Raw genomic sequence first — 922,746 nt, 5'->3', positions numbered from 1 at the left:
GGAGACCCGGGCGGCGGCGAACACGTCCGGGTGCTGCTCGGCGGAGCAGTGCAGCACCTCGCCGGTGCCGGTGACCAGGGTGAGCGCCTCGACGAAGGTCGACAGGCAGCCGTACGCGGCCCCGGTGCCGTGGGTGCCGGTGGAGATCGCCCCGGCGATGGTCTGCGCGTCGATGTCGCCGAGGTTGGGCATGGCCAGCCCGTTGGCGGTGAGCAGGGCGTTGAGTCGGTGCAGCGGCATCCCGGCCGGTACGGTAACGAGGCGTCGGCCCCGGTCGATCCGTACCTCGGTATCCAGTTCCGTCAGCTCCATCCGGCGGCCGTCGGTGCGGGCGACGGGGGTGAAGGAGTGGCCGCTGCCGACCGCCCGGATCCGTTCGCCGGCCGCCCCGGCGGCCCGGACGGCCTCGGCGACGTCGGCGACCGTGTGAGGGCGGAGAATGGCGGTGGCGGTGCTGCGCTGGTTGCCGGCCCAGTTGGTCCAGGCGGCGGTGGTGAGCGGTGCGGTGCGGGCCATGCGCGCTCCTCGACGTGAATATGAACTGTCTTCATATCAGGAACGTTGTGCCTGGTAAATACCGCAATCGAGGTCCGCTCGTTGTACCGGTAGTCACGCACTCGTGACGTGCAGATATGTTCATCCGTCGAAGGGGGGTGGCCGAGTGTCCACACCAGCCGCCACGACCGGGCCGCTGCGCCGGGTACCGGTCCAGGGTCGAAGCGTGGCGCGGGTCCAGCGAATGTTGGACGCCTGTGCCGAACTCGTCGACGAGGTGGGGTACGAGGGGCTGACCACTACCCTGCTCGCCGAGCGCGCCGAGGTTGCGATCGGGTCGGTCTACCAGTTCTTCCCGGACAAGCGGGCCATCGTGCAGGCGCTGACGCTGCGCACGATGGAGTCCTACCTCCAGCGTCTCGACGAGCGGTTCGCCTCGGACGACCTGAGCCACTGGTGGGACGGCGTCGACGCGGGGATCGACGAATACATCACCATGCACCGCACCGTTCCCGGATTCCGCACCCTGCACTTCGGCGACGTGGTCGACCTGCACCTGCTCGACGAGCAGCGGGACAACAACGGCGTGATCGCCGACCAGTTGGCCCGGGTGCTCACCGAACGGTTCGGGATGACCGACGAGCCACGCCTGCGGTTCTGCCTGGAGATCGCCGTCGAGGCCTCGGACGCCCTGATCAAACTGGCGTTCCGGCGCAACCCCGAGGGCGACGAGCGGGTGCTCGCCGAGGCCAAGGCGCTCATCCGCGAGTACCTGCACCGGCACGTCATCGTCCCGGCCGACGCCGCCGCTCCCGCTCCCAGCGCCTCCTCCTGATCCCGGCCGCCGGGCCGCCTCCGACTAAGCGCATGACGGGGGACGTGGCGGCCCGGCCTCCTGGAGCCGCTCAGGTGGCTAAAGGAAGGCGTGGCCCTCCCCCCGGTAGGTGGGGACGCTGCCCACCACCCGGTCCCCCTCGACCAGGTGCACTTCGTTGACGTGCTCGCAGAGCTCACCGGCCTTGGCGTGTCGGAACCAGACCAGGTCGCCGAGCCGCAGGTCGTCCGCCGCCCGGCCGGCCAGCGGGGTCTGCACCTCGCCGGCCCCCTCCGCGCCGAGCAGCTTCAGCCCGGTCGGCAGCCAGGGGGCGGGCAGGCGGGTGTCCTCGGCCGGGCCGGAGGCGATCCAGCCGCCGCCGAGCACCGTGGCCAGCCCGGGCGCCGGGCGGCGGACCACCGCGCAGGCGAAGAACGCCGCCGGGGTGGGCCGCCAGGCGCGGTACGCGTCGAACAGCGTCGGCCCGTACAGGCCGGACCCCGCGGTGACCTCGGTGACCGCGGGGTCGGCGCTGGTCGCCGCCACGCTGCCGGTGCCGCCGCCGTTGACGAATTCCAGCTCGGCGTGTTCGCGTACCGCGGTCACCGCCGCGCCCCGGCGGGCCAGCAGTTCCCGGTACGACCCGCGCTGGGCCACCCGGATCGCGGCGGCCAGCGCCGCCCGCCCCGGCGGGGCGTCGCCCAGCCCGGCGATCTGAGCCTCGTACGACATCAGGCCGACCAGCCGGAAGCCGGGCCGGGCGGCGACGGCGGCGGCGAGCGCGCCGGCCGCCCGGGCGCTGTGCACCGGGGAGCGGCGTACCCCGACGTGCACCCGCCCGCGCAGTGGGCGCCAGGAGGCGTCGAGGTCGATGCAGACCCGCAGCGGGGGGCGATGTCCCGGCGGGCGGACCGCGTCGATGAGATCGAGCTGGTCGGTGCCGTCGACCATCAGGGTGACTGACCGGGCCAGTTCCTCGTCACCGGCCAGTTCGGCGAGCGCCCTCCGGTCGGCCGTGGGGTACGCCACCAGCGCGTCGTCGGTCACGCCGGTGCGGACCAGCCAGCTCGCCTCGGGCAGGGTGAACGCCATCACTCCCGCCCAGCCGGGCCGGCCCAGCACTCGGCCGAGCAGCTCACGGACGCGCACGGACTTGCTGGCGACCCGGATCGGCTTGCCGCCGGCGCGTGGGAGCAGCGCCGTGGCATTGGCATCGAACGCTGTCAGGTCGACCACCGCGTACGGCGGGTCGAGGTGGGCGGTCGCCTGGTTCAGGCGCTCGCGAAGTTTGTCGCTTTCGGTGGCCACGTGTGCACGCTAACTGTCAAACGGTCAATGCGAAATACCCTCGCGTATGCCTGGCTGCGGCCGGTGGCGCTGGCGGCCTAGGCTCGGCGAGCAGGCAATGTCGCGGACGGGATGGACCCCGGCCGGGACTAGAGTGTTGCACCGGGACTGCCCAGCGTTGGGCCGGCACGTGGAGGTACGGCCATCGAAAGCCAGAACAACGGCGAGTCGCCCGGCGTGTCGCCCTCCGGCGGTCAGCCCGACGGTGCCGACACCGACGAGACCGTGGGCCGGTCCGGCGGCGCGGCCACGGCCCAGGCCGCCGACCGGTCCGGGGCCGCCGCGATCCGCTCCGTGCTGCGCATCCGGCCGTTCCGCCGGCTCTGGATCGTGCTCGGTGCCGCCTCCTTCGGTGACTGGCTCGGTCTGCTCGCCACCTCCGTCTTCGCCGCCGCCCAGGTCTCGGGCAGCACGGCGCAGGGCGCCGCGTTCGGCACCCTGATCGCGATCCGGCTGCTGCCCGCGTTGCTCCTCGGCCCGGTGGCCGGCGTCCTCGCCGACCGGTTCGACCGGCGCTGGACGATGGTCATCTGCGACGTGCTGCGCTTCCTGCTCTTCGCCTCCATCCCGCTGTTCGCGCTCACCGGGGTCAGCGGCGGCCTGGTGGTCGGCTGGGCGGCGGTCGCCACCTTCCTGATCGAGACGATCACCCTGCTCTGGATCCCGGCCAAGGAGGCCGCGGTTCCCAACCTCATCCCGCGCGCCCGGCTGGAGGCGGCCAACCAGCTCACCCTGATCACCACGTACGGCCTCACCCCGATCGCCGCAGCGCTCGGCCTGGCCGTGCTCGACCGGAGCATCCGGGGCGTGACCGGCGGCGAGATTCCGTCCTGGTCCGAGCCGGCCCAGATCGCACTCTGGTTCAACGCGTTCTCCCGCCTGGCCACCGCGCTGGTGGTCGCATTCGGGATCAAGGAGATCAGCCAGACCCAGGCCAGCGAGGCGGAGCGCACCGAACAGGGCATGCGGCACCAGTTCACCGAGGGCTGGAAGTACATCGGGCAGACCCCGCTGGTGCGCGGCCTGGTGCTCGGCATCTTCGGGGCGTTCGCCGGCGGTGGGATCGTGATCGGCACGGCGAAGTTCTTCGCCGCCTCGCTCGGCGCCGGTGACGCCGCCTTCTACCTGCTCTTCGGCGCGATGTTCGTCGGCCTCGCCGTGGGCATCGGGCTCGGCCCGATGATCGTCCGGGACATGTCCCGGCGGCGCTGGTTCGGGATGAGCATCGTGCTGGCCAGCGCGTCCGTGCTGGTGCTCGCATTCGCCATCCACCTGTCCATGGCGGTGCTCGGCGCGATCCTGGTCGGCGTGGGCGCCGGGATGGCCTTCCTCGCCGGCACCACGCTGCTCGGTGGTGAGGTCGCCGACGAGGTGCGTGGCCGGGTCTTCGCGGTGGTGCAGATCGGTACCCGGCTGGTGCTGATCCTGGCCATCGCGCTGAGCAGCCTGCTGGTCGGCGTCGGCGGCTCCCGCAAGCTGACCATCGCCGACCTGGGCATCTCCATCTCGTCCACCCGGTTGCTGCTGCTCGCCGCGGGCGCCGCCGGCATCTTCGCCGGGATCAGCGCCTTCGGCCAGATGGACGACAAGAAGGGCGTGCCGGTCCTCGCCGACCTGTGGGGGTCGATCCGGGGTCGCCCGCTGATGCCGGCCGAGAAGTTCGTCTCCAGCGGGCTCTTCGTGGTCTTCGAGGGCGGCGAGGGCGCCGGCAAGTCGACCCAGCTCGCCACGCTCGCCGAGCGGCTGCGCGGGCAGGGCCGGGAGGTGGTGGTCACCCGGGAACCGGGCGCCACCGAAGTCGGCGAGCGGATCCGCTCGCTGCTGCTCGGCACCACCGTCGAGGTCCCGTCGCCGCGCGCCGAGGCGCTGCTATACGCCGCGGACCGGGCGCACCACGTCGCCACCGTGGTCCGGCCGGCGCTCGTCCGGGGCGCGGTGGTGATCAGCGACCGGTACGTCGACTCGTCGCTGGCGTACCAGGGGGCCGGGCGGACGCTGCCCGTCGACGAGGTCTCCTGGCTCTCCTCCTGGGCCACCGGTGGGCTCAAGCCCGACCTGGTGGTGCTGCTCGACGTCGAACCGCAGACCGGCCTGTCCCGGGTCGCGTCGCGCAACGCCGGGGTCGACCGGCTGGAGGCCGAGTCCGTCGCCTTCCACGAGCGGGTCCGGTACGCCTTCCTCGACCTTGCGGCGAGCGACCCGAAGCGGTACCTGGTGCTCGACGCGTCCCGCCCGGTCGGGGAGACCGCCGAGCTGGTGGCCCGGCGGGTGGGGGAGTTCCTCGTCGACCCGGCCGGCATCGTGCACCCCCGTCCCGCCCAGGGGCCGGACACCTCGGTGCAGCCGGAGTTATCCGACACGGAGCTGGTGACGATGGAGCGCCGAACCTGATGCCCGACGTCTTCGCCGACCTGGTCGGGCAGGACGACGTCGTCGACACGCTGCGCCGGGCCGCCGCGTCCGCCGCGGCCGTGCTGCGCGGGGCCGCAGCCGCCCACGCGGCGGCCACCGCCGGCCCGGTCGACCCCGACGACGCCGACGCCCTGGCCGCCGAGGCGGAGGCCGAGGCCACCGAGGGGGCGGGTGGGGCCGACCAGGAGTCGGGGATGACCCACGCGTGGATCCTCACCGGGCCGCCCGGCTCGGGGCGCTCGGTGGCCGCCCGCGCCTTCGCCGCCGCCCTCCAGTGCCGGAGCGGCACCGGCTGCGGCGAGTGCCAGGGCTGCCACACCACGCTCGCCGGCACCCACGCCGACGTCCGGCTGGTGGTGCCCGAGGGGCTCTCCATCGGCGTCGGCGAGATGCGCGCCCTGGTGCTCCGGGCGGCGAGCACCCCGTCCGGCGGCCGGTGGCAGGTGGTGATCGTCTCCGATGCCGACCGGCTCACCGAGGCGGCCGGCAACGCGCTGCTCAAGGCCGTCGAGGAGCCGCCGCCACGCACGGTCTTCCTGCTCTGCGCCCCGTCCACCCACCCGGACGACGTCTCGGTGACCATCCGGTCGCGCTGCCGGGTCCTGCCGTTGCGGCAGCCGGCACCCGAGGCGGTGGCCGAGGTGCTGGTCCGCCGGGACGGCGTCGCCCCGGACGTGGCGCGGTGGGCGGCGGCGGCCGCGCAGGGGCACGTGGGCCGGGCCCGGCGGCTCGCCGGCGACCCGGAGGCCCGCAGCCGGCGCGACGCGGTGCTCGCGGTGCCGCGCCGGCTGACCGGGGTGGGTGCCGCCTTCGACGCGGCGTCCGCGCTGATCGAGGCGGCCGAGGCCGAGGCGGAGGCTGCCGTGACGGAGAGCGACGCCGCCGAGCGGGCCGCGTTGCAGACGGCGCTCGGCGCGGGCGGCACCGGCCGGGGCGCGGCCGGCGCGATGCGCGGGGCCGCCGGTCAGCTCAAGGAGCTGGAGAAGCGGCAGAAGTCGCGAGCCACCCGGGCCCAGCGGGACGCCCTGGACCGGGCCCTGGTCGACCTGGCCGGCTTCTACCGCGACGCGCTGACCGCGGCGCTGCGCGCGCCGGTCGCCCCGGTGCACACCGACACCGCCGCCCTGGCCGAGGCCGGCGCGCAGCGGTGGGGCGCCGAGGGGTCGCTGCGCCGGCTGGAGGCCGTGGTGGAGTGCCGGGCCGCCATCGAGGCGAACGTCAAGCCGCGGATCGCGGTGGAGGCGATGATGCTGACCCTCTGGAAGGGCTGACCCCTCCCAACCCCTGCCCGGTCCACAGGTCATCGACAGGCGCGATTGGTGTGCGGTACGGTCCCGTATGCCGCGGTGACGGTGGCGGCACACTCAGTGAGTGCAGTGCCGGGAGGAGTCCGCGATGCCTCGGGGGGAGATCGACGAGGCCTGGATCGAGGAGGCGGTGCGGCGTTACCGCCGCATCGAGTCGTTGCAGGCCGAGTTCGACCAGGCGGTAGCGACCGTGGAGGTCACCGTGCGTTCCCCGGACGGGCTGGTCGAGGTGGTGGTCACCGCCGGCGGCCGGATCACCGACGTGCGGTTCCTCGGCCCGCTGCACAGCCGCCATCCCCGGGACGTCGCCGGCTCGGTGCGGGCCGCGGTGAGCGCCGCCGCCGACGCCGCCCAGTGGGCCCGGGAGAAGCTGCACAACGAGACGTTCGCCGCGTACCGACCGCTGGCGGGGGCCTGAGATGGACGAACTGCGCGCCCTCGCCGCCCGACTGGACGAGGCGAGCGCCACCCTCGACGTCCTGGCCCGCGCCGTGACCGCCGCCGACCCGCCGCACCCGGCGTTCGGCACGCACGTCCCGGGCCGGCCCGGCGAGATCGGCCGGGCGCTGCACCAGCGGTGGACCGAGGCGACCGGCGACCGGGCCCGGGAGGCGACCGTCGCCGCGAGCCGGCTGTCCGCCGCCGCGTCCGCCGTCCGGGGCGCCGCCGACCGGTACGCGGGTGTCGACGACACGGCCCGACGCCGGCTGCGCCGGGAGTTCTGATGGACGCCCTGGACCGCCTCGCTGAGCCGGGCCTCGACCTGCTCGGCCGGGTCGACACGCTGCTCGCGGGCGGGGCCCCCGATGGGCACCGGCTCTGGCCGCTGCTGCGGCGGATGCAGGTGCTCCCGGGTGAGGCGGTGCGGAGCTTCCTCGAACTGCATCCGGCGCCGCTGGCCGACGCCGGCCACGCGGTGCGCGCGCTCGTCCGGGGGTACGACGAGGTCTGTCACACCCTCACCGACCCCGTTGCCTGGTCCGGGCCGGCCGCGTCCGCGTACGACCAGGCGCGCTCCACCCTGCTGCGCCACCTCGACGAGGGCCCGGAGAGCCTGGTGGGTCGGCTGGAGGCGACGGCCGGGTACGCGGACGCCCTCGCCGACTGGGTGGAGGGCAGCCGGCTCGCGCTGGCCCGGGCCCTGGCCGACGTGCTCGGCTCCGCCGAGGCGGTCCGGGTCCGCGCCGCCGCCGCGCCGGGGGCCGAGGCCGGCGCCGTGGGGCCGCTCGCGGCGGCCGACGTCGCGTACCGGGTGCTCTCGGTGCTGGGGGTGGCCTACGACGGCGCGGAGACGCTGCTGCGCCAGTGGTCGCCGAGCCTGGCGGAGACGACCTGGCGCGGGCCGGCGGGCGGCCCGACCCGCTACGACACCGTCACCCGGGTCGGCCGCTGACCCGCCCGCGCTCGCTGCCGATGCTGGCGCGGCCACGGCGTCGCGCCAGCGGCACCGGTGCGACCCGGGCCTGCGGCGGCGACGCCGTGGCCTTCCCCTGCACCCCCCGCAGGTCTGCCCTCCACTCAACGCCCCCGGCCGGCGTTTGTCGTCCGGCGGGGCGCGGAATCAGCCGTCCGGGCAGGCGTATCGGGACGACGGGCCGACCGGGCCGGACGACTCGACGATCATGAATTGCTGCGTCGAGTGACCGGATGGCGACCGGCGGGGTGGGTGGTGGCGGTCAACCGTCGTAGGGTGAGGGCATGGGCATGCTCTGCGCGGTCAGCTTCAACCGGTACGGGCGGCTCTACTACCTCGACCCGGGCGAGTTCCGCCCGCAGGTCGGCGACCGGGTGCTGGTGCCCACCGACGACGGTCCCGAGGTTGGGGAGTGCGTCTGGGCCGCGCAGTGGGTCGGCGAGGACACCGACGCCTTCCCCAAGCTGGCCGGGCTCGCCGGGGACGACGACCTGCGCCGCGACGAGCTGCTGCGGCGGCGCAAGGCCGAGGCGAAGGTGGCCGCGAAGCGGCTGATCCGCGAGCACGGCCTGCCGATGAAGGTGGTTGCCGTCGACCACGTCCTCGGCGCCGACGGCGCCGGCGACCGCACCACGATCTACTTCACCGCCCCGCACCGGGTCGACTTCCGCTCCCTGGTCCGCGACCTCGGGGCGACCCTGCACTGCCGGGTCGAGCTGCGCCAGCTCTCCGCCCGGGACTCCGCCCGGGTGCAGGGCGGCATCGGCTCCTGCGGCCGGGACCTGTGCTGCGCCACCTTCCTCACCGACTTCGAGCCGGTCACCATCCGGATGGCCAAGGACCAGGACCTGCCGCTGAACCCGCTGCGGATCTCCGGCGCCTGCGGCCGGCTGATGTGCTGCCTGAAGTACGAGCATCCGCTGTACGCCCGTTTTGCCGAATCTGCTCCGACAATCGGCAGCCGAGTCACGACGCCCGAGGGTGATGGCCGAGTGGTAGGACACAGCGTCCCGAAGGACTCGGTCACCGTGCGCCTGGACGCCGACGGCTCCCGCTGCTCGTGCAGCCGGGCGTCGGTCTGTGCCCCCCGCCAGGCCCACGACCAGCACTACACCCCCTGACCCGGGTTAGGGGCGGAGGGTTATTGGGGGCTCGGCCAGGCGGGGAGCGAGGGGGGATTTGGGGGCCAGCCAGGAGGCGGTGGGGGAGGTGTCGGGGTTCAGTTTCCAGTCGCGGGCGACCCGGTCCACGGCGATCGGGTAGATGGTCAGCGTGCCGTCCGGGTCGATGCGCATCCGCAGGAACGCCTTGGAGTCCTCGATGCCCTGGCCGGCGAAGAGCTCGTTCAGGTTCACCCCGAACGCGCCCGCGACCAGCAGGTACGCCGCCACCAGCTCGGCGGCCAGGAACCCGATCACCGGACCGTAGACCACCGCGGCGGCGGCGGCCGGCAGCGGCCAGGACCAGTGGTAGAAGGGCAGCGCCAGCCACGCCCAGGTGCCGGCGGCGGCCAGCGCCACGTGGGCCAGCCCGTGCCCCACCCCGAGCAGCCAGTGCCGTACGTGCCGCTTCCCGCCCGCGCTGGGCGGCTTCGCGAAGACCGCCGCCCCGAGCATCGTCACCACCAACATCGCCACCAGCGGGACGCTGAACAGCCGCTGCTCGGTGCCGCCGGCCCGGTTCGCCGCCACCCCGGCCATGGCCAGCATGAGCAGCGTGTGCAGGGTGCCGAGCAGCGTGCTGAAGCCCGGGTTGCGCAGCGGCAGCCGGCCGAAGACCCCCCAGCCGTACCGCCGGGAGCGGGCCCGGTCGGGGTAGCGGGCCACCAGGTCGTACGCGCGGGTGCGGCTGGCCCGCCGGGCCAGGGTGTCGCGCGGCGGCACCTCGATCCGCTCGGGCAGGTGGTGGGTGGGGTACAGGTAGGCCCCGCCGCTGCCGCAGGTGATCAGTTGCCGGTCCGGGCCGGCGTACCGGGCGTAGTGGTGCAGGTCGCCGGAGACGAGCAGCCGCACCCGCGCCCCGGTCGGCGCGACGATGGTGCGGACGAAGTAGTCGATCGAGTCGTACGCCGTGGGGTGGTCGACGGCCTTGACCCAGGTCGGCGCCGGCACGGCGATGATCACCAGGCTCTGCGGTCCCAGCTTGCGGGCGACCGCGTCGAAGTAGGTGAGCTGCGGGTCGTCCAGGTACGAGCCGGACTGGTCGTCGAGGCCGAGCAGCCACCAGTCGGCGGGCAGTTCCACGGCGAAGTACGAGCGGGACTGCCCGGTTCCCCAGCCGCCGAAGTGCCGGTCCCGGGAACGGACGAACAGCCGCAGGAACGCGGTCAGCCCGTCGTACCAGTCGTGGTTGCCGGGCACCGCGAACAGGGTGGGGCGCTCGGGCGGCGTGCCGGGCAGCGCGGCCTGGTACGGCCCCTTGCAGCGGTCCTCGTAGGCGGCGTAGGACGCCGACGGGTAGACCTGGTCGCCGCCCATCACCAGGGTCCGCGCCCGGGGTAGCCGGTGCCCGTCGACCTCCAGCTCCGGCTGGGCGAGCAGGTACGCCACCGAGTATGTGGCGTTGAAGCCGTCGCCCAGGTCGGCCACGTAGTCCAGCCACAGCCCGCCGTCCGGCCCGACCTGGCGGAAGATCCCGTCGCCGAACGCGTTCTGCAGCTCCCGCTTGTCCAGGTACGCCCCGAACAGCATCGCCAGCAGCGTACGCAGGCCGGTGCTGATCAGCAGGAGCGGCGCGAGCCAGGGCACCGGCTTGCGCGGGGTGAAGCCCAGCTCCAGCGGGTCGATGCCGCGCGGCCGACGCGCCGCCCCGGCGTCGGCGCTCTCGTCGTCCGGGCGGTCGACGTCGTCCTGGCCGTCGACGGGGGTGCGATCGTCGGTCACCCGGGGCAGCGTAGTCCCGTCCGGGCCGCCGCGCTGTCGGGTGCGGGCATCCCCCGGCCGGCCCTCCGCACCCGCCGGTGCGGAGGGGATCCGACTGGGTCCACCGCCCGGATGTGCCGTACACTCGGTGATCGTTGCCGCCTTAGCTCAGTCGGCTAGAGCGACGCACTCGTAATGCGTAGGTCGACGGTTCGATTCCGTCAGGCGGCTCGGTAGGAGAAAGGCCCTGGTCAGTAACTCTGACCAGGGCCTTTCTGCTGTCCGCCGGGGGTGCCCGGGAGACGACAGCGTCTTCGACCTGCGGGTGTCCGGCCCTTGCTGCGACTGCGGCCCCGCCTCCCTCGAATCGGGGGAGACGGGGGTGTCACGGTCAGTTGGGCGAGTGCGGTTTGTACGGCAGGGCGGCGGGCTCGCGGGGCGGATGCACCAGGTCGTCCCCCGGCCAGAACGGGCCCCGCGCGACGTATTGGCGGACGGCAGCGGTCAACTGGGCAAGTTCGCGCCGCCGCTCGGCCGGGCCGACGATTTCCGAGGGTGCGTCGATGTAGTGGACCGTGTGCTTGGTGGCGGGTCCGTGACTGAGGAGGGTGGCGGCCAGGGGCGGCAGGCCGAGCGGCATCGCGTCACACTTTCGCTGCTGGCTGAGCCACACGATGTCGTCAACGACCGACGCCCAGTCGCCGACCAGGCTCCAGCCCGCGCCCCCGTCCAGCTCGTACGTCAGGGTCGACAGCGGCACCACGCAGCCTGGCTCGCGGTCGGGAAACTCGGTCAGGCATCGGTACATCAGCGCGCCGTCGGGTTGCGTGACGGCGGGGTGCAGCAGCGTCCGTGCGTGGACGATGGTCGCGTTGATCGGTACCGGATGCTCCGGTGCCTCGTACGGCTCGTGTACAGCGAGGAAGTGCACATCCAGTACAGCCACCGGTGGGGATCCTCACGGCAGGGGGAAGTGGACGAGGGGCCCGAGCCCCTCCGTCCTTATTGGACACCTTGAGGCTCGTTCATCGTGACAGCACGCGCCGGTCGGTCCGGACCCGTGGGTCGACCGCTGTCCGGTGGCGGTGCCGGCGACGCCGCACATCGCTCTTATGGTGCGGGCCGACCTGTTGAGCTGCCGGCCCCACGGGTTGCCTCCGCCCGGTGGACGTGACCCGCCCCCGCCATCAGGAAGTGACTTCTCGTGTTCGTTGTGGGGCTCCCGTGTCCCGGGGCCCGTCCGTGCGAAAGCCCCCTTCGACAACTATCACTATCCGAAGAGTGGACGTTTCCGCTGGTAGAGGCGTTGTTGCCTGATTACCCTGGGCTCATCAGCCCGACGATGTGCACCTTTGGCCGGGCGTGTCCCGCACCTCCGGATTCTTACTCGGAGTGATCGTTGTGCTCGGCCTTCCCCCACGGAAGGAGGGCCCCATGACCCGGGCCCCGACGAATCTCCTGAACGTTCGGACCCTGTTGCTGTCGTGCCTCAAGGACCTGAACCCGGCCGCCGTCGGCATCGTCGGCGACTCGGCCCACCGCGGGGGTTACCACTGCGGCTCCGACCGGGTCGTGACCAACGACTACTCGGTCGTGGAGTCCCCCCGGGACCAGTCGGGGCTGACCCTGGACGCCTCCGGCCTGGACGTCGGCTCCTTCACCGTACGGTCGGGCGGCCTCACCCACGACCTGCGCTCGTTCTCGGTCTGGTGCGTGCAGCAGTGCGCGGCCGGCGCGGCCGACACGCGGGACATCAGGGAGATCATCTACTCCGCGGACGGCAAGGTCGTCCGGCGGTGGGACCGGCTCGGCAAGCGCACCACCGGCGACAACTCCCACCTGTGGCACACCCACTTCAGCTTCTTCCGCGACTCCACCAAGGCGGGCCGGGACCAGACCCCGCTGTTCCGCCGCTACCTGACCGGCATCGGCATCCTGGAGGATCACATGGACCGCGCAGAGTTCCTCGGCCACCTCAAGGCCGCGCTGACCGACGAGGGCATCGCGACGCAGCTACGGGCGATCCCATGGCAGTACGTCGGCGGGGGCATCCCCAAGGACATGAGCACCCTCGGCGTCCTCAACGAGGTGCTGAGCACCACACGCAGCACAGCGGCCAAGGTCGGCGCCGACCTGGTCGACGAGCCGGCCATCATCGCCGGGGTGCTCGCCGGGCTGTCCCCGCAACGGCTCTCCGAGGCATTGAAGACAGCCGGGTTGACCCCGGAGGCCATCGCGGCGGCGGTGCCGCCGGACATCGCCCAGCAGGTCGTCGACGAGCTGACCGCCAGGCTGTCCACCTGACGGCGGGTGGACCTGTCGACTCTCGTCCCGCCCGACCGGGCACGCCGGGCGGGCAGGGACCGCGGGGCGATGGCGGGGAGTGGCCCCCCGAGCCACAGCGACCCGACGGTACGACCGCGCAGGTCGGCACCACCGACGACACGCGGCGCATCGCGGCCTGCGTGACGCGAGTGACCGATCAACAGAGGAGGCCCGCATGTCCACCCCCGCCCCCGTCCCCACCTCGACCGCCACCGAGCCGTTGTTCACCGTCGGCGGGATCATTGCCGCCGGTACGGCCGTGATCAGCCTGCTGGTCGCCTTCGGCCTGCCGCTGTCCGCGAATCAGCAGACCGCCGTCCTCGGCCTGGTCGCCGTACTCGCACCGCTGGTGGTGGCGGTGATCGCCCGGGGCCGGGTCTACTCGCCGGCCACCGTGGCCAGGCTGCTGGATAGCCGCCGGTAGTGCGCGTGGCGGCCCCTCGACGTGACCGGCCCGGGTCGCGGGGACCCGGGCCTTCGTCGTGCGGGAGCCGGTCAGAGCGGCCGGTGGACACCGTCGGGGTCGGCGCCGGTCGGGTACGGGGTGGTGGCCGGCACGGTCGCACCGACATCGGTGTCCCGGTCGGACCCGTCGACCCTGCCGCTGTCGCCCCGGGTGCCGGCGGCGTACTCGACGCCGGGCGTGCCGAGTCGGCGACCCTCGTCGATCGTTCCTCGCCAGCCGCCGGTCTCGACGCCCCGGCTCTCGATGTACGTCTTGAACCTCTCCAGGTCGGACTCGGCCTGGCGCTCGACGAGGTGCAGCCGTTCGCCGGTCTTCTCGACGAAGCCCTCCGGCTCGTACTCGAGGAACAGCCGGACCATCGTGCGATTCGTGTCGACCGGCTGGAAGTGGACGGCACCGGCGTTGGTGAACCCCTCGGTGGCGGCCCAGGCGACCTTGCGGTCCGGCACCTGCTCCAGCACCTTCGCGTCCCACTCGCGCTGGACGCCGGCGATCTCGGCGACCCAGTGCATGCGCCTGTCGTCGAGCTGGCGCACCTCCCTGACGCCGCCCATGAACATGGGGAACTCCTCGAACTGCGTCCACTGGTTGTACGCGGTGCGGATCGGGACGTTCACCTCGACGGACTTCTCGACCCTGGTGGTCATCGACACTCCTTCGGGTTGTGGTGTTCCGCGCTCTCGCGCGCTGGAAACGTGCTCACGTCCACCGAATCCGTACCCGAGGCCGGTCGTCTCAACCACGTCCGTCCGAGATGGCCGTCATATCCACCGTCGGCCGGCGGCGGAACGTGTCGGTCGGGCTGGCTAGCATCCCGCCCGTGACCATGCCTTCAGACAATCCCGTGAAGCTGCTGCCGAGCGCCGACGACGAGGCCCGGTTCTGGGCCCTGGTGGAGTCCGCGTGGGAGCCGTTGGGCCCCGAGGCCCGGGCGCTGCGCCGCGCCCTCGTCGAGCGCGACCCGGACGCAGGCGACGTCGACGTGTACGCCCTGGACGCCTCGTTCGCCCCGTTCCTGGACAACCTCCGTTCCCTCGGCGCCGAGTTGTCCAGCGAGGAGTTGACCGCCCTCGACCGGGTGATGGAGCGCAAGCTGCACGACGTCGACCGCGCGGACATCCACGCGGTTACCGACGGCTCCGACGACGGCTTCCTCTACTGCCGGGGCCACATCGTCGCCCTCGGGCAGGAGTTCTACGAGGCGGTGCGCGTCAACCCCGCCCTGGCCGTCCTGGACGGCAGTTGCGAGAGCATCTGCTACCTGTTCGCCCACCTGCACGACAAGCTGTTCGGCGAGTGGCCGCGCACCGGGTCGGGCATCTCCCGGGAGTCGTTCAGCAACCCGGAGGGCTGGCGCGGCTAGCTCAGAACGCGCGGTACATCACGTGCAGGCCCACCCGACCCAGGCCCGGGTGGGCGAACGCGCCCGGCACCGTGCCGACCACCTCGAAGCCGTGCCGCCGGTACAGCTCCACCGCCGTGCGGTTGGTCTCGACCACCGCGTTGAACTGCATCCCGGCGTACCCGCGCTCGTGGGCCCAGCCCAGCGCGTGCCGGCACAGCGCGGTGCCCACCCCGCGCCCCCGGGCGTCCGCCGCGACCATGAAGCTGGCCGTGGAGACGTGCGACCCGGGACCGGGTCGGTTGGTGCCCATCTTGGCCGTGCCGAGGACCCGGTCGCCCTCGACCGCCACGACGGTCAGGCCGGGCGGGCGCTCCACCCACATTTCGTACGCCTGCCCGGCGGTCATCGTCGGGTCGTACGGGAAGGTCTCCTCGGCCCGGACGACCGCGCCGACGATCTCCCACACCTGTGGCCAGTCGCCCTCGACGAACTCGCGGATCAGCACGGGCGGTGACGCTAGCAGCGTCGCAGGCCGGCGACGACCGGTTATCGCGCCGGCCGGTCACGCCGGGTGCCCGCCTCCTCCGGCTGGGCGGGCAGCTCCCGCATGCCGCGCACGGGGGAGAGGAGCACCCAGAACAGGCCGAGCAGCGCACCGGCGGTGGCGATCCACAGCGCCGGCCGGACGCCGATGGTGGCGCCCAGCGCCCCGCCGAGCAGCGCGCCGATCGGTCGGATCCCGTAGTTGACCGTGCGCCGGGCACCCATGGTGCGGGACAGCAGCGCGTCGGGGGTGAGCGCGGTCTGCATCGAGCTGGTGGTGATGTCGAGCATCATCACGCCGACGCCGGCGCCGAACTCGGCGGCGAAGAGCATGCCGAGCACCACCGGCGTCGGCCCGTCGGCCAACGGGACGAGCAGCAGCGGGGCGGGGAAGGCCACGAAGCTCGCCACCATCGTCGGCCCGATCCCGAACCGGCGGGTCAGCCGGCCGGTGACCGCGGCGCCGAAGAGCCCGCCCACCGCGCCCGCGCCCAGCACCGCCCCGAGCAGGCCGGGGGAGAGGCCGAGCTCCCGGACGGCGTAGAGCACGAAGAGCGCCGAGAACATGAAGTTGAAGAGGTTGAGGGTGGTGGTGCCGAGCAGGATGGACCGCATCGCCGGTGCCCGCGCCAGGAACCGCAGCCCGTCGGCGATGCCGAGCCCGCCGCCCCGGGCCGGCGCCGGCTCCGTCGGCCGGATCTGCCCCAGGAAGTACGCGGACACGAGGTACGACGCGGCGTCGGCGAGCAGCGCGATCGGGGCGGTGAGCACCTGCACCAGCACGCCGCCGACGCTCGGGCCGGCGACCAGGGACATCGCCCGGCTGCCCGAGATGAGGGTGTTCGCGGCCACATAGTCGGGCCGGCGTACCAGCGACACGAAGAGCGGCGCGCGGGCCACCTCGAAGAGCACGGCGAGGGTGCCCGTGGCGAAGGCGATCAGGTAGAGCTGCGGCAGGGCCAGCAGGTCGAACAGGTACAGCACCGGCACGACGGCCAGCAGCAGGGCGCGACCGAGATCGGCGAGGATCATCAGCCGGCGCTTGTGCGGCAACCGGTCGACCCAGGCCCCGGCGAGCAGCGAGAAGAGCAGGTTCGGGGCGAGGGCGGCGGCGGTCAGGTAACCCATCTCGGCCGGGCCGGCGCCGGCCCCGAGCACGGCCAGCAGGGGCAGGGCGAGGGTGGAGATCTCGTCGCCGAAGTACGAGACGGTCTGCGCCGACCAGTACCGCCGGAAGGTCGGCTCGCGCAGCAGCCGGGGCAGCCGCCCGCGCCGAACGGGAGGGGCCGGCGCGGCGGCGTCCGGGGGCGGTACGGCGTCTCGTGCGGCGGCTTCCGGCGGGGCGGCCTCCAGCGCGGCGGTCGGCTCACCGCTCATCGGGCACCGCCGCGCCGCCGTCGCCTTGGGCCGTGTCGCTGTCGCCTTGGGTCGCGCCGCCGTCGCTCGGGGCCGGGTCGCCGTCCGGCGGGGCCGACGCGTCGAGGAGCGCGAGCTGTACGAGCGCGACCCGGCGCGCGTCGGCCGGCCGCGAGGACGGGTCGGCGGTCCGGCCGTCGTACTCGGCGAGCAGGGCGTCCATCCGCTCGGTCAGCGCGGCCAGCTCGTCGGCGGTGACGTACAGCGACGTGTCGCTGAAGCCGGTGACCGCCCGCCACCGCGTGGGCTCGTCGGCCCGCCGGGCGAGGAACTCCTCGGCCTGCCGGGCGTACAGGGCGAGCTGGGTGGCGTTCAGCGTGTCCGTGGCCGCGCGCATCTGCGGGTCGTCGGAGGAGTCGTCCCAGGAGGTGACGAGCGCCGTGGCCCGCCAGGGGCGTTCCCGGGCGTCGCCGGCGGGGGCCCGCTCGGCGAGCCCGTACTTGGCGAGCTGGCGCAGGTGGAAGGAGCAGTTGGGAACGTTCTCGCCGAGCCGCTCGGCGGCCCGGGTGGCGGTCATCGGGCCCTCCCGCCGCAGCAGCCCGATGAGGGCCATCCGCAGCGGGTGGGCGTAGCCACGCAGGGCGACCGGGTCGGAGAGCTTCACCCGAGGCAACGTCATACGCTAAAGCTATCTTTAGAAAGATAGCTTTAGCAATGGTCCGCGCGTAGGCGGGCGGGACGACCGCCGCGATCAGGAATAGATCTTCTTCGCGTACTCCGGGCCGTAGTGGCGCTCCAGGTCGGCCAGGCTCTCTCCCGGGGCCTCGACCTCCTTGACCAGCCGGGCCCGGGACGGCAGCGCGTCCGGCTGCCAGCTCTCCGGCCGCCACAGCTCCGAGCGGAGGAACGCCTTGGCGCAGTGGTAGAAGATCTGCTCGATCTCCACCACGATCGCCAGGATCGGCCGGTGCCCCTCGACCACCATGTCGTCGAAGAACGGCGCGTCGCGCACCAGCCGGGCCCGGCCGTTGATCCGCAGCGTGTCGGTCCGGCCGGGGATCAGGAAGAGCAGCCCGACGTGCGGGTTGTCGAGGATGTTGCGGTAACCGTCCGCCCGCCGGTTGCCCGGCCGCTCGGGCACGGCGATCGTCGTGTCGTCCAGCACCAGGGCGAAGCCGGGCGGGTCGCCCTTCGGCGAGACGTCGCAGGTGCCGTCCGCGCCCGCCGTGGCGACCAGGCAGAACGGCGAGGCGGCCAGCCACTGCCGGTCCCGCTCGTGCAGGACGGTCCGCTCCTTGGCCGCCGCCCGCGCGTTCGGCGTCCCCAGCAGCTCGCGCAGTTCCTCGTGCGAGGTGATCTCCACCGTCACGTCTTCCTCCCCCGACCGTTGACCTCGGTGGTGGCGGCGTGCGGCGCCGGTGCCCGGCCACCTGTCGCCCCAGCCTAGCCGGGCGCGTCTGGCCGGAGATCTGTCCAACGGTGTCCTGGATGCGGCGCCGGCCAACGCCCCGCAACACACCAACGGAGGCCGCCAGTGGAAAGCCGACTCAAGGTGCTCGGGCACCCCGTGCACCCGATGCTGATCACGTTCCCGGTCGGACTGCTGGTCACCGCGGTGATCTTCGACGTGATCGACACCGCCGGCGGCCCGCGATTCCTCGGCGAGGTGGCCTACTGGAACATCACGGTCGGCCTGATCGGCGGCCTGCTGGCGGCGGTGGCCGGCGCGTTCGACCTGCTCGCCATCCCCACCGGCACCCGCGCGAAGCGGGTGGGCCTCAGCCACGCCGCCGCGAACGTCGCGGTCATCCTGCTCTTCGCCGCCGTCTGGGTCGTCCGGCTCAACGCCGACTCCCGGACGGCCGGCGGCGCGCTCATCGCCATCGAGGTGGTCGCGTTGGCCATCCTCGGCGGCAGCGCGTGGCTCGGCGGCGAGCTGGTCGACCGGCTCGGCGTCGGCGTCGACCGGGACGCCAACCTGGACGCCCCCAGCTCGCTGCGATCACGGGCGGCCACCCATTCGATCGGAGACGTGCGATGAGCGAACAGTCCGCAGGCGGCCGGGGCTGGCGCGGCCGGCAGCCGAGCTGGGACCCGATGGGGGAACTCCAGTCCCTGCGCGCCGAGCTGAGCCGGCTGGTCGGCGGCACCCGGCCCGGCCCGCCCGAGGTGGAGCTGACCGAGACCGCCGAGGGCTGGGAGGCCGTGGTCCGGCTGCCCGGCGTCGCCCCCGAGGAGGTGGCCGTCGAGCTGGACGACCGGGAGCTCTGCGTCCGGGCCCGCTCCGAAGCCGAGGTCAACGCCGACCAGGGCATCCCGGGCGGCTTTCAGACCCGGGGCTTCGAGTACCGGGTCGACCTGCCGTCCCGGGTGGACCCCGACCGGATCGACGCGGTGATGGACCACGGGCTGCTCCGGGTCCGGCTGCCCAGGGCGGTCCGGCCCGCGCCGCGCACCATCACCGTCGGCCGCACCGGCTACCGGGGCGCCGGCACGGTTACCGGCCATCCGGTCGACCCGGCGGCCGACCGGGAACTGCACCACCCGGACCTGGCCCCCGGTCGGGAACTGCACCACCCGGACCGGGCCGCCGACGAGATCGACCGGCCGTAGCGGGTCGTGGTCACCCCGTCCCCACTCGGCCCGGTGGGCGAGCGCGTGCCCGACGTCGCGCGGATCGCCGCGCTGCGCGCCAACGCGCTCGGCGACCTCATCTTCGTCCTGCCCGCGCTGGAGGCGCTGCGCGCCGCGTACCCGGGGGCGGAGATCGTGCTGCTCGGCGCGCCGTGGCACGCGAAGCTCTGGCGCGACCGGCCCGGCCCGGTGGACCGCGTGCTGGTGGTCCCGCCCGCGCCCGGCATCCGCGCCCCCGAACCCGGCGAGCCGGAGTCGTCGATGGACGACTTCCTGGCCTCGGCCCGCGCCGAGCGCTTCGACCTGGCGCTGCAACTGCACGGCGGCGGCGGCAACTCCAACCCGATCGTCGCCGGCCTGGGTGCCCGGGTCACCGCCGGGCTGCGGGCCGAGGACGCCCCGCCGCTGGACCGCTGGACCCGGTACGTCTACTACCAGCACGAGGTGCTGCGCTACCTGGAGGTGGCCGCCCTGGTCGGGGCGCCCGCCACCACGCTCGTCCCGACGCTGGCGGTCACCGACGCCGACCGGGCCGAGGCCGACGGGGTGCTCGGCGCGGCGACCAGGCCCCGGGTGGCACTGCACCCCGGGGCCACCGACACCCGGCGGCGCTGGCCGGCCGAGCGGTTCGCCGAGGTGGCCCGCGTCCTGGCCGGCGACGGGTACGAGGTGCTGGTCACCGGCACTCCCGCCGAGCGGGAGCTGGTGGACCGGGTGGTCGCGGCGGCCGGGGTGCCCCTGCGCCCGCTCGTCGGCACGCTCGGCCTCGGCGGGCTGGCCGCCTGCTACGCCGGCTGCGCCCTGCTGGTGTCCAACGACACCGGCCCGCTGCACCTGGCTGCCGCGGTCGGCACCGCCACGGTCGGGATCTACTGGGTCGGCAACCTGATCAACAGCGGGCACCCGCTGCGCGCCCGGCACCGCCCGATCGCCTCCTGGACGGTGCGCTGCCCGGTCTGCGGTGTCGACTGCACCCCGGGGATCTACCCGCACCGCCCCGGGCACGGCGACTGCCCGCACCGCGACTCGTTCGTCACGGACGTCCCGGTCGTGGAGGTCGTCGAGGCCTCCCGCGAGCTGCTGGCGTGAGCGCGGGCGACGCCCGTCAGGCGGGCTGCGGGGTGTCCGAGTCGGCGAGGACGACCTCCCACGCCTCCACGTCCCGCTCGGTGACGGTGGTCGGCGACTCCAGGTGGTACGCCCCGCTGGGCAGGACGCCCGCGCCGCCGTGCCGCTCCAGCACGGCGAGCTGGGCGGCCACGTCCTCGCCCTGGTGCTTCTCCGGCATCCGCCGCCAGAACTCGAAGCCGCCCGAGTCGACCAGCGCCGCCCGGTCGTAGAGCACGCACCCGCCGATCCAGGAGACCTTGTACGCCCGCCAGGCCCCCGGCGGCAGGTTCAGCCGCTGCGTGACGTGCAGCAGGTTCGCCGCCGGATGGATCGAGGCCCGCTGCCACTGCGGCGTGCCCGGGCGGACCCGCTCCGGCACCGGCCGGCCCACCCACTCCTCGTAGTGCCCGTGGGTCTCCGGGCGCACGTCGTCGACGTACGACAGTCCGTGCACGGCGTTGCCGACGAAGCCGCAGCCCAGCTCGCCGATCGCGGTGACCAGCCGGTGCAGGGTTCCCGGCTCCAGCCAGACGTCGTCGTCGAGGCAGAGCACGTACCGGGCCGCCGACCGGTCCAGCAGGTACGCCCGGTGTTCGGCCAGCCCGCGCCTGGGCAGCCGCCGGGTCAGCAGCACCGGGTGGCCCCGGTGGCGCAGCGCCCGCACCATGGTGGCCGCCGCCGGGTGGGCGTACGCGGGGTCGCCGTCGGACTGGTCACTGACCACCACCCCGAACTCGGGCACGCCCTCCTGGGTGGCCAGCCCGGAGAGGGTGACCGCCAGCTCGGCCGGGCGGTTGCGGGTCGGGATCAGCACGTCGAGCTGCCGCTCGCGGCGGAACTCCCCGGCGTCGCCGGGGTCGAGCGGACGGTTCACGCCGGCCTGCCGGTCAAGGTCTGCCCCGGGCCGTCGGACCGGTGCCCGGTGGCCGGCGCGCCCGTCGCCTGGGCCCGGATGCGCTCGATGATCGCCGAGGTGGAGCGGTCCGGCACGTACCCGAGGGTGCGGACCTGGCCGCCGAGCCGGCGCACCAGCGGCGCCTCCGGCACCATCTCCGGCGGGTAGTCGCCGCCCTTGACGTAGACGTCGGGGCGGACGGTCTCGATCAGGGCCGCCGGGGAGTCCTCCTCGAAGACCACCACGTGGTCCACGCAGGACAGCGCGGCGAGCAGCGTCACCCGGTCCTCCACCGGGTTGACCGGCCGGTCCGGCCCCTTCAGCCGGCGCACGCTGCCGTCGGAGTTGACCGCGACCAGCAGCAGGTCGCCGAGGGCCCGGGCCTGCTGCAGATAACGCACGTGCCCGGGGTGCAGCACGTCGAAGCAGCCGTTGGTGAACACCACCGACCGACCCGCGTCCCGGTGCGCGGCCACGATGTCCGCCAACTCGTCCGGGGCGACCAGCACCGGGTGCCCGGGGTCGCCGGCCGGGACGTCGAGCGCGTCGAGCAGGTCCTCGCGCCGGCACACGCAGGTGCCGGTGTCCGACACGGTGATGGTGGCGGCGAGCTGGGCGAGCTGCGCGGCGGTCGGCAGCGGCGCGTCGGCGGCCAGGGCCAGCGTCATCGCGGCCAGGTACACGTCCCCCGCGCCGACCGCATGGCTGGCCGGGACCGGGGTGCTGTGGCTGCGCCGGGGCGCGCCGTCCGCGCCGCCGACCACGGCACCCTCGGTGTCCAGGGTGACCGCGACCACGTCCGCGCCGGTGTGCGCGCGCAACTCCGCGAGGCGGGACTCGGCCAGCACCGCCCGGTCCACCCCGTCGCCGGCCTCGGCGTTCACGGTCACGCCCGTGCCGGTGACGCTGAGCCCGTCGCCGGTCATCGCCACCCGGTCCTCGCCGGGCGTCGGCTCGCCGGTCGGACCCGTCGGCCGGCCGAGCGGCAGCCGGGACGCCGGCCTCACCCCGTCGGCGGAGCCGCTGCCGGAGTCGCTGCCGGAGTCGCTGCCGGAGTCGCCGCCGGGGTCGCCGCCGGGCTCGTCGGCGGCGGTGTTTCCGGCCGGGGTGGGGCGGCCCGGCGCCGAGCCCACGCTCAGCTCCGACGGCCCGTCCGCCGGGTCGGCCCCGGAGTGGTGGTCCAGGTGCAGGTGGGTGTCGGACCGGGCGGCGGCCCGGGCGAGCAGCCGGGTGGCCTCGGCGAAGCTCGGGGTGACCACGGTGGGCGCGAGGCCCCGCCAGTCGGCGAGGTCGTGCGCGTCGAGCGCGACCGTGGCGTACCGGTCCCGGGCGGCGACCAGCCAGGCGCGCACGGGCGCGGGCAGCGAGCCCAGCCCGTAGTCGCAGACCACCAGGGTGGGCACCTCGCCGCCGGCGGCGGCCCGCAGCTCCTCGGTGGCGCATTCCAGCGCCGTGAGCAGCCGGGCCACGCCGTCCTGTTCGAGCACGTCGTCCGGGTCTCCGGAGTCCTCGCGCAGCAGGATCTGGTTGCCGGCGAGCATCCGCCGTTTCACCGGGGTGGACCGGCCGGGCTGGTTGACGGTCCGGTCCCAGACGCCGGCCCGGTCCAGACAGTCGTGCAGTTCGTCCCCGGCGGCGTCCGCGCCGACCGGGGCGACCAGCACCGCCCGCCCGCCGAGGGCGGCCACGTTGACGGCGGTGTTCGCCGCGCCGCCGGCCGCCGAGATGCGCCGGCGCAGGCTGAGGACCGGGGCGGGCGCCTCCCGGCAGAGCCGGTCGGAGTCCGCGAACCGCCACTCGTCGAGCATGGCGTCGCCGATCACCAGCACGGGGCGGCCCAGCCAGCTCTCCACGACGGTGGCGAGCCGGCGCTCTTCCGCTGCTGCTCCTGCCATGCCCGTCGGGGTCCCCATGGGGTGCCGGGTCAAACCTGGGCCGACCCCGCCCGCCGGGGCCGGCCGGGGCGTGGAGCGGGTCACCTCGGGGCCGGGTTTCGGGCATCCGGGCCCGGGAACGTCCAGAGGTACCCCCGGAGAGGAGATGCACGAGATGGCAGCGACGACACTGCAGGGCAAGCGGATCGCCTTCCTGGCCGCCGACGGCGTCGAGGAGGTCGAGTACACGCAGCCGCGCGAGGCGGTCGAGAAGGCCGGGGCCACGGCCGAGTTGGTCTCGCTGAAGCCCGGCCGGATCCAGTCCTTCAACCACCTCGACCACGGCAGGACGTACGACGTGGACGTGACCGCGGCGGACGCGGACGCCGGCGGCTACGACGCCCTGGTGCTGCCGGGTGGGGTGGCGAACCCGGACTTCCTGCGCACCGACCCGGACGCGGTGCGGTTCGTGAAGGCGTTCTTCGAGGCCGGCAAGCCGGTCGGGGTGATCTGCCACGGCCCGTGGACGCTGGTCGAGGCGGACGTGGTCCGGGGCCGCCGGATCACCTCCTGGCCGAGCCTGCGCACCGACCTGACCAACGCGGGCGCGAACTGGGTCGACGAGCAGGTGGTCACGGACAACGGCCTGGTCAGCAGCCGCAAGCCGGATGACCTCCCGGCGTTCTGCGCCAAGATCGTGGAGGAGTTCGCCGAGGGCCGCCACTGACGTCGGGACGGCCGTCGACGCCGGTCGGCCGGCGCTGACGCCGGTCGGCCGCCGTCGAGGCCGGGAGCCCGCCCGTCGTGGCGCGGGCGTCGAAGGAACCTCGGCACCAGGCATGATCCTCGCCGTACGGGATAGAAGGCGGGGTGACCAGCGAAGCCAACACCCGCCCGACGCTGACCGCCCGCCAGCTCCGCCTGCTCATGTTCGGCCTGATGACCGGCATGCTGCTCGCCGCGCTGGACCAGACGATCGTCGGCACGGCGCTGCCCACCATCGTCGGCGAGCTGGGCGGGATCGAGCACTACTCCTGGGTGGTCACCGCGTACCTGCTCGCGTCCACGGCCTCCACCCCGCTGTACGGCAAGATGGCCGACCTGTACGGGCGCCGCCCGGTCTTCCTCTTCTCGATCGGCACGTTCCTGCTGGGCTCGCTACTCGCCGGGCTGTCGCGGGACATGACCGAGCTCATCGTGACCCGTGGGGTGCAGGGCCTCGGCGCGGGCGGCCTGATGACGCTGGCGTTCACCATCATCTCGGACGTGGTGTCGCCCCGGGAGCGGGGCCGCTACCAGGGCCTGTTCGGGGCGGTGTTCGGCATCTCCTCGGTGGCCGGGCCGCTGGTCGGCGGCTACTTCGCCGAGACGAACTGGCGGTGGATCTTCTACATCAACGTGCCGCTGGCGATCCTGGCCATCGTGGTCTGCTACCACGTCCTGCGGCTGATCCCGTTCGAGCGGCGGGAACACACGATCGACTGGCTCGGCGCGGGGCTGCTGGTCGTCGGGGTGAGCTGCGTGCTGCTCGCGCTGAGCTGGGGCGGCACCTCGTACGCCTGGGGCTCCGGTCTGATCATCGGGCTGTTCGTGGCCGGGGCGGTGCTGGCCGTGCTGTTCCTGGTCCAGGAGGCCAGGGTGGGTGAGCCGATCCTGCCGCTGCGGCTGTTCCGCAGCCGGACGTTCGCGCTGGCCAACGGTGCCGGCTTCGTCATCGGCCTGGTGATGTTCGGGTCGATCATCTTCATCCCGCTGTACCTCCAGATCGTCAGGGGCGCGTCGCCGACCCGCAGCGGTCTGCTGATGCTGCCGATGATGGCCGGCATCATCGTCACCTCGATCGTGACCGGCCGGGCGATGAGCCGGATCGGCCGGTACAAGTGGTTCCCGGTGGCCGGCTCGGCGGCGCTGCTCGCCGGCATGCTGCTGTTCACCCGGCTCCAGGTCGCCACGTCGCTCTGGCTGGCCTTCGGCTACATGGTGGTGATCGGCGTCGGGCTGGGCCTGTGCATGCAGTCGCTGATTCTCGCCGTGCAGAACGCGGTGGACATCCGGGACCTGGGGGCGGGCACGTCGTCGGTGACCTTCTTCCGGTCGCTGGGCGGCTCGTTCGGGGTGGCGATCCTCGGGACGGTGCTGTCCTCCCGGCTCACCGGCCAGCTCGCCGACCGGCTGCCGGGCGCGATCTCCCAGCTTCCGCCGGACCAGCGGGCCGCGGTGGCGGCCCAGGGCGGGACGAGTATCTCGATCAACGACCCGGCGACGATCCTGGCGCTGCCCGGCCCGGTCCGCGACGCCGTCCAGGGCGCGTTCGTCGAGTCGTTGCACCTGGTCTTCCTCACCACCGGGCTGATCGCCGTGCTGGCGGTGCTGTTGACCCTGCTGATGCCGAACGAGCAGCTTCGCGGCGCCGGTCCGCAGGGCGCCACCGGCGGCGCCGACCTGCTCGGCGGCAGGGCGCCCGCTCCCGGCGGCCGGCCGTTGGCGAAGGAGTCGAAGGACGAGGCCGCCACCGATATGGAGGCCAAGAGCCAGACCATGCTCTGACCCGGGCGGGGCCGCCCGGGGTCAGGCGTAGGCCGGCTCCGGGCTCACGCGAGGATCAGCCGGGTGACTCCCGGGCTCACTTGAGGATCAGCCGGTTGGTCTGCTCGAAGACGTCCAGGTCGGCGAGGGTCTCGGTGACCGACACGGAGAGCGGGGTGGGGAGCCGCTCGCGCGGGAAGAATCCCGCGTCGGTCGTCTCGTCGGTGACCCGGGTCAGGTCGCCGTCCCAGTCCTCGACCCGGAACGCGACCGTGAAGATCTGGTAGGTGTGGCCGTACATGTTGGTGTTGATGTGGTCCGGGCCGGTGTAGAGGGTGAACGCGCTGACCCGTAGGGCGCGCAGCCCGGTCTCCTCGCGCACCTCGCGGACCGCGCAGTCGGCGATGGACTCGCCCAGCTCCATCGCGCCGGCCGGCATCGCCCACTGGCCGTTGTCGGAACGCCTGATCAGCAGCACCCGCCCGGCGTTGTCGCGGACCACCGCGCGGGCGCCGACGAACATCAGGGTGCGGTCACCGGCCAGGGCGCGGAGCTGCCCCACGTACGAGTCGGCCCAGGAGATGCTCATCTGAACAACCCTACGGGGGTTCCCAACGTGTGACCGCCGACACTAGCTTCTTACTCATGCGTAGCACGATGATGGACGCTCCCCTTCAGGTCGCCCGGATCCTCGACCACGGCGCGACGGTGCACGGCACGGCCGAGGTGGTCACCTGGACCGGCGCCGAGCCCCGCCGCATGTCGTACGCCGAGGTGGGGCGGACGGCCGCCCGGCTGGCCCACGCGCTGCGCGACGAGTGCGGGGTGACCGGCGACGAGCGGGTCGCCACGTTCATGTGGAACAACGCCGAGCACCTGGTGGCGTACTTCGCCGTGCCGAGCATGGGCGCGGTGCTGCACACGCTCAACATCCGGCTCTTCCCCGACCAGGTCACCTACATCGCCAACCACGCGCAGGACCGGGTGGTGCTGGTCGACTCGACGCTGATCCCGCTGCTGGCCCGGGTCATCGGCGAGCTGGCCACCGTGCGGCACGTGGTGGTGGTCGGCGGCGGCGACCCCGCCCCGCTGGTGGCGGCGGCGGGCGACCGGATCGCCGTACACCACTGGGACGCCCTGCTGGCCGGGAGGCCGGAGGTCTACGACTGGCCGGAGGTGGACGAGCGCGACGCCGCGGCCCTCTGCTACACCTCCGGCACCACCGGCAACCCCAAGGGGGTCGCCTACTCGCACCGCTCGATCTACCTGCACTCGCTGCAGGTCTGCATGCCGGAGGGGTTCGGCCTCGGGCCGACGCACCGCGAGCTGACCATCGTGCCGATGTTCCACGCGATGTCCTGGGGCCTGCCGTACGCGGCGTTCCTCTCCGGCGCGTCGCTGATCATGCCGGACCGGTTCCTCCAGGCCGCCCCGATCGCCGAGATGATCGCCGCCGAGCGGCCCACCCTGGCCGGCGCGGTGCCGACCATCTGGAACGACCTGCTGGCCTACCTGGACACCCATGACGTGGACATCTCCTCGTTGAGGGAGGTCATCGTCGGCGGGTCGGCGTGCCCGCCCGCGCTGATGCACGCGTTCGCCGACCGGCACCACATCGACGTGGTCCACGCCTGGGGGATGACCGAGACGTCGCCGCTCGGCTCGGTGGCCCGGCCGCCGGCCGGCGCGACCGGCGAGGACGCCTGGCGCTACCGGTACACCCAGGGCCGGGTCCCGGCCGGGGTCGCCGCGCGGATCGTCGGCCCGCTGGGCGAGCCGCTGCCCGCCGACGGGACCTCCGTCGGTGAGCTGGAGGTCCGCGGGCCGTGGGTGACCTCCCGGTACGTCGGGGACGACGCCCCGGACGAGGAGAAGTTCCGCGACGGCTGGCTGCGCACCGGCGACGTCGGCACGCTCTCGCCCGACGGCTTCATCACGCTCACCGACCGGGCCAAGGACGTGATCAAGTCCGGCGGTGAGTGGATCTCCTCGGTGGAGCTGGAGAACGCCCTGATGGCCCACCCGGCCGTGCTGGAGGCCTGCGTGGTGGGCGTGCCCGACGAGCGCTGGGACGAGCGCCCGCTGGCCACCGTGGTGGTCCGCGAGGGTACCGAGGTGAGCGCCGAGGAGCTGCGCGACTTCCTCGCGAGGTCGGTGGCGCGCTGGCAGCTCCCGGAGCGGTGGTCCTTCATCGACGCGGTCCCGAAGACCAGCGTCGGAAAGTTCGACAAGAAGGTGGTGCGCTCCCGGTACGCCGACGGCGGGCTGAGTGTCCGGGAGCTGACAACGCCGTAACGCTTTCAGGCGCATCTTCGCCTGAAGGGGCAGGGACGTACTCCTAAACATCCCTCCCCAGGGGGCGGCCCCGGCGTTCGCACCGCGCCGGGGCCGCCCGTCTCATGCGGGCCGTCCCGTTTCTCCCCGGTGCGGCTACGCACAGTCATTGTCGCGAAACTTGTTCGGCTCTGTCCCGGCGTCGGGGAAAACAGCCGGTGAACGCCGCTCAGTCGGCTGTGCTGACCAGCACCTTGCCGACCACCGAGCGCTCCACCGCCCGATGCGCCGCCGCCGTGTCGGCCAGCGGGTGGTGGTGCAGCGGCAGGCCGGCCGCCGCGCCCACCCGTACGCCGCCCTGCGCCACCGCCGCCGCCACGTCGTTGACCGCCTGCGCCTTCGCCGCCGTCGGGGCCGTGTAGACCAGCACGAACTGCCAGCGGGCGTTCGGCACCATCAGCGGCCGGATCGGCAGGGTCACCTCGTCCCCGCCGTCGTCGGCGTAGACGCAGACCGCCCCGCCCTGGCGCAACAACTGGACGTCGGCCGCCGCGTTCCTCGCGGCCGAGACCTCGACGATCGTGTGCACCCCGTCGGGGGCGATCTTGCGAACCTCCTCGACCACGTCCTGCTCGCGATAGTTGATCACGAATGAGGCCCCGGCCGCCGCCGCCAGGTTCGCCTTCTCCGCGCTGCTCACGGTGGTGATCACCGTGGCGTCGGCCCACCGGGCGAGCTGGATCGCCGCGTTGCCGACCGCGCCCGCCCCGCCCTGCACCAGCACCGTGTGGTCGGCCAGCGCGCCGGCGTGCAGCCCGTCGGGCATGAACTCCCCGGCCGTCAGACAGCGGTGCGCGGTGAGGAACGGGATGCCCAGGCTCGCCCCGAGGTCGAAGGGGGCGCCGCCGAGGGGAACCGCCTGCCGGACCGGCACCACCGTGTACTCCGCGGCGGTGCCCCAGGGCCGCTGCCACGCGGCTTCCCAGATCCACACCCGCTCGCCGGTCAGGTTCCGGTCCACGCCCGCGCCGACCGCCTCGACGACCCCGGCACCGTCCTGGCCGGGGGTCTGCCAGCCGGCCGGCGGCCCCTGCCGGCGGGACTTCCAGTCGGTCGGGTTGACCCCGGAGACGGCCACCCGGACCAGGACCTCGCCGGGCCCCGGCTCGGGCACCGGCCGGTCGACCAGGCGCAGCACCGAGGCGTCACCGCCGGTCTCGTAAACGACCGCCCTCACCGTCGCCCCCTAATCCTTGGAAGCCAACTCCGTACCCGACCACCCACCCTTCATGCCACCCCCGCACCCCCGACGGCTCAGTCGGCCGCGCTCGCCCGGGGATCTAGTCGATCAGCGCCGGGCTCCGCTTCACCGGGCCGCCCGACGGTCAAGATGCCGCGAAACGGGAAAATCGGAATAAGTCTCGGTTACTTTCTGAGAGCGGTGCTGCTGCCCGGCCCGGCAGGAAGGGCGGAAGAGGAACGGCCGTATCGAGCGGCCGTCACCGGAACAGGTTTCTGGGGGGCGTGATGAACGTGCTCGCGCAGGACGGATTGAAGATCAACTGGGTGGAGATGCCCACCTACAACACGATCATGGCGCTCTCGGCCGGAGTCGGCCTGCTCCTGGTGGTCATGTTCGCCCGACAGCTGGTGCAGGGCCGGGACGTCGCCACCGACGGCTGGGCGATGGCCTTCGCCGTCCCGGGCATCATCCTCGCCCTGACCGGCCTGCACATGACGCTCACCTGGCCCCTGGCCAGCGGCGGCTTCGCCTTCGACAACATCATCTTCGGCGAGCCGGCACTGGCCTTCGGAGTGCTCATGCTCGGTGCGGCGCTGGTGTTCTGGAAACGCGGCCCGATGCTCGCGGCCGACCCACCCGCGAACCCCGGCCACCGCCTCCAACTGGTCCGCCAACTGCTCGGCCCGAGCTCCGTGTTCGTGTTCGCACTCGGGCTCTCCTGCTTCGCCATCGCCGCCGCCGGCTGGACCTACACCCTGTTCGCGGCACCGCCCGAGGAACCGATCTCGGGTGAGTTCGCCGACTACCCGTGGTTGGAGGCGACCTTCATCTCCGGGCTCTACGTGCTGGTCGGAATCGGCGCCGTGGTCTTCCCGTTCGCGATTCGACGGCTGGCCCGTCCGCTGCTGCTCGTCGTCGGCATCACCTGGGGGCTGGCCGGGCTGGTGTTCCTGCTCTTCGGCGCGCTGAACTACTTCACCCACATCGGCCTGATCGTCAACACCCAGTAGCCGGAAGCATCCTGGCCGACCCGGATCGCTCAGCCGAGGGCGGCGACGACATCCGGGGTCAGGTCGCCCACGGCCGGCAGCACCACGGCCGCGAGCCGCTCGGCGTCCGGGTCCAACGGGTACGCCCCGTGCGGCACCGCCACCACCCGCATCCCGGCGGCGGCGGCCGACCGTACGCCGTTGGAGGAGTCCTCCACCGCGACGCAGCGGGCCGGGTCGACACCGAGCCGCCCGGCGACGGCCAGATACACGTCGGGGGCGGGCTTGCCGTGCGCGGTCTCCTCGGTCGACAGCGTCGCCCCGAACGCGTCGGTCAGGCCCGTCGCGGCCAGCGCCGCCGCGATCAGCCGGGTCGGCGAGGAACTGGCCAGCCCGAGCGGCCACCGCGCCGCCAGCCGACGCACCACCTGGTCCGCCCCGTCGATCACCGGTACGCGCTCCGCGTACCGCCGGGTCATCTCGTCGACCACCTCGGCGGCGACCTGCTCGGCCGTCCGGTCGACGCCCAGCTCGCCGCTGAGGTACCGGGCCCACTCGCCGGTGCTCATCCCCATCAGCCGGCGCTGGGTGTCCGGCTGCCAACTGCCGCCGTGCGTCGCCACGTACGCCCGGCGGACCTCCTCCCAGACCGGCTCGGAGTCCACGATCACGCCGTCCAGGTCGAAGACCACCGCATCAGCCACGCCCCCCATCCTGCCCGAGTCGGGGTGGCTCCGCGACGGACAGGCTCCCGGCCCGAGCCGGGGCGGCCCCGCCACGGACAGCCGGCCGGAGACGGGGCAGACCCGGCGGTGGCCGGGCGGGGCGGCGGGCCGGGCTCAGGCCGGCAGCGGGGGCAGGCCGATCGGGCTGTTCGGCGGGATCATCGTGTGACCGGCGCGGGCGATCGGTTCGAGCAGCTCCCGCAGCCGCTCCGTGCCGTCCGTGCCGAGCGCCCGCCACGGGTGGGTGGCCGCCAGGTCGGTGGCGTCCTCGACGGCTTGGAACGCGGCCCGGCCGTGCCCGGTCGGCTCGCCGTCGGGCGTCAGCCAGTTCCGCTCGACGAGCCGGCCGGCAGCCGCCCGCCACTGCTCCTCGGACCAGCCCCGGCCCAGCAGGTTCACCGGCGTCATGCCGTCCGCCACCTTCCAGGCCAGCGTCTCCACCGGGTCCAGGCCCGCCGCGACCAGCGCGGCGACGTGCCCGTCGCCCCGGTGTTCGCGCAGGGTGGTGGCCGCCTGCCAGAGCCGGGCCAGCGGGTACTCGGCCGCCGGCAGGGCGGCGTTCGCGGCCCCCAGCACCCGGCCGGCGGGCTGCGCCGCGCGGGCGGCCGTCTCCAGCAACCCGGCGGTCTCGGCGAGGTGCCCCTCCGGCAGCTCGTACGTCAGCTCGGCCAGCGCCTGCACCGCGCCGGTGAGCCGGGCCCGCAGCGCCTCCTCCGGGGTGGCCAGCCGCCACACCGCAGGCAGCGCCCGGGTCACCATGTGCGGGGCGAAGCTGAAGAACGCCGCGACCACCGGGGCCGCCTCGGTGGCGCCCAGCGGGGCGGCCCGGCCGGCGAAGTAGCCCCGCCAGTAGCCGCGCAGCCCGACCGCCTCGTAGGCGGCACGGGCGCGCGGATGGAAGTAGGTGACCGCGTGCACCGGCTCGAAGTGTGTCCACATCAGCCGGGCGAGACCCGGGTCGTCCAGCGCCGCCACGTGCACCTCCGCGTCGGATCGGGAATCACCGCGGCGCGGCCGGAACCGCCCACGGTGACCCCGAACCTACTGGTCGTGGGCGACCGGAAGGAAGACCGCTGTGAACTACCGCATGACTGCGGACTACTGGGCGGCCAGCACGTCGACGACGAACCGCAGCGGGCCGGTCGGCCGGCCGCCCGAGGCATCGTTGCCGTACGCCAGCTCGGCGGGGAGGTCGAGCTGCACCCGGCTGCCCACATTCACCCCGACCAGGCCCTGGTCCCAGCCCTTGATGACCTGCCCGACGCCGATCCCGAAGGTGGCCGGCTGGCCGTTCTTCCAGGACGCGTCGAACTCCTTGCCGTCCTTGTAGAACACGCCCACGTAGTTGGTGGTGATCTGCTGGCCGGACTTGACCGCCGGGCCCTTGCCCTTGATCAGCGTCGTCACGACGAGCTTCTTCAGCTCGCCCTTGCCCGCCTCGACCTTCGGCTTGGTGGCCAGCGCCGGGTCCATCCCCTCGGGAATCTGCGGGGCGGGCGGCGCGGTGGGCTCGGCCGATGGGGCGCTGGCCCCGGCCGACGGGGCGGACGCGAACTCACCCGGAGCGTCGTCGTCGCCCTGGTTCACGACGACGAAGACCCCGACCAGGATCGCCACGACGGCGAGGCCGGAGAGCGCGCCGAGGATGGACTGCCGGCGGCGCTTCGCCTCGGCGGCCTTCTTCGCCGCCAACTGGAGGCCAAGTCGCCGCTCCGCCTTGCCGCCCGGGCCCTGGCCCGCCGACCGGTTCTGCACACGCTCGCTCACGTCGACTCCCTGATCAAGAGGTGGGGGCCCGGCGGCCGCTGCCGAGGCCAGCGCACACGGTACCCGCCCTGCTCCCCTCGGTGCTGCCTCGGCCGGCGCCCGTCCCGGTCCGGCCGTCCCGTTCCCGCCCGCCCCGCCCGTTCGTCCTGTCCGGTCCCTACCGCTTCGGCCACAGTTGCCCGGGTGCGGGGCTCCCGACGAGGGTAGTTTCACGACCATGGCGATCCTCACCGAAGCAGACCTGGCCCTGCTGGCCGAACCGCAGCTCGCGCACGTGGCCACCATCGAGCCGGACGGCACCCCGCACGTGACGCCGGTGTGGGTGGACACCGACGGCCAGCACATCGTGTTCAACACGGCCAAGGGGCGGCAGAAGTACAACAACATCCAGCGCAACCCGATGGTCGCGGTCTCCGTCGTCGACAAGGCCGACGACTTCCGCACCCTGTGGGTGAAGGGCACCACCGAACTGGTCGAGGAGGGCGCCGACGAGCACATCGACCGGATGGCGCAGAAGTACCTCGGGCAGGACACCTACCCGTTCCGGCAGCCCGGCGAGGAGCGGGTGATCGTCCGGGTCACCCCCACCCAGAAGCTCGGCCGCGGCTGACCCGCGCGGCGGGGCCCGACGGTCGACCGGGCCCCGCCGCGCCACTAGGCGGTCTTGCGGGGAGCCTTCTTCGGCGCGGCCTTCCTGGCTGGGGCCTTCTTCGCGGCGTCGGCCTCCGCGGCCTTCTTCGTGGCCGCCTTCTTCGTACCCCCGGCCTTCTTCTCGGCCGTCTTCTTCTCGGCGGTCTTCTTCGCCGGGGCCTTGGCCGCCTTCTGCGCCGACCGGGCCGAGGTGATCGGGGTCGGCTCCCCGCCACCGGCCGCCGGCTGCTCGCCGCGCGCCGCCCGGGCCCGCTCCACCGACGCCTTCAGCGCGGCCATCAGGTCCACCGCCGCAGCCGGGGCCTCCTCGACCTCCTCCGGCTGGACGACCTCCCGGCCCTCCACCTTCGCGTCGATGACCTCCTGCAACGCCGCCCGGTAGTCGTCGGTGAAGACGTCCGGCTCGAACTCCCCGGCCATCGAGTCGATCAGCGAGCTGGCCATCGCCAGCTCCGGGGGCCGGATCTTCAGGTCCTCGCCCAGGAAGCCGAAGTCCGGGGTACGCACCTCGTCCGGCCAGAGCATCGTGTTGAGCAGCAGCACCCCCTCCCGGACCCGCAGGGTGGCGAGCTGCTCCCGCTGGCGCAGCGCCACCTTCACGATCGCCACCCGCTCCGAGTCGGCGAGCGCGTCGCGCAACAGCACGTACGGCTTCGTGGCCGCGCCCTCCGGCTCCAGGAAGTACGCCTTGTTGTAGAGGATCGGGTCGACCTGCTCCGCCGGGACGAACTCCAGCACGTCGATGGCCCGCGAGGTGGTCAGCGGCAGGTCGGCGAAGTCGGAGTCGGTCAGGATCACCATCTCGCCGCCGCCGATGTCGTACCCCTTGGCGATGTCGTCGTAGGTGACCTCCTCACCACAGACGGAGCAGGTGCGTTTGTAGCGGATACGCCCGCCGTCCTCCCGGTGCACCTGGTGGAAGCGGATATCTTTCTCCTCGGTGGCCGAATAGAGCTTCACCGCGATCGAGACCAGCCCGAACGAGACCGCCCCCTTCCAGATCGCCCGCATACCCCACTCCTCTCCCCGGTTCAGCTCAGGATCCCAAAGGATCGAAGCGGGCGCGAGCACTTCGATTGCCCTACTACAGTCGAGAAATGCCCGGCGCGCCGTTGAAGCCGATGCTCGCGATGACCGGCCCACTGCCCGCCGGCGCCGACTGGGCGTACGAGTTCAAGTGGGACGGCGTACGCGCGCTGGCCGACATCACCACCGGCCGGCAACACCTGTACGCCCGCTCCGGCGCGGAGATCACCACCGCGTACCCGGAGCTGATCACCCTCGGCGAGCAGGTCGACGACGCGCTGCTCGACGGCGAGGTGGTGCTGCTCAACCAGGCCGGCCAGCCCTCGTTCACCGCCTTGGCCGAGCGGATGCACGTGCGGGACGCGGCGAAGGCGGCCCGGCTCGCGGCGACCGCGCCGGTGACGTACATGATCTTCGACCTGCTCCGGCTGGGTGGCGCGGACCTGACGGGGCGGCCGTGGCGGGAGCGCCGGGAGCTGCTGGACGGGCTGGGCCTCGGCGCCGCCCGGTGGGCGGTGCCGCCGACCTTCACCGACGGCCCGGCCACCTACGAGGCGGCCGGAGAGCACGGCCTCGAAGGGGTGATGGCCAAGCGGGCCGGCTCGGCCTACCGGCCCGGGGTCCGCTCCCCGGACTGGGTGAAGGTCAAGCTGGAGGTGACCGGCGACTTCGTTGTCGGCGGCTGGCGACCCGGCGCGCGCAAGATCGGTGGGCTGCTGGTCGGGGTGCCCGGCCCGGATGGCCGGCTCGTCTACCGGGGCCGCGTCGGCGGCGGCATCGGCGCGGCCATCGAACGGGAGCTGCTGCGCGAGCTGGAGCCGCTGCGTTCCGGGGAGTCGCCGTTCTCCGGGGACGTGCCGCGCGAGGACGCCCGGGCCGCCATCTGGGTACGGCCCGCGGTGGTGGTCGAGGTGAAGTACGGTCAGCGCACCCCGGACGGCCGGCTGCGCTTCCCCCGCCTGCTGCGGCTCCGCCCGGACAAGCCGCCGCAGGAGGTGGACGATGCCGGGTGACCGGTTCCGGGTCGACGTGCAGGGGCGCTCGCTGGACCTGTCCAACCTGGACAAGGTGCTCTATCCCGACGCCGGTTTCACCAAGGGCGAGGTGATCGACTACTACACCCGGATCGCCCCGGTGCTCCTGCCCCACCTGGCCGACCGGGCGCTCACCCGGATCCGGTACCCGAACGGGGTCGACGACAAGAGCTTCTTCGAGAAGAACGCCCCGGCCGCCACCCCCGACTGGGTGCACACCGAGACGCTGCCCGTCCCCGGGTCGAGCAAGGGCCGGGAGACCATCGACTACGTGGTGGCCGACGACCTGCCGACCCTCGTCTGGCTGGCCAACCTCGCCGCCCTGGAACTGCACACGCCGCAGTGGAGGATCGGCAGCCATCCCGACACGATGGTCGTCGACCTGGACCCGGGGTCGCCGGCGGGGCTGCGCGAGTGCTGCGAGGTGGCGCTGCTGCTGCGCGACCGGCTGGCTTCCGATGGGGTGGAGGCGTACCCGAAGACGTCCGGGAAGAAGGGCATGCAGTTGTGCTGCCCGATCGCCGGCACCCAGTCCTCTGATCTCGTGTCCGACTACGCGAAGCGGATCGCCCAGGAGTTGGAGTCGGAGCACCCGAAGCTGGTCGTGTCGCGGATGGCGAAGAACCTGCGCCCTGGGAAGGTCTTCATCGACTGGAGTCAGAACAACGCCGCCAAGACGACGGTGTCGCCGTACTCGTTGCGGGCCCAGTCCGTGCCGGCGGTGTCGACCCCGCTGACCTGGGACGAGGTTTCCGCCGGTGCCGCTGGTAAACGGCCGGCGACTCGCCCCTACACCGCTGCGGAGGTGTTGAAGCGGGTGGAGAAGCAGGGGGATCTGCTCGCACCGCTGCTGGACGGCGGCCCCGAACTGCCTGCCGGCTGACGCGCCGGCCGAGTCCGAGTCCGTGTCGTCGACGGAGGACCGTCGTACCCTCACCTGGTGCTGCTCACGTACGTTGATGAGTCGTTCACCGACCGTCTCTACTGGATCGGGGCGCTGCTGGTCCCGGACAAGGTCGCGATGCCACTGAGCGAGGCACTCGACCAGGTGATGGACCACGCGACCAAGACGTACAGCGTGCCATCCGAGACCGAGCTGCACGGCTACGACATATTCCATGCCAGATCTGTCTGGAAAGGAGTGCCGCCCCGGGCCCGGATCGCGGTCTACCGCAGGGCCATGGAGGCGATCGGTGCCCATGACGTCACGATCATCATCCGGGGTGTGAAGCGGGCAGCCCTGGCCAAGAGGTACGCCGCGTCCGCCCGGCCCGCGCACGAGGTGGTGCTGTCGCACCTGCTCGAGAGGATCGATGGGTATGCGGCGAGCCGGGAGGAGTATGCGTTGGTCATCGCCGACGAGGTGCAGGAGCAGGCGGCGCACCGAGCCGACCTGACGCGGTACCGGGTGTCCGGGACCGGTGGGTACCGGTCGAGGAAGCTAACGCGGATCGTCGACACGCTGCACTTCGCCCCGTCGCACGCCAGCCGGCTCGTCCAAGCGGTCGACCTGGTGACGTTCCTGTTCCAGCGTCTCGACCGGCCCGGTGCCGACCTGCGGGAAGCGGCGGCCAACGAGCGGTTGTGGTCCCTGGTCGCCTCCTGCTGCTACCACAACTGGTGCTGGGACCCCCTGGCCAAGGTTCCCTGATCCTTTGATGCACGAAGGGCCCGCGTCAGCGGGCCCTAAGGCGGGTGCGGGAGCCCGAGGGCGTCCTGCGACATCCAGGCTAGCAGGAGTTCGTGCGTCGCATGCCGAAGATGCCCAGGTGACAGCTACCCGGCGGGGAACACCCCGTGTGTACGGGCGCACGCGGGGGTGATCCCGGTGGTGATGGCGTCGCGCATCGCCCCGGCAACTGCTCCCCGCGCACGCGGGGGTGATCCGTGGCTACTCGTCCCGCTCTGCGGCGGCGAGTCCTCGGTGATCGACGCGAACCTGGACCGGGCGCCGCTGGACCGCCCGCGCCGCCGCCCAGCGGCCACCCACGTCATCTGAGCCTCTCCGCTCATCCCCGACTGATCCACCGGTCACGGCGAGAGCAGGGCGAGATGTGATCGGCCGGCAGGGTGCACCGCGCGCGGCCGGACAGTAGCCGGTCGCAGAAGACCCAGTGGCGTACGTTCTGCTCGTCCTCGGCCGAGACCGTCACCCCGCCCGGTTCGACGCGGGCGCTGAGCCGAGCCAGCAGGCGGGCCGCCGTTCGAGCGAAGACCCGTGCCCGGAGCAGGTCGGGCGCGGTGATCGGCAGGTGGATCACCCAGCGATCGCTCATCGGTACCGGTGCTTTCCGGACTGGCCGCCCTGCCACGTGTGCAGCGCACGCCGGATGCGTACGTTCTCCTCCCGTACCGCGACCACGGCGGCCTGTGCGACGGCCAGCTCGTTGGCGATCTCGTGCAGGAAGGCGCGGATCTCGAACGGGTCGAGCCCGTGCCGGCGGACGTTGAACCGCCGCTCGCGGATCTGCGCGGGGCGCAGGGGTTGTCTTGTTCTCTCCTGTCGGCCGGTCAGCCAACGGATCAGGTGACGCACGGGGGACCGCCCTTCGTCGGGTGCACGTCGAAGTGGAGGGGCGGCCCCCGCCGGTCGCAGTCGGCGGAGGCCGCCCGCCCGGCCGCCGCAGCCACGAACGGCGGTACGGCGGCAGGGCCGCGCCGGGGGAGTGGCGCGGGGTGGGGTCTTCCGGCGGCGATGCGAAACCGGTACGAGAGGTGCCAACCGACCGCAGCAGTACCGCATCACCGACAGTGACGCTACCGACACCTCTCACCTCTGTCAACGCTTGCCTACCTATCAAATCTCGCTGACGCGTTGCCTACTGCTTCCCTTCCAGTTGTTGCCGCCCTTTCACCTCGTGCTCGATACTGGGAGCGCCAACCGACTGCAAGGGGCCTCCACGTGCCGATCCCGCCGACCATGAGTGAGCTGATCAAAGATCTGCTGAGGCGGATCGAGGTGGGCGAGTTTCAGCCCGGGGAACAGATACCGTCCACCCAAGAACTGGCTGATCACTACGACCTGTCGCTCTCGACGATTCACCGCGCGGTGGCGACGCTGCGGGAGCAGGGTGTGCTGGTCGGCCGTCCAGGTCGCGGCGTCTTCGTCGCGGAGTCCTCCCGGGGCTGACCAGGCTGGTGGGTGGGCGGTCAACTTCCGCGCCGCCCGGGGTGCTGCGACCGCGCCAGCGGCTTCGGCCAGGGTCCAGCCCGTTCCTGCTCGCCGTGAATTCCCCGCTTGAGGTGCAGCGGTGGTAACTGGCGCCGACGGTATGGTCTACGGGAGCGACGGGCCGGTCTGGGGCGAGGGCGCTGTTCGACGAGCCCGCTGACGCCAGCCCCCGTCCGTGCCGGCCCCCGGCCGGTGACCAGGCGAAACTCTCGGCCGGTGCCGACGACCAGGGCGGTGCGCCCGAACTGAGGAGTGCCACGTGGAGCGGACCACCCTGCCGGCCGTCACGGCGGCCGTCCCCTCCTTGGCTGCGATGGCCGGCGACGTCGACCGCTCGCTGCTCACCTTCTACGACGACGCGACCGGCGAGCGGGTCGCGCTGAGCGCCGTGGAGTTGGGTGACTGGGCCGCTCGTGCGGCGGGCCTGCTGCGCGACGGGTGCGGGCTCGGCGTCGGCGACCGGGCGGCGGTGCTGCTGCCGCCGCACTGGCGTACGGCCGCAGTGCTGCTGGGTGCCTGGTCGGTAGGGGTCGCGGTGTCGTTCCGGCCCCGGGCCACCGCCGGGTTGCCGGTCCTGGAGCCGAGCGGGGACCGACCGTACGACGCCGTGTTCGTCACCCCGGAGCGGCTCGACGACTGGCTGGAGGACGTGCCCGAGGGCCTGCACCGGTACCTGGTAGGCACCGGAACGGGGCCGCTGGCCGAGGTGCCGGTCGGCTGGCTCGACTGGTCCGCCGAGGTGCTCCGGCACACTGCCACGCCGCCCGGCGTAACCACCCTCCGCCCGAGCGACCCGGCCAGCCCGGACGGCACCAGCTACGACGAGTGGGGCCGGCTCGCGGCCGAGATCGCCGCGCAGCTAGACCTGCGGGCCGGGGACCGGCTGCTGGTCGACGCCACCCAGGACGATCAGCCGCTGAAGTGGCTGCTCGCCCCGCTCGCCGTCGGCGCGTCCGTGGTCGTCTGCGCCAACCTCGACCGGTCACGCCTCGACGCCCGGATCACCGCCGAGGAGATCACCCGGGTCCTCTGACCGGGTGGGCTCAATACCCCTCGGCCGGGCTCGGCTGGGTGGCGTTCCGGCAGGCGGCGCCAGGTAAGCCCTGCCGACCGCCATGTCGGCGATGTGGGGGGTCGGGGTGACCCGAATCGCCATCTCGCCGACATGGCGGAGCGCGTCAGTCGAACGCGGCGGCGAACATGCCGGGCTGGTAGGAACCGCCCCGCTGGTGCACGATCACGGCCAGCCGGTTGGCGGCGTTGATCAGGGCGACCAGGGCGACCAGCGCGGCGATCTGGTCGTCGTCGTAGTGCCTGCGTACCTGGGCCCAGGTCTCGTCGGACACGCCCTGGTGGGCGTCGGCGAGCCGGGTGCCCTCTTCGGCGAGCGCCAGCGCGGCCTGCTCGGCCTCGGTGAAGACGGTGGACTCGCGCCAGGCGGCGACCAGGTTGAGCCGGATCGAGGTTTCACCGGCAGTCGCGGCCTCCTTGGTGTGCATGTCGATGCACCAGCCGCAGCCGTTGATCTGGCTGGCGCGCAGCGACACCAGTTCCTGCGTGGACTTCGGTAGTGGCGACTGATGGATCACCATGCCGGCGTTGGCGAACCGCTTGGCGAACCTCGTGGCGAGCTCGTTGTCGAACAGGTTGAATCGGGCGTCCATGGTGCCGTCCTTCACTCGTGGGGTTCGGTCGGACGAACACGAGATGCCGGCGTTCGGGTCCCTGTGACGGCCTGGGCGGGTGACGACTGCCACAGCCGGAGGTGTCACAAGACGGCGGGGTTCGGCATCTGATGGGTGACGCAGTCGAGAGCGAACGGGAGTCACCCATGGTGGGCACACCGCAGACCGCAGCCGACGGAGGCCGGGACACCGAGCTGTCGGACCCGGCCACCGAGGCGTTCCTCGCCCACCGGAACCTGCTGTTCACCGTCGCGTACGAGATGCTCGGCTCGGCCGCCGACGCGGAGGACGTCCTGCAGGAGACGTGGTTGCGGTGGGCGGGCGTCGAGCTCGGCACGGTGCGGGATCGGCGTGCGTACCTTGTCCGGATCACCACCCGTCAGGCACTCGCCCGGCTTCGTACGCTCGGCCGCCGCAAGGAGTCCTACGTCGGCCCCTGGCTGCCTGAACCCCTGCTAACCGCGCCCGACGTGGCCGAGGACGTCGCGTTGGCCGACAGCGTCTCGATGGCGATGCTGCTGGTGCTGGAGACGCTCGCGCCGACCGAACGGGCGGTGTTCGTGCTGCGCGAGGTGTTCGACCTCGGGTACGACGAGATCGCCGAAGCCCTCGACAAGAGCACGGCCGCAGTCCGGCAGATCGCACACCGGGCCCGAGCACACGTCGCGGCGCGCCGGCCACGCCGGGTCGTTTCGGCGATCGAGACCCGGAACGCGCTCGATGCGTTCCAGCGGGCGGTCGAAACCGGTGATCTGCAGCGCCTGCTCGACATTCTCGCCCCGGATGTCGTCCTTCTCGGCGACGGTGGTGGAGTCAGGCAGGCCGTCCTACGGCCCATCGTGGGGGCCGACAAGGTCGCCCGCCTGCTGGCCGGCGGGTGGAGCAGGAGCGCGCACCTCTCGTCGCTGCGGCCGGCACAGGTCAACGGCAACCCGGCGCTGATTGTCCGACTCGACGGGGAGCTCGACACCGTCCTGGCGGTGCGCATCGACGACGGCCGCATCACCGGGCTCTACGCCGTACGCAATCCCGAGAAGCTGTCGCACATGGCGCGGGTAACCGTGCTGAGTCGCTGAGTCGCTGAGTCGGCGGCGGCTCGGGACCGACGACGGCGTGCTGACGGGCTCGGCCGCCGGACCGATGCTCAGTCGACGCTGGGCAGCTTCGGGTCCGGAAACCCTTTGACTCCACCGGGCTCCGCGCCGCCTACTTCTCTCGGCGGGCAGGACGAGGAAGGGACTCCGGTGGATCGGACGGATCTGGGCGTGGACGCTCTCACCTGGGGGGATGTCGGCGAGCAGCACCTCGCGGCGCTCACGGAGCTGGCCGGGGGATGCCTGGCCGTCGACGGCGGGCTGCCGCTGTTCGCCCGTCCCCCGTTGCTGCGGGCCCGGCTGTTGCAGACTCGTACCCTCGGTGCCTGGCACGATGGCCGTCTGGTCGCGGCCGTCGGCGTGGGCACCGGCCGGGAGCCGGCCACCAGCACCGGCCTGGTGCATCCGGGTTGGCGTGGGCGGGGTCTGGGCGGTCGGCTGCTGGACTGGGCGGGCGAGCAGGCCGGGGGTGCCGAGCTGCTGCTCACCACCGAGTCCTGGAGCCCCGGCGCGGACGCCCTGTTCGTGGCGCGCGGCTTCGAGCGGACCTTCGTCGAGTGGGTGCTGCGGCACGACCTGGCCGCCCTGCCGGACGTGCCGCCGCCCGACGGGGTGCGCACCGGGCCGATGGTCCGGGAGGCCGGCCCAGAGCTGTTCGAGACGTACCGGGCGTCCTTCGCCGACCGTCCCGGATTCCGGCCGCCCGATGCCGAGGAGTGGCTGGGCGAGCTGTGGGACGACGACGGGTACCGGCCGGACCTGTCGCTGATCGCCCGCGGCCCCGACGGTGCCGCCGTCGGCTTCCTCAACGTCATCGACAACTGGGTCGACCAGGTGGGCGTGGTCCCCGGCTGGCGGCAGCGGCGGGTCGGGGCGCACCTGGTGGCCGTCGCGCTGCGGTCGCTGGCCGGTGACGGTGCCGGTGCCGGGGAGGCGTGGCTCTGCGTCAACGACGACAACCCGGCTGCCGTGCTGTACCGGAGGCTCGGGTTCCGCGACGCCGGCCGCCGCGCCCGCTACCTGCGCCGCCGCCCCTGACGCGGCCGGCCGGTCGCGTCAGAGGTGGCGGGCGGAGCCGGTGAAGTGGCTGCTCGCGCCGCTGGTCGCGGGCGCGTCGGTGGTGGTGGTGTGCGCCAACCTCAACTGAGCCCGGCAGGACGCCCTGATCACCGCCGAGGGGATCACGAAGACGCTCTGAGCCAGTTCGATGACTTCCTTGCATCTGGTACTACCAGCAGTACCATAAGGGTATGCCGGCCGTAGCCAGGATCGTTGAAGCGATGCGGAAGAACCCGCAGAACCTTGCCTACAAAGCGATCGACAAGAAGGAGGCCATGTGATGCAGCCCGGTGCCCTTCCCGAAATCACCCACTACACCTACCGGGTCACCTGGTCCGCCGAGGACCACGAGTTCGTCGCCACCTGTGCCGAGTTCCCATCCCTGACCTGGCTGGCGTCGTCCCAGACCGAGGCCCTTCAGGGGCTCCAAGGCCTGCTACGCGAGGTGATCATTGACATGGAGGAGCAGGGCGAACAGGTGCCGCAGCCGTTCGCGGACCGCCACTACTCGGGCAAGTTCAACCTTCGCGTCGGCGAGAGCCTGCACCGGGAGCTCGCCATGCAGGCCGCCGAGGACGGCATGAGCCTCAACCAGTACGTCCTGCGGAAGCTCCGCGCCGCCTGACCGGGGCGGTCAGTCGACGGTGGGCAGCTTGGGGCCGAGGACGTCGTCGGCGTCGACGATCGTGTACGCGTACCCCTGCTCCGCCAGGAACCGCTGCCTGTGCGCCGCGTACTCCGTGTCGATGGTGTCCCGGGAGACGACGGTGTAGAAGTGCGCCTGCCGTCGGTCGGCCTTCGGGCGGAGCACCCGGCCCAGCCGCTGCGCCTCCTCCTGCCGCGACCCGAACGTGCCCGACACCTGGATCGCCACGGCCGCCTCGGGCAGGTCGATGGAGAAGTTGCCGACCTTCGAGATGACCAGGGTGCGCACCTCGCCGGACCGGAACGCGTCGAACAGCCGCTCCCGCTCCTTGTTGGTCGTCGACCCCTGGATGATCGGGGCGTCCAGGTACTCGCCGAGCTGGTGCAGCTGGTCGATGTACCCGCCGATGACCAGCACCTGGTCGCCCGCGTGCCGGTCGACCAGCGCCTTGACCACGGGCAGCTTGGTGCGGGCGGTCGCCGCCATCCGGTAGCGCTCCTCGGCCTCCGCCGTCGCGTACGACATCCGTTCCGCGTCGGTGAGCGTCACCCGTACCTCGGTGCACTCGGCCGGGGCGATCCAGCCCTGCGACTCGATGTCCTTCCACGGCGCGTCGTACCGCTTGGGGCCGATGAGGCTGAACACGTCGCCCTCCCGGCCGTCCTCGCGGACCAGGGTGGCGGTCAGGCCGAGCCGGCGGCGGGCCTGGAGGTCGGCGGTGAACCGGAAGATCGGCGCGGGCAGCAGGTGCACCTCGTCGTAGACGACCAGGCCCCAGTCGCGGGCGGAGAACAGGTCCAGGTGGGTGAACGCGCCGCCGCGCCGCGAGGTGAGCACCTGGTACGTGGCGATGGTGACCGGGCGGATCTCCTTGCGCTCGCCCGAGTACTCGCCGATCTCCTCCTCGGTCAGCGAGGTGCGGGCGATCAATTCCCGCTTCCACTGCCGGCCGGCGACCGTGTTGGTCACCAGGATCAGGGTGGTCGCCTTCGCCTCGGCCATCGCCGCGGCCCCCACCAGGGTCTTGCCCGCGCCGCAGGGCAGCACCACCACGCCCGACCCGCCGGCCCAGAACGCCTCCACGGCCTCCCGCTGGTACGACCGCAGCGTCCACGGCTTCCCACCGTCCCCGCCGGCCTCGGCCAGCTCGATGGGGTGCGCCTCGCCGTCGACGTACCCGGCCAGGTCCTCCGCCGGCCAGCCGAGCTTCAGCAGCGCCTGCTTGAGCCGGCCCCGCTCGGACGGGTGCACCGCGATCGTGTCGTCGTCGAGTTTCGCGCCGAGCATCCCGGCGAGTTTCTTGCTCTTGGCGACCTCGATCAGCACCATCCGGTCCAGCGCCCGCAGCACCAGCCCGTGCGCCGGGTCGTTGGCGAGTTGCAGCCGGCCGTACCGGTCCATCGTCTCGGCCACGTCGACCAGCAGCCCGTGCGGCACCGGGTAGCGGGAGTACTTGATCAACGAGTCCACCACGCCCTCGGCGTCGTGGCCGGCGGCCCGCGCGTTCCACAGCCCCAGCGGGGTCAGCCGGTACGTGTGCACGTGCTCGGGGGAGCGCTCCAGCTCGGCGAACGGCGCGATCGTCATCCGACAGGCCTGGGCGTCGGGGTGGTCGATCTCCAGCAGCAGGGTCTTGTCCGACTGAACGATCAGTGGTCCACCGCTCACGCCAGCGTCCTTTCCTTGCCTGGTCGCCGGCCGCCTCGCGGGTGTCCGGGTGACCCCGGGCCGACCAACCAGTCTTGCACGGAAGCGGATGAGGGCAGAAAATCGGACACGGGGTGCAACCATTCCCGTACGTCCGGCGTCTAGCAGAGGGACGACCATCCTGGGAGGCCTCATGAGACAGGTTCCGCTCACCGCCAGGGTCGTCGCCTTGGCTGTGGTCACGCTGGTCGGCGTCGGTTCGTGCACGCCCGATCGGCAGGCCGACCCGGGTGGCCGTGGAGGAGGGCTCGCCCAGGCCGGCTCAGCCGAGCAGGGAACGGGGGCGGGCGGTTCGTCCGGCCCCGACCAGCGGACCCGGCCGAACCCCACCCCGACGAAGGCGAAGCCGAAACCCAGGCCCAAGCCGACGCCGACCCGGACGGCGGCCCCCGAGCGGGCCGCGCCGACCGCGCCGACTCGGGCCGCCGGCTGCCAGCAGGGCGAGCACCAGCGCGAGGTGGAGACCTACCTGGCGAAGCTGGGCGGGTTCGGGCGGGTGACTGTTGACGGCCGCCAGTCCGCCGCCGACTGCGCCGCGATCAAGAAGTTCCAGCAGCGGTACGACATCCGCCCGGCCGCCGGCCGCGCCGGCCCCACCACGTACGACGTGTCGAAGCGGCTGGCCACCACCGACACCCGCCGGTGCAAGGCCGGGTCGTCCGGCACCACCTTCTGCATCGACCTCACCCGGCAGACCACCTGGGCGGTGCGCGGCGGGAAGGTCGTCTGGGGCCCGACGGTGACCCGGACCGGCATGCCGGGGTACGCCACCCCCGCCGGCACGTACAAGATCAATTACCGGAACATCAAGGAGTGGTCCGACCCGTACGAGGTGTGGCTGCCGTACTGGCAGCATTTCACCCAGGGGATGGGCTACCACCAGACCACCACCTACCTGCACGAGAAGTCGATCGGCTCGCACGGCTGCGTGAACCTGCTCCCCGCCGACGCCCGTCGGGCGTGGGAGCTGGGCAAGGTCGGCAGCCGGGTGGTCCTCTTCGGCCGTCGACCCGGCACCTGACCGGCCCGGGCCGCGATCCGGCCGGCCCGCGATCACCCGGCCCGCGATCCGTCCTCCACCCGACCAGCCCCGGCTCCGAGGAGGCGGCGATGAGCGTCGACCACGAGGCGGCAGCAGCCGAGGACGAGCCCGTGCCCGGCATCGCGGTCACCACGGCCACCGTGGTCGGCTACGGGCTCGCCGCCGCCGTCCTCGTCGCCTGGTTCCTGTACGGCTGGCTGGTCCAGCAGCAGGGCTTCGTCGCCTCGGTCGGTGAGTCCGCCGGGGCGGGGTTCGCCCTGCTGCTGGCCGTCTCCGTGGTGGGCACCGTGCGGCGCAGCCGCCGCTGACCGGGGACGGGGCCCCGGCCGGGCGCCGGCACGCCGGTCAGCTCTCCAGGACCGCCGCGGTGATCCGGTGCAGCGCGAAGGTGTGCAGCATCTCCGTCCGCTCGTCCTCGGCCCGCAGATAGCCCGCCCCGATCGACACCGGCCGGAGCAGCCGGGACGCGGTCGCCCCGTGCGTGTCGACGTACCCCACCCAGACCAGCGCCTTGTCCCGGACCGCCTGCTGGAGCACGGCGAGCGCGTCGCTGTGGCCGTGCGCCGGTGCCGGGCCCGAGCCGGCCGTACTGCCACGCACCACCGCCGGGGCCCGCCGGGCCGCCCGCGCCGCCGCCTCGCCCCGGCGGATCTGCTCCACCACCCCGAGCAGCCGCGGCATGGCCAGCTTCGGGGACGCCAGCGGGTCGAGCGTCCGACCGACCGGCGCCCGTCCGGGGGCCCGCCGGGTCTTCGGCCGGGCCAGCACCGCCGCGCCGGAGGCGTCCTCCGGCACCGGGGCGTACCCGGCGTCGCGCAACGCCATCAGCATCCGGTTGACCTGGTACGGGGTGGACAGCACCGTCGGGGCCAGCCGGCGGAACGCCAGCGGCTCCAGCCGCCGGTCGGCCAGCACCTCGGCGAGCAGTGCCTCGTCGTCGCTGCGCACGTACCCGCCGGCGGAGCCGACCCGCAGCCCGCCGTGCTTGCGGGCCACGTCGTCCACCAGGTAGGTCAGCCCCTGCGGGATCGGGGTGCGGGAGCGGCGACGGAACAGGGCGTGCAGGTCGTCGGCCGAGTACCCGGCGTCCAGGGCCCGGCGCACGCTCGCCGGGGTCACCCGGTGCACGCTCGCCCCGCCCGCCGACTCGTGCTCGGCCACCACCTCCAGCTCCCCGGCCAGCGCCGGGTCGGGCGGGCCGGGCACCACCACGGTCAGGTCGGCCTGCACCAGGAAGTGGTCGACCGGGGAGGGGAGCAGGGCGTCCAGCGCCCGCACGGCGGTGGACGCGGCGCCGCTCTCCGCGTCCGTGTGCAGCCCGAGCGGGTCGTCCGACCCCCGCTCGTCGGCGTCGGTCAGGTCGGCCAGCAGCAGCCGCCCGTACGAGGTGAGCGCCCCCAGCCCGGTCACCCCGAGCCGCGCGGCCTCCGCCAGCACCTCCCGGTACGCGGCCTCCCGGCCCCGGCTGCGTCGGGGCGCCCGCCAGTCGAGCAGCCCCAGCACCTCCTCCGGCGTCGGGGCGGTGGCCGGCTCCAGGTCGGCCAGCACCGACAGCACGGCCCGGCGGGCGGCGGGCGCGCCGGCCCGTTCCGCCTCGGCCGACAACACGGAGATCGGCCGGTCCCGGTCGTCCCGCTGCCCGGCCAGGCCGGCCTGCCGGGTCATCACCAGCCACGCCCGGGCCAACTGCACCCAGCGCTGGGCCAGCGACATGGCCCGCCACACCTCGTACCCGCCGGTGGGCATGACCTGCTGGTCCGCGCCGTACCGGGCGGTGGCGGCACCGGTCAGCTCCAGCTCGCCGGCCAGCCCGGCCGCGTACGCCACCTCCAGCAGCAGGGCGGCGGTCGGGTCGTCCACGCCGAGGGTCTTGGCCAGCCGGCGCAGGTCACGCACCCCGACCCCGCCCGAGCGCAGCACCGGCGCCGGCTCGGCGGACAGCAGTTCCAGCAGCGCCTCGGTGTTCCGTACCACCTCCATGGTCTGCCCGGCCCCGGCCGAGTCGACGGCCTTCGCCTCGCGCGGCGCGGCGGCCACCGGCGGCGGGCTGGTGCGCAGCGGGCCGAGCGGGCCGCTGTCCCGGCGCAGCAGCAGGCCGACCTCGCGGGGCAGCTCCACGGTGCCGGCGGAGACCAGCACCAGCAGCCGGTTGTCCACCAGCCAGCGCACCGGCGAGCCGGTCGGCGCGCCGCCGTTCGTCGGGTCCGGTGGGACGCTGTCCTCGGCGCCGAGCGGCGGGGCCTGGAGCGCGCCCGGGGGCACGCTGCCCACCGGCGGCCCGGCGGCGAGCCGGTCCAGGATCGCCCGGGCCGACGGCGGCGCGGCCAGCAGCGTGCGTCGCAGCTTCGCCGGGTCCGCGCAGAGGGCGGCCGCGTGCGGGTCCAGCTCCGCCGCAGGCCGGCCCAGCCCCGCCGGGTACGGCGAGACCTCGTCCACGCCGCCCACCACGCGTAGCGCGTGCTCCGGGCCGTGCAGCAGGAAGAGCGCGCGCAGCTTGTTCACCGCGCCGCGGATGGTGGCGGGGGCCGGTGCGCGGGGGCCGGCGGTGGCCATGGCCAGGACCGCCTCCATGGCGGTGGTGCCGTCGTCCGGGCCCCGGGTGAGCCGGGCAGCGTCGAGGATCTGGAGGGTGAACTGGTCCAGCCCGTCCAGGGCCCGGGCCACCGAGACCCGTGACTGGGCCCGGATCGCGAGCGCGGACACGTCGGCCGGCACGGGCACGACGAGGTCCGGCCGCAACTGGAGCAGGGCGGCCAGGGACTCGTCGGGCAGCGTCCGCAGGTGGTCGGCGAGTGAGGTGGTCATCGTCGTTCCACGCTAGCCCGCTTCGGGGCCCGCGCGCCCCCCGGACGTCCGGCTCGGCCGGTGATGGGCGGGTACGTTCTCGGAATGCCCTCGCTGACGGTCGGTTTCGACCTCGACATGACCCTGGTCGACTCGCGTCCCGGCATCGCCGCGGCGTTCCGGGCGCTCACCGCGCGCACCGGCGTACCCGTGGACGCCGACGCGGCGGTGTCCCGGCTCGGCCCACCGCTGCGGGTGGAGATCGCCCGCTGGTTCCCGCCCGAGCGGGTCGAGTCGGCCGTCGAGGCGTACCGGGAGCTCTACCCGGCGTACGCGATCACCCCGACCCTGCCGATGCCCGGCGCGGTCGCGGCCATCGAGGCCGTGCACGCCCACGGCGGCCGGGCGCTGGTGGTCACCGCCAAGATCGGCCGGCTGGCCCGGCTGCACCTGGACCACCTGGGGCTGGCCGTGGACGAGTTGGCCGGTGACCTGTTCGCCGAGGAGAAGGCGACGGCGTTGCGCGAGCACGGCGCGACCCTGTACGTCGGCGACCACGTGGCCGACATGGTGGCCGCAGAGGTAGCCGGGGTCCCGGGGATCGGGGTGGCCACCGGCCCCTGTTCGGCCGAGGAACTGCGTTCCGCCGGGGCCCACCTCGTGCTGGACGATCTCACCGGATTCCCAGCGGCGCTCGACCACATGATCCGGCTAGCCTTGAAGCAGTAGACGTCTCAAGCGAAGCAGGGGTTCTCAGGTGCCGACGGGTCGAGTGAAGTGGTATGACGCGGCCAAGGGTTACGGGTTCGTCACCAGCGACGAGGGCGGCGACGTGTTCCTGCCCAAGGGCGCGCTACCGGCGGGCGTCACCGACCTCACGGGTGGTCAACGGGTCGACTTCAGCGTGGTGGACAGCCGCCGGGGCGCCCAGGCGATGGGGGTCAAGCTGCTCGACGCCCCACCGTCGATGGCGGAGCTGCGCCGCCGGCCGGCGGAGGAGCTGCACGGCCTCGTCGAGGACATGATCAAGGTGCTGGAGGCGAAGGTCCAGCCGGACCTGCGGCGGGGCCGTTTCCCGGACCGGAAGTCCGCGCAGAAGATCGCTCAGCTCGTCCACGCGGTGGCGCGCGAGCTCGAGGTCTAAGGGCCGGAGGTCGGAGGTACGAGCCCGGCGTCGGTGGCCCGGCCCAGCAGCGCCTCCACGGCGGCGAACCCCGCGTCACCCAGGTCCGCGGTGAACTCGTTGACGTAGAGGGCGATGTGCCGGTCCACCACGTCGGGCTCCATCTCCTGGGCGTGCGCGAGCACGTACTCCCGGCTGACCTCCGGGTCGGCCCACGCCTGGCGGACCGACTCGCGGATCCACCCGGCCGCCTCGACCGGGTCGACCGCGCCCTTGCGCGCCAGGATCGCGCCGAGCGGGATCGGCAGCCCGGTGTCGCCCTCCCACCACTCGCCGAGGTCGACCAGGGCGGTCAGCCCGTGCCGGGGGTACGTGAACCGTGCCTCGTGGATCACCAGCCCGGCGTCGTACCGCCCCGCCGCCACCCCCGGCATGATCTCGTGGAACGGCACGACCTCGATGCGCGCGGGCGGCCGGTCGGCCGACCAGAGCCGGAACAGCAGGTACGCCGTGGTCCGGTCCCCGGGCACCGCGACCGTCGCGCCGGTCAGGTCGCTACGGCCCGCCCGCCCGACCCGCCCGACCGGGTCGCCCTGGTCACCCGGGTCGTCCTGGTCCCCCCGGGTCAGCACCAGCGGGCCGCAGCCCCGGCCGAGCGCGCCGCCGCAGGGCAGCAGGTGGTAGTCGTCCAGCAGCCAGGGCAGCGCCGCGTAGCTCACCTTCACCAGGTCGAACGCCCCCCGCTCGGCGGCGGTGTTGGTCACGTCCACGTCGGCGTACGTCACCTCGACCGGCGGAGCGCCCGGCACCCGGCCGTGCACCAGGGCGTCGAAGACGAACGTGTCGTTGGGGCAGGGCGAGATCGCCAGGGAGAGCGCCACGCCCCCACCGTATCCCCGCCCCTCCCGCCGTGCCCCGGCCAGCCCCGCCCGCTGTGACCCGCCCCTGCCCGCTGTAACCAGCTTGCCCGCTGCGCCCCGCCCCGCCCGGGTGAGGGTGTGGGCGGTGAGGGCGTGGGCCGTGAGCGGTGCGGGGGTGGTGAGCGGTGCAGGGGTGGTGAGCGGTGCAGGGGTGGTGAGCGGTGCGGGGTGTGGGTGTGGGCGTCGAGCGGTGGGGTGGCGCGTCGGCCGGTGTGGGCGCGACGCGTCAGCTGCGTGGCGCACGGGCTTCGGGGTTGCCTTCCGCCGCCTTTGGAGCTGCCCGCATGAACGGGGCAATCCGGAGTTCGCTGATCTCTCGGCCGAGAACAACCGGAGGCTCCCCTCCGCCCTTCCTCGGCCGTCGGCCCGTCCGCCCAGTCTGCCGTCGCTCCGCCGTTCTGCGTCGTTCTGTCCTTCCGCCCGTTCTGCCGATCTGCGCCGGTCCGCCGTTCTTGTCGCTCTGCCGTTTTGTGCCGGTCCGCCGTTTGTGCCGTTCTGCCGCTTTACGTAGGACGGCCGTAACGGTATGGGGGGCATGGCGGTCGGCCGGTGCCGGCCAGTGGGCGCATGAACGGGGCAGCTCCAAAGGGACCGGATGGAGACCCGCCTTCCACCGCCGAGGGCTGTTGTCCACAGGTCTGTCCACAGGTTTCGGTTGGATGTTGATGGTCCGGCAGCCACCGCCGACCATCGATGCGTGGAGAATCCAACAGGTACCGCCGGGCGGGACTGCAAGCCGACCGAGATCGACGATCAGGCGGTCGACGTCGCGGCCGTGCTTCGGGCCCTGCGCCGACAGGCCGACCTGAGCCAGCGGGAGCTGTCGGCCAGGGCCGGCGTGCCGAAGAGCACGGTTGCCCGGATCGAGTCGGGGGACGTGGCCGATCCGAGGCTGCGTACCGTGGAGCGTCTGGTGCGGGCGGCGGGAGGCCGGCTGCTGGTCGGGCGGCCCGGGGACGGGCCCGGGGACCGGCCGCCCGAGGTGCTGGCGGTGCCGGGGGTGCCGCACGACGGGATGCGGGACGAGGCGGGGCGGCGGTACCCGGCGCACCTGGACGTCTGGGAGGTGCACGACCCAAAGGACTGGCCGGGCGCCTGGTGGGCGGAGTGGTACAAGCTGCCCCCGGAGCGGTTCCCGCGACCGGTGCCGGCTGCGACGTACGAGCTGAGTCGCCGCTACCGGGACCAGCGTCGGTGGGCCGACCGGATCCGCCGCGAAGTGGCGGTGCGCCGGGTCACCGGCGAGGGCCTGCCCTCGACGTGCTGGCGGTTCGTGGCGGAGCTGCCCGACGGCCGGGTGCTCGGCGAGCTGCGGGCCCACGAGCGCAGCCCTCGCCTGCTGTACGGCGACCTGATCGACGCCGGGGAGCGGGAGATCGTGCTGGACGGCGTCCTGGTGACCGGGGCATGTCGCCGGCTCGGTATCGGGCGGCGGCTGGTGGAGGCGCTCACCGTGGAGATGGACCGAACGGGGCTCCGTGTGGCGCACGCCGTGGCCGACTTCGGTGGCGTCGATCTGCTGCTGGCCTGCGGGTACCGGTTGGAGGCAAGCCGGCCCTACGCGCTTCGCCTCGACCGCTCACCGCCCCGGTGGGCGTGCTGACGGGGCCCGGCCCTGGTTCAGGCCAGTGCGGCGGTGGCCGCCGTGAGGGCGGCGAACGCCTCGCGCAGCCGCCAGGAGGACCGGTCGCGCGGGCCGATCGGGTTGGAGACGGTGCGCAGCTCGGCGAACGGCAGGCCGGCCTGGGCGGCGGCGACCGCCACCCCGTACCCCTCCATGGCCTCGGCCACCGCGTCCGGATGCCGGTCGGCCAGGGCCTCGGTGCCGGCGGAGGTGCCGGTCACCGTGCTGACGGTGAGCACCGCGCCCACGGTCGCCCATGGCAGGGCGGCGCGCAGCGTGGCGAGCAGTTCCGGGTCGGCGGGCACGATGCTGCCGCCGCCGAGCAGCTCGGACGGCATGCCCAGCTCGTCCACCGGGATGAAGCCCTCCGGTGACTCGGCGCCGAGGTCCGCCGCGATGCTGCGGGTGGCGAGTACCGTGCCGCCGACCGCCACCCGGCCGACGAAGCCGCCGGCGATTCCCGCGCTGATCACGGCCCGGTACGGGCGGCCGGCGGCCTCGGCGAGCGCGAGCAGCCGGGCGGTGGCGGCCCCGGCGACGGCCGGTCCCACCCCGACCGGCACGACGGTGACTGCGGGGCCTGGCGGCGGCCCTGCCCCCGCCCCTGCCCCTGGGCCCGCCTCTGCCCCTGGGCCCGCCTCTGCCCCTGGGCCTGCCCCCGAGCCTGCCCCCGACGAGCCTGGGTGGCTCGGCGTGTGGGCCGGGAGGCCGGCGCGGACCGCCTCGGCCTCGGCCGGCACCGCGGTCACCACGAGCAGCCCGCCGGCGGCGGTCCGTGCGGAGGTGGTCCGCGCGGCGGTGAGGCCGGTCACGACACCGGGTCCCGGGGCTCGCGGCGGCTTCCGTCGTCGGCCCCGCCCGGGCCGCCGGAGCCGGAGGCGGCGGAGGAGGGCCGGTAGATGTGGTACCCGGGCGGGGCGAGGGCCGGGTCGTCGGCCGGACCGACGTCGGGGCCCCGGACCGGGCCGGGCGCGGACCGGTCGGGTGAGGGCGGGCCGGGTGGGGCCGGGGCGGGTGAGATCGGGGCGGGTGAGATCGGGGCGACGTCCGCCGCCGTGTCGGCGGCGTCCGGCGGGGCTGTGGTCGCCTCCTCGGTCAGCTCGTCGTCGCCGAGCGGGCGGCCGATCAGCCGCTCGTCGCGGAGCTTCCCGGCGACGTACACGCCCCGGGCGGCGGCGAGCACGCCGACCCCGGCGGCGACGGCGATGCCGAGCCGTCCGTCGAGCGGGACCAGGCCGAGGCCGCCGCCGGCCACGAAGGCCAGCATCAGCGCCGTCTCGGAGTGGGCGAACGAGCTGGCCCGCAGCCGCTCCGGGATGCGTTCCTGGATGGAGGCGTCGACCGACAGTTTCGCCACCCCGCTGGCCAGCGCGGCGACCAGGCAGAGCAGCGCCACCATCGGCAGCGAGAACTGGATGGTGGCCAGGACGGCCGTGCCGGCCACGATGATCATGCTGCTGGACTGGATCGCGGTGGGCCGGTGAATGCGCAGCCGGGTGCCGACCGCCGTGGCCAGGAAGGTGCCCACGGCCAGCGCCCCGCCGACCAGGCCGAGCGCCACCTCCGGGCTCAGGTCCCGGCCGAAGAAGTCGGTCGTCAGGTCGCCCTTCCTCAGCGCGAACGCGAGGAAGAGCAGCAGAAAGCCGTACACCGCGCGGGGCAGGGCCGCACCGACCAGGGTGGCGATGACGAGCCGGCCGGCCGGTCGACCGCGTCCCAGCGGACGGTCCCCGGCGGCCCGCCGGCCGAGCGACCGCAGCGGGCGGGGGACCCGCTCGGGTGGCTCCGAGTCCGCCCGGGGCGGCAGCCGCAGCGCGATCACCATGCCGACCAGGAAGATCACCGAGGCGACCCGGAGCGACCACTGCGGGCCGAACCAGAACGCGGCCAGCCCGATCGGGGCGACCAGCCCGCCGGCGATGGTGCCGTAGACGCTGGCCCGCGCGCCCACCTGGGACAGCCCGAGCCCCTCCGGCAGCAGCCGGGGCACCGCCGCAGAGCGGGCCACCCCGTACGCCCGGGAGAGCGCGAGCACCCCGAAGGCCGCCGGGTAGAGGCCGAAGCCGCCCATGTGGTCGGAGATCATCCAGGCGAGGAAGGCCCGGCCGAGCATGGTGGCGGCGAGCGCGTACCGCCGGCCGTGCCGGAAGTGGTCCAGCAGTGGGCCGACCACCGGCGCGAGCATGGCGAACGGCACCATCGTGACCAGCAGGTACAGCGCCACCTTGCTGCGCGCCTCGCCGAGCGGCACCTCGAAGAAGATCGTGCCGGCGAGCCCGATCGCGATCAGGGTGTCCCCCGCACAGGAGACCGCGTGCAGGTCGAACAGGCGCACCATGCCGACCTCGCCGCCGGCGCCCCTGGTCCGGGCCGAGCCGGCCCGGCGGGTCATCCAGCGTCCGCCCCGCGCGGATCCACGCAGCAGCAGGCGGACGGCGCGGATGCCGGTGCCGACGGTCCGCCCGAGTAGGGACCGCTCGGAGCGGGAGAACAACGGCATGTGCACCATCCTCGCCCATCCGCCCCACCCCCGCGCGACCACCATCGGAGAACACGCTCCGGGGAGTGCCTGTCGGTCGTCGCCGCGCATGGGGGACAATGGTTGAGTGACCAGGCCCGCCTCCGCCCGTGCCGCCCGCCTCGACCAGGTCTGCGCCGCCGCCGTCGAGGTGGCCCGCGACGCAATCACCGAGGTGGAGCCCTCCGACGTCGTCGGTGACCACCTCCAGTCCGTTGCCGAGGCCGACCGGCTCGTCACCCACTACTTCGAGTGCCTGCTGTCCGGTTATCGGGGTTGGCGGTGGGCGGTAACGGTGACCCGGGTGCCGCGCAGCCGGAACGTCACCATCTGCGAAACGGTTTTGCTGCCCGGCCCGGACGCGTTGCTCGCCCCCGGCTGGCTGCCCTGGCAGGAGCGGCTCAAGCCGGGCGACCTCGGCCCCGGCGACCTGCTGCCCACCTCGCCGGACGACGAGCGGCTCGCCCCCGGGTACGTGCTCTCCGACGACCCCGCCGTCGAGGAAACCGCCTGGGAGCTCGGCTTCGGCCGGCCCCGGGTGCTCTCCCGGGAGGGCCGCGCCGAGACCGCCCAGCGCTGGTACGAGGGCGACCATGGGCCCGCCGCGTCGATCTCGGCGGCCGCCCCGGCGGCGGCCCGCTGCGGCACCTGCGGCTTCTACCTGCCGCTGGCCGGCTCGCTGCGGCAGTCCTTCGGTGCGTGCGGCAACTTCTACGCCCCAGACGACGGCCGGGTGGTCAGCGCCGACCACGGCTGCGGCGCGCACTCGGAGACCCTCATCGAGACCCCCGACACCCCGGTCGACGAACTGCCCACCGTGTACGACGACAGCGCGGTCGAGGCGATGTCGGTCAGCGAGCCGGTGTCGGTGAGCTGGGCCCCGGGGTCGGTGGCGGAGCCGGCCGAGCCGTACGGCCCCTGACCGGGCGGCGTCAGCGGCCGGCGTCGTCCGGCCGGAGGGTCTGAGCTGCGGCGCGGCGGCGACGCCGGTTGGCGTCGTGGCGCATCATCACCGCCAGACCGGGAAAGCCCCACAGGAATCCGGCCAGGCACGTCCAGAGCCAGTCTTGACGTCCATGCTCGGTGAGCCAGGTCCGGAAGAAGATCAGCAGCACCAGACCGACCACCGCCCAGACCGCCAGCCCGGCGACCGCGAACGGCACCATCGGCGGGTCGAGCGGCTCGGGCCGCGGCGGTTGCTCCTGTCGCACGGGGGCAAGCGTACGCGACCAACTTTTGCAGGTGGCCGGTGATCTGCGACGATGCGCGCGACAGACGGAAGATCACCTGCGAGGACCAGATGGCCATTGCGCCGCCGTACAAGAGCAATGCACCCGATCCAGCCCGCCCCCGTAACGGTTTCGACCGATTTTTTGAGATCACCGCCCGCGGCTCGACGCTGAGCCGCGAGGTCCGAGGTGGTCTGGCGACCTTCTTCACGATGGCCTACATCGTGGTGCTCAACCCGCTGATCCTCGGCGGCGCCATCGACGGCGACGGCAAGAAGCTGTCCATCCCCGCGCTGGCCGCCGCGACGGCGCTGGTCGCCGGCCTGATGACCATCCTGATGGGGGTCGTCGGCCGGTTCCCGATGGCGCTGGCCGCCGGCCTGGGCGTGAACGCGCTGGTCGCGTACGAGATCGCCCCACAGATGACCTGGGCCGACGCGATGGGCCTGGTGGTGATCGAGGGTGTGCTCATCGCGATCCTGGTGCTCACCGGCCTGCGTACCGCGGTGTTCCGCGCGGTGCCCACCCAGCTCAAGACCGCGATCGGCGTCGGTATCGGCCTCTTCCTGACCATCATCGGCCTGGTCAACGCCGGCTTCGTCCGCCGTATCCCGGATGTGGCGAACACGACGGTCCCGGTCGGGCTCGGCATCAACGGCAAGATCGTCAGCTGGCCGCTGCTGGTCTTCGTGGTGGGCCTGCTGGTCACGATCGTGCTGGTGGTCCGCCGGGTCCGGGGCGCGATCCTGATCGGCATCCTCGCCTCGACCGTGATGGCGATCATCGTGGAGGCCGTGGCCAACGTCGGCCCGTCCTTCGTCAACGGCAAGCCCAACCCGCACGGCTGGGCGCTGAACGTGCCGGAGCTGCCGAAGAAGGTCGTGGACGTCCCTGACCTGTCGCTGCTGGGCAACTTCAACGTGCTGGACTCCTGGAGCCGGGTCGGCTGGCTGATCCCGCTGATGTTCGTCTTCACGCTGCTGATCACGGACTTCTTCGACACGATGGGCACCATGGTCGCGATCGGCCAGGAGGGCAGCATGCTCGACGAGCGGGGCACCCCGCCGCGGGCCAAGGAGATCCTGCTGGTCGACTCGATCGCGGCGGCGGCGGGTGGCGCGGCGAGCGTCTCCAGCAACACGTCGTACGTCGAGAGCGCCGCCGGTGTCGCGGAGGGCGCGCGGACCGGCGTGGCCAACCTGGTCACCGGCGTGCTGTTCCTGCTCGCGATGTTCCTCGCGCCGCTGTCCCTGGTGGTGCCGTTCGAGGCGGCGTCCACGGCGCTGGTGGTGGTCGGCTTCCTGATGATGACCGCGGTGCGGACCATCGACTGGACCGACTACGAGATCGCCATCCCGGCGTTCCTCACCATCGCCCTGATGCCGTTCACGTACTCGATCTCCAACGGCATCGGCGCCGGCGTCATCTCCTTCGTGGTGGTCAAGCTGGCGAAGGGGAAGGCCCGGGAGGTGCACCCCCTGCTGTACGGGGTGGCCGCGCTCTTCGTGCTGTACTTCCTGCGCGGGCCGATCGAGTCCGTCGTGCTCTGACGACCCACCGTGGTCGGCCGGGCCGGGGTTCCCTATTCGGGTACCCCGGCCTTTCGGTCATGAACTCCCTGGTGAGCATGGTCATATCGGATGTCCTTAGCCAGGCTTATTAGCTAGGCTAACTATCGTGACGGAGCGGACGGTGACGGCGAAGCGCGTGCCACCGGCGCAACTGGCCCCCCAGTTGCGCGATGCGATAACCCGGCTCAACCGGCGGGTCCGACAGGCCCGTCCGGTGGGCGACCTGACGGTCACCCAGCTCTCCGCGCTCACCAGCCTCAGGCTGGCGGGCGCGCTGACGCCCAGGGAACTGGCCGATGTTGAGCGGGTGCAACCGCCGACGATGACCAAGATCGTGGCGAAGTTGGAGGAGCGCGGCCTCGTACGGCGTACCCCCCATCCGACCGACCGCCGGCAGGTCATCCTCTCGGCGAGCGAGGGGGGGCAGGTCGTGCTCGACCAGTTCGAGCGGGTCCGCGACGAGTGGCTGGCCCACCGGCTGGCCGAGCTCACCGAGTCCGACCGGGAGACATTGCAGAGGGCGTCCGAGATCCTCCAGCAGCTCGCCCGCGCCTGACCGCGCCACCGCGCCCGCGCCGTCCGCCGTCGATGACGCGTACGACCGAGGAGGCGCACACAGGGTGCAGGCGAAGCTGAGCACGATGTTCCAGTCATTGCAGGTCCGTAACTACCGGCTCTTCGCGTCCGGGCAGCTGATCAAGATGATCGGCGTCTGGATGATGTTCATAGCCCAGGACTGGCTCGTCCTTGAGCTCTCGGGCGACTCCGCCACCGCGCTCGGCTTCGTCACCGCGCTCCAGTTCGCCCCGGTGCTGCTGCTCACCCTGATCTCCGGGCGGCTCGCCGACCGGTACGACAAGCGCCTGCTGCTGTTCGTCGCGAACGTGTTCTGGACGGTGCTGGCGTTCGGGATGAGCCTGCTGGTGTTCACCGGCCTGGTGGAACTCTGGCACGTCTTCGTCTTCGCGGCCCTGCTCGGCGTCGCGAACGCGGTGGAGACCCCGGTGCGGCAGGCGTTCGTCTCCGAGCTGGTCGGCACATCCCTGCTGCCCAACGCGCTGTCGCTCAACGCCGCCGTGTTCAACTCGGCCCGGATCGTCGGCCCGGCCGTGGCCGGACTGGCCATCGCCGTCGTCGACGTCGGCCCGGTGTTCCTGTTCACCGCGGTCAGCTCGCTGGCCCCGCTGGCCAACGTGGTCCGGATGCGTCCCGCCGAGCTGTACCGCGAGGCCCTGCCGCCGGTCGGCGAGCGGGACTCCGCCCGGGTGGTCGACGGGCTACGGTACGTCGCCCGCCGCCCCGACCTGCTGCTGCCGATGGCGGTGATGTCGGTGATCGGGATGAGCCTGTTCAACTTCCAGCTCACCCTGGCCGCCCTGGCCAAGACCGTGTTCAACACCGGCGCCGCCTCGTTCGGCCTGTTCAGCGCGGCCCTGGCTGTCGGCGCGCTGGGCGGGGCGCTGGCCGGCACCGGGCGGCGCAGCCGCCCGTCGGTCTGGGTGGTGCTGGGCGCGGCGATCGGCTGTGCCGTCTTCGGCACCCTGGTCGGGATCGTGCCGGCGTACTGGATGGTGGTGACGCTGCTGCTGCCCGCCGGGTTCTTCATGGTGTTCTTCGCCCAGGCCGCCAACCAGCGGGTGCAGCTCGGCACCGACGCCGCGTTCCGGGGTCGGGTCATGGCGCTGTGGGTGCTGGTCTTCCTCGGCACCAACCCGGTGGGCGCACCGCTGATCGGCTGGGTCGCCGAGACCTTCGGCGCCGGGGCGAGCATCTGGATCGGCGGGTTGATCTCGCTGGCCACCGCGCTGATCGCGCTCGCCTGGCAGTTGCGCCGCTCGGGTGCCCGCCTGCGCCTGCGGATTCTCCCGATGCCCCGTTTCTACGTCGTCTCCCCGGAGTGACGGAAGGTCCCCTGTCGGCATCCTCCGGCGAGCAGGACCCCGCCTGCGGGTGGGCTAGAAATTGATAAACATGGATGTCAAGAATGCGGTAGCGGACAGGCGTGCGGGGGCTTAGCGTCGATACGTGGAGGTAGGCCGCGCGATTCTCCTCGTCCTGGCGTTCGCCGCTGTCGCGAGTCTGCCGGTTGCCTTCGCGCTGCTCTGCTGCGCCGACGAGATCATCGACCGGGTCGCCTGCGGGTACGCCGAGTGGCGTGAACGCCGCCAAGAACGCCGAACCGTCGCCCGGCTGGACCAGGCCGTCGAGGCCGACTCGCTCACCCGGGGCATCGACCTGACCGAGTTCGACCGGGCCGACCGCCGATCCCTCCAGGAGATCGCCGCCGATCTGCGCCGCTTCGGCGGTCACCGGGTCAACCAGGTCGGCCGGGCGGTGATCTGGCACGCCGCCGTCCTCGACGCGTACGACGAGCACCTCCGGGCGGCCTGCCGGTGCCTGGGGCTCACCGAGCACCTGGGCGAGCTGGCGGGCGTCGACCGGGAGATCGAGCGGGTCCGGGTCGAGGGGGCGCTGCACGCCGCCGGGCTGACCCTGCCCGCCGCCCGTGCCCCGCACCGCCAGCGGCGCCACTGAACGGCGTACCCGGATGCGGCTGTTCGTCGCGGTCTACCCGCCGGCTGCGGCCGTCGCCGACCTGGCCGCCGAGGTGACCCGGCTGCGGGTCGGCCGGGCGGCAGCGGTCGGCACCGACGTCCGGCTCGCCGACCCCGCGAACGCGCACCTCACCCTCGCCTTCCTCGGCGAGGTGGACGCGGGCCGGCTGGTCGATGCGGAGAGCGCCCTCGGGATCGCCGCCGAGACGTTCCGGGCCGGCCGGGTCGGCTCACCGGTGCTGCGGCTCGGTGGCGGTGGCAGCTTCGGCGAGGGCCGGCTCACGGTGCTCTGGGTGGACGTGCGCGGCGACGTCGAGGCGCTTCGCGTCCTGGCCCGGCTGGTCCGGATCGGGCTGAGCCGGGGCGGGCTGCCGCACGACGAGAAGCCGTTCCGCCCGCACCTGACCATCGCCCGGCCCGGCGACCGGATCGACCGCGCCGACGTGGCCGCCGACCGGGAGGCCCTGCACGACTACCTGGGACCGCGGTGGCCGGCCGCCGAGCTGGTGCTGGCCCGCAGCCACCAGGGCCCCCGGCCGACGTACGACCGGCTGGCAGCCTGGCCCGTCTGAGGCCCGTTCCGCAGGCCGGCGGTGTGCCGGCCTCCCACGTCGGGGGCCGGCACACCGCCGCTCAACAGCTGGTCACGGACCCGTCACCAGGCCCACGCCTCCGGGCCCGGGCCGCCCTTGCCGACCGGCGGGAACAGCTCGTCGAGCCGGGCCAGCGCCGCCTCGTCGAGCCGCACGTCCAGCGCGCCCAGCGACCGGTCGAGCTGGTCGAGGGTGCGCGGCCCGATGATCGGGGCGGTCACCCCCGGCCGGGAGAGCAGCCAGCCGAGCGCCACGTCCGCCGGGTCGTGGCCGAGCTCCGCGCAGAACTTCTCGTACGCCTCGATCGCCGGCCGGTGTTCCGCCAGGGCCTCGGCGGCCCGGCCGCTGGTGCCCCGGGCGGCCCCGCCCTCGGCCATCTTGCGCAGCACCCCGGACAGCAGCCCGCCGTGCAGCGGCGACCAGGGGATGATGCCGAGGCCGTAGTGCTGGGCGGCCGGGACCACCTCCAACTCGACGTGGCGGGTCAGCAGGTTGTAGATCGACTGCTCGGAGACGAGGCCGAGGAAGTTGCGCCGTTCGGCCGCCGCCTGCGCCTGGCCGATGTGCCAGCCGGCGAAGTTGGACGAACCGACGTAGATCACCTTGCCCTGGGCGACCAGGGTCTCCATGGCCTGCCAGATCTCCTCCCACGGGGTGACCCGGGAGACGTGGTGCATCTGGTACAGGTCGATGACGTCGGTCTGGAGCCGGCGCAGCGAATCCTCGCAGGCCCGGACGATGTGCCGGGCGCTCAGGCCCTGCTCGTTGGGCCACTCGCCCATCTTGCCGTAGACCTTGGTCGCCAGGACGACCTTGTCCCGCCGGCCGCCACCCTGGGCGAACCAACGGCCGATGATCTGCTCGGTGATTCCCTCGCCGGTCTGCCAGCCGTACACGTTGGCGGTGTCGAAGAAGTTGATGCCGTGTTCCAGCGCCCGGTCCATGACAGCGAAGCTGTCCGGCTCGCTGGTCTGTGGCCCGAAGTTCATGGTGCCGAGGCAGAGCCGGCTCACCGAGAGCCCGGTGCGTCCCAGATTCGTGTACTCCATGCGGCCCACCCTGCCACGGGCGCACTTCGAGTGCCTCGCCGTTTGCCGGGGCGTGGCGGGCACGCTCCCGGCAAACGGGTGGGTCAGGAGGACTCGCGGGCCGCCGGACCGCTGCCGAAGAGGACGTCGTCCCAGCTCGGCAGCCGCTTGCGGGGCTTGCCGGAGGCGTCGGTCGACTCGTTCCCGCCGGCCGCCGCCGCGGCGGACCCCGTGCGGCGGGGCCGGAGCACCGCCAGCGACGGCACGGCCGGGATCTCCTTCGGGGCGTCCGAGTCGTCGTCGAACGCGGAGCCCTGGCCGCCGCCGAGCAGGGCCGCAGCCCCCCCGCCGACCGGCCGCTGCCGGGGCGCCTCGGACCCGGCCAGCGCCGCCGGCGTGCGCGGCTCCAGGCCGCGTCCGGACGTCGAGCCGAGTGGACGGTCAAGCGAGGCGAGCAGGGCGTCCCGCCCCGCGCGGATCGGGTCCCGCCCCGGGCGGCCGTGATCGCCGGTAGCGGCGGGCAACCCGTGCCCGCCCCGGCCCGGCTCGGCGCGCGACGGGCCGGGCAGCGCGTGGCCGCCCCGCTCCGGCGCGGGCTCCTGCCCGAGGATCGGGGTGGGACGCTCGGCGCACAGGTACTGCGCCATGTCGTCGTGCGGGGTGACGTTCTGCCGGGTCTTGTCCAGGTCCCACACCGCCTGGGCGGTGGCCTTGCCCGACGGCCAGGTGGCGATGATCCGCCAGGTGCCGTCGTCGCGACGGTACGCGTCCCAGGAGATCTTCTCGGTGTCGATCCCGTGCTGGGCCAGCCGGCCGTTGACCACGTCGGCCAGCGGGGTCGGCTTCTCGGCGCCCTTGAGCCGGGTGCGTCGGGCGTGCTGGGCGAGCATCGCCCGCTCCTGGAGCACGGGGCCGGCGTAGCGCAGCACCCGGTCGACCGGGACGCCCGCGATGCGGGCGACGTCCTCGGCTGACTCGCCGGAGCGGATCTTGGCTTGGATGTCGCGCGGGGACAGCGACGGCACCAGGTCGGCGGTGTTCGACACCACGGCGAGCGGGGGCGCACCCGGCTCGGCGTGCATGGCACCGGCGATCCGCTCGTCGATGGGCAGGGCGAGCAGCCGCCCGACCTCGTCGGCGAGCACCAGCGCCTGGCCGTCCTCGGAGAGGGCGACGAAGCGTACTGGGCGCATGAGCGTTGCCTCCGTCCCGCTTCGCTGGCCGCGCGCCACGAGTCGGCCACCCGGGCGTCTCGCACCACGGTACGCCCATCCGTCACCAGGTGGGGGAACCGACACCCGCATGTCGCGGACGGGCTGCGAGGATGATCACACTGGGTGGCCGTCGGCGGCCTGGCGACCACCCAGTGTGACGATGCCTAGAGCCGCTCGACGACGTAGTCGATCGAGGCGGTCAGCGCCTCCACGTCGGCCGGCTCGACCGCCGGGTAGAGCGCGATGCGGAGCTGGTTGCGGCCCAGCTTCCGGTACGGCTCGGTGTCGACGATCCCGTTGGCCCGCAGCGCCTTGGTGATCGCCGCCGCGTCCACCCCGTCGGCGAAGTCGACGGTGGCGACCACGTTGGAGCGCAGCGCCGGGTCGGTGACGAACGGGGTCGCCACGGCCGAGCGCTCGGCCCAGCCGTACACGATGCCGGCGCTCTCGGCCGTGCGCTTGGCCGCCCAGTCCAGCCCGCCCTGTTCGTTCATCCAGTCGGTCTGCTCGGCGGCCAGGAAGATGGTGGCCAGGGCCGGGGTGTTGTACGTCTGCTCCAGCCGCGAGTTGTCGATCGCGGTGACCAGGTCGAGGAACGCCGGGATGTACCGGCCCGAGGCCTTGATCTCGGCGGCCCGCTCCAGCGCGGCCGGCGACATCAGGGCCAGCCAGAGGCCGCCGTCGGAGGCGAAGCACTTCTGCGGGGCGAAGTAGTAGACGTCGGTCTCGCGCACGTCGACCGCCAGGCCGCCCGCGGCGGAGGTGGCGTCGACCAGCAGCAGCGAGCCCTCGTCGGCACCGGCCACCCGGCTGATCGGCACGGCCACGCCGGTCGACGTCTCGTTCTGCGGAAGGCCGTACGCGTCGACCCCGGCCTCGGCCACGAGCGTCGGGGCGCTGCCCGGCTCCGACTTGCGCACGGTCGGCTCGCCGAGGAACGGCGCCTGGCTGACCGACTTGGCGAACTTCGCGCCGAACTCGCCGAAGCTGGCGAACTGGGCCCGGTCCCGGATCAGGCCGAACGCGGCGACCTCCCAGAACGCCGTGGTGCCGCCGTTGCCGAGGATCACCTCGTAGCCCTCGGGAAGGGAGTAGAACTCGGCGATGCCGCGCCGCAGCCGGGCGACCTGGTCCCGGACGGTCTTCTGCCGGTGCGAGGTGCCCAGGAAGTTGGTCGCCGCGTCGGCGAGGGCGGAGACGGCCGCCGGACGGACCTTGGACGGCCCGCAGCCGAACCGCCCGTCGGTGGGCTTGATGTCGTCGGGAATCCGGATGGTCGGTGCGTCAGCCACGGTTGTCGAGATCCTTCCGCGTGGGCGGGGCCCGGTCTGGGTGGGCGGGTGCGGACCGACGGCGGTCGCGTGCGTGGGCGCACGGTCGGCCGGGATCCGAACCTGGTCCGGCGGCTCTGCCGAGCATTCATCCTCGCACCCGGGCCGACCCGGACACCCGGCGGTGAGGCGTGTGACACATCCGCCGGCCGCGCGGCTGGGCAGCCCCCCGGCAACGCGAAGGGGCCCCGCCGATCGGCGGGGCCCCTTCGCGTTGGCGCTGACGGGTCGGACGGGCGTCGCGCACCCAGGTGGTGACTGCGTCGGGAGGACGCCCGGCTCAGACGCCGTGCGGAATGGCGTCCCAGCCCTCGACCTGCTGCGGCTTGCGGGGGCCCGGGCCGACATAGGTGGCCGACGGGCGGACCAGCCGCTGGAGCTTCTTCTGCTCCAGGATGTGCGCGCTCCAGCCGCCCATCCGGGCGCAGGTGAACATCGAGGTGAACATGTGCGCCGGCACCTCGGCGAAGTCCAGCACCACGGCCGACCAGAACTCGACGTTGGTGGCGAGCACCCGGTCCGGCCGGCGGGCCTGAAGCTCGGCCAGGGCGGCCTTCTCCAGCGCCTCGGCGATCTCGAAGCGCGGCGCGCCCAAATCCTTGGCGGTGCGGCGGAGCACCCGGGCGCGCGGGTCCTCGGCCCGGTAGACCCGGTGGCCGAAGCCCATCAGCCGCTCGCCCCGGTCCAGGACGCCCTTGACGTACCCCTCGGCGTCCCCGCTGCGCTCGACGGCCTCCAGCATGGTGAGCACGCGGGAGGGGGCGCCGCCGTGCAGCGGGCCGGAGAGGGCGCCGATGCCGGAGGAGATGCAGGCCGCGGCGTCCGCGCCGGTGGAGGCGACGATCCGGGCGGTGAACGTGGAGGCGTTCAGGCCGTGCTCGGCGGCCGAGATGAAGTAGGCGTCCACGGCCTTGACGTGCCGCGGGTCGGGCTCGCCGCGCCAGCGCTTCATGAAGCGCTCGACGATCGTCTCGGCCTTGTCGATCTCCTTCTGCGGCACGGCCGGCAGGCCCAGGCCGCGGGCGGACTGGGCGACGAAGGAGAGCGCGGTCACCGAGACCCGGGCCAGGTCCTCGCGGGCCTGCTCGTCGGAGATGTCCAGCAACTGGCTGAGTCCCCAGTACGGGGCGAGCATGGCGACGGCGGACTGCACGTCGACCCGGATGTCGCCGGAGTGCACCGGCACCGGGAACGGCTCGGCCGGCGGCAGCCCCGGCCCGAAGCGCCCGTCGACCAGCAGCGCCCAGACGCTGCCGAAGGAGAGCTGACCGATCAGGTCCTCGATGTCGACGCCGCGGTAGCGCAGTGCGCCCCCCGCCCTGTCCGGCTCGGCGATCTGGGTCTCGAAGGCTACGACGCCCTCCAGCCCCGGTTTGAAGTCGGCCATGTCGCTCTCTCCTGGATCTGCTCGATGCGCCCGCCCCGGGCTCATCCGGCCCGGCCGGTCGAGCGCCTTAGGCGATCCTCAGGGACGTGTTCGTGACATCTTGCCTGCTGGGTAACCGACTGCGCGACCCAGTGCGACTGTGCTGCACGCCTCATCCCCGCCGGCGGACGTCCGGCGGGCCTCGGTGAGACTGGGGGGTGCGGGCTGGCCAGCGGTGCGGATGCGGGCGGTCCGACGAGAGGGAGACTGACTGTGACGGGTGACACACCCGGACCGGCGGGGATGCGTAACGAGTACGCCGCCGACCTGGGCCTTTCCGAGGTGGACCTGGCGGCCGACTGGCACACCCAGTTCGCCCGCTGGTTCGCCGACGTGGTGGCCGCCCGGCTGCCCGAGCCGAACGCCATGGTGTTCGGCACCGCCGACGCCCAGGGCCGCCCCAGCGGCCGCACCGTCCTGCTCAAGCGGTACGACGCGGCGGGCTTCGTCCTGTTCACCAACCACGGCTCGCGCAAGGGCGTCGAGGCGCTGGCCAACCCGTACGCCAGCCTGGTCTTCCCGTGGTTCGCGATGCAGCGGCAGGTGGTGGTGGCCGGGCGGATCGAGCCGGTGGACCGGGCTGACACCGAGGCGTACTACGCCGGCCGGCCGCGCGGCTCCCAACTCGGCGCCTGGGCCAGCGCACAGTCCCGGGTGATCCCGGACCGGGCCGCGCTGGACGCCGGCTACCGGGCGGCGGCCGAGCGCTTCGCCGAGGTGGAGCCGATCCCCGCCCCGCCGAACTGGGGCGGGCTGCGGGTGCGCCCGGAGACGGTGGAGTTCTGGCAGGGCCGGGCCAGCCGGCTGCACGACCGGCTGCGGTTCCGCCGCACCGGGCCCGCCCCGGGGACGGCCGACGACGGAGGCTGGGTGGTGGAGCGGCTGGCCCCGTGACCGCCGTCAAGGAGGCCCGGCCACGCGGGGCGCGCCGCTGGGCGATCGACCTGCGCCCGCTCGGCGTGCCCGCGTACCGGCGGGTGTGGCTCGGCAGCGCCGTGGCCATGTTCGGCTTCCAGTTCACCGCGGTCGCGGTGCCGGTGGAGATGTACGCGTTGACCGGCGGCTCGTTCTGGGTGGGCCTGCTCGGCGTCGCCGGGTTCCTGCCGCTGCTGGTCTTCGGGCTGTGGGGCGGGGCGGTCGCCGACGTCCTGGACCGCCGCCGGGTGCTGCTCGCCGGCGGGGCGCTGCTCTGGGCGTCGACGCTCGCGCTGCTGGTCCAGGCCCTGCTGCGGGTGGGCAGCCCGGCGCTGCTGCTGACCCTGGTGGCGGTGCAGTCCACCGCGTTCGCGGTCACCTCGCCGACCCGCAGCGCGATTCTGCCCCGCCTGGTGTCGACGGAGCTGGTGGCCGCGGCGAGCACGCTCAACTACACCACCCACACCGTCACCTCGGTGTTCGGGCCGTTGGCCGCCGGCCTGATCTTCGCCGGCTGGGGCACGGGCCTCGGCCTGCCGGTGGCGTACGCGGTGGACGCCCTGCTCTTCACCGTCTCGCTGTGGGCCACCTTCCGGCTGCCGGCGCTGCGCCCCGAGCCCGACCCGGACGGCACCGCCGCGCCCCGCCGGGCGGGGCTGAGGAGCATCGTGGACGGCTTCCGCTACCTGGCCGCGACCCCCGTGCTGCTGCTCTCCTTCGTCATCGACCTGATCGCGATGGTGCTGGCGATGCCCCGGGCGCTCTTCCCCCAGGTGGCCCAGGAACGGTTCGGCGGTGGTGCTGCGGTCGGCTGGCTCTACAGCGCGATCGCCATCGGGTCGATGCTCGGCGGGCTCACCTCCGGCTGGATCGGCCGGCTCCGCCGGCAGGGGCTGGCGCTGGTCCTCGCCGTGTTCGGCTGGGGGCTGGCCATCGCCGCCGCCGGGCTGGCCCGCCAGCTCTGGCTGGTGGTCGGGCTGCTCGCTCTGGCCGGCGCGGCCGACCTGATCAGCGCCGTGCTGCGACAGACGATGCTGCTGGTGCACGCGCCCGACCGGATGCGCGGCCGGCTCCAGGGCGTGAACACGGTGGTCGTCGCGGGCGGGCCCCGCCTCGGCGACCTGCGCGCGGGGGCGACGGCAGCCGGGTTCGGCACCGGCGTCGCCTGGGTCGGCGGCGGCCTGGCCGCGGCGGTGCTGGCGGTGCTGCTGGTGGCGGTCTTCCCGGCCCTGATCCGCTACCGGGCCGCCACACCGCGTACGCATGGAGCCAACGGCTAAGGTCACCGGCATGCAGAACGCCGCGACCCCCCCGCCGTCAGGCGCGCAGTGGACCATTTCCGCCGCCGGCCACGAGGCCGTCATCGTGGAGGTGGGCGGCGGTCTACGGACATACCGGCACGACGGGGTCGACTACCTCGACGGGTACGACCTCGACGAGATCTGCCCCGGCGGGGCCGGGCAGGTGCTGGCCCCGTGGCCCAACCGGATCCGCGACGGGCAGTACTCCTTCGGGGGGCGGTCGTTGCAGCTCACGCTGACCGAGCCGACCCGGAACAACGCCATCCACGGCCTGGTCAACTGGGCGCGGTGGCACCTGGTCGAGCAGGCCGACGACGCGGTGACGGTCGGCTACGACCTGCCGCCGACCCCCGGCTACCCGTGGGGCCTGCGGCTGCGCAACCGGTACGCCGTGGGCCCGGACGGCCTGCTCGTCGAGCACGAGGTGACCAACGTCGGCGACGGGCCCTGCCCCTTCGGCTTCTCGACGCACCCGTACCTGCGGCTGCCCGGGGTGGCGGTCGACGACATCTCGATCCAGGTGCCCGGGCGGACCCGGGTGATGCTGGACGGGCGGCTGCTACCGGTCGGGGCGACTCCGGTCGCCGGCACCGAGTACGACTACACCAGCCCGCGCAGGATCGGCGACGCGGTGCTCGACGCGGCCTTCGGCGAGGTGTTCCGGGCCGCCGACGGCGGCTCCTCGGTGACACTGGCCGCCCCGGACGACGCCGTCGCGGTGCGGATCTGGGCGGACCGGGAGTTCGGCTGGTGGCAGGTCTTCACCGGGGACACCCTCGGCGGGGAGCGGCACCGGCGCTCGGTGGCCGTCGAGCCGATGACCTGCCCGCCGGACGCGTTCCGCTCGGGCAAGGACGTGATCACGCTGGAGCCGGGGGACACCTGGCGGGGCACCTGGGGCATCCGTCCCGGGGCCTGACCGGCCGGCGCGAGGGAGCGACATGGAGTTCGCCGAGGTCGTCCGGCGGCGCCGGATGGTGCGCAACTACGACCCGGACCGCCCGGTCCCGCCCGAGGTGGTCGAGCGGCTGCTCGACCACGCGGTCCGGGCCCCGTCCGCCGGGTTCGCCCAGGGGTGGGGATTCCTGGTGTTGGAGGCGCCGGAGGATCGGGAGCGGTTCTGGGTGGCAACCACCCCGGACGACGGTGGGCGGGAGCGGTGGCTGGCCGGGATGCGGCGGGCACCGCTGATCGTCGTGCCGCACGCCAACCGGTCGGCGTACCTGGAGCGGTACGCCGAGCCGGACAAGGGCTGGGCGGACCGCTCGACGGAGCGCTGGCCGGTGCCGTACTGGCATGTCGACACCGGCTTCGCCGCCCTGCTGATGCTGCTCACCGCGGTGGACGAGGGGCTGGGCGCGTGCTTCTTCGGCATCCCGCCCCAGCGCACAGTCGCGTACCGGCAGGCGTTCGGGGTGCCGGAGAAGTACCAGCCGATCGGCGCGCTGACCGTCGGCTACCGGGCACCGGACCACCGGTCGCCGTCGCTGAGCCGGGGGCGTCGCCCGGTCGACGAGGTGGTTCACCGGGGCCGCTGGAGCTGACCGGTCCGCCGGAACCGACCGCGACCGGCGGCGCGGGACCCGGTCCGGGCGGCCGGGGCCGGGGCGCCGCAGTAGTGAATGCGACATGAGGGAGTAAAACGCGGTGTGGCACGGGCGGCTACGCTGGCACGGTCATCGGTGCCGCGACGCGCGGCGCCACACCGCGATGCGACCCGACGCGGCGGGTCGGCCCGGTCAGGGGGAGGGGAGCGCACCGTCGTGATCTTCAGAGCGGTCCGGGACGGGAGTCCCTACCCGGACCACAACCTGACGCTCAAGCAGTGGGCGGAGATCCCACCGCGCCCGCTGAGGCTGGACCAGCTGATCACCACCAAGCGCGAGCTGGCGCTGGACAAGCTCCTCGCCGAGGACTCCACCTTCTACGGCGACCTGTTCCCGCACGTCGTGCAGTGGAACGGCGGGCTGTACCTGGAGGACGGGCTGCACCGCGCGCTGCGCGCCGCCCTCCAGCAGCGCAACCAGATCCACGCCCGGGTGCTGGTGCTCTCCGATCAGGCCAACTGAGGAACGCTGTCGGGCCTCCGTCACCTCCGGGCGCGTGCCCAGGACAGGAACCGGTCGGTCAGGTCGGTAGGCGGCGTGCCGGGCGTCAACGCCGCGAGCTGGGTAGCGGCCTCCAACTTCAGGGTGGCGAGGTAGATCAGGAGGGTCGTGCTGTTGCCCTGGTACTCGTCAGCAGAGACAGCTGCGCCATACCGCAGGCCCGGCACAGCCAAATCGGGCGGATCGGCGGGTGCGGGCGGCTGCGCGGGCCCGGGGTGCGGGGGAATCATCGGGCCGATCAGTGGTGGGTTGTACGGTATCGAATTCCGGGGCGATGGGGGCCGGCCTCGGCGCGGGGTTCGGACCGGCCAGCGTCGGTTCGGGATCCGGCTTCGCCGCCTGGTGCGGCCGGCAGACCTGGCACACGCAGTGCTGGCCGCGCCGGGACCAGTGCCGTTTCCCTGGGTACGACATGACTTCGCCTCTCCGTCGAGATTGGAGAGGGGACACCCACTCGTCGGGCGCAGGGAAGGACCGGGGTGGCTCCCTCGACGAACGCGCCCGCCGGGGTCATCCCTCCTGTCGCGCCTCCGGTCGATGGCCGTCGTGGGGTGTCGTCGGCCCTGATTGGTGTGGGCGTTGCAGCATGCGGAAACCTCACCGATCGGCAGGCGGGGCGGGCGGTGGCGTGTCACATCGACTAAAAGTACGCGTTGGTATAGCGCACCGGCAACGTCGATGGAAAAGGCCGGTATCTGTTCCTACTGCCGAACCCTGGCCTCTCGATGTGAACGAGATGGGGTCGGCACAAGGACTTAGCCAGCCACAGTGCCGATCCTTTATTGACACATCCCCAGTTGGTCCGCGCTCAAGGGTTCACGGCCGCCCAAGCCGTCCAATGAATTTCCTAACATCAGGGAAATGCTAGGTAAAGACGCCTCGTAAGGTATACCTCCCACTCCGCCACCAGATGGATCGCAAACAAGCTCAAATCATTCAGGTATCGCTCGATGTCGGCCGCTTCGCGGCCTGGTTGAAGAAATATTTCTCGGAAATGGGAATTCCCATGGGCAATGTCGTTCCGCGCAAGCGCTATCTTTAGAAGGGAGCCCTCCCACGAGACCGCAGGAAAGGGAACTCCGGGCAAGCCGTAGACCTGCCAAAGGTGATGGAAGTGTGGGGGCTTCAGTGTTTTCCCGTCAAGTGGAGGCTGGGACGTCTTCCGCATTATCGGGAACTTCGTAAGCTCACTGCATGTATCCAGAGTTGTGGCATACGCCTTCCGGGTCCACAAGGTTGAGTTGTCGCCTGTATGCCGCAGACTCTCCAGTTCGGCGTGTGCAGCTAATGCGCGGAGAGATGACCTGATACCTTTAACCGGGATTGCCGCCTGGTTGAGTTCTCGGTGAGTAAGCTGGATGAAAATTCGCGTTGACGCCTCCAGTTCCGCCATAGCGCCAACGACTGCGGCGCCGCGCGCTTCACGCGAGGCGAATCCCCATTTTGCGGGATTCTCCCGGGTAAGAGACTCTGCGCCCACTAGATACCGACGTAAATCATCATATCGGTCCAACAGGCGATCAATTTGGCTATGTAACTCCGCAATTAAGGCATCATGCAGTGCCACTGAGCAGTGCCTTCGCGCGGTCGATGCGGCGAGCGAGGGCGGCGCGGGTATTCGATCCACCCATGCTCGCCCGCTTCAGTTCGATATCGTCCAACCATTTCCCGGCGGGCTGCACGATGGGAACCTTGTCGTTGAGCAGGTCCGCGACAGCCACGAGACATCCCTCGAATTGGACTAGCGGAGTAACTCCATAGTCCGATCTAAGGAAGGGGCCGCCACTGCATAATTCACGAAGTTTAGCTGTCGACTCAGCAAACTCGCGCCTGGACTTTTCATATTCAAACGCCTGAGTAGCGTCTTCCATGTACGTATTCAGGAAGTGTTCGACCCGGCCATCAAAAGCGGCTCGGCGTTCTCTGTATGCAAAGAACTTGAGGACCTGTTCAGCTTTCGTTCCATCATGCTTCTTGACGTCCTGCAATCGCAACAAGGCCGCCAGGTCAGCATTTCCAGAAAGCTCCTCAAGGAATGCGTTGAAGTCTCCTCGGTAGACACATGCTCGGACTTCCTGGGCCGTCAACGCAACGGCACCTTTGTTGAGGCGCTCGAATACATCGAACCGGACCTGCAAATCGCTTTTATCGGTCAAGGACACAACCTGAAGCGGTTGACGCCCGAAGTAAACTCGCAATGACTTGGGAAGATCGTCGGCTAGTTTTCCGTTTAGCTCAGAGAGTTTCTCCAAGCCGGTCAGCCTAAGCGGAGCGATCCTGTTGATAATGGCAAGGTCTTCCGGGCATTCCGCCATAAAGTGCATCAATGTGGATAGGCGCTGGAGCCCATCAACCACTTCCCATTGAAATCCCACGTTTGTTGCTACGAAAATCGGCGGAATGGGAAGGCCAAGGAAGACTGACTCAATGAAGGCTGACTCCCCCGCTTCGGTCCAACGAAATTTCCGCTGATACTCAGGAGCGACATTCAACTCCTCGTCCGACATCATACGAGTCAGTTCACGCACCGAAAAATTGTGGGTAGCAACGTCGACCTTTCGGCGCTCCGCGTTCAGTTGCGCCTCGACGCTCTCGATGTCCACCATGACGGCAGGCTACCGCCTTGACAGCCAACCGAGTGCTACCCCTCAAGCCGCACCTGCAAAGACCTTGGACCATAGCGCAGTACGTCCCGGCTGCCGCTGACCGCGCACGTTTTGAGAGCTGGACACAGCAGAGGCCGGGGTTGGGGCCGGCGGGTAGCTGTGCCGGCCGTCGGGACAGGTCCCCAGTCTCCGCCGTCGCGCTCCGGTCGGCCCACCACGTTGCCGGGGCGGCTGGTGACCTGGCACGACGACCCAGTCCCGGCGCGGCGCGGAGGGGACCGTCCAGAGTGCGACACGCGTAGACCGGGTTCTCGCCGAGCGGGTGTCGCACGAGGGCCGTACCGTCATCGGAAGACGATGTGTCCGATCGAGGATGGTGAGCGCGATGTCCCCTGACGGTGAGCCCGACGGTCAGGTCGACCGGCCCGCCCCGCGGGGCCCCTCCGGGCCCGCCCGGGGGCTGCTCGTGGTGCTCGGCGCCGCGGCGCTGGCCGTGGTGGTGCTGCTCGGCACGCAGGTGGCCGGGGTCTTTCCGGACTTCCGCAACCCGTTCAGCAAGGAGCAGACCGACCGCAGCCAGCCACCGCTGCTGAAGTCGATCCAGGATCTCAGCCGCTACGTCGCGGCCGAGGGCAACTTCCAGGTCGTGGTCGACCTGCAGAACGACCGGAACAACGTCCCGGAGTTCCTGCTCAACGAGCGCACCCTCTTCGTGGGGGCGGGCAGCGTCGAGGCGTACGTCGACTTCGGCAAGATCGCCGAGGGGGCGATCGTCGTGTCGGCCGACGGGAAGTCCGTCGAGGTCAAGCTTCCCGCGCCGCAGCTCGCCCAGACCAACCTGGACATGGAGAAGAGCTACGTCGTCGCGCAGCAGCGAGGGCTGCTCAACCGGCTCAACGATTTGGTCAAGGGCGACCCGAACCGCCAGCAGCAGGTGTACAAGCTGGCCGAGGACCGGATTACCGCCGCCGCCCGGGACAGCGGGCTGACCGCCCGCGCCGAGGAGAACACCCGCAAGATGTTGGAGGGCCTGCTCCGCTCCCTCGGGTACGAGAAGGTGACCGTCACCTACACCGCACCCTGACGCCCTCCCGCCAGCGACGAAGCGCCCGCCCCGGACTGCCGGGGCGGGCGCTTCCGCGTGTGGTGGGTGGCGGGTCAGTGGCGGGCGGCGGCGTAGCGGTCCTCGTTCGGCATGAGCACCCACAGCACCAGGTAGACGATCACCTGGGTGCCGGGTAGCAGCAGCGACAGCAGGAACAGCAGCCGGATCATGTTGGCGGAGGTGTTGAACCGGCGGGCCAGGCCGACGCAAACCCCGGCGAGCATGCGCCCCTCGCGGGGCCGGACCAGTTTGCGACTCATCGTCGTACTCCCACTCTGCGGCGTACCCGCCGCTTCTGTGTTCCACGGTAGGAACGGACGACCGCCCCGCCCTCCGTCCCGAGGGGGATCCCGCGACCCCGGTCCCGTAGGTGCTTACCCGGGCACCCCCGCCGTGACGCCTCCCCGCCCCGCGCCTCCCCGCCCCGCGCCTCCCCGCCCCGCGCCTCCCCGCCCCGCGCCTCCCCGCCCCGCGCCGCCCCGCGCCGCGCTGCCCCGCCCCGCCCCGCGCCGCGCTGCCCCGCCCCGCCCCGCGCCGCGCCGGATCGCGCTAATTCAGGGAAAGAGTGGCCTCGCGGGGGTGCGGAGACCACTCTTTCCGTGAATTAGGCGCGGATCTTGACGCTGCGGTGGGGGCGGCGTGCGGGGACTGGAGGGGGGTGACCTGGGCGGGTAGGCTGGCCGGTTGGGCCGTCCACACCCGGACGGCGGTGGGACGGCCGACCCGACCGGGGGAGGCCGCGACCGGGCCGGGCCCGCACTGCGGGGTCGACGGCGAGGAAGTGCACATGATCAGCGTTTTCGACCTATTCAGCGTGGGCATCGGGCCGTCCAGCTCGCACACCGTGGGCCCGATGCGGGCCGCCCGGACGTTCGTCACCGGGCTCAAAGCCGACGGGCTGCTCACCGCGACGGCCCGGGTGCGGGCCGAGCTGTTCGGCTCGCTCGGTGCCACCGGCCACGGCCACGGCAGCGACCGGGCGGTGCTGCTCGGGCTGGAGGGCGAGGCGCCGGAGGCGGTCGACACCGACACCGTCGGGCCCCGGGTGGCGCGGATCCGGGCCGAGCGGCGGCTGGGCCTGCTCGGCGTCCAGGAGATCGACTTCGACCCGGACCGGGACCTGATGCTGCACCGGCGTCGGTCGCTGCCGTACCACCCGAACGGGATGACCTTCGTCGCGTACGACGCCGCGGGGGCGCAGCTGCGGGAGCGGACGTACTACTCGGTCGGCGGCGGGTTCGTGGTCGACGAGGAGGCGGCCGGGGCGGACCGGATCGTCCCCGACACCGCCCGGGTCCGGTACCCGTTCCTGACCGGGGCCGAGCTGCTGCGGGTCAGCGCCGGCAACGGGTTGTCGATCAGCCAGGTGATGCTCGCCAACGAGCTGTCCCGGCGCACCGAGGGCGAGGTGCGCGACGGGCTGCTGGAGATCTGGCGGGTGATGCGGGAGTGCGTCGAGCAGGGCTGCGAGCGCGACGGCGTGCTCCCGGGTGGGCTGAAGGTGCGGCGGCGCGCGGCGGAGCTGCGGCGCAGCCTGGAGGCGGACACCGGGACCACCGACCCGCTGCGGGTGATGGACTGGGTGACCCTGTTCGCGCTCGCGGTCAACGAGGAGAACGCGGCCGGCGGCCGGGTGGTCACCGCCCCGACCAACGGCGCTGCGGGGATCATCCCGGCGGTGCTGCACTACTACACCCGGTTCGTGCCGGGGGCGTCCGACGAGGGCGTGGTCCGGTTCCTGCTGGCGGCCGGGGCGATCGGCGTGCTGTTCAAGGAGAACGCCTCGATCTCCGGTGCCGAGGTGGGCTGCCAGGGCGAGGTCGGCTCGGCCTGCTCGATGGCCGCCGCCGGGCTCGCCGAGGCCCTCGGCGGGACGCCCGAGCAGGTGGAGAACGCGGCCGAGATCGGCATGGAACACAATCTCGGGCTCACCTGCGACCCGGTCGGTGGCCTGGTGCAGATCCCCTGCATCGAGCGGAACGCGGTGGCTAGCATCAAGGCGATCACTGCCGCCCGGCTGGCGTTGCGCGGCGACGGGGTGCACCACGTCTCGCTGGACAAGGTGATCAAGACGATGCGTGAGACCGGCGCCGACATGAAGGTCAAGTACAAGGAGACGGCGCGGGGCGGCCTGGCCGTCAACGTGATCGAGTGCTGATCCGGCGAGGAGGCGGGGGTGACGTCTGGCGTCGGGGCGCTGTGGGCGCACCGGAACTCGCTGCGCATTCTCGTCCGGCGCGACTTGGCGGTGAAGTACCAGCAGTCGGTGCTCGGGTACCTCTGGTCGCTGATCGAGCCGCTCGGCATGGGGGCGATCTACTGGTTCGTCTTCGGGGTGCTCTACTCCGGCGACACCAGCCGGCACCTCGGGCAGGCCGCCGCGTCGTACCCGCTGTTCCTGATCACCGGCATCTTCGCCTGGATGTGGACCAGTTCGGCGCTGAGCGAGGCGACCAACGCGCTGACCGGGCAGGCCCGGCTGATCACCACGCTGAACGTGCCGCGCCAGGTCTTCCCGATCAGCCGGATCACCGGCCGGTTCGCCGAGTACGCCGCCGGCCTGCCGATCCTGGTCGCCATCGCCGCCGTCTACGTGGCGCGCGGTGAGGTGCACCCCGGGTGGTCGGTGCTCGCCCTGCCGCTCGCTGTCGCAGTCCAGGCGGTGCTGCTGGTCGGGCTGGCGTTGCTGCTGTCGGCGCTCAACGTGTTGATGCGCGACATCGAGCGGTTCATGCGGCTGCTGATCCGGCTGTTGTTCTACGCCACCCCGATCATCTACCCGCTCAGCCTGGTCCGGGAGTCCACCATGCCCGGCTGGGTGAAGACCGGGTACGAGCTGAACCCGCTGGTCGGCATCTTCCAGCTCCACCACGCGGTCTGGTACCCGGACCAGTTCCCCGACGCCCGGCTGCTGACCACCACGATCGTGGCGAGCCTGCTGGTGCTGGTGGCCGGCTGGTGGGCGTTCCGCCGGCTCGAACCCGCCGTGCTCAAGGAGCTGTGATGACGGCGCTCAGGGAGCTGTGATGGCGGAACCGATCATCGAGGCGGACGGCCTCGGCATCCGGTTCGTCCGCAACCGGCGGCGGCAGCTGCGGCTGCGGGAGTTCTTCATCCGACCGGGTGACCGGTCGGCCGACGCCGGCCGGTTCTGGCCGCTGCAAGACGTGTCGTTCTCCGTCGCGGCCGGCGAGACGGTCGGGGTGGTCGGCCGCAACGGCACCGGCAAGAGCACCCTGTTGCGGCTGATCGCCGGGGTGCTGATCCCCGACGAGGGACGGATCCGGGTCCGTGGCGACGTGGCGCCGCTGCTGGAGCTGTCCGCCGGCTTCTCCAACGACCTGACCGGGCGGGAGAACCTGTACCTCGTCGGCGGGCTGCACGGGCTGTCGTCGGGCTATCTGCGCGAACACTTCGACGAGATCGTCTCCTTCGCCGGTGAGCAGGTGGAACGGGCCATCGACGCGGCGGTGCGGCACTACTCCTCGGGGATGAAGGTGCGGCTCGGTTTCGCCATCATCTCGCACCTGCCGCACCCGATTCTGCTCATGGACGAGGTGACCGCGGTCGGGGACGCGGAGTTCCGCGAGAAGTGCTATGCGACGATCGACCGATTGCTGGGGGAGGGACGCACACTGGTGCTGGTGTCACACAACGAAAAGGATCTGACCCGGTTCTGCCGTCGAGGGCTGTACCTCGACGCCGGGCGGCTGACCGTCGACGGGACGATCGCCGAGGCGCTGGACGCGTACAACACTGCGGTTCCGCGGTGACGCTCGCGATCGTGCTCGCCGCCGGTTCGCCGGCCGCGGGCCTGCCGACACGCGCCGGGGCGACGCTCGCCGACCGGCTGGCCGACCAGTGGCGCCGGGCCGGTGCGAGTCAGGTGCGGCACGCCGCCGACCTGGCCGAGCTGGCCACCCTCGCCGACGCCGCGACCGGGCCGGTGATCGTCAGCGGGGCGGACCTGGTGGCGCACACCGCCGTACTGCGGCACCTGGCCACCAGCCCGGTCGGGCCGACGGTGGCCCTGGTGCTCACCGACCCGCCGGCCCCCGGCCGGGCCGTGGTGCGCGAGGAGCGCGGCCAGGTGGTCGCCGCCGGCGTTGACGGGCAGCTCGAAGGCGGTGCGACCGGGGTGTTCGGCGGGGCGCTGCGGGTGGGGGTGGACGACCTGCCGGCCCTGGCCGCCGCCGCCCGGGCCGCCGAGGCGGACGGGTCGCCGGCCGGCACAGCCCTCGGGCCGGCAACGGCCGGGCCCGAGGTGGACCGGTTGTTCGCCGGCCTCACCGCGCTCGGCACGCTGACCTTCGCCCACCGGGTACGCCTGCTCGTCGCCCACCGGGTCGCCGACCCGGCGGGGCTGGCCGCCGCCGAGGCGGCCCTCGGGGCGGTCGACGAGGACAGGGCCGAGCTGCGGCTGTCGGTGAAGGAGAAGGACGACTTCTTCACCACGTACTTCGTCAGCACCTGGTCCCCGTACGTCACGAAGGCGTCGGCGTGGCTCAAGCTGACCCCGACCGGGGTCACCGCGATCTCCGTGCTGTTCGCGGTCGCCGCGGCGGTGCTGTTCGGCGTCGGCGGCCGGCCCGCGCTGGTCACCGGCGCGGTGCTGCTCTACCTCGGCTTCATGCTGGACTGCGTGGACGGGCAGCTCGCCCGCTACACCCGGCACTTCAGCGCGTGGGGCGGCTGGCTGGACACCATGGCCGACCGGGCCAAGGAGTACATGGTCTACGCCGGCCTCGGCTACGGGGCGACGGCCGCCGGCTACCGGTACGGCTGGGCGCTGGCCATCGCCGCGATGACGTTGCAGACCGTCCGGCACATGACCGACACCTGGTACGGGGTGCTGCACGACGAGGCGGCCCGCCGGCCGAGGACCGCCGCCACGGGCGGCGGCGGGATCGGCGACAAGCTGAACGCCGCGTCGACGCGGGTGCAGGCCGACACGGGGTCGCTGTCGTACTGGCTGAAGCGGACGGTGGTTTTCCCGATCGGGGAGCGGTGGGCGCTGATCGCGCTGACCGTCGCGCTGTTCGACCCGCTGGTCAGCCTGGTCGCGGTGCTGGCCTGGGGGGTGCTGGCGTTCGCGTACACGGGTGCGCTGCGTACCCTGCGGGCCCGCTGGATGCGGGTGCCGGTGCTGGACACGGTCGACGCCACCCTGCACCGCGACGACGGCCCGCTCGCGGCCCGGTTCCCGGCGCTGCGCCCGGTGGGCCCGCTGACGCTGGCGGTGATCGGCGCCCTCGGCCCGGCGGCGCTGCTGGTCGCGGGCCTGCTGCGGGCGGGTGGGGACGGCGACCCGGCCGGCCTGCGTTGGGCGGTGCCGGCGGCCCTGCTGGTGCTGCTGGTCGCCGGCCTGGGCGCCGGGGCGGCGCACAACGGCCCGCTGGACTGGTTGGTCCCGGCCGCGCTGCGGGCCGGCGAGTACCTGTTCGCCGTCGCGGTCGGCGTGGTCGCCGGGGTGCCGGCGTGGGTCGTCTTCGGGTACGTCTTCGTGCTGACCCTGCACCACTACGACCTCACGGCCCGGTTGGAGAAGCGGCAGGCGGCCCCGCCGCTGCACCCGTGGACGCTGGGCTGGGAGGGGCGCTCGGTGCTGCTGGCCATCGCGGCGATCGTCGGATTCGCGGCTGTTGTGATGGCTACACTCGGTACGTACCTGTTCATGGTTTTCGTCGGGAGCGTGGTCCTGGCCTGGGTCGTCCTGCCCGCCCGCGCCCGGCGGGCCGCGGGCGTCCCGGCGCGTGGAGGCGTCCGCCAGCCGGGCTGACGTGGGGGGGCCGGTCGATGGCGCTGATCAGCTTCGTCGTACCGGCCTACCGGGTGCAGGCGTACCTGAGCGAGTGCCTCGACTCGATCCTCGGCCAGCCGTTCGACGACGTCGAGGTGATCGGCGTCGATGACCACTCGCCGGACGGCGGCGGCGACATCCTGGCCGACTACGCGGCCCGGGACCACCGGGTCCGTGCCGTCCGGCTGACCGAGAACGTCGGCCTGGGTCCGGCCCGCAACGCCGGGCTGGACCTGGCCGGCGGCGAGTACGTGTGGTTCGTCGACGGCGACGACTGGCTGGCCCGGGACTGCCTGGCTGAGGTGGCCGCCCGGCTCCGGGCCACCCGCCCGGACGTGCTCGTCGTCGACCACGTCCGGGTGCGGTGGGACGAGCGGCCGACCCGCAGCGCGATGCGGGACGTCTTCCCCGAGCCGCTCGGACCGGCCACCTTCCGGCTGCGTGAGCGGCCGGAGACGCTGCGGCTGCTGCACACCGCGTGGAACCGGCTGGTCCGCCGGGAGTTCCTGGTCGACCTCGGGCTGCGCTTCGAGCCCGGCTGGTACGAGGACGTGCCGTTCAGCTTCCCGGTGCTGATGGCCGCCGAGCGGATCGGGGTGCTGGACCGGGTCTGCGTCAACTACCGGCAGCGCCGGGCCGGCGCGATCACCCGGACCCGGGGGGACCGGCACTTCGAGGTGTTCGTCCAGTGGCACCGGGTGTTCCGGCTGATGGACCAATGGGCGCCGGCCGTCGACGGCCTGCGCCCGGCGATCTTCGAGCGGATGATCTGGCACTACCTGACCGTGCTCGGCAACGGCGAGCGGATCGCTCCCGAGCTGCGGCCCGCCTTCTTCGCCCAGATCACCGCCGACCACGCCCGCTTCCGACCGCCCGGGGGCCATCCGATGCCGGAGGGGGTGGAAGGGCTCAAGCACCGGCTGGCCGCCGCCGGCCGGTGGCGCACGTTCAGCGCCCTGCGGGCGGCCAACCACACCCGGGACGCCACCCGGCGGCAGGTCCGCCGGGCGAGGCCGGTGGCCCGGCGGGCCGCCCGACTGGGCCGCGACGCGCTGCTGGGCCAGTACTACCGGGCCGAGCTGCGCCGCCCGCTCGACCCGACGCTGGCCGTCTACGCGGCGTACTGGTACCGCGGGTACGCCTGCAACCCGGCGGCGATCTACGAGGCGGCCCGCCGGCTGGCACCGCAGGTCCGCGGGGTGTGGGTGATCCGGCGGGACCGGGTCGGTTCCCTCCCGGCCGGGGTGGAGTTCGTGGTGGCCGGCAGCCGCGAGTACCACCGGGTGCTGGCCCGGGCCACCTGGCTGGTCAACAACGTGAATTTCCCCGACTTCGTGCGCAAGCGGCCGGGCTCGGTGCACGTGCAGACCCACCACGGCACCCCGGTCAAGGTGATGGGGCTGGACCAGCAGCGCTACCCGGCCGGCGCGGTGGGGATGGACTTCGCGAAGCTGCTTCGCCGGGCGGACCGATGGGACTACAGCCTCTCCGCGAACAGCTTCTCCACGCAGATGTGGGAGCGGGCGTACCCGGCCGCGTACACCACGCTGGAGGTCGGGTACCCGCGCAATGACCGGCTGGCCACCGCCACCCCCGCCGAGGTGCGCGAGGTGCGTTCCCGGCTCGGCCTCGCCCCCGGCGACCGGGTGGTGCTCTACGCCCCGACCCACCGCGAGCACCTGCCCGGGTACCGCCCGCCGTTCGACCCGGACGTGCTGCTCGACACGCTCGGCCCGGCCGGCCGGCTGCTGATCCGCAGCCACTACTTCCACGATCGGGACCGCCGGCCGCCGGGTCCGGTCCTCGGCCCGGGTGGCGCCCGGATCCGGGACGTCAGCGACCATGACCGGGTCGAGGACCTCTACCTCGCCGCCGACGTGCTGGTCACCGACTACTCGTCGGCGATGTTCGACTACGCCGTGCTGGACCGGCCGATCGTCGTGTACGCGCCGGACTGGACGGCGTACCGGCTGGCCCGGGGCGTCTACCTGGACCTGCTCGCCGAGCCGCCCGGCGCCGTGACCAGCAGCTTCCCCGGTCTGCTCGACCTGTTCCGCTCCGGCGCGGTCGACGCCCCCGCCGCGACCGCGGCCCGGGAGCGGTTCCGGGCCCGGTTCTGCGCCCTGGACGACGGCCACGCCGCCGAGCGGGTCGTCCGCCGGGTTTTTCTCGGCGAACCGGGCTGAACCCTGCCGGCGTAATAGGCCTGTCACGAGCCGAACATGGCACGTTTACCCGATGTGCGGACCCGATGATCCTGGTCACATTCATTCGGGTACGGCCGACGAGCTGGGGGAGGAGACGGTGACAACCGTCGCGCTCAAGGATGTGACCAAGGTTTTCCCGGACGGGACGGTCGCCGTCGACAAGATCAACCTGGACGTGAACGACGGTGAGTTCATGGTCCTGCTCGGGCCGTCCGGGTGCGGGAAGTCCACCGTGCTGCGGATGGTGGCCGGGCTGGAGGATCCGAGCTCCGGAGCGGTCCTGCTCGACGGTGAGCTGGCAAACGACCTGCAGCCCCGGGACCGGAAGATCGCCATGGTGTTCCAGGACTTCGCCCTCTACCCGCACATGACGGTGGGGGACAACATCGCCTTCCCACTGCGGCTGGCCGGGGTCGATGCCTCGCCGCGCGACGAGCGGGTCGCCGACGTGGCCAGCGCGCTGGGCATCGGCGACGTGCTGGGCCGCAAGCCCAGCCAGCTCTCCGGCGGGCAGCGCCAGCGGGTCGCGATGGGCCGGGCCATCGTCCGCCGGCCAGGGCTCTTCCTGATGGACGAGCCGCTGTCCAACCTTGACAGCGGGCTACGGGCGGAGCTGCGGGCGGAGATCTCCGGCCTGACCCGCGAGCTGGGCGTCAGCACCATCTACGTCACCCACGACCAGGCCGAGGCTCTGACCATGGCCGACCGGGTGGCAATCATGCGCAAGGGCGTGCTCCAGGACGTGGGCACCCCCACCCAGGTGTACGGCCGCCCGGCCACCCTCTACGTGGCCGCGTTCCTCGGCAGCCCCCGGATGAACCTGCTGGAGGCGTCCGTCTACGTCCACCTCGACCGGTACGTCGCGCTGAAGATCGGCGAGCAGTCGCTCTACCTGCCCTGGACCGACATCCGCAGCCGGGCCGTCGCGCACTACCACGGCGAGCGGATCGTCGTCGGGATGCGGGCCGAGGCGCTCACCCCGGTCGCCCCGGACGCCCCGGGCGACGTGCTCCGGGGCCGGATCCGCTACCTGGAGCACCACGGTCACGAGTCGCTGGCCTACCTCGACATCGGTGCCACCGCCATCGTGGTGGACGAGATGGGCAGCCGGACCGAGGACACCGACGGCGGCCAGCGCGGCCGACGCCGGTTCGGGCAGGTCATACAGCGGCTCACCGGCCGGGGTGCTGAGCCGGGACCATCTTCCGACGAGACCGGCCGGGGCAACCGGGCCAGCGTGCTCAACGACCAGGGCCGGCACCACCGCCGCCCGGCGGAGCTGGGGGTCCGGCTCGCGCCGTACCCGGGGGTCTCCGCCGGTCATCCGCTGGCCGTCTCGGTGCGCCTGGACGCGCTGCACTTCTTCGACGAGCGCGGCGACCGGATCGACGTGGGCTGGCGCTGACCTCCCGGACGGGGTGGCGGGTGGGCAGGTCGGTGCCCTACGGTCAGCGGACCTCGTCCACAAAGCACGGTGTGAGAAAGGGGTCTGCCAGTGTCGGCTGACCGTCCCAGTCCGCTCGTCATCGAGCGCATCCTGCGCGACCGGCAGGGCATCTGGCAGCAGATCGTGGCCGACCGCGATCTCAACGGCCTCACCATGCGGATGCTGGCCAGCTCCGGCATCGCCCTCGCCTGCTACGGCGCGGTGCTCGGCGCGTTCCACAGCGTGCTGATGGCGCTGACCTCGGCGGTCAAGCTGCCGCTGCTGTTCCTGGTCACGCTCGCCATCTGCCTGCCCACGCTCTACCTGTTCAACCTGGTCTTCGGGGCCCGACTGTCGGTGCGACAGTCGCTGGCGCTGGTGATGGTGGCGGTCACCGTCACCTCGATGCTGGCCGTGGCGTTCGCGCCGATCAGCCTCTTCTTCCTGATCACCGCACCCGACTACGGCTTCTTCAAGCTGCTCAACGTCGCCATCCTGACGCTGAGCGCGGTGGTCGGGCTGCGCTTCCTGACCGGCGGCATGCAGGTGCTCAACGCCCACGGCCTGCTCGCCCCGGCCGCCCCGGCCCCGGCGCTCGTGTCCGCCCCGGCGGCCCCGGCACAGCCCGCCCCGACTCCCGTGCCGGTGGCGGCCGGTGCCAACGGAGCCGCCGTCGAGGCCGTGCCCGCCGTCGTGGGTGCCCCCGTCGCCGAGGCTGCCGCCCCCGCCCAGGTGGTTGCGGCACCCGGCCCGATGGCCGTCGCCCCCGGTCACCCCGGCCCGATGGCCGTCGTCGGTCACCCCGGCCCGATGGCCGTCGCACCCGGTCACCCCGGCCCGGGGCTGCTCCCCGCCGGGTACCCGCCGGCGCAGTACCGGCACTGGCCGGAGCCGGCGGTCCGGCGTCCGGCGGCCGAGCGGCCCGCCAGCATGACCCTGCTGTACGTGTGGATCCTGCTCTTCGGCTTCGTCGGCACCCAGCTCGCCTGGACGCTCCGCCCGTTCTTCGGCAGCCCCGGCGAGGGCTTCGCTCTGTTCCGCAGCATCGAGGGCAACTTCTACGCCGAGATCATCCGCACCATCGGCAACCTCTTCTAATAGCGCTTTGTCAGGTTGGCGTGTCGCTGCGTGGTTCGGGTAGTTCGATGTTGGGGGGTGACCCCTGATGAGCTTCCGTTGTGCGGCAACGGCCTGAGGCGTTCGCCGGAGACGTGTTCACCCCCGCTGGTCCGGTCGGATCAGCGCGCCAGGGGTGAGACGTATCTGCGGGGGCTGCTGCCGGACGTCACACTGCTACGCCACCTGCGGAATTCATGCTGTGCCGATCTCCCCGAAGATCCATGAATCGAGATGTATAGTCCTCGCATGAAAAAGAGACTTGCTCTGTTCGCGATGTCGGCTACCGCCGTTGCCACGTTCGCCATCGCCAGCCCGGCACATGCGCTGGTGTGGATCTCGATGGGGCCATACCCGACCCAGGCCGCCTGCCAGGCCGAACGTGCCGAGTTCAGCAACACCTACAACGTGCAGCAGTGTCTGTACCGCGACCTGACGGGAACGCTGAACGACGGCTGGCACTTCAAGTACGCCCCCGAGTTCTAGCGATGGGCAGGAAGCCGGCCGGTGATGCGGAGCGGGCGGCTTCCCCCCGGTGGCTGCGGCCAGAGCGGCGATGCCGTCCGCAAGTTCTAACCGACGTGCCACTTCTGATTTTCGCTGCCGTTGCAGTCCCAGAGGTTGAGCCAGACACCGTTGGCGGGGTCGCCGCCGGGCACGTCGACGCATTTGGCCGGGACGGTGCCGAGGCTGACCAGGTCGCCCGCGCTGTTCAGGTCGAAACGCTGCTTCGCGCTGCCCGTGCAGGTGGCGATCCGTAGGTGTGGGCCGTTGCTGGTGTCCGTGATCTCAAGGCACTTGCCCACCACCCGAAGCGTGCGGTCTGCGGCGAGGGTGAACTGCTCCCCGGCGGCGCCGTGGCATTCCCACGTCTGGATTTTGGCAGTTGTGGTCGGGGAGCTGTCCGGTACGTCGATGCACGTGCCGCTGCCGTTGTTGATGATGGATCGGTTGGTGAACCGGGGCTTTGCCGAGGTGCTGCTCTTGGCGGGCTTCGGTGACCTCGGCGGGGTGACGCTGACGCGAGGGGAGGGCGAAACGCTCCTGCTCGGCCTGGCAGACGTCGATGCTCCGCCCGGTGATGCCGGGGCCTGCTGCGCGCGGAATCCCTCCAGGATCAGCGAGAGAGCGCCCTGCTCGGCCGCCCACGCATTGTCCGGTGTGATCCAATCAATCACGTATGCCTGGCCGTTTTCGGCGACGAAGGTGCGGCTGAGGGCGTGCATCCGCGTCCCACCGGCGGCGGTGTAGGTCCATTCGCGGTCCACCGCCCGCGCCCGGTAGTTCACCTTGTGCAGGTGGGCCTGTTCGTACTCCGGATACTTCGTGGTCTCGCGGTCCGCCGCCTCCGCGGCTCGGGCGTCCGCCAGGAGATCGGCCTTCGGCGTGCCCAGAGCGCCGATGGCCAGCACGCGACGGCTGCCCAGTTCGTGGAACTCGACGCGCGTGCCGTCGCGGAGCTGCTGCCAGCCGTCCGGGACCGGTATCGAGAAGCGGGAGTCCTCGGTGTAGTAGTGCCATCCGGCCATCGGCGCGTTGGTCGGTGAAGCCGACGTGCCGAGCACCGGGTCGTGCTTGGCGTCGTCGGCCAGGGCGTTGCTGATGAGCGGTTGAACCGCGATGACGCCGACAAGGCCCACGGCCGCGACGGCGGCGATCAGCCAGCGATTTCGCCTCGTGGCGGCGGTGGTGGTCGTGGCGGCGGTGGTGGTGGTCGTGGTGGCGGTCGGTGTCTGGGCCGGCCTGTCCGGCGGGGCCATGGTGACGGACGGCTTCGGGGTCGACTGGTCCTGCGTCGCCGTCTTCGCCGTCGTGCCCGTCGGTGTCGTGCCCGTCGCCGTCGTGCCCGTTGGCGTCGGGCTTGCCGACGCCTGCGCTGGTGCCAGGGACGGTTCCTCGGGTACCGCCTGGCGCAGGAGTCGCTCGGCTTCCTCGGCGTCGATCCGCCGGCTCGGGTCCTTGCGCAGCAGCCCTTCGAGGGCCGGGGTCAGCGCACCCGCACGCTGGGGTGGCGTCGGCGAATCGGTCGCGATGGCGGTCAACGTCGCGATCGCCGACGACCGCGCGTACGGCGGTTTCCCCTCCACGGCGGCGTAGAGCGTCGCGCCGAGCGACCACAGGTCGGCCGCAGGGCCGATCACGCCGTCGGTGAGCCGCTCCGGCGGAAGGTACGAGGGCGACCCGAGCACGATCCCGGTTCGGGTCATGCCCGGGTCGTCAGGTGCGGTGGCCAGCCCGAAGTCGGTCAGCACCACCCGGCCGTCATCGGCGAGCAGCACGTTCGCCGGCTTGACATCCCGGTGCAGCAGTCCGGCCCGGTGGGCGGCGCGCAGCGCGGCGAGCAGGGCCAGGCCGATCCGCGCCACCTGGGCCGGCGTCAGCGGGCCGTTCTCGGCCAGCACCGTGTGCAGCGACCGGGAAGGGACGAACTCCATCACGATCCAGGGCTCGCCGTCGGCATGCAGCACGTCGAAGATCCGTACCACATTGCTCTGGTCCAGCCGCGCAATCGCCCGCGCCTCGCGCATGGACCGCTCGCGCATCTCCCGCCGCTCGTCGTCCGTCAGACCCGGTGGCGGCAGCAGTTCCTTGATCGCCACATCCCGGCGTAGCGTCTCGTCGCGGGCCAGCCAGACCCGTCCCATGCCGCCCTGCCCGAGGGGACTGACAAGCCGGTATCGGCCGGCGATCGAACGCTGTGGAGTGTCGGACACAGCCAGGACCGTACCTGCGCGGCGTGCGAACTTTTTGCCCGGGCAGTTGCCCGAAAAGCGACAGTCAGATCCATCACCCGTGCCCGGTGAGGCCACGAACCGGGCGAACAGTTCGCCCGGGGCGGGTCCGTCGTCCGGGTTGAGCCGGTACAGGTCCCGGACCGCCTCGTAGTACAACCCGCTCAGGTAGATCGACAGGCCGACCTGGTTGTCGGCGTAGTCCACCTTGAGCAGCAGTCGGGCCTCCGCACACGGCCAGGGCTGCCCGCAGGCGCGGCAGCACCACAGGGGGCGCAGCGGCGTGTGGGGTCGGGCGTGCGGCGGGTACGCCCGGGGGCGGTCCGCCTTCGGCCCGTCGCCCGGTTGCGGGAGTTGGTGGCTGATCAACGGGTCTCCTTCGTCGGTGGGAGGGGCCCGCCCCGCCAGGGGGAGTGGAGGGGCGGGCCCGCGCGGTCGCGCCGCGTTCCCGGGGGTGGAAGCGGCAGCGGCTCCGCTGCGTGACAGTGTGCTGATAGCGGGAATACTGTCGGAAGCCGTTCCGCCCCCACCAGCCCGGCCGTCCGAATCGGCCGGCGCACGTGTGCAGAGGTGTGCAGATGAACCGGATGCCCATGTTGGAACTGTTCGCCGGGGAGCTGCGCCGCCTGCGGTCCGGCGCGGGCCTGTCGCAGGAGGCCCTCGGCGAGCGGGTGAACTACTCGGCGTCGCTGGTGGCGGCGGTCGAGCAGTGCCGCCGCCCGCCCCGGGAGGAGTTTCACCCAGCGCTGCGACGAGGCGCTGCGGGCCGACGGGCTGCTGCTCCGGATCCGGGAGACGCTGGTGCGGGAGAGCCTGATGCCGTGGTTCCGCGAGTGGGTGACGATCGAGCAGGAGGCGACCGCGCTGCGCAGCTTCGAGCCGCTGGTGGTGCCGGGCCTGCTCCAGACCGAGGGGTACGCCCGCGCGCTGTACGGGGGGGCGAGCCAGCTCGTCGGCGACGAGATGGAGCAGCAGGTCGCCGCCCGAGTGGCGCGGCAGGCGGTGCTCGACCGGACCGCCCCGCCGCAGCTCGTGAGGTCGATCGCGATCGGGCTCGGTGCCACGGCGGAGATGATGCTGGCCCTGCTGATGCTGGCGGAGGTCCTGGTCGGGGCGGCCGCCTTCGCGTTGATCAACCACATGGGCTGAGCGCCCGATGACGGGGCGGCGGGGAGTGGGGAGCGCCCTTGCCGGTCAAGTTACCGGGGAGTAACGTTCGGGCATGACCATCGACTCACGCCAGGTCGCCGCCGGCATGCTGGAGGCGGTGCCGTTCGCCCGGACCCTAGGGGTCGAATTCGTCGAGGTGGCCCCCGAGGCGCAGGGCGGGGTGCGCGCCGTGGTCCGGCTGCCCGACTCGCCGGCCACCCACAACCACGTCGGCGGTCCGCACGCCGGGGCGATGTTCACCCTCGGCGAGACCGCCTCCGGCGCGGTGGTGCTGGCCGCGTTCGGCCAACTCCTCGACCGCGCGGTGCCGCTGGCCGTGCGCGCGGAGATCGCGTACCGGAAGCTGGCGATGGGGCCGGTGCGGGCCACTGCGCGGCTCGGCCGGGCGGCGGCCGAGGTGATCGCCGAACTGGACGCCGGCCGGCGGCCCGAGTTCCCGGTCGAGGTCGAGATCGCCACCGAGGACGGCACGCCGACCTCGGCGATGACCGTGGTCTGGACGCTGCGCCCCAACCGCTGAGCGTGTCGCCACCCCGGCTCCCCGCGCGTCATGGGGTGAATCCGGTTTGCCGGGTCCGGCCGCTGGATAGATTCGTACCGTGCTGGGCCTGCCTGATCATGTGACCGCCTGTCTCTTCGATCTGGACGGCGTGCTGACCCAGACCGCCCGGGTGCACAACGCGGCGTGGACGCAGACGTTCGACGCGTTCCTCCGGCGGCACTCGGCGGCCGGCGGTGAGCCGTACCGGCCGTTCGACCCGGGGCCCGACTACAACCGGTACGTCGACGGCCGGCCCCGGGCCGACGGGGTGCGTTCCTTCCTGGCCTCCCGGGGGATCACCCTGCCCGAGGGCGGGCCCGACGACCCGCCGGAGGCGGACACCGTCAACGGGGTGGGCAACCGGAAGAACATCGTCCTGCTGGAGCGGCTCCGCACCGACGGGGTCGAGGTCTATCCGGGCTCGGTGACGTACCTGAAGGCGACGGCCGACGCCGGCTTGCGCCGCGCGGTCGTCTCGGCGAGCGCCAACTGCCGGCAGGTGGTCGCCGCCGCCGGGCTGGAGCCGCTGCTGGAGGCCCGGGTGGACGGGGTGGTCGCCCGCGAGCGGGGGCTGCGCGGCAAGCCGCACCCGGACACCTTCCTGGCCGGGGCGAAGCTGCTCGGGGTCGAGCCGGCCCAGGCGGCCGTCTTCGAGGACGCGCTGGCCGGCGTCGCCGCCGGCCGGGCCGGCGGGTTCGGCTACGTGGTCGGCGTGGACCGGGTGGGGCAGGCCGAAGAGCTGCGCGCACACGGGGCGGACGTCGTGGTGACGGACCTCGGCGACCTGATCGACAGGGAGACACCCACATGATCCGTGAACGCGCCTACCCGGTGGAGCCCTGGCACATCCGGGAGACCCGCCTCGACCTGGACGTGCTGGCCCAGTCCGAGTCGGTCTTCGCGCTCTCCAACGGGCACATCGGGCTGCGCGGCAACCTGGACGAGGGCGAGCCACACGGCCTGCCCGGCACCTACCTGAACTCCTTCTACGAGCTGCGCCCGTTGCCGTACGCCGAGGCGGGCTTCGGCTTCCCCGAGTCCGGCCAGACCATCGTCAACGTCACCAACGGCAAGCTGATCCGGCTGCTGGTCGACGACGAGCCGCTCGACGTCCGGTACGGCGAGCTGCTCGCCCACGAGCGGATCCTCGACCTGCGGGCCGGCACCCTGCACCGGGAGCTGCACTGGCGTTCCCCGGCGGGCCGGGAGGTCAAGGTCCGCAGCACCCGGCTGGTGTCGTTCACCCAGCGGGCGGTCGCCGCCATCAGCTACGAGGTGGAGGCGGTCGACGGGCCCATCCGGCTGATCCTCCAGTCCGAGCTGGTGGCCAACGAGACCCTCCCGGCGCAGAGCCGCGACCCCCGGGTGGCGGCGGTGCTGGAGTCGCCGTTGGTGGCCGAGGAGGAGCTGACCACAGGCGGCGGCGGTCTGCTGATCCACCGGACCAAGGTCAGCGGCCTGCGGGTGGCCGCCGCCATGGACCACGACGTGCACGGCCCGGAGCGCACCACTGTCCAGTCGGAGGGGTACGAGGACTGGGTCCGTACCACCGTCGGGTGCGTGCTCAAGCCCGGCGAGACGTTGCGGGTGGTCAAGTACCTGACGTACGGCTGGTCGAGCAAGCGGTCCCTGCCGGCGCTGCGCGACCAGGTCGGCGGGGCCCTCGCCGCGGCCCGCCTGGACGGCTGGGACGGGCTGCGCCGCGAGCAGCGGGAGTACCTGGACGAGTTCTGGGACGCCGCCGACGTGCGCGTCGAGGGTGACCCGGAGGTGCAGCAGGCGGTGCGGTTCGGCCTGTTCCACGTGCTCCAGGCCGGTGCCCGGGCCGAGCGGCGGCCGATTTCCGCGAAGGGCCTGACCGGCCCCGGGTACGACGGACACGCGTTCTGGGACACCGAGATGTTCGTGCTGCCGGTGCTCACCTACACCCAGCCGGGCGCGGTGCGCGACGCCCTGTACTGGCGGCACTCCACCATGGAACAGGCGCAGGACCGGGCCCGGACGTTGAACCTCGCCGGCGCGGCCTTCCCGTGGCGCACCATCGAGGGGCCGGAGTCGTCGGCGTACTGGCCGGCGGGGACGGCCGCGTTCCACATCGCCGCCGACGTCGCCGACGCGTTGCGCCGGTACATGCTGGTTACCGGCGACGAGGGGCTGGCGCGGGAGATCGGCCTGGAGCTGCTGGTCGAGACGGCCCGGCTGTGGCGTTCGCTCGGGCACCACGACCGGAACGGCCGGTTCCACATCGACGGGGTGACCGGCCCGGACGAGTACACCGCGGTGAAGAACGACAACATCTACACCAACCTGATGGCGCAGCGGAACCTGCTCACCGCCGCCGAGTACGCGATGCGGTTCCGGGACGAGGCGACCGACCTCGGGGTGACCGAGGAGGAGGCGGCGGCCTGGCGGGACGCGGCGAACGCGATGTGCGTCCCGTACGACGACGAGGTCGACGTGCACGAGCAGGTGGACGGATTCACCCTGCTCCAGGAGTGGGACTTCGAGCACACCCCCGCCGAGAAGTACCCGCTGCTGCTGCACTACCCGTACTTCGACCTGTACCGCAAGCAGGTGATCAAGCAGGCCGACCTGGTGCTCGCGATGCACTGGCGCGGCGACGCGTTCACCGACGAGGAGAAGCTGCGCAACTTCCTCTACTGCGAGCGGCGGACCGTGCGGGACTCGTCCCTGTCGGCGTGCACGCAGGCGGTGATGTCGGCCGAGGTCGGCTACCTGGAGCTGGCCCACCGGTACCTGCGCGAGGCCGCGCTGATGGACCTGCACGACCTGAACGAGAACACCCGCGACGGGGTGCACATGGCGTCGCTCGCCGGGGCGTGGATCGCCCTGGTCGCCGGGTTCGGCGGGCTGCGCGACCACGATGGGCTGCTGACGTTCGCGCCCCGGCTGCCGAGCGGGCTCACCCGGCTGGAGTTCTCGTTGCAGTGGCGGGGCATGCGGCTGCGGGTCGACGTCCGGCCGTACCAGACCACGTACGCGCTGCGGCACGGCTGCACCGACGACGTGGTGGAGCTGCGGCACCACGGCGAGAAGGTGCGGGTCACCTGCGCCGAGCCGGTCACCGTGCCGGTGCCGCCGTTCGACCAGCCCGGCCCCGAGCCGGAGCAGCCGCCCGGCCGGGCACCTCTGCTGCACCTGCCCGAGAACGTCAGTTAGGGCCTGGCGGCGGCTGACGTAAACTGTCAGCGATCCAGCGCTGGTCATCTGGGATTCAGCGCCGGCGTGGTGGCTGGGCGAGGGGATCGGGCCGGGCCGCTCCAGTCGACGGCCACCGGTCGGAGATGTGGGCGGGGGAGTGACATGGCCGTGCGCGGTCCCGCGATGACGGACGTCGCTCGTCTGGCCGGTGTGTCCCATCAGACGGTGTCGCGGGTCCTCAACGGGCACCCCAATGTCCGCGAGCAGACCCGGTTGCGGGTGCGGGCGGCGATCGCCGAGCTCGACTACCGCCCGAACGGCGCGGCACGTGCGTTGGTGACCGGCCGATCGCAGGTCATCGGCGTGGTAGCGCAGAACACGACCCTGTACGGTCCGGCGTCGTTGCTGGCCGCGTTGGAGCAGACCGCCGCAGCGGAGGGTTTCGCGGTCAGCATGGGCAGCGTGCGGGATCTGGACCGCCACTCCATCTCGGCCGCGGTCGAGCGGCACCTGGCGCACCGGGTGGCCGGCATCGTCGTCATCGCCCCGGTCGAGTCGGCCGGCGAGGCGTTGGAACGCCTGCCCAAGGACGTCCCGCTGGTCACCGTCGACGGTGACCCCGATCGGCCGGTGCCGTTGGTGACGGTCGACCAGATGGCGGGCGCCCGGGCGGCGACTCAGCACCTGCTCGACGCCGGGCACCGCACCGTCTGGCACGTGTCGGGGCCGTCCGACTGGTTCGACAGCGCCGGTCGTATGGAGGGCTGGCGGGAGGCGCTGCTGGCGGTGGGGGTCGATCCGCCCCCGTTGATGCCGGGGGACTGGTCCGCGGCGTCGGGTTACCGGTGCGGGCACCTGTTGGCCCGGATGCCGGAGGTCACCGCCATCTTCACCGCCAACGACCATCTCGCGCTGGGCGTGCTGCGGGCGTTGCACGAGTTCGGCCGGCGGGTGCCGGACGAGATCAGCGTGGTCGGCTTCGACGACGTGCCGGAGGCGGCGTACTTCATTCCGCCGCTGACCACCGTCCGGCCGGACTTCGACGCGGTGGCGCGGGCGAGCCTCCAGATGCTGCTGACCCAGATCGAATCGGGCAATGGCGGGGCGTTGCGACGGACCATCGCGCCGACCCTGGTCGCCCGTGACAGCGTCGCCCCACCGCCCCGCTGACCGGGCCGGACCCAACCGGTGGGCACCCCCCACCGGACGTACGCCCGGTGCGACGTCGCCGCCGGCGGTGGGCTCCCGGTCGGGCGGGCGGCGCGTGCCCACCCGACCGGAGGGCTCAGAACTGTCGCCCGTTGGAGGGGCGGCCGGCCGCATCGCGCGGGGGGACCGTTCGCGGGTCGTCGGAGGTGCGGGCCTGCGCCGCCTCGTCCGCCCAGTCCCGGCCGCGTTCGGCGTCCCGTTCCTGTCGTTCGTCCCGCTCGGCGGTCTGCTGCCTGGACCTGTCCTGCTGTCGACCCATGACGATCCTCGCGATCCGTCGGGGCGCGGCTGCGCCGGTGCTGCGGTCGTCCCGGGCCTTCCCGGTCGGCCGAAGCGCAAACGACGGCGGCGCGGCGGTCACTGCTCCAGGTGGCGGGCGAAGCTCAGCCGCAGGTGGTTCTTCGGCCGGGCCCCGACGATCGAGCCGACCACCTCGCCGCCCCGGAACACCAGCAGGGTCGGCATCGACATCACCCCGTACGCCCTGGTGGCCGCCGGGTTCTCATCCGTGTTGACGGTGACCACGCGCAGCCGGTCCCCGAACTCCCCGGCCAACTCGGTGAGGCTCCGCGAGATCGCCAGGCAGGGCGGGCACCACTCGGCCCAGAAGTCGACCACCACCGGCCGGTCGGCGGCCAGCACCGTCTCGGCGAACGTGGCGTCGGTGACTGCGGTCAGCGGGGAAGTCCCCGTTTCCTGAAGCATGTTTCCTCCCGGTACGCGATGGCCTGGGTAAGTTGGTCGTGCAACTGCCGCCGTACCGCGCCCAGCCGGTCGAGGTAGGCGTCCACCTCGGCGAGCTTGCGACGCAGCACGGCCACGGAGTCCGGGCAGACGTCGCCGGACGAGTGGCCGGCCCGCAGGCAGGCCACGAACGGCCGGATGTCGTCCAGGCCGAACCCCACGGCCAGCAGGGCGCGGATCTCGTGCACCACCCGCAGTTCCGCCTCGTCGTAGACGCGGTAGCCGTTGGCCGAGCGTTCGGGCCGGACCAGCCCCTGCGTCTCGTAGTACCGCAGCGTCCGGGTGCTCGTACCGGCGCGTTCCGCCAGTTCGCCGATCCGCATCCGACCCTCCTTCGCCCGCCCCTGTCCGCCACGCTAGACCTTGTCGCCGGTGTCAAGGCAACGACGAATTCCGGCCGCCGGGGTGGGTAACCGGGCGGGACGAGAAACGGGAAGGGGCGGGCGGATGGCGGCGCGAGGAAAGGCTGATACGACGACCCGGGGCGGCGAGGTCACGATCCCGGTGGGGGACGCCGGGCTGCCGGCCGACGTGCTGGTCCCGGACGGGGCGGCCGGGGTGGTGCTCTTCGCACACGGCAGCGGCAGCTCACGGCACAGCCCCCGGAACACGGCCGTCGCCGGGGTGCTGCGCGAGCGGACGCTCGGCACGGTGCTGGTCGACCTGCTCACCCCGGAGGAGGACCGGGTCGACGCCCGGACGGCCGAACTGCGCTTCGACATCGGGCTGCTCGCCGACCGCCTGGCCGCGATCGTGGACTGGATGGCCGACGACCCGGCCCTGAGCCGACTGCCGGTGGGCCTGTTCGGGGCGAGCACCGGGGCCGCCGCCGCACTGGTGGCCGCGGCGGCCCGGCCCGAGCGGGTACGGGCGGTGGTGTCCCGGGGCGGCCGGCCCGACCTGGCCGGTCCCGCCCTGTCCCGGGTGCACGCCCCGACGCTGCTCCTGGTCGGCGGCCTGGACGAGCAGGTGATCACGTTGAACGAGGAGGCTGCGGCCGACCTCGGCGAGGTGGCCGAGCTGCGGGTGGTGCCCGGCGCGACCCATCTGTTCGAGGAACCGGGCACGCTGGAACAGGTCGCCGACGCGGCGGCGGACTGGTTCGCCGCCCACCTGCGCCCCGGGGCCTGACTCAGGCGGTGGCCGCTGGTCGCCCGGCGGCGTCCTGCCGGTGCCGCTGCACGGTGTCGATCACCCGGTACGCGACCGCGGTGATCGGCACCGAGACGAACGCCCCGGCGATCCCGGCGATCAGCGTGCCGGCCGTCACCGCCACCAGGATCACCGCCGGGTGCAGCTTGACCTGACGCTTCATCACCAGCGGCTCCAACAGGTTCCCCTCGACCTGCTGCACGGTGATCACGGCGGCCAGGGCGAGCAGGGCGACGGTGGGCCCCTTGGCGGCGAGCGCCACCAACACCGCGACCGCCCCGGCCACGGTGGCCCCGATGATCGGCACGAACCCGCCGAGGAAGGTGATCAGAGCCAGCGGCAGGGCGAGCGGCACCCGAAGCAGCACCAGGGACACGCCGATCCCGATCGCGTCGATCGCCGCGATCAGCATCGTCCCCCGGCTGTACGCCCCGAGCGTCCGCCAGCCCACCCGGCCGGCCTCGGCGGTGACCTCCCGGTTCGGCCCGGTCATCCGGCGCAGCACCCAGTGCCACATCGAGCGGCCGTCCTTGAGCAGGAAGAACAGCAGCACCAGGGAGAGCAGGACCGAGCCGAGGAACTCGGTGGCCGTCCGGGCCCCGCCGACCGGGTCGGGGGCGCTGCCGCCCAGCCCGTCCCGGGCCTGCTGGACCAGCTTGTCGAGCTGGGAGTCGGTGACCGGGAGCGTGGAGGTGACGAAGTCCCGGCTCCGCTGGAGGCCCTGGTCGAGTTCCTGGCTCAGCTCGCCGAACTGGCTCGCCGTCAGGTTCCATACCAGCACGCCGACGCCGACCAGGACGCCCAGCAGGAGCAGCACGGAGAGCAGGGCGGCCAGCGCCGCAGGCAGCCGGAGCCGGCGCAGCAGGAGCAGCACCGGATCGAGCAGCGCGGTCAGGAAGAAGGTCACGGCCAGCGCGATGGCCAGCGGCGCCAGCAGCACGGCGATCTTCCCGACCAGGTACAGCCCGGCGACGAACACCACCAGGCAGGCGCTCCACAGCACCGCCGAGCGGACCAGCCAGGGCAGCCCGGCCCACGCCTGCCGCGGTCCCGTCCCGGCCCCCGGCGCGGCCGTTCCGGCCCCCGTTCCGACCGTCCCGGCCCCCGGCGCGGCCGTCCCGGCCAACGCCGGCCCCGGACGCGCCGTGGGGTTCCCGTCGTCCGTCGTCCCCTCGGGCGTCCGCCCGGCACCGTCCTCGACCACGTCGGTCCTCCTCGGTCTCGGCGACGTCCCTACCCGTCCGGCGGCTCTCCGACACCCCACCGCCCGCGCTCGGATCCCTACGGCGTCGCCTCCGCCGGGGGCGGCCTGCGGCCGGGTGCCCGCCGGGGCGGTGCCGGTTTGCGACCGGTGGCCCAGGGAAGGCTCTGCGAGGACCGATCGGAGGAGGAACGCATGAGCGACTTCATGGACAAGGCCAAGGACTTCGCCGACAAGCACGACAAGCAGGTCGACCAGGGCCTCGACAAGGCCGGCGACATGGGCGACCAGCGCACCGGGGGAAAGTACGACAAGCAGATCGACAAGGGCGTCGACATGGCCCAGCAGCGCACCGGCGAGGGCGACACCTCGCCACGCTGACCCACGCAGGCCGGGCCCGCGCGCCCGAGCGCCGGGCCCGGCCTGCCGGGGGTACGAATCCACCCCAGCCACTGGCCGAGGATCGACCTCTCTCGCTACCATCCGCATCCGGGGCATGACTCACAGTGGAGTCGTGCCCGGCGGTCGGACGGCCCGAAGGCGGGGCCGTGGAGGAGAGGAAGTCATCCGGTGGCCGACACATCCGAGGCGACGATCGAGCGCTACCCGTTCAGCGAACCCGACCGGCTCAATCTCGACCCGCGTTACGCCCGGCTGCGCCGCGACGAGCCGCTGATCCGGGTGCGGCTGCCCTACGGGGAGCCGGCGTGGCTGGCCACCCGGCATGCCGATGTGCGTACGGTGCTCTGCGACGCCCGCTTCAGCCGGGCGGCGATGCCGGTGGCCTGGTGACGGGAAGGATGACCAGGTGAACCAGGAGGAGGAGACGACCAGCTCCGGGTGGCGGTTGCAGGTGGACCCGACCCGGTGCATCGGTTCGGGGATCTGCGTCGGGACGGCTCCCGGGCACTTCACGCTGGTCGAGGGCCTGTCCCGTCCGTTGGCCGAGCAAGTGACGCCCGCCCAGGAGGTGATCGACGCGGCCGACTCCTGCCCGATGGAGGCGATCGTGGTCTCCGACCTGGAGAGCCGCCGGCAGATCGCCCCCGAGCCCTGATCCGACGGGTACGACATCCGAAAAGGGCCGGTCCCCGGGTGGGGACCGGCCCTCGTGGGTCGTGCCGGATCAGGAGCTGTAGCCGCGGCCCGCGATCCAGTTGGCCAGCTCGGCGACGTCCATCCAGTACTCCTGGACGGCCGGGTCCGCCGGGTCCGCGATTCTGATCGTGTTGCCGTCGTCCTTGTACTCCACCACGGTCAGGTAGTGGCCCGGGTAGCTGTGCTCCCGGCCCTCGGTGTCCACCGCGCCGCCGAGGATGTTGGCGACCACCGGCTCACCCGCGTCCACCGCGGCCTTCACGTCCACCCGCAGCCGCTCGATCTGCTCCTTGGACGCGACGTCCGAACTGATCTCGGTGGTCCTGTACCTGCCGTTGGTGTACTCGTTCAGCACCCGGGTGATGTCGATGGCCGAGTCGGTGCCGTTCTCGGTCGTGCCGAGCTTGGCGGCCAGCTCGTCCTGGCTGACGGTCCTGCCCTCGGCCGACAGGGCGATCCGGGCCGACGCCGGGCCGCAGTAGTAGAAGTTCGGCTGGGCCTGGTACTCGTAGCCGGCCCGGCGCTCGCTCTTGTCGTCCTTGCTGGTCTTGGTGGTCTTGCTGGTCTTGTCGACGCGGAGCGCGCCGGTGGGCCCGGTCTCGGCCGGGGCCGCGTGCGCCGCCGGCGCGGGGCCGGCGACGGCACCACCGCTCATCACCAGACCGGCGACGGACAGCATGCTCTTGCGCAGGATCGTGTTCATGTCGAAGCTCCGTTCGGGGGTTGCCGCCTCCGGGTCCGGAGACGCAAGCACCGGGAAGGGCGCTCGGCTGACTCACCGTCGGGGGCCACAACGCCCCGGCCCTCCGCCGACATTCCGGGGGCGTCCACCCGGTGAGGGGCGGTCCTGTTCGGTCGTACGAGGGGTTCAACGCGCTGCCGTTCGCTCCGATTCCGGCCCCAGGCGGGCGGGTGAACCGGTCATCCAGTCACAGACTGCCCAGGATTCGGGTCACGGTGATCTCGATGACCACCCGGTGCGGATTGGGACGCGGGGTGCGGTAGCGCTCGGCGTACCGGCGTTCGGCCTCGACGACCGCCGCCGGGTCGGAGCGGAGCACCGCCCGGCCCTCGACGGTCAGCCACCATCGCCCGTCGACGTGACAGACCGCCACCGGGGTGCCGGCCGCGCCGGCCGCCGCGACGTGCCGCGCCTTCGCGGACGTACCCGACGTGATCACCCGGGCCAGGCCGGCCTCCGGGTCGAGGGTCACCCCGACCGGGACGACGTGCGGCGTCCCGTCAGCCCGCAGGGTGGTCAGGGTGGCCAGGTGGCGTTCCCGGCAGAACGCCGCGACCCGCTCGTCACGGATGCCCAACCGATGCCCGCCCGGCATGACACGCCCCTGTCCGAAGATCCGACCCCGATCATGGCACTCCCCGGATCACGGCATGCACTGATGTGGTGCGGCGGCCGGGTCAGGGGACCGGGCGACGGGTCTCCTCGTCCCGGGGCTCCGGCTGGCCGGGCAGCCGCCGCTCGGCGGCGCGATGCTGCTGGACGAGCCGGCCCAGGTAGATCAGGGCACCGGCGAGCACCCCGATGTCGTCCAGGTAGATCGGGTCGGGCAGCACGTCGATCGGGAAGACCGTGTAGGCCAATGCGCCCCAGAAGGCGACCTTGCCTCCCACGCCCAGCGTGCCGAGCATCTTGCGGGTGCGTACCACCCGCACGGCGAGCAGGATGGCGCCGACCAGCGTCGCCGCGACGACCAGGGCGGCGAGCGCCAGCAGCCAGTAGTGCTCGTTCATGCCGCCACGCTAGCCGAGATCACCAAGATCACGCTCGATCGGGAAACAGGGGCATCAGCGCGGCCGGGTGGCCACTGTCTCCCGGATGGAGCGCGATCTCGCTGCCTGGTCCGTCAGGCGGGGACGGTGGCGCGGCCCCGGGCGGCGCGGCCCCGGGTCACGACCGCGCGTCCCCGGGCCACAGTCGGCAGGTCCCGGGTGACGGCCGGCGTCTCGCGGACGAGCACCGGCATCTCGCGGGTCTGCTCGACGGCCGGCGACCGCCCGTCGGTCACCCCGGGCAGCAGCGGCTGCTCCTGCTCGGCGGGCCCGGTGGCGGCGAACGCCTCCTCCCGGAGGCTCCGCGCGGCGAGGACGGCCTGCTCGGCGGCCCGCCAGGCGGCCTGCTCCCGTTCCCGGGCTGCCTGCTGCCGGTTGCGCAGATGGTCCCGCACCGCGCGGCGCAGCACCAGTTCCTGCTCGACCGGGTGCAGCCGGGGATCCCAACCGCCGCGGTGCGCGAAGACGTCGCTGAGCTGCTCCTCCGACAGGTCCCGACGCCAGTACGCGTCCAGCGCGGCCCGGTGCAGGTAGCGCTCGCGGTCGGCGTACTCGGCGGGGGTGCGCTCGGTGTGCGGCTGGGGGAGGCCGGCGGCGGCGGCCAGCCGGCGGACGTCGGCCTCCGCGACCTCGCCCGCCTGCCAGATGGCTTCCACCTCCTCCTGGGCGGACAACCACTCGGCCCGCAGCCGTTGGGCGGTGGCCGCCGCCCGCTCCGCCGCGGTCGCCATCTCCCCGGCGTAGCGGCGCCGTTCCCGGTCCTCCTCCGCCTGTTCCAGCAGGCTCGGCATGGCGGCCTCGCGGAAGCGCCCGCCGATCACGGAGCGGAACAGGCCCGGCCGGACGACCAGGGTGGTCACCGCGACGGCGACGACGCCGAGGAGGGCCAGCCAGATCGCGGCGGCCTGGGGCACGTCGAGCAGGACGGAGGAGAGCGCGGTCTGCATGGGAGCACCTCGGGTGGGACGACGTGGACTGACGGTCGGGCCCGCTGTGCGGGCGGTGGGCCGCGCGTGAACCGGTGCCGGACGGGACCTCGCCGGTCAGCGCTACGGGTGACGGTGGGCGTGGTCGTCAGCGGCGCGGGAGGGCGCGGCCGTCGGCGGGCTCGCGGAGAACGATGCGGTGCCGGGGCAGTGCCGGTGCGGCGCGGTGCAGCGCCGGGACGGCCCGGATCGGCGCCTGATCGGCCCGGTCAGTGGCGGGGCGGGCCGCGCCGGACGACGGTGCCGCCGCTCGGGTCCACGGCCGGACGGTCGACCGGGACGACCCGCGTCGCGGTCGCCGCCGGGGCGGTCGCCGGTCGCCGGGGGCTGTCGGGGGCCGGCCGGGCGTGCGGGGCGGCCAGCTCGGTGCGCAGCTCTGCGGCCGGGCCGGACCCGGGGCGCAGCTCGGCCACCCGGCTGGTCACCACGGCGGGGCGGGCCAGCTCGGCGGCGGGGGCGGCGGCAGTCAGGGCGGACACCCCGCCGAGGCCGAACGCGAGGACCAGGGCGGTCAGCGCGAGGCGACCCAGTTCCCGGATGCGGCGCAGCGTCGCCCGCCACGACGGGTGTGCCCCGCGCAGCGTCACCGGCCGGGAGGGGCGGGCGAACGCTAGGGACTGCACGACACCAACCTATCCCCGTTCCGGTCCACCCGCAGCCTCGGCGGAGCGTCATAGGGGTGAGCCGGGCCACGAGCCGGCGCTGTGGACAGCCGGGCACCGCTGGAACCCGACGGCCGAGGGGCCCGCGAATCCATCGACGGAGGCGGTCCCGTCGACAGTGGCCGCAGGCCCCTCGTGCCGTCGGCTGGGCTCACTAGGCCCGGCTCATTCGGCCCGGCTCATTCGGCCCGCAGGCCGTCGGGGCGGGTCAGCCGCCAGAGCACCGGCAGGCTCGCGCCGGTGACCAGCAGCACCACCCCACCACCGAGGCCGGCCCCCAGCGCGACGACCGGCCAGCTCACCGTGACCGGCGCGCCGACCATGCGCAGCAGGACCGCCCCGAGGCCCAGCCCGAACCCGACCGCGAGGCCGAGGCCGACCAGCACCGGCACGGCCGTCTGCCAGAACACCGACCAGCTCAGCGCGCCGCGCGGGGTGCCGACGGCGACCAGCATGGCCAGCAGGCGGCGGCGCTCCCGCAGCTGCTCCAGCACGCCGACCAGCATGCTCGTCCCGAGCAGCAGCAGGGTCACCACGACGCCGACGGCCAAGCCGCGCTTGACGTTGACGAACTGCGTCGACCGGGTGACGTCGCTGAGCGTGCTGACCTGGGCGCGCAGGTCCACCTCGGCGGCGGCGTTGCGCACCCGCTCCAGCGCGTCCGGGTCGCCTGGATCGATGCTGATCAGCGCCTCCGCGCGCAGGCCCGTCCACCGGGAGGCGTCGGCCGCGCCGGGGGTGACCAGCAGGCCGTCCCGTACCGAGCCGGCCGGGTCCGGCATCGCGGGAACCGTGCGGGTCCGGGCGGGCACCGTCCAGGGGATCTCGTTCGCGCCCACGATCACCCGGGTGCCGGGGCCGGGTCCGGGGCCCGCTCGAGGGCCGGACCTCTCGCCGGCCGGCTCCTCGGCGAGGAAGACGTCCCCGTCCGCGCAGGAGCCGAGCCGGGCGAACTCGGCCAGCGCGGCGCAGTCGCCGATCCGCACCTCGGTGAACGAGTGTGCGTCGGTGCCGGGCTGCCGCTCCCCGATCGCCAACGTGACCAGCGTTCCCGAGCTACGGGCGACGCCGGGCGCGGCGGCCAGCCGGGTCAGCGCGGCCCCGGGGTCGGGTAGGTCGGCGAACCAGACGTGCGCCTGGGCCCGCGAGGTGTCCTGGCCGGTCTGCGTCGTGAACCGGTTCTCCACCCCGGCGACCAGCATCTGGAGGCCGATGCTGCCGGCCACCGCCACGGCGACGCCGTTGACCAGGCGGGCGGAGGTGGCGCTGTCCAGTTGCAGCCGGCGCACCGCGAGCTGCCACGGGACCGGGCCGCCGCGTAGCCGGCCCACCACCAGGTCGATCAGCCAGGGCAGCAGGGTGACCGTGCCGATCAGCACCAGCACCGCGCCGGCCGCCACCTGGTAGTCGTCGCTGCCGGCGGTGCGCTCGCCGACGCCGGTCAGCGGGTACAGCAGCGCCAGGCCGGCGGCCGGCAGCAGCAGCCGCCACCACAGGCGGCGGCGGACCGTCGTCCCCTGCCGACTCACCCCGAGCGGTTCGACCACCACCCGGCGCTGGGCGACGAGCGCCACCAGCACCGCGAGCACCGGGACCGCGACCGCCACCGCCGCCACCAGTGGCAGTGACGGGCGCAGGTCCGACGCGTACACGCTGACGTTCTGGAGGGTGAGCAGCGGGGCGAGCTGGCGGCCGGCGGCGAAGAGCGCGCCGCCGACGGCGAGGCCGAGCACCGCGCCGGCCGCAGCCTCCCCGGCGGCGATCCGCCGGATCATCCCGGCGTCGGCGCCGAGCAGGCGCAGGGCGGCCAACCGGCGGTCCCGGCGGTCGCCGCCGAAGCGGACCGCCGCGCCGACGAAGACCACGACCGGCAGCAGCAGCACCACGAAGACGACCACGACGAGGACCATCAGGACGGGCGAGAACTCCTCGCTGGGCGGCCCGCCGCCGAAGTGGTCGATCCGCTGCGCCTGGTCCCTGGTCAGGGTGTCGCTGCCCAGGTAGAAGGCCAGCTCGTGCGGGCCGGTGAGGCCCTGCGCCGCGATGGTGTCGGTGACCCGGGCGCCGCCGAGCCGGGGCGCGAACAGCGGGCCGTCGGGTGAGTCGAGCAGCTCCCGCAGGGCCGGAGAGACGACCACCTCGCCGGCCGCCGGCAGCCGGGTCAACCCCGGCGGCACCGGTGCGGCCGGCCCCTCGGGTCGGAGGATCCAGCCGCGCACCGGCCGCTCCCGGAACACGGTGTGGACGGGTGCCACCAGCAGCGTGTTCGCCGCTGCGGCCAGCTCCGATTGGTTCCCGATGACCGCCAGGGCGTCGCTGCGCGCCGCCCTGGCGTCGAGCGCGCCCGGCACCGCTGCGGCGAGCAGCAGCATGGCCACCCCGACCCCGACCCCGAGCGCGGTCAGCACGGCCCGGGTCCACCCGTCCCGGCCGCCGGTGACGGCCATCCGCGCGCCCATCAACAGGTCCGCGAGCACCCCGCGCAGCCGGCCGGCCGCACGTCCCGGCGCCTCCGGGCCGGTCATGCCGCCCGGCGTCCGTGCCCGGGTCATGCCGCCCGCTCCAGGTTCCGGGTCCGGCCGTCCCGGACCACCACCTCCCGATCCGAGTACGCGGCCACCCGCGCCTCGTGGGTCACCAGCACCACGGCCGCGCCGGTCTCCCGGGCCGCCCCGGTGAGCAAACGCATCACCCGCTCCCCGTTGAGCGAGTCGAGCGCGCCGGTCGGCTCGTCGGCGAAGACCACCCGGGGGACGGTCACCAGCGCCCGGGCCACCGCGACCCGCTGGCCCTGCCCGCCCGAGACCTCCCCGGGGCGCTTGCCGGCCACCTCGGCGACCTCCAGCCGACCGAGCCAGTCGGTGGCCCGCCGCTCGGCCTCACGCCGGGCGACCCGCGCCAGCCGCAGCGGCAGGGCCACGTTCTCCAGGCAGGTCAGCTCGGGCACGAGCTGGCCGAACTGGAACACGAAGCCGAACTGCCCCCGGCGCAGGGCGCTGCGCTCCCGGTCGGACATGGCGGTCAGGTCCGCGCCCCGGAATGCCACCCGGCCGGAGTCGGGCCGGACGATGCCGGCGAGGCAGTGCAGCAGGGTCGACTTGCCGGAGCCGGACGGCCCCATCACCGCCACCACCTCACCGGCCCGTACGGCCAGCGACGCCCCGGCCAGCGCCGGCGTCTGGCCGAAGGCGCGGTGCAGGTCCTCGGCGGCCAGCAGCTCCGCTCCGGTCGGGCCCTGCCCGGTCGCCGCCCCGCCGGGGGCGGTCGCCGCGCTCACCGCCGCACCGCCGCCGTCAGCTCGTCCAGCCGGGCGGCGGTCAGCTCCAGCCAGCGCAGGTCGGCTTCCAGGTGGAACAGGGCGTGGTCGCAGATGAGCTGGTCGGCGAGGTCCCCGTTGGTCTTGCGCTGGGTCAGCTCGCGCATCAGCCGCAGGTGCTCGGCGCGCTGGGTGTCGAGCAGGTCGGCGGCGGAGCGGCCGGTCAGCAGCGCCAGCACCACCTTGGTGTAGAGGGTGCTGTGCAGGTACGGCTCCGGCTTCTCCGGCTGGGACAGCCAGCGCCGCACGTCGGTCACCCCGGCCTCGGTGATCGCGTACCGCTTGCGTTCCGGGCCCTCGCCGGCCTCGACCGAGTCGACCTCGACGAGGCCGCTGCGCAGCAGCCGGGACAGGGTGGCGTAGACCTGGCCGAAGTGCAGCGGACGGGCGTGGCCGAACCGTTCGTCGTAGGCGCGTTTCAGGTCGTAGCCGTGGCGGGGGCTGGCTTCGAGGAGCCCGAGGATGGTCTGACCGATCGACATGGCGCGACTATACACACCAGGTATACACGTGATGAATAGTCAGGTCGCAAAAGGCGCGGGGCCCTCCGGATGGAGGGCCCCGCGCCGTACGGGTGAAGAGGACGGGTCAGCTCGCCCCGAGCACCGGCGGGGTGCCGGTGTCGCCGTTCCCCCAGACCATCTCGTCCTCGGTCAGCCAGGTCAGCCGCTCGTCGGACTCGTCCTCGGCGGACCGTCCGTGCCCGCCGAGCACGCCCGCCCGGCCGCCGGAACTCCCGTTCGCGCCGACCCGGCCCACGCCCGTGGCGGCGCGGTGCTCGACCGCGCCCAGGCCGCCGGCCGGCCGCGCCGTCACCGCCGCCCCGCCGCGAGCCGACCCGGCCAGCGAACCGGTGCCGCCGCCGAGCACGCCGCCGGCCGGTGCGCCGGTGGACGCCCCGAAGAGCAGCCCCGCCCCGGCGCCGGCCGACGCAACCGTGGTCCCGCCGCCGACCGTGCCCACCGTGCCGCCGGGCAACTGCACCCCGCCGAGCGACGGATCGGCGCCCGCGAGCGACGTCCCGCTCCCCGGACCGCCGACGACCGTGCCGATGCCGCCGGGCGTCACTCCGCCGTGGTCCACGCCCGACGGCGTCGATCCGATGGGCGACACGTGCCCCGGGGTTCCCGGGGCGGACACCGTCTTGTGGCCGGTGGTCGGTACGCCGCTGCCGGAGCCCGGTGCGGCCCCCGGGGCGCTGGCCCCGGGGCCGGCGGACGGCGTCGTCGTGGAGGTGGTCGGGTCGAACGGCAGGTCCCGGTCCGGCTCCGGCGGGGTGACCAGCCGGCCGTACGCGGACAGGTCGTAACCGGCGGCCAGCTCGGCCACCACCTGCACCATCCGCCGGTGGGCCTTCTCCTTCTCGGCCTTGTCCTGATTGTGGCCCATGATGCCGCCGACGATCGCGCCGGCCGGGCCGAGGACCGCGCCGCCCTTGATCGCCCCGGAGACCGCCTTGTCGTGGTCGTCGGTCTCGTCCGGGCTCTCCGCGTCCTTCTTGGCGGTGCGCAGGTGGGTGGCCATCAGCGTGAGGCCCTGGCGGACGTCGGCCATCCCCTCGGAGAGGGTGGTCGAGTGGTCGACGACCAACGACAGCCGGCGCTGGAACTCCCGCCCGGCGTCCCCCTCCCAGCCGTTGGCCAGCTTGTCGAGGTCGCCCTTCAGGTCGCGGGCGAGGCCGTCGAGGGTGCCCTTCATCGAGTCCCACTTGGCGGCCAGCCCGTCGATCTGGGCCGGGTCGCCAACCTTTACGGCCTCGTACAACGTCTCGTGGCTGACGTGCTCGTAACGCGCGGTGTACTCAGACACGACGGTCCCCCTGCCTGTCCAGCGCGTCGTCGACCCCGCCGAGGACGGCGGCGATGTCAGCGGAGTTGGCCGCGTTGCGATCCTCGGTGGTCTTGTAGTTGGTCAGGATCGTGCCGGTCGCGCTCCGCGCGGCCCGCACCGCGTCGCGGAGCCGCTCGACCTGCTGGACGTAGCTCGTGTGCAGGTCGGAGTAGCGCCGGGCGTTGCTGGCCGCGTCCGTGAACGTGCCCAGCTCCGGAGGCCGGCACTGCGTCTCCGTCTTGAGCTTCCTGAGCACGGCCTCGGCCTCGGTGAGCCGACCGGCCAACCGCAGATGGAAGTCCTCTAGGGACAGTACGTCGACTGTAGTGCGCCCGGTCATGGCAGCATCCCCGTAGTCCTCGTCGATAACCGTTGGCGAGACCAGGTTAGTGGACGGGGGCCAACCTGGGCGACCCGCGAAAATGCGGTCGACGTGTTTTCGGCCCCACCAACCTGGTCACCCACCGGTGTTCGGCGACCCGGTCGCCCCGGCAGACCCGTCATCCGCAGGCCGGCTCGGCTCGCCGCTCGCCTCCCGGTCCGGCGTGCGGCTCGCACCCCCGGCGGGCGGGCGACGTGCAGCTTCGGTCGGCGCGCTGCGGCTCGCGGCACCCGGCGCGCTGCCGCTCGCGGGGCTTGGGGCGAAGTACGCGAGCGCGTCCTCCCGCTCGAGGGCGGGGCCCGTCGGCACCAGTGACAGCAGCGACGCGGGCACCGCCAGCGGGGTCACGCCGCCGTACCCGAGGGCGGTCAGCGCGTCGCCCGACCGGGTGCCCAGCGGGTAGCGCACCCCCTGGGCGCCGATCAGATAAACCGTCGAGCCCGGCGTGCCCGCGCCGCCCTCCCCGGCACCCGGGGCGGCCTGGACCAGCACACCCTTCCCGCCCGGCAGCAGGACCTGCTCGGCGGTGCGGACCGCGTCCCGGGCGCCCTGCCGGACCGGCGTGGCTGGGCTGCTCAGCTCAGCCGGCACCCGGTCGAAGACCTCCAGCGTGGTGGTGGGCGGCGCGTCCACGGCCCCCTTGCGGTAGGTGGCGCAGAGCACCGTCCGGCCCGCCTGGACCGGGTGCAGCACCGGCAGCGCCCGTGGCGTCCCCTCCGGCTCCACCCGCTCCCGGGTCAGCAGCCGGCCGGCCTGGTCCGGCGTGATGTCGGTGACCCGCCCGCCGTCGCGCAGCAGCAGCAGGGCGGTGACCTCGCCGATCGCGGCCAGCCCCTCCCGGGTCAACACGTAGTGCTGCTCGGCCGCCCGGAAGACGTCGCCGACCCGGGCCGGACCGTCGCCCACGGTAAGCCGGCTGGTCTCCCCCTCGCCCGCGATGTCGGGCTCGCGGAGCACCGGACCCGCCGGCACGGCGTTGAGCAACTGCGCGCCGACGGTGACAGTTGGGGCGCCGGCCATCCGCAGCGCCGCCGTCGCCTGGTCCCCGCCCGCGATCTGCATTCGGGCGTCGCCGGTGAGCAGGTACCGCCCGCCTTCGACGGTGACCAGCACCGCCCGGTCGCCGAGCGGCACACCGCCGGAGAGCGGCCGGTCGATCACCACGTGGGTGGTGGAGCGGCGAGGGTCGGCCGGGTCGGGCACGTCGCAGACCGACCAGGGCAGCCCGATCAGCGACTTTCGGTCGGGCAGCGCGTCGGGGGCGCCGACGATCCCGACGGTACGCCCGCGCGGCCGGTCGGCGATCGACGCCTGCGACATGGTCCGCACCGCCGGGTCCGCCTCGTTGAGGATCAGCCGGGCCGAGGCGTAGTTCAGGGTCGGATGCAGCAGGTTGTCCACGTAGACGTACGTCGCCCCGGTCTCCCGCTCGATCACCAGCGTGTTCGCCTCCAGCGGCGCGGTGTTGCCGGTGAGCTGGCCGTACGCGCCGATGCCGCCGAGCACCACCGCTGCGGCCACCACGCTGCCGATCACCGCGAGGCCGAGCCGCCGCATCGGCAGGTTCGTGGTCTCCGGATCGCCGGACAGCAGCGCGGAGACGATCCGGCGGGTGACGAAGCGGTACGCCTGCACCTGGTCGCGGCGGGTCCGCATGACTTACCTCCGGCGGGATGGGTCCGCGGCGATCAGGTCCGAGCTCCGCCGCGGGCTTCCCTACGATAAGGGGCCGCCGGTCGGGGAACGGGACCACCGCCCACCCCGTACCGGCTCAGGAAGCCGCCCGTCCAGAAGGGACGCCACCGATGCCCCAGGTCCAGGCGCCACCCGGTCGTACGGCCACCGGCTCGGCCGACCCGCCCGCGCTGCCGGCGCCGCCCGACCGTGCGGTCGTCCCGGCCGACCGGCGCAGCCGGGGCCGGCTCGGTCCGGTCGTCGTCGGGCAGCTCGTCGTGGCGGAGCTCGGCGCCCTCACCGTGTACTCCGCCCTCGGCGGCGCCGGCTGGCTGGTCGGGATCGTCGCCGCCCTCGCGACGGCGGCGGTCGTCGCCGCCTTCGCCCGCCGCGGCGGGCGCTGGTGGTACGAGGACCTGCTGCTGCGCCGCCGGCTACGGCTTCGCCGGGAGCGGGCCCGGACGGCGGTGACCGGGGGTGGCCCCGGCGACTCCCTGCTGTCCGCCCTCGCCCCGGAGCTGACCGTGATCGAGTTGACCGAGCGGGGCACCCGGCTCGGTATCGGCCAGGACGGCCAGGGCTGGTTCGCCGCCGTGGCGCTGGACCCGCGCCCCGGAGCGCCCGCCGGCTCCGTCGAGGCGGCGGTGGTGGACCGGGCGCTGGCCGTCCTGGCCGACTTCTCGGCCCCGGTCTCCCTCGCCCAGGTCGTCTCGCACACCCTGGTCTGGTATCCGGCCCCGGGCGCCCCCCCGGCCGCCCACCGCACCGTGTGGGTGGCCGTACGGCTGTCCGTGCGGGACGCCCGGAACGAGGCGGTGACCCGGGGCGGCGGAATGGTGGGCGTGCACCGGACCGTGTCCGCCGGTATCGGCCGGCTCGGCAAGGCGCTGCACGCCGCCGGCCTGAGTCACCGGGTCCTCGGCCGGGACGAGCTGCGCGCCGCGGTCGTCTCGGCGGCCGGCATGGACCTGGCGCCCGCGCCGCAGGCGGAGACCTGGACCGGGCTGCGCGGCGGCGGTTGGACCCAGCGCTGCCTGGCCCTGCGCGCCCGCTCCGGGGTTCCCTGGGGGGCCCTGGTGGACGCGGTCACCGCTACCTCCGCCCCGTCCCACACGCTCGCCGCCGTGGTCCGCCCCGGCAACCGGCCGAGCCCGCCACTGCTGCGCGTCGCGGCCCCAGCCGACCACGTCGAGGCGCTGGTCACGGCGGTCCGGGACGTCGCCCGACGGGGCGCGGTCCGGGCCCGGCCGCTGGACGGCGAACACGGCCCCGGCGTCTACGCCACCGCCCCGGTCGCCCTGCGCGTCATCGACCACCGCGCCGAGTGAGGCCGGCACGGTCGGGCGCCTCGCCGACGGGGCCGGACGGGGCCGCTCCCCGCCCGGCGGTCGAGGGTGGGGCCGGTCCCCGTCCGGCGGTCGCGGGTGGGCCGTCAGGGGCGGAGGTTGACGATCCAGCCGTACATGCCGCAGACCCACGCCGCGAGCGGCACCAGCGAGATGATCAGCAGGATCTCGACGATGTCCAGGAGCCGGCCCCAGACCGGCGAGATCCGCTTGCCCGCCACGGTCAGCCCGTAGATCAGGCTGATCACGGCCGCCACGACCAGGCCGCCGAGGACCACACCGAGCCGGAGGGCCGTGGAGCCGGCGGCGAAGGTGGCCGCCGCCGCCAGGCCGAGCCCGACGGTGCCGGCGAGGAGCACCGGGGCGCGCAGGGCGCGGCCGATGAACGGTCGGGCGCGCAGCAGCGACAACAGGGCCAGCACCAGGCAGAGCAGCGTCGACGGCAGCCGGCCGTCGAGGGCGAGGATGACCTCCCCGCCCAGCACCAGCAGCGCCACCGTCCACAGCAGGCCGGTGAGGAACGCGTCGGCCCGCTCGCTGAGCCGCAGCACCTGTCGACCGTCCACGGTCTCGGTGTCGGTCTTCAGGTCGTCCGGGCCGGTCGGGATGGACGGGACGGGCAGCCGGGCCAGCCGGTAGGACGCCATCGGCAGCGCTGGCAGGAAGGCGAACGCGACCGTGGCGACCACCGCGGCGGCGGCCGGCGCGCCGACGGAGAACGCCAGGCTCACCACCGCGCCGAGACCCACCGCCGCGCCGACGGCGGTCGCGCCGAAGAAGAGCGGGAGCCGGTCGCCGACCGCCAGCGCCGCGACCGCACCGAACACCACCACGGCGGTCGCCGCGAGCAGCACGTGCGGGCTGGCCAGCCCGGTCAGCGTCCGGTCACCGGCCAGCACCAGCAGACCGCCTGTCGCGGCGTGCCCGATGCCGACCAGGGCGAGCACCGAGCCGGTCCGGCTGTCACCGGCAGCCCGGGACAGCACCGCGGCGCTGACCACCAGGGCGACCGCGACCAGCAGGGCGGCGATCGCGCCGGGAAGCTGCGGCGGGCCGGCGAACAGCGCCGCCAGGGCCCCCGCGGACAGCGCCGCCGCGGCGAAGAGCACCGAGAACGAGCGGGTGGTGCCCACCTGCCAGCTGCCCGGGCGCTGGTTCGTCGCGGTGGCCACCGCGTCCACCACGTCGTCGAAGACGATCTCCGGGGCCGCCGCGGCGCGGGGGGTGAAGTAGAGCACCTCGCCGTCGCGCAGGCCGAGCTGCGCGGCGGTACGGCCACCGTCGAGCGGCTGCCCGCCGAGCCGGGCGAGGCTCCAGCCGCCGTGCCGGACCCCGTCGTCGGCGAGGTCCTCACCGGCGTGCCGGAGCAGGGTCGGCAGCAGGTCGGCCAACGGCACGTCGGCGGGGAGGGCGAGATCCATCCGGGTTCGGGGCGCCACGATGGTGATCCGGCTCAGACCACCGGTCGCCGTCTTCGTCGCCACTGTGGCCTCCTCGCGCTCGCCTACGCTCCACCCCACCGGGGCGGCACCGCCCCGTGGGTCCACGACGCCCACGGGAGATTACCTACGATGGCGTCCACGTACGATGCCCACCCGACGGCCCGCGGTCGGTCGTCGTGGCCCCCCGGCCGCACCTCGCGCCGTGCCGGTCGGTGTCCGGGCCGCTTCTGGGGGAGGAGACAGCCGTGAGCACCGTGGTGTTCCGCCGGCTTCCGCGCCAATCGGGGCCTGCCCTGCCGCGTGGTGAGGTGCTGCTGGAGTCCCCGCCCGAGCTGCCCGAACAGACCCCTCGGGGGATGGGGCAGCTACTGATGATCCTGCCGATGGTCTGCGGCGTCGGCGCGATGGCGTTCCTCTACGCCGGCCGGGGCGGCGGCATGATGACGTACGTCGCGGGCGGGCTGTTCGGCGTCTCGATGCTCGGCATGGCGCTCGGGTCGCTGAGCAACGGCGGCAACGACAAGGCCGAGCTGAACGCCGAGCGCCGCGACTACATGCGCTACCTCGCCCAGATGCGCAAGCGCACCCGGCGCGCGGCCGAGCAGCAGCGGGCCGCGATGGCCTGGCGGCACCCGGAGCCCGACGCGCTCTGGTCGATCGCCGCGTCCCGCCGGCTCTGGGAACGGCGGGTCACCGAGGACGACTTCGGCGAGGCCCGGATCGCGGTCGGCCCGCAGCGGCTGGCGGTGGAGATCGTGCCGCCGGAGACCAAGCCGGTGGAGGACCTGGAGCCGATGAGCGCGATCGCGCTGCGCCGGTTCGTCCGGGCCCACTCGACGGTGCCGGGCCTGCCCACCGCGCTGTCCGTGCGGGCGTTCTCCCGGGTGGTGCTGCGTGGCGAGCGGGAGCCCGTACTCGACCTGGCCCGGGCGGCGCTGGGCCAACTCGCCACCTTCCACGCCCCGGACGACATCATCGTCGCGGTGGTGGCCGCCCCGGAGCGGCAGCCGGCCTGGAACTGGGTGAAGTGGCTGCCGCACGCCCAGCACCCCGGCCGCACCGACGCGGCGGGCGCCCGTCGGCTCGTCTTCGCCACCCTCTCCGAGGCTGAGGAGTCCCTCGCCGACGAGCTGGCCGGCCGGCCCCGGTTCTCCCCGGAGGCGAAGCCGCTGACCACCGCGCCGCACGTGGTGGTGCTGATCGACGGCGGCGAGGTCGCCGCGACCTGCCACCTGACCGGCCCGAGCCTGCTCGGCACCACCGTCATCGACCTGTCCGGCGCCGTCCCCCGCGACGCCGGCCGCTGGCTGCTCTGTCTGGACGTCGGCGACGGCGCCGCGCTCGATCTGGTCCGGGGGGCGTCCGTGTCGCGGCTGGGCCAGCCGGACCGGCTCACCTCGGCCGCGGCCGAGGGACTGGCCCGGCAGATCGCCCCCTACCGGCTCTCCCAGCAGCAGGCCAGCGCCGAGGAGCCGCTGGCCCGCAGCACGGAGCTGCCCGACCTGCTCGGCATCGGCGACGCCGCCACGGTCGACACCCAGCGGACCTGGCGCCCGCGCAGCCAACGGGACCGGCTGCGCATCCCGCTCGGCGTGGGCCCGGACGGCAACGTCGTCGAGCTGGACTTCAAGGAGTCCGCGCACGAGGGCATGGGCCCGCACGGCCTGGTCATCGGCGCGACCGGCTCCGGCAAGAGCGAGCTGCTCCGTACGGTGGTCGCCGCGCTCGCGGTCACCCACTCGTCGGAGGAGCTGAACTTCGTCCTGGTCGACTTCAAGGGCGGCGCGACGTTCGCCTCGCTCGACGCGCTGCCGCACACCAGCGCGGTGATCACCAACCTCTCCGACGAGCTGCCCCTGGTCGACCGGATGCGCGACGCCCTGGCCGGCGAGATGAACCGCCGCCAGGAGGTGCTGCGCGCCGCCGGCAACTACGTCTCCCGGTTCGAGTACGAGAAGGCGCGGGCCGCCGGTGAGCCGCTGGACCCGATGCCCAGCCTGCTCATCATCTGCGACGAGTTCAGCGAGCTGCTCGCCGCGAAGCCGGACTTCATCGACCTGTTCGTGATGATCGGCCGGCTGGGCCGGTCGCTCGGCGTGCACCTGCTCCTGGCCAGCCAGCGGCTGGAGGAGGGCAAGCTGCGCGGCCTGGACACCCACCTGTCGTACCGGGTCGGCCTGCGTACCTTCTCGGCGGTGGAGAGCCGGATCGTGCTCGGCGTGCCGGACGCGTACGAGCTGCCCAGCGCACCGGGCCACGGGTACCTGAAGACCGACACCACCACCATGCTGCGGTTCCGGGCCGCGTACGTGTCCGGGCCGTACCGGGCGCCGGGGGAGCAGAAGTCGTCGCAGGCGTTGGTGCAGCGCCGGATCCTGCCGTACGGCACGGACTTCGTGCCGGTGCGCGCCCCGGAGCTGACGGTGGAACCTGTGGACGAGCCGGAGCAGCCGGCAGACGGCAAGGCCGTGGCGATGCTCGACGTGCTGATCGCTCAGCTCGCCGGCCGGGGCCGCCCGGCCCACCAGGTCTGGCTGCCGCCGCTGTCCGAGCCGCCGAGCCTGCTCGACCTGCTCAGCCCGCTCGCCGTCGACAAGACGTACGGCCTGACCACCTCGGGCTGGCAGGGCCGGGGCCGGCTCACCGTCCCGGTCGGCGTGGTCGACCGCCCGTACGAGCAGCGGCGCGACCCGATGATGGTGGAGCTGGCCGGCGCGGGCGGCAACGTGGTCATCGTCGGCGCCTCACTCAGCGGCAAGAGCACCATGCTGCGGTCGATGCTGGCCTCGCTGGCGCTCACCCACACCCCGCGCGAGGCGCAGTTCTTCTGCCTCGACTTCGGCGGCGGTGCGCTGCGCAGCCTGGAGGGGCTGCCGCACATGGCCGGCGTGGCCGGCCGGCGCGACACCGAGGCGGTCCGCCGGACGGTCGCCGAGGTGGTCGGAATCATCGACGAGCGTGAGCAGCGGTTCGCCCAGAACGGCATCGACTCGGTGGCCGGCTACCGCCGCCGTCGGGCGGCCGGCGAGTTCGCCGACGACCCGTTCGGCGACGTCTTCCTCGTGGTGGACGGCTGGAACACCCTGCGCCAGGAGTACGAGGAGCTGGAGCAGACCATCACGAACCTGGCCAACCGGGGGCTGGGTTTCGGCGTACACGTGGTGGTCACGGCGGTCCGCTGGGCGGAGATCCGGATGAACATGCGGGACCTGCTCGGCACCAAGCTGGAGCTGCGGCTCGGCGACGCGGCCGAGTCCGAGATCGACCGCCGGGCCGCGCAGAACGTCCCGGAGAAGACCCCGGGCCGCGGCCTGACCCGCGACAAGCTGCACTTCATGGCCGCGGTGTCCCGGATCGACGGCCGCCGGGACGTCGACGACCTGACCGAGGCGTCGGTCGCGTTGGCCGGACACGTGGCGCGGGCGTGGCCGGGCACGCCGGCCCCGAAGGTCCGGTTGCTGCCGCGCCGGCTGCCGCTGCACGAGCTGGTCCGGGTCGCCGACCGGTCGGCGCCCGGCCTGCCGATCGGTGTCAACGAGTCGGCGCTCGCCCCGGTGTACCTGGACCTGGCGAACGAGCCGCACCTGACGGTCTTCGGCGACGCCGAGTGCGGCAAGACCAACCTGCTGCGGGTGATCGCGAAGGGGATCGTCGAGCGGTACACCCCGGCGCAGGCGCGGCTGGTCATCGCCGACTACCGGCGCGGCCTGCTGGGCGCGGTGGAGGGGGAGCACCTGCTCGACTACGCGCCGTCCAACCAGGCCTTCGGCCAGGGTCTCGCGTCGATCCGCAGCGCCCTGTCGAACCGGCTGCCCGGGCCGGACGTCACCACCGCCCAGCTGCGCGACCGGAGCTGGTGGAAGGGGCCGGACCTCTACATCCTGGTGGACGACTACGACCTGGTCGCCTCCGGCGGCAGCAACCCCCTCAGCGCGTTGCAGGAGCTGCTGCCGCAGGCCCGCGACATCGGCCTGCACCTGATCATCACCCGCCGCGTGGGCGGCGTGGCGCGGGCGCTGTACGAGCCGGTGCTGCAACGCCTCCGCGAGCTGGACTCCCCGGGCCTGCTGATGTCCGGCAACCGGGAGGAGGGGGCGGTCTTCAACACGTTGCGGCCGAGCCCGCAGCCGCCGGGCCGGGGCACCCTGGTGCGCCGCCGCGACGGTCAGCAGCTGATCCAGACGGCCTGGTCCGAGCCGGCCTAGGGTGGGACGTCGGCTTGTCGTTCCGGTAGCGTCGGGCCGATCGTCGCTTGTGAAGAGAGGACCGTGGTGAGCACTTCGCGGGGTTACGGCGGCGCCGGGGGCGCTATGGAGAACTTGTTGCGCCAGGCGCAGGAGCAGCAGCGTCGGCTGGCCGAGTTCCAGCGGCAGCGCGCCGATCTGCGGGTGACCGGGGAGAGCCCGGACGGCCTGGTCCAGGTCACGGTGAACGGCGAGATGAAGGTCGGTGACATCGAGATCAACGCCCGGGCGATGCGGCTGGACAGCTTCTCCCTCGCGGAGTCGCTTCAGGCCGCCGTCGACGCGGCGTACGCGGCCTTCGGCGAGCGCCAGCAGGAGCTGCTGACCGATATGCTCGGCGGCTCCGAGCTGGTCCGCCAGGCCCAGGAGGGCACCCTCGCCCCGGAGGACTGGTTCCGCCAGTTCGGGGTGGACCTGGCCGATCCGTTCCGCGGCATGCGCCGCTGAGCCGGGAGGAGACACGGTGGCTAACAAGGTCGACGTCGACGCGATCCGCAAGGCGAGCACCAAGCTCGCCGCCGCGGACGGCCCGATCCAGTATCTGCGCAACGTGCAGGCACTGCTGGAGAGCGTGAAACTGCCGGGCGGGTCGCTGACCCTCTTCGGTGACACGACCGTGCAGGCCCACAACGCCTCGGTCGACGGTCACCTCGACAACGTGAAGACCGGCATCGCGCACCTGAACAAGGCGGCCGAACAGCTTGAGCAGACCGCCAAGAACTGGGAGAAGTCGGACCAGCCGTGGGTGGTCAAGTGACCGGCCGGGCGCATGACGGGGGGAACAACTGATGGCGGAGCTCCTGATCGCCAACGCGTCCGGAGCGGTGACCGGCACGCACACGGTCGCCACCGCGACGGCGCCGGTGCGGGGGCTGCTCCCCGCGGCCCGGGCCAACTGGGTGTGGCTGGTCGGCGCCGGCGTCCTGGGGGTGATGATCGCCTATCTTGAGACGTTCGACAACGACGAGGTCAACAAGTCCATCAAGGAGTGGGGCGACGCCGCGCGCCTGCTCGGCGGGGACCAGTTCGGCGCGGCGCTGGATCAGGTGCCACCGTCCGACACCGAGTGGGACTTCGACGACCGGGACGCGTTCGAGCTCTTCCTCCGGAAGCTCGGGGCGGAGATCAACTCGCTGGCCGAGGCGTTCAGCGCCAACAAGGACACCCTCACCTCCGCCCGGGACGCCTTCAACGACGCCGTGGACGCGCTGGTCGAGGCGCTCATCCCGATCCTGATTGCGGTGATCGCGTCGGTCGCCCTCCAGGCGTTCCCGCCCACCGCGCCCATCGCCGAGGCGATCGGGGTGGCCGGGATGACGGTGAGCGTGGCCATCCTCGCGCTGATCTTCGGGGACATCAGCTCGATGTTCACCGCCGTCATGGCCGGGTTCCAGAGCAACAACCGGTTCGCCTTCGTGTCGGACTCCCGCCCGGGTTGGGCGCCCACCGGCTCGGATCCCGCCATCAAGGACATCAAGATCGACTGGGTGCAGGACTCCAAGTTCTACGAGTGACCGAGAGGCGGCGACATGGCCAGAGTGGTCCTGGGGCTCTTCGTGTACTGCCTGGTGACCATCCCGGTCTTCCTCGGGCTGGCCCTGGTCGCCCAACTTGCCCGGGTGACCTGGGCCAAACGGGCCAGCGAGGCGGTGCTCATCACGGGCGTCGCCGCGCTGATCCCGGTGGTGCTGGACCGGGCGTTGGAGAAGCCGGTGCTCTGGGCGGGCGTGGTGCTGCTGGTGGTGCTGTTGGTGGTCGGCGTGGTGATGCACGTGAAGTCGTACACCCGGCCGTCCTGAGGCCGGCTGTGGGCCGGATCGTTCGGTCCGCACCGGAACACGTCGTGGTCCCCACCTGCCAGGGAGCGACGGTACGGAGGCAGGGCTGCGCGGGCTGGACGGAATCGGTTACCGTCTCATCCAGAGTGTCCGTCGGTGGGGTTGGTAGGTTGCCTTGCCGCGGGGGAAGGCGCGGCAGAGTTCCGCCGCCACAACGATGACGGAAGGGTGTGAAGCATGGCGTTCGAGGTCGAAGCATCGACTCTGCATACCGCGGCGAATGACGTGCGGTCCACGCGCAGCGAGGTCGACGGCGAGCTGAAGAAGCTGTTGGGCGTGGTCGACGACCTGGCGATCGCCTGGAAGGGGCAGGCGTCCGGAGGCTTCCAGCAGCTCATGCTGCGTTGGAACGAGGACACCGGGCTGCTGCTGACGGCGATGGACAACATCGCCGACCTGCTTGACAAGTCCGGCACGACGCACCAGGTCAACGACGAAGAGCAGCAGCAGATGCTGGACAAGTTCCACTCTGCTCTGAACCCGTGACCGGCAGTCAGGCGCAGAGGAGGAAATCGTGACGATCAAGGTTGACTACGCTGTCCTCGAGAGCAGCAACCAGCAGATGACGGCCATCGCGCGGACTCTCGACGAGAAGCTCGACACGCTTCGGTCCATGCTGACCAAGCTCCAGTGGGAGGGCGAGGACCGCGTCGCCTACCAGCAGCACCAGGCGCAGTGGGACACCGCCGTCCGGGACATCAACAAGATCCTGAACGAAATCGGCGGCGCCGTCGGCATCGCCCGCGCGAACTACGTCACCACCGAGATGAGCAACTCCAAGGTCTGGAGCTGAGATAGTTACCGGCGCGGCTCCGGTCCGGCTCGACCGGACCGGAGCCGTTCTGCGTGACGGGTCGACGAGGGTCCTGGGGGAGCAATGCGTACGGGGAAGCGCCGCCGGCCGCTGCTGCGGTCCGCCGCCGCCGTGCTTGCGCTGGTAACCGCCGCCGGAGCCGGCCTGCTGGCCGGGCCCGCGCCGGTCCGCGCCGCCGACACGGTACGCGGCCTTCAGTGGTACCTCGACACGCTGCGCATCCCCGAGGCGCACAAGCTGACCAAGGGCAAGGGCGTCACGGTCGCCGTGGTCGACGGCGGGGTGCACGCCGCACATCCCGATCTGAAGGGTCAGGTCCTGCGGGGCACCTCCCTCTCGAAGGACGTGCCGGCCGACGGTCGTTCCGACCCGGACCGCGAGAACGGCCACGGCACCAAGATGGCCGGCATCATCGCCGGGCGGGGCGGCGGGTCCATGCACCAGTTGGGCATCGCCCCGGAGGCGAAGATCCTGCCGGTCGCCCTCGGCCTGCCGCGCGACTGGGACATCGCGGGCGGCATCCGCTGGGCCGCCGACCACGGCGCGGACGTGATCAACCTGTCCGTCGGCGCCACGGGCAGCGACCCGCAGGTCACCGAGGCCGTGCGGTACGCGCTCGGCAAGGGGGCGGTGCTGGTGGCCGCCGCCGGCAACCGCCGCACCGACCGGGCCGTGCCGCTGCCGGCCAACATTCCCGGCGTCCTCGCCGTCGGTGCCACCGGGAGGACCGGGTCCCTCTGGAGCGGGTCGGTCACCGGCCCCGAGGTGGGGCTGACCGCGCCCGGTGAGCGGATCATCGGCCCGGTGCCGCCACCGGTCTCGCCGAACGGCTACGGCGTGACCGACGGGACCAGCGACGCGACGGCGGTGGTCTCCGGGATCGTCGCGCTGGTGCGGTCCCGCTATCCCGATCTCGCTGCCGCCGACGTGGTGAACCGGCTGATCCGCACCGCGCGGGACCAGGGCGCCCGGGGTCGCGACCCGGAGTACGGCTTCGGCTCGGTCGACGTGCTGGCCGCGTTGACCCGCTCGGTGCCGAAGGTCGACGCGAACCCGTTGCTGACCGGTGCCTTGCCGACGCCCCCGCCGGCCTCGGACGGCGACGACGGCGACGACGGGCCGGCGATCTCCGTCGGACTGGCCGACAACGCACCGATCCAGCTCGGGCTCTGCCTACTCGCGGTGCTCCTCGTGGGCGCGGTGGTCGTGGTGCTGATCGTGGTGAACCGGCGGGCGGCGCGGCGCCGCGTACCGCAGGCCCCGGTGGGCGGCCCACCGCCGCCGCCCGGCCGGACGCAGCCGGGCCACGGCCCCTGGCCGTACCAGCAACACCCGCAACAGCCGCGACCGCTCGGGCAGCCGCCGGCCCCGCATCCGTACGGGCAGCAGGCCCCGCATCCGTACGGGCCGGCGGGCCGGCCGGACCCGCAGCCGGGCGGCGGGCAGACCGGGGCTCCCCCGGCGGACCCGCAGCCGCGTTGACACCGACACCGTAGACACGGGGCCAGGGGAGGGCATCATGAGCGACGAGGACAACGATCCGGACCGGGTGAACGTCGATTTCGCCGTCCCGATTCCGGTCAACCCCATGTTCCCCGGGGTGGGCGACATCCGTGGGATGAGCTTCGACCGGATCGGCGTGGACCAGGCCGAGACGCCGTCCGGACTGGTCGCCGGGAGCGGCGAGAAGGGCGTCGAGACGGAGTGGGACGCCGGCAACATCGACTCGGCCATCATCTGGCTGGAGACGCACGCCGGCTACCTCCACCGGCTTTCCTACGACATGGTCGACATCAAGGAGAAGCTCGGCGGCGACCAGGCCATGGCGGGCAAGGGGCCGCTCGGCGGCTTCCAGTACGCCAAGCAACTGGCGCAGCAGCACCAGCAGGTGTACGCCAGCACGGAAAGCGGGCTGCGCACCCTCTCGGAGAACCTTTACACGGCCGCCGAGGCGCTGCGCACGGTCAAGCAGAACTACGAGACCGCCGAGGGCGCGAACGCCATGACGGCCCAGCAGATGCAGCAGGCCTTCAACGATGCCGCCAGCGGCGGCGGCAGCTAGACCGGGGGGTAACGGGACGTGGGGAAGAGCTGGGAGGACATGGCCCGTGAGGTGCTCGTCGAGGGCCGACCGGCCGACGTGCAGAGCGCCGCACTGGGCTGGAAGGAACTGATCAAGAACCTCGACCAGGTCCGGGAGAGCCTCGAGACGAACGTCAAGGACATCGGCGTGGCCTGGAAGGGCCCGGCGTACGAGTCGTTCAAGACGCACATCGAAGGGCTGGCGAAGAGCGCGAAGACCATCGTCGAAGACGTCGACAGCCCCGGCCGGGGCAAGGTCAGCATTGTGACCACCCTGGAGACGGCAGCCAGCCAGCTGGAGCAGGCGCAGGCCAAGATGCCGATTCCGGCGGCCTGTGTCGGTGACGTCATGGCGGCCCGCAACGGCGAGGTCACCCTCGGGATCGGGCTTTTCGAGACCCGGGTCAAGGCGGACCTGATGGGTAGCTGGCCCGTCGAGCAGCTCGGCAAGCTCGGCGACTGGGTGACCGGCTGGTTCTCCGACCAGGAGGGCGAGGCCCGCAAGGCCTACAACGAGGTGAACGACAACTTCAGGGACCGGACGATGGAGGCCCCGACCTCGGTGGCCCCGGGCACCCGCACGGATCTCAAGCCGGACGTACCCGACCTGGGGGGTGGCCCGGGTGGCGGTGGCGGCGGCGGTGTGCCGAAGGTCGGCGGGATGCCGGGCACCGGTGGGATCGGCGGTGGTCCCACGGCCGACGTCGGCAAGCTGCCGGAGCTCGGCAGCGGCCCGGACCTCGGGTCGACCGCCCACCCCGACCTGTCCACGCCGGACACCGGCACGGGGAACCTCCCCGACACCGACTACCCGGGCCCCGGCGGGCTGGACGACGGCTACGGCACCGGCCTGGCCGGCGCCGGCGCACCGACCACCACCGGACTCGGTTCGGGCGGCGGGCTGGGTGGTGCGGGGCTGGGCGGCGGCAGCAGCGCAGGCCTGTCCGGCGGCGGCGTGGGCGGCGGCATTCCCGGCGGCGGTGCGCTCGGCAAGGCGGTCAGCCCGGGGCTGCCGCCGATGATGGGCGGCGGGGCGGCCGGCGCGGGCGGAAAGGGCGCGGGTGGCCGGCTCGGCGGCAAGGCCGGCATGGGCGGCATGATGTCGCCCGGTATGGGGGGTGGCGCCGGTGGCCGGGGCGCGGGCGGCAAGGCCGCAGCCGGCGCCGGTCGACCGGGGGGCGCGATGGCCGGCCGGGGCGGCATGGCCGGGGCGGGCCACGGCGGCGCCGGCTACGCCGAGGAGGAGCAGCCGCGCAACAACTGGCTGGAGGAGGACGAGGACGTCTGGGGCACGGGCGGCGACGGCGGCCCCGGCATCCTTCGCTGACCCCCGGGTCCGCGTCCGGCGTTGAGCACGATGGTGCCGGCCCACGCTTCGGCGCCGGCCGGCACCGTCGTGCTCATTGGGACGAGGCGGGGGTGGGCCGGCGTCCCGGGCGCCAGCCGCGTCGCCGGCCCCGGACCAGGATCGGCTTGGCGGCGAGCAGCACGCCGGCCAGCAACGCGCCCACCACGGCCACCCAGATCGCCACGGACCGTTGCCAGCCCAGCGGGTCCCGGGGTGGGTCCGGCGCGGCCAGCGCCCCCGGCGGCGGGTCGGTGCGTGTGCCGAGCAGGCTGGTGACCGCCCGGTACGGGTTCACCACCCCGTACCCGACCTGGGCGTTGTGCCCGTCAGGCGGGTTGTCCGCCGTGCGGGTGAGCCGTGCTGCGACCTGCTCCGGGGCGAGATCGGGGTACGCGGCGCGGACCAGCGCGGCTGCGCCGGAGACGTACGCGGCGGCGAAGCTGGTGCCGCCCTGCGGCTCGGCGAGGTACCCCTGCCCCCGGGGCGCCGGGCCGAGGATGTTCAGCCCCGGCGCGGCGATGTCCACGTAGTCGCCGGTGACCGAGCTGCCGACGTGGCCGCCCTGCTCGTCGACCCCGGCGACGGCGATGACCCCCGGGTAGGCCGCCGGGTACGCGGGCAGGTTCTGCTGCTGCTCCTGCCGGTTGCCGGCGGCGGCCACCACGACGACCTTGTTGTCCAGGGCGTACTCGACGGCGGCGGCCAGCTCCGGGCGGGGCAGCGTGACCAGCGACAGGTTGATCACGTCGGCACCCTGGTCGACGGCCCAGCGGATGGCCTGGGCGATCTGCGCCGGCAGGTTCTCGTCGTTGGTGCGCTTGGTGTCGGGCAGCACGCGTACGGGCAGGATGCGGGCGGCGGGGGCGATGCCGGTGAACGGCGAGCCGGTGCCCTCCCGGCCGGCGATGATGCCGGCGATCATGGTGCCGTGCCCGGCTTCGTCGCACTGGCCCTCGCGCGAGGGCAGGTCGTTGAAGTCCCGCCCGGGGCGCACCTGCCCGCGCAGCAGCGGGTGGGTGGCCGAGACGCCGGAGTCGATGACCGCCACGGTGACGTGCTCGCCGCGGGTGATCCGCCACGCCGCGGCCGGGTCCAACCGGGACAGCGCCCAGGGGGTCTCGGTGGGTGCGGGGTTCCCGCTCGGCCCGCACGCCGGGGCGGCCGAGGCTGGCACGGGAGGCAGGACAGCGATGCCGAGCAGCGCCGCCGCGAGTCCACACAGGAGCGCGGACCGCGCCCGCCTGGTACGCCCGTTCACTGCCATCCCCCTGGCCGGGTAGCTCCCGCGCACCGGCAGAGAGTACCGCCGCGCCGCCCCGGGCGGGGACATGGGCCTCTGGCGGCTCAGGAGCCGGCGGCCTCTCCGGTCTGCTCCCCGGTGAAGAGGGCGAGCAGGTCGCCGACCTGGCGGTCCGACTCGGCCGGGTGACGGAAGTGGCCGCTCGGGTTGACCGTGTACTCGTTGCGCCGGCCCACCCGGGTACGCCGCAGGTAGCCGCCGACCTCCAGGTCCGCCACGATCGCCTGGGCGGCCCGTTCCGTGACGCCCACCTCGTCCGCGACGTCGCGCAGCCGGGCGGTCGGGTTCCGGGCGATGGCGAGCAGCACGTGCGCGTGGTTGGTGAGGAACGTCCAGTTCCGGGTGCTCCCGCTCGCGCCAGCCGTCGTCGTCATGTCCGACATGCTATGGCGAGGCCGCCCCGCGTACTCCCCCTGGGCGGCCGGCTGCCCCTGCGATCCCGGCCGGATCGGGGCGCGGGGCTGGCCTCCGCGCGCTACCGCCGCCTCGGGCACGTGTGCAAGCACTTCCCGACGTATGAAATGCGTATCACGTAACGCTTGACGTACCTTTAGCTGCGTGTGACGGTGGAGGAACTGGTCGTGCGGCCGAAGGGCAAGGTGGTGGGGCATGAATCATCTGAGCATGTCGATGACTCAGGTGGGGTTGGGGCGGGTTGACCCCTCGCCTGCCGCTAGCCCGGGCGATCTCGACCCGCTCGCTCCGGGTCAGGCCCTCGCGGAGTTGCACGCCGGAAACCACCGGTTCGTCACCGGGGTGCCGCGCCATCCGAATCAGGACGCCGGCCACCGGGCGGCCGTCGCCGACGGCCAGCACCCGTTCGCGGTGATCGTCGGCTGCTCCGACTCCCGGCTGGCCGCCGAGATCATCTTCGACCGAGGGCTGGGCGACCTCTTCGTGGTCCGCACCGCCGGGCACACCGTCGGCCCCGAGGTGCTGGGCAGCGTGGAGTACGCGGTGACCGTGCTGGGCACCCCGCTGGTGGTGGTCCTCGGCCACGACTCCTGCGGCGCCGTGCAGGCGGCCCGGGCGGCGGTCAGCACCGGAACCGCGCCCGTCGGCCACCTGCGGGCCGTGGTGGACGCCGTGGTGCCCAGTCTTCGCCGGGCCGCCGAGCGCGGGGTCGAGGACATCAACGGGATCGTCGACATCCACATCGCGCAGACCGTCGAGGCGATGCTCGCCGACTCGTTCGTGCTGGCCGCCGAGGTCACCGCCGGGCGGTGCGCGGTGGTCGGGATGTCGTACCGGCTCAGCGCGGGCGGAGTACGGACGGTGGCCGCGGTGCCCGCCGGCTTCGCCCCGGCCGTCGCCGCGGCCCCGGCCGTCCCCTCCGCCGCGGCCCCGGCCGGCCAGGACGGGCCCACCCCGCCCCCGGGAGTCACGCCGGCCACTCCGGCGGCCCCCGCCGCCGCCTGAGACGCTCGTGGGGCCACGATGCGGCGAGGGCCGCCCCGCGGGTGTGCGGGACGGCCCTCGATCGCGTGGCGGCGTCGTCAGAGCATTGACATGTGTACGTGGTCGGTGTGGTTGGAGGGCCCGCTGTAGGAACTCCAGCCGGTCGCCGGGAACCAGATCTGCCGGTTCCAGATGACGTAGTAGATGCCGAGCCGGTCGGCGTTGCGGATGAGGAACGCGGCGAGGTTGTTGCCGTACAGCCTGGTGTCGTTGTTGTGCCAGGGGGCGAATCCGCTGTTCTGCAGCGACCAGTCGCAGGCCCGGCCCTTGGGGTGCTCCCACGGCCCGCCCGGGCGGTAGCAGCCGACAAAACGGTGGAAACCGGCCTTCTTGGTCTCCTTGTACGCGTGCAGCGTCCGGGGGGTGATCGTGCCGGAGGTGGTCGGGTCGTTCTCGGTGCGCGACTCGGGCCGCCACTCACCGTCGGAGGTCCGGCCCGGCGCGATCCTTGCGACCGGGGAGGTGGCGTCGACCAGGCCGCCGGTGAAGCCCTTGCCGCCGACCAGCGCGAGGGACTTCTCGGCGTCGTGCTTCCTCTTCGCCATGATCGCGGCCTGCTTCTGCTGCTCGCGGATCTCGGCGTCAAGCGCGATCTTGGCCTGTTCCGCCTGCTTCTTGGCGTCGTTGACCTCGCCCAGCTTCCGAGCGTTGATCATATTGAGCTGGTCGAGGGCGGTGGCGCGCTCGACGAATGAGTCCGGGGCACCGCTCTCCAGCAGCATCGCCATGGCGCCGATCCGCCCGGTCCGGTACGACTGGGCGGCCATCTCGCTGATCTGCGGGGCGAGCGCGTCCAGTTCCTGTTCGGCCCGCTTCACCTCCAGAGCGAGCTGGAGCTGGCGCTTCTTGGACTTGTCGAGCTTCGACTGGGCCTGGGTGTAGTCCCGGTTGGCGGCCTCGATGACATCGGTGATCAGCTTGGGCTCGTCGTCCTCCTCGTGCCCCGAGGGCTTGGGGGTGGAGGGCGCGGCGAACGCCGGGGCGGCCGGCCCGGCGAGCATCGCCAGCGCGGCGAACACGGCCGCCACGGGTGCCAGCCAGCGGCGCAGGGGTGCCGTCACAGTTTTCCCTTCCATCGACCGCCGACCGGGTTAGCTGACGGGTTCGGGGCGGAAGTGGCCCCTACCGCTGTCGCGGATTCACCCCAGGTACCTGGATCCCCGGCTCGCCTCGCGGCGATTGGGCGGCGGCACCGCAGGCGCCGCTGCGCGCCTTCGGCGGTGACCGGCAGCGAGGTTACCCGACAGTCCTCGTGGGGATCTACGTCCGGATGCCGACTAAAAGCGTAATTTTGTAATTGCTTTCGGTAGTCAGTGACGCGATTCTCACACGTGGCATCACTCTCGGTCACGCTGCGAAGTGTCACCATGTGCTGTCCGTGCTCCCTTCTCGGCCGGCCCACCGGGCCGGGGAACCGGTGGGGCGGGCCGGACCGCCGGGAAACCGGTCGTCGGGCCGCCCACCGCTGAGCGCCTCCAGCGCGAGGTCCCGCTCCGCCGGGTGCCGGGCTGCGCCGGGGGTACGCGAGACCGGCACGTCCCCGTCGCCGCCCGGCCGGCCGGGCCCGGCCGCTGCGGCCCGACCCGCTGCGGTGACCACCGCGGCCAGCCCGGTCGTCAGCGGTACGGCGGCGATCAGGCCCAGTGTGGCGACGGCGCTGCGGACGATCTCCTGCGCCATGAACTCGGTGGTCAGGATCTCGGTCACCGGGCGGGAGTCGGCGGTGAGCAGGAGCAGCAGCGGCAACGACGCGCCCGCGTACGCCAGCACGATGGTGTTCACCGTGGACGCGATGTGTGCCCGGCCGACCCGGGTGGCCGCCCGGTAGAGCTGCAACCGGGACAGCCCCGGGTTGGCGTTCGCCAGCTCGGTCACCGTGGCCGCCTGGGTGACCGTGACGTCGTCGAGCACCCCGAGCGAGCCGATGATGATGCCGGCCAGCAGCAGGCCGTGCAGGTCCACGTCGCCCCGGAACATCGACAGGGTGGTGGCGTCCTCGCTGCCGTGGCCGGTGAGGTGGGTGGCGGCGGCGGCCAGGGTGCCGAGGGCGCCGGTGAGCACCAGGCTGCCCAGGGTGCCGAGGACGGCGACGGAGGTCTGCGCGCTCACCCCGTGGGTGAGGTGCAACACCACGAACATGATCAACGCCGAGCCGACGATGGCGATCAGCAGCGGTGACCCGCCGGCGCCGATCCCGGGCAGCACGAACGTCAGCAGGATGGCGAAGCTGGCGGCCAGGCCGGCCAGGGCAGCCAGCCCTCGCCAACGGCCGAAGGCGACGATCGCCAGCGCGAACACCACCGCCAGCCACACCAGCGGGGTGCCGCGCTGGTGCTCGGCGATGTTGTAGGCGCTCGTCGACGGGTCGGCCGGGTCGGTCAACTCGACCAGGACGATCCGGTCGTCGACGGCGACGGTGGGCGCGCCGGGACCGGTCGGGACCGGCGTCTCGACCTGCTGCCCCGCCTCCGGCCCCTGCTCCACCCGGACGGTGACCGTGCCACACGGGCCGTCCTGCGCGCCCGGCCCGCCCGAGCTGTCCTCCGGCGTCTCCGGCTGCGGCGGGCACGCCTCGGTGACCACCCGGGTCACCGTGCCGTGGTACCGGGGCACCGCCGCGCTGCCGTCGCTCTGCGGGCCCCCGTCGCGGGGCCAGAGGAAGACTGCCGCGATCACGGTGATCACGAAGAGCGGCACCACGGTCGCGACGAGGACCCGCCGCACCCCGGGCGGGGCGGGCGGGGCCGGTCGGGTGTGGTCGGCGCCCATCGACGGTCTCTCCAAACGGCGTGTCAGCGCGGGGTACGGGCCGGTGGACCGGGCGGTTCAGTGTTCCCGTCGTACGGCCCGACCTGTCGGGTCGGACTCGGCGGCGGGAAGGCTCCCCCGGTGTCCGTGCCGTTATCCACGGCGAACATGGGGCGGGACGGTGCGGCGGCCCGGCACCGGCCGCCGGGTCGGCGCCACCCGGCGGGACGCGGGGGCGGGCGGTGCGGAATCCGGACGACCATTGCCCGAAATGGTAGCCATCCCCACCTGGGGACGCAGATCGCGCGCCCGGTCGGCCCGCCGGACATGCCCCGACTGAATCCCGGGTCGATTTGCCCGCCCCGGGTGCGGGGGTCGGTCGCCGCATCGGCCGGGACCGGTGGGCGGCGGTGCGACTGCTCGTGGCGTGTTCGGCCCGGGCGTCCGGCCGGACCGGCTAGCGTGGACCGGGTGCGGACGGCGACGGTGCTGACTGCCGGGCGGTGGGCCCGGCTCGTGCTGCTGATCTGCACCCTGGTCGGGTTGGCCGCGATGCACACTCTCGGCCACGGCGCGCACGGCGGCGGGGGCCACGGGGGCCACGGCGGCGGGGGCCACGGCGGTCACGACCGGGCAGCGTCTCCCGACGCGCACCCGGCCACCTCCTACCGCGCCACCACGATGGGCGGCGCTTCCGCCATGACCGCCATGACGGGCGCTGCCCTTCCCGTGGCCATCGGCGCTGCCTTCCACGCGGCCGACGTCACCTTCCACGAGGCCGGCGCTGCCTTTCATGCGACCGACGTCACCTTCCACGCGGCCGACGCGACCGGCGCTGCCCTTCCGGTGGCCGACGCCGGGGCGGGCACCGTGCTCCGCGTCGGCGTGACGCGGGTGGGTGCGATGCGGATGTCGCCCGAGGGCTGTCCGGTGGCGGGGTGCCCGTCCGCGCGGCTGCTGCCCGCCGGCGATCCCGGTGCCGGCCCGCCCGGCTGGAGCATCTGCCTGGCGGTGCTCGGCGCGCTCGCGGTGGCGCTGTTCGTGGCCGTGCTCCTGCTCAGCGGGGTGCGGTCGGTCGGTCCCTCCGCCCGTCGGCCCGCCGGGCCGCCCGCCGGTCCGCGTGCCCCACCGCCCCGGCCGATCGGCCTGTGGCTGGCCGAGATCTCGGTGTCGCGTACGTAGGACGCCCCGGCGCGGACGCCCGGCCCCTGCGGCCGGCGACCCGTGTCCCCGTCCTGCCCGCGTACGCACTCGACATCGAAGGATCCAGACCGTGACCACTCGTACGATCGCGCGCCGCGCCGCCCTGGCCGGCGGGGCGCTCATCGCAGCCCTGGCCCTGACCGCCTGCGGCTCCGCCGACCACACCTCCTCCGGCCACGACACGCCGCCCGCCGCGACCAGCGGCGCACCGGCGAGCGGGTCTGCCACGTTCGGCGACGCCGACGTGATGTTCGCCCAGATGATGATCCCGCACCACCGGCAGGCGGTGGAGATGGCCGAGTTGGCCGACTCCCGGGCCGCCGACGCCGAGGTCAAGCGCCTCGCCGTTCAGATCAAGGGTGCCCAGGGCCCGGAGATCGCGACCATGGCCGGCTGGCTCACCGGGTGGGGTCGCCCCGTCCCGTCGGACGGGCCCGGACACGGGATGCCGGGGATGGACCACGGCATGCCCGGGATGATGTCCGACGCGGACATGACCAGGCTGGCGGGCGCGACCGGCTCGGAGTTCGACCGGCAGTTCCTGACCATGATGATCGCCCACCATGAGGGTGCGATCACCATGGCGAAGGAGGAGCTGGCGAAGGGCACGCACGCCGACGCCAAGGCGATGGCCCAGGGGATCGTCACCGCCCAGCAGGGCGAGATCGACGCCATGAACAAGATCCTCGCCCGGCTCTGACGCCGGCGGCCCTGTGGTGGGGGCGGGTCTCTCCGGCCCGCCCCCGGTCCCGGGCGGCGAGCCGGAGGCCGGTCCCGGTCACGGGACTGGATTGGGCCCGGCGGTGGAAAACGGGATCGGGTGGCGGCGGGCGCGGTCAGCCGCGCTTCATGAGGCGGCCGACGGCGGCCATCATCTCGGTGGCCATCTCGTCGGCCCGGCCCTCGGCCGCACCCTCGTGCATGCAGTGCCGGGCGTGGCCGTCGAGCAGGCCGAGGGCGACCTTGTCGAGGGCGGCCTGGATCGCGGAGATCTGGGTGAGCACGTCGATGCAGTAGCGGTCCTCGTCGACCATCTTCTCGATGCCGCGGACCTGGCCCTCCACGCGGCGGAGCCGCGCGAGCAACTGGTCCTTGCTGGCGGTGTACCCCCGGGTCGGGGCGGGCGTCGGTGCGGTCATGGCATCGAGGATAACCTACCCCCCGGGGGTATGCTACGGTTCTTTGCGGCAGCGATACCCCCCACGGGTATCGGGATGCTTGAGATGGCTGTGGTCCGCCTCACGATTACCCCCCGGGGGTATGGTGAGGCCAGGAGAGGGGAATTGCGATGATCACCACGACATACCAGGTGCAGGGGATGACCTGCGGGCACTGCGCCTCCTCGGTCAGCACCGAGATCGGCGCGATCGAGGGCGTCAGCGACGTCCAGGTGGAACTGGCCGCTGGCCGGGTCACCGTCACCAGCGAGGGCCCGCTGGAAACCGACACCGTGCGCGCCGCCGTCGACGAGGCCGGTTACGACCTCGTCGGCGCGTGACGCCGACCGCACAGAACCGAGGTACCCGATGAACACGGCGACGAAGCTGAGCGGTTTCGCCCTCGGCCTCGCGGCGGTGTTCGGCGCGGCGTACGGGGTCGGCCGGGTGGCCGGCCCCGTGGCCCCGGCCGCCGAGACCCGCCACGACGCCGGTGACCCCGCCCACGGCAGCGCCGCGCAGCCCTCCGGCGACGCGCGCTCCTCCACCGACGACGCCGCAGCCCACCTGCCCGGCGGGCTGCTCGTCTCCGACCGGGGCTGGACCCTGGCCCCGGTGGCCGCGCCGGCCGGCGAGTTCGCCTTCCGGATCACCGGCGCCGACGGTGCCCCCGTCACCCGTTACGACGTCGCGCACGACAAGCGGATGCACCTGATCGTCGCGCGGCGGGACCTCTCCGGCTTCCGGCACGTCCACCCGGAGATGGCTCCGGACGGCACCTGGCGTGTCGCTTCCCCGCTCGGCGGCCCGGGCGTCTGGCGCGCGTTCGCGGACTTCACCCCCACCGGTGGCCCGGCGCTGACCCTCGGCGTCGACGTCACGGTGCCCGGCCCGGTCGACACCCGGCCGCTGCCCGCGCCGGCGAGCAGCGCCACGGCCGACGGCTACACCGTCACCCTGGCCGGCTCGCCGCAGCCGGGCCGTGCCACCGAGCTGACCCTGACCGTGAGCCGGGACGGCACGCCGGTCACCGACCTGCAGCCCTACCTCGGCGCGTACGGGCACCTGGTGGCGCTGCGTCAGGGGGACCTGGCGTACCTGCACGTGCATCCCGAGGGCGCGCCCGGGGACGGGCGGACCCCGGCCGGGCCGGCGGTGACGTTCTCCGCGGAGTTCCCCTCGGCCGGTGCGTACCGGCTCTACCTCGACTTCAGGCACGGCGAGGCGGTGCACACGGCCGAGTTCACGGTCGTCGTGGGCGCCCCCGCCGTGTCCGGCGGCACGGCGACGAGCACGCCGGCCGCCACCACCAGCCCGACCGCCACCGCCCCGACCGCCACCGGTGCCCCGAGCGCCGGTGCCGGGCACGGGGTCCCCGGGCACGGGCACGACTGACAGGAGGGCTGAGATGACCTCGCCCACGCGGCCGTTGCAGGTCGCAGCGAACCGGATCGAGCTGGCGATCGGCGGGATGACCTGCGCGTCCTGCGCCGCCCGGATCGAGAAGAAGCTCAACCGGATGGACGGTGTGACCGCCACGGTCAACTACGCCACAGAGAAGGCCACCGTCTCGTACGCCGACGACATCAGCCCGGACGACCTGATCGCCACGGTGCAGAAGACCGGCTACACCGCCGTCGTGCCGCCCCCGCCCGCCCGGGCCGGCGCGGAGCCCGCCGCCGAGCCGGTCGACGAGCTGCGCGGGCTGCGTACCCGGCTGTGGGTGTCGGTCGCACTGGCCGTGCCGGTGATCGTGCTCGCCATGGTTCCGGCCTGGCAGTTCGACTACTGGCAGTGGCTGTCGCTGACCCTGGCCGCCCCGGTCGTGGTCTACGGCGGCCTGCCCTTCCACCGGGCCGCGCTCGTCAACCTGCGGCACGGCGCAGCGACCATGGACACCCTGGTCTCGCTGGGCACCCTGGCCGCGTTCGGCTGGTCGCTGTGGGCGCTGTTCCTCGGCGATGCCGGGATGCCCGGCATGACCCACCCGTTCCGGCTCGACATCACCCGCACCGACGGTGCCGGCAACATCTACCTGGAGGCCGCCGCCGGGGTGACCGCGTTCCTCCTCGCCGGCCGGTACTTCGAGGCCCGGTCCAAGCGGACCGCCGGGGCGGCGCTGCGCGCCCTGCTCGAGCTGGGCGTCAAGGATGTCGCCGTGCTGCGCGGCGGGGTGGAGACCCGCGTCCCGGTGGACCAGCTCGCGGTGGGGGACCGGTTCGTGGTCCGCCCCGGCGAGAAGATCGCCACCGACGGGGTGGTCGAGGACGGCACCTCGGCCGTCGACGCGAGCATGCTCACCGGCGAGTCCGTCCCGGTCGAGGTCGGCCCCGGCGACACCGTGGTCGGGGCGACCGTGAACGCCGGCGGCCGGCTGGTGGTCACCGCGACCCGGATCGGCGGCGACACCCAGCTCGCCCAGATGGCGAGGCTGGTCGAGCAGGCCCAGACCGGCAAGGCGGCCGTGCAGCGGCTGGCCGACCGGATCTCCGGGGTGTTCGTCCCGATCGTGATCGCGCTGGCCGCCGGCACGCTGGGCTGGTGGCTCGGCTCCGGTGCCGGCCCCACCGCCGCGTTCACCGCCGCCGTGGCGGTGCTGATCATCGCCTGCCCGTGCGCCCTCGGCCTGGCCACGCCGACGGCGCTGCTGGTCGGCACCGGGCGGGGCGCCCAGCTCGGCATCCTGATCAAGGGCCCGGAGGTGCTGGAGTCCACCCGGCAGGTGGACACCGTGGTGCTGGACAAGACCGGCACCGTCACCACCGGGAGGATGACCCTGGTCGACGTGCTCCCCGCCGAGGGCGGGGACGCCGCCGAGCTGTTGCGGCTGGCCGGGGCGCTGGAGGCGGCCAGCGAGCACCCGATCGCCCGGGCCGTTGCCGCCGGGGCCGCCGACGCGGGGCCGCTCGCCCCGGTCACCGGTTTCGCCAACGTCGAAGGGCTCGGCGTCACCGGGACCGTCGAGGGACGCGAGGTGACCGTCGGCCGGCTGCGGCTGCTGCGGGAGCGCGGACTCGACGTACCGGAGGAGGTCGAACGGGCGGTGACCGGCGCGGAGGCCGCCGGCCGGACGGCCGTGCTGGCCGGCTGGGACGGGCAAGCCCGGGGCGTGCTCGCGGTGGCCGACGCGGTCAAGCCCACCAGCGCGGCGGCGGTCGCCGGGCTGCGCGCCCTCGGCCTGACCCCGGTGCTGCTCACCGGCGACAACGCCACGGTGGCGAAGGCGGTGGCCGCCGAGGTCGGCATCACCGAGGTGACCGCCGAGGTGCTGCCCGCCGACAAGGTGGACGTGGTGAGGCGGTTCCAGGCCGAGGGCCGGACCGTGGCCATGATCGGCGACGGGATCAACGACGCCGCAGCCCTTGCCCAGGCCGACCTGGGCCTGGCCATGGGTACCGGCACCGACGTGGCGATCGAGGCGAGCGACCTGACGCTGGTCCGGGGCGACCTGACCGCCGCCGTGGACGCGATCCGGCTGTCCCGCCGCACCCTGGCGATCATCAAGGGCAACCTGTTCTGGGCCTTCGCCTACAACGTGGCCGCCCTGCCGCTGGCCGCCGCAGGCCTGCTCAATCCCATGATCGCCGGGGCCGCGATGGCCTTCTCCTCGGTCTTCGTGGTGGCCAACAGCCTCCGCCTGCGCCGTTTCCGGCCGGCGGCCTGACCTCGCCCGTCCCAGCGATCACGGCGGGTGACCGTCGTCTCCGTCGGGCGATGATTGGGCAGCCGGGTGGCGGGGTACCTCCATGACGTCGCAGTACCGACAAAACGGCACCACTGGAGGTAGATCATGGGCATGGACGACAAGATCGCCAACAAGTCCGAGGACGCTGCCGGCAAGCTGAAGGAAGGCGCCGGGCGGGCCACCGACGACGAGCGCCTCGAGGCCGAGGGCCGCAACGACCAGTCCAAGGCCAAGCTCAAGCAGGCCGGCGAGAAGATCAAGGACGCCTTCAAGAGCTGAGCACCAGCTCTTACCGCGCCGGGCCGGCTCTCGCCGGCCCGGCGCTTCGCGTGTCGGTGGCCCGTCCCACGCGGCTGGGTGGCCGCGCCGCGTGCCGGTGGGTACGGTGCGTGACGTCCTACGGCATGCTTGGGCGGTCCACAACCCAACGGGGGAGAACATGTCTCGTCCTGCCGTGACCGCGCTCCGGGCCGCAGCCCTGGTGACCCTGGCCATCTTCGCCGCCGGCTGCCAGTCGGGCGGGGATGCCGCCGAGGAGCCGGCTGCCGCGCCGCCCACCAGTGCTCCGGCCGCGCCACCCACCAGCGCCGCCGCGTTGCCCTCGGAGTCCCCGACCGCCGTGACGGCCGCCAACACCGACGAGGTGTGTCGGGCGGTCGACAAGCTGATCGTCGCCGGGAGCAAGAGGATCGCGGCCGACTCGGCCACCGCCACCCGGGACGAGGAGACCAACGACGAGCTCAACGCCCGGCTCAAGCGGACCCTCGCCGGCCTGGCCGATGACGTCCGCAAGCAGGCGGCGCGGGCCGAGGACCGCGAGATCGAGGCGCTGATCTCGGACACCGCGAAGCAACTCGACGGGGGCGCCCGGTCGGCCACACCGGTGAAGTGGCTGAGCACGACGTTCGTCGACATCCCGCCGAAGCTGGCCCGGGGGTGCCGCGCCTGACCGGCCCTCGCTCGGGTCTTCCGACCGCCGGGCGCGCCCGGCCGCCTCCGCCGACAGGCGACCCCGGGCCGCCGCCTCTTCGTCAGCGGGCCGGTCGGCCGCCGCGCAGCGGCCGGGGCGGCCGGCCGGCCGGGTCCAGCGACGCCCGGTCGGCGGCCGAGGTGCCGGAGGACCAGCCCTCCTCGTCGGCGACCGTGAGCCGTTTGCTGGTGACCCCCGGGAAGAGGTCGTCCAGCCGTTCCCGCACCGCCTCCGTGCGGGCCGCGAGCACCGGCAGCAACCGGTCCGCCCCCTGCTCCAGGGCCGCCTCCCGGCTCGCCTCGTCGGTGGCGGAGCGCAGCCGTTCGCCGATCCGCAGCGCGAACGCGTTGAGGAACGACTCGTCGTACGCCTTCGTCCGCCGGCTGCCGCCCGCGGATCGGCGCTCGGTCCGGCCGCGCAGCATCGCGGCGGTGGCCTGCACCAGCAGCGACGTGTAGATCAGCTCGACGGCGGCCAGCTCGGCCGGGAAGCCGAGCACGGTGGCGAATTCCAGGTCGTCGGACCAGACCGACTCGCACCGGTTCGCCGCCGCCACCTCCTGCACCAGCAGCGCCTTCGCCCCCGGATACGGCGGCTCCGTGCCGAGTCGCACGCCGCCGGGCACGTCGGTTCGCTCGGCGGTCGCGGCGACCAGGGCGACATCGAGGCTGTGCCGGGTCATCAGCTCCTGCGCCTTGCCGGTCAGCGCCTCCGCCTCCGCCGGGAAGGTGGTCGACTCGGCCTTGGCCAGCAGGGCCCGCACCCGGTCGAGCATCCGCGACCCGCTGCCACCGGCAGGGACGGCCGCAGCCCGGTCGGTGGTGCCGGGCGGCGGGCGGAGCACCGCGATCGGGGGCAGCCCCTCGACCAACGCCAGCACGTCCACCGCGTCGCGCAGAGCGGCGATCCGGTCGGTGCCCTCCCGGGCCGCCCAGGACGTCAGGTAGCGGCGGTCGTCGTCCCACCACACGGCCGCGTCGAGGCCGGCGAGCTGGTCGTCCCACCAGCCGGGAACCGTGTCGGTCAGGTCCCGGCGCTGGGCGGCGGTCAGGTCGACCGTCAGCCGCCCAGCCGGCGGGCCGAGCCGGCGGGCCGCGATCCGGGCCAGGTCCGCCGGCTGCCAGCCCCGGGGCCAGAGCCGGCCCACGCCGCGCACCAGGCGGGCCACCAGGGCGGCGTCCACCGCCGCGGGGCCGTCCGCGACGCCCGCGCCGACCACCAGCCGGTCGAGCTGCCGTTCCGCCGCGCGTACGTCGGTGCCGCGCGCCGCCGCGAGGGCGTCGGCGACCAGCTCGTCGGCGTCCGGCACGGTGTCCTCCGTCAGTCCTGGTCCCCGGTGTTCGGCCGGCGGCTCGCGGGGCGGGCCGGGTGCCGGTCCGCCCGGAAACCGTACCGCCGGGCCGTGCCGGGCCGGGCCGGGCGTGAGCGCCACCACGTCCGGCCCGGAGACCCCCGGGGTCGTTCGTCGCGCCGCCCGTCGTCCCCAGCCGCCCCCGCGCCGGCGAAGACTGCGGGGCCGAGCCGGAGGCCTGTTCAACGCCCTACCGGCCGGTGTGGCGGCCCGTGCCGGCGGGCACGGGCGCGGCCCCGGAGGGCGCGATTGATCCGGGTTACGGCTACCCTGGGGCGAACGAGCCGGTACCGCCTTCTGTTACGAGGGACCGCTGCCGGTCACCGATCAGGGGGAGTGGTTCGTTGAGCCCCGCCAGGCCGATGCCCGAGCCATGGTCGACGTCCAGTCACCTGTCGATCACCCCGCTCGCGGTCACCGGGAACCGGGGGCTGCTCGCCGTGACCGGCGAGGTCGACCTGGCCACCTCCGGTGAGCTGGCGGCGGCCCTGACCGACGTCCTGGACGGCCCGCCGCTGAGCGCGCTGGAGGTCGACTTCGGCGGGGTCCGGTTCCTGGATTCGTCCGGCATCCTGGTCCTGCTGCGCACCCATGCCCGCGCCGCCGAGCAGGGCTGCCGGCTCACGGTCGTCGACGTCCAGCCCGCCGTGCGCCGGGTCCTGGAGATCACCGGCGTGCTGGCCACGCTTGGCCTGGACACCACGTCCCCAACCCGCTGACGGCCAGGCCGCGAGCTCGTTCACCGTCCGTCGCCCTGAGCCTCCCCGCGTGGGAAGGACGCCCAGATGTGCTTCGTGTCCTCCGTGGCGTACCAGCCGACATCCAGGGAGAAGGCCCGGGCGAGCTGGAGGCCCCGACCCCCGGCGCCCAGCGGGCAGGTGTCGGCCAGCTCGGGCACGGTGGTCAGGTCGTGGTCGGTGACGTCGAGGATGAACACGTCCTCGTCCCGCAGCAGCCGGACCGTGGTCGGCGGCAGCCCGTGCAGCAGGGCGTTGGTGGCCAGCTCCGTGGCGACCAGTACGACCCGCTCGGGGATGCCGTCGAGCTCCTCGCCCTCGGCGATGGCGTGCCCGGTGAACGCCTTGTGCAAAGACGCACGGAGACCGCGTAGCTCCGATCCGGTGGACAGGGTCCAGCAGTGCAGTTCCGTGGCGCGGGGCGGTGGCGGCGACGTACGCAATCCCATCATCCCGGTTTACCCGCGGAGCCCGCCGCCTACACGGCCTCCGGCGGGCCAGCACCGGTCACGGCAGCAGCCTGCCACCGGTCACCCCGAGCACCTCGCCCGTGACGTAGCTGGACTCCTGGGAGGCGAAGAAGACGTACGCCGGGGCCAGCTCGGCCGGCTGGCCGGCCCGACCCAGCGGCACATCCGCGCCGAACGATTCGACCTTCTCCGGGGGCATGGTCGCCGGGATCAGCGGGGTCCAGATCGGGCCGGGCGCCACACAGTTGACCCGGATGCCCCTGTCCGCCAGGCTCTGCGCCAGCCCCTTGGTGAAGTTGACGATGCCGGCCTTCGTGGTGGCGTAGTCCAACAGGTCGGGAGAGGGCTGGTACGCCTGGATCGACGCCGTGTTGATGATCGTCGCGCCGGGTGCCAGGTGCGGCACCGCCGCCTTGCAGAGCCAGAACATCGCGTACAGGTTGGTCTTGAGCACCCGGTCGAACTGCTCGGTGCTGATGTCGGTGAGCCCGCCGGCCTGCGACATCTGGTGGGCGGCGTTGTTCACCAGGATGTCCAGGCCGCCGAGCTCGTCGACGGCCCGCCGGACGATCTCCTGGCAGTGCGCCTCCTCGCGGATGTCGCCCGCCACGGTCACCACCGTGCGACCGGCGTCGCGTACCAGCCGGGCCGTCTCCTCGGCGTTGGCCTCCTCCTCGGGCAGGTAGGTGATCAGCACGTCCGCGCCCTCGCGGGCGAAGGCGAGGGTGACGGCCCGGCCGATGCCGGAGTCGCCGCCGGTGACGATGGCCCGCCTCCCGGTCAGCCGGCCGGTGCCCCGGTAACTCTCCTCGCCGTGGTCGGGGGCGTCGGGCATCTTCCAGGTCTTCCCGGGGGCGGACTGCCGTCCGCCGGTCTGCTCGTCCGGGGTGCGGAACTGCTCCTGGGGGTCCTGCCGGTCGTGCTGGTCGTGCTGGTCGTGGCTCACGATCCCATCCCTTCTTGCCGCTGGTGCGCGGTACTGGTCAGTGATTCCCCTACCCGGCCCGATTCCCCTACCCGGCCCGCCCAACCAGATCCGGGCCGTGAAGCGCCGGCTGGTTCGCTGTCCGGCCTCGCCGGGAGTCACGGTGCGGGGCCGGCGAAGGCGGCTGGGGTACGGTCCGGCAGGTGACAGTCCTCCGTTCGCTGCTGTTGTTCGCCCTCGCCGCGATCGCCGAGATCGGCGGCGCGTGGCTGGTGTGGCAGGGCTGGCGCGAACACCGGGGCCTGTGGTGGGTCGCCGCCGGCATGATCGCCCTCGGCGCCTACGGCTTCGTGGCCACCTTCCAGCCTGACCCGAACTTCGGCCGCATCCTGGCCGCCTACGGTGGGGTGTTCGTGGCCGGCTCGCTCGCCTGGGGCGTGTTCGTCGACGGGTTTCGCCCTGACCGGTGGGACCTGGCCGGCGCGGCCATCTGCCTGCTCGGCGTCGCCGTCATCATGTACGCCCCGCGCGGCGCCTGACCGGCTCCGCCGGACCTGGGCCGGCCGAGCGGGTGACCGTGCGCTCGCCGAGCTCGGCGGGGTCGCCCCGCCAGGCCGGTAAGGTTGCGCGGTGCGTATCTGGCGAGGCGTCTCAGACGTACCTTCCGATGTGGGCCCGTGCGTCCTTGCCGTGAGCGACGGATCGCAGCCCGGAGGCAACCGGCCGGTGTGGAGCGGCGTCGCGGAGGCACGTCGACTCGGGGTGGCCTGCGTGCTGCTGTTCCTGGTGTCCTCGCCGGCCGAGGCCGCAGCCGTCGAGGACGACGGACGGCTGCTCGCGGGCCTGGGCGTCGACGCGATCTGTGTGCAGCCGCTCGCCGTCGTGCCCGCAGGCGGCGGCTGGGACGAGTCGGCGGTCGCCACCCTCGTGGCGAAGCTGCCGGCGGTGGCGCTGGTGCTCGACCCGGCGGCCGTTGCCGGCGGCGGGGGCGACCCGGCGGCGCTGGGCCGGCTTGCCGGCGTGGCCGTGCATGCCGTCGACCCGTCCGGGCAACCGCAGCCGGACCGGCTGTCCGTGGCCTACGTCAGGGAACGCCTGCTGGCGGGTGACGTGGCCGCGGCAGCGGAGACGGTGGGCTGCCCGCACCGGGTGGCGGGGGTGGTCGTGCACGGCGAGGGCCGGGGGAGCGGTCTCGGCTTTCCCACCGCGAACCTCGCCCTCGCCGAGCATTCGGTGGTGCCCGGCGACGGCATCTACGCGGGTTGGTTCACCGTGGTGGACAGGAGTTGGTCCGACGGGGACATGGCCGGGGGTGTCCGCTATCCCGCCGCGATCTCGATCGGCCGGAACCCCACCTTCGCGGGCCGCCGACGCACCGTGGAGCCATACGTGCTCGACGTTGCCGCCAACCTCTACGGCCAGGCGGTGACAACCGACTTCGTCGAGCGGGTACGCGTACCCGAGCGCTTCGACTCGATCGAGGAGTTGATCGCCGCCATGCGACGGGACGTCGAGAACGTTCGATCGATGTTGCGTGCTGCGCGGGGATCCCGGCGTCTGGGCTAGCCTGCGGGGATGGTGGTGCGATCGTCGCGTGGTGGTGCTGGTCGGTGGCGGGCGCCGGTGAAGCCGAAGCCACCGGCGTCGCTGGAACTGGCGACCGTGGAGAGCGCCGCCGTCGAGGACGAGGCCACGTTCCGTCGGCTGGGCTTCTTCGATCTCGACCTGTCGGGGCGGTCGGCGGACGGGGTCGAGTTCGCGCAGTGCCGGTTCAGGGGCACGGACCTGAGCGGGGTCGGGCTGGAGGGGGCGAGGTTCACCGACTGCCTGTTCGAGAGCACGAACCTGGCGAACCTGCGGGCGGAGAAGTCGTCACTGCTGCGGGTGCGGCTGTCGACGGCGCGGATGACCGGCGTGCAGTGGATCAACGGCGCGGTGCGGGACGTGACGGTCTCGGACTGCCGGCTGGACCTGTCGTCGTGGCGGTTCACGGCTTTCACCAGTGTGGCGTTCGAGGGGTGCAACCTGACCCGGGCGGACTTCCAGAACGCGGACCTGCGCGGGGCCCGGTTCACCGACTGCGACCTGAGCGGTGCGCAGTTCTCCCAGGCGACGTTGGAGGGCACCCGGTTCGCCAACTGCGTCCTGGCCGGGATCGGCGGCGTGACGAGCATGGCCGGGGCGATCGTGGCCCAGCAGGACCTCGCCGCCCTGTCGTACACCCTGGCGGGGGCGTTGGGCATCCTCATCGAGGACGCCGACGGCGAGTGAGCCCGGCCGGAGCCGGGGTCCGGCGTCCACGCGGAGCGGGGGTCAGGCCGGTTGGCGGGACGCGACCGCCCGGACCGCCTCGATCAGGCTGGTCGTTCGGGGGTCCGGGGTCATCGTGACGCGCAGGCCGTTCATCACGTACCCGAAGGCGATGCCGCTGGCCGGATCGGCGTAGCCGAGCGAGCCGCCATGGCCGGGGAAGCCGAAGGCGGTGGGCGACCACCAGGGCTGGTCCGGCAGGGGTAGACCGAAGCCGAGCGCAGGCCGGGTCGGAACCATCAGCACCCGGTCGACACCGCTGGCCTGTTCAGCGGTGGCGGTGGCGAGGGTGGCCGCGTCGAGGATCCGGAACCCGTCGACCTCGCCGATCAGGCCGGCGTAGAAACGGGCCAGTGACGACGCCGTGCAGATGCCGTTGACCGAGGGGATCTCGGCCGTCCAGGTCTCCGGATCGGAGAGGTCGAGCGGCGGGTCGGTCACCGCGGCCGACCGGACCACCAGCGAGGTCGGATCGGTGTACCGGGCGAGCATCTCCCGCAGCGCCTCGGGTGTCGCAGTGCCGGGCTGCTCCACCGGCTGCTCGACGAGCCGGCTGACCCGGTACGCCTCCGATGCGGGCAGGCCGACCCAGAGGTCCAGGCCGAGCGGCTTGCCGATCTCGTCCGCGAAGTACGTGCCCAGGCTGCGGCCGGAGACCCGGCGTACCACCTCGCCGACCAGCCAGCCGTAGGTCAGCGAGTGGTAGCCGTGCGCCGTGCCCGGCTCCCAGACGGGTGCCTGGGCGGCCAGCGCCGCGACCATCGGCTCCCAGGCCAGCGCCTGCGCCCGGGGGATCGGGCGGTCGAGTACGGGCAGTCCCGCCTGGTGGGACAGCAGCCAGCGGACCGGGATGCCGCCCTTGCCGGCCGCCGCGAACTCCGGCCAGTACCCGGCGACCGGGGCTGCCAGGTCGAGCTGCCCCCGCTGGGCCAGCAGGTGGGCGCAGGCGGCGGGCACGCTCTTGGTGGTCGAGTAGACCACCTGGAGGGTGTCCTCCCGCCAGGCGCGGCCGGTGGTGGGATCGGCGACCCCGCCCCACAGCCGGACCACTTCCCGGCCGTGCCGGTAGACGCTGACGGCCGCGCCGATCTCGGACCGCGTCTCGAAGTTCGCCAGGAACGCCTCCCGGACCGGCTCGTAACCCGGGGCGACGGTGCCGCTGACCACGGACATGCGCTCTCCTCTCGGAGCGTCGGGCCCGGGCACCGACCAGCCCGGGGCGATTGCGTCAAGATACCCTGACGTTGACTGTCAGGAAACCCTGACGCACATATGCTTGCGGGATGGCGGAGGCAACGGTTCCAGGGCACCCGAACCTGATCGGGTTCCGTTTGCCGGACGGGACGCTGAGCACCGACGCCGCAGCGCCGGTCGGCACCGTCGGCTACCGGGCCCGGTGTGGCTGCGGTTGGGTCGGCGCCAGCGACTATCCGGCTGCCGAGGAGGGGCGCTGGATGGCCACCTCCGAGTGGGGCGGACACATCAGGCCGATCCTGGCCGCCACTCCGCCCGGCTGGCTGCTGGGCCGCTCCGACACCCTCCGGGACAACGTGGCCGAACTGGCCACTGCCTGGCCGTTGCAGGCGCTCGGCATCCTCGCCGAGGTGGAACGCTGGCAACGGCCGCTGATCGAACGTGCCGTGCTGGCGGCCCGGGAGGCCGGGCTCTCCTGGGCCGAGATCGGCAACGCCCTCGGCGTCAGCCGGCAGGCGGCGCACGAGCGTTTCCGCAACGCCGCACCGCCCAAGCCGCCCGCCTGACGGGTCGCTCCCGGGGGCGCCGCTCGGGTCGGCGGATCGCCCCTCCGCAGGCCGGACGGGGTGGCGGGCTGGGCGGCGTTATCAAAACGAGGTCTTGACGGGCCGGGAAGTTTGACATTTGATAAATCCCGTCCACGCAGGAGGTCACATGTCAGGTCGTAACCGTCTCGTCGCGGCAGTCGCCGCGGCGGCTCTCGCACTCACCGTCTCCGGCTGTGGTGGTTCGGAGAAGACCGATTCCCCCGATGCCGCCTCCGTCACCTACCTGACCTCCTTCGGGACGTTCGGTCGGGACTCGTACGCCTACGTCGCCCTGGAGAAGGGCTACTTCAAGGAGGCCGGGCTCAACGTCACCATCAAGCCCGGCACCGGCACCGTCGACGTCATGAAGCTGATCGGGTCGGGACAGGCCGACTACGGCACCGGCGACCTCTCCGGGGTCATCACCACGATGGCCAACGAGAAGATGCCGGTGCGCGCGGTGGCCGCCATCCACCAGAGGTCGATGGCCGGCATCGCCTCGCTGGACAAGGCGATCGACTCGCCGGAGAAGCTGCCCGGCTCCAGCATCGCGGACAGCTCCGGCTCCACCAACATGATCATTTTCCCGGCCTACGCCAAGGCGGCCGGCATCGACCCCAAGTCGGTGAAGTTCGTCCCGTCCTCGCCGCAGTCGCTGCCGCAGCTGCTCGCCGCCGGCTCGGTGGACGCGATCGGCCAGTTCGCCGCCGGCAAGCCGCTGCTGGAGAAGGCAGCCGGCGGCAAGACCGTCACCATGCTGCCGTACGCGGACAAGCTGCCCGACCTGTACGGCAACGGCCTGCTGGTCTCCGCCACGAAGCTGGACAGCGACCGCGCACAGGTCGAGAAGTTCACGGCGGCGCTGGTCAAGGGCCTGGTCTACGCGGTGGAACACCCCGAGGAAGCCGCCCAGCTGCTCAAGAAGCACGACCGGACGGCCGACGAGAAGGTCGCCGCCGCCGAACTCACCGAGATGCGGCCGTACGTCCTGATCGACGGCGGGCAGGCCGGGAAGCTCGACCGGGCGCGGGTGGAGGCGATGATCAAGCTGCTCGCCGGCACCGGCACCCTCAAGTCGACGCCGAGCGCCGACGACCTCGGCGTCTACGACATCGCAAAGCCGTAACTTCCTCTTCGACGGCGGTGCGCGCGGCCCGTTGCCGCGCGCACCGCGAGGGGCGAGACCATGATCGGAATTCGTAACGTTTCGCAGATCTTCCGCACCAGGGCCGGTGACGTGGAGGCCCTGCGCGATGTGTCGCTGGAGGTCGCCGACGGCGAGTTCGTGGCGATCGTCGGGCGGTCCGGCTGCGGCAAGTCCACCCTGCTGCGGCTGGTGGCGGGCCTCCAATCGGCCACCTCCGGCGAGATAACCGTCGCCGGCACCCCGATCAACGGGCCCCGGCGGGACGTCGGCTTCATGTTCCAGCGCCCGGCGCTGCTGCCGTGGCGGTCGGTCGTCGACAACGTGCTGCTGCCGACCCAGGTGTTCAAACTGGACCGGCGGGACGCCCGGACCCGCGCGCACGAACTGCTCGACCTGGTCGGGCTGAACGGCTTCGAGAAGCGCCTGCCGCACGAGCTCTCCGGCGGCATGCAGCAGCGGGTCTCGCTGTGCCGGGCCCTCATCCAGCAGCCCCGGGTGCTGCTGATGGACGAGCCGTTCTCCGCGCTCGACGCGCTCACCCGCGCCGACCTCACGGTGGAACTCCAGCGCCTCCAGATGAAGCACGCCTCGACCGTCCTGTTCGTGACGCACTCGGTCGACGAGGCCGTGCTGCTCGCCGACCGGGTTGTCGTGCTCAGCCCGCGACCGGGCCGGCTGCGGCAGATCGTGGACATCGACATCGCCCGTCCCCGTTCGCTGGGACACGACGGCCACTCGGCCGAGCTCGGCGAACTGCGCGCCCGCCTGCACGACCTGCTCATGACCCCCGAGGAGGTGGCACGGTGACGGTCACCGAGTCCCGCCGTACCCGCCCCGGCAAGCCGCGCGCGGACGCCCGCTGGCTCCAGCACCTTCCGCCCGTGCTCGGCGTCGTGGCCGCCGTCGCCCTGTGGTGGGCGATCACGGTCGTCTTCGAGGTGGAGAGCTTCATCCTGCCGTCCCCGGTGCAGGTGGGACAGGCCATGGTCGAGCAGGCCGGCTACCTGTGGGACAACACCCTGGTCACCCTCGCCGAGACGCTGCTGGGCTTCGGACTGGCCATCGCGGTCGGGGTGCCGCTGGCGCTGATCGTCACCGCCTCGCGGATGCTGGAGCGGACCGTCTACCCGCTGCTGCTGATGCTCAACGCCGTACCGAAGGTGGCCGTCGCGCCGCTGCTGGTGGTGTGGATGGGCTTCGGCCAGTTCCCCAAGGTCTTCCTGGTCTTCCTGGTCTGCTTCTTCCCGATCGTCATCTCCACCGCCGCCGGGCTCAGCTCCACCCCGGCCGACCTGGTCGAGCTGGGCCGGTCGCTGAAGGCCAACTGGTGGCAGACGTTCCGCATGATCCGGATGCCGGCCGCCATCCCGCAGCTCTTCGTCGGTCTCAAGCTCGCCATCACCCTCGCCGTCATCGGCGCGGTGATCGCCGAGTTCGTCGGTGCCACCGAGGGGCTGGGCTACGCGATCGTCGCCTCCGGCGCGAGCGCCGACACCGCGTTGGCCTTCGCCGCGATGATTCTGCTCGGGGTGATGAGTGTCGTGCTGTTCTACCTGCTCGCCGCAGTCGAGCGGTTCTTCGTGCCGTGGGCGGACCGGCCATGAGCGCGCCGGACTTCCAGCCGACGGTCCCGGTCCGGTGGCTCACCGACGCGGTCGCCTCGGTCTTCGGCGCACTGGGCTTCTCCGAGCAGGCGGCCGGCCTGGTCGCCGGGTCCCTGGTGGACGCCGACATGCGCGGGATCGGCTCGCACGGGGTGATGCTGCTGCCGATGTACGTCGACCGGATCAGGGCCGGCTCGGTCAGCCGGGCCGAGCGGGCCGAGGTGGTTCGGGACAAGGGCGCCATCGCGGTGCTCGACGCCGGCCACGCGTTGGGGCAGCTGACCGGTGACCAGGCGATGCGGCTGGCGGTGGCGAAGGCCCAGGCGTACGGCGTCGGCGTGGTCACCGTCCGCCGGGCGTTCCACTTCGGTGGGGCGTTCCGTTACGTGGACTTCGCCGCGCGCAACGGCTGCGTCGGCATCGCGGCGGCCAACACCCGCCCGCTGATGCCCGCCCCGGGCGGCGCCTCGGCGGTGGTCGGCAACAACCCGCTCGCGGTGGGCGTACCCCGCGCCGGCGGCAAGCCGGTGATCCTCGACGTGGCGCTGTCCGAGGCCGCGCTCGGCAAGATCCGGCTGGCCGCCGGTGAGGGCCGCGAGATCCCCGCGAGCTGGGCGACCGACGCGCAGGGGCGGCCCACCACCGACCCTGCCGCCGCGCTGAAGGGGCTCCTGCTGCCGTCCGGCGCCCACAAGGGATACGGCCTCGCCCTCATGGTCGACGTGCTCACCGGGGTGCTGTCCGGCGGGGCGTACGGCCGGGCGGTCCAGGGCCTCTACGCCGACGTGTCGGTGCCCAACGACTGCGCGCACTTCTTCCTCGCCCTGGACGCCGAGGCGTTCGCCGAGGACGCGGAGGAGATCGCCCGCCGGGTGGACGACCTGACCGGCCAGGTGCTCGGCTCCGCGCTGGCACCCGGCGTGGAACAGGTCCACCTGCCAGGCGACATCGAAGCCGGCCGGTACGACCGGGCGCTGCGCGAGGGCGTGGCGCTCCAGCCGTCGGTCTTCGCCGGGCTGGTGGAGGTCGCCGCCGGGCTGGGCGTGCCGCTCACCGCGCCGGGCAGCGCCGGCTGAGCCGGTCCGGTCCGAGGAAGGAGAAGGAAGTCATGCAGGCCAGTTTCGATGCCACCGGCGAGGTGCTCGTGGTCACCGGCGGCGCCAACGGGATCGGCGCCGCCCTCGCCCACGCGTACGCCGACGCGGGCGGCACGGCCGTGGTGTTCGACGTGACACCCGGCCAGCCGCACCCCGGCGGGCGGGTGCACGAGCACCGGGTGGACGTGTCCGACCGGGACGCGGTGCACGCCGCCGTGGCCCGGGTGCTCGCCGAGCACGGCCGGATCGACGCCCTGGTGGCCGGCGCGGCGGTGCAGCCCCGGTGCGACGTGGTCGACATGGACCCCGAGCAGTGGCGCCGCACGATGGCGGTGAACCTCGACGGGGTTCTCTGGTGCGCGCAGGCGGTCCTGCCGGACATGATCGCCCGCCGCTCGGGCACGATCCTGGTCTTCGCCTCGGGCCTGGCCACCGCCGGCCGGGCGCAGGCGTCGGCCTACGCGGCGAGCAAGGGGGCGTTGATCGCCTTCGCCAAGTCGCTCGCCGCCGAGGTCGCCGAGCACCGGATCCGGGTGAACACCGTCTTCCCCGGCGTGGTGGACACCCCGCAGTTCCAGCAGGCCAACCCGACCGGCGGCGAACGGGAACACTGGGAGCGGGCGACCGGCATCGGCACGCCGGCCGACGTGGTCGGGCCGCTGATGTTCCTGCTCTCACCTGCGGCGACCATGACCGGATCCACCCTTACCCGTGACCGGGCGTACCCGATGAGCGAGGCGAAATGAGCGACACGACCGAGCAGCTGCCGGTGGGAATCGTCGGTGCCGGGCCGGTCGGCCTGGTCACCGCGTTGGGCCTGGCCCACTACGGCGTACCGGTGGTCGTCTTCGAGGAGGACGAGCGGCTGTCGCTGGACACCAAGGCCGGCACCGTCCTCACCCGCACCCTGGAGGTGCTGCACCGGTACGGCGCCCTGGACGACGTGCTGGCCGGGTCGCTGCGCATCGACGAGATCGGCGAGCTGGACCGGGCCACCAACACCCAGACGCTCAGCGTCCGGACCGGCGACCTGACCGAGGACACCCGGTTCCCGTTCATCATCAACATCCCGCAGCACGAGCTGGAGCCGATCCTGCGGCAGCGGCTGGACGCCACCGCCCCCGGCGCGCTGCACATGGGGCACCGGATGCTCGACTTCGTCCAGCATCCGGACCGGGTGGACCTGCGGCTGCGTACCGCCGAGGGGGAGCGGACCGTGCCCGTGCGGTACCTGCTGGCCTGCGACGGCGGCCGGTCCGTCGTCCGGGAGCAGATCGGCGCGGTCGTCGAGGGCGAGACGTACCAGGAGCGGTACATGCTGGTCGACCTCAAGGTCGACCTGGACGTGGAGAACCCCCGCGACTACCCGTACCTGGCCTACTTCGGTGACCCGAAGGAGTGGATGATCCTGGTCCGCCAGCCGCACTGCTGGCGCTTCCTCTACCCGCTGCCAGCCGGGCAGGCCGAGCCGAGCCGGGAGGAACTGGTCGACAAGGCGCGCCGGTTCATCGGGGACACCAAGACCCTGGAGATCGTCGGCACCAACGTCTACAACGTCCACCAGCGGGTGGCCGACCGGTGGCAGGACGGGCGGGTCTTCCTGCTCGGCGACGCCGCGCACCTGATCACGCCGATGTGGGCGCTGGGCCTGAACACCGGCGTCCTGGACGCCTCCAACCTGCCCTGGCGGATGGCCTGGGTGCTGCGTGGCTGGGCCGAGGAGAGCCTGCTCGACGGTTACCAGGTCGAGCAGGAGCCGGTCGCCACCAAGGGCTCCGCGTCGATGGCCGCGGCGGCGCGGGCCTACATGGCCCGGCGGGCGGACGACCCGGGGGTGATGACCGCCGGCAACTGGGGCAACGCGTTCACCCGGGCCATGCTCGGGGTACGCCTCGACGTGGACGGCACGGGCGACTGGTCGATGGTCGCCGCCGGGGACGAGCCGCTGCCGGTGCTGGCCGGGGCGCGCAGCCCCGACCTGCCGCTGTTCGGCCAGTCCGGCACGGTGCACCTGCACGACCTCGTGGCCGATGCCTTCGTGGCGCTGTACTTCACCGACCCCCGCCGGGGGCCGGCGTTGCCGCCGCAGGACTCGCCCGCGCTGCGGCACCACGTGGTGAGCCGGTGGGACGCGCCGCACGACTCCGGGCTGCGGGACCGGGCGCTGTTCGACCCGGGCGACCGGGTGCGACGCCGGTTCGGGGTCGCCGATGACACCCTGGTGCTGGTCCGCCCGGACGGGCACGTCGCGGCGATCGTCCCGTTCGATCCGGCCACCGGCGTCGACACGGCCGCCCAGCTCTACGCCCGGATCACCGGCTGCCCACCGCCCCGTGACCCGGCCTGACCACCCCATCGTCTGCGAGAGGGATGACAATGAGTAACTACGGTCACGCGACCGCCCCGGACGGAAGCCAGGTCGAGCTGGGCGCCGTCGGCCAACGGGTGGTCTTCGAGAACGACCAGGTGCGGGTCTGGGAGATCAGCCTGGAGCCCGGCGAGCAGCAGCCCTGGCACCACCACCTCAACCCGTACCTGGTGATCGCGCTGGCGGCCGCCGACAACCGGATCGACGCGCTGGCCGGCGGCGACCCGCGGCTGGTGCACGAGGCCGTCGGCGGGGTGGTCTACCGCGCGCCGGGCGAGGTCCACATGCTCACCAACCACGGCACGACCCGCTACCACAGCCGGCTCGTCGAGCTGAAGTGCCTCGGGGAGAACCTCGTGGCCGGTCAGGACGACCAGTGAGCGACCTGCCTCCGCTCGTGCCGGCCCCGCCGGTGCCGGCCGGCGTCGACCCGCAGGAGTGGGCCAACAACCTCTCCGAGCCGTCGAACTACGGCGGGGAGGCGGCCGACCGGTCGCGGGAGGAACTGGTGCCCGCCCCGGGCGGCGTGGTGCTGGCCCGGTTCCGCGAGATCCTGCTCCAGACCGACGAGCTGGACTGGGCGGACAAGACGCTCGCCGGCCTCTCGCACAAGGCGCTGTGGCGCGACGACGAGACCGAGGCGTCCATCTCGCTGATCCGGTTCCGCAAGGGGTCCGGCATCCCGCTGCGCCACTCGCACGCGTCCAACCAGTTCATGTTCTGCCTCAGCGGCCGGTACACCTACGTGCCCACCGGGCTGACCCTCACCTCGGGCTCCTTCTACTGGAACCCGAAGGGCAGCCTGCACGGGCCGACGCTCGCCGAAGAGGAGAGCGTCCTGCTGGAGATCTACGACGGGCCGCACTACCCGACCCAGCCGCAGTGGTACACCGATCCGGCGGACGCCCACTAGCCCCACCCTCGGAAAGAGAGGATGACCATGCCCAAGCAGCAGATCGTTTCCCCCGAGCTGGCCGTCCCGAACGGTCACTTCGCCCAGGCCACCCAGGTCAGGGCGCGGGGCCGGATGGTGTTCGTGTCCGGCATGACCGCCCGCAACCGCTCCGGCGGGGTCACCGGCGTCGGTGACGTCTCCGCCCAGACGCACCAGGTCTGCCAGAACCTGCGCGCCGCGATGACGGCCGCCGGCGGGTCGCTGGAGGACATCGTGCGGGTGGACGTCTACGTCCGCAACATGGAGGACTTCAACGCCATCCACGAGGTGCGCCGGCAGTACTTCACCGGTGAGCCGCCGGCCTCGACGATGGTGGAGGTCTCCAAGTTCGTGAACAAGGACTACCTCATCGAGATCAACGCGATCGCCGTGATCGACGACGGGCAGGACGCCTGATGAGGCTCGCCAGCGTGCTCGCCGAGGGCGGCCGGCGGATCGGGGTGGTGCACGGTGACACCGTCGCCGTGCTCCCCGCCGAGCTGGGCGGGCTCGACGAGGCGATCCGGGGTGGCGCGGACGCGTTGGACGCGGTTCGCGCCGCCGCGCGGCAGGTCGAGGCGGTGCCGCTGGCCGAGGTCCGGCTCGACGCGCCGCTGCGCCGGTTCAACCGGGACATCCTCTGCACGGGCTGGAACTACTGGGACCACTTCGAGGAGTCGCGCGGCAAGCGGGAGGGGCAGGACCCCGCGGAACCCCCCAAGCACCCGACCTTCTTCACCAAGGGCCCGGACACGGTCGTCGGCCCGTACGACGACATCGCCTACGACCCGCGGATCTCCGCCAAGTGGGACTACGAGGCGGAGGTGGCGCTGGTCATCGGCGCGGACTGCCGTTCGGTGAGCGAGGCGGACGCGATGTCGTACGTGGCGGCGTTCTGCGTCGCCAACGACGTGTCGCAGCGCGACCTGCAACGCGCGCACGGCGGTCAATGGCTCAAGGGCAAGAGCATCGACGCCACCATGCCGTTCGGGCCGTGGCTGACCACCGCCGACGAGGTGCCGGATCCGGCTGACCTGCGCATCCGGTGCGAGGTGAACGGTGTGGTGCTCCAGGACGCGTCGACCGCGCAGATGGCTTTCCCATTCGCCCGGATCATCGCCGAACTGAGCTGGGGGATGACCCTGCGGGCCGGCGACGTGGTGCTCACCGGAACGCCGAGCGGCATCGGGAACGCCCGCGATCCGCAGGTGTTCCTGAACGACGGCGACCTGGTGGTGACCCGGGTGGAAGGGCTCGGTGAGCTGCGAAACCGAGTGCGGCTCACGAAGCTGCACTGATCCCTGGCGGGTGCGGGACGGGGCAACGTGGCACCGCCCCGCACCATTCCACGGCGGCGAAATTGGTACCATTTCCAAAGCGCGCCGGTGCGTTTGTGGGATCACCCGGAACACCCATGAACCAGGATCATGTCCCGCATGTTTCCGGAGACGACGGGACGCGGACGGCATCCACCAGCGGCTTTACCCGGAGGCACACCGTGGCAGCAACGCATCGTAGAACCGTCCTGGGTGACGCCGGCGATGACGGTCGGGTCGGTGCCGGTGGAGCCGACGGGCAGCACCGCACCCTCGCCGACTCGGCGACCGCGGTCCTGCACGAGGCGATCCTCACCGGTCGGCTGCCGGCCGGCACCCCGCTGCGGCTCAACGAGATGGCCGACCTGCTCGGCATGAGCATGAGCCCGGTCCGGGAGTCGATCCGGCGGTTGGCCGCGATCGGCCTGGTCGAGGTGGTCCAGCACAAGGGCGCCTGGGTCATGCCGCTGACCGTCGAGGACGCGGCCGACACCCATGAGGCCCGGATCGCCATGGAGACGGCGCTGATCGAGCGGGCGGCGACCCGGTTCACCGCCGCCGACGCCCGGCGCGCCGAGGCGGCACTCGACGAACACGTCGCCGCGTCCGAGCGCGGCGACGCCACGGCTGCCCGCCGGGCGCACACCGAGTTCCACTTCACCATCTACCGGGCTGCCGGTTCGCGCTGGCTGCTGCGCGGCCTGGAGCCGGTCTGGGAGAACAGCGAGCGGTACCGGTTCGCCACGGTCACCCCGACCGGGCAGAACGAGGAGCGGGTCCGGGAGCACCGGGCCATCCTCGACGCGTGTGTGGCGGGGGACGTGACGGCGGCGGTGGCCGCCGTGCAGGTCCACATCCAGCACGCGGCCGACCGGGTGATCGGCAAGATGAACATCGACGCCGCAGAGGTGCCCGCGGCCCGGGAGCCGGTGCGCGCGCGTACCGGCAGATGACCACCGGCCCCGGTCGGGCCCAACCGATAAGGAAGACCAGTGTCCGGCATCGACATGCACGCCCACCTCGCCCCCGACCTGCGCCCCGCCGATCTTCCCGGGGTCGCGGTCGACGGTGACGGCGCGGCCCTTCTCGGCGGCAAGCGGGTCGGCCCGACCGACCTGTACCACCCGGACCGGCTCGAAGACCACCTGGACCGGGCGGGGCTGGACGAGGCGATCGTCAGCGTGCCTCCGCCCTTCTACCGCCAGCGGTTGTCGGGGCCGGAGGCGGCGGCGTGGGTCCGCGCGGTCAACGACGGTCTGCTCGCCGTGGTCGCCGACCGGCCCCGGCTCACCCCGCTGGCGTACCTGCCGTTCGAACACCCCGAGGTGGCGCTCGCCGAGTACGACCGGATCGCCGCCGACGACCGCTGGGCCGGGGTGGTCGGTGCCGCCGGTGGAGACGCCGGGCCGTTGGACGGCCCGGCGCTACGCCCGCTGTGGCAGCGTCTCGACGCGGACCGGCGCACCCTGCAACTGCACCCCGCGCACTCGGCGGATCCCCGCCTGGAGCCCTACTACCTGGCCAACCTGCTGGGAAACCCGGTCGAGACGACGGTGGCGGTGGCCCAGCTCGTCTTCGGTGGGGTGCTCGGCGAGCACCCGGGGATCCGGTTCGTGCTGGTGCACTGCGGCGGTTGCGTGCCGGCGGTGGTCGGGCGCTGGGAGCGCGGGCACACCACCACCCGGCCGGGCGTACCGGTGCTGTCGCCCACTCCGGCCGAGGCGGTGCGCACCCTCTACGTCGACAACCTCGCCCACGACCCGGCGGTGGTCGACCTGGCGGTGTCGGTCTTCGGCGCGGACCGGCTGGTGCTCGGCAGCGACTGGCCGTTCCCGATGGGCACTGCCGACCCGGCCGCCACGGTGACCCACCGGGGCGGGGACTACGCCCGGCAGGTGGCCACCGACAACGCGGCGCGGGCCCTGGGACGGGCACCCGCTGGTCCGTGACCACGGCACCCCTGGTCCTGCACGTTGCCTTCAGCATCCATTCATGGGACGCGCAGGGCCGGGGTGGTGGCTGGCCTGACCGGCTGTGGCCGTGGGGGATGACTCGGACATGCCCCGGGGTGCTGGCGATCATGCTGGTCGCGCCGAAGGGTGTGATCGGATACGCCGACAGGTTGAGATGGCAAGCGCTGGCGCTGCCACGGAGGAGGCGTACCGGTGGACGAGACGAAGCTGCTGGTCGGTCGCGGCCTGACCAAGCGGTACGACGGGGTGACCGCGTTGGCGGACGTGTCGTTCGAGCTGCGAGCCGGGGAGATCCTCGGGCTGGTCGGGCCGAACTCAGCCGGCAAGACGACGCTGGTGGACCTGATCTCCGGTGCGCAACCGGCCACCGCCGGTGAGCTGCTGCTGCGTGGGCAGCGGCTCACCGGACCGGCCTCCCGCCGAGCCCGGGTCGGGCTCGGCCGCACCTTCCAGTACCCGCAGTTGGCGCTGCGCCTGAGCGTCCTGGACAACCTGCTGCTCGGTCGGCACGCGCAACGACACAACACGCCGTGGCGGAAGATCGCCGGCACGTTCACCGGTGGGGGACGGCCGCACCGGGCGGCCGACCGCGAGGGCGTCCGCCAGTTGGCGAATGAACTGGGCATCGGGGGCCTCGACCGCGAGGCGGGCGACCTGGCCCCGAGCGAGCAACGACTCGTCGAGGTCGGTCGGGCACTGGGCCAGGACCCGGTGGTGCTGCTGCTCGACGAGCCCTTCGCCGGCTCCGACGCGCAGGGCGTGGCCGCTGTCGCCAAGGCGATCCGGAAGGTCCAGCGGCGGGGCCACGGGGTGATCCTGGTCGACCACAACGTGGAACTGGTCGCCCGACTGGCCGACCGGGTGCTGCTGCTCGACCGGGGTCGGGTCGCCTTCGACGGCGATCCCCGGGAGTGCCTGGCGAGCCCGCAGATGCGGCAGGTCTACCTCGGCTCGACCGACGCCGACTGATCACGCCGAAGAGGGTGACCACACCGACGTCGAGGACCGAGTGGCGGCCGGTGCCGTGACCAACGACGCGCCGGCCGGAGCCGACGCCGGGGCGCTGGCCGCCGATGGCGTGCCACGCCAGGGGAGGCCAGCGCCCCGGCCAAGTCGTGAGGGTCTCCGGCTTGGCAGGCCCCAGGGGATGCGCGCCCTGCCGACATCATCGGCTCCTGCCGGGTCGGCCCTCGCCGGGTCGGCCCACCCTCCGTTGGCCCCTATGGAGCTGCCCCGTTTGTGCTGTCGACGGAGCGGGAGCGTGGACGGGGCAGCTCCATAGGGGCCGAAGGGCAGGTGCCCGACCCATTCGTCAGGCCGCCACCCGGCCGCCCGGCGTACGGGGCGGCACGGCATGGCATGGCATGGCATGGCACCGCATCGGGCGGCCTAGGGGCGACCTCCCGGGGCATGCGCGGGAGCCTGCTCGCCACCTCCGTGGTGGCGGGGAGCCGACCGCGCTGGACCGTCCTCGGCAGCCCTCGGCGACGGATCAGAACGTCGGAGCCAGGTAGAGGAGCCGGTTGGGTGAGCCGGCGCCCGGGTTGCCCACCGCTACGTTGGCGACGCCGAACAGGTAGCTCGCCACCTGGGCCGGTGTCCACGTCGGGTAGTTGCTCAGCACCCGGGCCGCCGCCCCGGCCACGTGCGGTGCGGCGTGTGAGGTGCCTGCCAACGTCTGCACCGCCGAGGGCGAGCCGATCCAGGCGGACCTGATGCCCACGCCGGGGGCGAAGATGTCCACGCAGGAGCCGTAGTTGGAGAAGCTGGCCCGGCTGTCGTTCGACTGCGTCGCGGCCACGGTCAGCGCGGTCGGCACCGACGCGGGTGAGAAGTTGCAGGCGTTGGCGTTCGAGTTGCCGGCGGGGACCGTCACGGTGATGCCGTCGGCGACGGCGTTGGCCACCGCGCTGTTGAGCGCGTTGTTGAAGGTGGACTGGACCCCGATGTTCGCGACGGCGGGCTGCCCTGCCTGGTGGTCGCCGACCATCCAGTTGATGCCGCTGATCAGGATCGACAGGGTGCTGGGCAGGACGCAGTCGAACACCTTGACCGCGACCAGCACGACGTTCTTGGCCACCCCGTGCGTCGTCCCGCCGACGGTGCCGGCGGCGTGGGTGCCATGCCCACTGCAGTCGTCCGCCGGCAACATGCCGTCGACCGCGTCAACGCCGTAGATCGCCTGACCGCCGAAATCCTGGTGCCCGATGTAGATCCCGGAGTCGACGATGTACGCCCTGACTCCGGTGCCCTGACTGACGAAACTGTAGGTGCCGCTGAGCCCCAGCGGTGCGTCGATCCGGTCCAGGTTCCATGGCGCGTTCAGTTGCGTGGTGGCCAACGTGGTCAACCGGTCCTGCTCCACCTGGGCGACCGTCGGGTCGGCGGCCAGCCGGCGGGCGACCGCCTCCGACGCCCGCATCGAGAAGCCGTTCAGGGCGTCGCCCCAGACCTGGTCCGGGTGCACGCCGTAGCGGCCGGCGAGGCTGCTGACCACGCTGGACGCCGTGGACCGGCCGCCGACCGCGCTCTCCTTGAGCGTCACGATGTAGCTGCCGGGAACCGCCGTCGCGCTGCCGGCGCCCAGGATCTCGCCGATCGCACCTGGCGTCGGCTCGGCAGCGGCTGCCGAGGACGCCGGACCGGCGAGCATGGTGGCGGCCAGGGTCGTGGTGGCGAGGACGGCCATGACGGCCAGCCCGGGTCGACGGCTGTGGGTGAAGATCGCCCTGTGGCGGAGTCTCATCTCTGCGCCATCCCTCTGCTCCGGCCGTTCCATCGCGCTCGTGACGCCGATGGAATGGTCTGGTCGGTTTTCGGGATCGTACTGCGCGATTGCCTCGACGGCGATTGACTGAATGCGCCAACCAATCGACGGGGCTCTTTTTGGCATGGGGTGCCAATAACTGTTCCCGGAGGTATCAGGAGGCCGTACGAGGGCTCGCACTCCCGATCAACGAGATCCGGGCCGCCTCGCGGGGCCGCGGACCGATCTGCTGGGGGCAGGCGCGCCCCCCGAAGCGGATCGGTCCGCGGCCGATCGACTCAGCTGACGGTCACGGAGACGGTCTTCGGCGGCTGTTGCAGCTGACCGTAGTTGTCGGTTCCCCTGACCGAGACGGTGTAGGCACCCGCGGGGACCACCGGTGACGTGTACGCGAAGTTCGACCCCGGGGAACCCGGGCTGGTGAGGAAGACCGAGATCCACGGGAAGTTGCCCGGGACGGACGGCGTGCTGAACACGCCGGAGGCGTTCATCCCCTGGCCGGCGCCGTTGACGATCTGGACGTCCACCCGAAGCATCCCGACATCGTCCACGGCACGTCCGGTGACCACGATCCTCGAGTCCGTGTAGACCTCGCCGTTCTGCGGGGTGAGGCTCGGCTCCAGCCGTGGGTCGAGATCGCCCGGATACACGAGGTACCGAGCGGTGGCGCCGGAAGTCGAACCGTCCTGCTGGCCCGCCGTGTCGACGGCCCACGCCTCGACGCTGTACTCACCCTTGGTCGGCAGGTCGATCGACAGGGCGAATGTGGTGCTCGTCGCGCCGGGCGAGGCGAGGGTGGCGTTCACCGTGGCGAAGCTCGCCGCCATGGTGCCGTTCGGCTGCACGTACCGGCCGGTGTCGAGGTCGCGCAGCGCCACCCGCACGCTCTGCACGCCAATGTTGTCCGTCGCGGTGCCGGCCAGGTTGAGGTGCAACTGGTCGACGTTCTGGTCGACGCCGGTGAAGTTCAACAGGCCGTTCGGGAAGGCGTCACCGGGCACCTGGGCGGTGACGGTGAGCCGGCCCAGGTTGGCGGTCGCCGTGCTCAGGCCCAGGTTGTCGGTGGCCCGCACCCGGAAGTCGTACACGCCGGGCGTGAGCGGCACGGTGGTGTAGGACCAGTTGTACGACGGGGCGTTCAGGTTGATCGGTGAGACCCGGTGGTACGCCGCGATCGAGTCGGCGCCCCACGTGCCGTCGGCCGCCAGCGCCTCGCGCGTGGTGTTGTTGCGCAGGTAGATCTCGACCGACTTCAGGGTGCCGTCGTCGCTGGCGGTCCCCGAGAACGTGATCGAGCCGCCCGGCGCGACGGTGACCGGCGCGGCGGCGGTGGGCGGCGTCATCGGCGTGGGGGTGCTGACGGCCACCGACGGCGCGACGCCGGTCGCCGAGATGATCCAGTCCCGGGTGTCGCCGCGCAGGTCACCCTGACCGGCGTTGTCGATGGCGGTGGCCGTCATCTTCCACTCGCCCTCGGTGGGGAGGGCCACCTCGACCTGCCAGGTGGTCGACAACGCGCCGATGACGTCCGGCTCGCCCCGGAAGGTGTTGTAGACCGGTGCGGCCGTCCCGTCGTCCTGGAGGTACTGGTTGTCCGACCTGCGGAACGAGTACGTCATCGCGCTGACGCCCTTGTCGTCGCTGGCGGTGCCGGTCGCGACGAAGCTCTGGGCGGCGACCAGGCCGGCGGGCGGCGAGGTGATCTTCGTGGTCGGCGGCAGGTCGTCGAAGCTGAAGGTCTCGATCTTCTTGACGGCCTTCGAGGCATCGCTCTGGCCGTTGTTACCGAACGTCTTCGCCTGGACCTGGTATTCGCCGACGGGGAGCGACACGGTGAGGGACCACGAGGTCGAGGCGGTGTTCACCGCTGCGACCGTCGCGTTGATGCTGTTGGCGGCGCCCCACGTCGTGAGGTCGTCCTGCAGGTACTTCTTGGAACCCCGGTTCTGGATCTCGATACCGACCTTGGTGACGCCGGCCGGAGAGGTCGCCTGCCCGCCGAGCGCGAACGGCGCGTTGGCCTGCTTGACCGCCCCCTCGATGGGCGTGACGATCGTCGTGTCGACCGGCGAGGGCGCCGGTGCCTGGGTGAGGTCGAAGAACCCGACCCGCCCCACCGGCAGGCCGCCCTTGGTGTTGCCGTCGCCACCGACGAAGAGGCCGCGCGGGGTGGCCAGCATCGCCTTCTCCCCTTCGTACGAGCTGGAACCCGGGTTCCACTCGATCGCCGTGCCCGTGGCCGGGTCGAGCGCGCCGAGGTGGTCACGGCGGACCACCTGGTCGCCGAGACCGTAGCCGCTCAGGCCCTGGCCCGTGCCGTACCCGACGTTGTCCAGGCCGGGCCACGGGACGTTGGAGGTCGGCGATTCCTGCCAACTGAAGTGGCCGCCGACGTACACGGCCGTCTCGGTGATGGCGACCGAGTAGATGCTGTCGAAGTGACGCGACACCCAGGTCGGCTCGACGTGGTCGGCGCCGGTCACCGGGAACGCGATCGCCGTGTCGTTGATCGGCGGGCGGTCGCCTCCCGAACCGCTGGTGACGACGAAGTAGGAGTCGTCCGGCGCGACGTCACCGGCGAAGACCCGCTGGATGCCGCCGACGAAGGAGAGGTTGTCCTCCCACAGGCGGGTGCGCCACGGCAGGAGGGCCTTGGTGGCGGTGTCGACGAGACCGACGCCGTAGCGGTCCTGGCCGGCGATCTGACGACCGGTGTGGATGACCAGCAGTTTGCTGCCGTTGTGCGTCAGCTTGAGCTGCTGCACGGTGAGCATGCCGCCGACGCCGATGCCGCCGGACAGGGGCAGGTTGAATCCGCTGTCGACCGCCCCCGTCGTCGGGTTGAGCGCGACCAGCCCGGTGCGGTTCACGCTGTTCACCTTCGTGAACTGGCCGCCCACGTACACCGCGGTGCTGCTCACGGCCAGAGCGGTCGCGCGCCCGTTCCCCTGCGCGGTGAACGCCGCGATCGGAGCGCCGGTGACCGGGTCGAGCCGTACGATCTTGCGCTTCGTCAGGCCACCGACCGTGTTGAACGAGCCGGCGACATAGAGCGACGAGCCGTCCGGCGAGGCCTCGACGGCCTCGACGGATCCGTCGAACGTCGGCTGGAAGCCGGTGTCGATCAGGCCTGTGTCGATGTTGTAAGAAGCCAGCGACGGCTGCGCCACCGGCGTCCCGCCGACGTTGGCGATCGCGGTGAAGGAGCCGGCGATGAAGACCCGGTTGCCGATCACCTCGATGTCGGTGATCTCGCCGTCGGTGATCCTCGGTACGTCATTGCGCGGCGTGCTGGGAACCAGCCCGGTGTGTCCCGGCACCGACAGTGCCGCAGCCGTGCGGACGGCCGTGCGGGTCGCATCGCCGCCGATCGTTCTTGTAGCGGCGCGAGCGCTGGTGCTCGCGACCTCGTCGGCGGCACTGTCCTGCACAGTGCCCGCAGCCGCCGGTTGGCCTGTCAACAACACAGCCCCGGCGACCAGACCCGCGATGGCGCGGCTCCGAACGTGCATCGAGACAACCCCCTGTAAAACGCCTGAATCGCGTCGCCGGGTCGATTCCCGGCAACGTCCATCCCTGGCGTGCCGGAAGTCACCGTAGGAGGTCGCCATCCCTTGTGTACGGACGCCCGTCGGAAACCCGACCGGTCGACATCTGTTCCGGTCCTACCGGCCGGGTCCGCCGTCCTTGGATCCAGACCCGCCCCACCAATCGGCTCGGTCGCTCTGTGAAGGAATCGACGAGGCTTCACCGCCGTGGCAGCCGACACGCCCGGACTCGACATGTGGGGTGTGACAACGCCGTAGTCCCTATATATGGTGTCGACCGTAGCTGGTTCGGCCGCTCATCCGGGGCGGTCGAGGCAAGAGGGAACCCGGTGGAAATCCGGGACTGCCCCGCAGCGGTGAGTGGGAACGACCGCCGTCATCAGCACTGGGCCGCCAGCGGCCTGGGAAGCGACGGCCAGTAGAAGACCGGCGAGCCCGGTCACGCCCGCGAGTCCGAAGACCTGCCAGCGCGCCGCGCACCCATACCGGGGTGGGCGGCGGTCCGAGGCCGCGTGGGACGGCCGACGCCACCTGACCCGCGCCCCGCCGGCGTGACGTCCGCCGGTGTCTGTCTCCACGCGCCCGAAGGCCATCAGGTCTCGAGCCCGCGAGGAGTGAGTGGTGGCAGTCACCGAGGTTGTCCCGGCCGATGGCATGGTGGCCGACGAGGCAGCCCTACCGGGCCCGCGGCGGACGCAGATGCGCGTCCGTAAGCGCGACGGCGGCACCGAACCGGTCGATGTCAACAGGATCGTCGGAGCGGTCGAGCGGTGGACGGTCGGCCTCGCCGACGTCGACCCGTTGCGGGTGGCGACGCGGACGATCAGCGGCCTGTACGACGGCGCGACGACCGCCGAGCTGGACCGGCTGTCCATCCAGACCGCGGCCGAGATGATCGGTGAGGAGCCGCAGTACTCGCGGCTGGCCGCCCGCCTGCTGGGTGGCTACATCGACAAGGAGGTCCGCAGGCAGGGCATCGGGTCGTTCAGCGAGGCGATCCGACGGGGCCACGTCGAGGGCCTCATCGGCGACGGCACCGCCGCGTTCGTCGCCGCCAACGCCACCCAGCTCGATGACGCCGTCGACCCCCACGGTGACCTGCGGTTCGAGTACTTCGGGCTGCGCACGGTCCACGACCGGTACCTGCTGCGCCACCCGACGAGCCGGCTGGTGGTGGAGACCCCGCAGTACTGGTTGCTGCGGGTGGCCTGCGGCCTGTCCCACGCCCCGGACGAGGTGATCGAGTTCTACCGGTTGATGTCGAGCCTGGCGTACCTGCCGAGTTCGCCGACGTTGTTCAACTCCGGCACCCGGCACACCCAGATGTCCTCCTGCTACCTGGTCGACTCCCCGCGCGACGAACTGGACTCGATCTACCAGCGGTACGCGCAGGTGGCGAACCTGTCGAAGTTCGCCGGCGGCATCGGCATCGCGTTCTCCCGGGTCCGGTCGCGGGGCGCGCTGATCCGGGGCACCAACGGGCAGTCCAACGGGATCGTGCCGTGGCTGCGGACGCTGGACGCCTCGGTGGCGGCGGTCAACCAGGGCGGCCGGCGTAAGGGCGCGGCCTGCGTCTACCTGGAGCCGTGGCATCCGGACATCGAGGAGTTCCTGCAACTGCGGGACAACACCGGTGAGGACGCCCGGCGCACCCACAACCTGAACCTGGCCAACTGGGTCCCGGACGAGTTCATGCGCCGGGTGGAGGCCGACGGGATGTGGTCGCTGTTCGACCCGGACGTGGTGCCGGAGCTGCCGGACCTGTGGGGGGACGAGTTCGACGCGGCGTACCGGGCGGCCGAGGCGCAGGGCCGGTACGTGCGGCAGGTGCCGGCGCGGGAGCTGTACGGGCGGATGATGCGGACCCTCGCGCAGACCGGCAACGGGTGGATGACGTTCAAGGACGCCGCGAACCGGTTGTGCAACCAGACCGCCGAGCCCGGCAACGTGGTGCACCTGTCCAACCTGTGTACCGAGATCGTCGAGGTGTCCAGCGACGCCGAGACCGCCGTGTGCAACCTCGGCTCGGTCAACCTCGCCGCCCACCTCGCCGACGGCGGCATCGACTGGGAACGGCTGCGCGCCACCGTCCGCACCGCCGTGACGTTCCTCGACCGGGTCATCGACATCAACTACTACCCGACCCCGCAGGCCGCGGCGAGCAACCCCCGCTGGCGACCGGTCGGCCTCGGCCTGATGGGCCTGCAGGACGTGTTCTTCGCCCTGCGGCTGCCGTTCGACTCCCCGGAAGCCCGGGAGCTGTCCACCCGGATCAGCGAGGAGCTGTACCTGACCGCCCTGGAGACCTCCGCCGACCTGGCGGAACGCCTCGGAGCCCACCCGGCCTTCGCCGAGACCCGGGCGGCACGCGGCCAGCTCCAGCCGGACCTGTGGGGCGTCACGGGCAGCCAGGCGCAGCGCTGGGGGGCGCTGCGGGAGCGCGTCGCCGCGCACGGCCTGCGCAACTCGCTGCTGGTGGCGATCGCCCCGACCGCCACCATCGCCTCCATCGCCGGCTGCTACGAGTGCATCGAGCCGCAGGTGTCCAACCTGTTCAAGCGCGAGACCCTGTCCGGGGAGTTCCTCCAGGTCAACACCGCTCTCGTACGCGAACTGAAGGCCCGCGGCCTGTGGACCGACCAGGTCCGCTCGGCGATCAAGCGCGCCGAGGGATCGGTGCAGGGCATCACGGAACTGCCGGCGGAGGTCCGGCAGCTGTTCCGTACGGCCTGGGAGTTGCCGCAGCGGGCGCTGATCGACCTGGCCGCCGCCCGCGCCCCGTTCATCGACCAGTCACAGTCGCTGAACCTGTTCCTCGCCGCTCCGACGATCGGCAAGCTCTCCTCGATGTACCTGTACGCCTGGAAGGCGGGGCTGAAGAGCACCTACTACCTGCGGTCCCGCCCCGCCACCCGGATCCAGCAGGCCACGGTCGCACCCGTCGGCCCGGTCAGCGCCGTAGGCCCGGTTGGTGTCGTCGGTCCGGTTGGTGTCGTCGCGCCGGCGGTGACCGTCGACGAGGCGGTGGCCTGCTCCCTGGAGAACCCCGAGTCGTGCGAGGCCTGCCAGTGACCGCCCCGACCGACGCCACCGCCACCGACCCGAGGACCACACACATGCTGCTCGACCCGGGGATGGACCTCACCCTCCGTCCGATGCGCTACCCGCACTTCTTCGACCGGTTCCGCGACGCCATCCGCAACACCTGGACCGTGGAGGAGGTCGACCTGCACGCCGACCTCGCCGACCTCGACCGGCTCTCCCCGGCGGAACGGCACCTGGTGAGCCGCCTCGTCGCGTTCTTCGCCACCGGCGACACCATCGTCGCCAACAACCTGGTGCTGAACCTCTATCAGCACGTCAACTCGCCGGAGGGCCGGCTCTACCTGTCGCGGCAACTGTTCGAGGAGGCCGTGCACGTCCAGTTCTACCTGAACCTGCTCGACACGTACGTGCCCGACGAGGCCGAGCGGTTCGCCGCGTTCGACGCCATCGAGAACATTCCCTCGATCCGGCGTAAGGCCGAATTCTGCTTCCGCTGGATCGACTCCCTCCAGGACCTGCGGGAGCTGCGCTCGAAGCAGGACCGGCGGGTGTTCCTGCTCAACCTGATCTGTTTCGCCGCCTGCATCGAGGGGCTGTTCTTCTACGGGGCCTTCGCCTACGTCTACTTCCTGCGCTCCCGGGGACTGCTGCACGGCCTGGCATCCGGCACCAACTGGGTGTTCCGCGACGAGTCCATGCACATGGCCTTCGCCTTCGACGTGGTCGACACCGTCCGCCGCGAGGAACCGGACCTGTTCGACGACGACCTCGCAGACCAGGTACGTCTGATGCTCACCGAGGCCGTCGAGTGCGAGGTCCAGTTCGCCGAGGACCTGCTCGGCCACGGCGTGTCCGGGATGTCCCTGGCCGACATGCGCCAGTACCTCCAGCACGTCGCCGATCGGCGGCTCGCGCAGCTCGGCATGCCCGTCCACTACGGGTCGACCAACCCGTTCGCGTTCATGGAGTTGCAGGACGTGCAGGAGCTGTCCAACTTCTTCGAACGGCGGGTGTCGGCGTACCAGGTCGGGGTGACCGGCACCGTCGGCTTCGACGACGACTTCTGAGCCGACCGGGACAGGCGAATCGCTCGGCGTCGGCTCAGTTCCGCGATGGTGAGAGGCCGATCGCCGGCTCGGGGTAGTCCGGCAACTCGATGTTGTTGCTGCGATCCTCGGCAGTCCTGAGCATCATGGTCATGAGGAGTGGCCGGTTGAGGAGTCCGTTGCGTACCCGCGCCGCAGCGGCGGTACGCGGCGCGAAAAACTTGCCTGTGGTGTCGCCGCCCTTCTGGCAGCGCCGGGCGAAGCCGGCGAGCAGCCGTTCGTAGCGTGGGAACGCGACGGTGTGGTCGCCGTCGGCGGCAGCCAGTTCGCCGGCTAGGACGTACGCCGCGACCACCGCGGTGCCGGTGCCCATCCCGCCGATCGTGGCTCCGCAGGCGGCGTCACCGATCACGGCGATCCGGCCGCTGGACCACGGCGAGAGGTCCACCCGGCAGATCGAGTCGAAGTAGAAGTCGGTCGCCTCCTCCAGCGCGGCGAGGAGCCGTGGCACCTCCCATCCCAGCCCGGCGAACCGCTCGCGGACGATGCCACGCTGCTGGTCGGAGTCGTGCCGGTCGTAGTCGATCCGGGGCGCGGCGAACGCCACGAAGGCGCCCGCCCTGGACGGATCGCGGTGATCGCCACCGATGCTGGCCATCCGGCCGGGGGCGTTGTACAGCAATGAGTGCCGGTCGAGTCCGAACTCGTTCGGCAGCCCCCAGGTCGCCACGTAGTAGCCGAGGTGCCGGACGAAGCGTTCCTCCGGCCCGAAGGTCAGCCGGCGTACGGCCGAGTGCACCCCGTCGGCGCCGATCACCAGATCGAAGGTACGGCGCGTGCCGCTGGTGAAGGTGACGTTCACGCCCTGCGACGTGTCGGTCATGGTCGCGATGCTGTCACCGAACAGGTATTCGGTGCTGTCTCGGCTCCGCTCATGGAGCACCCGGGACAGGTCGAAGCGTGGCACTTCGATGTCGCCGCCCGCGAAGTCGGCCGGCACTTCCATCAGCTTGCGGCCGGCGGCGTCGACGAAGCGCATCGCGGTGCCGCCGGTCTGCACCTCGCGCAGGTCATCGAGTACGCCCATCCGCTCCAGCACGCTCAGGTGGGTCCGGCCGCGGAAGTCGACGCGGTTGCCACCGGCCCGCAGGCCAGGCGCGATCTCGACGACGGTCGGCCGGAAGCCGTACCGGCCCAGCCAGTACGCCAGCGCCGGCCCCGCAATGCTGGCACCGGAGATCAGCACGGTCGAATTCTTCATGACGAGCCCTCCAACAAGAAACAGTGTCCGACGGACACTATCGTTACTGTGTACCATGGAAACAGATTGTGGACAACAACCAGACGCGTGGAGGCCAGGTGTCGAGCGACTTCCTGTGGGAAGGCCGGGCGCAACCGACCCGAGGACCCAAACCCGCCCTGAGCCTCGAGCACATCGCTGACGCGGGGATCGCGATCGCCGACGCGGAAGGCCTCGCGGCGGTGACCATGCAGCGGGTGGCCGCCGACCGCGGGTTCACCAAGATGTCCCTCTACCGGTACGTGGCGGGCAAGGGGGAACTCGTGGCGCTCATGGTCGAGCGCGCGATCGGTGTGCCCCCGGCCATCGACCCGGCCGACTGGCGGGCCGCCCTGAAACAGTGGGCCCACCAGCTGCTCGACGCGTACGTGCGGCACCCCTGGACGGTGGAGGCGATCCTCGGTCCCCGGGCCGTCGGCCCCAATGAGCTGGGCTGGATGGAGTGCGCGGCGAGCATCCTGCCGTCCACCGGGCTGACCGGGAGCGAGCGCCTCGACGCGATCGGGGTGCTCGCCGGCCATGTCCGCGCGATCGCCCAGCAGGCCATGGTGGGCCGGCAACCCGAAGCGGACCTCACCGCCGAGATCGCCGAGCAGTTGCGCCGCCACGGCGACCGCTTTCCCGCACTGGTCGCGACGATGGCCGCGGCAGCCGCCGACGGCGGGCACGACCAGGCGTTCGAGTTCGGTCTGGACCGGATCCTCGACGGTCTCGACCTCCTGGTCAACCGGCGTGGCGGCTGAGTGATCAGCGGACGGACGTCCCGATTCTCTCGGCGATCGCCGATGGCTGAAACGGCCACGTACCCCCGCGTGTGGGAGTGCGCAGACCCTCCAGCCCCGGTCGCCCTGCGTCAGCGAGGTCGATCAGGCGATCGGTAGCGAATTGACGTCCGGCGGTTGGCAGTCACTGGGCGCATAGCGGACGCATAGAAGGCGCAGATTGCCGTCGGCAATGCTGGCCGCCATCGATGTTGTGCGGTTTCGGGTGAGACCCGACCGCACACATTCACTGTCAGAACCTGAGAGGTGGATATGACCAACAACATCAAGGCGGGTGCCCAGATGGTGGACCACGCGGAGAACTTCGTCGACCTCGACGACCTCGACCTCGCCGGGATCGACGTCGAGGCCGGCGAGATCGCCGGTGGTATCAACTGGACCTCGATCATCCCGACCACCGGCTGCACCAGCACCACCAACCGGTGCGGCGGCGGCGGATCGTACTGATCGTCCCGTAGATAGGTAAAGATCGATGCGACAGCTCGCCGCTACGTTGCTGTGGCTGCGCGACGGTCCGGACGAGGTCCAGAGCCTGGTAGCAGGCCTGGATCTCGTTCGTCGCGCCGCAGCCGAGGACGCCAGTGAGGCGTGGCTCTGCATGATTGCCAACGGCACCGCGCACTACCTTTCGACGTATGCGCCCGGTGACCTGCTGTCCCGGGCATACACCGGAACCAACGCGGTTTACGGCGTGGTCGCCCAGGTCGGTCGGCTGGACCGGGGCCCGGACGGTGAGCTGGTGGTCGACGGGTGCTGGCGGTTCGGCTCCGGCGCGGACCGGGCCACCTTCATGGCCATGGGGTGCGAGCCGGTTCAGGGCAACCGCACCACCGTGCTCATCGACCGCGCCCGACTGCACATCGAGCACCCGTGGGAGGGCCCGGGCCTGCTCGGCACGACGAGTCACACCCTGAGTGCCCGGCGCCTGGGGGTGCGACCTGAGGACGTCATCGAGATGTCGGCCATCTCGACGAATCGTCCGCTGGGGATCTACGCCGATGCGGAGCTGTTCCTGGCGAACATGCCCGGAGTGGCGATCGGGCTCGCCGAGCGGCTGCTGGAGCTGCTGGGTCCCGGCCTGTCGCCGGGATCGCCCTGGCAGGCCGCCTACGCCGAGGCCGAAAGTCGTACCATCCTGGCCCGACGCGGTCTGACCGGGATGCTGCACGGCTTCGACGCGCTGGCCCGGGACGGGCGGCTGCGGCCGTTCGCGCCGGCCCTGCGGGCGGAATACCGCGCGGTCCTCTCCGCCGCCTACCACGTCTGCCTCGACGCGGTTCTCGCCCTGATCGAGGCCTGCGACTCGGCGGACCCCGGTGTGGAGCAGCGGCTGGCCGAGGCGCGTCTGGACGCCGCCACCATGAAGCCGCACGCGGCCATGCGGCCGCACAGATGACGGAGTTGCTGGAATGACGCCATCCCCACGGCCGCTGTCCACGCCGGGCTGGTGCCTGGTCCGGGTGCCGGTGCTGCCGGCCGTGCCTTGCGACGACTCGTCGCCCCGGGTCGGCGAGATGTCGCGGCGGCTGCTGGAACTGGCCGTGGAGTACGCCACCACCTTCCAGCGCTCCGGGGATGACGACCGCGACTGGCAGGACCAGCCGACCCGAATGGCGATCTACGGCAACCGGGCCCGATTTCGGCCTACCCCGTTCGGAATGTTCGGCTTCAGCATGCTCGCCGACCTTGTCGACGGTGATTCCACGACACAGATCGACCTCGCGACCGAGATCCGGCTGGCGCGCCTCGACCTGCCCCGGCCGACCGGGAACTGGTTCGTCAATCCCACCCTCGTCGCCGATGCCGGCCGCTGGTCGTACGTGCGTCCGGACCGGGGCGGTACGACGTCGTTGTCGGACGATCCGACGATCTGCCGGCTCGCCGAGCTGCTCGGTGAACAGCGTGCCGCTGCACCGCGCTCCGCTGCCGACTGGGCTGCCGACCTCGGCGATGACGGCACGGCGCAGTTCGACCTCTGCGTACGCCGGCACCTGCTGTTGCCGGAGCACGCGCCGGAGATGCTGGTGGGGACCGCCGTGGCTGCCTCGCCCGCGGATCCGGTGAAGGCGGTGCTCGCCGAGGAGCGGCCCTTCCGCCCCGACCAGTTCGTGGACGCGTTCAGCGAGGTCCGGCCCCGCCTCGACCGCGGCCCGGTGGAGGCGCTGGTCGACGGCGTCGCCCAGATGATGCGGGTGCCGTGGCCGTCCGACCGGCTCGAACGGGTCAGGGAGTACGTGGGCGGCATGTTCTCCGGCGGCGCGGTGCCGCTGACCTGGCTGCTGACCGCACCGGTGGACCACTCGCTGGGTAGTTGGCGGCGACCGCCGACGCCCTCGGAGACCCCCGACCTCCCGGATGCGCCGCGGCGGCTGTTCGTGCCCCCTCGCCGCCGCGACAACAGCGCGGTGGAGTGGTGGAACGACGCGGTCACGCTGGACCAGTGGCGGGCGGGGCAACCCGAGCGGGCCAATGCCGGGATCTCCGATCCCGCGGGCTCGACCCGACCCCGGTTCGGCATGGCCTGCGGCGCGCTCCTGGCCGAGCCGTGCTCCGGTGCCGATGCCTGGCTGAAGATGATCATGCCGGGGTTCTGGGGCGGGCCGGGGGCAAGGTTCGGCGAGCATCTGCGCGTCCCGGATCTCTGCGCCAGGGTGGAGGACGCCGGCCGGCTCGCCGTCGAGATCGGCTGGATTCCGCTGGACCGGCGGGCGCCGCTGGCCCGACGGCGGGTCGGCGATCTGCCCCGACTCAACCTCAACCTGCCGCACCGTCCCGGCGACCTCCTCCTCACCGACCTGGCGGTCGTCGTCGTGGACGGGCGGCTCCAGCTGATCAACCGCGCCGACGGGCGCTTCGTGGAACTACGCTGGGACAGCCCGCTGTCGTTGAGTCACGATCTCAACCCCTGGGCGGTCAGGTTGCTCGGGCTGCTCATGGACGAGGCCGCCGACACGATACCGGCCGCCGACCCGAGCCAGTGGCGGTCGCCGGGTGGCATGAATCCGCGCATCACCGCCGGTCGTTGCCTGCTTGCCCGCCGTGGCCTGGTGCTGAACGCCCGGCACCGGGCCGACCTGCTCGAGTTGGCCGCCGATCCCGTCGGGCTCTGCGACGTCCTGACCGAAGTCGGGCTGGGATCCACGGTGGAGCTGACCGAGGGCGCGGACCTCACCATGCGGATCGACCTCACCGACGCCGTGCAACGACGGTGGTTCATCCAGCGGCTGCGCCGCGAGGGCAGGCTCCAGCTGCACGAGGCGCTGCCGGTGAGAACGCCGGTGTGGTCCGATCTCGGCGGCCACGTGCACGACCTCTGGGTGCCCTGGTCGTACCGGGAGTCGACGGTGAGCCGGCCGCTGTCACGGACCCGGCTCGTGGACCGGCTGCCTGTGGCGGACCCGGACTGGACCAGCTGGTACGTGTACGCCCCGGACCGGGCGGTGGAGACGTGGCTGGCCAGGGCTGGCGTCATGGCGCTCATGCGCCGGGCCGAGCTGTTCTACATCCGGTACCGGGACGAACGGCCTCACCTGCGGGTACGCGTGCGTTCCTCGGCCGCGACCGAGACGTTGCTCGCCGATCTGCGCACCCACCTGGCCAGACTGGTGCCGCAGCAACCGTGGGAGGTCGAGGTCCGCGCCTGGGTGCCGGAGGACTACCGGTACGGCGGCCCGGCATGCCGGGCGGACACCCTGCGACATTTCTGCGGCGACTCGGCATGGTGGGTGGGGCGGCTCACCGCCGGCCCGGACCAGGCGGGCCGGTACGCGCTGGCGGTGTCCCGGATCGCGGCCTGGTGCCGGCAACTCGGCGGGGACGACGGAGCCCTCGACCTGCTGTGCGATCTGCGCGGGCTGGATCCGCGGTTGCCCAGTTCCCTGGCCCAGCGGGACTGGATGGCGGCCTTCCGTTCGGCCCGGCCCGATCTGGAGCGGGCCCTGGACTTCGTACTCGCCGAGCCTGACCCGACGCTCGGCCATCTCGTGGAAATGAACGAGGACGCCCGCCGTCTGGCGCTCAGCAGCATGATCCACATGACCATCAACCGAGGGCTTCCGCTCGGACAGGCGGTGAGCCGCGAGCCGGAGATCGTGATGGCAGCGGCGCGGCTGTTGAAGGGCCGGATGGCCCGGGTGCCACGGGGCGGGACCGGGCATGCCTGAGGTCGACGCCGCGCGTCGGCTGCTCCGCCGGCTGATGACGCATCTCCGCCAACGTGGCAACGCGACCGTGGATGCGCTGGCTGCCCTGGCTCTCCTCGCGTCGCGGCTCGACCACCGTCCGCTGGCTGGGTCGCTGACCCAGCTCGCGTTGCGCGGCGAGCCCGTTTCCGACCACCGGGTCACCTGGCTGCTGCACCGTCTGGTGGACGACTGCCTCGCTTCGCCTGCCGGCCACCTGGATGTGCCGGCGTCGACCGCCCCGGCGGCTGCCGAGGTGCTGACCGCCCAGTACCGGCGCTTCGTCGATGCCGGCGAGCTGGATCCGATCAACGGTGCCGGGGGCATCGGGATCACGCTGTGGGACGTGGCGGGCCCGACGGCGCGTGACGAACTCGCACCCGCGCTCACCCGGACCGCCCTCGGCATCCTGCGGGTGCCGTCGAACGGGCTCTACCACGGCCGCAGCGGTGGCATCCTGCTGCTACGAATGCTCGGCCGCCGGTATGGCCGGGACGAGGTGCTGACCGGCCCGGTCGACGCCCTGGTCCGTGACATCGAGCGGCTGGAGCCGGCGGTGCTCGACACCGGTGGCCTGGGCGCCGGCGGGGTCACCCTGTGCTCCGGCCTGCCAGGGATGCTGGCCGCGCTGGGCCCGGACGCCGAACCGGCCGTGCTGGAGCGGGTAGTCCGAGCGCCGATCACCCAGGCGTCCCTGCGTCGGCTCGACGAGTTGCTCGTCGACGAGACCGCCGACGTCACCTTCTGCCACGGCCTCGCCGGGCTGAGCCTCGCCATCCGGCTCTCGCCATGCTGGGCGGGGCTCGTCGGCGCCGATCGGGCGAGCGCGCTGGCGGCCCGGCTCTCGGCCCACCTCGACCGGGTCGACGGGCAGGCGGTGGCCGACGTCTTCGACACGCCGTACGTTCTTTCCGTGCTCAGCGGACCGGTCGGGGTGGCGCTGGCGCTGGCGGAGACCGAGACCAGCACCCCGCCGTGGTGGGGGAGCGGGGTGAGCCTGGGCGACGGCACGTCCGCCGTGGCCGGAACACGAGTGATCGGAGTCCCCGTATGACAGTCAGCCTGCAGACGCAGGACAACGACTGCGGGGTACAGGCCCTGGTCACCAGCCTGAAGCTGCTGGGCCACGACTTCCCCGAGCCGGCGTTGCGGGACGCGTTGGCCGTACGTGGAGCGCTCTCCATGCGGGACCTGCGGGACACCTCGGCCGAGGTCTGCGGCGTTCGCTACCGCGCCCGGCGGGACTGCCCTTTCGACGCGCTGACCCCCGGCGCCATCGTTCACCTGCGGGCTGACCACTTCATCACCGTCGAACGTCGGCGGCGGCGCCAGGTGCGGATCTTCGATCCGTCGTTCGGTCACGCGTGGCTCGACGAGCGCGGCTACCGCGAGCGGTCCTCCGGCTGGGTGCTGCTGCCGGGTCCCCAGCCGGTCACGCCAGGTGCCGGCGACCAGCCTGCGGCGCGGGTCACGTCGGCCGGGCGCGCCCGCCGGTCGGCCCGGGCCTCGTGGCTGTGGCCGCTGGTGCGTTCCGGAGAGCTCAGCTTCCGCCAGGTCGTGCCGCTGCTCGTGATGAGCCTCGTGCTCTACACCGGCCTGACCATGCTCAACCTGGTCCTGCTGCCGTACCTGAACCAGGTCGCGGCCGGTGGCCGGGTGGCCGCCGGCCCCCTGGCCGCCGCCCTCATCACCTTCTTCGTCGCGCTGAGCGTGCTGTTCTGGCTGCGGCACCGGCAGCTCACAGCGGTCGGGCTGGCGTTCGACCGGGCGATGCTCGGTAACCTCGTCGATCGGCTGACCCGCACCTCGGCGACGACCGAGATGACCTCGGGTGGGGTCCTGCACCGGGTGCAGAGCGCCCGGGAGGTGCGGGAGGCCGGCACCACCCTGGCCCTGTCGATGTTCACCGACGCCATCGCCGTGGTGATCCTGCTGGCGTTCATGGCGTCGATGTCGCTGCCGCTCACCGGCGTGGTGGCGGCCCTCGGCGCCCTGCACATCGGGGTGACGCTGCTCGCCCGAAGGCCGATCAGCCGTCATTACGACGAGCAACTGCGCCTGGACGGTGAGGTCCAGGATGTCCTGATCACCACGACCCGAGGACTGACCACCTTCCGTGGTCTCGGGGCCGTCTCACACCTGAGGGCCGAACACGCCCGACGGCTTGATCTGCTGCACGAGTCGGTACGAGCGTTGCAGTACCGGCTCTCCTGGGTGTACGGGCCGAGTGAGGCCCTGCGCTTCTCCGGCCTGTACGTGATTCTCATCGTGGGGTCGGTGCTGGCCGCGACGGGGCTGGTCAGCACGGGCGAGCTGTTCGGATTCCTCACCCTCGGCGGGACGGTGCTGTTCTCGGTCATCTCCATCGCGCAGACCCTGCCGGCCGTCGCCCAGTTGGAGCGGCAGCTGCGTTACGTGGCGACGCTGCTGACGCTGCCGGCGATGCCGGCCGGCACGCACACCCGGCCGGTGCCGGACGCGCCGGCGGTGGAGCTGGACGGTGTGCGTGTCTGCCGCCCCAGGGACGGCTTCGACCTGCGGCTCGACCTGCGTGTCGAGCGGGGTGAGACGGTCACCGTCGGCGGGGTGAGCGGCGTCGGCAAGTCCACGATGGCGCACATCGTCAGCGGGCTGGACCCGGCGCCGGCCGGCCGGGCCGTCATCTACGGTGTGCCGGCCGGCGACTGGGACCCGGACGAGTTGCGGCCGTTGGTCTGTTACGTGCCGCCCCGCTCCGACTTCCTGCACACCACGATTCGCGACAGCCTCTGCGCCGGCGCGAACGAGTTGGACGACCAGGAAATCCGAAACATGCTCACGTTGATGGAGCTGGACGAGGTGATGCGCCCGCTGCGGCTGGGGCTGCGCACCACGCTGCGGATCAACGGCGCCACCTTCAGCGCGGGCGAGGTGCAGCGGTTCGCGTTGGCCCGGGCGCTGCTGCGCCGACCATCGCTGTTGATCCTCGACGAGGCGACCAACTCCCTCGACCGCGAGATGGAACTGCGGCTGCTGACCGCCGTCCGGCAGCGGGTGGAGACGCTGATGGTGGTCAGCCACCGGCCGGTCGGCGAGCACCTGGGCAGCCGGCACCTGACCGTCGTACGCGATCAGGACGGTGTCTCCCGGGTGGTGGCCGGTGGCTGAGCCGTTGCGCGGGGTGCACGCCTATTGGCGGATTCCCAGCCGGCATCCGCGCCCCTACCGGCAGTTGTCCTGCGCCACCTGGCTGCTGAGCATCCTGTCCTGGCAGCGGCACGCCGGTCCGATCGACCTGTACGCCGACCCGCCGACGATCGACTGGCTCGATCAACTCGGCTGGCTCGGCTACTACGACCGGACGGAGGTCCTCGACGACGCCGGGCTGGACCGACACTACGATCGGCTCGCCTGCTTCGCGTTGCCGAAGCTGCTCGCCCTCGATCGCTTTCCCGAGTCGGTGCTCGTCGACACCGATGCCTACCTGCGCGTCGGCCTGCGCCCGCAGGGGCCCGGTTCGCTCTTCGCCCACCTGGAACGCGGCGACGTCGACTTCTACACCCGGCTGCGCGAACTCGCCAACCCGGCCGGGGTGGATCTGCCCGACTCGCTGGCGCTGGTCGGCAACACCTCGCTGTTCCGGGCCGCCGACCCCGACCTGGCCCGTCGGATCAGCCGCACCGGGCTGTCCTTCCTGGCCGACAACCCGTCCACCCCGGGACGCGACATCCACTCGCACATGACCGTCGCCGAACAGGTGCTCGCCACGCACCTCACGATCACCGCTGGGCATCCCGTGGTGAACGTCTTCGGCGCGGTCTGGTCGCCGCAGACGCTCACCTGGATGACCGACCCCCCGAACTTCGGCCACCTGTGGAGCATCAAGCGCGGGCCGCAGGTGGCGACGCTGGTCGCCGCGTACGCGTCGGTCACCCGAATTCTGCGCGACGAGTACGGGGTCGCACCGGATCGGGTACGCACGGCGCTGGAGCAGGTGTGAGCCGGGCGGGCCTGTTCGACAGGCTGGCGAACGCGGGCGCCATCGTGACGTCGGCGGCATCGGCGGCGTCGACCGTGCCCGGTGGACATCCGCCGGAATGGGTGGTGGAGCCCACGTCGCTGACCCAGCTCGGCGCCGTGATCCGGATCCTCAACGACAGCGCGGTCCCGTGGCGGGTCGACAGTCGCGGGCGCAACTGGGGGTACGACGACTCCCGCGTGCGCACGCCCGGCGTGATCGTCCGGCTGGCCCGACTGGACCGGCTCAGCCTGGATGTCGAGATCGGTCTCGCCACGGTGCAGCCCGGGGTGACCTTCGCCAAGTTGAAGGCGACACTGACCGACGCCGGAGCGCCGTTCTACCTGCCGCCGCCGGGTTCCGGACCACACACCTCCGTCCTCGGCAACGCCCTCGACCGGGGGCTGCTCTCCGGGCTCGGCGAACGGGAGCGGCACTGCCGGGACTTCCTGGTGATGGAGCGCGACGGTTCGATGCACCGGCTGGGCTGGACCGGTGCGGAGGACGCGCGGGTCCGGGGCGCCCTGCCCTACCCACCCGGTCCGCACGGCCAGGGAGCGCTGTTCCAGACCGGCGGGTACGGCCCGATCGTGGTGGAGCTGACCCATGTCCTCCAGGCGGCGCCGGCGCAGGCGATGCGGCTGGTGGTGCTCTCCGAGCCGGCCCTGACCGAGGAACTGGTGCGTTGTTGGCGTGAGCTGCTCGTGGAAGGGCTGGCGAGTAGTTCCATCCTGGCACCGCAGGCGCGTCGGCGGGCGCAGGGGATCGCCACCGCCCACGACGGGCTCGTCCTCGATTTGTCCGTCACCGCCGGCTCCGTGGCGACCCTGCGGGCCAAGGCCGCGGACGTCCAGCGGCTGGTCCGCGAGCACGGGCAGCGGCTGGCGCTGCGGGTCTCGGAGCACCCCGACGACCTGCGCATCGTCGGCGGTGACAGCGAGCACCCGGAGGAAGTCGCCCAGCTCGCCGAAGGGCTGGAGTGGCACACGGCGACGCTGCCGTTCGCTCCGTCGATGGTCGTCGCCTTCGCGCACGCCGTGCAGGCAGAGGCGGTGCTGGCGGACACGCCGTGGTCCCTGCGCCCGCTCGACGACCGGGCAGTGGTCTGGCTGTCCCCGTTCGTCTACCGCAAGGACGATCCGGCCGGCGTCGAGCTGCTTCGCCGCCGGACTGCCGCCTTCGAACGCATCCGTGGCGAATTCGGGCTGCCCTCGTACCGGTCCGGCGGGGTGCGTGGCGGGCGATGAAACACCTTCTCGTCGTCAGCGTGCACCGCATCTCCACCGGGCAGTCGGGCGAGGCGATCCACCTCCGGCAGCTCGCTGCGACACTGCGGACCACCGGTGAGCGGGTGACGGTGCTGGACGGGCCGATGGACCCCGGCGCGGCGGGCAGCGGTCATGGCGCGGCGCTGCGCTCCCTGGCGGGATCACTCGACCGGCTGCTCCACCAGGACCGTCCGGATGCGGCCCTGCTCTGGGGGCATCTCGGTGAGGAAACCGTGTTGGCGCAGCGGCTGCGGGCGGCGGGCGTGCCGATCGTGTTGGAGCATCCCGCGGCCGACCTCCGGCCCGTCGCGCAGACGCTCCGCCTCGTCGACGAAGTCGTGGTCCCGTCCCGATTCGCCCGAGACCTCTTCCTCGGGCAGACCGGTCGGAATGCCCGGCCGATCGAGCCGCTGCTGCGCCCATGCTCCTGTGCACCCGGCGCGGACCCCGCCGGCTCCGCCCGGTCCGGCCCGTACCGGCTCACCTTCGTCAACCCGGAGCCGGCCAAGGGTCTCGGTGTGGTGATGCACCTGGTCGCAGCCGCCATCCGGGCGAACCTGCCGTTCCGCTTCCGCTTCGTGGAGGGGCGTTGGACCGCCGCCGACCTGGCCGCTGAGGGCATCATCGCGGCGGAACTGCCGTGCGTCGAGGTCGTCGGCTACCGCGCCGACGTCTGTTCGCTGTACGCCGAGACGGACCTGCTGCTGGCGCCGAGCCTGTGGCGGGAGAGTTTCGGGATGATCGCCCGCGAGGCCGTGGTGCACGGTGTGCCCGTCGTCGCCACCCGGACCGGCGGGTTGCCCGAGGCCGTCGGCCACGGCGGGATCTGCCTCGATCCGCCGGAGTGCGGCGATGACTACCTGGTACGGATGACCGGGGACGAGGTCCGGGCGTGGCTGTCCGCTGTCGTGGACGGGCTGCGCCGTGGGCGCCGGCCTCAGCCGGAGTTACTGTCCCGGGCCACCGCCGAGAGCGTCCAGTCGTACCGCGAAGTGCTGTCGGGACGCGCGGCGGCGTGAGGACGCCGCTCGGCGCGCCACCCCGGCAACGCCGTGACCGTGACAGCGGCGCTGCCGTCCGGCGCGGCCCTCTCGTCAAGATCGAGCTTGGGATCCTGCCGCAGTATGGCCAGCTCCAGGTCGCGGAGCAGCGGGCCGGGGTCGAGCCCGTGCTGATCGGCGAGCATCTCGCAGCCCTGCCGGGCCACCCGGAGCGCCTCAAGCTGCCGGCCACAGCGATACAGCGCAATCATGAGCTGGGTGCGCAGGCGTTCGCGCAGCGGATACTCGGCGACGTACCGGGTCAGTTCGGCGATGAGCTCATGGTGTCTTCCGAGGGTCAGCTCAAGGCCGAGGAGCCATTCCAGGTCGGCGAGGCGTCTCTCCTCCAGATGCAACCGGCCGGGTTCGACGAAGTCGGCGGCCGCACCGGAGAGCGGCGTTCCCCGCCAGAGCGCCAATGCCTCGCGCATGAGCTTGCGGGCATTCTCCAGGAGGCCCCGCTCACCCTCGACCCGAGCCGTCGTGGTCAGGGTCGTGTACCTCGCCAGGTCGAGCTGGTCGGCCGCCAGCGCCAGCACATATCCGCCGGGCTGGGTGACGATCGGCTCGGTGGCGATGTCGGCCTGCTGGATGCTCCGGCGCAGCGCCCAGATCTCCGACTGGATCTGGGCTCTCGCCGTCGACGGCGGGCTGACTCCCCAGATCGCCGCGGCCAGCTGGTCGACCGACACCACCTGGTTGGCGTGCAGCAGCAGGTAGGCCAGCACCGCCCGCCGGCGGGGCCGATCCACGTTGACCGGGGAGTCGTGAGCCGTGACACCCACCGGGCCCAGTAGTGTGAAGCGCAGGGTCATGATGCTCTGCCCGGGGACAGCGGTGCCGGGCTGCCGCCCTCGCAACCGGTGATCGGATCGCCCGTCTTCGGAAGCCGATGACAGTCCAATGGGGTATCCATTGTGGGTGTTCTCCTCGCGAGGCTGGGCAAGCCGTTCGGGAGCATTCTCGTGGGTAGGTGTCCGTCGGCACCCGAGATCGATGACTACTCCCATCGCGTGGAAGCTAATGACGGGCTGGTACGCGGGACCGACGTCCGGCTTCCCGTAGTTGTCCCGTACCGGTTCCTTACCGTTCCGCCTGGTCAAAATCGGGTGGCCGGTGGCCGAAGCCACCGTCGGGTGAGGGCGTCCGCCATCCGGTCCGCACCTGCGGCGCGATAGATGGTCACTGCCTCGTCGACCAACCGACTCGCCGTCCGGGAATCCTGCCCGGCAAGGCAGTGGGCGTGCACCGCCAGGGCATCCGCTTCAAGAAGGCGGAAGCCGTGCGTCCGTGCCGTGTCGCGGGCCAGCTCGCAGGCCCGCTGCGCGGCGTCGCGGTCGCCGGTGCAGAGGAACGTGCCGGCCAGGCCCACACCGGCGCGGGCGTCGAAATACGGGTAGTGGTGCTGCCTCGCCATGGCCTGCGACTGGAGCAGGCACCGCGTCGCCTCCGACACGTCCAGGCCGGCCAGGTGCGCCTCGCCCAGTGTGGTCAGCAACGCCACCTGGGCACGCTGGTCGCGGACGATCAGGGCGACGTCGTAACCCTCCCGGGCCGCGCTGACGGCGGCGACCGGGGCGGCCTGCTGCCGGTGGAGTTGGCTGATCTCGTCCAGGGTGGACAACTCTCCGTGCATGTTCGAGCGCAGTCGGTAGCCGGCCAGTGCCGCTGTCAGATGAGATGCGGCCTCGTCGAACTCGCCGAGTTGACGCAGCACCATGCCGAGGTTTCCCCGCGTCGACAGCGCAGACGCCTCCCGGCCGGCCCGCTCGTTGATCCGTAGCGCGGCGGTGAAGCACTCGGCGGCGGGCCGGAGCCGCCCCTGATCCGCGTACATGGCGCCCAGACCGCTGAGCGCGAGAGACCGGACGTACCCGGCGCTCTCGTCACCGCACAGGGTGAGCGCGCGTCGATACGAGGTGTGGGCGTCGTCGAGCAGGCCCTGCTCCGCCTGTACGACGCCGATGCTGTGCCACAGGTACGCCGCGGCCTCATGCCATGCGCCCGCCTCGGCCAGCAGCGCGCCCGCCAGGTAGTCGTCCAGTGCCTCCCGGTGGCGACCCAGGGCCCACATGGCCTGCCCGCGGCTGATGAGCAGCGCGGCCTGTGCGGCTTCGTCCGCTGCCTCCGCAGCGACCCGCAGACCGGCTTCCGCCGTTCGCAGCCACCGATCCACATGCCGCCGGACGAGGAAATATCCCCGTAGCTGGTCGGCGATCTGCCAGCTCAGCGGGTCCGGACCCCGCGTGGCGGTCTGCTCGACCAGGGCCACCAGCGCGGCGACCTCCCGGTCCAGCCACTCCAGCGCCCGGTCCTGTCCCGTGAAGGCATCGGCCCGCCCGGGGACGGTGGTCGGTAGTTGGACCGTGTGTGGGGAGACCCACCCCATCGCGGCGATCAGGTGTTCCAGATGCCAGGCGTGCAGACGCCTCCGGCCGGCGTCGCGCTCGCCGGGATCACCGTCGGCGAGCAGCTTGCCGGCGTACAGCCCGAGCAGGTCGTGGAACCTGAATCGATCTGCGGTCAGTTGGAGCAGCATGTTGCCATCCAGGAGCTCGCCGACGACGGAGTCCGTCGCGACCGGGTCCAGGCCGAGCGCCTCCGCGGTGGCATCGAGACCGAAGTCGTCACCGGGATGCAGGGCACAGAGCCGAAACGCCCGCCGTGCGGCTTCGCTGAGGTCCTGGTAGCTGAGCTGGAAGCTGGCCAGGACGCTGGAGTCGCCGACGCTCAGTTCGGCCAGCCGCCCGTTCACGTCCCGCAGCCGCCGGGCCAGATCGGCGGTGCTCCAGGCGGGCCGGTTCGCGAGCCGGGCGGCCACGATGCGAAGTGCCAGCGGCAGCTTCCCGCACGCCAGCGCGACCTCCTGGGTCGAGCGGGGATCTGCTTGCGGCCGGCTGCCGCAAGCATCCGCGAACAGCTTCACGGCGTCCGAGATGGGCAGCGTCGGGACGTCGACGACGGTCGCGCCGGCGAGGTCCGGCAGTCGCCACCGGCTCGTGACCAGCACGTCACAATGGCCGGGACCGGGAAGCAGCGGCCGTACCTGCGCCGCCTCCCGCGCGTTGTCGAGAATGATCAACATTCGGCGGTCGGCCAGCTCGCTGCGCAGAGACGCCGACGCCTCGGCCTCATCCACGCCAACCTGGCGAGCAGGCACGCCCAGGGCGCGCAGGAACCGTCCAAGCACCTCCATGGGTGCGACGGCTGCCCCGGTTCCGCCCCGCAGGTCGGCGTAGAGCTGCCCATCCGGGTAGCCGGTGCGCAACTGGTGCGCCGCCCTCAGGGCGAGGGCGGTCTTGCCCACTCCCGCAGCTCCGCTGAGCGTGACGATGTTGGGGGAGACCTGCCCCTCTTCGGACATACGTCGTTCGAACGCGGCCCTGATCGTGGTGAGCTCGGTGGCCCGTCCGACGAACCCCGGCGGCGGGGCGGGCGCCTGCTGGAGCACCGGGCGGCGCGCCGGCGCCGGGGCCGGCGACTCGCGGCGCTGCAACGCGTAGTCGTGCGCCTGCCGGAGCTTCGGGCTGGGCTCGATGCCCAGGTGCTCCACCAGGGCGGCACGAATCCGCTGGTAGGTGGCGAGCGCCTCGGCCTGCCGGCCGCTGGCTGACAGGACCATGATCAGCTCGGCGTGCACTGGCTCGTCCAACTCGAACTGCCAGGCCAACTCCCGCAACGGCGGCAGCACCTGCTCGCCGCCGCCGAATTCCCGGGCGAGCGCCGCCCAGCTGCGGAGGAGCTGTGCGTACTGATGCCGCAGAGCGGTGGTCACCGGAATGTCGCGCAGCGCCTCCACGTCCGGCTCGCCGCGCCACAGGAGCGCCGCTGCGGCGAAATGGTTGCTGGCCAGCTCGGGGTCGGCCTCGCCGGTGCCCAGCGCGATGAGCCGGCGAAACCGAAGCAGATCCAGTTGCCCCGGCGCGAGCGTGAGGCGGTAGCCATCGCCTGCCGCGCGGAGCACCCCCGTCGCGTCGTGGAGTCGCAGCTTCCGGCGGAGCCGGCCGACGTAGCTCTGCAGCAGTTGCTGGGCCCGCTGTGGCCGCTGGTAGCCCCACAGCAGCTCAATGAGTTCCTCGCGTCCCACCACCTCGCCGGCGTTCAGTGCCAGTCGCACGAGGATGCGGCGCTGCTTGGTGGAGGCCAGTTCCACCTCGTGCGGACCGCACCGCACCTGAAGTGGCCCGAGCACCGCCACCGAGATTTCGTCGACAGGGTCGCCGGGCACGGGCACGGGGTCGGGCTGCGGTGCCGGTTCCGTGCGGGCCGTTGCGGCTGCCCGCACCAGCTCAGCTCCCTCGCCGGACAGCCCCAGTGCCTCGATCATGGCGTGCAGCGATGCCCGGCGTGGAAGTCGGCTGCGGCCCTGCTCCAGATCACGAATGGTCGCGATGCTCACGCCGGCCCGGTCGGCCAGCTCCCGCTGCGTAACACCGGCGCGCTCGCGGGCTGCTCGCAGGATGACGCTGAACGGCACGTCCGGGGCCGCCCCGGGCGTCGAAAACGAAACTGCAGGAAGCGAGAACTCCCATGCCGGCACGGGGGCCGATGTTACAAGACCGGGGCAGGGCGGTGACGGGGGTCACCTCCGTCAGTTGAGCGGACAAGGGAATCAAGGCCCTCCGCCCGGGGCGGCTGCGTCTCGTCGGGCCGACGAGACGCAGCCGCGGACGCCGTTCACGGTACGACCGGTGGCCTGACCGCCGGGCCGGGTCAGCCGGAGGGATGCGGCCGTACTCCGAACGCCTCATGGGTAGCCGTCTTCCATCCGCCCGCTGTCGTAGGCGCTCGCCCCGGCCGGAGCCGCGATAGGCGGCGATCACGACGCTGGTGACTGTAGGAGGCCGCCTGTGCACCTGTCGCGAGCTGTGGATGTCGATCAAGTCATTCCACAATCGAGCAAAGCCGTTGTGGACAAACTGGCGACGTGGGCGGGAGCGTTCGAGAGGAAGAGCTGTGAGAACGGGTGCGGCGCTGGACGGGGGCACCGGAAGGCTTGGACGACGACTCCTGGCGGCTGTACACACGCCACTGGTCCCTGTACCGGCACAAGCGGCCAGTAACCGGTCGACGCCGCTTGGAAAGCTTCGAGAACCCGGGCAAGGCTGCTTCGAGGCATTTCTGCACCGCTCGCAGCGAAAGCGACGCCGGTCGCCGGCGCGACCATGTGGCGGTGCACGCTCATCGGTCGATCTGTGCGCTAAGCGCCGCGTCCCTTCGTTGCACACCGTGACGCGCGGATCGCGGCTACTTAGAGACTTGGTCCAGGATCGGTGTCCGGCCAGACTCGGTCCAGGTGCTCGGCGAGACGCTCCCACATTGCGGCTGCCCACCGGTGTCATTGGTGTGGCTCATGAGAGGTAGGTGCGTTGGCTGAAACCGCCTACCGGATTGCGATACCGCACCGCGAGTAGAGTCAAGGCGGACGGTGCGCAAGGGCGGTTCCTTGCACCCTTTTTCGGACGGGCGGTGTTCGCCGTGGCCGGGGCTGTCGTTGGCTGGGGGCTGGCAGGCTAGTTTGCTCGGATGGGTCTTCTCGATGACGTCGCGAGGCGTGACAGTTGGCGGTGCTGGGTGTGTGACGAGCCGGTTGACGCCGGCATGTCGGTGAACGACCCGCGTGGTCCCAGCGTCGACAGTCGCACCGCCGACAAGAAGGCCAAGGTCGTCGAGCGACTCGCGCACCGTGCCTGCAACACCCGCAAGGGCGCGGTCAAGGTGGTCATCGCCTGGCCGGACCGTCTGCACGTGGTGGAGCCCGCGCCGCTGATCACCGTCGCCGAGCGACTCGAACGCAAGGGTGGCCGTGAGCTGGTCGCCCGCTGTCCGAGCAGGAAGGACGCCCAGGAGGCGGCGGACTGGCTGGTCGACCGGTTCTCCCGGCTGGTGCCCGGACTGCCGGTGACCGCAAGCGTCGACGCGGGCGGCGGGCAGTACCTCGTCGCCCTGGCCACCGGCCGCCGCTGACCGGTGGCCCTGGTCGGCGGCGGGCCGCCGCCGACCAGGGCAGCCCGGACCCGAGCCACCACCAGCGCTGCTACACCACCCACGACACCCCGCCGCTCACACTGCGTCAACGGCAGCGAGCGGCTCGCACGTTCCCAACGGCAGTTGAGGATGCTCGGAGGGTTTCAACCAGCGCCTTGTCAGGCTGGCTGATGTCTCCGACCACCGCGTCGTCAGTTCGCGTGCCCTGCGGTGAATGTGGGGCGATTCCGGCTGGATACGGTGCGCGAGGCGCCCGGGAGGGCATGTGGGGCGACTCTGGCTCCAGCGCGGCCGGCAAAAACCTGATGGAGGCTTCGGCAAGTCACTTCCCGGGCCTGCAGCCAACCAGGCTGAAGCACTACGCCCCCTGTTCATCACTTGGCGCAGAAGGGTGCCTGCTTAGTCTGACGAACCACAGGTAGGTGGCGACAAATAATATGAGAATCAACGATATGCCAAGAGAAGTGACGGCCGCGATGGTCGGAATTCTAGAATCTCTGAATAGGGTGACGAATATGTATATCTGGAAAACTGCGAGAGCGGCGGTGCCTGCCCAAGCGTCAACGATTCTCATCGCCTGATGTAAGCGGTCAACTCCAGGATGCTCATTCACATCGAGACGTATTGGGCTGGCATGAGTCGACATCGGGCCTCTCCATGGGCTGAGCAGCGGTATCAGCCCGGAGGCCTGCCAGTTCGGTAGGTGCTTACCGGCCGCTTCGTCGAAGATGCGGCGATAGAAGGTGGAGAGTTGCAGGACGGTGACGGCGCGAAGAACCAGCAGCATCATGGCGACTGGGATGATGAGCCTCAAGGGTGAGATGTCATAAATTTTCATTCCCAGCAGTTCGGCTTCCAGGAGCTTGCTGTACGTCAGGATGATGAATACAGCTGCGAGGCCGAATCCACGTAACAGTGCTCGGCTGGCGTCTCGTCCCTGGTCTTCCTGAATTTGCAAGAGGCGCGACAAGAAAAAGCGTAGATCATCTTTGTCGACGTCATCGCCCTCAAAAAGCTTTGCAGCCCGCTGCTCAATCGAAAGGTCATCCATGGAAATGGATGTTATCGGGTGCGGGCAACGGTAGGGTGCGCGCGCAGGTGTAACGCAAACGATCATTTCCGATTCCGATCGTGCAGCGACATCGCCTTCGGGCTGCTGCGACTGTTGGGGCTTCAACTACCGACCGCAACTCGCCGGTGTGCCCGGAGGAGAGGCTGTGGCAGGTCAGTCCGGCCGCGGACTACGGCCGGCTCGACGCGGCTGCCCAGGTACCGTGCCCTGCACCACCACATCAACGTCCCCGGCCGCTACTCGGTCCAGCGGCCTGGGTGAACCCGTGCCACTCCCTGCCACGCGGGGTCGACACGCAGGTCGCTAGACTGGGCACTCGCGCCCCCGTAGCTCAGGGGATAGAGCATCGGTTTCCTAAACCGTGTGTCGCAGGTTCGAATCCTGCCGGGGGCACCTCGAAGATCAGCAAAACGCCATCTGAACTGCGGATACGCGCTTGCGTGGAGTCCAGGCAGGACCGCGGAGCCAGGGAATGAGTCCGCCCCAATCCCCGGATGGCAGTGGGGCAAGGGTGTGCTTCCAGCCCGCGCCCGAGCAGGATTGGAAATCTATCGATACGTTCAGCCCCGTCATGCAGACAGGTTGTGGGCACAAACCGCCCAGCGACCCGGAAAACCCTTCCGGGGTCGCGACCGACCGAGGGGAGCCAGTGAACCGGTGCGCGGGACGCCCAACAACCTGACCTTCGGCGAGCGCGTCGCCTGGTACCGCTACCGGCGCGGCGTCTCCCGGGAAGTCCTGGCCGGACTCATCGGCCATACCGCCTTCTGGCTCGGCAAGATCGAGAACAACCGGATCGAGCTGGATCGGCTCTCCGTCATCAAGTCCTCGCCGAAGTCCTGGACGTCTCCCTCGGCGACCTGCTCGGCGAACCCTCACTGCTCGCCTGGACCGGCGACAGCGGCACAGAGACCGTCCCCAGCCTCCGCGCCGCCCTGATGAACTATCGCGCCCTCGGTCCGTTCGGTGGCGGCACGGACGCGGAGCCGCCGAGCGTCGCCATACTCAGGAAGGAGGTAGCCGCCCTCTGGGACGCCTACCAGGACTCACGATTCGGGTACGTCACCGGCAGCCTGTCCGACCTGCTCCACCGCGCCCAGGCCGCCGCCGACCACCACGACGGCGACGATCCAGACCAAGCCCGCCGGCTCTCGGCCTGGCATACCAACTCGCCGCCACCCAGCTCACCAAGCTCGGAGAAAGCGACCTCGCCTGGATCACCGCCGACCGTGGCTTGACCACAGTGGAAGCCACTCTTTTGATCTCACTCCTCAGTGCCCCGCCTCCGGCCGGCGTCGGCCGGCACCACGGCCGATCGTTCGGCTGGTCAGCATCGGCGGTGCCACCACGGTAGTTTGGGCGACGTCTGCGGATCGTGAAGGCTTCGGCGCAGCAGGACGGCGTCCAGGGCATCAACGAGGGAACGCACCTCGCTCCCGGCGCGCGGTGGGAGCATCGTCATGACGTCTTCCAGCATGTCGCGAGCCCAGCCCGCGCCGCAGCAGGAACAGGTGAACTCGGCCTCCCACTGCTTCCATGGACGTCGGATCCCACGTACGTGCACGGACCAAACGTTGATTGCCGCAGCCACGACCCCTGGCATCAGTCGCGCGCCTTCAAGCTGCCGAATAGCCGCATTGGTTGCTCCGGACAGCCCGGGAGTGCTGCGATAGCGCACCCACGGTCGGCGCCAGGTCCGCTCCCGCAGTCGAAGCGATGCCGGTCTGTTACGCGGCATAACCCCTTCGAATGGCATTCATGACGACATCCTGCCAGCCGTACCCGGCCACCGCCAGGCCGTGACGATCGCGAGGGTGGCTGGCCGCCGTCGAGGTCGGGGCGAATCGCTGCCCGCGCCGCTTCGCGGCTTGCCACCTGAGTACGTGGTCCAGGCGCGGTAAGCCGGCGCGGTACGCGAAACCGCTCCCGGCCCACAGGCCGGGGGAAAGCCGTACGCGCGTTGGCCAGCCGCGCCGGACCCAAGCGCGTGCCGTCCGCGTGCCAGAAGCCGGTGTCGTGGGCGGTCCTCAACGGGCACCACGGGGCACCGCGATTCCGCCGCCGAGCAGGCACTTCAGACTGATGGGTCAGCGGATCACGATCTTCCAAACTGAACCTCAACCGGATTACCTGTACGGGGCGTACTGGATGCTGTGGGACCAACGCCGCCAGAAGGGCAGTGGCAGGCAATCAGCCGGCGCTTCGCCTCCGACCTCGGTCTCCAACGGCTCCATCGGCGCGCATGACCGAGATGGCCGATCGACCCCGGAGCGAGCACCTGCCGAACCCTGCCGGCGATCACTGAGCGAGCGATGGCTTCGAGTAGGGCGACGTCTTCGGGGCCGGATTCCAGTTCCCATCGGCCGCCGTAGTCGCCGACCTGCAGGATGAGTTGGTCGGAGAAGTCCGTCCATCCGAAGGCATGAGCATCGGGGTTACGTGGTGTGACGTCTTGATGCCGGCGATCTCCGGTTGCGTCCAGGGAAGGGTGTACGACGTGCCCCTCATTGGGCGTGTTGCGTAGATGAGAGACGGCCCTCGCGCTGATCCTTTACTACGACGAACTCAGAGAAGGAAGAGAGACCGGAACACCGTCTACCGGTGTGAATGTCGACAACCGCTCGGGCCCCGGTGACCGCCGCTGTCCCCACCGCCCAGCACCCGACTAGCTCTACGTACCGGCCGGACGTATCCCGGCCGGTACGCGACGAGTCCCAAAACCAGTTAGGAGGTACCAACCGTGAACACCACTACCGAGTACGGTTCGGTCGACATCGCTGTCGAGCTCCCCGAGGGAGCCGAGATGCCGGACCGGCCGTTCTACACCGTCGCCGACCTTGCCGAGATTGGCGCACGCGTGCAGGGCGTCGGGTCGATGCGCAAGGAGACGATCTCTCAGCACCTGTTCGAGTCCCGGGCGGAAATCCGCCGCAAGAGCGGCAAGGTGGAGGCGGGGAAGTATGTCTCGGACCCGTTCCCGGCGCCAGACGACTACGTGGGTAAGGCCCCGTGGTGGGCGAAGCCCCGGGAGTCGGAGATCGTAGCGTGGTTCAAGCGGCACCCGCGTAGGCAGGTGGGCGACGGGATCGGCGGCCGGCGGGCGAAGGACTCCTGAGCGGGTACCGCAGGTCGCCTGTTTTGCCCCGTGCGGTCAGCAGTGATCATGATCAGGCACTACGGAACCGCCGCTGACCGGGCACTCCGGACGCATCGGGTCAGCAGAGAACGATCGCGTGGGGGGAAGGGCGCCGGCTGCGTCCGCGAGCTGACGGCGGTCGCGCCGGCGTCCGTACGAGCCGTCAAGGTCCGCATGACGTGGCGGGCCGGGCGCGTCACCTGGGCCGCTACCTCGAACTCCTGACCGGCATCGCCAGCCGCGCCGGAGCCGCCGATCCGCCCTTACTGGGGAGGCAGTTGCTCATCCTGCTGGAGGGTGCGACGGCCGTCGCCGCACATCACTCTGCAGTCGGCGCCGGCGACCACGCTCGCCGTGCCGCCCTCACCCTGCTGTCGGCCGCCCGGACCAGCCTCGACGGTTGACGCGGGGTTGGAATCTCCTCCTACCCGCTCCTACGTCCGCCGCTTCTGCCGGGTGGTCAACGACTCCTGATACTCCATCGTCACTTGGCTTCGGAGTTGGGCGTGGCGCGGCTACGAGGAGGGCCACCGTACGTCTGACACGATCCTGCCTCCCGGAGCGTGTCCGGCCGATCGCGGCGCGCCACGCGAGAACGGTGCAGCCACGGGTGGGACGCGACATGATGAAGAGCGTGAATTCCTCCCTCGACACCCTGCCGAAGATCGGCGCACCAGCGACGCGGGCTTTGAACAACGCTGGTTACACGGCCCTGCGTGACCTTGTAGGGGTGCCGCGCGCCGGGCTGGCCAAGCTGCACGGCATGGGGCCGAAGGCGCTCGAGATCATCCAGAGTGCGCTCGAGCAGCACAACCTGAGTCTGGGTCGATAATTCACCGTCTCTTGATCTTTCGGCTGGTTCGGTAGCCAGTCTGCGCTGGTGATGGGCCCGTCGGGCCACGGCCACCGCACGATCTTCGGTCGCCGTGACGATCCCGAGGGTGACCGGTCGCCGCCGAGGCCTGGGCGATCGCTGACGCACCGCTACGCGGCTTGCCACCGGATATCGCGGTCCAGTCTCGCGCGGTGAGCCACCAAGCCGCCCCCTGCCCCGGGCCCAGGGCAGGGGGGCAGGGGGCAGGGGGCGGTGAGGCGTACGCCGGTGGACGGCCAGGCACCTCTGTCCACCGTTGTCCCGGCCGTTTCGATTCGTCGCGGATCAGTTTCACGCGGCGCTACCTAATCGTGCACGAGGTCGTAATCCTGCGTCCCGCCAACCGTGCACGAGGGCGTAAGTCAAACTGAGCCGAACGCCAGCCTCGTCGGTCACGTGCACCAAGGGAGCGGCCTCAGAGATAGGAGTACTTGGCCAGTACGTCGGCGTGCCGAGCGAGGAAGTAGCTGAGGTGGTCATCGGTAAGGTGGTTCCGCCAGTCTCCAGCGACCCCCTTCCGGAAGTGGCTGCCGTCGTCGGGGACACCCGGCGTCCGGCCGCCGCTCATCCGGGAGAAGCTGTTCGTGTCAAGTACTTCTGCGAGCCTTTCCGTGCCGACCTGCGGCAGGAGCCCGAGGAAACGAAGGATCCCGGTGAACCCGCCGACCTCGTCCGTCATCAGGTCTTCCAGTTTCACCTCGAGAACGTCGGGTCGCTGCGACCACTGCCGGAGGTCGTCGAACATCGGCTCGAGGAAGTCCATCACGGCATAGAGGCCCTGTTCCTTGGATATCCCGGCGAGCTGTTGACGGTGCCGGGCCAGGGACGGAAAATCGTCGATGTCGTGTGAGAGAAGGTGCGAGAAATAGGCGGAAACCACGATGTCGCGGGGATCCCGTACCACGTGGAACGATCGCGTACCCGGTGGGAAGAGATCCACGTGGCGCGGATGCGCGTCGGTGAACGCGAAGGACCGGGCGCCGAGACTGAGCCCCGCGGTCAAGAAATCCGCAGCGTAAAGCTGGTCGATCGGTTTTTCATCGGGGTCGAAGACCAGCCATGAACTGTAGGCGACGTACTTGAGCCCCAACCCGGCGCTTAGTTCCTCGAAGACGCGCCGGATCCAGAGGCTTGCGCACTTGTGATGGCCGAAGTACGCGTACACCTGCCCGAACTCCCGCGACACCTGTGCCTGTGCCATCAGGCCGTCTCCTCTCTCGACAGTCAACTTACCGGGTTGTAACCGAGGAGCAGTTGTTGGCGGTATCCCGACTCACTCGGCGACAGCCACCGGCATTCGGCGAACCCGGCCGCCTGTGCCAGCGACAGCAGTTCAGCACGAGGCCAGGCCCGGTAGCGGACCAGCCGCTCCTTGACCGTCCACTGCGCCTCCGACTGGCGTGACATCAGGAAGTAGCGGAGCCGGTACACGTCCGTCGACTGCCATTCCCACGCCTGGAAGGCCAGGCGATTGCCGTCGTCCATGATCCTTGGCGCCGTCCCGGTGATTTTGGCCGCGCGGTCGGAATCGTAGTCACGCGTGCTGACCAGCGTTACTCCGCCAGGGCGGAGTCGGCTACGCATTGACGAGAAGGCCTGCAGGATGTCCTCTGGTTCGAGCAGGTGCGAGATCGCGTTTTCAAGCGCCAACACAGCGTCGTAATCAGCCGGAACCACCTCTTCCAGGTGGCGGAAGTCCGCTTGCCGGAACTGGATCTGCGTCCCGAGGCGCTCGGAATTCTTGCCCGCCCGGGCTACGGCCGTCTCGCTTAGGTCGGTTCCGGTGACGGTATAGCCCAGACCGGCGAGTCCGACAGCCTGCGTTCCGATACCACACGCGCAGTCAAGTATCCGGCGGGCCGGAAACGGCAGCACGGATCGAAGAATGGCGTCGAGCCTGCCGGCCTCGTCACGCGTATGATCCTCCCAGTCCGAGTACAGAAGTTCATAGTCCGGCGCGAGGCTGTCGTAAAAGTCGGTCACTTCTTCTTGTTGTTCCACGGTGCTCTTTCTGTCACGCTGCGCGACTGCTCCCTGACCCGTGACTCAGTTCCGGCCCAGTGATCCAATTGATAACATCTTTCCGTGGAATCCGCGAGCCACCCGCGCCCTTGGACGTACAGGTCGAGGCGTTCCGCAACCGACCTCTCGATGCCGCCCATGCGTCGACAACTGCGGCACGTCACCCCCGTAGCTCTGCGCGACAACACCTGCGGGCGACCGCAACCATTTCGACAGTCGTCCACAGTCTCAGCGGTTGGACTGGGCGCCGCCGGCGACATGCGGCACTCTGCGGACGTTGCCTCGCGTCGGGGAGCCCGTCCTCTAGCATGGTTGGCCCCTGTCCAACCGTCGAAGCAGGCAGCCCCATGACCGGTACGGTTTTCGAGAACGCCCGGATCCACACGCTCGACCCCGCCCGGCCGCGCGCCGAGGCCATGCTGGTGCGCGGCGAGCGGATCGTCGCCGTCGGAAACCGCGACGAGTGCCGGGACCGGGCCGGCGGCGGAGCGCGTCGGGTCGACCTCGCCGGGATGACCGTGCTGCCCGGAATGATCGACAGTCATATCCACTCCGCGCTGTACGTGCGCGGCCTGGAGCAGGTGGACCTGCGCGGCACCGCCAGCCTCGACGAGGCGTTGACCCGGATCGGGCGGCACGCCGCGACCCTGCCGCCCGACGCCTGGCTCTTCGGCGGACGCTGGGACAGCCACAAGTGGGCCCGGCCGGTGCAGCCGAACCGGGCCGATCTCGACCGGGTCTGCCCGGACCGTCCCGCCGTGCTGCCCAGCATCGACGGGCACACCACCTGGGTCAACAGCGCCGCCCTGCGGCGGCTCGGCATCGACGCCGACACCCCCGATCCGGTCGGTGGGCAGATCGCCCGCGACGAACGCGGCGAGCCGACCGGCATCCTGCGGGAGGCGGCCGGGGACGCGGCCTACGACATCTTGCGCTCCTCCGTCGCCGGGGACATGGTCGAGCAGTTGCGCACCCACCTGCCCCGGTTGCTCGCCGTCGGCCTCACCAGCATCCACGACCTCGACGGGCAGGACTGCCGGGCCGCCTACGAGACCCTGTACGCCCGGGGTGAACTGCCGCTGCGGGTGCACAAGTCGATCCCGTCGACCGCGTTGGACGAGGTGATCGACCTGGGCTGGGCGACCGGCGACGGGGACCGGTGGCTGCGTACGGGACCGGTGAAGATCTTCACCGACGGGGCGCTCGGTTCGCACACCTGCCTGATGAGCGAACCGTACGACGGTGAGCCGGACAACCACGGCATCGCGGTCACCCCGGCGGAGGAGTTCGAGCGGCTGGTGGCGAAGGCGGCCGGGGCCGGCATCGCCGTGGCGGCACACGCCATCGGCGACGCGGCCAACGCGATGGTGCTGCGGGCGTACGCCCGCTGGCAGGAGTCGGCGCGCACCGACCCGACCGTCGCCGGGGCGGTACGGCGGCTGCGGCACCGGATCGAACACACCCAGCATCTTCGGCCGGAGGACGTGCCGCTGCTCGCCCGGCTGGGCGTGATCGCCTCGATGCAGCCGACCCACTGCACCAGCGACATCCCCCTGACCAGCAGTATGCTCGCCGGCCGGGATCTCGCCTCGTACGCCTGGCGGAGCCTGCTGGACGCCGGCGCGACGGTGGCGTTCGGCTCGGACGCGCCGGTCGAGGACCCGGACCCGTTCCACGGCATCCACGCCGCGGTGACCCGGCAGCAGCCCGACGGCAACCCGCCGGGCGGCGTGGACCCGCACGAGCGGCTCAGCCTCGACGCGGCGCTGCGGGGGTTCACCGTCGCCGGCGCGTACGCCTCCTACGAGGAACACCTGAAGGGGCGACTCAGCCCCGGCATGCTCGCCGACTTCATCGCGCTGCCCGCCGATCCGTACCAGGTCGAGCCCGCGGACCTGCGTGACCTCACGGTGGCGCTCACCGTGGTCGGCGGCGTCGTGCGCTGGCAGCGCTGACCCCACGGCCCGACCGGATCGGGCACAGGATGTCGGGTCCGGCCGGGGTCGTCCTTCCTAGCGTGGTGGGCATCAGGGAGGGAGATTCGGGTGCTGGACCGGCTGAACGAGGCGATGACGTACGTCGAGCGCCATCTCGACCAGCGCATCGAGGTGGCCGAGATGGCGCGGATCGCCGTCACGTCGGAGTATCACTTCCGGCGGATGTTCTCCGCGCTGGCCGGCATGCCGCTCTCCGAGTACGTCCGGCGTCGACGGCTCACGGTCGCGGCCGCCGAGGTGCTCGCGGGGGAGTCGACGCTGCTCGACGTCGCAGTCCGGTACGGCTACGGCTCGGCCGAGGCGTTCGGCCGGGCGTTCCAGGCGGTGCACGGGGTCGGCCCGGGCGAGGCCCGGCGGACCGGCGCGGTGCTGCGGTCCCAGCCCCGGGTGTCCTTCCGCCTCATCGTCGAAGGGTGCACCAGCATGCGTTACCGCGTCACCGAGAAGGACGCCTTCCACCTGGTCGGGCGGAAGGCCCGCGTCCCCCTCGTGCACGAGGGGATGAACCCGGCCATCGTCGCGTTCGTCAAGAGCATCGACGCCGGGACGGTCGAGCGGATCGAGGCCCTCTCCGACCAGGAGCCGCGCGGGATCGTCAACGTCAGCGACAAGCTGGGGGACAACCGGGAGGAGGGTGTCGAGCTGGACTACTGGCACGGCGTGGTCACCGGCGTCACCCCGCCGGAGGGCCTGGACGCCATGCCGGTGCCCGCCGGCACCTGGGCGGTCTTCTCCAGCTCGGGCGAGTTCCCGCAGACCCTCCAGAACATCTGGCGGGACGTCTTCACCGAGTGGTTCCCGGCCAACCCGTACCGCAGCCGGCCGGGCCCGGAGATCCTCCAGGCCAGGGTCTCGGCGGACGGTACGCGGGCCGACGCCGAGCTGTGGATCCCGGTGGAGCGGGTGGCGTCCTGAGCCCGTCCGTCGCCCCGCCGCCGACGGGGCGCGGGGTGGGGCGACGGACGGCGGCCCGGCGGCGTACGACTCCTCGGGAACGGGGTGGCTACGGCTCAGAGCGCCGCGCGCAGCGCCTCGGCGAGGGTGGTCGGCCGGCGGCCGATCAGCTTCGCCAGGTCGTCGCCCTCGACGTACAGGTCGCCCTGGGACAGGCCCCGGTCGCTGTCGGCGAGGAGGGTGGCGAACCTCGGGGGGACGCCCGCGCCGGCCAGCACCTCGGCGTACTTCTTTGCCGGCAGGTCGGTGTAGCCGACGGTGCGGCCGGTCTGCCGGGACAGCTCCTCGGCGAGCTCGGTCAGGGTGAACGCCTCGCCGCCCAGCTCGTACACCCGGCCGGCCTCGCCGGCGCCGGTGAGCGCGGCGGCGGCGGCCTCGGCGTAGTCCGCGCGGGTGGCGGCGCTGACCCGGCCGTCGCCCGCCGCGCCGGTCACCCCGTACCGGAGGTACGTCGGGAGCTGGTCGGTGTAGTTCTCCAGGTACCAGCCGTTGCGCAGGATCACGTATGGCAGGCCGGCGGAGGCGATCTCCCGCTCGGTGGCCAGGTGCTCCCCGGCGAGGATCAGGCTGGACCGGTCGGCGTTGGTGACGCTGGTGTAGACGACCAGCCCCACGCCGGCCTCGCGGGCGGCGGCGACGACGTTGCGGTGCTGGGTCTCCCGCTGCCCGACCTCGCTGCCGGAGATGAACATCAGCTTCTCGGCCCCGGCGAACGCGGCGCGCAGCGATGCGGGGTCGGTGTAGTCGGCCCGCCGGGTGACCACCCCGCGTCCGGCTAGGTCGGCGAGCTTGCCGGTGTCCCGGCCGAGCGCCACGATCTCCCCGGCCGGTACGCCCCGACGCAGCAGCGACTCGACGATCAGGCGGCCGAGGTGGCCGGTGGCGCCGGTGACGACGATGGACATGGTGAACTCCTCGAAGGTGTCGATGATCCTCGTTGGGTACCAACAGGGCGCTCTTCCCATCGCTTCCCGTTGGACGCCCACTGATCCTCGTCGGCTGCCGGGGCTGGTGCGTCCGGGCGGGAGGGGGTAGAAACATGTCGATCCCATAAATCATGAAGGGATGCCGGACGGCGGATTGAGAGCGCTCTCACGGTCGCCCGGCTCGCCACCGCCACCCGACAGGCAGGCTGATGACACCTCGCACCCGCCGCCACCTCCTGGCCCTGGCCACCACCACCGTCTCCCTCGCCGCCGCCGGCCTCGTTCCGGCGCCCGCGCTGGCCCACCCCGGCCACCCCGACGACCGCGACCCGGACCTCGGCCCGTACGTGCACGTCTACGACCCGTCCACCCCGACCGCCAAGATCCAGTCCACCCTCGACGCGATCTTCACGAAGCAGGAACGCAACGAGATGGGCACCGACCGGCACGCGGTGCTGTTCAAGCCCGGCCGGTACGACGTCGACGTGAAGCTCGGCTACTACACCACCGTGGCCGGTCTCGGCCGCTCCCCGGACGACGTCGACATTTACGGCGCGGTCCGGGTCATCGGACAGCCCGACCCGAACTCGCCGGGGGGCATCTCCGCGCTGACCAACTTCTGGCGCTCGGCGGAGAACCTCTCCGTAATTCCCTCCGACTGGTCGAACCAGTGGGCGGTCTCCCAGGCGTCCCCGATGCGCCGCGTGCACGTGCGCGGCCCCCTCTGGCTCGAACCGGGCAACGGCGGGTACTCCAGCGGCGGCTACATCGCCGACTCGAAGGTCGACGGGACCACCATCAACGGCTCCCAGCAGCAGTGGCTGACCCGGGACAGCGAGCTCGGCGGCCAATGGAGCAACGGGGTCTGGAACCAGGTCTTCTCCGGCGTGACCGGGGCACCCGCCCAGAGATTCCCCGACCCCCCGTACACCACGCTCCCGACCAGCCCGGTCACCAGGGAGAAGCCGTACCTGTTCGTCGACGGCAACGACCGGTGGCGGGTGGCCGTACCGGGCCTGCGGCACGACACCGCCGGCGTCACCTGGGCGGCCGGCGGCCGACCGACCCCCTCGCTGTCGCTGCGCGACTTCTTCGTCGCCCGGCCCACCGACACCGCCCAGCGGATCAACCGGGAGCTGGCGCGGGGGCGGCACCTGCTGCTCACCCCGGGCGTGTACCGGCTGGACCAGGCGCTGCGGGTCACCCGACCGGGCACCGTCGTGCTCGGACTCGGCATGCCGAGCCTCGCCCCGACCACCGGTGATGCCGCGCTGCGGGTCGCCGACGTCGACGGGGTACGCGTCGCCGGGTTGCTGGTCGACGCCGGCCGGCGCGAGTCCGACGTGCTGGTCGAGATCGGCCGGCGCGACGGCCGCCGGGACCACGCCGCGAACCCGACCTCGGTGCAGGACGTCTTCTTCCGCATCGGCGGCCCCTGGGTCGGCCGGGCCCGGACCAGCCTCGCCGTGCACAGCGACGACACCCTGCTCGACAACATCTGGGCCTGGCGCGGCGACCACGGCAACGGCATCGGCTGGAGGGTGAACACCGCCGACACGGGCGTGCTGGTCACCGGCGACGACGTGACGGCGTACGGGCTCTTCGTCGAGCACTACCAGCGGTACCAGACGGTGTGGACCGGCGAGCGCGGCCGGACCGTCTTCTACCAGAGCGAACTGCCCTACGACCCGCCGAGCCAGGCCGCCTGGACCAGCCCGACCGGTCGCGGCTGGGCGTCGTACAAGATCGCCGACTCCGTGCGCCGGCACGAGGCGTGGGGGCTCGGCGTGTACTCGTACTTCAACCAGGGGGTCGACATCCGGGCGGACCGGGCGATCGAGGTGCCCCGCCGGCCGGGCGTGCGGTTCCACGACATGATCACCGTCTTCCTCGACGGCAGCGGCGGCATCGAACGTACGGTCAACGACGCCGGCACCCCGGTCGTCGGCACGTTCGGCACCAGCCCGGTGGTCAGCTACCCCTGACCGGGCGACCGTCCGGGCGGACCCGGTCAACGGGTCCGCCCGGACGCGGCTTCAGATGCGTGTCGGACAGGGTCAAGGGGCGCGCCCGCCGGCCCATCGGTGACCACCGACCGGGCCGCCCCCGGCCCGCGAGGGTGGGCGCCGGGCCGCACCGTGCCGGCCCGCCGCCGGGGCCGTCACGCCGAGAGTTGGTCGACCCGGGCGACCACCTGGTCGATCAGGCCGTACTCGCGGGCCTGCTCCGCGGTGAACCACCGGTCCCGGTCCCAGTCCTGCTGGATCTCGTCCAGGCTCCGCCCGCTGTGTCGGGCGATCAGCTCCTGCATGGTGCGCTTGACGTGCAGCATGTTCTCCGCCTGGATGGTGATGTCGGCGGCCGTGCCCCCCCATTCCGCCCGACGGCTGGTGCATCATGATCCGCGAGTGCGGCAGCGCGTACCGCTTCCCGGCCGTCCCCCCGCAGAGCAGGAACTGCCCCATCGAGCCGGCGAAGCCGAGCGCCAGGGTGGCCACGTCGTTGCGGATGTACCGCATCGTGTCGTACACGGCCATGCCGGCGCTGACCGAGCCGCCCGGTGAGTTGATGTAGAGGTGGATGTCCCGCTCGCTGTCCTCCGCGGCCAGCAGCAGGAGCTGCGCACAGATCTGGTTGGCAGACTCGTCCGTGACCTCGGTGCCGAGGAAGACGATCCGCTCCCGCAGCAACCGTTGGAACACCTGGTCGCCGAAGGCCGGCTGCCCGCCGTCCAGCATCCGTACGTCGTACCTGATCATGTCGACCTCCGCCGCGCCGGTGGGCGATTTCGACCGCCCCGGGGACCGGCCCGTCCAGCGTGCGCCCGCCGGAGGCGGCGACCCCAGCGCTTCTGCCGCTGGCAGATTCGCCGACGGCAGAACCGGGCGGGACGCCGGCGGCCGGGCGACGCGGCCGGGCGACGTCCCTAGGCGGTCACCGGCCGCCGCAGGCTCACCGGGGCCCGCCCGCAGTGCGCCAACCCGGCGGTACGCGGACCGACGGCGAGCGGCGTCCCGCGCAGCGCCCGGTGCACGTCGGCCCCCCGCCGGGCGCCGGTCAGCCGGTCAGCAGGCCGCTCCAGCCGGGCCATCCGGTCGCCGTACCGGGGCAGCGGCAGCGCGACGGCGTGCGCCGCCACGGCAGCCCGGGGACCCACCGGGGTGCGCGGCTCGACTCGGCGCAGGTCGTCCCGGGCCTCCTCCAACAAGTCGGACAGGCGGATGCCGAGGGCCCGGCAGATCGCCGCGAGCACCTCCGACGACGCCTCCTTGCGGCCCCGCTCGACCTCGGACAGGTAGGGCAGCGACACGCCGGCCGCCTGGGCGACCTCACGCAGGGTGCGGCCCTGTCTCGTCCTGATCCGGCGGAGCACCCCGCCGATGACCCGTCGCAGCAAAGACATGCGGCCTCACCCCCGGTCGTCTCTCCGCGGACAGCCCCATCATGCCCGGTGCGGGGCCGCCCGGCAGCCCCGGTCCGGCGAGCCAATGCGGCCGGAGGCGTCCCGGTGGCACCCCGGGGTGCGGATCCCCGCGTACCGGCTATGTTGTGCACGTGCAGGCAACGGAGGCGGAGCAGGTTCGACGGTGATCCATTTTCCCGCGCAACGACGGGGCCCGCTGAGCGCGTTGAGCCTGCGCCTCGCCGCCGCACTGGGCCTGGTCCTCGCCGTGGTCGCCGCGGTCTATCTCGACCGGGACGGCTACCGCGACGTCAACGAGGACGGCCTCACCCTCCTCGACTGCTTCTATTACGCGGTGGTCTCCCTCTCCACCACCGGCTACGGCGACATCACCCCGGCCGCGCCGTCCGCGCGGCTGGTCAACGTCCTGTTCGTCACCCCCGCCCGGGTGATCTTCCTGATCATCCTGGTCGGCACCACCCTGGAAGTCCTGACCGAGCAGTACCGGACCGGCCGGCGCCTGTCGCGGTGGAGGAGAAGCGTGAAGGACCACGTCATCATCTGCGGCTACGGCACCAAGGGCCGCAGCGCCGTCTCGGCGCTGTTGGAGAACGGCCTGGACAGGTCCCGGATCGTGGTGGTCGAGCGCAGCCCGACCGCCCTGCGGCAGGCCACCTCGGCCGGGTTGGTCGCGATCGAGGGTTCGGCGACGCGTTCGTCGGTGCTGATCGAGGCGCACGTTAAGAACGCCAAGTCGGTGATCATCGCGACCGACAGCGACGACGCGTCGGTCCTGGTGGCACTCACCGTCAGGCAGCTCACCGCCGGTCAGGTGCGGATCATCGCCGCGGTGCGGGAGGCCGAGAACGCGCCCCTGTTGAAGCAGAGCGGCGCCCACCACGTGATCGTCTCGTCCGCCACGGCGGGGCGGCTGCTCGGCCTGTCGACCTCCGCGCCGCCACTGATCGACGTGGTGGAGGACCTGCTCACCCCGGGCCAGGGCATGGCGCTGGCCATGCGCTCGGCCGAGCGCAGCGAGGTGGGCCGTTCGCCGCGCGAGCTGGACTCCCTGGTCATCGCGCTGGTCCGCCGGGGCAAGGTGGTCACGCTCAGCGATCGGGCCGGCGCGGTGATCGAGACCGGCGACATGCTCGTGCACGTCCGTGACGACCGCCCCCAGCAGGCGAGCACGCCGGGCTGACGAAACGGCCCGCAACCTTCGCAGGTTGCGGGCCCTTTCCGTGTCGCGGGGAGGCGGCGACGCCGTGCCGCCGTCAGCGGCGGGTCAGCGGATCGTCCAGGTGTCGCCGCTGGCGAGCAGGCCGGCGAGCTGCTGCTCCGGGGTCTCGGTCACTGCGGCCTTCGCCGCCGCGAGCTGCTCCTGCACCACGCTGTCGTAGGACGGGCGGTCGACCGAGCGGAACACGCCGATCGGGGTGTTGCGCAGGTCGAGCCCGGGCAGCCGGGACAGCGCGAACGCGTACGCCGGGTCGTTGACCGTCGCGTTGTGCACGACGATCTCCTCCGGGCTCACCGAGGCGGTCTCCCGCACCTCCAGGCCGAAGCCGCCCGGCGGGTGCACGACGCAGAACTGCCCGTCGGAGCCGAAGGTGATGGGCTGCCCGTGCTCCAGCCGGATCAGGAAGTCGTCCCGGGTGCCCGGCTCCTTGAGCTGCTCGAACGCGCCGTCGTTGAAGATGTTGCAGTTCTGGTAGATCTCCACGAACGCCGAGCCCTGGTGCTCCGCCGCGGCCCGCAGCACCGACTGGAGGTGCTTGCGATCCGAGTCGATGGTGCGGCCGACGAAGCTGGCCTCCGCGCCCAGCGCGAGCGAGAGCGGGTTGAAGGGGGCGTCCGCCGAGCCGGCCGGGGTCGACTTGGTGACCTTGCCAACCTCGGAGGTGGGCGAGTACTGCCCCTTGGTCAGGCCGTAGATCCGGTTGTTGAACAGCAGGATCTTCAGGTTGACGTTGCGGCGCAGCGCGTGGATCAGGTGGTTGCCGCCGATCGACAGCGCGTCGCCGTCGCCGGTGACCACCCACACCGACAGGTCCGGGCGGGACACCGACAGGCCGGTGGCGATCGCCGGGGCGCGGCCGTGGATCGAGTGCATCCCGTAGGTGTTCATGTAGTACGGGAAGCGCGACGAGCAGCCGATGCCGGACACGAAGACGGTCCGCTCCCGGGGAATGTTCAGCTCCGGCATGAACTGCTGCACGGCGGCGAGGATCGCGTAGTCACCGCAGCCGGGGCACCAGCGCACCTCCTGGTCGGACTTGAAGTCCTTCGCGGTGAGCTTGAGGGCGACGGGCTCAGACATTCTTCAGGACCTCTTCCAACATCGTCTCCAGCTCGACGGCGGTGAACGGCAGGCCGCGGACCTGGTTGTAGCCGATGGCGTCGACCAGGTACTTGCCCCGGATCACCTGGGCGAGCTGGCCGAGGTTCATCTCGGGAATGACCACCCGGTCGTAGGAACGCAGCACCTCGCCGAGGTTCGCCGGCATCGGGGACAGGTGCCGCAGGTGCGCCTGGGCGACGGACAGGCCGCGCTGGCGCAGCCCCCGGCAGGCGGCGCCGATCGGCCCGTACGTCGAGCCCCAGCCGAGCACCAGCACCCGGGCGTCGCCGTCCGGGTCCTCCACCTCGACGTCCGGCACCGGGATCGTCTCGATCCGGGCCGCCCGGATGCGCACCATGAAGTCGTGGTTCGCCGGATCGTACGAGATGTCGCCGGTCTTGTCGGCCTTCTCCAGGCCGCCGATCCGGTGCTCCAGCCCCGGCGTGCCGGGGACGGCCCACGGCCGGGCCAGGGTCTCCGGATCCCGCAGGTACGGCAGGAAGGTGCCGTTCTCTCCGTTGGGCTCGGTGGCGAACTCGACCCGCAGGTCGGGCAGGGACTCCACGTCGGGCAGCAGCCACGGCTCGGAGCCGTTGGCGACGTAGTTGTCCGACAGCAGGATCACCGGGGTGCGGTACGTCAGCGCGATCCGGGCCGCCTCGATGGCCGCGTGGAAGCAGTCCGAGGGTGACTTCGGGGCGATCACCGCGACGGGGGCCTCGCCGTGCCGGCCGTACAGGGCCATGTTGAGGTCGGCCTGCTCGGTCTTGGTCGGCAGGCCGGTCGACGGGCCGGCCCGCTGCACGTCCACGATGACCAGCGGAAGCTCCAGCGCCACCGCGAGCGAGATCGTCTCGCTCTTGAGCGCCACGCCGGGGCCGCTGGTGGTGGTGACGCCGAGCGACCCGCCGTACGACGCGCCGAGCGCCGCGCCGACGGCGGCGATCTCGTCCTCGGCCTGCATGGTGACCACGCCGAGCCGCTTGTGCTTGCTCAGCTCGTGCAGGATGTCCGACGCCGGGGTGATCGGGTACGCCCCGAGGAACACCGGCAGGCCGGAGCGCACGCCCGCGGCCACCAGGCCCAGCGACAGCGCCGCGTTGCCGGTGATGTTCCGGTACGTGCCCGGCAGCATCTTCGCCGGCTTCACCTCGTACCGCACCGAGAACGAGTCGGTCGTCTCGCCGAAGTTCCAGCCGGCCTTGAAGGCCGCGATGTTCGCCGCGACCAGCTCGGGACGCTTGGCGAACTTGCGCTCCAGGAAGCGCAGGGTCGAGGAGTACGGCCGGGAGTACATCCAGGACAGCAGGCCGAGGGCGAACATGTTCTTGGCCCGCTCGGCGTCCTTCTTGGACACCTTGTTCTCGGTGAGCGCCCGGACCGTCATCGAGGTGAGAGCGACCGGGTGCACCACGTAGCCGGCGAGGGAGTCGTCGTCCAGCGGGCTGGACTGGTATCCCACCTTGGCCAGGTTGCGCTTGGTGAACTCGTCGGTGTTGACGATGATGTCGGCGCCGCGCGGCAGGTCGGCCAGGTTGGCCTTGAGCGCGGCCGGGTTCATCGCCACCAGCACGTTCGGCGCGTCACCGGGGGTGAGGATGTCGTAGTCGGCGAAGTGCACCTGGAAGCTCGACACGCCCGGCAGGGTGCCTGCGGGGGCGCGGATCTCGGCCGGGAAGTTGGGCAACGTGGAGATGTCGTTGCCCAGCTGCGCTGTCTCCGAGGTGAACCGGTCGCCGGTCAGCTGCATGCCGTCGCCGGAGTCCCCGGCGAACCGGATGACCACCCGGTCGAGTTGACGGATCTGCTTGGTCACGCCTGAACCTCGCTTCGCTCGGCGCGGTGGCGCGGGCGGCTGAACATGATGGCGACCTTGCCTTGCCCGGCCACGCGACCTCCTTGACGCACCGCTGCCCCGCACCGCCCGTGGCTGGTCCGGTCCGCTGTAGTTCCTCACCCGAGAGCCTACGTCGAGTGGGGGGTCGAACTCGCCCTGTGGTCCGCCGAATGGGATCGAATTCGGGGCGGTTATGCCCTGTTTAATAACGTTTTGACGCGCCCGCCGTAATCAGAATCACCGGTCCGCCTCGGCTTTCGGTGGAGGACCGTGGGCGGGCCCGGACCCGCCGGGGCGACCGGAGCCGGGCGGGTCCCGGGTCAGTCCGACGGGGCCGGCGCGGGACTGGCCGGGCCGGCGAGCCGGCGGCGCAGCGAGGTGGTGGCCAGCACGAGCGCCAGCACGACCAGCAGCACGGAGACCACGATCAGGACGACCGCGCTGCGTTGCACCGAGGTGAGACCGCCGGTCGGGTCCGGGCCCACGCCGGCCGCGGCCAGCACGCCCTGGGAGCCGCCCGGGGCGGGGGTGGCGATCGGGGTGGACATCGCGGCCGCCGCGGTGATCCGGAAGCTCATCTGGAGCTGCCGGGCCTGCCCGCTGCGCGGGTCGACCCGGCCGATCACGGCGCCCGCCAGCGGCGCTTCCCGCTGGGCCTCGGCGGTCGCGCTCACCGGGAGCCGGACGGTGACGGTGCCGCCGGCCGGCACCGTGCCGACGTCGCAGCGGGTACGGGCGGGGCTCAGCGCGACGCAGCCGGGGGGCGGGGTCGGCACGGTCACCCCGGTGGGCAGGACCACCTCGACCCGGCCGGCGGCATCGGCCTTGCCCGTGTTGCCCAGCCGGACGCCCAGCTCGCTGGCGGCCCCGCTGATGTCGAAGGCCACCCCGTCGGCGTCCAGGGAGATGCCCGGCACGGGCGGCCCCGGCGGGAAGAGCACCGCGAAGCCCTCGTTGTCCTCGGGCGAGCCGGCTACGCCGGGGGCGCTCGCGCTCACCCGGACCGCACCGCTGAGCGGCATCTGCCGCCAGGCGGCGCCGTCGACGCGCACCTTGACCAGGGCGCTGAACCGGTCGCCGGGCGCGGTCTGCCACCCGCCGCAGTGGTGCTCGCCGCCGCCGGCCTCGGCGCACCCGGGGGTGCCGGCGTCGGTCAGGCCCGCCGGGAGGGTGTACGAGAGCCGGATCAGCTCTGCCACCTCGCCGGTGTTGGTCACGGTGACCCGCAGGGCGGCCGTCGTGTTCTCCGCGTTCCAGTACGCCTCGGTCAGCGTGACGTCCTCGGTGCTGACCCGCACGCCCAGCCGGCTCGGCGCCGGTGCACCCGCGCCGGGGGCCGAGGGGTGGGGCGGCGGGGCGGAGGTCGCCGGCGGCGGGAGCGACGGAGCGGTGGTGGCCGGAGCGGTGGTGGCCGGCGGGTCGACGGGCCCGGCCGGCGTGGTGGCCGCAGGCTCGGTGGGCGTGGGTGCCGGGGCGGTGGTCTCCGACGGTGGCGGCACGGTCGGTGGTGCCTCGGTGGGCGCCGGGTCGGTCGCGGTGGGCTCGACCGGAGGCGTCTCGTCGCCGGGCTCGCCGGCCGGGTCCCCGGGCGGGTCGGCCTGCGCGACCGCCGCGCGGGCCATGGCGGGGGCGGCGGCGGCCCAGCCGGGCAGCGCCGCGACACCGAACGCGATGGACGCCGCGAGCAGTACAGCGACACGTCGATCGGCTACCCGCCGAACGGGGCGTACGTCCACGCGGGCCATCTCTCTTCCGGGACTACCAGGGCGAATTCATTATTCGGTAATACTTGCCGCAGGACACCAGTTCCCTCGGGAAACAGTTCCGTAACATGTCCGGTATGCGGCCAGGCGGGACACGGTAGGCTGACTCACCGTGACCGGCTACCTGGGCTCGTACGCGACGCTCGGGCTGTTGCTGCTCGCCGGCGTCCTCTTCTTCGTCACGGCGTTCTCCGCGAACCGGGTGTTACGCCCCGCCCGCCCCGCGGATCCCCCCGGCAAGCGGGCGGGCTACGAGTGCGGCCTCGACCCGGTGGGCGGCGACTGGGCGCAGATGCAGATCCGCTACTACGTCTACGCGTACCTGTACGTGCTGTTCGCGGTCGAGGCGGTCTTCCTCTTCCCCTGGGCGGTGGTCTTCGACCGGCCAGGCTTCGGCCTGGTCACCGCCGCCGAGATGGGCATCTTCGTGGCGGTGCTGGCGCTGGGCATCCTCTACGCCTGGCGTCGGAACATCCTCCGCTGGACCTGACCCGCCGGCCGCGCGTCGACCCGGGCGCCAGGCACCGGCGGGCGCTCAGGCCAGGCCGCGTCGGGTGGCGGTCGGCGGGCGGTCGCCCCGGATCGACGCCACCATGTCCAGCACCCGGCGGGTGGGCAGCACCTGGTGGGCGCGGAACACCCGGGCACCCAGCCAGGCCGACACCGCGGTCGCCGCGAGGGTGCCCTCCAGCCGCTCGGCGACCGGCAGGTCCAGCGTCTCGCCGATGAAGTCCTTGTTGGACAGGGCCACCAGCAGCGGCCAGCCCGTGCCGGACAGCTCGGCGAGCCGACGGGTGATTTCCAACGAGTGCCTGGTGTTCTTGCCGAAGTCGTGCGCCGGGTCGATGAGGACGCCGTCGGGGCGTACCCCTAGGGCGACCGCGCGTTCGGCGAGGCCGGTCACCGTCGCGACCACGTCGGCCACCACGTCGTCGAAGGCGGCCCGGTGCGGGCGGGTGCGTGGCGCGAGCCCCCCGGCGTGCGAGCAGACCAGCCCGGCGCCGGTCTCGGCGGCGACCCGGGCGAGCGCCGGGTCCGCGCCGGACCAGGTGTCGTTGAGCAGGTCGGCGCCGGCCGCGATCGCCTCCACCGCCACCTCGGCCCGCCAGGTGTCGATGGAGATCACCACGTCCGGGAAGGCGGCCCGGACCGCGGCGATGGTGCCCACCGTGCGCCGGATCTCCTCGATCACGTCCACCTCGTCGCCGGGGCCGGCTTTCACCCCGCCGATGTCGATGATCTCCGCCCCGTCGGTGACCGCCCGCTCCACGGCGCGCAGCGCGCTGTCCTGGGCAAAGGTGGCGCCCCGGTCGAAGAACGAGTCCGGGGTGCGGTTGACGATGGCCATCACCGCCAGCTCGCCCGGCGCGAACGTGCGACTTCCGAGCCGAAACGCCCCGGTCATGCTCGCCTCCCGATCTCGCCACGGCCGTGTGACCCGGCCCGCCCTGCGACGCTAGCCGGTCGGCCGGCGTCCGGTCCGCCCGGTACGACCGCACAGATCCGCACCGATCTGTGGGAGGACCGCCCGGCGGGGTCGCCCCCGGCCCGTCCGCATGCCACGATCTCCTACATGGGTCAGGTGCTGCTCCTGCTGGTCGTCGCGCTCACCGTCGCGGCGGTGGTCTTCGGGGTGACGGTGCTGGTCACCGGCCGAGATCCCGGACTGGCGCCGGTCGAGCCGGACGGGCGGGCGGTCCCGCTGCCCGCCAGCCGGCCGCTGCGCGAGTCCGACGTGGGCGACGTCCGTTTCGACACGGCGGCGCGGGGGTACCGGATGGCCCAGGTCGATCAGGCGCTGCGCCGGACGGCCTACGACATCGGGTACAAGTCCGAGCTGATCGGCGTGCTGGAGGCGGAGGTCACCGCGTTGCGCGAGGGACGGGCCGCGGACGCCGACGAGCTGCGCCGCGCCCGCGAGCAGGCCGCGGCCGCCGCCGAGGCGGCCGACGCCACCCCCGTCGGCGACCCCGGCGAGGTCGCGTCCGCCGACGCCGACGGGCCGGCGACGGCGGGTGCTGAGGCCGAGGGCCCGGCCGCGGTGTCCGCCGATGCCGACGAGCCGAACGTGGTTTTCACCGATGCCGACGAGCCGACCGCGGTGGGCCCCGCCGACGAGCCGGCAACGGTGCCCGCGCGGGCCATCGACGCCGACGCCCCGGAGGCGGACCCTTCCGGGGCCGGCGAGCCGGCGGACCCGGCCGGTGGGCGGGGGCAGGCGGCCCGGTCGGAGCCGGCGTGACCGGCGGGGCGGACGGCGACAGCCTGCGCGAGGCGGCCCAGCCCGGCGCGGGCGAGGTCACCGCGACGGTCATCGTCAACGCCCCGGCCGAGCGGGTGTTCGCCGCCCTCACCGCGTGGGAGCGGCAGTCGGACTGGATCCCGTTCACCACGGTCAAGGTGGTCGAGGGCGACGGTGGCGAGGGCAGCCTCGTGGAGGCGGTCACCGCGCTGGGCCCGGCGGTCCTGCGGGACGAGATGCGGGTGGTGCGGGTCGACGCGCCCTACGAGGTCGGCGTGGTGCACTGCGGTCGGCTGCTACGCGGCCCCGGGGTGCTGCGCTGCACCCAGATCGAGGGCGGCCGGACCCAGGTGGTCTGGCACGAGTGGTTCCACCTCCCTGCCGGCGCCGCCGGCCGGTTGGCCTGGCCGGTGCTCTGGCCCGGCTCCAAGGTCAGCCTCACCCAGGCGCTGAAGAAGTTCGGCCGGCTGGTCGAGCAGGGCCGCCTGCCCTGACGGCCGGCCCCCAGGGTGCCCGCCAGGTCGGTGACAACGCGGTTTCCCGGTGTCCGGACACCCCCGTTACGGCGGCACGGCGGCGGGCGGTCGGCGTCCCGGTCTAGCGTGTACGCCGTGACTGACCTGGTGATCGACGCGCACGGCCTGTCCCGTTGCGCGTGGGGGGCGAGCACCCCGGACTACGCCGCCTACCACGACGGGGAGTGGGGCCGACCGCTGCGCGGCGACGACGCGCTCTACGAGCGGATGACCCTGGAGGCGTTCCAGTCGGGGCTGTCCTGGCTCACCATCCTGCGCAAGCGCCCCGCCTTCCGGCTGGCCTTCGACGAGTTCCGCATCGAGGCGGTGGCGGGCTACGGGGAGGCGGACGTGACCCGGTTGCTGGCCGACGCGGGCATCGTCCGGAACCGGGCCAAGATCGAGGCGACGATCGCCAACGCCCGGGCCGCGCTGGACCTGCCCGACGGGCTCTCCGACCTGCTCTGGTCGTTCGCGCCGTCGCCCCGGGCCGCCCGGCCGGAGACGCTCACCCAGGTGCCGGCGCTGACCCCGGAGTCCACCGCGATGGCCAAGGCGCTCAAGAAGCGCGGGTTCCGGTTCGTCGGCCCCACCACGTCCTACGCGTTGATGCAGGCCACCGGGATGGTGGACGACCACCTGGCCGGCTGCCACGTCAGCGCGGCAGAGCCGGCGTGATGGGATGGTTTACATGACCGACACCGACCGCCGCGTGAGCGGCACGATCCACGTCCGGGGCGAGGGCGGGCCGGGTGACGGCGCCTGGGCCGTGCTCCTCCCACCTGGCCGGTACGACGCCGAGCGGCTCGTCCACCACGACACGCTGGAGCTGACCGGGCTCGACGCCGCCGGCGCGGCCTACCCGGCGGGTGCGGCCCCCGCCGGGCCCCGTCCCGGCGATCCGGTGGCGGTGCTGACCGAGGGGCCGCTGCGGCTGGTGGCGCTGGGTCGGGTCGCCCGGCCCACCGTCGAGCGCCGGGAGGACCCGGACGACCCCCAGTCCGATCCCGCCTCCGGCTCGCTCGTGGTCGCGTACACCCGAAGGGCCTTCGACGAGCCGGTGGCGGCCGAGGGGCTGACCCTCGACGGGCCGGTCACCGCGCTGCCCGCCGGCGCCTACCGGGAGCTGGCCGAACGGCTCGGGCCACCGCCGGAGCGCCGACGGTGGCTGGTCAGCCTCGACCTCCCGATCGAGGCGGAGACCCCGGCCGAGGCGGTCCGGTTGTTCTGGTCGTACGTGCGCGACCTGGGCCCGCAGGAGCTGCCCGCGTTCGTCTCGCCGTCCGGAAACGAGCTGGCCATGCAGGCGTTCGTGCTCGGTGCCGAGGCCAACCAGGACCCGGAGGAGGACGACTAGCCAGGGGCTCGCCGGGTAACGAGGGCTCGTGGCGGGCGGCACGACGCCCGGCCAGGGGAGGTGCGATGCGGTTCCAGGACAAGGTCGCGTTCATCACCGGTGGCGCCTCCGGGCTCGGTGAGGCCACCGCCCGGCGGTTCGCCGCCGAAGGGGCCAGGGTGGTGATCGCCGACATCAACGCCGCCGGCGGGCAACGGGTGGCCGGCGAGCTGCCGGACGCGCTCGCGGTCACCGTCGACACCGGTGAGGCGGCGTCGGTCGAGCAGGGCTTCGTGGCCGCCGTGCAGCGTTACGGCCGGATCGACGTGATCTTCAATAACGCCGGCATCGACGGCAGGCAGCAGCCGCTGCACGAGATGGACCTGGAGAACTGGGAGCGGGTCAGCCGGGTCAACGGCGACGGCGTCTTCCACGTCCTCAAGTACGGCATCGAGGCGATGCTGCACGGCGACGGGGGCGCGATCGTCAACACCTCCTCGACCACGGGGCTGGCCGCCCAGGAGAACATCTCCCCGTACACGTTCACCAAGGCCGGCATCATCGGGCTGACCCGCTCGGCCGCCGTCGAGTACGCGACCCGCGGCATCCGGGTCAACGCGGTCGCCCCGTCGGTGGTGATGACCCCGCTGGTGGAGCACTTCATCGCCAGCGCGCCGGACCCGGCGCAGATGCGCCGGCAGATGGAGTCGTTCAACCCGAAGCCGGGCATCCCCACCCCGGACGACGTGGCCGGGGTGGTGCTCTTCCTAGCCTCCGACGACGCGGCCTGGATCACCGGCCACACCGTCCCGATCGACGGCGGCTACGTGGCCCGCTGACCGGCTGCCCCACCGCCCGCCCGCAGCTGGGGCGGATCGCGTTCAGCGTCCCTCGAAGACCGGTTTCTGCTTGTTCACGAAGGCCGTGGTGGCGGCTCGGTGGTCGGCGGTGGCGCCGCAGATCGACTGGGCCTGCGCCTCGGCAGCCAGGGCGTCGGCGAGGGTGCCGGCGTCGGCGACGGAGAGCTGGCGCTTGATCGCCCCGTACGCGACGGTCGGGCCGGCGGCGAGCCGGGCGGCCAGTTCCTGCGCGGCGGGCAGCACCTGCTCGTCGTCGTCGACCAGCCGGGTCAGCAGGCCCAGCCGGTGCGCCTCCTCGGCGGACACCGGCTCGGCGAGCATCAGCAGCTCGACGGCCTTGGCGTGGCCGACGAGCCGGGGCAGCGTCCAGGACGCGCCGGTGTCGGCGGCGAGCCCCACCCCGGCGAAGGCCATCAGGAAGCGGGTCTTCGGACCGCCGACGCGGAAGTCGGCCAGGAGGGTCAGCGACGCGCCGGCCCCGGCGGCCATTCCCCGAACCGCGGCGACCACCGGCTTGGGCAGGCTGGCCAGCCTGGCCGCGATCGGGTTGTAGTGGGCCCGGACGGTGGCCAGCGGGTCCGCCCCGGCCGATTCGAGGACCTGCACGTGCTCGCGCAGGTCCTGGCCCGCGCTGAACGACCCGCCCGCCCCGGCCAGCACCACGGCCCGGCAGCTGCGGTCGGACTCGAGCCCGGCCAGGGCGTCCCGGAGCGCCTCCTTGAGCGCCACGTCGAGCGCGTTCATCGCCGTCGGGCGGTTCAGCGTCAGGGTGACGACGGAGTCGGTGCGGTCGACGAGCAGCGGCTCGGTCACGTTCTAACGACCCTTCTGTCGGGGGGTGCGGTTCGTGGCGTCGAGGCACTGCTCGACGTACCGGTCGGCGGCTGGCCGCAGCCGGGCGGCGTGCCGGTCGAAGAAACTGGCCGCGGCGGTGCCGGGCCAGCGCTCGGGCAGCAGCGCCGGGGGGAGCTGGGGGTCCCGGAACAGGAAGGTACGCCACGCGTGCACGAGCCGGAACCGTGCCGCGTACGCCTCCTCGTCGTCGCTGCGTGTGGTCACCATGGCCAGCAGCGGGCGCTGCTCGGCGACGAACTGCTCGTAGGCCCGCCCGATCTCGCTGAGGTCCCACGCCCGGCGGACCACCTCCACCGCGCCCCGGGTGCCGGCGGCGTGGGACGCGGTGAACCGCTCGTACCGCACGCCCGCGTCATCGAGCAACAGGTCGACGTCCTCCGCCGGCCGGGTGGCCACCCACGTCTGCTCGTCGAGGGTGCCGTAGCCGAGGAAGCTCAGGTTCGCGGCGAGCCGCTGCCGTTCCCGGCGGGAGGTGGGGGTCGACAGGACGAGGAGGTCGAACCGTCCGTCCCAGTTGACCCGGCCGGTCCGGTAGATCCGGGCAGCCGCCTCGTCGAGTCGTCGGGCGGCTTTCGGTGTGATCGAATATCCCGGCCCGGAGACCAGTCGGAGCGGGTCGAGCCAGCCCTGGCGGACCATCCGGCTCACCGCCGTCCGCACCGCCGGAGGCGCGATCCTGAGCGGCGCGAGCAGCTTGACCAGGGCGGCGACCGGCGCGCGGCCACCCCTGGGTCGGAGGTGGTCGCCGTACAGGTCGAAGAGTGCCGACCGTGCCTGCATGACCGCACATTGTGACAGGCCTTCTCAGGATATGCTAGATGCTGTTACATCAAAGCTGCTTCGGTTTGGGTCCGGCGGTGTTCATCAGGGAAAATCGTCATCGGTGCCGCCGTGCAAGTTGCGGCGGGCGATGGCGAAGAGGCTGTGGGGCAACCCACCGACCCTGGCGTAGGTCTGAGGGGAGACAACATGGCGGCGATGAAGCCGCGGACGGGCGACGGTCCGCTGGAAGTCACCAAGGAGGGCCGGGGCATCGTCATGCGGGTCCCGCTGGAGGGTGGTGGCCGGCTCGTCGTCGAGATGACTCCCGACGAGGCCAACGCGCTCGGTGACGCACTGAAGGCAGCTGCCGGCTGACCGAGGAGCGGTCCGGCCGACGGTCGTCGAGCGGACGGTTCGTACAACCCTGAGCCACCGGCCCCGCCGGTGGCTCAGGGCCTTCATCTTTGGTACGGGCACCGGGCCCGTTCTCCCGGTCGTTCTGGAGGTCGTTGCAGCGTGCTGGCCATCCGTCTGGTGAGCGGGCCCGAGCGGCCCGACTCCCTGGCCCTGCCCATCCGACCCGCGGCGGCTGCCGAGGGCGGGGACGCCCCAGCCACGCTGCCGGCCGGCCTGCCCGTGCCCGACGACGACGTGCTGGCCGAGGCAGCCGCCCTCGCACCCGCGGCCCGGGCCACGGGCCGGGCCGGTGAGGTGCACATGCACCTGCGCCCCGGACGCACCCCGGGCCGGCTGCTGCTGGCCGGGATCGGGGCCGGCGACGAGGCCGGATGGCGTGCGGCGGGGGCCGCCTTGGCCCGGACTGCGGGAGGTGAGACACATCTCACGGTCGGGCTGCCGGGCGACGCCCCGGCCGAGGCGGTGCGCGGCCTCGTCGAGGGGCTCCTGCTGGCGTCCTACCGGTTCCGGCTGACCGAGGCCGGCGAGCGCCCCGCCCTGACCGGCGTCGACGTGCTGGTGACTGACCCGTCCCGGTACGCCGGCGTGGTGACCACGGCCGAGGTCACCGCGCGAATGACCCACCTGGCCCGGGACCTGACCAACACCCCGTCCTCGGTGAAGAACCCGCAGTGGTTCGCCGAGCAGGTCGAGGCGGCGGTGGCCGGCCAGCCCGACCTGCACGTACGCGTGCGGCAGCCGGACGAACTGGCCGCCGAGGGCTTCGGCGGCATCCTCGCCGTCGGGGGCGGCTCGGCCAGCGGGCCCCGCCTCGTCGAGTTGGACTGGCGGCCGGCCGGGGCGCGTACCCATGTGGTGCTGGTCGGCAAGGGGATCACCTTCGACACCGGCGGCATCTCGATCAAGCCGGTGGCGGCGATGAAGCTGATGCGAAAGGACATGGCCGGGGCCGCCGCGGTGGTCGCCGCCACCCTGGGTGCGGCGGCGCTGGGGCTGCCGGTCCGGGTCACCACCCTGGTTCCGCTGGCGGAGAACGCGGTCAGCGGGTCGGCGTTCCGCCCCGGCGACGTCGTCACGCACTACGGCGGCGTCACCAGCGAGACCACCAACTCCGACGCCGAGGGCCGGCTGGTGCTCGCCGACGCGCTGGCGTACGCCGCCGCCGAGCTCAAGCCCGACCTGCTGCTCGACCTGGCTACCCTGACCGGCGCGAACGCGGTGGCGCTCGGCAAGCGCACCGGTGCCCTCTACTCCGACAACGACGAGCTGGCCGCCGACCTGCTGGCGGCGATCGACGCGGCCGGCGAGGCGGCCTGGCGGATGCCGCTGCCGGCCGACTACGTCGAGCACCTCGGCAGTGAGGTGGCCGACCTGTACAGCGCCCCCAACCAGGGCGCCGGCTCGGTGCTGGCCGCGCTCTATCTGCGCGAGTTCACCGGCGATCTGCGGGGTCGCTGGCTGCACATCGACATGTCCGCGCCGTCCTGGGCCGACGGCGACGCCGCCGAGCTGGCCCGGGGGGCCACCGGCTGGGGCGTCCGGGGCCTGCTGCGCTGGCTCGGCACCCTTGACTGACCGCCCCGCCGTCGCGCCCACCGGCCCGGCGTCCCCGATCGGCCCGGCGTCCCCGGCCGGCCCGGCGTCCCCGACCGGCCGGCTCATGCGCCGGCCGGCCCGGCGGCACCGCTGAGCGGTGCACCCGGCTGCGGATGGCGGGGCCGCCTACCGAACCGGGCGGTCCGTGCGGCTCAGCGGCCGGCGGGGGTGCCCGGGCGGTGGCCGCTCAGCACTTGACTGCGGCGAGCAGGCCGTGCCCGACGGGAAGCAGCGCCGGCGTCCAGTGTTCGGACTCCCGGATCGCCTTGATCGTCTCCCGGGTGGTCACCGTCTCCACGTCCCGGGCGGCCGGGTCGCCGATCCGACCACCGGCCAGGGTGCCGTGCAGCGCGAGCACCCCGCCGGGGCGCAGCAGCCGCAGCGCCGCGTCCACGCAGGAGCTGAAGCTGGTGGCCTCGGTGTCGACGAAGACCAGGTCGTACGCGCCGTCGGCGAGCCGAGGGAGGACGTCCAGCGCCCGGCCGGCGATGATCCGGGTGCGCCCGGCGGGGAAGCCCGCCTCGGCGAAGATCCGGCGGGCGATCCGCTGATGCTCCACCTCCACGTCGATCGTGGTGAGGACGCCGTCCACGCGCATGCCGCGCAGCAGCCACAGCCCACTGACCCCGGTGCCGGTGCCGATCTCCACCACCGCCCGGGCACTGCCGGCGGCGGCGAGCAGCCGCAGTGCCGCCCCCGCACCTGGGGTCACCGCGTCGAGGCCCACCTCGTGGGCGAGGCTGCGGGCGGTCCGCAACACGAGGTCCTCGGTGACGTACGACTCGGCGAACTGCAACGTCTGGAGCATCGAGCTGCCGGAACTGGCGGCCGTGGCGATAGGACACCTCCGTCAGGGGCGGGTTGGCGCTATGAGCCTAGAGGCGGGGCCGGACGGATGCAGCCGCGAGTCCGGTCTCGGACGATCATGTGGACGTGTCGGACGGGGGTTGCTGGCCGACGATCACCGACGGCAACCGCTGACTGCACGCGCGGCGTTCGTGTAATCCTGGATGCGGTATCCCCCGTCGTCGGGATCGGCCTCCCGTGCCGGTCCGAAGCGGGGGAGCCGGGGGACGACTGGGAGGCCTACGTGACCGACGGCTGGGACTGGCGCCAGCCCGGGGGAACTCCGACGCCGGCGGGCCCGCCGGGGAGCGGGGCGACGCCGGCGGGGTCCCCGAGGGCGTCCGACGGCCCTCCGGGCGGCCCGACGAGTTCGCCCTGGTGGTCCGACGCGCTCGCCGACCCGTGGCGGGACCCGTACGCCCCCGCGGCGGTGGTCGTGCCCGGCCCGGTCGGGGGCGCCGACGCCGAGCCGGAGCGGGTCACCGACCCGGACGCGCCCGGCCGGCCGGCTCTGCGCCAGTTGCTGCTGATCCCGCTGATCACCGCGCTGCTCGCCGGCACCCTCGGCGGGGCCCTCGGGTACGCCTTCGCGGTGCGCGGCGGCGTGGCCGGCGGGTCCGTGCTCGGCGCCGGTGCCGGTGCCGCCGACCCGCCCGCGCTCGCCCAGCGGCGGCCGGAGTCGCTGGCCGGGGTCGCCGAGAAGATCCTGCCCAGCGTGGTGACGGTCCGGGTGGCCGGCCTGGGCGGCACCAGCGAGGGCTCTGGCTTCATTGTCAGCACCGACGGACACGTGGTCACCAACGACCACGTCGTCGCCGGCGGCGCTGGCAAGGCGACGGTGGTCCTCAACGACGGCAGCACCGCCGCCGCCACCGTGGTCGGCCGGGACCCGGAGTCCGACATCGCGGTGATCAAGGTGTCCCGTACCGGCCTGCGGCCGGTGGAGTTCGGCGACTCCGACGCGCTCGCGGTCGGCGATCCGGTGCTGGCCGTCGGCTCGCCGCTGTCGCTGGCCAACACGGTGACCGCAGGCATCGTGAGTGCCGTGGACCGGACAATGCAGGCCGGCGAGCCCGGTGGCCCCACCCGCTACTACGCGGCCATCCAGACCGATGCCGCGGTCAACCACGGCAACTCCGGCGGCCCGCTGGTGGACGGGGCGGGGCGGGTGGTCGGGGTGAACTCGACGATCAAGTCGCTGGTGGCAGACGGCCAGGAGGCCGGCAACATCGGGCTCGCCTTCGCCATCCCGATCAACCAGGCGAAACGGGTCACCCAGGAAATCATCGGCACCGGCAAGGCCCGGCGCACGGTGATCGGCGCCCAGGTCGGCGGCACCGGCGCGGCCGGCGGCGGCGCGGGCGGCGTACGGCTGGCGGCGGTGGAACCGGCCGGCCCGGCGGCCGGGGCCGGGTTGCGGGCGGGGGACGTCATCCTGCGGCTCAACGGCCGCCCGATGGCCGACTCCACCGACCTGATCGCTCTGGTGCGGAAGTTCGCCCCGGGGTCGGTGGTGACCGTGGAGTATCGACGCGGGTCGAACCGGCAGAACGCGTCGGTGACCCTCGCCGCGGACGCCAAGTGAGACCCGTTACCCCCTCCCGGTCGGGCGTCCGACGTGCGTAGTCTTGGCTGACGCCGACGAGGAGGCCCAGCAGTGTTCGACAACCTGAACTGGTGGGAGATCGGTGCGCTGCTGCTCCTGGCGCTGCTGATCTTCGGTGACCGGCTGCCCGTCGTGATCAACGACGGGCTGCGGATGGTCCGCAACCTGCGCGCCATGGCCCGCAACGCGACCGGCGACCTCAGCCGCGAACTGGGCACCGACATCCAGCTTGAGGACCTGCACCCGAAGGCGTTCATCCGCAAGCACCTGCTCAGCGAGGAGGACGAGCAGGCGATCCGGAAGCCCCTCCAGGGCGTGTACGACAACCTGCGGGCCGACGTCACCGGCGTGCACGACGACCTCAAGGACGTGGCCGCCTCGGTGGACCTGCGGACGAAGACCCCTGGCGGTTCGGCCGCGGGTGGCCCCGCGACGGCCCCCGCCCCCCGCACGGCCAGCTACGACGACGCCACCTGACCGGGTCGCCCCGGGCTGGGAGCCGAACGGGGACGACGCGCTCCGGTACGGGGCACGCCGCCCCCGTTCGATACGACGGGTGGCCGGGTCAGCGGCCGGCGGGCTTGAGGCCGAGCGGCTTGCCGAGCAGGGACTCCCGCCGCACCGCCAGCCGGTCGGCGACCCCGTTCAGGGCCTTCGCCGCCGGCGACTCCGGCTCGGCCAGCACGATCGGGTTGCCGGCGTCGCCGGACTCCCGGACCCGGGTGTCCAGCGGGATCTGACCCAGCAGCGGCACCTGGGCGCCGATCGTCCGGGTCAGCGACTCGGCGACCACCTCGCCGCCGCCGGAGCCGAAGACCTCCATCCGGGTGCCGTCGGGCAGTTCCAGCCAGGACATGTTCTCGATCACGCCGACCACTCGCTGGTGGGTCTGCACCGCGATCGCGCCGGCCCTCTCGGCCACCTCGGCGGCGGCGGCCTGCGGGGTGGTCACCACGAGGATCTCCGCGTTCGGCAGGAGCTGGGCCAGCGAGATGGCCACGTCGCCGGTGCCCGGGGGCAGGTCCAGCAGGAGCACGTCCAGCTCGCCCCAGTAGACGTCGGCCAGGAACTGCTGCAACGCCCGGTGCAGCATCGGGCCGCGCCACACCACGGCGGCGTTGCCGGCGGTGAACATGCCGATCGAGATGACCTTCACGCCGTGCGACTGCGGCGGCATGATCATGTCCTCGACGCGGGTGGGACGGGCGTCCGTGCCGAGCATCCGGGGCACCGAGTGTCCGTAGATGTCGGCGTCCACCACGCCCACCGACAGGCCCCGGGCGGCCAGCGCGGCGGCCAGGTTGACCGTGACGCTGGACTTGCCCACGCCGCCCTTGCCGCTGGCCACCGCGTAGACGCGGGTGCGGGAGCCGGGCTGGGCGAACGGGATGACCGGCTCCGCGGCGGCACCGCCGCCGCGCAGCTTCGCCTGGAGACCCTGCCGCTGCTCGGGGCTCATCACCCCGAACTCGATCTCCACCCCGGTCACCCCGGGCACCGCGCCCACGGCGGCGGTGATGTCGGTACGCAGCTTGTCCTTCAGCGGGCAGCCGGCCACGGTGAGCAGCAGCTCGACCCGGACCACGCCGTCGTCGCCGACCTGGGCGGAGCGGACCATGCCGAGATCGGTGATGGGCCGGCGGATCTCCGGGTCGTCGACGGTGGCCAGGGCGGCCTGGATGGCGTCCTCGACGGTGCTGACGGGTGCTGACATGCCCGCAATGCTACGTCGGGGGCGATCCGTGCCGGCCGCCGGCGGGACCGGTGTGAGCGAATCGATGGCCCCGACGGCCACCGCTGCGGGCTCCCGGCCGGAGCGTTCCCGGTCCGGCCCGTCAGCGTTCCCGGTCCGGCCCATCAGGCTTCCCGGGGGCTGGGCCCTCCGGGCGGCCGTCCTGGGCAAAGTCGCCGTCCAGTTCGTCGATCGGCTCGTCGAGCGGCTCCCCGGCCCCAGGCGGCTCCCCGGCCTTGAGCGCCTCCCTGGCCTCACGCGTCTGCCTGGCCTCAGCCGTCTCGTCGGCCCCACGGGCCTCCCGGGAACCACGATGCTCCCCGCGACCACGTCGTTCTCCGCGAGCGCGGGGCTCCCCGGCCCTGTGGGGGGCCGGCTTGTCCTGCTGCCCGCGCTCCAGCCGTTGCCGGCGCTGGGTGGCCTCGTCCAGCTCCTCGGCCAGCCGGGCCAGCTCCGAGCGGAGGAAGTCCCGGGTCGCCACCTCGCCCAGCGCGATCCGCAGCGCGGCGACCTCCCGGGCCAGGTACTCCGTGTCCGCCTTCTGCATCGTCGCCCGGCGCCGGTCCTCCTCCATCCCCACCCGGTCCCGGTCCGTCTGCCGGTTCTGCGCGAGCAGGATCAGCGGCGCCGCGTACGAGGCCTGGAGGGAGAGCACCAGGGTCAGGAAGGTGAAGGTGTACGGGTCGAAACGCAGGCTCGCCGGGGCCAGCGTGTTCCAGACGAACCAGGCGGCGATCACCACCGTCATGTAGACGATGAAGTTGGCCGTGCCCATGCCCCGGGCGATCCCCTCGGACCAGCGGCCGAACGCCTCCGCGTCGAACCTGGGCAGCTTCACCCCCCGGGGCTCGCGCGGCTGGTCCAGCCGCTCGGCCCGACGCTGCTCACTCATCCGCGCCGTCCAGCACCACGGGCCCGCTCGGGGCGGACTCGGCGTCCCGGTCCCGCCAGTCGCGCGGCAACGAGTGGTCCAGCACGTCGTCGACCGTGACCGCACCGACCAGCCGGTTGTTCCGGTCCACCACCGGCATGGCGACCAGGTCGTACGTGGCCATCCGGCGGGTGATCTCCGGCAGCGGCGTGGCGGGGCGCAGCGGGTCGATGTCGTTGACCACCACCCCGCCGAGCAGGTCGGCCGGCGGCTCGCGGAGCAGCCGCTGGAAGTGCACCATGCCCAGGAAACGCCCGGTCGGGGTGGTCATCGGCGCGCGGGTCACGAAGACCTGGGCGGCCACCGCAGGGGAGAGGTGCTCCTCCCGGATCCGGGCGAGGGCCTCGGCGACCGTGGCGTCCGGGGGCAGGATCACCGGCTCCGAGGTCATCACGCTGCCGGCCGTACCGGAGGTGTACTTCAGCAGCTGGCGTACCGGGTCTGCCTCGTTCGGCTCCATCAGGTCGAGCAGCATGTCCTGCTCGGACGGGGGCAGCTCGTTGAGCAGGTCGGCGGCGTCGTCCGGGTCCATCTCCTCCAGCACGTCCGCGGCCCGCTCCCGGTCCAGCGCGGCGAGGATCTCCACCTGGTCGCGCTCGGGCAGCTCGCTGAGCACGTCGGCCAGCCGCTCGTCGTCCAGCGCCGCCGCCACCTCGTTTCGTCGGGCGTCGGGCAGGTCCTGGAGGGCGTTGGCCAGGTCGGCCGGTCGCATGTCCTCCAGTACGGCGAGCAGGTTCGCCGTACCCCGGTTCTCGCCGATGCCGCTCAGGCCGCGCACCCGGTCCCAGTCGACCTGCTGGAGGTGGCCACGGCGGGTGAGCCGGCCAGTGTGTTCGCGGACGGCCACCCGGCTCAGCGACCACTCGCCGCCCCGGCTGCACTCCATCGCCACGTCGACCACCGCGCCCGGCTGGCCGCCCGGGTCGATCTGCACCCGCCGGTCCAGCAGCTCCTGGAGCACCAGCAGCTCGTTGGGGCGCTTCTCGAACCGGCGCAGGTTGAGGGTGCCGGTGCCGAGCACCACCGCGTCGGCGTCGATGGAGGTGATCCGGTTGATGGACAGGAAGATCCGCCGGCGCATCGGCATCTCCGCCACCAGACCCACGACCTCGGGCGGGCGCTGGGTCGGCCGGATCCGGGCGACCGCGTCCCGCACCCGTCCTACCTGGTCACCGTTCGGGTCGAAGACGGCGACTCCGGCGAGTCGGGCGATGTAGACCCGGTTCGGCGTGCTCACGGGCACCAGCCTAAGCGCCTACTGTTTATCAACATGTCGACCTTGGCGTACGAGATCGTGGACGTCTTCACCGACCGCCCCTTCGCCGGCAACCCGCTGGCCGTGGTGTTCGGCGCCGAAGGGCTGGCCACCGAGCAGATGCAGGCGCTCGCGCTGGAGTTCAACCTGTCCGAGACGGTGTTCGTGCTGCCTCCCACGCAGGCCGGGGTCACCTACCGGGCGCGGATCTTCACCCCCACCGGCGAGCTGCCGTTCGCCGGGCACCCCAGCGTCGGCGCGGCGGTGACCGCGAGCCGGCGCGGGATGTTCGGCGTAGGGCAGGTCACCCAGGAGTGCGGGGCGGGGGCGCTGCCGATCGAGGTGACCGCGATCGGCGCGACGCTGACCGGCGGCATTCCCACCCTCGGCCCCGAGTTGGACCTGGAGCCGCTGCTGGAGATGACCGGCCTGACCGCCGACGACCACGCCGGCCCGGCCCCCCGGGTGGCCGGCTGCGGGCTGGAGTTCCCGTACCTGCCGGTGCGGCCGGACGCGGTGGCCCGCGCCCGGGTCAACACGGCGGCGGCGGAGCGGTACGGGATCGAGCATGTCAGCGTCTTCTCCTGGGAGGCCGACTCGCAAACCGCACACGCCCGGGTGTTCGTGCCCGGGCACGGCGTCTCGGAGGACCCGGCGACCGGGTCGGCCGCCCTCGGGCTCGGGGTGTGGCTGGTCGCCAGCGGCCTGCTGCCGGGCGACGGCCGTTCCTCCTACGCCGTCCGACAGGGCGCCGAGATCAACCGCCCGTCCTTCCTGGCCTGCACGGTCACGGCGGCCCACGGCGCCGCGGTCGGCGCCACGGTGACCGGCGACGTGGTGGCGGTGGCCCGGGGCGAGATCGCCGTCCCGCCCTTCGTCGGCTGAGTGGCGCGCCGGGTCGGCAAGGCGCGACCGTGATGGCGGTGCGGTCGCGCGGGCCCGAGGACATGCGGGAGGATGCCGGGGTGACGGACGAGGTGGATGAGCGGGTCGCGACGCCCCTGGTCGACGAGGCGGTGAAGAAGGCGGCTGTCGCCTGGGTGGGCGTCGCGGGCGAGCCGGCGCGGGCGCTGTGGTGCGTACCGTTCGAGGGGTCGCTCCTGGTGGTGAGCGGTCCCGGCGAGCAGGCGGCACCCGGCCTGGCAGAGGCGGCCGAGGCGCAGGTCACCCTGCGTGGCGACCACGGCGGGCGGATCGTGGCCTGGCCGGCCCGGGTGGCCCGGGTGACTCCCGACAGCGAGGAGTGGACGGCCCTGGCCCCGACGGTGGCCGCCAAGCGGCTCAACGCCCCCGGCCCCACGGCCGACCTGGTGCGGCGGTGGGCCGCCGAGGGCTGCGCCCTGGTTCGGCTGGTTCCGGCCGGCGACCCTGCAGCCGGCGACCGGCTCCCGGACTCCTCGCTCGCTGAGCCGCCCCGACCGGCCCCAGTGGTCCGGGTCACTCGCAGTCCCTTCCGCCTGCACCGGGTCCGCCGCCGCTGAGCCGTCCGCCCCGCGAGACTGGGGTCCCTCGCCGCAGCCCGGAGCGCGGAGCGCGGTCGAGAGTGCCGGCCGGGCGGCCCGTAGCCGTCAAGGCATGGCTGCGCCGGGGTGATGCCCAGCGCGCCCTATGGAGCTGCCCCGGTTGCGCTACCGGGTCGGCGGTAGCACGAACGGGGCAGCTCCATAGGGCGCAACCGAGGGCTGGCCGGACAGTCGGGGCACCCAGGATCGGCGGCCAGGGTGGCAAGGTGGCGACGGCGGTTAGGTGGCGAGGGCGGCGAGGTGGCGAGGGCGGACAGGGCAGCGAGGGCAGCGAGGGCCGTAGGGAGGGCAAAGGCGACCAGGACAACGAGGGAAGGCCAGGGCGCGTACGCCCGGTCGGCCCGCTGCCGGAGCCCGTTCGGTCCGGAGCCGGGCGGCCGACCGCGTGGCGGGTCAGGCCGGCACGGCGGCCGGGTCCACCAGGTCGATGACCTCGGTCAGCGAGCGGAGCACGGGCCCGGTCCAGTCCGGCTCGGCGTCGAACACCATGTGCTCGGCCAGGTCCGGGGCAGCCAGCCGCACCGCCGTCAGGCCCGCCTGCTTCGCGCCGGTGAGCTCCCGGCTGCCCCCGTCGCCGACGTACAGGCAGTCGGTCGGCGGCAGCCCCAGCAGCCGGCACGCGGCCAGGTAGAGCGCCGGGTCGGGCTTGCAGCGACCGAGTTCCACCGAGAAGACCCGCACGTCGAGCAGCGGGTCGACGGCCAACTGGGGCAGGAAAGCCGGCAGTTCGTGGGTGCAGTCGCTGACCAGCCCGGTGCCCAGGCCGCGCTGGCGCAGCGCCGCCAGCACGGGCACCGCCTCGTCGCGCAGCCGGGTGTCGGCCCGGACCGCCCGGTGCCGGGACCGGACCGCCGCGCGCAGCGCGCTCTCCGGCGGGTTCACCCCGGCCTGGTCGCAGACCCAGCGCAGGGTCGCCCGGGCGTCGCCGAACCGCCCGCTGGCGCGCTCGTAATAGCTGCGGTCGAGCACGGCGGCGAGCGCCTCGACCGGGCAACCGAGCAGTTCGGCGGTGGACCGGTGGGCCGTGCCGCGCTGCACGGAACGGGTGAGTGTGCCAAAGAAGTCGAACAGCACCGCATGAAAGACGGGCATGGGGAGGTGCCTCCGGGCGTCGAGGGGAGGGTCGCCGACGGAATTCCATGATCGTAACGGAGCGCTGACGTTCTGTGGTGTCCCGTGCCGTGTGAGGATTGCTTTCCGTGTCCGTATCCCCGCAGCACCGCCCGCCGGTCGACGCGCCGACCGTCGGTGTCGTCGCCCTGGCCGTCGTCGCGGTCTCCTCGTCCGGGCCGCTGGTCGCCTTCGCGGCCGCGCCGGCCCTGGCGATCGCCTTCTGGCGGAACCTGCTCTCGGTCGGCGTGCTCGGCCCGTTCGCGCTGGCCCGGCGGCGGGCCGAGTTCCGGGCGCTGACCGTCGGCGTGGGCCGGCGCGAGGGCTGGTACTGCGTGCTCTCCGGGGTCGCGCTGGCCGCCCACTTCGCCACCTGGATGCCGAGCGTCCGACTCACCTCGGTGGCCGCGGCCACCGCCCTGGTCGCCACCCAACCGGTCTGGCAGGGGCTGATCGCCCGTGGCCAGGGGCGCCGGCTGCCGGCGGCGGTCTGGGCCGGCATCGGGGTGTCGGTCGGCGGCGCGGCGCTCGCCTCGGGGGCCGACCTCGGCGTCTCCGGCCCGGCGTTCGCCGGCGACCTGCTCGCGCTGGCCGGCGGCATGTTCGCCGCGGTCTACACCGCCCTCGGGGAGCGGGCCCGCAGGGCGGTCAGCACCACCACGTACACCACCGTCTGCTACGGGGTGTGCGCGCTGGTCCTGCTGACGGTGGGCCGCCCTGATCGCCTGGGCCTGGCTCGGCCAGCTCCCCCGGGCCACCGCGCTGCCCGGGCTCGCGCTACTGCTGGTGGGCGTCGTCGTGGTGGTGCTCGGCGGGGCGCGTGCCGGCCGCCGGGTCGTCCCCACTCCGCTGCCGGCCGACGCGGCCCCGCTCACCGAGCGTCCGCCGGCCTGACTCCGCGTACTTTCCGGGGCGAGTGTCGCGATTCCGCCCGCCCCGGCGCACCTCTTCGGCGACAGTGCGAGGGGAGAGGGGCGGTGGGATGGGCGAAGGCGGTGGGGAGGGGACTGTCGTCACCCCGGCGGCGGAGTTCCCGGCGCTGGGGCCGGAGGAACTGGGGTCGCTGCGGCGGATCGGGGAACGGTGGCAGGTGACCCGGCGGGACCGGCCGGGGCCGGTGGGTGAACTGCCGGTGGACCCGACCCTCGGGCGGTACCGCCGCCGGCCCGCCCCGAGGCGGTTCGGCCGGCTGGCGCCGATCGAGATGTTCCAGGCCGGGGAGCCCGACGAGCTGGTCGCCACCGAGCCGGCGAACCTGCCCGGCTCCCGTCTCGGTCGCGGCCTCGGCCGGCTCCGCCGGGTGCTGCTCGGCCCGCCGCTGAGCAGCGCGGCCGTGCTGTACGAGCGGATGCGCAAGCTGGTCGCCCTGCCGGTGCTCTCCTCCGACCTGCTCAGCTCGGTGGCGTACGGGCCGGAGGCCATGCTGACCGTGCTGGTGCTGGCCGGTGGCGCCGCGCTCGGGTTGTCGTTGCCGCTGGGCGCGTTGCTGGTGCTGCTGATGGTCGCGGTCGGAATCTCCTACCGGCAGACCATTCCGGCCTACCCGCACGGTGCCGGCTCGTACATCGTGGCCGGCGACAACCTGGGTGCCGGTGCCGGGCTCACCGCGGCGGCCGGGCTGATGATCGATTACGTGCTGACGGTGTCGGTGTCGGTGGCCGCCGGCATCCACGCCGTCACCTCGGCCCTGCCCGGGCTCACCGGGCTCACCGTCCCGCTCGGCGTGCTGGTGATCGCGATGCTGCTCGCCGGCAACCTCCGGGGCGTGCGTACCGCCGGGAACATCTTCGTGCTCCCCACGTACGCCTTCATCGCCGCGCTGCTGGCGGTGCTCGGCGCCGGCTTCCTCCGGGCGGGCGGCCGGGGGTTCGCGGCGCTGCCGCCGCCGGACGTGCCGGCGGCCGAGGGGCTGGGCCTGCTGCTGGTGCTGCGGGCGTTCGCCTCCGGGGCGGTGTCGATGACCGGCATCGAGGCGGTGTCCAACGCGGTTCCGGCGTTCCGTCCGCCGGAGTGGCGCAACGCCCGCACCACCCTGAGCTGGATGGTCGCCATGCTGGTGGCCCTGTTCGCCGGCATCGTCGTGCTGATCCACCTGAACGGCCTGGCACCCAGGCCGGGTCAGACGCTGCTGTCCCAGCTCGCCCGGAGCAGCTTCCCCACCGGCCCCTGGTACGCGCTGGTGCAGGCAGCCACCGCGCTGATTCTGCTGCTGGCCGCCAACACCGCCTTCAACGACTTCCCCCGGCTGCTGTTCTTCATGGCCCGGGCCGGGCACGCCCCGCGCCGGTTCCTGCACATGGGGGACAGGCTGGCGTTCGGCAGCGGCCTCGTCGCCCTCTCCGTCACGGCGGCGCTCGTCTTCGTCGTCTTCGGGGGGCACACCGAGGCGCTGATCCCGCTCTACGCGGTCGGGGTGTTCCTGGCGTTCACCCTCTCCCAGACCGGGATGGTGGTGCACTGGCGTCGCCGCCGGGGGCGGCGCTGGCAGCGTCGGCTGGCGGTCAACGCGGTCGGCGCGACGCTGTCCGGGTTGGTCCTGCTGACCGCCGCGGTCGCCAAGTTCGCCGAGGGCGCCTGGGTGGTGGTCGTCGCCGTGCCGCTGCTGGTGCTGCTCTTCCACCGGGTGCAGCGGCACTACCGGCGGTTGGACCGGGCGCTGGCGCTGCGCCCGCCCGGCACTTTCCCGGCGTCCCCCGGGTCGCCCCTGCCTGCCGAGGGGCAGGAGGTGCCACAGCAGATCCGGCACCTGGTGGTGGTGCCGGTGGCCCGGCTCAACCGGGCCTCGCTGCGCGCCCTCGCGTACGCGGCGTCGCTCGGGCAGCCGACCCTGGCGGTGCACCTCGCCCCGAACGAGGAGGAGGCAGACCGGTTCCGTGGACAGTGGGAGGCGTGGGGGGACCACCTGCGGCTGGAGACGATCGTGTCGCCGTACCGGGCGGTGATCGGGCCGCTGGCCCACTACCTGGAGGCGCTGCACGCCTCCAGGGCCGATCTGGTGCTCACCGTGATCGTGCCTGAGGTGGTGCTGCGCCACCCCTGGCACCGGCCGTTGCACAGTCAGGCGGAGCGGCGGCTGCGCCGGGCGCTGCGGGAGCTGGCCGGGGTGGTGGTGACCAGCGTCCCGGTGCACCTGCCCGGGTGAGACGGGCGCGACCGGTGCCGCGTGGCGGTTGGCGGGCTACCCGGCGTCGACGCCGACCGCCTCCGCGCTGGCCGTCCAGAGGCGGGCGGCGAGCCGCGGGTCGGCGGCCTTGCGCAGCGGTCGGCGGGGCCGCCGGTCGGCGTAGTAGCCGCCGGACGTCAGCCTGGCCGGCTCCTGGTCGGCGAGCCAGACCAGCGTCTCGGCGCCCTTCTCCGGGCTGCGGAACGGCAGGACCCGCATGCCCAGGGCCACCAGCCGGCTGTCCGCGCCGAACCGGGTCCGCACCACACCCGGGTGGAAGCAGTACGCGGGGATCTCCGGCCAGCGGCGGGCCGCCTCGGCGGTGAACAGGATGTTCGCCTGCTTGCTGGTGCCGTACGCGCGCATCGGCCGGTAGCCGCGCAGCGTGGCGTTGAGGTCGTCCGGGTCCAGTACGCCGCTGCGGTGCGCCCCGGAGGCGGTGACCACCAGCCTGCCGACCCGATCCCGTAGCAGGGTGCTGAGCAGGAACGGGGCCAGGTGGTTGGCCTGCATCGACAGCTCGAACCCGTCGATCGTGGTGACCGGGCGCAGCACGATCGCCCCGGCGTTGTTGGCCAGCACGTCGATCCGGTCGTACGCGGCTCGCAGCCGTTCCGCCAGCCCTCGCACGTCGTCGAGGACCGCGAAGTCGGCCCGGAACAGTTCGGGCCGCTCGCCGCTGGCGTCCCGCACGCGGTCGCCGGCCGCCTGGAGGCGGGCCGGGTCCCGGCCGACCAGCGCCACCCGGTCACCGCGGCGCGCCAGGTCCACGGCGGCGGCCAGTCCGATGCCGGAGCTGGCTCCGGTCACCACCACGATCCGACGCCCAGTGAGATCTTCCACAGGTCCATTCACCCCGGTCACGGCACGAGGCTACCGTGGCGTCACAAACACCTTTGCGATCGTTAAGTCCGCCGGCGCGGCGGGCCCCGTCAGCCCGTCGGCCGGTCCGCCGACGCGGGAAGGAGCGCATCCATGGCCGCTGTCGGTCGTCCTCGCCGGTCCTGCCTCGCCGTGCCCGGTTCCAGCGTCAAGATGCTCGGTAAGGCCCAGGGCCTCCCCGCTGACCAGGTCTTCCTGGACCTGGAGGACGCGGTGGCCCCGCTGGCCAAGCCGGACGCGCGCAAGAACATCGTGGCCGCGCTCAACGAGGGCGACTGGGCCGGCAAGACCCGGGTGGTCCGGGTCAACGACCTCACCACCCCGTGGACGTACCGGGACGTGATCGAGGTTGTCGAGGGGGCCGGCGCCAACCTGGACTGCGTGATGTTGCCGAAGGTGCAGAACGCCGCCCAGGTGCAGTGGCTGGACCTGACGCTCACCCAGCTCGAGAAGACCCTCGGCCTCGAGGTTGGCCGGATCGGCATCGAGGCACAGATCGAGAACGCCGCCGGACTGGTCAACGTCGACGCCATCGCCGCCGCGTCGTCCCGGGTGGAGACCATCATCTTCGGGCCGGCCGACTTCATGGCCTCGATCAACATGAGGTCCCTGGTGGTGGGCGCGCTGATCCCCGAGTACCCGGGCGACCCGTACCACTACATCCTGATGCGCATCCTGATGGCCGCCCGGATGCACGACAAGCAGGCCATCGACGGCCCGTTCCTGCAGATCCGGGACGTCGACGCGTTCCGGGAGGTGGCCGGTCGGTCGGCCGCGCTGGGCTTCGACGGCAAGTGGGTGCTGCACCCCGGGCAGATCGACGCCGCGAACGAGGTCTACTCGCCGGCCCAGGCCGACTACGACCACGCGGAGCTGATCCTCGACGCGTACGAGCACTACACCTCGGAGGCGGGCGGCCGGCTCGGCGCGGTGATGCTCGGCGACGAGATGATCGACGAGGCGTCCCGCAAGATGGCCCTGGTGATCGCGGCCAAGGGGCGCGCGGCCGGGCTGACCCGCACCTCCAGCTTCACGCCCCCAGCGGGGTGACCCGGTGCCGCCCCGGGGCGCGGGGCGGCACCGGGTAGCACCGGCCCAGCGTCAGTAGCTGCCGCTGCTCGTGCTGCCCGCGTAGATCGCGATGCCGATCATCACGATGTAGAAGATGATCCCCAGCACTATCAGGCCGGTGAGGATCCAGCCGACGATGATGGCCGCCTTCGCCATCCCCTCCCCGCCCTCGCCGGTCTGCCGGATCTGCTTCTGGGCGACGTGACCCATGATCGCGCCGACCGGCGCGGTGATGCAGGAGGCGAAGCCGACCAGGGCGAGCACCAGTGCCGCGATGGCCAGGCCGTTGGTCCTCGGCGGCTGCGGGTACCCGTACCCGGGGTAGCCGGCCGGCGGGTAGCCGGCGGGTGCGTAGCCGGGCACGGCGTACGGGTCGGCGGCAGGCGCGGGCTGCCCCGACTTCATTCCCGCATACGGGTCGACGGGCGCGTACGGGTCGGGCGCGTACGGGTCCGCGCCCGTCGGCTGGCCGGGGACCGGCTGCCCGCTGACCGGCAGGGTGGGGTCGACGGGCGGGGTGGACGGCTGGGACCAGGGGTCGGTGCCGGACGGCGGCGGATATGTCATCGGTTCTCTCCGTCTGTCGAGGGTGCGCGGTCAGGGTAGCCAGGCCCGCCCAGAATGAGAGGCCCCCGTTACCGGGTGCCGCGTTGCCCGGCGGGGGCGTAGCGGGCAGGATCTCGGCATGGCAGCAGACGCGCGGTCCGCGGACCGTTCCGGAAGCCGACCGCGGCGGGACGCGAGCCGACCGGGCCTGGCCCGGCGCGGCCGGGCCACCGCCGCGACGGCCCCGGCCGACCAGGACGCCCCGGCGCCGCTGGCCGACCCCGTCACCATGCGGCTCGACGGCAGGGTCGCCCTGGTCACCGGGGCCGGCAGCCCCGACGGCATCGGGTACGCCACGGCCCGTCGGCTGGCCGACCTGGGCGCCCGGGTGGCCATCGTGTCCACCACCCGGCGCATCCACGAACGGGCCGGCGAGCTGGGGGTGACCGGGTTCGTCGCCGACCTCACCGACGAGTCGGAGGTCGGAGCGCTCGCCGACGCGGTCGCCGAGCAACTCGGCGACGTGGAGGTGCTGGTCAACAACGCCGGCCTGGCCAGCCGGGCCAGCCCCGAGGTGCTACGCCCGGTGGCCCAGCTCAGCTACGCGGAGTGGCACGGCGAGATCGAGCGGAACCTGACCACCGCGTTCCTGTGCAGCCGCGCGTTCATCGGCGGGATGGCCGAGCGTGGCTGGGGGCGGATCGTCAACCTGGCGGCCACCGCAGGCCCGGTCAACGCCCTGCCCACCGAGGCGGCGTACGCCGCCGCGAAGGCGGGCGTGGTCGGCCTGACCCGGGCGCTGGCGATGGAGATGATCGCCGACGGGGTGACGGTGAACTCGGTGGCCCCGGGGACCATCCACACGGCCGCCTCCACCGTGGCGGAGATCCGGCAGGGGCTCGGCACCCCGGTGGGCCGCCCCGGCACCCCGGACGAGGTGGCCGCCGCGATCGCGTTCCTCTGCTCGCCCGCCGCGTCGTACATCACCGGGCAGATGCTGGTGGTGGACGGCGGGAACAGCGTGCGGGAGGCTCAGTTCCGGTGACCCGGCCCGGGCGTCAGTTGTAGGAGCCGCCGCCGGAGCTGCCCCAGATCGTCAGCGCCATCCAACCGCAGCAGGCCAGCAGGCCGATCGCGGTGAAGAGGTAGCCGAGGATCAGGCCCCAGGTGGCGAGCTGGTCGCCCTCCTCGCCGGTGCGCCGGAGCTGCTGCTTGGCCACGTGCCCGAACACGATGCCGGCAGGCGGGAAGACGAACGCGAAAACCAGCGCCAGCACGGCGAGGATGTTCGTCGCCCGGCCGGGCGGCGGCTGGCCGGGGTACTGCGCCGGCTGGCCGTACTGCCCTGGCTGGTCGGAGTACTGCCCTTGCTGGCCGTACTGCCCGTAGCTCTGGGGTGGGCCGTACTGGCCCGGTTGCCCGTACTGCCCGTATCCCGAGGGCGGGCCCGACTGGCCGGGCTCGCCGGGCGGCGGCTCGTACGGCGACGGCGGCTGGTCCGGTTCCTGCGGTGGATAACTCATTCGGCCCCTCCCGCGCACCCTTGGTGACCTGCCCTGTTGCGGACGCTACCCGCAGCGGTGAACCTTTTCACAGCGGTTGTGTGGACAGGTTGCCTTGGCCTCGCCGGCCGGGAGGTCGATACTGACCGAGCGTTCAGTTACCCATGAGTAATGCGCCGATCCCCGGAGGCTGAGATGGCCCGACTCGCCCAGACGCCCGGCCTGACCGACGTGCAGCGGTCGATCCTGGAAACCGTCCGGGAGTTCGCCGACAAGGAGATCATCCCGCACGCGCAGCGGCTGGAGCACGCCGACGAGTACCCCACCGACATCCTCGACGGGATGCGCGAGATGGGGCTGTTCGGCCTGACCATCGCCGAGGAGCACGGCGGGCTCGGCGAGTCCCTGCTGACCTACGCCCTGGTGGTCGAGGAGCTGTCCCGGGGCTGGATGTCGATCTCCGGCATCGTCAACACCCACTTCATCGTGGCGTACCTGATCTCCCAGCACGGCTCGGCCGAGCAGCAGGCCCGGCTGCTGCCGCGAATGGCGACCGGCGCGGTGCGCGGCGCGTTCTCCATGTCCGAGCCCGAGTGTGGCTCCGACGTCTCGGCGATCAAGTCCAGGGCGGTCCGCGACGGCGACAACTACGTCCTGAACGGCCAGAAGATGTGGCTGACCAACGGGGCGTACTCCTCGGTGGTGGCGACCCTGGTCAGGACCGACACCGGTGCCGACTCGGTGTACGGCAACATGAGCACCTTCCTGCTGGAGAAGGAGCCCGGCTTCGGCGAGACCGCGCCCGGCCTGACCATCCCCGGCAAGATCGACAAGATGGGCTACAAGGGCGTCGAGACCACCGAGATGGTCCTCGACGGCGTCACCGTCCCCGCCTCCACCGTGCTCGGCGGACCGGACAAGGTCGGTCGCGGTTTCTACCAGATGATGGACGGCATCGAGGTCGGCCGGGTCAACGTCGCCGCCCGCGCCTGCGGCATCTCCATCCGCGCCTTCGAGCTGGCCGTCGCGTACGCCCAGCAGCGGAAGACCTTCGGCCAGCCGCTGGCGAAGCACCAGGCGATCGCCTTCAAGCTCGCCGAGATGGGCACGAAGATCGAGGCCGCGCACGCCCTGATGGTCAACGCCGCCCGGCTCAAGGACGCCGGCCAGCGCAACGACGTCGAGGCCGGGATGGCCAAGCTGCTCGCCTCCGAGTACTGCGCCGAGGTGGTCCAGGAGGCCTTCCGCATCCACGGCGGCTACGGCTACTCCAAGGAGTACGAGATCGAGCGGCTGATGCGGGAGGCCCCGTTCCTGCTCATCGGCGAGGGCACCTCGGAGATCCAAAAGACGATCATCTCGCGTGGCCTGCTCAAGGAGTACAAGCTCTGACCGGCCCGGTCGGGGGCGACACCCGTCAGGGCAGGCGGGTCAGGGCAGGCGGGTCAGGCCGGCGGCGGCGCGCTCGACGATGAGGCAACGGTCCTCGACATAGTCGATCCCGGCCTCCTCGGCGATCCGCCGCGCCTCCGGCGAGACGATCCCGAGCTGCAACCAGACCGCGGGCGCGCCGATCGCCACCGCCTCGCGGACCACACCGACCGCGTCCCGGGCCGGGCGGAACACGTCCACCAGGTCGACCGGGTGCGGGATGTCGGCCAGCGACGCGTACGCCCGCTCGCCGAACAGCTCGTCGACCGTCGGGTTGACCGGGATGATCCGCCAGCCGTACCGCTGCATCTGCGCCGGCACCCGGTGCGCGGCCTTGCTCGGGTCTCGGGACGCGCCCACGACGGCGATCACGGCGGAATCGGCGAGGATCTGCTGGGCGGTACGCACCCACCGACTGTAACCGGCCGGTCGGCGGGTGTTGCGGGCGAAGCGGTTGTGGCTGACCATGCCGTTGGCGATGAGGTCGCCGGTGTCGGTTGGTGATGACCCGGAGTGACCCGGTAGGCCGGTCGTCCCGGCGAACCCCGGGATGTCGAACGTGCGAATTGTCGCGCCGGGCAGCGCCGGCGGCAGGGGTGGAGCCGCCGGCGCTGCCCGCTCGGAACCGCCCTCGTCCGGGGGAGCGGAGAGGTTGTCCCAGCGCATGGCCATCATTCGAACACGTGTGCGAAAGAAGTGCAAGTGACCTGCGGGACACCAGAACCCCGGCGGTCATCCGGCCGGGGGAGGATGGAGCCATGGAGACGTCGACCTTCGTCTACGACGGCGACTGTGCGTTCTGTACGAAGTGCGCCCAGTTCATCGAGCACCGCATCCCCACCGGGGCGCGGGTGCTGCCCTGGCAGTTCGCCGACCTCGACGCGCTGGGCCTGACGGAGGCCGAGTGCGAGGAGGCCGTGCAGTGGGTCGGCGCGGACGGCTCCCGGGCCGCCGGTCCCGACGCGATCGCCAGGCTGCTCGGCGACAGCGGTCCGCTCTGGCGGGTGGCCGGGGCCGGCCTGCGGTTCCCGCCGGTCCTCGCGGCGGCCTGGCCGGCGTACCGCTGGGTGGCCCGCAACCGGCACCGGCTGCCGGGCGGCGCCGCCGCCTGCTCGCTGCCCCAGGAGGCGCGGGAGCGGCTCTACGGCCCGGCCGGCCGGCCCGCCACGGACGCCTGACCCGGGGCGGCCGTGGCCGGGGCCGTGGCTGTAGCCGGGGCCGCCTGCGCCGGCTCCGACCCGCCGGTCCCGCGCGGGCCGGGTTGGCGTCGCCCGCCGAGCCGTCGGGCCCAGAGCACCGGGCGCACCCGCTCCAGCGGCAGGAAGCCGGCCATCGCCGCCAGGTGCGGCGCGAACGAGATGGTGATCGTCGCCACGGTGACCAGGTGGAACGAGTAGAAGAAGCCGATCATGGCCTGCCGCCAGCGCTCGGACAGCAGGAAGACCACCGGGCTGAGCAGCTCGAAGGCGAGGATGCCGAACTGCGCCACGAGCAGCAGGTACGGCACCCCGGCGATCAGGTCGGCCAGGTCGGTGCCGCGCCGGATGATCGCCCGAGCCAGCACCGAGCCGGTGGCCCAGTCGAGCCCGCCGAACCGGAACTTGGCGAACGCGGCCAGAAAATACGTGCAGATCACCGCGATCTGGGTGACTCGCAGCGCCCAGCCGCCGGCCTCGGTGCGCGTCGGGTCGCCGTGCCGGGCCCGCCCGGCGGCGGGGAGCACGGCGAGCGCGACGAGCAGGCCGAACCGGTCGTGATCGACCTTGCCATAGCTCATCGCGATGATCATCCACTGCAGGTAGAGCGCGAAGACCGACCAGCCGAGCAGCCGGTGAGCGCGCCCGGTCGCGGCGAGCGCGGCGAGGAGCAGCAGGGCCCAGAAGATCGCGGCGACCAGCGCCGGGGTGGGGGTGGGCAGCGGGAGCGCGCGCCCGACGAGCAGCGGCTGGTAAAGCTCGCCGGGCACGCTGGCCCGGGTGCGCACCCAGGGGGTGAAGAACACCAGGTCGGCGGCCACGAAGAGATAAATCAGGGTGCGGAAGGCGGCCACCCGGCCGCGCGGGACCGCCTCGGTCAGCCAGCCGATCACCGGTCCGCCTGCCAGCTGACCACCGTCTCGTCGGCCCAGCGACCGGTCGGCCGGCCGCCCTCGATGCCGTACTAGCGGATCACGATGCGCACCTCGACGAGCCCGGCGGCGTCGGGGTGGCGCTCGGCGTACGCGTCGGCGACCTGGCGCAGCCGGTCCGGCTCGGCGACGTACCGGCTCTGCTGGCCCTCGATCTCGGCGCGGCGGATGCCGGTGGCGTCCTGGTCCAGGTCGACCACCGCGCCGGTGCGGTCCACGCCCTCGACGCGGGTGTCCGGGGCGGGGGCGTCGGGCGGGTCCGAGGTGGAGTACATCCGGAACGGGCCGAACGGGAAGTGGTCGTCGCTGCCCCAGGCCGTGCCGGCGAGCAGCATGGCGAGGCCGAGCGCGGTCGCGCCCAGCCGGACCGCCCGGCCGGACCGGGTCAACGTCTCCATCGGTTCAGGACCATACGGGATGGATCGGCTGGCAGGGGTCCCTCCGTCGGCCGGTCGGCACCGGCCGTACCGGTACTTTCCGCCCGCTGCGACGGCCGGCCCGCTGCGACGGCCCTACCCGGGACGCGACGACGGCCGGGCCCCGGAGTTGGGGCCCGGCCGTCGCGGTGGTCGGTTCAGTGGTTGTGCTCGGCCAGCTTCTTGCGGACGTCGTCCATGTCGAGGCCCTGAACCTGCTCGATGAGGTTCTCCAGGGCGGACTCGGGCAGGGCGCCGGGCTGGGAGAAGACGATGACGCCGTCCCGGATCGCCATGATCGTCGGGATGGAGCGGATGTCGAACTTGGCGCCCAGTTCCTGCTGCGCCTCGGTGTCGACCTTGCCGAAGACGATGGCCGGGTGCTTCTCCGAGGAGCGCTCGTAGACCGGGGCGAACCGCTTGCACGGGCCGCACCACTCGGCCCAGAAGTCGACGAGGACGATGCCGTCGCTGCCCGCCACCTCGTCGAAGTTCCCCGTGGTCAGCTCAACGGTTGCCATTTGCACTCTCCGATCACCGAGGAATCAACTACGCCTCATGAAACCAGGACGGGTGCCCACGAATTCCCGGCCAACCGGTGCCGAAACCCCGCCGGCCGGCGGGCGGGCGCCCAGGGGCATCGACCTGCGTCTGTCGTCCCCGGCTTGCGGGGTGCACATGCACGACGCATTTGCGTGACGAGCCGTGATGGGAGCGTTTCCATGACCGTCCGCCCAGGCGGCGGCGCCGTGCTGGTGATCTGATGCCTGACTAGCGCCGATCCGACCTGCGGAGATCGCTCCGGAATTAGTTGACGGTCACGCAGAGTATTGTTACGAAAAGATAAATGTGACGTCGGTCTCTGTTCGTTTGGCATCGCCGTAAGGCAGAATCTGTCGCATCAGAGCGTGGGCGGCGGGTGCCGGGGAGGGCCCCGCCGCTCATTGCGTCTCCCCCCAAGTGCCGCCGCCGGTGTGACATTTCCTCGGCCGGCCGGCCTCGGTCCCCGCCTTAACACTCGATAAGGCATGCTGGCCCGAACTCTGTCGCCGCCGTTAAGGGGACATCGATGCAGTTCGGCCGCTACTACGAGGAGTTCGAGGTCGGCGCGGTCTACCGGCACTGGCCGGGCAAGACCGTCACCGAGTACGACGACCACCTCTTCTGCCTGCTCACCATGAACCACCACCCCCTGCACCTGGACGCCCACTACGCCGAGTCGGCGAGCCAGTTCCAGCGCAACGTGGTGGTCGGCAACTACATCTACTCCCTGCTGCTCGGCATGTCCGTACCCGACGTCAGCGGCAAGGCCATCGCGAACCTCGAGGTCGAGTCGCTGCGGCACGTGGCCCCGACCTTCCACGGCGACACCATCTACGGCGAGACCACCGTGCTGGACAAGCGCGAGTCCGGCTCGAAGCCCGACCGGGGGGTCGTCTCCGTGGAGACCCGCGGTTACAAGCAGGACGGCACCATGGTCTGCGTCTTCCGGCGCCGGGTGATGGTCCCCAAGCGGGAGTACGCGGCCAACGCCGTCGGAGAGGGCGTCGACCCGGAGCGGCCGAGCTTCCCCGAGCCGCGCTGACCCTCCCGTCCGGCGCCGGGCCTCTCCCGCCGTCTTCCGCGGGTTGGGGCCCTTTCCCTGGTCGGAGGCTTATGCTGGCGCCGGAGGTCCCCATGAGCCACTCCGTCGCCGGAGAGCCGCCCTCTGCCGGCCGCCGCGCCGCACCGCTGACCACCGCCGTCTACTCCGCCGCCGAGTGGGACCTGCTGACCGGGCTGCCCGGCCGCGTGCTCGTGGCCGCCGCCACGCCCGCCCCCGGACGCCCGACGCGGGGCGTCGTCGCCGGGCTCGCCGGCCTGGACGCCGTGGCGGCGGGCCGTGCCTCCGACAGCGACCTGGTCCGTGCCGTGGTGGCCGTCATCTACGCCCGGCACGACGGGGCGCCCGCCCCGGCCGGCCGGCTCACCGACCTCGTCGACCTGCTGGCCGCCTGCCGGGCCGCGGTGCGGGTGCTGCGCCGCCGGGCCGACCCCGCCGACTCGGCCGCGTACCGGCAGTGGGTGCAGTCGGTGGCGGCCCGGGTCTGCCGGGTCACCGTCGGCGGGGTCCCGGCCCCGGCGGACGTGCCCACCGCTCCGGCCGACCGGCGCTTCCTGGACCGGCTCTGCGGTGCGCTCGACCTGGGCTGATCAGGCCGCCGTCCCCGCCGGCCCGCGACCGGCCCCGCGGGCACCCCACGGCCGGCGGCCGGCGGCCGGACCGTACCCTCTTCAGACCGTGACGGGTGACCAGCTCGAAGTCGGCGTGGGGCCGTGGCCCGGCGACCGGCCGGACGACCCCCGGTACGACCCGGACCTGCTCGCCGGGGGCGACCGGCGCAACGTGGTGGACCGGTACCGGTACTGGCGGCGGGAGGCCGTGGTCGCCGACCTCGACCGGCGCCGGCACAGCTTCCACGTGGCCGTCGAGAACTGGCAGCACGACTTCAACATCGGCACGGTGGTCCGCAACGCCAACGCCTTCCTCGCCGCCGAGGTGCACATCGTCGGGCGGCGGCGGTGGAACCGGCGCGGCGCCATGGTGACCGACCGGTACCAGCACGTCCGACACCACGAGACGATCGACGAGTTCGTCGCCTGGGCGGTGGGGCGGGACCTGCCGGTGGTCGGCATCGACAACCTGCCCGGCTCCCGACCGCTGGAGACGACCACCCTGCCGCGCCGCTGCGTGCTGCTCTTCGGCCAGGAGGGCCCAGGGCTGTCCGAGACCGCCCGCACGGCCTGTGACCAGCTCTTCTCGATCGCCCAGTACGGCTCGACCCGATCGATCAACGCCGGGGTGGCCAGCGGCATCGCGATGCACGCGTGGATCCGGGCCTACGCCGGCCCGCCGCCCGACTGAGCTGGTGTCCACACCGGTCCGCCACCCGGATCCGGGCGGGACGCCGGCCCGGTGACCCTGCGCCGAGGTCGGGCACGGTCGGTGGAATCCCGCCCCGACGCGCCGGGGAAACGGCCGCTCGACTTGACGGCCCGGCCGTCCGGGGTGACGGTGGAAACGTGAGTGTCACGGTGAGTTGTCCGAGGTGTGGTGGATCCGTGCGGGAGCCGGACCTCATGCACACCGAATGGCGGTGCCTGCGCTGCGGCCCGGTGCCGCCGTTGCACGTGCCCGAGCACATCGGCGCGGAGATCATGGCCAGCGTGGTGGAGCGGGTCGCCGCCGCCGCGCCCGGGGCGGAGCCGGCCACGCCGGTGTGGTGCCCCTGGCCACTGCCGCCCGGCTGGACCCTGACGGGCGTGGCATACGCCGGCGACGAGCGGACCGGGGTGCGGGCCACCGCGATCGCCTGCGCCGGGCCCGAGCCGCTCAGCGGCGGCCCCGCCGATCTGGTCTTCGTGGCCGAGGAGCCGGGAGTGGGCCTGGGCACCCGGCTCGCCGGGCTGGCGGGCCCCGATCCGGGCCCGCAACTCGCCGAGGCGTTGAACGAACCCGGCCCCGGGCATCCGGAGCACATCGGACAGGCCAGGATCCGGGTGGCCGGCCATCCGACTCCACTGTGGCTCGTGAATTCTCCGACAGATCGAAGCGCGTACGCCGGCGAGGCTCGGGGAATGTGGCTCCATGCGATAGCCTGGCCGGCGAGTGCGGGGCATCTGCTCGCCGAGGACGTGGAGTTGCGCGACCTCACGGAGTGGACGCCGTCCGAGCTCGTGTACGGCGCACCGTCCCCGTACCTGCACGGGAAGGCCTGACAAGTCTCCCGTTCTGTCGGAGAACGGACGCAAAGATTCACTGTACGACACCTTACTGATACTCTGGGTGCCGCTGCGGTAAATGGACCCGGCGCCAGCGCGAGAGGATGGCCCGCCATGGTCAAGAAGGTCCTCACCTGGGCCGGTATCGCATTCTTGATCTTCTTTGTCGCCTACCGGCCGAACTCGGCCGCAGACGTCTTCAAGTCGATCGGTGGCGGCATCATGGACATCGCCCAAGGCTTCGGCGACTTCTTCACCAGCCTCATCGCCTAGCCGCCGATGGGAAGCCCCTCCGGCCCCCCCTTCGATCCCGACGACCCCGACCGGGGGCGCCGGGAGCGAGACACGGAGCCGATTCCCCGGGTCCGACCCGACGATGTGCCGGGTTCCCGTTCTGGTCCCTCGGACGGCCCCCCGTTCTCGGACGACGTCGGCTACGGCGACGGTCCGTACGCGGGCGAGGAGCGCCCCGGGCGTGCCTGGGTCCGCGACCCCGAGGCCGGCTACCAGGCACCGCAGATCTCCGAGGAGGAGTTGGCCGGCCTGCGGGTCGACGCCTCCGGCATGCCGCTGGGCCCCCGGCGGGTCCTCCCGCTGGAGGACGAGCCCAGCTCGCTCGTCGCCCGCTACCTCTTCCCCACCGAGCGGTACCGGGGCGAGTGGAAGCGGCACTGGATTCACCTCACCACGCCGATCCTGGTGGGCATCGCCGCGACCTTCGTCCTCGGCTACCTCTCCGGCTTCCTCGCCGGGCGGGACGTGGGCGCGCTGACCACCGTCGCGGTGCTGCTCTGGTTCGCCGTGATGGGCTGGGTCGCCTGGCGGGTCGCCGACTGGTGGTACGACCGCTTCATCCTGACCAACAAGCGGGTGATGGTCGTCAACGGCATCATCACCCGCAAGGTCGCGATGATGCCCCTGGCCCGGGTCACCGACATGAAATACGAGCAGAGCCCGACCGGCCGCGCGCTCAACTACGGCACCTTCGTGCTGGAGTCCGCCGGCCAGGACCAGGCGCTCCGCGAGATCAAGAACCTGCCCAACCCCAACGAGCTCTACCTGCGCGTCGTCGAGGAGATGTACGAGCCGCAGGCAGTCGAGGCGCGGTTGGGCAAGGAGGCGGACGAGGCCAAGGCCGACGACGGCGCCTGAGAATTCCGTCCGAACATCGGAGAACAAGGCACCAATCGCCGTCGACCGACGCGCCCCGGCGTGGCAGCCTGCCAGCAGGGCACGGGGGCGCGGGAGGTGGGCGTGGCCGGTAGGGACCCGCTGGAGGAGGATTTCCGTGAGTTCGTCGAGGCCCGTTCCGGTGCCCTGCTGCGCACCGCGTACCTGCTCGCCGGGGACTGGGCCACAGCCGAGGACCTGCTCCAGACGGCCCTGACCAAGACGTACCTGGCCTGCCGGCGGCTCGGCGGGATCGACGCGATCGAGCCGTACGCCCGCCGGGTCATGGTCAACACCTCGACGAGCTGGTGGCGGCGACGCTGGCACGGGGAACGGCCGACGGAGGTGCTGCCCGAGCGGGCCGGGACCGACGAGATCGAGCAGCAGCTCGACCGGGATGTGCTCTGGCGGCACCTCAGGGCGCTGCCCAGCCGGCAACGGGCGGTGCTGGTGCTGCGCTTCTACGAGGACATGTCGGAGGCGCAGACCGCCGCGTTGCTGGAGATCTCCCCGGGAACGGTGAAGAGCCAGACGTCCCGGGCGCTGGCCACCCTGCGCCGCCGACTGGGCGAGCAGGCGGCCCTCGACCTGCCCGACCTGCCCGGGTCGACGCGGTCCGCCGGTCGGGATGCGCCGCGTCGCCCGTCCCGGGCCGCGGCGTCCGACGCCCCCGTCCCGGGACGGGCCGGCCCGCGCCCCGGTGCGTCCCGGACGCCGCCGCTGCGGCCCGCGCCGGCCGGGGAGCCGTCCCGCGTGCCGGCACCCGCCTCGTCCCGCGTGCCGGCCGATGCCCAACGTGCCGCCGGCGCCCCACGCCGCAGCGGCCACCCGAAGGACTCGGCGCCGGTGGCCGCCCCCACCCCGCCGGTCGCCGACGCCGTCGCGGCCGACGCCGTCGGGGCGTCGACCCGGGCCGTCGGCGCGGAGAGGCGGTGAGCGGCGTGCCCAACCCCGCTGACAACCGGACGAGGGGCCCCGGGCGTCCAATGGATGTGCCGAGAGACGAGCTGGAGCGCGCGGTCCGGGAGACCCTGTCCCGGCAGGCCGCCACGCTCCGACCCCTCGCAGTGGACCCGGCCGGGCTGGCCATCCGGCGCGCCAACCGCACCCGTCGCCGCCGCACCCTGACCGGCATCGCCCTCGCCGGGGCGGCCACCGTGCTGGTCAGTGCCGGCCTGGTGCAGTTCGGTGCGCAGCCGGGCCACCCGACCACCCCGACCGTGGTGCTCGGCGACCCGCGTGAAGCCACCGCCAGCCCGACCCCGCACCTGGTGGCGAGCCCGTCGGCCGGGGCCGCCCGACCGGTCCCCGGCCCGGGCGGCTCCGCCGTCGACCTGATCGTCGGCACGACCCTGCGCACCGCCCGGGCCGAGAGCATCCCGCTCGGGCTGGGCGCGGTCGACCGGGCCCAACGCATCCCCGACCAGGGCGGCTGGCTGGTGGTGAGCGGTCCGACCGCGGCGGGCCGGACCCTGGTCTCCGTGCGGCCGGACGGCAGCAGCCAGGCGCTCCTCGCGGGCGCGGAGGCCATCGCCGTCGCCACCACCGGCCGGCAGGTGGCCTGGCGGGACGGGGACCGGATCACCCTCGCCGGAATCGTCGGCGAGCGACTGGTCGCGGTCACCAGCACGCCGGCCCCCGGGCCGTCCGTCCCGGTCGGCTTCGTCGGCGACGCCGTCCTCGTGCGCCTCGACCCCACCCGTCCCGGGTACGCGGTGTGGCGACCGGCTGCCGGCGGGCTCTCCGCCGGGACCGGGGACGACGTCCTCGCCGTCCACGGGACGCTGCCGGACGGCCGGGCGATCGGCCTGGTCACCAGCGGTACGCCCGGTCGGCCCTGCCTGGCGCTGCTCGACCCCGCCCGGAACCTCGCCGTGACCCGTACCGCCTGCGGGCCGGTCCTCGACGCCGACGGGTTCGGCGCGGTCTCCGCCGACGGGCGCTGGCTGCTGGCCAACGGCCGCACCGGCGCGTCGAAGGCCACCGGGGCGCTCCTGATCGACCTGGCCACCCTCGACGGGACGCCGGTGGCCCGCCGAGCGGGTCCGGCGCTGGCCGGCGCGGCGGCCTGGACCCCGACCCGGACCGCCGGGTACGTCGACGGGCGCGGCTGGCTCGTGCAGGTGCGCACCGACCGGGTGCTCGCCGGGGAGCAGGCCGACGCCGCTCCCGTGGCCGGCGTCGATGCGGGCGGCCGGCCGGTGGTGGTCACCGACGTGATCCCCTGACCTCCGGCCCTGGCCGGGGCCGTGCCGGCGGCGGGTAGCGTCGGGCGATGACCCCGCACCCCGGGCCGGCAGCCCGCATCGACCTGCACACCCACTCGACGGCCAGCGACGGCACCCTCACCCCGGCCGAGCTGGTCCGGGCCGCAGCCGACGCCGGACTGGACGTGCTGGCGATCACCGACCACGACACCACCGCCGGCTGGGCGCCCGCCGTGGCGGCGCTGCCTCCCGGGCTGACCCTGATCCGCGGCGCGGAGATCTCCTGCCGCTGGTACGGGGCCGAGCCGGCGGTGGCGCTGCACCTGCTCGCGTACCTCTTCGACCCGGACCACCCGGAGCTGGTCGCGGAGCTGGCCCTGATGCGGGCCGGCCGTGAGGTGCGTGGGGAGCGGATCGTCGAACTGCTGCGCGCCGACGGCGTCGAGGTGAGCTGGCCGGAGATCCTGGCCGGGGCGGCCGGCGGGACGGTGGGCCGGCCGCACATCGCCCAGGCGTTGATCCGGGCCGGGCTGGTGACCACCACCGTCGAGGCGTTCGGGTCGGCCTGGCTGGGGGAGCGCTACCGGCTGCCCAAGGAGGACCTCGACGTGTTCCGGGCGGTCCGGCTGGTCCGGGCGGCCGGCGGCGTGCCGGTCCTCGCCCACCCGAGGGCCAGCCGGCGGGGGCCGATCGTGCCGGACGGGCTGATCGTCGAGCTGGCGGCGGCCGGCCTCGCCGGACTGGAGGCCGACCACGAGGACCACTCGCCCGCCGAGCGGGCGCACGTGCGGGCGCTCGCCGCCGAGCTGGGCCTGTTCGTCACCGGCTCGTCCGACTTCCACGGCACCCACAAGACCGTCCGGCTCGGCGCGTTCACCACGGCCGCCGAGGTGTACGAGCGGATCCTGGCCGAGGCCGGCGGGGTGACGCCTGTCGCTTCGACCTGATCCGCTTCCACCCGCGCCGCTACCGTGTCCGGGTGGATTCCAAGCTCTTCGGCGAGGTCTTCGTCACCCTGCTGGTCATCGTCGACCCGCCGGGCATGATGCCGATCTTCCTCGCGCTCACCGGGCCGCTGCCCGCCCGGGACCGGAACCGGGCGGCGTGGCAGGCCGTGGCGCTGGCGCTCGGGGTGATCGTGGTCTTCGCCGTGGCCGGGCAGACCCTGCTCGCCTACCTGCACGTGGACCTGCCGGCGCTCCAGGCGGCCGGCGGGCTGCTGCTGATCCTGGTCGCCCTGGAGCTGCTCACGGGCAAGACCGACGACCCCACCCAACAGTCCACCTCGAACATCGCCCTGGTGCCGCTGGGCACCCCGCTGCTGGCCGGGCCGGGCGCGATCGTGGCGACCATGCTCTTCGTCCAGCAGGCCGACGGGGCCACCGACTACGGTGCCATCGCGGCGGCCATCGTCGCGGTGATGCTCACGGTCTGGCTCGTGCTGCGCTTCTCCGGCGGGATCGTCAAGATCCTGCGGCCCGGCGGGATCGAGGTGCTCACCCGGATCGCCGGCCTGCTGCTCGCCGCCATCGCGGTGCAGCTCATCGCGGACGCCGTCGCTGCCTTCGTCACCCAGTACGTGAACATGGCCTGAGCCGACCGACCCGACTCGCCGACCGGGTCGGGCGGACCGTCGTACCGGGGTGGCAGGATCGGTGGGGTGCGACGAGCCTCCTCACCCGGACGATCCACCTCCGCTCGGGCCCCCCGGGCCCGCGCCGGCCAGCCCGAGCAGCTCGGCTTCGACGGCATGCCGGAGCGGCTGTTCGTCTGCACGCCCAGCAAGCTCGGCGCGTACGCGGACTGCCCCCGCCGCTACCGCTACTCGTACGTCGACCGGCCGGCGCCGCCGAAGGGTCCGCCCTGGGCGCACAACTCGCTCGGCGCGAGCGTGCACACCGCCCTGAAGAACTGGTACGCGCTGCCCGCCGACCGCCGGCGACCGGAGGCGCTGGTCGCGCTGCTGAAGGGCACCTGGGTCCGCGACGGTTACCGCGACGACGAGCAGGAGCGGGAGGCGTACCGGCGGGCGCTGGGCTGGCTGGAGTCCTACGTCGGCACCCTGGACCCGGAGGCCGAACCCGTCGGCGTCGAGCGGGTGGTGGCGGTCAAGACGGCGGTGCTGGCATTCAACGGCCGCACCGACCGGATCGACTCCCGACCCGGCCCCGACGGCCCGGAGCTGGTGATCGTGGACTACAAGACCGGCCGCGCCGGGACGGACGCCGACGACGCGCGCGGCTCCCAGGCGCTGGCCCTCTACGCGTACGCCGCCGAGCGGGTGTTCCGCCGGCCGTGCCACCGGGTGGAGCTGCACCACCTGCCCACGGGGACCATCGCGGCGCACGAGCACACCGCCGAGTCGCTGACCCGGCAGCTCACTCGCGCCGAGGAGACCGCGCGGGACATCATGGCCGCCGAGCGGGCGGTCGCCGACGGGGCCGACCCCGAAGAGGCGTTCCCCACCATGCCCGGGCCGCGCTGCGGCTGGTGCGACTACCGCCGGACCTGCCCCACCGGCTCGCAGACGCCGGGCAAGGAGCCCTGGGCGGCGATGGAGCGCACGGCCTGACCGACACCGCGCCGCCGGACGGCCTGACCGACACCGCGCCGCCGCGGTCGAGGCGGGCCAGGACCGGCGGGCATCAGGCGGCGACGCCGGCTGCCCGCGCCTTTGCGGCCTGCTGCAACGGGCCCTCCCGCCAGCGGCGCGGCAGGGCCGCCAGGGCGAGCCGCAGGGCGCGCACGCTGAGGTCGGCCGACAGTTCGGTGGTCGGCAGCCCCAGCCCGCCGTACATCCGGCGGGCCCAGGGCGGCAGCAGCGCGAACGCGGTGCCGGCGACGCCGAGGTACGCGAACCGGGCCGGCCCGAGGCTCAGCCCGACCCGGGCCGGGAGGTTGAGCTTCCACGGGATCGGCGGAGCGGTGAGGAAGACGGCCGTCTCCGCCGCCTCCCGGGTGATCCGCAGGTCCGGCCGGACGCGCCGGTAGTACTCCGCCACCTCCGCGGCGGTGCCGGGCATGTCCGCCGGGTCCAGCCCGACCAGGGCCGCCACCCGGCGCTGCTCGCTGTAGTAGCCGTCCACCTCGGCGTCGGTCAGCCGCAGCCCGGCGCGGCGGGCGGTGCTGAGGAACGACTCCACCTCGGCCACGTGCACCCAGCGCAGCAACTCCGGGTCGTCGACACGGAACTTCTCCCCGGTGGCCGGGTCGGTGGCGCGCAGCCGGGCGTGCAGCCGGCGTACCCGTGCCCCGGCGGCCTCGGCCTCGGCGGTGGTGCCGTAGATGGTGGTCGCCACGTACGTGGCGGTGCGGACCAGCCGCCCCCACGAGTCGGCGCGGTAGTCGCTGTTCTGCGCCACCCCGGCGACGGCCCGGGGATGCAGCGCCTGGAGGTAGAGCGAACGCAGGCCGGCGACGATCAGGATCGGCTCCTCGTGCACTTTCCACGTGACCGATCCCGGACCGAACAGGCCGAGGTCATCGGAGTCCACCCGACCAAGGGTGCCACGCCCCGAGCCCGGCCGGCGGGGGTGGCGTCAGTCGTCGGCGGAGCGGCGGGACTGGCAGGCTGGGCAGAGCCCCCAGAAGGTGACCTCCGCCTCGTCCACCTCGAAGCCGTACGCGTTGTTCGGGTCGAGGCACGGGGCCGCGCCGACCGCGCAGTCGATGTCGGCGATCTCGCCGCAACCCCGGCAGACCACGTGGTGGTGGTTGTCTCCGGCGCGCGCCTCGTAGCGGGCGGGGCTGCCGGCCGGCTCGATCCGGCGGGACAGCCCGGCCCGGGACAGCGCGCCGAGGACGTCGTAGACGGCCTGGGTGGATACGGAGTCGAGGCGTTCCCGCACCCGGCGGGTGATCTCGTCGACCTCCAGGTGGCCGCCGGCGGCGAGGACGTCCAGCACGGCGAGGCGCGGCCGGGTGACCCGTAGGCCCCTCGACCGGAGCAGCTTCTCACCACCGGACATGAGGTCAATGACAACACGGCCCCCACCAGGCGACAAGCGAGCTCCTCGACCGGGTGGTCAGGGCCACAGCCCGCCATCGCCCGGGCCACGGGCTGAACCGGGCAATCGACGCGCGCGTGTACCCGTTCGTCAGCACTGCCGTGGCGTCGGGTCGTCGTACGCTGGCTGCCGCGGACCGCGTCCACTGCCGGAGGTGTCGGGTGTTCAGGGAGATCAACGGGCTGCCAGGCCACGTTCTGGTGATTCACGCCGCCGTGGTGTTCGTTCCGCTGCTGGCCGTGCTGGCTGCCGCTTACGGGTTGCTGCCGAGGTGGCGCCCCCGGCTCGGCTGGGCGGTGGCCGCCCTCGCGGTGGTCACCCCGATCGTCACCTGGATGGCGACGGAGTCGGGCGAGGCGCTGGAGGATGCGCTGCGGGAGAAGGGCTACCCGCCGCAGATCCTCGACCAGGTCCACGAGCACGCGGAGTACGGCGGGACGCTGCTCTGGTTCACCGTCGGCCTCGCCGTGGCGGCCCTTCTCCTGCTGCTGGTGACCCGCAACGACGACCGGGTCTCCCGGCTGCCCTCCTGGGCGCCCCTGCTGCTGACCGTGGTGGTGGTCGTGCTCGGGGTGGCCTCGCTGGTCTACGTCTACCTGACCGGCGACACCGGTGCCCAGGCGGTGTGGGGCGGCACCCTCTGACCGTCCGTGCGGCGAGCCGGCCCGGTCAGAAGATCGCCCGGGAGCAGAGCAGGCAGACCAGGGCGACCAGCACCACCGCTGCGGCCCCGCCGACGCTCCAGGTGACCCACTGGGCGCGCTGTTCCTCCACGTCCAACCCGGCCGCGTCCTGCGGAGGCAGGTGCCGGGGCGGTGCCGCCCGCAGGTGCACCGGGGGCCGCCAGCCGGGCGGCGGGGGCGTGGTGGGCGGCGGACCGCCGTACCCGGCCGCCGGGCCGGGACTGTCGGCACCGGCCGGCCGTTCCTGGCCGGGGGCCGCGCCGCCGCTGCCGGGGATGTCCGGCGGGCGGCGCCAGTAGTCGTCCTCGGGGCGGTCACCGCTGGGCGTCGTCACGCCGTCCGACGCTACCAACCCCGAGGCCGCGTGGCCGACCGGACGCGGGCCGGAACCGGTACTCTTGCCGCTCGTGAGCATCGACCCGGGGACGCAGGCGCGCGGCGACGACGACCGCGCCGTCGAGCTGAGCGACGAATTCGTGGTGCTGCCCGAGCAGACGGCCGACGACACCGACCGGGGTTGGGGCGAGCGGTCCGGCGGCAACGACGACTGGCTGCTCGCCGAGCGCCCGCCGCACTGGGCCTGAGCCCCGCCGCCTCCCGTCCCGCTCGGCGTCAGCTGCGGACCACGATGGCGAACCGGCTGCCCTCCGGCAGCCCGACGGCGCGCTGCGCCTGCTCCGGGCGCAGCGCCAGGTAGAGCGCCGAGGAGCCGTCCGCCGCGCCGGCCCCGACCACGTCGAGCACCAGCGCGCGGGACGCCAGCAGATCGGCCTCGGCGGCCCGGCCGTCGGCCGGCACGGCGAGCAGGTCGACCCGGGCGCCGGGGCGGACCACGGCGAGCGCGGCGGGTTCGGCCAGTCGGACCGGGACGCCGACCGCCCCGTCGGGCAGCGGCAGCGCGGACGGCGGGCCGCCGATGGACGGCACCGGGCCCGGGCCGGGGGAGCCGGAGCCGCCCGGCGGTGGCGGGCAGCCGGCCGGGGTCTGTAGGACCGCCGCGGCGAGCCCGAGGAGGGCGGCGACGAGGGCGGTACGCAGCAGCGCAGACCGTCCTGGAAGCCGGGGCCGGCGCACCGGCCGCAGTGATCCCGTGCCCGCCCCGGTGATCGCCATCCGGTCCTCCCGCCTCCCCCGGGCGCCGCGGTGGCACCGGGGCACCCCGCCTCGCCCGGCACGTGGTGGCACCGGGAGCAGCAGGCTAGGCCGGGAAGAGCCGGCCCCGCCCGGATCGGGGCGGGGCCTGTGGACAACCGGGCCGCCTGTGGACAACCCCCACGCGGCGCGGCGATCTGCTAGGAAACCGGGTCAGGAGGAGCTGGAACCGCTGGCCGCCGGGGCCTTCGGCGTGCCGCCCGAGGACGACGACCCGGACGCGCCGCCTGAGGACGACGACCCGGACGAGGTCGACGAGCCCGAGGACCCGCTGGTCGAGCCGCCGGACGTGCTCGACGACGACCCGGAGTCGCCGGACGACGAGTCGGACTTGGCCGGCTTCTCGGAGCCGCTCTTGGCCGGGTCGGCCCCGGAGCGGGAGTCGGTGCGGTAGAAGCCCGAGCCCTTGAAGACGATGCCGACCGAGTTGAAGACCTTGCGCAGCCGCCCCGCACACGCCGGGCACTCGGTCAGCGGCTCGTCAGAGAAGGACTGCACCGCCTCGAGCTGGTGACCGCACGCGGTGCAGGCGTACTGGTACGTGGGCACGTTCTCCTCCGGATGATCTGGCACGGCCGGTTGGCACTCGGCTCATTCGAGTGCCAATGGTGCGTCATCGGACCCGGGTTCGTCCAGCGGAAGTGCCGGGACCGACCCGGGGCCGCCTGTCAGCGTACGCAGCCCCGTCCCGGGGCCGACCACCGCGCGGACCGGCCGGTCGTGCGGCTCGACCGGGAGGTGTTCGCGTAGCTCGCCGTCGTGCAGCAGGGCCACCGTCAGGGCCCTGTCGCCGACCCGGGCCAGCGCCCGGTCGTACGAGCCGCCCCCGCGGCCCAGCCGTCGCCCGTGCCGGTCCACCGCCAGGGCCGGCACCACCACGAGCTGGGCGGCGGCGACCGCCGACCGGCCGAGCCGGGGGCCGGTCGGCTCCCGCAGCCCCCGCCCGGCCGCGACCAGGCAGCCGGGGCCGGTGTACGCCGCCCAGTCCAGGTCGAGGTCGTCGCACAGCACCGGCAGCAGCAGTTCGGCCCCGGGCGCCAGCGCCGCGCGCAACGCCTCCGGCAGCTCCGGCCCGCCCGGCTCGGAGCCGACCGGGACGTACGCGGTCATCCGGGTCGGACGCAGCCGGCGGACCACCTCGACCAGCGCGGCCCGGACGCGCGCCGCCGCCTCGGCCCGGGCTGACGCGGGCAGCGCGCGGCGGCGGGCGAGCAGTTCAACCCGGGCACTCCGCTTCGCCGCATGGGCCACTTCCGCGTCATCAGAAAAATCAGGCACGCAACACTCCTGACGCAACGTTTCCCACCCGGTCGCACTGTGTCAGCATCGCTAGCATCAGGCGCGGACTTCCGGGGGGAAGCGTTGACGCTACGCGGGCGGTTGACGGCAGCCTTCCTCGCGGTGGTGCTCGGCCCGGTCCTGCTCGGCGCGCTTCTCGTCGGCTCGACCATGGCGGCCGTCGACCGCAGCCGCTCGGCGGAACGGCTCGGGCTGGCGGCGGCGAGCGTGCGTACCTCGGTCGACGCCCTCTGCCAGCAGTTGCGGGCGGCGGCCGACGCGGTCGCCCTCGTCGCCGACCAGGCCGGGCGGCCCGGCGCGGCCGGACAGGTGGTGAGCCGGGGCCTGGCCGCCGCCGTGCTGGTCACCGACGTGGCCGGCGGCGTCCTCTACACCACCCCCGACGCCCTGACCGGGCCCTGGCGGGACTGCTCCGCCGACGACCCGGCCGGTGGGCCGGTCCGCGCGCTCACCGCACGGGTCGGGCTGCGCGACCGGGCCGGCGTCGACCTGGGCTCGGTCGCCGCGGCCCAGCCGGTCGACCCGGGCTTCGTGGCCCGGCTGGCGGCGGTCACCGGCGTCGCGGTCACCCTCCTCGACGACGCAGCCGGCGGCGTCGCGCACACCACCGAGGACCCAGGGGTACGCGACGCGGTCCTCAGCGCCGCGCGGAAGGTCACCGGGGACCGGGTCACCGAGACCGTGGACGGCCGGTACGTCCGCCGGGTGGGCCCGTCGCCGGGGCAACCACTGCCGCTGGTGCTCTCCGTGCCCAGCGAGCAGCCCCCCGGCCTGTACGCGGCGCTGGTCGGCGCGGTGGTGCTGGCCGGGCTGCTGGCGGTGGCGGTGGCCTGGCGGCTGGCCCGGGTCACCACCCGGCCGCTGGTCGAGCTGGCCGGCGCGGTGGACCGGGTGGCCCGCGGCGACCTGGGCGCCCGGGTGCCGGTGCGCAGCCGCGACGAGATCGGCCGGCTCGCCGCCGCGTTCAACCGGATGACCCGGGAGACCGACTCCTACGTGCAGGCGCTCACCAGCAGCCGGGACCAGTTACGCGGGCATCTCGCGGTGCTCGGCGACACCCTGGCCAGCACCCACGACCTGCAACGCATCCTGCGGGTGATCCTGCACAGCGCGATCGCCGCGACCGGGGCCCGGGCCGGGGCGGTGCTGCTGGTCGACGGCGGGGTGCTGGTGGGGCGGTGCTCCGAAGGGCTGGACGGGCGCTGGCCCGCCGCCGGGGCACTGCCGGACGCCACCGACCCGGCGCGGCCCGCCGGTGCCGACCCGGCGGCGCTGCGGGTGCCGGTGGGGCGCGGGGTGGTGGGCGCGGTGGCGGCCACCGGTGAGCCGTGCCGGGGCCGCGTCGATCCGGCGGCCGAACCGACCGGGGAGCCGCGCTGCGAGACGTACGTCGCGGTGCCCTTCGCCACCCCCGGCGGTTTCGCCGAACGGGCCGGCGCGGAGCCGGCGGCGGCGCTCGGCGTGCTGGTCCTCTACGACCGGCTCGGCGGGGACGAGTTCGACGACGACGACCTGGTCACCCTGCGCACCTTCGCCGGGCACGCGGCCGTGGCGGTGGACAACGTCCGGGTGCACGAGGAGGCCCAGCGGCTGTCGCTGACCGACCCGCTCACCGGGCTGTGGAACTACCGCTACCTGCGCGAGTCGATCCGCCGGGAGGTGGAGCGGGCCAGCCGGTTCGGCCGGATGCTCAGCGTCCTCGCGCTCGACCTGGACCGCTTCAAGACGGTCAACGACACCTGGGGGCACGCCGCCGGGGACGCGGTGCTCGCCGAGTTCGCCCGCCGGCTCCGGGGCGAGATCCGCGAGGTGGACCTGGCCTTCCGCCAGGGCGGGGAGGAGTTCGTGCTGCTGCTGCCGGAGACCGACGCGCGGGGCGCGACCATCGTGGCCGAGCGGCTCGGCGCGGCCGTCCGGGACACCCCCGTCGCGTGGGACGGGCCCGGCGGGGTGACCATCGGGGTGACCGTCTCCGTCGGCATCGCCGTGTACCCGGACCACGCCACCACCGGCCAGCAGGTCCTCGACGCCGCCGACGCCGCCCTGTACGCGGCCAAGGCGGCCGGCCGGGACATCTGGCGGCTGGCCGAGGCGCGGCCCTGGCCCCCGGTGGAGGAGATCGTCGTGCCGGCCGCCGCGGTCAGCCCCTCCGACGGGCTGCCCCGGGCGGGCGCGGCGATCGACGGGCGGGAGTCCCCGTCCCGCGTCGCGGCGGCGGTCGGCCCGGTCGACCTCGACGCCGGGCGGCCGGAGGTGCCGGTGGCGCGGTCCGGGCCGGGCGGCGCGTCTTCCGGTCCTCACCCGTCGCGGCACGCCCGTGGCCGATAGTCTCGCGACATGTCGGAGCACTCAGCGAACCCCTCACCGGCCGCCGCAACCGGTCGTTCCCGCGCCGTCAAGGCCGTCATTCCCGCTGCCGGCCTGGCTACCCGGTTCCTGCCGGCGACCAAGGCGGTGCCCAAGGAACTGCTGCCGGTGGTCGACCGGCCGGTGCTCCAATACATCGTCGAGGAGGCCACCCAGGCCGGCATCGGCGACGTGCTGCTGATCACCGGGCGCGGCAAGACATCGATGGTGGACCACTTCGACCGTCGGCCGGACCTGGAGGCCCGCCTGGAGGCCAAGGGCGACACCGAGCGGCTCGCCGCCGTGCGCGGGCCCAGCGAACTGGCCGAGATCTACACCTGCCGCCAGCCCGAGCAGCTCGGCCTCGGCCACGCCGTCGGGTACGCCGAGTCGCACGTCGGGGACCAGCCCTTCGCGGTGCTGCTCGGCGACGAGTTCGTCAAGCCGTCCGAGCCGCTGCTGCCGGCGATGCTGGAGCTTCAGGCCCGTACCGGTGGCGTCGTGCTGGCCTTCTTCGAGGTCGACCCGGCTGAGACGAAGCGGTACGGCATCGCCTCCGTCGAGCCGGCCGAGGCGGAGCTGACCGACATCGGCGAGGTCGTGAAGGTCACCGGCATGGTCGAGAAGCCGAAGCCGGAGGACGCCCCGAGCAACCTCGCAGTCCTCGGCCGGTACGTGCTGCCGGGGCGGATCTTCGACGCGATCCGGCGGACGAAGCCGGGCAGCGGCGGGGAGATCCAGCTCACCGACGCGATGGAGCTGCTGCGCACCGAGGGCGTGCCGGTGCACGCGATCGTCTACCGGGGCACCCGCTACGACACCGGCATGCCGCTGGGGTACCTCCAGACCGTGGTGCAGATCGCCGCCGAGCGGGAGGACCTCGGGGCCGAGTTCCGCGCGTGGCTCGGCGAGTTCGTCAACAAGGGCGACGAGACCGTCACCGCGGCGATCCTGAACGGGACGCGCGACGGGTCGGGCGGTCCTAATACATGACCGCGACGGCCGACGCCGAGGCGGCCGCGAACGAGTTGACGCCGCTCGCCGACTACCTGGGCAGCGTGCTGCGCAGGTTACGCGCGCTGCCTCCGCTCGACCTCGACCTCACCCAGGCGTACGGCAACGTCCTCGCCGAGGACGTCGTCGCGCCGCACTCCTTCCCGGCCTTCGACCAGGCGGCCGTGGACGGGTATGCGGCCCGCTGGGAGGACCTCTCCGGCACGGGCCGGGCCGCCGGGTACCACGCCGGCCCGCCCGGGTCCCGCACCGTGCGGCTGAACGTGGTCGGCGACCTCGGCGCGGCGAGCTGGCGCCCCGTCCGGCTCACCCCGGGCGCCTGCTTCTCCGTCGCGGCCGGTGCGCCGCTGCCGATCACCGCCGATGTGGTGGTGCCGGTGGAGTGGACCGACCAGGGCATGGCCGCCGTGGAGATATTCCGCACCCCCAAGCGGGGGTACGGGGTACGCCGCGCCGGTGAGGAACTGCCCGCCGGGACGCTGCTCGCCCGCGCCGGCACGTACGTCTCCCCGGCCCTGGTCGCGGTGTTCGCCGCCACCGGCATCGGGCATGTGGTGGTCCGGCCCTGCCCCCGGGTGGTGGTCGTGGCCACCGGCGACGAACTGGTCGATGTGGGCCGGGGCAGCCAGCCCGGCCAGGTGGTGGACGCCAACTCGCACGCGCTGACCGCCGCCGCGGCCGAGGTCGGGGCGCTGGCGTACCGGGTGGGTATCTGCGACGACGACCCGGAGGGGCTGCGCGGGCTGCTGGAGGACCAGACCCTGCGCGCCGACCTGATCATCACCACCGGCGGCACCGGCACCGGACCGGGCGACATGGTGCGCCGGATCCTGTCCCGCCGGGAGGGCGGCCGGGCCGGGCCGGTCACCTTCACCGAAGTGGCCCTCTATCCCGGCACCGCCCTCGGGTTCGGTACGGTCGGCGCCGAGGAGGTGCCGGTGGTCTGTCTTCCCGGTGAGCCCGGAGCGGCGCTGATCGGCTTCGAGGTGCTGGCCCGCCCCGCCATCAACCTGCTGGCCGGGGCCGAGCCGGTGTTCCGGCCGAGCGTCCGCGCGCATCTGCTGGAGACCATCACCTCGCCCGGCGGGCTGCGCGAGTTCCGGCCCGCGCACGTCGCCGAGCGGCGCGGCGGCGGCTACACCGTCCAGCCGCTGTCGGGCGGGCCGTTCACCCTGTCCGGGCTGGCCGAGGCGAACGGGCTGATGGTGCTCGGCGAGCGGGTCACCGCCGCCGCGGCCGGCTCCACCGTGGACGTCCTCCTGCTGGACCGGCGCCGGTGAGCGCGAGGAGTGAGCTTGCGAGCCCCGCAGTCGCGAGCGGAAGGCAGACCCGGTGAGCGCGAGGAGTGAGCTTGCGAGCCCCGCAGTCGCGAGCGGAAGGCAGACCCGGTGAGCGCGAGGAGTGAGCTTGCGAGCCCCGCAGTCGCGAGCGGAAGGCAGACCCGGTGAGCGCGAGGAGTGAGCTTGCGAGCCCCGCAGTCGCGAGCGGAAGGCAGACCCGGTGAGCGCGAGGAGTGAGCTTGCGAGCCCCGCAGTCGCGAGCGGAAGGCAGACCCGGTGAGCGCGAGGAGTGAGCTTGCGAGCCCCGCAGTCGCGAGCGGAAGGCAGACCCGGTGAGCGCGAGGAGTGAGCTTGCGAGCCCCGCAGTCGCGAGCGGAAGGCAGACCCGGTGAGCGCGAGGAGTGAGCTTGCGAGCCCCGCAGTCGCGAGCGGAAGGCAGACCCGGTGAGCGCGAGGAGTGAGCTTGCGAGCCCCGCAGTCGCGAGCGGAAGGCAGACTCGGTGAGCCTGTTGCGGGCCGGACGGTCGCCGGGCTGGCCGGTGGTGCTCGTGGACGGTCCGGTGCTGCTGCGGCCGTACCGACGCTCGGACGCGGCGGCCTGGTCGGAGGTGCGCCGCGCCAACCGGGCCTGGCTGACCCCCTGGGAGTCCGCGCTGCCCGGGAGCTGGGACGAGATGAACTCGCCGGCCGCGTTCCGCTGGGTGCACCGGGACCAGCGCCGTTCGGCGCGTACCGGCGAGGGGATGCCGTTCGCGGTCTGCCTGCGTGAGCAGGAGCGGGAGCGGCTGGTCGGGCACCTCAACATCGGCAGCATGGTCCGGCGGGCGTTCTGCTCCGCGTACGCCGGATACTGGGTGGACTCGCGGGTCGCCGGGCAGGGGGTCATCCCCACCGCGCTGGCGCTCGCGGTGGACCACGCCTTCGGCCCGGGTGGGCTGCACCGGATCGAGGTGAACATCCGGCCGGAGAACAAGCCGTCCCGCCGGGTGGTGGAGAAGCTGGGCTTCCGTGAGGAGTCGTACCACGTGCGTTACATGCACATCGACGGAGCCTGGCGTGACCACATCGGATATGCCATGACCAGCGAAGAAGTGGCCGCCGAGGGCGGCCTGTTGGCCCGCTGGCACCGGCTGCGCGCGACCGCCGGGTGAAGCGGCCCACCTGTGCCTGATCGGCGCGGCGCACAATCAAGACGGTCGGCGGCCCGTAACCTCAAGTAACTGCAAGCTGTGGCAAGCGTTGCCCGCCCGCATGATCGACCGCCAGGAAGGCGATTTGTCGAAGATCCTGCGGCCGTGCGGCGGTTGTCCCGAACTCGGTGACGGGAGGGATGAGGGTGCCGACCTCGGTGCTCCTCGCCGTCCTCGCCGCCGCCGGTCTGCTCGCCCTCGCGCCGGCCCTGGTTCGTCGGTACGACGCCACCGAGCGGCTGGTGGCGGAGCGGGCGCAGTCGACGGCGCGGGTGCTCCAGCGCCGCAGGCGGGGCCGCACTGTTCCCGGCCGCCGGCCGGTCAACCCCTCCCGGGCGCTCGTTGTCACCCTGAGTGAGGATGCGAACACGGGCAGTCTGTCCGCCCCGGTCTCCGCACCGCCCGCCGCAGGCCGCCGACGGCGTCGGTTGAGCGCCGTCCCGCCGGCGGCAAAGTCCCGTCGACGGGCCGTGCCCCGGCGCCGCCAGCACACCCCGGCGATCTACCGTCGCCGTCGGGTGCTGGCCGCTCTGCTGCTACTCAACTTCGTCGAGCTGATCGGCGTGGTCGTGGTCGGCCCCGGGTTCTGGATCAGCTTCTCGGTCACCGCGACGCTGCTGGTGATGTACGTCGTACACCTGCGCAAGCTGGCGCTGGTCGAGCGCCGCCGGCGGCGGGCCCAGGCCCGGGAGGCGGCGTGGCTCGCCGCCCGCCATGCCGAGGTGCGCCGCGAGCAGGCCCGCCGCGCGGCGGCCCGCCGGGAGGCGCAGCGCCGACTGGCGGCCCAGCGCGAGGCGGTACGCCGCAGGGCGATGGGCCTGGACCGCCCGGCCGACCTGCCGCCCGCGGCCAGCGGCGGCTCGGTGTCGTACCGGCGTACGGGCGGCCTGCGGGGCCGCCCGTACCAGTCGGGCCGCACCTCCCACTCGGCCTGACCCCCGCTCGGGTGTTCTGGGGCGATCTTGGAAGATTTCGGCCCTCCCGGGGGCCTTCTTCTTCCAAGATCGGGATGTCTGGTGGGGCGGATTCGCTCGGCGGACGGGTGTGCTGTTAGTCTTGCTGCCGGCCCGCCCGGTGAAAGCCGGGTGGGACCGAAGCCGGTTCGCCGGTGGAGGGGCTGTGGCGCAGTCTGGTAGCGCACCTCGTTCGCATCGAGGGGGTCTGGGGTTCGAATCCCCACAGCTCCACCCAGTTCAAAGGCCGTTTCCGCTAGTCGGATACGGCCTTTTTCGATCTTGTACAGCATTGAGGTCCAGCAGCTAGGTTCGCCGCCCCATCGGCAGGCCGCTGTACTTGAAGCGCTGCCGATGAAGGCAGACCGTCGGGATCATCAACCTCCCGTTCCGGAGCGATGACCTCGCCACGGTCGCGTACAGCGTGTTCCCCGAGAACCGTGGGCAGGGTGTCGCCCCGAGGGCGGTGCGGCTGCTGGCGCGCTGGGCCCTGTCCGACCTTCGACTGAAGCAGTTGATCCTTGAGGCGAGCGAGGGGAATGCGGCATCGATCAGGGTGGCCGAGAGGTGTCACTTCCGGTATGTCGGTACTTGCAGCGGGACGGTTGAGGGTGACCGTCAGGAACGCACGGTCGTCTTCGCGCTTGAAGGACTCGGGTCCGCCGGTCAATGACTACCTTGGCGCCGGCCCAGTTCGTACGGGTTCTTCACGGACGGTCCGACTCCGCGGGTGCCCTGCGTCGGCTCGTCGACCTGGTGCCGGCGTTGCACGCTCTGACCGACCGGCGTGCGGCGTTGGTGGAGATGGTGTCGGTGTGCGGCGTGGCGACGGGCTCCCTGCTCAACGTCAGCCGTCCGGCTCATGCACGGCTCGCTGCGGAGCGCTGTGCCGAGGCGGCGGGTTTGCTCGACGACGTGGTGGCTAGGGGTGGCGGCAGCCAACCGGGCGCTGATTTGACGCGACGGTGTTGCAGCGGCCACCCCAGTGACACGGGCGGGTGGCCCGTTACCGAGGCGGCCAGGTCAAGAGGCCGAACACGCGCGCACATGTTCGTCCACCAGTGACTTGCGGCAGTGACGCTGTGCGGGTCGCCGGCAGTCGATGAGCTTGCGTCAGTGACACCTTCGCCCTTGACGGTCGTCCGGCGTCGGCGCCGACCTGCGCTCTACGGGCTGGAACCAGATTGATCGATGCCTTGCGTGACCCCAGCATGCTGCCGTATGTTCCCGGTTACGACGAAGTTTCGCTACGGGTTTTACGAAGGGGTACGCAAGGAGCCGCCCATGTCCAGGTCGTTGGTGCTCCGCCAGAATGCGGTTGCTTGGCCAGCGGCCGCCGACGCACACGGAACACGTGCACGCACGGTGAGTCACCTCAGTGACCGCCACTCCCTAATGCCCGGGGGCGCGAAGAAGTCACTCCTCGGCGATACCGCGCCCCGCCCGACACCAACTCCGGCCAGTACGAGCCGGGCTGGTTGCCGATCTCGCCGGGCGCCCTACTCGTTCGCGCCGACATCGGTGTCGGCAACCAGCCGAACGCAGATAGCCAGAAGTCCTGGCGGGGTCTTCTTGGCGATCGAACCTTGTCGGACTGCATCGACTGAAATGAATCACCGCGTTCGTCTGTGGATACGCGGCCGCACGTAGCCCCTGAGTCAGCGAGATGGCGATCCGCTACGTCGCCACGGTTCCGGGCCCAACGCGGCCCACCTCATCCGCCAAGCAGGGGTGGCTTGTTGCGCCGCCCCTGAACGGCCAAACGACGCCGACATGAGCCCCACCAGTTCAGCGGCGTCGTTGTCAGCGCGGCACCGCGTTCGTACCTTGTGGGCGATCACATCCCGCCCGCGAGCCCGACGGTTTCCCACCTCACGAAAGGGCACAACCGAATGCGAAATCTAAAACGGCTCTTCTCCATCGCGTCAGCGCTTACGGTGATCGCGGCGGTAACCGCAGCGATGACCGTAGCAACCGCCCCCGCTCAGGCTGCGCCGGTCGGCATCACCAACGGGACCCAGTTCACCGACACGTCCGGGAACCTGCTGCATGCCCATGGGGGCGGGGTGCTCAAGGTCGGCAGCTACTACTACTGGTTCGGCGAGAACCGCAACGCCAACAACACGTTCCGGGCGGTCTCCGTCTACCGGTCGACGAACCTGCGTGACTGGGAGTTCCGCAACAACGTGTTGACCCAGTCGTCGGCCGCCGAACTGCAGGTGGCCAACATCGAACGGCCGAAGGTCATCTACAACGCCAGCACCGGCCGGTACGTGATGTGGATGCACAAGGAGAACAGCTCGGACTACGGCGAAGCTCGGGCCGCGGTTGCCTCGTCGGCCACCGTGGACGGTACCTACACCTACCACGGCAGCTTCCGACCGATGGGCAACATGTCCCGGGACATCACGCTCTACAACGACAACGGCACCGCATACATGATCTCGGCCGGCGACGAGAACCGCGATCTGTACATCTACCGGCTGACTGCGGACTACCTCAACCCGGCTAGCCTGGTCGGCAACTTCTGGAACGACGCCGGACGCGAGGCACCCGCCTTGTTCAAGCGCGGCAGTACCTACTTCATGCTCACATCGGGCTTGACCGGCTGGAGCCCCAACCAGGCCCAGTACGCCACCGCTTCGAGCATCTCCGGCCCTTGGACCGCCATGAGGAACGTCGGTGACTCGACCACGTTCCGGTCCCAGTCGGCGTTCGTGCTGCCGATCCAGGGCACCAATACGACCAGCTACCTCTACATGGGCGACCGCTGGGCCGGCGCCTGGGGCGGACCGGTCGGCGACTCTCAGTACGTCTGGCTGCCGATCACCTTCCCGAACGCCACCAGTATGAGTCTGAACTGGGCGCCGTCGATCACCATCGACACTGCCACCGGGACCATCACCGCCAACTCACCGCCGTACTACCGTCTCACGGCGCGGCACAGCGGCAAGGTGCTGGACGTCGCGGACAGTTCCATCGCCGACGAAGGCGAAGTCAAGCAGTGGTCCTGGAATGGCGGCGGAAACCAGAAGTGGGAGTTCAAGGACGCTGGTGGAGGCTACTTCCGAATTGTCAACCAGAACTCGGGCAAGTGCCTCGACGTCGCTTACGCCTCCACCGCCGACGACGCCAACGTCGTCCAGTACACGTGCGGCAGCGGCACCAACCAGCAGTGGCAGTGGACCGCCACCGGCAGCTACTTCCAACTACGGGCCCGGCACAGCGGCAAATGCCTCGACGTAGCCGGCGGCTGGACCAACGACGGTGCCGACATCACGCAATTCACCTGCGGCTCGGGCACCAACCAGCAATGGACCCGCACCCAGTCGTGACGGTTGGAACCCGTCCGGTGAGTGGTTGACCGGCGGCGGCGTGGCGCGTTGAGCATGGCGGCCGGTGGCGTTGTATGGAGGCCGACAACGCCACCGGCCTGACGCAGATTCACCGGTGCCCGTAATCGGGTCCGCCCCAAGCCGACGCGCGTAGGACCGCGATTGGTTCCTGCGCTGAACGGCCTACGCACGCGTGGTTTTGTCGTACCCAAGACAGGAGAAGTTGATGGTCACGAGAAGGACGGTTCTTGCTGCTGCGGGAGCGGGCGGAGCCGCAGTCGCAGGCAGTGCATTGGGGGCAGGGACAGCATGGGCGGATGCCACGATTGCTGTCGATCCGCGGGCCGATTACGGGGCCTGGGAGGGTTGGGGCACCTCGCTGGCCTGGTGGGCGAACGTGTTCGGGGACCGCGACGACTTCGCCGATCTGTTCTTCACGTTGAAGAACGTGTCGTACAACGGCAAGGTGCTGCCGGGGCTGGGCCTGACGATCGCGCGTTACAACCTGGGCGCCTGTGGCTGGAACGCGATCAACGGTGAGCGGATGGTCGCCTCGTACAACATTCCCCGGTTCAAGCAGATCGAGGGATTCTGGCTGGATTACACCAACGAGGATCCGACCTCGTCGGCGTGGAACTGGAACGCCGACGCCAAGCAGCGCGCCGCCCTCGTCAAGGCGACGCAGCGAGGGGCGATAAGCGAACTCTTCGCCAACTCACCCATGTGGTGGATGTGCTACAACCACAACCCCTCCGGCGCGGGCGACGGGGGGCTGAACCTACAGGCCTGGAACCACCGTCAGCACGCCCATCACCTCGCCGTCACCGCTCGCTACGCCAGAGAGCGGTGGGGGGTGCGGTTCCGGACCGTGGACCCGTTCAACGAGCCCGCCGCCGGCTGGTGGCGGGCTGACGGCACTCAGGAAGGCTGCCACATCGACGCGTACACCCAGCGCAGCGTGTTGGCGCACATGCGCACCGAGTTGAATCGGCAGGGCATGGGTAGCGTGGCGATCTCGGCCTCGGACGAGACGAGCTTCGACGCCGCCCGGGCCACCTGGAACAGCTTCGACAGCGCCACCAAGGCGCTGGTCCGGCAGGTCAACGTACATGGTTACGGCCCGGACGGCCGCCGTGATCTGCTTTACAACGCGGTGCGGGCCGACAACAAGATCCTGTGGAACTCGGAGCACGGCGACGGCGACGGCACCGGCCTGGCGATGGCCCGAAACCTGTGCATGGACTGGCGCTGGCTGCACCCCACCGCCTGGTGCTACTGGCAGGTGATGGACCCGTCGGCCGGCTGGGGAACCATCCGCTACAACGGGGACACGGCCACCGCCGGGGCGGTGGAGACGAAGTACTACATGCTGGCCCAGTTTACCCGGCACATCCGACCGGGAATGCGGATCATCGATGTCGGGGTCGACTATGTCATCGCGGCCTATGACCCCGCCGCCCGCCGCCTTGTCGTCGTCGCGCTCAACTCCGGCGCCGCGCAGAACCTCACCTTCGACCTGTCCCGCTTCGCTCAGGTCGCTGGCGGTGCGAATGGCGTGGTCTCACGTTGGTCGACCGTCCCGGGCGGCTCCGATCGGTACACGGCACGGCAGGACGTCCGGGTGACCAACAAGCGGGTCACCGTTCCGTTTGCGGCGGCGTCGGTACAGACCCTGCAGATCGACGGCGTCGTGGTCTAGCACAACGATCGACGGCCTAACCGCCTTTCGATGTCGAGGAATCCGCACGTCAGGGGTGTAGTCATCGTGGCCAGCGCCTGCCGGGTGGCGGTCGCGGCAGCCTGGCCTCCGTGCAGTTGCGGGCGCTGTCATCTGTCGCCCTTCTTGCTCCACCCCACCCCCGTAGGACCAGACGTGACGACTCAGCTCAAGGAGGCACAGTTGGATATTCAGTCCTGGATGCGTGCGGCCCTAGCCGCCGCTCTCGCCGCAACCGTCCTGCCGCTGGCAGGAATCGGCACTGCGGCCCACGCAGCCGCACACAACGGGCTACCGGATGGCACCAGAAAGCAGAAGAGTCTGGTCATTGGCGTCGACGGCGCTACGTTCGCCAAGTTCTCGGCGGTGGACATGCCGGCCATCAAGGGCCTGATGGCCCAGGGAATGACCGCCAAGAGCAACCTTTACGCCGCGTCCATGGCACCTACCATGTCGGGGCCAGGCTGGGGCACCATCGCCACGGGCGTGTGGCCGGACAAGCACCTGGTGAAGGACAATTCCTTCTCCGGGAACAACTTCGCGACGTATCCCAGCTACCAGGCTCGCCTGGAGACGGCCAACCCGGCGGTCTCGACCCTGGTTGTCGGCACGTGGGGACCGATCACCTCGAACGTTTTCACCAAGGCCGATGTGCGCATCGTCGGATCGAGCGACAGTGACACAACGGCCAAGGCGGTGAACTATCTGTCCTACGGTAACCCGGACAGCACCTTCGTTCACCTCGACGACGTCGACCACGCCGGTCACTCCTACGGTGCGGCTAGCCCTGAGTACCGGGCTGAGTTGAAGGCCGCGGATGTGCGCGTGGGCAGGATGGTCCAGGCGGTGACTTCGCGACCGACATACGCCAACGAGGACTGGCTGATCATCGTCACCGCCGACCACGGCCACACCGACGCGGGAGGGCACGGCGGCAACACGGCCCAGGAGCGGCAGACGTTCGTCATCGCCAAGGGAGCCGGCTACCGGGCCGGTTCGCACCGCTATGACATCAAGGTCGTCGACATCGCGCCTTGGGTTCTCGCCCATGAGGGTGTCGCGGCACCGACCACGTGGGGCTTGGACGGTAAGGCCGTGCCGAACCTTGCCCCGGACGCCTTCGACAGCCGGCGTTCCTCGCTGCTCACCCGTGTGGACGAGACGTCGATCTCGACCTCGATCAAGGGCTGGACCGCCGCCGCGCCGAGCGGCTGGCAGGTCGACAACACCAGGATGCCGTCCGGTGGGGTCACCGAGTGGCGTGGCTGGTCCTTCGCGACAGATGAATTCTGGACCGCCACCGACCCGGGTCAGGGACGCGAGACCAACGTCAGGGCACGTGACGTATTCGCTGTCGCGGACTCTGACGAGTGGGACGACAAGGCACACGGCGCCGGACAGTTCGATTCCACCCTGATCAGCCCGCGCTATGCCGTACCGAGCGACGGGACGATAACCCTCTACTACGCGACCAACTACAAGATCGACGGGCCGCAGACCGGGGATGTACACGTCTCCTGGAACGGGGGGACGCCCCAGCTCCTGAAGTCGTACCGCGCAGACGTGAACAAGGTGGAGAAGTTAGCTCTGACCGCACCCGCCGGCGCGACAACCATGCAGCTGCGCTTCCGGTATACCGGCACGAACAGTGCGTTCTGGACGGTGGATCAGGTGGAGCTTCTCGACTGACCTGAGACGGCGATGACCAGGCCCAAGCAACTGGTGAAGCTGTCGGTGATGAGCAGGAGCCTCATCCTCCGACGTCAGCTGGCTTCGGCGTTGGGCGCGGGGACGGGGACGGCCACCGTGTTGATCATCGATGGTTTGTGAAGACGATCGAAGATCGTGCGGTGGCCGTGTGCCCATCGGTAGCGGGACGCGCGCTTTGCGTAGCGGGTTGGCCAGGTCACGCCCCTGTCGTAGACGGTTGAAGCAGCGTTCCACGACGTTGCGCTTGCGGTAGGCCACCAGGGCCCCCGGCAGAGTCGGCCCCCGGCAAAGTCGTCAGGTGATGCCTTGGCCGGTGTCGCTGGTGGTGCCCGGACGGCTCGCCAGCCGAACAGGTTGAGATCACCGACATCACCGAACACCCGACCCGGGGGATGGCGAGGTCTACTACGCCGTCGTCCTGGACCTACTCCCGCAAGGCCGTGGGCCGGCCCATGGCCCGCGGTGCCGGCAGTGGCGGGGGCCGTGCGCGCGGACGGTTTCGGAGACGGTGGCCTCGCATCCGGCGCGCAGGTCGTAGCGCCGTTTCCACTCGGGGGCCAGCTCTGGTAGCGACGCACCCCGCTCCGATCACACAACCAAGATCACCAACAGCATCCCGAATGTGGGACAGAGCCGAATGTGTGAGACGGGGCCCTTAGATCCACAGACCCGATTCCGGGACTGACAGCGACATTCTGACGCATGTTGTCGTGGTAGCTACGAGTCAATGGGTTCGGCATCGGGCAGAAGCGTTGGGCTGCGTAGCACTACGACCTCGTTGATGTTCAGGCGGGGGCGGTCGATGGTGAGACGTTGCCCGGGGATGTCGGTGATGTCGACTGGAGTTTCGGTTCGGTTGATGAGGAACTGGTAAGGACCTCGGGCGGCGAGTTCGACTCGGCCGCGGAGATGTTCTGGCAGTTCGCTGTGGACGCCGGCCCGGCTGGCCAGATCCGCTAGGACGGTAACGAGGCCGGTATCGCCGAGTCGCGTGGAGACGTAGGAGGCAGAGCCGGTTCCGGTGACGTACCGGGTGATCGCCGGCCGGTCGGTGTGGTCTCCGGTCTTGTACCGAGCCAGGACCTCCGTAGCGTTATCGGTGAGTTCGATGTGGTCGGTCCACAAGGTGCCGGTGGTGCCGTTGTCGAGCTCAACGCTCTGGTCATCAAGCAAGGGGGTAAATTCATGGATGCGGATGCCGAGCAGGTCGCGGATGGCGCCCGGGTAGCCGCCCAGCCAGACGCGGTCGTTCTCGTCGACGATGCCGGAGAAGTAGGTGGTGACCAGGTGGCCGCCATTGTCGACGTAGCTGCGTAGCCGGTCGGCGAGGGGTTGCGGGACGACGTGCAGGATGGGGGCGATGAGCAGGGCATAGTGCTCGAGCGGGGCGGTGGTGGGAACGACGTCCGCGCGGATGCCGAGGTTGAGGAATGCGGAGTACCAGTCCAGTGCCTCTTGGCGGTAGCGCAGTCGGCTGGTGGGGTGGGAGTCGAGTTCGGCGGCCCACCAGGATTCCCAGTCGAATATGATGGCGGCCTGGGCCCGGGTGCGTGAGGTGCCAGCGACCTCTGCAAGCTTGTGGAGGGTGGCGCCGAGGTCGGTGACTGCGCGGAAGACATCGCTGTCCTGGCCGACGTGCGGGATCATCCCTGAGTGGTATTTCTCGGCTCCGGCCGCTGACTGTCGCCACTGGAAGAAGCAGACGGCGTCGGCGCCGTGGGCTACGTGGGTCAGCGAGTCGCGTGCCATCTGACCGGGACGTTTGGCGACGTTGACCGGTTGCCAGTTCACGGCGCTGGTGGAGTGCTCCATGAGGAACCAGGGCCGGCCTTCGGCCAGGTTGCCGGTGAGGTTGGCGCAGAACGACAGCTCGTCGTATTCCTGCGGGCCAGGGGTGAGGTAGTGGTCGTTGGCGACGAAGTCGATCTCGCCGGCCCAATCGGCATAGTTCATCCCGCTGGTCTCGCCCATGATCATGAAGTTGGTGGTGATCGGGATGTCGGGGGTGATCTCGCGCAGCAGGTCACGTTCGGCGCGCAGATGATCTTTGAGGGCGTCGGATGAGAAGCGTTTGAAGTCCAGTTGCTGGGTCGGGTTGGGATACGAGGCGGCCGAGCGGGGCGGCAGGATCTGGGCCCAGTCGCTGTAGTGCTGGGACCAGAAGGACGTGGCCCACGCCTGGTTCAGTGCGTCCAGCGTGCCGTAGCGGGCTTGGAGCCAGGCGCGGAACGCGGCGGCGGCGTCGTCGGAGTAGTCGTAGGCGTTGTGGCAACCCAGTTCGTTGGAGATGTGCCAGGCCGCCAGTGCCGGGTGTCGGCCGTATCGCTCGGCGAGCCGGCGGGTCAGGTGCAGGGCGTGGTCGCGGAAGATGGGTGAGGTCGGCCGCCAGTGCTGCCGGCCGCCTGGCCATAGCGTACGACCGTCGCGGTCGACCGGCAGGATCTGCGGATTCTTCGTGGTGAGCCATGGCGGCGGTGAAGCGGTGGCGGTGGCCAAGTCGACGGCGATGCCGTGGGCGTGCAGTAGGTCCATGACCTCGTCGAGCCAGCCGAAGTTCCATTCGTCCTCGGCGGGTTGGAGCCGGGCCCAGGAGAAGATCGCCAGCGACACGATGTTGACGCCGGCCGTCTGCATCGCTCGGGCGTCCTCGGGCCATACGTGGCGAGGCCACTGCTCCGGGTTGTAGTCGGCGCCGAATGCCAGACGTGTCCGGGCGGGGTCCGAGGGCCAGCGTAGCCATCGGTGACCGCGGTGCTCTCCCACGTGGAAACTCCCAACGAACGTCAAATGCTTACGTGAACATGGCCGGCCGCCAGGGCTGGCGGCCGGCCGGTACCGGGGGCGCTACTGGACGGTGAAGCCTTGATCGTGTCCGTACTTGACGGAGGCGTCCTGCCAGGCTTTGAGTCCGTCCTGCAGCGTAAGGTCGCCGAGGTATGCCTTGCCGACGGTGTCGCCGAAGATGCTGTTGGCGTAGACCTGGAAGGGCAGGTAGGACCAGCCCGGAGTGACCTGACCGGCGGCTTCGGCCAGGACCTGGTTGACCTTCTGGCCACCGAAGTACGGGAACTCCTTGTTGAGGAACTGAGGCGAATTCAGCTGCGCTGTGGTGGCAGGGAAGGCGCCGCCGTCGGCGCGGGTCTGGGCGCCCTGGTCAACCGTGGCGTACTTGAGGAAGGCGTAGGCGAGGGTCTTGTTGGCGCCCTTTTCCGGGATGGCCAGCGAACTGCCGCCGTTCTCGGCGGTGGCTTTGCCGCCGGCCTCCCATTGCGGCATCGGCGCGACCCGCCACTTGCCGGCGGCGGCCGCGACCCCGGACTCGAGGTTCGCCGGCATCCAGGCGCCGATGACCAGCGTCGCGATGGTGCCGTCGCCGAGGCCCTTGTACCAGGCGTCGCTCCAACCGTTGACCGGTGAGAGCAGCTTGCCGTCGATGAGCTTCTGCCAGGTCGCAGTGAACTTCTGGGTGCCCGGGTCGGCCAAGTTGACCCCGACCTTGGTGCCGTCGACGGTGTAGGGCTTGCCGCCGGCCTGCCAGATCATGCTGGTGGTGAAGCCCGCGTCGCCGGTGTCGCTGGTGATGTATGCCTTGGGGTCGGCCTTGTGCAGCTTGCCGGCCTCGGCGACGTACTCGTCCCAGGTGGTTGGCACCTTCAGGCCGTGCTTGTCGAAGACCTCCTTGTTGTAGAACAGCGCCATCGGGCCGGAGTCCATTGGCAGACCGTAGACGGCGCCGCTGGACTGCACGGCGTTCCAGGGGCCGGGGGTGAAGGTGCCTTGCAGCTTGTCGGCGCCATACCCGTTCAGACTGCTCAACGCCTTGGACAGGACAAACTGCGGCAGCGCGTAGTACTCGACCTGGGCGATGTCCGGCACGCCGGACCCGGCCTTGACCGCGTTCTGCAGCGCGGTGTACTGGTCGTTACCGGTGCCCGCGTTGACCAGGTCGACCTTGACCTTCGGGTATTTGGCCTGGAAGTCGGTGACGACCTGCTTGAGCGTCGGCTCCCAGGCCCACACGGTGATGGTGCCGCCAGCGTCGAGGGCGGCTTGGATGTCGGCGTCGGACGCGGCGGGTGGCGGTCCGCCGGAGTCGGCGTCATCGCCGGATCCGCACGCGGTCACCAGTAGCGAGACGGAAAGGGCCGCGCTGGCCAGTAGAGTTCGTCGTCGTAGGAGCATCTTGAGCGTCTCCATTCTCGGTCTTCTATGTTCGTGGTGCGAAGGTGGCGGTTTGCCGGGCCACACGCCGGGTATGGATCACCCCTTGACGCTTCCCGCGGCCAAGCCCGACTGCCAGTACCGCTGCAGCAACAGGAACGCCGCGATCAGCGGGACGATGGTGAGCAGGGAACCGGTGATCACGAGGTTGAAGACGGCCTCGCCGCCCGCGGTGCCGGCCTGCTGGTTCCAGGAGTTGAGGCCGATGGTGAGCGGATACCAGTCCGGGTCTTTCAACATGATCAGCGGCAGGAAGTAGTTGTTCCAGGTGGCGACGACGTTGAACAGCAGGACGGTGACCGTCCCGGGTGCCAGCAACGGTGCGCTGACGGAGAAGAACGTGCGGAATTCTCCGGCACCGTCGACGCGGGCCGACTCGATCATTTCGGTCGGAACAGCGTCGGAGGCGAATGTCCATATCAGATAGAGGCCGAACGGCGAAATCAGCGAGGGGATGATGATCGCCCACGGCGTGTTGGTCAGGCCCAGCTTGGAGAACATCAAGAAGGTGGGCACGGCGAGCGCGGTGCCTGGCACCGCGACGGCGCCGATGACCACCGCGAAGACCGCCTTCTTACCGGGAAAGTCGAACTTCGCCAGCCCGTACCCGGCCAGCGTCGCCAGCACGGTGGCGCCGCCGGCGCCGAGGCTCACGTAGAGCAGCGTGTTCAGCAGCCAGCGGGTGAATATGCCGTCGTCGTAGGTGAAGGTGTCCGCGATGTTGCCGAACAGGGCGAAGTCGTCGGCCGGCGCCAACCCGAACGAGTCGAACAGTCCCTGCTGGGTCTTCGTCGCGTTGATCACCAGCCAGACCAGTGGGAGCAGGGCGTAGATCAGTACGAGGCCGGTCAGTGCGGTCAGCATGGCGCTCTTGCGAGGATGCGGGGCCTGCCGGCGTATCGTCAGCTGGCGGCGGCCCGCGGTCTGCGGCCGGGCCGGCTTGGTGATGGACGTTGTGGCCATGCTCAGACCGCCTTCCGCACGCCGCGAAGCTGGACGAGGTAGGCGACGATCATCGTGATCACGCCCATGACGATCGCGACCGTCGCGGCGTAGTTGAACTGCTGCCCCGCGAAGGACAGCGAATACGCGTAGAGGTTCGGCGTGAAGTACGTGGTGATCGAGTTGGCGGCCAGGGTCTTGAGGATGCTCGGCTCGTTGAACAGCTGGAAGCTGCCGATGATCGAGAAGATCGTGGCGATCATCAGCGGTCCGCGCAGGGCCGGCAGTTTGATCGCCATGATGATCCGCATCTGCCCGGCCCCGTCGATCTGCGCGGCCTCGTACAAGGACGGGTCCACCACCCGCAGCGCCGAGTACAGGATCAACATGTTGTAGCCGACGAACTCCCAGGTCACGATATTGCCGATCGACGCGAGGATCAGATCCGGCGACAGCGGGTCCGGCAGCGACACCCCCAGCGCGTCGTTGACGTTGCCGACCAGACCGAACCGGCCGCCGTACATGAAGCCCCACATGAGCGCGGCGACGACAGCGGGCACCGCATACGGCAGGAACACCGAAATCCGGAAGAACCCCGCCCCGTACAGCCGGCCGCTGTCAACGGCCAGTGCGATCAACAGCGCCAGGAGGAGCATGATCGGCACCTGCACGGCCAAGAACAGCGCAACCCGGCCGAACGCCGACCAGAACTGCGCATCACCCAGGACCTTCGTGTAATTGTCCAGGCCGACGAAGGTCGTGCCGCCGATCAACTGGGTCCGGAACACGCTCAGGTAGAGGGAGTACGCGATCGGCGCCAGGAAGACCAGGGCGAACACCAGCATGAAAGGGCCGGCGAACTGCCAGCCGACCCAGGATCGCCGGCTCCCAGACGCCTTCCGGCCCTTCGGCACCTGCACTAGCCCTGCCGAAGCCATCGATGCGCTCCTTCCCTGGCACAGTCCATGGTTACGTAAACATTGCCGCGAAGGTTGCCGCGCTGTTTAGGTAAACTTGCGTGGCGGTATAGTGGCACTCCTCACCACGGCCGTCAAGCAACGGCTTTGTCGCGCCGCATGGGCTTTCGGTGTGGGCGCATGCCAAGGCAGGGAGCGATGATGGACGCGGACACCCGAGGGCATCGACCACCCGCTATCCCTGTCGGAGGGGCCCAGCGTGGCGGCTCAGGCATACCCGGCGGGCGCCGCAAGCAGCGCGTCTCCATGGCTGACGTCGCCCGACTCGCCGGCGTCTCCTCGCAGACCGTCTCCCGGGTCTCCAACGGCCATCCCGCGGTCATCGAGGCGACCCGGCAGCAGGTGCTGGAGGCGATGCGGCAGCTGGGCTACCGACCCAACAGCGCCGCCCGCGCGCTGCGTTACGGCCAGTTCAACACCATCGGCGTGATCCTTTTCAACTTGTCGTCGACCGGCAACAGCCGGACCGTGGAGGCGATCGCCACCCACGCCGCCACCGAGGGATACGCGATCACGCTGATCCCACTCGGCGCGCCCACCCAGGACAACGTGCTCGGTGCCTTCACCCGGATGGGCGAGCTCGCTGTCGACGGAGTCGTCGTCATCATCGAGATCCACCTGCTCGACACCAACACCGTCGCCCTGCCGCCTGGCGTACACACCGTGGTCGTGGACTCCGACGCCGGCGACCGCTATCCGGTCGTCGACACCGACCAAGCAGACGGCGCCCGGCAGGCCGTACGTCACCTGCTTGACCTGGGACACCGTACGGTGTGGCACGTCGCCGGCCCGGCCGAGTCGTTCGCCAGCGAACGACGGGCCAAGGCATGGCGTTCCGTGCTCGAGGCCGGCGGCCGCCCCGTGCCCCCACTCGAACGTGGTGACTGGTCCGCCGAATCCGGCTACCAGGCCGGCCTACGGCTGGCAGGCCGGCCGGACTGCACCGCCATCTTCGCGGCCAACGACCAAATGGCCCTCGGCGTGCTACGCGCCCTGCACGAACAGGGTAGACAGGTGCCCAGCCAGGTGAGCTTGGTCGGCTTCGACGACATCCCGGACGCCTCCTCCTACCTGCCCCCGCTGACCACCGTGCACCAGGACTTCGCCGAGGTGGGTCGTCGCTGCGTGCAATCGCTGCTGCGACAGATTCGCAACGAACCCGCCGACCCGGGCACTGACCTCGTACCGACCCGGCTCGTTGTCCGCACCAGCACCGCCCCGCCGTCCTCCTGACGCGCTCCGGGCGAGTGCCGTCCGCCCCGCGCCGCGCCCCGGCTTCCTCGCCCGAGGGTTTGCCGAGTAAGCAGGGGGTGATGACGCGGATCCTCCTCGCGGGTCTGTTCATCGATCGGCGCTGGCTCCCTTTCGGCGGTGGCAGGGAGTGGCGGCCCAGCCGCCTGGGCAGCGGCACCGACCAAATCTGCACGATCGGCGCAAAAGGGCCGTTCGTCTTATAGTCCCCAGACTAGGGACGTCGATCCACCGCGCGGGTGCGGCTCGGGGTCGGCGGAGGCCGGCTTTGGACGGTGCCGATGGCGGACAGGAGTTGTTCCAGCGCGAAGGCTGCTGCGCCTAGGCTCACCGGATTGCCGGTGAGTCGGCACAGGGTGATCTCCGTGGCCGCAAGAGGGCGGGCGAGCGCGTATTGGCCTACCACGGCGCGTACCTCCGATAGCAGCGGCTCGCCCAGATGCTTGGCTACCCAACTGCTGAGCACGACGACATCGGGGTTGACTAGGTTGATCAGATCGGCCACCGCCACGCCGAGATACCGCGCGGTCTCGGTAACCACTTTGAGTGCTACTGGGTCGGCGGCAGCGACGCCCGTAGCGAGCGCTTGTATGGTCGCCGTCTGGTCATGTGGGTGCAGCATCGGGTTGTCTGGGGTCAGGTCGCGCAGGTTCTGCATGATGCCCGGCGCGCCGACGTACGCCTCGACGCAGCCGCGGCTGCCGCAGTGACAGAGCCGGCCGTCCATGACGAGCGTGGTGTGGCCCCATTCGCCGGCGCTATTGGTCGCCCCACGGTGCAGGGCGCCGCCGAAGATCAGGCCGGCGCCCACGCCGGTGCCGAGGTTGACCACGATGACGTCGTCGTGGCCCCGGCCGGCACCGAACCACAGCTCGGCCACGGCGCAGGCGCGCAGCGGATTGTCCAGGTAGAGGGGCAGGTCTAGAGACGCCGACAGCAGGCTGCGCAGCGGCACGTCGTGCCAGTCCCAGTTGGGTGCGAACACGGATACCCCGCCCTCGCGGTCTATCTGGCCAGGGACGCTCACGCCGACGCCGAGCACCCGGTCATCGCTCACCTTCGCCTCGGTCAGCGCGGACCGAACTCCGGACACGATGTGGGCGACGACCTGGTCGGGCCTGTTCTCTGCCGGGTGCAGCGGTTCCTCAACGTTGGCAAGCACCGTCAAGGTGGGGTCGAAGACTTCGACGTGCACGTAGGTCTCGGCCACGTCGATGCCGACCAGAGCGCCGCCGTCGGGGTTGACCGCGACCAGCCCGCGCGGCCGGCCCCCGCCGGAGTCCTGGTAGCCCACCTCCACCAGCAGGCCGAGCTCCAACAGTTCGCCAACGAGGTTGGACACAGTCGCCAGGCTCAGCCCGGTCTCGGCGGCGACCTGCTGCCGCGAGACGGTAGCCGAGGCGATGAGGTGCCGCATCACCTCGAAACGGTTGGTGACCCGGATGTCTCTGGATGTGCGCCGCACATCGCGACTCTAGACGCTGCGAAGAAGCTAGCCGAGCCATGGATGCTTGTGCCACGGCGTCGCCTGCCGTAACGTGCGTCACGCCAGTTTCGAAACCCCTTTTAAGAAGCCATCCGGTAAGCGCCGGATCGGAGGCTGTGTGATGGCTCGACGTAGGGCGACCCGGGTAGCCAGCGCGACGGTTTCGGCGACAATCGGCTCGGCGCTGACGACGAGCGCCCTCGCGCCGCTTGCGGCAGCAGAGGCCGGTCGGCCCCTCGCCGGCTTCGACCTCAACCGGACCGACTACCGGGTCGCCCCCGCCCGCCCCGACCGGGCCGTGGTCACCGCGACCGTCGCCGGCCCGTACGCCACGGCCCACGTCGGTCCACCTAGTCGATCGCAGTGACCAGCGAGGACGGTTCGCAGACCCGAACCTACCGAGTGGAAGTCCGCACCCGATAAGCACCGATCCCGACCGGCGAATGTCGCTGCGGTCAACGACGCATGGTCGGCCACCAACAGGCGGCATCCAACAAGGCGTCAGGGCGCGTGCTTGGCAGTCAGACCACGCGGCCCAGCCGAAAGCAGGTCTGTTAAGACGACGCCAGGCGTCAGGGGCGGGTTCGACATGTATATCGAGCATATTAAGGAGAGGCTTGTGGAAAAAAGAAGATTCCTGGTGGCTCTGGGCGGCGCCGTCTTGGCCCTGAGCCTCGCGGCCTGTGGCGGTGAGGGTGCTGGTGGGGATACCGACACGTCCGGTCAGGACCCTAAGGACCTGAAAATCGGTGTATCGATGCCGACCCAGACCTCCGAGCGGTGGATCGCCGACGGCAACTCAATCAAGGAAAAGCTGGAGGCGAAGGGGTACAAGGTCAACCTGCAGTACGCGGGTGACGACATCCCGACCCAGTCGCAGCAGGTCGACCAGATGATTTCGCAGAACGCGGATGTCCTGGTCATCGCCGCGATCGACGGCACAGCGCTCAGCAGCCAGATACAGGCCGCCGCCGACAAGAAGATCCCGGTGATCGCCTACGATCGGCTGATCCGGGACAGCAAGAACGTCGACTTCTACGTCAGTTTCGACAACTTCAAGGTCGGCGTCGCCCAGGCCAGCGCGCTGCTGGTCGGGCTGGGGCTGCAGACGAAGGACGGCGCCAAGGGCGACAAGACCGGGCCGTTCAAGGTCGAACTGTTCGCCGGCTCGCTCGACGACAACAACGCGCACTTTTTCTTCGACGGCGCGATGCAGACCCTGAAGCCGTTCATCGACAACGGTTCGCTGGTGGTCAAGTCGAAGCAGACCGAGATCGAGAAGGTGGCGACCCTGCGCTGGCAGCAGGAGACCGCGCAGAAGCGCATGGAGGATTTGCTGACCTCCAGCTACAACGACGGCAGCAAAGTCAACGGTGTGCTGTCCCCGTACGACGGCCTGTCCCGCGGCATCATCACCGCGCTGCAGAATGCCGGCTACGGCACGGCGGCCAACCCGATGCCCGTGGTGACCGGCCAGGACGCCGAGATCGCGTCGGTCAAGCTGATCAACGATGGCGTACAGGGCTCGACGATCTTCAAGGACACCCGGCTCCTCGCCCAGCAGGCGGTCGTCGCAGCCGAGGCGTTCCTGCAAGAGAAGCAGCCGCAGGCCAACGACACCAAGACGTACGACAACGGCGTCAAGGTCGTGCCGTCGTACCTGCTGCCCGTGGTGACCGTCTTCAAGGACGACATCAAGAAGGAGCTCATCGACTCCGGCTACTACACGGCGGCGGAGGTCGCCGCAGGCCAGGCCAAGTAACGGAACTGTCGGGCTCGGCGGTGCACGACCGCCGGGCCCGGCCCCGAAGCTGGCGAGGTCCGGTCCGAGGAGCGCCGCGACGAGGACGGACCGAGCCGGCATCCGGGGCCGAGCGCGAGCGAAGCGAGCGCCAGCCAGCCAGCAGAGCCCATGGCCATGACCGGCGACGAAGGAGGACGGATGGACGACGAGGTACTGCTCGAGATGCGCGGGATCACCAAGCGCTTCCCCGGTGTGACGGCTCTCGAGCACGTGTCGCTCGCCGTTCGGCGTGGGGAGATCCACGCGATCTGCGGGGAGAACGGCGCGGGCAAGTCGACCCTGATGAAGGTGCTGTCCGGCGTTTACCCGACCGGCAGCTACGAAGGCGAGATCGTCTTCGACGGGCGCGCGGCGCACTTCAGCGGCATTCGCGACAGTGAGGCCGTCGGGATCGTGATCATCCACCAGGAGTTGGCGCTGGTGCCGTTCCTGTCGATCGCGGAGAACATCTTCCTCGGCAACGAGCGCCGCGGTCGCGGCGGTCTCATCGACTGGAACCGCACCAACGCCGACGCGGCCGCGCTGCTGGCCTCGGTCGGCCTGGACGAAAACCCGGTCTCGCCGGTGATCCAGCTCGGCGTCGGCAAGCAGCAACTGGTCGAGATCGCCAAGGCACTGTCCAAACAGGTGAGCCTGCTGATCCTCGACGAGCCGACCGCCGCGCTCAACGACATCGACTCCGCGCACCTGCTGGATCTGCTCCGGCGGCTGCGCGACCAGGGCATCACCTGCATCATGATCTCCCACAAGCTTAACGAGATCACCGCGATCGCCGATTCCACGACCGTGATCCGCGACGGGCGCACTGTCGAGACGATCGACATGCGCTCCGGCGACGTGACGCAGGAGCGGATCATCCGCGGCATGGTCGGCCGCGACCTCGACAGCTTCTACCCCGACCGCGTCTGCACGCCCGGCGATGAGGTGCTGCGGATCGAGGACTGGACCGTGTGGCATCCGGTCCAGCCCCGCAAGGTCGTCGACGGCGCCAGTCTCACCGTGCGGGCCGGTGAGGTTGTCGGCATCGCCGGACTGATGGGTGCCGGGCGCACCGAGCTGGCGATGAGCGTGTTCGGCCGCTCGTACGGGCGGGACATCAGCGGCCGGCTATTCATGCACGGCAAGCCGGTCAGGGCGCGGAGCGTGGCCGAGGCGATCGACAACGGCATTGCGTACGCCACCGAGGACCGCAAGCGGTACGGCCTCAACCTCATCGCCGACGTGCGGGCCAACGTCTCCGCTGCCGCGCTCGGCAAGCTCTCCCGCGCGGGCTGGGTCAACGCCAACGAGGAGATCAAGGTCGCCGAGGAGAGCCGGCAGGACATGAACATCAAGACGCCCAGCGTCATGGACCCGGTGGGCACGCTCTCCGGCGGCAACCAGCAGAAGGTCGTGCTGTCGAAGTGGCTGTTCACCGACCCGGACGTGCTGATCCTGGACGAGCCCACCCGCGGCATCGACGTCGGCGCCAAGTACGAGATCTACACAATCATCAATCGGCTCGTGGCCCAGGGCAAGGCGGTCGTCGTGATCTCGTCCGAGCTGCCCGAGCTGCTCGGGATGTGCGACCGGATCTACACGCTCTCGGCCGGGCGGATCACCGGTGAGCTGCCGGTCGACCAGGCCACACAGGAAAACCTCATGGCGCTCATGACGAAGGAGAAGGAGCTCGCCAGATGACCACCATCAAGACCCCCGGGACGCTGGAGCTGGCGCCGCCCGGGAGTGGCTCCGGTGCGGCGCTGCATGCCGGTACCAGCGACCCGCGTGCGCTGATCCTGCGCAACCTCCGGCAGAGCGGCATCTACATCGCGTTCGTCGCCATCGTGACGCTGTTCGCGTTCCTGACCGACGGTGTCCTGCTCAGCCCCGGCAACATCACCAACATCGTGCTCCAGTACTCGTACATTCTGGTGCTCGCGATCGGCATGGTGATCCTGGTCATCGCCGGACACATCGACCTGTCGGTGGGTTCAGTGGTCGCGCTCACCGGCGCGGTCTCCGCCGTGCTGGTCATCGAGCAGGGGTACCCGTGGTGGATCGGTGTCGCGGCCGCCCTCGCCGTCGGTGTCGCGGTCGGCGCGTGGCACGGCTTCTGGGTGGCGTACGTGGGCATGCCCGCGTTCATCGTGACGCTCGCCGGCATGCTGCTCTTCCGCGGCCTGACGTTGCAGGTGCTCGGCAACATCTCGCTGTCGCCGTTCCCGAGCGAGTACCAGAAGGTCGCCAGCGGCTTCCTGAACGGCCTTGTCGGCGGGCAGGGCTACGACGCGTTCACGCTGCTCATCGCGGCCATTGCGGTGATCGGGTACGCGGTGAGCGTTTTCCGCACGCGGCTGGCCCGGATCCGGTACCAGCAGTCGGTGGAGTCGTTCCCGCTGTTCGTCGCGCGGATGCTGCTGGTCGGCGCGATCGTCATGTACTTCGCGTGGCAGCTCGCCCACGCCCGCGGCCTGCCCATCGTGCTGATCATCCTCGCCGTCCTGGTGATCGCGTACGGGTTGATGACCCAGAACACCGTCTTCGGCCGCCAGGTCTATGCGATCGGCGGCAACCTGTCGGCGGCGACGCTGTCCGGCGTGAAGGTCCGCAAGGTGAACTTCTGGATCTTCGTGAACATGGGTCTGCTCGCCGGTGTCGCCGGTGTCATCTACTCCTCCCGCTCCAACGGCGCGCAGCCGGCCGCCGGCAACATGTTCGAGCTCGACGCGATCGCCGCCGCGTTCATCGGCGGGGCGGCCGTCTCCGGCGGTGTCGGCACGGTCGTCGGTGCCATGGTCGGCGGTCTGATCATGGCAGTGATGAGCAACGGCATGCAGCTCATGGGCATCGACCAGTCGACGCAGTCCGTGGTGAAGGGCTTGGTCCTGCTCCTGGCCGTCGCGTTCGACATCTACAACAAGCGCCGCGCCGGAGCCATCCGCTGACACGACCCAGTCGTCTTCACCGCGAATTGCGCTGCGCGAATGCCTACTGGAGGCTGGGCGACGCGGCTGATTCCAGGACCGCCGTCGACAGCTCCACCAGCGGGGGTACCTACCTGGGTGCTGGGCCGGGTGCCGAGGGCGTGCTTGCCGGCGCCGTGCGATTCAGCGTGGCCCTCATCCCCCGGCGCGCACGGCGTACCAAGAGGAGCGGTTGACGGCCCGCAGCCGTCGGGAACTGAACGCATGGGGATTCCGGAGTGCATGCGGCTCCGCGACGCCGACCGCGACAGCTACCGCGCGGGTGGCCCGATCGTACGGGCCTTCGGCTGCTATTCCGGCGCTAGCCTAGCGCCGTTCGAGCGTGAGCAGCGGCTCGGACAGCGCGGGTGATGGCGCGCCGGGATCCCCGGGCTCCGTCCGATTGCACTATCCGTCGCCTGACGCCAACCAACACGGCTCCGACAACTCCGGGGAACATCAAAAGCCTCCGAGCTACCGGGGGAACCTCACTCCCGTGTGGCCGGGCTGGCCGATGGGTTCGGCCTGCCCGGCGACCGGGTCCTGTCGTGGTGCGTCGGGACGCGCCGGCTCACAGGCCGACGATCTGCCATTCCTGGTTGGCGTCGCCGTTGGCAGGCCATTGGATGACCCGTGCGCCGTCGGCGGTGGAGCCGTTCTCGACGTCGATGCACCATCCGTTGCGCCTGTTGACGAGCCGGTAGTAGCCGCTGGTGGCGGCCGGCACCAACTGCCACCGCTGATTGATGCTGCTGTTGTCGGTCCACTGGATCAGTCCGGCGCCCTCGCTGGAACCGCCCGGGCTGTCGAGCACCTTGCCGCCGTGCACGCCGGTCAGCCGGAACGAGCCGTCGTAGTTGGGTGTCAGGCGCCACTGCTGGTTGGTGGCACCGGTCCAGGGCCACTGGATGATGGCGGCGCCGTCGGCGGTGCTGGCGCCGTTGACGTCGAGCACCTTGCCGCTGTGCCGGTTGACGATCCTGACGGTGTCCGCGGGCAGGCCGACGGTGACCTGCACCTGCTGGCCGGCGGGCAGGGAGATCACCCGGGCGTGCGCGCCGAGGGGGGAGGAGGTGATCGTGGCGGAGGTAGAGATCGAGTTGATCCCGCGGCGACAGATGAGGGTGATTTTCTGGGTGACGGCGGAGGCCATGGTGATGGTGGTGGTGCGTGCGGGCAGGTTCCAACTGAGGCTGGCGATGCGTACGCGGTTGCGGCCGCGCACGTTGGTGATGGTGCCCTTGGCCAGTTGGTGGGGGAGTGCGGGCAGCAGTTCGATGATGCCGGGCCTGGTGTAGACGAGCGCTTCGCTGAGCACGCCGGGCAGGGCGTTGGCGGCGTCGGCGTTGTAGATGTCGAGGTTCGGGTTGTGCGAGGTCATCAGTGACCTGAAGACCATGTTGTTGCCGACGATCTTGCGTAGGTTGTGGTAAACGGCGGGTCCGTCCTTCAGCCGTGCAGCAGCCAGGGCGCGGTGCAGGCTGCCGTGTGCGGAGATGTTCTCATCGCCGCGCAGCGCGAGGGCGCGGATCGATGCCGCGACGAGGTCCGGTGCCTCCTCGGGGTTGATCTCGTGCAGGGGCCAGGCCCCGTAAAGGTGCTGGATGTGGCGGTGGCTGTAACGGTCGGTCAGGCCGGGCCGGGACCATTCGGCCAGGGCGCCGTCGCTGTTGACGGCATACGGCGGCAGCCGCGCCAGCAGGGCCCGCCATCGCTGGACGCCCTGGCCGCTGCCCTGCTCGACGCCGAGGGCGTTGGCGGCGTCGATGGCTGCCTGCAGCGCGTGCTTGCCGGCCTGGATGTCGCCGGTGGCGTTGACGGCCAGGGCGACGCCGGTGCTGCCGGGCGAATTCTCCATGGAGAACGACGGTACGAACACCACGTCGCCGTTGGCGTCGGTGCGGGTGAGGAAGTCCTCGTAGAACAGGGCGAGTTCCATGAGGGCTGGGCCGAGCTTGTCGACCAGGAATGCCTGGTCGCCGGTGACCTGGTAGTACTCCAGCAGCGGGTAGAGCAGCCAGTCGGCGCCGCCGGTCCAGCAGTGGCCGGGGAAGTCGTAGTTGAAGTGCAGCATGTGGCCGTACTCGCCGTCGGTCCGGGACGGGGCGAGGAAGCCGCGGGCGCCGTAGAGGTTTCGTGCGTTGGTCCGCCAGTGGGCGAGCTGGCCGAGGATCAGCTTGAAGTAGCCGTCCATCGCTTCGGTGAGGTCGAGGATGTTGCCGCCGGCGACCTGCAGGTTGATGTTGGCGTCGGTGGTGAAGTCGTCTGCCCAGGCGGCGTTCCAGGAGCCCGTCCAGATTCCGGTGAGCCGTGGTGGCAGTACACCGCTGGAGCTGAGGAAGAGGTAGCGGCCTGAATCGTTCAGCCGTTCCAGCAGGGCGAGGTCGATGACGTTGCGGTCGGCATTCTGGCGTGCGACGAGTTCGCTGGTGGACAGTTGCCGGTCGGCTGGGCTCACGTTCAGGTCGAGGCGGCTGCGGTCGAACAGCGGCTTGTGCAGGGCGATGTGGCGGCTGCGCAGCGTCGAGTAGCCGGCGGCCAGGGCGGCGAGCGCCGCGTGAAGCGGCTTGGCGTTCCACGCGGTGGCTGATTCGTACCGGTTGAGCTTGGTCAGCAGCACGAGCGTGGTGGCTGCGGTGACGACGATGGTCGAGCCGGACACGGTGACGGAGCCGCCGGTCGCCACGACCCGGGTGACGCCCTCGTAGCCGTATGCCCCTTGTGCTGTCGGGTAGACGGCACGCAGGTTCAGGTAGCCGTTACCGTTGGTGACGGTGGCCAGGGTGCTGAAGGTGACCGTGCTCGGGACGCCGGCCAGGGCGGCGTTGACGCTGAGCGTGGCATTGATGGCCCGGCCGCTGGCGGGTGTGAGCTCGTGGACGATGACCTGGTCGGCTCGGGAGGCGAAGGCTCGGCGCCTCCAGGTGCCGTGGGTGTCCGTCCAGGTCGAGGTGACCTCGCCGGTGGCGAAGTCGGTGATGCGCGCGTAGTTGCTGATGCTGGAGGCGTCGGGTGTTTTGATCTGCAGCTCGTAGCCGGGATGGTAGGTCTGGGTCCAGCGCAGGCTCCACCCGTTGGTGAAGTCGGCGTTGGCGCCGCTGTAGTCGCCGGCCAGCGCCTTGTCGCGGACACCGGCCAGCCGCCCGGAGAGCACCGGCGGGGTCAGGTTGCGGGTGCCGTTGGGCAGGACGAACCGGTGATGGTTGAAGACCACTTTTTCCAGTGCCGGCGCGCCGTGGAGGACGGCGCCGTACTCACCGTTGCCGGTGAGGAATCCGTCGGTCCAGTCGGTGGCGACGGCGGTGTCGTATATGCCGCGTTCGGGGAGGGTGACCTGCGGCGGTACGGCGGCAGCCGCCGGTCGGGCGAACACCGGCAAGGGCAGGGCGGCGGCGCCGGCGGTGAGTGCGGCGGTGGTGATGAGGCGTCTGCGGTCGACGGGCAGGCTCATGGCGACTCCTGGGACGAGGGACGGCGCGAGCTGGTGTGAGGGGTGGTAAGAGGTGCGGCGGCGCACCACTGCGCGCCGCTGTGCCCGGTACCCAAGGGCTTGCCGAGCTTCCAGAGCTGGTTGGGTAGCCGTACTGGACGGTGTCGGCGCCGGCCCTGCCACGTCCAGACCCATGCCGGTGACGTGGCGGTGGCCGACAGCGGTGATCCAGGACGGGCTTCAGCGGACATCCCGTCAGCCTCAAGAGCGACTTAGTCGACATCGTCTCTGGCCCAGCGGACGTGAACCCCGTCGCTCGGGGAGCAGATGTACGCGTTTCCAGCACGGCCCGTTGCGCGTCGGTATCGCCCGGTGATGGCCGTTGCCGCAGACGTGGCCCGTTCGGTCCGGACCAGCGCGACCGCGCAGCCACCGAAGCCGGCGCCGGTCATTCGCGCACCCAGAACGCCGGGGGTGGACAGGGCGATGTCGACCAGGGCGTCCAACTCGAAGATGCTCACCTCGTAGTCGTCGCGCAGGCTTGCGTGCGAGGCTGTCATGAGCGATCCGAACGCGTCGACGTCTGCGGACCGCAACGCGTCGGCGGCGGTCAGCACCCGCTCGTTCTCCGTGACGACATGCCGCGCCCGACGCAGCTCGGTGTCCCCGAGCCGTTGTTGCTCGTCGGCCAGCAGCTTCGGGCTGACATCACGCAGCGCCTTCAGGTCCGGTTCGACCGAGCTGAGCGTACGCAGCGCCGACTCGCACTCGGCGCGCCGACGGTTGTATGCGGACGCCGCCAGCGTCCGGGAGACCCCCGTGTGCAGAACCAGGATGCGGACGTCACTCGGAATCGGCACGGGATCGATGTCAAGAGTCCGGCAGTCGATCAACAGCGCCCGCCCGGCAACGCCGCCCGCGACGGCGAGCTGATCCAGGATTCCGCTCTGCACACCGACAATCTCGTTCTCCACCCGCTGTCCGAGGCGGGCCAGCATGACCCGGTCGAACAGCTGCCCGGACAGTGTCATCAGCCCGGCGGCGATACCCAGCTCAAGTGACGCCGACGACGACAGACCCGCCGCGACCGGCAGGTCACCGCTGATCAGGACGTCGGCACCGGTCAGCCCGTACCCCGCCTCGCCCAGCAGCGCAGCCACGCCCCGCACGTAGCGGGTCCACTCGGGCCCCTCCTGCGGGCGCAGCTCGTCGAGGGACACCTGATCCTTGGCCCCGAAATGCGGCGCGGCTACCCGCAACATGCGGTCATCTCGCCGGCGCAGCGCGACATCGGTGCCCATGTTCAACGCCATGGGGAAGACCCAGCCGTCGTTGTAGTCGGTGTGCTCGCCGAGGAGGTTGACCCGGCCCGGCGAACGCACGAACAGTTCCGGGCGGACGCCGAACTCCTGTTCGAAATCCGCTCGTACTTGTCCGTCAACCATTAGTCCTCCGGCAGGCTCCGCAGCAGCTGTGCTGCGTTCTCAGGAGTGATGTCGCGCTGCGGCTGGGCAAGCAGCTCGTAGCCGACCATGAACTTGCGTATCGTCGCGGATCTCAGTAGCGGTGGATAGAAATGCGCGTGCAGGTGCCACTCCGGATGAGCTTCGCCGTCCGTGGGCCGTTGATGCCAGCCCGTCGAGTATGGAAAGGCGACTCCGAAGAGCCTGTCGTACCGGCGGGTCACTCGCCGCAGGATGTCGGCCAGGGCGTCGCGCTCACCGGCATCCAGGTCGGGTAGCGCCCCCTGATGCGCGCGGGGAAGCACCAGCGTTTCGAACGGCCAGGTAGCCCAGAACGGCACCAACGCAACGAAATGCTCGTTGGCGCAGACGATCCGTTCGTCGTGCTTCAGCTCGACAGCCAGATAGTCGCAGAGCAGGCACTGGCCATTCGCGGCATACATCTGCTGCTGATGCAGCTCGCGCGCCACCTCGTTGGGCAGTCGCTCGTTGGCCCAGATCTGCCCATGCGGGTGCGGATTGCTGGCACCCATCATCGCGCCCCGGTTTTCGAAGACGAGTACGTAGCGGATCCAGTCGATGGATCCGAGCTGAACATACTGGTCATTCCAGGTGTCGACTACTCGCCTGATCGCGTCGAGGCTCATCTCACCCAGAGAGAGGTCATGTCGGGGGGAGAAGCAGAGCACGCGACAGATTCCTCGTTCGCTCTCCATCACCAGCGGTCCGTCATCACCCAGCTGCTCGGCTGGGGTTTCCGGTCGCAGCGCCGGGAAGTCGTTGTCGAAGACATAGGTGGATGTGTACTCGGGAGTGGTCGCGCCGCCCGCCCGATCGTTCCCGGGGCACAGGTAGCAACTGGGGTCGTATTCGGGCCGGCGCTCGTCGACCACGTCTTCCACCTGCCCCTGCCACGGACGGGTGGCACGGTGCGGGGAAACCAGCAGCCATTCGCCGGTAAGCCTGTTGAGCCGACGGTGTGGCGCGGTGAACATGCAACCTCCGGATCGGGCGAGACGTGCGCAAGCGGGAAGAACTGTCAGGCGTGCCGGTGCGACGGTGACGTGCAGACGGCAGCCAGACGCCCTTCGTCCCGCTCCCGGCTGGCGGGACGGGGCCAAGGGAGCCGGAATTGCCGGGTCGACAAAGGGCGCCGCCTTGGCTGGAGGCGCTCTGGCTGCGGCCCGTGTAGCCGCCCATCGATGTTCACGTAAACATCGGCTGCGGCGATCCTCCCACCACCTGTACGGGCCGTCAAGGTCCCGTCTGCCGGTCGAACGCCGCGCCGCCCCCACCTGGTCGACGCCGCCCGCGCCTACCGCCAAGCGGACGACCCGATCAGCGCGGGCCGGCTGGTGATCGACGCCGACGGACTTTTCGATCTTGTGCGGCAGCTCAGGTGTCCAGTTGCTCGCCGAGACGCTTGGCTGCGGACCGGCTGGCCTCCGAGGCGGCCTTGCTGTAGCGGTTCACGGCCACGGCGATAGCCTGTGCGCCATGGGCTGGAACACCTCTGCGGTCTTCGTCGCCGACCACGATCCGCTCGCCATGCTGACCACCGCCGCGACGGCCACCGGAGAAGAGGTCCACGGCGACGAGGCGACCTCGGGCATGCGACACGACGTCGTCTACACGGCCCGGACCGGGCGGTGGCACGAGCTGTGGGACCCATCCCTTGTGTACGTGACGACAGAGATCGACCTGACCGGCCACCGGGCGCTGTCGGTCGTCTTCTCCAGCGTCAGCAGTAGTTACGGGTTCACCTATCACGACGGGCACACCCTGGCCCGGCGTCTCGTCTACACCGACGGGGAACCCGTGGTCGACGAGGGCGCCCCACTGCCGGTCGAGCAGGGGCTGACCTTCCCGGAATGGGGGCCGGACGAGGACTTCGTCTGGGCCGTCATCGACGAGATCACCGGCATCACCTTCGACCTGGAACGCCGTTATCAGGTCCATCAGGTCCACTGACTGTCGCCTGAGCCAGCGGTGCCGGCACGCCGTAAAGATCTCGAAATCGCGCGCCATCTGGTCAGGAGCCGACCGGGAGTAGTCCCGGCCTTTTCCCGACAAGCAAGCCGGGCGGTTGGTCGTCAGAGCGGAATGAGGCCGGATCGGGCGGCGTACCAGCCGAGTTGCATCCGGCTGTTGGCTCCGGTCAGCTTCATCAGGCGACGGAGCCGGCGTTGCACCGTGCGTTCGCTGGTGCCGAGCCGTCCGGCGACGGTCTTGTCCGGCAGCCCGGACAGCAGCAGCGTGAGCAGGAGGACATCGACCTCGTCCATGGCCTGTGCGCCGTCGGCGAGGCCGGCGGCGGTGACCCGGAGCGGTGTTGCCGCCGCCCAGACCCGCTCGAACAGGTCAACCAGCATCCGGACCAGAGACTCGCCACGGATCAGGAGGAAGCCGGGGTGCATGCTCGTCTGGTCGAGCCGCATCGGCAGGAGGACGGCGTGCCGGTCGATGATTATCATCTTGTTGGGTAGGGCATCCGCGACCCTGATCTCGTAGCCGTTCTTCAGGTATCCGGTGATCTCTTCGGGAACTCGGGAGTCGTCAAAGGCGCTGCGTTCGTAGACGTAGCGGTACGTCGGCGCGAACCTGCTGAAGGTGTCGAGATCGGGGCTCAGGATGTATGGCGGTCGGAAGAACACCAGCATCTCCGTCTGGGCGCCCCGTTCCATGGTGTCGACCCACGTGGCGAGTTGCTCAGGCGTGGTGATCGTCTCCACCTGACCGGCCGGCCAGGACGATCCGGTGCGGTACATCGCGACCAGCTCCGCCAGCCGGCCGTGGACCCGTTGCAGCTCGGCCTGACGCTGCACGATCAGTGTGCCGAGTCCGACGTCCGGGGCCACCGCCGTGTGCAGGCCGTTGTCATGGCCGGTGACCAGGCCGAGTGAGACGAGCTTGGCCAGGCAGTCGCTGACGGTCGCGGGAGCGATGCTGAGAGTCTCCGACGCTTCGGTGACGGTTGTCTGACGGCGGCGGAGGATCTCGGCGTAGACCGCCTCCTCGCGCTCGTCAATGCCGAACCCACCTAGCATCTCGCCCCTCCCCACCTGCTGTTTTGCGCCGTACCAGTCTCGGCTACCGCCATCGGCCCGCTGACCAGGTACTCGGCATGTGGGATCGGGCAGCCGGACGGCCCCCTCCGATCGGTGCGTGGCGAAGACCCGACATGTCCGGTGCTCGCCAGGCTGCACCGTAGCGCCGCCGACCGGACATTGACCAGGCTGTTTGATCACTAGGCGCTCTCGCGTCTATAGATAGGAGTCCATGAGATGCGGGTATGGCGTAGACGGACGCTGCTCGGCGCCACCGTCGCTGCCGCGCTCGTCGCGACGGGCGGCGGTGCAGCAGCCCACGGGCAGCCGAAGGCCTCTCAAGGCGGGGTGACCACGGTCCCAGGGTCGGCGCAGACGACCAAGCAGGTCACCCTGCTCACCGGTGATGTCGTCACGGTGACGAGCGGCGCGAACCAGCCGACTGCGGTGGCAGTGAACGGGCACGAGGGCACGAACGGAAGAATCACCGTCACCACCGTCGGCAAGGACGTCTACGTCCTGCCCAAGGAAGCTCAGTCGCTAATCACCGCCGGGCGGTTGGACCGGCGGTTGTTCAACGTGACCGGTCTGATCGAGCAGGGGTACGACGACGCCCGTACGGGGTCGATCCCGCTGATCGTGCGCTACCGGGGCAACGGCGTCGCAGCCCGTGCGGCGGCCCCCTCGGGCGGTCAGGTGCTCCGGTCGCTGACCAGCATCAACGGTGCGGCGATGGCGGCGGACAAGAAGCAGGTGGAGGCGTTCTGGGAGGCCATCGACGACGATGGCCCGCAGGCGGGCACGGCGCGGACCCAGCTCGCCGGTGGAATCGACCGGGTCTGGTTGGACGCCAAGGCCAAGGCGCTGCTCGACGTGAGCGTGCCCCAGATCGGCGTGCCTGACGCCTGGGCGGCGGGCTACGACGGCACCGGGGTGAAGGTCGCGGTGCTGGACACCGGAATCGACCCGAGTCACCCGGACTTTGCCGGGAAGATCGCCGACAGCCGGAGCTTCATCCCTGGCGAGGAGGTCAAGGACGGCCACGGCCACGGCACCCACGTCGCCTCGACGATCGCCGGCTCCGGCTCCGCGTCGGGTGGGAAGAACAAGGGAGTGGCGCCCGGCGCGCAACTGCTGATCGGCAAGGTCCTCGGTGACGGCGGCTCGGGCCTGGACTCCGGGATCATCGCCGGGATGGAGTGGGCGGCCCGCTCCGGTGCCAAGGTCATCTCGATGAGCCTCGGCGGCCCGGGAACCGACGGCACCGACCCGATGGCGCTGGCCGTCAACCAGTTGACCGCCGAGACCGGCGCCCTGTTCACCATCGCCGCCGGCAACGAGGGCGAGAGCGGAGCGAGCACCCTCGGCTCCCCGGGCACGGCCGACGCTGCGCTGACCGTGGGCGCGGTCGACGACGCGGACGACATCGCCTACTTCTCCAGCCGTGGCCCACGGGTCGGCGACGGTGCGATCAAGCCCGAGATCACCGCACCCGGGGTGGCCATCGTCGCCGCCCGGGCCGCAGGCACCTCACTGGGCAAGCCGGTCGACCCGCACCACACCTCAGCCAGTGGTACGTCGATGGCCACTCCGCACGTCGCCGGCGCTGCCGCGATCCTCGCCCAGCAGCATCCGGACTGGACCGCCGAGCGGCTCAAGAACCAACTGGTCAGCACCGCGAAGGCAGGTGCCAGTGCCCCGGCGTTCAGCCAGGGCGCGGGTCGGGTGGACGTGTCCCGGGCCGTCCAGCAGAACGTGTTCGGCACCGGCGTGGTCAACTACGGCATCGTGCAGTGGGATACCACCGCACCGGTGGTCAAGCAGGTGACGTACACCAACGACGGCGACCAGCCGGTCACCCTGGCCCTGTCCCTGCGGGGCGCCGGACTGCCCGCCGGGCTGCTGAGCCTCGGCGCCGACACGGTGACCGTGCCGGCGAAGGGCACCGCCACCGTGTCGGTGACCATGACCCTCACGGGGGTGCCGACCGGTGCCTACAGTGTCAACCTGACCGGCGTCTCCGCCGACGGCACGACTGTCGTCTCCACCGCTGTCGGTCTGGTCAAGGACGTGGAGCGGTTCGAGACAAAGATCAAGGTCATCGGCCGGGACGGCGCGGCGCCCGCGCTCGGCATGGCGGAGGTGCGACTCTTCGATCTCGGGCGATCCGCCGCTCCCGAGGTGTTGTACCCGGACCAGGACGGGACGATCACGCTGTCCCTGCCGGCCGGTGAATACACCTTCCATGCGGCGATGTCCGACCCGAGCGCGGAATACAACCGGGTCTGGGAGTACACCCACGGCGTCCAGCCGAACATCTCGATCACGGGCGACCGGACGATCACCTTCGACGGGCGTAAAGCCTCGTCGGTGAGCATGCGGACGCCGAAGCCCACGAAGACCGACCGGGCCCGGCTGGGTTTCACCAACAGCAGCAGCACCAACCAGAAGTACGGGTACGGCTTTGAGTACTGGTTGGGTGGCGAGACCGCCCTCTACTCGATCCCCACAGAGCAGACCAACAACAACCTGGAGGCGTACACCGGGTGGACGCTGACCGCGCTCGACCTGACGGCGCGGGTCGTCGGCCGGGGTGCGAGGTCGCTGGACGACGCTGCCTACTTCGGCGGTAACGGCGGCTCGGTGCGGTTCGACGGCACCAAACGACTGCAGGTGGTCTCGGCCGGGACCGGCACCTCCCAGGAGTACGCCGGGCTCGCCGTGCGGGGCAAGACCGCACTGGTCAAGCGCAGTGCCGCCATCTCCCCCGACCAGCAACTCGCCAACGCGGTCGCCGCAGGCGCGTCAGCGGTGATCGTCTACAACAACATCCCCGAGCGTTGGGGCGTCGACTTCTGGACCCGCACACCCACCGCGATCCCGGCGATGACCCTCTCCGGCAAGCAGGGTGGGCAACTGCTCGACCTCCTGCGTCGTGACCGGGTCACGGTCGAGTTCAAGGGGGTGGCGGTCAGCCCGTACGCCTATGAGCTGCTCCAGGTGGAGAAGGGTGGCCTGCCGGCGAACCAGCGGTACCGGGTTCGGGACAGCGACCTGGCTACCCTGCGAACCTCCTACCATGCCTCCACCAACGGCACCGAGGCCTCCTACTTCCGGCTCATCTGGGCACCGCGACAGGTCCTGGCGTACAACGCCTGGGACCGGCTGGTCACGCCGTTGACCCGGACCGAGTACGTCAGCGCCGGTCTGCGGACCGGGCAGATGACGGCGCTTGCTCCGGCATGGCAGGTGGGCGGATCTCAGCAGATCGAAACGGTCAAGGTGCTGCGCCCGGGGCAGCGGCTGTCCCCGAGCTGGAACAAGTCCGTGGTCCGTACGGCCCTGCCAGCGGATCTGGCGGACGCGGCCTACCGCGACAACGACCTGGTGGTGGTCCAGTCTTCGGCGATGCTCGACACCGGAGCCGACCACAGGGAGCAGCCGCACCTCATCCAGACCGACAAGGTTCGCGCCACGGTCTACCGCAACGGCGAGTTGCTCGGAACCTCGAACGGGGCCGGGTTCGCCTTCCCGGCCCTGCTGGAGCGGGCCGCGTACCGGGTGACGCTCGACGTGGCGAGGGAGGACTCCTGGTGGACGACCTCCACCAAGGTCAACACTGCCTGGACGTTCCACTCGCAGCGCGCGGACGCCCGGCAGATCATGCCGATGCTGTCGGTCGACTACGACGTGGATGTCGACCTCAACAACCGGGCCAGGGCCGACTCCCGGTTCGACATCGACCTGACCGTCCGGCACCCGAACGGGCTGTCCGGGCCGGCGGTACGGAACACGAAGCTGTGGGTCTCCTACGACGACGGCGCGACCTGGAAGGCCGCCGACGTCGACCGGAAGCGGACGGGACAGTTCGAGTCCACGATCTGGCACCCGAAGTTGGCCGCGACCAACGGGTTCGTGTCGCTGCGGGTGCAGGCCACCGACGCTGACGGCAACACCGTCGAGCAGACCGTGACCCGCGCCTACCAGCTCCGGTAACAGACGGCGCTCACCCGGACGCTCCCACCCGGATTGTCGGGTGGGAGCGTCCGGCGTACTGGCCCACAGGAGCCCTCGACGGGGGCGTCTCCCCGAAGAGCGTGGCCCGCATCGGCGCGGCAGACCTGGTAGCCGGGTCGATCTTCCGGCTCGGGCGTTCGACAGTAGGATCGACATCCTTCTACCTCGTAGCCCAATCGGAGGGAACTCCTCAATGACGGGTCTGTTCGCCCGCGTCCTCACGTCGGCCTGCCTGGCACTCGCGACCGCCGGAGCCTCGGTGCTCACGGTCGCGGGCGCCACCGCTGTCGTGGCCACGCCGGCCCACGCCGCCGGCCCCCGGCCCAACTTCCAGATGCCGGTTCCCTGCGGCGAGACATGGAGGATGGCCACCTACTACGGCCACGACGACTACGACATCGACCTGACCTTCACCGGCGGGGCCAGCAACGGCCGGCCGATCCTCGCCTCCTACAGCGGCACCGTCACGTTCGCCGGCTGGGGCAACAGCGGCGGCTGGTACGTGATCATCGATCACGGCGGCGGTTGGCGGACGTTCTACCTGCACATGATCGAGACGCCGATGGTCCGCGCCGGGCAGTGGGTGTCGACCGGCCAGCAGATCGGCCGGGTCGGCAGCACCGGCAACTCCACCGGCCCGCACCTGCACTACGAGCAGGTGCGCGACGGCGTCAAGACCGAGTCGTACTTCAACGGGGTGGCCTCCGGCATCACCTCCGACGGCAGCCCGAACACCGGTCCGCTGTACATCTCCGGCCCCACCTCGCCGGCCCGGAACATGACCAGCCAGAACTGCGGGCAGGTCAACACCAACCGCCAGGTGTACGAGTCCGGCAGCCACAACGGTTGGCAGATGCTGCCGGTCAACAGCATCACCGGCTCGGCCACCGCGTCGATGGTCATGGGCACGAACAAGCTGCTCTACACCGTCAACGACGGCCGGGTGTACGAGGCGTCCAGCGACACCGGGTGGCGCAACCTCTGGACCGGCATCTCCGGCGTCAGCAACAACGCCCTGGCCGTGATCAGCGTCGACGGCGTGAAGTACGTCTACACCGTGGTCGGGGGGATGGTGCACGAGGCGTCCAGCGCCAACGGTTGGCGGAACCTGAACACCGGCATCTCCGGGGTCAGCGCCAACGCCCTGGCCGCGATCAACCTCAACGGTGTGAAGATCGTCTACACCGTGGCCGGGGGCTCGGTGCACGAGGCGGCTAGCAACAGCGGTTGGCGGAACCTGAACACGGGCGTCTCCGGGGTCAGTGCCAACGCCCTGGCCGTGATCAGCGTCGACGGCGTGAAGTACGTCTACACCGTTGCCGGCGGGATGGTGCACGAGGCGTCCAGCGCCAACGGTTGGCGGAACCTCAACTCCGGCATCTCCGGGGTCAGCGCCGACGCCCTGGCGGCGATCAACCTCAACGGTGTGAAGATCGTCTACACCGTGGCCGGGGGCTCGGTGCACGAGGCGGCCAGCAACAGTGGTTGGCGGAACCTCAGCTCCGGCGTCCGTGGCACGGCCGTCTCGGCGACGAGCAACAGCGGGGTGAAGATCCTCTACACCGTCTGACGGTCACTCCGGCACGCCCGGACCGCACGGTCCGACTCCGCCTGCCTGGCGACCAGACCCGGGATCCCCCGGGCCGGTCCGGGTTCCGCCACCGCCGGCGGCACCCGGACCCACGGGTCAGCTACCGCAGATGCCGTACCCGTTGAGGCTCCACGTGCCGGCGAAGCCGTCGGCGTCCTCGGTCGCCCGCACCCGCACGGTGGTGCCCGAGGTGATGTTGATCGCGTTGAGCAGCACCTGCCCGTTGCCGGCGTTGATGTCGGCCCCCGCGCTGTAGAGCGCCTTGCCGGCCGGGCAGGTCCTGAAGTGGGTGTGCTGGGGGTCGCTCGAACTCGCCCCCGTCACCACGATCCGCTCCAGCCCGGCCGGCGCGGTGGCGCAGACCGCGAACGACGTGGCGCTCCAGCCCGTCGGCGAGGTGCCCTGCACCGCGACCGCCCGGACGGTCACCGACGACAGGTCGGACGACGGCACCACCTGGTCGAGCACGACGTCACCCAGGCCGCTGTTGATCCGCCCGCCCATCCCGATGACCTTCTTCGTCCCGCAACTGGCCGTGACGAACTCCGTCCCGACCGCCCCGGTCGTCGCCACGACCTGGTAGCCGGCCGGCGTGGTGGCGCACTGGGCGAGGGCCTGGAGCCCCCAGTCGCCGGTGAAGTTCGTCGGGCCCACCTCCCGCATCGTCACGAAGAAGCCGGTGCCGTTCGCCAGCGGCTCCAGCCGGTCCAGCCCGACCCGGCCGTCGGCCGTCGACCCGGCCGTGAGGAAGCCGCCGCCCCCGGTGACCACCTTGCCGGCCGGGCACGACGCGAGCGCCGACTTGTCCAGGCTGCTCTCGGCCGCCAACTGGGTGACCGTCTCCAGCCCGGCGGGGTCCGCCGACGCCGGCACCGCCCCGCCGATCGCCCCCAGCACCGCCGCCGCCCCGACGACCGCCGTCAGCACGCCACGTCCTCTGATTGCTCGCATTGTCGATCTCCCTGTCCACCCCGGACGGCCGGTGCGCTGGCACCGGTCCGTCGCCGCCGGTCCGTCGCCGGCGGCTGGGGATAGCCTGGGCGGCCACGCTTGGCGTCCACTATCCGACGGCTTGCCGCCGGCCACCCCCGCGCATCCCATCCATAGACTTGGCTCGTCCGATCACGACTGGTGGGGAACGTCATGCGGTGGTCCGTCCTCGGTCCTGTCCAGGTGACCGCCGGGGACCGGGTCCTCGCCATCGACCGTCCCCAGCAACGCGCGGTGCTCGCGCTGTTGCTGCTCGACGCCGACCGGCTGGTCCCCGCCGGGCAACTCGTGGCGGCGCTCTGGGCGGACGACCCACCGGCCACCGCCCGGACCCAGGTGCAGGTCTGCGTCTCCCGGATCCGGGCGGCCCTGCGCGCCGAGGGTGCGGCCCACCTGCTGGTCACCCAGGGCGGCGGCTACCGGCTCACCGTACGCGGGACGGAGCTGGACCTGGCCGAGTTCACCGCGGCGGTCGAACAGGCCCGCGCCGAGGAGGCGGCCGACCGGCCTGCGGAGGCGGCGCGGCTGCTGCGCGCCGGCCTGGCGCTGTGGCGCGGGCCGGCGCTCGCCGGCGCGGCGGGTGCCTTCGTCGCCACCGCCGCCGCCGGCCTGGACGAGCAGCGGCTGGCCGCCCACGAGCGGCTCGCCGCCGTGGAACTCGGCCTCGGCCGGTGCGCCGGGGTCGCGCACGCCCTGCGCCCCCTGGTCACCGCCCACCCGCTGCGCGAGCCGCTGGTGGCCCGGTACCTGCTCGCCCTGGCCGGCTGCGGCCAGCAGGCCGCCGCGCTGCGGCTGTACGCCGAGACCCGGCGCCAACTCGTCGACGAGCTGGGTGTGGAGCCGGGTGCCGAACTGGTCGAGGCGCACCTGCGGGTGCTGCGGGGCCAGGTGCCAACCGCCACCGGGCCCGCCCCGCCCGTTCCCGCCGAGACAGTCGCGTCCCAGCCCGCTGGGCCGCCCCCGGCGCAGCTCCCCGGCGAGCCGGCCTGGTTCACCGGGCGGACGGCGGCGCTGCGCGAGCTGAACAACCTGCTGCCCGGCGATCCCGCCGGCGAGGACGACACCACCTGCAGCGGCGACGCCGGCGGCGGGGACGGTGCCGGACGGGCGGTCGTGATCTCCGCGATCGCCGGCACCGCCGGGGTGGGCAAGACCACCCTCGCGGTGCACTGGGCGCACCGGATCGCGCATCGCTATCCGGACGGCCAGCTCTACGTCAACCTGCGCGGGTTCGACCTCGACGGCCGGGCCGTCCCGCCGGCCGAGGCGCTGCGCGGCTTCCTGGCGGCGCTGCACGTGCCGCCCCAGCGGGTGCCCACCGACCTGCCCGGGCAGTCCGCGCTGTTCCGGAGCCTGCTCGCCGGCCGGCGGGTGCTGGTGCTGCTCGACAACGCCCGCGACGACGAGCAGGTGCGGCCCCTCCTGCCGGGCTCACCGGACAGCCTGGTCGTGGTGACCAGCCGCAACCGGCTCACCGGGCTGGTCGTCAGCGACGGGGCCCGTCCGGTGACCCTGGACCTGCTCGCGCCCGCAGAGTCGCGGGAACTGTTGGGCCGCAGGCTCGGCCGAGGTCGCGCCGGCACCGAGCCGATGGCGCTCAACGAAATCGTGCGGCGCTGCGCCGGCCTGCCGCTGGCGCTGGCCATCGTGGCAGCCCGGGCCGTCGGACAGCCTGACGTGCCGCTGGCCGCCCTCGCCGCGGAACTGCGCGCCACCAACGCGGACCGGCTCGCCGCGCTGGAGACCGGTGACCCCGCGACCGACGCCCGGGCGGTCTTCTCCTGGTCGTACCGGGCGCTGGACGCCGCGTCCGCCCGGCTGTTCCGGTTGCTCGGTCTGCACCCCGGCCCCGACGTCGCGCGGCCGGCGGTGGCCAGCCTGGCCGGCCTGCCCCCGTCCCGGGTCGGCCCGTTGCTGGTCGGGCTGGCCCGGGCGAACCTGCTCACCGAGCGCGTCCCCGGCCGGTACGCCATGCACGACCTGCTCCGCGCCTACGCCTCCGAGCTGTGCCACGAGGCCGACCCGGAGGCCGAGCGGACAGCCGCCCGGAGCCGCCTTCTCGACCACTACCTGCACGCCACGCACGCGGCGGACCACCTGCTCGACCCGTACCGGCTGGCCCGGCCGGCGACGCTGCCGGCACCGGAGCCGGGAGTGACGGTGGGCGACCGGCCGGACCACGCCTGGGCGACCGGCTGGTTCACCGCCGAACACCACGTCCTGCTGGCCGCCGTGGAACAGGCGGCGGGCACCGGCCTGGACCGGCACGCGTGGATGCTGGCCGCCGCCCTCACCACGTACCTCGACCGGCGCGGGCACTGGCCCGAACTGGCCGCCGCGCACCGCACCGCCCTCGCGGCGGCCCGGCGTCGGGGCGACCTGGCCGGGCAGGCCCTGGCACACCGGGGCCTGGCCATCGCCTGCACCTGGCTGGGCGACCACCGGGGCGCACACCTGCACTACGGCCGTGACCTGGAGCTCTACCGGGAGCTGGGCGACGACACGGGTCGGGCGCACACGCACCTCGGGGTGAGCTGGGTGCTGGCCCGGCAGGGCCGGCACCGGGCGGCGCTCGACGAGACGCAGCGGGCGCTCGACCTCTACCGGGCCGCCGGCTACCGGGTCGGGCAGGCCAAGGCGCTCAACAACCTGGGTTGGCTGCACGCCCGCCTCGGCGAACCCGGGCCGGCGCTGCGCTGTTGCCAAGCGGCCCTGCGGCTGCACGAGGAGAACGGCGACCGGCACGGCGCCGCCCTGACCTGGGACAGCCTCGGCTACGTCCACCACGGGCGCGGTGACCACGGGCAGGCCGCGGACTGCTACCGGCGGGCGCTCGCGCTGCACCGCGAGCTGGGCGACCGGTACGACGAGGCGGAGGTGCTGGACAACCTCGGCGACGCCGAGCGCGCGGCCGGCGACCTCGCCGCCGCCCGGCGGGCCTGGCGGGCGGCGTCGGCCATCTTCGACGAGCTGCGCCACCCCGACGCCGACCGGCCCCGGGCCAAGCTGGCCGCCACCGCCGGGCCGCCCCGACCACAGTCGTACCGGCCCGCCCCACTCGTGGTCGGGCAGACCGCCCCCGGCCACGCGGCGCCTACCGAGCGGCACCCGTGAGGTGGGTGCCGCTCAGCCCCTCAGCGTCATAGGCGATGGCCGATCCGCGCACCCGGACAGCCGGGTACGCGGTTCGGACCTACGGCTTCCAGGAGCCGGCGGTCTCAAACTTGTGCCGGTACTCCATCGCGCCGTTCTGGTTGGCCACGTCGAAGGTGACGCTGCCGGTGCGCTTGCTGCCCTCCCGCAGGTTGACGCCGGAGTCGAGCAGGTCGCCGCAGCCGGCGAACGCCCCGGCGATCCCGTTCTCGGTGGTGCCGTCGTCGGCGACCCACTGGAAGTAGAACGGGTTGATCGACATCTTGCCCTTCTTCACCGTCGCGGTGACGTCCGCGATCAGGTAGAGCCCCTTGTCGGGCGCGGACGAGTACGCCTTGCAGCCCTTGGTCGAGGTGCGGAACCGCAGCACCGTGATCTCCATGGTGCCCTCGTCGTCGGTGATGACCAGGCTCTCGCCGGCCTTCAGGTTGAACGTCTCACCGTCCGCCGGGGTCGAGGACGAGGACGGGCGGGTGGTCGGCCGGCCGCCCGGAGCGGTGGTCCCCACCGGCCCGGGAAGCTGCCGCTCCGCCTCCTTCGCCGCCTCGTCGACGCCCTTCACGAGCGCCACCACGCCACCGATGCAGCAGAGCAGGGCGAGCACCGCCGCGACGACCGCGATGATGATGATCGGCTTCTTGCTGCTCTTCTTCGGCTGGACCGGGCCGAGCGGGTAGCCCGGGCCGCCCGGCGCGGCACCAGGCTGGTACGGCTGGTACGGCGATCCCGAGGTGGGCGGGTACGGCGTGCCGGACACCGGCGGATACGCCGCGTCCGGGGCGGGCGGCGGCGGATACCCACCCGGCTGGTACGCCGGATCCGGGTGGGCCGGCGGCGGGTACCCACCCGGCTGGTACGCCGGATCGGCGGGAGTGAACCCGCCCTGCGGCGGCTGGTACGGGGACCCGGAGGCCGGCGGGTACGGGGCGCCGGAGACCGGCGGCGGCGCGTACGGCGCACCGGACACGGGCGGCGGGGGCAGCGGTGCGGTTGGATCGGCCGGCCACTGCGGCACGGGTGCCGTCGGCGGTTCCTGGTTTGGCTGGTATGGATCCTGCGGCCCGTAAGGGGGCTGGGGGTGGCTCACCGTACTCCTCGGCACCTGACTACGTTCGCGACGACCTGACGGTATCGCCCCTGGCAAGGCCCCGGGTACACGTACCGTCTCAGCGGGGTAACAGGATAGCGGCGGTGCGGACCAGACCGGCGTCGACGGCGAACCGCCCGGTGATCGTCGCGGGCGGGTCGGGCACCGGGGCCGCGTCCAGCCGGGCGGCGGAGATCCGGGCCGTGAACAGGCCGGAGTCCGGGTCCAGCTCGACCAGGGCGTCGTGGAAGTCGAGCCAGGTGCCGACGATCGGGTGCCAGACCTTGTAGACGGTCTCCTTGGCGCTGAACAGCACCGCCGGCCAGGAGACGCCGGCCGGCAGCCGAGCGCACTCGTCCCACTCCTCGGGCAGGCCGATCAGCCGGCGTACCCCGGCGTTGAGCTCCCTGTGCTGCTCGGCGTCCATGCCGACGGAGCGGACCTGGTCGGCGCGGGCCGCCGCCGCGGCGCAGTAGCCGTGGGTGTGGGTGATGGTGCCGACCACCCCGGCCGGCCAGACCGGGGACCGGTCCGGTGCCGACGGCAGGGCGACCGCAGGCACCCCGAGCCGGGTGAGCGCCCGCCTGGCGCAGACCCGCCCGGCGGTGAAGTCCCGCTGCCGGCTCTCCACCGCCCGTTCGCCGAGGCAGGCCCGCTCGGCGGGCAGCAACTCCCCGGTCCAGTCGTCGGACCCGGCGACGGCCACGGCCACCTCGGGCGGCAGCAGGTCACGCATTTTCGGCCCCGGCCCCGGCCCCGGCCGCCTCGGCCCGCCAGGCCAGCACCTGCTCGGTGGTCAACTCCCGGATGCTCATCGGTGCCGAACGTACCGCAAGGGGGCGGCACCGGATGGCCCCGGACGCGGCCCGACCGACCCCCGCCGATGGCCGCCCCCTCGCGGGAGGGAGCGGCCACCGGCACGTCGGCGCGCGGCACGGCCGGGAGGGGCGTCGGTCGAGGGCGGTGGGCCGGGAGGGGCGGCGGTCAGGGGCGGCGCGGGCGGCGGGTCAGGGCGAAGCCGACCACGCCGGCCACGGCGGCCAGTACGCCGCCGACCGTGGTCCAGATCCAGCGCGAGGACCCCTCGGGCAGCCAGCCGGTGAGGAGGGACTCGTCGTCCTCCTCCTCGGCCGGTGCCGCCGCCGGCTCACCGGTCAGCACCGTGCCGGCCTTCGTGTTCGGCACCAGCGGTGCCTTCAGCTCCCCGTCGTCGGCCGGGGCGTCGCCGTCGCCCACGTCTGAGACCAGCAGGTCCACGTCGATCGGCAGGCCGAGGTCCGGCTCCGGCAGGTCCACCACCGAGAGCCGTACGTAGTACGTGCCGGGCAGCGGGTCGGCTGACCACGGCTCCGCCCAGGACCGGACCTGCCGCAGCGTGCAGCCGAGCGCGACGCTGGTGACCGACGCCGCAGCGGTCGGGGTCTGCGCCCCCGCAGTGCATGCCTGCCGGCGGCGCAGGCCGTCGAAGACCTCGACGGTCCAGGTGGACGCGCCGGTGCGGCCCTTGGGGAAGCTGGCCGTCGCGGTGATCTCGTGGATCTGCCCGGCGCGGGCCGGGAAGGACCAGTAGAGGTGGTCGCCGGTCGACGCACCGACCCGGACCGGCTGCCCGGCGGTGATGCCGGTGGCGGTCAGGAACGAGGTGCCGGCCTTGGTGACCGTGGTGGCCCCGGGGGAGGGGGTGGGCGCGGCGAGCTCGTCCCGGGTCGCGGGGGGCGGCGGCCCGGCCAGCGCGGGCGCGGTCGGCAGGGCCAGCGCGGCGGCGGTCGGCAGCGTCAGGACGGCGGCGGCGGCCAGCGCCGCCCCGGACCGGATCAGCGGGGTACGCATCGTCAGTTCTCCCTCCAGGTCGCGACCCACCAGCGGGTGAGCAGGCCGGCGACGAGGCCGGTGAGCAGGCCGGCCAGGGTCAGCAGCATCAGCAGCACCCAGCCCCGGCCCAGGTCCGGCCCGCCCGGGGCGGGCGACGAGGCAACCACGTCCACGGTCAGCTCGATCGGCATGCCGGGGGTGGCCCGGGTGCCGGGACGGGGCGCGAAGGCGTTGCTGACCACCAGGCAGACGGTGGTCGGGGCGGCGTCGGCCTCGCCCGGCGCCGGGGTCGACGTCTCCCCTTCGTCGGCGTCGTCCGAATCGGCGGCGGCCGACCAGCGCAGGCCTGCGGAGACCACGTCGGTACGGCCGCTGCCGGCGTCCACGCCGCGGACCAGCTCGCGGCCGTCCGGCGCGGTGGCCCGCAGCAGCACCCCGTAGTCCGGGTTGACCGGGCGGTCCAGCGCGATGCTCACCGAGGCACGCAGCTCCTGCCCGGGGCGCACCGGGACCCGGTACCAGCGGTGCTCGGAGAACTGCTCCCGGTCGGTGTAGACGCCGGGGGCGAGCAGCGGCGCGTCCGGGCAACGGGCGGAGCCGCCCACCACGGCCGGGGCCACGGTGTACGTGTCGCGGGCCCGGTCGACCAGCTGCTTGATCCGTCCGGTCAGCTCGTCCGCGCTCTGCGCGGCCGTGTACGTTCCGCCGGTCGCGTTGGCGATGCAGAGCAGTTGCCGGCGCACCTTCTCGTCGGGGGCCAGGCCGAGGGTGTCCACCACCAGCTTGGTGCCCTGCGCGGCCAGGTCCCGGGCCACCTCGCAAGGATCCGGCGGGGCGCAGGTGTCCTCGCCGTCGGTGATCAGCACGATCCGGCGGGCGGTGGCGCCGGTGCCCAGGTCCTGGGCGGCCGAGCGGAGCGCCAGCCCGACCGGGGTGAAGCCGGTGGGCCGGAGGGTCGCCACCGCCGCCTTGGCCTGGGTCCGGTCCACCCGGCCGACCGGCACGATCTGCTGGGTGTCCTGGCAGCCGACCTTCTTGTCCTTGCCCTTGTAGGTGGCGCCGAGGACCCGGATGCCGAGCTGGGTCTCCTCCGGCAGCGCGTCCACGACCTCGTTGAACGCCTGCTGCGCCACGGAGATCCGGCTCCGCCCGTCGATGTCCCGGGCCCGCATCGAGCCGCTGACGTCGAGCACCAGCTCGACCCGGGGCGGCTCGGCGGGGGTCTCCTCGTCGGCCCACGCGGGCGCGGGCCCGCTCAGCACGATCCCGGGACCGATCAGGACGGTCGCCGCCAGCAGTCCACTGAGGACGGATGTCGATCGTCTTCTGTTGATCACCGGGGCGAGTGTAGTGAGATCCACTCCGGACGGTCGGTCGCCCCCCGGCGGCTGCCCCGCACCCGGCCGACGGCCCCGAACGGCCCGCATGACCAGCACTCCGGCGGGGCCGGCCGCCGGGGTCTTGCCAGGTCTTCCCCGGATGACTGACGGTTAACTGCCAGGGGTAAACCACCAGGCTGGGGTGAGTCTCGTCAGAAATCTGACCCGAGTCCACCCGTTGTGCCGGTGGTTCCCGGTGGCTAAGCTTCACGTGCGCGCCCCAATCGCCCGCTTCCCCCGTGGCAGGCGATCGGGGCGCGCGTCTTCGTGCCGGGGCCATTTCTTCGTGCCCGGGCCCTTGGCGTCCTCGCGCCGGAGCCGCTGGCTATCCGATATCCGACGCAGCCTCCGGTTTCCGCTTACCGGCTACCGAGCTCGCCCCGTCATCACCGTCCGCGACAGCCGGAACGCCCCCACGTCGGCGGTCGACCACCGGTCGCGGGGGCGCCGCCGCTGGGCCGTCGTCAGGTCCAGCGGCCGTCCAGCCAAATCCGGGCCGACCACTCCGCGTACGGCAGCAGCCTTCCCACGAAGATCGGATAGAAGTACGCGAAGCAGAGCGCGACCAGCAGCACGTACGCGCCGACCGCGATCCCGCCGATGAGCCGGCGGTCGGCCGCGTCGTCCGGCCCGGGGGGTGGGTCCCCGGGGGGCACCCGGGAGGGGGCGGGGGAGACGATGGCGCCCAGCACGTAGACCACCGCCAGCACCAGGAACGGCAGGGCCGGCGCGGCGTAGAAGGAGAACATCGTCCGCCCGTCCAGGGCGAACCAGAACCAGGGCAGCAGGCCGGCCGCCGCGCAGAGCAGGATCGCCCCGGCCCGCCAGTCCCGTCGGGCCACGCCGATCCAGGCCGCCCCGAACAGGGCGGGCAGGAACGACCACCACAGCAGCGGCGTGCCGAGCAGCAGGACCTCGGAGGCGCAGGTCGGCGCTCCGCAGGCGCCGTCACCGGACCAGTGGAACGCCACCGGCCGGCCGAGCAGCAGCCACTGCCACGGCCAGGACTGATACGGGTGTGATTTTTCCAAAGTTGTGTGGAAGCCGTACGCGGCCTTGTGGTACTCCCACAGGTTGTTCAGCGCCCCGAGGTACGGGGTGTCGCTCAGCCCGGGTACGTTCGGGTACCGGGCAGCGAGCCGGTAGTAGCCGTCGTCGGTCAGCAGCCAGCCCGACCAGGTGGCCACGTAGGTGACGACCATCAGCACCCCGGCCAGGGCAAGCCAGGGCACCTCGTCGAGCAGGGCGTCGCGCCAGGGCCGGCGCACCCCGGCGGACCGGCGGACGCCGACCTCCCAGAACAGGGCGAGCAGCGCGAAGGCCGGCAGGAAGTACACGGCGCTCCACTTCACCGCGCAGGCGCAGCCGAGCAGCACCCCGGCCGCCAGCCGCCACCAGGGCCAGTTCCGCCAGCCGCCGGCCGGCCGGCCGGCCCGCCCCGCGGCGGCGGGGTCCAGCCCGGCCTCCAGCGCCCGGCTCCACCGTCGCCGGCGGGCGTCCCGGTCGAGGACCAGGGCGCCGAACGCGGCCAGCACGAACAGCAGCAGGAAGATGTCGAGCAGGGCGGTGCGGGAGAGCACCAGGTGGAAGCCGTCCAGGGCGAGCAGCAGGCCGGCGGCGCAGCCGAGCGCGGTGGAGCGGAACAGCCGGCGGCCGATGCGGACCAGCAGCAGCACCGACACGATGCCGGCGATCGCGGCGCCGATGCGCCAGCCGAACTCCGGGGCGGTGGTCGTCAGGTGCCCCGGCACGGAGATGTTGTGCTCGGCGTCGGAGTAGCCGAAGGCCCACTCGCCGAGCCCGATCAGCCACTTGCCCAGCGGCGGGTGCACCACGTAGGACGGGCCGTTGTCCTTGTAGTTCCACTCGACGCCCTTGTCGACCAGCCCCCAGCCGTCGCGGGCGTAGTAGATCTCGTCGAAGATCTTGCCCTTCGGGCTGCTGAGGCCGACCAGGCGCAGGATCGCCGCGATCGCCACCACGACGGCGGTGGCCAGCCACGAGTTGACGTCCAGCCGGGCATCGACGGTCGCCAGCCGCCGCCGCACGATGGCGGGGACGCCCCCACCGCCGCTGATGGGGGGAGGCGTGGACTCCTCGGTCGCGGCGCCGGCTGCGGCGTGCTCCGATTTCGCCTGGCCCGCGCTCGCGCTCTGCGCTGTCGACGCACTCGTCACGAAGCGATCGTAGGCTGCGGAGGTGCCCGGTGGCGCCCGTCGTTTCCAATACCGGTACAACTGTCGATGAAGGAGTGCGTCTCGTGGGTGAAATGTCCGAAGTTGGCCGCCTGGTCCTCCTCGGCGCGCCGCTCGGCAACCCGGCCGACGCGTCCGCCCGGTTCCGCGAGGTGCTCGCCGCCGCCGACGTGGTCGCCGCCGAGGACACCCGGCGGCTCACCCGGCTGGCCCGGGACCTCGACATCACCGTGCCCGGCCGGATCGTCTCCTACTTCGAGGGCAACGAGGAGCGCCGCACCCCCGAGCTGGTCGAGGTGCTCCGCGCGGGATATGTCGTGGCACTGGTCACCGACGGCGGGATGCCCAGCGTCTCCGACCCCGGGTACCGGCTGGTCCGGGGCGCGCTCGACGCCGGCGTGCCGGTGACCGTCGCCCCCGGCCCGAGCGCCGTCACCACCGCGCTGGCCCTGTCCGGGCTGCCCAGCGACCGGTTCTGCTTCGAGGGCTTCCTGCCCCGCACCCCCGGCGCTCGGCGCTCCCGGCTGCGCGCGCTGGCCGGCGAGGAGCGGACCCTGGTGCTCTTCGAGGCCCCGCACCGGATCGCCGGTGCGCTCGCCGACCTGGCCGCCGAGTTCGGCGCCGACCGGCCGGCGGCGCTCTGCCGCGAGCTGACCAAGACGTACGAGGAGGTGGTCCGCCGGCCCCTCGGCGAGCTGGCCACCTGGGCCGCCGACAGCGGGCCACGCGGCGAGATCACCCTGGTGGTGGCCGGTGCCGCGCCGGCCGCCGCCGAGCGACCGGACGACGCGACGTTGCGTGCCGCCGTGGCCGAACGAGAGGCCGCCGGCCTGTCCCGGCGAGACGCGATCACCGAGGTCGCCACCGGGTACGGCCTGCGCCGCCGTGACGTCTACGCGGTCGTGCACGCCTGAGGTGCCGGGAGGTCGCCCCGTCGCCGCCCCGGCCGGCGGCGCGGACGCGACGAGGTGGGCGGGGTGGGACATGGGAGGTCCGCGCCCGGCCGGCGGGGGCGTCACCAGGCGTTGACAAGGAAGCCCGCCGTGATCACGAGCGGGCCGGCCACGGCGGCGGCCACCGCCCAGCGGCGGTCCCGGCGGTCGGTGAACAGGGTGGCGCCGGTGCACCGGGCGATCGCCACACCACAGGCCAGCACCAGCAGCAGCCCGAGCAGCCAGCGCAGGTGCCGGCCGACCCCGGTGTCGGCGTACGCCGCATCGGACGCCGGCCCGGTCATCCCGGCGGGCAGGACGGAGCCGGTGGCACTGCGCTCGGCGGGCACGCCGCTGATCCGCACCCCGAACGCGACGTACCGACCGTCGTCGGCGGTGAAGATCCCCTGGCAACGCTGGGTCAGCCCGCCGCCGGTGCACTCGTCGACCACCACGGTGCCGGTGACGCGGTGCCCGACGGCCAGCCAGAACGGGCCGACGCTCACCCAGGCGAAGAATGCGGCGAGCAGGCTCAGCGCGAGAAGCGCGGAAAGCCCTCGCCAGGGCTCCGGCGGCCGGGCGGGGCGGTCGGCCCGCCGCCGTCGGGCCCGGGCCGCCCGGTCGCCGTCGCCGTGCCGCCACCGGCCGTGCCCCTCCCCGAGCGGCGTGCCGTCCCAGTGCACCTCCTCGATCGGTGCCCAGAACAGCCCGTCGTCGGACCCCGGCGGGTCGCCGACGGCGGTTCCCGGGCGGGGCCGGCCACCCGGCTGCCGGACCGGGACCCGGCGCGGCACGGCGCCGACCGGCGCCCCGGTGGTCGGCTCCACCTCCACCGGCCGGCTGGGGCCGCCGGTGGCCGGACCGGGCACGACGCCCGAACCGGACAGCAGCGCGCTCGGCCCGGGTGCGGGGTTCGGTCCGGGCCCGGAGCTCGGCGCGGGTGCGGCGGCCGGCCGAGGCCGGGCGGCCGGTCCGGACGGGGTGGCCGGTCCGGACGGGACGCTCGGCGCGGGTGCGGCGGTCGATCCCGGCAGGGCGATCGACGGGGTCGGCCCCGGCAGGGCGATCGGCCGGGTCGGCCGGGGCTTGGTGGCGGTGGGCGCCCCCGTCGGTTCGGCGGTCGGGACCGGCCGGGGCTGTGGCGCCACGGTCCCGGCCCGGGGCGACGGTCCGGGCGGCGGGTCGTCGTCGCGGGCCGACCCGGTGGGCGGCTCCTCGTGGTCCCGGGCGGCTCGGCTGGCGGTCACGGGCTTCATTGGACACCGGTCGGCGTGGGTATCGAGGCAGCTCAGACCGCGTGTCGGCGACAATTCGGGCAACGATCGTCCGCCCCGACGCCGCCCGGTCACCGAGGCCCCCTCGCCCCGCCCCCGTCCGTGTCGACCCGGCATGCCCGACGGGGCGTTGACCCGCCCGGGTGGCCTGTTGGTTCGCGGTGCACCCGGCGAGGTCACTAGGCTTGCTGGTCATGAGTCACGTTCTCGCGGCGGTAGCCTGGCCTTACGCCAACGGCCCGCGCCACATCGGCCACGTCTCCGGTTTCGGCGTTCCCTCCGACGTCTTCGCCCGGTACATGCGGATGGCCGGCCACGACGTGCTCATGGTGTCCGGCACCGACGAGCACGGCACCCCGATCCAGGTGCAGGCCGACGCCGAGGGGGTCACCCCGCGCGTGCTGGCCGACCGGTACAACCGGGTGATCGCCGAGGACCTGCGGGCGCTCGGGCTGTCGTACGACCTGTTCACCCGCACCACCACCCGCAACCACTACGCCGTGGTGCAGGAGTTGTTCTCCGGGATGCACCGCAACGGCTACATCGTTCCGAAGGTCACCGTCGGCGCGATCTCGCCGTCCACCGGCCGCACCCTGCCCGACCGGTACATCGAGGGCACCTGCCCGATCTGCGGGTACGACAGCGCCCGCGGCGACCAGTGCGACAACTGCGGCAACCAGCTCGACCCGGTCGACCTGATCAACCCGAAGTCCAAGATCAACGGCGAGACGCCGGAGTTCATCGAGACTGAGCACTTCTTCCTCGACCTGCCGGCCCTGGCCGACGCCCTGCGGCAGTGGCTGGACAGCCGGGAGGGCTGGCGGCCCAACGTGCTGCGGTTCTCGAAGAACCTGCTCGACGACCTCCAGCCCCGGGCGATCACCCGGGACCTGGACTGGGGCGTGCCGATCCCCCTCGACGGCTGGCGGGACCGGCCGGACAAGCGGATCTACGTCTGGTTCGACGCGGTCATCGGCTACCTGTCCGCGTCCATCGAGTGGGCCCGCCGCACCGGAGACCCGGAGGCGTGGCGGAAGTTCTGGAACCCGAAGGGCGCCGAGGGCAGCACCGACGGTGACACCCAGAGCCACTACTTCATGGGCAAGGACAACATCGTCTTCCACTCGGTGATCTGGCCGGCGCTGCTCGGCGGCTACTCGGGCGAGGGCGCGCGCGACGGCGAGCCGGGCCGGCTGGGCCGGCTCAACCTGCCCACCGAGGTGGTCTCCAGCGAGTACCTGACCATGGAGGGGCGCAAGTTCTCCTCCTCCCGCAAGGTGGTCATCTACGTCCGGGACTTCCTGGAGCGGTACGACGCCGACGCGCTGCGCTACTTCATCGCCGTCGCCGGTCCGGAGAGCAACGACACCGACTTCACCTGGGCCGAGTTCCTCCGCCGCAACAACGACGAGCTGGTCGCCGGCTGGGGCAACCTGGTCAACCGGTCCGTCTCGATGGCGGCGAAGAACTTCGGCGCGATCCCGCCGGTCGACCCGGCGGGGCTCACCGAGGCCGACGAGGCGCTGCTCGCGACCGCCCGGGCCGGCTTCGGGACCGTCGGCGGCCTGATCGGCCGGCACCGGCAGAAGCAGGCCATCGGCGAGGCGATGCGGGTCGTCGCCGAGGCCAACAAGTACATCTCCGATCAGGCCCCGTGGAAGCTCAAGGACGAGGCGGACAAGCCCCGGATGGGCACCATCCTGCACGTCGCCCTCCAGGTGGTCAGCGACGCGAACACGCTGCTTACCCCGTTCCTGCCGCACTCCGCGCAGAAGATCCACGAGCTGCTCGGCGGCACCGGCGTGCACGCGCCGATGCCCGTGCTGGAGGAGGTCGACGACCTCGACGGCGGGCCCGCCTACCCGGTGCTGACCGGGGACTACACGGTCGGGACGCGCTGGGAGTCCGTACCGCTGGAGGCGGGCCGGCCGCTCGCGGCGCCGAAGCCGGTCTTCCGCAAGCTCGACCCGTCGATCGTCGACGAGGAACTGGCCCGGCTCGCCGGCTGACCACCGCGTCGGCCTGACCCGCCGCCGGCCCGACCCACCGCGCCGGCGCGGCCCCCGCCCCCGGGGACCGCGCCGGCCGTACGGCCGGCGGCGGCCTCAGCGTCGGGCCATCGCCGGGGCCACCACGAACTCCAGGATCGCGCGGTTCACCTCGTCGCTGTTGGTCCACGGGATGCCGTGCGGCGCTCCCTTGAGCGTGGTCAGCCGGCTGTCGGGCAGCATCGGCTGCAATCGCTGCCCGGTCGCCGCGTACGGCAGCACCCGGTCCTGGTCGCCCTGCACGATCAGCACCGGCACGTCGATCCGGGGCAGGTCCGGCCGGAAGTCGGTCAGCCAGGCGTCCACGCTCTGGTACGTGCCGATCGCCGAGGCCCGCGTGCCGATCTCCCAGTGCGCCCGGTACGCCTCCTCGCTGACCAATTTGCCCTTGTTGTCCGCATAGTTGAAGAAGTTGTCGCAGAAGCTGGTGAGGAACGCGAACCGGTCGGCGAGGATCGCCTGCTGAAACCCGTCGAACAGGCTCCGGTCCAGCCCCTCCGGATTGTCGGCGGTCTTCAGCAGGAACGGCGCGAGCGGGCTGAGCAGCACCGCCCGGTCCACCCGGCTCGACCCGTACGCGCCGAGGTAGCGGGTCACCTCCCCGGTGCCCATCGAGTGCCCGATCAGGATCGCGTTGCGCAGGTCCAGCTCGGTCATCAACACGTCCAGGTCGGCCGCGAACGTGTCGTAGTCGTACCCGGCGGCCGGCTGGCTGGAGTTTCCGAAACCCCGCCGGTCGTACGTGATCGTGCGGTAGCCGGCGGCGAGCAGGGCGCTGGTCTGCTTCTCCCAGGTCGCCCCGTTGAACGGGAACCCGTGGATCAGCACCACCGGCTGCCCGGCGCCGTGGTCCTCGTAGTACAGGTCGATGGGCGCGGAGTTCTCCGCGCCGACGGTGATGAAGGGCATGTCGTCTCCCGGAGCGGGGTCGGGGCCGTCGGACGCCCGGCGCATTCCCGGCCCTCTTGCTGTTATGCCCGCCCACCACCGCTTCGGTCCGACCGGCGGTGTGTGATGCTGACGGCGATGACCGAGCCGACTGAGTCCCGCCGCCAACGGGCCACCCGCCGGGCCGGGGAGTTCCCGCCCGCGCCCGAGCCGCTGCCCCGCCCCGTGCCGGACAGCCACACCCACCTGGACATCACCGTCACCGAGGCCGGCGCCCCGGCCGGCGGGGCGGGCGGGAACGCCGCCGCCGACGACCCGGTCGCGGCGGCCGTCGCGGTGGCCGCCGAGGCCGGCGTGGACCGGCTCGTCCAGGTCGGCGTGGACGTGGCGTCCTCCGCGTGGAGCGCCGACGCGGCCGACCGCTACCCGGCGGTGCTGGCCACCGTCGCCCTGCACCCCAACGAGGCGCCCCGGCTGGCAGACCTCGACGAGGCGCTGCGGCAGATCGAGGCGCTCGCGGCCCGGGACCGGGTGCGCGGGATCGGGGAGACCGGGATGGACTTCTTCCGCACCGGCGACGAGGGCCGGGCCGCGCAGGAGGAGAGCTTCCGGGCGCACGTCGCCATCGCCAAGCGCTACGGCAAGGCCCTGGTCGTCCACGACCGGGACGCGCACGACGACGTGCTGCGGATCCTCGACGACGAGGGTGCCCCGGACACCGTCGTGCTGCACTGCTTCTCCGGCGACGCCGGGTTCGCCGCCGACTGCGTACGCCGCGGCTACCTGCTCAGCTTCGCGGGCACCGTCACCTTCGGCAGCGCCGTCGCGCTGCGCGAGGCCGCCGCGCTCACCCCGCTCGACCAGCTCCTGGTGGAGACCGACGCGCCGTACCTCACCCCCACCCCGCACCGGGGGCGGCCCAACGCGTCGTACCTCATCCCGCTCACCGTGCGGGCACTGGCCGCGACCACCGGCGCGGACCTCGACGAGCTGTGCGCGGCGCTGTCGGTCAACGGCGAGCGCGCCTTCGGCCCGTGGTGACCGGCCTGCTCGGCCCGGCGGAGATCCGGGAACTCGCCGCCCGCCTCGGCGTGCACCCGACCAAGAAGCTCGGCCAGAACTTCGTGCACGACCCGAACACCGTCCGCCGGATCGTCACCGTCGCCGGCCTGGCCCCGGACGACGTCGCCCTGGAGGTCGGCCCCGGCCTCGGCTCGCTCACCCTGGCCCTGCTGCCGGTGGCCGCGCACACCCACGCCGTGGAGCTCGACCCGACGCTGGCCGCCGCGCTGCCGGAGACCGCCGCCCGGTTCGCCGGGCCGGCCGCCGCCCGGCTGACCGTGCACCACGCCGACGCCCTGCGGATCGGCGCCGCCGAGCTGGTCGACCCCGCGCCGACCGCGCTGGTGGCGAACCTGCCGTACAACGTGGCCGTGCCGGTGGTGCTGCACCTGCTGGCCGAGCTGCCCAGCCTCCGGCACGGCCTGGTGATGGTGCAGAAGGAGGTCGCCGACCGGCTCGTCGCCGGCCCCGGCTCCAAGGTCTACGGCATCCCGTCGGTCAAGCTCGCCTGGTACGCCCGCTCCCGCGCCGCCGGTAAGGTGCCGCCCAACGTGTTCTGGCCGGTGCCCAACGTCGACTCCGGCCTGGTCGCCTTCACCCGCCGCGAGCCGCCCCGCCCCGACGTACCCCGGAAACAGGTTTTCGCCGTCGTCGACGCCGCGTTCGCCCAGCGCCGCAAGACCCTGCGGGCCGCCCTGGCCGGCTGGGCCGGGGGCGCGGACCGGGCCGCCGCGGCGCTCACCGCCGCCGGCGTCGACCCCGGCGCGCGCGGCGAGTCGCTCACCGTCGAGCAGTTCGCCGCCATCGCCGCGTCGGCCCCGACCGCCCCACCGGCCGCGCAGTAGGCTGGCGCGGTGACCGAGGCCTGGGGACCGGACGACGATGACGACCAGCAGCGGCGCGGGGCCAGCGGCCCGGTCCGGGTGCGGGTGCCCGCCAAGGTCAACCTGCACCTCGGGGTGGGCCCGCTGCGCCGGGACGGCTACCACGAGCTGAACACCGTCTACCACGCCATCTCGATCTACGACGAGCTCACCGCCCGCCGCGGCGACACCCTCACCCTGACGATGGAGGGGGAGGGCACCGGCGAGCTGGCCCTGGACGACACCAACCTGGCCATCCGGGCCGCCCGCGCCCTCGCCGGGTACGCGGGCGTCCCGCCGCACGCCCGGCTGCACCTGCGCAAGCAGATCCCGCTGGCCGGCGGGCTGGCCGGTGGGAGCGCCGACGCCGCCGCCGCGCTGGTCGCCTGCGACGCCCTCTGGGGTACCGGGCTGTCGCGCGACGAGTTGGCCGGGATCGCCGCCGACCTCGGCTCCGACGTGCCGTTCCTGATCTACGGCGGCACCGCGCTCGGCACCGGCCGGGGCGAGGCGGTCAGCCCTGTGCTGGCCCGCGCCACCTCCTGGCACTGGGTGGTCGCCATCGCCGACGGCGGGCTGTCCACCCCCGCCGCGTACGCCGAACTCGACCGGCTCCGCGACGCCGGGGCCGCCGGCCCGCCGCTGGGCAGCACCGACGGGCTGCTCGCCGCGCTGCGCCAGCGGGACCCCCGGGTGCTCGCCGCCAGCCTCGGCAACGACCTCCAGGACGCCGCGCTCGCCATGCGCCCGTCCCTGGCCGGCACCCTGAAGGCCGGCGAGGCCGCCGGGGCGCTCGCCAGCATCGTCTCCGGCTCCGGGCCGACCTGCGTGTTCCTCGCCGCGAACGCCGACGACGCCGACCGGATCGCCGCCGAGCTGACGACCGCCGGGGTGTGCCGCCAGGCGCGCACCGCGCACGGCCCGGTGCCCGGCGCGCGGATCGGCTGAGCCGGGAATACGCCCGCCGGGCGGGCTGAGCCGGGAGTACGCCTCCCCGGGCGGGCTGAGCCGGGAGTACGCCTCCCCGGGCGGGCTGAGCCGGGAGTACGCCTCCCCGGGCGGGCTGAGCCGGGAATACGCCCGCCGGGCGGGGCTGAGGCGTACGCCCGCCGGGGCGGCCCGGAGCGTCCGCGTACCCTTGGAGGCCAGGCGTCCTGAGGTGCCCGCCGGCACCGGGACGCCTTCATCATGAAAGGTGGGTTCGTGGCCAACATCGTCAACCTGGACCGGGTGTCCAAGGGGTACGGCGCCGCCGGGCCGCTGCTCACCGACGTCTCGCTCGGCCTCGACGACGCCGACCGGATCGGCGTGGTCGGCCTCAACGGCGCCGGCAAGTCCACCCTGCTGCGGCTGCTCACCAAGCAGGAGGAACCGGACGACGGCCGGGTGACCCACCGTCGCGACCTGCGCGTCCTCTGGCTTCCGCAGGCCCTGACGCTCGCCCCCGAGGCCACCGTCCGGGACGTGGTGCTCGGCACCGCCTGGCTCGGCGAGAGCATGGGCGCCGAGCACGAGTGGGCCGGCGACGCCGGGGTCCGAGGCATCCTCGACGGCCTCGGCATGCCCCACCTCGGCCTCGACCAGCCCGTCGGCCCGATGTCCGGCGGCGAGCGCCGCCGGGTCGCCCTGGCCGCCCTGCTGGTCCGCGACTCCGACCTGCTCATCCTCGACGAGCCCACCAACCACCTCGACGTCGGCGGCGTCGACTGGCTGGCGAAGCACCTGGTCGGCCGCAAGGGCGCCCTCGTCGTGGTCACCCACGACCGGTGGTTCCTCGACGCGGTCTGCACCGACACCTGGGAGGTTGCCGACCAGACCGTCCGGGCGTACGAGGGCGGCTTCGCCGCCTGGACCCTGGCCCGCGTCGAGCGGGACCGGGTCGCCGCCGCCACCGAGGCCCGCCGGCAGAACCTGCTCCGCAAGGAGATCGCCTGGCTGCGTCGCGGCCCGCCCGCCCGGACCAGCAAGCCGCAGTTCCGGATCGACGCCGCCAACGCGCTGATCGCCGACGTGCCGCCGGCGCGCGACACCATGTCGCTGCAACGGATGGCCACCGCCCGGCTCGGCAAGCAGGTGTACGACCTGGAGGGCGTCCGGCTGCACGCCGGCCCGAAGGAGATCCTGCACGACGCCACCTGGCACGTCGGCCCCGGTGACCGGATCGCCATCCTCGGCCGCAACGGCGCCGGCAAGACCACCCTGCTGCGGATGCTGGCCGGCATCACCCGCCCCGACGGCGGACGGTTCGCCACCGGCTCCACGGTCCGGCCCGCGTTCCTCTCCCAGGAGTTGGCCGAGCTGCCTGGCCACCTGCGCGTCCTCGAAGCCGTCGAGGAGGTCGCCCGCCGGGTGCAGCTCGGCGACCGGGAGGTCTCCGCCGCCCAGCTCGCCGAGGTCTTCGGCTTCGACGACCGCCGGCTCTGGACCCCGGTCAGCGACCTCTCCGGCGGGGAGCGCCGCCGGCTCCAGATGCTCCGGCTGCTCGCCGGCGAGCCCAACGTGCTGCTCTTCGACGAGCCCACCAACGACCTGGACACCGACACCCTCGCCGCGCTGGAGGACCTGCTCGACTCCTGGCCCGGCACGGTCATCGTGGCCAGCCACGACCGGTACCTCATCGAGCGGGTCACCGAATCGGCGTACGGGATGTTCGGCGACGGCCGGCTGGTGCACCTGCCCGGCGGCGTCGACGAGTACCTGGCCCGGGCCGCGAACCAGCCGCTGGCCGCGGTCGCCGGCGCATCCACCGCCACGGTGGGCGCCACCCCGGCGGCCGGCGGGATGTCCGCCGCCGAGGCCCGGCAGGCGAAGAAGGACCTCACCCGCCTGGAACGCCAGATCGGCAAGCTGGACCAGAGGGAGGCGGCGCTGCTCGACCAGCTCGCCGCGAACGCCACCGACTACGCCAAGGTCGCCGAGCTGGACGCCCAACTCAAGGACATGCGGGCCGAACGCGAGCAGGTCGAGGAGACCTGGCTGGCCCTCGCCGAGCAGGTCCCCGGGAACTGAGCCGGCCGGCTGCCGGAAGGCGAGCCGGCCTCGGGTGGGGGGTGTGCGGCGTCACAGCCCGCCGTGCGGGACAATCAGGTGACCCCTCACCCGCACGGTCTTGGAGATTCAGACATGGCCCACACCCCCGTCAACCACCCCGCGCGGCCGATCTACCGGGCGATCGGCGGGCTCGTTGGTCTGTACTTCGTGGTCTTCGGAGTGCTCGGCATCGTCGCCAGCGCCGGCAACGACTTCCTCGCCCAGGATGACACGAAGGCGCTCGGCCAGGGGACCAATCTCGGATTCTCGCTGATCAGCATCCTGCTCGGCGTCGCGATCCTGGCCGGCACCGCGATCGGCCGCAACCTCGACGTCGCGATCAACCAGTGGCTGGCGTACGTGCTCATGGTCCTCGGCCTGGCCGCGCTGGCCTTCCTGCAGACCGACGCCAACATCTTCAACTTCACCATCTTCACCGACATCGTGGTGCTGACCCTCTCGATGGTGCTGCTGATGGTCGGCATGTACGGCAAGGTCGGCACCGAGGAGGAGAGCGAGGCCTGGCAGAAGGCCCGGCTCGTCCTCTGACCGGGGGCGCCGCTGCGGGGATCGGCTGGTTCCGGTCCCGCTGCGGCGGTTCGGCCCGCATCCGGCGCCCGGGCGGGCGACAATCCTTCCGAACGGACACATCCGGACGGAGGGGTTATGGCGCACTTTCCGGTCAATCACCCGGCGCGAGCGCTCTATCGCGTCCTCGCCGGGGTCATCGGGCTCTACATCCTGGTCTTCGGAGTCTGGGGAGTGGCCGCGACCTGGGGCGAAGGGCTGTTCGACCGGGGCAGCACCTGGGCCCTCGGCCTCCGCACCAACCTCGCGTTCTCGCTGGTTTCGGTGATCTTCGGGGCCGTGCTGATGGTCGGGGCGTCCCGGCGGAGCAACCTCGGCCACTACATGAACCTGACCGCCGGGGTGGTCTTCCTGGTCACCGGCGTGCTGATGATGTCCGTCCTGCAGACCTCGGCGAACTTCCTCAACTTCTCGATGTCCACCGTCATCGTGTCGCTGCTGTTCGGGCTGGTGCTCCTCGCCACCGGCCTCTACGACAAGGTCGGCCCGCCCGAGCGCGCCGAGGCCGAACGCCGGCACCGCCGCGCCGCCGTCCCCGGCGGTCGCTGAACCCGGCCGTCCCGGACCCCGGTCACCGGCCCTTCGCCGTGATCAGGGTCGGCTTCGCGTCCAGGTGCGACAAGCCGTTCCAGGCCAGGTTGACCAGGTGCGCGGCCACTGTCTCCTTACGCGGCTTGCGCACCTCCAGCCACCAGCGCCCCGTCAATGCCACCATCCCGACGAGGGCCTGCGAGTAGAGCTCGGCCAGCTTCGGGTCGTACCCCCGGGTCTTGAACTCGGCGCCGAGGATGTGCTCGACCTGGTGCGCGACGTCGTTCATCACGCTGCTGAAGTTGCCCGTCGCGGACATCACCGGCGACTCCCGGACCAGCACCCGGAACCCGCTGGTCTCCTCCTCGATGTACCCGAGCAGGGCCATCGCCGCCTGCTCCAGCAACTCCCGCGGATGACCGGCGGTCAGGGCCGTGGTGATCCGGTCCAGCAGGGCCCGGACCTCCCGGTCCACCACCACCGCGTAGAGCCCTTCCTTGCCGCCGAAGTGCTCGTAGATCACCGGCTTGGAGACCTTCGCCCGGGCCGCCACCTCCTCGATCGAGGTCGCGTCGAAGCCGCGCTCGGCGAACAGCTGCCGGCCGATCGAGATCAACTGCTCGCGCCGCTGGGCCGCCGACATCCGCACCCGCGAGGGCGGCTTGCCCGCCGCCGCAACCGCGCGCCGCCGACCACCTGGGCCACCCTCGCCGACCGGACCGTCCGCCATGTCGTCACCTCGCCGGCGCTCGGGGACGCCTGTCGTGGGATGCCGCTGCCTCCGCTGTTCGCGCCGTCGACCCCGTCCGAATCCGGGACGGTGCCGCCGCGTCGTCCGACCGTACCCGTGCCGGTCGACCCGGCGTCGGCCGGCACGGCGGGAGTCCACGGGCGCGTGGAGCCGCATGGGACAGTTTCGTGCGTGGATGCCTTCATGCCGCGCGCCGTGCCGTCGGAGTGCCGCGCCGGCAGTTCTGAAGGACCGAAGGGATCATGAGGGGAATGGGCGATGGCGTCCAGGGCTCGGGACGCTAAGGTGTAGAGGTCTGCCGACCGCTTGGTTTGTCCGTTTAGACCGTCCCGGGTCGTCTAATGGCAGGACGTCAGGTTTTGGTCCTGATTATAGGGGTTCGAATCCTCTCCCGGGAGCTTCCGCTGTACCGCCGCCATGGCGTGGTTAGCATGGCCGCGAGACTGTCGCCGTCCCGACGGGAGCTACATCGTGTCCCAGCTCCACCTCCGAACCGTCGTCGTGCTCGCCGCCGGGGAGGGCAAGCGGATGAAGTCGGCGCTGCCCAAGGTGCTGCATCCCCTGCTCGGCCGGACCCTGCTCGGCCACGTGCTGACCGCCGCCGCGCCGCTTGCGGCCGACCGGACCGTCGTGGTGGTGGGGCACGGCGCGGACCAGGTCCGGGCGCACCTGGCCGAGGTCGCCCCGGCGGCCACCCCCGTGCTCCAGGCTGAGCAGCTCGGCACCGGCCACGCGGTCCGGATCGGGCTGGACGCGGCGCCGGACGCCGCCGGGACCGTGGTGGTGATCAACGGCGACGTGCCGTTGCTCCGCCCCGAGACGGTCGCCGCGCTGGTCGACGCGCACGAGGGCGCGGGAGCCGCGGCCACGGTGCTGGCCGCCGAGGTGCCCGACCCGACCGGGCTGGGGCGCATCGTCCGGGACGCGGCAGGTCGGCTGGAGCAGATCGTCGAGGAGCGCGATGCCACCCCGGCCCAACGCGCGCTGCGCGAGATCAACGCCGGCATCTACGCGTTCGACGCGGTGCGGCTGCGCGCCGCGCTGGGCAAGCTCTCCGCCGACAACGACCAGGGCGAGGAGTACCTCACCGACGTCTTCGGCCTGCTCGTCTCCGCCGGCGAGCCGGTGGCGGTGCACGTGGCCGCCGACCATGTCGAGACGCTGGGCTGCAACGACCGGGTCGAGCTGGCGGCCCTGCGCCGGCTGCTGCGCGACCGGGTGAACGAGGGGTGGATGCGTACCGGGGTCAGCATCCTGGACCCGGCGACGACCTGGATCGACGTGACGGTCGCGGTGGACCGGGACGCGGTGATCGACCAGAACACCCAGCTGCGCGGCGGGACCGTGGTCGGCGCGGAGGCCGTGGTCGGCCCGGACGTGACGTTGATCGACACGGTGATCGGCCCGGGGGCGACCGTGCTGCGTAGCCACGCCGTCGAGGCCGAGGTCGGCCCGGGGGCCAGCGTCGGGCCGTACGCGTACCTGCGGCCGGCGGCGAAGCTGGCCGAGCGGGCCAAGGTCGGCACCTTCGTCGAGGTGAAGAACTCCGAGGTCGGCGCGGGCGCGAAGGTGCCACACCTGTCGTACGTGGGTGACGCGACGATCGGGGCGAAGGCCAACATCGGCGCGGCGACGATCTTCGTGAACTACGACGGGGTCAACAAGCACCGCACCACGGTCGGCGAGGCGGCGTTCATCGGCTGCGACACCAGCCTGATCGCCCCCGTGGAGGTGGGCCCGGGCGCGTACGTCGCGGCGGGCAGCGCGGTCAGCCAGGACGTGCCGCCGGGTGCGCTCGGGGTCACCCGGGCGCCGCAGCGCAACATCGAGGGCTGGGTGGCCCGCAGGCGGCCCGGCACCGCCTCGGCCGAGGCCGCCGAGCGGGCCCGCCAAGCTGTGGCGGAAGCGGCGGAGGATGCGCCGGAGGCCTGAGGGCCGCAAGGGAAGGTGAGGCAATCCACGGGGGCACCGAGGCGGTTCGACGGCCGTCAGGCGGGGGAGATACTGCAACCGCATAGTCCCGGCCAGACCGCAGCCGGGACCACCGACCAACGGGAGCAGACGAGCCCATGGGCAGCATCGTCGCCGAAAACCGCAAGAGCCTGATGCTTTTCTCCGGACGTGGCTTTCCGGAGCTGGCCAAGGAGATCGGCGAGGTGCTAGGCGTCGCGCCGACGCCCGCCGACGCGTACGAGTTCGCGAACGGGGAGATCTTCGTACGGTTCAAGGACTCGGTGCGCGGTTCGGACGCCTTCGTGGTGCAGTCCGTGACGCACGGGGTCAACACCTGGGTCATGGAGACCCTGATCATGATCGACGCGCTGAAGCGCGGTTCGGCCAAGCGGATCACCGTGGTCCTGCCGTTCTACCCGTACTCGCGGCAGGACAAGAAGCACCGGGGCCGGGAGCCGATCTCGGCGCGGCTGGTGGCGGACCTGCTGAAGACCGCGGGCGCGAACCGGATCCTCACGGTGGACCTGCACACCGCGCAGATCCAGGGCTTCTTCGACGGCCCCGTGGACCACCTGTTCGCGATGGACATCCTGGCCGAGTACGTGGAGCGCAAGTTCGCCGGTCGGCCGATGACGGTGGTGGCGCCGGACTCGGGCCGGGTTCGGGTGGCGGAGCGGTGGACGGACCGGCTGGGCGGCTGCCCGCTGGCGTTCATCCACAAGACCCGGGATCCGCTCAAGCCGAACCAGGTGGTGGCGAACCGGGTGGTCGGCGACGTGGAGGGGCGGGTCTGCCTGATCGTCGACGACATGATCGACACCGGCGGCACGATCACCAAGGCCGCCGAGATCCTCCGGACGGCCGGTGCGGCGGAGATCGTCGTGGCGTCCACCCACGCGCTGCTGTCCGACCCGGCGACCGAGCGGCTGAAGAACAGCCCGATCACCGAGGTCGTGGTGACCAACACGCTGCCGCTGCCATCCGAGAAGCAGCTCGACAAGATCACCGTGCTGTCGATCGCGCCGCTGCTGGCCCGGGCGATCCGGGAGGTCTTCGACGACGGGTCGGTGACCACCCTGTTCGGCGGCCTGAGCTGACGGTCGCCCGCGCGCCGGCTGTCGTCCCGAGGCCGGCGCGCGGGTTCCGGACCGGCTCCGACGCGGCGTCCGGTTCGGCTCCGACGCGGCGTCCGGGGCGATGTTCGACCGGCGTCCGGGGGCGGTGTCCGCTGGGTGTTTTTGCCCCTGCGGATGGCGGAGGCGGGGACTGCCGTCGAGGGCGTAATCAACTCGGGTAGACTACTGCGGTTGCCACGGCGAGGGTGCCCGGCGGGCCGCTGAAAAGCGCCGCACGGATGCACCGTCATCGACGCGGTGCTCCGGGCAGTCGTTCATGACGCATGAGCCCCAGCGAGCCCCTCGCCCCAGCACCGCCAGTCGACAAGCCCGCCGCAGCGAAAGCATCAGGAGTTTCCCCGTGTCCGAGGTAAAGATCAGCGCCGAGCCCCGTACCGAGTTCGGCAAGGGTGGTGCCCGCCGTACCCGCCGGGCCGGCTTGGTGCCCGCCGTGCTTTACGGCCACGGCGAGAAGCCCAAGCACATCGCACTGCCCGTGCGTGAGTTCGCCGCCGCAATCCGCAAGGGCGGCGCCAACCAGCTCTTCGCGATCGAGGTCAGCGACGGCACCCAGGTGCTGGCGCTGCCGAAGGCGATCCAGCGGGACCCGATCCGGGACAGCTACGAGCACGTCGACCTGCTGCTGGTCCGCCGCGGCGAGAAGGTCACCGTCGAGGTCCCGGTCCAGCTGACCGGCGAGGCCGCCAAGGACACGCTGATCGTGCACGACCACGACACCCTCTCGGTGACCGCCGACGCCACGAAGGTGCCGGACCACCTGGAGGCGTCGATCGAGGGTCTGGAGGCCGGTACCCAGGTCACCGCCGCCGACGTGGAGCTGCCGGCCGGCGTCGAGCTGGTCGCCGACCCGGAGGCCACGGTCGCCTCGGTGACCGCCGCCCCGACCGCCGAGCAGCTCGAGGCCACCCTCCCCGAGGTCGAGGAGGCCACCGCCGAGGCCGAGGCCGAGGTCGGCGAGGAGACCGCCGAGGGTGCCGAGGCCCCGGCCGCCGAGGGCGAGCAGGCCCCGGCCGAGGCGAAGACCGAGGCCTGACCGGTCCCCGTTCCGTGCGACAGGCGCTCCCGTGATCGGGGGCGCCTGTCGGCATATCGGGGGGTCGTCGGGTCGCACGGCCATGGTGGGCGGCGCTGAGAGCGGGAGGGGCGTGGCGTGACGGACGAGGCGGGGCCGTGGCTGGTGGTCGGCCTGGGCAACCCCGGTCGGGAGTACGCGGGCAACCGGCACAATGTCGGCTTCATGGTGGCCGACCTGCTGGCCGCCCGCGTGGGTGGCAAGTTCGGCCGGCACAAGCGGGCGGTGGCTGAGGTCACCGAGGGGCGGCTCGGGTTCGGCGGCCCGAAGCTGGTGCTGGCGAAGCCGCTGACGTACATGAACCTCTCCGGCGGGCCGGTGGCCGGGCTGGCGCAGTTCCACAAGGTGCCGCCGGGCCGGGTGATCGCGATCCACGACGAGCTGGACATCGACTACGGGCAGGTGCGGGTGAAGTGCGGCGGCGGCGAGGGCGGGCACAACGGCCTGCGCTCGATGTCGAAGTCGCTGGGCACGAAGGACTACGTCCGGGTGCGGTTCGGCGTCGGCCGGCCGCCGGGTCGGCAGGACCCGGCGGACTACGTGCTGTCGGACTTCTCCGCCGCCGAGCGCAAGGAGCTCGAGTTCCTCATCGACCGGGCGGCGGACGTGGTCGAGTCGGTGGTCATCCGGGGCGTGGAGCCGACCCAGAACCAGTATCACGGGGCGTGACCTGGGCGGGGCGTACGCGGGTGACCGAGGCCCGGCCGGTAGTCTGCGCCTTTCGGGCGAACCGCAGCCGGCGGCCCGGGTCGCCGGCGAGGCGACGGGAGCGAGTTGTGGGCAGTCCTCCGATGATCGACGGCGCGTTCGCCCGGTGGTTGGCGGCCCAGGCCGGGCAGGCGCTGCTGGGCCTGCGTACGGAGATGGGCTTCGCCGACCCGGGGGCGTTGAAGTCGGCCGGGGACAAGGTCTCGCACGACCTGATCCGGACGGAGCTGGCGAAGTGGCGCCCGGGGGACGCGGTCCTCTCCGAGGAGGACGAGGGCTCGCGGCTGGCCTGGGCGGCGGAGGTGAACGCCGGGGCGGTGCCCCGGCTGACCGCCGACCGGGTGTGGATCATCGACCCGCTGGACGGGACGCGGGAGTACGCCGAGGAGGGGCGCTCGGACTGGGCGGTGCACGTGGCGCTCTGGGCGCGTAACGCCGCCACCCCGCACGGCCTGGTGGCCGGCGCGGTCGGGCTGCCGGCGCAACACCGGGTGCTGGGCACGGACCAACCGCCGGCGTACCCGCCGATGGCGCTGGGCGCGGCGACCGCGGGCGGGGGACAGGTCATCCGGTTGGCGGCCAGTCGTAGTCGTCCGCCGGTTTTTCTGACCGATCTGGCGGAGGATGTCGGCGCTCGTCTCGTTCCGATGGGCTCGGCGGGGGCGAAGATCGCCGCAGTGGTGACCGGTGAGGTCGACGCGTACATCCACGCCGGCGGCCAGTACGAGTGGGACTCGGCCGCCCCGGTAGCTGTGGCGACGGCCACCGGACTGCATGCTTCCCGGATCGACGGTTCTGCGCTGAGATACAACGAGGCTGATCCGCGCCTGCCCGACCTGTTGGTCTGCCGCAAGGATCTCGCCAGCCGGTTGCTTGCAGCGTTGCAGAGGCAGTCCGGGTAGCCTGAGCGTTCTTCTTTACGTGTCCGACCGGAAAGGTCTGGAATCCCATGGGCGGATCCGAGCGAATCGAGGCCGTGTCATGACCACCCCCGCCGCGTACCAGGTCTCGCACCTCGACGCGTTGGAGGCGGAGAGCGTCTTCGTGATGCGCGAGGTGGTCGCGGAGATGGAGCGGCCGGTGCTGCTGTTCTCCGGTGGCAAGGACTCGATCGTGATGTTGCGGTTGGCGCAGAAGGCGTTCGCTCCGGCGAACATCCCGTTCCCGGTGATGCACGTCGACACGGGGCACAACTTCCCGGAGGTCCTGGAGTACCGGGATCGTCGGGTGGCGGAGCTGGGCCTGCAGCTGATCGTGGCGAGCGTGCCGGAGGCGTTGGCGCGGGGGTTCGTGCGGGAGGCGGCGGACGGGACGCGGAACCGGATCCAGACGCCGGTGTTGTTGGACGCGGTGGAGAAGCACCGGTTCGACGCGTTGTTCGGTGGGGCGCGGCGGGACGAGGAGAAGGCGCGGGCGAAGGAGCGGGTGTTCTCGTTCCGGGACGAGTTCGGGCAGTGGGATCCGAAGAACCAGCGTCCCGAGCTGTGGTCGTTGTACAACGGTCGGCATCACCCGGGCGAGTCCATCCGGGTGTTCCCGTTGTCGAACTGGACCGAGTTGGATGTGTGGCACTACATCGCGCGGGAGCGGATCCCGTTGCCCCCGATCTACTACGCGCACGAGCGCGAGGTGGTGGAGCGGGACGGGATGCTCTACGCGGTGAACGAGTTCTTCCACCCCCGGGCGGGTGAGGAGCGGTTCAAGGCCCAGGTGCGCTACCGGACGGTGGGCGATGCCTCCTGCACCGCTGCCGTGCGTTCGGACGCGGACTCGGTGGAACTGGTGATCGAGGAGGTGGCCGCGACGCGGATCACCGAGCGGGGCGCGACCCGGGGTGACGATCGGGTCAGTGAGGCCGCGATGGAGGACCGTAAGCGGGAGGGCTACTTCTGATGAGCACCGACACTGTGGCCGCCGAGGTCGATCTCGGGGCGCGGCCGATGGACCTGCTGCGGTTCGCGACGGCGGGGAGCGTCGACGACGGTAAGTCGACGTTGATCGGCCGGCTGTTGTACGACACGAAGTCGTTGTTCACCGACCAGCTCGCCGCCGTCGAAGCCGTCAGCGCGGCGCGGGGGGACGAGTACACCAACCTCGCGCTGCTCACCGACGGCCTGCGGGCGGAGCGGGAGCAGGGCATCACGATCGATGTGGCGTACCGGTACTTCGCCACGCCGCGGCGGAAGTTCATCATCGCCGACACTCCGGGGCACATCCAGTACACCCGCAACATGGTCACCGGGGCGTCCACCGCCGATCTGGCGCTGATCCTGGTGGACGCGCGCAAGGGCCTCGTCGAGCAGTCGCGGCGACATGCGTTCCTGTGTTCGCTGCTGCGGGTGCCGCACCTGGTGTTGTGTGTGAACAAGATGGACCTGGTCGGTTTCTCGCAGGAGGTGTTCGAGCGGATCGCGGACGAGTTCACGGCGTTCGCGGCGAAGCTGGACGTGCCCGACCTGACGGTGGTGCCGGTGTCGGCCCTGCGGGGGGACAACATCGTGTCCCGGTCGGAGAACATGCCGTGGTACGACGGTCCGTCGTTGCTGCATCATCTGGAGCGGGTGCACATCGCCTCGGACCGGAACCTGCAGGACGTGCGGTTCCCGGTGCAGTATGTGATCCGGCCGCAGTCCACGACGGTGACCGACTACCGGGGGTACGCCGGTCAGGTGGCCTCGGGGGTGTTGAAGCCGGGGGACGAGGTGATGGTGCTGCCGTCGGGGTTCACCAGCCGCATCGCGGCGGTGGAGACCGCGGACGGGCCGGTGGAGGAGGCGTTCCCGCCGATGTCGGTCACGGTCCGTCTCGAAGACGAGATCGACATCTCCCGGGGTGACATGATCTGCCGGCCGAACAACGCCCCGGCGGTGGCGCAGGACATCGAGGCGATGGTCTGCTGGATGGACGAGACCCGCCCGTTGCAGGTCGGCGGTAAGTACGTGATCAAGCACACCACCCGCTCGGCGCGGGCGATCGTACGGGGCCTGCACTACCGCTTCGACATCAACTCCCTGCACCGCGACGAGACCGCCACCGAACTGAGGCTCAACGAGATCGGCCGGGTCCGGCTGCGGACGACGGTGCCGCTCCTGGCCGACGAGTACCGCCGCAACCGCACCACCGGCGGTTTCGTCATCATCGACGAGACCACCAACCGCACCGTAGGCGCCGGCATGATCGTCGAAACCGTCTGACGCCGCCCGCCCCCACCCCTCGAACGCCCCGCATTTTCACGGAAAGAGTGGCCATCCAAGCCCGGATGGCCACTCTTTCCGTGAAATAGCGCGTGAGTGGGGCGCGTGGGGTGGGTGGGTGGGTGGGTGGGGGTGAGGCGGCGGGGTGTCAGGGGCGGGGGTGGGTGTCGGGGGTGGACAGGTGGAAGGTGGGGGCGGGGAAGTTGCGGGCGGCGTAGGCGGCGGTGACGGCGGCGGACGCCGCGTCGGCGCGATCGGCGTCGACCAGGGCGAGGACGCAGCCGCCGAAGCCGCCGCCGGTCATCCGCGCGCCGTACGCCCCGGCCGCGAGGGCCGCCTCGACCGCCGTGTCGATCTCCGGCACGGTGATCTCGAAGTCGTCCCGCATCGAGGCGTGCGAGGCGGTCAGCAGCGGGCCGATGTCGCGGATCCGGCCGGCGCGCAGCAGTTCGACGGTGTCGAGCACCCGCTGGTTCTCGGTCACCACGTGCCGGACCCGGCGGCGGGTCTCGTCGTCGTCGAGCAGGGCGAGGGCCTCGTCCAGCCCGGCGGCGGGGACGTCGCGCAGCGCGGCCACCCCGAGGAGCTTCGCCGCCTGGTCGCAGGAGGCGCGGCGGGAGGCGTACTCGCCGCCGGCGTGCCGGTGCGGGGCCCGGCTGTCGATCACCAGCACGGCCAGGCCGGCGGCGGCCAGGTCGAACGGGATGTGTTCGACGGACTCGGTACGGCAGTCGAGGAACAGCGCGTGGCCGGGGCGGCAGCGGATCACCGCAGACTGGTCCATGATCCCGGTGGGGACGCCGACGTAGGCGTTCTCGGCCCGCTGGGCGAGCCGGGGCCGCCGTTCGGCCGGCAGGTCCACCCCGCCGAGGTCGACCAGGGCGGCCAGCACGGCGGCCTCCAGCGCCGCCGAGGAGGACAGCCCGGAGCCGACCGGCACGTCCGAGGCGATGGCGAGCCGCGCGCCGGGCACGTCGTGGCCGGCGTCGCGCAGCGCCCAGACCACCCCGGCCACGTACGCGCCCCAGCCGGCGACCCGGCCGGGCGCGGCGACCTCGTCGGCGCCGAACTCGACCGGGGAGTCGGACAGCTCCGACCAGACCGTCCACCGCCCGCCGTCCTGCGGCGCGGCGGCGACGACGGTACGCAGCGGCAGCGTGAACGGCAGCACGAAGCCGTCGTTGTAGTCGGTGTGCTCGCCGATCAGGTTGGCCCGCCCGGGAGCCGCCCAGCGGCCGGCGGGTGGCTCGCCGTACCGGTGCAGGAAGCCGGCGCCGGCGCGGTCGGCGACGTTGCCGGGACGCGCGGGATCGGTCACGGACGCTCCAGGACGTGCGTGCGGTAGAAGGCCCAGGCGTCGCCGACCATGTCGTGCAGGGTGGGCTTCTCGGGCACCCAGCCCAGCTCCTCGCGGGCCAGCGCGGAGGAGGCGACCAGCTCGGCCGGGTCGCCCTCGCGGCGCGGCGCCACCTCGATCGGCAGCGGCCGGCCGGTGACCTCGCGGACCACGTCGACGACCTGCCGGTTGGTGAACCCGGCGCCGTTGCCCAGGTTGTAGATGCGGTGCCGGCCGGGAACGGCGGCGGTGAGCGCCAGCAGGTGGGCGCGGGCCAGGTCCTCGACGTGGATGTAGTCGCGCACGCAGGTGCCGTCGACGGTGGGGTAGTCGTCGCCGAAGAGCTGGAGCTTCTCCCGCCGCCCGGCGGCCACGTCCAGAGCGATCGGGATGAGGTGGCTCTCCGGGTCGTGCCGCTCGCCGATGGCCAGGTCGCCGCGCAGGTACGCCCCGGCGACGTTGAAGTAGCGCAGCGACACGGCGGCCAGGTCGTGCCCGATCGCCTCGGAGGTGAGCGCCATGTCGACGGCGAGCTTGGTGGCGCCGTACGTGTTGGTGGGGGCCTTGACGGCGGTCTCCGGGATGGGCAGCTCGACGGGGTTGCCGTAGACGGCGGCGGTGGAGGAGAAGACCATTCTCGGCACGCCGGCGGCCCGGACCGCGTCGATCAGGGCGAGCGAGCCGACGGTGTTGGTGTGCCAGTACAGCTCCGGCCTGACCATCGATTCGCCGGCGGCGATCAGGGCGGCGAAGTGCAGCACCCCGTCGAAGCCCGCCCCCGGGGTGAGCACCCGGGCCGCGTCGTGGATCGACGCGTCGACCCAGGTGGCCTCCGGGGCGAGCGCCTCCCGGTGCCCGGTGCGCAGGTCGTCGAGGACGACCACCTCGTGGCCGGCGTCGAGCAGCAGCCGGGTCACCACACTGCCGATGTAGCCGGCGCCGCCGGTGACGAGCAGTTTCACGTCGATCCTCCTGCCTGGCCACGCCTCGCGGGGCCGTTCGTGATCACCTTACGACGGCTCGCTGTGGCCGCATGGGCCGTCGCCGGGCCCTCGGGGCTCTACCATCTACAGACATGCGGGAAGCGGGCGGTCCCGGGCTCCGGCGACGATCGCCGAGGCGGGCTCGACGCGTTCCGGGGCCGCTGGCCCGGGCGGTCGCCCGGCTCGTGGTCCGGGCCGCCGACGGCGCCACCCGGCTGGTCACCGACCTGCTCGGGGCCAGCCCCGCGGCCGGCCGGGAACGGATCAGCGAGGCGGAGCTGCGCGACCTGGTCGCCGCCAACACCGTTCTCGACCCCGACGAGCGGCGGATCATCGACGAGGTGCTGGTGGCCGGCGCGAGCCTGGTCCGTGAGGTGATGATGCCCCGCACCGAGGTGGTCTTCCTCTCCGCCGGGCTGAGCCTGGCCGAGGCGGAGCGGCTGGTCCGGGCCGAGCCACACACCCGCTACCCGGTGGTCGACGGCACCCACGACGACGTGGTCGGCTTCGTCCACCTGCGCGACGTGCTGCTGCGCCCCGACCTCGATCCGGACGCCACCGTCGGCGAGCTGACCCGGGAGGTCAAGCAGCTGCCCGGCAGCAAGCGGGTGCTGGCCGCGCTGACCGAGATGCGCCGCGAGGGCCACCACCTGGCGGTGGTGGTCGACGAGTACGGCGGCACCGCCGGCATCGTCACCTGCGAGGACCTGATCGAGGAACTGGTCGGGGAGATCCACGACGAGCACGACGACGCCCCCGAGCCGGCGCTGGCCGGGCTGCCCGCCGTGGTGGACGGCCGGCTCAACCTCGCCCACTTCGCCGAGCGCACCGGGGTGCGGCTGCCAGCCGGCCCGTACGAGACGGTCGGCGGGTACGTGATGGCGGCGCTCGGCCGGCTGCCGATCGACGGCGACGAGGTGCCGGTGCCCCCGGCCCCGGGCGACGGCGGCGCCCCCGACGTCCCGCCCGAGGGGTGGCTGCTGCGGGTGCTCACGCTGGAGGGGCGCCGGGTGGCCCGGCTCGCGGTCTCCGCGGCACGCCTGCCCGAGCCGCGGCGCGAGGTCGCCGCCCCGGTGCCGGCGGCCGAGAGCCGACCCGCCGGCCCGTCATGACGTACGCCGGGGGGTGCTGACAGAATTGCCGGCATGTTTTCGCCGGTGTGCTTCGAGTAGCCGGCGCGACGTGATACGGGTGGACGGCTCGGTGGCCGAAGGGGTGGCGCGGAACGTGGATCGCAGGGACGGGGCGCCGGTGGCCGGCGACACCATCCAGATCGGGATCGCGGTGGACATCCCGGAACCGTGGGGCGGGACACTCACCCGGCGCCGGGTCGAGACCGGCGACCCCCTGGTGGTCCAGGCGCACGTGACGCTGCTCGGGCCCACCGAGATCCCGGTGGCGGCGCTGCCGGCGGTCGAGCGGCACCTCGCCGCGGTGGCCGCCGCCCACCTGCCGTTCGCGCTGCACCTGCGCGGCACCGGCACGTTCCGCCCCGTCACCCAGGTGGTCTTCGTGGCAGTGGCCGCCGGGATCAGCGAGTGCGAGCTGCTGGCCGCCGCGATCAGAGTCGCGCCCGAGCTGCACCGGGAGGCCCGCTTCCCGTACCACCCGCACGTCACGGTGGCGCAGGACGTCGCGCCGGAGGCGCTGGACAAGGTGTACGAGGACCTGGCCGACTTCTCGGCGATGTTCGAGGTGGGCTCGTTCACCCTCTTCTCCCACAGCGGGCAGGCCCGGTGGCAGCCGCGCCGGGATTTCCTGCTCGGTGCTTGAACCCGGCGGGCCGTCGACGTGCCGGCGGCCGATCGGCGAGGATGACGGCGTGAACGTGATCGGGCGGATCGAGGCCGGCATCGGCCGGCGGGTCACCGCCGCGCGCCGCCGGTCACGGACGTTCGACCATCTGTGGCGGGCCGGGACGCTCTACGGCGATGTGCTCGCCGCGCGGCTGGCGGCGGCCATCGCGTACTACGGCTTCTTCGCGGTCTTCGCGCTCGGCCTGGTCGCGTACGCGATCTTCGGGGCGATCCTGGAGGACAACGACGAGATCAGCGCCGCCGCCGCCGGGTTCCTCCGGGAGAACCTGCCCTTCCTGGACCCGGCGCAGATCGCCCAGAGCAGCGGCACCGTCGGCGTGATCGGCCTGGTCATCCTGGCCTTCACCGGGATCGGCTGGGTGGAGGCGATCCGCTCGTCGCAGCGGCTGATATACGGGCTCAACCAGCAGCCCGGCAACCTGGTGGTGCGCCAGGTGATCGACCTGGGCGTGCTGGTGCTGGTGTTCGTGATGCTCGGTGTCTCGGTGGCCGCCGTGGACACGCTGGAGTCGCTGCTGCGGTTCCTGCTGAGCAGCACCGGCTCGGTGGGGCTGACGGTGGTGAGCGCGGTGCTCAGCGTGCTGGTCAACGCGGTGTTGGCGACGGCGCTGCTGGTGGCGGTGCCCCGGCTTCGGATGAGCCGGCGCCGGCTGCGCCCGGTGGTGTTCGTGGTCGCGGTCGGGATCACGCTGCTGAACACGGTCGGGCGGTACTACGTGGTGCGCACCGAGCGGAACCCGGCGTACGCGGTGGTGGCCGGGGCGGTCGGCGTGCTGCTCTACCTCTACCTGCTCAACCAGCTCGTCCTGTTCGGCGCGGCGCTCGCCGCGACCAGCCCGTACGGCCGGGTGGTGGACCTGGCCGAGGGGCCGGTCCCGGCGGACATCGACGCCGACACCGATCCGGGTGCGCCCGGGGGAGCGGGCTGACATGCGGATCGTCGTGGACCAGGCGTCGCCGGTGGCGCCGTACGAGCAGGTGCGTGGCCAACTCGCCGAGCAGATTGGGGACGGGCGGCTGCCGGTCGGTACCCGGCTGCCGACGGTCCGCCGGCTCGCCGGCGAGCTGGGGCTCGCGGCGAACACGGTGGCCCGGGCGTACCGGGAACTGGAGGCCGCCGGGCTGCTGGAGACGCGGGGGCGGCACGGCACCTTCGTGGCACCGGGCCGGGACGACGCGGTGGACCGGTTGCAGCGGGCGGCGGCCGGCTATGCGGCCGAGGCCGCGCGGCTCGGGGTCGCGCCGGACGCGGCGCTGGACCTGGTCCGGGCCGCCCTGGACGCGGCCCGGCGAGGGTGAGTTGCTCCGGGCGGGGCGGCGGACGTGCACCGGACCGACAACCGGAGAACCGGCAATTCGGGCAAAAGCCGCCCAGTCGAACGTGAGAATCCACCATGATGAGCCGGTGGGCGCACTCGTGACGTTGGACCTGCCGGACGACTCGCCGATGCGGGGCCTGCCCTGGATCATCACCTTCGCCCCGCTCGGCGAGACCGACGCCGACGAGTGGGAACCGGTGGTCTGCGGCCCGTACGAGCGACCGCACGCGCTGGCCCTCGCCGAGTCGGTGGTGGCCGAGGAACAGCTCATGGCGGTGGTCGAGCCACTGCTGCCGGCGCTGTCGCCGGACGAGATCCGCAGTGAGATCGCCGCCGCCCAACTCGCCGCGCAGGACGAGGACAACCGGATCGAGGCGGCCGACCTCTACGGCGACTTCGAGGACGTCATCGACGACGAGCTGGAGGCGGCGGCCGAGGCGGACGACCGGACCGGGCCGCTCCCGGCGCCGGACGAGGCCGAGCTGCGGGCCGGCTTCGCCCGGATCGCCAAGCTGCTCACCGAGAAGGGCGGCTGACCCGCGCGGTCGGCGCCGGCCGGGCCGCCACCCGTCGCCGTGGCCGGCGGCCGGTCAGTGCGCGCCGCCCAGGTTGAGCACGACCACACCGGCGATGACGAGCCCGACGCCGACGACCTTGGTCACGCTGAGCGGTTCGCCGAGGAAGGCAGCCCCGACCGCGACGATCGCCGCCGTGCCCAGCCCGGACCACATCGCGTACGCCACGCCGACGGGAATGTCCCGCACCGCGAGCGAGAGCAGCCCGAACGCCGCCAGGTACGCCACCGCCAGCGCGAGCGTCGGCCACGGCCGGGTGAACCCCTGCGTCGCCTTGAGCAGACTCGTCCCCACGACCTCGGACGCGATCGCGAGCACCAGGAACAGATATGCCATGCCCTGATTCTCCGGTGACGGGGAACACCTCCGCCGTCCCGCGACCCGGCGTGACGCGCGTCGGTCCCGTGGTCCAGATGGTCGCCGACGCCCCGCAGAGCGGACTCCGCGGGGCGTCGGCGGCACCTCACCCCCCACCACAAGGGGTCGACTACCCAGTCGCCCGTCGGCGCGGGGCACAACGGACGACCAGGGGCTCAAATGGGAGTCTACCCAGGTCAGCGCCGGTCGAACCACGCGGCGGCGTCCACCGGCAGGACGTGCCCGACGCCCTGCTCGGTGAGATCCGCGCTGGCGGCGACCGGCCGGCCGTAGCCGTCGATCAGGACGTCGGCCTCGCTGAGGTTGACCACGCAGGTCAGCTCGGCCTCGCCGGCGGTCCGACGGAAGGCCAGCACCCCCGGGCCGGTGGCCTCCAGCCAGGTCACCTCGCCGGCGTCCGGGCCGAGCGCGGGGTGGGAGTGCCGGATCCGCAGCGCGGCACGGTACAGCTCCAGCGTCGAGCCGGGCACCCCGGCCTGGGCGGCGACGGAGAGGGCGGCCCAGGTGGCCGGGGCGGGCAGCCAGCTCGGCGCGCTGCCCGCAGGGCCGAAGCCGTACGGGGCCAGCTCGCCGCTCCACGGGATCGGCACCCGGCAGCCGTCCCGGCTCTCGCCGGTGCGCAGGAACGACGGGTCCTGGCGCAGTTCGTCCGGCAGGTCGAGCACCTCCGGCAGGCCCAGCTCCTCGCCCTGGTAGAGGTACGCGCAGCCGGGCAGGGCGAGCATCAGCAGGCTGGCCGCCCGGGCCCGGCGCAGCCCGACCTCGCCGTCGCCGTACCGGGTGACGTGCCGCTGCTTGTCGTGGTTGGACAGCACCCAGGTGGTTGGCGCGCCGACGATCGTCGCCTCCGCCAGCGCGGTGTCGATCACCTTGCGGAACGAGTCGGCCGACCAGGTGGCGTCGAGGAAGTCGAAGCTGAATGCCTGGTGCAGCTCGTCCGGGCCGATGTAGCGGGCCAGCCGCTGGGGGGTCTCGGCCCATGCCTCGGCGACCGCCATCCGGCCGCCGGGGTAGCTGTCCAGGATCGGCCGCCAGGCCCGGTAGATCTCGTGCACCTCGTCCTGGTCGAAGTAGGGCAGCCGGCCCTTGCCGAGCAACTCCGACTGACGCCGGCCGGTGGTCATGCTGCTGAAGCCGACGTCCGGCAGCCCCTCGGCCTTGATCATGCCGTGGGCCACGTCGATGCGGAACCCGTCCACGCCCCGGTCGAGCCAGAACCGCAGGACGTCCTCGAACTCGGCGCGGACCTCGGGGTGGCGCCAGTCGAGGTCCGGCTGGGCCGGGTCGAACAGGTGCAGGTACCACTGGCCGTCGGGCACCCGGGTCCAGGCCGGGCCGCCGAAGATGCTCTCCCAGTCGTTCGGCGGCAGCTCGCCGTCGGCGCCCCTGCCCTCGGCGAAGAGGTAGCGGGCCCGCTCGGGGGAGCCGGGGGCGGCGGCGAGCGCGGCGGTGAACCACGGGTGCGCGCTGGAGGTGTGGTTGGGCACCAGATCGACGATGATCCGCAGGCCCAGGGCGTGCGCGTCGGTGATCATCGCGTCGAAGTCGGTGAGGGTGCCGAACAACGGGTCGACGTCGCGGTAGTCGGCCACGTCGTAGCCGCCGTCGACCATCGGCGAGGTGTAGAAGGGGGTGAGCCAGAGCGCGTCGACCCCGAGGTCACGCAGGTACGGCAGGCGCTCGCGGATACCCGGCAGGTCGCCGACGCCGTCGCCGTTGGAGTCGGCGAAGCTGCGGACGTAGACCTGGTAGACGACCGCGGAGCGCCACCAGTCGTCGTCGGAGGTCAGTGGCGTCGGGTTACTGGCGGTCATCGGTGGCGATCCCCGTTCTGTGGCGCGAAACGGCGTGGTGTGGCGTGGCACGGCGGTGTGTCACCCGGGTGTCAGAGCAGGATGCCGCCCGGCTGCTGCAAGAGTCAAGCAGGAATTGCGCAAGAAATGACGCCCTTGGTGGCGGGAGTGCGGTGTCGACGCCGGCCCGATGGTGGGACTCGCCGGGCGATCCACGGTGCGGGACGGCGGCCGGCGCGAGCCCGGGGCCGGCTCGGGCGGGCGCGGGGAGGGTCGGGGCCGGCTCGGGCGGGCGCGGGGAGGGTCGGGGCCGGGGCCGACTCAGGCGGGGACGGGGAGGGCCGGGGGCGTCGGGCGCTGCCGGGTCGGGCCGCCCGTCGCCGGGCCGGTGGCGTCCTGGCGGACGACGGCGGTGGAGCCGCGTACCACCAGCTCGGGCCGGAACAGGTACTCCGAGTGCGGTGCGGCGTGCCCGTTGATCTCGTCGACCAGGGCCCGGACGGCGGCCACGGCCATCGCGGCCACCGGCTGCCGCATCGTGGTCAGCGGCGGGTCGGTGAAGGCCATCAGGGGCGAGTCGTCGTACCCGACCACCGACAGGCCGCCGGGCACGGGCAGGCCGCGTTGCCGGGCCGCCCGGACCGCGCCGAGCGCCATCAGGTCGGAGCCGCAGACCAGGCCGGTCACCCCGCGCTCCAGCAGCCGCCCGGCCGCCGCCTCGCCGCCCTCCACCCCGAAGAGGGTCAGCTCGGCCAGCTCGTCCAGCTCGGCGTCGGGCAGGCCCGCCAGGCGCTCCATGGCGGCCCGCCAGCCGGCCACCCGGCGCTGCACCGGAACGAACCGGTCCGGGCCGGTGATCAGGCCGATCCGGCGGTGCCCGAGGGCGACCAGGTGGGCCACGGCCAGCTCGGTGGCCTCCCGATCGTCGCAGGAGACGAAGGGCGCGGCGACGCCCGGCACGTACCCGTTGATCATGACGACCGGCAGCGGCCGGGCGATCAACGCCCGGTACCGGTCGTGGTTGGCCGCGGTGTCGGCGTGCAGCCCGGAGACGAAGACGATGCCGGACACCTGGCGGTCGAGCAGCATCTCGACGTACTCGTCCTCGGTGACCCCGCCCGGGGTCTGGGTGCACAGCACCGGGGTGAACCCGCTCTGCGCCAGGTTCGACTCGATCACCTGGGCGAAGGCGGGGAAGATCGGGTTGTCCAGCTCCGGCACGACCAGGCCGACCAGGCCGGCGCTGCGCTTGCGCAGCCGGGCCGGGCGCTCGTAGCCGAGGACGTCGAGGGCGGTGAGGACGGCCTGCCGGGTCTCGGGGGCCACGCCGGGGCGGTCGTTGAGCACCCGCGACACCGTGGCCTCGCTGACTTCGGCCTGCTGGGCGATGTCGGACAGTCGAGCGCGCATGGGCGAACTTTAGCCCACGGGCAAGTTCTTGCGTACGCGCCTGCAAGCTCTTCCATTATCTGCAACCTCTTGCTAACGTCCCCGCAACATGCGGGAGTAGCGGCGCAGCAACCGGGCGCCGGGCAGCAAGAATTTTCGAAGGTTTCCACTGGCGGGCCGCCCTTCCCCCGGCGCAAACGCCATGACGACAGGAGTACCGATGCGCATCCGTACCGCGGGTGTGGTCGCCGTCCTCGGCCTGGCGCTGGCCGCCACCGGCTGCGGCGGTGGCGACGACGACAGCAACGCGCCGGCCGCGAAGGAGTCCGCCAAGGCAGCCGGCGGCAAGCTGGTGATCTGGGCCGACGACAAGCGGACCGCCGCCCTCAAGCCGTTCGCCGAGAAGTTCGGCAAGGAGAACGGCGTCACGGTCGAGGTCCAGGCCGTCTCCAAGGACCTGCAGACCAACTTCGTGACCGCCTCGCAGCAGGGCAGCGGCCCGGACGTCGTGGTCGGCGCGCACGACTGGATCGGCAACCTCGTCCAGAACGGCGCCATCGACCCCGTGCAGCTCGCCGCCGAGCAGAAGAGCGGCTTCAACGAGACCGCCGTCAAGGCCGTCACGTTCAACGGCCAGCTCTACGGCGTGCCCTACGCCATGGAGAACCTGGCGCTGATCCGCAACACCGAGCTGGCCCCCGAGGCGCCCAAGACCGTCGAGGACCTGGTCGCCGCCGGCAAGAAGCTCAAGGCCGAGAAGAAGGCCAGCGAGATCCTCTGCCTCCAGTCCGGCCAGAACGGCGACGCCTACCACATCTACCCCTTCTACACCTCCGGTGGCGGGTACCTCTTCGGCACGACCGCCAACGGCGACTACGACCCGAAGGACCTGGGTGTGGGCAAGCCGGAGTCGATCGAGGCGTTCAAGAAGATCGCCAAGCTCGGTGAGAAGGGCGACGGCGCGCTGAAGCGCTCGATCACCGGCGAGAACTCGATCGCCACGTTCACCGGCAAGAAGTGCGCCTTCCTGGTCTCCGGCCCGTGGGCCGTCGCGGACGCCAAGAAGGCCAACATCGCCTACGACATCTCCCCGGTCCCCGGCTTCGCCGGCGGCAAGGAGGCCCAGCCGTTCGTGGGCGTCCAGGCGTTCTACGTGGCCGCCAAGGGCAAGAACAAGGCCCTCGCCCAGGAGTTCGTGGCCAACCATGTCACCACCCCCGAGCTGGCCATGGCGCTCTACAACGCCGAGCCCCGTCCGCCGGCGCTGACCGCCGCCCTCGACCAGGCCAAGGGCGCCGACCCGGACCTGGCCAAGTTCCAGGAGGCCGGCAAGAACGGCCAGGTGCTCCCGGCGATCCCGGCCATGGCCACCATCTGGGACCCGTTCGGCAAGGCCGAGGCCGCCATCATCGGCGGCGCCGACCCGACCAAGACGATCACCGCGGCCGGCAAGACCATCTCCGGCCAGATCAAGTAATGAGCACGTCGCTGTCCGGCCCGGGGGCTGCCACGCAGCCCCCGGGCCGGGAGCCCGTCGGCCCCGGGCTCCCGGACCGGTCCCGCACCGCGCGGCACCACGCGCCGATCACCACGACCGGCCTGCTCGTCAAGGTGGTCCTGCTCGGCCTGACCGCCGGGATCGCGGTCTGGGCGGCCTTCCCGCTCATCGAGGCGGAGAAGTGGGTCGGGCTGGCCCTGCTGGCCGCCACCACCGCCGGACTCTTCTACCTCTACCTGACCCGCCGACACATCCCGGCGAAGTACCTGGTCCCCGGCACGCTGTTCCTCATCGCGTTCCAGGTGGTCCCGGTGCTCTACACGGCGAGCACCGCCTTCACGAACTTCGGCGACGGCCACCGCGGCACCAAGGAAGACGCCGTCGTCGCCATCCAGACCGCCTCGGTCAAGCAGGTGCCCGGCTCCGCCGAGTACACCCTCTCCGTGGCCACCCAGGGCGACCCGGCGACCGGCCCACTCGTCTTCCTGGTCAGCGACCCGGGCACCCGCGCCGTCTCGGCCGGCGACGCCGGCGGGCTGCGCCAACTCGACCCGGCCGACGTCACCGTGGCCCCCGGCGGCAAGGTCACCGCCGCCGACGGCTACACCGTGCTCAACTTCGGCCAGGCCAGCGCCCGCAGCCAGGAGATCACCGACCTGGTCGTGCCGACCTCCGGCGGCGCGCTGCGTTCCGCCGGCCTGTCCCGTGCCTACGAGGGCAAGGCGATCCGGGCGTACGACGCCGGCTGCGACTGCGTCAAGGACATCGAGACCGGCAAGACCTGGACGGCGGACGAGGAGTCCGGCGCCTTCGTCGCCCCCGACGGCGAGCGGCTGGCCCAGGGCTGGAAGGTCACCGTCGGGCTGAAGAACTTCTCCCGGGTGCTCACCGACCCGGCCATCTCCGGGCCGTTCTTCGGCACTCTGCTGTGGAACTTCGCCTTCGCCGTCGGCTCCACCGGCGGCACGTTCATCCTGGGCATGTTCATCGCCCTGGCGCTGCACTCGCCCCGGATGCGGGGCACCAACATCTACCGGGTCCTGCTGATCCTGCCGTACGCCATGCCGTCCTTCGCGATGCTGCTGGTCTGGCGGGACATGTTCAACACCGACTTCGGGCTGATCAACAACCTGTTCGGGCTCGGGGTGGACTGGTTCGGCCAGGAGTGGTCGGCCCGGATCGCGGTGATCCTGGTGCAGCTCTGGCTCGGCTACCCGTACATGTTCCTGGTCGCCACGGGCGCGCTCCAGGCCATCCCGAAGGAGTTGACCGAGGCGACCTCGGTCGACGGCGCGTCGCCCTGGCAGTCGTTCCGGGCGGTCACCCTGCCGCTGCTGCTGGTCGCGCTCTCTCCGCTGCTGATCGCGTCGTTCGCGTACAACTTCAACAACTTCAACGCGATCTACCTGACCACCGAGGGCGGCCCGTTCCCGGCGGACAACCCGACGGCGGGAGCGACGGACCTGCTGATCACGTACACGTACCGGCTGGCCTTCGGCGCGCAGGGCGCCCAGTTCGGCCTGGCGGCCGCAGTGTCGATCTTCATCTTCACCATCGTCGCGGTGGTGTCGGCGGTGAGCTTCCGGCGCACCCGTAAGCAGGAGGAGGTGTACTCGTGACCTCGCTTCACGGCACTCCGGTCGCGGGCGGCGCGACCGGCGCCGCCCCGGCCGTCAACCGCAACGCGGGCCGGCGTCGCAACCGGTGGTTCGCCCAGGTCGGCTGGCGCCACCTGGTCGCCGTGCTGGCGGTCGCGTTCAGCCTCTTCCCGATCCTGTTCGTGCTGTCGGCCGCGCTCAACCCGCTCGGCACGCTCTCCTCGACGGAGCTGCTGCCGACCGGGGCGTCCCTGGAGAACTTCACCAACCTGTTCGACCGTACGGCGTTCGGGTGGTGGTTCCTCAACTCGCTGCTCATCGCCGGGGTGGCCTCGTTCGTGTCGGTCGGCCTGTCGGCGCTGGCGGCGTACGCCTTCTCCCGGATGCGGTTCTCCGGTCGGCGGGTCGGGCTGTTGTCGCTCCTGCTGATCCAGATGTTCCCGCAGTTCCTGGCGATCGTGGCGATCTTCCTGCTCTTCACGACGATCACCGACCTGTGGCCGGCGATCGGCTTCAACACCCCGTGGGGCCTGCTGCTGCTCTACCTGGGCGGCGCGCTGGGGGTGAACACCTGGCTGATGAAGGGCTTCTTCGACACGCTCCCCCGGGAGCTGGACGAGTCGGCCACGATGGACGGCGCCACGCACGCCCAGGTCTTCTTCCGGATCATGCTGCCGCTGGTGGCGCCGATCCTGGCGGTGACCGGCCTGCTCGCCTTCATCGGCACCATCAACGAGTTCCTGATGGCGAACGTCTTCCTGACCAACAGCGAGTCGAAGACCCTCGCGGTCGGGATGTTCGGCCTGGTGGCCGGCGAACGCAACAACAACTTCGGGATCTTCGCGGCGGGCACCCTGCTCACCGCGATCCCCACGGTGCTGGTCTTCCAGATGGTCCAGCGTTACATCGTCTCCGGCCTCACCGCCGGAGCCGTCAAGGGATAAACCGGATAGGTGGCCGCTCCTCGCCGAGGTCGAGGCGAGGGGTGCCGCTCCGTCGCGACCAGCCGGGTCCACCGGCTGTTCAGCGACACCGCAGCGCTGCGGCAAGGGCGTCGGCGTCCGACGTACACCGGAGCAGTCAGGATCGACCGCCGCGGTCGGGGAACCGGCCGCGGCGGGAGACCCATTCCTCTCCCCGTCCGACCGACGCGAAAGGCACCGCCATGTCCCTGTTGCCGCACCACGACGGATCCGCTTTGTACGTCCCCGAGCAGGAACCCGCGCTCGGCGACACCGTCGACGTCTTCGTCCGGGTGCCGGCCGGCGCCGACGTCCGGCAGGTGCACGTGCGCACCACCGGCGACGGCGAACCCCGGTTCACCGAGGCGGTCGTCGACCGCACAGACGGCGGCGACGTCTGGTGGCGGGTTCCCGTCGAGGCCCGCAACCCGGTCAGCAACTACCGGTTCATGCTCACCGGCAGCCGCGGCTACCGCTGGCTGAACGCCGCCGGCGTGGTGCCCCACGACGTGCCCGACAACGGCGACTTCAAGCTGGTCACCCACGCCCCGCCCCCGGCCTGGGCCCGGGACGCGGTGATCTACCAGATCTTCCCGGACCGGTTCGCCCGCTCCGCCGCCGCAGACGGCCGGGACCTGCCGGACTGGGCCATCCCGTGCGACTGGGACACCCCGGTGATCGGCCGGGGCCCGGAGACCCCCCGCCAGTTCTACGGCGGCGACCTGGACGGCGTCACCGAACGGCTGAACCACCTGGACCGCCTCGGCGTGAACACCGTCTACCTGACCCCTGTCTTTCCGGCCCGCTCCAACCACCGCTACGACGCGGCCAGCTTCGACACCGTCGACCCGCTGCTCGGCGGCGACGCCGCACTGGCCCGCCTCGCCGAGGCCGTACGCGCCCGGGGCTGGCGGCTGCTCGGCGACATCACCAGCAACCACACCGGCGACGCGCACGAGTGGTTCACCCGGGCCGTCTCCGACGTGTCCGCGCCCGAGCGGGAGCTGTACTACTTCGACGAGGTGACCGGCTGCGCCCTGGAGCCGTCGTACGAGTCCTGGAACGGGGTCAGGTCGCTGCCGAAGCTGAACTGGGGCAGCGCCGAGCTGCGTCGCCGCTTCGCCACCGCCGAGGACTCGCTGCTGCGCCGCTGGCTGCGGCCCCCGTACGGGCTGGACGGCTGGCGGGTGGACGTGGCGAACATGACCGGCCGGCGGGGGGCCGACGCGTACACCCACGAGGTGGCGGCGCTGCTGCGCGAGGTGGTGGCCGACACCCGGGCCGACGGGCTGCTGATGGCCGAGCACGGCCACGACCACACCGGCGACCTGGACCGCGGCGGCTGGCACGGCACGATGAACTACGTCGGCTTCACCGACCCGGTCTGGTCCTGGCTGCGGCACGGCGACGAACCGGTGCCGAACTTCCTCGGCACCCCGGGCGGGGTGCGGCGGCGGGACGCGGACGCGGTGCTCGCGACGATGGACACCTACCGGTCGCTGATCTCGTGGCGGTCGTACACCCACTCGTGGCAGTTGCTCGGCTCGCACGACTCGGCCCGGATCCGCACCGTCGTCGGGGACGCGGCCCGGCAGGAGGTGGCCGCCGGCCTGCTCGCCACCATGCCCGGCACCCCGGTGATCTTCGCCGGGGACGAGTTGGGGCTGACCGGCGCCAACGGCGAGGGCTCGCGGAGCCCGATGCCGTGGCACCGGCCGGAGAGTTGGGACGCCTCGACGTTCGCCTCGTACCGCGCCCTGATCGCGCTGCGCCGCTCGGAGCCCGCGCTGCGCCACGGCGGCCTGCGCTGGCTGCACGCCGACGCGGACACGCTGGTCTTCCTGCGCGAGGCCCCGACCGGTGCGGTGCTGGTCCTGGCCCGCCGCGCCGCCGGTGCTCCGGTCCGCCTGACCGGCCTGGGACCGGCGGAGAACATCCACGGCGGCGCCCCCGCCCTGCACCCCGACACGGACGGCACGATCACCCTCCCGGCCGACGGCCCCACCTTCCAGACCTGGCGCCTACCCTGACCCACCCCCACCCCACCCCCTACCCCCTCACCCACCCCTACCCCGCCCCCGCCCTCCCGCCCCGCCCCCTTCGACGATCTTGCACTTGCGGCCCCGACAAGAGGGGCATCTGACCCAAATCGAGGGCCCAAAGTGCAAGATCGCGGAGCGGGGGGCGGTGGGGTGGGGTGGTGGTGGAAGCGGGTAGGGGTGGGGTGGGTGGGGGCGGGTGGGTGGCGTGGTGGGGGTGGTCACTGACACGCGTTGATCCGCCCCGCTACTACGATCTGTCGTTGATGGGGGAGGATGGTCGGATGGAAGCTCTGAGACTGATCCTTCTCTACGTCCATCTGATCGGGTTCGCCCTGCTGCTCGGCGGCACGATCGCCCAATACGTCAGCGGCCGGCTGCGGATCAACGCGGCCATGCTCTGGGGGTCGGTCATCGGCCTACTGACCGGAATCGGGCTGTCCGCCCCGTTGCGTGACGGCGACGAACCGGCCCCCGCGAAACTTGTTACCAAGTTGGTGCTCGCGCTGCTGATCTTTGTCATGGTCTTCTTCTCCCGTAAGCGGGAATCGGTCAACCGTGGCCACTTCCTCGCCATCGCGGGTTTGACCCTGGTCAACGCGGCGGTGGCAGTTTTCTGGCGGTAGCGTCCTGACCAGGGGACAGGCCGCGGGAAACGGACGTTCGCGACACCGAACCGGCCACTGCCAGGGCGACAAGTGATCTGCCGCACCCAACGGATCACGTAGGGGTAACAGGCGCTCAACAGTCGTGCACGATTGTCGTCGGTGGGTGGACGCGGGCGTACGCTCCCGTCCGTAACGTGGGACGCCGGCGGCGCAGCGCAGGCCGGCTCAAGGGCTGCCACCGCGCAGAGCGGTGTGCAATGGGAAGGAGACGTCTTGCGCTCTGTGCGTGGGATGCGGATCGCCTCCGCCTTCGTGGCGGGTGGGCTCGTGCTGGGCGCCGCCGCGTGTGGTGAGGCCCCCGAGGACGACAAGGACGCCGGGAGCACCGGTGCCAAGAAATACAGCGCCTGCATGGTGACCGACGTCGGCGGCATCGACGACAAGTCGTTCAACACCTCGGCCTGGAAGGGCCTGCAGGAGGCCAAGAAGGCCAACGACAACATCGACATCAAGTACGTCGCGTCGAAGGCCGAGGCGGACTACGAGGTCAACCTGACCGGGTACGTCAACCAGAAGTGCGACTTCGTCCTGGCCGTCGGCGGTCTCATGACCGACGCCACCAAGAAGATCGCCCAGGCGAACCCGAACCAGCAGTTCGGCATCGTCGACTCGAACCCGGGTGTGGCCAACATCTACCCGATGCAGTTCGACACCGCGCAGGCCGCGTTCCAGGCCGGTTACCTCGCCGCCGGGATGAGCAAGACCGGCAAGGTCGGCACCTACGGTGGCCTGCCGATCCCGCCGGTGACCATCTTCATGGATGGCTTCGCCGACGGCGTGGCGCACTACAACAAGGCCAAGAGCAAGAACGTCCAGGTGCTGGGCTGGGACAAGGCGACCCAGAAGGGTTCCTTCACCAACGACTTCACCAAGCAGGACGAGGGCAAGAAGGTCTCCGACACCCTGGTCGCCCAGGGCGCGGACATCATCATGCCGGTCGCCGGCGGCGCGGGCCTCGGCACCACCTCGGCGGCCCAGGCCTCCGGCGGCAAGTACTCGGTCATCTGGGTCGACGCCGACGGCTGCGAGAGCACCCCGAACTGCTCGACGCTGCTGACCACCGTGGTCAAGAACATCGCCGACTCCGTCAAGGATGCGGTGGTCAAGGCCGCCGGTGGCGAGAAGCTCCAGGCCACCCCGGGCTTCGTGGGCAACCTGGCCAACAACGGCGTCTCGCTCGCCCCGTACCACGACTTCGACAGCAAGGTCCCGGCGGACCTCAAGGCCGAGGTCGAGAAGCTCAAGGCGGACATCGCCGCCGGCACCATCACGGTCACCTCGAAGGCCCAGCCGACCAAGTGACCGCTCCGTCGGCCACCGCGGTGCGATCATCGACCGCGGGGGCCGGCGGCCCCCACGCCTGACGACCGGCCGCCTCGACGTACGCGGGGAGCACTCCTGCGGAGCCGGGGCGGCCGGTCCGCGCCACCCGACGCCCGGCCCGGCCGGCGACCGGCCCCGCGGCGGCCCCGCCGCACCATCGCTCGCACTCCAGGAGGTTGCGCTGAAACTCGAACTGCGCGGCATCACCAAGCGGTTCGGTGATCTGGTCGCCAACGACCACATCGACCTGACGGTGGAGCCTGGAGAGATTCACGCCCTGCTCGGCGAGAACGGCGCCGGCAAGTCGACCCTGATGAACGTGCTCTACGGGCTGTACCAGCCCGACGAGGGCGAGATCCTGGTCGACGGGAAGCCGCTGAAGCTGAAGGGCCCCTCGGACGCGATCGCGGCCGGGATCGGCATGGTGCACCAGCACTTCATGCTGGTGCCGGTCTTCACCGTCGCCGAGAACGTCATGCTCGGCGCCGAGCAGGTCAAGGGCGGCATCGCCGGTTTCCTGGACCGGCGGCGGGCCCGGCGCGAGGTCGCCGAGGTCTCCGAGCGGTACAACCTGCGCGTCGACCCGGACGCGGTGATCGAGGACCTGCCGGTCGGTATCCAGCAGCGGGTGGAGATCGTCAAGGCCCTCACCCGCGACGTCGACCTGCTGATCCTCGACGAGCCGACCGCCGTGCTCACCCCGCAGGAGACCGAGGAACTGCTCACGGTCATGCGGTCGCTCAAGGCCGCCGGCAAGTCGATCGTCTTCATCACCCACAAGCTCGGCGAGGTCAAGGCCATCGCCGACCGGATCACGGTGATCCGGCGCGGGAAGACCGTGGGCACCGCCTCGCCGACCGCGAGCCGGGACGAGTTGGCCGCCAAGATGGTGGGCCGCAGCGTCCGGCTGACCGTGGAGAAGCCGCCGGCCACCCCGGGCCGGCCGATCCTGGAGGTCGCCGGCCTGGTCGTCGACGACGACCGGCAGATCCGCGCCGTCGACGGAATCGACCTGACCGTGCGCGCGGGCGAGGTGCTCGGCGTGGCGGGCGTGCAGGGCAACGGCCAGACCGAGCTGATCGAGGCCATCATGGGCCTGCGTCCGGTCCTCGCCGGCACGGTCACCCTGGACGGCCAGCCGGTGCACGGCTGGTCGACCAAGAAGGTGCTGCGCGCCGGGGTCGGCTACGTCCCCGAGGACCGCAGCGTCGACGGCCTGGTGAAGGAGTTCTCCGTCGCCGAGAACCTGGTGCTGGACATCTACGACCGCCCGCCGTTCGGCAAGGGGCTGTCCCTGAAGCCGGACGCCATCGCGAAGTCGGCGCAGGAGCGGATCGAGCAGTTCGACGTCCGTACCCCGTCGGCCGACGCGGCCGTCGGCACCCTCTCCGGCGGCAACCAGCAGAAGGTGATCGTGGCCCGGGAGCTGTCCCGGCCGCTGAAGCTCTTCATCGCAGCCCAGCCGACCCGTGGCGTCGACGTCGGCTCCATCGAGTTCATCCACTCCCAGGTGATCCGGGAGCGGGACGTGGGCACCGCCGTCATGGTCGTCTCCAGCGAGCTGGACGAGGTGATCAGCCTGGCCGACCGGATCGCGGTGATGTACCGGGGCCGGATCATCGGCATCGTCGGGCCGAACACCCCGCGCGAGGAGATCGGCCTGCTGATGGCCGGCATCACCCCCGACGCGGCCACCGAAGCCGACGGCGCGGCCCCCGGCAGCACCGCCCCGGCCGACGGCGCGACGACCGAAGCCACCGGCCCGACCGCCGGCAGCACCGCCCCGGCCGACGGCGCGGCGACCCCGGCCCCCGAGGGCCCCCGTAACGAGGACGAGGCATGACCAACCCCAACCCGGCGTCGGGCTCGCCCGACAAGGAGCCGGCGACCGAGGCGCAGGCCGCGCAGGTGGCGGCCGGTGGCGTCGACCGCGCCGCGACGGCGACCACGCCGAAGCGGGAGCCGGAACCGGACCGCCCCGCCCTGGGCCGGCTGTTCCTGGACAACCTGTGGGCGGCCAACACGGTCACCGTCACGGTGCTCGCGGTGCTGCTGGCGATGCTCGTCGGCGCCGTGCTGATCATCGTGTCGGACCCGGAGGTGCTGGCCACCTACGCCTACATCACCGCCCGCCCGGTCGATGCGTTGAACGCGAGTTGGACGGTGGTCAGCGAGGCGTACGCGAACCTGTTCAAGGGGGCGATCTTCGACCCGGAGGCGTCCGGGTTCACCGCGGCGCTCAGCCCGATCTCCGAGACGCTCACCTACACCGCGCCGCTGGTCTTCACCGGCCTGTCGGTGGCGCTCGCCTTCCGGGGCGGCCTGTTCAACATCGGCGCGCAGGGCCAGGCCACCATCGGCGTCATCCTCGCCGCGTTGGCCGGCTTCCTGCTGCCGCTGCCCCCGGTGCTGCACCTGATCGTCGCCCTGCTCGCCGGCGCGGTCGGCGGCGCGCTCTGGGGCTTCATCCCCGGCATCCTGAAGGCGCGCACCGGCGCTCATGAGGTGATCAACACGATCATGCTCAACTACGTCGCGGTGTACTTCCTGTCCTGGATCATCATTCAGAGCGGCGTGCAGAACCCCGACCGGGCCGATGCGATCAGCAGGCCCGTCGACTCCTCCGCCCAGCTCCCCCGGCTGCTCGGCGGCGACCTGCGGGTGCACGCCGGCATCCTGCTGGCCGTGCTGGCCACCTGGTTCGTCGCCTGGCTGCTCAACCGCTCCACCTTCGGCTTCGAGCTGCGCGCGGTCGGCGCGAACCCGGACGCCGCCCGCACCGCCGGCATCAGCGTCGCCAAGACGTACGTGCTGATGATGGCGATCGCCGGCCTGCTCGCCGGGCTCGGCGGTAGCCAGATGGTGCTCGGCTCGACGGCTAACGCGCTCACCCCGCTGGTGGTCGCCCAGATCGGGTTCGACGGCATCCTGGTGGCCCTGCTGGGCCGGGTCAAGCCGTGGGGCGTGCTGCTGGCCGCGCTGCTGTTCGGCGCGCTCCAGGCCGGCGGCAACCGGATGCAGTCGTACTCGGGGATCTCGCTGGAGCTGGTCACCGTGCTCCAGGCGCTGATCGTCATCTTCATCGCCGCGCCGGCCCTGGTGAAGGCGATCTTCCAGCTCCGGGCCGCCCGTGCCGCCCGGTTGCAGACGAGCCTGGCGAAGGGCTGGTAACGCATGTCAACCATGGCTGTTCCGGACGTCGCCGTGGCCCAGGTCGACGAGGGCTTCTGGACCCGCACCCGCAAGATCGGCGCGGTGCTGCTGGCGCTCGGCGTGCTCGCGACGGTGCTCTTCGGAGCGCTCGCCACCGACCGGCAGGCCCGCTTCACCCTCAGCGAGACCGAGGGCGGCGCGGCGCTGGAGATCCACGGCACCGTCGGCGCGATCCTGTTCGGCATCATCGCCGCGGCGGCCGGCGCGGCCCTGATGGCCGGGGTGCCGAAGCGCTGGTTCACCGTGCTGCTCGGCGTCGGGCTGGCCGCCTTCGTGCTGTCGTTCCTGTGCTGGCAGGTCTCCGCCGCCCCGGAGGGGCGGAACTTCATGCCCCTGGTCAACATGGTGCGCGGCACCTTCATCCTGGCCCTGCCGCTGATCTTCGGCGCGCTGGCCGGGGTGCTCTGCGAGCGTTCCGGCGTGGTCAACGTGGCCATCGAGGGACAGTTGCTGATGGGCGCGTTCAGCGGCGCGCTGTTCGGCAGCCTCTCCGGCAGCGTCTGGGTGGGCCTGGTCGCCGCCGCGATCGGCGGCGCGTTCATCTCGCTGCTGCTGGCCGTGTTCGCCATCCGCTACCTGGTGGACCAGGTGGTCATGGGCATCGTGCTGAACCTGCTGGCGGTCGGCATCACCGGCTTCCTCTACGAGCGGCTGATGCAGACCAACGCGGAGAAGTACAACTCCGCGCCCCGGTTCAGCAACTGGGAGATCCCGCTGCTCAGGGACATCCCGGTGCTGGGGCCGGCGCTGTTCCGCAGCAACATCTTCCTCTACCTCGGCCTGCTGCTGGTGCTGGTGATCCACATTGCGCTGTTCCGCACCCGCTGGGGCCTGCGCACCCGGGCGGTCGGCGAGCATCCCACCGCCGCCGACACCCTCGGCGTGAAGGTGCTGGGGCTGCGCTACCGCAACGTCCTGCTGGCCGGGGTGGTGGCCGGGATCGGCGGCGCGTCGTACACGCTGGCGCTCTACTCGTTCACCAAGAACATGATCGGCGGCAAGGGCTTCATCGCCCTGGCCGCGCTGATCTTCGGCCGGTGGAGCCCGACGGGGGCGCTGCTCGCGGCGCTGTTCTTCGGCTTCGCCGACCAACTCGGCACGTACCTCGGGGCCGTCGGCAGCAGCATCCCCAGCCAGTTCCTGGCCATGCTGCCGTACCTGGCGACCATGCTGGCGGTGGCCGGACTCGTCGGCAAGGTCCGCGCGCCGGCCGCCGACGGCAAGCCGTACATCAAGGGCTGAACTCGTCTCGGATCCGTGCCCGGCGGGAATTCCCGTCGGGCACGGCCGGTTCCGGGGCCGTGACGCATCGATGATCCGGCCGTACCTGAACGGGTTCGTGGTGCCTGAACTGCTGACGGACGACGATGGCGACCCGGTGCAGCCTGCGAGCATGGAGACGCTGCACCCCAACCAGGACGGCAACCTCGCCTACGTCCGTACCCTGAACGGGTACATGGATATGTATGGCTACCGCTGGTGACGTCACGTGGAGCCCGGCTGTCCTTCAACCGGGCTCCACGGCTCGAAGGGGAAGAGACGCGCATGATCCGAGCGGCCTCGCTCGCCGGGGCACTGGGGGCGCTCGGGGCGGCTGTGCTCGCGTCCCTGTGGCGTACCGAGGCTCTGCTCTTCGCGGGTTGCGAGCCGGAGACCATCGGCGACTGCCTGACCTGGCGACTGCCCGTGCTCCTCGTCGGTCCGCTGGTCGTGACCGCCCTGGTCTGGCTCGCGCTGTGGGTGTCCGGTGTCGACCGGGCGGTGCCGTCGGCCCTCCTCGGGGCCATCGTCACAGCCGACGCCCTCCTGTTCTACGAGGCGTTCCAGCCGCGCTGGACGCCGCCGTCCGCCGGGCTGGCCGCGGTGTTCGGCGCGGTCGGCTTCGCTGGGGGCGTCCTGTTGGGGGTCCGTCGGCTGCCGGTGGCCGTCCAGGTCGTCGCGGCGGTGGCGCTGCTGCTGGCGCCGTACGGGTTCTTCCCCGTCCTTCACGGTACGGCGCGGCGGGCCAACCTGGAGGAGGAGTTCTCCCAGCTCGGGCTGCCTCTGTTGGTGACGCGGGTGGACGGCTACCAGGTCGTCGCGGCTCACGCCAACCGTGGCGACCGAAGGCTCTCGGTGTCGATGCACAGGGGCGAGCTCTGGTTCACGATCGTCGTGGTACCCGTCCCGACGGGCTTCGCGCCGCCCACGCACTGCGGGCCCACCACCGACGAACTCGACCGCGACCAGCCCACCACCGACCCGGCGAGCGCGCCGCCGTGCCGACCTGTCGGACCGGATCACTGGGTACGCGTCGAGCGGGACGACCCGGTCCATCTCGTCCGTAGGAACGAGGTGCTGGTGTACGTCGACCCCGGCATCGACGTGCCCGCCGCCGACCTCGGCGCAGCTGCGGCGAACCTGACCGAGGTGACCCCCGGGCGGCTGGCGGAGCTGGCCGTCGGCTGAGTCGGGCCGCGTCTGCGCGCCCTGCCCGTGCCTGACCGGCGCCAATTGGGCAGAATGGCGGGATGACCGACATCGACTGGGAGCGGCTGCGGGCCGCCGCCACCGAGGTGATGCGCCACGCGTACGTGCCGTACTCGAAGTTCCCGGTCGGGGCCGCCGCCCTGGTCGACGACGGCCGGATCGTGGTCGGCTGCAACGTCGAGAACGCCGCGTACGGGGTGGTGCTCTGCGCCGAGTGCGGGGTGGTCTCCTCGCTGCACGCCACCGGCGGGGGCCGGATCGTCGCGCTCTCCTGCGTCGATGCCACCGGCGAGCCGCTGATGCCGTGCGGCCGGTGTCGGCAGCTGCTCTGGGAGCAGGGCGGCCCGCAGTGCCTGGTCGAGGCCAAGGACGGCCCGCTGAGCATGGCGGAGCTGCTGCCGCACGCCTTCGACGTGGCCGACATCGAGGCGGTGACCGGCGAGCGGCCGGTGCCGGTGGTGCCGGACCGGCTGGCCGCCTGGCGGGGGCGGGGCAGCGTCTTCGTGCACCCGGACCTGTCCGCCGGGCAGCAGGTGTGGACGGCGTACTGGGAGCGGTCGGCCGGGGACACGGAGGGCGCCGAGACCGGCGTGCTGGAGGAGGGCCCGAGCTGGGGCGACCCGGCCGAGGCGATCGCCTGGGGTCACGCCCGTACCCCGCGCGTGGTGGTGGTCGACGCGACCGGCACCATCTTCTGGGCCGGCGAGGGCGAGCCGCCGATGGAGGTGCCGGTCCGCTGGGCGGGCTGAGCCGGGTGGTGGCGGGCCGCGGCCCGAAAGCTGCGAGGACGAGAAGAGGAACTCAACGGTGAGTGCTTTCACGGCGGTCGACGTCATCCGGGCCAAGCGGGACGGCGGCGTGCTGAGCGACGCCCAGATCGACTGGGTGGTCGACGCGTACACGACGGGTCTGGTGGCCGACGAGCAGATGTCGGCGCTGGCCATGGCGATCCTGCTGCGCGGGATGAGCGCGCCGGAGATCGCCCGGTGGACCGCCGCGATGATTGCCAGCGGGCAGCGGCTGGACCTGTCCGCCGTCGACCGGCCGACCGTCGACAAGCACTCCACCGGCGGCGTCGGTGACAAGATCACCCTCCCGCTCACCCCGCTGGTCGCGGCGTGCGGCGGCGCGGTGCCGCAGCTCTCCGGGCGGGGCCTGGGCCACACCGGCGGCACCCTGGACAAGCTGGAGTCGATTCCCGGCTGGCGGGCCGCGCTGACCAATGACGAGTTCATCCGGCAGCTCCGCGAGGTGGGCGCGGTGATCTGCGCGGCCGGCGACGGCCTGGCCCCGGCAGACCGCAAGCTGTACGCGCTGCGCGACGTCACGGGCACTGTGGAGGCGATCCCGCTGATCGCCAGCTCGATCATGAGCAAGAAGATCGCCGAGGGGACCGGCGCGCTGGTGCTGGACGTGAAGGTCGGCTCCGGTGCGTTCATGAAGTCCGTCGATGACGCCCGGGAGCTGGCCCGCACCATGGTCGAGCTGGGCGGCGCGCACGGGGTGCGGACCGTCGCCCTGCTCACCGACATGTCCACCCCGCTCGGGCTGACCGTCGGCAACGCGGTCGAGGTGACCGAGTCGGTCGAGGTGCTGGCCGGGGGCGGCCCCGCCGACGTGGTGGAACTGACCCTGGCCCTGGCCCGGGAGATGCTCGACGCGGCCGGGCTGCCCGACGCCGATCCGGCGGCGGCACTGCGCGACGGCCGGGCGATGGACTCCTGGCGGACGATGATCCGCGCCCAGGGTGGCGACCCGGACGCGCCCATGCCCACGGCGAACGAGATCGAGGTGGTCACCGCCGACGCGGACGGCTTCGTCTCCTCGGTCGACGCGTACGCGATCGGGGTGGCGGCCTGGCGGCTCGGCGCGGGTCGGGCCCGCAAGGAGGACCCGGTCAGCGTGCCGTCCGGGGTGGTGCTGCACAAGCGACCCGGCGACCCGGTGCGGGCCGGCGAGCCGTTGTACGAGCTGCGCGCCGAGCACGCCGCCCGGATCCCGGCGGCGCTGGCCGAGGCGGCCGGCGCGGTACGGATCTCGGCCACCGCCCCGGCCACGAAGCCGCTGGTCATCGAGCGGATCGGCTGAGCCGGACGAGCGGCAGGGGGCCGTGGTGCCGCCCACCGGAACCGGCTATTCTCCCAGGCCACGGGGGACGACCAGCGCTGAGTTGATGCGACTGACAGGGATCTGAGCCGTGCGCATACCCGCCCCCGACCCGCGAGAGGTCCGAGAGGCCAGCCTGGACGAGTTGTCCCGGTTGGGACTGCCCCTGCCCCCGAGCCAGTACCCCCTGGTGTGGGAGCCGGGCGACGAGATCGAGCTGCGGCCGACCGTGGAGATCGAGGCCAGGATCGCGGTGCTGCACCTGATCCTGGCCCGGTGCTTCGGCATGCCGCCGCAGGCCGCGATGAGCTGGCTGCTCGCCTCGCACCTGGTCGACATGGTCACCCCGCCGGAGGGGCAGTTCGTGATGGGTGGCCGGGGCGACCACCGGTCGTTCGTGCTGCACCACGACGCGCTCTTCTCCCTGGCCTGGGTGCTCGGCCTGACCAAGCAGCTCGACCCGACCATGCCGGTGGACGACCGGCTGGTGGAGCGGCTGCCGCAGATCGCCGCGGGGGAGACGTTCGCCGAGTGGCGTTCCCGCATCCTCGCCGCGCCCCAGCACCCGGCCGACGCGGCGGCCCTGCTCGACCTGCACTACTGCCTCGACTGGGCGTACCTGGAGCTGGAGCGGTCCGGCCGGTCGCTGCCGGGGCTGGTCGACGCGAACGCCATCGGGCAGCGCCGGTGGGCGCTGGAGTGGGCCGTGGTCCTGCGGGGGCAGTACCACGACGAGCCGCCGGGCTGGGAAGAGGTCGACCTTTCGACCTGAGCCGCTCAGCGGGGGCGGTGCACGCTCAGCCGGACCGCGAGGGTCACCCCGACCGGCTCGGGCAGCGCGGCGGTCCGCGCGGCGCGGGCGGCCGGGTCGGCGTGCCAGGCGCTGGGCCCCATCCCGACCAGGGTGGCCACCTCCGGGTGGGTCAGCTCCAGCCGGGACCGCAGCACCGTTGTGGCGACCTCGTCGAACTGGCCGGCCAGGCTCCCGGCGACCCGGTCGGCCTTGGCCGGGTCGACCCGCAGCAGGTCGAGCGCGTCGACCAGTTCGGTGAGGTGGTCCTCGGCCGGGGTGACCACCAGCAGCGCGCCGGCCGGGTGCAGCACCCGGCGGAACTCGGCCCCGTTGCGCGGGGCGAAGACGTCGAGCAGCACGGCGACGCTGCCGTCGGCCAGCGGTAGCCGCTGCCAGGTGTCGGCGAGGGCCGCCGCCGCGCGCGGATGGGCCCGCGCCGCCCGGCGCAGCGCCGGCTTGGACACGTCGAGGGCGAGGCCCACGGCGTCGGGCAGCGCCGCCAGCACCGCCGCGAGGTGCCGGCCGGTCCCGGCGCCGGCGTCCACCACCAGCGGGTACGCCCCGTCCGCCGCCCCCGTCGGCACGTCGCGGGCCGCCTCGGCGAGCGCGGCGGAGACCAGGTCGTAGTGGCCGGCGGCCAGGAAGTCGGCGCGGGCGGCCACCATCTCGGCGGTGTCCCCGATGTGCGGGGCGCGGCCGGCGAGCAGGTTGACGTACCCCTGGCGGGCCACGTCGAAGCTGTGCCGGCGCGGGCAGCGCAGCGCCCGGCCGGTCCCGGCGACGGCCTCCGCGAGTGGCTCCGCGCAGACCGGGCAGCGCAGCCGGCCGACGATGCGGGGATCGGTCACCGGGGTCACCGTAGCGACCGGCCCTCGTCGGTCAGGTGGTCGACGACCCGGTGCGTGAGCGCGTCCAGCGCGGCGATCTCGTCGGGGGTCAGCAGGTCGATGAGGTGCCGGCGGACCGCCGCCACGTGCCCGGGGGCCGCCGCCTCGACGGCGCGTCGGCCCTCGGCGGTGAGCGCGACGACCGCGCCCCGCCCGTCCGCCGCGCACTCCTCGCGGGTGACCAGGCCACGCTGCTGCATGCGGGTCAGGTGGTGGGAGAGCCGGCTGCGCGACCAGAGCATCCGGTCGGCCAGCTCGCTGAGCCGCAGCCGCTGGTCGGGCGTCTCCGCCAGGTCGGAGAGGACGTCGTAGTCGGGCTCGGAGAGCCCCGCGTCCCGCATCAGCTCGCGGGCCAGCTCCAGGTCGAGCAGGCGGCGCATCCGCCGGTATCCGCGCCAGGCGCTCTGCTCCCGCTCGTCGAGCCAGCGTGGTCGTTCCATGCCGGCCATCCTAGCCATCTGGTTGACATGTCATCAATCCGCCTCCTAGGGTAGGTGACATGTCAACCAGATGGTCGAGCCGGCCGGCCGCCGCCCTCGCCCCGCTGCGGGTGCCGGCGTGAACGCCCGGCTGTGGGAACTGTTCGGGGAGCGGGGCCGGGGCGTGCTGGTCACCCTGCGGCGCGACGGGCGGCCCCAGCTGTCCAACCTCGACTTCCTCGCCGAGCCCGGCCTGATCCGCTGCTCCACCACCGCCGACCGGGCCAAGGTGCGCAACCTGCGCCGCGACCCCCGGGCCAGCCTGCACGTCGCCACCGCCGACGGCGGGGCATACGCGGTCGCGGAGGGCGTGGTCACGCTCACCCCGCCGGCGGCGGCGGCCGACGACGCAGCCGTCGAGGAACTGGTCGAGGTCTACCGGCGGATCCGTGGCGAGCACCCCGACTGGGCCGAATACCGGGCGGTGATGGTCGCCGACGGTCGGCTGGTGCTCCGGCTCGCCGTCGAGCGGGTGTACGGCTGGCGTCCCTGACCGGGCGCGGGGCCGGCTTCCCGGTCCGGCTGGCCTTTCGGTCCCGGCGGCCTCCCGGTCCGGCCGGGCGGGCCGGTCCGGTCGGGCGGCCCGGGTGCCCGGCCGGACCAGACCACGGGGCCGGCCCGGTCCGGACCGGCGGCACGCCGGCCGCCGATCCCCGCCGGTCCATAGGCGGGCCCGGCGGGGCCGACTAGGGTCTCAGCATGGTCGCGACAATTCGTTACGAGGACATCGTCAAGGTCCCGAAGGCGCTGCTGCACGATCACCTCGACGGCGGCCTGCGGCCGGCGACAATCGTCGAGCTGGCCGCCGAGGTGGGTCACGAGCTGCCCACCACCGACCCCGAGTCGCTGGGTCGGTGGTTCGTCGAGGCGGCCAACTCCGGGTCCCTGGAGCGCTATCTGGAGACGTTCGCGCACACCGTCGCCGTCATGCAGACCCCGTCGTCACTGCGGCGGGTGGCCAGGGAGTGCGCCCAGGACCTGGCCGCCGACGGGGTGGTCTACGCCGAGGTGCGGTTCGCCCCCGAGCAGCACCTGGAGCGGGACCTGACCCTGGACGAGGTGGTGGAGGCCGTCGTCGCCGGGTTCACCGAGGGCGCGGCACTGGCCGCGGAGGCCGGCACCCCGATCCGGGTCGGCACACTGCTCACCGCGATGCGGCACGCCGCCCGGTCGCAGGAGATCGCCGAGCTGGCCGTCCGGCACCGGGACGCCGGTGTGGTCGGCTTCGACATCGCCGGCGCGGAGGCGGGCTTCCCGCCCACCCGGCACCTGGACGCCTTCGAGTACCTCCAGCGGGAGAACTTCCACTTCACCATCCACGCCGGCGAGGCCTTCGGTCTGCCGTCGATCTGGCAGGCCATCCAGTGGTGCGGCGCGGACCGGCTCGGCCACGGGGTGCGCATCGTCGACGACATCACCCCCGGCGAACCGCCGACGCTCGGCCGGCTGGCCGCGTACGTGCGGGACAAGCGGATCCCGCTGGAGCTGTGCCCGTCGTCGAACGTGCAGACCGGGGCGGCGGCGTCCATCGCCGAGCACCCGATCGGGCTCCTGCGCGACCTGCGCTTCAGGGCGACGGTGAACACCGACAACCGGCTGATGAGCGGCACCTCGATGTCCCGGGAGATGGCGCTGCTGGTGGACGCCTTCGGCTACGGCTGGAAGGAACTCCAGTGGTTCACCATCAACGCGATGAAGAGCGCCTTCATCCCGTTCGACGAGCGGCTGGCGATCATCGACGAGGTGATCAAGCCCGCGTACGCGAAGCTGCTGGGCTGATCAGTGGCGGTGCGGGTGGCCGGCGAGCAGGTCGGCCACCCGGCGCAGCACCTCGCCGGCCGGGGCCGGGTGCGCGCCGAGCCCCGCCTGCCGACGCAACACCGCAGGCTCGGCGCGCAGCAGGGCCAGCCCTCGGCGCAGCAGTACGCCGGGGGCCTTGCGCTGTTCTGCGAGGTCACGGGTGAGTCGACGGAGGAAGGTGGTCCCCCGCGGGCGGCGCAGCGCGTACGCCCCGGCGAGCAGCCCTCGGCGTCGACATTCCTCGACGATCTCGGCGGCGAAGATTCCTTCGGCGATGAAGAATGGCGACCCGGCTACCTCGAATGGCCGGGTGGCCACCCGGCGGTCCGCACCGATCGCATAAACCGGCACTTCGGCCTTTCCGTGCCGGGACAGGCTGGCAATGGTCTCCACGGCCGCCTCGGCGTCCCACGACCGCGGTGAATCCCAGTCAACGAGGTTGTTCTGACGCGGCAACGTAGGGTCATCGCCGTCCTTGTAGAAGTCGTCCAGACATAGGACCGGGAGCCCGGTTCGTTGCGCGATGTACGACTTTCCCGAGCCGGATGGGCCAGCGAGCAGGACGACGCGGTGCGGATGATCCATTACTTTGTGTGACTCCGGCCAGACAGATTGCGAGCAAATTGCATCAACATCTCATCACACCCCCGGCAACCGCCAACCTGGGCTTTCTCTTTGGAACACGGCGTGATGGAATCTCGGAGGTCCGACCCACCGGGTCGGTCGCTGGGCGTTGCCCGGGGCAACGCGCGGACGCTGTGATCGCGAGGGCGGTGACGTGAGCAAACGGCCGAAGACGGCGGGCTCCTTCCTGTCGCGACTGCGTCGGCCGGCCGGCCGACTCCGCGACATGCCGATCTGGTCAAAGCTCGGTCTCATCATGATCGTGCCGACCATCGCGACGGTGGTCGTCGGTACCAGCGGCCTCGTCGACAACCTGGACACCCTCGGCAACGCCAACCGCTCCGGCGACCTGGCCAACCTCGTCGACCACTCCGGCAAGCTGGTCAACAGCCTCCAGGACGAGCGCACCTCGGCGGTGCTGCTGCTCGGGGCCGACGGCGAGCAGTCCAGGGCCCGGTACCAGGAGTCGTACAACCGGGTCAACGGCCAGGTGGACCAGGACACGAGGCCCTACCTGCAACAGCGGAACAAGATCGAGGACCTGCCGGCCAGCCTGGACGGCCTCCTCGACGGGATCGACCAGAACCTGAAGGACCTGCCCGGCACCCGCAGCCAGGTGTTCAACGGCAAGCTGAAGATCATCGACGCGATGCAGGCGTACGAGGGTCTGATCAACGACCTGCTCGCCGTCCGCGACTCCGCCACCCAGCTCGCCGGCGACAACGACCTCAGCGACCGGATGCGGGCCTCGGCCGCCGTCGCCCGCGAGAAGGAATACCTCTCGGTCCGCCGGGTCGTGGTGCACCGCGCGCTGATCCAGCGCGAGCTGACCCCGGTGCTGCGCACCGACTACATCGCCAGCGGCACCGGCCAGCAGCAGGCGCTGCAGAGCTTCAAGGCGGTCGCCAACTCCGCCGAGGCGGACCTGCACGACCAGACCGTATCCGGCGGTGACCGGCGCGAGGCGCAGAACTACACCGGCTGGATCGACGGCAACATCAACGGCAGCATGACCGAGGCGCCGTTCGCGGCGGACCAGTGGGACGCGGCCATGGTGGCCAACGCCAAGCTGATCCGCACCGTCGAGGCGAAGCTGGACGGCGACGTGGTCCGGCAGGCCGACGGGTTGCGCTCGGACGTGCAGCGCACGGTGTTCGTCCAGACCGGACTGCTGCTCAGCATGCTGCTGCTGGCCATCCTCTTCGCCTACCTCGTCGCCCGGTCGATGGCCCGCTCACTGCGCGACCTGCGGGAGGGCGCACACAAGATCGCCCGGCACGGGCTGCCCCAGGCGGTCGCCCGCCTGCGCGACCCGCAGCTCTCCAACCAGCTCTCCCCGGTCCAGCTGGCCAACCAGATCGCCGAGCCGCTGCCGGTCCGCAGCAAGGACGAGTTCGGTCAGGTGACCGAGGCGTTCAACGCGGTCCACCTGGAAGCCGTCCGGACCGCGGCCGAGCAGGCCGCGCTGCGCGCGTCCGTCGCGACCATGTTCGTCAACCTGGCCCGCCGCTCGCAGATCCTGGTCGACCGGCTGATCGGCCACCTCGACCGGCTGGAGCGCGGCGAGGAGGACCCGGACCGGCTGGCCGAGCTGTTCCAGCTCGACCACCTGGCCACCCGGATGCGCCGTAACGACGAGAACCTGCTGGTGCTCGCCGGTGCCGACTCCACCCGCGTGCAGCGCGAGCCCGCAGCGCTGATCGACGTGCTCCGGGCCGCCCAGTCCGAGGTTGAGCACTACACCCGGATCGAGTTCGGGGTGATCGACCGGGACATCGAGGTCGCCGCGCACGCCGTCAACGACCTGGTCCACCTGGTCGCCGAGCTGTTCGACAATGCGACCGCCTTCTCCCCGCCGGACTCGCAGGTGATGGTGGAGGCCCGCCGCGTCGGCGACCGCGCCTCCCTCTACGTCGAGGACCGGGGCATCGGCATCAGCGGCGACCAGCTCAGCGAGCTGAACGATCGGCTGGCCACGCCGCCGCAGGTGGACGTGGCCGTCTCCCGGATGATGGGTCTGGTCGTGGTTGCCCGACTGGCGTCCCGACACGGGGTCAGGGTCGAGTTGCGGCCCGGAGCCGACCGAGGCACCGTCGCCGACGTCACCCTGCCCACCTCGGTCCTGGTGCCCCGCGCGCTCTCCGGCCGGGTCCAGCAGCCGTCCGCGCTGTCGGCCTCCGGCCCGCAGCCGTCCGCGCTGCCCCCCGGCCCACAGCCGGCCGGGGCGCCCCCGACCCTGGGTGCCTTCGCCGCCTTCGGCGGCGGCCCGTCGGCTTCCGCGCCCACGCAGCGGCCGGGGCACTCCGGCAACCAGGTCACCCTGGGCGGCCGGACGTTCGACCCGGCCTCGCGCAACGGCCAGGGCACGCCCGCCCCGGCCGGCGGTTCCGTCCGGTCGATGCCGGCCTGGTCCGACCTGACGGGGGCCAGCGGGGTCAGCGGCGGTGACACCCGCGGCCCGCGCACCTCGAACGGGCAGCCGATCGACCCGCTGCCGCAACGGCGTGCCCCCGGCGACGCCGACCCGGACAGCACGGGTCAGCAGCCGGTGATACCTCGGCAACTGCCGAGCAGCCCGGAGACCCGGGGCTGGACCCCGCCGCCGGTCTCCGCCCCTCCGGTCTCGGGCGCGCCGGTCTCCGGCCAGCCGGTCTCGGCCGCCCCGTTCCCAGGCCAGCCGGTTTCCGGCCAGCCGTACTCCGCAGCGCCCGTCTCCGGTCAACCGTTCTCCGCGCCGCCGCTGCCGAGCCGGCCGACGCCGTCGGCCCCGGGGCCGGCCGCTCCGCCGGCCTGGCCGCCGGTGGCCCCGCCGGCGCGGGAGCCGGCCACCCCGCCGGTGCCCGAGCGCCTCGCCGCCGCCCTGGACATGACCACGGAACTGCCGCGGGTGCCGCGCACCGACGTGCCGCCAGGGCCGTACGCCCCGGTCGCCCAGCCGGCCCCGGGCCGGCCGGGGCCCCCGCAGGCCCAGAACCAGCAGCGGTACGCCGACGAGACGATGGAGCTGCCGATCTTCCGGGAGCTCGAGTCGGCGTGGTTCCGCACCCGCCGGGCGGGCTCCGAGGAGGGCGCCGCCCAGCCGGCGCAGGCCAACGGAGCCACGGACCGGGCCAACAGCGCCGTGACCCAGCAGTTCTCCGCGGTCGACGTCGCCGACCGGGCCGTTCAGACATCAGGACCCCGGACGACAGGTAACGCACCGATGGCAGACATCCCGATGGCCGCAGGAGTGTCCCGCGACAACGGGCTGACGACCAGCGGTGGCACCCAACGCGGTCCCGCCGTCGACCCGTTGACGGGCCGCCGGCCAGGCAGCGCCTGGCAGACCTCGGCCGACGACGGCTGGCGGGCCGCCTCGGCGGCCACCGAGGTTCCGGTCGCGGAGACCACCCGCCAGGGCCTACCCAAGCGGGTGCCGATGGCCCAGTTGGTGCCGGGCGCGGTGGAGAAGCCAGCCGTCTCCGCTCAGCGCCGTACGCCGGAGGGGGTCCGCGGCCTACTCTCCGCCTACCATCGAGGCGTGCAGCGCGGGCGTACCGAGCCCGACGGTAACTCGACCAGCCCGGACGTGACTCCGGGAGGGCAGCAATCCTCGCAGTCTGGCTCAGGCCCGGTGGCCGGGAGCGGGCAGAAGGAGCAACAACGATGACAACTACGCAGGATCTCGGTTGGCTGCTGGCCAACTTCGCCGACCGGGTGCCCGGTGTCGCGCATGCGGTCGCCGTCTCCGCGGACGGCCTGCTCCTCGCGTCGTCACGAGACCTTCCGCGTGACCGGGCCGACCAGTTGGCCGCGATCGCGTCCGGTCTGGTCAGCCTGACCCAGGGAGCGGCCCGTTGCTTCGAGGGCGGCGCGGTGTTGCAGACAGTGGTCGAGATGGACAACGGCTTCCTGTTCCTGATGTCCATCTCGGACGGTTCGTCCTTCGCCGTGCTCGCAGCTCGCAGCTGCGACGTCGGGCAGGTCGGCTACGAGATGGCCCTCCTGGTCGACCGGGTGGGCGACGCGTTGACCCCGCAGCCGCGTGCGGCTGTGGGGATGATGGGCTGACCTACGCGCTGACCGGTTGGTCAGGCGGGGCGGCAAGGACAACGACGAGGGGTTCCGTTCCAGGGGCCAGCCGGTGTCAGGGACGAAGGGAGGTGAGCGGCGAGATGGTCGATCGTGACGAGCCGACCGGAGCGTTGGTCCGTCCGTACGCCGTGACCCGCGGTCGTACCCGCCCCCGGCTGGACATCGCCCTGGAAGCGCTCGTCGAGACGACGGTGCGCGGCCGTACCGCTGCCAGCAGCAATGGCAGCCAGGGTCGTGAACACCAGTACATCGCCGCGCTGTGTGACGGACGTGTACAGTCGCTCGCCGAGATCGCGGCGCGGCTGCAGCTTCCGCTCGGCGTGGCTAGGGTGCTCATCGCCGACATGGCGACGGACGGCCTGGTCGCGGTCCACGAGCCGACCATTTTGGGCGACTCCGACGACTCGGTGGGCACTGAACTGCTGGAGAGGGTGCTGAGTGGACTTCGCAGGCTCTGACATGTCGCACCGCCCGCCCGCGCCGAGCGGCCGGGTGACGTCGGCGAAGATCGTTATCGCCGGTGGGTTCGGCGTCGGCAAGACGACGCTGGTCGGCTCGGTCTCGGAGATCACTCCGTTGACCACCGAGGCCATCATGACCTCGGCCGGCGTGGGCGTCGACGACACCCGGCAGGTGCCGGGAAAGACGACGACCACGGTGGCGATGGACTTCGGTCGTATCTCGATCGACCGGGACCTGATCCTTTACCTGTTCGGCACACCCGGCCAGACCCGGTTCTGGTTCATGTGGGACGAACTGGTCCGGGGCGCCATCGGCGCGGTGGTGCTGGTCGACACCCGACGACTGGCCGACTGCTTCGCGGCCATCGACTTCTTCGAGCACCGGCGGCTGCCGTACCTGGTGGCCATCAACTGCTTCGACGGGATGCAGTACCACAACCCGCAGGACGTCCGGGACGCGCTGGCGATCTCGCACGACGTGCCGGTGGTGGCCTGCGACGCCCGGAACCGGGAGTCGACGAAGCACGTGCTGATCTCGCTGGTCGAGTACGTGTTGACGATGCGCCGCTCGCGCGCCGTCACGCCGGCCTGAGATTCGCCCGGGCAGCGCCCGGTGACCGGCACGCCGCCAGGTCACCGGGCGCTACCTGCTGTCCGAGACCGCCCGCCCGCTCGCCGTCCGATCCGCACCGCCTCTCGGCGGGCCGGCGGGGTGGGGCCGGCCGCGCGGGTGACTTGCGGATCGGGTCAGGACACCCGGACCCAGCCGCCGTGGTCGACCCGGTAGATGCCGAGGGAGTTGCGGTCCATGCCGCCGTGCCGGATCGGCGCGAACGCGTACGCCCCGGCGATGCCCTCGGTGACCTGGTTCTGCAGGTACGCCCGCAGCCGCCCCCGGTCCACGCTGGCCGCCGACCGGGACGCGTTGGCGATCAGTTGCAGCGCGTCCGAGGCGTACGGGGCGAAGCCGCTGAACCCGCCGTGTCGCTGGATGTAGCGGTACACGAAGTCCCGCCGGGCCAGCGCCGCCGTGGTGGTGTTGGTGAGGGTGGACCCGCCCAGGCAGATCGGGTGCACCGCGTACGCGCCCTCCAGGGCGGCCGAGTTGCCGTCGGCCAGGGTGTCCTCGGCGACGCCGCCCGCGTCCAGGTAGAGCGGCCCACGGTGGCCGGCCCGGCGCAGCGCCAGGATCGCCCCGCCCGTGTCGGGGGCGGTGCCCCAGACCACCACGGCGTCCGGCTCCGCCGCCACCACCCGTTGCGCGGCCCGCAGAAAGCTCTCGCCGGTCCGGGGCAGCCGGACGACCTCGACGGGCCGCAGCTCGACGGCCCGCAGGGCCGCTGACATCGCCCGTACGCCCGAGTTGCCGTGCAGCCCGTCCGCCGCCAGCACCACAACCCGTTTCCGCCGCTGTGAGGCGATGAGGCGGGCCAGCCGGCGGGCAACGTCGGAGGCGTCCGGGGTCAGCTTGTAGACGTACGTCCGCTGGGCCAGCGGCAGCACGATCCCGTCCCCGTACGCCAGCGAGACGTACGGGGTCCGGAGTCGTTGGGCGACGCCGACGATGGCGGCGGAGGTCTCGGTGACGGTCCCGCCGAGCAGGGCGTGCGCCCCGTCCCGCTGGATCAGCTCGGCGGCGTGCCGGGCGGCCAGGTCCGGGTCGCTGGCGTTGTCGCGTACCTCCAGCCGGACGGTCCGGCGCAGGTTGCCGACGGGCACACCGTCGGCGTTGAGCGACTCCAGACTGATCCGTAGGGCCCGCTCCTGAGGCACCCCGAGCGCCGCGCCGGCACCGGTCAGCTCCAGGCTGACGCCGAGCACGAGCTCCTTACCGTCGGTCCGGTCGGCGCCCCTGGTGGGACCGTCCTGCGCCCCGGTCCGCCCGCAGGCGGTCAGCAGCAGGACGCCCGCCCCAGCCGCGAGCACCCCCCGCCGGTTGGGTGTGCCCGGGTCGATCGCCGGTGCCGCCATGTTCCAGTCGCCTTCCCCACCCGGCGACACCTGCCGCCGGCCGTTACCGTCCGGTATGTTCCCGGCCGCCGCGACCCGGCGTCAACTTCTCCGGGTGTGGGCATGAACACGCAGGTGGGAGGCGGTTTTCGGGGGTCGGCGGCGGCGGTGGCGGTGGCGGTGTCCTTCCCGGGCCGTTGCCGTCCGGCGTGCCGACTGACCCGCCACGGGGCGTGGCGGGTCAGTCGGCCGGCGTCGCACCGGCGCGTCGGGCCGCCCGGATCGGGCGTGCGGGTCTCAGGACCGGTATCCGGCGGACCGGTACTCGTACTCCCGGTCGTCGTCGCGGTCCCCGGTGTCCCGGGTGAAGTCCCAGCCGCCGGCCGCTTCCCGTCCCGGACGCCCGCCGACCGCGAAGCCGCCGATCTCCTGCCCGCGACGCCAGCCCCGGAAGTAGCCGGTGGTGTTCTCGGCCAGGCTGGCCGCGTCGCGGACGATCCGTAGCGGACGCTCCTCGCGCAGCGGTGAGCCCGGGACCAGGTTGGCCTGCGGCACCCGCTTCGGCAGCCCGGCCTTCGTCTCGACGCCCACGGCCGGGCGGGCGGCCTGCTCGGCGGCCTGCCACCCGGTGTCCGCGGTGCTCGACCAGTCGACCTCGGCCTCTTCGTCCTGGCCCACGAACCAGGCCGACTTGGCGGCGGCGAAGATCAGCAGGTCGCCGTCGCCCTCGTCGGAGATCGGCGGAGTCCGCCGCTCCATCGGCGCGGCACGCGGCGGCTGGACCGGGGCCGGCTGGTGCTCCATGGCCGGTCGGTCGAGGCGGTGCTCCATGGCGGGCCGCTCGGGCCGGTGCTCCATCGCCGGTCGGTCGGGACGGTGCTCCATGGCCGGCCGCTCGGGACGGTGCTCCATCGCGGGCCGGTTCGGGAGGGGCTGCGAGGCGGGCCGGTTCGGAAGGGGCTGCGAGGCGGGCCGGTTCGGGAGGGGCTGCGGGGCGGGCCGGTTCGGGAGGGGCTGCGGGGCGGGCCGGTCGGCGCGGATGGACTCCCCGCGATCGACGAGCCGCAGCGGCGGTGTCTCCAACTGTGGGTCGCCGGACGGGGCCGACCCCTCGCGCAGCGCCCGGTCCGCCAGCGGCTGCGGCTCGACCAGCCGCAGCATCGGCGGCTCCTGAGGCAGGTCGTCGGCGAGCCAGGGCGGGGTGACCCGACCGTCGGTCGGCACCAGTTCCGTCGGCCCGTCGATCTGTCGCGGCCCTCGGTCCTCGAAGGACCGGACGACCGGGTTGTCGGCGGCGCTGTCGGACGGGTCCTCGGGGTTGTTGACCAGCGGCCAGTTCGCCCGCGAGCCCGGGGGAGCGGCCTCCTGGCCGGGCCGCGGGGTCGGGACCGGCACGCTCAGGTCGGTGGCGCTGAACCCGCCGGCGGGTCGGGCGCCCTCGCCAGTGGTCTTCGGCCGGGGCGGGATGACGGTGCGTTGCCGCTCCGCCCGGGCGTGCTGGATTGCGGCGGTGGTCAGCGTGGGCCGGAACGGCTCGCCGGCCTCGGCCGGCGGCACCGAGCCGCGATCGCGCTGGGCCGGCGCGAACGGGGTCATCCCCGGCGGCGGTGGCGGCGGCGCGGACACCGGCCGGTTGGTCGGGCCGTCCACCACCCGGCGCGGCTCACCGGCCGAAGGCGGTGCGGAGACGGGCGGGGTGGCGGTGGCGGCCGGGGCCATCGGGCGCGGGGCGATCGGCGGCGGGGCGATCGGCTCCGGTGCGATCGGCGGCGGGCCGAGGGGCCGGGGCGAGGGCGGCATTCCGCTGCCGGGGATCGGCTCTGGGCGGCTGCGGCGGCCGACGGGCTCGGGTTCGGTGGGCCGCAGCGCGCGCAGCCCGGTGCCGGTGCCGCCGAGGCCGGTCAGTTCGGCGACCGGCTCGCCCCGGCGGGCGGCGGCCCGCCGGCCGGGTGCCTGGGCCGGGTTGGTGACCCGGGCGCCGAGCGCGCTGACCAGCGCCTCACAGCCCGCGTCGCAGGCCCGCACCGAGGCGACCGCCTGGCGGACCGTCTCCGCCACGGCCGAGGTGAGCGCCCGGCTGACCGCCGCGCGGCGTGGGGTCTCGGAGATGGCGACCTGTAGGGCGGTCACCGCGTCGTTGATCTCGTCGGCGTCGGCCACCCCGTCGGCCGCGAGGTGCGCGGCGATGGCGTCCGCCGCCACCGACACCTCCCGGCCCCGGGCGATCGTGCCGCCCAGCATGCCGGGCTCGGGCAGGGCGTCGAGCACGGCCAGCGCGACCGGCTCGGCCGGGTCCGGGTACGCCCGCAGCGCGGCCGGGTAGAGCTCCCGTAGCACCTCACGCAGCGCCACGGCTGCGGAGTGCCGGCCGCTGGCGAGCGCGGCGTGGGCAGCGAGGACCTGCTTGTAGCCGGTGAGATCCCGGGGTGCCGGCAGGGTGACCGCGGAGAGCGCCCCGGCCTGGAGTGCCCGGGCCAGCCCGACGGCCTGCCGCTCGGCCGGCGGGGACTGCATCTCCTCCAGCGAGTCGTCGTCGGCGAACCGTTCGGCGAAGTCGTCCACCGAGTCGTCGTCGGCGATGGCCAATGGCCGCCCGGCGGCGCTGAGCAGCGCGGTGACCGTGTGGTCATCGCTGTCGGCCGCGATCGCGGCACCGCTCGGCCCGCCCGACCGCTCCACGAGCAGGGCGACCAGCTGGGCGTATCCGGCCGGGTCGTCGCCGATCTCGCAGACATGGAGCAGCCGGCCTGCGTCGTCGACGACAGCAGACGTCAGCGTCGAACCGGCCGAAGCCGGTCGGCCGGCTGGATCCGCTGAGGCCAGACCGCAGTACACGCGCACGAGCGCCACGGCGTCGTCCTCCTCCCGGGACTGAGGTCTTTCTCTGCCAGTGACTGATGCTCCCTGGAACGCGTCAGTCGCGCCAGTCCACGACTGCAGAGATCTTGCCGACAATGGTGCGCCAACCGAGACTCGCCGTCTGCGCCCCGATCTTCTTCAGCCGCCGCCGGCCGAGGAAGCCGCCGATCCCGCCGTTGACCGTGGACCGCAGCGCTTCGTCCAGATTGTCCAGGCTGGAGCCGGCGGAGAGCATGTCCAGCACAGCGGGCAGACGCAGCGCGTACGCGACGTCCCGGGCCGCCTCACCGGCCTCGATGAGCAGGGGAGCGTCCCAGGTGTCGTGTCCGCCGCGCAGGTTCTCCACGACCAGGTCGAGCTCGTAGGTGTCCTCGTCGAGGGGCGCGATGTCGGCCGGGGTCAGCCGATCGGACAGTTCATTCCAGCTGTCCAGCTGGGACATGTCGGTGGGTGCGCCGGACCGGACGAAGCTGACCAGCGACTCCGGCGTCTTGAACAGCAGCAGCTTGCCCCGGTGGCTGAGGAAGACCGGAATCTCCTCGTCGCCCTCCTCGTCGCCCTCCTCGTCGGCCTCGGCCTCGTCCTCGTCGTCCTCGTCGGTCTCGGCGTCCTCGTCCCCGTCGGCCTTGGTCGAGGAGTCGTCGGCGCCCCGGCGTCGGGACTTCCCGCCGTTCTCCTTCTCCTCTTCGGCCTCGGCGAACTCGGCGGCCACCTCCTCGTCGAGGATCACGACCTCGTCGTCGTCCTCGTCGACCTCGATCGCCTGACGGCGAGCCAGGAACGGGTCGTCGGCGTCGCGGTCGGCGACGTCGGTGGGGGTCAGCTCCCGCGCCGGCCGGTACGCCCGCAGCGTGTAGCCGGTGCCGGAGGGCAGTGCGATCTCCACCGGGTCGATGCGCACCTCGTCCCAGAGCGAGCGGTCGGCGTCCCGCGCCGACGGGCGCTCGACCTCCTCTTCCTCGACGTCATCGACGGTGCCGTCCTCTTCGAGGGTGCCGTCGGTTTCGTCGAGCTCGGGCTCGTCGGCGTCGGGCCGTTGGGGCGACTGGCGGGCCACGCTGACCTCCGTGTGCTTCGGGTTGCCCACCCGGCGGCGTCTCCGGCCGCCGAGTGACTCTGGGCACATACCCTAGTGGGCGGCTCATGGGGACCGGTGCCCGCACCCCGGTGGCGGTCGGGCGGGCGGACAAGTAGCGTTGCTACCTATGAAGGCCCAGTCCCTGCACGGACACCTCGACGCGCTGCTGCTCGCGGTGCTGGAGCGGGGCGCGCTGCACGGCTACGCGATCATCGAGGCGCTCCGGGCGCGCAGCGACGGCAGCCTCGACCTGCCGACCGGCACGATCTATCCCGCGCTGCGCCGGTTGGAGCGGGCCGGGCACGTGGCCAGCGCCTGGAGCACCGTCAACGGCCGGGAGCGCCGCACCTACGAGCTCACCGACTCCGGGCGTCGGGCGCTGGCCGGTGAGCGGGCCGGCTGGCGGGAGTTCAGCGTCACCGTGGGCCGGTTCCTCGACGACACCCCCGCCGCCCCGGCCTGACCGCCGCGCGACCGCCCCCGCTCGGCCCGCCGGCCGCTCGGCCGCGCCGTCGGTCGCCCCCGGGTGACCGGTCGCCGTGCCCCTCGTCAGCGAGCCGCGAGCAGCCAGGACCGGGCCGCCCGGCCGATCCAGAGGAAGCCGGCACCGGTCACCAACCCGCCCACGATCATCGGGGGCCAGGTGAGGGCCGCCTCCCACAGCCCGATCGACCAGCCGTACAGGGCCCCGCCGCTCAGCACGCCGAAGGTGAGCGCGGTGGTGAGCCCGAAGCCGGCCAGCCGGGCGAGTCGGGGCAGGGCCGGGTGGGCCGACCGGGCCGAGGCGGCCACCAGCAGCAGCCCGGCTACCGCCAGCAGCGCGGTGGCGATCCACAGGCCGTTCAGCGAGGCGGACAGGAGGCGGTAGCCGGCGGGCGGGACGGACCCGCCACTCCAGCTCGACCCCTTCCAGGTCAGGTCGCCCGCCACGAGCAGAACCCCGGCCACCGCGAGCACCCGCAGGGCCAGACCGCGCAGCGAGCCGGCCGCCAGCTCCGCCTGGTAGGTCGGGACGAGCCGGGAGGCGTCGCCGAACTCGGCCACCGCCCGCCGCTCGGCCTCCGCCGCCGGCAGCCCCCCGTCCTGGTACGCCTCGACGGCGTCCTGCAACGCGTGCCGAGCCTCGGTCAGCAGGTCGGCCTTGAGCCGTGGCGGACCGTGCAGCCGGTCGTCCAGCTCGCGCAGCCGGTCCTCCACGCGTACGACGTCGCACCGGGACATGGGACCGAGCCTGCCACGGCGGTGCCCCGTCCGCGTCGGGGAGATTCCCGGAGCCGGCGCTCAGGGGCGGGGGGTCAGGGCCAGGTAGCCGCGTTCCGCCGCCTCCTGGAGCAGCCACTGGTCCCGGTACCAGCCCGGCGCGGCGATCAGCTCGGCGTGCCGGCCGCGCTGCACCACCCGGCCGGCGTCGAGCACCACGATCTCGTCGAGGCCGGCCAGCCCGCTGAGCCGGTGGCTGATCAGCAGCACCGAGTGCCCCGCCGGGGTGGCGGCCAGCGCCGAGGCGAGCACCGCGTCGGCCGCGGCCGGGTCGAGGCCCTCGGTCGGCTCGTCGAGCACCAGCACCCCGGGCGCGGCGAGCAGCGCCCGGGCCAGCGCGAGGCGTTGCCGCTGGCCACCGGAGAGCTGCCCGCCCTCCTCTCCGACCACGGTGTCCCAGCCGGCGGGCTGGGCGCGTACCCAGTCGAGCAGGCCGGCGGCCCGGGTCGCGGCGGTCAGCGCGTCGGTGTCGGCGGCGGGCCGGCCGAGGAGCAGGTTCTCCCGGACCGTGGTGTGGAAGACGTACGCCTCGGCGAGCAGCCCGCCGACCGCCCGGGGCAGTTCCTGCGCCGGGTACGCCGACAGGTCCACCCCGTCCAGGGTGGCCCGGCCGCCCTCGGGGCGCACCGTGTCGGTGAGGACGGCCGCGAGCGTGCTCTTGCCGGCGCCGCTCGGGCCGACCACGGCGACCCGGCGGCCGGCCGGCAGGTCCAGGGTGACCCGGTCCAGCGCCGGTGCCGCGCCCGCCCGGTACCGCACGGTCACCTCGTCCAGGCGCACGTCGTGCGGGGCGGCGGCGGTCACCGTGACGGGGGCCTCGTCGGTGCGGGCCTCGTCGGCGGGGGCCGGGGTGGGGCCGGCCTCGGGGACGGTCGGGGCGGCGCCGGCCTCGGGGGCGATCAGCAGGGCGGCGACCCGGACCAGGCCGGCCCGGAGTTGGGTGCGCTGCCGGGCGGCACCGACCAGGGCGAGCGCCACCTCGACGGTGGCCAGGGAGCCGACCGCCAGCACCCCGACCAGCACCCCGCCGACCCCGGCGCGCAGCGCGGCGACCACCACCCCGGCGGCGGTCGCCCCGGCGACCAGCACCCCGGCCGCGTCCACGGCGAAGCCGGTCGCGGCGAGCCGTCGTTCCAGCCGGGCCAGCCGCCGGGCCCGCCCCCCGGCGGCGGCCAGCGCCTGCCGGGTGGCGCCGAACGCGGCCAGGTCGGCCGCGCCGTGGGTCAGGTCGACCGCGTCCGTGGCGAGCGCGCCGCGCAGCGGGGCGACCTCGTCGGCGGCCCGGCGGGTCAGCGCCGTGGCCGCCAGCGGCAGCGCGACCCCGGCGACGAACAGGCCCAGCGCCAGCACCCCGGCCGCCGGCAGCGAGACGAGACCGGCCCCGGCCACGGCCAGCACGCTGACTCCGGCGGCGGCCGACCCGGGCACGAGCACCCGCAGCAGCAGGTCCTGCACGGCCTCCACGTCGGAGACCAGTCGGCTCAGCGCGTCCCCGGTGCGACCCCGGGCGGCATCGCCCCGGGCCGCCAGCGTGGCGAACACCCGGGCCCGCACGTCGGTGATCATGCGCAGCACGGCGTCGTGGCCGGCCAGCCGCTCGGTGTAGCGGAACACGCCCCGACTGATCGCCAGTGCCCGGACCGCGACGATCGCCACGGTGAGCCGGTCCAGCGGCGGCCGGCCGGCGGCGCTCATCAGCAACCAGGTGGCGGTGGCCATCAGGGCCAGCCCGGCGAGCTCGGTGGCGGCGGCGAGCAGCCCCGCCCCGACCAGCCGCCCCAGGTACGGCCGGGCCAGCCGGAGCACGGTCCGCTCGGCGGCCCGGACGCTCCGGCCGTCGGGCGGTGGGGCCGCAGCGGCGTCCACACCCGGGCTCGGCGGCGTGTCGAGCGGTGGGGCCGCAGCGGCGTCCGCGCCCGGGCTCGGCGGTGTGGTGGACGCGCCGTCGGGGGGACCGGTGCTCATCGGGCCACCTCCGCGACCGTCCCGCGGGTCAGCTCGGTGACCCGGCCGTCCTCGACCCGCAGGATCCGGTCGGCGTCCTCCAACAGGGCCGGTCGGTGGGCCACCAGCAGGGCGGTCCGCCCGGCGACGAGCCGACGGGTGGCGGCCAGCACCACGGCCTCGCTGGCGGTGTCGAGCCGCGCGGTGGGCTCGTCGAGGAGCACCACCGGGGCGTGCCGGAGGAACGCCCGGGCCAGTGCCACCCGCTGCCGCTGGCCGCTGGACAGGCCGTGGCCGCGCTCGCCGAGCATCGTGTCGAGCCCGTCGGGCAGGGCGGCGACCACCTCGTCCAGCGCGGCGGCGGTGACCGCCGCGGCGAGCGCGTCGTCGTCGGTGTCGGGCGCGCCGAGCCGGATGTTGTCGGCCAGCGTCGCGGCGAACAGGTGGGCGCGCTGCGGCACCCAGGCGAGCCGGCTGCGCCAGCCGTCCGGGTCGACGCCGGCCAGGTCGACCCCGTCCACGGTGATCCGGCCCCGGGTCGGGGCGACGAAGCCGAGCAGCAGGTTGAGCAGGGTGCTCTTGCCCGCGCCGCTGGGCCCGACGACGGCGATCCGCTCGCCCGGCCGGATGGTCAGCGTGACGTCCCGCAGCGCGACCGTCCGCTCGTACTCGACGGTGACGCCCTCGAACCGGATCTCGCCCCGCCCGTCGGGGGCCGGCGACGGCTCCGCCCGGTCGGCGGCCGGCTCGACCGCGGAGAGGGTGAGCGCCTCGTCCAGCGCGGTCAGCCCCTCCATGCTGGCGTGGAACCGGCTGCCCGCCGCCCGCAGCGGCAGGTACGCCTCCGGGGTGAGCAGCAGCACCAGCAGCGCGGTGGAGAGGGCCAGCCCGCCGCCGAGCAGCCGGATGCCCACCGGCACCGCGACCAGCGCCACCGACAGCGTGGCGACCAGCTCCAGCACCAGCGCGGAGAGGAACGCGATCCGCAGCGTCTTCATGGTGGCCGCGCGGTGTCCGTCGGCGATCCGGCGCACCACCTCGACCTGCCCCCGTACCCGGCCGAACGCGCGCAGGGTGGGCAGCCCGGCGACCATGTCGAGGAAGTGCCCGCCGAGCAGCGACAGCCGTCGCCACTGGCGGTCCGTGGCGGCCTGCGCCTGCCAGCCGAGCAGCGCGCCGAAGACCGGGATCAGCGGCAACGTCAACGCGATGATCACCGCCGAGCCCCAGTCGGCGAAGACGATCCGGGCCAGCACGGCCACCGGCACGGTGACGCTGAGCACGAGCTGCGGAAGGTACCCGGTGAAGTACGCGTCCAACGCGTCGAGCCCGCGCCCGGCCAGGGTGGCGAGCTGGCCGGCCCGCTGGCCGGCGACCCAGCCGGGGCCGTGCCGGCCGACGGCCGCGAGCAGGTCCTCCCGGAGCGTGGCCTTGACCGTCGCGGCGACTCGCGCCGCCACCGTGCCCTGCGCCCAGGTGACCAGCGCCCGCCCGGCCACCGCGGCGAGGAAACCGGCCAGCGCCGGCCGGTCCAGCCGCCCGTCGATCGCGGTGGCCAGCAGCATGGCCAGCGCGGTCGCCTGCCCCACGACCAGCAGCGCCGTCGCTCCGCCGAGCAGTGCGAGCACGGCGAGGTCGCGCCGGGCCGCGGGGACCCGGCGCAGCAGACGCGGGTCGAAGGGACGGCGGTTCACCAGTACACCGGTGCCCTGCCGTCGGTCCGTCCCCGGAACACCCACCAGCACATTGCCTGAAAGCCTAGTAGGGCCGGCAGGAGCGGCACCGTCAGCCAGCCCAGCAGCGCCAGGGTCGGCCCACTGGCCGCCCCGCCGGTCACCGTCAGTGATGCCGCCGGATCGGTGGTGGAAACCAGCGCGTAGGGCCAGAGCGCCGCCCCGACCAGCGCCACCGGCAGCGCCAGCGCCGCCGAGGTGGCGGCGAAGGCCACCCCGGGCCGCCGCCGCGCGAGCGCTGCCCGCGCCACCAGCAGCGCCGTGACCAGCACGAACGGCAGCAGTGCGGCGAAAAGCGGGCGCTGCGTCGCGGCGCGTACCCGATCGGAGAGGCCGCCCGCGACGGTGGCCAGCGTGACTGCGGCGAGCGCCACCGCGACCAGCCTGCGGGCGGTACGTGCCAGCGGCGCGGCGTCGGCGGCCGGAAGCCGGAGGGTGAGGAAGGTCGCACCGTGCACGGCCACCAGGGCCACCATCGCGACCCCGGCGGCGGCCACGAACGGGGTGGCCACGTGCCCGAGACCCGCCACGTGCCCGGCGGCGGTCAGCGGCACGCCCTGGAGCAGACCGGCGAGCAGCCCGCCCCAGCCGAGCGCGGCGAGCAGGCTGCCGGCGACCACCACCCGGTCCCAGGCGGCCCGGGCCCGGCCGTCGGTCGGGCGGCTGCGCAACTGCACGCCGACGGTCACCGCGACCACCCCGGCCAGCGCGGCGGCGACGACCGGGTAGAACCCGGAGAGCAGTTCCCCCTCCAGGGTGGGGAACGCGCCGAACAGGATGCCGACCGCGGCCACCAGCCAGACCTCGTTGCCGAGGAAGAACGGGCCGACGGCGGTGAGCGCCGCCCGGTGGTCCGGGCCGCCGCCCCGGGCGAGCAGCAGCCCGACGCCGTAGTCGTAGCCGCCGAGCACCAGGTAGGCGGCGAAGAAGAGGCCGAGCAGGGCGTACCAGGCGAGTTCCACGGCGGCTCCCTCAGGCGAGGACGGACACGGGGCGGACCGGCTCGGGGGCCGGGGCGGGCGGGCGGCCGAGTGGCGGGTCGGCGGCGCCCCTGGCGGCGTGCCGGGCGAACAGCACCCCGTTGGCGACGGCGAGCGCGCCGAGCAGCAGGGTGAAGCCGATCAGCGAGGCGAGCATCACGCCCGGCCCGACGGGGGAGACCGCCCGTTCGGTGGGCAGCAGCCCGTACGCGACCCAGGGCTGGCGGCCCACCTCGCGGGCGATCCAGCCGAGCAGCACCGCCGCGAAGGGCAGCGGCAGTGCCACCAGGGTGATCCAGAGCGGGACGCGGAGCCGGATGATCCAGTCCCGCCAGAGCAGGGGGAGCAGCAGCCAGACGCAGCAGAGCAGCATGCCGATCATGATCATGAAACCGAGCCCGACGTCGGCCAGCACGGGCGGGGCGTAGTCGCCGGGCCCGAACCTGGCCGTCCACTCGGTGACCAGGGCGTCCCGGCCCGCGCCGCCGCTGAACTTGGTCGGCTGCGCCTGCCCGACCGGCCCGAACTGGGCGAATCCGAAGCCCAGCACCAGGCTGACCGCGAGCGCCGCGGTGACCAGCCCGATCCGCAGCGAGGTGCGGAACAGCGCGAAGTCGGGGGTACGCCGGAGCAGGTGCCAGGCGCTCACCGCGGCCATCAGCATCCCGCCGGTGAGCAGGGCGGCGGCGACCACGTGTCCGAACGCCATCCCGAGGGTGGGGTTGGTGAGCAGGGCGCCGAAGTCGGTCAGGTGGGCCACCCCGTCGCGCAGCTCGTAGCCGACGGGGTGCTGGAGCCAGGAGTTCGCCACCATGATCCAGAACGCCGAGGCGTACGCGGTCAGCGCCACGCCCCACAGCAGCGCGAGGTGGACGCCCCGGCGCAGCCGGTGCCACCCGAAGATCCACATGCCGAGGAACGTGGACTCCAGGAAGAACGCCACCAGGGTCTCGATCGCCAGTGGCGCACCGAACACGTTGCCGACGTAGCGCGACAGGCCGCTCCAGTTCAACCCGAACTGGAACTCCATCACGATCCCGGTGGCGATGCCGAGCACATAGTTGATCACGTAGAGCTGGCCCCAGAACCGGGTCAGCCGTTCGTACGCCGGGTTGCCGGTGAGCACCCAGGCGGTCTGAAGCCCGACGAGCAGGGTGACCAGCCCCAGCGTGACGGCGACGAAGAGGAAGTGCAGCGAGGTGGTCGTGGCGAACTGCAGACGGGCGAGGAGCAGGGAGTCCATGGCCGCTCTCCGGGGGTAGGCTCGCTTTTGGTAGAGAGCCTACACGTAGACCGCCTACCTATTAAGGGGGTGTGCGGCGGCGGTCGGATCAACCGGCGTCAGTCCGGTGGGCCGTCAGCTCAGGAAGAGGGAGATCGGCAGCGTGACCAGGGTGGCCGCCACCGCCAGCGCGGTGGCCCCGATCAGCCGGGGCGGCCGGTCGACGATCAGCAGCCGCTGGACCCGGACGTCCAGGTCCCCCTCGCCCATGCCGAGCGCGCCGGCCGGGGTGACCCGGTGGCCGGCCTCGGCGAACCGCCGTAGCGCGCCCGCGAGAGGCGCCTCGGCGTGCAGCTCCCGGGCCTTGTCGTCGGCGCGCATCTCGACCAGCAGCGCGACCCGCTCGTGAGCGTCCCGCACCCAGCGGAACCAGGGCAGCGCCCGACACAGCGCCGTGAACGGCAGCAACACGAGGTCGTGCCGCTCCTGCGCGTGCGCCCGCTCGTGGGTGAGCACCGCCTCCAGCTCGGCCCGGTCGAGCATGCTGAGCGTTCCGACGCTGACCACCACCCGGGGCCGCACCCCCGGCAGGCAGTACGCCGCCGCGCCCGGATGGTCCAGCACCAGCGCCCCCGGCACCTCGGGGTCCCGGCGGGCGACCAGGGTCAACAGGTCCCGGTGCCGGCGCTGGGCGCGGACGGCCGCGTGCAGGCTGCGTACCGTCGTGCCGAGCAGCACCGCCCCGATGCCGAAGCCGACGCCGACCAGCCCGAGGTGGATCGCGCCCATCCCGGCGGGGAGGGTGCCGTGGGTCAGGTCGGAGCCGAGGGCGAGCAGCGCGCCGCCCGTCGGCCGGTCGTACGCGGTCAGCCCGAGCGCCATGGGCAGGCCCATCGCGGAGAGGCCGAGTGCGAGCCCGACCGCCTGCCAGCAGACGATCGCCACCCGGGGGCTGCGCCACGTCCAGGTGGAGGCCGCGAGGACCTGGGCGGTCAGGTAACAGGCCAGGACCGTCGCGGCGAAGTGCGCGGCGTACGCCATGACGGCGCCCTACCGGTCCGTGGCCTCGTCGGCCAGGGCGGGCTGCCCGGCCCGGTCCGTACGCGGATCCTCGACCCGATCGGTCAGCGACCCGGCGGCCTCGGCGCCCAGGGCGGCCCGCAGCACGTCGGCCTCGGTCCCGGTGACCGAGCGGGCGAAGCGCACCAGCGCGGCGTCCCGGCTGCCACCGAGGTCCAGCGCGTCGAGCATGAGCTGGGCGATGTACGCCTCGCGGCTGGCCGCGGTCCGGTACCGCCAGGCCCGCCCCTCCCGCTGGCGCCGCACCATGCCCTTGCCCGCGAGTCGGTCCAGCACGGTCATCACTGTCGTGTACGCCAACTCGCGCCCGTCGAGCGCGTCGGCGACCTCACGCACGGTCACCCCGTCCGACGTGCCCGGGACGGTGTCCCACAGCACATCCATCACCGCACGTTCAAGATCCCCAAGCCGCGTCACCGATCAATCCTACCCCCCGTAGTAGACCCTCACCGCCCCGCAGCCCTCTGCTGCCCCACCCCACGCCCCCACCCCGCGCCACGCCCCCACCCCGCCCCGCCACCCCGCCTGCGCGCCGCGCCCCGCAAGATCGCCACAGTTTCTGGGAATGAGTGGCCTTGCCGCGCCGGAAGGCCACTCATTCCCAGAAACTGTCGCGGGCTCGTGGGCTCGTGGGCTCGTGGGCTCGTGGGCTCGTGGGCTCGTGGGTGGGGTGGGTGGTGAGGCAGCGCTGGCCGGCGTCCCCTTAGGAGGGGACGCCGGCCAGCGGGGTGGGTGGGGTCAGACGCCCTTGGGGTGCCAGACCGTCTTCGTCTCCAGCAGAGTGGTCATCCGGGTGATGCCGGGGTCGGCGGACCAGTCGTGGTCGGCCGGGGCCGGCCGGAGCACCCGCTTCAGGTTCTCCGCCGCCTTCACCTCCAGCTCGGTGGCGAGCGAGGGGTCGCTCACCCCGGTCAGGTCGATCGCGTTGACGTCCATGTGGCCGGCGAGCGCCGGCGCGGTCTCGGTGATCTTCCCGGTGAGGATGTTGACCACCCCGCCGGGCAGGTCGGAGGTGGCCAGCACCTCGGCCAGGGTCACCGCCGCCAGCGGCTGCGCCGGGGAGGCGGCCACCACCACCGTGTTGCCGGTGACGATCGCCGGGGCGATCACGCTGACCAGGCCGAGCAGCGCCGGCTGCTCGGGGGCCACCACCGCCACCACGCCGGTGGGCTCGGGCGCAGACAGGTTGAAGTACGGGCCGGCGACGGGGTTCGCGCCGCCGTACACCTGGGGGAGCTTGTCGGACCAACCGGCGTACCAGACCCAGCGGTCGATCGCCGCGTCGACCTCGTCGGCCGGCACACCGAGCCCGACGAACTGCTCGCGGCGGCCCTCCAGCATCTCGGCGACCCGGTAGAGGATCTGCCCCCGGTTGTACGCGGTAGCCCCGGCCCAGCCCTTCACGGCCGCGCGGGCGGCGACGACGGCGTCCCGGGCGTCCTTGCGAGAAGCAAGGGACACGTTCGCGGATTGCACGAGATACGACCGTCCCGACTCGCTGCGCGGGAACTTCCCGCCGATGAAGAGCTTGTACGTCTTGCGTACCGCGACCCGCTCAGACATTGAGGTAGCCCTCCAGCCCGTGCCGGCCGCCCTCGCGACCGTAGCCCGACTCCTTGTACCCGCCGAACGGCGAGGTGGGGTCGAACTTGTTGAACGTGTTGGCCCAGACCACCCCGGCGCGCAGCCGGTCGGCCATCCACAGGATCCGGGAGCCCTTGTCGGTCCAGATCCCGGCCGACAGCCCGTACGGCGTGTTGTTGGCCTTCTCGACGGCCTCGGCCGGGGTGCGGAAGGTCAGCACGGACAGCACCGGGCCGAAGATCTCCTCCCGGGCGATCCGGTGCGCCTGGGTGACCCCGGTGAAGATCGTCGGCGCGAACCAGAAGCCGCGCTCGGGCAGTTCACACGGCGGCGACCAGCGCTCGGCCCCCTCGGCGGAGCCGGCGTCGGACAGCTCGCGGATGCGGGCGAGCTGGGCGGCCGAGTTGATCGCCCCGATGTCGGTGTTCTTGTCCAGCGGGTCGCCGACCCGCAGCCGGGCCATCCGCCGCTTGAGCGACTCCAGCACCTGCTCGGCGACGGACTCCTGGACCAGCAGCCGGGAGCCGGCGCAGCAGACGTGCCCCTGGTTGAAGAAGATGCCGTTGACGATCCCCTCGACCGCCTGGTCGATCGGGGCGTCGTCGAAGACGATGTTCGCCGCCTTGCCGCCCAGCTCCAGGGTGAGCTTCTTGCGGGTGCCGGCGACCGACCGGGCGATGGCCCGGCCGACGTCGGTGGAGCCGGTGAAGGCGACCTTGTCCACGCCCGGGTGCTCAACCAGCGTCCGGCCGGTGTCGCCGGCGCCGGTGACGATGTTGACCACGCCGGCCGGCAGGTCGGCCTGCTGGCAGATCTCGGCGAACAGCAGCGCGGTCAGCGGGGTGGTCTCGGCGGGCTTGAGCACCACCGTGTTGCCGGCCGCCAGCGCCGGGGCGATCTTCCACGCCAGCATGAGCAGCGGGAAGTTCCACGGGATGACCTGGGCGGCCACGCCGAGCGGCTGCGGGTCCGCGCCGAAGCCGGCGTGCGGCAGCTTGTCGGCCCAGCCGGCGTAGTAGAAGAAGTGCGCGGCGACCAGCGGCAGGTCGACGTCCCGGGATTCCTTGATCGGCTTGCCGTTGTCCATCGACTCCAGCACGGCCAGCTCGCGGGAGCGCTCCTGGATGATCCGGGCGATCCGGAACAGGTACTTGGCCCGGTCCCGGCCCGCCATCGGGCCCCACACCTTCTCGTACGCCTTGCGGGCGGCGCGGACCGCGCGGTCCACGTCCTCGCTCCCGGCCTCGGCGACCTCGGCGAGCACCTCCTCGGAGGCGGGGTTGACCGACTTGAAGGCGCCGCCGTCGGTGGGGTCGACGAACTTCCCGTCGACGAAGAGCCCGTACGAGGGCTTGAGGTCCACCACCGAGCGGGACTCGGGAGCGGGTGCGTATTCGAACATCACTCTCAGTCCAGGGTGAAGTAGTCGGGACCGGAGTAGACGCCGGTCGTCAGCTTGGTGCGCTGCATGAGCAGGTCGTTGAGCAGGCTGGACGCGCCGAACCGGAACCAGTCCGGGTCGAGCCAGTCCGCGCCGACGGTCTCGTTGACCATGACCAGGTACTTGATCGCGTCCTTGGTGTTCTTGATCCCGCCGGCCGGCTTCACACCGACCTGCCGCCCGGTGGCGTCGCGGAAGTCGCGGACCGCCTCCAGCATCACCAGGGTCACCGGCAGGGTGGCGGCGACCGGGACCTTGCCGGTGGAGGTCTTGATGAAGTCGCCGCCGGCCAGCATGGCCAGCCAGGAGGCCCGCCGCACGTTGTCGTACGTGGCCAGCTCGCCGGTCTCCAGGATCACCTTGAGGTGGGCGTCCCCGCAGGCGTCCTTGGTGGCCACGATCTCGTCGTAGACCTCCTTGAAGCGCCCGGCCAGGAAGGCGCCCCGGTTGATCACCATGTCGATCTCGTCGGCGCCGGCCGCCACGGCGGCCCGGGTGTCGGCGAGCTTGACCTCCAGCGGCGCCTGCCCGGAGGGGAACGCGGTCGCCACACTGGCCAGGTGCACGCCGCTGCCGGCCAGCACCTCGGCCACGTGCGGGACCATCGCCGGGTAGACGCAGACCGCGCCGACGTGCGGGCAGGACGGGTCGGCCGGGTCGGGGCGCAGCGCCTTGGCCGCGAGCGCCCGTACCTTGCCGGGGGTGTCCGCCCCCTCCAGGGTGGTCAGGTCGACCATCCGGATGGCCAGGTCGATCGCCTGCGCCTTGGCCGTGGTCTTGATGGAGCGGGTGCCGAGCTGTGCCGCCCGCTGCTCCGCGCCCACCTGGTCCACGCCGGGCAGGCCGTGCAGGAAGGTCCGCAGAGCGGTCTCGGATCGTCCCAGCCCGGAGAGATCCGACCGGGCCGACGTCGCTGTCGCCGTCATGCCGGGGAGTCTACGCATCCACTCGCGTAGTGACACTGATCACGGTGCGCCGCCGCGGGCGCCGCCGATTCGTCGGGCTGCCGCAGCGTCGTCGGGCTGCCGCCCGGGGTGAGCCGGGTCGCTGCCGCGCCCGCTCCCGCACTGCGGGATCCGAACGTTCGGTAGGTTGAGTGATCGTGGACGTACACGTCATTGACCACCCGCTCGCCCAGTCGCGGCTGACCGCCATGCGGGACGCCCGCACCGACTCCTCTTCGTTCCGGGCCGCGCTGCACGAGCTCACCACCATGCTCGTGTACGAGGCCGCACGCTCCTTCCCCGTCGAGAAGTACCCGGTGCAGACCCCGGTGACCGGTGCCGAGGGCACCCGGCTGGCCAACCCGCCGCTGCTGGTGCCGGTGCTGCGGGCCGGCCTCGGCATGGCCGACGCGGCGCTCGGCCTGCTGCCCGAGTCGTCGATGGGCTTCGTCGGCCTGGCCCGGGACGAGGAGACGTACGAGCCGCGGGCTTACATGGAGTCGCTGCCCCGCGACCTGGCCGGCCTGCCGGTGCTGGTCCTGGACCCGATGGTGGCCACCGGCGGCTCCCTGGAGCACTGCTGCCGGCTGTTGGCCGACCGGGGTTGCACCGACATCACCGTGCTCTGCGTGCTGGCCGCGCCGGTCGGCATCCAGCGGCTGGAGCAGTCCGGCCTGCCGCTGCGGCTGGTCACCGCCTCGATCGACGAGGGCCTCAACGACAAGATGTTCATCGTCCCCGGCCTCGGCGACGCAGGCGACCGCCAGTTCGGCGGCATGCCCCGCTTCTGACGGCGGTCCGGCGGTCGAGCCTCGAACCTCGCGAGCCGGTCGCGCCGGTGCCGCTCGTGAGGGGCGGGAAGGGCACCCTTCCCGCCCCTCAGGCATCGACCGGGGGCCTTCCCGCCACGCCGGGCGGGTGGGGGGCCCGCCGGGTGCGCCCAGGCGCTACCGTCTCGGGCCATGACTGGTGTTGCGCTTGCCGAAGAGTTGCTGCTCCTCGCGTACGACGACGAATCCGGCAAGGCGACCATGCCGCGGATCAGCCTCGACCTCGGGATGGCCGCCGCCGTGCTGATCGAACTGGCCCTGGCCGGCCGGATCACGTACGCCGACGGGAACCTGGTGGTCGCCGACCCCACCGGAACGGGCGAGCCGACCCTCGACGAGGTGCTGGCCCGGATGGCCGCCGACACCCCGCACACCCCCTCCTCCTGGGTGCAGCGGCTGCGCCACGGCCTGCGCGACCGGGTCCTCGGCGACCTGGTCGCCCGGGGCGCGGTGCGCGACGTCGAGGAGACCGAGCTGGGCTTCATCCACGTGCACCGCTACCCGACGGCGGACGCCTCCGTGGAGGAGGACACCCGCCGCCGGCTCGCCGAGGCGCTGGCCGACGGGCAGCTCCCCGACGAGCGGACCGCCGCGCTGGCCACCCTGGTCGCGGTGCTCCGGATGGAGCCGGCGCTCGGCCTGACCGGCGACGCAGCCCGGGACGCCCGGGTACGGCTGGAGGAGATCGCCGGCGGCGCCGGCTTCTCCGGCACGGTCGGCCTGGACGCCTCGGTGGTCCGCCCGTCGGTGGCGCTGGTCGTCATCGCCCTGGGCGCCGCCGTCGACGCCGCCCTCGGCAAGCGCGCCTGACCCCTCCGGCCGGGACGAACGACCCGGGCCGACTGCCCCACCCACCCACCCCGCCCCACCCCGCATGGTCGCGCTCTTACACGGAAAGAGTGGCCTCGAATCGCTGCAAGGCCACTCTTTCCGTGTAAGTGCAACAAGCCCACCCCCGCGTAACGGCGTTGATCAACTTGGTGGGGTGGTGGGGTGGGTCAGAGGTTCAGGGTGGTGGCGATCTCGGTGCGGAGGGTGGCTGCGGTTGTGGCCGCGCGGGTGCGGGCCGCCGGCACGTCGCCGTCCGTGACCGGCTCCACGACCTCCAGGTACGCCTTGAGCTTCGGCTCGGTGCCCGACGGGCGGATCACCACCCGGGCCGTGTCGGTGCGCAGGATCACCACGTCCGCCTCGGGGAGCAGGTCCCGCGCCTCGGTGACCGGGTGCCCGAGCAGCGTGGTCGGGGTGGCCGCCCGGACCCGGGCCATCGCGTCGGCGATCACCCGCAGGTCGTCCACCCGGACGGAGAGCTGGTCGGTGTGGTGCACGCCGAACTCGGCGGCCAGCTCGTCCAGCCGGTCGGTCAGCGTGCGCCCCTCCGCCTTGAGGCCGGCGGCCAGCTCGGCGACGGTCAGCGCGGCGGTGATGCCGTCCTTGTCGCGTACGTGTTCCGGGGCGACGCAGTAGCCCAGCGCCTCCTCGTAGCCGAACACCAGCGGCGCGGACCCGCCGCCGGCCCGGACGATCCACTTGAACCCGGTCAGCGTCTCGTCGTACGGCAGGCCCCGGGCGGCGCACATGGCCCGCAGCAGGGACGACGACACGATCGTGGTGGCGTACAGGCCCCGCACGCCCCGGCGCATCAGGTGATCGGCGAGCAGGACGCCCACCTCGTCGCCGCGCAGCATCCGCCAGCCGCCGGGCTGCTCCTCGGCCGTGACCGGAGGGCCCGCAGGCCCACTCCTCGCGCTCGCCGGCCCGCCGTCGCGGACGGCCACCGCGCAGCGGTCCGCGTCCGGGTCGTTGGCGATCGCCAGGTCCGCGCCGGTCCGCTCGGCCAGCGCGACGAGGCGGTCCACCGCCCCCGGCTCCTCCGGGTTGGGGAAGCTCACGGTCGGGAAGTCCGGGTCGGGCTCCGCCTGATCGGGCACCACGCCGGGGACGCCGAACCCGGCGTGGGCGAAGGCGGCGGTCAGCACCGCCGCGCCCACCCCGTGCAGCGGGGTGTAGGCCACCTTCAGGTCCCGGGGGCCGGCCGGGTCGATCACGGCGGCGGCCCGGTCCACGTACGAGGCGACCAGGTCGTCACCGAGCACCTGGCCGGCCGGGCCGAGGGGCACCTGGGCGAGCGGGCCGACCGCCCGGATGGCTGCCTCGATCCCGGCGTCGGCGGGCGGCACGATCTGCGCCCCCGCGCCCAGTTCGCCGCCGAGCCGGGCGCCCAGGTACACCTTGTAGCCGTTGTCCTGCGGCGGGTTGTGGCTGGCCGTGACCATCACGCCGGCCGCCCCGTCGAGCTGCCGCACCGCGTACGCCAGCACGGGGGTGGGCAGCGGGCGGGGCAGCAGCAGTGCCGGACGGCCCGCGCCGGTGGCGACCTGGGCGGTGCGCTCGGCGAACTCCCGGGAACCGTGCCGGGCGTCGTACCCGATGACCAGCGGGCCGGTCGCGCCCTGGGCGGCGAGCCAGCCGACCAGCCCGGCGGCGGCCTGGCTGACCACGGCGAGGTTCATCCCGTTCGGGCCGGCCCGCAGCGGGCCGCGCAGCCCGGCGGTGCCGAAGGTCAGCGGCCCGGCGAACCGGTCGGCCAGCTCGGGCGCGCTCGCCGGCAGCCGGTCGAGCACGGCTCGCAGCTCCTCGCGGGTGGCCGGGTCGGGGTCGTCGTCGAGCCACCGCCGGGCCCGGTCGCGAATGTCGTCAAGGTCAATGGGTTCCGCCGCCATGCCTCTTGATAGCAGGCGGCGGATCACCACGTCCCGTCGGCCTCGCTCCGGTCGGCCCGGTGGGGCTCAGTTCGCCCCGCCGAGCTTGAACGACTCCACCATCCGGTCGAAGATCGGCTTGCTCTCCGCGAACCGGGCGTCAGTGGCGGAGAGGTAGAACGAGTAGACCTTCCCCTCGTGCACCACCCCGCGCCACACGCCGTGCCGCATGCCGTCGCCCTCGCCGCAGGTGTACTCGAACTCGGCCGCCGCCTGACCGTCCAGCTTCTGCTCGGTCATCGACACCTGGTTGTACGGCTTCGGGCAGGAGGTCGGCTTGTTCCGCAGGCCCTTCTCGGCGACCTCGGCCCAGCGCATCGACGACGTGCCGCCCCACTCCTCGGAGAGGATGCGAACCTTGCGGCCGCTGTCCTCCGGGTCGACGAAGTCGACCCACACGCCGGCGCTGTTGCGCTGCCAGCCCTTGGGCACCTGCACCGTGACGCCCCGGGCCGACTGCTCCTGCATCTCCACCGGCGCGGCGGCGGGGGCGGTGGGCTGCGCCGAGGGGGTGGTCGGCCGGTCCGGGTCGCCACCGCCGAACAGGACGACCGCGCCGACCAGCAGCAGCACGACGAGGCCGCCGGCCGCTGCGAGCTGCACCTTGCGCGGCCAGCCCTTGACGGTGGCGACGAGGCCGCCGACCCCGCCGGGGGCACCGCCGCCGGCCGGGGCGGGCGCGGCGGCCGGGGCGGCCCACGGCTGGCCGGTGCCGGGCACCGACCACTGGCCGCCGCCGTACGTCCCGCCCATCCGCTGGGTCGCCCCGGGCGGGCCACCGAAGCCGGGCACCGCCTGGGTGGCGTCGGGCTGGCCGACCCGCTGGGTGGCGTTCGCCCCGACGCCGAACGGGACCTGCTGGGTGGCGTCCGGGCGGGGCCCGAACGGAACCTGCTGGGTGGCGTCGGGCGATGTGCCGTACGTCACACGCTGGGTGGCCTCCGGCGCGCTGCCCGCGTCGACCCGCTGGGTTGCTTCCGAAGATCCGCCGTACGTCCGACCGGCCGGCGACGTCGGCGCCTGCGTGGGCATCGCCCCGGTGGGGGTGTGCAGCGGGCCGGCGAGCGCGTCGGCGCTGGTGTCGTCCAGCGCGGCGGCGCTCGCGGCGGCGGCGGTCTTCTTCTTCGCCTTCTCGCCCCGGCGCAGCGCGGCCAGCCGGTCGGTCAGCGACTCCTCGGGGGAGAGCATCGCCCGGCCGCCGATCTGCCCGCTCGGCTTCGGCTCCGGGCTGGGCGGCGGTGGCGGGGCGACCACCGGCCGCTGCGCCGGCACCACCGCGTACGGGTCGGTGACCGAGTTGACGGCGGTCGCGGTGCTGGTCAGCGGGCCGGCCAGCAGCTCACGCAGCATCGCCCGGGAGGTGTGCACGTCGAGCCGGCGGGCCGGGTCCTTCTCCAGCAGGCCCATCAGGACCCGGGTCAGCGGACCGCTGCGCTGCGGGGTGGCGGGCGGATCCTCGACCACAGCGTGCATGGTCTCGATCGGGTCGCCCTTGTCGAACGGGGGGCGGCCCTCGACCGCCGTGTACAGCGTCACGCCGAGGGAGAAGAGGTCGCTGGGCGGGCCGAACTCCTGGCCCATGGCCCGCTCGGGGGAGATGAAGTGCGGCGAGCCGAGCACCATCCCGGGGGTGGTGAGCTGCACGTCGGTGGGGAGCTTGGCCACCCCGAAGTCGGTCAGCACGCACCGGCCGTCGGTGCAGATCAGCACGTTGGCCGGCTTCACGTCGCGGTGCAGCACGCCGATCGCGTGCGCCACCTCCAGCGCGCCGAGCAGGGCGATACCGATCTTGGCGACCGCGCGGGGCGCGACCGGCCCGTCCTCGATCACCATGTCGGCCAGGCTGCGGGCGTCCAGCAGTTCCATCACGATCCAGGGGCGGCCACCTTCGGTGACCACGTCGTACACCTGGACCACGGCAGGGTGCTGGATGGCGGCGGCGGCGCGGGCCTCGCGCAGCGTCCGCTCGTACATCGCGTCGCGGTCGCTGGGGGCGAGGCCGGGCGGAAGGATGACCTCCTTCACCGCCACGTCGCGCCGCAACAGGGTGTCTGTGGCACGCCAGACCGTGCCCATGCCGCCGTTGCCCACCGCGGACCGGAGCGAGTAGCGACCACCGATGGTGGTGCCGGGCGCCGCGCGTCCGTGGGGTGGACTGACTGGTCCGCCGCTCCACGTCGGGATCTGAGTCACAGAAAAGCCACCGGGGGAAATCGAGGGGGCTGGGACACAACTCCCCTATCTTGCTGGTTCCGACGCCCGATGCGAAACCCGACGCGACGGACGTTTACCGAACTCCACGGTACGTGTCCGGTCGATCACCCTGAGGTTGCCGAAAGTTGGGGCCCCTGTGCGGAATCCCTCACCCGTCGTTGCGTCGGCGCGTCCTACCATCCGGGGATGAGCGAACGGCGGTCAAGCGAGTCCGGCTTCCCGATCAAGGGCCTCTACACGGCGGATGACCTGCCCGAGGGTCTGGACTCCCGGCTGGGCGCCCCCGGCGAGTTCCCGTACGCCCGCGGGGTCTACCCCACCATGTACACGTCGCGCCCGTGGACCATGCGCCAGTACGCCGGCTTCGGCACCGCCACGGAGTCCAACGCGCGCTACCACCAGCTTTTGCGGGCCGGCACGATGGGTCTCTCCGTCGCCTTCGACCTGCCCACCCAGATGGGGTACGACTCCGACGACCCGATCGCGCACGGCGAGGTGGGCAAGGTCGGGGTGGCCATCGACTCCGTCGAGGACATGCGGCTGCTCTTCGCCGGCATCCCGCTGGACAAGGTCTCCACCTCGATGACGATCAACGCGCCGGGCTCGGTGCTGCTGCTGCTCTACCAGCTCGTCGCCGAGGAGTCCGGGGTCGAGGGTCCGGCGCTCAACGGCACCATCCAGAACGACATCCTCAAGGAGTACATCGCCCGGGGGACGTACATCTTCCCGCCGAAGCCCTCGCTGCGGTTGGTTGCCGACACGTTCGCCTACTGCCGCAAGGAGGTGCCGAGGTGGAACACCATCTCCATCTCCGGCTACCACATGGCCGAGGCCGGCGCGACGCCCGCGCAGGAGATCGCGTTCACCCTGGCCAACGGCGTCGAGTACGTCCGGGCCGCGCTGGCCGCCGGGCTGGCCGTGGACGACTTCGCGCCCCGGCTGTCGTTCTTCTTCGTGGCCCGGACGACCCTGCTGGAGGAGGTCGCGAAGTTCCGCGCCGCCCGGCGGATCTGGGCCCGGCTGATGCGCGACGACTTCGGGGCGAAGAACCCGAAGTCGATGATGCTGCGCTTCCACACCCAGACGGCGGGCGTGCAGCTCACCGCCCAGCAGCCCGAGATCAACCTGGTCCGGGTGGCGGTGCAGGGGCTCGCCGCCGTGCTGGGTGGCACCCAGTCGCTGCACACCAACAGCTTCGACGAGGCCATCGCGCTGCCCACCGAGAAGGCCGCCCGGCTGGCCCTGCGCACCCAGCAGGTGCTGGCGTACGAGACGGACCTGACCGCCACCGTCGACCCGTTCGCCGGCTCGTACGTGGTGGAGGCGATGACCGCCGAGATCGAGGCGGCGGTGGTCGAGCTGATGGACCGGGTGGCCGATCACGGCTCGGCGGTGGACGCCATCGAGGCGGGCTTCCAGAAGCGGGAGATCGAGCAGTCCGCGTACCGGTTCGCGCAGGAGGTCGACTCGGGTGAGCGGGTGGTGGTCGGGCTCAACCGGTTCACCATCGACACCGACGAGCCGTACGAGCCGCTGCGGGTCGACCCGGAGATCGAGGCGGCCCAGGCCGAGCGGCTGGCCACGCTGCGCGCGGAGCGCGACGGGGGCGCCGTCGAGCGGGCCCTCGCCGAGCTGCGCGCCGCCGCCGAGGGCACGGAGAACGTGCTCTTCCCGATGAAGGAGGCGCTGCGGGCCCGGGCCACGGTGGGCGAGGTCTGCGGCATCCTGCGCCAGGTCTGGGGGACGTACCGCCCGAGCGACCGGTTCTGACCCCTGTCGGCCGCCCCGGCCCGCGTGTGCGGCCCGGGGGCGATGGGTAACCCGTCCGGGTGAACGGGACGGACAGCATGTGCGCGAGCGTCGCGTCCCGTCGTGTCACCGTCGGGTCGCCCCGCCGCCGGGTGCGGTCGGCTAGTTGTCCGAGTGGCGGGTAACCGAAGCGACTAATGCGACAATTTGGGAAACGGCTGCCCCGGATCGACGGTGATTTCGGAACGCCGACTCGGTTACGGGTTGTAGGAGGTGTGGGGCAGATGACGACGTTCGACCGCGATCTACCTGCTGTCCCGCAGATTGTCGAGCCCTTCCACCAGGGCTTTCGTGACGCTGCGCCATCTGATCGCTACGGGAATGAAGTTGCACAGCGTCACCGTCGGAGGTCTAGGCTGTCTGCTGTCATCCCCGATGATCCATCCATTTCTAGTGATCGAGATATCGACGTGACGAGTGCGTTGACACTGCCGAACGGCAGCAAGCTGGCGTTGTCGGACTCGCCGGAGGCGCCGTCCGGGTCCCAGCCCCTGCCCGCCGAGCTGGACCACCTGCTTGCCCTGAGGGTGCCCGGGCTCATCGCCACCCGCCGGCACATCCACTCCCATCCGGAGCTCTCCGGCGAGGAGTTCGAGACCGCCGCCCTGATCGCCCGCGAGCTGTCCCTCGCCGGGCTGACCCCGCGCATGCTGCCGAAGGGCAACGGCGTGATCTGCGACATCAACGGCCGCCCCGACGGCCCCGTCGTCGCGCTCCGCGCCGACATCGACGCGCTGCCGCTCAACGATGTCAAGGATGTGCCGTACCGGTCCACCAAGGACGGCGTGTGCCACGCCTGCGGGCACGACGTGCACACCTCCGTGATGCTCGGCGTCGGCATGCTGCTCGCCCAGCTCGCCGACCTGGGCGAGCTGGACGGCCGGGTCCGGCTGATCTTCCAACCGGCCGAGGAGATCCTGCCCTGCGGCTCGCTGGAGGTCATCGAGGCCGGCGGGCTGGACGACGTGGTGCAGATCTTCGCCCTGCACTGCGACCCCAACCAGCCGGTCGGCAAGATCGGCCTGCGGGTCGGCCCGATCACCGCCGCCGCCGACAACGTCACCGTCAGGCTCACCGGACCGGGCGGGCACACCGCCCGCCCGCACCTGACCGTCGACCTGGTCGACGCGCTCGGCCGGCTGGTCACCGAGGTGCCCGCCCTGGTCGCCCGCCGGGTGCCGGCCAACAGCGGGCTGCTGCTGGTGTTCGGCCAAGCCCTGGCCGGCACCCGGAACAACGTCATCCCGTCCGAGGCGAGCGCCTCCGGCACCCTGCGGGTGATGGACCGCGACACCTGGGCGCAGGCTCCCAAGATCGTCGCTCAGGTGGTCCGGGACGTCATCGCCCCGACCGGTGCCACGGTCGACCTGGAGTACCTGCGCGGCCGCCCGCCGGTCTGCAACGACGCCGGGGCGATCCAGGTGCTCACCGCCGCCACCGTGGCGGCGCTCGGCCCGGACGGCGTGGCGGAGACCCCGCAGAGCATGGGCGGCGAGGACTTCTCCTGGTACCTGGAGCACGTCCCCGGCGCGCTGGCACGCCTCGGCGTCGGCCGGGCCGGCCCGAACGTCGACCTGCACCGGGCCACGTTCGACGTCGACGAGCGGGCCATCCCGTTCGGCGTCCGACTCATGGTGCAGACCGCGCTACGGGCACTGGCGGCGACTCGCTGAGCACCGGCGCCGGCCTGCGCCGGCGCCGGCGCAGCACCGCCACCAGCAGCGCCACGGGCACGCCCAACGCCACCGCGAAGGGCAGCAGCGCGCCCAGCACGGTGAGCAGCACGCCCAGCGAGGCGACGAACGCGTCCCAGCCGCCGCGCAGCCCCACCAGGAATCCGGTCCCGTCCTTCTCCTCCTCGGAGGAGGTGTCGGCGTCCGACCCGACCAGGGTGAGGGTGATGGTGGAGAGCGCGGTCAGGTCGGCCAGCCGGCGCTTCTTCGCCTCCAGCGAGGCGAGGTCGGCCTCCCGCCGGGCCACCTCGCCCTCCAGCGTCACCAGGTCGCCGATCGAGCTGGCCCGGGCCAGCAGCTTGCGGCCGCTCTCCACCCGGGCCCGCTGCGTGATGATCCGGGCGTCCAGGTCGACGGTCTCCTCGGTGACGTCCTCCGTACGGATCGAGCGGCGCTCCTGCCGGCCCAGCTTGGCCAGGTCCTCCACCACGGCGGTGAACCGCGCCGCCGGCACCCGCAGCTCCAGTTCGGCGCGGGCGTTGTCGCCCGTGCTGCTGCGTTCGTCGCCGCCGACGAAACCGCCGACCGCGGTTGCCGCCGTGACGGCGGACCGGGCGGCGGCGTCCACATCGTCCACCCGCACCCGGATGTTTCCCGTGTAGATGATCGACCGCTGGTCGACCCGTAGGTCCGGCGCACCACCACCGGTGCCGGCCTTCGCCCCACCCGCCTCGGCCGGCGCCGCGCCGCCCGGTGCCGCCTTCTCCGGCGCCGATGCGGCCGAGTCCTCCGAGTTGTGCCCACCGCTGAGACCACCGCACCCACCCACCGCCAGCAGGGCTGCCAGCCCCACCGCGGTCAGCAGTGCACCTCGTGCGCGTCCGTCCATTCCCGCTCCCCCTGTTCCTGGCCCGTCGGGCGTTACGTCAGACGTGACGCGGAGACCCGTGGGTTCCGGCAGACTGCGCTGAGGGACGTCACGATTTGGTAATCAGGGGGTCATGATGCAACTCACCAAGTACGGCCACTCCTGTATCCGCGTCGAGCACGACGGCGGGGTGCTGGTCGTCGACCCGGGCGGGTTCAGCGACCCGGCGGCGCTGGACGGGGCGGACGCGGTGCTGATCACCCACGAGCACCCCGACCATCTCGACGTCGCGGCCGTCACCCGGCAGCTCGACCGCCGGCCGTTGCGCGTCCACGGCCCGGCCTCGCTGGCCGGCGTCCTCGGCGACGCGGCCGAGGCGCTGGACCCGGTCGCCCCCGGGCAGTCGTTCACCGCGGCCGGCGTGCCGGTCCGGGCGTACGGCGGGCGGCACGCCGTCATCCACCCGGACATTCCGGTGGTGGACAACCTGGGGTACCTGCTCAACGACGTGGTCTACCATCCCGGCGACTCCCTCGTGGTGCCCGAGGACGTCCAGGTGGACACCCTCTTCGCGCCGATCCACGCCCCCTGGTCGAAGTTCTCCGAGGTGCTCGACTTCATCCGCGCGGTCGCCCCGCGCCGCGCCTTCGCCGCCCACGACGGGCTGCTCAACGACAACGGCCTCGCGGTGCTCAACCGTCAGTACACGGCGCTGTCCAAGACCGACTACCAGCGCCTCGAACCGGGCAGCCGGTTGGACGCCTGACCCGGTGCCGCCCCCTCGGGACCTGGTCCGACGGCTCTACGAGGAGCCGCCGGACCGGTTCGTCGCCACCCGGGACGCGGCCGTCGCCGAGGCCCGGCGGGCCGGCGACCCGGCCACGGCCAGGGAGATCGCCCGGCTGCGCCGCCCGACCGTGGCCGCCTGGCTGGTCAACCTGCTCGCCATCCGGCGCCCCGAACTCGTCGCCGATCTGGGCCAGCTCGCCGAGGCGCTGCGCGCGGCCCAGCGCGACCTGCGCGGCCCCCGGCTGCGGGAGCTCTCCGCCCAGCGGCGGGCGGCGGTCGCCGCGCTGGTGGCCGAGGTGCGCCGGTTGGCGGCCGACGCCGAGGGTGGCCCGCCGGGCGGGAAGCTGCCCCTGGCCGAGGTGGAGGCGACACTCAACGCCGCCCTGTCCGACACCACGGTCGCTGAGCAGGTGCGTACCGGCCGGCTGCTGCGGTCCGCCAGCTACGCCGGCTTTGGCGAGGTGCCCCGCCCCCAGCTGCGGCTGGTCACCGACGACGCGGAGCCCGCACCGGCCACCCCGGACCGGGCCGCCGACCGCGATGGAGCCGCCGACCGGGACCGGGCCGCCGACCGGGACCGGGCCGCCGATCGGGACCGCGATCGGGCCGCCGACCGGGATCGGGACCGGGACCGGCGGGAACGCGACGAGCGGGAAGCGGAACGCGCCGCCCGGGCCGAGCGGGTCCGGCAGCGCCGGGCGCTGGCACGGGAACTGGCGAAGGCGCGTACCGACCAGGGCCGGGCCGAGGCGGAGCTGGCCGGCGCGGCGGACGCCGAGCACGACGGCACCGAGGAACTGGCCGACATCGAGCGCTCGCTGGCCGAGCTGGAACGGCGGCGGGCCGAGGCCGAGCAGGAGCTGAGCCGGCGGAAACTGGCCCGGCGGGCGGCGGAACGGGCTGTCACCGCCGCCCGCCGGCGCACCGGCGAGGTCGAGGGGGCGATCGAGGCGATCGACGCCGAAGAGGGGACTGACGCCGGGGACGGCGGCGGGGCAGACTGATTGCGATGACGCCGGAGCAGGTCGCCGCCGCGAGCAAACCGTTCGTGCTGGAGCTCGGGGAAACGTTCACCCGCTGCCCCGGCACGCTGCGCAGGGCCCGCCTGCTGGGCATCTCCGGCTGGGCCTTCTACATCACCGGCCGGGCCGGGGCGCTGGGTGACGTCCGGGCCCCGACGGTGGCCGCCGCCCTCGGCTTCATCGCCCCGGACGCCGTCGCCGACGGCTGGGACGCCGCCGCGCGGGTGATCCGTCCGCTGGAGGTGGCAGCCGCGAACCTCGCCGAGTGCTGCCGCTGGGGCGACGAGCATCTCGCCGCCCTGCCCGGGGCGCGCCGGCTGGGCGCGCTGCTGCGCCGGGTGGTCGCCGCGGCGGACGCCAGCGGCATGCCGCTGTTCGCCGCCTGGCGGGCCATGCCGGTGCCGAAGGACTCCCCGGGCGCCCGAGCCGCCGTCGGTCTGCTGCTGCTGCGCGAGCACTTCGCCGGGGCGTACCTGATGGCGGTGCGGGCCGGCGGGATGACCCCGCTGGAGGCGGTGCTGGCCGGGCCGGAGGGGGAGGCCGGCGCGCTGGCCTGTGGCTGGCCGCCGCCGTACCCCCGGGTCGGGCCCCTGGTGCGGCGGCGGTTGTGGGCGGAGGCGGTGACCGACCGGCTGGTCGCGGCGGGCTTTCGCGGCCTCGCCCCCGGCGAGGGCGCCGAACTGCTGGACCTGCTGGCCACCACCCGCGCGCAGGTGCGGGGACGGCCCACCCAGCGAAATCCCGGCCGGCCGGAACGGAGATAAATGGGCGGCGGCGGGCGGTGGGCTGCTGCCAGGATCGCCGGATGACCCTTCCCGTTGGCTGGAGTGCCCGCCGCCCCACCCTCGACGACGTGCCGGCGATCCTTGCGGTGGTGCACGCCGCCGACACCTTCGCGATCGGCCACCCCGACTACGACGCCGAGGACGTCGAGGCCGCGCTGACCGCCCCCTTCGTCGACCCGGCGCTCGACTCCTGGCTGGTCAGCGACCACGACGGGAGGGTCGTCGGGTGGACCGTGGTGGACAACCCGACCGGGGTGGGCCGGGAGTTCGTCGACGTCTGCGTCGACCCGGTGCGCGCCGAGGCCGCACGCGTCCCCCTGCTCACCCGGATGCTGGGCCGGGTCGCCGAGCGGGCCGCCGAGCGGGGCCTGCCCGCGCTGACCGTCCGCACCGCCGCCTTCGCGCCGGAGACCCGGTGGGTGGCGGAGCTCGCCGAGGCCGGCTTCACCCAGGTGAAGCGGTACGTGCGGATGAGCAGGACACTGACGGGCCTGCCCGTCGAGCCGCCGTGCCCGCCCGGGGTGACGATCCGTCCGCTGCACGTCGGGGACGAGGCCGACCTGCGCCTGTTCCACCGGATCTTCGACACGGCGTTCCGGGACACCCCGGACTACGAGCCGGTCGGGTACGACCAGTGGCGGGAGCAACTGCCCCCGTACGCCAGGACCTGGGACGAGTGGCTCGTCGCCGAGGTCGACGGGGTGCCGGCCGGCGCGTTGCAGTCGTCCGACCAGGCGTTGGAGCAGGACCAGGGGTGGGTCCGCACCCTTTCGGTGCTGCCGGCGTACCGGCGACACGGGGTGGGCGCCGCGCTGCTGCGGCGGGCCTTCACGGTCTACGCCGCCAAGGGCAGGCGGTCCGCCGGCCTGGGCGTCGACCTGGCCAACCCGACCTCCCCGGCGACGCTCTACCGCTCGGTGGGGCTGGGCGAGGCGCGGTGGACCGACATGTACGAGCGGGTGGTTCCGGCGGTCGGTGTGTGACCGGAGCCGCCCGCCGGGGGGCGGCTCCGCGCGCCGCCACCCACCCGGAGCAGACTGGGGGGCGTGGTAGACGCGCTACGCCGACGCGGTGCCGGTGGGGCGGGACCGCAGCTCGCTGACGTAGTCGTCGGGCGCGCCCGCCTTCTCGGCGGCGTTGGCGATCTCCGACAGGTACCACGCCGTCGGCAGGCCGCCCTCGTACCCGTCGAAGACGTAGACCCAGGCGGTCACGTCCCCGTCGAGGGTGGAGACCCGGACGTGCAGCTTGCGGTACGTCCCGGAGGTCACCCCCTCGATGTCGTCGAGCTGGCCGGCGTCGTACGGGTTGATGTCGTAGAGCGCCACGAACACCCGGTCGCTGGGGGACTCGACGATGGTGCTGACCGCGCCCTCCCAGCCGATGACGCCCTCGCCTGCGAAGGTGAGTCGCCAGCCTTCCAGCCAGCCGATGCCCACCATCGGCGAATGCGGACAGTAGGCGCGCATCCGGGCGGGGTCCAGGTTTGAGCCGTAGGCGGCGTAGTGACGCACGGCGATGACGATAGCCCGACGGGCGGGCGGGGGAGAATACGACGGTGCGTGTCGGACGTGTCGGAGAGAAGAAAGTCACCGTGAGCATGGACGAGGGGCGAGAGCTGTGAGCCAGATCGTGATCATCGGCGGGGGGCCGGCCGGGTACGAGGCGGCCCTGGTCGCCGCCCAGTTGGACGCTGATGTCACCGTGGTGGAGGCCGACGGGGCCGGCGGTGCCTGTGTGCTGTCCGACTGTGTCCCGTCCAAGACCTTCATCGCCAGCTCCTCCGTGGTCACCGGGTACCGGGACACCGAGGAGTTCGGGGTGCACTCCGACGGGCTGGAGGCGGTCACCGTCGACGCCCGGACGGTGCACGAGCGGGTCAAGCGGCTCGCCCTTCACCAGTCGGCCGACATCCACGCCAAGCTGCTGAAGGCCGGCGTCACCTTCGTGACCGGCACCGCCCGGCTCGGCGAGGACACGCTCGGTCACACCCACCGGATCGTCGTCACCCCCGCCGACGGGGCCGAGGATTACTCGATCGCCGCGTCGACCGTGCTGGTCGCCACCGGGGCCACTCCGCGTCAGCTTCCCACCGCCGTGCCCGACGGCGAGCGCATCCTGACCTGGCGGCAGGTCTACGACCTGCCCGAGCTGCCCGAGCACCTGATCGTGGTCGGCTCGGGCGTCACCGGGGCCGAGTTCGCCAGCGCGTACCTGGCCATGGGGGTCGAGGTCACCCTCGTCTCCAGCCGGGACCGGGTGATGCCGCACGAGGACGCCGACGCCGCGATGGCCATCGAGCGGGTCTTCCGCTCCCGGGGGATGACCATCCTCAACAACTCCCGCGCCGAGGGCGTCCGCCGCACCGCCGACGGGGTGGAGGTGGAACTGGCCGACGGCCGGCTGGTGCAGGGCTCGCACGCGCTGATCGCCGTCGGGTCGATCCCCAACACGGCCGGCCTCGGCCTCGACGAGTACGGCGTCGAGCTGGCCCGGGGCGGCTATGTCAGCGTCGACCGGGTGTCCCGAACCAACGTCCCCGGGATCTACGCCGCCGGCGACTGCACCGGGGTGCTGCCGCTGGCCAGTGTCGCCGCGATGCAGGGCCGGATCGCGATGTGGCACACGCTCGGCGAGGCGGTCCGGCCGCTGCGGCTGCGTACGGTCGCGGCGAACGTCTTCACCGACCCGGAGCTGGCCACCGTCGGCGTCTCCCAGGACGAGGTGGACGCCGGCAAGACGCCCGCCCGCGAGGTGATGCTGGCGTTGGGGGGCAACGCCCGGGCGAAGATGGACGACCTGGCCGACGGCTTCGTCAAGCTGTTCTGCCGCCCGGCCAGTGGCCAGGTGATCGGGGGCGTCGTGGTGGCCCCGAAGGCGAGCGAGCTGATCCTGCCGATCACCCTGGCGGTGGAGAACAACCTCACGGTCAACGAGCTGGCCCAGACGATCACCATCTACCCGAGCCTGTCGGGCTCCATCACGGAGGCCGCCCGCCAGCTCATGCTGCACGAGCTGGAGTAGCCGCCCTCAGTTCGGCTCGTCGGTCAGTCGACCGGGGCCTCGGGGCGGGTGCGGCGGGCACCGAGGGCCGACATCGCCCAACCGGCGGCGGCGAAGCCGCCCGCCGCCGCGGCGGCGATCACCAGCAGTTGCCACGCCGACTCGGTCAGCGCCGTCCCGCCCAGGTGCCCGACCAGCGCCCCGTACGTGGCCCAGCCGGCCGCCGCCACCGCCTCGTACGTCAGGAACAGCCGGTACGGGTACCGGCTGCGGCCGGCGGCGAAGCAGGCGGCCATCCGGCCGCCCGGCACGAACCGGCAGAGCAGGATCACCAGCGGACCGGGCCGGCGCAGTCCCTGGGTCATCCGTCCGGCCATCCGGCGGACCCGGCTCGGCTCGGCCTGCCGGCCCTGCCGGCGGTCCGGTGCGCGCCGGCCGATCAGGTAGCAGGCCAGGTCGCCGACGAAGACGCCGAGCGCGCCGACCCCGATGGTCAGCGGGAGGCTCAGCCCGCCGTAGACGGTGAGCGCCCCACCGGTGATCATGATCGCCTGGGTGGGGATGACCGGCACGAACGCGTCGACCGCCAGCAGCCCGAGCAGCGCCAGGTACGCCCACAGTGGCGACGCCATGTGGGTGAGTAGCTCAAGCACGACTGACACCTCGCCGGGTCCGGCAGATCGGGTGCCCCGAGCCTGGCCCCGTGGCGGGGGTCACCGGAGCCCACCCTGGCCGGTGGTGACCACCGACACGACGGTTCCGGCCCCCGACGTGCCAGGATGCGGCGGCTCGGCCGCCCTGAGCGACCTCGGCGTACGGGCCGAGCCGGGCGGCGGATCGGCTACGGGCGGCGTACCGTTGTCGGCGCGCGGCCTCGGGCGCGTCGGGCCCCCCGTTCCCGACGACCGGGCCGCCGCGGGCCGCCGGCAGGTCCCGTGCCGGCGGCCCGCTCCTGCGCCGCAGGCCCGCCGCCCGCCCGGACGCGGTGCGCGCAGCTGGCGGGGCCCGAAATCGGATGCGTGCCGGCCCGCCGCCGGTCTACCGTCTCCCCATGCGCAGCGCGGTATGGACCACGACGCCGGGAAACCCCGGCGCGCCGCACTGACGTCACCGTCATCGAGGCCCCGGGGCGAACCGCCCCGGGGCCTCGCGGCGTTCCGGGCCAGGTCGCCTCCGGGTCGTACCCGAGGGAGAGCGACATGACCGACCACCGCAGGCTCGGCCGGGAGCTGGAACTGTTCGTCTCCGACCCGCTGACCGGCGCCGGCCTGCCCATCTGGCTGCCGGCGGGCGCCGCCGCCCGGCACGCCGTCGAGGCGTACGTCCACGAGCTGGAGCGACGGGCCGGCTACCAGCACGTCTACTCGCCGCCGCTGGGCAAGCGGGAGCTGTTCGAGCTCTCCGGCCACCTCGGCTACTTCGCCGACGACATGTTCCCGCCGATGCGGCTGAGCCCGGACGACGAGTTCGTGCTCCGCCCGGCGCTCTGCCCGCACCACGCCTTGGTCTTCCGGGCCCGGGGCCGGTCCTACCGGGAGCTCCCGCTGCGGGTCGGCGAGCTGGGCGGGATGTACCGGGCGGAGCGCTCGGGGGTGCTCGGCGGGCTGTCCCGGGTGCGCGCCATCTCGCTCAACGACGCGCACAACTTCTGCGCCCTGGAACAGGTGGGTGAGGAGGTCGCGGCGATCCTGGCGCTGATCCGCGAGGCGCACGCCGCGCTCGGCGTCCGCCCGGCGGGGTTCCGGCTGTCGCTGCGCGGTCCGGGCCAGCGGTACGTCGGCACCGACGAGCAGTGGCACCGGGCCGAGGACCTGCTCCGGGAGGCGCTGAACGGCGTGGACGTCGTCGAGGCGCCCGGCGACGCCGCGTTCTACGGGCCGAAGATCGACATTCAGGTCGCCGACCCGACCGGCCGGGAGTCCACCCTCGCCACCGTCCAGCTCGACTTCGACAAGCCCGAGAAGTTCGACCTGTCGTACACCGGCTCCGACGGTGGCCGGCGGCGGCCGGTGATGGTGCACCGCAGCCTGGTCGGCAGCATGGAGCGGTTGTTCGCCCACCTGATCGAGGCGCACGACGGCGCTTTCCCACCCTGGTACGCCCCCGTACAGGTGACCGTGCTCCCGGTCGACCCCGACGATCCGGGGCAGGCCGCGGCGGCCGACCGGCTCGCCCGGGACGCCGTCGCGCTCGGCCTGCGGGCCGAGGTCGACGGGGGTGGGTCGCTGGGCTCCCGGATCCGCGACACCGCCCGCCGTCGGGTGCCGTACGTCGCGGTGCTCGGTGCCCGGGAGGCGGCCGACGGCGCGGTCGCCCTGCGCCTGCGCGACGGCCGCCGCCTGGACCCGCGGCCCGCCGCCGACGCCCTGGCCCTGGTCGCGTCGGTGGTCGCCACCCGGTCGGCGGCGCTGCTGCCCTGACCCAGGCCCGTCACCCGGCCCGGGGCCGGTCGCCGCTGTCGCTGGATCTCCGGACACGACGATCAGCCCTGGACCGAGGCGGCGGGCAGCGACACGGGGTCGGGGGGGAGGGCCGGATCGGGCTGGCTGAACTGGGCCTGGTAGAGCCGGTGGTACGCGCCCCGGGCGGCCTGCAGCTGATCGTGGGTGCCCTGCTCGACGATGCTGCCGTTCTCCATCATCAGGATCAGGTCCGCGTCCCGGATGGTGGAGAGACGGTGGGCGATGACGAAGCTGGTCCGGTCCGAGCGCAGCGCCGCCATGGCCCGTTGGAGCAGCACCTCGGTCCGGGTGTCGACCGAGCTGGTCGCCTCGTCGAGGATCAGCAGCGACGGCTCGGCCAGGAACGCCCGGGCGATGGTGATGAGCTGCTTCTCGCCGGCGCTGACGTTGCTGCCCTCCTCGTCGACGACGGTGTCGTAGCCGTCGGGGAGGCTGCGGACGAACCGGTCCACGAAGGTGGCCTTGGCGGCGGCGACGATCTCCTCCTCGCTCGCGGTCGGCCGGCCGTACGCGATGTTGTCCCGGATGGTGCCGCCGAACAGCCAGGTGTCCTGGAGCACCATGCCGATCCGGCCGCGCAGGTCGTCCCGGCTCAGGGTGGTGATGTCCACCCCGTCCAGGGTGATCCGGCCGGTGTCCAGCTCGTAGAAGCGCATGATCAGGTTGACCAGGGTGGTCTTGCCCGCCCCGGTCGGCCCGACGATCGCCACCGTGTGCCCCGGCTCGGCGACCAGCGACAGGTCCTCGATCAACGGCTTGTCCGGCTCGTACCGGAAGGAGACGTGCTCGAACTCGACCCGGCCGTGCGGGTCGGTCACCCGGGCCGGCGCGGCCGGGTCGAGGCTCTGCTCGTCGGCGTCGAGGACGGCGAACACCCGCTCGGCGGACGCCACCCCGGACTGGAGCAGGTTCGCCATCGAGGCGACCTGGGTGAGCGGCTGGGTGAACATGCGGGAGTACTGGATGAACGCCTGCACGTCGCCCAGGCTCATCGACCCCGACGCCACCCGCAGGCCACCGACCACGGCGATCGCCACGTAGCTGAGGTTCCCGACGAACATCATCGCCGGCATGATGATCCCGGAGATGAACTGGGCGCCGAAGCTGGCCCGGAACAGCTCCTCGTTCTTGGCGGTGAAGGCCGCCTCCACCTCGTGCTGCCGGCCGAAGACCTTGACCAGCTCGTGGCCGGTGAACGCCTCCTCGATCTGGCCGTTCAGCTCGCCGGTGTGCTTCCACTGGGCGATGAACTTCGGCTGTGAGCGCTTGGTGATCTGGCCGGTCACCACCACTGACAGCGGCACCGCGACCAGGGCGGCCAGCGCCAGTAGCGGCGAGATCCAGAACATCATGGCCAGTACGCCGATCAGGGTGAGCAGCGAGGTGAGCAGCTGACTCAGGGTCTGCTGGAGGGTCTGCGAGATGTTGTCGATGTCGTTGGTGACCCGGCTGAGCAGCTCGCCGCGCGGTTGCTTGTCGAAGTAGGGCAGCGGCAGCCGGTTCAGCTTCTCCTCCACCTCGGCGCGCAGCCGCAGCACGGTGCGCTGCACCACGCCGTTGAGCAGCCAGCCCTGCCACCACATCAGCAGGCTGCCCGCCAGGTAGAGGACGAGCGCCAGCAGCAGCACCCGACCCAGCGCGGTGAAGTCGATGCCCACCCCGGGCACCAGGTCCATCCGGGCGAGCATGTCGGCGAAGTTGTCGTTGCCGGACGCCCGGGCCCCCGCCACGGCCTGCTCGGCGGTGGTCCCGGGCGGGAGCTGCCGGCTGATCGCCCCGCTGAAGATCAGGTCGGTCGCGCGGCCGAGGAGCTTCGGTCCGTACACGCTGAACCCGACGCTGATCACGGCGAGCACGACGATGACGACGAGCGGGAGCCGGTGTGACCGCAGCCGCCCCAGCAGCCGGCGGGCCGACGGCCCGAAGTTCATCGACTTCTCGGCCGGCATGCCGGCGCTCGGCAGCGGGCCGCCGCGGTGGCCGCCCTGGGGCAGCCGCGTCGGCGTCTGCGCTTTACCGCCGGCCGCGGGCCGTCCCTGCGGCGCGGGCTTCTGACCCGGTACGGCGGTCATGCCGGCACCCCCGCGCTCTGCTGGGAGGCGACGATCTCCGCGTACGTCGGGCAGTTCTCCAGTAGCTCGGCGTGTCGGCCCATCCCGACGATGCCCCCGTCCTCAAGCACGATGATCTGGTCGGCGTCGACGATCGTGGAGACCCGCTGGGCCACGATCACCATCGACGCGTCCGCGGTGACCGGCCGCAGCGCCGCCCGGAGCCGGGCGTCGGTGCCGAGGTCGAGTGCCGAGAACGAGTCGTCGAACAGGTAGATCTCCGGCCGCCGGACCAGGGCCCGGGCGATGGCCAGGCGCTGCCGCTGCCCGCCGGAGACGTTGGTGCCGCCCTGCGCGATCGGGGCGTCCAACCCCTCGGACAGTTCGGCGACGAAGTCGCGCGCCTGGGCGATCTCCAGGGCCGCCCACAGCTCCGCGTCGGTGGCGCCCGGGTTGCCGTACCGCAGGTTGCTGGCGATCGTCCCGCTGAACAGGTACGGACGCTGCGGCACCAGCCCGATCCGCCGCCACAGCTCGTCGGGCGCCAGGTCGCGGACGTCCACCCCGTCGACCAGCACCGCGCCGGCCGTGGTGTCGACCAGCCGGGGGATCAGCGAGAGCAGGGTGCTCTTGCCGGATCCGGTGCTGCCGATGATCGCCGTGGTGCGCCCGGGCGTGACCCGGAAGGAGATGTCGTGCAGCACCGGCTCGCTCGCCCCCGGGTACTGGAACCGCACGTCGCGCAGCTCCAGCTCGCCCCGGCCGGTCACCTCGGTGACCGGCGCGGCCGGCGCGACCACCGAGGAGTCGGTGTCCAGCACCTCGACGATCCGCTCGGCGCAGACTGCGGCGCGCGGCACCATCATCAGCATGAAGGTGGCCATCAGGACGGCCATCAGGATCTGCATCAGGTACACGAGGAAGGCGGTGAGCGCGCCGATCTGGATCTGCCCGGCGTCCACCCGTTGCGCGCCGAACCACAGCGCCGCGACGCTGGAGACGTTGAGCATCAGCATCACCACCGGGAAGATGAGGGCCATCAGCCGGCCGGTGCGCAGTGCGGTCGCGGTCAGGTCGACGTTCGCGCGGGCGAAGCGTTCCGTCTCGTACGGCTCGCGGACGAACGCCCGGACCACCCGGATGCCCGTGATCTGCTCGCGCAGCACCCGGTTGACGGTGTCGATCCGGGTCTGCATGAGCCGGAAACTGGGCACCATCCGCCGGATGATCAGCCCGAGCGCGAGCGCCAGCACCGGGACGCAGACCAGCATCAGCCAGGACAGCTCGACGTCCTCGCGCAGCGCCATCACCACCCCGCCGACGCTCATGATCGGCGCGCCGACGAGCATGGTGCAGCTCGTCAGCACGAGCATCTGCACCTGTTGCACGTCGTTGGTGTTGCGGGTGATCAGCGAGGGCGCGCCGAACCGGGCCACCTCGCGGGCGGAGAAGCGGTTGACGTGGCCGAAGATCTCCGCTCGGACGTCCCGGCCGAAGCCCATCGCCGTGCGGGCGCCGAGGTAGGCCGCGGCGATCGAGCAGGCGATCTGGACCAGGCTGACCAGCAGCATCCAGCCGCCGGTGCGCATGATGTAGTCGGTGTCGCCACGGGCCACGCCCTGGTCGATGATGTCGGCGTTGAGGCTCGGCAGGTAGAGCGAGGCCATCGTGCCGACGAGCTGGAAGGCCACCACCGCCGCCAGCGGGCGGCGGTAGGGCCCCAGGTGGGTGCGGATAAGTCGGATCAGCACGCAGGCTCCTGCGGTCTCGTTTCGGGACTCGTCATCTGTGGCTCCTCTCCGCTGCCGATGACCTCGATCAGGAACTCCCGGATCACGGCTGCCTTCACCGGGTCGGCGTCGACGGAGGTCAGCGGTCCCCTGGTCTGCATGAGGGTGGTGAGCTTGGCGACCTGCTCCCGGCCGGCGGGGGTGAGGGCCAGCCGGACCCTGCGCCGGTCGGCGTCGTCGCGGTGCCGCTCCACCAGGCCGTCGCGTTCCAACGTGTCGACGATGCCGGTGAGGGTGGCGGGCCGGACGAAGCAGCGCTCGGCGACCGCCCGGTGCGGCAGTTCGCCGTACCGGGCGAGGGTGATCAGGGTGCCCATGCCGGCCTGCGTGAGGCCGTGCTCCTCTGCCAGGTAGCGGTTCCACTGCTGACCGACGAGGTGGCCAGCAGTGACCAACAGACGGCCCAGCGGCACGTCTCCCAGCCCGGTCACGTCCATGTCCCTCAGATTAGCTCCCTGATGGTCAGGCCCCAAACGAAATTACGGACCCCTGCCAACAAGAGCAACGCACCCGCCCCGAGCGAAGTTACCCCCACCCCCACCCCACGGCTGCCCCGCGCAGCCCCGGTTGATCAAGAGGTTTGGGTCGCCCGGACGGGCGTGGACGACGTGAACCTCCCGATCAACCGGGTATCGGATGAGGGTGGGGTGGGGTGGGGTGGGGTTACCAGCTTGTTGGTAGGGGCATGCCCTCGGTGTAGCCGGCCGTGCTCTGTACTCCGACCAGTGCACGTTCGTGGAACTCGGCCAGGTTTCGCGCGCCCGCGTACGTGAAGGCGCTGCGCACCCCGGCGATGATCTCGTCGATCAGGTCCTCGACGCCCGGCCGGGTCGGGTCCAGGTACATCCGGGCCGAGGAGATGCCCTCCTCGAAGACCGCCTTGCGGGCCCGGTCGAACGGGCTGTCGTCGGCGGTCCGGGCGCTGACCGCCCGGGACGAGGCCATCCCGAAGCTCTCCTTGTACCGCCGGCCGTCCGCGTCGGTGTACAGGTCGCCCGGTGACTCGTACGTGCCGGCGAACCAGGACCCGATCATCACGTTCGACGCGCCGGCCGCCAGCGCGAGCGCCACGTCCCGGGGGTGCCGTACCCCGCCGTCGGCCCAGACGTGCCGGCCCAGGTCCCGGGCCGCCGCCGCGCAGTCGAGCACGGCGGAGAACTGCGGCCGGCCGACCCCGGTCATCATCCGGGTGGTGCACATCGCACCCGGTCCGACGCCCACCTTCACGATGTCCGCGCCGGCCTCGACCAGGTCGCGTACCCCGTCAGCGGTGACCACGTTGCCGGCCGCGACCGGGACGCCCGGGTCGAGCTTGCGCACCGCCCGCAGCGCGGAGAGCATCCGTTCCTGGTGGCCGTGCGCGGTGTCCACCACCAGCGTGTCCACCCCCGCCTCCAGCAGCGCGGCGGCCTTGCCGGTGACGTCGCCGTTGATCCCGACCGCCGCCGCGACCCGCAGCCGACCCCGGTCGTCCGTCGCCGGCCGGTAGAGGGTGGCGCGCAGCGCGCCCTTGCGGGTCAGCACCCCGACCAGCCGTCCCTCGCCGTCCACCACCGGCGCGAGCCGCCGCCGGCCCGCCGAGAGCCGGTCGAATCCGGTACGCGGGTCCGCGTCCGCCGGCACCGTGTGCAGCTCGGTCGACATCACGTGCCGGAGCTGGGCGAACCGGTCCACCCCGACGGTGTCCGCCTCGGTCACCACGCCCAGCGGGCGACCGGCCTCGTCGATCACGACCACCGCGCCGTGCGAGCGTTTCGGCAGCAGGTGGATGGCGTCGCCGACGGTGTCCGTCGGGCCGAGCGTGATCGCGGTGTCGTGCACCAGGTGCCGCCGCTTGACCCAGGCGACGACGGTGGCCACCACCTCGATGGGGATGTCCTGCGGGATCACCGCGACGCCGCCACGCCGGGCGACCGTCTCGGCCATCCGCCGGCCGGACACGGCCGTCATGTTGGCCACCACCAGGGGGATCGTCGTGCCCGTGCCGTCCGCGGTGGCCAGGTTGACGTCCAACCGGGAACCGACCTCGGAGCGGGTGGGCGCCATGAAGACGTCGTTGTATGTCAGGTCGTGCGCGGGAACCGCGCCTTGAAGAAAACGCACGTCGCCATCATTCCCGCCCGCCGACGCCCGTGCCCCCGGTGGTAGCCGAAAACACCCTGACCAAGCCCGGAGCCGACGTGGTCAGCCGAGCAGCAGGGTCACCGCGACCGCGACCATCACGAGGGCGACCGCGCCGTCGACGAGTCGCCAGGCCGCCGGGCGGGCCAGCACGGGCGCGAGCCGGTGGGCGGCGGCGCCGATGACCGTGAACCAGACCACGCTGGCCAGCGCGGCGCCCGCGCCGAAGACCCAGTGGTGCGGATGCTGGCGGGCCACCCCACCGAGCAGGAGGACGGTGTCGAGGTAGACGTGCGGGTTGAGGTAGGTGAACGCGAGGCAGGCCAGCAGCGTCGCCCCGAGGGGTGCGGGCGGCCGGTCGGCGGGGGAGAGCGCGCCGGGCCGCAGCGCGCGGCGGGCGGCCAGCACGGCGTACCCGAGCAGGAACGCGGCGCCGAGCCAACGGACGGCGGTGACGGCGGCGGGGTGTTCCGCCGTGGCGGTGCCCATCCCGGCGATGCCGACCGAGATGAGCAGGGCGTCGGACGCGGCGCAGACGGCGACCACCGGCACGACGTGCTCCCGGCGCAGGCCCTGCCGCAGGACGAAGGCGTTCTGCGCGCCGATGGCGGCGATCAGCGCGATGGAGAGGGAGAAACCGGCGGCGGCGGAGCCGGCCACGGAGCTGCTGAGGATTTCGGGCACGGGCCGACGCTACGAGCCGCCCGCGATGCAGCCCAGCTAAAGATCTTCATGGTGGATAAGCTCGGCTTCATCATGCTGGACTCCACGCAGCTCCGGACGTTCGTCGCGGTGGTCCGCGAGGGCAGCTTCGAGGCGGCGGCGCGATCCCTGCACGTCACCCCCTCGGCCGTCAGCCAACGGATCAAGGCACTGGAACAGGCCGTCGGGCAGGTGCTCATCCGCCGGTCGAAGCCGTGCCAGGTCACCGACGCGGGCCGTCCGCTGCTGCGGCTGGCCGGGCAGGTGGCGCTGCTGGAACGCGAGGCGCTGCACGCAGCCCGGCCGCCGACGGTCGGCGGGTCCGCCCCCACCCGGGTGACGGTCGTCGCGAACGAGGACTCGCTCGGCACCTGGTTCGTCGGCGCGCTGGCGCGGCTGCCCACCGAGCTGGCGCTGCTGTTCGACGTCCGCCGGGACGACGAGGACCACACGGCGGAGCTGATCCGCGACGGTACGGCGATGGCGGCGGTGACCGCGCAGCGCGACGCCGTCCAGGGCTGCCGGGTGGAGCGGCTGGGCGCGATGCGGTACGTCGCGCTGGCCCGGGCCGGGTTCGCCGACCGCCACTTCCCCGACGGGCTCACCGAGGCGGCCCTCGCGTCGGCGCCGATGATGGCGTTCGACCGCAAGGACCAGCTTCAGCACAGGTTCGCCCGTACCGTGACCCGCCGTCGGATCGACCCGCCGATCCACTACGTCCCGTCCTTCGACGGCTTCAACGAGGCGGTGCGGCTCGGGTTGGGCTGGGGCATGGTCCCGGAGCGGTTCGCCCGCGTCGACATCGCCGCCGGGCACTGCGTCGATCTCGGCGCCGGGCGTCACCTGGACCGCCCGTTGTACTGGCAGCACTGGCGGGTGGCCTCCGCCGCCCTGGACGCGCTGACCACCGCCGTCCGTGCGGTGGCGGGCGCCGAGCTGCGCTGACGTCGCCCGCCCGCGTCCCGCTGGGTGGGCTCGGCCTGTGCCGCGCTGGGGCCGCCCCCGCGCGGGGCCGGGTAGGTCAGGCGATGGTGCAGATTGCCGCGCCGGCGGCGATGACGGCACCGACCTCGGCTGCGAGGCCGCTGACCGTGCCCGCCTGGTGGGCGTGCAGCGGCTGCTCCATCTTCATCGCCTCCAGCACCACGACCAGGTCACCCTCGGCGACGGTGTCCCCGTCGGCGACGGCGATCTTGACGAGGGTGCCCTGCATCGGGGAGGTGAGCGCGTCCCCGCTGACCGCCGCGCCGGCCTTGGCCCCGCCGCCCCGGCGGGCCGGCTTGCGCGTGGCGGGCGGGGCTGCGGTCGTACCCGCGCCGAGGCCTGCGGGGAGGCTCACCTCCAGCCGCTTGCCGCCGACCTCGACCACGACGGTCTCGCGCCCGGCCGGCGCGTCGGCGGGGCCGGCGGTGGCGGTGAACGGTGGGACGGTGTTGTCGAACTCGGTCTCGATCCACCGGGTGTGCACGCTGAACGGCTCGGCGGTGAACGCCTCGTCGCGCACCACGAGCCGGTGGAACGGCAGGGCGGTGGCCATCCCCTCGACGACCATCTCGTCCAGCGCCCGCCGGGCCCGCTCCAGGGCCTCGGTGCGGGTCTCTCCGGTGACGATCACCTTGGCCAGCAGCGAGTCGAAGTTGCCGCCGATCACGTCGCCGGCCGAGATGCCGGTGTCCACCCGGACGCCCGGGCCGGTGGGCAGCCGCAGCGCGGTGACCGTGCCGGGGGCGGGCAGGAAGCTGCGGCCCGGGTCCTCGCCGTTGATCCGGAACTCGATGGAGTGCCCGCGCGGGGCCGGGTCCTCGACCAGCCGCAGCTTCTCGCCGTCGGCGATCCGGAACTGCTCACGGACGAGGTCGATTCCGGCGGTCTCCTCGGTGACCGGATGCTCGACCTGGAGCCGGGTGTTGACCTCCAGGAAGGAGATGGTGCCGTCCGCGCCGACCAGGTACTCCACGGTGCCGGCGCCCTGGTACCCGGCCTCCCGGCAGATCGCCTTGGCGCTCTCGTGGATCTGGGCGCGTTGGGCGTCGGTGAGGAACGGCGCGGGGGCCTCCTCGACCAGCTTCTGGTGCCGGCGCTGGAGCGAGCAGTCCCGGGTGCCCACGACGACCACGTTGCCGTGCTGGTCGGCGAGGACCTGCGCCTCGACGTGCCGGGGCTTGTCCAGGTACCGCTCGACGAAGCACTCACCCCGCCCGAATGCGGCGATTGCCTCCCGGGTCGCCGACTCGAAGAGCTGCGGGATCTCCTCCATCGTGCGGGCCACCTTGAGGCCGCGCCCGCCGCCGCCGAAGGCGGCCTTGATGGCGACCGGCAGCCCGTGGTCGACGGCGAAGGCGATCACCTCGTCCGGGCCGCCGACCGGGTCGGCGGTGCCGGGGACCAGGGGAGCGCCGGCCCGCTGGGCGATGTGCCGGGCGGTGACCTTGTCGCCGAGGTCCTGGATCGCCTGCGGTGCCGGGCCGATCCAGGTCAGGCCCGCGTCGATGACGGCATGGGCGAAGTCGGCGTTCTCGGAGAGGAACCCGTACCCGGGGTGGACGGCGTCCGCGCCGGCCTTCTCGGCGACGTCGATCAGCTTGTCGATCCGCAGGTACGTCTCGGCGGCGGTGTCGCCGCCCAGGGCGTACGCCTCGTCGGCCAAAGTCGCGTGCAGGGCGTCCCGGTCGGAGTCCGCGTAGACGGCGACGCTGCCCAGGCCGGCGTCGCGGCAGGCACGGATGACGCGGACGGCGATCTCGCCGCGGTTGGCGATGAGTACCTTGCGCACCTTGGTGGCTCCTCCCCGGAGGTTACTGACCGGGAGTTTATCGGCCGCCGCCGTCGCCCTAACGGTCGCTCAGTGTGGTATATGGCACTGCCCGAGCGCCGATAGTCAAACTTGTCTAATACGCTCGTCCGGTGTCTGCCACGCGCATGATGATTCTCGGGCTGGTCAAGTGGATGCAGCCGGTGCACGGCTACGACGTACGTCGTGAGCTGCTCAGTTGGGGTGCCGACAAGTGGGCCAGCGTGCAGCCCGGCTCGATCTACCATGCGCTGCGCAAGCTGGCCCAGGATGGGCTGCTCCGCGAGGTGGCGACCGAACAGGTCGGGGCCCGGCCGGCCCGGACGACGTACGAGATCACCCCGAGCGGGCTCGACGAGTTCGAGACCCTGCTGCGCGACCTGTGGTGGGGCAACCAGCAGCCCGCCGACCCGTTCGTGGCCGCGTTCGCGTTCCTGCCGGCGCTGCCCCGCCCGGAGGCGGTGGCCGCGCTGCGCAGCCGGGGGCGGGTGATCCGGGCCGGCGTGGAGAGCATGCGCGCCTCGATGGAGTCGTCCTGGATCCGGGATTCCAAGCCGGTCGGGGTCACCTGGACGTACGAGTTGTGGATCGCCCGGGGGGAGGCGGAGGCGGGCTGGTGCGACCGGGTCGCCGACCGGATCGAGGCCGGCGCGCCGTACCTGCCGGAGGGCCTGGCCGGCCGCGACGGCCGGATCGCGGTGGAGCCGGCCGCTGCCTTCGCCCCGGACCAGGAGTCGGAGTCGGCGCCGGAGTCGGAGCCGGAGTCGGAGCCCGGATCGTCGCCGAGAGTCGACGGGAACGCGTAATAATCAAAGTTGACCAATGAAGTTATATCGCGTTAGCCTCGGCGGGACGTCCGGAGTGACGCCCCTGTGCCACCCCCTGCGGAACGGCCGGTTCCGGCCGGCCACGGACGAACAGGAGCGAAGATGATCGAGACCAGAGGGCTGCGGAAGTCCTTCCGCTCCCGTGCCGGTCGGGACAAGAAGACCGTTGACGCCGTCCGCGGGGTCGACCTGAACGTCGCCGAGGGGGAGATCTTCGGCTTTCTCGGGCCCAACGGGGCCGGCAAGACCACCACGCTGCGGATGCTGGCCACCCTCATCGAACCCGACGGCGGCGCGGCCACCATCGCTGGCGCCGACCTGCTTCGCCGGCCCGCCGAGGTGCGCCGCCGAATCGGCTACGTCGCCCAGGGCGGCAGCACCTGGGACGACTCCACCGCCCGCGAGGAGCTCGTCCTGCACGCCCGGATGTACGGCATCCGCAAGGCCGACGCCCACCGTCGCGCGGAGCGCGCCCTGGCAGCGTTCCAGCTCACCGAGTACGCCGACCGCAAGTGCAAGACCTATTCCGGCGGCCAGCGACGGCGGGTCGACATCGCCCTCGGCATCATCCACGAGCCACGGATCGTCTTCCTGGACGAGCCGACCTCCGGCCTCGACCCGCAGAGCCGGGCCCACATGTGGGACGAGATCCGCCGGCTGCGCAGCGAGGGGATGACCGTCTTCATCACCACGCACTACCTGGACGAGGCCGACGCGCTCTGCGACCGGATCGCGATCATGGACCATGGCGAGCTGGTCGCCGAGGGCACCCCGGTCGAGCTGAAGCGCGCAATCTCCGGCGAGGTGGTCGTCGTCGGGCTGGACGCCGCCGCGACCCCGCACGCCGCCCAGCTGCTCGACTCCGAGCCGTACGTCAACAAGCTGGAGACCGTCGACGGCGGCGGCCTGCGCCTCCACGTCGACGAGGGGGCGACCGCCATCCCGCAGATCCTGCGCCGCATCGACAACGCAGGCCTCGCGCTGAGCTCCATCGAGCTGCACCGGCCCAGCCTCGACGACGTCTTCCTCACCAAGACCGGCCGCTCGCTGCGCGAGTCCTGACCCGCCCCCGACAGGAGAACCCTCGTGAAACTCGCCCGCGACACGTGGCTGATCTTCCAGCGCCAGATACAGCTGCTGCTGCGTAACCCGGTCTGGGTCGTCGTCGGCGTCTTCCAGCCGGTGATGTATCTGCTCCTCTTCGCCCCGCTGCTCAAGCCGGCCCTGAACGCGCCGACCCAGGCCGAGGCGTACAAGATCTTCGTGCCCGGCGTGCTCGTGCTGCTGGCCATCTTCGGCGGCCTGTTCCAGGGCTTCGGCCTGATCGCCGAGCTGCGCGCCGGGATCATCGAGCGGTCCCGGGTCACCCCGGTGAGCCGGCTCGCCCTGCTGCTCGGCCGTTCGATGCGCGACGTGGTGTCGCTGCTGGTCCAGGCCGTCATCATCACCCTGCTCGCGCTCCTGTTCGACCTGCGGGTGTTCATCGGCGACCTGCTGCTGGCCTACCTGATGCTCGCCCTGATCGCGCTGATGACCTCGGCCGTCTCGTACGGCGTCGCGCTCAAGGTCAAGAGCGAGGACGCGCTCGCCCCGCTGATGAACACCGTGGCCCAGCCGGTGCTGCTGCTCTCCGGCATCCTGCTGCCGCTCACCTTCGCCCCCGGCTGGCTCCAGGGCGTAGCCGAGTGGAACCCGTTCTCCTGGGCGGTCGATGGCACCCGGGCGCTGTTCGCCGGGGAACTCGGCAACGACAAGGTCTGGCAGGGGCTGGCCATCATCGCGGTGCTGGCCGCCGCCGGCGTCGTCTGGGCTGCCCGCCAGTTCGCCCGCAGCGTGCGGTGAGTCGGAGGGCGTCCTCCCAGCGCCCGCCGCCGGTGGGGCAGGGGTGCCATTCATCGCCGAGAGCTGCCTCTCACCGAGGGCGGGGCACCGGTCCGCCGCGCGTAGCGTAAGGGCCGTGCCCCGCCTCACCCATGACCGAACCACCTGGCTGGCCTACTCCCAACTGGCGTTGTGGGGCTTCTTCCTCTACGGCTTCGGCCCCGTCGTCCCGCTGCTGCGCGACGAGCAGGGCACCAGCGCCGCCGTCGCCGGCCTGCACAGCACCGCCATCGCCGTCGGCGCGCTCCTCGGCGGGGCGCTGTTCGCACCGGTCGCCCGCCGGATCGGCCGGGGCCGGTCGGCCTGGCTCGGCCTCGCCGGGGTGGCCGTCGGCGTCACCGGGTTCGGCACCCTCCGGCCCCTGCCCGCGACCCTCGCCGCCGTCGTGGTGATCGCCACCTTCGGCATGATGGTGATCAGCGGGGTCAACGTCGTGCTCACCGCCCACCACGGCCCCACCGCGCCGGCCGCCCTCACCGAGGCCAACGCAGCCTGCGCCGGCATGGGCATCCTGGCACCGCTGCTCATCGGGGCGACCGTCGACGCGGGGCTCGGCTGGCGGCCGGTGATGGCCGTCGAGGTCGGCCTGATCGCGCTGCTCACCCTCGCCGCCCTGACCTTCCGGGTACGCCCACCCGCCACGTCACCGGCCGTGTCGGTCCCCGCCGTGTCGGCGGAGCACGCGGTCCCCGCCGTCGCGTCCCGCGTCGGCGAACCGGCGGTCGCGCCGGCCGGGGTGCCGGCCGGTGCGGGGCGGGCGAGGGGAGGGCTGCCCCGGCCGTACTGGATCGCCTGGGTCCTGATGGCGGTGACCGGCTCGATCGAGGTCTGCCTGTCGCTCTGGACCGCCGACGTGCTCCGTTCGCACGCAGGGTTGGGCGCCGGGGCGGCCTCGGCGGCGGTCGCCGCGATCGTCGGCGGGATGTTCCTCGGCCGGCTGGCCGGCGGCCGGGCCGCGCTGCGCTACCGGCCCGTGCCGCTGCTGCTGGTCGCGCTGGCCGTCTCGCTGACCGGGTTCGCCGTCTTCTGGGTCGCCTCGGTCGGCTGGCTGGCGGTGACCGGGCTCGTCGTGCTCGGCCTCGGCAACGCGCTGCACTACCCGCTGGCCATCTCGATCGCCCTGGCCGTCGCCGGGCCGGCCGCCGACAAGGCGGCCGGCTGGTCGTCGTACTCGATGGGGGTGGGCTTCGGGATCGCGCCGGTGGCGCTCGGCTGGGTGGCCGACGGCGTCGGCCCGCACCCTGCCTTCCTGCTGCTACCCGGGTTCATCGCGACGGCCGCGCTGCTCACCCTGCGGCTGGGCCGCGCGCTGCGCCCGGACGACCATGATCGACATGACGAACGGCAGGCCGGTGTCTCACGCCGGGCACAGCCAGCGACATCCCACATATCGGTCTGATCAAGGACGGCCCGGAGACGGTCAGCGCACCCGGGCGAGCGTCAGCCCGTCGGCGATCGGCAGCAGCACCGTCTCCACCCGGACATCGGCCATGATCTCGTCGTTGAACGCGGCGATGGCCCGATCATCGGCGTTCTGCGGAGCGAGCACCCGGCCCCCGCGCAGCGTGTTGTCGACCGCGACGATGCCACCCGGACGCATCCGCGGCACCAACTCCGCCCAGTAGACCGGATACCCGGTCTTGTCCGCGTCGATGAACGCAAAGTCCAGGTGCCGGTCGTTCGGCAACTCGCGCAGCGTTTCCCCGGCCGGCCCGATGCGCAGCTCGATCCGGTCGGCCACCCCGGCCCGCGCCCAGTACCGCCGGGCGATGCCCGTGTACTCCTCCGAGATGTCGAAGCAGGTCAGCCGCCCGTCCTCGGGCAGCCCGCGGGCGATCGCCAGGGACGACAGCCCGGTGAAGGTGCCCACCTCCACCGCCCGCCGCGCTCCGAGCAGCCGGGTGAGGAAGGTCAGGAACGCCGCCTGCTCCGGCGCCACCCGCATCCCCGCCTGGGCCGGCAGCGCGGCGAGGGTCTCCTCGACCAGGTCGCCCATCACCTCGTCCGGGGCCGAGCCGTGGGCCACGACGTACGCGTGCAGTTCCGGGGTCAGCGGCAGCGATTTGCTCATGGCTGGAAGCTAGCCGAGCGGCTCGACCGACTGGCCGCCGGGCGCGATCTTCGTCCACAGGTCGGTGATCTGCAGGTCCAGTTCGCCGAGGAGCCTGCGCAGCAGCGGCAGGGAGAGCCCGACCACAGTCCCCGGATCGCCGTCGATCCCGTCGAGGAAGGCCCCGCCCAGTCCGTCGATGGTGAACGCCCCGGCCACGGCGAGCGGCTCGCCCGTAGCGACGTACGCGGCGATCTCGTCGTCGCTGACGTCGGCGAACCGGACGGTCGTCGAGGCGACCGCCTCCGCGCGTGACTCGTGGACCACGTCGATCAGGCAGTGCCCGGTGTGCAGCACCCCACTGCGCCCCCGCATCCGCTCCCAGCGCCCGACGGCGTCCGCCGCGTCGGCCGGCTTCCCGAGGATCTCGCCGTCGAAGGCGAGCAACGAATCGCAGCCCAGGACCAGGGTCCGTTCGTCCGGGGACGACCGAATCCGGCCGACGACCGCCTGCGCCTTGAGCCGGGCCAGTTCCAGGCACAGCTCCTCGGCGCTCTCGCTGACCACCTGGGACTCGTCGACCCCGCTCACCAGCACGTCGGGTTCGATCCCGGCGGCGTGGAGCAGCTTGCGGCGGGCGGGGCTCGCCGAGGCGAGCACGAGACGGAGCGGCATCGAGTTCGGCACGAAGCCGACGCTACCGGCTACCCCCGCCCCCACGCGTCGCGGCACCCGGCCATTGGTTCTTTCGCCCCGGGCCCGCCTCTGACCGACTCCGTCTCAGTGCCACCGGATGTCCCGCCGCTACCTCACCCCGATGTGGAGTTGAGCAGAAGCGCCGGACGGCCGATCCGATGCCGGCCGCTCACCGGCTGATCCGGGGCGGCGGGTTGTCGCCACGGCGTCGCCGTCGGGCGACCAGTGCCCAGGCACCCCCGGCGGCCACGATCACGCTCAACGTGGCCAGTCCTCGGGCGGTCGCCCCGCCGTCGCCTCCGTCGTTGCCGGCCGGCTCCGCGACCGCCGTCGTGACCGGCCCGGACTTGGCCGTGGCATGCGCCGTCGCCGATTCGAAACCCAGCGGGGGTACGTCTGCCGTCAGCGCCGCGACCAGGTCGATGACGCCGTAGCCGTACTCGTCGTCCCGACCAGGCGGACCCTTGTCGACGGCGGTGGCGGTGAGCCGGTGCGCGACCTCGGCGGCGGGGAGATCGGGGTACTTGGAACGGATCAGAGCGGCAGCACCCGCGACGATCGCAGTAGCGCTGGAGGTACCCGTGCCCTTCGAGTACTTGCCGCCGTAGCTGGTGCTGTAGATGTCGACAGCCGGCGCTACGACGTCCACAGTTGGTCCGGTGACCGACACAGCAGCAAGCTCTCCAGCCTGGTCAACGCCGCCTACTGCTATCACGCCTTCTTCTGATGCGGGATAGCCAATACTTATGTCAAACGGCTTATTGCCGGCAGCTGCGACCACCACGATGTCTGCTTGGAGCGCCGTCCTGATGGCCTGTTGTAGTCGCCGGCTCGCGCCAGCAACTGCTGAGATGCTGATGACGTCGGCACCGTGTAATGTCGCCCATTCGACGCTAGCTGCAAGCTCTTCGGTGTCTCCCTTGCCATCTATCTGCCTTGATCGTATGGGCAGTATCTTGGCTTCTGGTGCAATTCCAAGGGCGCCTAACCCCTTAGGGGAACCGTGAGCGGCAACCAGGCCAGCCATCGAGGTTCCATGACTATCGTCATCTCTGCGGCCGTCACCATCTTCTGAGACGTCGGTTCCTGGGAGTAAATTATGTTCAAGGTCTGGGTGCGGAAATACGCCTGTGTCGGGAATGGCGACGATTGTGCCTTTGCCTCGACTGATACCTTGCGCCTCTGCTGCTTTAAGGAAGCGTAGGTGCCACTGATCTTTTCTGATCTTCTCTGCGTTGCTCGAGTTGGAGGTGGCGCTGGTTGGATTGATGAGTGAAGTTGCGATGGTCAAGAAGGTTGTCATCGTAAGGCTAGCCAGCGAGAAATGAGTCACCGGTCGAAGCCGAGGGCTGGCCCTGGATCGATGGTGCCCTCGTCTTCAATGTGACGGACCACTGGTGGAACCCCCTTGAGGGTCTCCCAGGGATGTTCCGGATCCCAGGAGGAAGGACTTTCGCCGGGTTTTCCTTGTCCCCCAGTTTGGTTATTGGCGGCCCTTGGTCCAGAGTTGCCGCCGATCGGGGATATCCCATGGAGGGGGCCAAATTGATTGCTGCGTCCGTTTCCTGGTCTGGAGCCGGCGGCTCCGGTGGGTGCTGTGCCAGCGCCGCCACCACCGATGATGCCACCGACCGGGTTGACCTTGCGAGGCAAGTTAGTGCCTCCTGGTTGACCAATGCCAAATCCGGGCGCGCCGCCGATTAATCCGCCAGGTGGTAGCGGCCTCGTTGGGTTGGGCAGCGAAGGGCTGCTGCCATTCTTGGTGGTATGCCTTGGTGTGGGAATCTGTTCGTGGGGCGGCTTAAAGGGAGTTGAGCGATTGGAATCGTTAGTGACTGGCCGTGTAATTTCCGGTAGTCCGATTGTGGGTGACGTGGTGGCGGGTGGGCTCGATGGGCCGCTTGCTGGCGTCGGGTTTCCCGGGATTGACGCATGGGCCGTGCTTGCTCCGCCGAGCACTGGACCAGCGATTTGCGGTGTTGCAACGTGGGTCGTTGGGCTTTTAGGCGGTCCATTTTTTGCCAGTGCTGATCGTGAAGGTGTCATAGATGTTGGCACGATGGGTGGAATGATCGGTGCTTCGCTGGCGTACACGTCCGGGTTGTCCGGCTGTCTTGGCGTCTTGGGTAAGGGCGGGGGTTGGCGGAGCATTACCTGGGCCTGTTGGAGTTCGCCGCTGAGGCCGTACATCAGGGTCCGGGCCTGGGCGTTGAGTCGTTCCAGGTCGACGTCGGTCACCGGCTTGTCCGGCACCCGGCTGCCCATCGCAGCCTTCGGGTCCGCCACTGTCGCCTCGTACGTCCGCTTCTGCTGGAGCTTGGTCACGTACTCGTCGTGGAGCGGTTTCAGTTCGACGCGGGCGCTGCTGATCGCGCGGGTGGCTGCGGCGAGGGCGTCGTAGTTCGCGGCGGCCGTGTCGTGGGTGCGCTGCACCTTGTCGATGAGGCCGTCGAGTTCGCCCAGGTAGGACCGGGCGGCGGCGTTGGTCGCCGGTGGCCACGCCTCGGCCAGGCCGCGCCGGTACTCCTTCAGCCGGCCCAGGTGGGCCTGGGCGAGGTCGCAGACCTTGCGCCAGCCGGCGACCTGCTTCCAGTGCCCGGTGGTGTCGTGGTCCTGAATGCACGCCCACATGCTGAGCAGGTCCATCAGCAGCCACTGGGTGAGGCCGGACGTCCGGCCGCTGCCCCGCTCGATCACGGCAGCACCACCCGCCCCGGCCCGCTGTCGGGGCCGGTCGGGTCGGGCAGGCTCGGTGTGAGGCGGGTCGGAACGATGACGCTGGGGTCGGCCAGGGCGCGCTCGACGTCGGAGACGCGGGCGGCGGAGAAGGCGTCGGTGTCGGCGTACTTCGTGGCGATCCTTCCGGCTGCGGCGGCCAGGCGGCCGGTGGCACCGCCGACGGACCAGACCATCGTGGCCGTGGCCTGCTGGGTCTCGTTGTGGGCCTGGAGGAACTGCACCAGCTCCACGAAGGCGTCAGCGGGGTTGGGGATCTTCGCCTTCATGTCGTCCGCGATGTACGACAGGTGGGGCGTGTAGTTCCGCTCCACCTCGGCCTGGAGCCTGTCGGCGAAGTCGCGCAGCTGGCGGATGTCGGCCTCGATGCCCCCGTAGTCGCTCAACCAGGGCGCGGGGCGGTCCTCCTCGGGGATCATCGGCCCTCCCTACCTGTCACGGCACCGTGTCCCTGAGTGAGGTTAACGGGTGCCAGTGACGTCCGGCAGCCCCGTGCACGCCTCAAGTCAGCGGGGCAGGCCGGAGACCCGCCACGCTCCGGGGCCGGCGGCGGGTGTCGCGGTGGCCGGTCGACTGCTGCGGGTCCAGACCGAGGCGACGACTGGTCCGGCTGCGGCGACGGGGCGGGTCCGGGAGACAACCGCGCCGACCAGGGCGGCCAGTTCTTCGGCGGTCGGCACACCCCGGGTAACCCGCAACAGCGGCTCTTCGGCAGACATGGGCTCAGCGTACGCGTCGCGAACTTGACCTTCGCCGCACTGTGGCGTGCCGGCGGTGTACGGCGAGCCGCCGCCGGGTACCGTCTCCTGCGATGTCGAACCCGCTTCCCCAACTCGTCGCCGACCGGTACCGGCTCATCTCGCCGCTCGGCCAGGGTGGCATGGGTCGGGTGTGGAAGGCGCGCGACGAGGTGCTGCACCGGGACGTGGCGATCAAGGAATTGGTCCCGCCGCCCAGCCTCACCGCCGAGGAGCGCCGCGAGATGCGGGAACGCTCGCTGCGGGAGGCCCGCGCGATCGCGCGGCTCAACCACGTCAACGTGGTCCGCATCTTCGACGTGCTGCGTACCGACGGTGATCCGTGGATCGTCATGGAGTACGTGCCGTCGAAGTCCCTTCAGGACATTCTGGCCGAGGATGGGCCGGTGTCGCTGGCCAAGGCGATCGATGTCGGCCTCGGTGTGCTCGGCGCGTTGAATGCGGCGCACAAGGCCGGCGTCATGCACCGCGACGTCAAGCCCGGCAACGTGCTGATCGGCGACGACGGCCGGGTGGTGCTGACCGATTTCGGGCTGGCCACCATCCCCGGCGACCCGAACGTGACGCGGACCGGCATGGTGCTCGGCTCCCCGGCGTACATCGCCCCGGAGCGGGCGAGGGACGGCACCGCCGGGCCGGAGGCCGACCTGTGGTCGCTGGGCGCGACGCTCTACGCGGCGGTCGAGGGCAAGTCGCCGTACGCCCGGCCGTCGGCGATAGGGACCCTGGCCGCGCTCGCCACGGAGCCGATGCCGCCGCCGAAGAACGCCGGCCCGCTCAAGGCGGTGCTGACCGGACTGCTGCGTAAGGACCCGGCCGAGCGGATGGACGCGGTGGCTGCGGAGCGGCTGCTGCGCCGGGCCGTCGGCCGCCGGGCGAAGGGCATCTCGCTGCTCGACGGCGTACGCCGCCCGGGGCCGAACGGCCCGCGCGAGCCGCGCCGGACCGTGGTGCCGGCCCCGCGCCCGGCCGAGCAGCCCACGGAACGGACGGTCACCCCGCCCACGCCGCGTACTCCGGGATTCGCCGCTGCCGCGGCGGCCGGTTCGGGGGCGGCCGGCGCGAGCGGCGGCGACGCGACCGCGAAGGTCCCCGCCGGCACGGACGCCGATCCGACCGCGAAGGTGGACCGGACGACGCCGTCCACCGACGCGGATCCGACCGCGAAGGTCACCGAACCGGGTCCGGCCTTCGACCAGCCGGCGACGGCTGCCGGCGCGGGAGGGGCGACCGCTGACCCGACGGCCAAGCTGTCCGAGCCGACCGCGAAGCTGTCCGAGCCGGAGACCGTGCGGGGCGGTGCCGTCGATGACACGCGCGTCGAGCCGGCCGCCGACGCGCCGGTCTCGCCGCCCGTCCCGCCCCGGGAGCGGGCCACGTCCGTGCTGTCGGCGCCGGTGAGTTCTCCGCCGGTCTCGTCGGGCCGGGCCGCCGTCGTCGCGGGCGTCAAGCCCGATCACCGACGGCGCAACCTGCTGATCGGCGCGTTGGTCGCGGTGCTGCTGATCGGGCTGCTGGTGGTGGTGGTCCCGTTGCTCGGCAACGACGACGATTCGGAGAAGGGTGGCGGCCCGCAGGCCGGTGCCACGAGCGCCGCCCCGTCGGCGCCGGTGACCTCGGCGCCTGCGCCGTCGCCGACGAGCGCCGCTCCGCCGACGCCGAGCCCGACCGGGCTGGTGCTGCCCGACGGGTGGACCCTGCACAAGGACCCGACCGGCTTCAGCATGCCGCTGCCGAAGGGCTGGCGGCGCAGCGAGGGCAGCACGTGGGTGCAGTTCAAGGAGCCGAACGGGGTCCGCGAGGTGACCATCGACCGGACCGACCGGCCCCAGCGCGACGCCGCCGCGGCGTGGCGGGCCATCGAGAGCGACCGGGGCACGAGAGTCAACAACTACAAGAACCTGGGCATCCGCACCGTCCCGGGCTTCTGGAAGACCTGCGCGGACTGGGAGTGGCTGGAGACCCGGGACAACACCCGCCTCCACGTCCGCAACCGCGGCTTCGTGACGGCCAAGAACCGCGGGTACGCCATCCGCTGGGAGGTCCCCGCCTCAGAGTGGGCGGCCAACCTCGACGAGTTCGAGCTGATCGCGAAGAACTTCACGCCCGACCGGAAGGACTGACCGGCGGCGGAAGCCCGGCCGCGTCGCGGCGGGATTCCCGTTCGCGCGAGATTGGCTTGCATGACCTTCCGTCACACGGGGTACATGACCTCCACGACGGAAGGAGGTACGACAATGGGACATCGAATCAGGGACGCCCGGCCCCGACTGGCACTGTGGATGCTCGTCGCCCTCGGCGACGTGGTGCTGGTGCTGGTGAGTGTGGGTCTTCCGGTGCTGTTCGCGTTGTTCAGCGTCGTCACCGTCACCGTCGCCGGGGTGGCCGCCTGGCGGATGACCCGGCGCGGAGCGTTGGCCCGCGAGGAGCGGATCTCTGGCCCGGTCGCGACGCCGGTGGCGTCACGGCGGAGGGCCTGACCCGGGTCGTCGAGGTGACGAGCTGGCGGCAGCCGGACCAGTTGTCGACCGTACGGTCGCAGTCGATCCCGCTGCCGCCAACTACCTTTTCAGGCGGCGGGATCAGCCGTTGTTCGCGAGTGCGATCAGCCGGGTGCGGTCGCCGTTCCAGTAGTTGCGGTCGACGTTGCCGCTGATCCCGGTGGCGGTGTACTGCCAGAAGCTGTAGAACGGCACGCCGGCCGGCAGGGTGCCCGGCGTGCTCGCCCAGCGGGCGAGCCAGAGCGGGTGGTTGGCCCACGGGCCGGACCAGCTGCCGGTGCACTGGTTCCACCAGCTCGTGGTGGTGTAGATGACCGCGTACCTGCTGGTGCGGGCCCGGTACGTGTTCAGGAAGTCCTGGACCCAGTTGCGCATCCCGGTCGTGCTGAGGCCGTAGCAGTACCCGCCGGCGTAGGGGTTGCCCTCGAGGTCGAGCGCGGCCGGCAGGGTGCGGCTGTCCGCCGCAGCCGGGGCGGCGCAGCCTGGCCGGGTCGGGGCCGGGGCCGGTAGGCTCGCGCCCCATGGTGTCGATCGACGGGCTGGGCACGCTCTGGGACCGGCTGTTCACCGCGCAGCCCGACCCCCCACCGCTACTCGTCCTCGTCACCGCCGTGGTGGCGCTGGCGGTGGTGTCCACCCGGCTGCCCTGGCGGATCGCCCGCAACGCCGTCACCATCGCCCACGAGGGCGGGCACGCCCTCGCGGCCCTGCTCACCGGCCGCCGGCTGCACGGCATCCGGCTGCACTCGGACACCTCCGGCCTGACCCTCTCGGCGGGCCGACCGACCGGGCCCGGCATGATCCTCACCCTGCTCGCCGGGTACGTCGCCCCGTCGCTGATCGGCCTCGCCGGCGCCTGGCTGCTGGGCGGCAACCGGATCACCCTGCTGCTCTGGGTGGCCGTGGCGCTGCTGCTGGCCATGCTGGTCATGGTCCGCAACGTCTTCGGGGCGCTGTCGCTGCTGGTCACCGGCGGGGTGGTGCTCGCCGTGTCCTGGTACGCCTCCCCGCAGGTCCAGGCCGCCTTCGCCTGGACCTGCGTCTGGTTCCTGCTCCTCGGCGGCGTACGGCCGGTGGTCGAACTCCAGCGGATGCGCTCCCGGGGCCGGATGCCGGAGTCCGACGCCGACCAACTCGCCCGGCTCACCCCGTTCCCGCCGCTGTTCTGGGTGGCGCTGTTCGCGCTGGTCAACCTGCTGGCCCTGGTCGTCGGCGCGGCGCTGCTGGCCGGCCCGATCCTCACCGACGCCGGCCTGACCGTCTGACCACCCGGGCCGGCCGCAGGATTCGTCGCCCGTCCGGGGGACGGCGAAGAGCCTGGTCGACGGGACGGCCGGAAACCCGGTCGGCTGATCCGGCAACCGCGCCACCCGGCCCGCGCGTGTCCACTGCGACCGACACGGGGGAGGTGGCAGGTGCCGGACGTCGACGGGTTCGACGAGTTCTACCGGGGCAGCCGGCAGCGGCTGCTCGGCTTCGTCTTCGCGCTCACGGGCAACCTCGCCGAGGCGCAGGACGCGGTGCAGGAGGCGTACATCCGGGCCTGGCAGCGCTGGTCCACGGTGCGCGGCTACGACGACCCGGAGGCGTGGGTCCGGGTCGTCGCCTCCCGGATCGCGGTCAGCCGCTGGCGGAGCCTGCGCAGCCGGGCCCGCGCGTACCTGCGACACGGCGTCGACGACGTTACGCCCGCGCCGAGCACCGACACCGTCGCGGTGGTGGCCGCGCTGCGCCGGCTCCCCGAGGAGCAGCGCACCGCCCTCGCCCTGTACTACCTGCTCGGCATGCCGGTCGCCGAGGTGGCGCGGGAGACCGCCGCCCCCGTCGGCACGGTGAAGGCCCGACTCTCCCGGGGGCGGGCCGCGCTCGCCGGGCTGCTCGCCGTCTCTGACCTGGAGGAGGCCGCCGATGCGTGACGACCTGACGTTCGCCGAACGGATGCACCGGGACCTGCGGGACGTTCGCTGGCCCGAGCCGGCGGAGATCCGGGCCCGGGCCCGCCGCCGCAGCCGGCGTACGGCGGTGGCGGCGGCGATCGCAGTGCTGGCCGTCACCTCGCTCTCCGCCGTGGCGGTCGGCGGCCGGGACGGTGCGGTCGCGCCGCTGACGTCCTGGGCCGACTGGCGGATGTTCCAGCCCGAGCCCGAGCCCGAGCCGGAGCCGTCCGGGCAGGCCGAGATCCCGCAGGAGGCGTTGTTGGAGTCGGCCGACGTCGGCGTGCCGAGCAACGTGCGGCTGGGGGACACAGGGCTGGGGGAGCCGGTCCAGGTGGACCCGCTGCTGGAGATCTGCGCCGAGGGCAGGGGACTGTCGGGGCAGCAGACCGTGTCCCGGTACTCCCGCTCGCAGACCCTGATTCAGAAGGACATGCCCGATCAGGCCTGGTCGTCGGGCGCCCCGGTCCTCACTCAGGACGTCTACCGAGTCGCCCGCGGGGCGTCCACCCGGTTCTTCAGCGGGCTGGACCGCATCGTGACCGCCTGCGCCGGCTGGACCGAGGTGGCGCCGAGGCAGTGGGGCCTGGGCACCGGCACGGTCTCCGTGGCGCACACCTGGCGGGCGGTCGAGCGCGACTTCGCCGGCGACGAGGCGGTCCTGCTGCGGCACGCCCTGTCGCAGCCGGTGGACGTGGCGACGGGGAAGCCCCTGGACAGGCAGTTCCCCTCGGAGACCCGGATGGTCGTCCGGGTCGGGGACCTGGTCACCGTGATCGTGCCGGCGCCCGGGCTGGGCGTCGACGGGCCGAACATCGCCGGCTCCACGAGCGACGCGGAGCTGCTCGAACTGGGTCGTACCGCCGCCCGGCGGCTGTGCGTCGCTGCCAACCCGTCCTGCTGAGAACCGGGCGTCGGCCGGGGGCTCCTGCCGGGGGTACGTGCCCCGGCAGGAGTCCCGCCACCCGCCTACAGCGGGATGTTGCCGTGCTTCTTCGGCGGGAGCGTCTCGCGCTTGGTGCGCAGCACCCGAAGCGCACGGACGATCTGGGTACGCGTCTCGTGCGGCGAGATCACCGAGTCGATGTACCCACGTTCGGCGGCGATGTACGGGTTGGCCAGGGTGTCCTCGTAGTCGGCGATCTTCTCGGCCCGCACGGCGGCGGGGTCGTCGGCCTCCGCCAGCTCCGAGCGGTACAGGATGTTCACCGCGCCCTGCGCGCCCATCACCGCGATCTGCGCGGTCGGCCAGGCGAAGTTCAGGTCCGCGCCGAGGTGCTTGGAGCCCATCACGTCGTACGCCCCGCCGTACGCCTTGCGGGTGATCACGGTGACCTTAGGGACGGTGGCCTCGGCGTACGCGTAGATCAGCTTGGCGCCCCGGCGGATGATGCCGTCCCACTCCTGGCCGGTGCCGGGCAGGAACCCGGGGACGTCCACGAAGGTCAGCACCGGGACGTTGAACGCGTCGCAGGTACGCACGAACCGGGCGGCCTTCTCCGACGCGGCGATGTCGAGGGTGCCGGCGAAGTGCATCGGCTGGTTGGCCACCACGCCGACCGGGCGGCCCTCGACCCGGCCGAAGCCGACCACCAGGTTCTGCGCGTAGAGCGGCTGGACCTCCAGGAACTCGCCGTCGTCTAGGACGTGCCCGATCACCCGGTGCATGTCGTACGGCTGGTTGGCCGAGTCGGGGATCAGGGTGTCCAGCTCACGGTCGGCGTCCGTGACCGTCAGGTCGGCCGGGGCCTCGAACACCGGCGGCTCGTCCAGGTTGTTCGACGGCAGGTACGACAGCAGCGCCTTGACGTACTCGACCGCGTCCTCCTCGTCCGTGCCGAGGTAGTGCGCGTTGCCGCTGCGCGAGTTGTGCGTCCGCGCGCCGCCCAGTTCCTCCATCCCGACGTCCTCGCCGGTGACCGTCTTGATCACGTCCGGGCCGGTGATGAACATGTGCGAGGTCTGGTCGACCATCACGGTGAAGTCGGTGACCGCCGGGGAGTACACCGCGCCGCCCGCGCACGGCCCCATGATCAACGAGATCTGCGGGATGACGCCGCTGGCCCGCACGTTGCGGAAGAAGATCTCGCCGTAGAGGCCGAGGGAGGTGACGCCCTCCTGGATCCGGGCCCCGCCGGAGTCGTTGATGCCGACCACCGGGCAGCCGATCTTCATGGCCAGGTCCATCACCTTGACGATCTTCTCGCCGAAGACCTCGCCGAGGGAGCCGCCGAAGACCGTGAAGTCCTGGGAGAAGACGCAGACCTGCCGGCCGTCGACCGTGCCGTAGCCGGTGATCACCCCGTCGCCGTACGGGCGGGTCCGCTCCAGGCCGAAGTTGGTGGACCGGTGCCGGGCGAACTCGTCCAGCTCGACGAAGGAGCCCTCGTCGAGCAGCATCTCGATCCGCTCCCGGGCGGTCTTCTTGCCCCGCGCGTGCTGCTTCTCGACCGCCCGCGCCGACCCGGCATGCACCGCCTCGTCGACCCGTCGCTCCAGGTCCGCCAGCTTGCCGGCGGTGCTGTGGATGTTGATCCCGGTCTCGGTAGTCACCCAGGGAATATAACGATGGTTCAGGCCGACGCCGGTGTGCAGTGCGCCTCAGTGCGGGCTCCCCCGACGGGATCCGGCCGGCCGCCGGGGCGGGCCGTAGGCTGGCGGGATGCCCGGCTCCCCGTACACCGACCTGGACCGCCCGCCGCTGTCGGCGGCCCGGCTGCGCCGCGCGTTGGTCGCCCCGCACGGGCCCTGGCGGCACCTCGACCTGCGCGACGAGACCGGCTCCACCAACGCGGACGTCGCCGAGGCGGCCCAGGCGGGGGAGCCGGAGGGGCTGGTCGTGGTCGCCGAGCGGCAGACCGCCGGTCGGGGGCGACGCGGCCGGTCCTGGCAGTCGCCGCCCCGCGCGGGCATCGCGACCAGCGTCCTGCTGCGGCCCGGCGAGGCCGTCGCGGAGCGCGGCTGGCCGCCGGCCCCCGCCTCGGGGTACGGCTGGCTGCCGCTGCTCGCCGGCGTCGCACTGGTCGAGACGGTGGCCCGGCTGGCCGAGCTGGACGCCGCCCTGAAATGGCCCAACGACCTGCTCGTCGGCGACGCGAAGTGCGCCGGCATCCTGGCCGAGGCGGTGCCCGGCCCGGCCCCGGACCGGCCGACGGCGGTCGTGCTCGGCATCGGCCTCAACGTCACCCTCGGGGCCGGCGAACTGCCGGAGAACCCGACCGGTCTGCCCGCCACCTCGCTGCGACTGGCCGGGGCCACCGCCACCGACCGGGACCCACTGCTGCGCGCCCTGCTGCGCTCGCTCGCCGACTGGTACGACCGGTGGCGCTCCGCCGGCGGGGATGCGCTGGCCAGCGGCCTGCGCGACGCCTACCTGGCCGCCTGCGCCACCGTCGGTCGGCCGGTGCGGGTGCTGCTGCCCGGCGGCGACGAGGTCACCGGCACGGCCACCGGCATCGACCCCGACGGCCAGCTCATCGTCGACACCCCCGCCGGCCCGCGCGCCCTCGCGGCCGGCGACGTCCTGCACCTGCGTTAGGCCGCCACGGTGGGAACCACCGCACCGGCTGATCCAACCGTGGGCGTCGACCGGTTACGGTCAGCGCGTCCGTTCTGCGAGGAGGTTCCCGTGGCGTTCCCCGAAGACGTGCTCACCGAGGACGAGCACGTCGTGCTGCACCTGCATCCGCACTGGAAGTCGGTCGTGCGGCCGGTGCTGGTGCTGGTGCTCGCCGTCGCCGCAGTGGTGGCGGCCTGGATCCTGCTCCCGGACGGCGAGGCCTCGACCATCGCCCTGTACGCGGTCGCGGGGCTCGCCCTGCTGCTCGTGCTCTGGTTCGGGCTCTGGCCGTTCCTGGTCTGGCGCAGCACGCACTACCTGTTCACCAACGAGCGGGTGCTGCTCCAGCAGGGGGTGCTCTCCCGGGACCGGCGGGACATCCCGCTCACCCGGATCAACGACCACGCGATGAGCCAGCGCTTCGTCGAGCGGCTGCTCGGCTGCGGCACGCTGACCATCGAGTCGGCCGGCGAGCGCGGCCAGTCGATGCTGACCGACGTCCCAGGGGTGGACCGGGTGCAGACCAAGCTGTACGAGCTGGTCGAGGCGCACCACGACCGGCACTCCCTCGGCGACGGCGAGATGCGCGAGATCCTCGCCGACATGCGCGAGGGCAAACCCCTCCGAGACCCCGCCTCCTGACCTCACCCCTCGCCGGCCCCCTCCCGCAGCGGGAGGGGGTTGGGGTTGGTCAGGTGGGGCGGAGGGTGAACCAGCCGCGGAAGCGGGTGCGGAGCACCTCTCGGTCCGGCTGGTCGTCCGGCCCGAGGCGGAACATCGTGCCGGTGAGGCTGACCGTGCCGAGCCCCGGCCGGGCGGCGGACGGGCGACTGCCCGCCACGTCCAGGCGCACCGTCAGGCGGTCGCCGGCCCGTACCGGGGCCAGCCAGCGCAGTTCCTCCAGTCCGGGGGAGGCGTCGGCCGCGGCCCGGGCCAGCACGTGGTCGACGTACGCCCGCATGAAGAGGCTGACTGTGTAGAAGCCGCTGGCGATCAGCCCGCCGTGGTGACTCGCGGCGGCCTGCTCGGGATCGACGTGGTACCACTGCGGGTCGAACCGGCGGGCGAAGGCGACCATCTCGTCGCCGTCCACCAACACCACGCCCAGATCGAAGGTACGCCCGGGAGTCAGGTCCTCGAAGAACAGCTCGGCCGGTGCGCCCGTGCCCGATCGCACCGGAAGGCCCACCGGGGACGGCGCGACGGCGCTGCCCCCCGGCGCGACGGCCGAGCTTTCGTGGTGCGTCGGCGGCGCACCGGGAGCGGCCTGGTCCGGGCTGGTCGGTCGGGCCTGGTCCGGGCTGGTCGGTCGGGCCTGGTCCGGGCTGGTCGGTCGGGCCTGCTCCGGGCTGGCCGGTCGGGCCTGGTCCGGGACGATCGGTTCGGTGCCGGCAGGGCCGGTCTGCTGTGCACCGGCCGATCCGGGGTCGCCGGCCTGCTCCGGGACGGTCGGCCCGGCCTGATCCCAGGCGGTTGGTCCGGTGCCGGCAGGGCTCGTCCCCGGCCCGGCGAAGCCGGGACGATCGGGGCCGGGCTGCGGCGTGGCGGGGCCGGGGCGGTCCGGGTCGGTCCCCGGCGTGGCGATGTCGGTCACGTCGCGGCTCACCGCCGGCGCCGGCGGGTGCCGGCGTGCAGCTCATCGGCGAGTTCCGCCGCCAGCTCGCCGTCGAGCGTGGCCCCGAGCGCGGCGTCGGCCGGTGCGGGACGCCCCTGCGTCGGGGCGGTGCCGTCGCGGCGGCCCTTCGGCCGGCGGGTGCCGGGCGCTGGCTCGGCCTCCTCCAGCTCGCTGACCGACTCGGCCAGCTCGGCGACCGGGTCCATCTCGGCCATCGTGTCCCACTCGTCTCGGGGAATGGTGTGCCAGGTGTCGGCCTGTGGCTCGACCGGCGCGGGCTGGAAGACGAACGTCCGGTACGACCAGAAGCGGAAGAGGGTGGCCAGTAGCACGCCGCCGGTCTTCGCCACGTTCAGGGCGAGCAGGCTGGTCATGCCGAGGCCGTACTTGGCCGCCGCCAGGACGCCGAGCTCGATAAGTAATCCGGTCGCGTTGAACAGGAAGAAAAGGGCGTATTCTCGACGTAGCGCCGCTTTTGGGCGATCCCGGTACGTCCAGTGGCGATTCATCAGATACGACGTGATCGTCGCCACCACGGTGGCGATGGCAGTCGCCTTGAGCTGACCCTCCCGGAAGACGGTGAGTGCCAGCGCGTTGAACACCGCGTAATTGATGACGGTGTTGATGCCGCCGACGATGCCGAATTTGAGCGCCTCATGGATGAACTTCTGCCAGCGCTCAGGCAGCAGACGGACAAGACGCATGGGCAACACCTTAGGCGAGTGGGCGGGGCCGGTTCGGCCCGGCCGGACGAGAGGGGCGGCAGGTCACGCCCGGGGTTCCCGGTCGAGGGCCGCTCCCGTGACGGTCTGGGTTCCCGCTTCGACGGTTTGGGTTCCCGCTTCCACGAAGACGAACCTTCGGTACGACCAGAACCGGAACAGGGTGCCGAGGCCGGTGCCGACGACGAAGCTGGCGACGTTGTCGGCGAGGGCGGTCTGGAAGACGCCGGGCCAGAGGGCACCGAGGCCGTACCGGCTGATCGCCAGGCAGGCCACCGCGATGCCCAGGCCGACCGCGTTGAAGAAGAAGAACAGCGCGTACTCGCGGGCCGGGTTGGAGCGCTGGCGGTGCCGCCACGTCCAGAACCGGTTGCCGACGAAGGCGACGCTCGCGGCGATCACGGTGGAGATCGTCTTCGCGGTCACCTGCTCCAAGCCCCGGGCGTTGACCAGGTAGTTGAAGAGGATGAAGTCGACGAGGAAGGCCACACCGCCCACGGTCGCGAACTTGCTGAGCTCGCGGACCAGATGACCGAAACGGTCGATCAAGGTGCGTACCGGACCCGGGCGGGTCGGCGGGGGGCCTGACTGGTCCCCGGTCATCGTCGCGGCCACCCGCCGAGCGTACCGGTTCCATCCGCCGGAGGCGGGCACCAACGGACGGACCGGCCGCCCGGCGCACTGCGGGGGGCGCGGGGCCAGGCTGAGCTGCCGGGAGGTCGACGCGCGTCGGTGAGCACACCGTAACCCACGGTGCGCCAATTGTGGATGGGGTTGCCGAATGGATGCGGCTCACCCGTCGCGCAGTTCCGGCGTCGGTCCGGCCGCGTCAACGCGCCGGCCGGTCGTACCACCCCGGCGGCGTTGACCCGAAGTCGCCCGTGCGGCGGGTGACCTCGGCCAAGGTTCATCAAAGAATTTGCGTGAAACTGCGCGTGAAAGTGGGTATTAGATCGTGATGCCGCAGCGTGGCCGCCCCTTGTGCAGTTCTTCACAACCAGTCCCACTGACTCGCGACGTCGCCCGGTTTACGCTGAGGTCAATCCCAGGTTTCCACGAAGGCGACGCCTCGCGCCGTCCCAACTCGTGCATCCCATAGATCGGTCAGCGTCGACCACAAGGAGATGTGTCATGGTTGCTCCGGCTACCGTTCGCGGTATCGATCAGGCCCCGACGTCCCACCCCGAACTGCTCACCTGGGTCCGAGAAGTAGCGGAACTGACCACCCCGGACCGGGTCGTGTGGGTGGACGGGTCCGACGAGGAGTGGCGCCGCCTCACCGACGAGCTCGTCGACAACGGCACCCTGATCCGGCTCAACCCGGAGAAGAAGCCCAACTCGTTCTACGCCCGCACCGACCCGTCGGACGTCGCCCGGGTCGAGGAGCGAACCTTCATCTGCTCCGTGGACGAGGCGGACGCCGGCCCCACCAACAACTGGATGGCGCCGGCCGAGATGAAGCGGACGATGACCGAGCTGTACCGCGGCTGCATGCGCGGACGCACCATGTACGTCATCCCGTTCTGCATGGGCCCGGTCGAGGCCGAGAGCCCCATGTTCGGCGTCGAGATCACCGACAGCCCGTACGTGGTGGCCTCGATGCGCATCATGACCCGGATGGGCGCGAAGGTCCTGGAGGCGCTGGGCGACGACGCGGACTTCGTCCACGCGCTGCACTCCATCGGCGCGCCGCTCGCCCCCGGCCAGCAGGACGCCACCTGGCCGTGCAACGAGACGAAGTACATCTCCCACTTCCCGGAGACCCGGGAGATCTGGTCCTTCGGCTCCGGCTACGGCGGCAACTCGCTGCTCGGCAAGAAGTGCTACTCGCTGCGGATCGCCAGCGTGATGGGGCGCGACGAGGGCTGGCTCGCCGAGCACATGCTGATCCTGAAGATCACCTCGCCGGAGGGGCGGGTCTACCACGTCGCCGGGGCGTTCCCGTCGGCGTGCGGCAAGACCAACCTGGCCATGCTGGAGCCGACCATCCCGGGCTGGAAGGTCGAGACCATCGGCGACGACATCGCCTGGATGCGCTTCGGCCAGGACGGCCGGCTCTACGCGGTCAACCCCGAGTACGGCCTCTTCGGCGTCGCCCCCGGCACCGACTGGAAGACCAACGCCAACGCGATGCGGACGCTGGACCGCGGCAACTCCGTCTTCACGAACGTCGCCCTCACCGACGACGGCGACATCTGGTGGGAGGGGATGGGCGAGCCGCCGGCGCACCTGGTCGACTGGAAGGGCAACGACTGGACGCCGCAGAGCGACAGCCTCTCCTCGCACGCGAACAGCCGGTTCTGCACCCCGATCACCCAGTGCCCGATCCTGTCCGACGACTACTACGACCCGAACGGCGTGCCGATCGACGCGATCCTGTTCGGCGGTCGCCGCCGGGACACCATCCCGCTGGTCACCGAGGCCCGGGACTGGGTGCACGGCGTCTACCTGGGCGCGACGCTGTCCTCGGAGACCACCGCCGCCGCGTCCGGCGCGGTGGGCGTGGTGCGCCGCGACCCGATGGCCATGCTGCCGTTCATCGGCTACAACGCCGGCGACTACTTCCGGCACTGGATCGAGATGGGCAAGGGCACCGACGGCGACGAGTCCAAGCTGCCGAAGATCTACTACGTCAACTGGTTCCGCAAGGACGCCGAGGGCAGCTTCCTCTGGCCGGGCTTCGGTGAGAACTCGCGGGTGCTCAAGTGGGTCGTCGAGCGGCTGGAGGGCCGGGCCGACGCGGTGGAGACCCCGATCGGCATGGTGCCGACGCAGGACGCGCTGGACATCGAGGGCCTCGACATGACCCCGGAGGACGTCCGAATCGCGCTGAAGGTCGACCCGGCGGAGTGGCGCGAGGAGCTGCCGCTGATCACCGAGTGGTTCGAGAAGTTCGGGGACAAGCTCCCCGGCGTGCTCTGGGCCGAGCTGGACGCGCTGCGCGCCCGGCTCGACGCGGAGCAGCCGACGCGGTAGGTGTGATCCGCCCCCGTACAGGGCATCATCTGATCCCATGAGGACGGCCGTCGAGACCCAGGTCCGGCGGCCGTCCGCCGTCCGGGTGCTGACCACCCTGCTCGCCGTGACGGCGGCGGCCACCGTCGTGGTCGAGCTGCTCAACTGGTGGTACGCCCCGGAGCAGGAGTTCGGGCTCGCAGTACGCACCGGCTGGGCGATGCTCCGCTCGCTCGGCTTCCTGGTGCTGATCGGGCACGTCCGCCGGGGCCGCACCGTGGCCCGGCCGTTCGGGCTGATCCTCGCCGTCACCACGGTCTTCGCGGTGGGCCGGCTGGTGGTGCCCCGGCAGGGCGTGCCGGCGCTGCCCGGGCTGCTCGGCTTCGCCCTGCTGGCCGCGCTCTGCGTGGCCGTGGTCTGGCTGCTGTACCGCTCGGACGCGGTCGCGGGCCACCTGGTCCGGCACCGCAAGGGCCTGGTCGTCTCCGGCGGGACGATCTCCTGGCGGGAGGTCGCCCCGAAGCGCCCGCCGGTCACCGGCTGGCTGCTGACCAGCCGGGTCGCCGCGTTCACGTACAGCCCGTTGATGCTGGTCCCGGCCCTCGTCGCCACCGGCGCGATCCTGGACGGCCGGTTGGCCGCCGCGCCCGCCGTGCTGTTCTGGTTCGCCGCCGGCATCGGGGTCAGCTACCTCGTGCTGCTCTGCACCGCCTTCCTCATGCGCGGCAAGCGCTGGGCCCGGTCGCTGCTGGTGGCGATCACACTCGGCGTGCTCGCCGTCGACCTGCCGCTGTGCTGGTGGCTGCTCGGCGTCGACGGCCTGATTCGCGACGGCGGGCCGTTGCTCGCCGCCGCCGCCCTGGCGTTGTACGGGTTGTGGCGCGCCGGCCGGGTCGAGCAACCGGCCGTGCCGGGCTGAGCGCGCCGGGCAGGTCGTGGCGCGCCGGCCGGGCGTGTGCCGGGCTGAGCGCACGGAGCAGGGGAGGCGGCATGACCGACGAGTACGACGTGGCGGTGGTCGGGGCGGGCCCGGCCGGGGCGGCCGCCGCGCTGGCGGCCCGCCGGGTCGGTGCCCGGGTGCTGCTGCTGGACCGGGCCGACTTCCCCCGGGACAAGGCTTGCGGGGACGGCATCGCCGCGCACGCGCTGGATGTCCTCGCCGGGCTGGGCGTCACCGACGCCGTCGACGGGTACGCCCCGCTGCCCCGGCTGCGGCTGATCGGGCCCAACGGCGGCGCGGTGGCCCGGCCGCTGCCCCGGCCCGCGTACACGGTGCCCCGGAAGGTCTTCGACGCCCGGCTGGTGGCGGCGGCGGTGGCGGCCGGCGCGGAGCTGCGCCGGCACGCCGTGCGCCGGGTCGAGGCGCGCGACGGGTGGGTGGTGCTCGACGGCGACATCGCCGCGCGGGCGGTGGTCGGCGCGGACGGCGCCGGATCGGTGGTCCGCCGGGCGCTCGGCCACCCGCCGAATCCGGACCGCCACCTGGCGCTGGCCGTCCGGGGGTACGCCCCGGCCCGGCCGGGCCCGCCCGAGCAGCTCATCGTCACTTCGGCACCGCGTTGGCCGGCGTACGCGTGGTCGTTCCCGATCGGCGACGGGCGGGCGAACGTCGGGTACGGGGAGGTGCTGCGGGGCGAGCCGCTGACCCGCGCGCACCTGCTGGACCGGCTGGCCGCGCTGCTGCCCGGCACCGACCCGGCCGCGGTGACCGCCCTGCGCGCCCACCACCTGCCGCTGTCCACCCACCGCCCGCCGCCGGGCCGGGGTCGGCTGGTGCTCGCCGGGGACGCGTTGTCGCTGATCAACCCGTTCACCGGGGAGGGGATCTTCTACGCGCTGCTCTCCGGCGCGCTGGCCGGCGCGGCGGCGGCCGGTGACCCGGGCGCCGCCGCCCGGCGGTACGCCGTCGCCCTGCGCCGTCGCCTCGGCACCCACCTGCGGCACAGCTCGACGGCGGCCCGGCTGGCCCGGCGGCGGTGGATGGTCGACGGGGCGGTGCGCGCGGCCCGCCGCGACGAACGGGTCTTCGGCACTGTCGTCGAGCTGGGCCTCGGCGACGGCCGGCTGGACGCACGCACCCTCGCGATGATCGGTATCGGCCTCTCGGCCCGGGATGGGCCACCGCGGGACTGATCCGGGTGGCGGGTCGCTACTCTGCAAGGTGATGACTCTGCGGAACCTCCTCTACTCCGTGTACGAGCGGCGGCTGACGGCCATGCTCGCGGGCAAGCCGGTGCCTCGGCACGTGGGCGTGATGTGTGACGGCAACCGCCGTTGGGCCCGTGAGATGGGATTCGTCGACCCCAACGACGGGCACCGGATGGGCGCGGAGCGGATCAAGGAGCTGCTGCGCTGGTGTGACGCCGCCGGGGTGGGGCACGTGACGCTCTGGCTGCTCTCCACCGACAACCTGTCCCGCCCGGCGGAGGAGCTGGATCCGCTGCTCCAGATCATCGAGGACCTGAGCACCGAGCTGGCCGAGGAGGGCAACCCCTGGCGGCTGCGGATGGTCGGGGCGCTCGACGTCCTGCCGGCGCAGCACTCGGCGGCGCTCAAGGCGGCCGAGGAACGGACCCGGGATCGCGTTGGCGGCGCACAGGTCAACATCGCCGTCGGGTACGGCGGCCGGCGCGAGATCGCCGACGCGGTCCGCTCGCTGCTGCTGGAGCACGCCGCAGCTGGCGGCACCATCGAGGAACTGGCCGAGGCGTTGGACGTCGACCACATCTCCGAGCATCTCTACACCCGCGGCCTGCCGGACCCGGACCTGATCATCCGGACCAGTGGCGAGCAGCGGCTGTCGGGCTTCATGCTGTGGCAGTCGGCCCACTCGGAGTACTACTTCTGCGAGCTGAACTGGCCCGACTTCCGCCGGGTCGACTTCCTCCGCGCGCTGCGCTCGTACGCCACCCGCCAGCGCCGTTTCGGCACCTGACCCCCGCCCCGTTCCCCCTCGGCGGGGTGTGGGCGTCGTCAGCGTAGGTGGGGGAGGGCCTCGGTGAGGAAGTCGCCGAGGGCGGCGGGGGAGTCGATCGTCAGGTCGGCGGCCTCGGCGACCTCGTGGCCGGTCTCCGGGTTCGCCACCGCCACGCAGACCCCGAGGAACTCCGGGTCCGCCGCCGCGCGGGCGCGCAGCGCCGCGAACGCCTTGATGTCGGAGACGTCGTCGCCGAAGTACCAGGCGCCGCCGGCGTCCCGGACGACCTCGCCGATGACCATTCCCTTGTCCCGGTCGACCGGGGGCTTGATCTCCAGCACCATCCGGCCGGCCTGCACGCGCAGACCGAGCCGGTCGGCCTGGGCCCGGCCCCATTCCTGCACCTGGGCGCCGAGCTGCGGGGCGGTGCGCCAGTGCAGAGCCACGGAGAGCCGCTTGAACTCGACCAGCGCCCCGGCCGGCAGCTCGGCGCGGGCGAGGTCAGCCAGCTCCCGCATGGTCGGCACCCAGGGCAGCGCCGCCGGCTCGGTGACGGTATCGCCGCCGGAGTGGCTGTGCTCCAGCCCGTAGAGGCCGTAGAGGTCGACGCCGTCCAGCCCGCCGAGTTGGTCGCGGAGGAACTCCACCGGTCGGGCGGAGACGATCGCGATCCGGCGGACCAGCGGCGCGAGGGCCTCGATCGCGGCCAACACCTTCGGGGCCGGCCGCACCGCCGTCGGGTCGTCGTCGACGGGCGCGAGTGTGCCGTCGAAGTCGAAGAAGAGGACGGTGTCGCCCAGCCGGCCGGCGGTCGCCCGCCAGGCCCGGTCGGCGTCCAGCGGGGTCTTCGGCTGTTGGTTGCCCAGATTCAACGGCGGCACGGGCGAAAGCGTACCCCGGAGTGAGCGGCCTATTCGGGGTCGAGACGAGTCTCCCCGGACCGGTCCAGGTCAGCGTTCGGAGGCTCCCCGACCTCGGCGTCCGAACGGCACCACCTCGGCGTCCTGGCCGTGGCTGAGCAGGTAGCCCTCCACGAAACCGGTGTTCCGGTCGCCGGTGCGCGCCTCGATCTCGTTGAGCCGGGCCACCAGGAACTCGGTGAGCGCGCTGATCCGCTCGTTGAGCCGGTCGTGCAGCTCGGCGACGACGGCCAGGACGACCGCCGTGCCGGCGGTGGTGAGGGCGAGGACGTTGGCGACCACGGGAAGCTGCCCGCCACCGACCGCGCCGAGCACCAGGTTGCCGGTCACGGCCGATGTCAGGGACACCACCGCGACCACGACTGCCAACCATTTCAGGGTCATGGACAGACCCCTCCTTCTGTCCCGCAGGGCTGAGTTCGGCCTTGTCCCGTCCCCCCGCCGATGACGAGCCCAAGCAGTACGAATAGGGACGCTAGCGCTCCCGTTCCTCCCCCGAAGGCAAACGATTGGGTTCGACCTGCCGTTCTTTCGCCATCTGAGGAACTACCCCGCCCGATTACCCATTTTTCGGACATCGATGGGGAGAGTTGGGCGATAAGCGAGGTAACGAATGGTTTCCCGGATGTGGAACTTCTCCGCGTCCGACACGTTCGGGTCGATCAGGCGGCGCAGCAGCGCCTCCACGTCCGGGTCCATCGGAGGCGGGCCGGGCACGGGGCGCGGGGTGGCCGCCCGGTCCCAGCCGAGCGCCGCGAAGGCGGCCGTCGGGTTGAGGCCGAGACCCTCGCAGAAGGCGACCACCCGCTCGGCCTCCGGGTCGCTGACCCAGTCTCCCCGGACCCAGCGGTTGATGGTCTGGCGGGAGACACCGGTGCGCCGGGAAGCCTCGGTGCCGCTCCAGGCGCGCATGGCCCGGGCGTCGTCGAGGGCCCGGCGGACGAAGGCGGCGAAGGCGATTTTCCGGGCGTGAGCGCTCTCGGTCACTCCGTGACGGTACGACCACTCACGTCTGGCCCGGTCGCCGGGCGCGCCTGTGTCACGTGAGTGAGACACGCGTACGGCATGCCAGGTGACCGTTCCGCACCGGTTTCGTGGGCCTCACCAGGGTGGAATAGGTGCCGGTCAGTGCCGGTGTGATCGGACGAAAAGCTGATACTGTCACGTTCATGGGACAATCTACCGTGTGTCACGTGCCTGAGACGACTGGTGCTCGCATGCGTCCCTCACCCGGTACGAAGGAGGTGTGGTGACCGAACTCGCCACTCGCGCCCAGGCATTCGGCCTGATCGCCGAGGGGGTGGCCGCCGGGCTGAGCGCGCCGTGGCGCCTCTACCTCGCCAGGGGCTGCCGTTTCCTGTCGCTCAACGTGGGGGATCGGGTGGAGTGGAACGCCTGGCGGACCCACCTCGGCTGCCCGGAGCTCAGCGTCCGGGTCTACGACGCCGGCGGCGAGATCCGCCGTTCCTCGGTCGCCGAGGTGGTCCTGGACGGCTGCCGGATCAGCGTCGAACTGACCGAGGAGGTCAGCACCGACGACCTGGACCGGCTGCTGGCCACCGACCCCACCTTCGTCGAGCCGGAGGAACGATGAGCGCCCCGCCGCGCCGCAGTCCCCCCGCGCCGCCGCGCCGCGCCGCCGCCGCGCCGTCCGGCCGCCCAGTCGCCGCCCCGCTGTCCCGCCGGGGAGCCGCCGGATGAGTCCCTTCCTCGCGGTCTTCCTCGTCCTCGTCCTCGGCTCGACCAGTTACGCTGCCGGCCGGCTGCACGGTCAGCTCAGCTACCGGATCGGCTACCGCTTCGGGTACCGGCAGGGGTACTTCGACGGCGACCGGGGCGCCTGGAACCGGCGCCGCCGGGAGGCGCAGGCCGCCATCGCCTCCGCCCTGGCCGGCCCGCCCCCGACCCGCGACCGGAGTGGCCAGGCCGCCCGGCAGGGCACCACCTACACCGGCTCATCCTTCGCCGCGCCGTCCCGTGGGGGCGCCGTGGCGGTCGCCGCGCCGGCCAACGCGAGCGGGCGGCACCCCACCGGCGCCCTGGTCCGGTGGCGGGGCTGATCAGGCTCCGCCGGCCGCCGGCTCGCGGCGGCAGATCCGGCCCGCCACCGGCTTCCGGCGGTGGCTACGCCTCCCGCCCGCCGGCTTCCGCCGGCCGGGGGGCGGGGCGGACCGCCGGCTCCCGCCGGAGCGGCACGAGCACGGTGCGTCGTCCGCGGCGGACACGCACCGTCGGGGCCACGTCAGACCGGTGACCGTGGTCCCACCGGCCGGGATGCGCGCAGGGGGCATGCATCCCGGCCGGTCCGCCGTGCCTGCCCGCCGGCCCGTCGCCGGAGATCCAGTCGACAACCTCTAGCCGGGACGTCCCGGCGGGGCTAGCGTCTAGTCATGGCACGGGGTTCCCCCGAGCCAGCCGGTCAGCCCGGATCTGCGACCTCGCACACGGGGCCCGCATCCGACCCCGTGTCCCCGGGCACCGGACGAGGCGGAACGCGGATGGCCGGGTGCCCATCCGTCGGAGCAGGCCTGTGACGACTCACCGTACCCCCGCCGGTGCCGACCAGACCCCGGCCGCGACTGCCACGACCCGCCGCGCCACCCGGAGCCGCCGCGCGGCTGCCCCGGTCGAGCCCGAGGAGCCCCGACCAGCCGGCCAGGCGTTCGTCCTGGACACCTCGGTCCTGCTCTCGGATCCGGCGGCGTTCCACCGGTTCGCCGAGCATGAGGTGGTGCTGCCCCTCGTGGTCATCTCCGAATTGGAGGGCAAGCGGCACCATCCGGAGCTGGGCTGGTTCGCCCGGCAGTCGCTGCGCATGCTGGACGAGCTGCGCGTACGCCATGGCCGGCTGGACCGGCCGGTGCCCGCCAACGACGACGGCGGCACCCTGCGGGTGGAGCTGAACCACACCGACGACGGCGTGCTGCCGCCCGGCTTCCGCAACGAGTCCAACGACGCCCGGATCCTCTCGGTCGCGCTCAACCTCGCAGCCGAGGGGCGGGAGGTGACCCTGGTCAGCAAGGACATGCCGCTGCGGGTGAAGGCGGCCTCGGTCGGGCTGCACGCCGACGAGTACCGACACGGCCAGGCCAGTGACCCGACCTGGACGGGGATGGCCGATCTGGAGTTGGGTGAGGACGAGATCGGTCGGCTCTACGCGGGCGAGACCCTGGACGTGGACGCCGCGGCCGGGCTGTCCTGCCACACCGGGCTGGTGCTGCAATCCACGCGCGGCTCCGCGCTGGGCCGGGTGCTGCCCGACAAGACGGTCCGGCTGGTCCGGGGTGACCGGGAGGCGTTCGGCGTGCACGGCCGCTCGGCCGAGCAGCGGATCGCCCTCGAACTGCTGCTGGACGAGTCGATCGGGATCGTCTCGCTGGGCGGCCGGGCCGGCACCGGCAAGTCGGCGCTGGCGCTGTGCGCCGGCCTGGAGGCGGTGATGGAGCGGCGCCGGCACAAGAAGGTGGTCGTCTTCCGCCCGCTCTACGCCGTCGGTGGCCAGGAGTTGGGCTACCTGCCCGGCTCCGAGACCGAGAAGATGTCGCCCTGGGCGCAGGCGGTCTTCGACACTCTCGGCGCGGTGGTGCACGAGAACGTGCTGGAGGAGGTCATGGCCCGGGGGATCCTGGAGGTCCTGCCGCTCACCCACATCCGGGGCCGCAGCCTGCACGACGCCTTCGTCATCGTGGACGAGGCCCAGTCGCTGGAGCGGGGCGTGCTGCTCACCGTGCTGTCCCGGATCGGCCAGGGCTCGCGGGTGGTCCTCACCCACGACGTCGCCCAGCGGGACAACCTGCGGGTGGGGCGGCACGACGGGGTGACCGCCGTGATCGAGGCGCTCAGGGGCCACCCCCTGTTCGCGCACGTCACGCTGACCCGGTCCGAGCGGTCGCCCATCGCCGCGATGGTGACCGACCTGTTGGAGGGCATTCCACTCTGAGCATGATTCTCGACCGTTAAATGGTGTTTCGTCCCGATTCTGCCTGTGGCCCAGGTCACAATTGTGCCTGATGGTTTCCCATCGGTCCCACTGTGCGCAATGGTGTCCAACGAGCGCCCGCGTCCCGGAAAGATCGTCCGCCGTCGTCCGACGGTGGGGCGGAAGGAACCCGGGTCCGCCGGCTGCGACCGGCAGGGTCGGGGCGCTCACGACGCGGGTCGACCCCTCCGCGGGTCGGGGCCGCGTCGTGTCCATGCCCCCGACGAAGGGACCACTTCGTGAGTCGGCTGTGGAGCCGGTTCGGTGCCCGTACCGCCGCCGTCGCACTGCTCTCCGTGGGCGTTGCCGGCGGCTTCTATCTGGGCGAAGACCGGGAAACTCAGCAACAGGGCCTGACCGCGCAGGTCGGCCTCCAGGTCGACCAGGCCGAGTACGACTACCAGCGCGACCGGCAGGCCGAGCACCGGGTCAGCTCCGCCAAGCAGCGGGCCGCCGAGTACCAGGCCAAGCTGCGCGCCGCCGCGGCGGCGAAGGAGGCCGCCGAGCGGGCCCGCGAGGCCGAGGCCGCCGCGGCGTCCCGCAAGAAGGAGCGCGAGGCGGCGGCGAAGAAGGCCGCCGAGAAGGCGGCGGCGGCGGCAACGGCAACCAAGACGAGCAAGCCGTACGACGGCCCGATCCCGGCCTCGTGCAGCGAGTACGGCGGCAACCGGAAGATCGGCTGCGCGCTGATGCTCGACGCCGGCTTCGGCATCGACCAGTTCCCGTGCCTGGACAAGCTCTGGACCAAGGAGAGCGGCTGGAACCACAAGGCCCGCAACCCCTCCTCCGGCGCGTACGGCATCCCCCAGTCGCTGCCGGGCAGCAAGATGGGCTCGGTGGCCGGTGACTGGGAGAGCAACCCGGCCACCCAGATCAAGTGGGGCCTCGGCTACATCAAGGGCCGGTACAGCAGCCCCTGTGGCGCGTGGAGCCACTCGCAGAACAACGGCTGGTACTGACCGGCGAAGCATCGGGGCGGCGGGGGGCGCGGAATTCGCACCCCCCGCCGCTGTCATGTCGGGACCGGTTTCACCCACGGGTGGCGGTCGGCGGGGTTTGCTGATAGCTCTTGGGGGGTGACCCTGCACGGCGAACCCCCGGGTGGCGACCCGCGACGCTTCGGCACCGAGGCCTTCTACGCCTCGATCGGCCGCGCCTTCGTCGCCATGTGCGCCGTCGTGCCGGTCCTCTTCCTGGTCGAGGGCCTCGACGCCGGCCTCGGCATCGACCTCGACCTGGCCGGCGGCATCATCCCGCGCCGCATCGACGGGCTGGACGGGGTGCTCTTCTCGCCGTTCCTGCACGCCGACTTCAACCACCTCTACAGCAACAGCGTGCCGCTGATCCTGCTCGGCACGTTCGTGCTCGCCGCCGGCTTCCGGCGCTTCCTCTGGTCCACCCTGGTCGTCGTGCTGGTCAGCGGGCTGGGCGTGTGGTTCACCGGCTCGCCGAACTCGGTCGTGGTCGGGGCCAGCGGGGTCATCTTCGGCTACCTGGGCATCCTGCTCACCCGAGGCGTGGTCGAGCGGAGCTGGTGGAACTTCGGCGTGGTGCTGCTGGTCGGTCTGCTCTACGGCTGGCAGCTGCTGGGCATCCTCCCCACCGACGGACGGATCTCCTGGCAGGGCCACCTCTTCGGGCTGGTCGGTGGCGTGGTCGCCGCGATCCTGTTCCGGCGCCGCCGGGCCGAGTCCGATCCGTACGACCTGGACTCCCCGCTCACCCTGCCCTGACGCGGCCCCTTCCCCTGCCGCCCGGCGCGGCACGCGGGTGTGGGACGTGCTTGCCCCGGTCCCGCGCCGGGCCTACGGTCGGCACCAGCACGCGTTTATCCATGAGCGGAAAGTGACGGTACGTCATGCCCGAGGTGGACGTCGCAGTGATCGGTGCCGGTCCGACGGGGCTCTTCGCCGCGTACTACGCCGGGTTCCGCGGGCTCTCCGTGGCGGTGGTCGACGCGCTGCCCGAGGCAGGTGGCCAGATCACCGCGATGTACCCGGAGAAGTTGATCCTCGATGTGGCCGGCTTCCCGGCGGTCAAGGGCCGGGACCTGGTGGCCAACCTGGTCGCCCAGGCCGCCCCGTTCCACCCGCGGTACCTGCTCGGCACCCGGGCCGAGAAGCTGTCCCTTGTCGAGGGGCGGCCGGTGCTCGGCCTCGCCGGCGGCCAGCAGCTCTCCTGCGGCGCGGTGGTCGTCACCGGCGGTCTGGGCAGCTTCAGCCCGCGCCCGCTGCCGGTGGCCGACAGCTTCACCGGCGCGGGGATCGTCTACTTCGTGCCGGAGCCCGCCGCGCTGGCCGGCCGGGACGTGCTGATCGTCGGCGGTGGCGACTCGGCGTTCGACTGGGCGCTGGCGTTGCAGCCGCTGGCCCGCTCGGTGACGCTGGTGCACCGGCGGGAGAGGTTCCGGGCCCACGCCGGCACCGTCGCCCGGGTGCAGGAGTTGCCCGTCCGGGTCATCGTCAACGCCGAGGTCACCCGGCTGCACGGGGATAGCGCGGTGACCGGTGCCGAGATCACCGTGCGGGGCGGTGAACCCGAGACGCTGCCGGTCGACACGGTGGTGGCCGCGCTCGGCTTCACGGCCGACCTGGGCCCGATCGCCGAGTGGGGGCTGCGACTGGACCGCCGGCACATCGTGGTGGACAGCGCGATGGCGACCAACCTGCCCCGGGTGTTCGCGGCCGGAGACATCACCGAGTACCCGGGCAAGGTCCGGCTGATCGCCACGGGCTTCGGCGAGGCGGCCACCGCCGTCAACAACGCCGCCGTGGCGATCGACCCGTCGGCCCACCTCTTCCCCGGCCACTCCTCCGACGCCTGACCCCACCCCACCCCGCCCCACCCACCCCGCCCCGCCCCCACACCCACGCGCCGATCTTGCAGTGGCGGCCCGGGCGAAGGGTGCAGAAGGGGCGAAACGGGGGCCCGAAGTGCAAGATCGCGGGGCGGACGGGTGGGGTGGGTGGGGTGGGGTGGGGTGCGGGTAGTGGGGGTCAGCGGGGGAGGCCGATGAGGTCGGCCATCAGGGCGGTCTGGTGGTCGAAGTACGCGTCGCGGTGCGGTAGTGCGCGGTTGATCCGGCCGAACAGCTCGAAGCTGATCAGCCCGAAGAGCTGGGTCCAGCCGGCCATCCCCCGGGCGAGCAACGCCGCAGGCAGCCCGGGGGCGAGGCTGTCGGCGACCTCCGCGAGGTCCGTCCGGAGCGGTTCGGGCAGCTCTCCCGGGTCGGGGGCGGCGAGCCGCCCGGCGGCCATGCCGTCGTGCAGGATGCCGATCAGGGTGGCCGGTGGGCGCTGGGCCGGTCCCACCGTGTCGTCCGGGGCGGCGTACCCGGGGACCGGGCTGCCGTAGAGCAGCGCGTACTCGGCGGGGTGGGCCAGGGCCCAGTCACGGGCCGCCCGGCACGCCGCGTGCCAGCGCCCCCGCAGGTCGAGCCGGTCCGCGCCCGCGTCGGCCGCCTCCACCACTGCGCCCAGCGCGTCGTACGCATCGATGATCAGTGCGGTGAGCAGGTCGTCCCGGCTCGGGAAGTAGCGGTAGATCGCCGAGGACACCATCCCCATGTCCCGGGCCACCGCCCGCAGGCTGAGGTTCGCCCCGTCGCTGGCGAGGTGCCGGCGGGCGACGACCTTGATCTCGTCGAGCATCTCGGCGCGGACCCGGGCGCGGATCGAGGAGGCGGCCATGGTCCCCACTCTGCCACAGCCGAGAGCGGCCATCAAAATAGAGAGCACTGCTCTTGACTGGTGGTTGGGCGGGGCTGCATGCTGGGTGGGCCACATCGAGAGCAGTGCTCTCTAGTCGTACTCATGCTTCGAAAGGTGATCTGTGATGTCGCTGCACGTGATCGTCGGCGCCGGGCCCGTCGGCACCGCCACCGCCCGCCTCCTCACGGCCGCCGGCGAGCGGGTCCGGGTGGTCACCCGGCGCGGGACCGGCCCGGGCCACCCGACCGTCGAGCGGGTCGCCGCCGACGCCGCCGACCCGGACCGGCTCGCCGCCCTTGCCGAGGGCGCGGTCGCCCTCTACAACTGCGCCAACCCGGCGTACCACCGCTGGCCGATCGACTGGCCGCCGCTGGCCGCCGCGCTGCTCACGGCCGCCGAGCGCGCCGGCGCGGTGCTCGTCACGGTCGGCAACCTCTACGGGTACGGGCCGGTCGACGGCCCGATGACCGAGGCGACCCCGCCGGCGGCCCCCGGCACGAAGGGGCGGGTCCGCAACAGGATGTGGGCCGAGGCGCTGGCCGCCCACCGCGCGGGCCGGGTCCGGGTGACCGAGGTGCGCGGCTCCGACTACCTGGGCGCCGGAGCCACCTCGCTGCCGATGATGTTGCTGCCCGGGGTGCTCGCCGGCCGCCGGGTGGTGCTGCCCGTCGACTTCGACGCCCCGCACACCTGGACGTACGTCGACGACGTCGCCCGTACCCTGGTGGCGGTCGCCGCCGACGAGCGCGCCTGGGGCCGGGCCTGGCACGTGCCCAGCCCGCCCGCGGTCTCCGCCCGCGAGTTGGCCACCCGGGCCGCAGTCCTGGCCGGCGCCCCCGCCCCGAGACTCACCCGGCTGCCGTACCCGGCGCTCTGGCTGGGCGGACTGGTCAACCCGTTCGCCCGGGAGCTGCGGGAGACCGCCTACCAGTTCGACCGGCCGTACCTGCTCGACTCGACCGCGGCCACCGCCACGCTCGGCCTCACGCCGACCCCGCTGGACCGGGCGCTCGCCGAGACCGTCGCGGCCCTGCGCGGCGTCACCCCGCCCGTCGACCGGACGCCGGCCGGTGACCGTCGGCGCTGAGCCGGAGCCCTCCCTACCGGTGGCGGGCCGGGGTGCGGGCGGCGATCATCACCGCGACCAGGGCGAGCGCCGCACCCAGCAGCGTGGCCACGCCGGGGTGTGAGGCCGCGGTCGGCAGCACCAGGTCGAGCAGGACGGCACCGATGACCTGGCCGGCGATGGTGGCCAGGCCGAGCAGCAACACCCCGGTGAAGCGCACGATGGCCGCCGCGATCGCGATGAAGACGATGCCGATCGGCCCGCCGAGATAGAGCCACGGCTCGGTCGGCAGGCTTCCGGCGGGGCCGCCCCGGACGGCCACCCCGACCGCGAACGTGACGAGCAGCGCGACGGTGCCGACGGTGAAGTTGACCAGCGTGGCGGCCAGCGCGCTGCCGGAGGCCGCCCTGACCCGCCCGTTCACCGCCTGCTGCCAGGCGAGGCCGATCCCGGCCAGCAGCGGCAGCACGGCCAGGCTCAGCGTGCCCGGGTCGCCCAGCCGGTCGCCGACCGCCAGCAGCACAGCCAGCACGGTCAGCGCCGCGCCGACCAGGCGGTTCGGGGTGACCGCCTGGCGGCCGGTCGGCCCGATCCCGGCCCGGTCTACCAGCAGGCTGCTTCCGGACTGTCCCGCGACCACCGCCACGGTGAACACGGCCACGCCGAGCGTGCCGATGGTCAGCCCCTGGCTGGCCACCAGGAACGCGCCGCAGACGCCGCCGAGGCACTGCCACGGCCGCAGCGTCCCGTCCGCCAGCGCCGCCCGCAGCGCGGACAGGCCCCGCCGCCCCGCCGGGGTGGCGGGCACCAGCACCAGCAGCACCAGCAGGCCGAGGCCGAACGACACCACCGCGGCGGCGATCCCGTCGGCCAGTCGTACGCCCAGCTCGCCGTTGATCCGGGACTGCACGGCGACGGCGGACCCGGAGGCGACGGCCAGCCCGACGCCGGTGATCCGGCGGCCGGCCGTCAAAGTCGGCGGCGCGGTCGTGGTGGTGACCGTCACTCCTGCTCGGCCAACGGGCGACCGTCGAAGTCGATCGCCGAGTACAACGCCAGCTTCTCCAGCCGGTGGTAGGAGTCGATCACCCGGATCGTGCCGCTCTTGGAGCGCATGACGATCGACTGCGTGAACACCCCGCCGGCCTGGTAGCGCACGCCGCGCAGCAGGTCGCCGGAGGTGACCCCGGTCGCCACGAAGAAGCAGTTGTCGCCGGTGACCAGCTCGTCGGTGGTGAGCACCCGGTCCAGGTCGTGCCCGGCGGCGAGCGCCTTCTCCCGCTCCGCGGCGTCGGTCGGCCAGAGCTTGGCCTGCATCATCCCGCCCATGCACTTGAGGGCGCAGGCGGCGATGATCCCCTCGGGGGTACCGCCGATCCCCATCAGCACGTCGACGCCCGACTCGCCGCGGGCGGCGGCGATGGCGCCGGCGATGTCACCGTCGGAGATGAACCGGATGCCGGCCCCGGCGCGGCGGATCTGGGTGACCAGGTCGTCGTGGCGTGGGCGGTCCAGCACGCAGACGGTGACCTCGGAGATGTCGGTGCCCTTGACCTTGGCGATCCGGCGCAGGTTGTCGGCCACCCCGGCGTTGATGTCGACCACGTCGGCGTAGGCCGGGCCGACGGCCAGCTTCTCCATGTAGAAGACGGCGCTCGGGTCGAACATCGCCCCGCGCTCGGCCACGGCGAGCACGGCGAGCGCGTTCGGCATGCCCTTGCTCATCAGCGTGGTCCCGTCGACCGGGTCCACCGCGACGTCCACCTCGGGGCCGGTGCCGTCGCCGACCTCCTCGCCGTTGAAGAGCATCGGGGCGTTGTCCTTCTCGCCCTCGCCGATCACCACGACGCCCCGCATCGGGATCGAGTTGATCAGCTTGCGCATGGCGTCGACGGCCGCCCCGTCGCCGCCCTCCTTGTCGCCCCGGCCGACCCACCGGCCGGCGGCCATCGCCGCCGCCTCGGTGACCCGGACCAGGTCGAGGGCGAGATTGCGGTCCAGATCCTGGGGGGTCCGCGTCCTGGTGCTCGTCATGACGGCTTCCTCCTCGCGACGTTGCGGGGTGGACCGGCGGCACGCGGTCGTCGCCACCGCCAGTTTTGTCGCTGATCCTCACACGATCGTCAACTTATCGCCGGGTCGGGGCGCTGGTGGCCACCTTCCCGCCAACCGGTCGGTGGAACGGGTCACCCCGTTGCTCCCGCTCACCCCGGCCGGCTGGGAAACGCGCCGGCTGCCGGTGGTGGTGGGCCGCTTCTCGTTCGTCGGGGCCTGGAAGGATGGGGAGGTGGATCCCGCACAGCCCGCCGAGCGCACCCCCACCGAGCCGACCCCTGCGACGCCCGCTCCGTCGGAGCCGACCCCGCCGGCCACGGCCGGGGAGCCGGCCCTCGTCGAGCCGGCGTCCACCCGCCCGACCGGGCCGGACGAGCGTTCCGCGCCGTCCCCGACCGGGCCGGGCGAGCGCCCAGCGCCGTCCCCGGCCGGGCCGGCGGCGTCGCCGGGTCGGCCCGGGGGCCGACCGGCAGCCGGCAAAGAGAAGAGCAGGTCCGAGCGGTCGCCGAAGGACATGGCGATCTCGCTGTTGGTGCTGCTGGTCCCCATCGTCCTGCTGCTGGCCTTCTACCGGGGCTTCCTCGGGGGCGACCAGCCGAGCACCGTCGACCCGGCCCCGGCGCTGGAGCAGGCCCACGCGGCCAACGCGTTCCCGGTGAGCCAGCCCACCGGGCTCGGCGACGACTGGAAGACGGTCAGCGCCAGCTACCGCAGCGTGGAGGGCGGCTCCAGCCTGCGGATCGGCTACCTGACCCCGGAGGGGCGGGGCGCCCAGCTCGTGCAGAGCAGCGTGCCACCCGAGCAGCTGCTGCCCGCCGAGCTGACCGCCGAGGGGCAGCCCCAGGGCCCCACCGAGCTGGGTGGGCGCAGCTGGCAGCGGTACACCGCCCGGGGCAACGAGCAGGCCCTCGTGCTGCTCGAACCGGACCGCACGGTGATCGTGGTCGGCGACGCCCGGGAGAACGAGCTGCGCCGGCTCGCCGACGCCGTCCGTTAGGGCGGGCCGCCCGCGTGGGGCGGCGGGACGGATGGACCGGACAGGGATTGCCGAAGGCGGCGACAGGGAACAGAAGGTGTGCGACCTCGTCGGCGCAGCCAGCCGGACGGGACTCGTGCGTCGGAGCCAGCGCTCGGGCTACGGCGCGACGCCTCCGGTGCCCTGCGCGGGCCGGACGACCCACTTGGAGAGGTTCACGTGACCATTCGTCGCTTCAGCGCAGCGGTCTTCGCCGCGACGCTGCTCACCCCTGGTCTGGCAGCCTGCAACAGCACCGGAACCGGAGAGGCGGGGTCCTCCGCGTCCCCGACGGCTTCCGGCATCGCGGCTTCCGGCAGCGCCACCCCGGGGAGCGCCTCGCCCGGTACGGGCGACGCCAAGCAGGCCCTGTTGAACTCGACCAACGAGATCCGCAACGGAAACTTCCGGTTCACCATGGCCGGCGTCGGCACCACCGCCGAGGGGCGGGTGCACGAGCCGAGCCAGAGCGCCGAGATGAAGCTGACCATCGGCGACGCCTCCTCGGACGTGTCGATGAAGCTGGACCTGGTGCACCTCAAGCCGGACAGCTGGGTCAAGCTCGACCTCGGTGGCCAGGCGGCCAAGCTGCCCGGCGTGCAGAACCTCAACCTCGGCAAGTACCAGCACCTCGACCAGACCCGGATCAAGGGCAACCGCAACCTGGCCTTCGACTTCGACAAGGTCGACCCGGCTGGCAGCGAGGTGCTCACCCAGGGCGTCACCGAGGTCCGGCAGACCGGCGAGGGCGCGTACGCGGGCACGATCGACGTGACGAAGGCCGCCGAGGCCGGCTCGCTGAACGCCGAGCTGATCAAGACGCTCGGCCAGCAGGCCCGTTCGCTGCCGTTCACGGCGAAGCTGGACCCGCAGGGCCGGCTCAGCGAGCTGGTCATCCAGATCCCGGCGTCCGGCCAGAACAAGGCGCAGGACATCAAGATCACGTACGCCGACTACGGTGCGGCGAGCGCCGCCCAGCGCCCGCCGGCGGCCCAGGTCGTCGAGGCTCCCAACGAGCTGTACAACCTGTTCAGCTGAGGCTCGGGCGGGTGTGGGGCCGGCCGTTGCCGCCCCGCACCCGCCGTCAGGCGTCCGGCCCTTGCTGACGGGCCGCGTCGATCCGGGCCCGCGCGCCGTCGAGCCAGCGCTGGCAGATCGCGGCCAGCTTCTCGCCGCGTTCCCAGAGCGCCAGCGACTCCTCCAGCGAGGTGCCGCCCGTCTCCAGCCGTTCCACCACCGAGGCCAACTCGGCGCGGGCCTGCTCGTAGCTGAGCCGCGCGTCCGCCCCGGCGTTCTTCTCGTCAGTCATCGGTCCCATCCCAGCACATCCCCGTCCGTCCGCCACGCCGGGCGCTCCGCCGTTCCGTACCGAGCCGCCCGGTCGGCTCGCCGCGTCACGCCAGCCCGGTCGGCTCGCCGCGTCACGCCGCTCGCTCCGCCGGCTCGCCCTGCGCGCTCAACCGTCGCGGCCGGCTCGCCCCCGCGCTCAACCGTCGACCGTCGCGGCCAGCTCGCCTTCGGCGAGGCGTACCCGCAGTGGGTCGCCCCCGCCCACCTCGCCGGCCGATCGGACCACGTGGCCGTCGGCCCGCTGGACGATCGCGTAGCCCCGGTCGAGGGTGGCGGCGGGGGAGAGGGCGCGCAGCCGGGCCAGGGTGTGCCGCAGCTCCTCCCCGGCCGCGCCGAGGCGGTGGTCCAGGCAACGCCCGGCCCGCTGGCGCAGCGCGGCGACCTCGGTGGCCCGCTGCTCCACCATCACCTGTGGCCGGGCCAGCACCGGCCGGGACCGCAGCCCGTCCAGGCGGTGCGACTCCCGGTCGACCAGGTTGCGCACGGCCCGTTCCAGCCGGTGCCGGGCCTGTCCGATCAGGCGCAGCTCCTCGCCCAGGTCGGGCACCACCCGCTTGGCCGCGTCCGTCGGCGTGGAGGCCCGCACGTCGGCGACGTAGTCGACCAGCGGTGCGTCCGCCTCGTGGCCGATCGCGCTGACCACCGGCGTACGGCAGGCGAACACCGCCCGGCACAGCGCCTCGTCGGAGAAGGGGAGCAGGTCCTCGATGCCGCCGCCACCCCGGGCGATGACGATCACGTCGACGGTCGGGTCGGCGTCGAGCACCCGCAGCGCGTCGACGATCTGGGTGACGGCGCCCGCGCCCTGCACGGCCACGTTGACCGTGCGGAACTCCACGGCCGGCCAGCGCCGACGGGCGTTGGTCAGCACGTCCCGCTCGGCGGCGGAGGCGCGGCCGGTGATCAACCCGACCCGCCCGGGCAGGAACGGCAGCCGCCGCTTGCGGGCCCGGTCGAACAGCCCCTCGGCGGCCAGCAGCTTCTTCAGCTTCTCCAGCCGGGCCAGCAGCTCGCCGAGCCCCACCTGACGGATCTCGTCGGCGCGCAGGCTCAGCGTGCCCCGGGCCGCGTAGAACTCGGGCTTGGCGTGCAGCACCACCCGGGCGCCCTCGCGCAGCTCGGGGGCGCCCGCGTCGAGCACGTCCCGGTTGGTGGTCACGGTCAGGCTCAGGTCGGCCGCCGGGTCCCGCAGGGTGAGGAAGACGGTGCTGGCCCCGGGCCGCCGGCTGATCTGCGCCACCTGCCCGTCGACCCACACCCAGCCGAGCCGGGCGATCCACGCCCCCACCTTCTGGCTGACCACCCGTACCGGCCACGGCTCCTCGGAGCTGCTCCGCCCGCTCTCACCCGCGCTCACCCCCTCACCCTACGGACGCCCCTGACGATCACGGGTCCCGCGTCGCCGGCGGGGCGTCTCGCGGGGCCGAATCCCGCGGCCTCCGGTCGACGGCTGGGGGACCAGCCCGGCGGTCGGCGGGGGCTGTGGCGGGGATCGCAGCGGCCGCCCGGCTCGGGGCCGGCACGTAGGATGGGCGGGTGACCGAGGCTCAGGCGACCCCCCAGACCGGCAAGCGCGTGCTCCTGGCCAAACCCCGCGGCTACTGCGCGGGCGTCGACCGGGCGGTGCAGACCGTCGAGGAGGCGTTGAAGCTCTACGGCGCCCCGATCTACGTGCGCAAGCAGATCGTGCACAACAAGCACGTGGTGCGAACGCTGGAGGACCAGGGCGCGATCTTCGTGGAGGAGAACGAGGAGGTGCCGGAGGGCGCCACCGTGATCTTTTCCGCGCACGGCGTCGCCCCCGAGGTCTACGAGCAGGCGAAGGTCCGCTCACTCAAGGCGATCGACGCGACCTGCCCGCTGGTGACCAAGGTCCACCAGGAGGCGAAGCGGTTCGCGGCCGAGGACTACGACATCCTGCTGATCGGCCACGAGGGGCACGAGGAGGTCGTCGGCACCGCCGGCGAGGCCCCCGCGCACATCCAGCTCGTCGACGGCCCGGGCGACGCCGACAAGGTCACCGTCCGCGACCCGAGCAAGGTGGTCTGGCTCTCCCAGACCACGCTGTCGGTCGACGAGACCCTGGAGACCGTGGCCCGGCTCAAGTCCCGGCTGCCGCTGCTCCAGTCGCCGCCCAGCGACGACATCTGCTATGCCACCTCCAACCGGCAGCACGTGGTCAAGGAGATCGCCCCCGAGTGCGACGTGGTGCTGGTCGTCGGTTCGCGCAACTCGTCGAACTCGGTCCGGCTGGTCGAGGTCGCCCTGGACGCCGGCGCCCGCGCCGGCCACCTGGTCGACTTCGCGCACGAGATCGACGACGCCTGGCTGACCGAGGCTCGCACCGTGGGGCTGACCTCGGGCGCGAGCGTCCCCGACGAGTTGGTCCAGGAGGTGCTGGCGCACCTCGCCGAGCGGGGCTTCACCGACGTGGACGAGGTGGTGACCGCCAACGAGCGGCTGATCTTCTCCCTGCCCCAGGAGCTCAAGCGGGACATGAAGGCCGCCGCCGCGGCGGTCACCCGGGCCTGACGGCCGTCCGGCGCCCGACGGCCGTCCGGCGCCCGACGGCCAACCGGCGGCCGTCGCGCCTGCCGGTCGGGCTGCCCGGCGGTTCACCCGTCCGGTCCGGTGCTGGTTCGCCGCCGAAGGCGACGAACCAGCACCGGCGTCGGAACGGATCGTCGTCCGGGTGCGTCCGAACAAGTATGAAGACTCCTCGGATGGCCCTCGCTGCCCTGGTCGTCTGCGCCGCGCTGAGCGCCTGCGGCGGCCAGGGGGCCGGTGACGGCACGCCCGCCTCCAGCCCCTCGGGAGGATCGCCGATGACCGACGCGACCAGCACCGGACCGACGGACCCGACCGCCGCCGTGCCGCCCCCGTCGACGCCCACCAAGACCCCGCAGGGGCCGAGCCGCCCGCCGGGCCCCGGCGCGGCCACGCTGACGGGCACCGTCGAGGCCGGGGTGGAGCCCGGCTGCCGGCTGCTGGACGGCCACCAGCTCATCGGAGGCCCCGCCGACGTGCTCGCACCCGGCACGAAGGTCACGGTCACCGGCCAGGCCAAGCCCGACATGATGACCACCTGCCAGCAGGGCATCCCGTTCGTCGTCGAGTCCGCCCGCCGCGGCTGACCCCTACCCCCGACTGAACGAGACGACCCGGCAGCCCGTCCCCGCCCGACGCGGGCGGGCTGCCGGTGCCGCTGGATGTCAACGCGGACCAGGACGATTCGCCCCGATGGTCAGTTGGCCGATGCCGTGTTGAACGACGCCGGATCCACATCGGGGACGGCGAACCTGGGGTTCGACCCCGCTGCCACGACCCGCATGACGAACCCCGCGGCCTCCTCCAGCTGGCGCGCACTGGTCAGCCCACCGAGCACCGCAGTCCGTCCGCCGAGGTCCGCGATCAGCGCTCCGGCGCGTTCCAGCGCCTCGGGCTGGTCGCCGCAGATCGCCACGACCGGTGCCGAGTCCTGCGGCCCCGCGTAGGGCCAGGACACTCCGGCGAACAGGTGCAGTGCCTTCACCACGTGCGCGCCCCGCGCGAGGCGGGCCACGAGCTCCGCGGCCGAACCCGACGTCGGCTTCAGCTGCCCGGTGGCGAAGTCGACGGCGTTGGTGCAGTCGATCACCGTCATGCCGCTCAGGGAGCCGTCGGCCGCGCCGACGAGGGCGAGCGACTCCTCCAGGCCCTCCCAGGCGACCGCGACAACGACCGCGTCGACCCGTGCCGCGAAGTCGGCGGGCTCGACAGCCTCAGCCGCGCCGCCGATCTGGCCGGCGACCCGGCTGGCGTTTCCCGAACTGCGCCCCGTCACCACGACCGGGTGGCCTGCCGCCGCCCATGCTCGGCCAAGCGCGGTGGCGAGGTTGCCGGTTCCCAGGATTCCTACGTTCACGGTGATCTCCTCGATCTGTGGATGACCTGGGAAACGCTAGGACGGCGGTTCCTACCACCTGGTAGGAGATCGCTGCGACACTGGGAGGATGATCGACGGGACCTGCCAGACATTCGTGTCGGACTGTCATGTCCGCACGGCAGTCGAACTGATCAACCACGCGTGGGATCCCGTCGTCCTGTCGGCACTGCGCGCCGGCCCCACGAGGCGCAACGACCTGTTGGAACGCATCGCGGGCATCAGCGACAAGGTCCTGACGCAGGCGCTGCAACGGCTGCTGGCGCGAGGGCTGATCACCCGACGGGGCAACGACGAACGGGCGCCGGGGCGTCGCGGCGTCGTCTATCAGCTGTCGCCGCTGGGCGAGTCGTTCGCCAACGGCCCACTCGCGCAACTGGCCCAGTGGGCTGCGGCGCACCAGGCGGAGCTCCTCGAGCCGTCAACAACGTGACGATCCGCGACAGCTAGCGCTCCGTCGCCGCCCGGGGCCGGTCGGCCACAGCCGAGGTCGGCTCCGCCAGCTCCGGCGCCTGCGGCTGGCGGGGGGCCACCTCGACCTGCGCGGGGACGGCCAGCTCCTGGTCGGACACGCCCAGCTCGGCGAGCTTGCGGGCGCTGACCAGGACCCGCGCCTCCAGCGAGCCGACCGCCCGGTTGTACGCCGTCACCGCCCCGCCGAGCGACGCGCCGAGCTTGCCGACGTGGTCACCCAGGGTGGACAGCCGGCCGTACAGCTCGCGGGCCAGCGAGTGCACCGCGACCGCGTTGCGGGCCAGCGACTCCTGCCGCCACGAGTACGCCACCGTACGCAGCAGCGCCACCAGGGTGGCCGGCGTCGCCAGCACCACGTCGCGGGCGAACGCGTGCTCCAGCAGCGTCGGGTCGCGCTGCAACGCCACGTCGAGGAACGGGTCGGCGGGCACGAACAGCACCACGAACTCGGGGGTCGAGTCGAACGCCGCCCAGTAGGACTTCGCGGCCAGCGCGTCGACGTGTGCCCGCAGGTGTTTCGCGTGCGCGTCGAGCTGGGTGTTCCGGCCCCGTTCGTCGCGCGCCTCCATCGCGGTCAGGTACGCGTCGAAGGGCGCCTTCGCGTCCACCACCACGGTGCGCCCGCCGTGTAGCCGGACCACCAGGTCGGGGCGTACCCCCTGGTGGTCGGTGGCGGCGGTGACCTGCTCGTTGAAGTCGCAGTGCTCCAACATCCCGGCGGCTTCGACGATCCGGCGGAGCTGGTGCTCGCCCCAGCGGCCCCGTACCTGGGGCGCGCGCAACGCCGCCACGAGCTGCTTGGTCTCGGTACGCAGCTCGCCGGAGACGGTGTTCATCGCGCGGACCTGCTCGCGCAGTTCGGCGTACGCGTCGACCCGGACGTGCTCCAGGTCGGCGACCCGGGACTCGTAGCGCCGGAGGGTGTCGTGCAGCGGCGCGACCGCCCGGGCCACCGCCTCCTGGGACTGGGCGGTCGCCTCGTAGCTGAGCGCCCGCATCGACTGCTCCAGCCGCCCCTCGCCCTCCCGGGTCGCGGCGAGGGTGGCCTCCAGCCGGGCGATGTCGGCCGCCGCCCGGGAGCGGGCGGCGAACCAGCCCAGCGCGCAGCCGGCGGTGAGACAGAACACCACCACGGCCAGCGTCGAGAAGCTCATCACCAGAGCTTGCCAAACGGGTACGAGGTGACGACGCCGGGTACGTTCGAGAGCATGGAATTTCTGCTCGTGGTCATCCTGGTGGCGCTGCTCGTCGGCGGTCTCGTCTGGTGGCGCCGGGAGAGCGCGGCCCGGGCGGCCCGCAGCCTGGCCGACGCGCGCGCCGACGCCCAGCGCTGGTACGAACGCCTCGGCGGCCAGGTGATGAACCTGCACGGCGACGACCCGGCGGTGCGGCAGGCCCTGGTCGACGCCGGCGAGCGGTACAACGCGGCTGGCGGCCAGCTGGAGCAGGCCCGCACGGTCCACCAGTTCCGGCTGGCCCGGGAGACCGCCCTGGAGGGGCTGGCGTACGCCCGCGCGGCCCGGATCGCACTGGGCATCGACCCCGGCCCCGAGCTGCCGCCGCTGGCCTCCGCGCAGGGTGCCGGCCAGCTCACCCGGGAGCGCGAGGTCAACGTGCAGGGGCAGACCTTCCGGGCCGGCCCGCAGCCCGGCCGGGCCACGCCCTACTACTACCCGGGCGGCCGGATGCAGGGGCGGCCGGTGCCGGCCGGCTGGTACTCGACGCCGTGGTGGAAGACCGCGCTCGGCGCGGGCGCCGGGGTGCTCGGCGGGATGCTGATCGCGGACGCGCTCTTCTCGCCGGCGTTCGCCGACCCGGGGTACGGCGCCGAGGCCGGCGGCCAGGAGGGCTTCGACGGCGGCGGTGACCAGGGCGGCGACTTCGGTGGGGGCGACCAGGGCGGTGACTTCGGCGGAGGCGATTTCGGGGGCTTCGGCGGGGGCGATTTCGGGGGCGGCGACTTCTGACGCCGGGCACGCCTGCCCGACGCGCCCGCGCCCGTGCCACTGACACCGACCGCGCGTGAGGAAGGTCCCCTGCCGGGCGAGATGCGCCGGCGGGGGACCTTCCTGGCGTCTCAGCCGGTGTTGCGCATGCCGGCGGCGATGCCGTTGACCGTGGTCAGCAGGGCCCGCTCCAGCGCCGTCCCGTCGTTGGGGGCGCGCCGGCCGCCCGGGGCGGTGGCCACGGCCCGGCCGGCCGCGCCCGAGTCCCGGTACTGCCGCAGCAGCGCCACCTGGAGGTGGTGCAGCGGCTCCAGGTAGGTGTCCCGCACCGCGAGGGTGCGCTGGAGCACCGGCGAGTTCTCCAGCAGGGCCGGCGAGGAGGTGATCGCCAGCACCTCCTGCTTGGTCAGCTCGTACTCCTGCTCGATCTTGTTGAAGATCGGGTGCAGCTTCTTGGGCACCAGGGTCTCGACGTACCGGCGGGCGATGCTCAGGTCGGTCTTGGTCAGCATCATCTCGACGTTCGACAGGAACGTGCGGAAGAAGTGCCAGTTGCGGTGCATCTCGGCGAGCACGTCCTCCAGGCCGGCCTCGCGCGCCGCCGCCAGCCCGGAACCCACCCCGAACCAGCCGGGCACGATCTGCCGGGTCTGGGTCCAGCCGAACACCCACGGGATGGCCCGTAGCCCGGCCAGGCCGGCCCCGGTGTTGGGCCGCTTCGCCGGGCGGGAGCCGATGTTCAACGCGCCCAGCAGCTCGGTCGGGGTGGACGCCCAGAAGTACTCCGGCAGGTCCGGGTCCTCCACCAGCGACCGGTACGACCGGAACGCCGCGTGGGAGACCACGTCCATCGACGCGTCCCAGCGTTCCAGCATCTCGGCGGGCTGCCGGGGCGCGGTGTGCAGCAGGGTCGCCTGGAGCACCGCGGCTACGGTCAGCTCCAGGTTCTCCCGGGCCAGCGCCGGCAGGGTGTACTTGTCGGAGATGACCTCGCCCTGCTCGGTCACCTTGATCGCGCCGTCCAGGGTGCCGTACGGCTGGGCCAGGATCGCGTCGTGGGTGGGGCCGCCGCCGCGCCCGACGGTGCCGCCCCGGCCGTGGAACAGCCGCAGGTGCACCCCGTGCCGGGCGGCCACGTCGCGCAGCGCCCGCTGGGCCCGGTGGATCGACCACTGGCTGGTGGTGATGCCGGCCTCCTTGTTCGAGTCGGAGTAGCCCAGCATCACCTCCTGCACGTCGCCGCGGGCCGTCACCAGGGCCCGGTACGCGGGCAGCGACAGCAGCTCGTCCAGCAGTTCGCCGCCGGAGTCCAGCTCCGCCGGGGTCTCCAGCAGCGGCACGATGCCGATCCGGGCCCGGCCGCTGTGCACGTCGACCAGCCCGGCCTCGCGGGCCAGCACCACCGCCGCGAGGACGTCGTCCACGCCGAGGGTCATCGAGATGATGTACGACTCGATGACCTCGGAGCCGAACCGGTCCTGCGCCTCGCGGATCGTGCCGAACACGTCGAACGTCTTGCGGGCGCTCTCGGTCAGCGGGGTGTCGAGCGTCGACAGCGGCCGGCGGCCGGTCAGCTCGTCGGCGAGGAGCTTGGTCCGCTCCAGGCGGCTCAGCGACGGGTAGTCGGACACCTCACCGACGGCCGCGTAGAGCTGGGTGAGCACCTCGTGGTGCTTCTCGGCGTGCTCCCGCACGTCCATGGTCGCCAGGTGCATCCCGAACGCGGACACCGTGCGGATGGTGGAGGCGAGGTGGCCGACGGCGGTGAGCTTGCCGGAGTTGCGGGCCAGCGAGGCGCGCAGCAGCTCCAGGTCGGCGACCAGCCCGGCCGAGCCCCGGTAGTCCCGGCCCGGCACGTGCGGGGTGCCCCGGCGCAGCCGCTCCCGGGTGTTGGCCAGCTTCGCCTTCACGCACCGGGCCTTCAGCCGGTACGGCTCCTCGGCGTTGACCCGGCGGAACCGGGCCGCCACCTCGGGCAGCGCGTCGAGGTCGGCGGCGAGGCTGGCGGAGAGGTCCAGCGACACCCCGCGTAGCCGGCGGGAGACGGACACCTCCTTGATCAGGTGCTCCATCGCCGCCTCGGTGGCCGCGATGCCGTGCTCGTGCTGGATCTGCAGGACCTCCCGGGTGACCGCCGGGGTGACGAACGGGTTGCCGTCCCGGTCGCCGCCGATCCAGGTGCCGAAGGTCAGCGGCCGGGACGTCGGCGCGGTCTCCACCCCGAGGGTGCGCAGCGTGTCGGCGAGGTCGTCGAGCACCTGCGGGGCGGCCTCGGCGTACAGGTCGCGCAGGTAGTAGATGGCGTTGCGGGCCTCGTCGGTCGGGTCCGGCCGGTCCAGCCGCAGCTCGTCGGTCTGCCACATCAGGTCCAGCAGCTCGGCGAGGCGCCGGTTCGCCGGCCCCTCGTCGCTGGCCCCGTAGAGGATCGCGTTGGCCGTCTCGGCGTCCAGTTCGTCGGCGATCGCCCGAAGCTTCGACAGGATCGACCGGCGGGCGGCCTCGGTCGGGTGGGCGGTGAACACCGGCCGGACCGCGAGCCGGCGGGCCGCCGCCGCGATCTCCTCGGCCGGCACCCCGCGCTCGGCGATCATCTTGGCCGCCTGGTCGAGCCAGCCGCCCTGCACCGCCCGGCGGCGGCGCAGGTCCCGGGCCCGGTGCACCTGCTCGGTGATGTTGGCCAGGTGGAAGTAGGTGGAGAAGGCTCGAGCCAGCTTGGTCCCGGTGGTCACGTCCAGGCCGCCGAGGCGCTGCGCGGCGGTGGGGACGTCGGAGCGGACCAGGGCGCGGATCTCCTCGACCAGGTCGAGCAGCGGGCGGCCCTCCTGCCGGGCGAGGGTCTGCCCGAGCAGCGTGCCGAGGCGGCGGATGTCGGCCCGCAGTGCGGCGTCGGGGCCGTCGTGGTCGTACTGGTCGGTCACGATGCGCTCCTTACGTGAGAACGAAGGACAGCGCTGTCCGACTTCCTGGATCGTATCCGCGCCGACCCTTCGGGAAGGAAGGGGTCCTGCTCGTCCCTTCCCTGCGACGCCCGGCTGCCGCCGCTGCCCTCACTCCGCGGATCGGGCATCCGTGCTGGCTGGGGCGGTGGTGGTCGGCCGTCGGGCGGTGCCGCGCCGGCCGCGTACCAGCGCGGCCGTGAGCAATCCCACGACGCCGAGCGCCGCCCAGAGCACCAGCCCGCCCACCGGCCAGGTCATCGAACGGCGGTCGAAGTAGACCGCCGACTTGATCAGGTCGGTGGTCAGCCCGGGCACGTTCCAGAGGTGCATCCCGCGCAGCCAGGTGGGCAGGAACTCCGGTGCGTAGACGCCGCCGGAGCCGGGGTTGCCGAGCACCACCAGCAGCAGGATGACGAGCCCGGTGCCGAGCAGCCCGAGCCAGCCCTGCACCGCGGCGGCGACCATCGCGGCGGCGAAGACAGCCAACGCCCCGACTGCGGCGACCGCCGGCACGTCGTGGTCCCACACGTCCAGCCCCGGCCCGACGATCAGCGCGCCCACCACGCCGAGCACCACCGCGTACGCGGCGAGGGCGGCGATTCGCAGCCCGGCGCGGGCGAGGCTCCGGGGCGCGGTGCCGATCTTCAGGCCCAGGGCGGTGGAGGCGAGGTAGCCGCCCAGCACGTAGCCGACCGCGAGGTAGAACGGGACGAGGCCGCGCGGGTCGCTCGGAGTGACCGGCACCTCGTCGGTGACCTGGAGCGGCAGGTTCGCCTCCCGGGCGGTCTGGCCGAGCACCTGCTCGACCACGTCGGTGGCGGCCGGCGCGGAGGCGCTGGCGGTGGCCAGGCGCAGCCCGCCCTCGGGCGTGGAGGTGAGCACCCCGTACACCTCGCGGGCGGTCAGCCCGTCGTCGGCGGCCTCGGCGTCGCCGTACTCGACGGGCTCGATCGTGTCGGTCCGGCCGCGCACGGCGGCCATGACGGCCTCGGCGTGCTGGTCGCCGACGACCACCCCGACCGGCAGGTCGCGGGGCGTGGGCTGGTGCAGCGCGCCCACGTACGCGGCGATGAACGCGGCGGCCAGCGCCAGCGTGCCGACCAGCAGGGCGGCGGCGCGGGGCAGCCAGTCGCGCACCGGGATGTCCGGCTCCTCGTCCACCTGGCCAGCCTAGGGGCGATACTCCCGTTTTGGGGCGTTTCGCCGGGCCGTGGCACCGGGCCGTGGTGCCGGGCTGGGCCGCCGTGACCCGGGCGCTCGCCGCCTATTGCCCGGCCGCGGTGGTCGTCTTCGACGTCGATCTCGGCCACACCGACCCACAGTTGATCATCCGGTACGGGGAGAGTCCGTCGTCGACTCCGTGCAGCGCCGGATCAGCGTGCGCTACCGACCGTCGGGCTCCCGCACGAACACCCCGGCGCCCGGGGCGCCCTCGACCAGCCCGCGAGCCTTGAGCCAGTCGATCGCCGAGCGGACCACCTGGCGGGAGACGCTGAACTCGGCACACAGTTCCGTGCCGGAGGGCAGCTTTGCTCCCGGTGGATACTCGCCCGACTCGATGCGCTCGGTCAGGGTCTCGATGAGTCGTTGTTTCTTCGTGTACGCAGGCATGGGCTTACTTCCGTGGCAGGTAAGGCCATGTGATCACGGTTGGTGCGAAGCGTCAATGAAAAGTGCGCTCAGGTACTGGCCTAACATGACAGGTAGTGCTAGCTTTGTGGCGGGCAGCCGTGGCAGGTTCTGCCTACTGAACAAAGGGCGGCCCGGGGTGGAGGTGGCACTCCGCTCCCCAGGCCTTGACCGGGAAGGAGCCCGGCCCATGAGCAACCTACCGAACCATCCCCACCCGTCCTGGTGTCTTCGCGGCGCCGATTGCGCCGTGTCGGGTGGGCTGCACCTGTCCCACCTGATCGACGCGGCGGTCCGCGGCGACGAGGTGTTCCAGGTGCGACTCGGCCTGTGGCGGATGGACGTCGGACCCACCCCGCCGTCCGGTCTGCTGCTCGAACTCTCCGCCGGCGAGCACGTCGAGCGCTGGCCGATCGACCGGGCGCAGTCGCGTGCGCTCGCCCGCATCTCCCGGCGGTTGCTGGCGGGTCTCAGTTCCGGCGCGATGCGGGCTGCCTGACGGCCGGCTCGACATTGGCAAGGTCAACTCAAGATGCGTGACATCGAGGTGGCTGCGCGGCGGAAGACCTAGATGTGCGGGATCTGTCGCTGATTTCGGAAGCGGGTGGTGGTCAGGCGTCGAGGACGGCGAACGCGCGTACCGGGAAGGTGCCCATCCCGGCCACCCTCGGCGGCGCGGCGGTGAACCGGAAGCCGGTCGGGGGCAGCGCGTCCAAACCGGTCAGGTGCTCCACGATCGGGATCCCGGCCGCCAGCAGGCCACTGTGCGCCGGGCGCTCACCCCGAGCTGCCGGGCTCATGTCGTCGATGTTGATCGAGTCGATGCCGACGAGGGCCGCCCCCGCCTCGACCAGCCCTCTATCTCCCCCCGGATCGAGCACGCCCCCGCCCCCGCCCCGCACCCCGCCCCGCCCCGCCCCGCACCCTGTGCCGCCCCGCCCCGCACCCTGTGCCGGGCGGCCCCGCACCCTGTGCCGGGCCGCGCCGCGCCGCCCGGCGGGGCAGGGCGGGTAGGCCTGCGGCAGATGGACGTCGCCCTCACCCCATACGCCCCCAGGCCGTGCAAATTCACGGAATTCGTGGCCTCGGGAGGGGTCTGACACCACTAATTCCGTGAATTTGCGCGCCCACGGGGGCTCGGGGTGGGTGGGTGGGGAGGGCGGGAGGGGGGTGGGGGTGGGGGGACGGGGATAGGGTGGGGTGTTGTCAACCCCCCGTCCGGGCCGGGCGTGGGGGAACTGTCGTGTGCCACGACCGCGTCGCTGGGAAGTGATCAGATTGCTCACCGGACTCTTCGCCGCCGCCCTGGCCGATCCCGGGCTGGCCCGGGCGCGTGACCTGGCGCGCTCCGGTGCCGCACAGGTCGACGGGCTGGACCTGACCGCCCCGGCGGCACTGCGCCCGTTCGCCGTCGCCGCCGTCGCCGCCGACCCGGTCGCAGCCGCCGGACCCGCCGGGAGGCCGGCACCGGGTGCGGGGCCCGAGGGAGGGCCCGCCGGGGGCGCGGGGCGGCCCGTGCTGGCCGTGACCGCCACCAGCCGGGAGGCCGACGACCTGGCCTCGGCGCTGGGCAGCCTGCTCCCGGCCGAGCAGGTCGCCGTCTTCCCGTCCTGGGAGACGCTGCCGCACGAGCGGCTCTCGCCCCGCTCCGACACCGTCGGCCGGCGGCTGGCGGTGCTGCGTCGGCTCGCCCACCCCGACGCCGCCGACGCGCATGGGTGCGCCGGTCCGCTGCGGGTGGTCGTCGCGCCGGTCCGCTCGCTGCTCCAGCCGCAGCTCAAGGGCCTCGGCGACCTGGAGCCCGTGCAGCTCGCCGTCGGCGACGAGGCGGATCTGGAGGACGTCGCCCGCCGGCTCACCGACATGGCGTACGCCCGGGTGGACCTGGTCACCAAGCGCGGTGAGTTCGCGGTGCGCGGCGGCATCCTCGACGTCTTCCCGCCCACCGACGAGCACCCGTCCCGGGTCGAGTTCTGGGGCGACGAGGTGGAGGAGATCCGCACCTTCGCCGTCGCCGACCAGCGGACCATCGAGGCCGTACCGCTGCTCTGGGCGCCGCCGTGCCGGGAGTTGCTGCTCACCCCGGCCGTGCGTAAGCGGGCCGCCGCGCTCGCCGCCGAGCACCCGGAGTTGGCCGAGATCCTGGACAAGCTGGCCGAGGGCATCCCGGTCGAGGGGATGGAGTCGCTGGCCCCCGCGCTGGTCGGCGCGGACTCGCTGGAGCTGCTGCTGGACTGCATGCCGGCCGGCACCCACGTGCTGCTCTGCGACCCCGAGCGCATCCGCACCCGGGCGCACGACCTGGTCCGTACCTCCGACGAGTTCCTCCAGGCGAGCTGGGCCGCCGCCGCCGTCGGGGGCCAGGCCCCGGTGGACCTCGGGGCCGCCGCCTTCAAGACCCTGGCCGACGTACGGGCGCACGCCCGCGCCCTGCGCCGGCCCTGGTGGACCCTCGCCCCGTTCGGCCTGGTGGAGGCGGACGCCACCGCCCCGGCTCCCCAGCCCTGGGAGGACGGGCCGACCGAGGTCAACGTCACGCCCGACGACGCGATCGCGGTGACCCTGGCCGCCCAGCCGGCCCCGCTGTACCACGGCGAGACCCCCCGCCTCGTCGACGACCTCAAGCGCTGGGCCGGGGAGGGCTGGTCGGTCGCGCTGGTCTTCGAGGGCCACGGCCCCGCCCAGCGGGCCGTCGAGGTGCTGGGCGACGCCGGCCTCGGCGCGCGGTTCGCCGAGGAGGTCCCGCACGCGCCCGAGCCCGGCGGCGTGCTGGTCACCTGTGGCGGCCTGACCAGCGGGTTCGTCGACGAGGCGTCCCGGTTCGCGCTGCTCACCGGCAACGACGTCACCGGCGGCCGGGGCACCTCGACCCGGGACATGCGCAAGATGCCGAGCCGGCGGCGCAACACCATCGACCCGCTGGAGCTGAAGGCCGGCGACCACGTGGTGCACGAGCAGCACGGCATCGGCCGGTACGTCGAGCTGGTGCAGCGCACCGTCAACGGCGCGTCCCGGGAGTACCTGGTCATCGAGTACGCCGCGAGCAAGCGCGGCCAGCCCGGCGACCGGCTGTTCGTCCCCACCGACCAGCTCGACCAGCTCTCCCGGTACGTCGGCGGCGAGCAGCCCACCCTGCACAAGATGGGCGGCTCGGACTGGCAGAAGTCCAAGGCCCGGGCCCGCAAGGCGGTCAAGGAGATCGCCGCCCAGCTCATCCAGCTCTACGCCGCGCGGAAGGCGTCCAAGGGGCACGCGTTCGGGCCCGACACGCCGTGGCAGCGGGAGTTGGAGGACGCCTTCCCCTGGCAGGAGACGCCCGACCAGTTGGCCGCCATCGAGGAGGTCAAGCGGGACATGGAGCAGACCGTCCCGATGGACCGGCTGATCTGCGGCGACGTCGGGTACGGCAAGACCGAGATCGCGGTACGGGCGGCGTTCAAGGCGGTCCAGGACGGCAAGCAGGTGGCGGTGCTCGTGCCGACCACCCTGCTGGTGCAGCAGCACTACAACACGTTCGCCGAGCGGATGGGTCAGTTCCCGGTCGAGATCCGGCAGCTGTCGCGCTTCCAGACGCCGAAGGAGTCCGAGCGGACCCTGGAGATGGTCGCCGACGGCACCGTCGACATTGTGATCGGCACCCACCGGCTGCTCCAGACCGCCACCCGGTTCAAGTCCCTCGGCATGGTGGTCGTCGACGAGGAGCAGCGCTTCGGCGTCGAGCACAAGGAGCACCTGAAGACGCTGCGCGCCTCGGTCGACGTGCTGAGCATGTCGGCCACCCCGATCCCGCGGACGTTGGAGATGGCGATCACCGGCATCCGGGAGATGTCGACCATCGCCACCCCGCCGGAGGAGCGGCATCCGGTGCTGACTTTCGTCGGGGCGTACGACGAGCGGCAGGTGGCCGCGTCCATCCACCGCGAGCTGCTCCGCGACGGCCAGGTGTTCTACCTGCACAACCGGGTCGAGTCGATCGACAAGGCGGCGCGGAGGCTCCGCGAGTTGGTGCCCGAGGCCCGGGTCGCGGTGGCGCACGGCCAGATGGGCGAGGACGCCCTGGAGAAGGTCATGGTCGGCTTCTGGGAGAAGGAGTTCGACGTCCTGGTCTGCACCACGATCGTGGAGTCGGGCATCGACATCCCGAACGCCAACACCCTGATCGTGGAGCGGGCCGACCTGCTCGGCCTGTCCCAGCTGCACCAGATCCGGGGCCGGGTCGGCCGGGGCCGGGAGCGGGCGTACGCGTACTTCCTCTACCCGCCGGAGAAGCCGCTCACCGAGCACGCCCACGAGCGGCTGGCCACCATCGCCCAGCACACCGAGCTGGGCGCCGGCATGTACGTGGCGATGAAGGACCTGGAGATCCGGGGCGCGGGCAACCTGCTCGGCGGCGAGCAGTCCGGCCACATCGAGGGCGTCGGCTTCGACCTGTACGTCCGGATGGTCGGCGAGGCGGTGCAGACGTTCAAGGGCGAGCGTCCCGAGGAGGAGGCCGACGTCAAGATCGATCTCCCGGTCGACGCGCACCTGCCGCACGACTACGTCTCGGTGGAGCGGCTGCGCCTGGAGATGTACCGCAAGCTGGCCGAGGCCCGCGACGACGAGCGGCTGCGCGAGGTGGTCGCCGAGATGACCGACCGGTACGGCGAGCCGCCCGCCCCGGTGCAGAACCTGGTCGCGGTGGCCCGGTTCCGGCTGCTGGCCCGCCGGTACGGCCTCACCGACGTCTCGATGCAGGGCAAGCACCTTCGGTTCGGCCCGCTGCCGCTGCCCGATTCGAAGCAGCTCCGGCTCAAGCGGTACCACCCCGACTCGGTCTACAAGTCCGCAAACGACCAGGTCAGCGTGCCCCGGCCGAGCACCCGCCGGATGGGCGGCGAGCCGCTGCGCGACCAGGCGCTGCTCCAGTGGTGCGCGCAGCTCCTTTCCGACGTGCTCGGCGATCCGGCCGCCGCGGCCCGGCCGGCCGGGATCGGCGCCCGGTGAGCCGGCTCGCGGGCCGGGGCGGGCCTCGGCGGGCCGGGCCGGGGGCGCGGCGGGGCGCACGCTGACCAGCGCCGGGCGGTGGGCGGCGTCATGGCCGGTGGGCACGCATGAGAGAGTGACGGACATGCGTGCTCGCCGTCTCATCGCCGCCGCCAGCGTCGCGGCCCTCGGTGCCCTCTCCCTCGGTGCGTGCGGGAAGTCCGCGCCGGACGTCGCCGCGTACGTCGGCGACACGAGGTACTCCGTCGACCGGGTGGACGAGATCTACGACAACGCCCGGGCGATGTATGCCGCCGCCGTGAGCGCGGAGGCCGGGAAGTCCGGGGCCACCCCGTCGCCGGAGCAGCTGCGCACCTCGGTGACCCGGCAGGACGTGCTGAACCTGCTGGTCAGCATCGATCTGGGCAAGCGGGTGGTTGCCGCGCAGGGCCTCCAGGTGCCCGACGAGGTCAAGCCGGAGCAGTTGGAGCAGCAGCTCCGGATCCCGGCCGCCGCCGAGTACGCGAAGCTGTGGGGCGAGTGGGTGGACATCTCCGCCGTGCTGGGCGCGAAGCTGCCCCCGGTCGAGGTGAGCGACAAGTCGATCATGGCTGTCTATGGCGCCATCGAGAAGACCGGGGCGATTAAGTCCGGGCTGAGCGTCGCCGAAGTCCGGCAGGCGTTCGGCGAGACCGGCGAAGGCGGCGGGGGCGGCTTCGTGCGCGGTGCCACCGCGCTCAGCTCGGCCCTCCAGGAGGAGGCGGAGAAGGCCGGCGCCTCGATCAACCCCCGGTACCGGCCGATCGGCGTCCCGTCGGTGGTCAGCACCGGTCAGTCGCTGGTCTTCTACTCGCTGCCGTACATCGACCAGGACGGCCCGGTCACCGACATCTCCACCCCCGACGCCCCGGCCACGGAGTCTGCCGCCCCGGCGACCCCCGGGGTATGACGGCCCGGATCGTCCTGCTGGTCACCTCGCCCCGGCTCCCGGTCGGGCTGCTGACCGCCGCCGCCTGGGACGTCGTACGCGGCAACCCGGTGCTGGCCGGGGCGGAGAGCGAGCTGACCGCCGCGGTGCGGGCGGCGGGTGGCGCGGTGACCGTGCCGGACGGCCCGGCGACGCCGGCGCTGCTGGACGCGGCGGCGGCGCACGGCACGGTGGTCTGGTTGGCCGGCCCGGTGGGCGACGAGACGCTGGCCCGGGAGTTGGGGCTGCGGCTGGCCCGGGAGCCGGGCCTGGCCGAGCTGGAGCTGATGTACGGCTCGTGGGACCCGCCCGGGGCCCGGCTGCTCGACGCCGTCGAGGTGATGGACCGGCTGGCCTCGCCCGGCGGTGACCCGTGGAAGCGGGCGCAGACCCACCGCAGCCTCGCCGGCTTCCTGATCGAGGAGTGCTACGAGGCGTACGACGCCATCGGCGCCGACGACACCGACGCGCTCCGCGAGGAGCTGGGCGACGTGCTGCTCCAGGTGCTGCTGCACGCCCGGCTGGCCGAGGAACTGCCCGAGGGCGAGCGGTGGAACGTCGACGACGTGGCCGGCGGCCTGGTGGACAAGATGATCCGGCGCAACCCGCACGTCTTCGCCGACGACCAGGCCGTCACCCTGGACGAGATCACCGCCAACTGGGAGCGGATCAAGCGGGAGGAGAAGGCCCGGGACTCGGTGCTGGACGGCATCGCGCCGAGCCTGCCCGCGCTCGCCCTGGCCGGCAAGATCCTGGAGCGCGCCGCCCGCGTCGGCCTGGCCGTCCCGGTGCCCCTGCCCGACTCGCAGGTCGACCCGGCGGAGGCGCGGCTCGGCGCGAGCCTGCTGGCCACGGTCGCGGCGGCCCGGGAGAACGGCCTGGACCCCGAGGCGGCGCTGCGCCGTGCCGCCCTGGCGTACGCGGACGCCTTCCGCGCCGCCGAACGGGCCACCCGCACCGCCTGACCCGCAGACGCGGGATCGGCCGCGGCAGGCCCCACCGGGTGGTGGCGGCAGCGTGCGGTCCGGCGCGAACGCGACCCGGCGGGGTTCTGTGCCGCCGCCGGAGGCCCCGATCCGCCGAATCTCGTGCCGGCCCGGTGGGAACCCGGGCGGGCGAGCGGACAGGAGGGGGTGTGGACAGTTCATATCGCGCCCGGCTCCGCGCCGGCGACGGAGCAGCGTTCGGGCAGCTGTTCGAGGAACATGCCCGCGTCGTGTACCGGCACGCGTTCCGGTCGACGGGCTGCCGGAGCACCGCCGAAGACGTGGTCTCACTGACGTTCCTGGAGGCCTGGCGACTGCGCGGCAAGCTACGGCCCGACGGCGACAGCGTGCTCCCGTGGCTGCTGGGCATCGCCACGAACGTGCTGCGCAACACGAGCCGGGCGGCCCGCCGACACCGGGCCGCGCTGGCCCGGATCCCGCGTGCCGACACCGTCCCGGACTTCGCCGAAGCGGTCACCGACCGGATGGACGACGCCGAACGGCTGCTGGCGGCCAGGGCGGCGCTGCGCGCCCTGCGGCCGGCCGAACGGGAGGTCTTCACGCTCTGCGTCTGGTCGGGGCTGGACTACGCCACGGCGGCCGAGGCGCTCGGGGTGCCGATCGGCACGGTCCGGTCCCGGCTGTCCCGGGCCCGGACGAAACTGCGCGCCCTGGCCGAGCAGGCGCTCGCCCCGACGCCGGCGGTTGCCCTGCCTCCGGCCCGGGAACCCGCGCCGGTTCGCGGACAGGTACAGGGTGGCCGCACATCCGCGGCCCGGTCGATCCAGGAGATGAACCGATGAACCCACGGCTTGATCCTGCCGAGCGCGACGCCCTCGCCCGGTTGGTGCCATCACCGCCGGAGCAGGAGCTGTCCGCCGACCGCCATCACGTCCTGAAGGAAGCCTTCATGCGCGAGATCGCCCCATCTCCGGCGGCATCCCCGGCCCGGCCGTCGCCCCGGCCCCGACGTCTGCTGGCGTGGCTCGCCCCGCCGGTGGCCGCCACCGCCCTGGCCGCCGTGCTGGTCGCCACCATCGGGCTGCCCGGGGGGGACCCCGAGCGGGGCACCCCGGCGAACCAGTACGTCAAGGTGTTGCAGGGCGAGGCCGCAGGGGTGGCGCCGCTGATGGAACAGGTCGCCCTGGTGGCCGCCGCCAAGCCGGCGGCGTCGCCGGTGGCCGACGGCAAGTTCGTCTACGTCCGCAGCAGGGTCGCGTGGCTGGTCTTCCCCGAGGACGGCAACGACGGCCCGAAGGAAGCGGGGGTGAACCGGCAGGTGCTCGACGAGGTGCACGACCGCGAGCTGTGGCTGCCCCAGTCCAGCGGCGACGCGCTGGCCCGCGAGCGGGGCGAGACGTTCACGGTGAAACACTCGACGCCGAACAGTAGGTACGCCAACCTGCCGACCAACCCGGACGCGCTGCTCCAGCACATCTACGCCGAGGTCAAGCCGCAGGACCTGCCCCGCGACGTCGCGGCCTTCGACTACATCGGTGAGGCGTTGCGGGAGAGCCTGCTGCCGCCCCAGGTGAACGCCGCCCTCTACCGCGCGGCGGCGAAGATCCCGGGGGCGGTCCTGGTGCCGGAGTCCGTTGACGCCGCCGGGCGGACCGGGGTGGCCGTGGGCCGCACCGACGAGTTCGGCACGCGCACGGAGTGGATCTTCGACCGGACCAGCTTCGAGTACCTCGGTGAGCGGTCCTACCTCGTCCGGGACACCGAGACCGGCAAGGCCGGGATGCTCACCGCCACCACCGCAGTGCTGAGCCGGGGCGTGGTGGACAAGGCGGGCAACCGGCCCAACTGACGTCGAACGCCGGGCCGGCTCCCCCCGCTAGGGTCGTCGCATGTCATCCTTCGCACCCCGTGCCGAACGGATCGTCGACGCCCTGCTGGAGAGCCGGCCCGGCCTCGCGATGTCCGCCGGCGACCACCGGTGTGACGACCGGCTGCCGGACCTGTCCGCCACTGCCGTCGCCGCCGACCGGGAAATGCTCCGGGACGCCGCCGACGCGCTCGCCGAGCTGGACCCGGACGCTCTCGACGTCGAGGAGCGGGTCGACCACGCCCTGCTCACCGCCCTGGTCGACCGGGAGCTGTTCGAGGCCGACGAGATCCGGGCGCCCGAGTGGGATCCGCTGCTGTACAACCCGGGCCCGCTGCTGCACGCGCTGCTCGCCCGCCCGTACGCCCCGGCCGAGGTGCGGCTGACCAGCCTGGCCGGCCGGCTCGCGGCCGTACCGGACGCCCTGGCGACCGCGCGCGCGACGCTGCGGGACATGCCCCGGGTGCACGCCGAGACGGCGGTCGGGCAGTTCACCGGCACGGCGGCCCTGGTCCGCGACGAGGTGCCCCGGCTGCTGGCCGAGGTGCCCGCGCTGCACGACCGGGTGGAGCCGGCGGCGACCGCGGCGATCGCGGCGCTGGAGGAGTTCGTGGCCTGGCTGCGCACCGGCCTGGCGGCCGACGCCGGCCCGGGGCGCGACCCCCGGCTCGGCCGGCGGCGCTGGGAGGCCCGGCTCTGGCACACCCTCGACACGGAGCTGGGCGCCGCCGAGGTGCAGCGCCGAGCCTGGGCCAACCTGGACCGGGTCACCGCCGAGATCCGCGAGGCGGCCGTCGAGCTGGTCGGCGGCGCGGGCGACGACGAGACGGTACGCCGGGCGCTGGACCTGCTGGCCGCCGAGCACCCCGACGACCACACCATCGTCGACCTGGCCTCGGTCACCCTCGACGAGGCGACCGACTTCGTCCGCGCCCGCGACCTGGTCACCCTGGTCGACGACCCGTGCGTGATCCAGGAGATGCCTCAGTTCGCCCGGGGCGTGGCGGTGGCGTACTGCGACTCGCCCGGCCCACTGGAGACGGCGGACGTGCCGACGTTCTACTGCATCGCGCCCACCCCGGCGGACTGGCCGGCGGCGCGGGTCGAGTCGTTCTACCGGGAGTACAACGACCACATGATCCGCAACCTGACCGTGCACGAGGCGATGCCGGGGCACTTCCTCCAGCTCGCCCACGCCCGCCGGTACGACGGCCGCACCCGGGTCCGGGCGCTCGCCGAGTCCGGGACGTTCATCGAGGGCTGGGCGGTCTACACCGAGGAGCTGATGGCCGGCCTCGGCTTCGGCGGCCTGCCGGTGCGGCTGCAACAGCTCAAGATGCAGCTCCGGATGACGATCAACGCGCTGCTCGACCAGCTCGTGCACTGCGACGACCTGCCCGAGGCCGAGGCGATGGCGCTGATGACCGGCCGGGGCTTCCAGGAGGAGGGCGAGGCGGCCGGCAAGTGGCGGCGGGCGCTGCTCACCTCCACCCAGCTCTCCACCTACTTCGTCGGGTACAGCGAGATCGCCGAGATCGCCGCGCTGCGCCCCGACGGGGTGTCGGTGCGCGAGTGGCACGACGCGATGCTCGCCCACGACTGCCCGCCCCCGCGCCACCTGCGCACCCTGCTCGGCGTGTGACCGAGGGTTCCCCTGCCGACGACCGACGTCGGCAGGGGAACCCACACCGGCCGGATCAGACGATTCTGAGCTGGGCCATCATCCCCATCGCGCTGTGGTCGACCATGTGGCAGTGGTACGGGTAGACGCCGCGCCAGGTGTCGAACGTGGCCTGGAGCCGTACGGTCTGACCGGGCCAGAGGAGCACGGTGTCCTTCAGGCCGGCCTCGGTGGGATCGGCCGGGGCGTTGCCCCGGTCGAGCACCCGGAACTGCACCAGGTGCATGTGGAAGTTGTGCGGCATGAGGGCGTTGGCATTCGTCACCGTCCACTCCTCAGTGCTGCCCCAGGCGACGGTGGTGTCGATCCGGGCCGGGTCGAAGACCTTCCCGTCGATGTACGCCTGGTGCCCGGTGCCGGGCTCGTCCATCCGCAGCTCGATGTTGCGCCGCACGGTTGGCGTGGGCAGTGGCGGCAGGGTGCGCAGCCGCTGCGGCACCGAGCTGCGGTCCGGCGCCGTGGCGCGTACGACGTCGAAGCGCATCACCTGGCCGACCTGCTCGGCCGGGCCGGGCCCCATCAGGTTCTGCAACACCACCGACGTGCCCGGCTGGTAGCGCGCGAAGTCGACCACCACTTCCAGCCGTTCGCCCGGCGACAGCAGCAGGTACGGCGTGGTGACCGGCGCCTCCAGCAGGCCACCGTCGGAGCCGATCACGGTCATCTCCCCGCCGTCCGCGAGCCGCAGCAGGAAGAACCGCAGGTTGCTGGAGTTGACCAGGCGGAAGCGGTAGCGGCGGGCCTGCACCTGGAAACGCGGCCAGGGCCGACCGTTGACCAGGAGGGTGGTCCGGTTGTCGGCGTCGTCCATCGTCCAGACGAGCTGGGCGTCGGCGTCCAGGTGCGCGTCGCGCAGCACCAGCGGGACGTCGAACGCGCCGCGGGGCAGCGGAAGCGCCGCCTCGGTGCGGTCGCTGAGCAGGTAGAGGCTGGACAGGCCGCGGTAGAGGTGTTCGGCCTCCATGTGGTGGGTGTGGTCGTGCATCCACAGCGTGGCGTGCGGCTGCCGGTTGGGGTAGGTGTAGGTCCGCTCCCCGCCGGGCGGGATCGTGGCGTCACCCGAGCCGTCGTCACCGGGCGCGGTGGCGCCGCCGTGCAGGTGCACCGCGGTCGGCATGTTCAGCCGGTTGCGCTGCCGCACCACCACCCGCCGGCCCGACGTGGCACGGATCGTCGGGCCGGGCAGGTCGCCGTTGTACGTGTACACCTCCGTGCGGGAGCCCGGCAGGATCTCCAACCGCCGGCGGTGCATGGTGACCGAGTAGTAGTCGGTGGTGGCGGTCCGCAGCACCGGCCGCAGGGTCTGCGGCACGGTGAGCGGAACGGTGAACGGGGTCACGGCCGGGGCCGCCGACGTGGCGGGGGCCGCGGTGGCGGGAGCCGCGCCGACACGTCCGGCGAGGCTCACCAGGCCACCGGTTGCGCCGACGATGCCCGATGCCGCACCGAGGCGCAGCAGTTGACGACGAGTGGACACGGTGGTCCTTTCGTGGGAGGGGTGCGCGTCGTGGGAGAGGTCCGGGGAGGTTCCGGCCGACGCCGACGCCGACGGCCCGTTGACCGGGCTGTTGCCCCCGGGGCACCGATGATGCCGGGAACACCGCCGTGAGGTGACCCCTATCATTCGGGTACCCCGATGCCCGCCGGGGGCCACCGCCGGGCCCGGCCGTCAGTGCCGGAGGACCCCCCCCGCGGTCGGTCAGCCCGCCGGGCGGGCGGCGACGTGGTCGACCAGCCACCGGGAGATCGAGTACGCCGAGGGCAGCTCAGCCGGCAGCGCGTCGAGCGGGAACCAGCGGGCCTCCACCAGCTCCTTCCCGTCGACGACCGGCTCGGCGGCCGGGTCGGCGGCGGCGGTGAAGCCGGCCAGCAGTACCCCCGGCCCGGACACCGCCCAGGGCTGGCTGCCGAAGTAGGAGATCGCGCCGAGGGTCAGCCCGACCTCCTCGCCGACCTCCCGGCGGGCCGCCGCCTCCAGCGACTCGCCGGCTTCCACGTACCCGGCGACCAGCGCCCACAGCTCCGGCGGCCCGTCCGCGTGCCGCACCAGCAGCAGCTCGTCGGGGCTGCCGGCCGGCCCGGGCCGGGTGATCGCCACCAGCACGGCGGCGGAGAGCTGCATCGGAACGTACAGGTCGCAGTCGGGGCACCGCCGGGACTGCTCGCCCGGCACGTCGGCCAGTTCGGCCCGGCACGCCCCGCACCACCGGTGGGTGCGCCGCCAGGTGAGCACGGCCAGCGCCCGGCCGGCCAGGTCGGCCAGGGGGGCGGGCAGCTCGGCGGCCAGCGTCCGCCAGCTGTGCCAGCGGCCCGGGAAGGCCTGCTCGTCGGCCAGTTCGACGCCCCAGGCGGGCACCTCGTCGAGGGTGCCCAGCGGCACCCAGGCGCTGTCGGCGGGCAGCTCGGCCACCCGGGGGAACCGGCCGCCGGGGCCGGTCAGCAGCTTCCGTCCGGCGACCGCCAGGGCGAGGTCCCCGGGCTGCGGCGGCCCGGCCCGGTCGGCCCCCGGCACGAACCCATCCCGGCGGGGCGTCGGCGGGGTGGTCACGAGCCGGCGGAGCGGCGGTCGACGACGACGGCCCCGGCCGGCAGTTCGAAGCTCGCCCCGTCGACCGTGTCGCTGTAGCGGGTCAGGGCCAGCTCCGCCGGCCGGCCGTCGAGCTCGCCGGTGAAGCTGCCGAGCACGCCCTCCGTGGTCACGCAGGCGGTGAAGTCGCCGGCCGACCGCTGCACGTTGACGCAGGTCGCCTGGTGCCCGGCGAGGGTGGTGCCGCTCTGGGCGACGACCGCCTCCGGGTCGAGCGCGGCCTCGGCGAGCAGCCCCACCACCACCGGCGGGGTGACCAGGCCGCGCTGCTCGGCCTCGGTGAACAGGGCCACCGAGGGCTTCGCGGTGGTCACGGGCGGGGCGAGCAGGGTGCACACGGTCCGGCCGGTGCCGGTCTCGCACCGGGTGGTGGCCTCGGCGGCGACGGTCAGCCTCCCGCCCGGCCAGGCGTACACCGAGCGGGCCGGGTCCTGGGTCTGGGCGATGGAGGCGGCCTGGCCGCCGGAGATCTGGTAGTCGGCCGCGTAGGTCAGCTCCAGAGCCCGGTCCAGCCGGGCGGCGATGTCGTTGACCAGGTCCGATCGCCCGAACGCCCGGCCGGCGTCGTCCAGGGCCTGACAGCCGGTCACGGAGAGTGACGCGATGGCTGACAGGGCGAGCGCGCGGAGCGTGGTCGAGACGGCGGGCATGGCGACCAGCCTTGTCGATCGGTCCACGTCGCGCAAACCGGTTGCCGGGTTGAGGGCCGAGAATCCGGGAATGTCCGACGTCCACCCCCGGGGCCGGTGCGCCGGGCGACGCGGTGCGCCGAGCCGCCGCCCGATACGCTGCGTTCAACACCTGCCCCAGCCGCACCGTCGCGGCCCATACCGGACCGGAACCACACATACGAGGAGCGACTCAGTGGCAACCATCGAGGGAATCGTCGCCCGGGAGATTCTCGACTCGCGGGGCAACCCGACGGTCGAGGTCGAGGTCGGGCTCGACGACGGCACGATCGCCCGCGCCGCGGTGCCGTCCGGCGCCTCCACCGGCGCCTTCGAGGCGATCGAGCTGCGCGACGGTGACGCCGACCGCTACCAGGGCAAGGGCGTCGAGAAGGCGGTCTCGAACATCGAGGACAAGATCGTCGATCAGCTCATCGGGTACGAGGCCAGCGAGCAGCGGCTGATCGACCAGAAGATGCTGGACATCGACGGCACCGAGAACAAGGGCGAGCTGGGCGCCAACGCCATCCTGGGCGTCTCCCTGGCCGTGGCCAAGGCGGCGGCCGGCAGCGCCGAGCTGAGCCTCTTCCGCTACCTGGGCGGCCCGAACGCGCACCTGCTCCCGGTGCCGATGATGAACATCCTCAACGGTGGGGCGCACGCCGACTCCAACGTCGACATCCAGGAGTTCATGATCGCGCCGATCGGCGCGCCCAGCTTCCGCGAGGCGGTGCGCTCCGGCGCGGAGGTCTACCACGCGCTGAAGGCCGTGCTGAAGAAGAAGGGGCTCTCCACCGGGCTCGGCGACGAGGGCGGCTTCGCCCCGAACCTGCCCACCAACGCCGCCGCGCTGGACCTGATCGCCGAGGCGGTCGAGAAGGCCGGTTACCGGCTCGGCGCCGACATCGTCTTCGCCCTCGACGTGGCCGCCACCGAGTTCTTCGACAACGGCACGTACACCTTCGAGGGCGCGGCCAAGTCCGCCGAGGAGATGAGCAACTACTACACCAAGCTCGTCGGCGACTACCCGATCGTCTCCATCGAGGACCCGCTGTCCGAGGACGACTGGAGCGGCTGGGCCACCCTGACCGCCGCCGTCGGTGACCGGATCCAGATCGTCGGCGACGACCTGTTCGTCACCAACCCGCAGCGAATCGCCCGGGGCATCGCCGAGAAGTCCGCCAACGCCGTGCTGGTGAAGGTGAACCAGATCGGCTCGCTCACCGAGACCCTCGACGCGGTCGAGCTGGCCCACCGGGCCGGCTTCAAGTGCATGATGAGCCACCGTTCCGGCGAGACCGAGGACACCACCATCGCCGACCTGGCGGTGGCCACCGGCTGCGGCCAGATCAAGACCGGTGCCCCGGCCCGCTCCGACCGGGTGGCCAAGTACAACCAGCTCCTGCGGATCGAGGAGGAGCTGTCCGACGCGGCGCGGTACGCCGGGGCGGGCGCGTTCCCGCGTTACCGTTCCGCCTGAGAACGCCCAGTTAGCCTCGGGGGAGGGGTGTGACGATGCAGCAGCGCCGCACACCGGGTGGTCAGCGTCCCGCCCGCCGGCCGGGTAGCACCGGCCGACCGGGCGGGGCCCGCGCCCGGGCGTCGGTCCGCGACGGCGTCCGCGCGGAGGCGCGCACCGCCGGCCGGTCGCCCGGCTCGGCCCGCGCCGCCGACCAGGTTCGCTCCGCGAACCGTCCCGCCGCAGCCCGGCGCACGGCGGCCGGCGGCAGCGTGAAGCGGCTCTCCGCGCCCCACCCCCGGCGCTTCACCGGGCGGGCCACCGTGCTCTTCGCGGTGCTGATCGCGCTCGCCCTCGCCTACACCTACCCGGTCCGGGTCTACCTGGACCAGCAGGCGGACATCGAGCGGATAGAGGCGTCCCAGGCCGCCCAGCGGCAGTTGATCGCCGAGCGCTCCGTCGAGGCGGCCAAGTGGCAGGACAACGAGTACATCCGCATCCAGGCCCGGGAGCGGTTCTACATGGTCTACCCCGGCGAGGTCCCGGTCATCGTGCTCAACGACCCGGCCGGCGCGGCCCGGGACGCGAGCGGCGGGAAGGCCCCCGCCCGCCCGCAGACCCCCGACCCCTGGTACGACACCCTGTGGTCGAGCGTGCGGGCCGCGAACGCCGACCGCCCCGGCCAGTGAGCGCAGCACCACCAGAGCACCGACGAAAGATGGGCACCGTGACTGTCGTACCCCCGCAGCACCCGGCGGCGGACTCCGTACCCCCGCCGGAGCGGGAACCGGCCACCGAGCGCGACCTGGCCGCGGTGGCCGCCCAGCTCGGACGCACCCCGCGCGGCACCCGGGCGGTGGCCCACCGCTGCCCCTGCGGCCTGCCCGACGTGGTGGAGACGACCCCGCGCCTGACGGACGGGACGCCCTTCCCGACGCTGTTCTACCTGACCTGCCCCCGGGCGACCTCCGCGTGCAGCCGGCTGGAGTCGGCCGGGCTGATGAAGGAGATGGCCGAGCGGCTGGCCACCGACCCGGAGCTGGCCGCCCGGTACCGGGCGGCGCACGAGGACTACCTGGCCCGCCGGGCCGCGATCGGCGAGGTGCCGGAGATCGCCGGCATCTCGGCCGGTGGTATGCCCGGCCGGGTGAAGTGCCTGCACGTGCACCTCGGCCACGCCCTCGGCGCGGGCCCGGGGGTCAACCCGCTCGGCGACGAGACGTTGGCGCTGGTGGAGAAGTGGTGGGCCGCCGGCCCCTGCGTGGACGTGCCGGCGGACGAGTGACCATGCCGGCGTCCGACGAACTCGTGGTGCGCCGCGCCCGCACCTCCGACGTGCGGGGCATCCGGCGGCTGGTGGACACCTACACCGACGGCCGGCGGCTGCTCAGCAAGGCCACCGTCACCCTGTACGAGGACGTGCAGGAGTTCCGGGTGGTGGCCGACGGCGACGGCGCGGTGGTCGGCTGCGGTGCGCTACACGTGATGTGGGAGGACCTGGCCGAGATCCGCACGGTCGCCGTGGACCCGGCGTACCGGGGCCGGCGGCTCGGCCACCGGATCGTCGGCGAGCTGATCGACGCGGCCCGGGAGATCGGGGTGGCCCGGATCTTCGTGCTCACCTTCGAGACCCGGTTCTTCGCTTCGTTCGGCTTCGCCGAGATCGACGGCGCGCCGGTGCCGCAGCCGGTCTACGAGCAGCTGCTGCGCTCGTACGACGAGGGCGTCGCGGAGTTCCTGAACCTGGAGCGGGTCAAGCCCAACACCCTCGGCAACACCCGGATGCTGCTGCGCCTCTGACCGGCGTCACGGGATCGTCACGGCCGCCGCGGCAGGGGAGTCGGCGGGCCGTGCCGGGGCCGTCCGGGCCAGGGCGGCGCGACCGGCGTTGCGCTGGTCGTTGCTCGGCACCGGGCTGGCCGGGGTCGCCGCGGCGGGGGTGCTGGCGGTGTCGATCGGCGCGTCGCCGCAGCGCATGCCGGCGGGCGTCCCGCCGCTGGCCGGCGGGCAGCCGGGAGCGGTTGACAGCTCCGGCGACGCGAAGTCGCTGACGGCCCGCGACATTCTGCTGGCCGCGGCCAGCAGGGCGGAGCAGGCACCCGTCGAGACCGGCAGGTACTGGCACGTCAAGACGATCGACGTGCACGGGCCGGTGCTGGTGGGCACCGGCGCCGACCGGTGCTCGCTGCTGCGGAAAATCGTCAACGAGAGCTGGGACGCCGCTGCCCCGCGGGAGGCCAGCTGGAGCGGCGACCGGGATCTCGGGTCGCGGCCGCGCAGCGCGGACGACGAGCGGGCCTGGCGCGTGGCCGGTTCCCCGACCACGTGGAACATTGCCGTCGACGGCCCGACGAAGCTTTGGCGCGGGTGGGCGGTTTCGGGGCATGCTGTCCGGATGGCGATCCCGCGTCCGACGTTCCGAGTGCTCGCGGCGCTGCTGAGCGCCGTCGCACTGCTCGGTGCGGTGCGCCTGCTCATGCCCGCGACCGCCGGCCCGGACGAGCAGCCACCGGGGGTGGCCCGGCAGTTGACGTTCCTCCGGTCGGCGCTGGACGACGGCGCGGGCACCGACGCGCAGGCGATGTTCCCGGAGGGCTGGTTCTTCGCCCATGCTTTGTACGGGCTGGCCCGCGTGGAGCAGGGCCTGCGGTCCCCGGAGGTGGGGCGGGAGACGGCGCTGCGTGAGGCCCGGTGGGCGCTGGCCCGATTGGAATCCCCGTCCGGGCGGGAACCGTTCAGCCCCGAGTTGACCCCGGCGTACGGGGTCTTCTATCAGGGCTGGACGAACTGGCTGCGCGGCGGCGTGCTCGCCCTGCAACCGGCGGACCGGCGCGACCCGGCCGAGGTGGCCCGGTTCGCCGAGGCGTCGGCGGCCGTCGGGGCGGCGTTCGACGGGTCCGCCTCGCCGTACCTGGCCGCGTACCCGGGGCAGGCGTGGCCGGTGGACTCGACGGTGGCGATCGCCTCGCTGCGGCTGCACGACGCGCTGCTCCCGCCTCGCTTCGCCGGCACCGTGACGCGCTGGCTGGACGGGGTGCGACAGCGCCTCGACCCGGGGACCGGGCTGCTGCCGCACCGGGTGGAGTTGACCTCCGGTGCCCCGGCCGAGGTGGCCCGGGCGACGTCGCAGAGCATCATCCAGCGCTTCCTGGTCGACGTCGATCCGGCGTTCGCCCGGGAGCAGTACCTGCGCTTCCGGGAGCGGTTCGTGGCCACGCCGCTCGGGCTCGGCCCGGCCGTGCGCGAGTACCCGCACGGCATGGACGGGCCGGGCGACGTGGACTCCGGGCCGCTGCTGCTCGGGGTGAGCCTGTCGGCCACCGTGGTCACCCTCGGCGCGGCCCAGTCCCAGGGCGACGCCGCGCTCGCCGGGGCGCTGGCCAACTACGGCGACCTGGTGGGCCTGCCCGCCGACACCCCGTGGACCCGCCGGTACGCCCTCGGCGTCCTGCCGATCGGCGATGCGTTCCTCGCCTGGTCGAAGACCGCCCGCCCGTGGGTGGCCGACCCGCCGGATCCGCCCCCGGCCACGGTGCGCTGGTGGTGGCGGTTGCCGCTGCTGTCGGCGCTGCTGCTCGTCGGCGTCGCCCTGTGGCTGCCGGACCTGTTCCGCCTCGCGCGTCGCCGTCGATCATCGAGCGTCCGTCCGGCGGGGCGGGCGGCTGAGCCGGCCGGGGTGGGACGGCTGCCGTAGGGTTGCTGCCGTGACGACGCGCGTGGCCTCCATCGACTGCGGGACCAACTCGATCCGACTGCTGGTCGCCGACCTGCCCGACGCCTCCGCCGGGCCGGAGGCACCGCTGGTCGACCTGTCCCGCCGGATGGAGATCGTCCGGCTCGGCCAGGGCGTCGACCGGACCGGCCAGCTGGCCCCGGAGGCGATCGAGCGGACCCGGGTCGCGCTGGCCTCCTATGCCGCCGAGATCGAGAAGCTGGGCGCGGAGCGGGTCCGGATGTGCGCCACCTCGGCGTCCCGGGACGCCTCCAACGCCGGGGACTTCCGGGCCATGGTGGAGCGGACCCTCGGCGTGGCCCCCGAGGTGGTCACCGGCGACGAGGAGGCCCGCCTCTCCTTCACCGGCGCGGTGCGCGGCCTGCCCGCCGACGCCCGGCCGCCGTACCTGGTCGTCGACATCGGCGGCGGGTCCACCGAGTTCGTGGTCGGCACCCGCTCCGGCGGCGTCGAGGCGGCGATCTCGGTGGACATCGGCTGCGTCCGGATGACCGAGCGGCACCTGCACGGCGACCCGCCGGGTCCGGACGAGATCGCCGCCGCGCAGGCCGACATCACGGCCGCCGTGGATCGCGCGTTGGAGGCGGTGCCGGGGCGGCAGGCCGCCACCCTGGTCGGGCTCGCCGGCTCGGTCACCACCGTCGTGGCCCTCGCCGAGGGCCTGACCGAGTACGACCCGGAGCGCATCCACCACGCCCGGGTCTCGTACGACGAAGTGGCCCGGGTGACCGCCGACCTGCTCGGCAAGACCCGCGAGCAGCGGCTCGCCACCCCGGTCATGCACCCGGGCCGGGCCGATGTGATCGGCGCGGGTGCCCTGGTCCTCCGGGTGATCATGGAGCGCGCCGGGATGTCCTCGGTGGTCGCCTCGGAGCACGACATCCTCGACGGCATCGCCTGGAGCCTGCTGCCCGCCGCCGGCTAGCCGACCCCCGGCATCGCCGCTTCTCCGGCCCGGCGTCCGGCCGTCGCCGGCGCGATCGACCTGCCCGTCGCCGGCGTGATCGGTCGGCCCGTTGCCGACGCGATCGGTCGGCCCGTCGCCAGTGTGATCGGTCGGCCTGTCGCCCAAGATCATGCTCGATCTGGGATCGAGTGGCCTCCCCGCGCGCCCGATGCCACTGCACCCGTGTTCGAGCACGGTTTCGATCGGGTCAGGGTCCAGGGCCTTTTCGGCTTGACAGGCCCCAACGGGATGCCCGCGCTGCCGACATCATCGGCCCCTGCCGGGCGGCCCCTGCCGGGCGGCCTACCTCCCGTTGGGCACTGTGGAGCTGCCCCGTTTGTGCTATCGACGCAGTGGGCGCGTGGGCGGGGCAGCTCCATAGGGGCCGAAGGACAGGTCCCCGACCGGATGCGGGGGCGTATTTGTCAGTCTACGAGGGGTGGATCTGGGCGGACGGCTACCAGCTCGACCGGCGTGGGGACGCGATTGCCCGGCGGTCCCTGTTCGTCATGTTCGCTGGGTTGCAGTGGCTGAACAAGCCGGTGCGCGGATGTCTCCGGCGCGGTCGTCACCGCGTAATCGGCCACCCCGTCCCGCCGCCGCTCCCGTCCCACGGGAAGCCCCGTCCCGCCGCACTGGCCCCGCCCCAACCCTGCGGATCCCACCCGAACTAACTCCACCATCCGGGAACTCCGTTCCACGTCTTAGGATGGCCGGAGATCTTGGAAGGAAACGGCCCCTGAAGGGGCCGTTTCCTTCCAAGATCTCCCGTGCGGTCAGTCGCGGCCCCGGCTTGGCGCCGAAAATGGCGCTCCTGTTCGTGGTGTACGGCATGCGGGAGGGGCCTCGGTCTCGCCGGACCTCAGCTATCCCGCAGCTCCCGCGAATGCCCCGGAAGGGCACGCACCGATCAACTATCTGTTGGCCGGGAGCCGCCGCAGGTCCTCCCGCGCCGTGTTGGTCTCCGGTGGCAGTCGAGGCCACCGGAGACCAGGAGTCAGCGGCGCAGTCGCCGGTAGCGGCGAACCGCCAGCGGAGCGAACGTCGCGATCAGTAGCACCGGCCACGCCACCGCCAACAGCATCGCGTGCTTTGCCGGCCACGAGTTACCACCCAGGCCCGGATTGCCGAAGAGCTGACGTATTGCGGCGACGGTTGCGGGTACCGGCTACTCAGCCTCCGGGTCAGCGCGGACTAGGAATGCGGCTTGTCGACGTACCCGATCTCCTCCAGCTTGTTGCCAATGAGCCGGTAGGTGGCCGTCCGCTCGATCACCAACTCGACCATTGAGGCGTCGTCGGGTCGGGTCAGGTAGACCACCTGCGCCTGGCCGGCACTGATGGTGACCTTCTCGATCGGGGTGCGGTCGCCGAGGTCGACCGTGCCGACATAGGCCGGGGCGCCCTTGACGTTGCGCCAGAGCACGATGCCCCAGAATTTGCCCGTCCCGCCGCCGTCGAGCATGATCGCGCGCAGCGCGTCGGCGGCGCCGTCGCCGGTCAGGTCACCGATCGCGCAGGGCGGTTGCAGGGCGACAACCACGCCGTCCTCGCCGGCCCAGCGCCCCTCGGTCAGCGGGATCGGGTCGGGGTAGTTGTTGTACCGCACCTTGGTGCTGCCCAGCTCCGATTCGGCCACCTGGTCGCAGGTCAGCGCGGGGACCTTCGCGGGCGGCGAGACGTTGTCGTTCGCGCTGCTGCCGTCGCCGAACGGCGGGTCGGCCACCGGCGAGTCCGACGGCACGTTCGTACCGCCGGGGCCCGGCGTGGCGCCGCCGTTGACCTCGATCTTGCACCCGCCCGCCACGAGGACCAGGGCGAGCGCGGCCAGCGGCAGCAGCGTCCTGCGCATGGTTGTTCCTTTCGATGAAGTGGGCCGCAGCGTAGTGCGCCCCCGCCAGTGTCCACGGTGACGATGTCGAGCGTTCACCGTGGTGAATGAATCGCGCTGAAGGGGCGTCGATCACCTGGCCATCGTGATCAGACAACGCTGATGCGTCGCAGCCCTTTCCGCCTCTGTAGCATCGCTGCGACGACGAGGGGGTGCCGAGTGAGCGACATCATCCCGACCCTGCCCGCTCTGGGGCTGGAGTTCCTCCCTCTCGACCCGGAGGATCCCCGCTCGGTTGGTGACATCCGGCTGCTCGGCCGGATAGGCGAAGGCGGCATGGGCCGGGTCTACCTTGGAGTGACCCAGGCCGGCCGGGCTATGGCGGTGAAGGTCGTCAAGGATCCCTACTCGACTGATCCCTCGTTCCGTGCCCGATTCGCGCGTGAGGCCGCGATCGCCAAACGGGTCGGCGGCGTCTTCACCGCCCCCGTGCTCAGCCACGACTCCGAAGCCGCCCGCCCGTGGCTGGCGACCGCCTTCGTGCCGGGCCCCAATCTCGCCGTCGCCGTCGCGCGCCACGGAACACTGCCGCTGCACGGCGTGTGGCGCCTCGCCGCCGGGGTGGCCGAAGCCCTCAACGCCACCACGCCGCCGGCATCGTCCACCGTGACCTCAAGCCCGGCAACGTGCTGCTCGCCGCCGACGGACCCCGCGTCATCGACTTCGGCATCTCCCGGGCCGACGGCGAGCTCGACCTCACCCAGACCGGCGTCCGGATGGGCACCCCGTCCTACATGTCACCGGAACAGCTGCGCGGCGAGCGATCCACCCCTGCCACGGACATCTTCGCCCTCGGCTCCGTCGTCGCCTTCGCCGCCACCGGGAAGGCCCCTTTCCGCGCCGGCAGCGACGGGGAACTCGTCTACCGCGTCACCCAGGGCGAACCCACTCTCGACGGCATCACAGATCCGGGACTGCGGGAGCTGATCAGCCGGTGCCTGGCCAAGGAGCCGCGCCTGCGCCCCACCCCGCAGGACGTCATCGCCGCCTACATCGACCGCAGCGCGGCACCCGCCGGGCAGGACTGGCTCCCCGAAGGCCTTGAGGAAACCCTCCCCCAGATCGGGGCCGCTCTGACCATCCCGCTCAGGCCGCCCGGCATCGCACCGACCCTGACCACCCCCGCACCGACCCTGACCGCCACCGCACCGACCCTGACCGCCACCGCGTCGATCGGGCCGGACGGGCTGACCACCCTCACTCTCGGACGGGATACCGCTCCCGAGCCGGCCGCCGCGCAGCTGACGAAGCCACCGGATCTGACGACCCGTGCCATGCCGCCGACCGACACCCGGCGCCGGAAATGGCGTCGACCGGCTATCGCCGCGGCGATCGGCGTGCTCGTGGTGATACTGGGCGGGGCCTATCTCGCCGACGGCGACACGACACCCCGCGACCCTTCGGCCGACAGTTCACCGACCGCTGCTGCCGTCGTGGCCGCCTCCGCCCCACCTGCCAGCGGGGCCGCCCGCCCTTCCGACGTTCCCCACGCGACCGGTACGACCGGCGCGCCCGGCGGTGGCCCATTGGCGGCTGGCAGCCCTTCGGCCGGCCCGACGCGGGACAAGGGCGATCCGGGCACCGCGCGACCGACCAAGGCCACGCCGCGCACCTCGGCGTTGCCCTCGGGGCCGTTCAATCCCGACAACATGGTGATCGTGAGCTCCGACGGCACCGTGCTCAGCGCCACCGGCACGAGCGACGGCTCGAAGGTGGTGACCACCGCCTGGCGGAGCCTTCCCGGGCAGAGGTGGCAATTCGAGTCGTCCGGCGATGCCCTGGTCGTGAAGTCCGCACCGGCCAAGCAGCTCACCGTCGGCTACGACGGGGTCGGCGTGCTGTCATCGGTCGGCGGTGGAAACGGCTTCGCGTGGGTCTACGACTCGGCGAGGCGTCAGCTCCGCAAGCGGAACACGAGCGGGTGCCTGACCTCCCAGGGCCCTGGCCAGCAGGTCACCTATGGCGTGTGCAGCAGCAACCAGAACCAGCTTTGGCGGGTGGTGTCGTGAACTTCCCCCTGCGGTCCTGAAGCGGCTCCGCCCGTCCGGTGTGCTGCTGGAGTTGTCCGCCGGCGACGACCCGGAGCGCTGGCCGATCGACCTGGCGCAGGTTCGGGCGCTGGTGCACGTACTGCGGGATCTGCTGCGGGTCGCGGACGGCGCGGCGCGGCGTGCGACCTGACCCGCGCGGCGCGTCTCTTTGACGCTACTGCGCATTGCGCACTAGTGTGTAATGCGTGGACACCACACAGCTGTTGAAGGGCGTGCTGGATCTCGCGGTCCTGGCCGTGCTCCGGGAGGAGGACGGCTACGGTTACGACATCATGCGTCGCCTGCGGGAGTCCGGCCTGGACGAGGTCGGCGACGCGTCGGTCTACGGCACGCTGCGGCGGCTCTTCGCCGCCGGCCTGCTGACCACCTACGTCGTGCCGAGCGAGTCCGGCCCGCACCGCAAGTACTACTCGCTGAACGCGGCCGGCCGGGACCAGTTGACCCGCTCCGGCAAGATCTGGCGCTCGTTCGCCACCACCATGGACACGCTGCTCGACGATCGGGGGGTGACGGCATGACCGTCATGGAGCAGGAGATCGCGGACTACGTGACGCGGGTCCGGGCAGCGCTGGCCGACCTGCCGCCGCCGGTCCGGGACGAGTTGACCGAGGACCTGGCCGAGCACCTGGCCGAGGTGGCCGCCGAGGGCGACGGGCCGCTGGCCGACCGGCTGGGCACGCCCGAGGCGTACGCGGCGGAGCTGCGGACGGCGGCCGGGGCGGGGGGTCCGGCCGCCGTCCGCAACCTGGACCAGCGGGCCACGGCCGCCGCCGCCTCGCTGCGCGCCCGGCTGCGGGTGGTCGACCGCAATCTCGGCCCGGTCCTCGGGTACGCCTCGGCGAGCGAATACCTGCGGCTGCTCCGCCCGGCGTGGTGGGTGCTGCGCGGATACCTGGCCGCCATGCTGATCACGATGATCACCACGGGTGCGCCGTTCGGGCTGCTGCCGAGGCTGGGCGGCAGCACGCTCGCCGCGCTGCTGCTCCTGGGTGTCTGCGTCGTCGCGTCGGTGTGGCTGGGCAGGCGCACCCCCACGCTGGGCCGCTGGCCCCGGATCGCGCTCCGCGCGGGCACGGTGGGCCTCGCCGTCTTCGCGTTCGCCGGTTTCGTGGACGCGGACGACCGGCTCGGCTGGAACGAGTCCGGCTACCAGCCCACCTCGGAACAGGTGCCGTACGTCCGCGACGTCTTCGTCTACGACAGCGAGGGGCGGCTGGTGGAGAACGTCCGCCTGTTCGACCGGGAGGGCAACTCGATCCGGCTCGGGTACCCGGAGTGCGAGCGCGAAGGGCTGCCCGAGTTGGGGGCGGCACCCGCGTACCCGTACTGCCCGGAGCATGCGCCGTTCCGTTCCGGGCCGGTCGGGCCGCGCCCGTCGTCCAGCCTGCCGACCCTGGGGCCGGCCCCGTCGCCCGCCGTGCCGACCGAGGGCCCGACGCCGTCCGGCGCGCCGACGGCCGGGCCGCCCCCGTCGCCGGCGGCGACCATCGACCCGCTGCCCAGTGCCAGTGTGCCGGTGCCGACCGCATCGCCCACGCCCACCTCCTGATTCACACCCACCGGCCACGCGTCGGGGTGTCCGGGCCGCCGGACGCCCCGACGCGCTCGTCCGTGACCCGGGGGAACCGGGGGTGGAAATTGGCTGAACGGACGAGCCGAACGGGACAGCGCCCCTCGATGTTGATCGCTACGGTGTCGTCTGCTCATCCACCCCTCGGAAGGAACCTCAGTGCCAGAGCAGGTCGCATCGCCCCCCAACCCGCCGTCCGAGGACGCGCCGCGACCCGCCGACCCGCCGGCCGCCGCCAAGGCCGACCCGCCGGCCGCCGCCGAGCCCGCTGCTGAGTCCGCCGCCGCGCAGCCCGTCGGGCCGCCGGCCGCCGCCGAGTCCGCCGCCGCTGGGCAGCCCGCCGGGCCGCCGGCCGCTGGGCCGCCCGCCGCCGGGCTGCCGGGAGACTCCGCGTCGGCCCCGGCCGGGCTGCCGGGCGACGCCGTTCCGGCCGCCGAACTGCCGAAGCAGCCGGAGGGGGAGCCGGAGAAGAAGCGGTCCGTCGGCCGCAAGGTGCTCGGCGTGGTCGGCGTGCTGCTCGCCGTCGGCGTGGTCGCGGCGCTCAAGTTCGGCGTCGGCTCCGCCGTGGCCACCGCGTTCGACAAGGACGGCACCGCCGACGCGAAGACGGGCGACTGCCTCGCCGAACTGCCGGACGTGGCCGAGGGCGAGCGCAAGGACGCCAGCGGCGCCGAGGTGGTCGCCTGCACCTCCAGCCAGGCGGCGTACACGGTGGTGGGTCGGGTGAACGGCCAGACCGAGGCCCAGGCGCGGACGGGGAAGGCCTGCGAGCCGTTCCTCAAGCCGGGCCAGGAGGGCTACTTCTTCTACAACATCAAGCCGGGCAGCACCGGCTACCTGCTCTGCCTGACGAGGAAGGCGGCCTGACCGGGCCGGAACGACGTGCCGTTCCGGACCCGAAACGGCCCCGGCGCCGGCGGCTGACGGCGGCGCGGGGGGACCGCGCCGCCGTCGGTGTACCCGGGAGGCAACGAGCGGGTGAGAGCCGTCGACATACCAGGTGTCACCGGCGGGGGGACAGGAGGTGAATGCCACTGTTCCGGCGTCTTCCCGACGGCGGTCGCGGCGTGGCAGGCTACCGACACGTAGGTACACCCTGCGACCAGCCAGCGTTGACTGACCGCTAGGAGGACCCGATGGGCGAGATGGTGAGCTACGCCAGCAACGGGGGGACGCGCGAGGGGTATCTCGCGATACCTGCCGCGGGCGCGGCCGGCCCGGCGGTCGTCGTCATCCAGGACTGGTGGGGCCTCGTGCCCCACATCCGGTCGGTCGTGGACCGGTTCGCGGAGGCCGGCTTCGTCGCCCTCGCCCCGGACTTCCGGCACGGCCAGCCGGCCAGCCGGCCGAGTGAGCCCCGGCACATGCTGAACAGCGCGCAGATGAACGAGGCGGCGGCGGACGTCGCCGTCGCGGCGGAGTACCTGGCCGGCCGGCCCGAGGTCGCCGGCAAGGCCGGTTGCGTCGGGTTCTGTGCCGGTGCCAGCCTGGCGCTCTGGGCGGCCACCCGGTCCGAGCGGATCGTGGCCACCGCCGCCTTCTACCCGCGACTGCCCTGGGACGGGATGAGCCCACAGTGGAGCGGGTACGCGGGCAAGGATGCCGTCATCCACTGCTCGGAGGCGGACGGCACCTCCACCGCCGACGGCGTGCAGACCGCCCGCCGGGCCGTGGAGACGGCCGGCGGCACCTGCCAGACGTACGACTACCCGGGCACCGCGCACGCCTTCTTCAACGAGGACCGGCCGGAGAGCTTCGACCAGCGGGCCGCCGCCACCGCCTGGGCCCGCACCCTCGAACAGTTCCGGGCGAAGCTTGGCTGAGCCCCGTACCCCGGGCGAGGTGGTCGCGCGCGCCGCGCGGGCGGCCGACCTCGCCGACCTCGACGGCGCGGTCAGCGACTGTTTCGCCTGCCCGCGCCTGGTCGACTGGCGGGAGGAGGTCGCCCGGACGAGGCGGGCGGCGTTCCGCGACCAGCGGTACTGGGGGCGGCCCGTGCCCGGCTTCGGCGCGGCCGACGCCCGGCTCGCGATCCTCGGCCTGGCCCCCGCCGCGCACGGCGGCAACCGCACCGGGCGGATCTTCACCGGGGACCGCTCCGGCGACGTGCTCTTCGCCGCGCTGCACCGCGCGGGCCTGGCCAACCAGCCGACCAGCGTCGCCGCCGACGACGGCCTGGCTCTGCGCGACACCCGGATCTTCGCCGCCGTGCGCTGCGCTCCGCCGGACAACAAGCCCACCCCGGCGGAGCGGGACACCTGCGCGCCGTGGCTGCACCGCGAGGTCGCGCTGATCAGGCCCACCCTGCGCGTCGTGGTCGCGCTCGGCGCGTTCGCCTGGGCCGCGTGGTGGCCGGTGTTGCGCGAGGTGTACGGCGTTCGCCCGCCCAGCCCTCGACCGGCTTTCGGCCATGGGGCACACTGGTCCGGCACGACCGCACCGGCGCTGCTCGGTTGTTACCACGTCAGCCAGCAGAACACCTTTACCGGGCGGTTGACCCCGGGGATGCTGGACGACGTGTTCGCCCGGGCGAAGCAGTTGGCCGGGGTGGACTGACGGCGTGGGGCGGTGGCGATGGACCTCAGCGTGCTGCGCAGGTGGTGGCCGGTCGGCGCGGTGGCCGCCCTGCTCGCCGTCGCCGCGCTGGCCGCCGGCCACTCGTCGCTCGGCGCCAGCCGCATCCCGCCCGCCGACAACATCCCGTACGTGCCGGACTACCCGTCGACGCAGCCGCCGCCCTCGATCCCGGTCGAGCCGCGCGACGCCGGGGAGGCCACCCGCGCGCACATCCCCGAGTGGCTTGGCACCGTCGCGGTGGTGCTGCTCGGCCTGGCGATCGCCGTCGCCCTCGGCTACCTGACCTGGACCCTGGTCCGGGGGGTGGCCCGCCGCACCACCCGGGCGCTGCCGTCCAGCAGGGCCCGGCGCACCGCCGAGGGAACCGCCCGCGAGGTGGTCGCCGCGCTCGACGCCGGCCTGGTCGAGCTGGACGACGCCGACGTCGACCCGCGCACCGCCGTGATCGCCTGCTGGGTGCGCCTGGAGGAGGCCGCCGACGCGGCCGGGGTGGTCCGGCGGACCGGGGACACCTCCACCGACCTGGTGACCCGGCTGCTGCGCGGCGACCCCGAGGCGGGGATCCCGGCGATCGTCAGCGCCGACGTGCTGGCCGAGTTCGCCCACGTGTACCGCGAGGCCCGGTACGCCACCCGCCCCGTCGACGAGCGCACCCGCGACCAGGCTCGGGCCGCGCTGCGCCGGCTGCGCGGCGAGCTGACCGTCGTGGCCGCCGGCGAACCGGTCGAGGGGGCGTCGGCGTGAGCGCCAGCATCGACGACCTGCTCGCCTTCGAGGAGGAGCCGCCGCCGCAGGCCCGGGTCACCCAGGGTGGCCGGGTCAGGGGCGTGCTGCGGACCCTCGCGGTCACCGGGGCGCTCACCGCGGTCGCGGTCGCCGGGCTGCGCACGGTCGGCCTCCAGGTCTCGCTGGTGGTTGTCGTCGCCGGGGTGGTCGCGTTGCTCGCCGTCCGCCGGGTCACCGCCGCGCTCGCCCCGCCGCCCCCGCCCCGGGTCGGGGCCCGCGCGCCCGCCGGTGAGGAGGACGGCAACTACCACTGGGCCGCCCGGGACGCGCTGCGCGCCGCGATCAACGGCTGGGAACGGCCGCTGGACTGGTCGTCGGGCCGGCCGGAGCGGTTCGCCGAGCGGCTCCTGCCCCGCCTCGGCGAGCTGGCCGACGAGCGGCTGCGTCAGCGGCACGGCTTCACCCGCGAGTCCGACCCGGCCCGCGCCCGGGCCCTGCTCGGGGACCGGCTCTCGACGTTCCTCGACACCCCGTCCCGCCGCACCCCGTCGCCGCGCGACCTCGCGGCGATCGTCGCCGAACTGGAGAAGATCTGATGAACGACGTGGACCGCACCCTGCCCACCGTCGAGGTCGGCCGCCTGGCCCGGGCGGTGCTGGACGCGGTCGGCTCGGTCGTGGTCGGCAAGCGGGAGACCCTGGAGCTGGTCCTCGCCGGCATCCTGGCCGGCGGCCACGTGCTGCTGGAGGACCTGCCCGGGTTGGGCAAGACGCTGACCGCCCGCTGCTTCGCCCAGGCCCTCGGGCTGGACTTCCGCCGTCTCCAGTTCACCCCCGACCTGCTGCCCGCCGACGTAACCGGCTCGTTCCTGTACGACCAGCGCAGCGGCGACTTCTCCTTCCGCGCCGGCCCGGTCTTCACCAACCTGCTGCTCGCCGACGAGATCAACCGGACGCCGCCGAAGACCCAGTCGGCGCTGCTGGAGGCCATGCAGGAGAAGCAGGTCTCCGTGGAGGGCGTCACCTACCGGCTGGACGAGCCGTTCCACGTCCTGGCCACCGCCAACCCGATCGAGTACGAGGGGACGTACCCGCTGCCGGAGGCGCAGCTCGACCGGTTCCTGCTGCGGGTGTCGTTCGGCTACCCGGACCGGGAGGAGGAGTGGGACGTGCTGCGCCGGCGGATCGCCCGCCGCCGCGAGGAGGCCGAGATCAAGCCGGTCGTCGACGCCGCCACCCTGCGGGCAATGCAGGCCGCGCTGGAGGACGTGGTGGTGGAGGACTCCATCGGCCGGTACATCGTGCAGTTGACCGCGGCCACCCGGGAGCACCCGTCGGTGCTGGTCGGGGCTTCTCCGCGTGGCTCGCTGGCGCTGCTGCTGCTGGCCCGGGCCAGGGCGGTCTTCGCCGGCCGGGACTACGTGGTGCCGGAGGACGTCAAGGAGGTGGCCGCGCCTGCCCTGGCGCACCGGATCACGCTGCGCCCGGAGATGTGGCTGCGCCGGGTCGACCCGTCCTTCGTGGTCGGTGAGGTGCTCGACCAGACCCCGGCCCCGGCCAGCGGCGCGCTTCCGAGCTACGCCGCCGACGGGCCGGGACGCTGACGGCCGTGCCCACCGACGAGGGGCAGCAGCCGGCGGCGGGCTGGGCGCCGACCCGGGCGCTCGGCCGGGCGGTGCTGCTCACCGGCCTGCTGCTGATCGCCGGGGTGTTGCTCGGCCGGGTCGACCTGGTCGTGCTGGCCGCGCCGTTCGCGCTTGGCACCGCGTACGCGCTGCGCCGCCGGCCGACCGCCGGGCCGCAGGTGTGGGTCGCCGCCGACGAGGCGCACCTGGTCGAGGGCGGCGAGTTCACCGGCACGGTCACCGTCGGCAACCCGGACACCGTGGGGTACGACGTAGCCGTGGTCCGCACCCGCGTCTCGCCCTGGCTGCTGGTCGAGCGCGCCCAGGTCGGCGGGGCCCGGGTCGACCTGTCCCGCAGCGGGGTGGACCGGCCCTTCGTCACCGTCGTGGACACCGGCACCGCCGTCGACCTGGAGCTGACCGGGAAGGCCCGGCGCTGGGGCCGGCACCCCGTCGGCCCGGCCGGCGCCCGGGTCGCCGCCGCGGGCGGGCTGCTGGTCTCCCGGGCGGCGGTCACCGAGCCGGTCCGGGTGCGGGTGTATCCGAGGACGGAGCCGTTCGAGGCGGTGGAGGCGATGCCCCGGGCCGCTGGCCTGGTCGGCGCGCACCACTCCCGCCGCCCGGGCGAGGGCGGTGAGCTGGCCGGCGTGCGGGTCTTCGGCCCCGGCGACCGGCTGCGCCGCATCGACTGGCGGGTCTCGCTGCGGGCCCGGCAGCTGCATGTGGCGGCCACCCTGTCGGACCGGGACGCCGAGGTGGTGGTCCTGCTGGACGTGCTCGCCGAGGCGGGCCGCTCGGGGGGCGTCGGCGGGGCCGCCTCGGTGTTGGACACGACCGTCCGGGCCGCCGCCGCGATCGGCGAGCACTACCTGCACCGGGGCGACCGGGTGGCGATGCTGGAGTACGGGCCGGCTGCCCGCCGGTTGCGCGCCGCGTCCGGCCGGCGACAGTACCTGACGCTGTTGGAGTGGCTGCTCGACGTGCGCGCCGAGGCGTCCCCGCACGAGCCGTACGACCAGATCTTCGGGCCGCACCTGCTCTCCTCGGACGCGCTGGTGGTGGTGCTCACCCCGCTGCTGGACGAGCGGTCTGCCCAGATGTTGGCCCGGCTGGCCCGGTCCGGGCGGTTCGTGGTGGCCGTGGACACGCTCCCGGCCGACCTCGCACCGCCGGGTCGGCAGGGCTGGGCCGAGGTGGCCTTCCGGCTGTGGCGGCTGGACCGGGACACGATGATCGGCCAGCTCCGCGAGCACGGCGTGCCGGTGGTCCGCTGGGCCGGCGCGGGCAGCCTGGACCAGGTGCTGCGGGACGTGGCCCGGCTCGCCACCGCCCCCCGGGTGGGCACCCGGTGACGGCCGCGAGGACAAGGGGGCGGAACCGGTGAATCCGGTCGAGGTGGTGACGGAACGGGCCAGGGCGGCGCGCTCGGCGGTGATCCGGGTGAGCCTGGCGCCGCTGCTGGTCCGCGTCGGAATCTTCGGCACGGTGCTGGCCGGCCTGCTGCTGGCGTACCCGGTGCAGGTCCTCCTCGCCGGGCGGCCGCTGGCCACCCTCGTGGTGGTGGCGCTGCTGCCGGCGGTCGGGCCGCGCCGCGTCTGGCCGACCTTCGCCGCCCTGGTCACGGTGGGCGGGTGGCTGCTGTCCACCGAGGGGTACGGCCAGCCCGTCGCGCTGTGGCGGCTGCTCGCCGTGGCGGTGGCGCTCTACCTGGCCCACTCGCTGTGCGCGCTGGCCGCCCTGCTGCCGTACGACGCGGTGGTGGACCCGGAACTGATCGTGCGCTGGCTCACCCGGGCCGGTGGGGTGCTGCTCGCCTCGGCGGTGCTCGGGGTGCTCCTGGTCGAGGTGTCGGGCGTCGGTGGGGACCGCGGCTTCCTCGCCGCGACCGTGGTGGGACTGCTGGTCGCGGTGGCGCTCAGCGTGCTGCTGAGGTGGCTGTTGCGTCGCAGATAGCGGGACGGCGGGAGGACGTCGCGCAGTTCACAGGTGTTGTGCTCCGTCACAGAAGGGGGTCTCGGACGGGATTACCCGACTCGCCCGGGGAAAGATGGATGACGTGAACCCGAAGCGGATCCTTGTCGTCGGTGCCGGGCACGTCGGTCTCTACGCCGCCCTGCGTCTGTCGAAGAAGCTCTCCTCAAGTGAGGCGGAGGTCGTCGTCGTCGACCCGCAGCCTCACATGACGTACCAGCCGTTCCTCCCGGAGGCGGCGGCGGGCAACATCTCCCCCCGGCACTCCGTGGTGCCGCTGCGGCGGGAGTTGCGCCGGTGCAAGGTGGTGGCGGGTACGGTCACGCGGATCGAGCACGACCGCAAGGTGGCCACGGTGCAGCCGATCAGCGGCCCGACCACGGAGATCGCCTACGACCACGTGATCGTGGCCCCCGGCGCGGTCTCCCGGACGCTGCCGATTCCCGGCCTGCACGAGCACGGCATCGGCTTCAAGACCATCGGCGAAGCCATCTACCTGCGCAACCACGTGCTGGACCGGCTCGACGTGGCCGCCGCCACGCCGGATCCGGAGGTCCGGCGCAGCGCGCTGACGTTCACCTTCGTCGGCGGCGGGTACGCGGGCATCGAGGCGCTGGCCGAGATGGAGGACATGGCCCGGGACGCCCTGCGCTACTACCCGGAGCTGAAGCCGGAGGACATGCGCTGGGTGCTGGTCGAGGCGACCCAGCGGGTGCTGCCCGAGGTCGACCGGGACATGGGCGCCTACACCGTGCAGCAGCTGCTGAAGCGGAACATGGACATCCGGCTGGACACCCGCCTGGAGTCCTGCGTCGACGGGGTGGTGAAGCTCTCCGACGGTGACAGCTTCCGCTCCGACACGATCGTCTGGACGGCCGGCGTCAAGCCGTCGCCGATGCTCGACGCGACCGACTTCCCGCGCGACGAGCGCCGCCGGGTCACCTGCCTGCCGACCCTCCAGGTCGTCGACGGCGACCGGGTGGTCGAGGGCGCGTGGAGCGCCGGCGACTGCGCGGCGGTGCCGGACCTGACCAAGGAGCCGGGCAACTTCTGCTCGCCGAGCGCCCAGCACGCGGTGCGCCAGGCCGCCCGGATGGCCGACAACATCGCGAACGTGGTCCGCGGGCGCCAGCCGGTGGAATACAAGCACAAGCACGCGGGCAGCGTGGCGAGCCTCGGCCTGTACAAGGGCGTGGCCCAGGTGTACGGCATCAAGATGACCGGCCTGCCGGCGTGGTTCATGCACCGGACGTACCACATGAGCCGGATCCCGTCGTTCAACCGCAAGGTCCGGGTCGTGGTCGACTGGTCGCTGGCGTTCTTCCTCAAGCGCGAGGTGGTCGCCCTGGGTCAGTTGCACGACCCGCGCGAGGAGTTCGTCGAGGCGTCCCAGCCGGCCGCCCCCCGCGTCTGAGTCGCACGAAGAGTGGGCCCCCTCGCCGACGAGGGGGCCCACTCTTCGTGGGGGCCTCAGACCCGCCAGATCCAGGCGTCGGCGATCCGGGTGGACGGGCCGTAGAGCTGGTCCAGGACGGCCCGCAGGTCGTCGGCGCGCGGCGTGCTCTCAGCCAGCGCGAAGCAGGACGCGCCCCAGCGGTCGGCGTCCCGGGCGGCCTGCTGGCGCTCCGCGTCGCCGATCACGGGCCGGCCACCCTGCTCCGCCACGTTCGTGAGCAGGGCCGACGTCGGTCGCTTCCAGGTGCCCATGGCGGCTGTGTCGCCGCGGCCGTACGGGCCGATGAAAAAGCCCTCCGGCATGCCGAAGGCCGCGTCCGCCGCGGTCGCCCAGCGCATCGGCCACGGCTCCTTCGGGGTGGGCAGCGGCACCGGCACCAGCACCCCGCCGGGCCGGACGCACTCCTGCCAGTGGCCGCCGGTGACGAACTCGGGAAGCGCCGGCCGCTCGGCGGTGGGCAGCGGCGCCGGCAGGACCGGCAGCAGCGCGATCCCGACCGCCGCCGGGACCAGCCGGCGGGTCGTCCCGGCGGCGCGCAGCGCCCGGTCCACGGCCAGCACCAGCAGCGTCGCGATCACCGGCAGCACCCCCAGGGCGAACCGCATCGGCAGCGCCCCGTCGACCACCGGCAGGCCGCCGAGCAGGGCGTACGGGCCGGGGACGGTGGTCCGGTCGCCGTCGAGGACCACGTCCGGGCCGAGCGAGAGCGCGCCCATCGCCAGCGCCCCCGCCGCGCAGGCGATCACCAGCGGGCGGCGGCCCAGCCAGACCGCGCAGCCGACGGTGACCACCAGCAGCGGCCAGCCGAGGAAGGTGTTGTACTCCGCCGGCCCGGTGGTGAGCCGGGCCGCCTCGTCGCTGCCCATCACCGACAGCGGGGAGACGGTCCACCAGCTGCTCAGGTCGGCCGAGAAGTAGTACGGGCTGAACATCCCGTCCGCGACGCCCAGCGGGCCGGCGAACTGGAACCACAGCGGGTAGCCCAGCACGAGCAGGGCCAGCCCGGCGGCGAGCAGCATCCCGCCGGCGAAGCCGGGCAGCGCCCGGCGCAGCAGCGCCCGGTCGGCCAGGGCGTACGCGACGGCCATCACCAGCAGCGTCACCGCGCAGAGGAAGAGCACCTCCTCGCCGACGAAGACCTGGACGCTGACCGCGGCGGCCAGGCCGACGGCGGAGGTGAGCATCCGGCGCCGGTCCGGGCCGACCCGGGCCGGTCCCGTCCCGCCCGCGCCGCGCATGTCGCCCGCCCGGCCCCGGGGGCGGCCCGCCCGGCCCAGCGGGTCGGCGGCGCGCAGCAGCCGGACCACCAGCCAGACGATCACCGGGACCAGCCACTGCGCGGTCATGTGCAGGTGGCTGTTGGTTTGCGAGATCATCCCCGGGCCGAAGCCGCACAGCCCGGCGCCGAGCGCGGCGGCAAACCGGCGGGCCCCCAGGACCCGGGCGAAGAGCAGGTGCCAGGCGAACGCGGTGCCGGCGAGGTTGAGCGCCGCGAGCAGGGCGAAGGTGACCGGCGCGCCGAACAGCAGGGTCACCGGGGCGAAGAGCACGCCGAGCGCGATTACCGTGGTGTTGGCCATCAGGTTCACCCCGTCCGGGGCGTTGAGCCGGTCGGTGAGCAGACCGAAGTCGCCGAGCAGGGCGCGCGAGTCGACGGCCAGGAACCATTCGTACAGGGCCTGGTCCTCCGGGTTGAGCGCCAGCACCCGGCCGGCGGGGTCCGGCCACAGGCCGTGGGTGAGCCAGACCGCGAGGGCCGCGAAGAGCAGACCGACGAGCAGGTCGGCCCGGTTCCGGGCGGCGGCGGCCCGGAGCCTGGCCCACCGGGAACCGGCCGGAGCAGGGGCATCGGAACGGAGTGCTTGTGCGGGGGCGGCGTCGGGGGCCGTGGGGGCTGCGCTGCTCACGCCTCGACCCTAGTGCGGCGGCGGTGACGGGGTACGCCGGGTGGTGGCGGACCCGCTACGGTGACACTGCACCGATGCGTCGGCGCGTCGGCGTGGCCCCGCCCGGGTGGTGGAAAGGCAGACACGGCCGCCTTAAAAGCGGCTGCCGCAAGGCGTGCGGGTTCGACCCCCGCCCCGGGCACCTCGCCTCTCAGCTTCTTCACAGCTCCTGCCTCGCTCCGTGATCTCCACGGCGTCGAGCGCGGCGTTTACCCTTGAAGGGCACGTTCACGTGCGACGACCCCCTGAGGGAGGCCAGACAGTGAAGACTTCGAACCCGGTGCTCGCCCGACTCGGCCAAGCGGCCGAGCGGGAGCGCGCCACCGGGTACGCCCCGACCGGGCCCTACGGGCAGCCCGGATATCCCCCACAGCAGTACCCGGGCGCGACCGGCTACCCGGCCGCGCCGCCCACCGTGACGCCGATGTCCATCGACGACGTGGTGGTCAAGACCGTCACGCTCCTCGGCATCCTCGGCGTGTCCGCCGCGGCGGCCTGGGTGCTCGTGCCGGACTCGCTGCTCCGCGTCGCCTGGATCGGCGCCGCGGTGGTCGGCCTGGCGCTCGGCCTGATCATCTCGTTCTCCCGGATGGCGAATCCGGCGCTGGTCATCGCGTACTCCGTCGTCGAGGGCGTCTTCGTCGGCATGGTGAGCAAGGCCTTCAACTCGCTCTACGACGGCATCGTGCTCCAGGCCGTGGTGGCCAGCTTCGGCGTGTTCTTCCTGATGGCCATGCTGTACAAGGCACGGGTCATCCGGGCGACGCCCAAGTTCGTCCGTGGCATGGTCGCGGCGATGGTCGGCCTCTTCGCGGTGATGATGATCAACCTGGTGCTGGCGCTGTTCGGCGTCAACACGGGCCTGCGTGACGGCAGCCCGCTGGCGATCGGCTTCAGCCTGGTCTGCATCGTGGTCGCGTCGCTGAGCTTCGTGCTCAGCTTCGCGGAGATCGAGGAGGGCGTCCGGATGGGGCTGCCCCAGCGCTACTCCTGGACGGCCGCGTTCGGCATCCTGGTCAGCCTGGTCTGGCTCTACATCGAGATCCTGCGCCTGCTGAGCTTCTTCCAGGGCGACGACTGACCCGCGTCGCCGACCGGCGCCCGCCCCCGCGACCCGCGGCGGCGGGCGCCGTCGTCTGCGGGCCGGCCGTCGCCCGCCACCGGCCCGGCCGGGAGCGGGCCCCGGCGTTTGCCCGCCGCCGCCAACGCCGCCGGGGCAGAGTGACTGCGAGGGGTACGTCGGTCAGGAGGTGACGGTGCGCAGTTCCAACCCGGTGTTGGACCGGCTGGACGACACCCGCCGGCGGGAACGTGAGGTGCTCGGGCTCGGCGGCGCCGAAACGATGACCGTCGACGACGTGGTGCTGCGCACCGTCGGGCTGCTGCTGCTCACCGTCGCCACGGCGGCGGTGGCCTGGTTCGTCGTCCCGCAGGCGGTGTGGATCTCCGCCGCGCTGGCCGGCTCCGCGCTGGCCGCGATCGCGCTGGCGCTGGTCATCTCGCTGCGCGGCAGCACCAACCCGGCGCTGATCGCCGGGTACGCGGTGCTCCAGGGGCTGCTGCTCGGGGTGGCCAGCCGGGCGTTCGAGCTGGTCTACCCGGGGATCGTGGTGCAGGCCGTGGTGGGCACGTCCGGCGTCTTCCTCGGCATGGCGCTGCTGTACCGGGCCCGGGTGGTCCGGGCCACCCCGCGGCTGGCCCGGCTGGTGGCCGGCACGCTGCTCGGGATCGTCGCGATCGGCGTGGTCAACCTGGTCGCGTACCTGCTGACCGGCCGGCAGGGGGTGGAGGTGTACAGCCTGACCGCCGGTGTCGGCTGGCTGTCGTACCTGTTCTCGGTGGTGGCGATCATCGCCGGCGCGTTCAGCTTCATCCTCGACTTCGACCTGGTCGAGCGGTCGGTCCGCGCGGGCCTGCCCCGCCGGTACGCGTGGTACTGCGCGTTCGGGCTGCTCGCCGGCCTGGTCTTCCTCTACTGGCAGCTGCTGCGACTGCTCAGCTACCTGCGCCGCGGGCCAGTGCTCCGCCCTTCAGGGCGGGGGTGAAGGCCCGCGTTGGGAGGGCTGTCAAGGCCCGAGCAGTGTTTCAGACCGGGCGGTTCTGTTGCTCGATGTAATCACGCACGACGCTCAGGGGTGCGCCGCCGGCGGAGCCCGCGAAGTAGGAACCCGACCAGAGCTTGTTGGTCTGGTAGTAGTGGCGTGCGAGGTCGGGGAACTCCTGCCGCATCCGCCTGCTGGACACGCCCTTGAGGCTGTTGACCAGCTTCGCCAGGGCGACCTTGGGCGGGAAGTTCACGAGCAGGTGGACGTGGTTGTTTTCCCCGTTGAACTCGACCAGCTCGGTTTCGAAGTCGGCGCACACCGCCCGCATGATTTCGCCCATCCGGGCGAGGTGTCGGTCGCCGAACACCCTGTGCCGAAACTTGGTGACGAAGACCAAGTGGGCGTGCAGAGCGAAAACGCAGTGTCTACCAGTGCGGATGTTCTCATTTTCAGCCATAGACCAATGGTATGTTGATCTGGTGCGGCTCCGTTACCACTACCGGGTCTACCCGGACACCGCCCAGTGCGAAGCGCTGGCCCGGTCGTTCGGGTGCGCCCGCGTGGTGTTCAACGACGGGCTGCGCGCACGGCAGATGGCCAGGGAGAACGGCGAGAAGTACCTGGCGGACGCCGAGTTGTCGAAGCGGATCACCGAGGCCAAGGCGACACCGGAACGGGCGTGGCTTTCCGAGGTGTCGTCGGTTGTGTTGCAGCAGGCCTTGGCCGACCTCAACACGGCGTACCGCAACTTCTTCGCCTCGATCAGCGGCAAACGCAAGGGCCGCAAGGTGGCACCGCCGAGGTTCCGTTCCCGCAAGGACAACCGGCAGGCCATCCGGTTCACCAGGAACAGCCGGTTCAAGGTCCTGGACAACGGTCGCCTGCGCCTGCCGAAGATCGGCGACGTGCCGGTCCGTTGGTCGCGGACCCTGCCGTCCGAGCCCAGCTCGGTCACGGTGATCAGGGACGCGGGCGGCAGGTACTTCGCCTCGTTCGTCGTCCAGACGTGCGAGGACGAGGTACTGCCCGAGACGGACTCGGAGGTCGGTATCGACCTGGGTCTGACCCACTTCGCGGTCCTCTCGGACGGCACGAAGGTGACGGCGCCGAGGTTTCTGCGCCGCGCGGCCCGCAAGCTGCGCCGGCTGCAACAGGATCTGTCCCGCAAGCAGCGGGGCAGCCAAAACCGCAAGAAGGCCGTCGTGAAGGTCGCCCGTGTTCATGCGCGAGTGGCCGACACCCGGCGAGACTGGCAGCACAAACTGTCCACGGCGATCATCCGCGACAACCAAGCGGTGTACGTCGAGGACCTGTGCGTGATCGGTCTCGGCCGGACCCGGCTCGCGAAGTCCGTCCACGACGCCGGATGGGCTTCGTTCACGAGCATGTTGGAGTACAAGGCCGCCCGATACGGGCGCACCTTCGGCCGGGTGGATCGGTTCTTCCCGTCCACCCGGATGTGCTCCGACTGCGGCCGGATCAACTCGAAGATGGCCCTGGACGTCCGGGCGTGGGACTGCCCGTGCGGCAGCCACCACGACCGGGACGTCAACGCCGCCATCAACATCAAGGCCGCCGGACGGGCGGACTTCAACGACCGTGGAGCGCAGGTAAGACCAGCAGCGATGCTGGCACCGCGCCGCGAAGCGGTAACCCACCCGAACGCCACGTGTTCCACACACAGCGCAGAGGGAATCTCCGCCCTTCAGGGCGGAGAGGATGTCAACTGCGCCGCTGACTGGCCGGCGGCCGGCCGACGGCCTTTCGTAGACTCGGTGCGGTGAGCGCAGCGGAACTGGACCGGGCGGTGGGACTGCTGGTCCGTCAGATCGGGCACTGGCAGCAACCGCGCTGGGCGGCGGCCGCCGGGGGTGGCAACGTGGCCCGGGCCGACCTGGTGCACCGGCTGGTGCAGGAGCTCGCGAACCTCGCCGCCGACGCCGAGGGGCAGCCCCGCCGGGCGGTGCCCCGGCTCGGCAACGACCTCGCCCTGCCCGACCAGCTCCGGGTGGTCACCGCCGACCTGCTGGCCGCCGGGCCGGCCACCGACCTGCTGGCCCGGGCCGCCGCCGAGGTGACGGCGACCCGTACCGTGCTCTGACTGCCGCCGTGCCGGGCCCGGTACCCGCCCGGCCCGCCGGCGTCAGCCGAGGCGCTCGAGCACCATGGCCATGCCCTGGCCGCCGCCGACGCACATGGTTTCCAGGCCGACCGACCCGTCGTGCCACTCCAGGGCGTTGAGCAGGGTGCCGGTGATCCGGGCGCCGGTCATGCCGAACGGGTGGCCGACGGAGATCGCCCCGCCCATCACGTTCAGCTTCTCCTCGGGGATGCCGAGCTGCCGGTAGGAGGGGATCACCTGGGCGGCGAACGCCTCGTTGATCTCGACCAGGTCGACGTCGTCGATGGTCATGCCGGCCCGCGCGAGCGCCTGCCGCGACGCCTCGACCGGACCGAGGCCCATGATCTCGGGGGACAGGGCGGTCACCCCGGTGGAGACGATTCGGGCCAGCGGGGTGATGCCCAGGTCCCGGGCCCGCTGGGCGCTCATGATCACCACGGCGGCCGCACCGTCGTTGAGCGGGCAGCAGTTGCCGGCGGTGACCCGGCCGTCGGGGCGGAACACCGGCTTCAGCCCGGCGACGCCCTCCAGGGTGACCCCGGCCCGGGGCCCGTCGTCGCCGTCGACCACGGTGCCGTCGGGCGTGGTGACCGGGGTGATCTCGCGGGCCCAGAAGCCGTCGGCGATCGCCTTCTCGGCCAGGTTCTGGCTGCGTACGCCGAAGGCGTCCATGTCGGCGCGGGTCACGTCGTGCACCTGGGCCAGGTTCTCGGCGGTCTGTCCCATGGCCAGGTAGATGTCGGGCAGTTCGCCGGACTCTCGCGGGTCCGTCCAGACCTCCGGGCCGCCCTGGGCGCGCTGCGTCGACCGCTCCCGTGCCGCCGCGAAGCGGGGGTTCTCCCAACCGCCACCCACCAGCGCCTGTGCCTCGGGCGGCAGCCCGTCGGAGTTGCCCCGGGCGTACCGGGAGACCATCTCGACCCCGGCGGAGACGAACACGTCGCCCTCGCCGGCCCGGATCGCGTGCATCGCCATCCGGGTGGTCTGCAGCGAGGAGGCGCAGTACCGGGTGAGGGTGGCGCCCGGCAGGCCGTCCAGGCCCATCAGGGTGGCGACCACCCGGGCCATGTTGAAGCCCTGCTCGCCACCGGGCAGGCCGCAGCCCAGGTAGAGGTCGTCGATCTCGGCGGGGTCGAGCTGGGGGACCTTGTCCAGGGCGGCCCGCACGATGGTGGCGGCGAGGTCATCGGGGCGGACGTCGCGCAGGGAACCCTTGTGCGCCCGGCCGATGGGGGAGCGGGCGGTGGCGACGATGACGGCGTCGCGGGACGACTCGGTCGGCATGAACCAACGTTAACTCGCCGGTAACATGCCGGGGAAGCGTCCCACCCGGCGGGAAATGTCACCCCGCACACCGCACACCGCACCCCGGAGCCGGCGGTGCCGCCGGGGCCGGCGGTCAGTGGCGGGAGGCGACGTTCGCCGCGGCGGCCACCGCCGGGATCAGCGCGTGCGCCCAGATCCGGTACCCGTCGGCGGAGGGGTGGAACCCGTCGTGGCAGAAGGTGCCGGCGTCGGCCCGGAACACCGGGCCGGTCTCGGTGCCCAGGTCGACCACGGTGCCCCCGGCGTCGAGCACGGCGACGGTCTGTGCCCGGGCCACCCGCCGGCCGGCCCAGCCGACCACCTGCCGTAGCGGTGGGGCGATCGCGTGGACCGCCCCCAGGTCGGGGCAGGTGCCGACGACGACCTCGACGTTCGCCTCGCGCAGTCGCCGCACGGCCGCCCCCAGGTACGCCCCGGCCTCCGCCGGCCGGCGCAGCGCGGTGGCGTCGTTGGCGCCGATCAGGATCACCGCCACGTCGGGGCGCGGGCCGAGCAGCGCCCGGGCCACCTGGGTGGCCAGGTCGGTGGAGCGGGAGCCGGACACCCCGACGCTGGACAGGTGCACCTGGCGGCCCGCCGGCCCCTCGGCGAGCAGGTGGGCGAGCTGCCCGCCGACGGTGTCGCCCAGCAGGCCCACGCCGACTCCGAGGGCGGACGAGTCGCCGAGCAGGACCAGCCGCAGCGGCGGCGCGCCCGGCCGCCCCACCGTGGCACGCAGGGCCAGCCCAAGCTCCGGCTGGGCATACCGGCGGTTGCGGGCGACGAACGCCTCGCCGGCGAGGACGGCCGCGCCGCCGATCGTCCCGGCGATCAGGGACAGGGCCGCAGCCCGGCCCAGCCGGAGGGCGAGTTCCGCGCCCAGACCCCGGTCCCCCGCGCCGTGGCTACCGCTGTGCTCGGTCATGGCCGTCCCTCCAGTGTGGGTGAGTCGGCGGCCGGGCCGGGTTGCGGCACCGCGCCGACGCCGAAGAAGGCCCGCCGGCGCAGCTGCGCCCATCGCCCGCCCGGACCCCGGTCGCGCCCGTGGACCTGGGTGGCGCTGACCTCTGTGCCCGCGTGCCGAGCCGCCTCCTGGGCGGCCTCAGGCAGCGACCGTACGCCCTCCCCGCGCGCGAGGCCAGGGCGGCGCTCCTGCCCGGCGCCGAGCGCCGAGAGCACGGTCGGCAGCAGCGCGGCGGCGGCCATCGCGTACCCCTCGGCGGAGGGATGGAACCGGTCCCAGGCGAACATTCGGGTCGGCTCGGCGACGAACCGGGGACCGAGCAGGTCGGCGAGGGAGACCGTCCAACCGCCCGCCTCGACCACCGCCACCGTCTGGGCGGCGGCGAGCTGCCGGCTCCACCGCCGGGCCAGCCAACGCAGCGGCGGCTGGATCGGCCGGATCGCCCCGAGGTCGGGGCAGGTGCCGACCACCACCTCGCACCCGCCCTCGCGTAGCGCGTGGACCGCGTCGAACAGGTAGCGCACGGCCAGGCTCGCCGGGGCACGGTTGGTGACGTCGTTGCCGCCGATCAGGATCACCGCGACGTCCGGCTGGTGCTCCAGCGCGGACTCCACCTGCGGCTTGAGCCCCGACGAGATGGCGCCCACCACGGCGAACCGGTGCAGCCGCACCGGGCGGTGCAGGCGGCGGGACAGCCCGGTGGCCAGCAGCGAACCGGGGGTCTCCCGGCGGCGGTGCACCCCGTACCCGGCGGCGGTGGAGTCGCCGAGGATCACCACGGTCAGCGGCGGGCCGGGGAGCTTCGCGCCGTAGACGCCGTCGCAGCGGGGCGGGGGTGCCTCGGCCATCGGAATGGTGCGGCGGGCCTGCCGGGCCTGGCCGATCAGCACCCCGCCCGTGGCGACGGCGGCAGCGGCGGTGGCGCCCGTGCCGAGCGCCGCCAGGCGGGCGACCCGCCGGGCACGGCGCCAGCGCGGACCGACCGGTACGGCGGAACCAGCGACCCCCATACAGCGACATTATCGCGCCGGCACGACATGCCGCTGTCGTCGTGCTGCCCTCTGCGATGCCTGGGATCCGACGGTTGCGGGTATTCCTTGCACCGACACCGCACGATGTCGGGCGGAGAGGGGTGTGGAGATGGGAAAGACACTGAAACGTGGCGCGGCGTTCACGGCGTTGGCCAGGGCGCTGTCCTCCGGGGCGAGGGGCGGCCCGTCGCTGGGCGCCCGGCTGGGGGCGCTGCCCCGGATGATCCGGGCCACCACCCGGGGCGAGTACGACGGCGGCCTCCGGCTGGCCCTGATGACCGCGGCGACGGCGTACATCGTCTCGCCGATCGACCTGCTCCCGGAGATCCCGCTGGCGATCTTCGGGCTGGCCGACGACGCGGTCATGGTCACCTGGCTGGCCGGTGCCGTGCTGGCGGAGACCGAGCGGTTCCTGGAGTGGGAGACCCGCCGCAGCTCGGTCATCCCGGGGCATGTGACGCCCTGACGGCACGTACCCTGGGCGTCGAATCAACGTCTGCCCGGCCGCCGTCGCCGGCGCCGTAACGGAGGGCACAACGAGGTGCAGTACTACGACAATGTCGTCGAGATGATCGGCAACACCCCGCTGGTACGGCTGCGCAACGTCACCGAGGGCATCCGGGCGACCGTGCTCGCGAAGGTGGAGTACCTCAACCCGGGCGGTTCGGTGAAGGACCGGATCGCGCTACGGATGGTCGAGGACGCCGAGGCCGCCGGGATCCTGGGGCCGGGCGGCACCATCGTTGAGCCGACCAGCGGCAACACCGGCGTCGGGCTGGCCCTGGTGGCCCAGCTCAAGGGCTACCGGTGCGTGTTCGTCTGCCCGGACAAGGTCAGCCAGGACAAGCAGGACGTGCTGCGGGCGTACGGCGCGGAGGTGGTGGTCTGCCCGACCGCCGTCGCGCCGGAGGACCCGCGCTCCTACTACAACGTCTCCGACCGGCTGGCCCGGGAGATCCCCGGCGCGTGGAAGCCCGACCAGTACAGCAACCCGGCCAACCCGCGCTCGCACTACGAGACCACCGGCCCGGAGCTGTGGAAGCAGACCGGCGGCGGGCTGACCCACTTCGTGGCCGGGGTGGGCACCGGCGGCACCATCTCCGGCATCGGCCGGTACCTGAAGGAGGCCTCCGACGGGCGGGTGCGGATCGTCGGCGCGGACCCGGAGGGCTCGGTCTACTCCGGCGGCACCGGCCGGCCGTACCTGGTCGAGGGGGTCGGCGAGGACTTCTGGCCCGAGACGTACGACCGGAGCATCACCGACGAGATCGTGGAGGTCTCCGACAAGGCGTCCTTCGAGATGACCCGGCGGCTGGCCCGCGAGGAGGGGCTGCTGGTCGGCGGCTCCTGCGGGATGGCCGTGGTCGCCGCCCTGGAGGTGGCCCGCGCCGCCGGCCCGGACGACGTGGTCGTGGTGCTGCTGCCGGACAGCGGCAAGGGGTACCTGTCGAAGATCTTCAACGACACCTGGATGGCCCGGTACGGCTTCCTGGACAACTCGGGCAGCGAGCCGACCGTCGCCGACGCCCTCGCCAGCAAGCCGGGCGGGCTGCCCGAGCTGGTGCACGTGCACCCGACCGAGACGGTCCGTGACGCCATCGACTACATGCGCGAGTACGGCGTCTCCCAGCTCCCGGTGCTCAAGGCCGAGCCGCCCGTGGTGACCGGCGAGGTGGCCGGCTCGATCGCGGAGCGGGACCTGCTCGACGCCCTGTTCACCGGTCAGGCTCACCTGCACGACACGATCGAGCGGCACATGGCCGACCCGCTGCCGATGATCGGCGGCGGCCAGCCGGTGAGCGAGGCGGTCGCGCTGCTGGAGAAGTCCGACGCGGCGCTGGTGCTGGTGGACGGCAAGCCCAAGGGCGTGCTGACCCGGCAGGACCTGCTCGCCCACCTCGGTGCCCACTGACCGACCGCGCACACTGACCTGACCGCGCACACTGACCTGCCGGGCCCAGGCTCGGCCTGATCCGGCGACATGCCGCAGGGCCCCTTCCCCGACCGGGAAGGGGCCCTGACCCGTTACACAGCAGGCGCACAAGTTCGGCACAGGACCCGCCCAACCCCTCGGCCTAGCGTCGGTGCCGGATCGGTTGATCCGTCATCGAGCCACCCCGGGAGGACCCATGCGTCACGACCTCGACCACCACGAAGGGCAGCGGGTCAGCCGTCGTCGGCTGATCGCCGGCGTCGGCTCGATCGGGCTGGCCGGCCTGCTGGCCGCCTGCGGACGGGACGACGGGGCCGTCACCGCGTCGACTGGTGAGACCGTGACGCCGCAGGCCACCGCCGGCACGTCGGGCGACCTGGCCGCGCTCTTCGCCGACGCGAACACCTGCACGCTGACCGCGAGCACCACCCAGGGCCCGTACTACTTCGACGCCGACAAGATCCGTCGCGACATCCGGGAGGACCGGCCGGGCACCCGGCTGCGGGTGGCCATCCGGGTGCAGGACAGCGAGAAGTGCGCTCCGCTGCCGAACGCCGTCGTGGAGATCTGGCACTGCGACGCGGCAGGGCTGTACTCGGGCGCGGAGGGCCAGTCGACCGGCGGCGGTGGCGCGCCCGGCGGGACTCCGCCGAGCGGTGCGCCCGGCGGTGGGCCGGGTGGGACTCCGCCGAGCGGTGCGCCCGGCGGTGGGCCGGGTGGGACTCCGCCGAGCGGTGCGCCCGGCGGTGGGCCGGGTGGGACTCCGCCCAGTGGTGCGCCCGGCGGTGGGGCCCCGGGTGGCGGCTCCGAGGGGCAGGCGGCCGACCTCACCCCGACCGACGACAAGCGGTACCTGCGCGGGGCGCAGGTCACCAACGCCGACGGAATCGTCGAGTTCGTCACCGTCTGGCCGGGTTGGTACCGGGGCCGTACCGTGCACATCCACGCCATGGTGCACGTGAACAACAACCGGGTGCTCACCACCCAGGTGATGTTCGACGAGGCGCTCAACACGAAGGTCTTCGCCGCGGCGCTGTACGCCTCGCACACCGGGCGGGACACCTTCAACGACAAGGACAACATCTACGCCGACAGCATGCTGATGAAGGTCGTCGAGGACGGCGACGGCTACCTCGGCGTGATCAACTTCTCGGCGGACTCGGACCGGAACGGCGCCTGACCCCGCCCGGGTTCGTCGCTGCGTCTCAACCGTCAACGGCACCGCGCCCGGACCTTGGACCGTTGTCGTTCAGGGTGAACGAAAAGTGTCCAAGAATCGCGATTCAGGGTGAGCGGCTCGGCCCTGGGTTGGCACGCGCGGCGCTGGGGGGAGGGGGGAGGGGCGGAGATGACCCCCGGTGTGAAGCTGGGGTCAGTGCTCACTGGAACGACAGCTCGCGGGCGTAGCGGAGCTGGGGGACGCGGGCCGTGCCGACGTGCTCCTCGCGGCGCTCGCCGGTGGGCTGCCAGCCGCCGCGCTCGTAGAACCGGCGGGCGTGGGCGTTGGACTCCAGCACCCACAGCACCGCCCGGCGCCGGCCCCGGTCGCGCATCGTGGCCAGCGCGTCGGCCATCAGCGCCCGGCCGGTGCCCCGGCCCTGCTCGGCCGGGTCGAGGTGGATGGCGTTGAGCAGGCCGGTCGCCGGATCGTCCTGGTCGTCCGGGCCGAGGTAGCTGAACCCGACCAGCCGGCCGTCCCGCTCGGCCACGGTCATCAGGTGCTCGTCCCGCTCCCACGTCCACCGCTCGGCCCAGTACGCCCCCATCGCCTCCGGCGTCGGATCCGCGAGGGCCTCCGCCGGCAGGAACGACGAGTACGCCGCCACCCGGGACCGCTGGTGCAGCGCCCCCACCGGGCGCAGGTCGTCGGCGGTCGCGTGGCGCAGGGTGATCGTCACCCGCCCGAGGCTACCCGCCGGGGCGGCACCGGCACGGTCATCAGGTCCTCGGCGATCACCAGCTCACCGGCGAAGTGTTCGCGGGCCTCGTCGGCGAAGCGCCGGGCGTCGGCGTACCGCTGGGAGAAGTGGGTGAGCACCAGCGTGCGTACCCCCGACTCGGCCGCGACCCGGGCGGCCTGGCCGGCCGTGAGGTGCCCGACCTCGGCGGCGAGCGCGGCCTCGGAGGCCAGGAACGTCGACTCGATGACCAGCAGGTCGGCGTGCTCGGCGAGGGCGTACACCCCGTCGCAGAGCCCGGTGTCCATCACGAAGGCGAACCGCTGCCCCGGCCGGGTCACGCTCACCTCGTCCCGGGTCACGCGGCGACCGCCGACGTCCAGGTGGCCGACGCGGAGCAGCTCCCCGACGGCCGGCCCGGCGATGCCGTACGCGGCCAGCCGCTCCGGCAGCATCCGGCAGCCGTCCGGCTCGACCAGCCGGTAGCCGTACGTCTCGATCGGGTGCCGCAGCCGACGGGCCTGGAGCGTGCCGGCGCGCAGGGCGAACCGCTGCCCGTCGGCGGTGATCGGCTCGACGACCAGCTCGGCGGTCTCGTGGAAGCTCGACGCGTGCCGCAGCCGGTCGAAGTACTCGGCGCCGCCGGCCGGGAAGTGCACCGCCACCGGGCGGGGCACCCGGTCCAGGGAGAGCCGCTGGATGGTGCCGGGCAGGCCGAGGCAGTGGTCGCCGTGGAAGTGGGTGACGCAGATCCGGGTGAGGTCGGTGGCGGTGACGCCGGTGTGCAGGAGCTGCCGCTGGCTGCCCTCGCCCGGGTCGAAGAGGATCACCTCGTCGTCCCAGCGCAGCACGTACCCGTTGTGGTTGCGTGCCCGGGTCGGTGCCTGACTGGCCGTCCCGAGCACCACGAGTTCGCGCATCGACACAATGCCCCCGGTGAGCATGGAGCGACCCCCGGGGCTTCCGTGCTCGCGCACGGGCCGGCTGGACTGGGCCGGCACCCCGGGGGTCGGGTGGCTGTCGTGGTTTCGCCGCACCGCTGCCACACGGTCTCGACGATGGTGCATGCCCGCCTCGCGGCGGACAGGGTTCTCACTGTCGAGGACAGCGGCTAGCGGACAGCCACCTCACGAGTCCGATTGCTATACAACTTTGGACCACCTCCCTTCACGTGTACGGCCACGCTACCCACTCCCCGGGGGCGGCAGCAACGGATTTGATTCACAGGGCCGACGGGAACAAGCGCGGGCCGGGCCGTGGCAGCCCTGGCCTGGCTCAGTCGGTGATCCCGATCGGGCCCTCTCGTGGGCCCTCCTCGCTGGCCGGCTGCACCGCCAACGACGGGAAGTCGGCCAGGTCACCCTCCGGCTCGGCGTCCCACTCGGGGAAGACCAGGTCGCTCTGGAGGTACAGGCAGAGCAGTTGGGTCAGGTGGCTCAGCCCGTCGAGATGGGTGCGCTCGTGGCCGTGGGTGGCGTCCACCCCGAAGCCGAGCAGCGCCACCCGGGCGTGCGCGCCCGCCTCGACCGCCGCCGCCACGTCCGAGCGGTAGTACTCGAAGACGTCCCGGACCAGGTCCACCCCGTGCTCGCGGGCGATCGCCGCCAGGTTGCGGGTGAGGTGGTAGTCGAACGGGCCGACGCCGTCGCCCATCGCCAGGGTGGCCGCGTCCTCCCGGGACTGCTGCCCGGGGGCGACCACCGCGGCGTCCACGGAGACGATCTCGGCGACGTCCGGGTCCAGGCCGTGGCTGGCCCCGTGCCCGATCTCCTCGGTGACCGTTACCAGCAGGTGCGCGGTCACCGCCGGGGTCACACCCGCGTCGATCATCGCCTTGAACGCGGTCAGCACCGCCGCCACCCCGGCCTTGTCGTCCAGGTGCCGGGACTTGACGTACCCGCTGGGGGTGACCGTCGGGTTGGGCAGGAACGCCACGAAGTCCCCGGCGTCGATGCCGAGGGCGCGCAGCCCGGCCTCGTCGGTCACCGGCTCGTCGACCCGGACCTCGACCTGTTCCCAGCCGACCCCCTGGAGGTCGACGGCCTCGTTGTAGCGGTGCCCGCTGGCCTTGAGCGGCAGCACCTGGCCGGTGACCACCCGGTCCAGGTCGTCGGTGAAGATCCGCACGTGTGCGCCCTCGGCGAACCGGGCGCTGTGCGTGCCGATCTGCATCAGCTCCAGCCGGCCGTTCTCCTTGAGCCGCTTCACCATGCCGCCGATGGTGTCGGTGTGCACCACGATCGCCCGGTCCGCGCCGGTCTGCCGGGGGCCCGGCAGGCAGGCGCTCAGCGCGCCGCGTCGGGTCAGTGTGGAGGAGATCCCGAACGCGGAGAGGCGCTCGCCGACGTACTGCTGCACGTGGTCGGTGCGCCCGGACGGGCTCGGGATCTCCAGCAGCTCCAGCAGCACCTGGCGGAGGTAGTCCAGGTCGATCTTCAGCGGGACGGGCTTGCGTGCGGTCATGCCTGAGAGCTTGCCGCACCCGCCGGTGACCAGAGGCGTTGCGGTGCCCGCGTGCCGGGGAAGAGCAGGTCGACGAAGCGCTCGGCGGTCGGCTGCGGCTCGTGGTTGGCCAGGCCGGGCCGCTCGTTCGCCTCGATGAACACGTGCTCCGGCCGGTCAGGGGCGGGAACCAGCAGGTCAACCCCCGTGACCGGGATGTCCAGCGCCCGGCTGGCCGCCACGCACGCCTCGGCGATCTCCGGGTGCAGCTCGCCGGTGACGTCGTGGATCGTGCCACCGGTGTGCAGGTTCGCGGTCCGGCGGACGGTCAGCACCGTGCCCTCGGACAGCACGTCGCGCAGCTCGTACCCGGCCTCGGCGACCACGTCCCGGGTCATGTCGTCCACCGGGATGCGGGACTCACCCCCGGTGGCGGCGGCCCGGCGGCGGCTCTGCCGCTCGATCAGCTCGGCGATGTCGTGCACCCCGTCGCCGGTCACCTGCGCGGGCCGGCGGACGGCCGCGGCGACCACCTCGTGGTCGATGACGATCACCCGCAGGTCCTCGCCGTCGCGCATCTCCTCGACGAGCACGTCCGGGCAGAAGCCCCGGGCCAGCGCGACGGCGGTGGCCAGCGCCTCCGGGGTGCGCACCCCGACGGTGATGCCGTTGCCCTGCTCCCCGCGCGCCGGCTTCACCACGACCCGGCCCACCTCGGCCAGGAACGCGGCGTCGGCGTCGTCCCCGGTCGCGGTCCGGCCGCGCGGCACCGACAGGCCCGCCTCGGTGAGGATCCGCCGGGTGACCCGCTTGTCGTCGCACCGGCTCATCGCGACCGCCGAGGTCAGCTCCGACAGCGACTCGCGGGTGACGATCGTCCGACCGCCGTTGCTCAGCCGCAGCTCGCCCCACTCGGGGTCGGTGACCTCCACCCGGATGCCCCGGCGCATCGCCTCGTCGGCGACGATCCTCGCGTACGGGTTGAGCCGGTCGTACCCCTCCGGCGTCGAGGGCAGGAAGAGCGGCGCGTTGATCGGGTTCTTCCGCTTCACGCAGAGCGTGGCGGTGCGGTAGAAGCCGAGCCGCTCGTACAGCCGGATCGCCCCGGTGTTCTCGGCCAGCACCGACAGGTCGACGAACGCCCGGCCGCGCCCGGTGAGCCGGGTGGCCAGCTCGGTGAGCAGAGCCTGGCCGGTGCCGGGCGGGGCGGTGTTGAAGTCCACGGTGAGGCACCACAGGCTGGCGCCGTTGTCCGGGTCGGCGAAGACCGCGACGTGGTCCACGCCGGTGATCGTGCCGACCACGTCCCCGGTGGCGTCCTCGGCCACCAGGTGCAGGAACCGTTCGGTGCGGGCGTTGTCGACCAGCACGTCGACCGGGGCGGTGACCATGCCGTTGCGGGCGTAGATCCGGTTCACCGCGTCGGCGTCGTCGGCGTCGTGCAGCGTTCGGATCCGCAGCCCGGGCAGGGCGTCCTCCTCGCCGGCGGCCGGGCTGCCGGCCGGGCTGGCGGGGAGCCGCAGCCGGTACGTCAGCGACGGGTCGATGAACAGCTCGTCGGGCAGCCGGGACACCAGCACGTGCGGGTCGCGCAGGTAGATGCAGATGTCCCGGGCACCGGCGGCCTCCGAGCGCAGCACCGCGGCCACGGCGGCCTGGTCGGCGAAGGTCTGGCCGAAGACCAGCCGGCCCCAGCCGCAGTCGAGCACCACGCCGTCGCCCCCGGTGGGCCGTTCCGCCTCGGCGGGGGCGGGAGCCACGGGGTCCCCGCCCGGCCCGACCCGCTCGCGTCGCCGGCCGAGCACCCGTTCCCGGTCGGTGGGTGCCGCCCCGGTCGCCAGTGTGTCGCTCACCGTCAGTCGATTCCGTGGCTCTGGAGCCACATTTCCAGGAGTCCCAGCTGCCACAGCTTGTTTCCGTTCAACGGGGTCAGTTCGGCGTTCGGGTCGGACAACAGCGCGTCGACGTACTCGGTGCGGAACAGGTTGCGGCGGCGGGCCTGCGGCGCGTGCAGCGCGTCGCGTACCCGGTCGAGGAGCTTGCCCTCCAGATGGGTGAGGCCCGGCACGGGGAAGTAGCCCTTCGGCCGGTCGATGACCTCGTGCGGCAGGACCCGGCGGCCGATCTCCTTCAGCACGCCCTTGCCGCCCTGGGCCAGCTTCAGCTCCGGCGGGCAGCTCGCGGCCAGCTCCACGAACTCGTGGTCGAGGAACGGCACCCGGGCCTCCAGCCCGTGCGCCATGGTCATGTTGTCGACCCGCTTCACCGGGTCGTCGGTCAGCATGACCTGGGTGTCGATCCGCAGGCCGGCGTCGACCGCCGTCTGCGCGCCCGCCCGGGCCAGGTGGGCGGCCACGAACTCCCGCGCCGGGTCGCCGTCGGCCAGCCACGCCGGGTCGAGGACCCGGGCCAGCCCGGCCCCGTCCCGGTCGAAGAACGCCTTCGCGTACGTCTCGACGGCCCGCTCCCGGTCGACCCCGGCCAGCGGCGGGTACCAGTGGTAGCCGCCGAGGATCTCGTCCGCGCCCTGGCCGGACTGGACCACCTTGACGTGCTTCGACACCTCCTGGCTGAGCAGGTAGAACGCCACGCAGTCGTGGCTGACCATCGGCTCGCTCATGGCCGCGACGGCCGCCTCCAGGGGCGGCAGCAGGTCGCGGGCGGCCACCCGGATCTGGTGGTGGTCGGTGCCGAACTTCTTCGCCACCAGGTCGGAGAAGACGAACTCGTCGCCGGAGCGCCCGCCGACGGCGTCGAAGCCGATGGAGAACGTGGACAGGTCGCGTTGGCCCTCGCCGGCCAGCAGGGCCACCACCAGGCTGGAGTCCAGCCCGCCGGAGAGCAGCACGCCCACCGGGACGTCGGCGACCATCCGGCGGCGCACCGCCGTGGTCAGCGACTCCAGCAGGGCGTCCTCCCAGTCGCGGGCGGACCACCCGGCCCGCTCCTCGTGCCGGGTGAAGGACGGGTCCCAGTAGACCCGCTCGCGGCTGGTGCCGTCCGCCTCGTACACCCGGACGGTGGCCGGGGGCAGCTTGGCCACCCCGCGCAGGATCGTGCGCGGCGGCGGCACGATGCTGTGGAAGCTCAGGTAGTGGGCGAGCGCCACCGGGTCGATCGTGGTGTCCACGCCGCCGCCGGCCAGCAGGGCCGGCAGAGTGCTGGCGAAGCGCACCACGCCCGGGGCCTCGGCCAGGTAGAGCGGCTTGATGCCGAGCCGGTCCCGGGCCAGCACCAGCCGGCCGGTGTCCCGCTCGCTGATCGCCACGGCGAACATGCCGACCAGGTGGTCGACGAAGTCCGGCCCCCACTCGGCGTACGCCTTGACGACCACCTCGCTGTCGCCGGAGGAGAAGAACCGGTGGCCCTTGGCCTGGAGTTCCTCGCGTAGTTCGCGGTAGTTGTAGACGCAGCCGTTGAAGACCCCGGTCAGCCCGGACGCCGGGTCGACCAGCGGCTGCCCGCTGGCGGCCGACAGGTCGATGATCTTCAGGCGGCGGTGGCCGAGGGCGGTCGGGCCCTGGGACCACACCCCGCTGTCGTCGGGGCCCCGGTCGCTCATCGTGGCCGCCATGCGCTCCACCACCGCGACATCGGCCCGCGAGCCGTCGCGGCGAAATTCCCCAGCCAGTCCGCACATGGCAGACAATGCTGCCAGAGGTGAGTGCGGTTCGCCTGTTGAGATGATGCCGTCGTCGTTACGTGCTTGCTAAAATGCGCGCCGCCGCATCCGGGACGGCTCCCGCGCGGGCGTTCGCACCCCGCCCCGGCACCCTGCCCGGTTCGCCCGGCCGACCGGTTGTGACAAACGCCGCACCGGTGGAACGGCATCCGCCGCCCGTCGCCCGTACCCGCCGATCGGTCCCGCCCCACCAGCACCGGGTGCCGGGTTTCCACCCCGACGGGGCATGGAGTCGAGTTCGTTCCCGTGCCACGCTCGCCGGTGAGCCACGAGGAGGCGATGCTGATGCGCGCGACGACGCGACGACGGGTTGTCCGGACGGTCGGCCGGCTCGCCGTGGCCACCACGCTGGCCGCCGCCGGGGTGCTGGTCGGGGCGTCCCCGGCGCAGGCGGTCGCCACCCGGACGGTGGCCTTCTGGAGCATGGACGAGCCGGCGGGCGCCACGGTCCTCGCCGACAGCAGCGGCAACGGCCGGCACGGGACCGTCGGGACCGAGGTGGCCACCGGGGTGCGCTACGCGGGCGCGACCGCCCACCGGTTCGCGTACCACAACCCCGTCGACCACGAGTACGTGCCGGGACACGTCGACCTGGTGCCGGCGAGCAACGAGTTCAACCCCGAGGCCGGGGACTTCTCGTTCACCATCCGGTACCGCACCACGCGCTCCTTCGGCAACATCCTGCAGAAGGGGCAGGGCAACACGGCCGGCGGCTACTGGAAGTTCGAGGCGCCCGCCGGCAAGCCCCGGTGCATGTTCCGCGGCGGCGACGGCGCGACGCGCACCGGCTACACGGGCACGTCCATCGCCGACGGGCAGTGGCACACGGTGACCTGCAACCGCACCTCGACGTACGTCGAGATGTACGTCGACGGCGTGCGCACCAGCCGGCTCACCGGCCCCACCGGGACGATCGCCAACAACTGGCAGCTCTCCGTCGGCGGCAAGAGCGCCTGCGACGGGGTGGACGTCACCTGCGACTACTTCGCCGGCGACATCGACTGGATCAGGCTCCTCAAGGGCTCCGGCGGCGCGGCCAACACCCCGCCCACGGCCCACCTCGCGCCGTCCTGCGCAGGGCTGGCGTGCACGTTCTCGGCGGCCGGCTCCACCGATGCCGACGGGGCGGTCCAGGACCACGCCTGGGCCTTCGGCGACGGTTCGACCGCCGACACGGACAGCGTTCCGAGCACCACCCACACGTACGCCGAGGCGGGCACCTACCCGGTCACGCTCACCGTCACCGACGACCGGGGCGCCACCGGCACCGCCACCCTGGACGTCACGGTCGCGCCGCTGCCGGAGCTGATCTCGTACGTCGGGCAGGCCACCGCAAACGCGAACGTCACGAACCACTCCGTCGGGGTGCCCCCGGGTGTCCAGGCGGGCGACGCGCTGCTGCTGTTCCTGAGCCAGAACACCCACGCCACCACCGGCGAGCCGACCGGGGTGACCGGCTGGACCCGGCTGGACCGCCTCGACGGCGGCTACGCCACCACCACGGCCTGGTGGAAGGTCGCCGGCGACGGTGACGCGGGGTCGACCGTACGGGTCGCCCTCGGCACGCAGTCGAAGGGCAACCTGGTGCTCGCCGCGTACCGGGGGACCGACCCGACCGGCCCGGTCGCCGGGCACGCCCGGGCCACCGACCCGGCCAGCTCCGCCGTCCGGATCACCCCGACCACCCCGGTCACCGCCGAGCGGGGCTGGGCCGTGTCGTACTGGCTGCACGGCGACTCCACGTCCACGGCGCTGACCGCCCTGCCCGGCGTCCAGGCGCGCGGCAACAGCTCGCAGACCGGCGGCGGCCGGGTCACCGGGCTGCTCGCCGACTCCGGGGCCTCGGTGCCGACCGGCGCGTACGGCGGCCTGAGCGCGACGGGCGCGGCGGCCAGCACCACGACGACCACCTGGACCGTCGTCCTCCGGGCGGGCTGACGCCGGCCGGAACCGCCGGCCGGCGTCAAGCCGCCGGTCAGGCGGTGCGGGCCACGCCGACCGGGCAGCTCAGCCCGTTCGGCCCGTGGTTGCAGTACCCGTTCGGGTTCTTCGTCGGGGCGAGGTACTGCTGGTGATGGTCCTCGGCGAAGTAGTAGTCGCCGAGCCGGTCGATCTCCGTGGTGATCTCGCCCTTGCCGGCACGCGCCACGATCGGCGCGAACGCGTCCCGGGACGCCTGGGCGGTGGCGAGCTGGTCGTCGCCGGTGACGTAGATCGCCGACCGGTACTGGGTGCCCACGTCGTTGCCCTGGCGCATGCCCTGGGTCGGGTCGTGGTTCTCCCAGAAGACCTTGAGCAGGTCCTCATAGCTGATCACCGTGGGGTCGTAGACCACCTGAACCACCTCGGCGTGCCCGGTCCGGCCCGAGCACACCTCCTCGTACGTCGGGTTCGGCGTGGTGCCGCCCGCGTAGCCGGCGGACGTGGTGAACACGCCCGGCAGCGTCCAGAACAGCCGCTCGGCGCCCCAGAAACAGCCCATGGCGAACACGGCCACCCGCGAGCCCGCCGGGAAGGGGCCCTTGAGCGGGGTGCCCAGCACCTCGTGCCGATCCGCGATCGGCATCGCGATGAGGCGACCCGGCAGGGCCTGGTCGGGGGTGGGCAGCTCGGGCTTCGTATGGCGCAGGAACACGATGGAACTCCTCTCGTACCTCTCCCCGCGTGCAACACCGCCGGGCCCGCCTTCCTTACCCACTTCACCCGCACCCAGGCGAGATCCCGCATCGGAGCGGAGGCGAGGAGGGCTGCAGCCGTTGGCGTCGCTACTCTCGGCCACCATGCCTGCCGGCAAGGGTGCGCCCTCTCGCCACTTTGCTCTGCCTCCTCATCCGCAACAGTTACCTTCGGTGACGAACTGCTCCGGCGAGGTCGGCGGCCGCCCCCGTGTTCGCAATGGTCAGCGCGGTGTTGCGGATGAGGCGGCAGAGCAAAGCGAGGGCGGGGTGTCGCCACCGCCAGCCGTTGACGTCACGTAGCGTTGCGACGCACTGTCAGTAGGGCGGGCCGAGGGACCGCGTCAGAGGGCTGCCGTGATGCGGGCGGCGTAGGACTCGGCTTCGGCGTCGTCGGCGTAACGGGTGCGGGGCCAGAAGAAGCCGCGCAGGCCGTCGCCCTTCGTCCTCGGCACGACGTGGGTGTGCAGGTGCGGCACGGACTGGGACACCCGGTTGTTCATGGCCACGAACGTGCCGCCGGCCCCCAGACCGGACTCCACCGCCACGGCGAGCCGCTGGACCAGCCCGAAGTAGCCGGCCAGCGCGCCCGCCGGCAGGTCGGCCAGGGTGACCAGGTGGGTGCGCGGCACCACCAGCACGTGTCCCCGGAACACCGGCCGGGTGTCGAGGAAGGCGATCCCGTCCGGGGCGTCGGCCACCCGGAACGCCGGCACGTCGCCCGCCACGATCCCGCAGAACACGCACCCGCCCATCCGGCCAGGCTAGCCCCACCGGTACCGGTCGACGCCGCGCCGGTCGTGCGGAGGGAAAGGGAGCCCTTCTCCACCGGAGGCGTTGACCGTGATCCCTTCCGTCCACCGACTAACGTCTCGGGCATGAGTCACGGCTTCGACACGCTCGCCATCCATGCCGGACAGGACCCCGAGGCCCGCACCGGCGCGGTGATCCCACCGATCTACCAGACCAGCACCTACGCCCAGGACGCCGTCGGCGCGCCCCGGCAGGGCTATGAGTACAGCCGCTCCGGCAACCCCACCAGGGATGCGCTCCAGGAGTGCCTCGCCGCGCTGGAGGGCGGCCCCGTCGGGCTCGCCTTCGCCAGCGGCCTGGCCGCCGAGGACACCCTGCTTCGTGCCGTCTGCAAGCCGGGCGACCACGTGGTGATCCCGGACGACGCGTACGGCGGCACGTACCGACTGTTCGCGAAGGTGTCCGAGCGGTGGGGGCTGGCGTACACCCCGGCTAAGGTCTCCGACGTCGATGCCGTGCGGGCCGCGATCCGGCCCGGCACCACGAAGATCGTCTGGATCGAGACGCCGACCAACCCGCTGCTCGGCATCGCCGACATCACCGCGCTGGCCGCCGTCGCCCACGACGCCGGGGCGCTGCTGGTGGTGGACAACACCTTCGCGTCGCCGTACCTGCAGCAGCCGATCTCGCTCGGCGCGGACGTGGTGGTGCACTCCACCACCAAGTACGTGGGCGGGCACTCGGACGTCGTCGGCGGTGCGCTGGTGGCGGCCGACCGCGGGCTGGGCGAGGAACTGCGCTTCCACCAGAACGCGATGGGCGCGGTCAATGGCCCGTTCGACGCCTGGCTGACCCTGCGCGGCATCAAGACCCTGGGCGTCCGGATGGACCGGCACTGCGACAACGCCGAGCGGATCGCCGCATACCTGGACGGGCACGCCAAGGTTGCTCAGGTCATCTACCCGGGCCTGCCGTCGCACCCCGGGCACGAGGTGGCCGCCAAGCAGATGCGCCGGTTCGGCGGCATGATCTCCTTCCTCGCCGCAGGCGGCGAGGAGCACGCCGTGGAGATCTGCAACCAGGCAAAGTTGTTCGTGCTCGCCGAGTCTCTCGGCGGGGTGGAATCCCTGATCGAGCACCCGGGTCGGATGACACACGCAAGTGCTGCCGGCTCGCCGCTTGAAGTTCCCGGCGATCTCGTGCGACTGTCTGTCGGCATCGAGACGGTCGACGACCTGCTCGCCGACTTGGAGCAGGCGCTGGGCTGACCGCTGGCTGGGGAGGGTGGCCGTGCAGGACATCATGCCGACCTGGGTGGGTGCGACCGCGAAGCAGATCGCCCGCGGCGTACGGCGGGGTGACGTCTCCGCCACCCAGGTCGTGGCCGACCACCTTGACCACATCGCCCGGGTCGACGCCGACCTCGCCGCGTTCCGCACGGTGCGCGGCGGGGAGGCGATCACCGAGGCGGAGAAGGTCGACGAGCAGGAGGAACTGGCGAACCTGCCGCTGGCCGGGGTGCCGGTCGCGGTCAAGGAGAACACCCCGGTCGCGGGCCTGCCCACCTGGAACGGCTCGGCCGCCGTGCGCAGCGCAGTGGCGGAGGCCGACCACGAGGTGGTCCGGCGGCTGCGCGGCGCGGGCGCGGTGATCCTCGGGGTGACCCGGATGCCGGAGCTCGGCCTCTGGGCGCTCACCGACGACGGCAGCGCGGTGACCCGCAACCCGTGGGACTCCGGGCGCACCCCGGGTGGCTCCTCCGGCGGGGCCGCCGCCGCAGTCGCCGCCGGGCTGGTGCCCATGGCGCACGGCAACGACGGCCTCGGCTCGATCCGCATCCCGGCGGCCTGCTGCGGTTTGGTCGGGCTGAAGCCCGGCCGGGGCGTGGTGCCCTGCCAGCTCGGTGCCGACGACTGGTTCGGCCTGACCGAGCACGGCATGCTGACCTCCACGGTCGCCGACGCGGCCGTCGGCTTCCAGGTGCTCGCCGGCCGGCCGCAGGAGAAGCTGGTCCCGCCGCACCGGCTGCGGGTCGGCGTCTCGCTGCGGTCCCCGGTGCGCGGCATCTCGCCGGACGCGCCCAACCGGGACGCGGTGGCCGCCGCCGGCCGGCTGCTCGCCGCCGCCGGCCACGACACCGTTCCCGCCGACCCGGTCTACCCGACCCGGCTCGGTCTCCAGGGCATCGCCACCTGGTTCGCGGCGGCCGCCGCCGACGTGCGGGCCGCCGGCCTCGACCGGCGCGACCTCCAACGGCGCAACCGCCGGCACGTCGCGCTGGGGGAGTGGGCGCACCGCCGGGGGTACGTCCGGGAGGCCGACCGGATCGCTTGGCGCGAGCGCTCGATCGGCTTCTTCGCCGACCACTCGGTCGACCTGCTGCTCACCCCGGCGCTGGCCGGCCCGCCGCCGGAGGCCACCGGCTGGTCCGGCCGGTCCTGGAGCGCGAACATGAAGGCCAGCATCCGGTACGCCCCGTACGCCGCCCCGTGGAACATCGCCGGGCTGCCCGCGATCGTGGTGCCGGTGGGCCGCCGCCCCGACGGGCTGCCGGTTGCGGTGCAGCTCGTCGGCCCGCCCGGCTCGGAGCTGCTGCTGCTCGGCGTCGCCGGCCAGTTCGAGCTCCAGGCGCCCTGGACCCGACACGCCCCCGGCTACCCCCGGGTCGTTGGGACGGGGTCACGGGCCACCGCTTGATCGTCTAGCGTGTGCGCTCCTGACCGACGCGCACACCCGGACGGACCACATGTGGTGCCACCGCCGTCGCCGCCGGGGCGGTGCCGTCGGTATCCGCCGGCTCCCGGGCCGCGGCGTCCCCGGAGCCGCCCGTCACGGACCCGTCGCCGCAGGTAGCGGGCGCGCGGAGCGCGGTGTCGCCGCCGGCCGCCGGGGCGGCGGGTGGCACGATCGGGGCATGACGGAACTGGTCGGTCTCGCCGACGTGCGTGCCGCGCGGGAGTTGCTCGCGGGCATCACCCGCACCACCCCGCTGGAGCCCTCCCGCCCGCTGAGCGCGGCGCTCGGCGGGCCGGTCTGGCTCAAGTGTGAGAACGTGCAGCGCGCCGGGTCGTACAAGGTGCGGGGGGCGTACGTGCGGATCTCCCGGCTGTCCGCGGCGGAGCGCGACCGGGGCGTGGTGGCCGCCAGCGCCGGCAATCACGCGCAGGGGGTGGCGCTGGCCGCCGGGCTGGTCGGCACGCACGCCACCGTCTTCATGCCGGTGAACGCGCCGCTGCCGAAGGTCGCTGCCACCAAGGGGTACGGCGCCCAGATCGAGTTGGCCGGGCACACGGTCGACGAGTCGCTGGTCGCGGCGCAGGCCTTCGCCGAGCGGACCGGGGCGGTCCTCATCCACCCGTTCGACCACCGGGACGTGATCGCCGGGCAGGGCACCGTGGCGCTGGAGATCCTCGAACAGTGTCCGGACGTGAAGACGATCATCACCGGGGTCGGCGGGGGCGGCCTGGTCTCCGGGATGGCGGTCGCTGCCAAGGCGCTGCGGCCGGACGTGCGGCTGATCGGCGTGCAGGCGGCCGGGGCGGCGGCGTACCCGCCCTCGCTGGTCGCCGGTGAGCCGGTCCGCCTGCCCGCGTTCAGCACGATCGCCGACGGCATCGCGGTGGGCTGCCCGGGGGAGATCACCTTCAGTCACGTCCGTGAGCTCGTCGACGAGATCGTCACCGTCTCCGAGGAGGACATCTCCCGGGCGCTGCTGATGCTGCTGGAGCGGGGCAAGCAGGTGGTGGAACCGGCCGGCGCGGTGGGCGTTGCCGCCCTGCTGGCCGGCGTGGTGCAGGTCGAGACGCCGGTGGTGGCGGTGCTCTCCGGCGGTAACATCGACCCGCTGCTGCTGCTGCGGGTGATCGAGCACGGGCTCGCGGCGGCCGGCCGGTACCTGCGCGTCACCGTCCGCTGCTCGGACCGGCCGGGGCAGCTCGCCTCGCTGCTCAGCGAGATCGCCGAGCACCGGGCGAACGTCGTCGACGTGGAGCACCAGCGGGCCAACCCGCACCTGGGGATCGGCGAGGTGGAGGTGGCGCTGTCGGTGGAGACCCGGGGCGTCGAGCACTCCGACACGCTGATCAGCGCCCTGCGGGCCAGCGGCTACCAGGTGGTCTTCGCCGCAGAGTCCTGAACCGTGGCCCCGGGGCCGGGCTGCCGGCCCCGGGGATCATCGTCGGGGTGGCTCAGCCCGCGAACGGCTCGAACTTGACGATGGTCACCTTGATGTCCGCGCCGCTGGGGGCGGTGTAGGTGACGGTCTGCCCGGGCCGCGTGCGGAGGATCGACTTGCCCAGCGCCGACTCCGGGCTGTAGACGGTCAGCTCGGTCGTCGCCGAGATTTCCCGCGATCCGAGCAGGAACGTCTCGGTGTCGTCGGTGTCGTCGTCGAAGTAGATCGTGACGACCATGCCGGGGGACACCGAGTCGGCGGTCGGCGCCTCGCCCACCTTGGCGGTGCGCAGCAGCTCCTTCAGGTAGAGGATCCGCCCCTCCGCCTTGCCCTGCTCCTCGCGGGCGGCGTGGTAGCCGCCGTTCTCCCGCAGGTCGCCCTCCTCGCGCCGGGCGTTGATCTCGGCGGCGATGACCGTCCGGTTGGCGATCAGCTCGTCGAGCTCGCCCTGGAGGCGGTCGTGCGCGTCCTGGGACAGCCAGGTGGCGGGCGCCTCGTTGTCAGTGTTGGACACAGGCGGTCTCCTCGGTTGTGCGGACTGGCTGACAGGTGAGCTACAAAGCTACCAGTGCGCTGCCCGTCGGGGTGCCGACGATCACCGCGGGTGCCGACGACGGGACCCGCAGTATGCGTGGCGCGAGGCGTTCCGGCAGTTCAGTCGGCCGGTAGGCAGCGCACCACCTCGCCGATGAAGGGCCGGGCGCTGGTGGTCAGCCGGTGCCGGGTGGTCACCTGTGACTCGCCTGCGAGGGCGGTCACCCGCACTTCCTCGCGGGCCAGTTCGGCGCCGTTGTGCGAGCGGGCCCGCAGTGTGCAGGTCGCCGAGCCGCCCGGCGGGACGGTCACCCGGAAGTCGACCACCACCTGGGAGTCGGTGATGTCGGTGTAAGTGATCACCTGGGCGTCGTAGTCGGGGTCGCCGTACTTGCCGTACATGCCGAACGCGGCCACGCCGAGCACCGCCGCCAGGGCGACGGCGAGCAGGGCGACCAGCGCCGGGCGGCGGCGGGCGGGCTCGCGGCGGCGGCCGTAGCGGCCCGGTGGGAACACCGGCGCGCCGGAGGTGATTGTGGCGTGCGTCTCGGTCACCGGCGGGTATCTCCTGGCGTTGTTGTCGGCGGCATCGGCAAGAATGGCAGAGTCCATCTTCCCAGCCCGGCGCTGACTCACCGAACGAGTGCTGAGTCACCGATGATGAGTCGAGCGATGACGAGTCAAGGATGACAGGTCGGCCCGTGTCGTCGACAGGTCAGCGCCGGTGGGCACGAACGAGGAGCGCCGCAAGTGGCAGAGCAGCTGCGTCTCATGGCCGTCCATGCGCACCCCGACGACGAGTCGAGCAAGGGTGCCGCGACCATGGCGAAGTACGTGGCCGAGGGGGTGGACGTCCTGGTCGTGACGTGCACCGGCGGCGAGCGCGGCAGCGTGCTCAACCCGAAAATGGACCGGCCGGACGTCTGGGCCAACATCGGCGAGATCCGCCGCGCCGAGATGGACGCGGCCCGCGCGGTCCTCGGCGTCGAGCAGGCGTGGCTCGGCTTCGTCGACTCGGGGCTGCCCGAGGGCGACCCGCTGCCGCCGCTGCCCGAGGGGTGTTTCGCCCTCCAGGACGTCGAGGTCGCCGCCGGCCCGCTGGTGCGGCTGATGCGCCAGTTCCGCCCGCACGTGGTCACCACGTACGACGAGGAGGGTGGCTACCCGCACCCCGACCACGTCATGACCCACAAGGTGACCGTCGCCGCCTTCGAGGCCGCCGGAGACCCGGCGCGCCACCCGGAGCTCGGTGAGCCCTGGCAGCCGCTCAAGCTCTACTACGACGTGGGGTTCTCCAAGGGCAAGATCCTGGCGCTGCACGAGGGCATCCTCGCCGCGGGGATTCCCTCGCCGTACGAGGAGTGGCTCAAGCGGTGGGACGACCGCCCCGACAAGGGCCCTCGGATCACCACCCGGGTCGAGTGCGCGGAGTACTTCACGGTCCGCGACGACGCGTTGCGCGCCCACGCCACCCAGATCGACCCGGACGGCTTCTGGTTCCAGGTGCCGATGGAGCTCCAGCAGCGCGCCTGGCCGACGGAGGACTTCGAGCTCGCCCGCTCGATGGTCGACAGCCCGCTGCCCGAGTCCGACCTCTTCGCCGGGGTGCGCGAGACGGCCCATGCCCGCTGATCCGGCGGCGGGTTACCCTGGTCACCAGCCGCCCAACGGAGGAACGCCATGCTGACCGCTGCCCAGGTGCTCGCGGAGAACAACTTCGGTGACACTCGCACGGGTGGCCTCGCCGGTCCGATGGGCCTCTTCCTCATCCTGGTGCTGGCCGCCGCCACCGTGCTGCTGATCCGCAACATGAACGCCCGGCTGCGCCGGCTGCCCGACCAGTTCCCGGGGCCGGACGGCGTCGATGCGGGCCGAGTCGAAGCGGGAGTCGTCGATCCGACAGACGGGACTGTGGGGCAGGAGTCACGCCCGAACGCTCCCAAGCAGCCCCAGCAGGGCTGAAACGTATGATCCGCGCGTGATTCACGCCGAACCCGGCTGTCGCCCCCTGTTGCGGCCACCGGCTTTGGCTTAGCCTTCCGCCGGGGGACCAAAAGTCCCCGAGCCGCGCGCGGGAGGGGGCACCGATGACCGGGTCAGCGACGGCTGCCCGCCGTGCCGTGCGACGACCTGCGGACGGGAGAGATCGGTGACCTCCGGCAGGGCCGGCGGTCAACTCGACCGGCTCGGCCTGCGTGGCACCCCGGGCCGGGTCCTGCTGCTGACGGCCGCCGTTGCCCTGACCGCCCTGGCGGCAGCGGTGGTCGGCCTCACCCTTCCGACGGGCCTGCCGGCCGACGACCCGCTCCCGGGGCCCGCCCGGTTCGGCATCGGCGTCGCGGCGTTCGCCGTGGCCCAGCTCGCCCGCCTGCGGTTCCGCGCCGGTTCCGGGATGGTCAGCATCACCTGGGGCGAGGCCGCGCTCATCGTCTGCCTCTACCTGGTGCCCGCCGGCTGGCTCCCGGCCGCCACGCTGCTCGGCGCGGGGGCGGCCTGGACGGGGCTGTCCCTGGCCGCCGACCGCCGGCCGCCGCTGGAGACCGTCCGCATCGCGACCTCGCTGACCGCCGCGACCGCCCTCGCCGTCACCGTCGCCACCGCCCTCGGCACGCCCCTGCTGGCGGCCCCCACGCCGGAGCTGGCGCCGGCCCTGGTGGCCGGCTCGATGACGTACCTGCTCGTCAGCGCCTGGCTGGGCGGGGTCACCGTGGCGCTGCGGCACGGCGTGCCGCTGGGCCCGCCGTTGCTCGCCGCGCTGCGCGGCAAGCTGCTGATGTTCGTCGGGAACGTGGCCGTCGGCCTGGGCGTGGTGGCGCTGTTGGAGATCGACGCCCGGTGGCTGCTGCTGCTGCCGCCCGTGCTCTGGCTGCTCCAGCAGACCTACCGGCACCGGCTCGGCGCCGACCAGGAGCGGCGCAGCTGGCGGGCCTTCGCCGAGGCCACCGCCGCGCTCAACCAGCTCGACGAGCGGGGCGTCGCCACCGCTGCCGTGACCGGCGCGCTGACCCTCTTCGGTGCCGAGCTGGTCGACGTGGACGTGGCCCGCGGTGACGGCCGGTGGCGGCGTTACCGGGGCGAAACCGGCGGCCAGGTGGTCGACCGGGAGATCGGCCCGCCCGCCCGATCCGGCCCCGACGCGCACGAGCTGGTCCGGCCGCTGACCGTCGGCGCCACCCGGGTCGGCGAGCTGCGGGTCCGCTTCCCCCGTACCGCGCCGCCCAGCGCCCGCGAGCAGGACGCCGTCGCCGCGTTCTCCGACGCCCTCGCCGCCGCCCTGCACGACGCCGCGACCCACCGGGAGCTGCGGCTGGTCACCGCCCGGTCGTCGTACGAGGCGGTGCACGACCCGCTCACCGGGCTGCTCAACCGGGCCGCCATGCTCGGCAAGGGCGACCAGGCGCTGCGGCAGCGCGCCCACGACCACCCGGTGGCGTTGCTGCTGCTCGACATCGACCAGTTCAAAGAGGTCAACGACACCCTCGGGCACGCCGCCGGCGACCAGCTGCTGCGGCTGAGCGCCAACCGGCTCGGCGCGCTGACCCGCTCGGGCGATTTGCTGGGCCGGCTCGGCGGCGACGAGTTCGCCATGCTGCTGACCAACGTCCCGGTGCTCGGCGGCCGGACCGCACCGATGGCGTACGCGCTGCGCCAGGCCCGGGAGATCGCCGAGCGGCTGGCCGCCCCCACCGAGGTGGCCGGGGTGCGGATGTCCGTCGAGGTCTCCGTCGGGGTGGTGGTCGCCGACGCGGGCACCGCCGACATGACCGAGCTGCTGCGCCGGGCCGACATCGCGATGTACCAGGCCAAGGAGGGCGGCGGCAGCGTCGCCGCGTACGACAGTTCCCGGGACGCCGCGAGCACCGATCAGCTCGCGCTGCTCGCGGAGCTGCGGGAGGCGCTGGCCACCGACGACCAGCTCGTGCTGGCCCTCCAGCCGGCGGTGGACCTGGCCACCGGCGCGCCGACCGGGGTGGAGGCGCTGATCCGCTGGCGGCACCCCCGCCGGGGCTGGCTCGGCCCGACCGACTTCATTCGCCCGGTGGAGAACAGCGAGCAGCTCGGTACCTTCACCCGGTACGTGCTGGACAAGGCGCTCGGGGTGGCCGCCGACTGGGCCCGCGCGGGCCTGGACGTGCCGATCTCGGTGAACCTGTCGGCCCGCAGCCTGCTCGACCCCCGGCTGCCGGCCGAGATCGGCGAGGCGCTGCGCCGACACCAGGTTCCGCCGCGCCGGCTGGTGCTGGAGATCACCGAGACCGTGGTGATGAGCGAGCTGGAGATCATCGACGAGGTGCTCGCCACGCTCCGGTCGATGGGCGTGCAGCTCGCGGTGGACGACTTCGGCACCGGGTTCTCGTCGTTGGCGTTCGTGACCCGGATCGCCGTGGACGAGCTGAAGGTCGACCGGTCGTTCGTGATCCGGATGGCGGACTCGCCGGAGGCGGCGGCGATCGTCCGGGCGACCGTCGGGCTCGCCCACGAGCTGGGCCTGCGGGTGGTCGCCGAGGGAGTGGAGACCGCCGAGCAGCGGCTGGCGCTGGCGGAGCTGGGCTGCACGGCCGCGCAGGGGTACCACTTCTTCAAGCCGATGCCGGCCGACAAGATCGGCGCGGTGCTCGGGTCGCTGCTCGACACCGCCCAGGGCAACGTCTTCCCGCTGCGCGCCGACGGCGCCTCCTGACCCGTTCGGGCGCTCTGGCGGGCATTGCGGGGAACGGCGGCCCGGGCAGCGGTCGGGGCCGGTTCGCCCCGCGGCTGACCGTAGGGCGACCAGCGTCTTCGGCGCGAGCCGGAGACGCCTTTTCGGCCCTTGTGAAGCGTTGGGTGTCACTGCATACCGCTGTTCAAGTCGCTGCGGTGACGGTTGGTGTGGGGGTTTGCGTCCCGCGCCTGTTCGGGGACCTGTCCTTCGGCCCCTATGGAGCTGCCCCGTCCACGCTCCCGCTCCATCGACAGCACAAACGGGGCAGCTCCATAGGGCCAACGGAGGGAAGACTGACCCGGCCCGGGGGAGGCCGATCCGGCAGGGGCCGACGGTCGGGTCACCCGTGCCCGAGGCCCCTGCCTCAGCCGCGCGGGAGCACCTCGTCCACCACGCTCGGCAGGGCCGCCCAGTCGGCCGAGGCGACGCTGGCGTGTGCCCGGGCCAACTGGGCCACCCGGGCCGCCGCCGCGGCGGGGTCGGTGTTCCCCGTCGCCGGGGGAACGTTCTGCGCGTCGGTCATCACCAGCAGGTAGTGGTTGGCGTCGTACCAGGCGGTGTCGATGCCACCGGTGACGTACGCGGAGGCGTCGCCGTCGAAGACCACGAACCAGGGGCGCAGGCCCGCGTCGGCGTACCGGGTGCGGGGGTCGTTGGCCTGGGCCCGGTGCACGGCCGGGAACGCCTGCGCCGAGGCGAGCGTCCCGGCGGCGGCGAGCGCGGCGAGGTGGCGGGCGTACTCGACGTCGGTCCAGAGGGTGTCGGTGGGGTTGCCCTCCTCCACGGTGCCGGGGATCAGGTGCACGATCACCCGGCCGGCGAGTTGCTGCCGGGTCGGCCAGTTGTCGGCGCGGGCGGCGGCGTCCAGGGTGGCGTACCCGCCGCGCAGCTCGGCGGGGCGGAACGCCGCCGATCCGAGGCGGGCGGCGAGCAGCGCGTCGAGCTGCGCCGGCCCCTGCCCGGTGCGGCCGCTGAAGCCGGTCTTCAGCTCCAGTTTGAGGTGCAGCGGGCCGGCGTCGGGGTGGGCGGCGAGCCAGATCCGGATGTCGTCGAGGCAGTGTTCGAGGTTCCGGTTGCGGGTGCCGGTGTAGAGCTGGGCGGCGCTGGTCGCGGCGACGCAGTTGTTGGCGTTGCCGAGCGGGTTGGAGTGGCTGACCCGCCACTGCCTCGTGATGATGTCGGGCCACACGTCCAGCTCGATCATCCCCGGCCGGGCGTCGAGCGCCTGGGCCAGGTAGGCGTACGTGCCCTGCTCGTACGCGTTGTGGGTGCCCACGGTGGTGGTCGCCGAGACCCGGGCGGCCGGGTCGACGGCCGCCTCCGCCGGGCCGGCGGCGAGCACGGCCGCGACCACCGCGACCGATGCGAACGCTGACAGGGGACGGGATCCGCGCATGCGTGCCTCCTCGGAGGGGCCGGCGACGGCCGCCGGGCATGCACTGATATAAATCGATGAACTTGAACGGGGGAAGGCCTCGGGCGAAGGTTCCGGGATCGGTGGCGTCGGTTCCGGGGCCGCGGACGGGACGGCACCGGACTGGATATGGTCGTCCGGTGAACCGACTCGCCAGTGCCACCAGCCCGTACCTCCTCCAGCACGCCGACAACCCGGTGGACTGGTGGCCGTGGTGCGACGAGGCGTTCGCCGAGGCGAAGCGGCGCGACGTGCCGGTGCTGATCTCGGTCGGCTACGCGGCCTGCCACTGGTGCCACGTGATGGCCCACGAGTCGTTCGAGGACGCCGCCGTCGGGAAGCTGCTCAACGACGGCTTCGTGGCGATCAAGGTGGACCGCGAGGAGCGGCCGGACGTCGACGCCGTCTACATGACCGCGACCCAGGCGATGACCGGGCAGGGCGGCTGGCCGATGACGGTCTTCGCCACCGGAGACGGCACCCCGTTCTTCTGCGGCACGTACTTCCCGAAGCCGAACTTCGTCCGGCTGCTGGAGTCCGTCGGCACCGCCTGGCGGGAGCAGCGCGAGGCCGTGCTCCAGCAGGGCTCCGCCGTGGTCGAGGCGATCGGCGGGGCGCAGGCCGTCGGCGGGCCGACCGCCCCGCTCACCGCCGAACTGCTCGACGACGCCGCCGCCCAGCTCGCCAGGGAGTACGACCGGAGCAACGGCGGTTTCGGCGGCGCACCGAAGTTCCCGCCGCACATGAATCTGCTCTTCCTGCTGCGTCACCACCAGCGCACCGGCTCCGCCGAGAGCCTGGAGATCGCCCGGCACACCGCCGAGGCGATGGCCCGGGGCGGCATCAACGACCAGCTCGCCGGCGGCTTCGCCCGGTACTCGGTCGACGGGCACTGGACCGTGCCGCACTTCGAGAAGATGCTCTACGACAACGCCCTGCTGCTGCGGTTCTACACCCAGCTCTGGCGGCTCACCGGCGACCCGCTGGCCGCCCGGGTGGCCCGGGACGTCGCCCGGTTCCTCGCCGACGAGCTGCACCGCCCCGGCGAGGGCTTCGCCTCCGCGCTCGACGCCGACACCGAGGGCGTCGAGGGCCTCACCTACGCCTGGACCCCGGCCCAGCTCGTCGAGGTGCTCGGCACCGAGGACGGCCGCTGGGCCGCCGACCTGTTCGGGGTCACCGAGTCCGGCACCTTCGAACACGGCATGAGCGTGCTGCGGCTGGCCCGGGACGTCGACGACGCCGACCCGGCGGTGCGGGGCCGGTGGCAGGACGTCGTCCGACGGCTGCTGGCCGCCCGGGACAACCGCCCCCAGCCCGCCCGCGACGACAAGGTGGTGGCCGCCTGGAACGGCCTGGCGATCACCGCGATCGCCGAGTTCGTCCGCCTCGTCGAGGCGCAGGGGGCGGCCGGCGGGGACGAGGCCGCCGCCAACCTGCTGGAGGGCGTCACCATCGTCGCCGACGGCGCGATGCGGGACGCCGCCGAGCACCTGGCCACCGTGCACCTGGTCGACGGTCGGCTGCGCCGGGTCTCCCGGGACGGGGTGGTCGGCAAGCCGGTCGGGGTGCTGGAGGACTACGGCTGCGTGGCCGAGGCGTTCTGCGCGATGCACCAGGTCACCGGCGAGGGGCGTTGGCTGGAACTGGCCGGCGGGCTCCTGGACACCGCGCTGGCCCGGTTCGCCGCCCCGGGCGGCGGGTTCTACGACACTGCCGACGACGCCGAGCAGCTCGTCACCCGGCCGGCCGACCCGACCGACAACGCCACCCCGTCCGGCCGGTCGGCGATCGTCGCCGCCCTGGTGGCGTACGCGGCGCTGACCGGGGAGAACCGGTACCGGGAGGCCGCCGAGGCCGCCCTCGCCACGGTCGCCCCGATCGTCGCCCGGCACGCCCGGTTCACCGGGTACGCGGCCACCGTCGGGGAGGCGCTGCTCTCCGGCCCGTACGAGATCGCCGTGGTGACCGACGACCCGGCCGGCGATCCCCTCGTCGCCGCCGCGTACCGGCACGCCCCGCCCGGCGCGGTGGTCGTCGCGGGCCGCCCGGACCAGCCCGGGGTGCCGCTGCTGGCAGACCGGCCGCTGGTCGACGGCCGACCCGCCGCGTACGTCTGTCGGGGTTTCGTCTGCCAGCGCCCGGTCACCACCGTCGAGGACCTCCGCGCCCAGTTGTGAGGGCCGCCGCGACCGCCCCGGACCTCGGCCCGGGGCGGTCGGGGCGCGCCGCTAGGCTGGCGGGCGAGATGGATACCCGAACCGGTCTGCCTGTTGTCGGCATGGTGGGGGGCGGCCAGCTGGCCCGCATGACCCACCAGGCCTCGATCGCCCTCGGTCAGTCGCTGCGCGTGCTCGCGCAGGCCCCGGACGACGGCGCGGCCCTGGTCGCCGCCGACGTCCAATACGGCGACCACACCGACCTCGCCGCCCTGCGCGCCTTCGCCGAGGGCTGCGACGTGATCACCTTCGACCACGAGCACGTGCCGACGGAGCACATCCGCGCCCTCGCGGCCGAGGGGGTGAGCCTCTTCCCGCCGGCCGACGCGCTGCTGCACGCGCAGGACAAGCGGATCATGCGGGAGCGGCTCGCCGCGCTGGGCGTACCGAACCCGGTGTGGCGACCGGTCGCCGAGCCCGCCGACCTGGTCGCCTTCGGCGAGGCCCAGGGCTGGCCGGTGGTGCTGAAGGCCGCCCGGGGCGGGTACGACGGCCGGGGCGTCTGGCTGGTCGACGACGCGACGCAGGCCGCCGAGCTGGCCGCCACCCTGCTCGCCGGGGGGACCAGCCTGATCGTCGAGGAGCGGGTGGCGCTGCGCCGGGAGCTGGCCGTGCAGGTGGCCCGCTCGCCGTTCGGGCAGGTCGCCGCGTACCCGGTGGTGGAGACGGTGCAGGTCGACGGGATCTGCGTCGAGGTGCTGGCCCCGGCGCCGGGCCTGGACGAGGAGCGGGCCGTCGCCGCCCAGCAGCTCGCCATCGACCTGGCCACCGCGCTCGGCGTGGTCGGCCTGCTCGCCGTGGAGCTGTTCGAGACGTCGGCCGGGCTGGTGGTCAACGAGCTGGCCATGCGCCCGCACAACTCGGGCCACTGGACGATCGAGGGGGCCCGGACCTCGCAGTTCGAGCAGCACCTGCGGGCCGTGCTGGACTACCCGATGGGGGACACCGGGCTGACCGCCCCGGCGGTGGCGATGGCGAACGTGCTCGGCGGCGAGCCGGGCGGGATGTCGATCGACGAGCGGCTGCACCACCTCTTCGCCGCCGAGCCGGGCGCGAAGGTCCACCTGTACGGCAAGCAGGTGCGCCCCGGCCGCAAGATCGGCCATGTCACGGTGCTCGGTGCCGACCTGGACGACGTGCGGGCGCGGGCCGCCCGGGCCGCCCGCTGGCTCCGCGAGGGCCACCAGTGAGCCTGCGACCCCCGCAGTCGTCAACGAGAGGCAGACCAGCATGAGCACCGTCGGGTTGATCATGGGCAGCGACTCGGACTGGCCGACCATGAAGGCCGCCGCCGAGACCCTGGCCGAGTTCGGGGTCGGCTACGAGGTCGGCGTGGTCTCCGCCCACCGCACCCCCGGCAAGATGATCGAGTACGGCCGCACCGCCGCCGACCGGGGGCTCAAGGTGATCATCGCGGGGGCCGGTGGGGCCGCCCACCTGCCCGGCATGGTCGCCTCGGTCACCCCGTTGCCGGTGATCGGCGTGCCGGTGCCGCTGAAGTACCTCGACGGGATGGACTCGCTGCTGTCCATCGTCCAGATGCCGGCCGGCGTGCCGGTGGCCGCCGTGTCGATCGGCAACGCCCGCAACGCCGGGCTGCTCGCCGTCCGCATCCTGGCCGCCGCCGACGAGGAACTGCGGGCGCGCATGGTCGCCTACCAGGAGAGCCTGGAGGAGTTGGTCGCCGAGAAGGAGGCCGCCCTGCACGCCTCCCTCGGCTGACCCCCGCGCCCGGCGGCCGCGCTCACGTTCGAGCCGGCCCACTCGGCGCGACACGGCAGTCACGCCCCAGGGCCCCTCCACTTCACCGCATGCCGCGCAGCGCCGTCTGCAGGCGCTCCTGGGCGCGGCGTCGGCGCTCGTTGCTCGCGCCGAGGACCAGCAGGACCAGCCCGGCCGGGATCAGCACCAGCCACGGGCCGAGGCTGAACAGCGCGTGTATCGCCGCGATGGCGGTGACGGCCGCCCCGACGATCACCGGGGCCTGCTGCTGGCTGGTGGTGCCGAAGATCAGCACCGCCACCGCGCCGAGCAGCAGCAGCACCTGGCGCAGCATGCTGGAGTCGGTGGCCAGCACGATCGCCAGAGTCGGCACGAACGCGGCGACCAGCGCCGGCCCGTACGCCACCCAGCTAGACAGGTCCGGCCGGTGCCGCAGCTCCAGCACCCCGACCAGCAGGGCCAGCGCCGCGAACGGCAGCGTGTACGCCTCCGGCAGCGCCACGTCGGCGACCCGCATCAGGATCCACCAGGCGACGATCTCGCAGAACACCACCGCCCAGAACAGGATCTGCCGCTCCACCGGCCGACGGCCCGGCCGGGCGGCGGCCACCCCGAGCACGGCCCCCCAGGCGGCAAGCAGCGCGGCGATGTGCCGGGGCGAGTCGAAGGCCAGCGCCAGGGCGATCAGCGCGGCGGCGTACCCGCTCCACTCCACCGTGGCCGCCTCACGCTGTGCCTCGGGGCGGCGCAGCCGGGGCAGGGTCGCGGCGAACACCTGTAGGGCCGCCCCGACCGCCAGCACCCCGAACGCGGACCAGACCGCAGCCAGCCCGGCCACCAGGCCGGCGACGAGGACGAACAACTGCGCCATCAGCGAGGCGAACAACCAGCCCAGGATGCGGGCCCGCTGGGTGGTGCCGTACAGGGCGGCGACGGCGCCGACGCCCATCGCCCCGCCCAGGGTGAACAGGGTCAGCTCCCGGGTGGCCAGGCTGCCGAGCAGCCCCGCCCCGCCGCCGGCCAGCCCGATGACGAAGACCAGCACCCGGGCGGTGCGCAGCGACCGGGCCCGCTCCGCCAGCGGCGGAGGCGGGGTGAGCGCCAGCCCCAGCATCGAGATGGTGAACACCGACAGCGCCGCAAGCGTGCTCACCGGCCAGCCGTGCCCCAGGGCGATCGGGGTGATCAGCAGGGTCATCGCCGCGCCGGGCAGCACCACCGGCACGGCCCGGGACCGTCGCCCGCCGCTGAACCCGACGGCGGCCAGCGCCGCGGTCACGGTGAGCAGCAGCGCGGTCAGGACGTGCGCCGGGTCGACCGCGTTGGCGGGCGGGATGATCAGCTCCGGCGGCGGCCCTTGCCACACCCGGCCCAGCGACCGGTACGGCTCGACCAGCGCCACCACCAGCGTGGGGGCGAGCGAGGCCACTGCCAGCGCGGTCGGCAGCGCGGCGGCGGCCAGCGCCCCGGCAGCCGGGCTGACCCGCCAGCGCGCCACCGCCGGATCGTCGTCGGGCGCCCGGCGCAGGGCGCCGTCGAGCAGCACCGACCAGCGCCGGATCGGCTGGGCCGAGCCGGCCGGCGGGACGGTGGCGGCGCGGACCAGTTCGGCGAGCACCCCGAGCAGCGCGCCCGCCGCCGCGTACACGCCGGCGGGCAGGCCGGTCACGATCGCGGCGACCGCGCTGACCGTCGCGCCGCCCACCACGGCCGCACTGGCGTACGGGAGATACTGCGGCACCTGCCGGCGGACCGCGGCGATCGCGGCCAGACCCAGGCTGGACGCGGCCAGCGCGGCGGTCAGCACCACCTCGGGCGACCGGCCGAACTCGGCGGCCAGGGCGGCCACCGCGCCGGGCAACGCGAGTAGCGCGGCCCCGGCGGCGGCCCCACCGACCTGCACCAGGTGCGGCGGCATCCCCTCGGTGTCGACGTCCTCGACCAGCGGGGCGGCGAACACCCGAGCCAGGGTGGCCACGACGACGCCGATCAGCGCGATGCCGCCCAGCGCCAGCGCGGTCGTCCACGGCCGGACCAGACCGGCGCCGGCCGCGTGCAGGGCGACGGCCCCGGCCACGGTGGCCCGGGACAGCCCGGCGCGCGGGTCGATCGAGGCCGCCGCGGCCGTGCCGAAGGCCGTGGCGACGGCCAGGCCGACCAGCACCGGCGACCACCAGGGCAGGTCGAAGGCGGCCGACGCCCCGATGGTGGCCAGGACGGCGGCGACGCCCGAGACGTCGTACTTCCAGGGGGCCGGCAGCAGCACCCCGGCCGCGACGCCGAGCAGCGCCAGCGCGACGGGCGCCTGCCAGGTGGACCCGCCGACCGGCGCGGCCGGCCAGCCGGACAGGTCGCCGGCCCAGATCGGGCCCGGGGTGGCCAGCACGCCCCACCCGCCGCGCAGCGCGCTCCAGCCGGCGAGCAGCCCGATCAGGGTGCCGCCGACGGCGAGCCCGAGGATCGGCCCGCGCCGCCACTGCTCGGGCATCGCCCGGGCCGCGACGGCGACCACCGCCACCAGCGCGGCGGCGACTACGAGCTGCCCGCCGGGGGTGAGCACCGCCCCGATCCGTACCAGGGTGGCGATCAGCGCCGCGGTGACCGCGGCGGCGGCCAGGTCGGAGCCGTCCATGGCCAGGTCGGAGCGGCGGCCCGCGTCGATCGACGGGGCCAGGAAGACCAGCACCCCGGCCACGAACAGCAGCCCGCCCACCCAGGCGTCCGCGACGGTGGCCCCGGGCGCGCCGAACGCGGCGGCGGTCACCGCCAGCGCCCCGAGGCCGGTGCCCATGGCCAGCGGCGCCGGGATGTGCCGCTCGGACACCTGCACCATGGCGGCGTACCCGAGGGTGACGCAGACCGCCAGGAAGCTCGCCGCCAGCACCGGCACGGTGGCCTCGCGCAGGCTCGCCGGGGTCGGCGTCGGGTCGGTCGGCATGGTCGCGGCGACGAACGCGGCGACCGCCCCGGGCAGGGCGAACGCCGCGCCGCCGGCGGCCCAGGCGGAGACGACGCCTGCCGTGGCGGGGGTGATCCGAATCCGGGGCGCCACCGCGACCAGCGCGCCGGCCAGGAAGAGGGCGAGCAGCACGGCGGCGGTCAGCGCCGGCCGGGCCAGCCCGGCGCCCGCGCCGAGCAGGCCCACCACGGCCGCGGCGACCGCGTGCACCGTGGCGGCCCGCGTGGTGCTGGCGGTGAGCCCGGCCGCGCCGATGCCGATCGCGACCAGCACCATCGGCCACGGCGCGGCCACCCAGCCCAGACCGAACGACGCCGGCACGGCGAGCGCCGTCAGCGCCGCCCCGACCACCGCGAACTCGCGGCGGATCTCCGGCGGCAGGGCCAGCACCGCGGCGACGGTGAGCAGGAAGGCGCTGGCGGCGAGCTGCCAGGCCGCCGGCCCGACCGAGGCGGCCAGCTCGGCCGGGTAGCGGGCGAGGTCCGCCGCCCAGGCCGGGAGGGCGGCCCGCGCCGGGGCCAGCCCGGCGCGCAGCGCGCCGCCGGCCACCACCAGGCCGCTGACCGTGAGCGCCGCGGCCGAGGCGAGCTGCGGCCCACGCCGGGCGGCTTCGGGTACGGCCCGCACGGCCAGCCCGGTGAGGGTGATGACGGCGGCGATCAGCAGCAGGGCCCGGCCGGGGAAGGCCACCGAGGCGACCCGGCCCAACGCGCCGATCACCGCGAGGGTGAGGATGCCGGCGGCCACGTCGGGCAGCGGCGGGCGGCGCAGCACCAGCGCCCCGCCCAGCCCCACCAGCGCGGCCAGCAGCAGCACCGCGCCCGCCCCGGCCGCCGCCGGCACCGTTCCGGCGCGCAGCAGCGCGGTCACCGCGTACGCGAGGGCCAGCGCCACCGCCACGGCGTGCAACAGCCAGGTCAGCGCGCCCAGCGCCGGAACCGGGCGGGCCGGCGTGGCGGCGACGGGCGCGCCACCGGTGCCGTCGAGCACCTCGCCGGACTCCTCCGGGGCGCCCTCCGGACGGCCGTCCTCGGTGGGGCGGCGGGGCGGTGGGGCGGCGGAGGCGGCCGGGGGCGTCGGCAGGTCCTCGCGCACCGGCCGCTCGACGGTGACCGGGGAGCGGGCCAGCACCAGGTCCACGACGGCGACCACGGTCAGCGCCAGCGCCCAGCCGGCCGGCCCGGTGACCCACTCGTAGGCCAGCAGCGGCAGCACCGGCTGCGCGGCCAGCACGGCGGCGAAGCGGGGGGCACGCAGTCCCGTCCAGAGCGCGTAGCCGAACCCGACGGCGACGGTGACAGCGAAGATCACCCCGGCGAAGACCGCCCCGGACGCGCCCCCGCCGCCGATCCGGTCCACCGCCCACAGCGCGTACCCGGCCAGCGGCACCAGCAGCAGACCGACGGCGGCGATCGTCTCGGCGGTCGAGGTGAGCCCGCGTCGGGCCAGCACCGGCGGGGCGAGCAGCAGCAGCACCGTCGCGACGAGCAGGATGCCCAGCCGGGACAGGGCGTCCATCGAGCTGGTGGCCACCGCGGCGAAGACCACCGCGGCCACGGCGAGCAGCAGCGCGCCCAGCCCGAGGGGGATGTTCTGCACCTCCCGCGAGGACGCCTCCGGCGGATGCTCGGGGTTGTCGGCGTCCAGCCAGCGGGCCGCCGACGGCGGGGGCGGGTCCTCCGGCCGGGGCGGTGCGGCGCCCTGCCGGGGCACCCGGGGCGGCGCGCCGGCGGTGGCGGTGGGCGGGCGGCGACCCGGCCGGCGGCGCAGCACCCGCCGGGGGCGGGCGGTCTGCTTGGTCCGCTCCTCACCGGCGTGCGCGAGGATGTCCCGCTGGAAGAGCGCGGCCTGCATCTTCGCGGCGATCTGCCGCTGCTCGGCGGCGATGGCGGCCTCGCGGGCCTTCATCTCCGCGATCGAGCGCTCGACGTCCGCCAGGTGCCCGGCCCACTGGGGCTGGTGCGCTCCGCAGTGCGGGCACTTGGCGGCCGGCTTGATCTCCCGGCCGCACGAGGAGCACTGAAAGGTCTGCACGACACCCCTCCACCCGCTGGCCCGCACTGTGGACTCCCACTGTCGCAGCATGCCCTGAGCCGGCGCGGATTTCGACACCTGTCGGCGGGTCGACGGTGACGAACAGCGGACGGCCGGCCGCGGCGGGGCGCCGCGGCCGGCCGTCGCCGGTGTCGAGGTGGATCAGGGGCGGCCCATGCCCCGGTACTCCCAGCCGGCCTGCGTCCACAGTGTCGAGTCGAGGCAGTTGCGGCCGTCGACCACCCGACGGCCGGCGACCAGCTCGCCGAGGGCCACCGGGTCGGCGTTGCGGAAGTCGGCCCACTCGGTGAGCACGCAGACCAGGTCCGCCCCGGTCACCGCGTCGGCGATGCTGGTCTCGTACGTCAGCTCGGGGGCCACCCGGCGGGCGTTCTCGGTGCCCTGCGGGTCGTACACGTGCACGTCCGCCCCGGCCTTGCCGAGCAGCCCGGCGACGGCGAGCGCCGGGGCGTCGCGTACGTCGTCGGTGTTGGGCTTGAAGGTCGCGCCGAGCACGGCGACCCGGGTGCCGGACAGGTCCGGGCCGGCCGGCCCGGAGCGGCGGCCGAGCAGCTCGGCGGCGAGCCCGACGACCCGGGTACGGCGACGCAGGTTGATCAGGTCGACCTCGTGCAGGAAGCGCAGTGCCTCGCCGGCGCCCAGCTCCTGGGCGCGGGCCTGGAAGGCGCGGATGTCCTTGGGCAGGCAGGCCCCGCCGAAGCCGAGGCCGGCCTGGAGGAACCGGTTGCCGATCCGGGGGTCGTACCCGATGGCGCGGGCGAGCTGGGTGACGTCGCCGCCGGAGGCCTCGCAGACCTCGGCCATCGCGTTGATGAACGAGATCTTGGTGGCCAGGAAGGCGTTCGCGGCGACCTTGACCAACTCGGCGGTGGCGAAGTCGGTGGCCACCAGCGGGACCTCCCGGTCCTCCGTGGCGGCCAGGTCGAAGACGCCCTTGTGGGCGGCGTAGAGCATGCCGTTGGCCCACTCGCTCTTGACGCCCACCACGATCCGGTTGGGGCGTAGCACGTCGTCGACGGCGAAGCCCTCCTGGAGGAACTCCGGGCTCCACGCCACCTCGACCCCGAGGTCGGCCGGGGTGTGCTTGCCGACGAGCTGCTCCACCCACTCGGCGGTGCCCACCGGGACGGTGGACTTGCCGACGATCAGCGCCTTGCGGGTGAGGTGCTGGGCCAGGCTGGTCACCGACGCCTCGACGTACGACAGGTCCGCGCCCATCCCGTCGGCCCGCTGCGGGGTACCGACGCAGATGAAGTGCACGTCGCCGAACTCGGCGGTCTCGGCGATGTCGGTGCTGAACCGCAGCCGGCCGGCGGCCAGGTTGCGCCGCAGCAGTTCGTCGAGGCCGGGCTCGTGGATCGGCACCTCGCCGGCGTTCAGCTTGGCGATCTTCTCCGCGTCGACGTCGTAGCCGAGCACCTCGTAGCCGAGCTCGGCGTAGCAGATGGCGTACGTCGCACCGAGGTACCCGGTGCCGAGGAAGGTGACCCGGGGACGGGCCGCGCCCGACGGCGGCGTCACCGCGGCGATGGCCGGCATCGGTTGGTTCGGGTACGGGATCGTCACGCCTGTCTTCTCCGCTCGCGCTGGCGGCGCTTTCTCGCGTCGCGTTCGGCTGCGGCGCCTGGCCGGGCACCGAAGGGATTTGTGTTGTTTTGTGCGCGTCGTGCCGTATCGACGCCTCCGTCAGGCCCGAGCCTACGCGGCGGTAAGGATCATCCGAGCGCTGGTGGCTATCCTTCAGTCTGCGCGGTCGGCGGTTCCGAAACGCTACAGACTGCGCATGATAGCGGTGAAGGGGAGGGGCCGACATGGCCGCAGAGCAGTCGTTCGACGTCTACCGGTTGCCCGAGGAACACGGGGCGATCCGCGAGGCGGTGCGTGAGGTCTGTGCCGCGAAGGTGGCGCCGCACGCCGCCGAGGCGGACGAGACGGCCGAGTTTCCGAAGGCGTCCTACGACGCGCTCCGCTCGGCCGATTTCCACGCCCCGCACATTCCCGTCGAGTACGGCGGGGCCGGCGCGGACGCCCTGGCCACGGCCATCGTGATCGAGGAGGTGGCCCGGGCCTGTGCCTCGTCCTCGCTGATCCCGGCGGTGAACAAGCTGGGCACCCTGCCGCTGATCCTGGCCGGCTCCGAGGAGCTCAAGCGCAGGTACCTCACCCCGGTCGCCGCCGGCGACGCGATGTTCTCGTACTGCCTCTCCGAGCCGGAGGCCGGCAGCGACGCGGCCTCGATGACCACCAGGGCGGTCCGCGACGGCGACCACTGGGTGCTCAACGGCGTGAAGCGGTGGATCACCAACGCGGGCGTCTCGGAGTACTACACGGTTTTCGCCGTGACGGATCCCACAGCCCGGTCGAGGGGCATCTCGGCGTTCGTCGTCGAGAAGTCCGACCCGGGGGTCAGCTTCGGCGCCCCGGAGAAGAAGCTCGGCATCAAGGGCTCACCGACCCGCGAGGTCTACCTCGACAACGTCCGCATCCCGGCCGACCGGATGATCGGCGACGAGGGCACCGGCTTCGGCACCGCCATGAGGACCCTGGACCACACCCGGGTCACCATCGCCGCGCAGGCCGTCGGCATCGCCCAGGGAGCGCTCGACTACGCCAAGGGGTACGTGCTCGAGCGCAAGCAGTTCGGCAAGCCGGTCGCCGAGTTCCAGGGCATCCAGTTCATGCTCGCCGACATGGGCATGAAGCTGGAGGCGGCCCGGCAGCTCACGTACACGGCCGCCGGCAAGTCCGAGCGGGGCGACGCCGACCTGACCTACTTCGGCGCGGCGGCCAAGTGCTTCGCCTCGGACGCGGCCATGGAGATCACCACCGACGCGGTGCAGCTGCTCGGCGGCTACGGCTACACCCGGGACTACCCGGTCGAGCGGATGATGCGGGATGCCAAGATCACCCAGATCTACGAGGGCACGAACCAGGTGCAACGGATCGTGATGGCCCGTCAGCTACTCAAGGGCCTCGCGTAGCGGCCGGGCCGCCGGTGTCGTCGCGGTAGCGCGGTCGGCTACCGCTCGGCTCATCGGGAGAGGTTGCGGGCGACCCTCTCGTGCAGCGCGATGCCGGCGGAGACGGAGACGTTGAGCGACTCGGCGGCGGGATTGATGGGAATCGAGACCGAGCCGGCCGAGATTGCCTCGAAGTCGCTCGACGTGCCGGTCTTCTCGCTGCCGAACAGGAGTGCCAACCGCTCGTCGACGTTGCGGAGATCGCTGACGGCGAACTTCCCGTCAGCGTCGAAGGCCATCAGTCGCATTTCCTTGCCCCGGAAGTAGTCGACTGCCTCCGTCCGCGACGCGAGAATGACGGGCAGTGAGAAGACGTATCCCCGGCTCGCCCTGACCAGACGGCGATCCGCGATGCTGACAAGATCACTGTCCACGAGCACGATGCCCGCGGAGCCGAGCGCGAACGACGTCCGCACGATGGCCCCGATGTTGCCGACGATCTTCACGCCATCGAGGACGATGACATCGCCGGTCGAGCTGGCCAGATCCTTCAAGCCCCACGGCCTCGGCACCCGGGCGATGCCGAATGTCTTGGGAACCTTGTCGGTCTTGAAAATCTGCTTCACGATCGACGATTCGATCAGCCGGACCGGAATGTTTCGCTGCCGACAAGCGGTGAGAAGCGCATCCGGCACGGGATTGGTGTCGATCCCGTAGACCTCGACAAACTCCACGCCCGCGCGAATGCACTGCACGAGAGGCTCTGCGTCCTCAATCAGCGCCGTCCGAACAATGGACCTCGAGTGTTTCGTGACGTCGATGATTCGCTGAACGGCGGCATCGGACCTCGTGGTGATTATGTCGAGGTTGGGCACGCGCAGACTTTAGCACGGTGAACAATGGCCTTCGACATCGCAGTGCCCGCCAGCCAGGACCGGGTGCTGGTCTCGTTCCTCCAGGCCGGGTGGCCGCCTCGCGGTCTCGATGTCGGCGCGCGTCGCCTCTTACGTGTGCGCCCCGTCGATGTGCACGAGGCGGCAGGACCCGGCCGGCACGACGTCGCCCAGGTCGGCCGAGGGTCGTGGCGTGCACGGTCGGTAGCCGATCTCGGAAACGCAGGTAGTTCTCCTGAATTCCCCCAGCTGCGGGCCGGGATGGGATGCGGCGTTCTCGCGGTGGTTCTCCTCGTTGACCGAGGCGTCGGAATCAGACCGGTCGCACACGATCAGCGTCTCTCCGGGGGGCGTGGGAAGAATCCCAGCAGAATTGCGCTCTTCTCTAAAACGGGCAGGGTGCCGGTCAACCGCCGCCTGTCAATATGCGATTCGTTCTGAAGCTCATTCAGAGCCCCTCCACTGTCGGCGGGCGGGCCGGTCGTCCGGCCCGCCCGCATCGTCACCCGATCCCCTCGTCGGCCGCCGCGCGGCGCGCGTACGGCCAAATCGTCACCGGATCTCGGTCGTGTCCTCCTCCGACCGGGTGGTGCCGCGCGGCGGCGCCGACCACGGTGACTCCCCGCCGGTGCGGCGCGGCAGCGGCTCGGTCGGCGTCGGGTCCGGGTAGCCGAGGCTCGGCGGGGCCGCGTCCCGGTCGGCCGCGCCGGTCGGCGGCCAGTCGGTCAGCGTGAATTCGTTGCGGTCCGGCCCCTCGGCGGGCGTCGGCGTCGGCTCGGCCACCGGTCGGGGCCACCGCCGCCAGCGCTGCCCGCTGAAGGTGGCCATGACCAGCAGCAGGCCGATCAGGAAGAGCGTGCCGTTCTCCACCGGAACGTGCAGCGGCAGGGGGTCGCCGAAGACCTTCCAGCCGTCCGGGATGCGGTCGCGCACCTGGAAGGGCGCGGCGAACATCCCCACGTACGGGGCGGCCAGCAGCAGCCCGGCCACGAGCGGGCCGAGCGGTGAGGTGCGCAGCGTGCCGAGCAGGCCGAGCAGGACCCCGCCGACGGCGAGGTATGCGGCGGGCTCGATGAGATTGGCCGAGTTGGACGTGCCGATCTCGACCCAACGGTCGACGGTGCCCGCCGACCCGTCCTGCCCGAGGGTGACCAGCACCCACGTGACGGGCGCCACCACCAACCCCGCGAGGAAGCTCCAGAGATGTCGCATCCGCGCACCGTACCGTTTTCGACATGACCGAGCACCTCTCCACCGCGCCGGCCGGCAAGCCGACCTCGTACTCCCGGGTCACCCTGAGCCGGATCATGACCGCCGTCGACGTCAACCTCTACGGCACGGTGCACGGCGGAGTGCTGATGAAGTTCATCGACGACGTGGCGGGGGCCGCCGCGGCCCGGCACAGCGGCGGTACGGCGGTCACCGCGGCCATCGACGAGATCGTCTTCACCGAGGCGGTCCGGGTCGGGGACCTGCTGCACGCGCACGCCCAGGTGAACTGGACCGGGCAGACCTCGATGGAGGTCGGGGTGCGGGTGGTGGCCGAGCGGTGGGACTCGGCCGAGGACGAGCCGGTCCGGGTGGCCACCGCATACCTCGTCTTCGTGGGCGTCGACCTCGGCGGCGTGCCACGGACGGTCCGGCCGGTGCTGCCGGAGAGCCCGGAGGACGAACGCCGGTTCCGGGAGGCGGAGATCCGCCGCGCCCACCGGCTCGCCCGCCGCCGCGCCATCCAGGCCCACCGGGCCGGCTGACAGGTGTGCGGAGTGCCCCTCCATGTGCCGGAAAGGTCAGGTGAGGGGTGACTGGCCGACCCCTGGTGGGGATGTGGGTCGGCACGTGCGTCGACGGGGGTCGGGTGCGGAGAATGGCGTTCTGAGGTAGGGCAAGATGGCGTACGGCCCACTTCACAGTGTCGTGCGGGGCCAGGGGAGAGTGGAACAGTGGGTGACGTGCTGTGGACGCCGCCGGCGGACGTACGCGAGCGGTCCCGGATCGGGAGCTACCTGCGCTGGCTGCGTGAGCACCGGGGGCTGGACTTCGCCGACTACGACGAGCTGTGGCGCTGGTCGGTCACGGACCTGGACGCGTTCTGGCGGTCGATCTGGGACCACTTCGAGGTCGTCGCGCACACCCCGCCGACCGCGACCCTGGCCGACCGGGGCATGCCCGGCGCGCAGTGGTTCCCCGGCGCCACGCTCAACTATGCCGAGAACGTGCTGCGGATGCCGGGCCGGGCCGACGACGACGCCGTGGTGATCGCGCACGGCCAGACCCGGGCGCCGGTGACCCTGACCGCCGCCGAGCTGCGCGAGCAGGTCCGCCGGGTGGCCGCCGGGCTGCGCCGGCTGGGCGTCACCGCCGGTGACCGGGTCGCCGCCTACGCGCCCAACATCCCCGAGACGTACGTGCTGCTGCTCGCCACCGCCAGCCTCGGCGCGGTCTTCTCGTCCTGCGCCCCCGAGTTCGGCACCCGCAGCGTCACCGACCGGTGGCGGCAGATCGAGCCGAAGGTCCTCGTCGCCGTCGACGGCTACCGGTACGGCGACAAGCCCGTCGACCGGCGTGCCGAGGTGGCCGCGATCCGGGCCGCCCTGCCGTCGCTGGAGCACACCGTCGGCATCGCCTACCTCGACCCGGCCGGGGCCGGCGGCCATGATTCGGCCTCCTCGCCTCCAAGCGACGCCCCGGACCGGATGAGGGCCGCGCCCGAGGGCGCGGTCTCCTGGGCCGAGCTGGCCGCGCCGACCGACGAGCCGCTGGCCTTCGCCCCGGTGCCGTTCGACCACCCGCTCTACGTGCTCTACTCCTCCGGCACCACCGGGCTGCCCAAGCCGATCGTGCACGGCCACGGCGGCATCCTGCTGGAGCACCTGAAGATGCTGGCCCTGCACCACGACCTGGGCCCGTCGGACCGGTTCCTCTGGTTCACCACCACCGGCTGGATGATGTGGAACTTCCTGGTCTCCGGGCCGGCGGTGGGCGCGGCGATCGTGCTGTTCGACGGCAACCCGGGCCACCCCGACCTGGGCGGGCTGTGGCGACTGGCCGAGGAGACCGGCACCACGTACTTCGGCACCTCCGCGCCGTACCTGCTGGCCTGCCGTAAGGCCGGGCTGGTGCCGAGGGAGATCGCCGACCTCTCCGCGCTGCGGGGGGTCGGCTCGACGGGCGCGCCGCTGCCCGCCGAGGGCTTCACCTGGGTGTATGCCAACGTCGGCGACGCCCTCCAGCTCCAGTCCCTCTCCGGCGGCACGGACGTGTGCACCGGCTTCGTCGGCGGGGTGCCGCTGCTGCCGGTGTACGCCGGGGAGATCACCTGCCGGGCCCTCGGGGCAAAGGTGGAGGCCCGCTCCGCCGACGGCACCCCGGTCGTCGGCGAGCTGGGCGAGCTGGTGATCACCGCGCCGATGCCGAGCATGCCGGTCGGGTTCTGGAACGATCCGGACGGCGCCCGCTACCGGGAGGCGTACTTCGACGTCTACCCGGGGGTGTGGCGGCACGGCGACTGGATCACCATCAACGACCGGGGCGGCTGCGTGATCACCGGCCGCTCCGACGCCACCCTCAACCGGGGCGGCGTCCGGCTCGGCACCGCCGAGTTCTACTCCGTCGTCGAGGGCCTGGACGAGGTCGTCGACTCGGTGGTGGTGCACCTGGAGGACGACGAGGGCGGCGCGGGGGAGCTGCTGCTGTTCGTGGTGCTCGCCGAGGGCCTGGAGCTGGACGACGACCTGCGCAAGAAGATCTGCCGCGAGCTGCGCACCGCGCTCTCGCCGCGGCACGTCCCCGACGAGATCCACCAGGTGCGGGCCGTCCCGCGCACCCTGTCGGCGAAGAAGCTGGAGGTCCCGGTGAAGAAGATCCTCACCGGCACCCCGGTCGACAACGCGGCGGCCAGGGGCGCCCTGGCCAACCCGGAGTCCCTGACGGCCTTCGCCGCCTTCGCCCAGCGCCGCTCGGAGTCGGGCTCCCCGACCCCCGCCTGACCCCGTAGCTCATGCCAGGCCAGGCGAAACCGGCGCACGCCACGGATCGGCTCAGGTCAGGGCCAGGGTGACCTTCTCCGCGTCCGTGCGGGAGCGGACGCGGGTCGGGTCGAGGTTGGCGCAGAGGACGACGGTGGCGCCGACCATCAGCGGGGCCAGCAGCCAGTCGACCGGGCTGGGGTGGGCGGCGGCGTCCAGCAGGACCCGGTCGCCCCTGGCGATGCCCAGCTCCGTCGCGCGGGTGGCCGCGCGGGCCAGCAACTCCGCGTCCTGCGGCCCGCCCTTCGGGTACGGGGTGAAGTGGTCGCCGTGTGCCCGGACGGCGAGCACGTAGTCGGCGAAGCCGGCGGGCACCTGGCGCAGCGGCTGGGCGAACGGGGCGAGCGCGAGCACGTACCGCTCGCCGGCCGGCCAGGCATCCGCCTCGGCGACCCGGTCGACGGCGGCGAAGAGCACCTCGGCCGGTCCCGGGCCGCCGGCCACGGTCAGCCCCACCGACCAGCAGCCGAGCAGCACGGCGGCGGTCTGCCAGTGCGGGGGCAGCAGCACCGCGGCGGACTCGCCCGGCCCGGTGCCGATCTCGTCGACGAGCAGGTTGGCCGTCTTGGCCACCCAGTTGGCCAGCGTCGCGCCGGACAGTTCGGCGCGCTCGCCGGTGGCGTCGTCGTACCAGGTCAGCAGGGGGCGGGTGGGGTCGGGCGCGATCGCGTCGGTGAACACCAGGGCAATGTTGTCGGCCATCGGCGCGAACGATACGCCCCCCGCGCCCGTGCTCGTTGACGCGGACAAGTCGGCGTACCGTCGGGTCGCAGTCAGCGCCCGGACCTGGCTCCGGCGTAGGCTTGCCCGGAGTGTTGTTCCCCACAGATTCACCACTGCAAGGAGTCGCATCGTGACCGCCGGTCGCCCGCCCCGCGTACTCATCGACGCCACGAGTGTCCCCGTCGACCGTGGTGGCGTCGGTCGATACGTCGACGGCCTGCTCGGTGCCCTCGGCAAGGTGTGCGGCCAGGGGGTCGACCTGGCCGTGGTCAGCCTCCGCACCGACCTGGAGCGGTACAGCCGGATGCTGCCCGGCGCGGAGATCGTCGCCGCCCCGGCCGCGGTGGCGCACCGGCCGGCCCGGCTCGCCTGGGAGCAGACCGGTCTGCCCCTGCTGGCCCAGCAGGTCGGCGCGCAGGTGCTGCACTCGCCGTTCTACACGTGCCCACTGCGGGCGGGTTGCCCGGTGACGGTGACCGTGCACGACGCGACGTTCTTCACCGAGCCGGAGCACTACGACAAGTCCCGCCGGACGTTCTTCCGCAGCGCGATCAAGACCTCGCTGCGCCGCGCCAGCCGGGTGATCGTGCCGAGTAAAGCCACCCGGGACGAGCTGATCCGCCTGCTCGACGCCGACCCGACCCGGATCGACGTCGCCTACCACGGGGTCGACCACGCCGCCTTCCACGCCCCGGGCGAGGAGGAGAAGGCCCGGGTCCGGGCCCGGCTGGGGCTCGGCGACAGCAGCTACATCGCCTTCCTCGGGGCGAAGGAGCCGCGCAAGAACGTCCCCAACCTGATCCGCGGCTGGGTCCGGGCGGTGGCCGACCGGGCCGACCCGCCGGCGCTGGTGGTCGCGGGCGGCCAGGGGCACGACGACGACATCGACCGGGCGGTCGCCGAGGTGCCGTCGCACCTGCGGCTGCTCCGCCCGGGTTACCTGCGCTACGGCGACCTGCCGGGCTTCCTCGGCGGAGCGCTGGTCGCCGCCTACCCGTCGTACGGTGAGGGCTTCGGCCTGCCGATCCTGGAGGCGATGGCCTGCGCCGCCCCGGTGCTGACCACCCCGCGGCTGTCGCTGCCGGAGGTCGGCGGCGACGCCGTCGCCTACACCAGCGAGGACCCGGCCCAGATCGCCACCGACCTGGTCGCCCTGCTGGACGACGAGCAACGTCGATTGTCGCTGGCCAAGGCCGGTTTCGACCGGGCCAAGGAGTTCACCTGGGAGTCCAGCGCCGAGGTGCACATCGCGGCGTGGAGCCGGGCCCGCGCCTGAGGCTTCGACCGACGGTGCGTCCGTAGCGTGGCGGTTCGGGCATGATGTGCTGATGCTCTACGCCGTCATCCCGGCGGGCGGCAGCGGCACGAGGTTGTGGCCGTTGTCCCGTGCGGGCCATCCCAAGTTCCTCCACCCGCTCACCGGCACCCCCGCCTCCCTGCTCCAGGCGACCGTGGACCGGTTGGCCCCGCTGACCCCCCCGGAACGCACCCTGGTGGTCACCGGAGCCGCGCACGTCGCGGCGGTGGCGCGACAGCTTGCCGGCCTACCCGAGGAGAACATCCTCGTCGAGCCCTCGCCCCGGGACTCCTGTGCGGCGATCGCCCTCGCCGCAGCGGTGATCGCGCTGCGCGAGCCGGACGCGGTGATGGGCTCCTTCGCCGCCGACCACCTGATTCGGGACGCCGACGCATGGGTGGCCACGGTCCGCGAGGCGGTACGGGGTGCCGAGCAGGGCCTGCTGATGACGGTGGGGATCACCCCCACCCGGGCCGAGACCGGGTACGGCTACCTGCACACCGGAGACCCGGTCGGGGACGGGCCGCTGCGGCCGGTGCGGGAGTTCAAGGAGAAGCCGGCCGCCGAGGTGGCGGAGGCGTACCTGCGCTCGGGGCACCACCTGTGGAACGCCAGCATGTTCGTCTGGCGGGTCGACGTGTTCCTGGCCGAGCTGGCCCGGCAGCAGCCGGCGCTGCACGCCGGGATCACCGCGATCGCCACCGCCTGGGGCACCCCGGAGCAGGACGACATCCTCGGCACGGTCTGGCCGACCCTGCCGAAGATCTCCGTCGACTACGCGGTGATGGAGGGCGCGGCGACCGCCGGCCGGGTGGCGACGGTCCCCGGCGACTTCGGCTGGAACGACGTCGGCGACTTCCACACCCTCGGCGACGTGCTCCCGGCCGACCCGGCCGGCAACGTGGTGCTCGGCGCGGACGCCGAACCGGGCGTGCTGCTGCGCGACAGCACAGGCCTGGTCGTGGTCCCGCAGTCCGGTCGGCTGGTGGCCGTGCTCGGCGTGCACGACCTGATCGTGGTCGACACCCCGGACGCGGTGCTGGTCTGCCCCCGCGACCGCGCCCAGGACGTGAAGGCTCTCGTCGACGAGCTGAAGGACCGGGGCGAGGAGAGCTACGTCTGACCTTTCCGACCCGGGCGGCGGCCGGCCCGCCGCCCGGACCCGGGGCCGGCCCCGGTCAGTTGGTTCGGCGGCGCAGTGCGGCGAGGGCGGGGGCGACGAGCTGGGCGGTGCCGCCGGCCAGCGGCTCGGGCAGTCGGTCCGGGGGGAACCAGCCGAGCGCCTCGGACTCGTCGCTGACGCGCTCCGTCGCGCCCGGCGGGGCGAAGACCGCGAACCGCACGTCGTGATGGAACGAAGCGCCCCGGCAGGCCACGGGGTGGATGTCCACGTCGATCGGGACCGGGTCGATGACCAGGCCGGGAATGCCGGACTCCTCACCCGCCTCGCGCAGCGCGGCCCCGGCCAGCGTCCGGTCGCTGGGTTCGCAGTGCCCGCCGACCTGCACCCACCGGTGGAACTTGCGGTGCAGGCAGAGCAGGATCCGCTCGCCGGTGGCGTCGAGGACCAGCGCGCTCGCGGTGACGTGACCGGCCCGGTGCTCCCGGCCCAGCGCCGCCGGCCCGCCGGCCAGCAGGTCGAGGGTGCGGTCCCGGGCCCGCCCGGCCGCCGCGCCGGTCGGCATCCATCCGGCGAGCAGGGCCGTCGCGTCGGCGTGCAGGGCCGCGTACGCCCCGGCGGCCCCGGGTGTGGTGCGGGCGGCGGAGGAGGAGGAGCGGCTCGGGGCGCTGTCACGAGGGGTCACCAGGGGACCCTTCCTCAGGTCTGACATGGTCACACTCTAGGCGCGTGTGTCCGCTGCCTACCCTTGCCCCGTGACCCTGCGACTCGTCGAGTTCGTCGTCGCCGGCAACGAGGCCAGCGACCTGCTGCCGGTGCGTTCCCCGGCCCTGCTCGCCGCCCACCGCGCCCGGCGCGGCTTCTGGACCGTCCTCGACGAGGGGCCGGTCGAGCGCTGCCTGGCCCTGCTGCTCGAACACGAGGACGGCAAATGGTCCGCCCAGCACGTGGACGCCGACGCCGGCCCGGAGAACGGCCGCACCGAGGACGGTGAGGCGCTGGCCCACCACGACGGCTGGGTGTACGTCTTCGGCTCCCACTTCGGGTCGAAGGGCGGCCCGCTGCGCCCGCGCCGGGCGTTCGTGGCCCGGTTCCGCGAGGACGACGCCGCCGGCGGCCGGCTGCCGGTCCGGGTGGTGCGAAACCGGTTCCGGCTGCACCGCGCGGTCAACGACGCGCTGGCCGGGGCCGAGTTGGCCACCCTGCCGCCGGGGGATCGGGTGCGGGACCGGTTCATCGTCGAGACCGTTGCCCGGGGCGCCGCCCGGGCCAAGGGCTGGGTGACCCGGCTCGCCGAGGGGGACCTGCCGCTCAACGTGGAGGCCGCCGCGTTCACCCCGGACGGCACCGCGCTGCTCGGGCTGCGCTTCCCGGTCACCGTCGACGGGGACCCGATCCTGGTCGAGGTGGCGGGGGTGCCCGAGATGTTCGAGGCGGGCGCCTGGCCGCGCGCCCTCGGGGCGTACGCGCTGACCGGGGTGACCCCGCCGGGGGCGTTGACCGGCTTCCGGGCGGTGACCCCGCTGCCCGACGGCGGCTACGCCGCGATCGTCGGCTCGATCGACGCGCTGGGCAAGGGCTCGGTGCTGCTGGACGACCACCCGCAGGGCGGGCACGTCACCTCGCGGCACGTCCGGTTCCGCCTGGAGAGGGCCGCGGGTCATCTGCTCCCGGCCGAACTGGTGGCCGACCTGGCCCCGTTCCACCACGTGGAAGGGCTGGCCGAGGAGCACGGCCACTGCTGGTACGTCACGGACGAGAACCACCGGATCGCGCTCTGGATCGGCTGACCGCCCTCGCCCGGGTGAACGGCCGGGTGGCACCCCTGCGGAACAAGGGCCGCAGACCCTCGTGGTGCCGCCCGGCCGCCGGATCCTCCCCGGCCCCGGTGCCCCGGGCCGACGTCGAACGACGGACCGGCCCGTTGCGGGGCAAGCAGAGCATGCCGAATTCGTGCCCGCGCCGTCGAGGTTTTTCAGTCCACGCTTAAAAATGGAGATAAGTGCCGTCCGGGTACAGTGCGAACGGTCAGCGGGCCCGCCCGCTGACCACAGGCACGGGGAGCGCTCCAATGCTGAAGATCCACTTTTCCGCCGAGGACATTCTCCGTACCCGGGTCGCCCCGGGTGCAGACCCGCTCTGGGAACTGATCCTCAGCATGCACGTGCTTCAGGTGGGCCGCCAGGACCCGCTGACCTCAGGCTGGCGTCGCGGCGTCTCCCGGGAGCTGCGCCGGCACATCGGCAAGGAGCACCTCCGGCTGCTGTTCGCGCTGAACCCCGGCTGGGGCTACTTCCCCGACTTCCTCACCCCGCACGACAGCGTCCAGGGCCTGGAGGCGGGGCTGGACGCGGTGCGGAGCACGCCCGCCTCGCGGTTGCACCGGGACCTCACCCGGGTGATCGCGGAGAATCCCCTGCCCTCCTCGGCGGCGGCGCTGGCCCGGGGCGAGCCCGAGATGCTGCGCCACCTCACCGAGTCGATGGAGCAGTACCGGGCGCTGGCGCTCAGCCCGTACTGGTCGCGCATCCAGGCCGCGGTGGAGGCGGACCGGACGCGGCGGGCCCGGTCGCTGCTGGACCGGGGCGTCGAGGGGCTGCTGGCCAGCCTCCGCCCGATGGCCCGGTGGGAGGCGGGGGTGCTGGAGATCCACGGCTACCCGGACAGCCGGGAGCTGCACCTGGGCGGCCGGGGCCTGCTGTTGGTGCCGTCGTTCTTCTGCGCCAGCATTCCGGTGGCGCTGCTCGACCCGGCGCTGCCGCCGGTGCTGGTCTACCCGGTGGACCGGCTGGGCGGGCTGGCCCCCGCCCCCGGCGAGGGCGGCGCGACCAGCAGCGGCCGGGAGGCGCTGGCCGCCCTGCTCGGCCGGACCCGGGCGGCGGTGCTGGAGGCCACCGGCGAGGGGTGCACCACCGGCGAGGCGGCCCGCCGCCTGCGCATCTCCCCGGCCGCGGCGAGTCAGCACGCCACCGTGCTGCGCAACGCCGGCCTGCTGGTCAGCCACCGGGACCGCAACACGGTGCTGCACACCCTCACCCCGTTGGGCCGCGCGATCCTCGACGCCTGAGCGGAGCCGCCGCCAAGGACCACGCGTCAGCGCGGCGCTGGCCGTGCGTCAAAGGGCGAGCGCGGCGCTGGCCGTGCTGCCGGTCGGCGGCGGCAGCAGCGCCGACGGGACCCCCTCGGCGGCCAGCGCGGTGCGCAGGCGTTGCAGGTCCGTGCCGAAGCGCACCAGGTCTGCGGGGTCGACCGGGGCCGGCAGCTCGCCGAGCACCAGGTCGGTGGCCCGCTCCGGCCAGCGGGGCACGGCGGCGACCAGCATGGCGCGTACCTCGTCGTCGGTGACGTGGGTGAACACCGCGCCGGGGGCGACCACGCCGGCCACCGCGGCGATCGCCCGCCGCACGGCGGCCGGGTCGGCCCTGGCCTCCCCCGGGCCGTCCGGCAGCACCGCGGCGGCGGCCAGCCCGGCCGCCATCGCCTCAGTGGTGCCGAGCGAGAAGAGGTCCAGCTCGGCGTCGCGGACCAGCTCCCGTGCGCCGACGCCGTCGTCCCGGGTGGCCGTGAGGTAGCCGCGGACCACCGCGACCGGCACCTGGTCGCATTTGCCCTTGATCAGCTCCCCGGCGCCGGCCAGCTCGTCCACCACGGCCATCTGGGTGAGCTCGAGCTCGTTGCCGTACGGGTCGACCTCGCCCCGGTGGTCGCGGATCGCCGGCATGCCGGCCGCCCCGAGCGCCACGTCGGTGAGCCCGTTGCGCCAGGGCCGGCCCATCGTGTCGCTGACGATCACCGCGACGTCCAGGTCGTAGCGCTCGCGCAGGGCCGCCCGCAGGGCCCGCGCCGAGGCGTCCGGGTCCTCCGGGAGCAGCACCAGCCGGGTCTTGTCGACGTTCGAGGCGTCGATCCCGGCGGAGGCCATCACAAAGCCGTGGTGGGTCTGCACGATCCGGGTCGCCCCCCGGACGGCCACCACCCGGGCGGTCTCCGCCGCCAGCACCTCGTCCCGGGCGGCCAGCCGCTCCGGCCCGCCGGCCGGCACGTCCACCAACCTTCCCTCGGCCTTGGAGACGATCTTGCTGGTGACCACCAGCACGTCGCCGTCGTGCAGCCAGGGCGCGGCGGTCGCGATCAGCGCCGCCAGGTCGTCGCCCTCGGTCACGTCGCCGATGCCCACCACCGGCAGAATCTCCAGCCTCACATCAGCTCCAATGCGACCCGGACCATCGCCGCCGTCGCCGCCTCGTCCGTCATGAGCAACGGTGCCGCCCGGACCGTCACGTCCGGCACCACGGCGTCGGCGTCCTCGGGTGCCACGAGCCAGCCGTCCAGCAGGCCACCGGAGGACCGGCTCCCGTACAGCCCGCCCACCCCGGCGGCGCTGCACTCGACGCCGACCACGGCCAGGCAACGGTCGGCCATCCCGCGCACCGCCGCGCCGCCGATGATCGGGGAAACGCCGATCACCGGGGCCGGCCCGTCCGTGACCGCCTCCCGCAACCCCGGCACGGCCAGCACCGGGGCGACGCTCACCACCGGGTTGCTCGGTGCGACCAGCACCACGTCGGCCGAGGCGATCGCGTCCAGCACGCCGGGCGCGGGCTTCGCGGTCTCCGCGCCGACGAAGACGAACCGGTGGGTCGGGACGTCCGCCCGGTGCCGCACCCACCACTCCTGGAAGTGGACCGCTCGCTGGCCGCCGGCGGGATCGTCCACCACGACGTGCGTTTCCAGCCGGTCGTCGGTCGCCGGCAGCAGGCGCACGCCGGGCTGCCAGCGGGTGGCCAGCGCCTCGGTGACCGCCGACAGTGGATACCCGCCGGTCAGCATGGTGGTGCGGACGAGGTGGGTGGCGATGTCCTTGTCGCCCAGCCCGAACCAGGTCGGCTCGGCCCCGTACGCGGCCAGCTCCGACTTCACCGTCCAGCTCTCGCCGACCCGCCCCCAGCCCCGCTCGGGATCGGCGCCGCCGCCGAGCGTGTACATGACGCTGTCCAGGTCGGGGCAGAGCTTCAGCCCGTGCAGGTAGAGGTCGTCGCCGACGTTGACCACGGCGGTCACCTCGGCTCCCACCTCGCGGGCGTAGGCCCGGACGCCGAGCAGGAACCGGGCGCCCCCGATACCGCCGGCCAAAACGACGATGCGCATGGCGTCCATCCTTCCGCACGCCCCGCCCCGAGGGCGCCGGTGCCCGGGGAGACTAGGCTCACGTCGGCAACTGTCCGTTACCGCCTCCTAGGGGGAGTTCGTGACCAGCCCCGCCGAGCCCGCGTCCGGTGACGCGGCGCCCGCGCCCCACCCCGCCACCCCGGCCCGCCAACTCACCAATCCGCTACGCGAGCTGATCGCGTTCGTCCTGCTCGGCGCGAACGCCGTGCTGCTCTTCGTCGGCCTCATCCAGCTGCTCGCCCCGACCGACTACAGCACCTTCTACAGCCGGGCGGGCAGCAGCTTCTTCTCGTTCGCCGGGCTGGAGGCGACCGTGCTGCCGGTGCTGGCCGTGCTGCTCGCCACGCACGTCGCCCCGGTGGTGCCCCGAGCCAAGCTCATCACTCAGGTGGCGTTGGGCCAGTACGCCTTCGGCGCCCTGCTCGGCGCGCTCACCCTGCTGATCTGGACGGTGGACCGGCTGGCCAAGGCGGAGGTGCTCGACGCGTTCCTCGGCCTGCTCACCCGGATCGCCTGGCTGGCGATCTTCGCGACCGCCGCGTTCGTCGTGGTCCGGGTCTGGCGCGCCCTCTACTTCAGCCCGAAGCCCAAGCCGGCCCCGGGCGTGTACGGGCAGCCGCAGCCCGGCTGGCCGCAGCAGCCGGGTCAGCCCGGCCCGCAGGGCGGCTGGGCCCCCCAGGGACAGCAGGGCGGTTGGCCGGACCCCGGCCACCAGGCCGGCTACCCGGCCCCCAACCAGCCCAACCAGCCCGGCGGACAGTTCGGCCAGTACGGTCAGCCGGGCCAGCCCGGTCCGGCCGCCGGCCAGTATGGCCAGCCCGGCCAGCAGACCCCGCCGTTCGCCCCGGCCCCGCAGTCGGCACCGCCGTACTCGGCGCCGCCGTTCACCCCACCGCAGTCGGCGCCGCCGTTCACCCCGGCCCCGCAGTCGGCGCCGCCGTCCACCCCGCTGTACTCGGCGCCGCCGTTCACCCCGCCGTACTCGGCGCCGCCGTTCGGCCAGCCGCCGTCGGCCGACCCGACCCAGGCCATCCCGCGTCAGCCCACCGAGGCGGGTGCGCCCGACGGGCAGCAGGACTCCGACAGCGACCGCACCCAGCGCTTCCACCGCGAGGACTGAACCGCCGCCGCCCTTCGGGTGCATCTGCTGTGTCGAAGTGACAACAGATGCACCCGAAGGCCCGGGTGACCCTGCCCCCAGGACCCGGGCTGCGAGGACCTCCCGTGCCGCCGGTGCCCGGTTTCTCCGCCGCGAAGGGTGGGCACGCGCGCGGTAGCGGCGTATGTGAACCAGCGCATAGGCTGGACGGATGGTTGATCGCATGGAGTCGGGGCCCACCGCGATGAGCATCGAACGGGCGCTGCGCCGGGCCGGGTCCGGGCGGGCGCTGGACGTCGACGAGGCCACCGCGCTGCTCGCCGCCCGGGGCCCGGCCCTGGACGAACTGCTCCGCGTCGCCGGTGACATCCGCGACGCCGGCCTGCGTGAGGCTGGCCGCCCCGGCGTGGTCACCTTCTCCAAGAAGGTCTTCATCCCGTTGACCCGGCTGTGCCGGGACCGCTGCCACTACTGCACCTTCGCCACCGTCCCGCACCGGCTGCCGGCCGCGTTCCTCGACCGGGACGAGGTGCTGGCCATCGCCCGCGAGGGCGCCGCCCAGGGCTGCAAGGAGGCGCTGTTCACCCTGGGCGACCGGCCCGAGGAGCGCTGGCCGGCGGCCCGGGAGTGGCTGGACGAGCGGGGATACGACTCCACTCTCGACTACCTGCGCGCCTGCGCGGTGGCGGTGCTGGAGGAGACCGGGCTGCTGCCGCACCTCAACCCGGGCGTGCTCTCCTGGTCGGAGTTGCAGCGGCTCAAGCCGGTCGCGCCGAGCATGGGAATGATGCTGGAGACCACGGCCACCCGGCTCTGGTCGGAGCCGGGTGGTCCGCACTACGGCTCACCCGACAAGGAGCCGGCGGTCCGGCTGCGGGTGCTCGACGACGCCGGCCGGGTCGGCGTGCCGTTCACCACCGGCATCCTGATCGGCATCGGCGAGACCCCGGCGGAGCGGGTGGACGCGATCTTCGCGATCCGCCGCGCGCAGCGCGGGTACGGCCACCTCCAGGAGGTGATCGTGCAGAACTTCCGGGCCAAGCCGGACACGGCGATGCGCGGCATGCCCGACGCCGAGCTGCACGACCTGGCCGCCACGGTCGCGGTGGCCCGGGTGCTGCTCGGGCCGAAGGCCCGCATCCAGGCCCCGCCGAATCTCATCGCGGGGGAGTACGACCTGCTGCTGCGCGCCGGCATCGACGACTGGGGCGGGGTCTCGCCGGTCACCCCGGACCACGTCAACCCGGAGCGCCCCTGGCCGCAGCTCGACGAGCTGGCCCGGCGCACCGCGCAGGCCGGCTTCACGCTGCGCGAGCGGCTGACGATCTACCCCGACTACGTCCGGGCCGGCGACCCGTGGCTGGACCCGCGCCTGCTGCCGCACGTGTCGGCGCTGGCTGATCCGGCCACCGGGCTCGCGGTCGAGGAGGCCCGCCCGGTGGGCCGTCCCTGGCAGGAGCCGGAGGAGGTCTTCGGCGGCGGCCGGACCGACCTGCACGCCACCATCGACACCACCGGCCGCGCCGACGACCGGCGCGGCGACTTCGACAGCGTCTACGGCGACTGGTCGGAGGTGGCCCTCCAGGCCGACGCCAGCCTCGCGGGGGCGGCCCGGCCCCGGCCCGCCCCCGCCGGGGCGGCCCAGGCCGACGCGGGCCCCGGCGCACCGGGCCAGGCCGGGGACCGCGCTGCCGCGGGGGCGACCGCCGGCTCGGGCGACGCCGACCTGCGTACCGGGCTGCGACTGGCCGCCGACGACCCGGCGGCGCTGCTCGACCCCCGGCACACCGACGCGGCCCTGGCGCTGTTCGTCGCCGACGGCCCGGCGCTGGACCGGATCTGCCGGCTCGCCGACGACGTGCGCCGGGACACCGTCGGCGACGACGTCACCTACGTCGTGAACCGCAACATCAACTTCAGCAACGTCTGCTACGTGGGCTGCCGGTTCTGCGCCTTCGCCCAGCGCGAACGCGACGCCGACGCGTACCGGCTCTCCGTCGACCAGGTCGCCGACCGGGCCGAGGAGGCGTGGGCCGTCGGGGCCACCGAGGTCTGCCTCCAGGGCGGCATCGACCCCAAGCTGCCGGTCACCGGGTACGCGGACCTGATCCGGGCGATCAAGGTCCGGGTGCCGGGGATGCACGTGCACGCCTTCTCACCGATGGAGATCGTCACGGCGGCGGCGAAGGCCGGCGTGCCGGTACGGGAGTGGCTCACCGGGCTGCGCGAGGCCGGCCTGGACACCATCCCGGGCACCGCAGCCGAGATCCTCGACGACGAGGTGCGCTGGGTGCTCACCAAGGGCAAGTTGCCGGCCGCCGCCTGGGTCGATGTGGTCAGCACGGCCCACGAGCTGGGCATCCGGTCCAGTTCCACGATGATGTACGGCCACGTCGACCACCCCGGGCAGTGGCTGGCCCACTTCCGGGTGCTGGCCGGGGTGCAGGACCGCACCGGCGGTTTCACCGAGTTCGTCGCGCTGCCGTTCATCCATACCAACGCCCCGATCTACCTTGCCGGGATCGCTCGTCCCGGCCCGACCTGGCGGGAGAACCGGGTGGTGCACGCGATGTCCCGGTTGCTGCTGCACGGCCGGATCGCCAACATCCAGTGCTCCTGGGTGAAGCTCGGCGACGAGGGCACGGTGGCGATGCTCAACGGGGGCTGCAACGACCTGGGCGGCACCCTGATGGAGGAGACGATCTCCCGGATGGCCGGTTCGAGCAACGGCTCCGCCCGTAGCGAGGAGCAGTTGCGGGGCATTGCCGCGGCGGCCGGACGGCCGGCCCGCAAGCGGACGACCGCGTACGGCCACACGCGGCCGTAGCGTCGAGGGGCGACGGCCTCCACAGTGCCGTTCACCACGTCCTGCCAGTGGGCGTCTATACCGTCTGATGGGACATGGGCATACCCATCGGCACGGTGGACCTCGTCGTGGATCGGTGGCTGATCCGCTTGAACGAGCAGGGACTCATGGGCCATGCACTGATCCTCCGATCAGGTTCGACCGCCGCTTTCCGTCCACGATGTGGACGGGTCGTGGTCGGCGGTCCCGGCTCGACGGGCGATCGCGGCCGAGGCGCGTTAACCTGTCCCCCACCAAGATCAGCATCGTGGTGGGGCACCCCGTCGGGGCCGCCGCCGGCGCATCCGGTGGCGTCGGTCGGTGGACCGCCACGGCAGAAAACTCGGGCAACTCGCCGAGGAGGGCGTTACTCGTCCGGGGTCTGAATCGATAGGGCAGGTTGCGAGGTCGGGCGGCCGGAGTGGTCGCCCGTGGCGTGTCGGGAGGACGACTCCATTATCAAGTCCGGCTTGACGGCGCACGTATTACACACGTGTAATTTGAATGGGGTTGTTCGCGCGGAACGCAACAAATCGGAACCGTACGGACAAGCACGCCTTTGCGTGGGGGGTTGCAGCGGCGACGACGCCGGTGCGCGACAAGGAGGCATCTTAGATGGACGGCCAGCTCGAGGTGGCCGACCTGCTCGGGAACGCACCGGAGTGGCAGGAGCAGGCACTCTGCTCCCAGACCGATCCGGAGGCGTTCTTCCCCGAGAAGGGCGGCTCGACCCGCGAGGCGAAGCGGATCTGCTCGCGGTGCGAGGTCAAGACCGAATGCCTGGAATACGCTCTTGGCCACGACGAGAGGTTCGGAATCTGGGGTGGGCTCTCGGAACGAGAGCGGCGCAAGCTCAAGCGGCGGGCCGCCTGAGCGTTGCCGGGCCGGGGCGGTGGGGGCCGCCCGGCTCAGGCAGTCGGCCCGGGATTGTGGGGGTCACCCCGCGAGGCCCGCGGCCCGGCGACGGGTGGGCTCAGGCCAGCTCGTCCGGGTCGACCCCGAGCAGGTTCGCCACCTGCTCGATGATCACGTCGTGCACCAGGTCGGCCAGGTCCTCCCGGTCCATGGCCCGGAACTCCAGCGGACGGCGGTAGAGCACGATCCGCGGCGGCACCTCCTGCTGGCCGGGGCGGCCGGGCAGCAACCGGGCGAGCGGCACCTCGCCGTCCTCCAGCACGTCGGAGTCGTACACGTTGAGGTCCGGTGGCACGTCCTCCACCGCGAACTCGACGCCGGCCAGCTCCTTCGCGAACCGTCGTTCCAGGGTCTCGACGGTGTCCAGCACGAGATCGTCGAAGACCTCGGCCTTGGTCCGGGCCAGCGGCACCGTCGCCGGCACCAGCCGCCCGCGCAGGCCCCGCCCGTGCCGGTCACGGTGGGCGCGCCGGCCGGAGCCGGGGCGGCGGTGTTCCGGACTGGTCATGCGCTACAGGGTAGCCCGGCGCGCGGCCCGGCCCCCGGCTGTGTCGCTCCTGCGGCGCGCCGTCCCCGCCCGGTCACTGTCCTGCTCGTCGGATGTTGCGAATTGTGATCTCGATGACGGGCGTGTCGCAACGCGAACCAGTGCGTCGGACCCGGTAATGGAGATACCCTCCCGCCGTGAGGTCACCACGGCGCTGCTCCCGAAACGGCTGCCCCCGGCAAGCGGTCGCCACATTGACCTATGTCTACAACGAGTCGACGGCCGTGGTCGGGCCCCTCGCGGCCTTCGCCGAACCGCACACGTACGACCTCTGTGAGCAGCACGCCCGCAGCCTGACCGCCCCCCGGGGCTGGAACGTGGTCCGCCACGAGGGCGAGTTCGAGCCTCCGCCGCCCAGCGCCGACGACCTGGTCGCCCTCGCCGAGGCGGTCCGCGAGGCGGCCAGGCCCGCGCCGCCCCGCCCCCCGGACGAGCAGCACCACCAGCAGTACCCCCAGCACCCGCAGACCGGCCGCCGTGGCCACCTCCGGGTGATCCCACCCAACCACTGACCGCGCCGGGGTCAGTGGCCCAGGAAGCGGTTGAACAGGGCCGCCCGGCGGGCCGGCCGGCCCGTCCGCAGTTCCGCCCGGTCGGCGGAGAACATCACCTTCAGGCCCGCGTTGACGGCCAGCCAGCGCACCGGCTCCGGCTCCCAGCGCGGCGAGCGGTGACCCACCCACGGCAGGTCGGTCAGGTCGCTCACCACGCCCCGGACCAGGTCGGCGAGGGTACGCCCGGCGAGGTTCGTGGTGCCGACCCCGTCGCCGACGTACCCGCCCGCCCAGGCCAGCCCCGTCGAGGCGTCCAACCCGACGGAGGCCGACCAGTCCCGGGCGACCCCGAGCGGCCCGCCCCAGGCGTGACTGACCGGCACCTCCGGCCCGAGCACCGGGAACAGTTCGCCCAGCACCCGCTGCAGCGCGGCGAAGACCCGGGGCTCCCGGTCGTAGCCGGGGGAGACCCGGGACCCGAAGTGGTACGGCGCGCCCCGCCCGCCGAACGCCAGCCGCCCGTCGGCGGTGCGCTGGCCATAGATGATCACGTGCCGGTGGTCGGAGAATGTCTCCCGCTGCGCCAGCCCGATCTCCGCCCAGGTCTGCTCGGGCAGCGGCTCGGTGGCCACCATCAGCGAGTAGACCGGCGCGATCGCCCGCCGCTGCCCGGGCAGCCCCGGCGTGTAGCCCTCCGTCGCCCGCACCACCACCGGCGCCCGGACCGTCCCGGCCGGGGTCACCGCCGCCCCGGCCCGGACCGCGGTCACCGGCGTCCGCTCGTGGATCCGCACCCCGCGTCGTTCGACCGCCCGGGCCAGCCCGCGGACCAGCCGGGCCGGGTGCACCACCGCGCAGTGCGGGGTGTACGTCCCGCCGCGTACCCCCTCGGCGGCGCACCTGGCGGCGGCCTCGGCGGCGTCGAGCAGCACCAGGTCGTCGGGGTCGAGGCCGTGCGCGCGGGCCTCGGCCACCTCGGCCCGGGCCCGGCCGAGCTGGGCCTCGCTGCGGGCCAGCATCACCGTCCCGCCGAGCTGCCAGTCGCAGTCGATTCCCTCGGCGGCGACCACCCGTCCCACCTCGCGGACGGTCTTCTGCATGGCCCGCTGCATCCGTAGCGCCGCGTCCCGGCCGTGGCGGCGGGCCAGCGCCGGCAGCGAGGTGGGGAACAGCGCCGAGCACCACCCCCCGTTGCGCCCGGATGCGCCGAACCCGGCGATCTCCCGTTCCAGCACCGTGATCCGCAGCGCCGGGTCGGCGACCGCGAGGTAGTACGCCGTCCACAGCCCGGTGTACCCGGCCCCGACGATCACCACGTCCGCGTCGGCGGCCCCGCCCAGTGGCGGGCGGGGCGTCAGCTCGTCCATCGTGGACAGCCAGTACGACAGCTCCTGATAACGCATCGCCGGCCGACCGCTACAGCCGTGCCCACGCCTCGGTGAGCACCGCGCGCAGGATCTGCTCCATCTCGTCGAACTGCTGCTGCTCGGCGATCAGCGGCGGGGCGAGCTGCACCACGGGGTCGCCCCGGTCGTCGGCGCGGCAGTACAGCCCGGCCTGGAACAGCGCGGTGGACAGGAAGCCGCGCAGCAGCCGCTCCGACTCGGCCTCGTCGAACGTCTCCCGGGTCGTCTTGTCCTTGACCAGCTCGATGCCGTAGAAGTACCCGTCCCCCCGCACGTCGCCGACGATCGGCAGGTCGTGCAGCTTCTCCAAAGTGGCCCGGAAGGCGTCCTCGTTGGCCCGGACGTGCCCGAGCAGGTCCTCCCGGGCGAACACCTCCAGGTTGGCCAGGGCCACCGCGCAGGAGACCGGGTGGCCGCCGAAGGTCACCCCGTGGGCGAACATGCCGGTCTCGGTGAGGAACGGCTCCATCAGCCGGTCGCTGGCGATCATCGCGCCGAGCGGGGCGTACCCGGAGGTGATGCCCTTGGCGGTGGTGATGATGTCCGGCTGGAAGCCGTAGCGGACAGCGCCGAAGTACTCGCCGAGTCGGCCCCACGAGCAGATCACCTCGTCGGAGACGAGCAGCACGTCGTACTCGTCGCAGATCTGACGGACCCGCTCGAAGTACCCGGGCGGTGGCGGGAAGCAGCCGCCGGAGTTCTGCACCGGCTCCAGGAAGACCGCCGCGACCGTGTCCGGCCCCTCCCGCTCGATCGCCCGGCGGATCTCCTCGGCGGCCCAGCGGCCGAACGCCTCGGGCGAGTCGCCGTGCTCCGGCGCCCGGTAGAAGTTCGTGTTCGGCACCTTGATCCCGCCGGGCACCAGCGGCTCGAAGTCGCTCTTGATGCCGGGCAGGCCGGTGATCGACAGCGCACCCATGGACGTGCCGTGGTACGCGATGTACCGGCTGACCACCTTGTGCTTGTTCGGCTTGCCGGTGCGCTTGAAGTACGCCCGGGCCAGCTTCCACGCCGCCTCGACGGCCTCGGATCCGCCGGTGGTGAAGAAGACCCGGTTCAGGTCGCCGGGGGTCAGCGAGGCGATCTTCTCGGCCAGCTCGACGGCCCTCGGGTGGGCGTACGACCAGAGCGGGAAGTAGGCCAGCTCGCCGGCCTGCTTGGCGGCGGCCTCGGCCAGCTCGGTGCGGCCGTGCCCGACCTGGACGACGAAGAGCCCGGCGAGCCCGTCGAGGTAGCGGCGGCCCTGGGAGTCCCACACGTACGCGCCCTCGCCGCGCACGATCGTCGGCACCTCGTCGGCGGAGTAGCTGGCCATCCGGGTGAAGTGCATCCAGAGGTGGTCGGTCGCGTTGGCCATGTCAGCCCCATCAGGTCTCGGGGCCGGTCAGGGGTGGCACCGGCCGCTCTGCCCACGGTTATCCCACAGCCATCACCGAGAAAGCAAGTGAGATCGGTGGCACTAAACGCCTACAGCAACGGAATCAGCGAGTGGTTACGCCATGTGCAACGGATTCCGCATCATGCACTATCGCTCGGATTCCACCCGCCTCCACCCGCTGCCCCGCCCCCCGGTGCCCGCTGCCCCGCCCCGCGGGCGCCTGCGCTCCCGCCGTCAGCTCCACCGGTTCCGTCGGGGCTGGCAGGGCTGACGGGGGATCGCGCAGCTCTTCGGGAGCCGAGCGTTCCGCGACGCCATGCTGCGGCCTGCCTCGAATGGGCGGTCCCTTGCGGGGGGGGGGCGTGGTCGTTGGGGCCCTGCGGAGCTGCCTCGTCGGCGCTGCTGCCTCTGGTTGGCGCTATCGCTCCTGATCGGCGCTCCGGCCGGCGGGCCCTTGGCGTGCTGCACGGGGTCGTCGGTACCCCCTATGGAGCTGCCCCGTTGGCGCTACCGCGCTGCTGTGCCGGTGGTGTCACCGGCGGGCGGGGTGTGGTCGGTGGCCGTGTGGAGCTGTCCCGTTGGCGCTACCGCGCTGTTGTGCCGGTGGTGTCACCGGCGGGCGGGGTGTGGTCCGTGCCCTCTATGGAGCTGCCCCGTTGGCGCTACCGGCCTCTGCGCAATGGCATCCCCCCGGTGCCGGTGCCGGTGCCGGTGCCGGTGCCGGTGCCGGTGCAAGCGTGGCTAGCCAGAGCGGCGCGCCGGGCCGAAGGGCTCGATGCGGGATCGGGGCGGAGGTCTCCCGCGCTGCACCGCCGGTAGCACAGACGGGGCAGCTCCAAAGGAGCCCGTGGGGGACTCCCGATGCTCGCCGAACGGGCCTTCTTCAACCCGCCGCCGCTGTGGACGCCGGCCGGGTGGAACGTGGGAGGGCTGGGCCGAAGGGCTGGCCTGGCCTGGCTCGGCTCAGCTGGCCTGGCTGGCTGAGTTGGCCGAGTTGGGCCGGGGTGGGCTGGGCTGGCTGGGCTGAGTGGGGCTGGGGTGGACGTTGCCAGGGCCTTTGCCGGGCGGTTCGGGCGCATGCCGGATGCGCGAAACAGGTCCTACCACGACCTGCCGTTTCGGGGCCGACATCGACACGGAGCGTCGCTATGGTGCCCACGACGCGTATCCGTGACAGGAGGCCTGATGGGCAACGAGGTGCTGCGGATGGCGATGGCTGCCCTGGGGGAGACGGCCGAGTCGCTGGCGGAGAAGGTCCGTGTCGACCCGAAGACGGCCGCCCGGTGGCTGGCGGACGGGCGGACTCCCCACCCCCGGACCCGGTTCGCGGTCGCCGGCCTGCTCGGCAAGGAGGTCGCCGAGCTGTGGCCGGAGCCGTTCCGCCGCCGGGACCTGCCGTGGTTCCGGGCATGGGCCGAGCTGGAGCAGAACGCCACCTCGCTCCGGTCGTACCAGCCGTTGTTGGTGCCGGGGCTGCTCCAGACCGAGGGGTACGCGCGGGCCGTGCTGAGCACCGGCGGGCTCCTGCCGCCGGTCGAGGTGGAGCGGATCGTGGCCGGCCGGCTCGACCGGCAGGCGATCCTGTCCGCCGAGGCCCCACCGCAGTTGGTCGCGGTTATCGACGAGGTGGTGCTGCGCCGGGTGGTCGGCGACCGGGCGGTGATGGCCGGCCAGCTTGCCCACCTCGTGGCGATCGCCGAGCGGGAGCACGTGCAGGTCCGGGTGATCCCCGCCGAGAACCCGTGGCACACCGGTCTGGCCGGGCCGTTCGTTCTCGCCCGTTTGCCCGACGGGACGGAATTGGCATATATCGACAACCAGCTTCGCGGTCAGGTCGTGAGCGACCCGGTCGACGTTGCTAGCCTGGGGCGCAGGTGGGAGAGCGTCACCGGCGAGGCGCTGCCCCATCGCCGGTCGATCGAGCTGATCAGGGAGGTGGCGACGACATGGAGCTGACCGACTCGCTGGCGGCTGCCCGTTGGCGTACCGCGACCCGCAGCAGCAACAACGGCGGGGACTGCGTCGAGGTGGCCGACAACCTGCCCGGTCGGGTGCTGGTGCGCGACAGCAAGGACCGCGACGGCGGGACCCTCAGCTTTGCCCCGGCCGCCTGGCAGGCCTTTGTGGACCTTGCCCGCCGACCGCCGACCGCCTGACCGGCGCAGCCACCACCTGACCGGCCGCCGACGCCTGACCGGGTGGTCGGGTCGGGAGGCTCAGGCCGTACCCCAGCTGTAGGTCTGCTTGCGGAGCTTGAGGTAGACGAAGGCCTCGGTGGCGAGCACGCCCTCGACGGCGCGCAGCCGTTGCAGGATCTCCAGCAGGTGGGCGTCGTTGCGGCAGACCACCTCGGCGAGCAGGTCGAACGACCCGGCGGTGATCACCACGTAGTCGACCTCCTCGAACTCGGCGAGCCGGTCGGCCACCGCCTCCAGGTCGCCGTCGGTGCGCAGGCCGATCATGGCCTGGCGGGGGAAGCCGAGCTGGAGCGGGTCGGTGACCGCGACGATCTGCATCACCCCGGCGTCGAGCAGTCGCTGCACCCGTTGGCGCACCGCTGCCTCGGACAGGCCGACCGCCTTGCCGATCGTCGCGTACGGCCGGCGGCCGTCCTCCTGGAGCTGCTCGATGATCTGCTTGGCGACGTCGTCCAACAGAGCGTGACTGGCACCCCCGCGGACGGCGACGCGTCGCCCGCCGTTGCCGCTCTCCTGCTGCCGGATGGTCATCGTCCGCTCCCCATGTCCGCTTCTTCCACGGAATCGTAGTGCCCCGGCGCAGTCTGGCGTAATTCGTGGTGCATCGCTATCGCGGCAACGGAATCCCTTGTGAGGCAGGTCAGCTCATGTCAGGATCAGTCGTCCATCGCCTGAAGACCCTCCCGCCGTCGGGCCATCCCCCGTCCCGCCCGCCGGCGATGACCCCCTAGGAGTCGTCACATGCGAACTCCCCTCCGGCCCCTCACCCGGCGTGGTCTGCTCACCGGCACCCTCGGATCCGCCACGATGCTCGCCACGGCGGGCGCGCTCGCCGGCTGCGGCACCAAGGGCGCCCAGCAGACCGAGGCCGGCTGCGTCAGTGAAGACCTCTCCGGCACGGAGAAGAAGCTGGCGTTCTCGAACTGGCCGCAGTACATGGACGTCGACGACAAGAACGAGTCGAAGCGGCCCAGCCTGGACGCGTTCGTCGCCTCCAGCGGCGTCCAGGTGACCTACACCGAGGACATCAACGACAACAACGAGTTCTTCGGCAAGGTGCAGAACCAGCTCGCCGCCTGTCAGGGCACCGGGCGGGACATCATCGTGCTGACCGACTGGATGGCCGCCCGGATGATCCGGCTCGGCTGGATCCAGAAGCTCGACCCGGCCAAGATTCCCAACGTGACGGCCAACCTGCTGCCGTCGCTGCTCAGCCGCTCCTTCGACCCGGAGAACCGGATCTCCATCCCGTGGCAGTCCGGCCTCGCCGGCCTCGCCTACAACGGCGGCGTCACCAAGGAGATCCGTACGGTCGACGAGCTGCTGACCCGCCCCGACCTCAAGGGGAAGGTCACCGCGCTGTCCGAGATGCGCGACACGATGGGCCTGCTGCTCCAGTCGAACGGCCACGACTCGGCGAACTTCACCGCCGCCCAGTTCGACGACGCGCTGAACAAGCTCAAGAAGGCCGTCGACTCCGGGCAGATCCGCAAGTTCACCGGCAACGACTACGCCCCCGACCTGGCCAAGGGCGACATCGCCGCGTGCGTCGGCTGGTCCGGCGACATCATTCAGCTCTCCGGCGAGAACGAGAAGATCAAGTTCGTGGCGCCGGACTCCGGCGTGATGCTGTTCAGCGACAACCTGATGGTGCCGAACAAGGCCACCCACAGGGCGAACGCCGAAGAGCTGATCAACTACTACTACCAGCCGGCGGTCGCCGCGAAGCTGGCCGCGTACGTCAACTACATCTGCCCGGTCAAGGGCGCGCAGGCCGAGATGGAGAAGATCGACCCGGAGCTGGCCGCCAACCCGCTGGTCTTCCCGGACGACGCCCTGCTTGCGAAGTCCAAGGTGTTCATGGCGCTGGACGAGAAGCAGGAAAAGGAGTACGAGGGCAAGTTCCAGCAGGTCATCGGCGCGTGACGGGGATGAGCGCGAAGACGACGGGACGCGACGCGCCGGCCGGCGACCTGCGGCTGGTCAACCTGACCAAGAGGTTCGGCATCTTCACCGCGGTCGACGACCTCGGCCTCACCATCCCGCAGGGCTCGTTCTTCGCCCTGCTCGGGGCGTCCGGCTGCGGCAAGACCACCACCCTGCGCATGATCGCCGGCCTGGAGCAGCCGACGAGCGGGCAGGTGCTGCTCGGTGACCGGGACATCGCGCGGCTGCGCCCGTACAAGCGGCCGGTCAACACCGTGTTCCAGAGCTACGCGCTCTTCCCGCACCTCAACATCTTCGAGAACGTGGCGTTCGGGCTGCGGCGGCGCGGCATCCGCTCCGTCGACGACGAGGTCATGCGGATGCTCGCGCTGGTGCAGCTCGACGACTTCGGCCACCGCCGCCCGGCCCAGCTCTCCGGCGGGCAGCAGCAGCGGGTCGCGCTGGCCCGCGCGCTGATCAACCGACCCCAGGTGCTGCTGCTCGACGAGCCGCTCGGCGCGCTCGACCTGAAGCTGCGCCGGCAGATGCAGACCGAGCTGAAGCGCATCCAGACCGAGGTCGGGATCACCTTCGTGCACGTCACCCACGACCAGGAGGAGGCCATGACCATGGCCGACACCGTCGCGGTGATGAACGCGGGGCGGATCGAGCAGCTCGGCGCCCCGGCCGACATCTACGAGTACCCGGCCACCGCGTTCGTGGCGAACTTCCTCGGCCAGTCCAACCTGCTCGCCGCCGAGGCAGCCGGTCCCGCCGGGTCCGAGGTGCCGGTCACCGCCCACGGTGCCGGCTTCTCCGTGCCCGCCGACCGCGCCCGTGCCGACCGGGGCACGGTCTACCTGGGGGTACGCCCCGAGAAGCTGCACCTGGCGGACTCCGCCGATCAGGTTCCCGCCGGCCACCAGCACGTCACCGGCGTGGTCACCGACGCCTCGTACGTCGGGGTCAGCACCCAGTACCTGGTGCGCACCGGCTGGGGCGGCGAGCTGTCCGCGTTCGCGGCGAACAGCGGGCTCGGTGGCCGGCTGCCGGTCGGGGCGTCCGTGGTGGCGCACTGGGACCCCCGGCACGCGTTCCTGCTGCCCCGGGAGCCGGGTCAGGACGACCGCACCGCCGGCCTGCTCGACGAGCCGGTGGGTGCGTCCTCGTGACGGCGCTGGCCCACGTACCCACGTCGACGGGGCGGCCGGCGGGGCCCCCGCCGCCGGCCCGGCGCGGGCGGCACCGGCTGCTGCCGTACCTGCTGCTCCTGCCCGGCGCGGCCTGGCTGCTGCTGTTCTTCGCCGTGCCGCTGTTCCAGCTCGCCGTCGCGAGCCTGTACGACCCCAGCGGCTCGCTCTCCACCGGGTACGCGCTGACCTGGGCGTTCGGCAACTACCCGGACGTGTTGCAGGCGTACTGGCCGCAGTTCGCCCGTTCCTTCGGGTACGCCGGGATCGCCCTGGTGCTGGCCCTGCTGATGGGCTACCCGCTGGCGTACGCGATCGCGCAGAAGGCCGGCCGGTGGAAGAACCTGCTGCTGGTCTGCGTGGTCGCCCCGATGTTCACCAGCTTCCTGGTGCGCACCCTGGCCTGGAAGACGATCCTGTCCGACAACGGCGCTCTGGTCGGGCTGCTGCGCGACGTGCACCTGCTCGGCCCCGACGGCCGGTTGCTGGCCACCCCGATCGCGGTGATCCTCGGGCTGACGTACAACTTCCTGCCCTTCCTGGTGCTGCCGCTGTACGCGAGCCTGGAGCGGCTCGACCACCGGCTGCTGGAGGCGGCCGGCGACCTGTACGCGAGCCCGGTGCAGACGTTCCGCCGGGTCACCCTGCCGCTGTCGATGCCCGGCCTGATCGCCGGCACGCTGCTGTTCTTCATCCCGGCCACCGGCGACTACATCAACGCGGAGCTGCTCGGCACCCCCAACGAGTACATGATCGGCAACGTCATCGACTCGGCGTTCCTGGTCCGGCTGGACTACCCACAGGGCGCGGCGCTGTCGTTCCTGCTGATGGCGGCGATCCTCGCGGTGGTCTTCGGCTACCTGCGCCGGGCCGGCACGGAGGAGGTGCTGTGAAGTTCTCCCGTTGGCTGGCCGACCGCTGGGTGATGGGCGTGGCCCTGCTGGTGCTCGGCTACCTGTCCCTGCCGATCGCCGTGGTCGCCGCCCTGTCGTTCAACCGCCCGTCCAGCCGCCTGTCGTACGACTTCAACGAGTTCACGCTCGACAACTGGCGGCAGCCCTGCGCCACCTCCGACATGTGCGACTCGGTGCTGCGCAGCGTGCAGATCGGCTTCATCTCCACCGTCGTCGCCACCGTGCTCGGCACGCTGATGGCGTTCGCGCTGGTGCGGCACCGGTTCACCGGCCGGTCCGGGATCAACCTGCTGATCTTCCTGCCGATGGCCACCCCCGAGCTGGTCATGGGCACCTCGCTGCTGGCCCTGTTCGTCTCCGCCGGCGTGCCGCAGGGCTTCTGGACCGTCGTCATCGCGCACGTCATGTTCTGCGTGTCGTTCGTGGTGGTGACGGTCAAGGCGCGGCTCGCCGGGATGGACCGGCGGCTGGAGGAGGCCGCGGCGGACCTGTACGCCGGCCCGTGGCAGGCGTTCCGCCTGGTCACCCTGCCGCTGGTGCTCCCCGGAATCGTGGCGGCCGCGCTGCTGGCGTTCTCGCTCAGCTTCGACGACTTCATCATCACGAACTTCAACGCGGGTACCACCGTCACGTTCCCGATGTACGTCTGGGGCGCCGCCCAGCGGGGCATCCCGCCGCAGGTCAACGTCATCGGCACGGCGATGTTCGTGATCGCGCTGCTCCTCGTCGGGCTCACCTCGCTGCGTGGGCGGCGGTCCCGCCGCGCCGGCCTCCCGGTCGCCCCGGCAGCCGACCGCCGGGCGAAGAACCCGTCATGATCCTCCCGCATACCGGACGGGCGCTCGCCGACGCGGCACCCGTGCCGTACTGGCTCGACCGGCCGGAACGTCCCGACCCGCTGCCGCCCCTGACCGGCGCCCACGCCGCCGACCTGCTGGTGATCGGCGGCGGGTACAGCGGGCTGTGGGCGGCCCTGCTGGCCAAGCAGGCCGACCCCGACGCCGACGTGCTGCTCGTCGAGGCCGGCACCTGCGGCTGGGCGGCGTCCGGGCGCAACGGCGGGTTCTGCGCCGCCTCGCTCACCCACGGCCTGGCCAACGGGGTGGACCGTTTCCCCCGCGAGATCGCCGAGCTGGATCGCCTCGGCCGGGAGAACCTGGCCGACATCGCCGCCACCGTCGACGCGTACGGCATCGACTGCGACTTCGAGCGCACGGGCGAACTGGCGGTGGCCGTCGAGCCGTACCAGCTCGCCGGGCTCGCCGAGGATGTGGAACTGGCCCGCCGGTACGGCCACGACACGCGGCTGCTCGACCGCGACGAGGTGCGCGCCGAGGTCGACTCGCCGACGTACCTCGGCGGGCTGTGGGACCGCGACCGGGTGGCGATGCTCGACCCGGCGAAGCTGGCGTGGGGGCTGCGCCGCGCCTGCCTCGACCTCGGTGTGCGCGTCCACGAGCACACCCGGGTCACCGGCCTGCGCGGCGACGGCCCCGCCCTGCGCGCCGCCACCCTCGGCGGAGCCGGGCGGGCCCCCGGCGTCGTCCGCGCCCGGCGGGTCGTCCTCGCCACCAACGCGTTCCCGCCGCTGCTGCGCCGGCTGCGCGCCTGGCTCGTCCCCGTCTACGACTACGCCCTGATGACCGAGCCGCTCACCCCGGCCCAGCGGGACGCGATCGGCTGGCGCAACCGGCAGGGGCTCGCCGACACCGGCAACCAGTTCCACTACTACCGGATCACCGCCGACGGGCGGATCCTGTTCGGCGGCTACGACGCGGTCTACCACCACGGCAACCGGGTCGCCCCCGAGCTGGAGCAGCGGCCGGCCACCTTCACCGCCCTCGCCGAGCACTTCTTCACCACGTTCCCGCAGCTCGCCGACGTGCGCTTCACTCACCGCTGGGGCGGCGTCATCGACACCTGCACCCGGTTCTGCCCGTTCTTCGGCACCGCGTACGACGGGCGGCTGGCGTACGCCGCCGGCTACACCGGCCTCGGCGTCGGGGCCACCCGGTTCGGCGCGCGGGTGATGCTCGACCTGCTGGCCGGCGGGGACACCCCGCTGACCCGGCTCGACCTGGTCCGGGGCAAGCCGCTGCCGTTCCCGCCGGAGCCCGTCCGGGCCGCCGGCATCCACCTCACCCGCTGGTCGCTGGCCCGCGCCGACGCGCGCGACGGCCGGCGCAACCTCTGGCTCCGTACACTCGATCGTCTTGGTTTGGGGTTCGATACCTGATGCGTATCCTGCTCGTCGGCGCCGGTGGTGTCGGCTCCGCCGCCGTCGCGATCGCCGCCCGCCGAACATTCTTCGACACCATGGTCGTCGCCGACGCCGACCCCGCCCGCGCCGCCCGCGCGGTCGACGGCCACGGGGACCGCTTCGTCGCCGCGACCGTCGACGCCTCCCGCGCCGACGCGGTGGCCGCGCTGTGCCGCGAGCACCGGATCACCCACGTGCTCAACGCCGTCGACCCGCGCTTCGTCATGCCGATCTTCGACGGCGCTTACGCGGCCGGCGCCGACTACCTCGACATGGCGATGTCCCTGTCCCACCCGCACCCGAAGCGCCCGCACGCCGAGACCGGCGTGAAGCTCGGCGACGACCAGTTCGCCGCCGCCGACCGGTGGGCCGGGGCAGGAAGGCTCGCGCTGTGCGGCATCGGCGTCGAGCCGGGCCTCTCCGACATCTTCGCCCGGTACGCCGCCGACGAGCTGTTCGGCGAGATCGACGAGATCGGGGTACGCGACGGCGCGAACCTGACCGTGGAGGGCCACGCCTTCGCCCCGTCCTTCTCCATCTGGACGACGATCGAGGAGTGCCTCAACCCGCCGGTGATCTGGGAGAAGGGCCGGGGCTGGTACACCACCGAGCCGTTCAGCGAGCCCGAGGTGTTCCACTTCCCCGAGGGGATCGGCCCGGTGGAGTGCGTCAACGTCGAGCACGAGGAGGTGCTGCTCATCCCGCGCTGGGTCGACGCGCGGCGGGTCACCTTCAAGTACGGCCTCGGCGAGGAGTTCATCGGGGTCCTGCGCACCCTGCACAAGCTCGGCCTGGACTCCACGGAACCGGTCACCGTGCGCGGCGTGCCGATGTCCCCGCGCGACGTGGTGGCCGCCTGCCTGCCCGACCCGGCCACCCTCGGGGGGAAGATGCGCGGCAAGACCTGCGCCGGCACCTGGGTCCGGGGCCTGTCGAAGTCGGGCGAGCCCCGCGAGGTCTACCTCTACCACGTCGTCGACAACGAGTGGTCCATGCGCGAGTACGGCCACCAGGCCGTCGTCTGGCAGACCGCCGTCAACCCCGTCGTCGCCCTGGAACTGCTAGCCACCGGCGCGTGGTCCGGCACCGGCGTGCTCGGCCCGGAGGCGCTGCCCCCGCGCCCGTTCCTCGACCTGCTCACCGGCTACGGCTCGCCCTGGGGGATGGAGGAGCGGTGACCCGCCCCGGGTCGCCCTGTCGTGCGATCACCCGGACATCACCGATGGCGGAGCGGCAGTCGCCTCACCCGTAGACGGCCTCTGGCGAAGCTGACCACCGCCCCGGTGCGGAGGTCGTCGAGAACCGACGGCAGGTTGGCGATCAACAGCTTCATGCGGCTGCGGGTCGGATCGGCAGTTCCCGTTCCGAGACGGCCGCCGCAGCGAATTCCAGTGCCGCGAGCACATCTTCGCGTTCGAGGTACGGATAGTCGCCCAGCACGTCGTCGATGCTGCGCCCGGCCGCGAGCTGGCCGAGTACGGCGGTGGCGGTGACCCGAGTGCCTCGGATGCAGGGCAGCCCGCCCATCCGCCCGGGGTCGACGGTGATCCGCTCCAAAGCCATGGCTGGATTCTACGGCTGGTCGAGGGATCACTGCTGTTCCCCGCGCCGGCCGATCAGAGAGAGTGGCGGCAAGGTTCGTCAAGAAACGGAGACGTCGCCCGCTCTGGTCACCCCACGGAAGGTTGACTACGGCCTGGGGTGGACGTTTCCCGGGCGGGTACGGGCAGACAGACCACGATGGTCGGGAGGCGATCCGGCCCGAACGTCCGGTTCCCGCCCGCCACTGTCCGTGTCGAACTGGGAGCCAATTGATGTTGGGCAGCGCCGCTGCGGCGGTTACCGTGGCGGCTTCCGGCGGTGACACTCGGGGCCGTGACGCATCAACCGCCGTACCACCCCAGCCAGCCGTTCCCCGGCCCGCCCGCCTCGCCCGCCACCCGCTCCAGGTGGCTGCGTTGGCTGCCGTCGGGGCAGCGCGCGGGTGTGGTCCTCGGCGGGGTGCTGCTGGCGTCCGTCCTGACTATCCTGACTGTCCTGGGCACCCTGGTCAACGATCCCCAGCAGGACAGGACGCCGGCCGCCACCGGTGCGGGCCAGGCCGGCAACTCTCCGGTCGCCTCTCCGGTCGCCACTGCCGAGCCCGTCGTGTCCGACGCCCCGTCGGCCGCCTCCGAGCCGTCACCCGCTCCCGCCACGGCCTCGCCGTCACCAACGGTCGCCGTCCCGACGGTGAAGACCCGCACCGAGACGAAGACGCAGCCGATCCGGCACGCACAGCGGACCGTCAAGGATCCTTCCCTGGCAAAGGGGAAGCGGGTCGTCCGCACCCCCGGGGTCGACGGGGTACGGACGCTGACATACCGGGTCACCCTGGCCGACGGGGTGCCCACCGGCCGGAAGCTGGTCCGCTCGGTCGTCACGAGGCGGCCGGTTGCCCAGATCGTCGCGGTGGGCACGAAGCAGGAGCGTGAGTGTGATCCGAACTATGGCGGCTGCGTGCCGATCGCCAGCGACGTCGACTGCACCGGCGGTAGCGGCAACGGCCCCGCATACGTCACCGGCCCCGTCAGGGTCATCGGCGACGACATCTACGACTTGGACCGCGACAACGACGGCTACGGCTGCGACGACTGACCCACCCCACCCCCTTCCCCCGCGATCTTGCATTTAAGGCCCGGACAAATGTAGTAAACCGGTCACATTTGGGGCCGTAACTGCAAGATCGCGGGGGAAGGGAGAGGGAGCAGCAGTTTGGGGTTGTCCACAGGAGGGGCTGGTTTTCCACAGGGCGCGAGGTGGGTGCGGCGGCCGGGGTGTGGTTCTGGGCAGTCTGCCAGCATGGGGACTCAACTTTGGCGTACCGCGTCGCTGCTCCAATCCACCACGCGGAAGCGGCTCCGGATCGGTGTAGCGAAGGAGCGGGTTGTCCGAGTGCGGCGAGGGGTGTACGCGAATCGCCTTGTCGATGATCGCGAATCGCTACAAGCCCTGTTGATGTGCCTGCCGCCCGAGGCGATGCTGGCCCGGCAGACTGCCGCCCGAATGCATGGGTTCGGTGTCCTGCCCGAAGGTGCCGTTCATGTGCAGTTGCCGCCCGAAGTTCCCAGGCCCCGCCTTCCTGGTCTGTTGGTCCACCACTCGGCTCTGCCGGTGGAGCCGGTCATGGTGAACGGGCTGCCCTGCGTGCCGGCTGCCAGATGCGCGGTGGACCTGGCGAGGACGGTTCGGCGACTGGACGCTCTCCCGGTGCTCGACGCCGCGGTTCGGTCCGGCACGGTGTGCCGGGATGAGTTGATCGTGGAGGCCTTTGTCCATCGAGGGCTACGGGGTGTGCGCCAGGCACGCTCACTGGCGTTGCTGGCTGATGGGCGCTCCGAGTGCCGACAGGAGAGTCAACTGCGGTTGGTGCTGATCGACGGCGGCCTGCCGGCGCCGGAGCCGCAGATCTGGGTGCTGGACGGCGACGGGGTGGCGCGATACCGGCTCGACCTGGGATACCGCGAGCGGCAGGTCGGCATCGAGTACGACGGTCTGTCCCACCTCGATCGTGATCGACTGCGACATGACCGGGACCGCGCCAACTGGCTGGATGCCGAGGGCTGGACGATGCGCTACTTCACGGACCGCGACCTCTACCGCCGCCCTGCCCACATCGTCGCGACGGTCCGCACAGCCCTATCCCCCTGACCCACCCTCCATCCCCCTGACCCACCCTCCCTGCTAACCCTCTCCCTCCCGCGATCTTGCACCAGCGGCCCCGACAACTTTCGTGAAGCGGGCATTTCAGGGGCCGCAACTGCAAGATCGCGGGAGGGAGAGGGTGGGTGGGTGGTCAGGGGGTGGGGGTGGGGGTGAGGTGGGAGCGGATCAGGAAGCGGACGCCGTCGGGGGCCTCCAGGCTGAAGCCGCTGCCCCGGCCCGGGATCACGTCGACCGTGAGCCTGGTGTGCCGCCAGAGCTGCCACTGCGATTTCGAGATCCAGAACTCGACGGGCTCGGGGACGCCGTCGATCACCAACGAGGCGAGCAGCACATCGGAGCCGCCGGTGCGGAACTCGCCCGCCGGAAAACACATCGGGGCGCTGCCGTCGCAGCAGCCGCCGGACTGGTGGAACATCAGCGGCCCGTGCCGCCCCCGCAGCGACCGGATCAGCTCGGCCGCCGCGGGGGTGAGGGAGACGGGCGACGCCGCGCCACCCGGGTCGGGCGGGAAGCGCGCAGGGGCGTCGACCGGATCGGCCATCAGAAGAAGCCGAGCTTCTTGGGGGAGTAGCTGACCAGCAGGTTCTTCGTCTGCTGGTAGTGCTCCAGCATCATCTTGTGGTTCTCCCGGCCGATGCCGGACTGCTTGTACCCGCCGAACGCGGCGTGCGCCGGGTACGCGTGGTAGCAGTTCGTCCAGACCCGACCGGCCTGGATCGCCCGCCCGGCCCGGTACGCGGTGTTCATGTCCCGGGTCCAGACGCCGGCCCCGAGCCCGTACAGGGTGTCGTTGGCGATCTTCACGGCGTCGTCGAGGTCGGCGAAGGAGGTCACCGAGACGACCGGGCCGAAGATCTCCTCCTGGAAGATCCGCATCGCGTTGTCGCCCTCGAAGATGGTCGGCTGCACGTAGTACCCGCCGGACAGTTCCCCGCCGAGGTCGGCGCGCTCGCCGCCGGTGAGCACGCGCGCGCCCTCCTGGCGGCCGATGTCCAGGTAGGACAGGATCTTCTCCAACTGGTCGTTGGACGCCTGCGCGCCGATCATCGTGTCGGTGTCGAGCGGGTGACCCTGGCGTACCGCCCGGGTGCGGTCCACCGCCGCGGCGAGGAAGTCGGCGTAGTGGCCCTGCTGGATCAGCGCCCTCGACGGGCAGGTGCAGACCTCGCCGGAGTTGAGGGCGAACATGGTGAACCCTTCGAGGGCCTTGTCCAGGAAGTCGTCGGACGCCGCGCTCACGTCGTCGAAGAAGATGTTCGGGCTCTTGCCGCCCAGCTCCAGGGTGACCGGCTTGATGTTCTCGCTGGCGTACTGCATGATCAGCCGCCCGGTGGTGGTCTCGCCGGTGAACGCCACCTTCGCCACCCGGGGCGAGGAGGCCAGCGGCTTGCCCGCCTCGACGCCGAAGCCGTTGACGACGTTGACCACGCCGGGCGGGAGCAGGTCGGCGATCAGCGAGATCAGGTGGTGGATGGACGCCGGGGTCTGCTCGGCGGGCTTGAGCACCACGGCGTTGCCGGCCGCGAGGGCCGGGGCGAGCTTCCAGACGGCCATCAGGATCGGGAAGTTCCACGGGATGATCTGCCCGACCACGCCGAGCGGCTCGTGGAAGTGGTACGCCACGGTGTCGTCGTCCAGCTCGCCGAGGCTGCCCTCCTGGGCCCGGATCGCCCCGGCGAAGTACCGGAAGTGGTCGATGGCGAGCGGGATGTCGGCGGCCAGGCTCTCCCGTACCGGCTTGCCGTTCTCCCAGGTCTCGGCGACCGCGAGGGACTCCAGGTTCTCCTGCATCCGGTCGGCGATCCGGTTGAGGATCAGCGCCCGCTCGGCGGCCGGGGTGCGGCCCCAGGCGTCGGCCGCGCCGTGGGCGGCGTCGAGGGCGCGTTCGACGTCCTCGGCGGTGCCGCGGGCCACCTCGCAGAACGTCTGGCCGGTGATCGGGGTGGGATTCTCGAAGTACTGGCCGCCGTGCGGCTTGACGTACTCGCCGCCGATGAAGTGGTCGTAGCGGGACTGCCAGTGGGTGGGCGCGTCGTAGCGCGTCATCGGTACCTCCGCCGTCGGTGCTCGGGGTGACGGCGGCGAGGTTAGTTACCCCGACGTTGCAGCGACGTTGCGCGCGGGAGGTCGTACTCGATGCCGAGCTGGTGGGCGCGGGCCAGCGCGAGGGGCCGGCGGGGCGCGCCCGGCGGCAGCGCCCGCGCCAGGGCCTGCCAGGCGGTCAGGTCGTCGGTGCCGGCGGGCGTCGCGGTCCAGGCCACGAGCGCCGCCGGGTCGCCGCCGGCCAGCACGGCGGCGCGCAACTGCCCGTCGAACAGCCGGCGCAGCCGCGCGACCCCCGGCGCGTCGGAGGAGGGCAGCAACGACCCGGGGTACGCGTCGAGTGCCCCCGCCACCTCACCGCGTTCCAACAGCTCGGTGACGGTCCGGAAGTCCGCCCGCACCCGGGCGCGCAGCCGGTACGGGCGGGAGTCGAGCAGCTCCGCCCCCAGCGCCCGGCGCAGCCGGGACAGCTCGGCGCGCAGGGTGACCGGGTGCAGCCGGTCGTCGCCGTACAGGTCGAGGCCGAGCTGCTCGCCGGTGCGTCCCTCGGGATGGTCGAGCAGCAGCACCAGCAGCTCGCTGTGCCGGCGGCCGAGCCGGACGGTCCGCCCGCCGACGCGCACCTCCGCCTCGTCGCGGCCCAGCGCGCGCACGGTGACCGAGTCCGGCTCGGCCGGGCGGGCGGCGGCGAGCTGGGCCTCGGCGGCCCGGGCGGTGGCCCGGACCAGGGCGAGGCTCTGCGGGTGGGCGAGGTGGTCGCCGCCGGTGATGTCGACCGCGCCGAGCAGCCGCCCGGTGGCCGGATCGTGGATCGGGGCGGCGGCGCAGGTCCAGCGCTGCACGCGCCGGCTGAAGTGCTCGGTGGCGAAGATCTGCACGCTGTGGTCGCAGGCCAGGGCGGTGCCGGGGGCGTTGGTGCCGGCGTGCGCCTCGTCCCAGCGGGCACCGGGCACGAAGTTCATCCGCTCGGCGTGCCGCAGCACCCCGGGATGCCCCTCCACCCAGAGCAGCCGCCCGTGCGCGTCGCAGACCGCCATCAGGTGCGCGCCGTCCAGGGCGATGCCGCCGAGCAGGTCCCGGAACAGCGGCAGCACCCGGGCCAGCGGGTGGGCGGCCCGGTAGCCCTCCAGCGCGTCGTCGGTCAGCTCGACCGGCGGGGCGACCTCGGGGTCGACCAGCGCCGAGCGCTGCCAGGACCGGCGGACCACCTCCCGCACCCGGCCCGGCTCGGTTCCCGCGAGGAACGCCTCGTGGGCGGCACCGACCTGCGCGATCCGCTCCGCCGGATCGGCACCGAACTCCAGGGCGAGCCACGGGTCAGCCATCGGCGACCTCCTCGCGACCATCGTGACGCAGCTCACCGCCGATCGCCAGTACCGGTTGCCGGCCGGGTTTCGTCCGGGCGTCGCTCCCGTGGGCCCGGTGGCTGCCGGGCGCGGGGCCCACAGGCGGTGTCGTCCGGGCTGCGGGGCCGTCAGCCGAAGGCGTTGTCGAGGATGTCCAGGCCCCGGGCCAGCTCCGCGTCGGAGATGACCAGCGGGGGCAGCAGGCGCAGCACATTGCCGTACGTGCCGCAGGTCAGCACCAGCAGGCCGGCGGCGTGGCAGGCCGCCGCGACCGCCGCCGCGGCGGCCGGGTCCGGGACCAGGGTGCCGGGCCGGACCAGCTCCACGGCGAGCATCGCGCCCCGGCCGCGCACCTCGGCGATCCGTGGATCACCGGCGGCAATGGCGCACAGCCGCTCGTCCATCGACGCCCCGACCCGGCGGGCGGTGGCGGCCAGGTCCAGCTCGTGCATGGTCTCGATCGTCGCCAGCGCCGCCGCGCAGGCGATCGGGTTGCCGCCGTACGTGCCGCCCAGGCCGCCCACGTGCACCGCGTCCATCAGCTCGGCCCGGCCGGTCACCGCCGCCAGCGGCAGGCCGCCGGCGATGCCCTTGGCCAGGGTGACCAGGTCCGGGACGACGTCCTCGTGGTCGCAGGCGAACCAGTCCCCGGTGCGGCAGAACCCGGTCTGGATCTCGTCGGCCACGAAGACCACCCCGGCCGCCGTCGACCACTCGCGCAACGCCGGCAGGAACCCCGGCGCCGGTACGACGAAGCCGCCCTCGCCCTGGATCGGCTCGATCAGCAGCGCGGCGACGTTCTCCGCGCCGACCTGCTTCTCCACCGTCTCGATCGCCCGGGCGGCGGCCTCCGCCCCGGACAGCCCCCCGTCCCGCAGCGGGTACGACATCGGCACCCGGTAGACCTCGCCGGCGAACGGCCCGAACCGGTGCTTGTACGGCATGTTCTTCGCGGTCAGCGCCATGGTCAGGTTGGTCCGGCCGTGGTACGCGTGGTCGAACACCACCACCGCAGGGCGTCCGGTGGCGTGCCGGGCGACCTTCACCGCGTTCTCCACCGCCTCGGCACCCGAGTTGAACAGCGCCGAGCGCTTCTCGAACGTGCCGGGGGTGAGCGCGTTGAGCCGCTCGCAGACGGCCACGTACGACTCGTACGGCGCGACCATGAAGCAGGTGTGGGTGAACCGCTCGACCTGAGCCCTCACCGCCTCGACCACCCGGGGCGCGGAGTTGCCGACGTTGGTGACCGCGATGCCGGCGGCGAAGTCGATCCACTCCCGCCCGTCGACGTCGGTGATCGTGCCGCCGCCCGCCCGGTCCACGTACGCGCCGACGACGCTGCCGACGCCCCGGGCCACCGCAGCGCCGCGCCGCTTGTGCAGCTCCTCCGAGGAAGTCACGGGGTCAGCCCTCGATGTTGTGCATGACGTGCTTGATCCGGGTGTAGTCCTCCAGGCTGTACACCGAGAGGTCCTTGCCGTGCCCGGAGTGCTTGAAACCGCCGTGCGGCATCTCCGAGACGAACGGGATGTGGGTGTTCACCCAGACGCAGCCGAAGTCGAGCCGGCGGGTCATCCGCATCGCCCGGCCGTGGTCGCGCGTCCAGACCGACGCCGACAGGCCGTAGTCGACGCCGTTGGCCCAGCGCACCGCCTCGTCCTCGTCGGAGAAGCGCTGCACGGTGATGACCGGCCCGAACACCTCGTCCTGGATGATCTCGTCGGCCTGGCGCAGCCCGGAGACCACGGTCGGCGCGTAGAAGTAGCCGCGCTCGCCCTGCCGGGAGCCGCCGGCCCGGATCGCCGCGTGGTCCGGCAGCCGGTCGACGAAGCCGCTCACCCGGGCGAGCTGGTTGGCGTTGTTCAGCGGGCCGTACAGCACGTCGGCGTCGTCCGGGGCGCCGGTCCTCGTGTTGCGGGCCTGCTCGGCGAGCGCGGCCACGAAGTCGTCGTGGATGCCGGGGCCGGCGAGCACCCGGGTCGCGGCCGTGCAGTCCTGACCGGCGTTGAAGTAGCCGCCCATCGCGATCGCCTCGGCCGCCGCGGCCACGTCCGCGTCGTCGAAGAGCACCACCGGGGCCTTGCCGCCCAGCTCCAGGTGGGTCCGCTTCAGGTCCGGCGCGGCGGCGGAGGCGACCTCCATGCCCGCCCGGGTCGAGCCCGTGATCGACACGAGCTGCGGGGTCGGGTGCGACACGAGGGTACGACCGGTGTCCCGGTCGCCGCAGACCACGTTGAACACCCCGGGCGGGAAGAACTCGGCGGCGATCTCGGCCAGCAGCAGCGTCGACACCGGCGTGGTGTCCGACGGCTTCAGCACCACCGTGTTGCCCGCCGCGAGCGCCGGGGCGATCTTCCAGACCGCCATCATCAGCGGGTAGTTCCACGGGGTCACCTGGGCGCACACGCCGATCGGCTCGCGCCGCACGTAGGAGGTGTGCCCGGCCAGGTACTCCCCGGCGGAGCGGCCCTCCAGCAGCCGGGCCGCGCCGGCGAAGAAGCGGAACTGGTCCACCGCCGGCGGCAGTTCCTCCTCGGCGGTGAGTTGGCGGGGCTTGCCGGTGTTGCGGACCTCCGCGTCGACCAGCTCGGTCGCCCGCGCCTCCACCGCGTCGGCGAGCCTGAGCAGCGCCCTCTGCCGTTCCCCCGGGGTGGTGTCCCGCCACGTCTCGAACGCGGCGGAGGCCGCCCCCATGGCCGCGTCCACGTCCGCCACGCCGGAGACCGGCGACTGGGCGAAGACCTCGCCCGTGCACGGGTCGATCAGGTCGGCGTACCCGCCGTCCACCGGGTCGACGTACGCGCCGTTGACGAAGTTGCGCAGCTTCTGCTGGTCGCTCATCAGGTGTCTCCGAGGGATGGCCGAGGGTGCGGACAGCGGAGGTTATCGGAATCTGACTGCCATCTTGGCTACCGAATTCGCGGCAGACAAGGGTTTGAGCGACTGTTTCCGTGCGAGTGCGTGTGGTCTAGGCTGCCGAGGTGTGGAGCCGAGAGCCTTCTTCGTCGCCGGCCGCCCCGCACACGGCGAGGGCGAGCTGACCGTCACCCACCCGTACGACGGGCGGGCGGTGGGGCGTACCACCCTCGCCACGCCCGACCAGGTCGAGGCCGCCGTCGCGGCTGCGGCCGGGGCGGCGGCGGAGGCCGCGGCCCTGCCCGCGCACGCCCGCGCGGCGGCCCTGGACCACGTGTCGCGGCGGCTCGCCGAGCGGGCCGAGGAGGTCGCCGCGCTGATCACCGCCGAGAACGGCAAGCCGGTCAGGTGGGCGCGGGCCGAGGTGGGACGCGCGGTGTCGACGTTCCGCTGGGCGGCCGAGGAGGCCCGGCGGTTCTCCGGCGAGCTGCAACGCCTCGACACCGATCCGACGGCCACCGGGCGGATCGCCCTGGTCCGGCGGGTGCCGAAAGGGCCGGTGCTCGGCATCGCGCCGTTCAACTTCCCGCTCAACCTGGTCGCGCACAAGGTCGCCCCGGCGATCGCGGTCGGCGCGCCCATCGTGGTGAAGCCCGCCCCGGCCACCCCGCTGTCGGCGCTGCTGCTCGGCGAGATCCTCGCCGAGGCGGAGCTGCCCGAGGGGATGTTCTCGGTGCTGCCGCTGCCCAACGAGCGCGCCGCCGAGCTGGTCGCCGACCCGAGGCTGCCGGTGGTGTCGTTCACCGGCTCCGGGCCGGTCGGCGCGGCCCTGCGCCGGTCCGTGCCCGACAAGCACGTCACCCTTGAGCTGGGCGGCAACGCGGCGGCCGTCATCTGCGAGGACTGGAACACCGACGAGGACCTGACCTTCGCCGCGCACCGGATCGCCACGTTCTCCAACTACCAGGCCGGGCAGTCGTGCATCGCCGTGCAGCGGGTGTACGTGCACGAGTGGCTCTACGACGCCTTCCTGCCCAGGCTGGTCGCATCGGTGCAGGCGCTGCGGACGGGAGACCCGTCCGACGAGCTGACCGACGTCGGGCCGCTGGTCTCCGTCGCGGCGGCCGAACGGGTCGAGGCGTGGGTCGACGAGGCGGTGGTGGCCGGGGCGACCATCGAGGTGGGGGGCCGGCGCGACGGCGCGACCTACCCGCCGACCGTGCTGTCCGGGGTGCCGGCCGACGCGAAGGTGCACGCCGAGGAGGTGTTCGGGCCGGTCCTGGTGGTCGCCCGGGTCGAGAACGACGACGCCGCGTTCGCCGCCGTCAACGACTCGGCGTACGGCCTCCAGGCGGGCGTGTTCACCCACCGCCTCGACGTGGCCTTCGCCGCCCACCGGGCGCTGGAGGTGGGCGGGGTGATCGTGGGCGACGTGCCGTCGTACCGGGCCGACCAGATGCCGTACGGGGGAGTGAAGGGCAGCGGCGTCGGCCGCGAGGGCCTGCGCAGCGCGATGGACGACTACACCGACGCTCGCGTCATGGTGCTGACCGGCGTGCAGTTGTAGCGCTACCAGGTGCCGTCGTCGCGTACCCGGGCGGGGGCGCGGCCGAGCAGCAGGGTGGTGAGGGCGGCGTCGATGTCGTCGCCGAGGAACCACTCGCCGGCCTGGTCCAGCACGAACACCCGGCCCCCCTCGTCGATGGCGATGATGCTGTCCTGGCCCTCCGCGCCGAGGGGAAACAGCCGCCTGCCGAGGACCGCGCCGAAGTCGGCCAGGGTGTCCGCCGAGTGCGCCGCTCGCGTCGGATTGGTGTTGAACCAGCTGATCCACACCTCCTGCCCGGGGCCACGACGGTGGGAGTAAACGGCCGGGAACGCGGTGAGGGCGGCCCGCGCCGCCGGGAAGGGCTCGTGCCGGTGCAGCTGACCGGCCACCTCGCACGTGTCCTCGATGGCCCCGGCCGCGAGGGCCGGGTTGACCATCGTGTCCTTCCACCCGCCGTCCATCAGCGAGTCGGCGACCTCGGCAGGGAAACGGCCAGGGTGGGTCGGTGTCTGCGACTCCGGCCGCCGCTCCCGGGTGTAGGCGAGATCGGACCAGTCGAGCGCGTGGAAGTGCACCAGGAAGTTCACGCACGAGTCGCAGGGCCGCTCGGCCACGCCCCCCGCCGGGTCCCCGGGCTCGCGCACCCGGTGGACCTCGAGCCGGGAGGTCTCGAGAAGGGAGTGGGCGTCGTTCATGGTCATCGGCCCCCCGCCCTCGGCGGCGCGGCGGTGGTCGTACGCGTGCAGTAGGTCGGACACGACGATCACTTCCGCGTGTCGGTCTCCGCCCCGCGCCAGATGGCCCGGAGGCAGCTCGTCGAGGTAGGCCCGGACCAGTGGGTGGTGGCGAAGGGCGACGTCGCCCTTGGCGCCCTGCGCCCGGTGGAGACGCCCCTCGACGGTCAGGTGCGCGACGACACCGGGCGTCGGCAGGCGGCGTACCTCGCGGAGGAGTTGGCTCGCCGGGTCCACCGTGCGCGGCGCGGGCCGCTCCGGCCGGCTGCGCCGATACATCTCCCGCACGGCGGGGAAGGGCAGGCGGGGCCAGGTCGAGACCTCGCCGGTCTCCTTGTCCACCACCATGGTCGGCAGGTCGCCGGGAGGCACGGCGGCGGTCTGGGCCACAGTGGACGTGATCAGGAAACCAAGGTCGAACTCCTCGACCAGCGGGGCGCACTCGTGCCCGAGGCGCTGGGAGTCCCGGTGGGCCCAGACGGCGGCGAGTTGTTCGGCCTGCTGATGGTCGATCACCCGATTGAAGTTACCGGACCCCACGGATTCCGTGGCACCCGGTATGTTCTGGCCTACCTACGGTGACGAGGAGGGTGGCGGTGGCCGAGAGCGTGGACCGGGACGCCAACCGGGCGCTGCGGGCCCGGTTCGACGAGGTGCACGGCCAGTACCGACAGCTCCGCTCGGGACTGGACGAACTCCAGAGCCGACTCGCGCACCTCCGGGTCACCGAACGCTCCGACGACGGGCAGGTGACCGTCGTCGCCGGTGCCCGGGGCGAACTCGTCTCGGTGGACGTCCACCCCGCCGTGTTCCAGGACCGGGACGCCAAGGCGCTGAGCCGGAAGATCACCACGACGGTGCATGGGGCCACCGCCGCCGCGGTCGCCGCCACACAGGAACTGGTCGCCGGCTACCTGCCGGCCGGATCGGGCTCGGTGGACTTCCTCCGTACCGGCGACTTCGGGGCCCTGCTGGGCCGGGTCGACGCCGTCATGCGGCGCGGGGAGTGAGCGGCATGGCCGATGGGCAGCTCTGGCTGGACCCGGGCCGCGCGCGGCGCGGCGGCGCCGACCTGACCTCGGCCGGCGAGGCGGTGACCGCCCGGCGCGTGCAGGTGGGCGGCCGGATCGCGGCGGCCAGCGCGGCCCGTCCCTGGGGCCGCGACGACATCGGCGCGGCCTTCGAGAAGCAGTACCGCGGGTTCGAGGAGACCCTGCTGCGGGCCTGGACGGGCGTCGGGCGTGCCCTGGAGAACCTGGGCGGGAACGTCGTGCGGTCCGTGGACAACGAGGTGACGACGGACGCCCGGAGCGCCGGACGGCTCGACCGGATCTCCGACCAGCGGCCCGCCGGGCGCTGACGGCCCCGAGGACCGCCGTGAGCCTGCTGCCGAGCCCGATCCCGCACCCCCTCGACTACTCGCCGTGGGAGCTGCCCGGCTGGGTCTACGAGGCCCTCGACTGGGTGATCGGCGTGGAGTGGCCGGAGGGCGACGAGCGGGCGGTCTGGGACCTCGCCGACCAGTGGTACGGCGTGGCCGAGGCCCTGGCCGGGCCGCGCGACGACTCGGTCGCCGCCGCCGGTGAGGTGCGCAGCGGGTACGGCGGCATCGGGGCGGTCGCGGAGGCGTTCGACGCCGCCTGGCGGCGGGTGGCCGACGGCGACGAGGCCCCGCTGCCGGTCCTGCTGGCCGTCAGCGGCGACCTCGGCCGGCTGGTCGAGGAGTGCGGCTGCGACATCGAGGGGGCGAAGCTCGAGGTCTGGATCGAGCTGGGCATCCTCGTCGTCGAGCTGCTCTCGTTGGCCGTGGCGGCGGTGCTCACCGCGGGCGCCGCCTCGCCCGCCGCCGGCGCCGCGATCACCGCGAGCCGGTTCGTCGTGCAGCAGATCTTCAAGCGGCTGATGGCCCAACTGGCCCGCAAGACCCTCAAGCAGGGCCTGAAGGAGGCCGGGGAACGCGCCGCCAAGCGGGTGGCCGAGGGCGGCGTGCGGGGGCTGGCCCGCAAGGCGGCGCTCGGCGGGCTGGCGGAGGCGGCCGAGGAGTCCGGGGTCACGCTCGCCACGCAGGCGTACCAGAACACGACCGGCCGCCGGCACGGCCTGGACCTGGCGGACGCGGGAATGTCCGCGCTCGGCGGCCTGGCGGGCGGGGCGGTGGCGCCGCTGGCCGGTCTCGGCCGACACGCGACCGGGCGGGCGGCGCGCGTCGGCGAGCACTTCGGCCGCGAGATGACCGGTGAGATGATCGCCGAACAGGCGGCCCGCCTGGCCACCGGCCAGGGCCCGATGTCCCTGGAGGACGCGGCGCGGGCGGCGGCGTCGGGCGCCACCGGATCGGCCACCGGCCAGACCGACGCGGCGCTGCACCACCGGCTGGACGGCCGGATGGCGGCCCTCGCCGGGGCGTCCTTCGCCCCGACGGACCTCGGAGCCGTGTCGGTGCCGACGACGCCGGACGGTGCACAGCTCCCGGCCGCCGGGATGACCGCCGGAATGACGAGCAGGGAGGGTGACCAGCCTCCACCTGTGGACGGTGGCGTTCCGCCCGAGCGCGTGGTCGTTGCCGCTCCCTCACCGGCCACCGCCACGGCGCCCGCACATGCGCAGGCGCCCTTCGTCCCCCCGGTTGACGCCCCTGGGGTTGACACCCCTGGGCTCCCGGCGACGCCGGTCATGTCCGCCAGCACTGTCGATCCCGCAGTCGGCCTGCCCTCCGCACCGCACTCCGGCCCCGGTTCGGTGGAAGCAACAGGGCCCGCCCAACCGACGCTGTCGTCCATCCCGGCCGACGCCGCACAACCCGGGAGCCGGGGCGTGGAGACAGGGCCGCCGGCAGCCGTCGGTGGCACCTCGTCGACCGCCGGCGGATCGAACCCCGCTCCACTGGCGAACGCGACGTCGACTCCGTACTCGTCGCCGATCTCGGCGGCGGCGTCCGGAGCGAACCCGACCACCCTCCCACCGGTGGTATCAGCGTCGCCGTACGGCACCCCCGGCCCACTCGGAGCGACCGGGCAGAGCAGCTCGGTCACGGGACACGATCCGGCTCCGCCGCCACGGTTTCTCCCGTTGGAGACCGGGGAACCGCACCCGCGTCCGGCTCCGCAACCGACCCCGCAGCCCGCGCAGGAGCACCCCGGTCCCACGGATCCCACCGTTCCCCGGCCGAGGTCACCCGAGTGGTATGCGGCGCAGTGGGCTGCTGAGCGCGAGGCGTTCGACCGGCGCCGGTACCGGGACTACTTCCAGCGGCAGCGTGCCTGGTACGAGGACAAGCGGCGACGCGATCGCGCGGCCGAGCTTCGCGAGGGGGGTGAGCAGCACTACGAGCAGGCGCGCTGGCTGATTCGCGAGGCGTACAGCCTGCACCGCGCAGGCCGCAGTGACCTCGCCGACCAGTTCGTCCGGGACGGCCGGCAGGCCGAGCGCCGGTACCACCGGCAGATGGGCCTCGCAGAGGAGGTGCTCGCCGGAACGGTGGCCCCCAAGGTCGTCGAGGTGGACAACCGGGAGGACTTCGAGCGCATCAACAGCGACGACCCATCCCTCACCGTCGGCGTCGTGGAGGGCGACGGCCCCTCGGCGCTGACCGGTGACGACGATCCGCCGCCGATCGACCGGTCCCGCCGCTACGGGCAGTGGGGTGGGCTGCGCCCACCGCTGGCGCTGCATCAGTCGGACCTCGAACAGGCCGTGCCCCGGGACGCCGGTGGGCGGGTCCTGCGGACCGCCGACCCCCGGCGGGGTGGCTGGTTCCGGCTGGCCAACGACGGTGGCCCGGCCGCCGACCCCACCCGGGGCATCAACTGCCTGGACTGCACCCTCTCCCTCTACGAGACGTGGATGCACGGGCGTCCTCGGGTCTCCGCACCCCGCACCTTCGACGGGTACGCCGCCGGGGACATCACCCGGCCCCTCGGCGGTGAGATCGACGGCCCGGGGCGGGTGGAGGACGCCACCGGCGGGCGCTTCCAGAAGGTTGTGGGCCCCGATGAGGAAGTCTCCCGGGGCGATACGTGGCGCGCGGTGAGCCGCGGGTTCGGCAGCCTGGAGGGCCGGTTGCGGGCCGGTGGTCACGGCAGCTACGCGTTCCTCATCACCACGTACGAGGGCGGCGGATCGCACGCCTGGGTGGCGCTCAACCAGAACGGGAGCGTGCTCTACCTGGACCCGCAGAACGGCGCCGTCTCGGACATGCCGCTCTACACGCACAGCAGCAGGCCGGCCCCGCACAACGTGACAGGAATCGACGTCCTGATCCTCGGCCCGGACGGCCGTCCCATGCCGCTGGCCGGCGCAGGGCCGGGGACGTTCAGCCAGCGGGCCGAGGCATCCGATGAACCGCCCGCGCCCGTGCGGGAGCGGCAGCCTGGCCCCGACGACCCGTCGGACGATGACCTGTACGTCAACCGTGTGCACCTGCTTGAAGGCCCAGCAGCGGTTAATCCGGGACCCCGGGGACCCGAGAAATCGGGGCGTCCGAAGGACCACTCTCCCCCGTCTGGCGAGGGCGAGGCGGATTCTGAAGGCGCCAGGCTCCGCCAAGCCCGTAACGAGGCCCGGGATCACCGGTTGGCGAGTGGGATATCGCCGAAGCGTGTTGTCGCTGCCAGCTCTGATCTCGATCAGGTATTCGCCGCCGGTGTCACACCGGCGGAGCTCGCGTCCGAACTGGATGGGGCCACCCTGCGGCGGCTCGTGCCACAACTGGACGAGGCGGCAGCTCAGGATGTTGCCAGGCTCCTCGCGGACCATCGGGTACGTCAGATGCTGGACGACACCTGGCGAGTTTCGTCAACCGGCGAGCCATTACTCGCCGAGATGCTGGTAGAGCAGATGGTGCAGCAACCGAACCTGGCGCGGATGATGTTGGAGACGCCGGAGTTGATCGTGTCCCTGACCGCGCGTCCAGAGACGCTGCACCACCTTGCGAGCGATGAGCGTGCGATCGGCGTACTGGAATCCGTAGCGGCTGAGGTCAACGGGCGCGATCTAGATTCGATGGCCGATGCGAGTGCGTCAAAGCCACGGCCCACGCCACTGAGCGCCGAACAGCGAGAAATCAGCGCGAGCGTTGATCTGGGGTCCAGTGATCCGGCGCAGCCAGGTTTCGACCAGACGCGGCGTACAGATGTCGAATACCAAACCGAGTTTCTCGAACGCCTCTACCAGGATTCGGTGTCCGCGCAGGAAGAGTTGGTGACGCTGGCCCAGGGCCTTGCCCATGACGGGGACCGGGTGGTCGGTACGGCGGGCTGGCGTCCGAGGCCCAAGGGTAGGCAACGCGTGGAGGATAAGATAGGAAAATACCAGGGTGACGTATCGCGGTTGCTCGATCTTGCTGCGGCGAAGGTCGAGTTCAACTCGCTGGGTGATGTATACAAGGCCCTCGAACGGCTGCGTGACCATCCCAGAGTTCAAATCGTCGCTTGCGACGACCGTTTCCATGCTCCACAGAATAGTGGCTATCGGGATGTCCAGCTGGTGCTGAGGATGTCCAACGGGCATCTTGCGGAGTTTCGGCTGCACTTGGCAAGCATGGACGAGGTGGCTGCCTGGGAGCACTCTCTCTATGAGGTCAAGCGAGACCTTGAGTCTCTGGCCCGTCAGGATGGCCGGAATTTGAACTTGCGAGAGCGGGCGATAGTTGACGATATCCTTGAACGCCAGCAGCAACTGTTCTGGAACGCGCTAATTTCGTCTCTATAGGAAGCCAAATGAGACCTGTGCCCGGCCTGATCCTTCCCTCCTATTATCGCTACTACGCCTCACCGGTGAAGATTGTGGCTTCATCTGATGGTGGTATCCGGGTGTGGCGGGTCTCCATCGACACTGGCGGCTGGCGGCAGGAAAACGAAATTTTCGAAGAGATAGTCTTTGCCGTCGGTGGTGACATCTTCACGCTTTCACCTGACCGGTTCGTGCAGGAGGTGGAAGCGTATCGAGGACGGCATCTGTCAGGAAATGGGCCGATTTTCGCGCTCTACGAGACGGTTGATGCAATCATCGGCGCGGAGACGCGAGAGGGCCGCCGCCTCACAGAACGAGAGCAGGCGTTGGTGCGAGGCATCAGGCGGCAGACCTTCGTCTTGTTCGAGGAACAGTTGCAGCAGGGGGGTGACCCTGGGGCGGACCCAACCATCGCCGCTCCCTAGTCCGGAACCATCCAGCGCGGATCTCTCGATCGGTCGTTCTGGCCGCGGAAGTGGCCCCTCCTCGGGACCGCGCCTACCAAGATCTACGAGCGGTGCTTGAGGGGTGCCCCCGGAAGAGAGCGGGGCCGGGAACCCGGTGGACGCGGATGGCGGGGGTGTGGCTATTATTAGTCCGCACGCCGCCCGGTCCAGCCGGCGCGGGGAGCATGGTGGCTGTAGCTCAGTTGGCAGAGCACCGGGTTGTGGTCCCGGTTGTCGTGGGTTCAATTCCCATCAGTCACCCGTTGCACGAAGGCCCCCTCCGTACGGAGGGGGCCTTCGCCGTATCCGGGGCTGCTGGTCAGGTCGTCGGCTCGGCGCTGGGGGTCTCGGCGGTGTCGCCGGGGGTGGCCTCGGCGCTCGGGGAGGCGGCGGCGTCCGGGTCGTACGGAAGGGCACTGCCCTTGACGTACTCGTTCCAGCTCATGTTCCAGTCGGTCCAGCCGTTGCCGTTGGCGAGCTTGCGCTCGGTGCCCTTGACGGTGATCGGGTCGCCGATCCGGGTGTTGGCGAACAGCCAGGCGCCGTTCTTCATCGAGACGTTCACGCAGCCGTGCGAGACGTTGACGCTGCCCTGCTGCCCCTCCGACCAGGGGGCGGCGTGGATGAACTCGCCACCCCAGGTGAGTCGCTGGGCATAGTCGATCTTCGTGCGGTAGCCCTCCTCGGGGCCCAGTTCCTCCATGGTGTCGAAGACCGTCTTGCGCAGCTTCTCGATGACGATCATGGTGCCGCTGGAGGACGGGGTGCTCTTCTTGCCAAGGCTGACGGGGATGGTCTTGATCGCCTTGCCGTCCTTGGTGACCGTCATCCGCTTGGTCTTGTTGTCGACCGTCATGATCACCGCCGGGCCGGTCTTGACGTCGACCGACAGGTCGGCCCGGCCGTACCAGCCGTCACCGAGGGGCAGGCCGCCGGCCTGGATCCGGTACGAGACGGCAGTGCCGGCCTTCCAGAACTCCTTCGGCCGGAACCGGATCTCGGTGGGGCTGACCCAGTGCCAGACCCCCTCCTGGGCGGGCGTTGAGGTCACCGTCATCCGGCGCTGGACGTCGTCGCGGTAGTCCTCCGCGACGGCCCGGCTGAACTTCACGATGAGCGGCATGCCGACGCCGACGACTTGGCCGTCCCCGAGGAAGCTGCTGATCCGGACCTGCTTGCTCGGCTTCGCCATCGTGGTGAAGGTGCTGGTCGCCTGCGCCGGCTTGCCGTCGTCGCCGGTGGCGGTGACGGTGGCGGTGTAGGTCTCGCCGTACTTCAGGGCGCCCTTCGGCAGCCAGCTTCCGCCGTCGGCGACCACGGTGCCCTCGACGGCCCCGCCGGCGGAGTCCTTCAGCTCGACGGTGGTGTCCTTCGCGTCCTTGGTGGTGAAGGCGACGCCGGTGGACGCCGGCACGTCCTTGGCGTCGGCCGCGGGCCCGGTGATGGTGGCGGTGGCCTTCGGTGCGCTCTCGCCGCCGCCCTGCCAGGCCGGCGACTTGTCCCCGCCGCCCTCGTTCGTGCAGGCGGAGGTGACCGCCAGTACGGCGGCGAGCAGCCCCGCCGCGAACATCCGGCGGCGGCCGTCCCGCCGGCTCAGCTGGTCCTGCGTCGCGCGCATGATTCCCTCACTGTCGTGGTGCCCCGGTTGCCATCGTGTCTCACTGACGCACGGGAACACGTACCCGTTGCGGGGGGTGAAGAGAAACACGCGGACCATCATGTCCGAATGCTGATAAAATATCGTTCTTTGTGAACGCTGCTCCTAAACGACGGGAGGGCGGGGCACCCGACAAGTCGGGTGCCCCGCCCTCCCGTGGCGGTCGTCGCGTCAGGCCAGATCCGGGCCGGAGCCGCCCTCCGGCACCGGCAGCGCGCTGCCCTTGACGAACTCGGCCCAGCTCAGGCTCCAGGCCGTCCAGCCGTTGCCGGCGGCGAGCTTGCGCTCGGTGCCCTTGATGGTGATCGGGTCGCCGATCTTGGTCTCCGAAAAAAGCCACTTCGCATGCGCCGTGGAGACGTTCACGCAACCGTGCGACACGTTCTGCCGCCCCTGCACGTGCACGGACCACGGCGCGGCGTGGATGTACTCGCCGCCCCAGGTGAGCCGCTGGGCGAAGTCGATCTCGGTGACGTAGCGGTTGGCCGGGTTCGGATCGTCCCGGGTGTCGAAGGTCGTCGACTCCTTCTTCTCCATGACGACCATGGTGCCGCTGGAGGACGGGGTGCTCTTCTTGCCCAGGCTGACCGGGATCGTGCGAACGACCTGGCCGTCCTCGTAGACGGTCATCTTCTTGGTGGCGTTGTCGACCTTCATGACGAACGACCGGCCGATCTTGGCGGTGGCGCTCCGGTCGACGTTGCCGTACTTGCCGTTGCTCAGCGGGATGCCGGCCAGTGCGATCCGTACGGTGATCGTGGTGCCGGACTTCCAGTACTCGGGTGCCCGGTAGTACGCCTGCGTGCCGTTGGAGACCCAGTGCCAGGCACCCGGCTGTGGCGGGTCGGTGCGGACGAACATCCGCTTCTGCACCGCCTCCCGGTCCTTGGCGGGGATGCCCGGGTGGAACTCGGCGACGACCGGCATCCCGACGCCGTACGTCTTGTCGCTGAACAGGTAGAGCCCGGAGGCGATCGTCGACTTCGGCTTGGCCATCGTGGTGAAGGTGCTGGTGCCCTGCCGGGTCTGGCCACCCTCGCCGGCGGCCATGACGACGGCGGTGTAGCGGGTGCCGTACTTCAAGGCGCTGTTCGGAACCCACGACGAGCCGTCGGCGCGCCAGCGGCCCTCGACCTTGTCGCCGTTGGCGGCGGTGAGGGCGACATCGGTCACCTTGCCGCCCTCGGGGATCTTTGCGGAGATCTCGGCGCTGACCGGCCTGTTCTTGGCGCCGTCCGCCGGGCTGACCGTGAGCGGCGGACCGGCACTGGTGGCCGGCTCGGCCGGGGCCGTCCCTGATTCCGCGGCGACGCTGCTGCCGACGGAGGGGGCAGCGTCGACGAACTCCGCCTTCTTCTGGTCGTCTCCGCACCCGGTCAGTGCCAGCGACGCCATCAGGCTCAGGGCCCCCACCCTCGCCCCGACCCGCGCGAACCTGCCCATTTCCACCCCTGTTCTCGCGTCCTGGCGGACATCGTGCCGCATGAGGGCCAGGAAGTATCGCCTGCCTGCACCTGGGCTGATGATTTGAGAGTGTATGTCCGGTAAGCCTGCCCGAAGGGGGGAGCCGGGTATCGGATTGGAGCACCCTCCAGAGGGCATGCTAATGTTCTCCCCGTTGCCAACGAGCGCCGCTAGCTCAACTGGCAGAGCAGCGGACTCTTAATCCGCGGGTTCGGGGTTCGAGTCCCTGGCGGCGCACCACCAAAAAGGCTCTGACCTGGGGTTTAACCCTGGGTTGGAGCCTTTTGGCGTTTCTGTTCATGGCTCGGTGTCTCGGTGGGTGCTCGGGAGCCGTTGGACCGTTACGGCTTCCGGCGGACGGGTGGCGTCGGTGGAGAGACGGATCAACTGCCTGACGCGCCGCGTCGGTCACGTCCGCGTCGGCGGGTCCGGCTTGCCAGGTACCTCGTTGCGCGTCTAAAACCGCAACCGGGCACCTTTGTGACTTTATTGATCTTGGGTGCGGACAGGGGTGAGTCGTGCGTCAGATCGTACGTAGGTCGGTGCGAGCTGTTCTGCTGGATGAGGACGATCGTCTCGTGTTGATCAAGCGGATCAAGCCCGGCCGGGTCCCGTACTGGACGGCGCCGGGCGGCGGTCAGGAGTCGACGGATGTCTCCCTGGAGGCGGCGCTTCGCCGCGAGTTGCACGAGGAGCTCGGTGCCGAGGCGGACCGGTTCGTCCAGGTGTTCCTGTTCACCGCCTCCGCTGGTGAGGGCGTTTCCGTCCAGCACTTCTTCGTCTGTCGGCTACGTCAGCTGAACGAGGACGCCCGGACCGGGGAGGAGTTCGCTGATCCGTCGCGTGGCGGCTACCAGCTCGACCGGGTGGCGATCGACAAGCTGCCTGCGGTGGATCTCAAGCCGGATGCGCTGAAAGAGTTCATCCTCTCCAACCAGGAGGCCCTGCTCTCGGTATAAGGGCAGGCTGACCGCCCGTGCCTAGGGCGAGTTCGAACTTGTATCGGAAGGACGGCCCGAGGCTGGCCGCCGCATCGGGCGGCGATGAGCCGCCCGGCCCTGGCTTGGCTCAAGTTCATCGATACACCGTATTTCCTTGGTGAAGCGGCGCACTGTGGTCGGCATGGTGGTCGTGCTCAGCGGCACGGGGAGGCGGCGGACGACAGGCCAAGGCGCGCCGTGCTGGCGTTCCCAGCGAGCGTTGATCAGGGTTGCCGCTCTACGGGTGACAGCCGGGCTTGAGCGCGCTGGGCGGCGCGGAGTGCGGAAAGCTGGCTGTGGAAGGAGCCATCCCGATTCTGGTCAAGGTTCAGCGGCAATGCATGTGTTCGGATCAATTCTTCTTCGAGTGCCCATGGCTGCTCTGCCGGGGTCCACACGACTCGGGCGTTGTCGGCCATCCAGGCGCTGAGCTGCTGTTCTCCGTCTCGGCCGAACGTCAGCCGGCTTCCGTTCCCGACCCGCCGCAGGCCAATCCCCAGGTCTTCAGCGAGAAGCGAGCCGAGGGTCAGCCGCAGCGTCGACCCGGCGGCGTTGCCCCGGTAGTGGTGTCGAATCCGGCTACGGATCGTCTGCCGGCTCGGAGGGCGGCCGTTGCTCGGTGGTGCCTTCGGTGAGATGCCGACGTAGAGCAGTATCGACCCGTTCCACCTGTGGCACTCTTCGACGGGGACCAGGGACGGCGGCGAGGCAAAGTACCAGCCGTAGACGCCAGGGACCGCGGGTATCGGGCACTCGCGCCTGCGGACGTCCTCAGCTCCATAAAGCCGGGCAGGACGTAGCAGAGCCTCTTGCAGGTCCACTGGCACTCCAAGATGTCGTCGTTCAGCCAACCTAGCCAATGGGCGAGCACGGTCAGCTACTCGGATCTGACCCCAGCCGGGTCTGCTGCACCGATAGGTGACATCTGAGATGGCTTGCCCTGGTGGCGGGCTGGAAGGATGTCGCTGTGCCTAAGCCCTACCCCCGAGAGTTCCGGGATGACGTCGTGCGTGTGGCTCGTGACCGTGACCCGGGCGTGACGGTCGAGCAGATCGCGAAGGACTTCGGAGTCCACCCGATGACGTTGTTCAAGTGGCTGCGCCAGGCTGACGTTGACGCTGGAGTCAAACCGGGTGTCAGCGGCGCGGAGTCAGCCGAGCTGCGTGAAGCCCGCAAACGGATCAAGCTCCTCGAACAGGAGAACGAGGTCCTGCGTCGGGCCGCGGCGTATCTGTCGCAGGCGAACCTGCCGGGAAAAGGCTCTACCCGCTCGTGAGCGAGCTGGCCGCCGACGGGGTCCCCGTGGCGGTGACGTGCCGGGTATTGAACATCGCTCGTCAGCCCTACTACAGGTGGCTCGCCCGGCCTGTCGGCGACGCCGAACTGGCTGAGGCGTATCGGGCGAACGCGTTGTTCGACGCCCATCGTGATGACCCGGAGTTCGGCTACCGGTTCCTGGCCGATGAGGCCCGCGCTTCCGGCCAGCCGATGGTCGAGCGCACCGCCTGGAAAATCTGCTCCGGCATGGGCTGGTGGAGCGCGTTCAGCAAGAAGAAGCGTCAGGGCAAGGGCGGCAAGGTCGGTCCGCCAGTGCACGACGATCTGGTGCGCCGCGACTTCACCGCGGACGGCCCGAATCGGCTGTGGCTGGCCGACATCACCGAACACCGCACCGGCGAGGGCAAACTGTATCTGTGCGCGATCAAGGACGTGTGGTCCAACCGGATCGTCGGCTACTCCATCGACTCACGCATGAAATCGAGGCTGGCCGTCAACGCGGTGCACAACGCCGTAGCCCGCCGTGGTGACGTGGCCGGCTGCGTGCTGCACACCGACCGCGGGTCGCAATTTCGCAGCCGAAAATTCGTCCGTGCCCTCAACCAGCACCACATGATCGGGTCGATGGGCAGAGTCGGCGCCGCCGGCGACAACGCCGCCATGGAATCCTTCTTCGGCCTGCTACAGAACAACGTCCTCGACCGCCGAACCTGGACGACCCGCCAACAGTTGAGGACCGCGATCGTGACCTGGATCGAACGGACCTACCACCGCCGCAGACGCCAACGATCCCTGTCCCGGTTGACCCCTATCGAGTACGAGACCATCATGACCCCACCGGCCAGTCAGGCCGCGTGACTGAACCTGTCACCTATCGGTGCAGCAGACCCGCCGGACCCCATCTACCTGATGAGGGCTTCCGGTGGGACGCCACTGGTGGCAACGGGCGTTGGTCAGAAGGGCCTCCGAACATGACCGGCTGGCGCGATCTTGGGATGGTCCTTTGCGGCCTGCCCATCGTTGTCCCCTTCACCGGGTGGCCTGCGGTTCCTCACTGTGGTGAAGCGGGGCCGCCGTCGCAGGTCGACCGATTTGAGGCCTACCGGGGTGGCCTGTGGACCTCATCGGTGGCATCTGGAGAATCCGTGCGAAGCGGGTCCGGGTGTCCTGGTCGGCGAGTTTGAGGAGGTCGTCGAGGGCTGCCTGCATCATCAGGTTCGGAGGTTCAAGCTGTCTGCGGTCCTCCCAGGTGGCGACGACCGAGGGAGGCACGCGAAGCCGTTCGGCGAACGCCCCAGGGCTGAGCCGCAGTGCCTCCCGCAGCGCAAGGACTTCCCGTTCCCCCCAACGAGCGATCGCGACCGTGCATGCGCAGGCTAAAGTCGTGATCATGAGACCGGGTGGTGGCTTCGCGGGTACGGCTGCCTGATGGCGTAGCAGTCGTTCGTGTTCGGCTAGCCACGCTCGCTGCCTCTGGAGCATGGTGATCAGCTCTTGGAGCGTGTCGAACGCGTCCACCAGCGATCCTTGCGCTCGGAGTTCGCGGTCGGCGCGCTCCCAGAAGCCACGAGTGATGGCGTTCCGCCCGATCTCCACGTTCGCGACCGAACTGCGGGAGTAGGCCGTCCGCCTGGCGAGGGCGGCCTGGGTCATCCCGACCGCCTTGCGCCAGTGGGCCAACTGCCGTCCCAGCGCCTTCTGCAGGTCGCGAATCTGCTCCGAAGTGACGGGACCCGGGACGACATCCGTTCCGATCATCTGTCCTGTCCGCCGTGAAGTGCGTACGAACGAGTCCGGCCGCCGCTGTTCACGAGGGGAACGGCGGCGGAGTCGATTGGCCCGACAGACAGGATCTCCATGACCACTATGAACCGTTTCGGCATCTCAACCGAGGCATCCGTTCGTGGCTGCGCTGCCGAGTAGTGGTCCACGAATCGTCGTAAGCGGGCCAACGCTCCGCCCGTCTCCAACGCCTGGTCGCAGCGACTCATGACGTCCAGGCTGGCGGTATGCTCGGCTTTCTCGATCTTGCCGAGCAGGTCCGGGCTCACGTACACCTGCCTCTACAGCTTCCGACGAATATGGCGGCTCGTTTCATCACAGCATCGACCGGGGTTGTCGTTCCCTCAATCGGTTCCGCTGGCAGGGCAGATGCCGTTGTATTGCGGTTCCAGCCACATCAAGTGCTGAGGAAAGCTGATCAACCGCTGCTGCTGGTAGGTGGCCCTGGCCTAAACCACTTGCCCTGATCAAAGCCAGCAGCGTCCCTTCGCTTTCGGAGGTAACGGCCGGATGATTGATGAGGTCGCGCGCCGCGTTGGCGTCCTCGTCGTGGATAGCATCTGCGACCAACTGTTTGGTCAGGCTGTCTACGGCAGCGGTTGGGACGCTCACCGCGAGATCCAGGGCCGTCAGTCCGAGGCGAACGCGGAACACGGTGAGACCGGTGGTTCGTGGTGTGGCCGACACTCGATCGATGACGTCAGCGTGGTCGACGGGGGTGTGACCCGCAGCCAGGTCCAGCCAGGTCGTGAGGAGTCCATGCACCGCGTGCTCCCACGGCGCTTCGATCTTTGTGGTCGTGAGGAGATCTGCTGCTGCCGGCCCTTCGTTCTGCAGTAGGTGGGCGACGATCGCGACCTGTCGTCCATCCATGAGGGTAGGTCCGACCCCGTCGTACCGGCGCACATGGTTCACGGCGTCGTCCCACCGTTCGGCGAGGAGAAGGGCGCGGGTTCCGTCGGAGAGCAGTGTGCCGCGCAGCCAACCGATGATCTGATCGAGTTCTTCGGGGTCAGCGGGAAGCTGTCGAGGGTGTACCTCCAGGTCGTCCAGAACAGCGGGAGTGCCGCCGCCGATTGCCGTGTAAAGGTGGGTGAGTAGGCGGTACGCGGCGTCGCCGTCGCCTTCACGGATGCGTAGGCGAGCGAGGTTGACGACTGGTTCGAGAGCGAAGCGGGCCGTGTGGCCGGTCAGCGGGGCTTGGTTGAGGTAGAGGCTTGCGTGGCGGCGGCACCAGGCGTGGGCAAGGTTGGGGTCTCCGCAGTCGGAGGCGATGAGGGCGGCCCCGTTGAACACCATGGACGCCTTGTCCGGGTCGCTCTCGCGCTGTGCGGTTTCGGCGAGCCTGACGAGCCGGTCGACCCGAGCGTCCAGTGGTTTGGCGGGCGGTCGTTTGCGGGCGACGAGAGGGAATCGGGCAGCGATGGTGGCGGCAAGTGACGGAGTCATGGTGTCCTCATCTGCTGCGGAAGAGCCGCATAGTGGCAACGAGGTGCGACCAGGGCGTGCGCGACATCTCAGCTGCGCTCGTCCCACGGGTGCCGGGGCGGGACAGGGCACCGTTCCGGCGCGGGGTGCGGTCAGAAGGTGATCGTGAGGGCGGTGTCGGGTCGGTTGATGTCGCCGGGTTCGGCGGGTCGGGTTCCTGCGTGGTGGGCGGTGACGGTGGGCTGGTTGGGGCGGCCTGCGGCGTCCCATTGGTCGAGCAGGTTGGTCAGGTCGGTGGCGAGCGCGTTGGCGTCGGGTCCGTGGGCGATCGCGCCGAGTTCGTGGTGGCCGTCGCCGGTGTCTTGGAAGGCGAGGTAGGCGATGGTGCCGCCGTGGTAGATGGCGGCACCGGCCCATCGGTAGGCGGGGGTGACCAGTCCGTTGGTGCCGGCGGTGTCGCCGACGCCGAGGCGGCCGAACGGCCGGTTGGCGTGGACGAGGAGCCACAGGTCGAGGTGGCCGATGGGATCGGTGTCGCTGATCTGGATGCCGGTCCAGCGTTCGAGCCGGGGGTGGCTCAGGGCGCTGGCGAGGGCGGCGCGGTCGGGTTGGTCGGTGGCGTCGAGTTTGAGGACGACGTCGGTGTCGAGGCGTACGTGGTGGTCGGTGTGTTCGGTGCTGCCGCGCATGGGGACGAATCCGCACACCAGCGGCGTCGTGGTGCTGACGAGCTGGTGGGGGCCGGTGCGGTCGAAGGCGAAGCATCGGGTCAGGCCGCTCTCGTGCACGCGCAGGGGCACGACGATGCGGCCGTGGTCGGCGAGTTGGTCCCACCAGGCGGCGGCAATGTCCCAGGCTCCGGCGGTGACGATGATCCGGTCGTAGGGCGCGTGATCGGGGTCGCCGAGGGCACCGTCGCCGCAGATCACCTTGACGGTGTCGTAGCCGGTGCGGTCGAGGCTGGCGCGGGCGCCGTCGGCGAGGTCCTGGTCGAGTTCGATGGTGACGACCGTGCCGCCGGGGCTGGTCAGTTCGGCGAGGAGGGCGGCGTTGATGCCGGTGGCCGCGCCGATCTCCAGGACGCGATGGCCGGGTTGAGGGGCGAGTTGTTCGAGCATGTCCGCGACGAGGCTGGGGCTCGACGCTGACGACAACGCGGCACCGCTGGGGTCCCGTTTGGTGACGATCTGGCGGCGGGTGTAGACGGTGTCCAGGTCGACGCCGGGGAGGAACTGCTCGCGGGGGACCGCACGGAATGCGTGCGCCACGGCGGCGGAGCGGATGTGGCCGCGCTGTTCGAGCGTGCTGACGAGTTGTTCGCGCAGCGTCGCGGCACTCGACGTTCCCGGTGCGGTGGGGGAAGTATTCACTGCGTTGACCCTACTGTCGATCTTGGTGGTGGGCTGATAGCCGGATGGGGTGTCGAAGGGGTGGTGGAAGGTGACGGCCACGGCCGCCGTCGCGAGTAGCCAGGTGTCAGCGGCGGAGATGCCGAGCCGGTTGAACAGGAACAGAAGGTGGTGGGTCAGTACCTCGCGTAGGTCGCGGGTCAGCGCGCCGTGCCGGTCGAGGAACCCGAGGTCCGCGCCTGCCTGCTCGTGGGCTTTCGGCCATTGCGGGGTGACGGCCAGTGGGCTTGCGGCCGTGTCGTGGGCTGCGGTGATCAGGCGCTGCACCGCCGCGATGAGCCGTGGGGTTGGCGCGGGGGCGTTCGGCTGGTGCCGGCGGGAGGCGAGAAGCCGCCAGACGTCGCCCTGCTCGGAGAACTCCAGTCCGGCGGCGCGCATGAGGCGAGCGGCGAGCAGGACCCCGAGTTCACGCCGATGGGTGCCGCCGGCGGTGGCGAGATGGCCGAGGATGTGGCGACTGTCCGTGTGGAAGAGGGTGTGGGCGATCGTCATGGCCTGGTCCCCGCCGAAGGCGTACGCCTCGGGCCGGTAGACGGGCTCGGTGACACTGCGGATGCGGTCGTCGTCGGTGATGGCGGCGAGGAGGGCGTAGACCTGGGCGAGTCGGTCGCCGGGCAGGAGCCGCAGCCGCCACGTCTCGCTCTTACGGATGAACCAGAAGGCGGTGATCGCCCGGTGGTCTTCCGCAGCGGTGAGTTCGGGGGCGAGCCGTGTTGCGGCGAAGTCCTCAGCGGTCTGCCAGTCCGAGAAGATCAGGTTGAGCTGGCGCCATCGGCTCACCGGTGCCACGCCGGGTGGCTCGGTGTCGGGTTCGGAATCGAGATCCACGACGCTCCTCGTCTAGTTGATCAGTAGGCTGGTGGCCCAGCGGACGTCGGTGCCGGTCGCGACGGTGTGCAGGGTGAGGGCGATTCCGGCGGGGCCGGTGATCAAGCCGGATCGTGCCGGGGTGGTGTCCGTAGCGTGCTGGATCAGCAGGCGCACGATCTGGGGCAGCCGGCTGTGCAGGATGGTGGTGCGGGCGTCGGCGGCGGCGTACCAGGCTGTAGCGGCAAGTCCTGCCCAGCCGTGACACAGCGACGGATCGACGATCCGGCCGAGTTGGAGGGGGTCGGCCAGGCAGCGGGTCAGGGCCTCTTCTGCCGCCTCTTGCCGGGCGGCGTCGTCGAGAGCGATCCCGGCCAGCTGCTGGGCGCGGGCGACTCCGGGGGTGCCGTAGCACCAGGATGGCCGTGCCGGTCCGCTCATGGAGGGCTTCCCGGTGCGTAACTCCGCGGCGGTGATCTTCTCCGGCCACCACGGGCCCGCAGGGCTTGCCTGCTGCCAGCGGTCGAGCCACGTGCAGATCCGGCGGATCGCCTCTGCGTGCCCCGGCACCCGGATGTTCTGCCGCATGGCCAGGGCCAGGAGAGCCAACGGGCCGGCGATGCCGTGCGCCATGCCGACGTTGGCGTGCCCGCCCTGCTCCGAACCTTCGCGGTCGGCGGGGTCTCCGCTCCACCATCCCGGCGCAAGTCGACCTGCGGCGTCGTCGGTCTGCACCGGCTCGGTGAGTTGGACCAGGTACGCCAGCACCCGCCGGAGCAGAGGTCCGTCCGGGGCGCGGCGCAGCAGGTGGGCTCCCAGGCCGGTCAGCCCACGTACGAGGTCGAACTCCGACAGCGAGGGCCGGGCACCCACCGCGAGGCGTGCCGTGGCAGCGGCCAGGCGGCGTTCCACCAGGTCATCGAGGGCATGATCAAGCGCGTCCAGGGCTGCCGGGCGGGAGTGCGGCATGGCCATGGTCAGCGCGTGGGTGACAGCGGGTGCGCCGAACCAGAGTCCGGCTCCGCTGCCGCTGTTCAGCGTGTCAGCGGTCGCGCCTCGCAGCCAGGCATGGACCGGTTCCCACCCACCGTGTCCGGTCTGCGCTCGCACTCCGTGCAGGATTGCCACGCCGGCGGCACCCCGGGACAGCGACTGGGCGTACCAGCGGGTACTGCGTGGCCCCAAGTCGTCCGCCGCGAAGTCCGGGGGTGGCGGCTCGGCCAGGGTGGTGGTGATACCCGCGGCCATCGCCTCTGCCGCCCGCAGCAACGGTGTCCTCAGCGGTGCTCCGGTCATCGGGATGCTCCTACGGCGCGCACCCGGCGGCGAACCGCCGCCAGCGCGACATGGCGGGCCAACCGATACGTGAGCTGCTCGGCGTCTTCGTCGGGGCCGAGAGCGCGAACGACGTGCAGGTGCATCAGCGACGCGAGCACCGAGGCGGGGGTGAGCGGGCCGGCGACGGTGGACAGTTCGGCGGTGTACCGGGTCGCGGCCATGGAGCGTTCCTGCCATGCCTGCTGGATGGGCTCGGGAAGTTCGCTCGGGTCGAGGGTGACCGCTTGGAGCAGCACGTCCCGCTGGAGCGGCGCCGGCCCGGTCTGCTCGGGGCGCGCCACCAGCCACTCGCAACCGTCGGTGCGGCTGCCGAGCATCGAGGCGGCCAGGTCGACCATGCTCAGGGCGGTCAGTGCCCGCCGATCGATCCCAGACTCAGGCTGCGCTACCAGCTGTGCCAGGGCTGCGGAGGAGTCGGCGGTGAACAACCTCTCGGCTGCTGCCAGCGCGGTGCCGCAGCCGTAGCGACCGGACTCGGGATGGTAGGTGTCCAGACTCCAATCGCCGGCAAGGCGCTGCTGTCGGAGCCCGGCGACCCACCGCCCGACCCGCACCGCCGCGTCGCCGTAGTCATCGGTGTGCAGTCGTAGTCGAAGATGCGGGGTGGGGCGTCGCATGCGCACGAACCACCACAGCGGCGGCTCGGGCCAGTCGGCGAACAGCGCGGGCAGCCCTCGCATCAAGACCAGCTCTATCGTCGAAGTCTCGACGGCCACCGAAGCGGACAGCAGGCCACTGGCACCCGGTATGACCGGCTCGGGGGGAACGGGCGGCGGCCATGCGCCTCGCGCGGGAATCGCAGCCGGCGCGGCAGCGGGCTCAACCGTCGAGGCGACTGGCACGACGATCTCGTGGGCGCGGCCGGAGAGCCAACCGAAGTCCTCCGGGCTCGCCGCGTCCACCACGGTTACCGGTCCGGCGCTGGCGTCCAGGTGGGCACGCAGCAGGGCACGATCCATGGACTGATCGAGATGGAGCCGAAGCCGCTGGTCACCGTTGCCGACCTGCACCCATGCCGGCAGCCGCAGCCTCGTCCGCAGCGCCTCCCAGGCGGTCAACCACTCACCATCGCTGGCGTCCGCATCGGGGAGGGATGTCGGATCGACGCGCCACCGGGCCGCCGCCAGGAGGACGCGCCCGTACTTCAGCGCGGGTCGAAACGGCAAGCAGGACGCCGCACCCCAGTCGAACGGTTTCAGCCGGGCATCCGTGGCTCGCGGCAGCTCCAGGAGGAACCGGCCGAGCAGCGGCATCGTGTGTACGGCGGCGGCGTGCGCCACTGTCGGCTCCACCACCCGCCACCGCGACATCGACACCAACACCAGCCGATCCGGGCCGGCGGTCACACCCAAATCGTCGAGGCCAATCACGTTCTCGGCCACGGGCCGGTGCTCGGCCAGGCTGACCAGCCACGGAAGTACCTGCCGGGAGCTGAGCACGTTCTGGGTGTGTAGCTTGCGCGGCGGGAAGCTTAGCTGCGCCGGCATGGCCCCGGCCACCGAGACAGGAAGACGGGCGAATTCCCGGCACATCAACTCCCGGTCGGTGTAGGGCAGCCCGTCGAGGAAACGCCCGCTCGTCGCCATCGCTGAGCGGCCCATGCCAGTCAGCGCGACCGTGAACCGTCCCAGTGTCAGCGCCTCCAGCGAGACCGCGCGGACCTCTGCCGAGACGTCGACATGAGGGCTGACAGGCCCCGTGGCTCGGCCAGGGCCGGCGAGCCATTCGACGGCCGTGTCATCGAGAACCACCTCACGAGCACCGTCGATCACCGCCTGCTGAGCCATCGCGAGCAGCCGCTCGTCACGACCGGACAGCAGAGCCGCAGGCGCGTCGGCGACAGTGCCGAAGTGTTCGGGGAAGCCCAACCCGACGAGCGGATCTACCAGCCGATTCAGCGGCACCACTGCCGTCATCCCGTAGCGGTCGATGAACCGGGCACGGTACGCACGCCACTCGGGCCGCCCCGACGGATCCGGCGTCAGCCGTCGTAGCACCTCCACCGATGCGGCGATTTCGGCGGCGACCTGCTCCGGCAGTGCGACCTGATCCGCGAGCTGAAGATCCACCGCGAGCGGCTGAGTGGCCGGAGCCACGCTGCGCATGTGGTCGGCGAGCCCACGAAGGTACGTCGCGCCCCCTGCGCTGGTAACACCGAGACGACCATGCAGCGAGCCCAGTTCGACCCGAAGGGCTCGCTGTTCATCGGGATCACCGTCGAACACGGCATCGAGGGTGTCCAGGACATGCCTAATCGGGTCCGTGCACGTCGATGGTGGTCGGAGAGCGGAGATCAGCACGCCGTGGTCCACCAGGCCGGCAAGCATCGCGTCAGCGGACGCGCGTGGGAAGCCTGGAAACGCCGCAGCGACACCGTCGACCAGATCAGCCCACGGCACTGGGGCACGGGCGAGTGACACCGCCAGCTGTACCGCTGCGGTGTTCCGCACCGAGGCCGACTCTGCACGTGCAGAGGCGTGCGGCCGGCGCGCCACGACGATCCGAGGCCCGTTCACCAGCGCGAGGTTGTTTGCCTGCACGGGCAGACGGCGGCGTACGTCGGGCTCAGCTTCGAGGTGCGCAATCAGGGACGCGAGCCAACTCGCGTCCGGCCGTACCCGGAGCGCCGGCCGCCCCGCCGGTACCACCGCAGCCACCGTGTCGAACCGCAGGGCCGCCACGCCCGAGAACAGCCCGAAGGGCGTCGCACGCCGCTGCGCACGGACCAGGTATCGCGCCAACGCCAACGCCATCCGCCACCCTCGGTCTGGAGTAGCGCTTCCTGTGGCGAGGACCGTTTCTACGCGAGCAGCGAACTCGGGGCTGGCGGCCCAGACAGCCTCGGCCAGGCCTACCTTCCGCCACGTCGCGTGCAACCAGTCCGCGATACCGGAGGCGTCGCTCCGGTCCGGCCAAGGAGCCGGGCCGTCGGACCACGAGTGAGCGGCAATGCGGATCGTCGCGGCACCGATCGACCGAAACATGAGTCGCGCTCCTTCTGTCACGAGGCGCTCCTGCGGGACATGGCTGGATACGGGGTGCCGGTTCCGGCAGGGACCGGGGGATCGCCTGCCGGAACCAGCGGGAGTGATCGGTCAGCAGTCGCTGCCCCTCACGGTGTCGCAGCCGTCGTCCGTGTCGCCCAGCAAGGCGGCGGCAACCGGACCCTCCGTGACGATCTGCACGTCGAGTTCGAACGGGTCGTCGCTGACGGCGAGCAGGCTGTTCATGGCAACCTCCAATGGGACTGGGATGATGGGTGGGCAGGTAGCCCCCGCAGCTACCAGCACTGCGTCTTGTCCTGCCCGCCGTCACGCCCTCCCCGGCAGTGACGACGAGCAGGAGCCTCAGAAGCGCCAGACGAACGCGATCCGGCAACCACAGCCAACCGTGCTATGAAGCGGTTGAACAGGTCCGGGGCGTAGTCTCGCCGTTGTCTCTCACCGGATCTTGGTCGTTGATCCTCAGCGGATAAGCGGGCGCGCATTACAGTGCTTAGGCATTGAGGAGGCAGCGATGGCGTCGCAGCTACCGGCATCCGATCGGGATCGGCTCATTCACCCGCTCAGCGTCGTGCGCGCTGCACGAGGGTGGACATACCAGGACGTGGTCAGTGCGATCGCGAAGCACAGCCGGAACATGGCCGCCCGGCGAGAGAAGGCGTGGCGTTGGGAGCACTGGGGAGTGGTCCCCGATCTCGAAAGCCAGCTCGCTCTCGCCGCGGTACTCGACATTCCGCAGGAGCGCGTACGGGAGGCACCATGGCCGCAATGGCTTCCCGCCGGTGACCCGATCCAGACCTCCTTCGGATGGACACAGTCGGGCGGACTGCAGGCACTCGTCAACGCATTGGAGTACGCACACGTGGACCGCCGTGCCTTCATGAAGATCACAGGCGTGCCCCTGGCCGGCATCGCCGAAGCGTGGCTGACCATCGAACCCCGAGAACTCGTTGCCGTCCTGCGAGGCGGCCAGGTGACCGCCGACCTGGTCGAACGGTTGGAAGAGGGCCTTCCGCGACTACGCTTCCTGGAGGCGACCCGAGGCGGTGACCAAGCCCGGACCCTCATCCACGCCGAACTCGGCATGGTGGTGGATGTCCTCGACCGATCCACCTACACGGCTGTGGTAGGTCAGCGACTGTACGCCTTGGCGGCAGAACTCGGCCGGATGGCCGGCTGGGCGTCGTTCGACGCTGGCCTGCACGCAGCGGCGCAGCGCTACTGGCTCGCCGCACTACACGCCGCACACGCCGCCGCCGACCGACTGCTGGGAGCCAACATCCTCAAATCGATGAGCCTGCAGTGCTACGACTTCGGCCGCCCCCGAGAGGCACTGGAGCTGGCGCGCAGCGCCCACGAGGGTGCCAAAGGGGTGACCCCACGCGCCGCCGCGATGCTGGCGCTACGGGAGGCCAGGGCTCACGCAGCGATCGGCGACAGCAGAGCATGCGAACGCCTCCTCAAACAGGCCGACGTCGAGTTCGATCGCATAACATCGACCGACCCGGAGCCCGCCTATCTTGGGTACTTCGACGAATCTGAATTCAACGCCCAGGTCGGGACCTGCTTCCTGGATCTGGGCCGATCGAAAGAAGCCGACAGGTACTTCAGCCGTACGCTCCGGTTGGTTCCAGCCACCAAGGTGCGCGACCGGGCCACGTACGTGATCCGCCGCGCGTCGGCGCAGACGCAACTCGGAGACGCCGACCACGCGGCATCGCTCGTCGCGGAGGCGATACCACTGATACGTGAGGCCCCATCAGAACGGAACATGCGCCGCGTCGTTCGAGCACGGCAACGGCTCCCGTTCACCAAGGCCGACCCGCGCGCTCGCGCCCTCGATGACCAGCTCGCCACCCTGGGGGTCTGACCATGGCTGACGACATCAAGGTCGCCGTAGTGACCGGCGCCAACCGAGGACTCGGCGCAGCCATCGCCCGCAACCTGGCCGAGCAAGGCCTGCACGTGGTGCTCGCTGGCCGAAACGAGTACTCCGTCGACCACGTGGTGTCCGACCTGACGAGGGACGGACTATCCGCCAGTGCACACCAACTCGACGTCAACGACCCGGCCAGCGTGGCGCGTGCCTTCGCCGACACCGCAAAGCGCCACGGCCGGCTGGACGTCCTGGTGAACAACGCTGGTATCGCCATCGACCGCGGCCAGACAGCGGCGAGCCCCGACTTCGAGCGGGTCCGCAGCGCCCTGGACACCAACCTCCTGGGCGCGTGGCGCTGCTGCGCCGCCGCCGTGCCGGAGATGAAGAAGAACGGCTACGGCCGCATCGTCAACATCAGTAGCCACCTCGCCTCACTCGCCACCATGGGCGACACCAACGTCTCCTACCGCGTGTCCAAGGCGGCTTTGAACGCGCTGACCCGGGTCCTCGCGGCCGAACTCGCCGGCACCGGCATCCTGGTCAACGCATGCTCACCGGGACGTATGAACACCAGGATGGCGTACGGCGAGACCGACCGGACGCCGAAGGAAGGTGCCGAAACACCCGTGTGGCTCGCCACCCTGCCGCCCGACGGGCCGACCGGCGGCCTGTTCGCCGACGGCAAACCAATCGACTGGTAGAAGACACCTGTGACGCATCGGCTGCTGCCGCTCCGCGCCGCCTACTCGGCGGCGGTGAACTCCACCTCGCGGTGCGGGCTCAATGATCTTCGGATGGGGAGTGCCCGTCGGTCGTCTTGCGACCGCACTCGTCGGGTCTATTGGTGCCGCAGTGGCACGGTCGAATGTCAGTCGTGGGCAACCGGCCGCAGCCGCAGGGGCGGCGGCGTTGCCCGTAAGGTTGCACGTCGATACGACCGCATTCGCGGTGGGGCGCTCCGACGGTGCTGACGCCCAGGCCCTTGTCCTGGGTGGGCAGCTCGGTGCGCGCATCTGGCCGTTCACCGCCGTAACGGACGACTCTGTACTTCTGCCGGCTGGTTCTCTTGCCGTGACTGGTTGGTCCCTCGGGCGTCGGTTCGCGGGCCGGTGGGGGCGCGATGACCGTAGGTATGCAGTCGGCGAGCGTGGTCTTGCCGGCGGCGGGCGGCCCGTCGATGGCAACCCGCGTCGGGTGTGCAGCCGTGACGGACCAGACTGCCTCGGCCAGGCGGCCGAGCATCTCGTCGTGGGTGCCTTGCTCCATGCCGTTGCCCCGTCCTACCCGCGCGGTCGGCGACCGCATCATCCTCTGCATCGTAGGATTTCGTATGGTCAGGTTGACTGCCCTTGATCTGGTATCCGCACATGCCGCGATCCGCGTGGCTGCTGCTGCGGAAGCTTGTCACCGCGCGGCTCGGTCACTGAGAGCGGGTGAGTGCCTGTGCCGATGACGTGTCGGCCAGGCCCTTTGAGTCCACCCGACGGGAGTTGGCCTTGGTAGCTCGGAGCAGGCACTTCTTGGTCGTGGACACTGGCCAGATCAGTCCATAGCCCCTTCGCGAGAGTCGTCTGGCTCGATAGCGGTCCGACGATGGCTCAACAACACCGCGCGTTCGTCGTCCGGGATCATCATCGCTTCGGCGAGCACGGCGGCCAGCGCGGCCACCTGGGCGTTGTCGATGTCGGCGGGGAAGATCCACCGAATATTCTCGTCGCGCGTGATGAGATCGACAGCCGACCGGCCGATGCCGTCTTGGATGGTCGCCGTCCGGACATACCGCACCTGGTCGAGCGGGATTGCCTGGCGGATATCGCCCTGTTCGAGGAAGGCACCGGCCTTGGCGATGACAATGCGGCGATTGGTTACGGCGATCAGGATCCTCGCCGACCCTGCCAGTCGTTCTTTCGCGCCGCCGACGATCGCCGAGAGGGTGTCAAGGGTCTCGGGCTGGTCGGGAAGACCGAGGGCCCGTAGGGTCTCGTCATCGGTAAGGAACCACCGCAAGATCCGCAGGTACGGTTCCAGGCTCAGCGATGTGGGCGCGCAGATGATGTCGGGTGTCTCGATCTCGGCAACCGGTGGATGGAGGGCGTCCGCCAGCGGCTGGATCGCCTCGAGAAGCCGGGCTGAGGTCTCGCGACCCGCCTTTGGGTCTCGCAGCCACCCCGTCAGCGACTGTGCCAGGCCGCTTGGGCCCGGGAGTTCGGCGATGATGCGTAGCTCTCGGGTCAGCGAGTCGACGAGCTCGGTGGCCTCGGCCATGGCAGCGTCGAGCTCCTTACACGTGTCGCGCGCGATGACCTCGACGAGACGTGCTTCGTCGGGGTCATCGCGGCCGGCGGTTCGGGCCTTGCCCGCACGGAGCGCCTGATACCCAGTCCAAGCCTTCAAAGAGGACAGAAGAGCGTTGGCGTCGAAGGCGATCGCCTCGGCGTTCGTCTGGATGTACTCCCGGCGGTGGGACGAGCCGGACCGCTCGATCTGCCCGATGTGGCCCTGGACGTTTTGGCGGTACAGATTGAGCTGCTTGCGCAGCACCGCCTCGCTGCCCGCGACGTTGTCCCACAGCGAGTTCGGGACCGCTTCGATCTCCCGGGCCTGGTCGACCGCGCTGTTGACGCTGGCGACGAGCCCCATCAGTTCGGCCCACTGCTCGTTGCGGACGGAGCGAAGCACGTGGCCAGTCAGCGCGACGTTGGTCCGGACGATGCCGCTGACCTCACTCAGCTGCAACTGCAGGGCGATCATGGCCAGCGCCGGGCCGATCGCTGCCGCCTTCTGCGCCATGCTCACCGCGTCCACGCGAATTAATCGAGCCTGCTTGAAGCTGCCGTTGACCAGCACCGTCCCGAGGTTCGCACCGTCCTTTGCCGCGAGCCTTCCGCCGGCGTCGAGCAAGGCCCGGGTCGATTCGCTGAGCCGGTAGAGCCCCTGCGCGGAGGCGACCGCGTTCCCGATGTTGCCGACCAGAGTCGAGGTGTTCCCGATCGAGGCGAGGAACGTGGATATCTGCCGACGGTCGGCGGCCGGCACGATCCCGAAGTCGAGCAGATCGAACTTGAGCTCCGCTGGGTTCGCCCCGAAGACGACCGCGATGCCGGGAAGCACCTCCGCCACGACCGTCGAGGCCGCCGACGGGGCGAGGTCCGCATCGGTCATGACAGGTGAGTCCGAGGGGTCCTGCATGCGACCTCCAACAGCGGGGCACCGATGGCTATACATCGGCGTTGACAGGCGGATTCTACGGCTCGATAACGCCTGCCATAAACCTGTCGGCCGATAGGTCGGGACCTTCGCCCGAACGACGTCCCTCTTCGCCCGAACGCGCGGGCTGAACTAAATCGCGCCGGCCCGTTGTCTCGGAGAGACCGCTCGCATCGGCGCACTCATCTGCCGCCGCAAGCGTGTCTCTATCGTTGCGTTCAGCAGGTCGAGTGGAACAGCCCTGCGACTGCGGTGCCACTGGTGGCGAGGTCGTTGTAGATCTGGACTGCCTCGGTGGTCTCGGCCACGTAAACGGTCACCCCGCGCTCCTCCAACAGTCTGAGGGTACGCGGGTCGACCTGCAGCTGCAGTTGCATGCCACGCGACAGTACGACGGTCGTGGCGCCGTGGGCCAGAAGCTCTAGGACATCATCGGGCTGAACACCGGGGCTGTGGCGGGTACCGGTTTCGGACCAGTCCCACGGACGGCCACCGCTGGGGTAGAGCTTGAAGTCCTTGCCAACTCCAAGGTCCTCGACGTCCATGTGGCCCCATGAGATCGCCAGTACGAGTGGCGAACGAGTTGTTTCGCTGGACACGGCGGCCCCTCGTTGGACGGAGCCGCGTCGGCCGCGGCTGAACGTTCTGTGCAGGCTGCCAGACCTTACGCTCACGCCGCGATCCGCATGCTCACCGGGATCATCGTGCGTCGAGCCTGCCCGGGCGTACGGAGCCGGACAGGAGGACGAAGTTCAGCCGATGATGGCGGTGAGAGTTGGGTTCGCAGCTCGCGTCGTAGTCGCCGGCTGCGGCGAGTAGTCTGGCGGTTGCTGAAGAAGCTGGGACTGCAGTTTCACCTGCCAGTTCGTCGGGAGCCGGGTCGCCGACCTCTACCCGTAGACCCAGAACTGCGGCGTCGGATCGGCTGATCAGCCGGTCCGACGACGGCACCAGGGCTGGAGAACGACACCAAAGGCGCTGCAGGACGGGAAGACTCCGGTGGCGGCCATTGCGACGCCGCGATCTGGGCCCCGGTGACCGGCAGGGTGGGCGAGACCTGGTCGAGCAAGCGCTGCGCCACGATGGCGTCGATCTCGACGTCTGCGCTGATGCGAACATCGGCCACGGTAGCCAGGTCCACGACGTCGTCGCTGGTGAACGCATCAGCTCCGAGAGTACTCAGCCGTCGCGCGAACTCCTGGACATTGATCATTTGCAGCCTCATCGTCGGATTGTTAATTATCCACCGTAACCCCCGCTCCGGTCGGCGGATCCTGCGCCCGCCGTGCGGGCCACTGGGGCCGACAATCGGCGCCGACAACTGCGACCGCTGCGCGGAAGTCCGCAACTCTTCGGTGAGCTAATCGCGCGCCTGCAGGGCCGTCACGCTCTGTGTTACCCATGCTGTCCCGCGACGCCCGGAAATGCCGCTTACCGGGTGCTGTGCAGCTTCGTTCGAGCGGTTGGGCAGTGGTCAGGTGGTCGGCTTGTTGTGTTTGCGGATGAGGTCGGGTAGTTCGGTGAGTGAGTCGAGGTGGAACAGGCAGCGGTCGCTGATCGCTGTGTCGTTGAGGATGTGTCCCCAGGGGCCTCGGCGGATGAGTGCGGTGGGGATACCTGCTTCTTGTGCTGGTCGGATGTCGTTGTCGAGGCGGTCTCCGACGTAGAGCACCTGGTCGGCGGGGCAACCGGCTTCGGTGACTACGCGGTTGAAGAAGGCGGGGGAGGGCTTCTCTACGCCCCAGCCGTCCGAGGTGCCGATCACGTCCACCGGTAGGTTCAGGGCTCGCAGGATGGTTTCTGCGCGTGCTGTCTGGTTGCCGGCGAGGCCGACGTGGAGCCCTGCCGCGCGTAGCGCGGCCAGGCAGGGGCGGGCGTCGGGGTAGAGGTCGTCTTCGGTGAATGATTCGGGTTGTCCTGCTGCGGTGCGGCGTTGCCGTTCCTGGGTCAGGTTGAATCCTGGTCGGAAGGCCTGGAAGGTTTCCCGGTAGTCGAGGCCGCGGGCGATGACTGCGCCGAAGACGGCGGAGAAGGTGTGGCGTGGTACGCCGAGCCAGTCTGCCCAGGTGCCGTACTCGCGGGACTCGTCGACGATGGTCTCGCCCACATCGAAGAACACGCTGGTGATCACCTGGCGATTGTGCCGTGTGCCCTTCAGTGGATCAACGTGCGCCCCGAGCCGAGCCGAGCCGAGCCGCTTGGCGCGGTGAGGGTGAAGTGTTACCCCGTGGCGCTGGGCGAGCGTCTTCGACCTTGCTGGCCGGTGGGCATGAGGTGGTGGGATCGGCTCAATCGTGACCGCTCGATGTGGGACTGGGGCGGCGGCAGGCCGTGCGCGTGGTATGAGGCGGCCCCGAGATTGGTGCTGGTGGGGTGGGGGCGTAGGTCGGCCTGGTCTCTGAGGATCACACCGGCAAGTTGGGCACCAGAAGCCGCGTCGGGCGGTGTGAGAGGGCGGTTCGCAGGGTTAGGTCCGTTTCGAGGTGAGGGTGAATACGCCGGGTTCGTCTTCGGTCAGGACGTTGCGGTGGACCATGCGTTTCAGCTTCGCGCGGGTGCTCTCGACGTGGTTCGGTGAGGGCTCGACGTCGAGTGCGATGCAGATGGCTTTGGCGCGCATGCCGGCGGGCGCGGTGGTGAGGACGTCCAGGATCTGCTGGTAGGGGGCGCTGGCGATCGTCGGGTCGTCGGCGGTGAACTCGGCGGCGGTGAGGGCGCTCAAGGTGGTGCGGGTGGTCGCCAGGGCGGCCAGTTCGCCCTCGATGCGGGCGAGTTCGCTGGTGAGGGCGGCGATCTGCTCGCGTAGCCGGTCGACGGTCTGACCGGCGGTGGTTTCGCGTGCGGTGATCAGGTCGAGGATCGCGGTGAGGTTCACCGGTGCCGCCAGGACGGCGTGCTGGTGCCTGTCAGCCGACGCACGATGGTCGCCATCGACGCCCACAACGTCCGGGACACCGCCGATTCTGGGCGGCTCTCGTACTCGCGGACGAGACGACGGTGCAGCATCAAGGTGCCGTAGGTCTGTTCCACGATCCACCGCTTGCGTACCGGCACGAACCCGGGGCGGGAGTCGGATCGCTTGACGACCTCGACGTCGACCCCGAGGACGGCGCCGTGCAGCGCGAAGTCCTGCTTGAAGCCGGCGTCGACCCAGGCCCGGGTGACCGTCGGGGTGTGCTCGACGACCTTGTCGAGCAGCCGTATGCCGATGGCGTTGTCGGTGACCGACGCGGCGGTCACCACGACCGCGATGATCAGACCGAGGGTGTCCACGGCCAGGCCGCGCTTACGGCCGGACACCTTCTTGCCGACGTCCTTGCCGGTCGTGGCGGCCGGAACATGGTTCGCCGCCCGGACCGACTGGCTGTCCAACACGACCGCGGTCGGATCCTCCCGACGGCCGGCCTTCTCCCGCACCTGACACCGCAGCAGATCATGGATCGCCTGGTCCGTGCCGTCGTCCCGCCACAGCGCGAAGTAGTAGTAGGTCGCCGACTTCGGCGGCAGGTCGTGCGGCAGGTACGTCCACTGACAACCCGTCCGGTTCTGGTAGAGGATCGCGTTCACGATCTCCCGCAGGTCGTAGTCACCCTGATTCCCCGACACCGAGACCCGCTTGGCCTTCCACGCCCGCAGGAACGGCCCGATCAACGCCCACTGCGCGTCGGTGACGTCACTGGGGTACGGCTTCCGATCACCCATGACCGACCCAACGCCGCTACCGCTCTACGGTCACGACCACCCCTCACATTCCCGCATCGAGAGACATCAACCTACGACGAGACCCCCGAAGATTCTCCAACCGGACGCAAGACATAGATCAACCAGAAGGCCCTCAAACCGCCCTCTAAAGGGCACGGGTGCCCGCGTCAGCCGAGCGATGAGGTCGCGGAACGACGCGAGCGACGCGACATGCGGATTCGCGCGGAACGGATCGAGCTCGCGATGGCCGAGATGGATGACAAACCGCCGACTGACGACATCGAGTTCGGTCCCGGCCGCGATACACGTGTACGGCGCGGAGGACTGCCTGGCCTCGGTCGAGGTCGGTGAACCGCCCGCCGGGCCACTCTGGGTGAACCCCGATCGGGCCGTCGTTTGTTGGCGACATGATCACGGCACACCTGCGCCCTTCGGCAACCCATCAGCTCGCTGGGACGCCATGCAGCGATCGGATTGCGGCATGTTTAGTTCGTCGACCGACCACGAGAGCCGAAGTTCGATGGCTGCGGCGCGGCCAGCAGTACGGTCGTTCTGGGTGGATGGCACACCCGCTCGATGCCTGAAGCCCAGATCGAGCGGGTGTGCGTTCCTGTCGGCTATCTACCGGCCGGGGTGGATCGGCTCTACCATCGCCCTAATCATGTCCGCCCGATGCTCCGAGCCGGAGGCTAGAAGGACGATGACAGCTCCGGCCACAAGGACGCCGACGAAGGCAAGCCAAGTTAACGGCGACAGGCTCGACTGAACGGTTTCGATCTCCACGACGGTCTCCTAACGCTTCGGCGACCGAGCTGGAGACAAGCAAGACTCAGCTCGGCCACGTATGGACAGGCAGAGGTCCCGCTCCGACGGGCGGAAACCTCGTATTGCTCTGACCAAGCGCTGTGTAGGTACCGCTAATTATTCGCTCGTGTTCTGTCTGGTCTCTTCTATAGAGAGCGCGTTCGGTAGTCGGCACCGAAGTTCGCCGCAAAGCATTAACCAGAGGGTCAGACGCCACCCCGAAGGCTGACACTTGCCGGACAGCGTACCCGACCACCACGACCACTGCTGCGAAGGCGCCCCAGCCAGCTGAGCAGTCGGTCGCCGAGTCGGGTGGCGGGGATGCGTTGAGTGACGGCGGCGATGGTGACTGTGCAGGCCCACTCTCGCCCGGATGGTCGAGTGCACTCAACTCGACATGAGAGGGCTTGGGCGTGGCTTCGCCTGATCGGGGATCTCGCCGTCCGTGGGTGGGGTCGCGGGGTATCGAGTAGGTAGTGCCAGACCAGGACGGGGGCGAAGTCGTGTCGGTTGAGCAAGCCTTTGCGCTGTAGGTGGGAAGCCGTCGGGGCTGGGCTCGTCGGCGGTCCGCCCTCGCTGTCGCTGGCGAACCCGGCATGCAATTCTGGCGGCTGGGAAACGGCGAAGTGGCCCTGACCGGTCTGTCGGCGAGAGCGTCGTCTCTTAATGTGAGATATCTGAACCGGCTGGCCAAGATTTTTCTGCCTGTTTCGGCCGGGAACCCGTCCAACTGGAGACAAGTACAGGTTAGCGGGTGCTACTGCGTCCAGCTGGGTCCAGAAACGTCATGATCGGCTGCTGCTGGTGATGGTGGTTGACATGGTGCTGCCGGCGGAGGCGTACTGGTACGCAGACGACCGCGTGGCGGTCTGCCCGCCGGGGCCGATCGGCCGGTCTGGTGACGCTCCTTTGGGAGCGTCGCCGGTCGTTCGAGGCTCGGGAGGGGCGGGCCGTCGATGGGTCTGAGTGACAGGGGGTTCGCCATGAAGGATGTTTCTCCGGCTGGTTGAGTCGACGCCCTACCGGACCGTCGTGATGTCGACGGCTCCCGGAGCATCTGTCCCAGGCTGAGACGTCCCACTACCGGCGCGGCGCTATGCCGCCCTGCTCACCGCATCTGCTACCGCCGTTCCCGCTGCCGCGACCGCCTTTCCGGTGGTCGTGTCGGTCGTTGCTGTCCTCATCCGCCCTCGGGTCGACCGGATGCCCGGTCGGCGTGTTCGTTGGCAACTCCACAGTGCGCTTCTCCGTAGTCCACCGCACTCGCTGTGGCTGCGTATCCCTGCGGCGTCGTGACTGTCGTCGCCTTTCATCTTTCTCGATCAAGGAGTCGCTGTGTTCTTCGTTCTCTCGTCTCTGTGCGCTCCGGCTTGGTGCCGGTGGCGGTGACAGATCCCGTTTCAGTCCCCGTTGCGGGGTCCGGGTTGGTGTCGGTGTTGAGGTCAGTCTTCAACCGGACGCCGGAACGGACCCCCTGTTCTGTCTCACACCGCTGGTCAGGTCGGCTGTCAGCGCTGTCGGTTTGTCCTGCGACAGACCCTGCCTGGTCTCGGGTCTCTCCCCCTGGGGCTGGCGTTCCGTATCGGAAAGGAGGTGGTAGCTGGTGGATGATCCGGTTCTTCGGGTCCAGTCCCAGTTGACCGGCCGTGACCGCGTGGTGTTGGGCTGGTTGTACGACCACGGGGTGTTGACGTCGTTCCAGCTCGCGCACGCCCTGTTCCCGTCTCTGGATTTCTGTCAGCGGCGGTTGCGGACGTTGTACCGGTTGCGGCTGGTGGCGCGGTTCCGGCCGCAGCGCGCTGACGGTGGTTCGTACCCGTATCACTACGTCATTGACCAGCTCGGTGCGGAGGTCGTCGCCGCCGGCCGCGATGAGCGTCCGCCCCGGCGTGATCACGCCCGCGTCGAGCGGCGCCGCTGGACGTCCAGCCGCACCCTGGAGCATCGCCTCGGGGTGAACGGCTTCTTCACCGACCTCGCCGGCCACGCCCGCACCCACCCTGATGCCCGGCTGGGGGAGTGGCTGTCGGAAGCGGCGTGCCGGCGGTCGGGGGTGTTCACCCGGCCGGGGGATCCGGCTCTGGTGCGCGCCTATCAGCCTCGGGTACGTCCGGACGGGGGGGTCTGTGGAGCGTCTGCCGGCCTGCTCTGGCTGATCCGGTTCCGCAACGTCTTGTGATGCAGACCAAGTTGTCGTATTGACGGATCATCGACTGGCGTCAAGATCCGGCGGTCGGTCTGGGGCGAGGGCGACCTGCAGGTCGCGAGGTGCGATCCCTCTGGGAAGCCAACCCCTCGAGCGCTTCGTGACCGTGTGCTTGGTCGACGCCCCTGTCAGCTCAGCAGCGTCCGGGCGCGTTGACTCGGCTTGAGGGTCGTGACTTTGAATGGACAGTTCTTGTCCGTCAGCAGGGCATATGCGTCGATGGCCCGGGTGGCGGCGTCTTGAGCCTGGTAGGCAGGCTTCACGCCGCGTCCTCGGTTGCGGAACAGGGCGCCGTAGAAGGCGGAGCTGAATACGCCGCTCTCGTGCCAGCCGATGATGGAGGAGGTGCCCACGTAGGTGACCTCGCCATGGAGGCAGTCTCGTACCGCCTTCTGCCACGCGCCGGTGCCGGTCTTGCAGCCGTCCGCGATGATGGCACCGGTCGAGATGCCTTTGCCCCTGCCTGCCGCGACCTCCCCGAGCTGCTCGAAGGACACGGTGAACTCGCCGTCCGTGCTGGTGAACGACGGCGTGACGCTGTGGTCGCCATGGGCCATGACGTGTAGGACGTCGCATGACGAAGTGAACGCGGACAGCACGGTGTCGGGATCACGTGATCGGACGAAGTCGATTTCCACGATCGGAGCTTCACAACCGGCGTTGATGTTCTGCAGTGTCGACTGGACGAACGTCATCGCAGCATCGAACGACGAGTCCAGCCCGATGTCGAGCAAGGTCACTCTTCTCGGCCTCATCCACGACCCTTCCTGGCGCTTGCATGGTCGACATGGCCTGGAAAGGGGTATGCGTGAACGACCGTAGTGACCGTCACCCACGCCGCTTCACCGACTCGTTCCGGCTGCCTGATCTCCCATCTGACATCGGGCGCGGCTTCCTCCCCAGGCCTCCTACTCGGCTGTCAGCTTCGTTGCACCACTATCAGCTGATCACGTGCCCGGGTCGCCGCGACGTAGGTCAACGACCGGGCCCGGAGCTCCGCGTCCGCGCGCTCGGCAGGATCCAGCAAGGCGAGGCGTTCCATCTCCGCCGGCGATGGTTTGCCTGCGGCCAGCAGGACCTTGGAGAACTCGGTGCCCTTGGCACGGTGCATCGTGAGTACTGGTACTCGGCCTGCCGGGGGGCGGTCACGGTCCACGGCGCGGGCATCGATGCCGGCGTCGGTGAGAGCGGTGACGACGCGGTCGCGGTGGTACCGGTCGGGGACCAGGACGGCGACGTTCTCGACCGGGTCTCCGGCGTCGAGCCACGTGCGCACGTGTCGGACGACCACCGCTGCTTCTTCGGCAAGGGAGTCGACGAGTTCGATGATGGGCATCGGGCCGGTGCGGGCCGATCGGTAGCCGGTTCCTTCCGGCTCGTCCTGCAGGTCGACGTACTGGCCGCCTCCGAGGATCGTCATGGCGTAGTGCAGGTTCTGCGCCGTGGTCCGGTAGTTCAGGGTGAGCCGCTGGGAGCGGCCGACGATGGCGACGCCGTACCGCCCGAGCACGACTCGGGTGCCGTAGATGCGCTGGTGGGAGTCCTCGGCGATGAACAGGTCGTCGGCGTGCTCCCCGACGACGGCGCGGAGCAGGAGCCAGTGGGTGGGTGAGAGATCCTGCCCTTCGTCGACGAGCACGTGATCGGCGGGGCGCGGGTCGGCGACCGTCAGGTGCGCTGCGGCGACTGCGGCGGCCTCGGCGAAGTCGAGGCCGCCGTCGGCCCGACAGCGGGCCCGGTATGCCTCGACGAGTGCCCAGACGGCTCGGCGTTTGGCACGGTCCAGCGCGACGCCTCGACCTGGTCGGCGTACTCGTAGATAGCCGACCTCGTCGTGCACCTTGTTGGGTAGGACGACGTGCGCGTATTCCGAGGCGAGGAACGTCTCGTTGGCCAGTTCGTACGGCAGCATGGTGCCGGTCGATTCGACGACCTCCCGCCAACGATTCGGTGCGGTGCGGGCCAGCGGCGTCGACCGTTCCTCGCCGAGGACCTCCCGCATCGCGGGGGCCAGGCCGCGACCAGCGATCCGTAGCACTGCGGAGGCGAGCGCGTCCACACCTGTCACGTACACGCCGGGCTGGTCGAGGGCCTTGGCCTGTGGCACACGCGGGTCGAGCTGGCCGAGGCTGTCGCCCAAGGCGTCCGCGAGGTTGGTGGTGAAGGTGGTCAGGACGATCCGGGCGTCGGGGTTGCGGCGGGCGAGTGCGCGGGCCCGATGGACGAGCACGACGGTCTTGCCGGTGCCGGCTCCGCCCGAGAGCCGGAACGGGCCACTGTACGAGCGGTCGACGTAGCGACGCTGCTCGGGGTGCAGGAAGATCCGCCAGGCACCGAAGTCGCCGCCCTCGATGACGCGACGCAATTCCTCTTGGTCGTCAATGAACGCGTACTGCAGCGCGGCGGCCGGATGTTTGAGTGACTGCAACACGTCGGCATCTTCGTCACCGGACGAGGAGGCCTTCTCCAGCTGCATGCGTCGGACGATCGCGTCGATGTCGTCCCCTGCGGCCAGGTCGACCAGGATGGTGCCGATCCAGCCCTCGTACCGCTGTGCGAGGTCGAGGATGCCGTCCTCGTCGGAGGCGGCCACGGCATGGGTGACGACGTCTTCGGGGAGCCCGAGCCGCTCGACGAGTTCGCTGCGTTCGTGGCCGAGCCGAGCGAACAGCGGCTTCGTAGGCCTCGTCGTGGTCTCGTCGGGAGGCGAAGCCGGGGCTGGGGAAGGCTCGATCTCTTCGATCTGGGGCAGGCCGTTGATCGGGTTGACCCTCAGCCGTACGCGTCGAGCGATGCCGATGGCGTCGTCGTGCGGCCAGATGCCGTGGATGACGTAGTGGGTTTCACCGTCGCCGTCGAGGCGGAACATGACAGCCCGCCAGAAGTCGTCGACCCGCCCGGTGCGAACCCGCGGATCGACGCTGTGCTGGATGGGTTCGACGTGCAGGCCCGGGGTGGCGTCGTCGACTCCGAGCTTCTGTAGGAAGGTCATCGCCTTTCCACGGACCGAGCCATCGATCTTGCTGGCGAGCTTTCCCATGATGATGGTCGGCATCAGTGTCCTTCGTCCGTCTCGACGGCAGCGTGGGCCAGGGCAGCGACGACCTCGGCGGGCGTGGGCGCCACCAACCGCCAGCCGTGGCGGGTCAGGTCGGTGCGGTCCTGGGGCGGCATGTGGGGGAAGGCCACGGCGACACGCAGCGTAGGCCAGCAGATGTCGAGCGGGATGCCGTCCGGGCCCTCCGCTCCGACGGTCGGTGGTGTGACGTCGTGGTTGGCCAGGGAGCTGATCAGTTCCTTCTCGTCCTGGGAGAACGCGGCCTCGTACACGTCGGCCCAGGCACCCACCGGCCGTAGCGGCTCGGCCGTGTCCGGCCTGCCGGCGATCGGCTCGACGAGACTGGTCGTCGTCACGGCGGTCGGCCAGTCTCGTGGACCGAGCGCGTTCGCGAGCCGCAACCAGGCACGCCACGATTCGGCGTGTCTTTCGTCGAGCATCTCGGACCGATCGTCGAGCACGGCTGCGACCTCGACGCCGGCGGTTTGCCTCATCTCGACGACAGCTGCGAGGGAACCGCTGCGGTGCAGGTGAACTCTGCGCTCGCCGACGGGCGACTCCTCACCGAGCAGTGCCGCCCGGCCCACCTGGGCGAGGGTGACGTCCGAGGCAACCTGGAGCGGTTGCGCCCCGGCGGACAGGAACATCGGTACGGCGCGTGCGGCGGCCCGCGCCGCAGCCGGGTTCGGGTCGAGAACCCAGCCGACCAGCCAGTCGACCATCCCGCGGCCCAGAGCCTTGTACGCCTCCGGCGGTGCCTGGAATCCCGGTACGTTCATCAAGCTGCCGGCCAGGGCGGCATTCCACCACTGCGGCGCGGTGTGGGTGCCGGTTTCGGCAGCGGCGATGTCGGCGCTGGTCAGGGCGACCACCACCATGCCCAGGTCACGCAGGTGGGCACGCTTGGCGGCATCGTCCGCGAGCCGGTTCACGGTAGCGGTGGCGTGGTAGGCCCGGCCATCGGTGAAGACCGCGACGTCGGGCACGTTCGTGTCGTTGGCCTTGAGCAGGAAGTCCGGCCGCGAGTTGGCGACGTTCACCTGTGGCGTCAGGGTCCAGTGCCGGGGTGTGCCGGGCAGGGTGAACCGGGCGACGTTGCCGACCGGGGAAGGCGTCTCGGTGACCGCCGCGCCGCTACGGCGCAGCCGGCCCAGGAAAACCCGGTGGAACGCACGCTCCAGATGGGACTCCGGTTCCTCGTTCGGGGCCACCTTGGTCACCGTCCAGGTCGTGTCCTCGGCTGTGTGCACGTCGGGAGCCAACCCGAGCAGGGTATGCAGGTGCCGTTCGGCCGAGGCCCGCGAAACCCGGCGGACGACTCCCGGTGGAGGGAACGGTAGCAGGCAGCGATGGCAGGCCAGGCGCTCCTCGAGACGGCACTCGCAGTCCCGCACCCGGTTCCAGGCAAGGACCAGCAGCTTCCTGAAGTCGTCCGGACCGGCGATGCCGGCCAGATACCCTGTGCCACCGGGAACGGTGTCGTGCAGCAGGATCGCGTCGTGGTTGTCGCTTCCGTCCGACAACGTCGGATCGACGACCTGCTCGACCCGGATGTGGTCGGGGTGGCCGCCCATCTGCTCGCGCAGGCCTAGCAGCAGCGCTGCGGACAGACTCGGTAGGGCGAAGTCGTCGCCGAGGGTGACCGTATGGGGCAACCGGACCAGCAGACCCTGGGTGCGCAGGGTCCGGGACAGCGCGACGGTGCTGGTCACCTCGCTCACCGAAGTCCGGTGCGGGCACCAGGGACGGTGCTCGTGCGGCCGGTTTCGGCCGGTGTCGGTGTCGCGTTTCCCGCAGCCTGAGCAGACCCGGAACAACGTTCCCTGCCGTTCGGCCCCGGCGATGGTACGGGTCGGGCCGTGCCCGGCCGGGCCGAGATTGAGCCAGCGGATGTCGACCGAGCGAAGGAGGCTGCAACCCAGCCCGATACCCTCGGCGAACCATCGGTCCGCCACGTCGTCCGGGTTCACGTCGACGGTGGTCACGATCTGGAAGGCGACCTGGCCCCGCTCGTCGCGGCGGTCGGAGATGGCCACCTCGTCACGCCGCAGTTCGGCGGAGACCCGGGTGAGTTCGACCACGTCGAGGCGTTGCCCGGTGTCGTGGATTCCCCGGCTGCCGCAGCGCGGGCAGGTGACCGGGACGACTTCTCTTCCGGTCAGAGCCAGATCGGCGGCGTACCCACAATCCGGGCAGAACGCCCACGTGCGGACCGACGCCCCGTCCAGGCCGAGATCGACAGCGTCGATCTCGATCTCCCAGCCACGGGCGTAAAAGGTGGCTCCGGGCGCGAACTCCCGAAGGGCGTGTGCCGAGCCCCGCTGGAACTGGGCACTGTCGTAGCGGTACTTGGCGTCGTCCGGGTCGATCCACGACAGACCGACGTCCAGGGTGACGGTGTCGTCGAGCAGCGTGTAGTTGGGCAGTAGCCCGTACTCCTCGAGGACACCGATCCAGTAGCTGCTACGCAGATGAGCCAGCTGACCACCGGTCATCTGCCGGGTCGCCTGCGCGGACCGCAGAGCCTGCCGGTCGTCCTCGGTCACCGCAGGAGACTGCGCCCGCGCCTCGAGTTCCGGAAGAAGTTCGGTGATCTTCGCTCGGCGCTGTTCGAGCACCGCGACCGTCTGCTGCCAGCGCCCGCTCGCCTCCTGCAGGTGCCGGGCGAATCCGCTGCTGCGTGGGCCGGCCTTCGGCACCAGCCAGTCTCGCAGCCCGTCCACCACCTCGCCGGGTAGGTCGGCCAGCGTCGCGACGAAGCGGGCCAGATCCTGCTCCCACGACTGCTCGGCACGCAGGACCAAGTCACCGAGGAAGGTGCCCGGCGCGCAGGACCCGATGGCCCCGGCCGCCCTGCTCGGATGCCGGCGGCCCTGCTCCCGAGCCGACGCGTCGATCAGGTAGGCCGTGTACTGACGGCGCAGGATCTCCTCGGCGGCCAGGTAGGTCGCCGGTGGTCGCACCTCGCCGTCGATCACCGACAGCGGGTCGCCGAGCTTCGGCAGGTGCTCGCCGCGACCGGTGACAAACGACAGGTCGAAAGCGTTTCCGGTGAGACGCCCAGCCCGCCCGACCCGCTGCAGATAGGAAGCCACCGTACGAGGCAGCGAGGCGAGAAACACCGCAGACAGGTCGCCGATGTCGATGCCCATCTCCAGGGTGGGCGTCGCGACCAGCACGTTCGGCGCCTGCGGGCTGGTCGCCGCACCACGGAAACCGTCCTCGTACGCCAGACGCGTCGCGTCGTCGAGCAAGCTGGTGTGCTCCCGGGCGACGACCCGCCGCATGTCCGGCGAGGCGTAGAGGCGGCGGTAGAAGTTCTCGGCCGGCAGCGGCTGAGACCGCAGGCGTCCACGGCACCGTACGTTCAGGCAAGGTGCCCCGGACAGCTGGACGACGGTGGCGACGCCGCCGGGCATGCTGCCCCGGCAGGTGTCGCAGACCAGAAGGTGCCGCCCGGAGGCCAGGTCGGCCTCGTCCGTCGGGGCCACCACCACCCCGGAGGCGGGTAAGGCGTAGACGGTGGCCCCGGACTGGCTGGTCGTCGTGGTCAGCACACCGTCACGGGCGAGCCGCTCGAACAGCATCCGGGCGAGCCGGCCACCGTCGAGGGGCGAGACGTCGAGCACCCGCGACGTCCAGCGGGCATACCAGGACTGAGAGGCGGTCACCGGGTCCAGGTGGGAGTAGTTGGTCGGCCCCGGCGAGCCACCCACCTTCGGGTACGCCGGTCGCGGCCGGTCGCGGGGAAACGCCGGCATGCCGTCCCCGCGGGGCCGGCCACCCCAGATCGACCAGTCGCGGCCGTCCTCGGCGCGATAACGGTCGAACCACGGATGCTCGATCGCGCCCTGTATCCGCATCCGGTCCAGCACACCGCGCACCCACTGCACCAGGACGTCGTCGCCGACACCGGCCGACCCCAGACGCTCCTGCCAGGCGGTGCCGTCGAGGGCGGCCCGAGCCAGGCCGGCGATGCGTGCCGGAAGACCCGCCTCGACCTCGACCGCCACGGACCCGGTCAGCTCCAGCGTCCGGCCGATACGGGAGTTCAGCCCGAACTCCAGGGAGGCATCCAGGGCCAGCCGCTTGCGTACCCGCGAGTGCACCGACGTCTTGACGGCTCGCTGACGCGGCGCCTGCCAGAACGGCGTGAACGACTCCCGGTCGGCACAGTCCGGTGCCAGGACCCGGTAGCGCCGGACCGGATCGTCACCCGCCTTCGTCAGCACCTCCTCCACCAACCGGTCGAGCGTCAGCGCCCCCTCCGCGACAGCCTCGTGCAACACCGAACGCATGGTCAGCGTGTGCGACCGGGCCTGCACGAAGCCGGCCCGGTGCGCCGCGTCCTGCACCGAGTCGGTGAAGACCAGCGCCTTCTTCTCCTCGGAGGCCAGTTTCGGCGCACCGAAGAGGGTGGACAGCGACACCGACAGCAGGGTGGCGATGGCGCTGCCCAGGAACCGGATGCCGTCCTCCTGCCCGCACGACGGGCACGTGTCCTTGCGGCTGAGCTCGTCGGCGGTGTCCCCGACGTTCGTCAGCACCGGCAGGACCCAACCGTCACGCAAATCTGGATCGTCCACGTCGACCGTGCCCAGCAACTCCCGGCTGCGCACCGCGAACCACACCAGCCCCTCGACCGGCGACTCGTCGTCGGATCGGACGGCGGCCTCGGCCGGCGCGTACAGCAGGGGTCTGAATCGGCCCTCCCGGGCGGCATGCTGCCGACGGATGCTCTCGTCGTCCGGGGCCAGGCTGTCGCCCACCGGGGCGAGCCCGACCCCCCACCCGGACCGCCCGCAGTGCCGGCAGAAGATCGCCGGGAACGAGGGGCGAGCCTCCTCGGCCTCGTCACCCGCGACCACCGGCCCGTCGTCACTCCACCGGAACCGCGCCGTGGCGGCCGCAGCCCGATCGATGCGGGTCAGCTCCCGCACCCACAGGTGCACGTCGACCGAGAGCGCACTGCCACCGACGACCTTACGTACGTGCCCGAGCATCGCCAGGACCTGCGACAACGATGCCTCGGCCTGCTCCGGCTCGGCCTGCGGACCGAACACCCGTAGGGCGAGGTCGCCGAGCGCGACGGCCTGACCGGCCGACCGCGCCAGCTCGATCACGAGCGGATGCGCCCGGCACAGCGCCGACAACGTCCCCGGCGCTGCGCCGGCGAGCTCGTCGCTGGTCACCCCGTAGAGCAGCCCGAGTACGGCGTATGCGGCCTCCGCGCCGGAGGCGTCCAGGCTCACCTCCGGTAGCGGCCGGATTCCGGAAGCGCGCAACTCGTCGAGGCTCTTCGGTGTGAATCCGGCCGTGGCAACCGCCTCGGCCGCGCCGTCGGCCCAGTCCGCCAGGCTGAGCCGCGTCTCGGTGACCACCGACGTGGAGTCGAAGCGTTCCCCGAAGACGGTGTGGGCGAACTCTCGCATCACCGACGGGTCACCCTTGTCACCGAGCGTCGCCGAGGTCGCGACCGGCGTCATCAGGCCCAGCGGCCGGGATCGGGCGGCGTCGTCAACGAGTGGATCGTCGTCACGCCAGTGGCTCTTGATCGTCAGTCCCAGCCGGCGCAGCAGCATCGCCACGTCGGTGCCCTGCGCCCCGTCGTAGGTATGGAACTCGTCCAACACCAGGTAGCGAAGGCTCGTCGCCGACTGCCGCCACACCTCCTGGTCCTCGGAGCGCAGCAGCAGCTGGTCGAGCATCTTGTAGTTGGTGAGCAGCAGGTCCGGGGCGGTGTCCCGGATCGCCACCCGGTCCGTGATCAGACCATCCGGGGTGACCGTGGTGCGGGTGGCTCCCTCCTGCCCGGTGTAGAGCGCGGCCGTCACACCGGCCAGCGCCGAGTGCGTGGTGAGCAGGCGGGTCAGACGCGCCGCCTGGTCGTTGGCGAGCGCGTTCATCGGATACAGGATCAGCGCCTTCGTGCCGGTCACCCCGTCCCGCCGAGCCCGGATCACGTGGTCAAGGATCGGATGCAGGAACGCCTCGGTCTTGCCCGAACCCGTGCCGGTGGTGACCAACGTCGGCAGCGGCCGACGCGGCTCGTCGCCGACCGTCGACGCCAGCCGAGCGAACGCCGCTGCCTGGTGGCCGTAAGGCGGGAAGCCCTCGTACCACTCCAGGCTGGTCCGCCCCCCTTCCTCGGCGGGCCGGAACGGCAGCCGCAGTCGCACGTAGGGACCCTTGAACATGCCCATGTCCGGGTCGGAAAGGAACCGATTCAAACCGTCGCGTGCGTTGCCGTCGGTCAGCCCGAACGTCGTCGTGAGGTAGTCGACCAGACCCTGCCGGACTCGGGCTGCCTGGAAGGTGGGCAGCAGTTCGCTCACGAACGCTCCCTTAGCCGCTCCTCGAAGACGGCGTACGCCTGCAGCATGTCCGCCTCCCGATCGAGGGTGACGAACGGCAGTTCGTAGGTGTAGGTGTAGCCGGCCTGGTTGGTCGCGGTCCGTTCCTCTGCGGTGATCCGGTCGCCCTTCCTGCGCCACACGGTGAGCACCGAATTAGGCACGAGACGCCCGTTGACGTCGTAGAAGTAGACGTTGCGGTCGTAGCCTCGCAGCACCGCGAACTGGGTCCGGTAGATCGAACAGAGCTCGTCGGCTGTCAACCCGAGCATCAACGCGACCAGCGCATCGATCTCGACCAGCCCCTGACGCCGGTCGGCGGCGATCCGCAAGGGCGTATTGGCGGTCCAATCCGGGCCGACCTGCTCCAGCGGCTTCCGCCGACGATGCGTGAACCCACCCGCCCACTCGTCGTCAGCGAATTCGTTTAGGTGACACTCCAGCCAAAGGTCGGCGTAGGCTGCGGTCACCGAGTTCAGACGCAGCGCGCGCAAGAGCAGGAACGGGTCGAGCGGGTGTGGATCTCCACCGGCGATTCGAGAAACAGCACCAGCGCGAATTGTGGACTTGGGTGCCACCCGAATAGAAAAGTCGGTGATCATGGACGAGAGATATCCGCTAAGGATAACCAGATTCCGCAATTCGCCGGCAGGCATTCCCATGGAGAAGATGCCGTCAACGTGACTGGCGCCCGGTGGGATGATTCCCGGAATTAAGGTTCGTTCGCCCTGGTTGGCGGCCATCGTCCGCCAGGCGATGCGGTAGTGGTCGCGGGCGGGGTCAGGATGGTCCTCGTCACCCCAGTCGGTGTAGGCGCAGTCGTATTCGTACCGTTCGCCGATGGGTTGGTATGCGGTGGCCGGGATCGCGTCGGAAGGTAACTGTTCGAAGTCTGTTGCCGACCAGTCTCGGTTACTGGCCATCGTTAGATTTGGGATCTTGTTGAATGGGGTTCCAACATAGATGTGCGGCCCTTGCAGGATCACGTCGTCCCAGGACTCCGGCACGGCCCACTCCGACTCGAAGTAGCCCTTCCGGCGGTCAGTAGTCTCGTTCCAGCCTTGAGAGAAGCTGAGGTCCAGATCTCCGATGCGGCCGGAGGTGGATAGTTTTTCTAGCACTGAAGCCGTGGACCTGTTCACCGCATAAACCATCCGGGTGTGCCGTACTGGAACCTCGTCGCCTTCCATCATGGTGTGCCAGGCTCGGAGCGTCTCGTCGGTGACGTGGGTGATCCGGGATTGATGGGGCCGCAGGTCCCAGTTGCCCTCATCATCCTTGAGCCCAGGTTCCGGGCCGGAACCGTCGTGTATAAGCGAACGAATTGCCGTGTCGGGATGATAGAGCCAGCTGGCCTGCGTGAAGCGCGGTCTGGTTCGCGGCGGCCCATGAATCGTCACGCCGAAATGCTTGTAGTGTTCAATCTCAAAGAGGTTTAGCTCATTGACAAAGTGCCAGTGGCGTCGGAGGCGATTATAGGCTGCGGAACGCAGCCGGCCTGCCTTTTCGTCGGTAAAGTGTGACTCATAATGGATTATGCCAGCGATGCCGCACTTCGAGCCGTGCCGCCACATCGCCTCCATAAAGCAGCGATACAGGTCGGGGCGCAGGCCAGTGAGATGTGGGTACTGCAGCGTCGAGCTAACGAAGGATCGAATGCACCCGGTTTCCGCCGCGCCGTCGCTGACTAGTTCAGCCACGCCGGGCAGGGCCAGTGTTGACGCCCTCTTGTCTGCAATCTGCGCCTGAGTCGGTTTGTGAGCGAGCTGCCACCAAGGATCGCCTTCGGCCAGCAGGGCATTCGTATCGACGTCCGGACGCACCCACGGTGGGTTACCGACCTGGAGGTCAAAGCCCCCGCGGGCGAAGACAGTTGCGAAGTCCAGGTTCCAGTGGAAGAAGCCCTGTCGTTGGGCGATCCGCTCGCAGACCACCAGCCATGGGTGCTTCTGGAGCACCTCGCCGATGGATTCCGCGCTGGCGAAACCGATCTCCAGAGACTCGGCTTCGTCCAGCTCGGCCCAACTCATGCCCGCACCGAAGCGCAGCTCGACCGGCTTGCGCTTGTGCACGTCCGGGTTGCGACCGAGGAGCGCCTGCAGGCCGGCGATCCATTGTGCGGCCGTCGGCGGCTCGATCACCTCGCCGTTCACGGTGGTGAGGGTGTCAGTGAGGGGCCAGAACCACAGGGCGGTCCATGCGTCCATCGCTCGTCGTAGCCGACGGTAGGCACCATTCTGGTCGGCGAGCGCCTTCTCGATCTGCTCGCGGGTCACCGCCCCACCGGCGGGCAGCTTACTCATGCCCCAGACCGGGATCGACCGGCGGATCTGCTCCTCGGCGATGGTGAGCCGCCGGTAGGCGATCTGCCACAGGGTCTCGGCCCGATGCGCGAGTTCGGTGTACGCGTCGACCTGGGTCTTCGTGGGCTTGTTCCGCGTGCGGGTTCGCCACCTCTTGAGCTTTTTCGCCGCATCCGGGACGAGCGCGGCGGCCTCGTTCGCGTCGGCGGCCGCGCCCCAGCCGTCGGCGGGCAGCAGGAAGTGGTGGATGCCGTCGGTGGCAACCCGGCCGGCGCCGATGTCCTCGACCAGCGAGGTCAGCGGCACGTCCTGCGGCACGGCTCCCAGCCAGGACTTGTCGGCGACCTGGCTGCGGCGGTATACGGCGCGGCGGGCACCGATCAGCGAGTTGCCTCGGCGTAGGTGCAGGCCGAACCATGGCGCGGACAGGCCCTCGACCATGGTGTCCAGCCAGAGCGAGATCTCGGCCAGTTCGACGGCGGTGTCGTTGAGGTCGACGCCGTAGACGTTGTGCAGGGCCAGGTACGCCTTGACCTCCTGCAAGCGCTTCGGGTACTCGTCCGGGTCGATGCGCTGGTCGAGTTCCCTCTGGCGGCGCTTGAGGTACTGCTCGGCGAGCTGGCGGACCGCTTCGATGGCGAACGCGCCTGAGCCGAGGGCCGGCTCGCAGATCGTCATGTGCAGGATCTGCTCGGCTGGAGTCTCGTCGGTGAGCAGTTCCTCCAGGGCCTGCCCGACGGTGAAGCGGGTCAGCACCTCGGGGGTGTAGTAGGAGGCCGACTGCTGGCGTTCCCGCCCGGCGAGGCGGAACACGAACGAACCCTGCTGGTGCACCACCGGGCGGGATTCGCCGGTCACCGGGTCGATGGTCTTCACGAAGCCGGCGGCGGCGATGCCGTCGGCCCGTTCGACGGGGACGACCCACGATCCCTTCGAGCTGTCGCCGTTCTTGGCCACCTCGTACAGGTCGGTGTCGGCGAAGAAGCCGGTGTAGGACATCAGGCCCTCGTAGACTGCGCCGAGCTGGTTGATGCCAAGCTCGGCGTACGAGATGAAGCCTCGGTCCTTGCCGCGCTGTTCCTTGCTGAGCAGCAGGTGTGCCAGCACCTGCTGGACGGCGACGTTGCCCAGGCCGACCTCGTCGATGTGGGCGATGGCTTCGGGACGGAACAGGTCGGCGCGCAGCGGGTTGAAGGTCAGGCCCGGGATGCTCGTCGCATCGTCGTCGTCGTCGTCGCCGGTGGCGGCTGGTGGGTGGCCCTTGTCGACGAGGCGGAACAGGACCCCCAGCGATTCGTAGAGGTGCGTGCCGGTGCGGGCCCGGGGGGTGGCCAGTTCGACCTGCACCAGTTCGCGGAGCCGGTCGAGGCTGTAGCCCTGGTCGTACTCGGGGGCACCGACCGGCAGCACGCCCAGCTCGGGGGAGGCTTCGGCGTAGAGCAGGAACAGGATCCGGTAGAGGAACCGCAGCGACTGTCGAGCCAACGGCTGGGCCTCGGATTTCGGCAGCGGCGGCAGCCCTTGGGCACGGCGGCGGGCGACGACCTCGTTGGCGACGATCTCGATGGAGAGGCGTACGCCCTCGCGTAGGTCCTGGGAGACGCCGACGGTGTGCTTGACCGAGGCCTCCAGCACGCCGTGCCACCACAGCTTGCCGTCGGCGTCCGGGGCAGTCGACTCGGCGCATAGGCAGGCCAGCGCTCGGTCGATCTCGCCGCCCTTCTTGGTGTCGTTGCGTTCGCAGACGAGCTGGATGTCGACGGCGAGGTAGCGGCCTTCGGCCCAGCGTTCGCGTTCGGCGAGCAGCGCCCACCGCCCGGCCAGCACCAGCACCAGTTCCGGGGCGTCGTCGGCGACGAAGAGGGCGGACAGCAGCCGGGCGACGCTTTTGACGTCCTCGCCGTGTTCGGTCAGCCGAACTGGTTCGTCGAGCGTCACCGCGTCGCGGGCGAGTAGTTCCTCGCCGGTGGCCACGGGCAGGGCGGTGACGACGACCAGCGGCGCGTGTCCAGTGACACCGACCGAGGAGACCCGGGTAACCGGCCCTGTCTCGACGGTGACCAGGCCGGGCGCGTCGAGCCCGAGGATGGCGCGCATCCTCGTGGCGACGCGGGCGGGTGCGCCGTGGGCTGTCCGACTGCCAGTCTGCTCGGTGGCGGCGGCCGGGTCGAGAAGCTCGAACAGGGTGGCCAGGTCGCTTTCCAGCTCCTTGCGAGCGGCGAGGAACCGGGACCGTGGTGTCGGGCGCTTCTCCGCGTCCTCGGCGTCCCACGCGGTGCGGCGTTCCAGGACCTTGGCGCGGAACGATTCTCTCGTGGCCTCGGTGGTGAAGTAGTGCTCGGAGATCCAGCCTTCGCCGACGAGGATCGCGTCCGAACCGCTCACTCGTTCTCGCCTTCTGTGTCGGGCACGACCACCAGCAGCGGGCGTACGAGTTGTCGGGACGGTGCCATCGACTCGGCCAGTTCACGTTCCTCGTCGATGCGGGCCCGGCTGGCTTGGACGTCGCTGCGCCGGATCAGGACGTCCGCTCCCTCGTCCCACGCGTCGAGCTTGCGGCGCCAGGTCTCGACCCGTTGCTGGGCGTCGCGGCTGGCCGCCTCGAAGACGTTCTTCTCCAGGTAGGCCGCTGCCTGGTGCACCGCAGGCGCGACCAGAGGTTCGAGGCTGTCGATCGAGGGCACGGGGCCGGGGTTGGCCCGCGGTGTGGTCCAGCCCAGCTCCTGCAACGCGGTACGGACCGACTCGTGCGGCGTCACCAGGACGAACGACGGATCCTCCGGGGCAGGGAACTGCGCGGTCAGCCACGCCGTCGAGACCACCTGCCCCCGCTTGTTCGTCAGCGTGCCGAGCAGCAGCACCGTCGGAGTCTCCACGGCACCGCGCACGGCGAACACCTCGTTGCGGCCGAGGGCAGCCAGGGCCCGGTCGGCGGCCCAGTCGAGGACCGGGTGCAGTGGGCTCAGGTAGTGTGCGTCGGGCCAGGTCGTACCGCTGCGGTCGCGAAGGGCGGCGGCGAGCCGTTCCCGGCCTCGGGCCATGGTCGTGGCGAGCACCAGGCGTTCGGTGACCTTGCGGTCGGCGAGATAGCTCTGCGGCAGCACGTCGAGGCGTTGCACCAGGTCGGTCGGGGGGACGAGTTCTGCAGTGCCGAACGCCTCGTCGCGGCGCCAGCCGATACCGCCTCGGGCCGGCGGCGCGGTGGGGTCGACGAACGCCTCCCGCAGGGCCTCCTCCAGGTACGAGATCTCGTCGTCGTAGAGGCCCGAGCCGGCGTCGCCAGCCTCCATAGTGGAGGCTAGGGGCATAGTTTCGTCGGTCGTCTGTCCGGAGGACTCGAAGATCTGGGCGAACAGCGCTGCGAGGTCGTTCCCGGCGGCGACCTCGGCGACCGGCCGGATCACGTCGTCGAGCTGCTTGGTGCGGGCGAGCACGGACCGGATCTCGTTCTCCTCGCCCTTGACGTCGTACTGTCCCATCAGCGAGGCGACGTCACCCAGAGCGGTGTGCGCCTCGTTCTCCTTCTCGATCAGCTTGGCGAGCACGCGGACGTCTCCGGCAAAATTCTCGCTGGCAGGGTCGAGCAGCAGGGCGGTGACGCGAGGCGGGTGCTTCTGGCCGTACCGGTCGATGCGGCCGTTGCGCTGCTCGATGCGGATCAGGCTCCACGGGATGTCGTAGTGGACGAGCTGGTGGCACTGGGCATGCAGGTTGACTCCCTCGGAGGCGACGTCGCCGGTCACCAGCACGCGTACCGCCGCCTGCTCCTGCTTGAAGCGCTCGACGACGTCCTGCTGCTCGGCGTCGGTGAGGCCGCCATGCATCAGTTCGACGGCGTTCGCCGGTAGGCCGAGGTCCTTCGGCAGGCTGCGGTGCAGCCAGCGCAGCGTCTCCAGGCGCTCGGCGAAGACCACCGCCCGGGTGGAGGAGCCGGGGCCGACACCGATCTCCTCCAAGTACGCCACCAGCCGGGTGTACTTGGCCGACGGCTCTCGCATGGTCCGCTCGTTGAGCTGTCGCAGGTGGCGCAGGGCCCGCAGTTCGACCTCCGCTCGCTGGGACGGCACCTTTTCGTCCTTGGCGACCCGGTCGATGCGGCCCTCGATCGTCTCCTGAAGTGCGGCCGGTGAGGACAGGAACGCCTTCGCGAGCGTCCAGGGGAAGAACGCCGCGCGTGGTCCCGAGTACGGGCTTCCGCCCTCGCCGGGCCACAGCCAGGTGTGCTCGAGTTCGTCGGCGACCGCGTTCTCGGCAGAGGTAGCCGGCACGAGGACGTTGTTCGGCTCCTGCCGCTCCGCCCAGTCGGCACCGACGGCGTTTGCGACCTCCGGGCTGTGCCGGTGGCGACGGACGACGAGCCGACGAACCTCCTCCCGGTCGAGGACCCCGCTCGGTGGCACGGCGGCCGGATCGAGCAGGCGCACCAACTCGGCGAAGGACTCCGCCTTGCCGTTGTGCGGGGTGGCCGAAGCCAGGATCAGGGCCTCGGCGTTGCGGGCGAGCAGACGAGCGAGCCGATTGTTGAGAGTCGCGGCGTTCGACAAGTTGTGCGACTCGTCGATGACCACCGCGTCCCACCGCTGTCTACGCAGGCTGGCCACGTACCGGTCGGACTTGAGCGTGTCGATCGAGATGATCGCTCGGCGGTAGTAGGTGAACGGGTTGCGGGTCGCCGGTAGTTTCTGTCGGACTCGCTGGATGCCGGCGGTGTCGAGCCGCACGAATGGCAGGGCGAACCGGGTCCACAGCTCGTGCTGCATCTGTTCGAGCACGTGGCGTGGGGTCACCACGAGGATGCGGTCGCCGCGGCCGCGACGTACCAGCTCGGAGAGGATCATGCCGATCTCGAGGGTCTTGCCGAGCCCGACGGCGTCGGCGAGCAGGATCCGGGGTCGCAGGTTCGCCGGATCCAACGCCTTGCGTGTCGCCGACTGCTGGTAGCCCAACGCGTCTGCCAGCCCTCTGGTGGCCGCAGACAGCGAGCGCTCTCCAAGAGGTACGGCCGTCTTCCGGAGCGTCGATTCCAGCCAGAGGCGCGCGGTGCGGTATCGAGGGCTGGAATCGGCCACCACCCGGGCCCGAGCGGGGTCCGACACGACCACCCGGTCCAGCCGGGTGTAGAACGAGGCGGTGGTGTCGCGGACTAGTTCACCGAGTCCCTGGACGTGGACCAGAGTGCCGTCGGCTGTCTCCTCGGCCGCGCGGACGAGCCATTCCTCGTCGCGGACCACGACGACCGATCCTGGTGCGAGCGTACCGTGGACGTCTGGCTTGGTTGCCGGCACAGGCGCATGCTCCGTCTTCGAGAACGTCACGAAAGCGACGGCGAGTACGACTCGGGCCGCTACCCGACGGAAGCCTAACTGTGCACGATCCTTCGCAATCTCCATAGATAGGCCAGGAACATGGTCCGAACGTCCACTGTGCCCCTACCCCTCGACGCCGCCACGTCGGCTCGCCTACGTCGGCAGCCCCGCAGCTCGACCAAGCCAGAGCTGTCGCTGCGCCGTGAGCTGCACCGCCGAGGTCTGAGGTTCCGGGTCAACCATCCGGCCCTACCAGGGCGCCCCGACCTGGCGTTCACCCGAGCCAAGGTCGCGGTCTTCGTCGACGGTTGCTTCTGGCACCGCTGTCCGCAGCACGGAACCATTCCCCGCAACAACCGCGAGTGGTGGCAGGCCAAGCTCGACCGCAACGTCGCCCGCGACCGAGCCAAGGACGTCGCACTCGCCGAGTTGGGCTGGATCGTGCTGCACGTGTGGGAACACGAAGCCACCGACGCCGCCGCCGACCGAGTCCAGGCCGAGTGGCGACGCCGGGTGACGACTATCGGGCGGTGACCGAGGTACGCAGGAAGCCGCCTCTTCCGAACAGCACGCCACGGTCGAGGAACCGGTTGAAGAAGCGGCACGACGGCTCACCGAGGTGGACGCAGGCAGTGCAGGCGCCGCTGCCGATGCTGCAGCCCGGGTCCAGCGGGCACCGGTGCTCGGCGTCGATGAACGCGGTCAGCAGATCGTCGAGATTGGACTCGAAGACCGCCTGCATTCCGCCGAGCACGAAGTCGCCCCGGGCGGCCGCGTACACGAAGAAGCCGAGGTGCTCGGGCACCAGGTACTCGCTGAGGGCGTCGCGCTCGATGCCAGCAAAGACCGCCGTCTGCCGGATGAACCGGTGTGCGTACGTGTGGATCAGCTTGAGGACGTCGGAGCCGACGGACTCCACCTTGGGATCGTCGCGCTTGGTGGGGATCACTGCCGACTCCAGGATCGCCACCCGCGCCGCGAGCGCGTCGGTCGACTCGGAGGTCCAGCCGGGCAGTCGGTGACCTCGGCCGGACAACCATGTCGCCACACGAACCGGGTCGAGGCGGATCAGGAAGGCCTCGGTCTCCGCCAGGTTCCCGTAAAGCCGATAGCCGCTGCGCTTGCGCCGAAACGGCACCAGCCGACACTTCGACGGATCGTCGTCACCTCGGGTGTAGCCGTACATGGCGTTGAGCACCGGGAACCTGTCGACCAGGTCGAGCCCGTCGATGCCGGCACGGCGCAGGGCCGGAGGATAGGCCTCCCGGTAGCGCCGCTCGAGTGGGTCGTGCGGCTCGGGCGCGCGCAGGGCCGTCGTCGGTGTCCGGCTCTCCGCCAGGGCCATCGCGATGTCGACGGCCACCCGCTCGGCCACTTCGCGACGCGCTGTCGACAGCCGGTCGACCGGGTGGTCCCCAGCTACGGCCAGCTGACCGCCCGCCTCGGCCAGGTCCGCCATCTGTTCGGCGATGTCGGGAGCCATGCCGTTGGAGATCAACTGTTCGACAAGGTCCTTGCGGGTCTGCTTCGCCGCCACGTCGGCAGGGCGGCCTGCGGTCAGGCCCTCGACCACCCAGACGAGAGCCTTTCGGGAGCCGCCGGCGAGCTTCAGGTTCTCCCGGTGCTCCGGACGAGGCGGGTTGATCAGCACCATGCCGCGCGGCACGTAGACCATGCGGGCCTTGTGCACGTTCCATCGCACGTTGCCGTCGCCGCACGCACACTTGCGCCCGTGGCCGAGCCCCTGCATCGTCTCCGTGCGGCAGGTCGGGCACACGAACTTGATGTCGGCCGCCTTGGCGCTCTTCGGGATGACCACCTGCACGTCGTCGTGCTGGGGGCAGCGCCTGATCCAGGGCTCGGTGATGGCTCCGCACTCGTGCACGCCGACGAAGTGCAACTGCCCCCAGGCCCGTTTGCCGCACTTGCATCGGGCGTCCTCCGACTTCCCGATGCGCTTGCAGGCGCGGCACAGCCATACTCGCGGGTATCGCTCGACAGTGACGCCGCGGCGCTCGTCGAGTTCGACCACCTCCACCGGCGCCTTGCGCAGCAAGTCGCCGGCCATGCCGCTGTCCTTGTCGTTGGCGCTCCACACGGCAATCTCGTTCAGCAGGCTCCAGCGAACCAGCTCGGAGTCGACGTCGATCGGGCTCGGTGCCGACCACTCGTCGACCCGGTAGATGTCACCGCGCAGGTCGACCGTCTGCGCTGGCAGGAAGGTCCGCAGGATCTGGCTGCCGCTGCGGGAGCCCAGCTTCGTCATGTCGTCCGCCTCAGTCGTGGATCGGGGCTTGGGCCTCGACGTCGCGCAGGCTCGTCATCGGGGACGGGCTGCCGATCTCGCCGATGAACCGGGCTTTGCTGGCAGTGTCATGGAGATCGGCGAACCACTCCTGGACCCATTCGACGATCTGCTGCTGGTGCAGGGAGTCCTCCGGCCCATCGAGCCCGAGGACCTCCGTCACAGCCGCCGCCTCGTCGGCCGGTGTCAGCCCGGCATCGTGGGCGTACTGACGTAGCTTCGCCGGTGTGCTCAGCCGCTGCTTGCTGGCCGGTTCCTTGAGCATCAGGACCCGCGCCGCCACGACGCCGGGCATCGTGAGGGCCAACACGCGCCGGCTGCGGCGGGTGATCGGAATGGCGTCGACGAACCGGTCGCCCTGGCTCACGTACTTGTCGAAGTGGCGGAACGTCTGGGCGTCGCGCTCACGGCCGATCTTGTGCAGGACGTACACCAGGCCGGGGTAACGACGACCGACGCGGGCCGTGGTCTGGATGAACTCGGCCGTGGTCAGCGGCAGGCCAAGGATGACCATCGTGTTGAGCCGGTCGACGTCGACACCGTGGGAGAGCATCGAGCTGGCGGCGATCACGTGGATGCGGTCCTCGAACTTGTCCTCCGGATTCTCCAGCCGCTCCAGGATGTCGCGGACCTCGTCGAAGTCGGTCTGGCCGGTGAGCTGCTCGACGTTGATGCCGTCGACGGTGTTGTTGCTGCCGAGGCTGCGGCCGGCGGCCTCCACGTCGTAGAGGGTCGATCCGTAGACCACGTCGGTGCCGTAGATGCTGATCAGCTTTTCCGCGTGGCTTGGGTCGATCCCGGCTTCCGCGCACACCCTCGCCGGGTCGTCCAGCATCTCCCGCACACATCGCTGCAGGGCGTCCAGTGTCCGGTCGCTGACGTGTTCCAGCGTGACCCCGCGTGGTGCGACGGCGACGAAGCGCCGCAGTTTGGCGTCCTCCGGCAGGCTCCAGAAGGACTCGCCGGCTCGGGGCCCCGGCTGAGGGAAGACGCGCCCTTCACGGCGGTAAAGGATCTTGACCTGATGGTCGTATCCGGTCAAGGTCGCGCTGCTCGCGACGATCTTGGCGCGGTTGCGGCAAAGCTTGTGCTGGAGGTGGTCCAACAGGCTTTCGTAGTGTGAGTCGACCGCGCCGAGGCTGTCACGCAGCAGGTGCAGTTCGTCCTGCAGCCGCAGCGACGGACCGAAGCGTTCGTCGGGCATGGGTAGGTCGAGGAGCGTGCCCTGGCAGTCGGGTACGAGGCAGCCGTTGGGGGACTTCGACCGGCTCGAGTAGGTGAAGCCGTGCCACTCCTCGGAGCACCTCTTCTGCGGCGGCCCGATGAGACCGCGCATGGCCTGCTGCAGGCCGATCGATGCCGCCTTGTCGAGGGTGCCGACGACGACGGTCGGCAGGAAGCGGAACACCTCCTGGTCGACGACGTAGATCGGTAGTGCACCCCGCTTCCAGGGGCAAGCCTGGTTGGTACAGTGGTGCTCGAGCTTCCATCGCTTGCGGTCGAACTTCATCGTCAGGCGTTCGTTGCGGCAGAACGGGCAGTGCAGCAGTACCTGATACTTGTCGGGCATGCCCGGGCTGTCCGGCCCGGTCTCCTCGTTCTCCGGCTTCGGAACGATCTTGTTCGGGGTACCGGCCTGTCCGACGAGGAAGCCCAGGCTGAACGGGGCGGTTCGCCGAAGGTCCTCCTGCTGCTGGCGGACCAGTTCCGCGCCCGCGAGCGCGTCGGCGAAACGCTGCGTCTGCTGCAGGCTAAGCAGCCGCAGGGGGAACCGCGACCAGGCGGTCACGCCGGTGAGCTTCCTGGTCAGCCGGTCGAAGAACGCCGCGGTCAGCAGCAGGCCCAGGTAGGTCTCGGTCTTGCCGCCACCGGTGGCGAACCACACGGTGTCGACGTGACCGGCTTCTTCGGCCGGCTCGGCGAGGAACCGGATGGCGGACAGCAGGAACCCCACCTGGAACGCCCGCCACGTCTGGTAGCCACGTCCCTTGGCGCTCAGCCCGATCGCCTCGTTCATGAGCTGGAACGAGCGTCGGATCTCGGGATGCGTCCGGACCAGGTCCAGGCCGGTGCGCAGCCGAGCAAGCTCGTCGAACACGAGTGTCGCCGAGCGGTCCGCTTCGGCGCGCATCGCATCCGACCAGCCGTCGGTCAACTGACGTGCGTCGAGCGCGGCTACCGACCAGTGCTTCTGGTCGTACTCGTCGAGCGCGTCCACCAGGTCGGTGAGGACCGGGATCGGATCTGCGGCGAGACGGGCGAAGGAAAGATCGGGCTGGGGGCGGTCGCTGTTCCAGTACTCCGGTCGGAAGGTCTGCACGCTGACGGTGTCGGTGGTACGGAACACCCCAGGGGCCACCACCTCGACGCCCACGTTGATCCCGTACGCCGGCACCTTCCGGTCGTAGCGGAAGGTGTCCGGCAGCGCCTCCAACTCGAACGGAACCGTGACGAGCCCCGCCACCTCCAGCTGCGTCTCGTAAAGATGGGGGTCGGTCAGCCCGCGGCCTGGCTTGGGACTGGTGTTCACCAGTTGCACGACCAGCTCGGGCTGCTTGTGCCAGTCCTCCACCTCGACGCGAACCTCAGCGCATAGTCCGGGTGCGCCGACCGCCGAGAACGCGTCTTGCAACTGCTTGGCCCCGAAGGTCCCCCCGACAGCGCCGATCACGACCGGAATCTTCTCCTCCACGAGGCCAGTTCGCCACCAGGGCCGATCGGGCTCCGGACCGTCCTTGGAGTCCTTCACCCAGGCCCGAGCCCGCACGGTCACCGTCATCGACCACGGCGACGACTCGGCCGGGCGGAGCCGAATGCCCATCGCGCACGGGTCCAGGCGATCCGACCGATCGTCGTTGGCGCCCCCAGCGTCCTCGTCCTTGCCGACGAGCCGGCTGAGCCGGCCGAGCCAGAACGTTCCGGAGGGCGCCACCTCCAGCCGCTGCAGACCATCGCCCCGACCCGCCGCCACCACCCGGCGGTCCAGCCAGGTGACGAACCGGTCACATGCCTCCATCAGCGGCTGGCCCTTGTCGACGCTCATCACGCTTTCCCCTCAGCGGCATCGCCGGACTCGACCACGGGAGCGTCCGTCACGTACTCGCGCAACGCCGCAGCCTCCTCGTGTTCCCGAAGTGTCTTCAACGCCTTGCCCTGGATCTGGCGGATCCGTTCGCGGGTGACACCGTAGTCGGCACCGATGTCGTCCAGGGTCTCCCGGATGCCAGTACCGAGACCGAACCGTCGTCGGAGCACGTTCACTGCTCGCTCCGGCAGCACCTTCCGAAGCGTGTGGTGGACGTCGGCTCGGAACATCAGGTGACCGACGATTTCCGCCGGATCGGTGCGGCCGTCGCGTTCCTCTTCGTCCGTGAGAACGTCCGACAGGCGAAGATCGCCCTCCTCGCCGAACAGCTGGTCGAGGCTGAGCAGCGGGCGCAGATGGTCCAACACCGCCTGCACCCTGCCGGGCTCGAGGCCGGTTTCCTCGGCGAGTTCGGCCAGGGTGGGCTCCCGATCCAACCGGTCGGTCAGTCTGCGGTCGGCTTTCTCGACCTTCTGCATCTGCTCTCGGACATGGACAGGAAGCCGGATCGTGCGGCCGTGGTTGGCGATGCCCCGTTCGATGGACTGCCGTATCCACCAGGTCGCATAGGTGGAGAACTTGAACCCCTTGGATCCGTCGAAGAGATCGGCCGCGTGCATCAAGCCGAGGTTGCCGTCCTGGATGCGGTCGGCGAACTCGACCCCGCCACGGTTGTAGTGGTTGCCCTTGGCGATCGAGACGACGAGCCGCAGGTTCGCACACACCAGCTCGGCGTGTGCGGCGCGGCCGTCCTCGATCCGGTCACGCAGCGACCGCCGCTCCTCGCGTGGGAGGTCGTTCCAACCGGCCTCGAGCGTACGTCGCGCTGCCTCGCCCTGCCTCATCAACGACCACAGCTCCACCTCACGCTGGGCGCCGATCAGCGGGTACCGGTGGATGCTGCGCAGGTACTGACCCACGGTGTCCCCGTGGAGCTCGTAGCCTTTGGCGGCAGACGAGGCCGGACGCGCGTCGGCGGAGGCGGGCAGTTCGACGCCGGCTTCCTTCAGTAATCGCAGCAGCTCGCCATGCTGCTTCGCAGACAGGGCACGCCGTGTCACGAGCAGCGCGACCTCGGCGCGTGTCAGCTTTCCGCCTGTGCGAGTCCAGTCACCGAGCAGATCGTCGAACGCGCCCTGCACCTTGTCGTCGGACGCCAGTGCGACGGGCCGCTCGGGAACGTCGCCGAACATCCAGTCGAGGCTGTCGTCGAACGCCTCTTCGTGTCGAGGCTGGGCGGTGTCGTCCTCGCCTCCGGCCGAGGTTGGTGGATCACACTCCGCCGAGTCAGGTTCCTTGGTGGGTGCGCTGTCGGGGCCGGGCGAAGCAGGTGCCTGGTGCTCGGCGCGGCTGGGTGGAGTAGTCGAGACTGGCTGCCGGGTCAGCATCACCAACAGGGCGTCGACGTCGTTGTGGTTGAGACGGTGGCGGACGACGAAGTCCGCCACCAAGGACTGGGCTCTGTGCCTGCCGTTGCGATCGAGGATGCCCCGCAGTTCGTCGACCAGGATTGCGGACACGTTCGCGGAAGGTGACGCAAAAGACCTTGCGACCACCGCCATGGGCCCCTCCCTCCTCCATGGGGATCCGAGCATAGAGCTGGGGTGCGACAAAAGCGGACGATTAGAACAATCGTTCTACTTGCCGTCTCGCAGGCCTCCAGGTGACCGCGCGACACTCGATCTCCTAAGCGAGACCACTGTGGACACGTCCCTGCCTTCCTACCAGGCCTCGAGCGCGACGGGGACGTTCAAGTGACGTTGCGGTCGAGGATTCGGCCGTCCGTCGCCGCCGCGAGGCCGAAGGTACGATCGTCGACGCCGTCAGCGTCGACGCCTGTCGACCAACTACAGTCCTGGCATGGCTCCGCGAACCGTCAAGATCTCCGCAGTCGACCTTTTCTGCGGAGTCGGCGGGCTTTCGTACGGACTGCAGGGGGCAGGTCTCGACATCGCCGCAGGTGTCGACATCGACCCGGCATGCGAATACCCCTACCAGTCGAACATCCGCGCCCCCTTCCGCAAGAAGGACGTGCGCGAGCTGAAGGCCAAGGAGCTAGCCTCGATGTGGCCGAAGGGAACGATCCGGGTGCTGGCCGGATGCGCTCCCTGTCAACCGTTCTCCTCGTACCGCCGTGGCACGGACACCTCTCACGAAGCCCAGTGGCCGCTGATCGACGAGGTCAGCCGTCTGGTCGAGGGCACGAAGCCCGAGATCGTGACCATGGAGAACGTTCCTCGCATCGGGAGCACCCCGATCTTCAAGGCGTTCGTCGACAAGCTGGAGAAACTCGGCTACTCAGTGCATCACGAGTCCTGCCACTGCCCGGCCTACGGCGTGCCCCAGCATCGTCGGCGCATGGTCCTCGTCGCATCACTCCTCGGCGAGATCCGTGTACCAAAGGGCAAGGTCGCACCCACCGACTACACCACCGTCGAGCAGGCCATCCGCGGACTCCCGCCACTCGAGGACGGCACGGTCGACCCCACCGACCGCCTACACAAGAGCCGCAAGCTCACCCCAATCAACCTGGAGAGAATCAGAAGCTCGAACCCAGGCGGCACCTGGGAAGACTGGCGTGAAGAGCTTCGCGCGCCTTGCCACCGAAAGTCGTCCGGCTCCACCTTTCGCAACGTCTACGCCCGCATGGTCTGGGACGAACCGTCACCCACCATCACGACGTTGTCGTACAACTACGGCGCCGGTCGCTTCGGTCATCCCGAACAGGACCGCGCTATCTCCCTGCGCGAAGCCGCGATCCTCCAGAGCTTCCCGCGTGACTACGAGTTCGTCGCCCCCGGAAAACCTGTGCACTTCGCGCCTCTGGGACGGCTCATCGGCAACGCCGTACCGCCGAAGCTCGCGCAAGCAGTAGGCGAAGCCATCCTGCAGCATGTAGAAACCGCCAGAACGCCGATCGGGCGGACGCGTCGGCGCATTGCGGCCTCACCTTCTACTGCGACGATGCCATGCCCCGTGCCGTCGCCCGTAGCGGTCGCGTGAACTGCGAGCCAGTGCTCGATGGGTGCTCGGGAGCCGTTACCGGGTTGGCGCCGCCGCGGTCGCTTACTGCTCCGCGACGTCTGGTGACGTCGGTGCCGTGCCGGTAGGTTCAACCTCCTGAGGGGCTCTCGTCGCCAGGTGGAGGAATCCGGCAGGGTGTCGCACGTCGAGAAGATCACTGCAGAGCTGCGTACGCTGGCCACCGGGGTGGAGCGCGCGCAAAGTCTGGCTGCCGCTGCTGACCAGCAGGCGCAGGAGATCGGGCTGCGGGCTGCGGGTGCCGGGTTCGCGGCGGTCGCTGCGGGTGTGGCGCGGATTCGCGGGGCCATCGCCACTCTCCGGGGAGGACTGGGCGGTCTCGCCGGTGCCGTCGGTGATGCCACGAAGGCGACCGCTGGTGTCCCTCAGCAGGGCAGTCCGGGGGAGACAATCAACGGTTTGACTCCGGTGCAGAGTGCGGTCGACGGCATCCGCGACCAGACAGCCGCCACGATCACCCATGTCGGTGAGGCGCAGCAGCTTGTCGGCGGGGTTTTGCAGGGTGGGCAGCCAGGGCCGCTCCTCCAGGCGCTGGAGAGCGTCAAACAGGTGCTGGTCATGCTGGTCCAGCGCACCGCTACCACCCGCCAGGCGGTTGACGCGGCGATCGCCGAGGCGCGACAGCTGGGGTCCTCGGGAAATTGAACGGGGCTGGCGGTGCCGTACCGACCAGCCCCGCCTCAGTTTCCACACCGTCGGCCGGCACGGGTGTGACGACGCCGTGGACGCGCAGGCCCACCGGAGAGCGCGGTGGCTCGCCTACCGGTCGACGTACCCGGATTCCTCCGAAGGAGGACGAACGCGTGCGGCGCTCCCTGGAACTGGAGAACGAATGCGCCGATACCGTCGCCGCTGAGGGATACCTGCTCCACCAGAACCCGACCAGGCAGGAGGTCGCTGACGCCCGGCTCGGTACCGGTGATTCCGGTAAACCGGGCAAGGATCCCGACTATCTGATCGAGGGACACGTCTTCGACTGCTACTCCCCGACGCCGGCGAAGAGCGTGCGAGGCGTGTGGAGCGGGGTTGCTGACAAGATCGCCAGTGAGCAGACCCAACGGGTGGTGGTCAACCTTCACGACTGGCGCGGCGATCTCGCGGCGTTGCAGAAGCAGTTCGACGACTGGCCGATCGCAGGGTTGAAGGAACTGGTGGCGGTGACGCGCAGCGGGGCGATAATCCAGATCCTGCGACGAGACTGAAGGGCTATCCATGGCGACCGAGTACCGCTTGACGCTGGCCGGCGATGTTCCTCTCGATGTGCTGGCCAGCGTCGTCGCTCCGGAGGGTGTCGAGGAGTCGGCGGTAGATGGCAGGCCCCGGGTGTTGAGTGCGGACCTCAGTGATCGGTGTGGTTACACGGTGAGCATCTACGCCGGTTCCCACGGCTACTTCGAGGCCGAGGATGGTGACGGCTCGGTGTGGGAGTGGGAACCGGAGCGGTACGTCACCATCGGCTTCCGGCTGGGTAAGGGCGAGTCCTCCGATCGGGCGACGCGGGAGATGCTGGCGTCTGTGGCCCGGGTGCTGGGCGAGCGGGCGGAGGACGCCGCGCTGATCCTCGATGCCGACTGGCTGCTGCTGACCCGCTTCTCGGGAAGGCTGCGCAGGCACGCGCCGAGTTGGTGGGGCGTTCACGGCGGGGAAGACCCTGTCGGCCGGTGAGTGGTTTGGACCCGGTCGTTGGTGTCGGCTCCGCCTGAAAACTGACCACGTGGTTCCGGCTGAATCGGGACCACCTCCTGAAGCATCGGGAGGTGCTGAGCGTGGAGGACTGGGCGGAGATCCGGCGGCTGCGGCGGTCGGAGGGGATGGCGATTCAGGCCATCGCACGGCGGTTGAGGATGTCTCGCAACACGGTGAAGAAGGCCCTGGCCAGTGATGAGCCGCCGCGGTATCGGCGGGCGGTGAAGGGTTCGATCGTGGATGCGGTGGAGCCGCAGATCCGGGTGTTGTTGGCGGAGTTCCCGGACATGCCCTCAACGGTGATCATGGAACGGGTCGGGTGGACCCGGGGGAAGACGGTGTTCTGCGATCGGGTGCAGCAACTCCGGCCGTTGTTCCGCCGTCCGGATCCGGCTCAGCGGACGGAGTATCTGCCGGGTGAGTTGGTGCAGTGTGATCTGTGGTTCCCGCCGGCGGACGTGTCGTTGGGTTCGGGCAGGTTGGCCGGCCTCCGGTGTTGGTGATGGTGTCGGGGTATTCGCGGTGGCTGTCGGCGGTGATGATCCCGTCGCGGCAGTCGGCTGATCTGCTGGTCGGGCATTGGACGTTGATCTCTGGTTGGGGGCGGGTGCCCAGGGCGTTGGTGTGGGACAACGAGTCCGCGGTCGGGCAGTGGCGGGCCGGTCGGCCGCAGTTGACCGAGGCGATGAACGGCTTCCGTGGCACCCTGGGCATCCGGGTGATTCAGTGCCGGCCGGCGGACCCGGAAGCCAAGGGCCTGGTGGAGCGGGCCAACGGCTATCTGGAGACGTCGTTCCTGCCCGGGCGCCGGTTCGGCTCACCGCAAGACTTCAACGCCCAGTTGGCGGACTGGCTGGTGCGGGCGAACAACCGCCGGCACCGGATGTTGGGCTGCCGCCCGGTGGACCGGTGGGACGCCGACCGGCAGGCGATGTTGTCGCTGCCGCCGGTCGCTCCGGTGGTTGGCTGGCGACAGACGACGCGGTTACCTCGTGATCATTACGTGCGTTTGGACAGCAACGACTACTCGGTGCACCCGGCTGCGGTGGGCCGTCGTGTCGACATCGTCGCTGACGCCGATCGGGTGCAGGTGTTCTGCGACGGCCGCCAGGTTGCTGGGCATGACCGCTGCTGGGCGAGGCATCAGAGCATCACCGATCCGGCTCACCGCGAGGCAGCCGCCGACCTGCGCACGGCTGCCCGGCAGGCACCGGCGCCGGTGGGCGCTGCTGAGGTCGAGCACCGGCAGCTCAGCGATTACGACCGGATGTTCGGCCTGGAAGAGGTGGCTGCGTGATGGCCGCCAAGACCAACAACCGCAATGTCACCTCGGAGATCGCGTTCCTCAGCCGCGCACTGAAAGCACCCTCCCTGGCCGCCTCGGTCGAACGTCTGGCCGAGCGGGCTCGGGCGGAGTCGTGGACGCATGAGGAGTTCCTCGCCGCCTGCCTGCAACGGGAAGTGGCCGCCCGGGAAGCTCACGGCGGTGAGGGCCGGATCCGGGCCGCGAGATTCCCAGCACGCAAGAGCCTGGAGGAGTTCGACTTCGAGCACCAACGATCGTTGAAGCGGGAGACGATCGCTCACCTGGGCACCCTGGACTTCGTGGCGTCGAAGGAGAACGTCGTCTTCTTGGGCCCGCCCGGCACTGGCAAGACTCACCTGTCCATCGGTCTCGGGATCCGGGCCTGTCAGGCCGGACACCGGGTCGCGTTCGCGACCGCCGCCCAGTGGGTGTCCCGCCTGGCCGACGCCCACCACGCCGGCCGCCTTCAAGACGAGTTGGTCAAGCTCGGCCGGATCCCGCTGCTGATCGTCGACGAGGTCGGCTACATCCCCTTCGAAGCCGAAGCCGCGAACCTGTTCTTCCAGCTGGTCTCCAACCGCTACGAACGCGCCAGCCTGATCGTCACCAGTAACAAGCCCTTCGGCAGGTGGGGCGAAGTCTTCGGCGACGACGTCGTCGCCGCGGCCATGATCGACCGCCTCGTCCACCACGCCGAGGTCATCTCCATGAAGGGCGACAGCTACCGACTCAAAGACCGCGACCTCGGCCGCGTCCCACCGGCCACCAAAACCAACGACTAAAAATCAACCAACCCGGGGGTGGTCCAGTTTCAGCCGGACCACGGTGGTCAGGGTTGAGGCGGCGTTGACAGTTGGCGATTACGCTGCTGACGAGGGGGACGTCGGCGGGTTCGCGTGCAGGGGGACCTCTCTCACCCGGTGGCGCCGCCCGGTGCCGTTCTGTGCATGTGAGGCCGCAGGGGTTCACCACGATGAAGCTGGCTTATGGCTGCCCCGGCAGCGGTGTGTGGGTGCTCTCGTGGGGTGCTCGGGCGCCGTGGACAGGCGGCCATCCGTCAGCATCCGGCGGCGCAGGCAATGGATTGGTAGGGGTTGTCTGTAGGACTGCCGGCGCCGGAAAACCGTGATCCTGGTCCAGTTGCTCGATGAAGATCGCTGTCGCGGCGGCTCGAGTGAGTACGAGGTACCGCGTACCCACCACGGTGATCAAAGGGCTATAGCAGGCCGGGCGAGGACTTCGGCACCCGACTGGGACCTGCCAACGAGCGCTGCTGGGCCGTCAGGTCCAGCAGCGCTCGCGTGCGGCTCATCGGCTGCGCATCCAGAGTCTCAGGGCCGGCCCGGCGACGAGGTGAGGAACGCCGCTATCGCCAGCAGGAGGAGCACGGTGCCGGTGAAGCTGGCGGCTCCGGTCAAGATCCCGTCGACCGGATCTTTCGAGCTCATCCCTGTAAGCAGCCCGGTGGCCGCGCCCACCATGAGGCCGAAGATGATGATCACCGCGAGCCAGAGGGGGCGCGTCGGAGGAGTCATTGCCGATCCGTCCTTTCGTGGCCTCCGGCTGTTCCCGGATGCTTGTGGGGCATCGGGGCACGTCAGCGCCTGTCGATGGCGAGCGGCGTGCGGCGGAGAGGGGAAGCTGTGAGGGTAGAGTAGCGGAAGTTCTAACACGGTTCCAAAAACCAGGAGGCGAGTCTCAGCGTGTCGACCGTGGAGCTATCCACCCATCTGCGCCGGCTGGTGTGGCTTGTGGAAGAGGACCTTCGCACGTCCCGGACCGACGAAGCCTCGGACGTACGGTTCGGTCAAGCAGCGGTCGGCTGGGTCCTAGGTGCCCTGTTTGTGCGGTTCGCGGAGGACAACCGCCTGATCGATGGACCGTCGCCACCTGCGGTGCCGGGCCAGCAGCTGCCGTGGCTCCTCTCGCGGTTCGAGGCTTTCGCTGCGGTCGATCCGGGAACCGGGCTGTTCGAGCGCGGGCAGAACGCGCTCTTCGACCTGCCGATCTCAGAACAGATGGCCAGCCAACTGGTCTCTTTGTGGAACCGCACCGACGCGGCCGGAGCCAAGGGGCATGACCTCGCCGCCGCGGACCTGAATACCCGCTTCCTGGGCGACCTCTACCAGGTCATCGATGAGAGTGCCAGCAAGCAGTACGCCCTGCTGCAGACGCCTGCCTTCGTCACCGAGTTCATCTTGGATCTCACGCTTGAATCTGCCATCCAGGAGCGTGGGCATGAGGCCCTCCGTCTGATGGATCCGGTCTGCGGGTCGGGGCATTTTGTCCTGGGGGCATTCACGCGGCTGTTTTCCGCCTGGCGGCGGGCCGCTCCCACGGTTGCTGTCGAGGATCTGGTCGCTCGTGCGCTGCGCTCCGTGCACGGGGTGGATCTCAACCCTTTTGCCGTGGCTATCACCCGGTTCCGCCTGCTCATGGCTGCGCTGCGCGCGTGTGGCGCCACGAGGCTCAGCGAGGTTGTCGGGTTCGACTGGCGGTTCTCGGTAGCCGTCGCCGATTCGCTGGTCGAGGACCCCTTCGGCGGCGACTACGACGTGGTGGTGGGCAATCCGCCCTACACCACCGTCCGGGACAAGATCCTCGACGAGGTCTACCGCGCCCGGTACGACGCCTGCGTCGGCAGGTACGCCCTCACGATTCCCTTCTCGCAGAGGCTTTTCCAGTTGGCGCGGCCCGGTGGACATGTCGGTCAGCTGACGTCCAACTCGTTCATGAAGCGCGAGTTCGGTCGAAGGCTCGTCGAGGAGTTCTTCGGGCACCGGGTCGCGCTCACGCACATCATCGACACTTCGGGCGCGTTCATTCCAGGCCACGGCACGCCCACCGTCATATTGATCGGACGCAACGAGCCGCCTCGTGACGCGGCGCCGGTGCTCACCGTGACCGGTCTGCGTGGCGAGCCGGCCGTACCGTCTGATCCCGCTCGGGCGCCGGTCTGGCGATCGTTGCTGCGACAGACGGCCCATCCTGGTCACGCCGACACGTGGTCGGCGTCTCGCTACGTCAGCCAAGAACAACTGCGCTCGTTTCCGCTGAGGATTGCGACAACCGAGGCGGACGAGGTCCTTGCACAAATCGCCGGTGCGCCACGTCGGCTGAACGACTATGTGGTCCGAATCGGATACTTCGCCAACACGGGGTCGGATGACATCTTCACCGCACCACGTCACACCTTCGCGACGCTGGGAATTCCTGCTGATGACGTCCTCGTAGGCGTAATCTCCGGCTCCGAGGTCCGGGACTGGAACGCCCGGGCCGACCACTACGCTTTCTGCCCGTACGATTCATCAGGCAACATCATCTCGATCGAGCAGCATCCCGCGCATCTACGACGGCTATGGCCGTACAGGCTGGTGCTACAAAACCGCCCATCCGGGTTTGAGGGGTCTCCCAAGAACGGCGGAAGGCCCTGGTACGGCTGGCATCAGTTCGTCGGCCGGAGGGGCATGAACGACCAGCTGATCACGTATTCCTGGATCGCCACCCACAACCACTTCGCCTCCCTGCACAGGGATGAGGTGCCACTGCAATCCGCGCCGATCATCGAGCTCCCCTCCGACGCGCCGGCACAGCGACGAACCGACCTGACAGCATGGCTCAACAGTTCTTCGGTCTGCTTTTGGTTGAAGCAGGGCAGCAACAGCAAGGGCAAGCCGGGTCTCGACCAGACCGGCACCGGCGAACACTGGGACGCCTTCTATGAGATCGCCGCCACCCGGCTGCGTGACCTCCCGTTGCCCGAGAAGCTGCACTCCACGTACGCCGATGAGTTGGACCGGCTCGCCCGGGAGCTGTCTGAGGCCGGTCCGGCGGCGGTCCTCAGCCGCCAGTCCCCGAGCCGCGAAGGCTTCTCCACGGCTCGCTCCCGTTGGGAAGCCATCCGCGCCCGTATGGTGGCCCTGCAGGAGGAGCTGGACTGGGAGGTCTATCTCCGGTATGGCGTAGCCGAGGACGAGGGCCTGCTGGCCGCTGCCTCCGCCGTTCCGGCGTTGAGCTTCGGCGAGCGAGCCTTCGAGATCGCCATGGCCCGACAGTTGGTCGTCGGCGAGCTGGACACTGCTTGGTTTGTGCGGCACGGCGGCCTTCCGACCACCGATCTGCCCGCGCACTGGCCGGCGCCCTACCGTGAGGTGGTCAAGCGGCGCATCAATGCGATACAGCAGGACAGGCGGTTGCGGACTCTGGAAAGGCCGGAGTTCAAACGACGGTGGGCCTCCACGGGCTGGAACGTCATGGAGGTCGATGCCCTGCGAACCTGGTTGCTCGACAGATGCGAGACGGCCGAGCTCTGGTACGACGACGCAAACGGCGCAAGGCGTGCGCGACCGTTAACGATTACGAAGCTCGCCGAGCTGCTGGGCGAGGATCCGGCGGTGATCGAGGCCGCTGAGCTGTACGCACCGGGCCAACCGCTGGTCGACGTCGTGAGGGGTCTGTTCGCAGACGAGGTCGTTCCGTATCTCTCCGCCCTACGTTATCGAGATTCAGGCATCGCGAAGCGCGCTGAGTGGGAGGAGACGTGGCGGCTGCAGCGGGGACAGGACCTGGGTCCTCCCGCGCCGGTCTCGCTGCCTCCGAAGTACAGCAGCGCAGATTTCCTTAAGGCGAGCTATTGGCGACACCGCGGCAAGTACGACGTGCCTGGCGAGAGGTTCGTGTCCTATGCGCGCTCGGGAGGCGCCATCAAGGGCGCCATGGTGGGGTGGGCCGGCTGGCCCGTCGAGGACCAGGCGATGGTGTTGTCCGACCTCGCGTCAGCCGCGCTGACTCGCGATGACGCTGTTCCGCTGCTCGCCGGTCTGCTCGAGTTGCTGCCGTGGGTGAAGCAATGGTGTAGCGACCAGCAGTACCGGAGCCACCGCACGCTGCTGGACGACTTGATGGTCCGGTGGGTTGCCACGGAGGAGGAGCTACGCGGTTGGCGTCCCCCGAAGTCGAAGCGCGGGCGTCCCCGCAAGCACGGCTGAGCGATGTAGTGGGGGCCGGGTCGCGTTCGGCGTCGCGGGCGTTTGCTATGACTCGTGCATCCTCAGCCGGACGGCTCTCCAGTTAGGACTGGGCTTGGGTATTCTGCGCGGGTGTCCGAGATCACAGGCTTCGAACAGGTCCCCTCTCACCTGTGGCAGTACGCGCAGCACCAGGATTTCCTGGCCGACGCGGCCCAGGAGACGAAGCGCTTCCTCACGGAGCTGGCGCTGGACGCCAGTATTGACGTCCACCTCGTGGAGGCACGCCCCAAGACTCTGGCCTCGTACATGGTGAAGTCGGAGAAGGCGAAGGACGACGGCACACCGAAGTACACCGACCCCGCAGCGCAGATTCATGACTGCGTAGCTGCCCGCGTGATCGTCTACACCACCCGGGCGCGCAACGATCTGGCAGACCTCATCGTGAGCCGCTGCGAGTTCCGGGAACGGCAGAATCCTGGCGACACTAAGCACAACGGCTACGACAGCGAGCACATCGTCATCTCCGGCATCAAGGATGCCGACGTGCACTGGCGCTTCGGGGCCCTCGTGAAGTTCCTCGGCAAGTACCAGGGCCTGGAGATCCAAGTGCGCAGCGTGGCGGGTCACGCGTGGGCGGAGTACGAGCACGACATTCGCTACAAGTCTGGCGCGTACCAGGAGCTGACGCCCGAGGACAAGGGGCGGGTGGATCAGTACTTCGTCGAGGCTGGTGGCATGCGCCGGTACATGGACGAGATCTTTGACAGGATCGAGGAGCTGCTTCGGCCGCAGGACGTCGGCGACGCCGCCCCGACAGACGAGCCTGTGATCCGGGTGGGTGAGCCGTCGCCGGAGGCGCTCGACCCAACTCCCTTGGACGTGAATACGTTGAGCGAGCTGATCGCCGAACGCTTCCCGAGGGACGAGCCGGGAGACCTGCCGTCGCTCGTTGTGTTCGTCGAGCAGCTAGCCGCGCTGGGCGTCACCACGATCGGCCAGCTGGAAGCGGCGCTTTCCAATCTCGATGAGGGCCAGATTGCCCGGCTGATGGACTACCCGACCGATACCACTCGGGTCCGGAAGTTGGACGATGAGCTGCTTGCCGTCTTCCTCGACCGCTACGTCGAGGCCGCCGAGGAGACCGACCGGCGGCAACTGCTGCGCTTGCGGCTCCGCCGGGTGCGTGGCCGGTTCGCAATCTACTCTTTGGAAGGGCTAGACGGCACGCAGCGGCCCGTTGCCGCCGCGCGAGCCGTGCGCGACCTAGTGAAGCTCGTCGCGGAGCGCGAGGGCACCGCGGCGACGACGATCAGGGGCGCCGTCGGCACGAACCAAAGCGACGTGACCCCGGGATGGTTTCCCAAGAAGGTCGAGACCTCCGCTGGCCCCGTGTACGTCGCAACGAACCTTTCCCGCTCCTACGCTGAGACCCTGATGTGCGAGTTAGTATCACGGATTCCCGGCTCAGGCGTGCGGGTCAAGCGGGCCGGCGACCTCCTCTTTGAGGCGCCTCCAGAGAATTCGGTGGCGGACTCGGCTTGAGTCCCGCCGCCTCTTCGTCGCCCCCGATCTGCTCGAGTCCGACGATAGTCCCGCGGGAGCTCAATCGCAGTTGCTTTGCGCAACGGGCGCATCGGTGGGTGCTCCGCGGGTGCTCGGCAGCCGTGGACCGGCCGGTACCTGGATGGACGAGTGGGCTAGGGTTACGGCGGAAATGGGCCGCAAGCGCGAACAGACGGACTGCTGCGACGCCATTGGACGTAACGAGCCGACCAAGATCAACCTCTTAATCCGCGGGTTCGGGGTTCGAGTCCCTGGCGGCGCACCAGCAATGATAAGGCCGCATAGCCACCTGGCTATGCGGCCTTGATCTTTGGGTGTCGAGTGGGTGTCACGGGGGCGCGGTGCGCCGCCGGGCCAGGTTGCCGCCGGATTCTCTTGCCTGGCAGTGATTTGGACTGTCGGCTGGCAGGTGTTGCTGCGGTTCGTGGATGTCGGGGGGGTGTCCGGTGCTTGCGGCCGGGTTTGCGGGCTGCGGCGGCCAGGACGAGGCGGGCGGTTGCTCCGGCGACGGTGAAGTGCAGGTCGAGCAGGACGCTGGTGTAGGTGTCGGCGGTGAGCACGATGCTGGTGTGGCCGAGTTGTTCCTGGACGGTTTTGAGGTCGGCGCCGGCGGAGTGGGCGAGGTCGGCTGCGCCGTGACGGAGGTCGTGCAGACGTACGGGCGGGAGACCGGAGCCGATCACGAGCCGGTGGAAGCAGCGGGTCAGGTGGTCCCGGTGGAGAGCCTCCCCGTCCGGCGTAGCGGCGGGGAAGTCGAGGGTGTAGAGCTACACCACCGTGCCAGTACGGCACAGGAGCTTGAGATGGTCAAGCCGCAGTTCCTGAGTGCGGTCTGCTGCTTTGCTGCTCACCCAGGACAGCACCTTTTCGTTTGGCGCACCGCGCGACGTCCCGGCGGTCACCTCGTGTCCGTCTGACTTCACGATCTTCTCGATCATGCGGGCTAGTTCCGCAGGGCCGCCGCCCTTGTAGCCCACGCTGTACCCAACTCCCCGCGCCTCGGGGAGGAAGTGCAGGGTGCCCTGGTCGGTACGTACCCAGATCGTGTGTGCCTCGTGGTCGATGATGAGCCTCTCGAGGCGTTCCTTCTCGGGAAGCGCAAGAGGGGTAAAGGTGTGGTGCCGCCAGTTTTCGTGGTTACCACTGACCGTGCGGTAGTGGTTGGCGGCGACGGGCAGCCACGTCACGGGGTCGTGGAAGGTCCGCCAGCAGACGCACCCATCGCGGGCAACCGCCGAAGGTGAGTCGGGATCGTCGTAGACGCAGGCGTGCCAGAGACTTGGGGCATCGGCCTTGCCAACAAGGGCGACATGGAGAGCGTCAGGATCGCACGGCGTAAGCCTGTTGATCCACTCTGCGGCATACCGGCTGGTGCATGTTTCGATGACCTTGCCGGAGTTGAGGCCGCTGCCCGGCCCGATCGGCGGTTCGATGTAGAGGACGAAGTGCCAGTAGCCCCGGCCGGGGTCATATGTGAGGTGTAGATCGCGGCCGTGCTCGTACGTCATCGGGATCTGGTCTCCTTCCCAGAGCAGCAACCCCAGAGCAGCAACGGCGGATCCCGTTTGTGGTACGTCCGGTTCGGATCTTCCTGTGACGGACTTTACACTGACAGTAGCTACTGTCTTCAATGTGGGCACCTCTGGTTGGCGCGCGTGTCGCACGGCTGCGACAGCGCCTGGACGCTCTCGCCAGCGTCGCCCTCGGCCTCCGGAGCCGCTGGCCCCTTTGGCCGGGGTTGCCGGCAGGCGGGGACCTGCCGAACTGAATGCGCCGCGACCACCTGTCGGCGCTGAACCGGCTGCCGCACGAGGAAGGCCGAGGTGAGGACCAACGCGATCCGGAGAAGGTGGCGCAGTACCTCCTCGGACGTCTGATCGGCTGCACGTGGCCGCTGACGACACCGCGTAGTGCGCACCCGCCCACCCGCCTTACTGGTGCATCCGGCGTCGCCGCAGAGCCTGACGAGAGCAGTACCAGGCCAGTCAGCCGACCGCCGGACCTGGCACAGCCAGGGACGAGGCAGGCGGCGATGTGCCATGAACCTGTCCACGAACGGGCAGGGGCAACGGTCAACATCAAGTCACCGCTCTCGCACTGAGCCGATGGGACGACGACTTCATGACTCTCTCCGTGACAGCCGAGGATCCGCTATTCAGCGAGGAGGTCGTGACCGAACTGACCAAGGATCATCTGGTTCGGCTGGCCACAGGAACCCTTGCCTGCGTGCACGCCCGCCCATTCCTGCCCGCCGAACTGTGGGCGGATCTGGCCGGGCTGGTGGGCCGGATGCCGTTGAGTGCGGTAAATCCGGAACGGGTCAACCCGCCTGTGCTGCGGTTCGGCCCGACGGTCAACGACTTCGTCACCGATGGCCAACTCGATCCCGGCTACTGGACGCACGTCGAGTCGGCGCGCACGGCGTGGGAGGCGGCCGGCCTGGACCTCGACCCGCTCCGGATCTGCCTGGAGCGGCTCGGCGAGGTGTGGGGCAGGCCGCCGGAGGCGGCCCGGATAGCGGGTCGCCCGGTCATGGCCGGCACGATCCGCGAGTCGAATGGCGGGCTGCGGGTTCACTTCGACGACGTGGCACGGGAATTCCCGCACGGGCTGTTCGACCACAAGCTCGTCGCCCAACTGGCGATCAACGTCTACCTGATGATGCCGTCCGTCGGGGGTGAGACCACCATCTGGCGCCGCACGTGGGAACCCACGGACGAGGCGGCCCGGATCGGATTCGGCTACGACAGGGAGGTGGTGGCGGGCGTCCAGTCGGTGACGGTGCGACCGGAGCCGGGCGACGCCCTGGTGTTCAACCCGCGCTTCTACCACTCCGTGGCAGGCGGGCGGGACGGGCGCAGGGTGTCGGTCGCCATGTTCATCGGCCTCACGACTGATGGGACTCTGGCGATGTGGTCATGACAACGCGAGCCCGCGTTGCCTCCGCCGAGGAGATTCGTCTGGAGTTCGCCAGAAGACACCCGCGACTGCCGATGTTCACACCCACGGGTGGAACAGTGGTCGTGCTTCCCTCCCTCACCCTTTCGCCGAGGGAGTTGGCACACATCGAGGGTTACGCCCGCTACGAGGAGCGACTTCTGTTCCTCCTACTCATGTTGCGTGAGCCCACCGTCTCCTTGATCTTCCTGTCCTCGATGCCCGTCGACGCCGCGGTCGTCGACTACTACCTCAGCTTCCTGCCCGATCCGGCGGGCGCCCGTGCCCGGCTGCGGATGATGCCGGTGGGCCTGGCCGAGAACACCGAACTGTGCCCGTTGACGCACAGGATCCTCGCCGACCCCGCGATGTGCCACGAGATCGTGCTGGCGGCGGGCGGCGATGCCTGGCTGTTTCCCTTTGTCGTGACCGAACACGAGGAACGGCTGTCGGAGATCACTGGCCTTCCGGTGTACGGCGCGCCTGCGCGGCTGGCCGCCCTGGGGACGAAGTCCGGCAGCCGAGCAATCGCGGAAAGCGCTCGCGTCGCAACGGTTCCCGGCACGGGGGGATTGGCCAGCGCCGAGGATGTAGAGGCTGCCGTGGCTCGACTGGTCGTGGACGGCCCGGTCATGCTGAAGCTGGACGATGGATATGGAGGCCTCGGTAACGCCATCGTCGAAGCCATGCCGAACGGACGCCTGGCCCAGGCCCGGATCAGGTTCACCGCACCGGATGAGACCTGGAAGTCGTTCGCGGCAGAGGTTTCCGCACGGGGCGCGACCGCGGAGCGGTACCTCACGACGCCGGGTCTCCGCTCGCCGAGCACGTTCGCCAGCATCACCCCGGACGGGACACCCGAGGTGATCGTCACCCAGGATCAGGTCCTCGACGGAATGGTCTACGTGGGATGCCGCTCCCCCGCGGACAGCCGGTACCGATCAGCGCTACGCGCCGATGCCCGACGCGTGGTGGATGCCTTGTCCGCACGCGGTGTCATCGGCCTGTTCAGCCTGGATTTCCTGGCGGTCGAGCATGGTGGCTGGGAAATCCTGTTGTGCGAGACCAACCTGCGTGCCGGTGGCACAACGCACCCGTTCGGTACGACGTTGCTCGTGACCGGTGGTTCCGTTGACGGCACCACCGGCCAGGTTGTCGACGGCGGGCGCGCCAAGGCCTACGTCGCCACGGATCACCTGTGGGTTCCCCATTTCCGCGGCTGCCGCCCCGCCGACGTCATCGACCGTCTGGGCGCCACCGCTTTCGACCCGCGCCGCGGAACTGGCGCCGTCCTGCACCTGCTGGGCGCCGCGTGCGTGTACGGCAAACTGGGAATCACCGCGATAGGCGACACTCTCGGTGAAGCCGAACAGGTCTATCAGGACAGCCGTCGAGCACTCGGTGCGGCCGACGGACCAGGGCTGCAGCAAAGCCATTAGGTGATGCCGAGTGGTGACAGGGGCCGGCTGCTGTCGCGGGCGTGGTGGTGATTGGCGGCGGAGATGTTGGTGACGCCGGCGGTGCGTATGCGCCGATGGCGGCGTTGCCGCTCAGGGACGAGATCAGCGATGGTGGCCGGGCGGGCATGACTCACGTCAGACGATCAACAAGGTGTAGCGAACCTCGATGATCTTCTGAACGGTCCTGCCCGCCCGGCTACCCCGGACAGCTCACGACTCTGCCGGGGCCCTGGGTCGGCTCCCGAGCCCACTCGGCTCGTCGTGGGTGTTACCGAAGTTCGGCGCGAATCGCGGCACCAGCCTCCTGGGTGCTCAACGAGCCACCGATGTCGGGCGTGCAGCGCCCTGCTGACACCGCTGTCGAAACCGCTCCACGGATCGCCAGTGCGGCCTCGGAGAGGCCGATCCCCTCACAGAGGAGCGCGGCGCTGAGGATCGCTCCAACGGGATTCGCCTTTCCCTGCCCCACGATGTCCGGTGCGCTGCCGTGGACCGGTTCGTACACGCCGAATCCGCTCTTCGGGTTGAGGTTCGCCGATGCCGCCATGCCGATGCCGCCGGCCAACTGGGCGGTGAGGTCGCTCAGAATATCACCATAGGAATTGTTGGTCACGATGACGTCGAACGCTGACGGGTCGGCGATCAGTTTCATCGCCGCCGCGTCCACGTACAGGTGGGAACAGTCGATGTCGGGACGCCGTTCGACCGCGTCGCGCCAACAACGCTGCCACAGTTTCCCGCCGTTGGGAACGGCGTTCGACTTGTCCACGAGGCACACCGATTTTCGCGCTATCGAGAATGCGTAGTCGAGCACGCGTGACACGCCGCGGTAGGTGTTTATGTCCTCGTCGATCGCGATCTCGTCCGGCGTGTCGGCACGCACCCTGCCGCCGACTCCGACATACAGTCCCTCGGAATTTTCTCGCACGATGACGCAGTCGACGTTCCGGCGACGTTCGTCCCGCAAGGGGCTCAGCCGGGCGTCCCACAGGAACGCTGGTCGATGGTTCACGTACAGATCGAGCTCGAAACGCATCTTGATCAGCACGCCCCGGCCGTACTCCGAATTGTTGATGCCGGGAGCACCGATGGCACCGAACAGCACCGATTTCGCGGAGCGTATCCGTTCGAAGTTCTCCGGGGACAGGCCTGCTCCAGTTTTCCGAAACGTGGCGGCGTTGACCTCGTCGAGATGGTCGAATTCGAGTCCGAGCTGCAGTTCGTCGAGGACCTTGACGGCCTCGTCCGTCACCTCTGGTCCGATTCCGTCACCGGGTATGACAGCGATCACCGTCACTGCGATCTCCTCAGAAGCGTAGCCGTCACCGCTTGGGTTCCAGGGTCGCCAGACGCCCCTGCGCGGTGTCGAGATATGCATGCGGTTTGTTGAACGCGATACGAACGAAGCCGGAATCTGATGTGCGGTCGGACAAAAAGAGTTGTCCCGGCGCGAGGAGAACACCCAGGTCGATCGCGAGCCTGCGAACGAAGGACCGGCAATCCTCCCGGCCGTATGGCCCGAGTTCGGCGACGACATAACAACCGCCACGGGGAGACGTGCAGTGCAACCCCACGCCGCGGAAGACGCGCAGCGCCTTGTCCCGCAGCTGCTGAAGATCCGGCCGTGGATCCCAGTCTTTCCCGTCAACCGATCCCGAACGGGCCACGGCCTGTTGCAGGGGCACCGGAGCCCCACCCGTCAGGCCGATGTGGATGCTGCGCAAGGCGCGGGTGAGTGCGGGGGCCGCACGAAGGAAACCGATTCGCCAGCCACTGATGGCGTGGCTCTTCGAGAAACTGCCGACGACGATCGCACGGTCCCGTAGTCCCGGCACGTCCGCCGCTGAGATGTGCTGTCCACCGTCGTAGACATATGACGCGTACACCTCGTCGGAAATGACCAGCAGATCGTGCCGCTCACACAGTTCCGCGATGACTGCCCACTCGTCTTCCTCCAGCACATGGCCAGTGGGGTTGTTCGGCGTGTTCACCAGAATCGCCCTGGTACGGGGACCGATCGCGGCGGCGAGTGTCGTGGCGTCCCACCGCCAGTCGGGCGGCCGGACCCGGACGAATCTCGGCACGGCCGCGGCCGTTGCGATCGAGACCAGGTAGGGCTCGAAGAACGGCTCGAACACGACGATCTCGTCACCCGGATCGAGGACGCCGAGCATGGCGACAGCCAGCCCTTCGGCCGCTCCCACCGTGATGGTGAGCTCGGTGTCCGGATCGGCTGGTGTCCGGAACGACTGGCCCAGTACCGCCCGGAGCTCCCCGTTGCCACGCATGTCGCCGTATTGGTTGTTTCCGTCTCGCAGCGCGGCACACGCCTGGTCGATCATCGCCTTCGGCGGCCGTGGCCATCCGGGGGTGCCCAGCGCGAGGTCCACCGCGCCCATCCTGCGGCCCGCCTCGATCAACTCGCTGAGGCCTTCGGCAGGTATTCGGGCCAGGCGACGCGCGCCGGTGGACATGGGCGCTCCGCTTGTCACCGTGTGTCCGCCTTGGCTTGCCTTGATCCACTGCCTCGTGGGATCTCAGGAAGCCACGATGGCCGACCCCGCTCGTAGTCCGCGATGTCCGGCGCGTTCTGCAGCGTCACTTCGATGGTGTCGAGTCCGTTGAGCAGCAGCCAGCGTGCCCGGTCGTCGATGCTGAACGACCAACGGTCCTGGCCGGCCGCCACTTCGCACTTCGTCAGGTCGACACCGATCTCGAAGGCTGGATCGGCTTCGGCACGGTCCATCAGCGACGCGACGGCTTCTTCCGGCAGGACGACCGCCAGCAGGCCGTTGCGCAGTGCGTTGCGGTGGAAGATGTCGCCGAACCGGGTCGAGACGACCACCACGAATCCCCACTCGCGCAGCGCCCAGACCGCTTGCTCACGCGAGCTTCCTGTGCCGAAGTTCGTGTCCGCGATCAGCACCGTCGCGCCTTCGTGTTCCCTGGAGTTCAGGATGAAGGCGGGATCCTTTCGCCACCGCGCGAACAGGGCGTCCGAGAGGCCGTGCCGCGAGATTCGCTTGCCGAACTCGGCCGGGATGATCTGATCGGTGTCGACGTTGCTGCGCCGGAGCACCATTGCCCGGCCCGTGTGTGTGGAGAACGGTTCCATGCCTACTCTCAGACCAGATCGTGTGGGGCGGCGAGCCTGCCGGTCACCGCCGTTGCCGCCGCGACGGCGGGTGAGACCAGATGGGTACGGGCCCTGCCACCCTGGCGCCCCTCGAAGTTCCGATTTGACGTGGACGCCACCCGTTCACTGCCGGAGATCCGGTCCGAGTTCATGCCCAGGCACATCGAGCAGCCGGGCAGGCGCCACTCGGCACCCGCCGCCTTGAAGACCTCGTGCAGGCCCTCCTGCTCGGCCTGGACGCGCACCCGGCCGGAGCCAGGGACCACGAGCATCCGGACACCGGGTTTGACCCGGCGGCCACGCAGGATCTCGCCCGCCGCCCGTAGATCCTCGATCCGCCCGTTCGTGCACGAACCGATGAACACCGTGTCGATCGGGATGTCACGCATCCGCGTGCCCGGCCGGAGGTCCATGTACTCGAGCGCGCGCTCGGCGCTCGCCCGCTCGACCGGGTCGGTGAACGACTCGGGCGAGGGCACCGCCGCGTCGAGCGGAAGGGCATGCCCGGGATTGGTTCCCCACGTGACGTGCGGGCTGAGCCCGGCGAGGTCGATACGGACCACACGGTCGAAGGCGTCCGGGTCGTCCGTCACCAGCGTCTTCCAGTCCGACACCGCGTTCTGCCAGGCCGCACCGGACGGCGCGTAGGGCCGGTCCCGCAGATAGGCAAGCGTCTTGTCGTCCGGGGCGATCATCCCGGCACGCGCGCCAGCCTCGATGCTCATGTTGCACATGGTCATCCGGCCCTCCATGGACAACGAGCGCACCGCCTCACCGCGGTACTCGATGAGGAAGCCCTGGGCACCGTTGGTACCGATGGTGCCGATGACCGCGAGGATGATGTCCTTCGCCTCGGTTCCCGCCGGGGGCAGCCCGGTGAACTCGACCGCCATGGTCTGGGGGCGGGCGACCGCGAGCGTCTGCGTGGCGAGCACGTGCTCGACGTCGCTGGTTCCCACGCCGAAGGCGAGTGCGCCAAGGGCGCCGTGGGTCGACGTGTGGCTGTCGCCGCACACCACCAGCATGCCGGGCTGCACCAGGCCAAGTTCGGGACCGACGACGTGCACGATGCCCTGGCGGGCGTCACCCATGGAGTACAACTCGATGTCGTTCTCGGCGCAGCTGTCGCGCAACGCGTCGATCTGCGCCCTGCTCGCGTCGTCCGCGATGGTCAGCGAGTGGGTCGGCACGTTGTGATCCTCGACCGCGAGCGTGAGTTCCGGGCGACGGACTCTGCGGCCGGAAAGCCGCAGACCCTCGAATGCCTGGGGCGACGACACTTCGTGGATCAGATGCAGGTCGATGTAAAGCAGGTCAGTCCGTTCGTCCAGTTCTCGGACGACGTGGCGCTGCCACAGCTTCTCGGCCAGAGTCCTACCGGTCATCGGGCCGACTCCGCAACGTTCGCCATCTCGGCGAGGATCTCCGCACGCAGGACACTCAGCTCGACGCAGTCACCGTCGGCACGACCGTTGACGTACTTCTCGTACAGCAGGTCCACCGTGTCGTGGGAAAGGTCGAGCTTGGCCTGTGCGGCGACGTGTCGCAGCACCGCGCGGCCGGAGTGGCGGGCCACCAGCAGCTGCGACTCACGACCGAACCGGCCCGGCTCGACGTACTCGTAGGTCAGCGGGTTCTGCAGCATCCCCTGCTGGTGCATGCCCGCCACGGTGGCGAAGGCGTACGTGCCGAACAGCGCCTTGTTGCGTGGCTCTTCGAGTCCGATCGCCGCACGGATCGCTGAGTAGACGTCGTACATTCCCTCGGTCTTGACGTCGGTCGTGGCCCCGTAGACCTCACTCCTGTACGCCAGCAGGCCGACGACCTCCTCGAGTGCCGTGTTGCCCGCACGTTCGCCGATGCCGCCCAGCGTCACCTGGACCTCGTCCGCGCCGGCCTCGACAGCCGCCATGGTGTTGGCCAGTGCGAGTCCGAAGTCGTTGTGGCAGTGCACGGTGAGGCTCGCCGATGCCGGTGCCCACTCCCGGACTGTCGCGACCAGCTCGCCGAATTCGCCCGGTGTCGAACACCCCATCGTGTCCCCGACGCCGACCTGGGTCGCACCGGCTTCCAGCGCGGTCTCGACGGTGGCGCGCAGGAGGTCGAGCGAACCGCGGCTGGAGTCCTCCATCGCCAGGGTGATGAACGGGACGCCGAGTGACGAGGCCAGCGAGATGGCGTCGTGCAGCTCACGCAACGCGACGTTACGGGTGATGCCGCGCTTGTGCTCGAGGTGGATCTCGCTGGCGGTGGCGATGACCTGCAACTGGTGGTTCTTCGTGCCCGCCGCCTCGACCGCGGTTTCGACGTCACTGCGGGCCGCCCGGCACAAGGTCGCCACCCGCGCGGTGGTGAGTGCCTCGGAGATGAGGCGGGTGGCCTCGACGTCCTTCGCCGACGAGGCAGGGAATCCGGCTTCGACGGCGTCGACGCCGAGTGCCTCGATCCGCAGGGCGAGGTCGAGCTTCGTCTGCGGACTCATCGCGTTGCGCGGGGCCTGCTCACCGTCACGCAGGGTGGTGTCGAAAATCGAGATGCGCCGCGGTGTGCGGCCGGTGTTGTCAGTCATCCCAAGCTCCTCGTTGGTGGTCACACGACGTTCATTTCGCGACGGCTTGCGGCGCCGGCGAACCGGCCCGCGTGGAAGCCGCTGATGTCGGTGAAGGTCGGTCGCTGCAGGTAGAGGTCACGCAGGACCTCGCCGGCGGCGGGGCCCATCATGAAGCCGTGCCCGGAAAACCCGGCGGCGTAGAGGAATCTGCCGTCACCGCCGGTTCCGATCAGTGCGTTGTGATCCGGGGTCATCTCGTAGAGGCCGGCCCAGCCCGTGGTGAGACCCACATCCGCGAGCGCGGGTGCCCTGCGCTGCACGGCCGCGGCGACACCCGCCAGCCAGCCCTCCGACCGGTTCAGGTTGAACCCGGGCTGTTCATCCGGATCGGACATTCCCAGCAGCAGCCCGGCGCCCTCGGCGCGGAAGTAGAATGCGGTGCCGAAGTCGATGGTGAAGGGTGTCGCCGGATCGAGGCCGTTCACGGGTTCGGTGAGCACGAGCTGCCGCCGCAACGGGACGACAGGCAGGTCGACACCGGCCCATGCGCCCACTTCGCGAGACCAGGCACCAGCCGCGCAGATGACCGTGTCGGTTTCGATCCGGCCGGCCTCCGTGCTGACCGCGATGATCCGATCCCCGTCGCGCTCGATACCGGTCGCGGCACAGTTGGTGACCAGCCGCGCACCGAGCCTGCGGGCTGTGGTGGCGAATCCGAGCACCACCGATTCGGGGGTGCAGTGTCCGTCCGTCGGCGAGTACACCGCCGCCAGGAGCCCGTCGGTGCCGATCAACGGCGACAGGCGCTGCGCCTCGGCGACCGAGATCATCCGGCTGGGCACGCCGAGGTCGTTCTGCACGGCGACGGCTGCCTCGAACTCGGCCACGGTCTCCGGCTGGTCCAACAGGAACAGGTAACCCACCTGACGTAGGTCGATGTCCTGGCCGAAGCGTTCGCCGAAGCGTTCGTACGTCTCGAGACTGCGCGTCGCGAGCTCGATGTTGACGCGGTCGGAGAACTGGGCGCGGACTCCGCCCGCCGCACGGCAGGTGGATCCGGACCCGAGAGCACCGCGCTCGATCAGCACGACGTCGCGCACTCCGGCGGCGGCCAGATGGTACGCGGCGCTGACTCCGATTACTCCGCCGCCGATGATCACGACGGACGCCTTCGATGGAAGTCCGGTCATTTCACGCCTCACAACCCACGTGCCATTGAATGTCCAGCCTGCTCAGGGGTTCGCCATTCGCTCACGCAGACTGCGCGGCCGCATGTCGGTCCACACCGTTTCGATGTGGTCGAGACAGTCCTGCTTCGAACGGGCCGCTCCCACCGCCTTCCAACCAGCCGGAACTTCGCGGCCCTCCGGCCAGATCGAGTACTGCTCCTCGTCGTTCACGACGACGAGATAGGACTGGTCGGTATCCTCGGTTGAGTTCATCTGCCTGCTTTCCTTTCCATCCTTCGGCAGGGGTGGTCCACGGCCTAATGCTCGGCGAGCCGCCGTTCCATCTCGTCGTCGGACATCTCGTCGACCTGACGGGCCAGCCGGGTGACGGTCTCGATCCGCTCTGGCGTACCGGCGTGCCGCACCACGTCGGTGAACGACGCGATCGTGGGAGCGCCGAACAGGGAACGGGCGGACAGGGCGACGTCGAAGGTCGCGTTGACGCGAGTGATCACCTGATGCGCGCGCAGAGAATGCCCGCCCAACATCAGGAAGTTCGCATGGATGTCGATCTGACCAGGCTCCGGCAAGTCCAGCACCAGCGCCCAGATCGTGGCGATCACAGCCTCAAGCGGATCTTGTGGCGTGTCGACACCGGATGGCTCGGGCACCGGAAGACTGCCGACGTCTATCTTGCCGTTGGACGTGACCGGAAACCGTCGAAGCGGCACGAGGCTTGCCGGAACCATCTGGCTCGGCAGGTGATTCACCAGATGTTCGCGTACGGCGGCGACGTCGATCACGCCGTCCGTCGCAGGAGTGACATAGCCGACGAGGTAGGTGTTCTCACGCTCGTCGACGTGCGTGGTGACCATGGCGTCGGCCACCGCCGGGTGTTCCCTGAGCCTGGCTTCGATCTCGCCGGTCTCGATGCGGACACCGCGAATGCTGACCTGACTGTCGATTCGCCCGACGAACTCGATCGCCCCGTCGGGGCGATAGCGGGCGAGATCACCCGTGCGGTACATCCGCTCACCCGGCCGGGTGGCGAACGGATCGGGAACGAATCGCTCGGCGGTCAGGCCCGGGCTGCCGAGATACCCACGGGCAAGGCTCGTTCCGGCGATATGCAGTTCACCGGAAGCCCCTGTGGGGAGCGGCCGCAGGGCGTGGTCCAGGATGTAGGTGCGCACGTTGTCGATCGGCCGCCCGATCGAGGGTGCCCGCCACGAACCGGTGCGCGGCGGGACGACACCGGCCGTGGTGACGACGCTGGCCTCTGTCGGTCCGTAGTGGTTGATGAGCTCATATCCGGCGTCGGATCGGGGTCGCTCGCCGAGCTTGTCGCCGCCGGTGAGCAGGGCCCGCAGCACCAAGCCTGGCGGGGACGGCAGCTTCAGGACCTCCGCGGCGAGCGGAGTCGGCAGGAACGTGACCGTGATTCGATTGTCCGCCAACCAGTTCAGCAGCAGGTCGGGCCGTAACCGCTCGTCGTCCCCGGCGATGTGCAGGGTTGCTCCGGCGGCCAGCGCGGGCCAGATCTCCCACACCGACGCGTCGAACCCGACGGCGGCACACTGTCCGATGTGGTCGGTTGCGTCGATCCGGTAGGAACCCAGGTGCCACGACACCAGGTTGGCGAGGCCCGCGTGCGCGACCGCGACACCCTTCGGCCGACCCGTCGATCCGGACGTGTAGATGACGTACGCGAGATTGCCGGGATCCGTCGGAACATCGACCAGACCAGGGCCTCGGCTGTCCGGGTGGAGGACTCGTACGCCCTCGGGGACGGAGAGCCGTGCACGGACGTCGTTCGTGGTGATCAGGATGGGAGCGCCACAGTCCGCCAGCATGTATTCGAGGCGTGCGTCGGGGTGCTCCGGATCCAGCGGTACGTAGGCGCCGCCCGCCTTGAGTACGGCCAGCATGGCGATGACCAGTTCGATCGAGCGCGGCAGGCAGATCGACACAGTGACCTCCGGGGCCACGCCTGCCTCACGCATACGACGAGCCAGCCGGCCGGCGTTGGCGTCGAGATCCGCGTAGGTCAGCGACCGTGTTCCGTTCGTCACGGCGACCGCGTCCGGGTGCGCTGCGGCTTGTGCCGCGACCCGTACATGGACCGGAATGACGGGCCGTGGCACCTCGGTCGCGTTCCACTCGACGACCTGCCGGTGGTACACCTCGGGGTCCGGTACGGGTAGGCCGGGATCTTCGGCGGCGGTGGTCCGCAGCACGGAGGAGACGTCGGTGCCCGCTGTAGACCTGGGCTCGGCGTTCTTCGCGTGCCCGCTGAGCATCCTCAACGGACCGACTGCTTCATCGACGGGCTTAGGCATCACGGCTTCTTTCGCGTGGCGTCGCTGCTCGCTCATGGTGGATCGCGCGCCTGATGTGGCACGGACGATCGGAGGTCGCCGCGATCAACGGCGCAGGCGTCGGTATCTGCTGGTGATCGCGACCCGTGCCGGATGGGGTACGGGTAACCTACGGAATGCCTGTCCGGGCGGCGGGGGAGAGCGGCGTGGCGGGGTGCTCGGGTGCCGGACAACCGGCGGGCTGCCGCCCGGACCGTCGCCGCTATCCCCGTACTCGACCCGTAGCGGTCCCATGCGCACCAGATTGCAACGTGCCCGACCAGCGGTGTCGTCGCAGTCGGCTGACCACGAACGTGTCGATGTCGTACCAGCACGCAGAGCCATAGTGGGCACCGAACCTGGTGAATCCGCCTCACGCGGCGTCGGAAGCGAGGGCATCGCAGGATGAGTGCAGTCCCACAAGCTCAATCGGTCGCAAAGAGACAACGGTTGCTGGACCTCTTGCTCGCCGGAGAAGGCCACTCGAATCGGATCACTCCGGCCGACCGGACTGAGAACCTGCCGCTCTCATTCGCCCAGCAACGGCTGTGGACCCTCGATCGCCTGCTGCCTGACCGCTCTCTGTACAACGTGCCATTTGCCTACCGGCTGCGCGGCCCACTGGACCGCTCCGCATTGCGGAATGCGTTCACGGGCGTGTGCGCCCGCCATGAGGCGTTGCGGACCACCTTCGCCGTGCGTGCGGGAACCCCCGTTCAGGTGATCGGCACCTCCCGTCCCGTCGATATCCCGGTGGTGAGTCTGGCCGGGATGCCGGACAGGGAAACCGAAGCCGTCCGCCTGGCCATGGCCGAGGCCAGGGTTCCTTTCGACCTGGAAACTGGCCCGGTGATCCGGCTCAAACTGATCGAACTGGCCGCCGACGACCACGTCCTGCTGATCACGGTGCACCACATCGCGACCGACAGGTGGTCGCTTGGTGTGATGTTCCGGGAGATCACCACGTTGTACGCCGCAGCATGCGACGGGGCCTCGCCGGCCTTGCCGAAAGTCGCCGTGCAGTACGCGGATTTCGCCGTCTGGCAGCGCCGGACGATGTCCGGTGATCGCATGCGGCGGGATCTCGACCACTGGAGCGACCGCCTGAGCGGAGCACCCCAGATGCTCACCCTGCCCGCGGATCGGCAACGCCGCGCCGTGCCGTCCTTCGGCGGCGCGGAGCACGTTCTCACCGTGCCCGTGCGGAACCTGGCGCGGTTGCGGTCAGTCGCTGCGGCACAGGACGCGACGTTGTTCATGGTGCTGCTGGCCGCGTTCAAGCTGCAGCTTTCCCGGTACTCTGGCGAAACCGACATCGTCGTCGGCTCTCCGGTCGTCGGCCGTGGCCACGTCGAGCTGGAGCCGCTGATCGGCTTCTTCGTCAACAACGTGGTGCTCAGAACCGATCTTGCCGGTGATCCACCGTTCACCGAACTCGTCAGGCGGGTCCGTCACACCGCGCTCGACGCCTACGAGCACCAGGAACTGCCGTTCGAGAAGCTGGTGAACGAACTGCAGCCGACGCGCAATCTGAATGTGCATCCGTTGGCCCAGGTGAACTTCCAGGTCTACGAACCGCAGAACCTCGTTTCGGCCCGGCTTTCCTCGGCGGGGCAAACCTCCGAACACGGCGACGATCTGACCTTGCCTGGCCTGCACGTCGAGTCCATGCCCGTCGCGACGCACACGAGCAAGTTCGATCTTTCCATCATATTCCGCGAAATCGGTCAGGATTTCGTCGGACAGATCGAGTACTCCACCGATCTGTATGACGAGTCCACCATCGAACGGTTCGCCAACAATCTCATCGCCCTGCTCGACGGAATCGTGGCCCGCCCGGACAGCAGGCTGTCCGAACTGCCGGTGATCGCCGAGCGCGAGCGCGTCCGTGTCCTGGACGAGTGGAACGACACCGACCGGCCCGGCGCGGGTGGACGCTGCCTGCACGAACTCGTGCAGGCGCAGGCAGAACGTACTCCGGAGGCGGTCGCGGTGATCGCCGACGACGTCCGGCTGACCTATCGAGAGCTCGACAACCGCGCCAACGCGCTGGCCCATCACCTGCGTGCGCTCGGTGCAGGGACCGAGTCGACGGTCGGTGTCTGTATCGAGCGGTCCGCCGAGGTCGTCATCGCCGTTCTCGCCATCCTCAAGGCTGGCGGCCTCTACCTGGCGCTCGACCCGGACCAGCCCGCGGACAGGATGGCTTCGCTGCTCACCGACGCCGGTGCGTCGATGCTGATCACCCGGTCCCAGCCGACCGCCATTGCCGCGGTGGACGGCATCGGAACCTACGTCTTCGATCGCGACTGGGCCATTACCGAGAAATACCCCACGACGCCGCCAGCCGACACCACCGTGCCGGAAAACCTCGCATACGCCATCCACACGTCGGGCTCCACCGGCCGTCCCAAGTGTGTCGTCACGCCACACGTCGGCATCGTCAACTACCTCACCTGGTTGCAGGCCGAGCACAAGCTGTCCGCGCAGGACCGTGTGCTGCAGAAGGCCCCGTTCGGCTTCGACGTATCCGTGTGGGAGATCTTCTGGCCGCTCAGCACCGGAGCCGCAGTGGTGCTGGCACGGCCCGGAGAACAGGGAAATCCGAAGTACCTCGCCGACCTGATCAGGGACGCGCAGATCACGGTCGCACATTTCGTGCCGTCCATGCTGCGGTTCTTCGTCGCCGAACCCGCAGCCGCGGAATGCGCGAGACTGCGTCTGGTGATCTGCGGTGGCGAGGCCATCACCACGGACCTGGTGAACCGCTTCCACCGAACCTTCGATGCCGTGCTGCACAACCAGTACGGGCCCGCCGAAGCCTCCATCCAGGTAACCGGGTGCAACCTGCGGCCAGGAGACGAGAAGGCCTCGCTCGGTCGCGCCGTGTGGAACACCCGGTTGTACGTCCTCGACGCCGCCGGGAGCCCCGTCCCGCAAGGTGCGGCCGGTGAGCTGTACCTCGCGGGTGTCCAACTCGCCCGTGGCTACCTCCACCAGCCGGGCATGACCGCCGAACGCTTCCTGCCCAATCCCTTCGGCGCAGCCGGGAGCCGGATGTACCGCACGGGCGACCTCGTCCGGTGGCTCCCTGACGGGACGCTGGAGTTCCTCGGCCGCGCCGACCACCAGGTGAAAATCCGTGGCGTCCGGATCGAACCTGGCGAGATCGAGAGCCACCTGACGGCTGATCCCGCCGTTCGCCAGGCGATCGTGGTAGCGAGGCAGGACTCCTCTGGCGACAAGCGCCTGGTGGCCTATGTGGTCCCGCACGACGCCACGGACCCCGGCCTGTTGTCCGCGGCACTGCGTGCCGACCTGTCGGGTCGCCTGCCCAGTTATCTGGTGCCTTCGGCGTTCGTCGTCCTCGACTCCCTGCCCCTCAACCGCAACGGCAAGGTCGACGTGGGCGCACTTCCGCTGTCCACCGATCCGGCCGACCGTCCGACGATGGTCGCACCGCGCACGGAGGCGGAGCGGATGCTGGGCGAGGTGTGGCAGACGGTGTTGCGCGTGGACGAAGTGGGCGTGCACGACAACTTCTTCGCGCTCGGCGGTGACTCGATCCGCGCGATCGAGGTGATGTCGCTGGCTGCGGCTTCCGGGCTGCGGCTGCAACCCAACCAGCTCTTCCAGCACCAGAGCCTCGCCGAACTGGCCGCGGTCGCAACCGAGGCGGACGACGAAGACGTGGCCGTGTGCCTGCCCGAGCAGGGCGAGGTTACCGGGCCGGTACACCTCACCCCGATCCAGCGTTCCTTCGTGTCGGTTGGCGACCCCCGCCGGGACTACCAAACGCAGTACCTTGCGTTGGAGATCACGGCGGACCTACCCGCCGAGATCATCGGCACCGCCATCGACCATTTGGTCCGGCACCATGACGTGCTCAGGACGAGATTGGCCTTCGACGGCGAGGCCTGGACCCAGACTGTGGAGACATACCGGCCGGAGGACCGGCTGGTACGTGCCGCTGTGGACGATCTGGACGTCGGCGCCCTGCTGGACGACTACGCGACAAGGGCGGCCGAATCCCTCGACCCGGTGGCGGGCCGGATGGTGCGAGCGGTGTACCTGGAGCGTCACGGCGCCAGGCCCGTGCTGCTGGTGATCATCCACCACCTCTGCGTGGACGCCGTCTCGTGGCGCATCCTGACCGAGGATCTCGATTCGGTGTGCCGTCAGCTCCTGGACGGTCGGACCGACCCCGTGCTGCCCGCCAAGACCACCTCCTTCCAGGCGTGGGCTGGACGCCTGCACGACCTGGCCGGATCTCCCGAACTGGCCGACGAAGCACGCCAGTGGCGCTCAATGCTTCCCCGCGAGCTGCCGTCCCTGCCTCGCGACGGTGTGGTGACGTCCGATCGACGCACCTACGGCGACACGGAGCAGTTCGAATCCATGATCTCCCATGACACCACTCGTGCCTTGATCGAGGAGGTGCCCGATGTCTACCGGACCCAGGTCAACGACGTGCTGATGACCGCACTGACGCTGGCGTTCGGCACATGGACCGGTTCGCCACGGCTGTTGGTGGATCTGGAGGGTCACGGCAGAGAACCGCTCTTCGACGACGTCGACCTCACCAGGACCGTCGGCTGGTTCACCTCGGTCTTTCCGGTGTACCTGGACCTCCCCGACTCCGCCGACGTCGGCGGTTGCCTGATCGCGGTGAAGGAAACGTTGCGCGCGGTTCCCCGCCGCGGCATCGGCTTCGGCCTGCTACGGCACGTCCGCGCGGACGAACACCGCATCGACGATCTGCCGCAGGCCGAAGTCCTGTTCAACTACCTCGGCCGGATCGACACCCCCTCTGGCGGGGACGCCCTGGTCCGCCAGGTACCGGATCCGCTGCGGGCTGGAAACGCACCGGGCCGGCCTCGTACCTACCCGGTCGAAGCGTATGCCCGGATCCAGGACGGGCGCCTCGTGGTGCACTGGTCGTACGATCGCACCCTCTACGACCGGAGCCGCGTCGAAGGCGTCGCCGGCGACTTCACCAGGGCGTTGGAACGGATCGTCGAGTTTTGCCGCCTGCCGGACAGCGGAGGGCGCTCGGCGTCGGACTACCCGCTCACCGGCCTGTCGACAGCGGACCTGAAGCGGCTTTTTGGTTCCTGCCGTGGCATCGAGGACATCTATCCGTTGTCCACGTTGCAGACCGGAATCTTGTTCCACACGCTCACCGCGGCCAACGCCGACGTCTACCTGACGCAGGCGAGCTGGGATCTCGGTGACATCGACGCGGACGCGATGGCCCAGGCCTGGCAGGAGGTAACCCGCAGGACCGCCATGCTGCGTACCCGATTCACGTGGAAAGCCGTGTATCCGGCGCTTCAGGTTGTCGAGCGCGATGTGCACCTCCCGATCACGCGTCTGGACTGGTCGGACCGCGATCACGCGCAACAGCGGACGGCACTGGAAGACCTGCTCGACGACGGCAGGCGGAACACGTTCGATCTCGGACGAGCCCCGATCGCCCGTGTCACACTGATCAAAAGTGGTCCCGCGAACTGGCGCATTCTGCTGGAAACACAACACATCCTGTTCGACGGCTGGAGCATCACCATGCTCATCGGCGACGCGCTGGCTGTGTATCAGGCTTTGGTCGCCGGCGCGGAGTTGCGGCTGCCTGCCCGCCGTCCGTTCCGGGATTTCATTGAGTGGCAGGGGGATCGACAGGCAGGCGCGGACGAGAGGTACTGGCGGAGCTACCTCGCGGGGTTCACTGAACCGACGAGGCTGCCCGTTGAGCCGTCCGACGCCACCGGGTACGGCGTGCACCACCGGGAGCTTCCGGCGGAGTTGTCCCACGCGGTGCAGGACTGCACACGACGCCTGCGCATCACCCACAGCACGCTCTTCCAAGCCAGCTGGTCGCTGATGCTCAGGCGGTACACGAACGCCACCGACGTGGTCTTCGGGGCGACTGTGTCCGGCCGCGCCGACGTGCCGGGGATGGAGCGGATGATCGGCCTGTTCATCAACACGCTTCCTGTCCGCGTCCGGCTGGGACGTGGTGATCAACGGCTCGAAGACTGGCTGCGGGAGATGCAGACGGACTGGACCCGGATGCCGTCCGAACAGACCTCACTGGCGGACATCACCGCATGGAGCGAGATTCCGCCGCGGCAATCACTGTTCGACAGCATCGTGGTGGTCGGAAACTACCCCGTGGACGATCCGGTCCGGACCGCGCTGGGTGGCATGTCCGCGCGAACTCTGCGGGTTCGCGAGATGAACAACTACCCGCTCAGCCTGATCGTGAACGGTGGGGAACCGTACGAGTTTGAGATGCAGTACGACCGCAGCAGATACAGCCCGGCCATGATCGAGGACATCGATAGGTGTGTCACCGCGGTTCTGCAAACGATCGTCACCGACACCGACGCGACGATCGCTGAACTGATCACCGCAGTCGGTTACCGCCCGCCGCCAATTTACTGAGCCTTCTTCATCGTGGCACGAGACGGACCGGCGACGATTCGAATCCCCAGACCAGATTGGAGGCGAGGCGCTGGGGTTGGCCGGCCCGTTCGGCATGGCCCGTGCGACGGACCAGTTCCTCGAAGAACACCTCCATCTCGGTGACCGCCAGTGGACCACCGATGCAGAAGTGGGGGCCGTGGCTGAAGGAGAAGTGACGGTTCGGTGAGCGCGTGATGTCGAACGTCTCCGGATCGACGAAGACCTTCGGGTCGCGGTTGACCGCCGGCAGCCACACGGCCACCTGGTCGCCGCTGCTGATGGCGTGGCCGCCGATCTCGGCGTCCCGCACCGCGGTCCGGCGTACGTGCAGCACCGGGCTGGCGTACCTGAGGATCTCCTGGACCGCGGACGGCACGTGGCCCCTGTCGGCCTGCAGTGTTCGCCACGAGTCTGGATTGTCGATCAGCGCCAGGAGTCCACCAACGGTGCCGTGCCGGGTCGTCTCATTGCCTCCCGAGAGGAGGCCGGTGCAGTTGAGGAACACCTCTTCGTCGGTCAGCGGCTCTCCGTCGATCTGCCCGTTGACCAGCGCGCTGATCACGTCGCTGCCCGGGTTCTGCCGGCGTTGTCTGGTCAGGTCGTCGTAGTAGAGGAAAATGTCGGTGTACGCCTCCCTCATCTGCTCGACGCTGGTGTGCGGATCGTTCCCGAAAGCGGTCGCGGTCAGCCGCAGCATCAGGTCCCAGTCATTTTTCGGTACGCCGAGCATGTCGCAGATGACCGCCACCGGCAATCGTGCTGCCACGTCGGTGAAGTCGCAGACGTCCTGGTCGAAGGCCACGTCCAGGGCCTCCGTCACCACCTCTCGCATCGTGTCCCGCAGCCGTGCCACCATCCGGGGTGTGTACGCCGAGTTGATGATCCGCTTGATCGCGCCGTGTCGGGGCGGGTCGGTGACGATGAGCATCTTGCCGGCCGCGGCCTCCGCGGCGGGCTGTTCACTGCCGAGACGCATCCCCTTGCCGGAGACGAACGTCGACGGATCGGTCAGGACCCGGGTGGCGGGCTCATGCTCCAGGACGGACCAGAACGCGCCCCGATCGCTGACCGGCGTGTAGAACACGGGGGTTTCCGCCCGGAGTAACGTCCACAAGGGAAAAGGGTCGACGGTTCGGTAGAGTTCGGGATCCGACAGGTCAGGCAGCTTGCTTGCAAGATCACTGCTGGGCATGAGCGATTCAACTCCTACGTGTGGCTGGATCAGCGTCAGCGATCTGCGCGATCGTCGCCCCCGGCCGAGACCGGTACAACGCCACCGCGTCGGCCTTGAACTCCGCGGGGTAGTGCTTCATCACCATCTGTCAGGGACTCCTGATCTCCCCGGACCATCACGATCCAAGGTTCAAGTGCACAGGACCAGGGGGCAACTCCCAACCGCTGGGTGCTCTTCATCGTGGCACGAGTCGGACCGGCATCGTCTCGAATCCCCAGACCAGATCGGAGATGAGGCGCTGCGGTTGGCCGGCCAGTTCGGCATGGTCCGTGCGACGGACCAGTTCCTCGAAGAAGACCTCCATCTCGGTGGCCGCCAGTGGAGCCCCGATGCAGAAATGGGGGCCGTGGCCGAAGGCGAAGTGACGGTTCGGTGAGCGTGTGATGTCGAACGTCTCCGGATCGACAAAGGCCTTGGGGTCGCGGTTCACCGCCGGCAGCCACACGGCCAACTGGTCACCGCTGCTGATGGCGTGGCCGCCGATCTCGGCGTCCCGCACCGCGGTCCGGCGTACGTGCAGCAGCGGGCTGGCGTACCTGAGGATCTCCTGGACCGCGGACGGCACGTGGCTCCTGTCGGCCTGCAGTGTTCGCCACGAGTCTGGATTGTCGATCAGCGCCAGGAGTCCACCAACGGTGCCGTACCGCGTCGTCTCATTGCCACCCGAGAGGAGGCCGGTGCAGTTGAGGAACACCTCTTCGTCGGTCAGCGGCTCTCCGTCGATTTGCCCGTTGACCAGCGCGCTGGTCACGTCGCTGCCCGGGTTTCGCCGGCGGTGTTTGGCCAGGTCGTCGTAGTAGAGAAAAAGGTCGGTGTACGCCTCTCTCATTTGCTCGACGCTGGTGTGCGGATCGTTTCCGAGCGCGGTCGCGGTCAGCCGCAGCATCAGGTCCCAGTCACTTTTCGGTACGCCGAGCATGTCGCAGATGACCGCCACCGGCAATCGTGCCGCCACGTCGGTGAAGTCGCACACGTCCTGCTCGTAGGCGACGTCCAGGGCCTCCGTCACCACCTCTCGCATCGTGTCCCGGAGCCGTGCCACCGTCCGGGGCGTGTACGTCGAGCTGATGATCCGCTTGATCATGCCGTGTCGGGGCGGGTCGGTGATGATGAGCATCTTGCCGGCCGCGGCCTCCGTAGCGGGCTGCTCATTGCCGAGACGCATTCCCTTGCCGGAGACGAACGTCGACGGGTCGGTCAGGACCCGGGTGGCGGGCTCATGCCCCAGGACGGACCAGAACGCACCCCGATCACTGACCGGCGTGTAGAACACGGGCGTTCTCGCTCGGAGCAACGCCCACAGGGGTACCGGATCGGCCCGGTAGAGCTCGGGATCCGACAGGTCAGGCAGCTCGTTCTCAAGATCACTGCTGGACATGAGCATCAGGTTCACCCTCTACGCGTAGCTGGATCAGGGGCTCGGTACCCACGGCGACCAGGCCCATCAGAGGAAACCGCCTCACTGATCGCTGCGATCGCCGCCGCTGCGATCGCGTCGGTGACCGACACGACTGTGGCGTCTGGCTCGTCCGGCGTCCACAGCAGCGGTAGCTCGGTGCACCCGAGCAGGGCGGTGAAACCACGTCCGCAGTAGCGGCGAACGAGCTCGTCGAGAACCTTCACTTCGGCCGGACCGGTCCTGCCGCTCTTCACCGCGATGATGAGCTGGTCCAGGGTCTCCTGCTCCGCGCTCGTCGGATAGTGCAGCTCGACACTGTCCGGCCACGAAGGTTCGTACAGGCCCTGCCGCCGAGTCGGTGACGTGCAGAACACGACGCACCGGGTGGCCCCTCGGGCGGACAGTTCCCGCGTGGTCGCCCGCAGCCCATCGACGATGGTGACGCCGGTCCGCTCCTGGATGTCCACCCGGTAGGCGTGTGTGGTCGCCGAAGCGAGTGCCACCACTGTGCATCCAAGGGACTGCAGGCACCTGGTTGCCTCGACCAGGTGTGGGAGAGGCGATTCGACACCGGGCATCCCACTGAAGTGCCCGATCCGGCTGGGAAACGGCCAACTTAGCAGGACTGCGGAAAAATGGTCCTGGTCCGTTTCGGCTGAGGTCAACCGAACAAACCGCTCGTACAGATAAGCTCCGGCCAGCGGGCCGAGGCCGCCGACGATCCCGGCGACCGGGGCGGTGCGGATGCCGGTGCCGATGTTCAGACCCGGCATCGCTTCACCGATTCTCCTGTAGATCCGTTCGTGAGCCGCTCGGTGGCGCATCGAGTTCCCGCCACACTTTGAAGGGCACGAGGCTGAACGTCGCCACCGCGTATACGCAGGCGAAGATGAGGAGGGTCGCGGTCAGACCGGCGTAGGAGATGAGACCGCCTCCGACGATCGGACCGAGTGGAACCATCGCGAAGGCTATGGCGGATATCGCGCCCAGACCCCGGGCACGCATGTTCTCCGGAACCCGGTGGTACTGCGCCGTGCGCAGGATCGGATTGATCATCCCGGAACAGAATCCGGTCGCCGCGACCACCGTGAAGATCAACGGCAGGCCGGGTTCCGCGGCAAGCACGAGACAGCGGGGCAGCCCGACCAGCATGAAGGCCACGGTGAAAAGCAGCCTGCGGGGCAGCCGATGGGCCGCCGCGCCGAAGGCGATGCCACCGGCAACTCCGGCGACCGCCGAGGTGCCGATGAGCAGGCCGACCGCTGCCGCACCCGACAGCACCTGATCGCCGTACACCGGTAGCACCACGCTGACGTAGGCCACATCGAGCATGTTCGTCACGGCCAGGAGTAACGCGATCGAGCGCAGCAACCGATCCTGCCACAGGAAGGTCAACCCCTGCAGCAGGCCCGCGAGGTAGGACTCCTTAGTGGCGGCTGGTTTGGAACCCGGCGCTCGGGAGACGGCGACGATCAACGCCGCCAGCACGAATGTCCCCGCGTCCACCAACAACACGTTGACCGGACCGATCAGCGCTATCAGGGCACCGGCAAGCGGAACACCGGCCATTCGCGCCCCGCGTTCGACCACTTCCAGCGTGCTCGACGCCCGTTCGATGCTCATTCCGGAGCGTTGAGCCAGAGCGGGCAACAACGCCTCGCGCGCGGCGTTGCCCGGTACGTCGAAAGCGGCCCCGAGGAAGACGAGGGCGAGCAGCACCGGAAACGTCAGCATACCCACGATGTGTAGGAGCGGGATCAGAGCCACCATCGCCGCGCCGAATAGGTCGGCGATGACGCTCGCCCGGCGGTAGCCGATTCGATCGACCAGGACGCCGCCGAACGTCATGGACAGCAGGATCGGCAGGAACGACGCCGCCGCCGCAAAGCCCGTCTGCGTGGCACTTCCCGTCGTTTCGAGCACGAACCACGGCACCGCGAGATAGGTCATCGAGTTGCCGGCGAGTGAGATGCCGTGTGCGGTCAGTACCGCGTACAGCGGGTACCGGCCTCGTCCTGCCGCACGCACGCCGGGTGCGCTGGGGGCCGCGTCCATCAGGACTCCTTCGAGAACAGGGAAATCGGCACGTCAGCGCCGCTGTCGCCGTCGAGCACGGAATCGATCAGACGGTCGACAGTCCGTACGGTCCTCTCCGCCCACTCCGTGTCGAGCAGCACGCTGTCGTACACGAGGTGCAGATCGATGTCCGAGGACCGCTGGGTGACGAACAGTGCGATCGGATATCGCGACCAGGCGTCGGGCGGATCGACCGGGGTGATCGTAAGCCCCGGGATGCCGCCGCCGTCCTCGGGTGCCTCCTGCATGTTGAACATCGCCTGTGCGAGCTGAACGTCCGACGTGTACTCGGCCAGGCTGTCGCACACGCTTTCCAACGGCGGCTCGGCGTGCGCGAAGCCGTCGAGCAGACTGGCCCGGACCCGCGTCAGCAGTTCGGACATCGTCAGGTCCGCCGTGACGTCAGCGCGTAGCAGCAGCGTGTTCGCCACGAAGCCGATCATGTCATTGCGCTCGGGACGTGCACGGTTCGCGATGGGTGTCGCGACATGGAAGGCTTCCTGACCGAACGAAAGGAACAGCGCGGCCTGGAACACGGCCATCAGCAGCATGGACGGCGTTGCCTGGGTGCGGGCAGCCAGCCGCAGCAAGCTCCGGGTTCGTTGCTCACCCAGCGGTTTCGCGTGGTGCCGTCGACGCTGATACCGGTCCTCGGTGAAGGGGTACCCGTCCGGCAGCTTGATCAGCGGAACCGCTTCGGCCAACTGGCTGCGCCAGTAGGCGATGTCGGAGTCCCAAGTCCCCGCTTCGAGTTGCGCGCGCTGCCAGTTGGCGAAGTCCGGGTACTGAAGTGGCACGGGCGTCAGCGGCGACGGCAGCCCGGAAGAAAATGCCCGATACAACTCGGTCAGCTCTCGGTAGTAGTTTCCCATCGAGTGACCGTCGAACACGATGTGGTGCGCCACCAGGAAGAAGAAGTGCTCCTGATGGGATACACGGATCAGCCCTACCCGCCACAGAGGTCCGTTCGCCAGGTCGAAGCCGCGTTGCACCACGGCGCGGAGGCGCTCGGTCAACGCGCTCTGCGGCGCGGTACCGAGACCGTCAACGGACAGGGCGACCGGTGCGGGTGGGTGCGAGCGGACCGCCGGTTCGCCGTCCAGGTCGGGGAAAACCGTGCGGAGCGATTCGTGGCGGCGGACGATCTCCGTGGTGGCTTCGGTGAGTGCGCCGATGTCCAGGGCACCCTGGATGCGGAAGATGCCCGCCACGTTGTAGCAGGCGTTGCCGGGGGCGAGGTGGCGGTCGACGCGCCAGATGTGGGACTGAGACGGCGAAAGCCGTGGAGGGCCGTCCGGCGACGGACCAGACACCGGCTCACCGGTGCGGTCGTTGGTCGTCGGCCCGACGAACTCGGCCATGGCCGCCACGGTCGGCGCCTCGAATACCGTTCGCAGGGGTATCTCGGTGCCCAGCACGTCGGAGATCCGGGCGGCCAAGCGCATGGCGAGCAGGGAATGCCCGCCCAGGTCGAAGAAGCTGTCGTGGATGCCCACCACGGTCGCGTCCAGCACCTCGGCCCAGACCGCGATCAGGGCAGCCTCAAGCGGACCGCTCGCGGCGGTGGGCGCATCGAGCAGCGTGGACCGGTCCGCCGGAGGCTCGGGCAGTGCCTGACGATCGATTTTACCGGTCCGGTTGTGAGGCAGGGTGTCCATCGGCACGAACGTCGTGGGTATCGAGTGGTCCGGCAGTGTGCTGGCCAAGCTCGCCCGCAGATCGCCGATGGTCGGCTGCGGGAAGGTGTCCGACCATGCCACGTAGGCCACAAGCGTGGCGTCCCACACCCGGCACGCCGCTTCCCTGACCCCGGGCAGGGCGGACAGTGCGGCCTCGACCTCGCCGAGCTCCACGCGCTGACCGCGAATTTTGACTTGGTTGTCCGTCCTGCCAAGGAACTCCAGGGACCCGTCCGCACCCACCCTCGCCGTGTCGCCCGTGCGGTACAAGCGCTCGCCGGGGCGGCCGTAGGGATGCGGCACGAAGCTCTCCGCAGTGATGCCAGGGCGACGCCAGTACCCATGCGTCAGCCCCGCTCCGCCGATGTACACCTCTCCGGACTGGCCGTCCGGGACCAGATTCAGCATCCGGTCGAGTAGCTGAACGGACACACCGGGGATCGGCTGCCCGATCGGCACGTCTGTGCCGATCGTCTCCCCGGGTATCTCGTACGCGGTGGCCGTCATCGTGCATTCGCTTGGCCCGTACATGTTGACGATCTTCGCGGTCACGAAGACGCGCCGCACCGCGGCGACATCCGCGTGGTGCAGCTTCTCCCCGCTGACCAGGATCACCCGAACCTCTGGAACGCTGGTGTCCAGCCGGTCCGCTTCCCGGACGAGTTCACGCACCAGCGAGGGCACGACTGCGAGGACGGCGGTCACACCGGCGTCCACGATCACCCGCAATGCCGCAGCGGCGTCTCGGCCGCCTTTCGGCGTGATCACGGTGCGGGCACCCACCGTGAGCGGGAAGAACATGTCGCGCAGCGACGCGTCGAACGAGACCGCAGCGAGTTGGACCACCAGGTCGTCAGCGTCGATGTACCGCTCATGGCACAGATTGTCGAAGTAGTTCAGCACGCCGCCGTGCGAGCCTGCGATTCCCTTGGGTGTTCCGCTGGAACCCGAGGTGAAGTAGACGTAGGCGATGTCGTCCGGCTGAATGGACGGGGTGTTACCGACGGCGGCGTCGTCCGCTGCGGACAAGATGGCAGCGAGGTCGAGCCAGGTCGTGGCCCCGGGAAGCTCCGTTGGCCAACTATCGGTCACTCCCAGACTCGGCGAAACGATCGACAACATGCGCCGCAACCGATCGAGTGGCTGATCGGAGTCGAGTGGCACGACGGCCGCTCCCGACTGCCACACCGCCAATATCGTCGCGACGAGCCAGGGCGAACGATCCAGACGTACGGCAACGAACGTGCCAGGTCCGGCACCGTGCCGTTGGAGTTGGCGCGCGATGCGGTCAGCGGTCTCACCAAGCCGTTGGTACGTCCACGAACCGCCGTCGTACCGGACGGCGGGTGCGGCGGGCGTACGCGTCGCGAACGCCTTGATCCGTGCGGGTATGCCACCGGTCCACTCACCGGCGGAGACGGCAGCTGGCTCTTCTCGCACGATGTCTCCTCCGGTCATGCCCGCGCGGCGGCGTCGCTGGACATCGAGGCCTCTTGCAGCAACTGTTCCGCCGCCGCGGTGACCTTTCGCCATGTCGGCTCGTCCTCCGCGAGCAAGGCACAGAACTCCCGGACGGTCGGCGCCGCGAAGACCTGCGTGACCGCCACTTCCACGCCGAGCACGGCGTTGACCGCGGCGATGAGCCGCATGGCCCCCAGTGAGTTCCCGCCCGATTCGAAGAAGTTCGCCTCGGTACCGAGGACGGTCGTGCCGAGAACGTCCTCCCACAGGCTTACGAGGATTTCCTCGATGGGCGATTCCGGCGCCCTTGGGCCGCTGCTGGGTTCCGGACGGGACGCCGGTTCGGGGAGCGCGGCACGGTCGACCTTGCCACTGGTCGTGAGCGGCAGGGCAGCCAGGATGGACACCACATCCGGGACCATGTAGCCCGGCACCTTTTCACGGAGAAACCCCCGTAGGTGGTCACCGTCGAGCTCTCCCGACCTGGTGGTCACGTAGGCGAAGAGGCGACGGTCGCCCGCGGGATCGGGACGGGCCACGGCGACGGCGTCCTTCACGTCCGGATGCTCGCGCAGCGCGAACTCCACCTCGCCCAGTTCGACCCGGAAGCCCTGGATTTTGACCTGGAAGTCCTTGCGCCCGAGGAACTCTATGTTTCCGTCGGGCAGGTAACGGCCGAGGTCCCCGGTTTGGTAGAGGCTCTCGCCGGTGCGGGGATCAGTGACGAAACTCGCCGCCGTACGTTCGGGATCACGCCAGTACCCGGCGCTCACTCCGATGCCACCGATGTGCAGCTCACCCGCCGCACCGACCGGGCAGGGCCCGCGGTCGGGGTCCATGACGTGAAACCTCTGGTTGGCCATCGGCTTTCCGTACGGGATGCTTCGCCAGTCCGGCGCCACCTCCCCGATGAGATAGAGGATGGACCAGATGGATCCCTCGGTCGCGCCGCCCGCGCTCACCACCAGCACGTCCGGGGCCAGCGCCCGGATCCGGTCCGGCAGCAGCAGCGGCAGCCAGTCGCCACTCAGCAGCACGAGCCGCAGCGTGGACAGCGCAGTCGCACCGTTACCCCGGCTTTGTGCCAACTCCGTCACCATGTCCATCAGCGCGGGCACGGAGTTCCAGATGGTCACGCCGTGCCTGCCGATCGTGTCCAGCCACACCGCCGCGTCCGGCACCGCAGTGTGCGGCGGGAAGACGATGGTCGCCCCGGCACCGAGAGTGCCGAAGATGTCGTAGATGGCCAGATCGAACGTGAAGGAGGAGACTGCGATCACCCGGTCGCCGGGACGGACCTCGAACCGGGAGTTGATGTCGAGAATGGTGTTCACCGCGCCCCGGTGAGTGATCGTCACGCCCTTCGGCTCACCCGTCGAGCCGGAGGTGTAGATGATGTACGCCAGGTCATCGGGCGCCGTGGTGACAGGCGACACCCGGGTTTCGCCCGGATGCTGTTCGTCGATGCGTACCCGCTGAATGCTCTCCGGCCAGCGCAGGCTCTCGTCCACTTCCGCGCGGGTGATCACGCAGCGTGTTTCCGAGTGCTGGAGGAGATGTGTGATCCGGGCCGCCGGATAATCCGGATCGATGGGCACGAAGACAGCGCCCGCGCGCAGCGTGGCCAGCGCCGCGACCACCTGCTCCCATCCCTTCCGCAGCACGATGGCGACGATGTCGCCGGGTTCGACGCCGCGTGCGATGAGCGCGTTGGCCAAGGTATCGGCCCGATCGCCGACCTCACGGTAGGTCAGCTCCCCGTCGGGGTGAACGATCGCGGGCAGCTCCGGTGTCCGGTCAGCCCACGAGTAGAAGAGCGCATGGAGGGCCGAGTCGCCGTCAGGGAAGTCGACCCGGGTGCTGTTGGCTCTTGCGATCACATCGGAACCGGCCTCGATCGGCGACCCGTCCAGCTCTGCCATGACTGCTCTCCATCCTGATCACATCGTTTCCGCGGGAAAAAATGCTGGTGTGCCGTGGAGAGCGCTCAGCGGGTTGTCGGGTGCCGAGGCTGCTGTCGTGAGCAAAGCCGTGTAGTGGTCGGCGAGTCGTCGTGCGGTTGTCTGATCGAACAGGTCAGCGGAGTAGGTGATGGCGCCTGCGATCCCGCCGCCGTCGATTCGGACGCCGACGGCGAGGTCGAACTTGGCAGTCTCATCGCCCAGTGGCATGGGGCTCACCTTCATGCCGGGCAGCTCAGGAACGCTCGGTCCGCCTTCCTCGGCGGAGAACATCACTTGGAAGAAAGGTGTGCTGCCCGGTTCTCGTCGTGGAGCGAGCCGCTCGACCAGCCGCTCGAACGGGACGTCCTGGTTGCCGTACGCGTCCAGCGCCACGTCACGTGCCCGCCTGACCAGATCCGTGAACTTTGGATCACCGGACAGGTCGATCCGCAACACCAACGTGTTGACAAAGAACCCGACCATCCGTTCGATCTCCACCCGGCTGCGGCCCGCAGCCGGAGTGCCCACGGCCACGTCGGTAGTCCCACACCACCGTGCCAACACCTCGCACCATCCGGCCAGCATGACCATGAACAGCGTTGCCCCGCAGTCCCGGGCCACCCCGCGCAGACGTGCGGCCACGACGTCCGGCACGGAGAAATCCACCACGCCGCCCCGGCCGGAATCCGCGATCGGGCGGGGCCGGTCGGCCGGGACTTGTTCCGTCACCAATCCGGCCAGCTGCTGCCGCCAGTACGTTAGCTGCCGCTCGGCGACCCCGCTGTCCAACCAATCCCGCTGCCAGTACGCGAAATCTGAGTACCGCAACGGCACGTCGGGCAGATCCGGCACCCCGCCGTCAGCCACAACCCCGTACACCCGCGACAACTCATCCCACAGGATCTCCATCGACCAGCCGTCGACCGCCACATGATGCGCCGCGAAGACGAAGACGAAATCCTCGACGCCCACACGTACCAGGAGACCCCGCACCAGTGGCCCGGCCCGCAGGTCGAACACGTCGAAAGCGCAGCCATCGACCAGCCGCGACAGGTCCGTGTCCAGCCGATCGGGTTCGACTTCGGTCAGGTCGACGACCTCGGTGCGGAAGGAGCCCGGTGGCAAGGTGATCAGCGTCGGGTTGTCGTCCCGGCCGTGGATGCGGGAACGGAGGATCTCGTGACGGGTGACGAGATACGACAACGAGTCGGCGAAGGCCCGCTCGTCGAGCGCTCCGGACAGTCGCAACGCGACGTAACTGTTGTAGTCGCGGCGGTTCGGGTCCAGGTTGTAGAGAAACCACAGTCGCAGCTGATAAGCGGAAAGCCTGGCCTGGACGTCGTCGGGGCGCTTGGGTATCTCCAGCTGCGCTTCCCGGCCCGAGCCCTTGACGGCGTCGACGAATCCGGAAAGCACCGGGAACTCGAAGAGTGTCTTCACCGCCAACTCGATCCGCAGCGCCTGTCGGAGCCTCGACACCACCCTGGCCGCCCGCAGGGAGTGCCCGCCGAGCTCGAAGAAGTCGTCTTCGAGCCCCACCCGGTCGACCTCGAGTTCCCGTTCCCACACGCCCGCGACCAGTTTCCCGATGTCGTCGCGGGGCGGGACGTAGCTCCGCTCGGACCGGTTGCGCACGACGTCGGGAAGCGCCGCCCGGTTCACCTTGCCGTTCGACGTCAGCGGGAGACGGTCCAGTGTCGCGAACACGGTGGGAACCATGTGATCAGGCAGCGTCACCCGCAGGTGGGCGCGGAGTTCCGACCAGGTCGTCCGCGATCCCGGCTGCCAGACCACGTAACCGGTCAGTTCGGGATCCCGATCGTCGCCGCGCACGGCCACCACCGCGTGGGCGACAGCGGAATGCGCGGACAGTGCGGCTTCGATCTCGCCCAGCTCGACCCGGTGTCCGTGGAGCTGGACCTGGTGGTCCTGCCTGCCGCCGTACATCAGAGATCCGTCGGCGGACCACGACGCGAGGTCGCCGGTGCGGTACACGCGTGAGCCGGGCGGCCCATAGGGATCCGGCACGAAACGTTCGGCGGTGAGACCTGGCCTGCCGACATAGCCCCGTGCCACCCCGATTCCACCGATGACGAGCTCGCCCTGCACGCCGATGGGCGTCAACTGGCGGTGCTCGTCCAGGATCCGCAGCGTGGCGCCCCGGATCGGACGGCCGATGGGTACCCGGACGCCAGGCACGCCGTCCTCCACCGTGTGCATTGTCGTGTAGACGGTGGCCTCGGCCGGGCCATAGGCGTTCCACAACGTGTGCACCCGCGGAACCAGCCGCTGGGCGAGATCGCCGGGCAACGTCGCACCACCGGAGGAGATGCGCAGCTCAGCGGAACTCCACTCGTCGGGGAGCAGCGACGCGGTCGCGGGGGAGGCGTGCGTGACCGTGACCCGGTATCGATCGATCGCCGCCGCGAACTGGTCGCCGTCCGCGGCAACCTCACGGGACAGCACGGCCACCCGTGCGCCACACGTCAACGGAGCCAGCAGTTCCACGATCACCACATCGGACGCCTGGGACGCGATGGCGCCCATGGTGTCCCTTGGGGTCAGCTCCAGCCGGTCGCGGACGTCCAGCATCATGCTGGACAGTCCTCTGTGTGTGATCATCACGCCCTTGGGCTCACCGGTCGAGCCGGACGTGAAGGCGAGGTACGCCAAGGTGTCCGGATCCACGGCACGTTGCCCTACCGTCCGCGCGGAAAATTCGACCGGTCGCGTCGCCGCCGAGTCGAAGTCGATCACGGTCACAGAGGCGGGTAGTCCGTCGGCCCGGACGCCGACCCGGACCACCACGGCCTCGGCTCCGGACAGAGTCACGATGCGTTCTATCCGGTTGACCGGATAGGCCGGATCGATCAGGACGAACGCGCCACCAGCCGCCAGGACGGCGACCATCGAGACAATGACCGCAGGCGAACGTTCCATCAGGATGCCCACCACGGACTCCGGCCCGATTCCGTTGTCGCCCAACGACTCGCGCACGGCTTCGACCTGACGATCCAGCTCCCGGTACGTCAGTTCGCCGCCATCCCAGACCACGGCCACCGACTCACCGTCACGGCGGGCTTGTGCCGCGATGACCTCATGCAGATACGGCAGCGTGTCAGCGGCTCGCGGACCGGTGCCGAGCTCGATCAGGTGGTCGCGCTCGTCGGTGGAGAGCAGGTCAAGAGCACTCAATGGTGCTCCGGGGGACGCGGCGGCGGCGGTGAGCAGAGTCGTGTAGTGGGCGGCAAGGCGTTGTGCGGTGTCGCGATCGAACAGGTCCGCGGAGTAGTTCATGGTGCCGATGATCCGGTCGCCGTCGACTCGTACGCCGAGGCTGAGGTCCAACTTGGCCGTGTTGATGGCCAGTGGCATCGGGGTCACGGCTATGCCCGGCAATCGCGGAACTTCCGGCTCGCCGTCCTCCATCGAGAACATCACTTGGGAGAAGGGCATACGGCCCGGTTCGCGTCGATGGACCAACCGTTCTACGAGCCGCTCGAACGGCACATCCTGCTGCGCGTATGCACTTACGGCCACGTCGCGCACCCGCCCTACCAGTTCGCTGAAACGCGGATCGCCGGACAGATCCACCCGCAGTACCAACGTGTTGACGAAGAACCCCACCATCCGCTCAAGCTCCACCCGGCCCCGGCCCGCGACCGGAGTGCCCACGGCCACGTCGGTCGTCCCACACCACCGCGTCAACACTCCACACCAGCCGGCCAGCAACACCATGAACAACGTCGCCCCGTGGTCCCGCGCCACACCCCGCAACCGTCCAGCCACCACATCCGGCACTACGAAGTCCACCGCGCCGCCCCGGCCGGAACCCACCACCGGGCGAGGCCGGTCTCCCGGGATCTCGGTCGCGACCAACCCGGCCAGCCGCTCCCGCCAGTACGCCAGTTGTCGCTCCGCGACACCGCTGTCCAGCCACTCCCGTTGCCAGAACGCGAAGTCCGAGTACTCCGGCGACACCTCCGGAAGATCCGGGGCTTCGCCGTCGGCTGCCGCGCGGTACGCATGGGACAATTCGTCCCACAAGATGCCCATCGACCATCCGTCGACCGCGATGTGATGGGCCACGAAAACGAAAACGAACTCCTCAACACCTACCCGTACCAGCAGTCCGCGCACCAACGGTCCGACCCGCAGGTCGAACACACCAAAGGCAGAACCATCGACCAACCGCGAGAATTCTTCGACACCACCTTCGTGCCCAACGAGGTCGCGGTACTCGAAGTCCAGCCAGGAGTCCGTTCTCGTGCTCAGCTCCAATCCGCCGTCCCGCTCGGTGAAAACGGTGCGGAGCACGGCGTGACGCCGAACGACCTCCGTGACCGCGCGTTCCAGCGCCATCGTGTCCACCGGCCCGCGCAGGCGGAACGCGTGGTACACGTTGTACGCGGAATGCTCCTCGAGCAACTGTTCGGTCAGCCACAGTCGTTCCTGGGCGAAGGAAGCCACCGGGGCGTCCGAGTTCCGCCGCCGTATCGAGTCCTGCTCGGTGGCCCGTAACCGGGCGTTGATCAGCTGCTTCAGCTTGGCCGAACGCCCCAGGTCCCGCGCACCTTCGCCGGGTTGTGTCGGGTCAGGCACATTCGCCTCCTCGGCGCATCAGGTCCACCAGATGAGCTCGTCGTTCCCGGTCAGGCCCGTGAAGCAGGTCAGCAGCAGACGCCTGCCGCTGTCCGGAGTCGGTCCGCCGAGGACGGCGTGCACGAGATTCCCGTTGATGACACACAGATCCCCGGTTTCGGCAGGGACGACGATGCTGGGGAAGTCGTCAAGCAACTCCGGCGGATAGGGAAAACCGCTGTGGGTGAGACCCAAGCGGTCCCTGCTGGAATCGTCCGGCTCAAGGTTCCACAGCTTGATCTGACCCGTTCCCACAGGGACATACGGGTAGACGTTCACCGCCATCACCCGTCGTACGGTCTGGACCTCGAAACCCGCCTGGAGCGGATCGCTGAGCTGAGCCAGATCGTCGTGCGGCATCAGCAGATAGTCGCCAGTCTTGTTCCAGCACACTGCCTTGGAGTCACCGGCAACGCGGCCGTGGTGGGTGGCCGCACGGACCCGCTTCACCATGCCCTGTCCGACGAGACGGTCGCGGAAGCCCGCGACCGGGTTGGTCGTCATCCGATAGAGATCGGCCACCGCGTCGGCGACCCGCGCGGCCTCGGTCAGGTACTCGTCGGTGGTCATCTCGATGTGCGAGGCGCCGACGATGTAGCCCTCCACGCCGTCCTCACCGTCGCCATACCGTGGCGTCCGCATGCCGGAAGCCCGGAAGTTCTCGGCTATCCGTGCGCAGTCCGCGGGAGCGACGAAGTTCCGTACCCGGTACGCGGCCAAATCGCCGCGCAGAACGTCGAACACGGCCTCGACGTCCACGTCGCGGACTGTCTCGTGCACCCGAAACCCGTCACGCGGCAGGACACTGCCCGTGATCCGAGACACCGTCGCGTTGTGGTCCACGGGATTCTCCGTTCTCGGTCGCGATCATCGCTTCTCGTCCGTACCGGCGTGGTGCAGCAGTGAACGGCGGGTGTGGAGGAAACCGAGCATCGCGGGCACCGGGCTGACGATGCGCGTTGTGCCGTCGAGCCGGTCGCGGAACCTTTCCCTCACCGCGGGCAGTTGTGACCAGTGGGAGTTCGGGCTGAGGTGGTGCTCCTGGTGGTACCCGTCATTGAATGTCAACTTGTTGTACAGGCGGCTGTAGTGGCTCACCGAGTCCGCCGCCCGATCACCGGGGTCCGCGCCGTAGTGCCGGTAATAGTTCTGGACGTTCACCATCGTCAGCGCCAGGAAGAACGCGGGCAGGTACGACAGTAGAGCCCACTGCCACGAAATGGCCGCGAACAGCCCGAGAGACAAACAGTGCGCGGCCCGGTCGGCACGTATCTGGAGCAGTTCCCTGCCCCGCCGGGATTCACGGCGGGAAGCGAGTGACAGCAGGTCTGTCTCGTCGTCGCCGACCCGCCACAGCCGGTAGGCGTAGGACAGTTCCCGGCCACGGCTCACCAGGCTGCTCAGCGCGCCGCCGGCGGCGTACCGCAGTAGTGGGGCGTGTTCGCCGTCCCTTCCGTCGCGGTACGTGGACGAGAGGTCTCTCGTGTCGCCGTCCTGTCCTATCTGATCGTTGTTGAAACGGTGGTGATTGCGCACGTGCGTGAGCTGGTACGCCTGCACCGACTGTCCGATGTTGATCGAGTTCAGAAGCGACACCATCGCGTTCAACCGCGCCGACACGAACCATGGCACATGGGTGAACAGGTGGCTCACCACGATGATGTTGTAGGACATCAGCACGGCGATGCCCACCGTCGAAGCGACTTTCCACAGGATTGACGCCTCGTCCCACGCGGTGGCCAGCCACAGCATGACAACCAACTGCGCCACGCTGAACCCGAGCAACAGGGCGTCCTTTGGCGCGTTCTTCCACACCCGCACGTGGGCCCCCTAAAAGTACGACTGCAGAGCACCCCGGCGGCGCACGTCCAAGGTGGCACAGTGGAACGATCCGCCGAAGCTGTTGAAACTTCGGAAGTTGCACGGGATCGGCGTGAAGCCAAAGTCCTTCAGCAGTGAGATCATCGGCTCGTCCTGTCGCTCGACGACCACCCGTTCCTCGTCCAGCATCAGGATGTTCATGTTGATCCACTTGCTGGTCATGTACAACGGGTGCGAGTCCGGGATGATTGGCTTCGGCGCGGTAATGACATCCCAGCCCTTGAACAGATCCGGCACTCTCCGGACCCGCTCCGGATTGATCAGCACCTTGCCGGGTGCCATGGGGACCAGGGTCGCGTCGATGTGCATTGGATGAGCGTCGTCGAAGTCGAAGACATGGATCCGGTAGTCGTCACCGAGGTGCCTGCTGAGCCACTCGATACCGAACGCGTTGGTGACATTGCTCATCTGGGCGATGATGTCGCGCCCGCACCGCGTGAAGTCCGCCGCGTCGAAGGTTGGCTCGAACTCGGTCACCACCAGCCGCCGTGGCCCGTCCTCGCCTGGATCGACCCAGCTGGAGTCGAACTGCTCGTCCTTCAGCTCCGGCTTCGGGCCCGCACTCCACTTCGCACCGCCCTGGAAGTACTCCTTGAGCAGCGGCCGGTAGGCGAGAGTCTCGAAGTAGCGGGAACGCCACGCGGTCGGACATTCGATGATCTCGTCGCCGACCACCAGCAGGACGTCGCGCGGCATTGCGGCGTACATGCCCGTGCTGGACCAGTCGAGCGTGCGATACTCGACGTTCTGGGGAATGGGCTCCGGCCGCCGGACTGTCACCCCTTCGCTTTCCAGAATGTGTACGAACTCGTTCAACTCCTTGTTGGCCGCCGCGACCGCCTCCGGAGGGAACGGCTTACCCGCTTCGCGCCGGAACGTATCGTGCTGATCAGCAGGCAACACCGGTGGAAGCGCGACGTGCCAAGGCGGGAAGTGCGCCTCGTCGACAATCCCGACGATCACCTCCTCCAGCGGATCCCACTCCGTGTGGCACCAGACCGGACTTGTCCGCGGGTTGTCCGCGACCGGTCGGAAGCCACCGGCTTCCACTGTCTCAGCTGTCACGCTGCGCTCCTTCGAGGAGGTCCGTCGTCTCGGTGGCCCTCCGGCTCGTGCGGTGGGGTGCGAAGGTCTGCCGGTCTCCGGACCACACCGACCGCGACGCCACGGCCTCCAGGCGTGCGAGATCCGTGTCCGACAACGACAGCGTCGCCGCCTTGATGTTCTCGGCGACGCGGTCCCGGCTGCGGGTACCGGGAATCGGCACGATGTCATCGCCTTGTGCCAGCAGCCAGGCGAGCGCGAGTTGCGCAGGCGTGGTGCCGGACTCCGCCGCGAGCTCACGCATCTGCGTGAGGGCGGCGCGGTTGCGCTCCAGGTGCTCACCATGCAGGCGCGGGTCCAGATGACGGTCGTCGCCGGGCGTCAGGTCCGCCGTCCGCAAGTCGTTGCCGGTCAGGAAGCCCCGGCCGAGCGGGCTGTACGGGACGAGCCCGATGCCGAGTTCGCGTGCGGCGGGCACTACTTCGTCCTCGGGGTCACGCCACCACAGGGACCATTCGTACTGCAACGCGGCGATCGGGTGAGTGGCAGCGGCACGCTTGAGGTCCTCCGGCCCGATCTCCGAGACACCGAGATGCCGCACCTTCCCCGCGCTGACCAGCTCACCCATCGCACCGACGGTCTCCTCGATCGGCACGTCGGGGTCCACGCGGTGCAGGTAGTACAAGTCGATGTGCTCGACGTTCAACCTGGACAGCGACGCTTCGCAGAACCGCGCGACGTCCTCCGGCCTCGCCGAGACCCGTGCCGGACCGTCCCGCTCCTCGCGCAGGATGCCGAACTTCGTCGCCAGCACCACTTCGTCGCGCCGTCCGGCGATGGCCCGACCGACGAGGCGTTCGTTGCTACCGGCGCCGTAGCTCATGGACGTGTCGATCAACGTCACGCCGAGGTCGAGGGCATGCCGAACGGTGGCAAGGGATTCGTTGTCGTCGGCTGGCCCGTAGTCCTGCGACATGCCCATGCACCCGAGGCCGACGGGGAAGACCGCGAGCCCCGATCCGCCCAGCGAACGTGCGGTTGCGGAACCGGAGATGACGTCCACAGGGCCTCCAAGAGCGTGGATCGTTGGCGATGGAGACTTCCACCGGTGATCGAACTGACGAGTCTCATGATTGTGCGCACGCGTGGCCGGACGCGGACATGGCCGCGATCATCCACAACGGCCAACATTGCTGGTCAATGCCCTCGGCGCGGCCGGTAAGCGGGTCGACTACGGGTGTTGCTGCCACGTTCGACGGGCAGGTCGTCACGCCCGTGGCCGAGCGCCACCCGCCAACTCGACGGCGTACGCGTGCAGCAGGGTGTGCATGCCGTAACGCCGGGGCAGGAATTCCGTGATCAGGTGGGCACGGACGAGTTCGTCCAGCGACCGGCGGACGTGATCCGTGGACTCACCGGGGACCTCGGCCACGGCGGGCAGGTCGATCTCCGTCTGTGGACGCGTTCCCAGCTCGACGAACAACCGCGCCGCTCTCGAACTGAGATTGCGGTAGGACCAGGAAAACACCGTTCGCAGATCGGTCGACGGGTCGCCGTGGTGCAGTGCGTCCAGGGTCCGTCCGTTTGCCAGTTCATCAGCCAGTGTGGCCAAGGGATGCGTGGGGTTGATGGCGGCCTTGGCGCAGACGACGGCCAGCGCGAGCGGCAACTGAGCGCACCGGGTGATCAGTTGTTCCGTCGCCTGCGGCTCGGCCGCCAGTCGGTCGACCCCCAGCCGCCTGCTCAACAACGCCCTCGCCTCGGTTGTGGTCAGCAGGTCGAGTTTCAGCGGATGAGTGGCCTCCGTAGCGACCAGCCCGAGCAGTGGATCACGGCTGGTCACCACGATATGGCACCCCGGAGAGCCAGGCAGGAGGGGACGGACATGGTCGGCGTCACGGGCGTTGTCGAGCACCACGAGCACCCGTTTGCCCGCCAGCAGACTGCGGTACGCGCTGGCCCGGTCGGCGAGTCCGGCGGGAACACGCTCGGCCCTGCCCCCGAGCGCCTCGATGAAACCAGGCAGGACATCGCCCGGCGGCACCGGCTCCGGCTCCGGACCGAACCCACCGAGGTTCACGTACAGTTGCCCGTCGGGGAACTGCTCCACGACGCGTCGGGCCCAATGCACCGCGAGTGCGCTCTTGCCCACCCCTGCCGTGCCGGATATCGCCACACTGTTTATCGCGGTCGAGTGCTGGTCGTCGGCAAGGATGGCATCGAGTCGCGCGATGGACTCGGCGCGGCCGACGAAGCCGCGCGGCGCGGTCGGCAACTGAGTCGGCACCGGCCGTGCGATGGCAACCGTCTGCCTGGGAGGCGCCGAGGGCAAATAGGGCAGGTTGCTCACACTGTCGAGTTCGCCACGCAGGATCGCCTGGTGCAGGTCACGCAGATCAGGACTGGGGTCCAGCCCCAGTTCGTCGGCCAACCGGTCACGCAGCCCCATGAACACGTGCAGCGCCGCGGCTTGTTGCCCGCTTCCGGCGAGGGCGACCATCAGCCGGGCGTGCGCTGGCTCGTGCAACGGGTTGGCCTCGATGAGGCGATACATCACCGGCAGCACGTCATCGTGGCGATTCAGGGCGCTTGCCATGGCCGCGTACTCGAGGATGGCCATCTCCTGGTGCCTGTTCAGCGCCGCCACCGCGGACTGGACCTGCAGCATTGGCAGGTCCTCCAGCGTCTGGCCGCGCCATAGGCCGATCGCCTGTTGGTACACGGTGAACGCCTCTTCCAGCCGCCCGGCGTCCCGGTCACGGCGGGCACGGGACACCAGACGCTCGAACGCAAGGTGGTCGAGCTGGTTGTGATCGGCTGTGAGCATGTACCCGCCGCCCGCCGAAACCAGCATGTCACTGGTCCGCGCCGGTGACTGGGTGGACTGCAGCTTGCGACGCAGACGGGAGACCTGGGACCGCACGAGCTCGCCCGCCTTCGGTGGCGGCCTGCGCCCGTACACCTGCTCCACCAGCGACTCGATGCTGACCGGCACGCGTGGCGAGAGGGCGAGCATGCCGAGCAGGATGCGCCGAGGTTCCGAACCGAAAGTCACCGACATGCCGTCGACCCGGACGGACAGGATGCCCAGCACCCTGATCTGCAGATCTTTGGCTAGCAGCGGATGCTCCTGGCCGAGTTGGATCAGTTCACGCGCCTCCGGGGGCGACAACCCCAGCACGGACGCGAGGCGGTACAACGTGTTCGCCCGCGGTCGGCTGACCCGGTGCTGCTCGAGATCACGCAGTCCACCCAGGCTGATGTTGGCTTTCGAGGCAAGCTGCTGCTGCGTCAAGCCGCTGCGAAGACGAAGCGCCTGGATCCGCTGGCCGACCGACTCGGTGTTCGTCAGACCTCGTTCAACCCTTTTCATGTGCCAGGTCCCTTCTCAGAGATGGGTAGAACTGGAACCACCGCGCAAACAGGACATTTTAGTCTGGCTGACCAATTCCTTTCTCGTCGGGCATGGTTAGCGGCGCCGGACGAGCTACGGTGATGGAGCCGATCTGGAAAACGGGAAGTCCACAGGTGGTTCTACGCCCATTTCCTACTTTCAGCATGCCGGTGACCTGTGTGCCGGGCGCAGCCACCTCCGCGGAGTGCTGCGACACACGGGTGGGCTTGGCGACCAGCCGGAGCCGCGACTCGTGACCCGCACCGTATTCGCTCCGGAACCCCGATACGTCGGCGGCACAGGGGCGGGGGCCGGCGCCAGACGGCGTCGTGACCGATAGCGCCGTCGGCGCAACCCCGAACGGCCGAGCTGCGACCTTCCGGACCAGTCATCGTGTCCTCGCCCGGATCCGGTCACGGAGTGTCACCCGAACTGGGGGCCTCAAAGGCTTGTCGCCTGCATCCCGATCGCGCCTATCCAGATCGAGAGCCCGACATGCTCCATCGATGAGACCTGTACGTCCACCATGCCGACACCGGACAGGTGCCGGCGCGGATGACGCGCGTCTCGCCGGCGTCGTGCCGACGCCGTGGTCGACGACAAATCGCGGCCGATTCGAGCGGCGGGATGCAGCTCCCCGGCTGTCCCCACCTTCGCCGGCTCGGACAGCCGGCGGACCAGCACGGCGGCGCGTTCCGGTGAGCCGGTAGGTCAGGACGGTACGGGCGCTGCAGCGCACCTCCAGTACGGTGCGCCCCGAGCCGTGCCGCCGGGTGACGACGGGCCAGCGCCATCAGGTCGCCCTTGACGAGGTCGAGCAGCGCCGGTGGGGTGGGCGTCCACGACGGCCGCAGACGGCTGGGACGCTGGGCATCACCGACCCTGTGCTCCCATAGCGGGCCGGCCAGCTCGGCACGCCGCCGCGTGGACTCAGCCAGCACGCTATCGGAGCATGCGGCGCAATCAGCGCACGAACGCCGACAACCGCCCCACGCATCAAGCCCTCACATCTTCTTGGTGGCCCGTGCCGGTTCGCGGCCACGATGGCGGGTGGCCGCGACTCGGGATGGCATCACTATTGATGAGGGCTCAGGCACCGCGTTGACACGGCCGCAGCCGACGCCTGGAGGCGCCGCCGCTGGTGGCCGCCGTTCCGTGGTGCGAGACGACGATGACTACGGGTCTGGTACGGGAGCCGGCGCGATCCCGGCCAGGTCAGCCGCGGGTGACGACGTTGACGATCCGTGGCACCCGGAAATTGACCATGGCGATGGGCGCATCCCCGACGGCCCGGCGTACGTGCGGCGAGGCCAGGGCGAGTTCGCGCACCTTGTCCTCGGCGATGGCGGTGGGCGCCTCGGCCGTGTCCCGCACCTTGCCGTCCACCTGGAAGACGCAGGTCGTCGTCTGCTGCGTCAGCAGGTCGGGATCGGCCTGCGCAGGGGCGGATGACGGCGGGCGGGTCGGCCGGGGCGCCGTGTCTGGTACCTGGGCCGACCCGCCCTGGTGAATCGTTACTGTCACATGACGTGTATGAAGGCTGCCCAGCCGTTTCCGATTTTGACCGGGTTGCCGAGGCCGGCTCCGGTGTGTGGGTAGTACCAGAGGTTTCCGTTTGCGTCGACTCCTAGGACGTCGGCGGCGCCGTCACCGCTCCAGTCGGCGGCCATGACGTGTTTGAAGGCTGCCCAGCCGTTTCCGATTTTGACCGGGTTGCCGAGGCCGGCTCCGGTGTGTGGGTAGTACCAGAGGTTTCCGTTTGCGTCGACTCCTAGGACGTCGGCGGCGCCGTCACCGCTCCAGTCGGCGGCCATGACGTGTTTGAAGGCTGCCCAGCCGTTTCCGATTTTGACCGGGTTGCCGAGGCCGGCTCCGGTGTGTGGGTAGTACCAGAGGTTTCCGTTTGCGTCGACTCCTAGGACGTCGGCGGCGCCGTCACCGCTCCAGTCGGCGGCCATGACGTGCTTGAAGGCCGCCCAGCCGTACCCGATCTGCGTGTAGCCAGACAGTTTGTAGCTGTTGTTCGGGTAGTACAGCAGCCTCCCTGAAGAATCGACTCCTAGGACGTCGGCAGCACCGTCACCGCTCCAGTCCGCAGCCATGACGTGCTTGAAGGCCGCCCAACCGATCCCGATTTTTACCGGGGTGCTGAGGCCGGCAAGATTGTGCGGGTAGTACCAGAAGTCACCGTTGGCAGCGACCCCGAGGACATCGGCGGCACCGTCACCACTGAAGTCGGAAACTCGTTCGCCATCAGCCCCAGGCAGGCCGGTGGAAAGGCGATTCTGGCTCACGGGTGCGGTGCCGGTGGGATAGTTTGTGCCGGTCTCCACGGTATTGGGGATTTCGCGGCTGAGCTGAGAGTCGCAGTAGACGACATTCCAGTGAAGATGTGGACCGGTCACGTTTCCGGTGGCTCCGGACGCGCCGATATGCTGCCCCTGTGCCACCCATTGCCCTCTGTTGACGATGGTGGTGCTGAGATGGGCGTACTGAGAGCAACGATTGTTGCCGTGGTCGATCAAGGCGATGATGCCTCCGCCGGCGCTCCATCCCTCGTAGTAGACGGTGCCGGCCGCCGAGGCGACAATCGGGGTGCCTTGCGGCATGGCGAAGTCAACGGCATGTCGGTTATAGCCGTCGTTGTGGGAGTAGCCGCTTCCGGGCGTCTGGGTAATGGTGTACGCGTGTCCAGCCCCGTAAGGCAGCTTGAACGGTGCGCCACTGCCGGCGAGCGCGGACTCCTGGGGAATCAGGATTCCGAGCACGGCGACAAGCGCAGCAATGCTGACTGCGATATCGCGACGCAAATGGTCCTCCTTGTGTGTCTACGATGGGCGCGGAATATGTAATGTTGACCTTGCAACTGCACGCCCATGAGCCACGGACTTTCGGGCGCGATCTGGCCCAGAGGGTGTCCCAACGGGGCCGAGACTGTCAAGAGCGCCAATGGTTCTCTGCGTAACGGCCTGTCGCCCCGCCATGGGTGGCGTCCTTGAATCTGCCAAGCAGCTGATCGGCGAGGTTGAGTTGAGGCCTGCCCGCCCGAGGGGTCCCAGTACTCCAGCCCAGGATGTTGACCTTGGCTGAGCTGCAGCTCGACGCGGTGCGGGCACGAAGCCAGCCCCCGTCGAGCATGGGCCGTTGTGCGCCAGATCGGTGAGGTCTCGCTCGGGCCGCATCGGCACGAGCGCGATCGGGCGTCAGCTACATGCCGCGGGTAGTCGGCGAGTCCACTACGGTTGCGGGACCCCGAGAGCGGAAGGATGAGGACTCGTGCTCTGCCCGGCCACCGCAGGGCATTGCTGGCGTCCGCTCGTCAGGCTGCACAAGCGCGTGGAATGCTGCCGTTGCAGGGGGCCGGGCGGAACTCGGTCGAGCTCCGCCCGGCACCGGGTAATCAGTTTCCGCGGACCTCGCCGGCGGCGGCGAGGTGTCGCAGGGACGCTTCGACCTCGGGGTAGCCGCGGGTCTTCAGGCCGTAGTCGGGGTTCACCCACAGCCGTCCGCCGGGTACCGCCGCGACGGCGCGGCGCAGGGCCCCAACGACCTCGTCACGGGACGGCACGCGCGGCGAGTGGATGTCCCACACGCCGGGGCCGACTCCCCGACCCAAAGGCCGGGGCTCCACAGGCGCCGGTAGGCATACCTGCTGTGGAGCGGCGCCCACGCCAGGAACCCCCAGATTCCTGGTCAAAGCCCTCGCGCCCGACTTCGCAATCGCCCATCGCCCTGCTGCACTGGCACCGGCTACCAGGCCGTGCAGCGGGGCTGGCTCACTGCTGAGGACGCACCGACGCCGTGAGCCGACTGATGAGTCCGGGCGAGGAGGCGGCGTACGAGCTGATCGTCGACCGGCCGTCAGCGACCCTGGCCACCCTCGCCGGAAGCTGATCGGGCGGCGAACCGCTCCCCGCGGTGCTCGCCCGACTCGCCGCCGTCGGCCTGATCACCGTCCTGCCCGGACCACCCGAGAGGTACGTGGCCACCGACGGCACAGCGTCACATCGCCGCGCTGATGGCCGGGCTCGGCGCGGACACGCGGTTCCAGGCCGGCGTCCAGGCCGCCTTTCGTGAGCAGCGCAATCTGGCGTACCGCTCGACGCGGGCCAGGAGGTTCACCCGCCCCGATCGTCCTGACCGTCCAGAGGTACACGTCAGCGCAGCGTCGCGAGTGTCGTCGCGAGCCGGTCGAAGACGACCTCGTCGACGGTCGCTCCGGCCTGCCGGAGGGCGAGCACGGCCGCGCCGACCACCCCGTCGGGGACGATGCGTACCTCCGCGGTGGTGCCGTCCCGGGCGTACCGGGCCGCGATCTGGTCGGCCAGCGTGCGGTGCCGGGTGAGGATGCCGCCGCCGAGCGTGATCACGCCGCTCAGGCCGGGGGTGACCACCGCGTCGAGGGTGCGCAGCAGCGCGTCGGCGGCGTCGCGGACGATCTCGTCGGCGATCTCGTCGCCGGCGGCCTCGAAGGCCAGGTGCGCGAACTGGGCGAGCTGCACCGGGCGGATCGCGTAGAGGGTGTCGAGCGCGTACGAGACGATGGCCGGGCGACCGTCGGAATCCGGAGCGTGGCCCCCGGCCTGGCCGAGTTCGTCCAGGAGTAGTCCGGTGAGCGCGGTGGCCGGACCGCGGCGGTCGAGCTCGGCCAGCGCCGCCCGGACCACCCGATGTCCCATGTGGAAGCCGGAGCCGTCGTCGCCGAGCAGCCAGCCGAGCCCGTCGGCGGTGGCGATCATCCGCCCCCGCTCGACCCTGATGGCCGCCGCGCCTGTGCCGGCGACGAGCGCGTAGCCGGCCTCCTGGTACGTGCCGGAGAAGAAGGTGGCCAGCAGGTCCGATTCGACGACCGGGGTCGCGGTGATGCCGAGTGCCTTCAGTGGTGCGGTGAACGACTCGACGTCCATGTGCGGGCTCGCGCCGGCCATGGCGAACACGACCCCGCCGATCTCCTTACCTGACACGCCGGCGGCCGCCAACGCGGCCGCGGCACTGGCCGCCACCGAAGCGGCCGCGTGTACGGGTCCGGCGGAGGTCGGGTTTCCGCTGCCGGTGCGGGCGTAGCCGAGACACCGGCCCTCGGCGGTGACGACAATGCTACGGGTCGAGGTGCCGCCGGCGTCGACGGCGAGCAGATCAGGCATCGTTACCAACCCGTGACCTGAGGTTCATTGCCCCCACCGAGATCCTGCAATTAGTTTTCACGAACCGAATCTAACAGTGATAGGACTTTTCATCATCATGTCTTCGGCTGAAGTACCCCCGGCGCAAACGACTGCCGAGTTCGGCGTCAGCAGTCGCATCCGGGCGCAGCTGTCACACATGACGCAGTCCATGGCCAAGATCGGCCAGCTGCTCCTGGAGAACCCCGAGCTGCCGCTCCAGTTGTCGATCACCGAACTCGCGGAGCGCGCGGGCACCTCGGCGGCGACGGTGACCCGCTTCTGCCGGCTGATCGGCTACGGCGGCTACCTGCCCCTGCGGGTCAGCTCGGCGGCCGACCTTGGGCGGTCGAGCGCGCAGGACACCTGGGAGCAGGTGATCGGGCACACCTTCCACCCGGGGCAGGACCCCGCCGAGGTGTTGCGGATGCTGCTCAACGCGCACGTCGGCGCGTTGCAGGCCACCGCCGATCTGGCCGACCTCGCCCTGTTGCAACGGGTCGTCGCCGCCATCGCCGCCAGCTGGCACGTGGACATCTACGGCATCGGCGGCAGTGGGCTCGTCGCCGCCGGCATCCATGAGCGCCTGTACCGGATCGGGATCAACGCGCATGCGTGGACCGAGGTGCACCTCGGCCTCACCAGCGGCGCGCTGCTGGGGGAGGGCGCCGTGGCGATCGGCATCTCCAACAGCGGTCGCACCAGCGAGACAGTGGAGATGCTGGCGCTCGCCGGTTCGCAGGGCGCGCTCACCGTGGCCCTGACAAGCGATCCCAGCTCGCCGCTCGCCGCAGCCGCCGACATGCACATCCAGAGCTACGCGCCCGGCGAATACCTCCAGCCCGGGGACTTCGCCGCGCAGCACGCCCAGCTGTTCGTGTTCGACCTGCTCTACCTGATGGTCGCGCAACAGAACTTCGAACGCACCACGACCATGCTGGCCCGGACCGCTGCGGCCATCGCCACCCATCGTGAAACCCAGTCCCGGCCGCCGCGTGCCGCGACCGCCTCCCCGACGAACGGAACGCCTTCCTGATGACGACCCTCTTCCGTGACTATTCCACGCATGTCTCCAGCCGCCTCAGCGCCATCGACGAGGAGGCCCGTTCGGGCGGCCTGGACGGGGCGATCGAGCTGATCGTCAACGCGATCGAGAACGACGGCGTGCTGCACGCCTTCGGCACCGGTCACTCCGAGGCCTTCGCGATGGAGATCGCCGGCCGGGCCGGCGGGTTCATCCCGAGTCACGCCATCGCGCTGCGGGACCTGGTCCTGTTCGGGGACCGGACCGACGCCTCCATCCTCGTCGGTGCCGAGTTGGAACGCGACAACAGCATCGTGGACGAGCTCTACGACCTGTACGAGATGCACCCGGCCGACGTGTTCCTCATCGCCTCCAACTCGGGCGTGAACGGCTCGATCGTCGGGCTCGCCCTGCGCGCCAAGGCCGAGGGGCATCCGGTGATCGCCGTGACCAGCCTCGAACACACCAACGCGGTCGCCCCCAAGCATCCCAGCGGGAAGCGGCTCTCGGACGTCGCCGACATCGTCCTGGACAACCGTGCTCCGTACGGAGACGCCACCCTCGGCCTCGGTGACGGGCTCGGGGTGGGGGCGGTCTCGTCGATCACCGCTGCTTACCTCGCGCAGCTGCTGACCATCGGCGCGGCGGAGCGCATCCGGGCGGCCGGGCAGGTGCCGCCGCTGTACATCTCGGCCAACATTCCCGGCGGCGACGAGCACAACGGCGCCCTGGAGCGGCGCTACGGGACGCGCATCAAGCCCGTCGCGTAATCCCGGGCAGCCCGCCGCCGCAGCGGACCGCCACGGCCATAGAAATCGCAGACAGCAAGGCCCATCGAAAGGTAGCCACCCATGTCCTCTGAATTGAAACCATTCAATCGCCGGCTGTTCCTGCGGGGCGCGCTGGCGACGTCGCTGGTACCCGTCGCCGGTGTGCTGGCCGCGTGCGCCTCGCCGGGCGACGACGAACCCAAGGGCACGTCGACCACCGGCGCCACGAGCGCCCAGAACCCGTTCGGACTGGCCGCCAACACCGAAGTCGACGCGGTCATCTTCAACGGCGGCTACGGCTACGACTACGTCACGTTCGCGGGCGGCCTGGCCGAGGCGAAGCACAGCGGCATCAAGATCAAGGTCCAGCCGTCGACGGAGATCGCCCAGGAACTCCAGCCCCGGTTCGTCGGTGGTAACCCGCCTGACCTGATCAACAACGGCGGTGCGGGCAAAATCTCGCTGAGCACGATCGTCGACCAGCTGGAGACCCTCGACGACGTCCTCGACGCGACCAACTACAGCGGCACGAAGATCGCGGACAGCCTCTACCCGGGGGTCAAGCTGCCCGGCACGTTCAACGGGAAGTTCGTCGCGCTGAACTACGTGATGACCGTCTTCTCGCTCTGGCATTCGGCCTCGCTGTTCGAGGAGAACGGCTGGACCCCGCCGAAGACCTGGGCCGAGGCGAAGGATCTCGGCGCCAAGGCGAAGGCGAAGGGCAAGTACCTGTTCGTCTTCGGCAAGGAGGCGGCCAACTACTACCACTGGACGCTGGTCGACTCGGCGATCAAGGAGGGCGGGCACGAGGTACGCCTGGCCCTGGAGAACCTGGCGCCGAACGCGTGGTCACACCCGGCGGTCCAGGGCGTTCTCAAGGAGATCCACGACATCGTGCGGGCCGGTTACATCGTGCCCGGTGGCGCGGGCACCCAGTTCACCGCCGCGCAGGCGAAGTGGAGCAACGATCAGCAGGCTCTGCTGTACAGCTCGGGCGGCTGGATCGAGAACGAGATGAAGAAGGCCACCAAGGCGGGCTTCCGGATGACCGGTGTGCCGGTGCCGACCCTGTCGACGAGCCCGGCGCTGCCGTTCGAGGCGCTGCGAGCCGCGGCCGGCGAACCGTTCATCGTGCCGGTCAAGGGCAAGAGCCCGGCGGGTGGCAAGGAGGTTCTGCGCGCGATGCTCTCCAGCGAGGCCGCCGCCAACTTCTCGAAGACCCGGCTGGCACCGACGATCGTCAAGGGGACCGTACCGGCCGACGGCTACGGCTCGACCGCGCTGGTCTCGCAGACCAAGATGCTCGAGGCCGCCGGCCAGAACATCTTCGACTTCGTCTCCGAGGGTTACTACGGGATGGGCGCCGACCAACTGGTCCTGTGGAACTCGTTCCTCGCCGGCGACCTCGACGTCGCCAGAATGACCAAGGGCCTGCAGTCCGTGAGCGACAAGATCGCGAACGACTCGTCCATCCAGAAGATCAAGGTTAGCTGAATGCGATGACAGGTACGACGATGCTGGGCGGCCGGCGTGCCGCCAAGCGCCGCCGCAAGCTCACCTTCGACCGGGTGAGCTTCATGGCGGTATTCCTGGTGCTTCCCCTGGCCATCTTCGCGATCTTCGTGATCTCGCCGTTCGTCCAGGCGCTGTACTTCGCGATGACGGACTGGACCGGCTTCTCGCCGGACATGCGCTTCATCGGTCTGGAGAACTTCGTCAGGCTCTTCGGTGACGATGTTTTCCTGCGCGCTCTGCTGAACAACGTAGTGCTCGCGATCGTCGTGCCCATCGTGACCATCGCGCTCGCTCTGGCGATCGCCAGCATGGTCACCGTCGGTGGCCCGAGTACGGGAACCGTGCGGGGCCTTCGCGGGTCCAGCTTCTACCGGGTCGTTTCGTTCTTCCCGTACACGGTGCCCGCCATCGCCGTCGGGCTGATCTGGGCCCAGGTGTACGACCCGTCGAGAGGGCTGCTCAACGGCCTTCTCGCCGGAGTCGGCCTCGACGGGTTCGCGGACTTCCCGTGGCTCGGCAAGGCCACCACCGCGTTGCCGGCGTCTATCTTCGTCATCATCTGGAGCTTCGTCGGCTTCTACACCGTGCTGTTCGTCGCGGCGATCAAAGGTATCCCGGCGGAGACGTACGAGGCCGCGCGCCTGGACGGTGCCGGTCGCTTCCGCACCGCCTTCTCGATCACCATCCCGCAGATCCGGGACAGCGTACGGACCGCGTACGTCTACCTCGGCATCATCGCCCTCGACGCGTTCATCTACATGCAGGCGTTGAACCCCACCGGCGGGCCCGAGTACTCGACGCTGACCATGAGCCAGCAGTTGTACACCGTGGCCTTCCGTAAGGGGCAGTTCGGGTACGCGACCGCCATGGGCGTGGTACTCGCGGTGGTGACCCTGCTGTTCGCCGCGATCGTGTTCCTGGCCGACCGCCTGACCGGCGGACGTGCCGACGGGAAGGAGCGGACATGACCGCGCTCACCGCCGAGAAGGCACGCCCGGCCACCTCGGCCACCCCCGCGCCGCCTCGACGTCGCCGGAAAACCAGCCGTGGCGACATCGCCGTCGCGACGACCTCACACACCCTCCTCGTCGCCTGGGCCGTCATCGTCATCGTCCCGTTCCTGTGGACGGTCATGTCGTCGTTCAAGTCGACCGGTGAGATCCTGGCGTCGCCGTTCTCGCTGCCCAGCGAGTGGAGCTTCCGCAACTACGCGGCCGCTTGGACGGGTGCCGGGATCGGCGGCTACTTCCTGAACACGGTCATCGTGGTGGGCACCGCGCTGTTCATCGTCATGTTGCTCGGCGCGATGTGCTCGTACGTGTTGGCGCGGTTCCGCTTCCCGGGCAACCGGCTCATCTACAACGCGCTGCTCACCTCGATGACGTTCCCGCTGTTCCTCGCGATCGTGCCGCTCTTCTTCATCCTGCGGAACTTCGGGCTGCTGAACACCCTGCCGGGCCTGATCCTGACCTACGTCGCGTTCGCCCTTCCGTTCACCGTCTTCTTCCTGCACTCGTTCTTCAAGGCGCTGCCGGACGAGATCCACGAGGCGGCGCAGATCGACGGCGCGGGGGAGTGGAGCACGTTCTTCCGGGTGATGCTGCCCATGGCGAAACCCGGTCTGGCCTCGGTGGCCATCTTCAACTTCCTCGGGCTGTGGAACCAGTTCCTACTGCCCATCGTCCTCAACACCGATCGTGACAACTACGTGCTGACGCAGGGCATGGCGGTGTTCGCGTCGAGGGCCGGCTACGCGGTCGACTTCGGCGCCCTGTTCGCGGCGGTCGTGATGACCGTCCTTCCCGTACTCGCCATCTATGTGATCTTCCAGCGCCGGCTTGAGGGCTCGGTCTCACAAGGCACCTTCCGCTAGCCCGCGCCAACCCTCCGCATCTAGCCAACCCCGCACGCCTATCGCTAGGCGTTTCACGTCCACCAGGAAATGAGGACAGTCTTGCGCGCGACTCTCCGCCGCATGATGGCCGCTGGGCTCATCGTCGCGGCGACGACAACCTGGGGGCTGGTCAACGCCCCCACCCACGCATCGGCGGCCCCGTCGGCGTCGAACATCCCGGCCGACCCGTACGACGTTCCCGGCTACGCCCCGGACGGCACGACCAACGTGGCCGCGAGCGCCAGGGTGACATCCTCGTCCAGCTACGAGATGGCCAACGAGTCCTGGGCCATGTCGCTGCTCAACAACGGAGTGGCGGGCAAGGCCGACGGCTGGAGCACCAACCCGTACGACAAGGTGCAGGTCCCCACCACGGCGGCCTGGGCGAGCTACGACCTCGGGGCGTCACACGACATCGACCGCGTCGTCGTGTTCCCGAGGGACAAGAGCTTCCCCGCCGACTACCGCATCGAGGTGTCGTCCGACGGCAACGAGTACCGCAGCGTCTTCACCAGCACCGGCAACGCGGCCGGCCGCACCGCGCCCCAGGTCGTCGACCTGGCCGACGTGGAGGGCCGCTTCCTGCGGCTGTACGTCACCCGCCGCAACGGCGTCGCGACCGGTGACGGATACCTCGTACAGCTCTCCGAACTGGCCGTCTTCGGCGGGCTCAACGAGACGATCCTGTCCATCGAGAAGCCCGCGCTGCTGCTGGAGACCGGGACCGTCGAACGGCTGCCCCACCGGGCGATCGCGCCCAGCGGGACCCCGAAGCTTGTCTGGACCTCGTCCGACGTGGGTGTGGCCACCGTTGACGGCTCGGGCGTGGTGACCGCCGTGGCGCCGGGCAAGGCGGTGATCACGATGGCCGCGCCGCAGCTGGAGAAGTCCAGGTCGATCCCGGTCGAGGTCCGGAACGAGGTGGAACGGGTCGAGGACAAATTCGTGATTTCGGCCTTCTGGCCACCCACCACGGAACACGTGAACGAGACCCAGTACAGCTACCTGGGCGACGCGGGGATCGACCTGGTGCTCGCGACCCAGCTGCACACCTCCAAGGAAATCAACATGGAGATGGCGCGGCTGGCGCACAAGAACGGCTTCCAGATCATGGTCCAGGACGGCCGCATCGGGCCCGGCATGGTCAACATGACCGACGAGCAGATCCGGCAGGAGGTGCTGGGATACACCAACGTCCCGGGCGTCGGCGGGTTCTTCATCGTGGACGAGCCGTACGACCCGACCCCGTTCGCCCGGGTGTTCAACACCATCAAGGAGGTCGCGCCCGAGTACGACGCGCACCTGAACTTCCTGCCGAGCTTCGTGTACGGGTCCGAGGCCGAGTACGCGCGGGTGACGCAGGGGTGGCTCGACCGGGTCGGTGACCGCGGTTACCTGATGTACGACCGGTACCCGTTCGGCTGGACCGAGAACAGCCTCGACTACACCGGCTTCCTGAACAACATGAACACGGTGCGGAAGGTCGGGCTGGCCAACAACGTCAAGACGGCGCAGTACCTGCAGGCTGTCGGTGTTCCTGGCAACTTCCGGCGGATGAACCCGACCGAGATCCGCTACGAGGCCAACATGGCTCTCGCGTACGGGTACAAGAATCTCTCGTACTTCACCTGGTGGACGCCGACCAACCGCGGCGAGGTCTTCACCGACGCCATCATGACCGCTGACGGGCAGAAGACCGAGCTGTTCGAGCCGGTGAAGCAGCTCAACAGCGAGATCCACGCCCTCGGGCCCACCCTGATGAGGCTGGACGCCAAAGAGGTCTACCTCAACGGTCAGACCTGGGGCCAGGAGGCGGTGCCGGCGGACTTCCTGGTGCGCTCGCAGTCGAACGACGACCTCACCTTCTCGTACATGCGCGACCGCGAGAACGGCCGCAACTACGTGATGGTCGTCAACAACAGCTTCACCCAGGCGAAGGACGTCTCGCTGCGGTTCGGCACCGGGATCGGCTCGCTCGAGGAGATCAGCCGGCAGACCGGCAAGCCGGTCGGCGTCGCGCTGGACAACGGCGCCCTGAACCGCAAGTTCGACAAGGGCGAGGCCGTCCTCTACGCGCTCCCCGCCGGCTACGACTACGACGCTCGCGCGACTCCGGTGAACTCCAACATCGCCCAGCACAAGCCGGTCACCGCCGACAGCACCCAGAGCGGGGGCGACTGGTCGCCGACCGGCGTCACCGACGGGCAGCGCTTCGCGCAGGGCGCCGTGAACGGGTGGAGCACGCCGGCCACCGAAGCCTCCCGGAAGGCGAACCTCACCGTCGACCTCGGCAGGGAAGAGACCCTGAACCGGATCGACCTCTACCCGGCGGGCACCGCCATCGACTACGGCGGCACCTTCCCCCGGGACTTCACCGTCCAGGTGTCGACGAACGGCGAGTCGTGGCGAACGGTCAAGACCGTCACCGGTCAGGGCCGCGCCGCCGGTCCGCTCAGCTACAGCTTCGACGCCACCAAGGGCCGCTACGTGCGGATCGCAGTGCAGGAGATGAACCGGTGGGGCGGCGGCTACGCCGCGGCGTTGGCCGAGCTGGAGGTGTACCACGACGACGGCGGCACCCCGGCGCCCCAGTCCCCGCCGGTCACGCCCGCGCCACCGCCGTACGTCGAGGGCCAGAACATCGCCAAGAACAAGACGGTTGTCGTGTCCTCCACCACCCCCGACAGCACCTACGAGCAGTGGGGCTATGCCTCCAAGTTCCTGGTCGACGGGCGGACGGACAACGGTTGGACCAGTAACATCCGGCGACACACGACACCCAACGCGCAGGAGTGGGCCGTCGTCGGGCTGCGCGCCGACTACGACGTGAGCGAGGTGAAGGTCCACGCGCTCGGCGCCTTCCCGGTCGACTACAAGGTGCAGCTCTCATCGGACGGGGGCGAGTGGACCACCATCGCCGACGTGACGGGTGACAACGGCAGCACCGCAAAGCCACGGGTGTTCACCCTGGACAAGCCCGTGCGCGCCGCCTTTGTTCGGGTCATCGGCAGCAAGCTGCGCATGGGCGGCAGTGCGGCCGACGGCTACCTCATGCAGGTGGCGGAGATCGAGGCCTTCGGCACACCGGCCAGCGACCGGCAGGCACTGCGGGAGCGGATCGCGGAGGCCGAGGGCAAGTCGGAACCGCAGTACACGGCCGACAGCTGGGCGGGCCTCACCGACGCACTCACGAAGGCCAGGACGGTCGCTGCGGCCGCCTACCCCTACCAGTACGAAGTGGACAAGGCTGAGCGGGCGCTGGCCACGGCCCTGAAGGCTCTGGTCCGTCATCCCAACTGGGAACGCACCGTCGAGTACCGCAAGGGTGCCCGCGTGATCCACAACGACCGGGCGTACGAGGCCCAGTGGTCCACGCGCGCCGAAGTGCCTGGCGTCTCCCCCTGGGGCGCGTGGGCCGAGGTGGGCGTCCCGGTGGAGACCCCCAAGGGCAAGCACGCCTCGTGGACGAACTCGTGGATCTACACCAGCGGCGACATCGTGGCCCACGACGGCCACCTGTGGAAGGCGCAGTGGTGGACCCGCAACCAGGAGCCCGGTGACCGGAACGGGCCCTGGCTCGACCTCGGGAGCTACTGACAGGTCAGTGAAGGCCGGGGCGCGGTCGTCACGACCGCGCCCCGGCCTTTCTGGTCATCACCTCGCGTGACCGCCCGGCGGATGGAGGCCGGCTACCTCGTGTGGTCGCTGGAGCGGCGCACGACCAGCTCCGGCTGGAACACCACGTGTCGGTGCCGGTGCGTCTCGCCGGACTCGTCCTCCTCCAGCAGCAGTTGCGCCGCGGTGCGGCCGAGCTGCTCGCGGGGTTGACGCACCGACGACAGCGGCACCGCCGCCGCGCCGGCGAACTCGATGTCGTCGTAGCCGACGATGGCCACGTCGGCGGGCACCCGCATGCCGCGCGTGGTCACCTCCTGCAGCACGCCGAGCGCTATCAGGTCGTTGGCGCAGAAGACGGCGGTGGGACGTTGCCGGGAGGGCAGGGCCAGCAGGTTCTCTGCGGCGCGTCGTCCGGCGGCGACGGTCAGGTTGGTGGTCGTCGCGACCCGCAGTTCGGCGCCGTCACCGCGCTCGTCCAGCGCGGCGGCGGCGCCGGCGTGCCGTTCGGCGACCTGGGCGATGGAGAACGGGCCACCGAGGTACGCGATGCGGCGGTGGCCCTGGTCCAGCAGGTGGTCCATGGCCAGCCGGCCGCCGAGCACGTCGTCGACGGCCACCGAGCAGCGGCTGGCCCGGCCCGAGCCCCGGTCGACGAGCACCACCGGAATACCGCGGTCGATCAGCTTCTCCAGGTTGGGCTGGGAGCCGTGATGGACCGGGGTGATGAGCACGCCACGGACCCGCTGCTCCTCCAGCAGTTCCAGGTGCCGGCGTTCCCGGGCGCTGTCCTCGCCGCTGTTGCAGACGATGAGCATGGCGCCGGCTTCCTCGACCACCTGTTCGGCGCCGCGCACCACGTCGGTGAAGAACGGGTTGGCCACGTCCAGTACGACGATGGCGATGGTGCGACTCTGTCCGGCGCGCAGTTGGCGAGCGGAGTCGTTGCGGACGTAGCCGAGCTCGGTGATGGCATCGAGCACCCGCTGGCGGGTGGCGGGGGCGACCGTGTCGGGCCGGTTGAGCACGTTGCTCACCGTGCCGACGGAAACGCCGGCGTGCCGGGCCACCTCTTTGATGTTCGCCGCTGCCATGACTCCCTCGACGATCGGTGCGGTGGTTGGTTGCGGCCCGCGGTCGGGGTGCGGGCACCTCGCTCGCGGTGTCTCCTGCTGCCGTACCGGCGGGTCGGAACGGGTCCGACCGGTTGACGGCCGGGAGTCTATAGCGCTTAAAACGTTTCATCCAGCCACGGACGGTGCCGGCGCGCCCCGGGTGCTGGCTGCAGGAGCGGTTCCGGAACCGGCCTGTAGGTCCGCTCGGGCAACAGGCGAGAAATCACCGGGAAGCCCTTGACGGCGTGAATGCCTGCCCCCTACGGTCCAAGCACAGGAAATGAAACGATTCAGGAGGTCGGATGAACCCCGGCGCACTTGGGCGCGGACGGAGCTCCGCTGCCGGTACTGGACGGCGTCGGCAAGTTCAGCGTGGTCGTCCTCGGCCCGCCCACCGTCTTCGACAAGAGCGACATCGACCAGTTTCAGTTCTGACCGCCCACCCGGCGGTGCCGGCGCCCGTCGCGCCGGCACCGCCCGGTGGAGGCACCGATGGGAGAACCATGCCCCGCGTCTGCTTCACCCTGCAGGTCGATCCCGCCCGCCTGCACGAGTACCGGGCCCGGCACGCGCGCGTGTGGCCGGAGATGCTCGCCGCCCTGGCCGAGTGCGGATGGCGCGACTACTCCCTCTTCCTCCGTGAGGACGGCCTGCTCGTGGGGTTCCTGGTGACCGACGACTTCGCGGCGGCACAGGCCGCCATGCAGGCCCGCGACGTCAACGCCCGCTGGCAGGCGGAGATGGCGTCCTTCTTCCTCGACCTCGACCAGGGCACGGCCGACCGTGCCATGCGGCCACTGGACGAGGTCTTCAACTTAGCGGCGCAGCTCGCCGCCCAGACGGGAGAAACACCATGACCCAGACCGACGCGCCGACGGAGGAGGGAGTCAAGCAGGCCCTGCGCGCGCAGCGCATCGAGACCCCGTCCTGGGCGTACGCGAACTCCGGCACCCGCTTCAGGGTCTTCCCGCAGGAAGGTGTGCCCCGCAACCCGTACGAGAAGATCGCCGACGCCGCGACGGTGCACCGGCTGACCGGGGTGGCACCCACGGTGGCCCTGCACATTCCGTGGGACCAGGTCGACGACTACGCCGCGCTGGCGAAGCACGCGACGGACCTGGGGGTGGCGCTTGGCGTGATCAACTCGAACGTGTTCCAGGACCCGGACTACATGCTTGGCAGCGTCACCAATCCGGACCCGCGGGTGCGCCGCAAGGCGACCGACCATCTCCTCGAGTGCGTCGACATCATGGACGCCACCGGATCGCGCGACCTGAAACTGTGGTTCTCCGACGGCACCAACTACCCGGGCCAGGACGACATCCGCGCCCGGCAGGACCGCCTCGCCGCCGCGCTGCGGGAGGTGTACGGCCGACTCGGTCCGAATCAGCGGATGCTGCTGGAGTACAAGCTGTTCGAGCCCGCCTTCTACACCACGGACGTGCCGGACTGGGGCACCGCCTACGCACACTGCCTGGAGCTCGGGCCGAAGGCGCAGGTCGTCATCGACACCGGACACCACGCGCCGGGCACGAACATCGAGTTCATCGTCGCGTTCCTGCTGCGCGCCGGAAAGCTCGGCGCCTTCGACTTCAACTCCCGGTTCTACGCGGACGACGACCTCATGGTCGGCTCCGCGGACCCGTTCCAGCTGTTCCGCATCATGCACGAGATCGTGCGTGGCGACGCCCTGCGCCCGGAGGCCGGCATCGCCTTCATGCTCGACCAGTGCCACAACATCGAGCCGAAGATCCCCGCGATCATCCGCTCGGTGCTCAACGTGCAGGAGGCCACCGCCAAGGCCATGCTCGTCGACGCCGACGCGCTCGCCGCCGCGCAGCAGGCCGGTGACGTGCTCGGCGCCAACGCGGTCCTGATGGACGCCTACAACACCGACGTGCGGCCGCTCCTCGCCGAGCTGCGCACCGAGCTGGGCCTGGACCCCGACCCGATCGCCGCCTACGCCCGATCCGGCTACTTCGAGCGCATCCGCGCCGAACGCGCCGGCGGGCAGCAGGCCGGCTGGGGCGCCTGACCACCACCCGAGAACGCATACAGGAGACGTGAAGACGATGCATCCCGAGGTACAGGCACTCATCGCGCGCAGCAACCGGCTCGGCGCCGACACGACCACCACCAATTACGCCGGCGGCAACACCTCCGCCAGGGGCGGGGCCACCGATCCGGTGACCGGTGGCCCCGTCGAGCTGCTCTGGGTCAAGGGCTCGGGCGGCGACCTGGGCACGCTGACCGAGGCCGGCCTGGCCGTGCTCCGGCTCGACCGCCTGCGGGCCCTCGTCGATGTCTACCCGGGCGTCGAGCGGGAGGACGAGATGGTCGCCGCGTTCGACTACTGCCTGCACGGGCGGGGTGGGGCCGCGCCGTCGATCGACACGGCGATGCACGGTCTGGTCGACGCCGCGCACGTCGACCACCTGCACCCCGACGCGGGCATCGCGATCGCCGCTGCCGCCGACGGGCCGGAGCTGACCAAGGAGATCTTCGGCGACCGGGTGCTGTGGGTGCCGTGGCGGCGGCCCGGCTTCCAGCTCGGCCTCGACATCGCCGCCGTGGCGAGGGCCAACCCGCAGGCGATCGGCGTGATCCTCGGCGGGCACGGCATCACGGCCTGGGGGGCGAGTAGCGAGGAGTGCGAGCGCAACTCGCTGGAGATCATCCGTACCATCCAGGCGTACCTCGACGACCGGGGCCGGGCCGAGCCGTTCGGCCCGGTGATCCACGGATACGAGCCGCTGCCGACGGACGAGCGGCAGGCCCGCGCGGCGGCGCTGGCGCCGGTCCTGCGGGGCCTGGCGTCGACCGACCGTCCGCAGGTCGGCCACTTCACCGACAGCGACGTGGTGCTCGACTTCGTCGCCCGCGAACGGCACCCCGCGCTCGCGGCGCTCGGCACCTCCTGCCCGGACCACTTCCTGCGCACCAAGGTCCGCCCGATGGTGCTCGACCTTGCGCCCGCCGCCCCGCTCGAAGACGTGATCGGCCGGCTCACGGAGTTGCACACCGCCTACCGCGACGACTACCGCGCCTACTACGAGCGGCACGCCACCGGCGACAGCCCGCCGATGCGCGGCGCCGACCCGGCCGTCGTCCTCGTGCCCGGGGTGGGCATGTTCAGCTTCGGGGCCAACAAGCAGACCGCCCGGGTCGCCGGCGAGTTCTACGTCAACGCCATCAACGTCATGCGCGGCGCCGAGTCGGTGTCGCGGTACGCGCCGATCGACGAGGCCGAGAAGTTCCGCATCGAGTACTGGGCCCTCGAAGAGGCCAAGCTCGCCCGGATGCCCAAGCCCAAGCCCCTCGCCACTCGGATCGCCCTGGTCACCGGCGCCGGCTCGGGCATCGGCCGGGCCATCGCCCACCGCCTCGCCGCCGAGGGCGCCTGTGTGGTCGTCACCGACCGGGACGCCGCCGCCGCCGACACCGTCGCCGGTGAGCTGGGCGGGCCGGACGTCGCGGTGGCCGTACCGGTGGACGTCACCGACGCCGAGGCGGTGGCCGCCGCGGTCCGCGCGGCGGTGCTCACCTACGGCGGCCTGGATCTGGTGGTGAACAACGCCGGGCTGTCGCTGTCGAAGTCGTTGCTGGAGACAACCGAGGCGGACTGGGACGTACAGCACGACGTGATGGCCAAGGGCTCGTTCCTGGTCTCGCGGGAGGCCGCCCGGGTCCTCATCGATCAGGGAATGGGCGGCGACATCGTCTACATCTCCAGCAAGAACTCCCTGTTCGCCGGCCCGAACAACGTCGCCTACGGCGCCGCCAAGGCCGACCAGGCGCACCAGGTCCGCCTGCTCGCCGCCGAACTCGGCGGCTACGGCATCCGGGTCAACGGCATCAACCCCGACGGCGTGGTCCGCGGCTCCGGCATCTTCGCCGGCGGCTGGGGTGCCAAGCGCGCCGCCGTCTACGGGGTGCCGGAGGAGGAGTTGGGGGAGTTCTACGCCCGACGCACGCTGCTCAAGCGCGAGGTGCTGCCCGAGCACGTGGCCAACGCGGTCTTCACGCTCACCGGCGGCGAGCTGTCCCACACGACGGGTCTGCACATCCCGGTGGACGCCGGCGTCGCTGCGGCCTTCCTCCGCTGACCCGGCGTGGTGCGGGATGAGGACGACGAGGCTCGTGGAGAATCCGGTGCTCGACGAGGAGGACCTCCGGCTGCTGCGGTTGCTGGCGACGGGGGTGCCGCTGGAGACGGTGGCGCGCCGATCGGGGATGTCCGAACGGACCGTGCGCCGGCGGATCCGGGCCATCTGCGACCGGCTCGGCGTGACCGCCCCGATTCAGGCGGTCGTGTGGGCAGTTCGGCGGGGAATGCTGTGAGCACCGTCCGCCTCGCCGCCGTGGACCTGGGCGCGTCCAGCGGCCGGGTCATGCTCGCCCACGTCGGACCGGGCCAGCTGGAGCTGGCCGAGGTGCACCGGATTCCCAACGAACCCGTGCGGGTCGGGAACACCTTGCACTGGGACATCCTCGCCCTCTATCGGGGCATCCTCGACGGCCTGCGCGCCGCCGGGCCGGTGACCAGCATCGGCGTCGACTCCTGGGCCGTCGACTACGGGCTGCTCGACGCCTCCGGCGCGCTGCTCGGCAACCCGGTGCACTACCGGGACAGCCGCACCGACGGGGTGGCCGAGCGGGTCGCCGAACAGCTGGGCGAGGAGCAGCTCTACACGACCACGGGCCTGCAACAACTGCCGTTCAACACGCTCTACCAGCTCGCCGCCGCGGCCGGCACGCCGCAGCTGGACATCGCCCGCCGGCTGCTGCTGATCCCGGACCTTGTCGCGTACTGGCTCACCGGCCAGCTCGGCGCCGAGATCACCAACGCCTCGACGACCCAGCTGTACGACCTGCGCCGGCGGGCCTGGGCCACCGGCCTGATGGCCGACGCCGGCATCCGCAGCGAGCTGTTCCCGCCGCTGCGCGAGCCGGGCACCCGGATCGGCCCGGTCCTGCCCGACCTGGGGCTGCCTGGCTCGCCGCAGGTGGTGGCCGTGGGTTCGCACGACACCGCCTCGGCGGTGGTGGGCGTGCCGGCGGCGGGGAACCGCTTCGCCTACATCTCCTGCGGCACCTGGTCCCTGGTGGGGGTCGAACTCGACGCCCCGGTGCTCACCGAGGCGAGCCGGCAGGCCAACTTCACCAACGAATCCGGCGTCGACGGCACGATCCGCTACCTGCGCAACGTGATGGGTCTGTGGCTGCTGCAGGAATCGCTGCGTACCTGGGGTGGCCCCGACCTGCCCGATCTGCTGCGGCGGGCGGCCCTCGAACCGGCCTTCCGCTCCGTCGTGGACCCGGACGACCCGGCGTTCCTGCCGCCCGGCGACATGCCCACGCGCATCGCCGACGCCTGCCGGCACGCCGGCGAGCCGGTACCCACCACCCCGACCGCCACCGTCCGCTGCATCCTCGACAGCCTCGCGCTGGCGCACCGGCGGGCCGTCCGCCAGGCGCAGCAGCTCTCCGGCCGGCACGTCGATGCCGTGCACATCGTCGGCGGCGGCGCCCGCAACGAACTGCTGTGCCAGCTCACCGCCGACGCCTGCGGGCTGCCGGTGCTCGCCGGGCCGGTCGAGGCCACCGCGCTCGGAAACGTCCTGGTACAGGCCCGCACCGCCGGTATCATCGGCGGCGACCTGGCCGCCCTGCGGGCCGTGCTGCGCGAGACCCAGCACGTCGTGCGGTACGAGTCGCGCGGCGACGAGGCGGCCTGGCGGGCCGCCGAGACCAGGATGGGTGGGTGAACATGCGCATCGCCCTGTTCGTGACCTGCCTCGCCGACACTCTCTTTCCCGAGGCGGCGAAGGCGACGGTGCGGTTGTTGGAGCGTCTGGGGCATGAGGTGGTGTTCCCGGCCGATCAGACGTGCTGCGGGCAGATGCACGTGAACACCGGTTACCCGGACGAGGCGTTGCGGCTGGTGCGCCGGCATGTGCGGGTGTTCGCCCCGTACGACGTGGTGGTCGCCCCGTCCGGCTCCTGTGTCGGGTCGGTGCGGCACCAGCACGCGATGCTGGCCCGCCGGGCCGGCGACGAGCGGTTGGCCGGTCGGGCGGAGGAGGTGGGCCGGCGCACGTACGAGCTGTCGGAGTTGCTGGTCGACATGCTGGGGGTGACGGATGTGGGGGCGTACTACCCGCATCGGGTGACGTATCACCCGACCTGTCATTCGCTGCGGATGCTGCGGGTGGGCGATCGGCCGCTGCGGCTGTTGAGTGCGGTGCGGGGTTTGGATCTGGTGGAGTTGCCGCAGGCGGACGAGTGTTGCGGGTTCGGTGGGACGTTCGCGGTGAAGAACGCGGACACCTCCACGGCGATGCTGGCGGACAAGATGCGTCATGTGTTGGCGACGCGGGCTGATGTGTGTACGGCGGGGGACGCGTCGTGCCTGATGCACATCGGCGGTGGCCTGTCCCGGCTGAGGGCGGGCGTGCGCACGGTGCATCTGGCGGAGATCCTGGCAAGTACGGAGGGCTCGGAGACGGCGGGGGAGCGGGACCGGTTGGAGGTGCGATCATGAGCCGCACGTTTCTGGGCATGCCGGCGACGGCGCCGCGCGGGGTGGGGCATCTGCGTGGCGACGAGCCGTTCCCCGCGGCGGCCCGGCGGGCGTTGGGTGACGCGCAGCTGCGCCGCAACCTGCGCCACGCCACCACCACCATCCGGGCCAAGTCGGGGGCGGTGATCGACGAGGTGCCGGACTGGGCGGAGCTGCGCGCCGCTGGATCGGCGATCAAGGCCGACACCATGGCCCGTCTGCCGGAGCTGCTCGAACAGTTGGAGGCGGCGGTCACCGCGGCCGGTGGCACCGTGCACTGGGCGGCCGACGCGGTCGAGGCGAACCGGATCGTGACCGAGTTGGTGGCCGCGACCGGCAGCGACCGGGTCATCAAGGTCAAATCGATGGCGACCCAGGAGATCGGCCTCAACGAGGCGCTGGAGGCGGCCGGGATCGAACCGGTGGAGACCGACCTGGCCGAGCTGATCGTGCAGCTCGGCCGGGATCGACCCAGCCACATCCTGGTGCCGGCGATCCACCGCAACCGGGCGGAGATCCGGGAGATCTTCCGGCGGGAGATGCCCGACGTCGACCCCGGGCTGACCAGCGAGCCGGCGGCCCTGGCCGCCGCCGCCCGCCGCTACCTGCGCCGGATCTTCCTGAGCACCCGGGTAGCCGTGTCCGGGGCGAACTTCGCCGTCGCCGAGACCGGCACCCTCGCGGTGGTCGAGTCCGAGGGCAACGGACGGATGTGTCTCACCCTCCCGGAGACCCTGATCACCGTGATGGGCATCGAGAAGGTCATCCCCCGGTGGGCGGACCTCGGGGTGTTCCTGCAACTGCTGCCGAGGGCGTCGACCGGGGAACGGATGAACCCGTACACCTCGATGTGGACCGGGGTGACTCCCGGCGACGGGCCGCAGCAGGTGCACCTGGTGCTGCTGGACAACGGCCGCAGCGCGGTGCTCGCCGACGAGGTCGGCCGGCAGGCACTGCACTGCATCCGCTGCTCCGCCTGCCTCAACGTCTGCCCGGTCTACGAGCGCACCGGCGGGCACGCCTACGGGTCGGTCTACCCGGGGCCGATCGGGGCGGTGCTGTCCCCCCAGCTGACCGGGGTCGCCGACAACGCCTCCCTGCCGTATGCCTCATCGCTCTGCGGCGCCTGCTACGACGCCTGCCCCGTCATGATCAACATTCCGGAACTGCTGGTCCACCTGCGCAGCCAAGCCCCCCACCCGCGCGCCGAAGCGGCGGTGATGGCCGCGGCCGCGTACACGATGGACCACCCGGCGCTGTACGCGGCCGCGCAGCGGGCCGCGGGCCTGACCCGGGTCGCCGGCCGCGCCCTGCCCCCACCGCTGAACGGCTGGACCAGCAGCCGCGACCTGCCGCAGCCGCCATCGCAGACCTTCCGCCAGTGGTGGGCCGAGCGGTGAACTCACGCCAGCTTGTGCTCGGCCGGATCCGCGCTGCCCTCGGCGACACCCCGGCGACACCGGTCGATGTGCCACGCGAGTACCGGCCCGCCGGCTCCGCCGCCGACCTCGACCTGCTGGTCCACCGACTGACCGACTACCGGGCCACCGTCCACCGGTGTGCCGGCGGCGAGGTCGCGCAGGTGATCGGCCGGATCCTCGGCGGCCGGCGCATCGTGATCCCGCCCGGACTGCCCCGCCACTGGCTGCCCGACAGCGTTGCCACGGTGATCGACGAGAACCTCACCGCGGAACAGATCGCCGCCGTTGACGGGGTCGTCACGGCGGCCGCCGTGGCCGTCGCCGAAACCGGCACCGTGGTCCTCGACGCCGACCCGGACCAGGGCCGCCGGATCATCAGCCTGCTGCCCGACGTGCACGTCTGCGTGTTGCGGGCCGACCAGGTCGTTGCCAGCGTGCCGGACGCCCTCGCCCGGGTTGCTCCGCACCGGCCACTGACCTGGATCAGCGGGCCCTCCGCCACCAGTGACATCGAACTCAACCGGGTCGAGGGCGTCCACGGGCCCCGACAGCTGCACGTCGTGATACTTCCCCCCGCCTAGGTCCCGCTGGGCCTCACCTGTTCGGAGATTCCGAGGAGTTCGTCCATGAAGCTGTCCATCGTCGATCTCGGGACTGTTGCTCCCGGCACCACGCAGGTCGAAGCGTTGGCCGACTCGTTGGAGGTCACCCGCCATGCCGAGGTGGCCGGTTTCCATCGGGTGTGGTTCGCCGAGCACCACCTGAGCCGCTCAGGGGCTTCCCATCATCCCGAGTTGTTGATCGCCGCGGCAGCCATGCAGACCTCCAGCATCCGGTTGGGTTCCGGCGCGGTCCTGATGAACCACTACAGCCCGTTCAAGGTCGCGGAGATGTTCAAGCAGCTTGAGGCGATGGCTCCGGGCCGGGTCGACCTGGGGATGGGGCGCGCGACGGCCGGCCCCGTGATCGACCTGGCACTGCAGCGCGACCGGAGCAACCCCGCCCAGGCAGATCATCAGCAACAGGTGCTGGAGACGCTCGCCTGGTTGTACGAGGCATTCCCCGACGGCCACCCGTTCGCGGGCAACCGGCTGATGGACTCGGTGCCAGAGGTCCCGCAGACGTGGCTGCTCGGATCGAGTCCGAGCGGATCGGACCTCGCCGCCGGACTCGGCATCGGCTACACGTTCGCCGGGTTCATCAATCCCCGATCCGCCGCGTCCGCTCTGCGGCACTACCGCGAGACGTTCAGGCCGCAGGGGTTCGGGCTGGAGTCGCCACGGGCGATCCTCGCGGTGAACGTCACCGTCGGCGAGACCAAGGCCGACGGCGAGCACCTGGTGAACTCGGCCAAGGGCTTCTACGCCCGGCTGGGCCGTGCGGGTGGCAACGCAATGATTCCGTCGGCCGACGACGGGGCCCGCGAGCTCACCACGTCGCAGAAGGCCGAGCCCGTCACGATCGTGGGCGAACAGTGGCCACGGTTCGTGGCCGGCGGGCCCGCGGACGTGCGCGCGACCCTGGAACAGATGGCGCGGGAGAGCGGCGCGGACGAGTTGATGATCCAGAACCTCATCGCCGACCCCGCCGACCGGCGGCGCTCCCACGAACTCCTCGCCGAAGCGTTCGGCCTCACCCCGCGCCAGCACCCGCCCACGACCCGTGCGGGGTCCTTCTCCTGACGTGCTTCGGTATCGGGTAGACCATCGCCCGCTGCGGGTGTACGCCATCGACCGGCCGTCGGCCCGGCGACGCCACCCCGGGTGGCGGGTGTGACAGGCGTGACGAACGCCGGGTCGCCGGCCGCCGGGCTCGCCCCACGAGGGCCAGGGTAGGCCGGGAGCCTGCGAGGCCGCTGTCCCGGTACGAGCCTGTCCCGATACGACCGGGCGGCGATCGCGGTCAGAACAGGGTCAGGGGCGCGGCCGGCATGGGGTCGGGCAGTGAATCCAGTTCGGGTACGCGTGCCCGTACGGCGTCGTGGAAGCGGCGGGCGAGCACGGGCGCCTCGGCGTTGTCCGGGGTGTGGACGAACACGGTGGGCGTGCGGCCCTCGCGCAGCCATCCGACGGTGACGTCGATCCACTGCTGCCAGCCCTCCACGGTCCGGGCGGGGTCGTCGCGGCCGAGATACCGGACGATCGGCCGGTCGGTCAGCGCGCGCGATCGGAGCGGCATGCGCGGCTTCCTGGTCCACGCCTTCCGTTCCGCGTCGCTGGTCGGAGGGCTCCGGAAGAACGCGGTGGTGTCGAACGGGATCCACTCGGCAGCCGCGGCGGCGAGCGCCTCCTCCAGGAGCGACGCCGAGCGCGGGTCGTCGAAGAACGCGGGGTGCCGGACTTCCACGGCGTACCGGTGGGAACTGGGGAGCCGGCGCAGAAAGCGGGCGAGCACGGCGACGTCAGCCGGGCCGAACGATCCCGGCAACTGGATCCACAGGGCGTGGGCCCGTGGGCCGAGCGGCTCGATCGCGTCCAGGAAGACCCGAAGCGCCTCGTCGACGTCGACGAGGCGTCGTTCGTGCGTGATGAGCTTCGGCACCTTGAGCACGAAGCGGAAGTCGGGGTCGGTCTGCTGCGCCCACGAGGCCACGGTGTCCCTGGTCGGGGTCGCGTAGAAGGTCGTGTTCCCCTCGACGGCGTCGCACCAACCGGCGTAGTGCCGCAGGCGCTCGTGGGACGGAAGTGGATGTGCCAGCAGGCGCCCCTGCCATGCCTTGTGGGTCCACATCGCGCAGCCCACGTGAAGACGCATCACCCCGCCCCCTTCCGGCCCGCCGTTGCCGGCGGGCGTCGACCGTACATGACCGGCGGGACTACGACGCCCGCAGCGCGGGGTAGGTCAGCTCTTCGCCGTAGGCGCGCAGCAACTCGGGCAGTACGTAGTAGTCGGGGTGATCCTCGACCAGATGCAACCGCGTCAGCTCGCACATGAGCGGGTACACCTTGGTCGGAGAGACCAGGGCGAGGGCGGCAGCGCTCCTCGTCGTGAAGTGGCTCTCCGGGTGGCGGGCCAGCAGTCGGAACAACCGGGCGGCGTCCGGGGTGAGCGCCGCGTACGACCAGGAGAACACCGAACGGATGTTCGTCGCCGGATCACTGTCGGCGAGGACGTCCAGCCGCCGGCGCGCGTTGCGCAGCTGCCCGGCGAGGTAGTCGAGTGAGGTGCTGGGATGCCGGTTCGCGAAGGTGGCCGCGCCGGCCAGCGCCAGGGGCAGCCCCTCGCAGTGCTCGATGATCTCGTCGAGCGCCGGATGGTCGGCGGCCGCCCGTAGGGCACCGAGCCGGCGGGCGAGCAGTTCCCGGGCCTCGATCAGTGGCATGCGGGACAGCGTCAGCAGGTCGGCGCCGTCGGCGGTGCCCAGGCCGGAAAGTCGGTCCCGGCTGGTCACCAGGACCAGCGAGCCTGCCGACCCTGGCAGCAGGGGGCGGACCTGTTGGGCATCGCGGGCGTTGTCCAACAGGATCAGCATCCGACGGTCAGCCATCAGGGTCCGGTACAGGCCGACCTGAGCGTCCGGGTTCGTCGGCATCTGGTGCGGCGGGAAGTGCAACGCCGCAAGGAGACTGTGGAGGGCCGCGCCGGTCGTCGACGGGCTGTGGTGCGGGTCGAACCCGCGCAGGTTGAGATAGATCTGGCCGTCGGGGAACCGGTGGCGCACCCGGTGGGCCCAGTGAACGGCCAGGGTGGTCTTGCCGATTCCGGCGCTGCCCACGATCGCCAGGGTGACCGTCGCGCCGTCTGTCGCGGTCAGGTGGGCATCGAGCAGCCGCATCGGCTCCGCCCGCCCGACGAACGAGGGGATGCCGGCCGGAAGCTGCGCCGGCACCGGGCCCGGCATCAGATCAGTCACTGTCCGTGTTGGAAGTGTCCGCGATTTTGTGATCAACGCTGCCGCTTCTTCGTCGCTGAGAGTAAGCGCTTCGGCCAGTTTGCGAAGTGTGCCTGTGTGTGGCTGCTGGATCCGGCCGGTTTCGAGACCGCGGATCGTGCCCACGCTCAACCGCGAGAGGCTGGCCAGTTCTTCCTGCGTAAGTAGGGCCCGTCTGCGTAGGGCGCGCACGAGGCCGGCGAGTGGGGCGGCTGGCGCGGGCGCGTCGTGACTCGGATCCTCCGCCAAGGCCGTGCCCCCAACTTGATGACTTATTGACGGTTAGTTATCTGGATCTACCCGCATGCTCGGGAGAAAGTGTAGCCACTCTCCGTCGATTTTCAGGAAGGGGGCTCACGGATCCTCATGGCCTCAAACCCGCCTGCCGCCTCGGCTTTCCGGCAACTGCTCAGGTACGTGCGTCCTCACCGTCGGGTCCTGGCGGTCGGCACCGTGGTCAGCTCCGCCGGCGGCGCCGCAGCCCTGGCGACACCGCTGCTGGCCAGGGAGTTCGTCGATCGGTTGGGCTCCGGGCGACCGATCCTCGGGCTGAGCGTCCTGCTCTGCGGGATCGTGCTCGCCGGTGCCGTCGTTGCCGCCGCGGGCCGGTACCTGATCGACCGGACCGCCGAGGAGATCGTCCGCGACGTCCGGTCCGGCCTGGTCACCCGGCTGCTGCGGCTGCGGGTCGGTGCGCTCAACACCACGCCCCCCGGCGACCTGATCTCCAGGGTCACCGCAGACACCACGCTGCTCCGTCACGCGACCACCAACGACCTGGTGGACCTGGTGCTCGGGACGGTCGTCCTGCTCGGGATGGCCGGGTTCATGGCCTACCTGGACCCGGTCCTGTTCGGCGTGGTGGCCGCGGTGATGCTGTTGGTCGGCGGGGCCATCGCCCTGGTCATGCCGCGCCTGGGCGCGGCGAACCGGCGGGCGCAGGATGCCCTCGGCGACATCGGCGGCCAGTTGGAACGCGCTCTCGGCGCGTTGCGCACCATCAAGGCCAACGGTGCGGAGCGACGCGAGGCCGGGGTGATGCACCGGGCGGTCGACACGGCCCGCGACGAGGGGATCACCGCCGCCAGGTGGAGCGCCATCGCCGGTTCCGCGTCCGGACTGGTCGTTCAGCTGTCCTTCCTCGCCGTTTTCGGGGTCGGCGGTGCCCGGGTGGCCGACGGCAGCCTGCCGGTGTCGTCGTTGATCGCCTTCCTGATGTACCTGTTCTACCTGTACTCACCGATCAACCAGTTGGTGCAGGGGGTCAGCGGGCTGCAGGCCGGGATGGCCGCCGTGCGCCGCGTCGAGGAGGTCGAGGCGCTCTCCACCGAGCCGGACGACCGGGAGTCGACCATCGGCGCCGGACGAAGCGCCCCGGCCGTCGACATCGCTCCGAACGGCGTAGCCGGCCGGTACCCCGGCGACGGCCCGTCCGCCGAGGTCGCCGTCGCCTTCCGCGCGGTTCACTTCCGGTACGCCCCCGACGGGCCGGACATTTTGTCCGGAGTGGACTTCGAGGTGCCGGCGGGGGGGATGACCGCGCTGGTCGGCCCCTCCGGCGCCGGCAAGTCGACGGTGTTCGCGTTGCTGGAGCGCTTCCACGAGGCGGACTCCGGTGTGGTGGAGTTCGCCGGCCGCGACGTGTGTGACCTGCCCATCCCGCAGCTGCGCGCGGACCTGGGGTACGTGGAGCAGGACGCGCCCGTGCTGTCCGGGACCCTTCGGGAGAACCTCCTCTTCGCCGCGCCGGACGCCTCCGCCGCCCAACTCGCCGAGGCCATGGAACAGACCCGGCTGAACGATCTCGTCAGTCGCCTCCCCGACGGCCTGGACACCCTGGTCGGGCATCGGGGGATGAACCTCTCCGGCGGGGAACGGCAACGCATCGCGATCGCCAGGGCCCTGTTGCGCCGTCCCCGGGTGCTGCTGTTGGACGAGGCGACCTCCGCCCTGGACGGGCTCAACGAGCTGAGCCTGCGCGACGCGATCGCCGAGGTGGCGCGGGTCAGCACCGTGCTGATCATCGCGCACCGACTCTCCACAGTGACCATGGCGCGGCAGATCCTGCTCCTCGACGGTGGCCGGATCCGAGCCCGTGGCACCCACGCCGAGCTGATCGACTCCGACGACCTCTACCGAACCCTTGCGATGACACAGCTGCTCGACGCGCAGTCCGGCGCGGTTCGACGCACGGCCACCGCCTCCTGATCCACTGCGCAACGAAGGATTGGCCAGACAGACATGACACAGCAGGGCGAGATTGCGATCGTCGGGATGGCCGCCCGGGTTCCCGGCGCGGACAACGTCGAGACCTTCTGGAGCAACATCCTCGACGGCCACGAGGCGATGGCCGTCACCGACGACGAAGTCGCGCGCCTGCGGGGCGTCAAGGAGTCGACTCTGTCCCGGCCCGAGTACCGGCGGGTCTACGCCGGCGCCGCCGACCTCGACCTGTTCGACGCCGACTTCTTCGGCCTCAGTCCGCGGGAAGCCGCCCTGGCCGACCCGCAGTTCCGGCTCTTCCTGGAGCTGGCCCACTCCAGCCTGACCGCGGGCGGGCACGACCCGGCGGGCGACCTCGGCCGGGTCGGCGTGTACGGGGGCAGCGCGGCCAGCGACTATCGCGAGGACTACATCGAGGCCAACCCGACGGTGGCCGACGCGGCCGGCGGGATGAGCATCCGCATCGGCAACAGCCCCGACTACATCGCCCCCCTGGTGTCGTACAAGCTCGGCTTCCAAGGGCCGAGCCTGTCCGTGTACACCGCCTGCTCCACCTCCCTGGTCGCCGTGCACCTCGGGGTGCAGGCCCTGCTCCTCGGTGAGATCGACGTGGCCGTGGCCGGGGGCGTCCAGGTGGACCTCCCCCTGGACGTGGGCTACGTGTACGAGGCCGGGGGAATCCGTTCCGCCGACGGCCACGTCCGCCCGTTCTCCGCCGACGCCTCCGGCACCATCTTCTCCAACGGCGGAGCGGTGGTGGTGCTCAAGCGGCTGGCTGACGCGCGGGCAGCCGGGGACCTCATCCACGGCGTCCTGCTCGGCTCGGCGATCACCAACGACGGCAGCCTCCGGGCCGGGTTCGCGGCGCCCGGCGTGGACGGGCAGATCAAGGTGGTCCGCGCCGCCCTGGAACGCGCGGGGCTGACCGCCCGGGCGGTCGGGCTGATGGAGGCCCACGGCACCGGCACGGTGGTCGGCGACCCGATCGAGGTGAACGCGCTGACCCAGGCGTACCGGGCGGACACCGACGAGGCCAGCTACTGCGCGCTGGGGTCGGTGAAAGGCAACGTCGGGCATCTCGGAGCGGCCGCCGGGGTGGCCGGACTGATCAAGGCGACCCTGGCGGTCCGGGAGGGAGTCATCCCGCCGACGATCAACTGGGCACCGGTGAACCCGGCCATCACGCTGGACGACAGCCCGTTCCGGCTGGCCACCGAGCCTCAGCCGTGGACCGGTCAGGCCCGGCGGGTCGCCGCGGTCAGCTCGTTCGGCATCGGCGGGACCAATGCGCACGTCCTCGTGGCTCCGGCACCGGAGCCCGAGCAGCGTCCCGATCCGGTCGGGCCGCACCTGCTCACCCTCTCCGCGCGTACGCCGGAGGCGCTGGCCACCGTCGCGGACCGGCTCGCGGCGCACCTGGAGACCGCCGACGTCCGCCTCGACGACGTCGCGTTCACCCTGCACGAGGGCACGACGCACCCGGTACGACGGGCGGTGGCGGCCCGGTCGACGACGGAGGCGGTGGACCGGCTGCGGGCCGCCGGCTCCCACCCGGCCGTCCCGGTCACCGGTCACCGCGAGGTCGCCTTCCTCCTGCCCGGGCAGGGCGCCCAACACCCCGGGACGGGGCGCGGGCTGTACGCGGCCGAGCCCGCGTACCGGGAAGCGGTCGACGCCTGCAGCGACCTGCTCGCGCCCCTGCTCGGCCTGGACCTGCGCACCCTCCTGCACGCCGACCCGACCGACGACGCGGCGCAGGCCGCCCTGGCCCAGACCGCCGTCACCCAGCCGGCCATCTTCACCCTGGAGTGGGCGTTGGCCGCCCTGTGGAAGGCCCGGGGAGTCGTTCCGGCCGCGCTGATCGGGCACAGCGTCGGTGAGCTCGCCGCCGCCGCCATCTCCGGGGTCTTCTCCCTGGAGGACGCGCTGCGCGTGGTGGCGGCCCGGGGTCGGCTCATGCAGTCCGTCGCCCCGGGCGCGATGCTCGCCCTGCCGGTCGGCGTCGAAGCTGCGGCCGACCTGCTCCCGCCGGACCTGGAGATCGCCGCCGACAACTCCCCGTCGGCCTGCGTGGTCAGCGGCACCGAGGAGGCGGTGGCCCGGTTCGCCGCCGAGCTGGAGGACATCGGGATCACCGGCACCCCGCTGCGCACCTCGCACGCCTTCCACTCGCGGATGATGGAGCCGATCCTCGACGAGTACGCCGCCGTGGTCGCCGCGACCCGGCTCGCCGCACCCACCGTGCCGTTCCTGTCCAACGTCACCGGCGACTGGGCCGACCCGGAGCAGGTCACCCACCCCGACTACTGGGTCACGCATTTGCGCCAGCCGGTCCGGTTCCGGGCCGCGGCCACCCAGCTGATCCGCCGGGGAAACCCGTTCCTGCTGGAGGTCGGCCCGGGACGCGCGCTCGGCGCGTTCGCCCGGCAGACCGCGATCGCGCAGGGCATGACCCCGCAGTGGGCCGGCAGCCTGCCGACCGTGCGGGAGGGCACCGACGAGCGGGACCACGTCCTGGCGACCACCGGGGCGTTGTGGGCCGCCGGGGTGCCGGTCGACCTGGCCGCCGTCCGCACCGGGCCGGCGCCCCGCCGGGTCGAGCTGCCCGGGTACCCGTACGAGCGACGGCGGCACTGGGTCGACCCCGACCCGACCGCCCGGACCGTGGTGCCCGAGACCGAGCAGATTCCGAACGAACCGCTGCAGACCCCGTTCTACGTGCCGGTCTGGACCCAGGCGCCGCGCACCGCCGGGGCCGCGGACGTCTTCGGCGAGCACTGGCTGGTCCTCGGGACCGACCCGACGTTCACCGCCGAGGTCGCCGCCGCGGCCCTCGCTCACGGCGCCAGTGTGACCCGGCTCGACGCGGGGCCGGCGTTGATCGAGGACTTCGGCGTCTTCGAGGCCGACCCGGAGGACCCGACTCAGATCCGGGCGGTCATCGAGCAGCTGTGGGACAGCGGTCAGGCACCCGACCGGGTGGTCGTCGGCTACGACGTGCCGGGCCTCCAGGGGCACCCGACCGGCACCGACCCGACCCCGGCGCATCAGTCGTACCGGCGGGCCGCCGTCCTGGCCTGCGCCCTGCTCGACGTGGTCCGCGACCCGGTGGAACTGGTCGTGGTCACCAGCCGGCTGTTCTCCGTGGCCGGTGAGGAGGCGGTGCCGTTCAGCGCGACCGCACTGGGTCCGTTCCGGGCGCTGCCGCGGGAGGCCTCGCTGGTGACGGTACGTCACATCGACCTGGACGGGATCGGCCCGGCGCGGGTGCTCGCGACCCGACTGATCGACGAGATCCGGCATCCCGCCGACGAGGTGGTCGCGGTGCGCGGGCACCGGCGGGCGATCAGGTCGTACGCCACCCTGCGACACGGGCCGGTCCACCGGTCCGCCCTGCGCCCCGGCGGGGTCTACGTCATCACCGGCGGTCTCGGCGGCCTCGGCGTCACCATCGCCGAGTCGCTGGCCGAGACGGAACAGGCCCGGCTGGTCCTGGTCGGCCGGACCGGCCTGCCGGAGCGGGCCCGGTGGGCGGATCTGTCCGAGGCGGCGGATACCGACGAGACGGTGCGCCGGCGGATCGAGGCGGTGCTGCGGATGGAGCGCCTCGGCGCCCAGGTGCGGGTGGTCGCCGCCGACATCACCGATCCCGACGCCCTGGCCGGGGTGCTGGGGGAGACCGTGGCGGAGTTCGGTGCCGTGCACGGCATCGTGCACGCCGCCGGGCTGGCCGGTGGGCAGTTGCTCGCCCTGCACGACGAGCAGAACGCGGCGAGGGTCCTGCGTCCGAAGGTGGACGCGGTCCTGGCGCTGTACGACCAACTCACCACCGAGAAGTATCCGGAACTGGACTTCGTCGCGCTGTGCTCGTCCATCATCGCGGTCACCTCCGGGTACGGCCTGTGTGACTACGCCGCGGCGAACCTGTTCATGGACGCGTTCGCGAACTCGGTGGCCGACCGGCCGGGCCGTCCCCGGGTCGTCTCCATGAACTGGGTCGGCTGGCGCGAGGTCGGCATGGTGGCCGACCAGGGCGCATCCCAGGGAGTGCAGGCACTGCGGGCGATCAGCCAGGGCGGTCGGACGGAATCCCTCGACCATCCGTTCCTGCAGTCGGTCACCGTGAAGGCGGACGGCACCCATCGGTACCAGGGGATGCTCAGCCCGGACGGACACCGGGCCCTCATGGAGCACCGGATCGCCGGTGCGGCGGTGGTTCCGGCGACGATGCTCCTGGAGTCCGTCCGTGCGGCGGCCCACCACGCCCTGGGCGAGGTGCCGGTGCGGATCCAGGACCTCCTCTTCAGCGACCCGATCGTGGTCACCGGCCCGCTCACCCTGACCCTGTCGTTCGCGCCGGAGCGAGCCGCCGAGGGCGCCCCGTTCGAGATCACGGTCGGTGCGGACGGGGCGGGCCCCCGGACGGTGCACTGCCAGGGCGTGCTGCGGACGATCGACAAACTGGCCGGTGAGGCGGTCGACCTGGACCGGGTTCGGGCCGCGCTGCCGGCCGTCGACGCCCGACGGCAGTCCTCCGGGATGGTGGCCTTCGGCCCGTACTTCGACGTGGTCAGGGAGTACTTCCGCGACGGGGACACCGGGCTCGCCCGGCTCGTGGCCGATGACGCCGACCCCCGGCTCTGGTTGCATCCGGCCCTGCTGGACCAGGCCGCCCACGGCCTGTCCGGCGCGGCGGCGAGCTACCTGCCGTTCTCGTACGCGGGTGTGCGGGTGTACTCGCCGATCCCGGCCGAGGCATGGGTGCTGCAGACGCACCGGCAAGACCCGGACCGACCCGAGTTCATCGAGGTCGACGAGGTCATCGTCGACCGCGACGGGCGGGTCTGCGTGATGGTGGACAGCTACATCCTGCGAGCCCAGACTGCGGCGGGGGCGGCCTCCGCCTCCGCCGACGCGCCACCGACCCGCCCGGCGGCGGCCGGTGGGCCGACCGGGTCGTCGTCGGGTGACTCCCTGATGCTGATCAGCAGCGAGCAGGGGATCGAGCTGTTCCGCCGGATGCTCGCGGTGCCGGACCAGCCACAGCTGATCACCTCGGTGGGCCCGCTCCAGAAGCGGATCGACGAGATGCGGGCCTTCTCCGCCGACGCGGTCACGACCCACCAGGACACCACGGCCGGCGCGGGTACCGCCCGCGCGGAGAACCTCGGCGGGTACGTCCCGCCGGAGACCGACGTGGAGAGCGCCATCGCCGAACTGTGGGCGCAGGCGCTCGGCATCGCCCCGATCGGCCTCGACGACGAGTTCCTCGTCCTCGGCGGCTCGTCGTTGACGGCGGTCCAGCTGTCCTCGCGGACCCGGGAGCGGTTCGGCATCCAACTGTCCGTCGCCGAACTGTTCGAGCACTCGACGGTGCGTCGGCTCGCGGTCCTCGTGGACGGTCGGCTCGACGCCCTGTTGGACAGGCTCGTCGACCAGACCGCCGGCTCCGGGGACGGTTGGGCGTGAGCGGGGACCGACCCACCCGGGCGGAGCTGCGGGCCCAGATCCTCGCCGGACGCCGGTCGTTCATGACGCCGGCCCCGTCACGGCCGGCGCCGCTCTCCGACTATCCGGACCTGTTGCCGATGACGGAGGCGCAGCGGCGGCTCTGGTTCGCCGACCGGCTGGCCGGCCCGCTGCCGGTCTTCACGCTCAGTACGGAGATCGGGGTCTGGCCGGACCGGGACGTGATCGTGGCGGCCTGCCGCACCCTGGTCGACCAGCACGCCGCCCTGCGCAGTGCCGTCGTGGTCGAGGCGGGGGTGCCCTCGATCCGACTGCGTCCCGCCGCCGACTTCCCGGTGTCCTACGTCGATCTGGGCGGCCTCTCGGCGGTGGCGGCGCAGGCCGAGCTGGCCCGGCACCGTGCCCGGGCCGCCCGGTACCGGTTCGACCTGGAGCACGAGCCGCTGGTCCGCTTCACCCACCTGCTACTGCCGGACGGGAAGGGCCGTCTGCTGATCTCCGTGCACCACCTCACCTGCGACGGGCACTCCCTTTCCCTCCTGGCGGAGACGCTGAGCACGGGCCGGCCCACGTCGGCGCGGATGGACTACCCCGACTACGCGATCTGGCGCGACTCGGCGGAGCAACGTGCCGCGCTGCGCGCGGAGGTCGACCGGGCGGTGGCGGCACTCGGCGACGCCCCCCACCCCGTACGGATCCCGGCCGACCTCGTCGAGGTCCCGGCCGACCCCGCGCCGACCGGTGGGCCCGCGCCGACCGGTGGGCCCGCGCCGGCCGCTGGGCCCGCGTCGCCGCTGGTCGGTGTGCCGGCGGACGCCTTCGAGCACGACGTCGCGCTCCCGGCGGAGCTGCACGACGAGGTCCGGGCGGCCGCGCAGGCCCGCCGGACCACCGACACGGTGCTTCTCCTCGCCGCGTGGGCCCGGGTGGTGGCGGCCTGGACGGGCCGTACCGACCTCGTCCTGGGCATGCCGGTCTCGGTGCGCGACCACGAGGACGTGGCCCGGATAGTGGGGCTGTTCGTCAACACCGCTCTGGTCCGGGTCACTGTCGACCCGCTCGCTCCTGCCGGGGACACGGTGGCGGCCTGCGCGGCGGCGGTGGCGAGGGCACTCGGGACCACCCAGGCGCCCCTGGAGGCGGTCCGGCGGGGCGTCTACGGCCCGTCCGCCGGCCCGTCCGCCGGCCTCGGCGTGTGCTTCAACAAGTTCTCCGTCGACCCGCGTCTGATGGATCTCGTCCCGCGACCCCCCTCTCCGGGTGCAGCCGAGATGCCGGTCGTACTGGAGATCGCCGACGACAGCCGGCGCTATCACACCAAACTCGTCTTCGACCCGACCCTGTACCGTCCCGCCACGATCGCCCGGCTGGCCCGGGCCTTCCACGCCCAACTGGCCGAGTTGATCGGCTCGACCCCGCCCCCCGCCCACCCCGCCCCGTCCGACCTGGGCCGAACCGCCGCGGACCTGCCCGGCCCCGGACCGTCCGACGTGGAGCCGACCAGCTCCGAACGGCCGAGGGCCGACCCCGCCGGGGGGTCGGAGCTGCTCGACGTCCTGCGCGGGCACGCGGCGGACGACCCGACCCGCACGGCCGTCGACGGGGAGACCGGGACGCTGACCCGGCAGGACCTGCGGGACGCGGTCGACGACCTCACCGGTCGGCTGCGGGCGGCCGGGGCGCGACCCGGCGACCGGGTGGTGGTGGACACCACGCGGGGCGTGCCGGCCCTGATCGGGCTGCTGGCGTGCCTGGCCGCCGACACGGTGTACGTGCCGCTGTCGCGGCGGCTGCCCGGTCCGCGTCGCGCCGCCGTCGCACAGCAGGCGGCGGCCACCTGGGAGATCACCGACGTGGGCGGCGCCGGGTTGACGGTTCGCCCGCTGCCGGGCCGGCCCGGTCCGGAGCTGCCGACCGCCCCCGGATACCTGATCTTCACCTCGGGGAGCACCGGAGTGCCGCGCGGCGTCCACGTCGCGACCGGCACCCTTCTCCGACACGCCCGGGGCATGGTCGAGCGGCTCGCCGTCCGCCCCGCCGACCGGTACCTCCAGTTCGCCGAGCACGGCTTCGACGCGGCCATCGAGCAGGTCATCGTGCCACTCCTGGCCGGTGCCACCCTGGTCCTGCGCGGCGAGCAGCCGTGGGATCCCGCCCACTTCGGTCGGATCTCCCGGCGGACCGAGGTGACCGTGGCGAACCTGCCCACGCCGTGGTTCGCCCAGTTCACGGGCGCACCGCAGGCGACCTGGGCGGACCTCGCCGGCAGCGCCCTGCGCATCGTCCTGGCCGGCGGGGACGCCCTCACCCCCGAGGCGGTCGCCCGGTGGGCGGCGTCGGCCCCGCGACGCATCGCCCTGCTCAACGCATACGGTCCGACGGAATCGGTGATCACCGCGACGGTCGGCACGGTGTCCGTGACCGCGAACGGTGCGGTGCCGGCGTACCCGTCGATCGGCGCGGCCGTACCCGGCCACGAGGTCCTCGTCGTCGACGCCCGGCTCGACCCGGTCGCCCCCGGGGAGGTCGGGGAACTGCTCGCCGGAGGGCCGCTCGCCACCGGCTACCTCGCCGATCCCCGGGCGACCGCGTTGGCCTTCGTCCCGCACCCGACGCGACCGGGGGAACGGCTGTACCGGACCGGCGACCTGGTCCGCCACTCGCCGGCCGACGGCGGACTGGAGTTCCTGCGTCGCGCCGACGACCAGGTGAAGGTCCGGGGGGTTCGGATCGAGCTCGGTGACGTCGAGGCCGCGTTGCGCGCCCACCCCGACGTCGCCGAGGCGGTGGCCACGGTCACCGACGGCCCGGACCGGCACTTCGTGGGTTGGGTGGTGCTCCGCCCGGGCCGCGCCGTCGGTGAGGCCGAGCTGCGTACCGCGGCGTCCGGCCGGCTGCCGCAGGTCGGCGCGCCCCGCCGGGTGCACGTCCTGGACGACCTGCCCAGGAGCGCCGGGGAGAAGCCCGACCGTCAGGCCCTGCGGGAGCGCACCACCGATCCGGCCGCGCCCGTCTCCGCCCCCGGGCCCGCCGCCCCCGCGCCCGCCGGCGGCGCGGCGGCGGTGGTGGCCGCCCTGGCCGGGGAGCTGTTGGCCACCACAGTCGAGGTGGACAGTGACTTTTTCGCCTGCGGCGGGGACTCGCTGAGCGCGGCGCAGCTCGCCGCCCGGTGCGCCGAGGCATTCCACCGCGACGTCGACCTGGCCACGGTCTTCGCCAACCCGACGCCGAACCGGCTGGCCGCGGCGATCAGCGCGCTGCCGGAGGCCGGGCCGGACGACACCGGCGACGGCGCAGCGGTGCCCCGCCGGCCACAGCCGGGCGACCGGACGGCACTGACCCCCACCCAGCAGCGGTTCTGGTTCGCCGCCCGGCTCCAGGGCCCGGCCGCCCAGGTCGTGCCGATCCCGTTGCGTCTGGCCGGACCGCTCGACGTGGACGCGCTGCGGGCCGCCCTGACCGCGCTGCTCGAACGGCACGGAGTGCTCCGTAGCCGGATCGTCGGGTGGGGCGACGGGGTCCGCGCCGAGGTGCACGGCGTCGACGAGGACCTCCTCGCCGGTCACCTCGCCCTCCGGACCGCCCAGGACACGGCCGGCGCCGACCGGGCCGTGGCCGCGGAGATCCGGCGGTCGTTCGACCTGCGGGAGTCGTGGTTCCGGCCGTACCTGACCGTGCTCGACGACGGTGAGCACGTTCTGCACCTGGCGGTGCACCACATCGCGGTGGACGGCGACTCGGTCGGCATCCTGGTCCGGGAACTCCTCGACAACTACCGGCGCGCCCGGCGGGGCGAGCCGGTCCAGCGGGATCCGGTGATCCAGTACCCGGACGCCGCCTGGGCGCAGGAGGGGACCCGCCGGGCGGCCGACCGGCTGCCCGACGCCGTACGGGCGCTGGCCGGCACGGTCGACCTCGACCTGTCGGCCGCCGGCCCGGACCCGGAGGACGCGGCGGCCCGGCGGCTCACCGTGCCGGTCGACGCGCATCTCGCCGACGCGGTGGCCCGGCGCCACGGCGTCACCCCGTACTCGGTGGTGATGGCCGCCTGGCAGCGAGCGCTGGCCCGGTGGAGCGGCTCCACCGGCTTCGCCGTCGGGCTGCCGGTGTCGCTGCGCGACGCGACGGGCGCCGGCGTCCCGGGACCGTTCCTCAACACGGCAGCCGTCCGTGCCGTGTCGGCCGGCGGCACCCGTGCCGAGCACCTCACCCGGGTGCAGGAGAGCCTGACCGCGGCGTACGCGTACCGGTTCGTGCCCTTCGACCGGGTGACGGCGCTCGCCGACCGACGGCCGGACCGGGCCGTCCCGGTGTTCCGGACGATGGTGGGCTGGGAGCAGGGCCACGAGGCCGCGACCGTGGGTGGACTGCGGGTGGACTGGTTCGAGCCGACCTCGCTCGGCCTGCCGGCGCCGCTGGTGCTCACCGTCACCGCCAACGGTCGGGCGCACACCCTGGCCGTCCGGTTCGACTCCGGCCAGGTCGGCCGGCGTCGGGCCGCCGACCTGGTGGACCTGCTGGTGGCGGAGCTGGGCGACGACCAGGGCGACGAGACCCACGTCGGGCGGGCCGGTGCCACGGCCGGGGTGGTCGACCGGTTGGCCGACCGGGTGGCGCGGCAGCCGGGCGGTCCGGCCGTCGTGCAGGGCGAGCGGGTGTACGACTTCGCGGAGCTGGACCGGCAGGTGAGCGCGGTGGCGGCCGGGCTGCGGACATCGGGTGTCGAACGCGGCGACCGGGTGCTGGTGTCGCTGGCGACCCGGCTGGACACGCTGGTATTGGCGTACGCGCTGTGGCGGCTCGGCGCCGTGTACGTGCCGCTCGGCCCGACCCCACCGGTGGACCGGGTGCGCCGGATCGCCTCGGTCAGCGCCGCCGGATGGTTGGTCGCCGACCGGGACACCGGCGACGTCCCCGCTACGGACGGCGCCACCGGCGGGGCGGAGTTGACCCGGATCACCTGGCCGCTCGATGCCCCCGCCGCACCGGCGGACCACGTCGGGGCCGGGCCCACCGATGCGTCCGATTACCGTCCGCTGCCATCCGAGGCGGCGTACATCATCCACACGTCCGGTTCGACCGGGGAGCCGAAGGGCGTCGTGGTGGAGCACGGCCAGCTCGCCGCGTTCCTCGACGCCTTCGACGCCTTCGACCCATGGGCGGGAGCGCGGTGCCTGGTCGGGCTCGCCGCGCCCACCTTCGACGCGAGCGTGCTGGAAATGTGCTGGCCGGCCCTGCGCGGCGGCCCGGTCGTCTACCCGACCGAGTCGGTCACCTTCGACCCGGCCTCGGTGGTACGGGCGTTCGCAACCGTACGGGGACATGGCTGGCCCGCCGCGGCCTTCGCCACCCCCAGCCTCTGGCAGGAGGTGCTCCGCCTGGAGCCTGACGCCGTACGCGATGTTGCCGTCGGCACCGGTGGCGAGCCGGTGTCGGCCGATCTCCTGTCCGCGCTGCACGCGGCCGGCGCCCGGCCGAGCGTGTTCTACGGCCCGGCCGAGTCGACGGTCATCTGCGCCGGTGTCCAGGCCGATGCCGAACCCGGATCGGCGCTGGTCGGGGTGGCCCTCACACCGGCCCGGCTGTACGTCCTCGACGACGACGCCCGCCCGACCACCGAGGGCGAGGCGTACGTGGCCGGGCCCCTGGTCGCCCGGGGTTACATCGACGCCCCGCGGGACACCGCCCTGCGGTTCGTGCCCGACCCGGAGGGCGCCGGGGCCCGGATGTACCGCACCGGTGACCGGGTTCGTCGCCGTGCCGACGGCGTGCTGGTCTTCCTCGGGCGCCGCGACGACCAGGTGAAGGTGCGCGGGGTACGGATCGAACTGGGGGAGGTGCAGGCGTGCCTGACCGCCCACCCCGGGGTCGAGGCGGCGGCGGTCGTCCTCGTCGGCGAGGGCGGGACGGCGCGGCTGGCCGCCGCCGTGGTCGCCTGCGATCCGGCCACCGAACCCGGTGACCTGGCCGCCCAGGTGCGGTCCTGGGCAGAGTCCCGGCTCATCCCGCAGGCCGTGCCGGTCGTCGTGCCGGTCCCGGCCCTGCCGGTGTCGGAGAACGGCAAGATCGACCGACAGGCGCTGCTGGCCCGGCTCGGGGGCGACGACGCCGAGCCCGACCGGACCGCCGCCCTGGGCGACGACCCGGTCGTCCGGCTGGTCGCCGCGGTGTGGCAGGCGCACCTGCACGCCCCGGTCCCGTCGGCCACCACCGACTTCTTCGAGGCCGGTGGACACTCGATCGCGCTCCTGCACGTGGTGGAGACCATCGAGCGCATCTTCAGCATCGACTTCCCGATCGCGCGGGCGTTCGAGGTACGGACGGTCACGGCGATGGCGGACGAGATCCGGGCCATCGCCGGCGACAGCGCCGGGCCGACAGCGGGCATCGCGCTGGAGGTATTCGGAGGCAGCCCGCAATGACGTTGCAGCTCAACGATCCGGAGCGGATGGCCGAGTTCCAGCGCCGGTTGGCCGCCGCCGGGCTCACGCCCGCGCCGGCGGTGGCGGAGCGAGCCCCGGGCACCGGGGCGGGCGCTGACCGGCGGGCGTTGGAGCCCAGCGAGGCCGGGCTGTGGTTCCTCGACCGGCTGCACCCGGGCAGCCCCGAGTACATCGTCGCCGCCGCCGTCGCCATCCGGGGCGACCTGGACCCGGGTCGGCTCGCCGCCGTGTTCGCCGGGCTCGTCGCCCGACACCCCACGCTGCGCACCCGGTTCGCCGACAACGACGGCACGGCGTACGCCGAGACGATGCCGCAGGCGCACCCCCCGGCTCCGGTCGTCGAGACCCCACCGGACCTGGACACCTGGTTGTCCGCCGCGGCGGCGGAACCGTTCGATCTGCGTACCGCCCCGCTGGCCCGGCTGCGGTTGGCCGGTGACGGCACCCGTACCGTCGCGCTGCTGACCGCCCACCACATCGTGGTCGACGGCGCGGCGCTGGACACCCTGCTCACCGAGTTGTTCGCCGGGTACGCGGGCGCTCCGCAGCGCCCCGCGCCGGTCCTGCCCGGCCAGCGCCCGCCGCTGCCCCGGTCGCCCGAGAGCGCGGCCTGGTGGCGGGCCAGCCTGGACGGGGTCGAGCCGGTGGACCCGCCCACGATCGGCGCCCGCCCGGCCGGTCCCCGCCGTGGCCGGCGCGTCGGCCACCGCCTCGACGCCGACCTGAACGAGGGGATCGACGCCCTCGTCCGGCGGTACGGGGTGACCCGGCCGGCGGTTTTCGCCGCCGCGTACCGGCTCGTCCTGCGGGCGTTGTACAGCCACGACGACATCCTCGTCGGCCTCCCGGTCAGCCTCCGCGCCAAGCAGGACGCCGGGGAACTGGGCAACTTCGTCAACCTGGTCTGCCTGCGCAACCCGACCCGGGCGACGATCACCGTCGCCGACCTGCTGCGTGCCGAGCAGCGGGCGCTGATCCAGGCGATCGCCCACCGGGACACCCCGTTCGACGAGGTGGCCGATCACCTCGCCGGAGGGGTCCGGGGCGGCGACCGGACGCTGGTCCGGGCGGTGTTCAGCCACCACCGCACCCAGGAGCGGGAGGCGACCCAGGTGGCCGGGCTGGTGGTGGAACGGCTCGACGTCGACCTGGGCACCGCGAAGTTCGACCTGACCCTGCAGGTGGAGGACGTCGGGGCCGGCTCCCGGCTGTGGCTGGAGCACGACGTCGCGGCGTACCCCGACGACATCGCCCGCTCCCTGCTGGACAGCTACCGGCGGGCGCTGGCCGCGGTGGTGGCCCGACCGCAGGCCGCCCTGTCGGCGGTCCTCCTCGACGACCGCCGCCCGGCCGTCGCCCCCGGGTGGACCGGACGGGGGAACCGGGGCGTGGTCGGCTGGTTCGAGGAGACCGCCGCCCGCCACCCCGGCCGGATCGCGGTCGCCGACGGGACCACCTACGGCGAACTGGACGCCTGGGCGGACCGGATCGCGGCCCGGCTGCGCCCGGTCGGCCCGGACGCCCCGGTCGGCCCGGACGCCCCGCCGGTCGCCATCCTCACCGGTCGCACCCCGGGGATGCTCGCCGCCATCCTCGCGGCGGCGAAGGCGGGCCGCACCTACGTCCCGCTGGATGCCGCGCACCCCCGGGACCGGATCCGCCAGATCCTCGACCAGGCGGGCGTCGACACCGTGATCGCCGATGCGAGCATCTCCGAGGTGCCGTCCGGCCGGCAGGTCGTGGACGTCGACGACTGCCGGCGGTCACCGCGACCGGACACCGCACCGGATCGGGCGCCGATCCCGTGGTCCGCCCCGCTGTACCGGATCTACACCTCCGGTTCGACCGGCGCCCCGAAGGGTGTCGCCGTCACCCACGCCAACCTCGGCTCCCTGATCGACGGGGCGCGGGACCTGCTCGACCTGCGCCCCGACGACCGGTGGAGCGTGTTCCACTCGGTCGCGTTCGACTTCTCGGTGTGGGAGATCTGGGCGCCGCTGGTCGACGGCGCCACCGTCGTCCTGGTCGACCGGGACACCGCCCGGACGCCGCAGCGCTTCCTCCGGCTGCTCCACGACGAACGGGTCACCGTCGTCAACCAGACGCCGACCGCGTTCGGGTCGCTGACCCAGGCTGTCACCGAGGACGGCCTCGGGACGCCGGACTCGCTGAGGCTGGTGGTGTTCGGCGGCGAGGCGTTGCGGCCGGCCACCCTGGCGGGCTGGTTCGAACGCCTCGGTGACCGGACCCCTCGCATGGTCAACATGTACGGCATCACCGAGACGACCGTGCACGTGACGTGGCGGGACATCACCCGCGACGACATCGGCGTCGCGAGCCCGATCGGCCGGCCGCTGCCCACCCTCGCCACGGTGGTGGTCGACACCGACCTCAACCGCCAGCCCGTCGGGTTCGCCGGGGAACTCATGGTCGCGGGAGCCGGGGTGAGCCTCGGGTACGCCAGCTCCCCGGCCCGTACCGCCCTGCGGTTCGTCCCCGACCTCACCGGTGGCGGTGGCCGGATGTACCGCACCGGCGACCGGGTCCGTGAGCGTGCCGACGGCGACCTCGACTACCTCGGACGCGTCGACGAGCAGCTCAAGGTACGCGGATTCCGGATCGAACCCGCCGAGGTCGAGCACGCCCTGCTCGCCCACCCGGACGTGACGGACGCCGCCGTGACAGCCGCCCAGGTCGGGCGTTCCGGCGTCGGGTTGATCGGCTTCGTGCAGGCCGGCCCGGCGGCCGACCCGGATCAGATCCGTGCCTTCGTCGCCGTCCGGCTCCCCGACCACATGGTTCCCCGGGTGCACCGGCTCGACCGGCTGCCCCGCACCGTCAACGGCAAGCTCGACCGGCGGGCCCTGCTGGCCCTGGCCGCGGACCTGGCCCCCCAGCGGTCCGGCCCGGCCGACGGCGGGCACCCCGTCGACGACCGGGAACGGGCGGCGGTCGCGGTCTGGCAGGACCTCCTCGGCGTCGCCGACGTCCGGGTGACCGACAACTTCTTCGCCCTCGGCGGGGACTCGATCCTGGCGGTCCAGGCGGCCACGGCGATGTCCGCCCGGGGACTGCCGGTCACCGTCGCCGACATCTTCGACCACCAGTCGATCCGGGACGTGATCGCGGCCGTCCCCGGCACGACGGCGGCGGAGCCGACGGAGGCCGGGGACGCGTCGGTAGCCCCGGTCGGCCGGGCGGACCACCGGCAACTGCTCGCTCCCGCAGACACCGACCTGCTGCCCGCCGGGGTGGAGGACGCGTACCCGCTGACCCTGCTGCAGCAGGGAATGCTCTTTCACCAACTGGAACAGAACAGCTACCTGAACGTCACCACCACCCTGGTGCGGTGCGCCGTCTTCGACGGTGCGCTGCTGCGGCAGGCGTTCGACCGGGTCGTCCAGCGGCACCCGGTGCTGCGCAGCGGATTCGACCTCGCCACCTGTTCCGAGCCGCTGCAACTGGTCTGGCGGCACGTCGGGGTCGACCTGCCCGTGGTCGACTGGCGGGACCGGGACGACGCCGAGGTCCAACGGGACCTGCGGGAATGGATGGCCGAGCAGCGCCGCCAGCCGTTCGATCTGACCCGCCCGCCCCTGGTCCGGTTCACCGCCCACCGCGTTTCCGACACGGAGTTCTGGTTCAGCGCGGTGGAGTGCCACGCCATCCTGGACGGCTGGAGCTTCACCTCCACCCTCACCGAGGTCCTGGAGGAGTACGACCGGGTGTGCGCCGCCGCCCGGGACAACCGGCCACTCGCCCGGCTCGTCCCGCCGCCGGACTCGTTCGGCGACCACGTCTGGCGGGAGCGGCGCACCCTGGCCGACCCGGCGGCGGTCGAACTGTTCCGGGACGTCATCGCCCGGGCCCGGCCGGTGCGGATCCCGACCCGGACCGAGGGCGGCGCGCCCGGACACCGGCAGCGGGCCCTGCTGCCGCTCGACCCCGAGGTGCAACGCGGGCTGGAGGCGGCGACGATCCGGCTGCGCCTGCCGATGAAGAGCCTGCTGCTGGCGGCGCACGCGGTGGTGATGTCCGTCCTGTCCAACGCGGACGTGGTCACCCTGGGGATGGTGACCAACGGTCGGCCGGAGACGGCCGGCAGCACCCAGACCCGGGGCCTGTACCTGAACACCCTGCCGCTGACCGTCAGCGTCGGTGGGCGCGACCTCGCCGACCTGGCCCGGGCCTGCCTGGCCGAGGAGAGCCGGCTGCTGCGCTTCCGTACCTACCCGGGAGTGGCGACGGAACTGGCGTTCGGCCGGCAGCAGCTGATGACGACCGCGTTCAACTACACCCGGTTCCACGCGATGAAGCGGGTGAGCAGCGGTGGCGACGTCCGCCGGGTGGGGCACCTGGAGGAGGAGGCCCCCACCAACTACCCCCTGTACGTGTCGTTCGACCACGGTGCCGCCGACGACAGCGACCACCTGGTCCTCATCCTGATGGCCTCCCCGCGGCACTTCACCGACGCCGCCGTGGAGTCCCTGCTCTCCTGTTACCGCGCCGTGCTCACCGCGATGGCCGCCGACCCGAGCCTGCCGGTGACCGACGTGGCGTGGTCGACGGGGGACACCCCGACCGCCACCCTGGCACCGGATCCGGGCATCCTCCCGGGGCTGCACGAGACCGTCATCGACCGGGCGGCCCGCTGGCCGGACCAGGTCGCGGTGCGCGACGCCGGTGGCGCCGTGCTCACGTACCGGCAACTGGCCGACGCGGTCGGGCGGGCCGCCGGCGGGCTGCGGGCGGCCGGCGTCGGGCGGGGCGACACCGTCGGGGTCTGCCTGCCCCGCGACCACCGGTTGGTGGTGACCATCCTCGCCGTCCTCAGCGTCGGCGCGGTGTACGTCCCGGTCGACCCCGACCTGCCGGTGGCCCGCCAGCGGGTGATCCGCGACCGGGCGGCCCTGCGGCACGTGGTCGCGGCCACCCCCACCCGGCCACACCTGGCCCCGGAGATCCCGGTCCTCGACGTCGACGACCTGGCGGCACACCCCACGCCGGCCGGGCCTCCGGTCGCCACGCACCCGGGGGAACTGGCGTACCTGATGTTCACCTCCGGGTCGACCGGGGAGCCGAAGGGCGTCATGATCCCGCACGGCGCGTTGACCGCGTTCGACGTCGCGATCGGCGACCGGTACGGCCCGGGGGCGGTGATGCTGGCCGCCACCAACGCGTCGTTCGACATCTCCGTCGCGGAACTGCTGATCCCGCTGGCCCACGGCGCCGGGGTGGTGGTCTTCGACCGGGGCGGGCGCTTCGACCCGGACGAGTTCGCCACGGTGGTGCGTCGTGCCGGGGTGACCATGGTCCAGGCCACGCCCTCGCTCTGGACCGAACTGCTCGACGGGGACGCCGACCTGCGCGGGATCGAGGCGTGGACCGGCGGCGAGGCGTTGACCGCCCGGCTGGGGCGGTCGCTGCTGGACCGGGCCGGGGCGGTGCACAACTGGTACGGGCCGACCGAGACCACCATCTGGTCCACGGTCCACCCGGTGACCCCGGACGACCTCGACCCGGCGGTGGTGCCGGTCGGTCGAGCGCTGCCCGGTGAGGCCGCCCACGTCATCGGGGCGGGGCTGCGGCAGGTGCCCGACGAGATGGTCGGTGAGGTCTTCATCGGCGGCGCCGGACTGGCCCGTGGCTACCTCGGCGACCCGGCGCGGACCGCCCTGCGGTTCGTCCCCGACCCGTTCGGGGCGCCGGGATCGCGGATGTACCGCACCGGGGACCGGGCCCACCGACGGGCCGACGGGGTGCTCCACTTCGCCGGTCGCGTCGACGACCAGGTCAAGCTCAACGGGTACCGGATCGAACCGGGGGAGATCGAGGCGGTGCTGGCCGGGCTCGCCGAGGTCGCCCGGGTGGCGGTCGCGGTACGACACGGCCAACTCGTGGCGTTCGTCGTCCCGAAGCAGGACGAGATCGACCTCGCCGCCCTGCGGGGACGGCTGCGGGACCTGCTCCCGGGTCACCTGGTGCCCCGCCTGGTCCGTGCCGACGACCTGCCGTTGAACGCCAACGGCAAGGTCGACCGTGGGCGGTTGCCGGACGTGGTGTTCACCCAGGACGTGTCGACGGCGGAGTTCGTCGCGGCGTCCAGCGCCGCCGAACGGACCCTGGCCGACGTGTGGCGGGAGGTCCTCGGCGCTGAGCGGATCGGTGTCCACGACAACTTCCTCGACCTCGGTGGGGACTCGATCACCGCGTTGCGGACGGTCGCCCGGGTCAAGGCGCGGGGACTCCAGGTCGCGGTCGCCGACATGCTCGGCCCGCAGACCCTGGCGGAGGTGGCTGCGGGGGCGACCACGGTTGCCGCTACCGCGGAGTCGGCGGCCGGGCCTGACGGGCCGGGCCCGGCCGACGACGGACGGGCCGGATCGGCTGGGGCGGACGTCCCGACCGGTCCGGACCCGGCGGACCGATCCGCCCGGGCCGGCGGCGGGGTGCACCCGAACGCCGGCGGGATCGTCGACCCGGCCGGCGAGCCGGAGCCGGCGGCCCACCCCGCCGCGTCGCTCGACGGCGTCGACGTCAGCCTGGCTGGCCTCGACGAGGAGACCGCCCGTGCCCTGATCGCGCGGCTGAGCAGCAACGGAGAGGAGCGTTCCCGATGAGTGGCCCGAGCCTGGTTGAGGCGATCTACCCGCTGACCCCGCTACAGGAGGGGATGCTGCTGGAGTCTCTCGACGCCGGAGACGCCCGTGCGTACCTGAGCCAGGTCCGCTACACCCTGCGCGGGGCGGTGGACGCCGATGCGCTGCGGTCGGCGTGGACCGCGGTCGCCGCCAAGCATCAGGCGCTGCGGGCCTGCGTGGCGTACACCGGGCTGACCGCCCCGGTGCAGGCCGTGTACCGGCAGCCGTTCGACCTGCTCGAGGTCGTCGACGGGGTGCACGACGACGACGCCCTCGACGAGCACCTCCGGCGGGACCTGGACGCGGGGTTCGACCTGGAACGTGCGCCCCTGCACCGGGTAAGACTGCTCGAACGCGCCGACGGCACGTGGGAGATGGTGTGGACCTCGCACCACATCATGATCGACGGCTGGTCCATCCCGATCGTGGTCAGTGACGTCTTCGTCGCGTACGGCCAACGGTGCGCCGGGGCCCCGATCGATCTCCTCCCGACCGCCGACTACCGCGACTACCTGCGGTGGACCGCCGGGCGGGACCGGGGGCAGGTGCTGGAACACTGGCGGCGGGCGCTGCGGGGGTTCACCGAGCCGACGCCCCTGCCGGCGCCGGCGCCCGGTGCGGTCGACCGGGGCCGCCAGGTCCTCGCCGCGACCCTGCCGGCCGTGGAGTCGACGCGGCTCGTCCAGCGGGCCAAGCAGGAACGAGTCACCCTCAACACCCTGATCCAGGCCGCCTGGACGGTCGTCCTGGCCCGGTTCAGCGGCCGCGACGACGTGTTGTTCGGCGCCACCGTCTCCGGGCGGCCGGCGGCCGTGCCCGGGGCGGAGACGATGGTCGGCCTGTTCATCAACACCCTCCCGGTACGGGCCCGGCTGCCCCGGCGGGTGCCGGTGGCGACCTGGTTGCAGGACCTCCAGCGGCGCTTCCTGGCCAGCCGGGAGTACGAGGAGGCGTCGCTGCGCGACATCCGGTCGGTGGCCGAGGTGCCCCGGCACCGGAGCCTCTTCGAGACCATCGTGGTCGTCGAGAACTACCCGCTGATCACCGACGACAGGTTCGGTGACCGGCGTCCCCCGGTGGACATCGTCGCGGCCACCTCCCGGGAGGAACTCGCCCACCCGCTCGTGCTCAGCGTGGCGGGCGGGGCGGAGACGGTGGTCGAGCTGTTCCACGACGACGCCAAGGTCCCGGCTCCGGCGGCCCATGCGATGCTCGACGGGTTCGTTGCGGTCCTCCGGGCGCTGGCCGACGGCAGCGCGTCCGGGGTGGCCGACCTGCTGGCGGCGGTGCCGGCGGCTCCTTCGCTGACCGGCGGGTCGCCGGCTGTCGCGGAGCCGCCGCTGGTGCCGGCGGTGTTCCGGGCCGTGGCGGCGGCGTCCCCCGACGCGGTGGCCGTGGTCGACGGTCCCCGTCGGGTGAGTTACGCGGCGCTGCTGCACGCCGCCGACCGGGGGGCCGGCCGGCTGCGCCGGCACGGTGTCGTCCCCGGCGGGACGGTCGCCCTGCTCGCCGATCGTGGCGTCGACCGGGTCGCGGCGACCCTGGCGGTGTGGTTCGCCGGCGGCCAGTTCGTGCCGCTGGACCCGGCCTGGCCGGCGGCCCGGACCACCGCGCTGCTGGCCCAGGTCGACCTCACCGTGGTCCTCACCGACGATCCGGCCGTCGTGGCCACCGACGCCCCGGTGCTGTCCCTGACCGATCTCCTCGCCGACGCCGACGCCGACGGCGTCGACGCCCAGGAGCCGGTGGAGGCGGGCCGCACCGAAGCGGCGTACACGATCTTCACCTCGGGGACCACCGGGCGATCCAAGCCGGTCGTCATCGAGCACGGTGCCCTCGCCGCAGCGGTGGCGGGGTGGGAGACGGCCCACTCGTTCGCCGCCCGTACCCGCAACCACCTGCATCTGGCCAACCCGGCCTTCGACGTGGCGATCGGCGAGGTGCTCCGGGCGCTGTGCGCCGGCCGGACGGTGGTCGTGGCCTCCCGGGCCGCCGGGGAGGACCCGGCGGCGCTGCTCGACCTGATCCTCGACGAGCAGGTAGACGTCGTGGACATTCCGCCCAGCCTGCTGCGTCCCCTGATGGACGAGGTGGAGCTGTCCGGGCAGCGCCTCGACCAGCTCAGCACCGTCCTGATCGGCGGGGAGTCCTGGTTCGCCCGCGACTACGTCCGCCTCGCCGAGGTCGCCGGCGCGCGGACCCGGGTGGTCAACGCGTACGGCATTACCGAGACCAGCATCGACAGCGCGTACGCGGTCCTGGGCACCGTCGCCGGCCAGGCCGAGACGCTCTGGCTGGACGCCACGTACCCGGGGGTGGACGCGCTCCTCGTGGACGGGACCGGCAGGCCGGCCCCGGTGGGGGCCCGGGGCGAGGTGTGGCTCAGCGGCCCCACGCTGGCCCGCGGGTACGACCGGGATCCGGCCCGCACCGCCCTGCGGTTCGTCCCCGACGCCCGCCCCGGCCGGGCCGGCGCGCGGGCGTACCGCACCGGTGACCTGGGCACGATCGACGGACGGGGACGGCTGCACCTGCTCGGCCGGGTCGACGCGCAACTGTCGGTCAACGGTCACCGGATCGAGCCGCAGGAGGTGGAGGCGGCACTCCTCGTCCACCCCGACGTGGCCGGCGCCGCGGTCACGGTCCGCGACGGACACCTGGTGGGGTTCGTGACCTCCCAGACCACGGCCCTGGACACCGAACAGGTACGGGCCCACCTGCGCGCACTGCTGCCGTCGTACGCCGTGCCGATGCTGGTCCAGATCGACGCCCTGCCGGTCACCGCGAACGGCAAGCTGGACCGCGCGGCGCTGCCGGCCACCGTGGACGGCCGTCCCACCGTCGCCGGCCACGTCGAGCCGTCCACCCCGACGGAGCGGATCCTGGCCGAGGTGTGGCGGGAGGTCCTCGGGGTCGACGTGGTCGGTGTCCGGGACAACTTCTTCGACCTCGGCGGCGACTCGATCGCCGGGTTGCGGGTCAAGGGCCGGGCCGCCGGGCAGGGCATCGACCTGCAACCACGCGATGTGTTCGCCTACCAGACGGTGGCTGAACTGGCCGCCTACGTGGACGCCCGGGAGCCCGACACGGCCGTGGCGACCTCGGTCCACGAGGGTGAAGTCCCGTTGCTGCCGATCCAGCGGCTGTTCCTGGACCACGCCGGCGTCGACCCGGCCCACTTCGACATGGCCCAGGGCATCCGGCTGGCCCAGGCCCTCGACCCGGACACCGTACGGGCGGCGCTGGAGGCCGTCGCCCGCCGGCACGGCGCCCTGCGGACCCGGTTCCGGCGCACCTCCGACGGCTGGCGGCAGTGGGTCGAGGCGGCACCCGACGCGCTGGTGACCCTCCGGGTGGTGGACCTGCGGGGGCGTCCCGACGATCGGGCGGCCACCCACCGGTCCCTGCTCGACGGCCACCGTTCCGGCCTCGACCTGGCCACCAGCCCGCTCTGGTCCTGCCTGGTGGTGCTCGACGACAAGGAGACCACCCTCTACTTCGCCGTGCATCACCTGGTCATGGACATCTACTCGTGGCGGTTGGTGATCCAGGACTTCCTCGGCAACTACACCGCCCTGGCCGCCGGGGGACCGCCCCGGGACACGCCGATGGCCGGCTACCCCGAGTACGCCGTCGCGGCGGCCGCGCAGACCGGGTCCCTGCGGGAGTTGGAGTCGGCCTGGCTGTCGACGATCGGCACTCCCCGTCCGGTCCCGACCACGGAGTCGGGCGGCGAGAACACCCTGGCCGGGGTCCGGAGTGTCGAGGGGGAGGTGTCCCCGACGGCCACCGACGCGCTGCATCGGCTGCGCGCCGACGGCGGCACCGCCAGCCCGGTCCTGGTCACCCTGCTGGCCGTGTTCTCCCGCGCCTACAGCCGGTGGTCCGGGGAGGATCTGTACCTGTTCGTGGAGACCCACGGCCGGGACACCACCCTGGGCGGCGTGGACACCAGCGCCGCCGTCGGGTGGTTCACCGCGCTGTACCCGGCGACCGTGCCGTACCGGCCCACCGAGTCCTTCTCCGACACCTGGTGGCGGGTGCGCCGGCTGGTCGAGTCGGTGCCCCGCCCGGTGTCGTCGTTCGGGCTGCTCCGCGACGCCGAACCGCGCTCGGCCCTGGCCGATGTTCCGCTGCCACAGATCGCGCTGAACCACACCGGGACCATGTCGGCCGACGTCGACGGCTCCCACCGGCACGGGTTGAGCGTGGTGCCGGTGCCGGCGCTGATCGCCGACCCGAGCACCCGCCGCGACCAGTTGATCGACGTGGAGACCGGCGTCGCGGACGGCCGGTTCCAGTTCGCCGTCAACTACAGCTCCGCGCACTTCGACCAGGCCGGCATCGAGAAGTTCGCCGCCCTGTTCAGCGAGGAGATGGAGAACCTGCCTGACCACATCGAGGAGGAGAAGACTCATGGCGCTGTTTGACGAGGACGACGACACCATCATCTACGCCGTCGTGGTCAACCACGAGGAGCAGTACTCCGTCTGGCCGGTCGACCGGGAGGTACCGGACGGTTGGCGCGAGGTCGGGGTGACCGGACGCGTCCGGGAGTGCCTCGACCACATCGAGAAGGTGTGGGTGGACATGCGCCCGCTCAGCCTCCGCCGGGCGCTGGAACCACAGTGACCGCTGCGATCGACCATGCCCCGCACGAGCCGGCCGGCCCGCTGCCGTACGGGCCGGACTGGGCGCTCCTGCCGTCGGTCTTCGCCCGGGTGGCCGGCATGCCGATGGACTGGCTCCTCGTCGAGCCGGGGGCCGACCACGCCTCCGCGCGGGCCGCCGGGGAACGGGCCCTGGCCGAGATCGTCCGGCAGCCGCTGTTCGCCGAGGCGTTGACCTGGCAGAACCGGGGCATGTTCCAGCAGGCGCGGCGCAATCTCGACTCCACGCGACCGCAGCGACGCCGCGAGGCGCAGCGTCGGCTCTGGGCGTACGCGGCCCGGTACTGCGCGAAGAACGACACCATCGGGTTCTTCGGGCCGATCGTCTGGGGCTCGGTCACCGCCGGCGCCACCGACGTCGGCCCGGTGACCGGCCGGCTGCTCCGACGTGGGGTGTTCTTCGAGCACTGGGCGCTGCGGGCGGCGGCCGCCGCGATCGAGACCCGGCACGGCCTCGACCCGTGGACCATCCCGAGGCTGGCCGCCGGGGTGGCCGTCGTCGCCGACGGGGTGCTGCTGGCCGACAACGCCCCGATGCGGCTGGCCGCGCTGCCGCGCCGGGTCGTCGAGGTGTGCGACGGCACCCGGACCGTCGCCGACGTGGTGGACGAACTCGCCGACCTCCCCGCGCCGGAGGTCAACGCCGCCCTGACCCGGCTGCGGGCGATGGGAGTCCTCACCGCCGGGCTGGTGGTGCCCCGGCGGGTCGATCCGGAGGCACACCTGCGCGGCCAACTCGCCCGGGTCGCCGATCCGGGTCGCCGGGTGGCGGCGCAGGCGGACCTGGCCGAGTTGGTGGCGGCCCGGAACCGGGTCGCCGACGCCGCCGGGGACGCCGACCGGCTCGCCGATGCCCTCGACGGCCTCGACCAGTCGTTCGTCGGAATCACCGGGCATGCTCCCCAGCGTGGTGCCGGCCGTTTCTACGCCGGGCGGGGAGTGGTCTACGAGGACTGCCTGGGCGACCTTCCGGTTCGCCTCGGCGCCGATGTGCTGGACCGGATCCGTCCCGCCCTGGAACTGTTGCTGTTCAGCGCGGCCTGGTTCACCCGGGCGGTGGCCCAGGAGTACGAGCGGTTCGTCGCGGACCTGATCACCGAGCGCGAGCCGGCACCCGGCGCCGGGGTGCCGCTGTCGGAGGTCCTGACGGCGGTGGCCGGCACGACCGAGTGGGGTGCCGCGTCCCCGGCCGACGCCGTCGCGCAGCGGCTGCGCCGGACCTGGCACGCCCTCCTGGTCGCCGGAGCCGACCCGGGCCGGCGGCGGATCGGGCACGACGCGGCCGCCCTGCGTCCCCTGGTCGAGTCCGCCTTCGCCCACGACGTGGTGGGCTGGCGCGGCACCCGGCTGTACAGCCCCGACCTGATGATCGCCGCCCGGTCGGCGGCGGACCTGCGCGACGGGCGGTTCCTGGCTGTCCTCGGCGAACTGCACCCGGCCCACAACACCATGGACGTGTTGGCCGCCGACGCCTGGCATCCGGACCGCGACCGGTGGCACGAATGGCTGGACCGCAGCGTCCCCGCCGAGCGGGTGACGCCGCTGTACCCGCTGGACCACGAGCAGATCAACTCCCGGACCGTCCCGCCGTCGGCCTATCTGTCGCCGTCCGCCACCTACCTGGGGCTGGGCTCCGGCGCGCCGTACCACCCCCGGGACGCCCGGCTGCTCCCGGTGTCGGCGCTGCGCGCGACCCGCGTCGGCGACCGGGTCGTCATCACCTCGTCGGTCGACCCGGAGTACGCCGGTGACGTGCCCACCGTCCTCGGTGAGCTGCTGGCCAACGCGGCGGCCACCCGGTTCGGGGTCCTGCCGGCGGCCGACCACCGCCCCCGGCTGAGCATCGACGACCTGGTGGTGCAGCGGGAGAGCTGGACGTTGTCCTACCCCGAGTTGCCCAATTCGAAGCAGAGCGGCGACCGGGCGTACGGCGAGCTGCGGGCCGTCGGCGCGGCCCGGGACATGCCCCGGCACGTGTTCGTCACCGTCGGCGGCGAGCGCAAACCGTTCCACCTGGACTTCGACAATCCGCTGTCGGTGGAGGTGCTGCTCACGCACATCCGGCGACAGCGGATCGTCGAGCCGACGGGGCGGGTCACCTTCGTGGAGATGCTGCCCGCTCCCGATCAGCTCTGGCTGACCGACGGGGCGGGTCGCCGGTACACCGCCGAGTTCCGGATCGCCTGCGTCGACCAGCGAACCGCCGGCGCCGGACACCCCTCGTCCCCCGGAGCGCAACGATGAGTGTCGCCCGTCTCGTCCCCCCGCCGGGCCCCGCCGACGATCGCCCGGTGCTGGTCGTCGTCCCGTACGCCGGCAGCGGCGTCGCGCCGTTCCGGGACTGGGCCGCCGACCTGGCGAGCCTGGCCACGGTCACCGCCGTCCTGCTCCCGGGCCGGGAACAGCTGTTCGGCAAGCCGGCGCTGACCTCGATGACCGACATCCTGCGCGGGCTGACCCCTCAGGTCGCCGCGCTGCGACCCCGGCCGGTGGTGCTGTTCGGGCACAGTCTGGGCGCGTCGGTCGCCTTCGGGCTGGCCCGCGAGCTGTGCCGGGAGGGCGTTCCGCCGGCGGCTCTGATCGTCTCCGGAGCAGGCAGCCCCTGCCGCCGGGACCCCACCGACGTGATGCACCTGCTCAGCGACGACGCCCTGCTGCAACGCACCATCGACTACGACGGAATGCCCCCGGAGCTGCTGGCCAGCCGCGATCTGCTGGCCATGTTCACCCCGATCCTGCGCGCCGACTACCAGGTCCTGGAGACCTGGACCGTGGACCCGCTGCCGCCGCTGGACCTCCCGGTGACGGTGCTGCGCGGGGTCAGCGACACCTCGGTCACCGACTACCAGGCCGACGGGTGGCGCACCCACACCGTCGCGCCGCCCGTCGAACGGTTCTTTCCCGGCGGGCACTTCTTCGTCCACACCGCCCGGGAGGAAGTGCTCCACACCGTCCGCGACGTGCTGGCCGTTGTGCCCCGCCGCGCCTACACCTGACCCGCGACACAACGATTAGGAGAAGTACCTTGCACGCGATCTCGTTGACCGGTCACGGCCCCGGAGGCCTGGAGATCCACGACGTACCGGATCCGGTCGCCGCCGGCAACCAGACCCTGCTCCGCGTCAGCAGCGCCGGCGTCAACTTCTCCGACGTCCACCTCGTCGAGGGGACCTACTCCCTCAAGCCGCCGCTGCCGTACCGCCCGGGGATCGAGGCAGTGGGCACCACCGCCGACGGCCGCCGGATGCTGGGCCGGGCCAGGCAGGGGGCCTGGGCGGAGGTGTTCGTCGCCGAACAGTTCCTCGACGTGCCCGACTTCGTCTCCGACCGGGCCGCCCTCGCGATGGCCACCCAGGGGTTCACCGCCTGGCACATCCTGCGGACCATGGCCCGGATCACCCGTGGGGACACCGTCGCGGTGATGGCCGCCGCCGGCGGCGTCGGGTCGATCGCCGTGCAGCTCGCCAAGGCGTGGGGGGCCCGCCGGGTGATCGGCGCGGCGTCCACCCCGGACAAGCGCGCGCACGCCGTCGCCCTGGGCGCCGACGAGACGGTGGACTCCACCACCACCGACATCGGCGCGGCCCTGGTCGAGGCGAACGGGGGCCGCATGGTCGACATCATTCTGGAGATGCACGGCGGTCCGCAGCTCGACTCGGCCCTCGCCGCGCTGGCCCCGTGCGGGCGGATGGTGATCTTCGGCGCGGCGTCGGGGGAGCCCGGCACCCCGATCCGGCCCGAGTCGCTGATGGCCGGCACCCGCACCATCGCCGGCTTCTCGGCGTACAACCTGGTCTCCGACCGGCACGAGGTGTTCCCGGAGACCATGGTGGGACTGTTCGGCATGATCAAGAAGGGCCAGCTCGACATGGAGACGGGCCGGTCGTACCCGTTCAGGGACGTGGCGCAGGCCGTGACCGACATGCGGGCGCGGGTCACGACCGGCAAGGTCAGCCTGGACTTCGCGGGCTGAGCCGGATGGACGCCGTCCCCGCCGGGATCCCCGCCGCCCTGTGCCGCGCCGTGGCCGCCCACCCCGACCGCACGGCGCTCGTCGTCGCCGACGACGCCCTCACGTACGCCGAACTCGGCCGCCGGGTCGACGCGGTGGCCGTCGCCCTGGCCGGGTACGAGGTGGGCCGGGGCGACGTGGTGGGCATCCGCCTCGACCGCTCCGTCGACATGGTGGTGGCCCTGTTCGGGGTGCTTCGGGCGGGCGCGGCGTACGTTCCGGTGGACCCGGCGCATCCGGCCCGGCGCCAGGCGGCGGTCCTCGCGGAGGCGGGCGTCACCCGGCTGATCACCGAACCGGGCACCCCGACCGGCCCGGACGTCGTGGTGCCGGAGCTGGCCGACGCGTTGCGCGGGAAGGTCACCGTCGACGCCGCCGCGCTCGCCCGGCTGCCCGAGGTCACCGCCGCCGACCTGGCCTACGTGGTGTTCACCTCCGGTTCCACCGGTCGTCCGAAGGGGGCGATGGTGCCGCACGGGGCGGTCCTGGCGCTGGCCGGCGGGCTCCTCGCGTGCGGGGCGGCCGGGCCGGGACACGACGTGGTGGCGTGGAACGCGGGCCTGTCCTTCGACGCCTCGGTCCAGCAGTGGTCGCGGCTGCTGCGTGGGGACACCGTGGTGCTGCTCCGCGAGGCCGAGCGGCTCGACCCGGCCGCGTTCGCCGAGGTGCTACGCGCCCATCGGGTCACCGACCTCGACATCACCCCCACCCACCTGCGGGCGCTGCTGCCGCACCTGGACCAGTGCGGGGACCTGCGCATCCTGGTCGGCGGCGAGGCCATCGGAGAGGAACTGTGGGCGGAACTGACCGCGCGGGCCGGGACGACGGCGTACAACGTCTACGGGCCGACCGAGTGCACCGTGGACACGGTGGTGGCCCGGGTCGGTGCGGCGGACCTGCCGGTGATCGGCCGGCCCCTGCCGGGCGTCCGGGCCCGGGTGGTCGATCCGGCGCTGCGCGAGGTGGGGCCCCAGGAACTGGGTGAGTTGCTCCTCGCCGGCCCCCAGGTGGCCTGGGGGTACCTGGGGCGGCCCGCGGCGACCGCCCTGGCGTTCGTGCCGGATGCCGGCGCCGGACCGGGCGGGCGGACATACCGCACCGGCGACCTGGTGCGGCGGCTGCCCGACGGGGACCTGGCATACCACGGACGCCGCGACCATCAGGTGAAGATCCGGGGAGTGCGGATCGAGTTGGGCGACATCGAGCACGCGTTGCGCCGACTGCCCGGGGTCACCGATGCCGTGGCGCTGGTCCGCGACAGCGCTGTCATGGCGGTGGTCACCGGGCGACCCGACCCCGGTGCCTGGCGCGCCGACCTGGCCGACGTCCTGCCGGCCGTCGCCGTACCCGCCGACCTGGTGGTCCTGGCGGCGCTGCCGCGCAACGCCAGCGGCAAGGCCGACCGGGCGGCCGTCTCCGCCCTGCTCCGCGCCGGCCGTCCGACCCCGGCCGACCCCGCTCCCGCCGCGCCGCCGATGACCGACCGGGAACGCTACGTCGCCCGGCTCTGGACGGAGGTCTTCGGGGCCCGTGACCTCAGCGCGGACAGCGAGTTCGCCGCGCACGGCGGGCACTCCCTGTCCGCGATGGTCGTCGCCGAGCGAGCGGCCCGGGAGACCGGACGGGCCGTCACCGTCGCAGACGTGCTGGCCGAATCCACCGTCGGCGGGTTCGCCGCCGTCCTGGACGTCCGGCCCGCCGCCGCCGCGCCGCCGCGCCCCGCCCGCCCGGCCACCGGGGGCCGGCGCAGCGCGCCGCTGGCTCCCCAACAGGAGGGACTGTTCCTGCTCCACCAGATGTACCCGCACTGCTCCGCCTACCACGTCCCGGCGCTGCTGCGCCTGCGTGGCCCGGTCGACCTGGATCGTCTCGACCGCGCGGTCGCCACCGTGCTGGGGCGGCACGCGGCCCTGCGTACCCGGGTCGGAATGGTCGCCGCCCGGCCGGTCCAACTGGTCGCGGACCCGCCGGGGGACGGCGGCCTGGTGGTGGCCGACCCCACCAGCACCGTCGAGGACTGGGCGGCCGAGTTGGTGCGCCGCCCGTTCCGGCTGGACACCGGCCCCCTGTTCCGGGCGGAGGTGCTGGTCACCGGAGCGGACACCTGCCTCCTTGCCCTGGTCGGGCACCACATCGTGGTCGACGGCTGGTCCATCGAGGTGATCCAGCGCGACATCGGCCGGGCCTACCGGGGCGAGAACCTCCCCGAGCCGGTGCAGTTCCCCGCGGTCGCCGCCGCCGCCCGCTCCCCGGAGCACCGGGCCGTGGTCGAGTCGGAACTCGCCTGGTGGCGCAAGCAGTTGGCCGACCTGCCCGGGCCGGTCCGGCTGCCGTTCGCCCGCCGCCGTCCGGTCACCCCCCGGTTCCGGGCCGGGCGGGTGGCCCACCGGCTCCCCGGACAGGTGTCTGCGGAGCTGCGCGACCTCGCGGTACGTAGCCGGGTGCCGCTGTTCCCCCTGCTCGCCCTGGGCCTGGCGACGGTGCTCAACCGGTACACCGGGCAGGACGACCTGGTCATCGGCACCCCGGTCGCGGACCGGGACGACGCGGACCTGGCCGATTCGGTGGGCTTCTTCAACAACTCGCTGGTCCTGCGCCTGGCCGTGGACCGGAACCGGTCGGTGCGGGACAACCTGCGCATGGTGGCCGACGAGGTCGCCACGGCCCTGGCCCACCGGCGCGTGCCCTTCGACGAGCTGGTCCGGGAACTCGCCCCGCCCCGGATCGCCGCGGCCAACCCGATCTTCCAGATCTGGTGCAACCTGCTGTCGTATCCGGCGACGCCGCTGGACCTCGGCCCGGGGACCCGGGTCGAGGTGCTCAGCCCGCCGTTGCCGGGGGCGTTGTTCGACATCTCGGCGTACTTCGTCGACGACCGGGACGGTGTCGGGCTGGAGCTGGTCTACGACCTGGACCTGTTCGACCACGACCAGATCGAGGCGGTGGCCGACGACTGCGTACGGGTGCTCGCCGACCTTCCTCGCGACGCTGCCCGGCTGCTCGGCGACGTCGGACGGGCCGACCCGAGCACGGTACGGTCTCCCTGGCGGGCGTACCCGCCGGTCACCTCGTCCGCGGCGGAACTCGGGCGTACCCTCCTGGCCGCCCTGCGGCGCACCGGGAACGCCCCCGCGGTCCTGGCCGGTGGCGAGACGGTGACCGGCGATCGGCTCGCCTCGACCGTCGTCGGTCTCGGGGCGGCGCTGGACCGCGTCGACCCCGGGCGGCGGCGTGCGGTGGCGGTGCTGGGTGGCCGGAGTCCGGCGCTGGTCGCGGCCCTGGTCGCCGTGCTGGCCGGAGCCAGGACGTTCCTGCTGGTCGACGCCGCCCTGCCGCCGACCCGCCGAGAGCGGATGCTGGCCGCCGCCGGTGACCCGGTCGTGGTCGATGCCACCGGTGACCGTCCGGTCGTGCGCCCGGACCACGCCGCCGGCATCCCGGCGGCTCGGGCCGGAGCGTCACCGGTGTCCGGTGCGGAATCGTTGCCTGCCGGGACGGCCTACCTCGCGTTCACCTCCGGCAGCACCGGTCACCCCCGGCCGGTGGCCGCCTCGGCGGCCCCGCTGGCGGCCCTGCTCCAGTGGTACCCGGCCGCGTACCGGCTCACCGGGGCGGATCGGTTCTCCGCGCTCGCCGGGGTCGGCCACGACCCCCTGCTCCGTGAGGTGCTGGTCGCGGTGGCGGTGGGTGCGCCGGTGCACCTGCCGGCAGCCTCGGAGGCCGCGTCGCCGACCGCGCTGGTCCGCTGGCTCGCCGTCCGGCGGATCACCGTTCTGCACCTGAGTCCCGCCCTGGGGCGGCTGCTCGTCGCGGCTGGTCAGGCGTCCGGCGTCCGGCTGGTCGACGTCCGACTGGTCGCCTTCGGTGGCGGCGCGGTGGACGCTCGGGACGTCGCTGGTATCGCCCGGCTCTGTCCCAGGGCGCGGGTGGTGTCGCACTACGGTGCCACCGAGACCCCCCAGGTGGCCGCCACGATCGACCACGGCCACCCCCGATCCCGGGAGACCGCCGACAACCGACCGCTGGTCGGCCCGGCCTCGCCCACCGCCGAGATCCTGCTCACCGACGACGACGGGCGCCCGGTGCCGGTCAACGTGGTGGGCGAGATCCGGGTCCGCAGCCCGTACCTGGCCCTCGGGTACCCGGGGGACCCGACCGGCACGGCCCACCGGTTCGGGCCGGATCCGCACGGCGAGAAGGGCGTGCGGCTGTACCGGACCGGGGACCTCGGGATGGCCCGGCCGGACGGCACCATCGAGTTCCGGGGCCGGGCCGACCGGCAGGTCAGCCTCAACGGCACCCGGGTCGAGCTGGACGAGATCGAGGCGGTGCTGCGGGAGCACCCTGACGTGACCGACTGTCTCCTGCTCGCCGACGGGCCCGACGGGGTCACCGCGTACGTGGCCGGGCCGCCGGAGCTGACCGGGGACGGATTGCGCCGGCACCTCGCCGACCTGCTGCCGGCCACCATGCACCCCGGTGACCTGCGGATTCTGGCGGCCATGCCGCTCACCCCGAACGGCAAGCCGGACATCGCCGCGCTGCGCGCGATCGCCGTCACGGCCACCGCACGCGCCGACGGGCCCATGGTGTCGCTGGTCGAGCGGGTCTGCGCCGCCGCCCTGGGCCGCGACACCCTCGGCCCGGATGTCAACTTCTTCGATGCCGGTGGTTCGTCGCTCAGGCTGATCGAGGTGGAGGCCCGGCTCAGCCGCGCTCTGGGCGCTCCCGTCGGGCTGGCCACCCTCTTCCAGAATCCGACCGTCCGATCGCTGGCGGCGGCCGTCGATCGGGTCGCGACCCAACCATCGAAAGGGAGTGTCCCGGGTGAGTAGTCCGGACGATCGGCGGGCCCTGATCCTCGTCGGGTACGTGCAGGGTTGGTTGCCGTTGCTGCGCCGCGCCGTCGGTGACCTGCGGGTGATCATCATTGAGGAGCCGGCCGTGGCGTACGCCCGGGGGGCCCGCGCCCACCTCGCCGCCCACTGGCCCGAGTGCGACCTGTACGAACTGGACTTCCGACGCCCGATGGCAGCCGACCTGTTCCACCTCTGGCATCCGGACCTGCGGATCCGGGCGGTCGTCCCGGTCGACGACGCGGGGGTGGTGTTCGCGGCGCGGTTGGCCCAGCGCCTCGGCCTGCCCGGCGCCGGACCGGCGTCGGCGGAGATCCTCGGCGACAAGTTCCTGCTGCGCCAGGTGGCGGAGGCCGGTGGCGTCGCCGGCCCGCAGTGGCGGCTCATCCGCTCGCCCGCCGACGCGGTGGCCTTCGCCGAGCGGGTTCCCGGCGGGCTGGTGCTCAAGCCGACCGCGCGGGCGGGCTCGTCCGGGGTGCAGATCGTCCCGGACGCCGCCGACGTTCCGGTGGGCTGGGAGCGGATGGTCGCCCCGCCCGCGCACAGCAGCACGCGCTTCCCGGCGGTGGAGTCCTACCTGGCCGAGCGGCGCATGGTCGGGCGGCAGTACAACGTGAACCTGCTGGTTCTCCGGGGAGAGGTGCTCTTCCGCAACGTCACCGCCACCGATGTCGCCCCGGGTGCGCATCCGGTGCCGGTGACCGAGACCACCGACCCGGACCTGCCGTCGGCGCAGTACGCCCAGCTGGTCGCCGCGGCGGAGCGGCTGGTCGCGGCAGTCGACTTCGACACGGGGTTCATCCACAGCGAGTGGATCCTGGAAGACGGCGTGGTCCGGCTGGTGGAGTGCGCGGGACGCCTCGCCGGCGGCCCGATCATGATGATGATCGGATACGCGTACTCCTACGACGTCGTCGCGGCGTACCTGGCGGTGATGTCCGGCGAGCCGCTGGACGTGGCCCCGCCGGCCCAGCCGCGCTCGGCCTCGATCCTGCTGACCAAGCACGTCCGGCCGGGGCGGGTGACGGCGATCACCGGCGTCGAGGCGGCCCGGGATCGGGATGGTGTCCTGGCTCTGGACGTTTTCGTCACCGAGGGGGACCAGGTGGGGGAACTGGTCTCTCTGCCGAGCGTGGCCGCCAGGGTGGTCATGCTCGGCCGGACCGTCGCCGAGGCCCGGCGGGCCGGCGAGGATGCTCTCGCCGTCCTCGACGTCAGCACCGCCCCCCCGGGATGAGCTGATGGCGTGGGTGGAGATCACCACCAGCCCGGTCGGGGAGGCGGGCGGGGCCGGGCGCGACGTCGGCAAATCGTCAACTCAGGGTTGACGACTGGGCATGCGTCAACCTATGGTTGACGCATGACGAATCCTGCCCAGATGTCCAGCTCGATCCGCCTCGACGACCTCATCGCGGGGATCAAGAAGGCCCACACCGACACCCTCGACCAGCTCTCCGGGGCGGTCGTGGTGGCCGACCACCTCGGCGACCTCGCCGACCACCTGATCGGCCACTTCGTCGACCAGGCCCGCCGCTCCGGCGCGTCCTGGACGGAGATCGGCCGCAGCATGGGGGTGAGCAAGCAGGCCGCGCAGAAGAGGTTCGTGCCCAAGGCGTCCACCGAGCCGTCGGCCCTGAACCCTGCCCGCGGGTTCGACAACTTCACCCCCCGGGCCCGCAATGTCGTGGTCGCCGCCCAGGAGGTGGCCCGCGCCGCCGGGAACGCCGAGATCCGCCCCGAACACCTGGTGCTCGGGCTGCTCGGCGAGCCCGACGGCCTCGCCGCGCGGGCGGTCGTCGCCCAGGGCGTACCGCTGGAGCGGTTGCGGGAGGCCGCGACCGCGGCCCTGCCGGCGCCGACCGACACGCTGCCCGCCCTGATCCCCTTCGACCCCGGGGCCAAGAAGGCGCTCGAACTCACCGTGCGGGAGGCGCTGCGGCTCGGTCACCGGCACGTCGGCACCGAGCACGTCCTGCTCGGCCTGCTGGAGGTGGAGAACGGTGCCGGCGTGCTCACCGGGCTCGGGGTGGAGAAGGCCGCCACGGAGGCCACCGTCGCCGAGGCCCTCGCCGCCGCACAGGAATAGAAGGGCCTCCCGCGCCTCCGGCGGGAAGGGCCTTCGCGCCGCCGCCCGGCGACCGCCGGGCGGCGACGGGGGCGTCAGGAGGCCGTGGGCGGCACCGGGGAGACAGGTGCGGCGGCGGGGAAGCCGTACCGGAGCGCGTGCTCGGGATCGGCCGGGTCGACCTGGCGGATGCCGGCGTCGGCGAGCCGCTTGTTGACCTCGTCGAGCTGCTCGCGGACCAGCCGGGCCTCCTCCTCGGTGACCCGGCCCCGGTGCGGCTTGCCGGCGTGCTCGATGGTGCCGTGGTCCGGCTTCTCGGCGCCCTTGCGCACCTTCGGCGGGCGGACCCGTTCGGCGGTCTTCAGCAGTTGGGCCATCGGCACGTCGGTGGCCATCGCGTCGAACTCGCTGGCGGTCAGCACCACCCGGCGGGGCTCGCCGCCGCCGTGCTGGTCGTGGATCTCCACCACCGCGACGTCCAGCGTGGCGTCGTCGATGCTCTCCACCTCGGCCGCGGTGGCGTCCAGCTGCACGGGGCCGGCGACCAGGTCGGGGTGCTCCAGCACCACGACGCGGACCACCTCGTCGTCCGGCCGCAGAACGGTGCCGCTGAAGTCGGAGACGTGGATCGTCTTCTTGCCCATGCGCGGAGCTTCTCCTGTCGATAACCGGAATTTCGGACCAGAAGAAGTTACCCGACAGGTGTGCGAAAACCCCGGCTGGACCCGGCCGGGTGTGTCGTCACCGACGCTGATCCGTTGCGCCCGCAGGGACGGCGGACCATGCTCACCCGATGGCTGACCCATCGGCGACCCACCGGCCACGCGGACCCGAGGCGCGAGCTCAACGGCCGCCGCGCACCGAGGCCGAGGCGCTCGCCGTACAGGACCGGATGCGACCCCTCGCCGACCTGGTCGGGCCGGGTCCCACCGCGCCCGCGACGGTGGCCGGCCTGGACGTCGCGTACGCCGAGAGCGGCGACCGGCTCGCGGCGGCCGTCACCGTGCTGGACGCCCGGACGCTGGCCGTGGTGGACCGGGCGGTCGGCGTGGGGCGGCCCGCGTTCCCCTACGTCCCTGGGCTGTTCGCCTTCCGGGAACTGCCCGCGCTGCTGGACGTGCTGGAGAAGCTGACCGTCCGCCCGGAGCTGCTGGTCTGCGACGGGCACGGGCTGGCCCACCCGCGCCGGTTCGGGCTCGCCTGCCACCTGGGCGTGGTCACCGGACTGCCCGCGATCGGGGTGGGCAAGACGCCGCTGGTCGGCGAGTGGGAGCCGCCGGCGGCCCGGCGTGGCGCCTGGTCGCCGCTGCGCGACGGCGGGGAGGTGGTCGGCCGGGTGCTGCGCACCCGGGACGGGGTGAAGCCGGTCTTCGTCAGCGTCGGGCACCGGATGGGCCTGGACAACGCCTGCGCCCGGGTGCTCGCGCTGACGCCGAGGTACCGGCTGCCGGAGACCACCCGCACCGCCGACCGACTCTGCCGCGAGGCGCTGGCCGCCGCCTGCTGACGGACCGCCGCCCGCCCGCGCGGCGGGCGGGGGCGGTTTCCGTAACGCAAAGCACATGCGGGGCGCTCGACGAACTACCGGGCCCCGCACCCGGTAGTAACCTGACCAGCGGACCCCACCCGGGGAGGAACGGCGAGGTGAGCATGGCGGTACGTCGGCGGGCGACGCGGATCGCGGCGGTCTGCGTGATGCTGGGCGGCCTCGTGGCCGTCGGGGCGACGCCGGCCCTGGCCGACGGCGACTCGGTGCGGGTGCGCTCGGCCGACAGCTTCCGGCCGGGCGGCTCGCCGGGGGCGGTCAACGTCGAGGTGCGCAAGCGCACCGGGGGCTGCGTGCTGGTCCGTACCGGGTTGGGGCTGCGGCTCGACGGCCTCGCCGCGGACCAGGCCTCCGTCCAGGTGGCCATGGCCGGTCGGTGGTGGCCGGTGTCGGTCTCCGGCGGCGGGGGCGGGGTGACCGCGAGTCAGGTCACGCCGACGAACCCCACGCTGTGCAAGGGCAAGAGCCTCACGGTGCGCTACCGGGTGACGTTCCGGGCGGGCACGCCGGGCGGCCGGCTGGAGCTGACGGGTGAGGCGACCAACGCGTTCGGCCGTGCCCTCGGCCGGGACGCCACCGCGGCCCGGGTGATCGGGGAGAGGAAGAAGCCGAGCCCGTCACCCACCTCGTCGCGTACGCCGTCGCCGAGCCCGACCGTCGCGCCGACCGAGGCGGTGGACGCCGGCGGCCCGACCCTGGCCGCGGCCGCCGCCCGGGCCGGCTCGGCAACCCCGGTCGCCGCCGAGGAGGACTCCGGCGGTCTGTCGGTGTTCATGCTCTTCGGCATCGGCCTGGTTGTGGTGGGCGTCGGCCTGATCGTGCTGCTGGTACGCCGGTCCCGGGCCGACAAGGAGCCGGCCGCCGGCCGGGGCGAGTACCCGCCGGTGCCGCTGCCGCGCAACCCGGGCGGCACCACATACCGCTCCGGAGGCGGGGCGGCGACCCCGCCCGCGCCGCCCACCGGCGGGGTGTACGGCCGGCCGGCCGCACCCCCGTCCGGCGGGACGTACGGCGCCCGCCCCGGCCCGCCGGTCGCCCCGCCGGTCAGTGGCGGCGGGGTCTACGGCGGTGCGACGGCGCACCCGGCCGGCGACACCCCGCCCCGGCAGCCCGGCCCGCCCGAGCCGCCCGGTCCGGGTGGGCTGCCGCCCGGTCCGGGTGGGCCGCCCGCGCCCGCCGGTGGCGGCGACGCGACGACGATCATGCCCCGCCTCCCCGGCTGAGGCGGGGGAGGCGGGGGCGCTCCGATACGCTCAGGTGCGTTGAGGACCTGCGGCCAAGGAGCGGAACCCGTGTCTGATCTGTCCCGGATCGTGAAGGCGTACGACGTCCGGGGTACGGTGCCGGACGAGTGGGACGAGCGGGCGGCCGAGGCGCTCGGCGTCGCCTTCGGTCAGGTGCTCGCCGCCGCCGACGAGCCCGGCGACGCGGTGGTGATCGCGCACGACATGCGGGCCAGCGGTCCGGCCCTGGCCGAGGCGTTCGCCGCCGGCGTCCGGGCGCAGGGGCGGTCGGTGATCGAGCTGGGGCTCGCCTCCACCGACATGCTCTACTACGCCTCCGGCATCCTCGGCCTGCCCGGTGCCATGTTCACGGCCAGCCACAACCCGGCCAAGTACAACGGCATCAAGTTGTGCCGCTCGGCCGCCCGCCCGATCGGGCAGGACAGCGGCCTGGCCGAGATCCGGGACCGGGCGCAGGCGCTGCTCGACTCCGGTGCCGCGCCCCCGGCCGAGGCGTCGACCCGGCCGACCGAGCGGCGCGACCTGCGCCCGGAGTACGCAGCCCACCTGCGCGGGCTGGTCGATCTCTCCGGCATCCGGCCGTTGAAGGTCGTGGTCGACGCCGGCAACGGGATGGGCGGTTGGACGGTGCCCAGCGTGCTCGGCGACGCCGTGCTGCCGGCGCTGCCGCTGGAGATCGTGCCGCTCTACTTCGAGCTGGACGGCACGTTCCCCAACCACGAGGCCAACCCGCTGGACCCGGCGAACCTGGTCGACCTCCAGCGGGCCGTCCGCGAACACGGCGCCGACCTGGGGCTGGCCTTCGACGGCGACGCCGACCGCTGCTTCGTCGTCGACGAGCGCGGCGAGCCGGTCTCCCCGTCGGCGATCACCGCCCTCGTGGCGGTCCGCGAGTTGGCGCGGCATCCCGGGTCCACGGTGATCCACAACCCGATCACCTCCCGGGCGGTGCCGGAGATCATCGTTGAGCACGGCGGCAAGCCGGTGGTGGCCCGGGTCGGGCACTCCTTCATCAAGGCCGAGATGGCCCGCACCAACGCCGTCTTCGGTGGCGAGCACTCCGCCCACTACTACTTCCGGGACTTCTGGTTCGCCGACACCGGCATGCTGGCCGCGATGCACGCCCTCGCCGCGCTCGGCGAGCAGGACCTACCGCTGTCCGAGCTGGCCCGGGAGTACGAGCGGTACGTCGCGTCCGGCGAGATCAACTCTACGGTGGCCGACCAGTCGGCGAGGGTGGCCGAGGTGCGCGCCGCGTACCCGGAGGCGACCGCCGACGAGCTGGACGGGCTCACCCTGAGCTTCCCCGACGGCGCCTGGTTCAACCTGCGTGCCAGCAACACCGAGCCGCTGCTGCGGCTGAACGTCGAGGCGCCGACCGGGGAGCGGATGATCTCGCTCCGCGACGAGGTGCTCGACCGGGTTCGCCGATAAGATCGCCTGCGCCGGTCGGCACCGTCGACCGCCGCCCCCGCACCGTGGAAGGAGCCGCACCATGGCCCTGGACCCGCAGTTGCTCGAGATCCTCGCCTGTCCGGACACACACCACGCCCCGCTGGACTACGACGCCGGGGCGCAGACACTGACCTGCACCGAGTGCGGTCGGATCTTCGAGGTACGCGACGACGTGCCGGTGCTGCTGCTCGACGAGGCGCGCGGCGGACCCGCGCAGCAGCCGTGATGGAGGGAACGGCGGGAGTCAGCGGCCGCCGCGACGCCGACGAGTCTCTGCTGGACGACCCGGACGCCCTCGCGGAGCGCGACCCGGGCGGCATGCTCCGGTTCACCGCCTCCGCCGGGGCGCAGGTCCGGGAGTCCGCCGCCCTGACCGCCGAGACGAACCTGACCGCGCTCGCCGACGACGGTCGCCCCCGGGCGGTCGTCATCGCCGGCATCGGCACGGCCGGGCGCACCGGGGACGTGCTGGCCACGGTCGCCGGGCCGCGCTGCCCGGTCCCGGTCATCCCGCACCGCAGCGCCGGCGTGCCCGGTTGGGTGGGCGCCGCCGACGTGGTGATCGCGGTCAGCGCCTCCGGCCGCAGTCCCGAGGCGCTCGGCGCCGCGGAGGCCGCGCACCGCCGGGGCGCCCGGCTGGTCGCCGTCGGCGCCCCCGACTCGCAGTTGCAGGCGGCGGCCGAGCGGGCCCGCGCGCCGTTCATCCCGGTGCCCCGCCGTGCCCCGGCGCGGGCCAGCCTGTGGGCGCTCACCGTGCCGGTTCTGCTCGCCGCCCGTACGCTCGGGCTCGTGAAGGTCAACGAGGCGGATCTGGCCGAGACGGCGGCGCGGCTCGACGCCGACGCCGACCGGTGCCGTGCCACGGCCGAATCGTTCGTCAACCCCGCGAAGTCGCTGGCACTCGGGCTGGCCGGGTCGATCCCCATCGTCTGGGGCTCGTCGCCGCTGGCCACCGTGGCGGCCCGCCGGTTCGGCGACACCCTGTCGGCCAATGCTCGCTATCCCGTGGTCAGCGGGGCGCTCGGCGAGGCCGGCCGGGGGCGGGTCGGCCTGCTCGACGGCGTGTTCGGCGGCCTCGCCGAGGGAATGCGGGACATCTTCGCCGACCAGGAGGAGCCCGAGGCGGAGGGCACCCGGCTGCGGCTGGTGCTGCTGCGCGACGGCGGCCTCAACGCCGAGGACGACGCCGACGAGCCGCTGGCGGTCGAGGAGCGTCGGGCCGACGCCGTGCAGACCCTCGCCGAGCGGCGCGGGGTGCGCTGCGACGTGGTGACCGCCGAGGGCGGCTCCGCGCTGGAGCGGCTCGCCTCGCTGGTGGCGGTGCCGGACTTCGCCTCCGTCTACCTGGCCCTGGCACACGGACTGGACCCGATGGCGGTTCCGGCCATCACAGAGATGAAGGAGCTGGCAAACCAGTGAGCATGTGCGGCATCGAACGGGGACCGGCATGAGCGCCGACGGTGGTACCAAGGCGATCGTCGCGGCGCTGTTCGCGAACGTGGGCATCGCGATCACGAAGTTCATCGCGTTCCTGTTGACCGGCTCCTCGTCGATGCTGGCCGAGTCGATCCACTCGGTGGCCGACTCCGGCAACCAGGGCCTGCTGCTGCTCGGCGGCCGGCGGGCCAAGCGCGCCGCAACCCCCGAACACCCCTTCGGGTACGGCCGGGAGCGCTACATCTACGCGTTCATCGTGTCGATCGTGCTGTTCAGCGTCGGCGGCCTGTTCGCGCTGTACGAGGCGTGGCACAAGGCGGCCGAACCGCACGGGATCGAGAGCTGGCACTGGGTGCCGGTCGTCGTGCTGGTCGCGGCCATCGTGATGGAGAGCTTCTCCTTCCGTACGGCGATCAAGGAGTCCAACCACATCCGGGGCAACCAGTCCTGGGTGCACTTCATCCGCCGGTCCAAGGCCCCGGAGCTGCCGGTGGTGCTGCTGGAGGACTTCGGCGCGCTGGTCGGTCTGGTCTTCGCGCTGTTCGGTGTGGGGATGACCCTGATCACCGGCAACGGCATGTGGGACGCGGCCGGCACCGCCATGATCGGCGTCCTGCTGGTGCTCATCGCGATCGTCCTGGCTATCGAGACGAAGAGCCTGCTGCTCGGTGAGGGCGCCGAGCCGAAGGACGTGGCCGCGATCGAGCGGGCCGTCACCGCCGGCCCGGAGGTCGAGCGGATCATCCACATGAAGACGCTCTACCTGGGCCCGGAGGAGCTGCTGGTGGCCGCGAAAATCGCGGTCCCGGCGTGCGAGAGCGCCGAGGAGTTGGCGCGGGGGATCAACGCCGTCGAGACGCGGATCCGCGCGGCCGTCCCGGTCGCCCGGGTGATCTATCTGGAGCCGGACATCTGGTCCGTCGCGGCAGAGCGGGCCGGCACCGGCACCGCGGCTCCCACGGCCGCCCCGGACGCGCCGGACGCCGCGGTGCCGCACGCGACAGAGACTCCCACCGACAAGACCCGAACCGGGAGCTGAGGTGGAACCGCTGCACGGGCCGATCCGGGACTACGCCTGGGGTTCTCGTTCGGCGATCGCCGAGTTGCAGGGGCGCCCGGTGCCCAGCGCGGGGCCGGAGGCCGAGTTGTGGCTGGGTGCCCACCCGGGTGCGCCGGCCACGGTGCGGCGCGGTGGTGCGGCGGCGAGCCTGGTCGACCTGCTGGTCGCCGAGCCGGGGCGTTGGCTCGGCGACCGGGTGGTCGAGCGGTTCGGCCCCCGGCTGCCGTTCCTGCTCAAGGTGCTCGCCGCGGACGCCCCGCTGAGCCTCCAGGCCCACCCGGACCCGGAGCAGGCCCGTGCCGGGTACGCGGCCGACGCGGTGCGCCCGGCGGGGGAGCGCAACTATGTCGACCCGCACCACAAGCCGGAGCTGCTGGTCGCCCTTTCGCCGTTCGAGGCGCTCTGCGGGTTCCGCGACCCGGTGGAGTCGGCCGAGGCGCTGGCCGCGTTCGGCGTACCGGCGCTGGAGCCGGTGGTGTCGGCGCTGCGCGGCGGCCCGGCGGGGCTGCGGGAGGCCGTACGGCTGCTGCTGAGCTGGCCGGCGGCGGAGCGGGCCGGGCTGGTGGCGGACGTGCTTGCGGCGCAGGCCGCGGGGCCGGACGCGGAGCTCGCCCGAGCGCTGGCCGGCCACTACCCGGGCGACCCCGGGGTGCTGGTGGCGCTGCTGCTCAACCACCTTCGGCTCGCCCCCGGGGAGGCGATCTGGATGCCGGCCGGCAACCTGCACGCCTACCTGCGGGGCACGGGCGTGGAGATCATGGCGGCCAGCGACAACGTGCTGCGCGGCGGGCTGACCCCGAAGCGGGTGGACGTCGACGAGCTGCTGCGGGTGCTCCGCTTCGAGGTGCTCGACGACCCGGTGGTGGCCCCGGAGCCGGTGTCCGCCGGGGTGGTCCGCTGGCCGGTGCCCGTCGACGATTTCGCGCTGCACCGGGTGCGGCTGGACGCCGGCGCGCCGCCGGTCCGGCTCACGGCGCCGGGGCCCCGCGTGGTGCTCTGCCGGGCCGGGAGGCTCTCGGTCGACGACGGTCGGGGCGTTGTCGCCCTTGTGCCGGGGCAGTCCGCGATCGGCCCGGCCGACGCCGGTCCGCTCGTCCTCGACGGCGTGGGCGAGGCGTACGTGGCCACCCCGGGGCTCGACTGACCGTCACCCCCCGTAGAGGGGAGGCCGCCCCCCTGTGGCCGACACATATCCGAAATTCCCGGAATAGCTTGACGTACCCCTGGCCTAGTGTGACTCTATGAGTACGCAGCGTTAACGAGACGAAGGTCCGGGGGCGCGCGGGGAACCAAACCGGGGGGATGCGCGGGGCGGCCGGACAGTGGGCGGGAAAGTCCGTTCACGACCGACCGCCCCGTGCGCTGTCCGCCTTCGCGCGTAAAGTGAAGGGTCGCGCAGCACTTCGTTCTTCGACAGGAGCTTCTATGACCAGCACCCTCCCGGCCGTCCCCAGTGGCACGCCGTCCGAGGCCCGGCCGAGCACCCTCGCCGAGGGCGACTTCAAGGTGGCGGATCTGTCGCTCGCCGAGTTCGGGCGCAAGGAGATCCAGCTCGCCGAGCACGAGATGCCGGGCCTGATGGCGATCCGTCGTGAGTTCGCGCAGGCGCAGCCCCTCGCGGGGGCGCGGATCACCGGTTCGCTGCACATGACCATTCAGACGGCTGTGTTGATCGAGACCCTGGTGGCGCTCGGTGCTGAGGTTCGTTGGGCGTCGTGCAACATCTTCTCCACCCAGGACCATGCCGCCGCCGCGATCGTCGTCGGCGCGGACGGCACGCCCGAGGCGCCGGCTGGTGTGCCGGTGTACGCCTGGAAGGGCGAGAGTCTTCAGGAGTACTGGTGGTGCACCGAGCAGGTGCTGGCCTGGCCGGACGGTCAGGGCCCGAACATGATCCTCGACGACGGCGGCGACGCCACCCTGCTCGTGCACAAGGGTGTCGAGTTCGAGAAGGCCGGGGCTGTTCCGTCGGTCGAGTCCGCCGACTCCGAGGAGTACGCGGTCATCCTTGAGGTGCTGCACCGTTCCCTCGGCGAGGACGGGCAGCGGTGGACGCGGATCGCCGCCGGCATCAAGGGCGTGACCGAGGAGACCACGACCGGCGTGCACCGGCTCTACGAGATGCACCGCAACGGCACCCTGCTCTTCCCGGCCATCAACGTGAACGACTCGGTGACGAAGAGCAAGTTCGACAACAAGTACGGCTGCCGCCACTCGTTGATCGATGGCATCAACCGGGCCACCGATGTGCTGATCGGCGGCAAGATGGCCGTCGTGCTCGGCTACGGCGACGTGGGCAAGGGCTGCGCCGAGTCGCTGCGCGGCCAGGGCGCCCGCGTCGTGGTGACCGAGGTCGATCCGATCTGCGCCCTTCAGGCGGCGATGGACGGCTACCAGGTGGCGACTCTGGACGACGTGGTCGGGCAGGCGGACATCTTCATCACGGCTACCGGCTGCTTCGACGTGATCACCAACGAGCACATGGCGCGGATGAAGCACCAGGCCATCGTGGGTAACATCGGTCACTTCGACAACGAGATCGACATGGCTGGCCTGGCCAAGCGTTCCGATGTCGAGCGGGTGAACATCAAGCCGCAGGTCGATCTGTGGAAGTTCGCCGACGGGCACTCGATCATCGTGCTGTCCGAGGGGCGGCTGCTGAACCTGGGCAACGCGACCGGGCACCCGAGCTTCGTGATGTCGAACTCGTTCGCGAACCAGACGATCGCGCAGATCGAGTTGTTCACCAAGCCCGAGGACTACCCGATCGGCGTCTACGTGCTGCCGAAGCACCTGGACGAGAAGGTGGCCCGGCTGCACCTGGGCGCGCTCGGCGCGAAGCTGAGCACGCTGACGAAGGAGCAGGCCGCCTACCTGGGCGTCTCGCAGGAGGGCCCGTTCAAGCCGGAGCACTACCGCTACTGATCCGCACGACAGGGACCGGGTCGGCCGCGCCGCGGCGGGCCCGGTCCCTGTCGTATGCCGGGCCGCCGCGTGGTCGGGTGAGTTCGCCCCGAACAACTTGACGGGGTCACGGAACGGGAGGAAGGTATGGCTGCCCTAAGTTAGCTGAGGCATGCTGACGGATCATGGAGTGCCGATGTTCGCCACCTACCTGATCGGCCTGCGGGAGGGCCTGGAAGCGACCCTCGTGGTCAGCATCCTGGTCGCCTTCCTCGTGAAGTCGCAGCGCCGGGACCGGCTTCCCCAGGTGTGGGCGGGCGTCGGCCTCGCCGTGGCCCTCTCGGTGCTGTTCGGCTGGCTGATCGAGTACACCTCGACCTCGCTGCTGGCCCGCTCCGAGGATCGGGAACTGTTCGAGGCGGTCACCTCGGTCGCGGCCGTCGTCTTCGTCACCTGGATGATCTTCTGGATGCGCCGGGCCGCCCGGACAATGGCCGGTGAGCTGCGCGGCAGACTGAGCGAGGCGCTCGCGGTCGGCTCCGTCGCGGTGGCCGGGATGGCCTTTCTCGCGGTGATCCGGGAGGGCTTGGAGACCGCCCTCATCTTCTACTCCGCCGCCCAGGGCGCGGCCGGGGACAGCGGGCCGTTGCTGGCCCTGATCGGCGGTATCGCCAGCGCCGTGGCCATCGGCGTGGGCCTCTACTTCAGTGCCCTGAAGATCAACCTGTCCACGTTCTTCACCTGGACCGGCGCCCTGCTGATCCTGGTCGCCGCCGGCATCCTCAAGTACGGCGTGCACGACTTCCAGGAGGCCGGCGTGCTGCCCGGCCTGAACGACCTGGCCTTCGACATCACCGGAGTCCTCGACCCGGGCACCTGGTACGCCGCCCTGCTCGCCGGGATGTTCAACGTCACCCCCGCGCCGAGCGTGCTGGAGATGGTCGCCTGGGCCGCGTACGCCCTGCCGGTGCTGCTGCTCTTCCTGCGCCGGCCAGCCGCCCCGGCCCGGCCCGCCACGAACGCCGCCGCCGAACCGTCCGGCCCGGCGGCCCCCGGCACCGACTCTTCCACCACCAGCGGCACCGGGCCGGCGACCGCGTCGCCGCGCGCCTGACCTCACGAGGAGAAACTCCTGATGCGTACCACCCGCTTCCTGGCTCTGGCCGCCACCGGCGTGCTGGCCACCACCGGCGTCGCCGCCTGCGGCGGAGCGGAGAAGGAGGGCGCAGCCGGCGACGGGGGCCCGATCACCGTCAAGGCGACCGACACCGCGTGCGAGGTCGGCCGGACCGACCTGCCCGCCGGCCAGACCTCCTTCAAGGTCACCAACTCCGGTGCCAAGGTCACCGAGTTCTACGTCTACGCGGCCGGGGACCGGGTGATGGGCGAGGTGGAGAACATCGCCCCCGGGCTCAGCCGCGAGCTGCGCGTCGAGCTGCCCGCCGGGACGTACGAGACGGCCTGCAAGCCTGGGATGATCGGCAAGGGCATCCGGGGGGCGCTGAAGGTCAGCGGCACCGCCGCGACCGTCGCTCCCGACGCCGCGCTGGCCGAGGCCACCGCGAGTTACCAGCGCTACGTCAACAGCCAGACCGCCGCCCTGCTGACCAAGACCGAGGAGTTCGTGGTCGCGGTCAAGGCCGGCGACGTGGCGAAGGCCAAGGCGCTGTACCCGGTGGCCCGGACCTACTGGGAGCGGATCGAGCCGGTGGCGGAGAGCTTCGGCGACCTCGACCCGAAGATCGACGGCCGCGAGGAGGTCATCGAGGAGGGCATGGAGTTCACCGGCTTCCACCGGATCGAGAAGGACCTCTGGACGTCCGGCGACATCAGCAAGGACGGCCCGATCGCCGACCAGCTCCTGGTCGACGTCAAGGCGATCGTGGCCAAGGCCAATGCCGAGAAGCTCACCCCGCTCCAGCTCGCCAACGGCGCGAAGGCGCTGCTCGACGAGGTCGCCAGTGGCAAGATCACCGGCGAGGAGGAGCGCTACTCGCACACCGACCTCTGGGACTTCAACGCCAACCTGGAGGGCTCGAAGGCTGCGATCGCCTCGCTCCGCCCGGCCCTGGAGCAGCGCTCCCCGGAGCTGGTCGCCCAGCTCGACAAGGAGTTCGCCAACGTGGAGACCGCGCTCGGTAAGCACCGCGACGGCGACGGCTGGAAGCTGCACACCGCGCTGAGCAAGGCCGACCTGAAGGAACTCTCGGACAGCATCAACGCGCTGGCCGAGCCGATCAGCAAGGTGGCGGCGGTCGTCGCCCGGTGACCGACCGCCCCGGTGGACGCACCGACGAACAGGGAAGGGTGACGGCATGAGCGGGAACCAGGTATCCCGGCGGAGGGCGATCACGCTCGCCGGCGCGGGGGTCGCCGGGGTGGCCGGCGTCGCCGTCGGGGCCGGCGCGCTGGCCCGGGGCGGGGGCGAACGCGCCGCCGCCGACCAGGGCGCGGCGGCCGGCGCGGTGGCGTTCCACGGCGAGCACCAGGCCGGCATCACCACCCCGGCCCAGGACCGGCTGCACTTCGTCGCGTTCGACGTCGTCACGAAGGACCGGGCCCGGCTCGTCGACCTGTTCCAGGAGTGGACGGCCGCAGCCGCCCGGATGACCGCCGGGCGGGACGCCGGGGTGATCGGCGCGGTCGGCGGCGTCCCCGAGGCCCCGCCGGACGACACCGGCGAGGCCCTCGGGCTGCCCCCGTCGCAGCTCACCCTCACCATCGGCTTCGGCCCGACGTTGTTCCGCGACGCCCAGGGCAAGGACCGGTTCGGCCTCGCCGGCCGCCGACCCGCCGCGCTGGCCGACCTGCCGCACTTCGCCGGGGACGCGTTGCGCCCGGAGCTTTCCGGCGGGGACCTCTGCGTCCAGGCCTGCGCCAACGATCCCCAGGTGGCGGTGCACGCCATCCGGAACCTGGCCCGGATCGGCATGGGCGTGGTGAGTGTCCGGTGGTCGCAGCTCGGCTTCGGGCGCACCTCATCGACCTCCCGGGGGCAGGCCACCCCGCGCAACCTGTTCGGCTTCAAGGACGGCACCGCCAACCTCAAGGCCGAGGACGCCGGGCTGCTGCGCGAGCAGCTCTGGGCCCAGCCGGGCGACGGGCCGGACTGGATGACCGGCGGGTCCTACCTGGTCACCCGCAAGATCCGGATGCTGGTCGAGACCTGGGACCGCAGCTCCCTGGTCGAGCAGGAGCAGATCGTCGGGCGGACCAAGGGCAACGGCGCCCCGCTGGGCCGGGGCGACGAGTTCGACGAACCCGACCTCGCCGCGAAGGACGACGACGGTCAGCCGCTGATCGCCGAGACCGCGCACGTCCGGCTCGCCCACCCGAGCCAGCACGACGGCGCGCGCCTGCTGCGCCGGGGCTACAACTTCGTGGACGGCTCGGACGGGCTGGGCCGCCTCGACGCCGGGCTGTTCTTCATCGCCTACCAGCGGGACCCGCGCAAGCAGTTCGTGCCGATCCAGACCCGGCTGGCCCGCAACGACGCGATGAACGAGTACCTGCGGCACGTCTCAAGCGGCATCTTCGCCTGCCCGCCCGGGGTACGCGACGGCGGCGACCACTGGGGCCGGGCGCTCTTCGGCTGAGCCGCCCGGCCGGGCCCTGCCGGCGTCGGCGCGACGTCGGACCCGCCCGCGTGGGCGTGCCGTCCGGCCCGCGTACCGGCGGCTCAGTCGCCGGTCCCGGCGGCCCGCGGCCCACCCCCGGCCGGTGCCGGAGTCAGCTCCGGCCACAGCGTCGCGGTGTGGGTCCGGGCCCGGTGCAGCCGGTGGGTCGCCCGGCGGTGCCGCTCGGCCAGCACGGTGGCCAGGCACAACCCCTGCGGTAGGCCGGCCGGCGGTGGCGGTGTCGTCACGGCTGCCACCTCCGCCCAGAGCGCCCCGGCCAGCCGGGACCGGGCCGGCTCGGCGAACCGGTGCGCCCGGGTGACGTACTGCCGGACGGCCAGCGCGAGGTCGTCGTCGAGGCGGGTGAGGTCCAGCGCGTACGCCCAACCGGCCAGCGCCGGGGCCAGCAGCGGGGCGGGCCGCCAGGCGGTGGCGACGCGGGTGTGCACCACCATCGTGCCGGCCACCAGGTCGCCGAGCCGCCGGCCCCGCCGGTCGGTGAGCATCACCGCCACGCTCGCCACCCAGCTCAGCAGGGGCAGCACCAGGCCGGGCCACTCCACGGCCACTCCGACCAGGGCCCGGGTCAGCGACTGCCGCAGCCCCACCGGCCCGCCGTCGACCCGGACCACCCGCAGCCCGACCACCAGCTTGCCGGGCGTGCGGCCCCCGGCGAACCGCTCCCACAGCGTCGGGTAGCCGACCAGGACCAGGATCGCCCCGACGGTCTGCAGCGCGCCGCTGAGCGCCGCGTCCGCGAGCCCGGCGGGTAACACGGCCACCGCCGCCGACAGGCAGACCGCCAGGACCACCGCGATCACCGCCTGCGCCACCAGGTCGAGCAGGAGCGCCAGCACCCGGGAGCCGATTCGGGCGGCCCGGACGTCCAGCGCCACGGCCTCGCCGCTGACCAGGCCGGCGTCCCCGCCGGACGCGCCGGCGACCGGTGCCGGTGGTTGCGCGTTCACCAGCACAGTGAACACTATGGTCGCCGGACGGGGGAGGACCAGTGGATCTCGACGCGTACGTCGCCGAGCACCGGGGCGGGTGGCACCGGCTGAAGGAGCTGTCGGGCCGGCGTCGACTATCCGCCGCCGAGGCCGACGAGCTGGTCGCGCTCTACCAGCGGGCCGCCACCCACCTGTCGGTGCTGCGCAGCCGCTCGCCCGAGCCCGGGCTCGTCGCCGAGCTCTCCCAGCTCGTGCTGCGGGCCCGTGGCCGGATCACCGGCCGGCCCCGCCCGTCGTGGGCCGCCGTCGGGCGGTTCCTGCTGGTCGGCTTCCCCGGGGCGGTCTACCGGGCCTGGCCGTGGTGGTGCGCGGTGGCGACCGGTTTCAGCCTGCTCAGCGGCTTCCTCATCTGGTACGTCGCCGGGCACCCGGACACCGCCGCCGCGTTCGTCGGCGAGGAGGCCGCCGTCGAGCTGGTCCGGTCCGGGTTCGCCGGCTACTACACCGAGTTCTCCGCGCCGACCTTCGCCTTCCACCTGTGGACGCACAACGCCTGGCTGGCCGCCCAGTGCCTCGCCTCCGGGGTGCTGGTCGTGCCGGTGCTCTGGCTGCTCTGGCAGAACGCGCTCAACCTCGGGGTGGTCGGTGGGGTGATGGTCTCCTACGGCCGGGCCGACGTGTTCTTCGGCATGATCACCCCGCACGGCCTGCTGGAGCTCACCGGGGTCTTCGTGGCCGCCGGGGTCGGGCTGCGCACGGCGTGGGCCTGGATCGCGCCGCCGCCCCGGCTCACCCGGGGTCGGGCGGTGGCCGAGGCCGGCCGCTCCGCCGTGCTGGCCGCGGTGGGCCTGGTCGGCGTGTTCGCGGTCTCCGCCGGCCTGGAGGCGTTCGTCACCCCGGCCCCGCTGCCGGCCGTGCTCCGCATCGGCGTCGGCGCGGCCGTCTGGCTCGCCTTCCTCGCGTACGTCGTCGTGCTCGGCCGCCGGGCGGTCGGTGGGAGCGGCGTCCGGGCAAGTGCCACCGCCGGGTCCACGGTCGACGCCTCGGGGCTCAGAGCCGGCCGAGGGACTTGAGGCGGAGGTAGGCGTCGGCCACCTCCGGGGCCAGCCGGTCCGCCGGGGCGTCCAGCACCGTGACGCCGTACCGGGTCAGGGCGGCGCGGAGGCGGTCCCGCTCGGCCAGGGCGCGCCAGGCCGCCGCGGCGGCGTACGCGTCGGCGGGCCGGCCCGGTGCGGCGGTGGTCAGCGCGGTGAGCACGGGGTCGTGGGTCGCGGCGACGATCACCCGGTGCCGGGCGGCCAGCCGGGGCAACACCGGCAGCAGCCCCTCACCGAGCGCCCCGGCCTCCAGCGCGGTGAACAGCACCACCAGGCTGCGTTGCCGCTTCCGGCGCAGCACCTCGCCGGCGATCAGCGCGAAGTCGGTCTCCACCAGCGCCGGCTGGAGCGGGGCGACCGCGTCCACCAGCCGGGCCAGCAGCGCCGGCCGGCCCGCGCCGGTCACCACGGTCCGGACCACGGCGTCGGCGGCGATCAGGTCGACCCGGTCGCCGGCGCGGGCGGCCAGCGCGGTGAGCAGCAGCGCGGCGTCGAGGAAGGTGTCCAGCCGGGGCTCGTCGCCGATCCGCGCCGCCGAGGTCCGCCCGGTGTCGAGGACGCAGACCAGCCGCCGGTCCCGCTCCGGGCGCCAGGTACGCACCAGCACGTCGGAACGGCGGGCGCTGGCCCGCCAGTCGATCGAGCGGACGTCGTCGCCGACGACGTACTCGCGCAGCGTGTCGAACTCGGTGCCCTCGCCCCGGCCCCGGGTCACCTGGGTGCCGTCGATCACCCGCAGCCGGGCCAGCTTCTCCGGCAGGTGCCGGCGGGAGTCGAAGCGGGGCAGCACCCGCAGCGTCCACGCCGGGGTGGCGGGGCGGCCGGCGCGCTGCCGGAACGCCAGCCGCAGCGGCCCGTACGAGCGGACGGTCAGCGCGACCGCCGGCCGGTCGCCGCGCCGTGCCGGGGTGAGCCGGGTCGGCAGGTCGACGCCCGCCCCCGGGTCCAGCCGGACGACCTGCTCCGGCGGCACGTCCGGCCGCGCTCCGGCCGACGGCACCCACTCGTCCCGGACCCGGGCGCGCAGCGTACGGGCCGAGGCGTTGGTCAGCCGCAGGGTGACGGTCGCGGTGCCGCCCAGGCGGACCCGCCGGTCCCCGTCCCGGTCGGCCGCGATCCCGGTCGGCGGCGCGGCCAGCGCCCAGTCGACGGCGGTCAGCGCCAGCACGGCCACGGTCATCAGGGCCACCCCGACGAACGGCGCCGGCCACAGTGGCAGGGTGGCGGCACCCGCCCCCAGCAGCGCCGCCGCCCGCCAGGTCATCGCGGCGTCGGCACGGTGGCCAGCACCGTGTCCAGCACCGCGTCCACCCCGACGCCCTCCAACTCCACCTCCGGGCGCAGCCGCAGCCGGTGCCGCAGAGTGGGGCGGGCGACGGCCTTCACGTCATCGGGGGTGACGTGGTCCCGGCCGGCCAGCCAGGCCCACGCCTTCGCGGTGGCGAGCAGGCCGGTCGCGCCCCGGGGGGAGGCGCCCAGTTCCAGCGCCGGCACGGCCCGGGTGCCCCGGCACAGGTCCACAACGTAGCCGAGCACCGGTTCGGCCACGTACACCCGGCCGACCGCCGCCCGGGCGGCGGCCAGGTCGTCGGCGGTGGCCACCGGCCGTACGCCGGCCGCGGCCAGGTCGCGCGGGTCGAACCCGGCGTGGTGCGCCCGGAGCACCCCCAGTTCCTCGTCCCGGCTGGGCAGCGGCACGGTGAGCTTGAGCAGGAATCGGTCGAGCTGCGCCTCCGGCAGCGGGTAGGTGCCCTCGTACTCGATGGGGTTCTGGGTGGCGGCCACGATGAACGGCTCCGGCAGCGGCCGGCGCTCGCCCTCCACCGACACCTGCCGCTCCTCCATCACCTCCAGCAGCGCGGACTGGGTCTTCGGCGGGGTCCGGTTGATCTCGTCGGCGAGCAGCAGGTTGGTGAAGACCGGCCCCTCGCGGAAGGTGAACGCGGCGGTGCGCGGGTCGAAGATCAGCGACCCGGTGACGTCGCCGGGCATCAGGTCCGGGGTGAACTGCACCCGCTTGCTGGTCAGGTCGAGGGCGGCGGCGATGGTCCGGACCAGCAGCGTCTTGGCCACCCCGGGCACCCCCTCCAGCAGCACGTGCCCCCGGCAGAGCAGGGCGAGCACCAGGCCGGTGACCACCCCGTCCTGCCCGACGACCGCCTTGGCCACCTCGGCGCGCAGCCGGTGCAGGGCGGCGCGGGCGTCGTCCGGGCCGGCGGTCGGCGGCTCGGCGGTTCCGGCGGGTCGGGTCACCGGGGGTCCTCCTTCGGCGGGGCGGAACGGGGGCGGGGGACGGCCGTCGGCCGGTCGGGGCCGGGCGGGTCGGCCGGTGGGTCGGTGGCGGCCGGTGGGTCGGGGCGGGGCGGGTCGGCCGGTGGGTCGGGGTGGGGCGGGTCCGGTGGACGCGGGCCGGCGTCCGCCCGGGCCGCCTCGGGCGTCCCCGCGACGGTACGGGTCAGCAGGTCCAGCGAGCGGGCCAGGTCCAGCAGTTCGCGGTCGGTGGTCGGCTCGTCGCCGTACAGCAGGTCGTGGGCCTGCGCGGCGGTGCCGCCGGCCCGCGCGGCGACGGCGGCGGCCACCGAGTCGGGGGGTGGGTCGGCGGGCAGGTTGAGCCGGGGCAGCAGCCGGGCCAGGGCGGCGGAGCGCAGCGTGTCGGCGGCCGGGCCCCGGGCGCGGGCCCGTTGGTAGAGCCGGGCCCGGCCGAGCACCGTCTCGGCCGAGCGGACGGCCACCGGCAGCGGTTCGGCCACCGGCGGGCCGAGCCTGCGGGCCCGCCAGAGCACCAGCAGCAGCGCGGCCAGGGCGAGCTGCGTCAGCAGGGCCCAGAACCAGGCGGGGAAGGCCGTCCAGAGCGGGTTGGGCGGGGACTGGCCGTCGGCGGCGGATTCCCTGTCGCCACGGTCGTCGCCGGACCCGCCCGGTCCGTTGCCGCCGCCGGGCGGCCCGTCGTCGGCGGTCCCGCCGCCGGGGCTCTCGCGATCGGCCGGCCAGCTCGGTCCGTCGCCGCCGCCGGGCCGCGGTGGGGGCGGGGCGGGGCCGTCCAGGTCGAGCCAGACCACCCGGCCGGTCGTGCCGAGCAGGCCGGTGGCCAACTCCCGGTTGCCCCGCTCGTCGATCCGGTCGTTGCGGAACGGGTCGCTGGCCCCGATCACCACGGTCTCGGTCGACCCGGGCACCCGGGCCAGCCCGGCGGCGTAGCAACGGTCCACGGCCGTCCCGGACCGGCCGGGCGGGACGGCGTAGCGCTGCCGCTCGGCGGCGGCGACCCCGGCGCGGGCCGCCTCGGGCAGCGCGCAGGGCCGCCCGTCGGCGTCCGGGCCGACCGCCCGGGTGGCCCACCGCCGGCCGGCGGGGACCAGGGGCAGGCCGGCGGCCTCCAGCACCTGCCGGGGCGGGTCGACCAGCACGAGTCGGGTCCGGCCGGGCAGGTCGCGCAGCGCGCCGAGGGTGTCCGGGTGCAGCAGTCCCGGCGCGGGCACGAAGAGCGTCGCCCGGCCGGCGGTGGCCAGCATCGCCCGCAGCGGGTCGGTCTCCCGCTGCACGACGACGCCCCGGTCGTGCAGCGCGTCGGCGAGCCGGCTGCCGCCGTCCGCGTCGGTGGCGACCGGGGAGAGGAATCCCGGCTCGGTGGGGTCGGGCTGGTCCACGGCGTGGGTGACCACGGTGATCGTGATCAGCAGCCCGGCCAGTCCCAGCGGGATCGCCAGCCGGTGCCAACGCCGGCGGCGCGGTGCGGCGGCGGGTGCCGCTGTGGTGGGTGCCGGTGCGGCGGGCCCGGTGTGGTGCGGCACGGCGGTCACGCCCGCTCACCGCCCTGCGGGGCCGGGGCCGTGAGGACCAGGTGCAGTTCGGCGGCCAACTCCCGCATCCGGTGGTCGTGCTCGGCGGCGGCCGGGCGCTGGGCGTACCAGAGGTCGGAGAAGATCCCGGCGGCGGCGGCGAGCGGCGGGCCGACCGGGGGACAGCATGCCGTGGCAGCCGAGGTCAGCTCCGCGACCGTCATTCCCGGGCGCTGCTCCACCACCCGCCGGGCCGCCAGTTCGCCGAGCATGCCGCGTAGCCGCTCCCGGACCGCCTCGGCGTAGCGGCCCTGCGCCGCCAGCCGGTCGGCCAGGGGACCGGCCCCGTCCGGCGGGGCGGCGTCCGGCGCGGGCGCCGCCGCCTCGGCGGTGGCCGGGCCGGTGCCCCGGTGCCGCCGGAGCCGGGGCCGCCGGGCCCGCCGGAGCCGGGGCAGCCGGCGGGGCACCCAGGCCGGGTGGTGGTACCAGCCGAGCGCGACCAGCCCGGCTGCCAGCAGCAGGAGCAGCGCGGCCAGCGGCAGCGGCAGGCGGTCGCCCAGCGCGGCCGTGGTCTCGGTCCACCATCGGCTCGGGCTCATCGGTCGGCCGCCAGCAGCGCCGGCTCGCCGAGTCCCGCCGGGGCCCGGGAGAGCCGGATGTCCAGCCCTTCGGTGCGCATCCGGCCCTCCAGGTGCAGGACCGCGTCGAGGCAGGCCAGCGCCGGGTAGGCGACGCCGTTCACGCCGGCCCAGATCGCGCCGGAGACCGGCACGGCCCAGGCCGGGTCGGTGAGGGCCGCGAGGCCCAGCGAGCGCAGCCCGTAGAAGACGCCCAGGCCCAACCCGACCCGGACGATCCACCAGGCCAGGTAGCCGAGGAGGCGGATGGCGGCGGCCCGGCAGCCGGTGCGCAGCGCGAGGGCGGCGGCGCGCAGCGGCGCCCGGGCGGCGGCGACCCGGTCCACGACCAGCGCCGACGCGACCGAGCCCAGCAGCGCCCAGGCGACCACCCAGCCCGGCCCGAGCAGGGCCGCCACGAGCATGACCGCGCCGACCCCGGCGGCCAGCAGCGCGGTCGCCCCCGGCCGGGCCCCGGCGGGCCGGACCAGCTCGCCCGGGCCGGCGGTACGACCCAGCAACGCCGCCCCGGCGGCCCGGGCGGCCGGGTTGCCGAGCAGCAGGACGATCACCGCCTCGGTGGCCGCCCCCACCGCCAGCAGCCCCCAGTACGGGGCGAGCTGGTCCAGCTGCAACGCGAAGCCGGGCGGCCCGGCCCCGGCGGCGACCCGCAGGGGGTGCAGCAGGAACTGCTCGGCGGTGGCGAGGACGAGCGCGGCCGGGATCAGCACCCGGGCGTGCCCGCGCAGCAGCAGAACGGCGGAGTCGAGCAGCTCCCCGACGGTCAGCGGCCGGCGCGGGAGCACGGCGGTCGGGCCGGCATCTGGCACGCGTACTCCCCGGGGACGGCTGGCGATGGCCGGGGCTCAGCGGCACCCGCACCGGTCATGGTGACACGACCCCGCGCGCTGGACGTGCGGTGGACGGCCAACCGGCAGTACCGTGCCGGGTGACGCCGATCCCGGCGAACCGCCGACGCCGTCAGGGTGACGCCGGTCCCACCGAGACGAACGGGGATGGAAGTATAAATCCCATGAGAGCCCGGGTACTGGTGGTCGACGACGACCCCGCGCTCGCCGAGATGCTCGGCATCGTCCTGCGTAGCGAGGGCTTCCTGCCCTCGTTCGTCGCCGACGGGGAACGGGCGCTGGCCGCGTTCCGGGAGAGTCGGCCCGATATCGTCCTGCTCGACCTGATGCTGCCCGGAATGAGCGGTATCGACGTGGCCCGGGCGATCCGCGGCGAGTCCGGCGTGCCCATCGTGATGCTCACGGCGAAGAGCGACACCGTCGACGTGGTGCTCGGGCTGGAGTCCGGTGCCGACGACTACGTGGTCAAGCCGTTCAAGCCCAAGGAGTTGGTGGCCCGGATGCGGGCCCGGCTGCGCCGGGGCGAGGACGTGGCACCGGAGATGCTGACCATCGGGCCGCCCGGCAACCAGATCAGCATCGATGTGCCGGCGCACACCGTCAGCCGCAACGGCGAGGAGGTGAAGCTGACGCCGCTGGAGTTCGACCTGCTGGTCGCGCTCGCCCGCAAGCCGCGTCAGGTGTTCACCCGGGAGGTGCTGCTGGAACAGGTCTGGGGATACCGGCACGCCGCCGACACCCGGCTGGTCAACGTGCACGTGCAGCGGTTGCGGGCCAAGATCGAGCCGGACCCGGAGCGACCGGAAATCATCCTCACCGTCCGGGGCGTGGGCTACAAGGCCGGCACCGGATAGCCTGGGTCGCACTGTGACCACCTCCCCGACGTCCGGTCCCTCACCCGCGGTCACCCGCCGGCCACCCGCCGCGTGGGAGCTGTGGCGTGTGCTGGCCGGAAGGGTGGCCCGGCTGGTGGCCGGCGTGCGACAGACCTGGCGCCGCTCGTTGCAGGTCCGGGTGGTGACCATCACGCTGGTCACCTCCAGCCTGCTCGTCGGCGGGTTCGCGTACCTGATCGCCGACAAGATCACCAACATCCTGGTGGAGAACGCCGAGACCGACGTCCGGCTCCGGCTCAGCAGCGGCAGCGCCTACGCGGCCAAGCAGTTCAGCCTCTACAGCCAGGCACAGGAGGCCCAGCTCCAGGACACCATCGACGGCACGGTCAACTACCTGGCCGGCGGGGACCCGCAGCAGACCAGCGGGGTGGTGGTCGGGATCATCGCCGACGACTACACCGGCATCATCGAGCCGCGCTTCTCCCCGGACGTGGAGGTCGGCCCGCTGATCAGCCGCGAGCTGCGGGCCACGGTCGCCGGGGGCAAGATCGCCAGCCAGATCCGCACCGGCCGGCTGGCCGCCGACTCCACGAAATACCTGGTGTACGGCTCGCCGGTGCCGACCCGCTTCGGCCAGGTGGAGCTGTACTACCTGGTGCCACTGACCCGCCAGGACGCCACGGCGGCGGACGCCCGGGCCACCGTGGTGGCCACCGGGGCGGCGCTGGTGCTCCTGCTCGGCCTGCTCGCCGCCCTGGTCACCCGGCTGGTGGTGACGCCGGTGCGGGTGGCCGCCCGGACGGCCCAGCGGCTCTCCGCCGGCCTGCTCGACCAGCGGATGGTGGTCAACGGGGAGGACGACCTGGCACTGCTGGCCGCGTCGTTCAACCAGATGGCCACCAACCTGCAACGGCAGATTCTCCGGCTGGAGGAGATGTCCCGGTTGCAGCGCCGCTTCACCTCCGACGTCTCCCACGAGCTGCGTACCCCGCTGACCACGGTCCGGATGGCCGCCGACCTGATCTTCGCCGAGCGGGACGAGTTCGACCCGGCGGTGGCTCGTAGCGCCGAGCTGCTCCAGGCCGAGCTGGACCGGTTCGAGGAGCTGCTCACCGACCTGCTGGAGATCAGCCGCTTCGACGCCGGGTTCGCCATGCTGGACTCCGAGCCGACCGACCTGGTGCCGGTGGTGCACCGGGTCGCCGACCGGCTGGCCGGGCTGGCCGAGCGGGTCGGGGTGGCCATCGAGCTGGATGTGCCCGACGCCCCGGTGATCGCCGAGGTGGACCCGCGCCGGGTCGAGCGGGTGCTGCGCAACCTGGTCGGCAACGCCGTCGAGCACGGCGAGGCCAAGCCCGTCCTGATCACCCTCGGGCACGACCAGACAGCGGTCGCGATCACCGTCCGGGACCACGGGGTGGGGCTCAAGCCGGGGGAGGAGAAGCTGGTCTTCAACCGGTTCTGGCGGGCCGACCCGTCCCGGGCCCGGCAGACCGGGGGCACCGGTCTCGGCCTGTCCATCAGCCTGGAGGACGCCCGGCTGCACGGCGGCTGGCTGGAGGCGTGGGGCGCGCCGGGACAGGGCGCCCAGTTCCGACTGACCCTGCCGGCCCGGGCCGGCGACCGGCTGACCACGTCCCCGCTGAGGCTGGTCCCCGGCGACGCGGCCCTGCCGTTCGGCGGCCCCCGGGACGGCGGGCTGCTCGCCATCGGCTCCGGAACCGGGGGCGCGCTGGCCATCGGGCCCGCCCCGGCCGCCGGCGACCGCGCGGAGGTGGGGTCGTGACGCCGCGCCGCCGGCTCGCCGCGCCCCTCGCCGGGCTGCTCCTGCTCACCGGGATCGCCGGCTGCGGCATCCCCAAGGAGTCCGAGGTCAGGGTCGACGGGCAGGTGACCGCCGCCAGGTCCGGCTCGTCGAGCTACCGCCGGGACGAGCCACCGGGCCCCGCCGCCAGCGGCACCGACCGCAAGGCCTTCGTCACGAACTTCCTCTCCGCCGCCGCCGGTGAGGCGGACCGGGCCTACTACCGGGTCAAGCAGTTCGTCGCCCCGGACGGGCGCAGCCGGATCCAGGAGAAGCAGCCCAGCGAGGTGGCTCTCACCGTGGTGCGACTGCGCGAGACGCCGGTGATCACCGAGACCACGGACGGCATCAAGGTCACCCTCCGGGTGCAGCAGATCGGCCTGTTGCGCGCCGACGGCACGTTGGTGCCGCCGGTGGCCACCGACACCGAGTACAAGTTCAAGCTGAGCGCCGCCCAGGAGGACAAGCCGGACGCCGGCTGGTACGTCAAGGACCCGCCGCCGAACGTGCTGCTGCTCAGCGACGACGCGCTGCGGCAGTACTACCAGACCCACACCGTCTACTTCTGGAACACCGACCGCACCCGGCTGGTGCCCGACCAGCGCTACCTGCCCCTGGCCGTGCCCGACGAGCGGCGGGTCACCGAGGTGGTGAAGTGGCTGACGGCCGGGCCGTCGGAGTGGCTGGGGTCGGGGACGCGCCGGCTGCCGGACGGCACCCGCCTGATCAACAACGCGACCGAGTCGGACGGGCAGTGGGAGGTCAACCTCGACATGCCCGTCGACGCGGACGACAAGCGGGTCGAGCAGTTCGTCGACCAGCTCGCCTGGTCGCTGCCGGAGCTGGACGGCCAACTGGAGCTGAAGATCCACAACCAGTCCCGGAAGAAGGTGCCCGACCTCGCCGCGCACCGCCGGGCGAATCCGGCGTACCCGGTCACCGGCGACCCGCAGCGGTTCTGCGTCTACGACGGGGCGGTCCACCCGCTCACCTTCGCCGGCGAGGCGAGCGGCCGGGTGCCGGTCGTGGCGGCGTACAACAAGAGTGTCGTGTCGGCCGGGTTCAGCCGCTCCGACGACACTGTGCTGGCCGCCCTGGTGACGGCCGGGCCGGACCAGCGGCAGCGGCTCACGGTCGGCGCCGGCGCGGAGCCGGTCAGCGTCTTCCAGCGCAGCCCCCATTCGTACGCCTCGATGGGCCGGCCGGTCTGGCTGCGCTCGCCCGACCCGGAACGCCCGCAGGGGCTGGTGGTGGCCGACGGCCAGCTCTACCGGTTCGACGGGAACGCCCAGCTCCGGGTGCTGCCGCTGACCGTCGAGGGCGAGGTGACGGCGGTGGCCGCCTCGCTGGACGGGCACCGGATCGCGGCGATCGTCGGAGGCAACCTGTACGTCGCGGCGGTCAACCTGAACGGCGGTGTGGTCTCCGTGGGCCCGGCCCGCCGGCTGGTCACCTCGCTGACCGACCTCTCCGCGGTCGACTGGGCGACGGAGAACAGCCTGGACCTGGCCGGGTCGGTGGGGCGGCCGGCGGTCTACCAGATCAGCGTGGACGGTGCCCTGGAGACGGCGCTGCGTAACGACGTCGGTGCCCGGGTGACCCACCTGTCGACGTACCCGCTCAACCCGGTGGTGCCGTTCTCCAGCGGGAACCTGATGTACGAGGCGAACGGGGTGGCGTACCGGAACAACCCGTTCGACACCATCAAGCGGGACCAGGTGTTGGAGGTGACCCCGCCGCCGGCCGGGGTACGGGCCGGCAACCCGACCGCCCCGTTCTTCCTCTACTGAGCGGGCGCGGTGCGCGGCGTCGGCGGGCTCTGGGCGGACCTCACCGACCTGGTGCTGCCGGTGGAGTGCGCCGGCTGCCGGGACCGCACGGCGAGCGTCCGGCGCGGGTTCTGCCCCCGCTGCGTGGCGGCGCTGGAGGCGCTGGGCCCCCGCCCCGTACGTCCGACCCCCGCGCCGGCCGGCCTGCCGCCGTGCGTCGCTCTCGGCCCGTACGCCGGGCCGCTGCGGGAGGCGCTGCTGGCGTACAAGGAGCGGGGCCGGCACGGGCTGGCCCGGCCGCTGGGTGGGCTGCTCGCGGAGGTGGTGGCCGACGCGGTGGGCGGGACGAGGCCGGTGCTGCTGGCCCCGGTGCCGGACACGGCGGCGGCGGCCCGCGCCCGGTACGGCGACCACCTGGACCGGCTGGCCCGGCACGCGGCGCTCCGGCTGCGCCGGGCCGGGTGGCCGGTGCGGGTGGTCCGGCCGCTGCGGGCGCTGCCCCGGCCGGACTCGACCACCCTGGACCGCGCCGGCCGCGCCCGGGCGGTGGAGTCGGCGTTCCGGCCCCGCCCCGGGGCGGGGCCGCCCCGACCCCGCGTCGGCGTGCCGACGCCGGTGGTCGTGCTGCTCGACGACATCGTCACCACCGGGGTCACCCTGGCCGCCGCCGGTCGGGCGCTCAGCGCGACCGGCCTGTCACCGCAGGTCGCCGCGGTGCTCGCCGCGACCGAGAAACGGCGTCATTGATGACTTTTCGTGTTTGTGTTTCACCCGACCGTGTCCATCCTGTGAAAGTTCTGAGCCTTTGCGCGGCGGGGGGTGACTCGCGGACGAACAAGGGTTAGCGTTTTCGTGTCGGGGGTAGGAAGCCATTCCCACCCGCCCCCGGCGGTGAGAGGAGGCGGAGCCGCACTGACCCGGTCGACGCCGTACGGGCTTCCCAGAGGGCGAGCCGGCCGGGATTTCCGAATCGAAGGCCGTCCGAACAAGGGAGGTCACGTGGACATCGTGGTCAAGGGCCGCAACGTCGAGGTTCCGGATCATTACCGGGTGCACGTAGCCGAGAAGCTCGCGAAGATCGAACGTTACGATCACAAACTTATTCGTGTTGACGTCGAGTTGTTCCACGAGCGCAATCCACGCCAGTCCGACCATTGCCAACGGGTCGAGATAACGTGCGTTTCCCGTGGTCCGGTGATTCGGGCCGAGGCCTGCACCGACGATTTCTACAGCGCGCTCGACGCCGCGATAGCGAAGCTGGACAACCGGCTGCGCCGGGCGGCGGACCGCCGCCGGGTCCACCGGGGCCGGCACGCACCGATCTCCGTCGCGGCGGCCACCGCCGACCTGCCGGTGGCGGATCTCGGGTCCCCCATCGGCTCGGGAACGGCCACCGCCGTGGCGGAACGGGTCGAGGAGGAGCACGACGACCAGCCCTGGCACATCGCCCGGGCGAAGGTGCACCCCGCCGAGCCGATGACCGTCGACGACGCGCTGTTCCAGATGGAACTGGTCGGGCACGACTTCTACCTGTTCCACGACAAGGAGTCCGGCCGCCCCAGCGTCGTCTACCGCAGGCACGCCTACGACTACGGAATCATCTCCCTCGACGCCTGACCCCGACCGGCCGTTCCCCGCTGGCCCGCACGGGTCAGCGGGGAACGTCGGTGGCGAGCAGGGCGTAGATGAGAGAGTCGTACCGGGTGCCGTCCGGGCCGGGCAGCCGGCCGCGCAGCAGGCCCTCGCGGGAGAATCCGACCTTCTCCAGCACCCGCTGCGAGGCCACGTTCTCGGGGCGGGTGCCCGCCCAGATCCGCGCGATCCCGACCTCGTCGAACGCCCAGCCGGCGACGAGGCGGGCCGTCCGGGTGGCCAGGCCCCGGCCCCGCCCGGCGGGCAGCATGCTGTAGCCGATCATCGCCTGCCCGGTCGCCGGCTCGTCGTGGTGCAGCGCGCAGCCGCCGACCAGTTCACCCGTCGCCGCGTCCAGGATGGCCAGGTCGGCGGCGAACCCGGCCAACCAGCGGCTCCCCGCGAGGCGACAGCGCCGCTCGACGTCGGCGAGTGACGGCGGCTCCGGCGGGACCCGGTTGGCCACGACCTCGGGCAGGCTGTGCAGCCGGTACATCCCCGCCGCGTCGTCCACGCAGACCGGGCGCAGGGCCACCACGCCGTCGGTGAGCTGGCCGCCGGGCAGGTCGGGCAGGGTCCGGGTCACGGGGCCGGGCGGGTCGTCGGCCAGCCGCACCCAACAGACCCGGTCGTGCCGACCGCCGTCGCGGGCCGGGGTCGCCGCGCGGCGTACCCCCTCGTGCCGGAAGCCGGCGGCGAGCGCGACCCGCTGGCTGGCCGTGTTCTCCGGGTGGGTGAGCAGCTCCAGCCGGGCCGTGCCGTGCGCGAACGCCGCCGCGGCCATGGCCCGGGTCGCGGCGCTGGCCACCCCGCGCCCGCGCGCCCACGGCGCGAGCCAGTAGCCGATCTCCGCCTGTCCCCGCACCGGAACCGGGTTGCTCAGGCCGACGCCGCCGAGCAGCCGGTCGGTCGCCGGGTCCGCGACCGCGTACGCGGCCCCGCCGGTGGCCCGGGTCGCCGGGGCGCCCTCGGCGACCCACCACCGGGCGTCGGCCTCGGTGTACGGGCTCGGCAGGCCGGGCAGGAACCGCTGGGTGAGCGGGTCGGAGCAGGCCGACGCGGTGTCCGCGACGTCGTCGACGTGGAACGGCCGCAGCCGGACCCCCTCGGCCTCGACGGTGTCCGGCGGCGCGCTCACGTCAGGTCCCCGGGGAGCAGCGAGCCGGTCCAGGCGTCGCCCCGGGTGCCGTCGCGGAGGGTCAGTGCCGCCCGGGCCACGCCCTCCATGGTGAAGCCGGCCTTCTCCGCCGCCCGGCGGGAGGCGGTGTTGCCGACCAGCGCCCGCCACTCGACGCGGGCCAGGCCGAGCGTGGTGAAGCCCCAGGTGGCCAGGGCGGCGGTCGCGGCCGGCATGTACCCCCGGCCCCGGGCGTGTGGCGCGGTCATGAAGCCGACCGTGCCCTGCACCGGGTCGGCGGCGGAGATCCGCAGGTCGATCGAGGCGAGGTACCGGTCGTCGCCGTCGGCGACGGTGAAGTACGCCCCCGTGCCGCGCGCCCACGTCGCCTCGGCGACGTCCCGCTTGAACCCCTCGGCGTGCGTCCGCTCGTACGGGGCCGGCACCGTGGTCCACTCGATGGTGTGCGGGTCGCGGCAGGTTTCGGCGATCGCGTCCAGGTCGCGCTCCTCGATCGGCCGCAGCCGCAGCTCCCCGGCCCCGACGGTGGCGAACAGGGTGGGCTGCGCCCGGCCGAAGACGGCGGCCCGCCGGGCGTCCAGGGTTTCCGGTCCGGCCGGCCCGGGAGCGCCCGGTGTGGGCAGCTCGTAGGGGAGCAGGGAGCCGACCCAGGCCTCCCGCCGGCCGTCGGGCGTCGGGTGGGCCAGCCGCAGCTCGCCCTCGACCCGGAACCCGGCGCGCAGCGCGGCCAGCCGGGAGGCGTGGTTGCCGATCTCGGCCTGCCAGATCAGCCGGCGCAGCCCGAGCGCGTCGAACGCCCACCGGGCGACGGCCCGGGTGGCCTGGGCGGCGACGCCCCGACCCCGGGCCCAGGGGGCCACCCAGTAGCCGATCTCACCGGTGCCGCCCGCCTTGTCCAGCGCCACCAGCCCGCAGGAGGCCAGCAGTTCCCCGGTGGCGCCGTCGCAGACGGCGAACGGGGCACCGGTGTCGTCGCGCCAGGCCGCCGCGCTGAGTTCGGTGACGAACCCGTGGGCATGTTCGGGCAGGTACGGGCGGGGTACGGTGGTCCAGCGTTGGATGTCCGGATCCTGGCAGGCCCGGTGCACGGCGTCAGCGTCGGTTGCCTGCCAGGGTCGCAGCAGCAGACCGCTCTCGGTGAGTTCCACAGGTTCCACCCGAGCCATCGTGCCGGATCGTTCGCGCTGGGCGTAACCGGATATCCCGCCGCCGGCCTGCGGTCCGAGCGTTATGTCGGTTTCGGCCGATCGGACCGCCGCCACCAGTGACCATCGGGCCGACGGAGCGCCTACGATGGGTCGAGACTGTCTAGGGGAGCGTTGATCCGTGTCGATTCTGGAAAAGGTCCTCCGCGCGGGCGAGGGCCGTATGGTGCGCCGGCTGAAGGCCATCGCCGCCGCCGTCAACTCGATCGAGGACGACTACGTCAACCTCACCGATGACGAGTTGCGGGGGCTCACTGATCAGTACCGGGAGCGGCTGGCCGACGGTGAGACCCTCGACGACCTGCTGCCGGAGGCCTTCGCCGCGGTGCGCGAGGCGTCCGCCCGGGTGCTCGGCCAGCGGCCGTACGACGTCCAGGTGATGGGTGGGGCGGCGCTGCACTTCGGCAACATCGCCGAGATGAAGACCGGTGAGGGCAAGACCCTGACCTCGGTCATGGCGGTGTATCTCAACGCGCTGTCCGGCAAGGGCGTGCACGTGATCACGGTCAACGACTACCTGGCCCCGCGTGACGCCGCCTGGATGGGGCAGGTGCACAGGTTCCTCGGCCTCACCGTCGGCGTGGTGCTGCCCAACCGGCCGGCCAGCGAGCACCGCGCCGCGTACGAGTGCGACATCACCTACGGCACCAACAACGAGTTCGGCTTCGACTACCTGCGCGACAACATGGCCTGGTCGAAGGACGAGCTGGTCCAGCGGGGCCACAACTTCGCGGTGGTCGACGAGGTCGACTCGATCCTGATCGACGAGGCCCGGACGCCGCTGATCATCTCCGGCCCGGCCGAGCACTCGGCCCGTTGGTACGGCGAGTTCTCCGGTGTGGTGGCCCGGCTCCAGCCCGGCAAGGACGGCGAGGGCGACTACGAGGTCGACTACGCCAAGCGCACCATCGCGGTGACCGAGCGCGGCGTGGCGAAGGTGGAGGACCGGCTCGGCATCGACAACCTCTACGAGTCGGTGAACACCCCCCTCGTCGGTTACCTGAACAACGCCATCAAGGCCAAGGAGCTGTACAAGCGCGACAAGGACTACATCGTCAGCGACGGCGAGGTCCTGATCGTCGACGAGTTCACCGGCCGCATCCTGCACGGGCGCCGCTACAACGAGGGCATGCACCAGGCGATCGAGGCCAAGGAGGGGGTGGAGATCAAGCAGGAGAACCAGACCCTGGCCACCATCACCCTCCAGAACTACTTCCGCCTCTACGAGAAGCTCTCCGGCATGACCGGTACGGCCCAGACCGAGGCGGGCGAGTTCAACAAGGTCTACAACGTCGGCGTGGTGACCATCCCGACCCACCGGCCGATGGTCCGGCAGGACCGGGCCGACGTCATCTACAAGACCGAGAAGGCCAAGTTCAACGCGGTCGTCGAGGACATCGCCGAGCGGCACCAGGCCGGTCAGCCGGTGCTGGTCGGCACCGTCTCGGTGGAGAACTCCGAGATCATCTCCCAGCTGCTGCGCCGCCGGGGCATCCCGCACTCCGTGCTGAACGCCAAGTTCCACGCCAAGGAGGCGGAGATCGTCGCCCAGGCCGGGCGCAAGGGCGGGGTCACCGTGGCGACCAACATGGCCGGCCGGGGCACCGACATCCTGCTCGGCGGCAACCCCGAGTTCCTCGCCGCCAACGAGCTGCGCCAGCGCGGCCTCGACCCGGCGGAGAACGAGGAGGAGTACGCCAAGGCCATGGAGGAGGTCCTGCCCAAGTGGAAGCAGGCCTGCGAGGCCGAGGCGGAGGAGGTCGCGGGCGTCGGCGGGCTCTACGTGCTGGGTACCGAGCGGCACGAGTCCCGGCGGATCGACAACCAGCTGCGCGGTCGGGCCGGCCGGCAGGGTGACCCGGGCGAGTCCCGCTTCTACCTGTCCCTGCAGGACGAGCTGATGAAGCGGTTCCGGGCCGGCGCGGTCGAGGCGGTGATGGAACGCTTCAACATCCCCGAGGACGTGCCCATCGAGTCGAAGATGGTGACCCGTCAGATCAAGAGCGCCCAGGCCCAGATCGAGGGCCAGAACGCCGAGATCCGCAAGAACGTCCTGAAGTACGACGAGGTGCTCAACAAGCAGCGCCAGGTCATCTACGCCGAGCGCCTGCGGGTGCTCAACGGCGAGGACCTCTCCGACCAGGTCCGCAACATGATCGACGACGTGATCGGCGCGTACGTGATCGGCGCCACCAGCGACGGCTACGCCGAGGACTGGGACCTCGAACAGCTCTGGGCCAGCCTCAAGCAGCTCTACCCGGTGGGCATCGTACTGGCCGAGTTGGAGGAGGAGATCGGCTCCCGGGCCGGCTTCGACCAGGATCTCCTGCTCGCCCGCCTCAAGGAGGACGCGAACGCCGCCTACGACCGGCGCGAGGAGCAGCTCGGCGAGGAGGGCACCCGCGAGCTGGAGCGGATGGTGCTGCTTCAGGTCATCGACCGCAAGTGGCGTGAGCACCTCTACGAGATGGACTACCTCCAGGAGGGCATCAGCCTGCGGGCGTACGCCCAGCGCGACCCGGTGGTGGAGTACCAGCGCGAGGGCTTCGACATGTTCGCCACCATGATGGACGGCATCAAGGAGGAGACGGTCGGCTTCCTCTACAACCTGGAGGTCCAGGTCCAGGAGGCCGAGCCCGAGCCCGAGGCCGAGGAGGTGCAGCTGCTGGACAAGCCGGTGGAGATCCGGGCCAAGGGCCTGGGTCGCGCCCCCCAGCAGCAGGGCCTGCAGTACTCCGCGCCGACCATCGACGGTGAGGCCGGAGCCGGGGCGGTCGCCGTGGAGCGGGCCGAGGAGAAGGCCCCGCCGGTGCGTGCGGCCCGCTCCGAGCGACCGGCCCGGCCGGCGGCCCCGCCGGCCCCCGAGGCCCAGCGCCGCCCGGCTGCCTTCGGCGGGAGCGGGCAGGCCGTGGCGGCCAGCTCCGCCCGGCAGGCGGTTCCGGCCCGGGGAGAGGCCGGCGGCCCGTCGCGTAACGCGCCCTGCCCGTGCGGCTCCGGCCGCAAGTACAAGCGGTGCCACGGTGCCGCCAACGGCGGCAACTGACCCGTCCGGCGCCGCCGACAACGGCGTCCGTCCACCAGCGAGCACACGCAAGGGGCCCCGGCGACCGCCGGGGCCCCTCGCTGTCCGCCAGGTCGCCCCGGCACCGGCCCATGCCCGGCCTGGCTGCCGGCCCGCTGCGGGGACCGATTTCCGGCCCCGGCCTTCGGGCGCGGGCGCAGCCGTCGGGGGCGGTCAGACGAGCTGGAGTACGGTGCAGAGCCAGCGACCGCGCCGATGCTCCAGGCGGAGCGCCATCGCCCAGGTGTGCCCGGCGGCGCTGCCCAGGACGGCGGCGGCCTCCACGGCCGCGGGGCGGGGTTCGCAGACCCGCAGCCGGCGCAGCCGCACGGTCGGGCGGGTGGAGCGGCGACGGACCGGGCCGGTGCGCGCCGCCGCCCTGGTCAGTTCGTTCATCACGTCCGCCGAGCAGGCCGGCTCGCTCAGCGGCCGGATCTGCCCGAGCGGCCGGTATCCGTTGAGGATCTCCAGGCAGGTGGTGACGAAGCGCTGGGCGGCCCGGGTGGCCTCCGGCGTGGCCGTGACCAGCGCGGCGGGCGGCGGAGCCGGTGGAGTGGCCCGCCCAGGACCGCCAGGGGCGGGGCGGGGGTCGTGCGGGCGCCCGCCGGGGCGGGCCGGGATGCGGCGGTGCGCCTCGAACAGGTCGAGGGCCAGTTGGGCGGCGACCGGGCGGGGCCAGCCCTCGGCCGGCTCCTCGGTGAACGGCGGGTCGAGCGGGGGCGCCGGTCGCACCCGGACCGGAGGACGGACAGGCCCGGGACGACGGGACTCAATCATCGAAACCCCCGCTGCTTGCGTTTGCCTTCGTTTGCCTCCGACAGGCTCGATTCTCGGCCAGGACAACGCCTGCGGTCAATGCCTCTCGGTGCGGTGGTCGCTACTCGCCGTCGCGGTCGTTCAGCGGGTTGTCCCGGACCCACTCGGCGGTCTCGGCGTATTTGTGCTGGATGTACTCCTCCAGGCGGGCGCGCTCGACCCGCCAGTGCCCCCGACCGCCGACCTTGATCCCGGGCAGCTCACCGCTGCGCACCATGTGGTAGACCTGCGAGTCCGACACGTTGAGCTCGGCAGCTACGTCGGAGAGCAGCAGGAACCTCGGCTCCATGGAAACTCCCGGGGTTGATGTCGTTTGCCTCAGTTTGCCATCCACTGCCGACAGCGTCGCCGACCCGCCACTCGCGCGGCAACTTTCCGTGCGACGGGTGCGGGGTGTATGACGGTCAAGGCGTACGGCATGATCGGCGCCCGGGGCCGGCGCACGCCGGCCGGCAGGCGGAGCGGGGGAGACGACCGGTGACCGAGGAGTTTGTCCGGGTGTACGTGCCGGCGATCGTGCCGATGCTGGCCAGCCTCCCCGAGCAGGGGCTGCCCGAGACCGACGCCCACACGGTGACCCCCGCCCTGCGCGAGTGGTACGCCGAGGGCGACGAGGAGGAACTGGAGTACATCGCGTTCACCCGGGCCGCCCAGGACGCGCTGCTCCTGCTCCGGGACGATCCGGCCGCACCCCGTCGGCGCGCGGTGGTCGCCGTCGACGTCCCCGCCTCGGCGCTGCGGCGCACCGACGACGTGCTCGGCTCCAGCGCGGTCCGGCTGGTCCGACCGGTGCCGGTGACGGCGGTGGCCGCGCTGCACGTCGACGGCGACGACGCGCGTGACGACGTGGCCGCCGCCGCTGCCGTGGCCGCCGAGGCGCTGGCCGACGACCCGGACGCCCAGTTCACCGTCGACGGCGCCGAGGACCACGAGCTGGAGTGGTACGACGTCAGCGAGCTGGAGCAACTGCTGCGCGCCGCGTCCTGACGCCGCCCGCGCACCCGTCGCCGTACCGGCGGACCGGGCCGGGGCCGGGTCGACCGTCAGCGGCCGGCCGCCGCCCCCGCCCCCGCCGCCCCGTCGTCGGCCGCCGTCCCGGTGGCGTCGTCGCCCGGAGTGGGGCCCAGCGTGCGACCGAAGGCGATGAGCGCGGTGAGCGCGCCGACGAAGAGCACCCAGATCCCGTTGTCGATCCGCGAGGTGCCCAGCGAGGTCTGGGCGACCGCGTCCGCCTCGCTCAGCGCGCCGGCCAGGTCGAGCAGCGAGCGGCCGCCGACCCGGATGATGATCTCGGCGAGCAGCAGGAGCAGGCCGGGACCGGCCCCGGCCAGCAGGTAGCCGGGCCAGCGGGGGGCGGGCGAGGCCGGGTCGCGCCGCTCTGCGCGCCGCCTGGCCCAGGTGAGGTACCCGAAGGCGAGCAGCCCCGCCAGCAGCCCGGCGAGCAGGGACTCCGACCGGGACACCCACTTCGCGGCGCCGACCATCGACTCCTGGGTGTCGCCCGCGCCGAAGAGGTCGAACAGCGGGTCCCGGGCCCGGCTGAACGCCACCACGAAGACCAGCGCGCCGAGCGCGGCGGCGATGATCGCGCCGGCCACCCGGGCGTTGCCAACGCCGGCCACGGCGCCGCCGATGATCGCCGCCGCGGCGGTGGTGCCGGCGATGACGTTGGTGGTCGCGTTGTCGAAGTAGGTCAGGTTGATCAACACCGCCGCCGCGAGCCCGACCAGCACGCCGGTGCCGACCGCGACGGCGAAGCGTAGGGTGACCCGCTCGGCGCCCCGCCGGGCCAGCAGGTTGGTCGCCGCCAGGGCGACCGCCGCGCCGGCCACCAGCGCGGCCGAGATGACCCCGGGCAGCGCGAACGCGGAGAGGCTGATCGCGGTGACCCCCGCCTCGGCAGAGGTGATCACCGCCCGGGTGGACCAGAGCATCGCCGCCAGCCAGGCCACGGCCAGCAGCGCCAGCACGACCGCCCCCGGGGCGCGCGCCGGCGTCGTACCCCCGACGGTCGGTTCCGGCTCCACGGGCGATGCCGGCCCGGCGGCGTCGCCTGGCTCGTCGGCCCCGGCCGGGGCGCCCTGCACCGGCTGGTCCGGCTCCGCGGCGGTGGCGCTGCCGGGCTGGTTGCTCATCGTCTCCCCTTCGACGGACGCCCGGACCCGGCAGGCTCTGCCGGCACATGGGCGGGGCTGGTCACCGGCCATCCAGCGTACGCGCCACCCGACCGCCGGCCCTCCGCCCGTCCGCCGCCACCCGACCCGCCCGTCCCGGGCCCCGGGCGGAGCGGGGAGTGGGCGGCAGCGAGCGAGGAATCGTAAGGACGGCGGGTGCTGGGCGAGGGAATCGCCGGAGGTGGAGGCGGGTCGGGCGGTGATTCGCAGGGCGGGGCCCGGCGGTGCGGCGCGGGCCAGGTCGGGTGGGTGGGGCCGGGGCGGGGCGAAACCGGGGGTGCCGCGTGGGAGAATCGGCGCAGGTCCCGCCGCCGCGACCGGTGCAGCCCGCGGCGTACGGCGTCCGGCCGCCCGGCCGGTGCCCGCGGGTCCGATTTCGCCACCGCTGCCGAGATCGCCAGGAGCCCCGATGGACGCCGTGTTCTCCGTACCCGAGCCGCGTAACGAGCCGGTCCGTGCCTACGAGCCGGGCAGTGCCGACCGGGAGCGGCTCCAGCGACGCCTGGCCGACCTGGCCGGCGAGCGCCTCGACCTGCCGATGACCATCGCCGGCAAGCAGCGGATGGCCGGCGGCGAGCCGATCGACGTGGTCCAGCCACACCGGCACGGCCACGTGCTGGGCGTCACCGGTCACGCCACCCACGACGACGCCCGGGCTGCGGTGCAGACCGCCAAGGACGCCGCCCCGATGTGGCGGGCCCTGCCGTTCGAGGAGCGCGCGGCGATCTTCCTGCGCGCCGCCGAGCTGCTCGCCGGCCCGTGGCGGGACACCCTCAACGCCGCCACCATGCTCGGCCAGTCGAAGACCGCCGTCCAGGCCGAGATCGACGCGGCCTGCGAGCTGATCGACTTCCTCCGGTTCAACGTGCACTTCGCCCGGGGCCTGCTCCAGGAGCAGCCACTCTCCTCCCCGGGGGTGTGGAACCGCCTCGACCATCGCCCCCTGGAGGGCTTCGTCTACGCGGTCACCCCGTTCAACTTCACCGCGATCGCCGGCAACCTGCCCTCCGCCCCGGCGCTGCTCGGCAACACCGTGGTCTGGAAGCCGAGCCCGACCCAGCAGTTCGCCGCGCACTTCACCATGCGGCTGTTCGAGGCGGCCGGCCTGCCGCCCGGCGTGATCAACATGGTCACCGGGCGGGGCGAGGAGGTCTCCGACGTGGTGCTCGCCGACCCGGACCTGGCCGGCATCCACTTCACCGGCTCGACCAGGGTCTTCCAGCAGATGTGGAGGACCGTCGGCGACAACATCCACCGCTACCGGGGCTACCCCCGGCTGGTCGGCGAGACCGGCGGCAAGGACTTCGTGGTCGCGCACACCAGCGCCGACGTGGACGCGCTGCACACCGCGCTGATCCGCGGCGCGTACGAGTACCAGGGCCAGAAGTGCTCGGCCGCGTCCCGGGCGTACGTCCCGCGGTCGCTCTGGGAGGGCGGGCTGCGCGACCGGCTGGCCGCCACCGCCGACTCGCTGACCTACGGCGACGTCACCGACTTCACCAACTTCGGCGGCGCCGTGATCGATGCCAAGGCGTTCGACCGGCACACCGCAGCCCTGGAGCTGATCTCCGGCGACGGCTCCTGCACCGTGCTGGCGGGCGGCACCGCCGACGACTCGGTCGGGTGGTTCGTCCGGCCGACCCTGTTCGAGTGCGCCGACGCCGCACACGAGACGTTCACCACCGAGTACTTCGGCCCGATCCTCGGCGTGCACGTCTTCGATGACGCCCGCTTCGACGAGGCCGTCGCCCAGGCCGAGTCGATCGCCCCGTATGCGCTGACCGGGGCGATCTTCGCCACTGACCGCCGGGTGGTCGACGCGGTGGCCGAGCGCATGCGGTATGCGGCCGGGAACTTCTACATCAACGACAAGCCGACCGGCGCGGTGGTGGGGCAGCAGCCGTTCGGCGGCGCCCGGGCCAGCGGCACCAACGACAAGGCCGGCTCCTGGCACAACCTGGTCCGCTGGATGTCGCCCCGGACGATCAAGGAGACCTTCGTCCCACCGACCGACCACACCTACCCCCACATGGGCTGACGCGTGCGGCGAGGGCTCCCGCCGCGTCGCGGGGGCCCTGGCCGTGCGCAGCGTGACCGGCCCTCAACGGACTGTCGCCCGCCGACAGTGCACAAAGGAAACCCTCCAGGGTGGCGAAAATGGCAAATCCTGGACGCCGGGTCGGCAAAGTGGCAGCGTAAGGGGCATGGCGGATTCCGGAGTGAACCCTACGGCGGCGGCCCTCCTCGGGCTGCTCCACGAGGGTCCCATGACAGGCGGTCAGCTGATGGCCGCCGCCGAGCGCAAGCTCGCCCCGTACTGGTCGATGACCCGCAGCCAGGTCTACCGCGAGCTGCCGGTGCTGGCCGAGCGCGGTCTGGTGCGGTTGGGCAAGCCCGGCCCCCGATCCAGCCAGCCGTACGCGATCACCGCGGCCGGCAAGCGGACTTTCTCCCGCTGGCTGGCCGAGGACCCGGGGCGGGACACCATCCGCAACCCGATCGCCCTGCGGGTCGCCTTCGGCGGCCTGCACTCGCAAGCCCAGCTGCGCAGCCTCCAAGCCTCCGCCAACGAATACCACAGCGAGGCCCTGGCCCGGGTGCGGGAGCAGGTGAAGAACGCCAAGAAGGAGGGCGACGCGTACGACGCCAGCGCGCTGGAGTTCGCCGTCGCCTACCACAAGGCCGCCCTGTCCTGGCTGAAGTCCGCCCCCGTCGGCTGACCCGATCGACGGCCCGCCACCCCGCCACCGGGCCGTCCCCGGGACTGCGTTCGCCCGCGACCAGCGCGGCCGACAGGCCCGTGCCCGTCGGCCGCGCGGACACTTTTCGCCCGCCACCGTGGGGCTCGCAAGCTGACCTGCCGTATTCGCAGTAGTCTTGTCTGTCGTGACCGCTGCCGATTACGCCGAACAGCTCAAGGAACTCGACGCCACCCTGCGCAACATCGAGGCTGTGCTCAACCTCGACCGACTGCACGAGGACAAGGCCCGGCTCGAGGAGCAGGCCTCCGCGCCGGACCTGTGGGACGACCAGGCCAAGGCGCAGCAGGTGACCTCCCAGCTGTCGTACGTCAACGGCGAGATCAGCAAGCTGGGCAGCCTGCGCTCCCGGCTCGACGACGCCCGGGTGCTGCTGGAGCTAGCCGAGGCCGAGGACGACCCCGGGGTGCTCGCCGAGGTGGAGACCGAGATCGGCGGGCTCACCAAGGCCATCCAGGAGATGGAGGTTCGCACCCTGCTGTCCGGCGAGTACGACTCGCGGGAGGCGCTGGTGGCGATCCGGGCCGGGGCCGGTGGCGTGGACGCGGCCGACTTCGCCGAGATGCTGCTGCGGATGTACCTGCGCTGGGCCGAGCGGCACGGCTACCCCACCGAGGTCTACGAGACCTCGTACGCGGAGGAGGCGGGCCTGAAGTCCGCCACCTTCGCGGTCAAGGTCCCGTACGCCTACGGCACGCTGAGCGTGGAGTCCGGCACCCACCGCCTCGTGCGGATCAGCCCGTTCGACAACCAGGGCCGCCGGCAGACCAGCTTCGCCGGCGTCGAGGTGCTGCCGGTGACCGAGCAGACCGACCACATCGACATTCCCGAGAACGAGATGCGGGTCGACGTCTACCGGTCCTCCGGCCCGGGCGGGCAGAGCGTCAACACCACCGACTCGGCGGTGCGGCTCACCCACATCCCCACTGGCATCGTGGTGACCTGCCAGAACGAGAAGTCCCAGCTCCAGAACAAGGCGTCTGCGATGCGGGTGCTCCAGGCCCGGCTGTTGGAGCGCAAGCGCCAGGAGGAGCAGGCCAAGCTGGAGGGGCTCAAGGAGAACGCCGCCGGCTCGTGGGGCGACCAGATGCGTTCGTACGTCCTGCACCCGTACCAGATGGTGAAGGATCTCCGAACCGAGCAGGAGACGGGCAATCCGAGCTCGGTCTTCGACGGCGAGCTGGACAGCTTCATCGAAGCCGGTATCCGTTGGCGCAAGCAGCGACAGCTCGCCGGCGACGCAGCGTGATCGATCGCGGGCGGAGCGCGTCGTTGATCACCCGTTAACCGGGTCTTTCGATGACGCGCCTCGCATCGGCGGGCGTGGGGGCTTGGCTCATCGGTTACACCGCGTAGACTCACCACCCGTGATTCAGCTTGAGCAAGTGACGAAGACGTACCCGAAGGCGTCCCGGCCTTCGCTCGACAACGTGTCCGTCTCGATCGAGAAGGGCGAGTTCGTCTTCTTCATCGGTCCATCCGGCTCCGGCAAGTCCACGATCATCAAGATGCTGCTGCACGAGGTGACCCCCAACAAGGGGCGGGTCGTCGTCAACAGCAAGGACGTCACCTCGATGCGCTCCTGGAAGCGACCGCACTTCCGGCGCTCGATCGGCTGTGTCTTCCAGGACTTCCGGCTGCTGCCGAACCGCACCGCGTACGAGAATGTGGCGTTCGCCCTCGAGGTGATCGGCAAGACCAAGGCGGTCGCCCGCCGGGTCGTTCCTGAGGTGCTGGAGCTGGTCGGGCTCGGTGGCAAGGAGCACCGCTACCCGCACGAGCTCTCCGGTGGTGAGCAGCAGCGGGTCGCCGTCGCCCGGGCGTTCGTGAACCGTCCGCTGATCCTGCTCGCGGACGAGCCGACCGGAAACCTGGACCCGGACACGTCGATCGAGATCATGCGCCTCCTGGACCGGATCAACCGCACCGGCACGACCGTCGTGATGGTCACCCACGACTCCAACATCGTGAACCAGATGCGGCGTCGGGTCATCGAGATCGAGAGCGGTCGCATCGTGCGCGACCAGGCCCGTGGCGTCTACGGGTGAGCCGGCGCTCCACCCCTGTGCAGCCTGACGACGATCACCTCACGCCGGAGACCCGGAGGAATTCCCGATGCGCGTGAAATACGTCCTGTCCGAGGTACTGGTCGGACTGTGGCGCAACGTGACCATGACCATCGCGATGATCATCACGATGGCCGTGTCGTTGACCATGCTCGGTGCCAGCGGTCTGATGTACCGCCAGGTGAACGACATGAAGGACCTCTACTACAAGAACATCGAGGTCTCGATCTTCCTGAAGAAGGAGGCCAACGAGCAGCAGCGCGCCGACATCGACACCAAGCTGAAGAGCGATCCCCTGATCAAGGAGGTCGACTTCGTTGACAAGGCCGAGGCGTACAAGCGCTTCCAGGAGATGTTCCAGGACGCGCCCGACCTGCTGAGCGCGGTCAAGGCGGACAGCCTGCCCGAGTCGTTCCGGCTCAAGCTGGTCAACCCCGAGCAGTATCGGGAGATCTACAACCAGTACAAGGACACCGAGGGCGTCGACGAGATCGTCGACCAGAGCCAACTCCTGGACAAGATCTTCAAGATCCTCACCTCGGTCCAGAACATCGCGCTGGCGGCTGCGGCGGTGATGGCAATCGCCGCGTTGCTGCTGGTCGCGAACACGATCCAGGTTGCGGCGTACAGCAAGCGGCGCGAGGTCGCGGTCATGAAGCTGGTCGGCGCGTCCAACTGGTTCATCCAGGCGCCGTTCGTGCTGGAGGCCGTGGTCGCGGGCCTGATCGGCTCGCTGCTCGCCCTGGTCGCCCTGATAGCGGCGAAGTATCTGCTGTTCGACGGGGCGCTCAGCGACCTTCAGGGGCTGCTCTCCCCGGTCGGCTGGGGCGACATCCTCGTCGTTTTCCCGATCATGGCCGGCGTGGGCGGTCTGGTCAGCGCCGCCACCGCCTGGGTGACCCTCCGGTTCTACCTGCGGGTCTAGTCACCCTCAGGTCCGTCCGACGCGGCAGGACCCTCCGGCGCGGAATAATCCGTGCGGGAGGGTCCTTGTCGTTCGGGTAGCATGATCTCCGCTTCCGGCCCGGCCGGGAGCCGCAACGAGGGGAGGTGGCGCCGATGCCACGGGAGAAGGGGCGCAAGGTCGTCGCCTCCAACAAGAAGGCGCGCCACGACTACGCCATCCTCGACACGTACGAGGCGGGCATGGCGCTGACCGGCACCGAGGTCAAGTCGCTGCGGGCCGGGCGGGCGTCGCTGGTCGACGCCTTCGCCCAGGAGCGCGACGGCGAGCTCTACCTGCACTCCATGCACATCCCGGAGTACACCCAGGGCACCTGGACCAACCACGAGCCCCGGCGTACCCGCAAGCTGCTGCTCAAGCGGCTGGAGATCGACCGGCTGATCGGCAAGACCCGCGAGGGCGGCCTGACCATGGTCCCGTTGCAGGTCTACTTCTCCGACGGCTGGGCCAAGGTGGAGATCGCCCTGGCCAAGGGCAAGAAGTCGTACGACAAGCGGCAGGACCTCGCCAAGCGGGACGCGGACCGGGAGATCGCCCGGGCCGCCGGCCGGCGCGGCAAGGGCATGGACGACTGATTCGTCCCGTTCGTCCGTTCCGGCGCGCCGGAGCGGCCCTCGGGATGAAACCGGTTGCGGAAGGCGTTAGGCTTGTGTGGAGCCGCCGACAGGGGCGGCCCGTCGAGGGGGTGACTGGTTTCGACTTCGTACGCAGCGACAGGGGAAGCGAGCCGAGGAAGCCGACGTCGTCTCGAGAATCGGTCGTCGGAAACTTATAAGCGCCAAGAACAATCGCGCTGACTTCGCTCTCGCCGCCTGAGGCGAGTAGCTGAGTCTGTCGGCCTGGGAACGCCTTCGTCCCAGTCAGCCGGCATCAGTTAGAGGGCTGGCCAATCGGACCCGGTCGCGGGGTCCGTGCGGCGAGATTAATCAGCGACTGGGCCCGTCACACCAACTCGCTCGCGTGAGCGGTGGGGCCGAGTAGAGGCATAGCGAGCTGCGCTCGGAGAAGCCCTGACAAACCGGCGAAGGACCCGGGTTCGATTCCCGGCACCTCCACCACCTCGACCTGTGCGCCCCGGTCCACCCGGACCGGGGCGCACAGTCGTGTCCGGCCCCGGTGGGTTCGGTGGGAAGGCCGGTGACCCGAAGCCGGGGAACCGGAAACGGCGCGGGCGCGTCGTAGGGGCATGCGTCGTCCAGTTCTCGCCCTGGTGGGCTTGCCCCTGCTCCTCATCGCGGCCGGTTGCGACCCGGCCGGGTCGGAGCTGGCAGCCGACGACCGGTGGGAGTCGTTCCACCAGCGGGCCGCCGAGGTGGCCGAGGCGTGGCAGCCCGGAAACGCCTGGACCGCCGGGTACGTGCCGCTCCAGGAGCCGACCGTGCTGCTCGGGGACCCCGACTTCACCCCGGAGACCGAGCAGGCGTTCCGCAACGGCTGGTACCGGGAGCAGGTCGCGGTGCCCACCGCCAAGCCGGCCGACGCCGCGATCCGCTTCCCCGACGGGGCGCTGACCGTGCCGCTGATCAGCGCCGGCACGGCGTACCGACAGCTCGACCAGGGCGATCCGCCGCCGTGCGAGGGACGGCCGCAGCGGCCGACGCCCGAGAAGCGGCCGAGCTTCCCGCCGAAGCCCGGTGCCACGGACGGGCCGATCGTCGAGCCCGGCCCGGACGGGCCGATCATCAAGCCAGGGCCGGACGGGCCGATCGTCGAGCCGGGCCCGGACGGGCCGATCATCAAGCCCGGTGCCACGGGTGGGCCGACCATCGAGCCAGGGCCGGACGGGCCGGTGAGCAGCGTGCCGTCGGCCGCCTGCGTGCCGCTGACCGTCACCGCCGTGCGGCTCGGCACCGCGCCGGTGCGCACCAGCCGGGGCGAGGCGCAGGTCCCGGCCTGGGTGTTCGACGTCGAGGAGCTGGAGGCCCCGGTGGCCCGGCTCGCGGTCGCGCCCGGCTCGGTCACCGCCGTGCCCCGGGGCGTCGCGCCCACCGGGCCGGTGCCCGACGGCGTGGTCGGCGGCCAGGACCTCCAGGCCGTCGACGGGGCCCGGTTGACCTGGCGGATCGGCGTGGGCGCCTGCGATGTGGTGTTCACCCCGCTGGTGTGGGAGCGAGACGACGTGGTGGTGGTCGGCGGGGGCGTCACCCCGGCCACCGGCATCTGCACCGATCAGCTCGTGCTCCAGCCGGTCACCGCCCCCCTGAAGGCGCCGCTCGGCGACCGGACGGTGCTCGACGTGTCCACCGGCGCGCCGCTGGTCCTGCGCCACTGAGCCACCCGCCTCTGGCTGTGGCCCGATCCCCGGCTGCGGTCCCGCGCCGGGGTGGCCAGCACAGCCTGGCGGTAGGTGGGCCGGGGCTCAGAGCAGCCGCGGGATGTCGGTGCTGATCGGCACCGGCAGCACGGTGGGCCGGTCCGCGGCCAGCGCAGCGCGCAGCGCGTCGCCCAACCCGTCGGGTTCCTCGACGACCGTGGCGGCGCAGCCGTACCCCCGGGCCACCGCGGTGATGTCCAGGCCGGGCAGGTCCAGGCCCGGAACCCCGGGGGTGTGCTTCAGCTCGGCGAACGACTTGAGGATCGCGTACTGCTGGTTGACCGGGACCACGACGGCGAGCGGCAGGCGCAGCCGCGCGGCCGTCCACAGGGCCTGCACCGAGTAGTGGAACGAGCCGTCCCCGATCACCGCCACCACCGGGCGGCCCCGCCCGGTGTCCCGTTCGGCCAGCGCGATTCCCACCGCCGCCGGCAGCCCGAAGCCGAGCCCGCCGCTGGCCATCGTGAAGTACGACGCGGGCCGGGTGGCCGGCAGCCGGCGGCGCAGCGCGGCCAGGTTGGACGGTGACTCCTGCACCAGCACCCCGTCGGGCGGCCAGTGCCGGGCCAGGATGGCGAAGAGGCCGTCCGGGCTCAGCGGCGGGCCCAGGTCGGGCGGCTCGGGGGCGGGCCGGGGCGGCGGGGGCGGGCGCTCGGCCGCCGGGAGCAGGTCGACCAGGGCGGCGAGCGCCAGACCCGGGTCGCCGAGCAGGCTGTCCCCGACCGGCGCGCGGGCCGTCTCCTCCGGGTCGTCGGTGATGTGCAGCAGGTGGGAGCCGGCGGGCAGGTAGTCCCCGGGCACGTGCGGGTAGTACCGGAACACCGGCGCGCCGACCACCAGCACCGTGTCGTGCCCGCGCAGCGCGTCGGCCAGCGGCCCGATCGCGTACGGCAGCACGCCCCGGTAGTACGGGTGGTCCTCGGGGAACGCGGCCCGCTCCGGGGCCGGCGCGGACCAGACCGGGGCGGCCAGCCGCTCGGCCAACGCGACCGCCGCCGGCCACGCTCCGGCTCTGTCGACCGCCCCGCCGAGGACGAGTGCCGGGGAGCGGCTGGCGGCCACCGTGGCGGCGAACTCGCGCAGCCGGGTCGGGTCCGGGGCGTACCGGGTGGCCACCGTGCGCACCTCGGGCGCCCCGGACGCCGGCTGCTGCCAGTCGTCCAGCGGCAGGGAGAGGAAGACCGGGCCGGCCGGCGGCTGCACCGCCGTGGCGTACGCCCGCATGAACGCCGCCGGGATGTCCTGCGCGCGGGGCGGCTCGTAGCCCCACTTGACGTACGGCTGGGTCAGCTCGACCGCCCGGCGACTGGTCAGCCGGGGCTCGATCAGCAGCATCTCCCGGGTCTGCTGGCCGGCGGTGACGATCAGCGGGGTCTTGTTGTGCCAGGCGGTGACCAGGTTGCCCATGCCGTTGCCGGTGCCCGGGGCGGTGTGCAGGTTGACGTGCGCGGGGCGGCCGGTCGCCTGGGCGTACCCGTCGGCCATTCCCACCGCAGACGCCTCGTGCAGGGCGTGCACGTAGTGGAAGTCGGCGGGGAACTCCTGCAGGAACGGCTCCTCGGTGGAGCCGGGGTTGCCGAAGACGGTGGTCAGGCCCAGCGCCCGGAGCAGGTCGTACGTCGTCTCGCGGACCGTTGCCATCGGTGGGCCTCCGTGTCGCGGCGCGGGCTGCCTCCTCGCCGGAGACGAGCGGCGATCGGGCCCCTGACCTGCCGAATCTATCCGGAAAAAGCTCACCTATCGGCTAATTCACCCAGCCCGCACTGATCGCCGCCACGCCGGCCCGGGGTCAGGGGAGCGGGAAGGGCAGCTTGATCCCGTCCAGCGCCCGCCCGCACGGGCAGTCCCGCCCGGCCGGCAGGGCGGCGACCGCGTCCAGCAGCACCCCGCGCAGCCGGTCGGTGTTCTCGCCGAAGACCCGGAAGACCTCCTCCTGGGTCACCGACTCGCCGCTCTCCACCCCCGCATCCAGGTCGGTGACCAGGGCGATCGGGGTGTAGCAGAGGGCCAACTCCCGGGCCAGCACCGCCTCCGGGTGGCCGGTCATGTTGACCACCGCCCCGCCGATCGCGGTGAACCAGCGGGACTCCGCCCGGGTGGAGAAGCGCGGCCCCTCCACGACCACCATCGTCCCGCCGTCGACCGCCGACACGCCCCGCCCGGCCGCCGCGTCGAGCAGCGTCCGGCGGCCCACCGGGCAGTACGGGTCGGCGAAGGTCACGTGCACCGCGCCCCGGTCGTAGTACGTCTGGACCCGACCGCTGGTGCGGTCGATGAGCTGGTCCGGCACCACGAAGGTGCCCGGCCCCAACTCGGGGCGCAGCCCGCCGACCGCGCACGGGGCGAGCACCTGGCGCACCCCGAGCGACCGCAGCGCCCACAGGTTCGCCCGGTACGGGATCAGGTGCGGCGGGTGCCGGTGGTCGCGCCCGTGGCGGGGCAGGAACGCCACCCGCCGGCCGCCCACCTCGGCGATCGTCACCGGGTCCGACGGCTCCCCGTACGGCGTCTCCACCTGGTGCTCGGTGGCACCCTCCAGGAGGGCGTAGAGCCCCGAGCCGCCGATCACCGCGATGTCCGCCGTCGGCCCCATCGCCACCCCCTCCGGTCCCACTCGATCATCCACCGGTCAGACCTTAGCCAGTGCCCCGACCGCAAGCTATGGTGCCAGGCATGGCGTTGACAGCAGGGATGAGCGCGGAGTCCCGTGCCGAGCGGGTGTGGCCCTCCACATCCCCGCTCGGCCCCGGCGTCGATGCCGTCCGGTCCGGCCGCGGTGCCGACGTCCGGGGCGACGGCCCCCGTCCCTCGGCGCGTGGCTGACGGATGTCTGACATGCAGGGAGAAGACCAGGCGATCGGCGGGCGTGCGATGGAGTCGATGACCGGTCGGCTGCTGGTCGCGACCCCGACGCTCAAGGACCCGAACTTCGACCGGACGGTGGTGCTGCTCGTCGCGCACGAGCCGGGCGGGGCGCTGGGCGTGGTGCTCAACCGGGCCACCGAGGTCCCGGTCGTCGACGTCCTCGGCGACTGGAGCTACCTGGCCCGGGACCCGGCGGTGCTGTTCGAGGGCGGGCCGGTGCAGCCGGACTCGGCGATCTGTCTGGCCCGGTTGCGCGGGCCGGCCAAGCGGTTGCGCGGCTTCCACCAGGTCGCCGGCGCCGTCGGCACGATCGACCTCTCCGCCGACCCGGAGCGGATGCGGGAGAGTGTCGGCGGCATCCGGGTCTTCGCCGGCTACTCCGGTTGGGGTGCGGGCCAGCTCGAACAGGAGATCGAGGACGGTTCCTGGTTCGTCTTCGACGCGCTGCCCGGGGATGCCTTCGTCGACCGCCCGGACGACCTGTGGCCGATGGTCCTGCGCCGGCAGGGCGGCATGACGGCGGCGGTCGCCCACTTCCCGCCGGACGTCGCGCTGAACTGACCCGTTGGGGAGGGGGCCGCGAGATGACCATGCACCCCGGCGTGTGTATAGTTCTCTCCGTGCCCGGGAGACCGGAGACAACAGCAAGGGGCCGTGGCGCAGCTGGTAGCGCACCACACTGGCAGTGTGGGGGTCAGGGGTTCGAGTCCCCTCGGCTCCACCAGGATTGACCTGGTGGTATTGACCACGGGCGATGATATTTAGTCACGCCCGTGGTCACGAAGATCATTAACGACACCAGGCGCAGGTCGTGGAGTTCACCATCGACCTCCCCAAAGGGCGTGACGGCAAGCGGCGTCAGATGCGCCGGCGGGGCTTCAAGACGGAGAAGCTAGCTGAGCGGGCGGAGCGCGAGGCGCGCACCCAATTCGGTACCGTGGAGGCCAGCCGCTCGCGCGAGAGACGGTCCGACACGTCCACCGCACGCTCTCGAAGGCCCTGAAAGATCTCGGTGTGGACATCCCCGATATCCGTTCCTCGCCCTGAAGACAAGGAGGAGCGTGGACGTAAGGGGGTGTGGACATCGCGCCAGTGTGCAACGTTCCTCAACCACGTCGCTGGCGACCGGTTGTACGCGGCTTGGGTGCTGGTGGTTGGAGGTGAAAGGCGGTGGGCCGCCTCGTACTCATCCAGGATCCGCGCCTTGAACTCTGCGGTGAATGTCCGATATTGATGATCTCTCCTCGCAACCGGTCCAGGAAGCGTATCCCCTGGTAGACGGGCTGTCTCACATCAGCGTGACAGGGAGGGAACTCTGCTGCGGATACTGATGGAATATAGGTGCCCTGCTCATGGTGGGACGGCCGAGAGCCGCCCATCGCAGGCAGGGGATGCCGATGTACGCCCTTCCAACGATCCCGCCGCTCGGCGGGACTCCGCTGCTGTTCCTCCTTGCGCAGGCCGGGGTTCTGCTGCTCGCCGCCGTGTTGCTGGGGCGGCTGGCCATGCGGTTCAACTTTCCGGCGATCGTGGGCGAACTGCTGGCCGGCGTACTGCTGGGCCCGTCGCTGCTGGGGCATGCCGCCCCGGCCGCGTACCAGTGGTTGTTTCCGCAGACGGGCGCGCAGTTCCATCTGCTGGATGCCGTCGGGCAGATCGGCGTGGTGCTCCTGGTCGCGATCACCGGCGCCAGCCTCGACCTGGGTCTGATCAGACGCCGACGCGGCATGGCGGTCCGGGTGAGCCTGCCCGGATTCCTCATCCCGCTGGGGCTCGGCGTCACGGTTGGCCTGCTGTTGCCGGGGTCGTTCCTCGTCGACAACGCTGACCGGCCCGCGTTCGCGCTGTTCATCGGCGTCGCCATGTCGGTCAGCGCCATCCCCGTGATCGCGAAGACACTCATGGACCTGCGCCTGCTGCACCGCAACATCGGCCAGCTCATCCTCATGGCGGGCACGGTGGACGACCTGCTCGGCTGGCTCGGCCTTTCGGTGGTCACCGCCGTGGCGACCACGGGCCTACGGGCCGGTGGACTGGCGTACCCGGTCGTGGCTCTGGTCGGCGTGGTGCTCGGCGCGATCGTGCTGGGCCGCCCGCTGGTGCGGCGGGTGATGCGCGTCGCGGCCCGGCAGGAAGGCTCGGGCACCGTCGTGGCCGCCACTGCCGTACTCGTCCTGCTCTGCGCCGCCGCCACGCAGGCCCTGCACCTGGAGGCGATCTTCGGTGCCCTGATCGCCGGAATTCTCGTCAGCAGCGCCGGCCCCGAGATCGTCGCGCGGCTGGCCCCGCTGCGCCTGCTGGTCACCGCGGTGCTGGCACCGCTGTTCTTCGCCACCGCCGGGTTGCGCATGGACCTCAGCCGACTCGCCGATCCTATGGTGCTCGGCGTCGCCCTCCTGTTGTTGCTGATCGCCGTGGTGGGCAAGTTCAGCGGTGCGTTCGTCGGCGCGTCGATCAGCGGGTTGAACCGTTGGGAGGCCATCGCGCTCGGGGCCGGCATGAACGCCCGGGGCGTCGTCGAGGTCGTTGTCGCCATGGTCGGCGTCCAGCTCGGCATCCTCAGCACCACCATGTACACGACCATCGTGCTGATCGCGATCGTCACCTCGCTGATGAGCCCGCCGATCCTGCGGTTCAGCATGTCCCGGCTCGGGGTGACCGCCGATGAGGAACTGCGCCTGCGCAGCTACGGCGAGCCGGCACCGGTCGAGGTGCCCGCCATCCCTCCGGCCTGAGCGCGCGCCGGCTGGTCACGCCGTCGGATAGCCGCCATATAGACGGACTATCGCGACCGTGGCGACGCTGCTCTGAGCCGTGCTCTCCGGCAGATCCCATCCGTCTTCAGCGCAACGAACACAAGGGAACGGTCTCGGATGACTACTGAGAATATCGAGCAGATCCCGTCGATGTCCGAGCTGCGCAGTGAGCTGCTCCTGCGTCGGCTGAGCGGAGGCCGGGCCCGGCGGCGACCCGATGTGCAGCGCGTGGACCGGAGCCGTCCACTGCGCCTGTCGCACGGGCAGCAGCAGATGTGGTTCCTCAACCGGCTGGAGCCGGAGAGCGCCGAGTACCTGGTGCCGCTCGCGTTCCGGCTGCGCGGAACGGTCGACGGCGGGACGCTCGTCCGAGCCCTGTCCGCGCTGGTCGCCCGGCACGAGGTTCTGCGTACCCGCTATCTGCTGGTGGGCGACGAGCCGGAGCAGGTCATCGACCCGCCGGCCCCGGTCGAGGTGGCGATGGACGTGCTCAGCGGGCCGCAGGACCAGCGTGCGCGGCGGTGCGCCGATCTGCTCGGCCAGGAGGCGACCCGGCCGTTCGACCTGGAGCGCGAGTGGCCGGTACGCGCACGGCTGGTCACCCTCGACCAGGACGACCACGTCCTTGTGGTGATCTTCCATCACGTGGCGTTCGACGCCTGGTCGGGTCAGGTCTTCGTTCGCGAGTTCGTCGAGTCCTACCGGGCGTTCGCCGAGGGCGAGACCCCGGACCTGCCCGAGCTGCCCCTGCAGTACGCCGACTTCGCGGCCGCCCAGCGCACCCCGGCCGCGGAGCGGGAGGCCGAGCGGCACCTCAGGTACTGGCGCGAGCAGCTCGCCGATCTGCCCACCATCGACCTGCCCGCCGACCGGCCCCGTCCGGCGGTACGCGGGCACGACGGCGCGGCGGTCGCCTTCGAACTTCCCGGCGATCTCGCCGATCAGGTACGGCGGCTGGCCGAGAAGCTCGACACCACGCCGTTCGTGGTCTTCCTGACCGCCTTCCAACTGCTCGTCTCCCGCTACACCGGGGTGACCGACGTGCCCGTCGGCACGGTGGTGTCCGGGCGGACCCGGCCGGAGCTGCACGGACTGATCGGGTACGGGATCAACAACCTGGTCATGCGGACCCGTTGGAACGATCGACAGAGCTTCGCCGAGGTGGTGTCGGCGGCCCGCGCGGTGCTCGCCGACGCGTACGACCACCAGGCCGTGCCGTTCGCCCGGCTGGTGGACGAGCTGCAGCCGGAACGCGACATGTCCCGTTCGCCGCTCTACCAGATCGCCATCACCATGCACGAGCCGCGGCGCGGTGACGTGACGCTGCCTGGCGCGCGGCTGACGCCGTACCCGCTCACCGGCGGGGTGGCCAAGTGCGACCTGGAACTGCAGGTCGGTGACACCCTCGACGGCCTCGGCGGCCACCTGGTGTACGACACCGCGCTGTTCGACGAGGCCACCGTGCGCCGGATGGCCGGGCACCTGCTCACTCTGCTGGCCGCTGCCCTGGACGCCCCGCACGCGGCGGTCGCCGGGCTTGAGCTGCTCGACGACGCCGAGCGCGCGGTGGTCGTCGGCGAGGTCGTCGAGCAGGTGCCGGTTGATCGCTGTCTGCATGAGCTTTTTGAGGAGCGGGTGCGGCGGTGTCCGGGTGCGGTGGCGGTGGTGGTGGGTGGTGTGGGTTTGTCGTATGCGGAGGTGAATGAGCGGGCGAATCGGGTGGCGTGGTGGTTGCGGTCGCGTGGTGTGGGTGCGGAGTCGTTGGTGGGGGTGTGTTTGTCGCGGGGGGTGGAGTTGGTTCCGGTGTTGTTGGGGGTGTTGAAGGCGGGTGCGGGTTATGTGCCGTTGGATCCGGTGTTGCCGGTGGATCGGTTGGGTTTTGTGGTGGGGGATGCGGGTGTGTCGGTGGTGGTGTGTGAGTTGGCGACGGTGGGGGTGGTGGAGTTTTCGGGGCCTCGGTTGGTGGTGGATGAGCCGGGGGTTTTGGAGGGGTTTTCGGGTGGTGATGTGGGGCGGGTGTCGTCGCCGGATGGTGTGGTGTATGTGATTTATACGTCGGGGTCGACGGGGCGGCCTAAGGGTGTGGTGTTGTCGCATGCGAATGTGGTGCGGTTGTTGTGGTCGGCGCAGGAGCATTTTGCGTTTGATGCGTCTGATGTTTTTTCGTTGTTTCATTCGTTTGCGTTTGATGTGTCGGTGTTTGAGATGTGGGGGGCGTTGGCGTTTGGTGGTCGTTTGGTGGTGGTGCCGCAGGAGGTGGTGCGGTCGCCGGAGGATTTTGTGGGGTTGTTGGTGTCGTCGGGGGTGACGGTGTTGTCGCAGACGCCGTCGGCGTTTCGGTCGTTGGTGGCGGTGGCGGGTGGGGGTGATGGGCGGTTGGGGTCGTTGGTGGTGCGGGTGGTGGTGTTTGCTGGTGAGCGGTTGGAGATGGCTGATCTGGTGCCGTGGGTGCGGGTGTTTCCGCCGGCGCGGGTGGCGTTGGTGAACATGTACGGGATCACCGAGACCACCGTCCACACCACCTACCACCGGCTCGTCGACGAGGACATCGCCCCCGGCCTGCACAACCCGGTGGGCCGCCCGCTCAGGGACCTCATGGTCCATCTCCTGGACGAAGTGGGCCGCCCCGTGCCGATCGGTGTGGTGGGTGAGATTCATGTGGGTGGTCCGGGGGTGGCGCGGGGTTATTTGAATCGTCCGGGTTTGACGGCGCGGCGGTTCGTGCCGGATCCGTTTGGTTCGGGTGGTCGGTTGTATCGGTCGGGTGATCTGGCGCGGCGGCGGGTGGATGGGAGTCTGGATTTTGTGGGTCGGGTTGATGACCAGGTGAAGGTGCGTGGTTATCGGGTGGAGTTGGGGGAGATCGGGGCGGTGTTGTCGGGCCTGGGTCAGGTTCGTGAGGCGGTGGTGTTGTTGCGGGGTTCGGGGGTGCAGGCGCGGTTGGTGGCGTATGTGGTGCCGGCGGGTGTGGTGGAGGTGGGGGAGTTGCGGTCGGCGTTGGCGGTGTCGTTGCCGGAGTACATGGTGCCGGCGGCGTTCGTGGTGTTGGATCGGTTGCCGTTGACGGCGAATGGGAAGTTGGACAGGCGGGCGTTGCCCGAGCCGGGTGCGGACGCGTTTTCGCGGGCGGGTTATGTGGGGCCGGTGACGCCGGTGCAGGAGCGGTTGTGTGCGGTGTGGGCGGGTGTGTTGGGCATCGACCGTGTCGGTGTCCAGGACAGTTTCTTCGACCTCGGCGGCGACTCCATCCGCGCCGTTTCGCTTGTCGGTTCGCTGCGCGCCGAGGGATTCGACCTCAGCGTCCGGGACGTGTTCGACCGGCGGACCGTGGCCGACCTGGCCGACCTGCTGGCCGAGCGGTCCGAGCTGGCCGCCGGCGACCAGGTGCTGGTCGAGCCGTTCGCGCTGATCGGGGCCGAGGACCGGGCGCTGGTGCCCGACGGGGTGGTCGACGCGTACCCGTTGTCGCAGATCCAGACCGGCATGGTCATCGAGATGCTCGCCGACGACCAGCAGAACAACTACCACAACTCCAGCGCGTTCCGGATCATGGACGACCGGCCGTTCGATTTCTCGGCCTTCGAGCGGGCCGCTGCCTGGCTCGTGGCGCGCCACGACATGCTGCGGACGTCCGTGCACCTGATTGGCTTCTCGGTGCCGATGCAGCTCGTGCACGCCACGGCCGAGGTGCCGATCGGCTGGACCGACCACGGCACGTTGGACCAGGCCGGCACCGAGCGGGTGCTGCACGAGTACGCCGTCCGCGAGCGGGCCGACCCGTTCGACCTGACCCGGCCCACCCTGATGCGCTTCTTCGTGCACGTCACCGGCCCCGGCGCCTGGTGGATCTCGATCACCGAGTGCCACCCGATCATGGAGGGCTGGAGCTACCACACGATGCTGATGGAGCTGGTGCGGGCGTACCAGCGCATCGCCAGCGGCCTGGAGCCGGACGCCGAGCCGATGCCCGCCGTCCGGTTCGCCGACTCCATCGCGGGGGAAATCGCCGCGCTCGCCTCGCCGGAGAGCACGGCGTACTGGCGGGACGTGGTGACAGGGTACGAGAAGTTCGTCCTCCCGACCGGCTGGGGCGACGACACCGTCACCGAGCGGACCGCCTACCACACGCGGATCCCGTGGACCGATCTGGAGCCGGGGCTGCGACGGCTGGCGACCACCGCCAGGGCGTCGATGAAGAGCGTCATGGTGGCCGCGTTCGGCGCGGTGCTCAGTCAGCTCACCGAGGAGCCGGCCCTGCACGCCGGTCTCGTCTACGACGTGCGACCCGAGGTGCTCGGGGCCGACCGGGTGTTCGGCATGTACCTCAACACGCTGCCGTTCCCCTTCGACCCGATCCGTGGCTCCTGGCGTGACCTGGTGGCGCGCACCTTCGACCGTGAGGTCGAGTCGTGGTCGCACCGGCGCTACCCCTTGCCGCAGGTGCAGCGTGACAACACCGGGCAGCAGGGGCTCATCGAAGTCTTCTTCAACTACCAGGACTTCCGGCAGGTCGACACCGAGCTGGTCGACGCCACCCAGGGCATGGACGACAGCCCGACCGAGTTCCCGCTCACCGTGTCGTCGCGGGCCGGGCACATCTTCCTCACCTCCGACCTGCGGTCACTCGACAGGGCGAACACCGACCGGATCGCGGAGATGTTCCGGGTCGTGCTGACCGCGATGGCCGCCGATCCACACGGCGACGCGACCATCCCGCTCACCACGCCGGCCGAGCTGGAGGCCCAGCGCGGTTGGGCCGTCGGCCCCGCGTCCGCAGTCGACTTCCGCTCGGTGCTGGACCTCTTCGAGGCCCAGGCCGCCCGTACGCCGCACGCCAGCGCCGTGGTCACCGGCGACGACATCATCACGTACGCCGACCTCGACGACCGTGCCGAGCGGTACGCGGCGGCCCTCGCCGACCGCGGCGTCGGTACCGAATCGGTCGTCGCGGTGCTGCTCGACCGCGGCCCCGACCTTGCCGCCGCGCTGCTGGGCATCTGGAAGGCGGGAGCCGCGTACCTGCCGCTCGACGTCGGTTTCCCCGCCGAGCGCGTCGCCGAGATGGTCCGCGACGCCCACGCCGCCGTGCTGGTGACCCGGTACGAACTGCCCGGTGCCGCCGGGGTGCCGGAGGAGCTGCGGCTGGTACCCGACGCGCTTCCCGAGGCGCGCCGCCCGGGTGACGGCCGCGGCCCCGTCGATGCCGACCAGCTCGCGTACGTCATCTACACCTCCGGTTCGACCGGACGCCCCAAGGGCGTCGCGGTGCCGCACGGCGGGCTCGCCAACCATGTGCGCTGGGCGGCCGAGACGCTGGCCGTGCGGGGCGCCGGTGGGGCGACGCTGTTCTCCTCGGTCGCCTTCGACCTCGTGGTGCCGAATCTGTGGGCGCCGCTGGTCACCGGCCAGGCGCTGACGATGGTGCCCGACGACGTGGACCTCGGCGACCTCGGCGCCCACCTGGACCGGCACGGCCCGTACAGCTTCCTCAAGCTGACACCCGGCCACCTGGAGGTGCTGACCGCGCAGCTGAGCGCCGAGCAGGCCGGCCGACTCGCCCCGGTGCTGGTGGTCGCCGGCGAGGCGCTCACCCGGCACGTCGTGCAGGCGTGGCGGGCGTTGGCACCCGAGGTCGAGTTGATCAACGAGTACGGCCCGACCGAGGCGTCCGTCGGCACCTGCGTTCATCCCGTGTCACCACCCGTCGCCGACGTCGTGCCGATCGGCCGTCCGCTGCCCGGCATGACCATGCGCGTCCTCGACCGGGACCTGCGGCCGCTGCCCGTCGGCGTGACCGGTGAGCTGTACGTCGGCGGCACCGGCGTGGCCCGCGGATACCTGGGCCGGCCCGAGCTGACCGCCGAACGCTTCCTGCCCGACCCGTACGGCCCGCCGGGCGCGCGCCTGTACCGCACCGGCGACCTGGTACGCCTGCTGCCCGACGGCGTGTGCGACTTCCGGGGCCGGCGCGACGGCCAGCTCAAGATCCGCGGATACCGGATCGAGCTGGGCGAGATCGAGGCGACACTGGGCGGCTTCCCGGAGATCACCGATGTCCGGGTGGTCGCCCGGGACACCGGCGCGGGCGGCGAGCGCCAGCTCGTCGCCTACCTGGTCGCCGCGGGTGAGATCAGCCGTACGTCGCTGCGTGAGCGGCTGTCCCGCATGCTGCCCGACTACCTGATCCCGGGCGCGTTCGTGCAGCTGGAGAGGTTGCCGCTCAACGCGAACGGCAAGCTGGACCGGCACGCGCTGCCCGACCCCGATCCGTCCGAGCCCGGCCGCGCCGCCTGGGAAGCCCTTACCCCGTTGCAGGAGCGCCTCGCCGCGGTGTGGACCGAGGTGCTCGGCGCGGCTCAGGTCGGCCTGGGCGACGACTTCTTCGATCTCGGCGGCGACTCGATCCGCGCGGTGGCGCTGATCGGCGCGCTGCGGGCGGAGGGTTGGGACGTCTCGGTGCGCGAGATCCTGCAGCACCGCACCGTCGAGGCGGTGTCCCGACTGCTGACCGGACGGGACCCGCTGTCCACCACCGACCGACCGGCCGTGGCGCCGTTCGAGCTGGTGGCCGAGGCCGACCGGGCCAAGCTGCCGCCGGGGCTGGCCGACGCGTACCCGCTGTCGATGAACCAGTCCGGCATGCTGGTCGAGCTGCTGGCTGGTGGCGAGCAGAACAGCTACCACAACGTCAACATGTACGAGGTCCGCGACGACTGCCCGTTCGACGGGGACGCCTTCGCGCGCGCCGTCCGGGTCGTCGTCGCGCGGCACGACGTGCTGCGGACATCGGTGCGTCTGACGGGCTACTCGGTGCCGATGCAGCTCGTGCACTCCGAGGTCGACGTGCCGTGCAGCTGGCGGGACGTGCGTCACCTGGAGGGCCGCGACCAGTTCCACGCCGTGGCCGAGCACGTCGCCGCCGAGCGGGCCGACGTGTTCGACCTGTCCGCGTCGACTCCGCTGCTGCGGGTGCACGCGCACGTCACCTCGGACACCGCCTGGCTGTGCGGCTTCACCCAGAACCACGCGCTGCTCGACGGCTGGAGCAACCAGCTGTTCCTTCTGGAACTGGTGGACTGCTACCGGCGGCTGCGCGACGGCAACAGCCCCGGCACCTACGACGCGCCGGCTGTGCGGTTCGCCGACACCGTCGCGGCCGAGCGCCATGCCCTCGACTCGGAGCGAACCCGCGCGTACTGGCAGGCGGTGGTCCGCGACCACGTCAAGATGACCATGCCGGCCGGGTGGAGCGGCGACCGGGACGCGCCGGCCGAGACCGTACGCGCGGGAATGTCCTTCGCCGACCTGGAGGACGGGCTGCGTCGGCTGGCCACCGCCGCCCGCACCTCGCTCAAGAGCGTGCTCGCCGCCGCGCACGCCAAGGTGATGAGCCAACTCACCGGTGCGGCCGCCTTCCACACCGGGCTGGTCACCCACACCCGCTTGGCCGAGCCGGGCGGGGACCGGGTCTACGGCAACTTCCTCAACACGCTGCCGTTCCCCGTGCGGACGGACGCGCGTACCTGGCGCGAGCTGGTCCGCCAGGTCTCGGACCGGGAGATCGAGATCTGGGACCACCGGCACTATCCGATGCCGGCCATCCGCCGCGACGGCGGCGCGGGACGTCTGGTGGACGTCTTCTTCTGCTACCTCGACTTCCACCGGATGGACACCGAGGTCGCCGACGACAGCCCGGGGTTCAGCGACGCGCCGAACGAGTTCGCGGTCGGCATCGTCACCCTCAACGGCCAGCTCAGCCTGCGGAGCAACAGCCACGTGCTCAGCCACGACAATGCGCGGCGGGTCGTCGGCATGTTCCGCGCCGTGCTGACCGCCATGGCCGCCGATCCCGACGGCGACGCCCGCGCGGTCCTCCTGCCCGAGCGGGAGCGGCTCGCCGCCCCGGCGTCGAGGAGGTCCCGCCGTGCCGTCCGCGGCCGTGCCCAGAAGTGCTCGCCTGACCTCTTCGCCGACCAGGCGGCGCGAACCCCGGCCGCCGTGGCCGTGATCGAGGACGAGGTCGAGCTGAGCTACCGCGAGGTCGACGAGCGGGCGAACCGGCTGGCGCACCGGCTGCGCGAACTGGGCGCCGGGGTCGAGACGGTGGTCGGGCTCTGCCTCCCGCCCGGCGCGACCGCGGTGTGGGCGATGCTCGGCGTGCTCAAGAGCGGTGCCGGCTACCTGCCGCTGGACCCGGTCGCCCCCGCACGGGAGCGCCTCACCGCGACCCGGGACGCCGGCGTCGCGCTGGTCGTCACCGACGAGCGGCACCGGGACGCCACCACCGCCCTCGACGGCGTACCCGTCGTCATGGTCGACGACGACCTCGCCGACCTGCCGGTCACCGCGCCGCCCGCCGTCGCCGACCCCGACGCGACCATGGTCGTCAGCCCCGCCGGGCCGCACGCGGTCCTGTCGCACCGTGACGTGCTGCGGGAGGTGACCGCCGCGCACCGCGCACACGAGTTCGACGAGTTCGACGTCTGGACGCTCGACGGCACCTGGGCCGAGGACCCGCTGCCCGTCTGGGGCGCTCTGCTGCACGGCGGGTCGCTGGTGATCCTCCCGACCGGGGCGGACCCGCTGAGCGTGCTGGACCTGCTGGCCCGCCACGAGGTGTCGGTGCTGTCCCGGCGCCCCGACGCCGCCCGTGAGCTGGCCGGCGCGGCCGCCGACGACCGGTTCGCCCTGCGGCTGGTGCTGCTCACCGGTGGCCCGTGTCGTCCCGACGACGTACGGCCGTGGCTGGACCGCACCGGCGGGGGCGATCCCCTGCTGGTCAACCGCTACCGGCGGGCCGGCTGGCGGGTGCTCGGCGCCGCCGACCTCGACGATGCGACGTGCCCGGTCGGCGACCCGGTGCAGGGGCGCGAGTTCCACCTGCTCGACCGGAACGGTGACCCGGTACCCGACGGTGAGCCCGGGACGATCCACCTGGGCGGCGTCGTGCCGCGCGGCTTCGCGGGACGACCCGCGCTCACCGCCGACCGCTTCCGCCCCGACCCGTACGGGCCGCCCGGCGCGCGGCTCTTCGTGACCGGCGACCTGGCCACAGCCCGCGCCGACGGACTCCTGCTGCCTCACGTACCGGACGCCGCCGGACCGACGACCGGTGAGCCCGCCGAACCGGAGTACGAGCCGCCGCGTTCCCCGCTGCAGAGCCGGATCACCGCGATCTGGCAGGACGTGCTGGGCCGGCGCCGGATCGGGCTGACCGACATGTTCTTCGACATCGGCGGCGACTCGATGCGGGCGCTCACCGCGGTCGGCGCACTGCGCGACGAGGGCGTGGACGTGACGGTGCGCGACCTGTTCCGGCACCCGACCGTGGCCGAGCTGAGCGCCGCGTTGGCTTCGCGGGACGGAAGCACACCGGACGACGCACCGGTCGCCCCGTACGCCCTCATCGGCGTCGACGACCGCGCGAAGCTGCCCGGGTCGGCGGTCGACGCGTACCCGCTGTCGCGAGTGCAGGCCGGGATGGTCGTGGAGATGCTCGGTGACGCCACGGCGTACCGCAACCTCGTCGCGCACGAGATGGTGGGACGGGAGTTCGACGCCGCCGCTCTGCGGGAGGCGGTGGCCGAGGTCGTCCGACGGCACGAGCCGCTGCGCACCTCGCTGCACCTGACCGACTTCTCGGTGCCGATGCAGGTCGTGCACGCCGCGGCCGAGGTGCCGATCGCCGTGCACGATTTGCGCGCCACCGCACCCGGTGACCGGGAACGGGAGGTCCGGCGCCGGCTCGCCACCGAGCGGGACGCCCCGTACGACGTGGGGTCGGCGCCGCTGCTGCGGATCTCCGTGGTCCTCGTCGAGGACCGACGCTGGTGGCTCGCGTTGGCCCTGCCCCACGCCATCACGGAGGGCTGGAGCCTCAACAACCTGCGCGCCGAGCTGCAGTCCGCGTACCAGGTGCTGGCCGACGGGGGTGCGCTCGAGGCGTACGACGCGCCGGCCGTGCGCTACGCCGACTTCATCGCCGCCGAGCTGCGGTCGCTGGCGTCGGAGCGGGACGCGGCGTACTGGCGCTCGGTGGTCGCCGACCGGACGCCGCTCGGCCTGCCGCCGGCCTGGGCCGGGTCGCCGGACGAACCGTTCCAGCAGCTTCTGCCGCTCGACGACCTGGAGCCCCGGCTGCGCGAGTTGGCCACGGCACTGCGAGTACCGGTCAAGAGCGTGCTGCTCGCCGCGTACGTGAAGGTGATGAGCGGACTCAGCGAGGCCCGCCGTGGGCACGTCGGTCTGGTGAGCGACGCCCGCCCGGAGCGGGCAGGTGCCGAGCGCGTCTACGGCATGCACCTCAACACCGTGCCGTTCGCCGTGGACCGGACCGCCGCCACCTGGCGCGAGCTGGTGCGCCGGGTCTTCGCTCAGGAGGCCGAGCTGTGGCCGTACCGCCGGTACCCGATGCCGGCCATCCCACGGGAGTCGCCGGGCGACCGGCTGATCCGGGTGGCGTTCAACTACGTCGACCTGCCCCGCCGCGACAGCGCCGGCGACACCGGTGCGACGATCACCCAGTCGCACACCGAGTTCGACCTGATCGTGCACTGCCGAGCCGACCGGATCAATCTGACCACGCGGACGGGCGTACTGAGCAGGGGGAACGCCGTACGCCTCGCAGGGATGTACCGCGCGGTGCTGGAGCGGATGATCGACGACCCGGACGGTGACGCGAGGGCCCCCATCGCGCCGTACCCGTTTCCCGACGGCCCGACCACCGTCGAGCGTGAGCCGTTCACCGGTGATCCGGCCCGTCAGCTCGAACACTGGGCCGCCCAGACGCCGGACGCGCCCGCGGTGAGCTCCGACGCGGGAACGACCAACTGGCGTGCCCTCAACGAGGACGTCAACCGGCTCGCGCACCTGCTGAGCGCTGGCGGCGTCCGCCTCGGCACCGTGGTCGCCGTCTGCCTACCGGCGTCGTCGGAGCGGATCGTGGCGGTCCTCGCGGTGCTCAAGGCCGGTGGCGTCTGCCTGCCGCTCGACTCCGGTACGCCGACCAGGCGGCTCGCCTTCCAGCTCGCCGACGCCGGGGCCCGCCTGATCCTGGCCCTGGGCGCGGACGCGCCGAAGGTGCCGGTGCCGGTGCTGGCCGTCGACGACCCGCGGCTCGCGGACCAGCCGGTGACCGATCCGGAGGCGGTCGCCGCGCCGCAGGATCCGGCCTTCCTGCTCTACACGTCGGGCTCCACGGGACGGCCGAAGGGTGTGTCCCTGACCCGCCGTGGTGTCGTCAACCACCTGCTCGCCAAGGTCGGCGACCTGAGCATGACCGCCGCGGACATCCTGGCGCAGAACGCTCCGCCGACCTTCGTGGTCGCGATCTGGCAGCTGCTGGGCGGCACCGCGACCGGCGGGTGCGTCCGGGTGGTGCCCGAAGCCGTGTCCCGCGACCCGCAGGCGTTGTTCGACCTGGTGGCGCGCGAGCGGATCACCGTGCTGGAGGTCGTGCCGTCGCTGCTGCGGGCCGCACTGGACGGTGGTGTACGGCTGCCGTCGGCCTCCGCGCTGCGGCACCTCGTCGTCACCGGCGAGGCGCTGCCGGCCGACCTGGTGGACGGCTGGTTCGCGCGCTTCCCCGAGATCCCCGTGCTCAACTCTTACGGGCAGGCGGAGTGTGCGGACGACGTCGCCCACCAGGTGATCACCTCAACTGACCGGTTCACCCGCGTCCCGATCGGCCGGCCCGTGCGCGGCACCCGCCTGTACGTCCTCGACGAGTGGGGCACGCCCGTGCCCGACGGGGTCCCCGGCGAGCTGCACGTCGGTGGGATCGGGGTCGGCGACGGCTACCTGAACCAGCCGACGCTGACCGCGCGGCAGTTCGTCCCCGACCCGTGGGGTCCGCCCGGCGGGCGGCTCTACCGCACAGGCGACCTCGCCCGGTGGCGGCCCGACGGTGCGCTGGACTACCTGGGCCGGGCCGACCAGCAGGCGAAGGTCCGGGGCCATCGGGTCGAGCCGGCCGAGATCGAGGCTGCGCTGACCGCCCACCCGCTGGTGTGCCAGGCCGTCGTCGTCAGCCGCGACAATCGGCTCATCGCGTACGTGGCCGCGCCGGGCGACCGGCCGACGCCCACCGACCTGCGCGCCGCGCTGGAGGCGGAGCTACCGGATTATCTGGTCCCGGCGGCGTTCGTGGTGCTCGACGAGATCCCTCTCTCCGTCAACGGCAAGGTGGACCGGCGGGCGCTGCCCGAGCCGGACTCCGAGGCGCTGGCGGTGAACGGGTTCGTCGCGCCGGCCGCGGGAGTCCAGGCCGCGGTGGCCGAGTTGTGGGCGGCGGCGCTCGGCGTCGAACGGGTCGGCCTGCGCGACGGGTTCTTCCAGCTCGGCGGCGACTCGCTGCGCGCGGTGGCGCTGGTGGGGTCGATGCGGGCGGTCGGGTACGAGGTGACCGTGCGGGACGTGCTCGACGCGCGGACCGTCGAGCGGCTCTGCGCAGGGCTGGGGCTGGCGCGGGGGACGGGCGGCAGCCGGTACGTCGAGCCGTTCGCGCTGCTCGACGACGCCGACCGGGCGCAGCTGCCGGACGACGTGGAGGACGCGTACCCGCTCGGCCGCACCCAGCTCGGCATGGTCATCGAGGCGATGGCCGGTGACGGCCGGGGCGCGTACCACATGGTCAACACCTTCCGGGTGACCGACGGCCACCCGCTGGACGCCGACGCCCTGCGCCGGGCGACCGCGGTGCTCGTGGACCGGCACCAGACGCTGCGCACCTCGATCCGGCTGACCGGCTTCTCCGTACCGCTGCAGCTCGTGCACCGGCGGGTCGAGGTTGCGGTGCAGGTGCACGACATCCGCGACGTCGACCCGGGTGAGCATCCTGCGGTGCGCGAGCAGATGCTCACCGCGCAGCGGGCCGAGGGCTTCGACTTCGCGGTGGCGCCGCTGCTCCGCGTCGTCGCCCACGTGGAGAGCGACGAGGCATGGTGGCTGACCCTGACCCAGACGCACGCCATGACCGAGGGGTGGAGCACCCACCAGGTGCTGACGGAGCTGCTGGAGTGCTACGGCCGGCTGCGCGACGCCACCGAACCCGAGGCGTACGACCCGCCGGGCGTCCGGTTCGCCGACGCTATCGCGGGTGAGCTGGCGGCCCTCGGGTCCGACGAGGACCGGGCCTACTGGGAGCGGATCACCGACGGGTACGTCCCGGCGACGCTGCCTGCGGGCTGGGGGACCGACTCCGACGAGCGGGTGTTCCGGCAGATCCCGTACGGGGACCTGCTCGACGGCCTGCGGGAGTTGGCCGCCACCACGAACACCTCGCTGAAGACGGTGCTGCTCGCGGCGTACCTGAAGGTGCTGGGCCAGCTGACCGACGAGCCGGCGTACCACGCGGGCATGGTGGTCGACACCCGCCCGGAGGAGGTCGGCGCGGACCGGGTGCCCGGCATGTACGTCAACACGCTGCCGATCGCCGTCGACCGGGGTGCCGCGACCTGGCACGACCTCGTCATTCAGGTCTTCGCCCGGGAACTGGAGGTGTGGCAGCACCGGCGGTACCCGATGCCGGCCATCCGCCGCACCGGCGAGGGCCGGCTGATCGAGCTCTTCTTCAATCACCTCGACTTCCGGCAGGTGGACACCGAGCTGGTGGCGACCGAGACCCGCTCGACCAACGCGCCGAACGAGTTCGTGTTGTCGCTCGTCAGCCAGCACGGCCGTTTCCAGCTCAGCTCCAGCCAGCGGCACCTCGGCCCGGCCGACGCGGACCGCCTGGCCGGCATGCTGCGCGCCGTCCTGGAGTCGATGGCCGCCGGTGGCACCGGTGACGCCCGAGCCGTCTACCTGCCAGCCGACGAGCGGAGCCGGCTGCTCCAGCAGGGCGCAGCGTCGCGCGTCGCGCCGGTTGATCGCTGTCTGCATGAGCTTTTTGAGGAGCGGGTGCGGCGGTGTCCGGGTGCGGTGGCGGTGGTGGTGGGTGGTGTGGGTTTGTCGTATGCGGAGGTGAATGAGCGGGCGAATCGGGTGGCGTGGTGGTTGCGGTCGCGTGGTGTGGGTGCGGAGTCGTTGGTGGGGGTGTGTTTGTCGCGGGGGGTGGAGTTGGTTCCGGTGTTGTTGGGGGTGTTGAAGGCGGGTGCGGGTTATGTGCCGTTGGATCCGGTGTTGCCGGTGGATCGGTTGGGTTTTGTGGTGGGGGATGCGGGTGTGTCGGTGGTGGTGTGTGAGTTGGCGACGGTGGGGGTGGTGGAGTTTTCGGGGCCTCGGTTGGTGGTGGATGAGCCGGGGGTTTTGGAGGGGTTTTCGGGTGGTGATGTGGGGCGGGTGTCGTCGCCGGATGGTGTGGTGTATGTGATTTATACGTCGGGGTCGACGGGGCGGCCTAAGGGTGTGGTGTTGTCGCATGCGAATGTGGTGCGGTTGTTGTGGTCGGCGCAGGAGCATTTTGCGTTTGATGCGTCTGATGTTTTTTCGTTGTTTCATTCGTTTGCGTTTGATGTGTCGGTGTTTGAGATGTGGGGGGCGTTGGCGTTTGGTGGTCGTTTGGTGGTGGTGCCGCAGGAGGTGGTGCGGTCGCCGGAGGATTTTGTGGGGTTGTTGGTGTCGTCGGGGGTGACGGTGTTGTCGCAGACGCCGTCGGCGTTTCGGTCGTTGGTGGCGGTGGCGGGTGGGGGTGATGGGCGGTTGGGGTCGTTGGTGGTGCGGGTGGTGGTGTTTGCTGGTGAGCGGTTGGAGATGGCTGATCTGGTGCCGTGGGTGCGGGTGTTTCCGCCGGCGCGGGTGGCGTTGGTGAACATGTACGGGATCACCGAGACCACCGTCCACACCACCTACCACCGGCTGACCTCGGCCGACCTGGAGCCGGGTGCCGGCAACCCGATCGGCCGGCCGCTGAGCGACCTGCACGTCCATCTGCTCGACCCGTACGGCGAACTGGTGCCGGCCGGTGTGGTGGGTGAGATTCATGTGGGTGGTCCGGGGGTGGCGCGGGGTTATTTGAATCGTCCGGGTTTGACGGCGCGGCGGTTCGTGCCGGATCCGTTTGGTTCGGGTGGTCGGTTGTATCGGTCGGGTGATCTGGCGCGGCGGCGGGTGGATGGGAGTCTGGATTTTGTGGGTCGGGTTGATGACCAGGTGAAGGTGCGTGGTTATCGGGTGGAGTTGGGGGAGATCGGGGCGGTGTTGTCGGGCCTGGGTCAGGTTCGTGAGGCGGTGGTGTTGTTGCGGGGTTCGGGGGTGCAGGCGCGGTTGGTGGCGTATGTGGTGCCGGCGGGTGTGGTGGAGGTGGGGGAGTTGCGGTCGGCGTTGGCGGTGTCGTTGCCGGAGTACATGGTGCCGGCGGCGTTCGTGGTGTTGGATCGGTTGCCGTTGACGGCGAATGGGAAGTTGGACAGGCGGGCGTTGCCCGAGCCGGGTGCGGACGCGTTTTCGCGGGCGGGTTATGTGGGGCCGGTGACGCCGGTGCAGGAGCGGTTGTGTGCGGTGTGGGCGGGTGTGTTGGGCATCGACCGTGTCGGTGTCCAGGACAGTTTCTTCGACCTCGGCGGCGACTCCATCCGCGCCGTTGCCATCGCCGGGCAGCTCCGCGAGGAGGGCCTCGCCGTCACCGCTCGGGACCTGCTCTCCGGCCGGACCGTCGCCGCCGTCGCCGCCGGGCTGACCGGCCCCGTGGAGCGCACCACCGGGGTCGCCCCGTTCGCACTGATCGGCGAGGCCGACCGGGCGCAGGTGCCCGACGGGGTGGTCGACGCGTACCCGTTGTCGCAGAACCAGCTCGGCATGCTGGTCGAGATGATGGCCACCGAGGGGCCGCTCAACTACCACCGGGTGGCCACCGCCCGCATCGGCGCCGACGACGCGTTCTCCGCCGAGGCGCTGCAGCGGACGGTCGATGAGCTGGTCGCCCGCCACGAGGTGCTGCGCACGTCGATCGACCTGGTCGCCTATTCGGTGCCGATGCAGCTCGTGCACGCGACGGCCGCGCTGCCGGTCCGCGTCACCGACCTGCGCACCGCCTCCGAGCAGGCACGCGACCAGGCGCTGCGCGACGCGCTGGCCGAGGAGAGCGGCACGCCGCTGCCCCACGACACCGCGCCGCTGCTGCGCGTGCGGGTGCATCTGCTTGCCGACGGTGACTGGCAGCTCACCATCACGCAGTCACACCTGATCGTGGACGGCTGGACGTTCAGCCGACTGCGGGCCGACCTGCTCGAGATCTACCGCGCGGTGCGGGACGGTCGAGGCGTACCGGGCCGCCCCCGCCCGAGCGTCCGATTCGCCGACACCGTCGCAGCCGAGTTGCGGGCGCTCGCGTCCCCAGCCGACCGCGAATACTGGCGGGAGTTGATCACCGATCGTGACCCGATGGTGCTGCCGAGGGGCCTCGGCGGAGGCACGACCGGGTCGTACCGCCTCGACCTCGACTTCGGCGACCTGCTCGACCCGCTGCGGAGCCTGGCCGCGCGGGCCCACGCGCCGCTCAAGAGCGTGTTGCTGGCGGCACACGTCGCGGTGCTGCGGCAGCTGAGCTCCGGGCGGCGCCTGCACACCGGGCTCGTGGTGCACTGCCGGCCGGAGGCGGCGGGCACCGAGCTGGTGTACGGCTCCCACCTGAACACGGTGCCGTTCCCGGTCGACCCCGCCGAGCCCGACTGGGTGGACGAGGTGCGCCGTGCCTTCGCGTCGGAGCTGGCCCTGTGGCCGCACCGGAACTTCCCGATGCCGGCCATGCAGGTCGAGCTGACCGACGGCGGCCGTCTGCTGCACACCTTCTTCAGCTACGAGGAGTTCGACGCTCCCCGCGACCCACGCCCGCGGGCCCAGGACGGCGGCGGGTTCAGCCGCAACGAGTTCCCGTACGCGGTCACCGCGAGCGACGAGCGGCTGGTGCTGCAGGCCGACGCGGCGGTGCTCGACCGGCCACACGGCGAGCGGGTGATCGGCATGTACCGAGCGGCGCTGGAGGCGATGGCCGACGGCACGCCCGCCGACCGGGTGCACCTGCCCGCCGGTGAGCGTGACTGGCTGCTCGACCAGGGCACCAACCTCGCCGAGCCGATCACCGTAACCACCCTGCGGACGATCGAGGAGCACGCCGCCCATACGCCGGACAGCCCGGCCCTGGTGACCGACACGGAGCGGTGGACCTTCGGCGAGCTGGACGCCCGGGCCAACCGGATCGGGCAGTACCTGCGCGCGCGCGGCGTCGGGCCGGACTCCCGGGTGGCGGTGCTGCTGCGGCGCGGCCCCGACCTCATCGCCACCATGCTCGGCGTATGGAAGGCCGGTGGCGCGTACGTGCCGCTCGACCCGGCGAACCCACCCCGACGGCTGCTGGGCCTGCTGCGCACAGCCCGGCCGGAGGTGATCGTCACGGAGTCGGCACTCGCCGAGGTGGTGGCGTCCGACGCGGCACTGGTCGAGCGCTGCGTCCTGCTCGACGGCGATGCCGACGCCGTCGCGGCCGCCGCCGACGGAGCACCGCAGCGGATGGACGACCCCGATCTGCTCGCGTACGTCATCTTCACCTCCGGCTCGACCGGTGAGCCGAAGGGCGTGCAGATCAGCCATGGCGCGCTCGCCAACTACCTGCGCTGGGCGCGACCGCAGTACCTCGGCGGCGGCCGGCGTGTCGGCAGCGCCCTGTTCTGCTCGATCTCCTTCGACGTCTCGGTGACCTCGCTCTACATCGCCCTCTCCGACGGCCTGCCCGTGCACCTCGCGCCGCAGGATCTCGACCTCGGGCGGCTGGGCGGGTGGTTGCTGGCGCACGGGCCGTTCGACCTGATCGACCTGACGCCGAGCCTCTTCGACGTGCTCGCCGGCCACCTCACCGACGAGCAGTTCGAGGCGGTTACCGACCGGCTCGCGCTCGGCGGGGAGGCGTTCCACGGCGCGGCGGCCGCGCGGCTGTACGGCGCGTTCGGCGACGGCCGGATCATCAACTCGTACGGGCCGACCGAGGCGACCGTGGCCAGCACCGAGTACGTCCTGGCGGGCTGGGCCGGGGGCGACAGTGTCCCGATCGGCCGACCGATGCTCGGCACCAGCGGGTACGTCCTCGACGACCGGCTGGAGCCGGTGCCCGTGGGCGTGCCCGGAGAGCTGTGCCTGGGCGGGGACTCGATCGCCCGCGGTTACCTCGACCGCCCCGAGCTGACCGCCGAACGCTTCGTCCCGGATCCGTTCGGCCGGCCCGGCGGTCGGCTGTACCGCTCCGGCGACCTGGCGCAGGTGCTGCCCGACGGCAACCAGGACCACCTCGGCCGGCTCGACCACCAGGTCAAGGTGCGCGGCAACCGGGTGGAGCTGGGCGAGATCGAGTCGGTGCTGGGCGGCCACCCGGCGGTGTCCGAGGCTCGCGTCCTGCACCGCGACGACCGGCTGATCGCCTACGTGGTGCCGACCGGTGAGCCGGTGGCCGGGCTGGTCCTGCGCGAATGGCTGGCGCAGTGGCTGCCGGAGTACATGGTTCCGGCCGGGTACGTGTTCCTGCAGGCGATTCCGCTGACCCACAACGGCAAGCTGGACCCCTCCGCGCTGCCCGACCCGGACGGCGCTGCCCTGGCACACCGGCCGTACGTCGCACCCCGGTCACCGGCCGAGCGGCGGATGGCCGACCTCTGGTCTACCCTGCTCGGTGTCGACCGGGTCGGCTGCGACGACCGGTTCTTCGAGCTGGGCGGCAACTCGATCGTCGTGTTCCAGCTGATCGCCGCCGCTGCGGCGGCCGGGATGGCGCTGTCGTTGGTGCGGGTGTACGCCGACGACAGCCTGCGGGCCGTCGCGGCAGCCGCCGAACCCGTGCAGGACGGCATTGCCGTGGCCGGGCGGCCGGCGGGCCGGGTGGGGGCACGCCCGCTCGCCACGGCGCAGGTGCCGGGCGTGAGCGTGGCGGTGCTGCGCGACGGTGAGCTGGTCGACCTGCGGGCCGAGGGCGTCCTCAGCGCCGGGCGGCCCGAGCCGGTCACGCCGGACACCGTGTTCCAGGCCGGCTCGCTGAGCAAGCACGTCACCGCGTTCGCCGTGCTGCGACTGGTCGACCGCGGCGTCCTGGAGCTGGACACGCCGGTACGCGAGTACCTGCGGGGCTGGCGGTTGCCGGAGGGCTCGCCGATCACGTTGCGGCAGCTGCTTGCACACCTGTCCGGCATCGCCCCGGCACCCGCACCGGGCTACCCGCGCGACGGCGAGCTGCCGACGGTCGTCGATCTGCTCGACGGCCGGTCCCCGCGCGGTGGGGCGGCGGCCCGACCACACCATCGGCCGGGCGTGGTCTTCGAGAAGGCGAACGCGCACTACTGGGTGGTCGAGCAGGTGCTCACCGACGTCACCGGCGCTCCGCTCGTGGAGCTGATGGACGAGCTGGTGTTCAACCCGGCCGGCATGACGGCCAGCAGTTTCGACCAGAGCTTCGGTGACCGGTACGCGGGCCCGGTGGCCACCGGACACGACCGGGACGGCGGTGCGCTGCCCGGCGGTTGGCTGCGGTGGCCGGACGCGGCGGCGGGCGGCCTGTGGACCTGCGCCGCCGACCTGGCCCGGCTTGCACTGGAGATCCGTCGCGCCCGTCACGGCAGGCCGCTGGCGCTGCTGTCGGCCGAGGCGGCGACCGAGATGCTGACGCCGCAGCATCGGCAGAGCGCCTACGGCCTCGGCACGGTCGTCGACCAGGGCGGCACCGACGTCGCGTTCGGCCACGGTGGTTCGGCCGACGGTTACCACGCCATCTCCTTGTGTCAGCTGGATCGCGGCATCGGGGTGGTCGCGCTCACCAACTCCGATGCCGGCGCCGCAGTGGCCAAGCGCCTGGTCACCGAACTCGGTGGGGATGCCGCCTCATGACCGGGCTGGACGCGAGCCCCGCGCCGCCCACGGTCCCGCTGCGCCACAACCGCGACTTCCTGCTGCTGTGGCTCGGCGCCGGGCTGTCCAATCTCGGTGGCACGGTCGCGTCGGTCGGGTTCCCGCTGCTGCTGGTCTTCGCGGGCCGCTCGACGGTGGCGGCCGGCTGGACCGGCTTCGCCGGGCTGCTGCCGCTGCTGCTGATCCAACTGCCGGCGGGTGTCCTGGTCGACCGGTGGGACCGACGCCGCACCATGATCTGGTGCAACGTGGCGGCCCTGGCCGCGGTCGGCAGCGTGGGTGTCGCGCTGTTCCTCGGCGTGCTGTGGCTTCCGCTGCTGATGGTGGCCGCGTTCGTCGAGGGTGGCGCCGCCGTGATCTACCGCCTCGCCGAGCGCGCGGCGGTCAGCAACGTGGTGGCTGCCGGTCAGCTCTCCACGGCCCTGTCGCAGAACGAGGCCCGGACGCGCGCCGCCGGCCTGCTCGGTCAGCCGTTGAGCTCTTCGCTGTTCGCCGCCGCCCGGTCCGCGCCGTTCCTGTTCGCCGCACTCAGCCACGGCCTCGCCCTGGTCGGCCTGCTGTTCATCCGGGCACGGTTCCAGCAGGAGCGGCAGGAGCCCCGTCGCGCCGTCCGCCTCGAACTGGCGGCCGGCTTCGGCTGGCTGCGGCGCCAGCGATTCCTGCGCAGCGCGCTGGTGCTGGTGGCGGTCACCAACGTCCTCTTCCAGGTCCTGTCGCTCGCGCTGGTGGTGATGGTGCGCGACGACGGGGGCTCCCCGGCCGTCGTCGGGGTGATCGGCGCGGTCTCGGGCGTCGGCGGCGTCGTCGGCGCGCTCTGCGGCTCCGCCGTCGTCCGCCGGGTCGACCTGCCCACGGTCCTCATCGGGGTGCTGGCCGCCTGGGCGACGCTGATGTTCTCCATCTCGCTGGGCCCGCCGATCGTGCTGCTGGCGGCCCTGTTCGCGGCCACCACGATGCTGGGTGCGCTGCTCAACGTCGTGGCTGGCACCTACCAGTTGAGCATCACCCCGGACGCGATGCAGGGGCGGGTGGGCAGCGTGGCGGGCCTGCTCGGCTCCGGCGCCAACTCGCTCGGCGCGCTCGGCGCGGGATTCCTGCTGGCCAGCTTCCCGACTGCGGGTGTCGTGGCGGGAATCAGTGCGGTGATGCTCGGCCTCGCCACGGCCGCCGCACTCAGCCCCGCGATCCGCAGCGCCCGCACCACCAGAAAGGACTCCGATGACCACGGTGGATGATCGCCACTCCACGGCACGGGACTGGGTGCGGGTGTACGAACCGCGCCCGGCGGCGACGCGCCGCCTGCTGTGCTTTCCGCACGCGGGTGGCTCGGCCAGTGCGTTCCGGCCGCTGGCCCGCGCGGCGCCGCCCGACGTCCAGGTGGTCGCCGTGCAGTATCCCGGCCGGCAGGACCGGATCGACGCGGGAATGCCGGCGGGGATCGGCGCGCTCGCCGACGAGATCGTCGCGGCGATCGGGCCGGACATCCGCCGTGGCACCACGCTGTTCGGGCACAGCATGGGCAGCATGGTCGCCTTCGAGGTGGTCCGCCGGCTACGGCCGAGATTCCCGGCGCCCGTCTCGCGGCTGATCGTCTCCGCCTGCAAGGCGCCGACCGACATCGGCGCCGACAGGCCGGATCTCGACGACGACGACATCCGCGAGTTCGTCCGTGACCTCGGCGGCACCGGCTCGGTCGTGCTCGACAACGAGGACGTCTGGCGTTTCTCGTTGCCGGCGCTCCGCGCCGACCTGCGGGCCATCCACCGTTACCGGTACGAGCCGGGCCCGCCGCTCGGCTGCCCCGTCGTCGCCATCGCCGGCGCGCAGGACGACACGGCCACCGCCGAGGACATGCGGCGCTGGCGCGCGTTCACCGTCGCCGGCTTCGCCGTGCACACGATGCCGGGCGGGCACTTCTACCTCGATGACCTGCCCAGCGGGCTGCTGCCGCTGCTCACCGACGCCTGAGACACACCGGTGCGCCGGGAAGGACGTCCTCCCCGGCGCGTCGCCGTACCGGTGCGGTCAGCCGGCCGTGGCCTCCGCCATCCGGCGGCGCAGGCTCAGCGGGCGCATGTCCGTCCACACCTCACCGATGTGCGCCAGGCACTCCGAGCGGCTGCCCCTGGTGCCGTCGGTGCGCCAGCCGGCAGGGATCTCCCTGTCGGCCAGCCAGATCGAGTACTGCTCCTCGTCGTTCAGCACCACCACGTATGTCTGGTCGTCTTCCTGTTCGTCAGCCACGGAGAACCCCTCCACCTGATGGACGTCGTTGCTGCCGATCCTTCAGCCCTGCCGATATTCCGCCTATACGTCGTCTACGACCTCGTCGCCGGCCCGCGGCGAATAGCCGGGGTATAGGCGGAATATCGGGGACCGCCTGACGGTGGCGTCGACGCGGTACGCAGCCAGCCCGCCGGCGACCACGGACACGCGAGGGACGGAACATGTATCGGACGCTCCTGAAGTCGAAAATCCACCGGGCCACGGTGACCCAGGCCGATCTGCACTACGTCGGGTCACTGACGGTCGATCGGGCGCTCATGGACGCGGCCGACCTGGTGGCCGACGAGAAGGTCGACATCGTCGACATCAACAACGGCCACCGTTTGTCGACGTACGTCATCGAGGGCCCGGCCGGCAGCGGCATCATCGGCATCAACGGCGCCGCGGCACTGCTGATCCAGCCGGGCGACCTGGTGATCATCCTGGCGTACGGCGTGTACGACGAAGCCGACGTGGCGACCGCGAAGCCGCGGGTCGTCTTCGTCGACGAGCGGAACAGGATCGAGATCCTCGGCGGCGATCCTGCCGAGGTGCCCGAGGGCTCCGGCCTGTTCCGCGGCGACATCCTCGACCCTGTTCACCAGCCGAGCTGAGGGGGCACCCGTGGAATCCGCCACCCTTGTCTGCCTGCCGTTCGCCGGATCCGGCGCGTCGTTCTTCAAGAAGTGGCAGGCCGTCGCCCCACCAGGGCTGCGCGTGGTCGCCCCCCAGCTTCCCGGGCGGGAGGAGCGGCTGGACGACGAGCCGCACATCACCGTCGAGGCCGCGGTCAGCGAGGCATCCGGTTGGCTGCTGCCCCGGATCGCCGACACCAGCCGGGTTGCCCTCTTCGGGCACAGCCTGGGTGCGGTGCTCGCGTACGAGCTGGCGTACCGGCTGTCCGGCCAGGTCCCGGTCGTCGGCCTGTTCGTGAGTGGCTCGGCCGGTCCGTGGAGCGTCCGGCAGGACCGCGCGAGCGGGCTCGACGACGAGGGCTTCCTGGTCGCCGTACGCCGTCTCGCCGGCTACCGGCACCCGGCCATGGACCACCCGGAGATGCTGGAGATGCTGCTGCCGATGCTGCGCGCGGACGTCGAGATGCACGAGAATCACCGTCCGCAGGCCCGCCCGCCGCTGGGTATCCCGGTGACGGCTGTCCGGGGCGACCGCGACGACCTGGTCACCGCCGCCGAGTGCGGCCAGTGGGGCGACGCGACGACCGGGCCGTTCGACAGTGTCGAGCTGGCCGGCGGCCACATGTATCTCACCGAGCCCACCGGCGAGCGGGCGCTGCTGCGGTTGATCGAGAACCGTCTCGACGCGCGAGCTGCGGCGTGCTGAGCGCGCCGGCTGTGGCAGGGGAGCGGCTCGCGGGTCGGGTCGCGATGGTGACCGGAGCGGGCCGGGGCCTGGGCCGGGCCACCGCGGTCGCCCTCGCCGGCGCGGGCGCCGACCTGATCCTGCTCGACGTGGCCCGGGACCTGCCGGGCGTGCCGTACCCGATGGCCTCGGTCAGCCAACTGGAGCACACCGCCCGGCTCTGCCGTGCGCAGGGCGTCGCCGTGCTCGTGCGGCAGGCCGACGTCCGGGACCTGGCCGCGGTCGAGGCGTCCGTGGCCGTCGCGGTGGACCGGTTCGGCCGGCTCGACGTGCTGGTGAACAACGCCGGGATCGCCGCGCCCTCCGGCCGCGCCGTGCACGACATCGAGGAACAGCAGTGGCAGCTCATGCTGGACGTGGACCTCTCCGGCGCCTGGCGCACCATCCACGCCGTGGGCGAACTGATGATGCGTCAGCGTTCCGGGAGCGTCATCAACGTGGCCTCCACCGCCGGGCTGGTCGGCTACCGCCACTTCGCCGGCTACGTGGCGGCCAAGCACGGCCTGATCGGCCTCACCCGGGCCGCCGCGCTGGACTACGCCCCGTACCGGATGCGGGTCAACGCGGTGTGCCCCGGGTCGGTACGCGACGACCCGCAGGTCGAGGGCCGGATGCTCACCGAGATCGCCCGTTCGCTCGAGGTGCCGGTTGCCGAACACGAGGAGACCTTCGTCCGCGACCAGCCGATGAACGCCCTGATCGAACCCGCCGACGTGGCCGGGGCGGTGCTCTGGCTCGCCAGTGACGACGCGCGGCAGGTCACTGGCAGCGTGGTGACGGTCGACGGTGGGTTCACCATCCGTTGACCGGCCCGTACTCGTGTAGGGAGGCGTCCTGTGCTGTCAGGAAGTCACGGCTGGCGTGCGCCGGCCCCCGGCGACCCCGCCGAACTGGCCAACAGGTTCGCGGCCGCGGCCGCCGTCTGGTGGCCCGGGCCGGGCGCGCCCCGGCTGTGGGTGGAGGCGGTCCCCGCCCCCGCGGGGTCACCGATGGGTGAGCGGCGGCGGCGCATCGAGCTGTCCCGCCCGGTCGCTCTGCTGCGCGCGGTGCTGCTCTCCTATCTCGACGGCGACGCCGAGCTGATCCTGGTGGCCGACCGCCGGGCGGTGGACATCGCGTCGCTGGCCCTGATCGCCGACGTCACGCTCGGCCTGGCGCCGATCCCGGACGGCCCCGCGCCGGCGCTCGGGCCACCGCCCGCCGCGCGGCGATCCGGCGGCACCGAACCCGGCTTCGACTGGGCGGCCGGCGACCCGGGGGCGGGCGACCGTGCCGGCGTGATCCGCTCGCCCTTCGCGGACGGCCCGGCCGACGAGCTGGTCGCCGCCGTGGCGGTGGTCCTCGACCGTTACGACGGTGAGCGGGCGCCGGTGACTGCGATCATGCGCGAGGGGCCGGACCGGAACCGCGTTCCCGGGCCGTTCGCCGTCACCGTCGTCGACGGCCGGGCAGAGTCTGCGCCCGCGCCCGACGACCGTCCGCGCGCCGCCGTGCTGACCGGAGAGGTCGACGCCCGCTACCAACCGGGCCCGGTCCCGTCGTTCCCGCTTACCGTCCTGGTCCGGCGCGACGGCGGCGAGCGGTGGTTGGAGCTGCACCATCGGGAGCAGTCGGTGGACGCCGGGTCGGCGCGTCGATTCGCCAGGCACCTCGTCCGCGCCTACGCCGAGCTGTGCCGTGGCGTGGACCCGCGCGACGTCAAGCTGCTCGACGCCGCCGAGTGCGCCGAGGTGGCCGCTCTGGGCGAGACCGACGGTCCCGTTGTCGGCGTCGCCCACCTCGACGAACTCTTCGCCAGACAGGTCGCGCTGCGGCCCGACGCGGTGGCGCTGAGCTGCGGCGCGGACTCGCTGACGTACCGGGAGCTGGACGAGCGGGCCACCCGGTTCGCTGGTGCGCTACGGTCGGCCGGTGCGGTAGCGGGTTCCCGGGTGGGCATCTGCCTCGAACGGTCGGTCGACCTGGTCGTCACCATGCTTGCCGCCGTACGCGCGGGAGCGGTCTACGTCCCGATGGACCCGGCGTACCCGCGGGCCCGGCTGGAGTACACCGCGCAGGACGCCGGACTGCGGCTCGTCGTCGCCGCACCGGGGACGCTCGACGATGCCGACGTGCCCCGGGTCCTGCGGCCGGACGACCTGGCTGCCGAGGAGGCGGCGCCGTTCACCCCGTCCCGGGATCCCGGCTCCGCCGCGTACGTCATCTACACCTCCGGGTCGACCGGGCGGCCCAAGGGTGTGGTGATCCCGCACCACAACGTCGCCGCTCTGATCGAGGCCACCCGGATGGATCTCGGGCTGGGCCCGGCCGACGTCTGGACCTTCTTCCACTCCGGGGCGTTCGACTTCTCGGTGTGGGAGATCTGGGGGGCGTTGCTCACCGGCGGCCGGCTGGTCGTGGTGCCGTACTGGACGTCCCGGTCCGTCGAGGACTTCCACAGCCTGCTCGTGGACGAGCAGGTGACCGTGCTGAACCAGACGCCGTCGGCGTTCGCCCAGTTGATCGCCGAGGATCGTCGGCGGGATCGGCCGCTGGCCGTACGTCTGGTGGTCTTCGGCGGGGAGCCGCTGGACACCCGGCTGCTGCTCGGCTGGTACGACCGCTATCCGGAGTCGCGCTGCAGAGTGGTGAACATGTTCGGCATCACCGAGACCACGGTGCACGTCACCACGCGTACGGTCGGCCGGGGCGACGCGCTCGCCGGCTCCCGGTCGGTGGGCCGGGCGCTGCCCGGCTGGTCGGTACGGGTGGTGGACGAGCGCGGGTGGTTGCAGCCGATCGGCGTGCCGGGGGAGATCTGCGTCGGTGGCGAGGGGGTCGCGACGGGCTACCTCGACCGACCCGACCTGACCGCGCAGCGCTTCGTCCCCGATCCGTGGACCGGCGGGCGGATGTACCGCAGCGGTGACCGTGGCCGGCTGCTCCCCGATGGCAGCCTGGAGCACCTGGGGCGGCTCGACACCCAGGTCAAGATCCGTGGCTTTCGGATCGAGCTGGACGAGATCCGCTCGGTGCTGCTGGCCGATCCGGCCGTCCTGGCGGCGGCGGTGGTGCTCGGCGGGCTGGGGACCGGGGACGCGGCCCAGCCCCGGCTCGACGGGTACGTCGTGCTCGGCGGCGAGGACACCGCGGTCGTACGGCGCCGGGCCGCCCGAATCCTGCCGGACCACATGATGCCGGCAACCCTGACCGCGTTGGACTCGTTGCCGTTGACCGTCAACGGAAAGCTGGACCGCGACCGGCTGCCGGCCCCCGCCGCGACGAGATCCTCCCCGCCCGGTCGCCCCGTTCCGGATGGCCGGTCAGGCGTGGACGGTGGGGGAGTGGACCTGGCCGGAGCGTTGGCCGAGGTCTGGCAGGACGTGCTGGGCGTGCCGGTCGACGGTGCGGACAACTTCTTCGAGTTGGGGGGCAACTCGCTCTACGCCGTCCGCATCGCCTCGCTGATGCGTGAGCGGGGGCTGCCCCGCCTGCCGCTGCGTGACCTGTACCGGCATCCGACGGTGGGTGATCTGGCAGCGCGACTGGCGAGCGCCGGGACGGCCTGAGTCTGGCCGGTCCGGAGGTAGTCGGGGGTCCACCCCCGGACCGGGTTCATGGGCGGGCCCGAGCGTCCGGTGGTGGCACCGCACCAGCTCGTGACCCGCAAAGTAAAGCTAGCATATGCAAGTAGATTTATGTACCTCGTGGTCAGGGTGGGCTGTCGACCCCTAGGGCGATCTCGGGGGTCAATCAGGGTTGGCCGTCCTTGACTCCATCTCTAGCACCTGCAAAGCTCGATTTGCAGGTGATAGTTGTCTGGGTCGGCTGGGCGATCGTCTCGGCCGGGGTGGGGAGGCGATCAGATGTTGGACCACGTGATGCAGTTGGCGGCGTCTCCATGGATCTACCTGGTGGTGGCCCTCCTCGTCATGGCCGATGCGGTGTTCACCGCGCTGCCGTCCGACTCGCTGGTCATCTGCCTGGCCGCGCTGTCGGTCGCCGGGGGCCCCGACCTCACCGGCCTGCTGCTCAGTGCTGCGGCCGGTTCGTTCGCCGGCGACTGCGTGGCGTACGCCCTGGGCGCGCACACGATCGGCCGCTTCCGCCGGTCGCGGCTCGGTCCGGTCGGCGCGGCCCTGGCCAGCGCCGAACGCGCCCTGCTGCGACACGGTGGCCTGGCCGTGGTGGTCGGGCACTTCCTGCCCGGCGGCCGGACGGCTACCGCGCTGATGGCCGGCTCGCTGCGCTTCCCGCTGCGACGCTTCTTCGTGAGCGCGGCGGTGGCCGGCGTGCTCTGGGCGCTGTACATGAACGGCCTGGGCCGTCTCGGTGGGATCGCCTTCGCGGACCGTCCCTTCCTCGGCGCGATCCCCGGCATCGTCCTCGGCCTGGTGGCCACCGTTCTGTTCCAGTTGCCTGGTCGTCGCGCCGCCCGCCGGGCCGCCCGCCGGGCCGCCGCCGCTCCGGCCGCCGCTCCGGCCGTCGGTCAGGGGCCGCGCCCCGCCGCCGCCCGTCTCGCGCCGTGGCGCGAGCCGGTTGCGGTCTGACCGTCGTACGCCAGCCGGTCTGCCACACATCGGCGGATCCGGGCCGAGGTGTTTTGCCGTGAATAGGAGTAAATAGCTGGAATATAGTCGCGTTATCGGCCCCCTCGAAACAGTGACATTCTGGCGCGGACCCCCGCGCAGGAGGATGCGATCCGCCCGGCAATCGGCCAGCCTTTCCGGGCGGATCCGGTCGCGAAGGGTGCCATCGGATGGAAGACAACAGAATCAAGGACGTCGTCGTTCTCGGCGGCGGCACGGCCGGCTGGATGACGGCCAGCTACCTCGGCAGGGCGCTCGGCCCGCACGTGCGGATCACGGTCATCGAGGCGCCGTCCATTCCGCGGATCGGTGTGGGCGAGGCGACCGTTCCCAACCTGCACAAGACGTTCTTCGACTTCCTCGGTCTGGCCGAGGCGGACTGGATGCGGGAGTGCAACGCCAGCTACAAGATGGGGATCAAGTTCATCAACTGGCGTACGCCAGGACAGGGCGAGTCGCAGACCCGGCAGGTCAACGGCCAGAGCGACCACTTCTACCACCTGTTCGGCATCCTGCCGAACTCGGACAACCTGCCGCTGTCGCACTACTGGGCGACGAAGCGGCTCGCCGGCGAGACCACCGAGCCGTTCGACTACGCCTGTTACCGCGAGGCGCCGGTGATGGACGCCAAGCTCGCGCCGAGGTTCGCCGACGGCACCAGGTGGACCAACTACGCCTGGCACTTCGACGCCAGTCTGGTCGCGGCGTTCCTGCGGCGCTTCGCCACCGAGAAGCAGGGCGCCGTGCACATCGAGGACGAAATGGTCGACGCAGCCATCGACCAGCGTGGCCACATCACCTCGCTCACGCTCAGGTCCGGCCGCACGGTCTCCGGTGAGTTGTTCGTCGACTGCACCGGGTTCCGCAGCCTGCTCATCAACAAGGTGATGCGTGAACCGTTCCTGGACATGAGCGACCACCTGCTCAACGACCGGGCCGTCGCCACCGCGGTGCCGCACGACGACGCCGCGAACGGCGTGGAGCCGTTCACCTCCTCGATCGCCATGTCGTCCGGCTGGTCGTGGAAGATTCCGATGCTGGGCCGGTTCGGCACCGGTTACGTGTACTCGAGCCGCTTCGCTGACCAGGACACGGCGACCCGCGAGTTCTGCGGGATGTGGGGCCTGAACCCGGAGGAGCAGCCGCTGAACCACATCAAGTTCCGGGTGGGGCGCAACCGGCGTACGTGGGTGCGCAACTGCGTGAGCATCGGGCTCTCGTCGTGCTTCCTGGAGCCGCTGGAGTCGACCGGCATCTACTTCATCACCGCCGCCCTGTACCAGCTCGCGAGGTTCTTCCCCGACCGGAACTTCGACCCGGTCCTGGTGGACTCGTTCAACCGCGAGATCGAGACGATGTTCGACGACTCGCGGGACTTTCTGCAGGCCCACTTCAGTCTCGCCCCGCGCCGGGACACGCCGTTCTGGCGGGCCTGCAAGGATCTCGTGCTGACCGGCGACATCCAACGCAAGCTCGCCGAGTACCGCGCCGGGCTGGCCGTCAACATGCCTATCGCCGACGAGTCCACCTACTACGCCAACTTCGAGGCGGAGTTCCGCAACTACTGGACCAACAGCAGCTACTACTGCGTCTTCGCGGGTCTGGACGTGTTGCCGGAGCGTCCGCTGCCAGCCCTCACCTACCGCGCAGGGGCCATGGAGCGGGCCGAGCCGCTGTTCGCCTCGATCAAGGACAAGCAGCGTGAGCTGCTGAGCACCCTGCCCAGCACGTACGACTACCTGCGGGAGCTGCATGGCTGATCGACGGTGAGGGTCCGCGCCACCCTGCTTCTCATCGTAGTCGGCACGTGCTAAGTTATGTTTGCACGTGCAGGAGGATGGTGTGGAAGCCGCAACGGTTAACGGTGACGAGTTCGTCGAGGTGCTGGCCACGCTGTCCAACCCGCATCGCCTGCGGGTTGTGGCAGCGCTGTCCCAGCAACGCAACTACGTGAGCCGGCTGGCCCGCGAGTTGGGCATCAGCCGGGCGCTACTGCAGGTCCACCTGCGCAAGCTGGAGGCGGTGGGCCTCGTGGAGTCGCAACTCGAGCTCTCCGAGGACGGCAAGGCGATGAAGTTCTACGAGGTTCTTGACTTCGCCGTCGCCCTCACGCCGGAAACCATCGCGGAAGCGGTGCAGACGCTCACCAAATAGCTACGCCGAACAGCGGTAAAAAGGGGATTGCAGGCATGGACCCATGGGCCTGGCAGGAGATCATCGCAGTCATCGGGCTCTTCGCGCTGATGATCATCGTCCTTGCGGTGACCATCCGAGAGGTCGGTAAGACGCTGCGAGCCAGGGCCGCTCTCGCTCGGGACAGGGACTACCGGGAGCTTGCCGACCGGTCCATCACCGCGCAGGAGTTGACCGGCGGCAGGCTGACCGAGGTCGAGACCCGGTTGGCGGCCATCGAACGCATCCTCAAGGACGTCGAGTAGCCATTTCGCCGGGCCGGACAGACATTCGGGTCGGTACGAGCGTCGCCCCCAGAACAACGAATCAGTCTCGTACGAGAAGGGGATGACGTCTGTGTCCATCGAAGCTGTGCGTCGTACCGACGAATCGCCGCCCCGGGAAACTGTCGTCGAACGTGTGGCCGGCTGGTCGGTCCGACACCGCTGGCCGGTGTTCCTCGGCTGGCTCGGCCTGGTGGTGGTGGCCCTGCTCGGCAGTTCCCTGGTCGAGGGCAACGGCGCGCCCGCCCACGATCCAGGCGAGTCCGGCGTGGCTCAGCAGGCATTGCGCGACCAGTCGCAATACCTGCCCATCCGGGAGAACGTGCTGATCCGTTCGCGGACGGCGGCCATGACCAGGTTCCAGGACGACCCGGCCCTGAGAGCCGCCGCGGCCGACACGGTGACGGCGCTGCGACAGCTCTCCTCCGCGGTGGCCGACATCAAGTCGCCGCTGGATGCGGCTGCGACCGGACAGGTGTCGTCCGATGGCCGTGCCGGCCTGGTCACCTTCATCGTCGCCGGCCCGAACGACGCGATGATCGACAACTACCACGCGACGAAGCAGGCCGTCGACGCCGTGGCCGCCCGGCATCCCGACGTCCTGGTGGCGCAGGCCGGCGACCAGAGCCTGTCGGCCACGGTCGACAACGCGATCAAAGAGGACTTCACACGGGCCGAGTCGACCTCGCTGCCCCTGACCATCCTCATCCTGCTGCTGGTCTTCGGGTCACTGGTCGCGGCCGGCATCCCGTTGCTGCTGGCCGCGACCACGGTGGCGGCCACGATGAGCTTGCTGTCGGTGATCGATCAGGTGCTACCCATCAACAGCGCCACCTCGTCGATGATCCTGCTCGTCGGGGTCGCGGTGAGCGTCGACTACTCGTTGTTCTACCTACGACGCGAACGCGAGGAACGGGCCGCCGGCCTGGAGACCGGGCCCGCGCTGCGGGTGGCCGCCCGGACCTCGGGCCACGTCGTGATCGTCTCCGGCCTGACCGTCATGCTCTGCGTGGGCGGCCTCTGGCTGACGGGGCTGGACAACTTCCGGGGCCTGACCGTCGGCACGTTCACGGTCGTCGGCCTCGCGGTCGTCGGGTCGGTGACCGCCCTGCCGGCCCTGCTCGCCATCCTCGGACACCGGGTGGACCGGGCTCGCGTGCCGTGGCTGGGTCGTCGGCGTACCACAGCGCGTGAGTCACGACTGTGGACCACGATGGCCCGCGCGGTGGTCCGACGCCCGGTGCTCTGGGGCGTGGCGGCGGTCCTGCTGCTCGTCGGCCTGTCGATCCCCGCGTTCGGCATGCGCCTCCAGGATGCCGGTCCGACCAACAGCCTGCCGCGCAGCATGCCCGCGGTGGACGGTGCCGTCCGCATGCAGCAGGCGTTCCCCGGCTCGGCCGCACCCGAGCAGGTGGTGGTCTGGGGCGTCGACGTGACCGGCCCCGCGATCACCGCCGCCACCGCACAACTGCGTGCCCGCGTGGCGTCCAGCGGTGGTCTGCTGCACGAACCGGTGTCGGTGATGCGGGTCGACCAGGCCCTGGTGGTCCGTGTCCCGCTCGACGGCGACGGTACGAACGACCGGTCCAACCAGGCGCTGCGCACGCTGCGGGAGGACGTGCTGCCGGCGACGTTCGGGCAGGTGCCCGGGGCGCGGTTCGCGGTGACCGGCAAGACCTCGTTCGCCTACGACTTCACCAACCAGGTACGCGACCGGCTGACCGTCGTGTTCGCCTTCGTCCTGGTGCTGGCGTTCGTGTTGCTGGCCGTGGCGTTCCGGTCCTGGGCGCTGCCGCTGGTGTCGATCGTGCTGAACCTGCTCTCGATCGGTGCCGCGTACGGGGCGCTGACCTGGGTCTTCCAGGGCGGCCACCTGGAGGGGTTGTTCGGCTTCCAGGCCTACGGCGGGATCACCGACTGGCTACCGCTGTTCGTCTTCGTCCTGCTGTTCGGCCTGAGCATGGATTACCACATCTTCATCCTCAGCCGAATCCGGGAACGCCGCAGCGCCGGCGCCACCAGCCGCGAGGCGATCGTGAGCGGCATCGGTGCCAGCGCCGGCGTGGTGACCAGCGCCGCGGCCATCATGATCGGCGTGTTCTCGGTCTTCGTGACGCTGTCGGCGATCGAGTACAAGATGCTCGGGGTCGGGATGGCGGTCGCGATCCTGATCGACGCCACCGTGGTACGCGGCGTGCTGCTGCCGGCGGCCCTGGCCCTGCTGAACGACCGTGCCTGGTCGCGCCGCGACCGGCGCGAGGCGCACCGGGACGAGCCGGCAGGACCGGCGAAGCCGAGGATCGCCGAGCACCTGCACTGAGCACCGCCCACCCCGTGCCCCGCGCCCACGGTCGCGGGGCACAGGCGCGGTACGGAACGGATAGACCAGGTACCGAGAAAATATAGTCCGGCCCGGACGCTGAAGAGGTGACTGACGCCCAGGCCACGACGAGGCCACCGAGCCTGCTCGCCCTCTACGACCCGCAGTGGGAGGCCAACCCCTACCCGCTCTACCGCCAGCTGCGGTCGGGCGGCGCCGTCGGCTGGGACGAGTGGATGCGTACCTGGCTGGTTCTCGGCTACGACGAGATCGTCAGCCTGTCCAAGGACGACCGCGTCACCGGCGCGCGGATCGAGTCTTTCTACGCGCAGCTCCCGGCCGCCGCCCAGGCGGAGATCGCCCCGCTGAAGTCGGCGTTGGCCGACATGATGCTCTTCAACGAGCCGCCCCGGCACACCCGGCTGCGTCAGCTCATCAAGCCGGGCCTGACGCCCCGGTTCATCCGGCAACTCCGGCCGCTGGTCGAGGAGATCGCCGACGAACTGCTGGACCAGGTCGTCCCTAGCGGGCGCATGGACGTCATCCGCGACTTCTCCGAGCCGCTCACCCGGCGCGTCGTGGGACGGCTGGCCGGCGTGCCAGACCACGCGTTGCACCTGCTGCGGGACTGGCCGGGCCTGCTCCACGAGTTCTTCACCCAGTCGCGCAAGGCGGTGCCGCGCCTCACCGCGCTGCGGGCGGTCTTCGACGCCGACATCGAGGCCCGCCGGGCCGGCGACGCCCAGGACCTCTTCAGCGAGATGATCGCCGGGCAACTGGCGCGGGCCGACTACACCGACGAAGAGATCTTCGCGAACTTCCTGCTGCTCATCGACGCCGGTCAGGCCACCACCACCCACCTCATCGGCAACGCCGTCCTCGCCCTGGTCGACCACCCCGACGAGCAGCGGCGGCTGCGGGAGCAGCCCGAGCTGTCGGCCGGCGCCGCACACGAATTCCTGCGCTACGACAGCCCCGTGCAGTTCACCTCCCGGGTCGCGCTCGACGACATCGAGATCGCCGGCTGCCACATCCGGCAGGGCGACTCGGTCACTCTGGTGCTCGGATCAGGCAACCGCGATCCCGAGCACTACGCCGACCCGGACCGGCTCGACGTGACCCGCCGGGCCGCCGACCAGCTGTCCTTCGGACACGGCATCCACTACTGCCTCGGCGCCGCCCTGGCCGTCACCGAGATCGACGTCGGCCTGGCGGCGTTGCTGCGCCGGGCCGGCGACCTGCGCCTGGTCGACGCGAAGCCGGACTGGCTGGAGAGCGTCAACTTCCGCTTCCTCCAACGGCTGCCGATCACCTTCACCCCGCTCGGCTGAGTACGAACCGCGCACCCGCCACGGCAACCACCCGAGGAGATCGACATGACTGGTGTGCAGGACCGCACCCACCCCGTACCGACGTCGGCGCTCGTGGCGCGGCACGCCTCGGCGACGCCCAACGCGGTGGCCCTGACCGACGACGATCGCGCGGTCACGTACGCCGAACTGGACAGCCAGGCGAACCGGTTGGCGCACCTGCTCAGGGAGCACGGGGTCGAGCCCGGTCAGGCCGTGGGGGTGTGCCTGCGCCGCCGCGTCGAGCTGGTGATCGCGCTGCTCGCCGTGTGGCGGGCCGGCGGGGCGTACGTCCCGCTCGCCCCCGACCAGCCGGCCCAGCGGATCACCGCCCTGCTCGCCGACACCGGCGCCGGGCTGGCCCTCACCGAAGCCGACGCCCAGGCGCCCGTCGAGGCCGCCGGCGCAAAGGCTCTCGTGCTGGCCGAGGCCCTCGCCGCGGCCAGTGGCTGCTCGGCGCAGCCGCCCGCCGTACCGGTCGGTGGTGATCACCCGGCGTACGTGCTGTTCACCTCGGGTTCGACCGGTCGCCCGAAGGGCGCGATCATCACCCGCCGGGGTCTGGACAACCAACTGGCCTGGCGGGTCCGCTGCCACGACCTCACCGCCACCGACCGGGTGCTGGTCAAGACTCCGTTCACCTTCGACGCGGCGGGCTGGGAGCTGTTCGCGGCGCTGCGGTGCGGCGGCACCGTGGTGCTCGCCCCGGACGGTGCCGAACGCGACCCCGCGCTCCTCGTCCGGGTGATCGCCGACAGCGGCGCCACCGTGGTACAGGTCGTGCCGTCGCTGCTGCGTGCCCTCGTGGAGGAGGCCGGCTGGCAGCGGTGCACCGCGCTGCGGGTGCTCTCCTGCGGTGGCGAGCAGTTGCCGGCGGAACTCGTCGGACGGTTCCTCGCCGCGGTCGAGGACAACCCGCAGCCGGTGGCGGTGTGGAACACCTACGGCCCGACCGAGTGCGCCATCGACGCGCTCGCGTACGAGGTCGACCCGTTCCAGCGGACCGGTCCCGTGGCGATCGGCCACCCGATCGACGGCGTGCGGGCGGTGCTCGGCGACTGCGACGAGCACGCGGCCGACGGCGTCGACCAGGGCGAACTGTGCCTGGCCGGCGTCGGCCTCGCACACGGGTACCTCAACGACCCGGTGCTCACCGCGCAGCGGTTCGTGCCCGACCCCGCCGGCGGTGGGCGCCGGCTGTACCGCACCGGTGACCTGGTCCGCCGTCGGGCGGACGCCAGCCTGGAGTTCCTCGGCCGGCTCGACCACCAGGTCAAGGTCAACGGGGTACGCATCGAGCCCGGCGAGATCGAGGCGGTGCTACTGCGCCACCCCGGCGTACGCGCGGCGGCCGTCACCGCGTACGCCACGCCGAGCGGCACCCGGCAACTGGCGGCGTACGTCGTCCCGGCGGCCGGCACGGAGGTGCCCGCGTTGGACGGTTTCCTCGCGGCGCGGCTGCCCGCCTCGCACCTGCCCGCCGCCGTCGTGCCGTTGCCGGCCCTGCCGAGCACCCCGAGCGGCAAGGTGGACCGGAAGGCGCTGCCCGCACCCGGCACCGGCGGCACGGCCGGCCCTGCGGGCACACCGGACGAACGGCGGGTCGCGCGACTCTGGCACGACGTGCTCGGCGTCGAACCGCTGCACCGCGACGACGACTTCTTCCGGCTCGGCGGTTCCTCGTTGCAGCTGGCCCAGCTCGCCAACCGGCTGCGGGCCGCGTACGGCCGGCCGGTGCCGCTGGCGGCCCTGCTGTCACCGGCCACCGTGGCCCGGCACGCCGAGGTGGTCGGGGACGGGCGGCACGGCTACCACCCGATCGCCGCGGCTTCCCGTACCGGCGGACTGCCGCTGTCGCACGGGCAGCAACGGCTCTGGCTGCTGGACCGGCTCGATCCGGGCAGCCGGGAGTGGGTGTCGGGCATCTTCCTCACCGTGCCGGGCGGCGTGTCCGACGCCGCCGTGCAGGAGGCCCTGGACGCGCTGGCCGCCCGCCACGAGTCACTGCGCACCCGGTTCGCCGTCGAGAACGGCGAGCCGGTGCAGTACGTCCAGGCGCCCCGCCCGGTGCAGCTGCGGACCGTCGCGGTGCCGCGCGAGCGCCTCGCCCAGGTGCTCACCGAGGCGACCGGGGAAGGGTTCGACCTTACGGCCGGCCACCTCGTGCGGGCGCTGCTGCACCGGGACCCGGCAGCCGACCCCGACGCGGACCGCACGCTCGTGCTGCTCGTACACCACATCGCCAGTGACGGATGGTCTTCGGCGATCCTGACCCGGGAGTTCGGTGCGCTGCTGGCCGGCCATGGGGAAGCGCTGCCCGAGCTGCCGATCCAGTACGCCGACTTCGCCGTCTGGGAGCGCGCGGGCGTCGACTCGGACGCCCGCCGCGCCGAGCTGGCCCGCTGGCGGGAAGAGCTGGCCGGGGCCACGCCGACCGAGCTGCGCACCGACCGGCCCCGGCCGGCGACCCGCGACAGCGCCGGCGCGGTCGTCCCGTTCCTGATCCCGCAGCCGCTCGCCCAGTCCCTGTCCGAGCTGGGCCGCGGGAGCGACGCCACCCCGTTCATGACCGCGCTGACCGCCTTCGCCGTGTTGCTGGGCCGGTACACCTGCGACTGGGACGTCGTGGTCGGCGCACCGGTGGCGGGACGCAGCCGGCCGGAGACCGAGGGTGTGGTCGGATTCTTCCTCAACAGCGTGGTGTTGCGCTGCCGCCTCGACGCGGCGATGACCGTGGCCGAGGCGCTGGAGCGGGTCCGCGACGTCTGCAAGGTGGCACTCGCCCATCAGGGCCTGCCCTTCGACCAGTTGGTCGCCGAGTTGGCGCCCGCACGCGACGCCGCCCGCACCCCGCTCTACCAGGTCGCCTTCGACTTCCACGGCGCCGAGCTCAGCGGTGCGCCGGACGACCCCGACGACCTGGACACCCTGGTGAACGCCTCCCGGGTCGCCAAGACCGACCTCACGCTCTACCTGCGACCACAGGGGGACGGCGCGATGGTGGGCCTGCTCGAGTACGCCACCGCGCTGTTCGACCGCGAGACCGTCGAACGGATGAGCCGGCATCTGCTGCGGCTGCTCACCGCGATCTGCGCCGACCCCTCGCTGCCCCTGGCCGAGCTGGACTTCCGGCCCGAAGACGAGCGGCGGGCGCCGGCGGGACACCAGGCGGCCCCGGCGCGTACGGGTGACATCACCGTCCTGAGCGGCTTCGAGCGCCAGGCCGCCGACACCCCGGCAGCGATCGCTCTCGCCGCCGATCAGGGCGACCTGACGTACGCCGAGGTGGACGCCGCCGCCAACCGGCTGGCGCGGCACCTGCGGTCGCGGGGCGTCGGACCGGAATCGACCGTCGGCGTCCTGCTCGACCGGGGGCCCGCGCTGGTCGTGGCGTTCCTGGCGGTCTGGAAGGCCGGGGCCGCCTACCTGCCGCTCGATCCGCAGGCCCCGCCGGCGTGGGTGCGGATCGTGCTCGCCGACGCCGACGGCCGGCTGCTGCTCACCGAGGGCGTCCACCGCGGCCGGCTCGGGGACGAGGCCGGCGACCCGCCCGTGGTGGTCGTCGACCGGGACTCGGCGGCGATCGAGGCGTACGACGCCGGACAGCCGCGGTGGATGGTCGAGCCCGACTCGCTGGCGTACGTCGTCTACACCTCGGGCTCGACCGGGCGTCCCAAGGGCGTGCAGGTCACCCACGCCGGCCTGGCCAACCACGTCACGTGGGCGGTGCAGGACCTCGCCGCTGAGGGGGACGGCGGCGCGCCGGTGTTCCTCTCCGTAGCGTTCGACCTCGTCGTGCCGAACCTGTGGGCACCGCTGCTGGCCGGCCAGGCCGTGCGGCTGTTGCCGCAGGACCTGGACCTCACCGAGCTGGGCGGCCGGCTCCTGGCGGCGGCGCCGTTCTCGTTCATCAAGCTGACCCCCGGATTCCTGGACATCCTGCGCCACCAACTGGACGAGTCACAGCTCGCCGCGCTGGCCACGACGATCGTGGTGGCCGGTGAGGAACTGCCCGTGCCGCTGGCCGACACCTGGGCCGCCGCGCTCGGCCCACAGCGGCTGATCAACGAGTACGGGCCGACCGAGACGACGGTCGGTGCCAGCATCCACCCGGTGACCGCCCCCGTTCGCGGCGAGCGCGTGCCGATTGGCGGTCCGCTGCCCGGCGTCACCCTCCAGGTGCTCGACGCTCGGCTGGTGCCCCAGCCGATCGGGGTGGTCGGCGAGCTGTACGTGGGCGGCCTGGGCGTCGCTCGCGGCTACGTCGGCAGGCCCGACGCGACCGCCGAGCGGTTCCTGCCCGACCCGTCGGGGCCGCCGGGATCGCGGTTCTACCGCACCGGCGACCTCGCCTGCCTGCGGCCGGACGGCACGGTCGAGTTCCTCGGCCGCGCCGACGATCAGGTCAAGGTGCGCGGCTACCGGGTCGAGTTGGGCGAGGTGACCGCGGTGCTGCGCGAGCATCCGGCGGTCCGCACCGCCGCCGTCGTGGTCGACGGTGGCGGTGACACCACCACCCTGGTCGCGTACGTCGTGTCGGCCGAACCGGCGTCGGCGGCCGACCTGGCTGCCGAGCTCACCGCGTTCTGCGCGGAGCGGATGCCGGCCCACCTCGTGCCGGCGGTGATCGTGCCGCTCGACGAGCTGCCGCTGACCGCCAACGGCAAGCTGGACCGCCGGGCGCTGCCACCGGCGGTGCGGCCCGGCGGGGACCCGGCGGGGACCGCGCTCCACGGCGTCGTGCAGGAGCGGGTCGCCGAGATCTTCGCCGAGCACCTCGGGGTGCCCGTCGACGCCGGCACGCACTTCTTCGCCAGCGGTGGCAATTCGATTCTCGCCATCCGGGTGATCGCCGCCGTCCAGGTGGCCTTCGACGTGGCCCTGTCGATGCGCGCGATCTTCGACGGCGACACGGTGGCGGAGATCGCCGCGGCGGTGGAGGCAGCGATCGAGGCCGAGATCGCCGAGATGTCCGACGAGGAGGTCGTCGCCAGCAGCGCGGACGTGTGAACCAGACGGAGTGTTTCGCAAGGGCGGATAGGGAGGGCTTCTGCATGCCCGAGGACAACTACCAGGTGGCGATCGTGAACTTCCTACGTGAGGAGTTTCCCGACGCCACCGACGATGGCCAGATCACGGACACCACCCCGCTCATGGAGTCGGGGGTGCTCGACTCGCTGCGGATCGCCGTCCTCATGACGTTCATCCGGGACCGGCTGGGTCTGCTCGTGCCCCTCGAGAAGATCGATGCCCGGAACTTCGCCGACGTGCGGTCCATCGCGGCCATGCTGCGCGACGCGGAGCCGGTGCCCGCACCCTCGGGAGGTCGCCGGTGAAGACCGACTACGACGTGGTGGTCGTCGGCGGCGGCCCGGCGGGCTCCACGATGGCTTCCTACCTGGCCCAGGCCGGCATGTCGGTGGCCGTGATCGAGGGTGCCACCTTCCCGCGGGAGCACGTCGGCGAGTCACTGGTGCCGGCAACCACACCGGTGCTGGTCGAGATCGGCGCGCTCGGCAAGATCGACGAGGCGGACTTTCCGAAGAAGTACGGTGCGTCCTGGACATCCGGGCTGTCCGGGTACATCCCGCTGCTCGGCCACCAGGGGCTCAGCCACGGCTGGACCGCGGACATCCAGTTCGTCGAGCGCAACCAGCCGGGCGTGGACCGGGACTACACCTTCCACGTCGACCGGGGACGGTTCGACGCCATCCTGCTCAAACACTCGCAGGAGAGCGGCGCGACCGTCTTCAACGGCATGCGGGTGCGGCGCGTCGACTTCAGCGACCCGCAGTTCGTGACGGTGGAGTGCAGCGTCGGCCCGCGCACGGTCGAGTACACCGCACGAATGGTGGTGGACGCGTCCGGACGGCAGACATTGCTCGGCCGTCAACTCCGGACCAAGGTCGCCGACCCGGTTTTCGACCAGTACGCCGTGCACACCTGGTTCGAGGGGCTCGACCGCGCGGCCCTCGCACCGAGCGAGGCGCAGGTCGACCACATCTTCGTGCACTTCCTGGCCGTCAAGGACAGCTGGGTGTGGCAGATCCCGATCACCGACCGGGTCACCAGCATCGGGGTGGTCAGCCAGAAGGCCCGCTACCGTGAGTTCGACGGTGACCAGGAGGAGTTCTTCTGGGAGATGGTGTCCAGCCGCCCGGAGCTGCGCGATGCGCTGAAGAACTCGCGGCAGGTCCGACCGTTCAAGACCGAGGGCGACTACAGCTACTCCATGAAGCAGATCTGCGGCGACCGGTACGTGCTGATCGGGGACGCGGCGCGTTTCGTCGACCCGATCTTCTCCAGCGGGGTCAGCGTGGCCCTCAACAGCGCTCGGATCGCCGCCCAGGACATCATCGCGGCGCACCAGGCGGGTGACTTCGGCAAGGAGCGGTTCGCCCGGTACGAGCAGAAGCTACGCCGCGCGGTCACGTACTGGTACGAGTTCATCTCCATCTACTACCGGCTGAACGTACTGTTCACCGCGTTCGTGCAGGACCCGCGCTACCGCATCGACGTGCTGAAGATGCTGCAGGGCGACGTGTACGACGGTGAGGAGCCGAAGGCGCTGGCGGCCATGCGGGAGGTGCTGGCCACGGTCGAGAGCAATCCCGAGCACCTGTGGCACAAGTACCTCGGCACGCTGCGGGCGCCGACCGCGGCGCCCAGCTTCTGATCCCTACCGTCGGGGCCGGAGCGGGAGAGCCTTTCCCGCTCCGGCCCCGGCGGCTGCCCGTGGGTGGGGGCCGGGCCCGGGGGGTCCCCGGCTGGGGACGATCAAAAAGGTAACGGGCAGCCGACGGCCGCCGGGCGGGAGCCCGGCGGCCGTTTGCGGCTGGGATCAGGCGGTGGTGAGCCGGCCCGCCAGATGGTCGGCGATACCCGCGATGCTCGGCTGCTGCCAGAGGAGGGACGTCGGTAGCGGGTGGCCGAAGCGCTTCTCCAGCCGACGCCGGATCACGATGGTCATCACCGAGTCGAGCCCCTGCTCCACCAGGGACCGGCGCAGGTCCAGGGCCGCGGCGGGCATCCGCATCTCGGCGGCCACGTCGCCGCGTACCGCCTCCAGCAGGCGCTCCCGCAGCTCGTCGGGCGCGAGGCCGACGAGACCGCTGTCCTCCGTGCTGGCCGGCGCGGCCCGCTCGGTACGCACCAGCTCGCTGAGCACCGTCAGTGGCTCGGTGACCTCCGCCGTGGACGACCCGCGCAGCACCGTGACGTGGCCCGGCCCGCGGCGCTCGGCGAAGTCCCACGCGGCGAACGCCTCGGCCGGGGAGATGGCCGTGACACCCCGCGCGCGCAGCTCCCGGTCGACGGTCTCGTTGACGGCCATCCCCTGTCCCCGCCACGACGTCCAGCCGATGCTGAGCGCGTCCCCCCGGTGCACGGCGAGCGCGTCCAGGAACGCGTTCGCCGCCCCGTACGACGCCTGGCCGGGAAGCCCGAGCAACTGGCCGCAGGAGGAGAAGAGCACGAAGAAGTCGAGGCTGCCGGGCGGGAAGGCCCGGTGCAGCGCCCACGCGCCGTCCACCTTGGGGCGCAGCACCCGCCGCAGCGAGTCCTCGTCGACCGAATGGGCCATCCGGTTGTCGAGAACGCCGGCGGCGTGCACGACACCGCGTATCCGGGGCAGGCCGAGCGCGTCGGACGTGAGCGCTGCGAGCACGGCGTCCGCGTCGGCCACGTCCAGGCTGACCACCTGGACGGTGACCCCGAGGCTCTCCAGGTCCCGCACGCCACGGATCCGGCGGGTCAGCTCCGCGTCGGACGGCTCGTCCCAGTCGGCGCGCGGCGGCAGGCCCTGCCGGCCGGCCAGCACGAGGCGCCGCGCGCCGTGCTCGGCCAGCCAGCGGGCGATGTCGAGCCCGAGCGCGCCGAGCCCGCCGGTGACCAGGTAGGTGCCGTCGGCCCGGCAGGCCAGCGGGCCGCGTACCGGTTCCCGCTCGGTACGGATCAGGCGGGCGGCCCGCGCCACCCCGCCCCGGACGGTCACCACGGCCTCCCGGTGGACGGCGCGCAGCACCGCCAGCAGCGTCCGGGCCTCGGCGCCCGGGTCGTCGGCGGGCAGTTCGACCACGCCGGCCCACCGGTCGCCGTACTCGCCGGCGAGGACCCGGCCGAGCCCCCAGAGGGGGGACTGGGCCAAGGCGTCCGGCCGGACGCTCTCCAGCACGCCGGTGGTGACGCACCAGACGCGGCGGTCCGGTGCCGTGTCGTCGTCGAGGAGCCGCCGAGCCGTGTCCAGCACGGCCCAGGTGTCCTCTGCCGCCCGGGCGGGCACCTCCTCCGTCGCCTCGGAACCGGCCACCAGCAGCACGTCCCGCGCGCCGGCAAGGTCGTCCGGGTCGGCACCGACGTGCACGACCGCCCCGGCGGCGCGCAGCGCGTCAGCCAACACGGCGGTCCGTGCCAAGGCGCCGACCAGCACCAGTTCCCGGCCCGGCCCGGCCGTCTCGTCGAGGGTCAGCGGGCGCCAGTCCAACTCGTGCACCAGCTCGAACGGCGGCGCGGCGGCGACGGCGTCGTCGTCCAGGGCGCCGTAGCGCAGGTTGGTGAACTCGGCGTGGCCGTCGTCGCCCACGCCTTTCACCCGCACGTCGAGGCGGTTGGGCATGGTGGGGTCGACCACGACGTGGATGTCGGCGGTCGCCGGCGGCGTGCCGGTGATCCGGACCCGGTCGACGCCGGCCACCAGGCGCAGGGTGGGCTTCCCGGGCAGCGCCACCGGCGCCACGGACAGCGCGGCGTCCAGCACGGCCGCCCAGGTGACGGCGGGCCCCACCGCGACCCGGGCCCGCAGACCGCCGTCGCCGCGCAGCAGTTCCTCGACCTCCCAGGTGAAGGCCATGGTGGGTACGCCCACGCCGGCCAGATGCTGCCGTACGCCGCCGGGGTCGCTCGCCCGCAGCCGGACCCGGGGCGGCGGCTCGGCCCGGGCGCCGTCGTCCGGCCCGGCGCTCGCGGTGGCGTGGACGAGCCAGGCGCCGCCGCCCTCGGCCTCGCGGGAGGCCAACCGCAGGCCGGTGTCGTCCCGGACCACCTGGATCTCCCGGCGCGCGCCGACGACCAACGGCATCCGCAGCGACACGTTGGTCAGGACGGTGGCCGTGTCGCCGGCCGCGCCGAGGAAGGTGGTGAGGTACACCGCCGCCGGGGCGATCTCGACGCCGCCGACGGTGTGGCTCCCCGGGTAGGGGCGGCTCGCCTCGTCCAGGTTGGTGCGCCACACGGTGAACTCGGCAGGGCCGGCCACGGTGGACGGCCCACCGAGCAGGGTGTGTGACCCGGGGTCGTGCTGACGGCCGGCGGCCTGGCCGGGCACGGCGGTCCTGAACCAGTGCGACTGGTGCTGCCAGCGGATGCCGGGCAGGTCGACCAGGCCACCGCCGGGTTGCAGGCGGTCCCAGTCCACCGCCACACCGTGGCAGTGCGCCAGGCCGGCGGCGGCCAGCAGCGTCGCCTGTTCCGGCTGGTCGCGCCGCAGGCTGGCGCCGACGAACGCGTCGTGGACCTCGGCCTCGGCCAGCGTCTCGCGGATCGAGTGGGCGACCACCGGATGCGCGGAGATCTCCAGGAACGCCCGGTAGCCGTCCTCGGCGGCGGCACGGATGGCGTCCGCCAGCCGGACCGGTTGGCGCAGGTTCGTGGCCCAGTACGTCCCGTCCAGCACCCCGGTGCTCCGGCTGTCGAGCAGCGCCGTGCTGTACATCGGCAGTCGTGGCCTGCCGCTGTCCAGGTCGGCGGCCGCGGCGATCAGGTCGGTCAGGAGAGGCTCCATCTGCGGACTGTGGAACGCCACGTCGGAGGAGACCCGCCGCATGGCGACGTCCTCGTCCCCCCACCGCTGGATCAGCTCCTCGATCGCCGCCGGCGCACCGGAGAGCACGGTCGACAACGGCGACGCCGCGATGCCGGCGACCACGTCGTCGCGGCCGCGCAGCCGGTCCTCGACCTCGGCGAACGGCAGCGCCGCCATGGCCATCGCACCCCGGCCGGCCACCCGACGCAGCAGCCGCGACCGTCTGCAGCTGAGTCGAGCGCCGTCGGCGAGACTGAGCGCCCCGCAGGTGACGGCCGCCGCCAGCTCGCCGACCGAGTGACCGATGACGGCGTCCGGCCGTACCCCGAAGCCGCGCCACACCGCGGCCAGCCCGACCTGGACCGCGAAGATCATGGTCTGGATTCGGTCGACGGAGTCCAGATCGCCGTCGAGCAGCACCCGCCGGGGTGAGAAACCCATCTCCGCTTCGAAGATCGGCTCCAGCTCGTCGATGACCGCGGCGAAGGCCGGCTCGGTGGTGAGCAGTTCCCGGCCCATCCCGACCCACTGCGCGCCGTGCCCAGAGAAGACCCAGACCAGGCCGCTGCCAGGCCCGTCGCCCGGGGTGCCGCGTACCGCGCCACGGTCCTGCTCGCCGTCGGCGAGCAGCCGCAGCCGCGCGGTCAGCTCGGCCTGGTCGGCGGCGACCACCGCCGCGCGGTGCGACAGGTGGGAGCGGCGTACGGCCAACGTGCGCCCCACCGCGGCGAGGTCCCGTACGCCGTCGGAGAGCCAGTCGGCGAGCCCGCCGGCGTACGCGGCGAGAGCCGCCGGGGAGCCCGCCGAGACGGGGTAGAGCAGCCCGGTGTCCCGTACCGCGTCGGATGCCTCGGCGGGGGCGGGCTGCGGGGCCTGTTCCAGGACGACGTGCCCGATCGTGCCGCCGTAGCCGAAGCCGGAGACGCCGCAGCGGCGCGGGCCGTTTCGTTCGGGCCACGGCGTCCGTTCGGTGACCACGCGCAGCCCGGAGGCGGCCCAGTCGATCCGCGGGTTCGGCTCGTGCAGGTTCAGGCTCGGTGGCAGCTCACCGTGGTGCAGCGCCAGGGACGCCTTGATCAGGCTGGCGATGCCGGCGCCTGCCTCCAGGTGGCCGATGTTGGGCTTGACCGACCCGATCAGGCAGGGCTCGTCCGCGGGACGGTCGCGGCCGTAGACGGCGCTCATCGCGCTCGCCTCCAGCGGGTCGCCCAGCCGGGTGCCGGTACCGTGCGTCTCGACGTAGTCCACCGATCCGGCCGCGACGCCGGCCCGGCGGCACGCCTCGACCAGCAGTTCGCGCTGCGCGTCGCCGTTGGGCGCCATGATGCCGCCGGTCCGCCCGTCCTGGCGTACGGCGCTGCCCCGGATGACGGCGAGGACGCGGTCGCCGTCGCGCTGCGCGTCGGAGAGCCGCTTGAGGACCAGAATGCCGCCACCCTCGCCGCGCCCGTACCCGTTGGCCTCGGCGTCGAACGGCTTGCACCGGCCGTCGGGGGCGGTGGCGCCGGCCGCCTGCAGGGTGAGCGTCAGGGCCGGTGAGACGATCAGGTTCACCCCGCCCACCAGGGCGACCCGGCACTCGCCGTCGCGCAGTGCCTGGGTGGCCAGGTGCGCGGCGACCAGCGACGCCGAACACGCCGTGTCCACCGCGACGCTCGGGCCGTGCAGGTCGAGCGCGTACGAGATGCGGTTGGCCGCCGCGCACATGGCGCTGCCGATGCCGGTCCACGCCTCGATCGAGGGCAGATCCTCCAGCATCCGACGCCCGTAGTCGTCGGAGCCGATGCCGACGAACACGCCGGTGTCGCCGCCGGCCAGGTCCCGCGGCGCGATGCCGGCATGCTCCAGCGCCTCCCAGGTCACCTCCAGCAGCAGCCGCTGCTGCGGGTCCATCAGCTCCGCCTCGCGCGGCGAGAGCCCGAAGAACGCGGCATCGAAGCCCTCGATGTCGCCCAGGAACCCGCCGGGCACGGTGGCCTGGCGGGCGGCGGCAGCCTGGTCCGGCCCCGCGTCCAGGTACGCCTCCCACCGTTCGGCGGGTGGCTCGCAGATACCGTCCCGGCCGGCGACGAGCAGCTCCCAGAAGTCGTCCGCTGAGTAGACGCCGCCCGCGAATCGGCAACCGGCGCCGATCACGGCCACCGGTTCGATGTTGTCGCGCGTATCCACGTTGTGTCTCCTCGTGTCGACGGGCCGCGCGGCCGGTGTCAGCCGAGCCAGGGCGCGGTGTGTTCGATGCGCACTACCGCGCAGGACAGCGTCACGCCCGGTCCGACCCCGAGCATGAGCAGATGGTCACCGGGTTCCAGGGCGCCGGTGGTGAGCAGGTGATCCAGCGCCACGATCTGGTCGCTGGCGCCGAGGTGGCCGACCGTACGGCCGAAGTCCCAGGTGGAGCGCGACATGGCGAGGCCGAGCGCGGCCATGCACCGCTGTTCGACGATCTCCCGCGAGTAGTTCATGTACGCCACCCGGGTCACGTCGCCGATGTCGATGCCCGCCTCGTCGAGCGCCCGCTCGACGACCATGAGCGTCCGCTGGTGGATGCGGACCAGCGCCGCCGTGCCGGTGCCGTCGGCCAGCACCTCTCGTTTGAAGTCGGCGTTGCGGGCGGTGAAGTCCAGTGGCCGCCCGACGGTCGGCCCGGGTGGGAAGAGCGGTTCGTCGCCGCGGTGCATCTTCTCCGCCTCGGGCACCGCGACCGCGCAGACGGTGAGCAGCCGGGCGAACGACGGCTCGGTGCTGAGCAGGACCGCGCTGGCGCCGTCCCCGGCGACGTAGCCGGGACCCATCCGCCACCGGTCGATCAGCGGGGTGCCGAAGTTGTCCGCGGCCACGAGCAGCGCGGAGCGTGGCCGGTCGCCGCTCGTGCCGGCGAGGTAACCCGCGCCCAACTCCAGCGCGCCGAACATGCCGTTGCAGCCCTGCCGCACCTCCACTGCGAGCAGGTCGCCACCGAGCAGGTGACGTTGCAGGTGGTACTGCGGCTGCCAGCCGTCCGGTCCCTGATACCAGGAGTCGGCGTACAGCAGCAGTCCCACGTCGGTGGGGGAGTGCCCGGACCGGTTGATGGCCTCCCGGGCGGCGCGCAGCGCCATCTCGGGCGCCGGCAGGTCACCGGCCACCGCCGCGCCGGCGAGCTGGTGCAGCTCCACCTCCCCGGCCGGATAGCGTCCGGCCGCGACGGCCTGCTCGATGGGTACGGTCTCGGGGACGTAGGTGCCGAGGCCCTTGACGAAGATGTCCGGCGTACGCACGACCGGCGAGCTCCTTTCCGCGGACCGGCGTACGGCCGCCGGTCCCTCTCGTGCCGCCGCCCGCTCAGGCCAGCGCCTGCCGCAACGTCCGGACCAGCCGGTCCAGCACCTGCTCGGCCTCGCGGGGCCGGAACTGGTCGAGGTGGTAGCCGAGCCGCAGATGGATTCGTTCGCCGGGCACGACGGCCAGCCGGACGGCGTAGTGGGTGTCGTCCACCACCTCGACGTCGGTGAGCCGTGGCTCGTCGAGCACCGCACCCCACTCGTCCGGGTCGAACGAGTAGTTGACGACGGTGATCGCGGTGTCGAACAGGTCGCCGCCGAGCGGGCTCTGCCGCTGGATCTCACCGAGCCCGAGGTAGTGGTGCGGAATCAACTCGGCCTGCTCGGCCTGAAGCCGGGTGAGCAGCGCGGCGTGCGCCTCGCCCGGGCGCAGACGCACCCGAACCGGAACGGTGTTGGTCAGCAGCCCGACGATCCGCGCGATGCCCGGCAGGTGCGGCGGGCGCCCCGACACCGAGGCGCCGAAGACCACGTCGTCCTGGCCGGTGAGCTGGGACAGGACGGTGGCCCAGGCGCCCTGCACGACGGTGTTGAAGGTCAGGCCGAGGTCCTGCGCGCGGGCGGTCAGGGCCGCGCTCAGCTCAAGGTCCAGGTCACGCCGCACCTGCGTCTGCGGACCGGTCGCGTCGGTCGCGATCCGGGTCGGCGCGGACAGCCCGTCCAGGGCGTCCCGCCAGGCCCGCTGGGATGTGGGCCGGTCGGTCCGGCCAAGCCAGCGCAGGTAGTCCCGATACGGGACCACCGGGTCGAGTTCCCTGCCCGCGTACCCGCCGAGCAGCTCGCGCGCCAGGATCGAGGTGGACCAGCCGTCCCAGAGGATGTGGTGGGCGGTGATCAGCAGCCGGTGTCGTTCGTCGCCGAGCCGGACGAGGTGCAGCCGGAGCAGCGGCGGCCGGGCCAGGTCGAAGCCGCGCGTCCGCTCGGCGGCGGCCAGCTCGGCGAGCCGCGCGTCGCGTTCGTCGTCCGTCCGTCCGGACAGGTCCGAAACGGTCCATCCGGCATGACGTACGGCGGTGAGCACCTGCACCGGCTCGGCGAAGCCGTCGTCGTAGCGGAAGGCCGCCCGCAGGTTCTCGTGACGGGCCAGCAGTGCGTCGGCGGCGGCCCGCAGCGCGTCGGGGTCGAGGGGCCCGTCCAGTCCGAACTGCACCTGGGAGGTGTAGGCGTCCTGTTCCGGGCCGGCGAGCAGGTGTTGGAAGAGCAGGCCCTCCTGCAACGGCGAGACCGGCAGCAACGCCGTCAGCCCCGGGTACACCTCGACGAGTTCCGCCCGCCGCGCTTCGTCCAGCCAGGGTGGGGTCAGGTCGACCGGCTCGTCGTCCCGTTCGGGCTCGGGCTCGATCCGGCGGACGGCACGCGCCAGCCGGGACACGGTCGCGTGCTGGAAGACGTCGCGGGCGTTGAACTCCAGGCCGTGCTCCCGCGCGCGGGAGACCAGCGGGAAGACCATGATGCTGTCGCCGCCCAACTCGAAGAAGGAGTCGTCGAGGCCGACCTCGGACAGGCCGAGCGCGTCGGCGAACAGCCGGGCCAGGACGCTCTCCAGCGAGGACGGCTCCGGGCGGTCCCCGCCGGTGGCCTGAAAGGCCGGGGCGGCGAGCGTCCGCCGGTCCACCTTGCCGTTCGGCGTGACCGGGAACTCGTCGAGGAACGTCACCGTGGCGGGGACCATGTGCTCCGGCAGCGACGTGGCGACGAAGCGGCGTAGCTCGGCGGCGGTCACCCCCGCACCGCCGGCGGGACGCACGTAACCGGCGAGCAGCCGCCGTCCCGACTCCTGCTCGTGCAGCACGACCGCCGAGTCGGCCACCGCCGGGTGCGCCGTCAGCGCTGCCTCCACCTCGCCCAGCTCGACCCGGAACCCACGGATCTTGACCTGGTCGTCGGCGCGGCCGTGGAACTCCAGGACGCCGTCGGCGCGGCACCGGACCAGGTCGCCGGTGCGGTACAGCCGCGAGCCGGGCGGCCCGTACGGGTTGGGCACGAAGCGCTCGGCGGTGAGCATGGGGCGGCCCAGGTAGCCGCGGGCCAGCCCGCACCCGCCGAGGAACAGCTCTCCCGCGGTGCCGGGTGGCGTGAGGGTCTGCTGCGCGTCGAGGACCAGGGCCTGGGTGTTGCGGATCGGCCGCCCGATCGGGGCGGGTGGCGCGACGGTGTCCAGCGGCGGGCTGACCGTGCTGGCCACCGCGGCCTCCGTCACGCCGTACACGTTCACCATCCGGCGGCCGGGCGCCCAGCGGCGCACCAGGTCGTCGCGGGGTGTCTCGCCGCCGGTGACGAGCACCGTCAGGTCGGACAGCCCGGCGGGGTCGAGCTGGGAGAGCATCACCGGTGGGATCGCCGCGTGGGTGATCCGGGTGTCGCGCAGGAGGGCCACGAGCTGCTCGGCGCTGGCGGTCTGCTCGGGCCCGGGCAACACCAGGCCGCCGCCGCGGGTCAGCACCGGCCAGATGTCACCGGTCGCGACGTCGAAGCTGGGCGACACGAACTGCAACGACCGGCTGCCCGGGCCCATGCCGAACCGTTCGGCGTGATCGAGGACGAAGTTGAGCATGGCCCGGCGGGGCACCACGACGCCCTTCGGCGTGCCCGTCGAGCCGGAGGTGTAGATGACGTACGCCGGATGCTCCGGCGCCGGCCGGTGCAGCGCCTCCGCGCCCGGGTACGCCTCGGCCTCGGACAGCAGGATCGGCTCGGTGCCGTCCGGCAGCGCGCGGGCGGTCTCCTCGGTCGCCAGCACCGACCGGGGGCAGAGGTCCTTGAGCATGAACCGGATCCGGTCCTCGGGGTAGGCGAGGTCCAGGGGGGCGTAGGCGGCCCCGGCCCGCAGCACACCCAGCATCGCGACGATCAGCTCGGGCGACCGGGGGAGCGCCAGGGCGACGAAGTCCTCCGGTCCGACGCCGCGGGCGGTCAGGCAACGCGCCACGGCATCGGCGCGGGCGGCCAGGTCGGCGTACGTCACCCGCTCGGCGCCGTGCAGGAGCGCGACGGTGCCCGCAGCGGTGGCGGCCCGCCGGGCGACCAGTTGCTCGACGGGCTCGTCGAGCGGGTGGTCGGTCGCGTCCGGTGCGTTCAGCACTGCCGTACGCTCGCTCGGGGTGAGCACGTCCACCCCGCCGATCCGCTTCTCGGGCGCGGTCAGCACCGTGCGGATGAAGGCGAGCGAACGGTCCTTGTGGGCGAGGAGGCTGGCCTCGTCGTGGTACTCCGGGTTGGCCTCGAAGTTCAGCGGCATCGGACCACCGGGGGTGCCGGAGATGGTGAACGAGTAGTCGACGATCGGCCCGGACGCCAGGTTGTGCGTGGTCGCGCGGGAGCTGCCGAAGAACAACTCCTGCGGGTACGGCATGAAGTTGACCATGGGGCCGAGGAACGGGTTGGCGCTGCCGGCGCGGCCCAGCGCCCGGCGCAGGTCCTCGGCGCGGTACCGCTCGTGCCGCAGGGCGGCGCTGACCTCGCCGGCCATCGTGGCCACCAGGTCGGCCAGGCTCCCTCCGGGGTCCACGTCGACGCGCAGCGCCACCGAGTTGGTGGCCATGCCGACGACCCGGCGGGTCAGGGCGGTGCGTCGGCCCGCCACTGGCAGGCCGAGGATCACGTCGCGCCGCCCGGTGACCCGGTGGACGTACGCGGCGATCGCGGCCAGCAGGACGACCTGCCAGGTGGTGCGGGTCTGCCGGGCGACTCGGGCCAGCGCCTCGACGTCGGTGTCGCCGAGGCGATCGGGTCGGCTCAGCCGCAGCGGCCGTGCGTCCGGCTCGCCGACGACCTGCGCGCCGGGCATCCGCATCACGTCCGGCTGGTCGCCGAGCCGGTCGGTCCAGTACGCGCGGTCGCGCGGAAACGCCGCCGACGCCCGGTACGCGTGGTCCTGCTCGACCAGCGTCGCGAACGAGCCCAGCGGCTCCCCGCTGTCCGTCCGGCCGTCCGCCAGGGCGGTGTACACCTCGGCCAGCCGCCTCGCGAGCAGCAGGACGCCGTACCCGTCGGTGCTGGCGTGGTGCATCCGGTAGTAGAAGTAGTAGCGGTCCGAGGCGAGCTTGAGCAGCGCAAACGTGGACAACCCACCCGCCGATACGTCGACTGGGCGCATCACGTCGGCGGTCATCCAGCGCTGCGCCTCGGTGGCCGGGTCCGCGCTCGCGCTCAGGTCGTGGCAGCCCAACTCGGGGGGCGGTCCCTCCGGTACGAGCTGCCAGAGGCCGTCGTCCTCCACAATCGCGCTGGTCCGGGTGGCGTCGGCCTCTACGGCGACCTGCCGCCACGCGGCACGCATCAGGTCCGGGTCGACCGGTCCGTCGATGGCGAGGTACTCCGCGCAGTTCATCTGCTGGCCGGTCGGGTCCAGCCGGTGCGCGAACCAGACTCCCCGCTGGGCTGCGGACAGCGGGAGCCGCCGGGTCTGCCGCTCAGTCATCCGACACCTCGTCCCCGGCCGTGCGGTAGCCACCGTCGAGGAAGATCAGTGGCGGCTCCTCCAGGTTGGGCGCGTCGCACTCGATGACCTCACCCACGATCAGGTCATGGTCGCCGACGGGGTAGATGTGTTCGATCCGGCAGACGAAGTAGGCCGCGCATCCGGGCACCAGCGGGGCGGGTGTCCCGTCTGTGATCAGGGGCGGCAGATGCGGCGGGAGGCCGGCACGGGCGTGGGCCGCGAAGTGCTGGGCGTACTCGTGCTGGTGCCCGCAGAGAATGCTGACGCCGAAGTGGCCTCCGGGCTCGGTCAGCCGCCGCATCCGGCCCCGAGCGGTGACCGAGACCCCGATCAGGGGCGGCTCCAGCGAGAGCGTCAGGAACGAGTTGGCGGTCAGGCCGTACGTTTCGGCTCCTCGGCGTACCGCCACCACGGTCACGCCGGTGGCGAACCGTCGAGCGGTGCGCCGCAGGGAGGAAGCGATCGGGCGCTCGTCCACGTTGGCGGTCATGAGGCATCCGCCCCAGGCCGAAGAATCATGGTTACGGGTCCTTTCCCGGCGGGCCAGCTCGACAGGTACGCCTGATCGGCGTCAGTTCGACATGGCGACGAGGACGCGCCGTCTGCCGGTGAACGGCCGGCGTCCATGCCCTACCAGCACGTTGTCGACGAGCAGCACGTCGCCGGTGTGCCAGCCGACGTCGACCGCGTTCGCCAGGCCCCGGTCACGGATCTGCTCGACATACGCGGCGGGGATCGGGGAGCCGTCGGCGAAGGCAACCGACTGCGGCAATTCGTCGGCGGGCATCACCTGGGCCAGCGCTGCCGCGGTCTCGGAGCCGAGCCCGGCCGCGTGCCACTGGTCGGCCTGGTTGAACCAGACCTGGGTGCCGGTGACCGGGTGCACGGCGGTGGCCGGACGCTGCTGGGCCACCGTGAGACGCCCGTCCGGCTGCCACTGCCACTCGGCCCTGGCGCTGGCGAGGAACTCCTCGACGGCGTCGCGGTCGTCGGTCTCGAATGTGTCCTGCCAGCTCTTGCCGAGGCCACGGCCGCCGTGCAGGTTCTGCCGGTACCGGACGCCGAAGGCGAAGGCGTCGCGTACCTCGTCGTCGAGCGACTCGAGCCACTTCTCACCGTCGACGACCGGGGTGGCGCCACCGCTGTCGGGTGCCGTCTCGCAGAAGAAGAGCAGGCGGGCCGGCCATTGGCTGGCGTACGACAGTTCGTTGTGCATCGAGATGGTGAATTCCGGTGGGTACTCGGTCGAGGTGTAGACGTTGCGTCCGACCTTCGTCCGCGGGGAGTTGCCGTGCACGTAGGCGAGGCGGTCCGGCAGTAGTTGGTCGATCACGTCGCCCAGGACGTCGACGGTGACGTGGAAGCCGCGGAACACCACGGCCTTCTCGCGAGCCAGCAGACCGGTCAGATCGGGTAAGCCGCGAAGGTGTTCGACCAGGGCGCGGGGGTCGGCCGGACAGCCGGCGCTGCCCGGGCCGATCTCTAGGGGCTTCCAGGTGGGGTCGGCGGCCATCTGCCAGTCCTTCCACGATCGTCGGATACCGCCGACCCTCGGCCGCGCCCCTATATTTCTCCGGTATCCGACCTATCGACCCGGTCGCCCGACGCTCTGGTCCGATCGCCGGTCCGCGTCGCCGGTGAGGATCGCCTTGTAGGTGTAGCGCAGTGCGGGGCCCGGATTGACTCCCAGTTCCTCCTCCAGGCACTGCCGCCCCTCGTGGAACACCGCGAACGCGTCCGCCTGCCGATCGGCGTGGTAGTGGGCGAGCATCAGCTGGGCCCGGAACCGCTCCCGCAGTGGATGGCGTTTGACGAGGCTGACCAGCTCGGCGGTGACCTCCTCGTGACGGCTGGTGGCGAGATCGGCTTCGATCCGGTTCTCCAGCGCCGCCAGTCGGGCCTGATCGAGGGCCGGCCGTTCCCGCTCGGCGAGCTGCTCGGTGACGTCGGCCAGGGCCGGGCCACGCCACAGGTCCAGGGCCGATCGGAGCATCTCGCCGGCCTCGTCGTACCGGTTCTGGTGCAGGGCGGCGCTTCCCTGCGCGGACAATGTGCAGAACTCCTCGTAATCGAACCGGGCCGTCGGCATCCGCATCGTGTAGCTCGGGCCCTTGCGGACGATCTGTATGGCGTCGCTCAACCGCCGCCGCAGCCGGGACGCGTAGGTGTAGATCTGCGCCTGGAACGTTTCCGGCGGGTCGGTTCCCCAGAGCAGTTCCCCGATTTGGTGATCGGAGATGGCCTGGCCATGAGCCAACATGAACGCCGCGAGCAGCGTCCGCTGCTTCATGCCGTTGAGCGGCACCTCGTCATCGTTGTCGGCCCACAGTCCGACCGGCCCTAGGATGCGGAACTCCATGGCTTTCCCTTCCGTCCGTTTGGCCTGGGCGGCACCGGGGCGCCGCGTGCCTACGAGGCGCAGCGAGCTGCCCGGCTGGGCGGGCATCGCTGAGGCGTACGGGTGCGCAGGGCGTGCTTTCGGGCGACTCCACCCCTGGTCGGGGTGACGTCGGGGCCGAGCGGTGAGGGCCGGCGCAACCGTCGGGTACTCACCGCGTCCGTGAGGGCGGGACGCGGCGGTGCGTGTTACGCCGTGCCGGGAGGAGCGCTGACCGCAGCCGGACCGGGTGGTGCCGGTGCCGTGACGGCGAGAGGATCGGCGTCCCGCTGGTAGACGACCGCGTGAAGCCATCCTGTCCACTGAGCCTGATGCACTGTGAGCCCCCGAGTCCCTGCAAAGTCACGTCGCCGAGCCCTGCACGCGTCCGACCGGTGCGTGTGGAGGCCAACCGATACCAAGGACGTGCTCACTCGAGCTTCGTGGCAAAGCGATATGTCGATCCGCAAGTGGTCAGAATGGTTGCAGATCGAGGATCATTCGAAGATATCGACACTCATTGAGCTGGTCAACCCGAACGGATGATTGTCGGACCGCCAAAAGTCGATCGCGCCGTGGTCTTCGGCCGGGCGTGGTATCGGAGTCGGGGCCGGTTCTTCGCCGCTGCCGCGCGGTCTCGCGGTGGCGGTGGTCGGGTCCGCGGCTCGCGTACGAGAATTGTGGCTCTGCTCAGGGGGCCTCGACGGGCCGGCTGCGACGGGCCCCGACCCCGCGGGCGGTGGGCGGCCCTCGGCCGGGTCGGTGAGCGCCTGCTCGCTTCGGCGGGGTGCCGCGAGGCAAAGGTGAATTACCCCAAAGGGGGCGGCCTCCCCGTCGCGGGCCGCGTCGATACGTAAAGTGTTTCGATCATCGCGGAAAGTGACTTGCGGTGCGGAAGCCTTAAATCGGGCGGCCGGCGTTCCGTTCGGCGGATTCCGGGTCTGACCAGCGGGGTATCCGCCACACCGTCCACACCGAAACGGCCTTCAAGGCGATCACTGCGAGGACGAAGACCGTGGCATAGACCGGCGTCGGACCGAACGCGACCAGCAGCACCAGACCCGCGGTGTTCGCGGCCTTGGCCGGCCGTGACCAGTTCCACCGGTAGACGCCGCGGTGGACGAGGTGGAAGTAGTTGATGCTGAGCAGGGGCCAGCGCAGGAAGCTCAGGCTGAGCGCGCAGTCCAGGATGTCGAACTGGATCAGGAAGAGCGCGAGCGGCACGGCCATGGTGGGCCTCAGCTGCACCAGCGCGGCGATGACGAGCGTGCTGGAGGTCCGGTCGGCGACGATGTCGAACACCGCGCCTCGCCGTGTCTCCTGGCGCAACCGGCGGGCCGCCTCGCCGTCGAGGATGTCGCCGATCCAGTACGTGGCGATCGAGGCCAGCGTGAACATGGCGCTGCCGGTCAGGATCGCCGGGATCGCCAGGGCGACACAACCGATGAGCCGAATGGCGGTGATGGCATTCGGAACGTTGCACACCGGCCCGTCCGGGCCGAAGGCCCAGCCGTGCACGGGAGCGGTCGGTGGGGCGTGAAGCGCAGTCATGCGATCACCTCTGGGCAGTGAGTCTTGTTACTTGCGGAAGGGTGTCAATCGGGCAATCCGATGTGTGCCAGTTGGGGGAGCAGGCTGACGGTGATGAAGCGCGCTGTCCGGCCGACGAAGCAGGCCGCGGCGAAAGCCGTCACCGGGATCCGGGTCGGCGCCACGACGAACACGGTCAACAGCAGGGGTGGGAATCCCAGCACCGCGCTGAGGAGCACGATCGGCATCGCCAGCAGTGGCCGGTCCAGCCCGGCGAGCAGACGACGGTTGCCGCGCTCGACGGCCGCGACCGTCGTCCGCCACCAACGCCGCCACGACCCGCTCCCGGGCGTCGACGCGGCGGTGACCGGAGGCGCCTTGCGGCGGTGGCGGTCCAGCCAGCGACGTATCCGTTCGGAGCGCAGGGTCCCGCGTAGGGCCAGCAGCATCAGCACCTTCCCGAGCGTCTGCCCCGAACCGGCGGCAAGGCCGAGCAGCAGCGGACCCTGGTCGGTCGTGGCGGTCGCGCCGAGCAGCGTGCCCTCCACAGGGAACGCCGGAATGAAGGCGGACGCCAGGGCGGCGACGAAGACCCCGGCGAAGGTGCTCAGCACCGACGATCTCGTGACGATGCCCGAGCCGTCGGCCGGGATGGTCTCTGGCGTCGAGCGAAGAACGTCATGTGGGCATGATGCCGGGTGGAGGCCGGGCGCGTCGCCCGTTGGCGCGGACACGCGGCAGACCGCAGAGGTTGGTTCGGGGCCACGACGGAGGATGTCGCGGCTCCCGTCCGCCGTGGAGTCTCAGGCCAGGAGGGTCTCCCGCATCCTCGCGCCGGGATTGAACCCGCCGACCACGCGAGGGCCGGTCGGGTCGTGGACGTCGAGGGTGTTGTTGCGGCGCATCAGTGCCGGACGCACGGACGGGCGGTGCGGCGACGGACCCGGTGGGGTCAAGCCGGGTGATGAGGGGCACGACCCGGAGGCCACCGTGGCGATGCGCCGGGCCGACGTCGTCGTCACCTACGACGAGAACGGCTTCTACGGCCATCCCGACCACATCCAGGCGCACCGCATCACCATGGCCGCCGTCGAGCGGACGAACATCGCCGCGAAGGTGTCGTGCAGCGCGTTCCAGGAGTTCGGCCGTGTGCTGAAGGAGATCGGCGTCGAGTGACCCGAGCCGGACGGGCAGTCGGAGACGCCGCAGCTCGGCCTGCCCGACGACGAGATCACCACCTGGGTGGACACCAGCGGCTACGGCGCGCAGAAGTTCGCCTCGTTGGCCGCGCACGGCAGCCAGGCCGAGAGCATCTTCTTCCTGCAACTCGGCCAGGAACGGTTCACCGAGCTGATGGGCGTGGAGACCTTCGTCCGGGTCTGCGACAGCACCGATGCGCCGACGCCCGAGGACGACGGTCAGCGTCTCTCGGTCGACGCGGTACCGGGCGGTCCTGCAGGGGACGGACGATGTCGTCGGCCGCGTCCATGAGCGCGAACAGGTCGCAGCCGTGAGCCCAACCGCTAAGGTCGGCTACGACCGGCAGGAGGCAACGCCACGGCTCTCCTGCGTGGCCTCACCCGTCCTGGTGCACGGCCAGATCGTCGCCGCGCTCTCCATCTCGGTGCCGGCGCACCAGCTGGAGCCGGCGCGGCTCGCCCCTGCGGTACGCACCGCCAGCCTCGCCCTCTCCCGCGTCCTGTCCCGAGCGCCCGGCACTACTGAGGCGTTTTCCGCGGCCTTCGTCGCGGCGGGACTCACGCGCGGCGGATCACGGCGGACGGGGGCGCTGCCGGGCGGCGCTGACCGCAGCGCCCCTGAAGTACAGTCCGGCTCGTCGGCGCGGGCCGACGGGCCGGCTCCGCACGTGCCGGCCGTCGCGACAGGGTGGGATGTCGAAGAAGTAGCGGCAGTCGATAGCATCGATCAGCAAGCGTGGGGTGATGATGTGACGGATTCGTCGGCCAGCGGGGACGCCCTGGTGCGGATGCTGGCCGCCCTGGCCAGCCCGCACCGCATGAGGGTTGTCGCGGCGCTGGCTGGTGGCCGGAACTACGTGAGCCGCCTGGCTCGCGAGCTGGGCATCAGCCGGGCGCTTCTGCAGGTGCACCTGCGCAAACTCGAGGCGGTCGGGCTGGTCTCGTCCGACCTCGAGTTGTCCGAGGACGGCAAGGCCCTGAAGTTCTACCAGGTGGTGCCCTTCGCCATCGAGCTGACGCCGCACGTCATCAGGGAGGCGGCCCGGACGCTCAGCGACCTCGACGCGCCTGACCTCGACGGCCAGAAAGGAAGCAAGACATGAAGAGCAACGGCGACTGGATCGAGCTGGTTGGTGCCATCGGCCTCTTCGCTGCGCTGCTCGCCCTCATCATCGTGCTGCTCACCCAGGTCGGTGCGTGGATGCGAGCGCGAGTGAAGCTGGCCCGCGAGACCGAGTACCGCCAGCTGGTGGAGCGGGTCGTGCAGGGGCAGGAGGCGCTCTCCCGGCAGATCGGCGAGGTCAACGACAGCCTGTCCGACATGCGACGCCGCATCGACAAGATCGAGACAGTGCTGAAGCAGGTCGAATAGCGGTCGGACAAGATCAAAGAGTTACCAGATGGGACACTCCTTGTACGCCTCGGGACTCGCCGCGAGCACAGAGCCCGAAGCGTCCCGGATGGTCGTCCGCGCGGTGCCCTGGCCGGTGATGTCCTCGGTCCAGAAGTAGTGTCCGACGATGGTGCCGTCGGCGGCCACCGTCTCGGTCTTGGTGCTGGTCTCGAACGTGCCCCAGTCCCAGACGTCCACCGTGACGCTCACCTGCGTCAGGGGCGGCAGACCGTATCCGTCCGCCCATGCGTAGACCTCGAAGTCGCCGCAGTTTATGCCGACCGTGGCCACGGGCTGAGATGCCACACCGGCGACGGCGACCGTTCCGGGGATCACTGCCAGCGCGGCTGCCCCGGCCAACGACACTGCGCCACGTCCGAACCTCGTCAAGCGACCCATCACTGCTTCTCCCTCGCTCCGGTGTCCAATGAGGGAACGGTAGGATTGGCAGCTATGGGCGGCCTATATCATGGACGTGTTCGGTGGGCAGGGGCGCGGTGAGGCCAACATCGCCCGCGCTACCCGACGAGTCAGCCGCCGCCCACATGACCTCATTGCCGCCGTGACCAGCAACTATCCGACAAATGACCCTGCTCGCGGCCTAGGTGCGGAATGGTCGTTTCGGTGTCCGGTAGGGCTCCGGGCGGATCTCGATCGGCGGGGCCGAGTCGTCTTCGGACGACTTGGCCCCGCTTTCGGTTTGTCAGGGGGCCACCCGGGTAGCCGGACTGTCGCCCGGCAGGCTCGACCCGTTGGCCTCGACCAGCGGCAACGGAGTGGTTCCGAGGACGCTGCCGTCCCTGGAGTACGCGGTGAGGGTGGCTGGCTGGTCCGGCGGTATCCGGGTGGTACCGGCGTTCGACGCGTCGAGGGTGACCGAGGCCGGAGGTGCGCCGCCGACCACGACCGTCACGCGGGCCGCGTCCGGCGGGGCGATCACCCGCACCTCACCCGTCGGCGGACGGGTGCCGTTGTCGGCCCGGATCCGCCAGCCGATCGGTCGCTGGTCGGCGCCCGCGGCCGGCAGCAGCAGCCGCAGGTCGGTCCACCAGCCGGTTCGGGCGTCGTTGTGCATGGCGTACGCGATCACCCCGCCGCCGGCGGGCTGCACGGTGAGCAGCGCGGCGGCCCGGCCGTGCTCGCTGCCCGACCAGCGCACCCGTACCGTCGTCCCGGCAGCCGGGAGGCGACTGTCGAGGAGCGCCGATTCGACGAAGCCGCGCAGGTTGGCGTCGTCCAGCGGCGTACCTCGGGCGCCCCGTCGGGCGGCGGTCAGCAGGACGTCCCCGTGGTGCACAAGCCGGCCCACGGCGTGACGATTTCGGGTGTCTTCCGCGCATACCTGACCGAGCCAGAGTTGCTGCCCGCGCTGGTGGAGATCGAGGGCCTACCCGACGAACTGCGGCACTCACTGCGCCGCCGCCTGAAGAGTTAAGCCCCGCTAAGAGCTGAGCCCTGCCGGACGCGGCCCGCGTCACGGTCACGGTCACGGTCACGGTCGGCGGCGCGCCCCCGGCCACGGTCACCCTCGACACGTCGAACGCCGGCACCACCCGGATACCGCCGGAACCGAAAGCGGGGCCGCACCGTCCGAAGACGGCTCGGCCACGCCGAGCAGGTTCACAGGGCCGACTACGACCGTCGCGGCCGGCTTCGGCCCTCTACGCTGACTCGGCAGCGCCAACACCACAGGCACGACAAAACCACGGCCTTACCCGCCAGGCCAAGCTGCTCTGGGATGCTTGCCGGGTCGCCGTAGCCACCTCGTCGCGGCACCGATCTCGGCCACCTACAGGCCTCTCGGGGGCGGGTCCAGGGCCTCGGCAAAGTCGTGAGGGTCTCCGGCTTGGCAGGTCCCAGGGGATACGTGCGCTACCGACATCGTCGGCCCCTGCCGGGTCGGTCTTCGCCGGATTGGTCTTCGCCGGATCGGCCCTGTCGGCGAGCCGGTCGAGGATGGTGTGCGCGGCCGGGGTGTGCGCCGTCGGGTCGGTCCACCCTCTGTCGGCCCGGTCCACCCTCTGTCGGCCCGGTCCACCCTCTGTCGGGTCGGTCCAGTCCACCCTCTGTCGGGTCCTTTGGAGCTGCCCCGTTTGTGCTACCGATGGAGCGGGCGCGTAAACGGGGCAGTTCCAAAGGGGCCGACAGGCAGGTCCCCGACTGGATGCCGGGAGGCAATCGGCCGGCCGCCTCCCGGACCGCCCGATGCGCGGCGCGGGGTGGCATGGGGGCGGCAGGGGGCGGCGACCTCCCGGGCATTCGCGGGAGCGGAGACAGAGACAGCGCAGGACCGGCGAGACCGTGGCCAAGGTCCTGGCCCTGGCCTGGCCCTGGCCTGGCCTGGCCTGGATCTCGGATCATCCTCAAGGAGCGGAACAGGAATCCCGGAGGGTGGATGAACTTCGGGCGGGAATCGGCGCCCCGCGACTTTGCCGGGGCCCTGGGGGCGGGTCCGGCCTGACCTGCCGGGTGTTCCGCCGCGCGGGTTCGCTTATCCGTCGGCAGAGTGCACGACGGAGCGCCGGCCCGGTTCGGCCGGCGCTCCCTATGACGCGCTGTTCAGAGCGTGGTTTCGCCGTTGAGGCCGAAGAAGTCGTGCCATTTGGTGCTGGCTGTGAAGGTGGTGCCGGTGGAGAGGGAGACGTAGATGTCGTTGGTGTTGCCTTTGGTGAAGACGATGATGTCGTCTTTGCCGTCGCCGTTGGCGTCGGCGAGGTAGGGGAACTCGCCACCCAGGCAGAAGAAGTCGTTCCATTTGATGGTGGTTCCGAGGAAGGTGCTGCCGTTGGAGATGGCGGCGTACACGTCTGCGTCGGTGTTGCAGGTGAAGGTCACGATGTCGTCTTTGCCGTCGCCGTTGATGTCGCCTACTCGTGGTTGTTCGGTGCCGACGGCGAACAGGTCGTGCCATTTTTGTGGCTGGCCGAAGCCGGTGCCGGTGTTGTTGGCGAGTGCGACGATCACGTCTGCGGCTGAGGCGGGTCCCTGGGTGAAGGTGATGATGTCGTCTTTGCCGTCGCCGTTGACGTCGCCGACTGCTGGGTGTTCGCCGGGGATGGAGAAGTATTCGTGCCATTTCATGCCTGGGCCGAAGGAGGTTCCGGTGGATAGTGCCACGTAGACGTCGGCTGCGGCGTCGTGGGTGAAGGTGATGATGTCGTCTTTGCCGTCGCCGTTGACGTCGCCGACTGCTGGTACTTCGGTGTTGGGCGCGAACCAGTCGTGCCATTTGGTGGAGTTGGTGAAGGTGGTGCCGGTGGAGAGGGAGATGTAGACGTCGGCGAGGGTGCCGTGGGTGAACGCCACGATGTCGTCCTTGCCGTCGCCGTTGAAGTCTCCGGAGAGCAGGGTCTCGCCGTTGAGGCCGAAGAAGTCGTTCCACTTCACGGAGGTGCCGGCGAAGGATGATCCGGTCGACGAGGAGACGTAGACGTCGTTGAGCGAGCCCTGGGTGAACGCGACCACGTCGTCGCGGCCGTCACCGGTGAAGTCCGTCGGCGAACCCGCCAGATACCGCCCACCGGTCGACGACCCGCCGCAGTTGTCGCTGACCAGGTACTTCTGGTGGTATTGCCCGGGGTACGGCGACAGCGACACCCCGTTGATCACGATCGGCTGTCCGACGCCGTTGTAGAGCTGCTCGTAGTGGACGTGCGGCCCTGACGAGTTGCCGGTGCTGCCCGTGAGCCCGATTTGCTGGCCCTGCTGCACGTACGCCCCGTCGGGCACCGAATATGCGCTGAGGTGGAAGTAGTAGGTGGTCCAACCGCCGCCGTGGTCGATGACGATGTAGTTGCCAGCGCCGCTGGGCTCCGAGTGTCGCCGGGCGACGCCGGCGGCGGAGGCCACCTGCGGTGTGCCCGCGGTGGCTCCTCCGTCGGCCCGTACGAAGTCCAAGGCCTGCCGGACCTCAGTGCTGTGGTGGTCGTAGGTCCACCGCTGGCCGCACGGGAACGGCGCCTTGAAGTTCGGTGCGGCGAACGCAGGGGACGATGTCGCCACCGCTCCGGTCAGGACGCCCACCGCCAGGGTGAGTAGGACGGCCAGGAGGCGACGCACCCCGGTCCTCGAATGCCGTGACATGTGAGGTCACTCCCGTCAGGAAAGTACTCGAACGTCCTGGACTGCAAGCAAAGGTGCCTGTCGTTGTGTCAAGTGCCGTCGGGAGGGCGAGGCGGAGGGGTGACGATGCGCCGCCGGACCGCGATGGATCTCTGCGGGGGCGGCGCATCGTCGATGAGAAGTCAGCCGGCGCGGCGGAGGCGGCCGAGCATGCCGTTGAGGTCCTGAACGAAGAGTTCGTGGCGGAAGTAGTGGCCGCCGGGGACCTCGTGCCACTCATGCGGGATGCCGGCGCGGCCGAGCGCGGCGCGGAACTCACGCTGGCCTGCGAGCACCTGGGTCTCGTTGACGGTGTCGAACCAGTTGATCGGTTGGGGTGAAGTGCCGGCGGCGAGGAAGATCCGCTTGTTGCGGTAGCTCTCGATACGCTGGACCGGGTTGTCGGCGCTGACCCGGGCCTCGTCCCAGAGGGGAGCGCCGTAGACGGTGCCGCCGCCGAGGTCCAGCGCCGCGGAGGTGGCGTTGGCCCAGTGCACGACGAGGCCGAAGTCCCGACGCAGGCTGGCCGGGCCGGAGTGTGAGCTCACCGAGCAGAAGTGGCCGTAGTACTTCGCGGTGTACTTGAGGGCGCCGAAGCCGCCCATCGAGAAGCCGGCGACGGCACGGCCGTTGTACTCGGGGAAGGTGCGGAAGTTCTGCTCGATCCACGGCAGCAGCTGCGCGATGTGGAACGTCTCCCAGTTGCGCGGACCGGTGTTGGTGTTCACGGGGTTGCAGTACCAACCGGTGGAAGCGTCCGGCATGACGACGATGATCTCCCTGCCGGCCGTCAGGTTGATGATGTTGTCCTGCATGTGGAAGGTCCGGAAGTCCGCGTTTCCGCCGTGCAGCAGGTACAGCACCGGATAGCGCTTGCCGCTGGTGTGGTAGCCGTCGGGCAGCAGCACGTTGACTGCGGGGTCCCACTCGATGGCGTCGGTGGCGAACCGGTAGTACTGCAGGCGGCCACCGTTCTCGTTGCGGGCCACGATGCGCAGCCCGTGCCCGTCGCCGGCGGCGGACGCGGGCAGCGGCATGGCGAACGCGCCGGCGAACGTGCCGGCGGCGGCGACGCCCGCAGCGCCGGTGAGCAGCCGCCGACGACTGACGGGCCGGCGGACGGCAGGAATGTTGTCCATGGATCCTCCATTGGGTGAGGCCACGCCGAACGGGCGAGAACTGCGGCGCGGAGTGTGCTGTCCGGCTGGACGGGCAGAGGCGGTGGCGCCGTTGAGGCTGAGGTGATCGCGCTGTGGCACGGACGCCTCCTCGCGAAACCCGAGAAATCGATTGCTGAGGAGTATCGCCAGGACCCCGATGGCTGTCAATGGGTGGCGGGATCTTCGCCCGGCCGGAGGGCGGCGACGGTGCAGCGGTTACTACTCACCGTGCCCACGGATGTCGCCTGGGTAATCTTTTCCCGCCGCTCCGACGGTGCTGCTGGAGGGGCGTCCCGTGGTGGTTGACGGTGGTCGGCCGAGCTGGTCGAAGGGGTGCGCAACGCCTGCTCAGCCGATGCGGAGCGCACGCTCGGCCCCGTCGTTCGAAGGCGATGATTTCATGCATCGCCACAAAGCGAGCCGGCAAGTATTGACAAAGATCGGTGTTCGCAGTTAACTCCAGCAATCGATTTCTCCCTGCTTCGAAGGTCGCTGCGAAGGGACACCGATGAGGCTCCGTAGACCCTCCTGGCTGGGCGCCGCCGCAGCGGCGCTGGTCATGACCGTACCCACGGCGGCGGTCGCCGCCCCGCGGGCCGTGACCGACGCCGCCGCAGCCGTCGCGGATCCCGCCGTCGCGGTCGCTGCGGACAAAGGACCGACTGGCTGGGACACCTACCGCCGCCTCGACCGGCTGCCGGAGCTGTCAGTCGGCACCCGGACCCGACAGTTCTCCAGCTTCGCGCGCGATGGCTCCAACGATGATGGGTTCGTCGGCACCTACTCCTGCCTGAGTCAGGCGAGCGGCTGCGTGCTCGCTGAGGACCGCGGCGCGGGGGAGGTGCAGTCAATCTGGTTCACCCGGGACGAGGGCAACGTCAGCGCCACCGGCTGGATCCGCATCGAGCTCGATGGGGTCGTCGTGGTCGACACGGGGTTGCAGAACCTCGTCGACGGCGGCCTCGGTTCCCCGTTCGTCGCGCCGCTGGTCAGCAACGCCGACCAGACCTCGGGTGGGGTCACCGTCAAAGTGCCGATGCCCTATCGGGACTCCATGCGGATCATCACCGAGCACAATCCGCTCTTCTACCACGTGACGTTCCGGGAGTTCGACGACGCGACAGGGGTCGTCCGGTTCGACCCCGCTGATCGGGCCACCGATGTCGTCGACCTGTTGCGGGCCGCCGGCACCCGGGATCCCAAGCCGTCGCAGCCCGGAGCGACCACCGCGACCGCGACGGTCAATGTCCCCGCCGGCGGCCAGGCGAGCGTGGCCACGCTGACCGGGCCACGGGCCGTGACCGCGCTGCGGTTGCAGGTGCCAGACGGCATGGCCACCGAATCGACCCTGTCCGGTCTGCGTCTGCGGATCTCCTTCGACGGCCGTACGACGGTGGACAGCCCGGTGGGTGAGTTCTTCGGCGGCGGGTTGGGCGAGCGCAGGGTCCGCTCCCTGATGTTCGGCATGGACAACGCGCCGGGTGGCTGGTACAGCGCCTGGTGGCCGATGCCGTTCCGGTCGACGGCGACCGTCGTGGTCGCGAACACCACCGGCGTGGCCGTCAACGGCGTCCGTGCGGAGGTGACCTCGGCGCCGGGAACGCAGTGGACCGACGCGCTCGCCGCAGTCGGGCCCGCCGGCTACTTCACCACCCAGTCCCGACGGGCGGAGGCGGTGGGCGGCAGGGACTGGATCGTCGCCGACCAGTCCGGCCGGGGCCGGTTCGTCGGAATCTCGCAGACGATGCGTGGCCATATCACCGGCGGCAACACTCGCAACTACCTCGAAGGCGACGAGCGAGTGCACGTCGACGGCCAACCGACGCCGCACATCTACGGCACCGGCACCGAGGACTTCTACGAGTCCGGGTGGTACTTCAACCGCGGCGAGTACAGCGGGGTCTTCACCGGGAACACGGCGCACCTGTTCCGGTCGGGCGGCTGCGTCGACGAGTGCGATGCCGCCTACCGCCTGATGATCGGTGACGCCGTGTCGTACGGCACCGAGTTGCGCTTCGGCATCGAGCACGGGCCGGCCAACGACATGGCGGCGGAGTACGGCTCGACGGCGTTCCTCTACACGCAGCCGACCGTCACGTCCCGGCGTACCGACACCATCGTCACCGGCGACGCGACCAGCCGGACGAGCCACGCCTACACCGACTCGGCGACCCAGCACACGCTGACGTCGAGCTTCGAGGGCGACGACGACGACAGCACCGAGACCGGCCAGGTCCGCAGCACCACCGCCGCCGTGGGATTCCGGATCTCGATCGACCCGGCCAACCAGGGTGTACGACTGCGCCGCCACGCCGACCAGTTCAGCGGCTACCAGCAGGCGGCGGTGTCGGTGGACGGCGTGCCGGCCGGCGTGTGGTCGCAGCCGCTGGGCAACGCCCGGCAGCGGTGGCTGGCCGACGAGTTCGTCCTGCCGGTGGCGCTGACCGCCGGCAAGTCCATGGTCACCGTGACGCTCACCCCCGCCGCAGGCGCCCCGGCCTGGACCGCGGCCCGCTACCAGGCCGACAGCGTCGTCGTTCCCTTCACCGATGTCACCGCGCCCGGGGCGGTCACCGGCCTGGCGCTGACCGGCGGTCGGGTGCACGCCCTCAGCCTGTCGTGGTTGCCGTCGTCCGACGACGTCGGCGTGACCGGCTACCGGGTCTATTCGTCCAGGACTCCGGGCGTGGCGATCACGTCCGCCAATATGGTCGCCACCACCCGTGTCGCCTCGTTCCGGCACGGCCCGCTGCCGGCGGGGCAGACCCGCTACTACCGGGTCGTCGCCGTCGATGTCGCCGGCAACGCCGGGACACCGTCGGCCGAGGTGTCGGCCACGACCCGGGCCCGCAACGTCAGTGACGCCAACGGCGACCGGCGTGACGACGCGATCGACTTCACCCGCGGCGCCAGCGCGGACGTGTTCACCGCGCTCTCCGACGGCACCCGGTTCGTGCCGGACAGCCGGCCCTGGAACGACTTCTTCGCCATGGACGGGGAGATTCCGCTCACCGGCGACGTCAATGGCGACGGTCGGGCCGACATCATCACCTTCGTCCGGGGCGGTGCCGCCGACGTCTACGTTGCGCTCTCCACCGGCTCCGGCTACTCCGCCGGCGTGAAGTGGCACGACTTCTTCGCGGTCGGCGCCGAGATCCCGGCGGTCGGCGACGTCAACGGCGACGGTCGGGCCGACATCATCACCTTCACCCGGGGCGACGCCGCCGACGTCTATGTCGCGCTCTCCACCGGCTCCGGGTTCGGCCCCGGCATCAAGTGGCACGACCACTTCGCTGTCGGAACCGAGCTGCCGACGGTGGGCGACTTCAACGGCGACGGGCGCGACGACATCGTGACGTTCACCCAGGGCAGCACGGGTGACGCGTTCGTGTCCCTCTCCGACGGCACCCGCTTCGTCGAGGACGGGTGGAAGTGGCACGACAACTTCGCCATCGGCACCGAGCTGCCGGCGGTGGGCGACGTCAACGGCGACGGGCGCGACGACATCGTGGCGTTCACCCGCGGTGGCACGGGCGACGTGTTCGTGTCCCTCTCCGACGGCACCCGCTTCGTGCAGAACACCTGGAAATGGCACGAGTACTTCGCCGTCGGCGCCGAGCTGCCCGGGCTCGGCGACTTCAACGGTGACGGAAGGATGGACGTGGTGACGTTCACCCGGGGCACGACGGCAGACGTCTACGTCGCGCTGTCCACCGGCTCCAGATTCGGCTCCCGCGTGCGGTGGCACGACCAGTTCGCGCCGGGCACCGACCTGCCCCGGCCGAGCGTTCCGTGATGCGCGCGCTGCGGACCCTCGCGGTTCTCCTGCTCGGGGCGGCCCTCGTGGCCGCCCCGGCGGACCCCGCCAGGGCCGAGGACCCGATCCGGGTGGAGGCGGAGACACTGGGGGTCGTCTCGGCGACCGCGCCGGTGCAGGCCCAGACCGACTGCTGCGGGGTGAGCTGGTCCGGGGGCCGGCAGCTCTGGCTGCGGGCCGGCCGGGCCGGCGACTCGGTGACCGTCTCCCTGCCCGCGGTGCCGCCGGGCCAGTACGACCTCGGGGGTGTGCTGACCCGAGCCCAGGACTACGGGACGCTGCGGTTCGCCGTCGACGGGGTGGCGATCGGCCAGCTCTTCGACGGGTACGCGTCCACCGTGCAGCGCACCGGCGCGGTGCCCCTGGGCTCGGTCTCCCTCGCGACCGGCAGCCACCGGCTGACGGTGACGGTGACCGGCCGCGCCGGCGCGTCGGCCGGCTTCTTCGCCGGCCTCGACACGATCACCCTGCGACGTGTCGGCCCGGTCGCGGCGGTGACCACCGTGCCGTACGAGACGGTGGGGGAGACGCCGACGCGCGGTGCCCTGACCCGGGTCTTCGACCCGGGTGCGGGCCAGCCGGCGGCGTGGTACTACAACGACCACACCATTGTGAAGAATCAGCAGACCGGGGTCTGGCACGCCTTCGCGATCACCCACGCCGAGCCCGGCGCGCCACAGGACGAGAAGTCCTTCGGCCATGCCACGGCACCCACGCCCACCGGGCCGTGGACGAGGCAGCCGATGGCGCTGACCGCCGATCCCGCAGCGGGCGAGCACTGGATCTGGGCGCCGCACGTGGTCTACGACAACGGTGTCTACTACATGTTCTACGCGGCCGGCAGCCCGGACTACGCCAACTACCGGATGCACCTGGCGACCTCGACCGACCTGTTCACCTGGACCCGGAGTACGGCCAACCCGCTGTTCGTCGACGGCTGGGAGGGCCGCGACCCGATGGTGACCCGGGTCGGCGACCGGTGGGTCATGTACTACACGGCGACCTCCACCCCGACCGGCGGCAATCACGTCGTGGCCTACCGCAGCAGCACCAACCTGCGGACGTGGAGCGCCCGGGCGATCGCCTACTCGTCGCCTCAGACCGGGCGGGCCGCAGGGCAGACGGAGTCGCCGTTCGTGGTCCGCCGGGGCGACTGGTACTACCTCTTCGTCTGCTGCGACGGCACCGACTACGGCGCCGCCTACCGGCGGACGGCCGTCTACCGCAGCCGTGACCCGCTGCGCTTCGACGGCGCCGACAAGGTGGCCGTGCTGGACGCGCACGCGGCCGAGGTCGTCGTGGACGGCTCCGACTGGTACCTGAGCCACGCCGGCTGGGGCCAGGGCGGGCTGTGGCTGGCGCCGTTGACCTGGTCGACGGGGGTGGTGGAGCGGGGCTACACGATGAGCACCGGCTTCCTACGGGCCGACGTGCGCACCTGGCCACAGGCCCGGATCGCTTCGCTGGCGGTGGACCCGGCGGGCGGCGGTTCCTACCGTCCCGCGCTCGACTCGTCGCACCGTGGCACCAGTCCGTACCTTGCCGTGGGCCGCTTCGACGTCACCGACCGGGCCGGCGCTCCGGCTCGCATCGACGTGTCGGCGGACGGGTCCCGGATCAACCTGGTCGGCATTCCCTTCGGCGACGAGCCGGTCACCGCCGACTGGCTGTTGACGGTGGCGCCGCGCTGGACCGGGCCGGCACTGCAGAGCGACATCGTGTGGTCGGTCAACAACTGGCCGACCGCGGCGGTGTGGGAGGTCGCGTTCAATGTCGACGGCGCGTTGCCGGCCGTCGGCGACCCGGCGGTGGAGGCCCGGGCCACCGGGGACGTCACCGGGATGCCGCCCTGGACGATGAATACGGGCGACGGGCTGTCGGTGGTGGCGGTGCACCGCTGGGCGTCGGCCTGGCGCGGCGACAACACCTGGTACGACGCCGGCCACGCGATGGCCGCCTGGCAGCCGTTGTGGCGCTCGGGCGGTACGTCCTGGGCACCCGGCCAGTATCCGGGTGGCACGTGGCGGATCGTCGCGAGCGGAATTCGGCGCGATGTCGCCTTCGCCGACGGGGCCTACGCCGCGATCAACGCCGTCCCGTGAGTGGGCTCCGGGTCTTGACGGGGTAGCCAGAACCTCCTCTTCGCTCTGGAAATCGATTCAAAGGGGGGTGTCGTGGGCAATCACGCGGTCGTCACCATGGCCGGCGTCACCAAGCGGTTCGGCGGCGTGGTCGCCCTGGACGGGGTCGACTTCGAGGTGCGGGCGGGTGAGGTGCACGCGTTGCTCGGCGAGAACGGGGCGGGCAAGTCGACCCTGATCAACGTCCTCTCCGGCGTCATCACCGACTACCAGGGCGAGGTGGCCGTCGGCGGGACACCGGTGCGGTTCGCGGGCCCGGCCGCCGCGCAGGCGGCCGGGATCGCGACCATCCACCAGGAGCTCGACCTGGTGCCCGCGCTGTCGGTGGCCGAGAACCTGGTCCTGGGACGCGAACCCCGCACCTGGCTGCGCACGCTCGACCGGCGCGCCGTTGTCCGCACCGCCCGGGAACAGCTCGGCCAGCTCGGCGCCGACATCGACCCGCGCCGCCCGGTCGGCTCGCTGCGCGTCGGCGAGCAGCAGCTGGTCGAGATCGCCCGGGCGCTCTCGCTCGACGCCCGGGTGCTGATCATGGACGAGCCGACGGCGGCGCTCGCCGACGCCGAGGTGCAGCGGCTCTTCGCCACCATCGACAGCCTGCGGGCGCGGGGCGTGGGCATCGTCTACATCTCCCACCGGATGGAGGAGATCGAGGTCGTCGCCGACCGCGTGACGGTCCTACGCAACGGAGCCGTCGCCGGCATCGCCCGGCCCGGTGAGGTCGATCGTGGGCAGGTCATCTCGATGATGGTGGGCCGGGCGGGCGAGTCGCTGTTCGCCGCGGGCGTGCATCCCCACCCGGGCATCGGCCCTCAGCCGGTCGACGGGGGCGACACCGGCGCAGAAGCCGGCATGGACGATGCGGGCCAGGCACCGCTGCTGGCGATCGACGGTCTTACCGTACGGCCCAGGAGCCGCCGGCCCGGTCGCTCGGAGCCAGCCGCCGTGTCCCTCACCGTGCGCCCGGGTGAGATCGTCGGCCTGGCCGGCCTGATGGGGGCCGGCCGCACTGAACTGTTGGAGACCCTTTTCGGCGCCGGACCGAAAGGTCGACGCGCCGGGACCGTCCTGCTGGCCGGCCGCCCCTATGCTCCGCGCAGCCCTCGGGCGGCACTGCGGGCCGGGGTCGGCTTCGTGCCCGAGGACCGGCGGGGAGCCGCGCTCGTCCTCGGACACCCCGTCAGCCGCAGCATCGTGCTGACGGCCCTGCGCACGGTGACGACGGCGGGGGTGGTGCGACGGCGACGGGAGCGTGCCGCGGTGCGGCAGAAGATCGCCGAACTTTCGATCAAGACGCCCTCGCCGGTGGCGCCGGTCGGTGCGCTCTCCGGCGGCAACCAGCAGAAGGTCGTCTTCGCCCGGCAACTGCTCGCCGAGCCGCGGCTGCTGCTGCTGGACGAGCCGACCCGCGGGGTCGACGTCGGGGCGAAGGCCGAGATCTACCGGTTGCTGCGCCGCCTCGCCGACGACGGGATGGGCATCCTGCTCGCCTCCTCGGAACTGCCCGAGCTGCTCGGTGTCTGCGACCGGGTGGTGGTGCTTCGCCGGGGGCGCTCGGTGGCCGACCTCAAGACGGACTGCTGCACCGGCGAGGACATCCTCACGGCGGCGATGGGCGGCACTCCCGCCGGAAGGGAAGCACGATGACCGGCACGGGTGTGTCAACGCCGGAGCCCACCGGGGTCAAGGGGCCGCCCGTCACCGGCGGCGTGGGCGAGAGCGTACGACGGTGGTTCCGTCGCCCGCGCAGCCGGCGGGAGCTGGTCGACCGCCTCTTCGCCGCACAGAGCTTCTTCGCGTTGCTGGTCGTCTTCGCGCTGGCCATCGTCGCCTCGCCCAGCCGCAACGGTGAGGTCCTCTTCCTGTCCACCGGCAACCTCGGCAACATCGTGCGCGCGGTGTCGGAGATCGGCATCATCGCGGTCGGCATGACCTTCGTGATCCTGCTGGGCGGCATCGACCTCTCGGTCGGGGCGATCCTCGGGCTCTCGGCCGTCGGTACGGCCACCCTCATGGTCGACTCCGGTCTGGGCATTCTGCCGGCGATCGCCGTGGTGCTGGTGATCGGCGCGGTGTTCGGCGCGGTGCAGGGATACGCGACCGCGCGGTTGGGCATCCAGTCGTTCATCGTGACACTCGCCGGCCTCCAGGTGGCCCGGGGCCTGGCCCGGATCTGGTCCGGTGGGCTCGGTATTCCCATCGCCTACGGCGACGGGCCGAAGGAGGCCCCACCCGCCTTCGAGATCCTCAACGGCTCGATCAACGGGGTGATCCCGGTGCCGGCGGTGCTCTTCATCGCCGTCGGCGTCGCCGCGACCGTCGTGTTGCGCAAGACCGCGTTCGCCCGGCACGTCTACGCGATCGGCGGCAACGAGAAGGCAGCCCGGCTCTCGGGCGTCCCGGTCACCCGGGTCAAGGTCGCGGTGTTCGCCATCGCCGGACTCCTCGCGGCGGTGGCCGGCATCGTGCACGCGGGGCAGCTCAATCAGGGCAGCCCCAACGACGGGGCCGGATACGAGCTGGACGCCATCGCCGCGGTGGTGATCGGTGGCACCAGCCTGGCCGGTGGGTCCGGCTCGATGAGCGGGACCCTCGCCGGCGCACTGCTGCTCGGCATCCTCAACAACATCCTCGCACTCAACAACATCGACGCCAACGTGCAACTGCTGATCAAGGGCCTGGTGATCGTGGCCGCGGCAGCCCTGCAGAAGCTGCGGCGCAGCGTCGCCTGACCGATTCGACAACCGGAGGGTCCTCCCGTGCGTAAACGTTCCGCCCTTATCGTCCTGCTGGCCACCGGCGCGCTCGTCGCCGCCGCGGGGTGCAGCGTGGAGAAGAAGTCCGACCAGGCCGGCTCCGGCGGCGCCGCGAACTGCGGCTCCGGCAAGGAGTTCCTGATCGGCATGTCGCAGGCCAACAACGCCGAGCCCTACCGGCAGGTGATGAACAACGACGTGGAGACGGCGGCGAAGGCCGTTCCCGGCTTCAAAGTCGTCGTCGCCGACGCGGCGCAGGACAACAGCAAGCAGGTCGCCGACGTCGAGAACTTCCTCACCCAGAAGATCAACTTGCTGATCATCTCGCCGAACGAGGCGAAGCCGCTGACCGCCGTGGTCAAGCGGGCGTACGACCAGGGGATCCCGGTGATCGTGCTGGACCGCAAGGTCGAGGGGGAGGGGTACACGGCCTTCATCGGTGGCGACAACGTCGCGATCGGCCGGTCCGCCGGCGAGTACTACGCCAAGACGCTGCTGCCCCAGGGTGGCAAGGTGATCGAGATCGCGGGCCTGCCGGGTGCCACGCCCGCGGCGGAGCGCGCGAAGGGCTTCCGCGAGGGCATCGCGAGCAACCCGAAGATCGAGATCGTCGCCTCGCAGCCCGGTGACTGGCTGCGCGAGAAGGGGCAGTCGGTGGCCGACGCGCTGCTCAAGGCACACCCGGATGTGGCGGCCATCTACGCGCACAACGACCCGATGGCCGAGGGCGCCTACCTCGCGGCCAAGGCTGCCGGGGTCGAGACGAAGATCAAGTTCACCGGCATCGACGCGCTTCCGGTGCCCTCCGGCGGGATCAAGGCCGTCGATCAGGGCCGGCTCGCCGCGACCTTCCAGTACGCCACGGGCGGTCGCGAGGCGGTGGACCTGGCCAAGCGGCTCCTGGTCGACTGCGCGAAGGACGTCCCACGCTCGACGACGCTCGACACCATGCAGATCACCAAGGAGAACGCCGCCGAGGCGTACGCCAAGCTCGGCGGCGCCTGACCGACGACGGCCGCGCCCGCGTAGCCGGCCGATCACGGTCGGCCGGGTGCGCGGGCGCGGCGAGGCGGGCCGGCGGTGGCGCGGAGGGCGTCGGTCGGCCAGGTCGCAGCGACGGAAAGCAGCGGGAGAGGGCTTGATCCAGCATTCGACGACCGGCTCCGCCGGCATCAGGACACCGGTCGTGCTCGGTGTGGACATCGGTACCTCCAGCAGCAAGGGCGTCATCGTCGACCTCGACGGGCGGGTGGTCCGCTCGCGCACGCTGACCCACCGGGTCGACCGTCCGCGGCCGGACTGGGTGGAGATGGACGGACGGCTCTGGTGGCAGGAGTTCGTCGACCTCGCCCGGGACCTGCTGGCCCCGGACGACGTGCGGGCCGTGGCGGTCGGGGTCAGCGGCATGGGCCCGTGCGTCCTGCTCACCGACGCCGATGGCAACCCGCTGCGGCCGGCGATCCTGTACGGCGTAGACACCCGGGCCACCCGGCAGATCGACCGGCTGAACGACCTCCTCGGCCCCGACGAGATCCTGCGGCGCTGCGGCTCGGCGTTGTCCAGCCAGGCGGTGGGACCGAAGCTCGCCTGGGTCGCCGACGCCGAACCCGAGGTGTTCGCCCGCGCCCGCCGGCTCTTCATGCCCAGCTCGTGGCTGGCGTACCAGCTCACCGGCCAGTACCTGCTCGACCACCACTCGGCCAGCCAGTGCACCCCGCTCTACGACACCGACTCGCAGCAGTGGCACCGGCCGTGGGCCGACCTGATCGCTGCTGAGCTGTCACTGCCGCCCCTGCGCTGGCCGGGAGACACCGCCGGCACGGTGACCGCCGAGGCCGCCGCCGCGACGGGTCTGCCGCGCGGCGTTCCCGTCATCACCGGGACCATCGATGCCTGGTCGGAGGCGATCAGCGTCGGCGCGCAGGACGTCGGCGATCTCATGCTGATGTACGGCACCACGATGTTCCTGGTGCACACGGTCCCGCACCGGCTGACCAGCCCGGCGTTGTGGGGCACGGTCGGCGCCCTGCCCGGCACCCGCAACCTGGCCGGGGGCATGGCGACCTCCGGCGCGATCACCGGTTGGCTGCACGACCTCTTCGAGGCTCCCGGCTATCCCGAGCTGCTCGACCGCGCCGAGCGTTCCGGGCCCGGGGCTCGGGGGCTGCTGATGCTGCCGTACTTCGCCGGCGAGCGGACGCCGATTCTCGATCCGCACGCCCGTGGCGTCATCGCGGGTCTGACCCTGTCGCACGACAGCGGCGACCTCTACCGGGCAGCCCTGGAGGCGACAGGTCTGGCAGTGCGACACAACATCGAGACGATGGAGGCGGCCGGGGGCGACGTGCGGCGTGTCGTCGCCGTCGGTGGCGGCACCCAGGGCGCGCTGTGGACCCAGATCGTCTCGGACATCACCGGCCGCGCCCAGCAGATTCCGACGCAGACCATCGGAGCCAGCTACGGCGCGGCCTTCCTGGCTGCCGGCATCGAACACGAGGTCTCCATCGACGCCTGGAACCCGATCATGGAGACCCGGAATCCGCGCGTCGAGTTGGCGGCAGACTACGACGAGTTGTACCAGCTGTACCACGAGCTGTATGCCGGCTCACTGTCGGTCGCGCACGCGCTGCACGCCCGGCAGCGCCGCGTACCGGTGCCGCACCACCCCGCACCCGAAGAGTCAGCCGAGGGAGTCACCCTGTGAACACGTACGCCATGCCCGTGCTGGTGGAGCCGCCGGTCGCCGCCCCGCGTACCGTCTACACGGTTGCCAGCGGTGACCTGCGGCCCAGCGCGAACGTCACCTGCTGGCCGACCCAGCGCAAGCTTGAGGACGACCTCGCCGCCGCGGTGACAGCACTGGGATGGCGGGTCGAGCGCGGCCACCCGGCCGACCCGGCCACCGGTCACGGGTTCATCGACAGCCAGCGCGCCGGGATCGAGGTCTTCAAGACGATCCCGCTGGACGCCCCGCTCATCGTGGTCGAGGCGGTCTGGCAGTACAGCCACCACGTGCTGGCCGGCCTGCGGCGGCACCGCGGGCCGATCCTGCTGGTGGCCAACTGGAGTGGCGAGTTCCCCGGTCTGGTCGGCCTGCTCAACCTCGCCGGCAGCCTGACCAAGGCGGGGGTGCGCTACTCGGCTTTGTGGAGCGAGGACTTCACCGACGCGTGGGCCCGTGACGGGCTGAGCACCTGGCTGGAGGCCGGCGAGCTGACGCACGACGAGAGCCACGTACGGGACCTGCCGGCGTTGTCCCCTGACCCGGAGGTCGCCCTCGGCGTCGCCCTCGCCCGGCAGCTCGTCGCCGAGCGGGCCATCATCGGTGTCTTCGACGAGGGCTGCATGGGCATGTACAACGCCATCATCGACGACGAGTTGCTCAACCCGATGGGCATCTTCAAGGAGCGACTGTCGCAGAGCGCCCTGGTGGCGGAGATGGCACAGGTGCCCGACGCGGAGGCGCAAGCGGTACGGGCCTGGCTCGACGAGGCCGGCATGACCTTCCACACCGGCGATGACGAGGCCACCGAGCTGACCGAGGCGCAGTTGCTCACCCAGTTCAAGATGTATGTCGCGGCTTTGCGGATCGCCGACGACTTCGGCCTCGACGCGGTGGGCATCCAGTACCAGCAGGGTCTCAAGGACGTCGTCCCGGCCAGCGACATCGCCGAAGGGCTGCTCAACAACGTGCAACGGCCCCCGGTGCGCAGTCGTGACGGCTCCCGCGAGCTGTACGCGGGCGCGGCGCTGCCGCACTTCAACGAGGTCGACGAGGGCGTTGCCGTCGATTCCCTGGTCACCAACCGGATCTGGACGGCGATGGGGCTGGACCCGGCCACGACGCTGCACGACATCCGGTGGGGGGAGCGGTACGGCGACGACTTCGTCTGGGTCTTCGAGATTTCCGGCTCGGTGCCGGCGTCCCACAACGGGGGCTACGACCGGTCCTACAGCATGCGTCAGCCGCCGATGTACTTCCCGCTCGGTGGCGGCACCCTGAGCGGCGTGTCGAAGCCCGGCGAGATCGTGTGGTCCCGGGTCTTCGTCATGGACGGCGTGCTGCACGTGGATCTCGGCCGGGGAACGGTGGTCGAACTGCCCGAGGCGGAGACCCGGCGGCGGCTCGACGCCACCACCCCGCAGTGGCCCATCATGCACGCGGTGCTGCACGGAGTCGGTCGCGACCAGTTGATGGCCCGGCACAAGGCCAACCACCTCAACGTGGTCTACGCGCCGGACGCGGCCACCGCCGACCGGGCGCTGCGGGTCAAGGCCGCGCTCTTCGCCGAGCTCGGTATGCGGGTGCACCTGTGCGGTGACGTCCGGATCTGATCAGCGGGGCGCGACGCCGCTCACCCCGACGTCGCGTCCTCCGCCGTACGCCGGGCCCCGGAGCATACTTGCCGGGGCCCAGCCGGACGGCTCGAACTGTCCCGAACCCGCAGCTCGGTGGGGAGGACGACGGTGGAGGGCGCCTTCGCCGGATCGGCGATGCGTTCGGTGAGCATCACGGCGGCCGCCCGGCCGAGGTCGTAGGTGGGCTGGGCCACGGTGCTCAGCGACGGGCGGACCAGGTGCGCCCACGGGATCTCGTCGAAGCCGACGATGCCGCACCGGGCGGGCACGTCGACGTTGCGGTCGACCAGGCACTCCACCGCACCGATGGTCATCAGGTTGTTGGCGACGAAGACCGCGTCCGGCGGCTCGCTCGCGTCCAGCAGCGACGACATTGCCTGGTACCCGCCGTCCTTGCGGAAGTCGGCGTGTCGGATCAGCTGCTCGGAGACGGGTCGGTCGCGCAGTCTCAACGCCCGCTGGTAGCCCCGCAGCCGCTGGACGGCGGTGGAGATCCGACGGGGGCCGGTGATGCAGGCGATGCGGCGGTATCCGTTGTCGATCAGGTGCGTGGTGGCCAACTCCGCGCCGTGGGTGTTGTCGACGAGCACCGTGTCCACCGCGATGCCGCGAGGTTGCCGGTCGATGACGACGACCGGGATGCCCGCCTCGACCAGGCTTTTGATCAAAGTCGGTCGGCCCGACGGCGAGATGATGACCCCCGCCATCCGTTCGGCGAGCGCCGCCGCGACGTAACTCGCCTCCTTCTCGGGGTTCTCGTCGCCGTTGCACAGGACGACGGAGAAGCCCGCCTCCTGCGCCACGTCCTCGACGCCTCGGACCATCGAGGTGAAGAAGGGGTTGCCGATGTCGGAGATGATGGCGGCCCACAGGCTGGTCTGGCTCCGACGCAGGCTCCGGGCTACGGCGTTGGGGCGGTACTCGAGTTCCTGTGTCGCCTGCCGAACCCGGGCGGCCAGCTCCGGGTCGACGGAGGCACGGCCGTTCAGCACCCGGGAGACGGTGGCAGGTGAGACCCGAGCCCTGCGGGCCACATCGTAGATGGTTGTCATCCGGCACCCCCGAGTCAATCTTCGCGCAGGGACCGCCCGCCGCGACAAGGCTTCCCACCTGATCCGGACCGGGCGCGGTGGACTCATCCTGGGACCGTCCGCGATCCTATACGTGGTGGAATCGATTTCCGGGCTGAGGGTCAGCACCGCCCGGCGTGCGACCGACGCCGCCACCGCGACGCCCCGGCCCATCGGCCACGACGGGCGGGATGGCCTGATCCGTGGCGGATTCTCCCACCACTGTCGCGCCGACGTGGCAACACTTTCCGCAGGTATTGACAGCCATCAAAATGCTGGCCAGACTTTCAGCAATCGATTTCTTGCCGTCCCTGCCGTCGTCGCGGCCGTCAACGCAAACCCCCAACCCCACGTGCCGTTCTCTCGTGAGGAGCATCGTGAAGACAAAACTACTGGCGGTACCTCTCGCCCTGTGCATGGCCGTGGCGGCCGTTGTCGTGGGCGCGCCAGTGCAGGCGGTCCCGATGGGGACCCTGGCCTGCTCGTCGGTCCCCGCCAACCACGACCCCGCGGTCACCCTGATCGTGTACCGGGTGGCCCGTGCCCACAATGCCAACGACAAGGTGCTGCTCTCCGCCTTCGAGGCGGGCTGGGTCGAGTCGCACATGAACAATCTGCCCTGCGGGGACAAGTCCTCGCTCGGGGTGTTCCAGCAGCGCTGGGACTACGGGTGGGGCACGCCGGAGCAGATCATGGACCCGGTCTACGCAAGCACGCAGTACGTCACCCGGGCGATCGTCTGCGACCGCAACAATCCCGGCTTCACCGCAGGACAGGTCGCCCAGTGCGTGCAACGCTCCGGCTTCCCGGACCGCTACGACCAGGTCGCGGCGAAGGCTCGGAGCCTGCTCACCGAGGCCACCCGCACGCACGCCATCGCCGGCGGATCGTCGACCGACGTCACCGGCGACGGCCGCGACGACGTGCTCGCCTTCACCCAGAACGCCCTGGCGGACGTCTACGTCGGCAGCTCCACCGGCGCCGCGTTCGCCGGCACCTCCGTGCGATGGAACGACTTTTTCTCCATCGGCGGCGAGACCGCGTCGAGCGGCGACGTGAATGGTGACGGCAAGGACGACATCGTGACCTTCGCGCACAGCAACACCGGCGATGTCTACGTGGCGTTGTCGAACGGCTCGTCCTTCGGCGGCGGCCAGAAGTGGCACGACTGGTTCGCCCCGGGGGCGGAGATCGGCGCGGTCGGCGATGTCAACGGCGACGGCAGGGCCGACATCGTGGCGTTCACCCACAACCAGGCTGGCGACGTCTACGTGGCGCTGTCCACCGGCACCTCCTTCGGCCCGGGCCTGAAGTGGCACGAGTTCTTCAGCCCCTTCGGCGAGTACCCGGTGGTGGCGGACATCGACGGTGACCGCAAGGCCGACATCATCACCTTCACCCAGGGTGCCGCCGCCGACGTGATCGTCGCCCGGTCGACCGGCACGTCCTTCGGCGGCGCGCAGAAGTGGCACGACCTGTTCGCCGTCGGCGCGGAGCTGCCCCGCGTCGGTGACATCAACGGCGACGGCAAGGCCGACATCGTGACCTTCACCTGTGACGCCAACGCCGATGTGTACGCCGCCGTGTCCAACGGCAGCGCCTTCGTCGGGACCACCGTGAAGTGGAACGACTTCTTCTGCCTGGGTGGCGAGTTCCCCTACCTCGGCGATGTCAACGGCGACGGCAAGGACGACATCGTCGTCTTCACCAAGGGCAACACCAACGACATCTACGTGGGGCTCTCGACCGGCACCGGGTTCGCCGCCGGCGTCAAGTGGCACGACTATTTCGGTCTCAACGGCGAGGCGACCCTGTGACCCGCGAACTGGAGGCCCCGATGACAGGAACATGGCCCCGTTGGCGCCGAGGTGCCGTCACCCTGATCGCTGCGGCGCTCGCCGGCACCATCGCCAGCCCGCCCGCGCCGGTCTCCGCCGCTCCGACCCGTAGCACGGCGGACACCGCCTTCGACCGCGCGGCGCGTGAGTTCGACGTGCCCCGGGACCTGCTGGTCGCTGTCGGGTACGGCGAGTCCCGGCTCGACTCGCACGACGGCAAGCCGAGCCAGGCCAACGGTTACGGCGTGATGCACCTGGTGAGCAACCCCACCAGGCACAGCCTCGAACGCGCGGCCACGTTGACCGGCGAGTCGATCGCGAACCTCAAGTCGACCACCTCGGCGAACATCCGGGGCGGTGCCGCCGTCCTGCGTGACCTCGCCGACGGGCAGGGCCTGACGGCCGCCGACCGCGACCGGGTCACCGCCTGGTACCCGGTCGTGGCCACGTACGGCGGGGCGGTCAACGACGCCACCGCGCGGCTGTACGCCGACCACGTCTACGACCTGTTGCAGCAGGGCATCGCCGGTCCGGTCGCGGTGCGGCCGAACCGGGTCGAGCCGGAGCGCGGTCGTTACGCGGCGGTGGCGCCCGCCGGCACCGCGCCGTCGAACGCCCTCGCCGCGGCCGTGCCGGAGTATGGCCCGGCGCGGTGGGTCGCGGCCAACGGCGCGAATTACGGCGCGGGCCGGTCCAGCCGGATCACCACCGTCGTCCTGCACGTCACCCAGGGCTCGTACGCGGGCACGATCAGCTGGTTCCAGAACCCGTCGTCCGGCGTGAGCGCGCACTACGTGATCAAGTCGAGCAACGGCGAGATCACCCAGATGGTGCGCGAGGGCGACACGGCCTACCACGCCCGTTCCGGCAACGGGTACGGGGTGGGGATCGAGCACGAGGGGTACGTGGACAACCCGGCGTGGTTCACCGACGCGATGTACCGGTCGTCGGCGGCGCTGACCCGCTACCTGTGCGACAAGTACGGCCTCCCGAAGAACCGCACCGCCATCAAGGGCCACAACGAGATCCCCGGCAACAACCACACGGACCCCGGACCCAACTGGAACTGGAACTACTACATCTCGCTGGTGAACCAGGGCGGCGTGGGAACCGGATCCAAGTACCTCGCCGGTTCGCCGACGGACTTCACCGGTGACGGCCGCGACGACGTGGTCGCGTTCACCCAGGGCTCGCTCAACGACGTCTACGTCTCCTCGTCGACCGGATCATCCTTCGCCGGCACCTCCGTGAAGTGGAACGACTTCTTCGGCCTCAACGGCGAGACCCTGCTCTCCGGAGACTTCAACGGCGACGGCAAGGACGACATCGTGGCGTTCACCCACGGCACCCTCGCCGACGTCTACATCTCCCTCTCCACCGGCACCACCTTCACCAACTCCACCAAATGGCACGACTGGTTCGCACCCAACACCGAAGTACCAGCAGTCGGCGACGTCAACGGCGACGGCAAAGACGACATCATCACCTTCACCCACGACGCCGCAGCCGACGTCTACGTGGCACTATCCACCGGAACCTCCTTCGGCCCAGGCATGAAATGGCACGAATACTTCTCCATCCCCGGCGAACACCCAGCAGTCGGCGACGTCAACGGCGACGGCAAAGACGACATCATCACCTTCACCCAGGGACCCGCCTCAGCCGCAGACGTGATCGTCGCACTCGCCAACAACACCGGCACCGGCTTCGGCCAGCCACAAAAATGGCACGACCTGTTCGCCGTCGGCACCGAACAACCACGAGTAGGCGACATCAACGGCGACGGCAAAGACGACATCGTGACCTTCACCTGCAACACCGACGCAGACGTGTACGCCGCCATCTCCAACGGCAGCACCTTCCTCGGAACCACCATCAAATGGAACGACTTCTTCTGCCTGGGTGGCGAGTTCCCCTACCTCGCCGACGCCAACGGCGACGGCAAAGACGACATCATCGTCTTCACCAAAGGCAACACCAACGACATCTACGTCTCCCTCTCCACCGGCACCACCTTCACAGCCAGCACCAAATGGCACGACTTCTTCGGCCTCAACGGCGAAACCACGCTCTGAACAGCGCGTCATAGGGAGCGCCGGCCGAACCGGGCCGGCGCTCCGTCGTGCACTCTGCCGACGGATAAGCGAACCCGCGCGGCGGAACACCCGGCAGGTCAGGCCGGACCCGCCCCCAGGGCCCCGGCAAAGTCGCGGGGCGCCGATTCCCCGAAGTTCATCCACCCTCCGGGATTCCTGTTCCGCTCCTTGAGGATGATCCGAGATCCTGGCCAGGGCCAGGCCAGGGCCAGGACCTTGGCCACGGTCTCGCCGGTCCTGCGCTGTCTCTGTCTCCGCTCCCGCGAATGCCCGGGAGGTCGCCGCCCCCATGCCACCCCGCGCCGCGCATCGGGCGGTCCGGGAGGCGGCCGGCCGATTGCCTCCCGGCATCCAGTCGGGGACCTGCCTGTCGGCCCCTTTGGAGCTGCCCCGTTTACGCGCCCGCTCCATCGGTAGCACAAACGGGGCAGCTCCAAAGGACCCGACAGAGGGTGGACCGACCCGACGGTGGGTGGACCGACCCGACGGCGCACACCCCGGCCGCGCACACCATCACCATCCTCGACCGGCTCGCCGACAGGGCCGATCCGGCGAAGACCAATCCGGCGAAGACCGACCCGGCAGGGGCCGACGATGTCGGTAGCGCACGTATCCCCTGGGACCTGCCAAGCCGGAGACCCTCACGACTTTGCCGAGGCCCTGGACCCACCCCCGAGAGGCCTGTAGGTGGCCGAGATCGGTGCCGCGACGAGGTGGCTACGGCGACCCGGCAAGCATCCCAGAGCAGCTTGGCCTGGCGGGTAAGGCCGTGGTTTTGTCGTGCCTGTGGTGTTGGCGCTGCCGAGTCAGCGTAGAGGGCCGAAGCCGGCCGCGACGGTCGTAGTCGGCCCTGTGAACCTGCTCGGCGTGGCCGAGCCGTCTTCGGACGGTGCGACCCCGCTTTCGGTTCCGGCGGTATCCGGGTGGTGCCGGCGTTCGACGTGTCGAGGGTGACCGTGGCCGGGGGCGCGCCGCCGACCGTGACCGTGACCGTGACCGTGACGCGGGCCGCGTCCGGCAGGGCTCAGCTCTTAGCGGGGCTTAACTCTTCAGGCGGCGGCGCAGTGAGTGCCGCAGTTCGTTAGGTAGGCCCTCGATCTCCACCAGCGCGGGCAGCAACTCTGGCTCGGTCAGTATGCGCGGAAGACACCCGAAATCGTCACGCCGTGGGACGGCTTGTGCACCACGGTCACCGGGTCTCCCGCTTGAACATCTCCCGGCTCTAGGACGCGCAAGTAGGCACCAGGCCGATTCTCACGGGTGAACGTCTTCACCCACTGCGGCTCAGCCATCTTGGCTTGGAACGTGGCGCACGGGATACGCCCGAACGTCGGCTGCAGCACGAGGCTGTCGCCGATGAGCCACGTCTCGCCGATCACCGCATCGTTCACGTCGACGCCCACCGTGGTCAGGTTCTCGCCGAAGACGCCGCCAGGCAGTACCCGGTCAAGTTGGGCCTCCCACCAGTCGTAGTCCTCCCGGGCGTACGCGTACACGGCCTGGTCGTCACCGCCATGGTGCTCGATGTCGAAGATCTGGTCGCCCACCAGGCCACTGTGCAGCCCGGTGGTCTTCGGTCCGGGAGCGCGGACCGTTACGGGCCCGTCCACCGGCCGCTTGTTGATGCCGGTGATGCCGACCCGCTTCGCGGTGCTGCGCTCCGGCACAGCCAGGTTGACCGAGAGGATTCTGCCCATGGGCTGCAACCTATCGGCGATCACGGAGCCGCCCTGTCCGGTGAAGCGGAGAGGACGAGACGGCCGGAGGCGGCGACTCCCCGAGGCGCGAGGGGCGTCGCCTCGGGGAGCTCGGGGTCGGTGGCTGTCCGGGCTCAGCTTCGGGTCATCGTGGACGCGTATCCGCCCCCGCCCGGGTAGACCCACTCGCCGGTGACCGTGGTGTCGTCGGCGCTGAACGTGCCCTCGTAGTAGGCCGGGCTGCCCTTCGCGCCGCCCCAGATGACGAGCTTGTCGCCGACGAGCTCGTAGACGTAGTCGAGGGTGTTGCCGGCCGCGTCGTAGAACCGCGACACCACGTCCGCGCCGATCGGCTCGCCGAACGGGTGCAGGTGGCCGATGACCTCCAGCCCGGTGACCGGCTGGCCGAACTGGGTCAGCTCCACGTGCTGGAGCAGGAAGAAGCCGCCGGTCATCCACTCGTACCGCACGGTTCCCTCGGCGCCGCCGGTCACCGTCCAGGTGCCGACCAGGCGGTCCAGGGCGGTCAGTTCGGCGCTCGGCTGGGTGTTCTCAGACATCGTGTCCTCCTCGGTGGGTGCTTGCCGGTACCTCGGAGGCCGCACCCCGGCTTTGACATCCCGTGACGCCGATATGTTGTGGCCCACGTCACATTCCTTGCGTGTCAAAGTGCCCGGTGCGGCCACGAGGTAGCGGCGAACACCCAGCCAGCCAGGACGAAGCCAACGGTCTGGTCGCCTTCACCTGGACGACGGTCGTCGCCCTCTCCCTGCGCCGTTCGGCCACCGGCGTAGCGTGATCCGAGGCCCACGAACACGAGGATGACCATGAAGTATCTGCTGCTCAGCTACACGCCGGCCGCCGCGTGGGACGCCGCCACCGCCGATACGCCGTCCGAGGAGGCGCTGGCCGCGTTCGCCGGGTACCAGCGGTTCGAACAGGAGCTGATCGAGACCGGGGAGTTCGTCAGCAGCGAGGGTCTCGGGCATCCGGCCGTCAGCACCACGGTCCGCAGGACCCCGGCCGGGCCGGTGGCGACCGACGGCCCGTTCGTCGAGCTCAAGGAGGTCCTGGCCAGTTTTGCGGTGATCGATGTGGCCAGTCAGGAGCGCGCCGTCGAGATCGTCTCGCGGATGGTCGAGGTGCTGGGCGAACCGATGGAGATCCGGCCGATCATGGGGGAGGACTTCGCCGCATGAACGGCCTCCGCGACGTCGCGGGCCGCCGAGCGGCCGAATTCGCGTGACGTCGGAGGTCGAGCACCTGCTGCGCGCCGAGGCACCGCAGGTGCTCGGCGCGTTGGTGCGGCGCTTCGGCCATTTCGACATCGCCGAGGACGCGGTGCAGGAGGCGCTGCTCGTCGCGAGCCGGGCGTGGCCGACCGACGGTGTGCCGGAGCACCCGCGAAGCTGGCTGATCCGGATCGGGTACCGGCGGATGGTCGACCTGCTCCGCACCGACCAGGCCAGACGCCGCCGCGAGCAGCACGTCGGCAGGACCGAGCTGGCGATGCGGGATCCGGCCCGGCGGGCGCACCCGCCGCTGGCGACCGACGACAGTCTCAAGCTCCTGCTGTTGTGCTGCCATCCCGCGCTGAGCGCAACCTCCCAGGTGGCGCTCACCCTGCGCGCGGTCGGCGGCCTGACGACCGCGGAGATCGCGCATGCCTACGGGACGGCCGAGAACACCATGGGCGCCCGGATCAGCCGCGCCAAGCAGCAGCTGGCCCGCACCGGCGCCCGGTTCACCCCGCCGACCGACGCCGACCGGGACAGCCGGATGAACGCCGTCATGCAGGTGTTGTACCTGATCTTCAACGAGGGCTACACGGCCTCCACCGGCGACGCGCTCGCCCGCGTCGACCTGACCCGCGAGGCGATCCGGCTGACCCGCATGCTCCACGACTCCCTGCCGGACGACGCCGAGGCGACCGGGCTGCTCGCGCTGATGCTGCTCACCGAGTCGCGGCGGGCTGCCCGTACGCGGGGCGACGAGCTGGTGCCGCTCGACGAGCAGGACCGGACGCAGTGGAATCCCGAGCTGATCCGTGAGGGCACCGGGCTGATCGACAGCGTCTGGCGGCGGCGCGAGGTCGGCACGTACCAGTTGCAGGCGGCGATCGCGGCCGTGCACGCCGCGGCAGCGTCACCGGACCGGACGGACTGGCCCCAGATCGCGGCGCTGTACCTCGGACTGGAACAACTCAGCCCGACCGCGCCGGTGCGGCTGAGCCGGGTGGTCGCGGTCGCCCACGCGTACGGGCCGGCCCGCGGGTTGGCGCTGCTCGACGACCTCAACCGGAGCCACCACCTCGACGAGGAACCGCTGACCCGGCAACGGGAACGCGCCGTCCGCGCCCACCTGCTGGAGCTGACCGGCGACCCGACCGGCGCGGCGGCCCGGTACCGCGAGGCGGCCGACCTGACGCGGAACCAGGTCGAACAGCGGTACCTGCTGGGTCGGGCCGGCCGCATCGGGTGACCGACTGCCCGCGCTGGACGCGCTGGCCGTCGCCGTCGCGCGTAGCGTGAACACGCAGCTCGTAGAAGCCCCGGGAGGAAACGAATCGTGACCCTGTCCACCCCCGCGCCCACGCTCGCGTACTTCGGCGTCGACGCGCTGATCGACGACGACACCCGGGTCCTCCAGGCTGCCGTACGTGGCTTCGTCGACCGGCGGATCCGCCCGGAGATCGCCACCTGGTACGAGGACGGCAGCCTGCCCGTCCGGGACCTGGCCCGCGAACTCGGCGAACTCGGCGTGCTCGGCATGCACCTGGAGGGCTACGGCTGCGCCGGCACCTCCGCCGTCGCGTACGGGCTGGCCTGCTTCGAGCTGGAGGCGGGCGACTCGGGGCTGCGCTCCCTGGTCTCGGTGCAGGGATCGCTCGCCATGTACGCCATCTGGCGGTTCGGGTCCGAGGAGCAGAAGCAGCAGTGGCTGCCCCGGATGGCGGCCGGCGAGGCGATCGGCTGCTTCGGCCTGACCGAACCGGACTTCGGCTCCGACCCGGCCGGCATGCGGACCAGGGCCCGCCGCGACGGGGACGACTGGGTGCTCGACGGCACCAAGATGTGGATCACCAACGGCTCGATCGCTGATGTCGCCGTGGTGTGGGCCCGCACCGACGAGGGCGTCCGAGGCTTCCTCGTCCCCGCCGGCACCCCCGGCTTCACCGCCCCGGAGATCACCCGCAAGCTCTCCCTGCGCGCCTCGGTGACCTCGGAACTCGTCCTCGACGACGTGCGGCTGCCCGCCGACGCGATGCTGCCGGGGGCCGCCGGCCTGTCCGGGCCGCTGTCGTGTCTCAACGAGGCCCGCTTCGGCATCGTCTTCGGGGCACTGGGCGCGGCCCACGACTGCCTGGAGACGACGATCGCGTACGCCCGCAGCCGCCTGATCTTCGACAAGCCGCTCGCCGCGTACCAGGCCACCCAGCTCAAGTTCGCCGACATGGGGCTGGAACTGGGCAAGGGGATGCTGCTGGCGTTGCAGATCGGCGCGATGAAGGACGCCGGCACACTCGACCACCGGCAGGTCAGCCTGGGCAAGCTCAACAGCGTACGGGAGGCCATCGCCATCGCCCGCGAGTGCCGGTCCATCCTCGGCGCGGCCGGGATCACCCTCGACTACCCGGTCATCCGGCACTCGGCCAACCTCGAATCCGTGCTCACCTACGAGGGCACCTCCGAGGTGCATCAGCTGATCATCGGACAGGTGCTGACCGGCCACGCCGCCTTCAAGTGAGCGGAACCCGGCCTGGCCGGTCGGGAGTCGTGGCTCGTGAGGTGACGGTGCTATCGGCGGTGATTGGGCCGCTCCCGGCCAGGGCGACGATGTGTTCGGGTTGGGCTGGCGAGGCCATGCCCTGATTGGTCGAGGTCGGCCTGCGTGAGCACCGAGCGCCCGAGGCGCGTCGACAGCCAGCGGCGCTGGTAGCCGCTCAGGTCGTTGATGAAGACAACGGCGTCGACGTGCTTGCTCGAACACGTCGCAGCGATCTCGTCCAGCTTTCCCGGACCGATGAGGAAACGGCGCGACAGCGGTGCTGTCATCAGTCGTACCCCGCCGTCGGAGACGCCTCTACGCTGGACGAAACGGCCCAACACTCGTCCGCCCAGCGCCGTCACCTGCGCCTCCAGCGCGTCGAGGCGGTCCTGGTATTCGCGGTCCTTCGCGGAGAACAGCCCCACCAGCACTACGGAGCGGATGGTGGTCACCCGGACAGCATCCCAGGCCAGCTGCTGACCGCCACGGGATGCTCAGGTCGGTTGATCGGGGCCCGCCGGATCAGGGCCCGGCCGGCTGCTCGACGGGGATCAGGACGGTGCTGCCGGACCAGTTGATGTCCTCGTCCGAGATGGCCTTGTCCGGCTCGTCGTCCTCGTCCAGTGTGGAGTAGCTGGCGTAGTAGCGGCCGAAGCCGTACCCGCCGGCCGCCAGGGTGGCCAGCGCCCACGGCCGTAGCTGGTCGCGCAGCTTGTCCGGCACCCGCCGGTCGGTTGGCACCCGGACGACCCCGAGCAGGTCGTACCACTCGTCCACGGTGCCGGCGTCGACGATCCGGGAGAGCGAGAACGCGTGCCGCACCTCCGGCTCCCGGGAGATCCACCTGACCTCGCTGAACATGTCGCCTCCTGCTGTTTGGAAGGACTTCCCAAAGCAGCATTACCGACACGCTCGCTTATATCAAGAAAGTGGTGTCCGGCGTGTCCGTCGACTATGGTCGCCGAAATGACATCGGCAAAGAACGGATGGAGTTGAGATGGCATCGAACGCACCAAGGACACGTCGTAAGTCGACGCCTCCGCCCGCATCGCCCACGGTCCAGGGGTGGGAGCTCGGGATACGGCTGCGCGAGCGTCGCGAGGAAGTCGGGATGACTGCGGTCGCGGCGGGCCGCGCCAGCGGCATCACGCAGGCGTACATCTCGGGGGTAGAAGCGGGGCGGGTCAAGCTGCCCGCCGACCGGCTGGCCCAGCTTGTCAAGATCTACGAGCTCGACCCGTCCGACGCCACCGAGCTGGAGGAGCTGCGGGTCGGTGCCATGCAGCGGGCCTGGTGGCACCAGTACTCGCAGCTCTTCCCCGCCGACTTTCTCCGCTTCCTCGGCTACGAGGCGGGCGCCGAGCACATCCACAGCTACGACAACGAACTGTTGCACGGGCTGTTGCAGACCGAGGAGTACGCCCGCGCGGTCATCCGGGGCGGCAACACCTACGTCCGGCTGACCGAGATGGACCGGCGGGTCGCCGCACGGTTGGCGCGGCAGCGGCGGCTGGACGGTGACCACCCGCTGCGCCTGACCACCGTGATCGCTGAGGGCGCGCTGCGGCAGCAGGTGGGTGGCCCGGAGGTGATGCGTGCCCAGCTCGACCAGCTCGACCGGCTGCTGACCGAGCGCCCCGGCCAGATCGAGATCCGGGTGATGCCGTTCGCCGCCGGGGCGCATCCCGCGCTCGGTGGCCCGTTCCAGATCCTGTCTTTCCCGTCGCCCCGGCTGCCCGAGTTGGTCTGGCAGGAGGTGCTCACCTCCAGCGACATCATCGACCAGTCCAGCCGGGTCGCGGACTACGCGGTGACCTTCGCTGAGGCGCGGGAACGGGCGTTAAGCTCGGCGGAGTCGCTGGCGCTGATCCGGCGGATCGCCAAGGAGATGACGTGATGGCCCCTCGCCCCACCCCCGATCGTGGCTGGTTCAAGTCCTCCCGCAGCTCAAACAACGCGGCCTGCGTCGAGGTGCGGTTCGTCGGCGGCGCGGTGGGCGTCCGCGACACCAAGGACCGCAGCGGCCCGGCGCTCGCCTTCGACGGCCGCTCCTGGGTCGGTTTCATCGCGGGGCTCAAGGCCGAGTCGGCCAGTTAGCGGCCCGGCCTCCTGGGCCCGGAACCGCCATCACTCCGGCGCGGGCGGCCACGACCGATCAGGCCGCCGACCAGGGGCGGGACCAACCCACCGGAGTGCGTCATTCCCCGCCCGAGACGGCCAGGGTCGATGTTTGAGCCGACCGGTCAGTCGCGTGTGGACGGGTTGATCGGAAAGCCGACAGACATAGCCGCACTCATCGCCGCCTCCGTAGCCTCGTCAGCACCGCACGCCGAGGAGGTTGGGTGTCTCACGTCCGCATCCGGATCGACTTCACGCCGCTCGCCGACGACGACGAGTTCGTCCTCAACGAGCTGACCGAGGAACTGGCGGACGACCTCCGCGAGGCCGGCGAGGTGGAGCGCGTCGAGCGGCCCACCACCGACCCGGCCGCCAAGGGCGTCGGCGAGCTGGCGTTCGGCGTGGTGACCGTGCTGGCGGGCGTCGACCCCGGCTACGTGCAGGCCCTGGTCGACGTGGTCCTGGCCTTCCTGCAACGTCACACCGGCCGCCGGGTGCACCTGCGGGTCGGTGACATCGAGCTGACCATCGACCGGCCCACCCACGCCCAGACCGACGAGCTGATCAGGACGGTGCGGGCCGCGATCGAAAGGTCCCGCCGCTGATGGGTCGGCACGCCCTGCTGCTCGGCACGGCCGCCTGCCACGTCGACCGCGAGCTTGCGCCCCTTCCTTCGGTACGACAGGACGTGGCACAGCTCAAGGCGCTGCTGGACGGCGCCGGTGAGTTCGACACCGTACGCGCCGAACTGGACCTGCCGGCCGCGCACCTGCGCCAGGTCGTCGAGGAGTTCTACGGCGCGCGGCGCAACGGCGACCTGGCGCTGCTCTACTACTCCGGCCACGGCGTGCTGCACGGCGACGGGCAGTCGCTGTTCCTGGCCGCGACCGACACGGTCTGCGGGCAGTTGCACGCGACCGCGCTCGACACCGACGGCACCCTGCGTCATCTGCTCAACCACACCAAGGCCAGCCAGAAGGTCGTCCTCCTCGACTGCTGCTTCTCCGGCGCGTTCACGGCCCGGCACCGTTTCCGTGGCGGGGTGCGCGAGGAGCCGCGCCGCGCCAAGCGTGAGCGCGGCACCTTCATCCTGACCTCCAGCACCCACCTGAAGGCGTCGAAGGCGCAGGGGCCGGACCAGCCTTCGATCTTCACCGAGGTGCTCCTCACCGGCCTGCGGGGCGCGGCCGAGGGGACGGCGGACGACGGCTGGATAACCACCAACGACCTTTCCCGGTACGCCCTGACCGAGATGGCCCGGCGTCGTCAGCACAACCCGGTCGAGTCGAGTGAGGGAGTCACCGAGCCGATCCGGCTGGCGACGGTGCCCGGATCCGCCGCCGCCGCGCGGCAGGTCGCAGCCGTCCCGACCACTCCGGCGGACGAGGCGCCGTTCGACGCCGACCAGTGGCGCCGCCTGGTGACCTACTACGTCAACTGCATGCAGCGGTCGACCGTGTTGCAGTCCCTCATCGATCCCCAGGCAACCGGCACGTACGTCGCGGCTCCGCCCGGGTCCGAGGCCGTCCTCACCTCGGACGCGCCCGTCCGGCTGGGCGGTACGGCCGCCAAACTCGCCGCACGGGCCCGGGCCGACGGCAGGGAGGTGCAGTACGGCTACCCGGTCGTCGCCATCCGGCCCGGCCGGGGCCGACCTCCACGGCTCGCCCCGCTCCTGGTCTGCGATGTCACCGTCGGCGCGGACGATGTCCTGCACGCCTCCTTTCCGCCCCGTCCCAGCTCCGCCCTCGTCGACCTGTTCCAGCTCTCCGAGGTGGAAGCCGACGAACTGCGGCAACGCGTCGAGCAGGTCTTCGTGCCAGGCGACCCCGCTGCCCTGGTCGCCACCGCCGATGTGCTCATGAAGACGTTCGGGCTGGACCCGGTGGTCGAGCTCGACCCGGCGATGCTCGCCGGCACCATCCGCCCGGGACCGGTGAGCCGGGTCCAGAACGCGGCCATCCTCTACACCGTCGACGCCACCGAGTCGCCGCAGCGGCAGCTCGTCGACGACCTGCGAGGCATGGTCAAGAATCCGAAGCTCATCGAGCGGACCGCCCTGGGCGCGCTGGCGCTCCGCCCCGACGAGGTGCCTCCGACGCCGGCCGTGACGGTGGCGATGAGCGCCACGAACGAGGCGCAGGAAGAGATCATCCAGGCGGCGATGTCACAGCCGTTGACCGTCGCCCAGGGGCCGCCGGGCACCGGCAAGAGTCAACTGGTAACCGCCCTGCTGGCCACCGCCACCGCCGCAGGCCAGAGCGTGCTCATCGGTTCCACCAGCAATCAGGCCGTCGACTCGGTGCTCGGCCGGGTCACCGACCTGATCGGCCCGGGCCTGCTGCTGCGTACCGGTAACAAGGAACACCGTCTGCAGGAACCGAAACACCTCGCCGACATCCTCGTGGCCTATCCGCAGGCAGCGCCGCACGCCATGCCGGACGACCGGACCCCGCTGCACGAGCTGCGACTGCTGGCCGAGAAGGCCGCCGAACTCCGGGCGACGCTGGACGAGCTACGCCTGCTCGAACGCGACCTCGCCGAGTTGGCCGTCGAGCGTGACGCCGACCCGAGCGCCGGAGTGGCCACGCTGCCGGACGACGACAGGGCTCTGGCGCAGCTCGTCCACCTGACCGATCGAGCGCTCGCCAGCAGGTGGTTCGGGTGGTGGTACCGGTGGCGGTTGCGGGCGTACCGGGCCGTCGACCGGGACGCCGTCGAGGCGCTCGCCGAGCGGGCCGTGATCGAGCTGCGTTGGCGCGAACGCCGGCAGCGTCTCGCCGAGCTGCCCGACGCCGAGGCTTCCTGGCGCAAACTCGTCAGCCTGGTCGGCACCGACAGGCCCGCCCGCAGCATCGAGCTACTGCGGGCGCAGATCGCCCGCCGGGTGGCTGCGGGAGCGCGCCTGTTGCAGGACCGGGCCGACGAGATGGCCAAGCCGCAGTCGGACAGCTGGGCCTACTTCCCCGAGCTGCTGCGGGTGCTGCCGGGCTGGGCGGTGACCGCGCTCTCCGCCCGGCGGCTGCGCAGAAGCCCCGCGTTGTATGACCTGGTGGTGATCGACGAGGCGGCGCAGTGCACCATTCCCGCGATCCTGCCCATGCTCTACCGCGCCAAGCGGGCACTGATCATCGGCGATCCGCGTCAGCTCGCGCCCGTGGTGGACCTGCCCGAGACTGACGACGTCACCGAGCGCGCCCGGGCCGATGTGAGTACCGGCTGGCTGACCACCCGTCGGCTCACCTACACAAACCACTCCGCGTACGACGCGTTCGCCGCCGCGGCGGGCGCGACGCACCTCCTCGACGAGCACTACCGGTGCCACCCGGACATCGTCGAGGTGCCGAACCGGGAGGTCTACCAGGGGCGGCTCACCGTGCTGACCGACCCGGCCCGGCTGGCCGCTCCAGCCGAGCAGGCGGTGCGCTGGCGCGACGTCCCCGGAAGGTTCAGCCCCGGGGCGACCGGCTCCGGGCGCAACCAGGTGGAGATCGATCAGGTCGTCACCGAGGTGGCGCACCTGCGGACGGCGTACCCCGATGCCTCGATCGGGGTGGTCACGCCGCTCGCCGCGCACCAGCGCCGCCTGGCCGCGGCCCTGCGCGACGCCGGCCTCACCGACAATTTGCTCTGCGCGACCATCCACAAGTTCCAGGGCAGCGAACGGGACATCATGGTCGTCTCGCCCGTCGGGGCGCACGGCATCCCGGACCGCACCCGAGGCTGGCTCGTGCACCAGACCAACCTGTGGAATGTCGCCATCACCCGGGCCCGGTCCCAGCTCGTCGTGGTCGGCGACCGTTCGTGGTGGTCGGCGCAACGTGGACTGCTCACCGCTCTGGCCCTCGGCCGCGAAGTCGCCGACAGGGTGCCGGATGCCTCGGTGGTGGCCACCGACCGGCTGCATCGTGCCCTTGGGGAAGCCGGCCTCGCCGTGCGGCGCGACGTCCCCGTGACTGGGCGGACCGTCGACATCGTTGCGCGCCACGCGGAGGTCGAACTGGCCGTCGTCGTTGACGATCCGGCGGGGGATTCCGACGGCCGGGGACTGCGTAAGGTGCTCGCCCAGCTCGACATCACCGCCGGCCTCACCCCCGTCCGTCGGGTACCGGCCTGGCGTTGTCTGGCGGAGCCGGAGCAGGTAGCAGCCGAGCTGGCCGATGACCTGCACCGGTCAGCCGGAACGGATGCCCGAGAGGGGTGATGTCGGTTATGTGGGGGAATTGCTTCGAGACCGTGACGGCGGATGAGCTGACCGGCCCAGGTCCGAGCTACGCCGACAACTGTCCCGAGGCCGAGCGCGGTGCCGCCCTGGGCTCGGCCGGGGTTTTCACAGGTCCAGGACGCCGACGGTCTCGCCGCCACTCTGCTCGCCGGTCGGCCGGAAGCCCAGCTTCAGGTAGAACTTCTCCGGCCCACCGGGACCGGGTTCCCAGGTGACGTATGCCCGGGTGCCGCCGTGGGCACCGATCTCCGCGCACACGGCCTCGACGGCGAACCGACCGTAGCCGCTCCTCTGGGCGTCAGCCGCGATGTTCAGCCGCCACAGGCCGGAGCGCAGGTCGTCGTGACTGCGGCCCCACGGTATGTCGAGGAAGGCCATCAGGAAGCCGACCAGCCGGTCGCCGTCATAGATCAGCCTTGGCCAGGCGTGTTCGGGAAACACGTACGCCTCGGCCAACGACTTGACCACCGGGGCGACCAGATCCTCTTGATCGGGACGTACGGACAGCGCGAGAGCCGCCTGGTAGTTCTCCGGAGTTATCTTCTCCAGCCTCATGCGGCGGACCATAGCGGGCGAATGCGAGCCCAGCGACCGGATTGTGTGCGCCCGGTGCCGCCCGGCACCGATGGCGTGCGCGTTGCCCCGGGTCCGTCCTCCGAGCGGCCCGGGGCGTGCCCGGCGGGCGCCGGTCGGGGGCGGATGCCCATCATCGGTGCGCCGCGGGCCGGCTTATCCCGCCCAGCGGATGCCCTCGGCGATCCGGAGCACTCGCCCGTCGCCGGCACCGAGGGCGCGGTCGGTGCAGCTTATCTGCACTTCACTCGATCGGGTGACAGGCGATCGATTTGATGCTCGAGACCTTCTCCGAAATCTCCACAACCTCTCCACCAATCGCTCCCGCCCTTGTGCTTCGGTGAGCGGATGGTTGGACTCACGGCGGCAACGGCCGCACCGGACCAGATTGCCTACATGGACGCAGCTGCCAGCACGGCGGTGGGCATGGACTACAAGCAGCGATTCGTGGCGTCTCTGGACGCGGGTCCAGGACAGACGGTGCTGGACGTCGGATGCGGTCCTGGAACGGACCTTGCTCGGCTTGCTGATGCGGTAGGTGGAGAAGGCTCGGTCATCGGCGTCGATCGCGAGCCTCGGATGCTGGAAGAAGCACGTCGACGGATGGCTGACCGGCCGAACGTGGAGTTGCTCCTGGGCGATCTCCTTGACCTGCCCATACCTGACGACGGCGTCGACCGCGCACGAACGGATCGTGTCTTGCAGCACGTGGCCGACCCGGCGAGGGCTGTGGAGGAAGTGCGCCGGGTGCTTCGCCCCGGAGGGCTTTTCGGTATGGCCGAGCCGGATTGGGACACCCTGGCGGTCGCCGATCAGGACCTCGATACCAGCCGGCGGTTCGCCCGTTTCGTCGCGGGCCGGGTGCGCAACCCAACGATCGGGCGGGAGTTGGTTCGCCTGTGCGTCCGAGCCGGCTTCCGCATCAGATCCGTCGAACCGGTTGCGGTGCTGTTCCGCGACTTCGCCACGGCGAATGAGATTCTCGGATTGCGGCGCAACTCTGCCCGAGCGGTGCAGGCGGGGGCGATGAGCGAATCCGATGCCGGGCCGTGGCTGCAGCGCTTGGAGCGCGGTCCGGTCGTCGCCGGCTTCATGTTCTATCTCATCATCGCCGAGTCCTGAGTCCGCGCGCAGCGACCGCGACCAGAACGCCCCGTGGAGCTGGAAAACTGCTTCACGGGGCGTCGCGGTTTTGCTGGTGCTTGAGGGGTGCCGGGGTATCAGCGTTGTCACCTCTCGGTTGTGGGATGCCGAGCTGGACGAGCGGTCGGCGGGCGAGACGTTGGGCTTCTTGGCGCTTGGTGCGCAGGAAGGTGAGGGGCAAGTCGAGTCCTTCGATTTCTCCGCGCCAGTTCTCGCTCTCGGCGTGCTGGCGGCGTGCGATCAGGTCGTCTTCAAGCTCGCCGAGACGGCTGATCATCTTTGGGTTGACGTGCAGAATGGGGCAGCGAATGCAGGCTTAACCGAAATGATCTTGGGCGAATGAACACCAGCTAAGGTTCCGGACCGTCACCGACGGTGGCGGAGGGGGTTTCGGTGCCGAGATGCCCGGGCGTGTCGCACGTCCTGCCAAAGATCCAGGCTCGGTTCCCTCTACGGCGAAGCGCAGGAGGATGTCAGGCCGACGTTATGACGTCACGCCCTCTGCCGCTGCCGTGGCCGAAGCATAGGGGAATCGAAAATCTGGGCGGGTCCTCGCCGGAACAGTTCGGCTGGGCGACCCTGCCTGCCGTCCTTCAGCTCATGGGTCGGCACTACGAAGCCTTTGATATCGCGGATCCGGCGCTGGAAGTTCTGTGGGTTGAGGCTCACACCCAAGATAGCCTCGTAGACTCTCCGAAGATCGCTGCTCATGTGCTTTGGAGGACCGGTGTCGGTATCGGTACGGCTTCCCCGCGGAATGTGGGTCATCGTCGCGGCTCTCTTCGGAACCGTGCTGATCTGCGGTGCCGTCCTGCTCGATGCTCGCCTGAACGCCACTGTCGAGCAGCGGGTCAGCGAGGGGACAGCGGTGACCGGCCGGGTCGTGCAGGTGGAACGGTTCCGAGTCAGCCGTTCGTCCTCGGTGATCCGGATGACCGTGGCGTATGCCGTCGACGGTGTGGCGTACCAGGAGCGGTTCTCCAGCGCGCTCGACGAGGGCCGGCACCACTCCGGGGAGGAGCTCACGGTGTACGTCGACCGCAACGATCCGTCCAGGGCGGCCACGGCTGACCGGTACGCGACGGAGGATCTGCTGCTCAAGTTGCCCATCCTGCTCGGGGCCGCCGGGGGCCTGGCGATCGTGGCGGCGCTCGTCTGGATCAAGACGGGTGGCCGCCCCCCCGGTACCAGGTGACCAACTGCCGCCCCGCTCCGCGTCGCGGGGCGGGGCGGCAGTCCTACCGGGGGGCCGGCCCGCGACCGCGCGTCAGCGGGACGGGTCAGGCAGCGACGTGGGGGACAGCGCGGCCCGACCGGCATGTATCAAATCCGGGGCGGTCTAGACGGCGTCGACCATGTTCTTGGTCTCAATAATGAACGTGTTGGGCAGTTCTATCCAGTGCAGTAGGTGAAAATGTTTCGATCAATTCATTCATAAAGACTGAAATTGGGGAGTTCGTGCAGGTGGAATCCTGTCGAACTCGCCCGGCCGACCCTGGCCATGTTGAGGGGGCTGTCGAGATTCTTGCAAATGGCAGGGAAATTGTTGGAAAGCGAGAGTGGGATTATGTTGATCAACTTTGGTCCTATCTGGCGACGATGGTGAAAGATCTCCGAAGCCGCGAGACTGTGAGCGCCTACTATCCGGACCAGCCGATCAAAATTGAGTTTGCCCGGCAGGGTTCTCGCGTGGCCGTAGCATCAATCAGTGGTGACATGGTGCGTCGTGCCAGTGTTGACCTGCTGGAATTCGAGTCGGTTATTTCCGCCGCCGGCGAGTTGTTCTTTGGGCGAATGAGTGAGTTGCTTCCCGAGAGGGCTGAGTCTTATAAACTCGCCCGCTCCGAGTTGATCGGCGGATAGAGGGTCTGGCGGATGAGCTCACCACTGCTGAACCGACCCCGCCACGCCCGCAGTCAGTTGAGGTGGCCGTCGATCTCCGCCAGTTCCTCGGCCGTGAGGTCGAGGTTGTCCAGCGCGGCGACGTTCGCCTCCAACTGGGGAACGCTGCTCGCCCCGATGATCAGGCTGGTCATCCGGGGGTCGCGCAGCGCCCAGGCGAGCGCGAGCTGCGCCAGCGTCTGCCCGCGCCGCTCGGCGATCCCGCCGAGCGCCCGAACCGTCGTCATCGTCTTCTCGTCGAGATTGCCCTCGTTGAGGAAGACGCTGGTGCGCACCCGGGAGTCGGCCGGGATGCCGCCCAGGTAGCGGTCGGTGAGGAGCCCCTGGGCGAGCGGGCTGTACGCGATGCAGCCCGCCCCGACCCGCTCCAGCGTGTCGAGCAGCCCGTCGTCCTCCGTCCAGCGGTTCAACATCGAGTACGACGGCTGGTTGATCAGCAGCGGCGTGCCCAGCTCGCGCAGGATCGCGGCGGCCCGCTCGGTCTGCGCCGAGTCGTAGTTGGAGACGCCGACGTAGAGCGCCTTGCCGGAGCGGACGACGGCGTCGAGCGCGCCCATCGTCTCCTCCAGCGGGGTGTCCGGGTCGAACCGGTGCGAATAGAAGACGTCGACGTAGTCGAGCCCCATCCGGCGCAGCGACTGGTCCAGCGAGGAGATCAGGTTCTTGCGGGAGCCCCACTCGCCGTACGGGCCGGGCCACATCAGGTACCCGGCCTTGCTGGAGATCACCAGTTCGTCCCGGTACGGCCTGAGGTCACCGGCGAGGAGCCGGCCGAAGACCTCCTCCGCCGCCCCGGGCGGCGGGCCGTAGTTGTTGGCCAGGTCGAAGTGGGTGACGCCGAGGTCGAAGGCGCGGCGGACGATGTCGCGCTGCCGCTCGAACGGCCGGTCGGGCCCGAAGTTGTGCCACAGCCCGAGCGAGACGGCGGGCAGCCGCAGCCCGCTGCGCCCGGCGCGCCGGTAGGTCATGGTCTGGTAGCGCTCGTCGGCGGCAAGGTGGGTCACGCCACCGACCCTATCGCCGCCCTCCGGTGGCCGGGAGGTTCGCGCCCGCGCGGTGGCGGTGCCGGCGCGAACCTCCCGGGCCGTCGGGACCGGTCAGGCCGGGGTGCAGGTGGGCGTGGGAGTCGGGGCGGACCCGCTGCCGATCAGCCCGAGGGTGGCGGTGCCACCCGGGGCCAGCCGGCCGTTCCAGCCGACGTTGCGGGCGGTGACGGTGTTCCCGCTGGTCGACACGGTGGCGTTCCAGGAGTTGGCCACGCTCTGACCGGCGCCGAACGTCCAGCGGACCGTCCAGCCGGTGATCGGCGCGGTGCCCGAGTTGTGCACCGTCACCTCCGCCTGGAAGCCGCCGGGCCACTGGTTGACCAGCTTCCAGCTCGCCGTGCAGCCCGCCGGTGCGGTCGGGGTCGGGGTCGGGCTGGTCGGGGTCGGGGTCGGCGTGGTGGGCGTCGGGGTCGGTGAGCCGGTGGGGCTGACGGTCGGGCTCGGGCTGGGGCCCGGGTGCTTCCAGTCGCCCAGCTCGTCGAGGGTGAGCACGTGCGGGTCGTCCCGGTATACCCGGCGCAGGAAGTCCAGCGAGTTCCACCGGCCGTCGGTGAGGAAGTCGCCGGACCAGGTGACGAACCAGCTCCAGTCGGCCCGGTAGATGCGGGTCAGCTCCGGGTCCGGAATGGGTCCCACCTCGCCCAGCGCGACCAGCTTGCGGTCGCCGCCCAGGGACACCAACCGGTCGTACGACCCACTGAGCGGCCCGTGGTCGCCGACCGCCGGGTACGAGTCGACGCTGACCACGTCCACCACGTCGTTGCCCGGGTACCAGTCGGCGGAGATCGAGTTCCACACCCAGATCAGGTTGGTGAGCTGGTGGTGGTTGGTGAGCCGGTCGTACATCAGCCGGTAGAGCTGCTTGGCCGGGCCGGGACCCTTGGCACCCCACCAGAACCAGCCGCCCTCGGCCTCGTGCAGCGGACGCCAGAGCACCGGTACGCCCGCGTCGCGCAGCCGGGTGAGCTGGACGGCGATCGCGTCGATGTCCCGGATCAGCAGCCTGTAGTCGGCGGAGTTCGGGTCGGCCAGCGCCGCCGCCACGTCGAAGGTGGTGGCGTCGGTGTAGAAGCCGCGCCACCACTCCTTGCCGGGGGTGTCGATCAGACCGCTCGGCGCGTTCCAGTGCCAGGCGAAGGTGACGATGCCGCCCCGGGCGTCCCAGGCGAGCGCGTTCTCCACCTCGGTGGAGGTGGTGCCGCGTTCGACCCGGCTGGGCGAGTAGTCCATCAGGTCGAGGCCGGCGATGGCCGGGGCCTTCCCGACGTTCTCCTCCAGCCAGCGCACCCCACTCATGTCCTGCTGGCCGGAGATCAGATCCTTGCCGTAGTGCGCGGCCAGGTAGCGCATCAACGCCCGCGCCGGGGCGTCGGCTGCGGGGTTGACCAGCGCGCCGGTGACCTGGTGCGGGGGCGGGGCGCTGACCGGGGCGAGCCGGATCGCGTCGATCTCGTACCAGCCCCAGTTGTTGCGTACCGTGATGGTGTTTGCGCCGGCGCGTAGCAGCACCTTGCCGGCCGCGACGGTGGCCCATTCGGTGCTGGCCGGCAGCACGACGTCGCCGTTGCCTGCGCCGTTGAGCAGCAGCGAGGCGGTCTTCTGGCCGTACGGCGCGCGGTAGGCCACGGTCAGCTCGAACAGGCCGCCGGGGGAGTTGGGCACGGGGATGGCGACCTGGTCGTCGGCGGCGTCGAAGCCGGCGACGTAACCGGTTCCGGAGTAGCCGGCGGCGGCGGTCTCGACGGTGACCCCGGTGAGGGTGCCGCTCTCCGCCTCGTACACGGTCGGGCTGGCCGCCGAGGCGGCCGGGGCGAGGCCCGGGATCAGGGGCGCGAGCAGCAGCAGGGCGGCGGCCAGTGCCAGCCGGGCGGGACGGGACCGGAGGCGGGGACGGGGACGGGTCATGACGGGCTCCCGGAGCGGTAGCGGTGAATGGAAGCGCTCCCACAGTCGATCCACGGCTATCTGTTTGTCAACCCGACCGATAGGAAGAATCGCCCTCCTGCGCGGAATCTCCTGATAAGGTGCCCTACCTTTCGCGTAGTTTCGGGGGATGCGCTTCGTCCAGCTCGACACCCCCAAGCCCATCTCCAAGATTGGCCTCGGCACCTGGCAGTTCGGCTCGAAGGAGTGGGGCTACGGGCCCGACTACGAGCGCCGGGCGGCGGACATCGTCCGGCGGGCGCTCGACCTCGGGGTCACCCTGTTCGACACCGCCGAGGTGTACGGCTTCGGCCGCAGCGAGCGAATCCTCGGCGCGGCCCTCGGCGACGACCGGGGCAGGGTCGTGGTGGCCAGCAAGATCTTCCCGCTGCTGCCGGTCGCCCCGGTGGTGCAGCAGCGGGCGGTCGCCTCGGCGGCCCGGCTCGGCGTGCGCACCATCGACCTGTACCAGGTGCACCAGGCCAATCCGGTGGTCGCCGACACCACCACCATGCGGGGCATGCGGGCGCTGCAGGACGTCGGCCTGGTCGCCGAGGTCGGGGTGAGCAACTACAGCCTGCGCCGCTGGCGGTTCGCCGAGGCCGCGTTGGGCCGCCGGGTGCTCAGCAACCAGGTCCGCTACAGCATGGTCGACCGTGGGCCCGAGAAGGACCTCCTGCCGTACGCGGAGCAGGCCGGCCGGATCGTCATCGCGTACAGCCCGCTCGCCCAGGGTTTCCTGTCCGGCCGGTACGACGCGCGGAACCCGCCGAGCGGGGCGGTGCGCCGGGCCAACCCGTACTTCCTGCCGGAGAACCTGGAGCGCGGCGCCGCGCTGATCGGCGCGCTGCGCGAGGTGGCCGACGCGCACGACGCCACACCCAGCCAGATCGCCCTGGCCCACCTGCTGCGCCACCCCAACGTGGTGGCCATCCCCGGTGCGTCGAGCGTGGAACAGGTGGAGCGCAACGCCGCCGCCGCCGAGATCGACCTGGCCGACGACGAGTACGCGGCGCTGGCCGCCGCCGCCCGCGCCTTCCGCCCGGTCACCGGCCTCGCGGCGGTGCCGAAGCTGATTCGCGCCCGGGCGGGAAGGTGAGGGCTCAGGCCCGTGCGGGCGACGGGGCGGGGCGACGGGCTGTGCCGCGCTAGCGTTGGTCGGGTGACTGAGCCCAACCAGGTTCTCCCGGTCCCGCCCGCCGACCTGCCCGCCACCCTGGGCGAGTTGCGGGCCGCCGGGCACCGACACCGCACGGTCAAGCAGGAACTCCGAGACAACCTCCTCGCCCGGATGCGCACCGGCGAGGACCGCTTCCCCGGCATCGTCGGGTACGACGACACGGTGCTGCCCCAGGTCGAGCGGGCCCTGCTCGCCGGCCACGACATGGTGCTGCTCGGCGAGCGCGGCCAGGGCAAGACCCGGCTGATCCGCTCGCTGGCCGCGCTGCTCGACGAGTGGACCCCCGTGATCGCCGGCTCGGTGCTCAACGAGCACCCGATGCACCCCCTCACCCCCGCCTCCCGCGCCCTGGCGGAGTCCGCCGGCGACGACCTGCCGGTGGCCTGGCTGCACCGCTCGCTGCGCTACGGCGAGAAGCTCGCCACCCCGGACACCAGCGTCGGCGACCTGATCGGCGACGTGGACCCGATCCGGATCGCCCAGGGGCGCACCCTCGGCGACCCGGAGACGATCCACTTCGGGCTGGTGCCCCGCACCAACCGGGGCATCTTCGCCATCAACGAGCTGCCCGACCTGGCCGAACGGATCCAGGTGGCGCTGCTCAACGTGTTGGAGGAGCGGGACATCCAGATCCGGGGCTACCAGCTACGGCTGCCGCTGGACCTGTTCCTGGTGGCCAGCGCCAACCCGGAGGACTACACCAACCGGGGCCGGATCATCACCCCGCTCCGGGACCGGTTCGGCGCCGAGGTCCACACCCACTACCCGCTGGAGCTGGAACTGGAGCTGGCGCTGATCCGGCAGGAGGCCGACCCGGTCGGCGAGGTGCCGGAGCACGTGCTGGAGGTGCTCGCCCGGTTCGCCCGCGCGGTCCGTGACTCGCCGTCGGTCGACCAGCGCTCCGGTGTCTCCGCCCGGTTCGCCATCGCCGCCGCCGAGACGGTGGCCGCCGCCGCGCTGCGTCGCACCGGCCTGCTCGCCGCCGGCTCCGACCCGGCGTCCGAGGCGCCGGTGGCCCGGATCGGCGACGCCGTGTCGGTGACCTCGACGCTGCGCGGCAAGGTCGAGTTCGAGAGCGGCGAGGAGGGACGGGAGATCGAGGTCCTGGATCATCTGCTGCGTACCGCCACGGACGACACGTTCCGGGCCCGGATGGCCGGGCTGGACCTGTCCGGCTTCACCGCGCTGGTGGACGACGGCCGGGTGGTCGAGACCGGCGAGCTGGTCGCCTCGGCCGAGTTGCTGCGCCAGGTCGGCACCGTGCCGGGGCTGGCCAAGGCGCTCGACCGGCTGGGGATGGGCGACGCGCCGACGCCGGAACAGGCGGCGGCCGGTGTGGAGTTCGTCCTGGAAGGGCTGCACCTGACGCGCCGGCTCGGCAAGGACGTCACCGACAGTGGGCGCACCGTCTACGGCAGCCGGGGCTGAGCCGTGGCCGGCAACCGGTTCCGGTACGGGCAGTGGCACGGCGGGCCGGACCCGCTCGCCCCGCCGTACGACGTGCGGGCGGCGGTGGACGCGGTCGGCGCGGAGATGCTGGCCGGCGGCAGCCTGCGCAACGCGCTGCGCGACCTGCTGCGGCGCGGCCTGCAGGGCAGGGGCGGACTGGACGACCTGGCCGCCCGGGCCCGGCGGCTGCGCCGGGAGACGCTGCGCCGGGGCGACCTGGACGGCGCGGTGACCCGGGCCCGGGCGCTGCTCGACCAGGCCCTCGCCGCCGAGCGGGACGAGCTGCGCGGGCGCACCGACGAGGCGGCCCGGTTCGCCGAGGCGGTGCTGGACAACCTGCCCCGGTCGACGGCCCGCGCCGTGCGGGAGCTCTCCGGGTACTCCTGGGCCAGCGCCGAGGCCCGGCAGGCGTACCAGCGGATCCTCGACGGGCTGCGCGGCGACGTGCTGGAACAGCGCTTCGCCGGGCTGCGGGACGCGGCGCGGGCCGCCGCCGATCCGGCCGCCCAACGGCAGCTCGCCGAGATGATGCGCGACCTCAACGACCTGCTTGCCCGGCACGCCCGGTCGGAGGACACCACCGACGCGTTCGCCGAGTTCATGCGCCGGCACGGCGAGTTCTTCCCGGAGCGGCCGAAGGACGTCGACGAGCTGGTCGACGTGCTGGCCCGGCGCGCGGCGGCGGGGGAGCGGCTGATGCGGTCCCTGTCGGACCGGCAGCGCGAGGAGCTGGCCGGCCTGATGCGCCAGTCCCTCGGCGACCGGCTGGCCGGCGAGCTGTCGGCGCTGGACGCGAACCTGCGGGCGCTGCGACCCGACCTGAACTGGAATCGGGGCGAGCGGGTCCGCGGCGAGCAGTCGCTCGGGTACGGCGAGGCGGCCGACGCGCTCGGTGAGATCGCCGAGCTGGACGAGCTGCTGGACGCCCTCGACCAGGACCAGCCCGGGGCCACCCTGGACGACGTGGACGTCGACGCGGTGTCCCGGACGCTGGGCCGCGACGCCGCCGACGACGTGCGCCGGCTGCGGGAACTGGAACGGGAGCTGCGCCGGCAGGGCTGGGTCACCCGGGACTCCGACGGGCTGACGCTGAGCCCGAAGGCGCTGCGTCGGCTCGCCGGCACCGCCCTGCGCCGGGTCTTCGCCGACCTGACCGCTGGGCCGCGCGGCCAGCACGACCTGCGCTCGGCCGGGGCCGCCGGCGAGGCGAGCGGGGCGTCCCGGCCATGGGAGTACGGCGACGAGCAGCCGCTCGACGTGGTGCGCACCCTGACCCGGGCGGTCGCCCGGGCGGGCCCGACGGTGCCCGTCCAACTCGCGGTCTCCGACTTCGAGGTGGCGGAGACCGAGCGGCGGGCGTCGGCGGCGGTGGCGCTCTGCGTGGACCTGTCGTACTCGATGATCTCGCAGGGGCGGTGGGGGCCGATGAAGCAGACGGCGCTGGCGCTGTCCCACCTGGTGGCGACCCGGTTCCCGCAGGACGCGTTGCAGATCGTCGGCTTCGGCCGGGAGGCGGCGCCGCTGACCCAGGCGGAGCTGGCGGCGGTGGAACCGGACCTGCAGCAGGGCACCAACCTCCAGCACGCGCTGCGGCTGGCCGGCCGGCACCTGCGCCGCCATCCGGGCGCGGAGCCGGTGGTCCTAGTGGTCACCGACGGCGAGCCGACCGCCCACCTAGACCCCGACGACGGCGAGGCGTACTTCAACTGGCCGCCGCTGCCGGAGACGATCGAGGCCACGATCCGGGAGGTGGACCGGCTGACCCGGGCCGGAGCCACGCTCAACCTGTTCATGCTCGGCGACGACCCGGGCCTGCGCCGCTTCGTCGACGCGGTGGCCCGCCGTTCCCGGGGCCGGATGTTCACCCCGGACCTCGACGACCTCGGCGAGTACGTGGTCAGCGACTACCTCCGCGCCCGCCAGGGCCGCCGCTGACGGTAGGGCCGAACCCGTCGTCAAAGTGGCCCTGCTCACGGCGTGCCCTCTGCTCGCGACGTGCCCTCTGCTCACGGCGTGCCCTGCGCCGGGCTGGTCCGCTCCGACCGGCCAACCCCTCCGTCGCTCCCTATGGAGCTGCCCCGTTTGTGCTACCGCCGACCACGGGACGGTTCGTGCTACCGCCGGGCCGGCCCTGGGACGGTTCGTGCTGCCGCCGGCCCGGTAGCGCAGACGGGGCAGCTCCATAGGGAGCGCGCAGCGCCACCCGGGCGCTTGCAATCTCGACCGTGGTGCCCGGGCCGACGGCGTGGGGCGACCACCGGCTCCCGGCCGTCACGTCGGCTCCCGGCCGTCACGTCGGCTCCCGGCCGTCACGTCGGCTCCCGGCCGTCACGTCGGCTCCCGGCCGTCACGTCGGCTCCCGGCCGTCACGTCGGCTCCCCGGGCCGGCCTCGTCCCCTTCCGGGTGAACCGGGCGCGTCCACCAGGGGGAGGACGGCGGGGTGCCGGGTTGACTGGGGGCGTGGAGACCGGGCGGCTGCGGCGGACGTACGACGAGGTGCTCGCCGAGGTGGACGCGGGCGGGTTCGAGTCGCCGGATGGCGGGGAGCTGAGCGCCGAGCAGATCGTGGCGCACCTGGCGGCCAACGACGAGCTGATGAGTGAGGCCACCGAGGCGGTGCTGGCCGGGTCGCCGTTCGCGTACTACGACCTGGAGACCGTGCACCGGCCGCAGCTCGACGCGCTGGTCGCCGAGTGCGGCGGGCTGGCCGGGTTGGCCACCATGCTGCGGGGCACCAGCCAGAAGCTCTGCGTACTGGTGGACCGGCTGGGTCCGGCGGCGGCGCAGACGCTCGTCGAGACCCGCCTGCACGAGGACGTTGACCTGCGGGTCGACGAGGCGCTGCCCTGGGGCCGCACCCTCGACCTGCACACCCGGGTCCACCTGCCCAAGCACCTCGCCCAGCTGCGCGCCCTACGCCCGGAGCTGCGCGCCCACCGCGGCTGACGACCGCGTATATCCGCCCGCAAGCGCCTGGGCGTGGGTAAACCCGTCCCCCAAGCGGGCGTCGGGGCTAGTCGGTGATCGTGACGTCCTTCCAGAAGGCCACCCGGTCGCGCACCATCTCGGCATCCGGCTTCGGCTCCGGGTAGTACCAGACCGCGTCGGCGCTGGTCCGCCCGTCGTGCGTCAGCGTGTAGTACGACGCGGTGCCCTTCCAGGGGCAGAAGGTGTGCGTCGACGACTCCCGGACCAGGTCGTTGCGCAGGGCGGTGCGCGGGAAGTAGTGGTTGCCCTCGACCACCACCGTGTCGTCGCTTTCGGCGATCACCAGGTCGTTCCAGATGGCTCTCGGCATGCTGCCCACGGTATGCCGCGTGACGTGGGAACGGCCACCGTGGACGTCCCACGGGATCGACCCTCTCGCGCGTACAGTGATCGCATGTGTGCTGTCCGTGTGGATCATGGGGTTGACCACGACGGAGCGGTGGATCTGCTGCGGCGGTCGTATGCCGCGGTCCCCGCCGGTGAGACCGTGCGACTGGCCAAACGCACCTCGAACCTGTTCCGCCCGAGATCGGCGCCGAGCGCCCCTGGGCTGGACGTCAGCGGCCTCGGCGGGGTGATCGGAGTCGACCCCGAGGCGCGCACCGCCGACGTGCAGGGCATGTGCACGTACGAGCGGCTGGTCGACGCCACCCTGGCGCACGGGCTGATGCCGCTGGTGGTGCCGCAGTTGCGCACCATCACCCTGGGCGGCGCGGTGACCGGCCTCGGCATCGAGTCCACCTCGTTCCGCAATGGCCTGCCGCACGAATCCGTCCTGGAGATGGACGTGCTCACCGGCGCGGGCGAGATCGTCGCCGCCCGCCCCGACGGGGAGCACGCCGACCTCTTCGCCGCCTTCCCCAACTCGCTGGGCAGCCTCGGCTACGCCACCCGGCTGCGCATCGAGCTCGCGCCCGTGCGTCGGTACGTGGCCCTGCGCAACGTACGTTTCACCGACCTGACCGCGCTGACCGATGCCATCGGCGAGGTCACCGCCACCCGGTCCTGGGGCGGGGAGCCGGTGGACGCGATGGACGGGGTGGTGTTCAGCCCCGGCGAGGCGTACCTGGTGCTGGCGGCCTTCACCGACGACGCGCCGCAGGTCAGCGACTACACCGGCCAGGGCATCTACTACCGCTCGCTGCGCCGGCTCACCCGCGACTGGCTGAGCACCTACGACTACCTCTGGCGCTGGGACACCGACTGGTTCTGGTGCTCGGCGGCGTTCGGGGTGCAGCACCCGGTCGTCCGGCGGGTCTGGCCGGCCCGCTGGCGGCGCAGCGACGTCTACCACCGCCTCGTCCGGCTGGAGCACCGGCACCAGGTCGCCGCGCGCATCGACCGGCTGCGCGGCCAGCCCGCCCGGGAGCGGGTGGTGCAGGACGTGGAGATCCCGCTGGAGGGCATGGCCGACTTCCTGCGCTGGTTCGCCCGCGAGGTGCGGATGTCCCCGGTCTGGCTCTGCCCGCTGCGGCTGCGTGAGCCGGCCGGCCCCGGATCGGCCCGACCCTGGCCGCTGTACCCCCTACGCCCCGGGCAGAACTACGTCAACATCGGCTTCTGGGGGACCGTGCCGATCGCCGAGGGCGCCGCCGACGGCGACGTCAACCGGCTGATCGAGCGCGCGGTGTCCGACGCGGGCGGCCACAAGTCGCTCTACTCGGACGCGTACTACGACCGTCAGGCCTTCGACCGTCTCTACGGCGGCGAAACCTGGCGTGCGGTGAAGGACCGTTACGACCCGGACCACCGGCTCACCGGACTTTACGAGAAGGCGGTAGCACGAGAATGAGCCTGACCGATCGAGAACAGGGGGCGGCGAGCGTCCCGTCCACTCCGCCGGCCGGCGGCCGGCGGCCGGCGCCGACCGTGTCCGACGTGGTCCGCGCCGTCACGGCCGGACCCCTGCCGGTGCGGATCACCGGGTACGACGGCAGCGCCGTCGGCCCCGCCGACGCCGGGATCACCCTGGACATCCGCTCCGAGCGGGGCCTGTCGTACCTGCTCACCGCGCCCGGCGACCTGGGCATGGCCCGGGCGTACGTCAGCGGCGACCTGGCCCTGGACGGGGTCCACCCGGGCGACCCGTACGAGGCGCTGCGGGTGCTCAAGGACGAGCTGAGGCTCCGCCCGCCGGCATTGGCCGACGGGCTGGCCCTGGTGCGCGGGCTGGGCTGGGAGCGGCTGATGCCGCCGCCGCCCCCGCCGCAGGAGGCCGCGCCGCGCTGGAAGCGGGTGATGAACGGGCTGCGCCACTCCCGGTCTCGGGACAGCACCGCCATCTCGCACCACTACGACGTCTCGAACGCCTTCTACGAGAGGGTGCTCGGCCCCTCGATGACGTACACGTGCGCGGTGTTCCGCGGCCCCGACGACACGCTGGAGCAGGCCCAGGCCGCCAAGTACGACCTGGTCGCCGGGAAACTCGCGCTCAAGCCGGGGATGCGGCTGCTCGACGTGGGCTGCGGCTGGGGCGGCATGGTCCGGCACGCGGCCCGCGAGTACGGCGTCAAGGCGCTCGGGGTGACCCTGTCGAGGGCGCAGGCGCAGTGGGCGCAGGCGGCGATCGAGCGGGAGGGGCTGACCGATCTCGCCGAGGTGCGGCACCTGGACTACCGGGACGCGCCGCGCGAGCAGTTCGACGTGGTCTCCTCGATCGGCCTGACCGAGCACATCGGGGTGCGCAACTACCCGGTCTACTTCGGCGCCCTGCGGGACCGGCTGCGGGCCGGGGGCCGGCTGCTCAACCACTGCATCACCCGGGCCGACAACCGGGCCCCGCACCGCTCCGGCGCGTTCATCGACCGGTACGTCTTCCCCGACGGCGAGCTGGCCGGCCCGGGCCGGCTGATCAGCGAGATCCACGACGCCGGGCTGGAGGTGCACCACGAGGAGAACCTGCGCCAGCACTACGCGCTGACCCTGGCGGGGTGGTGTCGCAACCTGGTGGCGAACTGGGACGAGTGCGTGGCCGAGGTCGGCGAGGGCACCGCCCGGGTGTGGGGCCTGTACATGGCCGGTTCCCGGCTGGCGTTCGAGCGCAATGGCATCCAGCTGCACCAGGTGCTGGCCACCCGCAACGGCCCGGACGGGGTGAACGGCTACCCGCTGCGTCCGGACTGGACCGCCTGACCACCGTACGACGAAAGGGGCGGCCATCCCCGGCCGCCCCTTTCGGCGGCCGGCCTGGCCGAGCAGGTGGCCGAGCGCAAGGTGCGCGGCATCAGCGAGGGCATCTACCAGGCGGCCGCCCGGTCCTACTGGCTCTCGCCCCGGCTCGTCGGCCGGATCGGCGGGCTGCGCCGGGCCCGCGACGAGCTGAGCCTCGGCCACCTGCTCGACCTCATGGAGGAGGTTCAGGCGGACGTCGCCGCCCTGGACCGGGCCGCTCCCGAGCTGCCCTCGATCGGGGTCTCCGGGGAGATCCGGGTGCCGGCCGAGCGCCGGCAGGAGTTCCTCGCCGACCTGCGCACCACGCTGCAAGAGCTGTTCACCCGCTACGGGGGCGCCGAGGGGGACGCCTTCAAGCTCGCCGTGGCCTGTTATCCCAAGGGAGAAGACCGTGACTGAACCGATGATCCTGCGCGCCCGGCTCGCCGCACCCGTCGAGGCCGTGCACAGGGCCCTCACCGACCCGGCCGAGCTGCGCGTCTGGCTGGCCGAGCACGCCGAGGTGGAGCTGCCCCACCGGTACGCGTTCTGGGGGCGCTACACCCCGGAGGGCGACGCCCCGCACCAGCGGCTCCTGCACGCCGACGAGCGGATACTGGGCTCATCACAGATGAGGGTGTAGTTGAGGTCTGAAGCCGCCGGTCTCGAGCAGGGATCGGGCGATGTAGTTGGTGAGATTGCGGAAGCCGAGGGCGGAGCCACGCAGGTGCTCGAGCCTGCCGTTGATGGCCTCCGTCGGTCCGTTGGACGTTCCAGGTCGGTCGAAGTAGGCCAGCACGTCGGCCGCGCGCTTCTTCAGCGTTCGACCGAGTGTGATGACCTCGGTGAGGGGCTTCGGCACGCCGTGGCTGATCGAGTCGATGAGCTTGACCATCAGCTCGCGGCCACGACCCCGGTCCTGCTCGCGGTAGGCCTCGATCATCCGCTGGTAGATCCCCCAGGTGGCCTCGACCTCGACATGGGCATCGTCGGCGAACAGGGCGGCGAGCCGGTCGGTCTGCTTGTCGGTGAGCAGGTCGGCGCCGGTGTGCAGGGTCCGGCGGGCGGAGTAGAGCGGGTCATTCTTCATCCCGCGGTGGCCGTGGATGGCCTGCTGGACCCGGCGGCGACACCGGTCGAGGGCGTCGCCGGCCAAGCGGACCACGTGGAAGGGATCCATCACCGCAACCGCGTCGGGGAGTTCCTCGGCGGTGGCGGTCTTGAAGCCGGTGAACCCGTCCATCGCCACCACCTCCACCCCGTCGCGCCACGTCTGGTCACGGTCGGCGAGCCAGGACTTGAACGCCTGCTTTGAGCGGCCCTCGACCATGTCCAGCAGCCGAGCGGGTCCGGTGCCGTCACGGATGCCGGTCAGGTCGATGATCACGGTGACGTACTTGTCGCCGCGGCGGGTGTGGCGCCACACGTGCTCGTCGACCCCAATCGCGGCCACGCCGTCGAACCGGGTGGCGTCGTTGATCAGCACCCGCTTGCCTTCGGCCAGGACAGCGTCGTTGGCGGTGTTCCACGCGACCCCGAGTCCCTCGGCGACCCTCGCGACGGTCAGGTGCTGACACACGATCGCCTCGAGTGCCCACCGCAGCCCGCGACGCGACAGCTTCGCTCGCGGCTCAGCCGCGAGGCTGGTGTCCTGGCGCCACACGTGACCGCAACCGGTACACCGGTAGCGGCGCACGGTCACCACGAGGGTCGTCGGCCGCCAGCCCAGCGGCTCGTGGGCAAGCTCCCGGGTCACGGTGTCGCGCGGTATGCCTTTGCAACCACAGCGACGGCACCACTGGTCCGGTTCGACGACCCGGCATGCCAGCACCGCACGGTCGGGCTTGAGTCGTTGGCCGGTGACGGCCAGGCCGAGCTCATCGAGCCGGCAGAACTTGGTCAGGTCAGGGCAGGCAAAGGCAGCGTCAGACAAGTCGAGGTGTGCCAATCTGGAAGACCACGACTTCCATGCCGGGGCAGCGATGCACAAACGCAGCCGGAGGCCCGATCTCGTGTCACCGCCGCAGCGGACTTCTTCGCGTACCCACTCAGATCGGTCATCGGCGCACCCGATAGCGCAGGTGAAGCACCCGGTTGCCCTGAACAACTACGTCTGGGCCTTCCAACAGGTGCTGCGCGTCGACGGACCCGAAGTAGCGCTTGCCGGAGCCCAGCACGACGGGTGCGACGTCCATGCGTACCTCGTCGACCAAACCTGCGGCGAGCATCTGGCCGCCGACGTCGCCGGCGGCCACCTCGACAGTGCGGTCACCCGCAAGCTCTCGCGCCTTGGCCCCGGCTGCCTCGATGCCGTCGACAAAGTGGAAGGGCGCCTGGGGGTCCCAGCCCTCGGGCGCACCACGGTGACTCACGACGACCACATGGTCGATCCCACTCGGAGGCGTCCCATCCCAGCCGTCTGTGATGTCAAAGACGTGACGGCCGGCGATCGTCACACCGATCTCGTCCCAGTACGGCCGGATGTGGTCGTAGGACGCCTGCGACACCTTCAGAACGCCACCGCCGTCCAACGGCACGTCACCGCTGACCAGCCACTCGAATATCGGACCGGGATCGTCGTTCTCAGCTGCGATGAAACCATCCACCGAAACCGACGCGTTCATGACCACTTTGCCCATGGATTCCTCCTCTGTTGGGAGTCCCCAGTCTTGTGCGGCGTGAGCTGTCGCTCTTGTACGAAATCAATCGGCTGGCAGCGGCCAGCCGCCCAGTGCGTGGCCAGGATGGTCGCGCAGGAATCGCCGCCGGACTTCGACGTACCTGGTCGGCGTGAGACCGGTGAACTCCCGGAACTCGCGCACGAAGTGGGCCTGGTCGAAGTAGCCCGCGTCGGCGGCAACGTCTCCCCAGTCGATCGGTGCAGCGACGTCGATCGCCAACACGGTGGAGGTGAAGCGGTAGCTGCGAGCCAGCCGTTTCGGCGTGACACCGACGACGGTCTTGAACCGCTTCGCCAAGTACGTGCTGCTGGCGCGGGCCGCCACACCGATGTCGCTGATTGGCACTGTCCCGCCTGTCGCCGCGATCGCGCTGCTCACTTGGCGGACCAGGTCAAGACCGTCGATCGCCCGCAGCCGTCGCACCAGTTCCTCTTCGAGTAACATCAGCATCTTGTGCGGTGCGTCTGCCAAGGTCAGTCGGCGTCGCAACTCAGCGATAGCGGGCTGGCCCCAGATCTGCTCGACCGTCGCCGGTCGGTCGCACAGCTCGGCCGCGGGCATCGGAAGGAACGGTGCCAGCCCCCACGGCTTGAAGTGGACGCCGACGGACCGGGTCGGGGTTGGGTAGCTGAACTCCCACGCGCGGGTGGGCGTGGTGACCGCGCAGCCGTCGGCGTACTCCACGGCTTCTACGTCGGTGCCTGCGCGGATGAGAAACGGCGCCCCGAGGTTGACGATAAGCAATGGCGCAGGCGCCGCCGGCAGCATCAACCGGGAGTACGGCGGGGCGCCCTCCAGGTAGTAGAGGTCGTCGATCAGCCCGTCCAGCGGCGGACCGGGCACCCTGGACACATACTCCACGCCGACATCATCGCCGACGGCCCCCATCCGGCATCACGCGCCGCCGCCAGCATCGAGCCGGCGCCGATCACTGACGCGCGCCCCGGCGCATTTCGGTCTCCAACTACACCCCAAGTTGTGAAGAGCCGGATACTGCGCTTCGCCTGGCTGCTCGACGGGGTGGAGACCACCACCGAGATCGCCCTGGAGCCGGAGGGGGAGTCGACGATCCTCACCCTGAGTCAGAGCCACTTCGACTTCGCCGAGGCGATGAGCGGCAGCTCGATCCGGGGCGTGTTCCAGACGTACTGGTCGCTGGCGATCGCCAACCTGGCCGCCCACCTGGAGGGCCGTCAGCTCCTACCACGCACCGATTTCACCTCCGCCGACCTGCGCGGCGAGCTGCTCATCGCCGCCCCGCTGCCGAAGGTGTACGAGTCGTTGACCGACTCGGAGCAGGCCAGCGCCTGGTTCGGATACCCGATCGGCATCGAGCCCTGGGTCGGCGGCCGGTACGCCATGGGCGGCTTCGAGGCCGGCTACGCGGCCAAGGTGATCGACCTGGACCCGGGCCGGCGGATGTCGGTCGACTGGGGCCCGACCGGGGTCACCACCTGGGAACTGGCCGAGTCCGAGGGGAAGACCAAGCTCACCTTCGTGCAGAGCGGCTTCGACGAGCAGAACCCGCCGTACGCGGCGTGGAGCGGGACGGTCGCCGGCTTCGGCGAGCTGGTCCGCTACCACCAGATGCCGGACTGGCAGCCCATCTGGCTCCCGGAGGAGCCGGCGACCGCCGACGCGGTCGGCTGAGCAGCACGCGCCCGCCCGCCCGTCACGGCAAGCAGTCGCGGCGGGCGGGCGCGTCCCGTCCTGAACCCCGGAACTCGGAAGCGGCAGAAGCTGGAGGTGCAGGAGGCAGGGTGAGTGGGTAATGCGGGGCGATGTTCTTCATATTCGGGCTCCGCACCAACGTCGACCGCTCGGGCGTGGTGCAGCAGGTGTGCCGCAACTGCGGCAACCATGCCGCCCAGGTGATCAGCCGGCGGTCCACGAAGTTCACCCTGTTCTTCGTTCCGCTCATCCCGGTGCGGACCCGCTACACGCAGCAGTGCACCTTCTGCGGCGCCCAGTACGACATCGCCAAGGCCGAGGCGCGACGCCTCCCGGTCGGCTGATCCGCCGATGGCCCGCTTCCTCTGCTGGCTGATCGGCAGCCAGCCCGCCCCCGTGTCCGAGACCCCCGTCCACACCGCCTCCCGCCCGCCCTGCACGCCGGGCCGCCGCCCTCGTCGCCGCGCCCGCCGCCCGTCGGCCGGTACCGCCCTGCCCCGCTCGCCCTGGAACCGCTCGGCCGGCCGCTGAGCCGCCGCCGACCCGCGCGGTGGTCTTCGTCCTGGAGGCGGCGGCCCCGGTAGCGGCACCTAGGCTGGGGTGGCTGCGAAGAACGGGGAGAATCGTGCGCAACCACCCGGCCGTCGTGCTCGTCGCCGTCCTGCTGTCGACTGTGTCGCTGCCCATCTCACTGACCGGTGCCTCGGTCGCGTTGCCGGACATCGGCCGAGACCTCGACGCCGGGCTGGCCGGGGTGCAGTGGGTGGTGAACGGCTACAACGCCACCTTCGCCAGCTTCATGCTCGCCACCGGCGCGCTCGCCGACCTGTTCGGCCGCCGCCGGGTCTACACCGTCGGCCTGGCGATCTTCGCGGTGGCCGGGCTGGCCGGAGCGGTCGCCGGGAACATCGTGCTGCTCGACGTCGCCCGAGCGCTCGCCGGGATCGGCGCGGCGGCTGCTGCCACCAGCGCCTCCGCCCTGCTCGCGGACGCGTTCCAGGGCCCGGCCCGGGCCCGCGCGTTCAGCCTTTTCGGCACGGCCATCGGCGTCGGCCTCGCGTTCGGCCCGTCGATCGCCGGGCTGCTGATCGAGGCGTTCGGGTGGCGGGCCGTCTTCGCCGCCCCTGCGCTGGCCGCCTGTGCGGTCCTCGTCCTGGTCCCGTTGCTGCCGGAGTCCCGCCCGGCGCGCGCCGGCGGGGTGGACTGGGCGGGCACCGTCACGTTCACCGGCGCACTGCTGCTGCTCATCTTCGGCTTCGTCCAGGGCCCCGAGTTCGGCTGGTCCGCCCCGGTGATCGTGGCCGCCTTCGTCGCGGCGGCGGCCCTGCTGGCGGTCTTCGTCCGGGTGGAGCGCCGCCGCGCCGAGCCGATGTTCGACCTGGCCCTGCTGGCGAGCCCCCGGTTCCTCGGCGTCTGCCTGGCGGCAGCCACCACCGTCGCGGTGCTGGTGCCGCTGCTGGTCTACCTGCCGTCGTACCTGACCACGGTGGTCGGCATGAGCCCCGGCGCGGCCGGCGGGACGCTCATCCTGCTCACCGCCCCCACCCTGGTGCTGCCGCTGCTCGGCGGCGCGCTGACCCGGCTGGTGCCGGCCCCCGCGGTGATCGTCGCGTCCGTGGCGGTGGTCGCGGTCGGGGCGGCCTGGGCCACCGTGCTCGCCCCGGACAGCGACGCCGCGACCCTCGCGGGACCGCTGCTGACCATCGGGGTGGGGATCGGACTGTCGATCGGGCTGCTCGACGCGATCGCGATCGGCAGCGTCGCGCCGGGCCGGGCGGCCACCGGGGCCGGGATGATCAACACCGCCCGGTTGTCCAGCGAGACGATCGCCATCGCGGTGGTCGGCGCGGTGCTGGCCAGCACCACCGCCGGCCGGCTCGCCGACCCGGGCTTCACCGGCGGCCTGCGTACCGTGCTCTGGGTGATGGCCGGGGCGGCGCTGGTCGCCGCCGCCACGGTCGCCGTGCTGGTGCGGCGCGGCGCGGCCCGCGCCGAACCGGCGGAGAGGGCCTATCGTGGCGTGTCGTGACGAGCACCGCGCAGCGACTGGCCGAGATCCGGGGCGACGCACCACCTCGGCGGCACAACGCCCGGACGATCGCAGCCCTGACCGGTAACCCCGGCTGCGCCCGCCGGGCCGTGCTGGACAGCGCGGGGGTGGACAAGCCGAAGCTGGCCGAGCGGGTCGGTTTCCCGGCCCGATTCGGCCAGTCCCGGTTCGCCATCACCCGGGGCAACGCGTTCGAGGCGCAGGTCAAGGCCGACGGCGGGGCCGAGCTGCTCCGGCTGGTCGCCGAGCGGCTCGGCGTCGACCCGGGCGGCCCGGCGACGTGGACCGACCTCGGCGCCGACGACCGGCCCGGCCAACCCGGCCAACCCGACCGGTCCGCGCGGTCCCGGGCCGCGTTGGCCGCAGCCGCGCCGACCGGAGCGGGGGACCCGGCCGCCCTGTTCGACCACCCGCTGCTCGGCCTGGACGTCGCCGGCCAGCGGGTGCACCTGGAGCCGGACCTGGTCGCCGCCCGGCTCGCCGGCCGGTTCCACGTGGTCGAGGTCAAGTCGTTCCCGGTGATCGACGGGCAGGCCGACCCGGGCAAGGTGGCCGCCGCCGCGATCCAGTCCGCCGTATACGTGCTGGCCCTGCGCGAGCTGCTCGCCGCCGAGGGGCACGATCCCGAACTGGTCTCCTCGGACGTGCTGCTGGTCTGCCCGCGCGACTTCGCCAACCAGCCGCTGGCCAGCCTCGTCGACGTGCGCAAGCAACTGCTGGTGCTGCGCCGGCAGCTCGACCGGGCGGCCCGGATCGACGACCTGCTGGCCGACGTGCCGGCCGGCTTCACCGCCGACCCCACGGCCGACCCCGTCGACCTGCGCCGGTCCCTGCTGTCGGTGCCGGCCCGCTACGCGCCGGAGTGCCTGGCCGCCTGCGAGCTGGCGTACTTCTGCCGGCACGCCACCCGCGCGGAGACGGCCACCCTGGGCCGGGCGGTCCGCGAGGCGCTCGGCGGGGTGGCGACGGTGGCGGAGGCGCTCGCGCTGGCCGGCGGGGAGCACGCCGGCGAGCCGGAGCAGGCGGAGGCCGCCGCGCTGCTGCGGGCCGCGGCCCGGCTGCGCGCCGACGCCCTGGCCGGGCGACCCGCATGAGTACGCTGCGCGCGCTCGCGAGGGCCCAGGCGCTCTCCGCCGGGGTGGCCCAGCCGGTGGCCACCGTCCGGCACCTGCACCTGTCGCCCCGGCCGCTGGTGCTGGTGCCGCTGGCCATGGCCGGCGAGGCCAACGCACCCCTCGCGGCGCTGGTCGGCGCCGCCCCGGACGACGCCCGGCTGCTGATCGTGCCGCAGCCCCGCAACCGGGACCAGCGCTTCGCGTTCGCCGCCGAGCTGGCCGGGATCGTGCTGCCCTACCTGGACTCCTTCCGGGGGGTGTCCGAGGCCGTCGCGGTGGACCGGGGCCGCGACGTCCGGCACCGGTACGTCGACGCGCCGCAGCTGCTGCTGCCGAACCCGGCCGGGGTCACGTTCCTGCGGTTGTTCGGCCGTTCCACCCGGTTCCGCCGGCCCGACGGCGACTACCCGGTGCACCCGTCGGTGCCGTTGCTCGGGCGCTGGCTGACCTTCTTCGCCGAGCGGGCCGAGCACCCCGGCTCGTCGGCGCTGCTGGCGATGACCGAGGCGCTGACCCTGCACTGGGCCACCGGGCAGAGCTCGGTGGAGGACCTGCACCTGCCGGCGGTGCTCGGCTGGCTCGACCCGCCGCCGGGGCTGGACGGCGTGCGGGCGGCGGCCCGGGCCGAGGACCCGGCGGTCTGCCCGCCCGCCGGCCCGACCACCGACCCGGAGTTCGACAACCGGGTGCTCGCCCCGGCCATCGCCGCGTACACCGACGCGGCCGACGACGACACCGCCCGCCGGTCCGCGTACGCGGAGCTGGAGCGGGCCCTGCGCGGGCAGCTCGCGCCCACCTGGGAGCTGATGTGGCGCGGCGTGGGGCTGCTCGCCGCGCTGCCGCCCGGCGCGCGGGTCGAGGGGCGCTGGGCCGGCGACCGGGACGCCTTCACCGCGCACACCGAGCATGTCGACGCCGGCGGCGGGCCGCAGCCGCGCCGGGACGGGGCGGTGGCCGCGGCCGTGCGCCTGCACCGGTTGGAGCGGGCCGGCACCTCGTACGCGGTCCAGCGCGCCTACGACGACCCGCTGGTGATGGCCGAGCACCGGCTGACCGGGGAGGCGTTCGTCGGGGACGTGACGCTGGCCGACCCGAGACGGGTGGACGACACCGGCAAACGGCCGGTGCTGCGGCCCCGCATCCAGGTGGTCACCACCGAGCCGGTGGCGGTGCCGGTGGGCGCGACGCTGTACTCGACGGCCCGGCCGGGGCAGAAGGCGAAGGTGGTCTTCCTGACCCCGGCTGCCGACGGCAAGACCGAGGTGGTGCTGGAGCTCTCCGGCGGGATGGGCCGCGGGCTGAGCGCCCCGCCGGGCACCGTACCGGAGGTGGGGGAGCGGCTCTGCCTCACCACACTGTCGGACGGGTTCCTGCCGGCGGGGGCGTTCCCCGACCCGGCGGAGACCCCGTGGACCCACGGCGGCCCCCCGGCCGCGGCCACCCCCGACCAGGGCCCCGGCCCCGCTGACCCGCCCGGTGCCGGTGCCGGTTTTGGTGCTGGTGTCGCCTCCACTCCGGTGGTCGGCCCGTCCGACGGCGACCCGGCCGAGGACTGGGTCTGACCGCTCGCCGGCGTGGCTCGGCGGGTGCACTCCTCGGCTACCACGTCGTGCCGACGTGGAGCACGCTTCCTCCGTCCGGCCCCACGAACCTTGGCAGCCCTCGCCGCAGGCGGCCGGACGCCCCTGGCGGCACGCCCGTAGGCTGACTACGCTTTCGTCGTTCGCCGTCAACGACCGGTCCTCACCATCGAGGTGCGCAAGGAGAGGAAGCCGGAGCGACCGCTGTGCTGCCCCACGACGCGCCTCACCCCCGCACGACCCCCGCCGGGGCGTACCGGCCCGGTCGGGCCGGACTCGTCGTGGCCGTGATCGTCCTGTTCGTCGAGGCGGTCTGGCTGGTCGCCCGACTGCCCGGCGCGGCCCTGGTCAGCGATCTCGGCGCGATCGCGACGGCGGGCTGGGCCGGCTACGCGTGCGTCCACGCGGCCCGCCGGCACCCCGCGCCGCTACGCCGGTTCTGGGCGCTGCTCGCGGCCACCATGGGCTTCGCCGTGCTCGGCCGGGCACTGTGGACGGCGCAGCGGCTCGGCGACGGCGGCCTGCCGAACACCCCGCTGATCGGGTTGCTGTTCACCCTCGGCATCGTCACCGGCACCGCCGCGCTGCTCTGCTCCCTCGCCGCCCCGCGCAGCGCCGTCGGGCGGGCCCGGACGGTGCTGGACGGCGTCATCGTCGGGCTCGCCCTCATCCCGATCGGCTGGGTCGTGGTGTTCCGCGGCATCGCCGCCGCCGACCTGACCGACTCGCTGCGCACCTTCGGGCTGCTCTACCCGATGCTCGATCTGGTGCAGCTGACCATCCTGGTCGCGGTGGCCGGGCCGGCGCGTCCGATGTGGCGTCCGCTGACCCTGATCGGGGCCAGCCTGGTCACCAGGGCGGTCGCCGACGCCACATACGTCTCGCTCTTCGCGAACGGCAGCTACGCCCCCGGCCACCCGATCGATGTCTGCTGGCCGCTGAGCTACCTGCTGATCGCCGCCGCCAGCCGGTACCCGCTGCCCCCGGTCTCGGACGACGTCGACGAGCCCACCGAGTCGCCGCTGCCGCCCTGGTGGCGGGTCGCCCTGCCGTACCTGCCGGTGGGCGGGGCGATCGTGGCGGTGGTACTGGCCCGGCGGCCCACCGGGCAGACCCCGCAAATAGTCTTCGCCGGCATGATGGCGCTGCTCGGCGTCCTGGCGCTGCGGCAGGGGCTGGCCGCCAACGAGAACCTCCGGCTGGTCGCCCGGCTGCGTGATCTCGCCTACACCGACCAGCTCACCGGCCTGCCGAACCGGCTGATGTTCAACCGCCGGCTGCGCGAGGCGCTGCGCGACGAGGCCCCGGTCGCCGTGCTGTTGCTGGACCTGGACAGCTTCAAGCAGGTCAACGACCGGTTCGGGCACAGCGCCGGTGACACTCTGCTGACCAGCATCGCCGGCCGGATGGCGCGGGCCGTGGCCGACGACGGGAGCATCGCCCGGCTGGGCGGCGACGAGTTCGCCGTCCTCGTCGACGGCGACCGGCAGGTCCGGCCGGAGCGGGTGGCCGAGCGGCTGCTCGCCGCCCTGCAACCCTCCCCCGGGGAGGAGGAGGCGGGCGTGCACCCCTCGGCCAGCATCGGCATCGCCGAGTACGGCCCGCAGCACGCCTCCCACATCGACCTGCTCCGCGACGCCGACATCGCCATGTACGCCGCCAAGGCGGGCGGCAAGTCCGTGTACCGCACCTGCACCCCGGCCCTGCGGGAGGCGGCGGTGAGCCGGGCCGAGCTGATCGCCGACCTGCGCCGCGTCGTCGACGAGGGGCAACTGCACCTGGAGTACCAGCCGATCGTCGACCTGGCCACCGGCGAGGTGCGCAGCGCCGAGGCGCTGGTGCGCTGGCGGCACCCCCGGCTGGGGCTGCTCCCCCCGGCGCGTTTCCTGCCGCTGGCCGAGGAGACCGGGCTGATCCTGCCCATCGACCGGTGGGTGATCCACGAGGCATGCCGGGCCGCCGCCACCTGGCGGAACCGCGCCCCGGAGGCGACGGTCGCGGTGAACATCGCCGCCGCGCACCTGCGCCGGCCGGACCTGATCGCCACCGTCACCGCGGCCACCGCCGGCGCCGGCCTGGCCCCCCGCGCGCTGACCCTGGAGCTGACCGAGTCGGCGCTGATCGACGGCAGCGACACGGTGCTGGAGCGGCTGCGTCAGCTCCGCGAGCTGGGCATCCGGATCGCCATCGACGACTTCGGCACCGGCTACTCGTCGCTGAGCTACCTGCACCACATCCCGGCCACCGAGCTGAAGATCGACCGGTCGTTCGTGGCCCGGCTGGGCGACGACACCCGGGCGTACGCGACGGTGGAGATGGTGACCCGGTTGGCCGGGGCGTTCGACCTGACCGTGGTCGCCGAGGGGGTGGAGACCGACGAGCAGCACGCGGCGGTCACCGCGATCGGCTGCGTCCACGGCCAGGGCTGGCGTTACGGTCGCCCCACCAACCTCGCCGACCTGCGCGCCGCACTGGTCCCGGCGGTACGACCCCGGGGTTGACCCTCACGCGACCGGGAGGCGGCAGGCTCGTCACCCACGGCCCGGTCAGGGCGTCACAACAGCAGGTCGAGTAGCAGGACGCCGGCGAAGCCGACCACCGAGATGATCGTCTCCATCACCGACCAGCTCTTGATGGTCTGCCCGACGGTCAGCCCGAAATACTCCTTCACCAGCCAGAAGCCGGCGTCGTTGACATGCGAGAAGAACAGCGAGCCGCAGCCGACGGCCAGGGCCAGCAGCGCCACCCCGGGCCGGTCCAGGGTCGCCGCCAGTGGGGCGACGATGCCGGCCGCGGTGATCGTGGCGACCGTCGCCGAGCCGGTCGCCACCCGGATGCCGACCGCGACCAGCCAGCCCAGCAGCAGCGGGGACAGGCTGGCGTTCTCCGCCGCGTCGGCGACCAGGTTGCCCACCCCGGCGTCCACCAGCACCTGCTTGAACCCGCCGCCCGCCGCGACGATCAGCAGGATGCCCGCGATCGGCGGCAGCGAGCCGCCGAGCACCGACGAGACCTGCTTGCGGCTGAAGCCGGCCTGGAAGCCGAGGGTGAACATGGCCACGATCACCCCGGCCAGCAGCGCCACGATCGGGGCGCCGACGATGTCCAGGGCCTTGCGGCCGGCGCTGCCCTCGGCCAGGGCCAGCTCGCCGACGGCCCGCAGCAGCATCAGCGCCACGGGCAGCAGCACGGTGATCACCGCCGGCCAGAACTTCGGGGCCCGGCGGGCGGTCTCGGTGCCGGAGTCGTCGACCGGCGCGCCGGGGCGGCCGGTGCCGGGGTTGAGCAGGTCGTCCTCGGTGAGCAGTTCGCCGTCCACGCCGGTCTGCTGGCGGCCCGCGACGCCGCGGTCGGTCCCGCCACCCCCGACGCCGGCCGGCGTGCGGGTCGGCAACAGTCCCTCGGGAATCGTCGCGGGGACGTACCGGGAGATGATGTTGCCGAAGACCGGCCCGGCGATGATCACGGTCGGGATGGCGATCAGCAGGCCCAGCCCCAGCGTCAGGCCCAGGTCAGCGTTGAGCGAGGAGATCGCCACCAGCGGGCCGGGGTGCGGCGGGACCAGGCCGTGCAGCACCGACAGGCCGGCCAGCGCCGGGATGCCGACCTTCATCAGCGGCACGTCGGTGCGTTTCGCGACCAGCAGCACGATCGGCACCAGCAGCACCACGCCGACCTCGAAGAACAACGGCAGGCCGATCAGCGCGGCCACCCCGGCCATCGCCCAGGGCAGGGCCGACCCGGAGACCTTGTTGACGATCCGGGTGACGATGCCGTCCGCGCCGCCGGACTCGGCGAGCAGGCCGCCGATCATCGCCCCGAGGGCGATCAGCAGACCGACCCCGCCGACGGTGGAGCCGACGCCGCCGCTGAACGACGTGACGATGGCGTCGGGCGCCACCCCTGCGACGACGCCGAGCACTGCCGCGCCGAGGATCAGTGACAGGAACGGGTGGACCTTGCCCCAGGCGATCAGGACCACCACCGCGGCGATGCCCAGCAGGGCCGCGGCGATCAGTTGGGCGTTACCGGCGTCGGTGAGTGGTTCCGCCGGTGCGGCGAGCAGAGTGACCACGGCTATCACGACCTTCGGACGGCGTCCGTGCCAGCAGGGTACGGGCGATCACATGGGTGGAGAGGTGGGCGGTGGCTCCGGCGGCAGGCTCGGGGCCAGCCGTCGCAGCGACGCGAACGTCGGGACGAGCGCGTCGTACAGCTCGGAGTGCAGCGGAAGCAGGGCGGCGTAGACGGCGGCGGCGGTCGGGTCGGGGCGTACCGTCTCGTCGATCTTCACCAGGTCGGCGGCGACGTCGACGGACGCGATCAGGCCGAGGGCCTGCATGCCCAGCAGTGCCGCGCCGAAGCTGGACCCCTCGTGGCCGGCCGGGAACCGCACCGGCATGCCGAGCGCGTCGGCGAGCATCTGCCGCCACAGCGGGCTGCGGGCGAAGCCGCCGCTGGCCCGCACCTCCCGCACCTCGTTGCCGGCGGCCCGCACCGACGACAGCACCAGGGCGAGCTGCTGGCACACCCCCTCCAGCGCCGCCCGCACCAGGTGCTCGCGGCGGTGGCCGTGGGTCAACCCGACGTACGCCCCGCGCGGCAGCGCGCTCCAGTGCGGGGCGCGCTCGCTGAGCAGGTACGGCAGCATGATCAGCCCGCCGGAGCCGACCGGCGCGTGGGCGGCCAGGTCGAGCAGCTTCTCCTCGGACTCCTCGCCAAGCTCGGGGGCGAGCGCGTCCCCGGCCCACTGCAACACGATCCCGCCGTTGTTGATCGCGCCGCCGACCACCCAGCGGTCCTCGGTCAGCGCGTAGCAGAACACCCCGCCGAGCGGGTCGACGGCGGGGCGTTCGACCATCACCCGCATCGCCCCGCTGGTGCCGATCGAGCAGGCCACCACGCCGGGGTGCACCGCGCCGAGGCCCAGGTTGGCCAGCGGGCCGTCGCCGGCGCCGACCACGATCGGGGTGTCCGCCGGCAGGCCGGTCGCGGCGGCGGCCGCCGCGGTGAGCCCCGGCAGCACGGTGGTGGTCGGGACGAGCTGCGGGAGCTGCTCCTCGGTGATCCCGGCGATCCGCAGCGCCTCCGCGTCCCAGGCGAGCCTCCGGATGTCCATCAGGCCGCTGGCCGAGGCGACCGAGTGGTCGGTGACCAGCGTCTCGCACAGCCGCAGCAGCACGTAGTCCTTGATGCCGACCCAGTGCGCGACCCGCTCGAACAGTTTCGGCTCCTGCTCGGCGAACCAGACCAGCTTCGGCAGCGGCGCCATCGGGTGCACCGGCGTGCCGGTTCGCCGGTGCAGCGCCAGCCCCGACGGGACCGCCCGCAGCCGCTCGGCCTGCCGGCTGGCGCGGGAGTCCGCCCAGGTCACCGACGCGGTCAGCGGCTTACCGTCCGGGTCGAGCCCGATCAGGCTGTGCATCGCGGTGCTGAACGACAGCCCGGCGATCGGCCCGGGCAGCTCCGCCACCACCGCGCGGACCGTCTCCACCACCGCGTCGAAGATCAGCAGGGGGTCCTGCTCGGCGTAGCCGGGGTGCGGCTCGTCCAACGGGTAGCCGACGGAGTGGGCGGCGAGCTGCCGGCCGTCCGTGTCGAACGCGACGCTCTTGGTGCTGGTGGTGCCGATGTCGACCCCGATCACGACACGCGGGCGCTGGTCCGGGTCGGTCACGGGTCCCCCCTTCGCGTCGGTGCTGCCGGCGCGGCATCGCGGCCCGGCTGCGGCTGACGTTACCCAGCGAGCCACCGATCCACACGGCGTCGCCGAGGACCGCCGGCAGAACGTGAATCGACACGGCGTCATCCGCTTCTCGTTCGCTCTTGTCCACCGATCAGGTGATTCGTCCGCTTCGCCGGGTCCGTTTGACCGGTCGGCGCCGTTGATCCGGATGACACCCCGGTTGGCGGCTCGCGCGGCTAAGGAGTCGGCGTGGCGAAGACTGATTCGACGGGTTCCACGTGGCGGTACCGGTGGGCGTACCGGCAGAACGAACGACGACAGCGGACGTACCGCGCCGCCGAGCAGGCATGGCGGCGGCGCTACGAGGAGCTGCGGCGGCTGCGCGCGGCGGCGGCCAGCTTCGGCCGGCGCGCGGCGGACTCCGGCCTGCCCCTGGAACTCGCCCCCGGCGAGCGGGTCCACTGGGCGCTGCCCGCCGCGCAACTGGTCGAGCTGCGGCACACCGCCGTGCTCCCCGCCCCCGACCTCAGCATCGACCCCGGCCGGCCGGCGCTGCACCACCGCCGCCCCGACGGGGTCAAGGTCACCGACGCCGGGATCGCCGTGCTCACCGACCGCCGGCTGGTCCTGCTCGGCGGGCGCGGCCGGCGCGACTGGGCGTACGGGAAGATGACCGGGCTGGCACACGACCCGGCGGCGCCGGTCACGCTGATCCAGGTCCTCGACCGGCGGCGCACCTCCGGGCTGTTGCTGCCCGCCGAGGCCGCCGCCGAGTTCCGGTTCACCCTCGCCCTGGCCTTCGCCGACGCCATCGAGCAGCGAGGCACCGTGCTCGCCCAGCTCGACGAGCTGATCGCCGAGCACGACCAGACCCGGCCGTTCCGCCCGGCCATCGCCACCCCCGGCCAGGCCCGGATCACCGCCGCCGTGCCGGGCGGCCGGCGTACCGTCGCGGTGGCCGCCGCCGCGGCGCTGCTGCTGCCCGCGGTGCTCTTCGAGTCGGACCCGCCGGTGCGGCCCGGCTCGGACGTCGCCGCCGCCGCGACCGCGGCCCCCACCCCGACCGCCGCCCCCGCCCCGACCGCAGCCCCCACCCCGACCGCCGCCCCCGCCCCGCCGCCGACGGCGCGCCCGACCTCCCGCGCCGCCGCCGTCGGCAGGGCCGCCCCCAAACAGCCCCGGCGCGGCACCGCGGCACCCAACCCGGAGCGCGACGGGCTCTGCGGGGCCCCGGCCAACCCGTTCGGGTACGACTACTGCGGCGGCTCCCGCATCCGCAAGCCGGATATACGGGTGTGCGACTACTTCGACTGCGGGCAGGACTTCTGGGCCGGGCGGGGGTACCTGGTGCAGTGCCGCGACGGCGCGCTCAGCCTCACCGGGGGGCGTGCCGACGCGTGCGCCACCCACGACGGGCTGCGCCGCACGGTCTGGACCTGAGCCCGCCCCCGGGCCGGCGGGGTGGCGCGGGTGTCGCACCATCGGCGACGTGATCAATCTGAGGCGGAACCACCACCGCAAGAAGAAGCGACGGGGCGACTCCTGCACCGACTGCGACTGCGACGGCCCGGACTGCTGCGACTTCGGGCTGTTCTCGTTCATGCTGACCCTCGGCTCGGTGGCCGCCGGGGCGACCCGCGCGCCGGTCGTCGACCGGGCCGGCCGGGCCGCGATCCTCGGCTACCGGCGTTGGCTGTCGCACCGCTGGCCGGGCCAGTGCCGTTACACCCCGACGTGCAGCGCGTACGGGCTGGCCGCCGTCGAGCGGCACGGGCTGGCCGTGGGCGGGCGAATGGCCGCCGATCGGCTGCGCCGCTGCAAGCCCCACGTGCCCCGGGGCACCCACGACCCGGTCCGCTGACCGCCCTGCCCCGCGCTGACCGTCCTGCTCCGCGCCGCCCTGCCCTGCGCCGCCCCTGCCGCCTTGGCGGCCGGGGCGGAGTCAGGCGGTGCCGAAGTCGGGGATGGTGAGGGTGCCGTCGGCGGCGAGCGGGAAGCCGGGGTTCCAGGCGATCTCCCACAGGTGCCCGTCCGGGTCGGCGAAGTAGCCGGCGTACCCGCCGTAGAAGGTCTCCCGGGCGGGCCTGGTGACCGTCGCCCCGGCCTCGACCGCCGCCCCGATCACCTCGTCGACCTCCTCGCGGGACCGGACGTTCTGCGCCAGGCTCAGCCCGCCGAAGCCGCCCGTGTCCGCGTCGCCGATACCGGCGTCAACGGCCAGCTCGTCACGCGCCCACAGCACGACGGCCAGGCCGCCGGCCTGGAAGAAGACGGTCTGCTCGACCTCCTGGCCGTGCCAGCCGAGCCGCTCGTAGAAGGCGCGGGCGCGGGGCAGGTCGGCGACGCCGAGGGTGACGAGGCTGATCCGCTGTTCCATCCCCGCACCGTAACCGTCGGCCTGGGGTCGGCTCACTCGGGCTGGTTCGGTCGGGGCACGCCCTCCCAACGCCAGTGGGTGAGTACGGGACGGCCTGACAGCTCGCCCCGACCGGTGGCCCAGAGCAGCATCGCCCACGGGTCGGTGTCGCCCACGGGGTCGGTGTCGCCCACGGGTCGGTGTCGGCCGGCGCGGCGGGGAAGAGCCGGTGTCGCACCTGGGCGCAGAGCGCCGCGTCCGGGTGCCACGGCAGGCCGAGGCCGGCGGCCACGTCGTGCAGTACACCAGCACTTCCACCGCCCCCATCGCGCTGCCGACACCATCGGCCCCTGCCGGCTCGGCCCCGCCCGGTCGGCCTACCCTCCTTCGGCCCCTATGGAGCTGCCCCGTTTGTGCTACCGATGGAGCGGGCGCGTAGACGGGGCAGCTCCATAGGGGCCGAAGGACAGGTCCCCGACCGGATGCGGAGCGCGATCGTCAGGCGGCCACCCGACTGCCCGGTGAGCGGGGCGACACGGCGCGGGGCGGCACGGCACGGGCGGCACGGGGCGGTATAGCGGCGACCCTCCCAGGACATTCGCGGGAGAGGAGACACGCAGGACTGGCGAAACCGGGGCCCGCCCAGGATCTCGCACATCATCGAGGAGCCGAACGGGATCCCCGGAAGGCGGATGAACGTGGGGCGGGATCGGACACCTCGCGACTGCGCCGGGGCACTGAGAGCCGGGCTGCGACAGGCCCACACCGGTTCGCTGGCTGGAATGACTCTTACCCTCCGTTCCTTTGTCGGTTGATGCAACGGGGCCAGCGAGCTGGTCATTTCACGTCCAACAAATCGCGTCCATGGTCCGATGGAGGTCCCGGCCCTCGGCCGCGACGAGCCAATGGTCAGCGGCCGAACAGCCGCTCGTGCTGGGCGCGGGCCAGCTCCACCAGCCGGCGCCGCACGTACGGCAACTCGACCTCCCCGAACTGGAGGTTGGCCGGGAAGTCGAACTCGTCGCCGGTTCGCATCGCCTCGTCCAGCCCGTCGTCGCTCAGGCCCATGGTGCGGTGGTCCAGCAGCCGCGCCGGGTCGTACCGGCCCGTGGCCAGCAGCCGGCGCCACTGCGGGGTGCCGGGGTAGGGGTGGAACTCGAAGATGCTCGCCCGGAAGGTGCCGGGCGCGTTCTCGGTCAGCTCCCACAGCTCGCGTACGTGCCGGACGGTCGCCTCCAACTCGGCACGCGTCTCGGTGGGCCGGCCGAGGACGAAGTGACCCCTGACGTTGATGCCCCGGCGGGTGAGCCGGCGGACCACGTCCCGGGTCAGCTCGGGCCTGATCCGCTTGCCGAGGTGGCCGAGAACCCGCTCGCTGCCGGACTCGATGCCGAGCGCGATCTCCCGGCAGCCGTTCGCCGCGAGCGTCTCCAGGAAGGCGTCGTCGGCGTGAGCGAGGACGTTGATCCGGCCGGTGGCGTCCCAGACGTACCGGCCGCCGACGTCGGCCTCGGTGAACGCGGGCATGCAGCGCCGGACGAACCGCTCGTAGCCGAGGAAGAGGTCGTCGACGAACCGGAACGCCCGCACTCCGTACCGGACGTTGAGCTCGTCCATCTCCGCGATGATGTTGGCCGGCTCCCGGGTGCGGATGGCGACGTCCAGGTTGGCGCTGACGGCCGCGCCGCAGTACGAACACTCGTACGGGCAGCCGCGGGCGCCCACCATCGCCGCCTCCCACGGCCCGTCGCCCGGCCGGTACGGGTCGGCGGCGAAGAACCGCCGGTCGACGAACGGCAGGGCGTTGACGTCCGGGGCCAGGTGCCATGCCGTGCCCGGCCCGCCGCCCGTGACCGGCGTACCCAGGATCGGGTCCCGCCACATCACGCCCGGAAGCCGTACCCGCTGGTGGTGGTCGTTCAGTAGCTCGACGAGCCGGGTCTCGGCCTCGCCGACGATCAGCGCCTCCAGGCGGGCGAACCGCGGGTCCGCGATGATCGCCTCCGGCCTCGCCTTCGCCTGGTGACCGCCGACCATGATCTGGATCTCGGGGTCGAGGCCGGCGGCGATGCGGGCGCTCAGCTCGTACGTCGGCGCCAGCAGGTTGAATCCCACCCAGCGGGGCGCGGCCTCGTTGACGATGCTCTGGATCTCCTCGACGCTGAGGCCGAGGGGCTCCCCGTCGAGGACGCCCACGCTGAAGCCCTGCACGGTGGCGTAGGTGGCGAGGTAGCCCAGGCCGAGCACCGGCAGCGGGGAGTTGTCGACCCGGGGGCGGAGCGTGTAGTCGCGCAGTGGTGCGTTGACCAGCAGCAGGTCGAGCGGCGTGCCCGGCTCGACGCCGAGGATGGGCTGCTGTTCCGACGGCTGCGGACGGCGGGCGGGGGAGGGCGAGGGCGGTGTACGTGCCCAGGCGCTCACCGGTCACTCGCCGTGGGCGAGGAAGGCGGTGACGGCGTGCCGGGGTGGCCTGCGCCCGATCGCCATGCCACTCTCGGTGCAGTCATCATCGCTCAGGGTTAGCACGCGCGCTTCAGATGGGAAAGTGTGAATGTCCTTCTCCTCGGATGGTGCGACCCCGTCCCCGAGAGCGTCGGGCGGGAAGAACGATCAGGCGGCGATCGTCCGGGCGGCGGAGTACATGTCGGCGGGTAGCGGATGGGTCAGCTCCCAGACGATTCGCATCGGCCGGTCCCCGGTGTGTTCCCGGTACGCCATCGGCCCCGCGTACAGGTAGGCCGGCGCGCCGAGGTCCCGGTCCGGCACCCGGGTCTCCCGGACGAACAGGTGCACCGTCGACCCCTGCTTCCCGTGGTTGACGTACCGCTGCCCGGTCGTCGACACCGACGACGTGGTGCTCTGCGACTCCCACTGGAACAGCCGGTCCGTGATCGCCCGGTCCGCGTACATGGTGGTGGGGGAGTAGTGCTGCTCCGACTTGACCAGCGTGACGAAGAACAGGTCCGCCCGCTCGGACTCAAGCCACTTCACGCCCTCGCGCAGCGACCCCGGGTTCGGCATCCCGAACGCCGCGCACGCCTCGTTGCGGCTGTACCGGGCGTGCACCCGCAGCGCCCCCGCCCGCGTCGTCACCCGGTGGATCCGCTCCCGTAGCACCTCGGCGACCTGGCGCAGCTCGACGCAGCGCGCCGGCTCCGCCCACAGCCGCGCCACCCGCTCGTCCCGCGAGGCCAGCGACGCGTTCGGCCCCCACAGGTCGAAGTGCAGCATGTCCCAGAGCCGGCCGGCTGCGGGCCGTTCGCCGGCCGCGACCCGGGCCAGCAGGTCCAGCCGGTCGGTGTCGTCGAGGTGCAGCATCCGCCCGACCGCCCGCCCCAGCTCACGGTCGTCCGGGCCGGGCGTCGACGCTTCAAGGCCGGCGAGCCGCCGTAGCCCGGTCCACCCGCCGACTGACGCCGACCGGTACACGTCCTCGATCTCCAGCCCGGTCTCGCGCAGGAACGTGGCCAGGTTGACGTCCCCGAGCTGCCGCAGCTCCGCGACCAGGCCCTTCTGCGAGGTGGGCATGGCGCTCTTGAGGTTGCTCAGCACCACCTCCTTCGCCACCCGGTCCAGCTCGACGTGGCAGCCGCTCGGCAGGGAGGGGAAGTCCTGCTCGACCGCGTCCCTGATCGCCCGCCGGGTCACCCCGGTCAGTGCCCGCCAACGCAGGTCGAAGCGGAAGTTCGCGTGCTGCCCGCCGATGAAGTCCAGCACCGTGAGACAGGGCTTGTCGTCGTCCAGTCGCAGGCCCCGGCCGAGCTGCTGAAGGAAGATCGTCGCGCTCTCGGTGGGCCGCAGCATCAGGATCGTGTCGACCATCGGCAGGTCGACCCCCTCGTTGAACAGGTCCACCGTGAACAGGACGCGCAGCTTCCCGGCCTTGAACTCCCGAAGCAGCTCGTCCCGCGACCGTCCGGCGCGGTCCGCCCGGGAGGTCACCGCAGCCGACGGTACGCCCCGGCGGGTGAACCAGTCCGCCATGAACTCCGCGTGCCCGATGCCGACGCAGAATCCGAGCGCCCGCATCCGGTCCACGTCGACCTTGTCCCGCACGGCCTTGAGGATGAGCCGAGCCCGCGCCTCGTTGCCGGTGTAGACGCCGCCGAGCTCGCCGAGGTCGTATCCCTGACCACGCTTCCACCGCAGGTGCGACAGGTCCACGTCGTCGTGCAGCCCGAAATACTGGAACGGGGCCAGCAACTGCCGCTCCAGAGCCTCCCACAGGTGCAGCTCCACGGCGGCGTGGCCGTCGAACCATCGCCGCACGTCGCCGCCGTCGGCCCGATCGGGGGTCGCCGTCAGCCCCAGCAGTACGCGCGGCTCCAACCGATCCAGCAGCCGGGCGTACGTCGGCGCTTCGGCGTGGTGGAACTCGTCGACGATCACCATGTCGTACGCCTCGGGGTCGATCTCCCGCCGGTGCAGCGACTGGATCGACGCGAAGACGTGCCGCCAGTCGGTCGGCTCCTTGCCGCCGACCAGCAGCTCGCCGAAGCTACCGTCGCCCATCACCTGGCGGAACGTCGCCAGGCTCTGCTTGAGGATCTGCTCCTGGTGGGCGACGAAGAGCAGCGAGTCGACACTTTTACTGCGGTGTAGCCGGCGGTAGTCCAGCGCCGCCACCACCGTCTTGCCGGTGCCGGTCGCCATCACCACCAGGTTCCGGTGCCGGCCGTGCACCTGCCGCTCGGCGTCCAGGTCGGCCAGGATCTCCGCCTGGTACGGGTACGGCCGCACGTCCAGGTTCGAGATCTGGGTGACGCCGTCGTCCGACCGCTCGCCGCGCAGCGCCTGCCGCAGCCGCTCGGCGTCCCTGCCCGGCTCGTACGACTCGAACGCGGCGTCGTTCCAGTAGTCCTCGAACGTGGCGGTGAACGTGTCGATGACGTGCGGCTGCTCGACGTTCGAGATCCGGACGTTCCACTCCACCCCGTCGACCAGCGCGGCCTTCGACAGGTTCGACGAGCCGACGTACGCCGTGGTGGTGCCGTTGTTGCGGCGGAACAGCCACGCCTTGGCGTGTAGCCGGGTGGTCCGGGTCTCGTAGGAGACCTTGACCTCGGCGCCCAGCTCGGCGAGCCGGTCCAGCGCCCGCTGGTCGGTGGCGCCCAGGTACGTGGTGGTGATGACCCGCAGCTTGCCGCCTCGGCCGATGAGCTCGCGGATGGCCGGCTCGACGATGCGCAGGCCGTGCCACTTGATGAACGCGCAGAGCAGGTCGACGTGGGTGGCCGAGGCCATCTCGTGGGTGACCTCGTGGCCGATGCGGGGCTGGTGGCGGCCGTTGACCAGCAGCGCGCCGGTGGAGAGCGGGGTGGTGGGGCGCTGCGGGAAGGTCGGCTGCGCGGGTGGGGTGGGTGGGGCGGCGATGGCGTGCAGGAGGTTCCGGGCGTCGGCTACCTGGTCGTTGGGGGTGGCCGCGTCGGGGTTGAGATCCGCGATGGTGGTGGCGAGGCGGTTGGCCAGGTCGACCTGGCGGTGGAGCTTGTCGTCGCCGTTGGGGACGGCCTGCAGGGCCCGGCTGATGAGGGTGGCGAGGTGACGGGTCAGGTGCTCGTGGGAGTCGGCGGGGTCCAGGGGGCGGTGCTGGACCAAGGCGGAGTCGAGGTGGTGGAGCTGACCGGCGAGTTGGTGAGTAACCAGGTGCTCGTAAATGCCGCGTCCAAGATCCGCCACCCGGGCACAGTAGCTGCCGATACGACGTGCGTAAGCTCACTGTCGGGTCCTTGACAGTTTGACTTCCCTACTCGTCGGTAGGCGAATGCGCCTATGTGGCGATAGCAGCGCTTGGTTGTTGCCGCAATCCTGGCTGACCAGCGGAAACGGCAGATCTCCCCAGACCTGGAGATCCAGGAGTGTCACCCCGACATTTTCATTGCCAGATCCAGGCATTTCCGCGTTCGGCAACCGGGCCTGGATCGTGAGCCTCGGTGATAGGACTCTTGCCTGTAAGGTGCCCGGAGCGCCTAGCTGGAGCGAGAGGGCGATGCTTTGCACGCTGGGGGTCCCGCCCGCAGTTGAGCTCCATGGCTCATTTGCCTTTGCGCTTGATGGTCCGTGCTCAAGTGCACTGCGGCCCCGGTGGTATTGCAGTCCGGGGTCGCCATTTGACCCTCGTTGTTCATGCCCGCCTACAGCCAGGCCCAACATCTACAGAGGACGGAGTAAGCGGCCGATGTTCTTCGCTGAGCTGGGCCTGACCCAGCACGATTCCCTTACCGCTGCCCAACAAGCCGCGAGCGAGGCTGCCTCTGCTTCTGGCGGACGCTCATTCACCTGTGTGGTCTTCCACCAGGGTGGGCGCCTAATGCTTACCACGGCCTTTTCGAACGCGTTTCTCATCAATCATGTCGTTGCCGAGCCTGCTACCAAGGGCGGCAACCCGCGCATGGCGACGAACCGTCCTATGGACTCGGCTCATGTCCGTGCTATTGGCAAATACCTCGTCGAGAACGAGCAGAACTATATCCTGCCACCCCTGACCTTGAATGTTCGTTCGGTTCCTGCGATTCACGTCCCGCGTGGCAACTTCGCCACTGCCGTTGGTTTCGTCGTCATTGGTGACGAGACCAGGTTCTCTGTGACTGATGGGCAACATCGGCTTGCCGCGATAACGAAGGCAAGTGAATCGCTGACCGGAGCCGACTCGACCTTCATGAGCGATAGCATCTCGGTGGTTATCGTCGTTGAACCTGATCTTGCCCGGATTCATCAGGATTTCGCCGACGCGGCGCAAACGAAGCAGATTCCGGCTAGTCTTTTGGCGGCATTCAACACCCGCGAGCCGTTGAACCGGGTGCTCACCAAGATTGTGGATGGCTCCAGACTGTTCCATGGTCGTATTGACGAGACTTCGAAGAGCCTGTCGAAGAACTCTCCAGCGATCTTCTTGCTCAACCAGGTTCGCGGCATGGTCAAGGAACTGTTATTCCGTGACTACGCGCTCAGCGAGTCCAGCATTCCTGCTCGAAGCAACCAGGTAATCGGCTTCACGGAGCGGCAGGATGCCTTTGTTGAGCGGACCCTTTCGATGATGGAAATCCTGACCAAGCACATGACGCCCTGGGTGGCGATTGCGGATTTGCCCACCTCCGGTGGGCCCGCTAATCAGGTGGTCGACTACCGCAAGCACTTTATCAACATGACGGCCACCGGTCTGGTTGTCATCGGTCACGTGGCATACGAGATCGAGAAGAATCCAGATCCCGCCTGGCGTGCCGCTCGCTACGTCGACCTTGCTACCAAGGTCGACTGGCGACGTGACGCTGAGATCTGGCAGGGGACGATCATCTCGGGCGACAAGATCAGCACCACTCGTGCACCAGGGCGTCTGGCGGCGAAGAAGGTAATTGCCGAAATCGGATTACCGGTCACTGATGCTGTCGATAATGCATTTCCAGGTATGGAGCCGCTCGTCAGCGCCGGATTTTAGTCACGGCCGTCGCCCCATGGTCTGTTGCCATGGGGCGACGCTCATCTTCACATTGCTTGATCCTGCTCGCCACCGGGGTGCCCCGCCGAGTCCCTCCCTGCCGGACCGGTTCCCGTGAGTGAGGACCGACGCCGGTAGCCTCCGGGCATGCCCGATGCCACCCTTGACGACCTGTTGGCCGACTTCACCTTTCCCCAGCCGTACACGATGGCGGCTGCCGCCGGCACCCCCGCCTCGCCGGGCGTGCACGTGGTCCTCGATCGCGGCGTGGTCGTCTACGTCGGCCACACCGGGAACCTGCGGCAACGCCTGCGGCAGCACCTGAGCGGGAACCGTGGCTCGTCCGTGCTGCACGACCAGGTCGGCCAGCGCCTCGACCGGCCGGGCAACGCGGCGTCGGCGGCCGACATCGCCGGCTGGCTGGGACGGTGCGAGATCCGCTGGCAGGAGACGGACAACCCCGAGAGTGCGAAGGAAAGCCTGGTCCTGGCACTGAGGCCGCAGTTCAACCGACAGGTGCCGAAGCCCCGTCGTGTCGCGCCGGAGGGAAGTGCCTGACGGCGGCGTTGGCTCCGGGGTGGTAGGGCCGGTGGGTCAGGCTGGGAGGTGATGGTGTCGGGCTGGAGGGTGCCGCCCGCCGTCGAGGCGGAGCATGTCATCACGGGCCGTCGAGCTGGCCGCTGCTGGCGTCCCGCGCTGCTTCCTACCAGTTAGGAACGGCGGGTAGCGAAAGCAGGTCGGAGCAGGAACGCCCTCTGGTGCTGGCAGCGCGATCGGGCGCGAGCGCGACACGGCGGCCCGATGGGTGGTCCCCGATAGGGCCCGGGCACCCG

The 922,746-nt window shown here is 71.9% G+C and carries 741 protein-coding genes, 9 tRNA genes, 1 other RNA gene, 23 pseudogenes and 2 riboswitches (1 of these 776 only partly in view); of the genes and pseudogenes, 461 read left to right on the top strand and 313 right to left on the bottom strand.

The window, feature by feature from the left end; translation table 11 throughout:
• Positions 1–516 carry the start of a D-arabinono-1,4-lactone oxidase gene (locus tag OG559_RS09495; RefSeq protein WP_405114383.1) on the bottom strand. The gene continues 804 nt to the left of window position 1, outside the view, so only the first 516 of its 1,320 coding nucleotides appear in the window; its start codon is at positions 514–516; its stop codon lies off the left edge, out of view.
• A gap of 223 nt (positions 517–739) precedes the next feature.
• Here OG559_RS09495 and OG559_RS09490 point away from each other — a divergent pair, with 223 nt between their 5' ends.
• On the top strand, positions 740–1,330 hold the full coding sequence (locus tag OG559_RS09490; protein WP_405116524.1) for a TetR family transcriptional regulator: 591 nt from the start codon (positions 740–742) through the stop codon (positions 1,328–1,330).
• Positions 1,331–1,408: 78 nt separating this feature from the next.
• On the opposite strand, the gene OG559_RS09485 is transcribed toward OG559_RS09490, so the two are convergent.
• Positions 1,409–2,617: an amino acid deaminase/aldolase gene (locus tag OG559_RS09485; RefSeq protein WP_405114381.1), complete on the bottom strand. Its 1,209-nt coding sequence runs from the start codon at positions 2,615–2,617 to the stop codon at positions 1,409–1,411.
• Between the two features lie 147 nt (positions 2,618–2,764).
• Here OG559_RS09485 and tmk point away from each other — a divergent pair, with 147 nt between their 5' ends.
• From tmk to OG559_RS09455, 6 genes are all read left to right on the top strand, one after another.
• Positions 2,765–5,047, top strand: a complete 2,283-nt coding sequence (gene tmk, locus OG559_RS09480) for a dTMP kinase (protein ID WP_405116522.1) — start codon at positions 2,765–2,767, stop codon at positions 5,045–5,047.
• Complete coding sequence (locus tag OG559_RS09475) at positions 5,047–6,339, top strand: DNA polymerase III subunit delta' (protein ID WP_405114379.1); 1,293 nt, start codon at positions 5,047–5,049, stop codon at positions 6,337–6,339. Before tmk ends, OG559_RS09475 begins: the two co-directional genes overlap by 1 nt.
• A gap of 124 nt (positions 6,340–6,463) precedes the next feature.
• Positions 6,464–6,793, top strand: a complete 330-nt coding sequence (locus tag OG559_RS09470; protein WP_396671495.1) for a YbaB/EbfC family nucleoid-associated protein — start codon at positions 6,464–6,466, stop codon at positions 6,791–6,793.
• A gap of 1 nt (position 6,794) precedes the next feature.
• Positions 6,795–7,100 carry a hypothetical protein gene (locus OG559_RS09465; RefSeq protein ID WP_405114377.1) on the top strand — a complete coding sequence of 102 codons (306 nt, stop codon included), beginning with the start codon at positions 6,795–6,797 and terminating at the stop codon, positions 7,098–7,100.
• Positions 7,100–7,768 (top strand): hypothetical protein, encoded by a 669-nt coding sequence (locus tag OG559_RS09460; RefSeq protein ID WP_405114375.1) that lies wholly within the window; start codon positions 7,100–7,102, stop codon positions 7,766–7,768. Before OG559_RS09465 ends, OG559_RS09460 begins: the two co-directional genes overlap by 1 nt.
• A 305-nt stretch (positions 7,769–8,073) precedes the next feature.
• A complete protein-coding gene (locus tag OG559_RS09455) occupies positions 8,074–8,910 on the top strand; it encodes a stage 0 sporulation family protein (RefSeq protein WP_405114373.1) in 837 nt (278 codons plus the stop codon).
• A 6-nt stretch (positions 8,911–8,916) separates the two neighbouring features.
• On the opposite strand, the gene OG559_RS09450 is transcribed toward OG559_RS09455, so the two are convergent.
• Positions 8,917–10,803 carry a metallophosphoesterase family protein gene (locus OG559_RS09450; RefSeq protein ID WP_405116520.1) on the bottom strand — a complete coding sequence of 629 codons (1,887 nt, stop codon included), beginning with the start codon at positions 10,801–10,803 and terminating at the stop codon, positions 8,917–8,919.
• A gap of 4 nt (positions 10,804–10,807) precedes the next feature.
• On the opposite strand from OG559_RS09450, the gene OG559_RS09445 reads away from it, so the two are divergent.
• Positions 10,808–10,881 (top strand) — tRNA-Thr (locus OG559_RS09445).
• 160 nt (positions 10,882–11,041) lie between these two features.
• Here OG559_RS09445 and OG559_RS09440 read toward each other — a convergent pair.
• Positions 11,042–11,596: a hypothetical protein gene (locus OG559_RS09440; protein WP_405114371.1), complete on the bottom strand. Its 555-nt coding sequence runs from the start codon at positions 11,594–11,596 to the stop codon at positions 11,042–11,044.
• Positions 11,597–12,084: 488 nt separating this feature from the next.
• On the opposite strand from OG559_RS09440, the gene OG559_RS09435 reads away from it, so the two are divergent.
• Both OG559_RS09435 and OG559_RS09430 read left to right on the top strand, forming a co-directional pair.
• On the top strand, positions 12,085–12,954 hold the full coding sequence (locus OG559_RS09435; protein WP_405114369.1) for a hypothetical protein: 870 nt from the start codon (positions 12,085–12,087) through the stop codon (positions 12,952–12,954).
• A 196-nt stretch (positions 12,955–13,150) separates the two neighbouring features.
• Positions 13,151–13,399, top strand: a complete 249-nt coding sequence (locus OG559_RS09430; protein WP_405114367.1) for a hypothetical protein — start codon at positions 13,151–13,153, stop codon at positions 13,397–13,399.
• A 239-nt stretch (positions 13,400–13,638) separates the two neighbouring features.
• On the opposite strand, the pseudogene OG559_RS09425 reads toward OG559_RS09430, so the two are convergent.
• Positions 13,639–14,088, bottom strand: a pseudogene (locus OG559_RS09425) (SRPBCC family protein); the annotation flags it as partial.
• Between the two features lie 179 nt (positions 14,089–14,267).
• On the opposite strand from OG559_RS09425, the gene OG559_RS09420 reads away from it, so the two are divergent.
• Entirely contained in the window at positions 14,268–14,804 is a 537-nt protein-coding gene (locus OG559_RS09420) for a DUF4240 domain-containing protein (RefSeq protein ID WP_405116517.1), read from the top strand.
• A gap of 1 nt (position 14,805) precedes the next feature.
• Here the strand turns inward: OG559_RS09420 and OG559_RS09415 are convergent, their stop codons facing one another.
• From OG559_RS09415 to OG559_RS09400, 4 genes are all read right to left on the bottom strand, one after another.
• Positions 14,806–15,291 carry a GNAT family N-acetyltransferase gene (locus OG559_RS09415; RefSeq protein ID WP_405114365.1) on the bottom strand — a complete coding sequence of 162 codons (486 nt, stop codon included), beginning with the start codon at positions 15,289–15,291 and terminating at the stop codon, positions 14,806–14,808.
• 41 nt (positions 15,292–15,332) lie between these two features.
• Complete coding sequence (locus OG559_RS09410) at positions 15,333–16,706, bottom strand: MFS transporter (RefSeq protein WP_405114363.1); 1,374 nt, start codon at positions 16,704–16,706, stop codon at positions 15,333–15,335.
• Positions 16,696–17,364, bottom strand: coding sequence for a winged helix-turn-helix domain-containing protein (locus tag OG559_RS09405; protein WP_405114361.1), 669 nt, complete (start codon positions 17,362–17,364; stop codon positions 16,696–16,698). The genes OG559_RS09410 and OG559_RS09405 overlap by 11 nt, the downstream gene beginning before the upstream one ends.
• 72 nt (positions 17,365–17,436) lie before the next feature.
• Entirely contained in the window at positions 17,437–18,054 is a 618-nt protein-coding gene (locus OG559_RS09400) for a pyridoxamine 5'-phosphate oxidase family protein (RefSeq protein WP_405114359.1), read from the bottom strand.
• A 165-nt stretch (positions 18,055–18,219) separates the two neighbouring features.
• Here OG559_RS09400 and OG559_RS09395 point away from each other — a divergent pair, with 165 nt between their 5' ends.
• From OG559_RS09395 to OG559_RS09385, 3 genes are read left to right on the top strand one after another with little or no spacing between them, the layout of a single operon-like run.
• Complete coding sequence (locus OG559_RS09395; protein WP_405114356.1) at positions 18,220–18,726, top strand: DUF2231 domain-containing protein; 507 nt, start codon at positions 18,220–18,222, stop codon at positions 18,724–18,726.
• Positions 18,723–19,298 carry an Hsp20/alpha crystallin family protein gene (locus OG559_RS09390; RefSeq protein WP_405114353.1) on the top strand — a complete coding sequence of 192 codons (576 nt, stop codon included), beginning with the start codon at positions 18,723–18,725 and terminating at the stop codon, positions 19,296–19,298. The genes OG559_RS09395 and OG559_RS09390 overlap by 4 nt, the downstream gene beginning before the upstream one ends.
• A gap of 6 nt (positions 19,299–19,304) precedes the next feature.
• Positions 19,305–20,408, top strand: coding sequence for a glycosyltransferase family 9 protein (locus tag OG559_RS09385; RefSeq protein ID WP_405114351.1), 1,104 nt, complete (start codon positions 19,305–19,307; stop codon positions 20,406–20,408).
• A 16-nt stretch (positions 20,409–20,424) separates the two neighbouring features.
• Here OG559_RS09385 and OG559_RS09380 read toward each other — a convergent pair whose 3' ends face one another.
• Positions 20,425–21,303 carry a glycosyltransferase family 2 protein gene (locus OG559_RS09380; RefSeq protein WP_405114349.1) on the bottom strand — a complete coding sequence of 293 codons (879 nt, stop codon included), beginning with the start codon at positions 21,301–21,303 and terminating at the stop codon, positions 20,425–20,427.
• A complete protein-coding gene (gene rfaE2, locus OG559_RS09375) occupies positions 21,300–23,219 on the bottom strand; it encodes a D-glycero-beta-D-manno-heptose 1-phosphate adenylyltransferase (protein WP_405114347.1) in 1,920 nt (639 codons plus the stop codon). Before rfaE2 ends, OG559_RS09380 begins: the two co-directional genes overlap by 4 nt.
• A gap of 154 nt (positions 23,220–23,373) precedes the next feature.
• Here rfaE2 and OG559_RS09370 point away from each other — a divergent pair, with 154 nt between their 5' ends.
• Positions 23,374–23,925, top strand: coding sequence for a type 1 glutamine amidotransferase domain-containing protein (locus OG559_RS09370; RefSeq protein ID WP_405114344.1), 552 nt, complete (start codon positions 23,374–23,376; stop codon positions 23,923–23,925).
• Positions 23,926–24,068: 143 nt separating this feature from the next.
• Positions 24,069–25,745, top strand: a complete 1,677-nt coding sequence (locus OG559_RS09365; RefSeq protein WP_405114342.1) for an MDR family MFS transporter — start codon at positions 24,069–24,071, stop codon at positions 25,743–25,745.
• Between the two features lie 76 nt (positions 25,746–25,821).
• Here OG559_RS09365 and OG559_RS09360 read toward each other — a convergent pair whose 3' ends face one another.
• On the bottom strand, positions 25,822–26,313 hold the full coding sequence (locus OG559_RS09360; protein ID WP_405114340.1) for an NUDIX domain-containing protein: 492 nt from the start codon (positions 26,311–26,313) through the stop codon (positions 25,822–25,824).
• Positions 26,314–26,369: 56 nt separating this feature from the next.
• Between OG559_RS09360 and OG559_RS09355 the strand changes: the two genes are divergently transcribed.
• On the top strand, positions 26,370–28,019 hold the full coding sequence (locus OG559_RS09355; RefSeq protein ID WP_405114338.1) for a fatty acid--CoA ligase: 1,650 nt from the start codon (positions 26,370–26,372) through the stop codon (positions 28,017–28,019).
• A 208-nt stretch (positions 28,020–28,227) separates the two neighbouring features.
• Here the strand turns inward: OG559_RS09355 and OG559_RS09350 are convergent, their stop codons facing one another.
• Entirely contained in the window at positions 28,228–29,235 is a 1,008-nt protein-coding gene (locus tag OG559_RS09350; RefSeq protein WP_405114336.1) for an NADPH:quinone reductase, read from the bottom strand.
• Between the two features lie 290 nt (positions 29,236–29,525).
• On the opposite strand from OG559_RS09350, the gene OG559_RS09345 reads away from it, so the two are divergent.
• Positions 29,526–30,251 (top strand): DUF981 family protein, encoded by a 726-nt coding sequence (locus tag OG559_RS09345; protein ID WP_405116514.1) that lies wholly within the window; start codon positions 29,526–29,528, stop codon positions 30,249–30,251.
• 29 nt (positions 30,252–30,280) lie between these two features.
• On the opposite strand, the gene OG559_RS09340 is transcribed toward OG559_RS09345, so the two are convergent.
• From OG559_RS09340 to OG559_RS09330, 3 genes are all read right to left on the bottom strand, one after another.
• Positions 30,281–30,934, bottom strand: a complete 654-nt coding sequence (locus tag OG559_RS09340; protein ID WP_405114334.1) for an HAD family hydrolase — start codon at positions 30,932–30,934, stop codon at positions 30,281–30,283.
• Between the two features lie 135 nt (positions 30,935–31,069).
• On the bottom strand, positions 31,070–31,894 hold the full coding sequence (locus tag OG559_RS09335; protein ID WP_405116512.1) for an SCO6745 family protein: 825 nt from the start codon (positions 31,892–31,894) through the stop codon (positions 31,070–31,072).
• Positions 31,895–32,053: 159 nt separating this feature from the next.
• Positions 32,054–32,722: an FKBP-type peptidyl-prolyl cis-trans isomerase gene (locus tag OG559_RS09330; protein WP_405114331.1), complete on the bottom strand. Its 669-nt coding sequence runs from the start codon at positions 32,720–32,722 to the stop codon at positions 32,054–32,056.
• Between the two features lie 217 nt (positions 32,723–32,939).
• On the opposite strand from OG559_RS09330, the gene OG559_RS09325 reads away from it, so the two are divergent.
• Positions 32,940–33,332: a PPOX class F420-dependent oxidoreductase gene (locus tag OG559_RS09325; RefSeq protein ID WP_161689135.1), complete on the top strand. Its 393-nt coding sequence runs from the start codon at positions 32,940–32,942 to the stop codon at positions 33,330–33,332.
• A gap of 44 nt (positions 33,333–33,376) precedes the next feature.
• Here the strand turns inward: OG559_RS09325 and OG559_RS09320 are convergent, their stop codons facing one another.
• Positions 33,377–34,384 (bottom strand): Ku protein, encoded by a 1,008-nt coding sequence (locus tag OG559_RS09320; RefSeq protein WP_405114329.1) that lies wholly within the window; start codon positions 34,382–34,384, stop codon positions 33,377–33,379.
• Between the two features lie 86 nt (positions 34,385–34,470).
• Between OG559_RS09320 and ligD (OG559_RS09315) the strand changes: the two genes are divergently transcribed.
• From ligD (OG559_RS09315) to OG559_RS09300, 4 genes are all read left to right on the top strand, one after another.
• Complete coding sequence (ligD, locus tag OG559_RS09315) at positions 34,471–35,412, top strand: non-homologous end-joining DNA ligase (protein ID WP_405114327.1); 942 nt, start codon at positions 34,471–34,473, stop codon at positions 35,410–35,412.
• Positions 35,402–36,316 (top strand): non-homologous end-joining DNA ligase, encoded by a 915-nt coding sequence (ligD, locus tag OG559_RS09310; protein WP_405114325.1) that lies wholly within the window; start codon positions 35,402–35,404, stop codon positions 36,314–36,316. Before ligD (OG559_RS09315) ends, ligD (OG559_RS09310) begins: the two co-directional genes overlap by 11 nt.
• Before the next feature lie 57 nt (positions 36,317–36,373).
• Positions 36,374–37,084, top strand: coding sequence for a DUF3800 domain-containing protein (locus OG559_RS09305; RefSeq protein WP_405114323.1), 711 nt, complete (start codon positions 36,374–36,376; stop codon positions 37,082–37,084).
• Positions 37,085–37,261: 177 nt separating this feature from the next.
• Positions 37,262–37,432, top strand: coding sequence for a hypothetical protein (locus OG559_RS09300; RefSeq protein ID WP_405114321.1), 171 nt, complete (start codon positions 37,262–37,264; stop codon positions 37,430–37,432).
• 10 nt (positions 37,433–37,442) lie between these two features.
• On the opposite strand, the gene OG559_RS09295 is transcribed toward OG559_RS09300, so the two are convergent.
• Positions 37,443–37,709 carry a hypothetical protein gene (locus tag OG559_RS09295; RefSeq protein WP_405114319.1) on the bottom strand — a complete coding sequence of 89 codons (267 nt, stop codon included), beginning with the start codon at positions 37,707–37,709 and terminating at the stop codon, positions 37,443–37,445.
• Positions 37,706–37,969 carry a hypothetical protein gene (locus tag OG559_RS09290; protein WP_405114317.1) on the bottom strand — a complete coding sequence of 88 codons (264 nt, stop codon included), beginning with the start codon at positions 37,967–37,969 and terminating at the stop codon, positions 37,706–37,708. The genes OG559_RS09295 and OG559_RS09290 overlap by 4 nt, the downstream gene beginning before the upstream one ends.
• 366 nt (positions 37,970–38,335) lie before the next feature.
• Here OG559_RS09290 and OG559_RS09285 point away from each other — a divergent pair, with 366 nt between their 5' ends.
• Positions 38,336–38,563 (top strand): winged helix-turn-helix domain-containing protein, encoded by a 228-nt coding sequence (locus OG559_RS09285; protein ID WP_405114315.1) that lies wholly within the window; start codon positions 38,336–38,338, stop codon positions 38,561–38,563.
• A gap of 301 nt (positions 38,564–38,864) precedes the next feature.
• The gene (locus OG559_RS09280) at positions 38,865–39,638 is read left to right on the top strand and encodes a TIGR03089 family protein (RefSeq protein WP_405114313.1); all 774 of its coding nucleotides are present in this window, start codon (positions 38,865–38,867) and stop codon (positions 39,636–39,638) included.
• 145 nt (positions 39,639–39,783) lie between these two features.
• Here the strand turns inward: OG559_RS09280 and OG559_RS09275 are convergent, their stop codons facing one another.
• Entirely contained in the window at positions 39,784–40,269 is a 486-nt protein-coding gene (locus OG559_RS09275; protein WP_405114310.1) for a carboxymuconolactone decarboxylase family protein, read from the bottom strand.
• A gap of 215 nt (positions 40,270–40,484) precedes the next feature.
• On the opposite strand from OG559_RS09275, the gene OG559_RS09270 reads away from it, so the two are divergent.
• Together OG559_RS09270 and OG559_RS09265 are read left to right on the top strand one after the other, a co-directional pair.
• Positions 40,485–41,366, top strand: a complete 882-nt coding sequence (locus tag OG559_RS09270; protein WP_405116509.1) for an RNA polymerase sigma-70 factor — start codon at positions 40,485–40,487, stop codon at positions 41,364–41,366.
• A 189-nt stretch (positions 41,367–41,555) separates the two neighbouring features.
• Positions 41,556–42,422, top strand: coding sequence for a GNAT family N-acetyltransferase (locus OG559_RS09265; protein ID WP_405114307.1), 867 nt, complete (start codon positions 41,556–41,558; stop codon positions 42,420–42,422).
• 18 nt (positions 42,423–42,440) lie between these two features.
• Here OG559_RS09265 and OG559_RS09260 read toward each other — a convergent pair whose 3' ends face one another.
• On the bottom strand, positions 42,441–42,569 hold the full coding sequence (locus OG559_RS09260) for a hypothetical protein (protein WP_405114305.1): 129 nt from the start codon (positions 42,567–42,569) through the stop codon (positions 42,441–42,443).
• A 154-nt stretch (positions 42,570–42,723) separates the two neighbouring features.
• Between OG559_RS09260 and OG559_RS09255 the strand changes: the two genes are divergently transcribed.
• Positions 42,724–43,068 (top strand): type II toxin-antitoxin system HicB family antitoxin, encoded by a 345-nt coding sequence (locus OG559_RS09255; RefSeq protein ID WP_405114303.1) that lies wholly within the window; start codon positions 42,724–42,726, stop codon positions 43,066–43,068.
• Positions 43,069–43,077: 9 nt separating this feature from the next.
• Here the strand turns inward: OG559_RS09255 and OG559_RS09250 are convergent, their stop codons facing one another.
• Entirely contained in the window at positions 43,078–44,757 is a 1,680-nt protein-coding gene (locus OG559_RS09250) for a DNA repair helicase XPB (RefSeq protein ID WP_405114301.1), read from the bottom strand.
• Positions 44,758–44,929: 172 nt separating this feature from the next.
• Between OG559_RS09250 and OG559_RS09245 the strand changes: the two genes are divergently transcribed.
• On the top strand, positions 44,930–45,817 hold the full coding sequence (locus tag OG559_RS09245; RefSeq protein WP_405114299.1) for a L,D-transpeptidase family protein: 888 nt from the start codon (positions 44,930–44,932) through the stop codon (positions 45,815–45,817).
• A gap of 89 nt (positions 45,818–45,906) precedes the next feature.
• A complete protein-coding gene (locus tag OG559_RS09240; RefSeq protein WP_350884180.1) occupies positions 45,907–46,146 on the top strand; it encodes a hypothetical protein in 240 nt (79 codons plus the stop codon).
• Positions 46,147–46,183: 37 nt separating this feature from the next.
• Here the strand turns inward: OG559_RS09240 and OG559_RS09235 are convergent, their stop codons facing one another.
• Entirely contained in the window at positions 46,184–48,643 is a 2,460-nt protein-coding gene (locus OG559_RS09235) for a helicase-associated domain-containing protein (RefSeq protein ID WP_405114297.1), read from the bottom strand.
• 84 nt (positions 48,644–48,727) lie between these two features.
• On the opposite strand from OG559_RS09235, the gene OG559_RS09230 reads away from it, so the two are divergent.
• Positions 48,728–49,351, top strand: coding sequence for an HAD family hydrolase (locus OG559_RS09230; RefSeq protein ID WP_405114295.1), 624 nt, complete (start codon positions 48,728–48,730; stop codon positions 49,349–49,351).
• Positions 49,352–49,379: 28 nt separating this feature from the next.
• Positions 49,380–49,766 (top strand): cold shock domain-containing protein, encoded by a 387-nt coding sequence (locus tag OG559_RS09225; protein ID WP_350884174.1) that lies wholly within the window; start codon positions 49,380–49,382, stop codon positions 49,764–49,766.
• Here the strand turns inward: OG559_RS09225 and OG559_RS09220 are convergent.
• Complete coding sequence (locus tag OG559_RS09220) at positions 49,763–50,626, bottom strand: 1,4-dihydroxy-6-naphthoate synthase (protein ID WP_405114293.1); 864 nt, start codon at positions 50,624–50,626, stop codon at positions 49,763–49,765. The genes OG559_RS09225 and OG559_RS09220 overlap by 4 nt on opposite strands.
• Before the next feature lie 736 nt (positions 50,627–51,362).
• Here OG559_RS09220 and OG559_RS09215 point away from each other — a divergent pair.
• Entirely contained in the window at positions 51,363–52,268 is a 906-nt protein-coding gene (locus OG559_RS09215; RefSeq protein ID WP_405114291.1) for a GNAT family N-acetyltransferase, read from the top strand.
• Positions 52,269–52,285: 17 nt separating this feature from the next.
• On the opposite strand, the gene OG559_RS09210 is transcribed toward OG559_RS09215, so the two are convergent.
• Positions 52,286–53,101 carry a futalosine hydrolase gene (locus OG559_RS09210; protein ID WP_405114289.1) on the bottom strand — a complete coding sequence of 272 codons (816 nt, stop codon included), beginning with the start codon at positions 53,099–53,101 and terminating at the stop codon, positions 52,286–52,288.
• Entirely contained in the window at positions 53,098–54,789 is a 1,692-nt protein-coding gene (locus OG559_RS09205; protein WP_405114287.1) for an MFS transporter, read from the bottom strand. Before OG559_RS09205 ends, OG559_RS09210 begins: the two co-directional genes overlap by 4 nt.
• A 106-nt stretch (positions 54,790–54,895) precedes the next feature.
• Between OG559_RS09205 and OG559_RS09200 the strand changes: the two genes are divergently transcribed.
• Positions 54,896–55,729, top strand: a complete 834-nt coding sequence (locus OG559_RS09200) for a DUF3027 domain-containing protein (protein ID WP_405114285.1) — start codon at positions 54,896–54,898, stop codon at positions 55,727–55,729.
• 10 nt (positions 55,730–55,739) lie between these two features.
• Here the strand turns inward: OG559_RS09200 and OG559_RS09195 are convergent, their stop codons facing one another.
• Positions 55,740–56,018: a DUF2530 domain-containing protein gene (locus OG559_RS09195; RefSeq protein ID WP_405114283.1), complete on the bottom strand. Its 279-nt coding sequence runs from the start codon at positions 56,016–56,018 to the stop codon at positions 55,740–55,742.
• An 89-nt stretch (positions 56,019–56,107) separates the two neighbouring features.
• Between OG559_RS09195 and OG559_RS09190 the strand changes: the two genes are divergently transcribed.
• The 5 genes from OG559_RS09190 (at position 56,108) to thpR (ending at position 60,734) form a co-directional block, all read left to right on the top strand.
• Positions 56,108–57,586, top strand: a complete 1,479-nt coding sequence (locus tag OG559_RS09190) for an NCS2 family permease (RefSeq protein WP_405114281.1) — start codon at positions 56,108–56,110, stop codon at positions 57,584–57,586.
• 127 nt (positions 57,587–57,713) lie between these two features.
• Entirely contained in the window at positions 57,714–58,163 is a 450-nt protein-coding gene (locus tag OG559_RS09185; protein ID WP_405114279.1) for a MarR family winged helix-turn-helix transcriptional regulator, read from the top strand.
• Positions 58,164–58,227: 64 nt separating this feature from the next.
• Positions 58,228–59,508 carry an MFS transporter gene (locus OG559_RS09180; RefSeq protein WP_405114277.1) on the top strand — a complete coding sequence of 427 codons (1,281 nt, stop codon included), beginning with the start codon at positions 58,228–58,230 and terminating at the stop codon, positions 59,506–59,508.
• 124 nt (positions 59,509–59,632) lie between these two features.
• Positions 59,633–60,142: a hypothetical protein gene (locus OG559_RS09175; protein WP_405114275.1), complete on the top strand. Its 510-nt coding sequence runs from the start codon at positions 59,633–59,635 to the stop codon at positions 60,140–60,142.
• 13 nt (positions 60,143–60,155) lie between these two features.
• Positions 60,156–60,734, top strand: coding sequence for an RNA 2',3'-cyclic phosphodiesterase (thpR, locus tag OG559_RS09170; protein WP_405114273.1), 579 nt, complete (start codon positions 60,156–60,158; stop codon positions 60,732–60,734).
• An 83-nt stretch (positions 60,735–60,817) separates the two neighbouring features.
• Here the strand turns inward: thpR and OG559_RS09165 are convergent, their stop codons facing one another.
• From OG559_RS09165 to OG559_RS09150, 4 genes are all read right to left on the bottom strand, one after another.
• Entirely contained in the window at positions 60,818–61,804 is a 987-nt protein-coding gene (locus OG559_RS09165) for an aldo/keto reductase (RefSeq protein ID WP_405114271.1), read from the bottom strand.
• An 83-nt stretch (positions 61,805–61,887) separates the two neighbouring features.
• On the bottom strand, positions 61,888–62,976 hold the full coding sequence (sepH, locus tag OG559_RS09160; RefSeq protein ID WP_405114269.1) for a septation protein SepH: 1,089 nt from the start codon (positions 62,974–62,976) through the stop codon (positions 61,888–61,890).
• 185 nt (positions 62,977–63,161) lie between these two features.
• The gene (gene serC, locus OG559_RS09155; protein ID WP_405114267.1) at positions 63,162–64,289 is read right to left on the bottom strand and encodes a phosphoserine transaminase; all 1,128 of its coding nucleotides are present in this window, start codon (positions 64,287–64,289) and stop codon (positions 63,162–63,164) included.
• A gap of 319 nt (positions 64,290–64,608) precedes the next feature.
• Positions 64,609–65,715 (bottom strand): citrate synthase 2, encoded by a 1,107-nt coding sequence (locus OG559_RS09150; protein WP_405114265.1) that lies wholly within the window; start codon positions 65,713–65,715, stop codon positions 64,609–64,611.
• A 246-nt stretch (positions 65,716–65,961) separates the two neighbouring features.
• Here OG559_RS09150 and pdxH point away from each other — a divergent pair, with 246 nt between their 5' ends.
• The 5 genes from pdxH (at position 65,962) to OG559_RS09125 (ending at position 70,039) form a co-directional block, all read left to right on the top strand.
• Positions 65,962–66,648: a pyridoxamine 5'-phosphate oxidase gene (gene pdxH / locus OG559_RS09145; RefSeq protein ID WP_405116507.1), complete on the top strand. Its 687-nt coding sequence runs from the start codon at positions 65,962–65,964 to the stop codon at positions 66,646–66,648.
• The gene (locus tag OG559_RS09140; RefSeq protein ID WP_405114263.1) at positions 66,645–67,949 is read left to right on the top strand and encodes an MFS transporter; all 1,305 of its coding nucleotides are present in this window, start codon (positions 66,645–66,647) and stop codon (positions 67,947–67,949) included. The genes pdxH and OG559_RS09140 overlap by 4 nt, the downstream gene beginning before the upstream one ends.
• Positions 67,950–67,959: 10 nt before the next feature.
• On the top strand, positions 67,960–68,889 hold the full coding sequence (locus OG559_RS09135; protein ID WP_405114261.1) for an aldose 1-epimerase family protein: 930 nt from the start codon (positions 67,960–67,962) through the stop codon (positions 68,887–68,889).
• Between the two features lie 22 nt (positions 68,890–68,911).
• Complete coding sequence (locus tag OG559_RS09130; RefSeq protein ID WP_405114259.1) at positions 68,912–69,514, top strand: nitroreductase family protein; 603 nt, start codon at positions 68,912–68,914, stop codon at positions 69,512–69,514.
• Positions 69,515–69,733: 219 nt separating this feature from the next.
• Positions 69,734–70,039, top strand: a complete 306-nt coding sequence (locus OG559_RS09125) for a type II toxin-antitoxin system VapB family antitoxin (protein ID WP_405114257.1) — start codon at positions 69,734–69,736, stop codon at positions 70,037–70,039.
• Between the two features lie 20 nt (positions 70,040–70,059).
• On the opposite strand, the gene OG559_RS09120 is transcribed toward OG559_RS09125, so the two are convergent.
• Both OG559_RS09120 and OG559_RS09115 read right to left on the bottom strand, forming a co-directional pair.
• Complete coding sequence (locus OG559_RS09120) at positions 70,060–70,308, bottom strand: hypothetical protein (protein WP_405114255.1); 249 nt, start codon at positions 70,306–70,308, stop codon at positions 70,060–70,062.
• Positions 70,309–71,631: 1,323 nt separating this feature from the next.
• Entirely contained in the window at positions 71,632–72,684 is a 1,053-nt protein-coding gene (locus tag OG559_RS09115) for a DUF262 domain-containing protein (protein WP_405114253.1), read from the bottom strand.
• A 385-nt stretch (positions 72,685–73,069) separates the two neighbouring features.
• Between OG559_RS09115 and OG559_RS09110 the strand changes: the two genes are divergently transcribed.
• Complete coding sequence (locus tag OG559_RS09110) at positions 73,070–73,768, top strand: DUF4230 domain-containing protein (protein WP_396669050.1); 699 nt, start codon at positions 73,070–73,072, stop codon at positions 73,766–73,768.
• Between the two features lie 74 nt (positions 73,769–73,842).
• Here the strand turns inward: OG559_RS09110 and OG559_RS09105 are convergent, their stop codons facing one another.
• Positions 73,843–74,049 (bottom strand): PspC domain-containing protein, encoded by a 207-nt coding sequence (locus OG559_RS09105; protein WP_350884137.1) that lies wholly within the window; start codon positions 74,047–74,049, stop codon positions 73,843–73,845.
• A gap of 527 nt (positions 74,050–74,576) precedes the next feature.
• Between OG559_RS09105 and OG559_RS09100 the strand changes: the two genes are divergently transcribed.
• The 8 genes from OG559_RS09100 (at position 74,577) to OG559_RS09065 (ending at position 84,824) form a co-directional block, all read left to right on the top strand.
• The gene (locus OG559_RS09100) at positions 74,577–75,947 is read left to right on the top strand and encodes an L-serine ammonia-lyase (protein WP_405114250.1); all 1,371 of its coding nucleotides are present in this window, start codon (positions 74,577–74,579) and stop codon (positions 75,945–75,947) included.
• Between the two features lie 18 nt (positions 75,948–75,965).
• A complete protein-coding gene (locus tag OG559_RS09095; protein WP_405114248.1) occupies positions 75,966–76,793 on the top strand; it encodes an ABC transporter permease in 828 nt (275 codons plus the stop codon).
• Positions 76,794–76,815: 22 nt separating this feature from the next.
• The gene (locus OG559_RS09090; protein WP_405114246.1) at positions 76,816–77,562 is read left to right on the top strand and encodes an ABC transporter ATP-binding protein; all 747 of its coding nucleotides are present in this window, start codon (positions 76,816–76,818) and stop codon (positions 77,560–77,562) included.
• On the top strand, positions 77,559–79,568 hold the full coding sequence (locus OG559_RS09085) for a DUF5941 domain-containing protein (protein WP_405114244.1): 2,010 nt from the start codon (positions 77,559–77,561) through the stop codon (positions 79,566–79,568). Before OG559_RS09090 ends, OG559_RS09085 begins: the two co-directional genes overlap by 4 nt.
• Before the next feature lie 17 nt (positions 79,569–79,585).
• Positions 79,586–81,775 carry a CDP-glycerol glycerophosphotransferase family protein gene (locus OG559_RS09080; protein ID WP_405114242.1) on the top strand — a complete coding sequence of 730 codons (2,190 nt, stop codon included), beginning with the start codon at positions 79,586–79,588 and terminating at the stop codon, positions 81,773–81,775.
• A gap of 118 nt (positions 81,776–81,893) precedes the next feature.
• Positions 81,894–83,201 carry an ABC transporter ATP-binding protein gene (locus OG559_RS09075; protein WP_405114240.1) on the top strand — a complete coding sequence of 436 codons (1,308 nt, stop codon included), beginning with the start codon at positions 81,894–81,896 and terminating at the stop codon, positions 83,199–83,201.
• Positions 83,202–83,291: 90 nt separating this feature from the next.
• Positions 83,292–84,320: a hypothetical protein gene (locus OG559_RS09070; RefSeq protein WP_405114238.1), complete on the top strand. Its 1,029-nt coding sequence runs from the start codon at positions 83,292–83,294 to the stop codon at positions 84,318–84,320.
• A 267-nt stretch (positions 84,321–84,587) separates the two neighbouring features.
• Positions 84,588–84,824 carry a hypothetical protein gene (locus OG559_RS09065; RefSeq protein WP_405114236.1) on the top strand — a complete coding sequence of 79 codons (237 nt, stop codon included), beginning with the start codon at positions 84,588–84,590 and terminating at the stop codon, positions 84,822–84,824.
• 86 nt (positions 84,825–84,910) lie between these two features.
• On the opposite strand, the gene OG559_RS09060 is transcribed toward OG559_RS09065, so the two are convergent.
• Entirely contained in the window at positions 84,911–87,052 is a 2,142-nt protein-coding gene (locus tag OG559_RS09060; RefSeq protein WP_405116504.1) for a protein kinase domain-containing protein, read from the bottom strand.
• Positions 87,053–87,648: 596 nt separating this feature from the next.
• On the opposite strand from OG559_RS09060, the pseudogene OG559_RS09055 reads away from it, so the two are divergent.
• The 6 genes and pseudogenes from OG559_RS09055 to OG559_RS09030 all read left to right on the top strand — a co-directional run.
• Positions 87,649–87,747 (top strand): annotated as a pseudogene (locus OG559_RS09055) (XRE family transcriptional regulator); the annotation flags it as partial.
• Between the two features lie 124 nt (positions 87,748–87,871).
• Positions 87,872–88,219 (top strand): Scr1 family TA system antitoxin-like transcriptional regulator, encoded by a 348-nt coding sequence (locus OG559_RS09050; protein ID WP_405114234.1) that lies wholly within the window; start codon positions 87,872–87,874, stop codon positions 88,217–88,219.
• A gap of 73 nt (positions 88,220–88,292) precedes the next feature.
• The gene (locus tag OG559_RS09045) at positions 88,293–88,760 is read left to right on the top strand and encodes a DUF4442 domain-containing protein (RefSeq protein WP_405114232.1); all 468 of its coding nucleotides are present in this window, start codon (positions 88,293–88,295) and stop codon (positions 88,758–88,760) included.
• Between the two features lie 79 nt (positions 88,761–88,839).
• On the top strand, positions 88,840–89,592 hold the full coding sequence (locus tag OG559_RS09040) for a beta-phosphoglucomutase family hydrolase (protein WP_405114230.1): 753 nt from the start codon (positions 88,840–88,842) through the stop codon (positions 89,590–89,592).
• Positions 89,589–91,961 carry a glycoside hydrolase family 65 protein gene (locus OG559_RS09035; RefSeq protein ID WP_405114228.1) on the top strand — a complete coding sequence of 791 codons (2,373 nt, stop codon included), beginning with the start codon at positions 89,589–89,591 and terminating at the stop codon, positions 91,959–91,961. The genes OG559_RS09040 and OG559_RS09035 overlap by 4 nt, the downstream gene beginning before the upstream one ends.
• 165 nt (positions 91,962–92,126) lie before the next feature.
• Positions 92,127–93,113: a LacI family DNA-binding transcriptional regulator gene (locus tag OG559_RS09030; RefSeq protein ID WP_405114226.1), complete on the top strand. Its 987-nt coding sequence runs from the start codon at positions 92,127–92,129 to the stop codon at positions 93,111–93,113.
• 115 nt (positions 93,114–93,228) lie between these two features.
• On the opposite strand, the gene OG559_RS09025 is transcribed toward OG559_RS09030, so the two are convergent.
• The 3 genes from OG559_RS09025 to OG559_RS09015 all read right to left on the bottom strand — a co-directional run bounded on the left by OG559_RS09025 (position 93,229) and on the right by OG559_RS09015 (position 94,219).
• Positions 93,229–93,411, bottom strand: coding sequence for a hypothetical protein (locus OG559_RS09025; protein ID WP_396669075.1), 183 nt, complete (start codon positions 93,409–93,411; stop codon positions 93,229–93,231).
• Positions 93,412–93,509: 98 nt separating this feature from the next.
• Positions 93,510–93,857 carry a thioredoxin gene (trxA, locus tag OG559_RS09020; protein WP_405114224.1) on the bottom strand — a complete coding sequence of 116 codons (348 nt, stop codon included), beginning with the start codon at positions 93,855–93,857 and terminating at the stop codon, positions 93,510–93,512.
• The gene (locus tag OG559_RS09015; RefSeq protein WP_161689195.1) at positions 93,827–94,219 is read right to left on the bottom strand and encodes a MerR family transcriptional regulator; all 393 of its coding nucleotides are present in this window, start codon (positions 94,217–94,219) and stop codon (positions 93,827–93,829) included. The genes trxA (OG559_RS09020) and OG559_RS09015 overlap by 31 nt, the downstream gene beginning before the upstream one ends.
• Before the next feature lie 124 nt (positions 94,220–94,343).
• Here OG559_RS09015 and OG559_RS09010 point away from each other — a divergent pair, with 124 nt between their 5' ends.
• A complete protein-coding gene (locus tag OG559_RS09010) occupies positions 94,344–95,027 on the top strand; it encodes a dienelactone hydrolase family protein (RefSeq protein ID WP_405114222.1) in 684 nt (227 codons plus the stop codon).
• Position 95,028: 1 nt separating this feature from the next.
• Here OG559_RS09010 and OG559_RS09005 read toward each other — a convergent pair whose 3' ends face one another.
• On the bottom strand, positions 95,029–96,252 hold the full coding sequence (locus tag OG559_RS09005; protein WP_405114220.1) for an AI-2E family transporter: 1,224 nt from the start codon (positions 96,250–96,252) through the stop codon (positions 95,029–95,031).
• Positions 96,253–96,444: 192 nt separating this feature from the next.
• On the opposite strand from OG559_RS09005, the gene OG559_RS09000 reads away from it, so the two are divergent.
• The 3 genes from OG559_RS09000 to OG559_RS08990 all read left to right on the top strand — a co-directional run bounded on the left by OG559_RS09000 (position 96,445) and on the right by OG559_RS08990 (position 97,306).
• Positions 96,445–96,630, top strand: a complete 186-nt coding sequence (locus OG559_RS09000; protein ID WP_396669080.1) for an antitoxin — start codon at positions 96,445–96,447, stop codon at positions 96,628–96,630.
• 189 nt (positions 96,631–96,819) lie between these two features.
• A complete protein-coding gene (locus OG559_RS08995; RefSeq protein WP_405114218.1) occupies positions 96,820–97,041 on the top strand; it encodes a hypothetical protein in 222 nt (73 codons plus the stop codon).
• Positions 97,042–97,057: 16 nt separating this feature from the next.
• Complete coding sequence (locus tag OG559_RS08990) at positions 97,058–97,306, top strand: ferredoxin (RefSeq protein WP_405114216.1); 249 nt, start codon at positions 97,058–97,060, stop codon at positions 97,304–97,306.
• 69 nt (positions 97,307–97,375) lie between these two features.
• On the opposite strand, the gene OG559_RS08985 is transcribed toward OG559_RS08990, so the two are convergent.
• The 11 genes from OG559_RS08985 to eccB all read right to left on the bottom strand — a co-directional run bounded on the left by OG559_RS08985 (position 97,376) and on the right by eccB (position 107,970).
• Positions 97,376–98,050 carry a C39 family peptidase gene (locus tag OG559_RS08985; RefSeq protein WP_405114214.1) on the bottom strand — a complete coding sequence of 225 codons (675 nt, stop codon included), beginning with the start codon at positions 98,048–98,050 and terminating at the stop codon, positions 97,376–97,378.
• Between the two features lie 226 nt (positions 98,051–98,276).
• Complete coding sequence (locus OG559_RS08980; protein WP_405114212.1) at positions 98,277–98,684, bottom strand: pyridoxamine 5'-phosphate oxidase family protein; 408 nt, start codon at positions 98,682–98,684, stop codon at positions 98,277–98,279.
• Between the two features lie 82 nt (positions 98,685–98,766).
• A complete protein-coding gene (locus tag OG559_RS08975) occupies positions 98,767–99,099 on the bottom strand; it encodes a YkvA family protein (protein ID WP_405114210.1) in 333 nt (110 codons plus the stop codon).
• Between the two features lie 113 nt (positions 99,100–99,212).
• Positions 99,213–100,085 carry a hypothetical protein gene (locus OG559_RS08970; protein ID WP_405114208.1) on the bottom strand — a complete coding sequence of 291 codons (873 nt, stop codon included), beginning with the start codon at positions 100,083–100,085 and terminating at the stop codon, positions 99,213–99,215.
• 248 nt (positions 100,086–100,333) lie between these two features.
• Positions 100,334–100,747, bottom strand: coding sequence for a hypothetical protein (locus tag OG559_RS08965; protein ID WP_405114206.1), 414 nt, complete (start codon positions 100,745–100,747; stop codon positions 100,334–100,336).
• A 218-nt stretch (positions 100,748–100,965) separates the two neighbouring features.
• Positions 100,966–103,338 (bottom strand): ABC transporter permease, encoded by a 2,373-nt coding sequence (locus tag OG559_RS08960; protein ID WP_405114204.1) that lies wholly within the window; start codon positions 103,336–103,338, stop codon positions 100,966–100,968.
• On the bottom strand, positions 103,335–104,063 hold the full coding sequence (locus OG559_RS08955; RefSeq protein ID WP_405114202.1) for an ABC transporter ATP-binding protein: 729 nt from the start codon (positions 104,061–104,063) through the stop codon (positions 103,335–103,337). The genes OG559_RS08960 and OG559_RS08955 overlap by 4 nt, the downstream gene beginning before the upstream one ends.
• Positions 104,060–104,584 (bottom strand): PadR family transcriptional regulator, encoded by a 525-nt coding sequence (locus OG559_RS08950; protein WP_405114200.1) that lies wholly within the window; start codon positions 104,582–104,584, stop codon positions 104,060–104,062. Before OG559_RS08950 ends, OG559_RS08955 begins: the two co-directional genes overlap by 4 nt.
• A gap of 106 nt (positions 104,585–104,690) precedes the next feature.
• A complete protein-coding gene (locus tag OG559_RS08945; protein WP_405114198.1) occupies positions 104,691–105,911 on the bottom strand; it encodes a WXG100 family type VII secretion target in 1,221 nt (406 codons plus the stop codon).
• Entirely contained in the window at positions 105,904–106,272 is a 369-nt protein-coding gene (locus tag OG559_RS08940; protein WP_405114197.1) for a hypothetical protein, read from the bottom strand. Before OG559_RS08940 ends, OG559_RS08945 begins: the two co-directional genes overlap by 8 nt.
• A gap of 117 nt (positions 106,273–106,389) precedes the next feature.
• Positions 106,390–107,970 (bottom strand): type VII secretion protein EccB, encoded by a 1,581-nt coding sequence (gene eccB, locus OG559_RS08935; RefSeq protein WP_405114195.1) that lies wholly within the window; start codon positions 107,968–107,970, stop codon positions 106,390–106,392.
• A gap of 149 nt (positions 107,971–108,119) precedes the next feature.
• On the opposite strand from eccB, the gene OG559_RS08930 reads away from it, so the two are divergent.
• Positions 108,120–109,316 carry a type VII secretion protein EccE gene (locus OG559_RS08930; protein ID WP_405114193.1) on the top strand — a complete coding sequence of 399 codons (1,197 nt, stop codon included), beginning with the start codon at positions 108,120–108,122 and terminating at the stop codon, positions 109,314–109,316.
• A 104-nt stretch (positions 109,317–109,420) separates the two neighbouring features.
• On the opposite strand, the gene eccD is transcribed toward OG559_RS08930, so the two are convergent.
• On the bottom strand, positions 109,421–110,818 hold the full coding sequence (gene eccD / locus OG559_RS08925; protein ID WP_405114190.1) for a type VII secretion integral membrane protein EccD: 1,398 nt from the start codon (positions 110,816–110,818) through the stop codon (positions 109,421–109,423).
• A 203-nt stretch (positions 110,819–111,021) separates the two neighbouring features.
• On the opposite strand from eccD, the gene eccCa reads away from it, so the two are divergent.
• The 10 genes from eccCa (at position 111,022) to OG559_RS08875 (ending at position 121,081) form a co-directional block, all read left to right on the top strand.
• Complete coding sequence (eccCa, locus tag OG559_RS08920; RefSeq protein WP_405114188.1) at positions 111,022–114,981, top strand: type VII secretion protein EccCa; 3,960 nt, start codon at positions 111,022–111,024, stop codon at positions 114,979–114,981.
• 105 nt (positions 114,982–115,086) lie between these two features.
• On the top strand, positions 115,087–115,467 hold the full coding sequence (locus OG559_RS08915) for a YbaB/EbfC family nucleoid-associated protein (RefSeq protein ID WP_405114186.1): 381 nt from the start codon (positions 115,087–115,089) through the stop codon (positions 115,465–115,467).
• A gap of 16 nt (positions 115,468–115,483) precedes the next feature.
• Complete coding sequence (locus OG559_RS08910; protein WP_350884075.1) at positions 115,484–115,777, top strand: hypothetical protein; 294 nt, start codon at positions 115,484–115,486, stop codon at positions 115,775–115,777.
• 31 nt (positions 115,778–115,808) lie between these two features.
• Positions 115,809–116,534, top strand: a complete 726-nt coding sequence (locus tag OG559_RS08905; protein WP_405114185.1) for a hypothetical protein — start codon at positions 115,809–115,811, stop codon at positions 116,532–116,534.
• Positions 116,535–116,549: 15 nt separating this feature from the next.
• Positions 116,550–116,819, top strand: a complete 270-nt coding sequence (locus OG559_RS08900; RefSeq protein ID WP_387021351.1) for a hypothetical protein — start codon at positions 116,550–116,552, stop codon at positions 116,817–116,819.
• Positions 116,820–117,035: 216 nt separating this feature from the next.
• Entirely contained in the window at positions 117,036–117,344 is a 309-nt protein-coding gene (locus OG559_RS08895; protein ID WP_387021354.1) for a WXG100 family type VII secretion target, read from the top strand.
• Between the two features lie 28 nt (positions 117,345–117,372).
• The gene (locus tag OG559_RS08890; protein ID WP_405114182.1) at positions 117,373–117,651 is read left to right on the top strand and encodes a WXG100 family type VII secretion target; all 279 of its coding nucleotides are present in this window, start codon (positions 117,373–117,375) and stop codon (positions 117,649–117,651) included.
• A gap of 84 nt (positions 117,652–117,735) precedes the next feature.
• Positions 117,736–119,154: a S8 family serine peptidase gene (locus tag OG559_RS08885; RefSeq protein ID WP_405114180.1), complete on the top strand. Its 1,419-nt coding sequence runs from the start codon at positions 117,736–117,738 to the stop codon at positions 119,152–119,154.
• 37 nt (positions 119,155–119,191) lie between these two features.
• Positions 119,192–119,734 (top strand): hypothetical protein, encoded by a 543-nt coding sequence (locus OG559_RS08880; protein WP_405114178.1) that lies wholly within the window; start codon positions 119,192–119,194, stop codon positions 119,732–119,734.
• A gap of 18 nt (positions 119,735–119,752) precedes the next feature.
• Positions 119,753–121,081: a WXG100 family type VII secretion target gene (locus OG559_RS08875; protein ID WP_405114176.1), complete on the top strand. Its 1,329-nt coding sequence runs from the start codon at positions 119,753–119,755 to the stop codon at positions 121,079–121,081.
• Positions 121,082–121,154: 73 nt separating this feature from the next.
• Here the strand turns inward: OG559_RS08875 and mycP (OG559_RS08870) are convergent, their stop codons facing one another.
• Both mycP (OG559_RS08870) and OG559_RS08865 read right to left on the bottom strand, forming a co-directional pair.
• Positions 121,155–122,393 carry a type VII secretion-associated serine protease mycosin gene (gene mycP, locus OG559_RS08870; protein ID WP_405114173.1) on the bottom strand — a complete coding sequence of 413 codons (1,239 nt, stop codon included), beginning with the start codon at positions 122,391–122,393 and terminating at the stop codon, positions 121,155–121,157.
• 53 nt (positions 122,394–122,446) lie between these two features.
• Positions 122,447–122,785 carry a helix-turn-helix transcriptional regulator gene (locus tag OG559_RS08865; protein WP_405114171.1) on the bottom strand — a complete coding sequence of 113 codons (339 nt, stop codon included), beginning with the start codon at positions 122,783–122,785 and terminating at the stop codon, positions 122,447–122,449.
• Between the two features lie 247 nt (positions 122,786–123,032).
• Between OG559_RS08865 and OG559_RS08860 the strand changes: the two genes are divergently transcribed.
• On the top strand, positions 123,033–123,821 hold the full coding sequence (locus OG559_RS08860; RefSeq protein ID WP_405116501.1) for a carbonic anhydrase: 789 nt from the start codon (positions 123,033–123,035) through the stop codon (positions 123,819–123,821).
• 77 nt (positions 123,822–123,898) lie between these two features.
• Here OG559_RS08860 and OG559_RS08855 read toward each other — a convergent pair whose 3' ends face one another.
• Positions 123,899–124,921: a coiled-coil domain-containing protein gene (locus OG559_RS08855; RefSeq protein ID WP_405114169.1), complete on the bottom strand. Its 1,023-nt coding sequence runs from the start codon at positions 124,919–124,921 to the stop codon at positions 123,899–123,901.
• Between the two features lie 3 nt (positions 124,922–124,924).
• Positions 124,925–125,056: riboswitch (cyclic di-AMP (ydaO/yuaA leader) on the bottom strand.
• A 166-nt stretch (positions 125,057–125,222) separates the two neighbouring features.
• Positions 125,223–126,629: a YibE/F family protein gene (locus OG559_RS08850; RefSeq protein ID WP_405114167.1), complete on the bottom strand. Its 1,407-nt coding sequence runs from the start codon at positions 126,627–126,629 to the stop codon at positions 125,223–125,225.
• 450 nt (positions 126,630–127,079) lie between these two features.
• Between OG559_RS08850 and OG559_RS08845 the strand changes: the two genes are divergently transcribed.
• Positions 127,080–127,790 carry a hypothetical protein gene (locus OG559_RS08845; RefSeq protein WP_405114165.1) on the top strand — a complete coding sequence of 237 codons (711 nt, stop codon included), beginning with the start codon at positions 127,080–127,082 and terminating at the stop codon, positions 127,788–127,790.
• Between the two features lie 91 nt (positions 127,791–127,881).
• Entirely contained in the window at positions 127,882–128,511 is a 630-nt protein-coding gene (locus OG559_RS08840; RefSeq protein ID WP_396669107.1) for a DUF305 domain-containing protein, read from the top strand.
• 136 nt (positions 128,512–128,647) lie between these two features.
• Here OG559_RS08840 and OG559_RS08835 read toward each other — a convergent pair whose 3' ends face one another.
• Positions 128,648–128,950 (bottom strand): metal-sensitive transcriptional regulator, encoded by a 303-nt coding sequence (locus OG559_RS08835; protein ID WP_405102894.1) that lies wholly within the window; start codon positions 128,948–128,950, stop codon positions 128,648–128,650.
• Positions 128,951–129,099: 149 nt separating this feature from the next.
• Between OG559_RS08835 and OG559_RS08830 the strand changes: the two genes are divergently transcribed.
• The 5 genes from OG559_RS08830 to OG559_RS08810 all read left to right on the top strand — a co-directional run bounded on the left by OG559_RS08830 (position 129,100) and on the right by OG559_RS08810 (position 133,602).
• Positions 129,100–129,309 carry a heavy-metal-associated domain-containing protein gene (locus OG559_RS08830; RefSeq protein ID WP_405114163.1) on the top strand — a complete coding sequence of 70 codons (210 nt, stop codon included), beginning with the start codon at positions 129,100–129,102 and terminating at the stop codon, positions 129,307–129,309.
• Between the two features lie 28 nt (positions 129,310–129,337).
• Positions 129,338–130,363, top strand: coding sequence for a hypothetical protein (locus tag OG559_RS08825; RefSeq protein ID WP_405114161.1), 1,026 nt, complete (start codon positions 129,338–129,340; stop codon positions 130,361–130,363).
• Positions 130,364–130,376: 13 nt separating this feature from the next.
• The gene (locus OG559_RS08820; protein ID WP_405114159.1) at positions 130,377–132,632 is read left to right on the top strand and encodes a heavy metal translocating P-type ATPase; all 2,256 of its coding nucleotides are present in this window, start codon (positions 130,377–130,379) and stop codon (positions 132,630–132,632) included.
• Positions 132,633–132,758: 126 nt separating this feature from the next.
• Positions 132,759–132,932: a CsbD family protein gene (locus tag OG559_RS08815; protein WP_387021395.1), complete on the top strand. Its 174-nt coding sequence runs from the start codon at positions 132,759–132,761 to the stop codon at positions 132,930–132,932.
• A 175-nt stretch (positions 132,933–133,107) separates the two neighbouring features.
• Positions 133,108–133,602: a hypothetical protein gene (locus OG559_RS08810; protein WP_405114157.1), complete on the top strand. Its 495-nt coding sequence runs from the start codon at positions 133,108–133,110 to the stop codon at positions 133,600–133,602.
• A gap of 82 nt (positions 133,603–133,684) precedes the next feature.
• On the opposite strand, the gene OG559_RS08805 is transcribed toward OG559_RS08810, so the two are convergent.
• The gene (locus OG559_RS08805) at positions 133,685–134,932 is read right to left on the bottom strand and encodes a DUF2786 domain-containing protein (protein ID WP_405114155.1); all 1,248 of its coding nucleotides are present in this window, start codon (positions 134,930–134,932) and stop codon (positions 133,685–133,687) included.
• Between the two features lie 386 nt (positions 134,933–135,318).
• Here OG559_RS08805 and OG559_RS08800 point away from each other — a divergent pair, with 386 nt between their 5' ends.
• Entirely contained in the window at positions 135,319–135,693 is a 375-nt protein-coding gene (locus tag OG559_RS08800; RefSeq protein WP_405114153.1) for an STAS domain-containing protein, read from the top strand.
• A gap of 20 nt (positions 135,694–135,713) precedes the next feature.
• On the opposite strand, the gene OG559_RS08795 is transcribed toward OG559_RS08800, so the two are convergent.
• Positions 135,714–136,160, bottom strand: coding sequence for an ATP-binding protein (locus OG559_RS08795; protein ID WP_405114151.1), 447 nt, complete (start codon positions 136,158–136,160; stop codon positions 135,714–135,716).
• A gap of 58 nt (positions 136,161–136,218) precedes the next feature.
• Positions 136,219–137,127 (bottom strand): SDR family oxidoreductase, encoded by a 909-nt coding sequence (locus OG559_RS08790; RefSeq protein ID WP_405114149.1) that lies wholly within the window; start codon positions 137,125–137,127, stop codon positions 136,219–136,221.
• Positions 137,128–137,309: 182 nt separating this feature from the next.
• Between OG559_RS08790 and OG559_RS08785 the strand changes: the two genes are divergently transcribed.
• The 3 genes from OG559_RS08785 to OG559_RS08775 all read left to right on the top strand — a co-directional run bounded on the left by OG559_RS08785 (position 137,310) and on the right by OG559_RS08775 (position 139,377).
• Positions 137,310–137,645 carry a YnfA family protein gene (locus OG559_RS08785; protein WP_405114147.1) on the top strand — a complete coding sequence of 112 codons (336 nt, stop codon included), beginning with the start codon at positions 137,310–137,312 and terminating at the stop codon, positions 137,643–137,645.
• Between the two features lie 151 nt (positions 137,646–137,796).
• Complete coding sequence (locus OG559_RS08780; protein ID WP_405114145.1) at positions 137,797–138,672, top strand: riboflavin kinase; 876 nt, start codon at positions 137,797–137,799, stop codon at positions 138,670–138,672.
• A 9-nt stretch (positions 138,673–138,681) separates the two neighbouring features.
• Complete coding sequence (locus tag OG559_RS08775) at positions 138,682–139,377, top strand: pentapeptide repeat-containing protein (RefSeq protein ID WP_405114143.1); 696 nt, start codon at positions 138,682–138,684, stop codon at positions 139,375–139,377.
• Positions 139,378–139,419: 42 nt separating this feature from the next.
• Here OG559_RS08775 and OG559_RS08770 read toward each other — a convergent pair whose 3' ends face one another.
• Positions 139,420–140,589 carry a serine hydrolase domain-containing protein gene (locus tag OG559_RS08770; protein WP_405114141.1) on the bottom strand — a complete coding sequence of 390 codons (1,170 nt, stop codon included), beginning with the start codon at positions 140,587–140,589 and terminating at the stop codon, positions 139,420–139,422.
• A gap of 110 nt (positions 140,590–140,699) precedes the next feature.
• Here OG559_RS08770 and OG559_RS08765 point away from each other — a divergent pair, with 110 nt between their 5' ends.
• The 14 genes from OG559_RS08765 to OG559_RS08700 all read left to right on the top strand — a co-directional run bounded on the left by OG559_RS08765 (position 140,700) and on the right by OG559_RS08700 (position 152,605).
• On the top strand, positions 140,700–141,176 hold the full coding sequence (locus OG559_RS08765; RefSeq protein WP_405114139.1) for a hypothetical protein: 477 nt from the start codon (positions 140,700–140,702) through the stop codon (positions 141,174–141,176).
• 148 nt (positions 141,177–141,324) lie between these two features.
• Positions 141,325–142,323 carry an ABC transporter substrate-binding protein gene (locus OG559_RS08760; protein ID WP_405114137.1) on the top strand — a complete coding sequence of 333 codons (999 nt, stop codon included), beginning with the start codon at positions 141,325–141,327 and terminating at the stop codon, positions 142,321–142,323.
• A gap of 60 nt (positions 142,324–142,383) precedes the next feature.
• On the top strand, positions 142,384–143,151 hold the full coding sequence (locus OG559_RS08755) for an ABC transporter ATP-binding protein (RefSeq protein WP_387021421.1): 768 nt from the start codon (positions 142,384–142,386) through the stop codon (positions 143,149–143,151).
• Entirely contained in the window at positions 143,148–143,948 is an 801-nt protein-coding gene (locus OG559_RS08750) for an ABC transporter permease (protein WP_405114135.1), read from the top strand. Before OG559_RS08755 ends, OG559_RS08750 begins: the two co-directional genes overlap by 4 nt.
• Positions 143,945–145,024, top strand: a complete 1,080-nt coding sequence (locus OG559_RS08745) for an Ldh family oxidoreductase (protein ID WP_405114134.1) — start codon at positions 143,945–143,947, stop codon at positions 145,022–145,024. The genes OG559_RS08750 and OG559_RS08745 overlap by 4 nt, the downstream gene beginning before the upstream one ends.
• Before the next feature lie 32 nt (positions 145,025–145,056).
• On the top strand, positions 145,057–145,791 hold the full coding sequence (locus OG559_RS08740; RefSeq protein WP_405114132.1) for an SDR family NAD(P)-dependent oxidoreductase: 735 nt from the start codon (positions 145,057–145,059) through the stop codon (positions 145,789–145,791).
• Positions 145,788–147,392 carry an FAD-dependent monooxygenase gene (locus tag OG559_RS08735; RefSeq protein ID WP_405114130.1) on the top strand — a complete coding sequence of 535 codons (1,605 nt, stop codon included), beginning with the start codon at positions 145,788–145,790 and terminating at the stop codon, positions 147,390–147,392. The genes OG559_RS08740 and OG559_RS08735 overlap by 4 nt, the downstream gene beginning before the upstream one ends.
• Positions 147,393–147,421: 29 nt before the next feature.
• Complete coding sequence (locus tag OG559_RS08730) at positions 147,422–147,793, top strand: cupin (protein ID WP_405114128.1); 372 nt, start codon at positions 147,422–147,424, stop codon at positions 147,791–147,793.
• Positions 147,790–148,326: a cupin domain-containing protein gene (locus OG559_RS08725; protein WP_405114126.1), complete on the top strand. Its 537-nt coding sequence runs from the start codon at positions 147,790–147,792 to the stop codon at positions 148,324–148,326. The genes OG559_RS08730 and OG559_RS08725 overlap by 4 nt, the downstream gene beginning before the upstream one ends.
• Before the next feature lie 27 nt (positions 148,327–148,353).
• Entirely contained in the window at positions 148,354–148,764 is a 411-nt protein-coding gene (locus OG559_RS08720) for a RidA family protein (RefSeq protein WP_405114124.1), read from the top strand.
• On the top strand, positions 148,764–149,645 hold the full coding sequence (locus OG559_RS08715; RefSeq protein ID WP_405114121.1) for a fumarylacetoacetate hydrolase family protein: 882 nt from the start codon (positions 148,764–148,766) through the stop codon (positions 149,643–149,645). Before OG559_RS08720 ends, OG559_RS08715 begins: the two co-directional genes overlap by 1 nt.
• A 200-nt stretch (positions 149,646–149,845) precedes the next feature.
• Positions 149,846–150,616 carry a GntR family transcriptional regulator gene (locus tag OG559_RS08710; RefSeq protein WP_405114118.1) on the top strand — a complete coding sequence of 257 codons (771 nt, stop codon included), beginning with the start codon at positions 149,846–149,848 and terminating at the stop codon, positions 150,614–150,616.
• 39 nt (positions 150,617–150,655) lie between these two features.
• Positions 150,656–151,612 (top strand): amidohydrolase family protein, encoded by a 957-nt coding sequence (locus tag OG559_RS08705; RefSeq protein WP_405114116.1) that lies wholly within the window; start codon positions 150,656–150,658, stop codon positions 151,610–151,612.
• Positions 151,613–151,828: 216 nt separating this feature from the next.
• On the top strand, positions 151,829–152,605 hold the full coding sequence (locus OG559_RS08700) for an ABC transporter ATP-binding protein (protein WP_405114114.1): 777 nt from the start codon (positions 151,829–151,831) through the stop codon (positions 152,603–152,605).
• Positions 152,606–153,128: 523 nt separating this feature from the next.
• Here the strand turns inward: OG559_RS08700 and OG559_RS08695 are convergent.
• Positions 153,129–154,382, bottom strand: a complete 1,254-nt coding sequence (locus tag OG559_RS08695) for a S8 family peptidase (RefSeq protein WP_405114112.1) — start codon at positions 154,380–154,382, stop codon at positions 153,129–153,131.
• Between the two features lie 299 nt (positions 154,383–154,681).
• Positions 154,682–157,915 (bottom strand): hypothetical protein, encoded by a 3,234-nt coding sequence (locus OG559_RS08690; protein ID WP_405114110.1) that lies wholly within the window; start codon positions 157,913–157,915, stop codon positions 154,682–154,684.
• 303 nt (positions 157,916–158,218) lie between these two features.
• Positions 158,219–158,435, top strand: a riboswitch (cobalamin riboswitch).
• 170 nt (positions 158,436–158,605) lie between these two features.
• On the opposite strand from OG559_RS08690, the gene OG559_RS08685 reads away from it, so the two are divergent.
• Both OG559_RS08685 and OG559_RS08680 read left to right on the top strand, forming a co-directional pair.
• Entirely contained in the window at positions 158,606–161,023 is a 2,418-nt protein-coding gene (locus tag OG559_RS08685; protein WP_405116498.1) for a ribonucleoside-diphosphate reductase subunit alpha, read from the top strand.
• 44 nt (positions 161,024–161,067) lie between these two features.
• Positions 161,068–162,063 (top strand): ribonucleotide-diphosphate reductase subunit beta, encoded by a 996-nt coding sequence (locus OG559_RS08680; RefSeq protein WP_405116495.1) that lies wholly within the window; start codon positions 161,068–161,070, stop codon positions 162,061–162,063.
• 34 nt (positions 162,064–162,097) lie between these two features.
• Here OG559_RS08680 and OG559_RS08675 read toward each other — a convergent pair whose 3' ends face one another.
• The gene (locus OG559_RS08675) at positions 162,098–163,303 is read right to left on the bottom strand and encodes an FAD-dependent monooxygenase (RefSeq protein ID WP_405114108.1); all 1,206 of its coding nucleotides are present in this window, start codon (positions 163,301–163,303) and stop codon (positions 162,098–162,100) included.
• 98 nt (positions 163,304–163,401) lie between these two features.
• On the opposite strand from OG559_RS08675, the gene OG559_RS08670 reads away from it, so the two are divergent.
• The 9 genes from OG559_RS08670 to OG559_RS08630 all read left to right on the top strand — a co-directional run bounded on the left by OG559_RS08670 (position 163,402) and on the right by OG559_RS08630 (position 174,589).
• Positions 163,402–164,085 carry a TetR/AcrR family transcriptional regulator gene (locus OG559_RS08670; RefSeq protein WP_405114106.1) on the top strand — a complete coding sequence of 228 codons (684 nt, stop codon included), beginning with the start codon at positions 163,402–163,404 and terminating at the stop codon, positions 164,083–164,085.
• Positions 164,086–164,376: 291 nt separating this feature from the next.
• Complete coding sequence (locus OG559_RS08665) at positions 164,377–164,571, top strand: hypothetical protein (RefSeq protein WP_350883965.1); 195 nt, start codon at positions 164,377–164,379, stop codon at positions 164,569–164,571.
• 25 nt (positions 164,572–164,596) lie between these two features.
• The gene (locus tag OG559_RS08660; protein ID WP_405114104.1) at positions 164,597–165,520 is read left to right on the top strand and encodes a hypothetical protein; all 924 of its coding nucleotides are present in this window, start codon (positions 164,597–164,599) and stop codon (positions 165,518–165,520) included.
• Positions 165,521–165,533: 13 nt separating this feature from the next.
• Complete coding sequence (locus tag OG559_RS08655) at positions 165,534–168,287, top strand: thiopeptide-type bacteriocin biosynthesis protein (protein ID WP_405114102.1); 2,754 nt, start codon at positions 165,534–165,536, stop codon at positions 168,285–168,287.
• Positions 168,280–169,359 (top strand): hypothetical protein, encoded by a 1,080-nt coding sequence (locus tag OG559_RS08650; protein WP_405114100.1) that lies wholly within the window; start codon positions 168,280–168,282, stop codon positions 169,357–169,359. Before OG559_RS08655 ends, OG559_RS08650 begins: the two co-directional genes overlap by 8 nt.
• On the top strand, positions 169,356–171,452 hold the full coding sequence (locus tag OG559_RS08645; RefSeq protein WP_405114098.1) for an ATP-binding cassette domain-containing protein: 2,097 nt from the start codon (positions 169,356–169,358) through the stop codon (positions 171,450–171,452). Before OG559_RS08650 ends, OG559_RS08645 begins: the two co-directional genes overlap by 4 nt.
• Entirely contained in the window at positions 171,445–172,284 is an 840-nt protein-coding gene (locus OG559_RS08640) for a hypothetical protein (RefSeq protein WP_405114095.1), read from the top strand. The genes OG559_RS08645 and OG559_RS08640 overlap by 8 nt, the downstream gene beginning before the upstream one ends.
• On the top strand, positions 172,281–173,549 hold the full coding sequence (locus OG559_RS08635; RefSeq protein WP_405114093.1) for an FAD-binding protein: 1,269 nt from the start codon (positions 172,281–172,283) through the stop codon (positions 173,547–173,549). The genes OG559_RS08640 and OG559_RS08635 overlap by 4 nt, the downstream gene beginning before the upstream one ends.
• The gene (locus OG559_RS08630) at positions 173,546–174,589 is read left to right on the top strand and encodes a glycosyltransferase (RefSeq protein WP_405114091.1); all 1,044 of its coding nucleotides are present in this window, start codon (positions 173,546–173,548) and stop codon (positions 174,587–174,589) included. The genes OG559_RS08635 and OG559_RS08630 overlap by 4 nt, the downstream gene beginning before the upstream one ends.
• On the opposite strand, the gene OG559_RS08625 is transcribed toward OG559_RS08630, so the two are convergent.
• Positions 174,508–175,425 (bottom strand): BTAD domain-containing putative transcriptional regulator, encoded by a 918-nt coding sequence (locus OG559_RS08625; protein WP_405114090.1) that lies wholly within the window; start codon positions 175,423–175,425, stop codon positions 174,508–174,510. The two genes, OG559_RS08630 and OG559_RS08625, sit on opposite strands and share 82 nt — an antisense overlap.
• Positions 175,426–175,709: 284 nt before the next feature.
• On the bottom strand, positions 175,710–179,087 hold the full coding sequence (locus OG559_RS08620; RefSeq protein WP_405114088.1) for a BTAD domain-containing putative transcriptional regulator: 3,378 nt from the start codon (positions 179,085–179,087) through the stop codon (positions 175,710–175,712).
• Between the two features lie 1,049 nt (positions 179,088–180,136).
• Between OG559_RS08620 and OG559_RS08615 the strand changes: the two genes are divergently transcribed.
• Positions 180,137–180,577, top strand: coding sequence for a hypothetical protein (locus OG559_RS08615; protein ID WP_405114086.1), 441 nt, complete (start codon positions 180,137–180,139; stop codon positions 180,575–180,577).
• Positions 180,578–180,956: 379 nt separating this feature from the next.
• Here OG559_RS08615 and OG559_RS08610 read toward each other — a convergent pair whose 3' ends face one another.
• Positions 180,957–181,649, bottom strand: coding sequence for a hypothetical protein (locus tag OG559_RS08610; protein WP_405114084.1), 693 nt, complete (start codon positions 181,647–181,649; stop codon positions 180,957–180,959).
• A 341-nt stretch (positions 181,650–181,990) separates the two neighbouring features.
• Here OG559_RS08610 and OG559_RS08605 point away from each other — a divergent pair.
• The 6 genes from OG559_RS08605 (at position 181,991) to OG559_RS08580 (ending at position 185,638) form a co-directional block, all read left to right on the top strand.
• Positions 181,991–182,063, top strand: a tRNA-Arg gene (locus OG559_RS08605).
• 264 nt (positions 182,064–182,327) lie between these two features.
• The gene (locus OG559_RS08600) at positions 182,328–182,609 is read left to right on the top strand and encodes a multiprotein-bridging factor 1 family protein (RefSeq protein ID WP_405114082.1); all 282 of its coding nucleotides are present in this window, start codon (positions 182,328–182,330) and stop codon (positions 182,607–182,609) included.
• A complete protein-coding gene (locus OG559_RS08595; RefSeq protein ID WP_405114080.1) occupies positions 182,609–182,908 on the top strand; it encodes a hypothetical protein in 300 nt (99 codons plus the stop codon). Before OG559_RS08600 ends, OG559_RS08595 begins: the two co-directional genes overlap by 1 nt.
• 1,502 nt (positions 182,909–184,410) lie before the next feature.
• Positions 184,411–184,785, top strand: a complete 375-nt coding sequence (locus OG559_RS08590) for a hypothetical protein (RefSeq protein ID WP_405114078.1) — start codon at positions 184,411–184,413, stop codon at positions 184,783–184,785.
• Between the two features lie 200 nt (positions 184,786–184,985).
• Complete coding sequence (locus tag OG559_RS08585; protein WP_405114076.1) at positions 184,986–185,210, top strand: hypothetical protein; 225 nt, start codon at positions 184,986–184,988, stop codon at positions 185,208–185,210.
• A gap of 218 nt (positions 185,211–185,428) precedes the next feature.
• Positions 185,429–185,638: a DNA-binding protein gene (locus OG559_RS08580; protein WP_405114074.1), complete on the top strand. Its 210-nt coding sequence runs from the start codon at positions 185,429–185,431 to the stop codon at positions 185,636–185,638.
• Between the two features lie 457 nt (positions 185,639–186,095).
• Here OG559_RS08580 and OG559_RS08575 read toward each other — a convergent pair whose 3' ends face one another.
• Positions 186,096–186,881 carry a sulfotransferase domain-containing protein gene (locus OG559_RS08575; protein WP_405114072.1) on the bottom strand — a complete coding sequence of 262 codons (786 nt, stop codon included), beginning with the start codon at positions 186,879–186,881 and terminating at the stop codon, positions 186,096–186,098.
• Between the two features lie 23 nt (positions 186,882–186,904).
• The gene (locus tag OG559_RS08570; protein WP_405114071.1) at positions 186,905–187,681 is read right to left on the bottom strand and encodes a methyltransferase domain-containing protein; all 777 of its coding nucleotides are present in this window, start codon (positions 187,679–187,681) and stop codon (positions 186,905–186,907) included.
• Between the two features lie 368 nt (positions 187,682–188,049).
• Between OG559_RS08570 and OG559_RS08565 the strand changes: the two genes are divergently transcribed.
• Positions 188,050–189,657 carry an amidohydrolase gene (locus tag OG559_RS08565; protein WP_405114069.1) on the top strand — a complete coding sequence of 536 codons (1,608 nt, stop codon included), beginning with the start codon at positions 188,050–188,052 and terminating at the stop codon, positions 189,655–189,657.
• A gap of 90 nt (positions 189,658–189,747) precedes the next feature.
• The gene (locus OG559_RS08560) at positions 189,748–190,614 is read left to right on the top strand and encodes a helix-turn-helix domain-containing protein (RefSeq protein WP_405114068.1); all 867 of its coding nucleotides are present in this window, start codon (positions 189,748–189,750) and stop codon (positions 190,612–190,614) included.
• 95 nt (positions 190,615–190,709) lie between these two features.
• Here OG559_RS08560 and OG559_RS08555 read toward each other — a convergent pair whose 3' ends face one another.
• On the bottom strand, positions 190,710–191,558 hold the full coding sequence (locus OG559_RS08555) for an SDR family oxidoreductase (protein WP_405114066.1): 849 nt from the start codon (positions 191,556–191,558) through the stop codon (positions 190,710–190,712).
• Positions 191,559–191,788: 230 nt separating this feature from the next.
• Between OG559_RS08555 and OG559_RS08550 the strand changes: the two genes are divergently transcribed.
• Positions 191,789–193,564, top strand: a complete 1,776-nt coding sequence (locus tag OG559_RS08550) for an adenylyl cyclase (protein ID WP_405114064.1) — start codon at positions 191,789–191,791, stop codon at positions 193,562–193,564.
• Positions 193,565–193,740: 176 nt separating this feature from the next.
• Here the strand turns inward: OG559_RS08550 and OG559_RS08545 are convergent.
• Together OG559_RS08545 and OG559_RS08540 are read right to left on the bottom strand one after the other, a co-directional pair.
• A pseudogene (locus tag OG559_RS08545) lies at positions 193,741–194,338 on the bottom strand (ClpP family protease).
• A gap of 392 nt (positions 194,339–194,730) precedes the next feature.
• Positions 194,731–194,982: pseudogene (locus OG559_RS08540) on the bottom strand (helix-turn-helix domain-containing protein); the annotation flags it as partial.
• 184 nt (positions 194,983–195,166) lie between these two features.
• On the opposite strand from OG559_RS08540, the gene OG559_RS08535 reads away from it, so the two are divergent.
• Positions 195,167–196,183 (top strand): potassium channel family protein, encoded by a 1,017-nt coding sequence (locus OG559_RS08535; protein ID WP_396669189.1) that lies wholly within the window; start codon positions 195,167–195,169, stop codon positions 196,181–196,183.
• An 84-nt stretch (positions 196,184–196,267) separates the two neighbouring features.
• Here the strand turns inward: OG559_RS08535 and OG559_RS08530 are convergent, their stop codons facing one another.
• The 3 genes from OG559_RS08530 to OG559_RS08520 all read right to left on the bottom strand — a co-directional run bounded on the left by OG559_RS08530 (position 196,268) and on the right by OG559_RS08520 (position 200,905).
• Positions 196,268–197,302, bottom strand: a complete 1,035-nt coding sequence (locus OG559_RS08530; RefSeq protein WP_405114062.1) for a 2-oxoacid:ferredoxin oxidoreductase subunit beta — start codon at positions 197,300–197,302, stop codon at positions 196,268–196,270.
• On the bottom strand, positions 197,295–199,139 hold the full coding sequence (locus OG559_RS08525; protein WP_405114060.1) for a 2-oxoacid:acceptor oxidoreductase subunit alpha: 1,845 nt from the start codon (positions 199,137–199,139) through the stop codon (positions 197,295–197,297). Before OG559_RS08525 ends, OG559_RS08530 begins: the two co-directional genes overlap by 8 nt.
• A gap of 341 nt (positions 199,140–199,480) precedes the next feature.
• A complete protein-coding gene (locus OG559_RS08520; protein WP_405114057.1) occupies positions 199,481–200,905 on the bottom strand; it encodes a hypothetical protein in 1,425 nt (474 codons plus the stop codon).
• Between the two features lie 130 nt (positions 200,906–201,035).
• Between OG559_RS08520 and ndhC the strand changes: the two genes are divergently transcribed.
• A complete protein-coding gene (gene ndhC / locus OG559_RS08515; protein ID WP_405114055.1) occupies positions 201,036–201,413 on the top strand; it encodes an NADH-quinone oxidoreductase subunit A in 378 nt (125 codons plus the stop codon).
• Positions 201,414–201,458: 45 nt separating this feature from the next.
• Here ndhC and folP read toward each other — a convergent pair whose 3' ends face one another.
• Positions 201,459–202,328: a dihydropteroate synthase gene (gene folP / locus OG559_RS08510; RefSeq protein WP_405114053.1), complete on the bottom strand. Its 870-nt coding sequence runs from the start codon at positions 202,326–202,328 to the stop codon at positions 201,459–201,461.
• Between the two features lie 168 nt (positions 202,329–202,496).
• On the opposite strand from folP, the gene OG559_RS08505 reads away from it, so the two are divergent.
• The 5 genes from OG559_RS08505 to OG559_RS08485 all read left to right on the top strand — a co-directional run bounded on the left by OG559_RS08505 (position 202,497) and on the right by OG559_RS08485 (position 205,855).
• Positions 202,497–203,165, top strand: a complete 669-nt coding sequence (locus OG559_RS08505; RefSeq protein ID WP_405114051.1) for a DivIVA domain-containing protein — start codon at positions 202,497–202,499, stop codon at positions 203,163–203,165.
• The gene (locus OG559_RS08500) at positions 203,162–203,659 is read left to right on the top strand and encodes an SRPBCC family protein (protein WP_405114050.1); all 498 of its coding nucleotides are present in this window, start codon (positions 203,162–203,164) and stop codon (positions 203,657–203,659) included. Before OG559_RS08505 ends, OG559_RS08500 begins: the two co-directional genes overlap by 4 nt.
• Before the next feature lie 117 nt (positions 203,660–203,776).
• A complete protein-coding gene (locus tag OG559_RS08495) occupies positions 203,777–204,358 on the top strand; it encodes a DNA-3-methyladenine glycosylase I (RefSeq protein WP_405114048.1) in 582 nt (193 codons plus the stop codon).
• 13 nt (positions 204,359–204,371) lie between these two features.
• Positions 204,372–205,037, top strand: a complete 666-nt coding sequence (locus tag OG559_RS08490; RefSeq protein ID WP_405114046.1) for a hypothetical protein — start codon at positions 204,372–204,374, stop codon at positions 205,035–205,037.
• A 65-nt stretch (positions 205,038–205,102) separates the two neighbouring features.
• On the top strand, positions 205,103–205,855 hold the full coding sequence (locus OG559_RS08485) for an SDR family NAD(P)-dependent oxidoreductase (protein WP_405114044.1): 753 nt from the start codon (positions 205,103–205,105) through the stop codon (positions 205,853–205,855).
• A gap of 42 nt (positions 205,856–205,897) precedes the next feature.
• Here OG559_RS08485 and OG559_RS08480 read toward each other — a convergent pair whose 3' ends face one another.
• Together OG559_RS08480 and OG559_RS08475 are read right to left on the bottom strand one after the other, a co-directional pair.
• Positions 205,898–206,689, bottom strand: coding sequence for an enoyl-CoA hydratase/isomerase family protein (locus tag OG559_RS08480; protein WP_405114042.1), 792 nt, complete (start codon positions 206,687–206,689; stop codon positions 205,898–205,900).
• A 3-nt stretch (positions 206,690–206,692) separates the two neighbouring features.
• Entirely contained in the window at positions 206,693–207,511 is an 819-nt protein-coding gene (locus OG559_RS08475; RefSeq protein ID WP_396669201.1) for a PaaX family transcriptional regulator C-terminal domain-containing protein, read from the bottom strand.
• A gap of 189 nt (positions 207,512–207,700) precedes the next feature.
• Between OG559_RS08475 and OG559_RS08470 the strand changes: the two genes are divergently transcribed.
• Complete coding sequence (locus tag OG559_RS08470; RefSeq protein WP_007455245.1) at positions 207,701–207,868, top strand: DUF3117 domain-containing protein; 168 nt, start codon at positions 207,701–207,703, stop codon at positions 207,866–207,868.
• Positions 207,869–208,009: 141 nt separating this feature from the next.
• Entirely contained in the window at positions 208,010–209,485 is a 1,476-nt protein-coding gene (locus OG559_RS08465; RefSeq protein WP_405114040.1) for a leucyl aminopeptidase family protein, read from the top strand.
• A gap of 208 nt (positions 209,486–209,693) precedes the next feature.
• Here the strand turns inward: OG559_RS08465 and OG559_RS08460 are convergent, their stop codons facing one another.
• Positions 209,694–210,314: an O-methyltransferase gene (locus OG559_RS08460; RefSeq protein WP_405114038.1), complete on the bottom strand. Its 621-nt coding sequence runs from the start codon at positions 210,312–210,314 to the stop codon at positions 209,694–209,696.
• Between the two features lie 282 nt (positions 210,315–210,596).
• Here OG559_RS08460 and OG559_RS08455 point away from each other — a divergent pair, with 282 nt between their 5' ends.
• Together OG559_RS08455 and OG559_RS08450 are read left to right on the top strand one after the other, a co-directional pair.
• Complete coding sequence (locus OG559_RS08455; RefSeq protein WP_405114036.1) at positions 210,597–211,937, top strand: trypsin-like peptidase domain-containing protein; 1,341 nt, start codon at positions 210,597–210,599, stop codon at positions 211,935–211,937.
• Between the two features lie 72 nt (positions 211,938–212,009).
• A complete protein-coding gene (locus OG559_RS08450) occupies positions 212,010–212,435 on the top strand; it encodes a preprotein translocase subunit TatB (protein WP_396669205.1) in 426 nt (141 codons plus the stop codon).
• A gap of 88 nt (positions 212,436–212,523) precedes the next feature.
• On the opposite strand, the gene OG559_RS08445 is transcribed toward OG559_RS08450, so the two are convergent.
• The 3 genes and pseudogenes from OG559_RS08445 to OG559_RS08435 all read right to left on the bottom strand — a co-directional run bounded on the left by OG559_RS08445 (position 212,524) and on the right by OG559_RS08435 (position 215,858).
• Positions 212,524–213,672: an Mrp/NBP35 family ATP-binding protein gene (locus tag OG559_RS08445; RefSeq protein WP_405114033.1), complete on the bottom strand. Its 1,149-nt coding sequence runs from the start codon at positions 213,670–213,672 to the stop codon at positions 212,524–212,526.
• 414 nt (positions 213,673–214,086) lie between these two features.
• Positions 214,087–214,582: pseudogene (locus tag OG559_RS08440) on the bottom strand (DUF1003 domain-containing protein); the annotation flags it as partial.
• Positions 214,575–215,858, bottom strand: coding sequence for a magnesium transporter MgtE N-terminal domain-containing protein (locus OG559_RS08435; protein WP_405114031.1), 1,284 nt, complete (start codon positions 215,856–215,858; stop codon positions 214,575–214,577). The pseudogene OG559_RS08440 and the gene OG559_RS08435, both read right to left, overlap by 8 nt.
• A 33-nt stretch (positions 215,859–215,891) precedes the next feature.
• Between OG559_RS08435 and OG559_RS08430 the strand changes: the two genes are divergently transcribed.
• Together OG559_RS08430 and OG559_RS08425 are read left to right on the top strand one after the other, a co-directional pair.
• The gene (locus OG559_RS08430; RefSeq protein ID WP_405114029.1) at positions 215,892–216,761 is read left to right on the top strand and encodes a PhzF family phenazine biosynthesis protein; all 870 of its coding nucleotides are present in this window, start codon (positions 215,892–215,894) and stop codon (positions 216,759–216,761) included.
• Positions 216,762–216,823: 62 nt separating this feature from the next.
• The gene (locus tag OG559_RS08425) at positions 216,824–217,357 is read left to right on the top strand and encodes a hypothetical protein (protein WP_405116493.1); all 534 of its coding nucleotides are present in this window, start codon (positions 216,824–216,826) and stop codon (positions 217,355–217,357) included.
• Positions 217,358–217,792: 435 nt separating this feature from the next.
• Here OG559_RS08425 and OG559_RS08420 read toward each other — a convergent pair whose 3' ends face one another.
• Positions 217,793–218,491, bottom strand: a complete 699-nt coding sequence (locus OG559_RS08420; protein WP_405114027.1) for an HAD family hydrolase — start codon at positions 218,489–218,491, stop codon at positions 217,793–217,795.
• Positions 218,492–218,589: 98 nt separating this feature from the next.
• Between OG559_RS08420 and OG559_RS08415 the strand changes: the two are divergent.
• Positions 218,590–219,403, top strand: a pseudogene (locus OG559_RS08415) (DMT family transporter).
• Between the two features lie 88 nt (positions 219,404–219,491).
• Complete coding sequence (locus OG559_RS08410) at positions 219,492–221,651, top strand: APC family permease (protein WP_405114026.1); 2,160 nt, start codon at positions 219,492–219,494, stop codon at positions 221,649–221,651.
• A 36-nt stretch (positions 221,652–221,687) separates the two neighbouring features.
• On the opposite strand, the gene OG559_RS08405 is transcribed toward OG559_RS08410, so the two are convergent.
• On the bottom strand, positions 221,688–222,515 hold the full coding sequence (locus OG559_RS08405) for an SDR family NAD(P)-dependent oxidoreductase (RefSeq protein WP_405114024.1): 828 nt from the start codon (positions 222,513–222,515) through the stop codon (positions 221,688–221,690).
• 132 nt (positions 222,516–222,647) lie between these two features.
• Between OG559_RS08405 and OG559_RS08400 the strand changes: the two genes are divergently transcribed.
• Positions 222,648–223,604, top strand: coding sequence for an HpcH/HpaI aldolase/citrate lyase family protein (locus tag OG559_RS08400; protein ID WP_405114022.1), 957 nt, complete (start codon positions 222,648–222,650; stop codon positions 223,602–223,604).
• A gap of 51 nt (positions 223,605–223,655) precedes the next feature.
• Here the strand turns inward: OG559_RS08400 and OG559_RS08395 are convergent, their stop codons facing one another.
• Entirely contained in the window at positions 223,656–224,192 is a 537-nt protein-coding gene (locus tag OG559_RS08395; RefSeq protein WP_405114020.1) for a DUF4190 domain-containing protein, read from the bottom strand.
• A 187-nt stretch (positions 224,193–224,379) separates the two neighbouring features.
• On the opposite strand from OG559_RS08395, the gene OG559_RS08390 reads away from it, so the two are divergent.
• The gene (locus OG559_RS08390; protein WP_396669867.1) at positions 224,380–225,216 is read left to right on the top strand and encodes an SDR family NAD(P)-dependent oxidoreductase; all 837 of its coding nucleotides are present in this window, start codon (positions 224,380–224,382) and stop codon (positions 225,214–225,216) included.
• Positions 225,217–225,229: 13 nt separating this feature from the next.
• On the opposite strand, the gene OG559_RS08385 is transcribed toward OG559_RS08390, so the two are convergent.
• On the bottom strand, positions 225,230–225,694 hold the full coding sequence (locus OG559_RS08385) for a DUF4190 domain-containing protein (RefSeq protein WP_405114018.1): 465 nt from the start codon (positions 225,692–225,694) through the stop codon (positions 225,230–225,232).
• Positions 225,695–225,868: 174 nt separating this feature from the next.
• Here OG559_RS08385 and OG559_RS08380 point away from each other — a divergent pair, with 174 nt between their 5' ends.
• Positions 225,869–227,065 (top strand): acyl-CoA dehydrogenase family protein, encoded by a 1,197-nt coding sequence (locus tag OG559_RS08380; RefSeq protein WP_405116491.1) that lies wholly within the window; start codon positions 225,869–225,871, stop codon positions 227,063–227,065.
• A gap of 39 nt (positions 227,066–227,104) precedes the next feature.
• Here the strand turns inward: OG559_RS08380 and OG559_RS08375 are convergent, their stop codons facing one another.
• Positions 227,105–227,512 (bottom strand): CoA-binding protein, encoded by a 408-nt coding sequence (locus tag OG559_RS08375; protein ID WP_405116489.1) that lies wholly within the window; start codon positions 227,510–227,512, stop codon positions 227,105–227,107.
• Positions 227,513–227,862: 350 nt separating this feature from the next.
• Between OG559_RS08375 and OG559_RS08370 the strand changes: the two genes are divergently transcribed.
• Complete coding sequence (locus tag OG559_RS08370; protein ID WP_405114016.1) at positions 227,863–228,282, top strand: thiol-disulfide oxidoreductase DCC family protein; 420 nt, start codon at positions 227,863–227,865, stop codon at positions 228,280–228,282.
• Here the strand turns inward: OG559_RS08370 and OG559_RS08365 are convergent.
• The 3 genes from OG559_RS08365 to trxA (OG559_RS08355) all read right to left on the bottom strand — a co-directional run bounded on the left by OG559_RS08365 (position 228,246) and on the right by trxA (OG559_RS08355) (position 230,169).
• Positions 228,246–229,193 (bottom strand): MFS transporter permease, encoded by a 948-nt coding sequence (locus OG559_RS08365; protein WP_405114014.1) that lies wholly within the window; start codon positions 229,191–229,193, stop codon positions 228,246–228,248. The two genes, OG559_RS08370 and OG559_RS08365, sit on opposite strands and share 37 nt — an antisense overlap.
• 71 nt (positions 229,194–229,264) lie before the next feature.
• Complete coding sequence (locus OG559_RS08360; protein ID WP_405114012.1) at positions 229,265–229,630, bottom strand: hypothetical protein; 366 nt, start codon at positions 229,628–229,630, stop codon at positions 229,265–229,267.
• Between the two features lie 176 nt (positions 229,631–229,806).
• Entirely contained in the window at positions 229,807–230,169 is a 363-nt protein-coding gene (gene trxA / locus OG559_RS08355; RefSeq protein WP_387019455.1) for a thioredoxin, read from the bottom strand.
• 548 nt (positions 230,170–230,717) lie between these two features.
• On the opposite strand from trxA (OG559_RS08355), the gene OG559_RS08350 reads away from it, so the two are divergent.
• The 11 genes from OG559_RS08350 to OG559_RS08300 all read left to right on the top strand — a co-directional run bounded on the left by OG559_RS08350 (position 230,718) and on the right by OG559_RS08300 (position 239,359).
• Positions 230,718–231,233, top strand: a complete 516-nt coding sequence (locus OG559_RS08350) for a MaoC family dehydratase (RefSeq protein WP_387019458.1) — start codon at positions 230,718–230,720, stop codon at positions 231,231–231,233.
• Positions 231,234–231,304: 71 nt separating this feature from the next.
• Positions 231,305–231,841 (top strand): hypothetical protein, encoded by a 537-nt coding sequence (locus OG559_RS08345; protein WP_405114011.1) that lies wholly within the window; start codon positions 231,305–231,307, stop codon positions 231,839–231,841.
• A gap of 88 nt (positions 231,842–231,929) precedes the next feature.
• Positions 231,930–232,553: a TrmH family RNA methyltransferase gene (locus tag OG559_RS08340; RefSeq protein ID WP_405114009.1), complete on the top strand. Its 624-nt coding sequence runs from the start codon at positions 231,930–231,932 to the stop codon at positions 232,551–232,553.
• Between the two features lie 158 nt (positions 232,554–232,711).
• A complete protein-coding gene (locus tag OG559_RS08335) occupies positions 232,712–233,407 on the top strand; it encodes a DUF6758 family protein (protein ID WP_405114007.1) in 696 nt (231 codons plus the stop codon).
• A gap of 117 nt (positions 233,408–233,524) precedes the next feature.
• Positions 233,525–233,683 (top strand): hypothetical protein, encoded by a 159-nt coding sequence (locus OG559_RS08330; RefSeq protein WP_165878125.1) that lies wholly within the window; start codon positions 233,525–233,527, stop codon positions 233,681–233,683.
• A 6-nt stretch (positions 233,684–233,689) separates the two neighbouring features.
• The gene (locus tag OG559_RS08325) at positions 233,690–234,562 is read left to right on the top strand and encodes a PH domain-containing protein (RefSeq protein WP_396669223.1); all 873 of its coding nucleotides are present in this window, start codon (positions 233,690–233,692) and stop codon (positions 234,560–234,562) included.
• Between the two features lie 102 nt (positions 234,563–234,664).
• Positions 234,665–235,516 (top strand): SigE family RNA polymerase sigma factor, encoded by an 852-nt coding sequence (locus tag OG559_RS08320; protein ID WP_405114005.1) that lies wholly within the window; start codon positions 234,665–234,667, stop codon positions 235,514–235,516.
• A gap of 50 nt (positions 235,517–235,566) precedes the next feature.
• Positions 235,567–236,808: a hypothetical protein gene (locus tag OG559_RS08315; protein ID WP_405114003.1), complete on the top strand. Its 1,242-nt coding sequence runs from the start codon at positions 235,567–235,569 to the stop codon at positions 236,806–236,808.
• Positions 236,809–236,855: 47 nt separating this feature from the next.
• Positions 236,856–237,734, top strand: coding sequence for a PHP domain-containing protein (locus OG559_RS08310; protein ID WP_405114001.1), 879 nt, complete (start codon positions 236,856–236,858; stop codon positions 237,732–237,734).
• Positions 237,735–237,766: 32 nt separating this feature from the next.
• Positions 237,767–238,381, top strand: coding sequence for a MarC family protein (locus OG559_RS08305; RefSeq protein ID WP_405113999.1), 615 nt, complete (start codon positions 237,767–237,769; stop codon positions 238,379–238,381).
• A gap of 66 nt (positions 238,382–238,447) precedes the next feature.
• Entirely contained in the window at positions 238,448–239,359 is a 912-nt protein-coding gene (locus OG559_RS08300) for a RecB family exonuclease (RefSeq protein ID WP_405113997.1), read from the top strand.
• 73 nt (positions 239,360–239,432) lie between these two features.
• Here OG559_RS08300 and OG559_RS08295 read toward each other — a convergent pair whose 3' ends face one another.
• Both OG559_RS08295 and OG559_RS08290 read right to left on the bottom strand, forming a co-directional pair.
• Positions 239,433–240,281, bottom strand: a complete 849-nt coding sequence (locus OG559_RS08295; RefSeq protein WP_405113995.1) for an oxygenase MpaB family protein — start codon at positions 240,279–240,281, stop codon at positions 239,433–239,435.
• A gap of 45 nt (positions 240,282–240,326) precedes the next feature.
• Positions 240,327–240,755: a Fur family transcriptional regulator gene (locus OG559_RS08290; RefSeq protein ID WP_405113993.1), complete on the bottom strand. Its 429-nt coding sequence runs from the start codon at positions 240,753–240,755 to the stop codon at positions 240,327–240,329.
• Between the two features lie 200 nt (positions 240,756–240,955).
• On the opposite strand from OG559_RS08290, the gene OG559_RS08285 reads away from it, so the two are divergent.
• Positions 240,956–241,438, top strand: coding sequence for a DUF2231 domain-containing protein (locus OG559_RS08285; protein WP_405113991.1), 483 nt, complete (start codon positions 240,956–240,958; stop codon positions 241,436–241,438).
• 25 nt (positions 241,439–241,463) lie between these two features.
• On the opposite strand, the gene OG559_RS08280 is transcribed toward OG559_RS08285, so the two are convergent.
• Positions 241,464–241,811 carry a hypothetical protein gene (locus tag OG559_RS08280; protein WP_405113989.1) on the bottom strand — a complete coding sequence of 116 codons (348 nt, stop codon included), beginning with the start codon at positions 241,809–241,811 and terminating at the stop codon, positions 241,464–241,466.
• Between the two features lie 64 nt (positions 241,812–241,875).
• Here OG559_RS08280 and OG559_RS08275 point away from each other — a divergent pair, with 64 nt between their 5' ends.
• Positions 241,876–242,061 (top strand): hypothetical protein, encoded by a 186-nt coding sequence (locus tag OG559_RS08275; RefSeq protein ID WP_396669232.1) that lies wholly within the window; start codon positions 241,876–241,878, stop codon positions 242,059–242,061.
• 28 nt (positions 242,062–242,089) lie between these two features.
• On the opposite strand, the gene OG559_RS08270 is transcribed toward OG559_RS08275, so the two are convergent.
• The 3 genes from OG559_RS08270 to OG559_RS08260 form a co-directional block, all read right to left on the bottom strand.
• A complete protein-coding gene (locus OG559_RS08270; protein ID WP_405113987.1) occupies positions 242,090–242,590 on the bottom strand; it encodes a flagellar biosynthesis protein FlgA in 501 nt (166 codons plus the stop codon).
• 192 nt (positions 242,591–242,782) lie between these two features.
• A complete protein-coding gene (locus OG559_RS08265) occupies positions 242,783–243,202 on the bottom strand; it encodes an FmdB family zinc ribbon protein (protein WP_405113985.1) in 420 nt (139 codons plus the stop codon).
• An 18-nt stretch (positions 243,203–243,220) separates the two neighbouring features.
• Positions 243,221–243,907 carry a 5-formyltetrahydrofolate cyclo-ligase gene (locus tag OG559_RS08260; protein ID WP_405113983.1) on the bottom strand — a complete coding sequence of 229 codons (687 nt, stop codon included), beginning with the start codon at positions 243,905–243,907 and terminating at the stop codon, positions 243,221–243,223.
• An 84-nt stretch (positions 243,908–243,991) separates the two neighbouring features.
• Between OG559_RS08260 and OG559_RS08255 the strand changes: the two genes are divergently transcribed.
• The 11 genes and pseudogenes from OG559_RS08255 (at position 243,992) to OG559_RS08205 (ending at position 257,452) form a co-directional block, all read left to right on the top strand.
• On the top strand, positions 243,992–246,256 hold the full coding sequence (locus OG559_RS08255; RefSeq protein ID WP_405113981.1) for a diguanylate cyclase: 2,265 nt from the start codon (positions 243,992–243,994) through the stop codon (positions 246,254–246,256).
• A gap of 9 nt (positions 246,257–246,265) precedes the next feature.
• Complete coding sequence (locus OG559_RS08250; RefSeq protein ID WP_405113979.1) at positions 246,266–247,267, top strand: UTP--glucose-1-phosphate uridylyltransferase; 1,002 nt, start codon at positions 246,266–246,268, stop codon at positions 247,265–247,267.
• A complete protein-coding gene (gene glp / locus OG559_RS08245; RefSeq protein ID WP_405113977.1) occupies positions 247,264–248,568 on the top strand; it encodes a gephyrin-like molybdotransferase Glp in 1,305 nt (434 codons plus the stop codon). The genes OG559_RS08250 and glp overlap by 4 nt, the downstream gene beginning before the upstream one ends.
• 500 nt (positions 248,569–249,068) lie before the next feature.
• Positions 249,069–249,719, top strand: a complete 651-nt coding sequence (locus tag OG559_RS08240) for a GNAT family N-acetyltransferase (protein WP_396669239.1) — start codon at positions 249,069–249,071, stop codon at positions 249,717–249,719.
• Positions 249,720–249,898: 179 nt separating this feature from the next.
• Positions 249,899–250,693, top strand: a complete 795-nt coding sequence (locus OG559_RS08235; protein WP_405113975.1) for a hypothetical protein — start codon at positions 249,899–249,901, stop codon at positions 250,691–250,693.
• A gap of 178 nt (positions 250,694–250,871) precedes the next feature.
• Positions 250,872–250,945 (top strand) — tRNA-Ala (locus OG559_RS08230).
• A 139-nt stretch (positions 250,946–251,084) separates the two neighbouring features.
• Positions 251,085–251,384: a GNAT family N-acetyltransferase gene (locus OG559_RS08225; RefSeq protein ID WP_405116487.1), complete on the top strand. Its 300-nt coding sequence runs from the start codon at positions 251,085–251,087 to the stop codon at positions 251,382–251,384.
• Between the two features lie 14 nt (positions 251,385–251,398).
• A pseudogene (locus OG559_RS08220) lies at positions 251,399–251,666 on the top strand (XRE family transcriptional regulator); the annotation flags it as partial.
• Positions 251,667–252,540: 874 nt separating this feature from the next.
• The gene (locus OG559_RS08215) at positions 252,541–254,046 is read left to right on the top strand and encodes an RICIN domain-containing protein (protein ID WP_405113973.1); all 1,506 of its coding nucleotides are present in this window, start codon (positions 252,541–252,543) and stop codon (positions 254,044–254,046) included.
• Between the two features lie 226 nt (positions 254,047–254,272).
• Entirely contained in the window at positions 254,273–255,745 is a 1,473-nt protein-coding gene (locus OG559_RS08210; RefSeq protein WP_405113971.1) for a hypothetical protein, read from the top strand.
• Positions 255,746–255,919: 174 nt separating this feature from the next.
• A complete protein-coding gene (locus OG559_RS08205; protein ID WP_405113969.1) occupies positions 255,920–257,452 on the top strand; it encodes an alkaline phosphatase family protein in 1,533 nt (510 codons plus the stop codon).
• 176 nt (positions 257,453–257,628) lie between these two features.
• Here OG559_RS08205 and OG559_RS08200 read toward each other — a convergent pair.
• The 5 genes and pseudogenes from OG559_RS08200 to OG559_RS08180 form a co-directional block, all read right to left on the bottom strand.
• Positions 257,629–257,725 (bottom strand): annotated as a pseudogene (locus OG559_RS08200) (IS5/IS1182 family transposase); the annotation flags it as partial.
• Positions 257,726–258,190: 465 nt separating this feature from the next.
• On the bottom strand, positions 258,191–260,236 hold the full coding sequence (locus OG559_RS08195; protein WP_405113966.1) for a beta-galactosidase: 2,046 nt from the start codon (positions 260,234–260,236) through the stop codon (positions 258,191–258,193).
• Between the two features lie 81 nt (positions 260,237–260,317).
• Entirely contained in the window at positions 260,318–261,670 is a 1,353-nt protein-coding gene (locus OG559_RS08190) for an ABC transporter substrate-binding protein (RefSeq protein ID WP_405113964.1), read from the bottom strand.
• 63 nt (positions 261,671–261,733) lie between these two features.
• Positions 261,734–262,657: a carbohydrate ABC transporter permease gene (locus tag OG559_RS08185; RefSeq protein ID WP_405113961.1), complete on the bottom strand. Its 924-nt coding sequence runs from the start codon at positions 262,655–262,657 to the stop codon at positions 261,734–261,736.
• Between the two features lie 2 nt (positions 262,658–262,659).
• Positions 262,660–263,574: a carbohydrate ABC transporter permease gene (locus OG559_RS08180; RefSeq protein WP_405113959.1), complete on the bottom strand. Its 915-nt coding sequence runs from the start codon at positions 263,572–263,574 to the stop codon at positions 262,660–262,662.
• A 285-nt stretch (positions 263,575–263,859) separates the two neighbouring features.
• Between OG559_RS08180 and OG559_RS08175 the strand changes: the two genes are divergently transcribed.
• Positions 263,860–264,846 (top strand): LacI family DNA-binding transcriptional regulator, encoded by a 987-nt coding sequence (locus OG559_RS08175; protein WP_405113957.1) that lies wholly within the window; start codon positions 263,860–263,862, stop codon positions 264,844–264,846.
• A gap of 232 nt (positions 264,847–265,078) precedes the next feature.
• On the opposite strand, the gene OG559_RS08170 is transcribed toward OG559_RS08175, so the two are convergent.
• On the bottom strand, positions 265,079–266,329 hold the full coding sequence (locus tag OG559_RS08170; RefSeq protein WP_405113954.1) for an ROK family protein: 1,251 nt from the start codon (positions 266,327–266,329) through the stop codon (positions 265,079–265,081).
• A 142-nt stretch (positions 266,330–266,471) separates the two neighbouring features.
• On the opposite strand from OG559_RS08170, the gene OG559_RS08165 reads away from it, so the two are divergent.
• From OG559_RS08165 to mmsB, 4 genes are all read left to right on the top strand, one after another.
• Positions 266,472–266,717: a hypothetical protein gene (locus OG559_RS08165; RefSeq protein WP_405113952.1), complete on the top strand. Its 246-nt coding sequence runs from the start codon at positions 266,472–266,474 to the stop codon at positions 266,715–266,717.
• Between the two features lie 222 nt (positions 266,718–266,939).
• The gene (chvE, locus tag OG559_RS08160; RefSeq protein ID WP_405113950.1) at positions 266,940–268,112 is read left to right on the top strand and encodes a multiple monosaccharide ABC transporter substrate-binding protein; all 1,173 of its coding nucleotides are present in this window, start codon (positions 266,940–266,942) and stop codon (positions 268,110–268,112) included.
• Between the two features lie 180 nt (positions 268,113–268,292).
• Positions 268,293–269,834, top strand: coding sequence for a multiple monosaccharide ABC transporter ATP-binding protein (gene mmsA, locus OG559_RS08155; protein ID WP_405113948.1), 1,542 nt, complete (start codon positions 268,293–268,295; stop codon positions 269,832–269,834).
• Positions 269,831–271,081, top strand: coding sequence for a multiple monosaccharide ABC transporter permease (mmsB, locus tag OG559_RS08150; RefSeq protein WP_405113946.1), 1,251 nt, complete (start codon positions 269,831–269,833; stop codon positions 271,079–271,081). Before mmsA ends, mmsB begins: the two co-directional genes overlap by 4 nt.
• Before the next feature lie 589 nt (positions 271,082–271,670).
• Here mmsB and OG559_RS08145 read toward each other — a convergent pair.
• From OG559_RS08145 to OG559_RS08135, 3 genes are all read right to left on the bottom strand, one after another.
• On the bottom strand, positions 271,671–274,550 hold the full coding sequence (locus tag OG559_RS08145; RefSeq protein WP_405113944.1) for a glycosyl hydrolase family 95 catalytic domain-containing protein: 2,880 nt from the start codon (positions 274,548–274,550) through the stop codon (positions 271,671–271,673).
• 251 nt (positions 274,551–274,801) lie between these two features.
• Positions 274,802–275,974, bottom strand: coding sequence for a galactokinase (gene galK / locus OG559_RS08140; protein ID WP_405113942.1), 1,173 nt, complete (start codon positions 275,972–275,974; stop codon positions 274,802–274,804).
• Positions 275,974–276,987, bottom strand: a complete 1,014-nt coding sequence (locus OG559_RS08135) for a UDP-glucose--hexose-1-phosphate uridylyltransferase (RefSeq protein WP_405113940.1) — start codon at positions 276,985–276,987, stop codon at positions 275,974–275,976. The genes galK (OG559_RS08140) and OG559_RS08135 overlap by 1 nt, the downstream gene beginning before the upstream one ends.
• 502 nt (positions 276,988–277,489) lie before the next feature.
• Between OG559_RS08135 and OG559_RS08130 the strand changes: the two genes are divergently transcribed.
• On the top strand, positions 277,490–277,963 hold the full coding sequence (locus tag OG559_RS08130; RefSeq protein ID WP_405113938.1) for a hypothetical protein: 474 nt from the start codon (positions 277,490–277,492) through the stop codon (positions 277,961–277,963).
• Positions 277,964–278,085: 122 nt separating this feature from the next.
• Here OG559_RS08130 and OG559_RS08125 read toward each other — a convergent pair whose 3' ends face one another.
• Positions 278,086–279,198: a helix-turn-helix domain-containing protein gene (locus OG559_RS08125; RefSeq protein ID WP_405113936.1), complete on the bottom strand. Its 1,113-nt coding sequence runs from the start codon at positions 279,196–279,198 to the stop codon at positions 278,086–278,088.
• A 189-nt stretch (positions 279,199–279,387) separates the two neighbouring features.
• Between OG559_RS08125 and OG559_RS08120 the strand changes: the two genes are divergently transcribed.
• Together OG559_RS08120 and OG559_RS08115 are read left to right on the top strand one after the other, a co-directional pair.
• Positions 279,388–283,035: a S8 family serine peptidase gene (locus OG559_RS08120; RefSeq protein ID WP_405113934.1), complete on the top strand. Its 3,648-nt coding sequence runs from the start codon at positions 279,388–279,390 to the stop codon at positions 283,033–283,035.
• Between the two features lie 214 nt (positions 283,036–283,249).
• Complete coding sequence (locus tag OG559_RS08115) at positions 283,250–284,626, top strand: M23 family metallopeptidase (protein WP_405113932.1); 1,377 nt, start codon at positions 283,250–283,252, stop codon at positions 284,624–284,626.
• A 117-nt stretch (positions 284,627–284,743) separates the two neighbouring features.
• Here the strand turns inward: OG559_RS08115 and OG559_RS08110 are convergent, their stop codons facing one another.
• Complete coding sequence (locus OG559_RS08110) at positions 284,744–285,598, bottom strand: hypothetical protein (RefSeq protein ID WP_405113930.1); 855 nt, start codon at positions 285,596–285,598, stop codon at positions 284,744–284,746.
• 192 nt (positions 285,599–285,790) lie between these two features.
• On the opposite strand from OG559_RS08110, the gene OG559_RS08105 reads away from it, so the two are divergent.
• Entirely contained in the window at positions 285,791–288,751 is a 2,961-nt protein-coding gene (locus tag OG559_RS08105; protein WP_405113928.1) for a BTAD domain-containing putative transcriptional regulator, read from the top strand.
• Between the two features lie 79 nt (positions 288,752–288,830).
• Here OG559_RS08105 and OG559_RS08100 read toward each other — a convergent pair whose 3' ends face one another.
• From OG559_RS08100 to OG559_RS08080, 5 genes are all read right to left on the bottom strand, one after another.
• Positions 288,831–289,757, bottom strand: coding sequence for a hypothetical protein (locus OG559_RS08100; RefSeq protein WP_405113926.1), 927 nt, complete (start codon positions 289,755–289,757; stop codon positions 288,831–288,833).
• Between the two features lie 199 nt (positions 289,758–289,956).
• Complete coding sequence (locus OG559_RS08095) at positions 289,957–290,613, bottom strand: 4'-phosphopantetheinyl transferase (RefSeq protein ID WP_405113924.1); 657 nt, start codon at positions 290,611–290,613, stop codon at positions 289,957–289,959.
• Positions 290,614–290,861: 248 nt separating this feature from the next.
• Positions 290,862–291,707: a peptidase gene (locus tag OG559_RS08090; RefSeq protein WP_405113922.1), complete on the bottom strand. Its 846-nt coding sequence runs from the start codon at positions 291,705–291,707 to the stop codon at positions 290,862–290,864.
• Between the two features lie 2 nt (positions 291,708–291,709).
• On the bottom strand, positions 291,710–293,026 hold the full coding sequence (locus OG559_RS08085) for a VWA domain-containing protein (protein ID WP_405113920.1): 1,317 nt from the start codon (positions 293,024–293,026) through the stop codon (positions 291,710–291,712).
• Positions 293,027–293,532: 506 nt separating this feature from the next.
• On the bottom strand, positions 293,533–295,146 hold the full coding sequence (locus OG559_RS08080; RefSeq protein WP_405116485.1) for a dolichyl-phosphate-mannose--protein mannosyltransferase: 1,614 nt from the start codon (positions 295,144–295,146) through the stop codon (positions 293,533–293,535).
• A 191-nt stretch (positions 295,147–295,337) separates the two neighbouring features.
• On the opposite strand from OG559_RS08080, the gene rsmI reads away from it, so the two are divergent.
• On the top strand, positions 295,338–296,177 hold the full coding sequence (gene rsmI / locus OG559_RS08075; protein WP_405113918.1) for a 16S rRNA (cytidine(1402)-2'-O)-methyltransferase: 840 nt from the start codon (positions 295,338–295,340) through the stop codon (positions 296,175–296,177).
• A 101-nt stretch (positions 296,178–296,278) separates the two neighbouring features.
• On the opposite strand, the gene OG559_RS08070 is transcribed toward rsmI, so the two are convergent.
• Positions 296,279–297,442: a hypothetical protein gene (locus OG559_RS08070; RefSeq protein WP_405113917.1), complete on the bottom strand. Its 1,164-nt coding sequence runs from the start codon at positions 297,440–297,442 to the stop codon at positions 296,279–296,281.
• 221 nt (positions 297,443–297,663) lie between these two features.
• Here OG559_RS08070 and metG point away from each other — a divergent pair, with 221 nt between their 5' ends.
• A complete protein-coding gene (gene metG, locus OG559_RS08065) occupies positions 297,664–299,478 on the top strand; it encodes a methionine--tRNA ligase (RefSeq protein WP_405113915.1) in 1,815 nt (604 codons plus the stop codon).
• Positions 299,479–299,574: 96 nt separating this feature from the next.
• Here the strand turns inward: metG and OG559_RS08060 are convergent, their stop codons facing one another.
• The gene (locus OG559_RS08060; RefSeq protein ID WP_405113913.1) at positions 299,575–300,426 is read right to left on the bottom strand and encodes an alpha/beta fold hydrolase; all 852 of its coding nucleotides are present in this window, start codon (positions 300,424–300,426) and stop codon (positions 299,575–299,577) included.
• 105 nt (positions 300,427–300,531) lie between these two features.
• On the opposite strand from OG559_RS08060, the gene OG559_RS08055 reads away from it, so the two are divergent.
• The 6 genes from OG559_RS08055 to OG559_RS08030 all read left to right on the top strand — a co-directional run bounded on the left by OG559_RS08055 (position 300,532) and on the right by OG559_RS08030 (position 306,497).
• Positions 300,532–301,446: a TatD family hydrolase gene (locus tag OG559_RS08055; RefSeq protein WP_405113911.1), complete on the top strand. Its 915-nt coding sequence runs from the start codon at positions 300,532–300,534 to the stop codon at positions 301,444–301,446.
• Positions 301,443–302,312, top strand: a complete 870-nt coding sequence (gene rsmA / locus OG559_RS08050; protein ID WP_405116483.1) for a 16S rRNA (adenine(1518)-N(6)/adenine(1519)-N(6))-dimethyltransferase RsmA — start codon at positions 301,443–301,445, stop codon at positions 302,310–302,312. The genes OG559_RS08055 and rsmA overlap by 4 nt, the downstream gene beginning before the upstream one ends.
• Positions 302,313–302,321: 9 nt before the next feature.
• Complete coding sequence (locus tag OG559_RS08045) at positions 302,322–303,278, top strand: 4-(cytidine 5'-diphospho)-2-C-methyl-D-erythritol kinase (protein ID WP_405113909.1); 957 nt, start codon at positions 302,322–302,324, stop codon at positions 303,276–303,278.
• A gap of 255 nt (positions 303,279–303,533) precedes the next feature.
• Entirely contained in the window at positions 303,534–305,339 is a 1,806-nt protein-coding gene (locus OG559_RS08040) for an ABC-F family ATP-binding cassette domain-containing protein (RefSeq protein WP_405113907.1), read from the top strand.
• A gap of 114 nt (positions 305,340–305,453) precedes the next feature.
• Positions 305,454–305,909: a DUF4383 domain-containing protein gene (locus OG559_RS08035; protein WP_405113905.1), complete on the top strand. Its 456-nt coding sequence runs from the start codon at positions 305,454–305,456 to the stop codon at positions 305,907–305,909.
• Positions 305,910–306,026: 117 nt separating this feature from the next.
• Entirely contained in the window at positions 306,027–306,497 is a 471-nt protein-coding gene (locus OG559_RS08030; protein ID WP_405113903.1) for a DUF4383 domain-containing protein, read from the top strand.
• Between the two features lie 22 nt (positions 306,498–306,519).
• On the opposite strand, the gene OG559_RS08025 is transcribed toward OG559_RS08030, so the two are convergent.
• Positions 306,520–307,209, bottom strand: coding sequence for a TetR family transcriptional regulator (locus OG559_RS08025; protein WP_405113901.1), 690 nt, complete (start codon positions 307,207–307,209; stop codon positions 306,520–306,522).
• A gap of 348 nt (positions 307,210–307,557) precedes the next feature.
• On the opposite strand from OG559_RS08025, the gene OG559_RS08020 reads away from it, so the two are divergent.
• From OG559_RS08020 to cysN, 8 genes and pseudogenes are all read left to right on the top strand, one after another.
• A tRNA-Gln gene (locus OG559_RS08020) sits at positions 307,558–307,628 on the top strand.
• Between the two features lie 70 nt (positions 307,629–307,698).
• Positions 307,699–309,248 (top strand): annotated as a pseudogene (glmU, locus tag OG559_RS08015) (bifunctional UDP-N-acetylglucosamine diphosphorylase/glucosamine-1-phosphate N-acetyltransferase GlmU).
• 51 nt (positions 309,249–309,299) lie between these two features.
• Complete coding sequence (locus OG559_RS08010; protein WP_405113899.1) at positions 309,300–310,280, top strand: ribose-phosphate diphosphokinase; 981 nt, start codon at positions 309,300–309,302, stop codon at positions 310,278–310,280.
• A gap of 379 nt (positions 310,281–310,659) precedes the next feature.
• The gene (locus OG559_RS08005; RefSeq protein ID WP_405113897.1) at positions 310,660–311,352 is read left to right on the top strand and encodes a 50S ribosomal protein L25/general stress protein Ctc; all 693 of its coding nucleotides are present in this window, start codon (positions 310,660–310,662) and stop codon (positions 311,350–311,352) included.
• Positions 311,353–311,469: 117 nt separating this feature from the next.
• A complete protein-coding gene (gene pth / locus OG559_RS08000) occupies positions 311,470–312,060 on the top strand; it encodes an aminoacyl-tRNA hydrolase (protein ID WP_405113895.1) in 591 nt (196 codons plus the stop codon).
• A gap of 122 nt (positions 312,061–312,182) precedes the next feature.
• The gene (locus tag OG559_RS07995; RefSeq protein ID WP_405116480.1) at positions 312,183–313,001 is read left to right on the top strand and encodes an inositol monophosphatase family protein; all 819 of its coding nucleotides are present in this window, start codon (positions 312,183–312,185) and stop codon (positions 312,999–313,001) included.
• A gap of 79 nt (positions 313,002–313,080) precedes the next feature.
• Positions 313,081–313,992, top strand: coding sequence for a sulfate adenylyltransferase subunit CysD (gene cysD, locus OG559_RS07990; RefSeq protein ID WP_405113893.1), 912 nt, complete (start codon positions 313,081–313,083; stop codon positions 313,990–313,992).
• Complete coding sequence (gene cysN, locus OG559_RS07985) at positions 313,992–315,293, top strand: sulfate adenylyltransferase subunit CysN (protein ID WP_405113891.1); 1,302 nt, start codon at positions 313,992–313,994, stop codon at positions 315,291–315,293. Before cysD ends, cysN begins: the two co-directional genes overlap by 1 nt.
• A gap of 148 nt (positions 315,294–315,441) precedes the next feature.
• On the opposite strand, the gene galK (OG559_RS07980) is transcribed toward cysN, so the two are convergent.
• Together galK (OG559_RS07980) and galE are read right to left on the bottom strand one after the other, a co-directional pair.
• Positions 315,442–316,611: a galactokinase gene (gene galK / locus OG559_RS07980; RefSeq protein WP_405113889.1), complete on the bottom strand. Its 1,170-nt coding sequence runs from the start codon at positions 316,609–316,611 to the stop codon at positions 315,442–315,444.
• Positions 316,608–317,591: a UDP-glucose 4-epimerase GalE gene (galE, locus tag OG559_RS07975; RefSeq protein WP_405113887.1), complete on the bottom strand. Its 984-nt coding sequence runs from the start codon at positions 317,589–317,591 to the stop codon at positions 316,608–316,610. The genes galK (OG559_RS07980) and galE overlap by 4 nt, the downstream gene beginning before the upstream one ends.
• A gap of 113 nt (positions 317,592–317,704) precedes the next feature.
• On the opposite strand from galE, the gene OG559_RS07970 reads away from it, so the two are divergent.
• The 5 genes from OG559_RS07970 (at position 317,705) to OG559_RS07950 (ending at position 321,284) form a co-directional block, all read left to right on the top strand.
• On the top strand, positions 317,705–318,724 hold the full coding sequence (locus tag OG559_RS07970; RefSeq protein ID WP_405113885.1) for a hemolysin family protein: 1,020 nt from the start codon (positions 317,705–317,707) through the stop codon (positions 318,722–318,724).
• A 73-nt stretch (positions 318,725–318,797) separates the two neighbouring features.
• On the top strand, positions 318,798–319,385 hold the full coding sequence (locus tag OG559_RS07965; RefSeq protein ID WP_405116478.1) for a 2'-5' RNA ligase family protein: 588 nt from the start codon (positions 318,798–318,800) through the stop codon (positions 319,383–319,385).
• A 49-nt stretch (positions 319,386–319,434) separates the two neighbouring features.
• On the top strand, positions 319,435–320,358 hold the full coding sequence (locus tag OG559_RS07960) for a YhjD/YihY/BrkB family envelope integrity protein (protein ID WP_405113883.1): 924 nt from the start codon (positions 319,435–319,437) through the stop codon (positions 320,356–320,358).
• A 1-nt stretch (position 320,359) separates the two neighbouring features.
• Positions 320,360–320,728: a GntR family transcriptional regulator gene (locus OG559_RS07955; protein ID WP_405113881.1), complete on the top strand. Its 369-nt coding sequence runs from the start codon at positions 320,360–320,362 to the stop codon at positions 320,726–320,728.
• 106 nt (positions 320,729–320,834) lie between these two features.
• Positions 320,835–321,284: a hypothetical protein gene (locus OG559_RS07950; protein ID WP_405113879.1), complete on the top strand. Its 450-nt coding sequence runs from the start codon at positions 320,835–320,837 to the stop codon at positions 321,282–321,284.
• Between the two features lie 54 nt (positions 321,285–321,338).
• On the opposite strand, the gene OG559_RS07945 is transcribed toward OG559_RS07950, so the two are convergent.
• The 3 genes from OG559_RS07945 to OG559_RS07935 form a co-directional block, all read right to left on the bottom strand.
• Complete coding sequence (locus OG559_RS07945) at positions 321,339–321,659, bottom strand: DMT family transporter (RefSeq protein WP_396669283.1); 321 nt, start codon at positions 321,657–321,659, stop codon at positions 321,339–321,341.
• Between the two features lie 218 nt (positions 321,660–321,877).
• Positions 321,878–323,515 carry a glycoside hydrolase family 13 protein gene (locus tag OG559_RS07940; protein WP_405113877.1) on the bottom strand — a complete coding sequence of 546 codons (1,638 nt, stop codon included), beginning with the start codon at positions 323,513–323,515 and terminating at the stop codon, positions 321,878–321,880.
• Between the two features lie 300 nt (positions 323,516–323,815).
• A complete protein-coding gene (locus OG559_RS07935; RefSeq protein ID WP_405113875.1) occupies positions 323,816–324,904 on the bottom strand; it encodes a LacI family DNA-binding transcriptional regulator in 1,089 nt (362 codons plus the stop codon).
• A 199-nt stretch (positions 324,905–325,103) separates the two neighbouring features.
• Here OG559_RS07935 and OG559_RS07930 point away from each other — a divergent pair, with 199 nt between their 5' ends.
• The 14 genes from OG559_RS07930 to OG559_RS07865 all read left to right on the top strand — a co-directional run bounded on the left by OG559_RS07930 (position 325,104) and on the right by OG559_RS07865 (position 341,531).
• Positions 325,104–326,360, top strand: coding sequence for an extracellular solute-binding protein (locus tag OG559_RS07930; RefSeq protein ID WP_405113873.1), 1,257 nt, complete (start codon positions 325,104–325,106; stop codon positions 326,358–326,360).
• On the top strand, positions 326,360–328,000 hold the full coding sequence (locus tag OG559_RS07925) for an ABC transporter permease subunit (protein WP_405113872.1): 1,641 nt from the start codon (positions 326,360–326,362) through the stop codon (positions 327,998–328,000). The genes OG559_RS07930 and OG559_RS07925 overlap by 1 nt, the downstream gene beginning before the upstream one ends.
• A gap of 113 nt (positions 328,001–328,113) precedes the next feature.
• Positions 328,114–328,923: a sugar ABC transporter permease gene (locus OG559_RS07920; protein WP_405116476.1), complete on the top strand. Its 810-nt coding sequence runs from the start codon at positions 328,114–328,116 to the stop codon at positions 328,921–328,923.
• 221 nt (positions 328,924–329,144) lie between these two features.
• The gene (locus OG559_RS07915) at positions 329,145–330,971 is read left to right on the top strand and encodes a glycoside hydrolase family 13 protein (protein WP_405113870.1); all 1,827 of its coding nucleotides are present in this window, start codon (positions 329,145–329,147) and stop codon (positions 330,969–330,971) included.
• Between the two features lie 293 nt (positions 330,972–331,264).
• On the top strand, positions 331,265–331,606 hold the full coding sequence (locus OG559_RS07910) for a hypothetical protein (protein ID WP_350883704.1): 342 nt from the start codon (positions 331,265–331,267) through the stop codon (positions 331,604–331,606).
• 273 nt (positions 331,607–331,879) lie between these two features.
• The gene (locus OG559_RS07905) at positions 331,880–332,950 is read left to right on the top strand and encodes a BMP family protein (RefSeq protein ID WP_405116475.1); all 1,071 of its coding nucleotides are present in this window, start codon (positions 331,880–331,882) and stop codon (positions 332,948–332,950) included.
• 202 nt (positions 332,951–333,152) lie between these two features.
• Positions 333,153–334,814 (top strand): ABC transporter ATP-binding protein, encoded by a 1,662-nt coding sequence (locus tag OG559_RS07900; protein WP_405116473.1) that lies wholly within the window; start codon positions 333,153–333,155, stop codon positions 334,812–334,814.
• Positions 334,811–336,142 carry an ABC transporter permease gene (locus tag OG559_RS07895; protein WP_405113868.1) on the top strand — a complete coding sequence of 444 codons (1,332 nt, stop codon included), beginning with the start codon at positions 334,811–334,813 and terminating at the stop codon, positions 336,140–336,142. Before OG559_RS07900 ends, OG559_RS07895 begins: the two co-directional genes overlap by 4 nt.
• A 3-nt stretch (positions 336,143–336,145) precedes the next feature.
• Positions 336,146–337,426, top strand: coding sequence for an ABC transporter permease (locus tag OG559_RS07890; protein ID WP_405113866.1), 1,281 nt, complete (start codon positions 336,146–336,148; stop codon positions 337,424–337,426).
• Between the two features lie 100 nt (positions 337,427–337,526).
• Positions 337,527–337,667: a hypothetical protein gene (locus tag OG559_RS07885; RefSeq protein ID WP_405113864.1), complete on the top strand. Its 141-nt coding sequence runs from the start codon at positions 337,527–337,529 to the stop codon at positions 337,665–337,667.
• A gap of 62 nt (positions 337,668–337,729) precedes the next feature.
• Positions 337,730–338,632 (top strand): hypothetical protein, encoded by a 903-nt coding sequence (locus tag OG559_RS07880; RefSeq protein WP_405113862.1) that lies wholly within the window; start codon positions 337,730–337,732, stop codon positions 338,630–338,632.
• A gap of 62 nt (positions 338,633–338,694) precedes the next feature.
• Entirely contained in the window at positions 338,695–339,402 is a 708-nt protein-coding gene (locus OG559_RS07875) for a cytidine deaminase (RefSeq protein WP_387019611.1), read from the top strand.
• Between the two features lie 58 nt (positions 339,403–339,460).
• Entirely contained in the window at positions 339,461–340,741 is a 1,281-nt protein-coding gene (locus OG559_RS07870) for a thymidine phosphorylase (RefSeq protein ID WP_405113860.1), read from the top strand.
• Between the two features lie 109 nt (positions 340,742–340,850).
• On the top strand, positions 340,851–341,531 hold the full coding sequence (locus tag OG559_RS07865; RefSeq protein ID WP_405113858.1) for a DUF4272 domain-containing protein: 681 nt from the start codon (positions 340,851–340,853) through the stop codon (positions 341,529–341,531).
• Between the two features lie 5 nt (positions 341,532–341,536).
• On the opposite strand, the gene OG559_RS07860 is transcribed toward OG559_RS07865, so the two are convergent.
• Entirely contained in the window at positions 341,537–342,400 is an 864-nt protein-coding gene (locus OG559_RS07860) for a putative RNA methyltransferase (protein WP_405113856.1), read from the bottom strand.
• A gap of 5 nt (positions 342,401–342,405) precedes the next feature.
• The gene (locus tag OG559_RS07855) at positions 342,406–342,879 is read right to left on the bottom strand and encodes a MarR family winged helix-turn-helix transcriptional regulator (RefSeq protein WP_405113854.1); all 474 of its coding nucleotides are present in this window, start codon (positions 342,877–342,879) and stop codon (positions 342,406–342,408) included.
• A 70-nt stretch (positions 342,880–342,949) separates the two neighbouring features.
• Between OG559_RS07855 and OG559_RS07850 the strand changes: the two genes are divergently transcribed.
• Both OG559_RS07850 and OG559_RS07845 read left to right on the top strand, forming a co-directional pair.
• Entirely contained in the window at positions 342,950–343,411 is a 462-nt protein-coding gene (locus tag OG559_RS07850) for a PPOX class F420-dependent oxidoreductase (protein WP_405113852.1), read from the top strand.
• Positions 343,412–343,617: 206 nt separating this feature from the next.
• Entirely contained in the window at positions 343,618–344,697 is a 1,080-nt protein-coding gene (locus OG559_RS07845) for an adenosine deaminase (RefSeq protein WP_405113850.1), read from the top strand.
• On the opposite strand, the gene OG559_RS07840 is transcribed toward OG559_RS07845, so the two are convergent.
• A complete protein-coding gene (locus OG559_RS07840; RefSeq protein ID WP_405113848.1) occupies positions 344,698–345,036 on the bottom strand; it encodes a hypothetical protein in 339 nt (112 codons plus the stop codon).
• Positions 345,037–345,496: 460 nt separating this feature from the next.
• On the opposite strand from OG559_RS07840, the gene OG559_RS07835 reads away from it, so the two are divergent.
• From OG559_RS07835 to OG559_RS07820, 4 genes are all read left to right on the top strand, one after another.
• Positions 345,497–348,991 carry a nitrate- and nitrite sensing domain-containing protein gene (locus OG559_RS07835; RefSeq protein WP_405113846.1) on the top strand — a complete coding sequence of 1,165 codons (3,495 nt, stop codon included), beginning with the start codon at positions 345,497–345,499 and terminating at the stop codon, positions 348,989–348,991.
• Positions 348,988–349,392, top strand: coding sequence for a roadblock/LC7 domain-containing protein (locus OG559_RS07830; RefSeq protein ID WP_117671056.1), 405 nt, complete (start codon positions 348,988–348,990; stop codon positions 349,390–349,392). Before OG559_RS07835 ends, OG559_RS07830 begins: the two co-directional genes overlap by 4 nt.
• A 104-nt stretch (positions 349,393–349,496) precedes the next feature.
• Positions 349,497–349,874, top strand: a complete 378-nt coding sequence (locus OG559_RS07825) for a DUF742 domain-containing protein (protein ID WP_387020390.1) — start codon at positions 349,497–349,499, stop codon at positions 349,872–349,874.
• Position 349,875: 1 nt separating this feature from the next.
• Positions 349,876–350,469, top strand: coding sequence for a GTP-binding protein (locus OG559_RS07820; protein WP_396669302.1), 594 nt, complete (start codon positions 349,876–349,878; stop codon positions 350,467–350,469).
• 155 nt (positions 350,470–350,624) lie between these two features.
• Here the strand turns inward: OG559_RS07820 and OG559_RS07815 are convergent, their stop codons facing one another.
• The 4 genes and pseudogenes from OG559_RS07815 to OG559_RS07800 form a co-directional block, all read right to left on the bottom strand.
• Entirely contained in the window at positions 350,625–351,848 is a 1,224-nt protein-coding gene (locus OG559_RS07815) for an ABC transporter substrate-binding protein (RefSeq protein WP_405113844.1), read from the bottom strand.
• A 276-nt stretch (positions 351,849–352,124) separates the two neighbouring features.
• Positions 352,125–352,589: pseudogene (locus tag OG559_RS07810) on the bottom strand (transposase); the annotation flags it as partial.
• Positions 352,590–352,871: 282 nt separating this feature from the next.
• Positions 352,872–354,677: pseudogene (locus OG559_RS07805) on the bottom strand (transposase); the annotation flags it as partial.
• A gap of 64 nt (positions 354,678–354,741) precedes the next feature.
• Entirely contained in the window at positions 354,742–355,773 is a 1,032-nt protein-coding gene (locus OG559_RS07800) for a DNA primase (RefSeq protein ID WP_405113842.1), read from the bottom strand.
• Positions 355,774–355,891: 118 nt separating this feature from the next.
• On the opposite strand from OG559_RS07800, the gene OG559_RS07795 reads away from it, so the two are divergent.
• Positions 355,892–356,227 (top strand): PadR family transcriptional regulator, encoded by a 336-nt coding sequence (locus tag OG559_RS07795; protein WP_405113840.1) that lies wholly within the window; start codon positions 355,892–355,894, stop codon positions 356,225–356,227.
• Between the two features lie 86 nt (positions 356,228–356,313).
• Here the strand turns inward: OG559_RS07795 and OG559_RS07790 are convergent, their stop codons facing one another.
• The 10 genes from OG559_RS07790 to deoC all read right to left on the bottom strand — a co-directional run bounded on the left by OG559_RS07790 (position 356,314) and on the right by deoC (position 367,934).
• A complete protein-coding gene (locus OG559_RS07790) occupies positions 356,314–356,985 on the bottom strand; it encodes a permease prefix domain 1-containing protein (protein WP_405113838.1) in 672 nt (223 codons plus the stop codon).
• A gap of 60 nt (positions 356,986–357,045) precedes the next feature.
• The gene (gene cydC / locus OG559_RS07785) at positions 357,046–358,989 is read right to left on the bottom strand and encodes a thiol reductant ABC exporter subunit CydC (protein WP_405113836.1); all 1,944 of its coding nucleotides are present in this window, start codon (positions 358,987–358,989) and stop codon (positions 357,046–357,048) included.
• Positions 358,986–360,662, bottom strand: coding sequence for a thiol reductant ABC exporter subunit CydD (gene cydD / locus OG559_RS07780; protein ID WP_405113834.1), 1,677 nt, complete (start codon positions 360,660–360,662; stop codon positions 358,986–358,988). The genes cydC and cydD overlap by 4 nt, the downstream gene beginning before the upstream one ends.
• Complete coding sequence (locus OG559_RS07775) at positions 360,659–361,663, bottom strand: cytochrome d ubiquinol oxidase subunit II (protein ID WP_405113832.1); 1,005 nt, start codon at positions 361,661–361,663, stop codon at positions 360,659–360,661. The genes cydD and OG559_RS07775 overlap by 4 nt, the downstream gene beginning before the upstream one ends.
• A 10-nt stretch (positions 361,664–361,673) precedes the next feature.
• Positions 361,674–362,924, bottom strand: a complete 1,251-nt coding sequence (locus OG559_RS07770) for a cytochrome ubiquinol oxidase subunit I (protein ID WP_405113831.1) — start codon at positions 362,922–362,924, stop codon at positions 361,674–361,676.
• A gap of 114 nt (positions 362,925–363,038) precedes the next feature.
• Complete coding sequence (locus OG559_RS07765; RefSeq protein WP_405113830.1) at positions 363,039–363,944, bottom strand: M56 family metallopeptidase; 906 nt, start codon at positions 363,942–363,944, stop codon at positions 363,039–363,041.
• 9 nt (positions 363,945–363,953) lie between these two features.
• The gene (locus tag OG559_RS07760) at positions 363,954–364,400 is read right to left on the bottom strand and encodes a BlaI/MecI/CopY family transcriptional regulator (protein WP_405113828.1); all 447 of its coding nucleotides are present in this window, start codon (positions 364,398–364,400) and stop codon (positions 363,954–363,956) included.
• Positions 364,401–364,721: 321 nt separating this feature from the next.
• Positions 364,722–365,546 (bottom strand): aldehyde dehydrogenase family protein, encoded by an 825-nt coding sequence (locus tag OG559_RS07755; protein WP_405113826.1) that lies wholly within the window; start codon positions 365,544–365,546, stop codon positions 364,722–364,724.
• Positions 365,539–366,969, bottom strand: a complete 1,431-nt coding sequence (locus OG559_RS07750) for an aldehyde dehydrogenase family protein (RefSeq protein WP_405116470.1) — start codon at positions 366,967–366,969, stop codon at positions 365,539–365,541. Before OG559_RS07750 ends, OG559_RS07755 begins: the two co-directional genes overlap by 8 nt.
• A 5-nt stretch (positions 366,970–366,974) precedes the next feature.
• The gene (deoC, locus tag OG559_RS07745; protein WP_405113824.1) at positions 366,975–367,934 is read right to left on the bottom strand and encodes a deoxyribose-phosphate aldolase; all 960 of its coding nucleotides are present in this window, start codon (positions 367,932–367,934) and stop codon (positions 366,975–366,977) included.
• 176 nt (positions 367,935–368,110) lie between these two features.
• Here deoC and upp point away from each other — a divergent pair, with 176 nt between their 5' ends.
• Together upp and OG559_RS07735 are read left to right on the top strand one after the other, a co-directional pair.
• Complete coding sequence (gene upp / locus OG559_RS07740; RefSeq protein WP_161686960.1) at positions 368,111–368,743, top strand: uracil phosphoribosyltransferase; 633 nt, start codon at positions 368,111–368,113, stop codon at positions 368,741–368,743.
• A gap of 171 nt (positions 368,744–368,914) precedes the next feature.
• Positions 368,915–369,592 carry a GPP34 family phosphoprotein gene (locus OG559_RS07735; RefSeq protein WP_405113822.1) on the top strand — a complete coding sequence of 226 codons (678 nt, stop codon included), beginning with the start codon at positions 368,915–368,917 and terminating at the stop codon, positions 369,590–369,592.
• A 188-nt stretch (positions 369,593–369,780) separates the two neighbouring features.
• On the opposite strand, the gene OG559_RS07730 is transcribed toward OG559_RS07735, so the two are convergent.
• Positions 369,781–371,505 (bottom strand): phospho-sugar mutase, encoded by a 1,725-nt coding sequence (locus tag OG559_RS07730; RefSeq protein WP_405113820.1) that lies wholly within the window; start codon positions 371,503–371,505, stop codon positions 369,781–369,783.
• 66 nt (positions 371,506–371,571) lie between these two features.
• The gene (locus OG559_RS07725; protein ID WP_405113818.1) at positions 371,572–373,737 is read right to left on the bottom strand and encodes a serine/threonine-protein kinase; all 2,166 of its coding nucleotides are present in this window, start codon (positions 373,735–373,737) and stop codon (positions 371,572–371,574) included.
• A gap of 207 nt (positions 373,738–373,944) precedes the next feature.
• Here OG559_RS07725 and OG559_RS07720 point away from each other — a divergent pair, with 207 nt between their 5' ends.
• On the top strand, positions 373,945–375,528 hold the full coding sequence (locus OG559_RS07720) for a methylmalonyl-CoA mutase (RefSeq protein ID WP_405113815.1): 1,584 nt from the start codon (positions 373,945–373,947) through the stop codon (positions 375,526–375,528).
• A 449-nt stretch (positions 375,529–375,977) separates the two neighbouring features.
• Positions 375,978–377,240 carry an amidohydrolase gene (locus OG559_RS07715; protein ID WP_405113814.1) on the top strand — a complete coding sequence of 421 codons (1,263 nt, stop codon included), beginning with the start codon at positions 375,978–375,980 and terminating at the stop codon, positions 377,238–377,240.
• On the opposite strand, the gene OG559_RS07710 is transcribed toward OG559_RS07715, so the two are convergent.
• The gene (locus OG559_RS07710) at positions 377,197–378,129 is read right to left on the bottom strand and encodes a DUF4349 domain-containing protein (protein WP_405113812.1); all 933 of its coding nucleotides are present in this window, start codon (positions 378,127–378,129) and stop codon (positions 377,197–377,199) included. The two genes, OG559_RS07715 and OG559_RS07710, sit on opposite strands and share 44 nt — an antisense overlap.
• Positions 378,130–378,244: 115 nt before the next feature.
• On the opposite strand from OG559_RS07710, the gene OG559_RS07705 reads away from it, so the two are divergent.
• Genes OG559_RS07705 through OG559_RS07690 form a run of 4 tightly spaced genes read left to right on the top strand, consistent with a single transcriptional unit; the run spans position 378,245 to position 381,687 of the window.
• The gene (locus OG559_RS07705; protein WP_405116468.1) at positions 378,245–378,874 is read left to right on the top strand and encodes an MBL fold metallo-hydrolase; all 630 of its coding nucleotides are present in this window, start codon (positions 378,245–378,247) and stop codon (positions 378,872–378,874) included.
• A 4-nt stretch (positions 378,875–378,878) separates the two neighbouring features.
• Positions 378,879–379,901, top strand: a complete 1,023-nt coding sequence (locus OG559_RS07700; protein ID WP_405113810.1) for a hypothetical protein — start codon at positions 378,879–378,881, stop codon at positions 379,899–379,901.
• Positions 379,902–379,906: 5 nt separating this feature from the next.
• Positions 379,907–380,683 (top strand): SCO6745 family protein, encoded by a 777-nt coding sequence (locus OG559_RS07695; RefSeq protein ID WP_405113808.1) that lies wholly within the window; start codon positions 379,907–379,909, stop codon positions 380,681–380,683.
• A gap of 41 nt (positions 380,684–380,724) precedes the next feature.
• A complete protein-coding gene (locus OG559_RS07690) occupies positions 380,725–381,687 on the top strand; it encodes a GNAT family N-acetyltransferase (protein WP_405113806.1) in 963 nt (320 codons plus the stop codon).
• 75 nt (positions 381,688–381,762) lie between these two features.
• On the opposite strand, the gene OG559_RS07685 is transcribed toward OG559_RS07690, so the two are convergent.
• Positions 381,763–382,218 carry a gamma-glutamylcyclotransferase gene (locus OG559_RS07685; protein ID WP_405113804.1) on the bottom strand — a complete coding sequence of 152 codons (456 nt, stop codon included), beginning with the start codon at positions 382,216–382,218 and terminating at the stop codon, positions 381,763–381,765.
• A 106-nt stretch (positions 382,219–382,324) separates the two neighbouring features.
• On the opposite strand from OG559_RS07685, the gene OG559_RS07680 reads away from it, so the two are divergent.
• Positions 382,325–383,728, top strand: coding sequence for an NAD(P)H-quinone dehydrogenase (locus OG559_RS07680; RefSeq protein WP_405113802.1), 1,404 nt, complete (start codon positions 382,325–382,327; stop codon positions 383,726–383,728).
• A 23-nt stretch (positions 383,729–383,751) separates the two neighbouring features.
• Here OG559_RS07680 and OG559_RS07675 read toward each other — a convergent pair whose 3' ends face one another.
• Positions 383,752–384,360, bottom strand: coding sequence for a DedA family protein (locus tag OG559_RS07675; RefSeq protein WP_405113800.1), 609 nt, complete (start codon positions 384,358–384,360; stop codon positions 383,752–383,754).
• 546 nt (positions 384,361–384,906) lie between these two features.
• On the opposite strand from OG559_RS07675, the gene thrS reads away from it, so the two are divergent.
• Positions 384,907–386,127: a threonine--tRNA ligase gene (gene thrS / locus OG559_RS07670; protein ID WP_405113797.1), complete on the top strand. Its 1,221-nt coding sequence runs from the start codon at positions 384,907–384,909 to the stop codon at positions 386,125–386,127.
• Between the two features lie 62 nt (positions 386,128–386,189).
• Here thrS and OG559_RS07665 read toward each other — a convergent pair whose 3' ends face one another.
• From OG559_RS07665 to OG559_RS07645, 5 genes are all read right to left on the bottom strand, one after another.
• Complete coding sequence (locus OG559_RS07665; RefSeq protein WP_405116466.1) at positions 386,190–388,118, bottom strand: ABC transporter ATP-binding protein; 1,929 nt, start codon at positions 388,116–388,118, stop codon at positions 386,190–386,192.
• 119 nt (positions 388,119–388,237) lie between these two features.
• Positions 388,238–389,971 (bottom strand): ABC transporter ATP-binding protein, encoded by a 1,734-nt coding sequence (locus OG559_RS07660; RefSeq protein WP_405113795.1) that lies wholly within the window; start codon positions 389,969–389,971, stop codon positions 388,238–388,240.
• Positions 389,965–390,447 carry a MarR family winged helix-turn-helix transcriptional regulator gene (locus OG559_RS07655; protein ID WP_405113793.1) on the bottom strand — a complete coding sequence of 161 codons (483 nt, stop codon included), beginning with the start codon at positions 390,445–390,447 and terminating at the stop codon, positions 389,965–389,967. The genes OG559_RS07660 and OG559_RS07655 overlap by 7 nt, the downstream gene beginning before the upstream one ends.
• A gap of 226 nt (positions 390,448–390,673) precedes the next feature.
• Positions 390,674–392,113 (bottom strand): GuaB1 family IMP dehydrogenase-related protein, encoded by a 1,440-nt coding sequence (locus tag OG559_RS07650; protein WP_405113791.1) that lies wholly within the window; start codon positions 392,111–392,113, stop codon positions 390,674–390,676.
• A gap of 81 nt (positions 392,114–392,194) precedes the next feature.
• Positions 392,195–392,791 carry a LysE/ArgO family amino acid transporter gene (locus tag OG559_RS07645; RefSeq protein ID WP_405116464.1) on the bottom strand — a complete coding sequence of 199 codons (597 nt, stop codon included), beginning with the start codon at positions 392,789–392,791 and terminating at the stop codon, positions 392,195–392,197.
• Between the two features lie 96 nt (positions 392,792–392,887).
• Here OG559_RS07645 and OG559_RS07640 point away from each other — a divergent pair, with 96 nt between their 5' ends.
• Positions 392,888–393,778 carry a LysR family transcriptional regulator ArgP gene (locus tag OG559_RS07640; protein ID WP_405116462.1) on the top strand — a complete coding sequence of 297 codons (891 nt, stop codon included), beginning with the start codon at positions 392,888–392,890 and terminating at the stop codon, positions 393,776–393,778.
• Positions 393,779–393,854: 76 nt separating this feature from the next.
• Here OG559_RS07640 and OG559_RS07635 read toward each other — a convergent pair whose 3' ends face one another.
• Positions 393,855–395,606: a biotin carboxylase N-terminal domain-containing protein gene (locus tag OG559_RS07635; protein ID WP_405113789.1), complete on the bottom strand. Its 1,752-nt coding sequence runs from the start codon at positions 395,604–395,606 to the stop codon at positions 393,855–393,857.
• Between the two features lie 131 nt (positions 395,607–395,737).
• Between OG559_RS07635 and OG559_RS07630 the strand changes: the two genes are divergently transcribed.
• From OG559_RS07630 to OG559_RS07615, 4 genes are all read left to right on the top strand, one after another.
• Positions 395,738–396,430, top strand: coding sequence for a PadR family transcriptional regulator (locus OG559_RS07630; protein WP_405113787.1), 693 nt, complete (start codon positions 395,738–395,740; stop codon positions 396,428–396,430).
• Positions 396,431–396,553: 123 nt separating this feature from the next.
• Positions 396,554–397,513, top strand: coding sequence for an ATP-binding cassette domain-containing protein (locus OG559_RS07625; protein ID WP_396669334.1), 960 nt, complete (start codon positions 396,554–396,556; stop codon positions 397,511–397,513).
• A 24-nt stretch (positions 397,514–397,537) separates the two neighbouring features.
• Positions 397,538–398,293, top strand: a complete 756-nt coding sequence (locus OG559_RS07620) for an ABC transporter permease (protein WP_405113785.1) — start codon at positions 397,538–397,540, stop codon at positions 398,291–398,293.
• 115 nt (positions 398,294–398,408) lie between these two features.
• Positions 398,409–399,731 carry an MFS transporter gene (locus tag OG559_RS07615; protein ID WP_405113783.1) on the top strand — a complete coding sequence of 441 codons (1,323 nt, stop codon included), beginning with the start codon at positions 398,409–398,411 and terminating at the stop codon, positions 399,729–399,731.
• 21 nt (positions 399,732–399,752) lie between these two features.
• Here OG559_RS07615 and OG559_RS07610 read toward each other — a convergent pair whose 3' ends face one another.
• The 6 genes from OG559_RS07610 to OG559_RS07585 all read right to left on the bottom strand — a co-directional run bounded on the left by OG559_RS07610 (position 399,753) and on the right by OG559_RS07585 (position 404,533).
• Entirely contained in the window at positions 399,753–400,403 is a 651-nt protein-coding gene (locus OG559_RS07610; RefSeq protein ID WP_405113781.1) for an O-methyltransferase, read from the bottom strand.
• Between the two features lie 9 nt (positions 400,404–400,412).
• The gene (locus OG559_RS07605) at positions 400,413–401,069 is read right to left on the bottom strand and encodes a Maf family protein (RefSeq protein ID WP_405113779.1); all 657 of its coding nucleotides are present in this window, start codon (positions 401,067–401,069) and stop codon (positions 400,413–400,415) included.
• 178 nt (positions 401,070–401,247) lie between these two features.
• Positions 401,248–402,381, bottom strand: a complete 1,134-nt coding sequence (gene mycP, locus OG559_RS07600; protein ID WP_405113777.1) for a type VII secretion-associated serine protease mycosin — start codon at positions 402,379–402,381, stop codon at positions 401,248–401,250.
• A 26-nt stretch (positions 402,382–402,407) separates the two neighbouring features.
• The gene (locus OG559_RS07595) at positions 402,408–403,724 is read right to left on the bottom strand and encodes a hypothetical protein (protein WP_405113775.1); all 1,317 of its coding nucleotides are present in this window, start codon (positions 403,722–403,724) and stop codon (positions 402,408–402,410) included.
• Between the two features lie 47 nt (positions 403,725–403,771).
• Positions 403,772–404,233: a hypothetical protein gene (locus OG559_RS07590; protein WP_405113773.1), complete on the bottom strand. Its 462-nt coding sequence runs from the start codon at positions 404,231–404,233 to the stop codon at positions 403,772–403,774.
• 87 nt (positions 404,234–404,320) lie between these two features.
• Positions 404,321–404,533, bottom strand: coding sequence for an acyl-CoA carboxylase subunit epsilon (locus OG559_RS07585; RefSeq protein ID WP_405113771.1), 213 nt, complete (start codon positions 404,531–404,533; stop codon positions 404,321–404,323).
• Between the two features lie 92 nt (positions 404,534–404,625).
• Between OG559_RS07585 and OG559_RS07580 the strand changes: the two genes are divergently transcribed.
• Positions 404,626–406,695 (top strand): protein kinase domain-containing protein, encoded by a 2,070-nt coding sequence (locus OG559_RS07580; RefSeq protein ID WP_405113769.1) that lies wholly within the window; start codon positions 404,626–404,628, stop codon positions 406,693–406,695.
• A gap of 114 nt (positions 406,696–406,809) precedes the next feature.
• Positions 406,810–407,052, top strand: a complete 243-nt coding sequence (locus OG559_RS07575; RefSeq protein WP_405113767.1) for a hypothetical protein — start codon at positions 406,810–406,812, stop codon at positions 407,050–407,052.
• Positions 407,053–407,154: 102 nt separating this feature from the next.
• Here the strand turns inward: OG559_RS07575 and OG559_RS07570 are convergent.
• A pseudogene (locus tag OG559_RS07570) lies at positions 407,155–407,526 on the bottom strand (GH25 family lysozyme); the annotation flags it as partial.
• A gap of 68 nt (positions 407,527–407,594) precedes the next feature.
• Between OG559_RS07570 and OG559_RS07565 the strand changes: the two are divergent.
• The 3 genes from OG559_RS07565 (at position 407,595) to OG559_RS07555 (ending at position 409,911) form a co-directional block, all read left to right on the top strand.
• Positions 407,595–408,338, top strand: a complete 744-nt coding sequence (locus OG559_RS07565; RefSeq protein WP_405113765.1) for a M50 family metallopeptidase — start codon at positions 407,595–407,597, stop codon at positions 408,336–408,338.
• 150 nt (positions 408,339–408,488) lie between these two features.
• Positions 408,489–408,989 carry a SigE family RNA polymerase sigma factor gene (locus tag OG559_RS07560; RefSeq protein WP_405113763.1) on the top strand — a complete coding sequence of 167 codons (501 nt, stop codon included), beginning with the start codon at positions 408,489–408,491 and terminating at the stop codon, positions 408,987–408,989.
• On the top strand, positions 408,982–409,911 hold the full coding sequence (locus OG559_RS07555; RefSeq protein ID WP_405113761.1) for a hypothetical protein: 930 nt from the start codon (positions 408,982–408,984) through the stop codon (positions 409,909–409,911). The genes OG559_RS07560 and OG559_RS07555 overlap by 8 nt, the downstream gene beginning before the upstream one ends.
• 65 nt (positions 409,912–409,976) lie before the next feature.
• Here OG559_RS07555 and OG559_RS07550 read toward each other — a convergent pair whose 3' ends face one another.
• Positions 409,977–411,560, bottom strand: coding sequence for an acyl-CoA carboxylase subunit beta (locus tag OG559_RS07550; RefSeq protein ID WP_405113759.1), 1,584 nt, complete (start codon positions 411,558–411,560; stop codon positions 409,977–409,979).
• Between the two features lie 109 nt (positions 411,561–411,669).
• Between OG559_RS07550 and OG559_RS07545 the strand changes: the two genes are divergently transcribed.
• Complete coding sequence (locus tag OG559_RS07545; RefSeq protein WP_405113756.1) at positions 411,670–412,545, top strand: biotin--[acetyl-CoA-carboxylase] ligase; 876 nt, start codon at positions 411,670–411,672, stop codon at positions 412,543–412,545.
• Positions 412,546–412,635: 90 nt separating this feature from the next.
• Entirely contained in the window at positions 412,636–413,208 is a 573-nt protein-coding gene (locus OG559_RS07540) for a PH domain-containing protein (RefSeq protein ID WP_405113754.1), read from the top strand.
• Positions 413,209–413,257: 49 nt separating this feature from the next.
• Here the strand turns inward: OG559_RS07540 and OG559_RS07535 are convergent, their stop codons facing one another.
• The 3 genes from OG559_RS07535 to OG559_RS07525 all read right to left on the bottom strand — a co-directional run bounded on the left by OG559_RS07535 (position 413,258) and on the right by OG559_RS07525 (position 415,506).
• A complete protein-coding gene (locus tag OG559_RS07535; protein ID WP_405113752.1) occupies positions 413,258–414,160 on the bottom strand; it encodes a MaoC/PaaZ C-terminal domain-containing protein in 903 nt (300 codons plus the stop codon).
• Positions 414,161–414,168: 8 nt separating this feature from the next.
• A complete protein-coding gene (locus OG559_RS07530; RefSeq protein WP_405113750.1) occupies positions 414,169–414,885 on the bottom strand; it encodes a GtrA family protein in 717 nt (238 codons plus the stop codon).
• A 63-nt stretch (positions 414,886–414,948) separates the two neighbouring features.
• Positions 414,949–415,506 (bottom strand): GtrA family protein, encoded by a 558-nt coding sequence (locus tag OG559_RS07525; protein ID WP_405116460.1) that lies wholly within the window; start codon positions 415,504–415,506, stop codon positions 414,949–414,951.
• A 528-nt stretch (positions 415,507–416,034) separates the two neighbouring features.
• Between OG559_RS07525 and OG559_RS07520 the strand changes: the two genes are divergently transcribed.
• From OG559_RS07520 to OG559_RS07505, 4 genes are all read left to right on the top strand, one after another.
• Entirely contained in the window at positions 416,035–417,879 is a 1,845-nt protein-coding gene (locus OG559_RS07520; protein WP_405113748.1) for a phosphoenolpyruvate carboxykinase (GTP), read from the top strand.
• A 37-nt stretch (positions 417,880–417,916) separates the two neighbouring features.
• On the top strand, positions 417,917–418,777 hold the full coding sequence (locus tag OG559_RS07515) for a hypothetical protein (protein ID WP_405113746.1): 861 nt from the start codon (positions 417,917–417,919) through the stop codon (positions 418,775–418,777).
• A gap of 71 nt (positions 418,778–418,848) precedes the next feature.
• Positions 418,849–419,991: a geranylgeranyl reductase family protein gene (locus OG559_RS07510; RefSeq protein ID WP_405113744.1), complete on the top strand. Its 1,143-nt coding sequence runs from the start codon at positions 418,849–418,851 to the stop codon at positions 419,989–419,991.
• Positions 419,992–420,022: 31 nt separating this feature from the next.
• Complete coding sequence (locus OG559_RS07505) at positions 420,023–420,793, top strand: isoprenyl transferase (protein ID WP_396669357.1); 771 nt, start codon at positions 420,023–420,025, stop codon at positions 420,791–420,793.
• A gap of 38 nt (positions 420,794–420,831) precedes the next feature.
• Here the strand turns inward: OG559_RS07505 and otsB are convergent, their stop codons facing one another.
• The 3 genes from otsB to OG559_RS07490 all read right to left on the bottom strand — a co-directional run bounded on the left by otsB (position 420,832) and on the right by OG559_RS07490 (position 422,682).
• Positions 420,832–421,656, bottom strand: a complete 825-nt coding sequence (otsB, locus tag OG559_RS07500) for a trehalose-phosphatase (RefSeq protein ID WP_405113742.1) — start codon at positions 421,654–421,656, stop codon at positions 420,832–420,834.
• Between the two features lie 69 nt (positions 421,657–421,725).
• Positions 421,726–422,079: a hypothetical protein gene (locus OG559_RS07495; RefSeq protein ID WP_405113740.1), complete on the bottom strand. Its 354-nt coding sequence runs from the start codon at positions 422,077–422,079 to the stop codon at positions 421,726–421,728.
• A gap of 162 nt (positions 422,080–422,241) precedes the next feature.
• Positions 422,242–422,682: a helix-turn-helix domain-containing protein gene (locus tag OG559_RS07490; RefSeq protein ID WP_405113738.1), complete on the bottom strand. Its 441-nt coding sequence runs from the start codon at positions 422,680–422,682 to the stop codon at positions 422,242–422,244.
• Positions 422,683–422,944: 262 nt separating this feature from the next.
• Between OG559_RS07490 and OG559_RS07485 the strand changes: the two genes are divergently transcribed.
• The 6 genes from OG559_RS07485 to OG559_RS07460 all read left to right on the top strand — a co-directional run bounded on the left by OG559_RS07485 (position 422,945) and on the right by OG559_RS07460 (position 428,498).
• Complete coding sequence (locus tag OG559_RS07485) at positions 422,945–423,289, top strand: hypothetical protein (RefSeq protein WP_405113736.1); 345 nt, start codon at positions 422,945–422,947, stop codon at positions 423,287–423,289.
• 103 nt (positions 423,290–423,392) lie between these two features.
• Positions 423,393–423,755 carry a hypothetical protein gene (locus tag OG559_RS07480; RefSeq protein WP_396669361.1) on the top strand — a complete coding sequence of 121 codons (363 nt, stop codon included), beginning with the start codon at positions 423,393–423,395 and terminating at the stop codon, positions 423,753–423,755.
• 470 nt (positions 423,756–424,225) lie between these two features.
• Positions 424,226–425,635, top strand: coding sequence for a PhoH family protein (locus tag OG559_RS07475; RefSeq protein WP_405113734.1), 1,410 nt, complete (start codon positions 424,226–424,228; stop codon positions 425,633–425,635).
• Positions 425,636–425,913: 278 nt separating this feature from the next.
• Positions 425,914–426,633, top strand: a complete 720-nt coding sequence (locus tag OG559_RS07470; protein WP_405113732.1) for a lytic transglycosylase domain-containing protein — start codon at positions 425,914–425,916, stop codon at positions 426,631–426,633.
• Positions 426,634–426,750: 117 nt separating this feature from the next.
• The gene (locus OG559_RS07465) at positions 426,751–427,407 is read left to right on the top strand and encodes a rhomboid family intramembrane serine protease (RefSeq protein WP_350880785.1); all 657 of its coding nucleotides are present in this window, start codon (positions 426,751–426,753) and stop codon (positions 427,405–427,407) included.
• Between the two features lie 125 nt (positions 427,408–427,532).
• Entirely contained in the window at positions 427,533–428,498 is a 966-nt protein-coding gene (locus OG559_RS07460; RefSeq protein ID WP_405113729.1) for an NAD(P)/FAD-dependent oxidoreductase, read from the top strand.
• A gap of 172 nt (positions 428,499–428,670) precedes the next feature.
• Here OG559_RS07460 and OG559_RS07455 read toward each other — a convergent pair whose 3' ends face one another.
• On the bottom strand, positions 428,671–429,363 hold the full coding sequence (locus OG559_RS07455) for a TetR/AcrR family transcriptional regulator (protein WP_405113727.1): 693 nt from the start codon (positions 429,361–429,363) through the stop codon (positions 428,671–428,673).
• A gap of 145 nt (positions 429,364–429,508) precedes the next feature.
• On the opposite strand from OG559_RS07455, the gene OG559_RS07450 reads away from it, so the two are divergent.
• The gene (locus OG559_RS07450; protein WP_405113725.1) at positions 429,509–430,471 is read left to right on the top strand and encodes an NAD-dependent epimerase/dehydratase family protein; all 963 of its coding nucleotides are present in this window, start codon (positions 429,509–429,511) and stop codon (positions 430,469–430,471) included.
• A gap of 13 nt (positions 430,472–430,484) precedes the next feature.
• Here OG559_RS07450 and OG559_RS07445 read toward each other — a convergent pair whose 3' ends face one another.
• Both OG559_RS07445 and glpX read right to left on the bottom strand, forming a co-directional pair.
• Entirely contained in the window at positions 430,485–431,423 is a 939-nt protein-coding gene (locus OG559_RS07445; protein WP_405116458.1) for a DMT family transporter, read from the bottom strand.
• Positions 431,424–431,452: 29 nt separating this feature from the next.
• Positions 431,453–432,484 (bottom strand): class II fructose-bisphosphatase, encoded by a 1,032-nt coding sequence (gene glpX / locus OG559_RS07440; protein ID WP_161687061.1) that lies wholly within the window; start codon positions 432,482–432,484, stop codon positions 431,453–431,455.
• 253 nt (positions 432,485–432,737) lie between these two features.
• Here glpX and OG559_RS07435 point away from each other — a divergent pair, with 253 nt between their 5' ends.
• Both OG559_RS07435 and OG559_RS07430 read left to right on the top strand, forming a co-directional pair.
• Complete coding sequence (locus OG559_RS07435) at positions 432,738–433,502, top strand: DUF4245 domain-containing protein (RefSeq protein WP_405113723.1); 765 nt, start codon at positions 432,738–432,740, stop codon at positions 433,500–433,502.
• 198 nt (positions 433,503–433,700) lie between these two features.
• Positions 433,701–434,558: a hypothetical protein gene (locus OG559_RS07430; RefSeq protein ID WP_405113721.1), complete on the top strand. Its 858-nt coding sequence runs from the start codon at positions 433,701–433,703 to the stop codon at positions 434,556–434,558.
• Positions 434,559–434,604: 46 nt separating this feature from the next.
• Here the strand turns inward: OG559_RS07430 and OG559_RS07425 are convergent, their stop codons facing one another.
• Both OG559_RS07425 and xseA read right to left on the bottom strand, forming a co-directional pair.
• Positions 434,605–434,829 (bottom strand): exodeoxyribonuclease VII small subunit, encoded by a 225-nt coding sequence (locus OG559_RS07425; protein ID WP_405113719.1) that lies wholly within the window; start codon positions 434,827–434,829, stop codon positions 434,605–434,607.
• 177 nt (positions 434,830–435,006) lie between these two features.
• Positions 435,007–436,227: an exodeoxyribonuclease VII large subunit gene (xseA, locus tag OG559_RS07420; RefSeq protein WP_405113717.1), complete on the bottom strand. Its 1,221-nt coding sequence runs from the start codon at positions 436,225–436,227 to the stop codon at positions 435,007–435,009.
• Positions 436,228–436,406: 179 nt separating this feature from the next.
• On the opposite strand from xseA, the gene OG559_RS07415 reads away from it, so the two are divergent.
• On the top strand, positions 436,407–437,402 hold the full coding sequence (locus OG559_RS07415) for a 4-hydroxy-3-methylbut-2-enyl diphosphate reductase (RefSeq protein WP_405113715.1): 996 nt from the start codon (positions 436,407–436,409) through the stop codon (positions 437,400–437,402).
• 176 nt (positions 437,403–437,578) lie between these two features.
• Entirely contained in the window at positions 437,579–438,004 is a 426-nt protein-coding gene (locus OG559_RS07410; protein WP_405113713.1) for a hypothetical protein, read from the top strand.
• Between the two features lie 110 nt (positions 438,005–438,114).
• Here the strand turns inward: OG559_RS07410 and OG559_RS07405 are convergent, their stop codons facing one another.
• Entirely contained in the window at positions 438,115–438,780 is a 666-nt protein-coding gene (locus OG559_RS07405; protein WP_405116456.1) for an NADPH-dependent F420 reductase, read from the bottom strand.
• 82 nt (positions 438,781–438,862) lie between these two features.
• Between OG559_RS07405 and OG559_RS07400 the strand changes: the two genes are divergently transcribed.
• Positions 438,863–439,225 (top strand): winged helix-turn-helix transcriptional regulator, encoded by a 363-nt coding sequence (locus OG559_RS07400; protein ID WP_405113711.1) that lies wholly within the window; start codon positions 438,863–438,865, stop codon positions 439,223–439,225.
• A gap of 13 nt (positions 439,226–439,238) precedes the next feature.
• Here OG559_RS07400 and OG559_RS07395 read toward each other — a convergent pair whose 3' ends face one another.
• Positions 439,239–440,420: a DNA recombination protein RmuC gene (locus OG559_RS07395; protein ID WP_405113709.1), complete on the bottom strand. Its 1,182-nt coding sequence runs from the start codon at positions 440,418–440,420 to the stop codon at positions 439,239–439,241.
• Positions 440,421–440,474: 54 nt separating this feature from the next.
• Here OG559_RS07395 and OG559_RS07390 point away from each other — a divergent pair, with 54 nt between their 5' ends.
• Entirely contained in the window at positions 440,475–441,233 is a 759-nt protein-coding gene (locus tag OG559_RS07390; protein ID WP_405113707.1) for a hypothetical protein, read from the top strand.
• A 110-nt stretch (positions 441,234–441,343) separates the two neighbouring features.
• On the opposite strand, the gene ppc is transcribed toward OG559_RS07390, so the two are convergent.
• The 3 genes from ppc to OG559_RS07375 form a co-directional block, all read right to left on the bottom strand.
• On the bottom strand, positions 441,344–444,130 hold the full coding sequence (ppc, locus tag OG559_RS07385; protein WP_405113705.1) for a phosphoenolpyruvate carboxylase: 2,787 nt from the start codon (positions 444,128–444,130) through the stop codon (positions 441,344–441,346).
• Positions 444,131–444,259: 129 nt separating this feature from the next.
• Positions 444,260–445,312 (bottom strand): hypothetical protein, encoded by a 1,053-nt coding sequence (locus OG559_RS07380; protein ID WP_405113702.1) that lies wholly within the window; start codon positions 445,310–445,312, stop codon positions 444,260–444,262.
• Between the two features lie 222 nt (positions 445,313–445,534).
• Entirely contained in the window at positions 445,535–445,762 is a 228-nt protein-coding gene (locus OG559_RS07375; RefSeq protein WP_396669381.1) for a winged helix-turn-helix domain-containing protein, read from the bottom strand.
• A 208-nt stretch (positions 445,763–445,970) separates the two neighbouring features.
• On the opposite strand from OG559_RS07375, the gene OG559_RS07370 reads away from it, so the two are divergent.
• Entirely contained in the window at positions 445,971–446,279 is a 309-nt protein-coding gene (locus OG559_RS07370) for a hypothetical protein (protein ID WP_405113700.1), read from the top strand.
• A 112-nt stretch (positions 446,280–446,391) separates the two neighbouring features.
• Here OG559_RS07370 and OG559_RS07365 read toward each other — a convergent pair.
• Positions 446,392–446,634, bottom strand: a pseudogene (locus OG559_RS07365) (cyclase family protein); the annotation flags it as partial.
• 424 nt (positions 446,635–447,058) lie between these two features.
• On the opposite strand from OG559_RS07365, the gene mfd reads away from it, so the two are divergent.
• The 6 genes from mfd (at position 447,059) to OG559_RS07335 (ending at position 456,168) form a co-directional block, all read left to right on the top strand.
• Entirely contained in the window at positions 447,059–450,766 is a 3,708-nt protein-coding gene (gene mfd, locus OG559_RS07360; protein ID WP_405113698.1) for a transcription-repair coupling factor, read from the top strand.
• Positions 450,767–450,890: 124 nt separating this feature from the next.
• Positions 450,891–451,694 (top strand): hypothetical protein, encoded by an 804-nt coding sequence (locus OG559_RS07355; protein WP_405113696.1) that lies wholly within the window; start codon positions 450,891–450,893, stop codon positions 451,692–451,694.
• Positions 451,691–452,677 (top strand): nucleoside triphosphate pyrophosphohydrolase, encoded by a 987-nt coding sequence (locus OG559_RS07350; protein ID WP_405113694.1) that lies wholly within the window; start codon positions 451,691–451,693, stop codon positions 452,675–452,677. Before OG559_RS07355 ends, OG559_RS07350 begins: the two co-directional genes overlap by 4 nt.
• Positions 452,678–452,847: 170 nt before the next feature.
• On the top strand, positions 452,848–453,501 hold the full coding sequence (locus tag OG559_RS07345; protein WP_405113692.1) for an RNA polymerase sigma factor: 654 nt from the start codon (positions 452,848–452,850) through the stop codon (positions 453,499–453,501).
• Entirely contained in the window at positions 453,498–454,508 is a 1,011-nt protein-coding gene (locus OG559_RS07340) for a CU044_5270 family protein (RefSeq protein WP_405113690.1), read from the top strand. Before OG559_RS07345 ends, OG559_RS07340 begins: the two co-directional genes overlap by 4 nt.
• Before the next feature lie 40 nt (positions 454,509–454,548).
• Positions 454,549–456,168: a DUF885 domain-containing protein gene (locus OG559_RS07335; RefSeq protein WP_405113688.1), complete on the top strand. Its 1,620-nt coding sequence runs from the start codon at positions 454,549–454,551 to the stop codon at positions 456,166–456,168.
• Between the two features lie 55 nt (positions 456,169–456,223).
• Here OG559_RS07335 and OG559_RS07330 read toward each other — a convergent pair whose 3' ends face one another.
• The 3 genes from OG559_RS07330 to OG559_RS07320 form a co-directional block, all read right to left on the bottom strand.
• On the bottom strand, positions 456,224–457,684 hold the full coding sequence (locus OG559_RS07330; protein WP_396669388.1) for a multicopper oxidase family protein: 1,461 nt from the start codon (positions 457,682–457,684) through the stop codon (positions 456,224–456,226).
• Between the two features lie 222 nt (positions 457,685–457,906).
• On the bottom strand, positions 457,907–458,719 hold the full coding sequence (locus OG559_RS07325; RefSeq protein WP_405113686.1) for an NAD(+) diphosphatase: 813 nt from the start codon (positions 458,717–458,719) through the stop codon (positions 457,907–457,909).
• Between the two features lie 32 nt (positions 458,720–458,751).
• Positions 458,752–459,444 carry a hypothetical protein gene (locus OG559_RS07320; RefSeq protein WP_405113684.1) on the bottom strand — a complete coding sequence of 231 codons (693 nt, stop codon included), beginning with the start codon at positions 459,442–459,444 and terminating at the stop codon, positions 458,752–458,754.
• Between the two features lie 214 nt (positions 459,445–459,658).
• Here OG559_RS07320 and eno point away from each other — a divergent pair, with 214 nt between their 5' ends.
• The 6 genes from eno to OG559_RS07290 all read left to right on the top strand — a co-directional run bounded on the left by eno (position 459,659) and on the right by OG559_RS07290 (position 465,579).
• Positions 459,659–460,942, top strand: a complete 1,284-nt coding sequence (gene eno, locus OG559_RS07315; protein WP_405113682.1) for a phosphopyruvate hydratase — start codon at positions 459,659–459,661, stop codon at positions 460,940–460,942.
• A 35-nt stretch (positions 460,943–460,977) separates the two neighbouring features.
• On the top strand, positions 460,978–461,610 hold the full coding sequence (locus OG559_RS07310) for a septum formation initiator family protein (protein ID WP_405116454.1): 633 nt from the start codon (positions 460,978–460,980) through the stop codon (positions 461,608–461,610).
• Between the two features lie 38 nt (positions 461,611–461,648).
• Positions 461,649–462,206: a DUF501 domain-containing protein gene (locus OG559_RS07305; RefSeq protein ID WP_396669392.1), complete on the top strand. Its 558-nt coding sequence runs from the start codon at positions 461,649–461,651 to the stop codon at positions 462,204–462,206.
• Between the two features lie 2 nt (positions 462,207–462,208).
• Positions 462,209–462,721, top strand: coding sequence for an amino-acid N-acetyltransferase (locus OG559_RS07300; protein WP_405113680.1), 513 nt, complete (start codon positions 462,209–462,211; stop codon positions 462,719–462,721).
• Positions 462,722–462,809: 88 nt separating this feature from the next.
• The gene (locus OG559_RS07295) at positions 462,810–464,615 is read left to right on the top strand and encodes a hypothetical protein (RefSeq protein ID WP_405113678.1); all 1,806 of its coding nucleotides are present in this window, start codon (positions 462,810–462,812) and stop codon (positions 464,613–464,615) included.
• A 22-nt stretch (positions 464,616–464,637) separates the two neighbouring features.
• Complete coding sequence (locus OG559_RS07290; protein ID WP_405116452.1) at positions 464,638–465,579, top strand: exopolyphosphatase; 942 nt, start codon at positions 464,638–464,640, stop codon at positions 465,577–465,579.
• Positions 465,580–466,794: 1,215 nt separating this feature from the next.
• On the opposite strand, the gene OG559_RS07285 is transcribed toward OG559_RS07290, so the two are convergent.
• The gene (locus OG559_RS07285; RefSeq protein WP_405113676.1) at positions 466,795–467,451 is read right to left on the bottom strand and encodes a hypothetical protein; all 657 of its coding nucleotides are present in this window, start codon (positions 467,449–467,451) and stop codon (positions 466,795–466,797) included.
• 464 nt (positions 467,452–467,915) lie between these two features.
• On the opposite strand from OG559_RS07285, the pseudogene OG559_RS07280 reads away from it, so the two are divergent.
• From OG559_RS07280 to OG559_RS07215, 14 genes and pseudogenes are all read left to right on the top strand, one after another.
• Positions 467,916–468,461 (top strand): annotated as a pseudogene (locus tag OG559_RS07280) (serine/threonine-protein kinase); the annotation flags it as partial.
• 303 nt (positions 468,462–468,764) lie between these two features.
• Positions 468,765–469,499: a hypothetical protein gene (locus tag OG559_RS07275; protein WP_405116450.1), complete on the top strand. Its 735-nt coding sequence runs from the start codon at positions 468,765–468,767 to the stop codon at positions 469,497–469,499.
• A 40-nt stretch (positions 469,500–469,539) separates the two neighbouring features.
• A complete protein-coding gene (locus OG559_RS07270) occupies positions 469,540–469,671 on the top strand; it encodes a hypothetical protein (RefSeq protein ID WP_268926256.1) in 132 nt (43 codons plus the stop codon).
• Positions 469,672–469,726: 55 nt separating this feature from the next.
• Positions 469,727–470,059, top strand: coding sequence for a PadR family transcriptional regulator (locus OG559_RS07265; RefSeq protein ID WP_405113674.1), 333 nt, complete (start codon positions 469,727–469,729; stop codon positions 470,057–470,059).
• Positions 470,056–471,090 (top strand): HAAS signaling domain-containing protein, encoded by a 1,035-nt coding sequence (locus tag OG559_RS07260; RefSeq protein WP_405113672.1) that lies wholly within the window; start codon positions 470,056–470,058, stop codon positions 471,088–471,090. Before OG559_RS07265 ends, OG559_RS07260 begins: the two co-directional genes overlap by 4 nt.
• A gap of 180 nt (positions 471,091–471,270) precedes the next feature.
• Positions 471,271–471,978, top strand: a complete 708-nt coding sequence (locus OG559_RS07255) for a hypothetical protein (RefSeq protein ID WP_405113670.1) — start codon at positions 471,271–471,273, stop codon at positions 471,976–471,978.
• A 269-nt stretch (positions 471,979–472,247) separates the two neighbouring features.
• The gene (locus tag OG559_RS07250) at positions 472,248–472,934 is read left to right on the top strand and encodes a dienelactone hydrolase family protein (protein ID WP_405113668.1); all 687 of its coding nucleotides are present in this window, start codon (positions 472,248–472,250) and stop codon (positions 472,932–472,934) included.
• Between the two features lie 19 nt (positions 472,935–472,953).
• Positions 472,954–473,667 carry a uracil-DNA glycosylase gene (locus OG559_RS07245; RefSeq protein ID WP_405116448.1) on the top strand — a complete coding sequence of 238 codons (714 nt, stop codon included), beginning with the start codon at positions 472,954–472,956 and terminating at the stop codon, positions 473,665–473,667.
• A gap of 18 nt (positions 473,668–473,685) precedes the next feature.
• The gene (locus OG559_RS07240; RefSeq protein WP_405116446.1) at positions 473,686–474,432 is read left to right on the top strand and encodes a DUF4129 domain-containing protein; all 747 of its coding nucleotides are present in this window, start codon (positions 473,686–473,688) and stop codon (positions 474,430–474,432) included.
• Positions 474,429–475,010: a hypothetical protein gene (locus tag OG559_RS07235; RefSeq protein WP_405113666.1), complete on the top strand. Its 582-nt coding sequence runs from the start codon at positions 474,429–474,431 to the stop codon at positions 475,008–475,010. Before OG559_RS07240 ends, OG559_RS07235 begins: the two co-directional genes overlap by 4 nt.
• On the top strand, positions 475,010–476,017 hold the full coding sequence (locus tag OG559_RS07230) for an AAA family ATPase (RefSeq protein WP_405113664.1): 1,008 nt from the start codon (positions 475,010–475,012) through the stop codon (positions 476,015–476,017). The genes OG559_RS07235 and OG559_RS07230 overlap by 1 nt, the downstream gene beginning before the upstream one ends.
• On the top strand, positions 476,014–477,390 hold the full coding sequence (locus tag OG559_RS07225; RefSeq protein WP_405116444.1) for a DUF58 domain-containing protein: 1,377 nt from the start codon (positions 476,014–476,016) through the stop codon (positions 477,388–477,390). Before OG559_RS07230 ends, OG559_RS07225 begins: the two co-directional genes overlap by 4 nt.
• 28 nt (positions 477,391–477,418) lie before the next feature.
• Positions 477,419–477,991: a hypothetical protein gene (locus tag OG559_RS07220; RefSeq protein WP_405113662.1), complete on the top strand. Its 573-nt coding sequence runs from the start codon at positions 477,419–477,421 to the stop codon at positions 477,989–477,991.
• Positions 477,992–478,094: 103 nt separating this feature from the next.
• Positions 478,095–479,423 carry an NAD(P)/FAD-dependent oxidoreductase gene (locus tag OG559_RS07215; protein WP_405116442.1) on the top strand — a complete coding sequence of 443 codons (1,329 nt, stop codon included), beginning with the start codon at positions 478,095–478,097 and terminating at the stop codon, positions 479,421–479,423.
• Positions 479,424–479,479: 56 nt separating this feature from the next.
• Here the strand turns inward: OG559_RS07215 and OG559_RS07210 are convergent, their stop codons facing one another.
• Entirely contained in the window at positions 479,480–481,372 is a 1,893-nt protein-coding gene (locus OG559_RS07210; protein WP_405113660.1) for a hypothetical protein, read from the bottom strand.
• Positions 481,373–481,472: 100 nt separating this feature from the next.
• On the opposite strand from OG559_RS07210, the gene OG559_RS07205 reads away from it, so the two are divergent.
• The 3 genes from OG559_RS07205 (at position 481,473) to OG559_RS07195 (ending at position 483,456) form a co-directional block, all read left to right on the top strand.
• Positions 481,473–481,553 (top strand) — tRNA-Leu (locus OG559_RS07205).
• A gap of 120 nt (positions 481,554–481,673) precedes the next feature.
• Complete coding sequence (locus OG559_RS07200) at positions 481,674–482,492, top strand: Bax inhibitor-1/YccA family protein (protein WP_405113658.1); 819 nt, start codon at positions 481,674–481,676, stop codon at positions 482,490–482,492.
• 175 nt (positions 482,493–482,667) lie between these two features.
• Positions 482,668–483,456, top strand: coding sequence for a Bax inhibitor-1/YccA family protein (locus tag OG559_RS07195; RefSeq protein WP_405113656.1), 789 nt, complete (start codon positions 482,668–482,670; stop codon positions 483,454–483,456).
• 40 nt (positions 483,457–483,496) lie between these two features.
• On the opposite strand, the gene tnpA is transcribed toward OG559_RS07195, so the two are convergent.
• Complete coding sequence (gene tnpA, locus OG559_RS07190) at positions 483,497–483,913, bottom strand: IS200/IS605 family transposase (protein WP_405113654.1); 417 nt, start codon at positions 483,911–483,913, stop codon at positions 483,497–483,499.
• 22 nt (positions 483,914–483,935) lie between these two features.
• On the opposite strand from tnpA, the gene OG559_RS07185 reads away from it, so the two are divergent.
• Both OG559_RS07185 and OG559_RS07180 read left to right on the top strand, forming a co-directional pair.
• Entirely contained in the window at positions 483,936–485,240 is a 1,305-nt protein-coding gene (locus OG559_RS07185) for an RNA-guided endonuclease InsQ/TnpB family protein (protein WP_405113652.1), read from the top strand.
• Positions 485,237–485,557: a hypothetical protein gene (locus OG559_RS07180; RefSeq protein ID WP_405113650.1), complete on the top strand. Its 321-nt coding sequence runs from the start codon at positions 485,237–485,239 to the stop codon at positions 485,555–485,557. Before OG559_RS07185 ends, OG559_RS07180 begins: the two co-directional genes overlap by 4 nt.
• A 42-nt stretch (positions 485,558–485,599) precedes the next feature.
• Here the strand turns inward: OG559_RS07180 and OG559_RS07175 are convergent, their stop codons facing one another.
• The 3 genes from OG559_RS07175 to OG559_RS07165 form a co-directional block, all read right to left on the bottom strand.
• Entirely contained in the window at positions 485,600–486,862 is a 1,263-nt protein-coding gene (locus OG559_RS07175) for an acetyl-CoA C-acetyltransferase (RefSeq protein WP_405113648.1), read from the bottom strand.
• Between the two features lie 115 nt (positions 486,863–486,977).
• A complete protein-coding gene (locus OG559_RS07170) occupies positions 486,978–487,808 on the bottom strand; it encodes an SGNH/GDSL hydrolase family protein (protein WP_405113646.1) in 831 nt (276 codons plus the stop codon).
• Positions 487,805–488,857: an SGNH/GDSL hydrolase family protein gene (locus tag OG559_RS07165; RefSeq protein WP_350880891.1), complete on the bottom strand. Its 1,053-nt coding sequence runs from the start codon at positions 488,855–488,857 to the stop codon at positions 487,805–487,807. Before OG559_RS07165 ends, OG559_RS07170 begins: the two co-directional genes overlap by 4 nt.
• Before the next feature lie 130 nt (positions 488,858–488,987).
• On the opposite strand from OG559_RS07165, the gene OG559_RS07160 reads away from it, so the two are divergent.
• The 3 genes from OG559_RS07160 (at position 488,988) to OG559_RS07150 (ending at position 491,991) form a co-directional block, all read left to right on the top strand.
• Positions 488,988–489,344 (top strand): YkvA family protein, encoded by a 357-nt coding sequence (locus OG559_RS07160; RefSeq protein ID WP_161687133.1) that lies wholly within the window; start codon positions 488,988–488,990, stop codon positions 489,342–489,344.
• A gap of 75 nt (positions 489,345–489,419) precedes the next feature.
• Positions 489,420–490,790, top strand: coding sequence for a cystathionine beta-synthase (locus tag OG559_RS07155; protein ID WP_396669415.1), 1,371 nt, complete (start codon positions 489,420–489,422; stop codon positions 490,788–490,790).
• A gap of 217 nt (positions 490,791–491,007) precedes the next feature.
• A complete protein-coding gene (locus OG559_RS07150; protein ID WP_405113643.1) occupies positions 491,008–491,991 on the top strand; it encodes a hypothetical protein in 984 nt (327 codons plus the stop codon).
• Between the two features lie 199 nt (positions 491,992–492,190).
• On the opposite strand, the gene OG559_RS07145 is transcribed toward OG559_RS07150, so the two are convergent.
• The 5 genes from OG559_RS07145 to OG559_RS07125 all read right to left on the bottom strand — a co-directional run bounded on the left by OG559_RS07145 (position 492,191) and on the right by OG559_RS07125 (position 498,791).
• Positions 492,191–492,709, bottom strand: coding sequence for a GNAT family N-acetyltransferase (locus tag OG559_RS07145; RefSeq protein WP_405113642.1), 519 nt, complete (start codon positions 492,707–492,709; stop codon positions 492,191–492,193).
• On the bottom strand, positions 492,706–493,635 hold the full coding sequence (locus tag OG559_RS07140) for a ribonuclease Z (RefSeq protein WP_405116439.1): 930 nt from the start codon (positions 493,633–493,635) through the stop codon (positions 492,706–492,708). The genes OG559_RS07145 and OG559_RS07140 overlap by 4 nt, the downstream gene beginning before the upstream one ends.
• 349 nt (positions 493,636–493,984) lie before the next feature.
• Positions 493,985–495,172 (bottom strand): osmoprotectant NAGGN system M42 family peptidase, encoded by a 1,188-nt coding sequence (locus OG559_RS07135; RefSeq protein ID WP_405113640.1) that lies wholly within the window; start codon positions 495,170–495,172, stop codon positions 493,985–493,987.
• Positions 495,169–497,004 (bottom strand): N-acetylglutaminylglutamine synthetase, encoded by a 1,836-nt coding sequence (gene ngg, locus OG559_RS07130; RefSeq protein ID WP_405113638.1) that lies wholly within the window; start codon positions 497,002–497,004, stop codon positions 495,169–495,171. Before ngg ends, OG559_RS07135 begins: the two co-directional genes overlap by 4 nt.
• Before the next feature lie 2 nt (positions 497,005–497,006).
• Positions 497,007–498,791: an N-acetylglutaminylglutamine amidotransferase gene (locus OG559_RS07125; RefSeq protein WP_405113636.1), complete on the bottom strand. Its 1,785-nt coding sequence runs from the start codon at positions 498,789–498,791 to the stop codon at positions 497,007–497,009.
• A gap of 303 nt (positions 498,792–499,094) precedes the next feature.
• Here OG559_RS07125 and OG559_RS07120 point away from each other — a divergent pair, with 303 nt between their 5' ends.
• Positions 499,095–500,771, top strand: coding sequence for a PKD domain-containing protein (locus OG559_RS07120; RefSeq protein ID WP_405113634.1), 1,677 nt, complete (start codon positions 499,095–499,097; stop codon positions 500,769–500,771).
• A 37-nt stretch (positions 500,772–500,808) separates the two neighbouring features.
• Here OG559_RS07120 and msrA read toward each other — a convergent pair whose 3' ends face one another.
• Together msrA and OG559_RS07110 are read right to left on the bottom strand one after the other, a co-directional pair.
• On the bottom strand, positions 500,809–501,468 hold the full coding sequence (msrA, locus tag OG559_RS07115; RefSeq protein ID WP_405113632.1) for a peptide-methionine (S)-S-oxide reductase MsrA: 660 nt from the start codon (positions 501,466–501,468) through the stop codon (positions 500,809–500,811).
• A 384-nt stretch (positions 501,469–501,852) separates the two neighbouring features.
• Positions 501,853–502,263, bottom strand: a complete 411-nt coding sequence (locus OG559_RS07110; protein WP_405113630.1) for an HIT family protein — start codon at positions 502,261–502,263, stop codon at positions 501,853–501,855.
• 123 nt (positions 502,264–502,386) lie between these two features.
• On the opposite strand from OG559_RS07110, the gene OG559_RS07105 reads away from it, so the two are divergent.
• The 3 genes from OG559_RS07105 to ilvA all read left to right on the top strand — a co-directional run bounded on the left by OG559_RS07105 (position 502,387) and on the right by ilvA (position 506,396).
• The gene (locus tag OG559_RS07105; protein ID WP_405113628.1) at positions 502,387–503,529 is read left to right on the top strand and encodes a cystathionine gamma-synthase; all 1,143 of its coding nucleotides are present in this window, start codon (positions 502,387–502,389) and stop codon (positions 503,527–503,529) included.
• Positions 503,530–503,545: 16 nt separating this feature from the next.
• A complete protein-coding gene (locus OG559_RS07100; RefSeq protein ID WP_405113626.1) occupies positions 503,546–504,958 on the top strand; it encodes an amidase in 1,413 nt (470 codons plus the stop codon).
• 217 nt (positions 504,959–505,175) lie between these two features.
• Positions 505,176–506,396, top strand: a complete 1,221-nt coding sequence (gene ilvA, locus OG559_RS07095) for a threonine ammonia-lyase (RefSeq protein ID WP_405113624.1) — start codon at positions 505,176–505,178, stop codon at positions 506,394–506,396.
• A 52-nt stretch (positions 506,397–506,448) separates the two neighbouring features.
• Here ilvA and greA read toward each other — a convergent pair whose 3' ends face one another.
• Together greA and OG559_RS07085 are read right to left on the bottom strand one after the other, a co-directional pair.
• A complete protein-coding gene (gene greA / locus OG559_RS07090; protein WP_387019972.1) occupies positions 506,449–506,949 on the bottom strand; it encodes a transcription elongation factor GreA in 501 nt (166 codons plus the stop codon).
• 140 nt (positions 506,950–507,089) lie between these two features.
• Entirely contained in the window at positions 507,090–507,524 is a 435-nt protein-coding gene (locus tag OG559_RS07085; RefSeq protein WP_405116437.1) for a DUF4307 domain-containing protein, read from the bottom strand.
• A 195-nt stretch (positions 507,525–507,719) separates the two neighbouring features.
• On the opposite strand from OG559_RS07085, the gene mca reads away from it, so the two are divergent.
• The 3 genes from mca to OG559_RS07070 all read left to right on the top strand — a co-directional run bounded on the left by mca (position 507,720) and on the right by OG559_RS07070 (position 511,650).
• The gene (mca, locus tag OG559_RS07080; protein ID WP_396669430.1) at positions 507,720–508,601 is read left to right on the top strand and encodes a mycothiol conjugate amidase Mca; all 882 of its coding nucleotides are present in this window, start codon (positions 507,720–507,722) and stop codon (positions 508,599–508,601) included.
• Between the two features lie 48 nt (positions 508,602–508,649).
• Positions 508,650–508,931: a hypothetical protein gene (locus OG559_RS07075; protein ID WP_405113620.1), complete on the top strand. Its 282-nt coding sequence runs from the start codon at positions 508,650–508,652 to the stop codon at positions 508,929–508,931.
• 229 nt (positions 508,932–509,160) lie between these two features.
• Positions 509,161–511,650, top strand: a complete 2,490-nt coding sequence (locus OG559_RS07070) for a putative bifunctional diguanylate cyclase/phosphodiesterase (RefSeq protein ID WP_405116434.1) — start codon at positions 509,161–509,163, stop codon at positions 511,648–511,650.
• A gap of 385 nt (positions 511,651–512,035) precedes the next feature.
• Here the strand turns inward: OG559_RS07070 and OG559_RS07065 are convergent, their stop codons facing one another.
• Positions 512,036–513,067, bottom strand: a complete 1,032-nt coding sequence (locus tag OG559_RS07065) for a phosphatidylinositol-specific phospholipase C domain-containing protein (RefSeq protein WP_405113618.1) — start codon at positions 513,065–513,067, stop codon at positions 512,036–512,038.
• Between the two features lie 158 nt (positions 513,068–513,225).
• On the opposite strand from OG559_RS07065, the gene OG559_RS07060 reads away from it, so the two are divergent.
• The 3 genes from OG559_RS07060 to purE all read left to right on the top strand — a co-directional run bounded on the left by OG559_RS07060 (position 513,226) and on the right by purE (position 517,026).
• The gene (locus tag OG559_RS07060) at positions 513,226–515,265 is read left to right on the top strand and encodes a thioredoxin domain-containing protein (RefSeq protein ID WP_405113616.1); all 2,040 of its coding nucleotides are present in this window, start codon (positions 513,226–513,228) and stop codon (positions 515,263–515,265) included.
• A gap of 68 nt (positions 515,266–515,333) precedes the next feature.
• The gene (locus OG559_RS07055; RefSeq protein ID WP_405113614.1) at positions 515,334–516,494 is read left to right on the top strand and encodes a 5-(carboxyamino)imidazole ribonucleotide synthase; all 1,161 of its coding nucleotides are present in this window, start codon (positions 515,334–515,336) and stop codon (positions 516,492–516,494) included.
• A gap of 40 nt (positions 516,495–516,534) precedes the next feature.
• Positions 516,535–517,026 carry a 5-(carboxyamino)imidazole ribonucleotide mutase gene (gene purE, locus OG559_RS07050; RefSeq protein ID WP_387019994.1) on the top strand — a complete coding sequence of 164 codons (492 nt, stop codon included), beginning with the start codon at positions 516,535–516,537 and terminating at the stop codon, positions 517,024–517,026.
• Between the two features lie 82 nt (positions 517,027–517,108).
• Here the strand turns inward: purE and OG559_RS07045 are convergent, their stop codons facing one another.
• Positions 517,109–522,019 (bottom strand): SCO7613 C-terminal domain-containing membrane protein, encoded by a 4,911-nt coding sequence (locus tag OG559_RS07045; RefSeq protein ID WP_405113612.1) that lies wholly within the window; start codon positions 522,017–522,019, stop codon positions 517,109–517,111.
• A gap of 162 nt (positions 522,020–522,181) precedes the next feature.
• Entirely contained in the window at positions 522,182–523,606 is a 1,425-nt protein-coding gene (locus OG559_RS07040; protein ID WP_405113610.1) for a UDP-glucose dehydrogenase family protein, read from the bottom strand.
• Positions 523,607–523,851: 245 nt separating this feature from the next.
• Here OG559_RS07040 and OG559_RS07035 point away from each other — a divergent pair, with 245 nt between their 5' ends.
• Positions 523,852–525,021 (top strand): acyl-CoA dehydrogenase family protein, encoded by a 1,170-nt coding sequence (locus OG559_RS07035; RefSeq protein WP_405113608.1) that lies wholly within the window; start codon positions 523,852–523,854, stop codon positions 525,019–525,021.
• 50 nt (positions 525,022–525,071) lie between these two features.
• On the opposite strand, the gene nshR is transcribed toward OG559_RS07035, so the two are convergent.
• Positions 525,072–525,875 carry an NshR/TsnR family 23S rRNA methyltransferase gene (gene nshR, locus OG559_RS07030; RefSeq protein WP_405113606.1) on the bottom strand — a complete coding sequence of 268 codons (804 nt, stop codon included), beginning with the start codon at positions 525,873–525,875 and terminating at the stop codon, positions 525,072–525,074.
• Positions 525,876–526,445: 570 nt separating this feature from the next.
• Entirely contained in the window at positions 526,446–527,105 is a 660-nt protein-coding gene (locus OG559_RS07025; protein ID WP_405113604.1) for a hypothetical protein, read from the bottom strand.
• A 23-nt stretch (positions 527,106–527,128) separates the two neighbouring features.
• On the opposite strand from OG559_RS07025, the gene OG559_RS07020 reads away from it, so the two are divergent.
• Both OG559_RS07020 and OG559_RS07015 read left to right on the top strand, forming a co-directional pair.
• The gene (locus OG559_RS07020; RefSeq protein ID WP_405113602.1) at positions 527,129–527,647 is read left to right on the top strand and encodes an acyl-CoA thioesterase; all 519 of its coding nucleotides are present in this window, start codon (positions 527,129–527,131) and stop codon (positions 527,645–527,647) included.
• 189 nt (positions 527,648–527,836) lie between these two features.
• On the top strand, positions 527,837–529,882 hold the full coding sequence (locus OG559_RS07015; RefSeq protein WP_405113600.1) for an acetoacetate--CoA ligase: 2,046 nt from the start codon (positions 527,837–527,839) through the stop codon (positions 529,880–529,882).
• A 51-nt stretch (positions 529,883–529,933) separates the two neighbouring features.
• On the opposite strand, the gene OG559_RS07010 is transcribed toward OG559_RS07015, so the two are convergent.
• Positions 529,934–530,623, bottom strand: coding sequence for a TIGR03089 family protein (locus OG559_RS07010; protein ID WP_405113598.1), 690 nt, complete (start codon positions 530,621–530,623; stop codon positions 529,934–529,936).
• A gap of 151 nt (positions 530,624–530,774) precedes the next feature.
• Here OG559_RS07010 and OG559_RS07005 point away from each other — a divergent pair, with 151 nt between their 5' ends.
• Both OG559_RS07005 and OG559_RS07000 read left to right on the top strand, forming a co-directional pair.
• The gene (locus tag OG559_RS07005) at positions 530,775–531,920 is read left to right on the top strand and encodes a glycosyltransferase family 4 protein (protein ID WP_396669470.1); all 1,146 of its coding nucleotides are present in this window, start codon (positions 530,775–530,777) and stop codon (positions 531,918–531,920) included.
• 52 nt (positions 531,921–531,972) lie between these two features.
• A complete protein-coding gene (locus OG559_RS07000; RefSeq protein WP_405113595.1) occupies positions 531,973–533,064 on the top strand; it encodes a mannose-1-phosphate guanylyltransferase in 1,092 nt (363 codons plus the stop codon).
• Between the two features lie 55 nt (positions 533,065–533,119).
• On the opposite strand, the gene OG559_RS06995 is transcribed toward OG559_RS07000, so the two are convergent.
• Entirely contained in the window at positions 533,120–533,662 is a 543-nt protein-coding gene (locus OG559_RS06995) for an NUDIX hydrolase (protein ID WP_405116432.1), read from the bottom strand.
• Between the two features lie 154 nt (positions 533,663–533,816).
• Here OG559_RS06995 and OG559_RS06990 point away from each other — a divergent pair, with 154 nt between their 5' ends.
• Both OG559_RS06990 and OG559_RS06985 read left to right on the top strand, forming a co-directional pair.
• Positions 533,817–534,851 (top strand): hypothetical protein, encoded by a 1,035-nt coding sequence (locus OG559_RS06990; protein WP_405113593.1) that lies wholly within the window; start codon positions 533,817–533,819, stop codon positions 534,849–534,851.
• Positions 534,852–535,132: 281 nt separating this feature from the next.
• Positions 535,133–536,128 (top strand): ArsR/SmtB family transcription factor, encoded by a 996-nt coding sequence (locus OG559_RS06985; RefSeq protein ID WP_405113591.1) that lies wholly within the window; start codon positions 535,133–535,135, stop codon positions 536,126–536,128.
• Between the two features lie 48 nt (positions 536,129–536,176).
• On the opposite strand, the gene OG559_RS06980 is transcribed toward OG559_RS06985, so the two are convergent.
• Together OG559_RS06980 and cofD are read right to left on the bottom strand one after the other, a co-directional pair.
• On the bottom strand, positions 536,177–537,262 hold the full coding sequence (locus OG559_RS06980) for a coenzyme F420-0:L-glutamate ligase (protein WP_405113589.1): 1,086 nt from the start codon (positions 537,260–537,262) through the stop codon (positions 536,177–536,179).
• Positions 537,259–538,209, bottom strand: coding sequence for a 2-phospho-L-lactate transferase (gene cofD, locus OG559_RS06975; protein ID WP_405113587.1), 951 nt, complete (start codon positions 538,207–538,209; stop codon positions 537,259–537,261). Before cofD ends, OG559_RS06980 begins: the two co-directional genes overlap by 4 nt.
• A 100-nt stretch (positions 538,210–538,309) precedes the next feature.
• Between cofD and OG559_RS06970 the strand changes: the two genes are divergently transcribed.
• The 3 genes from OG559_RS06970 (at position 538,310) to OG559_RS06960 (ending at position 543,047) form a co-directional block, all read left to right on the top strand.
• The gene (locus OG559_RS06970; RefSeq protein WP_405113585.1) at positions 538,310–539,350 is read left to right on the top strand and encodes a hypothetical protein; all 1,041 of its coding nucleotides are present in this window, start codon (positions 538,310–538,312) and stop codon (positions 539,348–539,350) included.
• A gap of 190 nt (positions 539,351–539,540) precedes the next feature.
• Positions 539,541–542,156, top strand: a complete 2,616-nt coding sequence (locus OG559_RS06965; RefSeq protein WP_405113583.1) for a bifunctional FO biosynthesis protein CofGH — start codon at positions 539,541–539,543, stop codon at positions 542,154–542,156.
• A gap of 633 nt (positions 542,157–542,789) precedes the next feature.
• On the top strand, positions 542,790–543,047 hold the full coding sequence (locus tag OG559_RS06960; protein WP_007074725.1) for a WhiB family transcriptional regulator: 258 nt from the start codon (positions 542,790–542,792) through the stop codon (positions 543,045–543,047).
• A 100-nt stretch (positions 543,048–543,147) separates the two neighbouring features.
• Here the strand turns inward: OG559_RS06960 and OG559_RS06955 are convergent, their stop codons facing one another.
• On the bottom strand, positions 543,148–543,597 hold the full coding sequence (locus OG559_RS06955; RefSeq protein ID WP_387020101.1) for a metallopeptidase family protein: 450 nt from the start codon (positions 543,595–543,597) through the stop codon (positions 543,148–543,150).
• 176 nt (positions 543,598–543,773) lie between these two features.
• Between OG559_RS06955 and OG559_RS06950 the strand changes: the two genes are divergently transcribed.
• Positions 543,774–544,148 carry a DUF3499 domain-containing protein gene (locus OG559_RS06950; protein WP_405113581.1) on the top strand — a complete coding sequence of 125 codons (375 nt, stop codon included), beginning with the start codon at positions 543,774–543,776 and terminating at the stop codon, positions 544,146–544,148.
• 11 nt (positions 544,149–544,159) lie between these two features.
• Here the strand turns inward: OG559_RS06950 and OG559_RS06945 are convergent, their stop codons facing one another.
• Positions 544,160–545,533 carry an NAD(P)/FAD-dependent oxidoreductase gene (locus OG559_RS06945; RefSeq protein ID WP_405113579.1) on the bottom strand — a complete coding sequence of 458 codons (1,374 nt, stop codon included), beginning with the start codon at positions 545,531–545,533 and terminating at the stop codon, positions 544,160–544,162.
• 13 nt (positions 545,534–545,546) lie between these two features.
• Complete coding sequence (locus OG559_RS06940; RefSeq protein ID WP_405113577.1) at positions 545,547–546,893, bottom strand: aspartate aminotransferase family protein; 1,347 nt, start codon at positions 546,891–546,893, stop codon at positions 545,547–545,549.
• A 1,206-nt stretch (positions 546,894–548,099) separates the two neighbouring features.
• On the opposite strand from OG559_RS06940, the gene OG559_RS06935 reads away from it, so the two are divergent.
• The gene (locus tag OG559_RS06935) at positions 548,100–548,870 is read left to right on the top strand and encodes a helix-turn-helix domain-containing protein (protein WP_405113575.1); all 771 of its coding nucleotides are present in this window, start codon (positions 548,100–548,102) and stop codon (positions 548,868–548,870) included.
• Between the two features lie 8 nt (positions 548,871–548,878).
• On the top strand, positions 548,879–549,070 hold the full coding sequence (locus OG559_RS06930) for a DUF397 domain-containing protein (RefSeq protein WP_405116430.1): 192 nt from the start codon (positions 548,879–548,881) through the stop codon (positions 549,068–549,070).
• A gap of 60 nt (positions 549,071–549,130) precedes the next feature.
• Here the strand turns inward: OG559_RS06930 and OG559_RS06925 are convergent, their stop codons facing one another.
• Entirely contained in the window at positions 549,131–549,643 is a 513-nt protein-coding gene (locus OG559_RS06925; RefSeq protein WP_161687247.1) for an Lrp/AsnC family transcriptional regulator, read from the bottom strand.
• A gap of 210 nt (positions 549,644–549,853) precedes the next feature.
• Here OG559_RS06925 and OG559_RS06920 point away from each other — a divergent pair, with 210 nt between their 5' ends.
• The 6 genes from OG559_RS06920 to OG559_RS06895 are packed head-to-tail and all read left to right on the top strand — an operon-like array spanning position 549,854 to position 556,580.
• Positions 549,854–551,038: an extracellular solute-binding protein gene (locus OG559_RS06920; protein ID WP_405113573.1), complete on the top strand. Its 1,185-nt coding sequence runs from the start codon at positions 549,854–549,856 to the stop codon at positions 551,036–551,038.
• A gap of 5 nt (positions 551,039–551,043) precedes the next feature.
• Positions 551,044–552,210, top strand: coding sequence for an ABC transporter ATP-binding protein (locus tag OG559_RS06915; RefSeq protein WP_405113571.1), 1,167 nt, complete (start codon positions 551,044–551,046; stop codon positions 552,208–552,210).
• Positions 552,207–553,121, top strand: a complete 915-nt coding sequence (locus OG559_RS06910; RefSeq protein WP_405113569.1) for an ABC transporter permease — start codon at positions 552,207–552,209, stop codon at positions 553,119–553,121. The genes OG559_RS06915 and OG559_RS06910 overlap by 4 nt, the downstream gene beginning before the upstream one ends.
• A complete protein-coding gene (locus tag OG559_RS06905) occupies positions 553,118–553,960 on the top strand; it encodes an ABC transporter permease (RefSeq protein ID WP_405113567.1) in 843 nt (280 codons plus the stop codon). Before OG559_RS06910 ends, OG559_RS06905 begins: the two co-directional genes overlap by 4 nt.
• The gene (locus OG559_RS06900; RefSeq protein WP_405113565.1) at positions 553,957–555,378 is read left to right on the top strand and encodes an NAD(P)/FAD-dependent oxidoreductase; all 1,422 of its coding nucleotides are present in this window, start codon (positions 553,957–553,959) and stop codon (positions 555,376–555,378) included. The genes OG559_RS06905 and OG559_RS06900 overlap by 4 nt, the downstream gene beginning before the upstream one ends.
• Entirely contained in the window at positions 555,378–556,580 is a 1,203-nt protein-coding gene (locus tag OG559_RS06895) for a saccharopine dehydrogenase family protein (RefSeq protein ID WP_405113562.1), read from the top strand. Before OG559_RS06900 ends, OG559_RS06895 begins: the two co-directional genes overlap by 1 nt.
• Positions 556,581–556,731: 151 nt before the next feature.
• Here OG559_RS06895 and OG559_RS06890 read toward each other — a convergent pair whose 3' ends face one another.
• Positions 556,732–556,965, bottom strand: a complete 234-nt coding sequence (locus OG559_RS06890) for a DUF433 domain-containing protein (protein WP_405113560.1) — start codon at positions 556,963–556,965, stop codon at positions 556,732–556,734.
• 312 nt (positions 556,966–557,277) lie between these two features.
• Between OG559_RS06890 and OG559_RS06885 the strand changes: the two genes are divergently transcribed.
• On the top strand, positions 557,278–558,039 hold the full coding sequence (locus tag OG559_RS06885; RefSeq protein WP_405113558.1) for a G5 domain-containing protein: 762 nt from the start codon (positions 557,278–557,280) through the stop codon (positions 558,037–558,039).
• A 297-nt stretch (positions 558,040–558,336) separates the two neighbouring features.
• A complete protein-coding gene (locus OG559_RS06880) occupies positions 558,337–559,092 on the top strand; it encodes a DUF559 domain-containing protein (protein ID WP_405113556.1) in 756 nt (251 codons plus the stop codon).
• 145 nt (positions 559,093–559,237) lie between these two features.
• Here OG559_RS06880 and OG559_RS06875 read toward each other — a convergent pair whose 3' ends face one another.
• The 5 genes from OG559_RS06875 to OG559_RS06855 all read right to left on the bottom strand — a co-directional run bounded on the left by OG559_RS06875 (position 559,238) and on the right by OG559_RS06855 (position 565,337).
• Positions 559,238–559,648: a DUF779 domain-containing protein gene (locus OG559_RS06875; RefSeq protein ID WP_405113554.1), complete on the bottom strand. Its 411-nt coding sequence runs from the start codon at positions 559,646–559,648 to the stop codon at positions 559,238–559,240.
• Entirely contained in the window at positions 559,648–561,153 is a 1,506-nt protein-coding gene (gene adh, locus OG559_RS06870; protein WP_405113552.1) for an aldehyde dehydrogenase, read from the bottom strand. Before adh ends, OG559_RS06875 begins: the two co-directional genes overlap by 1 nt.
• Positions 561,154–561,194: 41 nt before the next feature.
• Positions 561,195–562,475, bottom strand: a complete 1,281-nt coding sequence (locus OG559_RS06865; RefSeq protein WP_405113550.1) for a GAF domain-containing protein — start codon at positions 562,473–562,475, stop codon at positions 561,195–561,197.
• Between the two features lie 149 nt (positions 562,476–562,624).
• A complete protein-coding gene (gene gabT / locus OG559_RS06860; protein ID WP_405113548.1) occupies positions 562,625–563,896 on the bottom strand; it encodes a 4-aminobutyrate--2-oxoglutarate transaminase in 1,272 nt (423 codons plus the stop codon).
• Between the two features lie 4 nt (positions 563,897–563,900).
• Positions 563,901–565,337, bottom strand: coding sequence for a gamma-aminobutyraldehyde dehydrogenase (locus tag OG559_RS06855; protein ID WP_405113546.1), 1,437 nt, complete (start codon positions 565,335–565,337; stop codon positions 563,901–563,903).
• A gap of 142 nt (positions 565,338–565,479) precedes the next feature.
• Between OG559_RS06855 and OG559_RS06850 the strand changes: the two genes are divergently transcribed.
• Complete coding sequence (locus OG559_RS06850) at positions 565,480–566,919, top strand: aldehyde dehydrogenase family protein (protein WP_405113544.1); 1,440 nt, start codon at positions 565,480–565,482, stop codon at positions 566,917–566,919.
• 2 nt (positions 566,920–566,921) lie between these two features.
• Here OG559_RS06850 and OG559_RS06845 read toward each other — a convergent pair whose 3' ends face one another.
• Entirely contained in the window at positions 566,922–568,151 is a 1,230-nt protein-coding gene (locus OG559_RS06845) for an SUKH-3 domain-containing protein (protein ID WP_405113542.1), read from the bottom strand.
• Positions 568,152–568,231: 80 nt separating this feature from the next.
• On the opposite strand from OG559_RS06845, the gene OG559_RS06840 reads away from it, so the two are divergent.
• The 5 genes from OG559_RS06840 to OG559_RS06820 all read left to right on the top strand — a co-directional run bounded on the left by OG559_RS06840 (position 568,232) and on the right by OG559_RS06820 (position 574,072).
• On the top strand, positions 568,232–568,645 hold the full coding sequence (locus OG559_RS06840) for a YbaB/EbfC family nucleoid-associated protein (RefSeq protein WP_405113540.1): 414 nt from the start codon (positions 568,232–568,234) through the stop codon (positions 568,643–568,645).
• A 5-nt stretch (positions 568,646–568,650) separates the two neighbouring features.
• Complete coding sequence (locus OG559_RS06835; protein ID WP_405113538.1) at positions 568,651–568,995, top strand: hypothetical protein; 345 nt, start codon at positions 568,651–568,653, stop codon at positions 568,993–568,995.
• 113 nt (positions 568,996–569,108) lie between these two features.
• The gene (locus OG559_RS06830; RefSeq protein ID WP_405113536.1) at positions 569,109–573,344 is read left to right on the top strand and encodes a toxin glutamine deamidase domain-containing protein; all 4,236 of its coding nucleotides are present in this window, start codon (positions 569,109–569,111) and stop codon (positions 573,342–573,344) included.
• 8 nt (positions 573,345–573,352) lie between these two features.
• Positions 573,353–573,790 (top strand): hypothetical protein, encoded by a 438-nt coding sequence (locus OG559_RS06825; RefSeq protein WP_405113534.1) that lies wholly within the window; start codon positions 573,353–573,355, stop codon positions 573,788–573,790.
• A 209-nt stretch (positions 573,791–573,999) separates the two neighbouring features.
• Positions 574,000–574,072, top strand: a tRNA-His gene (locus tag OG559_RS06820).
• A gap of 58 nt (positions 574,073–574,130) precedes the next feature.
• Here OG559_RS06820 and OG559_RS06815 read toward each other — a convergent pair.
• Together OG559_RS06815 and OG559_RS06810 are read right to left on the bottom strand one after the other, a co-directional pair.
• Positions 574,131–575,429 (bottom strand): Ig-like domain-containing protein, encoded by a 1,299-nt coding sequence (locus OG559_RS06815; RefSeq protein WP_405113532.1) that lies wholly within the window; start codon positions 575,427–575,429, stop codon positions 574,131–574,133.
• A 210-nt stretch (positions 575,430–575,639) separates the two neighbouring features.
• Positions 575,640–576,911, bottom strand: a complete 1,272-nt coding sequence (locus tag OG559_RS06810) for an Ig-like domain-containing protein (RefSeq protein ID WP_405113530.1) — start codon at positions 576,909–576,911, stop codon at positions 575,640–575,642.
• Between the two features lie 185 nt (positions 576,912–577,096).
• Between OG559_RS06810 and OG559_RS06805 the strand changes: the two genes are divergently transcribed.
• A tRNA-Lys gene (locus OG559_RS06805) sits at positions 577,097–577,172 on the top strand.
• A gap of 278 nt (positions 577,173–577,450) precedes the next feature.
• On the top strand, positions 577,451–577,891 hold the full coding sequence (locus tag OG559_RS06800) for an NUDIX domain-containing protein (RefSeq protein ID WP_405113528.1): 441 nt from the start codon (positions 577,451–577,453) through the stop codon (positions 577,889–577,891).
• Between the two features lie 245 nt (positions 577,892–578,136).
• Here OG559_RS06800 and OG559_RS06795 read toward each other — a convergent pair whose 3' ends face one another.
• Positions 578,137–578,733 carry a GIY-YIG nuclease family protein gene (locus tag OG559_RS06795; RefSeq protein WP_405113526.1) on the bottom strand — a complete coding sequence of 199 codons (597 nt, stop codon included), beginning with the start codon at positions 578,731–578,733 and terminating at the stop codon, positions 578,137–578,139.
• 146 nt (positions 578,734–578,879) lie between these two features.
• On the opposite strand from OG559_RS06795, the gene OG559_RS06790 reads away from it, so the two are divergent.
• Positions 578,880–580,048, top strand: a protein-coding gene (locus OG559_RS06790) for an IS3 family transposase (RefSeq protein ID WP_405110042.1) whose coding sequence is annotated in 2 segments (ribosomal slippage) — positions 578,880–579,164 and positions 579,167–580,048 — 1,167 coding nt in all. Because the reading frame shifts where the segments join, the coding sequence is not laid out codon by codon here.
• Between the two features lie 171 nt (positions 580,049–580,219).
• On the opposite strand, the gene OG559_RS06785 is transcribed toward OG559_RS06790, so the two are convergent.
• The 7 genes from OG559_RS06785 to OG559_RS06755 form a co-directional block, all read right to left on the bottom strand.
• Complete coding sequence (locus OG559_RS06785; RefSeq protein WP_405113524.1) at positions 580,220–580,948, bottom strand: helix-turn-helix domain-containing protein; 729 nt, start codon at positions 580,946–580,948, stop codon at positions 580,220–580,222.
• Positions 580,945–581,241, bottom strand: coding sequence for a hypothetical protein (locus OG559_RS06780; RefSeq protein WP_405113522.1), 297 nt, complete (start codon positions 581,239–581,241; stop codon positions 580,945–580,947). The genes OG559_RS06785 and OG559_RS06780 overlap by 4 nt, the downstream gene beginning before the upstream one ends.
• A 46-nt stretch (positions 581,242–581,287) precedes the next feature.
• Positions 581,288–582,421: a hypothetical protein gene (locus tag OG559_RS06775; protein WP_405113520.1), complete on the bottom strand. Its 1,134-nt coding sequence runs from the start codon at positions 582,419–582,421 to the stop codon at positions 581,288–581,290.
• Between the two features lie 131 nt (positions 582,422–582,552).
• Positions 582,553–584,637 (bottom strand): methyltransferase, FxLD system, encoded by a 2,085-nt coding sequence (fxlM, locus tag OG559_RS06770; protein WP_405113518.1) that lies wholly within the window; start codon positions 584,635–584,637, stop codon positions 582,553–582,555.
• Positions 584,638–584,649: 12 nt separating this feature from the next.
• The gene (locus OG559_RS06765; RefSeq protein WP_405113516.1) at positions 584,650–585,912 is read right to left on the bottom strand and encodes a lanthionine synthetase C family protein; all 1,263 of its coding nucleotides are present in this window, start codon (positions 585,910–585,912) and stop codon (positions 584,650–584,652) included.
• Positions 585,909–588,938: a lantibiotic dehydratase gene (locus tag OG559_RS06760; protein ID WP_405113514.1), complete on the bottom strand. Its 3,030-nt coding sequence runs from the start codon at positions 588,936–588,938 to the stop codon at positions 585,909–585,911. The genes OG559_RS06765 and OG559_RS06760 overlap by 4 nt, the downstream gene beginning before the upstream one ends.
• 111 nt (positions 588,939–589,049) lie before the next feature.
• On the bottom strand, positions 589,050–589,184 hold the full coding sequence (locus OG559_RS06755; RefSeq protein ID WP_282267781.1) for an FxLD family lanthipeptide: 135 nt from the start codon (positions 589,182–589,184) through the stop codon (positions 589,050–589,052).
• Positions 589,185–589,470: 286 nt separating this feature from the next.
• Between OG559_RS06755 and OG559_RS06750 the strand changes: the two genes are divergently transcribed.
• Entirely contained in the window at positions 589,471–590,826 is a 1,356-nt protein-coding gene (locus OG559_RS06750) for a transcriptional regulator (RefSeq protein ID WP_405113511.1), read from the top strand.
• A gap of 2 nt (positions 590,827–590,828) precedes the next feature.
• On the top strand, positions 590,829–591,536 hold the full coding sequence (locus OG559_RS06745; RefSeq protein WP_405113509.1) for an SDR family oxidoreductase: 708 nt from the start codon (positions 590,829–590,831) through the stop codon (positions 591,534–591,536).
• A gap of 418 nt (positions 591,537–591,954) precedes the next feature.
• On the opposite strand, the pseudogene OG559_RS06740 reads toward OG559_RS06745, so the two are convergent.
• The 6 genes and pseudogenes from OG559_RS06740 to OG559_RS06715 form a co-directional block, all read right to left on the bottom strand.
• Positions 591,955–592,101 (bottom strand): annotated as a pseudogene (locus tag OG559_RS06740) (uridylate kinase); the annotation flags it as partial.
• Positions 592,102–592,377: 276 nt separating this feature from the next.
• A complete protein-coding gene (locus OG559_RS06735; protein WP_405113507.1) occupies positions 592,378–593,997 on the bottom strand; it encodes a hypothetical protein in 1,620 nt (539 codons plus the stop codon).
• Positions 593,998–594,260: 263 nt separating this feature from the next.
• Positions 594,261–594,641, bottom strand: coding sequence for an Mth938-like domain-containing protein (locus OG559_RS06730; RefSeq protein ID WP_405113505.1), 381 nt, complete (start codon positions 594,639–594,641; stop codon positions 594,261–594,263).
• An 875-nt stretch (positions 594,642–595,516) separates the two neighbouring features.
• Positions 595,517–596,173, bottom strand: coding sequence for an HAD family hydrolase (locus OG559_RS06725; RefSeq protein WP_405113503.1), 657 nt, complete (start codon positions 596,171–596,173; stop codon positions 595,517–595,519).
• Positions 596,174–596,509: 336 nt separating this feature from the next.
• Positions 596,510–596,917: a hypothetical protein gene (locus OG559_RS06720; RefSeq protein WP_405113501.1), complete on the bottom strand. Its 408-nt coding sequence runs from the start codon at positions 596,915–596,917 to the stop codon at positions 596,510–596,512.
• Entirely contained in the window at positions 596,914–597,744 is an 831-nt protein-coding gene (locus tag OG559_RS06715; protein WP_405113499.1) for an IS5 family transposase, read from the bottom strand. Before OG559_RS06715 ends, OG559_RS06720 begins: the two co-directional genes overlap by 4 nt.
• A gap of 2,407 nt (positions 597,745–600,151) precedes the next feature.
• Between OG559_RS06715 and OG559_RS06710 the strand changes: the two are divergent.
• Positions 600,152–600,667 (top strand): annotated as a pseudogene (locus OG559_RS06710) (replication-relaxation family protein); the annotation flags it as partial.
• Positions 600,668–600,882: 215 nt separating this feature from the next.
• On the opposite strand, the gene OG559_RS06705 reads toward OG559_RS06710, so the two are convergent.
• The 5 genes from OG559_RS06705 to OG559_RS06685 form a co-directional block, all read right to left on the bottom strand.
• The gene (locus OG559_RS06705) at positions 600,883–601,494 is read right to left on the bottom strand and encodes a hypothetical protein (RefSeq protein ID WP_405113497.1); all 612 of its coding nucleotides are present in this window, start codon (positions 601,492–601,494) and stop codon (positions 600,883–600,885) included.
• A gap of 179 nt (positions 601,495–601,673) precedes the next feature.
• Positions 601,674–603,809 (bottom strand): UvrD-helicase domain-containing protein, encoded by a 2,136-nt coding sequence (locus tag OG559_RS06700; protein ID WP_405113495.1) that lies wholly within the window; start codon positions 603,807–603,809, stop codon positions 601,674–601,676.
• Positions 603,809–610,147, bottom strand: coding sequence for a DEAD/DEAH box helicase (locus OG559_RS06695; protein ID WP_405113493.1), 6,339 nt, complete (start codon positions 610,145–610,147; stop codon positions 603,809–603,811). Before OG559_RS06695 ends, OG559_RS06700 begins: the two co-directional genes overlap by 1 nt.
• Complete coding sequence (locus tag OG559_RS06690) at positions 610,144–614,853, bottom strand: Eco57I restriction-modification methylase domain-containing protein (protein WP_405113491.1); 4,710 nt, start codon at positions 614,851–614,853, stop codon at positions 610,144–610,146. Before OG559_RS06690 ends, OG559_RS06695 begins: the two co-directional genes overlap by 4 nt.
• Positions 614,850–617,753 (bottom strand): helicase-related protein, encoded by a 2,904-nt coding sequence (locus OG559_RS06685; protein ID WP_405113489.1) that lies wholly within the window; start codon positions 617,751–617,753, stop codon positions 614,850–614,852. The genes OG559_RS06690 and OG559_RS06685 overlap by 4 nt, the downstream gene beginning before the upstream one ends.
• 120 nt (positions 617,754–617,873) lie before the next feature.
• Here OG559_RS06685 and OG559_RS06680 point away from each other — a divergent pair, with 120 nt between their 5' ends.
• Positions 617,874–618,308: a very short patch repair endonuclease gene (locus OG559_RS06680; RefSeq protein WP_405113487.1), complete on the top strand. Its 435-nt coding sequence runs from the start codon at positions 617,874–617,876 to the stop codon at positions 618,306–618,308.
• Here OG559_RS06680 and OG559_RS06675 read toward each other — a convergent pair.
• From OG559_RS06675 to OG559_RS06665, 3 genes are read right to left on the bottom strand one after another with little or no spacing between them, the layout of a single operon-like run.
• Positions 618,295–620,040 carry a hypothetical protein gene (locus OG559_RS06675; protein WP_405113485.1) on the bottom strand — a complete coding sequence of 582 codons (1,746 nt, stop codon included), beginning with the start codon at positions 620,038–620,040 and terminating at the stop codon, positions 618,295–618,297. The two genes, OG559_RS06680 and OG559_RS06675, sit on opposite strands and share 14 nt — an antisense overlap.
• Before the next feature lie 10 nt (positions 620,041–620,050).
• The gene (locus tag OG559_RS06670; protein WP_405116428.1) at positions 620,051–623,122 is read right to left on the bottom strand and encodes a helicase-related protein; all 3,072 of its coding nucleotides are present in this window, start codon (positions 623,120–623,122) and stop codon (positions 620,051–620,053) included.
• Positions 623,122–624,726 (bottom strand): RNA polymerase sigma factor RpoD/SigA, encoded by a 1,605-nt coding sequence (locus tag OG559_RS06665; RefSeq protein ID WP_405113483.1) that lies wholly within the window; start codon positions 624,724–624,726, stop codon positions 623,122–623,124. The genes OG559_RS06670 and OG559_RS06665 overlap by 1 nt, the downstream gene beginning before the upstream one ends.
• 298 nt (positions 624,727–625,024) lie before the next feature.
• Between OG559_RS06665 and OG559_RS06660 the strand changes: the two genes are divergently transcribed.
• From OG559_RS06660 to istB, 6 genes and pseudogenes are all read left to right on the top strand, one after another.
• Positions 625,025–626,167 (top strand): DNA cytosine methyltransferase, encoded by a 1,143-nt coding sequence (locus tag OG559_RS06660; protein WP_405113481.1) that lies wholly within the window; start codon positions 625,025–625,027, stop codon positions 626,165–626,167.
• 156 nt (positions 626,168–626,323) lie between these two features.
• Positions 626,324–626,851: a DUF6244 family protein gene (locus OG559_RS06655; RefSeq protein WP_405116425.1), complete on the top strand. Its 528-nt coding sequence runs from the start codon at positions 626,324–626,326 to the stop codon at positions 626,849–626,851.
• 158 nt (positions 626,852–627,009) lie between these two features.
• The gene (locus OG559_RS06650; protein WP_302740991.1) at positions 627,010–627,408 is read left to right on the top strand and encodes a hypothetical protein; all 399 of its coding nucleotides are present in this window, start codon (positions 627,010–627,012) and stop codon (positions 627,406–627,408) included.
• A 10-nt stretch (positions 627,409–627,418) separates the two neighbouring features.
• Positions 627,419–627,871 (top strand): SitI3 family protein, encoded by a 453-nt coding sequence (locus tag OG559_RS06645; protein WP_405113479.1) that lies wholly within the window; start codon positions 627,419–627,421, stop codon positions 627,869–627,871.
• Between the two features lie 92 nt (positions 627,872–627,963).
• Positions 627,964–629,189 (top strand): annotated as a pseudogene (gene istA, locus OG559_RS06640) (IS21 family transposase).
• Positions 629,189–629,980 carry an IS21-like element helper ATPase IstB gene (gene istB / locus OG559_RS06635; protein WP_405105721.1) on the top strand — a complete coding sequence of 264 codons (792 nt, stop codon included), beginning with the start codon at positions 629,189–629,191 and terminating at the stop codon, positions 629,978–629,980. The pseudogene istA and the gene istB overlap by 1 nt, the downstream one beginning before the upstream one ends.
• Before the next feature lie 549 nt (positions 629,981–630,529).
• On the opposite strand, the gene OG559_RS06630 is transcribed toward istB, so the two are convergent.
• Positions 630,530–630,733, bottom strand: coding sequence for a hypothetical protein (locus OG559_RS06630; RefSeq protein WP_405113475.1), 204 nt, complete (start codon positions 630,731–630,733; stop codon positions 630,530–630,532).
• A 177-nt stretch (positions 630,734–630,910) separates the two neighbouring features.
• Here OG559_RS06630 and pglX point away from each other — a divergent pair, with 177 nt between their 5' ends.
• From pglX to OG559_RS06615, 3 genes are all read left to right on the top strand, one after another.
• On the top strand, positions 630,911–634,186 hold the full coding sequence (gene pglX / locus OG559_RS06625) for a BREX-2 system adenine-specific DNA-methyltransferase PglX (RefSeq protein ID WP_405113473.1): 3,276 nt from the start codon (positions 630,911–630,913) through the stop codon (positions 634,184–634,186).
• A gap of 111 nt (positions 634,187–634,297) precedes the next feature.
• Entirely contained in the window at positions 634,298–635,710 is a 1,413-nt protein-coding gene (locus OG559_RS06620; RefSeq protein ID WP_405113471.1) for a hypothetical protein, read from the top strand.
• A 174-nt stretch (positions 635,711–635,884) separates the two neighbouring features.
• Positions 635,885–635,996: transfer RNA gene (locus tag OG559_RS06615), tRNA-Ser, on the top strand.
• A gap of 28 nt (positions 635,997–636,024) precedes the next feature.
• Here OG559_RS06615 and OG559_RS06610 read toward each other — a convergent pair.
• A pseudogene (locus OG559_RS06610) lies at positions 636,025–636,450 on the bottom strand (tyrosine-type recombinase/integrase); the annotation flags it as partial.
• 48 nt (positions 636,451–636,498) lie between these two features.
• A complete protein-coding gene (locus tag OG559_RS06605) occupies positions 636,499–637,239 on the bottom strand; it encodes a hypothetical protein (protein WP_405113469.1) in 741 nt (246 codons plus the stop codon).
• A 661-nt stretch (positions 637,240–637,900) separates the two neighbouring features.
• On the opposite strand from OG559_RS06605, the gene OG559_RS06600 reads away from it, so the two are divergent.
• Together OG559_RS06600 and OG559_RS06595 are read left to right on the top strand one after the other, a co-directional pair.
• Complete coding sequence (locus tag OG559_RS06600; protein ID WP_405113467.1) at positions 637,901–638,653, top strand: proline hydroxylase; 753 nt, start codon at positions 637,901–637,903, stop codon at positions 638,651–638,653.
• Between the two features lie 134 nt (positions 638,654–638,787).
• Positions 638,788–640,107: a peptide ligase PGM1-related protein gene (locus tag OG559_RS06595; RefSeq protein ID WP_405113465.1), complete on the top strand. Its 1,320-nt coding sequence runs from the start codon at positions 638,788–638,790 to the stop codon at positions 640,105–640,107.
• Between the two features lie 289 nt (positions 640,108–640,396).
• On the opposite strand, the gene OG559_RS06590 is transcribed toward OG559_RS06595, so the two are convergent.
• The 8 genes from OG559_RS06590 to OG559_RS06555 all read right to left on the bottom strand — a co-directional run bounded on the left by OG559_RS06590 (position 640,397) and on the right by OG559_RS06555 (position 649,359).
• Entirely contained in the window at positions 640,397–641,425 is a 1,029-nt protein-coding gene (locus OG559_RS06590) for an isocitrate/isopropylmalate dehydrogenase family protein (protein ID WP_405113463.1), read from the bottom strand.
• 25 nt (positions 641,426–641,450) lie between these two features.
• Positions 641,451–642,602 carry a pyridoxal phosphate-dependent aminotransferase gene (locus OG559_RS06585; protein ID WP_405113461.1) on the bottom strand — a complete coding sequence of 384 codons (1,152 nt, stop codon included), beginning with the start codon at positions 642,600–642,602 and terminating at the stop codon, positions 641,451–641,453.
• 14 nt (positions 642,603–642,616) lie between these two features.
• A complete protein-coding gene (leuD, locus tag OG559_RS06580) occupies positions 642,617–643,243 on the bottom strand; it encodes a 3-isopropylmalate dehydratase small subunit (RefSeq protein ID WP_405113459.1) in 627 nt (208 codons plus the stop codon).
• An 8-nt stretch (positions 643,244–643,251) separates the two neighbouring features.
• The gene (gene leuC / locus OG559_RS06575; RefSeq protein ID WP_405113457.1) at positions 643,252–644,649 is read right to left on the bottom strand and encodes a 3-isopropylmalate dehydratase large subunit; all 1,398 of its coding nucleotides are present in this window, start codon (positions 644,647–644,649) and stop codon (positions 643,252–643,254) included.
• Positions 644,646–645,833, bottom strand: a complete 1,188-nt coding sequence (locus OG559_RS06570; protein ID WP_405113455.1) for a LeuA family protein — start codon at positions 645,831–645,833, stop codon at positions 644,646–644,648. Before OG559_RS06570 ends, leuC begins: the two co-directional genes overlap by 4 nt.
• Before the next feature lie 20 nt (positions 645,834–645,853).
• Positions 645,854–646,975, bottom strand: coding sequence for an NAD(P)/FAD-dependent oxidoreductase (locus OG559_RS06565; RefSeq protein WP_405113453.1), 1,122 nt, complete (start codon positions 646,973–646,975; stop codon positions 645,854–645,856).
• A gap of 72 nt (positions 646,976–647,047) precedes the next feature.
• On the bottom strand, positions 647,048–647,257 hold the full coding sequence (locus tag OG559_RS06560; RefSeq protein WP_405113451.1) for an MbtH family protein: 210 nt from the start codon (positions 647,255–647,257) through the stop codon (positions 647,048–647,050).
• A gap of 44 nt (positions 647,258–647,301) precedes the next feature.
• Positions 647,302–649,359 (bottom strand): non-ribosomal peptide synthetase, encoded by a 2,058-nt coding sequence (locus tag OG559_RS06555; protein ID WP_405113449.1) that lies wholly within the window; start codon positions 649,357–649,359, stop codon positions 647,302–647,304.
• Between the two features lie 432 nt (positions 649,360–649,791).
• Here OG559_RS06555 and OG559_RS06550 point away from each other — a divergent pair, with 432 nt between their 5' ends.
• Positions 649,792–655,785, top strand: coding sequence for an amino acid adenylation domain-containing protein (locus tag OG559_RS06550; protein WP_405113447.1), 5,994 nt, complete (start codon positions 649,792–649,794; stop codon positions 655,783–655,785).
• Between the two features lie 7 nt (positions 655,786–655,792).
• Here the strand turns inward: OG559_RS06550 and OG559_RS06545 are convergent, their stop codons facing one another.
• The 16 genes from OG559_RS06545 to OG559_RS06470 all read right to left on the bottom strand — a co-directional run bounded on the left by OG559_RS06545 (position 655,793) and on the right by OG559_RS06470 (position 681,702).
• Entirely contained in the window at positions 655,793–656,890 is a 1,098-nt protein-coding gene (locus OG559_RS06545; RefSeq protein WP_405113445.1) for a cytochrome P450, read from the bottom strand.
• 325 nt (positions 656,891–657,215) lie between these two features.
• Positions 657,216–658,424, bottom strand: coding sequence for a cytochrome P450 (locus OG559_RS06540; RefSeq protein WP_405113443.1), 1,209 nt, complete (start codon positions 658,422–658,424; stop codon positions 657,216–657,218).
• Positions 658,425–658,429: 5 nt separating this feature from the next.
• Positions 658,430–659,212: an aspartate/glutamate racemase family protein gene (locus OG559_RS06535; protein WP_405113441.1), complete on the bottom strand. Its 783-nt coding sequence runs from the start codon at positions 659,210–659,212 to the stop codon at positions 658,430–658,432.
• A 4-nt stretch (positions 659,213–659,216) separates the two neighbouring features.
• Positions 659,217–660,494: an MFS transporter gene (locus tag OG559_RS06530; RefSeq protein WP_405113439.1), complete on the bottom strand. Its 1,278-nt coding sequence runs from the start codon at positions 660,492–660,494 to the stop codon at positions 659,217–659,219.
• Complete coding sequence (locus tag OG559_RS06525) at positions 660,494–663,634, bottom strand: amino acid adenylation domain-containing protein (RefSeq protein ID WP_405113437.1); 3,141 nt, start codon at positions 663,632–663,634, stop codon at positions 660,494–660,496. Before OG559_RS06525 ends, OG559_RS06530 begins: the two co-directional genes overlap by 1 nt.
• Before the next feature lie 14 nt (positions 663,635–663,648).
• On the bottom strand, positions 663,649–665,577 hold the full coding sequence (locus tag OG559_RS06520) for an amino acid adenylation domain-containing protein (protein ID WP_405113435.1): 1,929 nt from the start codon (positions 665,575–665,577) through the stop codon (positions 663,649–663,651).
• A gap of 18 nt (positions 665,578–665,595) precedes the next feature.
• Positions 665,596–670,200 (bottom strand): amino acid adenylation domain-containing protein, encoded by a 4,605-nt coding sequence (locus OG559_RS06515; RefSeq protein WP_405113433.1) that lies wholly within the window; start codon positions 670,198–670,200, stop codon positions 665,596–665,598.
• Between the two features lie 18 nt (positions 670,201–670,218).
• On the bottom strand, positions 670,219–671,082 hold the full coding sequence (locus OG559_RS06510) for a hypothetical protein (RefSeq protein WP_405113431.1): 864 nt from the start codon (positions 671,080–671,082) through the stop codon (positions 670,219–670,221).
• 24 nt (positions 671,083–671,106) lie between these two features.
• Complete coding sequence (locus OG559_RS06505; protein WP_405113429.1) at positions 671,107–672,060, bottom strand: fatty acid desaturase family protein; 954 nt, start codon at positions 672,058–672,060, stop codon at positions 671,107–671,109.
• A gap of 9 nt (positions 672,061–672,069) precedes the next feature.
• On the bottom strand, positions 672,070–673,185 hold the full coding sequence (locus OG559_RS06500; RefSeq protein ID WP_405113427.1) for an amidinotransferase: 1,116 nt from the start codon (positions 673,183–673,185) through the stop codon (positions 672,070–672,072).
• Positions 673,175–674,218 (bottom strand): aldo/keto reductase, encoded by a 1,044-nt coding sequence (locus tag OG559_RS06495; RefSeq protein ID WP_405116423.1) that lies wholly within the window; start codon positions 674,216–674,218, stop codon positions 673,175–673,177. Before OG559_RS06495 ends, OG559_RS06500 begins: the two co-directional genes overlap by 11 nt.
• A gap of 213 nt (positions 674,219–674,431) precedes the next feature.
• The gene (locus OG559_RS06490) at positions 674,432–676,537 is read right to left on the bottom strand and encodes a BTAD domain-containing putative transcriptional regulator (RefSeq protein ID WP_405113425.1); all 2,106 of its coding nucleotides are present in this window, start codon (positions 676,535–676,537) and stop codon (positions 674,432–674,434) included.
• A 1,236-nt stretch (positions 676,538–677,773) separates the two neighbouring features.
• A complete protein-coding gene (locus OG559_RS06485; RefSeq protein WP_405113423.1) occupies positions 677,774–677,944 on the bottom strand; it encodes a hypothetical protein in 171 nt (56 codons plus the stop codon).
• Positions 677,945–678,078: 134 nt separating this feature from the next.
• Positions 678,079–679,368, bottom strand: coding sequence for a peptidoglycan DD-metalloendopeptidase family protein (locus tag OG559_RS06480; protein WP_405113421.1), 1,290 nt, complete (start codon positions 679,366–679,368; stop codon positions 678,079–678,081).
• 590 nt (positions 679,369–679,958) lie between these two features.
• Positions 679,959–680,189 carry a hypothetical protein gene (locus tag OG559_RS06475; protein WP_405113419.1) on the bottom strand — a complete coding sequence of 77 codons (231 nt, stop codon included), beginning with the start codon at positions 680,187–680,189 and terminating at the stop codon, positions 679,959–679,961.
• 526 nt (positions 680,190–680,715) lie between these two features.
• Entirely contained in the window at positions 680,716–681,702 is a 987-nt protein-coding gene (locus tag OG559_RS06470) for an N-acetylglucosamine kinase (RefSeq protein WP_405113417.1), read from the bottom strand.
• A gap of 97 nt (positions 681,703–681,799) precedes the next feature.
• On the opposite strand from OG559_RS06470, the gene OG559_RS06465 reads away from it, so the two are divergent.
• The 6 genes from OG559_RS06465 to OG559_RS06440 all read left to right on the top strand — a co-directional run bounded on the left by OG559_RS06465 (position 681,800) and on the right by OG559_RS06440 (position 690,520).
• A complete protein-coding gene (locus OG559_RS06465; RefSeq protein WP_405113415.1) occupies positions 681,800–682,756 on the top strand; it encodes a MurR/RpiR family transcriptional regulator in 957 nt (318 codons plus the stop codon).
• A complete protein-coding gene (locus tag OG559_RS06460) occupies positions 682,756–683,514 on the top strand; it encodes a sugar isomerase domain-containing protein (protein WP_405113413.1) in 759 nt (252 codons plus the stop codon). Before OG559_RS06465 ends, OG559_RS06460 begins: the two co-directional genes overlap by 1 nt.
• Positions 683,515–683,595: 81 nt before the next feature.
• Entirely contained in the window at positions 683,596–685,008 is a 1,413-nt protein-coding gene (ngcE, locus tag OG559_RS06455) for an N-acetylglucosamine/diacetylchitobiose ABC transporter substrate-binding protein (protein WP_405113411.1), read from the top strand.
• A gap of 5 nt (positions 685,009–685,013) precedes the next feature.
• A complete protein-coding gene (locus tag OG559_RS06450; protein ID WP_405113409.1) occupies positions 685,014–685,997 on the top strand; it encodes a carbohydrate ABC transporter permease in 984 nt (327 codons plus the stop codon).
• Positions 685,994–686,902 (top strand): carbohydrate ABC transporter permease, encoded by a 909-nt coding sequence (locus OG559_RS06445; protein WP_405113407.1) that lies wholly within the window; start codon positions 685,994–685,996, stop codon positions 686,900–686,902. Before OG559_RS06450 ends, OG559_RS06445 begins: the two co-directional genes overlap by 4 nt.
• A gap of 102 nt (positions 686,903–687,004) precedes the next feature.
• Positions 687,005–690,520, top strand: a complete 3,516-nt coding sequence (locus tag OG559_RS06440) for a discoidin domain-containing protein (protein ID WP_405113405.1) — start codon at positions 687,005–687,007, stop codon at positions 690,518–690,520.
• Positions 690,521–690,612: 92 nt separating this feature from the next.
• On the opposite strand, the gene OG559_RS06435 is transcribed toward OG559_RS06440, so the two are convergent.
• Entirely contained in the window at positions 690,613–691,632 is a 1,020-nt protein-coding gene (locus OG559_RS06435; protein WP_405113403.1) for a LacI family DNA-binding transcriptional regulator, read from the bottom strand.
• Between the two features lie 524 nt (positions 691,633–692,156).
• Between OG559_RS06435 and OG559_RS06430 the strand changes: the two genes are divergently transcribed.
• The 9 genes from OG559_RS06430 to OG559_RS06390 are packed head-to-tail and all read left to right on the top strand — an operon-like array spanning position 692,157 to position 701,318.
• Positions 692,157–692,510: an L-rhamnose mutarotase gene (locus OG559_RS06430; RefSeq protein WP_396669526.1), complete on the top strand. Its 354-nt coding sequence runs from the start codon at positions 692,157–692,159 to the stop codon at positions 692,508–692,510.
• Complete coding sequence (gene rhaI, locus OG559_RS06425) at positions 692,507–693,688, top strand: L-rhamnose isomerase (RefSeq protein WP_405113401.1); 1,182 nt, start codon at positions 692,507–692,509, stop codon at positions 693,686–693,688. The genes OG559_RS06430 and rhaI overlap by 4 nt, the downstream gene beginning before the upstream one ends.
• 37 nt (positions 693,689–693,725) lie before the next feature.
• Positions 693,726–695,759: a bifunctional aldolase/short-chain dehydrogenase gene (locus OG559_RS06420; protein WP_405113399.1), complete on the top strand. Its 2,034-nt coding sequence runs from the start codon at positions 693,726–693,728 to the stop codon at positions 695,757–695,759.
• Between the two features lie 16 nt (positions 695,760–695,775).
• Positions 695,776–695,994, top strand: a complete 219-nt coding sequence (locus OG559_RS06415) for a helix-turn-helix domain-containing protein (protein ID WP_405113397.1) — start codon at positions 695,776–695,778, stop codon at positions 695,992–695,994.
• The gene (locus OG559_RS06410; RefSeq protein WP_405113395.1) at positions 695,991–697,421 is read left to right on the top strand and encodes a rhamnulokinase family protein; all 1,431 of its coding nucleotides are present in this window, start codon (positions 695,991–695,993) and stop codon (positions 697,419–697,421) included. The genes OG559_RS06415 and OG559_RS06410 overlap by 4 nt, the downstream gene beginning before the upstream one ends.
• 2 nt (positions 697,422–697,423) lie before the next feature.
• Positions 697,424–698,197: a (Fe-S)-binding protein gene (locus OG559_RS06405; RefSeq protein ID WP_405116421.1), complete on the top strand. Its 774-nt coding sequence runs from the start codon at positions 697,424–697,426 to the stop codon at positions 698,195–698,197.
• Positions 698,194–699,615, top strand: coding sequence for a lactate utilization protein B (locus OG559_RS06400; protein ID WP_405113394.1), 1,422 nt, complete (start codon positions 698,194–698,196; stop codon positions 699,613–699,615). Before OG559_RS06405 ends, OG559_RS06400 begins: the two co-directional genes overlap by 4 nt.
• Complete coding sequence (locus OG559_RS06395; RefSeq protein ID WP_405113392.1) at positions 699,612–700,217, top strand: lactate utilization protein C; 606 nt, start codon at positions 699,612–699,614, stop codon at positions 700,215–700,217. The genes OG559_RS06400 and OG559_RS06395 overlap by 4 nt, the downstream gene beginning before the upstream one ends.
• Before the next feature lie 45 nt (positions 700,218–700,262).
• Entirely contained in the window at positions 700,263–701,318 is a 1,056-nt protein-coding gene (locus tag OG559_RS06390) for an MsnO8 family LLM class oxidoreductase (protein WP_405113390.1), read from the top strand.
• Positions 701,319–701,538: 220 nt separating this feature from the next.
• Here the strand turns inward: OG559_RS06390 and OG559_RS06385 are convergent, their stop codons facing one another.
• From OG559_RS06385 to OG559_RS06375, 3 genes and pseudogenes are all read right to left on the bottom strand, one after another.
• Positions 701,539–702,366 (bottom strand): DUF72 domain-containing protein, encoded by an 828-nt coding sequence (locus OG559_RS06385; protein ID WP_405116419.1) that lies wholly within the window; start codon positions 702,364–702,366, stop codon positions 701,539–701,541.
• Positions 702,367–702,451: 85 nt separating this feature from the next.
• Positions 702,452–703,489 carry an NB-ARC domain-containing protein gene (locus OG559_RS06380; protein ID WP_405116416.1) on the bottom strand — a complete coding sequence of 346 codons (1,038 nt, stop codon included), beginning with the start codon at positions 703,487–703,489 and terminating at the stop codon, positions 702,452–702,454.
• Between the two features lie 45 nt (positions 703,490–703,534).
• Positions 703,535–703,699, bottom strand: a pseudogene (locus OG559_RS06375) (helix-turn-helix domain-containing protein); the annotation flags it as partial.
• A gap of 225 nt (positions 703,700–703,924) precedes the next feature.
• Here OG559_RS06375 and OG559_RS06370 point away from each other — a divergent pair.
• The 12 genes from OG559_RS06370 to OG559_RS06315 all read left to right on the top strand — a co-directional run bounded on the left by OG559_RS06370 (position 703,925) and on the right by OG559_RS06315 (position 739,907).
• Positions 703,925–705,715, top strand: coding sequence for an ABC transporter ATP-binding protein (locus tag OG559_RS06370; RefSeq protein WP_405113388.1), 1,791 nt, complete (start codon positions 703,925–703,927; stop codon positions 705,713–705,715).
• Between the two features lie 33 nt (positions 705,716–705,748).
• Positions 705,749–711,199 carry an SDR family NAD(P)-dependent oxidoreductase gene (locus OG559_RS06365; RefSeq protein ID WP_405113386.1) on the top strand — a complete coding sequence of 1,817 codons (5,451 nt, stop codon included), beginning with the start codon at positions 705,749–705,751 and terminating at the stop codon, positions 711,197–711,199.
• On the top strand, positions 711,196–717,621 hold the full coding sequence (locus OG559_RS06360) for an AMP-binding protein (protein ID WP_405113384.1): 6,426 nt from the start codon (positions 711,196–711,198) through the stop codon (positions 717,619–717,621). The genes OG559_RS06365 and OG559_RS06360 overlap by 4 nt, the downstream gene beginning before the upstream one ends.
• Positions 717,618–724,262 carry an amino acid adenylation domain-containing protein gene (locus OG559_RS06355; RefSeq protein WP_405113382.1) on the top strand — a complete coding sequence of 2,215 codons (6,645 nt, stop codon included), beginning with the start codon at positions 717,618–717,620 and terminating at the stop codon, positions 724,260–724,262. Before OG559_RS06360 ends, OG559_RS06355 begins: the two co-directional genes overlap by 4 nt.
• Entirely contained in the window at positions 724,259–728,713 is a 4,455-nt protein-coding gene (locus OG559_RS06350) for a condensation domain-containing protein (protein ID WP_405113380.1), read from the top strand. Before OG559_RS06355 ends, OG559_RS06350 begins: the two co-directional genes overlap by 4 nt.
• Positions 728,700–728,915: an MbtH family NRPS accessory protein gene (locus OG559_RS06345; protein ID WP_091621624.1), complete on the top strand. Its 216-nt coding sequence runs from the start codon at positions 728,700–728,702 to the stop codon at positions 728,913–728,915. Before OG559_RS06350 ends, OG559_RS06345 begins: the two co-directional genes overlap by 14 nt.
• Positions 728,912–731,197: a lantibiotic dehydratase gene (locus OG559_RS06340; protein WP_405113377.1), complete on the top strand. Its 2,286-nt coding sequence runs from the start codon at positions 728,912–728,914 to the stop codon at positions 731,195–731,197. The genes OG559_RS06345 and OG559_RS06340 overlap by 4 nt, the downstream gene beginning before the upstream one ends.
• Positions 731,194–731,949 (top strand): thioesterase II family protein, encoded by a 756-nt coding sequence (locus OG559_RS06335; protein ID WP_405113375.1) that lies wholly within the window; start codon positions 731,194–731,196, stop codon positions 731,947–731,949. The genes OG559_RS06340 and OG559_RS06335 overlap by 4 nt, the downstream gene beginning before the upstream one ends.
• A 29-nt stretch (positions 731,950–731,978) precedes the next feature.
• Positions 731,979–732,926: a zinc-binding alcohol dehydrogenase family protein gene (locus OG559_RS06330; RefSeq protein WP_405113373.1), complete on the top strand. Its 948-nt coding sequence runs from the start codon at positions 731,979–731,981 to the stop codon at positions 732,924–732,926.
• A gap of 5 nt (positions 732,927–732,931) precedes the next feature.
• Positions 732,932–737,800, top strand: coding sequence for an amino acid adenylation domain-containing protein (locus tag OG559_RS06325; RefSeq protein ID WP_405113371.1), 4,869 nt, complete (start codon positions 732,932–732,934; stop codon positions 737,798–737,800).
• A complete protein-coding gene (locus OG559_RS06320; RefSeq protein ID WP_405113369.1) occupies positions 737,793–739,058 on the top strand; it encodes an ATP-grasp domain-containing protein in 1,266 nt (421 codons plus the stop codon). Before OG559_RS06325 ends, OG559_RS06320 begins: the two co-directional genes overlap by 8 nt.
• Before the next feature lie 123 nt (positions 739,059–739,181).
• Entirely contained in the window at positions 739,182–739,907 is a 726-nt protein-coding gene (locus tag OG559_RS06315) for a Clp protease N-terminal domain-containing protein (protein WP_405113367.1), read from the top strand.
• A 74-nt stretch (positions 739,908–739,981) separates the two neighbouring features.
• Here OG559_RS06315 and OG559_RS06310 read toward each other — a convergent pair whose 3' ends face one another.
• Complete coding sequence (locus OG559_RS06310) at positions 739,982–740,530, bottom strand: hypothetical protein (protein WP_405113365.1); 549 nt, start codon at positions 740,528–740,530, stop codon at positions 739,982–739,984.
• Between the two features lie 149 nt (positions 740,531–740,679).
• On the opposite strand from OG559_RS06310, the gene nfi reads away from it, so the two are divergent.
• The 11 genes from nfi to efeB all read left to right on the top strand — a co-directional run bounded on the left by nfi (position 740,680) and on the right by efeB (position 753,128).
• Entirely contained in the window at positions 740,680–741,393 is a 714-nt protein-coding gene (gene nfi / locus OG559_RS06305) for a deoxyribonuclease V (protein ID WP_405113363.1), read from the top strand.
• 143 nt (positions 741,394–741,536) lie between these two features.
• Positions 741,537–742,655 carry a hypothetical protein gene (locus OG559_RS06300; RefSeq protein ID WP_405116413.1) on the top strand — a complete coding sequence of 373 codons (1,119 nt, stop codon included), beginning with the start codon at positions 741,537–741,539 and terminating at the stop codon, positions 742,653–742,655.
• Positions 742,656–742,724: 69 nt separating this feature from the next.
• Positions 742,725–744,110 carry a phosphomannomutase/phosphoglucomutase gene (locus tag OG559_RS06295; RefSeq protein WP_405113361.1) on the top strand — a complete coding sequence of 462 codons (1,386 nt, stop codon included), beginning with the start codon at positions 742,725–742,727 and terminating at the stop codon, positions 744,108–744,110.
• A 61-nt stretch (positions 744,111–744,171) separates the two neighbouring features.
• Complete coding sequence (locus OG559_RS06290; RefSeq protein WP_117665810.1) at positions 744,172–744,357, top strand: Trm112 family protein; 186 nt, start codon at positions 744,172–744,174, stop codon at positions 744,355–744,357.
• The gene (locus tag OG559_RS06285) at positions 744,354–745,550 is read left to right on the top strand and encodes an SIS domain-containing protein (RefSeq protein ID WP_405113359.1); all 1,197 of its coding nucleotides are present in this window, start codon (positions 744,354–744,356) and stop codon (positions 745,548–745,550) included. Before OG559_RS06290 ends, OG559_RS06285 begins: the two co-directional genes overlap by 4 nt.
• Positions 745,551–745,578: 28 nt before the next feature.
• Positions 745,579–746,607 carry a cation diffusion facilitator family transporter gene (locus OG559_RS06280; RefSeq protein WP_405113357.1) on the top strand — a complete coding sequence of 343 codons (1,029 nt, stop codon included), beginning with the start codon at positions 745,579–745,581 and terminating at the stop codon, positions 746,605–746,607.
• A gap of 1 nt (position 746,608) precedes the next feature.
• Entirely contained in the window at positions 746,609–747,772 is a 1,164-nt protein-coding gene (manA, locus tag OG559_RS06275; RefSeq protein WP_405113355.1) for a mannose-6-phosphate isomerase, class I, read from the top strand.
• Positions 747,773–748,053: 281 nt separating this feature from the next.
• On the top strand, positions 748,054–749,553 hold the full coding sequence (ahcY, locus tag OG559_RS06270) for an adenosylhomocysteinase (protein ID WP_405113353.1): 1,500 nt from the start codon (positions 748,054–748,056) through the stop codon (positions 749,551–749,553).
• Between the two features lie 175 nt (positions 749,554–749,728).
• Positions 749,729–750,646 (top strand): iron uptake transporter permease EfeU, encoded by a 918-nt coding sequence (efeU, locus tag OG559_RS06265; protein ID WP_405113351.1) that lies wholly within the window; start codon positions 749,729–749,731, stop codon positions 750,644–750,646.
• A 21-nt stretch (positions 750,647–750,667) separates the two neighbouring features.
• Complete coding sequence (gene efeO, locus OG559_RS06260) at positions 750,668–751,801, top strand: iron uptake system protein EfeO (protein ID WP_405113349.1); 1,134 nt, start codon at positions 750,668–750,670, stop codon at positions 751,799–751,801.
• Between the two features lie 46 nt (positions 751,802–751,847).
• Positions 751,848–753,128 (top strand): iron uptake transporter deferrochelatase/peroxidase subunit, encoded by a 1,281-nt coding sequence (gene efeB / locus OG559_RS06255; RefSeq protein WP_405113347.1) that lies wholly within the window; start codon positions 751,848–751,850, stop codon positions 753,126–753,128.
• Positions 753,129–753,211: 83 nt separating this feature from the next.
• On the opposite strand, the gene OG559_RS06250 is transcribed toward efeB, so the two are convergent.
• Entirely contained in the window at positions 753,212–754,117 is a 906-nt protein-coding gene (locus OG559_RS06250) for an RDD family protein (RefSeq protein WP_405113345.1), read from the bottom strand.
• 41 nt (positions 754,118–754,158) lie between these two features.
• On the opposite strand from OG559_RS06250, the gene OG559_RS06245 reads away from it, so the two are divergent.
• Entirely contained in the window at positions 754,159–755,172 is a 1,014-nt protein-coding gene (locus tag OG559_RS06245) for a stage II sporulation protein M (RefSeq protein WP_405113343.1), read from the top strand.
• Here OG559_RS06245 and OG559_RS06240 read toward each other — a convergent pair.
• Genes OG559_RS06240 through OG559_RS06220 form a run of 5 tightly spaced genes read right to left on the bottom strand, consistent with a single transcriptional unit; the run spans position 755,150 to position 760,422 of the window.
• On the bottom strand, positions 755,150–756,460 hold the full coding sequence (locus OG559_RS06240) for a DUF58 domain-containing protein (protein ID WP_405113341.1): 1,311 nt from the start codon (positions 756,458–756,460) through the stop codon (positions 755,150–755,152). The two genes, OG559_RS06245 and OG559_RS06240, sit on opposite strands and share 23 nt — an antisense overlap.
• On the bottom strand, positions 756,457–757,449 hold the full coding sequence (locus OG559_RS06235; RefSeq protein ID WP_405113339.1) for an AAA family ATPase: 993 nt from the start codon (positions 757,447–757,449) through the stop codon (positions 756,457–756,459). Before OG559_RS06235 ends, OG559_RS06240 begins: the two co-directional genes overlap by 4 nt.
• Complete coding sequence (locus tag OG559_RS06230; protein ID WP_405113337.1) at positions 757,446–758,996, bottom strand: DUF4350 domain-containing protein; 1,551 nt, start codon at positions 758,994–758,996, stop codon at positions 757,446–757,448. The genes OG559_RS06235 and OG559_RS06230 overlap by 4 nt, the downstream gene beginning before the upstream one ends.
• The gene (locus OG559_RS06225) at positions 758,993–759,574 is read right to left on the bottom strand and encodes a DUF4129 domain-containing protein (RefSeq protein WP_405113335.1); all 582 of its coding nucleotides are present in this window, start codon (positions 759,572–759,574) and stop codon (positions 758,993–758,995) included. Before OG559_RS06225 ends, OG559_RS06230 begins: the two co-directional genes overlap by 4 nt.
• Positions 759,571–760,422 carry a hypothetical protein gene (locus OG559_RS06220; protein ID WP_405113333.1) on the bottom strand — a complete coding sequence of 284 codons (852 nt, stop codon included), beginning with the start codon at positions 760,420–760,422 and terminating at the stop codon, positions 759,571–759,573. The genes OG559_RS06225 and OG559_RS06220 overlap by 4 nt, the downstream gene beginning before the upstream one ends.
• 203 nt (positions 760,423–760,625) lie before the next feature.
• On the opposite strand from OG559_RS06220, the gene mtrA reads away from it, so the two are divergent.
• From mtrA to hpf, 5 genes are all read left to right on the top strand, one after another.
• A complete protein-coding gene (mtrA, locus tag OG559_RS06215) occupies positions 760,626–761,315 on the top strand; it encodes an MtrAB system response regulator MtrA (RefSeq protein WP_350886704.1) in 690 nt (229 codons plus the stop codon).
• Positions 761,316–761,328: 13 nt separating this feature from the next.
• Positions 761,329–763,083 carry an MtrAB system histidine kinase MtrB gene (gene mtrB, locus OG559_RS06210; RefSeq protein ID WP_405113330.1) on the top strand — a complete coding sequence of 585 codons (1,755 nt, stop codon included), beginning with the start codon at positions 761,329–761,331 and terminating at the stop codon, positions 763,081–763,083.
• Positions 763,080–764,891 carry an LpqB family beta-propeller domain-containing protein gene (locus OG559_RS06205; RefSeq protein WP_405113328.1) on the top strand — a complete coding sequence of 604 codons (1,812 nt, stop codon included), beginning with the start codon at positions 763,080–763,082 and terminating at the stop codon, positions 764,889–764,891. Before mtrB ends, OG559_RS06205 begins: the two co-directional genes overlap by 4 nt.
• A gap of 9 nt (positions 764,892–764,900) precedes the next feature.
• Positions 764,901–765,617 (top strand): ComF family protein, encoded by a 717-nt coding sequence (locus OG559_RS06200; RefSeq protein ID WP_405113326.1) that lies wholly within the window; start codon positions 764,901–764,903, stop codon positions 765,615–765,617.
• Positions 765,618–765,869: 252 nt separating this feature from the next.
• The gene (hpf, locus tag OG559_RS06195) at positions 765,870–766,487 is read left to right on the top strand and encodes a ribosome hibernation-promoting factor, HPF/YfiA family (protein WP_405113324.1); all 618 of its coding nucleotides are present in this window, start codon (positions 765,870–765,872) and stop codon (positions 766,485–766,487) included.
• 34 nt (positions 766,488–766,521) lie between these two features.
• Here hpf and OG559_RS06190 read toward each other — a convergent pair whose 3' ends face one another.
• Positions 766,522–767,640, bottom strand: a complete 1,119-nt coding sequence (locus OG559_RS06190) for a GNAT family N-acetyltransferase (protein ID WP_405113322.1) — start codon at positions 767,638–767,640, stop codon at positions 766,522–766,524.
• Entirely contained in the window at positions 767,637–768,806 is a 1,170-nt protein-coding gene (locus OG559_RS06185) for a GNAT family N-acetyltransferase (RefSeq protein WP_405113320.1), read from the bottom strand. Before OG559_RS06185 ends, OG559_RS06190 begins: the two co-directional genes overlap by 4 nt.
• Before the next feature lie 160 nt (positions 768,807–768,966).
• Between OG559_RS06185 and secA the strand changes: the two genes are divergently transcribed.
• Positions 768,967–771,888 (top strand): preprotein translocase subunit SecA, encoded by a 2,922-nt coding sequence (gene secA, locus OG559_RS06180; protein ID WP_405113318.1) that lies wholly within the window; start codon positions 768,967–768,969, stop codon positions 771,886–771,888.
• Between the two features lie 192 nt (positions 771,889–772,080).
• Here secA and OG559_RS06175 read toward each other — a convergent pair whose 3' ends face one another.
• Both OG559_RS06175 and OG559_RS06170 read right to left on the bottom strand, forming a co-directional pair.
• Positions 772,081–772,683 (bottom strand): Rv3235 family protein, encoded by a 603-nt coding sequence (locus tag OG559_RS06175; protein WP_405113316.1) that lies wholly within the window; start codon positions 772,681–772,683, stop codon positions 772,081–772,083.
• Positions 772,684–772,783: 100 nt separating this feature from the next.
• Entirely contained in the window at positions 772,784–773,011 is a 228-nt protein-coding gene (locus OG559_RS06170) for a helix-turn-helix transcriptional regulator (RefSeq protein ID WP_396669566.1), read from the bottom strand.
• 188 nt (positions 773,012–773,199) lie between these two features.
• Here OG559_RS06170 and OG559_RS06165 point away from each other — a divergent pair, with 188 nt between their 5' ends.
• Positions 773,200–773,709 (top strand): DUF6912 family protein, encoded by a 510-nt coding sequence (locus OG559_RS06165; protein WP_405113314.1) that lies wholly within the window; start codon positions 773,200–773,202, stop codon positions 773,707–773,709.
• Between the two features lie 56 nt (positions 773,710–773,765).
• On the opposite strand, the gene OG559_RS06160 is transcribed toward OG559_RS06165, so the two are convergent.
• Positions 773,766–774,857 carry a hypothetical protein gene (locus OG559_RS06160; protein ID WP_405113312.1) on the bottom strand — a complete coding sequence of 364 codons (1,092 nt, stop codon included), beginning with the start codon at positions 774,855–774,857 and terminating at the stop codon, positions 773,766–773,768.
• Positions 774,858–775,305: 448 nt separating this feature from the next.
• Here OG559_RS06160 and pruA point away from each other — a divergent pair, with 448 nt between their 5' ends.
• From pruA to OG559_RS06120, 8 genes are all read left to right on the top strand, one after another.
• On the top strand, positions 775,306–776,934 hold the full coding sequence (gene pruA, locus OG559_RS06155) for an L-glutamate gamma-semialdehyde dehydrogenase (RefSeq protein WP_405113310.1): 1,629 nt from the start codon (positions 775,306–775,308) through the stop codon (positions 776,932–776,934).
• A gap of 166 nt (positions 776,935–777,100) precedes the next feature.
• Entirely contained in the window at positions 777,101–777,616 is a 516-nt protein-coding gene (locus OG559_RS06150; RefSeq protein ID WP_350886730.1) for a PadR family transcriptional regulator, read from the top strand.
• A 166-nt stretch (positions 777,617–777,782) separates the two neighbouring features.
• Complete coding sequence (gene prfB / locus OG559_RS06145; protein ID WP_396669570.1) at positions 777,783–778,904, top strand: peptide chain release factor 2; 1,122 nt, start codon at positions 777,783–777,785, stop codon at positions 778,902–778,904.
• A 118-nt stretch (positions 778,905–779,022) separates the two neighbouring features.
• Positions 779,023–779,703 carry a cell division ATP-binding protein FtsE gene (gene ftsE, locus OG559_RS06140; protein ID WP_161687384.1) on the top strand — a complete coding sequence of 227 codons (681 nt, stop codon included), beginning with the start codon at positions 779,023–779,025 and terminating at the stop codon, positions 779,701–779,703.
• Between the two features lie 67 nt (positions 779,704–779,770).
• Positions 779,771–780,646 carry a permease-like cell division protein FtsX gene (gene ftsX, locus OG559_RS06135; RefSeq protein ID WP_396669571.1) on the top strand — a complete coding sequence of 292 codons (876 nt, stop codon included), beginning with the start codon at positions 779,771–779,773 and terminating at the stop codon, positions 780,644–780,646.
• Between the two features lie 134 nt (positions 780,647–780,780).
• A complete protein-coding gene (smpB, locus tag OG559_RS06130; protein WP_396669572.1) occupies positions 780,781–781,260 on the top strand; it encodes an SsrA-binding protein SmpB in 480 nt (159 codons plus the stop codon).
• A 106-nt stretch (positions 781,261–781,366) separates the two neighbouring features.
• Positions 781,367–781,743, top strand: a transfer-messenger RNA (tmRNA) gene (ssrA, locus tag OG559_RS06125).
• A 128-nt stretch (positions 781,744–781,871) separates the two neighbouring features.
• Positions 781,872–782,957 carry a hypothetical protein gene (locus OG559_RS06120; protein ID WP_405113306.1) on the top strand — a complete coding sequence of 362 codons (1,086 nt, stop codon included), beginning with the start codon at positions 781,872–781,874 and terminating at the stop codon, positions 782,955–782,957.
• 87 nt (positions 782,958–783,044) lie between these two features.
• On the opposite strand, the gene mdlC is transcribed toward OG559_RS06120, so the two are convergent.
• Both mdlC and OG559_RS06110 read right to left on the bottom strand, forming a co-directional pair.
• Positions 783,045–784,640 (bottom strand): benzoylformate decarboxylase, encoded by a 1,596-nt coding sequence (mdlC, locus tag OG559_RS06115; protein WP_405113304.1) that lies wholly within the window; start codon positions 784,638–784,640, stop codon positions 783,045–783,047.
• Positions 784,641–784,788: 148 nt separating this feature from the next.
• Positions 784,789–785,592, bottom strand: a complete 804-nt coding sequence (locus OG559_RS06110) for an S-methyl-5'-thioadenosine phosphorylase (RefSeq protein WP_396669896.1) — start codon at positions 785,590–785,592, stop codon at positions 784,789–784,791.
• A 242-nt stretch (positions 785,593–785,834) separates the two neighbouring features.
• Here OG559_RS06110 and OG559_RS06105 point away from each other — a divergent pair, with 242 nt between their 5' ends.
• The 7 genes from OG559_RS06105 to OG559_RS06075 all read left to right on the top strand — a co-directional run bounded on the left by OG559_RS06105 (position 785,835) and on the right by OG559_RS06075 (position 810,409).
• Positions 785,835–786,425 (top strand): YqgE/AlgH family protein, encoded by a 591-nt coding sequence (locus tag OG559_RS06105; protein WP_405113302.1) that lies wholly within the window; start codon positions 785,835–785,837, stop codon positions 786,423–786,425.
• 87 nt (positions 786,426–786,512) lie between these two features.
• Positions 786,513–786,588 (top strand) — tRNA-Ala (locus tag OG559_RS06100).
• Between the two features lie 87 nt (positions 786,589–786,675).
• Positions 786,676–786,867: an Arm DNA-binding domain-containing protein gene (locus tag OG559_RS06095; RefSeq protein ID WP_405113300.1), complete on the top strand. Its 192-nt coding sequence runs from the start codon at positions 786,676–786,678 to the stop codon at positions 786,865–786,867.
• A 394-nt stretch (positions 786,868–787,261) separates the two neighbouring features.
• Positions 787,262–788,599 carry a cation:proton antiporter gene (locus OG559_RS06090; RefSeq protein ID WP_405113298.1) on the top strand — a complete coding sequence of 446 codons (1,338 nt, stop codon included), beginning with the start codon at positions 787,262–787,264 and terminating at the stop codon, positions 788,597–788,599.
• 138 nt (positions 788,600–788,737) lie between these two features.
• Positions 788,738–808,420, top strand: a complete 19,683-nt coding sequence (locus OG559_RS06085) for an amino acid adenylation domain-containing protein (protein ID WP_405113296.1) — start codon at positions 788,738–788,740, stop codon at positions 808,418–808,420.
• A complete protein-coding gene (locus tag OG559_RS06080; protein WP_405113294.1) occupies positions 808,417–809,676 on the top strand; it encodes an MFS transporter in 1,260 nt (419 codons plus the stop codon). The genes OG559_RS06085 and OG559_RS06080 overlap by 4 nt, the downstream gene beginning before the upstream one ends.
• On the top strand, positions 809,660–810,409 hold the full coding sequence (locus OG559_RS06075; RefSeq protein WP_405113292.1) for a thioesterase II family protein: 750 nt from the start codon (positions 809,660–809,662) through the stop codon (positions 810,407–810,409). Before OG559_RS06080 ends, OG559_RS06075 begins: the two co-directional genes overlap by 17 nt.
• Positions 810,410–810,466: 57 nt before the next feature.
• On the opposite strand, the gene OG559_RS06070 is transcribed toward OG559_RS06075, so the two are convergent.
• Entirely contained in the window at positions 810,467–810,685 is a 219-nt protein-coding gene (locus OG559_RS06070; protein ID WP_405113290.1) for an MbtH family protein, read from the bottom strand.
• A 203-nt stretch (positions 810,686–810,888) separates the two neighbouring features.
• Between OG559_RS06070 and panD the strand changes: the two genes are divergently transcribed.
• From panD to OG559_RS06005, 13 genes are all read left to right on the top strand, one after another.
• Positions 810,889–811,320, top strand: a complete 432-nt coding sequence (gene panD, locus OG559_RS06065) for an aspartate 1-decarboxylase (RefSeq protein ID WP_405113288.1) — start codon at positions 810,889–810,891, stop codon at positions 811,318–811,320.
• A 10-nt stretch (positions 811,321–811,330) separates the two neighbouring features.
• Positions 811,331–812,047 carry a thioesterase II family protein gene (locus OG559_RS06060; protein ID WP_405113287.1) on the top strand — a complete coding sequence of 239 codons (717 nt, stop codon included), beginning with the start codon at positions 811,331–811,333 and terminating at the stop codon, positions 812,045–812,047.
• An 11-nt stretch (positions 812,048–812,058) separates the two neighbouring features.
• Positions 812,059–812,892, top strand: a complete 834-nt coding sequence (locus OG559_RS06055) for an SDR family oxidoreductase (protein WP_405113285.1) — start codon at positions 812,059–812,061, stop codon at positions 812,890–812,892.
• A 30-nt stretch (positions 812,893–812,922) separates the two neighbouring features.
• The gene (locus OG559_RS06050) at positions 812,923–815,634 is read left to right on the top strand and encodes a non-ribosomal peptide synthetase (RefSeq protein WP_405113283.1); all 2,712 of its coding nucleotides are present in this window, start codon (positions 812,923–812,925) and stop codon (positions 815,632–815,634) included.
• A 297-nt stretch (positions 815,635–815,931) separates the two neighbouring features.
• Complete coding sequence (locus OG559_RS06045; RefSeq protein WP_405113281.1) at positions 815,932–816,615, top strand: DedA family protein; 684 nt, start codon at positions 815,932–815,934, stop codon at positions 816,613–816,615.
• Positions 816,616–816,824: 209 nt separating this feature from the next.
• On the top strand, positions 816,825–818,414 hold the full coding sequence (locus OG559_RS06040) for a tryptophan halogenase family protein (protein WP_405113279.1): 1,590 nt from the start codon (positions 816,825–816,827) through the stop codon (positions 818,412–818,414).
• An 82-nt stretch (positions 818,415–818,496) separates the two neighbouring features.
• Entirely contained in the window at positions 818,497–818,808 is a 312-nt protein-coding gene (locus tag OG559_RS06035; RefSeq protein ID WP_405113277.1) for an ArsR/SmtB family transcription factor, read from the top strand.
• Between the two features lie 35 nt (positions 818,809–818,843).
• Entirely contained in the window at positions 818,844–819,092 is a 249-nt protein-coding gene (locus OG559_RS06030; RefSeq protein WP_405113275.1) for a hypothetical protein, read from the top strand.
• Positions 819,093–819,183: 91 nt separating this feature from the next.
• Positions 819,184–821,430 carry an MMPL family transporter gene (locus OG559_RS06025; RefSeq protein WP_405113273.1) on the top strand — a complete coding sequence of 749 codons (2,247 nt, stop codon included), beginning with the start codon at positions 819,184–819,186 and terminating at the stop codon, positions 821,428–821,430.
• 107 nt (positions 821,431–821,537) lie between these two features.
• Positions 821,538–822,761 (top strand): cytochrome P450, encoded by a 1,224-nt coding sequence (locus OG559_RS06020; protein WP_405113271.1) that lies wholly within the window; start codon positions 821,538–821,540, stop codon positions 822,759–822,761.
• Positions 822,762–822,806: 45 nt separating this feature from the next.
• Positions 822,807–827,789 carry an amino acid adenylation domain-containing protein gene (locus OG559_RS06015; protein ID WP_405113269.1) on the top strand — a complete coding sequence of 1,661 codons (4,983 nt, stop codon included), beginning with the start codon at positions 822,807–822,809 and terminating at the stop codon, positions 827,787–827,789.
• A 44-nt stretch (positions 827,790–827,833) separates the two neighbouring features.
• On the top strand, positions 827,834–828,115 hold the full coding sequence (locus OG559_RS06010; RefSeq protein WP_405113267.1) for an acyl carrier protein: 282 nt from the start codon (positions 827,834–827,836) through the stop codon (positions 828,113–828,115).
• A complete protein-coding gene (locus OG559_RS06005) occupies positions 828,112–829,455 on the top strand; it encodes an NAD(P)/FAD-dependent oxidoreductase (protein ID WP_405113265.1) in 1,344 nt (447 codons plus the stop codon). Before OG559_RS06010 ends, OG559_RS06005 begins: the two co-directional genes overlap by 4 nt.
• A 165-nt stretch (positions 829,456–829,620) precedes the next feature.
• Here the strand turns inward: OG559_RS06005 and OG559_RS06000 are convergent, their stop codons facing one another.
• The 8 genes from OG559_RS06000 to OG559_RS05965 all read right to left on the bottom strand — a co-directional run bounded on the left by OG559_RS06000 (position 829,621) and on the right by OG559_RS05965 (position 844,860).
• Positions 829,621–834,747, bottom strand: coding sequence for a type I polyketide synthase (locus tag OG559_RS06000; protein WP_405113263.1), 5,127 nt, complete (start codon positions 834,745–834,747; stop codon positions 829,621–829,623).
• A gap of 38 nt (positions 834,748–834,785) precedes the next feature.
• A complete protein-coding gene (locus OG559_RS05995) occupies positions 834,786–835,835 on the bottom strand; it encodes a ketoacyl-ACP synthase III family protein (protein WP_405113261.1) in 1,050 nt (349 codons plus the stop codon).
• Positions 835,836–835,899: 64 nt separating this feature from the next.
• Complete coding sequence (locus tag OG559_RS05990) at positions 835,900–840,318, bottom strand: amino acid adenylation domain-containing protein (protein ID WP_405113259.1); 4,419 nt, start codon at positions 840,316–840,318, stop codon at positions 835,900–835,902.
• Positions 840,311–840,829: a flavin reductase family protein gene (locus OG559_RS05985; RefSeq protein ID WP_405113257.1), complete on the bottom strand. Its 519-nt coding sequence runs from the start codon at positions 840,827–840,829 to the stop codon at positions 840,311–840,313. The genes OG559_RS05990 and OG559_RS05985 overlap by 8 nt, the downstream gene beginning before the upstream one ends.
• Positions 840,830–840,910: 81 nt before the next feature.
• Entirely contained in the window at positions 840,911–841,852 is a 942-nt protein-coding gene (locus OG559_RS05980) for a TauD/TfdA family dioxygenase (RefSeq protein WP_405113255.1), read from the bottom strand.
• A 72-nt stretch (positions 841,853–841,924) separates the two neighbouring features.
• Positions 841,925–842,698 carry a BTAD domain-containing putative transcriptional regulator gene (locus tag OG559_RS05975; RefSeq protein WP_405113253.1) on the bottom strand — a complete coding sequence of 258 codons (774 nt, stop codon included), beginning with the start codon at positions 842,696–842,698 and terminating at the stop codon, positions 841,925–841,927.
• A gap of 918 nt (positions 842,699–843,616) precedes the next feature.
• Positions 843,617–844,201, bottom strand: a complete 585-nt coding sequence (locus OG559_RS05970; RefSeq protein ID WP_405116410.1) for a CDP-alcohol phosphatidyltransferase family protein — start codon at positions 844,199–844,201, stop codon at positions 843,617–843,619.
• Positions 844,202–844,311: 110 nt separating this feature from the next.
• Complete coding sequence (locus OG559_RS05965) at positions 844,312–844,860, bottom strand: hypothetical protein (protein ID WP_405113251.1); 549 nt, start codon at positions 844,858–844,860, stop codon at positions 844,312–844,314.
• Positions 844,861–845,236: 376 nt separating this feature from the next.
• On the opposite strand from OG559_RS05965, the gene OG559_RS05960 reads away from it, so the two are divergent.
• Entirely contained in the window at positions 845,237–845,422 is a 186-nt protein-coding gene (locus OG559_RS05960; protein WP_405113249.1) for a hypothetical protein, read from the top strand.
• A gap of 237 nt (positions 845,423–845,659) precedes the next feature.
• Here the strand turns inward: OG559_RS05960 and OG559_RS05955 are convergent.
• Positions 845,660–845,783: pseudogene (locus OG559_RS05955) on the bottom strand (4-hydroxy-2-oxovalerate aldolase); the annotation flags it as partial.
• Here OG559_RS05955 and OG559_RS05950 point away from each other — a divergent pair.
• From OG559_RS05950 to OG559_RS05940, 3 genes and pseudogenes are all read left to right on the top strand, one after another.
• Positions 845,757–845,876 (top strand): annotated as a pseudogene (locus tag OG559_RS05950) (hypothetical protein); the annotation flags it as partial. The pseudogenes OG559_RS05955 and OG559_RS05950 overlap by 27 nt on opposite strands.
• Before the next feature lie 318 nt (positions 845,877–846,194).
• Entirely contained in the window at positions 846,195–846,548 is a 354-nt protein-coding gene (locus OG559_RS05945; RefSeq protein WP_405116408.1) for an ArsR/SmtB family transcription factor, read from the top strand.
• Positions 846,545–846,817, top strand: a complete 273-nt coding sequence (locus OG559_RS05940) for a hypothetical protein (RefSeq protein WP_405113247.1) — start codon at positions 846,545–846,547, stop codon at positions 846,815–846,817. Before OG559_RS05945 ends, OG559_RS05940 begins: the two co-directional genes overlap by 4 nt.
• A 21-nt stretch (positions 846,818–846,838) precedes the next feature.
• Here the strand turns inward: OG559_RS05940 and OG559_RS05935 are convergent, their stop codons facing one another.
• Together OG559_RS05935 and OG559_RS05930 are read right to left on the bottom strand one after the other, a co-directional pair.
• Positions 846,839–847,048, bottom strand: a complete 210-nt coding sequence (locus tag OG559_RS05935) for a hypothetical protein (protein ID WP_405113245.1) — start codon at positions 847,046–847,048, stop codon at positions 846,839–846,841.
• Positions 847,049–847,541: 493 nt separating this feature from the next.
• On the bottom strand, positions 847,542–848,147 hold the full coding sequence (locus OG559_RS05930; protein WP_405117137.1) for a hypothetical protein: 606 nt from the start codon (positions 848,145–848,147) through the stop codon (positions 847,542–847,544).
• Here OG559_RS05930 and OG559_RS05925 point away from each other — a divergent pair.
• A pseudogene (locus OG559_RS05925) lies at positions 848,121–848,273 on the top strand (MOSC domain-containing protein); the annotation flags it as partial. The gene OG559_RS05930 and the pseudogene OG559_RS05925 overlap by 27 nt on opposite strands.
• A gap of 1,124 nt (positions 848,274–849,397) precedes the next feature.
• Here OG559_RS05925 and OG559_RS05920 read toward each other — a convergent pair.
• A complete protein-coding gene (locus tag OG559_RS05920) occupies positions 849,398–850,885 on the bottom strand; it encodes an FG-GAP-like repeat-containing protein (protein WP_405116405.1) in 1,488 nt (495 codons plus the stop codon).
• Between the two features lie 197 nt (positions 850,886–851,082).
• On the bottom strand, positions 851,083–852,078 hold the full coding sequence (locus OG559_RS05915; protein WP_405113243.1) for an alpha/beta hydrolase: 996 nt from the start codon (positions 852,076–852,078) through the stop codon (positions 851,083–851,085).
• A gap of 529 nt (positions 852,079–852,607) precedes the next feature.
• Between OG559_RS05915 and OG559_RS05910 the strand changes: the two genes are divergently transcribed.
• The 7 genes from OG559_RS05910 to OG559_RS05880 all read left to right on the top strand — a co-directional run bounded on the left by OG559_RS05910 (position 852,608) and on the right by OG559_RS05880 (position 865,148).
• Positions 852,608–855,895, top strand: coding sequence for a DUF2961 domain-containing protein (locus OG559_RS05910; RefSeq protein WP_405113241.1), 3,288 nt, complete (start codon positions 852,608–852,610; stop codon positions 855,893–855,895).
• The gene (locus OG559_RS05905; RefSeq protein WP_405113239.1) at positions 855,895–858,018 is read left to right on the top strand and encodes a family 43 glycosylhydrolase; all 2,124 of its coding nucleotides are present in this window, start codon (positions 855,895–855,897) and stop codon (positions 858,016–858,018) included. The genes OG559_RS05910 and OG559_RS05905 overlap by 1 nt, the downstream gene beginning before the upstream one ends.
• 72 nt (positions 858,019–858,090) lie before the next feature.
• A complete protein-coding gene (locus tag OG559_RS05900; protein WP_405113237.1) occupies positions 858,091–859,704 on the top strand; it encodes a sugar ABC transporter ATP-binding protein in 1,614 nt (537 codons plus the stop codon).
• The gene (locus OG559_RS05895; protein ID WP_405098100.1) at positions 859,701–860,789 is read left to right on the top strand and encodes an ABC transporter permease; all 1,089 of its coding nucleotides are present in this window, start codon (positions 859,701–859,703) and stop codon (positions 860,787–860,789) included. Before OG559_RS05900 ends, OG559_RS05895 begins: the two co-directional genes overlap by 4 nt.
• 27 nt (positions 860,790–860,816) lie before the next feature.
• Positions 860,817–861,818, top strand: a complete 1,002-nt coding sequence (locus OG559_RS05890) for a substrate-binding domain-containing protein (protein WP_405113235.1) — start codon at positions 860,817–860,819, stop codon at positions 861,816–861,818.
• Positions 861,819–861,951: 133 nt separating this feature from the next.
• On the top strand, positions 861,952–863,517 hold the full coding sequence (locus OG559_RS05885; protein ID WP_405113233.1) for an FGGY-family carbohydrate kinase: 1,566 nt from the start codon (positions 861,952–861,954) through the stop codon (positions 863,515–863,517).
• Complete coding sequence (locus OG559_RS05880) at positions 863,514–865,148, top strand: fucose isomerase (protein WP_405113231.1); 1,635 nt, start codon at positions 863,514–863,516, stop codon at positions 865,146–865,148. The genes OG559_RS05885 and OG559_RS05880 overlap by 4 nt, the downstream gene beginning before the upstream one ends.
• Before the next feature lie 20 nt (positions 865,149–865,168).
• Here the strand turns inward: OG559_RS05880 and OG559_RS05875 are convergent, their stop codons facing one another.
• Positions 865,169–866,224: a LacI family DNA-binding transcriptional regulator gene (locus OG559_RS05875; RefSeq protein ID WP_405113229.1), complete on the bottom strand. Its 1,056-nt coding sequence runs from the start codon at positions 866,222–866,224 to the stop codon at positions 865,169–865,171.
• 482 nt (positions 866,225–866,706) lie between these two features.
• Here OG559_RS05875 and OG559_RS05870 point away from each other — a divergent pair, with 482 nt between their 5' ends.
• Both OG559_RS05870 and OG559_RS05865 read left to right on the top strand, forming a co-directional pair.
• Positions 866,707–868,059, top strand: a complete 1,353-nt coding sequence (locus OG559_RS05870) for an FG-GAP repeat domain-containing protein (RefSeq protein WP_405113227.1) — start codon at positions 866,707–866,709, stop codon at positions 868,057–868,059.
• A gap of 20 nt (positions 868,060–868,079) precedes the next feature.
• Complete coding sequence (locus tag OG559_RS05865; protein WP_405113225.1) at positions 868,080–870,155, top strand: N-acetylmuramoyl-L-alanine amidase; 2,076 nt, start codon at positions 868,080–868,082, stop codon at positions 870,153–870,155.
• Between the two features lie 1,062 nt (positions 870,156–871,217).
• On the opposite strand, the pseudogene OG559_RS05860 reads toward OG559_RS05865, so the two are convergent.
• Positions 871,218–871,873 (bottom strand): annotated as a pseudogene (locus tag OG559_RS05860) (MOSC domain-containing protein).
• Between the two features lie 134 nt (positions 871,874–872,007).
• Positions 872,008–872,433 (bottom strand): hypothetical protein, encoded by a 426-nt coding sequence (locus OG559_RS05855; protein WP_405113223.1) that lies wholly within the window; start codon positions 872,431–872,433, stop codon positions 872,008–872,010.
• A 261-nt stretch (positions 872,434–872,694) separates the two neighbouring features.
• On the opposite strand from OG559_RS05855, the gene OG559_RS05850 reads away from it, so the two are divergent.
• From OG559_RS05850 to OG559_RS05840, 3 genes are all read left to right on the top strand, one after another.
• On the top strand, positions 872,695–873,072 hold the full coding sequence (locus OG559_RS05850) for a YciI family protein (RefSeq protein ID WP_405113221.1): 378 nt from the start codon (positions 872,695–872,697) through the stop codon (positions 873,070–873,072).
• 43 nt (positions 873,073–873,115) lie between these two features.
• Positions 873,116–874,354, top strand: coding sequence for an RNA polymerase sigma factor (locus OG559_RS05845; protein ID WP_405113219.1), 1,239 nt, complete (start codon positions 873,116–873,118; stop codon positions 874,352–874,354).
• Between the two features lie 138 nt (positions 874,355–874,492).
• Positions 874,493–875,620, top strand: a complete 1,128-nt coding sequence (locus OG559_RS05840; protein ID WP_405116402.1) for an acyl-CoA dehydrogenase family protein — start codon at positions 874,493–874,495, stop codon at positions 875,618–875,620.
• Between the two features lie 50 nt (positions 875,621–875,670).
• On the opposite strand, the gene OG559_RS05835 is transcribed toward OG559_RS05840, so the two are convergent.
• Both OG559_RS05835 and OG559_RS05830 read right to left on the bottom strand, forming a co-directional pair.
• Entirely contained in the window at positions 875,671–876,093 is a 423-nt protein-coding gene (locus tag OG559_RS05835) for a hypothetical protein (protein ID WP_405113217.1), read from the bottom strand.
• Positions 876,094–876,163: 70 nt separating this feature from the next.
• On the bottom strand, positions 876,164–876,502 hold the full coding sequence (locus tag OG559_RS05830; protein WP_405113215.1) for a hypothetical protein: 339 nt from the start codon (positions 876,500–876,502) through the stop codon (positions 876,164–876,166).
• A 136-nt stretch (positions 876,503–876,638) separates the two neighbouring features.
• Here OG559_RS05830 and OG559_RS05825 point away from each other — a divergent pair, with 136 nt between their 5' ends.
• The 4 genes from OG559_RS05825 (at position 876,639) to OG559_RS05810 (ending at position 881,963) form a co-directional block, all read left to right on the top strand.
• Positions 876,639–877,538 carry a helix-turn-helix domain-containing protein gene (locus tag OG559_RS05825; RefSeq protein WP_405113213.1) on the top strand — a complete coding sequence of 300 codons (900 nt, stop codon included), beginning with the start codon at positions 876,639–876,641 and terminating at the stop codon, positions 877,536–877,538.
• Entirely contained in the window at positions 877,538–877,738 is a 201-nt protein-coding gene (locus OG559_RS05820; protein ID WP_405116400.1) for a DUF397 domain-containing protein, read from the top strand. The genes OG559_RS05825 and OG559_RS05820 overlap by 1 nt, the downstream gene beginning before the upstream one ends.
• Before the next feature lie 245 nt (positions 877,739–877,983).
• Entirely contained in the window at positions 877,984–878,364 is a 381-nt protein-coding gene (locus tag OG559_RS05815; RefSeq protein ID WP_405113211.1) for a hypothetical protein, read from the top strand.
• On the top strand, positions 878,364–881,963 hold the full coding sequence (locus OG559_RS05810; RefSeq protein WP_405113209.1) for an AAA domain-containing protein: 3,600 nt from the start codon (positions 878,364–878,366) through the stop codon (positions 881,961–881,963). Before OG559_RS05815 ends, OG559_RS05810 begins: the two co-directional genes overlap by 1 nt.
• Before the next feature lie 126 nt (positions 881,964–882,089).
• Here the strand turns inward: OG559_RS05810 and OG559_RS05805 are convergent, their stop codons facing one another.
• Positions 882,090–882,539 (bottom strand): GNAT family N-acetyltransferase, encoded by a 450-nt coding sequence (locus OG559_RS05805; protein WP_405113207.1) that lies wholly within the window; start codon positions 882,537–882,539, stop codon positions 882,090–882,092.
• A 366-nt stretch (positions 882,540–882,905) separates the two neighbouring features.
• Between OG559_RS05805 and OG559_RS05800 the strand changes: the two genes are divergently transcribed.
• Positions 882,906–883,679, top strand: coding sequence for a methyltransferase domain-containing protein (locus tag OG559_RS05800; RefSeq protein ID WP_405113205.1), 774 nt, complete (start codon positions 882,906–882,908; stop codon positions 883,677–883,679).
• A 52-nt stretch (positions 883,680–883,731) separates the two neighbouring features.
• Here OG559_RS05800 and OG559_RS05795 read toward each other — a convergent pair whose 3' ends face one another.
• Positions 883,732–883,977, bottom strand: coding sequence for a recombinase (locus OG559_RS05795; protein ID WP_405113203.1), 246 nt, complete (start codon positions 883,975–883,977; stop codon positions 883,732–883,734).
• A gap of 215 nt (positions 883,978–884,192) precedes the next feature.
• Positions 884,193–884,411, bottom strand: coding sequence for an NrtR DNA-binding winged helix domain-containing protein (locus OG559_RS05790; protein ID WP_405113201.1), 219 nt, complete (start codon positions 884,409–884,411; stop codon positions 884,193–884,195).
• A 16-nt stretch (positions 884,412–884,427) separates the two neighbouring features.
• Between OG559_RS05790 and OG559_RS05785 the strand changes: the two genes are divergently transcribed.
• Positions 884,428–884,895: a DUF3592 domain-containing protein gene (locus OG559_RS05785; RefSeq protein ID WP_405113199.1), complete on the top strand. Its 468-nt coding sequence runs from the start codon at positions 884,428–884,430 to the stop codon at positions 884,893–884,895.
• A gap of 263 nt (positions 884,896–885,158) precedes the next feature.
• Entirely contained in the window at positions 885,159–885,563 is a 405-nt protein-coding gene (locus OG559_RS05780; protein WP_405113197.1) for a hypothetical protein, read from the top strand.
• Positions 885,564–885,616: 53 nt separating this feature from the next.
• Here OG559_RS05780 and mgrA read toward each other — a convergent pair whose 3' ends face one another.
• Both mgrA and OG559_RS05770 read right to left on the bottom strand, forming a co-directional pair.
• Positions 885,617–886,606 (bottom strand): L-glyceraldehyde 3-phosphate reductase, encoded by a 990-nt coding sequence (gene mgrA / locus OG559_RS05775; RefSeq protein WP_405113195.1) that lies wholly within the window; start codon positions 886,604–886,606, stop codon positions 885,617–885,619.
• Positions 886,607–886,699: 93 nt separating this feature from the next.
• Entirely contained in the window at positions 886,700–888,553 is a 1,854-nt protein-coding gene (locus OG559_RS05770; RefSeq protein WP_405113193.1) for a glycosyl hydrolase, read from the bottom strand.
• A gap of 148 nt (positions 888,554–888,701) precedes the next feature.
• Here OG559_RS05770 and OG559_RS05765 point away from each other — a divergent pair, with 148 nt between their 5' ends.
• The 4 genes from OG559_RS05765 (at position 888,702) to OG559_RS05750 (ending at position 894,147) form a co-directional block, all read left to right on the top strand.
• Positions 888,702–889,670 carry an aldo/keto reductase gene (locus OG559_RS05765; RefSeq protein ID WP_405113191.1) on the top strand — a complete coding sequence of 323 codons (969 nt, stop codon included), beginning with the start codon at positions 888,702–888,704 and terminating at the stop codon, positions 889,668–889,670.
• 63 nt (positions 889,671–889,733) lie between these two features.
• The gene (locus OG559_RS05760; RefSeq protein ID WP_405113189.1) at positions 889,734–891,179 is read left to right on the top strand and encodes a magnesium chelatase; all 1,446 of its coding nucleotides are present in this window, start codon (positions 889,734–889,736) and stop codon (positions 891,177–891,179) included.
• A gap of 3 nt (positions 891,180–891,182) precedes the next feature.
• The gene (locus OG559_RS05755; RefSeq protein ID WP_405113187.1) at positions 891,183–893,135 is read left to right on the top strand and encodes a vWA domain-containing protein; all 1,953 of its coding nucleotides are present in this window, start codon (positions 891,183–891,185) and stop codon (positions 893,133–893,135) included.
• A gap of 526 nt (positions 893,136–893,661) precedes the next feature.
• The gene (locus OG559_RS05750; protein WP_405113185.1) at positions 893,662–894,147 is read left to right on the top strand and encodes a hypothetical protein; all 486 of its coding nucleotides are present in this window, start codon (positions 893,662–893,664) and stop codon (positions 894,145–894,147) included.
• 67 nt (positions 894,148–894,214) lie between these two features.
• Here OG559_RS05750 and OG559_RS05745 read toward each other — a convergent pair whose 3' ends face one another.
• Positions 894,215–894,499 carry a DUF427 domain-containing protein gene (locus OG559_RS05745; RefSeq protein WP_405113183.1) on the bottom strand — a complete coding sequence of 95 codons (285 nt, stop codon included), beginning with the start codon at positions 894,497–894,499 and terminating at the stop codon, positions 894,215–894,217.
• An 84-nt stretch (positions 894,500–894,583) separates the two neighbouring features.
• On the opposite strand from OG559_RS05745, the gene OG559_RS05740 reads away from it, so the two are divergent.
• The 4 genes from OG559_RS05740 (at position 894,584) to OG559_RS05725 (ending at position 897,982) form a co-directional block, all read left to right on the top strand.
• The gene (locus OG559_RS05740; RefSeq protein ID WP_405113181.1) at positions 894,584–895,981 is read left to right on the top strand and encodes an FAD-binding oxidoreductase; all 1,398 of its coding nucleotides are present in this window, start codon (positions 894,584–894,586) and stop codon (positions 895,979–895,981) included.
• Positions 895,978–897,321 carry a class I SAM-dependent methyltransferase gene (locus OG559_RS05735; RefSeq protein ID WP_405113179.1) on the top strand — a complete coding sequence of 448 codons (1,344 nt, stop codon included), beginning with the start codon at positions 895,978–895,980 and terminating at the stop codon, positions 897,319–897,321. Before OG559_RS05740 ends, OG559_RS05735 begins: the two co-directional genes overlap by 4 nt.
• Positions 897,322–897,387: 66 nt before the next feature.
• Positions 897,388–897,759 carry a hypothetical protein gene (locus tag OG559_RS05730; RefSeq protein WP_405113177.1) on the top strand — a complete coding sequence of 124 codons (372 nt, stop codon included), beginning with the start codon at positions 897,388–897,390 and terminating at the stop codon, positions 897,757–897,759.
• The gene (locus OG559_RS05725) at positions 897,752–897,982 is read left to right on the top strand and encodes a hypothetical protein (protein WP_405113175.1); all 231 of its coding nucleotides are present in this window, start codon (positions 897,752–897,754) and stop codon (positions 897,980–897,982) included. Before OG559_RS05730 ends, OG559_RS05725 begins: the two co-directional genes overlap by 8 nt.
• Here OG559_RS05725 and OG559_RS05720 read toward each other — a convergent pair.
• From OG559_RS05720 to OG559_RS05710, 3 genes are all read right to left on the bottom strand, one after another.
• Complete coding sequence (locus OG559_RS05720; protein WP_405110601.1) at positions 897,965–899,272, bottom strand: ISL3 family transposase; 1,308 nt, start codon at positions 899,270–899,272, stop codon at positions 897,965–897,967. The two genes, OG559_RS05725 and OG559_RS05720, sit on opposite strands and share 18 nt — an antisense overlap.
• A gap of 124 nt (positions 899,273–899,396) precedes the next feature.
• A complete protein-coding gene (locus OG559_RS05715) occupies positions 899,397–899,978 on the bottom strand; it encodes a dihydrofolate reductase family protein (protein ID WP_405110598.1) in 582 nt (193 codons plus the stop codon).
• Between the two features lie 63 nt (positions 899,979–900,041).
• Positions 900,042–900,881, bottom strand: coding sequence for a helix-turn-helix domain-containing protein (locus OG559_RS05710; RefSeq protein WP_405110595.1), 840 nt, complete (start codon positions 900,879–900,881; stop codon positions 900,042–900,044).
• A 117-nt stretch (positions 900,882–900,998) separates the two neighbouring features.
• On the opposite strand from OG559_RS05710, the gene OG559_RS05705 reads away from it, so the two are divergent.
• The 6 genes from OG559_RS05705 to OG559_RS05680 all read left to right on the top strand — a co-directional run bounded on the left by OG559_RS05705 (position 900,999) and on the right by OG559_RS05680 (position 908,937).
• On the top strand, positions 900,999–901,670 hold the full coding sequence (locus OG559_RS05705; protein ID WP_405113173.1) for an SRPBCC family protein: 672 nt from the start codon (positions 900,999–901,001) through the stop codon (positions 901,668–901,670).
• Between the two features lie 131 nt (positions 901,671–901,801).
• Positions 901,802–902,035, top strand: coding sequence for a zinc-ribbon domain-containing protein (locus tag OG559_RS05700; RefSeq protein ID WP_405113171.1), 234 nt, complete (start codon positions 901,802–901,804; stop codon positions 902,033–902,035).
• Between the two features lie 281 nt (positions 902,036–902,316).
• Positions 902,317–903,720 (top strand): MFS transporter, encoded by a 1,404-nt coding sequence (locus OG559_RS05695; protein ID WP_405113169.1) that lies wholly within the window; start codon positions 902,317–902,319, stop codon positions 903,718–903,720.
• Positions 903,717–904,835 carry a hypothetical protein gene (locus OG559_RS05690; protein WP_405113167.1) on the top strand — a complete coding sequence of 373 codons (1,119 nt, stop codon included), beginning with the start codon at positions 903,717–903,719 and terminating at the stop codon, positions 904,833–904,835. Before OG559_RS05695 ends, OG559_RS05690 begins: the two co-directional genes overlap by 4 nt.
• On the top strand, positions 904,832–906,418 hold the full coding sequence (locus tag OG559_RS05685) for a hypothetical protein (RefSeq protein ID WP_405113165.1): 1,587 nt from the start codon (positions 904,832–904,834) through the stop codon (positions 906,416–906,418). Before OG559_RS05690 ends, OG559_RS05685 begins: the two co-directional genes overlap by 4 nt.
• A gap of 299 nt (positions 906,419–906,717) precedes the next feature.
• The gene (locus OG559_RS05680) at positions 906,718–908,937 is read left to right on the top strand and encodes a putative bifunctional diguanylate cyclase/phosphodiesterase (protein WP_405113163.1); all 2,220 of its coding nucleotides are present in this window, start codon (positions 906,718–906,720) and stop codon (positions 908,935–908,937) included.
• A gap of 53 nt (positions 908,938–908,990) precedes the next feature.
• Here OG559_RS05680 and OG559_RS05675 read toward each other — a convergent pair whose 3' ends face one another.
• Positions 908,991–910,511: an SLC13 family permease gene (locus OG559_RS05675; RefSeq protein WP_405113161.1), complete on the bottom strand. Its 1,521-nt coding sequence runs from the start codon at positions 910,509–910,511 to the stop codon at positions 908,991–908,993.
• 48 nt (positions 910,512–910,559) lie between these two features.
• Positions 910,560–912,113 (bottom strand): gluconokinase, encoded by a 1,554-nt coding sequence (locus OG559_RS05670; RefSeq protein WP_405113159.1) that lies wholly within the window; start codon positions 912,111–912,113, stop codon positions 910,560–910,562.
• 258 nt (positions 912,114–912,371) lie between these two features.
• On the opposite strand from OG559_RS05670, the gene OG559_RS05665 reads away from it, so the two are divergent.
• The gene (locus OG559_RS05665; RefSeq protein ID WP_405113157.1) at positions 912,372–913,562 is read left to right on the top strand and encodes a hypothetical protein; all 1,191 of its coding nucleotides are present in this window, start codon (positions 912,372–912,374) and stop codon (positions 913,560–913,562) included.
• A gap of 49 nt (positions 913,563–913,611) precedes the next feature.
• On the top strand, positions 913,612–913,983 hold the full coding sequence (gene yidD, locus OG559_RS05660) for a membrane protein insertion efficiency factor YidD (RefSeq protein ID WP_405113155.1): 372 nt from the start codon (positions 913,612–913,614) through the stop codon (positions 913,981–913,983).
• Between the two features lie 81 nt (positions 913,984–914,064).
• On the opposite strand, the gene OG559_RS05655 is transcribed toward yidD, so the two are convergent.
• The 4 genes from OG559_RS05655 to OG559_RS05640 form a co-directional block, all read right to left on the bottom strand.
• Positions 914,065–914,499, bottom strand: a complete 435-nt coding sequence (locus OG559_RS05655; RefSeq protein WP_405113153.1) for a VOC family protein — start codon at positions 914,497–914,499, stop codon at positions 914,065–914,067.
• Positions 914,500–914,531: 32 nt separating this feature from the next.
• Positions 914,532–914,654, bottom strand: a complete 123-nt coding sequence (locus OG559_RS05650) for a hypothetical protein (protein WP_405113151.1) — start codon at positions 914,652–914,654, stop codon at positions 914,532–914,534.
• A gap of 733 nt (positions 914,655–915,387) precedes the next feature.
• Entirely contained in the window at positions 915,388–916,899 is a 1,512-nt protein-coding gene (locus OG559_RS05645) for a B12-binding domain-containing radical SAM protein (RefSeq protein WP_405113149.1), read from the bottom strand.
• 189 nt (positions 916,900–917,088) lie between these two features.
• Entirely contained in the window at positions 917,089–920,157 is a 3,069-nt protein-coding gene (locus tag OG559_RS05640; RefSeq protein WP_405113147.1) for a DUF3427 domain-containing protein, read from the bottom strand.
• 499 nt (positions 920,158–920,656) lie between these two features.
• Between OG559_RS05640 and OG559_RS05635 the strand changes: the two genes are divergently transcribed.
• Together OG559_RS05635 and OG559_RS05630 are read left to right on the top strand one after the other, a co-directional pair.
• Positions 920,657–921,913 (top strand): DNA sulfur modification protein DndB, encoded by a 1,257-nt coding sequence (locus OG559_RS05635; protein ID WP_405113145.1) that lies wholly within the window; start codon positions 920,657–920,659, stop codon positions 921,911–921,913.
• 147 nt (positions 921,914–922,060) lie between these two features.
• Positions 922,061–922,471: a GIY-YIG nuclease family protein gene (locus OG559_RS05630; RefSeq protein WP_405113143.1), complete on the top strand. Its 411-nt coding sequence runs from the start codon at positions 922,061–922,063 to the stop codon at positions 922,469–922,471.
• Positions 922,472–922,746: the final 275 nt, after the last annotated feature.

Source organism: Micromonospora sp. NBC_01405, assembly GCF_045040155.1.
Classification (GTDB): domain Bacteria; phylum Actinomycetota; class Actinomycetes; order Mycobacteriales; family Micromonosporaceae; genus Micromonospora.
This window is presented reverse-complemented; position numbering and strand designations above follow the sequence as displayed.

Excerpts from the sequence above, each read along its gene's own strand:
- OG559_RS05820 (WP_405116400.1), top strand. The coding sequence starts at position 877,538 with ATGGCCCCTCGCCCCACCCCCGATCGTGGCTGGTTCAAGTCCTCCCGC.
- OG559_RS08485 (WP_405114044.1), top strand. The coding sequence starts at position 205,103 with ATGCGGTTCCAGGACAAGGTCGCGTTCATCACCGGTGGCGCCTCCGGG.
- OG559_RS07820 (WP_396669302.1), top strand. The coding sequence starts at position 349,876 with ATGTCGCACCGCCCGCCCGCGCCGAGCGGCCGGGTGACGTCGGCGAAG.
- OG559_RS08420 (WP_405114027.1), bottom strand. The coding sequence starts at position 218,491 with ATGCCCGTCTTTCATGCGGTGCTGTTCGACTTCTTTGGCACACTCACC.
- OG559_RS07075 (WP_405113620.1), top strand. The coding sequence starts at position 508,650 with ATGCTGACCGCTGCCCAGGTGCTCGCGGAGAACAACTTCGGTGACACT.
- OG559_RS06865 (WP_405113550.1), bottom strand. The coding sequence starts at position 562,475 with ATGGCTGACCCGTGGCTCGCCCTGGAGTTCGGTGCCGATCCGGCGGAG.
- OG559_RS07125 (WP_405113636.1), bottom strand. The coding sequence starts at position 498,791 with ATGTGCGGACTGGCTGGGGAATTTCGCCGCGACGGCTCGCGGGCCGAT.
- OG559_RS05790 (WP_405113201.1), bottom strand. The coding sequence starts at position 884,411 with ATGAGCAGCGATCTTCGGAGAGTCTACGAGGCTATCTTGGGTGTGAGC.
- OG559_RS06715 (WP_405113499.1), bottom strand. The coding sequence starts at position 597,744 with ATGGGTGATCGGAAGCCGTACCCCAGTGACGTCACCGACGCGCAGTGG.
- OG559_RS06530 (WP_405113439.1), bottom strand. The coding sequence starts at position 660,494 with ATGGACGCGGCCCCCAGCGCACCCGGCGTGCGTGCGGCAGGACGAGGC.
- OG559_RS07150 (WP_405113643.1), top strand. The coding sequence starts at position 491,008 with ATGCGTCACGACCTCGACCACCACGAAGGGCAGCGGGTCAGCCGTCGT.
- OG559_RS09465 (WP_405114377.1), top strand. The coding sequence starts at position 6,795 with ATGGACGAACTGCGCGCCCTCGCCGCCCGACTGGACGAGGCGAGCGCC.
- OG559_RS07260 (WP_405113672.1), top strand. The coding sequence starts at position 470,056 with ATGACCGTCATGGAGCAGGAGATCGCGGACTACGTGACGCGGGTCCGG.
- OG559_RS08370 (WP_405114016.1), top strand. The coding sequence starts at position 227,863 with ATGGAGACGTCGACCTTCGTCTACGACGGCGACTGTGCGTTCTGTACG.
- OG559_RS07395 (WP_405113709.1), bottom strand. The coding sequence starts at position 440,420 with ATGAGCTTCTCGACGCTGGCCGTGGTGGTGTTCTGTCTCACCGCCGGC.
- mycP (WP_405113777.1), bottom strand. The coding sequence starts at position 402,381 with ATGACAACCTTCTTGACCATCGCAACTTCACTCATCAATCCAACCAGC.
- OG559_RS07545 (WP_405113756.1), top strand. The coding sequence starts at position 411,670 with ATGCCCGGCTCCCCGTACACCGACCTGGACCGCCCGCCGCTGTCGGCG.
- rhaI (WP_405113401.1), top strand. The coding sequence starts at position 692,507 with ATGACCCAGACCGACGCGCCGACGGAGGAGGGAGTCAAGCAGGCCCTG.
- OG559_RS07895 (WP_405113868.1), top strand. The coding sequence starts at position 334,811 with ATGACCAACCCCAACCCGGCGTCGGGCTCGCCCGACAAGGAGCCGGCG.
- OG559_RS09435 (WP_405114369.1), top strand. The coding sequence starts at position 12,085 with ATGACCCGGGCCCCGACGAATCTCCTGAACGTTCGGACCCTGTTGCTG.
- OG559_RS08250 (WP_405113979.1), top strand. The coding sequence starts at position 246,266 with ATGTCGGAGCACTCAGCGAACCCCTCACCGGCCGCCGCAACCGGTCGT.
- OG559_RS06085 (WP_405113296.1), top strand. The coding sequence starts at position 788,738 with ATGACTACTGAGAATATCGAGCAGATCCCGTCGATGTCCGAGCTGCGC.
- thpR (WP_405114273.1), top strand. The coding sequence starts at position 60,156 with ATGCGGCTGTTCGTCGCGGTCTACCCGCCGGCTGCGGCCGTCGCCGAC.
- OG559_RS07830 (WP_117671056.1), top strand. The coding sequence starts at position 348,988 with ATGACAACTACGCAGGATCTCGGTTGGCTGCTGGCCAACTTCGCCGAC.
- OG559_RS09420 (WP_405116517.1), top strand. The coding sequence starts at position 14,268 with ATGCCTTCAGACAATCCCGTGAAGCTGCTGCCGAGCGCCGACGACGAG.
- istB (WP_405105721.1), top strand. The coding sequence starts at position 629,189 with ATGGCCGCCAAGACCAACAACCGCAATGTCACCTCGGAGATCGCGTTC.
- OG559_RS07035 (WP_405113608.1), top strand. The coding sequence starts at position 523,852 with ATGGCCGCAGAGCAGTCGTTCGACGTCTACCGGTTGCCCGAGGAACAC.
- OG559_RS07320 (WP_405113684.1), bottom strand. The coding sequence starts at position 459,444 with ATGCCCGCCGTCTCGACCACGCTCCGCGCGCTCGCCCTGTCAGCCATC.
- ligD (WP_405114327.1), top strand. The coding sequence starts at position 34,471 with ATGCCCGGCGCGCCGTTGAAGCCGATGCTCGCGATGACCGGCCCACTG.
- OG559_RS06665 (WP_405113483.1), bottom strand. The coding sequence starts at position 624,726 with ATGGCGGTGGTCGCAAGGTCTTTTGCGTCACCTTCCGCGAACGTGTCC.
- OG559_RS06225 (WP_405113335.1), bottom strand. The coding sequence starts at position 759,574 with ATGAGCCCGAGCCGATGGTGGACCGAGACCACGGCCGCGCTGGGCGAC.
- OG559_RS06185 (WP_405113320.1), bottom strand. The coding sequence starts at position 768,806 with ATGGCTCGGGTGGAACCTGTGGAACTCACCGAGAGCGGTCTGCTGCTG.
- OG559_RS07555 (WP_405113761.1), top strand. The coding sequence starts at position 408,982 with ATGCGTGACGACCTGACGTTCGCCGAACGGATGCACCGGGACCTGCGG.
- efeO (WP_405113349.1), top strand. The coding sequence starts at position 750,668 with ATGCGTACCACCCGCTTCCTGGCTCTGGCCGCCACCGGCGTGCTGGCC.
- OG559_RS07285 (WP_405113676.1), bottom strand. The coding sequence starts at position 467,451 with ATGCGCAGGACGCTGCTGCCGCTGGCCGCGCTCGCCCTGGTCCTCGTG.
- OG559_RS09035 (WP_405114228.1), top strand. The coding sequence starts at position 89,589 with ATGATCCGTGAACGCGCCTACCCGGTGGAGCCCTGGCACATCCGGGAG.
- rfaE2 (WP_405114347.1), bottom strand. The coding sequence starts at position 23,219 with ATGGCAGGAGCAGCAGCGGAAGAGCGCCGGCTCGCCACCGTCGTGGAG.
- OG559_RS07795 (WP_405113840.1), top strand. The coding sequence starts at position 355,892 with ATGAAGGCCCAGTCCCTGCACGGACACCTCGACGCGCTGCTGCTCGCG.
- OG559_RS08345 (WP_405114011.1), top strand. The coding sequence starts at position 231,305 with ATGCTGGCGCCGGAGGTCCCCATGAGCCACTCCGTCGCCGGAGAGCCG.
- OG559_RS06010 (WP_405113267.1), top strand. The coding sequence starts at position 827,834 with ATGCCCGAGGACAACTACCAGGTGGCGATCGTGAACTTCCTACGTGAG.
- OG559_RS08755 (WP_387021421.1), top strand. The coding sequence starts at position 142,384 with ATGATCGGAATTCGTAACGTTTCGCAGATCTTCCGCACCAGGGCCGGT.
- OG559_RS09150 (WP_405114265.1), bottom strand. The coding sequence starts at position 65,715 with ATGGCCGACTTCAAACCGGGGCTGGAGGGCGTCGTAGCCTTCGAGACC.
- OG559_RS07425 (WP_405113719.1), bottom strand. The coding sequence starts at position 434,829 with ATGACTGACGAGAAGAACGCCGGGGCGGACGCGCGGCTCAGCTACGAG.
- OG559_RS06040 (WP_405113279.1), top strand. The coding sequence starts at position 816,825 with ATGGAAGACAACAGAATCAAGGACGTCGTCGTTCTCGGCGGCGGCACG.
- OG559_RS08380 (WP_405116491.1), top strand. The coding sequence starts at position 225,869 with ATGGCCCGACTCGCCCAGACGCCCGGCCTGACCGACGTGCAGCGGTCG.
- OG559_RS08310 (WP_405114001.1), top strand. The coding sequence starts at position 236,856 with ATGACCCCGCACCCCGGGCCGGCAGCCCGCATCGACCTGCACACCCAC.
- purE (WP_387019994.1), top strand. The coding sequence starts at position 516,535 with ATGAGCACCGTCGGGTTGATCATGGGCAGCGACTCGGACTGGCCGACC.
- OG559_RS06835 (WP_405113538.1), top strand. The coding sequence starts at position 568,651 with ATGGCCGATGGGCAGCTCTGGCTGGACCCGGGCCGCGCGCGGCGCGGC.
- OG559_RS08520 (WP_405114057.1), bottom strand. The coding sequence starts at position 200,905 with ATGGCCCGCGTGGACGTACGCCCCGTTCGGCGGGTAGCCGATCGACGT.
- rsmI (WP_405113918.1), top strand. The coding sequence starts at position 295,338 with ATGTCCGAAGTTGGCCGCCTGGTCCTCCTCGGCGCGCCGCTCGGCAAC.
- OG559_RS06985 (WP_405113591.1), top strand. The coding sequence starts at position 535,133 with ATGCTGAAGATCCACTTTTCCGCCGAGGACATTCTCCGTACCCGGGTC.
- OG559_RS06810 (WP_405113530.1), bottom strand. The coding sequence starts at position 576,911 with ATGGGCAGGTTCGCGCGGGTCGGGGCGAGGGTGGGGGCCCTGAGCCTG.
- OG559_RS07175 (WP_405113648.1), bottom strand. The coding sequence starts at position 486,862 with ATGCCGACCGAGTCGTCCCGCGACGCCGTCATCGTCGCCACCGCCCGC.
- nfi (WP_405113363.1), top strand. The coding sequence starts at position 740,680 with ATGGCTGACCCATCGGCGACCCACCGGCCACGCGGACCCGAGGCGCGA.
- OG559_RS05870 (WP_405113227.1), top strand. The coding sequence starts at position 866,707 with ATGGGGACCCTGGCCTGCTCGTCGGTCCCCGCCAACCACGACCCCGCG.
- OG559_RS07855 (WP_405113854.1), bottom strand. The coding sequence starts at position 342,879 with ATGGAACGACCACGCTGGCTCGACGAGCGGGAGCAGAGCGCCTGGCGC.
- OG559_RS05805 (WP_405113207.1), bottom strand. The coding sequence starts at position 882,539 with ATGAGGCTGGAGAAGATAACTCCGGAGAACTACCAGGCGGCTCTCGCG.
- OG559_RS08445 (WP_405114033.1), bottom strand. The coding sequence starts at position 213,672 with ATGTCAGCACCCGTCAGCACCGTCGAGGACGCCATCCAGGCCGCCCTG.
- OG559_RS05975 (WP_405113253.1), bottom strand. The coding sequence starts at position 842,698 with ATGGAGTTCCGCATCCTAGGGCCGGTCGGACTGTGGGCCGACAACGAT.
- OG559_RS07940 (WP_405113877.1), bottom strand. The coding sequence starts at position 323,515 with ATGACCGCCAGTAACCCGACGCCACTGACCTCCGACGACGACTGGTGG.
- OG559_RS09255 (WP_405114303.1), top strand. The coding sequence starts at position 42,724 with ATGCAGCCCGGTGCCCTTCCCGAAATCACCCACTACACCTACCGGGTC.
- OG559_RS07250 (WP_405113668.1), top strand. The coding sequence starts at position 472,248 with ATGGGCGAGATGGTGAGCTACGCCAGCAACGGGGGGACGCGCGAGGGG.
- OG559_RS06350 (WP_405113380.1), top strand. The coding sequence starts at position 724,259 with ATGAGTGGCCCGAGCCTGGTTGAGGCGATCTACCCGCTGACCCCGCTA.
- cofD (WP_405113587.1), bottom strand. The coding sequence starts at position 538,209 with ATGCGCATCGTCGTTTTGGCCGGCGGTATCGGGGGCGCCCGGTTCCTG.
- OG559_RS06670 (WP_405116428.1), bottom strand. The coding sequence starts at position 623,122 with ATGAGCGTCGACAAGGGCCAGCCGCTGATGGAGGCATGTGACCGGTTC.
- pruA (WP_405113310.1), top strand. The coding sequence starts at position 775,306 with ATGGACGCCGTGTTCTCCGTACCCGAGCCGCGTAACGAGCCGGTCCGT.
- OG559_RS06965 (WP_405113583.1), top strand. The coding sequence starts at position 539,541 with ATGGTTGATCGCATGGAGTCGGGGCCCACCGCGATGAGCATCGAACGG.
- OG559_RS09190 (WP_405114281.1), top strand. The coding sequence starts at position 56,108 with ATGGCCATTGCGCCGCCGTACAAGAGCAATGCACCCGATCCAGCCCGC.
- OG559_RS06855 (WP_405113546.1), bottom strand. The coding sequence starts at position 565,337 with ATGAGCGACCAGCAGAAGCTGCGCAACTTCGTCAACGGCGCGTACGTC.
- OG559_RS06560 (WP_405113451.1), bottom strand. The coding sequence starts at position 647,257 with ATGAACTCAACCGAGGATACCGACCAGTCCTATCTCGTCGTCGTGAAC.
- OG559_RS08090 (WP_405113922.1), bottom strand. The coding sequence starts at position 291,707 with ATGCGTACCCCGCTGATCCGGTCCGGGGCGGCGCTGGCCGCCGCCGCC.
- OG559_RS06240 (WP_405113341.1), bottom strand. The coding sequence starts at position 756,460 with ATGACCTGGCGGGCGGCGGCGCTGCTGGGGGCGGGTGCCGCCACCCTG.
- OG559_RS06080 (WP_405113294.1), top strand. The coding sequence starts at position 808,417 with ATGACCGGGCTGGACGCGAGCCCCGCGCCGCCCACGGTCCCGCTGCGC.
- OG559_RS07695 (WP_405113808.1), top strand. The coding sequence starts at position 379,907 with ATGACGCCGGAGCAGGTCGCCGCCGCGAGCAAACCGTTCGTGCTGGAG.
- deoC (WP_405113824.1), bottom strand. The coding sequence starts at position 367,934 with ATGACGGCGACAGCGACGTCGGCCCGGTCGGATCTCTCCGGGCTGGGA.
- OG559_RS08825 (WP_405114161.1), top strand. The coding sequence starts at position 129,338 with ATGAACACGGCGACGAAGCTGAGCGGTTTCGCCCTCGGCCTCGCGGCG.
- OG559_RS08185 (WP_405113961.1), bottom strand. The coding sequence starts at position 262,657 with ATGGCCACAACGTCCATCACCAAGCCGGCCCGGCCGCAGACCGCGGGC.
- OG559_RS06280 (WP_405113357.1), top strand. The coding sequence starts at position 745,579 with ATGAGCGCCGACGGTGGTACCAAGGCGATCGTCGCGGCGCTGTTCGCG.
- OG559_RS08695 (WP_405114112.1), bottom strand. The coding sequence starts at position 154,382 with ATGAGACTCCGCCACAGGGCGATCTTCACCCACAGCCGTCGACCCGGG.
- OG559_RS08850 (WP_405114167.1), bottom strand. The coding sequence starts at position 126,629 with ATGGGCGCCGACCACACCCGACCGGCCCCGCCCGCCCCGCCCGGGGTG.
- OG559_RS07735 (WP_405113822.1), top strand. The coding sequence starts at position 368,915 with ATGACTGGTGTTGCGCTTGCCGAAGAGTTGCTGCTCCTCGCGTACGAC.
- adh (WP_405113552.1), bottom strand. The coding sequence starts at position 561,153 with ATGACGCGCTACGACGCGCCCACCCACTGGCAGTCCCGCTACGACCAC.
- OG559_RS07910 (WP_350883704.1), top strand. The coding sequence starts at position 331,265 with ATGGAAGCTCTGAGACTGATCCTTCTCTACGTCCATCTGATCGGGTTC.
- OG559_RS06760 (WP_405113514.1), bottom strand. The coding sequence starts at position 588,938 with ATGTTTCGGTCGATCGGTGCCGCGACGATCCGCATTGCCGCTCACTCG.
- OG559_RS09410 (WP_405114363.1), bottom strand. The coding sequence starts at position 16,706 with ATGAGCGGTGAGCCGACCGCCGCGCTGGAGGCCGCCCCGCCGGAAGCC.
- chvE (WP_405113950.1), top strand. The coding sequence starts at position 266,940 with ATGTATATCGAGCATATTAAGGAGAGGCTTGTGGAAAAAAGAAGATTC.
- OG559_RS08575 (WP_405114072.1), bottom strand. The coding sequence starts at position 186,881 with ATGGCACAGGCACAGGTGTCGCGGGAGTTCGGGCAGGTGTACGCGTAC.
- OG559_RS07765 (WP_405113830.1), bottom strand. The coding sequence starts at position 363,944 with ATGGCGTACGCCGCGCACTTCGCCGCGACGGTCCTGGCCTGTTACCTG.
- OG559_RS08505 (WP_405114051.1), top strand. The coding sequence starts at position 202,497 with ATGGGTCAGGTGCTGCTCCTGCTGGTCGTCGCGCTCACCGTCGCGGCG.
- OG559_RS08425 (WP_405116493.1), top strand. The coding sequence starts at position 216,824 with ATGCGGGAGGATGCCGGGGTGACGGACGAGGTGGATGAGCGGGTCGCG.
- OG559_RS06470 (WP_405113417.1), bottom strand. The coding sequence starts at position 681,702 with ATGCCTGATCTGCTCGCCGTCGACGCCGGCGGCACCTCGACCCGTAGC.
- OG559_RS08360 (WP_405114012.1), bottom strand. The coding sequence starts at position 229,630 with ATGGAGACGTTGACCCGGTCCGGCCGGGCGGTCCGGCTGGGCGCGACC.
- OG559_RS05905 (WP_405113239.1), top strand. The coding sequence starts at position 855,895 with ATGCGCGCGCTGCGGACCCTCGCGGTTCTCCTGCTCGGGGCGGCCCTC.
- OG559_RS08830 (WP_405114163.1), top strand. The coding sequence starts at position 129,100 with ATGATCACCACGACATACCAGGTGCAGGGGATGACCTGCGGGCACTGC.
- panD (WP_405113288.1), top strand. The coding sequence starts at position 810,889 with ATGTATCGGACGCTCCTGAAGTCGAAAATCCACCGGGCCACGGTGACC.
- OG559_RS08175 (WP_405113957.1), top strand. The coding sequence starts at position 263,860 with ATGGCTGACGTCGCCCGACTCGCCGGCGTCTCCTCGCAGACCGTCTCC.
- OG559_RS08970 (WP_405114208.1), bottom strand. The coding sequence starts at position 100,085 with ATGCAGACCGCGCTCTCCTCCGTCCTGCTCGACGTGCCCCAGGCCGCC.
- OG559_RS08900 (WP_387021351.1), top strand. The coding sequence starts at position 116,550 with ATGGCCAGAGTGGTCCTGGGGCTCTTCGTGTACTGCCTGGTGACCATC.
- OG559_RS07455 (WP_405113727.1), bottom strand. The coding sequence starts at position 429,363 with ATGGCCGCCTCCTCGATCCGCGCCCGGGTCCGCGCCGAGATGCTCGAC.
- OG559_RS06490 (WP_405113425.1), bottom strand. The coding sequence starts at position 676,537 with ATGAAAAGGGTTGAACGAGGTCTGACGAACACCGAGTCGGTCGGCCAG.
- OG559_RS07350 (WP_405113694.1), top strand. The coding sequence starts at position 451,691 with ATGACGGCCCGGATCGTCCTGCTGGTCACCTCGCCCCGGCTCCCGGTC.
- OG559_RS05770 (WP_405113193.1), bottom strand. The coding sequence starts at position 888,553 with ATGACCCGTCCCCGTCCCCGCCTCCGGTCCCGTCCCGCCCGGCTGGCA.
- OG559_RS06045 (WP_405113281.1), top strand. The coding sequence starts at position 815,932 with ATGTTGGACCACGTGATGCAGTTGGCGGCGTCTCCATGGATCTACCTG.
- OG559_RS08460 (WP_405114038.1), bottom strand. The coding sequence starts at position 210,314 with ATGCTCCAGACGTTGCAGTTCGCCGAGTCGTACGTCACCGAGGACCTC.
- OG559_RS08130 (WP_405113938.1), top strand. The coding sequence starts at position 277,490 with ATGGGCTGGAACACCTCTGCGGTCTTCGTCGCCGACCACGATCCGCTC.
- OG559_RS08095 (WP_405113924.1), bottom strand. The coding sequence starts at position 290,613 with ATGCGTGACCTGCTGCCGCCCGAGGTGGCCGTGGCCGTCGCCGGGTCC.
- OG559_RS07925 (WP_405113872.1), top strand. The coding sequence starts at position 326,360 with ATGAGCACGTCGCTGTCCGGCCCGGGGGCTGCCACGCAGCCCCCGGGC.
- OG559_RS08835 (WP_405102894.1), bottom strand. The coding sequence starts at position 128,950 with ATGACCGCACCGACGCCCGCCCCGACCCGGGGGTACACCGCCAGCAAG.
- OG559_RS06385 (WP_405116419.1), bottom strand. The coding sequence starts at position 702,366 with ATGTGGACCCACAAGGCATGGCAGGGGCGCCTGCTGGCACATCCACTT.
- OG559_RS06915 (WP_405113571.1), top strand. The coding sequence starts at position 551,044 with ATGAGCGCGAAGACGACGGGACGCGACGCGCCGGCCGGCGACCTGCGG.
- OG559_RS07505 (WP_396669357.1), top strand. The coding sequence starts at position 420,023 with ATGACTCTGCGGAACCTCCTCTACTCCGTGTACGAGCGGCGGCTGACG.
- OG559_RS05895 (WP_405098100.1), top strand. The coding sequence starts at position 859,701 with ATGACCGGCACGGGTGTGTCAACGCCGGAGCCCACCGGGGTCAAGGGG.
- OG559_RS08895 (WP_387021354.1), top strand. The coding sequence starts at position 117,036 with ATGGCGTTCGAGGTCGAAGCATCGACTCTGCATACCGCGGCGAATGAC.
- OG559_RS08030 (WP_405113903.1), top strand. The coding sequence starts at position 306,027 with ATGGCGCACTTTCCGGTCAATCACCCGGCGCGAGCGCTCTATCGCGTC.
- OG559_RS07110 (WP_405113630.1), bottom strand. The coding sequence starts at position 502,263 with ATGGGCGGGTGCGTGTTCTGCGGGATCGTGGCGGGCGACGTGCCGGCG.
- OG559_RS08885 (WP_405114180.1), top strand. The coding sequence starts at position 117,736 with ATGCGTACGGGGAAGCGCCGCCGGCCGCTGCTGCGGTCCGCCGCCGCC.
- ngcE (WP_405113411.1), top strand. The coding sequence starts at position 683,596 with ATGTCCTCTGAATTGAAACCATTCAATCGCCGGCTGTTCCTGCGGGGC.
- cysN (WP_405113891.1), top strand. The coding sequence starts at position 313,992 with ATGAGCACCGACACTGTGGCCGCCGAGGTCGATCTCGGGGCGCGGCCG.
- OG559_RS08165 (WP_405113952.1), top strand. The coding sequence starts at position 266,472 with ATGGCTCGACGTAGGGCGACCCGGGTAGCCAGCGCGACGGTTTCGGCG.
- OG559_RS08915 (WP_405114186.1), top strand. The coding sequence starts at position 115,087 with ATGGAGAACTTGTTGCGCCAGGCGCAGGAGCAGCAGCGTCGGCTGGCC.
- OG559_RS08720 (WP_405114124.1), top strand. The coding sequence starts at position 148,354 with ATGCCCAAGCAGCAGATCGTTTCCCCCGAGCTGGCCGTCCCGAACGGT.
- OG559_RS06645 (WP_405113479.1), top strand. The coding sequence starts at position 627,419 with ATGGCGACCGAGTACCGCTTGACGCTGGCCGGCGATGTTCCTCTCGAT.
- OG559_RS08555 (WP_405114066.1), bottom strand. The coding sequence starts at position 191,558 with ATGTCCATCGTCGTCACCGGCGCCACCGGCCACCTCGGCCGCCTGATC.
- OG559_RS07105 (WP_405113628.1), top strand. The coding sequence starts at position 502,387 with ATGAGTCACGGCTTCGACACGCTCGCCATCCATGCCGGACAGGACCCC.
- OG559_RS08770 (WP_405114141.1), bottom strand. The coding sequence starts at position 140,589 with ATGTCCGTGGTCAGCGGCACCGTCGCCCCGGGTTACGAGCCGGTCCGG.
- OG559_RS08060 (WP_405113913.1), bottom strand. The coding sequence starts at position 300,426 with ATGCCCTTCATCACCGTCGGCGCGGAGAACTCCGCGCCCATCGACCTG.
- OG559_RS06815 (WP_405113532.1), bottom strand. The coding sequence starts at position 575,429 with ATGCGCGCGACGCAGGACCAGCTGAGCCGGCGGGACGGCCGCCGCCGG.
- OG559_RS07825 (WP_387020390.1), top strand. The coding sequence starts at position 349,497 with ATGGTCGATCGTGACGAGCCGACCGGAGCGTTGGTCCGTCCGTACGCC.
- OG559_RS07240 (WP_405116446.1), top strand. The coding sequence starts at position 473,686 with ATGGACCTCAGCGTGCTGCGCAGGTGGTGGCCGGTCGGCGCGGTGGCC.
- OG559_RS07020 (WP_405113602.1), top strand. The coding sequence starts at position 527,129 with ATGACCGAGCACCTCTCCACCGCGCCGGCCGGCAAGCCGACCTCGTAC.
- OG559_RS09090 (WP_405114246.1), top strand. The coding sequence starts at position 76,816 with ATGGCGGAACCGATCATCGAGGCGGACGGCCTCGGCATCCGGTTCGTC.
- OG559_RS07410 (WP_405113713.1), top strand. The coding sequence starts at position 437,579 with ATGAAGACTCCTCGGATGGCCCTCGCTGCCCTGGTCGTCTGCGCCGCG.
- OG559_RS06300 (WP_405116413.1), top strand. The coding sequence starts at position 741,537 with ATGGCGGTACGTCGGCGGGCGACGCGGATCGCGGCGGTCTGCGTGATG.
- OG559_RS05825 (WP_405113213.1), top strand. The coding sequence starts at position 876,639 with ATGGCATCGAACGCACCAAGGACACGTCGTAAGTCGACGCCTCCGCCC.
- OG559_RS07300 (WP_405113680.1), top strand. The coding sequence starts at position 462,209 with ATGCCGGCGTCCGACGAACTCGTGGTGCGCCGCGCCCGCACCTCCGAC.
- OG559_RS08985 (WP_405114214.1), bottom strand. The coding sequence starts at position 98,050 with ATGAACACGATCCTGCGCAAGAGCATGCTGTCCGTCGCCGGTCTGGTG.
- OG559_RS08745 (WP_405114134.1), top strand. The coding sequence starts at position 143,945 with ATGAGCGCGCCGGACTTCCAGCCGACGGTCCCGGTCCGGTGGCTCACC.
- OG559_RS09475 (WP_405114379.1), top strand. The coding sequence starts at position 5,047 with ATGCCCGACGTCTTCGCCGACCTGGTCGGGCAGGACGACGTCGTCGAC.
- OG559_RS09045 (WP_405114232.1), top strand. The coding sequence starts at position 88,293 with ATGACCATCGACTCACGCCAGGTCGCCGCCGGCATGCTGGAGGCGGTG.
- OG559_RS08775 (WP_405114143.1), top strand. The coding sequence starts at position 138,682 with ATGGTGGTGCGATCGTCGCGTGGTGGTGCTGGTCGGTGGCGGGCGCCG.
- OG559_RS08680 (WP_405116495.1), top strand. The coding sequence starts at position 161,068 with ATGCTGCTCGACCCGGGGATGGACCTCACCCTCCGTCCGATGCGCTAC.
- OG559_RS07845 (WP_405113850.1), top strand. The coding sequence starts at position 343,618 with ATGGTCGCGACAATTCGTTACGAGGACATCGTCAAGGTCCCGAAGGCG.
- leuD (WP_405113459.1), bottom strand. The coding sequence starts at position 643,243 with ATGGAACCGTTCTCCACACACACGGGCCGGGCAATGGTGCTCCGGCGC.
- OG559_RS09100 (WP_405114250.1), top strand. The coding sequence starts at position 74,577 with ATGATCAGCGTTTTCGACCTATTCAGCGTGGGCATCGGGCCGTCCAGC.
- OG559_RS08235 (WP_405113975.1), top strand. The coding sequence starts at position 249,899 with ATGAGGGTGCCGACCTCGGTGCTCCTCGCCGTCCTCGCCGCCGCCGGT.
- OG559_RS06075 (WP_405113292.1), top strand. The coding sequence starts at position 809,660 with ATGACCACGGTGGATGATCGCCACTCCACGGCACGGGACTGGGTGCGG.
- OG559_RS07880 (WP_405113862.1), top strand. The coding sequence starts at position 337,730 with ATGATCCGAGCGGCCTCGCTCGCCGGGGCACTGGGGGCGCTCGGGGCG.
- OG559_RS06535 (WP_405113441.1), bottom strand. The coding sequence starts at position 659,212 with ATGCCGGGTCTGAACATCGGCACCGGCATCCGCACCGCCCCGGTCGCC.
- OG559_RS07595 (WP_405113775.1), bottom strand. The coding sequence starts at position 403,724 with ATGGACCTGCTCAGCATGTGGGCGTGCATTCAGGACCACGACACCACC.
- OG559_RS07355 (WP_405113696.1), top strand. The coding sequence starts at position 450,891 with ATGCGTGCTCGCCGTCTCATCGCCGCCGCCAGCGTCGCGGCCCTCGGT.
- OG559_RS06785 (WP_405113524.1), bottom strand. The coding sequence starts at position 580,948 with ATGATCGGAACGGATGTCGTCCCGGGTCCCGTCACTTCGGAGCAGATT.
- OG559_RS06925 (WP_161687247.1), bottom strand. The coding sequence starts at position 549,643 with ATGACCATCCGGCAGCAGGAGAGCGGCAACGGCGGGCGACGCGTCGCC.
- OG559_RS08675 (WP_405114108.1), bottom strand. The coding sequence starts at position 163,303 with ATGAAGAATTCGACCGTGCTGATCTCCGGTGCCAGCATTGCGGGGCCG.
- OG559_RS08865 (WP_405114171.1), bottom strand. The coding sequence starts at position 122,785 with ATGTCGGACATGACGACGACGGCTGGCGCGAGCGGGAGCACCCGGAAC.
- OG559_RS06430 (WP_396669526.1), top strand. The coding sequence starts at position 692,157 with ATGCCCCGCGTCTGCTTCACCCTGCAGGTCGATCCCGCCCGCCTGCAC.
- OG559_RS06745 (WP_405113509.1), top strand. The coding sequence starts at position 590,829 with ATGGCTGACGACATCAAGGTCGCCGTAGTGACCGGCGCCAACCGAGGA.
- OG559_RS06030 (WP_405113275.1), top strand. The coding sequence starts at position 818,844 with ATGGACCCATGGGCCTGGCAGGAGATCATCGCAGTCATCGGGCTCTTC.
- OG559_RS06310 (WP_405113365.1), bottom strand. The coding sequence starts at position 740,530 with ATGGGCAAGAAGACGATCCACGTCTCCGACTTCAGCGGCACCGTTCTG.
- OG559_RS07165 (WP_350880891.1), bottom strand. The coding sequence starts at position 488,857 with ATGGGGGTCGCTGGTTCCGCCGTACCGGTCGGTCCGCGCTGGCGCCGT.
- OG559_RS07230 (WP_405113664.1), top strand. The coding sequence starts at position 475,010 with ATGAACGACGTGGACCGCACCCTGCCCACCGTCGAGGTCGGCCGCCTG.
- OG559_RS08270 (WP_405113987.1), bottom strand. The coding sequence starts at position 242,590 with ATGGCGATCACCGGGGCGGGCACGGGATCACTGCGGCCGGTGCGCCGG.
- OG559_RS05635 (WP_405113145.1), top strand. The coding sequence starts at position 920,657 with ATGTTCTTCGCTGAGCTGGGCCTGACCCAGCACGATTCCCTTACCGCT.
- OG559_RS07055 (WP_405113614.1), top strand. The coding sequence starts at position 515,334 with ATGGATACCCGAACCGGTCTGCCTGTTGTCGGCATGGTGGGGGGCGGC.
- OG559_RS07370 (WP_405113700.1), top strand. The coding sequence starts at position 445,971 with ATGAGCAACCTACCGAACCATCCCCACCCGTCCTGGTGTCTTCGCGGC.
- OG559_RS06540 (WP_405113443.1), bottom strand. The coding sequence starts at position 658,424 with ATGCTCATGTCCAGCAGTGATCTTGAGAACGAGCTGCCTGACCTGTCG.
- glp (WP_405113977.1), top strand. The coding sequence starts at position 247,264 with ATGACCGCGACGGCCGACGCCGAGGCGGCCGCGAACGAGTTGACGCCG.
- OG559_RS08035 (WP_405113905.1), top strand. The coding sequence starts at position 305,454 with ATGGCCCACACCCCCGTCAACCACCCCGCGCGGCCGATCTACCGGGCG.
- OG559_RS08715 (WP_405114121.1), top strand. The coding sequence starts at position 148,764 with ATGAGGCTCGCCAGCGTGCTCGCCGAGGGCGGCCGGCGGATCGGGGTG.
- OG559_RS09295 (WP_405114319.1), bottom strand. The coding sequence starts at position 37,709 with ATGAGCGATCGCTGGGTGATCCACCTGCCGATCACCGCGCCCGACCTG.
- smpB (WP_396669572.1), top strand. The coding sequence starts at position 780,781 with ATGCCACGGGAGAAGGGGCGCAAGGTCGTCGCCTCCAACAAGAAGGCG.
- OG559_RS08795 (WP_405114151.1), bottom strand. The coding sequence starts at position 136,160 with ATGGGATTGCGTACGTCGCCGCCACCGCCCCGCGCCACGGAACTGCAC.
- OG559_RS08055 (WP_405113911.1), top strand. The coding sequence starts at position 300,532 with ATGCTGACGGCGATGACCGAGCCGACTGAGTCCCGCCGCCAACGGGCC.
- OG559_RS09240 (WP_350884180.1), top strand. The coding sequence starts at position 45,907 with ATGAGCGTCGACCACGAGGCGGCAGCAGCCGAGGACGAGCCCGTGCCC.
- OG559_RS08940 (WP_405114197.1), bottom strand. The coding sequence starts at position 106,272 with ATGACCGGGCGCACTACAGTCGACGTACTGTCCCTAGAGGACTTCCAT.
- OG559_RS05915 (WP_405113243.1), bottom strand. The coding sequence starts at position 852,078 with ATGGACAACATTCCTGCCGTCCGCCGGCCCGTCAGTCGTCGGCGGCTG.
- OG559_RS08760 (WP_405114137.1), top strand. The coding sequence starts at position 141,325 with ATGTCAGGTCGTAACCGTCTCGTCGCGGCAGTCGCCGCGGCGGCTCTC.
- OG559_RS07310 (WP_405116454.1), top strand. The coding sequence starts at position 460,978 with ATGCAGCAGCGCCGCACACCGGGTGGTCAGCGTCCCGCCCGCCGGCCG.
- OG559_RS09430 (WP_405114367.1), top strand. The coding sequence starts at position 13,151 with ATGTCCACCCCCGCCCCCGTCCCCACCTCGACCGCCACCGAGCCGTTG.
- efeB (WP_405113347.1), top strand. The coding sequence starts at position 751,848 with ATGAGCGGGAACCAGGTATCCCGGCGGAGGGCGATCACGCTCGCCGGC.
- OG559_RS07815 (WP_405113844.1), bottom strand. The coding sequence starts at position 351,848 with ATGGCGGCACCGGCGATCGACCCGGGCACACCCAACCGGCGGGGGGTG.
- OG559_RS06120 (WP_405113306.1), top strand. The coding sequence starts at position 781,872 with ATGCGTCGTCCAGTTCTCGCCCTGGTGGGCTTGCCCCTGCTCCTCATC.
- OG559_RS08010 (WP_405113899.1), top strand. The coding sequence starts at position 309,300 with ATGGGCAGCATCGTCGCCGAAAACCGCAAGAGCCTGATGCTTTTCTCC.
- OG559_RS06675 (WP_405113485.1), bottom strand. The coding sequence starts at position 620,040 with ATGACGAAGCTGGGCTCCCGCAGCGGCAGCCAGATCCTGCGGACCTTC.
- OG559_RS05735 (WP_405113179.1), top strand. The coding sequence starts at position 895,978 with ATGAGCCTGACCGATCGAGAACAGGGGGCGGCGAGCGTCCCGTCCACT.
- OG559_RS06415 (WP_405113397.1), top strand. The coding sequence starts at position 695,776 with ATGAGGACGACGAGGCTCGTGGAGAATCCGGTGCTCGACGAGGAGGAC.
- OG559_RS07495 (WP_405113740.1), bottom strand. The coding sequence starts at position 422,079 with ATGACCCTGAAATGGTTGGCAGTCGTGGTCGCGGTGGTGTCCCTGACA.
- OG559_RS09120 (WP_405114255.1), bottom strand. The coding sequence starts at position 70,308 with ATGATTCCCCCGCACCCCGGGCCCGCGCAGCCGCCCGCACCCGCCGAT.
- OG559_RS06335 (WP_405113375.1), top strand. The coding sequence starts at position 731,194 with ATGAGTGTCGCCCGTCTCGTCCCCCCGCCGGGCCCCGCCGACGATCGC.
- OG559_RS06945 (WP_405113579.1), bottom strand. The coding sequence starts at position 545,533 with ATGCGTTATCAGGAGCTGTCGTACTGGCTGTCCACGATGGACGAGCTG.
- OG559_RS09230 (WP_405114295.1), top strand. The coding sequence starts at position 48,728 with ATGCCCTCGCTGACGGTCGGTTTCGACCTCGACATGACCCTGGTCGAC.
- OG559_RS05795 (WP_405113203.1), bottom strand. The coding sequence starts at position 883,977 with ATGATCAGCCGTCTCGGCGAGCTTGAAGACGACCTGATCGCACGCCGC.
- OG559_RS07720 (WP_405113815.1), top strand. The coding sequence starts at position 373,945 with ATGAGCGAACGGCGGTCAAGCGAGTCCGGCTTCCCGATCAAGGGCCTC.
- OG559_RS05765 (WP_405113191.1), top strand. The coding sequence starts at position 888,702 with ATGCGCTTCGTCCAGCTCGACACCCCCAAGCCCATCTCCAAGATTGGC.
- OG559_RS06460 (WP_405113413.1), top strand. The coding sequence starts at position 682,756 with ATGACGACCCTCTTCCGTGACTATTCCACGCATGTCTCCAGCCGCCTC.
- OG559_RS08660 (WP_405114104.1), top strand. The coding sequence starts at position 164,597 with ATGCGACAGCTCGCCGCTACGTTGCTGTGGCTGCGCGACGGTCCGGAC.
- OG559_RS06630 (WP_405113475.1), bottom strand. The coding sequence starts at position 630,733 with ATGACTCCTCCGACGCGCCCCCTCTGGCTCGCGGTGATCATCATCTTC.
- OG559_RS06390 (WP_405113390.1), top strand. The coding sequence starts at position 700,263 with ATGAAGCTGTCCATCGTCGATCTCGGGACTGTTGCTCCCGGCACCACG.
- OG559_RS06405 (WP_405116421.1), top strand. The coding sequence starts at position 697,424 with ATGCGCATCGCCCTGTTCGTGACCTGCCTCGCCGACACTCTCTTTCCC.
- OG559_RS06960 (WP_007074725.1), top strand. The coding sequence starts at position 542,790 with ATGGACGGCCAGCTCGAGGTGGCCGACCTGCTCGGGAACGCACCGGAG.
- OG559_RS06465 (WP_405113415.1), top strand. The coding sequence starts at position 681,800 with ATGTCTTCGGCTGAAGTACCCCCGGCGCAAACGACTGCCGAGTTCGGC.
- eccB (WP_405114195.1), bottom strand. The coding sequence starts at position 107,970 with ATGCGGACCCGCCGCGACCAGGTGCAGGCGTACCGCTTCGTCACCCGC.
- ilvA (WP_405113624.1), top strand. The coding sequence starts at position 505,176 with ATGACGGAACTGGTCGGTCTCGCCGACGTGCGTGCCGCGCGGGAGTTG.
- OG559_RS08180 (WP_405113959.1), bottom strand. The coding sequence starts at position 263,574 with ATGGCTTCGGCAGGGCTAGTGCAGGTGCCGAAGGGCCGGAAGGCGTCT.
- OG559_RS07135 (WP_405113640.1), bottom strand. The coding sequence starts at position 495,172 with ATGACCGCACGCAAGCCCGTCCCGCTGAAGATCGACCTGGACTACCTC.
- OG559_RS07575 (WP_405113767.1), top strand. The coding sequence starts at position 406,810 with ATGGGACATCGAATCAGGGACGCCCGGCCCCGACTGGCACTGTGGATG.
- OG559_RS09490 (WP_405116524.1), top strand. The coding sequence starts at position 740 with ATGTTGGACGCCTGTGCCGAACTCGTCGACGAGGTGGGGTACGAGGGG.
- OG559_RS06520 (WP_405113435.1), bottom strand. The coding sequence starts at position 665,577 with ATGGCAGAGCTGGACGGGTCGCCGATCGAGGCCGGTTCCGATGTGATC.
- OG559_RS06825 (WP_405113534.1), top strand. The coding sequence starts at position 573,353 with ATGAGACCTGTGCCCGGCCTGATCCTTCCCTCCTATTATCGCTACTAC.
- OG559_RS07610 (WP_405113781.1), bottom strand. The coding sequence starts at position 400,403 with ATGAGCAAATCGCTGCCGCTGACCCCGGAACTGCACGCGTACGTCGTG.
- OG559_RS07875 (WP_387019611.1), top strand. The coding sequence starts at position 338,695 with ATGACCGACATCGACTGGGAGCGGCTGCGGGCCGCCGCCACCGAGGTG.
- OG559_RS07010 (WP_405113598.1), bottom strand. The coding sequence starts at position 530,623 with ATGGCCGACAACATTGCCCTGGTGTTCACCGACGCGATCGCGCCCGAC.
- OG559_RS07565 (WP_405113765.1), top strand. The coding sequence starts at position 407,595 with ATGGTGTCGATCGACGGGCTGGGCACGCTCTGGGACCGGCTGTTCACC.
- OG559_RS08665 (WP_350883965.1), top strand. The coding sequence starts at position 164,377 with ATGACCAACAACATCAAGGCGGGTGCCCAGATGGTGGACCACGCGGAG.
- OG559_RS09345 (WP_405116514.1), top strand. The coding sequence starts at position 29,526 with ATGAACGTGCTCGCGCAGGACGGATTGAAGATCAACTGGGTGGAGATG.
- OG559_RS06450 (WP_405113409.1), top strand. The coding sequence starts at position 685,014 with ATGACAGGTACGACGATGCTGGGCGGCCGGCGTGCCGCCAAGCGCCGC.
- OG559_RS06755 (WP_282267781.1), bottom strand. The coding sequence starts at position 589,184 with ATGAACAGCCTGCTCGCCGTCAGCGACGACCCGTTCGAACTCGACGTG.
- OG559_RS06105 (WP_405113302.1), top strand. The coding sequence starts at position 785,835 with ATGCAGGGAGAAGACCAGGCGATCGGCGGGCGTGCGATGGAGTCGATG.
- OG559_RS07690 (WP_405113806.1), top strand. The coding sequence starts at position 380,725 with ATGACCCTTCCCGTTGGCTGGAGTGCCCGCCGCCCCACCCTCGACGAC.
- OG559_RS06175 (WP_405113316.1), bottom strand. The coding sequence starts at position 772,683 with ATGATTGAGTCCCGTCGTCCCGGGCCTGTCCGTCCTCCGGTCCGGGTG.
- OG559_RS06170 (WP_396669566.1), bottom strand. The coding sequence starts at position 773,011 with ATGGAGCCGAGGTTCCTGCTGCTCTCCGACGTAGCTGCCGAGCTCAAC.
- OG559_RS08730 (WP_405114128.1), top strand. The coding sequence starts at position 147,422 with ATGAGTAACTACGGTCACGCGACCGCCCCGGACGGAAGCCAGGTCGAG.
- OG559_RS08475 (WP_396669201.1), bottom strand. The coding sequence starts at position 207,511 with ATGCAGGCACGGTCGGCACTCTTCGACCTGTACGGCGACCACCTCCGA.
- ligD (WP_405114325.1), top strand. The coding sequence starts at position 35,402 with ATGCCGGGTGACCGGTTCCGGGTCGACGTGCAGGGGCGCTCGCTGGAC.
- OG559_RS07625 (WP_396669334.1), top strand. The coding sequence starts at position 396,554 with ATGATCGAGACCAGAGGGCTGCGGAAGTCCTTCCGCTCCCGTGCCGGT.
- OG559_RS05715 (WP_405110598.1), bottom strand. The coding sequence starts at position 899,978 with ATGGGCAAAGTGGTCATGAACGCGTCGGTTTCGGTGGATGGTTTCATC.
- OG559_RS08930 (WP_405114193.1), top strand. The coding sequence starts at position 108,120 with ATGCCCCAGGTCCAGGCGCCACCCGGTCGTACGGCCACCGGCTCGGCC.
- OG559_RS08860 (WP_405116501.1), top strand. The coding sequence starts at position 123,033 with ATGACTCAGGTGGGGTTGGGGCGGGTTGACCCCTCGCCTGCCGCTAGC.
- OG559_RS09390 (WP_405114353.1), top strand. The coding sequence starts at position 18,723 with ATGAGCGAACAGTCCGCAGGCGGCCGGGGCTGGCGCGGCCGGCAGCCG.
- OG559_RS08110 (WP_405113930.1), bottom strand. The coding sequence starts at position 285,598 with ATGCGAGCAATCAGAGGACGTGGCGTGCTGACGGCGGTCGTCGGGGCG.
- OG559_RS05745 (WP_405113183.1), bottom strand. The coding sequence starts at position 894,499 with ATGCCGAGAGCCATCTGGAACGACCTGGTGATCGCCGAAAGCGACGAC.
- OG559_RS09165 (WP_405114271.1), bottom strand. The coding sequence starts at position 61,804 with ATGGAGTACACGAATCTGGGACGCACCGGGCTCTCGGTGAGCCGGCTC.
- OG559_RS06935 (WP_405113575.1), top strand. The coding sequence starts at position 548,100 with ATGGGCAACGAGGTGCTGCGGATGGCGATGGCTGCCCTGGGGGAGACG.
- OG559_RS07945 (WP_396669283.1), bottom strand. The coding sequence starts at position 321,659 with ATGGCATATCTGTTCCTGGTGCTCGCGATCGCGTCCGAGGTCGTGGGG.
- OG559_RS06750 (WP_405113511.1), top strand. The coding sequence starts at position 589,471 with ATGGCGTCGCAGCTACCGGCATCCGATCGGGATCGGCTCATTCACCCG.
- OG559_RS08595 (WP_405114080.1), top strand. The coding sequence starts at position 182,609 with ATGAACTATCGCGCCCTCGGTCCGTTCGGTGGCGGCACGGACGCGGAG.
- OG559_RS08880 (WP_405114178.1), top strand. The coding sequence starts at position 119,192 with ATGAGCGACGAGGACAACGATCCGGACCGGGTGAACGTCGATTTCGCC.
- OG559_RS08330 (WP_165878125.1), top strand. The coding sequence starts at position 233,525 with ATGGTCAAGAAGGTCCTCACCTGGGCCGGTATCGCATTCTTGATCTTC.
- OG559_RS08765 (WP_405114139.1), top strand. The coding sequence starts at position 140,700 with ATGGCGGAGGCAACGGTTCCAGGGCACCCGAACCTGATCGGGTTCCGT.
- OG559_RS08470 (WP_007455245.1), top strand. The coding sequence starts at position 207,701 with ATGGCGGCGATGAAGCCGCGGACGGGCGACGGTCCGCTGGAAGTCACC.
- OG559_RS05855 (WP_405113223.1), bottom strand. The coding sequence starts at position 872,433 with ATGTCTGAGAACACCCAGCCGAGCGCCGAACTGACCGCCCTGGACCGC.
- OG559_RS08580 (WP_405114074.1), top strand. The coding sequence starts at position 185,429 with ATGATGAAGAGCGTGAATTCCTCCCTCGACACCCTGCCGAAGATCGGC.
- OG559_RS07000 (WP_405113595.1), top strand. The coding sequence starts at position 531,973 with ATGCTCTACGCCGTCATCCCGGCGGGCGGCAGCGGCACGAGGTTGTGG.
- OG559_RS07850 (WP_405113852.1), top strand. The coding sequence starts at position 342,950 with ATGGTCGAGCCGGCCGGCCGCCGCCCTCGCCCCGCTGCGGGTGCCGGC.
- OG559_RS06355 (WP_405113382.1), top strand. The coding sequence starts at position 717,618 with ATGACGTTGCAGCTCAACGATCCGGAGCGGATGGCCGAGTTCCAGCGC.
- OG559_RS06570 (WP_405113455.1), bottom strand. The coding sequence starts at position 645,833 with ATGACTGACAACACCGGCCGCACACCGCGGCGCATCTCGATTTTCGAC.
- OG559_RS06940 (WP_405113577.1), bottom strand. The coding sequence starts at position 546,893 with ATGGCCAACGCGACCGACCACCTCTGGATGCACTTCACCCGGATGGCC.
- OG559_RS09245 (WP_405114299.1), top strand. The coding sequence starts at position 44,930 with ATGAGACAGGTTCCGCTCACCGCCAGGGTCGTCGCCTTGGCTGTGGTC.
- OG559_RS07170 (WP_405113646.1), bottom strand. The coding sequence starts at position 487,808 with ATGACCGAGCACAGCGGTAGCCACGGCGCGGGGGACCGGGGTCTGGGC.
- OG559_RS05910 (WP_405113241.1), top strand. The coding sequence starts at position 852,608 with ATGAGGCTCCGTAGACCCTCCTGGCTGGGCGCCGCCGCAGCGGCGCTG.
- OG559_RS07515 (WP_405113746.1), top strand. The coding sequence starts at position 417,917 with ATGAGGACGGCCGTCGAGACCCAGGTCCGGCGGCCGTCCGCCGTCCGG.
- OG559_RS09275 (WP_405114310.1), bottom strand. The coding sequence starts at position 40,269 with ATGGACGCCCGATTCAACCTGTTCGACAACGAGCTCGCCACGAGGTTC.
- OG559_RS09025 (WP_396669075.1), bottom strand. The coding sequence starts at position 93,411 with ATGGGTCGACAGCAGGACAGGTCCAGGCAGCAGACCGCCGAGCGGGAC.
- OG559_RS06700 (WP_405113495.1), bottom strand. The coding sequence starts at position 603,809 with ATGCCGACCATCATCATGGGAAAGCTCGCCAGCAAGATCGATGGCTCG.
- OG559_RS07995 (WP_405116480.1), top strand. The coding sequence starts at position 312,183 with ATGATCGACGGCGCGTTCGCCCGGTGGTTGGCGGCCCAGGCCGGGCAG.
- OG559_RS09235 (WP_405114297.1), bottom strand. The coding sequence starts at position 48,643 with ATGACCACCTCACTCGCCGACCACCTGCGGACGCTGCCCGACGAGTCC.
- OG559_RS06015 (WP_405113269.1), top strand. The coding sequence starts at position 822,807 with ATGACTGGTGTGCAGGACCGCACCCACCCCGTACCGACGTCGGCGCTC.
- trxA (WP_387019455.1), bottom strand. The coding sequence starts at position 230,169 with ATGGCAACCGTTGAGCTGACCACGGGGAACTTCGACGAGGTGGCGGGC.
- OG559_RS08815 (WP_387021395.1), top strand. The coding sequence starts at position 132,759 with ATGGGCATGGACGACAAGATCGCCAACAAGTCCGAGGACGCTGCCGGC.
- OG559_RS07335 (WP_405113688.1), top strand. The coding sequence starts at position 454,549 with ATGTCATCCTTCGCACCCCGTGCCGAACGGATCGTCGACGCCCTGCTG.
- OG559_RS06765 (WP_405113516.1), bottom strand. The coding sequence starts at position 585,912 with ATGACCGGAGCACCGCTGAGGACACCGTTGCTGCGGGCGGCAGAGGCG.
- OG559_RS09335 (WP_405116512.1), bottom strand. The coding sequence starts at position 31,894 with ATGTGGACACACTTCGAGCCGGTGCACGCGGTCACCTACTTCCATCCG.
- OG559_RS05865 (WP_405113225.1), top strand. The coding sequence starts at position 868,080 with ATGACAGGAACATGGCCCCGTTGGCGCCGAGGTGCCGTCACCCTGATC.
- OG559_RS06895 (WP_405113562.1), top strand. The coding sequence starts at position 555,378 with ATGCGTATCCTGCTCGTCGGCGCCGGTGGTGTCGGCTCCGCCGCCGTC.
- cydC (WP_405113836.1), bottom strand. The coding sequence starts at position 358,989 with ATGAGCACCGGTCCCCCCGACGGCGCGTCCACCACACCGCCGAGCCCG.
- OG559_RS07770 (WP_405113831.1), bottom strand. The coding sequence starts at position 362,924 with ATGGACTCCCTGCTCCTCGCCCGTCTGCAGTTCGCCACGACCACCTCG.
- OG559_RS07275 (WP_405116450.1), top strand. The coding sequence starts at position 468,765 with ATGCCGCCGACCGACACCCGGCGCCGGAAATGGCGTCGACCGGCTATC.
- OG559_RS05830 (WP_405113215.1), bottom strand. The coding sequence starts at position 876,502 with ATGTTCAGCGAGGTCAGGTGGATCTCCCGGGAGCCGGAGGTGCGGCAC.
- OG559_RS06585 (WP_405113461.1), bottom strand. The coding sequence starts at position 642,602 with ATGTCCACCGGCGCGCGTCGCCTGGCCCGAATACCTGCCGAAGGCCTC.
- OG559_RS06090 (WP_405113298.1), top strand. The coding sequence starts at position 787,262 with ATGTACGCCCTTCCAACGATCCCGCCGCTCGGCGGGACTCCGCTGCTG.
- OG559_RS09205 (WP_405114287.1), bottom strand. The coding sequence starts at position 54,789 with ATGCCGTTGTTCTCCCGCTCCGAGCGGTCCCTACTCGGGCGGACCGTC.
- OG559_RS07065 (WP_405113618.1), bottom strand. The coding sequence starts at position 513,067 with ATGCGCGGATCCCGTCCCCTGTCAGCGTTCGCATCGGTCGCGGTGGTC.
- metG (WP_405113915.1), top strand. The coding sequence starts at position 297,664 with ATGAGTCACGTTCTCGCGGCGGTAGCCTGGCCTTACGCCAACGGCCCG.
- OG559_RS07375 (WP_396669381.1), bottom strand. The coding sequence starts at position 445,762 with ATGCCTGCGTACACGAAGAAACAACGACTCATCGAGACCCTGACCGAG.
- OG559_RS08350 (WP_387019458.1), top strand. The coding sequence starts at position 230,718 with ATGCAGTTCGGCCGCTACTACGAGGAGTTCGAGGTCGGCGCGGTCTAC.
- OG559_RS07890 (WP_405113866.1), top strand. The coding sequence starts at position 336,146 with ATGTCAACCATGGCTGTTCCGGACGTCGCCGTGGCCCAGGTCGACGAG.
- OG559_RS09360 (WP_405114340.1), bottom strand. The coding sequence starts at position 26,313 with ATGAGCATCTCCTGGGCCGACTCGTACGTGGGGCAGCTCCGCGCCCTG.
- OG559_RS05800 (WP_405113205.1), top strand. The coding sequence starts at position 882,906 with ATGGTTGGACTCACGGCGGCAACGGCCGCACCGGACCAGATTGCCTAC.
- OG559_RS07390 (WP_405113707.1), top strand. The coding sequence starts at position 440,475 with ATGGAATTTCTGCTCGTGGTCATCCTGGTGGCGCTGCTCGTCGGCGGT.
- ahcY (WP_405113353.1), top strand. The coding sequence starts at position 748,054 with ATGACCAGCACCCTCCCGGCCGTCCCCAGTGGCACGCCGTCCGAGGCC.
- OG559_RS09320 (WP_405114329.1), bottom strand. The coding sequence starts at position 34,384 with ATGCGGGCGATCTGGAAGGGGGCGGTCTCGTTCGGGCTGGTCTCGATC.
- OG559_RS07705 (WP_405116468.1), top strand. The coding sequence starts at position 378,245 with ATGCAACTCACCAAGTACGGCCACTCCTGTATCCGCGTCGAGCACGAC.
- OG559_RS09405 (WP_405114361.1), bottom strand. The coding sequence starts at position 17,364 with ATGACGTTGCCTCGGGTGAAGCTCTCCGACCCGGTCGCCCTGCGTGGC.
- OG559_RS08950 (WP_405114200.1), bottom strand. The coding sequence starts at position 104,584 with ATGTCGATCGGTCAGACCATCCTCGGGCTCCTCGAAGCCAGCCCCCGC.
- OG559_RS09460 (WP_405114375.1), top strand. The coding sequence starts at position 7,100 with ATGGACGCCCTGGACCGCCTCGCTGAGCCGGGCCTCGACCTGCTCGGC.
- OG559_RS08905 (WP_405114185.1), top strand. The coding sequence starts at position 115,809 with ATGGCGGAGCTCCTGATCGCCAACGCGTCCGGAGCGGTGACCGGCACG.
- OG559_RS06150 (WP_350886730.1), top strand. The coding sequence starts at position 777,101 with ATGGCGGATTCCGGAGTGAACCCTACGGCGGCGGCCCTCCTCGGGCTG.
- efeU (WP_405113351.1), top strand. The coding sequence starts at position 749,729 with ATGTTCGCCACCTACCTGATCGGCCTGCGGGAGGGCCTGGAAGCGACC.
- OG559_RS08315 (WP_405114003.1), top strand. The coding sequence starts at position 235,567 with ATGGATGTGCCGAGAGACGAGCTGGAGCGCGCGGTCCGGGAGACCCTG.
- OG559_RS07955 (WP_405113881.1), top strand. The coding sequence starts at position 320,360 with ATGCGGATCGTCGTGGACCAGGCGTCGCCGGTGGCGCCGTACGAGCAG.
- OG559_RS05980 (WP_405113255.1), bottom strand. The coding sequence starts at position 841,852 with ATGGCCGCCGACCCCACCTGGAAGCCCCTAGAGATCGGCCCGGGCAGC.
- folP (WP_405114053.1), bottom strand. The coding sequence starts at position 202,328 with ATGACCGGGGCGTTTCGGCTCGGAAGTCGCACGTTCGCGCCGGGCGAG.
- OG559_RS07460 (WP_405113729.1), top strand. The coding sequence starts at position 427,533 with ATGCCCGAGGTGGACGTCGCAGTGATCGGTGCCGGTCCGACGGGGCTC.
- mdlC (WP_405113304.1), bottom strand. The coding sequence starts at position 784,640 with ATGGCAACGGTCCGCGAGACGACGTACGACCTGCTCCGGGCGCTGGGC.
- OG559_RS09135 (WP_405114261.1), top strand. The coding sequence starts at position 67,960 with ATGCAGAACGCCGCGACCCCCCCGCCGTCAGGCGCGCAGTGGACCATT.
- OG559_RS08630 (WP_405114091.1), top strand. The coding sequence starts at position 173,546 with ATGAAACACCTTCTCGTCGTCAGCGTGCACCGCATCTCCACCGGGCAG.
- OG559_RS07905 (WP_405116475.1), top strand. The coding sequence starts at position 331,880 with ATGCGGATCGCCTCCGCCTTCGTGGCGGGTGGGCTCGTGCTGGGCGCC.
- OG559_RS06440 (WP_405113405.1), top strand. The coding sequence starts at position 687,005 with ATGATGGCCGCTGGGCTCATCGTCGCGGCGACGACAACCTGGGGGCTG.
- OG559_RS07530 (WP_405113750.1), bottom strand. The coding sequence starts at position 414,885 with ATGCGTCTTGTCCGTCTGCTGCCTGAGCGCTGGCAGAAGTTCATCCAT.
- OG559_RS07970 (WP_405113885.1), top strand. The coding sequence starts at position 317,705 with ATGCGGGAAGCGGGCGGTCCCGGGCTCCGGCGACGATCGCCGAGGCGG.
- OG559_RS08645 (WP_405114098.1), top strand. The coding sequence starts at position 169,356 with ATGACAGTCAGCCTGCAGACGCAGGACAACGACTGCGGGGTACAGGCC.
- OG559_RS08735 (WP_405114130.1), top strand. The coding sequence starts at position 145,788 with ATGAGCGACACGACCGAGCAGCTGCCGGTGGGAATCGTCGGTGCCGGG.
- OG559_RS05990 (WP_405113259.1), bottom strand. The coding sequence starts at position 840,318 with ATGACTGAGCGGCAGACCCGGCGGCTCCCGCTGTCCGCAGCCCAGCGG.
- OG559_RS08610 (WP_405114084.1), bottom strand. The coding sequence starts at position 181,649 with ATGGATGACCTTTCGATTGAGCAGCGGGCTGCAAAGCTTTTTGAGGGC.
- OG559_RS08410 (WP_405114026.1), top strand. The coding sequence starts at position 219,492 with ATGGGCGAAGGCGGTGGGGAGGGGACTGTCGTCACCCCGGCGGCGGAG.
- OG559_RS07935 (WP_405113875.1), bottom strand. The coding sequence starts at position 324,904 with ATGCGCGCTCGACTGTCCGACATCGCCCAGCAGGCCGAAGTCAGCGAG.
- trxA (WP_405114224.1), bottom strand. The coding sequence starts at position 93,857 with ATGCTTCAGGAAACGGGGACTTCCCCGCTGACCGCAGTCACCGACGCC.
- OG559_RS06955 (WP_387020101.1), bottom strand. The coding sequence starts at position 543,597 with ATGACCAGTCCGGAACACCGCCGCCCCGGCTCCGGCCGGCGCGCCCAC.
- OG559_RS08960 (WP_405114204.1), bottom strand. The coding sequence starts at position 103,338 with ATGACCCGGGCACGGACGCCGGGCGGCATGACCGGCCCGGAGGCGCCG.
- sepH (WP_405114269.1), bottom strand. The coding sequence starts at position 62,976 with ATGCGCCCAGTACGCTTCGTCGCCCTCTCCGAGGACGGCCAGGCGCTG.
- OG559_RS07655 (WP_405113793.1), bottom strand. The coding sequence starts at position 390,447 with ATGGACGTGACCGGGCTGGGAGACGTGCCGCTGGGCCGTCTGTTGGTC.
- OG559_RS08615 (WP_405114086.1), top strand. The coding sequence starts at position 180,137 with ATGGGTCTTCTCGATGACGTCGCGAGGCGTGACAGTTGGCGGTGCTGG.
- OG559_RS05655 (WP_405113153.1), bottom strand. The coding sequence starts at position 914,499 with ATGGAACAGCGGATCAGCCTCGTCACCCTCGGCGTCGCCGACCTGCCC.
- OG559_RS05810 (WP_405113209.1), top strand. The coding sequence starts at position 878,364 with ATGGGTCGGCACGCCCTGCTGCTCGGCACGGCCGCCTGCCACGTCGAC.
- OG559_RS08115 (WP_405113932.1), top strand. The coding sequence starts at position 283,250 with ATGACGGGTCTGTTCGCCCGCGTCCTCACGTCGGCCTGCCTGGCACTC.
- OG559_RS06160 (WP_405113312.1), bottom strand. The coding sequence starts at position 774,857 with ATGAGCAACCAGCCCGGCAGCGCCACCGCCGCGGAGCCGGACCAGCCG.
- OG559_RS09355 (WP_405114338.1), top strand. The coding sequence starts at position 26,370 with ATGCGTAGCACGATGATGGACGCTCCCCTTCAGGTCGCCCGGATCCTC.
- OG559_RS09105 (WP_350884137.1), bottom strand. The coding sequence starts at position 74,049 with ATGAGTCGCAAACTGGTCCGGCCCCGCGAGGGGCGCATGCTCGCCGGG.
- OG559_RS07480 (WP_396669361.1), top strand. The coding sequence starts at position 423,393 with ATGAGTCCCTTCCTCGCGGTCTTCCTCGTCCTCGTCCTCGGCTCGACC.
- OG559_RS09010 (WP_405114222.1), top strand. The coding sequence starts at position 94,344 with ATGGCGGCGCGAGGAAAGGCTGATACGACGACCCGGGGCGGCGAGGTC.
- OG559_RS06365 (WP_405113386.1), top strand. The coding sequence starts at position 705,749 with ATGACACAGCAGGGCGAGATTGCGATCGTCGGGATGGCCGCCCGGGTT.
- OG559_RS05940 (WP_405113247.1), top strand. The coding sequence starts at position 846,545 with ATGAAGAGCAACGGCGACTGGATCGAGCTGGTTGGTGCCATCGGCCTC.
- OG559_RS09015 (WP_161689195.1), bottom strand. The coding sequence starts at position 94,219 with ATGCGGATCGGCGAACTGGCGGAACGCGCCGGTACGAGCACCCGGACG.
- OG559_RS06420 (WP_405113399.1), top strand. The coding sequence starts at position 693,726 with ATGCATCCCGAGGTACAGGCACTCATCGCGCGCAGCAACCGGCTCGGC.
- OG559_RS06605 (WP_405113469.1), bottom strand. The coding sequence starts at position 637,239 with ATGACGTACGAGCACGGCCGCGATCTACACCTCACATATGACCCCGGC.
- OG559_RS07750 (WP_405116470.1), bottom strand. The coding sequence starts at position 366,969 with ATGTTCGAATACGCACCCGCTCCCGAGTCCCGCTCGGTGGTGGACCTC.
- OG559_RS07730 (WP_405113820.1), bottom strand. The coding sequence starts at position 371,505 with ATGGCGGCGGAACCCATTGACCTTGACGACATTCGCGACCGGGCCCGG.
- OG559_RS05850 (WP_405113221.1), top strand. The coding sequence starts at position 872,695 with ATGACCATGAAGTATCTGCTGCTCAGCTACACGCCGGCCGCCGCGTGG.
- OG559_RS07665 (WP_405116466.1), bottom strand. The coding sequence starts at position 388,118 with ATGCCGGCCGAGAAGTCGATGAACTTCGGGCCGTCGGCCCGCCGGCTG.
- OG559_RS08025 (WP_405113901.1), bottom strand. The coding sequence starts at position 307,209 with ATGGCGGACGGTCCGGTCGGCGAGGGTGGCCCAGGTGGTCGGCGGCGC.
- OG559_RS09455 (WP_405114373.1), top strand. The coding sequence starts at position 8,074 with ATGGGCATGCTCTGCGCGGTCAGCTTCAACCGGTACGGGCGGCTCTAC.
- tnpA (WP_405113654.1), bottom strand. The coding sequence starts at position 483,913 with ATGGCTGAAAATGAGAACATCCGCACTGGTAGACACTGCGTTTTCGCT.
- OG559_RS07510 (WP_405113744.1), top strand. The coding sequence starts at position 418,849 with ATGACCGACGAGTACGACGTGGCGGTGGTCGGGGCGGGCCCGGCCGGG.
- OG559_RS09110 (WP_396669050.1), top strand. The coding sequence starts at position 73,070 with ATGTCCCCTGACGGTGAGCCCGACGGTCAGGTCGACCGGCCCGCCCCG.
- OG559_RS08980 (WP_405114212.1), bottom strand. The coding sequence starts at position 98,684 with ATGCCGGGCGGGCATCGGTTGGGCATCCGTGACGAGCGGGTCGCGGCG.
- OG559_RS06345 (WP_091621624.1), top strand. The coding sequence starts at position 728,700 with ATGGCGCTGTTTGACGAGGACGACGACACCATCATCTACGCCGTCGTG.
- glpX (WP_161687061.1), bottom strand. The coding sequence starts at position 432,484 with ATGACGAGCACCAGGACGCGGACCCCCCAGGATCTGGACCGCAATCTC.
- OG559_RS06400 (WP_405113394.1), top strand. The coding sequence starts at position 698,194 with ATGAGCCGCACGTTTCTGGGCATGCCGGCGACGGCGCCGCGCGGGGTG.
- OG559_RS08650 (WP_405114100.1), top strand. The coding sequence starts at position 168,280 with ATGCCTGAGGTCGACGCCGCGCGTCGGCTGCTCCGCCGGCTGATGACG.
- OG559_RS08690 (WP_405114110.1), bottom strand. The coding sequence starts at position 157,915 with ATGCACGTTCGGAGCCGCGCCATCGCGGGTCTGGTCGCCGGGGCTGTG.
- OG559_RS07400 (WP_405113711.1), top strand. The coding sequence starts at position 438,863 with ATGATCGACGGGACCTGCCAGACATTCGTGTCGGACTGTCATGTCCGC.
- OG559_RS08975 (WP_405114210.1), bottom strand. The coding sequence starts at position 99,099 with ATGAACGAGCACTACTGGCTGCTGGCGCTCGCCGCCCTGGTCGTCGCG.
- OG559_RS08820 (WP_405114159.1), top strand. The coding sequence starts at position 130,377 with ATGACCTCGCCCACGCGGCCGTTGCAGGTCGCAGCGAACCGGATCGAG.
- OG559_RS07580 (WP_405113769.1), top strand. The coding sequence starts at position 404,626 with ATGTCGAACCCGCTTCCCCAACTCGTCGCCGACCGGTACCGGCTCATC.
- OG559_RS06325 (WP_405113371.1), top strand. The coding sequence starts at position 732,932 with ATGGACGCCGTCCCCGCCGGGATCCCCGCCGCCCTGTGCCGCGCCGTG.
- OG559_RS09000 (WP_396669080.1), top strand. The coding sequence starts at position 96,445 with ATGAGCGACTTCATGGACAAGGCCAAGGACTTCGCCGACAAGCACGAC.
- OG559_RS07930 (WP_405113873.1), top strand. The coding sequence starts at position 325,104 with ATGCGCATCCGTACCGCGGGTGTGGTCGCCGTCCTCGGCCTGGCGCTG.
- OG559_RS05685 (WP_405113165.1), top strand. The coding sequence starts at position 904,832 with ATGAGTACGCTGCGCGCGCTCGCGAGGGCCCAGGCGCTCTCCGCCGGG.
- OG559_RS06890 (WP_405113560.1), bottom strand. The coding sequence starts at position 556,965 with ATGGCTTTGGAGCGGATCACCGTCGACCCCGGGCGGATGGGCGGGCTG.
- OG559_RS08490 (WP_405114046.1), top strand. The coding sequence starts at position 204,372 with ATGACCGACACCGACCGCCGCGTGAGCGGCACGATCCACGTCCGGGGC.
- OG559_RS05985 (WP_405113257.1), bottom strand. The coding sequence starts at position 840,829 with ATGACCGCCAACGTGGACGAGCGCCCGATCGCTTCCTCCCTGCGGCGC.
- mtrA (WP_350886704.1), top strand. The coding sequence starts at position 760,626 with ATGAGAGCCCGGGTACTGGTGGTCGACGACGACCCCGCGCTCGCCGAG.
- OG559_RS09470 (WP_396671495.1), top strand. The coding sequence starts at position 6,464 with ATGCCTCGGGGGGAGATCGACGAGGCCTGGATCGAGGAGGCGGTGCGG.
- OG559_RS06435 (WP_405113403.1), bottom strand. The coding sequence starts at position 691,632 with ATGGCAGCGGCGAACATCAAAGAGGTGGCCCGGCACGCCGGCGTTTCC.
- ftsX (WP_396669571.1), top strand. The coding sequence starts at position 779,771 with ATGCGCGTGAAATACGTCCTGTCCGAGGTACTGGTCGGACTGTGGCGC.
- OG559_RS08290 (WP_405113993.1), bottom strand. The coding sequence starts at position 240,755 with ATGTCCGGTGGTGAGAAGCTGCTCCGGTCGAGGGGCCTACGGGTCACC.
- OG559_RS06445 (WP_405113407.1), top strand. The coding sequence starts at position 685,994 with ATGACCGCGCTCACCGCCGAGAAGGCACGCCCGGCCACCTCGGCCACC.
- OG559_RS09080 (WP_405114242.1), top strand. The coding sequence starts at position 79,586 with ATGGCGCTGATCAGCTTCGTCGTACCGGCCTACCGGGTGCAGGCGTAC.
- OG559_RS08530 (WP_405114062.1), bottom strand. The coding sequence starts at position 197,302 with ATGTCTGAGCCCGTCGCCCTCAAGCTCACCGCGAAGGACTTCAAGTCC.
- OG559_RS07640 (WP_405116462.1), top strand. The coding sequence starts at position 392,888 with ATGCTGGACTCCACGCAGCTCCGGACGTTCGTCGCGGTGGTCCGCGAG.
- OG559_RS05700 (WP_405113171.1), top strand. The coding sequence starts at position 901,802 with ATGTTCTTCATATTCGGGCTCCGCACCAACGTCGACCGCTCGGGCGTG.
- OG559_RS09065 (WP_405114236.1), top strand. The coding sequence starts at position 84,588 with ATGAAAAAGAGACTTGCTCTGTTCGCGATGTCGGCTACCGCCGTTGCC.
- mmsB (WP_405113946.1), top strand. The coding sequence starts at position 269,831 with ATGACCACCATCAAGACCCCCGGGACGCTGGAGCTGGCGCCGCCCGGG.
- OG559_RS09130 (WP_405114259.1), top strand. The coding sequence starts at position 68,912 with ATGGAGTTCGCCGAGGTCGTCCGGCGGCGCCGGATGGTGCGCAACTAC.
- OG559_RS08685 (WP_405116498.1), top strand. The coding sequence starts at position 158,606 with ATGGTGGCCGACGAGGCAGCCCTACCGGGCCCGCGGCGGACGCAGATG.
- OG559_RS08325 (WP_396669223.1), top strand. The coding sequence starts at position 233,690 with ATGGGAAGCCCCTCCGGCCCCCCCTTCGATCCCGACGACCCCGACCGG.
- OG559_RS09115 (WP_405114253.1), bottom strand. The coding sequence starts at position 72,684 with ATGGTGGACATCGAGAGCGTCGAGGCGCAACTGAACGCGGAGCGCCGA.
- OG559_RS06110 (WP_396669896.1), bottom strand. The coding sequence starts at position 785,592 with ATGGGGCCGACGGCGGACATCGCGGTGATCGGCGGCTCGGGGCTCTAC.
- galK (WP_405113942.1), bottom strand. The coding sequence starts at position 275,974 with ATGGTTGACGGACAAGTACGAGCGGATTTCGAACAGGAGTTCGGCGTC.
- OG559_RS05630 (WP_405113143.1), top strand. The coding sequence starts at position 922,061 with ATGCCCGATGCCACCCTTGACGACCTGTTGGCCGACTTCACCTTTCCC.
- OG559_RS07585 (WP_405113771.1), bottom strand. The coding sequence starts at position 404,533 with ATGTCTGCCGAAGAGCCGCTGTTGCGGGTTACCCGGGGTGTGCCGACC.
- OG559_RS08655 (WP_405114102.1), top strand. The coding sequence starts at position 165,534 with ATGACGCCATCCCCACGGCCGCTGTCCACGCCGGGCTGGTGCCTGGTC.
- OG559_RS08385 (WP_405114018.1), bottom strand. The coding sequence starts at position 225,694 with ATGAGTTATCCACCGCAGGAACCGGACCAGCCGCCGTCGCCGTACGAG.
- OG559_RS08550 (WP_405114064.1), top strand. The coding sequence starts at position 191,789 with ATGACACCTCGCACCCGCCGCCACCTCCTGGCCCTGGCCACCACCACC.
- OG559_RS06875 (WP_405113554.1), bottom strand. The coding sequence starts at position 559,648 with ATGGCCGATCCGGTCGACGCCCCTGCGCGCTTCCCGCCCGACCCGGGT.
- OG559_RS06775 (WP_405113520.1), bottom strand. The coding sequence starts at position 582,421 with ATGACTCCGTCACTTGCCGCCACCATCGCTGCCCGATTCCCTCTCGTC.
- OG559_RS07525 (WP_405116460.1), bottom strand. The coding sequence starts at position 415,506 with ATGACCGGGGACCAGTCAGGCCCCCCGCCGACCCGCCCGGGTCCGGTA.
- OG559_RS07340 (WP_405113690.1), top strand. The coding sequence starts at position 453,498 with ATGAACCCACGGCTTGATCCTGCCGAGCGCGACGCCCTCGCCCGGTTG.
- OG559_RS08105 (WP_405113928.1), top strand. The coding sequence starts at position 285,791 with ATGCGGTGGTCCGTCCTCGGTCCTGTCCAGGTGACCGCCGGGGACCGG.
- OG559_RS06900 (WP_405113565.1), top strand. The coding sequence starts at position 553,957 with ATGATCCTCCCGCATACCGGACGGGCGCTCGCCGACGCGGCACCCGTG.
- OG559_RS06660 (WP_405113481.1), top strand. The coding sequence starts at position 625,025 with ATGGCTCCGCGAACCGTCAAGATCTCCGCAGTCGACCTTTTCTGCGGA.
- OG559_RS07790 (WP_405113838.1), bottom strand. The coding sequence starts at position 356,985 with ATGTCCCGGTGCGACGTCGTACGCGTGGAGGACCGGCTGCGCGAGCTG.
- cysD (WP_405113893.1), top strand. The coding sequence starts at position 313,081 with ATGACCACCCCCGCCGCGTACCAGGTCTCGCACCTCGACGCGTTGGAG.
- OG559_RS07710 (WP_405113812.1), bottom strand. The coding sequence starts at position 378,129 with ATGGACGGACGCGCACGAGGTGCACTGCTGACCGCGGTGGGGCTGGCA.
- OG559_RS05740 (WP_405113181.1), top strand. The coding sequence starts at position 894,584 with ATGTGTGCTGTCCGTGTGGATCATGGGGTTGACCACGACGGAGCGGTG.
- OG559_RS08740 (WP_405114132.1), top strand. The coding sequence starts at position 145,057 with ATGCAGGCCAGTTTCGATGCCACCGGCGAGGTGCTCGTGGTCACCGGC.
- OG559_RS09370 (WP_405114344.1), top strand. The coding sequence starts at position 23,374 with ATGGCAGCGACGACACTGCAGGGCAAGCGGATCGCCTTCCTGGCCGCC.
- OG559_RS06555 (WP_405113449.1), bottom strand. The coding sequence starts at position 649,359 with ATGAGCGAGCAGCGACGCCACGCGAAAGAAGCCGTGATGCCTAAGCCC.
- OG559_RS08190 (WP_405113964.1), bottom strand. The coding sequence starts at position 261,670 with ATGGAGACGCTCAAGATGCTCCTACGACGACGAACTCTACTGGCCAGC.
- OG559_RS06920 (WP_405113573.1), top strand. The coding sequence starts at position 549,854 with ATGCGAACTCCCCTCCGGCCCCTCACCCGGCGTGGTCTGCTCACCGGC.
- OG559_RS07160 (WP_161687133.1), top strand. The coding sequence starts at position 488,988 with ATGGGAAAGACACTGAAACGTGGCGCGGCGTTCACGGCGTTGGCCAGG.
- OG559_RS06680 (WP_405113487.1), top strand. The coding sequence starts at position 617,874 with ATGGTCCGAACGTCCACTGTGCCCCTACCCCTCGACGCCGCCACGTCG.
- OG559_RS08625 (WP_405114090.1), bottom strand. The coding sequence starts at position 175,425 with ATGACCCTGCGCTTCACACTACTGGGCCCGGTGGGTGTCACGGCTCAC.
- OG559_RS07450 (WP_405113725.1), top strand. The coding sequence starts at position 429,509 with ATGTCGCTGCACGTGATCGTCGGCGCCGGGCCCGTCGGCACCGCCACC.
- OG559_RS07590 (WP_405113773.1), bottom strand. The coding sequence starts at position 404,233 with ATGATCCCCGAGGAGGACCGCCCCGCGCCCTGGTTGAGCGACTACGGG.
- OG559_RS05875 (WP_405113229.1), bottom strand. The coding sequence starts at position 866,224 with ATGACAACCATCTACGATGTGGCCCGCAGGGCTCGGGTCTCACCTGCC.
- leuC (WP_405113457.1), bottom strand. The coding sequence starts at position 644,649 with ATGACCGGTAGGACTCTGGCCGAGAAGCTGTGGCAGCGCCACGTCGTC.
- OG559_RS07520 (WP_405113748.1), top strand. The coding sequence starts at position 416,035 with ATGGTTGCTCCGGCTACCGTTCGCGGTATCGATCAGGCCCCGACGTCC.
- OG559_RS07915 (WP_405113870.1), top strand. The coding sequence starts at position 329,145 with ATGTCCCTGTTGCCGCACCACGACGGATCCGCTTTGTACGTCCCCGAG.
- OG559_RS08145 (WP_405113944.1), bottom strand. The coding sequence starts at position 274,550 with ATGAGCCTGCCCGTCGACCGCAGACGCCTCATCACCACCGCCGCACTC.
- OG559_RS09325 (WP_161689135.1), top strand. The coding sequence starts at position 32,940 with ATGGCGATCCTCACCGAAGCAGACCTGGCCCTGCTGGCCGAACCGCAG.
- thrS (WP_405113797.1), top strand. The coding sequence starts at position 384,907 with ATGACCGACCACCGCAGGCTCGGCCGGGAGCTGGAACTGTTCGTCTCC.
- OG559_RS08430 (WP_405114029.1), top strand. The coding sequence starts at position 215,892 with ATGTCGACCTTGGCGTACGAGATCGTGGACGTCTTCACCGACCGCCCC.
- OG559_RS07755 (WP_405113826.1), bottom strand. The coding sequence starts at position 365,546 with ATGTCTGAGCGGGTCGCGGTACGCAAGACGTACAAGCTCTTCATCGGC.
- OG559_RS08400 (WP_405114022.1), top strand. The coding sequence starts at position 222,648 with ATGGCCGCTGTCGGTCGTCCTCGCCGGTCCTGCCTCGCCGTGCCCGGT.
- OG559_RS06290 (WP_117665810.1), top strand. The coding sequence starts at position 744,172 with ATGGCCCTGGACCCGCAGTTGCTCGAGATCCTCGCCTGTCCGGACACA.
- OG559_RS08135 (WP_405113940.1), bottom strand. The coding sequence starts at position 276,987 with ATGTTCACCGCGCCACACCGTCGGCTCAACAGGCTTACCGGCGAATGG.
- OG559_RS08565 (WP_405114069.1), top strand. The coding sequence starts at position 188,050 with ATGACCGGTACGGTTTTCGAGAACGCCCGGATCCACACGCTCGACCCC.
- OG559_RS08210 (WP_405113971.1), top strand. The coding sequence starts at position 254,273 with ATGGTCACGAGAAGGACGGTTCTTGCTGCTGCGGGAGCGGGCGGAGCC.
- OG559_RS09030 (WP_405114226.1), top strand. The coding sequence starts at position 92,127 with ATGACGGACGTCGCTCGTCTGGCCGGTGTGTCCCATCAGACGGTGTCG.
- mmsA (WP_405113948.1), top strand. The coding sequence starts at position 268,293 with ATGGACGACGAGGTACTGCTCGAGATGCGCGGGATCACCAAGCGCTTC.
- OG559_RS06315 (WP_405113367.1), top strand. The coding sequence starts at position 739,182 with ATGACGAATCCTGCCCAGATGTCCAGCTCGATCCGCCTCGACGACCTC.
- OG559_RS06735 (WP_405113507.1), bottom strand. The coding sequence starts at position 593,997 with ATGACCGATGCGGACCTCGCCCCGTCGGCGGCCTCGACGGTCGTGGCG.
- OG559_RS08395 (WP_405114020.1), bottom strand. The coding sequence starts at position 224,192 with ATGACATATCCGCCGCCGTCCGGCACCGACCCCTGGTCCCAGCCGTCC.
- OG559_RS07025 (WP_405113604.1), bottom strand. The coding sequence starts at position 527,105 with ATGCGACATCTCTGGAGCTTCCTCGCGGGGTTGGTGGTGGCGCCCGTC.